We start from the raw sequence: 922,746 nt of genomic DNA, 5'->3' as shown, positions 1-922,746 counted from the left end.
TGATCTTGCAACGCCTGCTTTGACTCGCTTCACGTTGCTGTCCGATGGTTTGCAGGCGCACAAATTGATCTGGACCTACCATCACATCCTTCTGGACGGCTGGTGTGTGGCCAAGGTCATCAAAGAGCTGTTTGCCATCTACGACCAGATGATCCGCGGTGTGCAGCCCGAGGCGGTCTTCGGTCCCGTCTATCGTGACTACATCGAGTGGCTGGCCAGTCAGCAGGCGCGGGAAAATCGTCCGTTCTGGCGACATTATCTGGCGGACGCAAAGCCCAGTCTGTTTACCAGTCCGGTTGCCTATCAGCCGTCCTCGCGTGCAGATCACAACGTCTACCGGTTTACCCTCGGACGTGACCTTTCGGGTTGCATCGAGCGATTCTGCGCCGGGCTGGGTGTGACCGTTGCGGTTCTCTTCCAGCGTATCTGGGCACAGATCCTGGCCGATAACACCCAGAGCTTCACACCCATCTTCGGCTGGGCTATTTCGGGACGGCCTGTCGACCTTGAGGGCTCCCAAGACATCATCGGGCTGATGACTTCCATCGTCCCGTGCAAGGTCGATGCACAGGCGCCGTTCGCCGCCGAGGCCCTTCGGCAGTTGCAGCGCAGCAGTGCAGCCCTGCAGGACGAAGGGCATGTCTCGATGAGTCATTTCCGGAGTGCTACCGGACTTGGTCTGGAGGCGTTGTTCAATACCGTTCTCGTGGTCGAAAACTTCGAGCTTCAGGACAACTTGCCGGTCGGTGATCGCTACCGCCTCAGTAATCTGCAGTGGATCGAGAAGTCGGAGTTTCCTTTGGTTCTCGGTCTGGTTCCGGCAGATGATTTTCTGATCGAACTCAATTTCAACCCCGAAAAGTTCTGCGTTGCGCAAATGGTCGATCTTCAACAAAGGATTGTTTTCCATTCGCGTCAAATATCTTCTCTTGGAAATGGATACCTTGAGCATGATGCAAATTTACAGTGCGAATCAGTATCACAAGCTGGCTAACTTCATTGGCGACGTGCCGGTCTACCTGAAGATAGAAGGGTTGAATCCGGCCGGGTCGATAAAACTCAAGACTGCAATATCGCTGATCGAAGAAAGTGAGCGTCTGGGCCTACTTTCGCCCGGACGAAAAGTAATCGAGTCCAGCTCGGGAAACCTCGGTGTTGCGTTATCGATGATTTGTGCGCAGCGCGGTTATCCGTTTACCTGCATAACCGATACCAACGTCAATCAGGTCAGTGTCAACCTGATGAAGGCTTACGGCGCCGAAGTCATTGTCTGTGACACCCGCGACCGAAATGGCGGTTTTCTCGGGGCGCGCATTGCGCTGATTCAGGAAATGATCCGTCAGGATCCGAGGTATTTCTGGACCAACCAGTACGCCAACCCGGCCAACCCACTGGCGCACTACAACCGGACTGCGCCGGAAATCCTGCAGCAGCACCCCAACTGCAAATGGTTGTTTGTCGGTGCCGGTACCACCGGGACGCTTATCGGCTGCGCGCGATATCTGCGTGAAAAAGCGCCAGAGGTAAAACTGATTGCCGTCGATACCGTGGGTTCGATCAACTTTCAGGAGGTGCCCAAGAAGAGGCTCATTCCCGGTTTGGGGACGAGTCGGCGCCCGGAAATTCTCGAGCGGGATCTAGTCGAGCATATCGAGTTCGTTGATGAGGTCGAGACGATCCGCATGTGTCGCAGTGTTGCGCTGGACTACGGACTGCTACTCGGGGGGTCCACGGGGACCGTACTGGTTGCGGTCAAGCGCCTGAGGAAACAGATTCCGGCGGGCGACGAAGTTGTCGTGATCAGCCCCGATATGGGTGAGCGGTATCTCGAAACGATCTACTCGGATAAGTGGTGTGACGCCAACTTTGGTAGCCAGATGTATCAACACGCGATGGTGGGTTGAGTCTCGGCGGTGCGTTGGTTGATGTTTTCTCAGAGCAGAAGGAACCTAGCTTGTCACAACTTCAATTCCCCCCGAGCGGCGCTGCGCAAACACAGATATTTCTCGATCAGTGGGCCCGCGTTAGTCACGATTTCAAAGGAGAACCCGCCATAGATGATGGCGGTGTTCTGTATACCTATGGCGAAGTGGACACCGACAGTCAGCGAATCGCGGCCTACCTGGCACACAACGCGATTGGTGCAGGCGCGGTAGTGGTCATCGGTTGTCCGCGCGGCAAGGATCTATTGGTGGCCTTGCTAGGTGTCATGAAGAGTGGCGCAGCGTTCATCCTCATGGACCTGGACGCCGCCCCAGCCCGCTTGTCCGTACAGCTGGACGCTGCCAATGCGAAGCTGGTTCTGGTCCCTGATGGGTACATCGTTGACAACAATCCTGCCCTGGTCGCTGAAAAGGTCGTGACCCTCGGCCAGGCTCGGGATACGGCGCAGTCCCTGCACTTCGAACAACCGCGGATAGCACCACAAGACCTGGCGTACATCATTTTCACTTCGGGCTCTACTGGGCAACCGAAAGGGGTGATGGTTTCGCACCGGGGCATCCCTAACCTTGCCCATCATGCGCTGACATATGGCATTACGCAGGGCAGTCGGGTGCTGATGTTTTCCCCGGTCTGTTTCGACGCGATCATTGCCGAAATCACCATGACCCTGTTTGCAGGTGGCTGTCTGGTTGCCGTGGCTGACCACGAGCTGCGAGATTTCGACAATCTGCAAAACCTGCTGTGCAATCGTCGCATCGATGTCGCCACGTTGCCTCCGTCACTGGTGTCGTTGCTGCCGTCCGAGTTACCGATCAGCCTGAGTACATTGATCGTGGCCGGCGAGAGGTGCAACAAGGAAGTCATTGTCAACTGGGCGAGCAAGATCCGTTTGATCAATGCCTATGGGCCTTCTGAGGCGACGGTCGCTACAACGGTGAAGTTGTGCTCTCTCGACACCTCTCCGGCGGATATTGGCCAAGCGATCTCCAACGTCACGGTACGCCTCCTTGACGAAGCGCTGGAGGACGTTCCGGATGGCGAACTCGGCGAGATCTACATCAGCGGAGTGAGTGTTGCCTTGGGCTATCTGGGCAATCCGGACCTGAGCGATGCGCGGTTTATCCGTGGCTTGGCCGGCGACGACAGCTTGAGCTTTCGAACCGGGGATTTCGCCAGGCGCGATGTGAACGCAGGCATCCTGTTCGAGGGACGCAAGGACGATCTGGTTAAGATCAACGGAAACCGTGTCGAGCTGGCCGAGATCGAGGCCTGTGCCATGGCTTCGCGGCTGATTAGAAGCTGCCACGCTTGTTGCGTCGATGCCGGCACTTCGGGCGTGAGGATCTCGCTTTTTGTGACGCCGTCTGACAAGGCTGACGATGGGCGGCTGGAGCCTGAGCTGAGGGCCCGGATCAGCGCCGAGTTGCCCGCTTACTTCATGCCTGCGCGGATCGTCGTTCTGAATGAACTGCCGCGCAATCCGGCGGGTAAAGTCGATCGGGCAGCGTTGATCGCGCAGTTGGGCGACTTGGTGGAGGAGGGCGGGGCCCCGGAGGCAATGACCCCTCAGGAAGAAACCCTGGCGCTGATCTGGGCACAGATTCTAGGGCGTCCGATTGAAAACCGTGAGGCGAATTTCTTTGCGTTGGGTGGTAACTCCCTCTTGGCGATGCGTCTCGTCGCGCTGATGAAACGCAGTGGTATTCAAATCAATCTCAAGCGCGTGTTTGGCGCTCCGACACTGGCAAAAATGGCCTGTCTGATGGAGGGGTAGGTAATGGCGGGCAAAGGACTGAACCCATACCAACGCTATTATTGGAGCGCGTCCAGCGCCTACGACCTCGCGGAAACGGCCTGCGTGAGCATTGGGTTTGTACTGGACGGGCCATTGAACATCGCGCAGTTCAGCCGAGCAGTGGACGCGGTGGTCAATCGTCACGAACAACTGCGGTCCCACTTCTACGAAACGGAAGAAGGCCCTCGACGGTTTCCCGCAACCGAGGTAACTGACGTACTGAGCGTCGATGGTGAACCGTTCGAGTTGTCCAGACTGGAAGACTGTATCGAGAACTTGTGCCGACGGCCGCTCGATCTGAAGGTGGATATACCGTTCAGGGCCTATCTGAAAAAGCTCGGGCAGGATCGTTGCCTGTTTGCACTGATCATTCACCACATCGTTGTCGACTCATGGTCGCTGGAGGTCATCCTCGACGATCTGGCGACCGCCTACAACGGTTTGATATCCGCCGCGCCGGAACCGTTGCTGGAGCCGCTCACTTTCGATCATGAAACGCTGGCAACGCCGTTGGAGCAGGATGAGCATCAGCGTCAGGCGCTGTTCTGGCGACACTATCTCAAGGACGCGAAGATCCCGCTGATTCCGGGTTTGCTCATCGGCGAGAGCGCGCAAGCCAAGTCGATCTTCGATGTAATGACCCCCGGTGTGGAGATTCATGGGGCCATCAACCGACTTTGTAATACGTTGGATGTAACGCCTTTTGTGGTTTACACCGCGGCGGCGTCTATCGCTCTCGCACATTTTTGCGCGACGGACGATTTCTTGATCCAGACCAATGTGACGCCGCGTTGGATGGAAGGCACGCAGACTGTCGTCGCCTACTTGTCAGCGCGCATTCCATTGCGAATACGCGTTGACTCGAAATTGTCGTTGCAGGCTCACATCCTTAATGTCGCCGACTCACTCTACGAAACCTTCGACAGTGTCGGTCTTTCTATCGGTGAAATCATGGCCGAATCCGAAATCAGACAAAGCCTGCCTGTTCATATCGGTGCCGAAAGCCCGTTTGAAAGTTGGGATCTTGAAGGTGTCGCTGTCTCCCAGGTCCAGCTACCCGACTATCAGCCGTGGCCGCTATTTTTGTGGGTACCTGTCACGACTGATCATTGCTTTATCAAGCTGCAGTACCAGGCCGACAGAATCTCGCCTGAAAACATGCTGAAACTAAAACATCTGCTGAACGAAACGTTAGATCAATTCAGTCTCCTGGAGGCCGAAGGAAGCGCTCGCGACACAGAGGTTTTACAACACGATGCCATTCAATGAGACCTTCCATGAAAGACTCCCTACACCTGTCGTCCCATGCATTGACCGTCGTTTCCGGCGCGCAGATCGCCAATCTGATGCCTTCGTTGCGCGAGGACATTCTGCGTCTGGTCGAAGAAACCTACTTGCAGCACGATGCCGGCCTGACCAACAACCCCGACAGTTATTTCCTGAGATTTGAAGAACGCCAATCGGATCGGATCATCGCTTTGCCGGCTGCCATTGCCAACGACACGCCCATTTCTGGCATCAAGTGGATTGCCAGTTATCCGAAGAACATTGAGCAAAATCTACAGCGTGCCTCGGCCGTCCTGTTGCTCAACGATTACGAAACGGGTTACCCGGTGGCATGCCTTGAAGCCTCGCAAATCAGTGCGGCCAGAACCGCGGCGTCTGCAGTGCTCGCTGCAAGGGCGCTGGTGGCGGATCCGAAGAAGGCGGTAAAAATTACATTCGTCGGCGCCGGGGTGATTTCCCGCGCAATCTTTGATTTTTTCATGGCCGATGGCTGGAGGTTCGGTCAGGTAAATGTCTGTGATCTGGACGCGGGGGCGGCCGCTGAGCTTCGTCATCACATAGAGGCCGGGACAGGCCAGGAAGCGCGTTTTGTCGAGAACTGGAAGTCTGCTATCAATGCTGCCGATATCGTTGTTTTCGCCACCAACGCAGGCACGCCTTATGTATCGGGAGACGATGTCTTTGCGCCGGGACAGATCATTCTGAATGTCTCGCTACGCGATATCAGCCCGGACATCATCTGGCATGCGTTCAACCTATTCGATGATGTGGAACATTGTATGAAAGCCAATACTTCCCCCCATCTGGCGGAACAGAAGTACGGCGATCGCTCATTTGTGCACGGCACGCTCGCGCAAGTCCTGAAGAACCCGCGCTTGATCAACCGTTCGCGTCCGCTGATTTTCTCGCCATTTGGGTTGGGTGTCCTGGATCTTGTGGTGGGCCAACTATTCGTCGACAAATGTATGGAGGCTGGGGCCTATACCAACATCGCGGACTTCATTCCGGACACGCGACGTTGGGCCACGTCCCACGGCTGAAGCCATCAAGCAGTAGAAACGCGAGTATTTGCTCGTTCCATTCCAGGGAGGAATGACCCGATGCCCATTAAAAAAAGCATGATCATCGGCTTCAATGATTTCTCGTTTGACGACTACTGTCAGATGCTCGATCAACTTGCACCTGAAGCGGCAGCGAAACGGGATCTGCGCTTGGCGTTTGTCAATTATGAGGGTTCGCGGTTTCATGCATTGGGCGTGCTGAACAAGACGCGTGAATTGCAGGGGCTAGCTGACCTGGACCTGAACAATGCCGACTTTCTATGGCCGGTTGTGATGGTGTTGGGGACCTATCTAGACAAGCACGGTATTGCCTTTGACTACGTCAACCTTTTTCAGAAAGAGAAGGACGTTCTGGCGCAAAAACTGACATCCGGGACGATCAACGCGGTGGTCATCACCACGACCCTCTATGTCATGCCCCATCCGGTGCAGGAGATTGTGGACTTTGTGCGCTCCTTTGCCCCTGAGGTGCAGATCATCATCGGCGGGCCCTATATCAGCGGTCTGTTCAAGGCCCATGATCGCGAGCTGCTCGGTGACTACTTGAGTGTTCTTGGTTGTGATATCTATATCAACAGCAATGAAGGGGAGGACACACTTCGCCAGGTACTGGAGGCACTCAACCAGAACCGTTCAGTCATCGGCTTGAGCCGCACGGCGGTATGGGACGGTGATACGTGGGTGTTCGGTGCGGATGAGCCGGAATACAACGAGCTGAAGGAAAACTTCGTCAATTACAAGTTGTTCGAACCGCGCGGCATCGGACGTTTTTTGTCCACGCGTACAGCTAAGTCGTGCCCATACTCCTGTGCATTCTGCGGTTTTCCCCAGCGGGCCGGTAAGTACCGCTACTTGTCCACCCGCGATGTAGAACGCGAACTGGACGCGGTGAAGGCGATCGGCACCGTGGATACGCTGACGTTCCTGGATGACACATTCAATGTGCCCAAGCAGCGCTTCCGAGAAATCATGCAGATGATGATCGACAACCAGTACAACTTTAAGTGGAACTCCTTCTATCGCTCTGATCAGGGCGACCCGGAAACCATCGAACTGATGGCGCGCGCAGGGTGCGAAGGCGTTTTTCTGGGGATCGAGTCTGCCTCCGATAAGATGCTTGCATTGATGCGCAAGACGTCACGTCGCAAGAACTATGAACAGGCCATTAGTGCATTCCGCTCGGTGGGCATTGCGACGCACGCCTCGTTCATCATTGGCTTTCCAGGGGAAACCATCGACACGGTGCAAGAGAGCCTGGACTTCATCGAAACCTTTCGGCCGGACACCTTCCGAGCGCAGGTGTGGTATTGCGACCCGCTGACACCCATCTGGAATGATCGGGAGAAGTATGGCATCACCGGGTCGGGCTTCGACTGGGCGCACGATACGATGGACAGCGAACTGGCTGCATCCATTACCGAGCGGTTTTTTCTTACCGCACAAAACTCCACGTGGTTGCCACAGTTCGGCTTTGAGCAATGGAGTCTGTTTTATTTGCATCGCCAGGGAATGGAGCAGAGTAATATCCTCGGGTATCTGGACGGCTTCAATGCGGCAGTCAAGCATCAGCTGTTGCATGGCGATGAGGTTGAGTTGCCTGCCTCAATCGTCGACCGCTTCAGGTTCAGTGCCCATTTGCCGGCGCAAAGTCCTGCCGTGCCGCAGTCCAGGTTATCAATGGAATCGGCGACGCACTTCAAGGCTGCTGAAGCACGCTTGCGGGCCGTGGCCGCGTGGCTGGATCCGCAGAATATCGGGGCAATGCTGGTGCACACGGGGGAGCAGACGCAAACAGCGCTGAGCTGGCCCGAGGGTATCGTCAATGGCAGCGATCCGGACGTCGGCTGGATCGTGGCCTTTTTGAAGCACGCTTCGAGCATTCTTCAGGGCAGTCGATTTGTTTGGCAACACGTCGTCAAGGAAGGCTCCCGACTGATTGCGATCGATGATGTCGACCGTTGCAGCGAGACTGCGCTGTATGACCGCGTCGCGACATTACTTGCCCAGACCCCACTACTCGACAGTCACGACAACTATCTGCTGTCGCGCAATTCACGGTTGGGGGCTTGCGGCATCGTTTTATGTCAGCCGGTCCTTCGCGTGTTCGCCGATAATGTTGTCGCCCCTTCGTCTGATAGCGGGCTTTACATGCACCTGCTGCTGCCCGGTAACGGGCAGGGACGGGTGCTGAGCAATTTTGTCCGATGGGCTCCCGAGCTTCACACTGCGGATGCGCAGAGTTCGCTTGCCGAGCAGGCCGTGTTTGTCAGAGTGCAATAGGTGCGATCCGGGGAGGAGAACGCCAGCTCCCCTCCCTGATCCTTTGTCACACGCTTAGCGGGGGGAACCTTGCAACGCCGCTCTCTTGCGTTCTTCGCGGGCGCGGGCAGCCGCTAACAGTTGTTCGGCTATGCGCCTTTCCAGACGCTCCTCACCGAGCCGGATGAACAACGGATGGCCGACAATGGTCGCGTCGAGTTCATAACCGCGTCCTTCGGGTTCTCGCATCCAATAGTTGCCATCAATCAGCGTACGCCGCAGCTCCACCACATCGCTTCGCAGCATGGGGGCGTATTGGGTTTCCCATTGATCCAGCCGCGCGGTGGCTTCACGTTCGCTATAGCGTTCGCCGGGCTTGAGCGCGCAGCTGATGTACAAAAGTATTACCGCCAGTTCCTGGCGATTTAGCCGGCCCAGGGTCAAGCCGTTCTTGTTGCTCAAGCGCGTCAGTATCTCGACGAAGTGCTCAAAGTCTGTTGGAAGTTCCTTGTTCAATGTCTTGCTCCTTTGGATATTCATGGTTCTCGCAGTTTAGTGGTGAAGCACGGCACGAGTGAGCCGGTATGGCGGTTGTCATGCAACGTTGTATGGGCGTTCCCGAAAAAAGAAAACCCCGCCAGCCCAAACTGAGACTCAGTCGGGGCTGGAGGGTTTTTTCATGCAAGGTGCACTACTCAAGGCGAAGATTTACTTCTGTGGCGAGGGAGCTTGCTCCCGCTGGACCGGCCCGGCGCTTTGGGCGCAGAAGGCCCAAGAGAGGGTCCGCTTCGCGGCCCAGCGGGAGCAAGCTCCCTCGCCACAAGTGTTTTTCTGCCTTAAGTGCTTTGCAGCCTTTCAGCCTTACGCCGCACCTTCGAGGAACTGCTCGGCGTAGTGACACGCCACCAGCCGGTTATCGAGCGGACGCAGGGCCGGTTCTTCGGTCTTGCAGCGCTCGGTGGCATACGGGCAGCGCTTGTGGAAGGCGCAGCCGGGCGGTGGGTTGAGCGGGTTGGGCAGTTCGCCGACGATCTTGATCTTGGGCTTGTTCGGGTCCGGGTGGATGGTCGGGGTGGCCGACAGCAGCGCCTGGGTGTACGGGTGCAGCGGGCGGCTGTAGATGTTTTCGTTGGGCCCCATTTCCACCGGACGACCGAGGTACATCACCATCACGTCATCGGCCACGTGCTGGACCACTGCCAGGTTGTGGGAGATGAACACGTAGGCGGTGTTGAACTCCTGCTGCAGGTCCATGAACAGGTTCAGCACCTGGGCCTGGATCGAGACGTCCAGCGCCGAGGTCGGTTCGTCCGCCACCAGCACCTTGGGTTGCAGCATCATGGCGCGGGCCAGGGCGATGCGCTGGCGCTGGCCGCCGGAGAACATGTGCGGGTAGCGCTGGTAGTGCTCGGGGCGCAGACCCACCTGCTTCATCATGGCCTGGACTTTTTCCCGACGCTCGGTGGCCGACAAGCTGGTGTTGATGAGCAGCGGCTCGGCCAGTTGGTCGCCGACTTTCTGCCGAGGGTTGAGCGACGCGTACGGGCTCTGGAACACCATCTGCACGTCTTTGCGCAACTGCTTGCGCTCGGCCTTGTTGGCGCCGGCCACTTCCTGGCCAGCGATCTTCAGGGAGCCAGAGGACGGCTCTTCGATCAACGTCAGGGCCCGGGCGAGGGTGGATTTGCCGCAACCGGATTCGCCCACCACGGCCAGGGTCTTGCCGGCCTCGAGTTCGAACGACACACCGTTGAGGGCGCGCACGGTCGCATGGCCCTTGAACATGCCACGGGACACTTCGTAATGACGGGTCAGGTCACGGGCGGTAAGTACGACGGCCATCACGCCACCTCCTGGTTCAACGGGTAGAAGCAGCGGGCGAGGCTGGCGGTTTTCGGGTCAAGGGCCGGGCGTTGTTGGCGGCAGTTTTCCTGCACGTAGGGGCAGCGCGGCGACAGCAGGCAGCCTTGCGGGCGGTCGTAGCGGCCGGGAACGATGCCTGGCAATGTCGCCAGCCGCTCGGCGCCCATGCTGTGCTCGGGAATCGCCGCCAGCAATGCTTCGCTGTAGGGGTGTGCCGGGATGTCGAACAGCTCCGGCACCTTGCCCACTTCCACGGCCTGGCCGGCGTACATCACGCACACGCGCTGGGCGGTCTCGGCCACCACGGCGAGGTCGTGGGTGATCAGCACCAGGCCCATGTCCTGCTCTTTTTGCAGGGCCAGCAGCAGGTCCATGATCTGCGCCTGGATGGTCACGTCCAGGGCGGTGGTCGGTTCGTCGGCGATCAGCAGCTTTGGCTCGCCGGCAATGGCCATGGCGATTGCCACGCGTTGGCTCATGCCACCGGACAACTGATGAGGGTAGGCGTCCATGCGGCTGGCGGCGCCGGGGATCTCGACTTTTTCCAGCAACTCGATGGCACGCTTGCGGGCAGCCTTGCCGGACATTTTCAGGTGCAGGCGCAGCACTTCTTCGATCTGGAAGCCCACGGTGTAGCTGGGGTTGAGCGCGGTCATCGGGTCCTGGAAGACCATTGCCAGGTCCTTGCCGACGATCTGCCGACGCTGGCGAGCGCTCAGCTTGAGCATGTTCTTGCCGTCGAAGTTCAGCGCGTCGGCGGTGACGATGCCGGGGTGCTCGATCAGGCCCATCAGCGCCATCATGGTCACGGATTTACCCGAGCCCGACTCGCCGACGATCGCCAGCACTTCGCCTTTTTCCACGCTCAGGTCCAGGCCGTCGACCACCGGCACGGCCGTGGCGTCGCCGAAGCGGACGTTGAGATTCTTGATTTCTAACAGTGACATGGGAATCTCCTCAGGCGGCATTCTTGAGTTTCGGGTCCAGCGCATCGCGCAGCCCGTCGCCCATCAGGTTGATTGCCAGCACGCTGAGCAAAATGGTCAGGCCAGGCAGGCTCACCACCCACCAGGCGCGTTCGATGTAGTCGCGGGCCGAGGCCAGCATGGTGCCCCACTCCGGAGTCGGCGGCTGGACGCCGAGACCGAGGAAGCCCAGGGCGGCGGCGTCGAGGATCGCCGAGGAAAAGCTCAAGGTCGCCTGCACGATCAGCGGCGCCATGCAGTTGGGCAGCACGGTGATGAACATCAGGCGCGGCAGGCCGGCACCGGCCAGGCGGGCAGCGGTCACGTAGTCGCGGTTCAGTTCACCCATCACCGCTGCGCGGGTCAGGCGCACATAGGACGGCAGCGACACGATGGCGATAGCGATCACGGTGTTGATCAGGCCTGGGCCGAGGATGGCGACGATCGCCACGGCCAGCAGCAGCGAAGGCAGGGCCAGCATGATGTCCATCAGGCGCATGATGGTCGGGCCGAGGATGCGCGGGAAGAACCCGGCGAACAGGCCCAGCAGGATGCCCGGGATCAGCGACATCACCACCGACGACAAGCCGATCAGCAGCGACAGGCGCGAGCCCTGGATCAGGCGCGAGAGCAGGTCGCGGCCCAGTTCGTCGGTGCCGAGCAGGAACTGCATCTGGCCGCCTTCGAGCCAGGCCGGCGGCGTCAGCAGGAAGTCGCGGTACTGCTCGCTCGGGTCATGGGGTGCGACCCAGGGCGCGAAGATCGCACAGAACACGATCAGGATCATGAACAGCAGCCCGGCCACGGCGCCCTTGTTACGGGAAAACGCCTGCCAGAATTCTTTGTACGGGGACGGGTACAGCAGGCTTTGATCGACTGCTACCGAAGGAGTTGGAGTACTCATGGATTTGATCTCAGCGCTGGTGACGGATGCGTGGGTTGGCAAAGCCGTAGAGGATGTCCACGACGAAGTTGACCAGAATCACCAGGCAGGCGATTAACAGGATGCCGTTCTGCACCACGGGATAGTCCCGGGCGCCGATGGCTTCGATCAGCCACTTGCCGATACCCGGCCAGGAGAAGATCGTTTCGGTCAGCACCGCACCGGCCAGCAGGGTGCCGACTTGCAGGCCGACCACGGTCAGCACCGGGATCAGTGCGTTGCGCAGGCCATGCACGAACACCACCCGCGACGGCGACAGGCCTTTGGCCTTGGCGGTGCGGATGTAGTCCTCGCGCAGCACTTCGAGCATCGAGGAGCGGGTCATGCGGGCGATCACCGCCAGCGGGATGGTGCCCAGCACGATGGCCGGCAGGATCAGGTGGTGCAGGGCATCGAGGAAGGCGCCCGGCTCATCGGCGAGCAGGGTGTCGATCAGCATGAAGCCGGTTTTGGGCTCGATGTCGTAGAGCAAGTCGATCCGGCCCGACACCGGGGTCCAGCCCAGGCTCACCGAGAAGAACATGATCAGGATCAGGCCCCACCAGAAGATCGGCATCGAATAACCCGCCAGGGAGATGCCCATCACCCCGTGGTCGAACAGGGACCCTCGCTTGAGTGCCGCGATCACCCCGGCCAGCAGGCCCAGGATACCGGCGAACAACAGGGCGGCCATGGACAGTTCCAGGGTCGCGGGAAACAGGGAGCTGAACTCGGTCCATACGCTTTCACGGGTGCGCAGCGATTCGCCGAGGTCGCCGTGGGCCAATTTGCCGATGTAGTCCAGGTACTGGGCATACAGCGGCTTGTTGAGGCCAAGGCGTTCCATTGCCTGAGCATGCATTTCGGGATCGACCCGACGTTCGCCCATCATCACTTCCACGGGGTCGCCGGGGATCATGCGAATCAACGCGAAGGTCAGCAGGGTGATGCCGAAGAACGTGGGGATCAGTAATCCCAGTCGGCGGGCAATAAAACTAAACATCTTAAGGTGTACCTCATCAGCCGGTTAGGCGTGCCCGGCGCCGCTTGGTAAGCGATGCCGGGCGTTTTCTTATCTACTTCACCTGGGTAGTGGCGAAGTTGTTGGTGGTGAGCGGGCTAATCACATAGCCCTCTACGTTGTTGCGCATTGCCGTGAACATCCGGGTGTGGGCCATGCTGATCCATGGCTGGTCCTGGTTGAAAATCACCTGGGCCTGTTCATAGAGCTTGATGCGCTCCTCAGGGTTCACCGAGGCGCGGGCCTGATCGATCAGTGCCTGGAATTTCTCGTTGCACCAGCGTGCATAGTTTTCGCCGTTCTTGGCCGCCTCGCAACTGAGCATAGGCGTCAGGAAGTTATCCGGGTCGCCGTTGTCGCCCGCCCATCCGGCGGAAACCATGTCGTGCTCGCCGTTTTTCGCGCGCTTGAGCATTTCGCCCCATTCCATCACGCGAATGTCGACCTTGATCCCGACCTTCGCCAGGTCCGCCTGCATCATCTGCGCACCGAGCATCGGGTTGGGGTTGGTCGGGCCGCCGCCGTTGCGGGTAAACAGAGTGAACACGGTGCCTTCCGGCACGCCGGCTTCCTTGAGCAACTGGCGGGCCTTGTCCAGGTCACGAGGCGGGTTCTTCAACTCATGGTTGAAGCCTAGCAGGGTCGGTGGGTACGGGTTGACCGCCACGGTGGCGTTGCCCTTGCCGAACAGCGCATTGACGTAGGCTTCCTTGTCGAAGGCCAGGTCGATGGCCTGGCGCACCCGCACGTCGCTCATGTACTTGTGGCTGGTGTTCATGGCCACGTAGGACACGGTCATCGCGTCCAGCTCGGTGACCTTCAGGTTCGGGTCTTTCTTGATGTTCGGGATGTCATCGGGCTTGGGGTACAGCGCGACCTGGCACTCGTTGGTCTTGAGCTTCTGCATGCGCACGTTATTGTCGGTGGCGATGGCCAATACCAGCGCGTCCGCCGGCGGCTTGCCGAGGAAGTAGTCCGGGTTGGCCTTGAAGCGAACCTGAGCGTCCTTGTTGTAGCGCTGGAAGACGAACGGGCCGGTGCCGATTGGCTTGCTGTTGAGGTCGCCGGTCTTGCCGGCCTTGAGCAATTGGTCGGCGTATTCGGCCGGGTAGATCGAAGAGAAGGCCATGGCGATGTCGGCCAGGAACGGTGCTTCGCGGCGGGTCAGGGTGAACTTGACCGTGTGCTCGTCGACCTTCTCGACATTCTTCAGCAGTTCCCTGAAGCCCATGCTTTCAAAGTAGGGGAAGCCCACGCTCGACAGTTTGTGCCACGGGTGATTGGGGTCCAGTTGGCGCTGGAAGCTCCAGACCACGTCGTCGGCGTTCATGTCGCGGGTCGGCTTGAAGTAGTCCGTGGTGTGGAACTTGACGCCTTTGCGCAGGTGGAAGGTGTACGTCAGGCCGTCGTCACTGATTTCCCAGGTATCTGCCAGCGAGGGAATCACTTCGGTAGTGCCGGGCTTGAAGCCCACCAGACGATTGAAGATGGTTTCGGACACCGCGTCGCCTGTGACTGCAGTCGTGTACTGGACCATGTCGAAGCCTTCCGGGCTGGCTTCTGTGCAAACCACCAGGGGCTTGGCCGTGGCGCCGACGGCGACGCTCAGCAGCGCGGCGGCGATGGCTGCACGTAGGGGAATCATGTTCATCGTCAATCCTCTGCAATCGGTTAATGGCAAAAGCCGGACGGCCGACCTCGTGAGTCGACCGTCCGGTGGAGCGTTAGAGAATGTTGAACGGGATGGTGGTCACCAGGCGGAACTCGTTGAGGCTGCCGTCGGCCTGGTTTTCGCTGGCCCGGTGTGCAGTGTAGGTCGCCCGGATCGCGGTGGCCTTGAGCGGGCCACTCTGTACGGCGTAGGAAGCACCGACGCCGTATTCGTAGTGGTGCTCGCCGTCCATCGCTTTCACATCGCTGTAGCCGGTGCTGTTGTAGTGGGTGCCGTCGATGCCCCAGCCGCGGGCCTGGTAGATGTTGAACTTCAGGCCTGGCACGCCGTATTCAGCCATGTTCAGGCCATAGGCGATCTGGAAGGACTTCTCGTTCGGGCCGTTGAAGTCCGACAGCAGGGAGTTGGCCAGGTAGATGCCGTTGGTTTCATGCAGGTAGTCGAAGTACTCGTTGCCGTTCACTTCCTGGTACGAGAACGTCAGGCTGTGGGCCTGGTGGGTCAGGCCGAACGACAGGGAGTAGGTGTCGTTGTCGATATCGCCCAGTTTGCTTTTGCCCGAGTCCACGGTCTTGTAGTAGTTCAGGCCGGTGGTCAGGCTCAGCACCGAGCTGTCGCCCAGTTCATGGGTGGCGCCGAAGTAGTACTGGTTCCACATGTCTTCGGCCTGGGTCGCCCAGAGGCTGGTCTTCAGGCTGGCCAGAGGCTGGTAGGTGATACCGGCGGTGTTGACGTGATCGGTTTCAACGCTGCTGTCGCCGTATTCGGAGCGGAACTTGCGCAGGCTCTCTTCGGTACGTGGCGAGTTGCGGTCGAAGGTGGCGATGTCGAAGCCGAGGTTCTCGAACTCCTCGCTGTGCAGGCTCACGCCCTGGAAGCTGGAGGGCAGGGCACGGTTGCCGATCACGTCGACCATCGGGCTGCTGAAGTTCTGGCGGCCGGCGGTCAGGGTGGTGTTCGACACGCGGGCCTTGACGTTGGCCAGGCCCAGTTTGCTCCACTGGCCGACGGCGTCGCCGCCTTCGCGGGTCAGGGTACGGTTGTTGCCGGCGCCCGGACGGGTGGTCGGTGCGCCGCCATTGTTGGAGGCCAGGTCCTTGCGATCCTGGTCCAGGGCGATGGCGTTGTAGGCGGCCAGTTCGGTGCTGAAGCCGACGGTGCCTTCGGTGAAGCCCGAGTTGTACTTGATGATGGTGCCTTGCAACCAGTTGATACGGCGGTCGGTTTCACGGGCTTCGCCGTTCTTGCGATAGGTGAGTTTCGCCCCCCGCTTGAATTGCTCGTTGGCGTACCAGTTACGGGTCGACCCGGTCACTGATTGCCCATCGATGAACCCCTTGGCTTCGCTTTGTTCACTGCTGGTCTTGAGGGTCACCGGGGTGACCGCCTGGCTTTGCGACTCGGCATACGCCGTCGCGGTCACGCTGCTGATGGCCAGGGCCAGTAACGCGGTGCTGCTCAATTTCATGGGTGAAGCTCCTTTTTTCTTTCTTTATTTATGCCGGTCTTTTTGGGTGATACGGCTTGGGTTTACAGCTCATTCATGCCTGGCAAACGTTTGCATGACGCCAAATCGACGAATTCAGGCAAGACGCCTGCGCAAGAGCCCCCGTGGGGGCCCTCGTGGCATGGCTAATCGGTTATGGGTTCAGGCTGACGCCCGAGAACACGTTGCGACCGAAGGGGCTGACCTTGAACCCTTCGACTTTGGCACTCAGCGGCTGGTTGACCGTCGAGTGGGCAACAGGGGTGATCGGCACTTGCTGCTTGAGCAACTGCTGGGCCTGTTTGTAGAGCACGGTGCGCTGCTCACGGTCGGTGACGACCTTGGCCTGCTTGATCAGTTTGTCGTAATCCTGGTCACACCACATGGAGTAGTTGTTGCCGCCAATGGCGTCGCAGCTGTACAGCGTGCCCAGCCAGTTGTCGGGGTCACCGTTGTCGCCGGTCCAGCCGATCAGGCTGACGTCGTGCTCGCCGTTCTTGGTGCGCTTGATGTACTCGCCCCATTCGTAGCTGACGATCTTCACCTTCAGGCCGATCTTCGCCCAGTCGGCCTGGAGCATCTCGGCCATCAGTTTGGCGTTGGGGTTGTAGGGGCGTTGCACGGGCATGGCCCAGAGGGTGATCTCGGTGCCTTCCTTGACCCCGGCGGCCTTGAGCAACTCCTTGGCTTTTTCCGGGTCGTAGGCGGCGTCCTTGATGGTGTCGTCGTAGGACCACTGGGTCGGCGGCATGGCGTTGACCGCCAGTTGCCCCGCACCCTGGTACACGGCATTGAGGATGCCTTGCTTGTTCACCGCCATGTCCAGCGCACGCCGCACCTCGACCTGGTCGAACGGTTTGTGGCGGGTGTTGTAGGCGATGTAGCCGAGGTTGAAGCCGGGCTTCTCGATCAGTTGCAGCTTGGGGTCGTTCTTCAGCGCCGGTACATCGGCCGGGCGTGGATGCAGGGTGACCTGGCACTCGTTGGCCTTGAGCTTCTGCACCCGCACCGAAGGGTCGGTGTTGATGGAGAAGATCAGGTTCTTCAACTTGACCCGCTCCGGCGCCCAGTATTGTGTGTTGGCGACGTAGCGGATGTTGGAATCTTTCTGGTAACTCTTGAACTCGAACGGCCCGGTGCCGATCGGCTTCTGGTTGATGTCGCTCGGCTTGCCGCTCTTGAGCAACTGGTCGGCGTACTCGGCCGACAGGATTGCGGCAAAACTCATGGCGATGTTCTGGATGAACGCGGCGTCGACGCTGTTGAGCGTCATGACCACGGTCAACGGCCCGGTTTTCTCGACCTTGGCGATGTTCTTGTTCAGGCTCATCCCGTTGAAGTACGGGAACTCGGTGGGGTAGGCCTTGCGGAACGGGTGCTGGGGGTCGAGCATGCGGTTGAAGGTGAACAACACGTCGTCGGCGTTGAAGTCCCGGGTCGGGGTGAAGTAGTCGGTGGTATGGAACTTCACGCCTTCGCGCAGGTGGAAGGTGTACGTCAGGCCGTCTTCGGAAATATCCCATCGGGTCGCAAGGCCAGGTACGACGTTGGTCGCGCCTTTTTCAAACTCGGCCAGGCGGTTGTACAACGGTTCGGCGGCATCGTTATCGGTGGCGGTGGTGTACTGCGCGGTGTCGAAACCGGCAGGGCTGCCTTCGGAACAGAACACCAGGCTGCCTTCGGCGGCCTGCGCCGCGGATGTCGCGGCCAGCAATGCGGATAAAACCAAGGTATGGCGCATGACGCTCCCTCTCTCGTTCGGGGTGTTTATCAGTGGACCGGTGTCCTTCCAGGGACGTAGCCGGAGCACTGAGCTCATTCCATTGCGATGCAATGCCGCAGGATCCGCAAGCCGACCAGCCCCGACGGTAGGAGTCGTGGACGTGCTGGTAAATGCGTAATGCCTGAAAGACTTGTGGGAAAAGGCGACACGTCCTAAACCATCTGCTGTGGTACGCAGTGCTTTTGGATGTAGGCGATTTCCCGGGTCTCGGCATAAAGCGGTGTGGCGTGGGCGCTGGCTCCGCTCGCAATGACGTCGCGGGTGCACCGCCATTGCGCTTTTAAAAAGGGGCCGTTACGCCCGAAGCGTCGGGCCGGCCCAGCGGGAGCAAGCTCCCTCGCCACAGATCGCTTTATTTGCTGACGCTGACGCCGTAGAAGGAATTCAAGCCAAAGGGGCTGATCTTGAAGTCCTGCACGTTGGCGCGCATGGGTTGATACACCGTCGAGTGGGCGATAGGTGTCATCGGCACGGCATCCTTGAGGACGTGTTGTGCCTGTTTGTACAGTTCGGTGCGCTTGGCCTGGTCGGTGGTGCGCTTGGCTTCCTTGACCAGACCGTCGAATTTCTTGTCGCACCATTTGGAGAAGTTGTTGCCGGCCAGCGAGTCGCAGCCGAACAGCACGTTGAGCCAGTTGTCCGGGTCACCGTTGTCACCGCTCCAGCCGATGATCATCGCCTGGTTCTCGCCGCCCTTGGAACGCTTGATGTACTCGCCCCATTCGTAGCTGACGATGTTGACGTTCAGGCCGATCTTCTTCCAGTCGGACTGCAGCATCTCGGCCATCAGCTTGGCGTTCGGGTTGTACGGACGCTGGACCGGCATCGCCCACAGGGTGATGTTGGTGCCTTCCTTGACGCCGGCTTCCTTGAGCAGCGCCTTGGCTTTCTCAGGGTCGTACTTGGCGTCCTTGATGGTGGTGTCGTAGGACCACTGGGTCGGTGGCATGGCGTTGACCGCCAGCTGGCCGGCGCCCTGGTAGACCGAGTCGATGATCTGTGGCTTGTTGACCGCCATGTCCAGTGCCTGGCGGACCTTCAGGTCAGCGAGCACGTTCGGCTCGTTGCTGCCCTTGATCTTGTCCATCACGTTGTAGGCGATGTAGCCGAGGTTGAAGCCGGCCTGGTCGGGCATCTTCAGGGCCTTGTCGTCTTTCAGGGCCTTGAGGTCGGCTGGGCGTGGGAAGAGGGTGACCTGGCACTCGTTCTTCTTCAGCTTCTGGATACGCACCGATGGGTCGGTGGTGATGGCGAAGATCAGGTTGTCGATCTTCACATCTTCAGGCTTCCAGTAGTCCTTGTTGCCGGTGTAGCGGATGTTGGAGTCTTTCTGGTAGCTCTTGAACACGAACGGACCAGTGCCGACAGGCTTCTGGTTGATGTCGCTGGCCTTGCCTTCCTTGAGCAGCTGCGCGGCGTACTCGGCGGACTGGATCGAGGCGAAGCTCATGGCCATGTTCTGGATGAACGCGGCGTCCACATCCTTGAGGGTGAACTTGACGGTGTGGTCGTCGACTTTATCGATCTGGGTGATGTTGGTGTCCATCCCCATGTCGGTGAAGTACGGGAATTCGGTCGGGTACGCCTTACGGAACGGGTCGTCCTTGTTGATCATCCGGTTGAAGGTGAACAACACGTCGTCGGCGTTGAATTCGCGGGTCGGCTTGAAGTACGGGGTGGTATGGAACTTGACGCCTTCACGCAGGTGGAAGGTGTAGGTCAGGCCGTCTTCGGAAATATCCCACTTGGTCGCCAGGCCAGGAATCACGGCGGTGCCGCCGCGCTCGAACTGGGTCAGGCGGTTGAACATGGTTTCAGCAGAGGCGTCGAAGTCGGTTCCGGTGGTGTACTGACCAGGGTCAAAACCGGCTGGGCTCCCTTCGGAGCAGAACACCAGGTTAGTCGCGGCTTGGGCGAAGGGTGCGCTGGCTAATAGGCTTGCGCCGACTAAAAACGGAATGACCGCGTGTTTAAGCATGTTGGCCTCATGATTTGTTGTCATTTTTGGATTAGAGGGCGACCTCGTGAGTCGTCCTGCGGATACTTATGCAGGCCCCATACCCAATGCAAGATCCAGAGCGGTCGCAAGTCTGAAACAGTGGCACGAACGTACCTTAATGTCGCATTCGTGTAACTTCTGACGCAGTTGACCGTTTGCGGGCGTTTTTTTGGCGTCAAACGCGCCCCTCGCCGGTGCGTCGCGACGCCGTTTCGCACCGGTTTGGGGCGGGTATCACTTCGTCAAACCCACGCCGTAGAAGGGTGTAAGCCCAAATGGACTGAGTTTGAAATCCACCACTTTCCTGTTTATTGGCTGGAAGACCGTGGAGTTGGCGATGGGTGTGATCGGCACCTGTTGCTTGAGGATCTTCTGCGCCTGGCGGTACAGGTCGATGCGTTGCTGGCGGTCGGTGGAGACCTTGGCCTGCTGGATCAACCGGTCATAAGCGGGGTCGCACCACTTGGCGTAGTTGCTGCCCTTGACCGCCGCGCAGCTGTAGAGCACGCCCAGCCAGTTGTCCGGGTCGCCGTTGTCGCCGGTCCAGCCGTAGATCATTGCGTCATGTTCGCCATTTTTTGCACGCTTGATGTACTCGCCCCATTCGTAGCTGACGATGTTCGCCTTGATCCCGATCTTGGCCCAATCCTGCTGGATCATCTGTGCCGACATCCGTGCATTGGGGTTGGACGCGCGCTGCACCGTCATCGCCCACAAATTGATGGTAGTACCCGGCGCAACCCCGGCTTCCTTAAGGAGCGCCCGGGCTTTAGTCACGTCGTGGGGCGCATCCTGGATGCTCGGGTCGAACGACCATTGCGCCGGCGGCAGGGCGTTCTGCGCCAGTTGGCCGGCGCTCTGGTACACGGCCTTGATGATCGCCGGCTTGTCGATGGCCATGTCCAGGGCCTGGCGAACCTTGAGCTGGTCCAGGGGCGGGTGGGTCACGTTGTAGGCCAGGAAACCGAGGTTGAAACCCGGTTGCTTGAGCACCTGCAGGTTCGGGTCCTGCTCCATCACCTCGATGTCGGCCGGGCGTGGATAGCCGCTGACCTGGCACTCGTTCTTCTTGAGCTTCTGCAGGCGCACGGCGGCGTCGGGGGTGATCGAGAAGATCAGGTTGTCGAGCTTCACGTCCTCGGGCTTCCAGTACGCTGTATTGGCGGCGTAGCGGATCTGCGAATCCTTCTGGTAGCGCTTGAACACGAACGGGCCGGTGCCGACGGGCTTCTGGTTGAGGTCGCCGGCCTTGCCTTCCTTGAGCAACTGCGCGGCGTATTCGGCGGACTGCACGGAGGCGAAGCTCATCGCCAGGTTCTGTACGAAGGCGGCATCGACGTTGTTCAGGTTGAAGCGCACGGTGTGTTCGTCGACTTTCTCGACGCTTTTGATCGTGGTGTTCAGGCCCATGTCGGTGAAGTACGGCGACTCGGTGGGGTAGGCCTGGCGGAACGGGTGCTGGGGGTCGAGCAGGCGTTGGAAGGTGAACAGCACGTCGTCGGCGTTGAAGTCGCGGGTGGGGGTGAAATAGTCGGTGGTGTGGAATTTCACGCCGTTACGCAGGTGAAAGGTGTAGGCCAGGCCGTCGGTGGAGACGTCCCAGCTTGTCGCCAGCCCTGGCTCGACTTCGGTGCCGCCGCGCTTGAATTGGGTGAGGCGGTTGAAGACGGTTTCGGCCGAGGCATCGAAGTCGGTGCCGCTGGTGTATTGGCTGGGATCGAACCCGGCGGGACTGGCTTCGGAGCAGTAGACCAGGGTGGTGGCGGCCTGGGCCATGGGCGCGCCGCTGATCAGGGCGAGGGTGAGTAGAAGTGGTTTGAAGGTAGTCCGGTCCATGAAATCCCTTGGCGGTGATGACGATTTTCCGAAGGGTAGCGGTTGGGGCGGGGTGGGGGAAATAGCCAAAAGTGTGGGGGACTGGTGGGTTTGGGTATAGGCCCGGGATTTGGGCGGTGCTCCGCTTCTATTGTGGGAGCGAGCTTGCTCGCGATGGCGGCCTGGCAGTCGGCCGGGATTTTTGTGTACATATCCATTGCTGTGGTAACGGCGGCTTAGGGTTCCGCCCTGACGGCGGCTTACTTTTGATAGAGCGCAAAAGTAAGCAAAACGCTCTTGCCCCACCACTGGGCACCTCGCTTACGCTCGGTGTTCCCTCACTCCGGCATTGCTCCGTGGGCCCGCCGCGAAGGGTCATCCATGACCCAGCGCGGCTAACCCGGCATCCATGCCGGGTTGCCCACTACGCAATGCCTGCGTTCGGCCCTTGTGGTTAATGGGGCGTCCAGATCAAAAGCCAAAGCAAAAGCGAGGCGGCCTGACTTTTCCGGTTGTACCTGAATCCTGTGGGAGCGGGCTTGCTCGCGAAGACGGCCTGACAGCCGACCAATCCTCTGCGGTTGTAACCCGATCCATTGTGGGTGCGCCTGCTCGCGATGGCGGTCTGAGTTTAAAAGGGGGCTCGACGATTGAGTGCATGGGGATTTCTTTAGCGGGTCGGATCCTCAAGGACTTCTCTGCGAAGTGTCCGGTTCGGGGCTGCTTCGCAGCCCAGCGGGAGCAAGCTCCCTCGCCACGTGTGGATGAGTAGAGATCACTCTGTAATGTCGGACGGATCGCCTGCCCCGAAACGAAACGTCTCACGAGTTTTTCAGGTTGTCCGTCGGAAGTGGGGTCTCTAGTCTTTTCTATGCCGCTGGGAAACAGCGGCCGGGCGTGAGAAACCCGACTAATAGGCATACAGCGTTCAGACCTGCATATAATTGCCGCCAGCTTATCCGCTGCCGGTAGATGCGTTATGGCGGCTGTGTGCGGGCAGACCTCGGTCTGGCCGAGTACCTATTCTCGGATTTCTCACCCTGCACATAGCTGCCACCACTTTGCCGAGTGAGAAACGGCGAGTGATGGCCCTCATCACTAAATAGGTACGAGCACATGGATAAGTCAGTTCCCGACCCACCCCTCAATAAAACCACACCCCTTTGCGGCTTCGACGCCCTCGAAGACCTCCTCAAAGACCGCGCCGCCGCCGAGCGTGCACTGAACCATTACCTCAATCCAGAACCCTCAGGGGACGCCCCCTCCGACTCGCGCATCGACAGCCTGTTCTCGGTCACCGCCAAGGCCGACACCGATACGCTGCTGGCCAGCACCAGCGAAACGTTGGCCTCGGTCAAGGCCATGGCCGAGGACCTGGCCTTCGAAGTGGACGGCACGCGGCGCAGTGTGGCGTTGGGGATTCAGCAGTTGGTGGAGTTGTGCCAGTTGCTGGTGGACAAGGCGCTGGACCAGCTTGAGGCGCCGGCCCGGCCGGTCGAGGCGTAGCAAGGAAGTGTCACCTGATAAAGTGCGGGCACTATCCTGTGGCGAGGGGATTTATCCCCGCTGGGCTGCGCAGCAGCCCCCAACCTGATACCTCGGTGTGTCAGATTAATTGAGGTCGCTGCCTTTGGGTCTGCTACACAGCCCAGCGGGGATAAATCCCCTCGCCACAAAGTGTGTCACTGGGCTGGATATCTCTGTCAGTCCTGCATCACTGCATCAAAACCTCAATCGCCCCATCCGCCGTCATGCTCACCTGGCTGGTGCCCGCTTCCACCTCAGGCGTCACGGATTCCGCGTCCATGGAGGCGCCTTTCATCATCATCGGCGCGCGCAGGTAGGGTTGTGGATAACCGTTGCTGTTGAGGTTCAGGCTGACGATTTTGTAGCCCTTGCCGCCCAGGGCCTCGGTGGCCAGTTGGGCGCGGGCCTTGAAGGCGTTGACGGCGTCCTTGAGCAGGGCGTCTTCGCTGCTTTGGCGGGTGGCGGTGGAGATGGCGAAGTCCATGCCGCCCATCTTCATGTCGGTGAGCAACTCGCCGGTGAGTTTGGACAGGGCGGCGAAGTCGGCGCTTTCCAGGCGCAGTTCGGCGCGCTCACGCCAGCCGGTGATCTTCCCGCCCTTGTTGTCGTAGATCGGGTAGCTGTTGCGGCTGCCCTGGCGCAGGGTGATGTCCTTGACCTGCTTGGCCTGGCCGATGGCTTTGTTCAGCGTGGTGCTGACGGCGGCGGCGAGCTTGGCCGGGTCGGTGTTCTGTTCCTCGGTGTAGAGGGTGACGATCATCAGGTCGCGGGCCACTTCCTGGCTGGCTTCGGCGCGCAGCGAGATCTGGTTGTAGTGCAGCTCATCGGCGGCCAGGGCCGGCAGGCTGGCGACCGTGCCGAGGCTGAGGGCGAGCAGGGCGACGTGGCGACTGAACGTGTGCATGAAAGCTCCTTGGGATGATGCGCAGGGATGAGGTCCGGGCCTGCGTGAACGATAAGACTCTAGCTGCTGCGATCCGGTTCGCACAGTTACAACTTCTATACAGATGCATGAGGCCAATGAAGCACTCTTGTGGCGAGGGGATTTATCCCCGTTGGGTTGCGCAGCAACCCCAAGACCAGCAACTCGGTCCATCTGACATAGCGCAGGGGCCTGTTTTAGGTCTGCTTCGCAGCCCAGCGGGGATGCGTCGCACTCAGAGGCTGTGGCGCTTTGCCGCACACTTGTCTGCGCAACCCGTGCGTTGGTTATACTCCGTGCGATTCGCCTGGAGCACTCATCAGGAGAGCTCATGCTCGCCCCTTTGCAACTGACTTCTGCCTCTCGCCAGAATCTCTGGCGCCTGACGTTCATCCGCATTCTGGTCCTGGCTGCCCAGGCTGGTTCGGTGGGGCTCGCCTACTGGTTCGACCTGCTGCCGTTGCCCTGGCTGCAACTGGCGATCACGCTGGTCTGCTCCTCGGTGCTGTGTGCGCTGACGGCGGTTCGCTTGCGTGCCTCGTGGCCGGTGACCGAGCTGGAATACGCCGTGCAACTGGCCGGCGACCTGTTCATCCACAGCGCGCTGTTGTACTTCTCCGGCGGCTCCACCAACCCTTTCGTGTCTTATTACCTGGTGCCGTTGACCATCGCCGCCGTGACGCTGCCATGGCGATTTTCGCTGATTCTTTCCGGCATCGCCCTGGCGTTGTACACCTTGCTGCTGGTGCGCTTCTATCCCCTGGAAACCTTCCCCATCGCCCGGGAAAACCTGCAGATCTATGGCATGTGGCTGAGCTTTGCCCTGGCCGCGGCGGTCATCACGTTTTTTGCCGCGCGCATGGCCGAGGAGTTGCGGCGCCAGGAAGAGCTGCGGGCCATTCGTCGTGAAGAGGGCCTGCGGGACGAGCAGTTGCTGGCCGTGGCGACCCAGGCCGCCGGTGCCGCCCACGAGTTGGGCACGCCGTTGGCGACCATGAGCGTGCTGCTCAAGGAAATGCAGCAGGATCACCCTGATCCCGCATTGCAGGACGACCTCAGCGTCCTGCAGGACCAGGTCAAGCTCTGCAAGGAAACCCTGCAATACCTGGTGCGGGCCGCCGAGGCCAATCGTCGGTTGGCCATCGACATGCAGGATGTCACCGATTGGCTCGACGAAGCCTTGAACCGCTGGCACCTGATGCGCCCCGAAGCCAGTTATCGCTTCCAACGTCTGGGCCAGGGGCCAGTGCCGCGCATGGCGCCACCGCCGGACCTGACCCAGGCACTGCTGAACCTGTTGAACAACGCCGCCGATGCCTGCCCCGAAGGCATGGAAGTGACGCTGGACTGGAATGCCTTCGATTTGACCATCAGCATTCGAGACCACGGCGCGGGCGTGCCGCTGGCCATCGCCGAGCAGATCGGCAAACCGTTCTACACCACCAAGGGCAAAGGCCTGGGCCTGGGCCTGTTTTTGAGCAAAGCCAGCGTGACACGCGCCGGCGGCTCGGTGAAACTCTACCCCCATGAGAGCGGCGGCACGCTCACCGAGCTGCGCCTGCCCCATGCCGACCGAGGAGACGAAACATGAGTGACGAGATCCAAGTCGACGGCGAAGAGCTGCCGCACCTGTTGCTGGTCGATGACGACGCCACCTTCACCCGCGTCATGGCACGGGCCATGTCCCGCCGCGGCTTTCGCGTGAGCACGGCCGGTTCCGCCGAAGAAGGCCTGGCCCTCGCCCAGGCCGACTTGCCGGACTACGCCGCCCTCGACCTGAAGATGGACGGCGATTCGGGCCTGGTGCTGCTACCCAAGTTGCTGGAGCTGGACCCGGAGATGCGCGTGGTGATCCTCACCGGCTATTCGAGCATCGCCACCGCGGTCGAGGCCATCAAGCGCGGCGCCTGCAATTACCTGTGCAAGCCGGCGGACGCTGACGATGTGTTGGCGGCGCTGCTGTCCGAACATGCCGACCTCGACACCCTGGTACCGGAAAACCCCATGTCGGTCGATCGCCTGCAATGGGAGCACATCCAGCGGGTGCTGACCGAGCACGAAGGCAATATTTCCGCCACCGCCCGCGCCCTGGGCATGCACCGGCGGACCTTGCAGCGCAAATTGCAGAAGCGCCCCGTGCGTCGCTGAACCTGCGCTGAACAGATGGTGTCCACACCCTCGCGGTCAATCGGGCCGTTGCACTATGATCGGCCCGAGTCTGTTCTTTTTTCTATCGAGCCTTAACCATGAATCAGAACGCTGAATATTCCGCGGTCAATGACGCGGTGCGCGGGCAGTTTTTCCGCCGTGTCTGGCAAATGACCACGCCGTACTGGCGCAGTGAGGAGAAGGGCAAGGCCTGGACGTTATTGATTGCCGTCATCGCGCTGTCGCTGTTCAGCGTGGCGATTTCGGTGTGGATCAACAGTTGGTACAAGGATTTCTACAACGCCCTGCAAGAGAAGAACAGTGCGGCGTTCTGGCAATTGATCCTGTACTTCTGCGGCATCGCGGCGGTGGCGATCCTCGGGGCGGTGTACCGCTTGTACCTCACGCAGATGCTCACCATCCGCTGGCGGGCCTGGCTCACCGAGCAGCATTTCGCCCGCTGGCTCAGCCACAAGAATTACTACCGCCTGGAGCAGGGCGGCTATACCGACAACCCCGACCAGCGGATTTCCGAAGACCTCAACAGCTTCACCACCAATACCCTGGGCCTGGGGTTGGGGCTGCTGCGTACCGTGGTCAGCCTGGTGTCGTTCTCGATCATCCTGTGGGGCGTGTCGGGCAGCATCGAAGTGTTCGGCTACACCATCCCCGGCTATATGTTCTGGGCCGCGCTGATCTATGCCGCGGTGGGCAGTTGGCTGACGCACCTGATCGGTCGCCGGCTGATCGGCCTGAACAACAACCAGCAACGCTTCGAAGCCGACCTGCGTTTTTCCATGGTGCGGGTGCGCGAGAACGCCGAGAGCATTGCGTTGTACAACGGCGAGCCGAATGAGAATCGTCGTTTGAGCGGACGTTTCGGGCTGGTCTGGCACAACTTCTGGGACATCATGCGGGTGTCCAAGCGCTTGACCTTCTTCACCTCCGGCTACGGCCAGATCGCGATCATCTTCCCGTTCATCGTCGCGGCACCGCGTTATTTCGCCGGCAAGATCCAGCTGGGCGAGCTCATGCAGATCAACTCGGCCTTCGGCAGCGTGCAGGAGAATTTCAGCTGGTTCATCAGTGCCTACGCCGACCTCGCCGCGTGGCGCGCCACCTGCGATCGTCTGCTGAGTTTCCGCCAGGCCATGAGCGACAACGAGGAACGCGTACCGGCTATCGATGTGCAGAGCCAGGGCAACGTGCTGAAAGTGCACAACCTGGGACTGGACCTGGCTGACGGTCGGCATCTGCTCAGCAACGCCGACATGACGGTGGCGCCGGGTGAGCGGGTGATGCTCAGCGGTCGTTCAGGCAGTGGCAAATCCACCTTGTTCCGCGCGATGGGCCATCTGTGGCCGGCCGGGCATGGCAACATTCTGCTGCCTTCGGCGCGCTACCTGTTCCTGCCGCAAAAGCCTTACCTGCCCATTGGCAGCCTGCGTGAGGTCTTGAGTTATCCACAGGCCGGCGACGTCTACCCCGACGAACGTTATGCACAGGTGCTGGAAACCTGCCGTTTGCCGCACCTGATCGCGCGCCTGGACGAAAGCGATCACTGGCAACGCATGCTGTCCCCGGGCGAGCAGCAACGCCTGGCCTTCGCCCGTGCATTGCTGTACGCACCGCAATGGCTGTACATGGACGAAGCGACGTCGGCGATGGATGAAGAGGACGAGGCAACGCTGTACCAGGCGTTGATCGACCAGTTACCAGGGCTGAGCATCGTCAGCGTCGGGCATCGAAGCAGTTTGAAACGTTTCCATCCGCGACATGTGCGTATTGAAAATGGCCAACTGATGGAGCATGTCGTGACAGCATAAACACTCAAAATCTGTGGGAGCGAGCTTGCTCGCGATAGCGATGGATCAGTTGATATTGATGTGGCTGACCCACCGCCATCGCGAGCAAGCTCGCTCCCACAGGGGTTTTGTGGTGAGCCGGATGCTAATGTACGCAACTGCTCCAATGTGGGAGCGAGCCTGCTCGCAATGGATGGCAACTCGGTTTGCCAGACTGTTCAATAGATTGGCCTCGTCGCACCAAAAGTGATCGTACAACCACGTTGCGCTATCATGATGCGCATTCAGCCGCTTGCCGAGACATGAGCCCCATGGAAAACCCGATCGACATACCCCGCCTTCCCCGCAAGCGCCGCAGCCTGGCGCAGGAGCTGGTGACGGTGCTGACCGAGCAGATTCGCGACGGTCTGCTCAAGCGTGGCGATAAATTGCCCACCGAGTCGGCGATCATGGAAGCCCATGGTGTCAGCCGCACCGTGGTGCGCGAGGCGATTTCCCGGTTGCAGGCCGCCGGCCAGGTGGAAACCCGCCATGGCATCGGCACCTTCGTGCTGGACACGCCGAGCCCGAGCGGCTTTCGTATCGACCCGGCCACGGTGGTCACTTTGCGTGACGTGCTGGCGGTCCTGGAATTGCGCATCAGCCTGGAGGTGGAATCCGCCGGCCTGGCCGCGCAACGCCGCAGCGCCGAGCAACTGGCGACCATGCGCGCCGCCCTCGACGCGTTGAAGGAAAGCGCGGCCCATGCCAGCGACGCGGTGGCCTCGGACTTCGCCTTCCACCTGGAAATCGCCCTGTCCACCGGCAACCGCTACTTCACCGACATCATGACCCACCTGGGCACCAGCATCATCCCGCGCACCCGGCTGAACTCGGCGCGCCTGGCCCACGACGACCAGCAGCACTACATGGACCGCCTGAGCCGCGAGCACGAGGAAATCTATGAAGCCATCGCCCGCCAGGACTCCGACGCCGCCCGCGCCGCCATGCGCCTGCACCTGACCAACAGCCGTGAGCGCCTGCGCCAAGCCCATGAAGAGGCGCAAGCCCAGGGCTAGAAGGGCAGGGCTCCCCCCGGGGCCGAAAGTATCCCCAGACAACCCAAATTCCCGTGGCGAGGGAGCTTGCTCCCGCTTGGGGGCGCAGCACCCACCGAGCGGGTCTGCTGCGCAGCCCAGCGGGAGCAAGCTCCCTCGCCACAAGGGGCGGTGGTGAATTTGGATGTTGGTTTTATGCCTTGAGCTGCACATTCAGTGACGTGAACGTCTGACGGCATCCCCATCCCCCAGACAACCCAAATACCCGTGGCGAGGGAGCTTGCTCCCGCTTGGGGGCGCAGCACTCACCGAGAGGGTCTGCTGCGCAGCCCAGCGGGAGCGAGCTCCCTCTCCACAGGGGGCGGTGGTGATTTGGATGTTGGTTTTATGCCTTGAATCGCACGTTCAGTGACGTGAACGTCTGACGGCATCCCATCCCCAGACAACCCAAATTCCCGTGGCGAGGGAGCTTGCTCCCGCTTGGGGGCGCAGCACCCACCGAGCGGGTCTGTTGCGCAGCCCAGCGGGAGCGAGCTCCCTCGCCACAGGGGGCGGTGGTGATTTGGATGTTGGTTTTATGCCTTGAATCGCACGTTCAGTGGCTTGGACGTATCGGCCCCGCCACTCTCGTAGGTAAACGTGTAGCGCAGTTCAACCAATCGGCCGCTGAATGCCTTCAGTGTGTCGCCGGGCACTGTCAGGGTTACGCCCTTGCGCAGTTCCGCCACCTCGAAGTCATCCGGGTGCGTCTCGGGTGTCTTGTTGACCATCATGGGTTCGAGATTGCCCGTCCATTCCGGCGGCTTGGAGGCCGCACCCAGGGTCAGGTGTACGGACGAGTAGGGTGAGATATCCGAGTCCGGGATCTGCACGGTCAGTGCCTTGCCCGCCTTCGACAGGCTCACCGTCGCCTCCCCGCTGGCCGAGGCGGCTGGAAAATCCTTGAGCGTGGGTTTCTCGAATGTCGTCGTCATGGTGTCGCTCCCGGTGAGGTCGGCCGTGACCATCGCGCACGGGCGGCTCACGGCAATAAGGCCATGTGAAACCTACAGGAAGGAGCCAGGACTGCGGGTTGCGAATGGCCGTTCGGCAGGGTCCTTCGAGATGTCAGGGCGTTCGTGGGTATGGCACGGCCACCTGCCGGTTATGCCTGCTTCCCAAAAGGCCGCCTACTGGCAGAGTCGACAGTGCTGACGAACGGTCCATCAGGCTTTTTTACCCTTCGATGACGAAATGCAGTTGACGCAGGTTATTTAAGTTGTACGATGACCTACAACTTCTGGCCGAAGCTTAACTCTCTCATACATACATTGCGTCCCAGGGTGTTCGAATAATGAATCCACAAGAACTGAAGTCCATCCTCTCGTCTGGCCTGCTGTCTTTCCCGGTCACCGATTTCACTGCCCAAGGCGATTTCAATCGCGACAGCTACATCAAGCGCCTCGAGTGGCTGGCCCCGTACGGCGCCTCTGCCTTGTTCGCAGCCGGTGGCACCGGTGAATTCTTCTCCCTGGCCGCCAGCGAGTATTCGCAAGTCATCAAGACCGCCGTCGATACCTGCGCGACCAGCGTGCCAATCCTGGCCGGTGTCGGCGGTGCCACCCGCCAGGCCATCGAATACGCTCAAGAAGCCGAGCGTCTGGGCGCCAAGGGCCTGTTGCTGCTGCCGCACTACCTGACCGAAGCCAGCCAGGACGGCGTTGCCGCCCACGTTGAAGCCGTGTGCAAATCGGTGAAGATCGGCGTGGTGGTCTACAACCGCAACGTCTGCCGCTTGAACGCCAACCAGCTGGAACAACTGGCCGAGCGTTGCCCGAACCTGATCGGCTACAAGGACGGCCTGGGCGACATCGAACTGATGGTGTCGATCCGTCGTCGCCTCGGCGATCGCTTCAGCTACCTGGGCGGCCTGCCGACCGCAGAAGTCTACGCCGCGGCCTACAAGGCCCTGGGCGTGCCGGTCTACTCCTCGGCGGTGTTCAACTTCATCCCGAAAACCGCGATGGACTTCTACCACGCCATTGCCCGCGACGATCACGACACCGTTGGCAAGATCATCGATGACTTCTTCCTGCCATACCTGGACATCCGCAACCGCAAGGCCGGTTATGCCGTGAGCATCGTCAAGGCCGGCGCGAAGATCGTTGGCTATGACGCCGGTCCTGTGCGCACGCCGCTGACCGACCTGCTGCCGGAAGAATACGAAGCCCTGGCCGCGCTGATCGACAAGCAAGGCAAGCAGTAACAGACCCGACAAAGCCGCTGAGCAATCAGCGGCTTTTTGCGTAAGGCTTTTTGTGAGGAGAGCATCCGTGACTGATGCAAAGCGTTTCGATAACTACATCAACGGTCAGTGGGTAGCCGGTGCCGACTATTGCACCAACATCAACCCGTCCGATTTGTCCGATGTCATCGGTGAATACGCCAAGGCTGACGCAGCGCAAGTCAACGCCGCCATCGAAGCGGCCCGCGCCGCCTTTCCGACCTGGTCGACCTCGGGCATTCAGGCGCGTCACGATGCGCTGGACAAAGTCGGCAGCGAGATCCTCGCCCGCCGCGAAGAGCTCGGCCAACTGCTGGCTCGCGAAGAGGGCAAGACCCTGCCCGAAGCCATCGGCGAAGTGACCCGCGCCGGCAACATTTTCAAATTCTTCGCCGGTGAATGCCTGCGCCTGTCCGGCGACTACGTGCCGTCGGTGCGCCCGGGCGTCAACGTCGAAGTGACCCGCGAAGCCCTGGGTGTGGTCGGCCTGATCACCCCGTGGAACTTCCCGATCGCCATCCCGGCTTGGAAAATCGCCCCGGCCCTGGCCTACGGCAACTGCGTGGTGATCAAGCCCGCCGAACTGGTACCGGGTTGCGCCTGGGCTCTGGCGGAAATCATTTCCCGCGCCGGTTTCCCGGCCGGCGTGTTCAACCTGGTGATGGGCAGCGGCCGCGTCGTCGGTGAAGTGCTGGTCAACAGCCCTAAAGTCGACGGCATCAGCTTCACCGGCTCCGTGGGCGTGGGGCGGCAGATCGCCGTCAACTGCGTGTCGCGCCAGGCCAAGGTGCAGTTGGAAATGGGCGGCAAGAACCCGCAGATCATCCTCGACGACGCCGACCTCAAGCAGGCCGTCGAGCTGGCGGTGCAGAGCGCGTTCTACTCCACCGGCCAGCGTTGCACGGCTTCCAGCCGCCTGATCGTCACCGCCGGTATCCACGACAAGTTCGTCGCGGCGATGGCCGAGCGCATGCAGTCGATCAAGGTCGGCCATGCGTTGAAGGCCGGCACCGACATCGGCCCGGTGGTTTCCCAAGCTCAACTCGACCAGGACTTGAAGTACATCGACATCGGCCAGAGCGAAGGTGCGCGGCTGGTCAGCGGTGGCGGCCTGGTGACGTGCGACACCGAAGGCTACTTCCTGGCGCCGACCTTGTTCAGCGACAGCGAAGCGTCGATGCGCATCAGCCGCGAAGAGATCTTCGGCCCGGTGGCCAACGTCGTGCGCGTGGCGGACTACGAGGCGGCGCTGGCGATGGCCAACGACACCGAGTTCGGCCTGTCGGCCGGTATCGCCACCACATCGCTGAAGTATGCCAACCACTTCAAGCGCCATTCCCAGGCGGGCATGGTGATGGTCAACCTGCCGACCGCCGGCGTGGATTATCACGTGCCGTTCGGCGGGCGTAAGGGTTCGTCCTATGGTTCGCGTGAGCAAGGTCGCTACGCGCAAGAGTTCTACACAGTGGTGAAGACCTCTTACATCGGATCGTAACTGCAACACCGGCCGGGCTGGTGATCCAGCCTGGCCGTACAATCTGCTGACCCGCATAAAAATAAATAGTGGGAGTACTTTTACATGCAAGCGACCAAGCCGACACACGTCCGCTATTTGATCCTGCTCATGCTGTTTGTGGTGACAACGATCAACTACGCCGACCGTGCCACCATCGCCATCGCAGGCTCCAGCCTGCAAAAAGACCTCGGCATCGATGCCGTCACCCTCGGTTACATCTTCTCCGCTTTCGGCTGGGCCTACGTGGCCGGGCAGATTCCTGGCGGCTGGCTGCTCGACCGGTTCGGGTCGAAAAAAATCTACGCCCTGAGTATTTTCACCTGGTCGTTGTTCACCGTGCTGCAAGGCTATGTGGGTGAATTCGGCATGTCCACGGCCGTGGTTGCCCTGTTCATGCTGCGCTTTCTGGTGGGTCTGGCCGAAGCGCCGTCCTTCCCGGGCAACGCCCGTATCGTCGCCGCGTGGTTCCCCACCGCAGAACGCGGCACCGCCTCGGCGATCTTCAACTCGGCGCAGTACTTCGCCACCGTGTTGTTCGCTCCGCTGATGGGTTGGATCGTCTACCGCTTCGGCTGGCAGCACGTGTTCATCGTGATGGGCATCATCGGCATCGTGTTCTCGCTGATCTGGCTGAAGGTGATCTACAGCCCGCGCCAGCACCCGATGATCAACGAAGCCGAGTTCAATCACATCGCCGCCAACGGCGCGATGGTCGACATGGACCAGGACAAGGGCAAGAAAGCCAAGGGTGACGGTCCGAAGTGGGACTACATCCGCCAACTGCTCACCAACCGCATGATGCTCGGCGTGTACCTGGGCCAATACTGCATCAACGGCATCACCTACTTCTTCCTGACCTGGTTCCCGGTGTACCTGGTGCAGGAACGTGGCATGACCATCCTCAAGGCCGGTTTCATCGCGTCCTTGCCGGCAATCTGTGGTTTCATCGGCGGCGTGCTGGGCGGGGTGATCTCCGACTACCTGCTGCGCAAGGGCCACTCGCTGACCTTCGCCCGCAAGGCGCCGATCATCGCCGGCCTGCTGGTGTCCAGCAGCATCGTGGCCTGCAACTACGTCGAGATCGAATGGATGGTGGTGGGCTTCATGGCCCTGGCATTCTTCGGTAAAGGCGTGGGCGCACTGGGCTGGGCCGTGGTGTCCGACACCTCGCCGAAACAGATCGCCGGCCTCAGTGGTGGCTTGTTCAACACCTTCGGCAACCTGGCTTCGATCACCACGCCAATCGTCATCGGCTACATCATCAGTGCCACCGGTTCGTTCAAGTGGGCGCTGGTATTCGTCGGTTGCAATGCCCTGGTGGCGGTGTTCAGCTACCTGGTCATCGTCGGGCCGATCAAGCGCGTCGTACTCAAGGAACCTACGGCCAAGGATGCCGACGTCTCCAGTCTGTCCGAAGCTAAATCCTGAAGGAGCGGCGTCAATGCAATTGATTGAACATGCCGATTCGCCACGTTACATCCGCCTGCATGAGCGGGACAACGTCGTGATCGTCGTCAATGACCAGGGCGTACCGGCCGGGACCGAATTCCCGGACGGCCTGGTCACCGTGGACTTCGTGCCGCAGAGCCACAAGGTCACCCTGCAGGACATCCCTGAGGGTGGCGAGGTGATTCGCTACGGCCAGGTCATCGGCTACGCGCTGCAACCGATCCCCCGTGGCAGCTGGGTCAAGGAAGACCAGCTGCGCATGCCCACCGCGCCGCCGCTGGACAGCCTGCCGCTGTCCACCGACGTGCCGGCGGCCGATGCACCGCTCGAGGGCTATACCTTCGAAGGCTATCGCAACGCCGACGGTACCGTGGGCACGCGCAACATCCTGGGCATCACCACCACGGTGCAGTGCGTGACCGGGGTGCTGGACCACGCGGTCAAGCGCATCAAGGACGAGTTGCTGCCCAAGTACCCGAACGTCGACGACGTGGTGGCGCTGACCCACAGCTACGGCTGCGGCGTGGCAATCACCGCCACCGACGCGTACATCCCGATCCGCACCGTGCGTAACCTGGCGCGCAACCCGAACCTGGGGGGCGAGGCGTTGGTCATCAGCCTGGGCTGCGAGAAATTGCAGGCCGGGCAGGTGATGCACGACAACGACAGCTCGGTGGACCTCAGCGAGCCGTGGTTGTATCGCTTGCAGGACTCCAGCCACGGCTTCACGGAAATGATCGAGCAGATCATGGACCTGGCCGAAACCCGCCTGAAGAAGCTCGACCAGCGCCGTCGCGAAACCGTGCCGGCGTCGGAGTTGATCTTGGGCATGCAGTGCGGTGGCAGCGATGCGTTTTCCGGCATCACCGCCAACCCGGCCCTGGGCTATGCCTCGGATCTGTTGCTGCGCGCCGGGGCGACGGTGATGTTTTCCGAAGTCACCGAAGTGCGCGATGCGATCTACCTGCTGACCTCTCGGGCGCAAACCCGGGAAGTCGCCCAGGAACTGGTGCGGGAAATGGACTGGTACGACCGTTACCTGGCCAAGGGCGAGGCGGACCGCAGCGCCAACACCACGCCGGGCAACAAGAAGGGCGGGTTGTCGAACATTGTCGAAAAATCCCTGGGCTCGATCGTCAAGTCCGGCAGCAGCGCGATCAACGGCGTGCTCGGCCCGGGCGAGCGGTTCAAGCAAAAAGGCCTGATCTTCTGCGCCACACCGGCCAGTGACTTTGTCTGCGGCACGCTGCAACTGGCGGCGGGGATGAACCTGCACGTGTTCACCACCGGCCGTGGCACCCCGTACGGCCTGGCCATGGCGCCGGTGGTGAAGGTCTCGACCCGCACCGAGCTGGCCCAGCGCTGGCCGGACCTGATCGACATCGACGCCGGGCGCATCGCCACCGGTCGTGCCTCGATCGAGGAGCTGGGTTGGGAGCTGTTCCACTACTACCTGGACGTGGCCAGCGGCAAGAAAAAGACCTGGGCAGAACAGCACAAACTGTTCAACGACATCACCCTGTTCAACCCTGCGCCGATTACCTGAGCCGGCGTTCATCATGTAGGGGCGGGATTGCCCGCGAAGACGGCAGTACATGCGACATGGGTGTCGACTGAACTAACGCTTTCGCGAGCAAGCTCGCTCCCACAGGGTTTTGGTGGCGGACACAAACGCTGTGACCATCCACGATCAAGTGTGGGAGCGAGCTTGCTCGCGAAGGCGGTGGTTAAGCTTGCATCGATGTTGGATGTGCCGGCGTCTTCGCGAGCAAGCCCGCTCCCACAGGAATCTCCAGACGCCGGTGCCGCGAGTGGCTTATCATTAGCCACCTAACGACACCCCCCTCGAAAGGTCCCCGGCATGCTGGCAATTTTCCTCGAAACCCTGAACATCACCGCGCCGGTGTTTGCCATGCTGTTTCTGGGGGTGGTGCTCAAGCGCATCGACTGGATCAACGACAACTTCATCCACATCGCCTCGTCCCTGGTGTTCAACGTCACCATGCCGGCGCTGTTGTTCCTTGGCATCCTCCATGCCGACCTGCACGCCGCGTTGCAACCTGATCTGCTGATCTACTTTTCCGTCGCCACCCTGGTGAGTTTCGCCATGGCCTGGGGTTGGGCGATCTGGCGGTGCCCGCGGGAAGACCGCGGCATCTACACCCAGGGCGCGTTTCGCGGCAACAACGGGGTGATCGGCCTGGCGCTGGCGGCGAGCATGTATGGCGACTACGGGATTTCCCTGGGGGCGATTCTCGCGGCGCTGGTGATCCTGTTCTACAACACCCTGTCGACCATCGTGCTGGCGGTCTACAGCCCGGTGATCAAGTCGGACCCGTGGAGCATCTGCAAAAGCGTGTTCAGCAACCCGCTGATCATCAGCGTGATCGTCGCCGCGCCGTTCGCCTATTGGCAGATCGGTCTGCCGAACTGGCTCGAGACATCAGGCAAATACCTGGCGCAGATGACCTTGCCCCTGGCGCTGATCTGCATCGGTGGCACGCTGTCGCTGGCAGCACTGCGCAAGAGCGGCAAGATGGCCATGAGTTCGAGCCTGGTGAAGATGGTCGGCCTGCCGCTGCTGACCACCCTGGGCGCCTGGGTCTGGGGCTTTCGCGGCGCGGAGCTGGGGATCCTGTTTCTGTACTTCGGCAGCCCCACTGCCGCCGCGAGCTTCGTCATGGCCCGTGCGGCCGATGGCAACCATGAACTGGCGGCGGCGATCATCGTCATCACCACCTTGATGGCGGCGATCACCACCAACATCGGGATTTTTGTGTTGCAGTGGGGTGGGTGGATCTAGGCTTGGGCTTCTGGTGTTCTCTGGAGCCTCTTCGCGGGCAAGCCCGCTCCCACAGTGATCGGGCTTCTTCAGAAGGAATGCGGTCGAATGTGGGAGCGGGCTTGCCCGCGAAGAGGCCGGTCCATTCACGGAAAATCCCGCGCTTTACTCCGGCTTCTGATACGCCTCGATCACTTCCTGCGCCGCCCGAAACGCATCGATCGCCGCCGGCACGCCGGCGTACACCGCGCAATGCAGCAGTGCCTCGCGGATCTCTTCCACCGTGCAGCCATTGTTCAGCGCGCCGCGCACGTGGCCTTTCAATTCCTGTGGGCACTTGAGGGCGGTGAGGGCGGCGAGGGTGATCAGGCTGCGGGTTTTCAGCGGCAGGCCTTCGCGACGCCAGACGCTGCCCCAGGCGTGTTCGTTGACGAAGTCCTGCAACGGCTGGGTGAAGTCGGTGGCGTTGCCCAGGGCGCGGTCGACGAACGCGTCGCCCATGACCTGGCGACGCATGTCGAGGCCGGTCTTCGGAATGTCGGTCATGGCAAATCCCTCTTGTGGTGTTGGCGGCGCCAGGCGCGCACGAAAGTGAACAGCAAGAACGCGAGCAAGGTGGGCAGCACATAGAACAGCATCAGCCGTTCCAGTCGGCCGGCCAGGGGCATGCCGGTGGTGAATGACACCACGTGCAGCCCATAGACCAGGTACAGGCCCAGCAGCAGCAGGCCTTCGGCGCGGGTGACCCGGTACCCGGAATAGAACACCGGCAGGCACAGCACCGCCACACCGAGCATCACCGGCAGGTCGAAGTCCAGGGCGTTCGGCGAAACCGAAAGCGGCGTGGGCGCGACGAGGGCGGTCACCCCCAGCACCCCCAGCAGGTTGAACAGGTTGCTGCCGATCACGTTGCCCACCGCAATGTCGCGCTGGCCGCGCAGGGCCGCGATCAGCGAGGTGGCGAGTTCCGGCAGCGAGGTGCCGACGGCGACGATGGTCAGGCCGATGATGCGTTCAGACAAGCCCAGGTCCGTCGCCACCGTCACTGCCGCGCCCAGCAGCAGGTGCCCGGCGTAGATCAGCATCGCCAAGCCGAGCACGATCATCGTCAGGCTCCTGGGCCAGGACACCTGCGCCGCGTCGACGCTCGCCGCGTGGGGGCGCATGGAGTGCCGTGACTGGCGCAGCAGTAGGCCGAGGTACACCGCCAGGGCCGCCAGCAACAATGTCCCGTCCAGGCGGGTCAGTTCTTCGTTCAAGGCCAGCACGAACACCAGCAGGCTGGCGCCGATCATCAACGGGATGTCCAGGCGCACCAGTTGGCGCGAGACGCGCAACGGCATGATCAGCGCCGACAGCCCCAGGGTGACGAGGATGTTGAAGATGCTGCTGCCGATCACGCTGCCCACGGCGATGTCGGCGTTTTGCGCCAAGGTCGCTTGCAGGCTCACGGCCATCTGTGGCGCGCTGCTGCCCAGGGCAACAACGGTCAGGCCGATGATCAGCGGGCGCACCTGCAAGCGTGCCGCCACGCCGACGGCGGCGCGCACCAGCAACTCGGCGCCGACAATCAGCAACAGCAGGCCGCCGAACAGTTCGATCAGGCTGAGCAGCGATAAAGCGGCGAGTAGGGAAATGGCCGGGCTCCGTCTATCAGTCGTCGAGGGCTTGCACGCGTACCCGCGCGGTGCCGGTGCGTAACATGCCCAGTTGCTCGGCTGCTTCGCGAGACACGTCGATCAAGCGTCCCCGAGTATACGGGCCACGGTCGTTGATGCGGACCACGACGCTGTCATTGTTGCCCAGGTTGGTGATTTTCACCCGTGTGCCGAATGGCAACTGGCGATGGGCGGCGGTCAGGCCGTGCTGGTCGAAACGCTCGCCGCTGGCGGTGCGTTTGCCGTGGTGCCTGGCACCGTAATAAGAAGCGACGCCAGTCTGGTCGTAGCCGTGTGGATCAACTGTCCCGCTCTGGCTGGCGCAACCGGCCAGCAGGGACAGCAGGGCGCAGGCGCCGAGGAGACGCTTCATCGAAAGGTTTTCCACATCAGTGTGGTTGTAAATTTATTGTGGCGAGGGAGCTTGCTCCCGCTGGGCTGCGCAGCAGCCCCCCGACTCTGGCAACAGAAAGCCGGGGGGCGCTGCGCGCCCCAGCGGGAGCAAGCTCCCTCGCCACAGGGGAATGAGCCAGACTTGCGGACTGGCTCCATGGCGGTCAACCCTCGAGCTTGCTTTTGAGCAATTCGTTGACCTGTTGCGGGTTGGCCTTGCCCTTGGAGGCTTTCATGGCCTGGCCGACGAAGAAGCCGAACATCTTGCCGCGCTTGGCTTCGTCTGCCGCGCGGTACTGTTCGACCTGCTCGGCATTGGCCGCGAGCATTTCATCGAGCACGGCGCTGATCGCCCCGGTGTCGGTGACCTGCTTCAAGCCGCGCTTGTCGATGATCTCGTCGGCGCTGCCCTCACCATTGGCCATGGCCTCGAACACCATCTTGGCGATCTTGCCGGAAATGGTGTTGTCCTTGATCCGCAACAGCATGCCGCCCAGTTGCTCGGCCGACACCGGCGACTCGTCGATCTCCAGGCCCTGCTTGTTCAGCAGGCTGCCCAGCTCGACCATCACCCAGTTGGCCGCCAGTTTGGCGTCGCCGCCGATACTCACGACTTTCTCGAAGTAGTCGGCCTGTTCGCGGCTGGTGGCCAGGACGTTGGCGTCGTAGCTCGACAGCCCGAACTGCGCCTGGAAACGCTCGCGTTTTTGCGGTGGCAGTTCCGGCAGGGTGGCGCGCACGTCATTGAGGAAGGTGTCCTCGATGACCACCGGCAGCAGGTCCGGGTCGGGGAAGTAACGGTAGTCGTTGGCTTCTTCCTTGCTGCGCATCGGACGGGTTTCGTCCTTGTTCGGGTCGTACAGGCGGGTCTGCTGGATGACCTTGCCGCCGTCCTCGATCAGTTCGATCTGGCGCTGGATCTCGCTGTTGATCGCCTTCTCGATGAAGCGGAACGAGTTGACGTTCTTGATCTCGCAGCGGGTGCCGAACTCGGCCTGGCCCTTGGGACGGATCGACACGTTGCAGTCGCAGCGCAGCGAACCTTCGGCCATGTTGCCGTCGCAGATGCCCAGGTAACGTACCAGCGCGTGGATCGCCTTGACGTAGGCCACGGCTTCCTTGGCGCTGCGCATGTCCGGTTCGGAGACGATTTCCAGAAGCGGCGTGCCGGCGCGGTTCAGGTCGATGCCGGTGGCGCCGTTGAATTCTTCGTGCAGGCTCTTGCCGGCGTCTTCTTCCAGGTGCGCCCGGGTGATGCCGACGCGCTTGACCGTGCCGTCTTCCAGGGCGATGTCCAGGTGGCCCTTGCCCACGATCGGCAGTTCCATCTGGCTGATCTGGTAGCCCTTGGGCAGGTCCGGATAGAAGTAGTTCTTGCGGGCGAACACGTTGTGCTGGCCGATCTCGGCGTCAATCGCCAGGCCGAACATTACCGCCATGCGCACCGCTTCGGCGTTGAGCACCGGCAGCACGCCGGGCATGCCCAGGTCCACCAGGCTGGCCTGGGTGTTGGGCTCGGAACCGAAAGTGGTAGCGCTGCCGGAAAAGATTTTCGACCGGGTGGTGAGCTGGGTATGAATCTCCAGCCCGATCACGACTTCCCATTGCATGTGTTTCTCCTCAGAAGTCTTATCAGGGGATTTTGAAACGTCGCGAGCGAAGGTAAGGCAAGGCGAAAACTGGTGAGAAAGCGGAGTTGACAGTAGTCAATGAGCATTTCGAACCAGTTTTCAACGCAGCATTACCGAGCGCAGCAGTTTCAAAACCCCTGAGGGGTGCGGGTGTGCCAGTCAGTGTGTAACTGATACTGGTGGGCAACGTTCAACAGGCGGCCTTCCTGGAAATACGGCGCGAGCAACTGCACGCCCACCGGCAGGCCATCGACGAAGCCGGCCGGCATGGACAGGCCCGGCAAACCGGCGAGGTTGGCGGTGATGGTGTAGACGTCTTCCAGATAGGCGGCCACCGGGTCGCTGTCTTTGGCGCCGAGTTTCCAGGCCGGGTTCGGCGTGGTTGGGCCGAGGATGACGTCGACCTCGTTGAAGGCGGCCATGAAGTCGTTCTTCACCAGCCGACGGATCTTCTGCGCCTTGAGGTAGTAGGCATCGTAGTAGCCGGCAGACAGGGCGTAGGCCCCGACCATGATCCGGCGCTGCACCTCGACACCGAAGCCTTCGCCACGGGAGCGCTTGTACAGGTCCATCAGGTTTTCCGGGTTCTCGCAGCGATGGCCGAAGCGTACGCCGTCGAAACGCGACAGGTTCGACGAGGCTTCCGCTGGCGCGATCACGTAGTAGGCGGGAATCGCATGCTGCATGTTCGGCAGGCTGATCTGCTTGACGACCGCGCCGAGTTTTTCCAGCGTCTTGACGCTGTCGTGTATCAGCTCGGCAATGCGTGGGTCGAGGCCGGCGCTGAAGTACTCCTTCGGCACGCCGATGCGCAGGCCTTGCAGGGAGCCGTTGAGGTTGGCGCTGTAGTCCGGCACCGGTTCATCGATGCTGGTGGAGTCGTTCGGGTCGAAGCCGGCCATGCCTTGCAGCAGGATCGCGCAGTCTTCGGCGGTGCGGGCCAGCGGGCCGCCCTGGTCGAGGCTCGACGCGTAGGCAATCATGCCCCAGCGCGACACCCGGCCATAGGTCGGCTTCAGGCCGGTGAGGTTGGTGAAGGCCGCGGGCTGGCGAATCGAACCACCGGTGTCGGTGGCCGTGGCGGCCGGCAGCAGGCGCGCGGCCACGGCGGCAGCGGAGCCGCCGGACGAACCGCCCGGCACGTGTGCCAGGTTCCACGGGTTTTTCACCGCGCCGTAGTAGCTCGACTCGTTGGCCGAGCCCATGGCGAACTCGTCCATGTTGGTCTTGCCCAGAGTCACGGCGCCGGCGGCGGCCAGCTTGGCGACCACGGTGGCATCGTACGGGGCCTTGAAGTTGTCGAGCATCTTCGAGCCGCAACTGGTGCGGATGCCTTGGGTGCAGAACAGGTCCTTGTGGGCGATCGGTGCGCCCAGCAGCGCGCCGCTCTCGCCTTTGGCGCGCCGGGCGTCGGCGGCGGCGGCCTGGTTCAGGGCCAGTTCTTCGGTGAGGCTGATGAAACTGTTGAGCTGCGGGTCGAGTTGGGCGATGCGCGCCAGCAGGACTTTGGTCAGCTCTTCGGAGGAAAACTGCTTGTCGGCGAGTCCGCGGGCGATCTCGGCCAGGGTCATGTGATGCATGAGAGGCTCTTTCCCTTTAGTCGATGACTTTCGGAACCAGGTACAGGCCGTTTTCGACCGCTGGTGCGATGGACTGGTAGGCCTCGCGATGATCGGATTCGGTCACGACGTCGGCGCGCAGGCGCTGGCTGGCTTCCAGTGGGTGGGCCAGCGGCTCGATACCGTCGGTATTGACCGCCTGCATCTCGTCGACCAACCCCAGAATGCTGTTCAGGGCAGAAGTGATGTGTGGAAGATCGGCTTCATTGAGGCCCAGGCAGGCCAGATGAGCGATTTTTTCCACGTCGGAGCGTTCAAGCGCCATGGGATTCTCCAGTGGAAAACAGAACGGACGCAGTCGGTCCGTGTGTTAGATTGTCGGAACACTACCGCATTTCTACGGTCCAGTGCCCTGTATCACAACAGGGCATTGGCCGCGATTGTAGGGTTTGGTGCACAGAAAAGCGGCCAATTTAACATATTGGCGCCTTGCCCAAAATCCCTGTCGTTGTTAGAGTTTGCCGCACTTTTTTACCCACGCGTTGCCTAGGGTCCCTTTCCCATGTTCAAGAAACTGCGTGGCATGTTTTCCAGCGATCTTTCCATTGACCTGGGCACTGCCAACACCCTTATTTACGTGCGCGAGCGCGGTATCGTCCTGAATGAACCCTCGGTCGTGGCCATCCGTACCCACGGCAACCAGAAAAGTGTCGTGGCTGTCGGTACGGAAGCCAAGCGCATGCTGGGCCGTACACCGGGCAACATCGCTGCCATTCGCCCGATGAAGGACGGCGTGATCGCCGACTTCAGCGTCTGCGAAAAGATGCTGCAGTATTTCATCAACAAAGTTCACGAAAACAGTTTCCTGCAGCCCAGCCCTCGCGTGCTGATCTGCGTGCCGTGCAAGTCCACCCAGGTGGAGCGTCGGGCCATCCGTGAATCGGCCCTGGGTGCCGGTGCCCGCGAAGTGTTCCTGATCGAAGAGCCAATGGCCGCTGCCATCGGTGCCGGCCTGCCGGTGGAAGAAGCCCGTGGTTCGATGGTCGTCGACATCGGTGGCGGTACCACCGAGATCGCGCTGATCTCCCTCAATGGCGTGGTCTACGCCGAGTCCGTGCGTGTGGGCGGCGACCGTTTCGACGAAGCGATCATCACCTACGTACGTCGCAACTACGGCAGCCTGATCGGCGAATCCACCGCTGAGCGCATCAAGCAGGAAATCGGTACGGCCTACCCGGGCGGCGAAGTGCGTGAAGTCGACGTTCGCGGCCGTAACCTGGCCGAAGGCGTGCCACGTGCCTTCACCTTGAATTCCAACGAAGTCCTGGAAGCGCTGCAAGAGTCCCTGGCGACGATCGTCCAAGCGGTGAAAAGCGCCCTGGAGCAGTCGCCGCCGGAGTTGGCATCGGACATCGCCGAGCGCGGCCTGGTGCTGACCGGTGGTGGCGCGCTGTTGCGTGACCTCGACAAACTGCTGGCCCAGGAAACCGGCTTGCCGGTAATCGTTGCCGAAGACCCGCTGACCTGCGTGGCTCGCGGCGGTGGCCGTGCTTTGGAAATGATGGACAAGCACACCATGGACCTACTCTCCAGCGAATAAGCCTGGCGGTGGTGCATGTTGTTCGCGCCCGGGCAGCACTTTGCAGTGCTGCCCGTTGGCGTTTATCTTCTGCCATTCGTATCCAGGCCGGTCTGATGCCGTATGAATAAAGAAAACATTTGCCTGGGAGGAGCGGCCTATTAAACCGCTTTTCGCCAAAGGCCCCTCATTGGGCGTACGCCTGCTGGTGCTGGCCGTGCTGTCGGTCGCGCTGATGGTGGTCGATGCCCGCTTCACGCTGCTCAAGCCTGTGCGCAGCCAGATGTCGCTGGTGTTGATGGAGTCCTACTGGATCACCGACCTGCCACAGCGCTTGTGGCAGGGTGTGGCCAGCCAGTTTGGCAGCCGCACCGAACTGGTCGCCGAAAACGAAAAACTCAAGACCGAGAACCTGCTGTTGCAGGGGCGCATGCAGAAGCTTGCGGCCCTCACCGAGCAGAACGTGCGGCTGCGCGAGTTGCTCAACTCCTCTGCGCTGGTGAACGAGAAGGTCGAAGTGGCCGAGCTGATCGGCATGGACCCCAACCCCTTTACCCACCGTATCCTCATCAACAAGGGCGAACGCGACGGTGTGTTCCTCGGCCAGCCGGTGCTCGACGCCCGCGGCCTGATGGGCCAGGTGGTGGAACTGATGCCTTATACGGCCCGGGTGCTGTTGCTCACTGACACCACCCACAGCATTCCGGTGCAGGTCAATCGCAACGGTCTGCGCGCGATTGCCAGCGGCACCGGCAACCCGGAACGCCTGGAACTGCGGCACGTGGCCGATACCGCCGACATCAAGGAAGGCGACCTGCTGGTCAGCTCCGGTCTCGGCCAGCGTTTCCCCGCCGGTTATCCGGTGGCGACCGTCAAGGAAGTCATCCACGATTCCGGCCAGCCGTTCGCCATCGTCCGCGCGGTGCCGACTGCCGCGCTGAACCGCAGCCGCTACCTGCTGCTGGTGTTCAGCGACAATCGCACCCCGGAAGAGCGCGCCAACGATGCCGCGGTGGCCCAGGAAGCCCAGGACCGGCAGGGCGGGGACTCGGCCACGCCAGGCACCCAGGCGCCGGCGGCTGTCCCGGCCACCGTGCCCAAGCCAGCGACCGCCCCGACCACCCCGGCGGCCCCTGCGGCGGCCACGACGCCGGCGACCCCAGCGGCCCCGGCCACGGCGCCTGCCGCTAACGGCAGCCGTTCGACCAGCCATGCGCCTGCGACGCAGCACGCCCGGCCCGCGCCCAAGCCTGCCACCTCCACGCCGGCCACTGCGCCCGCCACCAGGGGAGCACGAGAAGAATGAGCAGTAAATCCGGTAACGGCTGGATGGTCTGGCTGACCTTTGCCATCGGCCTGTTGCTCAGCGTTTCGCCACTGCCGCAGTTCATGGAAATCCTGCGACCGCTGTGGCTGGCCCTGCTACTGGCCTTCTGGGCGCTGGCCTTGCCGCACAAGGTCGGCATGGTCACTGCTTGGTGCCTGGGCCTGGCCGAAGATGTGCTTTACGGCACCCTGCTGGGGCAGAACGCGTTGATCCTGACCTTGATCACCTTTCTGGTCCTGTCCCTGCAACAGCGCCTGCGGATGTTTCCCATGTGGCAGCAGTGCCTGGTGATCCTGGTGATCTTCGGCCTGGCGCAGTTGGTCCAGCTATGGCTCAGCGCCTTGACCGGCAATCGTCAGCCGACCCTGGCGCTGGTGTTGCCAGCCCTGGTCAGCGCGCTGCTCTGGCCGTGGGTCAGCTTCGGTTTGCGTGGCCTGCGCCTGCGTTTCAAGATCAACTGATTCGGTCAGATATCTACACTTTTTCTGATGAGTTACATCCCTGTCGCGAGGGAGCAAGCGCCCTCGCCACAAAAAGCTGTTTGTGTTCGGATGGCCGTGCTTTGAGAGGGAGATGTCTTGATGAAACCGCTTTACCTCGCCTCAGGCTCGCCACGTCGGCGTGAATTGCTCACACAGATCGGCGTGCCCTTTACCGCCATCAGCGCGGACATCGATGAAACGCCCCTGGATCACGAAACCCCGGCCGCCTATGTCGAGCGCCTGGCGCGCGGCAAGGCCGAAGCCGGACGGCGCAGCGGCGCGGACGGCTGCGTGTTGGGCGCCGACACGGCGGTGGTGCTGGACGGACAGATTCTCGGCAAGCCGCGGGATCAAGCCGATGCCCAGGCGATGCTCATGAGCCTGTCCGGACGCGATCATGAAGTGCTGACCGCCATTGCCGTGCTCGACGACCAGCGATGCGAGTCCCGGGTGGTCCGCAGTCGGGTGCGGTTTCGTCCCATCACAGAACCGGAAGCGGCGGCCTACTGGGCCAGCGGTGAGCCCCGGGACAAGGCCGGCGGCTACGGCATCCAGGGCTTGGGGGCGGTGTTCGTCGCCGGGCTGGAGGGCAGCTATTCTGCGGTGGTTGGCTTGCCGCTGTGCGAAACCGCGCAACTGCTGGGTGATTTCGGCATACCCTGTTGGCAAACCCTGGAGCGCCCCTTGGGCGTCGTCTGACTTGATGCGGCCATAATCGTGAACATGCCTGAACGAGACCCTGCCATGAGTGAAGAGATCCTGATCAACATCACGCCGATGGAATCGCGCGTGGCGGTGGTTGAAAACGGTGTGTTGCAAGAGGTTCACGTCGAACGCACGCAAAAGCGTGGCATTGTCGGCAATATCTACAAAGGCAAGGTAGTGCGGGTGTTGCCGGGCATGCAGGCGGCATTCGTCGACATCGGCCTGGACCGCGCGGCGTTCATCCACGCATCGGAAATCTCCATGCGCGAGGGGCCGGCCGTGGAGACCATCAGCGCACTGGTCCACGAAGGCCAGAGCCTGGTGGTGCAGGTCACCAAGGACCCCATCGGTTCCAAGGGCGCACGCCTGACCACGCAGTTGTCGATTCCGTCGCGCTACCTGGTGTACATGCCACGCACGGCCCACGTCGGCATTTCCCTGAAGATCGAAGACGAAGCCGAGCGCGAACGTCTCAAGCAGGTGGTCAGCGACTGCGTGGAAAAGGAAGGCATCAAGGAGGCCGGTGGCTTCATCCTGCGCACCGCCGCCGAGGGGGCCGGTGCCGATGAGATCCTCATGGACATCCGCTACCTGCGCAGGCTCTGGGACCAGATCGCCGCGCAGATCAAGACCATCGCCACCCCCAGCGTGATCTACGAGGATTTGGGCCTGGCGCTGCGTACCCTGCGCGACCTGGTCAGCCCGAAGATCGAGAAAATCCGCATCGACTCCCGGGAAACCTTCCAGAAAACCACGCAGTTCGTCGCCGAGCTGATGCCGGAAATTGCCGACCGCCTCGAACATTACCCCGGCGAGCGGCCAATCTTCGACCTGTACGGCGTCGAGGATGAAATCCAGAAGGCCCTGGAGCGCAAGGTCCCGCTCAAGTCCGGCGGTTACCTGGTGGTGGACCCGGCCGAGGCCATGAGCACCATCGACGTCAACACTGGGGCGTTCGTCGGCCATCGCAATCTCGAAGAGACCATCTTCAAGACCAACCTGGAGGCCGCCACCGCCATCGCCCGACAACTGCGCCTGCGCAACCTGGGCGGGATCATCATCATCGACTTCATCGACATGGAAGATGAAGAGCATCAGCGCCAGGTGCTGCGGACCCTGGAAAAACAGCTTGAGCGCGATCACGCCAAGACCAACATCATCGGCATCACCGAGTTGGGCCTGGTGCAGATGACTCGCAAGCGCACCCGTGAAAGCCTTGAGCAGGTGCTGTGCGAGCCGTGCAGCAGTTGCCAGGGCCGGGGCAAGCTGAAGACCCCGGAAACCGTGTGTTACGAAATCTTCCGGGAAATCCTCCGGGAGGCGCGCGCCTACCAGGCCACCGGCTATAGAGTGTTGGCGAACCAGAAAGTGGTGGACCGCCTGCTCGATGAAGAATCGGGCAATGTCGCCGAGTTGGAGGCTTTTATCGGACGCACGATACGTTTTCAGGTCGAAACCATGTATTCCCAGGAACAATACGACGTGGTGCTGCTCTGAAGGGCTCGGGAAGCGGAGAGTCCGCCGTTTTGATCATTTTTTGCCGGGGAGGCCACTGACATGGAGCGTCTGATACGCTTTTTGGCTGCGCTGACCCGCTGGGGGCTGGGCCTGTGTGCATTGCTGCTGGTGCTGGTGGCGTTGTACGTCAGCCTGGGGCGCGAGCTGGTGCCGCTGGTGGCCGAGTACCGTGCCGAGGTCGAGGACCGGGCCGGCCAGGCCCTGGGCCTGCCCGTGCACATCGGCAGCCTCGACGGTAGCTGGAGCGCACTGGCGCCGATCCTGGCCGCGCGCGATGTGGTGGTCGGCGAGGGGCCCAATGCCCTGCACCTGGATCAAGTGCGTGCGGTGCCAGACCTGTGGGCGAGCCTGATGGCGCGCCAGGTGCGTCTTGCTCACCTGGAGCTCAGCGGCCTGAAGATCAGCCTCAAGGAAGGCGCCGACGGCAAGTGGGCCCTGGAAGGCCTGCCGGTGCAGGACGACCAGCCTCTCGACCCGCAGCAATTGCTGGAGCGCATGCAGGTGGTGGCCAAGCTGTCGCTGCTCGACAGCCAGGTCACCCTGCAACCCCTCGAACAATCCCCCCTGACCTTGACCTACGTCGGCCTGAGCCTGCGCACGGGCGCGACGCGCCAGCGGCTCGACGCACGCCTGACCCTGCCCGACGGCCAACCCGTGGCAATCAACCTGCGCACCCGGATCCGCGCCAGCGATTGGAAGAATGGCGCGGCCGACGCCTACCTGAGCCTGCCGCAGAGTGACTGGTCCAAGTGGTTGCCCAAGCGCCTGACCGGGCAATGGAATGTCGCCCGGCTCCAGGCCGGCGGCGAATTCTGGCTCAGTTGGGGCGCCGGCACCGTGCAGAGCGCGGCCATGCGCCTGAACGCGCCGCAACTGCAGGGCGGCTATGCCGAGCGCAAGCCGGTGCAGATCCACAACCTGGCCCTCAACGGGTATTTCCAGCGCGGCGACCAAGGATTCACCGCGACGTTCGATTCCCTGGCGATGAACCTGGGCGAGACCCGTTGGGAGTCGCGCCTGCAATTGCAGCAGAGCAACGCCACCGGACAGGCTGAAGAGCGCTGGCATGTGCAGGCCGATCGCCTCGACCTGACCCCGCTGACCCCGTTGCTCAATGCCCTGGCGCCATTGCCCGAAGGCGTCGCCACGGTCATCGACCGGCTCAAGGTGACCGGCAGCCTGCGTAACGTGCTGCTGGACTACCGGCCGCAGAACACCGGCGACCAGAAGATCAGCTTTGCCACCAACCTCGACACCGTCGGCTTTGATGCCTACCACGGTGCTCCGGCCGCGCGAAACGTCTCGGGCAGCCTCAGCGGCGACCTGGGCGGCGGCGAGCTGCGCATGGACAGCAAGGATTTTTCCCTGCACCTGGACCCGATCTTCGCCAAGCCCTGGCAATACCTGCAAGCCAATGCCCGGTTGACCTGGAAGCTGGACAAGCAAGGCTTCACCCTGATCGCGCCGTACCTGAAGGTACTGGGCGAGGAGGGCCGGATTGCCGGCGATTTCCTGATCCGCCTGCACTTCGACCACAGCCAGGAAGACTACATGGACCTGCGGGTCGGCCTGGTGGACGGTGACGGCCGCTACACCGGCAAGTACTTGCCTGCCGTCCTCAGCCCGGCACTGGATGAATGGCTGCGTACCGCCATCGTCAAGGGCGCGGTGGACCAGGGGTTCTTCCAGTACCAAGGCTCGCTGAACCACGGTGCCGAGGACGCGGCGCGCAGCATCAGCCTGTTCTTCAAGGTGCATGATGCCGAGCTGGCATTCCAGCCGGGCTGGCCGTCGGTCAGCAAGGTCAGCGGTGATGTCTTCGTCGAGGACAGCGGCGTACGCGTCTATGCCAGCCAGGGGCAATTGCTCGACACCCAGGTCAAGGATGTCTCGGTGAACATTCCCCACGTTCCCAGTGGGCAGAGCTCCCACCTGTTGCTGGACGGCGGGTTCACTGGCGGGTTGGGGGACGGACTGAAGATTCTCCAGACGGCGCCAATCGGCACGGCCGAGACGTTCGCCGGGTGGGAAGGCGAGGGCGATCTGCAAGGCAGCGTGAAACTCGACATCCCGCTGGTCAAGGGCGAACAGCCGAAGATCCTGGTGGACTTCGCCACCGACAAGGCCCGGCTCAAGCTCAGCGAGCCGGCGCTGGAGCTGACCCAGCTCAAGGGTGATTTCCGCTTCGACAGCAACAAGGGCCTGAGTGGCAAGGGCATCAGTGCCCGGGCGTTCGACCGGCCCGTGACGGCACAGATCTTTGCCGAGGGCCGTGCCGGCGAACTCAATACCCGGGTCACGGCGTCTGGCCAGGTGGAGGTCAAGAAGCTTGCCAGTTGGCTGGATGTCACCCAACCGTTGCCGGTATCCGGCGTGGTGCCTTACCAGTTGCAGGTGGTCCTCGACGGCGCCGACAGCCAGTTGTCGGTCAATTCCAACCTCAAGGGCGTGGCGGTGGACCTGCCGGCACCTTTCGGCATGGCGGCCGATGTCGGGCGCGATACGTCGTTTCGCATGACCCTGCAAGGGCCGGAGCGGCGTTATTGGGCAACCTATGGCGACCTGGCCCGTTTCGCTTACGCCGCGCCAAGCGGGAAACTGGCCGACGGTCGCGGTGAATTGCTGCTGGGCACGGGCGACGCGGTGTTGCCGGGCGCCAAGGGCCTGCGCCTGCGCGGGACGCTGTCGGAGCTGGATGTCAGTCCCTGGCAGGAGCTGGTGACCCGATACGCTGGACAAGACCCGGGCGGCAGCGCCAAGCAACTGCTCAACAGCGTCGACCTGAACGTCGGCAAGCTGACGGCGATGGGCACCACCCTGGACCAGGCCTCGGTGCAACTCGACCGCAAGCCGGACGCCTGGGGCTTGCGCCTCGCCAGCCAACAGGCCAAGGGCAATGTCACGCTCCCGGATGCCAAGGGGGCGCCGATTGGCATCGCGATGGATTATGTTCGCTTGCCGCCGGTGGACCCGACGGTCCAGGCGGATGAGAACGCCCCGGATCCGCTGGCCTCGGTCGATCCGACCAAGGTCCCGGCCATGGATATCGCCATCGACCAGCTGTTCCAGGGCCCTGACCTCATCGGCGCCTGGTCGCTGAAAGTGCGCCCGACCGCCAAGGGCATTTCCCTGAACAACCTGGACATGGGCCTGCGGGGCATGGTCTTGAATGGCAGCGGCGGCTGGGAAGGCGTGCCCGGTGCCACCAACAGTTGGTACAAGGGGCGCATCAGCGGCAAGAACCTGGCCGACGTGCTCAAGGGTTGGGGCTTTGCGCCGAGCGTGACCAGTCAGGAGTTCCACCTGGATGTGGATGGCCGCTGGCCCGGTTCGCCGGCGTGGGTCGCCACCAAGCGCTTTTCCGGTAGCCTCGATGCGTCACTGAGCAAAGGGCAGTTCGTCGAAGTCGAAGGCAGTGCCCAGGCGTTGCGGGTTTTTGGCCTGTTGAACTTCAACTCCATCGGTCGACGCCTGCGCCTGGACTTCTCCGACCTGTTCGGCAAGGGCCTGAGCTACGATCGGGTCAAGGGCCTGCTGGTGGCGAGCGACGGCGTCTACGTGACCCGCGAGCCGATTACCCTGACAGGACCGTCAAGCAACCTGGAGCTCAACGGCACGTTGGACATGGTGGCTGACCGGGTCGATGCCAAGCTGCTGGTGACCCTGCCGGTGACCAACAACCTGCCGATCGCCGCGCTGATCGTGGGCGCACCGGCGGTGGGTGGGGCGCTGTTCCTGATCGACAAGTTGATCGGTGACCGCGTGGCCCGTTTCGCCAGCGTAAGATACGACGTCAAGGGGCCGTGGAAAGAGCCGAAGATCACGTTCGACAAGCCGTTCTGACAGACGATGCGATAACCCCTGTGGGAGCGGGCTCGCTCGCGAAAGCGCCGGCACAATCAACATTGATGTGACAGGCACACCGCTTTCGCGAGCAAGCCCGCTCCCACAGGGGGAAGGATGCAGACAATGAGGAAAGCACCATGCCAATCGCCGTGATTCAAATGGTCAGCCAGAGCGACGTGCTCGCCAATCTGGCGCGGGCCCATGTGCTGTTGGAGCAGGCAGCTGCCAGTGGCGCAAGGCTGGCGGTGCTGCCCGAGAATTTCGCGGCCATGGGGCGGCGGGACGTGGCCGACATCGGCCGTGCCGAGGCCATTGGTCAGGGGCCGATCCTGCCCTGGTTGAAACAGGTCGCCCGCGACCTCAGGTTATGGATTGTCGCAGGCACGTTGCCGTTGCCGCCGGCGGGCCGGCCCGAGGCCAAGGCCCACGCCTGTTCGTTGCTGGTCGACGATCAGGGTGAGATCGTGGCGCGCTATGACAAGCTGCACCTGTTCGATGTGGACGTGGCGGACAATCGCGGTCGCTACCGTGAGTCTGACGACTATGCTTATGGCGGCCAGGTGGTGGTCGCCGATACCCCGGTGGGCCGGGTGGGATTGACGGTCTGCTACGACTTGCGCTTCCCGGAGCTTTACAGCGAGCTGCGGGCGGCCGGGGCCGAGCTGATCACGGCGCCCTCGGCGTTTACCGCGGTGACGGGCGAGGCCCATTGGGAGGTGCTGATTCGCGCCCGGGCCATCGAGACCCAGTGCTATGTGCTGGCGGCCGCCCAGGGCGGTGTGCACCCGGGGCCTCGGGAAACCTTTGGCCATGCCGCGATTGTCGACCCGTGGGGGCGTGTGCTGGCGCAACAGGATCAAGGCGAGGCCGTGCTGGTGGCCGAGCGCGACAGCAGCGAACAGGCGTCCATCCGGGCGCGCATGCCGGTGGCCAGCCATCGGCGCTTTTTCTCGCAGGGCGCTCGACAGCGGCCTGTCCAAGACGACGAATTCAAGGCGTAGAACATATGAGCGGGTTGTTGTCCTCAGTCAGTGAACACCTTCTAGCCCCCGGTGGCGTGACCCTCGAAAGCCTGCAAGGCGTGCTGGGCGATCTGGCCGGCCCGGGCATCGATGCGGCCGACCTGTATTTCCAGGGCCAGATTTCCGAGTCCTGGTCGCTGGAAGACGGCATCGTCAAGGAAGGCAGCTTCAACCTTGACCAGGGCGTGGGCGTGCGTGCCCAGTCCGGGGAAAAGACCGGTTTTGCCTACAGCAATGCCATCACCCTCGAGGCCTTGGGCGCCGCGGCCCGTGCCGCCCGCTCGATTTCCCGGGCCGGACAGAACGGCACGGTCCAGGCCTTCAGCAGCCAGGACGTGGCGCAGCTGTACGCACCGGACAACCCGCTGGAAGTCATGACGCGCGCCGAAAAGGTCGAGTTGCTCAAGCGCATCGACGTTGCCACCCGCGCCCTCGATCCACGCATCCAACAGGTGTCGGTGAGCATGGCCGGGGTTTGGGAGCGGATCCTGGTGGCCTCCACCGACGGCGGCCTGGCGGCGGACGTGCGGCCGCTGGTGCGTTTCAACGTCAGCGTGATCGTCGAGCAAAACGGCCGCCGCGAGCGGGGCGGCCATGGCGGTGGCGGGCGCACCGACTATCGTTACTTCCTCAACGAGGACCGCGCCATGGGCTATGCCCGCGAGGCGCTGCGCCAGGCACTGGTCAACCTGGAGGCCATTGCGGCCCCGGCGGGAACCCTGCCGGTGGTGCTGGGCTCCGGTTGGTCCGGCGTGCTGCTGCACGAAGCGGTGGGCCACGGCCTGGAAGGCGACTTCAACCGCAAAGGCAGTTCGGCCTACAGCGGTCGCATGGGCGAAAAGGTCGCCTCGACACTCTGCACCATTGTCGATGACGGCACCCTTGCCGGACGTCGCGGGTCCCTGAGCGTCGACGACGAAGGCACCCCGACCGAGTGCACCACGCTGATCGAAAACGGCGTGCTCAAGGGGTACATGCAAGACAAGCTCAATGCCCGCCTGATGGGCGTCGCCCGTACCGGCAACGGTCGCCGCGAGTCCTACGCGCACCTGCCGATGCCGCGCATGACCAACACCTACATGCTGGGCGGCCAGAGCGATCCGGCGGAAATCATCGCTTCGGTGAAAAAAGGCATCTACTGCGCCAACCTCGGCGGCGGCCAGGTGGACATCACCAGCGGCAAGTTCGTGTTCTCCACCAGCGAGGCGTACCTGATCGAAGACGGCAAGATCACCGCGCCGGTCAAGGGCGCGACCCTGATCGGCAACGGGCCGGAGGCGATGAGCAAGGTGTCGATGGTCGGTAACGACCTGTCGCTGGACAGCGGCGTGGGGACGTGCGGCAAGGATGGGCAATCGGTGCCGGTGGGCGTTGGCCAGCCGACCCTGAAGATCGATGCGATCACCGTGGGTGGCACCGGTGCGTGAAATGCGCCAAGGCTCGTGTAACTCATTGTGGCGAGGGAGCTTGTTCCCGTTGGGCTACGCAGTAGCCCCAATGCGGTCGCTACGCCCGAGGCGTCGTACCGACCGAGCGGGAGCAAGCTCCCTCGCCACAACAAAGGCAACTCCCAAAGGGGAGTGGGCGTGAGCGATCAGCGCAAACCGCGTTGGGTCTCGTCCAGCTCACGGATGTACTTGAAGATTTTACGGCTCGAGGCCGGCGGCTTGTTCTGCGCCACCTCGTGCTGGGCCTGACGGATCAGGGAGCGCAATTGCTGGCGATCGGCCTCCGGGTAGTCGATGACGAATTTTTCCAGGGTGCCGTCGTCGCCTGCGATCAAGCGATCGCGCCAGCGCTCCAGGTTGTGGAAACGTTCGTTGTATTGCCGGGTGGAAGCATCGAGTTGATCGAGCAGCACCAGGATGGCGTCAGTGTCCTGGTCGCGCATCAGTTTGCCGATGAATTGCAGGTGCCGTTTACGCGCGATGTTCGCGGTGTGCTTGGGCGCATCGGCCAGGGCCCGGCGCAAGGCGTCGGTCAGGGGCAGTTTGGCCAGCAAGTCAGGCTTGAGTGTTGTCAGGCGCTCGCCGAGGTCAACCAGAGCATGCAGCTCGCGTTTGACCTGGGATTTGCTTTTTTCGCCCCCGTAGAGGGCATCGTCGTAAGAATCAACCATGGTGGCAGTCCGCAAAGAAACGCCGCCATGATAACCAGTCGGGGGCCGCTTGTCCGGCCCGGTCGCTCGAAGGCCTAACCGAAAGCCGAATTTGATGGAGAAAACCAATGAGTGCAGTTCAGAGCGTCGGCCCGCAAGCATTGCCGGCACTGCAGGAGCAGGTCGAGCAGATCCTCGCCGAGGCCAAGCGCCAGGGTGCCAGCGCGTGTGAAGTGGCGGTGTCGCTGGAGCAGGGCTTGTCGACGTCGGTACGCCAGCGCGAGGTAGAAACCGTCGAGTTCAATCGCGACCAGGGTTTTGGCATCACGTTGTACGTCGGCCAGCGCAAGGGTTCGGCCAGCACCTCGGCCAGCGGCCCGGACGCCATTCGCGAAACCGTCGCCGCTGCACTGGCGATTGCCAAGCACACGTCCGAAGATGAAGCCTCGGGGCTGGCCGACGCCGCGCTGATGTGCAAGGAGGCGCGCGACTTCGACCTGTTCCACGCCTGGGACATCACGCCCGAACAAGCCATCGAGCAGGCGCTGCGCTGCGAAGCGGCGGCGTTCGATGCCGACGCGCGAATCAAGAACGCCGACGGCACGACGCTCAATACCCACCAGGGGTGCCGGGTCTATGGCAACAGCCACGGCTTCATCGGCGGCTATGCCTCGACGCGTCACAGCCTCAGTTGCGTCATGATCGCCGAGGCGAACGGCCAGATGCAGCGCGATTACTGGTACGACGTGAACCGCCAAGGCACATTGCTGGCGGACCCGCTGAGCATCGGCCAGAAAGCCGCGCAGCGGGCGGCCAGCCGTCTCGGCGCACGGCCGGTCCCCACCTGCGAAGTGCCGGTGCTGTTTTCCGCCGAGCTGGCCGGTGGGCTGTTCGGCAGCTTCCTGTCGGCGGTGTCCGGCGGCAACCTGTACCGCAAGTCGTCGTTCCTCGAGGGCGCCCTGGGCCAGAAACTGTTCCCGGAATGGATGACCATCGATGAACGCCCACACCTGATGCAGGCCATGGGCAGTTCCGCGTTCGACGGCGATGGCCTGGCGACCTATGCCAAGCCGTTCGTGGAGAACGGTGAACTGGTGTCCTACATCCTCGGCACCTATTCGGGCCGCAAGCTCGGCATGCCGAGCACCGCCAACGCGGGTGGCGTGCATAACCTGTTCGTGACCCACGGCGAGGAAGACCAGGCGGCGTTGCTGCGGCGGATGGGCCGCGGCTTGCTGGTGACCGAACTGATGGGCCATGGCCTGAACATGGTGACCGGTGATTACTCGCGCGGCGCGGCGGGTTTCTGGGTCGAGAACGGCGAGATCCAGTTCCCGGTCCAGGAGGTGACCATTGCCGGCAACCTGCGTGACATGTTCAAGCAGATTGTCGCCGTGGGTAATGATTTGGAGCTGCGCAGTAATATCCGCACCGGTTCGGTGCTGATCGAACGAATGATGGTGGCGGGCAGCTGATCGCCAACGCAATGAAAAAGGCGCGTTCTCCCTGACGGGGGGGACGCGCTTTTTTTATGTCCGTGAACTTCTCTTGTGTTGAGTTTGATTATCATTTAATAATTAATCTCATTTTCCGAATGAGCCCGGTCATGAGTTCTGCACTGCACGAGCCACCCTACCTCGAAAGCTGGCGCTGGATGAGTCGCCAGATCCGTTGCGCAATGGACCCGGACGAGCCGCGGCTCATCGAGCACTACCTGGCCGAAGGTCGTTACCTGGCCTGCTGCACCGTCACTTCGCCATGGATGATTGGCGAAACCGCATTCCGCCTGCTGCTCGACACCGCTTCGGATGTCGCGTTGCCCTGGCACTGGCGAACCCTCTGCCTCGACCAGGCGTGGCGCCCCCTGCGTGACCTCGAACGACAATCCCTGTGCGGCTGCCGCCTGAAGCGTTGGCAGGCGCATGCCTGGGCGCTGGCGACCTGCGCCCTGGAGCCGTCGATCCCTCTTATTGAACTGGTGCAAGGATCTTCCGATGAGTAATACCCGTATCGAACGCGACAGCATGGGCGAGCTTCAGGTCCCGGAGGCGGCCCTCTACGGTGCGCAGACCCAGCGTGCGGTGGATAACTTCCCCATCAGCGGCCAGCGCATGCCCGCGCAATTCATTCGCGCGCTGATCCTGGCCAAGGCCGCCGCCGCCCGGGCCAATGTCGAGCTGGGGCAGATCAGCGCGGCCCAGGGCAAGGCGATCGTGGAGGCCACCCAGGGTTTGCTCGAAGACGACTTCATGGCGCATTTCCCGGTGGACATCTTCCAGACCGGCTCCGGCACCAGCTCCAACATGAACGCCAACGAAGTGCTCGCCACCCTCGCCAGCCGGTTGCTGGGCGAGCCGATCAACCCCAACGACCACGTCAATTGCGGCCAGAGCAGCAACGACATCATTCCAACCAGCATTCATGTCAGCGCCGCGCTGGCCCTGCATGAACAATTGCTGCCGGCGTTGCTGCACCTGGTGCAGGTGATCGAGCACAAGGCCGTGCAGGTCCACCCGTTCATCAAGACCGGCCGTACCCACCTGATGGATGCCGTGCCGGTGCGCTTGAGCCAGGTGCTCGAGGGTTGGGCGCAGCAACTCAAGGCCAACATCGGTCACCTGCAGGACTTGCTGCCGAGCCTGCAAGCGCTGGCCCAGGGCGGTACGGCGGTGGGTACCGGGGTCAATGCCCATCCGCGTTTCGCCGAGCTGTTCAGCCAGCAACTGACGCAATTGACCGGGGTGCAATTCACTCCAGGCAAGCACCTGTTCGCGCTGATCGGTTCCCAGGACACTGCCGTGGCGGTGTCCGGCCAACTCAAGACCACCGCGGTGTCGCTGATGAAAATCGCCAACGACCTGCGCTGGATGAATTCCGGGCCGTTGGCTGGCCTGGGCGAGATCGAGCTCGAAGGCCTGCAGCCGGGCTCGTCGATCATGCCCGGCAAGGTCAACCCGGTGATCCCCGAAGCCACGGCGATGGTGGCAGCCCAGGTCATCGGCAACGACACGGTGATCACCGTCGCCGGTCAGTCCGGTAATTTCGAACTGAACGTGATGTTGCCGATCATCGCCCAGAACCTGTTGAGCAGCATCGCCCTGATGTCCACTGCCAGCCGTTTGCTGGCGGACAAGGCCATCGCCACGTTCAAGGTCAACGAAGCCCGGCTCAAGGATGCGTTGTCGCGCAATCCGATCCTGGTTACCGCCTTGAACCCGATCATCGGTTACCAGAAGGCCGCTGAAATCGCCAAGATGGCCTACCGGCAAGGCCGCCCGGTCATCGATGTCGCCCTGGAATACACCCATCTGAGCCGTAGCGAACTCGAGGTTCTGCTGGACCCCGAGAAGCTCACCGCTGGCGGCGTTTAACCCGACACACCTGTGGAGGATTGATCATGGAACACTGGAAACGAACGATCGAACGCGCCAATCGCTGGTTCAGGCTGGGCGAGTGGGTGGATGCCCGGGAAGCCTATCTGCAGGCACTGGCCTTGGCCCAGGTGTTGTTCGAGCGCTGGCCGGACGCCGATGAAGCCGTGGCTGCCTCTGTCGTTTCCCATCACAACCTGGCGGACCTGCACTTGTGCCTGAACCAGCCGGAGGAGAGTGTCGAGTACCTGTGCGCCATTCACCAACGCCTGCTGCAAACCATGCAGGACGAACGCCTGGCACCGGCCCTGCGTGCAGCGGCGCTGCGCCAGAGCCACAAGACCTACGTCGAACTGCTGAATTTCATCAGCGAGCACGGCGAATACCCTCGCACCCAACGCCTGCTGCACTGCGATGCCGCCTCATCGCGGCCGCGCAATGCCCCGGTTCATTACGGAGTTCATTGAAAATGGCTTTTACCTTGCCTGCATTGCCCTACGCCTACGACGCCCTGGAACCGCACATCGATGCGCAGACCATGGAAATCCACTACACCAAGCATCACCAGACCTACATCAACAACCTCAACGCTGCGGTTGAGGGCACCGAATACGCCAACTGGCCCGTCGAGAAGCTGGTCTCCAGCGTGGCGCAATTGCCCCAGGACCTGAAAGCCGCCGTGATCAACCAGGGCGGTGGCCATGCCAACCATTCGTTGTTCTGGGAGGTGATGAGTCCCCAGGGGGGAGGGCGGCCGGAAGGCGCCTTGGCCGAAGCGATCGAAACGCAACTGGGTGGCCTGGAGCGTTTCAAGGAAGCCTTCACCAAGGCCGCGCTCACCCGCTTCGGCAGTGGCTGGGCCTGGCTGAGCGTGACAGCGCAAAATACCCTGGTGGTGGAAAGCAGCGGTAACCAGGACAGCCCGCTGATGAATGGCAATACGCCGATCCTGGGGCTGGACGTGTGGGAGCACGCCTACTACCTGCGCTACCAGAACCGTCGGCCCGAATACATCAGCGCGTTCTACAACGTGATCAACTGGCCAGAAGTGGCGCGGCGCTACGAGGCTGCGCTAGGCGCTTATTCGCCTTCGTCGAAATAGTTGTTGATCAAGGCCACCAGGGCATCCATCGCTTCCTGCGCCTCTTCGCCTTCGGTGGCCAGGTGGATCTTGGTGCCCTTGCCGGCAGCGAGCATCATCATGGCCATGATGCTCTTGCCGTCGATCATGGTTTCAGGCGTCCGACCGACGCGGATAGTCGTGTCCTTGAACCGGCCTGCCACGCCAACGAATTTGGCTGAAGCCCGGGCGTGCAGCCCCAGCTTGTTGATGATTTCTATTTCCTGAGCAGGCATCGCGATGTGAATCCTTTAACTGAGGTCGCGGTGGCGAACCTGGACATTCTTCAGGGATTGTTGCAGGAGCTGACCCAGGCGTTCGGTCAGGTAGACGGAGCGGTGATGGCCGCCCGTGCAGCCAATGGCAATCGTGACGTAGGCACGGTTGCTGGCGGCAAAGCGGGGCAGCCACTTGAGCAGGTAGCTGGAAATATCCTGGTACATCTCTTCGACATCCGGCTGTGCGGCCAGGTAGTCGATTACCGGTTGGTCGAGCCCGGACTGCTCGCGCAACTCCGGTTTCCAATAAGGGTTGGGCAGGCAGCGCACGTCGAACACCAGGTCGGCGTCCACGGGCATGCCACGTTTGAACCCGAACGACTCCACCAGGAACGCCGTACCTGGCTCCGGCTGGTTCAGCAGGCGCAACTTGATGGTGTCGCGCAGCTGATACAGGTTCAGGTTCGTGGTATTGACCTTCAGGTCCGCCAGGTCGGCAATCGGCCCCAGCAGTTGGCTCTCATCCTCGATGGCTTCAGCCAGGGAGCGATTGGCGTTGCTCAGCGGGTGGCGCCGGCGGGTTTCGGAAAACCGCTTGAGCAGTGTTTCTTCATCGGCATCCAGGTACAAGACATCGCACTGGATGTGCCGGCTGCGCACTTCCTCGAGCAGGGCCGGGAAACGCGACAGATGGCTGGGCAGGTTGCGCGCGTCGATGGACACCGCCACCAAAGGCTGCGCCAGCTCGGTATGGATCATCGCGCGCTCGGCCAGCTCCGGCAGCAAGCCGGCGGGCAGGTTGTCTATGCAGTAGTAGCCGCTGTCCTCAAGCACATTGAGGGCCGTGCTTTTACCGGAGCCGGAGCGACCACTGACGATGATCATGCGCATGTTTAATGACCGTTCTGCTCGTCCAGGACAACCTGATACAAGGCTTGGTTAGTCGGTGCGCTGCGCAATTTTTCGCGCACTTCCTTGCGGTCCAGCATGCTGGCGATCTGGCGCAGCAGCTCAAGATGCGCATCGGTCGCCGCTTCCGGGACCAGCAGTACGAACAGCAGGTCGACCGGTGCGCCGTCAATGGCGTCGAAATCGATGGCGGCTTCAAGGTGCAGCAACGCGCTGATGGGCGAGGTGCATCCCTTGAGGCGGCAGTGAGGAATGGCGATGCCGTTGCCAAAACCGGTGGAACCGAGTTTTTCACGGGCAACGAGGGCCTCGAAGACGTCCTGCATTTCCAGATCCGGCACTTCGCGGTGGATCAGGTTGGCGATTTGTTCGAGGGCTTTCTTTTTACTGCCGCCCGGCGCGTTCACCAGGGAACGGCCGGGGGTCAGGATGGTTTCTAGTCGGATCATGGATTGGGGGGGTTAACGACCGGTAGCGCCCTGGAGGAGGCTCTGGGTCTTTTCCTTATGCTTTTTGAGTTGGCGATCCAGCTTGTCGGTCAGCAGGTCAATCGCGGCATACATGTCTGTGTGCTCCGCATTGGCAACCACCTCTCCGCCGGGAATATGCAACGTGGCTTCGATTTTCTGCAGCAGCTTCTCGACGTTCATGGTGACTTGCACATTGGTGATCTTGTCGAAATGCCTTTCCAATCGGTCGAGTTTTTCGCCGATATAGGTGCGCAGGGGTTCGGTCACTTCCAGTTGGTGTCCACTGATGTTGACTTGCATACAGCTTCTCCTTCGTTGCCAGTGCATAAAGCGGCAGGCAGAAATGCCTGCCACTGGAACGCTGTGGCGTGGCCTGTTACATCAACCGCTTGCGTTCGCTCGAAGGTGCTATCCCGAGGGATTCGCGGTACTTGGCGACGGTACGGCGGGCCACCTGAATGCCTTGTGCCTCCAGTAAACCAGCGATCTTGCTGTCACTCAACGGCTTTTTCTGATTTTCCGCAGCCACCAGTTTCTTGATGATTGCGCGGATGGCCGTGGACGAGCATTCGCCGCCTTCGGAGGTGCTGACATGGCTGGAGAAAAAGTATTTCAATTCATAGATGCCCCGTGGGGTATGCATGAATTTCTGGGTGGTTACCCGGGAAATCGTCGACTCGTGCATGCCCACTGCCTCGGCAATGTCATGCAGGACCAACGGTTTCATCGCTTCGTCGCCGTACTCCAGGAAGCCGCGCTGATGCTCGACGATCTGGGTGGCCACTTTCATCAGGGTTTCGTTGCGACTCTGCAGGCTCTTGATGAACCAGCGCGCTTCCTGCAACTGGTTGCGCATGAAAGTGTTGTCGGCGCTGGTGTCGGCGCGCCTGACGAAGCCGGCGTACTGGGCGTTGACCCGCAGCTTGGGCACCGACTCCTGGTTCAGCTCGACCAGCCAGCGATCGTTGTGCTTGCGCACGATGACGTCGGGCACCACGTATTCGGGTTCGGTGGATTCGATCTGCGAGCCGGGGCGCGGGTTGAGGCTCTGCACCAGTTCGATGACCTGGCGCAGTTCGTCTTCCTTGAGCTTCATGCGGCGCATCAACTGGCTGTAGTCGCGGCCGCCCAGCAGGTCGATGTAGTCGGTGACCAGTCGCTTGGCTTCGGTCAGCCAGGGTGTCTTGGCCGGCAACTGGCGCAGTTGCAGCAGCAGGCATTCGCCCAGGTTGCGGGCGCCGATGCCGGCCGGCTCGAACTGTTGGATCCGGTGGAGAACGGCCTCGATCTCGTCCAGCTCGATGTCGAGCTCGGGGTCGAAGGCTTCCAGGATTTCTTCCAGGGTCTCGTCCAGGTAGCCCTGGTTGTTGATGCAGTCGATCAGGGTGACGGCGATCAGGCGATCGGTGTCGGACATCGGCGCCAGGTTCAACTGCCACAGCAAGTGGCTTTGCAGGCTTTCGCCGGCGGAGGTGCGGGTGGTGAAGTCCCACTCGTCGTCATCGCTGCTCGGCAGGCTGCTGGCGCTGGTCTGGTAGACGTCTTCCCAGGCCGTGTCCACGGGCAGGTCGTTGGGAATGCGTTCGTTCCATTCGCCGTCCTCGAGGTTGTCCACCGTCGGGGCGGCTTCCTGGTAGGACGGTTCGGGGATCTCGGTGTTGGTCTTCTGCTCGACGTTGTCGGCCAGCGGGTCGGTGTTGTCGAAGTCGTCGCCTTCTTCCTGGCGTTCGAGCATCGGATTGGACTCCAGGGCCTCCTGGATTTCCTGTTGCAGGTCCAGGGTCGACAATTGGAGCAGGCGGATGGCCTGTTGCAGCTGCGGCGTCATCGTCAGCTGCTGGCCCATTCTCAAGACTAGCGATGGTTTCATGGCAGGGGCTTAACACCTTATTCGCCGGCGCACATGCGCCATCCACTACAGGGCGCCGGAGCGCCAAACTTAAGCAAATTATATGCCTGAAACTGAAGTGTTTGCCTAGGGCATCACCATAATAAAATCAGCAATGCCCGCGGCGATTCGCCAGACACTCGTGCTTACAGGCGGAACTCATGGCCCAGGTACACTTCCTTGACCAGGTCGTTGGCCAGGATGGCGGCGGAGTCGCCTTCGGCGATCAGCTGGCCGTCATTGACGATATAGGCGGTCTCGCAGATATCCAGGGTCTCGCGCACGTTGTGGTCGGTGATGAGCACGCCGATGCCCTTGGCCTTGAGGTGGTGGATGATCTGCTTGATGTCGCCCACCGAGATCGGGTCCACGCCGGCGAAGGGTTCGTCGAGCAGGATGAACTTCGGTGCGGTGGCCAGGGCCCGGGCGATTTCCACCCGGCGCCGTTCACCACCGGACAGGCTCATGCCCAGGTTGTCGCGAATGTGGCTGATATGGAATTCCTGCAGCAGGCTTTCCAGTTCCTGGCGACGACCGGCCTTGTCGAGTTCCTTGCGGGTCTCGAGGATCGCCATGATGTTGTCGGCGACCGACAGCTTGCGGAAGATCGACGCTTCTTGCGGCAAGTAGCCGATACCGGCCTTGGCCCGGCCGTGCATCGGCTGGTGGCTGACATCCAGGTCGTCGATCAGTACGCGACCCTGGTCGGCCTGGACCAGGCCGACGATCATGTAGAAGCAGGTGGTCTTGCCCGCGCCGTTGGGGCCGAGCAGGCCGACGATCTGGCCGCTGTCGATGGACAGGCTGACATCACGCACGACTTGACGGCTCTTGTAGCTCTTGGCCAAGTGCTGAGCTTTCAGAGTTGCCATTACTGGGCCTTCTGGTCGGTTTTCTTTTTAGGCTGGATCACCATGTCGATCCGTGGGCGCTGCTCGGTCACCTTGCTGCCGGTGGCGCGACCGGCGCTGGCCAGTTTCTTGTTGGTGTCGTAGACGATCTTCTCACCCTGGGTGACGTTGTTGTCCTTGTCGACGACCTTGGCGCGGTCGATCAGAACGACGCGGTCCTGGGAGGCGTGGTACTGGATGGTCACGCCATAGCCCTGCACAGGCTTGGTGTCGCCGGCGGTCTGCAACTGCTCGAAGTAGGCCAGGTTGCCGACCGAGGTCACCACGTCGATGTCGCCGGACTGGGTGCGCGTGATGGTCACGGTGTTGCCGGTCACTTTCATCGAGCCCTGGGTGATGATCACATCGCCCTTGTAGGTGGCTACGCCGTTCTTGTCGTCCAATTGGGCGTCGTCGGCCTGGATGCGGATAGGCTGGTCGCGGTCGTTGGGAAGAGCCCAGGCGCTCGCGCTTCCCAGTGCTGCGCCCAGACTGAGCAAAATAGGGAGGGTTTTAGCGAGCTTCATACTGTCCTCTTACGTTCGATAGCAGGTGTATCCTGCTTTCCTTCAAATACGCCTTCATTCCCGTGCCGGTCGATACACCCCCGGCGCCGTCGATTCTAACGGGTTGCTCGGTCTGCGCATATTGTTGCTGCGGGAACACCGTCATGCGTGTGCTGGTGATGATGGTCGTGCGGTTCTTCTCGTCGGTCCGGGCCACGCGCACCGAGTCGATCAACTCCACTTCGGTGCCGCCGGAATTGACTTCGGCGCGCTTGCTCTGCACGTGCCACGGAAACTCGGTGCCGCGAAACATGTTCAGGTCCGGCGTGGTGACCAGCGTAATGTCGGTTGCCTTGACGTGGTCGACCTTGTCGGCTGTCATTTCGTACTGCACTTTTCCGTCGGGCAGGTATTGCAGGGTGTGGGTGTTGGTCGCATACCAGTCGATCTTTTCCTCGACCACCGGCGCGGGCTGGTCGAGAAACCGTTCCGGGCTGATGTTCCAGTAGCCCACCGCCGCGAAAATCGCCGCGATACAGGCAAACACCACGATGGTGCGAATCTTCTTGCTCAGCATAATTGGCTCACAGGTACGCGGCGTTGGCCGCTTCGAGGCGGCCCTGGGCGCGCAGGATCAGTTCACAGAATTCGCGGGCCGCGCCTTCGCCGCCGCGCGCCGTGGTCACACCGTGGGCGTGCTCGCGTACGAAGCCGGCCGCATTGGCCACGGCCATGCCAAGGCCGACGCGGCGGATCACCGGCAGGTCCGGCAGGTCGTCACCGAGGTAGGCCACCTGTTCATAGCTTAGGTTGAGTTGGCCCAGAAGTTCGTCGAGGACGACGAGTTTGTCCTCGCGCCCCTGGTAAAGGTGCGGGATGCCGAGGTTCTTGGCGCGCCGTTCGACCACCGGGGTCTTGCGGCCGCTGATGATCGCGGTCTGCACGCCGGCGGCCATCAGCATCTTGATGCCCTGGCCGTCGAGGGTGTTGAAGGTCTTGAATTCGCTGCCGTCCTCGAGGAAATACAGGCGACCGTCGGTCAGTACGCCGTCCACATCGAATACCGCCAGCTTGATGGCCTTGCCGCGTTGCAACAGGTCTGTGCTCATTTACATGACTCCCGCACGCAGCAGATCGTGCATGTTCAGGGCGCCCACCGGACGGTCTTCGTCGTCGACGACCACCAGGGCGTTGATCTTGTGGTCTTCCATGATCTTCAGGGCCTCGGCGGCGAGCATCTCGGCGCGGGCGGTCTTGCCGTGGGGCGTCATCACCTGGTCGATGGTGGCGCTGTGGATGTCGATGGTGCGGTCCAGGGTGCGGCGCAGGTCGCCGTCGGTGAAGATCCCGGCCAGCTTGCCGTCGGCTTCCAGGACCACCGTCATGCCCAGGCCCTTGCGGGTCATCTCCATCAGGGCATCCTTGAGCAAGGTGCCGCGCTGCACCTGCGGCAACTCCTGGCCGGCATGCATCACGTCGTCGACCTTCAGCAGCAGGCGCCGGCCGAGGGCGCCGCCGGGGTGGGAGAAGGCGAAGTCTTCGGCGGTGAAACCCCGGGCTTCCAGCAGGGCCACGGCCAGGGCATCGCCCATGACCAGCGCGGCGGTGGTGGATGAGGTCGGTGCCAGGTTCAGCGGGCAGGCTTCGTGCTCGACATGCACGTTAAGGTTCACGTCGGCGGCCTTGGCCAGGGGCGAGTCGGGGTTGCCGGTGAGGCTGATCAACTGGATGCCCAGGCGCTTGATCAACGGCAGCAGCGTGACGATTTCATTGGTGGAGCCGGAGTTGGACAGGGCGAGGATGACGTCATCCCGGGTGATCATGCCCATGTCGCCGTGGCTGGCTTCGGCCGGGTGAACGAAAAATGCCGTGGTGCCGGTGCTGGCCAGCGTGGCGGCAATCTTGTTGCCGATGTGCCCGGACTTGCCCATGCCGACCACGACCACGCGGCCCTTGCTGGCCAGAATCATCTCGCAGGCGCGTACGAAATCAGCGTCGATATGGGGCAGCAAGCCTTGTACGGCTTCGAGCTCGAGGCGGATGGTACGTTGTGCCGATTGAATCAGGTCGCTGGATTGGCTCATGTCAGAAATCGTATAGCCCGATGAAAAGGCGGCGATTATAGCGGCAATGAACAATTCCCTCACGTAAGTTCGTCATGCTTTGTGTGAATGGGTCGCCCGGCCTGACACAAAGTGTGGTCTTTATCCGTGGATCCAGGCCGACTGGCCCCAGGCTTGGGCCTTGGGCGCAAGGGTGTTGCAGTGATATAGTTCGCCGCCGGTTCGGGTGCCCGGCGGTACCGGCGTTTGTCGGCAGGCCGGGGCATTCGAATGTGAGGCTGCATCGCAAGGAGTTTAGATGAGTGCCGACAACGCTTACGCGGTCGAGCTGAAGGGGCTGTCCTTCAAGCGAGGGACGCGCAGCATTTTCAATGACATCGATATTCGCATTCCACGCGGCAAGGTGACCGGCATCATGGGGCCTTCCGGGTGCGGCAAGACCACGTTGCTGCGGCTGATGGGCGCGCAGTTGCGTCCCAGTGCCGGCGAAGTCTGGGTCAATGGCCAGAATCTTCCCCAGTTGTCGCGCAGCGACCTGTTCGATGCGCGCAAGCACATGGGCGTGCTGTTCCAGAGTGGTGCATTGTTTACCGACCTGGACGTTTTCGAGAACGTGGCCTTTCCCCTGCGGGTCCATACCGACCTGCCGGAAGAGATGATCCGCGACATCGTGCTGCTCAAGTTGCAGGCCGTCGGGCTGCGTGGCGCCCTCGACCTGATGCCGGACGAGCTGTCCGGCGGCATGAAGCGCCGGGTCGCCCTGGCGCGGGCGATTGCCCTCGATCCGAAGATCCTCATGTACGACGAACCCTTCGTCGGGCAGGACCCGATCGCCATGGGCGTGCTCGTGCGCCTGATCCGCCTGCTCAACGACGCGCTGGGCATCACCAGTATCGTGGTGTCCCACGACCTGGCCGAAACCGCCAGCATCGCGGACTACATCTACGTGGTCGGCGATGGCCAGGTACTGGGGCAGGGCACGCCCCAAGAGCTCAAGGACTCGGACAACCCGCGCATTCGCCAATTCATGAAGGGTGATCCGGACGGCCCGGTGGCGTTCCATTTTCCGGCCACGGATTACCGTACCGATCTGCTGGGGAAGCGCTGATGCGCAAGAAATCATTACTGGAAAGAATCCGCCTGTTTGGCCGATCGGGTATCGACGTGGTGGCCGTGCTGGGCCGTTCCTCGTTGTTCCTGATGCACGCCTTGCTGGGCCGCAACTCCACCGGCGGCGGTTTTGGTCTGCTGGTCAAGCAATTGCATGCCGTGGGCGTGATGTCCCTGGTGATCATCGTGGTCTCCGGGATCTTCATCGGCATGGTGCTGGCCCTGCAAGGTTTCAGCATCCTGTCCAGCTACGGCTCGGAGCAGGCCGTCGGGCAGATGGTCGCGCTGACCCTGCTGCGCGAACTCGGCCCGGTGGTGACCGCGCTGCTGTTCGCCGGGCGTGCCGGTTCGGCGTTGACGGCTGAAATCGGTAACATGAAGTCCACCGAGCAATTGTCCAGCCTGGAAATGATCGGCGTGGACCCGCTCAAGTACATCATTGCCCCGCGCCTGTGGGCCGGCTTCATTTCCCTGCCGGTGCTGGCGATGATCTTCAGCGTCGTCGGGATCTGGGGCGGTTCCTGGGTCGCGGTCGACTGGCTGGGGGTCTATGAAGGTTCCTACTGGTCCAACATGCAGAACAGCGTCGACTTCCTCGGCGATGTGCTCAACGGCGTGATCAAAAGTGCCGTATTCGCTTTCGTGGTGACCTGGATCGCCGTGTTTCAAGGCTATGACTGTGAGCCCACGTCAGAGGGGATCAGCCGTGCCACAACCAAGACCGTGGTGTACGCCTCGCTGGCGGTCCTGGGCCTTGACTTTATTCTGACCGCCTTGATGTTTGGAGATTTCTGATGCAAAACCGCACCCTGGAAATCGGTGTCGGCCTTTTCTTGCTGGCTGGCATCCTGGCTTTGCTGCTGCTGGCCCTGCGAGTCAGTGGGCTGGCGCCGACGGCAAGCACCGACACTTATAAACTTTATGCTTATTTCGACAATATCGCCGGTTTGACTGTCAGAGCCAAGGTGACCATGGCCGGTGTGACCATCGGCAAGGTCACGGCAATCGATCTGAACCGAGAGGATTTCACCGGTCGGGTGACGCTGCAGCTGGAAAAGCGCGTGGACAACCTGCCGACTGACACCACGGCATCTATCCTCACGGCTGGGCTGCTGGGCGAGAAGTACATTGGCCTCAGCGTAGGCGGGGAAGAAACCGTGCTCAAGGACGGCGGAACCATCCACGATACGCAGTCGTCCCTGGTGCTCGAAGACCTGATCGGTAAATTCCTGCTCAATACCGTTAGCAAAGACGCCAAATGAGGAGCTTTTGAATGATCTCTATCTTGCGACGTGGCCTGTTGGTGTTGCTCGCGGCGCTGCCGCTGATGGGCAACGCCGTGGCCGCGCCTTCGGCTCACGACATCATCCAGGACACCACCACCCGGTTGCTGGCAGACCTTGCCGCCAACAAAGAGAAATACAAGCAAGACCCGAGCGCGTTCTATGACGCGCTCAACGGTATCGTCGGCCCGGTCGTGGACGCCGACGGCATTTCCAAGAGCATCATGACCGTCAAGTACTCGCGCAAGGCTTCCCCTGCGCAGATGGCCCGCTTCCAGGAAAACTTCAAGCGCAGCCTGATGCAGTTCTACGGCAACGCGTTGCTCGAGTACAACAACCAGGGCATCACCGTCTCGCCGGCGAAGGATGAGAGCGGCACCCGCACCAGCGTCGACATGCAGGTCAAGGGCAACAACGGCGCGGTCTACCCGGTTTCCTACACGCTCGAGAAGATCAACGACGAGTGGAAAGTGCGCAACGTGATCATCAACGGCATCAACATTGGCAAACTGTTCCGTGACCAGTTCGCCGACGCGATGCAGCGCAATGGCAACAACCTGGACAAGACCATCGACGGTTGGGCTGGCGAAGTCGCCAAGGCCAAGGAAGTGACCGAAGAAGCCAAAGAGAAGCAGGAACAATGATCGAGCCGGTGAGTGAGTCGGCCGTTCGTCCGGGCCAGGCCGGCGAGCTGATGCTCAGTGGTGTGCTGGACTATCGCACCGGCCCGGCCTTGCGCAAGCAGGGCCAGGCGCTGATTAAGTCCTCCGGTGCCGCCGAAGTGGTCATTGACTGCTCGGCGGTGCAGAAGTCCAGCAGTGTCGGCTTGTCGCTGCTGCTGTGCTTCATCCGGGACGCCAAGGCGGCCGGCAAGACGTGGAGCATCCGCGCGATGCCCGAAGACATGCGCGAAATAGCCCAGGTCAGCGAATTGACCGAGCTGTTGGCGCACCCCTGACCCACATCTGCGAGAAGCCCCCTGTCAGAGTCCTGCTACGCGGGGTTCGCAGGCGCGGGGCTTTTTTGTATGATGTGCGACCCGCGCGCACTGGGCGCCGATTGAGGTTGAGCATGCAGGCTGTAGAAGTTAAGAGCTTCCTTGAAGCAAAACTGCCAGGTACGCAGGTGGAAGTTGAAGGCGAAGGCTGCAACTTTCAGTTGAACGTGATCAGCGATGAACTGGCGGCATTGAGCCCGGTGAAGCGTCAGCAGCAGGTCTATGCCCATTTGAACCCATGGATCACCGATGGCAGCATCCACGCGGTCACTATGAAATTTTTCAGCAGCGCGGCCTGGGCCGAGCGCACCTGAGCCCAAGGGCGTCGAGATTCTTATGGATAAACTGATTATTACCGGCGGCGTTCGTCTTGATGGCGAAATCCGTATTTCCGGGGCAAAGAACTCCGCTCTGCCGATTCTGGCCGCGACCCTGCTGTGCGATGGCCCGGTGACCGTGGCCAACCTGCCGCACCTGCACGACATCACCACGATGATCGAGCTGTTCGGCCGCATGGGCATCGAGCCGGTGATCGACGAGAAACTCGCCGTCGAGATCGACCCGCGCACCATCAAGACCCTGGTCGCACCGTATGAACTGGTCAAGACCATGCGTGCGTCGATCCTGGTCCTGGGCCCGATGGTCGCCCGCTTCGGCGAAGCCGAAGTCGCCTTGCCTGGCGGTTGCGCCATCGGTTCGCGTCCGGTGGACCTGCACATCCGCGGCCTGGAAGCCATGGGCGCGGTGATCGACGTTGAAGGCGGCTACATCAAGGCCAAGGCACCTGAAGGCGGCCTGCGTGGCGCGCATTTCTTCTTCGATACCGTCAGCGTGACCGGGACCGAGAACATCATGATGGCCGCGGCGTTGGCCAAGGGCCGCAGCGTGTTGCAGAACGCCGCGCGCGAGCCTGAAGTGGTGGACCTGGCGAACTTCCTGATCGCCATGGGTGCCAAGATCAGCGGTGCCGGCACCGACACCATCACCATCGACGGCGTCGAGCGCTTGCATTCGGCCACCTACAAGGTGATGCCGGACCGGATCGAAACCGGCACCTACCTGGTGGCTGCTGCCGTCACCGGTGGCCGCGTCAAGGTCAAGGACACCGATCCGACCATCCTCGAAGCGGTTTTGGAAAAACTCAAGGAAGCCGGCGCCGAAGTCACCTGTGGCGAAGACTGGATCGAAGTGAACATGCACGGCAAGCGGCCAAAGGCTGTTAACGTGCGGACCGCTCCGTACCCCGCGTTCCCGACCGACATGCAAGCCCAGTTCATCTCCCTCAACGCGATTGCCGAAGGCACCGGCGCGGTGATCGAGACGATCTTCGAAAACCGTTTCATGCACGTGTACGAGCTGCATCGCATGGGCGCCAAGATCCAGGTCGAAGGCAACACCGCCATCGTCACCGGCAACGAGAAGCTCAAGGGCGCGCCAGTGATGGCCACCGACCTGCGGGCCTCGGCCAGCCTGGTGATCTCGGCCCTGATTGCCGAAGGCGACACCCTGATCGACCGCATCTACCACATAGACCGTGGCTACGAGTGCATCGAAGAGAAACTGCAGATGCTCGGCGCCAAGATCCGCCGCGTACCGGGCTAGTTGGAAAGGCGCTGCTCAGGCACTTTCCGTGGGCGCAAGGACGCGTCCTTTGATTCGTTTCAAATCGAGGGTGTTTGCACCCTCGATGTGTGTCCGGCGCCGTTTGCGTCCGGGCACGAGTACCTTGATAAGGACTGACGCTTTCCATGTTGACCATCGCACTGTCCAAGGGCCGTATCCTTGACGACACCCTGCCGCTTCTGGCTGAAGCGGGCATCGTGCCGACCGAGAATCCGGACAAGAGCCGCAAGCTGATCATCCCCACGACCCAGGCCGACGTGCGCTTGCTGATCGTGCGTGCCACTGATGTGCCAACCTACGTTGAACATGGCGCGGCCGACCTGGGCGTTGCCGGCAAGGACGTGCTGATGGAATACGGCGGCCAGGGCCTGTACGAGCCCCTGGACCTGCAAATCGCCCGTTGCAAGCTGATGACCGCCGGTAAAGTCGGCGCGCCGCAGCCCAAGGGGCGCCTGCGGGTGGCGACCAAATTCGTCAACATTGCCAAGCGCTACTACGCCGAGCAAGGGCGCCAGGTCGATATCATCAAGCTGTACGGTTCGATGGAACTGGCGCCGCTGATCGGCCTTGCGGACAAGATCATCGACGTGGTCGACACCGGTAATACCCTGCGGGCCAACGGCCTGGAGCCCCAGGATTTCATCGCGGACATCAGCTCCCGGCTGATCGTCAACAAGGCTTCGATGAAAATGCAGCACGCCCGTATCCAGGCTTTGATCGATACCCTGCGCAAGGCAGTGGAATCGCGACACCGCGGCTGATACACCTGCGCGACTTCGGTCGCGCCCGTCTATCCGTGTCATAGCCAATTTTCTCAGGTGCCCACGCGAATGGACTGGTAGCTTAGGGCGCCTGAGCATTTGCCATTAATGAGGCCCTCGCTATGACCGCTCCCACTTCGATTCGCCGACTCAACGCTGCCGATCCGGATTTCGCACATCATCTGGATCATCTGCTGAGCTGGGAAAGTGTGTCAGACGACTCGGTCAACCAGCGGGTGCTGGACATCATCAAGGCGGTGCGCGAGCGTGGCGATGCCGCGTTGGTGGAGTTCACCCAGAAGTTCGACGGCCTGCAAGCGGCGTCCATGGCTGACCTGATCCTGCCGCGCGAGCGCCTGGAGCTGGCCCTGACCCGGATCACCGTGGCCCAGCGCGAAGCCCTGGAAAAAGCCGCCTCCCGGGTACGCGACTATCACGAACGGCAAAAGCAGGACTCCTGGACCTACACCGAGGCCGATGGCACGGTGCTGGGCCAGAAGGTCACGCCGCTGGACCGTGCCGGCCTGTACGTACCGGGTGGCAAGGCGTCCTATCCATCGTCGGTGCTGATGAACGCCATCCCGGCCAAGGTCGCGGGCGTGGCCGAAGTGGTGATGGTGGTGCCGACCCCGCGCGGTGAAATCAACGAGCTGGTGTTGGCGGCTGCTTGCATCGCCGGGGTGGACCGGGTGTTCACCATCGGCGGCGCCCAGGCCGTGGCTGCGTTGGCCTATGGCACCGAAAGCGTGCCGCGGGTCGACAAGGTGGTCGGGCCGGGCAACATCTATGTCGCCACTGCCAAGCGTCACGTGTTCGGCCAGGTGGGCATCGACATGATCGCCGGTCCTTCGGAGATCCTCGTGGTGTGCGACGGCCAGACCGACCCGGACTGGATCGCCATGGACCTGTTCTCCCAGGCCGAGCACGACGAAGACGCCCAGGCGATCCTGGTCAGCCCCGACGCCGAGTTCCTCGACAAGGTCGCCGCCAGCATCGACAAGCTGCTGCCGACCATGGACCGCGCCGAGATCATCAACACCTCGATCAACGGCCGTGGCGCGCTGATCAAGGTCGATGACATGGAGCAGGCCATCGAGGTCGCCAACCGCATCGCTCCGGAACACCTGGAGTTGTCGGTCGCCGATCCGCAGGCCTGGTTGCCGAAGATCCGTCACGCCGGCGCGATCTTCATGGGCCGCCACACCAGCGAAGCCTTGGGCGACTACTGCGCAGGGCCCAACCACGTACTGCCGACGTCCGGTACCGCACGCTTCTCGTCGCCGCTGGGGGTGTATGACTTCCAGAAGCGTTCGTCGATCATTTTCTGCTCCGAGCAGGGTGCGTCCGAGCTGGGCAAGACGGCTTCCGTGCTGGCCCGTGGCGAATCGCTGAGCGCCCACGCCCGCAGCGCCGAGTACCGCATTGTCGATGAGCTTTCCAGTGAAGGGCAGGGGAAACTGAAATGAGTAAATTCTGGAGCCCGTTCGTCAAGGACCTGGTGCCCTACGTGCCGGGCGAGCAACCGAAGCTGACCCGACTGGTCAAGCTCAACACCAACGAGAACCCGTACGGGCCGTCGCCCAAGGCGCTCGCGGCGATGCAGGCCGAGTTGAACGACAACCTGCGCTTGTACCCCGACCCCAACAGTGACCAGTTGAAGAGTGCCGTGGCCCGCTACTACGGGGTACAGGGGAACCAGGTGTTCCTCGGCAACGGTTCGGACGAAGTGTTGGCGCACATCTTTCACGGCCTGCTGCAACACGACCAGCCGATCCTGTTCCCGGACATCAGCTACAGCTTCTATCCGGTGTACTGCGGGCTATACGGCATCTCGTTCGATGCGGTGCCGCTGGACGCGCAGTTCCGGATCGATCCGGCGGACTATGCCAAGCCGAACGGCGGGATCATCTTCCCTAATCCGAACGCCCCGACTGGTTGCCTGCTGGCACTGGACGCGGTGGAGCAGATCCTCAAGGCCAACCCGGCATCGGTGGTGGTGGTCGATGAAGCCTACATCGACTTCGGTGGCGAAACGGCCATCGGCCTGGTGGACCGCTACCCGAACCTGCTGGTCACCCAGACGCTGTCCAAATCCCGTTCCTTGGCGGGGTTGCGGGTGGGCCTGGCGGTGGGGCATCCGGACCTGATCGAAGCGCTGGAGCGGATCAAGAACAGCTTCAACTCCTACCCGCTGGATCGCCTGGCGAATGTCGGCGGCGCAGCGGCGTTCGACGACCGCGAGTATTTCGAGCAGACCTGCCGCCTGGTCATCGAGCACCGCGAATGGGTGGTGGCGCAGCTGCAGGCCAAGGGTTTTGAAGTGCTGCCGTCGGCGGCCAACTTCATCTTCGCTCGCCACCCTCGGCATGATGCGGCGGGTCTGGCGGCCAAACTGCGGGAGCAGGGCGTCATCGTGCGGCACTTCAAGCAGGAGCGGATCGCCCAGTTCCTGCGGATCAGCATCGGTACCCCGGAGCAGAACCAGGCGCTGATCGACGGCTTGGGCGAACTCTAAAGCCTTAGGTCGGCCCTGTGGGAGCAGGCTTGCTCCCACAGGTTGTACATCAAGGCCTCATTCGTGATGGGGCTCGCCGAGAAAGGTCAGTGAGGTGAAAACACCACGGGTGGCAGCGTCCTGGTCGTCCGTGAGCGGGACCTCCATCTGGGCGGCGATGACATTCAACCCTTCGTTACGCACCAGTACCGTAGCCCGGCCGTCGGCGTCTGTTTCGGTGGATACAGTGTTCGGCGCGCTGCGGTAGTCGCCCACCAGCTTCACCCCGGCCGCCGGTTTTCCATCCAGCCACACCTGCACCGGTAGCGACTGGCCGGGGCCGACCGTCAGCGGATCGACTTGGGGCCGGATCAGGAACTTGATCGACTCCAGCTTCGGCAGCTTTGCCCCCGGTTGGTAGATGGCCAGGCTGTACTTGAAGGTGTGGGTCGACGCGATTGCCCCCGGTACTTTGCTGCGTCCTTCATTGACCCAGCGCTGGTCGGCCGTCTGCGACCACGGGCCGTTGTCCAGTGCCACCGCCAACACCGCCGGCGGCTTGAGCGGTTGCAGGCGGGCGTGGTCGGGCAGGCGTTGCACCGTGACGGGGATCATTTTGCCGGCGAGGTCATAAGCCCAGGCACCGCTGATTTTCTGGGCCTTGAACGCGTTGTCCTCGGCGCCATGGCCGTAGACCACTTCGATGTTGCCACGCCGTTGTTCGGTCCACAAACCATGGGCCGAAGCCTGTGTTGCCAGGAGCAGGCCGAGCAGGGCGATTGTCTTGGGGTGTTTCATGCGGGGGTTCCTTTACAGATCGAGGGTGAGGCTGACGGTGAAGTTGCGCGGCTCGCCGGGGTTGACCCAATAGTTGCTGTAGGCGCGTTCGTAGTATTTTTCGTCGAAGACGTTGTTCAGGTTCAGACCCACGGTGACGGTCTCGCTGGCCTTGTAATGCGCCAGCAGGTCCACGGTGTGGTAGGCCGGCAATTGGAAGTCGCCGCCGGCTTCGCCTGAGCGATCGCCGACGTAGGTGAACGCCGCACCGACGTCCGAGCCCCGCAGTCGCCCATCCTGGAACTCATACACCCCCAGCAGGCTGCCGCTGCGCTTGGCAACGCCGAGGATCCGGCTGCCGGTGGGAATGGCTTCGTCACCTCGGGTCACTTCGGCATCGATGTAGGCGAAGGCGCCGATCACCCGGATGGCGTCGGTCAACTGCCCGGTAACTTGCAGATCGATGCCCTGACTGCGGGCCTTGCCCATGGCACGGCTGGTGTCGGTGCCCGGGTCGAGGGCCAGGACGTTTTCCTTTTCGATATGGAACGCCGCCAGGGTGGTGCTCAGGCGACCTTCGAACAACTCGCTCTTGAGCCCGACTTCATAGCCGGTGCCTTCCTCGGGGTTGAAAGATTTTCCCTGGGCATCCAGGCCGTTGTTGGGCTTGAACGAAGTGGATGCATTGGCGAACAACCCGACTTCAGGTGTCAGTTGGTACAACAGGCCGGCCCGTTGCGTCAGGGCGTCGTGGCGTTGGCGCCGGGTGACGCGCGTGGTGTGATCGTCGATGTGCTGTTCGAAGTGCTCGTAGCGCATGCCGATCATGCCCCGCAACCGGTCGGTGAAGACGATCTGGTCCTGGAGGCTCAGCGCGCGGCTTTGCACGCGTTCGAAGAAGTCCGTGCCGGTGCGCAGCCCGTTGGGTTTTGGCTGACCGTAGACGGGGTGGTAGAGGTCGATGGGGTAAGCGCCCCCGTTGACGGTGGTGACGCGTTCGTTCTTGCGATAATCCTCGTACTCGCCGCCGATCAGCAGTTCATGCTGCCAGGGCCCGAGGTCGAACAGGCCGCGCAGTTCCAACTGGGTGATGCTGTCATGCCAGTCGTTGTCCCGCTCGCGGTAGCGGCGATTGACGGTGTGGCCGTCGGCATTCAGCGGGCGTGCTTCGGAGGCAAAGCCCCAGAGTTCGCCTTGCTTGTAATGACTGGCCAGGCGCACTTGCCACGCGTCGTTGAGCTGATGTTCGAGGGCGGCCTGGAGCATGTTGTTGTGGTTGTCGATGTCACCGTCGTTGGGTTCGCCCAGGAAAGTCGAGCGCGAAACGCCACTCCAGCGATTGTCCGGGGCGACGATGCCGCGGTCGAAGGTCGAACGGTGGCGCACGATTTCACTTTCCAGCAGCAAGCGGGTGTCGGGGTTCAGTTGCCAACTGAGCGTGGGGGCGACGAACACCCGCTGGCCGTCGACGTGGTCGCGAAAGCTGTGGTTGTCCTCGATCGCCAGATTGACCCGCGACAACAGGTTGCCCTCGGCATCCAGCGGTTTGTTGACGTCCAGCGCGGTGCGGTAGCGATCCCAACTGCCGGCGCTGGCTTGCAGGGTGGTGAAGGCGTCTGGCTGGGGCTTTTTGGTGACGATGTTCACCGTGCCGCCGGGATCGCCGCGTCCATACAGGCTCGCCGCCGGGCCTTTGAGCACTTCGATGCGTTCGATGTTGGCCGTGTCTGGTGTGCTTGGGTAACCCCGGTTGGCGCTGAAGCCGTCCTTGTAGAACTCCGAGGTGGTGAAGCCGCGCACGCTGTATTCGTAGAGCGTCAGGCCACCGAAGTTGTTCTGTTTCGACACGCCCCCCGCATATTCCAACGCCCGCTCCACCTGGGTGCTGCCCAGGTCCTTGAGCACGCTGGCGGGAATCACACTGATCGATTGGGGGATGTCGCGCAGGGCCGTGTCGGTTTTGGTGGCGCTGGCCGAGCGAGTGGCACGATAGCCCTTGACGGGGCCGGAGGGCGATTCGTAATCGGACGTGACGCTGATGGCGTCCAGTTCCAGGGGCTGGGGTTCTTCAGCGAGGGCTGGATCGCCCAACAGGCCGAAGGCCAGGCTGACGAAAGAAATCCGTTTTAAAGATGACATGTTATGTTGTTCCAATTTCCTTAATTGAAACAATATAACACTACTAATGAGAATTTATGCTATCCATGATTTAACACGAAATCGCAAGCTGCCAGGTTCTTCGTGGCGAGGGAGCTTGCTCCCGTTGGGCTACGAAGCAGCCCGGGAGGCCATACGATCAGTCTGAGGGTTCAAGGGGGCTGCTGCGCAGCCCAACGGGGATGAATCCCCTCGCCACAGATAACTCCCCTCGCCACAAAGGGGATTTGAGCGGGCTACTGCTCTTCTTTGACGGCCACTGGCGCGGGCGGTGGGCGCAGGCCGATTTCGGCGGTGAGCTTGAGCTCCTTGCCGTTGCGCATCACCTGGATGGTGACTTTGTCGGTGGGCTTGATCCGCGCCACCTGGTTCATCGAGCGGCGGCCGTCGCCGGCCGGTTCGCCGTCGATGCTCAGGATCACGTCACCCAGTTGCAAGCCGGCCTTCTGCGCCGGGCCGTCGCGGAAAATCCCCGCGACCACGATGCCTGGCCGTCCCGACAAGCCGAAGGACTCCGCCAATTCCTGGGTCAGTGGCTGGACTTCGATGCCCAGCCAGCCGCGAATCACCTGGCCGTGTTCGATGATGGACTTCATCACTTCCATCGCCAGTTTCACCGGGATCGCGAAGCCAATGCCCTGGCTGCCGCCGGACTTGGAGAAGATCGCCGTGTTGATCCCCGTGAGGTTGCCGTTGGCGTCCACCAGCGCGCCGCCGGAGTTGCCGGGGTTGATGGCGGCATCGGTCTGGATGAAGTCTTCGTAGTTGTTCAGGCCCAGCTGGTTGCGGCCGGTGGCGCTGATGATGCCCATGGTCACGGTCTGGCCGACCCCGAACGGGTTGCCGATGGCCAGGGCGACGTCGCCGATGCGGATGCTGTCGGAACGGCCGATGGTGATGGCCGGCAGGTTCTTCAGGTCGATCTTCAGCACCGCGAGATCGGTTTCCGGGTCGCTGCCGATCACGCGGGCCAGGGTTTCGCGGCCATCCTTGAGGGCGACCACGATCTGGTCGGCGCCGCTGGTCACGTGGTTGTTGGTCAGCAGGTAGCCTTCGGGACTCATGATCACGCCCGAGCCCAGGCTCGACTCCATGCGCTTCTGCTTGGGCGAGTTATCACCGAAGAAGCGCCGGAACTGCGGGTCCTCGAACAGCGGGTGGCTGGGCTTGTTGATGACCTTGGTGGTGTACAGGTTGACCACCGCCGGCGCCGCGGTGGTGACGGCGTCTGCATAGGACACCGGGCCCTGCAACAGGGTCTTGGGTTGCGGCGCCTGCTGCAGGTTGACATCGAGGCTCGGCAGGCCGACCCATTCCGGGTAGCGCTGGATAATCAATAGAGCGACAAGCACGCCGGCCAACAGCGGCCAGCCGGAAAAACGCAGCGCCTTGAGCATTAAGCATGTCCTACAAAGGTTGCAGGCGGTATGGGACCGCCCATAATGTCGCGCATTATACGAGGCCGCGCGCGCCTCTGAACGGGATATTTAGGAGTCTTTTCATGGCCGTCGCCCTGAGCACCCTGGTCGAAGAAGCGGACCGCTACCTGGCAAGCAACAGGATTGCCGATTATTGCCCCAACGGCCTGCAGGTTGAAGGCGCGCCCCAGGTGATGCGCATTGTCAGCGGTGTCACGGCCAGCCAGGCGTTGCTCGAGGCGGCCGTGGAAGCCAGCGCCGACCTGGTGCTGGTGCACCACGGTTACTTCTGGAAGGGCGAGAACCCCTGCGTCACGGGCATGAAGCAGCGTCGCTTGAAAACCCTGCTCAAGCACGACATCAGCCTGCTGGCCTATCACTTGCCCCTGGACCTGCACCCGGAGGTCGGCAACAACGTGCAACTGGCTCGCCAACTGGATATCACGGTCGAGGGGCCGCTGGACCCGGACAACCCCAAGGTCGTCGGCCTGGTGGGCTCCCTGGCCGAGCCCATGACCGCCCGGGATTTCGCCCGCAAGGTCCAGGAGGCCATGGGCCGCGAACCCCTGCTGATCGAAGGTGAGTCGATGATCCGGCGAGTCGGCTGGTGCACCGGTGGTGGCCAGGGCTATATCGATCAGGCGGTGCTGGCCGGGGTTGACCTGTACCTCAGCGGCGAAGCCTCGGAGCAGACCTTCCACAGCGCCCGGGAAAACGGCATCAGCTTCATCGCCGCCGGCCATCATGCGACCGAGCGCTACGGCGTCCAGGCCTTGGGCGACTACCTGGCGCGCCGGTTTGCCCTGGAGCACATCTTCGTAGATTGCCCGAATCCGATCTGACAGTTTGTAACCCCTGTTGAAGCGCGCTTGTGTGGGAGCGGGCTTGCTCGCGAAGTCGCTATACCAGTCAACACTTCAGGCAACTGATCCACCGCCTTCGCGAGCAAGCCCGCTCCCACAAAGGTTCATGCAACACCCGAACAGCCAGGCATATCCATATGCTGTTTCGATCTAGTTGGCGCCCTGATTAGAAGAGGTCGCTGTGCTAGGATTCCCCGCTCGAACACGGCCCGCTGGCCGTTCATAAGATAGTTTTCGTGAGTAGCCATGGTCGACAAACTGACGCACCTGAAACAGCTGGAGGCGGAAAGCATCCACATCATCCGCGAGGTGGCCGCCGAGTTCGATAACCCGGTGATGCTGTACTCCATCGGCAAAGACTCCGCCGTAATGCTGCACCTGGCACGCAAGGCGTTTTTCCCTGGCAAGCTGCCGTTTCCGGTGATGCACGTCGATACCCGCTGGAAATTCCAGGAGATGTACAAGTTCCGCGATCGCATGGTCGAGGAAATGGGCCTGGACCTGATCACCCATGTGAACCCCGAGGGTGTGGCACAGGGCATCAACCCATTTACCCACGGCAGCGCCAAGCACACCGACATCATGAAGACCCAGGGCCTCAAGCAGGCGCTGGACAAGCATGGTTTCGACGCCGCGTTCGGCGGTGCCCGTCGCGACGAAGAGAAGTCCCGCGCCAAGGAGCGCGTCTACTCGTTCCGTGACAGCAAGCACCGCTGGGACCCGAAAAACCAGCGTCCGGAGCTGTGGAACGTCTACAACGGCAAGGTCAACAAAGGCGAGTCGATCCGCGTGTTCCCGCTGTCGAACTGGACCGAACTGGACATCTGGCAGTACATCTACCTCGAAGGCATCCCGATCGTGCCGCTGTACTTCGCCGCCGAGCGTGAAGTGATCGAGAAGAACGGCACCCTGATCATGATCGACGACGAGCGCATCCTCGAGCACCTTTCCGACGAGGACAAAGCCCGTATCGTCAAGAAGAAAGTGCGTTTCCGTACCCTTGGCTGCTACCCGTTGACGGGCGCGGTGGAGTCCGAGGCCGAAAGCCTGACGGACATCATTCAGGAAATGCTCCTGACGCGAACTTCCGAGCGCCAGGGCCGGGTCATCGACCACGATGGCGCAGGCTCGATGGAAGATAAGAAACGTCAGGGGTACTTTTAAGCTTCGAGTTACAAGCGGCAAGCTGCAAGTTAGAGGCGGTATGCGTAACTTCGCAGCTTGGTGCTTGCAGCCGGTTGTTGCGAGCCGCGATTGGGTGACTCGTAATGGATTTCGAGAAGTTGATTGTCTGGCAGCGAAGCAAATGTTTGGCGGTGGGGATTTATCGAGAGTTTGCGCGATGCGGGGATTTTGGATTCAAGGACCAAATCACCCGTTCTGCACTTTCAGTGCCTTCCAATGTTGCTGAAGGCATGGAGCGTCGGAGTTCCAAGGAAAAGATCCACTTTCTCTGGATGGCGAAGGCTTCTTGTGGAGAGTTGCGCACCCAGATCCTGATAGCCCGAGATATTGCTTACATTGCAGAACCACTGGCTGAAAATTGGATTAAAGAAACCCAAGAGCTCTCTAGGATGCTAGGCGGGTTGATCAATAAAATTTCTGACTAGCTGTACGCCGACAAGCTTGCCGCTTGAAGCTTACAGCTCGGAGCTTGAATGCAATGAGCCATCAATCTGATTTGATCAGCGAGGACATCCTCGCCTACCTGGGCCAGCACGAGCGCAAGGAACTGCTGCGCTTTCTGACCTGCGGCAACGTCGACGACGGCAAGAGCACCCTGATCGGGCGTCTGCTGCACGACTCCAAGATGATCTACGAAGATCACCTGGAAGCCATTACCCGCGATTCGAAGAAAGTCGGCACCACCGGCGACGACATCGACCTGGCGTTGCTGGTCGACGGCTTGCAGGCCGAGCGTGAGCAAGGCATCACCATCGACGTCGCGTACCGTTATTTCTCCACCGCCAAGCGCAAGTTCATCATCGCCGACACCCCCGGCCATGAGCAGTACACCCGCAACATGGCCACCGGTGCGTCCACCTGTGACCTGGCGATCATCCTGGTGGACGCGCGCTACGGCGTGCAGACCCAGACCCGTCGCCACAGCTTCATCGCCTCGTTGCTGGGCATCAAGCATATCGTCGTGGCCATCAACAAGATGGACCTCAAGGACTTCGACCAGGGCGTGTTCGAGTCGATCAAGGCCGACTACCTGCAGTTCGCCGAAGGCTTGAAGATGAAGCCCACGAGCATGCATTTCGTACCGATGTCGGCCCTCAAGGGCGACAACGTGGTGAACAAGTCCGAGCGCTCGCCGTGGTACACCGGCCAGTCGCTGATGGAAATCCTCGAGACCGTGGAAGTGGCGGGCGACCGTAACTTCACCGACCTGCGCTTCCCGGTGCAATACGTCAACCGTCCGAACCTGAACTTCCGCGGTTTCGCCGGCACCCTGGCCAGCGGCATCGTGCACAAGGGCGACGAAGTGGTGGTGTTGCCTTCGGGCAAGAGCAGCCGGGTCAAGTCCATCGTCACCTTCGAAGGTGAGCTGGAGCAGGCCGGTCCTGGCCAGGCGGTGACGCTGACCATGGAAGACGAGATCGACATCTCCCGCGGCGACCTGCTGGTGCATGCCGACAATGTGCCGCCAGTCACCGACAGCTTCGAAGCGATGCTGGTGTGGATGGCTGAAGAACCGATGCTGCCGGGCAAGAAATACGACATCAAGCGGGCCACCAGCTACGTGCCGGGCTCGATTGCCAGCATCGTCAACAAGGTGGACGTGAACACCCTGGAAGAGGGGCCGGCCAGCGCGTTGCAGCTCAACGAAATCGGCAAGGTGAAGATCGCCCTGGATGCACCGATCGCTCTGGACGGCTACGAAAGTAACCGCACCACCGGCGCGTTCATCGTCATCGATCGCCTGACCAACGGCACCGTCGGCGCCGGCATGATCGTGGCCCAGCCATTGGCCCACGGCAGCAGCACCCATCACGGCAAGCTGGCCCACGTGTCGGTGGAAGAGCGCGCCCAGCGTTTCGGCCAGAAGCCGGCCACCGTCCTGTTCAGTGGCCTGTCGGGCGCTGGCAAGAGCACGCTGGCCTATGCCGTGGAGCGCAAGCTGTTCGACTCGGGACGTGCGGTGTTCGTGCTCGACGGCCAGAACCTGCGTCACGACCTGAACAAGGGCCTGCCGCAAGACCGCGCCGGACGCACCGAGAATTGGCGTCGTGCGGCCCACGTCGCCCGTCAGTTCAACGAAGCCGGCCTGTTGACCCTGGCGGCGTTCGTGGCGCCGAGTGCCGAAGGGCGTGAGCAGGCCAAGGACCTGATCGGCAAGGAGCGTCTGCTGACGGTCTACGTCCAGGCCTCGCCGAGCGTGTGTGCCCAGCGTGACCCGCAAGGGCTGTATGCCGCCGCCGGCGACAACATCCCGGGCGAGTCCTTCCCGTATGACGTGCCGCTGGATGCCGACCTGGTGATCGACACCCAGGCACTGACCCTGGAAGAAAGCGTCAAGCAAGTGCTGGACCTGCTGCGCAGTCGCGGCGCGATCTGACACCGCGCTGGCCAACAAAAAGCCCGCCGATGAGCGATCATCGGCGGGCTTTTTTTGTTGTCTGGAGGGGTGCTATCGCGAGCAAGCTCGCTCCCACAGGGGATTGTCAGTGAATATAGAGTCGGCGTTCACACCGATCCCTGTGGGAGCGAGCTTGCTCGCGATGAGGCCAGTGCAGCCACCTCAAGACTTGGCGGAATGTTCCCGATGCATCTGTTCCAGCAACGCGTCCTTATCCTGCCACAGCTGGTTGATCCAGCCCTGGAACTCCAGGCGATACGCGCCGTCCAGGTCGTAGCTCTTGCCGATGAACTGGGGTGGGATCTTCAGTTCCTGGAAGTGCACGACCACCTCGGCAACGTTGCCGCACAGCAGGTCCCAATACCCCGGGCGACCGCCGGGGTAGTGGATGGTCACGTTGATGATCGACTCCAGTTGCTCACCCATGGCATCCAGCACGAACGCGATGCCGCCGGCCTTGGGCTTGAGCAGGTAGCGGAACGGTGACTGCTGCTGGGCATGCTTGCCTTCGGTGAAACGCGTGCCTTCGACAAAATTGAAAATACCCACCGGATTGTCGCGAAACTTCGCGCAGGTCTTGCGGGTGGTTTCCAGGTCCTTGCCTTTCTTTTCCGGGTACTTCTCCAAATAAGCCTTGGAGTAGCGCTTCATGAACGGAAACCCCAGCGCCCACCAGGCCAGACCGATCACTGGCACCCAGATCAGCTCCTGCTTGAGGAAGAACTTCAACGGACGCACACGACGGTTCAGCACGTACTGCAAGACCATGATGTCGACCCAGCTCTGGTGGTTGCTGGTGATCAGGTACGAGTGCTGGTAGTCCAGGCCCTCCAGGCCACTGAGGTGCCAGCGGGTGCGGCGCAGCAGGTTCATCCAGGCCTTGTTGTTGCTGATCCAGGCTTCATGGATATGGCTCATCAACCAGTCGGTGAAGCGCTGGGCGGCGGGGAAGGGCAGCAGCAACTTGAAGATCGCCACGATGAACAGCGGTGTGCAGCAGACAATGGTATTGAGGGCCAGCAGCAGCGAGGCGATGACGCCGCGTACCGGGGCAGGCAGGAAATCCAGCATTTAAATGTCCATGGGTCGGTTGGCGGCTTGGATCGCGGTCAGGGCGATGGTGTACACGATGTCGTCGACCTGGGCGCCGCGCGGCAAGTCGTTCACCGGCTTGCGCAGGCCTTGCAGCATCGGCCCGAGGCTGACGCAGTCGGCGCTGCGTTGTACGGCCTTGTGGGTGGTGTTGCCGGTGTTCAGGTCCGGGAAGATGAACACCGTCGCCCGGCCGGCCACCTGGCTATTGGGCGCCAGTTGCCGCGCCACGGTTTCGTTGGCGGCGGCGTCGTACTGCAGCGGGCCGTCGATCAGCAGGCCATGTTGCGCCTCGTGTGCCAACAGCGTGGCTTCGCGGACTTTCTCGACTTCCTCGCCACTGGCCGATTCGCCGCTGGAGTAACTGAGCATCGCCACCCGTGGCGTGATGCCGAACGCGGCGGCCGAGTCGGCGCTCTGCAGGGCGATCTCCGCCAGTTCCGCGGCACTGGGGTGCGGGTTCATCACGCAGTCGCCATAGACCAGCACTTCCTCGGGAAACAGCATGAAGAACACCGAGGACACCAGGGAGCAACCCGGCGCGGTCTTGATCAATTGCAGCGCCGGGCGGATGGTGTTGGCGGTGGAGTGGATGACGCCGGACACCAGCCCGTCCACTTCATCGAGCGCCAGCATCATGGTGCCGATCACCACGGTGTCTTCCAGTTGCTGCTCGGCCATTGGCGCGTTCAGGCTCTTGCTCTTGCGCAGTCGCACCATGGGCTCGACATAGCGCTCGCGGATCGAGTCCGGGTCGAGAATCTCCAGCCCCGGCGGCAGTTCGATGCCTTGGGCACGGGCCACGGCCTCGACGTCGGCCGGCTTGGCCAGCAGCACGCAGCGGGCGATGCCCCGGGCCTGGCAAATGGCGGCGGCCTGGACGGTCAGCGGCTCGCTGCCTTCGGGCAGGACGATGCGCTTGTTGGCGGCCTGGGCGCGCTGGATCAATTGGTAGCGGAACACGGCAGGCGACAGGCGCATCTCCCGTGGCGTGCCGCAGCGCTGGTGCAGCCAGTTGGCGTCCAGGTGGCTGGCGACGAAGTCGGTGATGATCTCGGCGCGCTCGCGGTCGTCGATCGGGATTTCCTTGTTCAGGCCGTTGAGCAGGTTGGCGGTGTCGTAGGAGCCGGTGCTCACCGACAGCACCGGCAGGCCGGCCTGCAAGGCGCCGCGACACAAGTCCATGATGCGTGGGTCGGGCAGGGTGTCGCTGGTCAGCAACAGGCCGGCCAGCGGCACGCCGTTGATGGCGGCCAGGCTCACCGCCAGGATGATGTCGTCGCGATCGCCGGGGGTGACCACCAGCACGCCGGGCTTGAGCAGTTCCACGGTGTTGCGCATGGTCCGGGCGCAAATGATGATGTTGCTCATGCGCCGGCTTTCGTAGTCGCCGGCATTGAGCACCTGCGCGCCCATCAGGTCGGCCACGTCGCGGGTACGCGGCGCATTGAGTTCCGGACGAAACGGGATGCAGCCCAGCAGGCGGAAATCGCCGCTGCGCAGCAGGGGAGAGTGTTCCTTGAGGCGGGCGGAGAAGGCGTCCATGCTTTCCTCGGTGCGGACCTTGTTCAGGATCACGCCGAGCACTTTCGGGTCTTTCGGCCCGCCGAACAGTTGCGCCTGCAACTCAACCCGGCCGGACAGCTCGGTCAGCACTTCGTTTTCCGGCGCCGAAACCAGGATGACTTCGGCGTCCAGGCTCTTGGCCAGGTGCAGGTTGACCCGGGCGGCGTAGCTGGCGTTGCGGGTCGGGACCATGCCTTCGACCACCAGCACGTCCTTGCCGATGGCGGCCTGCTGGTACAGGGTGATGATTTCTTCCAGCAGCTCATCGAGCTGGCCGTCGCCAAGCATGCGTTCGACGTGGGCCAGGCCCAGGGGTTGTGGCGGTTTCAGACCATGGGTGCGCGCCACCAGTTCGGTCGAGCGCTCCGGCCCGGTGTCGCCGGGGTGCGGCTGGGCAATGGGTTTGAAAAAGCCGACTTTCAACCCGGCCCGTTCGAGGGTACGCACCAGCCCGAGGCTGATGGAGGTCAGACCCACGCCAAAATCGGTGGGCGCGATAAAAAAAGTTTGCATGCGGGTTCTCTAAGGGTGCATGGCAAGGGCGAGGCCTATGTCTGGCCGTCTGCCGTGAAATTCAGTCGCCAAGGTTATCGCTAACGGGGGCCTGCGCGCACCAGCCGCAATCAAAGGGCTGGCCTATTTTTTCAATACGTTGCGCCGGGTCCAGGACCCAGGCCCGGGATTGCCAGGGCGGCTGGTGGCGCAGATGCTGGGTATGCCCGCAGGACAGCTCGGCCACCCAGTGCCCGTCCTCGTCCTGGTGGAAACCGCTGACCGTCGGTCTGGCCGCGCAGGTCCGTTTGTCCGGGTTCCGTTCGCTTTCGGGCAAATCCTTGTTTAGACTTGTCCGTTCTTCATTCTTATGCAAAAGGTCTCGCCCCATGCTGATCGCCGCCAATAAGGCTGTCTCCATCGACTATACCCTGACCAACGACGCTGGTGAGGTCATCGACAGCTCTGCCGGCGGCGCACCGCTGGTCTACCTGCACGGTGCAGGCAACATCATCCAGGGCCTGGAAAAAGCCCTGGAAGGTAAAACCACCGGTGACGAGCTGAACGTGACCGTCGAGCCGGAAGATGCCTATGGCGAGTACTCCGCCGAACTGGTCAGCACCCTGAGCCGCAGCATGTTCGAAGGCGTCGACGAGCTGGAAGTGGGCATGCAGTTCCACGCATCGGCCCCCGATGGCCAGATGCAGATCGTCACCATTCGCGATCTGGAAGGCGACGACGTGACTGTCGACGGCAACCACCCGCTGGCCGGCCAGCGCCTGAACTTCAAGGTCAAGGTCGTCGACATCCGTGACGCCAGCCAGGAAGAAGTGGCCCATGGTCACGTCCATGGCGAAGGTGGTCATCACCACTGATTTTCTGCGCTACGCTCAGAGAACTGAAAAGGCGCCGTGAGGCGCCTTTTTTGGTCGGTTGCTGTTAGCATCGACCGTGGCTGTTTCGAAAAGACCTGCAAACCTGGAGTTCGTCATGAGTGCTTTCCACGACCTTAAACTGAAAGCTCTGGATGGTCAGGAGCTTCCTCTGGCGCCGTTCAAGGGGCAAGTCGTGCTGGTGGTCAACGTCGCCTCCAAATGTGGCCTGACGCCTCAGTACGCCGCGTTGGAAAACCTCCACCAGCAATTCAAGGACCGGGGCTTCAGCGTACTGGGGCTGCCCTGCAACCAGTTCGCCGGGCAAGAACCCGGGACCGAGCAGGAGATCCAGGACTTCTGCAGCCTTAACTATGGCGTCACATTCCCGTTGTCCAGCAAGCTGGAAGTGAACGGTCATGACCGCCATCAGTTGTATCGCCTGCTGGCGGGCGAGGGTGCCGAGTTTCCCGGCGACATCACCTGGAACTTCGAGAAATTCCTGCTGGGTAAGGACGGCCGCGTGCTGGCCCGCTTCTCGCCGCGCACGGCGCCGGATGACCCCGCGGTGATCCAGGCCATCGAAAAAGCATTGGGTTGAAGCCCGGCCCCTGTGGCGAGGGAGCTTGCTCCCGCTCGGTTGCGCGGCAACCGCCAAAAAACGGGCGGCTACGCAGCCCAGCGGGAGCAAGCTCCCTCACCACGGGGTTCATGATTGAGTAAACCTCAGTGCTCCCTTCTGATCCTTAATCACTCCAATCAATAGTGCTACCCAGCCAGCGCCACGCTGCATATTATCCCCGTCATATTGACCTGCGACCTTGTCCCCGTGGAGTGCCCCCATGCCTGTAAAAGCCCTGTTCAAACCTTTCCACCTCGGCGCATTGGAGCTGCCGACCCGGGTCGTGATGGCGCCGATGACCCGTTCCTTCTCGCCGGGCGGGGTGCCGAATGCCAAGGTGGTCGAGTACTACCGCCGCCGCGCAGCCGCCGGCGTCGGCCTGATCATCACCGAGGGCACCACGGTCGGGCACAAGGCTTCCAACGGTTATCCCCACGTGCCGCATTTCTACGGTGACGCCGCGCTGGCCGGTTGGAAGCAGGTGGTCGACGCGGTACATGCCGAAGGTGGCAAGATCGTTCCGCAACTGTGGCATGTGGGCAGTGTGCGCCGCATCGGGACCGAGCCGGATGCCAGCGTGCCGGGCTACGGGCCGACCGAAAAACTCAAGGACGGCCAGGTGGTGGTCCATGGCATGACCCAGGCGGACATCGACGAGGTCGTTGCCGCATTCGCTCAGGCCGCGAAGGATGCCCAGGCCATCGGCATGGACGGTGTGGAGATCCACGGAGCCCATGGCTACCTGGTGGACCAGTTCTTCTGGGAGGGCAGCAACCAGCGTACCGACGGTTACGGTGGCAGCCTGGCCAACCGTTCGCGCTTCGCGATCGAGCTGATCCGTGCCGTGCGCGCGGCGGTGGGCGAGGGCTTCCCGATCATCTTCCGTTTTTCCCAATGGAAACAGCAGGACTACACCGCCCGCCTGGTGCAGACGCCGCAGGCGTTGGGCGAATTCCTCAAGCCGTTGTCCGACGCCGGCGTGGACATTTTCCACTGCTCGACGCGGCGTTTCTGGGAACCGGAATTCGAAGGCTCCGAGCTGAACCTGGCCGGCTGGACCCGCAAGCTCACCGGCAAGCCGACCATTACCGTGGGCAGCGTCGGCCTGGATGGCGAGTTCCTGCAGTTCATGGTCAACACCGACAAGGTCGCCCAGCCCGCCAGCCTGGAGAAGTTGCTGGAGCGCCTGAACAACGATGAGTTCGACCTGGTGGCGGTGGGGCGTGCGCTGCTGGTGGATCCGGACTGGGCGCAAAAAGTTCGCGACGGCCGCGAGCAGGAGATCCTGCCGTTCAGCCGCGAGGCGTTGATGACCTTGGTTTAAGGACTGACTGAACTGACGCTATCGCGAGCAAGCTCGCTCCCACACTGATCTCTGGCGGACACCTACCTTGTCCGCGACCAGGATCCCTTGTGGGAGCGAGCTCGCTCGCGATGGCGATCTGCACGGCACCTGGGACTAACGCATTGTCGAGGCGGCAGGTATCGCCTGCTCAGTCATGCAAGCCCCGCGCAACTGCGCCTCGAACTGCTCGATCACGGCCGTCCAACCCTGGCGGCTGGCATGCTGGCGGGCATTGAGCCTCACACAGCGCAAGTTCTCGCGACCCTCCAGCAGCCAACAGGCGGCCTCGCAGAACGCCTCTTCATCCCCTGGCATCGCCAGCACGCCGTTATAGCCGTGACGAATGTGCTGGGCCGCCGCGGCCTGGTCATAGGCCACCACGCCCAACCCGGACGCCAGCGCTTCGAGCACCACGTTGCCGAAGGTTTCGGTCAGGCTCGGGAAGACAAACAGGTCTCCCGAGGCATAGTGGCTGGCCAGCGTTTCGCCACGTTGCGAACCGCAGAAAATCGCCTCGGGCAGTGCCTGTTCCAGTTCGGCGCGTTGCGGGCCATCGCCGATCACCACCAGCTTCATCCGCCGCTCCGGGAATGTACTGCGCAGCCTGTCGAAACTGCGCTTGAGCAAGCCGAGGTTCTTCTCCGGCGCCAGGCGTCCGACATGAATCACTGCCATGTCGTCATCGCCCAGGCCCCAGGCCTCGCGCAGGCTGGCCGAGCGCTTTATCGGGTGAAACAGCTGGCTGTCCACACCCCGCGACAACAATGCCACGCGTTCGAAGTGCCGCCGTTCCAGCTCCAGGCGCTGGCTGAGGCTGGGGACGAGGGTCAGGTGGGAGCGGTTATGAAACCAGCGCAGGTAATGCGTGAGTACGCGGCTCAACAGCCCGAGCCCGTATTGCTGGGTGTACTGCTGGAAATTGGTGTGGAAACCACTGACCACCGCGATCCCCAAGCGCCGTGCCGCCCGCAACGCGGCTAGCCCAAGCGGGCCTTCGGTGGCGATGTACAGCACGTCGGGACGGTGACGTTTCCAGCGCCGCAGCAGCTTGTGCATCGACGCCTGGCCCCACTGCAGGCCCGGATAACCCGGCAACGGCCAGCCCCGGCACAACAGCAATTGCTCGTCACTGGCCTGGCGCTGGTCGTCGCCCTGGCGGGGACGGATCAGCTCGACCCGGTGCCCTCGGGCGCACAAACCGTCGTACAGACGGCCCAGGGTATTGGCCACACCATTGATTTCCGGCGGGAAGGTTTCAGTGATGAGGGTGATGTGCAGGTGTATGGTCATGACCCCAGTGTCGACCGGGGCCATGTCGTCATTGTGACGTCAGGATGATGGATTTGTGACCTTAAGGGACCTGCCGCGCCAACGCGGTTTCGGCCCCTTGCTCGCGCACCCAGAACAAGGTCGCCCCGGCCACGGCCGCCGGCATCATCAGGATGTTGACCACGGGGATCAGCAGCGCCAGGTACACGCTGCCGCCAAAGCCGAGGCTCTGCCAGCGCTTCTGCCGCAGCCAGGCGAGCATTTCGTTCCAGCCCAGCTTGTGGTTGTCCGCCGGGTAGTCGATGTACTGGATCGCCATCATCCACACCCCGAACAGCAGCCACAGCGGGGCGGCTACCAGGTTGACCACCGGAATGAACGACAGCACGAACAGCCCCAGGGCGCGGGGCAGGAAATAGCCGAGCTTGCGCGCCTCCCGGGCGAAGGTGCGAGGAACCATTGCGATCAGCTCACCCCAGCTTAATGCCGGGAAGTCATCGGTGCCACGGATGACCACCTCGACCTTTTCCGCGAGAAAACCGTTGAACGGCGCGGCGATGATGTTGGCGAGCAGGGTGAAGGTGAAGAACACCATCAGCACCACCAGTACCACGAACAACGGCCAGAGAATGTAGCTGAGGAAGCCCAGCCACTCCGGCAGCGAGGGCATCAGGGTGTCGACCCACAGGCTGAACTGGTGGCCGGCCAGGTAGATCAGCCCGACGAACAGCACCAGGTTGATGGCCAACGGCAACAGGACGAACAGGCGCAGGCCCGGGCTCAAGACCAGCTTGAGGCCTTCTTGCAGGTATTGCGGGCCGGACAGGACAGGGGCGGGCATGAGGAGCTCCGAACGAAGTTGATCGCGCCGACCTTACCGACTTTGTCTGGCGCGCGAAAGCGGCGACATGGCGTGTAACAACGTTTCAGGCCACAACCGCTGCTATTGGAGCGACCATTGCGAATAGAGCTCACCTATGAGCTGGATTGTTAAACCGTATTTCCTTAATCTTCGCTCCCTCGATACGCTGCACCCATTCTTTTTCAGGACCGTCGAACCCAGCCTTCCCCAAGTGCGTCAACGGTCTTTTTTATTCACGCCGCTCACCCGGCGTTCCGGGCCGCAGGGTCCGGTCAACAGGAGCAGGTCATGTCTGAAGTCCGTCATTCGCGAGTGATTATTCTCGGTTCCGGCCCTGCCGGTTACAGCGCTGCTGTCTATGCCGCCCGTGCCAACCTCAAGCCGCTGCTGATCACCGGCATGCAGGCCGGCGGTCAATTGACCACCACCACCGAAGTCGACAACTGGCCGGGCGATGTCCACGGCCTGACCGGCCCGGCCCTGATGGAGCGCATGAAAGAACACGCCGAGCGCTTCGAAACCGAGATCGTTTTCGATCACATCAACGCCGTGGACTTTGCCGCCAAGCCCTACACCCTGACCGGTGACAGCGCGACCTACACGTGCGATGCCCTGATCATCGCCACCGGTGCCAGCGCTCGCTACCTGGGCCTGCCGTCGGAAGAAGCCTTCATGGGCAAGGGTGTTTCCGCCTGCGCCACCTGCGACGGTTTCTTCTATCGCAACAAACCCGTGGCAGTGGTCGGCGGCGGCAACACCGCTGTCGAGGAAGCCTTGTACCTGGCCAACATCGCCAGCACGGTCACCCTGATCCACCGTCGTGAAACCTTCCGCGCCGAGAAGATCCTGATCGACAAGCTCAACGCCCGCGTTGCCGAAGGCAAGATCATCCTCAAGCTCAACGCGACCCTGGACGAAGTGCTGGGCGACAACATGGGCGTGACCGGCGCGCGCCTGAAGAACAACGATGGCAGTTTCGACGAGATCAAGGTCGACGGCGTGTTCATCGCCATCGGCCACACGCCGAACACTTCGCTGTTCGAAGGCCAGCTGGAGCTCAAGGACGGCTACCTGGTCGTCAAGGGCGGCCGTGACGGCAATGCCACCGCCACCAGCGTCGAAGGCATCTTCGCGGCCGGCGACGTGGCCGACCACGTCTACCGCCAGGCCATCACCTCGGCCGGTGCCGGCTGCATGGCGGCCCTGGACACCGAGCGTTACCTGGACGGCCTGCAGAACGCTTCGTTCTGATTCATCGGGCACAAAAAAACCGGCTTCGGCCGGTTTTTTCATGTGAGTGACATTCCTCAACCCCTGTGGGAGCGGGCTTGCTCGCGAATGCGGTATGTCAGTCAAACCTATGCTGGCTGACCCACCGCATTCGCGAGCAAGCCCGCTCCCACAAGTTATCCATGGCTTGTAGATCGTATCAGGACAACTTCGCCAGGCACGCTTCGAGAATATCCAGGCCTTCCTCCAACACTGCCGGCTCGGTCGTCAACGGTGCCAACAGGCGGATGATGTGTCGCGACTTGCCACTGGGCATCAACAGCAGGCCCGCTTCCCGTGCCAGGGCCAGCAACTGGGTCAGTTGTGTCGGTGCCGGCGTGCCGTCGGCGTGGGCCAGTTCGAGGCCGCGCATCGCGCCGACGCCGGTCAGGCGGCCCAGGTACGGCGCCAGTTTACGATGACGCCAGGCTTCGTAGCGGCTGACAATCGCAGCTTCCTGTCGCGTGCCCCAGGTGTGCAGGTGGGTGTCGGTCATCTCGTCCAGGGTTGCCAATGCGGCGGCGCAGGCGATGGGGTTGCCTGAATAGGTTCCGCCCAGCCCACCCTTGGGCAGGTTGTCGAGCAACGCCTTGCGTCCCACCACCGCGCCCAGTGGCACGCCGCCGGCGATGCTCTTGCCCAGCAGGATCAGGTCCGGCTCGATGCCCAGGCGCGAAAATGCGAAGCGCTGGCCGGTGCGACCGAAGCCGGACTGGATCTCATCGACGATCAGCACGATTCCCTGCTTATCGCAGAACTGCCGCAGGGCCTGGGCAAAGGGCACATCCAAGGCCAGGAAACCGGCTTCGCCCTGCACCGGTTCGATGATGAAACAGGCCACGTCGTTCACGTCGATCTCGACGCTGAACAGCCGCTCCATGGCCTTGAGCGCCTCGGCGCACGTGATGCCGTTGTCCTGGCTCGGATACGGCAGGTGATAGACCGGCCCGGGCAGCACGCCGACCTTCTGTTTGTACGGCGCGACCTTGCCGTTGAGGTTGAGCGTGGCCAGGGTGCGGCCATGGAACGCGCCGTCAAACGCCACGACAGCGGTGCGGCCGGTGGCGCCGCGCACGATCTTCAAGGCGTTCTCCGCCGCTTCGGCACCGCTGTTGGTGAGCATGCCACTGATCGGGTAGTCCACCGGTATGAACGCGCTCAGGCGTTCCATCAGTTCAATGTAGGGCACATGCGGTGCAGCGTTGAATGCGTAGTGGGTCAGCCGGGTCGCCTGTGTGCGAATCGCCTCGACGATGCGTGGATGGCAATGGCCGAGGTTCAACACGCCGATGCCGCCGACGAAATCGATGTAGCGCTTGCCATCGGTGTCCCAGACCTCGGCGTTCCTGCCGTGGCTGAGGCTGATGGGGTGCACGATGGAAATCGATTGGCTGATGGTTTCGCTGCTCATGAATGACCGCTCGCAAGGGAAGATGGCGTGCGCTATTCAAGCGGTGAGCGAAGGGCGTGGGCAAACGAAATAAAGTTGCCGGGTCAATCTTAAAAGTCGGGATGTGGAACAGGCGCACTGTGTGCGTGACGACGAACCTTTCGTGGCGAGGGAGCAAACTTCCTCGCCACGAAAGCGGATTTCGACATGGCGGCGGTTTTTGGATCAGCGACGCTGCAGCGGCTGCGCCTCGAACTTCACGCCGGCCAACCCATGCGCCATCAGCGCACGGATATTGCCGTGATCGCTGCCTTCGGGCGTGGCCAGCACCGAACGGTAATGCTCGCCAAATGCCAGCAGCGCTTCTTCGTCGCTCAAGCCTTCGAGCAAGGCCAGGCCCAGGGTCTTGCAGGAACCTTCGTTCTGCCCCGCGGCGTTGGTCACGCCACCATTGGTGAAAGCCTGGGGTTGGTAGTCATAGCCGGCGGCGATGAAGGCCAGGGTGTCGGCGAACAGGTGTTCACCGCTTTTGAGACGGGTGCGCAGGGTGTCGAGATCAGGCATCGGGTTTTCCTTTGGCGAACGCCGCTTGCTGTTCGGCGCTGGCTTCTTTCTGGTATTGGGCTTTCCACTCGGCGTACGGCATGCCGTAGACCACTTCGCGGGCTTCGTCGAGGCTGACCTCGATCTGGCGTTCATCGGCGGCGGCCTTGTACCACTTGGACAGGCAGTTGCGGCAGAAGCCGGACAGGTTCATCAGGTCGATGTTCTGCACATCCTTGCGGCTGTCCAGGTGGGCAACCAGCCGGCGGAAAGCGGCGGCTTCGAGTTCGAGGCGTTGTTGCTCGTTCATGGTGGTCTCTGCAAGACAGCTTCAAGGGCTAGCTTCAAGCTGCACGTTGGGGATCAGGCCTGAAGCTTACAGCTTGAAGCCGGCAGCGGCTATTGGGTCGCCCGGCTGGCCGCCAGGGTGATCGACACCGACTCGGCAAAGCGCAAGGCATGGGGCTTGTCGACCTCGACTTCGGCGTACAGCACCGACTCGTTGGCCATGATCAGGTCCAAAAGCTCCTGGGTCAGGCGTTCGAGCAGGGCGAAGCGATTGCCCTCCACGTGGGCGATCACCGCCTTGGTGATGGTGCGGTAGTTCAAGGCGTGGTCGATGTCATTGTCGCGCACCGCCTCCTGGGCGGCGTAGAGGATGGTCAGGTTGATCAACACATCCTGTTTGTTGAGGATCTCGTCCTCGTTGATGCCGATGAAGGTGCGCAGGCGCAGGTCCTTGACCTTGATGCGTGCCATGGCGGGCTGAAGTTGTGACATTTACGGGCTCCGTCGAATCAATTGCAGAAACTCATGAAGGCAACGCCGGGCTACTTGACGTGCCGCCCGCCGTTGACGGACAGCGTCGTGCCGGTGACATAAGGGTTGTCCAGCAGGTAGCGCAGGCTCTGGTAGATCACCTCGCTGCCGGGCTCGATACCCAGTGCGGACTTGGCCAGGGCCTTGGCCCGGTAGGCCGCGTCGTCTTCGGGATTGAACATTAGCAGGGCCGGGGCGATGCCGTTGACCTTGATGGCCGGTGCGTATTTTGCCGCGAATGACAAGGTCAGGCTTTCGAGGCCGGCCTTGGTGGCGCAGTAGGCGATGTGTCGGGTGCTGCCCTTGCGCGTCACGTCATCGCTGATGTGCACGATGTCGGCCGGGTTCGAACGCTGCAGCAAGCCGGCGCAGTGCAGGTTGATCAGGTACGGCGCCAGCATGTGCACGCCGAACATGGCGCCGAATGCCTGCGCTTCGTTGCCGGGGTCTTCGGCCAGCCAGGCCGACGCGTTGTGCACGATGGCCCGCAGGCGATCAGTGTGCTGCTGAAGCCGCTCGATAAAGGCCAGGATCCCGGCTTCGCTGGAGAAATCAGCAAACAGCACAGTGGCTCCAAGGTCCCGCAGTACCTGTACGCCCGGGCGTTCGGTGCGATAGGTCGCGATCACCGGCTGGCCGTCTTCCAGGCAGCGGCGGGCACAATGCAGGCCGACGCGTTGGGCGGCGCCGGTGATCAGGATCGGAGCGGGGGCGCTGGGCATAAGGGGCTCGGTTCGCGACTGGAGTAAAAACTATAACAGCGACAGGGGGCGTCTCCTACGTGGGCCGGTGATATTCCAGATCGCGCACAAAACAACAAAACCGCGCAGCGGCGACGTTTTGTTCTTGTCATGACATCTGCCGGAAGGAGTAGACTGGGATCCAATTCGCCAGCCGGATGGGTCTGCCAACATGAGCGTAATCACTGAGGACAATTTCATCTTCAAGGCGCCAGGGGCCTGGGCGCGCGAAGACTTGTTCCCCATCCGTGAAGTCGCGCGCCTGACCGGTGTGAACCCTGTGACGCTGCGCGCCTGGGAGCGTCGCTACGGCCTGATCCAGCCCACTCGCACCGACAGCGGACACCGCCTGTATTCGTTGGGCGACATTGAAAAGGTACGCAGCATCCTGGCCTGGATCGAGCGTGGCGTGGCGGTCAGCAAGGTGGGCAAGATCCTGGCGAAGACCGAGTCGGTGCAGTCGGTCTGCGCGTTGATTCCCTCGGACCTGGTCAGGGCCGACTACGCCCAATGGCAGCAGCAGGTGGCGGATGCGGTGGGTCAGTTCGACGACGTGGAACTGGACCGCATCTATGGCCAGATCTTTTCCACCTACGCGGTGCCCGTCGTCTTCCAGGACATCCTGATGCCGCTCTGGCGGCAGTTGCTGCAACGCCAGCAAGTGTTCGGGCAAACCAGCGAATGGGTGTTCTTCGACGGTTTCCTGCGTTCACGCATCATCCAGCGGTTGCTGCTCAAGCGCGAAGGCGTGTCGCGACGGGTGCTGGTCTGCGCCATCGCCGGCCAGTGTCGCGAGCTGGAGCTGCTGGTCACGGCGCTGTTCCTGTCCAAGGCGGATGTGGGGGTCAGGGTGCTGGCGACCGGTTTGCCTTTCGATGAGCTGACCCTGGTGTGCCAGAAGATCCAGCCGCTCGCGCTGGTGGTGGTGTCCCATCATGCGCCGGCCCCCGAATTGCCCAAGCGCCTGGGCAAGTTGGCCATGAGCCTGGATTGCCCGTTGTTGCTGGCCGGCGATGCGTCTGACCTGGCGCAGGACGCCCTGGCCGGTTCGTCGATCGGCTGCCTGGGTAACGAAGGGACCGTGATGCGCCAGCGCCTGCGTCAATTTCTGGCAGGCAACCTGGACACCTGATCAGAGATGCATCGTCGGATGGGTCAGGCGATGTTGCTGCAGGATGTACTGGCGCAGGCGTTCGGTCTCGTCCTGGTCATCCTGGCTCAGATGGTAGGCGTACAAGCCCTGGGCGGTTTCCCGTTCGAAGGTGCCGCGCAATGAAATCCGTTCATAGCCCGAGGGGCTGAACCACAAGGCGAATTGCTTGAGTGGCTTGGTACGACTGCGGCTTTCCACCAGGACGCCCTTGCACGAGACCTCGTGCACCCAGAGCGAGCCCGGCTGGCCCTTGATGTTTTCCAGTGCCACGGGCTCTTCGAGGGTCAGGCGCCAGGGACGTACCTTCGGGCCGTCTTCGTAGATGCTCGGCACGCCCAGGCGCAGGTGCATGGCATGGAATTCGTCTTCCACCAGGTGCAAGGGGAACGTCATCTGCTGGTTTTCGAAGTTGGCTTGTAGCGTCACCTGCTCGTTCGCCGCCAGGCGCGTCAGCAGGTCACGGATCTGCGAGCCACCGTTTACCAGCAAGCTCGACGTGACATCCCGCTCATTGAGTTGCGGGTTGTGCTGCATGGTCCGGATGAAATCCAGTTCATCCTGCGTCAGGAGGGCATCGCGCGGCATGATGGGCTCGAAGAGGTGATGTGCATTTTCACTGGTGATTGTAGTGACTGACCGTTAATTCGCTATTTTGTTTGCGCCGTTCGTCGCTTCGAGCCGGGCAATCGTTTCCCGCGCTTCGGCCAGTTCCTTTTCCAACTGGGCCGTGCGCTGTTGAGCCTTGACCTGGGCCGTGACGTCCTTTTGCACGCCGACGAAGTACGTACGCCCATCGGCTTCGTTTCTGACCGTGGAGAGCGACAACTCATTCCAGAACGGCGTGCCGTCCTTGCGGTAGTTACGCAGCACCTCACGGCAGGCACCGCCTTGTTCCAAGGTCTGGCGAATGTGCTTCAGGGCGGGCTGGTCGCGATCACCCGACTGGAGGAAACGACAATCCTGATAGAGGATTTCCTCGCGGCTGTAGCCGGTCAGGCGTTCGAAGGCCGGGTTCACATAGATCAGGATATTGTCCTCGTCACCTTCTTTTTCGGCGATGACAATCCCGTCGTTGGTCGCGTTGATGACCAGTTGCATCAAATGAGCGTTGATCATGGCGCAGCTCCCGTTGAAACGTCCTTGTTTAGAGCCAGCATTCTAGAAGAATTCAACAGGCTGTCTACTGGCCATCAGCTCCCATTGAGAGCCATTCGCAGCTTGGCGGGTGCAGCTGTTACTATCCCCGGCTCTTTTATTCAGGTTCAGGATCAGATTGATGAAAGTCGCCATCCTTTCCGGCTCGGTCTATGGCACCGCCGAAGAAGTCGCCCGGCACGCCGCCAAACTGCTCGAAGCGGCGGGTTTCGAGGCGTGGCACAACCCGCGCGCCACCCTGGCGGATATCCAGGCGTTCGCTCCGCAGGCGATGCTAGCGGTGACCTCGACGACGGGCATGGGGGAGTTGCCGGACAACCTGATGCCGTTGTATTCGACCCTGCGCGACCAGTTGCCGGCATTCCTTCGTGGGTTGCCTGGGGGTGTGATCGGCTTGGGCGATGCCAGCTACGGGGACACCTTCTGCGCTGGTGGTGAGCAGATGAGCGAGTTGTTCGCCGAACTGGGCGTGCGAGAGGTGCTGCCCATGCTGCGCCTGGACGCCAGCGAGAGCGTCACGCCTGAAAGCGACGCCGAGCCGTGGCTACAGGCCTTGATCGAAGCCTTGCGTACTTGATGCACTCGCGATGACTCGCTCGGCCAGTAAGCTGGCTGCCAATGCAACTAGCGGCCCGGGGAGAGCTGGCTAGACTCATTTTTCTTGCGTATGAAGTTTGAAAAACGCGATTCATATAATAAGAAAACAAAGGGGTCAGAGCCGTGAGCGTAGCGCCCATCCAAACGACACTCGGTATCAAGGAACAGGTCAGTGCGGCTGAATGGCAAACCCGGGTGGACCTGGCCGCCTGTTACCGCCTGGTTGCGATGCATGGCTGGGATGACCTGATCTTCACCCACATTTCCGCGAAGGTCCCCGGCACCGAGGATTTCCTGATCAACCCGTACGGGCTGATGTTCCACGAGATCACCGCCTCCAGCCTGGTCAAGGTCGACCAGGCCGGCAACAAGCTGATGGACAGCCCCTACGACATCAACCCGGCCGGCTATACCATCCACAGCGCCGTGCATGAGGTGCGCCACGACGTGACGTGCGTGCTGCACACCCACACCGCCGCCGGCGTGGCGGTGTCGGCGCAGAAGCAAGGGGTGCTGCCGATCAGCCAGCAGTCGTTGTTCGTGCTGTCGAGCCTGGCTTATCACGCCTACGAAGGCGTGGCCTTGAACCACGAAGAGAAGGCGCGCCTGCAGGCGGACCTGGGTGACAGCAACTTCCTGATGCTGCACAACCATGGCTTGCTGACCTGTGGCTCCAGCATCGCCGATACGTTCTTGATGATGTTCATTTTCCAGCGCGCCTGTGACATTCAGGTCCTGGCGCAGAACGGTGGCGCCGAGCTGATCGGCATCGAACCGCAGATCCTGGCCGGCGCCCGGGCGATGATCGCCGGGGTGACCAGAAGTGCCCAAGGCATGGGCGGCGCGCTGGCCTGGCCGGCGTTGTTGCGCAAGCTCGACCAACAGGACAGCGGGTATAAAAGCTGATGCCCCTGGCCCAGATTCCCTTGCGTATCTGGCGCCAGCGCAGCCAGATCTTCCTGTTCCGCGGCCATGCCATCCGTTACTGGGTGGCGGGGCAGGGCGAGCCGCTGCTGCTGATCCACGGCTTTCCTACTGCCAGTTGGGACTGGCATTACCTGTGGCAGCCGTTGGCGCAGCGCTACCGGGTGATCACCTGTGACATGCTCGGTTTCGGCGACTCCGCCAAGCCGGCGGACCACACCTACAGCCTGCTGGAACAGGCCGATCTGCAACAGGCCTTGCTGGCGCACCTGAACGTGCGGCAAGGGGTGCATGTGCTGGCCCACGACTACGGTGACAGTGTGGCCCAGGAACTCATCGCCCGGCACTACGAAGCGCGCCTCAACGTTGCCAGTTGCGTCTTTCTCAATGGCGGCCTGTTCCCCGAAACCCACCGGCCGGTGCTGGCCCAGAAACTGTTGCTCAGCCCGCTGGGCTGGCTGCTGGGGCGGGCGTTTTCGCGGCAAAGCCTGGTCAAGAGCTTCCGGCAGATCTTCGGCCCCCGCACCGGCCCCACCGAAAGCGTGCTGGATGATTTCTGGAGCCTGATAGAAGCGCATCACGGGCCGCGGATCATGCACAAGCTCATCGCCTACATTCCCGAGCGGCGAGTACAGCGTGATCGCTGGGTGCAGGCGATGCAGCGTGACGACGTGCCCTTGCGGGTGATCGACGGGGCGCTCGATCCGATTTCCGGCGAGCACATGGTGGCGCGCTACGAATCGCTGATCCCCAATCCGGATACGGTGCTGCTGTCCGAGATCGGCCACTACCCCCACACCGAGGCCCCGGTGCAGGTGCTCAAGCATTACCTGGCGTTTCGCGAAAACATCGCGCCACGGTGCAGAAAGGTGGCCTACTCCTGACACAACCCTGTGTGGGCCGGCCGGATGTGCTGCCCGACTCAATCCCTTGTGGGAGCGGGCTTGCCCGCGAAAGCGGCGTGTCAGGCAGCGCATTTCTGACTGAAGGACCGCCTTCGCGAGCAAGCCCGCTCCCACAATGTTTCTGGGTGTTCCCGGATGTGATGCCCGGCTCGATTTCCTGTGAGAGCGGGCTTGCCCGCGAAAGCGGCACCGCGGTCTCACTTCTGGATGAACAGAGTGGTCTCACCTCTGGCATCGCATCATCCCCCCACCTTATCGCCCACTATTCACTCCCAGCCCATTTCATTGTGACCGGCCGACGAGTGCCGGACACTCGGCCTCAATGTCCTATTGGCCTGCTGGAGTTCTGCCATGAATGAGTCTGTGCGCTTCGAAGATAAAGTCGTGATCGTCACCGGGGCCGGCGGTGGCCTGGGGCGGGCCCATGCCCTGCTGTTCGCCAGGCACGGCGCGAAGGTACTGGTCAACGACTTGGGCGGTTCGGCCCAGGGGGAAGGGGCCAATGCCTCGGCGGCAGACCGGGTGGTGGCTGAAATCCGCGCGGCGGGCGGCATTGCCGAGGCCAACCACGATTCGGTCATCGATGGCGACAAGCTCGTGCAGAACGCCCTCGACGCGTTCGGCCGGGTCGACGTGGTGGTCAACAACGCCGGGATCCTGCGGGACAAGACTTTCCACAAGATGGACGACGCCGACTGGGACCTGGTCTACCGCGTCCACGTCGAAGGGGCCTACAAGGTGACCCGCGCCGCCTGGCCGCACCTGCGTGAGCAGAATTATGGACGGGTGATTTTCACCGCCTCGACCTCGGGTATCTACGGCAACTTCGGCCAATCCAACTACGGCATGGCCAAGCTCGGGTTGTATGGGCTGACGCGTACCCTGGCCATCGAGGGGCGCAAGAACAACATCCTGGTCAATGCCATTGCCCCCACCGGCGGCACCCGCATGACCGAGGGCCTGATTCCGCCGCAGGTGTTCGAGCAACTCAAGCCCGAACTCGTTAGCCCGCTGGTGGTGTACCTGGCCAGTGAAGCCTGCCAGGAAACCAGCGGCCTGTTCGAAGTGGGCGGCGGCTGGATGGGCAAGGTGCGTTGGGAACGCAGCCTGGGTGCAGGCTTCAACCCGCGCACAGGTTTTTCACCCGAAGACGTCGCTGCCCATTGGCAGCAGATCTGCGACTTCGAGGATGCGGTGCACCCCAATGACAACCTGGAAGCCTTGAAGGAGATGATGGCGAACCTGCAACGCTACGCCGTTTAACCCCGCGTCCTCGACCCGTGGCAACCCGTCTCGGGTAATCCGTGGCGAGCCTCTCGCCATCCTCTGTGCGCTTCCCATAAAAAAGGCCGCTGCAAAAAGCAGCGGCCTAAGCGTGACGTTGCAAAGGAGCTACAAATCAACGTCGGTACACACGGGACGATGGATCGAATGCGCCAATCCATCCGAATGACGGTGCGCCAGGCATGAGGGATGCCATGGCGGCTTGCGCTTGCAGGCCCGTTGCGCTGCAAGCCCGGCCAGCATAGGGATCCAGGGTGCCTGGAAACAGCCCGGATCCGGACATGCACTGTTGCAGGGCGCGCAACAGTGAGGCCGACCGCTGGAACATGCGCCTGGCTGATAACCCATCATCCAGTGCGTCGATGCCCTGCGCGAAGGCCCGCCTGGTATGGGGGGTAATCCTTTCGGGGTACAGCGCGAATACCTCCTTGGTGCGCTTATCGCCCCTGGCGTGCGGCAGTAGGGTGAAGCCTCTGTCACTCACCGGGGAAGACGCATGACAACAATAACAATGCGCGCCATCTTCAAGCCGCAGGCACTCGCCGCCGCGGTGGCCTTGGGTTGCTGTGCCCAGGCGCAGGCCGTTTCATTCAACATTGGTGAAATCGAAGGTCAGTTCGACTCTTCGTTGTCCGTGGGCGCGAGCTGGGGCATGCGCGATGCGGACAAGGATTTCGTCGGCACCGTCAACGGCGGTCGGGGGCAATCGTCCACCGGGGATGACGGGCGGCTGAACTTCAAGAAAGGCGAGACGTTTTCCAAGATCTTCAAGGGCTTGCACGACCTCGAACTCAAGTACGGCGACACCGGTGTGTTCGTGCGCGGCAAGTACTGGTACGACTTCGAACTCAAGGACGAAAACCGTGAGTTCAAGGACATCAGCGACAGCAACCGCAAGGAAGGCGCGAAGTCGTCGGGGGCTGAGATCCTCGACGCGTTCGTCTACCACAACTATTCCATCGCCGATTTGCCGGGCACGGTGCGTGCCGGCAAGCAGGTGGTCAGCTGGGGTGAAAGTACCTTCATCGGCAACTCCATCAACAGCATCAACCCGATCGACGTGTCGGCGTTCCGTCGCCCGGGTGCGGAGATCAAGGAAGGCCTGATCCCGGTGAACATGCTGTTCGCCTCCCAGGGCCTGACCGACAAGCTCACCCTCGAAGGTTTCTATCAGTTGGAATGGGACCAGACAGTCGTCGATAACTGCGGCACCTTCTTCGGCAACGACGTGGTGGCCGACGGCTGCACCACCGGCTACACCGTGGGCAGCCCGGCCATTGCGCCGTTCCAGCCGTTGACCGCGCTGTTCGGCCAGGGCATCCAGGTGTCGCGCGAAGGGGTGATCATCCCCCGTGGTGGCGACCGCGATGCCCGTGACTCCGGCCAGTGGGGCACGGCGTTGCGCTGGCTCGGCGATGACACCGAGTACGGCCTGTACTTCATGAACTACCACAGCCGCACACCCACCGTCGGCACCACCACGGCGGGTGCGTCCACCCTCGCGGCCCTGCCGGGAATGGTCGCGATCGCCAATGGCCTGGCCCCCGGCAGTGGTTCGGGCCTGGCCCAGAGCGTGATGCTGGGACGCGGGCAGTACTACCTCGAATACCCTGAAGACATCCGCCTGTATGGCGCCAGCTTCTCCACCACGCTGCCCACCGGCACCGCGTGGACCGGTGAAATCAGCTACCGGCCCAATGCGCCGGTGCAACTGAGCACCAACGACCTGACCCTGGCCCTGGTCAATCCGATTGCCGGCGGTGCGGCGTCGCCCATCGCCACCAGGCCGGGGGCGGACAACACCGGTTACCGGCGCAAGGAAATCACCCAGGTCCAGAGCACCCTGACGCACTTCGTCGATCAGGTGTGGGGGGCCGATCGCCTGACCCTGGTGGGTGAGGCCGCGGTGGTGCATGTCGGCGGGCTGGAATCCAGGGACAAGTTGCGCTACGGCCGCGACTCGGTCTTCGGCCAGTACGGCTTCAATGGCGACACCGACGGTTTCGTCACGTCCACGTCCTGGGGCTACCGCGCCCGGGCGATTCTCGACTACTCCAACGTCATCGGCGGGGTGAACTTCAAGCCCAACGTGTCCTGGTCCCACGACGTGGCCGGCTACGGTCCCAACGGCCTGTTCAACGAAGGCGCCAAGGCCGTCAGCCTGGGTGTCGATGCCGACTACCGCAACACCTACACCGCCAGCCTGAGCTACACCGACTTTTTTGGCGGCGACTACAACGTTCTCAAAGACCGCGACTTCCTCGCGTTGAGCTTCGGCGTGAACTTCTGATCTGGCTGACAAGGAAAACCCAATGCGCAAGATGATCCTGCAATGCGGTGCCCTGGCCTTGAGCCTGCTGGCCGCGAACGTGATGGCGGCGGTTTCGCCGGAGGAAGCCAACAAGCTGGGCACCACCCTGACGCCGCTGGGCGCGGAAAAGGCCGGCAACGCCGATGGTTCGATCCCGGCCTGGACCGGTGGTATCCCGAAAAATGCCGGTGCCGTGGACAGCAAGGGCTTTCTGGCCGACCCGTTCGCCAATGAAAAGCCGCTGTTCACCATCACCGCCGCGACCGTGGACAAGTACAAGGACAAGCTGTCCGAAGGCCAGGTCGCGATGTTCAAGCGCTACCCCGAGACCTACAAGATCCCGGTCTACCCGACCCATCGCAGCGTTGCGCTGCCGCCGGAAATCTACGAGTCGGCCAAGCGCAGTGCGCTGAACGTAACGTCCATCAACGACGGTAACGGCCTGGCCAACTTCACCGGTAACCGTTACTACGCGTTCCCGATCCCCAAGAACGGCGTGGAGGTGCTGTGGAACCACATCACCCGCTATCACGGCGGCAACCTGCGCCGCATCATCACCCAGGCGACGCCGCAGACCAACGGCAGCTTCACGCCGATCCGCTTCGAAGAAGAAGTGGCCGTGCCGTTCCTGATCAAGGACGCCGACCCGGAAAAGGCCAGCAACGTGCTGACCTATTTCAAGCAGGAGGTCACCGCCCCGGCGCGCCTGGCCGGCAACGTACTGCTGGTGCATGAAACCCTCGACCAGGTGAAGGAGCCGCGCCTGGCGTGGATCTACAACGCCGGTCAACGCCGCGTGCGCCGCGCCCCGCAAGTGGCCTACGACGGTCCGGGCACCGCGGCCGATGGCCTGCGCACCTCCGACAACTTCGACCTGTTTTCCGGCGCCCCGGATCGCTACGACTGGAAGCTGGTCGGCAAGAAGGAAATGTACATCCCGTACAACAGCTACAAGCTCGATTCGCCGACCCTCAAGTACGACGATGTGATCAAGGCCGGCCACATCAACCAGGACCTGACCCGCTATGAGCTGCACCGGGTCTGGGAAGTGGTGGGCACGGTCAAGCCCAGCGAGCGCCACATCTACGCCAAGCGCCACATGTACATCGACGAGGACAGCTGGCAAGCCGCGGTGGTGGATCACTACGACGGTCGCGGCCAACTGTGGCGCGTGGCCGAAGGTCATGCCCAGTTCTACTACGACCACCAGAACCCGGGCTACACCCTCGAAGCGCTCTACGACATCATCGCCGGCCGCTACATCGCCCTGGGGATGAAGAACGAGGAGAAGCACAGCTACGAGTACGGCTTCGAAGCGCGGGCGGCGGACTACACGCCGGCGGCGCTGCGGTCCTCGGGCGTGCGTTAAAGGTGTGGCGAGGGAGCGAGCTCCCTCGGCACAGAGTGGTGTCTGCGCAAGGGCATCGTGAACGACCGGCAGTTGCCTCTGCCGGTCGTTTTTTTATGGGCGCCAATCAGCGCGCTGAATACTTCTCCAAAGGTCAGCGACACAGGACTAGGGTGATGAAACAACAATAAACAGGACCTTCGTACATGACTGCCATGACCCCGTGTCCGGACCGTCCAGGATTGCTGCCCCGCCTGTCCTCGACGCATGTACCGCGGCGGTCCTTGAGCGAGCCGTTGCTGACTTCCGAGGCACGGGTAAAACTGCTGTGCGCGCCCGCGGGGAGTGGCAAGAGTGCGCTGTTCGCCGAGTGTTTTCTCAAGGCCCCCGCCGACTGCCGACTGCATTGGTTGCCGCTGGGTGGCGTTGCGTTGACCCCCGCGCAGATGGGCGAGCGACTGGCGCAGACCCTGGGCCTGCCAGTGATGGACGAAGCGGGGCTGCTGGCCCACCTGGCGCGCCTGCAAACACCCACCTGGCTGTTCCTGGATGATTACTGCCGGGTGCCGAATCCCGAGCTGGACCAATGGCTCGACCGCCTGTTGAACACCAGCAGCCCGGCCTTGCACCTGTGGCTGAACGGCCGTCGCCGGCCGCACTGCAATTGGCCGCGGCTGTTGCTCGACGATGAGCTGCACGAATTCGACACGCAGGCGCTGGTGTTCAGCCCTGGCGATGTCCAGCAACTGCTGCGTCATTTGCCTGGCCCCCAGGCGGCCCGCACCGCCCGCGAGGTGATACAGCGCAGCGGCGGCTGGTGCGCCGGGGTGCGCATCAGCTTGCTCGAACGTTGCGAATGGGCGCGCAGCCACGCCACGCCGGGGCGGCCCGGAACCCTGGCGGACTACCTGGAGTACGAGCTGTTCAGCGCCCTGAGCCCGGACCTGGCGCAAGCCTGGCGCGTGCTCGCCCACTTGCCACGTTTCAATGCCCGGCTTTGCGAGCATCTGTTCGGCGACACGGTGGGCGTTGAATGCCTCCCGCTGTTGAAGGACCTGGGCTGTTTCATCGAGCCGTGGGAACACTCCTCGGACTGGTTGCAGATCTTCCCGGCCCTGGCCCGACTGGTTCGCGAGGAACCCTGGCCCCAGGGCCGTTCCTGGCATCGCCGGGCCTGCCAGTGGTTTGCCGCCGAACAGGATTGGCCCATGGCATTCGAGCAGGCGATGTTGGCCCACGAGTTCGAGACGGCCGTGAGTGTCTTGCAGCATCTGAGCTTCGAGCACCTCTTGCAGGGCCGCAACGTCGTGTTGCTGCTGAACTTGCATGACCAGCAGGGCGAGGCGCTGTCCCTTGGCACGCCGCAATCGGTAGGGTTGGTCACCGCAGCGCTGTTGTTTGCCGGTCGCTTCGACCAGGCCGCAGTGTGCATCGAGCAACTCACGCGGTTCGCACCCCAGCCGCGGGCCTGCCAGCAGCGCCAGTTGATCGCACGCTGGCAGGTCCTGCGGGGCTGGCTGCTGCACTTGTCGGGCGACGGAGATCCGGCCCGCGAACATTTCCTCCAGGCCCAGGCTCATCTGGATCCGCAGGCCTGGGCCTCGCGCTTGTTGTGTCAGTCGGGATTGACCCAGCAGGCGTTGCTCAAGGGCGACCTGGCCTCGGCGCAATGGATCAACCGCCAGGCGCTGTGCCTGGCCCGTGCCGAAGGCTCGCTGGTGTTCGAAGGGCTGCTGGAACTGGATCACGCACAAGTGCTGGAGCAACGCGGTGCGCCGCATCGGGCCGACGAATTGCTGGGCGATGTCCAGGCGCGGCTCGACAAGCCCGGCCAGGATTTTTCCCCGCTGCTGGGCCGTATCGCCTTGCGGCGTGGACGCCTGGCGCTGCGCATGGGTTTTGAAGAGCGCGCCGCCGAGCAGTTCCAGGCCGGGTTGGAAACCGGCCTGCGCAGCCAGGATAAACAGGTACTTTACGGCTTTCTCGGCAAGGCCAGCCTGGCGGCCAACCAGGGCGACTATGGCGAGGCCTTCATGCAACTGCGCGACGCCGAGCGGATCATGCAGCAGCGGCACATTCCCGACACCGTTTACCGCGGTGTATTGCTGCAGATCAGTTGTCAGTTCTGGTTGCAGCAGGGGCGCGCCGAACTGGCCCACGAAGCCTTGACCCGCGTGCTGCGGCATTTCCGCGGGCCCCAGGCCAAGCACGCACCGCCCGCGACCCTGGAGTTGATTCCTCGGCTTGAATACCTGTTGCTGTTGACCGAGGTGCACCTGCACCGCGCGCAAGACCCGATGGCACGCCTGGAGGCCATGATCGCCCAGGCCCGTTACGCGGAAATGCACGGCCTGGAAACCGAGCTGCACCTGGCGCTGGCGGAGGTGGCCTGGTTGACCGCCGACCGCTCGCAGGCCCGCGTGCTTGTCCAGGAAGGCCTGGAGCGCGTGGCCTGTTGGCGCGCCCAGCAAGCCTTGTGCGAACTGCGCCTGCGCCAGCCCGAACTGTTGCACTGGGCGCAATCGTCAGGCCCGATCGAACCGCCGGCGGCCCCCGAGGACGCCTTGCTCAGTCATCGCGAACTGGAAGTGCTGGAACTGATCGCCCAAGGTTATTCCAACCAACAGATTGCCGAACGGCTGTTCATCTCGTTGCACACGGTAAAAACCCATTCACGGCGTATACACAGCAAGTTGGGCGTCCAGCGGCGTACCCAGGCAGTGGCGAAGGCCAAGGTCATGGGGATGATGGGATAGTGCGCACTGCAAGCCTTACGCGTGCTTACAGTTGCGCTTTTACCCCCGGAGGGGGAGTTGGGTTATAACGGCGATGCCGGTTCGAACAGGACGTTCGGGCCATGAAATGACAAGGATGTTCATGAACACTCAAACGTTTTCTACGTATTCCGAAAGACTGCTTGCCCTCAAGCTCACTCGCGTCGATTTTGCCGTGCAAGTGCTGTTGGGCGATCACCTGGAGGCACTGGGCCTCAACCCGCATAACCTGTATCTGAATACCGTGGCCGGGTTTCCCGAGCCCCAGGTTGAAACGTCCAGGACATTGTTCGATGAAACACTGGCCTGCGTTCAGAAACAGACCTTGGCGCATTACACCCAAGGCATCACCAATATCTTCAGCAAGCGGTATTCCTTTGCCGTCGAAGATCGGGTCAAGGCGCTGGACTTGATCACCTTCGAGAAAATCGTGGCGGACATCGTGACGGGCCTGGCTGAAAAGCCCGGGATGGATTTGTCCGAGCGGCCCATCCTGCCGTTGAGCGCCGAAGCGCTTCATGGCGCGTTGAAAGTCCATCTGCCCGGCGTCGATCTGGAGAAAGTCTTCATCACCAGCTTCGTCAACCATGACGTTGCAAACCCGGTGGTGTTTTCTTCCGAACCCCTGGTTGAGTACTTGCTGGCGCACCTACGCAACAACGATATTCCTTACCATGCCAAGGGCGATCCCCAGGCCATCTACCTGGTCCCCTTCAGCGGCGAAGAGCGTCACCTGCATCCGCGCCTGACGCCTGCCCACCTCAATGACCTACTGATCAGGATCGTCCCCGACTTCCTGGGCTGATCTTCCATCGGTTTCATACCCCATCCGCCAACTCACGGCCCGGGTCGCGGCGAGCAATCGTTGCGCCGCCGGGCCGTTTTCGTCGGCGTGGAACAGCGAGGTCGGGCCGACGATGGTCATCACCGCCGTCACCTGGCCGACCGCATTGAACACCGGGGCGGACAAGGCATCCACGCCGGGCATCAGCAGGCCATGTACATGGTGCAGGCCACGGTTGCGGATCTGTTCGCACAAGGTGGCATAGGCCTGGTCGTCGGCCAGGGCATGCCGTTCGGATCCTTGCACCTCCTGTTCGCGCAAGCCGATCGTCTCGCGCTCGGGCAGGTAGGCGCTGAACACCAGCCCGGTGGACGAACTGAGCAGGGGCAGCACCGAGCCCAGTTGCGTCACGACCGTCACGGCGCGCACGGCAGGTTCGATGCGCACCACGGTGGCGCCGTGGTTGCCCCACACCGCCAGGAAGCAGGTTTCGTTCAGGTCATCGCGCAACTCGGCCAGCGGCATGGCGGCCACTTGCAGCACGTCCATGCCGTTCAATGCCGCCAGCCCGACGCGCAGCGCTTCGCGGCCCAGGCCGTAGTGGTTGGTGGCGGTGTTCTGCTCGGCGAATCCGCTGGCAATCAACGCCTGCAAGTAGCGATGCACCTTGCTTGCCGGCATTTGCACGTGCTCGGCCAGGCGCGACAGCGACGTGGACGGCGACAGCTCGGCCAAGGCCTTGAGAATGTCAGTGCCGACTTCGGCCGAGCGGACTTTCTGTTTACCGTTATTGAGCGGGGTTTGCATGGCGGCGCGGGGTCCAGAGGCGAATGGGCGTCTTTATAGCTTGACGGTCGTTGTCGAGCAAATTACGTTATGCGTAATTGAATTACGATAAAAATAACCCGGTGCGCCTGACACTCACCCCATGAGTCACGGGCCGCATCCTTGGAGGCTCCATGAACCTCGATTCCCCAGCGTCGGACCTGGCTTATCAATCAGGCTTCGGCAATGAGTTCGCCAGCGAAGCCCTGCCCGGCGCTTTGCCCGTCGGCCAGAACTCTCCGCAAAAAGCCCCTTACGGCCTGTACGCCGAATTGTTCTCCGGCACCGCGTTCACCATGGCCCGCAGCGAGGCTCGGCGGACCTGGATGTACCGCATCCGGCCGTCGGCCAACCACCCGGCCTTCACCCCATTGGAGCGGCAACTGGTCGGCGGCCCGCTGGGCGAGGTCACGCCCAATCGGTTGCGCTGGAACCCGCTGGAGAATCCCGCGCAGCCCACCGATTTCCTCGATGGCCTGGTGCGCATGGCCGCCAATGCCGGCATGGACAAGCCGGCTGGCATCAGCATTTTTCACTATTGCGCCAACCGCTCCATGGAGCGGGTGTTCTTCAATGCCGACGGTGAATGGCTGATCGTGCCGCAGTTGGGCCGGTTGCGGATCATCACCGAACTGGGCGTGCTGGAACTGGCGCCGCTGGAAATCGCCGTGCTGCCCCGGGGCTTGAAGTTTCGCGTCGAACTGCTGGATGCGCAGGCCCGCGGTTACCTCGCCGAAAACCATGGCGCGCCGCTGCGTCTGCCGGACCTCGGGCCCATCGGCAGCAATGGCCTGGCCAACCCGCGGGACTTCCTGACACCGGTCGCCCATTACGAGAACCTCGCCCAGCCCACCACCCTGGTGCAGAAGTTCCTCGGCCAGTTGTGGGCTTGCGAGCTGGGGCACTCGCCCTTCGACGTGGTCGCCTGGCACGGCAACAACGTGCCGTACAAATATGATCTGCGGCGGTTCAACACCATCGGCACCGTCAGCTTCGACCACCCGGACCCGTCGATTTTCACCGTGTTGACCTCGCCCACCAGCGTCCACGGCCTGGCCAACCTGGATTTCGTCATTTTCCCACCCCGCTGGATGGTGGCCGAGAAGACCTTCCGTCCACCCTGGTTCCATCGCAACCTGATGAACGAATTCATGGGCCTGATCCAGGGCGCCTACGATGCCAAGGCCGAGGGCTTCGTGCCCGGCGGGGCGTCGTTGCACAGCTGCATGAGCGCCCATGGCCCGGACGGCGAAACCTGCACCAAGGCGATCAACGCCGAACTTCAGCCGGCGAAAATCGACCACACCATGGCCTTCATGTTCGAGACCAGCCAAGTGCTGCGTCCGAGCCGTTTCGCCATGGACTGCCCGCAACTGCAAACCGACTACGATGGGTGCTGGGCTTCGCTGCCTGTCACCTTCGACCCGACCCGGAGATAACCCATGACTCAACTTTCCCCCGTCCGTAGCTGGGTGGCCTCTGCCAACGGTCATGCCGATTTCCCGCTGCAGAACCTGCCACTGGGCATCTTCAGCCACCAGGGCGGCACCCGACGCGGCGGCGTGGCCATCGGCGAGCAGATTCTCGATTTGTCGGCCGCGTTGCAGGCCGGCCTGTTCGACGGCGCGGCGCGAGCAGCGGTCGAAGCCATGGCGGGCGGTGATCTCAATGGGTTTTTCGAGCTGGGCCGTGGCGCCCGTGTCGCCTTGCGTGAGCGGCTGCTGGAGCTGCTGCGCGAGGACAGCCCTCAGCGTGCCCAGCTCGAAGCCCAGCAGTCTCAATGGCTGTTCCCCGCGGCCGATTGCCAGTTGCACCTGCCGGCCAGGATCAATGACTACACCGATTTCTACGTAGGGATCGAGCACGCACAGAATGTCGGCAAGCTGTTCCGCCCCGACAACCCGCTGTTGCCCAACTACAAGTACGTGCCCATCGGTTATCACGGCCGCGCCTCGACCATCCGTCCCTCCGGCACCGACGTGCGCCGTCCCAAGGGGCAGACGCTGCCGGCCGGTCAGGCCGAACCCACCTTCGGTCCGTGCGCACGGCTGGACTATGAATTGGAGCTGGGGATCTGGATCGGCCAGGGCAATGCATTGGGCGAACCCATCGCCATTGGTGACGCCGCCGAGCACATTGGCGGTTTCTGCCTGCTCAACGACTGGTCGGCCCGGGATATCCAGGCGTGGGAATACCAGCCGCTGGGGCCTTTCCTGTCGAAGAGCTTCCTCACCAGCATTTCGCCGTGGGTCGTGACGGCCGAGGCGCTCGAACCGTTTCGTCGTGCACAACCCGCGCGTCCGCAGGGCGATCCGCAACCGCTGCCGTATCTGCTGGACGCGCGCGACCAGGCCGGTGGTGCCTTCGACATCGAACTGGAAGTGCTGCTGCTGACCGACGCCATGCGCGAGCAGAACCTGCCGGCGCATCGCCTGACCTTGAGCAACACCCAGTACATGTACTGGACCGTGGCGCAGATGGTGGCGCACCACAGCGTCAATGGTTGCCAGTTGCAGGCCGGTGACCTGTTTGGTTCGGGCACCTTGTCGGGCCCGCAGAATGGTCAGTTTGGCAGCCTGCTGGAAATCACCGAGGGTGGTAAGAAGCCGATCGAGCTGGCGTCTGGCGAAGTGCGCAGGTTCCTCGAGGACGGTGACGAAATCATCCTGCGGGCCCGTTGCCGCCGCGAGGGCTTTGCCTCCATCGGGTTTGGCGAGTGCCGTGGCAAGATCCTGCCGGCGCGTTGAGGGGCGAGCATGGAACTCTATACCTACTACCGCTCCACTTCGTCGTACCGGGTGCGCATCGCCCTGGCGCTCAAGGGCCTGGACTATCAGGCCCTGCCCATCAACCTGATCGCCCCGCCGGGAGGCGAGCATCGCCAGCCGGCCTACCTGGCGATCAATCCCCAGGGGCGAGTGCCCGCGTTGAGGACCGATGAGGGGGATGTGCTGGTGCAATCTCCCGCGATCATCGAGTACCTGGAAGAACGGTATCCGCAGGTGCCGTTGCTCAACGCGGACTTGGCCATTCGAGCCCACGAGCGGGGCGTCGCGGCCTTGATCGGTTGTGATATTCACCCGCTGCACAACGTCAGCGTGCTCAACAAACTGCGCCAATGGGGGCATGACGAGGGGCAGGTGACGGAGTGGATCGGGCACTGGATCAGCCAGGGCTTGGCGGCGGTGGAGCGGTTGATCGGCGATGAGGGTTTTTGCTTCGGCGCGACGCCGGGACTGGCGGATGTCTACTTGATTCCGCAGTTGTACGCGGCTGAGCGGTTCAATGTCTCGTTGCAGGCGTACCCGCGGATCTGTCGAGTGGCGGGGCTGGCGGCCGGGCATGCGGCGTTCCAGCGGGCGCATCCTGCGAATCAGCCCGATACGCCTGCCGGATAGGGCCGTGACCGACCTGACGCCTTCGCGGGCAAGCCCGCTCCCACAGGGAATAGGTAGCGGCCCCACTGTGGGAGCGAGCTTGCTCGCGAAGGCGGCCCGACAGCCGCCCTCTCTCTGCCGGCAGCACACAGCGCCTTGTGGGAGCGAGCTTGCTCGCGAAGGCGTCAGGTCGGTCAACAGGGGCCCGCTTCATCCTGTCTCAATGCACAATCGAGTTCGGTGGCAGGTGCCCCAGCCGCTCCGTCAGCCGGAGCCGCTGGATCGGGTCTTCGCTGAGCATCAGCGCATGCTCCAGGTCGAATCGCTCGGCGTTGGGGCAATCGAGTCGCTGGTACAGGCTGGCGCGGGCTAGGTAGTCGGCGGCGCTGGCGTTACCCAGTTCCAGCACCCGTTCGGCGTCGATCAGCGCGGCAATGTAGTCGTCGTTCGCCAGGTGCAACTGGCGCAGGTTGCGTGACAGTCGCTGGAGCATCTGCAGCGGCTCGGCGTTGACCAGGTGTTCAGCCTTGAGCGGCATGTTCGCGCCATATTGACGGTGCAGCAGGTCCCGGCAGTCATGGGGGTACAACCGGCGTCCGCCGCACGGATCGAGCAAATGGTCGGCCCCAGGCACCTTCAACAGGAAGTGGCCAGGGAAATTGACGCCGACCATCGGGATCTCCAGGCCGCGCGCCAGTTCCAGGGCAATCAGGCCGAGGGCCAGCGGCTGCCCGCGCTTGCCCACCAGGACCTTGTCGAGCAACGCCGCCCGCGGGCGCAGCGGTGTGGCGTCGTCCTGGGCGAACCCCAGGTCGTTGAGCTGACGTAACAAGGGTTGGGCCAACTCGCTCACCGGCAGCATCGGCAGGTCATGGCTGACCCGTTGTTGCAGATCCCTGAAGTCGCGCAGCAGGGCCGGTACGTCGACGTCGCGATCATGTTCGGCGGCGATCCACAGCGCAGCTTCGAACAGCGCCGGGGGCGAGCGGTGCAGGCAGGCAAAAAAGGCTTGGCGCGGTTTCATCACACTCTCCGGGCTATGTCCCCGTTGTAGCTCTGCCATGGATTTTCGTCCAGTCCCGGGCCGGCGCAGTCGGCGGTTATACCGAAAAGGCTGGCGGCCCACCGGCCTTATGCCGGTGTGTTTCAGCAAATTTCGAGCGCGCGCCTATACTGGCGAAACGAACAAAGTGATTCGGGAGCCTGTCGATGTTCGCTCTCATGCAAAGCTCCCGCCTTGAATCGCTGCACTTAAGCGTAGACCCGATGACCGGGTTGAAGGCGGTGATTGCCATTCATTGCAGCCGTCCCGGGCCCGCCCTGGGTGGCTGTCGTTATCTTGCCTACCCCGACGACGAAAGTGCCGTGGCGGACGCCGTGCGCCTGGCCCAGGGCATGAGCTACAAGGCTGCCCTGGCCGGCTTGCCAGTGGGAGGCGGGGTGGCGGTGATCATGCGACCGGCCCATGTCGAAAGCCGGGCCGCGTTGTTCGAAGCCTTTGGTCGTTGCATCGAACAGTTGGACGGGCGCTACATCACCGCCATCGACAGCGGAACGTCGGTGGCCGACATGGATTGCATCGCCCAGCAGACCCGCCACGTCACCAGCACCACGGCCTCGGGAGATCCCGCGCCCCATGCGGCGATGGGCGTGTTCGCCGGCATCCGGGCCACCGCCATGGCTCGCCTGGGCAGCGATAACCTGGAAAGCCTGCGCGTGGCGATCCAGGGCCTGGGCAATGTCGGTTATGCCCTGGCCGAACAGCTGCACGCCGCTGGCGCCGAACTGCTGGTCAGCGACATCGACCCCGGCAAGGTACAGCTGGCGATGGAGCAACTGGGCGCGCACCCCATCGCCAATGACGCACTGCTCAGCACCCCTTGCGACATCCTCGCCCCCTGTGGCCTGGGCGGCGTGCTCAACAGCCACAGCGTGGCGCAACTGCGTTGCTCGGCCGTGGCCGGTTCGGCCCATAACCAATTGAGCAACCTGCAAGTGGCCGATCAACTGGAGCGGCGCGGGATCCTCTACGCGCCCGACTACGTGATCAACTCCGGCGGCCTGATCTACGTCGCCCTCAAGCACCGCGGCGAAGAACTGCCGAGCATCACCGCACATCTGTCGAAGATCGGCGCGCGCCTGACCGAAATCTTCGCCCACGCCCAGGCGGAGAAACGCTCACCGGCCCGGGTGGCCGATGAACTGGCAGAGCGCTTGTTGTATCGCTAGGGCCAGCACTTGTATGTTGAATGCAGATGGGGTGGATTGTTCAGGTTTTGAGGGCTGGGTGATTCGCACTGACGCATTTAATCAAAACATTGAGGAGGCACTTTGAATTAAGTAGTGCAGGGTGAAAATGAGCGGTTATTGCGGGTGGTTAGTTGCAATCTTTTGAATATTGACCCTTTGGACAGTCGGCGTTCTTTTGTGGGGAGTGTGGGTGCTGAAAACGGCTCCGGGTAGCCAGATTTGGCGGTGACGTTATAGACTGGCACTTGCCTGTCGGTATTTTTTTGATCAATTGATCAGAAAACCTCTCAGGGTGAAAGATTTGAAAGTTTGATCATCAGGGTGTGAGGTAGGTTTGCAGAGTGTTTCTCTAGCGTTCGCCAGAGCGCTCATCAACTCGATATCAAACTTCGACAAAAGAATTTTACTCAGGCTTGAAAACTACGTCTTGTCTCATGGGGTTGAACAACTTCCCATGAGTGAGTTGTCTCAGTTATTCGAACTCGCCATACGCCACAGTGGCAATGAGGATTTAGGCCTGCTGGCTTATAAAAGTGCCCACCCTGGTCACTTGGGTGTTTTAGGGTATGCGGTGATGTCTAGCTCGACCCTCGGCGAAGCGATGGCTCGAATGGTTGATCATCACTCCATCATCGGCACGGGTTTTTGTATGTTTTTTGAGGGTGATGAAACCACGGTCAGGATTGCGGGCTTGTCGGGTAATGCACAAGGTGAAGTGCTGCCCAGGGCGTTTATCGATGCCGTGGCGGCTATTACCCTGGGCCTCTTGCGCTGGCTTGTACCGACTGTTTGTATTACTCCTGTAAGGGCAGAGTTTGCCTATGAAAGACCGCGAGACATTCGCCAGTTGGAGCAGATCTTTGGTCATGATCTGAGATTTTCCTGTGCCGCCAATGCCATGGTGTTTCAAAAGTCGGACATGGATATCGCTATCGCAACGTCCGACGCATCGCTGCAACAAATTCATGATCAATACCTTAAACGCCGCCTGGATGAGATGCGCTCGGAAAACATTGCAGCAGCGACGAAGAAAGTGATCCTGCAGCACCTGGTTCAAGCCAGATCCCTGGCCATGGGCGATATTGTGCTCACCTTGGGCATGTCGACCCATCAGTTGATCAGAGCCTTGGAAAAAGAGAATAAAAGCTTTCAGTTACTGGTTGATCAGGTTAAGAAGCAGCATTGCTATCACTTGCTGGTTAACACAAGGCTCACGCTCAAGCAGGTGTCTTACAGTTTGGGGTTCAGGCATTCCAGCGCTTTGAATAAGGCTTGCGAAAGATGGTTTGGTATGGCGCCAGGCGCTTGTCGTTCCCGCGAGAAGATGTAGGCGTTTGCGAGTAGGTGTCTCGGCACGGTTCGAAGTGATCTGTTTTTAACGCTTATCCTCAGGCGGGTTTCAGTTACCCCGAGCGCGCAACGCTATCTTAATTTTCCGGGATTAAGGAGAGAATTCGAAGTCGATATTTCTTCGATAGGACGAGTAAGTCAATGCAGCTAAGACGCCTGAAGTTTGCGGCACGGATCCGATTTTGTTTCGTTTTGGTGATTGCCGCTTTAATAGGCGTAAGCGCCTTCGCTACGTATAAGGCTAGGGAAATAAGGCAGGCGAGCCTGGTGGTTGAGCAGGACGCTCTCCCAGGGATTGCCTTGGGAGACGATATAATCTTGGCCTTTAGCAAGACTCGATTCAGTGTATTTCGTCTGCTGGTGTCCACCGATGATTTGAAACTTGCCAATAACTACAATTTGCTTGTTGCTGATATCCGCGAATTTGAAGTGGCTCAGGCGGCTTATCTTCCCATCATCAGTACGGATCAGGAGCGAGGCCTGTTCACCACAATAGGCAAGCTCTTCGAGAGTTATCGTACTTCGGCGCTCCATGTCCACGATCTCATCAAGCGTGGCTCGACGGGCGAAGCCACTGCCTTGGTCGAAGGGGAGATGTCCAGCATCGCTCAAAACATGGTCAAGGTGCTAGGTGAGCTGGAGAAGCTTAATGATCAAGCACAACAATCGGCTAGCGCAGCCGGACAAAACGCCTATGAGACGTCAATACGAGTGACACTGACCGCGATTATGTTGGTGGCGCTAGGTGCAATATTTCTTGCGCATAGGCTGACCGTTAGCATTTCCAGGCCTATTGCACAGGCGTTGGAATGTGCCAACGCCATTGCCCGAGGCGATCTGCGTGAACCCGCGCAGGACGCCAGTGGGAACGACGAAGCGGCGCTGTTGCTGCGGGCCGTTATGATCATGCGGAAAAACTTGAGCGATACCTTGATCGACGTTTATCAAGCGGCAGGCCAGCTTTCCAACGCGGCAGAAGAGTTAAGCGTCTTGGTCGGTAGCAGCAACAACGACCTCCAGGCGCAAAACAGCGAGCTGGAACAAGCCGCCACTGCAATTACTGAAATGAGTCAGGCCGTTGATGAAGTCGCGCACAATGCCATTAGTACTTCCGATGAGTCGCGCGCTTCCTTGCACTTGGCTCGCGATGGTCAACGGGAGCTTGATTCGACGCTCAACGCGATCGCGCGCTTGGACGGCAGCGTTAACGATGCCTCACAGCGTGCAGATATTTTGGCGTCCAATACCGTAGAGATCAGCAAGGTACTTGAAGTGATCCGATCGGTTGCCGAACAGACTAATTTGCTGGCGCTCAATGCGGCGATCGAGGCAGCGCGGGCGGGCGAGGCCGGTCGGGGATTTGCCGTGGTTGCCGATGAGGTTCGTTCCCTGGCGCACCGTACGAGCACTTCAACCATGGATATTGAACGTATGATCAGTCATATCCAAAACGGCACTCAGGAAACGGTAAGCGCCCTGAATGACAGCGCTGTACAGGCCGCACAGACTCGCGAACAAGCGGCTTCAGCGAACAAGGCGCTGCAAGGCATTACCACCACCGTCAGCAGCATCGATGAGCGTAATACCATGATCGCAACCGCTTGTGAGGAGCAGGCGCTGGTGGCCAAGGACGTGGACCGCAGCATCATTCGTATTCGTGATCTTTCAAATCTGTCGGCAGTGCGTTCCGATCAGACGATGGCCGCGAGTGAAGAGCTCGCGCACATTGCGACGAAGCTCAAGGAGCGGCTTGATGGCTTTAATTTTGGATAAGCACGTGAAAATGGACGTGAAGTCACTTGTTAAGAGTGTGCCTGGAGGCAGAGATGGATCCAGTCAATGAACTGTGCAACGACCTTATGGATCTGCTCGAAGAAATTGCCAGCAGTAGAAACAAGCTGGATGTCCAGGGACAAAAAATTTTGCTCGACGCCTTGAGAAGCCTTCTTCTCTCTACGGAACGTCTCAGTGAGCAAATGCGAACCTTGGTGAGTTTACAGGTTCGCTCAGGGCATCAGCGACCCAGGCTATACATTGTGGAGTAGCTGCGCGAGAGTCGCATCGCGCTCCTGCTCGCTTTTCGAGCAGGAGCACACAGGATGATCTGCCCTAGGCTGGCGGAACCTAGTCTTCAGAACCTGCTGGGGCAGAGAGTTCAGTCAGCGCCGTTGCATTATTTTTGAAGGCCGCTGCAAAGATAGCGCGATTTTTCGCCATGTAGATGCTTGCATCTTCGGCGTGCTTCTCTGAGAGACCGGGAACGTTCTTCATCAGCACGTCCGTGAGGAGCTCTGCCAGCTCAAGCATCTGGTCGTGTGCATCGGCGAGTTTTCGGTCCACGAAGGTAGTCTCCAAATCGCGCGTACTGCGGTAAAGGGTTTCAACAGCCATTTTTTGGCCTCGTCATAGTGTGCGGTGCGAATTGAGTGAACATGCGCTCAGCGCTGCATGCGGGTCAGTCAGTGATACAAAATTCATTCCCTGATCGTTCCTCAGGGCCAGCTGGGCGATGCTGGAGAAGAAGCCCAGGCACAGCCTTGCGAAAGTGTTGGCCAACCCGAGCCGCTTCTTCGGCCCATCTAGACGAATTGAAAAGTGCGACTACTGTATTTATGTACAGGTCGAAGGATAAGCGAATCCCTTCACTTTGGGTAGTGGCTTTTTAATGTAGACCGATTTCGGCGTTTGTCGTCCAAGGCCATGAAGCTGATTTGCGCGTCAGACGTGTCGGATGCCAGCTTATCGCCATCTCATCCCCAGCCGCTGGCCTTCTTTCTGCATGCAGAAACCGTCACGTCCAACCCGCATCATCCGGTCGAGTCGACCTAAGGAAACTACATCGTGAAAATCAACTGGGCCGAGAACCTGCGCCAGAACGTGCACCAACTGGCCGAATCGTTGGGAAACCTGTTCGTCGAGACCTTCCACTACCTGGCGTTATTCGCCATCGGTGCGGTGACTGCGTGGGCGGCGGTGATGGAGTTCCTGCAGATGATCGAGGCGGGGCACATCAAGATCGATGACATCCTGCTGTTGTTCATCTACCTGGAGTTGGGGGCGATGGTCGGGATTTATTTCAAGACCAACCACATGCCGGTGCGCTTCCTGATCTACGTGGCCATCACAGCGCTGACGCGTCTGTTGATCTCCAACGTGTCCCACCACAGCCCGCCGGACCTGGGCATCATCTACCTGTGCGGCGGCATCCTGCTGCTGGCGTTCGCGATCCTGGTGGTGCGCTACGCCTCGTCGCAGTTTCCTTCGGTGAAGATCGAAAACCCGCACCGCAAGGTGGGTGCGGGTTCCAGTGAGCATGCCGAGGTGGAAAAAGGCGAGATCTAGAGACCGGCCGCAGAAGATGTCGCGCCTTGCGCGTGCGGTGGGGGCAGCTTGATGTTGTCCCCGCCGGTCATGGCTTCGAGGATGGCCACGGCGCTGTGGCCCTGTTCGATGGCAATGCCGAACTGAATGCTCTGCACCAGGCGCCGCAGGCGTTCCGGGTCGTTGCGCTGCTGGGCGCTGATCATGCGCTTGGCGACGATCCGCCCGCTTTTGGACAGGGTCAGCATGATGCTGCCGTCCAGGCCCTGGATGCTCAGGTTGATTTGATAGTGCGGCGCAAAAGCGTCGGTAATGATCTGAAAAGGGTTGTCCATGATGCGTCACCGCCTGATTGAACGTGCAGTTGTTGACCGGCCTTGATCGGGATTAGTTCGCAACACCGGACCATCGGCCATTCCATGATCGTGTTCATCGGGTGTTTCCAGGGGCCGCACGGCTGACAACCCGAAAAGGGTCTCGACCGGTGGCGGCTCTCTCATGGGTTAGCAAGGGGCATGCCGGAAAAATCGTCGGACAATGTTCGCGGGGCATCGGGCTGCAATGGACGGAAATGAGGCGACAACGCTTGCCCGTTTCAGGGCGCCATGTGCGTCGACGGTGCAGCGAGGATGGTTTTCTGAAGGATGGCGTAGCGAGGAAACTCCCGACATTAACAGCGCTTTCGCCCGTTGTCCGGCTTTATTTGCAAATGGATATTTTTCTTTTTTCAGGGGTTGAATTGTTCCTCCGCCAGCCCGACTCTGTACTCAAGGGGCCGTTGCACCCACGTCGATGGCCCCCGGCGAGCTAGCTGAAATAAGGGATGAACTATGCAAATCCAAGTCAACAGCGATAACCATATTCAAAGCAGCATCCGACTGGAGGAGTGGGTACGTACTACCATCGAAAGCACGCTCGAACGTTATGAAGAAGATCTGACACGGGTTGAAGTTCATTTGCGGGACGAGAACGGCGACAAGCCGGGTCCCCATGACCTGCGTTGCCAGCTTGAGGCACGGCCAAAAGGCCATCAGCCGGTTTCCGTGACGCACAAGGCCGATTCGCTGGAGCTGGCGATCGAAGGCGCGGCGGCCAAGCTTGAGCATGCCCTGGAGCACCTGTTCGGCAAATTGCGCGGCAAGCGCGCAGCCGGTGCGGCGCCGACCGAATCGGTCGCATTGGCCGATGCGCTGCTGGAAGAAGAATTCCTGGAGAACGAACGGGCTGCGCTTCACGGCTGATACCCGGTTCAATTCAAACCCATCGGAAACGGAAAAAAGGGCCTGCATTGCAGGCCCTTTTCATTTCAGTGTCACTATTACCTGGCCAGGAACGCCTGCCGATACTCTCCCGGCGTTGCGCCCAGCGCCTGGCGGAAACGGTTGGTGAAGTGGCTGGCGCTGGCAAATCCACAGGCCAATGCCACGTCGCCCAGCGGTTGCGAGGTACTGCGCAACAGCTGCCGTGCCCGTGCCAGGCGCCTTGCCAGCAGGTATTGGTGAGGGGGGAGCTCGAAGCTTTCGCGAAACATCCGCGCGAAGTGGTAGTGCGACAGTGCACACAGCGCCGCCAACTGACCGAGGCTAATGGCGTCGGCCAGGTGGCTGTCGATGTACTCCACCAGCAAGCGCCGCTGGTGCGCGGCCAGGCCACCCTTGAGGCGCAGCCCCTGGCGCTGGCCGACCTGGCTGAGCAGCAGGTGGTCGAGCAGGTCGTGGGCCAGGCTAGACGTCAGCAGCCGTTCGCCGGGCTCGTCCCAGTTCAAGGCGATCAACTGGCGAAAACGCCTGGCCTGCTGCGGGTCGTCGAGAAATGTCGCCTCGTGCAGTTGCACCTGGCGGGGCTCGCGGTCCAGCAGCGTGACGCACCCGAGGGCGAATTGTTCCGGGCTGAAGTACAAGTGGGCAAGGCGAATATCGCCGTTGATGACCCAGGCTGACTCATGCCCGGCCGGCAGGATGCAGAGTTTGCCGGGGCCGCCGGTGGTGGCAGGCCGCTCGCGGCGAAACGTGCCGGTGCCACCCGCGATGTAGCACGACAGCGTGTGGTGGGTCGGAGCCTCATAGTCCCGGGCGTCATGATGATTGCTCCACAGGGCGGCTGCCATGCCGTCGCCAAGCTCGGCACTGTGCTCCAGGCGAGCATTGGGCGAACTGGCGAGGGCTTGGAAAACTTGCAGGGTTTGCAGTGTGGGCATGATCGGTTCTCTCCAACGCCTTGCATCCTACTCTGTCGGCTGGCGCCTGCCAGCCTGGTCGCCGACAAAACCGCAAGTTTATGCAAGTGCCGGTTGGATGGCGTCGTGATACTGGAGGTCATTGCCAGGAGTTGTCGCCATGAACCTCTCGTTGTACCTGCTCACCGTGCTCATCTGGGGCACGACCTGGATCGCGCTGAAACTGCAACTGGGCGTCGTTGCCATCCCGGTGTCGATTGTCTACCGCTTCGGTCTCGCCGCGTTGATCCTGTTCGCGCTGCTGCTGCTCAGCCGGCGGCTGCAAGTGATGAACCGGCGCGGTCACCTGATTTGCGTGGCCCAGGGCCTGTGCCTGTTTTGCATCAACTTCATGTGCTTTCTCACCGCCAGCCAGTGGATCCCCAGTGGCTTGGTCGCCGTGGTGTTTTCCACCGCCACGCTCTGGAACGCCCTCAATGCCCGGGTGTTCTTCGGTCAGCGGATTGCCCGAAACGTGCTGTTGGGGGGCGCGCTGGGGTTGTCGGGGTTGGCGTTGCTGTTCTGGCCGGAGTTGGCCGGCCACCACGCCAGCCCGCAAACGCTGCTCGGGTTGGCATTGGCGCTGCTGGGCACCTTGTGTTTCTCGGCGGGCAACATGCTCTCGAGCCTGCAACAGAAGGCCGGTCTCAAGCCCTTGACCACCAACGCCTGGGGCATGGCCTATGGCGCGATGATGCTGGCGGCCTGGTGTGCCTTCAAGGGCATTGCCTTCGACATGGAGTGGAACTCGCGCTACATCGGTTCGCTGTTGTATCTGGTGATTCCGGGCTCGGTGATCGGCTTTACTGCCTACCTGACTTTGGTCGGACGCATGGGGCCGGAGCGGGCGGCGTATTGCACGGTGCTGTTCCCGGTGGTGGCGTTGAATGTCTCGGCAGTTGCCGAAGGCTACCAGTGGACGGCGCCGGCATTGGTTGGGCTGGTATTGGTGATGCTGGGGAACGTGCTGGTGTTTCGCAAGCCTCGGCCAGTGGCGCCGAATGTCGCCTTGGGCGCACGCTGACCTATAACGTCCAGAGATAAACCTGTGGCGAGGGAGCAAGCTCCCTCGCCACGGTTTGCGTCCCTTGGCAGCCGATCTGCCGGGTGGCTTATTTCCAGACTTGTGGGTTGACCAGGTTCTGCGGTCGCTCGCCCATCAAGGCACTGCGCAAGTTATCCACAGCCAGGTCGGCCATGGCGGCACGGGTCTCGAAGGTGGCCGAGCCGATGTGGGGCAGGGTGACGGCATTCTTCAACTGGAACAACGGCGATTCAGCCAGCGGTTCTTTTTCGTACACGTCCAGGCCGGCGCCGCGGATGCGGTTGCTCTGCAAGGCCTCGATCAGCGCCGGCTCATCCACCACCGGGCCGCGGGAAATGTTGACCAGGATGGCACTGGACTTCATCAGGCCCAGCTCGCGCTGCCCGATCAGGTGGCGGGTCTTCTCGCTCAATGGCACGACCAGGCACACGAAGTCCGCTTCGGCCAACAACTGATCCAGCTCGCGAAATTGTGCGCCCAACTGGCTTTCCAGCTCGGGCTTGCGGCTGTTGCCACTGTAGAGAATCGGCATGTTGAACCCGAACCGGCCACGGCGGGCGATGGCGGCGCCGATGTTGCCCATGCCGACGATGCCCAGGGTCTTGCCGTGCACGTCGGTGCCAAACAATTGTGGCCCCACCGTGGCTTGCCACTGCCCGGCCTTGGTCCAGGCATCCAGCTCCGCCACGCGACGGGCGCTGCTCATCAGCAAGGCGAAGGCCAGGTCGGCGGTGCTTTCGGTGAGCACGTCGGGGGTGTTGGTCAGCAGGATCCCGCGCTCATTGAAGTAGGCCAGGTCGTAGTTGTCGAAGCCGACCGAGATGCTGGACACCACTTGCAGGTTCGCAGCGTTTTGCAGTTGCTCGCGTCCCAACTTGCGCCCGACCCCGATCAGGCCGTGGGCGTGGGGCAGGGCTTCGTTGAACTGGGCATTGATGTCGCCGTTCGACGGGTTGGGCACGATCACGTCGAAGTCCTGTTGCAGGCGCTCGACCACTTGGGGCGTGATACGGCTGAAGGCAAGTACGGTTTTTTTCATCGTGCGAGGCTCGTCTTGGAGGCAATACCAAGCACGCTAACATTCTCGGCGAGGGTTAGGCGAGAGGGGGCTTGATGGAGCGCCCATAAATTTCCCTTGTGGAAGCGGGCTTGCTCGCGAAGACGTCGGGTCAGCTTGCATCAATGCTCAATGCAAGCCCGCTCCCACAGGGGATGACGTTGCCGTCCCGCAGGTCTAGGCGGCCCGCAGCGAAATAAACGCATAATCCGAGGCCGCCTCGGTGACGACCCGCGCCCCACAGGCCATGACATCGCGGGCTACGTCATCCCCGGACAGATGGAACAGCCATTCACCGGTTGCCTGCTCCGTTGGCTGCAATTGCACCTGGTCGAGCACGCTGGCGAATGCGGCCATGTCTGGCAGGTACGCGGTGAAGCCGTCGCCTTTCAGCGCGGTGGTGCGAATACCCAGGGCGGCGCAGATGCGGTCCTTGGTCGTGATGTCTTCGCGATCGGCCTGGCGCGAGCGTTCGATCAGCGTGGCCAGTTCCTCATCGACCAACGTGCCGCCGACGATCAGTTGCGGACCGGTTTCCCAGGATTGTGGCGGGCAGTCCTTGGCCGCTGGATTGAGAGGGATGTGCGGGTTGATTTCCATCGGATAGATGCGGCACACCAAGGGGCGGCGTTCGTAAATGCCGCACCGATTGTCTGCGTCAAGATTGCGGCAGGGGCCGGCGTTGTAGGCGGCGAACGTGATCGCCACGCGGGCCTCGGCAGTGCCGCTGCGGACCACCGCCGAGCGCCGCTCGGCATGCTCGCGTTGCGTCGTTGGCAGGCCGAGCCCGTTGGACAGGAAGGCTTCCACCAGGACAATGACCTGGCCGCCGTCCTCGGCCCACATCCGAGCCTCCGAAAGGGTCAGGGGGACGTGGTGGTCGGAGCAGCATTTGCCGCACCCTACGCAGGAAAACCTTGTGCTCATTGAACGCCCGTTCGCAAATGGCTGGAAAGCGGCGACAGAAAAACGCCGTGATGCGCCGGGCGAAGCAAGTTATGCGCCACTCACCGATCGGCGGAGGCGGGGCGGATCGAGTCCCACTCGGTCACATGGGCGGTCTTGGTCTTCTTGCGGTAGAGGCACAACTCGGTACCGGTCGCCCCTTTCATGTGTTTCTGTGGGTACTGGCCTTGCAGCAACAGTGCGGTGTAGCCGACCCGATCGTCGAATTGCGCGGCGCTGCCCACCGGTTCGACGTTCTTCAGGCCACTGGCCTTGACGCAGCTGGCCAGCACGGCTTTATCGTAGGCAGCCCAGGCGTCCGGGCTGGAGGCATGGGCCTGGGCGGCCAGGGCGGTGAAACCAAGGAAAATCAATGTGCGGGTTTTCATCGAAGGGCCTCGTTCCGGGATGGCAGGGCACGAGTATGCCTGAGGTTGCCGGACGGCGATGGCCCCCGCGTTGGAACGCAGGCGCCACAGCCGGGCCGATAGGTTTCAGTGACCTTGTTCGGCCACGGCCTTGGCGGCGGTGATCAGGCACTTGGTCAGTTCCGGCGAGGAGAACTTGGTCAGCACGCCATTGGCGCCGGCCAGGCGGGCCTTTTCGGCGTTCATGGCGCTGTCCAGGGAGGTGTGCAGCAACACGTAGAGGTGGGCGAAGTCCGGTGTTTCGCGCAGGGTCCGGGTGAGGGCGTAGCCGTCCATCTCGGACATCTCGATGTCAGAGACGATCAGGTTGATCTGCCCTGCGGTGCCTTGCAGGTCCAACAGGCATTCGATGGCTTCCTTGGCGCTGCGGGCGGTGTGGCATTGCAGGCCCAGGTTGCGCAACGTGTGCACCGATTGTTGCAGCGCGACCTGGCTGTCATCGACCACCAGGATCCGGGCGTTGCCCAGCACCTCGGCGTCTTCCATGCTCAGCTCGGTGGGCGCGGTTTCGATTTGTGCCGGCGCGATGCCGTGGATGACCTTCTCGATATCCAGCACTTGCACCAGGGTGCCATCCACCGAGGTCACGCCGGTGATGAACGCCCGCACGCCGCCAGAACCGTAGGGCGGCGGTTTGATGTCAGTGGTCAGGCAGTGGACGATCTTGCTCACGGCCTGCACATGCAGGCCCTGCTTGGAACGGCTGACATCGGTGACGATCAGGCAGCCGCCGTCCGGATCTTCCAAGGGGCGCTCGCCGATGGCGCGGCTCAGGTCAATCACCGACAGCGAGGTCCCGCGCAGGGTGGCGATGCCTTTGACGTGCGGGTGCGACTCCGGCAGCTTGGTCAGCGGCGGGCAGGGAATGATTTCGCTGACCTTGAGCAGGTTGATCGCCATCAGCTTGCCGCTGCGCAAGGTAAACAGCAGAAGCGAAAGTGAATCTGCGCGGGCTTTGTTGGAAGACATAAAAACCTTCTGTGGAAAAAGGTGGGGCGAGCGTGAAGAACGCCAAAACAGCTTGTGATAACGGGTTATCGACCCGTTGGGGGCAGGCTTTAGGGGGAAACCTGTCGACAGCGGGATCGTCTTGAGCAGACGCCCTCGTCACAAAAACTATTTAAGCCCTAACCGCCGCGCCATCCGCCCCAGGTTCGCCCGGTCCAGGCCCAGCTCACGGGCGGCGCTGGCCCAATTGTGCTGGTGGCGTTCCAGGGCCGTGCCGATGAGGCTGCGTTGGAACTGATCGACGGCTTCGCGCAGATCCCCGGTGAACCCGGTCATGTTGGGCTGCGGATTGACGGCCGAGGGCGCGGCGTTATCCACAGCGACTTGCGGCAGGTCCAGGTCCTGGGCGCCGAGGCTGAGGATTTTCGGTCGCACCGGGCAACGGCCCAGGGCCTTCAGGGCGCTGCGGCCGATCAGGTGCTCCAGCTCGCGCACATTGCCCGGCCAGTCGTAGGCCAACAGAGCCGCCTGGGCATCGCTGCTCAGGCGCAAGCTGCCCAGGCCCATGCGCGAACGGTTCTGCTCCAGGAAGAAGCCGCTGAGCAACAGCACGTCCCGGCCGCGATCGCGAAGCGCCGGAACCTGCAGCGGATACACACTCAAGCGATGATAGAAGTCGGCCCGGTAACGGCCGTTGCGCACTTCTTCGGCGAGGTCGCGATTGGTGGCCGCGATCAGCCGTACATCGACCCGGTGCTCCTTGTCCGAGCCCAGCCGTTGCAACTGGCCGCTTTGCAGCACGCGCAACAGCTTGGCCTGGACGGTCAGCGACAGCTCGCCCACTTCGTCGAGGAACAACGTCCCGCCGTCGGCCAGTTCGAATTTGCCGCGCCGGTCACTGGTGGCGCCGGTGAAGGCCCCTCGTACATGGCCGAAGAGCTCGCTTTCCACCAGCGTGTCCGGCAGCGCGGCGCAGTTGAGGCTGATCAGCGGCTGTTCGGCGCGTTTCGAGGCGCCATGGATGGCCTGGGCCACCAGTTCCTTGCCGACCCCGGTTTCGCCTGTGATCAGCACGGTCAGGTCGCTGCCGCCCACCAGGTTGATTTCTTCCACCAGGCGCTTGTGGGCCTTGCTCTGGCCGACCATGTCGCGGTGCTGTTGGCCGCTGGCCTGGCGATAGACCTCGGCGCGACGGTGTTCGTCTTCGGCCTTCAAGGCCAGGCGCTCAATGCGTTCGGCAGCGCTGACCGTTGCGGCGGCGAGGCTGGCGAAGGCTTGCAGGGCACCGAGATCGATCAGTTCGAAGCGCCCCGGGTCCAGCGCGTCGAGGGTCAACAGGCCCCAGGGGCGCTCATCGACGAACAGCGGGCAGCCCATGCAGTCATGGACTTCAAGGTGTTCGTCCAGGCCTTCGACCAAGCCGTCGTAGGGGTCGGGCAGGGCGCTGTCGGCGGCGAAGCGGGTAGGCTCCGGGTTGGCCAGCAGGGCCTCGAAGCGCGGGTGTTCGCTCACCCGGAAGCGCCGACCCAGTGTGTCGGCGCTCAACCCATCCACCGCCAGGGGCACCAGGCAGTCTCCGTCAAGGCGCAACAAGGCGGCCGCATCGCAGGGCAACAACGCGCGCAAGGCGCCGAGCAGGCGGCGATAGCGTTCGCCTTCAGGCAATTCGCGAGACAGGTCGGCCACCAGCGGCAGCAGGGAGGTGAGTAGGGAGGTTGCGGTCATAATGACTCCATGTAGTCACAAGGACTATAAAGCGGTCTGTGTCTTTATGACTACTTTATTTATAACTAATTGATAAATAAGGATAAAAATATTGGCATGGAAACTGATAAGAGAGGGTATTCGTACACATCAGGAGTCACCTTAATGCTCAGTCAAGAACAACGCGCCATTATTCGTGCCACCGTTCCATTGCTGGAAAGCGGCGGCGAGGCACTGATCACCCATTTCTACCGCATGATGCTGTCCGAATACCCTCAGGTACGCCCGCTGTTCAACCAGGCGCACCAGGCCAGTGGCGATCAGCCCCGGGCATTGGCCAATGGCGTGTTGATGTATGCCCGCCACATCGACCAGCTCGACCAGTTGGGAGACCTGGTGGCGAAGATCGTCAACAAGCACGTCGCCTTGCAGATCCTGCCGGAGCATTATCCGATTGTCGGTTCCTGCCTGCTGCGGGCGATTGCCGAGGTGCTGGGCGAAGAGATCGCTACCCCCGAAGTGATTTCCGCATGGGCGGCGGCCTACAACCAATTGGCCGATATCCTGATCGGTGCCGAGTCTGGCCTGTATGAGCAGAAAGCCGCGGCGCCGGGTGGCTGGCGTGGCGAGCGGACGTTCGTGCTGACGGCCAAGGTGCAGGAGAGCTCGGAGATCACGTCGTTCTACTTCGAGCCAGCGGACAAGGGGCCGGTCCTGCTCGCCGAGCCCGGCCAGTACATCGGTATGAAGCTGATCCTGGACGGCGAGGAAGTGCGTCGCAACTATTCGCTGTCGGCCCTGGCGGACAACGGCCAATACCGGATCAGCGTCAAGCGCGAGCCAGGCGGGCGGGTGTCCAACCACCTGCATCATCATGTCCAGATCGGCGACAGCATCCAGCTGTTCCCGCCGTCCGGGGATTTCTACCTGACGGCCAGCGACAAGCCGCTGGTGCTGATCAGTGGCGGCGTTGGCATCACCCCGACCCTGGCGATGTTGCAAGCGGCCTTGCAAACCGAGCGCCCGGTGCATTTCATCCACTGCGCCCGCAACGGCCGGGCCCATGCGTTCCGTGACTGGATCGACGACCTGGCCAAACGGCACCCGCAACTCAAGCGTTTCTACTGCTACGACGAAGACGACGGCGTGAGCCCGCCGGCCGACAAGGTCGGGTTGTTGAGCGAGGCGCAACTGGCGCACTGGCTGCCGGAACAGCGTGACCTGGACGCTTACTTCCTCGGGCCGAAGGGCTTCATGGGCGCCGTCAAGCGCCACCTCAAGGCCCTGGGCGTGCCGGATGGGCAGAGCCGCTACGAATTCTTCGGGCCGGCGGCGGCGCTGGAGTAAACAGCCTGGCAGGCCCGCTCCCACAACGTTTTGGCGTGAACACAGCCCGTGAACACCCCGAAAAAACCAGTGGGAGCGAGCTTGCTCGCGAAGGGGCCAGCATGCCCAACCCCATTCCCAAAGCCTTTGCACCCACGCAAATTAATCCGCCCTTAACGCTTTTCCTGTCTATTGCCTGCAAAGTTGCCGGCGGCCGCTCGTTCACTGTCATGGTCAGCGTGTAGACTTCGGCCATCCGATGGCGCGCCGAGTGTTGCAAGGCCGCGCGTTGATCCATGTAGACAAAGGGAAACGCAATGAATGAGGAAATGACGCGGTTAGGTCGTGAGCGGCGCTATCTGGTGTTGCTGGGGCTGATCTGCCTGGCGTTGATCGGCGGCGCGCTGTACATGCAGGTGGCCCTCGGCGAGGCGCCGTGCCCGCTGTGCATCCTGCAGCGCTATGCGCTATTGCTGATCGCAATCTTCGCCTTTATTGGTGCGGCCATGCGCACCCGTCGCAGCGTGACGATTTTCGAGGGGCTGGTGGTGCTCAGTGCCCTGGCCGGCGCAGGGGTGGCGGGGCATCACGTGTACACCCAGTTCTTCCCGGCCGTCAGCTGCGGCGTTGATGTGTTGCAGCCGATTGTCGACGGCCTGCCACTGGCGAAGATCTTCCCGCTGGGGTTCCAGGTCGATGGCTTCTGCTCCACCCCCTACCCGCCGATCCTCGGCCTGTCCCTGGCGCAATGGGCCCTGGTGGCCTTCGTCCTGACGGTGGTGCTGGTGCCCTTGCTGGTGTCGCGCAACCGCAAGCAATTGCGCTGAATCCCCCTTGCTGAACGCCCCGGTTTCTCTCCAGCAGAGCCGGGGCGTTTTTCGTTTCAGCCTTGTGGCGGGTCGTCCTTGATCCGAGGCAAGAATGGCCTGCGACAATGTGCGACATGTTGTCACATATTTGGAGTCCTACCGCCTTTGCGGGGGTGAATAAACACCCACTCCTGTAACAAAAGTTCGGCGGATTTCGTAAAACCCTCTTCCCGGCCAGCAGGCATTTTTAACAGCGAAGCGACGGGCGGCCCAACCCCCGTAAAACAGGCGCTTTGCGCGAAAAAATCTTCACCGTGAATACGCCAGGCTGTCTAAATCGGGCGTAGTAGCCTTACCTTTTTTGGGGTTCTTGTTGAGAATCAATTTCGATAACATGCTGGCCTGTTGCAATTTCGGTGAAGGATTATTGCCGGATCGGAGAAAAATTATTTCGGGATGAAACATGGTCTACAGCGCCTCAGCTCACTACAATCGCCCGCACCGATTTTCCGACCCGGCTCAGGCTTTGAGCACGAGGGTGGTCGAAGGGCGCCAGCGCCCCATGCGACCCCAGGTGTCGGAGCCTCCAATACCCGCACCAAATGGAATTGGGCTTGAACTAGGCCTTTTGACCAACGAATAAGAACTCACTGCTGGCCCAGGATGTGTCGAACAGCGTCTGACGTTCGACGGGCAGCCCTTATTCAATCCAAGAAAAATGCCAACCCTTGGCAGGGTGAAGTGTTGGCGATCAAAACCCAACTGCATTGCGCAAGCTGCTTTAGAGGTCGTGAGATGAGTAAAAACAGGTACCCCCGATTACTAGGCTTGTTGCCGTTGCTCGGCACGTTGCTGCTGGGAGGCTGCAACATGACCTTGCTCGATCCCAAGGGCCAGGTCGGCCTGGATGAGCGCAACCTGATCATCACCGCCACGCTGCTGATGCTGCTGGTGGTCGTGCCGGTTATCGTCATGACCTTCCTGTTCGCCTGGAAATACCGCGCGTCCAACACCAAGGCCGTGTACACGCCGAAGTGGTCGCACTCGACCAAGATCGAAGTCGCGGTGTGGACGATTCCAGTCCTGATCATCATTGCCCTGGGTTATGTCACCTACAAGTCGACCCACGCCCTGGACCCTTACCGTCCGCTGGATTCGGACGTCAAGCCGGTCACCATCGAAGTCGTCTCGATGGACTGGAAGTGGCTGTTCATCTACCCGGAACAAGGCATCGCCACCGTCAACAAGATCGTGTTCCCGGCCCACACGCCGATCAACTTCAAGGTCACCTCCGACACCGTGATGAACTCGTTCTTCATCCCGGGCCTGGGCGGCCAGATCTACGCGATGGCGGGCATGCAGACCAAGCTGCACCTGATTGCCAACCAGAACGCTGAACTCGACGGTATCTCCGCCAACTACAGCGGTGCAGGTTTCACCGGCATGAAGTTCAAGGCAATCGCCACGACCCAGGAAGATTTCGACGCCTGGGTCAACGAAGTGAAAAAGGCACCTAAACAGCTTGAAAAAGCTGAATACGAAGCCCTTTCCAAGCCGAGCCAGAACAACCCAGTCGAACTCTACTCCTCGGTCACGCCGAACCTGTTCCAGACCATCATCGACAAGTATGAAGGGATGAACCCGGGCAAGCCGATGCACCACGAGAAGAAAGAGAAGGAAGTGGCTCACAACATGGAAGGGATGGACATGAGTTCGCATTCAGCTGCCGGGGCAGAGGAGTAAACGATGTTTGGTAAATTAAGTTGGGAAGCGATCCCGTTCCACGAGCCGATTGTCATGGTGACCCTCGCCATCATCGCGCTCGGTGGCCTGGCGCTGTTTGCGGGTATCACTTACTTCAAGAAGTGGACCTACCTGTGGACCGAGTGGCTGACCTCGGTCGACCACAAGAAAATCGGCGTGATGTACATCATCGTCGCCATGGTCATGCTGCTGCGTGGTTTTGCCGACGCCATCATGATGCGTACCCAGTTGGCCATGGCCACCGAGGGTTCGCCTGGCTACCTGCCGCCTGAACACTATGACCAGATCTTCACCGCCCACGGTGTGATCATGATCATCTTCATGGCGATGCCTTTCTTCACCGGCCTGATGAACCTTGCAGTGCCGCTGCAGATCGGCGCGCGTGACGTTGCCTTCCCGTTCCTGAACTCCCTGAGCTTCTGGCTGCTGGTTTCCGGCGTGGTGCTGATCAACCTGTCCCTGGGCGTTGGCGAATTCGCCAAGACCGGTTGGGTGGCCTATCCGCCGCTGTCGGGCTTGCAATACAGTCCGGGCGTGGGGATGGATTACTACATCTGGGCGCTACAGCTATCCGGGTTGGGTACGACGCTGACGGGGGTCAACTTCCTCGCCACCGTGCTGAAAATGCGTACCCCTGGCATGAAGTTGATGGACATGCCGATCTTCACCTGGACCTGCACCTGGGCCAACGTGCTGATCGTCGCTTCGTTCCCGATCCTGACCGCTACCCTGGCTCTGCTGACGCTTGACCGCTACATGGATTTCCACATTTTCACCAATGAACTGGGTGGGAATCCGATGATGTACGTGAACCTGTTCTGGGCCTGGGGTCACCCCGAGGTGTACATCCTGATCCTGCCGGCCTTCGGGATTTTCTCCGAAGTCATCTCGACGTTCTCCGGCAAGAAACTGTTCGGCCACCACTCGATGATCTACGCCAGCGGCGCGATCTCGGTGCTGGGCTTCATGGTCTGGCTGCACCACTTCTTCACCATGGGTTCGGGTGCGAGCGTCAACGCCTTCTTCGGCCTGGCGACGATGCTGATTTCGATCCCGACCGGGGTGAAGCTGTTCAACTGGCTGTTCACGATCTATCAGGGCCGTCTGCGCTTCACCAGCCACGTGATGTGGACCCTGGGCTTCATGGTGACCTTCGCCATTGGCGGCATGACCGGTGTATTGCTGGCCATCCCGGGTGCTGACTTCGTGCTGCACAACAGCTTGTTCGTGATCGCGCACTTCCACAACGTGATCATCGGCGGTGCGGTGTTCGGCTATATCGCCGGCTTCGCCTTCTACTTCCCGAAAGCGTTCGGCTTCAAGCTGCACGAAGGCTGGGGCAAGGCAGCGTTCTGGTTCTGGATCACCGGCTTCTTCGTCGCGTTCATGCCGCTCTATGTACTGGGCTTCATGGGCATGACCCGTCGCCTGAACACCACCACCAACCCTGAGTGGGTGCCGTACCTGTACGTCGCCATGTTCGGTGCGGTGATGATCGCTGTGGGTATCGCCTGCCAGCTGATCCAGCTGTATGTCAGCGTGCGCGACCGCAACAAGCCAGAGAACATGTGCGAACACGGCGACCCGTGGAATGCCCATACCCTGGAATGGTCGACCTCGTCGCCACCGCCGTTCTACAACTTCGCCGTGCTGCCAAAGGCAGACGTCATCGACCCGTTCACCGAAGCCAAGGAAAACGGTACCGCGTACCAGGTTCCGGCCAAGTACGAGCCGATCCACATGCCAAACAACACCGCCACCGGTGTGGTCATGGGCGGCCTGTTGACGGTGTTCGGTTTCGCGATGATCTGGCACATCTGGTGGCTGGCCATCGCAAGCCTGGTCGGCACCGTGGCGTATTTCGTGATTCATGCTGCCCGTGACGATCAGGGCTACATGGTGCCGGTGGATGTCATCGAGCGCACCGAAGCCGAGCAGCACAAACGTCTGGTCGCGGCCGGGAAGATCCCAGCCTCCGCCACCCGTGTTGAAACCTCGTTGGAACAGGCTTAAACCATGTCGAACTTAGTGACCAATGTTGGACACGCCCATGGTCATGACCATGGGCACGATGACCATCACCACGACTCGGGCGAGATGACCGTATTCGGTTTCTGGCTCTACCTGATGACCGACTGCATTCTGTTTGCGTCGATCTTCGCGGCGTACGCGGTGCTGGTAAACAACGTCGCCGGTGGCCCGTCGGGCCACGACATCTTCGAGCTGCCGTACGTACTGGGCGAAACCGCCTTGCTGCTGTTCAGCTCGATCACCTACGGCTTCGCCATGCTGGCGTTGTTCAAGGGCAAGAAGAACCAGGTCCTGGGCTGGCTGGCCATGACCTTCCTGTTCGGTGCCGGCTTCATCGGCATGGAGATCAACGAGTTCCACATGCTGATCTCCGAAGGCTACGGTCCGAACCGCAGCGGCTTCCTGTCGGGCTTCTTCACCCTGGTCGGCACCCACGGCCTGCACGTGACCAGCGGCCTGATCTGGATGGCGATCATGATGTACCAGGTCCAGAAAAACGGCCTGACCGCTACCAACAAGACGCGCCTGAGCTGCCTGAGCCTGTTCTGGCACTTCCTGGACGTGGTGTGGATCTGCGTATTCACCGTTGTTTATCTGATGGGGACCCTGTAAATGGCTAACGCACATTCCCACGATGGCCACGACGCCGGCCACGGCAGCGTCAAGTCCTACGCCATCGGTTTCATCCTGTCGGTGATCCTGACCGTCATTCCATTCGGCCTGGTGATGTACCCGACGCTGCCCAAGAGCCTGACCCTGTGGATCATCCTGATCTTCGCCGTGGTCCAGGTACTGGTGCACCTGGTGTACTTCCTGCACCTGGACCGCTCCGCCGCCCAACGCAACAACGTGGTCGCGTTTGTCTTTGCCGCGATCGTGATTGTCCTGCTGGTCGGCCTGTCGTTGTGGATCATGTTCAGCATCCACACCAACATGATGGCGCACTGAGGAAAGTCCGGATGTCCTTAAAGCACTTTATCCAAATCACCAAGCCGGGGATCATTTTCGGTAACGTGCTTTCTGTGGCAGGCGGGTTTTTCCTGGCCTCGAAAGGGCATGTCGATCTGGCCATCTTCCTGGCGGCGATGATCGGCACGTCCTTGGTGGTCGCGTCGGGTTGCGTGTTCAACAACTGCATTGACCGCGACATCGACATCAAGATGGAGCGCACCAAGAACCGAGCCCTGGTCCAGGGCCTGATCCCGGTGCAACTGGCCCTGGCGTTCGCCACGGTGCTGGGCGTGGCCGGGGTGGCGCTGCTGTATCGGGTGGCCAACCCGTTGGCGGCGTTGTTCGCGGTGATCGGCTTTGTGATCTACGTCGGCCTCTATAGCCTGTACCTCAAGCGCAAGTCGGTCCACGGCACGCTGGTGGGCAGCCTGTCGGGGGCGATGCCGCCGGTGATCGGCTACGTCGCGGTGAGCAACAGCTTCGACATGGCCGCGCTGACGCTGCTGGTGATGTTCAGCCTGTGGCAGATGCCGCATTCCTATGCCATCGCGATCTTCCGCTTCAACGACTACCTGGCGGCTTCGATTCCGGTGTTGCCGGTCAAGCGCGGTATCCGGGTGGCCAAGAAGCACATCCTGCTCTATATCCTGGCCTTCCTCGTGGCGACCTTGATGCTGACATTCAGCGGCTACGCCGGCATGAGCTACCTCGCCGTCGCCGCCGCCATGGGCATGTACTGGCTGTACATGGCCTGGACCGGCTACAAGGCCGTGGATGACACGGTCTGGGCACGCAAGCTGTTCGTGTTCTCGATCTTCACCATCACCGCCCTGAGCGTCATGATGTCCCTGGACTTCAAGGTGCCCAGTGAGCTGCTGCTGACGTACGCACCCTAAGCTTCAGACGCTGTACAAAAAGCCCCGCCTTCGAGAGAAGCGCGGGGTTTTTTGTGTAGACAGGCCTGGATTGACTGTCATTCGTCGCAATAGATTATGGCGTGTTGAACTGTGGGCAATTTGCTTATAGTTTCTGCCATGCATACCTTATTTTTTGAAACGACTGCGTTCACCGCCACGGTGGGACATTACCTGACTGACGATGAATATCGTTTGCTCCAGTCCTATCTGCTGCAGCACCCAACGGCCGGTGACGTCATGCCACGTACCGGCGGCTTTCGTAAGCTGCGCTGGTTCGATGAGCGTCGTGGCAAGGGGAAGCGAGGTGGTTTGCGAGTCATTTACTATTGGCTCATGAATGATCTTCAGTTCTGGATGTTCGCGATTTATGACAAGGACGAGTTGGAAAACCTGACCCGCGAGCAAGAGAAGTCGCTCAAGCGCGCCATTGAGGCTGAGTTGAAAGTGCGAGGTACCTTATGAAAAAACGTGATCTGTTTGCCGAGATGATGCAGGGCATCGAGGAAATGGCCGCTCACCGGGAGGGCAAGCTGACCCTTCGCCAGGTATCGATCGAAGATAAACCAGCGCCCGAGGTATCGGCCCAGGAAATTGTGGCGTTGCGTGACAAGCTCCACATGTCCCAAGCCGTTTTCGCCAAGAGCATCAGGACCAGTCCTGGCACGCTCAGGAACTGGGAGCAGGAAAAGTCCAGGCCCAATGCCCAGGCGGCTCTGTTGATCAGGTTGGTCGAGAAGTTTCCAGACATGGTCGAGCGGCTCGCAGCTGTTTGAGGAACGCCTGCATCGCTGCCATGAAAAAGCCCCGCCTTCGAGAGAAGCGCGGGGCTTTTTTGCGACGGTGTCTGGGGCAGTGAACGCCGTTGAACCCTTGTGGGAGCGGGCTTGCTCGCGAATGCGGTGGCGCAGTTGACGGTGATGTTGGCTGACACGACGTCTTCGCGAGCAAGCCCGCTCCCACAAAAAATGGCTTCGGGTGACAGGTTATTGCTGGGCGATGCTGTAGCCGTCGAATGCCTTTTGCTGTTGCAGGGCGGTGACGATGCTTTTGCGGGTGACCGGTTGTTCGGTGCCGTCATTGTCCAGGAAGGTTTCGCTTTCCAACTCGGCGTCATCGCCTTCGCCGACAAAGTTGAAGCCCAGGAACTCGAAGGCTTCGCGGTCGACGTTCGGCTTGGAGCGCGGGGTGCGCAAGGGCAGGGTGACGCTGATGCCGTCCTTGCTGATGACAAAGACTTCGGCGTCCTTCTTGGCACGCGAGGCCTTGCCTTTGCCGCCGCTCGGGTTGCTGATGGCCTGGTGGGTCTGGTTCAGGACCTTCAAGGCCAGGCCATAGACCAGTTCCTGAAATGCCGGGTCATCCTTGTAGCTGGAAAGTATGCGGCTGATGGGGAAGCGGCTGCTCAAGTCTTCCAGTGCCGCGAAGTCGGCGGCTTCGGCGTCCTTGAGTTGCTTGAGCTGGCCCATCAGTTCGTAGGCCTTGTCATCGTCGAACGCATCGTGGGCCTGGCGGATGGCGGTGCGCAGTTCGCGGATCTGATCGCTTTCGCGGTTCGACTGGAAGGCATCCAGGACCATCTCGCTGATGCTCTTGGCCTGGGGCAGATGCTGTGAAAGATTGATGGAGTTTTCGTATTCCGCTTTGGACGAGAGGGTGACTACGGATTCAGCGGTGTTGGAATCGGACATTGAAATTTCACTACTTCTGTTAGCGGGATGAGGCGAGAAAGGCGTTGAGCTTTTTCCGGCCGACTAATCTATTGGACGCGGGCAACGTTGTCACGGTCGGACCGTTGGCCGGTGCGCATTTGTTGGCGGGCTCGGTGTTCAGTCGCGCAACAGCTTCATCAGCCGCAAGGCGTCGGCTGTCGCGGCGCCGCTGGCGGTGTTGTCGAAGATGCACCAGGTCGGCGTGTGCGGATCGGCCTTCAATTGTTCGGCCAGGTGCGCCAGCCAGGCGTCTTCGTAGGGCGAGTAGTAGATCCGTGGCGAACCGTGCAGGCGGTAGTAACGAATGCCCGGCCAGCCGGCGGGCTGGTCGCCGTCGGGCAAGGGCGATGGGTCGGCTGCGACACGGCCGATGCGCTCGGCCTGCAACAGCGCCATGGCCTGCGGCGCAAGCCAGCTCGGGTGTCGCGGCTCCAGCACGGTCGGGCCTTGGTATCGGTCACGCAGGGCCGTGAAGAACGCCCGGGCGACGGCGTCATCGAAAGCCAGCGAGGGCGGCAATTGAACCAACAGGCACCCGAGTTTTTCGCCCAACTGCGAACACTGCCCCAGGAACTCGTCCACCCATCCTTCGCAATCGATCAGGCGCCGTTCATGGGTGATCTGCCTGGGTACCTTGACCGAGAACCGGAAACCGGGGGCAACGCTGTCAGCCCACTTGGCGTAGGTGGCGGGGCGATGCGCACGGTAGAACGAGCTGTTGATCTCGACGGCGCTGAATCGAGCACTGTAGCGCTGCAGATGAGTCCCTTCGACGGGAAACGCAGGCCACTGCTCCCGGGGCAGCGACCAGCCGGCGCAGCCCAGGTAAACGCGAGACGGTGAAGTGGATTGAGTCGGCAAGGTCGAAAACCGGGTGACAGGGGATTCCCTTGTGACCGTTTCACGAGCCTCGAAGCTGCATTCTTTTTACTCGCAGATCACGTTCTTGCCCGCCATCTTGGAGCGATACAGCGCCTGGTCCGCCCGGTCCAGCAGCGCCGCCTGCTGTTCATCGTCGAGGCGCTGCACCACGCCGAAGCTCATGGTGATCTGGAAGTCGCCCACCGGCAGCAGGTCGGACAGGCCACGGCGAATGGTTTCGGCCACCAGCCGGGCGTCAGCCAGGGTGGTGTTGGGCAAGATCAGAATGAATTCATCGCCGCCCCAGCGCGCCAGCAAGTCGCCGTCACGCTCGCTGCGCTGGACACTCTGCACCACTTGCACCAGGGCCGCGTCGCCGAACGCGTGGCCGTAGCGATCGTTGATGTCCTTGAAGTCATCGACATCCATGGCGATCAGGCACAACGGCTCGCGAAAGCGCTGGGCGCGCTCGCACGCCAGCGGCAGGGCCTGCTCCAGGCGATAGCGATTGGCAACCCGCGTCAGCGCGTCGGTTTCGGCCAGCCTGCGGTTTTCATCGAGCTGGACCTGCAACTGCTGGTTGACCCGGGACAGCTCGCGGGTGCGTTCTTCGATGGCCGCTTCCAATGACGAATTGCGCCGCTCCAGTTGTTCGAACAGGCGCTTCTTGTCGTCGATGCTGCGGTGGGCGCCGAGCATGCGCGCCACCGTGCCGTCGGCGTTGCGGGCGATGATGTAGCCGCGATCTTCGATCCAGAGCCAGCCGCCATCGCGCATGCGGCAGCGGTACTCGGCCTGGTAGCCGGGGGAGCGCTGCTCCAGGTAATCGTCGAACAACGCCATCACCCGCGGGTAGTCCTCGGGATGGATCACGTTTTCCCAGGTCAGCACGGTGTTGTTGAGGGAATGCGGCGGGTAACCCAGCATCGTGTACCAGCCGGGGTTGCGGTAGACGAAACCGGTATTGGCGTTCCAGTCCCAGATGCCGTCGCTGACCAGCTCCAGGATGGTGTGCAGCACGCCTTCGTCCAGGTCCGACAAGTCGAACCGCAACGCATCCATGTTCGAGGCATTTCCCATCATGCGTCCCTCAATCAACCTTGATATCAAAATGCTCGTTCGCGGTTGCAGAGTAGCCGATGGGGCGGTGCGCCACTAGCGCCGCACGGCGTCCGGGCGAGCCTCGTCATGCGCTCATTCGGCCGCTGTTCGAGGTTTACCCCAACGCTGCAGGGCGAACTCGACAAAACTGCGTAGCTTCGGCAAACGGTAGCGATCCTGCGCGTACATCAGGCTCATGGGCCGGTGGGGCAATTGGTAATCCTGCAGCAGCGCCACCAGATGTCCGTCCTTCAGGTCCTGGGCCACCAACGCGTCGGGCAGCATCACCACGCCCATGCCGGCCAGCGCGGCACGGTGCAGGCCGGAAGAGCTGTTGATCAGCATGGGGCCGTTCACCGGCACCTTGATTGCGCCCTCTGGCCCGTTGATCGGCCAGTGGTCCTGGGCGAAGCGCCACTCGTCTCCCGCCGAGTAGGCGAACGACAGGCAGTCATGCTGTTGCAGGTCGGCGGGTTGCCTTGGTGTGCCTCGTCGAGCCAGGTAAGCCTTGGATGCACAGACGGTGAGGGTGTAGTCCATCAACGGCCGGGCGATCATCTTCGGATCGGGATGACCCAGGCGGATGGCGACATCGAACCCGTGGTCGAGCAGGTCCAGGCGCTGGTTGGTCAGCACCACGTCGAGCTTGACCTGGGGAAAGCGCTGGTTGAAATCCGCCAGTGCCGGGGCCAGGCGTTCGGTGCCGAAGGTCAGCGGTGCGGTGATGCGCAGGGTGCCGGTGGGTTCGCCTTGCGTCTGTTCGGCCAGGCGTTCGGAGTCGGCCACCAGCCCCAGCACTTCCAGGCAGCGCTGATAGTAGGTCGAGCCGAATTCGGTCAGGCGCTGGCGTCGGGTCGTCCGGTTGATCAGGCGCACACCCAGGCGCTGTTCCAGCGCGCGAAGATGATTGCCCACCATGGTGGTGGACATTTCGCACGCCTGGGCCGCAGCGGTCAGGCTGCCGGTTTCCACCACTTTCACGTAGACGGTCATTGCCTGGAACAGGTCCATTATCAAGCTCGGCTTTTAAATGATTGAAGTAAAGCGGCGTTTATCCAGCAAGGGTGGCTAACCATACTGGAAAAAACCACCCGATGGAGCTTGATGTCATGACCGCAGCCTGCCTGATGTCCACTTACCAACCCCTGGCGCTGAGCTTCACTCGCGGCTTGGGCACGCGCCTGTGGGACCAGGACGGTCGCGAATACCTTGATGCGGTGGCGGGCGTGGCGGTGACCAACGTTGGTCATTCCCACCCCAGGTTGGTGGCGGCGATCAGTGAACAGGCCGGCCTGTTGCTGCACACGTCCAACCTGTACAGCATCGACTGGCAGCAACGCCTGGCGCACAAGCTCACCGAACTGTCCGGGCTTACGCGGGTGTTCTTCAACAATTCGGGGGCCGAGGCCAACGAGACCGCGCTGAAACTGGCGCGGCTCTATGGTTGGCACAGGGGCGTGGAGCAGCCGCTGGTGGTGGTCATGGACAACGCGTTCCACGGTCGTACCCTGGGCACGATGTCTGCCAGCGATGGCCCGTCGGTGCGCCTGGGTTTCAACCGCCTGCCGGGGGATTTCATCAAGGTGCCGTTTGGCGACCTCGCCGCGCTGGAGGACGTCCAGCGGGCTCATGCCGATCGCATCGTCGCGGTACTGGTCGAGCCGATCCAGGGCGAAAGCGGAGTGCAACTCGCGCCGCCCGGTTACCTCAAGGCCTTGCGTCAACTGTGCAGCCGCCGGGCCTGGCTGCTGATGCTCGACGAGATCCAGACGGGCATCGGTCGCACGGGCCAGTGGTTCGCGTTCCAGCACGAGGGCATCGTGCCGGACGTCATGACCCTCGCCAAGGGTCTGGGCAACGGTGTGCCCATCGGCGCATGCCTGGCCCGGGGCAAGGCCGCCGAGCTGTTCACGCCCGGCAGCCACGGCAGCACCTTTGGCGGTAACCCCTTGGCTTGTCGGGCCGGTTGCACGGTACTGGCGATTATCGAGGAGCAAGGGCTGGTGGATAACGCCCGGCGTCAGGGTGAGCAATTGCTCAGCCGGCTGCGGGCCGAGTTGGCGGACAACCCGAATGTGCTGGCGATCCGTGGCCAGGGCCTGATGATCGGCATCGAACTCAAGCAACCGGTGCGCGACCTGGCCCTGCGCGCGGCCCGGGATCACGGTCTGCTGATCAACGTCACCCGCGGCAAGATCATCCGCGTGCTGCCGCCACTGACCCTGGACGGGCGGGAAGTGGAGATGATCGTCAGGGGCGTGGCCCGCAGCCTCCTCGAGGGCTGAGCTCGCCAATAGACCAGGGGGGGGGGCGCTGATCAGGGCCCCCACCCATCGGCTTTGCACATCGGGCCGCACGACGGCCATCGGCACCGGGTGACCAAGCCCTGAGCCGCGGCCCTTGCACAAGGCAGCGCAGCCAGGCGAAACGCAGCGGGACGGAATTTTTGCCGATTGGCGCGTTCAAACGCCAGCCAGAGTCGGTTGCCTACGCCCTGGCACTCCAGACTCAAACCAGGAGCATTCCATGTTCACCTCGCGTCGCTTGATCGTCGTCGCAACCGCTGTGGCCTTGTTGTCCGGTTGCGCATCGCCTAACCCTTATGACAACCAGGGCCAGGCCTCCACGGAATCTTCCGGCATGAGCAAGACCGCCAAGTACGGCGGCCTCGGCGCCCTGGCCGGGGCATTGGCCGGCGCGGCCATCGGCCACGATAACCGTGGCAAAGGCGCGTTGATCGGTGCTGCGGTGGTCGGGGCATCCGCGGCCGGCTACGGCTACTACGCCGACCAGCAGGAAAAGAAACTGCGCGCGAGCATGGCCAATACCGGCGTTGAAGTGCAGCGCCAGGGTGACCAGATCAAGTTGATCATGCCAGGCAACATCACCTTCGCCACCGACTCGGCGAACATCGCGTCCAGCTTCTACCAGCCGCTGAACAACCTGGCGAATTCCCTCAAGGAGTTCAACCAGAACCAGATCGAGATCGTCGGTTACACCGACAGCACCGGCAGTCGCCAGCACAACATGGACCTGTCCCAGCGTCGTGCACAAAGCGTGGCGACCTACCTGACGTCCCAGGGCGTGAGCGGCGCCAACCTGAGCGCCCGTGGCGCCGGCCCGGACAACCCCGTGGCCAGCAACGCCGACGTCAATGGTCGCGCCCAGAACCGCCGCGTCGAAGTCAACCTCAAGGCCATCCCCGGCCAGCAGTACCAGGCGCCACAGCAGCAGGGGCAGACTTACCAGCAGTACCCATAACGGCTGTGCGGTAAATGAAACGGGGGCCATGCAGACATGGCCCCCGTTTTTTGTGGCTGGCGCCACCCCCTGTGGGAGCGAGCTTGCTCGCGATAGCGGTCTGCCTGAACCGGTGATGTGGGATGTGCCGCCGTCATCGCGAGCAAGCTCGCTCCCACAGGAATTTTCTTGGGCTAAAAAAGCCCGCCCGATCAAGTGATCGGGCGGGCTTTTTATTGGCGGCAGGCGTTACTTCTTCAAGCCGTAATGCTCATCGAGCATGCCCGGCGAATTGGGGGCTTTGGGCGCGTAGTCCCGGGGCGGTTCCTGGACCTCTCTTGGCGGGGTCAGGCGTTCCCGTGGCGCCTGGCCTGCGTCGGCGTGCAGGGCCGCGAGCAAGCGTTGGCGAGTCTGTTCGTCCAGGGCCAGGCGGTTGGCGCCTTCGGACAGATGATCCTGTACGTCCTGGTAGCTCTGGGTGAGTTTTTTCACCAGCGAAGCGGTGCTGTTGAAGTGGGTGACCACTTCATTCTGATAACTGTCGAAACGTTCCTGAATGTCGTCCAGCTGACGTTGGGTGCTGTTGGGCACCGCGTTGGGCAGCAGTCGGGCAAGCAGGAATCCAATGGCGACACCCGCGACCAGGGCAAGAGTCGGCAACAACCAAACTAAGAGCGAGTGTTCCACGAGTCCTTCCTCTATAAACGGCTTTGCTTTACGTTAACGGCTCGGACCTGCGCTGTATACCGCGACGAACATCGCAATCATGCCAGGCACAGACTTTTAGCTAGACGAGTTGACCCTATTCGAGGTCACGGAGTTCTTTCCTTGCTTATGCGCGAAACCCCTGTATTCATCGACGGCCCGGTGGGCCAACTGGAAGCCCTGTACCTGGACAGCGAGACCCCGCGTGGCCTGGCGCTGATCTGTCACCCGAACCCGGTGCAGGGCGGGACCATGCTCAACAAAGTGGTTTCGACCCTGCAGCGCACTGCCCGGGATGCCGGCCTGGTGACTTTGCGTTTCAATTATCGTGGCGTCGGTGCCAGCGCTGGCAGCCATGACATGGGCACCGGTGAGGTGGACGACGCCCAGGCCGCGGCGGCGTGGCTGCGGGAAAAATACCCGCAACTGCCACTGACGCTCTTCGGTTTCTCGTTCGGCGGATTCGTGGCGGCCAGCCTTGGCGGGCGCCTGGAAGCCCTCGGGCAACCGCTCAAGCACTTGTTCATGGTGGCCCCGGCGGTGATGCGTTTGGACGCGCAATCGCCCTTGCCTGTGGGCGGCGAACTGACCGTGATCCAGCCGGAAACCGACGAAGTCGTCGACCCCCAACTCGTCTACGAATGGTCCGACGCGCTCCAACGCCCCCATGAGCTGCTGAAAGTGGCAGAATGCGGACACTTTTTTCATGGCAAGCTGACCGATCTCAAGGATCTGATCCTGCCGCGCCTCTCGAATTGACAGCAGTCTGACAAGCGATAACCCATGACGACTCGTACCCGTATCCTGACCGGCATCACCACCACCGGCACCCCGCACCTGGGCAACTACGCCGGCGCCATCCGTCCGGCGATCGTCGCCAGCCGCGACAGCAATGCCGACTCGTTCTACTTCCTGGCCGACTACCACGCCCTGATCAAGTGCGATGACCCGCTGCGCATCCAGCGCTCGCGCCTGGAAATCGCCGCGACCTGGCTGGCCGGTGGCCTGGATGTGGACCGCGTGACGTTCTATCGCCAGTCCGACATTCCCGAGATCCCCGAGCTGACCTGGCTGTTGACCTGCGTCGCCGCCAAGGGCCTGCTCAACCGTGCGCACGCCTACAAGGCCTCGGTGGACAAGAACGTCGAGACCGGCGAAGACCCGGATGCCGGCATCACCATGGGCCTTTACAGCTACCCGGTGTTGATGGCCGCCGACATCCTGATGTTCAACGCCCACAAGGTGCCGGTCGGTCGCGACCAGATCCAGCACGTGGAAATGGCCCGCGACATCGGCCAGCGCTTCAATCACCTGTTCGGCCAGGGCAAGGAGTTCTTCACCATGCCCGAGGCGCTGATCGAAGAAAGCGTCGCCACGCTGCCGGGGCTCGACGGGCGCAAGATGTCCAAGAGCTATGACAACACCATTCCGTTGTTCAGCAGCGCCAAGGACATGAAGGATGCGATCTCGCGGATCGTCACCGACTCCCGCGCACCGGGCGAAGCCAAGGACCCGGACAACGCGCACCTGTTCACCCTGTTCCAGGCCTTCGCCACGCCCGACCAGGCGGCTGGGTTCCGCAGTGAACTGCTGCAGGGCCTGGGTTGGGGCGAGGCGAAGAATCGCCTGTTCCAGTTGCTCGACAGCGAGCTGGGCGAGGCCCGCGAGCGTTATCACCAACTCATCGAGCGTCCGTCGGACCTCGAGGACATCCTGCAACTGGGCGCGAAGAAAGCCCGCGCCGTGGCGACGCCGTTCCTCAATGAGCTGCGTGAGGCCGTTGGCCTGCGTTCGTTCGTCAGCCAGGTCCAGGTGGCAGCCGGCACGAAGAAAAAGGCTGCCAAGGCGGCACGCTTCGTCAGTTTCCGCGAAGACGACGGCAGCTTCCGTTTCCGCCTGCTGGCGGCCGACGGTGAACAACTGTTGCTGTCCCGTCATTTTGCCGATGGCAAGGCGGCCGGCCAGGTCACCAAGCAGTTGCAGGCCGGCCAGCCGCTGGAGGTGCGCAACACCGAGCTGGGCTTCAGTGTGTGGCTGGACGACGACTGTGTGGCGCACAGCCCGGAGTTTTCCGACAGCACCGCCCGGGATGCCGCCATCGATGCATTGCGCGTCGCCCTGACGCCTGCTCAAGACTGATCCAGCGGACCACCCGACCATCGGCCCGAATAAGGGCCGATTGCCATTCCCTTGGGCCATCGCTACAGTGACGGCCCGTTTTTGTTGCCTTGCTAACGAATATGACGCCCCTAGAACGATACCAAGCTGATCTGAAACGCCCGGAGTTCTTCCACGACGCAGCCCAGGAAACGGCGGTGCGCCATTTGCAGCGCCTGTACGATGACCTGATCGCCGCGTCGAACAACAAGCCAGGCTTGTTGGGCAAACTGTTCGGCAAAAAAGACCAGGCACCGGTCAAGGGCCTGTATTTCTGGGGCGGCGTGGGCCGTGGCAAGACCTATCTGGTGGACACCTTCTTCGAAGCGCTGCCCTTCAAGGAAAAGACTCGCACGCACTTTCACCGTTTCATGAAGCGCGTGCACGAGGAAATGAAGACCCTGGGTGGCGAGAAGAACCCGCTGACCATCATCGCCAAGCGCTTTGCCCAGGAAACCCGGGTGATCTGCTTCGATGAGTTCTTCGTGTCCGACATCACCGACGCGATGATCCTCGGCACCCTGATGGAAGAGCTGTTCAAGAACGGCGTGACCCTGGTCGCCACCTCGAACATCGTCCCGGACGGCCTGTACAAGGACGGCCTGCAACGCGCACGCTTCCTGCCGGCCATTGCGCTGATCAAGGAACACACCGAGATCGTCAACGTCGACAGCGGCGTCGACTACCGCCTGCGTCACCTTGAGCAAGCCGAGCTGTTCCACTTCCCGCTGGATGCCGCCGCCGAAGAAAGCCTGCGCAAGAGCTTCCGCGCCCTGACGCCGGAATGCACCCAGGCCATCGAAAATGACGTGCTGATCATCGAGAACCGTGAGATTCGCGCCATCCGCACCTGCGACGACGTCGCCTGGTTCGACTTCCGCGAACTGTGCGACGGCCCGCGCAGCCAGAACGACTACATCGAACTGGGCAAGATCTTCCACGCCGTGCTGCTCAGTGGTGTTGAACAGATGAGCGTCACCACCGACGACATCGCCCGTCGCTTCATCAACATGGTCGACGAGTTCTACGACCGTAACGTGAAGCTGATCATCTCGGCGGAAGTCGAACTCAAGGACCTCTACACCGGCGGTCGCCTGACCTTCGAATTCCAGCGCACCCTCAGTCGCCTGCTGGAAATGCAATCCCACGAATTCCTGTCGCGGGCGCACAAGCCGTAGGGCGTTCGCATAAAAAAGGGCCTGCGATTGCAGGCCTTTTTTGTGCGCGGGAGATTTAGCCGTTCACTGCATAACCCTGTGGGAGCGAGCTTGCTCGCGATGGCGTCGTGTCAGTCAGTATCAATGCTGCTGAACCGCCGCCTTCGCGAGCAAGCCCGCTCCCACAGTGGATCGTTGCCAAGCCTCCGGGCTACGCCGCCTGCTGGAACTGCTGCCGATACTGGTTCGGTGACAGGTCGGTGTGTTGACGGAACAGGCGGGCGAAAAAGCTCGCGTCGTCGTAGCCCACTTCGTAGCTGATGGTCTTGATGCTCTTGCGGCTGCCGGAGAGCAGGCCCTTGGCCGTTTCGATGCGCAGCCGTTGCAGGTAATGCAGTGGCTTGTCTCCGGTGGCGGTCTGGAAGCGGCGCATGAAGTTGCGGATGCTCATACCATGCTCGCGGGCAACGTCTTCGAAGCGGAACTTGTCGGCGAAGTGTTCTTCGAGCCAGTGCTGGATCTGCAGGATGATCACGTCCTGGTGCAGCTTCTGCCCGCCGAAGCCGATCCGCCCGGGTGAGTAGCTGCGCTGCACTTCATACAGAATATCCCGCGCCACCGCCTGGGCCACGTTGGCGCCGCAGAAGCGTTCGATGAGATAGATGTACAGGTCGCACGCCGATGTCGTGCCGCCGGCGCAGAACAGGTTGTCGGCGTCGGTCAGGTGCTTGTCCTGGTTGAGGTGGACCTGGGGAAAGCGCTCCTTGAACGCGTTGAAGAAGCGCCAGTAGGTGGTCGCCTCCTTGCCATCGAGCAGCCCGGCTTCGGCCAGCCAGAACACCCCGGTGGCTTCGCCGCAGAGTACCGCGCCGCGAGCGTGCTGCTCGCGCAGCCAGGGCAGGATCTGCGGATAGCGCTGGCACAGCGCCTGGAAGTCATCCCAGAACGCCGGGAGAATAATGACGTCAGTGTCTTCCAGGCCGCCGTCCACCGGCATGATCACGTCGCTGAAACTGTTGACCGGTTTGCCGTCCGGGCTGACCAGGCGGATTTCGAACGCCGGTGTCAGGCCCAGGCCCAGCTGTTTGCCGTAGCGCAGGCTGGCCAGGTAGAAGAAGTCCTTGGCTTGCATGAGGGTGAAGGCGAAGACCCGGTCGATAGCCAGGATACTGACGCGCCGCAAGGGCGTGGAGACGTGCATGGACATAATTCATCTTTATTTTTATAGGGGAAAGTGGTCACCAAACGGCTGGATCGTCTTATTTTTTGTCGGATGTGTCCAGTGTCCTGTCATTCTTCGCCGGCTTAGGCTCTGTTGGATAACCACGTCGAACAATAACGAAAAGGTGCCCCATGATCCCGAGAACCCTGTTCAGCCCCGAGCACGAATTGTTTCGTGACAGCGTACGAACCTTCCTTGAAAAAGAAGCCGTGCCGTACCACAGCCAGTGGGAAAAGCAGGGGCATGTGGACCGCCAGCTCTGGAACAAGGCAGGGGAGGCGGGCATGCTGTGCTCCCACCTGCCCGAGGCATACGGCGGGCTTGAGGCCGATTTTCTCTACAGCACGGTGGTGATCGAGGAAATCGGCCGCCTGGGCCTGACCGGGATCGGCTTCTCATTGCACTCCGACATCGTCGCGCCCTACATCCTGCATTACGGCAGCGAAGCGCTGAAGCACAAGTACCTGCCGAAGCTGGTGTCTGGCGAGATGGTCACGGCCATTGCCATGACCGAGCCTGGCGCCGGCTCCGACCTGCAGGGCGTGAAGACCACCGCGGTGCTGGAGGGCGACGAATACGTCATCAACGGTTCCAAGACCTTCATCACCAATGGCTTCCTGGCGGACCTGGTGATTGTCGTCGCCAAGACCGATCCGAAGGCCGGTGCGAAGGGCACCAGCCTGTTCCTGGTGGAGGCGGGGACGCCGGGCTTCGAGAAGGGCAAGCGCCTGGAAAAAGTCGGCATGAAGGCCCAGGACACGTCGGAACTGTTCTTCCAGGATGTCCGCATCCCAAAGGAAAACCTGCTCGGGCAAGCCGGGATGGGTTTTGCCTACTTGATGCAGGAACTGCCCCAGGAGCGCCTGACCGTCGCCATCGGCGGCCTGGCCTCGGCCGAAGCGGCCCTGCAATGGACCCTTGACTACACCCGTGACCGCAAGGCGTTTGGCAAATCCATCGCGGACTTCCAGAACACCCGCTTCAAGTTGGCGGAAATGGCCACCGAGATTCAGATTGGCCGGGTCTTCGTCGATCGCTGCCTGGAGTTGCACCTGCAGGGCAAGCTCGATGTGCCGACGGCGGCGATGGCCAAGTACTGGGGCACTGACCTGCAATGCAAGGTGCTCGACGAATGCGTGCAGTTGCACGGCGGTTACGGCTTCATGTGGGAGTACCCGATTGCCCGGGCGTGGGCCGATGCGCGGGTGCAGCGGATCTATGCCGGGACGAACGAGATCATGAAGGAGATCATTGCGCGGTCGCTTTGATTTTCGGTGAGTTCGGGATCGCTTTCGCGAGCAAGCCCGCTCCCACAGGAGTCCTGCGTCGATCACGAAAGAGTGTTCAGACACAAAACCCTGTGGGAGCGGGCTTGCTCGCGAAGGCTTTTACCGGGTGATCAAGGCGCCGGGTTCGGATGATCCTTGTGGATCGCCTCGATCCCTGCCAGGACTTCCTTCGAGAGCTTCAGGTCGGCGCTGGCGATGTTGCTGTCCAGTTGTTCCAGCGTGGTGGCGCCAATGATGTTGCTGGTTACGAACGGCTGCTGGGTGACGAACGCCAGCGCCATCTGCGCCGGGTCCAGGCCGTGCTCCCGGGCCAGCGCCACATAACGGCTGCACGCCGCTTCCGATTGCGGGTTGAAGTAGCGCGTGAAGCGGCTGTACAAGCTCAGGCGGCCCTTGGCGGGTCGTGCGCCTCCTTCGTACTTGCCCGACAGGAAGCCGAACGCCAAGGGCGAGTAGGCCAGCAGCCCGCACTGTTCGCGGATGGCGATTTCCGCCAGGCCGACCTCGAAGCTGCGGTTGAGCAGGTTGTAGGGGTTCTGGATCGACACGGCGCGCGGCCAGCCCCGGGCTTCGGCCAGGGCGAGGAACTTCATCGTGCCCCAGGGCGTTTCGTTGGACAGGCCGATGTGGCGGATCTTGCCCGCGCGCACCTGTTCGTCCAGGGCTTCGAGGGTTTCCTCCAGCGGGGTGAAGTCCTCGTCGGCCTTGTGCTGGTAGCCCAGTTGGCCGAAGAAATTGGTGCTGCGTTCCGGCCAGTGCAGTTGGTAGAGGTCGATCCAGTCGGTTTGCAGGCGCTTGAGGCTGGCGTCCACGGCCTCGACGATGTGCCGGCGGTTATGCTTGAGCTGCTTGTCGCGGATGTAGTCGATGGTGTTGCCCGGGCCGGCGATCTTGCTCGCCAGGATCCAGTCGGCGCGGTCGCCGCGGCTCTTGAAATAATTGCCGATGTAGCGCTCGGTGGTGGCATAGGTCTCGGCCTTCGGCGGGACCGGGTACATCTCGGCGGTGTCCATGAAATTGATGCCGGCGCCCTTGGCGCGCTCGATCTGGGCGAAGGCCTCGGCCTCGCTGTTCTGCTCACCCCAGGTCATGGTGCCGAGGCACAGGGCGCTCACGTTCAGATCGGTACGGCCTAGCTGGCGATAGTCCATCGGGACCTCCTTGGGCAAAACAATCATAAAAGCAGGTTGAAAAAGTTTTCGCAATCTGCATAATTGCGCACCTCTTTCTGCAGTGGAAGTGATGCCCCGCCGCCGAAGAATCTTGCCGTTGAACGGACGCGCCGACCCGAGCCCCCGAAAGCGTCTGTATCCGGCTGCCTTTGACTTGTCAAAGTACGCACTATTCAGTAAGATCCGCCGTCTAATTTACAGGGCGGCCCCTGAGGCTATAAAGAATGAAAACTTTTACTGCTAAACCGGAAACAGTAAAGCGCGACTGGTTCGTCGTCGACGCTGCTGGTCAGACCCTGGGTCGTCTGGCCACCGAAATCGCGAGCCGTCTGCGTGGCAAGCACAAGCCTGAGTACACCCCTCACGTTGACACCGGCGACTACATCGTCGTGATCAACGCTGAGCAAGTACGTGTTACTGGCGCTAAAACCACTGACAAAATGTACTACTCCCACTCCGGTTTTCCTGGCGGCATCAAGTCGATCAACTTTGAAAAGCTGATCGCCAAGGCCCCTGAGCGCGTGATCGAGACCGCGGTTAAAGGCATGCTGCCTAAGAACCCGCTGGGTCGCGACATGTATCGTAAGCTGAAGGTTTATGCGGGCGCTGCTCACCCTCATACTGCTCAGCAGCCCCAAGAACTGAAGTTTTAACGGAATAGTTCATTATGTCGGCGACTCAAAATTACGGCACTGGCCGTCGCAAGACTGCAACCGCACGCGTTTTCCTGCGTCCGGGCACTGGTAATATCTCCATCAACAACCGCTCCCTGGATAATTTCTTCGGCCGCGAAACTGCCCGCATGGTAGTTCGTCAGCCGCTGGAACTGACCGAGACCGTCGAAAAATTCGACATCTACGTCACCGTTATCGGTGGTGGTGTAAGTGGCCAGGCTGGCGCAATCCGCCACGGCATCACTCGCGCCCTGATGGACTACGACGAAACCCTGCGTAGCGCCCTGCGCAAAGCCGGCTTCGTGACTCGCGATGCTCGTGAAGTTGAACGTAAGAAAGTCGGTCTGCGTAAAGCGCGTAAGCGTCCGCAGTACTCGAAGCGTTAATTTCGCTTCCGCTTTCAAAAGGCGCCCAGTTCCTCACGGAGCTGGGCGTTTTTTTATGCGTGAAAGAATTGCTCTGTGACAACTTGCCACATTCGTAGAACCCCTATACTACAAGGCTTAGCGGTTTGGCCGCTTGGTAATTACCTTGTCAGAATTGGGGCTTTTCATTACCATTCGGCAAAATTTTTATAAGTTCAGATTTTTACTTAGTAGACGCCTGATCTAACAGGCCACAAAGCTGATGGGAGAGGACTGAATGAGCAATGACGGCGTGAATGCAGGCCGGCGTCGCTTCCTGGTAGCAGCCACATCCGTGGTGGGTGCTGCAGGAGCGGTGGGGGCTGCGGTCCCGTTCGTGGGGTCATGGTTTCCCAGTGCCAAGGCGAAAGCTGCAGGTGCACCGGTGAAAGTGAATGTCAGCAAGATCGAGCCAGGCCAGCAGATGATTGCTGAGTGGCGCGGCCAGCCGGTGTTCATCGTCCGCCGTACAGAGGAAATCCTGGGGAATCTGAAAAAGATCGAGGGTCAGCTGTCCGACCCATCCTCCAAGAACTCGGTCCAACCGGAATACGTCAATCCTGAAACGCGTTCGATCAAGCCGGAAGTCCTGCTACTGATCGGGATCTGCACGCACCTGGGTTGCTCGCCAACGTTCCGTCCCGAAGTGGCCCCGGCCGACCTGGGCAAGGATTGGGTCGGTGGCTATTTCTGCCCTTGCCACGGCTCCCACTATGACCTGGCCGGTCGCGTCTACAAGTCGCAGCCTGCACCGTTGAACCTGCCAGTTCCCCCGCATTCCTATGAGACCGACGACATCATTGTCATCGGCGTCGATACGGAGAAAGCGTGATGAGCAAGCTAATGGATTGGGTTGATGCGCGCTTTCCCGCGACCAAGATGTGGGAAGACCATCTCAGCAAGTACTACGCTCCAAAAAACTTCAACTTCTTCTACTTCTTTGGCTCCCTGGCGCTGCTCGTTCTGGTCAACCAGATCGTCACCGGTGTCTGGCTGACCATGAGCTACACCCCGTCGGCGGAAGAAGCATTCGCTTCTGTCGAATACATCATGCGCGACGTCGAGTACGGTTCGATCCTGCGTCTGCTGCACTCCACCGGCGCCTCGGCGTTCTTCATCGTGGTCTATCTGCACATGTTCCGTGGCCTGCTCTACGGTTCGTACCAGAAACCGCGTGAGCTGGTGTGGGTCTTCGGCATGCTGATCTACCTGGCGCTGATGGCCGAGGCCTTCATGGGCTACCTGCTACCGTGGGGCCAGATGTCCTACTGGGGCGCCCAGGTGATCATCTCGCTGTTCGGTGCGATCCCGGTCATCGGCAACGACCTGACCCAGTGGATTCGTGGTGACTACCTGATCTCCGGCATCACCCTGAACCGCTTCTTCGCCCTGCACGTGGTCGCCCTGCCGATCGTGATCCTTGGCCTGGTGGTGCTGCACATCCTGGCGCTGCACGAAGTCGGCTCGAACAACCCGGACGGCGTGGACATCAAGAAACACAAGGACGAAAACGGCGTACCGCTGGACGGCATCGCCTTCCACCCGTACTACACCGTGAAGGACATCGTTGGTGTGGTGGTCTTCCTGTTCATCTTCTGCTCCATCGTGTTCTTCTTCCCGGAGATGGGTGGGTATTTCCTCGAGAAGCCGAACTTCGAACAGGCGAACGCCTTCAAGACCCCTGAGCACATTGCCCCGGTCTGGTACTTCACGCCGTTCTACGCGATCTTGCGGGCGATTCCGGACAAGCTGCTGGGTGTTATCGCCATGGGCGCGGCCATCGCCGTGCTGTTCGTCCTGCCGTGGCTGGACCGCAGTCCGGTCAAGTCGATGCGCTACAAAGGCTGGCTGAGCAAAATCTGGCTGGTGGTGTTCTGCATCTCGTTCGTGATCCTGGGTGTGCTGGGCGTACTGGCACCGACACCGGAACGTACGCTGCTTTCGCAGGTGTGCACCTTCCTGTACTTCGCCTACTTCATTCTGATGCCGTTCTATACCAGGCTCGAGAAGACCAAACCGGTTCCGGAAAGGGTGACTGGCTGATGAAAAAGCTATTTGCTGTACTGATTCTTGCTGCCATGCCTGTACTGTCCTTCGCGGCTGAACACGGTGGTCCTGAGCTGGAAAAAGTCGACATCGACGTTTCCGACAAAGCCGCCATGCAGGACGGCGCGCGTACGTTCGCCAACTACTGCATGGGCTGCCACAGCGCCAAGTTCCAACGTTACGAGCGTGTGGCCGATGACTTGGGCATTCCCCACGAAGTGATGCTGGAGAAGCTGGTGTTCACCGGTGCCAAGCTGGGCGATCACATGACCGTCGGCATGCAGCCTTCGGATGCCAAGACCTGGTTCGGCGCGGCGCCGCCCGACCTGACCCTGGTGGCGCGAGTGCGTGGCACCGACTGGCTCTACGGCTACCTGCGGTCGTTCTACGAAGATCCTGCGCGTCCATGGGGCGTGAACAACAAGGTCTTCCCGAACGTCGGCATGCCTAACGTCCTGGTCGGCCTGCAGGGTCGCCAAGTGGTAGGCTGCAAACAGGTGCAGATCGTCGAGAACGGCAAGAAGCAATTCGACCCGTTGACCGGCACCGCCTTGACTCACGAAGCCTGCGATCAGTTGACCATCGTGCCGAACAGCGGCACCTTGACCCCTGAGCAGTTCGACGAGAAGGTCAAGAACCTGGTGACCTTCCTGGCCTACTCGGCCAACCCGGTGAAGCTGGAGCATCAGCGCATCGGTACGTATGTATTGCTGTACCTGGCGTTCTTCTTCGTATTCGCTTACCTGCTCAAGCGTGAATACTGGAAAGACGTGCATTGATAAAGCTGTAAGCTGTAAGCCGTTGCTGTTAATCGTGCGCGCCCAAGGGCGTCTCTGAAAGTGTAACGAGCCTGGTCGGCCAGGCGTTACGGGAGGCGCCCTCTGGGCGCGCTCGTTTTTCCGTTTTTCGAAAATTTCTACAAGCGAGGAGGATCGCCATGGGCGTGACCAATCGGTTGGCCTGCTACTCCGACCCCGCCGACCACTATTCCCACCGGGTACGCATCGTACTGGCCGAGAAGGGTGTCAGCGCCGAGATCATCTACGTCGAAGCGGGCCGTCAGCCGCCAAAACTGATCGAGGTGAACCCTTACGGCAGCCTGCCTACGCTGGTCGATCGCGACCTGGCGTTGTGGGAGTCGACCGTGGTGATGGAATACCTGGATGAGCGTTATCCGCATCCGCCTTTGCTGCCGGTGTACCCTGTCGCGCGTGCCAACAGTCGTTTGCTGATGCATCGCATCCAGCGAGACTGGTGCGGGTTGGTGGACCAGATCCTGGACCCACGGACCAAGGAGCCTGCGCGGGTCGTGGCTCGTAAAGAGTTGCGTGAAAGCCTGACGGGCGTATCGCCGCTGTTCATCGACAAGCCGTTCTTTCTCAGTGAGGAACAAAGTCTGGTGGATTGCTGCCTATTACCCATACTCTGGCGATTGCCTGTCCTGGGTATCGAACTGCCGCGGCCTGCCAAGCCGCTGCTTGATTATATGGAGCGCCAATTCGCGCGTGAGGCTTTCCAGGCGAGTCTGTCTGGCGTCGAACGCGACATGCGCTAAGGCTTAAGGAGCCGCTATGAACTCCAGTCGACCTTATCTGGTCCGCGCGCTCTACGAGTGGATTGTGGACAATGACTGTACCCCGCACATGCTGGTCAACGCCGAGTATCCATCGGTGCAGGTGCCACAGGGGTTTGCCAATGACGGGCAGATTGTCCTGAACGTTTCGCCGGCTGCCGTGCGCCATCTGCACATGGACAACGACGCCGTGAGTTTCGAAGGGCGCTTTGGGGGCGTGCCGCACACGCTGTTCGTGCCTATCGCCGCGATCCTGGGGATTTATGCTCGGGAGAACGGCCAGGGCATGGTGTTCGAGCTCGAAACGCCGCTGGACGGCGAGGAGGCCTTCGAGGCCGACGAGGACTTGCCGCCGGATGATGAGCCGCCACGGCCTAGTGGGCGGCCTAGTCTTAAGGTGGTGAAGTAGCGGGGCGCCGGTTTTTGATTGGTTGGTGTGTAGATCCGTTTCTGCGGTAACGGCTGCTTAGGGTTCCGCCCTTACGGCGGGTCACTTTCGAAAAGCGCGAAAGTAACCAAAGCGCTCTTGCCCCACCACTGGGCACCTCGCCAAGGCTCGGTGTTCCCTCACTCCGGCATTGCTCCGTGGGCCCGCCGCGAAGGGTCATCCATGACCCAGCGCGGCTATCCCGGCATCCATGCCGGGATGCCCATTACGCAATGCCTGCGTTCGGCCCTTGTGGTTAATGGGGCGTCTAAGATCAAAAGCCAGAGCCAGAGCCAGAGCCAGAGCCAAAGCCAAAGCCAAAGCCAAAGCCAAAGCCAAAGCCAAAGCCAAAGCCAAAGCCAAAGCCAAAGCCAAAGCCAAAGCCAAAGCCAAAGCCAAAGCCAAAGCCAAAGCCAAAGCCAAGCCAAAGCCAAGCCAAAGCGAGGCGGCCTAACGGTCGGTCTGACTTTTCCGGCCGTAGCTGAATCCTGTGGGAGCGAGCTTGCTCGCGAAGACGGTCTGACAGCCACCAATCTCTCAGGGTGTATTTCCAGTAAATCGAATGCCGTGGTCGAACGCAGCCTAGGATTGCGACACCCACCCCCTGTGGCGAGGGAGCTTGCTCCCGCTGGGCGGCAAAGCCGTCCCAAAACCAAGGACGCCTTCTTTCAGGAAAACCACCTGAACCCGCCCCACGACGGCTACGCCGCCGAGCGGGAGCAAGCTCCCTCGCCACAGGGGAGGGCTGTGCCTTCCTCGCCGTCCGCAAAATCCAAAGCCAAGCAGCAAGACGAAACCACCCAACGCGTGCTTGATCACTACTTGCTGCCGAAGTTGGATAAGTCCCAAGACGAACCAAAACCGGGCCAGGTATTCACCGTCGTGAAAGGCCTCGATAACGAATGCTTGCTCGCCAATCTGAGCGAAACCCTGTCCTCGGCGGACGCCATGGCCAACGAACTCGCATTCGACCTGGAAGGCTCGCGGCATCATTTGGCGCTTGGTATTCAGCCTAGCCCTCTGTGGGAGCGAGCTTGCTCGCGATAGCGTCAGGTCAGCAGTATTGATGTTGGCTGACACACTGCAATCGCGAGCAAGCTCGCTCCCACAGTTGGATTGAGGTGCAGCCGGAAAGTCAGGTCAGCCATTAGGCCGCCTCGCTCCTGCTCTGGCTTTTGCTTTTGCTTTTGATCTTAGGCGCCCCATAAACACAAGGGCCGAACGCAGGCATTGCGCAGTGGGCATCCCGGCATGGATGCCGGGATAGCCGCGCTGGGTCATGGATGGCCCTTCGCGGCGGGCCCACGGAGCAATGCCGGAGTGAGGGAACACCGAGCCTAGGCGAGGTGCCCAGTGGTGGGGCAAAGCGCTTTTGGTTACTTTTGGCTGGCCGGCACTCCGGGCTCTTCCAAAAGTGACCCGCCGTAAGGGCGGAACCCCAAGCAGCCGTTACCGAAGAAACGGATATTCACACAAACCACTCCCTCAAAAAAACGGCGCCCCCCTTATAAAGAAGCACCGTTTTTCCAGTCAAACCAAGCGCAGCATCAAGAACCGCCACTCCCCTCAGTCAATATACTCAAACAACTTCACAATCTTCTGCACCCCAGACACCCCTTGCACCAGATTGGTCGCCTGGGCGGCTTCCTGCTTGGTCAGCAAGCCCAGCAGATAAACGATGCCATTCTCAGTCACAACCTTGATCCGCGAGCCAGGAATGCTGGCGTCGGTGAGCATCTGGGTCTTGATCTTGGTGGTCAGCCAGGCATCGTTCTGGCGGGCCAGCAGCGAAGACGGTTGCAGGACCTGCAGTTCGTTGTGAACGGTCTTGACCCGCTGCACCGAGCTGGCGGCCTGTTCGGCCTTGGCCTTGAGGTCGGCGCGCGGGGTCTGGCCGGCCAGCAGCACAACGCCGTTGAAGCTGGTCACGACGATGTGCGAGTTGTTGTCCAGGTCCGGGTCGGCCTTGGCGATGTTCACGCCGGCCTTGGTTTCGATCAGCGAGTCGTCGATCTTGCTGCCGAAGGTACGGGTACCACGGTCGTCCTCGATCGGCTTCTCCCGGCTGGCATTAACCACCGAGGTGCAGCCGCTGATGCCGAGGCACAGGGTCAGGGCCAGAAGGCCCAGGCGATTAGGGGTCATTCTTCACTCCCGAATATTTGGCTGTCGATCAGGTCGCAGAGACAGTGGATCGCCAGCAGATGGACTTCCTGGATACGTGCGGTGACTTTGGCCGGTACGCGGATCTCGACATCCTCAGGCAGCAGCAGTGAAGCCATGCCGCCGCCGTCGCGACCGGTCAATGCTACGACAATCATTTCGCGATCATGTGCGGCCTGGATCGCTTGAATAATGTTGGCGGAGTTGCCGCTGGTGGAAATCGCCAGCAGCACATCGCCAGGTTGGCCCAAGGCGCGGATCTGTTTGGAGAAGACTTCGTTGTAGCTGTAGTCGTTGGCGATCGAGGTGATCGTCGAGCTGTCGGTCGTCAGCGCGATGGCTGGCAGGCTCGGGCGCTCGCGCTCGAAGCGGTTGAGCAGTTCGGACGAGAAGTGCTGGGCGTCGCCGGCCGAGCCGCCGTTGCCGCACGACAGCATCTTGCCCTCGTTGAGCAGGGCGTTGACCATCACCTGGCTGGCTTGCTCGATGTGTGGTGCAAGTACGTCCATCGCCTGTTGCTTGGTGTCGATACTGGCCTGAAAAAGCTGGCGAATTCGCGATTGCATGTCCATCTGTGTGACCTTAAGTAGCGCGGCTTATCGGCACAAACATGTGCGGCCCGCAAAGCAAAGAGCAATAAGTTGAGTGAAGGTTTCCGGCTCGGCTGGCCATGGGCGTCGACCGTTCAACTGTCGAAAGCGTTCTGCAGCCAGTTCAGCTGATCGGCGTCGCTGTCGATGGCAACCACGTCGAAGCGGCAGGGGTGATCGGCCCAGCGAGATTCGCGTTGCAGGAAATACTGTGCAGCGAAGACCAGCTTCTGGCGCTTGCGCGCGTCGATGCTGTCGAGCGCACCACCCCATTGGGTATTTTTTCTGTAGCGAACTTCAACGAATACTACTGTATCGCCGTCAAGCATGACCAGATCAAGCTCGCCGCGTTTGCACAACCAGTTCTGCGCGACCAGCCGCAGGCCCTGTTGCTGGAGATGCGCGAGGGCCTGGCCCTCGGCATCCCGTCCGCTTTGCTGGCGTGATCGGTCGGGCATCAGCGCTGGGTGTCCGGCAAGCGCTGTACCTGGCCGTTGACGAACTGGGCCCACGGCAACTGGCGTTGAATGCGTTGGGACGGGGACACGGCCAGGCTGCCCGACAGGCCTTCGATGCGGCTGTCCGGCAGTGCCTTGAGCTGGCCCAGGCGAGGTGCCAGGCGGTAGGCGTCCACACCCATCGCGTACAGGCGGCCCAGGCTGCCACCGGCCTGCGGCCACTGGGCGGTGACCTGCTTGCGCAGCGGATCGTTGGCGTCGAGCAACCATGGCGTCTCGCAGAAGCGAATGCCGTTCATGTCGTTGTACTGGTTCTGGTCGCCGCTGGCGCTGAACACCTGGGACGTCGCGTAGACCGGCACGTCACCGGCGTATTGGAAGTTCAGGGTCGGCTTGATCTGCTGGGCCTGCTGCGGCGTCGACGCCAGGAAGATGAACTCGATGTCCTGGCGGCGGGACGGCTGGGCGGCAACGTTGGTGCCCACGGTGTTCTGCAGGCTCTTGGCGCGACCTTCGCTCTGGCGCAGTTGGAACATGTCGGCGATCTGCTGGGCCAGTTGCACCGGTTGGTCAACGCGCTCAGTGGCGATGATGGTGCCGCCGTTGCCCTGCCAGTCCTGGCTGAAGGCTTTCAGGACGCGGTCGCCCCATTCACCCTTCGGCACCATGACGGCGGCGCGGTGCAGACCGTCGGCGCGAGCGCGACGGGCCACTTCGCGGGCTTCATCCTCAGGCGCCAGGCCGAACTGGAACAGTTGGGCGGGACCTTGCTCGCCTTCGCTGTAGTTCAGCGCCAGGGTAGTGATCGGCAATTGCGCGCGGGCGCTGATCTGCTTGACCAGGGGTTTCTCCAGCGGGCCGACCACCAATTGCACGCCGTCGGCCTGGGCCTTGCGGTAGAACTCGTCCATGGAGGTCAGGCTGGAGCTGTCATACAGCTGGATGGCCGGCGGGTTCTGCCCGGCTTGTTGGGCCTGATAATGGGCGGCCAGGAAACCCTCGCGCAGCGCCTTGGCGACCGAGGCCAGCGGGCCGTTCTGCGGCAGCAGCAGGGCGATCTTGCTCAGCGGCTGGCTCGCCAGCGCCTTGAGCTTGACCAGTGGCGTCGGCAGCTGAAGGGCGGCGGGGTGCTTTGGATTCTGTTCGCGCCAGTGATCGATGGCCGCCTGCTGCTGTTCCAGGGTGCCGGCAGTCTTCACCGCCTGGGCCAGGCTCAGCCAGCCACCCAGGTCATCGTTGGAGGTCGGTTGCAGTTGGTCGGTGGGCAGCGAGGCGATCAGCGACCAGATGGCTTCGTGGTTCTTTGCCGCCGCGTCGTTCTCCAGCAGGGGCGCGATGAAGATGCGTTCCTTGGCGGCGGCCAGAGTCTGGCCATCGGCCTCCAGGGCGCGGGCACGTACGGTGCCGGTGCGGACCTGTTGCTCCACCGGCATTTCGCTCAGGTGTTGCAGGCTAGGATGGCTCAGTGCCGTCAGGGCGGCCTTGGGCTGGTTGCGGGTCATCGCCAGTTCGGCCGACAGCGTGCTGGCGAAAATCTGCTGGCCGGGCTTGAGTTGTTCCATCGGTACTTGTTGCAGGATCTGCGCGGACTGGCCGGCATTGCCCTGGCGGTAGGCCAGGTCGGCGGCGCTCAGGCGCAGCAGCGCGGCTTTTTCCGGCGTTTTGCTTTGGGCGGCCTGTTCGAGCAACTGCTCGATACTGGCATCCGGGGTCCGTGGAAGTTCGCCAAGGCTGGAGGAGGGCGAGCTGGCGCAGGCCGCCAGGAGGGCAGCGAGGCAGAGGGCGGAGAACAGCCGCAGGCAAGCGATCATGTAAGTGTTCCTGATACGAGATCAAATTAGCGTCGAATTGTACCCAAGCACTGGCCGGGGCGCGATGTTAGTGGCGTGAATCGGTCAATTTAGGTATTTCAAAGAGTGCGGTGCAGCACAAAAGACAGGTATTGCCCTGTGGTGCGGGAACAAGCTCCCTCGCCACAACGGCTTACGTGAACAGCCGAGACGTCCTGCACACGCTACAATGGCGGCTTTTACCGATCATGAGGTGTGCGTTTTGACTGCTCCAGGTGCTTTGAATTCCGCTGCCGGCTCGCTTTATGTGGTGGCGACGCCCATCGGCAACCTGGACGATATCAGCGCCCGGGCGCTGAAAATCCTGCAGGACGTGGCCCTCATCGCCGCCGAAGACACGCGCCATTCCCTGCGCCTGCTGCAGCATTTCGGCATCTCCACGCCATTGGCGGCCTGCCATGAGCACAACGAGCGAGACGAAGGCAGCCGTTTCATTACCCGGCTGTTGGCCGGTGACAACGTCGCGCTGATCTCCGACGCGGGCACGCCGCTGATTTCCGACCCAGGCTATCACCTGGTACGCCAGGCCCGCGCCGCCGGCATCAACGTGGTGCCGGTGCCGGGGGCGTGCGCCTTGATCGCGGCATTGTCGGCGGCGGGCCTGCCGTCGGATCGTTTCATCTTCGAAGGCTTTCTGCCGGCCAAGGCGGTGGGGCGTCGGGCGCGCCTGGAGGCTATAAAGGAAGAGCCGCGCACGCTGATCTTCTATGAAGCGCCGCACCGCATCCTCGAATGCCTGCAGGACATGGAGCTGGTATTCGGTGCCGAGCGGCCGGCGTTGCTGGCCCGCGAATTGACCAAGACCTTCGAGACACTCAAAGGCTTACCCCTGGCGCAGTTGCGCGCCTTCGTCGAAAGCGACAGCAACCAGCAGCGCGGCGAGTGCGTCGTGCTGGTGGCGGGCTGGACGCCGCCGGACAGTGAAGATGCGGTCAGCAGCGAAGCGATGCGCATCCTCGACCTGCTGCTGGAGGAAATGCCGCTCAAGCGCGCCGCTGCCCTCGCGGCGCAGATTACCGGCGAGCGCAAGAACGTGTTGTACCAGGTCGCGCTGGATAAACAGAAGGGGCAATGAAACCGGGGCGCCGGGCTGGCCAAAGGCTTTTAGCGCTTGTTCTTCGGGCGCTCTACCGTTAACCTTCGCGGCGGAGAGTCGATCGGACAGTCGCTGCCCTCTATGAGAATTAGAGGGGGGAGGAAAGTCCGGGCTCCATAGGGCGAAGTGCCAGGTAATGCCTGGGAGGCGTGAGCCTACGGAAAGTGCCACAGAAAATAACCGCCTAAGCGTTTCGGCGCCGGTAAGGGTGAAAAGGTGCGGTAAGAGCGCACCGCACGGCTGGCAACAGTTCGTGGCTAGGTAAACCCCACTTGGAGCAAGACCAAATAGGGTCCCAAGGCGTGGCCCGCGCTGGGACCGGGTAGGTTGCTAAAGATGTCCAGTGATGGCCATCGTAGACGAATGACTGTTCAAGACAGAACCCGGCTTACAGATCGACTCTCCACCTTTTCCCTTCCTGCCTGAATCACTGGCAGACGCAATTCCTAAGACCAAAAAAATCTTACTCTTAATAAATCACTTTAACTTGTGCGCGCAGCTTCCTGTGCCTGCTCGGGTTGGGGTGAAAATTCCTACGTCAGATTCCCGTTAACCCTTCTGAAACGCTCCTAAATCTCCGATCTATAAGGCTTTTCCTGCAATCCGTGCCTTGACGGTGCGGTGGGCGCATTCCTATAGTGTGCGCAAGTGGCGGAAAGTGGCATGAAGTGGGTTTTTTTGAAGGTAAAACGCCAAAAAGTGGAGAAACGCTGACGTGTTTCGCGGAGCCAACGCTATCAGTCTCGATGCAAAAGGCCGTCTCGCCATGCCGAGCCGGTATCGTGACGAGCTCGTTTCGCGAAGTTCGGGACAATTAATCGTCACGATCGACGCCGTTGACCCATGTCTGTGCGTTTACCCTCTGGATGAGTGGGAAATCATCGAAACCAAACTGCGCGCACTGCCTTCGCTGCGTGAAGAAAACCGCCGGCTGCAGCGTTTGCTGATCGGTAATGCCGTCGATCTCGAGCTCGACGGCAGCGGTCGTTTCCTGGTTCCACCGCGTCTGCGCGAATACGCCAAGTTGGACAAGCGCGCGATGCTGGTCGGCCAGCTGAACAAGTTCCAGCTATGGGACGAAGATGCCTGGAATGCGGTTTCTGCCGCTGACCTTGCTGCTATTCAACAACCGGGCGCCATGCCTGACGAACTGCGTGATTTGATCCTGTGACTACTGATAGCGGCTTTAACCACATCACCGTACTGCTTGACGAGGCCGTCGAGGCGCTCGCGGTACGTCCTGATGGCTGCTATCTGGACGGCACGTTCGGTCGCGGCGGGCACAGCCGGTTGATCCTCAGCCAGCTGGGGCCGGGTGGTCGCCTGCTGGGATTCGACAAAGATCCTCAAGCGATTGCCACCGGGCAAGCGCTGGCGGCCGAAGACGGCCGCTTTGTCGTTGTGCAGCGCAGCTTTGCCGAGCTGGGCGCGGAGGTCGCTGGGCGCGGCCTGGCCGGCAAGGTCAGTGGCGTGTTGCTCGACCTGGGCGTGTCTTCGCCGCAGTTGGACGACCCGGAGCGCGGTTTCAGTTTCCTCAACGACGGCCCGCTGGACATGCGCATGGACCCGTCCCGGGGCATCAGCGCCGCCGAATTCGTCAACACCGCCTCGGTAGAAGAAATCGCCCGCGTCTTCAAGGAATACGGTGAAGAGCGTTTCTCCGGGCGCATGGCTCGTGCCGTGGTCGAGCGCCGCGACATCAAGCCTTTCGAACGCACTGGCGATCTGGCCGAGGTGCTCAAGGTTGCCAACCCAGCCTGGGAGAAGGGCAAGAACCCGGCGACCCGGGCTTTCCAGGGTTTGCGCATTCACGTCAATAATGAACTGGGCGACCTCGAGGCCGGCCTCGAAGCGGCGCTCGACGCCCTGGAAGTCGGCGGCCGGCTGGTGGTGATCAGCTTCCACTCCCTGGAAGATCGCATCGTCAAGCTGTTCATGCGCAAGCTCACCAAGGGCGAGGCCGATAATCTGCCACGCAACCTGCCGGTGCGTTTCGAAGCCTTTGTGCCGAAAATCAAGATCCACGGCAAGGCGCAGTTCGCCTCCGAAGCCGAACTCAAGGCCAACCCGCGTGCCCGCAGTGCGGTCATGCGTGTCGCGGAGAAGTTGCGGTGAGCAAGCTCTTCGCCAAGCCCCTGCCAGGCGGCAGCTTTTTCATGCTGCTGCTGTTCATCGGCGTGCTCGTGTCGGCCATCGGCGTGTCCTATAGCGCGCACTGGAACCGGCAGTTGCTCAATACCCTCTACAACGAACTCAGCGTGCGCGACAAGGCGCAGGCCGAGTGGGGGCGATTGATCCTGGAGCAGAGCACCTGGACCGCCCATAGCCGCATCGAAGTACTGGCCACCGAACAACTGAAAATGCGCATTCCCGGCGCTGCCGAAGTGCAGATGGTGGCGCCATGATGAAGCTCGAAGGGGCATTGTTCCCGTGGCGGTTCCGCCTGGTCCTGGGGTTGCTCGGGATCATGGTGGCGGCGATTTCCTGGCGCATCATCGACCTGCAGGTCGTCGACCGTGACTTCCTCAAGGGGCAAGGCGACGCGCGCAGCGTGCGGCACATTCCGATCCCGGCCCACCGTGGCCTGATCACCGACCGCAATGGCGAGCCGTTGGCGGTGAGTACCCCTGTGACCACATTGTGGGCCAACGCCAAGGAAATGCAGTTGGCCAAGGAGAAGTGGCCAGCGCTGGCAGCCGCCCTCGGGCAGGACCCCAAGGCCCTGGCCGAACGTCTTGAAGCCCAGGCCAACAAAGAATTCATCTACCTGGTGCGCGGGCTGACGCCTGAGCAAGGCCAGAGCGTGCTCGACCTGAAAGTGCCGGGCGTCTATGGCATTGAAGAGTTCCGGCGGTTCTACCCGGCCGGTGAAGTCACGGCCCATATGGTCGGCTTTACCGACATCGATGACCGCGGCCGCGAAGGGGTCGAGCTGGCCTACGATGAATGGCTCGCTGGCGTCGCCGGCAAGCGCCAGGTCATCAAGGATCGGCGCGGCAGGCTGATCAAGGATGTCCAGGTCACCAAAAACGCCAAGGCCGGCAAGCCCTTGGCGTTGTCCATTGACCTGCGCCTGCAATACCTGGCCAACCGCGAACTGCGCAATGCCATCGTCGAGAACGGTGCCAAGGCCGGCAGCCTGGTGATCATGGACGTGAAGACCGGCGAGATCCTGGCCATGGTCAACCAGCCGACCTACAACCCGAACAACCGTCGCAACCTGCAGCCGGCGATGATGCGCAACCGCGCGATGATCGACGTATTCGAGCCGGGTTCGACCATGAAGGCCGTGTCGATGGCCGCCGCCCTGGAAACCGGTCGCTGGAAGCCGAGCGATACCGTCGAGGTGTACCCAGGCACTTTGCAGATCGGCAAATACACCATTCGTGACGTGTCCAAGACCGAAGGCCCGGTGCTCGACCTGACCGGCATCCTGATCAACTCCAGTAACGTGGGCATGAGCAAGATCGCCTTCGACATTGGCGGCGAGACCATCTACCGCCTGGCGCAGAAGATCGGCCTCGGCCAGGACACCGGCCTGGGCTTCCCGGGCGAACGGGTCGGCAACCTGCCCAACTACCGCGACTGGCGCAAGGCCGAGACGGCCACGCTGTCCTACGGCTACGGCGTTTCGGTGACAGCGATCCAGTTGGTCCACGCGTTTTCCGCGCTGGCGAACAACGGGCGCATCGCGCCGCTGACCCTGATCAAGACCGACAAGGCCCCGCAGACCACCCAGGTGATCCCGGAGAACGTCGCGAAGACCATGCAGGGCATGCTGCAACAGGTGATCGAGGCGCCCCGGGGCGTCTTCCGTGCCCAGGTGCCGGCGTACCATGTCGCCGGTAAATCCGGTACGGCCCGCAAGACTTCCGTGGGCACCAAGGGCTATGCCGAGAACTCCTACCGTTCGTTGTTTGCCGGCTTCGGTCCGATGAGCGATCCGCGCTACGCCATCGTCGTGGTCATCGACGAACCGAGCAAGGCTGGTTACTTCGGTGGCCTGGTTTCGGCGCCGGTGTTCAGCAAAGTGATGTCCGGCACCCTGCGCCTGATGAACATCACCCCGGATAACCTGCCGCCGACGCAGCAAGCCAGTACCGCACCGGTCGTTCCCTTGAAAGCCGAAGGAGGGCGCGGCTGATGTCCCTGAGCCTGAACAAGATTTTTGCCCATGCCGGGCACGACCTGCTGATTCGCGAGCTGGCCCTGGACAGTCGTAATGTGCGTGCCGGCGATCTGTTCCTGGCGGTGCCGGGCGCCCGTTTCGATGGCCGTGCCCATATCGCCGACGCCCTCCAGCGTGGCGCGGCGGCCGTGGCCTATGAAGTGCAGGGCGCGACGGTGTTGCCGATCACCGACGTCCCGCTGATTCCGGTCAAGGGCCTGGCGGCCCAACTGTCGGACATCGCCGGGCGCTTCTATGGCGACCCGAGCCGCCACCTGAACCTGATTGGCGTGACCGGCACCAACGGCAAGACCAGCGTGACCCAACTGGTGGCCCAGGCCCTGGACCTGCTCGGCCAGCACTGCGGCATTGTCGGAACCCTGGGCAGCGGGTTCCATGGCGCCTTGGCCAGCGGCCTGCACACCACGCCGAACCCGATCGCCGTGCAAGCGACCCTGGCCGACCTGAAGAAGGCCGGTGCCAAGGCCGTCGCGATGGAAGTGTCCTCCCATGGCCTGGATCAGGGACGCGTGACCGCGCTGGCGTTCGATGTCGCCGTGCTGACCAACCTGTCCCGCGATCACCTGGACTACCACGGCACCATGCAGGCCTACGGCGAAGCCAAGGCCAAGCTCTTCGCCTGGAATGACCTGAAATGCCGGGTCATCAACATCGACGACGCGTTCGGCCGGCAACTGGCCGCCGACTCGCACGAGTCCCGGCTGATCACCTACAGCCTGGAAGACGCGGGTGCCTACCTCTATGTACGCCAGGCCCAGTTCGATGACGAGGGCGTGCGCGCCACGTTGGTCACGCCCCAGGGCGAACACCATTTGCGCAGCACCTTGCTCGGTCGCTTCAACCTGAGCAACGTACTGGCCGCCATCGGCGCCTTGCTGGGCCTGGACTACGCGCTGGACGAAATCCTCAAGGTCCTGCCCAAGCTCGAAGGCCCGGCCGGGCGCATGCAGCGCCTGGGTGGCGGCACGCAACCGCTGGTGGTGGTCGACTACGCCCATACGCCCGATGCGCTGGAAAAAGTTTTGATGGCCCTGCGGCCCCATGCCAAGGGCAAGTTGCTGTGCCTGTTCGGCTGCGGCGGCGATCGCGATCGCGGCAAGCGCCCGCTGATGGCCGAAGTGGTCGAGCGGCTGGCCGACGGCGTGCTGGTCACCGATGACAACCCACGGACCGAAAACCCGTTGCAGATTTTCGACGACATCCGTGCCGGATTCTCGGTGGCGGATAACGTCACCTTCGTGGCCGGTCGCGGCCAGGCCATCGCCCAGTTGATCGCCGGCGCTTCGGCGGACGACGTGATCGTGCTGGCCGGCAAGGGCCACGAGGACTACCAGGAAATCAACGGCGTGCGCCATGCCTTCTCCGACCTGGTGGAAGCGGATCACGCCCTGACCGCGTGGGAGGTGGCCCATGCTTAAGGCCCTGACGCTCAGCGAATTGACCAGCGCCCTGAATGCGCGCCTCATCGCCGCGGACGCCACCTTCAACGGCGTCAGCATCGACAGCCGGGCCATTGTGCCGGGCCAGTTGTTCGTCGCCCTGACCGGCCCGCGCTTCGACGGCCACGATTACCTGAACGACGTAGCGACCAAAGGTGCAGTCGCGGCGCTGGTCGAGCGCGAAGTGACCAACAGCGCGCTGCCACAGTTGCTGGTCGACGACACGCGCCAGGCCCTGGGCCAACTCGGTGCGCTGAATCGCGCGGCGTATGGCAACCCGGTCGCGGCCATCACCGGCTCCAGCGGCAAGACCACGGTCAAGGAAATGCTGGCCAGCATCCTGCGCACCCGTGGGCCGGTGCTGGCGACCCGGGGCAACCTGAACAACGACCTCGGCGTGCCACTGACCCTGCTGGAGCTGGCACCGGAGCACACGGCCGCGGTCATCGAGCTGGGCGCTTCGCGGCTCGGCGAAATCGCCTACACAGTGGGCCTGACCCAGCCGCACGTGGCGGTGCTGAACAATGCCGGGACCGCCCACGTCGGCGAGTTCGGCGGGCCGGACAAGATCGTCGAGGCCAAGGGTGAGATCATCGAAGGGCTGCAAGCCGATGGCATCGCCGTGCTGAACCTGGACGACAAGGCCTTCGAAATCTGGAAGACCCGGGCGGGCGAACGCAAGGTGCTGACCTTTGCCTTGAGCAACCTCGCCGCCAATTTCTACGCCAGCGACCTGGACCGTGACGCACGCGGCTGCCCGGCGTTCAACCTGCACAGCCCCGACGGGGCCGAGCGGGTGCAGTTGAACCTGCTCGGCACCCATAACATTGCCAACGCCCTGGCCGCAGCGGCGGCGGCCCATGCCCTGGGCGTGTCTCTGCCAGGCATCGTCGCCGGGCTGAACGCGGTGCAACCGGTCAAGGGCCGTTGCGTCGCGCAGTTGGCCAGCAACGGCATGCGGGTCATCGACGACACCTACAACGCCAACCCGACGTCCATGTGCGCGGCGGTGGATATCCTCGCCGGTTTTACCGGTCGCACCGTGCTGGTACTGGGAGATATCGGCGAGTTGGGCGATTGGGCCCAGCAGGGCCACCACGATGTGGGGGCCTATGCCCGCGGCAAGGTCGACGCGTTGTACGCCGTCGGCCCGATGATGGCCCACGCGGTCGCCGCCTTTGGCGAGAACGCCCGGCACTTCACCACCCAGGCCGAGCTGATCCAGGCGCTGGGCGCGGAGCAGGATCCGAACACCACCTTATTGATCAAGGGCTCGCGTAGCGCTGCGATGGAAAACATCGTCGCGGCGCTGTGCGGCACCCGTATGGAGAAACATTAATGCTGCTGCTGCTAGCGGAGTACCTGCAACAGTTCTACAAAGGCTTCGCGGTCTTCCAGTACCTGACCCTGCGCGGGATCCTGGGTGTGCTGACCGCGCTGTCGTTGTCGCTGTTCCTGGGCCCGTGGATGATCCGCACCTTGCAGAACCTGCAGATCGGCCAGTCGGTGCGTAACGACGGCCCGCAATCGCACCTGTCCAAATCCGGCACCCCAACCATGGGCGGCGCGCTGATCCTGTCGTCCATTGGCATCAGTACCCTGCTCTGGGCCGACCTGGCGAACCGCTATGTCTGGGTCGTGCTGCTGGTGACCCTGTTTTTCGGTGCCATCGGCTGGGTCGATGACTACCGCAAGGTCATCGAGAAGAACTCCCGTGGGCTGCCCAGTCGCTGGAAGTATTTCTGGCAATCGGTGTTTGGCCTCGGCGCGGCGATCTTCCTTTATATGACCGCTGCTTCGCCGGTGGAAACCACCCTGATCCTGCCGATGCTCAAGGACTACAGCATTCCACTGGGCGCCGGCTTCATCGTGCTGACCTACCTGGTCATCGTCGGTTCGAGCAACGCGGTCAACCTCACCGATGGCCTCGACGGCCTGGCGATCATGCCGACGGTGATGGTCGGCGGCGCGTTGGGGATCTTCTGCTACCTGTCGGGTAACGTGAAATTCGCCGAATACCTGCTGATCCCTTATGTACCGGGGGCGGGCGAGCTGATCGTGTTCTGCGGCGCGCTGATCGGTGCCGGCCTGGGCTTCCTGTGGTTCAACACCTACCCGGCACAAGTCTTCATGGGTGACGTCGGCGCGCTGGCGCTGGGCGCGGCCCTGGGCACCATCGCCGTCATCGTCCGCCAGGAAATCGTCCTGTTCATCATGGGCGGCGTGTTCGTGATGGAAACCCTGTCAGTCGTCATTCAGGTTGCGTCGTTTAAATTGACCGGCCGCCGCGTATTCCGCATGGCGCCGATTCACCACCACTTTGAACTCAAGGGCTGGCCCGAGCCGCGCGTGATCGTCCGTTTCTGGATCATCACCGTGATTCTGGTGCTGATCGGCCTTGCCACCCTGAAACTGAGGTAGAACGCGTGTCCCTGATCGCTTCCGACCATTTCCGCATCGTTGTCGGCCTCGGCAAGAGCGGCATGTCCCTGGTTCGCTTCCTGGCGAACCGGGGCGTGTCGTTTGCCGTCGCCGACACGCGGGAAAATCCGCCTGAGCTGGCCACGCTGCGGCGTGACTATCCGCAGGTGGACGTGCGTTGTGGCGACCTGGACGTCGAGTTTCTGTGCCGCGCCGACGAGCTCTACGTGAGCCCCGGCCTGGCCCTGGCGACCCCGGCCCTGCAAGCGGCTGCGGCCCGTGGGGTGAAGCTGTCCGGCGACATCGAACTATTCGCGCGCAACGCCAAGGCGCCCATCATCGCCATCAGCGGTTCCAATGCGAAAAGCACCGTCACCACCCTGGTGGGCGAGATGGCGGCCGCGGCCGGCAAGCGGGTCGCCGTGGGCGGCAACCTCGGTACACCGGCGCTGGATCTGCTCAGTGACGACGTCGAGCTGTACGTGATGGAGCTGTCCAGCTTCCAGCTCGAAACCACCGACCACCTGGGCGCTGAAGTGGCCACCGTGCTGAACATCAGCGAAGACCACATGGACCGCTACAGCGGCCTGCCGGCTTACCACCTGGCCAAGCACCGGATCTTCCGCGGCGCCCGGCAGGTGGTGTTCAACCGCCAGGATGCCCTGACCCGTCCGCTGCTGGGCGAGGGCTTGCCGTGCTGGTCGTTCGGCCTGGGCGTGCCGGATTTCAAGGGGTTCGGGTTGCGGGAAGAGAACGGCGAGAAATACCTGGCCTTCGAATTCCAGAACCTGATGCCGGTGCGCGAACTGAAGATCCGTGGCGCCCACAACCAGGCCAACGCATTGGCCGCCCTGGCCCTCGGGCACGCCGTCGGCCTGCCGTTCGACGCCATGCTCTCGGCGCTGCGCACTTTCGCCGGCCTCGAGCACCGCTGCCAGTGGGTGCGCGACCTCGATGGCGTGGCCTGGTACAACGACTCCAAGGCCACCAACGTCGGCGCCGCCCTGGCGGCGATCGAAGGGCTGGGTGCGGACATCGAAGGCAAGCTCGTGCTGATCGCCGGTGGCGACGGCAAGGGTGCCGACTTCAAGGACCTGCGTGACCCGGTGGCGGCCAACTGCCGCGCCGTGGTGCTGATGGGCCGTGACCGCGAATTGATCGCCCAGGCGCTCGGCGACGCCGTGCCGCTGGTTCGCGTCGCCTCCCTCGACGAAGCGGTGCAGCAATGCCGCGCCCTGGCTCAACCCGGCGATGCCGTCCTGTTGTCGCCGGCCTGCGCCAGTTTCGACATGTTCAAGAATTACGAAGAACGCGGACAGCTGTTCGCCCGGGCCGCGGAGGACTTGGCATGAGCCTGATGAATGTCATCAAGCCATACCCGTCGCCGCTGATCACCGGGCGTGGCATCGACCTGGATTTCCCGATGCTCGCCGGTTGCCTGGCCCTGCTGGGCCTGGGCCTGGTGATGATCACCTCGGCGTCCTCGGAAGTGGCCGCGGTGCAATCGGGCAACACGCTCTATCACATGATCCGCCACCTGATTTACCTGGTGATCGGCCTCGGTGCCTGCGTGGTCACCATGATGGTGCCGATCGCCACGTGGCAGCGCCTGGGCTGGATGATGCTGCTCGGCGCCTTCGGCCTGTTGGTGATGGTGCTGGTGCCGGGCATCGGCCGCGAGGTCAACGGTTCGATGCGCTGGATCGGCTTCAGCTTCTTCAACGTACAGCCCTCGGAAATCGCCAAGGTCTTCGTGGTGATCTTCCTGGCCGGTTACCTGGTGCGGCGCCAGAAAGAAGTGCGCGAAAGCTGGATGGGTTTCTTCAAGCCGTTCATCGTGTTGTTGCCGATGGCTGGCCTGCTGCTGATGGAGCCGGACTTCGGCGCCACGGTGGTGATGATGGGCGCGGCCGCGGCGATGCTGTTCCTCGGTGGCGTCGGGCTGTTCCGCTTCATCCTGATGGTGGCGCTGGCGGTGGCGGCCGTGACCGTGCTGGTGCAGGCGCAGCCCTATCGGATGGCGCGACTGATTACCTTCACCGATCCGTGGGCCGACCAGTTCGGGTCCGGCTACCAGTTGACCCAGGCACTGATTGCCTTCGGGCGTGGCGAATGGCTGGGCGTGGGCCTGGGCAACAGCGTGCAGAAGCAGTTCTACCTGCCGGAAGCCCACACCGACTTCGTGTTCTCGGTGCTGGCCGAAGAGCTGGGTGTGGTGGGTTCGCTGTGCACCGTGGCGCTGTTCGTGTTCGTTTGCGTGCGCGGCATGTACATCGGCTTGTGGGCCGAGAAAGCCAAGCAGTTTTTTGCCGCCTACGTGGCGTATGGGCTGTCTTTCCTGTGGATCGGCCAGTTCCTGATCAACATCGGCGTGAACGTCGGCCTGCTGCCGACCAAGGGTCTGACGCTGCCGTTCCTCAGTTATGGCGGCAGCTCCCTGGTGATCTGCTGTGCCTGCCTCGGCTTGTTGCTGCGCATCGAATGGGAAAGTCGAACCCACCTGGGCAGCGAAGAGATGGAATTCCACGAGAGCGACTTCGCCGAGGAGCCGACTCATGGGCGCTAACGTGCTGATCATGGCCGGCGGAACCGGCGGGCATGTCTTCCCGGCGCTGGCCTGTGCCCGGGAGTTCCAAGCGCGCGGCTACACCGTGCACTGGCTGGGTACGCCGCGGGGTATCGAAAACGAGCTGGTGCCTGGCGCCGGCCTGGAGCTGCACCGGATCAACGCCAGCGGTCTGCGGGGCAAGGGCAAGCTGTCGCTGCTCAAGGCACCGCTGATGCTGCTCAAGTCGGTCTGGCAGGCGCGGGCGATCATCCGTCGGTTGCGGCCGGTCTGCGTGGTCGGGTTTGGCGGTTATGTGACCGGCCCGGGTGGCCTCGCGGCCAAACTGGCCGGCGTGCCGGTGATCGTTCACGAGCAGAACGCCGTGGCCGGTACCGCCAATCGGTTACTGGTGCCGTTGGCCGCCCGGGTCTGTGAAGCGTTTCCCGACACCTTTACCCTGTCGGGCAGCCGCCGCACCACCGGTAATCCGGTGCGTACCGAGCTGTTTCTCGATACACCGCGCCCAGCCCTGGCTGGACGCAAGGCGCGCTTGCTGGTCCTGGGCGGAAGCCTGGGGGCAGAGCCGTTGAACAAACTGCTGCCCGAAGCCCTCTCGCAGGTCGCCCCCGACCTGCGCCCGGAAGTGTTTCACCAGGCCGGCAAAAACCACGATGAAGTGACTGCCGAGCGCTATCGCGCCGCTGGCGTCGAGGCGCAGGTGCAGCCGTTCATCAAAGACATGGCCCAAGCCTATGGCTGGGCCGACCTGGTGATCTGCCGCGCAGGCGCGTTGACCATCAGCGAACTGGCTGCCGCCGGTCTGCCCTCGATGCTGGTGCCTTTGCCTCACGCCATCGACGACCACCAGACCCGCAATGCCGATTATTTGGCCCGTGAAGGCGCAGCCTTCCTGATGCCGCAAAGAACGACTGGCGCCGCGGATCTTGCCGCCCGCCTGACAGAGGTTTTGATGCAGCCGCAACGACTTGAAGACATGGCCCGCGCCGCGCGCCGCCTGGCCAAACCCGATGCTACGGCCCAAGTGGTCGACACCTGCCTGGAGGTGGCCCATGGTTGAGAATCGCAAAGCCATGCCGCAGCCGGAAATGCGCCGCATCCGCCGTATCCACTTCGTCGGTATCGGCGGCGTGGGCATGTGCGGGATTGCCGAGGTGTTGCTGAACCTGGGCTACCAGGTCTCGGGTTCCGACCTGAAGGCGTCCCCGGTCACCGAGCGCCTGGAAACCTTCGGCGCCCAGATTTTCATCGGCCACCGCGCCGAGAACGCCGCCAATGCCGACGTGCTGGTGGTGTCCAGCGCCGTGAACACGTCCAACCCGGAGGTCGCCACCGCCCTGGAACGGCGTATTCCCGTGGTGCCGCGTGCCGAAATGCTGGCCGAGCTGATGCGCTACCGCCACGGCATCGCCGTCGCCGGGACCCACGGCAAGACCACCACCACCAGCCTGATCGCCTCGGTGTTCGCCGCCGGTGGCCTGGACCCGACCTTCGTGATCGGTGGTCGCCTCAATGCCGCGGGCACCAATGCCCAGCTGGGCACCAGCCGCTACCTGATCGCCGAAGCCGACGAAAGCGATGCCAGCTTCCTGCATCTGCAACCGCTGGTGGCCGTGGTCACCAACATCGACGCCGACCACATGGCGACCTACGACGGCGACTTCAACAAGTTGAAGAAAACCTTCGTCGAATTCCTGCACAACCTGCCGTTCTATGGGTTGGCGGTGGTGTGCCTGGACGATCCGGTGGTGCGCGAGATCCTGCCGTTGATCAAGCGTCCGACCGTCACCTACGGGTTCAGCGAAGAAGCCGACGTACGTGCCATCAACGTGCGCCAACAAGGCATGCAGACCTTCTTCACCGTGCTGCGCCCCGACCGTGAGCCGTTGGACGTGTCGGTGAACATGCCGGGCAACCACAACGTGCTCAACTCGCTGGCCACCATTTGCATCGCCACCGATGAAGGCGTCAGCGATGAAGCCATCGTCCAGGGCCTGTCCGGGTTCCAGGGCGTGGGCCGGCGCTTCCAGGTCTACGGCGAGCTGCCGGTGGACGGCGGCAACGTGATGCTGGTGGACGACTACGGCCATCACCCAACCGAAGTCGCGGCGGTGATCAAGGCCGTGCGCGGTGGTTGGCCGGAGCGGCGCCTGGTGATGGTCTATCAGCCGCACCGCTACAGCCGTACACGGGACCTGTACGACGATTTCGTCCAGGTGCTGACCGACGCCAACGTGCTGCTGTTGATGGAAGTCTATCCGGCCGGCGAAGAGCCGATCCCCGGTGCCGACAGCCGCCAGCTGTGCCACAGCATCCGCCAGCGCGGCCAGCTGGACCCGATCTACATCGAGCGTGGCGTAGACCTCGCGCCGCTGGTCAAGCCGCTGCTGCGTGCCGGCGACATCCTGCTGTGCCAGGGCGCCGGTGACATCGGCGGGCTGGCCCCGAAACTGTTGAAAAGTCCGTTATTCGCCGGTGCCATCGTGGCCTCCAGCGAGGGGAAACTGAAATGACTGCTGCCTACGCCAACCTGGTCTCGACCCTCGACCCGAAAGCCTTCGGCCGCGTTGCCGTGCTGTTCGGTGGCAAGAGCGCCGAGCGCGAGGTGTCCCTCAAATCTGGCAACGCCGTGCTGCAAGCCCTGCAAAGCGGCGGTGTCGACGCGTTCGGCATCGACGTGGGCGATGACTTTCTGCAACGCCTGCTGAGCGAAAAGATCGACCGCGCGTTCATCATTCTCCACGGTCGCGGCGGTGAAGACGGCAGCATGCAAGGCCTGCTCGAGTGCCTGGGCATCCCCTACACCGGCAGCGGCATCCTGGCTTCGGCCCTGGCGATGGACAAACTGCGCACCAAGCAGGTCTGGCACAGCCTCGGCATTCCGACGCCACGTCACGCGGTGCTGGCGAGCGAGGCCGATTGTATTTCTGCGGCCACGGAACTGGGCTTCCCGCTGATCGTCAAACCGGCTCATGAAGGTTCAAGTATCGGCATGGCGAAAGTGAATTCGCTGCCTGAGTTGACCACGGCATGGAAAGACGCCAGCGCCTACGATTCGCAAGTGTTGGTCGAGCAGTGGATCGCCGGTCCCGAGTTCACCATCGCCACCCTGCGTGACCAGGTGTTGCCGCCAATTGCGCTGGGCACGCCGCACACGTTCTACGACTACGACGCCAAGTACGTCGCCAACGATACCCAGTACCGCATTCCCTGCGGACTGGACAGCGCCAAGGAAAAAGAACTGATGGACCTCACGGCCAAGGCCTGTGAGGCGCTGGGTATCGCCGGTTGGGGCCGTGCGGACGTGATGCAGGACGCCAATGGGCAATTCTGGTTCCTGGAAGTCAACACCGCCCCCGGCATGACCGATCACAGCCTGGTGCCGATGGCGGCGCGTGCCGCCGGCCTGGACTTCCAGCAACTGGTGCTGTCGATCCTGGCGGCCAGTGTCGGCCCGCAAGAGCCAAGAGGTTAAGCCATGCAAGGCGCATCGCTTCGTCATCAGCCATCCGCACCCGGTCGCAAGCCGGTGCCGCGGGGTGCCAGCCGAATGGTGGCCAAGGAGCCGATGTCGGCGCGCTTGCCGAAAGCCAACTTTGGTTTTCTCAAGAGCCTGTTCTGGCCGGTACTGCTGGTGGCGTTGGGGTTCGGTACGTACGAAGGGGCCCAGCGGCTGCTGCCTTATGCCGACCGGCCGATCGCCCGGATCAACGTGCAGGGCGACCTGAGTTACATCAGCCAGCAGGCGGTGCAGCAGCGGATCGCGCCATTCGTGGCGTCGAGCTTCTTCACCATCGACCTGGCGGGCATGCGCACGGAACTGGAGCAGATGCCCTGGATCGCCCATGCCGAGGTCCGGCGCGTGTGGCCCGACCAGGTGTCGATCCGCCTGGAAGAGCAGCTTCCGGTGGCCCGTTGGGGCGACGAGTCGCTGTTGAACAACCAGGGCCAGGCGTTCACGCCTCGGGAACTGGCCAATTATGAACATTTGCCACAACTGTTCGGTCCACAGCGGGCCCAACAGCAAGTGATGCAGCAGTACCAGGTGTTGAGCCAGATGTTGCGGCCCTTGGGCTTCTCCATCGCGCGCCTGGAGTTGCGTGAGCGCGGCAGTTGGTTCCTGACCACTGGCGCGGGCAGCTCGGGGCCGGGCATCGAGCTGCTGCTCGGTCGCGGCAACCTGGTGGAAAAGATGCGCCGCTTCATTGCCATCTATGACAAGACGCTCAAAGAACAGATTACGAACATTGCGCGCATCGATCTGCGCTACGCCAACGGCCTGGCTGTTGGCTGGCGGGAACCTGTAGCGCCGACGACGGCCGAACCCGCCGTCGCGAAGAATTAAGAAGAGGCAGGACCCATGGCAAACGTGCAAAGCGGAAAAATGATCGTCGGTCTGGATATCGGCACTTCCAAGGTGGTAGCGCTGGTAGGCGAGGTCGCGGACGACGGCACGCTGGTCATCGTCGGGATCGGTACCCATCCGTCCCGTGGTTTGAAGAAAGGCGTGGTGGTGAACATCGAGTCCACCGTGCAATCGATCCAGCGCGCCATCGAAGAAGCGCAGCTGATGGCCGGTTGCCGGATCCACTCGGCGTTCGTCGGCGTGGCGGGCAATCACATCCGCAGCCTGAACTCCCACGGCATCGTCGCGATTCGTGATCGCGAAGTCAGCTCCGCGGACCTTGAGCGCGTGCTCGATGCGGCCCAGGCCGTGGCGATCCCGGCCGACCAGCGGGTGCTGCACACCCTGCCGCAGGACTACGTGATCGACAACCAGGAAGGCGTCCGCGAGCCCCTGGGCATGTCCGGCGTGCGCCTGGAAGCCAAGGTCCACGTGGTCACCTGCGCCGTGAACGCCGCGCAGAACATCGAGAAGTGCGTGCGCCGCTGCGGCCTGGAAATCGACGACATCATCCTCGAGCAACTGGCCTCGGCCTACTCGGTGCTGACCGACGACGAGAAAGAGCTGGGCGTGTGCCTGGTGGACATCGGCGGCGGCACTACCGACATCGCGATCTTCACCGAAGGCGCCATCCGCCACACCGCCGTGATCCCGATTGCCGGCGACCAGGTGACCAACGACATCGCCATGGCGTTGCGCACTCCGACCCAGTACGCCGAGGAAATCAAGATTCGCTACGCCTGTGCCCTGGCGAAACTGGCCGGCGCCGGTGAAACCATCAAGGTGCCAAGCGTCGGCGACCGTCCGCCGCGCGAGCTGTCCCGCCAGGCCCTGGCCGAAGTGGTCGAGCCGCGTTACGACGAACTGTTCACCCTGATCCAGGCCGAACTGCGTCGCAGCGGCTACGAGGACCTGATCCCGGCCGGCATCGTGCTGACCGGCGGCACCTCGAAGATGGAAGGCGCGGTCGAGCTGGCCGAGGAAATTTTCCACATGCCGGTGCGCCTGGGCGTGCCCCATGGCGTCAAGGGCCTGGATGACGTGGTGCGCAACCCGATCTATTCCACCGGCGTGGGTCTGTTGATGTACGGCCTGCAGAAGCAGTCCGACGGCATCTCGTTCTCAGGCATCGGCAGCCGCGACAGCTACAACAGCGAAGAGGCCAAGGCGCCGCTGCTGGAGCGGTTGCAGGCTTGGGTCAAAGGCAATTTCTGATACAGGTTTCAAGCTTCAGGCGACGAGTTTCAGGCTTGGCGCCGGAAGACGGCAGCAAACGCAGTAGGCGAAAAAACTAGAGAATGAAAGGAGAGGGAAAATGTTCGAACTCGTAGACAACATCCCCGCTAGCCCGGTTATCAAGGTAATCGGTGTCGGCGGTGGCGGCGGCAACGCTGTCAACCACATGGTCAAGAGCAACATCGAGGGCGTCGAGTTCATCTGCGCCAACACCGATGCTCAAGCGCTGAAAAACATCGGCGCGCGGACCATCCTGCAACTGGGTACCGGCGTGACCAAGGGCCTGGGTGCTGGCGCGAATCCCGAGGTTGGCCGTCAGGCTGCCCTGGAAGACCGCGAACGCATCGCTGAAGTCCTGGCTGGCACCAACATGGTGTTCATCACCACGGGCATGGGCGGCGGTACCGGTACCGGTGCAGCGCCGATCATTGCCGAAGTGGCCAAGGAGATGGGTATCCTCACCGTTGCCGTGGTGACCCGTCCGTTCCCGTTCGAAGGCCGCAAGCGCATGCAGATCGCCGATGAAGGCATCCGCGCGCTGAGCGAAAGCGTCGACTCGTTGATCACCATCCCCAACGAGAAGCTGCTGACCATCCTGGGTAAGGACGCCAGCCTGCTGTCGGCTTTCGCCAAGGCCGATGACGTACTGGCCGGTGCCGTTCGCGGTATCTCCGACATCATCAAGCGTCCGGGCATGATCAACGTCGACTTCGCCGACGTGCGCACCGTGATGTCCGAAATGGGCATGGCGATGATGGGCACTGGCTGCGCCAGCGGTCCGAACCGTGCGCGCGAAGCGACCGAAGCGGCCATCCGCAACCCGTTGCTCGAAGACGTCAACCTGCAGGGCGCTCGCGGCATCCTGGTGAACATCACTGCAGGTCCCGACCTGTCCCTGGGCGAGTACTCCGACGTGGGTAGCATCATCGAAGCCTTCGCCTCCGACCACGCCATGGTCAAGGTCGGCACCGTGATCGACCCCGACATGCGCGACGAGCTGCACGTGACCGTGGTTGCCACCGGCCTAGGCGCGAAAATCGAGAAGCCGATGAAGGTGATCGACAACACCGTACAGACCGCCATGGCCTCCCAGCCACAGCAACAGGCCCCCGTTCGTCAGGAACAGCCTGCGGTGAACTACCGTGACCTGGACCGTCCGACCGTCATGCGCAACCAGGCCCAGGCCGGTGCTGCGACTGCCGCGAAGATGAATCCGCAAGACGATCTGGATTACCTGGACATCCCGGCATTCCTGCGTCGTCAGGCCGATTGATGAAATGTATCAGGGGGATACGGGTGATTGGTGTTCAGCAAAGGTCTGGTCTGCTATCATCGCCAGCCTTTGTTGATACCAGTTCGCAATTTGCGCTGAAGCGGCCCATGCCATGATTAAACAACGCACCCTGAAGAATATTATCCGTGCCACAGGTGTCGGTCTGCACTCGGGCGAGAAGGTCTACCTGACCCTCAAGCCCGCGCCTGTCGATACCGGCATCGTGTTTTGTCGTGCCGACCTCGACCCTGTGGTGCAGATTCCTGCTCGCGCGGAAAACGTTGGTGAAACCACCATGTCGACCACCTTGGTCAACGGTGACACCAAAGTGGATACGGTGGAGCATTTGCTCTCGGCCATGGCTGGCCTGGGCATCGATAACGCCTACGTCGAGCTCTCCGCGTCCGAAGTCCCGATCATGGATGGCAGTGCCGGACCCTTCGTATTCCTGATTCAATCGGCTGGCCTGGAAGAACAGGACGCGGCCAAGAAGTTCATCCGCATCCTGCGGGAAGTGACCGTGGAAGATGGCGACAAGCGCGCCACTTTCGTTCCTTTCGAAGGTTTCAAGGTGAGCTTCGAGATCGATTTCGATCACCCGGTTTTCCGGGACCGCACCCAGAGTGCAAGCGTGGACTTTTCCAGCACTTCGTTCGTAAAAGAAGTCAGCCGCGCCCGTACCTTTGGCTTCATGAGTGACATCGAGTACCTGCGCAAGCACAACCTCGCACTCGGCGGCAGCGTGGAAAACGCGATCGTGGTCGATTCCGATGGCGTGTTGAACGAAGACGGCCTTCGTTATGAAGACGAGTTCGTCAAACACAAGATCCTCGATGCAATCGGCGACCTCTACCTGCTGGGCAATAGCCTGATTGGTGAGTTCAAGGGCTTCAAGTCCGGCCACGCACTGAACAACCAGCTGCTGCGCAAGTTGATTGAGCAGAAAGATGCTTGGGAAGTCGTGACGTTCGAAGACGCCAGCACCGCACCAATCTCTTACATGCGCCCTGTCGCGGCCGTGTAAGCAAAAAACCTCTCTAGTTTTTAAAGGCTGCCTTAGGGTGGCCTTTTTTTAGGTTCATCACGGATTGCCGGGAAAGACGCTCTTGATCTTCATGAAAAAGAATTCGCTATCCCGGTAACCGTACGCCATCCGCTTGATGACCTTTATTCGATTGTTTATTCCTTCCAACTGACCGGTGTGCATCGGCCAGCGAACCCGGCTCACGATGCCCCGCCAGTAACCCTTTAGCCGTTTGGCGAACTGGATCAGAGCCGGTATTTCGCTTTCATGCGCATGACGCAGCCATTGCTTCCAGGCCGCTCGCCAACCCCAGGCAGTACTCGGCGTCCAGAGTGTTTTGAGTTCAGCCTTCATCAAATAGACCGTCATCAACGCTTGGTTGGCCGCCAGCAGATCCTCCAGGCGGACCTGTTGCTCCGGTGTTTTCAAGTTCTGCGGATTGCGCAGCAACAGCCATCGCGCCTGCTTGATGACCTTGCGGGCAGGCTTGTCGTGACGCAACCGGTTAGCCTCGTCGACGCGGACCCGATCAATCACCTCTCGGCCATATTTGGCCACCACATGGAAAAGGTCGTAGACCACTCGCGCGTTGGGACAGTGCTGGCGAACCTCCAGGTCAAAAGCGGTGTTCATGTCCATCGCCACCGCTTCGATGCGAGCACAACCCTCGGGTCCCAGTTCTTCGAAGAAAGGCCTGACCGCCGCTCGGCTGCGGCCTTCACCGATCCACAGCACGCGTCGTGTGTCCGCATCCAGGACCACGCTGGCGTAACGATGACCTTTGAACAGGGCGAACTCGTCCATCACCAGGCGTCGCGGTTGCGCCTTTGGCAAAACGCTCAACGCCGCTTGCAAGGCTCGACGCTCCAGCAACCGAACGGTGTCCCAATGCAGCCCGAACAGTTGAGCCACGTGCAGTGTGGGGAGGCGTTCGCAGGCCTGAATGACCGCCTCGGCCAAACGGCGCGTCATGCGGGCATAGCGGTCCAGCCAACTGACGGCCTCCATGCGTTTACCGCAGTCACGACAGCCCACCCGCCTGAGCAACACGCTCAGGCGTACCGCACGACCGAGAATCGGCAGGTCACGAACGGTACGCTCGCAATACTCATGAGTGGTTGAACAGGGTTTCTGGCACCCGCCGCAGGATGGGAATCGGGTGGGATGGGGAATCAGATCGATTTGTAGATCGTCGCCATCAGGCTTGATCGTGACGACAGAAAAGCCCTCCCAAAAAGGAAGGAAAGTATTAATATCGCGCATAAGAACGCCGGTTTGTTAGATGTGTTTGCTCGCACGAACATCATCAATCAAATCGGCGTTCTTGTTTCTGTGTTTCCCGGGATTCCGTGAAGAACCTTTTTTTTGTGCCGACTCCGAGAGGGTTTGACGACTGGCGCTGTAACCGGCATATTTTTGCTCGTTTGTGATTATTGTTGCTCGTTTATGCAGGTTTATTGCCATGACATCCACCCACGAAGCGTTTCCCGGTGAGCGCCAGCAACTGATCAGTGAACGCCTGGCCCGGTATGGCCGGGTGATCGCGGCTGACCTGGCCAGTGAATTCAATGTTTCCGAACACTCCATACGCCGCGACCTTGGCGCATTGGCAGCGGCGGGGGTGTGCAAGCGTGTCTACGGTGGCGCCATATTGCTGCCCGCCGCCGAACGACCGATGGACGTGCGCGTGCGGCAGGACCCGGCGCGCAAGGGCAGTCTCGGCCAGGCCGCGGCGTCGTTACTGCGCGCGGGCCAGCATGTGTTCATCGACGCCGGCTCGACCAACCTGGCCATTGCCTGCGCCATCGATCCAGGGTTGCGGTTGACCGTCGCCACCAATTCGCCGCTGATTGCGGTGCAGTTGATGAAGCTGCCCTGTGCCGAGGTGATTCTGTTGGGCGGACGGGTGAACCCGGTGGCCGGTGGCGTGATCGGGGTGACGGCGGTGCAGCAGTTGCGCCAGTTCAGTTTCGACCTGTGCTTTCTCGGTGCCTGCGCCATTGACCCGGACAACGGGGTCACGGCGTTCGGCCTGGACGACGCTGAGTTCAAGCGCGCGGTGGCGGCGGCCAGCGGCCAGTTGGTGACCGCCGTCACCAATGAAAAACTCTCCAGTGTCGCCCATTACCAGGTGGCTTCGTGCGAAGAGGTGACCGCCCTGGTGGTGGAGCATGATGCTCCGCGCGAGCGACTGGAACCGTTCTTTGGCAGGGTCTCCAATGTGGTGACGGCGACGGGTGCCCAGCGCTGAATGATTTGTCAAAGCGCTGGCGGCCCCATTGTCCAGCGCGGCAATTAGGGCTAGTTTGCTGCCCCTGGCACAAGTACAAAAAAATCAGGAGTCATTGATGCAACCGATTCGTCTCGCTCTGGTGGGCTACGGCAAGATTGCCCAGGATCAACATGTTCCAGCCATCCTCGCCAATCCCGCTTTCCAGCTGGTGTCCGTCGCCACGCAGGGGCAGCCTTGCGCCGGGGTCGAGAATTTCCGCTCCCTGGGTGACTTGCTCGCGAAGGGCCCGCAGGTCGATGCGATTGCCTTCTGCACGCCGCCCCAGGGGCGCTTCGCCCTGGTGCAAGAGGCCCTGGCGGCCGGCAAACATGTCCTGGTGGAAAAGCCACCTTGCGCCACGCTGGGCGAAGCCATGGCGCTGGTGGATCAAGCCCGCGAGCAAGGCGTCAGCGGCCTGTTCGCCTGGCACTCGCGTTACGCCCCCGGTATCGAGGTCGCCCGTGAATGGCTGGCCACCCGCACCCTGCAAAGCGTGCAGATCGACTGGAAGGAAGACGTGCGCAAATGGCACCCCGGCCAGGCCTGGATCTGGCAACCCGGTGGCTTGGGGGTCTTCGATCCGGGTATCAATGCCTTGTCCATTGCGACTCATCTGCTGGCGCTGCCGTTGTTCGTCGAATCTGCCGAGTTGCGCGTCCCGGACAACTGCCAGTCGCCCATCGCCGCCAGCCTCAGGATGTCCGATGCGCGGCGCCTGGATATCCGCGCGGAGTTCGACTTCGACCATGGCCATGATGAACTCTGGAGCATCGAGATTCGCTGCACCGAAGGCACTTTGCGCCTGGATAACGGGGGGGCTGTGCTGAGTCTCGACGGCGTGCGCCAGGCGGTGGCCGATGAAGGGGAATATGCGGCGGTGTACCGGCATTTCCAGCAACTGATCGCGGACAAGGCCAGCGACATGGACCTGCAACCGCTGCGGTTGGTGGCAGACAGTTTCTTTGTCGGCAGCCGGACGCTGGTGGCGCCGTTCTACGATTGACAATGGCGCGTGGCGAGCGCGCTGCGTGGCCGCTCCCTTTTTTGAGTGCTGCGCACTCCAACGGGAGCCAGCGCCCTCGCCACAGATTCAGTGACGTTTCGTCAATGGCCTGCCAGCGGATAATGCTTGATACGGCACGGATGCTGGTTGCCATCGCCTTTGCAGATGCCATCGAGGTAGCGGTAGTCGACCCGCATCGACTGGCCCTTGGCAGGCCACTGGCGGCGGGGCAGTGTGCTCTGGTAGTCGGGGGTTTCAGGGATGAACCTGATCGTCGACCCTTGCGGCGGGCATTCCACCGTGGCTGACGCCGGGCTGGCTTTGGCGACCCTTGCTTCCAGTTGCGGATACGGCTTTTTCACCACCTCGACGATGCGCAGTTCCAGGCGGCAGATCTGCCACGTGCCGGCGTGTGCCGGTGCGCACAGGGTCGAGAGCGCGGTCAGTGCCAGGGCACAGGCGGCTGTTTGTCTGCTCATGCTTGCCTTGCCTTCGATGTGAGGTCCAGGTCGTTCATGATCCTGGAGTGGGCGGCAAGGGTTCGATCAAAATCACCAATACCGGGAAACGCGTGGGATATCATGGCGGCTACCACTGTGGCTGTAGGGAAGGAAAATGACACTCAGGGTGATGGTAATCGGTGGTTATGGAAACTTCGGCAGTATCGTTTGCCGGCATCTGATCGTGACGCCGGGCATCGAGGTGATGATCTCCGGGCGTGACCCGGACAAGTTACTGCGTAAGGCCGATGAGTTGAAAGCACAATCGGGCAACGTCTGTGAGCGTTGGTGTGGCGACGCCATGGGAGAAGGGTTCAGCACGGTCCTGGGAGAAATGAACATTGACCTGGTCATCCACACCGGCGGCCCCTTCCAAGGCCAATCCTATCGGATTGCCCAGAGTTGTATCGAGGCCGGCGTCCACTACTGCGACCTCTCGGACTGCCGCACCTTCGTCAACGGCATTGGCGTGCTCGACGCACAGGCCCGGCAAGCCGGCGTCGCGATCCTCAGTGGTTGCAGTTCGGTGCCGTCGCTGTCGGCTGCGTTGATCGATGAGCATCGGCATCGTTTCCAACGTATCGACTCGATCGAGCATGGCATTTCCTCGTCGGCCAAGATGCCGGGGCTGTCGACCATCGAGGGCGTCCTGGCCTACGCAGGCAAACCCATCAAGCAACTCAGGGATGGCCAGGTCCATGAGGTGTTGGGCTGGCAAGACCTGACGCTGCGCAGGATGCAGTCACTGGGCACACGGCTGCTGTCGAACGTCGACGTGCCGGACATGGACATTTTCGCCCATCGCTATGGCGCCCGGACCCTGAGTTTCCAGGCCGGTGCCGGGCTGAAGCTGGGCGGTGTCGCCAACGGCCTGCTGGCCCAGGCGATGAAAATGGGCTGGGTTCGCGACCATCGCCCCTGGGCCGCCCGGCTGCATCGTTGGGGCACCTGGTTCGAACGCTTCGGCGACGGCAAGAGTGCCATGTACCTGGATGTCCGGGGTGTGGGTGTCGATGGGCGACCGTTGTCCCTGACCGTGCAACTGACGGCCTTGAACGACAAGGGGCCGGAGATCCCGAGTTGTGCCGCCGTGGCCCTGGCGACCAAGATCGCCCAGGGCTACAGGCCCGAACCCGGCGCCCGGGCGTGTGTCGGCGAGATCACGGTGGACGAGTACATGGCCGCCATCAACGACCCGGTCAACTTGTCGATCTCGGTGCACGTCGCCGATGGGCAGCGCTGAGCCATGCTCTATTTGGGCCTGAAGTACCTCCATGTCATCGCTGCCATTTTTCTGTTCGGGTTCGGCATGGGTTCCTACCTGTACCTGATTGCCGCCAGCCGCACGGCCAATCCGCAGGTCATCGCCCACGTGGCCCGGACGGTGGTGCGGTACGACGCCTGGATCACCACGCCGGCTGGCTTCATCCAGATTGCCACGGGGTATTGGCTGGTGAGCCTGGCCGGGCTTTCCCTGACCACGGGCTGGGTGCTGACCTCGCTGATCATCTTCCTTTGCGTGGGGATGCTCTGGCTGCCGGTATTGGTGCTGCAGAAGCGCCTGCAACACATGGCGTCGAGCGCAGCGGACCGTGGGGAAGGGCTGGCGCAGGCCTACCGCCGGGTGTACCGGCAGTGGTTCTGGATGGGGGTTGCCGGGTTTTCCGGGATGTTCGTGATCGTGTCGATGATGGTGACCAAGATGACGCCGGGCGAGTGGGTCGGATTGTTTCTGAGCTAGCGCAAATGCCTGAATAGGCCGACGGACTTGTGGCAGGTGTGCTGAAGGGTCACCGCTGAACCTGTGGGAGCGGGCTTGCCCGCGAAGGCGGCGGTCCATTCGACATCTGTGTGGCAGATGCACCGTTTTCGCGAGCAAGCCCGCTCCCACAGAAGGCCTTGTGGTGTGTCCAAAATAGAAAGGGTCACCGCTGAACCTGTGGGAGCGGGCTTGCCCGCGAAGGCGGCGGTCCATTCGATACCTGTGTGGCAGATGCACCGTTTTCGCGAGCAAGCTCGCTCCCACAGAAGGCCTTGTGGTGTGTCCAAAATAGAAAGGGTCACCGCTGAACCTGTGGGAGCGGGCTTGCCCGCGAAGGCGGCGGTCCATTCGATACCTGTGTGGCAGATGCACCGTTTTCGCGAGCAAGCTCGCTCCCACAGAATGTGTTGTGGTGTCTCCACAATAGAAGGGACACCGCTGGACTTGTGGGAGCAACTGTCTTACCTCTACCACCCGTCACCGCCATTCAGTGCCGTCTCGAAGCATGGCATTCAGTCTGATTAGCAATATTCGCATGCAGGCGATGAGCGCGACTTTCGCGCTCTTGCCTCGCCCTCGAAGTGCTTCGTACCGGGCCTTGAAGTCGGCGTGATAGCGGATGACAACCCAGCACGACATATAAAGCGCACGTCTGACCCGCGCTCTTCCTCCGTAAATCTGACGTTTGCCGCTGTGATTGCCACTGTCGTCGTTGTAGGGGGCGATTCCCGCCAGGGACGCGATCTCTCTGCGATCAAGCTCACCGAGCTCAGGCAGGTAAACCAACAAACTAGCAGTCGCCACAGTGCCGATCCCTTTAACTGATGTGAGTCGGTCGGCTTTCTCCGCATCCAGCTTACGCATGCTTTGATTAATGGCTTTGCCAAACTGCTTGATTTGGATTTGCAGGTAGCGAATATGATCTTTGATCACCTCGATAACCGCCGGAAGCTGAGCCTGCTGTAGCCGGCGCTTGTTGTCATCTCGTTGCTGGACGAAGTGTTCGCGCAGCTGAATCAGCTCCCGCAGTGCTTCACGCTCAGGTGAAATGGGCTTTTCGTGAGACGCATGCAGAGCTTCGGCAAAATCGGCAAGAACAGCCGCATCGATGGGGTCGGTCTTGGCATTCTTGCCCATTGCTACGGCGAAGGCTCTAGCCCGACGAGGGTTGATCCTGAGCACATTGAAACCTGCCTCCTGCAGTGCTGCCATAACCTTTCGTTCATAGCCGCCCGTGGCTTCCAGTAACACCCGGCCAATCGTGTACGGGCTTAGCTGTTCGACCAGTTGTGCAAAACCCTCAGGCGTATTGGGGACCTCGTAGCCTTGGTTCTGTGGTCGAACCCAAACGACGAGATTTGATTTGGATATATCGATACCGACCCAGGAAATCATGGCAAAACCCTCTTACACTCAGAAATGAGAGTGCTCTGGCTTTGCCCACGCTTGTGATTCGAGTGCCGCTCGTCCAACTGTTCGGGCTTATGGGCCAGAGTAGAAAGGTAGATGGCAGCTTTGCTCCCACTCGTGCTTCAAGCACCGCGGACTCACAGCTTGCCATCTACCCCTCTCACCCCAGAGTTTATTCCCTTACTCAGACACAAGCGGGCTCGCCCGCGAAGACGGCTGTACATTCGACACTTCCGTTGACTGACACACCGCTTTCGCGGGCAAGCCCGCTCCCACAGGTTCTTCGGCCTACCCGGATGGCATGTCCGACGCCCATTCATTGTGAAAGCGGGCTTGCCCGCGAAGGCGGCTGTACATCCGACACCTTCGTTGACTGACACACCGCTTTCGCGGGCAAGCCCGCTCCCACAGGTTCTTCGGCCTACCCGGATGGCGTGTCCGACGCCCATTCATTGTGGGAGCGGGCTTGCCCGCGAAGGCGGCTGCACATTCGACACCTTCGTTGACTGACACACCGCTTTCGCGGGCAAGCCCGCTCCCACAGTGTTATTGGGTGGATTCTAGATGTGTGTCCGCCACAGATCCTCTTGTGGGCTTGCCCGCGAAGCCTCTGGGCCTCATCAAGCGGCCTGTCAGTGAATTGCAACATCCCCGACTTAATCTGGATCGAGCGCACGGCGGCGACCCGCTGGATGTGCCTGTCTGCCCGCTCGCAATGGTCCAGGGAGTCCGCCATGAAAATCAGTGTATTGGGAAGTGGTTACGTAGGCTTGGTGCAAGCCGCCGTGTTGGCCGAGGTCGGCCATGACGTGGTGTGCATGGACGTTGACGAGCAGAAGGTCGAGCAACTGCGCCAGGGCCAGGTGAGCATCTTCGAGCCAGGGTTGGCGGCGCTGGTGCGGGAGGGGCTGGAGGCCGGGCGCTTGCATTTCACCAGTGATGAGTCACTGGCCGTGCAGCACGGCCAGGTGCTGTTCATCGCCGTGGGCACGCCTTCGCGAGACGATGGCTCGGCCGACCTGAGCCAGGTCATGGCCGTCGGTGAGGCGGTCGCCCGCTACCGGGAGTTGCCGCTCATCGTGGTGGAAAAGTCCACCGTGCCAGTGGGCACCGGTGATCTCCTGCGGGCTCACATCGACAAATGCCTGCTCAAGACCGGACGCTTGTTGCAGTTCGATATCGTGTCCAACCCGGAATTCCTCAAGGAAGGCTCGGCAGTCGCCGATTGCCGCCGCCCGGATCGCATCGTGATCGGCTGCGAACGCGATGAAGTGCGCGCAACCATGCGCGACTTGTACGCTCCGTTCAATCGCAACCACGACCGGGTACTGTTCATGGACGTGCGCAGCGCCGAGCTGACCAAATACGCCGCCAACGGCATGCTGGCGACCAAGATCAGCTTCATCAACCAGATCGCGGAACTGGCCGAGCACCTGGGGGCCGACATCGAATCGGTGCGCCTGGGCATCGGGGCCGACTCGCGCATCGGCTATCACTTCATCTACCCAGGCTGCGGCTATGGCGGCTCGTGCTTCCCCAAGGACATGCGCGCGCTGATCCACAGCGCTGAGCAGGCCCATTGTTCCAGCGACCTGCTGCAAGCGGTGGAATCGATCAACCGCCGGCAGAAACACAAACTGTTCGACCGCATCCATGCTTTCTACAAGGGCGACCTGCGCGGCAAGACCTTTGCGCTGTGGGGCCTGGCCTTCAAGCCCAACACCGACGACATGCGCGACGCGCCGAGCCGTACCCTGCTCGAATCCCTCTGGGCGGCGGGTGCCAGTGTCCGTGCGTTCGACCCCGAGGCCATGCAGCAAACCCAACTGCTCTACCCCAACGAAACGAAGCTCATGTTGATGGGCACGCCGGAGTCGGTGCTGCCGGGGGCCGATGCACTGGTCATTTGCACGGAGTGGCAGGCCTTCAAGGCGCCGGACTTCAACCTGATCCAGCAGCGGCTCAAGGCCCCGGTGATTTTCGACGGGCGCAACCTCTACGACCCGGAGCGCATGCAAGACAAAGGCTTCACCTACTTCCCCATGGGCCGCGGGCAATCGCGCGACCTGCCCATCGCCGAGCAATCCTGGTTTCAAGCGTCCAAGCGTGCTTGAAGCCCTTAACCTCAAAATTAATGAACTCAACCAGCATTAATATGAATTTGTAAGCGCGAGTGACGAACGGCACACTGAACGCCGTTCCTCCCCCAACTGTTGGAACACTTAAAGGGCTTTCAGGGATTCCCCCGTAAGCCCCTTTTTTTTGCTCGTTTTTTGGATCGGTGCTTAATGCTCTCTCGCTGGTTCCCCGCTGCTATCAATACCCGTCCCACCGAATGGAGCCGCGCCGCCTTGGGCATGGCCTTGGGAACGATGTTCAGTATCTGGCTCTGTGGCCAGGTGTACGGCTTGGAGGTGGCACAGCACATCATCGGCCCGCTGGGGGCTTCGGCGGTGCTGCTGTTTGCCGTGTCGTCCGGTGCCCTGGCCCAGCCGTGGTCGATCGTGGGCGGCTACCTGTGCGCCTCGGTGGTGGCGGTGCTGGTGGCCCACGTGCTGGGCCGCACCCTGGGCAGCGCCTGCCTGGCGGCCGGCATGGCGCTGGTGCTGATGTGCTGGTTGCGCTGCCTGCACCCACCGGCGGGCGCCGTGGCGGCGACGCTGGTGTTGGCGGACCCGTCCATCGCGGCCCTGGGCTGGCAGGCCGTCGGCGTGACGATGATGGCCGGCAGTGGTCTGCTGGCGTTTGCGCTGGCCTACAACAACCTGACCCGCGTGCGCTACCCCAAGCGCGCCAGCGAGCCGGTGGCGGTCATTCCGGCCGACCACCCGCCCGTCGACCGCCAGGCCATCACCGCCCAGGACCTGAAATTGGCGCTGGCGGAAATGGAAGCCTTCTTCGACGTCACCCCCGAAGATCTTGAGCAATTGGTCCATGCCAGCGAGCGTCATGCCAAGCGTCGCAGCATCACGGAGGTGCTGTCGGGTCGCGGATGATCCTGTGGCTGCTATAAATATGCAGACAGGACCTGCACGTATGCCGGTTGTGCTGTGCAAATTTGCACTGTTACGATCCCGTTCGCATACGCGCCTAAAAAATTGTAAAAGACAATAAAAGCAGGGAGTTAGCGATGACAGCTCAGGTTTCATCACAGGCCAGCGGAACGGTCGCCGCCCAGGTTTACGACGTGCTGGTGGAGGTCCGTAACCACATTGGCCACTTGACCCTGAACCGCCCTGCCGGCCTCAATGCGCTCACCCTGGGCATGGTGCGCAGCTTGCAGCAACAGCTCGATCGCTGGGCCCTCGACCCGCAGATTCACGCGGTGGTCCTGCGCGGTGCCGGCGACAAGGCGTTTTGTGCCGGCGGCGATATCCGTTCGCTGTACGACAGCCACAAGCAGGGCGACACCCTGCATGAAGACTTCTTCGTCGAGGAATACGCCCTCGACCTGACGATCCACCATTACCGCAAGCCGGTCCTCGCCCTCATGGACGGTTTCGTCCTGGGCGGCGGCATGGGCCTGGTGCAAGGCGCTGACCTGCGGGTAGTGACCGAGCGCAGCCGCCTGGGCATGCCAGAGGTCGGCATCGGTTACTTCCCAGACGTAGGCGGCAGTTATTTCCTGCCGCGCATTCCGGGTGAGCTGGGCATCTACCTGGGGGTCAGTGGCACCCAGATCCGCGCCGCCGACGCCTTGTATTGCGGGTTGGCCGACTGGTACCTGGACAGCCGGAAACTCGCCCAGCTCGACGAGCGCCTCGATCGACTGGAGTGGCATGACACGCCGCTCAAAGACCTGCAAAGCCTGCTGGCCAAGCTGGGTGTGCAGCAGCTCCCGGCGCCCCCCTTGGCTGACTTGCGTGCGGTCATCGATCATTTCTTCGGCCTGCCCGATGTGCCGAGCATGGTCGAGCAATTGCGTCAGGTCACGGTCGCCAACAGCCACGAATGGGCGCTCAAGACCGCCGAACTGCTGGAAACCCGTTCCCCCCTGGCCATGGCCGTGACCCTGGAAATGCTCCGGCGCGGGCGGCACCTGAGCCTGGAAAACTGTTTTGCCCTGGAGCTGCACCTGGACCGTCAATGGTTCGAACGCGGCGACCTGATTGAAGGCGTGCGCGCCTTGCTGATCGACAAAGACAAGAACCCGCGCTGGAACCCACCCACGTTGCAAGCGCTGGACGCCGGGCACGTGGCCAGTTTCTTCGACGGCTTCGACGACCACGGGAACTGAACATGCACGACCTCGAACTGACCGAAGAACAAGTGATGATCCGCGACATGGCCCGGGACTTCGCCCGTGGCGAAATCGCCCCCCATGCCCAGGCCTGGGAAAAGGCCGGATGGATCGACGACGCCCTGGTGGCGAAGATGGGCGAACTGGGCCTGCTTGGCATGGTGGTGCCGGAAGAATGGGGCGGCACTTATGTCGACTACGTGGCCTATGCTCTGGCGGTGGAAGAGATCTCCGCCGGCGATGGCGCCACCGGCGCACTGATGAGCATCCATAACTCGGTGGGCTGCGGCCCGGTCCTGAACTTCGGCACCGAGGCCCAGAAACAGACGTGGCTGGCCGACCTTGCCAGCGGCCAGGCCATTGGCTGCTTCTGCCTGACCGAACCCCAGGCCGGCTCCGAAGCCCACAACCTGCGCACCCGCGCCGAACTGCGCGACGGCCAGTGGATCATCAACGGCGCCAAGCAATTCGTCAGCAATGGCAAGCGGGCAAAACTGGCGATCGTCTTCGCCGTGACCGACCCGGACCTGGGCAAGAAAGGCATCTCGGCGTTCCTGGTGCCCACCGATACCCCGGGGTTCATCGTCGACCGCACCGAGCACAAGATGGGCATCCGTGCCTCGGACACCTGCGCGGTGACCTTGAGCAACTGCGCGATCCCTGAGGCGAACCTGTTGGGCGCACGTGGCAAAGGCCTGGCCATCGCCCTCTCCAACCTCGAAGGCGGCCGCATCGGCATTGCCGCGCAGGCCCTGGGCATCGCCCGCGCCGCATTCGAAGCGGCGCTGGCCTACTCGCGTGACCGGGTGCAATTCGACAAGCCGATCGGTGAACACCAAAGCGTCGCCAACCTGCTGGCCGACATGCACACCCGCCTGAACGCCGCCCGCCTGCTCATCCTCCATGCCGCCCGCCTGCGCAGCGCTGGCAAACCCTGCCTGTCGGAAGCCTCTCAGGCCAAGCTGTTCGCTTCCGAAATCGCCGAGAAAGTCTGCTCCTCGGCCATCCAGATCCATGGCGGGTACGGTTATCTGGAGGACTACCCGGTGGAACGCTACTACCGCGATGCGCGGATTACCCAGATCTATGAAGGGTCGAGCGAGATACAGCGGATGGTGATTGCCCGGGAATTGAAACACTACCTGGTGTGATGGCTTAAAAAGCATCGCGAGCAAGCTCGCTCCCACAGAGTCCGAGGGCGTACACAAAGGCTGCGTACACCTGAGATCCAGTGTGGGAGCGGGCTTGCTCGCGAAAGCGTTAGGTCAGTCACTTCTATGCTGGGTGTACCGGTGTCTTCGCGGGCAAGCCCGCTCCCACAGGGTCCAGTGGCGTACACAAAGGCTGCGTACACCTGAGATCCAGTGTGGGAGCGGGCTTGCTCGCGAAAGCGTTAGGTCAGTCACTTCTATGCTGGGTGTGCCGGCGTCTTCGCGGGCAAGCCCGCTCCCACAGGGTCCGGTGGCGTACACAAAGGTTGCATACACCCCAAATCCCCTGTGGGAGCGAGCTTGCTCGCGATGGCGCCAGTGACGGCGTCAGGTTACTTGTTCTGGAACTCCGCCGCCCGTTTCGCCACGAATGCCGCCATGCCTTCCTTCTGATCCTGCGTCGCGAATGCGGCGTGGAACACCCGGCGCTCGAAGCGCACACCCTCGGACAGACTGACTTCGAAGGCGCGGTTGACGCTTTCCTTGACCATCATGCTGATCGGCACCGACTTGGACGCAATCAACGCCGCCGTCTTCAGCGCATCATCCAGCAGCTCATCGGCCGGTACGATCCGCGCCACGATGCCGCAACGCTCGGCTTCCACCGCGTCGATAAAGCGCCCGGTCAGGCACATTTCCATGGCCTTGGCCTTGCCCACCGCACGGGTCAGGCGCTGGGTGCCGCCCATGCCCGGGAGCACGCCGAGGTTGATTTCCGGCTGGCCGAACTTGGCGTTGTCACCGGCCAGGATGAAGTCGCACATCAACGCCAGTTCGCAACCACCGCCCAAGGCAAAGCCGTTCACCGCCGCAATGATCGGCTTGCGCCGGTTGGCCACCCGATCGCTGTCGCTGAACAAATCATCCAGGTAGATCTGCGGATAGGTCAGCTCAGCCATTTCCTTGATGTCAGCACCGGCGGCAAAGGCCTTCTTCGAGCCGGTCAGCACGATGCAACCAATCTTCAGATCGGCCTCCAGGCTGTCCAGTGCCTGGTTCAATTCGCTGACGATCTGGGCGTTCAGGGCGTTCAATGCCTGGGGACGGTTGAGGGTGATCAGGCCGACGCGGTCCTTGATCTCCAATAGAATCGTTTCGTAGCTCATGCAGCACTCCTGTTCAAAGATTGCGCGAAATGACCATGCGCTGGATGTCGCTGGTGCCTTCGTAGATCTGGCAGACGCGCACGTCGCGGTAGATGCGCTCCAGCGGGAAGTCGTTGAGGTAACCGTAACCGCCCAGGGTTTGCAATGCCATCGAGCAGACTTTTTCGGCCATTTCCGAGGCGAAGAGCTTCGCCATGGAGGCCTCCACCAGCGCCGGCTGGCCGTTGTCCCGCAGCGCGGCGGCGTAGTGCACCATCTGCCGGGCCACGGCGATCTGGGTCGCCATGTCGGCCAGGCGGAACGCCACGGCCTGATGCTCGATGAGGGCCTTGCCGAAGCTTTCCCGCTCCCGGGCATAGTCCCGGGCCGCCTCGAACGCGGCGCGGGCCATGCCCACCGACTGCGCGGCAATGCCGACCCGGCCACCTTCCAGGTTCGCCAAGGCGATCCTGTAGCCTTCGCCCTCCTCACCCAGCCGATTGGCCACCGGCACCTTCACGTCCTCGAAGAGGATCTGGCAGGTGTCCGAGGCGTGCTGGCCGAGCTTGTCCTCGACCCGCGCCACGGTGTAGCCCGGCGAATCGGTGGGCACGATGAACGCACTGATGCCGCGTTTGCCAGCCGCCGGATCCGTCACCGCAAACACGATCACCACCCCGGCGTTCTGCCCGGAAGTGATGAACTGCTTGCAGCCATTGAGTACGTAATGATCCCCGTCCAGCCGCGCCCGGGTCTTCAGGCTGCTGGCGTCCGAACCGGCCTGGGGTTCGGTCAGGGCGAACGCGCCCAGCATCGCCCCGCTGGCCAGCGGCGTGAGGAACCGGGCCTTCTGCTCGTCGTTGCCGAAGGTCAGGATCGGCACGCAGCCCACCGAGTTGTGCACGCTCATGATCGTCGAGCACGCCCCGTCACCGGCAGCGATTTCTTCCAAGGCCATGGCGTAGGCCAGGTAGCCGGTGTCGCAACCGCCCCACTGCTCCGGCACGAGCATGCCGAAGAAGCCCAGCTCGGCCATTTCACCGATGGCTTCCTTGGGAAAGCGGTGCTCGCGGTCCCACTCGGCCGCGAACGGTTTCAAACGCTCCTGGGCAAATTGCCGGGCGGCGTTGCTGATGTGTGTCTGTTCTTCAGTCGGGAGCATGGTGGTTCCTCAATACAGGCATTCGACAGCCATGGCCGTGGCTTCGCCGCCGCCGATGCAAATTGCCGCGACGCCGCGCTTGAGGCCCTTGTGGCGCAAGGCCGACAGCAGAGTAACCAGGATTCGCGCCCCGGACGCACCAATGGGATGACCCAACGCGCAGGCACCGCCATGGACGTTGACCTTGTCATGGGGGATTTCCAGCTTGCCCATGGTCACCAGGCCCACCACGGCGAAGGCTTCGTTGACCTCGAACAGGTCGATGTCAGCCACGGACCAGCCGGTCTTCTTCAGCAGTTTCTTCACCGCGCCAACGGGAGCGGTCGGGAACAGACTCGGGGTGTCGGCGAACGCCGCATGGCCGTGAATCACCGCCAGGGGCTTCAAGCCACGCTGGGTCGCCTGGCTCTGGCGCATCAGCACCAGGGCGGCGGCCCCGTCGGAAATCGAACTGGCATTGGCCGCCGTCACCGTACCGCCGTCACGGAACGCCGGCTTGAGCGAGGCGATCTTGTCGATTCGCGCCTTGGGTGGTTGCTCGTCGTGGCGCACCGTCACCTGCTCCTTGCCGACCATGACCTGCAGCGGCACGATCTCGGCATCGAAGCGGCCGTCCTTGATCGCCTGCTGGGCCCGGGTAGTGGAGGCAATGGCGAAGGCGTCCTGGGCTTCGCGGCTGAAACCGTTGGCTTCGGCGCAATCCTCGGCGAAGGTGCCCATCAGGCGGTCCTTGTCGTAGGCGTCTTCCAGGCCGTCGAGGAACATGTGGTCGAGCACCTTGCCGTGGCCCATCCGATACCCGCTGCGGGCACGGTCGAGCAGGTAAGGCGCGTTGGACATGCTTTCCATGCCGCCGGCCACGACCACGTCGGCGCTGCCGGCAACGAGCATGTCGTGGGCCAGGATCGTCGCCTCCATGCCCGAGCCGCACATCTTGTTCAGGGTGGTGCAACGGGTCGACTTGTCGAGCCCGGCACCCAGCGCGGCCTGGCGCGCCGGGGCCTGGCCGAGGCCGGCCGCCAGCACGCAGCCGAACAGCACTTCTTCCACGCTGTCGGCCGCAATACCGGCGCGCTCCACCGCGGCCTTGATGGCCGCCGCGCCCAATTGCGGGGCGCTGAGGCTCTTGAGTTCGCCCTGGAAACCGCCCATGGGGGTGCGGACGGCGCTGACGATGACAATCGGATCGTTGGACATGACAAGTGCTCCTTATTTGGCGGCCATGCGCAAGGCACCGTCGAGACGGATCACCTCGCCGTTGAGCATGCTGTTTTCAATGATATGCCGCACCAGCGCCGCGTACTCGTCCGGTTTGCCCAGGCGTGCCGGGAATGGCACGCCGGCGGCCAGCGAGTCGCGCACCTCAGGGGTCATGCCGGCCATCATCGGGGTTTCGAAAATGCCCGGGGCGATGGTCATCACCCGGATGCCGAAGCGCGCCAGCTCCCGGGCGGCCGGCAGGGTCAGGCTGGCGATGGCGCCCTTGGACGCCGCATAGGCCGCCTGGCCGATCTGGCCGTCGAACGCCGCCACTGACGCCGTGTTGATGATCACCCCGCGTTCACCGTCGGCGTTTGCCTCGGTTTCGGCGATGGCCGCGGCCGCCAGTCGCAACAGGTTGAAGCTGCCGATCAGGTTGACGTTGATCACCTGGCTGAAGCTGGCCAACCCGTGGGGGCCGTGTTTGCCCAGGATCTTCTCGCCTCGCACGATGCCCGCGCAATTCACCAGGCCATTGAGGCCACCAAAGGCATCGACCGTGGCCTTGACCGCGGCTTGCGCCGCCGCTTCGTCGCTGATGTCCGCCACCACGCTGTGGCAACCCAGTTTCTGCGCCTGGGCCGCCACGGCGTCGGCGTTGAGGTCCACCAGCATCACCTGGGCGCCGGCCTTGACCAGCATCTCGCCAGTGGCCGCACCGAGGCCGGACGCACCGCCGCTGACGAGGAAAATCTTGCTGTCGATCTGCATCATGGTTTCCTTGGGTTCAAGCTGAAACGTTCTGCGCCGCGGCTTCTTGGGCCTTGGCGATTTCCTGGTTGCGCAAGATAAAGCGCTGCAACTTGCCGCTTGGGGTTTTCGGCAAGTCACTGACAAATTCGATTTCACGGGGATACGCATGGGCAGCCAGGCGCTTGCGCACGTGTTGGCGCAGTTCCTCGGCCAACGCCGGGGCGGCGCGGTATTGGGCATTGAGCACGACGAACGCCTTCACCAACTCGGTACGCTCCAGGTCAGGCTTGCCGACCACTGCGGCCTCGACCACCGCCGGGTGTTCGATCAGGGCGCTTTCCACATCGAACGGGCCGACGCGGTAGCCAGAGGTGGTGATCACGTCATCGCTGCGCCCGACGAAACTGATGCTGCCGTCCGGGTTCAGCTCGACGGTATCGCCGCTCAGGTAATAATCACCCACGAACGCCTTGGTCGGCCCGCCCTGGTAACCGGCAAACCAGCACATGGGCGACTGGCTGCGATCCACGGCGAGGATCCCCGGCTGGCCGACGCCCAGCTCCTGATGCTGGTCATCCAGCACCACGATCCGGTGGCCCGGCGAGGCGAAGCCCGCGGCCCCCAGGTGCACCGGATGTTCGAGCCCGTGGTGGTTGCACAGCACCATGCCCAGTTCGGTCTGCCCGTAATGGTCGTGGATGACCACGCCCAGGTGATCGGCGAACCAGCGGATCACTTCCGGGTTCAACGGCTCGCCGGCGCTACTGACAATGCGCAGCTTGCCCTTGATCGACCGGGCGAACTGCTCACCCCCGGCGATCAGCATGCGATAGGCCGTGGGTGACCCCGTGAGGTTGGTGATGCCGTACTTGTTGATCACCCGGCAGGTGCTTTCCAGGGTGAACGGGCCATCGTAGAAGGTGATCGGGTGCCCCATCGCCAGGGGACCGGTCACGCCAAAGTAGATGCCGTAGGCCCAGCCCGGGTCGGCTAGGTTCCAGAAGGCGTCTTCGGGGCGCAGGTCCACCGCGTCACGGGTGTAGCTCTGGAACGCCACGATGGCCTTGAGCGGCACCGACAGCGCCTTCGCAGGCCCGGTGGTGCCGGAGGTGAACATCAGCAGGAACGGATCTTCGCCGGTGAGCATCACCGGTTCGCACTGGTTGGAATGGTTCGTCACTTCGGCCCAGAAACTGTAGTCGCCGCGCACGATGCCTCGGCCCTGTTCACCGCCGACCGTGACCACGGTGGGGCAACCGGCGACTTCGGCGAGTTTCGGTCGGTTGACCGCGTCGGTGACCACCAGGCGCGCACCGGAACTGCCGAGGCGATGCTCGATGGCCTTGGGCCCGAACGCGGTGAACAGCGGCTGGTACACCGCCCCGATGCGCCAGGTGGCGAGCACCACGATCAGCAACTCGGCGGTGCGCGGCAACAGGCCGGCCACTTTGTCGCCCTTGCCTACCCCTTGGGCCAGCAGGAAATTGGCGAAGCGTGCGGCCTGGTCCTGCAAGTCGCGGAACGTCCAGGTCGCCTCGCGGCCATCACGCCCCTCCCAGAACAATGCGATGTGCCCCGGCAACGCATGCCGGTCGCAACATTCGACACAGGCGTTGAGTGCCTCGAGCGAGCCATGCAGGGCGGCGTTGACGGTGCCTGGGTAGTCGAATTGGGAAATGGCCGACGAGTAATCGCGCATGAGCAGAATCCCTCTGTACTTTTTATTGGTTGGGGAGCCGTAGACAGCAGGGAAATACTCGCGCCGATGGGCGGAGGCGGCAATGGTCAAAGCCATCAAGTTGCTTGACTGCTTTGGCCATGGTTCAGGGTGGGGACAGAGGCCGCTCCCACACAAAGGCATACACCTTGTCCAATTCGGCCACCTGGCAGTGGTGGTTGTCGGCCTCGGCCCCCACCAGGAACCATTCGGCCCTGGAGGTACCGCCCACGCGACGGGCTTTCTGCGGGTCGTAGCAGCGGGCCATTTCCTTGCCAGGCACCAGGACGAAAGCCTGCGGGTGGCTGCGCAGCCACTGGGCGGAATGTTCCAGCGAATGACGGTTGTAGAAACCGAAATGCACCACCGGCTGCCGGGCGAACAACCAATGCCCCTCGCGCCAACCGACCAGGGCCAGCTCGGCGCCGCCGGTCAGTTGCGCCACATCGCGCATGAGGGTTTCGTGAGGGTTGAGGCCTTCTTTGTGGGGCTCGATGAAACCACGGGCAAACCAGGCGCACAGCCAGAACACCGTCAATGCCGTGAAGACCCACCGGCCCTTGGGGCGCTGGCGGAACCAACGGCGCAGCATCCACGGGACCAACGGCGCGGCGATCAACACCAGGGCCGGCAACGCCGGGAAGATGTACAGCTTGCGCTTGCCGCTGCTCAGGCTGAAAAACAGCAACACCAGCAGCACCCAGCCCAGCAGCACCAACACCCGCCCATCGTGCTTGCGCAACTGTTTGCGCCAGGCCGGCACCAGCCAGGGCAGCATGAAGACCAGCGGCAGCCAGTACTTCGGAATCACGTGGACGAAGAAATACCAGAAGGGTTCGCGATGCTCCCAGGCGTTGGCGTAACGGCCGGCCGTCTGCTTGAACAGGATTTCCTGAATGTACGCCAGGCTGTCGGCGCCGCCCTGCCCCACGATCAGCAGCAACGGCCCCAGCCACAGCGCAATGGCGGCCAGCGCCACCAGCAAGCCCAACCACCATGCCCCGGCCTTGCCGGGCATCGGCACCACGCCTTTCCAACCTTTACGCACCGCATAAGCATAGGGAAGCAGCATCAACGCCGGCAGAAAGCCCACACCCTTGCTGATGATGCCCAGCCCCATCGCCGCGCAGGCCACGTAATACCAGCGCCAGGCGGGCCCCAGCAATAGGTGCCGGCACAGGCCATAGATCCCGAGGATGGTCCAGAGCGCGAGGAAGCCGTCGATTTGCCCGGTGCGCAAAATGCTGTAGGTCTGGTAGGTCGCCAGGAACAACAGTGCGGCGATCACCCCGATACGCCGCCCCCACAGCCGGCGCCCCAGGTCATACAGGCACGCCGTGGTCACGGCGCTCGCCATCAGCGCCGGCAGGTACAGCGCGACTTTCGGCAGATGGGTGAGCTGCACGAAGAGCGCCACCGTCCACATGAACAGCGGCGGTTTGTCTGCGTAGATCTCACCGGCGCGGTGGGGAATGAACCACGATCCGTTCTGCAGCATTTCCAGGGCCACGCCGAGGAAACGCTCCTCGTCGACGTTCATCGGTTGGCGCCAACCGAGACCGGCGCCCACCATCACCAGTGCCAGCAACACCAGGGCCAGCAGCTCCCACCGCGAAGAAGCCAAGCGTATCCGCACCGGTCAGCCCTTTTGATCCAATTCATGGTTGGCCTGCCCGGCCTGCTTGGCGATCAACTGCAAGTTGCGCAGGTACACCACGAAGCCAAACGACTGGCCGACGATGAAGACCGGATCCTGACGGTAGATGGCATAGGCCAGCAACAGTGCACTGCCGACGATGCTCAAGTACCAGAACCCTACGGGGATCAGGCTGCGCTTTTTGTACTCGCTGTAGAGCCACTGCAGGGCGAAACGCCCGGTGAAGGCCAACTGGCCGCCGAAGCCAACCGCCAGCCATATCGATTCTCTGCCCATTTCAGACCTCGGTTTCGTGTGCGTTGACGTCCAGCCGCGTGCGCTTTATCAGCCACCACACCCCAAACAGATCGAGGATGCCCACCAGGGCGCGGTCGAGGTTGCCGTAGTTGGAAACCCCGGCCCCGCGCTCACGGTGGTTGACCGGCTGCACCAGCATTCGGCCGTTGTGGCGGCGGATCAGCGCAGGAATGAAACGGTGCATGTGGTCGAAGTACGGCAGGCGCAGAAACGCCTGGCGCTCCATCAACTTGATGCCGCAACCGGTGTCGGGCGTCTGGTCTTTCAGCAGGCCGGCGCGCAACTTGTTGGCAAATCGCGACGCCCAGCGCTTGCTCGCCGTGTCGCGGCGGTTGACCCGGTGCCCGGCCACCAGCTTGACGCCGCCTGGCTGGCCTTCGGAGCCGCGCACCAGCTCAATCATCCCGGGCAGGTCCGCCGGATCGTTCTGGCCATCACCGTCGAGGGTAGCCAACCAATGCCCACGCGCCACCTCAGCAGCGTGATGGATCGACGTGCTTTGCCCCAGGGAACGGGCATGGGTGAGCACGCGCAATTGCGGGTAGTCGCCGCTGTTGTGCAGCGTGCGCAATTGCGCGGCGGTGGCGTCGGTGCTGCCGTCGTCCACCACGATGACCTCGAAGGCTTCATCGGCTAATGCGGCACGCACCTCTTCGAGCAACGGAATGAGGTTGCCTGCTTCGTTCTTCGCCGGAATCAGGACCGACACATAGGGATCTTGCTGCATGACGCTCCCGCTAGAGGATGGAAAAGGAAGGGGTTAGACGCCGTAATAGCCGCGGTACCAGTCAACGAACGCCTGCACGCCCACAGGCACCGCAACCTGCGGCCGGAAGCCCACGCGCGCTTCCAGCTCGCGGGTGTCCGCCCAGGTGTTGACCACGTCGCCTGCCTGCAACGGCATGCCATGCTTGATCGCACGAATGCCCAGGGACTCTTCCAGGCATTCGATGAACTGCAGCAACTGGACCGGCGCGCCAAACCCGATGTTGTAGACCTTGTTGCGCACCGTGCCCGCCTCGGCCGGTGGCAACGGCAACAGCCGCACAAGGGCCTCCACGATGTCGTCAATGTAGGTGAAATCCCGCGACATGGCGCCGTCGTTGTAGACCTCCAGAGGCCGGCCACCCAGGATCGCCTCGGTGAATTTGAACGGCGCCATGTCGGGGCGTCCCCATGGCCCGTACACGGTAAAGAAGCGCAGGCCGGTGGTGGGAATGCCGTACAGGTGCGAGTACGCGTGGGCCATCAGTTCGTTGGCGCGCTTGGTGGCCGCGTAAAAGGACACCGGCTGGTCGACGGGGTCATCCGTGCTGTAAGGCAGGCGATCATTCAAGCCATAGACCGAGCTGCTCGAAGCGAACACCAGGTGCGCCGGCCTATGGGCCCGACAGGCTTCCAACACATTGAGGAAACCCACCAGGTTGCTTTGCGCGTAGACGTCGGGATGGTCGATGGAATAGCGCACCCCCGCCTGGGCGGCCAGGTGGACGACATGGTCGAACGCATGCCGGGCGAACAGATCTAGCAACGCCGGCTTGTCCGCCACGTCCATCCGCTGGAACTGGAATTGACTGCACGTGGCCAACTGCGCGAGCCGGGCGTGTTTCAGCTCGACGCTGTAGTAGCTGTTGAGGTTGTCGATGCCAATGACTTGATGGCCATCGCGGCATAGCCGCCTGGCGGTATGGAACCCGATGAAACCGGCGACACCGGTGACCAGGATTTTCATCGGGCGCGCCTTAACGCGATCCCGGCCAATGCATGTTCCCGCAAACCGACACAATCGTTACCCACAACGGTCATTTCCATTCACTACTCTGCTCGATGGCCTGTTTTTTCTATACCGAGGCTTATAGCAAGCAGACGTGACAGATTTATGAGCGCCGACCCGGTCGGGTCAGTGGGCATCGTTGAGAATCAGGCTCCGGTAATGCCCAGGGTTGGACCCGGACCACTTGCGAAACGCCTTGTAGAAGGAACTGGCGTCGGCAAAGCCCAGGCGCGTGGCGATCTCGACGAAGCTGATGGCGGGCTCGGCCAGCCAGGCGATTGCCAACTCTCGACGCACGCTGTCCTTGAGGCCTTGATACGTCTGGCCCTCCTCTGCCAGGCGGCGACGCAGGGTGGACGCCGAGACGCACAACTGCTGGGCCAGGGTTTCGGTTTCCGGCCACTGTTCGGCGGGCAGTTGCCGCAGGTCGTGGCGGATGCGGCTGGCCAGGCTCTGCGGGTCGCGGTACTTGACCAGGATATTGGCCGGGGCGTGGGCCAGGAACCGCTTGAGTTCCTCGGGGCTGCGTCGGATGGGCAAGTCCAGGCACTCGGCGGCGAAGATCATTCGCGTGCGCGGCCGGTCGAAGCGCAGGTTCTGGGAAAACATCACCCGGTAGTCGTCGCAGAAGTCCGGCGCCGGGCAGCGCAGTTCGACGGAAAGAATCGGAATGCGGCGCCCCGCCAACCAGCAGGCCACGCCATGGACGATCATCCAATAGGTGAAATAGGTAAAGGCCCGCTGCGGCGCCTGGTCGTCTTCGCAAAGGACGATTTCCGCCAGGCTTTGCTGGCGCACCCACTGCGCCGGCAGGTGTTCGAGCATCAGCGAAAGAAAGCCCAGCCCGGCCGTCAACCCCGCCGCCAGCGTCGGCTGGGCCATGGCGCACTGGCAGAGAAACGCCAGACTGCCGGACCTGAGCTTGCGCGGGTCCATGCCGAAAAATTCGTCATCCAGGCGCCGCGCCAGCAAGCGCCAGAGCCGCGCATAAGCATGGGCCGGCACTCGCGCCTGAGGATCGTCCAGCAGCGCCGGGTCGATGCCGACTTTGCTCAGCACCTCGGCGCTGGCCGCACCGGGGGCGCAGCTTTGCAGCAGCGCCTCGCGGACCAATTGAATGGAGATGGTGTCTTTTTCAGACACGGCGCGGCTGTTCACAGGATCCGGTAAAGCAGCCGTTCTATCCGCACCCGGCTGACCCGCTTCAGGAACTTGGCAACGGCGGCCGGGTAATCCGGCAGGCTTTCAAGGTCCAGGAAGCGCTCGATCCGACGCGTGTGGCGATAGATCTGCTCAAGCTCGGTCCGACGAGGTTCCAGCAGCTCGCCCTTGGGATCGTCCAACAACAGGGCGTTTTCCAGGTCCAGGCGAAAGGCGCGCGGGTTGAGGTTGTTGCCGGTCAACAAGGTGTAGCGCTCGTCGACCCACATGCCCTTGAGGTGATAGGTGTTGTCGCCATCGCGCCACAGGTGCAGGTTCAACTGGCCGCTGTCGATGTAGCGCTGATGGCGCTTGGCGAAGCGCCGCAAGCTGATTTCATACAGGTAGGGCAACGCCGCGATGATCTTGAACGGTTCGCTGGGCGGGATATAGAAATCGTTGGCGGTCTTGTCGCCGACGATGATATCGATCTTGACCCCGCGGGCCAGGGCGCGATTGAGCTCGCGGGTCACGGCCAGCGGCAGGTTGAAGTATGGCGTGCAGATGGTCAGTTGCTGGCGGCTGCTGGCGATCAACTCGCCGATGACCCGGCTCAGCGGGTTGTTCTTGCCCACGCCCAGCAACGGACTGACCGACAGGCCACTCTTGTCGAGGCTGCCGGCGGTGGTGTCATAGGCCGCGTATTTCAACCGGCTGCGCAAATCGCCGATGTCCTTGCGCAGGCTGCGGGTGCTGGGCAGGTTAGGCAAGTCCAGGCGATGCACCGCCCTGGAGGTGACCAGGCCATGTTGCACCAGGTGATGCATGGAATCGGCCAGCGCGGTGTTGTGCAGCAGGTGGTAGCGGTCGTAACGATACTTGTCGAACTTGTGCAAGTAGACGTTGTTCAGGCTGGCCCCGCTGTAGAGCACGCAGTCGTCGATCACGAAGCCCTTCAAGTGCAGCACGCCGAACAGCTCGCGGGTCTGCACCGGTACGCCGTAGATCGGCACTTCGCTGTCGTGCAGGCGGGTTTGTTCCTGGTACCACGCCGAGTTGCCCGGCTGCTTCTTCGCGCCGATCAGGCCCCTCTGGGCCCGCAGCCAGTCCACCACCACGACCACGTCCAGTTCCGGACGGGCCGCCTTGGCGGCATGCAGGGCATCGAGGATTTCCTGGCCGGCTTCGTCCTGTTGCAGGTACAGGGCGACGATATAAATGCGCTGGGTAGCCTGGGCGATTTTCTCCAGCAGGCAACGGCGGAACTGGGCAGCGCCATCGAGGATGGTCACCGCCTCGGCGGTCAGTGCAAAGCTGCGCAGCTTGGGCAGCAGGGAGCGTTTGAAAAGCGACGGCATAGGGCTCGCAAAAGGTCGATTCCGAAGAACGGATGAGCTTACACCATGGATCGGCTCGGGTCTTCCCGTCGTCATGAAAAAAACATTTGACCAAGGAGAACGATCGTTCTACTGTCTATTACATGAATGAAATTACTAGCAGTGAAACACGAGACATCATTCTCGATGTCGCCGAAAAGTTGATCTATAAAAGTGGCATCGCGGCCACCGGCATGGACCTTCTGGTGAAAACCGCCGGCGTCTCGAGAAAAAGTATCTACCGTTACTTCGCCAATAAGGACGACCTGATCGTGGCCGCCCTCAAGCGCCGCGATGAACGCTGGATGCACTGGTTCAGCAGCGAGGTCGACAAGGCTCCGACCCCCGCCGCGCGCTTGCTCAACCTGTTCACCGTTCTCAAGGGCTGGTTCGACAGCGAGGGCTTTCGCGGTTGCGCGTTCATCAACACCAGCGGTGAGACCGGCGATCCCGAGGATCCGGTCCGCCAGTTAGCGAAGTTGCACAAACAGAAGTTGCTCGACTACGTCACCCGGCTGTGTGTCGACCAAGGTGTCGAAAACCCCGATGCGCTGGCTCGCCAACTGCTGATCCTGATCGACGGCGCCATCACCGTGGCGCTGGTGATGGGCGATCACGGCGCGGCCGACCAGGCCCGGGACATGCTGGGCAGCTTGCTGAAGCTGGACGAATCAAACGCATGACCCGTTGAACCGCTGTGCCCTTCATTTATCCATTGGAGATCTACCATGTCTGCCTCTTCCGACGTTCGCCCGCCTTTGCCGCCCTTCACCCGTGAATCGGCCATCGAGAAAGTCCGCCTGGCCGAAGACGGCTGGAATTCCCGCGATCCGCAGCGGGTGTCCCTGGCCTATACGCTGGACACCCAATGGCGCAACCGCGCCGAGTTCGCCCATAACCGCGAGGAAGCCAAGGCCTTCCTGACCCGCAAGTGGGCCAAGGAACTGGACTACCGACTGATCAAGGAACTCTGGGCGTTCACCGACAACCGCATCGCCGTGCGCTACGCCTACGAATGGCACGACGACTCGGGCAACTGGTTCCGCTCCTACGGCAATGAGAACTGGGAATTCGACGAGCACGGGTTGATGGCCAACCGCTTTGCCTGCATCAACGACATGCCGATCAAGGAAAGCGAGCGCAAATTCCACTGGCCCCTGGGCCGCCGCCCGGACGATCACCCGGGGTTGTCCGACTTGGGGTTGTAAGGGCTGGATCGACGGCAGCCGCCACGAACAGGTTGGCTGCCAGGCCGTTTTCGCGGGCAAGCCCGCTCCCACAGGGGATGGTTGAACATCAAGCATCCGTGTGGGAGCGGGCTTGCCCGCGAAGGGGCCATCCCCCACACGCCCCACTCCCCGCCAGCCAGACAGCCGGACGCTCGCCGGGGTTGACCATCGTGGCGCCAGCCATCACATTGCCCCTCGGAGAGCGTTTCGCTGTGTTGCCGACTGTGTGGAGCCCATGACCGCGTCGATCCCGATCCGTCCCACCTGCCCGCCTGGCGTCTGTGATTGCCAACGCGATGAGTTGCTGCAAACGCCCGGCAGTGACTTGCGCATCCTTTGCCTGAACCGCCAGGAAGAAAAGCGCTTGCTCGAACGCCTGGAGAACATCCAGAGCCTTGACGAACTCCAGCACTTGCAACAGCGCTTGTACGAGAACCTCGGCATCCGCCTGAGCATCGAGCCCGGCTACAACGAAGTGCGGACCATGCGCGGTATCGCCATCGAGTTCCAGGCGCAAGCTGGACTGTGTCGCAAAATTCGCCAGTCGATCCCCAGCGCCATCCGCCGCGGGCTGGAAAAGCGCCCGGAAATCGCCTGGCGCCTGCTCGATGCCCACGACCTGTTTCGCGACGCCTAGGCTCCGTCTGAAAAGCCTTGATACTCGTTCATGCTGCGTTGAAAACCGGCTCGTGCGCGAGTCCGATCGGAATGCTCATTTACTCCAGTAAAGTCGAGCGCGACCCCGGCCGTTCCTCGCCGGTTTTCGCCTTGCCTGACCTTCGTCTCAAGACTTTTCAAACAGAGCCTAGAAGTCGACCGTCGCCGACAGCAGGTAGGTGCGCGGCGTCGACAGCGTCAAGCCCGGCTCGCTGTCATCCGAGGCCCCGGCCGAACTCCAATAGCGCTTGTCGGCCACGTTCTCGACGTTGGCCCGCAGGGTCACACGCTTGTCGTCGACCTTGAAGCCATAGCGTGCACCGACATCGAAACGAACCCAGGAATCGATTTCCTTGTCGTTGGACGGGTCCAGGTACTGCGAGCTGGAGTAGATGCCGCGACTGGTCAAGGTCAGGCCCTGCACCGTCGGCACATCCCATTCGGCGCCCAGGTTGACGTTGTACTTGGGCGTCGCCGGCGCGCGGTTGCCGTCGAAGGTCCCGCCCGTGGTATTGGTCAATTCGCTGTCGATGAACATCACCCCGCCGAGCAAGCGGGTGCCTTTGAGCGGCTCGCCGAACACGCTCAGTTCCACTCCGGTGTTCTCGCGCTTGCCGTTCGGGCCGAAGACCCGTGTCGTCGCGTCGGTGGCATAAGCCGGCTGCTTGATGCGGAACACGGCGGCGGTCATGGCGAACGGGCCGGTATCGTACTTGGCGCCGACTTCCACCTGACGGCTGATGAACGGCGGGAAAATCTCATCCTCGTTCACCGAGGTCGAGGGCGCAATCTTGCCCTGGCTGAGGCCTTCCATGTAGTTGGCATACAGCGACAGCTTGTCGGTCGCCTTGAACAGAATACCGCCGGACGGCGAGACCTTCTCTTCATCGTAGGCGGTCACGCCCTTGACGTCGTTCGACCAGTCATCGACCTTGACCCGCTGCCAGCGCGCACCGAGGGTCAACAGCAGCCGGTCATCGAAGAAGCCCAGGGTGTCGGACAACGCCACGCCGCTGAAGCGGTTCTCGGTGTAGACCTTGTCGTCCTGGCGCGTCGGCGTGCCTGGCGTTGGCGTGTCCACCGGGTCGTACAGGTTGCTGCGACCGTTGGCATAGCGGGCGCCGCCGTTGGTGAAGTCCATGTAGAAGTAGCTGGCCGCGAGGTTGACCTCATGGCTCACAGGGCCGGTGTGGAACCAGTTGCGCACGCCGGCGGTGGCTGTCCGGACGTTTTCGTCACGGGTAAAGTCGCGGGGCGAAACGGTGAAGTCACCGGCGTCGTTGGTGACTGAAACAGCGTGGCGGAGAAAGTCGTGGTTGCTTTTGCGTGCGCCCACACCGCCATACAGCATGACGGCATCGTTGACGTCGAATTCGGCGTTCACCGCGCCGAACGTGTCGGTGGTGCGCGCCTTGCTCCAGGCCTGGGCATAGTTGCTGCGCACATCGCTGGCGTGTGGCACCTGAGCGTTGGCGCCGACCTGCACACGCTCCTGGGGGGCGTCGGTGTCGCGCTCGGTGTGGCCGATGTCCGTCGAGAGCCGCAGGCGTTCACCGCGAAAATCCAGGCCCAGCACCGCCATCTCACGGTCGACGCTCTGGTGGTCCCATTCGGTGTCGCCGGACTGCTTCACGCCATTGAAACGCAGGCCGAACTGGTTCTCCTCACCGAAACGCCGGCCAACATCCACCGCGCCGCCCAGTTGATTGTTGGAGGCATAGCTGCCGGTGAACGAGTTGATGGGGGTGTCGGTGGCCCGCTTGGGCACCACGTTGATCCCGCCACCGACGCTTCCCCTCGGCGAGATACCGTTGATGAGCTGGGTCGGCCCCTTGAGGATATCGACGCGATCGGCCATCTCCATGTCGATGGTGTAGGTCGGCAGGACTCCGTACAGGCCGTTGTAGGCGACATCGCTGTTGAACAGGCTGAGCCCGCGAATGGTGAACTGTTCGTAGCGTCCGCCCGCCGGGTTGGTGGCGCGCACCGATGGGTCGCTGGCGATCAAGTCACCGAGGGTACGGGCCTGCTGGTTCTTGACCGCTTCGCTGGTGTAGGTGGTCATGCTGAACGGCGTTTCCATGAAGTCCCGCGACCCCAGCAGGCCTTGGGAACCGCGCCGTGCGACCTGGCCGCCGGCGTACACGGGGGCGTCCGTCGCACCGTTGGCCCCAAGGATCGAGGTCGGCGCCAGTTGCAGGCTGCCGCCTTGAGGCGCGGGCATCAGGATGTAGGCCTGCTCACCCACCGGTTGCAATTGCAGGCCGGACCCTTGCAGCAGCCGGGCGAAGCCTTCTTCGACCCCGTACTCGCCCGAGAGCCCGGCGCTGTTGCGCCCACTCACCAACGCCGGGTCCACCGACAGGTTGACGCCCGCCAGCCCGGCAAACCGGGTCAGCGCCGTGCCCAGGCTGCCGGCAGGCACCTGGTAGCTGCGCCGAGCGGCCTCCTCGGCCTGGCTTGAAGCGATGAAGAAAGGGCTGGCGCTCAGACTCAGCAGGAGGCTGAGGTTCAACAGCGGGCGCCAGCCGGCGAAGGCCGGGCGCAAACGCAACGGTACAACTGCGGACATGGGGAGGCGCTCTCATTTTGTTCGATTGCCTTGAATGACAAGCGAGACAAAAAAACGGGACAGGCTTCAGGCACTATTTTTTCGAAGCGTCAGGGTCACCCAGTAACGGGTGCGCAGGTGCACGTCCATCGGCAGGCTGGCCGAGAGCAGCGCCAGGATCCGATCGGTGTTCTCCAGGCGGAAACTGCCGGTGACGCGAAGCGACTCCAAGGCTTCGTCCCAGCGCAATACACCCGGGCGATAGCGGGCCAGGTCCCGCAGGAAATCGCCCAGTGGCTGGTCCTGCGCCGTCAGCACGCCGTCGCGCCAACCCAACTGCAACATATCAAAGCGGCGCACCGAACCTGCGCCCGTGGCCTGGAAGTCGACCTGCTGGCCCGGCTCCAGCCCCAACAGCGGCCCGCGCAGCGGTTGCACCTGCGCCGCACCGCTGAGCACCGACACCCGGCATTCGTGCTCGCTCAAGCGCAGGCACGCTTCCCCCCGACTGACGCTGATCAACCCATAGGGCGACTGGATCGACAGCGGCGCGTCCCCCACCACCTTGAGGGCCATTTCGCCGCGCAGCAGTATCAGGCGTCGCGTGGCGAGGTCCAGGTTCACGGCGCTGTCGGTGTTCAGTTGCAAGGCGCTGCCATCGGCCAGCGACCAGCGTCGCTGCTCACCGGTGGCGGTGTGCAGGTCGGCACGCCAGACATCCAGTGGCAGCTCTCGCCCCAGCAACCAGGCAGTGGGCACCAGGGCCGCGACGCCCAGTGCCCGCTTGAGCACCGCACGGCGGGCCATGGCCGGGCGATCGAGGGTGGCCATGCCCACGGAAGCCGGAACCGCGGCGAAGCGCTGGCGCAAGCGCAGGGCCTTTTGCCAGGCCGCCTCGTGATGAAGACTGCTGTCGCGCCAGCGTTGCAACGCGGCGGTGTCGAATGCCGCGTCGGCCGACTCCAGCAGTGTCAGCCAATGGGCCGCCGCCCGGGCGGCATCGCGGGCTTCAGGTGTTGGGCCTGGGCGGTTCAAAAGTCCACCAGCAGGCAGTGTTCGTAGGCCTGGGCCATGTAGCGCTTGACCGTCCGCTCGGACACCTGCAAACGCTCGGCAATCTCCCGGTAGCCCAGGCCTTCGAGCTGGCTCCAGAGAAAGGCCCGCCGCACCACGGGCGGCAGGCCGTCGAGCAGTTCGTCCAGGGCGTGAAGGGTTTCCAATAGCAACCAACGCTGTTCGGGGGACGGTACGCAGGCTTCGGGCAGGCTCGCCAACGCGTCGAGATACGCCTGCTCCAGGTTGCGCCGGGTGTAGAAGTTGCTCAACAGTCGCTTGCCGACCGTCAGCAGGTAGGCCCGAGGCTCCTGCAGCTCGGCCAAAGCCTGGGAGCTGGCGAGCACGCGCAGGAAGGTATCCTGGCGCAGGTCCGCCGCATCCCAGGCATTGCCCAGGCGCCGTCGCAACCAGTTTTCCAGCCAGCTGCCGTGGTCACGGTACAACGCGTGGAGGGAGTGTTCCGTCGGCGAAGCTGTATCACCCATGTCAAGAAGCCTGTGCAAGGTCTTAAATGAGACTGATTCTAATTAATGTTCATGAACGAATCCAGGCTCTTTGGCTGATGCCCTGCACGCCAGCGAAAAAACGGCGGGAGCCGAGGCCCCCGCCGTTGCGCAGTGCTTGAAGGTGGGCTGCCCCAGGGATCAGTGACTGGCGTGCAGCGCCTTGGGCACTTCCGGCATGGCCGAAGAGTGATGGTTGATGATCTTCCACTGCCCGTCGAGGCGCTCGTAAAGGAAGGTGTAGCGAGCCTGAACGTCGCGCTTGGAGCCGTCGGCATTGGTCAGGGTGAAGGTGTAGACCCCACTGTCCATGGCCGCATCGGGGCCCATGTGGCGAATTTCCCGGTAGTTGATTTGCCCCACCGGCTTGCCGACCAGGAAATGGTCGAAGTAATCCTGGATCTGCGCCGGCGTGGTGCGCACCTTGTTGGACAGGGTCGGTTGCAGGACCGCATCCGGCGCGTAGAGGCCGGTCATCGCGCTGGCGCTGCCAGACTTCAGCGTGGTGTTCCAGCGGTCGAACAGCGCGGCAATTTCCTGGTCATTCACGTTCTTGGGCTGTTCGGCCACGGTGCGGTACACGTAGGGCGTGGCATCCACGGCGTGGACAAATGGCGTGGTCAGCAGGAAAAAAGCGGCCAGGGTGAAGGTTTTCATTTTCATCGCAGGGTTCCTTTGGGTTTCAATGGCCCCACTTTGCCGGCCCGCGCTGGCGCCGCCATCGGCCAACCGGTGCCGCTCGCCTATGCCATTCGGCAGATAGGCCCGGTGCCGTCGACACGTTTTAATGACGTCACCGCGAACCCTTGCAGTCCCTTTCACGCTGGAGCCCCCCATGCAAAGCCCGCCCCATGACCCCGGCAGCGCCCTGGCCATCCGTAGCCAGTACCGGCAATCCCAGAGCCGCGCGGCGCGCCTGGGCCTGTTGCTGGGCACCGGGCATGAACTGACCCAGGTGCCCCTGGCACAGATGCGCCAGCGGGCGGTGCAGCGGGCCTGCGCGTTCATGGCCATGGACCACGGCCTGCTGCTGGAATGGACACCGGAGGCGCCGGTGCGCGCCATTGCCAGCCACGGCAGCGGCGAGCGCCTGGAACTGCTGGCCAGCTTCGCCCAGCCGCCATCGCCCGGCCCGCAATGGCAGGAGCACCCTGGCAGCGCCCTGCCCCAGGTCTTGCGGGTGCCGTTGCGCGCCTCCGACGGCGCGGTGTTCGGCGCGTTGATGCTGGGCAACAGCGTGGCCCTCGGGGCGCCGGACAACGAGGACATCGAGTCGCTGCAACTGCTGGCGACCCTGCTGGCGGCGCACCTGGAAAACAGCCGGCTGCTCGAAGCGCTCCAGGCCCGCGAGCGCACCATGTCGGAGCTGGTCCATCGCCTGTTCAGCGCCCAGGAGGCCGAGCGCAAGCGCGTCGCCTACGACCTGCATGACGGCCTGGCGCAGAACCTGGCCGGGTTGCATCAGCGCCTGCAAGGGTTCGCCGGTCGCTGCCCGACCCTGCCACCCGCGCTGGCCAGCGAGTTGCGCACGATTCTCGACCTGGCCCAGGGCTGCGTCGGCGAAGGTCGGCAACTGATCGGCGGCCTGCGTCCCCACGTGCTCGATGACTTCGGCCTGTACAAGGCCGTCGACAAGGAAGCCGATCGCCTGCGAGAAGCCGGCCTGGCGGTGACCTGGGCCGAACACAGCACCGCTCGCCTGCCCGGCCACGCCGAGATCGCCCTGTTCCGTATCGCCCAGGAAGGCATCAATAACATCCTCAAGCATGCCCAGGCCCGGCACGTGAGCCTGGCGCTGGCAGTGGGCGATGATTACGCGACGCTACGGGTGGAAGATGACGGTCGCGGCTTTGCCCTGGAACAACCCATCGAGGCCTGTCACCTGGGGCTGGCGGCCATGCAGGAACGGGCCAGCCTGCTGGGTGGCCAGCTGTCGTGCATCAGCCAGCCCGACGCAGGCACCCGGCTGTTGGCCCGCGTGCCACTGCCGGCCCAGGGAGTACAGCCATGAACCGCCCCCTGCGCCTGTTGCTGGCCGACGATCACGAAGTCACTCGCACCGGGTTTATCAGCATGTTGGCCGGCAGCCCGGGGTTCGAGGTCGTCGGCCAGGCCCGCGATGGCCAGGAAGCCCTCGACCTGTGCGAACGGCTGCAACCGGACATCGCGATCCTCGACATCCGCATGCCGGTCCTCAACGGCCTGGGGGCGGCGCGCATCCTGGAGCAGCGCCAGCCGGGCATCAAGGTGGTGATCTTCACCATGGACGACAGCCCCGATCACCTGGAAGCTGCAATCGGCGCTGGCGCGGTCGGTTACCTGCTCAAGGACGCCAGCCGCGAGGAAGTCCTTCACGCACTCACGCGGGTCGCCGCGGGCGAAGAAGCCCTGAACAGCTCAGTCAGTGCCCGCCTGCTGCGACGCATGGCCGAGCGCGGCGCCACGGGCGCGGCGCCTGTCCAGGCCCTGACCGCCCGGGAACGCCAGGTGCTGGGCCTGGTGGCAGCCGGTTTCAGCAATCGGGAGATCGGCGAAAAACTCGGCATCGCCTCCGGCACCGCCAAGGCCCACGTGGAGCGTGTCATCGGCAAGCTCGGCGCCGCCGACCGGACCCAGGCCGCCGTGCGCGGCGTGGCGCTGGGGCTGGTGGCGCAGCCTTCGGGGCAGTGGCCATGAGGTTCCTCGCCGCCCGCCGTTGGGCCGACCTGCCATTGCGCGGCAAGGCCCTGGTGGTGATCTCGCTGCCGCTGGTGGTCCTGTTGCTGTCGCTGGTGCTGATCTACATCACCGAACGCCAGACCGCGCGCGCCGAGGAGGACGTGCGCCGGGTGTTGCTCGTGCAGGGCGATATCCAGACCGTGCACACCCTGCTGGCCGAAGCGGCGGCCAGCGTGCGCGGCTACCTGCTGACCCGCCGCGAGGACTTCCTGCCCAGCTACGAGCAGGCCACGCCGCTGATCCAGGCGGCGTTGCAGCGCCTGGACCACAACATCCGCGATGCCCGGATGCGCGAGCACCTGCAGACCATCACCCCGCTGATCGCCGACAAACTCGCCGGACTGGTTGCGTTGCGCGCCAACCACGGCGACGACCCCGAGGCCATCACCGCCATCCTGATCGAGAACAAGCAGGTGCTGGACGTCTTGCGCGAGCAGATCAGCGCCATGCGCATACGCGAAGACGCCCTGCTCGCCGACCGCAGCGCCGCCGCCTCGGCCACGCGCATGCGCCTGTTGTTCGCCACCTTGCTGGCCGCTGTGTGCGGCCTGCTGGGGGCGATTGTCGCGGTGCTGTTCCTGTCCAAGGGCATTGTCGCCCGGGTGCAGCAAGTGCAAGGCAACGCCCAACGCCTGGCGCTGGGCCAACCCTTGTTGCCACAGCCGCCGGAGCAGGATGAGATCGGCCAGCTCGGCACGCGCCTGATCGAGGCCGGGCAGTTGCTGGCCGAACGCGAACGGGCGCTGCGCGACAACGAGGAACGCCTACGCCTGATCATCGATGGCGTGAAGGACTACGGGATCTTCGCCCTCGATGCCCAAGGCCACGTCACCACCTGGAACGTCGGGGCCGAGCGGATCAAGGGCTACACCGAACAGGAGATCCTCGGCCGGCACTTTTCCCTGTTCTACCTGGCCGAGGAGTGCCCGGAGCACCCGGACATGGCCTTGCGCGAGGCCACCCGCGACGGGCACTACATGGAGGAAGGCTGGCGCTGTCGCAAGGACGGCAGCCGTTTCTGGGCCAGCGTGGTCATCACCGCCCAATACGACAGCACCGGCGCGCTGCGCGGTTTTTCCAAGATCACCCGCGACATCACCGACCGTCGCGCCGCCGAGATCGCGCTGCGCACGGCGCGCGAAGAAGCGGAAAGCGCCAGCCGGGCCAAGAGCGAGTTTCTTTCGCGCATGAGCCACGAACTGCGCACGCCGCTGAACGCGATCCTCGGTTTCGCCCAGTTGCTGGACATGGACTCCAGCGCCGGCCAGCGGCCCCAGGTCAGCCACATCCTGCGTGCCGGCCAGCATCTGTTGGCGTTGATCAATGAAGTGCTGGACATCGCTCGGATCGAAGCCGGACGCCTGCCATTGAACATCGAGCCGATCGCCCTGGCGACGGTGTTGCATGAAGCCCTGACGCTGGTCTCTCCCATGGCGGCCGATGCCGGCATTCGCCTGGTCGAGTTGCCGCCCCTGGCTGACGACAGCGGCGTGCTCGCCGACCGCCAGCGCCTGGTGCAGGTGCTGCTCAACCTGCTGTCCAACGCCATCAAGTACAACCGCCCCGGCGGTGAGGTGCGCATTGAAGTGAGCGTGCGGCAGCGACAGGTGAGCATCGCCGTCATCGACACCGGCCAGGGCATCGACCCGGCCCTGATGGACCAGTTGTTCAAGCCTTTCGAGCGCCTGGGGGCCGATCCCAAGGTCGAAGGCACCGGCCTGGGATTGTCCTTGAGCAAAAGCCTGCTGGAAATGATGCAGGGCCAGCTCCAGGTCCACAGCGAGCCGGGCCACGGTTGCTGCTTCACCCTGCAATTGCCCGCCACCCAGGTGGCCGGCGCCCGCCTGCCGCCCATCGCCACCCTGGCAGTGCCCCACGCGCCGGTCGAATACCAGGGCAAGGTGCTGTGTATCGAGGACAACCTGTCGAGCCTGGCACTGATCGAGACCCTGATGCAGCGTCGCCCCGGCATCCAGCTGTTGTCGAGCATGCAGGGCCAGCTGGGTCTGGACCTGGCTCGCCAGCACGCCCCGCAACTGATCCTGCTGGACGTCACCCTGCCGGACCTGGAAGGCCTGGAAGTCTTGCGTCGGCTGCGCCAGTCAGCGGCCACCGCGTCCACGCCGGTGCTGATGATCACCGCCGACGCCAGCGACCTGACCCGGCGCGCCCTGCACGAGGCCGGCGCCACGGCGATCCTGACCAAACCTATTCATATCCAGGCCTTTCTGGGCCACCTCGCACAGTATTTACCGGAGCCCGCATGAATCGCGACTTGCGCATCCTGATCGTCGACGATCAACGCCCAACCTGGACTTGATGGAACAACTGCTGGCCCGCGAAGGCTTGCACAACGTGCTCAGCAGCACCGAGCCGTTGCGCACCCTCGACCTGTTCAACAGCTTTGAGCCGGACCTGGTCATCCTTGACCTGCACATGCCGGCGTTCGATGGCTTTGCCGTGCTAGAACAGCTCAACCGGCGCATTCCGGCCAACGACTACCTGCCGATCCTGGTACTGACCGCCGACGCCACCCGCGACACCCGCCTGCGCGCCCTCGCCCTCGGCGCCCGAGACTTCATCAGCAAGCCCCTGGACGCGTTGGAAACCATGCTGCGCATCTGGAACCTGCTGGAAACCCGGGCGCTCTACAAGGCCTTGCGCGAATTGATACCGTCCCAGCAGATCGAGCTGCTGCGCCAGCACCGGCCCACTGCCGAGTCTCGCTAGCGCGAAGGCCGTTCATGAAGAGTCCGGTCCTGTGGCGAGGGAGCTTGCTCCCGCTCGGTTGCGCAGCGACCGTCAGGCGATGCAACCACTGCACCGCCTGGCGCTAGCAAACGCCCTCGCCAGCAAAGCGGCAGACCAGGAAAAGACCGCGCGCTCAATGCCCGCGAATGTAATGCTCCAACTGCCGAATCAGGTCTGCCTGTTCAACAATGGCTTGCTTGACCAGGTCACCAATCGACAACAAACCGATCAACTGGCCGTTATCCAGCACCGGCAGGTGCCGCAGGTGGCTGTCGGTCATGACTTCCATGCAGCGCTCGATGCTCTGCTGGCTGTCGGCGGTGATCACCGGCGTGCTCATGATGGTGCGCACCGGGGTGCCCACGGACGAACGCCCGTGCAGGACCATCTTGCGTGCGTAGTCACGCTCGCTGAACACCCCCACCACCTGCCCGTCTTCGATCACCGGCAAGGCCCCGACATTCTTCTCGGCCATGATCTGCAACGCTTCGAGCACGGTTTGTTCCGGCGCGATGCTGTGGACCTGCTGGTGCAACACACTTTTGAGTTTCACCAGTTGAGCGGCGGTTTTCATGGCAAATCCCCGGTTTGAAATAATGGCGTGCTTGTAAACCCTTGGGTGGCAAGGGCACTTGCGCCCTCGCCACCCCGTGTTCGCAGGTCAGCTTTCACCAATCTCCACCACGTCACCGTTCAAGCGCACCGGCCATACCCGCAGGCGCTGCTCCGGGTATTCCAGGCAATGGCCGTCTTCCAGGCGAAAATGTTGCTTGTACATCGGCGAGGCAATCACCAACTCGCCCTTGATGCTGCCCAACAAGCCACGGCCGATGACGTTCGCCCCGGACTTGGGGTCGCGATTGTCGAGGGCGTACAGCGGCTTGTCCTGCTGCTCGGGCAGGTACAGCAACGCCACCTGGCTGCCCTCGTGCCAGGCGACCACGCCGGAGTTGGCCACCAGATCCTCGCGGCTGCACAGGGCACGCCATTGCACAGGGGCTTGGGCGACTTCGCGAGTGGAAAGACGAACGACGTTTGACTGGCTCATCAGAGCACCTCCTCGGTGACGGGAATCAGGTGAAGTTCGCCGGCGTGAACCGGCCGGCGCTGGCCGCGTTCCCTGACGAAATGAACGTCCGGATCGCCGCGGCCATCGTTGACGAAGGTCCGGAAACGCTTGAGTTTGTCCGGATCCTTGAGGGCGTTTGCCCATTCGCATTCGTAGCGGTCGACCACCAACTGCATCTGGGCTTCGAGCTCGGCGCCCAGGCCCAGGCTGTCGTCGATGATCACGTCCTTGAGGTAGTCCAGGCCGCCTTCCAGGCTTTCGCGCCAGACCGAGGTCCGTTGCAGTTTGTCGGCGGTGCGGATGTAGAACATCAGGAAGCGGTCGATGTAGCGGATCAGCGTGGCGTCATCCAGGTCGGTGGCGAACAGTTCGGCGTGGCGCGGACGCATGCCGCCATTGCCCGCCACGTAGAGGTTCCAGCCCTTCTCCGTGGCGATCACGCCAACGTCCTTGCTCTGTGCTTCGGCGCATTCGCGGGTGCACCCGGAAACGGCGAACTTGAGCTTGTGCGGCGAACGCAGGCCTTTGTAGCGGTCCTCCAGGGTCAGGGCCATCTGCACGCTGTCCTGCACGCCGTAGCGGCACCAGGTGCTGCCCACGCAGGACTTCACCGTACGAGTGGATTTGCCGTAGGCATGACCGGTCTCGAAGCCGGCTTCGATCAACTCGGCCCAGATGTCCGGCAACTGGTGCAACTGGGCGCCGAACAGGTCGATGCGTTGGCCGCCGGTGATCTTGGTGTAGAGGTCGTATTTCTTCGCCACCACGCCGATGGCGATCAGTTTGTCGGCCGTGATCTCGCCGCCGGCAATGCGCGGCACCACCGAATAGGTGCCGTTCTTCTGCATGTTCGCCATGAACGTGTCATTGGTGTCCTGCAATGGCACCAGGGACGGGTCCATGATCGGCTGGTTCCAGCACGACGCCAGGATCGAACCCACCGCCGGTTTGCACAGGTCGCAACCGGTGTGGCCGCGACCGTGCTTGGCCAACAGTTCATCGAAACTGATGATGCCTTCCACCCGCACCAGGGCGTACAGCTCCTGGCGGGTGTAGGCGAAGTGTTCGCACAGGCTCTTGTCGACGCTGACGCCACGGGCGACCAGCTCGTGCTCGAACACCTGCTTGACCAGCGCAGCGCAGCCCCCGCAACCGGTGCCGGCCTTGGTGTCGCACTTGAGTTGGCCAAGGTCTGTACAGCCACTGTCAATGGCCGAGCAGATCGAACCCTTGGTGACGTTGTGGCACGAACAAATGGTTGCCGCGGCGGGCAATGCGGCTGGGCCCAGGGTCGGCGCGCCTTCGGAGGACGGCAGGATCAGGCTGGCCGCGTCCTTGGGCAACGCGATGCCGTTCTGCATGTATTGCAGCAAGGTGTCGTAGTAACTGTTGTCACCCACCAGCACCGCGCCGATCACGCGCTTGCCGTCGGCGTCCACCACCAGGCGCCGGTAGCTGGCGCTGGTTTCGTCGATGAACTGGTAGCTGCGCGAACCCGGCGTATTGCCTTGGGCGTCGCCAATGGAGCCAACGTCGACCCCAAGCAACTTGAGCTTGGTGGACATATCGGCGCCGGTGAAGGCTTCGCCGTGCTCACCGCACAGTTGCGCGGCGACGCTGCGGGCCATCTGGTAACCCGGAGCGACCAGGCCGAAAATGCTGCCGTTCCAGGCCGCGCATTCGCCGATGGCGTAGATGTTCGGGTCGCTGCTCAGGCATTGATCGTCGATCACCACGCCGCCGCGCGGACCGATGTGCAGGTCGCTTTGGCGCGCCAGGGCGTCCTGGGCGCGAATCCCGGCGGAAAATACGATGAGGTCGGTTTCCAGGAAGTCGTCGCTGCCGAAATTCATCCGATAGCGGTACTGTTCGCCGGCGCTGATGGACTGGGTGCCCTTGGACAGGTGCACGCCGACGCCCAGGGACTCGATGCGGGCCTTGAGGGCCAGGCCACCTTGCGGGTCCAACTGCACCGGCATCAGGCGCGGGGCGAATTCCACCACATGGGCTTCGAGGCCGAGACTCTTGAGGGCATTGGCCGCTTCCAGCCCCAACAGCCCGCCACCGACCACCACGCCACGCCGGGCATTGTTGGCGGCGGCCCGGATGGCATCCAGGTCTTCCAGGGTGCGGTAGACCAGACAGGCATCCCCTTCGGCGCCGTCGATCGGCGGCACGAACGGGTAGGAACCGGTGGCAAGCACCAGTTTGTCGTAGCTGATGCGCTCGCCGGCGATGACGACCTGACGGGCCTGGCGGTCGATCTCCAACACCGGCACGCCCAAGTGCAGCGTGACGCCAGGCGTCTTGTACAGCGCGGCTTCCCCCAGGGCCAGGGATTCGGCGTCGCGACCGGCGAAATACTCGGACAGGTGCACGCGGTCATAGGCGCGCATCGGCTCTTCGCTGAACACATGCAGGCGGTAATGATTGAGGGCACCGCGTTCCACCAGTTGCTCGACGCAATGATGGCCGACCATGCCATTGCCGATCACGATCAGCGTTTGCAGCTTGTTCAGAGACGCAACGTTGGAATTCATAAAAGCACCCGACAAAAGCCCATCACGATTTTGAAAGCAAAAAAAAGACGCCTGAAACCTTGCGGTTCCAGGCGTCTTTGCCTGTTCTGTGCGGTATCGACCCGGCGACTGCGCCCCGATCTACCGATATCCCCCGGCCTGCTGGCGCTCGATCTTCGTTGACCGACGGGGCTGCCCACTCGAGTGTGTTCGCGGTGGGCCTGGACAGGCTCTTGCAGCGAGCGTGCCAACCCACGCATCGCAACGCTGCACGCCGTTGCAGCCCTTGCGGGCATGGGTTTACGGGCACCGGCGCCGGGGCTGCAAGCATTCAGGCCTCAGGCCAACGATTGCATTCCCATGGTGCGAGCCGGTGCAGTTGGCTTCATAAAAGTGCAGCCTGCCGGTGCACGGCAGACCTCATCCTTTGAAGAGGCAGCCGCTATTCGCGGGCAAGCCCGCTCCCACAAGGGATTTGGGATATACGCAGCCTTTGCATACCGCCCAATCCTGTGGGAGCGGGCTTGCCCGCGAAGACGGCGGCACATTCAGCCTCTTCATGACAGACACACCGCATTCGCGGGCAAGCCCGCTCCCACAGGGGCTGGCGCTGTTTGGGTTCTTTCACAAACAGCGGCTATACGGCCCGAGACGACCTCAGAGTGCCCGCCCCCGGGCCGCCGACAGCGGAGCATCGCGCCCATAGACATCGGGGATGTACACCGCCTGGCCTTGGTTGTCTGCCTGCACCGTCCAGTAACCCAGCAGGATCGGCATCGGCTTGGCCAACCTGAACTCGTGGGTCAGTTCGGTGGCCAGCAGGGTGTCGGTGCGGGCGCGCTCGGCCGGGGTCACCAGCAGATCCCGCAAGTGCAGCACTTGCTCGATGCGCACACAGCCCGAACTGAACGCCCGTGGCCCTTTGCTGAACAAGGCCTGGCTGGGGGTGTCATGCAAGTACACCGAGAACGGATTGGGAAAGCGAACCGCCATTTTTCCCAGTGGGTTCTTCGGGCCAGGATCCTGACGCAGCATGAGGTTGCCCGGATGCTCCCAGTCGATCTGCTCGGCGGTCAACGGCAGGCCATCACGGTCGAGGATCTTCAGGTTGTGCCGGTTGAGGAACTCCGGGTCGCGACGAATCTCGGGCAGCTTGTCCTCGCGCATGATGGTCGGCGGGATGGTCCAGGTCGGGTTGAGCGTCAGGCGGGTGACCCGGGACTTGAGCAGCGGGGTCTGCCGTTGGGCGCGCCCCACCTGGGTACGCGTCTGCCAGACCGGCGCGCCGCCCTGGTAGACCGTCAACTGGGCGGCCGCGACGTTGACCAGGACGCTGTCGGGTTCAAGGTCCTGGGCCAGCCAGCGCATGCGTTCGAGGTTGATGCGCAGCTGCTCGCGGCGCATCGCCGGGCTGATGTTCAACTCGGTGACCGTCCACGGCCCTACCACCCCATCGGCTTGCAGCGAATGCTGGAGCTGGAAGCGCTTCATCGCGTCCACCAACGTGGGGCTGTAGTGCTCGTCATCCACGGTCGGCGGCGCGCTCAGGTAGCCTTCGTTGTACAACCGTTGGGCCAGGGCCGGGATGCGGGCATCCTGCTTGTCCGGTTGCAGCAACGGCCCCCCGGGCACCGGTTGCCAGTCGGACAACGGCTGTTGGCGCAATCGTGCATAGAGGCTGCGCAGGTTGCGATACAGCTCCAGGTTCGGCCGCGCCTGCTCGAACGCCTTGGGCAGGTCCTGCACACCGGACACGGCAATGGCCAGCACCAGGGCCGGACGGTCGACGGCCTGCGGGTCGGCTTTCCACACCGGCTCCAGCCGGTCCTGGGGCAAATAGCCGAAGCGCAGCTCGTACAAGGCTTGCAGGTAGCGCTGAGTGATGGCGATGTCGACGCAATGGGCGCCCTGCAGCGAGCCGGCGGCGGGCAAGCCGTAGCGCGCCGGATCCAGCCCGTCATCGGCCAGTTGCTGCAACTGCTGGTGCAACGCCTCCAGTCGCTCGTCGGTCGACCAGACCTCCTGGCCTGCGTTTTGCTGATAGAACGCCTGCAAGTTGATCATCGTCGAAAAGTCGACGCTGGCCGCGACTTCCGGGCATGTGACCGACAGTTGCGCCAGTGTGGTCTGCACCAGCGCCGGGTCGCCGTCCTCGGCTGTTGCGACCAATGGCGCGGTGAGCAACAAAAGGCTCAGGTAACATGCGGATTTTTTGAACAACTGCTTTACTCCACTCCATGGCCGTCTCGTTGACGGTCAAACATTGCGACAGGTACGACCCGCCATTATGCAAACGAACAAGACCGGACGGGATGCCGCACACACACACCGCCGTGGGAATTTTTCAATCGTGTCGGGCCTGGTGCGCCGACTCGGCCTGGTCATGACCGCATTGGGCATCACGTGCAGCCCGGCGCTGGCTGGCCAGCCGAATTCCCAACTCCTTTACAACAGCCTCGCCCACGCGGCGCCGGAACTCAATCCCCAGGCGTTGAAAAGTGCCTTGAGTGCCATGCAATGCGCCGTCGCCAACGGTGCCACCCAGGCCCGCCACCTGGCGGTGATCGACTATTCGCAACCGTCCACGGCGCGCCGCCTGTGGATCTTCGACCTGCGCCAGAAAAAACTGGTGCTGCGCGACCTGGTGGCCCACGGACAGAAATCCGGGGAAAATTTCGCCACGCAATTCTCCAATCAACTGGGCAGCTACCAGTCCAGCCTGGGCCTGTTTCGTACCCAGGAAAGCTACCAGGGCACCCACGGCTACTCGCTGCGCATGGACGGCCTGGAACCGGGCTTCAACGACCAGGCCCGCGACCGGGCGATCGTGATCCACGCCGCCGACTACGTGAACCCGCTGTGGAGCGTGCGCCAGGGCCGTATCGGCCGCAGTCAGGGCTGCCCCGCCGTGCGTCCCAAAGTGGCACGCCAGGTCATCGACAAGCTCAAGGACGGGCAATTCATGTTTTCCTGGTACCCGGACCCAAGCTGGCTCAAGCGTTCCGCCTACCTGAACTGCCGACCACAACAGGTGGCGAGCATCCTGGCGACCCGTGGCGGTTGAACCCCGCGGGTAAATCCCCTCGCCACAAGGATTGCACCTGACCGGGCTATCGCTAAAATGCCGGCCTTTCGACTCGCCGGCGTTGCCTGATGAACCCTGAAGCCCTTCACACCCTGCAGACCCATTTGCTGACCGCCCTGGCCTGCGTGCCGGAAGAAACCCGCCGCCTGTTCCATGGCCGCGGACGCTGCTGGCCAGGGCTGGAACAGCTCACCGTCGATTGGCTCCAGGGCGTGGTGTTGGTCTCGGTGTTCAAGGAGCCGGAACCGGCGCAGTTGCAGGACCTGTTGTCGACCCTGCTCGCCCTCACGACTACGCCGGCCTGGCAACAGAGCCAGGCCCATACCCTGGCCGTGCAACACCGTTACCTGCCGCAGAGCCTCACCCAGTGGCTGGTGGGCGAGCCCATCGACGAGTGGACCCTGACCGAAGGTGGCCTGCGTTACCGGATCGACCTGGGCAAGAAGCAGAACAACGGCCTGTTCCTCGACATGCGCTACGGCCGCGACTGGGTGCGGGCCCACGCCGCGGGCAAACGCGTGCTGAACCTGTTCGCCTACACCTGTGGTTTTTCGGTGGCGGCCATCGCCGGCGGCGCACAGCACGTGGTCAACCTGGACATGTCCCGCGCGGCCTTGAGCCGGGGCCGCGACAACCATCGCCTGAACGGCCATGACCTGAGCCAGGTGAGTTTCCTCGGCCACGACCTGTTCAAGTCCTGGGGCAAGGTGATCAACAGCGGCCCCTACGACTTGGTGATCATCGACCCGCCGACCTTCCAGAAAGGCAGTTTCCTGCTGACCAAGGATTACCAACGGGTGCTGCGCCGGCTGCCGGAACTGTTGACTGCCGACGGCACCGTCCTGGCGTGCAGCAATGACCCGGCCACCGGCACAGAGTTTCTGATCGACGGCGTCACCCGCGAAGCCCCCGGGCTGGCCTTCAGCGAACGCCTGGCCAACCCGCCGGAGTTTCCCGACATCGACCCTCAGTGCGGCCTGAAGGCGCTGGTCTTCAAAGCGGCAGCACCGGCCACCAGGCATTGACCAGGCCCATGGTGACCCGGCGCACCAACGCCTCGACCTCGCGACTCTTGACCGAACGGTAGATGGCCATGGTGCGACGCAGCTGGTCCTCGGTGAGGGTCACTGGTCGGCCGGCGGCCCAGTCCACATCTGCGACCGCTTCCAGCCCCGTGCGGCGCCAGACGGTTCGCTCGCCCTCCGTGACCGGTTCCAGGGGGCTGGGCAGCTCCGGGTCCGGGTGCACCAGGTTGTCCAGCATCGCCTGGGGCCATCGCGCTGGGTTCACCGGCCCGCTGAAGGCATTCACCAGGTCGTCATCGAGGGTTTCCCAGATCGCCAGCCCTTCCGCCCATTGGGGCGACATCAAGCCCAGGTAGGGCCGCCACAGCATCTCGCCCACGCTCGGGGCTTGATCGTTACTATTGAAGGTGTCCTGCGCGCCGCTGAGCCAGTCGATGAACGCGTCCCGGGTCATCTGCGCCTCCAGTTGCGCGGCATCGGGGAAGCGCGACATCAGCGCGTATTCCCAATTGGCGTGGTGCTCGGCCAGGAAGCTGGCGAACGGCGCGCCGTGGCGGGACAGGCGCGCACGCATGACCGACTGGAACATCCGAAAGTGCAGCTCCAGCTCGGGAAGGTCCGGTTGCTCCCGGTCCAGGGTACGGGCCTGCAAGCGCGAACGCAGTTGCCGCAATTGCTGGTCGAAGTCGCCGATCAACGTCGGGAGGCGGTCGTAGGCGCCTGGATAGCCCATGAAATGCTGCAAGACCGCGGCAGCCCGCTGGCGGACGCTGAAGGCCAGTCCGGCCATCGTGCCGTTATCGGCGTCGCGCACGAGCGTCGAGAACCAGTCGATGAAGCTGCGCATTCCCGGATCGTCACGGGCGTCCTCCAGCGCCCTCTGGAGCGAGGGCGAAATGTACAGCCAATCATCGACGGTATAGCGGAAAGACTCAGGGAAAATCCTTCGCAGGGCATTGACCTGGGCGCTGGGCAGCGGGTTGTCATCGAGCCACACCCCTAGCGAATCATTATCGGCCAAGGGCGCAAGCGACGGCAGCAGGTCAGCGTCGATGCGGGTGATGCGATTGCCACTCAGGTCGACGACGAACGTGTCGAAGATGGACACCTCGGTGTGCCTGGACAGCACGGTCAAGGCCAGTTGGGGCACTCGTTCGAGCCCACTGCGGCCCAGCTCCAGCGTCATCAGGTTGACCAGTTCCGGCAGCTCGGGCAGGTCGCGACAGTTGTTTTCGTTCAGGCGCAGTTCCCGCAGTGCTGTGGCGGCGCGCAGGAAGGCGCTGCCCTCCTCATCCAGGCGCAGGCCACAGCGCCCCAGGTTCAGCGAGAGCAGGTCCGGCAACGAAGTGGTCAAGGTCTGCAACTGTTCAGGCGTGAACCCCAGGTTGTCGGTCCAGATGATCTCGCGCAGGGACCGCTGTGCGGCCAAGCTACTGATGGCGGCGATCACCTCGGCATCGGTCCCGGCCTGGGCGCTGCCGATGCCGGAAAGGTCCAGGCTCCAGAGAGGGATATAGGGGTCGCTGCCCAGCAACGGCGTGAACACATTCGCGTCCAGGTGCAGCGGGTTGCGGCTCATCGACAGTTCCACCAATGCCGGCAACTGCGCCACGGCGGCGGGGACGCGGGTGAGATGATTGTCCCGCAGGTCCAGTGAGTCGAGGCCAGGGAACATCCGCAGGAAATCCGAAGGGTCTTCTACCAGCCCCAGGTTGGCCAGGATCATCGTTTCGATGTGCTCCAAACGAACGGCGACCGGAGGCAGCCGGCCAATAGGAATGTTTTCGATCCGCACGACCAACTCACTGCCCTCGCTGCCCGGATCGGGGGCTCGCTGCCAGGCACGACGAATGACCCGGGCGACGCCGCGGCGTTGCGCCAGCAGCGCTTCACGGTCCAGCGCCTGCTCGACGGGATGATGAAAGCCCTCGTGCTCCTCCCACTGGCGCAACCCTTGGTCCAAGGCCGTCCATTCGTTTTCCAGGCGGCTGACCAGATCGTTGAAACGAATGCCATCGCGTTGTGCCTCACCTGTCAGGCCCGATCGCAGGCGTGCAAGGGCGTCCCCCGCGTGGGCGGGAAACAGCTGTTCAAGCCGCCGGTTCAAGCTGGCGTTCCACTCCGACAGCGGCAGCCGGCCACGGCCGCTGAGTGGATAGGCCAGGTGTCCATTCAACCACTGCGGCGTCGAGCCGAGGCTGTCCAGGCTGCGCATCGCCAGGTAGGGACGCAAGGCTGGGCGGTCGTCCAGGGCTTGGGCCAATAGCTGGCTGCGAAGCTTGTCCGCCTCCCAGATGTTCACCCCCAGCGCCTGACGGGCATCGTCCGGCATGGCCCTGAGCAGCGCATCTTCGAGTCCCATGGCGCTCGCCAGCTCCTCGCCGGTTTCGTCGAAGGGCCGATACCGGTCGCCTTCCTGACGGATGACTTTGAACGCGTCACCCTGCCCCACTTCGATCGGGTCCGGCAGCTCGCGCAACCACAGGCGCAGGTGCAGGCGGCCGCGCAGTGACGGGGTATCGGCCAGCAGATGGATGACGATGCGATCTCGATCGACCGTACTCTCGCCCCGCGCCAAGGCACGCACGGCCCGGCTCAGGCGCAGTTCACGCAGGGCCTCGGCACCTTGTCTGCCAAGGTCTGCGCTCACCCGACCTTCAAGCAGGCGCTGTCGATCGTGACCTGATACACCGCGAACCAGCTCGTTGGCGAGGGTGTCAGGCAGGCCCGGGAAGGCCCGGCTCAAGGGCACGGCCAGTGGGTCGAGCCCGGTGGCGCGGGCCATGGCCCGGGTCAGCCGCAGGGCGTCGCGCTCCAACCGCTCGGCCCAACGCCCGGCCAACAGGCGACTGCGCTCCAGCGGGCGCAAACCGAGGCTGTTCTGCCCCAGCAGCGCGCTCTGTTCGTCTACCCGCAGTCCGTCCAGAACCCGCGCCGCCCAGGCGTCGTCGGCAAGGTCGGCCCGAGTCAACAAGGTAAACCGCGTATCGGCCAGGTCGCCCACGGGGTACAACCTTACGCCATCGTAATAGCGCAACGTCATGCCCTCGGGCCAACCCGGCAACTCCGCCAGGGTCTGGACGATACGAAAATGCATGCCCTGGGGCGCTTCGCCACGGCGCAGGCGCTCGACTGTGTGTCTTACCCATTGCCAGTTGCGCGCTTCATCCAGGGCATCGGCCAGGATGGCCGGCATCGGCTGCGCCTCGACTTGCAGGTAGCGCAAATGCGCTTCGCTGACCCCAACCTGGCGCTGCACCGCGAGGATCGTGGGGGTGTCGAGTTCAGCCGGCGTCTGGGCAAACATGCGCAACAGGTGCGGATTGCTGCGCTGCAACGGGTTGCGATGCGCCCATTGCCAGCCGCGGGCGCGGCTCCATTCCAACGGCGGATTGACGCCCCGGTGCCCGGAGGGCAGACGCAGGCTCAATTCGCCCTGCATGCCCTGCACTTCAAAGTAACGGCCCTCGATCTGTACCCAGGCATCGTCGGGCGTGCGCCAGACACCCCAGGCGTCCTGCTCGGCCTCCAGCGGCGGCAGGCGGCGCGCCTCGAACGCTCGGACGTCACCGTTCCACAGCCGGACACTGCCATCGGCCACGGGCATCGGCTCGATGGCTGCGCCCACAAAACCCAGATAGGCACCTTGGGCAACCCCGAACAGAACGTTGAAGAGATGATCGATCCCTTCTTGCGCGTGGCCTTCGTTGAACGCCTGGATACCTTCAAAGATTTCGTACACCAGGCGCACCCCGCCGACCACCGCCGCCGCCATGCCAATGGGCGCGCAAAACGGGAAAAAGGTCGCGGCGAGCATCAATGAGCGCTCCACCAGGCTTTCCCAATACGCGAACTTCGCCAGCCACGCCCTCCAATCCTGATCTCGGGTCGGCACCATCAGCGCCGCGGCGTTACCCAGCGCATGGCCACGCCATTCATGGTAGGCGGCGTGCCAATGATCCTCGCGCATCTCATTCAGGCTCCAGGCCACCTTGGGCACGGGAATGCGGATGCGTCGGGGGTTGTTGTCCTCGCCCCGTTCCCCCTCGCGCCAACCGGTGATGCGCGCGTGGATTTCCTGGAAGAGATTGGGGTTGTCCGTGATCGTCCATTCCACTTGGTCATGCAGGGCCGGGCCCAGGCTGGCTTGCAGGCGCTGAGGGAAATACTTCACCAGACCCTCGCGATAACGGCGCTTGCGCACCCGTTCGGTCAGTTCTGCCGACAGCGCCTGCAAACTGGCGAACTGCTTGAGCGGTGCCACGGCATCGTGGGGGATATGCAGGACGATCGGCCGAACCCCGTTCGCATCGCCCGCCAGCCCCCAATACACTCGGGCACCGAACAGCGGCGCAGACAGCAATGCCAGTGCTTTGACCTCGCAGGCCAAGGGCGCCACCGGTTGAGCCTCCAACTGGACGCCAGCGTGGGCCAGCAACCGCTCGCCGATGTCGTCCAGGCGCCCCGCCAGCTTCGCCTCGTAGGCGTCATGCACCAACAGGCTGTGGGCGTAGGCGATGTAGGTGGCCGCCACCAAGGGAACCTCGTCGACGATACGAGGCAGGCGCTGTTCGAGCTTGTGCCGGTAGGCCCCGCCGACGTCCATCTGCCGGCAAAGGTTGGCGAAGCTGGCTGGGCTCATGCCCAGGGGCGCGCTGTCCGATGGGGCATCGCCGTGGCCGAACTCCCCTCGCCGGCCCTGGATGAACAGCTCGCCTTTCTGGTCGAAATCCCCGCCGACAATCGCGTCGTCGGGCGAATAGTTGGCCATGGCCGCCTCGATTACCGACATCGACGGATCGGTCACGGATGGCCCCCGTCGCACCCGTGCCCGGCGCAACGCGTCGGTGACGCTGCCGCCGCCATTGACCAGGTGCCAGCCTTGCACCTGCGGCTGCACCTTGAGCCGGTCGAGGGTGAAGACGTAAGGCGAAGGCAGGTCGCCCAGCAACGCGTTCAAGGCGTCGCTGTCGCGCTGCAACTGCCGGGTAAGCGCCTTGAAACGTTCCTGCCGGGGCCGTGTGGCCTGCTTCAGCCAAACGGGCAGCCTGGCTTCGATGAACTCGACATGGGTATCGAGGGTAGACATGGTGGACCTCCATCCTTGGGGGCAATGCGTCGTTCGACGGGTAGCGCCGGCCAAGCCGGCGCGAACGCGATGCTCCAAGAAAAGGCCGCTGTTTAAAACTCTCCAACCGTTGCAAGGGGTTGCCGGCGCCGAGCGTCTAAACCAACAGCGTCAGCCACGCCGACAGCAACAGCAGCACCGCCATGGCCCGATTGAATCGCCCCATCGCCACGGCGGACCGGCAGAACTTCGCGGCGCCAAGGCCCAGGCAGGCCCAGACGGTCAAACACGGAATGGAAATCGCGAAAAATGCCAGGGACAGCCAGAGCACCCGTACCGTGCGGTCGGCGTCGGTGCCGGCAAACACGCTGACCACCGCCAGCGCCATCATCCAGGTCTTGGGGTTCACCAGTTGCAACGCGGCCGCGCCCGCCAGGCCCAGGCGCGGGCCTTCCACTGGCTTGGCCGGGTCGATGGCCTCGGCCGGGGTACGGAAAATCTGCCAGGCCATCCAGCTCAACCAGGCGATGCCGGCCCAGGACAGCAGCGTTTGCAGGGTCGCATGGCGCGCCAGCACATCCCCCAACCCGGTCCCCACCAACAGCACCAGCAACGCCGCCGCGGCGCAGGCTCCCAGAATGATTGGCAAGGTGGTCGCCAGGCCGAAGCGGGTACTGTGGCTCAGTACCAGGATGTTGGTGGGGCCGGGGGTGATGGAGGCGACAAAGGCGAACAAGGCAAACGGCAGTAACTGGTCCATGGAGCAACCTCTCGGTGGGTGATCGTGTGTCGATCATCCCGATCCGCAAGTGCTCAGTCTGGAACAATTGAGCAGCGTTTGCGGTAGTCCGCCGGGCTCAGCCGATAGGCACGCTGGAACCAGCGCCCCAGGTGACTCTGGTCGGCGAACCCGAGCAATGCCGCCACCGCCACGGCGCTTTCGCCACGGGCCAGCAAGCGCCGGGCGCGAGCCAGGCGCAGCTGGATCAGGTAAGCGTGGGGCGCCAGGCCGAACGCGGCCTTGAACGCACGGGTCAGGCGAAAACGATCGACGCCTGTGACCTGTGCCAGGTCGTCCAGGCCGATGTCTTCGTGCAGGTGACTGTGCAGGTAGTCGCGGGCCTGCTGCGCCACCAGCGGCAAGCGGGGATCGGGATTGATCCGCGCCCGCCAGTGCAAATGCTGGGTCAGGTTGGCCAGCAAGGTGTCGAGCGCCGTTTGCCGGACGATGCGGATTTCCTGGTCATGCAGGCTCTGGAACGCCATCGCCGTTGCGCTGGCCAAGCGCGCATCGTCGGCCAGGGTGGCGGCGAATCCCAGTTGCCCATGGTCCGGTGCGACGTCGAACAACGAGCGCAATTCGCGCTCCAGCCAGTGAGGATCGAGGTACAAGGTGCGGTAGGTAAAGCCTCCGGCCTGGGGTGCATTGCCGTCGTGGAGCTCGCCGGGCTCCAGCAGAAAGACCTTGCCGGGCGTGCTGTTGTGTTGCTGGCGGCGGCAATGAAACTGCTGCAGGCCCTGCTCGGTCACGCCCACCAGATAGGCGTCGTGCCAATGGGGGTCGTAGGCATGCCCTTCAAAATGCGCGCGCACGGTCTCGATACCGGACGTGGCGTCCTGCTTGAGATCGATCCAATTGTGCGCCGTCATGCCTCGCCCTGCTCGTTGTAGGTGCCCTGGCAGATTAACCGCTCAGGCCGATGGCTGTCTGGAAGATTTGTGCAATCGGGTGCTCCCACCAGGATGACTCCAAGGAGTTCAGGCATCCGGCGTGATCACCGGCAGCACCGTCTCCAGCGCCAACCGGGCCAGTTCGGCGTCCTGCTCGGACTTGACCCCGGACACGCCGATGGCACCGATGCACAGACCGTCGTGGCGGATGGGCACGCCCCCTTCGAGCATGCCTTGCAGCTGCGGTGCGCTGAGAAAGGCGTAGCGGCCGCCATTGATCATGTCCTCGAAAAACTTGCTGTCTCGCCGGCCCATGGCGGCGGTACGGGCTTTTTCAGTGGCGATGTAGGCCGACAGCGGCGAGGCATCGTCCAGGCGCAACAGGCCCAGGGGATGGCCGCCGTCGTCCACCACGCAGACCGACACGGCCCATTGCCGTTGATGAGCCAGTTCCTTGGCCGCGACCAGCAATTGTGCAACGTCTTGTTCGGTGAGTACGGCTTTGGTTTTCATCAATCACTCCATGCCATGCAGGAAAGGCGTGCCGAGTATTGTGCTTCGATCCGCGGTGAGCCGGCAAAATTCAAACAGGTTAAGGTACTCAACCATCAATGGATCCATTGAAGGCTGCATATCGTCGATAAAACCCTGAAAATCGTTGACAAGAAAATTAGTTAAGAGTGTTAATGGATCCACAGACAAGAACAACATCCGCCTGGAGATCCGTCATGTACCCCAAGAATGCCTGGTACGTTGCCTGCACCCCCGATGAAATCGCCGACAAGCCCCTGGGGCGCCAGATCTGCGGCGAGAAGATCGTTTTCTACCGCGGCCACGAGGGCAAGGTTGCCGCCGTGGAAGATTTCTGCCCCCATCGCGGCGCCCCGCTCTCCCTGGGCTACGTCGAGAACGGCAACCTGGTGTGCGGCTACCACGGCCTGGTCATGGGCTGCGATGGCAAAACCGTCGAGATGCCCGGGCAACGGGTCCGCGGCTTTCCTTGCAACAAGACGTTCGCGGTGCAGGAGCGCCATGGGTTCATCTGGGTCTGGCCGGGTGACCAGGCGCAGGCCGATCCGGCGTTGATCCATCACCTGGAATGGGCGCAAAGCGATGAGTGGGCCTACGGCGGCGGGCTGTTCCATATCCATTGCGACTACCGCCTGATGATCGACAACCTGATGGACCTGACCCACGAAACCTATGTGCACGCCTCCAGCATCGGCCAGAAGGAAATCGACGAGGCTCCGCCGCAGACCACCGTCGAAGGCGACGAAGTGATCACCGCGCGGCACATGGAGAACATCATGGCCCCGCCTTTCTGGCGCATGGCCCTGCGCGGCAACAACCTGGCCGACGACGTGCCGGTGGACCGCTGGCAGATTTGCCGCTTCACCCCGCCCAGCCACGTCATGATCGAGGTCGGCGTAGCCCATGCCGGCAAGGGCGGCTATCACGCCGCGCCGCAGTTCAAGGCGTCGAGCATCGTGGTGGATTTCATCACCCCGGAAACCGAAACCTCCATCTGGTATTTCTGGGGCATGGCCCGGCACTTCCAGCCGCAGGACGAGGCCCTGACCGCAAGCATCCGCGAAGGCCAGGGCAAGATCTTCAGTGAAGACCTGGAAATGCTCGAACGCCAGCAGCGCAACCTGCTGGACCATCCGCAACGCAACCTGCTCAAGCTCAACATCGATGCCGGTGGCGTACAGTCGCGCCGCGTGCTGGAACGCTGGATTGCCCGGGAACAAGAGGCGCAGGCGGCGCTGATCGCCAGTACCCAGCCGCCCCACCACGCGGAGCAGCGGCCATGATCGAAGTCCAGGTCACGGCGCGGCACAGCGAAGCGCCGGACATCTGCAGCTATGAACTGACCCGGGTCGATGGACAGCCGTTGCCCGCCTTCACCGCCGGCGCCCACATCGATGTGCACCTGCCCGGCGGCTTGATCCGCCAATACTCCTTGTGCAATCACCCCGAGGAGCGCCATCGCTACGTTATCGGCGTGCTTCATGACCCGGCGTCGCGCGGCGGCTCGCGCAGCCTGCATGAACAGATCCAGACCGGCGCGCGGTTGCTCATCAGTGAGCCGCGCAATCTGTTTCCCCTCGCCACGCAGGCTCGGCGCAGCCTGTTGTTTGCCGGTGGCATCGGCATCACTCCGATCCTGTGCATGGCCGAGCACCTGGCCCAGGCCGGTGCGACGTTCGAACTGCATTACTGTGCCCGCTCACGGGAACGTGCCGCCTTTATCGAGCGCCTGCGCCTGGCGCCCTACGCCGACCGGGTGTTCCTGCATTTCGACGAAGAACCCGAGACGCGGCTGGACACCGCCCGACTGCTGGCCGCGCCCGCTGACGACGTGCACCTGTATGTGTGCGGCCCTGGCGGATTCATGCAGCACGTGCTCGACACCGCCAAGGCCCAGGGCTGGCAGGACACCCAACTGCACCGCGAATACTTCGCCGCCGCGCCCGTCGACACCGGCGCCGATGGCGCTTTCTCGGTGAAGCTCGCCAGCAGCGGCGAGGTGTTCGAGATACCGGCGGACCGCAGCGTGGTGCAAGTGCTGGAGAGCCATGGCATCGAGATCCCGATCTCTTGCGAGCAAGGCGTCTGTGGCACCTGCCTGACCCGCGTCCTGGAAGGGGTGCCGGAGCATCGGGACCTGTTCCTGACCGAGGCCGAACAAGCCGGCAACGACCAGTTCACCCCCTGCTGCTCTAGATCCAGGACACCGTTGCTGGTGCTGGACCTCTGAGCAAAGATCCCCTTCGCCAGCCCGCTGGCGAAGGCGGTCTTCCAGCCCGGTAACAAACAACCGCCCCACCGCATTGAGCAACAGGCCAGGCCGCTCCCCGAAATCATCACTCGGAACGAAGAATCACCGTCATCCGCTCATCCGCCAGGGTCGAGCCGAACACTTCGGCGTAGCGCAAGGTGGCATTGGCGTGCTCGCGCATGATTGCCTCGGCGCGGCTGCCCTGGCGGTTGATCAGGGCGTCGAACACCGAGTGGTGCTGCATGTGGGCGTAGTTGAAGCGGCGAAACTCGCCGGCCATGTTCTGGCGATCCACCGCCAGGGCCGTGACGGAGGCGAAGGGCAGGTGGTCGTTGCGGGCCAGGGCCACGGCAATCGCCGGGTTGTGGCTGCCTTCGACGATTACCTGGTGAAAACGCATGTTGAGGTCGTGGTAGACCTCCAGGTCATCCTCGGTCACGAAGCCTTTGGCGAACAGCGCATCGCCCTGCACCAGGCACCGTTCGAGGATCGCCCGGGCCTCGTTGGACAAGCCGCGCTCGGCCGCCTGCCGGGCGGCCAGGCCTTCCAGCACACCTCGCACCTCCACGGCCCCGGCAATCTCCTCGGGACTGACCGAACGCACCTGGAAGCCTCGCCCGCCAAAGCGCACCAGCAGGCCTTCCTGCTCCAGCGTGCGAAAAGCCATGCGCACCGGCATGCGTGACACGCCGAACAATTCGGCCGTGGGAATTTCCATCAGGCGCTCACCGGCGGCCAACTCCCCCGAGGCGATCATTTTACGCAGCGCAACCAGCACCGTTTGACCGGGCTTACTCATCCAGGCGATTTCCCCAAGAAACAGCCGCCATAGTAGAAGGCTGGCGGTGACGTGTCACGGTGGCCACCGCGAGCCGACCTAGGCCAGCGCCTGCAATTGCGCCAACGTCTGCTCATCCAGCGTGATGCCCTGCTCGGCGGATTTGGCCCGTTCGCGATGCCGGCGATCCCCCGGAAGCCGTCGCAGGCCGACACCGTGCATCTGCCTGACCAGTTCCTGGCTGCGCTCGGCAAAGTCCTGGCCGGCGGCCTTGCTCGGGTCGATGACGATCAGCAACTGGCCGGTCCACGGTGTCTTGGCACCCGGGTGGTTGCTCCAGTCGAACTCAAACGAAAAGTGCCCGCCAGTCAGGGCCGCGGCCAGCAACTCGACCATCATCGACAACGCCGAGCCCTTGTGCCCGCCAAACGGCAGCAGTGCGCCGCCCTCCAGGATGGCCTTGGGGTCACGCGTCGGCTGGCCGAGGCTGTCCACCCCCATGCCGGGCGGCAGCAACTCGCCCTTGCGCGCGGCGATCTGCACATCACCGTGGGCGATTGCGCTGGTGGCCAGGTCGAAGACGATCGGCTCGCCAGCGGCCCGTGGCGCGGCGAAGGCGATCGGGTTGGTGCCGAACAGCGGGCGATCCGCGCCATGGGGCACGACGCAGGTCATGCTGTTGACCACGCTCAGCGCCACCAGCCCTTCGTAGGCAAACGGCTCGACATCCGGCCACAGCGCGGCGAAGTGATGGGAGTTACGGATCGCCAGCACCGCAATGCCGGCGCTGCGGGCCTTTTCCACCAGCAACGGGCGCGCTGCGGCCAGGGCTGGCTGGGCAAAACCGTTGGCGGCGTCGACCCGCACGAAGCCTGACGCCACGTCCTCGACCACCGGCACTGCCCGCCCGTTCACCCAGCCGCTCTTGAGTGTCGAGACATAACCGGGGATGCGAAACACCCCATGGCTATGGGCGCCGTCGCGCTCGGCGCCAGCGCAGTTTTCGGCCAGGACCCGGGCGACCTCGGCAGAAGTGCCGTGCCGCAGGAAGATTTTCTCCAGCAAACTCACCAGGGCATCGAGGGACAGGGGGCGAGAACCAGCGTGTTCGGATTGCGCAGACATCTGAAGCTCCAGAGTGATTGTTGGAGGTAGCAACAGCGTAAGTCGGACCAGCCCATGATTAAACACCGCTTCGCGCGCGCACTGTCAACTGTTCACGCGATAACTATGTACCGCCTCACGGTCGTCGTTCTTGCCCACGCTGGCCGCTTCCCATGGACGCGCCGCCCCACGGCGCCAAGATCGAGAAGCAACGATGACGACTGCCCCCACGCCCCTGCTGTTTCCCCACGTGTTGGACGCCAATCGCCTGGACCAACTGGACGACAGCCACGGCTTGACTCAGGCCGATCTGGAATGGCTGCACCACGCCGCGCTCCCCAGCCACACCCTGCGCCACGCGCAGACTCCACCGATGGAGGCGCAGACCATCCACCTGCAGGCCGAGGACAAGCCCTCGGTGCCCCTGGCCGGCTGCCTCACCCTCAAGGCCTTGACCGATAAAAGCCCAGCGGCCGTCAAACCGGCCTTTCTTTACACGCCCTACGGCGGGATCCAGAAATTCGACAGCCCCGAAGCGTTGGATAGCCACCTCGAAAACCTGCTCAAGGACAAGGCCCAACGTGACGAACTATTTAGGTTGCTCTCGATTCCCCAGCGCAGCGAACTCAACGGTGCATCCGTCATCACCTCGTCCAGGCAAACCATCCGCGGTGACGTTTTCGCCACCTTGATCGAGTCCGTCGAACAGGCCCAGGGCCTCAACGCCCAGGCGATGGTGAGCGAGTTGGTCAAGCTGCCGTCGCTGGCCGTCATGCTCGACCAGGTCTTGAACGAGGTGCTGTCGAATTTCGATCACAAACAGGCCCGCGTCGCGCTCAGCGCAGACGCCGGTCCGGGCACGATGGGCGCGGGCCGGGTCGCCCGCAACCTGTCACTGGCCGAGGCCGTCCTGGTGTACTTCCACCATCAGGGTCGGCCCGCCGGGCATGACGTCGACTTTATCCATCCAGGCATCACCACGACGTCGTCCAACCGCCAGCAGTGGCAAGCCATCCTGCGGGATACGGCCCGGAACCTGCTCCCCAAGCTGGCCGCGCGCCTCGACACCTATTGGGACGCCATCGCGCCGTTCCATGCCCCGCGCCGGGACTTTCTCGCGCAGGTCATCAGCGACGGCTTTCGCGCCGCCGTGTTCATCCAACGAGAGAAGCGGCAACTGACCGAAGCGCAGAGCCAGGAACTGCTGCGTCTGTACCGCTCCTCCGGCCCGCAGGAACCGCTGTTGTTCGTGGAGTCGGTTCGCCTCTGGGAGTACGCGCCGCTTTACGTGGAATTGGCGGGCTCATTGATGATCAGCGGCAAAGAGCATTACCTGTATACCCCTCACCACGGCCTGTCGAGCGTCGACGGCCACCTGGGGTTCAAGGCCGCGCTGCTCGGTGCGCCCACCTCGGTTGCCCGCAAGGACGCGCTCTACAGCCTGCTGAGCCTGCAAGAGCGCAACCGTTTCCTGCGTCTCGACGAGCCGCACGTGTCAGGCAAGACCCTCTCATATCCGGTGTTCGAGTCCCTGGCCGAGGCCATCATCGACAAGCAGATGAACAACCTGCACTACGCGCTGGAAATGTCGCGCCAGGGCGACATGGACGTCCACGCACTGGTCGACAAGGCACTGGACATCCGCAGCCTGATCAATGGCAAGTTGCTGGAACAGCAGGCCCACGGGCACTGGAACACCCAGCCGTCGTTCTATGGCGAACTGCGCCTGTCCAACTTCATGGCCGACCGACTGGAACGCCAGGGCAACAGCTATCAATCGGTCGAGCAGGCCTTCAACGGCCTGTTCAGCCAGTTGCCGCAATCCACCGATGTGGCACTGGACGACGAACTTCGGGCGCTGTTGCCCGAACTGACCCATGTGTTCTCCCAAGGCGTGCGCGCAGAGGCCGAACTGCGGGAGCTCAACGGCACCCTACCGCCCGCCGCGCACGATCTCATCCGCACCGTCTTCGCCTTCGACGCCGAAAACCCGGACCGCACCCAGCGCCTGGGAGTCAAGGGTTTCCGGCCTGACGTCTATTCGTTGCGACTGAGCTGCACCCTGGACGGCTCGACTGTCTACCTGCCCCTGCCCAACTGTTTTCTGTTGACCGAACGTGGCGGGCTGGACACGCCCTACTCCGGCCTGGGGATTTTCTGGTCACCCGCCGATGGCTTTCGGGCCTTTTCCTCCGTTGAATTGGCCACGCAGCAACTGAACCGATACCTGCTGGACTCGCAAAGGCGCTTCGGCCTGCTCGCCAACCTGCCGCCGGCGCAACGCAAGCCTCACGGCCTCTATCGCCTGGCGTCGTTCGAGCTGATCGAGGACAACGTGCTGGTGAACCGGATGAATTCGTTCATCGGTTATTTCGAGGCCGAGCATGGTTACCTGAGGCAATTGAAGGCCGGTGACTGGCGTCTGGCCGGCCCCGCGCTGGTAGACAGTCTGCGCGCCCTGGTCAGGAAAGGCGCGCCCACCAACCTGATGCGCGCAGCGCAAATCGCCGAGGCCGACCGCTGGCAACAGACGCTACCCGCCTGGCTCGGCACCGCCGCCCTCGAAGACCAACGCCTGCACATCGATCTGCTGGAGCAATACAAGGGCAGCGTCAGCGACGGCAAGGATTACCTCGACGGCGTCGAGCCACTGGCCGTCTATGTGAACGCGCGGCTCAAGACCCTGCTGACCGCACGCTTCGCCGATAACAAACTGGACCCCGCCACGTTGCTGGTCACACCAAAGCTGGCACTGGCTGGGCCTGCCAGGTCGCTGACCGAGTTTGCCCTGAGCCACCTCAACATCACTGCCCTGCCCGGATTCAAGGTGTCGTCCAGCACCGGACAAAAGCTGCCGGACAACTTGAACGAAACCGCGATCCGGCAAATCCTGTTGTCGCTGGACATCTCTGGCACTTACAAAAACCAGGTGCTGGAATACTTGTCGGACACCGGCGCGGGTGTCGAAGACCGCAAGCGCAGGTTCCGTCAGCAGGTCCCTTGGCAACTTCTGCAACACGCGCATGCGCGCCACCTGCAACAGCACCTCTCGCCCACCGCCTTCGACCTGATCCGCCAGGTGCTGGACATCCCCGACGGCCTGGCGCGCCAGGCCGTGGAAGGCGCCGATGCCGTGATTCGGCCGTTGGAGCTGATCAAGACCGCGGGCGCCACGGCGGTCAAGGCGTTGGGCCTGTACCTGATCGGCCGAGGCGCCAACGGCACCGGACCGCAGATTCTGTATGCCCCCTATCACACGGGCCACTGCTTTACCGAATTCAAGGACGAAGCCAGCGTCGTCAGCACTTTCAACACCCCAGGGGCACTCCAGGACCTACTGCTTCGCCGCCTGCCGGAGCACCAGCAAGCCACGTTCAAAAACCTGTTCGCCAGCACGGTCGGGCACCTGTCGGAAATCACCCTGGCCGCCAACCCGATCCAGACCAACCTGCTCGACACCCTATTCAATGACAACCGGCAACTGTTGTCTCAGATGCTCGACACGCAAACCGACCGGCACCGTCAGTTCGATTGGGAGACGGTCCTGCATCTGTTCAGCGCCAGGGTCAAGTTCATCGGTCGGCAATTGCAGGGCAAACTGGCCTTCATCGAGACGCTCTGGGAAAGCTACCAGGACTTCAAGGCCTCGGCCGAAGCGTTACAGCAACACGATTGGAAAGCCGGGCTGCACAATTTTATCGCCGGCGCCGCCGAGATGGTGTCATTGGGATGGATGAACCGCGACGACACCTTCGGCCTGCTCGCTCCCGTAGAACCCGTGGCGCAGGATATCCGAGTGCTGACACCGCCGCGCTGGCAGGACATCGCCTCCACGGCTCCAACCCGCACTAACCTGCGGGTCTTCCAGGCCTTGGGTGTGAGCCTCGCCGATCTCCAGCAGAGCGCCACCGATGGCATTTACCGAGCCCAGGCGTCCGGCCGGTTCTACACCAGCGTGGCCGGCCAGGTGTTCGAAGTGGCCAAGGCCAACCGCACCTGGCGGGTGGTCCATGAAAATGGCGAAGGCCCGTTGCTCACGCTTTCCCACGACCGCAGAAAGTGGCTGATCGACCCACAACGGCAAACCATCCGCTACGGCAAGGTGATGTCCACCCTGGCCAACGCCTACAGCGACCATAAGGCAGGCGAAACCCTGAACATCGAAGCCCGGGGCATGGACAAGATCCGACGCAAGTATCCGCGCCAGGCCACCGTCATCGTGCAGGCCCTGGAAACGGCGCGGTACTACTGCGCCAACGCCCTCGACAATCTTGATCGCATCGAGCAAGGGGTGTCTGCGGGCTCTCGGCTGGACACGTTCTTCAAGGCCTTCTTTGGCGTCTACACCGTCGATGTCGCGCTGATCAAGAAGGTCCACGCCGCGATCTCTCCGCTGTGCCAGGCGCTGGCGAACCCGGCCTGGGAATGGCAGAACGGCCAGCGCATCGTCATCGGCAGCCTCAAGGACCCTGCCGACGGCGCCACGGCGTTCGTGCTCGAACCTGAGGAGAAAGGTCGGATCTACCTCACCCAGTTGTTCTTCGACCCGGGGCTCGATGGCTACAAAGCACTCGTCCCGCAGACGTTCAATGTCGACGCCCATGCCCAGGCGGCCACACTCATCCACGAAATTTCCCATCAACTGTACGACACGCTCGACATCATCTACCTGGACGCGCCACTGCCCTTCCTCGACCTGATATCCAGGAGCACGCACCTGGGGCGGGTGGCCTATAACCAGCAGGAAGAACTGCAGCACCACGGATTTTCGCTGAGCACGCCACGCAGCAAGCTGTTCCGGGAATGGGACAGCGCCGCCAAGGAACTCAGGAGCCTGGAGTTCTTTCCTCGCCACCAGGATACGGTCAAGGCCATCCTGGAAATGACCGGGGCAGCGAGCCTGGATCAAGCCCGTGATGCCTTCCTGGACCCGCATCTGCCGAAAAAACGCATCGACGTCATCCTGCGCAACGCCGACTCCATGACGTTGCTGGTCTGCGAGCTGGGCAGGCAGCTCGATGCGGCATGATTGACAAAGGCGTTGGCGAGCGGCGTTGATCTTTTTTTCACGACGCGTGTGCGAAGGTAGGCCTTTGTTCGCGTCTTTGGGTAAAAACCGGCTCATTTGATGTTCAAACGCCATGACGGCAGTTCTCGGCAGCGCCTGCCGAAGGTTAGAATGCGGCAAACCAGGAAGAGTCAATGACCGAACCTACACTCTCGGAAGCCGAATACGACGCCATCACCGATGCAGCCGCCCATTGGTGCATGCGCTTGCATGCCAGCGACTGCACCGATGCCGAGCGACGGGCCTTCAAGCAATGGCACGATGCCGATCCCCTGCATGCGTTCGAATATGAAGCCATGCTGGAGATCTGGGCGACGGCCGATCACCTGCCCCGCGTCGAGCCGCCCGCCACCCTCGCATCCCCGGCGCCCCGGCCTCGGTCCCGCTGGAGCCGGCTGGCCGTTGCGGCGGCAGTGCTGGCCGTCGGCTTGCCCCTGGCGGCGTTCACGGGTTGGCACCTCGGCTGGGTCGCCAATTCCTATGAACACTTCGAGGCCGGCGCAAATGTGCGCCATATCACCTTGAGCGACGGCAGCCAGGTGGAGCTCAACCTGGGCAGCGAGCTGGTATTTGCCAATTACAAGCATGAGCGTCGGGTGACGCTGGAAAAGGGCGAGGCATTTTTCGATGTCAGCCATGACAAGCAGCACCCCTTTGTCGTCCGCGCAGGCCAGGGCCAGGTGCGCGTGACAGGCACTCGCTTCAATGTCTGGATGTACCAGGATCAGGTGCGGGTCACGCTGGTGGAAGGTTCCGTGTGGGTGACCAGCAACCAGGCGCTCGCCAGCACCGGTTCGCAGCTGACCCCAGGCATGCAGGCCAGCTACAAGGCCGGCGACTACCAGCCGCAGGTGCGTGACATTGGCGCCGATGACAGCTCACTGGCGTGGCGCAACGGCAAGCTGGTGCTGGACAACCTCGCCCTCAGCGAGGCACTGCCGCTGATCAATCGCTATCTCGCCCGCCCGGTCATGCTGGCCGACAACAGCACCGGCTCCCTGCGTATCGGCGGGATCTACAGCCTCAATGAAGTGCAGAACCTGGTGCCTTCCTTGCCCAAGGTCCTGCCGGTCTACCTGACCCAGAACAAGGATGGCAACCCGGTCCTCAACGCCATAGGGCAACGGCCAGCTCCACACTGAATGATTCCCCGGCGGGAGTGAGCCTGCTCGCGAAGACTTGAGCCCAGCCAACATCAATGTCGCCTGGACTGCCGCTTTCGCGAGCAAGCTCGCTCCCACAGGGGGGGGGCCGGCCGGCCCCATCTCTCCTGTGGGAATGAGGCCTAGTGCCTTGCCACCCGGCCTATTTCATCGCGCTCACGAATGATCACGGCCTGGTAATCCGGGTCGGCCTTGATTTGCTCTTCGGTGAACGGCAACACACTCCATTGCTTCTGCGAAAACGCCCGGGTCTGGTCGGTTGAGTAAGGCGACGCCGGGTCGCTGGACAACGAGAACGCCAACAACCCCTGGGCCTGTGGCCCCTTGTCGTCGAAGGTCACCACTTGCAGGTAGCTGGTGCCGCCGACCACTTCGCGCTTGCCGTTCGCCGCCGGTACGCTCTGGATGGCGTTGTAGATCCCCAGTTCCCCTGGCCCGCCGTGGATCGGTGTCTGCCGGTCACCGCTGCTGGCGACTTGAATGTCTTGCCATTGACGGTCCTTAGACCATTGCGCAGCCTCCACTGCCGCCACCGAGGCCAGCATGGCCTCGCGCACGGCCTTGAGCACCGCCGGTCGCTCGATCGCCAGGCCGCGCGGGGTGTGTTGCGGGTCTTTTGGATCGAACGCGACCCGCCACGATTCAGGCAGCGCCTGCACGCGTTCCATGATGTGCTGGAAGTGCACGAAACCCAGCCCACTGTGCAAGCCCGCAGTGCGATCCCAGGTCTTGAGGCTGGCACAGGCCTCGGCGATTGCCGCGGCGTCTTTGCCGGCCTGGGCGGCGCATGCGCCAAGCAAGTCAGGCACGACCTGGTCAGCCAGGTAGACCCGATCGTCCATGACCATGCGTTGCAGATCTTCCACCTTCACCGCTCCGTCCTTGGCGAGCGAGCCCAGCCGATCCAGGGCAAACCGTGAACGCAAGCCCAGCGGCTGGCCGTGCTGGCTGATCAGCGGCGAATAGCCAGTCAGTGGCTGCGCCGGATTGACCATCCAGGCCGAATCGTTGGAGTTCTGCACGTAGTCGCGTCGCAGCAACTGCGGCAACTGGTCGGCGGCATATATGCCCTGTTGCGCGGCGTTGGGATCCACATCCCAGGCACATTCACTGCGCGAACCGTCCAGCACGATCAGTTGCAGCCCGGCCCGGGGGTCGCTGCAGCGTGCCAGCTTGGCAGCGTTGACGTTCGGCACCACCGACAGGTTCATGTAGAGGCTCTGCCCCTGGTCGTCCACCGCCAGGGTGTTGACCCAAGGGATACCCTGGATGCGATGCACGGAGCCCTGCAAGTCCTTGAGCGAGACCGCCTGGTTCATGGCGTGCCACTGCTCCAGCACTCGGTCGTTGTCCAGGTTCGCGTCCCGCAGGCTGAAAGCGAAGCGGTTATCCCAGTCGAGCTTGCCTGGCCACTGGACGATTGGCCCGAACTGCGAGCCGTAGACTACGCGGGACACCGCTTTGACCTGCCCGTCAGGTTGCTTGACGTCCACCGTGACCGCTTGTTGGCTCATTGGCACCGACTGGCCGTCGATCAGGTAGCGGGTCGGGTCCTTCGGGTCGAGTTGCAGGCGGTACAGAGTGAAATGCTTGGAGGTGTCGACAGTGTGGGTCCAGGCCAGGTGCTGGCTGAACCCGATGTTGATCACTGGCAGACCCGGCAGGGCCGCGCCCATGACATCCAGCTTGCCGGGAATGGTCAGGTGCATCTGGTAGAAGCGCATGCCGCCCACCCAGGGAAAGTGCGGGTTGGCCAGCAACATCCCGCGACCGTTGAACGAACGCTCGCTGCCGATGGCCAGCGCATTGCTGCCGCGCTCCAGGGCGAACCGTTGCTGCCGGGTCGCGGCGTCTGCAAAATCGTTGGCGACAGCGCCATTGAGTGCGCTCGCCTGGGGTGGCTGCGCTCCGGCCAGGGCTTCGGCGAACTGGCCAACGCCGCCTTCCACCAACAGGCGCCGGGTCAGCTTGACCAGGTCCAGCGCCGTGATCGGCCGAACCCATTCGCTGGCGCACTCCACGGGCAGGCCTTTGGCCTTGCGCTCGGCCAGCGCCCGGTTGTAACCCGCCACGTAGCCTTCGATCCGTTGCTGGACCGGTGGCGTCTGGGCCTGCCAGAAGCCGGACACCGCCTGCGGCGTGTTGAGCCAGTTGAAAAACACATCGCTGACACGGTTTTCCCGCTGCTCCACCGTCAGTTGCTCGGGCCCGAAGTAGCGCGAGCGCTGGCCATTGACCGTGACGATCTCGTTCGCCAACAGGCAGAGATTGTCCTGGGCGTACGCATAGCCGATGCCGTAACCCAGGCCGCGCTCATCCTGGGCACGAATATGCGGCACGCCAAAACGGGTGCGGCGGATCTCGGCGCTGGCCTGCGCCAGGTCGTCATGCGCCACGACCACGGGGCTGAGCCCCAGGGCTACGCCCATAAAAGCGCCCGCGAGGGCCATCCTCGATAACTGCCCGGACATTCTCACGTTCACTCCAGATGAAGACTTCAGAAAACCAGGACGGCCACCGACGCTCGTGACAACCGGCTGCGGTTCGCCCTGGAACATCCACACGCCGCCCGTTCGAACGGAATGTGCCTCCCCTGGAAACGAACCGGATGAAAAAAAATTAATCGCCTGAAGGGCGTTCTATCACGGGGTTTGACGAAGCAAGGGCAAATTTTTCACATCCCGCCCTTCATGATTGCCCGCCCTCGTTCGTCCTATTACAGGAGAGTATCCGTGACCTTTTCTGAACAGGCTGGTAAGGAGTTTCTGCATGCGTAACGCGCAACTGCCCATGGAGGGCAAGCCACGACCGACCGGCGTTTCGCTGGCCGTCCCCCACACCGTCTTCGCCAGGCCCGCCGAGCGCGGCGGCAATGAACACATCCGGCGCCTGCTCAAGAGCTTCGGGCTGAGGACCAGCCTGATTCGCCTCAAGGTCATCGACGCGCTGCTCAAGGCGGCCGAGGACAATCACGGCCTGGGCGTGCGGGGTGTACACAGCCAGTTGCTGGGGCTGGACATTCCGTTGTCCTTTCTCAGTGTTCGCGAGGTGTTGAAGCGCCTGTGCAGCGAGGGGGTCATCGTCCTCAACCCCGACAAGAGCTACTGCCTGCACCCCAAGGCCATGGCCGTGATCGAGGCCGGTGAGTGACGCCTGGGGTCAGGGCTTGACCTTGCGCCGCATCACACCGTTGATCACCACCACGATGACCGCCACGGCAATGGCGATGTATTGAAACAGCTGCTCGCTGATCATGCCTTTGCCCTGCATCCAGGACAGGCCCAGCATGATCGCCAGGACCACGAGGACGATCAGAATCGAGTACTTCAAGCGTTGTGAATGAGTCATTGCCAATTTCCTGAATGTTGCCGTTCTGTAGCCCGGGGCCTGCCGGGGTGACACCGGATCGAGCGATGACGGGCAGCGCACGGGCGGCCCATGGTACAGGCCAACCTGCCTGTTCGCCTACGGGCGATCACTTGCTGCCAGGGCCCACGACACCGCCGATGCACGGCATTCAAGCTTGGGCGAGGCGCGCCGATACAAGTTGGTACGTTCATCCCAACTGTTCTTGAAAGACGCCTCCGTGCAAGGAACCACCCCCATGCCCGCATTCCGAACGATTCAGGCTCGCTACACGCTGTTCCTGGTTCTATTCATCCTGGTGCTGTCGATCCTGACGGTCGTGGGCATCAGTTACCTGGTCGCGCCCAAGCTGCGCCATACCGAAGAACAGGTGGTCCTCAACCGCATTGGCGAAGTCGCCCAGCAGATCCAGGGCGAATTGAACAAGGTGCAGGCCCAGCAGCGCAGCATCACCCAGACCATTCCACTGCTCGACAGCGACGCCATCGACAAAGTGCTGCCAGGGCTGGTGGACCAGTACGGCGAGCTGAAAGTGTTTGGCGGCGGGATCTGGCCGCTGCCGAACCAGCGCGCCGAGGGGCGCAGCAAGTTCAGTACGTTCTGGCACCGCGATGCCTCCGGCAAGCTAGTGGTCAATACCTTCTGGAACAGTGACGCCGCGCCGAACTACTACGAGCAACCCTGGCACAAGGGCGGTATGGCCACCCCGGCGGGCAAGTGCGCCTGGGCCGCGGCCTACAAGGACGACGCCAGCGCCGAGCCACGCACCAACTGCGCCATGGCCATCCAGAAAAACGGCGTGCCCTATGGCGTGTCGACCATCGACGTGACCCTGGGCTTCTTCAACGAGCTGGTGGCGCGCAAGGAAGCCGACCTGAGCGCCGAGATGCTGATCGTCGAAGGCGACGGCAAAATCATCAGCAACAGTTCGCGCATCAACGGGCCGATCGTCCTGAAGAACATCAGCGAACTGGCCGCCAGCTCGCCCTTCGCCGCCCAGGTCCAGGCCGGCCTGGCCCACCGTGACCAGCCGCTGCAACGGATCGAGTTCGACAACAACGGCGTGGCCAGCACCTTTTTCATGCGCCCCATCGAAGGCTCGCCGTGGTTCCTGGCGACCGCATTGCCGACCCGCCTGATCACCGCCCAGCGCGACGATGTGTTGAACACGCTGAGCCTGCTGCAAATCCCGATGGTGATCCTGCTGGTGCTGATGCAGTTGTACGCGATCCGTCAACTGACCAACCGCATGAAGATCCTCAAGGGCAACATCGACGCCTTGTCCACGGGCGATGCCGACCTGACCCGACGCATCACCATTCGCGCCGAAGATGAACTGGGCGCTATCGGGCATTCGGTCAACGGCTTCATCGCCTACCTGCAGAACATGATTGGCGAAGTCACCCAGGCCACCGGCGCCATGGCCTCCAGCCTTGAGAACCTGCAACGGACCTCGGCCCACACCAGCGAGATCCTGATGCGCCACGCCTCGGAAACCGACCAGACCGTGACCGCCATTACCGAGATGAGCTCCACGGCCGAAAGCGTGGCGCAGAACGCCGCCGAGACCGCCGCGTTCACCCAGCGCGCCAACGAGCACGCCGATCGCTCTCGCGTGGTCGTCGGCGAGGCGTCCAACAGCGTCGTGGCGCTGATCGACGAAGTGTCCAGCGCGACCCGCAAGGTCGAAAGCATGCAGCAGGATGCCCAGCGCATCACCGAGATCCTCGGCGTGATCGGCGCCATTGCCGGGCAGACCAACCTGCTGGCCCTCAACGCCGCCATCGAGGCCGCACGGGCCGGCGAGCAGGGTCGCGGCTTTGCCGTGGTGGCCGACGAGGTCCGCGCCCTCGCCGCCCGTACCCAGGCCAGCACCTCGGAGATCAACGAAATGCTGACCCGGCTGACCCAGGGCGTAAGCTCTTCGGTGCAGGCGATGGAAAACACCCAGGCCAGTTGTCAGTCGGCCGCCGATGCGACTTCCCGAGTCAACTCGGGCCTGGACGAAATGGCCGGTTCCGTCAGCCAGATCAACAGCCTGAGCACCCAGATCGCCACCGCCGCCGAACAGCAAAGCGCGGTGACCGAGGAGATCAACCGCAGCATGGTGCAGATCCGCCACATGGTGGAGGAACTGGTGGAAAGCGGCCTGGCCAGTGAAAACAACACCCGACAACTGCTGGACGCCAACAGCCGGGTGAATGCGATCATGGGTCGATTCAAGGTGCGCTAACGGCTACGGCCATAACCTCCGTGGAAGCCGAGCTTTCGCGATAGCGGTATGTCAGTCGACAATCATGTTGGCTGGCCTGCCGTTATCGCGAGCAAGCTCGGCTCCCACAGGGTATGGCTGACGCCCCCATCCTCAGTCCCGCCTGACAATTCTGTCATCTGCGCTTCAGCCCCCTGTCAGCTCTGCCTCGCTACTCTGCTATCCTGCCGCCCAATCGTTCGACATGAGAGCCCCTCCATGGCCAAGCCCCTGCACCTGCTCGCCCTGAGCGCCTTGTTCCTGACCACCCTGGCCCAGGCCGCCGAACCGGTCACCATCGACGTGCACCGCGATGCCAACTGCGGCTGCTGCAAAAAGTGGATTTCGCACCTGCAAGACAACGGTTTCAAGGTCAATGACCATGTCGAAGCCGACATGGCTTCGGTCAAGCAACGCCTGGGCGTGGCGCCCAACCTGCGCTCGTGCCACACCGCCGAGATCAACGGCAAATTCGTCGAGGGTCATGTCCCGGCCGAGCAGGTACTGGCGTTGAGCAAGCGCGATGACTTGCTCGGTGTCGCCGCGCCCGGCATGCCCATGGGTTCGCCCGGCATGGAAATGGACGGCATGAGCGATGCCTACCAAGTGATCGGCCTGAAGAAGGACGGCACGCAAACCGTGGTGGCGGATTACCCGGCCCATTGACGGCGCGCGGTGGAACGTTCGAGCGGTTTGGTTGCCTGTGGTTAATGTCGCCATAATCGGACCGCCCCAGGATCGGCGGCGGTCCCCAAGGAGATTGACCATGTCGCGTTCTACCGCTCGCTGGCTGCCGAGCCTGTTCCTGACTGCCTCGCTGCCCTGGTTCGCCCAGGCCGCCAACCTGTCGCAAGGCCCGGCCTACGGCGCGCAACTGGAAGGCTTCGACTACCCCTACACGCTCAAGCACTTCGCCTTCCAGTCCCAGGGCAAGGCCTTGCAGATGGGCTACATGGACGTACCGGCCCAGGGCAAGGTCAATGGCCACACGGTGGTGCTGATGCATGGCAAGAACTTCTGCGCCGCCACGTGGGGCGACTCGATCAAGACCCTCAGCGAGCAAGGCTACCGGGTGATCGCGCCGGACCAGATCGGTTTCTGCACCTCGAGCAAACCCGACCATTACCAGTACAGTTTCCAACAGTTGGCGAGCAATACCCAGGCCCTGCTCAAGACCCTCGGCGTGCAGAAAGCCACGGTGCTGGGCCACTCCACCGGTGGCATGCTCGCCACCCGCTATGCCTTGCAGTTTCCCGATCAGGTCGAGCGCCTGGCGCTGGTCAACCCCATTGGCCTGGAGGACTGGAAAGCCCTCGGCGTGCCCTACCGTAGCGTCGACCAGTGGTACCAGCGCGAGCTCAAGCTCAGTGCCGACGGCATCCGCGATTACGAACGCAAGACCTATTACGCAGGGCGCTGGAAGCCTGAGTTCGATCGCTGGGTGGACATGCTCGCCGGCTTGAACAAAGGGCCGGGGCATACGCAAGTGGCGTGGAACTCGGCGCTGATCTACGACATGATCTTCACCCAGCCGGTCTACTACGAGTTCAAGGACCTGCGCGTCCCCACCCTGCTGCTGATCGGCACCGCCGACACCACGGCCATCGGCAGCGACATCGCGCCACCCGCCGTGAAGGCCAGGTTGGGCCGCTATGAGGTATTGGGCAAACAGGTTGCACAGTTGATCCCCCAGTCGACCCTGGTGGAGTTCCCCAACCTGGGGCACGCGCCGCAAATGGAAGAGCCGGAGCGCTTCCACAAGGCCTTGCTCGGCTGGCTGGACAAACCCATTCCCTGACGAGGTGTTCCATGGCGGTGCAAATAGCAGTCATCGACGATTGGCAAGACGTGGCGCGGGACGTGGTCGACTGGTCGCCGTTGGACGCCGTGGGCCACGTGACCTTTGTCCATGACTACCCCGCTGACCGCGACACCCTTGTCGAGCGTTTGCAGTGCTTCGAAGTGATCTGCGTGATGCGCGAGCGCACCACCTTCGATGAAGACCTGTTGCAGCGCCTGCCCCGTCTCAAGCTGTTGCTCACCGGCGGCATGCGCAACGCCGCCCTCGACCTTGAAGCCGCTGCCAGGCTGGGCATCCAGGTGTGTGGCACGCAAAGCTACAAGCATGCGGCACCCGAACTGACCTGGACGTTGATCATGGCCCTGACCCGAAACCTGGTGCAGGAAGCCAATGCCCTGCGCGCCGGTTTGTGGCAGCAAGGCCTCGGTGGCGACCTGCACGGCAAGACCTTGGGGATCCTCGGCCTGGGCAGCATCGGCACGCGGGTGGCGCAGTTCGGCCAGGTGTTCGGCATGCGGGTGATCGCCTGGAGCCAGAATCTCACGGCCGAACGCGCCGCCGAAGCAGGCGTGACCTATGTGAGTAAGCAGGCGCTGTTCGAGCAGGCCGACATCCTGTCGGTCCACCTGGTGCTCGGCGAACGCAGTCGCGGCCTGGTGGATGCCCAGGCCTTGGGCTGGATGAAACCCTCTGCCTTGCTGGTCAACACCGCCCGCGGGCCGATCGTCGATGAAGCCGCGTTGATCGATGCCCTCCGGCACAAACGCCTGGCCGGCGCCGCCCTCGACGTCTTCGCCCAGGAACCCCTGCCCGCCGACCACCCGTTCCGAACCCTGGACAACGTACTGGCCACCCCGCATGTGGGCTACGTCACGCAACAGAACTACCAGCTCTTCTATTCCCTGATGATCGAAGACCTCCTGGCCTGGGCCGCCGGCCAACCCATCCGCCTACTGACCGCCACCCCCTGACCACACCCGCTCCCACAATTCAATGGCGCATGTCCACAAAACCGGCGCCTGGCCAAGGACCCCTGTGGGAGCGGGCTTGCCCGCGAAGACGCCATCCCAGTCAACATCACCGCCCCAGACAGACCGCTTTCGCGGGCAAGCCCGCTCCCACAATTGAATGGGGCATGTCCACAACCCCCCCACCTGGCAACGATCCTTGTGGGAGCGGGCTTGCCCGCGAAGACGCCATCCCAGCCAACATCACCGCCCCAGACAGACCGCTTTCGCGGGCAAGCCCGCTCCCACAAGTGGCCCGGGTCGGGCACGGCCAATCCTGTTCCCACATTCCATCCCAGCCTGTCATTCACCTGTAGTTTTTCAATAGCACACAGGCCATCAAAAAGCCTCTATCGCTCACGCCCCTTAATGGTGCGCGACGCCATCCCATCGCGCGCCGCTATAAAACACGGCATGCCCTGTACACGGTTTTGATTTCAGAAACATGCACTTCGTCGGCGCGTCTTTCGCGCTGTCGTGTAAGACATTGCCGACAAAAAACGTGATTGTCGGACAATTCGACGAAGCGCACCGCAGCGCTCTAGCTTCTGACCTAGACTCGCGAACCGGGGGTAATACCGACCGATCATCCAGACGAAAAAAAGTCGAAACTTTTCGCAACGGCGACAGGTCAGGGTAATGGAAGGGTAACAGCGGCTGGTGCAGTCCTTGCAACGGCCCTCCCACCTGATTCGCTTCGCCGCATTGGGCAGCGCTTTGCTTACCTTGCGTAGCGCTTGTGCGCCTGGCCGCAGGATTCGGCCAATGTAACAACAGCTCTGGCGCATGCCGGAAACAGATCGAGAAAACAGGAGAGATTTATGATCAGTGCTGCCTTGGAACCACAACAGGTCCGTTCTCAATTACCGCCGGCGGCCGATTCGCCGACGGCTCCGGTGCTCGCCACCGGCGGCAAGGCACTGCTCCCCGTCGTTCGCCACAACCCCAATCGCAAGAAGGTCTTGTTCGTCACGTCGGAAATCGCCGACCTGGTGAAAACCGGCGGGTTGGGCGACGTGTCTTCGGCGCTGCCCCGGGCCATGGCTGGCCTGCATGATGTGCGGGTACTGATTCCCGGCTATCCGCAGGTGATGAACAGCGGCAATCCGATCCACATCATCGGCGAACTGGGCGGCCACGCCGCGCTGCCGCCGTGCAAGATCGGCCGCATGGACATGGCCGACGGCTTGGTGATCTACGTCCTGATTTGCCCCGAGCTGTATGCCCGCGAAGGCTCGCCCTATGGCGCCAACAACGGTCGCGACTGGCCGGACAACCACATTCGCTTCGCCCGCCTGGGCCTGGCGGCCGCCGACATCGCCGCCAACCTCGCCCAGATCCACTGGTGCCCCGACCTGGTCCATGCCCACGATTGGCCGGCTGGACTGGCGCCGGCCTACATGCACTGGCGCGGCCAACGGACCCCCACCCTGTTCACCATTCACAACCTGGCCTACCAGGGCGTGGTGAGCCTGGCGTGCTGCCCGGAGCTGGGCATTCCCGAACACGCCTTGCAACAGGAAGGCATGGAGTTCTACGGCAAGCTGTCGTTCCTCAAGGCGGGCATGGCCTACTCCAGCCACATCACCACCGTCAGCGCCACCTATGCCCAGGAAATCACCACCCCCACCTTCGGTTGCGGGCTCGATGGCTTCCTGGCGGCCAAGACCCAGCAGGGCCTGCTCAGCGGCATCCCCAACGGCATTGACGAAAGCTGGGACGCGGCGACCGACTCGCACCTGTTCCGCCAGTTCGCCATCGGCGACTGGGAAGGCAAGGCCGTCAACGCCGCCCATGTACGCGAGCTGTTCGGCCTGGACGATTGCACCGGGCCGCTGTTCGCCGTGGTCTCGCGCCTGGTGTACCAGAAAGGCCTGGACCTGACCGAGGCGGTCGCCGAGTTTATCGTCGAGTCGGGCGGCCAGATCGCGATCATCGGCCGTGGCGAGCCGGAGGAAGAACAAGCCATGCGCGAACTGGCGCTGCGTTTCCCCGGCCGGATCGGCGTGCGCATCGGCTTCAACGAAACCGATGCGCGGCGGATGTTCGCCGGCAGCGACTTTTTGCTGATGCCGTCGCGCTACGAGCCTTGCGGCCTGAGCCAGATGTACGCGCAGCGCTTCGGCTCGCTGCCGGTGGCACGCAACACCGGCGGGCTGGCGGACACCATCGAGGACGGCGTCACCGGTTTCCTGTTCGACGAGTCCACCGTCGACAGCTACAAGGAGGCCCTGAGCCGGGCCTTCAAGGTCTTCGAATTCCCTGATCTGCTCAATGCCATGCGTTGCCGGGCCATGTCGGCACCTTTCAACTGGAGCAAGGCGGTGGAGCCCTACGCCGAACTCTACGAACAGCTGGTGGCTAAATCACTGGGTAAATCGGCCAGACAATGAGGTAACGATGTCGTCAAGGACGCCTGATACATGGACCCACGGCGCGGTGATGCTCGATAACGAGCACACCCGCTTCGCCCTCTGGGCACCGGATGCTTTTTTTGTCAGTGTCGAATTCGACTCTGGAGATTCAATCCCCCTGCTGCCCCAGGCCGACGGCTGGTTCATGATCCAGACCCGTTGCCCCGCCGGCACCCGCTACCGCTTCAACATCGACGGCGAGCTGGAGGTGCCGGACCCGGCCTCCCGCGCCCAGGCCGGCGATATCGACCGCCACAGCGTGGTGGTCGACCCCCATGCCTACCAATGGCGCCACACCCACTGGTCCGGCCGGCCCTGGTACGACGCCGTCATCTACGAACTGCACGTTGGCGCCCTCGGTGGTTTCGAGGGGGTCGAGCAGCACCTGGCGCGCCTGGCCGGGCTCGGGGTCACCGCCATCGAACTGATGCCGCTGGCGCAGTTTCCCGGCGACCGCAACTGGGGCTACGACGGCGTCCTGCCCTACGCGCCACAAGCCTCCTACGGCACGCCGGAGCAGCTCAAGCACCTGATCGACAGCGCCCATGGCCACGGTCTGGCGGTGATTCTCGACGTGGTCTACAACCACTTCGGTCCCGACGGCAATTACCTGCACCGCTATGCCAAGGGGTTCTTTCGCGAAGACAAACACACGCCTTGGGGCGCGGCGATCGATTTTCGCCGCCGCGAAGTCCGGGACTTCTTCATCGACAACGCGCTCATGTGGTTGCTGGAATACCGTTTTGACGGCCTGCGCCTCGACGCCGTGCACGCCATCGAAGACCCGGATTTTCTCCAGGAGCTCGCGGCGCGGGTGCGCGAACAAGTGGACCCGACCCGGCACGTCTGGCTGACCGTGGAAAACGAGCACAACCAGGCCAGCCTGCTGGAGCAAGGCTACGATGCCCAGTGGAACGACGACGGCCACAATGCCTTGCACGTGTTACTGACCGGCGAGACCGACGCCTATTACGCCGACTACGCCGAGCAGCCCACCGAACAATTGGCACGCTGCCTGAGCCAGGGTTTCGTCTTCCAGGGCCACATCAACCGCCACGGTGAGCCACGAGGCGAACCCAGCGGGCACCTGCCGCCCAGCGCGTTCGTGCTGTTCCTGCAGAACCACGACCAGATCGGCAACCGCGCCCTCGGTGAGCGCCTGCATCAACTGGCCCCGCCCCAGGCCTTGCAAGCTGCGACGGTCCTGTTGCTGCTCTCGCCGATGATTCCGCTGCTGTTCATGGGCGATGAAGTGATTGCACCACAGCCCTTCCTGTTCTTCACCAGTCATCACGGCGAACTGGCGCAATTGGTGCGTGAAGGCCGACGCAATGAGTTCAAGGCCTTCAGCGCCTTCGCCGACCCGCAACAGCGCGAGCGGATTCCCGATCCCAACGCGGCCACCACCTTCGAAGCCTCGCGCCCGAACCTGGAGGCCCATGAACCGGAACAACTGGCCCGCGAGACGCTGTATCGCAGCCTGCTGAAGATCCGGCGCGAAGAAATCGTCCCACGCCTGCCCGGCGCCCACGCGCTGGAAACGGACGTGCTCGGCCCGGGCGCCGTCAGTGCCCGCTGGCAGTTGGGCGACGGCAGTGTGCTGCGCATCGACCTCAACCTCAGCGCCGAGCCGGTGGCGCATACCGCCGCCGAGGACCCACGCATTCTTTTCGAACATCCGCCCCACGCCATGGGTCTGTTGCAACAGGGCCACCTTGCGCCCTGCAGCGCGCTGGTCAGCCTGACACAGGCGGCCCCGTTGCCCACCATCACTGGAGAGCGCCCATGAGCGATGCGCAACTGGAAATCCTCGCTGGCCGGGCGGGCCTCGCGGTGGATTGGATCGATGCCAACGGCCGGGCCCAGAAAGTCTCGCCCGCCGTCTTGCGCTCGGTCCTGACGGGCCTCGGCCACCCCGCCGGCAGTGCCCAGGAAATCGACGCCAGCCTGCTGCAATTGCAGCAGGAACAACAGAACCATCAATTGCCACCGCTGCTCACGGCCGATGTCGGGGTCAGTGTCGACTTGAGTCGTTACTTCGAGGCCGGCACCCCCTGCGAGATCCGCCAGGAGGATGGCGCCACGCTGAACCTCAAGCTCGACGCCGACGCCAGGCTGCCGGGCATGCTGCCGGTGGGGTACCAGCACGTCAGCATCGACGGGCAGCACTTCACCCTGGCGGTCGCGCCGGCGCGCTGCTACAGCGTCGCCGATGCGGTAAACGATCCAACGCCACGGACCTGGGGCCTGAGTGCCCAACTGTATGCGCTACGGCGCCCCGGTGACGGCGGTTTCGGTGACACCCAGGCCCTGGAAGACCTGGCACGGGTGGCCGGCGAGCGCGGTGCCGAGGCCATCGCCATCAGTCCGATGCACGCGATGTTCAGCAGCGACACGGGTCGCTACAGCCCTTATTCGCCGTCCAGCCGGTTGTTTCTCAACAGTTTGTACGCGGCGCCAGGCACCATCCTGGGCGAGCGCGCCCTGCGCACCGCCATCGATGCAACGGGCCTTGCCAACCAACTGCAAAAGCTGGAAGACCAACCCCTGGTCGACTGGCCGGTGGCGGCCGAGGCCAAGCAGAAGGTCCTGCGGGCGCTGTACGACGGTTTCAGCCAGGGCGAACACCCCTTGCACGAAGACTTCAGCAGTTTCCGCCACGCCAGCGGCGAGGCCCTGGAAAACCACTGTCGCTTCGAAGCCTTGCAGGCCGAACGCGCCGCCCGCGGCGAAAGCCTCGACTGGCGGCAGTGGCCGGAGGAATGGCGCAACCCGCGCAGCGCCGTGCTGGCGCATTTCGCCGAAGAAAACGCCGATGAAATCGGTTTCTATGCCTTTTGCCAATGGCTGATCGCCCGCTGCCTGGAGCGCGCCCAGAGCGCCGCCAAATCCAGTGGCATGGGCATTGGCCTGATCGCCGACCTCGCGGTGGGGGCCGACGGAGCCGGCAGCCAGGCCTGGAGCCGTCAGGATGAATTGCTCGCCTCGCTGACCGTGGGCGCACCGCCCGACATTCTCAACCGCTCCGGCCAGGGCTGGGGAATCTCGGCGTTCTCCCCCGAAGGGCTGGTGCGCAACGGTTTTCGCGCATTCATCGAGATGCTGCGGGCCAACTTCGCCCACGCCGGTGGCTTGCGCATCGACCACGTCATGGGCCTGCAACGCCTGTGGGTGATCCCCAATGACGCCCCGCCTTCGGACGGCGCCTATCTGTATTACCCGGTGGACGACCTGCTGCGCCTGCTGGCACTCGAATCCCACCGTCACCAGGCCATCGTGCTCGGCGAAGACCTCGGCACCGTGCCGGACGGCCTGCGGGAAAAACTCAGCGCCCGGTCGATCCTGGGCATGCGCGTGCTGTTGTTCGAACAGGACAACACCCACTTCAAGCCGATCCTCGACTGGCCGGACAACGCGCTGGCGACCACCAGCACCCATGACCTGCCGACCCTCAATGGTTGGTGGCACGGGCACGACATCGATTGGAATGCGCGGCTGGACCTGATCGACTCCCACACGGAAATAGACTGGCGCAAGCACCGTGAACGTGAACGCGAAGGCCTGCGCAGCGTGCTGAACCAGGACCCACAGAACTTTCGCGAAGAACACCGCGAGACCGACCAGGTGCTGGACGCCAGCGTGCGCTTTCTCGGCCACACCCGTGCGCCGCTGGTGCTGTTGCCACTCGAAGATGCCCTGGGTATCGAAGAGCAGGCCAACCTACCCGGCACCATCGATACCCATCCCAATTGGCGCCGCCGCCTGGCCCACGACAGCCAGGCGTTGCTGGATCACCCGGACGCCGCCCGGCGCCTGGAAATACTTGCCTGTGCGCGACTCCAGGCGAACGAGCGTGACCGATGAATCTGCCTACGATCCAACCACTGCGGGCGACCATTCGCCTGCAATTTCATAAAGGCTTCACCCTGGACGATGCCGTCGCACAGGTACCGTACTTCGCCGCGCTGGGCATCAGCCATATCTATGCCTCCCCGCTACTCAAGGCCCGTGCCGGCTCCATGCACGGCTACGACGTGGTCGACCCGACCCTGGTCAACCCGGAACTGGGCGGCGAGGACGCCTTGCGACGCCTGGTGGCGACCCTTCGCGAGCACCGGATGGGGCTGATCCTCGACATCGTCTCCAACCACATGGCGGTCGGTGGCAACGACAACCCCTGGTGGCTGGACCTGCTGGAATGGGGGCGCCTGAGCCCGTATGGCGAATTCTTCGACATCCAGTGGCACTCTCCCGACCCATTGCTGGAAGGCCAGTTGCTGCTGCCATTCCTGGGCAGCGACTATGGCGTTGCCTTGCAGGAAGGCACCCTGCAACTGCGCTTCAATGCCGCGCAAGGCAGCTTCTATGTCGAACACTACGAGCACCATTTCCCCATCTGCCCGATGCACTATGGCGAGTTGCTCAAGCCCACCGACGACCTGCCTGGCGAACGGGCCGAAGCCCTCAAGGCGCTGGCCGAACGCTTCACCACGCTGAACTACCAGACCGACGCCCACACCCTCGCCCGCCCGCTACAGGTGCAATTGCGCGAACTGGCGACAGCTCCGGATATCCTCGCCGCCATCGAGGACAACCTGCGCAACTACGATTGCACCCAACCGGAAGGCTTCGAGCGCCTGCACCAACTGCTGGAACGCCAGAGCTACCGGCTCGCCAGCTGGCGCACGGCCGCGGATGACATCAACTGGCGACGGTTTTTCGATGTCAACGAACTGGGTGGGTTGCGGGTCGAGCGCCCGGCCGTGTTCGAAGCGACCCATGCGAAGATCTTCCAGCTGATTGGCGAAGGCCTGGTGGATGGCCTGCGCATCGATCACATCGATGGGCTGGCCGATCCACGAGGCTACAGCCGCAAGCTGCGCCGGCGACTCGATGCCCTGTCCCCGTCGCGGCACCTGCCGATCTTCATCGAGAAGATCCTTGGCGACGGCGAGACCTTGCGTCGGGACTGGAACGTCGACGGCAGCACCGGCTACGAGTTCATGAACCAGATCTCGCTGCTGCAACACGACCCGGCCGGTGCTGAACCGCTTGCCGAGTTCTGGAGCCGCCAGAGCGAGCGACCGGCGCACTTCATCGAGGAAGCCCGGCTGGCCCGCCAGCAGATCCTCAACGGCTCCCTCGCCGGGGACTTCGAAAGCGTCGCCCAGGCCCTGCTGCAAGTGGCGCGGGACGACGTGATGACCCGCGACCTGACCCTGGGCGCGATTCGCCGGGCGTTGCAGGAACTGATCGTGCATTTCCCGGTGTACCGCACCTACATCAGCCCTTTGGGACGCTCGACCGAAGACGAGGCGTTTTTCAACCAGGCCCTGGAAGGCGCCCGGCAAACCCTCAGCGAAGCCGATTGGCCAGTGCTCGATTGCCTGGCCGGCTGGCTCGGTGGCATGCCCTGGCGCCAACGCCCCCGCGGCCCCCAGCGCAAGCGCCTGCGCCATGCCTGTGTGCGCTTCCAGCAACTGACCTCGCCGGCCGCCGCCAAAGCCGTGGAAGACACCGCGCTGTACCGCTCGGCCGTGCTGTTGTCGCGTAACGATGTGGGCTACAACACCGAACTGTTCAGCGCCCCGCCCCAGGCATTCCACAACGCTTGCCTTGAGCGGCTCGAGCATTTCCCCGACAACCTGATGACCACCGCGACCCACGACCACAAGCGTGGCGAAGACACCCGCGCCAGGCTGGCCGTGCTCAGTGAACGCGCCGACTGGTACACCGCCAGCGTGGAGCAATGGCGCATCCTCGCGCCCTCGCTGCACAGCGATCCGGCGTCGCCTTCGGCTGGCGATGAACTGATCCTGTACCAGGCGCTGTTGGGGAGCTGGCCGCTGGACCTGGACATCCAGGACCACAAGGCCTTGGCCGAGTACAACGAACGCCTCTGGCAGTGGCAGCGCAAGGCCCTGCGCGAAGCCAAGCTGCAAAGCAGTTGGGCGGCGGTCAACGACGCCTATGAGCAAGCGACCCAGTTGTTTCTCGAACGCCTGTTGCTGGGCGATGAAGGGCTGCCGCTGCGCAGTGCCATCGCCGAGGCAGTCCAGGCCATCGCGCCAGCGGGGGCGCTCAACAGCCTGGCGCAAACCTTGCTGCGCATGACCGTGCCCGGCGTGCCGGACTTGTACCAAGGCAACGAGTTCTGGGATTTCAGCCTGGTGGACCCGGACAACCGGCGCCCGGTGGATTTCCAGGCGCGTCGCGAAGGACTACAGGCCGACAGCACGCCGGCGAGGTTGCTGCGCGACTGGCGCAATGGCCGGGTCAAACAGGCGCTCATCGCCAGGACGCTGGCCCTGCGCGCCCAATGCCCGCAGTTGTTCCAGCAAGGCCGCTACCAACCGCTGGAAGTGGTTGGCGAGCAAGCCCGCCGGGTGCTGGCGTTCATGCGCGAGCACGGGCAGCAACGGGCGGTCGTCGTGGTGCCGATCCATGCTGCCCGCTTGCTGGAAAACAGTGCGCAGCCGCAGGTGGCCGCCTCGGACTGGGGCGATACCCGCGTGTCATTACCGTTCGCCACCCAGGAGGGAAAACTGAAGGGACTTTTTTCAAGCACAGCAGTCACACCCCAAGGGGAGCTGATGGTCAGCGCCGCGCTGGGGGATTTCCCGGTCAATGTCTTTATCCAATCTTGAGTTGTCAGGAGCACTGCGATGAGTACCGACGATAAACGTATTCGCGAATTCGCCTACCAGATCTGGGAGTCCGAAGGTAAGCCTACCGGGCACGAAAAACGCCACTGGGAGATGGCGCGCAAACTGGCGGAAGCCGAAGCCCTGGCCCCGAGCAAACCGCCCAAGGCCGCAGGCAAGGCTCCTGCTGCCAAGGCCGACGGCGCCAAGCTTGCCGCCAAACCCGCGGCCAAGCCGGCACCGAAGGCCGCTGCCCCCAAGGCCAAGCCCGCCGCCAAACCTGCGGCAGCCAACTCGGCGATTGAAAAACCGGCCGAGAAAAAACCACGGGCGGCCCGCAAGCCTCCGGCGGTGTAATCACAACGCTCACGCAGTGCGCCTGTTGATGTACCACTGTGGCGAGGGAGCCTGCTCTCGCTGGGCTGCTCAGCAGCCCAGGCCCGGGCCGCGTTGCGCCTCGGTGGGGATGAATCTTCCTCGCCCCAGGGGTCGTGCGCCCGGGACGACCCTTGAATCAACGGACCTTGAACCGATCGCTTTGCCGTAACTGTCTGTCTTTTGCAGGAGCAACTATGACCCGTCCAAAAAAAACCACGCCGCCGCCTGTTATCGAGGCTTCGCGGATTCGTGAAGGGCTGCCTTTTCCGCTTGGTGCGACCTGGGATGGCCTCGGGGTCAATTTCGCGCTGTTTTCGGCCAACGCCACCAAAGTCGAGCTGTGCATTTTCGACGATGCCGGAGAAGTCGAACTCGAACGCATCGAGCTGCCGGAGTACACCGACGAGATTTACCACGGCTATCTGCCCGACGCCCACCCCGGCCTGATCTACGGCTATCGGGTCTATGGCCCGTACGACCCGGAGAACGGCCATCGTTTCAACCCCAACAAGCTGCTGATCGACCCGTACGCCAAGCAATTGGTGGGTGAGCTGAAGTGGTCCGAGGCACTGTTCGGCTACACCATCGGCCACCCTGACGGCGACCTCAGCTTCGATGAGCGCGACAGCGCGCCCTTCGTGCCCAAGTGCAAGGTCATCGACCCGGCGCACACCTGGGGCCACGACCACCGCGTCAGCGTGCCATGGGACAAGACCATCCTGTACGAGACCCACGTGCGCGGCATCAGCATGCGCCATCCCTCGGTGCCGGAGAACCTGCGCGGCACCTTCGCCGGGTTGATGGTCGACGACGTGCTCGAACACATCCGCAAGCTCGGCGTGTCGTCGGTCGAACTGTTGCCGATCCACGGTTTCGTCAACGACCAGCACCTGCTGCACAAGGGCATGACCAACTACTGGGGCTATAACAGCATCGCCTTCTTCGCCCCGGACCCGCGCTACCTGGCCAGCGGCAAGATCGCCGAGTTCAAGGAGATGGTCGCGCACCTGCATGAAGCCAACCTCGAAGTCATCCTCGACGTGGTCTACAACCACACTGCCGAAGGCAACGAACAAGGCCCGACCCTGTCCATGCGCGGCATCGACAACGCTTCGTACTACCGGCTGATGCCTGACGACAAGCGCTACTACATCAACGACTCCGGCACCGGCAACACCCTGGACCTGAGCCATCCGTGCGTCTTGCAGATGGTCACCGACTCCCTGCGCTACTGGGCCACGGAAATGCACGTCGACGGCTTCCGCTTCGACCTGGCCACCATTCTCGGCCGCTACCACGATGGCTTCGATGAGCGCCACAGCTTCCTCGTCGCCTGCCGACAGGACCCGGTGCTGCGCCAGGTGAAGATGATCGCCGAGCCCTGGGACTGCGGCCCCGGTGGCTATCAGGTCGGGGGGTTCCCGCCCGGTTGGATGGAATGGAACGACAAGTTCCGCGACACCGTGCGCGCCTTCTGGAAAGGCGACGACGGCCAACTGGCCGACTTTGCCAGCCGCATGACCGCGTCCGGCGAGATGTTCAACCAGCGGGGCCGACGCCCTTACGCCTCGGTGAACTTCGTCACTGCCCACGACGGTTTTACCCTCAATGACCTGGTGTCGTACAACGACAAGCACAACGAGGCCAACGACGAGAATAACCAGGACGGCAGCAACAACAACCTGTCCTGGAACCATGGCGTCGAAGGGCCGACGGACGATCCGCAGATCAACGCGCTGCGCCATCGGCAGATGCGCAACTTCTTCGCCACGCTGCTGTTTGCCCAGGGCACGCCGATGATCGTCGCCGGGGACGAGTTCGCCCGCACCCAGCACGGCAATAACAATGCTTACTGCCAGGACAGCGAGATCGGTTGGGTCAACTGGGATCTGAGCGAGGACGGCGCGGCGCTGCTCAAGTTCGTCAAGCGCTTGATCAAGTTGCGTCTGGCCTACCCGATCCTGCGGCGCGGACGGTTCCTGGTGGGCAATTACAACGAGGACATCGGCGTCAAGGACGTGACCTGGCTGGCACCCGATGGCAACGAAATGACCGTCGAGCAATGGCAGGACAGCCACGGTCGGTGCCTGGGCATGTTGATGGACGGTCGCGCCCAGGAAACCGGGATCCGGCGCAAAGGCGGCGATGCGACGTTGCTGTTGGTGGTCAATGCGCACCACGACATCGTCAACTTCCGCCTGCCTGAAGTGCCTGAAGGCAGTTTCTGGACGTGCCTGGTCGACACCAACCAGCCCACCGTGCGTGGCCAGGAACGGTTCGAGTTCGAGTCCGAATACTCGGTGACTGGGCGCTCGCTGCTGTTGTTCGAGCTGCAACGTGAGGAAGAAGATTAACTATTGGAGTTAAGCCATTGAAAAACGAGGGCCACACAGATGTGGCCTTCTTTTTTATAGGCCCAGTTGAAAGAAAAAAGTACGGTTCAGACACCGATGCCACGCGACGAATCGACCGGCATGGTCAATACTTCGCTTGCGGTAGACTCCAGGATCAGGAGCGCCGCCAATGGCAATCGTGACTTGATGCGCCACATCGGGCGGTATGCTCGGTGCAAGGCCGCAGGATTGAATACCACAAGGACGTCTTCCCCATGAAACCCGCCTCTCGCCTTAACAGTCGGCAGCACCCGCAAATATGGAACAGTGCGCCGCAACTGGCCGACATTCCCATTATCAGTACCCAGACCCTGGTGCCTGCCGGCGCCCGCGCCGTGATCCTCGCCCCGCATCCGGGCGATGAGGTCGGAGCCTGTGGCGGCTTGCTCCAGTTGCTGAGCAACCTGGCCCATCCCATGTTGTTGATCTCGGTTTCCGATGGCGACATCGGCCATCCGGGCTCACCGTTGTGGAACGATGAACGCTTGCGCATGCACCGCCCCCATCCCCAGGAAAGCGTCGACGCCTTGCATCGCCTGGGCATTCCCGCCCATGGCCTGCAATGGGTGCGCGGCGGTTTTCCGGAAAAGGCCCTCGCCGAACACGAAGCCGAGCTGACGGCGTTCATAAGCCAACATCTGCGACCCGGCGACGTGGTCTTCAGCACCTGGCGCCTGGACGGTGACAGCGACCATGACACGGTGGGCCGAGCCGGTGCCCAGGCCGCCGAGGCCGTCGGCGCGCTGTTCAACGAACTGCCCGTGTGGGCCTGGCACTGGCCGGTGCGCGAGCAAAAGAAAATCCCCTGGCATCGGGCCCGCAAACTGCGCCTGGACGTCTGGACCACCGCCCGCAAGCGTCACGCCATGTACGCCTACACCAGCCAACTCAACGGCGAACCGGCCAGCGGCATCGCACCCTTGGTACCACGGGTGATCCTCGATCGCATGGGCATGCCGTACGAGATTGTCTTCATCTGAAATCTCAGTTCCTGTGGGCGAGCTTGCTCGCGAAAGCGGTGGGCCCGCCGGTTTCTCTGTTGGATGCAAGTCCGCCTTCGCGGGCAAGCCCGCTCCCACACGGGGCTTCACATGGCCTGAGACGCGGATACAACGCAAATCAGGTGTGGGAGCGGGCTTGCTCGCGAAGGCGGTGGATCCGCCGGCTTCTCTGTTGGATGCGAGGCCGCCTTCGCGGGCAAGCCCGCTCCCACATAGGGCTTTGCATGGCCTGAGGCTCGGGTACAAAGCAAATCAGGTGTGGGAGCGGGCTTGCTCGCGAAGGCGGCGGCCCTGGCAACAACAATGCCCCAGGAAAAATCCGGAACTGCCAAAGCCTCCCATCAGTCGCATGAACAGGTACGTCTGATTCAGGAGTGAACGTGACTCGAGATCCCGATTGGCGAGCCGTCGAAACCATGCCATTGGACACGCCTGCGGAGGTTCATCGGCTACGAGTCCTGACGGTCAATACGCACAAGGGTTTCACCGCCCTCAACCGCCGTTTCATCCTGCCCGAGTTGCGCGAAGCGGTGCGCAGCACGGGCGCCGACCTGGTGTTCCTGCAGGAAGTGCTGGGCGAACATGACCGTCATGCGTCGCGCTACGACAACTGGCCGCAGACCTCCCAATACGAATTTCTCGCCGACAGCATGTGGAATGACTTCGCCTACGGCCGCAACGCCGTGTACCCCGATGGTCATCACGGCAACGCCCTGCTGTCCAAATACCCTATCCGCCAGTTCCGCAACCTCGACGTGTCCATCACCGGCCCGGAACGCCGCGGCTTGCTGCACTGCGTGCTGGAGGTCCCGGGCCACGCCGAAGTCCACGGGATTTGCGTACACCTGAGCCTGTTGGAAAGCCATCGCCAACTGCAACTCAAGCTGCTCTGCCAACTGCTCGATTCGTTGCCCGAAGACGCCCCGGTGATCATTGCCGGCGACTTCAACGACTGGCAGTTGCACGGCAACACCACCCTCGCCCGCCGTGGCTACCTGCACGAGGCCTTCGAGCACCATCACGGCCGCCCCGCCCGGACGTATCCGGCGCGTTTCCCGCTGCTGCGCCTGGACCGCGTCTACCTGCGCAATGCCAGCAGCCACGCGCCACAGATACTCGGCACCAAGCCGTGGACCCATCTGAGCGACCACCTGCCGTTATCGGTGGAAGTGCATTTGTAGCCCCGATTTTGCGCCGCGCGCAGCGCAAGCACCTGTAAGTTCTGACAGTAGCGACGCTCGCTATTCGTTGTTAGGGTCCCATCCCATACAGCGAGCGTTGCCAGGTCCTGTGTGCCAGTAGTCGTGCAACCGATGCTGAAACCGGCATTCCAGGATGCTGCTGCAGAGGGAAAGCACATGTGCTCGCGCGATCGTGGATTCAATCGGCTGTTCAACGCCTTATCGGTTTCAAGCCTGTTCCTGCTCAACACCCCGCCGGCCCTGGCGGCTTGCACCTTGACGCCGACCGCAGGCGACGATGCCTACGTCTGCGACAGTGGCAGCACCCCGGGGTTGACTGACCTGGCCGGCAACAACCGCCTGACGATGCCGGCCAATGGCAGCGGCGCCATCACCGGCGACGTCACTTTCGGCGCCGGCACCGACTACATCGAGATCAATGCCAACGGCACCATCGGCGGCGATGTTCAGCAGGGCTCGGGCATCGATGACTTCGTCATGCACGGTGGCAGTATCCAGTCCCTGGCCCAGGGCGATGGCCTCGACGCCTTCCTGATGACCGGTGGCACCATCGTCGAGGCCTTCGAGGATGGCGACATCGCCCGCATGACCGGCGGCACCATCGGCCGAGTCGACATGAAGCTTGATGACAACCTGTTCGACATGTCGGGTGGGCAGATCCTCGGCAACCTGGTGACCGGCTTTGGCCAGGACACCATCATCCTCTCCGCAGGACGCATCGGTGGCAACGTGAGTGTCAGCGGCGGTGACGACAGCGTCACCGTCAGCGGCGGGGAAATCGATGGCGAGGTGCGCACCAGCTTCGGCAACGACCGGTTCCAGTGGAGCGGCGGCGTCATTCGTTCAGCCATCCTGATGGGCGACGGCACCGACACGGCGCTGCTGCAAACCCTGGATGAAACCCGGCTCGCCAGCACCCCCAGCCTGGACGGCGGGTTGGGCCAGGACAGCCTGACGTTCGAGGCCACGACCTCCAGCACCGGTGCCCGCTATGTCAATTGGGAGACCGTCAATCTGGCCCAGGGCTCACGCCTGGACCTCAACGACACGCTGGTGCTGGGCGACTCCGCCACGGCCACCGGAGTGCTGAACATCGACAGCAGCAGCGTATTGACGTCAACCCAAGGCAGCGTGAATCCGTTTACCGCTGGCCAATCGGTCACCCTCAACAACAGCGGGACGATTGACCTTACGCGAAACAACACGCGCACCAACGACAGCCTCACCGTGCAGGGCAACTATGTCGGCAACAACGGCCAACTGCGCCTGCAAACGGTGCTCGGCGCCGACGGTTCCCCCAGCGACAAGCTGGTGGTCAACGGCGGCACGCTCACCGGCAACACCGCCATTGCCGTCACGAATGTCGGGGGTGCGGGCGGCTTGACGACCCAGGACGGGATCGAACTGGTCCAGGCCCAGGGTGGCGCGGTCAGCGACAGCGGCGCCTTCTCCCTGGCGCAATCGGTCTCGGCCGGTGCGTTCGACTATCGCCTGTTCAAGGGAGGCGTAACGGGCAACGCAAACAACTGGTACCTGCGCTCGACCGTGGTCGCTGGACCGGTGGCCGCGCCTCCCCCGCCGCCACAGCCAAACGCACCTACCCCGCCACCCTTGCCGCCGTTGCCGGTGGCCGTGCCGGGCGCCGCGCCGATCCCGTTGTATCGTCCGGAAGTGCCCACCTGGTCGGTGTTGCCGCCCGCCGCGGCGCAACTGACGCTGATGGCCCTGGGCACCTTCCACGACCGCCAGGGCGACCAGCGCCTGCTGACGGAGAACGGGGCCTTCGGTGCGGGTTGGGGCCGGGTCTATGGCAAGGACCTGGACCAGACGTGGGCCGGCACCGTGACACCACGCCTCGATGGGTCCATCAAGGGGTTCCAGGTCGGAAATGACCTGTACAGCGCGCCAATGTCCGGCGGCCAGACCCAGCGAATCGGCTTCTTCGTCGGCCATACCGAATTGAACGGCCACGTCGATGGCTTCAACCTGGGCTTCCAAGGTCGTCGCGCTGGCAAGATCGAGCTCGACGGCGACAGTTACGGGTTGTACTGGACGCTGACCGATTCCTCCGGCGGCTACGTCGACGCCGTCGTGATGGGCACGCGCCTGGACGGCGACAACCGCTCCGAACGCGGCGTGAAGATCGATAACCGCGGCCATGCGCTGACACTCTCGGCCGAGGCCGGCTACCCGTTCGCGGTGAGCGCCGACTGGGTTCTCGAACCCCAGGTCCAGGTGATTCACCAGAAGGTGTCGCTGGACACCCAGAACGATGGGATTTCCAAGGTCAAATTCGATTCCGAAGGGGCCTGGACCGGCCGGGTCGGGGCCCGGCTCAAGGGCCGCTACCAGATCAGTGGCATGCCCGTGGAACCCTACCTGCGCGCCAACCTCTGGCACACGTTCTCCGGCACCGACGCCGTGACCTTCGATGACAGCGACCGGGTCGAGACCCAGCAGCGGGCCTCCACCGGCGACCTGGGCGTGGGCGTCATCGTCACCTTGGCGCCTGCGGTCAGCGTGTACGCCGCTGCCGACTACAGCAACAACCTCGACAGCAACCCGCAACGCAGCGTGGCAGGTAATCTTGGCGTGAGGATCAGTTGGTAGACCCGCCACCTGCCCCCGAAAGCCTGCCGCCACAGCCCGCCCCTGGGTGGCGAGGGATCATTCCCCCGCCACCGTTTCATCCTTCACTTAAAAAACACCTCCATTAAAGGGTATAACCCTAAAAGCGATTGACGCCTGCAAGCCCCCGGCTCATTTCATTGATGGAGTAACGACATGACCACCGCCCCCCTGCTCGCCAACCTGTTCCCCAGCGCCGACCGGATTCCGGAGGCCTACCGCCTCGAAGGCCAGATCGAACAACGCGAATACCTGGTCGAGGGGGTCTTGAAGACCTGGCAAGGCCCCCTCGCCGTCGTTCGTAGCCCGGTGTACCTGGCCGGAGCCCAAGGCGATGAGCAAGTGATCCTGGGCAGCACGCCGCTGCTGGATGCCGAGACCGCCCTCACCGCCCTGGACGCCGCCGTCCGCGCTTATGACCGCGGCCAGGGCCAATGGCCGACGATGCGCGTGGCCGAGCGCATCCGCCATGTGGAAACCTTTCTGGCGCGCATGCGCGAGCAGCGCGAAGCGGTGGTCAAGCTGCTGATGTGGGAAATCGGCAAGAACCTGAAGGACTCCCAGAAAGAATTCGACCGCACCTGCGATTACATCGTCGACACCATCAATGCCCTCAAGGAACTGGACCGCCGCTCCAGCCGCTTCGAACTGGAACAGGACACCCTCGGGCAGATCCGCCGCGTGCCCCTGGGCGTCGCCTTGTGCATGGGCCCCTACAACTATCCGCTGAATGAGACCTTCACCACGCTGATTCCGGCGCTGATCATGGGCAACACCGTCGTGTTCAAGCCGGCCAAGCTCGGCGTGCTGCTGATACGACCGCTGCTCGAAGCGTTCCGCGACAGCTTCCCGGCAGGCGTGATCAACGTGATCTACGGCAGTGGGCGCGAAACCGTCAGCGCACTGATGGCCAGCGGCAAGGTCGACATCTTCGCCTTCATCGGCACCAACAAGGCCGCCAGCGACCTGAAGAAACTTCACCCGCGCCCCCATCGTCTGCGCGCGGCCCTGGGCCTGGATGCGAAAAACCCCGGACTGGTGCTGCCCGAGGTCGACCTGGACAACGCCGTCAGCGAGGCCCTGACCGGTTCGCTGTCGTTCAACGGCCAGCGCTGCACGGCGTTGAAGATCCTCTTCGTCCATGAGGATGTGGCGCCGGCGTTCATCGAAAAATTCAACGCCCGCCTGGCGGCCCTGAAACCCGGCATGCCGTGGGAGGACGGCGTAGCGCTGACGCCGCTGCCCGAATCGGGCAAGGTCGACTACTTGCACTCGTTGGTCGCCGATGCGCTCGCCAAGGGCGCGCAGGTGACCAATGCCCACGGCGGCGAGGCCCGCAGCTCATTCTTCTACCCGGCGGTGCTCTACCCGGTGAACACAGCGATGCGGGTCTACCACGAAGAACAGTTCGGCCCGGTCGTGCCCATCGTGCCGTACCGCGACCTCAATACCGTCATCGACTACGTCCTGGAATCCGACTTCGGCCAGCAACTGAGCATTTTCGGCACCAACCCGGCGGAAGTCGGCAAGCTGGTGGACACCTTCGCCAACCAGGTCGGGCGCATCAACATCAATGCCCAGTGCCAACGCGGACCGGACACCTTTCCGTTCAACGGCCGGAAAAACTCCGCCGAAGGCACGCTGTCGGTGCACGATGCGCTGCGAACCTTTTCCATACGGACCCTGGTGGCGACCAAGTTCCAGGAGAGCAACAAGGCACTGATCAGCGACATCATCCGAGCGCGCGATTCGAACTTCCTGACCACCGACTACATCTTCTAGCCCGACAGCGGCGCATCACGACAGGGCCGGACGGCGCAGCCTGCTGCCCCAGCCCTGTTGCATGCCGGCCGCCGCCAGCAGGATTGCCGCCACACCCAGCCATTGCAAAGGCTCCAGACGGTGACCGAAGGCGAACCAGTCGACGAAGATCGCCGCGATCGGGTAAATGAACGACAGCGCCCCGGTCACCGCGGTGGGCAGGCGCTGGATGGCGCTGTACAGCAACACGTACATCACGCCGGTGTGCACCATGCCCAGGGTCACCAGGCTGGCCCAGGCTTCGCCCTGTTGAGGCAAGGCCGCGAAGTTGGCCCAGGGCGCCAGCAGCAACACGCCGGTGCTGACCTGGATCAGCGCGATCAGGTGCGGTGGGGTACCAGTCAGGCGCTTGATGATCAACGCCGCGATGGCGTACAGCAGTGCCGCCCCCAACGCCAGCGCAATGCCCAGCAAGTATTCATCGCCCCCTTGTTCCTGAGTGCCGTGGGCACTGACGATCGCCAGCATGCCGAGGAACGACAAGGCCAGCCAGGCCAGTTTCTGCACGGTGATCTTCTCCCCGAGAAACAGCGCCGCCAACCCCACCAGCATGAACGGCTGAATGTTGTACACCGCCGTGCCGATAGCAATCGACGCCCGAGAGTAAGAAGCGAACAACAGCACCCAGTTGCCGACGATCGCCACCCCACTGATCACCGCCAGCCCAAAAGTGGCGCGGCTGAGGATGCCGCGACGCAGGAAGCCGAAGCCGGCGCAGATCAGCAGCAAGGTGACGGCACCAAACACGCAGCGCCAGAACACCACATCCAGCACCGGCAAGCCGGAAACCAGCACGAACCATCCGATGGTCCCGGAAATCAGCATGGCGGCGGTCATTTCCAGCGAACCGCGACGTAAGGTCTTGTCCATCTTCAGGCTCCTTCAGCAAGTGAGCACAGTATGCCGAGGCCACTGACCGCTTCTCCATGGCATGAAAAAGGCTAAACTGCCTTTCGACCTTTTTTATCAAGGCAACCTGGCGTATTTGCCTAACGGAGCTGAAATGACTGACGACATCGACCAGATCCTCATCGGCGCCCTGATGGAAGACTCACGGCGCTCCCTCAAGGCCCTGGCGAACCTGAGCGGGCTGTCCTCCCCCAGCGTCGCCGAGCGGCTTCGGCGCCTGGAGGAACGCGGCGTGCTCAGGGGCTACACCGTCGAGGTGGACCCAAAGAGCTTTGGCTATCAGCTACAGGCCATCGTGCGTATTCGCCCGCTGCCGGGGCAGTTGCAGGAGGTGGAGCGTCAGATCCAGGCCATCGCCGAGTTCACCGAATGCGACAAGGTGACCGGCGACGACTGCTTCATCGCCCGCCTGCATGTGCGCTCGATGGAACAGCTCGACACCTTGCTGGACAAGCTCAATGTTCACGCCGAGACCAATACGGCCATCGTCAAGAAGACGCCGGTCAAGCGGCGGTTGCCGCCGATGGCGTGAACGAAAAAAGCCGGCCTCGGGTGGTCCGAGGCCGGTAAGGGGCGTTACTCGAGCTCTTCCAGTTCGGGACTGCGTTGCACTTTGTGCACTTCGTCCTCAGGCGCATTGCTCGCCTTGATCAGCTTGAGCGTCTGGAGCTTGGTGCAGGCATTGACGCCATCGGCATAGACGCCGCTGTGGTTGCACTTCCAGTCATAGAAGTTGGCCAGGGCTCCGGACAGTTGCAGGCTGTAGTCGGTGCTTTGCGTGCCTGGACTGAACGGCTGGCCGGCCGGGATGTTCTGGAACCATTTCATCCACTCGTCACCTCCCACCGGGGGCGGGTTGGCCTGGAACGTAGGGTTCATGAGCGCCAGTTGCTGGTACTCGGCCGTCATGTGGCAACTCAGGCAAGACGCCTGCGGATTGTCCACCGGCCCGTTGAGCCGTCCGTTCCAACCCAGGTGGGTCGGTGGCAGTTCCTGGGTGTTGGCATTGATCGCAGTCTGCTTCAAGGCCGGGTTGATCTTGGTCTCCACCGGTTTGGGATTGGTGAAGTCGTTGCCGGTCTCCTTGGGATCATTGCCCCACATGATCCCCACCGGCACCAGGTTGTTCCAGTTCGCCTTGCCGGTCACGGCGCCGTTGTATTGGAAGGTGCCGAACAGCCAGCCGGTGTCGCTGACGCGGGTATCGCGCACGGCGATGTCCATCTGGATCAGCGCGACCTGGGTGACGGACCGGTCGGTCGAGGTGAAGGTTTCAGTGGTGTAGGCTTTCCACAGCAGTGGGTTCGCCAGGAACGGCACCGTCTTGACGTCTATGTCAGCGAACAGCGCCTTGCACACCACCGTGCCGTTGGGGAAGCTCTTGGGTTTGGAGGTGTAGCTCGGATCCGGGTTGTCGGGGTCTTTCCAGACCTGGCCGATGGTGTAGGCGCCTATGTCGTTATAGATCCCCACCGCGTAGGTTTGCCCGCTGTCGGTCTGGGTACTTGCCAACTGCCCGGGCTGGATCGGTGCCTCCTTGGTCAGCCCGCTGATGCCTTCACGACCATTGGGGCCGTAATGCTGCCAAGGCATGTGATACCAGCGACGAATCTTGTTTTTTTGCACCTTCCAGCCGATTTCGGTATTGCCTTCCAGGCAGTACTTTTTCACCTCCTCCATGTAGGGACGCCAGGTTTCGAAGTCATTGGAGAATGTCTTGGGCAAATGCTGGAAGAATGCCGGCATCGAGGAAGCACCCGGCGGCGCCTTCGGGTAATCCTGACTGAGCTGGAACGGCGGTCCGGAATATTCGCTCTTGGGCGGGGCGTAGCCGAAATCGGGGAAGACTCCGGCGTGGACGCTGGCGGTGAACAGCGCACCCGTCAGGGCCAGCAACGCAACGATCTTTCCTTGAGGCTGGTTCATCAATATCTCCTTATAGGGAAACGCCTGCTGCCGCATCGGATTCCTGGCCGATGTGCAGGGCTTCCTTCTGTTATCAGGCTGCAGCACGATGCCCAAAGCCTGTTCACGGTCCTACGGAGTCGACGTGATAAGCCTCCCTGCCCCAACAGACAGCCACGAGCAGACCGCGCTCGATGGCCAGATACGTGATGGGGAAAATGTCAGGCAGGTCACTCGGCGATCCACTTCTTGCCTCCCATGGCACTACGCTTCCATGTCCATAGGTGTAGATCATTTATCCAAAGTCGCCATCATGGTGGCGCTTTTTTACGGCAATTGGCCATGATGGGACGCATCGTAGGCGAGAAAACCACCGAGGCGTTTTTTGGAAGGGTACTCACGTGCCTGGTGCGGCCTCGTCAACGGCACAGCTGCCGCAGGGATAAACCATCGCTCGCGCGCCCTCACCCGTCGCCAGCCATCGCTCACTGACACTCAACAAGCGCGCCAAATGGGGGAGCCTCGCCTGAGGTACACCCCGGGCGCACCAGTTCGCCAGGCATTGGGGGCTGACCTCAAGCACCTCGGCGAAACCCGCGCTGGAGATGGCGTAGTCTTCGAGCGTAGCTCTCAAGCGTTGTCCGCCCGCACGCCGGGTTGAGGGTGACTGTCTGCACGACTTCGCACGCCGAGCGCTGGTCATTTGTCAGGCTCGCCTCCTTGCCATTCGATGAGCGCGGCAGAATCAGGTATTGGGGGTGGGCTGGGTAGGCATGGAAACGTGTCTTTCAGCGCAAAAGGAACTGGCCTACCGGTAGAAGGTAAAACTCCTACAGACATGGCACAAATATCGGGACTACTGGGAGCGCTGCACCGCTCTCACGAGTTACCTCCACAAGAAGCCGGGGCTGGAGCCAGGACAGGCATGTCAATCCGTGGGCAAGAAAAAGCCCGCCGAAGCGGGCTCTTTCTCACTCATCGAGCGGCATTGGATCAGTCGTCGCGACCCATCAGGCCGAACAGCTGGAGCAGGCTGACGAACAGGTTGTAGATCGATACATACAGGCTAATGGTCGCCATGATGTAGTTACGCTCGCCGCCGTGGATGATCGCGCTGGTCTGATACAGGATGCAGACCGACGAGAACAGTACGAAGCCGGCGCTGATCGCCAGTTGCAGGCCGCTGATCTGGAAGAAGAAGCTGGCAACGACCGCACCCAGCAAGACGAAGAAACCGGCGGTGATGAAACCGCTCAGGAAGCTCATGTCCTTGCGGGAGATCAGCACGTAGGCCGACAGGCCGCCGAACACCAGCGCGGTCATTGCGAAGGCCGAGCTGACCACCTCGGCGCCGCCCTGCATCTGCAGGTAGCGGTTGAGGATCGGGCCGAGCAGGAAGCCCATGAAGCCGGTCAGGGCAAACGCCGACACCAGGCCCCAGGCCGAATCACGGAGCTTGTTGGTGAGGAAGAAAAGGCCGTAGAAACCGATCAGCACCACGAAGATGTTCGGGTAACCCACCCGCATCTGCTGGGCGACGTAGGCCATCACACCGCTGAAGGCGAGTGTGAGTGCCAGCAGGCCATATGTGTTGCGCAGGACGCGGCTAACTTCTAGCTGCTCAGCCTGCACGCTGTTGTTCACTGCGTAATCCTGTTCGCGCATGGCGACACTCCTCCGGTTCTGAAACATTCAGTGGCAAGGATAATAACAGACGCTCTGTAACAAGCTACGTAGAGAGTTTGACAGTGTGTTTCATTCGGGTATTATGGCGCCCGCAACGCAGTACGGAGGTGTGGCCGAGTGGTTTAAGGCAACGGTCTTGAAAACCGTCGACTGTAACAGGTCCATGAGTTCGAATCCCATCGCCTCCGCCATTTTCATGTACGAAAGAGCCCTGATCATTCAGGGCTTTTTTGTGCCTGGCGTTCTGGGTAAACCGCCGACAAACAGGACGCCGGCCCCCACTTATGCGCTATCGCCCACCCACGTGATCAAGGAAAGAAAAGTGACCAGCAAAACCATCGGTTCTCTTGTTGCCGCCCTCATCGGCGTCGTCCTGTTATGCGTCTTCTTTGGCAGTTGGTACACGGTCGACGAAACCGAACGCGGCGTGCTGCTGCGCAACGGTGCGCTGGTCGGCGTGGTAGAACCGGGGCTGTCGTTCAAGACCCCCTTCATCGAATCGGTGCGCCTGATCAGCGTACAGAGCCAGGTCACCGCTTATGAAGACCTCCAGGCCTACAGCAAGGACCAGCAGTCCGCGCAATTGAAGGTATCGGTCTCCTGGCACATCGCGCCCTCCGATGTGGCCAAGGTCTACACCCAGTTCAAGGACCTCGAAGGCATCCGCGACCGCATGATCAGTCGCCAGGTGCCGACCCAGGTAGAAAACGTGTTCGGCAAGTTCAACGCCGTGGCCGCCGTGCAGAACCGTGTCCAGTTGGTCAACGATATTTCCACGGCGATCAAGTCGACCATCACCGGACCGGTGATCATCGACAGCGTCCAAGTTGAGAACATCGACTTCAGCGATGCCTACGAAAAGGCCATCGAAGCGCGCATGGCGGCGGAAGTCCAGGTCAAGACCCGCGAACAGCAACTCGCCACCGAACAGGTCCAGGCGCAGATTCGCGTGACCCAGGCCCAGGCAGAAGCCGATTCGCAAGTCGCCCAGGCCAAGGCGGATGCACTTGCCACCGAACTGCGCGGTAAGGCCGAAGCCGAGGCCATCAAGGCTCGGGCGCAAGCGCTTGCCAGCAACCAGAACCTGGTGGAGCTGACCAAGGCCGAACGCTGGAATGGCGTCCTGCCAACCACCGTGGTGCCCAACGGCGCCCTGCCCTTCATCGACATCAAGTAACGCCTGCGGCGCGGTCTGTCCTGGCCGCGCCTGCTCCCTCCCGCTGCGTACCCGTCGCCCACAACACCCCCCTGGTTAACGCTACACTCACCCACACTGTTCACCGTTAGCAGGGAGCTCAACGTGTATCCAGGCAAACACAGCTTATCCCTCCAGCCGTCCTCCCGCCCCACTGCCCACCGCGCCGACTGGCCTCGCGAACCCTCTTCACGCCTCGGCCACTCACCGACGCCTTCGACAAGCGCCCTGAACAGGAGAGCAGCGTGACCACCTTTATCGCGAAATATAAATGGCCGGCGTTGCTGGCCCTGGCGCTGTTTGTTTTTTCTGCCCTGATATTCTTTCTGATCAAGTCCTACACCTACGACTCATCGACCTACTTCGAGTCCCGTGACTTCATTCGCCAGCTCAAACAGGCCGATGCCAACTGGAACAGCAAAATCCTGAGAAAGAAAATCGGCGTCAACAACAACCTGTCGCTGACTCCACCGCCTGAAGCGAACAGCCGCTGGGAGCAGTTGGAGCGCCTCAACAGCACCGGCCCGCTGGCGAATCTCTGGGCATCCAGACGCCAGGGCTACGTGGATGCCGTCAGGAACAAGACCCTGCTGGTGGAGCAATTCCAGCAACACAACGCCCAACTGCGCAACGCCCTCGATGCATTGCCGACAGCCGAGGACGATATCCAGGCCCTGCTCAAGGATATGGACATCGAGAGCCCGACGGAACGCCTGACCGCCGCGTCCAACATCCTGGAGCTGACCCTGACGACCTTGGAGTACGCGCTTTACGTCACCGCGGACAAAGCCAACGAGCTGCAGAGCCAACTCACAGCACTGGACACCTACATCGACCGACTGCCTTTGCAACATCGATCGGCCTTCATCACGTTGACAGGGCACGCCAATGCCATCGTCCAGGAACAACCGATCGTCAATGACCTGCTCGACCGCATCAGTGTCATCCCGGTAGCGCAGGAGCTGGACAACATCAATGAGCTGCTCAACGAGACACAACGCCGGACAGCCGCGACGGACCGCCAATACCATATCTACCTCGCCATGTGCGCCAGCCTGATGGCGATCCTGATGATCTACCTGGCCGTGCGCCTGGTACGCAGCGCCGCCGTGATCAACCAGATAAACCAGGCCCTGCAAACGTCCAACGAACGCCTGGAAGAACGGGTGCAGGAACGCACTCGCGAGCTGAAAGAAGCCGAGCGCGAATTGATGGACGCCGCGCGGATGGCGGGTATGGCCGAGATCGCGACGAACGTCTTGCACAATGTCGGGAACGTGCTCAATAGCGTGAATATTTCGGCGGAACTGGTGACCCGCAAGTTGAAGAACAGCAAGACATTGGGGTTGGGCAAGGCGGTCAAGATGATGAATGATCACGCCGACGACCTTGGCCGCTTCATCACCGAAGATGAAAAGGGCAAATTGCTGCCGCGTTACTTCAATGAGCTGGTCGAGTCCATCGGGAACGAGCAGGCGTTGCTGGTCGACGAGCTGGCGCAGTTGACCAAGAGCATCGATCACATCAAGGAAATCGTCACCACTCAACAAACCTACGCCGGAGCAGCCAGGCTGGTCGAACCCCTCCACGTCACCGACTTGTTCGAGGACGCCTTGCGCATGAACTCGGGCGCCCTGAGCCGGCACCACGTCACGGTGATCAAGGACTACCAGGACACGCCCACGATCCTGGGGGACAAGCACCGGCTGTTGCTGATCCTGATCAACCTCATCAGCAACGCCAAGTTCGCCATGTCGCACATTTCCGAGCCACGAGAAATGACCCTGGGCATCCGCATCCTGGCCCCCGGCACCCTGAGCTTCAGTGTCAAGGATTGCGGCGAGGGCATTGCCCCCGAGAACCTGTCGCGCATCTTCAACCACGGGTTCACTACCCGCAAGGATGGCCACGGGTTCGGCTTGCACAGTTGCGCACTGGCGGCGGTGGAAATGAATGGGCGCCTGCATGTCCACAGTGACGGGCCAGGCCAGGGCGCCCTGTTCACCCTGGAGATTCCCCTGGAACTGCCGCCGCACTGATCTGTATCGAGCAAGCTTGCTCCCGCCGGGCTGCGCAGCAGCCCTATGCCCCATCAATGGGCATCCGAATCCCACAGCCAGTCCCACAAACCGGGCAGGTGCACCGGCTGGCCGCTGTTTCGCACCGTACGCGCCAACGCTGCTCGCTCCAGCGCCTGGTGGTCATCATAGAAAGGCTTGGCGTCGGTCCTCACACCGGTTTCCCTGGCACTGTCGAGCAGGATTTGCAGGTACTCGCGGGCATGGCGGGCGGTATAGCGGTTGATGTCGTGAAACGTCACCACCACCGGAATCACCCCATCCACCGCCGGCAACTGCCCGGCGGCGATGCGCTCGCGCACTTCGGAGAGCTGGCGGACCAGGTTTATACGCCGTCGCGGGCTGGCCGTGATGCCCCAGACCTTGCCATCGTTGGCGCTCAGGTCGGTCAACAGCACGTGCATGCCATGGCGCTGGTAGGCGGCAAAGGTTCGCCGGTCGTAGCTCCAGAACGGTGGCCTCACCAGGCGCGGTGTCGCACCGCTGATGCCGGCAATATCGTTGCCGCCGTCGACGAGCGACTGCTCCAACTCATCAGGGCTCAGGAAGCGGTGATTGGTGTGCCAGTGCGTCGCCGTGTGGAAGGCCAACACGTGGCCTTCGCGCTGTTCACGGTGCATCACCGAGCGCCCGATATGACTGTTGCCCGCCCGTGCCGCCCGGGTCTGCAGGAAAAACACCGCCTTGATCCCGGGTTGCACGGGGTTCTGGGCCAGGGCGTCGAGCACCTCCTGGCTGGGGTTCCAGAACGACGAAGCACTGGGGCCATCATCAAAGGTCAGGAGGAAGCGGATCGGTGGCTGTTCACGCAAGCGTTGCTCGGTTTGCGGGGTCAGTTCGATGGGCGGACCGATGCATCCCGACACACCGACGGCGAGGCCTGCAATGACCAGCGCCCTGGCGATGATGTTCATGTTTTGCCTTAAAGAGTAATACCGCACTGCCCTGCCTTGAATCCCTGGCCCACGGTGACGAAGCTCACCTTGGAGAAGGTTAACCGGGTTTGGTTCCAGGCCGCGAGTACTGTGCGCTTGTCCCTGGTTGCTTGGGTGGCATGCGCGGCTGGCCGGTCCCAATTTGACCGTCTGGAAATCCGATGGAATTTTCCGCGCGACGCCGTATCCATCCGTATAGGACTAATTAGGGAGGATTTATGGGCGGGCCATCGCTTTACATCATCGACTACATGCTCCATGGCGAGCCTAAGTCATTCATCATCCGCGCCGAGGTGATGAATAACTCCGAAGCTTGGCATTGGGCCAGTTGCGATGCGGGTGTCGGGCGTATACCCAAGTTTGGACGGGAAAAGGTCAAGCGGGTGTCAAAACCCATGGCGGAAAAGTACGGCATCACTGACGTACACTGGCGCGCAAGCGTCGCGCCCACTTGGGTCAAGGAGTCCGGCTGATTCACTGAACCTGTAGACCGGCGCACCGACTGTCCAGCCGGGCGCCGGATTTCGACAGATCCGCAATAACTCGACTACGCTCAATGAACGGTACGACCCGCCTCCCTGGCGGGTTTGCTGCTGCCCATCCACTTTGTATGGAGGTGTGACATGTCGGAAAAAGAGTCCATCACCACCCTGCTCACCCTGCTCGAATCTCGCCAGGCACGCCTGACGGCGGCCTGCAAGGAAATCGCCGACTGGGTCGACCACCAGGGCGGGCATCCCGCCGCCGTGCGGATCCGCGACCGGCTCAACGAGATCGACAAGGACGCCCCGTCGATCCAGAGCGCGCTGACGTCCCTCAAGCCCGTCGAACGGCCATTGCCGAAATTTCGCTGAGAGGCTTTTCTTGCAACGCGCCATGGGACGGTGACCCACCCGAGGCCGCCGACATTGCCGTGACTGGGCGTGCCGTACGCTACCCTTTGCTGTGCTCCGGCGACGACGGGCCTTCCTTGATCCCCCGTGGCCCGGCCACACCCCAAATAACCAGGCCCAGCACCGGCAGGATGATCAGCAGCAGCGCCCAGCCGGCCTTGGTGCCCGCCGACTTGTCGCTGCGAAACACGCTGACGATGGCCCACAGGTCCACGAGCAGCAACAGCACCGCGACGGCAATCCAGAAATAACTGGCTAATTCAGACATGGCCCAATCCTCGTGATGTCCGTGTAAGGGATTAGGCACAACGGCACAGGGTCCGTTCAAACAATCTGCCGGGCCATTCCTACAGACGCTCGTTCAGATAGGCCACCCAGCGCTCATAGGCTTCATGCTGGCGCTGGACCGCTGCGTCCCAGGCCGATCCAGCCATCTGATGGGCACCAATGAGCGACATCATTTCAGATGTGGCCGTGTCGAGTTCTACCAGCAGTTCTTGGGACCTGACTTTAAAGTCTTCGACAGTGGTCATCTCTTCTCTCTCCCCTGTGCGTGGGGTCGGTATCCACAACATGGATGCCTTTTTTTCAATCTGATTCTTTTAGGCGATGACCGGTCGATAGGCAGATAAGGGCCTCGGCGGAGAAATTGAAGTTAAACGTTTCCCGCCTGGCCGCGGTCAACTGAACAGACCCCAAAAGGCCACTACGCGATGCCAGATTCAAATATTTCAGTTATATTTCATTTTAATGACAGTCACTGATTGAGCAGGCCATGAAGATACGAGCGACCGTCATCTGTGAGGAAGACCGCCACGTTTTGTTGGTGCGTAAACCCAACAGTCGATGGGCCCTGCCGGGCGGCACGGTCGAGCGCGGTGAAACCCACGCCAGCGCCGCCATCCGGGAGCTTGCCGAAGAAACCGGGCTGGACGCCGAGAACCTGCTCTACCTGATGCGCCTCAGCGATGGCGACACCGTACACCACGTGTTTGAAGCCTCGGTGGCCGACCTGCGCGCCGCCCGGCCACAGAATGAAATCAGCGACTGCCTCTGGCAGCCTTTGGACGCGGTGGCTCACTTGCAGATGAAAAAGGGCACCCGGGAGATCCTCGAGGCGTTTCGGCGGCGGTTGTAGCGAGCGGTTGCACGCATGCCTCAGATCAGACCCGCGATCCGTGGGATTACGCGCCGTTATTCAGCGCCCTTTGGCGCGTAGCTTGGACAGAGGTGCTTCATTGCTAACGGGTCTCCTGCTGCGTGTATTTGCATCGCCATTATTTCACCCTGAAGGGACGGGTCGGCATCGACTTGGGCGATTTCGCTCTTTAGCTCTGGAGTAACCCCTCGATCTGGCACGTTAAGCAAGTTCTGAAGCGAATAGTTCATCTCGGGCTTCTGCTCCGCACACATCCGACCGATCGCAACGGCAGTGATAGCCATAAGACGATCGTCATTGGTAGGAAAAGAAGTTTGTCCGACGCTAGTGAGCGCAGTGAACATCAGCAGAAAACCGCTTTTTGAAATCAAACGCATATCCGAAACATCCTAGAAAGATGACCGCGTTATAGCAGCAGAAGCACGAAGGTCAACCACTCCTACCTACCGACACCACTCACATTCATTTACCTCCGCGCCCAACGGCAATCCGCGGAGCGGATGAGTGCAGCCGAATTTTGTTGGATCAACACTCCGCCCGTCTGGAGGAGACCATGAACGCAGCTTTGAAACTCAGCCAGGAGCGTTTCGACGCTCAGTTGCCTCCGCCGGTGAGCGAGAGCCCTCGGGAAGAAGCCCGGGCGGAATGGATCTTCAGCGCAGTCGAGCAGTTGGTCCGGTTCGGCAGCGACGTTTCGTTCCAGCGCCGGATGCGCAAGCCGCAGGGCGTGACCGTGGCTCAGTTGGCCCTGGCCGTGGATGAGCACGTTAACGGCCGTCTGGCGGGCTGCGAGGTCCATTCCCCTGCTCTGGGTAATCTGCTTTGTCCTTAGGCAGTCGGCCCGATCAGAACGCGGTGGCCGACCTGCTAGGGCCTAGCGACCACCCACTCGGCACGCTCGGAGAAATCGCCCAGGCCCTTATTGAGCCCTTGGCCGATGACGCCCTGGTCGCCCAGGCAGAGGAAAATGAGCTGTGAGCGCTCACATCGACATCGACCATGCCCTGGAAACCCTTGACCACACAAGTGCCAAGGACTTGGACGACTCGCTGGCTGAAGGGCAGATCATCCGCCACTTCACCGCCGGCAGCATCACCCCTGAAGAGTTCAAACACTACAGCGCCCGCCTGCTGAAGATCAGTCGGCAGCGCAAGGAGTTGTCATGACCACGCCAATCCATAAATCGCTGATCGACGAGCAGATCGAAGAGCTGCCCGCTGACCGAATGATCCTGGCCTTCACCCATGAAAAGTGGTTGGGTGCCCTGTCGCTAGCACATGACGCCGGCATTCCCAACGTCCATGCCTGGAGTGGCCGGGCATGCCTTTGCGGTGAGTGGACTGTCGCTTATGGGGTGAAGGCGTGAGCTTCGAAGACAGCGTGGTCGAGGGTAGCCACTGCATGAGCTGCTGCCACCCCATCGGCGAGGACATCGGATATCCGCGCTGCTGCTGGAACTGCGGCGGCGAAAGTAGTGAACAGAATCCGCCAGGCCACAAAAAACGGGCAAAAGCCGAAGCCATGCAGCGCTTCGATGGCTGGCTGATGCGCACAGGACTTGCCTACAAGAAGCACAAAAACGGCTTCCACGTCGTGTTAACGCTCCCTGATGGACGGATGATCGATTGCTGGCCCAGCACGAAAAAGTGGCAGCTCCGTGGCCAGCCAATCAGCCGAAACGGAAAAGCCTTGCATAAATTGGTACTTCAACAACTGAGGCCATGGACATGAAAGCCCTCACTTGGATCCTCACCGCCGGCCTCCTCATGACCATGCTGGCCTACACTGTGGTAAGGAGCGCTCCACTGTCTGCCATGTGCCTCAGCTCTCCCAGGTGCTGCGATGACTAGTCGCCAAGCCGCGGCGAAGAGGAAGAGCCGCGGCGAAGTAGAGGTACGGTTTCACAGCCTGCCCGCTACGCGCCAGGCCTTAGCTGAGTTGACGGCCTGGTCCGGCATTGAAGAACAGGGCGAGGCCATCACGTTGATGATTCACCACCTACATGGCCTCGGCCCAGATGGCGCCCTGCCTTTGCTCACCCCGCCGCGACACGAATACGCGATACCCGAAAACGTGTCGCGGAAATTGAAGCTGGCCTACGACCGAGAAGTTTTGCGCCTTGGCCAGAACGCAACTCCTTGATTATCGAATGCTGATGTCGATTTCCTGCATCAGTTGTCCGTCTTCTAAAGGCTCGGCTTTGATAAAAACAGCCTGGACGTGTGAGTTCTTCTTCTTAAATTTTTCGTCGAGGAAAGCCTGCGCCTCACAAAACTCAAGCACCTGCAGATCATCGCCGCGCCTTTTGATTCTGTTGAAAGTCAGGCCTCCTTGAAACTCGAGGAGCTCTTCGGGATCGAGCCCTTCGAGCTGACGTTTAAGATCTCCAACAGTGAACGGGAAGTTACTCATCTTCTCTCCTTGAGCCGGCTCCTTGCCGGTCAACCGTAATACCCCACCCTCAACCAGACAGGTACGAAAGTGGGGTCTGATTAAGCAATTAATAGCCGCGGCCCGCTCATTGGAACAGGACGCTATGACTGCTAAGCAGGAGAGATATCCATAGTCGCTAGATACCACTTCCCTTGACGAATAGTATCGTGCGCCTCTGCAAGCGAAACGTTATTGAGAAGTCTTTCTTTGATATCGCTCAGAATCGCATCATCTACCTCGTCTAGAACGATGTGAACGGTCGTTTCATCAAGACGGGAAGGCTTAACCGACGAAGGACGTTCGGCCACAATCAACTTGTAAAACTCGGTACGGCCTGGATCATTAATCTCGCCCTTTTGGACGAACACATCAAAAATCCAAGCCAGGTTAGCGTTTTCAATCTGGTTCACTGTGAGTTTCATGTCGCTCCTTGATCCGGCTCCATGCCGGTCACCCGTAATACCCCAACCCAAACCAAATTGCCACCACCGGTCACGGAGGGGAAAGGCGCATCGTTGCTTTAAGGGTTGGCTGGCCTGTCTACACGTTGACCTGTTTCCAAATCCTCAAGCTTAAAGTCCCACCAGTCTTCACTTGGCACAGACTTGAGGCCGTACTCCCGACCAGCGATCAGGTTAACGTCTCGAAAAATCGGTCGTGTCGCCCGGGTCCCTGTCCACTTTTTTATTTCTAAGCGGTGGCGCCCCGCTGTCAATCGATATTCCGTCCGCTGCGTATACAGCGCATAGAGAGTATCTGCCCCATCCACGCTGGCGATCGTGAGCGTTTTTTCAATCGCCCGAATGCCAGCGGTTTGAGAGTTTGGCAGCCCTTCTGCCGCCTTTTCTGTGTACGACTTGCACCCAGCTGCCACCAACAACGTCGCGACACCGAGAATCCGTAGTCCTCGAGCAAACTGCATAACCTGCCTCGTCGATTCGCAAAATTGCTCTATTCAATCCCATCAACTATCAAATTGCCATCCTGGCTCACGGAGAGCGACGCCTGCACTGGAGAAAACCATGTCCCTGCTGCACCAGATACTGGTCGGCGACTGCATCGACATGATGCGAACGCTGCCGGACCAGTCGGTAAACACCTGCGTGACGTCGCCGCCCTACTTCGGGTTGCGGGATTACGGCATGGCTGACCAGATCGGCCTGGAACAGACACCCGCTGAATTCATTGCACGCCTGGTGCTGGTGTTCCGGGAGGTTCGCCGGGTGCTGCGCGATGATGGAACGATCTGGGTAAACATGGGCGACACATACGCTTCAATCGCCGGCGGTTACGTACCAGGTGGATCGACGGGAAAGCACGATATTGTCTCGCTCGCCACCCGCGGCGCGGTGTTGCGCGGCAAGCGACGGTCCCCGCCCAACGCTCTCAAGCAGAAAGATTTGATGGGTATCCCTTGGCGGCTCGCCTTCGCTCTTCAGGACGACGGCTGGTATCTACGCCAGGACATTATCTGGCACAAGCCGAACCCGATGCCCGAATCAACCAGAGACCGCTGCACCAAGGCTCACGAATATTTGTTTCTGCTGAGCAAGTCGCCTCGTTACTACTACGACCAGTCCGCGATCCAGGAGCCCGCCTTCGGGGGGCCAAACCGAAACAGCGATGCAGTTTGGGAGAAACGGGCCGAGCGCCGAGCACGTCATTCCAGGGCAACGGTTCGCCCAGCACGGCCAGGGCGATCCGCGCCAACGCCAGTCGCCGACACCAGGAACAAGCGGAGCGTGTGGACGGTGGCCACCGCTGGTTATTAGGGCGCACACTTGGCCACCTTTCCCCCCGAACTGATCCGGCCCTGCATCCTGGCCGGTGCGCCACGAGGTGGGGTTGTGCTGAACCCTTTCGGAGGCGCGGGCACCACGGCAGTGGTTGCGATGCACGAAGGACGGAGGTCCATCCTATGCGAGCTGAATCCGGAATACGCCGCGATGGCTGAGCGCCGTATTGCTGCGGCGTGGCTCGACGGCGCGGCGCAGATGGATGTGTTTCACGACTCTGTACCTGCGGCCTAAATGTTCACAAGTTAGGAAACTTAGGTTTCCAAAACTTGGTTTGCAACGCCGTGTTGCAATTGTCCCAGTACGCGATAATTGCATCTCGGGCGCCCTTGACAGTTTCGAACGTCCCGGTAGGCTCGGGGATCCCGTTGATTCCGTCATCTACCTGACAACTCAAAATTCCTCCAGGATATGAACGAACGACTCTGGCACGGGTAGCTCGCCCGATGTTGTTGAAGCCAGCCCCCTCAAGTTCAAGCACAACCTCAACCACCTTAACCATCCTACACTCCCTTCCCGGCGCCGTGCCGATCACCCGTAATACTCCATATCAACTCAGGCCGCCGCATTTTTACTGTCAGCTGGAGCGGAATATGAAAACCGCTGCGATCGCAATCACACAGACAACTCCAAACACCATCCTTGCGACCCAAGGAGCTGTCAACCAGAGGCCGGTGGCCCCAGCAATCTGTCCAATGTTTTTCTCGCTGAAATAGCGGCCAGAAGGCGGCTCGCGAAAAGGATTGCCGCAATGGGGGCAGGAGTAGGCTTTATCGGAGATCTTTGCATTGCATTCAGGGCAGTCAATTAGGCTCATTATTTTTTGTCCGTTTTCATTGATGGCTGCAAATCGATATGAAGACTTCATTTTCTGATTTTGGTTCTGGGGCAACCCCTATGACCAACGAATTACGTCAGCTAGCGAGGCCGGCGGCACGCTGACGCTGCGCGGACCTCTTACTCAGCTCACCGAGCAGCTCAAGCGCGCTTCCGCGTGATCACTCCCGGGACGGAATGATTAGTTTTTTGATACGGGCAATAGTTTCAGGATCGTCCGGCTCGTCAACGACAATCAACAAATGGCTTGTATCAGTGAGCTGGGCTGTGGTCGAGGGATGCACCAGTTGCGCCAGCCTCGGCCAAGTGAACACTTCAACGCCGGACTGATCTTGCGGACTGCCCACTAACATCACCGCGCTGTAGCTTTTCAGATCGACCTGATCGATCTCTGCCTCGGTAATCACTCGATCAACCATTTTGCTCTCCCGTGCCCGGCCCCATGCCGGGCCATCAACCAATAGCCCACAAACCCACTTCACGCCACCCTGGCGAGGCGAACTAGCCACTATTTTGCTATTGCACTAACTCGCCAGGCAGGTGAGCATCATCGTCTGATAAACGCCTGAGCCCGCAAGGATGTCCCTTTGAAACTGCCGATAGTCAAGAAAGAAAAGCTCCAACAAGCGCTAAAGCGTTTCGACGAGAAATTCCGAAACAAACCTGAGTGGAAAGACTGGACAAACAATCAGGCGCATCGCTACGCGGTTAGTGCAAACGATCGACTCTACCCAGCAAAAAAGATTGTGTCCCTGGCTACCGGAACGCCAGTGGGGCTTTTTTCGGGTGGACAGCCCACAAACGGATATCTGAAGCGCCACGGCTTCACAATTGTTAACTTGCCGCGGTCTACCGATCCAGAGCTGCGCTTTGTGAAGGGCCAGGTCTATGATCGGCAGACGGAGATTCATGACCTCTTCGGTGGAAGTAGACAGAGTGGAATCTCACCATCTGCTCAATCGCCTGCGGTATTCATCTTCACGGGTGATTCAGGCGCGCAATACGGATATGCCGACGAATACGATGACAATGGTGTATTTGCCTACACCGGCGAAGGCCAGTCCAGCGACATGACGCTTACCAAGGGAAATCTGGCCATTATTCAGCATGCTAATAAAGGAAAAGCACTTCATCTGTTTGAAGCGCTCGGAAAGAGCCTGGGCCAGCGTTACATTGGCGAGTTTTCTTACGCAAATCATGAGTGGTGCACCGGGAAGGATAAGCACGGAAACGAGCGGCAACTCGTCGTGTTTAATCTCGTACCTGTAGGGCTTGAGCTCTCTCTGGAAGACTTCGATTACGAGGAGGACGAAGTTGTTAGCGACGTCAGCTCGCTCGAAGAAGCAAGAGAGCTAGCACTTCTAGCGGCCGAGGCAGGTTCAGTTGGGGAGAAAGGATTCGCGTTAAGGACGGTATATTACCGGAGCAAGCGGATCGCTAACTATGTATTGAAAAGGGCTGGAGGGATCTGTGAGAGCTGCGGAAAACCAGCGCCGTTCATGAAGAAAAATGGATCGCCCTATCTGGAGCCACATCACGTTAATCGAGTATCTGATGGTGGTCTTGATCATCCCCGATTTATTGGCGCTATCTGTCCTGACTGTCACCGTGAAATTCATCACGGTCTTAACGGCGAAGCGAAGAACGATACACTCAAAAACTATGTAGCCAACATCGAGCGTTGATGTAACTGATTCAAGGGCGAGTCTAACTCGCCCTTACCTATTGCGCTGAACGCTTACTCATTCAACGGCACAAGTTTGAACTGTGCACCTGGTAGCGCGCGCGATGATACGCCCCACCTAAGTTCCTATCGAGCGCCGCATTTTGGGCATGATACTTCCGTCACGTCCTTCGTGTCATTGGATCCACCACGATCTCCTCACCGCACTTGCAAGTAGCCATGTGATGCCTCCTCTAGGGATTCCATGAGCGTAGACCAAACCAAACTTCAACCAATCACGCCACCCTGGCGAGGATCCCCTATGCCTATTCACAACATCGTCAGCATGAGCGGCGGTAAGGACAGCACAGCTACGTTGCTGGTTGCCCGCGAGCTGGAGGTGCCGAACCTCAGCGCAGTAGTGGCAGCGCAGTAGTGGCCGATATCGGGCATGAGCATCCAGAGACTTATGACTACATCCACTACCTGGCCGAAGCCACAGGCGTTCCCATCCGCTGGGTGAAGGCGGACTTCTCCAGGCAGATCGCTGGGAAGCGGAAATTCATCGAGACCAAGTGGCGCGAGAAAGGCGTGGCGGAATCTGTGGTGTTGGGAGCTCTGGAGATTCTGCACCCCACCGGCAACCCGTTCCTGGACCTGTGCCCGTGGAAAGGCCGATTCCCCAGTACCAAGGCGCGCTTCTGCACCGACGAACTCAAGCGCAATCCGATCATCGAGCATGCATATTTGCCGCTCATGGACAGCGAAAACATGCTGCTGTCCTGGCAAGGTGTTCGGGCTGATGAGTCGCCGGCCCGCAAGTACCTACCAGAGTGCGACGAGGTCGGGGGCGGACTATTCAATTACCGGCCCATTTTGAAGTGGACGATTGATTCGGTATTCGAGGCCCACCGGGCAGCTGGAATCAAGCCGAACCCGCTGTACTTGCAAGGCTGCAATCGCGTTGGCTGTATGCTCTGCATAATGTGCGTGAAAGACGAGCTCCGACAGATCGCCGCCCGGTGGCTAGGGGAAGTTGACCGGTTGCGCGAGTGGGAGCGACTGGTGAGCATCGCCAGCAAGCGCGGCGCGGCTACGTTCTTCGCTACCGTGACCGATCCTACTGTCAAAGTCAGATGACAAGGTCAGCGCTGTCACGCACGGCATTGACCGGATAGTCAACTGGAGCAACACGGCGCGGCGCGGGCGTCAGTCCGATATGGTCGACCTCATCGCCCGCTCTGATAGCCAAAACAGTTGCTCTTCAGCCTATGGTCTTTGTGAATGATTAAATTTATTCGCAGGACTGGTTTTCAGTTTCCCCTTCGCCTCAATTTCTGATTGAACTCTACCTGCCAGCTTCTGAAATGCGGCCGATTTTCTATGATCTGAAGCAACAAACATAATTTGCGCGCTATGAAACTCAAAGGGTTTTCGAGTGACAGCGCTTATTGACCGACCGACATACATGGAGAATTTCAAACCAAGTAGGCTGAATGTGTGGAGTCGATCTGCACCAATCCTTCCAGAAGTAGGAAACGTCATGACCGCCGAAGTATCTGCATCCGAATTGACATCGACGAGCAATAACACGTTATCCAGTGTTCCTTCGCCTAACAAAAACCTTCTAAATTCCAATTCGTAGTGGGGGCCGAGTGCGCGCTTGTAAGCATCACACTCATACCCCCAATCCCAAACCTGCGCCCTCCAAAAAATGCTAACCGCAAAGTAGAAGATCGAACTTACAACGGCCGCATCAAGCAAGCGCCCGTCGTACATATCGAATCTCTCACCTTTAGAGATAGATGCCTCAGAATTCAACAGGTCGAGCAGCGGGAACCCGGATGCAGTGGCCCAAAGCCGCCCCATTATCCTCTCGCCACTTTTGGAGAAAAGGTCTTCACACGACGTGCAAAGTAATGGGCGCTTAACTTGTCTATCCGTTTGGATCGCGCTTTTTCTACGAAGATTGATCAAAACAGGTGGACCGTTACCTGTCTCTCCCGTTCCTCGAACATGGGGGTAGGCAGCCGCAGGCATAAAATGGCTGTCGATAAGTTTGCCTTTTTCCTTCTTGCAAAGTCCGCAAATCATAATGTCCCTTCCCCAGAATCCATTCGTCCAATATACCGACGAGGTATGCCCATGCCCACAGAAAACAAAACGGCCGAGCCGCTGCCGACATTGGCGACCGGCGCCGCGCTTGATGCATCGACGTGGACCGACTCCGTCGAACGCCTCCGTTATCACTGCAGCGGCGCCGGCGTTAAATGGCACCACACAGCAGCCACCATTTTCACGGTGCAGACCAAGCGAATCGATTACGGCTACGAGATCGATTACGCCGAAGGCCGCGTTGTGTGCCTGGAGGATCGGTTGTGGTTCAGCCCGAAAGAGTACTGGGACGACCTCGATGGACGAGGACGACCAGCGGAACTATCTCACGGAGCTCGATGACCACACTGTCACTGGCTGGAACAAGCGCTGGGAGATCGTAAACAGCCACTTCACCCGGGAGGCCGCCCAAGCAGCGCGACTATGGCGAAATGCGCGTTTATGTCGAATCGCAGTACTACGCCTGGGAATTCGAAGCCATCAAGGAAGCGATCCTCGACGGCACGCTGACATTCATGCCAAAGCCGGTTGTGAATGCCCATGATCTGGTATCGATGGAGATTGCAGGATGAGCGAAGTTAAGCACTATTTCTGGGTTCAGAAGGCATGTCAGAGGGCGGAAAATCTCCGGACACTTATGTGAGAAGCACATTATGCGACGGGGTCACCGCCGAGAACCAGGCCCTACAACAGCGCCTGACCACGGCAGACAAGCGCATCGACGAGCTGGAGGGAAATTGGCCACCTTGGCGGCGGAGGCTGATGAAGAGGCTTATCCACTCTGCGACTACTGCGCCAAGCCTCTGGACTATGAGCCCTGGCACGGCAGCGAGGGTGAGAACCGGCACATTCGATGACCGTGAGCATGCTGCGCAAGCGCTTCGACGACGCGCGGGAAGCTGCCGGCATACCAAAAGCTGCGTTTCAGATGCGGGATCTGCGCGCAAAGGCCGCCACCGACAAAGAAGAGTCGACAGGCAGCATACGAGAGACCAGGGACCAGCTTGGACACACAACCGTAAGTATGACGGAGCAGTACATTCGCCGGCGCCGCGGTGCCAAAGTTACGCCGACGAAATAAGCGAATTGCGGAAAAGATTTTCAGATTGCGGAAAACACAAAGGGCCTACCCGGCAGAAAAAACCGTGCAAGCCCTTGTTTTATATGGTGCCCGAAGCCGGAATCGAACCGGCACGCCCTTACGAGCGGGGGATTTTAAGTCCCATGCGTCTACCAGTTTCGCCATTCGGGCGGTAGCGCGGTGTAGCCTTGAAAGGCTGGCAAGATGGGGATCTGCCAGGATCGAGGCGGGTGCAACAAGAAGGGGAATATATACATCCCTCCCCGGCGAAGCAAGGTTGCTCATGTCCTTTTCAAGACAAAACCTTTCCCTGCTCCGTAAACAAAAAAGCTCTGTAGATCATGGATCTACAGAGCTTTTTAAAAGTGGAGGCCGAAGTCGGAATCGAACCGGCGTAGGTGGATTTGCAATCCACTGCATAACCATTTTGCTATTCGGCCTCAAAACGTTCGATGCAATACAGCCACATCAACCGCGTACAAACCTGATCAGGAAAACAGGCTTTTTAAAAGCGCTATCTCCTTGAAAACATTGAGATTTTTTACGTCCCAGTGCGTTCGATGGGCGCAATTATGTACTCATTTCCCAAAGCTGACAACCCCTTGATTTCAAAAAAAAATTGGCGTCGAGCTGATTTCCGTGCCTGATGATTCACTCGGCGGTTGATGTCCGTGGCGAGGGAGCTTGCTCCCGCTGGGCTGCGCAGCAGACCTGTTTATGAGCGTTGCGCACTCAAGCGGGAGCAAGCTCCCACGCCACCGATCCCTCACTGACAGTCGCGGCCCAGGGTCATTGCCGGTAACATACCGGCCTCCCCCGCAACCCTTCGGCCACTCGCCGAATAAGCCGATTCCATGCCTTTTGAACTCAGCGTTGACCTCACTACCCTCGCTATCCTGATTCTTGTCGCGTTCCTTGCCGGTTTCATCGATGCCATTGCCGGCGGTGGCGGCCTGTTGACCACCCCGGCGCTGTTGACGGCGGGCCTACCACCGCACCTGGTCCTGGGCACCAACAAACTGAGCTCGACCTTTGGCTCGGCTACGGCCAGTTTCACCTTCTACCGGCGCAAGCTGTTTCATCCCCGGCAATGGACCCACGCCCTGGTCGGCACGCTGATCGGGGCCTTGGTTGGGGCGGTCGTCGCCCATTACCTGCCCGCCGAATGGCTGAACAAGATGCTGCCGGTGATCGTCTTCGCCTGTGGCCTGTACCTGTTGTTTGGCGGCACGCCCAAGGCCCCCCTGGACAGCGACGCCCCGATCAAGAAGACCTGGCAAGCACCCCAAGGCTTCAGCCTGGGTTTCTACGACGGTGTCGCCGGTCCCGGTACGGGCGCGTTCTGGACGGTCAGCAGCCTGCTGCTCTACCCCATCGACCTGGTCAAGGCCAGCGGCGTGGCGCGTAGCATGAACTTCGTCAGCAACATTGCCGCACTGTCGGTGTTCATCTTTTCCGGGCAAGTGGACTGGGTCATCGGCCTGAGCATGGGTCTGTCGGTGATGACCGGGGCGTTCTTCGGGGCTCGCACCGCCATCAGCGGCGGCGCGAAGTTCATCCGGCCGGTGTTCATCACCGTGGTGTTGGGCCTGACGGTGCGTCTAGCCTGGCAGCACTGGTTCAGCATGGCCTAGACGACGAGCCACGTAGAGGTCGATCAGGTAGCGCGCGATGGAGCGCGAGGCCGGCAGCGGTGGCAGGTTGTGCACGTTGAACCACTGGGCGTCCTCGATTTCGTCCTCCTGGGGCACGATGTCGCCACTGGCGTACTCGGCGTGGAAACCCAGCATCATCGAATGGGGGAACGGCCAGCACTGGCTGCCCACGTACTGGATGTTCTTCACCTCGACGCTGACTTCTTCGCGCACTTCCCGCACCAGGCAGTCCTCGGCGGACTCACCAGGCTCGGCGAACCCCGCCAGGGTGCTGTAGACACCGCTGACGAAACGCGGCGAACGCGCGAGCAGGACCTCATCGCCGCGAGTGATCAACACGATCATGCTCGGCGAAATCCGCGGGTAGTGGCGCAAGTCGCAGGCATCACAGTACATGGCGCGTTCCCGTGGGACCTGGCTCATGCGCTTGCCGCAACTGCCACAGAATCGATGCTCGCGGGCCCAGGTGCCGATCTGCGCCGCATAGCCCAACACCTTGTAGAGCGTGTGGTCATCCTCGAGCATGAACGCCCGCAGGCCCTTCCAGTTGCACCCTGCTATCTCCTGCGTGCCCTGCAACTCCAGCAGGTACACCGGCTCGCCATCCAGGTGACCGATACCGTGTTCGGCAAGGATCGACAGGTCCTGGCGCTTGAGCCATTCGCGGGGAAACAGTGCGCCGTTGTCATCGAACAGAAAGCCTTCCGGGCTTCGGGCCACAGCCCAGCCGCCAGGAAGTTCGGTGTCGATTACTGCGGTGGTCCAGCGTGAAATCATGGTCAGTCAATCCAGAAATTCGGGTTTCTGTTTGCTCATATGGGCGGCCATGGCCACGCGCAGGTCGGTCGATTGCAACATGGCGGCGTTCCACGTGGCGACGTACTCCAGCCCGTCGTCGATGCGGTGGTCGCGCATGTAGCTGATCATTTCCTTGGTGCCGGTCACGGCGATCGGCGACTTGGCGGCGATCTCCCGGGCAATGCCCATCACGCCGTCGAGCAAGCCGGCCGCGTCGCTGTAGACACGGTTGACCAGGCCAATGCTGCGCGCTTCGTCGGCCCCGAAGGTACGCCCCGTATAAGCGAGTTCACGCAGCATGCCGTCCCCGATGATCCGGGGCAAGCGTTGCAACGTGCCAACATCGGCGGCCATGCCGATATCGATTTCCTTGATCGAGAACTGGGCGTCCTCGGCGGCGTAGCGCATGTCGCAGGCCGCGATCAGGTCGATGGCACCGCCCAGGCAATAGCCCTGGATCGCCGCCAGCACGGGTTTGCGGCAGTTGTCGACGGCGTTGAACGAGGCTTGCAGTTGCAGGATCTTGCGTCGCAACAGGCGCGCATTGCGGCCCACGTCCTTGCCCATTTCGTTGGCCACGCCGGCCAGCATCATCAGGTCTATCCCCGATGAAAAATGTTTGCCGGCCCCGCTCAGCACCACCACCCGTGCCTCGTCGGTGTCATCGATCCATTGGAAGATCTCGATGATCTCGCTCCAGAACGCGGCGTTCATCGAATTGATCTTTTCCGGCCGGTTGATCTGCACGTGGGCGATGTTGTCTGCAAGTTCGACGCTGAACGCTTGGTATTGCGACATGGCAGTGATCCTTTACCGGCTGAAAAGAGGCCTGAACTATAACAAGCCAACGCGACGGGACGTAGGCAGTGCATCGGCCAAAAGCGGGACTCGATGGCAGCGATAAAGATGATCCGTGGCGAGGGAGCTTGCTCCCGCTGGGCTGCGCAGCGGCCCCATTTTTTGAGTGCTTCGCACTCAGGCATGAGCAAGCTCCCTCGCCACAGGCTAATTAATCAACCTTGTCAGTCGCCTCCAGCCGCCCGTCCCACCCTCCCCCCAGCGCGGCAATCAACTGCACGCTGGCGATCAGGCGGCTCTGCTGCAGGCTCAGCACGCTACGCTCATTGCTCAAGGCGGTGGCCTGGACAGTCACCACATCCAGGTACGCGATCAACCCGGCCTTATACTGGTTCTGGGTCAGGCGCAAGGACTCGCGAGCGGCATCGAGGGCCTCCTGGCGCACACGCGCCTCATCTTCCAGCACCTTGAGCTGGATCATGTAGTTCTCCACCTCACGAAAGCCGTCGAGCACGGTCTGGCGATAAGTGGCGACGGTCTGGTCGTAGGCGGCGACGCTGCGGTCGACTTCCGCCGAGCGCTGGCCGCCGTCGAACAGGGTCATGGCCAGCTGCGGCCCAACCGACCAGAAACGGTTCGGCACGCTCACCCAGTTGTCATAGGTACTGCTGCTGTAGCCACCGCTGAGGCTCAAGGTCAGGTCCGGGTAATAAGCCGCCTTGGCCACGCCGATGTTGGCGTTGGCGGCCATCACCGAGCGCTCGGCCGAGGCGATGTCCGGCCGGCGCTCGAGCAGTTGCGAGGGCAGCGCCACCGGGATTTGCGGCAGCGCCGGGACCTCCTGGGTCTCGGCCAGCTTGAACTCGGCCGGCGGCAGGCCCATCAACACGGCGATGGCGTTTTCAAACTGGGCCCGCTGCCAGATCAGGTCGATCAGGTCGCCCTGGGTGGTCTTGAGCTGGTTCTGGGCCTGGGCTACCGCGTCCCTGCCGGAAACGCCGGCGCGGTATTGGTTCTCGGTCATTTTCAGCGAGCGCTGATAGTTGTCGACGGTGCTTTGCAGCAAACGCTTCTGTTGATCGAGAACCCGCAGTTGCAGGTAGTTCTGCACCAGCTCCGACTGCTGGCTCAGGCGCATGGCGGCGAGGTCGGCAAAGCTGGCCTGGGCGCTCGCCTCGTCGGCTTCGAGGGTACGCCGCAGCTTGCCCCAGATGTCGGCCTCCCAACTGACGCCCGCCTGGGCGTTGTAGGTGTCGCGGATGCCACTGGAGGAACTGCTCAGGCTCGAACTGCTGCTGCCGGTGCCCTGGCTGGAGCGGGTCTTGCCCACGGTCAGGTCCACGCTCGGAAAAAACGCGCCTCGCGCACTGCGCACCAGCGCCCGGGCCTGGCGGTATTGCGCCTCGGCCTGGGCCACGGTCTGGTTGGAGGTATTGAGCGTTTCCACCAGGCCGTTGAGCTGCGTATCGCCGTACAACTCCCACCAGGCGCCTCGGGCCAAGGCGTCGCTGGGATTGGCCTGGCGCCAGCCCTGGGCCTGTTTGTACTGCGCTGGCGCGGCGGCCGACGGGCGCTGGTAATCCGGGCCGATGGCGCAAGCACTGAGCATCGCCACGCACAGCGCCAGGCTCAGTCCCCGTGACCCACGGGCGGTCGCCAACACGGTGGCAAGATGGAAAGGCGAACGATCGGTCATAGCGGAGTTTCCAGGGCAGCATCAGTGCGCACGCCGCGCCAGCGGTTGAAGCGATGGCGCAACTTATCAAGATAGAGGTACACCACCGGCGTGGTGTAGAGGGTCAGGACCTGGCTGAACACCAGCCCGCCAATGATGGTCAGGCCCAGCGGCTGGCGCATTTCCGCGCCTTCGGCATTGCCGAGCAGCAGCGGCAAGGCCCCCAGGATCGCCGCCAGGGTGGTCATCAGAATCGGCCGCAAGCGCAGCAGGCAGGCACTGCGGATCGATTCGAGCGGCGATTGGCCGCCTCGCTCCAGTTGCAGCGCCAGGTCGATCATCAGGATCGCGTTTTTCTTCACCACACCGATCAGCAGGAACAGCCCCAGCAGTGAAATCAGGCTGAACTCGCTGCCCAGCGCATAGATCGACAGCAACGCGCCGACCCCGGCCGATGGCAGCGTCGAGAGGATGGTCAGCGGGTGGATGTAGCTCTCGTACAGCACGCCCAACACCAGGTAGACCGCCAACAATGCCCCGAGAATCATGAACGGCTGGCTCTTCTGGGTCGCCGCGAATGCGTCGGCGGTGCCGGCCATCTTCACGATGACGTCTTCGGGCATGCCGAGCCTGGCAATGGCGCGCTCGATGGCAGCGCTGCCCTGCTCCACCGTCACGCCCTCGGCCATGTCGAACGAAATGCTCTCGGAGGCGAACTGGCCTTCATGGCTGACCCGGTCGTCTTCCAGGCTGTTCTCGTAATGGGCAATGGTCGACAGTGGCACGCGCGCGCCGTCGGCGGTGATCACCTGGACTTGCTCCAGGGTGCTCGGGTCCTGGGCGTACTTGGGATTGACCTCCATCACCACCTGGTATTGGTTGAGGCTGTCGTAGATGGTGGAGATCTGCCGTTGGCTGTAGGCGTTGTTGAGCACCGCCGTGACCATGTTCATGTCGATGCCCAGGCGCTTGGCCTGGTCGCGGTCCACCACCAGTGTCACTTGCTGCGCCCCGCCACCGTCGCGCGCGTCGATGGCGGTCAGCTCCGGCAAGGCACGGAACGCCGCCGTGACCTTGGGGTACCACTCGCGCAGGGACGCCAGGTCGGCACTTTGCAGGATGTAGGAATACTGCGAGGTGGTCTGCTCGCGCCCGCCACCGAACTGCAGGTCCTGGTCGGCCATCAACATCAGCTGGGCACCAGGAACCTTGGGCATTTCCTTGCGCAAGCGCTCGATGACTTTCTGCGCGGAAATCTCCCGGTCCTTGATCGGCTTGAGGCGCACCAGCATGAAGGCATTGTTGGTGCCGTTGTTGCCGCCAATGAAGCCGGCGACGCTCTGCACCGCATCATCCTTGAGCACAGCACGCCGGAAGATTTCCATCTTCGGTTGCATCACGTTGAACGACAGCCCGTCATCGCCGCGCACGAAACCGATCAACTGGCCGGTGTCCTGCTGCGGCATGAAGGTCTTCGGCACCACCACGTACAACGCCACGTTCACCCCGATGGTCACCAACAGGCTGAGCAAGGTCAGGCGGCGATGGCGCAGGACCCAGTCCAGGCTGGTGGCGTAGCCACGCACCATGCGCTCGTTGAGGCGGTGGCTCCAGCGCTGCAAGCGGTTCTCCTGACCCGGCACGTGCGGCTTGAGCCAGCGGGCGCAGAGCATTGGCGTGAGCGTCAGCGAAACCACCAGCGAGACCACAATGGACGCGGCCAGGGTGATGGAGAACTCGCGGAACAAGCTCTCGATGATCCCGCCCATGAATAGGATCGACAGGAACACCGCCACCAGGGAGACATTCATCGACAGCAGGGTAAACCCGACTTCACTCGCCCCCAGGTAGGCCGCCTTCATCGGCGCCACGCCCTCGTCGATGTGCCGGGAAATGTTCTCCAGCACCACGATGGCATCGTCCACCACCAGCCCGGTGGCAAGGATCAGCGCCATCAGCGACAAGTTGTTCAACGAAAAGCCGTACAGGTACATCACCGCGAACGTGCCCACCAGCGACACCGGCACCGCCAGGGTCGGGATCAGCGAAGCACGGAAGTTGCCGAGGAACAGGAACACCACCAGCACCACCAGGGCCACGGCGATCAGCAGGGTCATTTCCGCTTCATGCAAGGTCGCCTTGATCACCGGCGAGCGGTCCATCGCCAAGTTCAGCTTGACGCTGGCCGGCAGCACCGCCTGCAAAGCCGGCAACTGGGCCTTGATCTCGTTGACGGTCTCGATGATGTTGGCCCCGGCCTGCCGGTTGATCACCAGCAACACCGCGGCATCGTCATTGAAGAAACCGCTGTTGTAGCGGTCCTCGACGCTGTCGGTGACTTTCGCCACGTCCTTGAGCCGCAACACCGAGCCATCCTGGTAACGGATGATCAGCGTTTCGTAGTCCTTGGCCTTTTCCAACTGGTCGTTGGCCTGGACCTGCCACATGCGCCGGTCGTCCTCCACCGACCCTTTGGGCCGGCGCACGTTGCTGTTGGCAATCGCGGTGCGCACGTCGTCCAAGGCCACGCCGTACTGGTCCAGCGACTTGGGCTCCAGTTCGATGCGCACCGCCGGCAGGGAGCTGCCGCCGATCTGCACTTCACCGACGCCCGAGACCTGGGACAGGCTCTGGGACAGGATGGTCGAGGCCAGGTCGTAGAGCTGGCCTTTCTCCAGCACGTCCGAGGTCAGCGACAGCACCATGATCGGTGCCTGGGACGGGTTGACCTTCTTGTAGGTGGGCATGCTGCGCATGCCACTGGGCAACAGGTTGCGCGAAGCATTGATCGCCGCCTGCACCTCCCGCGCCGCGCCGTTGATGTCGCGGTCCAGGTCGAATTGCAAAATGACGCGGGTGGAGCCCTGGCTGGAGCGGCTGCTCATGGTGTTGACCCCGGCGATGGCGCCGAAGGAGCGTTCCAGGGGCGTTGCCACCGTCGACGCCATCACTTCCGGGCTGGCGCCCGGCAGGCTGGCCTGGACGACAATCACCGGGAAATCCATCTGCGGCAGCGGCGACACCGGCAACAGGCCGAAGCACACCCCGCCGAGCAGCGTGATGGCGAAACTCAGGAGCATGGTTGCCACGGGACGGCGGATGAAGGGGCCGGAGAGGTTCATCAGCAACCGCTCCGGGCTTCAATGCGCAAGTTGTCGTGGCGAGGGAGCTTGCTCCCGCTTGAGTGCGCAGCGCTCACACGAGGGGCCGCTGCGCAGCCCAGCGGGAGCAAGCTCCCTCGCCACGGAGCGTTCGCCCGCCCCAGGTTTTCGGGCGTCGCCGTCATGCCTGCACCTCTTTCCCATCCGGCTTGGCGAAGCGGCGGCCCAGGCGGTCGAAATACAGGTAGATCACCGGCGTGGTGAACAGCGTCAGCACCTGGCTCACCAGCAGCCCACCCACCATCACCAACCCCAGGGGTTGGCGCAGTTCGGCGCCGGAGCCGGTGGCCAGCATCAGCGGCACCGCCCCGAACAAGGCGGCCAGGGTGGTCATCAGGATCGGCCGAAAGCGCAGCAGCGCGGCCTGGTAGATCGCCGTCTGCGGGTCCACGCCCTGGTTACGTTCGGCGTCGAGGGCGAAGTCGATCATCATGATCGCGTTCTTCTTGACGATGCCGATCAGCAGGATGATGCCGATGATCGCGATCATCCCCAGGTCGTTGCCGGTGAGGATCAGGGCCAGCAAGGCGCCGATGGCCGCCGATGGCAGCGTGGACAGGATCGTGATCGGGTGGATGTAGCTTTCGTACAGCACACCGAGGACGATGTACATGGTCACCACGGCCGCCAGGATCAGTAGCAAGGTACTCGACAGCGAGGCCTGGAACGCCTGGGCCGCACCCTGGAACTCGGTCTGTACCCCCAGCGGCATGCCGATGTCGTGCTGGACCTTTTCGATCACCTCCACCGCGTGCCCGAGGGCCACGCCGGGGGCGAGGTTGAACGACATCATCACCGCCGGGAACTGGCCGATGTGGGCAATCGCCAATTGCGCCTGGCGTTCCTCGACCCGGGCCAGGCTCGACAGCCGCACTTGCCCGCCGTCGGTGGTCTTGACGTGAATCTGGTCCAGCGCCTGGGGCCCGATGCGCTCCCCGGCCTGGGCCTGCAGCACCACGCGGTACTGGCTGGCCTGGGTGTAGATGGTGGAAATCTGCCGCTGGCCGAAGGCGTCATACAAGGCATCGGTGATGTTCGACACCGACACGCCCAGGCGTGACGCGGCATCGCGGTCGATCACCAGATAGACCTGGAGGCCCTTGTCCTGCAAGTCGCTGGCGACGTCGGTCAGTTCCGGCTGGCTGGCCAGGGCTTCGACCAGCCGACCGCTCCAGAGGCTGAGCAACTCGGCGTCCGGCGACGACAGGCTGAACTGGTACTGGGTGCGGCTGACCCGGTCCTCGATGGTCAGGTCCTGCACCGGCTGCATGAACAGGCGGATGCCCACCAGTCGATCCAATTGCGGCTGCAACCGGGCAATGATCTCGGTGGCGCTGTCATCCCGTTCGCCGTGGGGCTTGAGGTTGATCAACAGGCGGCCGCTGTTGAGCGTGGCGTTGTCGCCGTCCACGCCGATGTAGGACGACAGGCTGTCCACCGCTGGATCGGCGAGGATCACCTTGGCCAGTTGCTGCTGGCGTTCACTCATGGCGGCAAACGAAATCGATTGCGGCGCTTCGGAAATGCCTTGGATTACGCCGGTGTCCTGCACCGGAAAAAATCCCTTGGGCACGGCCAGGTACAGCACCACCGTCAGCACCAGGCTACCCACCGCCACCAGCAGGGTCAGCGGCTGGTGCTTGAGTACCCACTGCAACCGGCGTCCGTAGCCGGCGATCAACCAATCGATCCAGGCCCCGCTGGCGCGGTAGAAACGGCCTTGTTCGTGTGCCTTGGGTTCACGCTTGAGCAGGCGCGCGCACATCATCGGCGTCAGCGTCAGGGACACCACCAGGGAAATCAGGATCGCCACCGCCAGGGTGATGGCGAACTCACGGAACAGCCGCCCTACCACGTCCGCCATGAACAGCAGCGGGATCAGCACGGCGATCAGCGACAGCGTCAGGGATACCAGGGTGAAGCCGATCTGCTTGGCCCCCTTGAGCGCGGCCTGCAACGGACTGTCGCCTTCTTCGATATAGCGGGCGATGTTTTCCAGCATGACGATGGCGTCGTCCACCACGAACCCGGTGGCGATGGTCAGGGCCATCAGCGTCAGGTTGTTGATGGAGAAGCCCGCCAGGTACATCACGCCGAATGTCCCGATCAACGACAGCGGCACCGCCACGGACGGGATGATGGTGGCGCTGACACGGCGCAGGAACAGGAACGTCACCATGACCACCAGGGCAATGGCGATCAGCAGTTCGTGTTGCACATCGGTGACCGAGGCGCGGATGGTCTGGGTACGGTCGGTGAGCACGGTGACGTCGAGGCCGGCTGGCAGGTTGTCAGTGATGCTGGGCAGCAGGGCCTTGATCCGATCCACCACCTCGATGACGTTGGCCCCCGGCTGGCGCTGGATGTTCAGCAGCACGGCCTGGTTTTCGTTGGCCCAGGCGGCAAGGCGCTCATTCTCGGCACCATCGACGATCTGCGCCACATCCTTGAGCCGCAACGGCGCGCCGTTGGCATAGGCCAGGATCAGCTCGGCGTAATCCTTGGGCGAGGTCAACTGGTCGTTGGCGTCGAGCATCGAGACCCGGGTCGGGCCGTCGAAGTTGCCCTTGGGCTGGTTGACGTTGGACGCACCGATCAGCGTGCGTACATCCGCCAGGTTCAGGCCGTTGGCCGCCAGCGCCTCGGGGTTGACCTTGATCCGCACCGCCTGGCGCTGGCCACCGGCAATGGTCACCATGCCGACCCCGCTGATCTGCGCGATCTTCTGCGCCATGCGGGTGTCCACCAGGTCATTGAGCTTGGGCAGCAGCATGGTCTTGGAAGTAATCGCCAGGGTCAGCACCGGGGTGTCCGCCGGGTTGACCTTGTTGTACACCGGCGGCGCCGGCAGGTCGTTGGGCAGCAGGTTGGTGGCGGCGTTGATCGCCGCCTGCACCTGTTGCTCGGCGACGTCCATGTTGATTTCGAGATTGAAGCGCAGGGTGATCACCGACGCGCCACCGGAACTGGTGGAGGCCATCTGCGTCAGGCCCGGCATCTGCCCGAACTGGCGCTCCAGGGGCGCGGTCACCGCACTGGTCATCACATCGGGGCTGGCGCCGGGGTACAGGGTCATCACGCGGATGGTCGGGTAATCGACCTGGGGCAACGCCGACACCGGCAACAGCCGATAGGCGATCAGGCCGGCCAGGACGATGGCCAGCATGCTCAGGGTCGTGGCGACCGGACGCAGGATGAACAGCCGCGAGAGATTCATGCGCCGCCCTTTTTCGCCTTGTCGGCCGCTGCCGATTCAGCCGGCGCCGCCGCGGTCTTGCCCTGCAAGTGTTCGGTGGGTGAAGTGGGCACGTCCTGGCTGTCGTTGACCACTTCCACTTCGCTGCCTTCCTTCAGGCGGTCGGTGCCTTCCAGCACCACCCGATCGCCGGCGGCCAGGCCTTCGGTGACCACGGTGTTCTCGCCGTCGCTGGCGCCGATCTTGAGTTTCTTGAGGGTGACTTTCTTGTCGCCCTCCAGGGCATAGACAAAGGTGCCATTGGTGCCGAACTGGATGGCGGCCGTCGGTGCCAGGATCACGCCCTTGAGGGTGTCGGCCAGCAGGCGCACGTTGACGAACTGGTTAGGAAACAGCGACTGGTCGCGGTTATCGTAGCGAGCCTTGAACTTCAGGGTGCCGGTGGTCACGTCGATCTGGTTGTCCAGGCTCTGCAGGACACCCTTGGCCTGGAGTTTTTCGTCACCCCGGTCCCAGGCTTCGACCGGCAGCTTCGCGCCACTGTGGTAACGGGCCAGCACGGTTTCGAGGCTGTTTTCCGGAAGGGTGAACACGACGCTGATTGGTTGGGTCTGGGTGATGACCGCCAGGGCCGTGGTGTCGTTCGCCGCCACCAGGTTGCCGACATCCAATTGGCGCAAGCCGACGCGCCCGGAGATCGGCGCACGGATCTTGGTGAATTCAAGGTTGAGCCTGGCGTCGTTGACCGCCGCCTGGTTGGTCTTCACCGTGCCCTGGTACTGGCCTACCAGCGCGGCGGCCGTATCGAGAGTCTGCTTGGCGATGCTGTCTTCGGCATACAGCCCGCGATAACGCTCCAGATCCACTTGGGCATTCTTTAATTGCGCCTGGTTCTGCAACAGCGTGCCTTCGGCCTGGAGCAACGCGTTCTGGTATGGACGCGGGTCGATCTCGGCCAGCAGGTCGCCGGCCTTGACCATCTGCCCTTCTTCAAAGGCAATCTTGACCAGTTCCCCGCCCACCCGGCTGCGCACATTGATGGTGTTGAGCGCCGTGACCGTGCCCAGCGCCTTGTAGTACAGCGGGAAATCACCGGTGACCGCCGGCGCCACGCGGACCGGGATCGGCCCCGAGGCGCCGCCGAATCCAGGCCGCATGCCGCCCGAGCGTCCCATGTGCCCGGCTGCGGCCTTCTGCCCTGCCCCAGGCTTCTGGGTCGTGCTGGAGGGCCAGAACTTCCAGGCCAGCAGCGCGACGACCAGGAGGATAAGCAAGCCGAATAGCCAGCGGCGGGGATGACGGGAAACAGAGGATTGCATGGAGTGATCAACCATTGGGCGCGTGGGCTTCTTCTACGGGAGGCTGAACGATAAGCACTGGGCGGTATTTAGCAAAGCGGCTTTACCGGCAATTTACCTTGGGCTTACCTTTCGTCAAATCGGCTAAAGCCTTGAAGTACAAATAAAAACGGCCTGGGTTGGACCCTGGCCGTCGAAATTGTAATAAATGATCTGTTTCAGAACACTTATTTCAGGATGCCTGGTTTCACGGCATCACTTCAGCGCGCTGAGCGCCGCGTCGTAGTTAGGCTCTTCGGCGATTTCCTTGACCAGCTCGCTGTGCAGCACGGTGTCGTTCTCGTCCAGCACGACGACGGCACGGGCGGTCAGGCCCTTGAGCGGACCATCGGCAATGGCCACGCCATAGTTCTGGATGAACTCGGCACCGCGCAGGGTCGACAGGCTCTGGACGTTGTCCAGGCCTTCGGCGCCGCAGAAACGTGCCTGGGCGAACGGCAGGTCGGCGGAGATGCACAGCACCACGGTGTTATCCAGCTCGTTGGCCTGGGCATTGAACTTGCGCACAGAGGTGGCGCAGGTCGGCGTGTCGACGCTTGGGAAAATATTCAGCACCTTGCGCTTGCCGGCGAAGCTCGCCAGGGTAACGTCGGACAGATTGCCGGCCACCAGGGAAAAGGCTGGCGCCTTGGAGCCGGCTTGGGGCAATTGGCCGTTGACTTGAACCGGGTTGCCTTTGAGCGTGACTTGAGCCATGAACGGATTCCTTCTGACAGGTTTGAAAGGTCGAGGCCGGAGTTAACCATGAAATGCCGCCATGACCTATGCCCGGACAGAAAAAGTCATGCTTCGGGCGCCGCTACTTGGCCTTGAGTTTCAGGAATGACTGGTGCATGTCATTCGCCCAGCCATCGATGACCGGTTTGACATCATCGACTTTCATCACCTGGGCGTCGTTGGCCAACGGCTTGCCCGTGCCTTTGCGCACCACCTGGGCGATCACGGCATTGCTGCCGCCGTCGAGAAACACCGCTTCGGTGCCCAGAGTGGTTTCCTGGTCACGAATACCACTGGCCGTGCTGACCGCCGCCGCCACCAGGGCAATCGGCACCACTTCATAAGGCTTCAGGCCTTGGGTCTTGCTGCCCACGGCAGTAATGGCCGCGCGCATCACCAACACCCCAGGGCCCGGGCTCTTGGCCAACGGCAGGGATCTTCCCGCTTCACGCATGAGCGCCTGGTCGTAGTAAGCCGTGATGCCGGACAAGGTGGCCTGAGGAATCCTGACGGTCGGCTGGGGCTTGGGATAAAGCTGCGTCGGCTCGATATAGATGCTGGTGTATTTGCTCGGGTCGATCGTGGGATCAATCCAGCGCATCACCTCGGCGCCCGACGGCGACTTGTCCTGCTTGAGCCGGCTGTAATCGCCCAGGAAACCGGAGTACTCGTCCGGCTGGGTGACTTGAGTGGAGCAACCCAACAAGGCGAGCGAGGCGATGCAGACGCTGCCAATCATTGACGCGAGTTTCATGCGGCCACTCCTGTCATCCACCCGGGACCGGGTTTGAGTTAAAGGTATAGACAATGCCTGGGGTTTTGCCTGTTTTATCGAAGGCGCCCGACGATGGGAGCAAACCTGCCCGCGACGCGCTCGGTCAGCCGGCATACCCGTGGACCGTGCCGACGCCTTCGCGGGCAAGCTCACTCCTACAGGCATTTGAGGTAGATGCCGATGGGGCCAGGGCTTATGTCTGAAACCAGTCCCGACGCTCATCCAGGGTATGGCGGATCAGCTCGACGAGCATTTGTATCTCTGCCGAGGCTTGGGCGTCGGCGTTGATGGCCATCCATACTTCGCGCTGCATCGGCGAGCCGAAGATGCCCGGCAAGGCCACCAGGCCGCGGTCGAAGCGGCTCATGTACTGCGGCACCAGGCCAATGCAGGCGCTGCATCGGATCATCTCCAGCATCAATTCATAGGATTGCACCTGCACCACGCCGGCCCGGCGCTGCTCCATCAGGCTGTTCCAGGGCGTGAAGCTGTCCACCTGCCGGTCCGCCAGCCATTGCACCAGCATGTAGTCGTTCAGATCCTCCAGGCGCTGCGGACGCGTCGCCGGCCGCGAATAGCGCTTGGCCATGTGTGGCACATAGTCCAGCCGCGCCAGGCGCTGCGCCGGCAACGTAGCGAAGCTGGGCCCCGGCATCGTCGCCTGGGTATCACTGAGCCACAGCACCAGGTCGGCACTGACGGCTTGCAGCGCCAGGTCGCTGTCCAGGGTGATGATCTGCAAGCGGACGCTGGCATTGCGTCGCAACAGCGAGATCAGGTCGCGCCCGAGGATGTCGTGCAGGATCGGTTCGGCCACCGCCAGGCGAATCAGCGGCTGGTCGTTCAGCGGCGGCGTCCCTTCCTGAGCCAGGGCAATCAAGCGTGCCTGCAATTGCCGGCCTTCGCGGCTGAGGGTCAGGGTGCTGCCCTGGTAACTGAACAGCGAGCGTTGCAGGCGCCCTTCCAGGTGCGCCAGTTGCTTGCGCAACCAAGTGGCCTTGACGTTGAGGCTGCGCGCCGCTTGCATGAAGCAGCCACATCGCGCACTGACCAAAAAACATTGCACCACCTGGGGCTCGATGTTCCCGGCCAAGGCAAGCCAGGGGTCAGGGGCACGCAACGGGGTGCGATAAGGGTGGATGACAGCCTGGCGTCCTGCTGGCTCGGTGAAGGTCATGGGTGACTCCCTGTCGGTTGTACGGATAAGCAGGTGCTACACAATCATTCATTTCTGGTTGAACGCGCCTCTGGCAAGAGGTAACACCCTTCGAGTCCAAGGCTAGCGGACCTCCTCCAGGACCTTGCTCAACTGCGCCCCGTCAATGCTCAAGGTCGCGGTGTCGAGCATGCCCTCCAGGTAGGCCTTGGCGATCTGTTCCTGGCGCTGGGCGCGCAGGGCCTGGGTCAACCGTTCGCGGACTTCCTCCAGGGTCGCGTCCCGGGCCGGCTGCTGCTCGGTGAGCTTGATCACATGGAACCCCGCCGCACTCTGCACCGGGTCGGAAACGGCGCCGACCTTCATCCGCGCCACCGTCTCGCGAACCGGTGGCACGAATTGCTGCAACGGCTGGTAGCCACTGTCGCCACCGCGCTCGGCACTGCCGCGCTCCTGGGAATAGCGGCTGGCCAGGGCGGCAAACTCGGCCGGCGACGCCTGGGCCTTCTTGCTCAACTCCAGCGCTTGTCGGCGCACCGCCTCCACCGTTTGCGGCTCGGTGGCGGCGAGGAATATCTGACTGACGCGGTACAGCGCCGGCGCGGTCCAGTTGGCTTTGCCGGCATTGTAGGCCTGCTTCAGCTCGTCTTCGCTGGGGTACCCGGCGGGCACCTGGCTGACCGATTGCAAGTAGTCGCGAAACACGATCTGCTCGGTCGCCGCCCGGGTCTGGCGCTCCACGTCCGGACGCTGTCGCCAGCCTTGCGCGTCGGCCTGCTCCAGCACGGCTTTTTCTGCCAGGCGCGCGCGGATCCAGCCTTCGAGCGCGGTGCGATTGCCGCGCATCTGCTGACGCACCTCGGGGGTCAGCGCTGCCAGCAGCGACTTGAGTTCGTCCGGGCTGACCTGCTGGTTGCCCAGCCGGGCCAGGCTCGGCGATTCGGACGAAACCACGCTGACGGCCTGCACCGCGGCCACCGGATCGCTGCCCGGCCGCATGCCCAGGACTACCGCCACGGCGACCAGGCCCAGGGTTGCGGCGCTGACGACAAAGGTCGGCTTGTTCACGATGCGACAGCCTCTTGCAGCGCAGCCTCGGCCGGCGACGCCGGGTCTTGCAGCCGCTCGGCGTTCTGGTTGTATTCGCGCAGGTAGACAATGAACTCCTGTAGCAGGCGGTCCCACAGTTCAAGCTGGCTGCGCAGGTGATCGACGCTCACGCCGGCCGCCACCACCACGTCCATTTCCATCACCAGGAACTCGCCCTGCACCGACAACCGGGCAAAGCGGCGCGAGGCGTTCCACAACTCCGCCAGCCCGGCCGGCAACTCACCCTGCACACGCAAGGCACAACTGAAGGTGAAATCCAGGTACTCGCCAGCGCTCGGTGTAGGGTTACCAAAACGCACGGCGTAACCGATGCCCTGGCTGGCGCTGAGCAGTTGCACGATGCCGTTCTGCTCGGTTTCGTTGACCCGGTAACCTGCCGCTTGCAACAGCTCGGTCAGGGATTGGACAGAAACCTGTTCAATCATTGCGCTCATGGTCGGTTCTTCCTTGTTCTGTGTCAGTGGGTGATCGAGGCCTGAGGCGCATCGAAACGGTTCTTGTAGAGATCATCGCCAAAGCCCTGGGCCAGTTCCTCGAAACGCACCCGGGTCTTGGCGGCGAATGGCTGGCGGATCTTCATCACGTCGGCCACGTCGATGGTTTCGTAGGCGTGGAGCAGCGTCTTGGCCACGTCGTACATCTGTTTATTCTTGACCGAACATTGCTGCACTTGTGTGTCACGTTCGGTCAATTGCGCCTCCAGGCGCGCGCGCTCGGCTTCCTTGCCACGGGCCAGGGTCAACAGCTCGTCGTAGGCTTTCTTGAACTTGCCGATCTGCTCGTTGCTGGCCGCGACCTGGGCCTGCGCCTGGCTTTGCAGGCTCTGCTGGTGCCCGGCCAGTTGCTCGTTCAGGGCCTGGGCCTTGCTCAGTTGCGCGGTCAGTTGCTTGATTTGCGCCTGCGCGTCCCGGGCTTGGGTCTCGGCGGCCTGGCGCGCGGCGCTGGCCTGGGCCTGTTCGCTTTGCAGGGCCTGCAATTGCGCCGTGGTGCTGCGCAGTTGCGCGCGCAAGCGTTCCTCCAGGCCTTCGCCGTGGGCACTGCCGTTGAGCAGCAGGCCCGCCAGCAGCAACGTCACCGGCACATGGTTCATGGCTCGCCTTTTCATGAGGCCTCCCTGCGCTTAGAAGCGCGTGTTGATTTCAAGCTGCAAGACATCGATGTCGTACGGCGCGCCGTACACCGCTTCGGAACTCAACCAGCGGCCGGTGGCGAAGACGTTGCTCGCCAGGCCGTAGTTGCCGCCCAGGAAATAACCCTTGGCGTTGGTGCCGCCCAAGTGGAACGACGAATCGTTGAAGCCGTCCGGCAAGGCATCCGGCTGGATGTACTTGTAGCCGGCGAACAGGTTCCAATCGCCCTGGCGCTTGAGCTCCAGCGAATTGCCCAGGGTGAACTGCAGCATCCAGGCGTTGGCGCCGCTCTGCACTTCGCCGTCGCTGTCCAGGTTGTTGGCGAACTGCCCTGCCGAGCGTTTGCGCATCTCGCCTTCGTCGTAGCCCAGGTTGTGGACGTAGTGGGCCTGGCTGCGCAGCTTCAGGTCGGCGGGCAGGTCGGCGTCCCAGGCGAAATTCAGGTCCAGCAGGTTGAATTCCGAGGCCAGGCCGACGAACTGCGGTTGTGGCGTGGTGGCCGGGTTGAGGGGGTTGGGCGTGATGTCCCGCAGCAGGAACACGGTGTTGCCCTTCTGCATGAACGCCACGCGCGAGCCGTCGCTGTCGCAGCCAGGGTCGCCGGCCCACGGCTGGCAAGGCGAGGAGCGCTGGCCTTCGATGTCGTCGAAGCGGTAGTAGGCCATGGCGGCCTTGATCCGGTTGCTGTCGTTGATGGCCCAGTTGGCCCCCAGTTGCGCACCGTACAGCCACTTGTTGTCGCTCTCCTCCTTGTCCGAACCGTTGCTGGTACTGGTGTCGTTGGTGTACTCCACCGGGAACGCGCCGACGGTGCCGAACAGCCCCCAATCCTGGTTGAGCTTGCGATTGAAAATCGCCGCCACGCCATCGAAGTTCAGGTCGCCGGAGTACAGCAGGTCGGTGGAGAAAAACGGGTTGGCGAAACGCCCGCCGGTCACGGTCAGCTCATCCGAGGGCTTCCAGGTCAGGTAGCCCTGGTCGAGCCAGATGTCTTTCTTGCCGAAACCACCGCCCAGGGTCTGGGTGGTGGACACCGGGTTGTTGTCCGAACCGGTGCCGATGCGGATGCCAGCGGTCCACTCCGGGGCGATCACCGCCTTCATGCCCAGGCGCGCCCGCAGGCGGAACAGGTTTTCCCGGTCTTCGCGGGTGTTGAGCAGCGGCGGCAGACCCGTGCTGCTGTTGGGGTTGACGTCGTACGGCCCCCTGTCGTTGAGCCGGGCGAAGTCGACGATCTGGTTGCTGTTGGTGCCTGAGTAGTAGCGCGACTCATCCCGCAGGCGAATGTCGCCATCGAAACTGATCCGCGAAACCCAGTCCGGAAAGGTGTTGGGCTGGGCCCAGTTTTCCTGTTTGGCGGTGGCCATGACTTCAGCCTTGACCTGGTCGCGGATCTGATCACGCACGATGTTCGGCACGTACTGCACCCGTACGTCCCCCGGCGCACCGGCCGGCGCCGCAGCCACCGCCGTGGCGGCCTGGCGCGCCTGCACCGCTTCGCGCTCGGCCTGGGCGATCAGGCCGTCGGCCTGGTCCTGCTTGAGCACGCCCTGCTGCACCAGCAGGCGGATCAGATTGATCGTGGCGTTCTCCGAGGGCGCCGGGGCGCAGACCCCGTGCCCGGCCAGGCTCAAGACCACCAGCCCAACCGCCCACGACAATCGATTCACATTGGAAATCATCTGCACACAACTCCTGTTGGCGAACTTTGAAATAGTCGATTAACCCGGACGCCGTCCCTGCAGGGACAGGCGTACCGGCAACGTCAGGGAAGCCGGCGGCCGCTCACTCAAATGCGGGGCGGCCCGCAGCGCAGAGATCACCTGGTTGTCCACTTGCGCATTGCCGCTGGACTTGACCAGTTCGACCCGGGTGATCTCGCCCACGGCGCTGAGCCAGACGTCGGCCTGCAGCGAGAACGCCAGGCTGCGCAGCTCGGGGTTCTCCCGCAGCAAGCGCTGGAAGGTGAAGGCCAGGAACTGGCTGTAGGTGCCATTGCCCAGCCGGCCACCGCCCGCGCCTGCCATGCCGCCCCCCTTGCCCGCGCCGATGTTGAAGGCGTCGTTGCCGGACTGGGCGTCGCCGTCCATCTGCATCGGGTTCGTCAGGTCATCCACTGGCGAGGGCGGCGCTTCTTCCTCGGGCTTGACCTCTTCGGGTTCCGGGGTCGGTTCGGGCTCGACCACCTTTTCCTCGACCTTGGGCTCCGGTTCCTTGGGTTTTTCCGGAGGGGGTGGCGGCGGTGGTGGCAGCGGGATGATGGTCGGCACCTTTGGTGCTTCACGGCGCACACCGCTCATGTCGTTGGCCCACTGCCACAGCAGCCAGGCGGCCACGCCAGCCAGCAGCAGGCCCGCGGCCCACTTGAGCAGGCGCAGCGGCGAGCGCTTCACCGGGGGCGGGTTGATGGGAAGTTTCGCGGTCATGGTCAGCCCTGGTTCGGTTTGCCGGTCACGAGGCCGACCTGGGACAGTTCCAGCCGCCGCAACAGGTCGAGCACTTCGATGACTTTCTGGTACTGCACCGTGGCGTCACCGCGCACGATGATCGGAAAGTCCGGGTTCTGGGCCTTCTCGATGCGTAAGCGCTCTTCCAGCTCGGCCAGCGTCACCGGGTAGGCGTCGAGGAACACCTGGCCGCCGTCATTCACCGAAATCGCCTTGGTCTTGGCCTCGGACAACGACACCGAGGCGCTGGCCTTCGGCAGGTTGATCTGGATGCCCGACACCTGCGCCGTGGCGGTCAGGATGAACATCACCAGCACCACCATGAGCACGTCCACCAGCGGCGTGATGTTGATGCTGTCCACTGCCGCGTCATCGTCGTCATCGTGTGAAGCATTTACGCTAGCCATCTCGATCCCCTCAGGCCGGTACGAACGATTGGGCGTGATGGTCGCGGCGATGGGCCGACTCACCGGCCTGGCCTTCACCATGCATTTCCGCCAGGCGGGTGATGAACTCGTCGACGAACACCCGCATGTCGGCGCTGACTTCCTTGTTGCGGGTGATCAGGCGGTTGTAGCCAAACAGCGCGGGGATCGCGACGAACAGGCCCATGGCGGTGGCGAGCAACGCGGCGGCCATGCCCGGGGCGATGGCGTTGATGTTCACGTCACCGGCCATCGCCGTGCCGAGGAACACCACCATGATCCCCAGCACGGTGCCGAGCAGGCCGATGTAGGGGCCGCCGGCGATGGCGTTGGACAGGGTCGAGAGCTTCGAACTCAGCAGTTGGTTTTCCCGGGTCCGCACGCCGTCCATGGAGCAACGGATCGCCTCGATGGTGGCGGCCGACACCGACGAGGTATCGGCGCCCTGCTCGCGCCGGGTGCGGATCTCCTTGACGGCCACCAGGTACAGGCGCCACAGCGAGGAATGCTGCAGGCGCTGGGCGAGGTCCTGGTCGTCGGCGAACATTTCCAGGCGCGTGCCGATCCTGGCGAACTGCTCGCGAAAGGCCTGGTTGGCCGCGCTGAGACGGCTGACCATGCGGTTTTTGCGGATCATGATGATCCACGACTGGAACATCATCAGCACCAGCACCGCGATGATCACCCAGGCGTCCAGCGGCACGGCGTTCAACAGGAACCCCAGGCTGCCGAAACCGAAACCGGACTGCTCTTCATCGACGCCGTAGGCCACCAGTTTCGATTCGGCGCCCTGGGCGTTCGCATCGGCCAGCAGCAGCGGTGCCGGACGAGCGACCTTGGAAAGGCGTGCTTCGTCCATGGCGCCGCTGAACGGTGCGAACGCACCGGCCGTGACGTCGGCGCCCAGCGCAATCGGCGAATTGAATGCCGGCATCGCCACGGCGAGGCTCGCGCTCTCGCGGCCGTTGACGTACAGCACCACCCGGTCACCCGAGGCAGTCAAGGCCAGGTGTTGCCATTGGCCGGGGTTCAGCGGCTGGGTCGAGACCGCCCGCTGGCCATCGATCGCCACGAACGGCACGCCCTGGTTCACCCCCACCAGCAGGCTGGCGGCGCCTTCATGGCGGGCCAGGACGATCTGCTCGCCGCCGGCCTGGTCCTGGCGCAGCCAGGTGCTGAACGTGAATGCCGCGCCGGCATTGTGTTGCAGCGAGGGGCTGGCGGGCAGCAGCAGCGGCTGGCCGCTGAACTGCAAGGCACGACCGATCACGCCATCGATGCTGGTGCCCGTTGCGCCCTGGGCATTGTTGCCGTAGGCGGTGGTGTCACGGGGCGGCACGCCGGTGGCGCCGTCGAAGTGGTACAGCGCGGTGTAGTCCGGGTCGAACGTCAACTGGCCGCTGCCGGTGGCCGGCGCTTTCTGGTTGCCGTAGTACATCCACAGGTCCTGGCGTTGACCGCCCTCCACGCTCGGCACATCGACCCAGATCAGCGCCATGCCCATCAACGGGTCGAAGCTTTCGATCTGGTGGTTGAGCACGGTCTTGTCGTCGGCACTGACGAAACGCAGGTCCGAGCCATCGTCCTTGACGCCGTCGAAGGTGAAGTTGCCGGTGTGCAGGCGCACCAGCAGCGCCGTGCGACCCAGGGCCTGGGCGATGGCGGCGCCCTGGGGCGTGGTGTCCACGGAAATCTGTTTGCGGTAGTGCCAATCGTCCTGCCACCAGGCATTGGCGGTCGCCGGAAGCACCAGCCCCAGGCAGATAAACACGGATAACAATAAGCGTTGCATGGACATGACTCCTGGGTTCAAAACGTCGCTTGCAGGTTGAAATGCAGGCGCGATTCCTGTTTCGAGGTGTTCGGCCCGTCGAGCAGCGGAAAGCCCCAATCGAGGCTGCCGGACAGCCATTTGCTCAGGCTCGCCCGAGTGCCGAGGCCAACGCTGGCAAGGGCGTAGTCGGCGTCCTGGTCGGGCAGCTCGTCACGCAGGTACAACTGCGCGCCCTCGGCGAAGGCGTAGAAGCGCCACTCCTGGACATAGCTGCCGAGGAACTTGGCCAGGGACGGTGTGCGCAGCTCCTGGGACAACAGGTAGCCATCGTCGCCGGTGCGTTCGGCCGCCAGGTAACCGCGTATGGATGTGGCGCCGCCGGCAGAGAATTGCTCGTTCGAGACCAGCGGCCCGGAAGCCAATTGGAATGCCGCTTTGGATGCGCTCTGCCAGTCGTTGCCGAAGGTGAAGGTGTAGTTGCCGTCGCCCTTGAGCACGGCAAAGCTGGGGCTGGCGCGGTAGCGCTTGTAGTCGAAGTCTTCGTCGGAACTGCCGTAGCCCAGCAAGCTGCGCGTACCCGCCACCAGGCTCAGGCCCAGGCCCAACTGGCTGCTTTCGGTGTAGCGCAGGCCGTTATAGGCGAAGGTAAAAGGCGCGTACTTGAGCGGTGCCTTGTCGCTGGAGCCACCCAGGCTCAGCTCTTCATCGAAGTCCTTGAAATCCACGCCAACGGAGAACGTGTTGGCCCAGGTTGGACTCGACGGGAGGCTGTAGATCGCCGAAACGCCATAGGAGTGGCCCTTGCCCAGCACGTTGCTGCCGCCGACGGTCGCCACGTTGCTGTCGGACTGGTAGCCAGAGAACTGCACGCTCCAGCGATCGTCCAACGGCGCCGTGTAGGAGCCCGACCAGACCTTGGCGTTTGCGGTGTCCTGAGGGGCGGTGAAGAAGGTCAGCGAAACGCTGTGGCCCAGTTGCCAGAGGTTGTTGTAGCCGAGGCTGGCGACGGTGCGCAGTTTTTCCGTGTCGGCGCTGTAATCGTTGTTCAGCCCGAGGCTGGCTTGCCAAGGGTTCTGGTCTTCGACCTGCAAGTCCACGTCCATGGTGCCGGGCCGCTGGCCTTCGCGCACCAGCGGCATCACCTGACGCCCCGGGGTCTTGTTCAAGCGCGCCAGTTCTGCCTGGACCTGGGCGAAATCGGGCACCTCGCCCTCCTTCAGGGCCGGCACGTCGTCACGGATTTCCACCGGCGAATAATGCTTGGCCCCCACCACTCGCACGCGACCGACCTTGGTTTCGCTGACTTGCAGATAGACGATGCCGTCTTCGACCTTCTGCTCGGGCAGTTCGACGAACACCGATTGATAGCCGCGCGCCTGATAGACCTTTTGCAAGGCGTCGCGAGCCCCTTCGATGTCGCTCAAGGCCTTTTGCGGGCCGAGGAAAGGGTATACCGCTTCCTCGATAGCCCGGGCATCGAGCACGGTGTTGCCACGCACGAAGTATTCGTTCACGTCCACCCGCCGCGCAGCAGCCGCCTCGGCCTCCTGCCCGCCTTCGGCCGCGAATGCCGACGGCCCGCCGACCGCCAGTAGCAACCAGCCCCACACCGCCGGCCGCGCTTTGAAAAAATGCTCCACACCACCCCCTGAATTCAAGATACGGCTCAATTGCTGGCAGTCGATGTCGTGGCGTGCCGGGCCAGCCAGGTGTGCAGCAGCGCAAAGTTCAAGGAGAACTCGGGCATTTGCAGCAAGGCGCCACAGAACACTTCACCGATGATTTTCTCGATGAGCCTCACCGCCCGCGCATCGCCCAGCAGCGTGGCGAGGTCTTTGCTCAAGACGTTGAAACTCCAGACCTTCTGGTTCAGGTCGAGGCCGACGAACCAGCGGAACAGCAGGTTGTAATTGAGTTGTTCGTAGAGTTGCTGCTCGCTGGGCACCGAATAGAGCAGTTGCAGCAAGAGGATGTGCATGGCGGTCTGCGGCGCGATGAGCATCTCGGCATCGGCGTTGAGGCCCTGCAACACGTCGCGATGGTCGTCGAGCAGGTCGTCGATCTGCGGACGCAGCAGGACCAGCGAATGACCCTGCGGAATGTAGCTGGACACTTCCTTGAGCGCGCCCTGCCAGTCATCCTGGGAAACGATCCAGACCCACGGCGCGCCGTAGCGGTACACCGAAACCGGCTGCTTGCGCGCCGCCTCGACGATTTTCGACAGCCGCTGGTCAAGCTCCTGCATGCCCACTTTCGAATAACGTTCCATAGTCCCCATCGCCCTCACTCCCGGCTTCGCGCCCCGGCTCCAAACGACCCCAAAGGGGCCCCTCGAACACGTCACACAGGCATGACGGGAATGGCGATGTGCTACCGAACTTTTGTCATGAAAGCTTCATTCTTTGGCAAATGGAGGGGGTGTGGTGGGTGACTGAGCAGGTGCTTGAAAGCGGTTCTCGGGTGCTCACACCTAAGCAACGCCAGGCGCAGGTTTTGTGAGCATCCCCTACTTATTTGTGGGAGCGGGCTTGCCCGCGAAAGCGGTCTGTCTGGGCCGGTGATGCTGGCTGGGCTGGCCCCTTCGCGGGCAAGCCCGCTCCCACAGGGGGCTTTGGCTGGCGCAGGTTTTGTGGAGATCCTGCTCGCGATTCAGTGGATCCCTCGTCTATTGATGTTGGACTTGCACCATCGAGTTCACCTGCACTCGGGCCTGCATGTGTTCCGCCCCGCCACCGCGACGCATGCCGCGTACAGGGCAGGCGTCGAGGTAGTCCAGGCCGACGGCCAGTTTCAGGTGACGGTCGGGGCGGGTCAGGCGGTTGGTGATGTCGAAGCTGTACCAGCCATCGTCCAGCCAGGCCTCGGCCCAGGCATGGCTGGCCAGGTGATGTTCATCGTCGGTGCACAGGTAGCCCGAGACATAGCGCGCCGGAATTCCCAGGCTGCGGGCGCAGGCCAGGAATGCATGGGTATGGTCCTGGCACACCCCCGCGCCACCGGCGAAGGCTTCCGCCGCCGTACTGTTCACCGCCGTGGTGCCGAGGCTGTAGGGCATTCGCGTGACCAGCCCGTCCATCAAGTCGGCCAGCGCCGCACGGTCGCGGCGCCCGGCACATTGCTCAAGGGCGAACGCACTGAGGGCCTCGTCGGCGAGCGTCAGCCGGCTGGTACGCAGGTACGGCAGCGGTGACTGGTCATCGGGTTCCTTTTCCACCGACTGATCGATTTCCACCTCGCCATAAGCGCTCAGCACCAGCGCGCCGTGGGGTTCGTCCATGGTCATCACGTGCAGGATGTTGCCGTACGGGTCGAGCTGGCTGCGCACCAGGCGCGGCAGTTCCAGGTGCCACTCCAGGATGCGCTGGCGCGGGGTGTCCCGGGGCGTCAGGCGCAGGAACTGGATGCTGGTGCAGACTTCATCGGCATAACGGTAAGTGGTGTCGTGGCGTATGGACAGTTTCATACGACCTCCAGGTAAGACTCATGAACGGTCTGGCCCAGGTGGCGCACCTGGCCAATAAGGTCGGTCAGCCATTGATGCAGGCCCGATGCGAGGATCTCGTCGATTCCCGAATAGCGCAGGCGCGCATGCAACTCCGCCGCCAGACGCTGGGCTGGCCGGCCGTTGTGGCCCGGCAGGCTGGCGAGGATCTGGTCCAGTTCCTCGATGCAGGCCAGCAACGAACGCGGGACATCGGCACGCAGCAGCAACATCTCCGATACCTGCTCGGCATTGGGCGCATTACGGTAGATCTCGTTGAACGCCTCGAACGACGACAACGCCCGCAGCAAGGCGCTCCACTGGTAGTAACCACGGGCCGAATTGTCGCTGACCTCCTCCGACTCCTCGCCGAACATTTCGTAGCGTGCATCCAGCAGGCGCAAGGTGTTGTCCGCCCGCTCGATAAAGGTGCCGAGACGAATGAAGCTGTAGGCGTCGTTGCGCATGATGGTGCCCGACGTCGCGCCGCGGAACAGGTGCGAGCGCTCCTTGACCCACTCGCAGAAATGGCTGATGCCGTAGCGGCCCAGGCCGTTGCTGGCGATGTTGCGCATTTCCAGCCAGGTGGCGTTGATGTTCTCCCACATGTCGGCGGTGATTCGTCCGCGCACCGCGTGGGCATTGGTCCGTGCGGCCCGCAGGCAACTGTAGATGCTGCCGGGATTGGTTTCGTCCAGGGCGAAGAAATGCAGCATGTGCTCGCTGTTGAGGGCGTCATAGCGCGCGTTGTAATCGTCCAGGGTGCCGGCGGCCAACAACGACATGGCCAGCTCGGCGTGCCCGTCGCCGCGCCCGGCCTGAGGCATCAGCGACAGCGAATAACTGACTTCGAGCATGCGCGCCAGGTTCTCGGCGCGCTCCAGGTAACGGGACATCCAGTAGAGGTCCGAAGCGGTTCTTGAAAGCATGTCTTAGTCCTCCACGACCCAGGTGTCTTTGGTGCCGCCGCCCTGGGACGAATTCACCACCAGCGAGCCTTCGCGCAGTGCCACGCGGGTCAGGCCGCCGGGCACCAGGCGGGTTTCCTTGCCCGACAGCACGAACGGACGCAAGTCGATGTGCCGGGGCGCGATCCCGCTCTCGACAAAGGTCGGGCACGTGGACAGGCTCAGGGTCGGTTGGGCGATGTAGGCTTCGGGTCGAGCCTTGAGGCGAGCACGGAAGTCCTCGATCTCCGCTGCCGTGGCGGCCGGCCCCACCAACATGCCGTAGCCGCCGGAACCCTGGGTTTCCTTGACCACCAGGTCCGGCAGGTTGGCCAGTACATGGGACAGGTCCTGGGGCTTGCGGCATTGCCAGGTCGGCACGTTCTTCAGGATCGGCTCTTCGGTGAGGTAGAAGCGGATCATCTCGTCGACATAGGGGTAGATCGACTTGTCGTCGGCGACGCCGGTGCCGACCGCATTCGCCAACACCACATTGCCGGCACGGTAGACGGCGATCAGCCCTGGCACCCCCAGCATCGAGTCGGGGTTGAACGACAGCGGGTCGAGGAAGGCATCGTCGAGACGGCGATAGATCACATCCACCTGCTGCGGGCCTGCCGTGGTGCGCATGTACACGTGGTCGTCGCGCACGAACAGGTCGGCGCCCTCCACCAGTTCCACGCCCATTTCCCGGGCCAGGAACGCGTGTTCGAAATAGGCGCTGTTGAAGCGGCCCGGGGTTAGCACCACGGCAGTGGGGTTGTCCAGGGGGCTGGAGCGCTTGAGGGTATCGAGCAACAGGTTCGGGTAATGATCGATGGGGGCCACGCGCTGGGCGGCGAACAGCTCGGGGAACAGGCGCATCATCATTTTGCGGTCTTCGAGCATGTAGCTCACGCCGCTGGGCGTGCGCAGGTTGTCTTCCAGCACGTAGTAACTGCCGTCACCGTCGCGCACCAGGTCGACCCCAGCGATGTGGGCGTAGATGCCCCGGTGCAGGTTCAGGCCCTGCATCGCGATCTGGTAACCCTCGTTGGCGAGCACCTGCTCGGGCGGGATGATGCCTTCCTTGAGGATGCGTTGGCCGTGATAGATGTCGGCCAGGAACATGTTCAGGGCCTGGACCCGCTGAATGCAGCCGCGTTCGACGGTCCGCCATTCGCTGGCCTTGATGCTGCGGGGGATGATGTCGAAGGGGATCAGCCGTTCGGTGCCCTGCTCATCGCCGTAGAGGGTGAAGGTGATACCGGCGCGGTGAAACAACAGGTCGGCTTCGCGCCGGCGTTGTTCGAGCAATTCGTGGGGCGTGTCCGCCAGCCAGCGTGAGAAGGCCTGGTAATGCGGGCGGCAGTCACCCTTGGCGTCATACATTTCATCAAAAAAAGCGTGGGGCATAGCCAACTCCCAGCCGCGTTCTACACGGCATTTTTTATCACTGCGTCATTCCAATGGTTCGGCCTTGCCTGGTTTTAATCAGCCCCTGTTTCTGCGAGCCCCTCTAATTGCAGCGGTCTCTGAACTGGCCTTTGCGTCTGGATGACGAGCGCCCCCTGGTTGAATCTGCGCGGTAATGGGCTCCTTGGGGTTTAGTCCTCTTGCGGTGGTTGCTGGATGAACCTTAGCAATCGCTGTGCCTAACCGGTTTTGGCGGGGAAAACCTGGGCGAATGTTCGCTAATGCGAAGGTGATTTGCGTGGTGCGGGTCGAAATCCGGCCTGCGGGGATGAAACGTTCAGCTCCTGCCGTCGGTGTGTCGCCTGGAACGGGTCGAATAGGTGCAATACGACGGGTAACCAGCGCTCGTTGCACCGAAAGAGGGACATTATTTCCAGAGGATAGTCGGCCTTTGGCCTTTTTGTGGCCGCGAAGCCTGTTGTTACAGATTGCCCCTCCCCGATCCCTCCTTTTGTCGCCCCTTGGAAACATTCTGAAAGCCACCTCTTGCGCTTACAGTATTATGGTATACCATCATACGCACAGACTTCCTTCACCCTCCTATGGAGCAGCTCATGAGTTTCGAAATTCGCAAGATCGTCAGCTATGTCGAAGAAACCTTCATCGAAGGCGGCAAGGCCACGGATAAGCCGGTGACCATGGTCGGGTTGGCGGTGGTCATGAAGAACCCGTGGCTGGGCCGTGGTTTTGTCGAGGACCTGAAGCCGGAGATCCGTGCCAATTGCTCCGACCTCGGCGCGCTGATGGTCGAGCGTCTGGTGGGCATCATCGGTGGTGCGCAAAAGATCGAAGCCTACGGCAAGGCCGCCGTGGTCGGTGCCGACGGTGAAATCGAACACGCGTCCGCCGTCATCCACACCCTGCGCTTCGGCAATCACTACCGTGAAGCGGTCAAGGCCAAGAGCTACCTGAGCTTCACCAACAAGCGCGGCGGCCCGGGCACTTCGATCCAGATTCCGATGATGCACAAGGACGACGAAGGCCTGCGCTCGCACTACATCACCCTGGAGATGCAGATCGAAGACGCCCCGCGCGCCGACGAAATCGTCGTGGTCCTGGGCTGCGCCGATGGCGGTCGCCTGCATCCGCGTATCGGTAACCGCTACATCGACCTGGAAGAACTGGCCGCCGAGAATGCGCAGTAATCCAGCCTGGGCAACCACAATAAAAAAGGCATGCAGGAGCGCTCCATGATTCGGCTCACCGCTGAACTCACCCCGGCCGGCACCAGTTACCTGGCGACCGGCCAAGGCCAGCCCGTGGTACTGATCCACGGCGTGGGCCTGAACAAAGAAATGTGGGGCGGCCAAGTCGTCGGCCTGGCCACGAAGTACCGTGTCATCGCCTACGACATGCTCGGCCATGGCGCCAGCCCGCGCCCGCAGAACGGCACGTCGTTGCTGGGCTACGCCGATCAGTTGCTGGAGCTGCTCGATCACCTGCAACTGCCCCAGGCCACGGTCATCGGCTTTTCCATGGGTGGCCTGGTGGCCCGTGCGTTTGCCTTGCATTACCCGCAACGCCTGCAAGGCCTGGTGGTGCTCAACAGCGTGTTCAACCGCAGTGCCGAGCAGCGCGCCGGAGTCATCGCCCGCACCGCCCAGGCCGCGGAGCACGGCCCGGACGCCAACGCCGAGGCCGCCTTGTCGCGCTGGTTCAGTCGCGAATACCAGGCAGCCAACCCGGCGCAGATCGCCGCGCTGCGCCAGACCCTGGCGCAGAACGACCCGCAAGGCTACCTGACCACCTACGAATTGTTCGCCACCCAGGACATGTACCGCGCCGACGACCTGGGCAGCATCCAGGTGCCGACGTTGATTGCCACTGGCGAACTGGACCCGGGCTCGACCCCGGAAATGGCCGAGCAACTGGCCGCGCGCATTCCCGGTGCCGACGTTGCCGTGCTCCCCGAGCAACGGCATATGATGCCGGTAGAATCGCCGCGCCTGGTCAATCAGTTGCTGCTGCAATTTCTCGACAAGGCGTACGCCCGACCCAATCCAATCAAGGGGATCGTTGCATGACTCTCGCACGCTTTTCGATGTGCATCGGCGGTGAATGGGTCGATGCCTTGTCCGGCAAGACTTTCGAAAGCCTGAACCCGGCGCTCGCGCAAGCCTGGGCCGAACTGCCCGACGCTGGCGAAGCCGATGTCGAGCGTGCCGTGCAGGCGGCGCAGACCGCCTTCGACAGCCCGGCATGGCGCGGCCTGACCGCCACCGCTCGCGGCAAGTTGCTGCGGCGCCTGGGCGACCTGATAGCCGAGAACAAAGAACAACTGGCCCAGCTGGAAAGCCGCGACAACGGTAAGTTGATCCGCGAAACCCGTGGCCAGGTCGGTTACCTGCCGGAGTTCTTCCACTACACCGCGGGCCTGGCCGACAAGCTCGAAGGCGGCACCCTGCCCCTCGACAAACCGGACCTGTTTGCCTACACCGTGCACGAAGCCATGGGCGTGGTCGCAGCGATCATCCCCTGGAACAGCCCGCTGTACCTGACCGCGATCAAGCTGGCCCCGGCGCTGGCCGCCGGCAACACCATCGTGATCAAGCCTTCCGAACACGCCTCGGCGACGATCCTGGAACTGGCCCGCCTGGCCCTGGAAGCCGGGATCCCGCCTGGCGTGGTCAACGTCGTGACCGGCTACGGCCCGAGCACCGGCGCGGCACTGACCCGTCACCCGCTGGTGCGCAAGATCGCCTTCACCGGTGGCGCGGCCACGGCCCGTCACGTGGTGCGCAGCAGCGCCGAGAACTTCGCCAAGCTGTCCCTGGAACTGGGGGGCAAGTCGCCGAATATCATCTTCGCCGACGCCGACCTCGACAGCGCTATCAACGGGGCAATCGCGGGTATCTACGCGGCCTCGGGGCAAAGCTGCGTGTCCGGCTCGCGGCTGCTGGTGCAGGACGAGATCTACGACGAGTTCGTCTCGCGGCTGGAGGAACGCGCCAAGCGCATCCGCCTCGGCAATCCGCAGGACGACGACAGTGAAATGGGCCCGATGGCCACCGCGCAGCAACTGGCCGTGGTCGAAGGCCTGGTGGCCGATGCCATCGCCGAAGGCGCGCGCCTGCGCTTCGGTGGCAAGCGTGCGCAGCAGCTGGGTGACGGCTGGTTCTATGAGCCAACCCTGTTCGAATGCGACCGCAATTCCATGAAGATCATGCAGGAAGAAGTCTTCGGCCCGGTGGCCTCGGTCATCCGGTTCAAGGACGAAGCCGAGGCCCTGGCGATTGCCAACGACTCGCAGTTCGGCCTCGCCGCCGGCATCTGGACCCGCGACCTGGGCCGTGCCCATCGCCTGGCCCGTGACGTGCGCTCCGGGATCATCTGGGTCAACACCTACCGCGCGGTCTCGGCCATGGCGCCGATCGGCGGCTTCAAGAACAGCGGCTATGGACGCGAAAGCGGCATCGATTCGGTGCTGGCCTACACCGAGCTGAAAACGGTGTGGATCAACCTTTCCCAGGCTCCCATGCCTGACCCGTTCGTGATGCGCTAGGAGTCCTGAGAAATGATCGAACCCGGCATTTACAAAGAAGTCATGGGCTCCTTCCCATCCGGCGTCACCGTGGTCACGACCCTGGACCCGGACGGGAACATCGTCGGCATCACCGCCAGTGCGTTCAGCGCCCTGTCGATCGATCCGGCGCTGGTGCTGTTCTGCCCCAACTATGCCTCCGACACCTACCCGATCCTGCGCGACAGCAAGCAGTTCGCCATCCACCTGCTGTCCGCCGACCAGACCGCCGAAGCCTACGCGTTCGCCGGCAAGGGCAAGGACAAGGCCAACGGCATCGATTGGCACCTGAGCGACCTCGGGAACCCGATCCTGGCCAAGGCCACGGCGATCATCGAATGCGAGCTGTGGCGCGAATACGATGGCGGCGACCACGCCATCATCGTTGGCGCCGTGAAGCACCTGATCCTGCCCGAGCAGGCGGTCACGCCTATGATTTACCACAAGGGCAAGCTCGGCGCCCTGCCCGCGCTGGGTTGAACAGGCCAAGAGGGTCCTGAGCCGAACCTTGTTGTGGCGAGGGGATTTATCCCCGCTGGGGCGCGAAGCGGCCCTGAAGCTGCTGCCCCGGTGCGTCAGGTCAACTGAGCAGGCAGGTTTTGGGGCTGCTACGCAGCCCAACGGGGATAAATCCCCTCGCCACAGGGAGCCAGAAGTGACTTTTCTATCTTTATTTCAGGAGCCGGCATGAGCCCAGCAGCCTTGCAACTGTTCCGCCAGCAGGCCTATATCGACGGCCAATGGCTCGAGGCGCCCGATGGCGCTTGCCAGGACATTTTCAACCCGGCCAATGGCGAGTTGATCGGCCGGGTGCCGAACCTGGGCGCCGCCCATGCTCGCCAGGCCATCGCCGCGGCCAACAAGGCCTGGCCAGCCTGGCGCGGGCTGACCGCCAAGGCCCGCAGCCAGGCCCTCAAGCGCTGGCACGGGCTGATGCTTGTACACGCCGACGCGCTGGCAGAAATCCTCACCCTCGAACAAGGCAAGCCGTTGGCCGAAGCCAAGGGCGAGATTCTCTACGCCGCCAGCTTCATCGAATGGTTTGCCGAAGAAGCCAAGCGCATCTACGGCGACACCATCCCCAGCCACAAGGACGATGCGCGCATTGTGGTGAGCAAGGAGCCCATCGGCGTGGTGGCCGCCATCACGCCCTGGAACTTCCCTGCCGCGATGATCACCCGCAAGGCCGGCCCGGCCCTTGCCGCGGGCTGCCCGTGCATCGTCAAGCCCGCGCCGGAGACGCCGTTCTCGGCCCTGGCGATGGCGGTCCTGGCGGAACAGGCCGGGATCCCGGCCGGTATTTTCAACGTGATCACCGGCGACGCCGTGGCCATCGGCGGCGAGCTGACCAGCAGCCCGCAGGTGCGCAAGCTCTCGTTCACCGGCTCCACGGCCATCGGCAAGTTGCTCATGGCCCAGTGTGCACCGACCCTGAAAAAGGTCTCGCTGGAGTTGGGCGGTAACGCCCCCTTCATCGTGTTTGACGACGCCGACCTGGAACGGGCCGTGGACGGTGCATTGGTCGCCAAGTTCCGCAATGCCGGGCAGACCTGCGTTTGTGTCAATCGCTTCCTGGTCCAGGACGGCATCCACGATGCCTTCGTCGCACGCTTGTCCGAGCGGGTGGCCCAACTGACCGTCGGCAGCGGCTTCGAGGCAGGCGTGACCCAGGGCCCGTTGATCAATGAACGGGCCGTCGCCAAGGTCGAGGAGCACGTGCAGGACGCCCTCGCCCACGGCGCCCGGCTGCTTTGCGGTGGCGAACGGCATGCCCTGGGCCATGGGTTCTTCCAGCCGACGGTTCTGGCCGGCGTGACCCCGCAAATGAAAGTCGCCCGGGACGAAACCTTCGGGCCCCTGGCGGCGGTTTTTCGTTTCGCCACCGAAGCGCAAGCCGTGCAGATGGCCAACGACACCGACTCCGGCCTCGCCGCCTATTGCTACACCCGCGACCTGGGCCGCGCCTGGCGCATGAGCGAGGCGCTGGAGTACGGCATGGTGGGCATCAATGAGGGCCTGATCTCCACCGAGGTCGCCCCGTTCGGCGGGATCAAGACCTCGGGCCTGGGCCGCGAAGGCTCCCGATATGGCATCGACGATTACCTGGAACTCAAATACACCCTCATGGGTGGACTCCAAGACAGTGGGAGCATGGCGCGATGAGCAACGACAAGTACGAACAGGGCCTCAGGATCCGCACCCAGGTGCTCGGCGAGGCCTACGTCAAGCGCTCCATCGAGAACGCCGACGACTTCACCCGACCGTTGCAGGAAATGGTCACCGAATACTGCTGGGGCCATGTATGGGGGCGCGAGGGCTTGTCCCTCAAGGAACGCAGCATGATCAACCTGGCGATGATCTCGGCGCTCAATCGCCCGCACGAACTCAAGCTGCATGTGCGTGGCGCCTTGCGTAACGGCCTGAGTCGTGAGCAAATACGCGAAATTTTGCTTCAGGTCGGTATCTATTGCGGCGTTCCCGCAGCGGTAGACAGTTTCCGACTTGCCCGTGAAGCCTTTGCCGAAGCCGACGCCGAGGCCTCCAGTCAACCTTCGGCTGTTTGACCTGACCGTGCAGATGTTGCCCGTTGGGCATGGACAGCCTTACTACAGAGCGGACCCCATGAAACGCCTGCCACTCGACGACAGCTTCAAGGTCAATCGCAACCCCGTTACCCTGCGCGAAATCGTGCTGGATAAATTGCGAAGCGCCATCATGAACTTCCAGCTTTTGCCGGGAGATCGCCTGGTCGAGCGTGACCTGTGCGATCGCCTGGGCGTGAGCCGCACGTCGGTGCGCGAAGCCCTGCGCCATCTCGAATCCGAAGGCCTGGTGGAATTCGCCGACGCCAAGGGGCCGCGGGTCGCGATCATCACCCTGGCCGACGCCGTCGACATCTATGAGCTGCGCTGCGTGCTGGAAGGCCTGATCGTCCAGTTGTTCACCCTGCGGGCCAAGGCCAAGGACATCAAGGCCCTCGAGCGCGCCCTCGAGGAAAACCGCCAGGCCCTCAAGGAGGGCGAGCTGCAACAGGTGATCGATTCGGTGCAGGGCTTCTACGACGTGCTGCTCGAAGGCTCCGGCAACCATGTGGCGGCCACCCAGCTACGGCAGTTGCAGGCACGCATCAGCTACCTGCGGGCGACGTCCGTGTCCCAGCAAAACCGCCGCGGCGCGAGCAACCAGGAAATGGAACGCATGGTCGAGGCGATCAAGAGCGGCGATCCGCTGGCCGCCCACCAGGCCTCGGTGGACCACGTGCGCGCGGCAGCCAAGGTGGCGCTGGAGTACCTCAAGCGCAAGCAGGAAGAAACCGGCGACATCCCCGAGATCACCGCGCCCATCGCCCTGAAAGAACCTCGCATAGGCCACTGACATGTTCAGCCCGAGCTTTTGTCCAAAGTGTGGCGGCAGTGACCTGAATCACCGCCTGCCAGCGGGCGATACCCATGAACGGCTGATGTGCGACGGCTGTGGCTACATCCACTACGTCAATCCGAAGATCATCGCCGGCTGCATCATCGAGCAGGACGGCAAGTACCTGTTGTGCCAGCGCGCCATTCCACCACGTCCCGGCACCTGGACCCTGCCGGCCGGGTTCATGGAAGGCAACGAGACCACCGAGCAGGCGGCGCTGCGCGAAGTCTGGGAAGAAACCGGCGTGCGCGCCGACATCGTCTCGCCCTACTCGATCTTCAGCGTGCCGAAGATCAGTGAGGTCTACATCATCTTCCGCGCCGTCGCGTTGGAGATCACCGGCCAGTTCGGCCCCGAAACCCTCGCCTGCCAATTCTTCGCCCCGCAGGACATCCCTTGGGACAGCATCTATTACCCGGCCATCCGGCAGATCCTCGAACGCTACATCGAGGAACGCCAGGCCGGCGTCTATGGCATCTACATCGGCAACGACGACAGCGGCAAGATCCACTTCATTCGTTGATCACCCTTGTGGAGCCCAGCCTGTGAAATCCTCTGTGGGAGCGAGCTTGCTCGCGATGGCGGTGAGTCAGTAGATGATTTTTTTCTGACCCACCGCCATCGCGAGCAAGCTCGCTCCCACAGTGAATGATCTGGCATCCACGTCTACACAGGCGCCACGCCCTCGACAATGATCACTTCGGCCTGCGCCACGTCCTTGCGGTGGCGCTTGGCCTCCTGATACTGCGGCGAGTGATAGCACGCCACCGCCTGTTCGTACGAGTCGAACTCGATCACCACGCTGCGCTGCGGCGTCGCCCTGCCTTCCATTGCCTCGCTGCGCCCGCCCCGGGCCAGCATGCGCGCGCCGTACAGCGCGAACGCCGCGGGCGCCCGCTGGGTGTATTGGCTGTATTGATCGGGGTCGGTGACATCCACATGAGCAATCCAGTACGCCTTCATAGTGACCTCTCGGTTTATTTTGTATTATGGTATACCACAAGTTGTTTTCATCAAGCACTCCATAAAGCACAAGAGAGCCCGACATGGCCTTTAACAGCATTCAGGAAATCATCGAAGACTACCGCCTGGGCAAGATGGTGTTGCTGGTGGATGACGAAGACCGCGAAAACGAAGGCGACCTGCTGCTCGCCGCCGACTGCTGCAACGCCCAGGCCATCAGCTTCATGGCCCGGGAAGCCCGTGGGCTGATCTGCCTGACCCTGACCGACGAGCATTGCCAGCGCCTGGGCCTCGAACAGATGGTGCCGAGCAACGGCAGTGTGTTCAGCACCGCGTTCACGGTGTCCATCGAAGCCGCCACGGGCGTGACCACCGGTATTTCCGCCGCTGACCGGGCTCGCACCGTCGCGGCCGCCGTGGCGGCTGATGCCGGCCCTGCCGATATCGTGCAACCGGGGCATATCTTTCCGCTGCGCGCCAAGGAAGGTGGCGTGCTGACCCGCGCCGGGCACACCGAAGCCGGTTGCGACCTGGCGCGCCTGGCGGGTTTCACGCCCGCTTCGGTGATCGTCGAAGTGATGAACGATGACGGCACCATGGCCCGCCGTCCGGACCTGGAAATCTTCGCCCGCAAACACGGCATCAAGATCGGCACCATCGCCGACCTGATCCACTACCGCCTGAGCACCGAGCACACCGTGGTGCGCATCGGTGAGCGTGAGTTGCCGACAGTGCATGGCACCTTCCGCCTGTTCACCTTTGAGGATCGCATCGAGGGTGGCGTGCACATGGCGATGGTCATGGGCGACATTCGTCGAGACGAACCGACCCTGGTGCGGGTGCACGTGATCGACCCGCTGCGGGACCTGGTGGGCGCCGAATACAACGGCCCGTCCAACTGGACGCTGTGGGCCGCCCTGCAACGGGTCGCCGAGGAAGGTAGTGGCGTGGTGGTCGTGCTGGCCAACCACGAATCGTCCCAGGCGCTGCTCGAACGCGTTCCACAGCTCACCCAGCCTCCCAGGCAGTTCAGCCGATCCCAATCGCGCATCTATTCTGAAGTAGGCACCGGCGCGCAGATTCTCCAGGACCTGGGCGTCGGCAAGTTGCGACACCTGGGACCACCGCTCAAGTATGCGGGGTTGACGGGGTATGACCTGGAGGTGGTGGAGAGCATTCCGTTTACCGGATGAGCCGAAGCTAACGCGGATCACTGTGGGAGCGGGCTTGCTCGCGAAGGCGGCCTTCGAGGGACAGCCATTTGCAGGTCTACCGCCTTCGCGAGCAAGCCCGCTCCCACACGGGGATCACCGCCGGGGCTGAGTATTCATTCACAGGAAGATAGAAAAAATCTGTCCTCAGGCAGATAACCGGTAAGGCAAAGTGCTTGCAGAAAGTTTGGAATACCATAATATGATATTCCATAGACCGAACGCTCCAGCCAAGCGCACCCGGCAGGGAACGCGCATTCAACCCGCCCTTGGCACGGTCAGCCGCAAAACCCGATGGACCTAAGCTCCCGATAAGCGGGCACACACAAGCCCGCTCAATAAACACAACAATGAGGGCGTGAAAATGGTGTTGAAGAAAAGTGCAGTCGCCGTTCTTTTTGCGAGCCTGCTGAGCGTCGCCAGCCAGGCGTCGATGGCCGCTGAAAGCGTCAACTTCGTCAGTTGGGGCGGCAGTACCCAGGACGCGCAGAAGCAGGCCTGGGCCGACCCGTTCAGCAAGGCCAGCGGCATCACCGTGGTCCAGGACGGCCCCACCGACTACGGCAAGCTCAAAGCCATGGTCGAAAGCGGCAACGTGCAATGGGACGTGGTCGATGTGGAAGCGGACTTCGCCTTGCGTGCAGCGTCTGAAGGCTTGCTCGAACCCCTGGACTTCTCGGTCATCCAACGGGACAAGATCGACCCGCGCTTCGTTTCCGATCACGGTGTCGGTTCGTTCTACTTCTCTTTCGTCCTCGGCTACAACGAAGGCAAGCTCGGTTCCGGCAAGCCGCAGGACTGGTCCGCACTGTTCGACACCAAGACCTACCCCGGCAAGCGCGCCCTGTACAAATGGCCGAGCCCTGGCGTGCTGGAGCTGGCCCTGCTGGCCGACGGCGTACCGCAAGACAAGCTCTACCCTCTGGACCTGGATCGCGCCTTCAAGAAACTCGACACCATCAAGAAAGACATCGTCTGGTGGGGCGGCGGCGCGCAGTCCCAGCAACTGCTCGCGTCCGGCGAAGCCAGCCTGGGCCAGTTCTGGAATGGCCGCGTCTATGCCCTGCAGCAGGACGGCGCTCCCGTTGGCGTGAGCTGGAAGCAGAACCTGGTCATGGCCGACATCCTGGTGATTCCGAAGGGGTCGAAAAACAAGGCCGCCGCCATGAAGTTTTTGGCCAACGCCAGCAGCGCCAAAGGTCAGGCCGATTTCTCCAACCTGACCGCCTACGCGCCGGTCAACGTCGACAGCGTCGCACGCCTGGACTCGGTGCTCGCTCCCAACCTGCCGACCGCCTACGCCAAGGATCAGATCACGCTTGATTTCGCGTACTGGGCCAAGAACGGTCAGGACATCGCGACACGGTGGAACGAATGGCTGGTCAAATAAAAATGTCGGCAACGGCAACCCAACACTCCGGGGGCGCTGCGGGCGCCGCCGGCGTGCCAATCACCCGGGCCGCCGCTGCACAGGCCCCGTCGCTGGCCCAGCGCTGGCGCGGGGTCGGCAACCTCGCCCCGGCCCTGCTGTTTCTTGGTCTGTTCTTCCTGGCGCCGCTGATCGGCCTGCTGCTGCGCGGCGTGCTGGAGCCGGTGCCCGGGCTCGGCAACTATGAACAACTGTTCGCCAACTCGGCCTATGCCCGGGTGTTGTTCAACACCTTTTCGGTGGCCGGGCTGGTGACGCTGTTCAGCCTGCTGCTGGGGTTCCCCCTGGCCTGGGCCATCACCCTGGTGCCCCGTGGCTGGGGCCGCTGGATGCTCAACATCGTGCTGTTGTCGATGTGGACCAGCCTGCTGGCCCGCACCTACTCCTGGCTGGTGCTGTTGCAGGCCTCCGGGGTGATCAACAAGGCGTTGATGGCGCTGGGCATCATCGATCAGCCGCTGGAGATGGTGCATAACCTCACCGGCGTGGTGATCGGCATGAGCTACATCATGATTCCGTTCATCGTCCTGCCCTTGCAAGCGACCATGCAGGCCATCGACCCGATGATCCTGCAGGCGGGCTCCATCTGCGGCGCCAGCCCGTGGACCAACTTCTTCCGGGTGTTCCTGCCGCTGTGCCGGCCGGGGCTGTTCTCCGGTGGGTTGATGGTGTTCGTGATGTCCCTGGGGTACTACGTGACGCCGGCCCTGCTGGGCGGCGCGCAGAACATGATGCTGCCCGAGTTCATCATTCAGCAGGTGCAATCGTTCCTCAACTGGGGCCTGGCGAGCGCCGGTGCCGCGTTGCTGATCGTCATCACCCTGGTGCTGTTCTACTTCTACCTGAAGCTCCAGCCGGAATCCCCGGTCGGCGCCAGTCACGCGAGGTAAACCGTCATGCTCCTGACTCCCAATGCCATGAGCCGGCGCATGCGCTTCGGTCTGTACGCCACCACCGGCCTGATCGGACTGTTCCTGCTGTTGCCGATCGTGTTCATCGTGTTGCTGTCGTTCGGCTCCTCCCAGTGGCTGGTGTTCCCGCCACCGGGCTGGACATTCAAATGGTACGGCCAGTTCTTCTCCAACCCGGACTGGATGAACGCCGCGCTGACCAGCCTCAAGGTCGCCCTGCTGACCACGGTCTGCGCGGTGGCGCTGGGCTTGCCGACGGCTTTTGCCCTGGTGCGCGGACGATTCCCCGGACGGGAAATGCTCTATGGCCTGTTCACCCTGCCGATGATCGTGCCGCTGGTGATCATCGCCGTGGCGGTGTATGCGCTGTTTCTCAAGCTCGGCTACACCGGGACGATGTTCGCGTTCGTGGTCAGCCACGTCATCGTCGCGCTGCCGTTCACCATCATTTCGATCATCAACTCGCTCAAGCTGTTCGACCAGTCCATCGAGGACGCGGCGGTGATCTGCGGTGCCTCGCGCCTGCAAGCGGTGTTCAAGGTGACATTTCCGGCGATTCGCCCGGGCATGGTCGCCGGTGCGCTGTTCGCGTTCCTGGTGTCGTGGGACGAAGTGGTGCTGAGCGTGATGATGGCCAGCCCCACCCTGCAAACCTTGCCCGTCAAGATGTGGACCACCCTGCGCCAGGACCTGACGCCTGTGATCGCCGTCGCTTCGACGCTGCTGATCGGCCTCTCGGTATTGGTGATGGTGATCGCCGCCGCCCTGCGCCGGCGCAATGAAATCAGCGCCTGAGCGCCTAGGAGAACACGATGAGTGCTGTCAAAGACCCTGCACAACAGAACAACAAGACCCTGGTCAGTCTGCGCAACCTGAACAAACACTACGGCGACTTCGCCGCCGTGGACGATATCTCACTGGAGATCCAGGACGGTGAGTTCCTGACCTTCCTCGGCTCCAGCGGCTCGGGCAAGAGCACCACGCTGTCGATGCTGGCCGGGTTTGAAACCCCCAGCAGCGGCGAGATCCTGGTGGACGGCAAATCCCTGGTCAACGTGCCGCCGCACAAGCGCGACATCGGCATGGTGTTCCAACGTTACTCGCTGTTCCCGCACCTGTCGGTACGGGACAACATCGCGTTCCCGCTGGCGATCCGCAAACTCGCCCCGGCCGAACGCGACCGCCGGGTCGACGCGATGCTCAAGCTGGTGCAATTGGAACAATTTGCTCATCGCCGCCCTTCGCAACTCTCCGGCGGCCAGCAACAGCGCGTGGCGATTGCCCGGGCGCTGGTCTACGAGCCTCGCATCCTGTTGATGGACGAACCCCTCGGCGCCCTGGACAAAAAACTGCGCGAAGACCTGCAGGATGAACTGCGTCAGTTGCACCGCCGCCTGGGCATCACCATCGTCTACGTGACGCACGACCAGGAAGAAGCCATGCGCCTGTCCCAACGCATCGCCATTTTCAGCCACGGCAAGATCGTCGGCCTGGGCAGCGGCTACGACCTCTACCAGAATCCGCCGAATGCTTTCGTCGCGTCGTTCCTCGGCAACTCGAACTTCCTCAAGCTCAAGGCCCAGGGCAACGCCGTGGCGAGCTTCGAAGGCCAGTCGCTGTCGATTCGCCTGACTGCCGGCCTGCAAACCGAGCAGGATGTGCTGCTGATGGTCCGCCCGGAAAAAGCCCTGGCGCTGAGCACCGAGCAGGCCGCGCAACAACCGCTTGCGGCAGGCTGGAATGAGGTGTCGGCCAAGGTCGTGGAAGTGCTGTTTCTCGGCGAAAGCCAGACCTGCAGCGTGGTGACGTCCGGCGGCACCGCCATGACCGTCAAGGCGCTGTCCGCCGCGGGCATGCCGCTCAAGGCCGGCGACCCGGTGCGCGTGCGCTGGGCCACCGCCGACGCCTGCGTCTACACCCAATGGGCCGAAAGTGACCTGAACAAGGCCGCCGGGGCGCACTGATCCCCTACTGGCCCACTTCGGTGGGCCGTCTCAAAGATGTCACCCTCAAGGTCGCCGCAACGTCGGGTTGCGGCGGCCTTTTTTGTTTGGTGAGGGGGCAAGAGCTGAGGTTGCTCGCGAAAGCGGTGGGCCCATTTGCATTGATACTGAATGTGCCGACGCCTTCGCGGGCAAGCCCGCTCCCACAGGTTCTAGGGTGTATCTGAGACTTGTGGACACCCACCCGCTCCTACCGTTTTGCAGCCACCCAAACAAGAATGCCCGGCAAAAAGCCGGGCATTCGATCAAACAGTGCTTGAATCAGTCGGTGTAACCCAGTCGCGCCGCCGCACGCCGCTGGGCCTGGCCGCGGGTCGCCAGGCAGTAATACAGCGGGCAGGTCACCAGCAGGCCCACCAGCCACGACAGGTCGGCACCGTCCACCAGGTTGGCGTAGGGCCCGACATACAGCGACGTGTTGGCAAACGGCAACTGCACGATGATCCCGATGAAGTAAGCCACGATCGCATGCAGGTTGAAGCGCCCGTAAATCCCGCCGTCGGCCCGGAAGATCGAGGCGATGTCGTAGTGGCCGCGCTTGATCACATAGAAGTCGATCAGGTTGATCGACGCCCATGGCACCAGCACCAGCAGCAAGGCCAGGATCAAGCCGATGAACTGCGAAATGAAGTCCGCCGAAGCCCCCAGCGCCACCACGCAGCAGCCTGCCAGCACGACGCCGGACAACACCACTCGCACTTTGACGCTCGGCGTCCACTGGCTGGCGAAGGTCTGGATCGAGGTGATGATCGACAATACCGCGCCATACAGATTCAAGGCGTTGTGACTGATGATGTTGAGCAGAAACAGCACCATCAGAATCGGCCCCAGCCAACCGGTGGACTGTTTGACCGCCGCCATCGCTTCAGTGCCCTCGGGGGTTGCCAGTACGGCCACCGCGCCGAAGGCAAACGACAGGATGGTGCCCAGCGTCGCCCCCAGGTAGGTGGCCAGGAACGGCCGGGCGATGCCGATATCCGCCGGCAGGTAGCGTGAGTAGTCCGAGACATAGGGCGAGAAGCTGATCTGCCAGATGATCCCCAGCGACACCGTGGCCAGCCAGCCGGACAGGTTGAAGCCGCCGCGGCTGAAAAAGTCCGCTGGCAGGTCGTGGACGAAGATGTAGAAGAAACCGGCGAACAACGCACCGCCCATCACCCAGGTACCGATGCGGTTCAGGGTATGGATGAAGCGATAGCCGATCACACCGATGGCCGTGGCACCGAGGGCACCCATCAGGATGCTGGCCGGGACCGGCACCGACGGCACGATGCCAACGATGGATTTGCCCGCCAGGACGATGTTGGAAATGAAGAACCCGACGTAGATCAGCGCCGCGAAGAACACAATCAACAGCGCGCCATAGCGACCGAACTGGCCGCGACTCTGGACCATCTGTGGGATCCCCATGCGCGGTCCCTGGGCTGACGCGAGGGCAATCACCGAGCCGCCGAGCAGGTGTCCCAGCGCAATCGCCAGCAACCCCCAGAACAGATCGAGATGGAACACCTGGACCACCATGGCGCCGGTGACGATGGGCAGCGGCGCAATGTTGGTGCTGAACCACAGGGTGAACAAGTCGCGGGCCTTTCCGTGGCGCTCTGCGAGAGGAACGTAGTCGACCGTATGGTTCTCGATCAACGGGTCTTGCCGGGACATCTGGGACATAGGCATGAACTCGAGTTTGTCTGTTCTTATCGTTGTATGAAGCCAAACCGGAGGCACTCTGGGCGCCTCTCAGATGAACACCATATTATGGTATTCCAACACTTTCACAAGACTGATCCGCTCTTTCGGCGCCCAACTGATCCGCTATCCCGCCTGGCCGCCCTAAGTGAAACCCCCGTAATCATTGACTCAAAACGCTACGAATAACGTTCATCGATTCACCGAAAAAGACCTTGCAATGAATGTATTACGGTATACCATCAGACCTACAAACCTATAAAAACCGCTTCACACGAGGACCGCGCAATGATCGACGCCGCCATCTATAAACAAGTCCTGGGTTCGTTTCCCTCCGGTGTGACGGTGATCACCACGCTGGACGAGGATGGCCAGGTCGTCGGCCTGACCGCCAGTGCCTTCAGCTCACTGTCCATGGACCCGGCCCTGGTGCTGTTCTGCCCGAACTACAGCTCCGACTCCTACCCGGTCCTGATCAAGAACAAACGCTTCGCCATCCATGTATTGTCGGGCGGTCAACAAAGCGAGGCCTATGCTTTTGCCCGCAAGGGCAAGGACAAGGCCCAAGGTATCGAGTGGACATTGAGCGCCCTGGGCAACCCAATCCTGGCGAACGCCACGGCGGTGATCGAGTGCGAACTGTGGCGCGAATACGAAGGGGGTGACCACGCGATCATGGTGGGTGCCGTGAAAAACCTGATCGTGCCTGAGCAGCGCACCAGCCCCCTGGTTTACTGCAACGGCAAGATGGGTGCCCTGCCCGTTCCGGCTTGACGGGCTGGTAGAAATATTTTGTAGATATTCCGTATTATGGTATACCAATAATCAATCAGCCAGGCCGCCGTCGACCCCTACCCCGCGCGGCCTTGCGAGAACACCCGGGAGCCCCGCGCTCGTCCCAGGCAACAGGCCCGCAAACGACAGGCCGCCAACAAAAAGATCCGAGGTAAGCGTCATGAAATTCTCGCTGTTCATACACATGGAACGTTGGGACGAAAGCGTCAGCCACCGCCAGTTGTTCGAAGACCTGACCGAACTGACCCTGCTGGCCGAAGCCGGCGGCTTCAGTACCGTGTGGATCGGCGAACACCACGCCATGGAATACACCATCTCGCCCAGCCCGATGCCGCTGCTGGCTTACCTCGCCGGCAAGACCACCACCATTCACCTGGGCGCCGGCACCATCATCGCACCGTTCTGGCACCCATTGCGGGTAGCCGGTGAATGCGCATTGCTGGACGTGATCAGCAATGGCCGGATGGAAGTCGGCCTGGCGCGGGGCGCCTACCAGGTCGAGTTCGACCGCATGGCCGGCGGCATGCCGGCTTCGTCCGGTGGCCAGGCCCTGCGGGAAATGGTTCCGGTGGTCCGCGCCCTGTGGCAAGGCGACTATGCCCATGACGGCGAGATCTGGAAATTCCCGACCTCCACCAGCGTGCCCAAGCCGATCCGCAAGCCGCACCCACCGATGTGGATCGCCGCCCGCGACCCGGACTCTCACAACTTCGCGGTCGCCAATGGCTGCAACGTCATGGTCACGCCGCTGATGAAGGGCGACGAAGAAGTCCTGGACCTGAAGAACAAGTTCCAGGCGGCCCTGGACAACAACCCCGACGTTCCGCGCCCGCAACTGATGGTGCTGCGTCACACCCACGTGCACGCGGCGGACAACCCCGAGGGCTGGAAAGTCGGCGCCCAGGCGATCGCCAAGTTCTACCGCACCTTCGACGCCTGGTTCGGCAACAAGCAAACCCCGGTCAACGGCTTCCTGGCGCCCAGCCCCGAGGAAAAGTTCGCCGGTCGCCCGGAGTTCGAACTGGAGAGCCTGCACAAGACCGCCATGATCGGCACACCGGAAGAAATCATTCCGCGCATCAAGTACTACCAGGAACTGGGGGTCGATGAGTTCAGCTTCTGGTGCGACAACAGCTTGCCTCACGCCGAGAAGAAAAAATCCCTGGAGCTGTTCATCAAGCACGTAGTGCCAGCGTTTCGCTGAGTCCCAATGAGCCGCCAGCGTTGGCGAGCAAGCTCCCACACGGGATTTGGGTGTACGCAGCCTTTGCATGCACCACCTGACCCTGTGGGAGCGGGCTTGCCCGCGAAGACGGCGGCACATCCAACATCTGCATAACAGACACACCGCATTCGCGAGCAAGCCCGCTCCCACACGAGGTTTGGCGTATACGCAGCCATTGCATACACCACCTAATCCTGTGGGAGCGGGCTTGCCCGCGAAGACGGCGGCACATCCAACATCTGCATGACAGACACTCCGCTTTCGCGGGCAAACCCACTCCCACACGTGTCCCCGTTGGGCACGTGGGAGCAAGCCCGCTGGCGAAGCGCGCGCCGCGGCGAACAGATGATGCCAAATGTGACAATCTTCCCCACTCCACTGCCGTCGCCGGTCGCGCCGCTGTTCAGCGCCGGAAAACCCCAATAACGTCTGCCACAACGGATCAACTCTGATTAAGGATGATGCGCGTGGGGGTTTATCGTCTGCTGCTGGCCTTGCTCGTGGCCATTTCGCACATGGGCGTGACGTTCATGGGGTTCAACCCTGGCGTCGTTGCCGTCGTGTCTTTCCTGATCATCAGCGGCTTCGTGATGACTTCGCTGATCGAGCGCAATTACGGCACAGCCAGGCACGTCGGCCTGTTCTACCTGGATCGACTGCTGAGGTTGTACCCGCAGTTCCTGCTGTACTTCGTCCTGTCCTGCCTGGTGATCCAGTTCCTTTTGCCCGGAACGCCCCAGGCAGAGGCCCTGACCCTGGAAAACATCGCCACCAGCCTGCCGATCCTGCCGCTGGGTTTCTACATGTTCGGCATCACCGTGCCCGAGATCCTGCCGCCAGCCTGGTCCCTCGGGCTGGAAATGTGCTTCTACCTGCTGATCCCCTTCCTGATCCTCTACAAGAGCCGGGGGATTGCCTTCGCGGTATCGGTCACGGTCTTCCTGGTAGCGGCGCTGGGCTACATCAACACCGACCTCTATGGCTATCGCTTGCTGCCTGGAGTGCTGTTCATTTTCCTGTGCGGCAGCTATTTGTACCGCGCTCGGGCAAAGGGGCTGTGGATCGCGGCCATCACCACGATCATCGCCACCTTGCTGTTCGCGGCCATTGTCCTGGGCGTCATTGCCCGGCGCCCGTTCAACGCCGAAGTCACCCTCGGCATTGCCGTGGGCCTGCCCGCCGTGTTCCTGCTGAGCCGCTTGAGGTACCACCGGTTGGATGAACTGTTGGGAAACATCAGCTATGGGGTGTTTCTCAATCACTTTGTGGTGATGTATGTACTGCGCGCGTTCTGGCCGGTGGCGTACAGCGAGCTGATTGTCACGACGGTGCTGGTGCTGTCGTTCGCCTTGAGCGGCGTGTCGTATTACTGGGTCGAGCGGCCGGCACTGAGGCTGCGCCATGCCTTGCGGACCGGCGTGCGGCGTGAAACCGTGCCAGCGCCGACTGGCAGCTCGGTGACGTAGCCACTACAACGGTTATCACCGCGGCGAGGGAGCCGGCGCCCTGGCCACGGAGGGGGCTTTAACCGAAGATCAGAACGTCACGCTGGCGCTCAAGCGTGCGGTGCGCGGCTCACCGACATTCACTTGCAACTGGCTGCCCGTGGAAGACGGGTAGTACTGCTTGTCGAACAGGTTGTCGACGTTCAGTTGCAGCGAGGTTTTGTAACCCAGCACCGGCGCCTCCCAACGCACGAAGGCATCGGCCACGGTGTAGCTGCTCAGCCAGAAGTCGTTGGCATTGTTGGCCGCACGCTCACCCACGTAGCGAGCACCGCCACCGGCGTGCCAGGCACCGAACTCGGCGGGAACGTTCAGGTGATGGGTCAGGTAGAGGCTGGCGGTGTGTTTCGGTGCATCGGCCAGGCGATGGCCTTCGTCGTCCGGGTCATCGAGGATTTCCGTGTGGGTATAGGCGTAGGTGCCGATCAGGTCCCAGCGCTCGGACAGGCGTCCGGTGATGTCCAGCTCCAGGCCTTGGGAACCGACTTTACCGGCGGCTTCCGCCAGGGTCACCCCATTGACCGTGGAAGACGTCACGACGTTCTTCTTGACGATGTCGAACAGCGCCAGGTTGATGTTCAAGCCGGGCAACGGATCGTACTTGGCCCCCACTTCGTAGCTGCGGCCCTCCTCCGGATCGAAGGTGTTGCCGGCGTCGTCCACGGTGTCATTCGGCTTGAACGAGCGGCTGTAGTTACCGTACAGCGACAACGCGTCGGTGGCTTTGTAGACCAGGCCCAGGAACGGTACGAAGGCATCGCCGTTGTCGTCGCGGTTCACTTTGTAGGTACTGCCGCGCCCTTGGTCACCGTACTGGTCGTAGTGCTGGTAGCGTCCCCCCAGGACCAGAATCCAACGGTCATCGAGGTGCCAGTTGTCCTTCAAGTACACGGAACTGGAGGTCAGCTCGTTGCTCAGATCGCTCTGGGCGGCGCTGACCAGGCTAGGCTCCGGCAAGTTGCCATAGACCGGAGCGGTGATGTCAAAACCGGCGCGGACCGCATTGCGATAGGTCTTGCCGCGAAACTGGTTGGAGACCTGGTTATCAACACCGACCAGCAAGTCATGCGCCTGACCGAACAGTTCCTGATTGCCGATGAAATCCCAGCTCGCGTAACGGGTTTCATCGTCGTAGTGGGCACCGTTTGCTGCCCGGCGCAACGTATTGCCCGTCAGTGAGTTGGGCTGCGCAATCGAAAGACTGTATCGATCATTGTTCCAACCGTAGGTCACGCGAGTCTTCCACGCCTCGCTCAGCTCATACTCGAAACGGGCCGTCGCCGTCTCGCGAATCCCCACGCTCTTGGCCCAGCGCTCGTCGAGGCGCTTGTCGTAGTCGATGTCGACCGGGTGCCCGTTGCGAAACATCGTCCCACGGTCAAACGGATTGGAATATTCGTTGTACTCATAGCTCAGGTTCAACGAAGCCCGCTCACCGGTCCAGGCCAGGGACGGCGCGACCAGCGTGCTTTCATTCACACCGTAGTTGCGCCAGTAATCTTCATGACCACGCTCGGCAATCAGCCGATACGCCAACCCGGTATCGCCCACGGGCCCGGTGGTGTCCAGGCCCATGGTGCCGCCGCCTTCGCTGTAGGCAGAGCCGCTCAGGGTGGTGCTCTGGGTGTACTCTGGCTGCTTGCTGATGACATTGATCAGCCCACCGGGCTCCAACGCACCGTACAGCATCGAGGCCGGGCCCTTGAGCACTTCGACCCGTTCGGTGGTGGCGCTGAAGTTGTGCCCCAGGTTCGAACGCACACCGTCGCGCAGGATCGAGCCGTCGTCGTTGGTGCCGAAACCGCGCTTGACCAGCGAGTCCCGCGAGCCGCCCAGGGTATTGCCCTGGCTGACGCCGCTGACGAACTTCATCGCATCGCCCAGCGAACGCACCTGGTAATCGTCCAGCGTCTGCTGGGTCACCACGTTGATCGACTGCGCTTCTTCCTTGATCGGTACGTCGCTCTTGCTGGCCGTGCTGGCTTGCGACGCCGTGTAGCCTTCGTCCTGGAGGATACGACTGCCCTGGATGGCCGTGGCCGGCAGTTCGAGCGCGTCCTGCGCCCACAGTGGGGTGGCGATGAAGCAGCAGGATACAGCGGGTAGTACACAATGGATGAAGACGTTGCGTTTCGCGGAAGGGGTGGAACGATTCAAAGCGCTGCACTCACGGGAGGGATGTTAATGAGAGCGACTATACTTTGAGAACCATTCCCAGTAAATACAAATAGGAGTCAGTTTGCGGGCGGAAATCCAGGCTTGAGCCCTGGAACACAGGTGAGTGACGTCTTCGCGAGCAGGCTCGTTCCCACAGTGGTTTGGCGGACGGGCTTGCCGTGATATCAAAACGCCCTAATCCGCTAAAGCTTTGGCCCTTGCGGTCGAATGTATTCCATTGAGAGATTTTTTTGCCCAGGAGCAGCGGCATGCAGACGTTAAAGGCCTTGTACGAGTCTATCGAGATGCAGTTTTTCGATACGCTCACGAAAAAATTGTCGAGCCTTTTCCTGCTGGTGATGGTCAGTGCGCTGCTGTACTGGGTGGCCTTGAGCGCCCGTGCCGACATCCTGCTGCAATTGCGCAATGCTCAACTGGACCCGGCGTTGCTGGGGCAGATCGAAGGCCGGCTCGACAGCCTCAGCCATGCCCTGCTCTTCGGCGCCGTCCTGACCCTGGGCATGATCAGTTTCATGGTCTGGTACTTTCGCCACCTGATCGTGCGCCCCGTCACCGCCATGACCAAGGCCCTGGAGGAAATCGCCAACGGTGAAGGCGACCTCTCCAAGGACCTGCCCCTGGTGACCCACGACGAGATCCGCGTGCTGGCCGGCACCTGCAACCGTTTCCTGGCCAAGCAGCGGGAGATCATCAGCAACGTCCAGGCGCTGACCGTGCACATTGCCGTGGAATCGGCGCGCTCGTTGAAGAACATCAGCGACTCCAGCGACAGCGCCACTCACCAGGCCCGGTTCGCCAAGGAAGTGATGGACCAGAGCAACACCGCCGTGGGCCGCATCGAAGAGGTGTCGCGCCAGACCCAGGGCATTTCCAGCACCACCGCCCAGAACCTGAGCATGGCCCGTGACTCCTACGCCGAGCTGCTGGAAGTGACCGGCAACATCAGTGAGATCTCGGCCAGCCTCGGCGAGTTCGCCACGTTGGTGAGCGCGTTGAACCAACGCTCTTCGAGCATCAAGTCCATCGTCGGGTTGATCCAGCAGATCTCGGCCCAGACCAACCTGCTGGCCCTCAACGCCGCCATCGAAGCCGCCCGGGCCGGCGAAAGTGGTCGGGGCTTTGCGGTGGTGGCCGATGAAGTGCGCACCTTGGCACAGAATGTCAGCCGGGCCACCGACGACATCTCGCGCAACATCGACGCGATGCTGGAGGAAGTCAGCTCCACCCACGAACAGACCACCCAGATCAGCCACAGCGCCCGGGAAACCCAGAAGGTGGTGGAACGTGCCTCCGGCCACTTCGAAAGCATGATCGGCGACTTCGAATCCACCAATGGCAAGCTGGCTGACATTGCCGAGCATATCCAGCAGTTCGCCGACAGCAACACCGGCATCAACGACCGGGTGACCCAGATCCATGCCGACAGCCAGTCGATCGACCAGCGCATGCAGCAGTCGGCGACGGCCACCCGCGACCTGTCCGGCGTTGCCGAAAAGGTCCAGGCGCTGCTGGGCCGGTTCGTGCTGGGCCACGGCAAGCTGGACGCCGCCATCACCCGCGCCAGCGAATGCCGCGATACGCTCCAGGTACGCCTGGAGGCGCTGCATCGCGAGGGCCTGAACCTGTTCGACCAGAGTTACCAATTGGTCCCCGGCACCGATCCCAAGCAATACATGACCTGCTACACCGAGCGCTTCGCCCAGGTCTGCCAGGAGGAATGCGACAAGCTCACCCGTAGCACGCCGGGGGGCAAGGTGTCCTTCATCGTCGACACCAAGGGGTATTGCCCGGTGAACAACAGCTGGGTCTCCAAGCCCCCCACCGGTGACCGTGCCGTGGACCTGCCGGTGTGCCGCAACAAGCGCATCTTCAACGACCCGATCGGCCTGCGCGCGGCGGGCAACGTCCAGCGTTTCCTGCTCCAGACCTACCTGCGCGATACCGGTGAAATCATGACCGAGATCGACGTCCCCTTCTTCTTCGGCGGCCGCCATTGGGGCAACCTGCGGGTAGGGTTCGATGCAGCGGTGTTGTTGGCGGAGTGAGAGTGATCGCCCTGGGACAGGAGTAAGGCCGCAGCCACTTCATCGCTGAGCGGCCGTCTTCGCGGGCAAGCCCGCTCCCACACAAGGATCTGTGGCGCACCCACCTCTTGAGCCCACCAAAAAACACTGTGGGAGCGGGCTTGCCCGCGAAAGCGGTGGGTCAGCCGACCTCTTCATCGACTGACCCACTGCATTCGCGAGCAAGCCCGCTCCCACAGGGGGTACCTCAGGGCTGCCGGGTCAGCAGCACTTGGGCCCGGCCTTGCCGCCGTAACGGGCTTCCTGGCGTTCGCGGAAGAACGTCTCGTAGTCCATCAGCGGCTTGTCCGGATGCTGGGTCTGCATGTGCTCGACGTAGTTGTCGTAGTCGGGCATGCCGACCATCAGGCGGGCGGCCTGACCGAGGTATTTACCCAGGCGACTCAAGTCATTGAACATCGTTGCAATCCTCGTTTCAGGCGTCCGGCAGCGCTTGGAAAGGCGCTTCCTTGTCCGTGCGTTCCTTCGTGCCCCAGGCGGCGATGCCGACCTTGAGCGCGTAGAACAGGATGCTGAAGACCACGAACAGGAACAGTGCCGTCAACGTCGCGTTGGTGTAGGCATTGAACACCACGTGCTGCATCTGCTCGATGCTCTTGGCCGGGGCCAGGACTTGCCCGGCTGCCAGCGCCTCGTTGTATTTGCGCGCCAGGGCCAGGAAGCCGATCGCCGGGTTGGCGTCGAACAGCTTGATCAGGCCCGCGGTGGTGGTGCAGATCAGCAGCCAGGTCGCCGGCAGCAGCGTGACCCAGACGTAGCGCTGGCGCTTCATCTTGATCAGCACCACGGTGGCGAGCATCAGCGCGATACCGGCCAGCATCTGGTTGGAGATGCCGAACAGCGGCCACAAGGTGTTGATGCCGCCCAGCGGATCGATCACGCCCTGGTACAGCAGGTAACCCCACAGCGCCACGCAACCGGCGGTGGCGATCAGGTTGGCGGTCCAGGATTCGGTGCGCTTGAGGGCCGGCACGAACGAGCCCAGCAGGTCCTGCAGCATGAAGCGCCCGGCACGAGTGCCGGCGTCCACCGCGGTGAGGATGAACAGCGCTTCGAACAGGATCGCGAAGTGGTACCAGAACGCCATGGTGTTCTCACCCGGCAGCACCGAGTGCAGGATCTGCGCGATGCCCACCGCCAGGGTCGGCGCGCCGCCGGCACGGGCCAGGATGGTGGTCTCGCCGATGTCCTTGGCCACGGCCTGCAGGGCGTCCGGCGTGATGGCGAAGCCCCAACTGCTGACGGTCTGCGCCACGGCCACCACGTCGCCGCCGACGATGGCCGCCGGGCTGTTCATGGCGAAGTACACGCCCGGTTCGATCACCGACGCGGCGACCATCGCCATGATCGCCACGAAGGACTCCATGAGCATGCCGCCGTAGCCGATGTAGCGGGCGTTGGTTTCGTTATCCAGCAGCTTGGGCGTGGTGCCCGAGGAAATCAGCGCGTGGAAACCCGAGACCGCGCCACAGGCGATGGTGATGAACAGGAACGGGAACAGGCCGCCCTTCCACACCGGGCCCAGGCCATTGGTGAACTGGGTCAGCGCCGGCATTTTCAGCTCGGGCATGGTGACCAGGATGCCGATCGCCAGGGCGACGATGGTGCCGATCTTGAGGAAGGTCGACAGGTAGTCCCGCGGTGCCAGGATCAGCCACACCGGCAGCACGGCGGCGACAAAGCCGTAGCCGATCAGCATCCAGGTGATCTGGATCCCGGTGAAGGTGAAGGCCTTGGCCCAGACCGGGTCGGCGGCGATCTGCCCACCCAGCCAGATCGACCCCAGCAGCAACAGCACGCCGATCAGCGAGATTTCGCCGATGCGGCCCGGGCGAATGTAGCGCATGTACAGGCCCATGAACATCGCGATCGGGATGGTCGCCATCACCGTGAAGATCCCCCACGGGCTCTCGGCCAGGGCCTTGACCACGATCAGCGCCAGCACCGCGAGGATGATGATCATGATCAGGAAGCAGCCGAACAGCGCGATGGTGCCGGGAATGCGGCCCATTTCCTCGCGGACCATGTCCCCCAGGGAACGACCGTTGCGGCGGGTGGACAGGAACAGGACCATGAAGTCCTGCACGGCCCCGGCCAGCACCACGCCGGCGATCAGCCAGAGCGTGCCGGGCAGGTAGCCCATCTGCGCGGCCAGCACCGGCCCGACCAGCGGTCCCGCGCCGGCAATGGCGGCGAAGTGGTGACCGAAGAGGATGTGCTTGTTGGTCGGGACGAAGTCCAGGCCATCGTTGTTGAGCACGGCAGGCGTGGCCCGGCGCGCATCGAGTTGCATCACGTTGTTGGCGATGAAGAGGCTGTAGTAGCGGTAGGCGACCAGGTAGATGGCCACGGCTGCGACGACGATCCAGAGGGCGTTGATGGCTTCGCCGCGGCGCAAGGCCACGACACTCAACGCACAGGCTCCCAGAACAGCCACGGCAAACCAGGCGAGGTGTTTAACCAGACGGGTTGTCATTGCGTGTCTCCTGCCGAGGTCCAGTGGACTGCGGCGATTGTTTTTATAATGTGCCCCGCTATTCGGAGCCGGCCCAATATCCCCGTAGGCCGTCAATAAATAAATCCGTAGTACTACGTAGACCGCTCCTGTGGGAGCGAGCTTGCTCGCGAAGGCGGTGTGTCAGTTAAAGCAGATGCCACTGATCCACCGCCTTCGCGAGCAAGCCCGCTCCCACAATGTCGCTGAGTGCCTACGGATTCGATGTCCAGCGCAGGTTACCTCTCCTATTCGGGGGAAGGTTTGGCATATGATGCCGAGCATCCACCTCCCCTCGTCAGGCCCTGACAGGAGTCCAGATGCTGCTCAAACACAAAATCGTCGCCCTCGGAATCTTGCCGCTGGTCCTGGCGATCGCTGTTATCTGCGCCCTGGTGATCTCGCTCAACCGCCAGTTGGGCGACCAACAAGCACAGCTCATCGAAGACAGCATCCTGGCCAGCAAGCGCGCCGAGCTGAAAAACTACGTGGAAATGGCGCAAAGCCTGATCGCCCCGTTGTACAACGACGGCCAGGGCGACGAACGTGCACGGCAGCAAGTGCTGGAAGAACTGCGCAAGCTGAGCTTCGGCATCAACGGTTATTTCTTCGTGTACGACCGCCAGGGCCGCAGCCTCATGCACGCGCGCCAGTCGGAGTTGGTGGGGCGAGACCTGTGGGACATGAAGGACCCTCATGGCCTGCCGGTGATCCAGGCGCTGCTCAAGAGCGCCCAGTCCGGCGAGGGCTTCCAGCGTTATGCCTGGAACAAGCCTTCCTCCGGCCAGGTCACTGAAAAACTGGCCTACGTGGTCATGCTGGACCGCTGGGGATGGATGCTCGGCACCGGGATCTACCTCGAAGACGTCGAGCGCGCCACCCAGCAGGCACGCGCCGAAGTCGCCCAAGGCATCCACACCACCATGCAGGCCATCGCCGCCATCGCCCTGGTGGCCGTGCTGCTGGTGTTCGCCGGTGGCATGACCCTCAACGTCAGCGAGCACCGCCTGGCCGACAAGAAACTGCAGCGCCTGAACCAGCGCATCGTCAGCCTGCAGGAAGAGGAACGCTCGCGAGTGTCCCGTGAGTTGCACGACGGCATCAGCCAACTGCTGGTGTCGATCAAGTTCCAGTTCGAACTGGCCAGCCATGTGCTGGAAAACGGCCAGGAAAACGGCCTGGGCATTCTCAAGAATGCGACAGACCGCTTGGGCGAAGCCATCGGCGAGATCCGCAGCATCTCCCATGACCTGCGCTCTTCCCTGCTCGATACCCTGGGCCTGCCCGCCGCCATCGGCCAACTCGCCTCCGAGTTCCAGCAGCGCAGCGGGCTGGAGGTGTCCTACCGCACCAATGAGTTCGATTGCCGGCTGGAAAACGGCGCACCGGTCTCGCTGTTCCGCATTGCCCAGGAAGCGCTCACCAACATCGAGCGTCACGCCGGGGCGAAAAGCGTCGGCATCAGCCTGTTCGGCTCCGCCGAGTCCTTGCGCCTGACGGTGGTGGATGATGGCATGGGCTTCAACGTGCCACAGGTCGAGCGGGGGCACGCCGGCATCGGCCTGCGCAATATCCGCGAACGGGTCGAACACTTCGGTGGACGCCTGGAAGTCACCTCAGAACCGGGGCGCAGCGAGCTGGACATCCTTTTGCCCATGAACATGGCGGCCACGTAAAGCTGATGACCCCTGATCCCAAGCCCCCCTTGTCGATGAACCTGCCGCCTGCGATCCGCGTCGCGCTGGTCGATGATCACTCACTGGTGCGCGATGGCATCCGGGCGCTGCTGTCCGTCATGCCACGACTGAACGTGGTCGGCGAAGCCGAGAACGGCGCACAGGCGATCGAAATGGTCGGCCGTTGCACACCGGACCTGCTGCTGATGGACATCAGCCTCAAGGACATGAACGGCCTTGAGCTGACCCGGCTGCTGGGCAAGCAATACCCGAGCCTGAAGATCCTCATCCTCAGCATGTACGACAATCATGAATACGTGAGCGAGTCAGTGCGCTGCGGTGCCAGCGGCTACGTGCTCAAGAACGCGCCCTCGCGGGAGATCGTCGCGGCGATCGAGGCGATCATCGGCGGCGGCACCTTCTACAGCGCCGAAATCGCCCAACGCCTGGCCACCGACCCGAACACTGATAACGAACTGACCCCACGGGAAAGCCAGGTGCTGCGCAAGATGGTCGAGGGGTTGAACAACAAGGAAATGGCCCGCGAGCTGGACATCAGCGTGCGTACCGTCGAGACCCATCGCCTGAGCATCCGCCGCAAGCTCAACATCGATAAACCCGCGGCATTGGTGAAATACGCGATCGACCACGGGATCGTTTCACGCTGACAAAGGCCGCCACACAGAGACAACCCACAGACACTTTTACTACACTGGCCCGTCTTGTCCCCTTCCCTTGCGAGACGTCCCATCCCCATGAAAACCATAACAAGCACGATGACGTTCTGCGGCCTGCTGGCCTTGTGTGGCAATGCCCTGGCCGAGCCTGGCGCCTCTCACCTGGACGAGGTCCTGCAACGCGGCGAACTCAAGGTGTGCACCACCGGCGACTACAAGCCCTACACCTACAAGGCTGAAAGCGGCGACTACGAAGGGATCGACATCGACATGGCGCGTTCGCTGGCCGCGAGCCTGGGCGTCAAGGTGCAATGGGTCCAGACCACCTGGAAAACCCTGATGCCGGACATGCTGGCGGGCAAGTGCGACATCGGCATGGGCGGGATCTCGGTGACCCTGGAGCGCCAGAAGAAAGCCTACTTCAGTAACACCCTGGACGTGGATGGCAAGATCCCGCTGGTGCGCTGCGAAGACCAGTCGCGCTACCAGACTCTCGAACAGATCAACCAACCTTCGGTACGCCTGGTGGAGCCGGCCGGTGGCACCAACGAAGCCTTCGTCCGCGCCTTCGTACCCAAGGGCCAGCTCGCCTTCCACGACAACGTGACCATCTTCCAGGAACTGCTGGACAAGCGCGCCGACGTGATGATCACCGATGCCTCGGAAGCGCTCTACCAGCAGAAACTCAAGCCTGGCCTGTGTGCCGTCAACCCGACCCACTACCTGCAATATGGCGAGAAGGCCTACCTGCTGCCGCGTGACGACAGCACCTGGAAGATGTACGTCGACCAGTGGCTGCACCTGAGCAAGGCGAACGGCAGCTATCAAAAAGTGATCGGCCAGTGGCTGGCGGTTCCCGCCGCTCAGTGACGGCGACGCCGCATTGAAACCCTGTGGGAGCGAGCTCGCGAAGACGCCAGCCAGCCCGGCAAAGTTGCAGACGGGTCCACCGCCTTCGCGAGCAAGCTCGCTCCCACAGGGTTTGACCCCCTTTGCCATGGAGGGTTGTGGGGCGGCCTACGGCTTGATGTTCTTCAATTCATTGAGCAGCCCCAGCAGTTGCTGCATCTTTTGCTCGCCGAACTGCGCTTCGATCCGGCGGTAGTTGCCTTCCATGCCTTCGCTCATCGACTCGAAGCACTGCTCGCCGCGTTCGGTGAGGGCCACGAACACCCGACGCTGATCCTGGCTGGATTTCTGCCGGCGCACCAGGCCATCGCGCTCCAGGCGGCTGAGCACACCGGTCATGCTCGGCTTGAGGATGCAGGCCTGCTGGGCAAGCTGGTGGCTTTCCAGTTCGCCTTGCTGGTGCAGGATGCGGATCACCCGCCATTGCTGCTCGGTGAGGTCATGCTGGTTCAACGCGGGACGGAAAAAAGCCATGGCGGCTTCACGGGCTTGCAACAGGGTCAGCGTCAGGGAGGGTCTGGGGTTGGCCATGTTCGAACTGCTTGGGTGGGCGAACGGGCAGCTTAGTGGCGCAGGCAAGGCGCTGCAAGAGACCTGTGGCGAGGGAGCTTGCTCCCGCTCGATTGCGCAGCAATCGTCAAAAGCCTCGGGCTGCTGCTCACCCCAGCGCAAGCAAGCTCCCTCGCCACATAAGCACGTGTTCAATCGCAGGGAAGTTCAGCGCAACCCCGACTGTCGTTGGCGATACTCGCCCGGCGTGAGCTGGGCATAACGCTGGAAAAACCGGCTGAAATAGGCCGGATCCTTGAAGCCAAGCTGGTAGCAGATTTCATTGGCCGAACTGCCGGTAAACAGCAGCAGACGCTTGGCCTCCTGCATCAAGCGCTCCATGATCAACCGCTTGGAAGGCAGGTCGGCGATGCGCCGGCACACGTCGTTGAGGCGCGCCTCGGTCACCCCGATGCCCTCGGCATAGCGCGACAGCGGCCAATGCTGCAGGTAGTGGGCTTCGATCAGCTCGTTGAAGCGGTGGAAGATCTTCAGGTCTTCATGCCGCGCCGGCCGGGCTTCCAGGGAGTTGGTACACAAGCGCAGCAGGCTGATCATGATCAGCCGTGTCAATCCGTCCAGGGCCACGTTGCGCCCTGGCCGCGCGGCCGCCACCTCCTCGCTCAGTTGCTCGAACAGGTACTCCAGCCGTCCCACCTCCCCCGCCAACTCCGGCCCCAGTTGCGCCAGCGCCACGCAGGCCGCCGGCAGTTGCACACCGGCCGGCGCCAGGCTCGGATCGGCGTCGATCAACTGCCACACCAACTGCTGGCGCACCGTCAGCACATGCCCGTCACTGTCGGCCTCGGTCACGAAGGCATGCGCGATGGTGGGCGGCGTGAGAAAGAACATCGGGCCCGATTCGACGTATTGCTGGTCGTCGAGATACACCCGCACGGTGCCGCTCTTGACGTAGTGCACCTGGAAGAAGCGGTCGTGGCGGTGCACCGGCATGTTGCGACCGAAAAAATCCGCGAGGTTGGCGAGCCGGTCGTAATGCACCTCGGCATCGCTGTAGCGCTGGTCGTACACCTGGCCGATGTTGATGTTGGGGATCGGTTGACGATCGGTCATCACGCAGTACTCGTTTTTATTCTGATTCAAGCGTCGCCGAGCCCCATCCTGCAACGAATCCGGAAGGTCATCCAGCGCCCGGTCATTCTGCCACGCTTGACGATAGTTAACATCTTAATTATAACTGTTAACACATTAACAATAACGCAGAGCCCTCATCCCTCTGCACCGCCAGGAGACAAGCATGAGCCGTGCCCTGCATGACGTCGCTAACGGCACCCTGTTCGGGGTCGCGCTGAACTACCAGGGGCTGCTGAAACAGCACCTCGCCGAGTTCGAGCAGCCGCCCTACCAGAAACCGCCGGTCAAGCCGGTGCTGTTCATCAAGACGCCCAACACCCGTAATCGACACGACGCCGACGTGGTCCATCCCGGCCACGGCGAGCGGCTGCAACCAGGGCCGGCCCTGGGCGTGGTGATGGGCAAGTCGGCCAGCCGCGTCAGCGCCGCCGAGGCGCTGGGCTACGTGGCCGGCTACACCGTCGTCAACGAATTCAGCCTGCCGGAAGACAGCTACTACCGCCCCGCCGTCAAGGCCAAGTGCCGGGATGGCTCATGCGCCATCGGGCCGGAACTGGTGCCGACCGCCAACCTCGCCGATCCCCACAGCCTGGCGATCACGCTGTACGTCAACGGCGAGGCACGCCAGCAAAACAGCACGGCCAACTTCGTTCGCAACATCCCCCAACTGATTGCCGAGATCAGCGAGTTCATGACCCTGCACGCCGGCGACGTGTTGATCACCGGCACGCCCGAGGGCCGGGTCGACGTGGTGCCTGGCGACCGCGTCGAAGTGCACATCAACGGCGTGGGCCGTCTCGTCAATACCGTCGTGGCCGAGCAGCCAGGAGCCGTTTCATGAAACACGCGCGCATTCGTTTTGAAGGCCAGGTCCACGCCGTCACCGTTGAAGCCGGCAATGCCGTGCGCTTGCTCGACGGTCGCCTGCTGGGCGAAGACCAGGTCGAGTGGCTGCCGCCGGCCACCGGCAACATGTTCGCCCTGGGCCTGAACTACGCCGACCACGCCGCCGAACTGGCCTTCAAGCCGCCGACCGAGCCCCTGGCGTTCATCAAGTCGCCGGGCACCTACACCGGCCACAACCAAAAGACCTGGCGCCCGGACAACGTCGCCTACATGCATTACGAGTGCGAACTCGTGGCGGTCATCGGCAAAACAGCCCGTAACGTCAAGCGCGAAAATGCGCTGGACTACCTGGCCGGCTACACCGTGTGCAACGACTACGCGATCCGCGACTACCTGGAAAACTACTACCGCCCCAACCTGCGGGTGAAGAACCGCGACGCCACCACTCCTGTCGGGCCATGGATCGTCGACGTCGCCGACGTGCCGGACCCGAGCGACCTGAAACTGCGCACCTGGATCAACGGTGAGCTGCGCCAGGAAGGCAGCACCAAGGACATGATCTTCGACATCCCGTACCTGATCGAATACCTGTCCAGCTTCATGACCCTGCAACCCGGCGACATGATCGCCACCGGCACGCCCGAAGGCCTGGCCGACGTGGTGCCCGGTGATGAAGTGGTGGTGGAAGTGGAAGGCGTCGGCCGCCTGGTCAACAACATTGTCAGCGAAGCCGCGTTCTTCGCATCCCGTAGAGAGGCTTGAGCACAATGATCAAACACTGGATCAACGGCCGTGAGGTCGAAAGCAAAGACGTCTTCGTCAACTACAACCCGGCCACCGGCGAAGCCATTGGCGAAGTCGCCAGCGGCGGCGCCGAGGAAGTCGCCCAGGCCGTAGCCGCCGCCAAGGATGCCTTCCCGAAGTGGGCCAACACGCCCGCCAAGGAACGCGCCCGGTTGATGCGCAAGCTCGGAGAGCTGATCGAGCAGAACGTGCCGAAACTGGCCGAACTGGAAACCCTCGACACGGGCTTGCCGATCCACCAGACCCGCAACGTGCTGATCCCGCGGGCGTCCCACAACTTCGATTTTTTCGCCGAAGTGTGCACCCGGATGGACGGCCACACCTACCCGGTCGACGACCAGATGCTCAACTACACCCTGTACCAGCCGGTGGGGGTCTGCGGCCTGGTGTCGCCGTGGAACGTGCCGTTCATGACCGCGACCTGGAAGACCGCGCCGTGCCTGGCCTTGGGCAACACCGCTGTGCTGAAGATGTCCGAGCTGTCGCCGTTGACCGCCAATGAACTGGGGCGACTGGCCGTCGAGGCAGGGATCCCCAACGGTGTGCTCAACGTGATCCAGGGCTACGGCGTCACGGCGGGCGATGCATTGGTGCGTCACCCGGATGTGCGGGCAATCTCCTTCACCGGCGGCACCGCCACCGGCAAGAAAATCATGCAGACCGCCGGGCTGAAGAAGTACTCCATGGAGCTGGGCGGCAAGTCGCCGGTGCTGATTTTCGAAGACGCGGACCTGGAGCGGGCCCTTGATGCGGCGCTGTTCACGATTTTCTCGCTCAACGGCGAACGTTGCACCGCTGGCAGTCGAATCTTCATCCAGGAAAGCGTCTACCCGCAGTTCGTCGCCGAATTCGCCGCCCGTGCCAAACGCTTGATCGTGGGCGACCCCCAAGACCCCAAGACCCAGGTCGGCTCGATGATCACCCAGGCCCACTACGACAAGGTCACCGGTTACATCAGGATCGGCCTCGAAGAAGGCGCCACCCTGCTGGCCGGTGGCCTGGAACGCCCGGCCAACCTGCCTGCACACTTGAGTCGCGGCCAGTTCATCCAGCCGACGGTGTTCGCCGACGTGAACAACAAAATGCGTATCGCCCAGGAAGAGATCTTCGGCCCGGTGGTCTGCCTGATCCCGTTCAAGGACGAAGCCCAGGCGTTGCAACTGGCCAACGACACCGAGTACGGCCTGGCGTCGTACATCTGGACCCAGGACATCGGCAAGGCCCATCGCCTGGCCCATGGCATCGAGGCCGGCATGGTGTTCATCAACAGCCAGAACGTGCGCGACCTGCGCCAGCCTTTCGGCGGCGTGAAGGGTTCCGGAACCGGGCGCGAAGGTGGACAGTACAGCTTTGAAGTGTTTGCCGAGATCAAGAACGTTTGCATTTCCATGGGCGGTCATCACATTCCACGGTGGGGCGTGTAATCCATGGCTGGGGGCTAACTCTGTGGCGAGGGGATTTATCCCCGCTGGGGCGCGAAGCGGCCCTGAATCAGTCAACCTCGATCAACCTGACACACCGAGGTGTTTGATTTGAGGTCTGCTGTGCAGCCCAGCGGGGATAAATCCCCTCGCCACAAGAGCTGCGGTCCAGTTGAACAAGCTGTGATTCACCGATTACCCAAGACTCAACAAGAACAACTTTTTCAGGAGAATCATCATGGGCGAAGTCGTCCTGGCTGCGAAGATCTGCCACGTTCCCTCGATGTACCTGTCGGAGCTGCCCGGTAAACACCACGGTTGCCGCGAGGCCGCGATCGCCGGCCACAAGGAAATCGGCCGTCGCGCCCGCGAGCTGGGCGCCGACACGGCCGTGGTGTTCGACGTGCACTGGCTGGTCAACAGCGCCTACCACGTCAACAGCGGCGAGCATTTCAAGGGCATCTACACCAGTAACGAGCTGCCGCATTTCATCAAGAACATGGAGTACGAATACGCGGGCGCCCCGGAACTGGGCGAGTTGATCGCCGCCGAAGCCAACGCCGCCGACGTTCGCACCCTGGCCCACAACATCCCCAGCCTGGAGCTGGAGTACGGCACGCTGGTGCCCATGCGCTACATGCACATGGACGTCCCGCCGGCGCAGAAACTCAACGTGGTGTCGATTGCCGCCTGGTGCGCCTGGCATCGCCTGCAAGACAGCTTCACCTTCGGCGCCGCCGTGCGCCGGGCCATCGAGAAGAGCGATCGCAAAGTCCTGGTGCTCGCCTCCGGTTCGCTGTCCCACCGGTTTTCCGATGATCGCAACGCCGAAGCCAACATCCACAACTGGACCCGTGAGTTCGACAAGCAGGTGGACCTGCACGTGGTGCAGATGTGGCGCGAAGGCCGCTGGAAGGAGTTCTGCGCCATGCTCCCGGACTACGCCGAACACTGCTTCGGCGAAGGCAAGATGCATGACACCGCCATGCTCCTGGGGTTGCTCGGCGGAGCGGACTACGACAAGCCGGCCGAAATCATCACCGAACCGTTCGGCAGCTCGGGCACCGGCCAGATCAACGCCATTTTCCCGGTTTGAAACGCCTGCGCAGGAGCACCGACCATGCCGCACTTCATCGCTGAATACACCGACAACATCGAACACCAGGCCGATTTGCCCGGCCTGTTTGAAAAGGTCCACGCCCTGCTCGGCGACAGCGGCGTGTTCCCCCTCGGCGGCATCCGCAGCCGGGGGGTGCGCCTGGACACCTGGCGCATGGCCGACGCCAAGCACGACTACGCCTTCGTGCACATGACGTTGAAAGTCGGCCATGGCCGCGACCTCGCCACCCGCGAGAAGGTCGCGCAGAAACTCTTCGAGGTGATCACTGCGCACTTCGCCGACTTGCAGGCCCAGCGTCTGCTGGCCCTGTCGTTCGAGATGATCGAGTTGCACGAGCACCTCAACTTCAAGGCCAACAACGTCCATGCCTTCCTCAAGGCCCAGGCGGGATAGCCACGCCCGATCGCTTGCCCCCATCGGCCTCTCGGACAAAAAGTACAAGATCATGAGCACAGCCAATCCCGCTGGCACTGCCGGCTCCGTCGTGCACGACCGCACCCATGCCACGATCACCTGGCGGCTGATGCCGTTGTTGCTGGTCTGCTACCTGTTCGCCCATCTGGACCGGATCAACATCGGCTTTGCCAAGATGCAGATGAGCGCCGACCTGCAGTTCAGCGACACGGTCTACGGCTTCGGCGCCGGCCTGTTCTTCATCGCCTATGCGCTGTTCGGCGTGCCGAGCAACATGGCCCTGGACCGGGTCGGCCCGCGCCGCTGGATCGCCACGCTGATGGTGGTCTGGGGGGCCTTGTCCACCGGCATGTTCCTGATTGAAAGCGCCGCCGGTTTCTACCTGCTGCGGTTTCTGCTGGGGGTGGCCGAAGCCGGGTTCTTCCCGGGGATCCTGGTGTTCCTCAACCGCTGGTACCCGGCACGCCGGCGCGCCCAGGTGACCGCGCTGTTCGCCATCGCCGTGCCGATGGCGGGCGTGATCGGCGGGCCGCTGTCGGGGGCGATCCTCGAACATTTCCACGATGTCGGCGGCCTGCGTGGCTGGCAATGGATGTTCGTCATCGAGGGGCTGCCGGTGATCCTCCTGGGCCTGGTCGTACTCAAGTGCCTGCCCGACAGTTACCAAAGCGTCAGCTGGCTCTCACCCCACGCCAAGCAGCACCTGCGCGAACAACTGAGCGTGGAGGAACAGCGAAAATCCATCACCTCGTTTTCGGCGATCCTCGCTAACCCCCAGGTCTGGTTGCTGGTGGCGGTGTACTTCGCCGTGATGCTGGCGGTGAACACCCTGGCTTTCTGGATGCCCACTCTGATCCACGGCGCCGGCATCGGCAGCGAAGGCCAGGTCGGCCTGCTCAGCGCGGTGCCTTACCTGGCCGGTTGCTTCTTCATGATCGGTTGTGGCCGCTCCTCCGACCGCCACCGCGAACGTCGCTGGCACCTCTGCGTACCGTTGTTGATGGCGGCAGCCGGTATCGCTATCGCCGGGCTCTCTCCCGGCAATCCGACCCTGGTGCTCGGCGGCCTGATTGTCGCCGGCATGGGCGCCAGCGCGGCGTTGCCGATGTTCTGGCAACTGCCGCCGGCGTTTCTCTCCAACAACACCCAGGCCGCCGGAATCGCCCTGATCAGTTCCTTTGGCAGCATCGCCTCATTCTTCGCGCCGTACCTCATCGGCTGGATGCGGGACACCACGCAGAGCGCCAGCCTGGCCCTGTATGTCCTGGCGCTGTTCATCACCCTGGGTGGCCTGCTGGTGCTGCGCACCCGGGCCGCCGTCGTCAATCCTCAATAGAGACCTCGTCATGCTCGATCAAAGCCTCATCCAGCAAGCCGCTGCCCGCCTCGACCACGCCGAGCGTTCCCGGGAGCAGGTGCGCCAGTTTTCCCTCGATCACCCGGCCATCACCCTCGATGACGCCTACGCCATCCAGCGCGCCTGGGTGGCGCAGAAAATCAACGACGGGCGCAAGCTGGTCGGCCACAAGATCGGCCTGACCTCCCGGGCCATGCAAGTGTCCTCGAACATCACCGAGCCGGACTACGGCGCGCTGCTGGATGACATGTTCTTCGACGAAGGCACCGACATTCCCTTCTCGCGCTTCATCGTGCCGCGAGTGGAAGTCGAACTGGCGTTCATCCTCGGCAAACCGTTGAAAGGCCCGAACGTCACGGTGTTCGACGTACTGGATGCCACTGAATGGGTGATCCCGGCACTGGAAATCATCGACGCACGCATCCAGCAGATCGACCCGCAGACCCAGGCCACCCGCAAAGTCTTCGACACCATTTCCGACAACGCGGCCAACGCTGGCGTGGTCATGGGCGGACGTGCGGTGCGCCCCACCGAGATCGACCTGCGCAAGGTGCCGGCGGTGCTCTACCGCAACGGCGTGATCGAAGAGTCCGGCGTCTCGGCGGCGGTGCTCAATCACCCGGCCAAGGGCGTGGCCTGGCTGGCGAACAAGCTGGCGGCCTATGACGTCACCCTGCAACCGGGGCAGATCATCCTCGGTGGCTCCTTCACCCGCCCGGTGGCGGCCAACCCGGGCGATACCTTCCATGTCGACTACGACATGCTTGGCTCCATCGCTTGCCGTTTCGTCTGACTGCTCGAGGACTGCTTCATGGACATGCCGATCAACACGTTCAAACAACGGCTGAAAAGCGGCGAGGCGCAGATTGGCCTCTGGCTCGGACTGGCCGACGCCTACTGCGCCGAGCTGGCTGCCAATGCCGGTTTCGACTGGCTGCTGATCGACGGTGAACACGCGCCCAACGACGTGCGCACCCTGCTCGGCCAGCTCCAGGCCGTGGCGCCCTACGCCAGCCAACCGGTGATTCGCCCGGTGGTGGGTGACACGGCGCTGATCAAACAAGTGCTCGACCTCGGCGTACAGACCCTGCTGGTGCCGATGGTGGAAAGCGCCGCGCAGGCCCGCGAGCTGGTGCGCGCCATCCATTACCCGCCCAGCGGGGTGCGTGGTGTCGGCAGCGCGCTGGCTCGCGCGTCGCGCTGGAACAGCATCCCCGGTTACCTGGACAAGGCCGATGAACAGATGTGCCTGCTGGTGCAGATCGAAAGCCGCGAGGGTCTGGCCAATCTCGACGCCATTGCCTCGGTGGACGGCGTGGACGGGGTGTTCATCGGCCCGGCGGACCTGAGTGCGTCCATGGGGTTTCGCGGCAATCCGGGGCATCCGGACGTGCAAGCAGCCATCGAAGACGCCATCGCCCGCATTCGCAAGGCCGGCAAGGCCGCCGGAATCCTCAGTGCCGACGAAAAACTGGCCCGGCGCTACATCGAGCTGGGGGCAGCGTTCGTAGCCGTCGGAGTGGACACGACCGTGCTGATGCGCGGCCTTCAAAGCCTGGCGTCGGCGTTCAAGGGTGTGCCAAAGCCTGCGGCGGGTGGGGTGTACTGACCTAAGTCGAGCCTGCCTGTGGCGAGGGGATTTATCCCCTCGCCACAAAGGCTTCAGCACTTCGCTCAGCTATCAGCTATCAGCGCCTGACCGCCTTCAACTCATTCAGCAACACCAATAACGTCTGCAACTTCTCCTCCCCCAGTTTCTCCTGCAAGCGCTGGTAGTTGGCCTCCATGCTGTGGCTCATCGAGTCGAAGCACGCCTGCCCTTGTGGTGCCAGGCGCACCAGTACGCGCCGCTGATCCTGCTCGGCCTTGCGCCGAACAACCATGCCCGCAGCCTCCATGCGCACCAGCACGCCGGTCATGCTGGGCTTGAGGATGCAGGCCAGTTCGGCCAGGCGATTGATCTCCAGCTCCGCGTGCTGGCTGAGGATGCGGATGACCCGCCATTGCTGTTCGGTCAGGCCGTGTTGATTGAGGGAAGGACGGAAAAACCCCATGGCCGCTTCACGGGCCTGTAGCAGGGTCAGGGTCAAGGATTGGCGCAGCTTGGGCATGGAGAGTGTTCGCCAGGGTATTAGTTAATGAGTTAACTAAATCTTAGCATCACCACTGTCCCGCTGTCCGTGCCAAGGGCAATTGAACACCCAAGTACCTTGTGGGAGCGGGCTTGCCCGCGAAGGCGACGGCACAGCCAGCATCATCGCAAGCTGAATGACCACCATCGCAGGCAAGCCCGCTCCCACAGGGGCGTAGCTATTTTCTGTGCTCTGGCATCAAGCGCCCTTGATCACCCCTTTGAGCACCGCCTTGAAATGCTCCACCTGGGCCTCGCCGAACTGGCCGAACACCTTGTCCTGCTGTTCCCTGGCAATGGCCCAGAGCCCTTCGGTCTCATCGATGCCCTTGACGGTCAGGCGGACCCGGTCGCCATCATCGCTCACCAGGCCCTTGCGCTTGAGGTTGGCCACGGCTTCTTCGATCTCGCGCACCGGCATCGCCACTTCTCGCTGCAGGTCGACCAGGTTCAGCCCGGCGTCATTTTCCAGCACCATCAGCATTCGCGCTTCGCTGGTGCGCAGCCCCGTGGACAATTGGCGGGGCTGGTAACTGGCCTGGTAGGCCCGCAGTGCCTGGGTCATCAGGTAGTAGAGGTTGTGACTCAAACGGCCCTGGAAGTGGCTGCTGGGCGCCTGCCCCTCTTCGCGCCGCGTCATGCGCGTGTGGGGCAGGACCATCGAGTAGGCGCCCTGGTGATAAAGCAACGGCGAACGGCCGAAATCGTCGAAGGCCACGACCTTGCCCAGCATGATCCAGTGATCGCCACCGTCCACCTGCTGGAATTTTTCACAGTGAAACCGCGCGGCGCAATCGGCAAACACCGGCGCCCCGCCCTCGCCGTTGTCGAATTCGATCTCGGCGAAGCGATCCTCCCTGGGCCGGGCGAAGTTGTTCGACAGGTCGATCTGGTCGGCGGCCAATACGTTTACCGCAAAGTGGCTGGCGGCTTCGAACACGCCGTGGCTGCTGGAGCGCTTGTCGATACTCCAGAGAATCAACGGCGGATCCAGGGACACCGAATTGAAGCTGTTGGCCGTCACGCCGACCTTGCGGCCATCTTCCGTCGCGGCGGTGACCACGGTCACACCGGTGGCAAAATTGCCCAGGGCGCGGCGGAATGCGCGGGTATCGAACGCGGTATCGCAATCATTGGACATGCAAGACTCCCGGCCGCCTCATGCGACGGCCTCGATTTGTTGTTATGGGGCGGTGCTGGGGCAGGTACTCAGACCATGCTGGGATCGGGTTCCAGGCCCATCAGCTCACGCCCGAGGATCTGCGCGCAGACGTCGTAGTCGGTGTAGGCATGCGCACCGGTGAGGTGCGCATCGCGAAACAGCCGTTGCAGCTCGTTGGACTCGAACCAGGCGCCGCCGCCGGCCGCTTCCATCAGCCGGTCCACTGCCTGGATGCACATCTTGGTGGCATAGCCCTGGTTGGTCCGCCAGAACGCCAGGGTTTCCCGGCTCGGGTACTCGTGGCGTTCTCCGTGCTCGGCGTGGTCCTGCCAGGTTTTTTCGAGAAAAGCCCGCGCCGCCGCCACCTGGTGTGTGGACTCGGCCAGGCGCATCAGCGCCGGGGTGGCAGCGCCCACGGCCGCACCGGTGTAGGCCCGCACACGGTTGCGGGTTTTCTCGCGAAACACTTCGAGCATGCGCTCGGCCACGCCCAGGCTGACCGTGGAGAAACCGCTGGCAAAATAGGGCCGGTACGGCGAGTAGAAAATCTTGCTGTCGGGGTACAGGCCGAAGCCGCCGGACTTGCCTTCCATCATGTCCTTGGCCTTCTGGATCCGATGCTCCGGCACGAACACGTTGGTGATGATCAGGGTCTTGCTGCCACTGCCGCGCATGCCCACGGCGAACCAGTCGTCACGAATCTCATAGTCGCGGCGAGGCAACACGGCGAAGCAATAGTCCTGGGTGCCTTCGGCGTTCTTGCGGCGAAATCCGACAATGGCCCACTCGGCATGGTCACAGCCGCTGCTCCAGCCCATTTCGCCGCTGAACATCACGCCGCCCTCGACTTCCTCGGTGCGGCCAAACGGCGCGATGCTGCTGCTGGCGGTGGCATCGGGATCGGCACCCCAGATTTCTTCCTGGGTCTTGGCCGGGAACATCGCCAACTGATGGCTGTGGGTGCACAACAGGCTCATGGCCCAGGCCGTGCTGGCACAGGCGCCGGCCAGCAGCGCGATGCAATCGGCAAACTGCGGCAGGGAAATCTCCAGGCCGCCATACGCCCTAGGCTGGAAAGCCCGATGCAGGCCGATGCCCTTGAGCAAGGCGATGTTCTCGGCAGGAACGCTACGGTCCTGCTCCGCCTGGAAGGCATTGGCGGCAATGATCGGCAGGAGGGGCTTGAGGTCTTCGAGCAACGGGTTTGGCTTTTTCATGGACGGACTCTTTTATTATTGGCGTCTGCCGATCCCGCCTGGCCTTGCACCTCACGGCAGGCTCGTGGTGCAGAAAACAGCGGGATCAAATGATTGAGGCCGGTCCAGTATGGGCATTGGCAAGACGTCGAAAAATGCACCTTCCAGATCCAAGATTGTACTTTTCATGGTGCCGATCCAAGCCGATGGCGCGCTCGGTCAAGTGCCCCGGCACGGATGATCAAGACAAACACCCTCGCCTGGGCCCTTAATAGGGGCATCGCGTGCAGCGCTTTGCACGGAGTCTCCTTTCACTTTGTCAGGTTGCGTCATGATCAATATCGAAACGCCCACCTATTACACAGCCACCAAGAAGTACAACCTCAGTTTCCCGACCCTGGAACAGGACGTGGAAGCCGATGTCGTGGTGATTGGCGGCGGCTTCTCCGGCATCAATACCGCGCTGGAGCTTGCTGAAAAAGGCATCACCAACATCGTGGTGCTCGAGGCGCGCTACCTGGGTTTCGGCGGCACCGGGCGCAACGGCGGGCAGATCATGGCCGGCATCGGTCATGACCTGGAAAAGATCAAGAAGGACGTCGGCGAAGACGGTCTGCGCCAGGTCTTCGAGATCAGCGACCTGGGGGCGGACATCATCAAGGACCGCATCGCCAAGTACGCCATCGATGCCGACTTCTGCCATGGCTACGGCTACATGGGTTTCAACGCCCGCCAGGAAAAAACCCTGCGGGCCTGGGAAAAAGACTTCAAGTCGATCAACAGCAAGCACGAGATCCGCTTTCTCGGCGGCTCCGACGTCCAGCAGATCATCGGCTCCAAAGCCTACGGCAGCGCATTGCTGCACATGGGCGGTGGGCATGTGCATTCGTTGAACCTGCTGCTGGGCGAAGCCAAGGCACTGGCCGGCCACGGCGTGCAGATCTACGAGAACAGCCCCGCCCTGGAAGTCCGTTATGGCGAGCGCATCACCGTGCGCACCGGGCGCGGCTCGGTCAAGGCCAGCAAGCTGTTGTGGGCCTGCGACAGTTTCCTCAACAAACTGGAGCCGGAACTGCATCGCTCGACGATCAACACCTACGCCTTCCAGATGATGACCGAGCCACTGTCGGACGAGCTGATCCAACGCATCAGCCCGATTCGCGGTGCCTACAGCGATATCCGCCCGGTCATCGACTATTACCGCGTTACTAACGAAAATCGCCTGCTGTTCGGTGCCGCGACGCCGCTGGTGGAGCACATTCCCCAGGACCTCAAGGCCTGGAACCGGAATCTGATGCTGAAGATTTTCCCGTACCTCAAGGACGTGAAGATCGACCTCGCCTGGGGCGGTCCGATGGCGTGCAGCCCGAATCTGTTCCCCCAGATCGGTACCCTGCCCGGCCGCCGCAATGCGTTCTTCGTCCAGGGCTACTCCGGGTTTGGCGTCACGCCGAGCCACATCATCTGCAAGGTCCTGGCCGAAGGCATGAGCGAAGGTTCGGCGCGTTATGACCTGGTCAGTTCCGTCAGGCGCCCGACCATCATCGGCAAGGACGCCATCCGTCCGCTGTTGCTGACTGCCGGCAAGTCCTGGCACCAGCTGTCGGGCTACTGGAACGGCCGTCGCTGACAACCACACCGCTTTCTATTTCAATCATCAGGAGTCACCGCCATGCCCCTTATCACCCTCAAGAAAGACATCCAGCTGTCCGAACTGGACGCCTGGGGTACCGTCGCCGACCTGGGTTCGCAAATCCTCGAAGGCGAAGTCAAGGCCTTCGGCAAGATGACCTTCGGCGCCCCGACCGATCCCGTCAGCAGCGCCTACTTCGGCACCACACAGGGCAAGTTCCGGATGGTGTATCCGTTTGCCGAGCAAGCCACCGTGGTCACCGGCGAAGTGGTGCTCACCGACGAAGCCACCGGCCAGAGCACCCGCTACAAGGCTGGCGACAGCTGGTTCGTGACCAAGGGCACGCCGGTACTGTGGGAAGTGGTCAGCGAGAGTTTCGTCAAGCACTACTTCGCGGTAGTCTGAGCACCGTGACCGTGGCGAGGGAGCTTGCTCCCGCTGGGCTGCGAAGCAGCCCCGCTTTTATGCGATTCGGGAGCAAACTCCCTCGCCACAAAAACGCCCTGGCCGTAGGGGTTCACGTTCTTCCCTCAACCGCAATGTGCTTGCGAAGGTTGCGCCCATGAACCTCATTCCCACCCAGGACATCGCCGGCCACTGCCTGCACGCGTTCACCCAGTTGATTCCCGCCAGCCGGGCGGCCTTCTACTGTGTCGACCGCCACTTGCAAGCCCATGACTTCAGCCTGCACGGCATGAGTGGCGAGATGCACCGCGACTACCTGGACAACTACCGCCAGTTCGATCCGCTGCAACCGCGCAACTGTGTCTGCGATGAACAGGCCGTGGTGCCGCTGGGCCTGGCGATGACCCGCCAGCCGGTGCGCGACAGCCAGCGCTACCGCAGCTTCCTGCAACGCTACGGCGTAGTGGATGTGGTGGAAGTCTTCGCCCGTCGGGACGGCCAGCCGCAAGCCGCCATTTCGTTATTGCGCACCGCCGAACAAGGCGCCTTCACGCCTCAGCAGTTGTCCCAGCTCGGCGCGTTGCAAACCCTGTTGCAACTGGCGGTGGCGCACCTGCCTGCCCAGGCGGATGCCCTGGACGGCTTGACGCCCAAGGAGCGCCAGATCGCCCTGCTGCTGCGCGAGGGCGTCAGCAACAAGCACCTGGCCCGGGAGTTGAACGTCGGCTTGCCGACCATCAAGACTCACCTGATCAACCTGTTCCGCAAGGTCGGCGTCAGCAGTCGCACCGAGTTGGTCAGCGCGCTGTTTCTCTGAACGGTTCAACCATCCGGTTGATAGTGCACAGATGCCCCAGAGCCCATGATCCGGCGGGTGACTACACCCAACCGGAGCCTTGCAATGAGTACATCTACAGACTGGATCACCGTCGGCGCCCTGGCCGATGGCTTTGCCCCCGACGCCTTCATCCTGCCGAACCTGGCAGACCTGAGCGGCAAGACCTTTACCCTGAACTTCGCCAATGGCTGGCAGATCGAGCATCGGTTCGAGCAGGACACGTTGTCCTGGCACGCCGCCGACGGGCACTCCAGCGGCACCGCGCCCTACCGCGCCACATCGGTTCGCCCGGGCCTGTACCTGGTGGACTTTCTCAAAGGCGAAGGCCGCCAGACCCTGTCGGTCAGCCTGGTGCTCGACACCGCCAACGCTGCGTTCACCGCCGTGATCGGGCGCATGCCCGAGCCAGAGCAAACCCGTGAAGGGCTCTACGGCCGCGCCCTGGCGGGCAAGCCCCTGACGAGCGTCGGCGTCGACTTCCTCCACGGCAGCCTCGACCGGCCCTGGCAAGACGGCCTCTGCCCGCACGCACCGAGCAACGAGCTGGTGGGGCTGCGCAACCTGTATCGCTACAGCCCAAGCGAAGTCTACGAACACATCTACCTCAATGACCGGTTCTACGCCTGGCAGTGCCTCAAGGGCGTGGAACAAGGCCTGTGCGACACCGACCGGTGCGACACCTACAAGGTCGCCGACCAGCTGTATCTGTTCGTCTGGCGGGAAAAAATCATCCCGACCCTCGGCCTGGTGCTGATCGACCTGCAACAACACCGCAGCGACGGCAAGATTTTCGGCTACGCCGGTGCGTCCTTCGATGAATACTCCAATTTCCCGGTCAGTTCCTACTGCCAGGTCCTCAACCAGACGGAGTATCCCGATGCCTGAATCACGCACCGTGGTGATTACCGGCGCGGGCACCGGCATCGGTGCCGCCTGCGCCCGGTTGTATGCCGCCGAAGGCGCCAACCTGGTCTTGATCGGCCGACGCCGCGAGCCCCTGGAAGACCTTGCCAGGGAAGTCGGCGGCCTGGTGTTGGTGGGCGACGCCGCGTGCCCGACGACCTGGGACGGTTTCATCGCGCAGATCCGCCAGCGTTTCGCTCGACTCGATGTGCTGTTGGCCTGTGCCGGCGGCATGGGCCAGGGCAGCGCCACCCAAACCAGCCCGCAAGCCTGGGACGCGGCCATGCGCAGCAACCTCGACAGCGCGTTCTACAGCGCGCGGGCCTGCCTGCCCTTGCTGCAGGAAAGCGCCGGCAACGTGGTATTGATCGGGTCCATCGCGTCGTTGGCGGCCGGGCCGCAAGTGTGCGGCTACACCACCGCCAAACACGCACTGCTGGGCCTGAACCGCTCCCTGGCGCGGGACTACGGCCCCCAAGGCGTGCGGGTCAACGCGGTCTGTCCGGGCTGGGTCCGCACGCCGATGGCCGATGAGGAAATGCAGGTGCTGATGCAGTTCCACGGTGAAACGCTGCAACAGGCCTACGACCGAGTCTGCGCCGACGTGCCGTTGCGCCGCCCCGCCAGCGCCGAGGAGATCGCCCTCGCCTGTCGTTTCCTGGCGTCCCGGGACGCCTCGATCATCACCGGCGTGGCGCTGGTGGCCGACGGTGGTTCGAGCATCGTCGACGTACCGACCCTGGCGTTCAGCCACATGGAGGTGACCCATGGCCAATGACCTGGATTTCAGCGGCAAGACGGTGTTGGTGACTGGCGGTGCCCAAGGCATTGGTCGGGCCATTGTCGAAGCCTTCGCCTGGCGTGGGGCTCAGGTGGTGATCGCCGACCTCGGCCTGGCGCGGGCCGAGGCCCTCGCCAGCGAGCTGACGGCCGGCGGCTACCAGGCGCAAGCGGTGGGCGTGGACCTCGCGGACGCCACGGCGATATCGGCCATGATGGGCGGGCTGCAAGAGCGCCTGGGGCGCCTGGACGTGCTGGTGCACAACGCCGGCTACTTCCCGTTGACGCCTTTTGCGCAGATCACCCCGGCGGTGCTGGAACGCACCCTGGCGGTGAACCTGTCGGCGCTGTTCTGGCTGACCCAGGCGGCGCTGCCGATGTTCCGCCGCCAGGGCCAGGGCTGTGTGCTGGTGACGTCCTCGGTCACCGGCCCGCGCGTGGCGTACCCGGGGCTTAGCCATTACGCCGCGTCCAAGGCCGGGGTCAATGGTTTCATACGCAACGCGGCACTGGAGCTGGCGCCCGAGCAGGTGCGGGTCAACGGTGTCGAACCGGGCATGATCGCGACCCCGGCCATGGCCAACCTCGGTGACGATGACCTCAACCAGGACATCGCTCGGCGCGTGCCACTGGGGCGATTGGGTCGTCCCGGGGACATTGCCGGCGCCATGCTATACCTGGCCTCTGACCTGGCCGCCTATGTGACGGGCCAGACCCTGGTGGTCGACGGCGGTTCGACATTGCCGGAAGTCTGAGGCGATCCAGCGGGCGGTGGTGAGGACAGCACCACCGCCTTCGCGGGCAAGCCCGCTCCCACAGGTTCAGCAGTGTTCCCTTCTATTTCGGATCCACCACAACGCCGCCTGTGGGAGCGGGCTTGCTCGCGATGGCGGCGGTTCGGCGGGCACCGTTCCTGCGTCTCAGGCCACTCCCTGCGCCTGTTGCAGATGGCTTGCGCGAAAGTCCTTGGGCGAGAGTTCGAACTGCTTCTTGAACGAGCGGCTGAAGTGGGCCGAGTCGGTGAAGCCCCATTTGTAGGCAATCGAGGTAATGGACTCGTCCCGCAGGAACGGGTTGGTCAGGTCATCGGCGCTGCGCTTGAGCCGGGCTCGCTGGATGTAACGGCAGACGCTGTCGTCCTGTTCTTCGAACAACCGGTACAGATGGCGCACCGAGATGTTCAGGCGGTTGGCCAGGCCCACCGGGCTGAGGCCGGGCTGGTTGAGGGATTCGTCGATGACCTTCTGCACGTAGCTGCGCAGATGGCTGCCCTGCAGCGCGGCGCCATCGTCACGGGCATCGCTCGTGTGCTCCAGCGCCGAGCCCAGCAAGGACACGAACGCACTCTGCAGGGCCTCGCCCTCGCCCGCCGCGCCTTCGCCGTCCGGCGTGTCCTTGCACAACTGGTCCATCAGCACGTGCAACATCCGCCCGCAGGCCTTGCTCGACGAGATCTTGCCGAAGGTCCTGGTGTCCCCGCCCAACTGCCTCGACACCTGCTGCCGAGACAAGGACAGCACGGCATGCTCGATCAGGCCGAACGGGCTGATCTCCAGTGCGCCCGCCGAATCCATCAGTAACAACTCGCCGGGGGCCAGTTGGATGCTCAGGCCGTTCTGGGTGATGCGGCAATAGCCACTGCGCTGGCTGACCAGCAGGCAATCCTGATCGTCGTCGTGGTCGGGATTGGGCGAGTGGCGCTTGATGGAACCGGCGTTGGTGCGCAGGTTCGACAGGGAAAGACCGCCGCGGCAGAAGTTCGAGACCTGGCCGATAAACAAGGCACGATTGAAAGCCAGCTCCGTCTCGAAATACCCACACGTGGCGCGCAGGTCCCGGTTCCAGGTCTCCAGCCCGTCTTGCCCAACCTGTTGCATGCTCATGGCGTTCTCCGCAGTGGCTTATTGTTTTTGTGCGGCAATAGTTAACATGTTATCTATATGCACGCAACAAATACCTGATCGCCAGAGCAGAAGCAGGATTGATGCCAGGGCGGCACTACAGGGTCAGAGGCTTGCCAATACCCGTTGCAGGCCGCTCAGGGATGCCAGCAAGGCTGCGCGTTGTTCGCCTCCGAGCGCGATGTAGCGCCGAAAGGCCGGCATGCGGTTGACCACCTCGCTGCCGCCCATGTGTTCCAGGCGCACGCACCACTGGCGCTCGTGCAGGTCGATGCGCAGGCGCTTGAAATCCAGCGGCATGAGCGCCTGGTACAACCCCTGATCGTGCGTTACCGCCGCCTGCAACCGGGCCGCCAGCGCCTGGTCGGCACCCCGCTGGCGACAGCGCAGACCCTTGCGGCGAATAGCCCCGCCGTGGTGCAGCTCCAGGCGCGCCGTGCCCTCCATCGACGCAGGCACGCGCAACACGAATTCGGTCATCACCAGGTGCATCAGCCACTGTGATTCGGTGCGCTCGACAATCTCCAGTTGCAGCCGGCCGTCGTCGCTGGCCACAGTAGCCGTCGTCGGCCCTGACCACACGAAGTGCGCCAGCCCGAGGTTGCGCCGCACGTGTTCCAGGGTCACCCCAGGCCGATAGCCGGCCGGGTGGCGATGGGCGCGCAAGCGCTCAGACAGTCTTTGCAGCACGGTCGATAAACTCGCCGGCAGGTTGCCCTGGCTCATGGGAAAACTCCTTGGCCAGCACGTCTTCCACCGACGCTGGCATGAATGGATTGACCTTCTGCACCACCAGGGTCCAGAACAAGGCGTAGGCCGCGGTGCCACCGAGCATCACCGCGAACGGGATGTAGATGTCGGCTGGGTTCATGCCGGGCGGCGTGATGAACCACATGCCCAGGAGGATGCCGACACTGGACAGGATCTGTGGCAGCGGAAAGAACGGCGAGCGATAGGCCCGCGGCAGGTCTGGCCGACGAATGCGCAGGCTCACCACCGACACCGTCACCAGCAGGTAGGCAAAGCTCCAGGCACACACCGCCGCTAGTACCAGGTGCATGATGTTGTCGGTGTTGCCACCGAGCCACAGCGCATGCAGGCAAGGAATCAACGCCGCCACCAGGATGCACAGCAAGGGTGTCTTGAAACGCGGGTGCAGGTAAGTGAAGACCTTGGGCAATGCGCCGTCCACCGCCATCCCGTAGAGAATCCGCGGCACGCCGGCCATCAGGGTGTTGATGGTCGCCGCGCCGGCAAACAGGAAGCCGATCCCCAGCCACAGCGGGCCGATATCCCCCATGACCTGCTCGGCGAAGCGCGGAATCGCCATGGGCGTGTCCAGCAGGTGCACGCCGCTGGCGGCATCGAGCAGCACGTTCTCCACCTGGCGTTTCATCGCCGCGCCGTAGATGAACATGCACGAGGCGACGCTCAGCAAGCCGAGGATCATCGCCCTGGGCATGACCTTGGCCGAGTGGCGCAGGTCCGGCGCCAGAGGCGTGACGAACTCGCAGCCCACGAACATGAACATGGCCATGCCCACCAGCGAGAGGATGGTGATCAGGTCGGTGCCCACCAGCGAAACCCCGAACCAGCCTTCCAGTTGCACCGCTGGCGCCGCGATCAAGCCGAGCACGCCAAATACCATCAACGTGGTCCACATGCCGAAGGTCAGGATGATCTCGGCTCGGCCGAACGCACTGACGCCGAACGCGTTGAGCACCCCGAACACAATGACGAACCCGACCCCGAGCAACCAGGAACCGCCGGCAGACTCGGCCAGGGTGTTCAGGTGCTCGAAGTTCACCAGCGCCATGACCCCGGACAGGATGGTCTCGGCGGTGCCGGCGAACACGTGCACGATCAGGTAGGCCGACAGCGTGCCGGTGATCGCGAAGAAACGCCCCATGCCACAGTTGATGTAGTCATAGACCGAGCCGGTGGTGGGCAGGATCGACGCGGCCTCGGCGAACGTGGTCGCCTGGGCCAGCATCATCACCACGGCAATCAGCATCGCCACGGCGAAGGCGCTGCCACCGATACCGAAGCCCATGGTTGCGGTGAGAATCACCGGGCTGGCCATGATCAGGCCGATGGTGCTGGCCAGGGCGGTGGGAAATCCCACCGTGCCCCGGTTCAAGTGCGCGGTGAGTCGGTCATTGATCGACATGGTGCAGATCCTCGAGAAGCGGATTTTTTAGTAGAGGTGCCACAGCCGTCCAGGAGCCGGCATTCAAGCCCCCCAGCCAGTCCCTGATCGAAACGGCGTTGCGTGCAGCTTCACTTTGCGCCGCCGCGCCACAGGCGTCTTGCCCATGTCTGCCGCCACTCTTGTTGCTGCCTGCCAGCCCCCGCGGCCTGGCGGGCTGGATCAATTCCCTGGCAGCCAGGTGAAAGACTTCCCCCCGCGCAGCTCCCCTTAATGCGCGCTCTGCCGTCCTATTACACTGGGGAAAAACACCATGGAGCACACACGCCACACACCGCTACTGCGCAACGCCATCGGCCTGGGCATCGCCCTGCTGGTTGCCGACTCATCGGCCCAGGCCCTTGAGCTCTACGCCGACCAGGACACCACCATCACCGGGAACGTCCTCGCGGTCTACGGAATGTTCAACAGCCGCAAGAACTACGACGGCACCGGTGGCGGCTCCAGCTGGCGCGAAGGCTTCATCAAGTATGGCCTGAGTATCGACCAGGCATTGGCCGGCATGGGCAGTGTCTACGGCACCGCTAACCTGGTCAGCTCCGGCACCTGGGGCGACGGTGACCCGGCCGGCCTGAGCGACGGCTCGGAGCGCACCACGAAATTCGATGAGGCCTTCGCCGGCTGGCGCTCAGGGGACCTGTTCCCGGTATTGGGCAAGGACGGCGTCGACCTCTCCTACGGTCGCCAGGTGATCACCCTCGGTGACGGTTTCATCATCAACGACGACGGCTTGAACCTGGGCAAGGGCCCGGCGGACGGCGACCTCAATCGCGGCGGCGCCTATTACCTGGCCGCCCGCCACGCCTTCGACAAGACCGCCGTGCTGCGCCTGGGAGCGAAGGACGGCGTGCATGGCAGCCTGATGTGGATCAAGTCCGACAACCGCGCCCAGGCCAACACCGAAATGGCCGCCGGCACCCTGGAATACACCACCGCGCCCGGCACCCTGGGCCTGACCTACATCCATGGCATCGACGTCGATGACCACTACGCCAGCGACTTCCAGAAACAGCGCGAAGGCATGAACATCTACAGCCTGCGGGGCAGCGGCAACGCCGGCATCGAAAACGCCCACTTCGCTTTCGAATACGCCTGGCAGGACAAGGACGCCGGCCCGGAAAAAGCCTGGTATACCGAGGCCGGCTACACCTTCGCCGACCTGCCCTGGACACCGGACCTGACCTATCGCTACAGCCGCTACTCACAGAACTGGGACTCGATGTTCAACGGCCTGAGCCGAGGCTACGGCACCTGGTTCCAGGGCGAGGTGGCCGGCAACTATTCCGGGCCGTTCAACAGCAACACGGCCATCCAGCACGTCGGCCTCAAGCTCAAGCCGACGGACACCGTGACCGTCGGCGCGCTGTTCTTCGACTACCAGACCCTGCACGACCGCCAGGCGTTGAACCTCGATGGGCGCGAGCTGGACCTGTATGTCGAATGGGCCGTGAGCGAACACCTGATCGTCACGCCGCTGCTGGGGCTGTACAAGCCGGAGAAGGATGACAACAGCGGCGGCAACCAGGTCGGCGGCAACGGCACCAACGTCTACAGCCAGTTGGTGGTGGCGGTGCCGTTCTGAAGGCGTGGGGGCTGCCGGCGGCGGCAGCTCCCCGTGCGTCTATTGCTTGTGCTGGTGCAACATCGTCTGGATCTGATGCGTGGCCTGGCGCGTGCTTTCGGCCAGTTTGCGCACCTCGTCGGCGACCACCGAGAACCCCCGCCCGACCTCACCGGCCCTGGCGGCTTCGATCGCGGCATTCAAGGCCAGCAGGTTGGTCTGGTCGGCAATGCCCTTGATCACCCCGACCACCGTGGCGATCTGGGCGTAGGTCACCTGGTTCTGCTCCAGCATGCGGTGGTGGGTGGATTGGGCCGAGCGCTCGTCGCTGATGTCGCGCACCGCACCGATCACCCGGACCAGCCGTCCCTGGGCATCGCGCACCGCCCGTCCGCGTTCGCGGCACCAGATGTAGTCGCGGCTCTTGTGGCGCATGCGGTACTCGAAGACGTATTCGCCACTGCCCTGGGTGCCGAGAATCTCGCGGTCGAAAATCGCCATGATCTTCGGCAGGTCATCCGGGTGCGTGATGCCGACCTGGGCATCCCAGCCATCGGGCAGTTCGTCCACCCCATAGCCCAGCAACGCGCGAAACTGGCTGGAAAAACGCATGCTGCTGGCCGGGTGCTGCAGGTCGCCGTTGACCACCGTGATGTCCCAGCAGCCCTCGGTCAGCGTCGATTGCAACAACGCCCAGATCTGCGCTTCCTGGTGATGTTGCTGCACTTGCTGACGGTATTCGTCCCGTTGGCGCTCCAACAACTGTTCGCGGCCTTGGGCCTGTTCCAGTTGTTGGCGCAACATCTCCCGTTCGCGCTCGCCCTGCTGCCACCGCGCGGCCTGCTCGGCCAGTTGGGCCTCGACCTGAAGGCAACGCTCGGCGCTGCTCGCCATTTGCCGGGCGTGTTGGGCCAGGCATGCCCGCAACGGCGGGTACGCGTCGAGCATCGGCGTGTCCTCGGTGTCGCCGGCCAGCGCTCGCTGCACCTGGGCGCTCAACGCCAGTTTGTGTCGGTTGGTCTGGAGAAACATCGCCCGCTCCTTTGCCATCGAGTCGAAACACTGATCTGACCGCAAACACGCGCCGCTGGCTTGTACCTGGCTGCTGAAGGCCTTGCTCCTGGCTGCCAGGGCCACGTCCTGGCAGGCACGCACATGCCGCGCGGCAGGCACAGTCAAGCCGGGCCGCCGCGCAGCGATTAACCTCGGGGCTTTCCCTTCGCGATAGGAAACACCCATGAGCGATATTGCCCTACTGCCTCAGGTCGAAGCCTTTCTCGGCCGGCGTCACGCACTGTTCATCGATGGTCGCTACGTCGAAAGCCAAGGCAGCCAGACGCTGGACGTCATCAACCCGGCCACCGGCCACGTCATCGCCCAGGTCAGCGACGCCAGTACGGCCGATATCGATCACGCGGTGGAATCGTCTCGACGCGGCTTCAGGCAGTGGTCCCAGGCCGCACCGGCGGTTCGTGGCCAGGTGCTGCTCAAGCTCGCGGACCTGCTGGAGCAGCACCGCGAAGAGTTGGCCCAGATCGAAACCTGCCAGTCGGGAAAAATCATCCACATTTCCCGCGCTTTCGAGGTCGACCAGGCGGCGCACTTCCTGCGTTACTACGCCGGCTGGGCCACCAAGATCGGCGGCGAGACGATCACCCCGTCACTGCCCTCCTTCGCCGGAGAACGCTACACCGCGTTCACCCTGCGCGAACCGGTCGGGGTGGTGGTGGGCATCGTGCCGTGGAACTTCTCCACCATGATCGCCATCTGGAAACTGGCGTCAGCCTTGGTGACCGGCTGCAGCATCATCATCAAGCCCAGCGAGTTCACGCCGCTGACCATCCTGCGCATTGCCGAACTAGCCATCGAAGCCGGCCTGCCGGCGGGCGCCCTGAACGTGGTCACCGGTGGCGGCCAGGTGGGCAAAGGGTTGATCGAGCACCCAGGCACCAACAAAGTTTCGTTCACCGGTTCGGTACCCACCGGCCTCGCCGTGGGCCAGGCAGCCATGGGCGCCGGACTGACCCGGTCGACCCTGGAACTGGGTGGGAAAAATGCCGCGGGCTTTCTGCGCGATGTCGATCAAGAGGTGGCGGTCAACGGCATCATCGAAGCCGGCTTCCTGCACTCGGGGCAAATCTGCGCGGCGGCGGAACGGTTCTTTGTCCATCGTTCACAGATCGAGCCGATCATGGAAAAACTCGCCCAGCGCCTGGCCCGACTCACCATCGGTTCGCCCCTGGACGAACGCACCGAGTTCGGCCCGGTCACCAACCACTCGCATCAGCGCAAGCTCGGCGAGTTCTTCGCCAAGGCCCGGGCGCAGAACAACACCATCGTCCATGGCGGCAAGCTGATCGAAGGACCGGGCTGCTACGTCGAGCCAACGATCATCCTCGCCAACCGCCGCGACGACGCCCTGCTCAACGAAGAAACCTTCGGCCCGATCGCGACGTTCTTCCCCTACGACACGGAAGAAGAACTGCTGGAACTGATGAACGACACGCCCTACGGCCTCAGCGCCAGCCTCTGGACCCAAGACCTGAGCAAAGCCCTGCGCATGGTCCCGGCCATCGAAGCCGGCACCGTGTGGGTCAACATGCACACCCTGCTCGACCCGGCCGTACCTTTTGGCGGCAGCAAGTCTTCAGGGATCGGCCGGGAATTCGGCAGCGCATTCATCGATGACTACACCGAGTTGAAATCGGTAATGATCCGCTACTGACCCTTGCTCCGGTGGGCGGACTCAACGCCCACCGGCTCTAGAGAACACAGCCCCCCACCGCCTGTGGGAGCGAGCTTGCTCGCGAAAGCGGTGAATCAGCTGGAAATAATCCAAAGCAGAAATCGCCTTCGCGAGCAGGCTCACTCCCACCTTCCGTGGGAGCGAGCGGCTCGCGAAAGCGGCCCTCTTGCAACAACCTGGATAGGCGGTGTCTCCACCGCCCATGCTCAACGCTGGCAGGCATTGACCGGCGGCACGCGACCGCGCCAGGGTTGGGCGCGTTCCAGTTGCGCGGCCAAAGCCAGCAAGGTGCTTTCCTCGCCAAAGCGACCGGCAAAGTGCGCGCCTATCGGCAAGCCGTTGGCACTCCAGGACAACGGCACCGACATGGCCGGCTGGCCGCTGGCATTGAACAGCGCGGTAAACGGCGAGTAACTGTGATAGCGCTCGATCAGTTGCTCAAGGCTCATGCACACGTCCTGGAGGTCAAGCTCACCAATGGGCGCCGGCTCACGGGTCAGCACCGGGGTCAGGATCACATCGTAATCCTGCATGAACGTCGCCAACTGCCGCCCCAACGCATGAATCCATTCCACCGCCCCGGCGTACTGGGCACCGGTGACATGCCCCTTGTCCCGCAGGATGATCCGGGTGCGCACCTCCAACTCCTCCGCCTGCACCTGCGCGCCCCGCATCTCGCCCAGCAAGTCGACATAGTGCCGGGTACTGGCGCCAATGATGGTGAACACCTGGTTGAGAAACTCCGGCAACACCACCGGCAGGCTGACCGGCTCGACACGGTGCCCCAGGGATTCGCACAACCGCGCGGCCTCGTTCAAGGCCTGGAGGCTCTGGGACGATGTCGGCCAGGGCGCGAGTTGTTCGACCAGGGCAATGCGCAACGGTCTTGGGTCACATTGCACCGCCGTCACATACGGCAGCGCCTGGACCGGCGCGGCATAGGGCGCGCCCAGGTCGATGCCGGCAGTGGCGTCCAACAGCGCGGCACTGTCACGTACCGACAAAGTGATCGCATGGGCGGTGCCCATCCCGGCCCAGCCCTCGCCGACCATCGGCCCCGACGGCAACAAGCCACGACTGGGTTTGAAACCGAACACGCCACAGCAGGACGCCGGCACGCGCAATGAGCCACCGCCGTCGTTGCCATGGGCGAAGGGCACCACGCGGGCCGCCACCAGTGCCGCCGCGCCGCCGCTGGAACCGCCCGCGCTGTGCCCGGTGCTCCACGGGTTGCGCGTAGCGCCGAAGCGCGTGGATTCAGTGGAGTAGGACGTGCCGAACTCCGGCGACGTGCTGGTGCCCATCACCTGGCAACCCGCGCGCCGTAGACGCGTCACCACTTCCGATTCGAAGTCCGCCCGAAAATCCCCCAGGGAGCGAGAACCGTTGGTCATCGCCGCACCGGCGACCGGGGAAAACAAGTCCTTGATCAAGGTCGGCACGCCGGCAAGCAGGCCCTGGCCAACCGCGGCCGTGCGGGCGACCTCCCGCGCCGACTCGTACAACCGCTCGGCCACGGCGTTGATGTGCGGCTCGACTTGCTCCAGGCGCTCGATGGCGGTTTCCAGCAACTCGCCAGGGCCAACCTCACCGCGCCTGACCCACTCGGCCAGCGCCGTGCCGTCTTCGCGGTCCATCAAATGGTGAATGTCTTGCATACCCATGTTCAGATTCCTTGTTTCATGACGATTGACGTGTACCGATGGAAGTCGACTGGCCCTGGCCGCGTGTGCGCAGGCCCACGACCACCCAGAGCAGTGCGGCGATGCATCCGGCGAAGGCCAGCCATTGGATGGACTGGCGCAGGTCCCCGGCGAAGCTGCCCACGAAGGCCACCACCAGCGGGCTGACGAACTGGCCGATGTACAGGCAGGACGTGAAACCGCCCAAGCCTCGACCGCGGGTGGTGGCGGTCAATGCGTTCATCACCGGCGCCATCACGTTGGGCACCAACAGCCCCGAACCCAGGCCCTGGATGACCACCGCCACCAGCACGGCGTCGTAGCTTTGGGCACGCATCAGCAGCCACAGCCCCAGTCCGATCAGGCCCAGCAACAGCGCGTTGCAACCGGCAACCCCGAAGCGCCGGCGCAACAGCGGCCACATCAACGAGCCGCCCAGGGTCGCCAACAGGCTCAGCCCGGCGGCCATCCCGATCATCGTGCTAGAGGTGATGCCGAGGCTGACCAGCAGCATCGGTGCCTGGATCGGTACGACGAAGGTCAGGACCATGCCGCCCATGACCATCAGGTAGCCGACCACCAGTTGCAGCACCGCCACCTTGCTCGGGCCCGAATCGGCGAGCGGTTGCTCGACGCTGTGGCGCCGGGTCACCGGCGGCTCCCACAACACCTTCATCATCGCCGGCACCAGCAGCAGCGGCAGCAGGTACAACAGGAACGGCGAACGCCACGAGTGCTCGCCGAGCGCGCCCCCCACCACGAAAAACAGCGCCCCCACCAAGCCGATGGTCACCACCTGGCGATTGACGTAGCGCAGCCGCTCTTCGCCCTGCCAGTAGTCGGCGATCAGTGTGGCGCAGCACGTCATCACCGCCGCTTCGGTGCAGCCAAACAACAGCCTCGCGCCGACGATCGACGGCAGGCTGTCGAGCAGCGCCGGCAGTGCGCCAAGCACGGCGTAGAGCAAGGTGGCAATCACCAGCAAGGCCTTGCGCCCGACCCGGTCGGCCAGCCATCCGGCCAGAGGCGCGAACAAGGCAATCGCCAGGGCCGGACCGGTGACCGCCAACGGCACCAGCAGATCGGCACGGGGCTCCACGGGGCCGAACTCGGCGCCCAGCCGGGGCAGGATCGGCGCGACCATCACCGAGCCCATGATGGTCAGGCTGCTGCCGAGCATCAGCACCAGCCCTTCACGCCCACCGGCCTGACGCACCGGGGCCGTTGATACGGAATTTGATTGGTTCATGACGAGCCCCTTCAGAAACTCTGGGAAATACGCAACGCCGCGGTGTAGCCCTCGGCGCGGTTGCGCGCGTCAAGCTCCTTGTAGACGTGCAGCCACACCGGCGGCATGCCGGGCTTGAAGTAGCTGACCGCCGGCCCGACGGCCATGACCCGGGCACGGTTGCCAGACTCCAGCCCTGGCGCATCGTCGTCGGTGAACTGGCGGTAGTAATACCCGCCCACGCCCACGGTCCAGGGCCCGACGTGCTGGCCCACGGCGAATTCATGCCGGTACTCGACGCCGTTCTTGTAGTCGGTGTCTTCGTTGCGGGTGTTGATGTCGGCTTCAAAACTGGAGGACACCTCGAAGCCGCTGTCGGAAATGTAAGTGGCGTTGAGGATCGGGGAGAATGTCCAGTGATTGAGCCCAGGGGAAATCAGGCGATCCTTGTCGTAGTCGCCCGTGGGTGCCTGGACCTGGAACTGGGCATTGACGAACAGGTTCGGCGACAGCGTCCATTGCAGGATCACCGGCAACACCTGGATGTCGGCGAGACGAAACGGATCGGCTTCCAGGTCCAGCGGACCGACCGGTGTCTGCACCCGCACCGAGGCGTCCATCTTGAAGAACGGCACCACGGTGCCGAAGCCGTACTTGGCCCCCAGCACGGTGTAATCGGTCATGCGCATGTAGGCCAGGCCGATGGAGAGCACGTCCAGGGAGAAATTGTTGTCCAGTGCCTTGCCGTGGCGGTCCTTCTGCACGTTGGCCGAATAGAACGCCGTACGCAGGCCGACCGTCCCGTAGGGCGTGGCCGGGGGCATCATGCCCGCGCCAAAATCGTAGACCCCGACTGCCGTGGTCGGTGCACCGTTTTCCGTCGCCTGGACAGCGGCACACAGACCCAACATTCCCAAGGTGAAGCACATGCAACGCAAGCGGTTGGTTTTCTTATTCTGACTCATTGAATGCCCCTTCCGACCAAGTGGTGGTGGGGTCATCCTAGGCAGCCGGCGCGCGGGCGGTTATCCGTTTTCAGCACAGATGCGTGCGACGCAGGGTTTGCGAGGGCGTTTCGCCGAAAAGGACCCGGTAGTCGCTGGAAAACCGGCTCAAATGCCAGAATCCCCAGCGCGCAGCCACTTCCTGGACACCATGGGCCTGCTCGCCATTGCGCAACTCGCGACGCACGGCATTGAGGCGCAATGCCCGCAAATAGGCCACCGGGTTGATGCCCAGGGTTTCCTGGAAGCAGTACTGCAACTTGCGCCGGCTGGCGCCGATGTGGTTGCACAGGTCCAGGATCGACAACGGCTCGTCGACATGGGTCATGGCGTACTCCCTGGCACGGTCGACCATGCGCTTGCGCGCGGTGGGACTGAGAGGAGGCGCCGCCTGGTCCGGCGCCACCAGCTCCAGCACCTGCAACATCACGGTGTCGCGCAGGCCCCGGCGAATCGACTCGTACCCCAGCAGCGACTCGCGGCCCTGCTCGCCCCCTTCCAGCTCATCGAACAGCGCGGCGAGTTCGGCCGGCAACGTTGAGTCACCGAGGCGGTAACACTTGGGAAGATCGGTAATTCGAAAACGGCTGCCCTGGCGCTCCAGCACATGTTCGAGCGCCCGCTCGTCAACGGCGACACCGAGCAGGTCGAGGTGCTGAGGCGTGCGCAATTCCGGCAGATTGTGACCCCGGGCGACCAGCAGGCTGGGCTCAAGGATCGGGTGTCCGGAGCAAAAGACCGGGCCGTCCGCGCTCAACGGCACGCTGAAGGTAATGGCGCCGTCCCAGGCCATCCCGTGCTTGGTCATGGCCTGATTAGAGCGGTCGCGCACCAATTGCATCCAGTCCGAGCGGAACTCGATCAGCTCGCCTTCGAAGCGTCCGGGCGTCAACTGGTTGTAGCTGACCTGCCAGCCGCCCATGTTGCGGGCATGCTCGTCGATGTCTGCCGTGCGAAACCGATTGATCGGTGGCAACGGCACCGGCTGCGGTCGGTGCGCCATAGTGGGATTGCTCATTGACCTGACCCTTGGTGATTGCAGGACTTACCAGCCGAAGGCCACGCAAATTCTGTTCCGTCCAGGCAAACGATTGTGCAATTGTGCTGAAAACGGATAATCGACCAGGTCCGCATACCCGGCGCCGGGCGGTCACTTGGATCCTCCCGCCATCGACGATCACCCACCGCGAAAACCACCATGAACGAAATGATCCAGGACGTAGGCGTTGCTACCGAATCGATGTCCCGCCCGCGCACGCTGGTCTTCCTGGCCTACCCGCAGATGGGCCTGCTGGACCTGACCGGCGCCCAGACCGTGTTCTGGGCCGCCACCAAGGCCATGGCCGAGCGCGGATTGCCCGGCTATGCAATGCACACCGCAAGCCTGGCGGGCGGGCTGATGCGCACCGCCGAAGGGCTGGTCGTGGACACCTGTGCCCTGGACCGACTGGACGGCGCCGGCATCGACACGCTGATCGTGCCCGGCGCGCCGGACATACGCCAGGCGATGATCGACTGCGTCGACCTGGTGGCGTGGCTGCGGGCTGCCTCGCTCAAGGCCCGGCGCACCGCCTCGGTGTGCAGCGGGACGTTCCTCATGGCCCAGGCCGGTCTGCTGGATGGACGCCGGGCCGCCACCCACTGGGCCATGTGCGACCTGCTCAGGAGCCGATTTCCGTTGGTCGAGGTGGACCTGGATGCGATCTTCGTCCAACAGGACGCCGTGTGGACCTCGGCGGGTGTCAGTGCCGGGATCGACATGGCCCTGGCGCTGGTCGAGGCCGATTGCGGTCGCGACGTGGCCCTTCAGGTGGCCCGGGAACTGGTGGTCTTTCTCAAGCGCCCCGGCGGCCAGGCACAGTTCAGCCAGATGTTGCAATTGCAGATGCAGGACAGCGCCGGATTCGATGAACTGCACGTCTGGATCGCCGAACATCTGGACGACACCCACCTGACCATCGACCGACTGGCCCAACAGGCCGGCATGAGCCCACGCAATTTCGCCCGGGTCTACAAGCGCCAGACCGGCCGCACCCCGGCCAAAGCCGTCGAACTGTTCCGCCTCGAAGCCGCCCGACGGCAACTGGAAGACTCCCCACGCAACATCGACCAGATCGCCCGCTCATGCGGTTTCGGCGACGAGGACCGCATGCGCAACACTTTCCAGCGCCATCTCGCGATTTCCCCACGGGACTATCGCAACCGCTTTTCCCGCTGATCCGCCAGAGCTGGGACGGCCTCAAGCAGGCCGGGTGGGCAGGCTTGGCCGGATTTCAGGGTTTTATGTCCTACCGGATGGAAATGCCGCGCTTCTAAGATACCCAGGCAATGCCCTGGGCTGAGCGGTCGGGCGAGTGGTGGCGTGCAGAATCGTCATCCTCGATTCCGAAACCCATTCCGACCGGATCCCCGCATTGCTGTACATCACCTTGCTGTTGATGCCAGCCAAGCTGTTTTCAATCACGCCTGGTCATCACTGTCACGCTGAAAACCTAAATAACTCGACGTATCGATCCAGTCTTCGGGAGCAACTCATGAAACAGCATATTCTGATTGTCGGCGCAGGCTTCGGCGGGGTCTGGAGCGCCTTGAGCGCGGCACGCCTGCTGGACCTGCACGATCGCAACGACGTGCAGATCACGGTCCTGGCGCCCCAGGCGGAACTGCGCATCCGCCCGCGGTTCTATGAGCCGGACGTGCACACCATGCTGGCCCCGCTGGGTGGCCTGTTCGACGCGGTGGGCGTGCACTTCGTACAAGGGTTTGCCGACAGTGTCGATGACACGCTCAAGCAGGTGAGCTACCACGATGCGTCCGGCGCCCAGGGCACGCTGGCCTATGATCGCCTGGTGCTTGCGGCCGGCAGTCAGCTGATTCGCCCTGACCTGGCCGGGGTGGTCGAGCACGCCTTCGACGTCGACCAGATCGAACAGGCCACTCAACTGGAAGACCACATCAAGGCCCTCGCCAACCTGCCGGACAGCCCTGCCCGCAACACCGTCGTGGTCGCCGGCGGCGGGTTCACCGGGATCGAAACGGCCACCGAACTGCCCGCGCGCCTACGCGCCGTGCTCGGCGAGGACGCGCCCATCCGGGTCATCGTGGTGGACCGCGGCCCGCAGATTGCGGCCTCGATGGGCGACGGTATCCGTCCATCCATCATCGAAGCCTCGGCGCACTTGGGCATCGAGTGGATCCTCAACGCTTCGGTGGAGTCGGTGGACGCCGCCGGCGTGACCCTGTCGAACGGCCAGCGCATCGAATCGCGCACCGTGATCTGGACCGTGGGCTTTCGCGCCAGCCCACTGACCCAGCATATCGCTGGCACCCGGGATCCCCAGGGCCGCCTGCACGTCGACAGCCAGCTGAAAGTACTGGGGCAGGCCCATGTTTTCGCCGCCGGTGACGTGGCCTACGCCGCCACCGACACGCTGGGCAACCACGCGGTGATGTCCTGCCAGCACGCCATCGCCCTGGGCCGTTACGCCGGCCACAACGTCGCGGCCGACCTGCTCGGCGTCGCGCCGATGCCCTACAGCCAGCCCAAGTACGTGACCTGCCTGGACCTCGGCGCCTGGGGCGCGGTGTACACCGAAGGCTGGGATCGCCAGCTCAAGTTGGTCGGTCAGGAAGCCAAGGACCTCAAGACCCAGATCAACAGCGTCTGGATCTACCCGCCGGCCGCTGATCGCGCCGCCGCCCTGGCCGCGGCAGACCCGTCGATTCCAGTGGCGTAATCCGCCCTGCCAACACCGGCCAGCGCTCCTTTGTGCGCTGGCTAGCGGTCCCGGTGCAGGGTCGCTCGTTCGATCAGCGCGTCTACGCCGGCCATCAGGAAACCGCTGGCGGCTTCGTCCTCCAGCCGGCCGTGCTCTATCTTGGTGGCGACGTTGCCAATGACGATCTGCGGGTAGCTCACCATTGCCGCCTGGATGGCCCAGAGGGTTTCGTTGAGTTGCTGATGCGCCCGCACACCCCCGGTAAACGCCGGGGACGCCGTGAAGGTCAGCACCGGGCGCCCGCTCAGCACCGACCGGCCATGGGGACGAGACAACCAGTCCAGGGCATTTTTCAGCACCCCGGACATGCCATGGTTGTATTCCGGCGAGCCGATCAGCACCCCGTCGGCCTGCGCTACGGCAGTGCGCAAGGCGACCACGGACGGTGGCGCATCGGCACCCTCCAGGTCTTCGTTGTAGGGCGGGATGTTCCCCAGCCCGTGAAGCGTCAGCCGGACCGGTCCCGCCAACCGTTCGGCCACCGTGCGCAGGATCGCGGTATGGCTTGAATGCTTGCGCAGGCTGCCGGACAGGCCCAGGAGATTGATCGTCGAGTTCATTCAGAGGCTCGCTGTCTGCGGTGTCGGTTTGAGGAGGAAGTGCGCGAGCGCAGGCACCAGCACCAGGGCGCCGACCATGTTCCACACGAACATGAAACCGAGCAGGATGCCCATGTCGGCCTGGAACTTGATGGGCGACAACACCCAGGTGGTCACGGCGACGCCCAGGGTGATCCCGGTCAACACCACCACTTTGCCGGTGGACAGCAAGGCCAGGTAGTAAGCGTTCGACAGGCTAGCGCCATTGCGCAGATGACCCAGGGTCACGCTGAGGATGTACAACGCGTAGTCCACGCCGATCCCCACCCCCAGGGCAATCACCGGAAGGGTCGCCACCTTGACCCCGATGTTCAGCCCGACCATCAGCGCCTCGCACAACACCGAGGTCAGCATCAGCGGCAGCACCGTACAGACCACCGCTCGCCACGACCTGAAGGTCATGAAGCACAGGGCGATGACCGCTGCGTACACCATGAACAGCATCTGCACGTTCGAACGTTTCACCACGATGTTGGTGGCCGCCTCGATACCAGCATTGCCCGCTGCGTTGAGGAACTGGATCTGATCGGTGTCGTGGGCCGCCGCAAACTGCTCGACGGTCTGCGCCACGCGGGTCAGGGTATCGGCCTTGTGATCGGTGAGGTAGACGTACACGGTCAACAGGTCGCAGTTCTGGTTGAACAGCTCTCGTGGTGCTCGGGTGATGATGGCGTTCAACAGCCCCTGGTTACGGGGAATCTCATACCAGGTCATGCTGCCTTCGTTCATGCCGGCCGCGGCCTGCTTGCTGAGGGCGGCCAGCGATGTGGTGGAGACGACGCCGGGCACCTGCTGCAGTTGCGCTTCCAGGGCATCGACCGCGACCAGCGTCTGGTAATTGGCACAGTAGTATTGCGGCGTCTTGACCATCACCACGTATTTGTCGCTGCTGGCGGAGAAGTTACTGACCATGAAGCGGTTGTCGGTGTTGTAGCGCGACTCTGGACGCAACTCCGGGGCACCGGGGTTCAGGTCGCCGATCTTGACGTGAAGGCTGATGGCGAACCCTACGGCCCCCAGGAGCAGCGCGACGATGATCGCGCCACTGGCCCATCTGCGCTCGGTGAACCGGTCCAGGAACGCCCAGAATGGATGCCGCGCTTGCCCGGCATCGAGCCTGGAAAAGCGCTCGTTGACCGCTTCGCGCTGCGCGGCGACCTTGCTCACGCCGGTGTAGGAAAGCAGGATCGGCAACAGGATCAGGTTGGTGACAATCAGCGCGAGCACGCCCAGGGTCGCGGTGACGGCCAGGTCCTGGATCACCGGTATCTTGATGATCATCAACACCGCGAACCCTACGGCGTCCGCCACCAGCGCCATCAGCCCGGTCAGGAACAGGCGGCGAAAGGTGAAACGTGCCGCCACCCGCTTGTCGGCGCCACGGCCGATGTCCTGCATGATGCCATTCATTTTCTGCGCGCCATGGCTCAAGCCGATGGCAAACACCAGAAATGGCACCAGGATCGAGTACGGGTCCAGGTCGAACCCCAGGGTGGGCAGCAATCCGAGCAGCCAGACCACGGCAATGATCGAACACAGCAACACCAGCACCGTACTGCGGGCACAGCGGGTGTACCAGAACAGCACCAGGGCGCAGATCACCAGGGTGGCCGCGAAGAACACCTGCATCTGCCGCATGCCCTCGATCAGGTCGCCGACGACCTTGGCGAAACCGGTGATATGGATCTGGATGTCCGGGCTCTCATACCGCGCGCGGATCTGTTCCAGCTGGCTGGACAAAGCGTTGTAGTCCAGCGGTTTGCCATCCTCCGGGGCCCTTTCCTGAAGGGGTAGCAGCACGATACTGGACTTGAAGTTGGAGGCCACCAATCGCCCGACTTCGCCCGATCTGTCGACGTTCTGCCGAACCTTTTCCAGGCTGGCGACCGAGCCATCGTAGTCATCCGGGATCACCGGTCCGCCGTCGAAACCCTCTTCGGTCACGCCGATCCAGCGCGTCGCCGGGGTCCACAGGGACTTCATGTAGGAGCGGTCGACGCCTGGCAACAGGAACACTTCGTCATTGATCTTCTTGACCGTTTCCAGGTACGCGGCATCAAAAATGCTGCCCTGCCGGGTCTCGATCGCAATCCGCAAGGTGTTACCACCCTCCCCCAACTGGCCGCGGTTCTTCAGGTAGTTCTGCACGTAGGGGTGATCGGTGGGGATCATTTTCTCGAAGGCGGCGTTGAGTTTCAGGCTCAGCGCCTGGTAACCCAGCACCAGGCTGAGCAGCACGCAGAGCCCCAGGACAATGCCGCGATGGTTGAACAAAAGCCGTTCGACCAGGGTGCCCGAGGCAGGGTCGAAGGGTTGCGCCGTAGCAGCACAGTGGCGTCCGGCAGAGTGGGTGAAGCTGTTCATTGTGGCTGCTCCGGCGATTGCGCGGCGATGGCAGACGCCAGCACGCCACGCGAACTGCTGATGATCAGCTCGCCGTTCGCCGCCTGCGTCATGCCCGTGAAGTAACGAGGTTGCGCGATCGTCAGGACGGTTGCTTGCGTCGCCCCCTCGGCAAAGCGCAGCACACGGCCCGATTCATCCGCCAGCAGCACCGAGCCGTCGTCGAGTCGCAGGCCGCTGGTCAGCGTCACCGGTTCCAGCGTGTCGAGGCGTTGCCAGGTGTCACCGCGATCGCGGGATTCGAACGCCTTGCCACGCAAGCCGAACATCAGCAGCGAGCGCCCCGCTCCAGCCTGGAGACCGAAAATGGTGCCCTCGTAGGGCGACACCAGCGGTTCGAAGCTACGGCCGTCATCGCTCGAACGCAGCAGGATCCCTTGTTCGCCAGCGATGAATACATCGCCCCTGACCCGCTCGATGCTGTAGAGGTGTAACCCCGAGGGGTTGTCGAGGCTGGAGCGGATCGATTGCCAGCTCTGCCCGCCATCATGGGTCACGAATGCCAGGCCATAGGCACCCACCACCCAACCGTTGCGCGCATCGAGAAACAGCAGGTCGAGTAACGGTTTGTCGGGCCCCTCGTCCAGCAGTTGCCGGGCCTGCTCCAGATGCTCGCGGGCCTGTTCGCCGGTTTCACGCCGGGCCTGTTCCACCTCGATGCCCGCCGCCTGGAGGCCATCGAGCTGCTTCTCCCAGGTGAGTCCGCCATCGCGGCTGTGCAGGACCACGCCGGCATGCCCGACTGCCCAGCCGAGGTTGGCGTCGATGAAACGCACCTTGACCAAGGTCATGCTGACCGGCGAGCTGACTTGCTTCCAACTGGCGCCGTTATCCTGCGAGACGATGATGAAGCCTCTCTCGCCAACGGCGACCAGGCGCTGCCCGGCACGGGCCACGCTGAGCATGACCGATTGCGTCGCCATCGTGCTGCTGATGGCCGGTTGCTCCGGTATTTCGGTTGTCTGCGCCGCGGCGGCGTTGCCGCCCAGGGTTGTAGCCATCCACGCACTGGCAATCAATGCCGTCAAGGGACGTGTAGAGAAAATACGCATTCTGGACCTCGTCAAAGCGATTCGTGGCAGCGGCGGCAAGCACCGCTCCCACAGAAACAAAACCCAATCAGAGGCTCAGCGAACCGACCCTGACGCCACCGAGGTGCCGGTGAAAAAGTTCTCGGGCTTGCGCGCAATGACGCTGTAGGTTTCGCCGTTGAGGCCCTGCACGACGCTGTAGGTCTTGGCTTGCAGGTTGTAGATCACCACCGGCTTGACCACCACCGCCGGAATCGCCGGTACTACGAACGGCATGACCTGGGAGACGCGCCACAACTTGCCCTCGGCGTCATAGCCATCGACCAGGGAGACCGTCCAGCTGTCTTCGTCGATGAAGAACCGCCGCTTGGGCACTGCATGGCGCTTGCCCGGGGCGACCGTGGCTTCCAGCTCCCAGACGCGGTGCAATTCCCAACGCAGCTTGTCCGGATTGAGGTGGTTGGCAACGAACACGTCGTCGCGTTTCTCGGCATGGAAGCGGTTGTCGTTGTAGGGGATGTACAGCTCTTTCTTGCCCACCAGCTTCCAGTCGTAGCGATCGGGATGCCCGATGAAGCCGTGCACCTCATCAAAATAGTTGGCGCCCGATGCCACGAAGTCCGGGGTGTCGTAGCCCACGGTGGGCGCACGGCGCACGCGACGTTGCCCCACCAGGTACTGCCAGGCCTGCCGGGGTTCCTCGGCGTTGATGCTGTCATGTGTCACCAGCGATTCGCCGGCCTTGAATGGCGGCTCGCTGGTCAGGAAACGCAACAGCGCATACTGACCCGACCACTTATCCGCGGCGCCGTCCTTGTAGTAGTACGGATACTGCCAGTTCTCCACGCCCCGGCTGGCCAGCGTACGGGTGCCGTCGGCGTTGCCGATGATGTTGGCGTAGCCCATCTGGATGGATTCGGCTTCGACGCGCAAGAGGAAATTCCAGATCACCTCGTTGCCGGTCTTGGGGATCGGAAACGGGATACCGCCATAGCAGCCCTCGACGGACAAGCCATTTTGGGTGGTCTTGCAGCGCGTGGCGTTGGCAAACGTGTTCTGGTAGACGCTGTCCGGTGCCGCCGCGCTGCGGTGGGTCGGGTAGACATCGAGGCGAAAGGTGTCCGGGTACTTGGCCAGAAGTGCCTGGGTGCCCTCGCTCAGCTTGTCGGCGTATTGGCTGGCGTTTTTCGCGGTGATCTGCAACACCGGCTTCTCGCCGGGAAACGGGTCGACGGGAACATCGCCGAACTTGGCCCCGCCGACGTCCTGGGTCAAGCCGCCGGTCCAGGCCGGGATCGTGCCGGCGGCATTGCCGGCTTTTTCCGCGCCCATGGGCGTCAGCGTGGTCTTGAGCTTGGCCGCTTCATCGGCACTGACCGCCGCCGATGCGGTGCCGATGGACAGCGAGAGCGACAGTGTGGACAGCAACAGCCATTTTATTTTTGTCATGTTCAGGGCCCGCCTGTTTGCTTAGAAGGTTCGCTGGATCGAGAACGCCACGAAGTCCCGATCCTTCATGTTTTGCTGGTAGGTGAATGAGTTGGAGGCATTGATCACCGGGCCGGCCTCACCGAAGAAGTTGGTGTAGCTGAGCGAGGCGTACCATTGCTTCTTGTAATCGGCCTTGAGGCCCAGGGTCAGGTCGCCGCCGTGTTCCGGGCCGAACGCCTGGGGGGTCACGGAAGAGCGTCCGGAGGGGTTGTAGCCGACGGTGATCGGCATCTGCACATCAATGCCTGGGAAGACCTGGAAGTACTGCGGCTCAAAGGTGAAACGCAGGGCGAATGCATCGCGGGTGGTGTTGGGGTCCAGTTGATCGGCGTTCTTGGTCACGCTCAGGCGCCGGTTGAAGGCCAACTCGCCGACCAGCGAGGCGCCGTCCCACAGGGCCGAGCCACCATAGACGTTGATCATCGACACCTGGGCATGCCACGAGCGGCCAATGGGATAGGCAGCGTGCGCGTCGTTGTCCGCGTCCATCCCGGTGATGATCGTCCCGCCGACCCCGGCCAACGGCGTATCGAGCCGGATCGAGGTTTCGCCAGCGATATTGCTCTCGCCCACCTGGGTGCTGAAACTGGCGCCGAAGACCTTGATGTCCTCGGGGTAGACGTTGATGAACGAATCATCCGCGCCAGGCACCAACGCCGCCGGGCGGAAGTAGAACACCGGGGTTTTTTCGTGGTACTTCGCGGCGTAGAGGCCGAACTCCCAGTCGTCGAGGGCGAACTTCAGCTGGGCACCGAACTGCCCGGAATCCCTCGCCTCCTTGTCCTTGCCGTGACGCAGTACACCGGTGGGAAAGAACACTTGCTCCCCGCCTTCCCCGACAAAGTCTGCACCGCTGAAGTAACTGCCTGCCGCGGGCAGGCGGGTCTTGTTCCATTCGAACTGGTAATAGGCGCCCACGCTCACCGTGTCATTGAGCTGCCAGTTGCCCGCCACCTGCTTGGTGGGCATGAGGATTTCCTTGAATTGCGAGCCCGGCACCGATTGCAGCTTGACCAGGTCGACGGTGGATTGGGCATTGGCGATGCCGTTGGCGCCGAAGAACAGGCTCTCACCGTAGATCTGCGTGAACTGCCCGAGCCGACCGGACAGCGTGGTCGTGCCGACGTCGCGGGAGCCGTAGACGAAGGCGTCGAGGATTTCGGTGCGCTGGCCGTGAATCCGCCGGGTGTCGCTGGTGAATTCATCGTGGTCGACACTCACGGAGTTGGCGGTGCCCGGTGAATCGTTGTCGTTGTGCTGGCTGTAGACGCTGTCGTACCACGACGCCGCGCTGACCCGGGCACCCACGTCTTTGTACTTGATGTCGAACTCGGACAGGATGTCCAGCCGATTGGAGATGAGCCCACGGTCGAAATTGCGGTCGCCGTCATCCAGGTTGGGGTTGCTGTTGGACGTGCCAGGACCTGCGGCCACCTTGTGATCGAGTTTGTTCACGCGCCAAGCATTGCTGTACTTGATGGTGTTGTCCCAGGTTGCCGAAAGATCCGGGTTGCCGGTGTCGATCTGGAACGCTTGCACCTGCGTTGACAGGCTCAGCATCAGCGTCGCGCCGACGGCGCAGGCAAGATCGGAGACCGGCAACGGGCAGAGCCGCTGGTTGGCTGTTTTCATGAGATGTTCCTGTTTTTTTGTTTTTGTAAAAGGTCATCCACTCACGGCATTGGCCGCGAACACGCGAGCGCCGTACCGCTTGCATCAATATGCGTAAAGCATATTTTTCTACACTTAAAATCACTTTGTGCACAAAAACTAATCCTGCCAAAATCCAAAGTCAAGCGGATTCGGCGCAGGTGTTTGCACATCCGAGGAAGACCGGGAAGGAAAGCCGCCTGCGCAGTCCATAGCGTTGGCTGACTTGAGAGAGGGGGCATTCAGTAACAGGCGGCGCACACGCGCCCTTTGCACTAAACCAGTTTTTGCGCATAAAATCCGTTTGGTGCAAAATTTCAGGATGACTCGACCATGATCCCCTCCCCTGGCACGCCGCTGATTGATGTCGCGTTGACCAAAATGAAGAAAGCGATCGTTTGCTGTGAGCTGGCTCCCGGCGAAAAGCTCAAGGTTGCGGAGCTTTCCAAGACCTATGGGTTGAGCAGTTCGCCGATTCGCGAAGCGCTCAATCGACTGACCCAGGACGGCGTGGTCGAAGCCAGCGATAACAAAGGCTTCAGGGTCGCGCCGATTTCAGCCAACGACTTTCGCGACATCACCCGCATGCGCTGCCTGCTGGAGTGCGAGGCACTGGGCGACGCCATCCAGTACGGTGACGACGCATGGGAAGCCGATGTACTGGGGGCTTTCCACCGCCTGAACCTGATCGAGAAAAAACTCGGCAGCGGTGTGCTGGTGCTCGATGACGAATGGTCGGCCCGGCACAAGGCCTTTCACTTCGCGCTGTTCGCGGCCTGCCCATCCCCCCTGCTGCTGAAGATGATCGACTCGTTGTTTGATCGCGCCGAGCGTTACCGGCGTTTTTCCGCCCAGCAGCGCACCACCCAGCGGCACAAGGGCAACGAACACCAGACGTTGATGGAAGCCGCCCTGGGCCGCGACCGCGAGAAAGCGCTGACGCTGCTGCGCAACCATATCGAGGAAACCCTGGGGCGCATCATCGAGGCGATCGAGCGCCGGCAAGCCACGCTGCAATAACCCCCCGGCGCCACAGGAAAAGGCCCTTCGCCGCGCACTGCTTTCGTGGACAGTGTGCAACGAAGGGCCTTTTGTCTTACTGGCTCAGGGCCTGGGCGAACCGGCTCGTCTCATCGCTGCCGTTGTGCTTGGAGGGCTGCTCCGGCTGTCGCCCCCAAAGCGCCAGTTCCATTCCCTCTAGCAGTTCCATCGCCCACGCCACAGTCACCGCGCCGCCATACACGTAGTGATCCGGGCGCACGATCACCACGTTGCAACCGCGCCGCTCCAGCCATTGGGCCAACAGCCCATCGACTTCCTCGTAGTCATCGGGCGTCCGCGTCCCGGCTTGTCCAGGATCGACCAGACGCACCACCTGCATTGGCAAGCCCTTGAGCGCCTGGCTGCTGCGCAGGCAACGAAGCAAGGCACTGGCGTCGAACCCCGGAGCAATCACCACGCGAAACGACTGGCCGGTAAACTCATCGAGCAAGGCGCGCTTGCCCGCGTGGTTGATAACCATCGGCTGCGGAAACAGCTCGCCGGCCGGCGCGACATGAGCGATGAAGCCTGCGGTCAAACCCGGGATCAGCGACTGGCGGATGATGCCGCCGGGGTTGTCCTGCATCTGCTGGATCAACCGCGCATCGCGGATCGCCGCCCGCTCCTTGTCTCGCTCGCATATCACCCCGCCAAATTCCTTGGCTGCCAGGGTGGTCTGGCGGACATGAGGGATGCGTTCGACCTGGTAAGTGTCGAGAAACGCCGGGGCCGCCTGCCCGCGCTTGACCAGTGCCAGTTTCCAGACCAGGTTCAACGCATCGCGAATCCCCTGGCACATGCCTTGTGCCAGGAATGGCGGGGTCATGTGTGCCGCATCGCCGAGGAAGAACACTCGATCGGCTCGCCATTGTTCCAGGATCAAGGCATGGAAGCGGTACGCCGAGGCGCGCCAGAGCTGGTAGTCCTCCTCGGGCAGCCAACGCGCGATCAGTTTCCTGATCGTGTCCGGCTGGGAGATTTCCGACGGTTGTTCGTCCGGATTGATCATGAATTCCCAGCGACGATGACGCCCGGGGCCAACGACGAAGGTGCACGGGCGGGCCAGTTCACAGAACTGCACATTGGTCTGGGGCAGGTGTTCGCCCGCCCCTTCATTAAGGATGACGTCGACCACCAGCCATGGCTCGTCGAAGGCCAGGTCCTCCATTTTCAGACCCAGGCGGCTACGGATCGGGCTGGTGCCGCCGTCACACGCCAGCACATGGGCCGCCGTCACCGTTCGCTCGACGCCCTCCTGGTTGCGGATACGCACCTGAGCCTGCGACGGCGTCGAGTCCGCCGACAGCACTTCGGAGCCGAGCTCGACGGTGACCGATTCGAAACAGGCGATCCTGGACCGAAGCGCACGCTCCACCGGCGGCTGCGAGAACACATAGTTGGGGGCCCAACCCAGCGGGAACGGCGGCTGGGCGGCGTCGATGCGCTTGATCAGCTGTGAACCGGTGGTGCGGTATTCCGAGGGACGATAAGGCATGACGTGCTCGGTAATGGCATCCGCCAGGCCGATGTTGCCCAGGACCCGCATCACCTCCTGGTCGAACCCCATGGCCCGCGGATTGGCGTACACCGTCTCGGACTTGTCCACCACCAGGGCGTCGAGCCCCCACATGCCGGCCAGGTTTGCGCACAACGCGCCCACCGGCCCCATCCCAACAATGATGACATCGTAGTCCATCGTCTACTCCGCTTCTTATTCTTGTCGATTGCTGGTCGATCAACGCAGGCGCCCATCGACCAGCCTACATCCCTACATACGAAACAGGCGCCGGGCCTGCCCGCGCAACGATCAGGCGATACGAACCCGCTGCTCGTCGATCCTGGCCCGCATCGACTCCATCCATTGCCCACGGGTCTGGAAACCCGGGCGGCGACGACACATGGCCTCGGTCTGGGCCAGGATCACCTCGGTGGGCAGCTCCAGGTCGAGCGGTTCCTTGCAGGGTTGCGCGGTATAGAAAGGCGTGTCCACGTACATCTCGATCGGGTTGCCTTCCGGGTCCTTGAAGTAGATGGACCAGGCGTTGCCGTGATCGACCTGGGCAATCCCTTCGATGCCACTCTTGCGGGCAAATCGGTAATAGGTTTGCAGGTCTTGCAGCGAGTTGAGCAGGAACGACAATTGATTGATCGGGTTGAACGGCAGATCCACCGGTTTGCCGTCGAACAGGACGACCTGGTGGTGCAATTCCGGGTTCTGGGTCATGAAGAACAGGCGGTGCCCGGTAGACGCCACGCCTCTGTCGCTGACGATGAACCCGAGGATGCGGCAGTAGAAATCGACCATGCGATCGAGGTCTTCGCAGAACACGCCGGAGTGGGTGAAGTTGATAGTGGGCAATGCGGACATCGGGAACCTCCAATTTTTATGATTGTGCAGAGGGCAACGCTCAGGCTTCGTCGATGACGCCGTTCGACAACGTCCCGATCTCGCTGATGACAACTTCAAACACATCGCCGGGCTTGAGGAAGATCGGTGGTTTTCGCTTGAAACCGATCCCGCTCGGCGTACCGGTTGCCAGAATGTCCCCCGGGTTCCACGGCAGCGCTTTCGATACATAGGCAATCAGGTGCGGAATGTCGAAGGCCAGCTCCGAGAGGCTGCCTTCCTGCAACTGCTCACCGTTGAGAACACCGCGCACCACCAGCTTACGGTAATCGCTAATGTCCGCCGCTGGAATGAGCCACGGGCCCAGTGCACCGGTTTTTCGAAAGGTCTTGCCCATGCCGTACTGGTGCGTGTGGAACTGCCAGTCGCGGACACTGGCATCGTTGAAGCAGGTGTAGCCCGCCACATGATCCATCGCATCGGCCGGGTCGATATGCGCACCGCCCTTGCCGATGACCACGGCCAATTCGGCCTCGAAGTCGAATTGCTCGGACACCTTGGGCCGCACCAGGGCTTCTCCGTGGGGAAGCAGCGTCTCGGCGAAGCGCTGGAAGATCACCGGGAATTCACCCACCTTGCGCCCGGCTTCTTCAGCGTGGGCGACATAGTTGATGCCCACGCAAATGACCTTGCCGGGGTTGGGGATCACCGCGTCCAGTTGCACGCTGGCAAACGGGTAATCGGTCGGCTCGGTCGCCACCACGTGGCGGGCCTGCGGCAGGAGGGACGGCTCGGCCAGGAAAGCCGCGAGATCCGGCACCTGCTCGAAGCGGCGGTTCAACTCCACTACACCCTCGCCGACGACAGCGCCGAATCGGGCCTCTCCTTCTTTGCGGTACGAAATAAGCTTCATGTTGCTTTTCCTATTTTTGTGCACAAAAACAATGTTCTTGCACCATACATCATTAAATGCATAATGCGAAAGGCCGGTTCAAAAAAATAACGAGCCATTGAGGCTCTCGGTTTCTGGAGGTCAGGCATGTCGCTGGTGATGGTTCGCAAGGTCAAGCTGGACATGGAAGAAGTCTTCCACGAGGGTGGCCCCCGTTCGTCGCAACCACTGAGGATCGCCGTGGCGACCGCGGTGGTCGCCAACCCGTACGCCGGTCGGTATGTAGAGGACCTGCTGCCGTTCATGCAGGCATTGAGAGGCCTGGGAGCCGAATTGTCCGAGCGGTTGATCCAGGCCCTGGGCGGTGCCGGCAACGTCCAGGCGTACGGCAAGGGGGCGATCGTCGGCGAAGACGGGGAGCTGGAGCACGGTGCCGTCTGGCATGAAGCCGGTGGCTGGGCGATGCGCGAAGCACTGGGCAACCCCAAGGCCATCGTGCCGGCGGGCAAGACCATCGGTGGCCCGGGCTGCCGGGTGATGATCCCGTTGGGACATACCCAGGCGGCCTATGTACGCAGTCACTTCGGCGTGGCCGAGATGACGGTGTGGGACGGCCCCCGGCGCGGGGAAATCGCCTTCGGCCTGGCCATGGCCAGCGGCGGTCGTATCCATGCCCGCCTGGGTGGCCTGGCGGCGGCGGACGTAAAGGGCGAGGACGGTTTGCGTTAGCGACCCGGTTTCAAGTCGGTTTCAAGGTCGCGTTCCACGACAAAAACAACAAGTGCTGGAGAACATCATGACGACACAAACTATGCGCGCCGCACGCCTGTATGAAGGCGGTAAACCCATGGTCATCGAGCACCTGCCGGTACCGCAGATCCGTCCGACCGAGGTGTTGGTCAAGGTCAAGGCCTGCGGGATCGTGCCGAACCTGCATAACATCCTGACCAACTGGGTCAAATGGTTCCCCCAGAACCCATTGCCGAAACTGCCGGCCACGTTTGGCCTCGATCCGGCCGGCGTCATCGAGGCCGTCGGTCCCCAGGTCTATGACTTCAAGGTCGGCGACCGGGTCTACGTCAATCCGGGTCGCCACTGCGGCTCCTGCCGTGCCTGCCGCGCCGGCAATACCATCGCCTGTACCGCCTACACCTTCAACGGTTACTTCGGTTTCACCCCGAAAAGCCCGCGCATGTTCGAAGACTACCCTTACGGCGGCCTGTGCGAGTACCTCCCGGCCCCGCAATACAGCTTGGTCAAGCTGCCTGCCAACCTGAGCTTCGAGACCGCCGCGCGGCTGGGGTACCTGGGCACCGCCTACAAAGCCATGCTCAAGGCCAATGTCGGTCCTGGTACAACCCTGTTGATCAACGGCATCAGCGGCACACTGGGGCTGGGCGCCGTCGCCCTGGCCCTGGCCATGGGCGTTCGCAAGATCCTCGGCACCGCCCGCAACCAGGAGCTCTTCCAGCGCGTGAAGGATCTGGCGGCGCCGGGCCGGATCGAAATCCATACCCTGGGAACCCAGCCGATCCAGGAATGGGTCCGGCAAATCACCCAGGGCGAAGGCGTCGACGTGGTCATCGATGCCCTGGGCCCCGGCGCCCCCCATGAAACCCTGACCCAAGCCCTCAAATCCATCCATCGCGGCGGGCATCTGGTTAACATCGGGGCGATTGCCGGTGATGTCCCCATCGATCTCCACTGGATCATGGACAACGATATCCAGATCAGCGGCTCGGCCTGGTTCACCACCGGGCAAGGGCAAGCCATGGCCGACATGGTGGAGTCCGGTGTGCTGGACCTCTCGTTCTTCGAGAACACCGCGTTCAGCCTGGAGGACGTCAACGGCGCGATCAGCGGCATCGAGAACCGCCACGGCGGCTTCAGCAACTACGTCATCTGCCCCTGAGGCCAACGGTCTGCACCCGACCACGGCGGGCACGCGGGTGCCCGCCCACCTTGTTCAGGAAGTGCCATGAAGATCCGAAGAGTTGTCACGGGCCTGGATGCTGCGGGCCAATCGGTGTTTATCAGTGATGCCCCGGTGCCGCGTGCGTGTTCGTTTCAGTCCGTACCTGGCCATGCCATGGCCCATGTGTGGTCCACCGGCACCACGCCCACCGCATCGGACGCCCACCGGGACCCCACGGCGGCCCATCCATCCCTGGTGCCTGGGCCTGGCGAAACCAGCCTGGCCATCTATGACTTTCCCCCGGATTCGGTGATGCACAATCCCACCGACGTCGGGCTGATGGTCGCAGAACTGGGCGGTGCACTGCCCGGCCTGTTCGAACGCTTCGAGCCTGAACAGCCGGGCATGCACACGACGCCCACCATCGACTACGGCATCCTGCTGGAGGGTGAACTCTGGCTGGAACTGGACAATGGCGAACAGAAGCGCATCCAGCCCGGCGATGTGGTTATCCAGCACGGCAACCGGCATGCCTGGCGCAACAAAAGCGACCGCATCGCACGGGCGCTGTTCGTCATGATCGGCGCACATCACCGCTAGCCGGTGCACGTCACCTCTCAGGTATTGACTATGACCATGCATTACATTGCGGTGATCGGCGCCGGGACGATGGGCAGCGGCATCGCCCAGGTCTGCGCGAGCGCCGAGCACCTGCTGCTGCTCATCGACATCAACCAACAGGCGCTCGACAAAGGGCTTGGAACCATACGCCGACACCTGGACCGGCAAGTGGCCAAAGGTGTCCTGAGCCAGGACCAGGCCAGCGTGACCTTGCAACGCATCCGCACCTCGACCCGTTATGCCGACCTCGATGCCGTCGACCTGGTGATCGAGGCGGCCACGGAGAACCTGGCACTCAAGCGAAGCATCCTGCAGCAGATCGACGCTCATGTCCGTCCCGACTGCCTGATCGCCAGCAACACCTCTTCACTGTCGATCACCGAACTGGCCGCCGGCATCAGCCACCCGGAGCGCTTCATGGGCATTCATTTCTTCAACCCGGTCCCGGTGATGGGCCTGGTGGAGTTGATCCCTGGTTTGTTGACCAGCGAAGCAACCGCCGCCTCGGCCAGGGCACTGGTCGAACGCTTGGGCAAGACGGCCATCTTCACCGGTAACCGCCCCGGGTTCATGGTCAACCGGATTCTCATGCCGATGATCAACGAAGCCATTTTCGTGCTTCAGGAAAACGGCGATGCCCAGGCCATCGATACCAGCATGCGCCTGGGCTGCAACCAGCCTATCGGGCCTTTGGCACTGGCCGACCTGATTGGGCTGGACACGGTGCTGGCGATCCTCGACACCTTGCAGAGTGGTTTTGGCGACCCGAAATACCGCGCCGCGCCGCTGCTGCGGGAGCTGGTCGCCGCGGGGCTGCTGGGCAAGAAGACCGGCCGGGGCTTCCATGCCTATCGCTGAAGCCCGCGGTGGCTACGCGACCATCCGTGAACAGGCGGTGGCGTTATTCGTCAACAAAGGGTTCGGCCAGGTCGGCATGCGCGAACTGGCGCGTCACGTGGGCGTCGCGCCGGGCTCGCTGTATCACTATTTTCCAAGCAAACAACACTTGTTGTTCGACCTGATCGACGAACTCTACGAGGAACTGCACTGGCTGGTACGCAGCCTGGCGCCGAAAGTCGCAACCGGTAAACGCACGGTGCCGGACGTTATTCGGGCGCACTTGCAACTGCATCGGGAACGACCGTTGCAGTTCCAGTTGGCCTCGCACGGCTTCATCTACCTTGATGCCGCCCAGCAACAACTGATCAGCCACCAATACGCGCGATACGAGGACGCCTTCCTGCGCTTGATCTTCAGCGACGCCCTCCTCGCCCACCCGTCCTGCGCCGCGGCAGGACGTGCGATCACCCGGTTTCTCAACGGGCTGGCGGGCGTCCCTGGCGAGCAACCGCTCACCGATGACGCCTGGGTCAACCTGGTGGAGCGGATGATCGAGTGCTTCGAATCACGCTGCGCCCCGGCCGACGCAGCGTCGCGCCAGTAGCTGACCGCCCCTCTGATACAGCGTTACTCCAGCAGCGGAACAATCCGCGGCTCGATCCCGCTGGCGCAGACCTCCAGCAACGCCAATGTCACCGGCAGCTTGAAACGCCGTCGGCCGGCACTGCCGGGGTTCAGATACAGCCGTTCGCCGTGCCAGTCGATGCCCGGCTGGTGGGAGTGGCCGGTGATCACCAGCTTCACGCTCGGGTCGAGGGGCGTCGGCACATCGGCAATATCGTGAACCAACAGCCCCGCCCAACCCTCCAGGTCCAATTGCAGGCAATCAGCCAGATGAGCGGCCCAATCGGCCGCCAGGTCGTTATTCCCCCGCACCACCTGCAACGGCGCAATGGCCGCCAGTTGGTCCAGAATGTGCGGGCTGCCGATGTCGCCGGCGTGGATGATCCGTTCGCAGCCCTGCAACGCGGCTATCGCCTCGGGGCGGAGCAGCCCATGGGTATCGGAGATGACGCCAACTTTCATCCTGGCTCCCTTACAACGATTATTGTTCCGAATTCGAATAAGATAGGCTTCCAATAATAAATGCGCAGCCCGTCGTAAAAAGGAAAATGTTGATGCTCGGACGCAAACGGCCAGAGCCAGAGGTAGACAACTCTGACGAAGCCTTCTCGCCCCAGGCTGCACGGGCTGGAGCCGCGCTGCGGCTCACCGTGAGTTTCATGCTGGTGGTGGTCGTGGCGTTCCTGGCCGTTGAAGGCTGGCGGACGTGGCGTGATTATCGCGCCGCCTTTGCCGCCGCCCACGACTCGGTGACGAACCTGGCACGGGCTACGGCGCAGCATGCCGAAGACACCATCCGACAAGTGGATGTGGTGACCGCCGCGCTGAGTGAGCGGGTCGAAGGTGACGGGCTGCAGAACATCGACATCCCGCGCATCCACAAGCTGCTGGTCCAGCAATCCGCCATCATGCCGCAGTTGCACGGGCTGTTCATCTACGGCCCCGATGGCCAATGGCTGGTGACGGACAAGGAAGTGATCCCGGAAATGCCGAACAACGCCGACCGGGACTACTTCCAGTACCACCGCACCCACGAAGACCGCAACGTGAGAATCGGCGAGGTGATCAGGAGCCGCTCCACCAACGACCTGATCATCCCCATCTCCCGACGCCTGAACAACCCCGACGGCTCCTTCGCCGGCGTGCTGCTGGGCACCGTCAAGGTCAGCTACTTCGTCGACTACTACGGCGATTTCAAGATCGACGACAAGGGCGCGCTCGTCCTGGCCACACGCAGCGGGACCATCCTGGTACGCCGGCCCTTCTTCGCCTCGGTGGTCGGCAAGAGCCTGGTCAACAGTGTGATCTTCAAGAACTTCCTGCCCACCTCGAACCAGGGCGTGGCCGAGGCCAGGGCCGTGATCGATGACACCGAGCGGCTATACGGCTACCGGGCCCTGACCACCTATCCGCTGGTGGTGGAGGCCGGCCTGTCCCGGGAGTCGATCATCGCGCCGTGGCGTCGCGACCTGTTCAAGACCGGCCTCGTGCTGATTTTCCTGATCGCGATACTCGTCGGCTTCGGGCTCATCGTGCTGAGCCAGTTGCGCTATCGGATGAGCATGGAGAAGCAGATCCGCAGCGCTCACCAGACCATGCGCGACATGGCGCTGACCGACAGCCTGACCGGCCTGGGCAACCGCCGGCGCCTGGACAGTGCCCTGGCCGAGGCGCTTCGCCTGGCCAAGCGCCAGGGCTCGTCGTTGGCGATGATCATGCTCGATGTCGACTACTTCAAGCGTTTCAACGACAAGTACGGCCACGCCGCCGGGGACGATTGCCTGCGGGCGATTGCCGTGGCGGTCCAGAAAACCATCAAGCGCCCGGGGGATCTGGCCGTGCGGTACGGTGGCGAAGAACTGACCGTCCTGCTGCCCAACACCGACAACGCCGGGGCGGCCCAGGTCGCCCAGGCCATCCTGGAGGGCATCCGGGCGCTGGGCATCGAACACGGCGACCATCCACTGGGGCTGGTCACCGCCAGCGCGGGTGTGGCCACCTGCCAGCCAGCCATCGAGGACGTCACGCCGGCGATGCTGATCAAGGCCGCCGACGCCTTCCTGTACCTGGCCAAGAACACCGGCCGCAACCGCTGGTGCAGTGCGGCCACGGTACCCGCCTGATCGCCCGCGCCGCGCCGTGCATCGGTCCGCGCGCGGCAATCCGAAGTCCGCAGGTGCCGGCAAGGCGCCTGGCGGCTACAATGCTCGCTTCGACCGTGACCAGCCTGACTATAAAACCCATGTCCTTGCCCAAACATCATCTGGAATTGCTCAGCCCCGCCCGCGACGTGACCATCGCCCGCGAGGCCATCCTGCATGGCGCCGACGCCGTGTACATCGGTGGCCCGAGCTTCGGCGCCCGACACAACGCCTGCAACGAAGTGAGCGATATCGCCCGGCTGGTGGAGTTCGCCCATCGCTACCACGCCCGGGTGTTCACCACGATCAACACCATCTTGCACGACAACGAACTGGAGCCGGCCCGCCAGTTGATCCACCAACTGTACGACGCCGGTGTCGATGCGCTGATCGTCCAGGACTTGGGGGTGATGGAACTGGACATCCCGCCGATCGAGCTGCACGCCAGCACCCAGACCGACATTCGTACCCTGGCGCGGGCGAAGTTCCTCGACCAGGCCGGTTTCTCGCAGCTGGTGTTGGCCCGTGAGCTGAACCTGCAGGAAATCCGCGCCATCGCCGACGAGACCGACGCGGCCATCGAATTTTTCATCCACGGCGCCCTGTGCGTGGCCTTTTCCGGCCAGTGCAACATTTCTCACGCCCAGAACGGTCGCAGCGCCAACCGCGGCGACTGCTCCCAGGCCTGCCGCCTGCCCTACACCCTCAAGGATGACCAGGGCCGGGTGGTCGCCTACGAAAAACACCTGCTGTCGATGAAGGACAACAACCAGAGCGCCAACATTCGCGCCCTGGTGGAAGCCGGCGTGCGCTCGTTCAAGATCGAAGGGCGCTACAAGGATGCCGGCTATGTGAAAAACATCACCGCCTACTATCGCCAGCGCCTGGACGACGTCCTCGAAGACCGTCCGGACCTGGCCCGCGCCTCCAGCGGCCGCACCGCGCACTTCTTCGTGCCCGACCCGGAAAAGACCTTCCACCGGGGCAGCACCGACTATTTCGTCAGCGAGCGCAAGATCGACATCGGCGCCTTCGACTCGCCGACCTTCACCGGCGTGCCGGTGGGCGTGGTGGAAAAAGTCGGCAAGCGCGACATGCAGGTCGTGACCTTCGACCCACTGTCCAACGGCGATGGTCTCAACGTGCTGGTCAAGCGTGAAGTCGTGGGCTTTCGGGCCAACATCGCCGAGCCCAAGGGTGAGTTCGAAGAGGACGGCCAGAAGCGCTACCGCTACCGTGTCGAGCCCAACGAAATGCCAGCGGGCCTGTATCAACTGCGCCCCAACCATCCGTTGAGCCGTAACCTGGACCACAACTGGCAGCAAGCGCTGCTCAAGACCTCCTCCGAGCGCCGGATCGGCCTGGCCTGGGTCGCCCGCCTGCGCGAAGAGGGCCTAGAGCTGACCGCCACCAGCGAGGAAGGCATCAGCACCCAGGTGGCCCTGGACGGACCGTTCGGCGTGGCCAACAAGCCGGAGCAGGCCCTGGAGCAGCTGCACGACCTGCTCGGCCAGTTGGGAACCACCGACTACCACGCCACGTCGATCAAGCTGGACGCGCCCCAAGCGTTCTTCATTCCCAACTCGCAGCTCAAGGCATTGCGCCGTGAAGCCATCGAGGCGTTGACCACGGCCCGCGTCGCGGCTCACCCCCGTGGCGGCCGCAAGGCCGAGACCAACCCGCCGCCGGTGTACCCGGAATCGCATCTGTCGTTCCTGGCCAACGTCTATAACCAGAAGGCCCGCGACTTCTATCACCGCCACGGCGTCAAACTGATCGACGCGGCCTTCGAGGCTCACGAAGAAATCGGTGAAGTGCCGGTGATGATCACCAAGCACTGCCTGCGCTTCTCGTTCAACCTGTGCCCCAAGCAAGCCAAGGGCGTCACCGGCGTGCGCACCAAGGTGGCTCCGATGCAACTGATCCACGGGGATGAAGTGCTGACCTTGAAGTTCGACTGCAAGCCCTGCGAAATGCACGTGGTGGGCAAGATCAAGGGCCACATCCTTGACCTGCCATTGCCAGGCAGCACCGCAGAGCCAGTGGTCGGCTACATCAGCCCTGAAGACCTGCTCAAGACGATTCCTCGCGCCCCGCATTAAGTAATGCCGCAATGGCCTGTGGGAGCGGGCTTGCTCGCGAAAGCGGTGTCTCTGTCACACAGATGTCGGATGTGCCGCCGCCTTCGCGGGCAAGCCCGCTCCCACATGGGCTGCCTACCCTTGTTTTTCATTTCTGCGCCGTTTTTGCCTGAGTGTGCGACAAATCCCACCTCATAGACTCCCCGCCCGCTGACCTGCAGTGTTACGTTGCGTAGTTGTTTCGCCAATGAAACATCTTCCTTCAACTCCCTGCAAAGGAATGCCCCCAGCAATGGACTTTTCGTTCAAGCACCTGGCCGTGACCACCCTGATGCTGTCCAGCCTCGCCGCGATCACCACCCCTGCCTTCGCCAATATCACTGCGCAACAGAGCGCTGCCATCGTCAAGACCTTCTCCGACAGCTCGGTCACCGACTTCCGTCAATTCCTGGCAACCGTCGGCAAGAGCGACGCGGCAAAAACCGCCGGCCTCGCCCCGGCCATCGACGGCTTCCTCGGCAACAAAACCCTGACAGCCGAACAACAGAACGAAATCCATCGCCTGCTGGGTATCTACGCGCGGGTGAAATATGGCGCCGCGGCCACCGAAACCCTGAAAGAGCTGGTGGCGATCCCGACCTACCGCAAGGAAGGCGTGGCCCAGCACGAGAACCCCGAGTTTCTCAAGATCGCCGAGAAGATCAAAAGCCTTGCCCAGTCCTTCAACCTGAACTTTCGCAACGTCGACAATCGCGTCTACGAGATTTCCCTCGAAGGCAGCGGCGACGAGGTCGTGGGCATCCACGCCCATGCTGACGTCGTGCCGGTGACGCCGGAAAACTGGGTGTTGAAAGATGGGACCCGGCTCGATCCGTTCAAGGTGACCCTGGTGGGCGACCGCATGTACGGCCGCGGCACCGAAGACGACAAGAACGGCATCGTGGTGGCGCTGTATGCGATGAAAGTCATCAAGGAAGAAAACCTGCCGCTGGCGCGCCATTTCAAGCTGCTGGTGGACACCACCGAGGAAACCACCGGCGACGCGATTCCTTATTACTTCGAGCACAACCCGACGCCCAACTACAACCTGGCGCTGGATGGCGGCTACCCCGTGGTGATTGCCGAGAAAGGCTACGGCACCGTCATGGCAAACTTCGCCCGACGCGAGGCTCAGGGCAAGGGCGCGCAGATCACCGCATTGACCGGCGGCCTGGCGACCAACCAGATCCCGTCGACGTCGGTGGCCACCTTCGTCACCGACCAACCCGCCGAATTGGCAGCCAGCCTGCTCAAGGCCGGCACCGAGTACGCCAAGGGCAATGGTGGCAACTTCGAGGTGACCAGCCAGGTCGTCGGCAAGGATGTCCAGTTGACCTTCACCGGCGTTTCCGCGCATTCCTCCGAGCCCGAATCAGGCGTCAACCCGGTCGCGCGGATGCTGGGCTTCATCAACAGCCTCGACGGCAAGGTCGCGCTCAAGCACAACCACATCACCGATGCGGCCCGCTACGCCGCCGACAACTGGGGCCTGGACTACCTGGGCAAGCAACTGGGCATCGGTTTCTCCGACGCGTTCATGGGCCCGCTGACGGCGTCGCTGACCTATGTCGGGATGGACGACAAGACCTTCAAGCTGGCGGTCAACCTGCGGGTGCCGGTGGGTAAATCCACCGAGGCGCTCAAGAGCGAGATCGCCGGCAAGCTGGCCGACTGGAGCAAGCGGACCCATGTCGCGGTGGCCTTCGACTATTCCATCGACGAGCCGATGTACCGCAACCCTGAAGGCGAATGGGTCAAGGCGTTGCTGGCGGTGGCCAGTGAAAACCTTGGCATGGAACACAAGTACGGCACGTCCGCCGGCGCCACCTCGGTCCATGATCTGCCCAACGGCGTGCAATTCGGGCTGGCGATGCCGGACGTCAAGTACACCGGTCACAACGACAACGAGTTCAAGACGGTCGAGCAATTCCTGCTGGATTTGCAGATCGTGACCGAGATGATGGGCCGGGTTGGCCAGCTGCCGAAGCTGTAACCGGAAGTCAGGCCTGCGGGCCTTGTGGCGAGGGAATTTATCCTCTAGCCACAAGGCTCCAGTTTACTTCTCCGGGTGCTTTGCAAACTCATCCACGGTTTTGTCGGTGATGTCAGTGAGTTCCAACCCCCAATCCCCATGCAGGTACCAGTCCTCGCCGATCATCTCGGCCGGGTGCATGGTGCGGTCGGCGCCGTTGCCACAGGCCAGGGCCGTTGCCGCGCAGTAACGGTCGCAGCCCCAACAGATGCGCTCCGGGTGCTTGGGACTGAGGGGAAAGGGCTTGGCCATGGGGACCCCGCGGACAGATGGGTGTACCTGCACCCTAGCGCCTCGGGCCCGGACCGACCTTGATTTCGATCAATAAGCGCCCGGGCATCCGCTTCGCACAATCACGCTGAAAATTGACAATAATCATTATTATTCGCAGCAAAGCTTCCTAGACTCGCTCATCTCTTACGCCGTCCAGGAAGTCACCATGCGTACCCTCGCCCCGCTGTCCCTCGCCTTGCTGTTTCTCGCACCGTTGGCCCAGGCCAAGGAATACCCCATCGGCGAACCGCAACTGTGCCCGGGGCTGGAAGTCGGTGCGGTCTACCTGCAACCGATTGAAATGGCCCCCGCCGGGATGATGCGCGCGACCGCCGATTCCGACGTCCACCTGGAGGCCGACATCCGCGCCACGGCGGACAATCACCAAGGCTTCCAGGAAGGCAGTTTCGTGCCCTACCTCAACGTATCGTTCCAGTTGAAGAAACAAGGCAACGACACCGAACTCAAGGGTGATTTCCATGCCATGGTCGCCAATGACGGGCCGCACTATGGCGACAACGTCAAGCTGTTCGGCCCCGGCAAGTACCAACTGACTTTCACCATCCTGCCGCCGGGCGGCCATGGGTCCCTCGGCCGCCACACCGACAAGGAAACCGGTGTCGCCCCGTGGTTCGAGCGCTGTGAATTGCACTACGAATTCGTCTACGCCGGGATCGGTAAAAAAGGCGGGTACTGAAGATGGATCGTCCATGCCGCGGACGGCTACTCACCCGCCGTCGACATTTGGCCGGGTGGCTGCTGGCGGGCCTGATGCTGCCGTCGATCGCCCATGCCGAGTTACCCACCTACGAGCTGAGCATGCGTGACGGCCATTTCACCCCGCCAGTGCTGCAAGTGCCGGCCGGGCAGCGCTTCAAGATCGTGTTGAAGAACGTGGGCCAGGGCCCGGCGGAATTCGAGAGCACGCCGCTGCGGGTGGAAAAAGTGCTGTCGCCGGGCGTCACCACCTTCGTGGTGATCCATCCCCTGCGGCCGGGGCACTATCCGTTTTTCGACGAGTTCAATCCGCAACTGCCCGAGGGCGGGATTCTCGCCCAGTAGTCGCCCGCAGGAGACACGTGCATGACTCAATCGATGTTTATTGTCTGGCGCGAAAGCGTCGAGGCGTTGCTGGTGATCGGCATTCTCCAGGCCTGGGTCAGCCAGCAACGCCAGGCCAGGTCGTTACTGCGCTACGTGTGGGGCGGCGCCGGGCTGGGCCTGCTGCTGTCCGGTGTGCTGGCCGGGCTGATCATGCTGGCGGGCGAAGCCATGAGCGGCGCGGCCAACGAATGGTTCCAGGCGGCCCTGGCGTTGCTCGCCAGCGGGCTGATCGTGCAGATGGTCGGTTGGATGCATCGCCATGGGCCGATGCTCAAGCGTGACCTCACGCGCCACGCCGACCAACGCCTGGGGCGCCAGGGTGGGCTGGGGTTGCTGATGCTGGCGTTGCTGGCGGTCAGCCGCGAGGGCAGCGAAACGGTGGTGTTCCTGTATGGCGCCGGCGCCCGCCTGCAAGGGCCGTCGCTGGGCCTGTTCGCCGTTGGCGCAGTGGCGGGCCTGGCGCTGGCGCTGCTGACCGTCTCGTTGTTGCACGGCAGCCGCCGGTTCATTTCATGGCCGCGGTTCTTTGCCATCAGCGAAGCGATTCTGTTGCTGCTGGGCGCAGCGCTGCTGGTCAGCGGCATCGAGCGCGTGGGCGGGCAATTGCTCGCGATGGACTGGCCCGAGGCGGTGTATCGCGGCATTGGCGACGCGCTCTGGGACAGCAGTGCGCTGCTGGACGACGGGCACGGTCTGGGTGGCTTCCTCGCTGATTTTACCGGCTACCGGGCCAGCCCCAGCGCGCTGACCTTGTTGGCGTGGCTGGGTTACTGGGGCCTCGTCGCCGGTTGGTTGCGGCCACGCAAAGCGGACGGCCTTCCATGCCCGACGTAAACCCCTGGCTCCAGCGCCTCGGCGACGGCATGCGGCGCCATGGGGCAACGATTCGCGCAGTGCAATGGGCAGTGGTGCTGTTCTACGCGGTGTTGCTGGTGGTGCCCGCCTTCTCGCCCTTGCCCGGCAGCCAGGCGCGCCTGTTCGATAACCTCACGCTGGTGGCGCAGTTCCTGTTCTGGGGGCTGTGGTGGCCGTTTGTGTTGTTGTCGATCGTGCTGTTCGGCCGGCTCTGGTGCGGCGTGCTGTGCCCCGAGGGAGCCTTGAGCGAATGGGCCAGTCAGTACGGCAAGGGCCTGGGCACGCCACGGGCGTTGCGCTGGGCCGGCTGGCCGACCCTGGCGTTCTGCCTGACCACGGTCTACGGGCAACTGATCAGCGTCTATGACTACGCCCAGGCGGCGCTGTTGATTCTCGGCGGCTCGACCGTCGCGGCGGTGATCGTCGGGCTGCTGTTTGCCCGAGGCAAGCGCGTGTGGTGCCGCTATCTGTGCCCGGTCAGTGGCGTCTTCGCCCTGCTCGCGCGCCTGGCACCGCTGCATTTCCAGGTGAACGAGCAACGCTGGCTGGAGAACCCCGCGCCACGTCGTCCGCCGCCCAATTGCGCACCACTGCTGGACATCCGCCGCCTACGCGGCGCCGCCGATTGCCATGCCTGTGGGCGTTGCAGCGGCCAACGCGACGCGGTGCGCCTGATTGCCCGCTCCAGCAACGAGGAAATCCTCCACTCAACGGCCGACACGCTCTCGCCATGGGAACCACGCCTGTTGTTGTTCGGCGTCATCGGCCTGGCGATGGGCGCCTTCCAGTGGACCGTCAGTCCCTGGTTCATAGCCCTCAAGCAACACCTGGCCGAATGGCTGGTCAGCCACGATCTGACCTGGCCACTGCGGGACAACGCGCCCTGGTGGCTGCTAACCCACTACCCTCAACTCAACGACAGCTTCAGTTGGCTCGACGGCTTCTGCATCGTCGCGTACCTGGGCATGAGTGCGCTGGTGATCGGCACGTCGCTGACGCTGCTGATGCGCCTGGCCGCGTGGTTCTCGGGGGATTCCGCACAATATTGGCCCCTGGCCATCACCCTGACGCCTCTCGGTGGTGCAGGCCTGTTCCTCGGTCTGTCGGCCACCACGGTGAAGCTGCTGCGCTATGAAGGGCTGTTGCTCGAATGGGTGCAGCCAGCGCGCGCCGCGCTTTTACTGGCGGCGATCGCCTGGAGCCTGTGGCTGGGTTGCAAACGCCTGGAATCGACGCCCTCACCTCGACGATGGCCCGCCATGACCTGCCTGGCATTGGCCAGCGGGTGGGTGGGCTATGGCTGGTGGTTGCAGTTTTGGGGGTGGTGATACAAACCCTGTGGGAGCGGGCTTGCTCGCGAATGCAGTGTATCAGTGATGCATCGGCAACTGAGAGACCGCTTTCGCGGGCAAGCCCGCTCCCACAGGGTGTCCGCAGTGTGTCGGTGATGCATAGGTCACTGAAAGCATGCTCCCACCGAGGGGCCGTGATGCCCCACCCCGCTATACCTTGAAGCGCGCCACCGTCTGGTGCAGCGAGCCGGCCATCTGGGCCAGGTCCTGGCCTGCGCTGTCGGTGTGCCGGGCGCCGAGCAGCACCTGCTCGGACAGATTGCGGATGCCCACCAGGTTGCGGTCCACCTCGCGGGCCACCAGGGCCTGCTGTTCCGTGGCGCTGGCGATCATCAGGTTGCGCTCGTTGATCTGCGAGATCGAGCGAGCGATTTCATCCAGGGCCTCGCCGGAACGTTGGGCCACTTGCAGCGTGGTCTGCACCAGCTCGCTGTTGTGTTGCATGGCCGTCACCGCGTGCCCGCTGTCCTCGCGGATATTGCCGATCATGTCCTCGATTTCCCGGGTTGAATCCTGGGTACGATGGGCCAGCGCCCGGACCTCGTCGGCCACCACGGCAAAGCCGCGGCCGGCATCCCCGGCCCGAGCAGCTTCAATGGCGGCGTTCAGTGCCAGCAGGTTGGTCTGCTCGGCCACGTTGCGGATCACGTCCAGCACCGAACTGATGTCCTGGACCCGCCCGGCCAGTTGCTGGATCCGCCCGGAGGTGTCCGTCACGCCGTCCGCCAGCGCAGTGATGGAGGCGACCGTTTCCTGGACTTGCTCACGGCCGCGCTGGGCGGTGCGCTCCGACACCCGCGAAGCTTCGCTGGTGCTCACCGCGTTGCGCGCCACCTCGTCCACGGCGGCGGTCATCTGGTTCACCGCCGCCGCGGCCTGTTCGATTTCCTGGCCCTGCAACTGCAAGGTGCTGTTGGTCTGGCTGCTCACGGCACTCAACTCTTCCGAGGAACTGGCCACCCGATCCACCGACGCCGCGATGTGCCGGACCATGCTGTTGAGGCTCTGCTGCATGTCGTGCATGTGGTTCATCACGCTGTCGTTGGCGCCGACGCCCACCGGCACCCGGATCGTCAGGTCGCCCTGGGCGATGTGGCTCAGCACCCGCGCCGCATCGTCGGGCTCCCCGCCCAAGGGCCGCGTCACGCTGCGGGTCACCAGGATCGCGACACTGGCGACCACCGCCAAACAGGCCAGAACCAACGCCAGCATGTTGCGCCGCGCGTCGCTGTAGCGCGCCTGGGCCTGGCGTTCGCGCTCGACAAAGACCTTGCCCTGCATCGCCATGATCCCTTCGAGGCTCTTGTACACCTCCTGCTCCGCCGGGATCACGCCTTGCTTGAGTTGCTTCATCGCCTCATCCGTCGCGCCCTGGCGGATCAACGCCTGCACCTGGACGAACGCGGCGACGTAGGCCTCGCGGCGCTTCTTCAACTGCGCGTATGCCGCCTGGCCTTCGGGCTGGTCGAACAACGGTTCGAGGGTGGCAAAGGCCTGGGTGATGCGTTGCCGGGTGGCGTCGATGGACTGCTGGACTTGCCCATTGTCCTTGTCGATCAACAAGTCACGGGTGTTCCTGGCGTTATCGCGCACACCGGTGGCGATGACCATGATCGGGTCGATCTTCGGCCAATCCTGTCGCACGATCTGCTCGGACTGGTCGCGCAGCATCGCCAGGTCGTTCAAGGCGTACAGCGCCAGGGCGATCAAGGCCAATGGCGCGATGGCAAAGCCGATCACGATGCGTTGGGCGGTGGTGAGTCTGGTCATGTCAAATGCTCCCTGTTCAACTACCTGCCGGCTGGCAGCGCATTTGAAAACCAAAAAAAGGAATGGCCCGGTGGTTCCGGGCCGCGGTGAATCGTGCCCTGCAGCGGTCGGTCAACTGCGCAACACGAACGCGGGGAACAATTCGCGCATGGCGGCCCACAGCTCGGGTTGCAAGCCTTGTGCCGAGACGCTGGAAAGATGAGGGTCGAGCATCCGCGCAGTGCGTACCAGCTGCACGGCAAAGCGCCTGACGCCACGTTCGCTCAGGCGCCGGGCCAGGGTCAGCAGCCGCTCGGGATCGAACAGGTGCCAATGCACCGTGGTGCGACATTCGTAATCCACGCCGCTTTCGAGCAAGTGGTCAAGGCTACGCCAGTTGGCGCTGCCGCTGCCTTCGACGCGGGTCACGTCCAGGGCATCCTCGGGCAGGGCCTTGATGTCGAACCCCACCCAGTCGGCTTGCCCGACCACCTTGGCAAAGGCCGCCGGCTTGATGCCGGCACTGTGCAAGCCGATGCGAAACCCCATCTGCCGAACTTCGTCCATGGCCGAGGCGAGGCCGTCCTGCAAGGTCGGTTCGCCGCCGCTGAACACCACGGCGTCGAGCAGGTCCTGGCGGCGTTGCAGGAACGCCAGCACGCGGCACCAATCCACTTCCTCGCTGCCACGAGGCGGGATCAGTTGCGGGTTATGGCAATAACGACAACGCCAGGCGCAGCCCTGGCAGAACAGCACGCACGCCAGTTGGCCCGGGTAATCGAGGGTGGTCAGGGGCACCATGCCCCCGACCCGCAGCACTCGACTCATGGACGCCCGGCCGCGCGTTCGGTGAAGTGCACCCGCTCGCGATGCTCGGACTGCTTGCCGGGGTTGAACGCCGCCACCGGACGGTGATAGCCCATCACTCGGGTCCAGACTTCACAACGTTGACGTTGCGCTTGCGCGACAGGGGTCTGTGGGGCCGTGCTCGATGCATTCATGGTAAAGCTCCTTGCGGTCGATGGATCGGATCAGTGGACGCTGCCGGCCTGTTGCTGTTGCAGCAGCAAGGCCTCGTCGCATTTGGGACAGAACTCGTGTTCGCCGGCCAGGTAACCGTGGACCGGGCAGATGGAAAAGGTCGGCGTGATGGTCAGGTACGGCAGGCGGAAGCGCCCGAGCGCCTTGCGCACCAGTTGCTTGCAGGCCTGCGTGGAGGAAATCTGCTCGGCCATGTACAGGTGCAACACGGTGCCGCCGGTGTATTTGCACTGCAGTTCGTCTTGCAGTTCGAGGGCCTCGAACGGGTCGTCGGTGAACCCCACCGGCAGTTGCGAAGAGTTGGTGTAGTACGGCGCCACCGGGCTGCCGGCCTGCAGGATGTCGGGGTAGCGCTTGAGGTCTTCCTTGGCGAAACGGTACGTGGTGCCTTCGGCAGGCGTGGCCTCCAGGTTGTAGAGGTGGCCGGTTTCCTCCTGGAAGCGCAGCAGCGTCGCACGCACGTGGTCCAGCAGCCTCAGGGCGAAGGCCCGGCCCTGTTCGGTGTGCAGGCCCTGCTGGTCATCAGTGAAGTTGCGCAGCATTTCGTGCAGGCCGTTCACGCCGATGGTGGAGAAGTGGTTGCGCAAGGTGCCCAGGTAACGCTTGGTGTAGGGGTACAGGCCGGCGTCCATGTGGTGCTGGATGACCTTGCGCTTGACCTCCAGGCTTTCCTTCGCCAGCTCCATCAGGGCATCGAGGCGTTGCAGCAAGGCACTGGTGTCGCCCTTGTACAGGTAGCCCAGGCGAGCGCAGTTGATCGTCACCACCCCAAGCGAGCCGGTCTGCTCCGCCGAACCGAACAGGCCGCCACCGCGCTTGAGCAGCTCGCGCACGTCCAGTTGCAAGCGGCAGCACATCGACCGCACCTGGTTGGGTTGCATGTCCGAGTTGAGGAAGTTCTGGAAGTACGGCAAGCCGTAGCGTGCGGTCATCTCGAACAGGCGGTCGGCGTTTTCGCTGTCCCACGGGAAGTCATGGGTGATGTTGTAGGTCGGGATCGGGAACGTGAACACCCGCCCTTTCGCGTCGCCGGCCTGCATCACTTCGATGTAGGCGCGGTTGAGCAACTCCATCTCCGCTTGCAGGTCGCCATAGGCGAACGGCATCTCTTCACCGCCGATGATCGGGATCTGCTCGCGCAGATCTTGTGGGCAGACCCAGTCGAAGGTCAGGTTGGTGAACGGCGTCTGCGTGCCCCAGCGCGACGGCACGTTAAGGTTGTAGATGAATTCCTGCAACGACTGGCGGACCTCATCGTAGCTGAGGTTGTCCTTGCGCACGTAGGGTGCCAGGTAGGTGTCGAACGAGCTGAACGCCTGGGCGCCGGCCCATTCGTTCTGCAAGGTGCCGAGGAAATTCACCATCTGCCCCAGGGCGCTGCTCAGGTGCTTGGGCGGCCCGGCCTCGACCCGCCCCGGCACGCCGTTGAGGCCATCGTGCAGCAGCGTGCGCAAGGACCAGCCGGCACAGTAGCCGGCGAGCATGTCCAGGTCGTGGATGTGCAGGTCGGCCTCGCGGTGCGCCTGGCCGATGGCCTGGCTGTAGACCTCGTCGAGCCAGTAGTTGGCGGTGACCTTGCCCGACACGTTGAGGATCAGCCCGCCGAGGGAATAGCCCTGGTTGGCGTTGGCCTGCACGCGCCAGTCTTCGCGGTCGAGGTATTCGTTCATCGACGTGGCGACTTCCACCAGCGTGCGGCGATCCCGGCGCAGGCGACCATGCTGCTCGCGATAGACGATGTAGGCGCGCATGGAGAGGAAGAACCCGGCGTCCATGAGCACCCGCTCGACCCGGTCCTGGATCTGCTCGACACTCAGTCGCGTTTGCCCTTCCAGACGCGCCAGCACCGCCTCCAGCAACCCTTCGGCTTGCGCCTCGGCGTACTCGCCGGTGGCCTTGCCGGCGGCGATCAAGGCCTGGCGGATCTTGTCCGCGTCAAAGGCCACCACGCTGCCGTCGCGCTTGTGCAGGCGGTTGCACCCTACTGAGATCAATGTGCTTTGCATTTGGGCTCCAGACACTACATATAGGCTTTTTTAATTCATAAAACACAATATGCAGTGAAGGGTACGGGTGAAAGGTGGGTTTGCAATTGATTGATGTCAAGAATCGGGAGAAGGCCTGAAGAACAATTTTCGGGGCCTTGCGATGAGGGTGAATCAGTGTGCGAGGCAGTGGATGTACCGGCCCCTTCGCGGGCAAGCCCGCTCCCACACGGGATCTTCAGTGAAGTTCCTGTGGGAGCGGGCTCGCCCGCGAAGGCGATGGCATAAGCGACGAGTATCCTCACCCCCCACTCATGTTCATGAACCGCACGACCTGCACCTCGCCACCGGGGTTGAAGTCGTGGCGCTGGGGTTTGCCGCGCAAGGCCTGTTGCACCGCCTGGATCAATGGCAGGTCTTGCAGCGGATAGCGTCGTAGCAGGCCGCGCAGGTCAAGGGAGTCCTCCTGCCCCAGGCACAGCAGCAAGCGCCCTTCGACCGTCAGGCGCACGCGGTTGCAACTGGCGCAGAAGTTATGGGTGTTTGGCGAGATGAAGCCGATCCGGGTGTCCGGATGCCGCTCCAGGCGCACATAACGCGCCGGCCCGCCGCTGCTTTCGGCGCTGTCGAGCAAGCGATGCCGGCTGGCGATCGCGGCCCGCACCTCGTCGCTGGAACAGAACGACTCGCCCCGGGAACGCCCCACCTCCCCCAACGGCATTTCCTCGATGAAGCTGATGTCGATGCGTTGGTCGATGGCGTAGTGCACCAACGCAGGCACCTCGTCGAAATTGCGCCCCTTCATCACCACGCAGTTGAGCTTGACCCGCTCGAAACCCGCCGATTTCGCCGCTTCAATCCCGGCCAGCACCTGGTCGAGGTTGCCGTTGCGGGTGATCGCCCGAAACCGCTCCCCGTCCAGGCTGTCGAGGCTGATATTCATGCGCTTGACGCCAGCATCGACCAACGGCCGGGCCAGTCGCCCCAGCTGCGAGCCGTTGCTGGTCATCACCAGCTCACGCAGGCCGGGCAAGGCCGCGATATCGCGGCACAGCCCGACGATGCCCGGACGGATCAGCGGCTCGCCACCAGTCAGGCGAATCTTCTTCACCCCCAGCCCCACGAACAGCCGCGCCAAGCGCTGCAACTCCTCCAGGGTCAACACCTGCTGACGGGGCAGGAACGTCATGTTTTTCGCCATGCAATACACACAGCGAAAATCACAACGATCGGTCACCGACATCCGCAGATAATCGATCTGGCGTCCAAACCCGTCCTGCAACACGGCGTTCATGGTTATCCCCTGGTTGACCCGGTGCTACTGCACCAGCGGCGAATCGGCACCCTGCAGACGAATACCGCGGATGTCCGCCGCACCGATCAGGGTCTGCAGGTATTGCACCAGCGCTTTTTGCCAGACGCCTTGCTGCAACTGGGTACGGATCGCCGTCGCCACCGCCTCGTAGGGCAGCGGCTGGCCGTCGATGCGTTGGTCGACACTGATCACGTGCCAGCCATAGCGACTTTCCAGCGGCTTGCTACACAGCCCCGCCGGCAAGGCAAACAGCTGGCGCTCCAGCTCAGGCACCGTCTGGCCCTTGCTGATCTGCCCCAGCGACCCGCCCTGCTCCTTGGACGGACAGGCCGAGTACTTCTGGGCCAGCTCGGCAAAGCTGCCTGGGAACTGATCCAAGCGTTCCAGCAGCAGCTCGGCCTGGACGTGGGCGAGGCTGCGAGCCTCGGCATCGTCCGGCGCGCATTCGAGCAGGATGTGCCGCACCGCCAGCAACGGGGCGCTGTGAAAGCGCGCCCGATTGCTGTCGTAATAGCGCAGGCAGGTGGCCTCGTCACAATGCGGCACCTGCACCTCCTGTTCGAGCAACAGCCGCGTCGCCGCTTCCTCTTCGTTTTCACCGGCACCAACCTGCAGGGACAGGCCCAGCTCGGCGATGCGCTGCTGCAGCAACTCGCGGATCACCAAGGCCCGCGCCGCCTGGTAGAGCGCCTCTTCGCGGCTTCCCGCCGGGTGATACTGCAGCTCCTGGGCCATCGTCTGCGGGGTGATCGAAACCCCGTTGACGCTGATGATCGGCCATTCCTGTTCACTGCTGGCGATCAACTCGGCCGGGGCCTCGTCCACCGCCACCGGCGCCGCCTGGGCCGGTGCGTACTGCACCGGTTCGACCTCGGCCACCGAGGCCGTCATCGGCGCGGCCTTTGCCGAAGAGCCGCAGCCGCCGCTGCCGCCGTTACCGCCACCACATCCGCATCCACTGGCCATGATCGCCTCCTCAGAACTTCTGCCGAACGATTTGATAACGACGTCCCAGGTACCAGACCGGCGCACTGATGATGTGCACCAGACGGGTGAACGGGAACAGCACGAACAGGGTCAGGCCCAGCACCACATGGAGCTTGTAGACCAGGCTCACCGGCGCGATGGAGGTCGCGGCTTCCACCGGACGCAACAGCACGGTGTTCTGTGCCCAGTCCGCCAGCATCACCATTACCGAACCGTCCATGTGGCCGGTGGAAGCGACGATGGTCAACAGGCCCAGCACCAGTTGCACCAGCAGTACCACCAACACCAGGATGTCCGAGGTGTTGGACGTGGCACGCACCCGTGGATCGGTCAGGCGGCGGTTGAGCAGCATCAGCAAGCCGATCAGGCCCAGCACGCCGAAGAAGCCACCGGAAACCATCGCCAGCAACTGCTTGTGCTCGGTGCTCAGCACATGGTGGTAGATCGCCGCCGGCGTCAGCAGGCCGACGAAATGCCCGGCCAGCACGAACAGCACGCCGACGTGGAACAGGTTGCTGGCCACGCGCATGCCGCTCTTGTTCAGCATCTGGCTGGAACCGGCCTTCCAGGTGTACTGGGACAGGTCGAACCGTGCCCAGCTACCGATCAGGCAGATCGCCAAGGCGACATACGGATAGACCCCGAACAACAACAGATCCCATTTAGACATTGCCCACCTCCCCGGCCGGCGCAACGGCCTGCCCTTCATGCTGAAAATCCACCCAGTGCAACGGCACCGCACTTTCTTCCCTGGCCTTGCCCGGCGCGCTGGGCAGCGAACCGCAACGGTCCTGCTGCTCGGCCTTCAGGAAGTCCACCGCCTCTTCCTCCCAGATCCGGTCCAGGGCTTCGAGGGAGTCATCCCTCGGCTCGGCCTTGACCTGCTCACGCAGTTCGGCCACCGCGCCCTGGGGCTCGGCCCCGGCGATTTGCAACAAGGCCCGGAAGCAACTGGCATAGGCGCTTTCACGCTCCTCCAGGCGCGCCGCGAGCAAGGCCAGCAAGTGCGCGACATCGGCCAGCCCCTCGCGGGCCTCGAGGTCCTCGCGGGTGGAGAGGTATTCCAGGTACAGCGGGATGTAATCCGGCAGCTCCTTGACGCCGATGGCGAAACCGGCCTCTTCGTACTGGGCCATCATGTCCACCATGGCCTGGCCCCGGTCACGGGACTCGCCATGGACATGCTCGAACAGCAGCAACGACAGCGACCGACCGCGGCCGAACAGCGCGCCGTAGTGCTCCTGGCCGTCCATCAGGTCCTTGGCGCAGATCACTTCCAGCAGCTCGAACAGACCGGCGCGCTGGTTGGGACTGATTTCCCGCGCCTGGAGGATCGCCTCCTCCAGCTCGTCGCGACCGGCCACCAGGGTCTCGGTCGGGTAGTCGAGCAACAACGAAATCACCTTGAGAATGCGCATGGTCAGTCCTCCCACAACTGCACGGTCTTGATCACGTCGCGACGGTTGGCCTTCTTGCCGCCGAACATGTTGGTGTCGGAACTGCCGCTGCAACCGCTGCCGAAACTGAAACCGCAACCGGAGCGTTCGGCGAACGCGTCGCTCATCGCGTCTTCACGGTGGGCACTTGGCACGACGAAACGGTCCTCGTAGTTGGCAATCGCCAGGTAGCGGTACATCTCTTCCACCTGGTTCACGCTCAAATCGACATCGGCCAGCACTTTCAGGTCTTTCACGCCGTCCACCTGCTCGGAACGCTTGTAGGCACGCATCGCCAACAGACGCTTGAGGGCCAGCTTGACCGGCTTCTCATCGCCAGCGGTCAGCAGGTTGGCCAGGTAACGCAGCGGGATGCGCAGGCTGTCGACGTCCGGGATCACCCCGTTCATGCCGACGGTACCCGCCGCGGCGGCGTTCTGGATCGGCGACAGCGGCGGCACGTACCAGACCATTGGCAGGGTGCGGTATTCAGGGTGCAACGGCAGCGCGAGTTTCCAGTCCACGGCCATCTTGTACACCGGCGAACGTTGCGCCGAGTCGATCACCGACTGTGGCACGCCATCGGCCAGGGCCTGGCGGATCACCGCCGGGTCGTTCGGGTCGAGGAAAATTTCCAGCTGTTTCTCGTACAGGTCCTGCTCGTTGGCGGTGCTGGCCACTTCGCTGATGCGGTCGGCGTCATACAGCAGCACGCCCAGGTAGCGGATCCGACCCACGCAGGTTTCAGCGCAGACAGTCGGCATGCCGGCTTCGATACGCGGGTAGCAGAAAATGCATTTTTCCGACTTACCGCTCTTCCAGTTGAAGTAAATCTTCTTGTACGGGCAGCCGCTGATGCACATGCGCCAGCCGCGGCATTTCTCCTGGTCGATCAGGACGATGCCGTCCTCCTCGCGCTTGTAGATCGCCCCGCTCGGGCAGGACGCCGCGCACGCCGGGTTCAGGCAGTGCTCGCACAGGCGCGGCAGGTACATCATGAAGGTGTTTTCGTACTCGCCGTAGATGTCCGCCTGGATCTTGTCGAAGTTCTTGTCCTTGCGCCGCTTGGCGAATTCGGTACCGAGGATTTCCTCCCAGTTCGGGCCCCACTCGATCTTCTCCATGCGTTTGCCGGACACCACCGAACGCGGCCGCGCAACAGGCTGGTGCTCGCCCAGCGGAGCGGTGTGCAGGTGCTGGTAGTCGAAGTCGAACGGTTCGTAGTAGTCGTCCAGGCTCGGCAGGTCCGGGTTGGCGAAGATGTTCGCCAACACGCGGAACTTGCCGCCGATGCGTGGGTTGATCGAGCCGTCGGCGTTACGGATCCAGCCGCCCTTCCACTTGTCCTGGTTTTCCCATTCCTTGGGGTAGCCGATCCCGGGTTTGGTCTCGACGTTGTTGAACCAGGCGTATTCCATGCCTTCGCGGCTGGTCCAGACGTTCTTGCAGGTGATCGAACAGGTGTGGCAACCGATGCACTTGTCCAGGTTCAGGACCATGCCGATCTGTGAACGAATTTTCATCTCAATCTCCTCAATCCAGCTCAGTCGGCAGGGGACGCGGCAGGTCATCGCCGCTGGAACCGTCGAGCCAGTCGACCTTGGCCATCTTGCGCACCACGACGAATTCATCGCGGTTGCAACCGACCGTGCCGTAATAGTTGAAGCCGTAGGCCTGCTGGGCGTAGCCACCGATCATGTGGGTGGGCTTGAGCACCACGCGGGTCACCGAGTTGTGGTGGCCGCCGCGGGTCTTGGTGGTTTCCGAGCCGGGCACGTTCACGATCCGTTCCTGGGCGTGGTACATCATCACCATGCCCTCCTTGACCCGCTGGCTGACCACCGCGCGGGCGGTCAGCGCGCCGTTGGCGTTGAAGCACTCGACCCAGTCGTTGTCCTCGATGCCGGCGCGCCGGGCGTCGATCTCGGAGAGCCAGATGATCGGGCCGCCACGGCTCAAGGTGAGCATCAGCAGGTTGTCGGTGTAGGTGCTGTGGATGCCCCATTTCTGGTGCGGGGTGATCCAGTTCAGGACGATCTCGGTCTCGCCGTTGCTGCGCTTGCCCTTGACCACGTCGATGGTGCGGGTGTTGACCGGTGGCCGGTAGCTCATCAGTTGCTCGCCGAACGCCTGCATCCAAGGGTGATCCTGGTAGAACTGCTGGCGGCCGGTGATGGTGCGCCATGGGATCGACTCATGGACGTTGGTGTAGCCGGCGTTGTAGCTGACGTGATCGTCTTCCAGGCCGGACCAGGTCGGGCTTGAAATGATCTTGCGCGGCTGGGCCTGGATGTCACGGAAGCGAATGGCCTCGTGTTCCTTGGGCACGGCCAGGTGGCTGTGGTCGATGCCGGTGAACTCCGACAAGGCCGCCCAGGCCTTGACCGCCACGTGGCCGTTGGTTTCCGGGGCCAGGGACAGGATCACTTCGGCGGCGTCAATCGCGCTGTCGATTTTTGGCCGGCCCTGGCTGATGCCAGCTTCGACCTCGTGGTGGTTCAGTTCGCCAAGGAATTTCACCTCGGCCTCGGTGTTCCAGTTGATGCCCTTGCCGCCGTTGCCGAGCTTCTCGAGCATCGGGCCCAGGGAAGTGAACTGCTTGTAGATGTTGGGGTAGTCGCGCTCCACCACTTGCAGGTTCGGTGCGTTCTTGCCCGGTTGTGGCGCCTCGCCGGCGGTTTTCCAGTCGGTGCCGCCAAACGGCTGGGCCAGTTCGCCGACGCTGTCGTGCATCAGCGGTACGGTGACCAGGTCTTTTTCCACGCCCAGGTGGCCGACCGCCATGGCCGAGAACGCCTTGGCGATGCCCTTGTAGATCTCCCAGTCCGAACGCGATTCCCACGCAGGATCGATGGCCGCCGACAGTGGGTGGATGAACGGGTGCATGTCGGAGGTGTTCATGTCGTCTTTTTCGTACCAGGTGGCGGTCGGCAAGACGATGTCCGAATACACGCAGGTCGAGGACATGCGGAAGTCCAGGGTGGTCACCAGGTCGAGCTTGCCGATGGCGCCTTCGTCGACCCATTCGGCCTCGGTCGGCTTGCAGTCACCGACTTGGCCGATGTCTTCGTTCATCACGCCGTTCTTGGTACCCAGCAGGTACTTGAGCATGTACTCATGGCCCTTGCCCGAGGAGCCCAGCAGGTTGGAGCGCCAGATGAACATGTTGCGCGGGAAGTTCACCGGGTTGTCGGGTTGCTCGCAGGCAAAGCGCAGCGAACCGTCCTGCCAGGACTTGACCACGTAGTCCTTGGGTTCCAGGCCCGCGGCCGCGGCATCGCGGCAGATGTGCAGCGGGTTGGTGTTGAGTTGTGGCGCGCTGGGCAGCCACCCGGCCCGTTCGGCGCGGATGTTGTAGTCCAGGGCGTGTTCGGGGAACTGCGACTTGTCGGCCAATGGCGAGAGCACATCGTGCATGCTCATTTTCTCGTGGCGCCATTGGGAGCTGTGGCCGTAGAAGAAGCTGGTGCCGTTCATCTGCCGCGAAGGACGGTTCCAGTCCAGGCCGAAGGCCAGGGGCAGCCAGCCGCACTGCGGACGGAGTTTTTCCTGGCCAACGTAGTGGGCCCAGCCACCGCCGGTCTGGCCGATGCAACCGCAGAGCATGAGCATGTTGATCAGCCCGCGGTAGTTCATGTCCATGTGGTACCAGTGGTTCATCGCCGCCCCGACGATGATCATCGAGCGTCCACGGGTCTTGTCGGCGTTGTCGGCGAACTCGCGGGCGATCTGGATCGCCTTCTCGCGGCTCACGCCAGTAATCTGCTCCTGCCAGGCCGGGGTGCCGGGCACCGAGGCGTCGTCGTAGTCCTTGGCAACGTTGGCGCCGCCCAGGCCACGGTCGATGGCCAGGTTGGCCGCCGACAGGTCGAACACGGTGGCCACTTTCGCCACACTGCCGTCGGCCAGCACCACGCTGTGCACCGGCACCCGGCGGAACTGCACCGCGTCACCGGCCACGTGCTGGAAGTGCTCCTGGGTTTCACCGGCAAAGTACGGGAACGCCACTTCGGCGACGTCGCCGCCGATCAGGCTCAACTTGAGGTCGATCTCACGCCCTTGGCCGCCTTCGCGCGGCAGGATGTTCCACTTGCCCTTCTCGCCCCAGCGATAGCCGATGGCGCCTTGGGGCGACACCAGCTCGCCGGCCGCATCCAGGGCGATGGTTTTCCACTCGGGGTTGTTGTCCTGGCCGAGGTTGTCGGTCAGGTCGCTGGCGCGCAGGAAGCGATCGGGCTGGTAACCCGATCCCGGAGCGGCGCCGAGCATCGGCTTGAGCATCACCAGCACCGGCAAGTCGGTGTAGCGCTTGGCGTAGTCGGTGAAATAGGCGCTCGGCTTGTCCAGGTGAAACTCTTTGAAGATCACATGGTTAAAGGCTTGGGCCAGCGCGGCGTCGGTGCCCTGCTTGGGGTTGAGCCACAGGTCGGTGAGCTTGGCGACTTCCGAATAGTCCGGGGTGATCGCCACGGTCTTGGTGCCCTTGTAGCGCACCTCGGTAAAGAAGTGTGCGTCGGGGGTGCGGGTCTGCGGGACGTTGGAGCCCCAGGCAATGATGTAGTTGGAGTTGTACCAGTCGGCCGATTCCGGCACGTCGGTCTGCTCGCCCCAGACCATCGGCGAGGCAGGCGGCAAGTCGCAGTACCAGTCATAGAAGCTCAGGCACACGCCACCGATCAGCGACAGGTAACGCGAGCCGGCGGCGTAGCTGACCATCGACATCGCCGGGATCGGCGAGAAGCCCACGACCCGGTCCGGGCCATGTTGCTTGATGGTGTAGACGTTAGCGGCGGCGATGATCTCGTTGACTTCCTCCCAGTTGGAACGGATGAAGCCCCCCATGCCGCGCTTGCTCTTGTAGGAGTCGGCCTTGGCCTTGTTCTCGACGATGCTGGCCCAGGCTTCCACCGGCGGCAGGGTCTGCCGGGCCTGGCGCCACAGCTTGAGCAACGGCTTGCGGATCTTCGGGTACTTGAGGCGGTTGGCGCTGTAGATATACCAGCTGTAGCTCGCCCCACGCGGGCAGCCGCGCGGCTCATGGTTGGGCAGGTCGTTGCGGGTGCGCGGGTAGTCGGTCTGCTGGGTTTCCCAGGTAATCAGGCCGTTCTTGACGTAGATTTTCCACGAGCACGAGCCGGTGCAGTTCACCCCGTGGGTAGAACGCACGATCTTGTCGTACTGCCAGCGGGAACGGTAGACGTTCTCCCAGTCCCGAGACTCCTTGCGGGTCTCGCCGTGCCCCTCGGAAAACTCGCCTTGCTTGCGGTTGAAGAACCGCAGTTGATCCAGTAAATGACTCACAGTGTCTTTCCTCTCAGGCTTGCTCCGCGGGGTCTGCGCCCCGCCCACGCAACAGTTGAATTCGTCTTAGCAGGGGGTCGCGGCACCCTTGCGCGCGTACCACCACCAGGTCACCACGATGCAGCTCAGGTAGAAGCCGACGAACATGTAGAAGGCCATCTCCGGGCCGCCGGTCAGGGCCATCGAAGTGCCGAAGGACTTGGGAATGAAGAACGCACCGAAGGCGCCCATGGCCGAGCTGAAACCGAGCACCGCTGCCGACTCCTTGCCAGCGTCCTTGAGCGCCTGCTCACGCAGCTCGGGCTTTTTGCCCAGGGCGGCCTTTTCGTGCAGGGTGCGGAAGATCACCGGGATCATGCGGAAGGTGGAGCCGTTGCCCACGCCGGTGGTGATGAACAGCAGCATGAACATCCCCAGGAAGCCGTAGAAGCTGCCGCCCTGGCCGCCTTGTGGCAGGAAGTGCATGACGCCGAACACCATCACGATCATCAGCACGAAGTTCCACAGGGTCACCTTCGCGCCCCCGAGTTTGTCGGCCAGCCAGCCACCCAGCGGCCGCACCAGCGCGCCCACCAGTGGGCCCAGGAAAGCGAACTTCAGGGCGATGACGTCCGGGAACGAGGTTTTGATCAGCAGTGGGAACGCGGCGGAGAAACCGATGAACGAACCGAAGGTGGCCAGGTACAGCCAGCACATCAGCCAGTTGTGCTTGCGCTTGAAGATCACCGCCTGCTCGCTGAACGAGGCACGGGCGCTGGACAGGTCGTTCATGCCGAACCAGGCGATCACGGTCACGGCGAGGATGAACGGCACCCAGATGAAACCGGCGTTCTGCAACCACAGCGAGCTGCCATCGGCCAGCACCTGCGGCTGGCCGCCGAGGAAGCCGAACACGCCGAAGGAAATCACCAGCGGCACGCTGAACTGCATCACCGACACACCCAGGTTGCCCAGCCCGGCGTTCAGGCCCAGGGCAGTGCCCTGCTGGGACTTGGGGTAGAAGAAGCTGATATTGGACATGCTCGAGGCGAAGTTGCCGCCGCCGAAACCGCAGAGCAAGGCGATCAGCACAAACACGTTGTAGGGTGTGCTCGGATCCTGCACGGCGAAGCCCATCCACAGCGCGGGCACCAGCAGCGAGGCCGTGCTCAGCGCGGTCCAGCGGCGACCGCCGAAGATCGGCACCATGAACGAGTAGAACACCCGCAAGGTTGCCCCCGACAGCCCTGGCAAGGCGGCCAGCCAGAACAGCTGGTCGGTGCTGAAGCTGAAGCCGATGGCGTTCAGGCGCACGATCACCGTGCTCCAGACCATCCACACCGCGAAGGCGAGCAACAGCGCCGGGATCGAGATCCACAGGTTGCGCCGAGCGGTCTGTTTGCCGCTGCGCCCCCAGAATGCAGGGTCTTCCGGGCGCCAGTCATGAATGACCGGGCCTTTGTCAGGCGTTTGCAGAACGGACATGTTCTTCTCCTTGGGCAATGCTGGAAAACGGGGGTTGGCTGGCGGCGGGCGACTTGCCCAGCAGCGGGCGCTTGCGGATTTCGCAGACGTACATCCAGATCAGCGAGACCCAGACCACGCCGTACAGCAACATGAAGCAGGACGAGCGCACGCCGGTGAGGTCCACCAGGGCACCAAACAGGATCGGCAGCACGAACCCGCCCAGGCCGCCGGCCAGGCCGACGATGCCGGACACCGCGCCCATGTTGGTCGGGTAGTCGTTGGCGATGTACTTGAAGACCGAGGCCTTGCCGAACGCGAAGGCGATGCCCATCACGAACAGCAGCACGGTGAACAGCGTGGCGTTGAGGCCGATGTGGAAATCGACGATGCCGTTGACGGTCTGTACTTGCAGTTGTGTCTGCGGGTACGACAGCAGGAACAGGCAGATCCAGCTGACCCACAGCACCCACCAGGTCACGCTCTGGGCGCCCCAGCGGTCCGACATCCAGCCGCCGACGGCCCGCAGCACGCCGCCGGGCAGGGAGAAGCAGGCCGCCAGCAGTGCCGCGCTTTGCAGGCTGAAGCCGTACTCCTGCACGTAGTACTTGGTCATCCACAGGGCCAGGGCCACGTAGCCGCCGAACACGATCGAGTAGTACTGGCAGTAGCGCCACACGGCGGGCTCTTTCAATGCCTTGAGTTGCTCGCGCAGGCTTGTGCTACTGACGCTGCGGTGCTCCTTTTTCTCGGCGGTGAGGAACCAGAACAGCAGCGCGGTGATGAACAGGATGGCGCTGAACACCTTGGGCACCAGGTGCCAGGTGCCCAGGGCGATCAGCGCCGGGGCCAGGAACTTGGTGAGCGCGGACCCGGCGTTGCCGGCACCGAACACGCCCATGGCGAAACCTTGGTTCTGTTTGTCGAACCATTTGGCGACGTAGGCGATGCCGACCGAAAACGAACCGCCGGCCAGGCCGACGAACAGGCCCAGTACCAGGAATTGCCAGAACTGGGTCGCCAGGGTGATCAGGTACAGCGGCAGCACGCAGGACAGCATCAACAAGAAGAACACGATGCGTCCGCCGAAACGGTCGGTCAGCAGCCCCAAGGGCAACCGCACCAGGGAACCGGTCAGCACCGGCGTGGCGGCCAGCAGGCCGAATTGGGTCTCGTTGAGGGTGAGCATTTCCTTGATCGGAACGCCCAGCACGGCAAACATCATCCAGACCATGAAGCACACGGTGAAGGCCAAGGTACTCATCCCTAGTACCAGCCCTTGTTGCACTTGCGCTCGCATCGCGATGCACTCCCGTCATTTCGTTGAGCGCAGCCTAGTGATGCGAACCCGGTAAAAACTTGACGTGGATCAAAGAGCTTCCTGGGGGTACTGGCCTATCCTTGGCCGGTCTACCTCCAAGGAGGTAGACCTGGATATTGCTGGAACCCTTTGTTTATCAATATCTTGAACAGATTGGCCGGGATTTTTATGGAAGCGCAGCGGCCGACAACTCTTTAGAGGTAGTGCACCCAGGATCGGCTGCCATACCCCAAGGTCCAGGCGCCTTCCCATGTCCGGGTTTCAGTTTTTCCTGCAAGGCCAGCGGTCATGATGCGCTGGCTGCGCAGTTCCCTGCCCGCTCGCGCCGGGCTCGCCGTGATCCTGATCGCTGTCCTCGCCCTGGCCAGTTCCCTGAGCGCCGGGTTGATCGCCTGGTTCAGCCAGGGCGATGCTGCCGCCATCAACACCGCCGGCTCCGTGCGCATGGAGACCTACCACCTGAGCTGGAAGCTGGCGGCCGGTGCCAGCGAGGACATTCCGGCCATCGTCGACAGCCTGCAACAGCGCCTGGACAGCCCTGCCCTGCGCGTCGTGCTGGAAGACGGACCAGCCACGTCCCTGCATCGCAGTTATCGCGACCTGCAACAACGCTGGAACCAGACCCTGCGCCCCGCCATCGAGCGCGGCGACGCGGCATTCTTCCAGGCCAGCGCCAGCTCCTTCGTCGAACAACTGGACCAGTTCGTCACGCTGCTGCAACGCCAGAGCGAACACAAGCAGGGTTGGCAGCAGACGATCCAGGGCGTGGCGCTGTTCAGCACCATGATCATCCTGTTGATCGGCCTGTATGAGTTGCAGTACGGCGTGGTCACGCCGTTGCAGGAACTGGTGGACGCCACCCAGCGGTTTCGCCGGGGCGAGTTCCAGGTGCGGGTCAACCATCAGTCCGAGGATGAGCTGGGCCAGTTGGCGACCAGTTTCAACACCATGGCCGAGACCATCGAGCAATCGCACCGCACCCTGGAAAACCAGGTCCAACAGAAGACCCTCAACCTGCAACAGGCCAACGCCGCCCTGGAGCTGCTGTACCAGAGCAGCCGCAGCCTCGCCACGCGGCAGGCCAACGCCGAAGGGCTCGATGAGTTGATCCGGCGCTTCCAGCAACGGCTGCCGGGGCTGCGTCTGTCGCTGTGCCTGCAAGGGCAATTGCAGGCACCGGCCCGCCAGTTGCTGGCCCTGCACGGCGCCAACGGTCGCCAGGTCTGTGCCAGCAGTGACTGCGCCACGTGCGAACAACACCAGAGCGGGCGGCCGCTGACCTTCAGCATCAGCAACCAGGGCAACGACCTGGGCGAACTCAAGGCCCATTTCGTCGACGGCCACGCGGCGCAACCCTGGGAGAGTGCCCTGATCCAGGCCCTGGCGAACCTGATCGGCACCACCCTGTCGCTCAAGCGCCAGCGCGAACAGGACCATCGCCTGCTGCTGCTGGACGAGCGCACCATCATCGCTCGCGAACTGCACGACTCCCTCGCCCAGGCCCTCTCGTACATGAAGCTGCAAGTCAGCCGCATGCAGACCCTGTTGCGTCGGGGCGAACCGGTGCAGACCCTGGAAACCGTCACCGCCGAGCTGCGCGAGGGCCTCAACAACGCCTATCGCCAATTGCGCGAGTTGCTGACCACCTTCCGCCTGCAGATTCACGACGACGGCCTGGTGGAAGAGCTCAAGGACACCGCCGAGGAGTTCTCCCACCGCGGGGACTTCCAGGTGCACCTGCGCATCGACCCCCTGGCCTTCGAGCTGTCGGCCAGCGAGCAGATCCACATCCTGCAGATCACCCGCGAAGCCTTGTCGAACTGCCTGCGCCACGCCCACGCCGAGAACGCCTGGCTCGAACTGCGCCAGGAAGGCGAGACCGTCCGGTTGTCCATCGAAGACGATGGCCGGGGGTTCAGTGGCGAGGTGGATCAGCGCGAGCACCATGGCCTGAACATCATGAACGAACGCGCCCGCAGCCTGCGTGGCCAACTCCGGATTTTCTCCCGTACACCCCAGGGCACCTGCATCCAGGTGCATTTCCAGCCGGAATTCCTGGGTCAACCCACCGAAGGCATCGCCACATGAACGCCCCTCTGCGCCATACCCTCCTTTTGGTCGACGATCATCCGATGATGCGTCGCGGGATCCGCCAGATGCTCGAGCTCGAAGACGATCTACAGATCGTCGGCGAAGCCAGCCACGGCGAGGAAGCGCTGACACTGATCGACCCCCTCAAGCCCGACCTGGTGCTGCTGGACAACAACATGCCGCAGATGAACGGCATCGAGACCCTGCGGCGGCTGCGGGCCATGCACTACAGCGGCAAGGTGCTGCTGTTCACCGTCTCCGACGCCGAGGACGACATCCGCGACGCCCTGCGCCTGGACGCCAACGGCTACCTGCTCAAGGACATGGAGCCCGAGCTGCTGATCCAGTACATCCGCGATGCCCTCGCCGGCGCACTGGTCATCAGCCCCGGCCTGACCCGGGTCATGGCCCAGGCCCTGCGTTCCCCACCGCGCCAGGCCGAGGTGGAACTGACCGACCGCGAACGCCAGGTCCTCAAGACCATCGCGGCCGGCTACAGCAACAAGGTGATCGGCCACAAGCTGGGCATCACCGAGGGCACGGTCAAGGTCCACGTGAAGAACCTGCTGCACAAGCTCGGCCTGCGCTCGCGGGTCGAAGCCGCGGTGTGGGCGATGGAGCATCTGCGCGGGGCCGGTTAGATGGCCAACACATTCCTCCTGTGGGAGCGGGCTTGCCCGCGAAGACGGCGGCACATTCAGCACAGATGCAAGCTGACCCACCGTCAGCGGGAGCAAGCTCCCTCGCCACAAGGTGTTGTGCAGAACTGACCTGACGGTCTCCATCCCTCTTCCGAGGTAGGCCTGCCGAGGCATAGGCCGGCGGTGCCTGGCGCCCTACCATGTTCGTACCCGGAGGTATGCCATGCTGACTCACCCTTCCATCGTTCTACTGTTGCGCCGTCATCACCTGTTCAGCCAATTGCCGGAGCGGGTCTTCGAAGACGTCTGCAACCTCGCTGTCCTCAAGCGCCTGGAATGCAACGGCACGCTCATGCACCAGGGCGACCCGGCCAAGCGGTTTTTCCTGTTGGTCAGCGGCCAGGTCAAGCTGTTTCGGGTCACGGGTGAAGGCCAGGAAAACCTGGTGGAAATCATCCAGCCAGGGCAGACCTTCGCCGAAGCCCTGTTGTTCAGCCAGGCCCGCTGCTACCCGGTGAGCGCGTCGGCGATCAAGGACAGCGTGCTGGTGAGCATCGAAGGCACTCATTACCGCAAGGCCCTGGAAGACCAGCCCAAGGTCTGCCTGGCGATCCTGGCGAGCATGAGCATCCACCTGCACCAGCGCCTCAAGGACATCGACAACCTGACCCTGGCCAGCGCCAGCCGGCGGGTCATCAACTTTCTGTTGCAGGAACGCGACCCACGGGACGGCCAGGTGGTGCTCCAGGTGTCCAAGCGCCTGGTGGCGTCCAAGCTGGGGATCCAGCCGGAAACGTTCTCACGCATTCTTCATCGATTGGTGGACGGCGGCCTGATCGCCATGGAGCGGCGCAACATCCGCATCCTGGCTGAGGAAGCGCTGGAGGCTTACCAGCAATAGCCCAGGCAAGTGCACCGTGGCGAGGGAGCTTGCTCCCGCTGGGCTGCGCAGCAGCCCCAAGAAGGCCGGACGCAATCAATCTGACGCACCGCTGTGGCAAACCTGGGGGGTGCTTCGCCCCCCCAGCGGGAGCAAGCTCCCTCGCCACGGGATTGAGGTTTAGCTCAGGGACTTCGATCAACCCCCATCAACGCTATCAACCGCTCGAACAACGCCTCCCCCTCCTCTTGCGTGCAATCGACCCCGAAGCGCTTGCGCCAGCCCAACTGACTCAAAATCACATGCACATCCGCTCGCAGGTCATGCTGCTGTAAACACGCCTGGACGCATTGCAAAGGACACCCATCCAGCGCAATGATCCGCCGCCCCGAGCGGGCCTTGTTGACCAGCGGCGCCACATGCCCGCCGACCCCGACGATGCAGGACATCTCGGCCAGGCCGGCACGGTCCAGGCGCAAGGCGACGTTGTTGGCCAATTGCGCGACGTTGGAGCAACCGGAGCAGGAATACACCAGGGGCAATGCGTTCGGCGTCTTCATCACACGGTCGCCAGCCCCTTGCCCGCCCGTTCCAGGTTGCGCCACAACCACGGCGGCAAGACCTCGGGGTCAAGGCTGTCGATCAGGTTCTTCAGGGCCAACCCCAGTTCCGTGTCCCCCTCGATCACCAGTCGCCGCCGGAAGAACAAGGTGTCCGGGTCTTCCTGGCGGCTGGCCAACAGCAGGAACTCGCGCCAGTTGCCACGAATGGTGACCTGGGCTTCAGCCCGCTCGGCAATGCGCAAGCCGTCCCGCGCCAGGGTCAGGTACCAGCACAACTTCAGGTCCGGCACCCGCAGGCACAACCAGCGACCGCGCAACAGGTCGAAGCCGCCATCGCGCAGCGGTTCGGCCAGGCAGCGGTTCAGTGCCTGCTGCAAGGCCAGGCGCTGGACCACGAACGGCACCTTGCCCACCAGGGGCAGCACCCGGTCGGCGCCCTTGAGCAACCATCGCTTTGGACTCAGCACAGGCCCGCCTCCTCTACTTTCAACATGCCGGCATGGCCGTGCCAATAGCCGTTGCAGCCTTCCACGAACACCGGTGGCGCCTCGCCGCGGCGAACCCGATCGAACGCATTGACCACCTCGTCCATGCCCTGGGCCCGCGGGCTCAAGCGCAGTACCTGGGCCCCGCAGGCCACCAGGGCGTTGTAGTCGGCCAGCAGATTGCTGACCTCGCCCGACATCGTCTGGATGCCGTTGAGGGTGAACAACGGCTGGCCCTCCTGGCTGCTCAACGCCAGGCCGTCGGGGTAGTTGATACAACAGAACTGACAGTCGTCCTTGGGCCGGTTTTCGGCCCGCGCGGTGAAGCAGCGCGCCGAATACGCCAGCGGTAGATGACCGTAGGCGAAGATCTCCACTTCGGGCACTGCGCGATCCATTTCCCGCACTTGCTCCAGCACGTCGCTGATCAGCGCCGCCGAACACTCCACCGGCGGCACCCAGCGGACCATACCGCTGTCGAGCAGTTGGGCCAGAGAATGGCCGTTGTACAGGTTCAGTGCCGGCCCGCCCACGAAGGGCAGTTTGCGCTCGGCCAGGAACTGCACCGCGCCCATGTCGTTGGCTTCCACCAGCAATTGGCCGTTGTCGCACAGCCGCCGCAACGAGGACAGTTCCGAGGCGGCCTCGATCAGCGTCAGGCTCGACAACACGATCTGCGCCTGGCTGCACGCTTGCAGCTCGCGGCCCAGGCCGAGCCATTGATCCAGGGAGAATGCCCGGCGCTTCGAGCACACGGTTTCCCCCAGGTAGATCACGTCCAGCGGCAATGCCGACATTTGGGCATAGAAATTTCCCAGTTGGGTTTTGTCCCAGTAAAACAGGACCGGTCCGAGGCTGAGTTTCATGGGTTCCTTCCTCATTGCCATGATCGATGGTAGGCGCCCAGGGTGGTCTGGCTGCCTTCGGACAGCCCGGCCAGGACCTGGCGCCATTCTTCTTGGACCCGGAACCGTTGCGGCGCGGCGCGGTGGGCATCCAGCGCGGCGCGCCAGACCCGGGTCACCTGCTCGACGTAGGCCGGGCTGCGCTGGCGCCCTTCGATTTTCACCGCCTCGACGCCGATGGCGGTGAGTTCCGGCAGCAGGTCCAGGGTGTCGAGGCTGGTGGGTTCCTCCAGCGCATGGAAACGCTTGCCGCCCACCAGGAAACGGCCCTTGCACAGGGTCGGGTAGCCGGCCGGCTCCTCGGGGGTGTAGCGGTCGATCAGCACCTCGCTCAGGCGTGCGCTGAGGCCTTGGGCGTCTTCGCTCCAACGCACCGCCTTGGCGGGCGAGCAGACGCCACACAGGTTCGGCGACTCGCCGGTGATGTAGGAAGACAGGTGGCAGCGACCTTCGGCCATGATGCACAAGCTGCCGAAACCGAAGACTTCGATTGGCACCGGGCTGGCAGCCGCCACCTGGCGCACCTGGGCCAGGGAGAGCACCCGAGGCAGCACGGCGCGGCGGATGTCATAGCGCTCGGCGTAGAACGCCAACGCCGCGGCATGGGTGGCCGAACCCTGCACGGACAGGTGCAGCGCCAGGTGTGGATGACGCTGGCGCGCGTAGCCGAGCACACCCGGATCGGCGGCGATCAGCGCGTCCACGCCGAAGTCGGCGGCGCGATCCACGGCGCGCTGCCAACGTTCCCAACCCTTGGGTTGCGGGTAGGTGTTGACCGCCACATAGAGCTTGCGCTGATGCTGGCGGATGTGGGCGACAGCGGCGTCGAACTGCTTGTCGTCCATGTTCAGCCCGGCGAAATGCCGGGCGTTGGTGTCATCGCGAAAACCGACATAGACGGCATCGGCGCCTTGGCGCACCGCCGCTTTGAGCGCAGGCAGATTCCCTGCCGGGCAAACCAGTTGCATGGGGCATCCTCGTGAGCGAACCAAGATGGCCGCCAGTCTAGCCAGCCCGCGGCCGGCCACCTTGACGGCAATCAATTGCCGTCAATGCATCAATCCGGCGAACGGCAGGTACATCACCGGTTCATGTTTGTGGACCTGGGCTTCGCACTCCACCACTGCCAGGCCGTCGGCCCAGCAGGCGGCCGTCAGCATCGCCGAGCTTTGTTGGGGGTGCAGTTCCACGCACAGGTGGCCTGTGACATCCGTCATCAAGCGGGCACGCAGGTATTGCCGGCGCCGATTGCGCTTGAGCCAGTCAAACCCCGCCGGCACCCGCAACGGCACCGGCTGCACATCGCCGACGCCCTGAGCGCGGAACAGGAACGGGCGCACGACAATCAACGCGGTGATCAACGCCGCCGACGGATTGCCCGGCAGGCCGATCCAGGGTTTGCCCTCCACATCGCCGAAGGCCAGCGGCTTGCCCGGCTGGATTGCCAGGCGCCAGAGGTCGATATTGCCCAGGGCCGCGATGGCCTGTTTGAGGTGGTCTTCCTCGCCCACCGACACACCGCCGGAGGTCAGCAACACGTCGCACTCGGCGGCGGCCAGGCGCAACGCCTGCCGGCTGGCCTGGAGTTGATCGGGCATGACACCGAAGTCATGCACCTCGAACCCCCAGCCGCGCAACAACGCGGCCAGCGTGTGCCTATTGCTGTTGTAGATCTGCCCCGGCGCCAGCGTCTCGCCCGGCTCGCGCAGCTCATCGCCGCTGCTGAGCAAACCCACCTGCAGCGGACGAAACACCTCGACCTTGGCGACCCCGGCACCGGCCAGCAGGCCCAACTCCTGGGCCCGCAGGCGCATACCGGCCTTGAGCAGGCAGTCCCCCTGCCGACGTTCCTCGCCTTCCTTGCGTACGTGATCACCGCGATTGACCGCCGGCAGCCAGACCCGCCCGCCTTCGACCCGACAGCTTTCCTGCGGCACCACCGTGTCGGCGCCGGGTGGCAGCGGCGCCCCGGTGAAGATCCGCACGGCCTGACCCGTTTGCAGCGGCTCGCCCGGCCCATCACCGGCGGCAATGCGCCCGCTCAACGCCAGGGCGCCGCCAGCGGCCGGCACATCGGCGGCGCGCACGGCATAACCGTCCATGGCGCTGTTGTCCCAGGCCGGCAGGTTCATCGGGCAAAGCACGTCGCTGGCCAGCACGCGGGCCAGGGCCAGGTCCAGGGCGATCCGCTGCACGGGCGGGGGCGGCGGCGCCTGGTCGAGCAGGTGCCGAATGGCCTCGTCTACCGGCACCAGCGCTCCGCTGTCACACACCGAGCCGCAGAGGGGCGCGTGCATCAGGGCGCTCACGAGCGCGTCTCGCACGCCACCGGAGCGACGCCGTCCTGCGGCTTGAGGTGCACAGTGAAATTGCACGGCCCGGTGCGGCTGTCCAGTTGCCCGGCCAGGATCTGCTCCCAACCGGTACGGCAGGCGCCTGGCGAACCCGGCAGGCAGCACACCAGCACGCCGTTGCTCATGCCCGCCAGCGCGCGCGATTGCAGGCTAGACATGCCGATCTCCGCCAGCGAGACCTGGCGGAACAACTCACCGAAGCCGTCGACGTGCTTGTCCAGCAATGGCGCGACGGCTTGAGGCGTGTTGTCGCGCGCGGTGAAGCCGGTGCCGCCGGTCATCAGCACCACTTGCACGCTGGGGTCGGCGATCCACTGCGAGACCTTGGCGCGGATCTGGTAGATATCATCCTTCACCAACCCGCGGTCGATGAGCACATGCCCGGCGGTTTGCAGCAGATCAGCCAGGGTCTGGCCAGAGGTGTCGGTCTCGAAACTGCGGGTATCGCTGATGGTGAGTACCGCGATGTTCAACGGTTGAAATTGGCGTTGAGTCAGATGGGCCATGGCGAGCCGTCCTGTCAGAAAAAGATGGCCCAGCCTGAACCGCAATCGTGACCGGGCCTATTCCTCCTTGGAGGTACCTCCCTCGGCGGTCAAGGGGCCAGGCGGCTGCGCTGCCACCCGTCCTCTTGGCAGCGGTAGTCGAGGCGATCATGCAGGCGATCGGCGCGCCCCTGCCAGAACTCCAGCCGCTCGGGGCGCAAGCAGTAGCCGCCCCACTGTTCGGGGCGCGGCACCGGTTGTTCGGCGAAACGCCGTTGGGTGTCCGCCAGCCGGGCGTCGAGGTCGGCGCGATTGGCCAGCGCCCGGCTCTGCGGCGACGCCCACGCGCCGAGCCGGCTGGCCAACGGCCGAGACTGGAAATAGGCATCCGACACCGCCGGATCGAGCCGCTGGACCGGCCCTTCGATACGCACCTGGCGCTCCAGGCCCGGCCAGAAGAACGTCATGGCGGCCCAGGGATTGAGCGCCAGATCGCGACCCTTGGCGCTGTCGTAGTGGCCGAAGAAGGTGAAGCCCGTTTCGTCGAAGCCCTTGAGCAACAGCACCCGGCAATGGGGCCGACCCTGTGCGTCCACGGTCGCCAGGACCATGCTGTTGGCCTCCACCGGCGCACGTTCAGTGTCGCGGGCCTGTTGCATCCACAGGCCGAACAGCACCAGCGGATCGTCCGGGGCCCGGGCCTCGTCGAGGCCATCGCGGGTGTACTGGCGGCGCATGTTTGCCAGGGAAAGGGGCATGGGGGATCTCCACTGTGGTTTGGGCCAGTGTGGAGTCCCCTGCATGGGCGGGCCTTGATTATTGTCAATGCCGGTTCTCGTGCTGCTCAGGATGGCCACTTCGCGAGCAAGCTCGCTCCCACATTGGACCGGCGCTCACAAAACCCTGCTCGCCAAGCCCTACTTGAGCCCCAGCCGCCGCGCCAGCTTATGCAGGTTGCTCGGGTCGACCTCCAGCAGCCGCGCTGCGCCGGCCCAGTTCTGGCCGCAACGGTCCAGGGCCTTGAGAATCGCCTGGCGCTGGCAGGCATCGACGGCCTCGCCCAACGGTGGAAGCGGCGTATCGGCGGATTCATGGGGCTGTTCGAGCAAGGCCTGCGCACCGCCGGCACTGGCGTTGACGTCAAGGTCGAGCACTTGGGGCTCCAGGGTCATGATCAGGCTTCGACTGGCGCCATGGCTCAGTTGCTTCAACGCGGCGCGGCTGATCACGTGCTCCAGTTCCCGCACGTTGCCCGGCCAGCTGTAGGCCAGCAAGGCCTGCTCGGCGGCCGGTGACAAGCGCAACCCGCGCAAGCCCAGGCGGGTGCGGTTCAGTTCGAGGAAATGCCCGGCCAGCATCAACACGTCATGCCCACGCTCGCGCAGGGGTGGGATCGGCACCGGATAGACCGAGAGCCGGTGATACAGGTCGGCACGAAACAGCCCGTCGCGAATGCTGTCGGGCAGGTGCCGGTTGGTGGCGGCGATGATTCGCACATCGACGTGCAGCGGCTTGTCCGCGCCCAGTCGCTGGATCTCGCCGTTCTGCAAGGTGCGCAGCAGCTTGGCCTGCACGCTCAACGGCAATTCGCCCACTTCATCGAGAAACAGCGTGCCGCCATTGGCCGCATCGAAACGCCCGGCCCGGTCGGTCGTCGCCCCGGAAAACGCGCCTTTGACGTGCCCGAACAACTCGCTTTCGGCCAGGGACTCCGGCAGCGCCGCGCAGTTGACCTGGACCAGCGGCTTATGGCCGCGCCGGGACAGGCGATGCAGGCGCCGGGCGAACAACTCCTTGCCCACGCCGGTTTCCCCCAGCAACAGCACCGGCAGTTCCGAGTCGGCCAGGACATCCAGCTCGTTGAGCAATTGCTGCAAGCCTTCGCTGCGTCCGAGGATCTCGCCCTCTTCCGCCGGCAGCCGCAGGTCCGCCGGGTCACTGCGCGATGCCCGCAGGCTGCGATTCTCCTGCTCCAGGCGGGTGACCCGCACCGCCGCCTCGATCTGCAACGTGCAGCGTTTGAGCTCTTCATGGGCGCGGCTGTCGAAGGTCCCGGCGTGCAGTGCATCGAGGGTGATCGCGCCCCACAGCCGGCCTTCCACGTAAAGACTCACGCCCATGCAGTCATGCACCGGCAGCGGTTCACCGACGTGGGGGTCGAGCAGGCCGTCATAGGGGTCCGGCAGGCGGCTGTCCGGCTCGAACCAGGTCGGTTCGCGCGAGGCCATGATCGCCGCCAGGCGTGGGTGCTGGGCAATGACGAAGCGCCGGCCCAGCGCTTCATGGACCAGGCCCACGGTCGCCACGGGCCGCAGGCTGTCATCGTCCAGGCGCAGCAGGCCCACGGCACCGCAATTGAAGTATTCGCGCAGGGTCTGCACCAGACGCTGCAACCGCACGGCATTGGGCAGCTCGACGATCAGGTCGGCGGCCAGGCTTTCACGCAGCATGGTAGTGATTACCCTCCAGGGTCCGATTGACCCCGTACCGCCAGGGTCAGATTGACCCTGGCCAAAAAATTATGGTTGATTTTCAATGCATTGCACTTGGCATGCGGCCTGCTAAGTCTGCTCATCTGTCCCGCTCCGGGATTCAACCCAAGGAAACATGATGAGCCTCGACCTGCTGGAACAAAGCCTGGGCCAACTGGCCTGCGACATTCCCGGTGCCACGCGTACCTTTCATCACTACAACCTCGACTTCTGTTGCGGCGGGCAAAAATCCTTGCGCGAGGCGGCGCTGGGCAAGGGCCTGAACCCGCTGCTGATCGCCGACGCCCTCAAGACGCTGCAAGCTGCCGGCGAACTGGGCCACGACTGGCGCGACGAACCCCAGGCGCTGCTGATCACCCATATCCTGGAACGCTACCACGCTCGCCATCGCGAACAACTGCCGGAACTGATCCGCCTGGCCCGTCGCGTGGAACTGGTGCACGGCAACCGCGCCAGTTGCCCCAATGGCCTGGCCGACCACCTGGAGGACATGTACCAGGAACTCGAAGGCCACATGCTCAAGGAAGAACAGGTGCTGTTCCCGATGCTGCAACACGGCCTGGGCGAACGCGCCTCGGCACCGATCCAGGTACTGCGCTACGAACACGACCAGCACGGTGAAGCCCTGGAAACCATGCTCACCCTGACCGACCAGATCACCCCGCCCTCCGACGCCTGCAACACCTGGCGCGCCCTGTACCGCGGGCTGGTGGAGTTTCGCGACGACCTGATGCAACACATCCACCTGGAGAACAACGTGCTGTTCGTCAACGCGATGAAGCCTGCTCACTAACCTCAAACAACACATACCCCTTGTGGGAGCGAGCTTGCTCGCGATGGCGTCGGGTCAGTTAATGCTGATCTCGACTGACACACCGCTATCGCGAGCAAGCTCGCTCCCACAAAGACCATTGGTGCGCTCCTATCCTGCAATCACTCCCAAGGCTGGGGGCTCAAAACTGCCAATAGAACATCCCCTTTGCCAACAGCACGATCAGTAGCATGTGCCCCAGGATGCTGCGCCGCAGCCAGCAGGCACGGGCCGGGCTCAATCGGCCCCGCGTAAGCCAGAACGCCAGCAACAGGTAATGCCCGATGATGCTCGTTGCCAGCAGGATCTTCAGGCTCAGCAGCAAGCCGAAGCTGCTGTCCAGCGGATGGCTCAACGCCCCGCGATGCTGCCAGGCCAGACCAATGCCGGCGCCGTAGAGCAGCAGCACCACACCGTGCAGCACGTGCCGTGAACGCTGGGCTATCGCCTGGTCGGCGGCGGCCCTGGCCGTCTCGGCCAACGGCCGGCGCGCGGCGTGCCAGATGCAGACTTCGAAAAACACAGTGCCTATGAACGCGATGGCCGCCAACAGGTGCGTGACCAGCAAGACCCCATACATCATCGATTCACTCCGCCCAAGGGACTCATCCCGGGTGTCCATCCACCCGGGCCTGCAACAACATCGGACCGTAGCGCCAAGCGTAGAGCCCGAACGCCAGGGCCCAGCACAACCCGGCCACCCACAGCGCGGCGAAGGGCAAGACCAGCACCAGCAACACGCGACTCAGGCACGCCAGGTTCAGCAGCACGAACGCCAGCGTCATCCCTTTGGGCGGTTCAAGGGCACGCCCGGTGTGGCCCAGGCTGACCCGGGCAATCATCGCCAGGATCAACCCGGCCATGGCACCGATGGTCAGGCTGTGCACGGCCAGGCTCGGCGTCACCGGCGCGCCGAAGTGCCACAGCGCCATGCCCAGGCAGGCCAGCGCCAACCAGGCGTAGGCCAGGTGCAACGACCACAGCAACGGCACACGCCACAGATCACGATCATGCCAGCGCACCAGCCGGATCCCATGGCCCAGCGCTAACGCACCGAATAACAGGCCGACCGCGCCGTTGGCCGACAACGCCGGTCCGAAGGCGTACAGCAACGCCACCAGGGCCGATCCGCCCAGCAACAGGCGATCGAGCCACGGCCAGGGGGCGACGCCTTCGACCCGGCCGAGGCCACGTTGGGTGAAAAATGGAATCACCCGCCCGCCGATCAGGCCCATCATGGCCGCCACCAGCCACAGGCCGGTGAGCACGCTTTGGCGTTGCAACCCCTCGTCGTGCCGGGCCAGGCCGTACACGGACAGCCCATCGGCAGCGGCCAACAGCAGCAACACCAGAACGATCGGGTAGTTACGCTTTTGGCGCACGCGCCACAAGGTGACGCCCATCCAGGCCGCCACGGCCAGGGCGAAACCCAGTTCCAGCAGCGCCAGCACCGGCCAGGGGGCATCGGCCAGCCAGGCCAGTCGCGCCCCCAGCCAGACCAGCGCCAGCGCCGCCAAGCGCTTGCCACTGAGCCCCGGGGTGCCCGTCCAGGTCTGGACCGCCGTCAGCAGGAAGCCGGCAATGATCGCCAGGCCGAAACCGAACAGCAGCTCATGACGGTGCCAGGCCAACCAGCCGCCAGCCGGCTGCCAGCCCGCCAGGCGCCCACTGAAGGCGGCCAGCCACAAGGGCACCGCCAGCAGCGCCAGCACACACCCGGCCAGGAAAAACGGCCGGAACGCCAGGCGCCATACCGGCAGGATGGCCATGGCCTTGCGACGGTCGAGCACTTGCATACCTCACTCCTTACCTCACCCACGGACTGCCCGCTGGCAAGGGTCGACAAACAGGGTTCGAATGATCGGTGATCGCCGCTGACGGGACTTGTCTCAGATCAAGCCCGCTCACTGGCGATCGCCGGTCTCGCAACGGCACTTGCAAGGGCCTTGCCGGAAGCGGCCGTTCACCTTGAGAAAACCCCGCCCACCGCTGTGGGAGCGAGCCTGCTCGCGAAGGCGGTCCTGCGAGTGCATCGGCTTACCTGGCACACCGCCTTCGCGAGCAAGCGCGCTCTCATAGGAGATTAGGGTGATTTTTACCTGATGACGGTGATTTTTACCCTTTTGTGAGAGGGTCATTTTTACCCTGCTCGCCGTCAACCGCCCACGGACAAGGCCTGCAAGCATGGCCCGGCTCTTGCTCAGGGACGGCATAGACCTCTTGCCGGAAACCGCCCATGAAACCTGTCGCCCTCTCGCTCACCTGGTTCGTCCTGCTTTCCTGCGTCCTGGCGCTTGCCAGTGGCCTGTCCCTGAGCCTGGTCTGAAACCCAAGCATTTCTTTCTCATTACAAGGATCCACGCCATGGTGCTCCACCGTGTCCATCACCAGATTCTGCGCAGCCACCACCTGTTCGAGCCTCTGAACGAAGAGCAGCTCGACGAACTGATGAGCTCCAGCCAACTGCTGAACATCGACAAGGGCGACCCGCTGTTCCGCCAGGGCGAACCGGCCCAGGCGTTCTATTTCGTGATTTCCGGGGCGGTGAAAATCTATCGGCTGACCCCGGACGGCCAGGAAAAGGTCTTCGAGGTGATCGGTGAGCGCCAGACCTTCGCCGAAGCCATGATGCTGATGGACACTCCCAACTACGTCGCATCGGCCGAGGCTGTCGGGCCGACCCAGCTGTATCGCCTGTCCAACGCCACTTACATGCGGCTGTTGCAGAGCAATGGCCGATTAACGTTCGCCCTGCTGGCCAAGCTCTGCGTACGCCTGCACCAGCGGGTCAACGAGATTGAAACGCTGTCGCTGAAAAACGCCACCCACCGCGTGGTGCGCTACCTGCTGACGCAACTGGTGCGCCTGCAAACCGTCGACAGCCAGTTCGAACTGCCGATGGCCAAGCAATTGATTGCCGGGCACCTGTCGATCCAGCCGGAAACCTTCTCGCGGATCATCCGGCGCCTGATCGATGAAAAGATCATTACCCAGGACGGTCGCCAGATCGCCATTCTTGATCGCCTGCGCCTGGAGCAGTTCGAATGAGCCCGCATATCACCTGCCTGTATTGCCAGCAGGCCAACCCCGCGCCAGAAACCGAATGTCGCCAGTGCGGCATGCCCCTGCCGGCCGAGGCTGCGTTGGCCGGCGAACGCCGGCTGCGGCGCTTCACCTGGTTTTGCGTCGGCTTGACGGTGTTTTGCACCGTCATGTTTTTCTGGCTGCCCCGCGACATCGTCTGACCCTCAATCCTGCGTCAATTGCCGGTACAACTGCGGCAGGCGCAGGGGCAACTGCTCGGGCTGGCGAATCAGGGTGTAGCCGTTGGCGCCGAACATGTACGGCAGGTAATCCCCCGCTTCACGATCGATGGTGATGCAGAACGGCGTCAGCCCCTGGCGCCGTGCCTCCAGCACGGCCTGGCGGGTATCTTCCACACCGTAGCGTCCCTCGTAGAGGTCCAGGTCATTAGGCTTGCCATCGCTGAGCAGCAACAACAATCTGCGTCGCCGCTTGCAGCCCGCCAGCCGCTGGGTGGCCTGGCGGATCGCCGCGCCCATGCGCGTGTAGTAACCGGGCTTGAGCCCCAGGATCCGGCCTCGGGTCTGGTCGTCGTAGCGCTGGCCGAACGCCTTGAGCTCATGCAGGCGCACTTGCTGGCGGCGCAGCGAGGAAAACCCGTACAAGGCAAAGTCGTCCCCCAGCACCGCAAGGGTTTCACCGAACAGCAACAGGCTGTCGCGAATCACCTCGATCACCCGGTGCTCGTCGTTGAGGTGAGCGTCGGTGGACATCGACAGGTCGGCCAGCAGCAGGCAGGCCAGGTCGCGGCGGGTCTGGCGCTGTTCCAGGAACAGGCCGCGCTCGCTGCACTGGCCATGCTGGCGCTCGACATGAAAATCCAGCCAGGCCTGCAGGTCCAGCTCCGAACCCTGGGTCTGCTGGCGCAGCCATTGCCGGTCGTTGCGCAGGTGTTCGAACTGGCGCCGCAGTCGCTGGGCTGAAGGCCGCAAGCGTGCCGGCAACGGCTGGGCGTTGCAGTCGCGGGGCACAAAGGTCTGCACGCTGACGAAATCGGCTTGCAGGTGCTGTTTGCGGTAATCCCACTCCGGCAACAGGATGCCTTCACCGAGGGGAAGGTCATCCACATCGGCGGGCGGCAGGTCCAGGTGCAGTTTCAGGCCACCGCCCTTGCGCACCCGGGTGCGCGACAAGGTCAGGTGATCCAGGTCTTCGGCCACGCGGGCAGCGTCCGGGTCTTCGCGGTCATCCGCCCAGCGATCCAGGTCCACGTGTTCGGTCCAGCTGAACAGGTTTTCCAGGCGAACGATCAACAGCCCGCCGTCGCGGCTGCTGTCGTCGATTCGTTCGGCACGCTTGCGACCGCCCTGCTGCTCCCCGGGTGGCGTCGCCAGGTACTGTTCGGACTCTTCGAGATTGGCCGCCTGGGGATCGGCCAGCGACTGGGGTGGGTACAGCCACAGCGGCAACGGCCAGACCGCCCGTTCACTGCGCGGAAAATGCTCGACACTGCCGGGGTCGCGCAACGCCTGGCAGACCGCGCGCTCCAGGGCGGCCTCGGCGCTGTTGAGCGTGGCAGGGTCAGGCCGCAGGGACAGGTGCGCGTCCACCAGCCGCCGGTACCGCACGGCCATGGCCGGGTAGCGCCGCAGCACGGCCTGGGTCCAGCGCTGATTGTCTCGCCCCCAATGCCGCATCTCTCCCGCCTGGGCCGCCAGCAGCGCAAGCCAGCGGTACAGTTCTTCATTCAGTGCGGCGTCGGGAAAGGTCGCCAGGCTGGCCGGCAACCGTAGATTGTCGCCATCGCACCAGGCCAAAGGCACCTGCTTGCAGGTACCGGCAATCTGTTGCAGCAGGCTGCGCCGCAGCAGCAGGTCACGCTCGCTGACGGCTTGCACACCGAGGTGGCGAGCCCCGCCTGTGGCGCGAAGCAACACATGTAGCGCGCGTTGCCGAGGCATCAACGCCACCTGTGCCTCGGGAAAATCGACACTGGCGCGGCGGGTGATGAACCGGTGCCAGACACTGCCGACCCATTCTTCCAGCTCAAGGGTAAAGGCCATGGTTGTCCTCCTTTCAAGCCGAATCCATTGTGGCGAGGGGGGTTATTCCCTCACCACACATGCGTTCGGCTTAGTCGTTGTGGCGACTCATGACGGCACCACGGCGGCCGGTGCACGCAGGGCGGCACGACCACGCTGACGGAAGCTGAGCAGGTAGCACAGCAGCCCCAGCAGGAAACCGACGCCACTGATCAGACGCGCCCAGAACAACGGCCGCAGGTGATCCATCGTCGCCATGAAGGGCAAGGCACTGCCGTCCACCGCCCAGCGTTGCAACCACACTTGCACGACACCTGCGGCGGTGAGGAACAAGGTGATCATCACCATCGACAGGGTCATCAGCCAGAAGCCCCAGATTTCCAGTTTCTGCGAACGCTCGTCGGCCGCTTCCCCCAACCCGCGCAAGCGTGGCATGGCGTAGCTGATCAAGGTCATCACGATCATCGCGTAGGCCCCGTAGAAAGCCAGGTGGCCGTGTGCCGCGGTCAGTTGCGAACCGTGGGTGTAGAAGTTCACGGGCGCCAGGGTGTGCAGGAAGCCCCAGACGCCGGCACCGAAGAACGCGGTGACCGTGGTGCCCTTGGCCCACAGCGTGGCGGCACGATTGGGGTGATGACGACGACGGTTGCGCACCATGCTGAAGGCGAAGATAACCATGGCCAGGAACGGCAGCGGTTCCATCGCCGAGAAGATCGAACCGACCCACAACCAGACCTGCGGCGCGCCGATCCAGAAGAAATGGTGGCCGGTGCCGATGATGCCGGTGATCAACGCCATGGCGATGATCACGTAGAGCCATTTCTCCACCACTTCGCGGTCCACGCCGGTGATCTTGATCAACACGAAGGCGAGCATCGACCCCATGATCAGTTCCCAGACGCCTTCGACCCAGAGATGCACCACCCACCACCAGTAGTATTTGTCGCGGGCGAGGTTTTCCGGGTTGTAGAAGGAGAACAGGAAGAACACCGCAAGGCCGATCAAGCCCGTCATCATGACCATGCTGACGGTGGTCTTGCGGCCCTTGAGCAGGGTCATGCCGATGTTGTAGAGGAACCCCAGGCAAACCACCACGATGCCCATCTTGGTGATGGTGGGTTGTTCGAGGAACTCACGGCCCATGGTCGGCAACAGGTCATTGCCAGTGATCTTCGCCAGGGTCGCATACGGCACCGACAGGTAGCCCAGGATCGTCATCACCCCGGCGGCGGCAAACACCCAGAACAGCACCAGCGCCAGTTTCGGGCTGTGCAGTTCGCGGTCGGCCTCCTCCGGTATCAGGTAGTACGCCGCGCCCATGAAGCCGAACAGCAGCCAGACGATCAGCAGGTTGGTGTGGACCATGCGGGCCACGTTGAAGGGGATCAGCGGGAACAGGAAGTCGCCGACCACGTATTGCAAGCCCATGATCAAACCAAACAGGACCTGCCCCAGGAACAGCATCAGGGCAAACACGAAATAGGGTTTGGCAACGGCCTGCGAGGCGAATTTCAGATGCGGATTAGCCATGCTCATCTCTCAGCCCTCCTTGTTTGGCGGCCAGCCATTGGTGTTGATTTTCGAACTCCACTTGAGGAACTCGGCGATGTCGTCGACCTCCTGTTCGCTCAAGTTGAATTGCGGCATGGCCCGGCGACCGGGCACGCCCAGCGGCTGCATTTTCATCCACGCGTGCAGGAACGGCTTGAACGCCTCATCGCCGCCGCGGCGGTTGACCACATTGCCCAGCTCCGGCGCGAAGTACGCGCCCTCGCCCAGCAGCGTATGGCAGCCGATGCAGTTGTTGCGCTCCCAGACGCCCTTGCCGCGAATCACCGATTCGGTCAACTGCGCCTGGTTGCTGCGTTCTGGAAAGGTCTGTTCCGTGTGGTAGGTCAGGGCCAGGAATATCAGGAAAAAGAACACGCTTCCCCCGAAGTAAATATTCCTGGCCATGCCTTTGGTGAAGGTATCTGACATGGTCACTTCCTCATTGCTTGGCGTGTTCATTCTAGGAAGCGAGCCCCTCGAAACCGCTTGATGGCGATCAAGAATCTCCGATGGTTTTGGTGGGTTGTTCCAATACAGTCCGAAAGACAGGCAGGCTTTTGTGGCGAGGGGATTTATCCCCGCTGGGCTGTGAAGCAGCCCTAAAACCAGACAACTCGGTGTATCAGAAAAATTTGAGTCGAATGCTTTGGGGTTGCTTCGCAACCCAACGGGGATAAATCCCCTCGCCACAGGGTATTTTGTGCAAGTTCAGATCGTGAACGAGATGACCATCCCGATCACAACCGCCAGCAGCGCAGCCCAGCTCAACACCAGCCGCCGCCACAATCGCGGCGCGTGGCGCAGCTCCATGAAGCCGTCGGCGATCAGCCAGGCCTTGGTCACCGCGACCACCAGGATGGCGATGGACACCAGCCCGGTAGCCGCGATCTGGCCCAGGGCTACGGTGCCGGCGCTCAACACAGCCAGCGTCAGCCAGCAGGCGATCAGGACACGGGAAGCCGACATGCGCACCTCCGCTCAATCAAGGATGTAGACAACCGGGAACAGCAGCACCCAGACCAGATCGACCATGTGCCAATACAGCACGCCGGATTCCAGCCCACTGTTGCGCTGCGCCCGATAGCGACGTCGCCGGCACCCCACGGCCAGCCAGGCGAGGATCACCATGCCCAACAACACATGGAGAAAATGAAACGCGGTGAGGATCCAGTACAACGTGAAGAATGTGTTGTGCTCCATCCCCAGGCCGTTCGCCAACAGGTGGGCGTACTCCGTGAGTTTGATCCCCACATAGCCGCAGGCGAGCAGCAACGCCACACACAGCAACCGTGCGGCGTGACGCGGCCGGTCGCGCCTGACCTGCTCCTGGGCCAGCGCGGCGAACAGCCCGGCGGTGAGCAGGCTGAGGGTCATCGCCAGGCCCGTGGAGCGATCCAGCAGATGACGGCCTTCGCTGAACGTCTGTGGGGCCAGCGCCTGGGCGACGGTGAACGCCAGGATCAGCAGCGCGAACACCGACAGTTCGGCAAGGATGAAAAACCACATCGCCAGGTCCCCCGGCAAACGCCGGGGCGTGGCCGGGGTTTCAGCCGAAGTGGACATCGACCACTTCCATCAGCGCGGTAACCGTCTGCGGGTCGTCGCTCAAGGGCTCGGCCAGGCAAGCCAGGCAGGCCTGGCGCGGGTCCATCCCGGCACCGATCATGCGCGCGGCAAAAATCAGCAGGCGCGTGGAAGCCACCTCCTCCAGGTCGTGCTGGTCGAGTCGGCGCAGCGCCTGCCCCAAGCGCACCACCTGGGCCGCCAGCGGCAACGGCACGCCGGCCTCGCGAGCGACGATGCGTTCTTCATCGGCGACCGCCGGATAGCCAAAGCGCATCGCCACGAAACGCTGGCGGGTGCTGGGCTTCATGCCTTTGAGCAGGTTCTGGTAACCGGGGTTGTACGACACCACCAGCATGAACGCTGGCGGCGCCTGGAGCACTTCCCCGGTGCGCTCCAGGTACAACTGCCGACGATCATCGGCCAGCGGGTGCAGCACCACCGCCGTGTCCTGCCGCGCTTCGACCACCTCGTCGAGGTAGCAGATGCCGCCTTCGCGCACGGCGCGGGTCAGGGGGCCGTCCTGCCACCACGTGCCCTGGGCGCCGATCAGGTGACGGCCCACCAGGTCGGCGGCGCTCAGGTCGTCGTGGCAGGCCACGGTGTACAGCGGCAGTTTCAAGCGATGAGCCATGTGCTGGACGAAGCGGGTCTTGCCACAACCGGTGGGCCCTTTGATTAACACCGGCATACGGTGCTGCCAGGCCTGCTCGAACAGCGCCTGCTCGTTGTCCTGGGGTTGGTAGAAAGGTTCGTCCGGCTGTTGCAAAGAGTGGATGGCGTTCATGACTGGACCTGATCAGGCAACTCGATTACCGCCCACGCTACGGGGCCCTGCGACAACCTGGCAAGGGCTGCGGCGGGCAAACTTGATCGCCGTCAAGCGATCAACCACCGGCCTGGGCATAGCCTTGCAGGGCACCCAGAACCTGCGCGCCGAACGCCTGTTACGGCACACCATGCAGGTCATGCCTGAGGAGAAATGGAATGCTGATCAGCCACAAAAAATCGTGGGTCTTGAGGGTCGGGGCGTTATGTACGGCCCTGGTCGCCGCCCACGCCTTTGCCAACGACCCCGCGCCGGACCAGCCGCGCCTGGTCAAGACCGAAGGGGCGCCGGACATGAGCCAGGCCGACTTCGACGCGGCCAAGGAAATCTACTTCCAGCGCTGCGCCGGCTGCCACGGCGTGCTGCGCAAAGGCGCCACCGGCAAGCCCCTGACACCGGACATCACCCAGGCCCGTGGCCAGGCCTACCTGGAGGCGCTGATCACCTACGGCTCGGCCGCCGGCATGCCGAACTGGGGCACCTCCAATGCGCTGACCAAAGAACAGATCACGACGATGGCCAAGTTCGTCCAGCACACCCCGCCGACACCACCGGAATGGGGCATGGCCGAGACCCTCAAGACCTGGAAAGTGCTGGTCAAGCCTGAAGACCGCCCGACCCGGCAACTCAATACCCTCAACCTGCAGAACCTGTTCTCGGTGACCCTGCGTGACGATGGCAAGATCGCCCTGGTGGACGGCGACAGCAAGAAGATCGTCAAGCTGATCGACACCGGTTATGCGGTGCACATCTCGCGTATCTCGGCGTCCGGGCGTTACCTGCTGGTGATCGGCCGGGACGCCAAGATCGACATGATCGACCTGTGGCCGAAAGAGCCGACCAAGGTCGCGGAAATCAAAGTGGGCATCGAAGCCCGTTCGGTGGAAACCTCCAAGTTCAAGGGCTACGAAGACAAGTACACCATCGCCGGTTCCTACTGGCCGCCGCAGTTCACCATCATGGACGGCGAGACCCTGGAGCCGAAGCAGATCGTCTCGACCCGCGGCATGACCGTCGACACCCAGCAGTACCACCCCGAACCACGCGTGGCGGCCATCATCGCCTCTCACGAATGGCCGGAGTTCATCGTCAACGTCAAGGAAACCGGCAAGGTGATGCTGGTCAATTACCAGGACATCAAGAACCTCACCATCACCAGCATCGACGCTGCGCCGTTCCTTCATGACGGCGGTTGGGACAGCAGCCATCGCTACTTCATGACGGCCGCCAACAACTCCAACAAGGTCGCGGTGATCGACTCCAAGGAACGCAAGCTCACCGCCCTGGTGGACGTCGGCAAGACCCCGCACCCGGGACGCGGCGCCAACTTCAACCACCCACTCTATGGGCCGGTGTGGGCCACCAGTCACCTGGGCGATGCCGGCGTCTCGCTGATCGGCACCGACCCGGTCAATCACCCGCAATACGCCTGGAAACAGGTCGGTTCGCTGCAAGGCCAGGGCGGCGGTTCGCTGTTCATCAAGACCCACCCCGAGTCCCGGCACCTGTACGTCGACACCACCTTGAGCCCGGACGCCAAGCTCAGCCAGTCGGTGGCCGTGTTCAACATCGACAAGCTCGATGCCGGCTACACCGTGCTGCCGATTGCCGAATACGCCGGCATCAAGAAAGGCGCCCTGCGCGTGGTGCAACCGGAATACAACAAGGCCGGCGATGAGGTCTGGTTCTCGGTCTGGAGCGGCCAGGACGACGAGTCGGCCCTGGTGGTGATCGACGACAAGACCCTCAAGGTCAAGAACGTGATCAAGGACAAGCGCCTGATCACGCCCACCGGCAAATTCAACGTCTACAACACCCAACACGACATCTATTGAGCTCCATCAATAAGAGGAAAAACCATGAAGCCTATTCTGATCGCACTGGCCCTGACAGCGGCCGCCAGCCTGCAACCGGCCCTGGCCGAAGACGGTCCGACGCTGTTCAAGAGCAAGCCCTGCGCGGCCTGTCACTCCATCGACACCAAGGTAGTGGGCCCGGCCCTCAAGGACGTCGCGGCGAAGAACGCCAACGTGCCCGGGGCCCAGGACGTGCTTGCCAAGCACATCAAGGAAGGTACGCAAGGCAACTGGGGACCCATGCCGATGCCGGCCAACCCGGTGACTGAAGAAGAAGCCAAGACCCTGGCTGCGTGGGTCTTGACCCTCAAATAACCCTCAGTGAGAGAAACCTCTGTGGCGAGGGGATTTATCCCCGCTGGGCTGCGAAGCAGCCCCCCAGAAAGCAACCCCGTCAGCCTGACACACCGCGGTATCAGGTCTTGGGGCTGCTGTGCAGCCCAGCGGGGATAAATCCCCTCGCCACAGGGATCACTTAGCATTTGACCAGGAGGCGTCATGGAACGACACAGCTCAACAACCCTGATGACCGCCCTGTTCCTCAGTTTTTCGGCCGGCGCGCTGGCCACTCCCGACCCGCAGCGCCAAGCCCAACTGCAACACCTGCTGGACCAGGACTGTGGCGCCTGCCACGGCCTGTACCTGACCGGCGGCCTCGGTCCACCGCTGACCCACGCCGCGCTGGCCGGAAAGTCCCGCGACAGCCTCATTGCCACCGTCACCCTGGGTCGCCCCGGCAGCGCCATGCCTGGCTGGGCACCCCTGCTCGGCCCCGACGACATCCGCTGGCTGGTGGACCGGCTTCTTCAAGGAAAACCTGCCTCATGATCCGTTCATTGCTGACTTCATCGGCCCTCGCCCTGCTGCTCTGTGCCTGCACCCAGGCACCGCTTCGCGCCACCGGCGACCTGGGCGTGGTGGTCGAACGCGCCACGGGCAGCCTGCAAATCATCGAAAGCGATACCCGCACCGCCCTCGCCCGCGTCGAAGGCCTGGGCGACCTGTCCCACGCCTCGGTGGTGTTCTCCCGCGACCAACGCTATGCCTACGTGTTCGGGCGGGACGGCGGCTTGAGCAAGGTCGACCTGCTGACCGCGCGCATCGAGCGACGCATCGTCCAGGGCGGCAACAGCATCGGCGGCGCGATCAGCCAGGACGGCAAGCTGATCGCCGTCTCCAACTACGAGCCTGGCGGTGTCAAGGTGTTCGATGCCGCCACCCTGGACCAGGTCGCCGACATTCCTGCCACACCATTGCCTGGCGGGGACAAGCGCTCGCGCGTGGTCGGCTTGGTGGATGCGCCGGGGCAGCGCTTCGTGTTCAGCCTGTTCGACACCGGCGAAATCTGGACGGCCGACTTCAGCCAGGGCCTCAACCCGCGCACCGAGCGTTTCACCGGCATCGGCCAGCAACCCTACGACGCACTGATCTCCCCGGACGGGCGCTACTACATGGCCGGGTTGTTCGGCGAAGACGGCATGGCCCAACTCGACCTGTGGCATCCGGAGCGCGGCGTAAAACGCGTACTGGGGCACTACGGACGCGGCCAGGCCCGGCTGCCGGTGTACAAGATGCCTCACCTGGAAGGCTGGGCCATCGCCGACCAGCAAGCCTTCGTGCCCGCCGTCGGCCATCACCAGGTGCTGGTGATGGATGCCCGCGACTGGCGACAGACCGACGCCATCGCGGTGGGCGGACAACCGGTGTTCGTCACTGCGCGTCCGGACGGCCGGCAGCTGTGGGTCAACTTCGCCTACCCGGACAACGACCGCGTCCAGGTCATCGACACCCAGACCCACGCCATTGTCGCGGACCTGCGACCAGGCCCTGCGGTGCTGCACATGGAGTTCACCGCCCGGGGTGACCAACTGTGGCTGTCGGCCCGGGACGGTGGCGACGTGCAGGTCTGGGACCCCTATCGGCTTGAACGCCTGGGCCGCCTGCCCGCCCTGAGCCCCAGCGGCATTTTCTTCAGCAGCCGCGCGCACAAACCGGGGTATTGAGCATGACTGCGAACCCCTTGGCCCGGCGCCTGATCGATCGCTTCCAGCATGGCCTGCCGTTGTGCGCCGAACCTTACCGGGCCATGGCCGAGGTCTTGGGCTGCACCCAGGCCCAAGTGCTCGATTGCTTGCAGTCACTGCACCAGGCCGGCGCGTTGTCGCGGATCGGCCCGGTGTTCGAACACACCCGCGCCGGAGCCAGCACCCTCGCCGCCCTGGCGGTGCCCGAAGACCGCCTGCACCAGGTCGCATCGCGTATCAGCCAGTACCCGGAAGTCAATCACAACTACGCACGCGAACACCGCTACAACCTGTGGTTCGTGCTGACCGGTCCGAACCGCGCCCACCTGGACACCATTCTCCAGGAGCTGGAGCACGACACCGGCCTGACGCCCCTGGACCTGCCCATGCTGACCGCCTACCGCATCGACCTGGGCTTTGCCCTGGAGACCTCCCATGCAAAACCCCTTGAGTGAGCAACAGTCGCTGGCGCTGCGCCGGGCGCTGGAAACCGGACTGCCGCTGACACCGCGTCCGTTCCAGGCCCTGGCCGAACAGATCGAGGCCAGCGAGCAGCAGGTGCTCGACCAGGTGCAGCATTGGCACGAACAGGGGCTGTTCCGGCGCGTCGGGCTGGTGGTCAATCACCGCGCCCTGGGGTTCACCGCCAATGCCATGCTGGTGCTGGACGTGCCGGACGCCCTGGTCGACGAGGTCGGTCGGCGCCTGGGCCAGGCCGCAGGCATCAGCCTGTGCTACCAACGCCCGCGGCGCCTGCCCCAATGGCAGTACAACCTGTTCTGCATGATCCACGGGCGCCAGCGTGACCGTGTCGAGGCCCAGGTCCAGGCGCTGCTGGCCGAACATCTGCTGGACGACCTGCCTCATCAACTGCTGTTCAGCACGCACCTGTTCAAACAATGCGGTGGGCGCTTCGCTCCACCCGTGGGAGCCCGGATCGATGGATGACCTGGATCGACGCCTGATCAACCGCCTGCAACTGGGCCTGCCGCTGGTGCGCCATCCCTGGCAGGTACTGGCCTGCGAACTGGGCAGCAGCGCAACCGAACTGCTCGACCGCTTGCACGAACTGCTCAACGACGGCGTTCTCACGCGCTTCGGCCCGATGTTCGACATCGATCGCCTGGGCGGCGCCTTCACCCTGGCAGCGCTGGCGGTGCCCGAAGCCCGCTTCGACGCCATCGCCGAGCTGCTCGCGGACATGCCCGAGGTGGCCCACAACTACCGGCGCGAACACAGCTGGAACATGTGGTTCGTGCTGGCCTGCCCCAGTGAACAGGCGATCCACGACAGCCTGCTGCGGATCGAGCGCCTGACCGGCCTGGTGCCGCTGAACCTGCCCAAAGAGGAGACCTACCATGTCGGCCTGTATTTCCCCCTCTGAGTCGCACCTGGACGCACCACCTGACCAGGCTGAAACCTCCCTGGCGCTGCGCCTGGTGGAGCTGACCCAGGAAGGCCTGCCATTGCTCGAAGACCCGTGGAGCTGGCTGGCCGAGCAGCTGGGCCTGAGCGTGGAGTCGACCCTCGACCTGCTAAAGCGCTTGCAGGCCGAAGGCGCGATCCGGCGTATTGCCGCCGTGCCCAATCACTACCGCCTGGGCTACCGCCACAACGGCATGACGGTCTGGGACGTGGCCGACGCCGACATGCCGCGCCTCGGTGCGCTGCTGGGCGCCCAGCCCTTCGTCAGCCACTGCTATCGGCGCCCGCGCCGGCCTGGCTGGCGCTACAACCTGTTCGCCATGGTCCACGGCCGCAGCCGCGAGGAAATCGACAGCTACCGCGATCACCTGCGCTACCTGCTGGGGGACGCCTGCCGCGCCGATGACATGCTGGTGAGCAGCCGGATCCTGAAAAAAACCGGCCTGCGCCTGTCGCCCGGCACACGCTGAGCCCGCGTCGACTCAAGGAGCGCTTTATGTTGAGGATCAGCCACTACCTGCGCGCCCTGGCCGGCCATTGCCCGGCCCCGCGCACCGCGCCACCGGGCAGCCTGAGGCCGCCCGTGGTGATCTGGAACCTGCTCAGGCGCTGCAACCTGACCTGCAAGCACTGCTACGCCACGTCCGCCGACAGTGTGTTTCGCGATGAGCTGGACACCCCGGCGGCGCTTCAGGTCATCGACGACCTGCATGACGCCGGCGTGCGTGTGCTGATCCTTTCGGGCGGCGAACCGTTGCTGCGCGATGATCTGTTCCAGCTCTGCGCCTACGCCAGCGCCAAGGGTTTCTTTCTCGCCCTGTCCAGCAACGGCACGCTGATCGACGCCGACAACATCCAGCAGATCGGCGCGGCGCAGTTCGACTACGTCGGCATCAGCATCGATGGCCTGGAGGCCACCCACGATGCCTTCCGCCAGCTCAAGGGCAGTTTCGCCCGTTCCATGGCGGCCATCCGGCTGTGCCGCGAGCAAGGGATCCGGGTCGGCCTGCGCACCACCCTCACCCAGCAGAACCACGCCCAGTTGCCCCGGTTGCTGGACCTGATGAACGAATACGACGTGCAGAAATTCTACCTGTCGCACCTCAACTACAGCGGCCGGGGCAAGCGCAGCCGCAAACTCGACGCCCACCAACAGATGAGCCGCGAGGCCATGACCCTGATCTTCGAGCGAGCCTGGCGCGACATCGAGCAGGGGCGCGACAGCGACTTCGTCAGCGGCAACAACGACGCCGATGCCATCCTGCTGCTGCAATGGGTCGGCCGCCGGTTGCCCCAGCACTACGCCGCGCTGGAGCAGATGCTGCGGGCCTGGGGCGGCAACGCGTCGGGCAGCGGCATTGCCAATATCGACAACACTGGCGAGGTCCACCCCGACACCTACTGGTGGCAGCACTCGGTGGGCAATGTCCGCCAGACCCCGTTCAAGACGCTCTGGCTCGACCGCCCCGACGCATTGCTGCACAAGCTGCGTGAACATCCTCGGGCCGTAGGCGGCCGCTGTGGGCAATGCCGCTGGCTGGCCATCTGCAACGGCAATACCCGCACCCGCGCCTGGGCCGACGGCGACCTGTGGGGCCAGGACCCCGGTTGCCACCTCAGTGACGACGAAATCGGCCTGCACGCCATTCCCAGCGTTGCCCTGCCTGTCGCTCGCTGAGCCAACGGCGAACATGCTACCGAACCAAGGAAGTCCCATGCCTGCCCCCATCGTTCTACCCGTTGTCCTGCAATCGCCATTCAGACCGGGGGAAGTCGCCCTGGTCGGTGCCGGCCCCGGTGACCCGGGCCTGCTCACGTTGCGTGCCTGGAGCCTGTTGATGCAGGCCGATGCCGTGGTCTATGACCGGCTGATCAGCCCGCAACTGCTGGGCCTGATTCCCCTGACCTGCGCCCGGCACTACGTGGGCAAGGCCGCCGGCTGCCACAGCCTGCCCCAGGCGCAGATCAACGAACTGCTGGCCGACCTGGCCGATCAGGGCCAACGCGTGGTCCGGCTCAAGGGCGGCGACCCGTTCATCTTCGGCCGTGGCGCCGAAGAACTGGAATACCTGCTGGCCCGTGGCATCGATTGCCAGGTGGTGCCCGGCATCACCGCCGCGGCCGGTTGCACGGCCTACGCCGGCATCCCCCTGACCCACCGGGATTTCGTCAATTCCTGCCGGTTCATCACCGGCCACCTGCAACGCGAAGGCGACCTGGACCTGCCCTGGCAAAGCCTGGCGGATGACAGCCAGACCCTGGTGTTCTACATGGGCCTGTCGAACCTGGGCACCATCGCCACGCGGTTGATCGAGGCCGGCCTGGCCGGCCGGACCCCAGCGGCATTGATCTGCAATGGCACGCGTCCCGACCAGCAAGTGCTGCGCGGCACCGTCGAGCAACTGCCGAGCATGGCCCAGGCCTGCGCCGAAGGCCTGCCGACCCTCACCGTGATCGGCAAGGTGGTCGACTTGTTCGCCCATCAGCCGCTGCACCATCCGGCACACCTTCACCCCGTGGCACAGGCCCGGACCGCCGCCGCGAAGGTGGCGCTGTGAAGCGCTGGTGGTGGTTGCCCTGGCTGTGGATCGGCGCGGCCCAGGGCGCCGTCGCCACGGCACCCGACCTGGAACAGGCCGAACGTAACTACCAACAGCACTGCCAGCAGTGCCACGGTGTAAACCGCATCGGTGGCGCCGGGCCGGCGCTGTTGCCCCAGAGCCTGAGCCGGATCAAGCCTGACGAAATCCGCGAGGTCATCACACAGGGGCGTCCGGCCAGCCAGATGGCGGCGTTCGGCGGCGTGCTCGACGCCGCGCAGATCGAGGGCCTGGTGCAGTACCTCCAGCGTCCCCCCGCGGTCGAGCCGCGCTGGGACGAGGATGACATTCGCCGCAGCCATCGGGTGCTCGAAGACCTCGCCAGCCTGCCGACCACCCCCCAGCACAAGGCCGACCCGCTGAACCTGTTCGTGGTGGTGGAAGCGGGTGACCATCACGTCGATGTCGTCGACGGTGACCGTTTCGAGGTGCTGGCCCGCTTCGCTTCGCACTTCGCGGTACACGGTGGGCCGAAATTTTCTCCCGACGGACGCTTCGTCTACCTCGCCTCCCGGGACGGCTGGATCAGCCTGTACGACCTGCACAACCTCAAGTTGATCGCCGAAGTGCGGGCCGGCCTCAATACCCGCAACCTGGCGGTGAGCAAGGACGGGCGTTGGGTGCTGGTGGGCAACTACCTGCCCGGCAGCCTGGCGGTGCTGGACGCCCGGGACCTGTCGCTGGTCAAGACCATCGCCACCGTGGGCCGCGACGGACAGGCGTCACGGGTGAGCGCGGTGTACACCGCCCCGCCCCGCAACAGCTTCATCGTCGCCTTGAAGGATGTGAAGGAGGTCTGGGAACTGCCCACCGGTCCGAACCCGGATTTCGTGCCGAGGCGCATCGACGCCGAGGATTATCTGGATGACTTTTCCTTCTCGCCGGATTACCGGCAGTTGCTCGCCACCTCGCGCAAGGCCCAGGGCGGCCAGGTGATCGACCTCGACAATGGCCGGGTGGTCACCGACATTGCCCTGCCGGGCATGCCGCACCTGGGCTCGGGCACCTATTGGCGGCGTGACGGCCACTGGGTACTCGCAACGCCGAACATCAGCAAAGGGCTGATTTCGGTGATCGACCTCGACACCTGGAAAGTCATCAAGCAGATCCCGACCCTGGGGCCGGGCTTCTTCCTGCGCAGCCACGCCAATTCGCGCTACGCCTGGACCGATGTGTTCTTCGGCCCCGACAACGATGCCATCCACCTGATCGACAAACAGACCCTGGAAATCGCCCACACCCTGCGCCCCGTGCCCGGCAAGACCGCCGCCCACGTCGAATTCACCCGCGACGGACGCTACTTGCTGCTGAGCATCTGGGCCACCGATGGGGCGCTGATCGTCTACGACAGCAACACCCTCCAGGAGATCAAGCGCCTGCCCATGAACAAGCCTTCAGGCAAGTACAACGTGGGGAACAAGATCGAGTTTGCCGAGGGGACGTCTCACTGAAAAAAGGGGGCTGATGCGCAGCCCCCAATATCAATCAGCCTCAGGGCCGCTTCGCGCCCCGGCGGGAGCAAGCTCCCTCGCCACAGGATTGCATCCGTATTCAAAAATGCAGTCGAACGCTGCTTTTGTGGCGAGGGAGCTTGCTCCCGCTGGACTGCGCAGCAGTCCCAAAAGCGACCTCACACACCTCATCTGAAGAGGATCACCCTTACCAGGTGAGCACCGCACCCACCGCAAACGTATCGGTGTCTTCATTCTGGGCACTGGTGTCGTGGCCGTTGATTTCGAACTGGTTGTACTCGGCCACGAGCTTGAGGTTGTCGTTGACGTCATGGAACAGCGCAATGCCACGGGTTTCATAATCGGCGCCGCTGCCCACCACCCCGTTGCCGTCGTCATCGGTCTTGCCGTAGGACAACGCCAGGCGGTTCTTGCCCAGCTTGTACGAGCCCTGCAACAGGTAGCCCTTGCTGTCGACATTGCGCAACGTGGCTTCGCCGGCATTGTTGGTGAAGAACGGGTTGATGCCCTTGGCCTGGAACCCCGAGCCGGTCAGCGACAAGCCCCCCATCTTGGCCTGCACGCCGTAGCCCAGGCCCTTGGAGGTCACTGACTCGACGTTGGAATCGGTATTGTCCGACGTCTGGTAGCTGCCGTTGAGCCAGCTGTAGATCTTCGCCCCGCCCAGGTCGAACTGGTAGGTGATCTCGCTCTCGGTGCGCGGGTTTTCCTGGTAGGCCTTGCCGGTGGCGCTGTTGTCGTTGGTGTCTACCGGGTCCATGATCCCCACCGCCACCCGCAGCCCCTCCATCACCGGCGTGCGGTAGGTGATCTGCGAGGTCGGGAACGGATACGGGTAACCGCTGCCGATGTTGCCGAACGAGACCCCGCCGCCGTCCACCAGCCCCAGCGTATCGCTGACCTGGCCATAACCGGCCAGCAGTTCGTCCAGCAGGATGTTGGAGCGGGCAAACAGGCCGAAGTCCTTGCCGATCAGCACTTCGCCCCACTCCGGGTTGGCGACGGTGCCGTAGAACTGCCGCACGTCGATGGCGGTATCGGTGCCGTTGGTCTCGCTGTCGTTGATGGTCACCCAGAACGACGCGCGAGCGCCCAGTTTGAGGTCATCGACCTGCTTGCCCATGTTGAAGCCCAGGTAGTTGGGCAAGAAGCCCATCTTCACCCGCGCCTGGCGCCGGTCATACTGCTCCCCTGCCCGGTCCACGTCGCTGTTGACGTAGAAGGCGTTGATGTAGCCGTCAGTGGAAAAGGTGGTCTGGTCTTTGTCGTACAGCATGATTTCGGCTTGGGCCCAGGGCGCCAGGCCGAATGTCGAAAGACTGGCGATGACCGCAGGCAAAAAACGGTGGCGGGTATTTTTATTGTTGTGCATGGCGCGCTCCGCGACGTGGGACGGGATGTCGGAGGCGATTATCGAAAGGCTGTGGGCGGCGCCATACGCTGCCTTGGAGGCAATTGACGAGTGCTTTGGTGGCGCGGGTTTGAAGCGGCAGTTTGGGTGTAAGACTGCGATGCCCGCAGGTGCAATACTTCAGGCCCAACCCTGACCACCTGTGGGAGCGGGCTTGCTCGCGAATGCGGTGTGCCAGTCAATAGCGATATTGGATGTAACGGCCCCTTCGCGAGCAAGCCCGCTCCCACAGGTGGGTGTGACATGGCTGTTGTGGTGAGCAGGCTTGCTCCCGTTGGCCTGCGCAGCAGGCCGCCTTCTTGGACTCAGAACCTCGGCTTGACGGTCTTCCAGTCCGGCCGGTAGCGCTGCATCTGCCGCACGTCATCACGCTGGCGGATGCCGCAACTGAGGAACTGATCATGCAGCTTGCCCAGTTGATCGCGGTCCAGCTCCAGCCCGAGGCCCGGAGCCCGGGTGATCTTCACGCAACCGTCGACGATCGGCAGCTTGCCGCCCTTGATCACTTCTTCATCCGGTTCCTGCCAGGGGTAATGCGTGTCGCAGGCGTAGTCCAGGTTCGGCACCGCTGCCGCGACGTGGGCCATGGCCATGAGGCTGATGCCCAGGTGCGAATTGGAATGCATCGACACACCCAGGCCGAAGGTGCTGCACATTTTCGCCAGTGCCTGGGTGTCCCGCAGGCCACCCCAGTAATGGTGATCCGCGAGCACAATCTGCACGCTGTCCAGCGCCACGCTGCGTCGGAACTCGTCGAAATCGGTGACCACCATGTTGGTCGCCAACGGCAGGCCGGTGCGTTTGTGCAGTTCGGACATGCCCTCCAGCCCCGGCGTCGGGTCTTCGTAATACTGCAGGTCATCGCCGAGCAACTCGGCCATGCGAATGGAGGTCTCCAGCGACCAGTTGGCGTTCGGGTCGATGCGCAGCGGGTAGCCGGGAAACGCCTGCTTCAGCGCCTTGATGCAGGCGACTTCGTGCTCAGGCTCCAGGGCGCCGGCCTTGAGCTTGATGCTCTTGAAACCATACGCCTGGATCATGCGCCGGGCCTGGGCGACGATCTGCTGCTCATTCAAGGCCTCGCCCCAGCTGTCTGGCGGGTATGGCGAATCGATGTGCTCGGCGTACTTGAAAAACAGGTACGCGCTGAACGGGACTTCATCACGGATCGCACCGCCGAGAAGATCCACCAGCGGCACGTTCAGGTAATGGGCCTGGAGGTCCAGGCAGGCCACTTCAAAGGCCGAGTAAGCATTGCTGACCGCTTTGCTCGCATGGGAGCCCGGCGCCAGTTCGGCACCGGCGACACTGGCCGGCCGTTGCGCGGCGACGGTCGCCTCGACAATGGCCCGCAAGCGGTTGAGGTTGAACGGGTCGAGGCCGATCAACAGGTCCTGGAGTTGCATCTGGATCGCCAGGGCGGGCGCATCGCCGTAGCTCTCGCCCAGGCCGATGTAACCGTTGTCGCTTTCAATCTCGATGATCGAGCGCAGCGCGAACGGCTCATGGATGCCGCTGGCGTTGAGCAACGGTGGATCGCGAAAAGCAATGGGTGTGACCGTGACGCGTTTGATCTTCATACAGCGGCTCCCGATGGGCCTGGGTTCAAGGCTTGACGTTTTTCCGGCTGATCGGCGTCGGCGATGGGTTCGGGCCGACCGGACAATGAGTTGGGTGTGTCGCGCCCCGGTGAAGTGCGGGCGAAAAAGATCACCACGGCGGCGATCAGCGAAGTGATCGCCAGGCCATACAGGCCGCCTTCGATGGAACCAGTGGTCTGTTCCAGGAAACCGAAGGCCGTGGGCGCGACGAAGCCGCCCAGGTTGCCGATGGAGTTGATCAGCGCGATCACCGCGGCCGCGATGCGAGCGTCCAGGTAGCCCTGGGGAATCGGCCAGAACAGCGCCGAGGCGGCCTTGAAACCGATCGCGGCAAAACAGATCGCGACGAAGGCGAAGACCGGCCCGCCCGTGGTGGACATGAACATGCCGAACGCGGCAATCACCAGCGTGACCGCGACCCAGGCCTGCTGGAACTTCCAGCGCCCGGCCAGGGCGGCGAAGCCGTACATCGCGACGATGGAGATGATCCACGGGATGGAATTGAGCAAGCCGACCTGGAAGTCCCCCAGGCTGCCCATCTTCTTGATCATGCTCGGCAACCAGAACGTGGCGCCGTAGATGGTCAGGGCAATGGAGAAGTAGATGAAGCAGAACAGCAGGATCTGCCGGTCGGCCAACAGTTTGAACACCGACGGTTTGATCACCTGGCTCGCTTCCCGGGCCCGTTGTTCCTCGGCAATGGCGGCGGTCAGTACGGCTTTCTCTTCAGCGGTCAGCCATTTGGCCTGGCTTGGGTGCGATTGCAGCCAGAACCAGACGAACCCGCACAACACAATGGAGGCGAAACCTTCGATCAGGAACATCCACTGCCAGCCGTGCAGGCCCAGCCCGCTGACGTGCAGCAGCGCACCCGACACCGGCCCGGAAATCACCGAGGCGATGGCCGAGCCACTGAGGAAGATCGCCATCGCTTTGCCGCGCTCGTTGGCCGGCAACCATTGGGTGAAGTAATAGATGATGCCGGGGAAGAACCCCGCCTCCGCCGCGCCGAGGATAAAGCGCAACACGTAAAAGCTGGTCTCGCCGCGCACGAAGGCCATCGCCATCGCCGCCGCGCCCCAGGTGAACATGATGCGGGTCAGCCAGGCCCGCGCGCCGTAGCGCTGCAGCAGCATGTTGGACGGGACTTCGAACAGCGCGTAGCCGACGAAGAACAGCCCGGCGCCCAGGCCATAGGCCGCTGCGCCGATGCCCAGGTCGGTTTCCAGGTGGCTGCGCACGAAGCCGATGTTGACCCGGTCGATGTAGTTGACGATGAACATCACCACCACCAGCGGCAGTACGTGACGTTTGACCTTGGCCGCCGCGAGCGCCAGGGTGCTCGCCGACGTGGAGTCCGGTACGTTGTTCAAGGGTGCCTCCCGATCATTGTTTTTGTGGGGAACGGGACGATGATGGACGCCGGGGATTGTTCCCGTCTAATCTAACTTGGCACTTGATTGATACCTGGATTGAATCAATGTTTGAACTGGCCCAACTGCGCTGCTTTACCACCGTGGCGACCGAACTCAACTTCCGTCGAGCCGCCGAACGCCTGAACATGACCCAGCCACCGTTGAGCCGGCAGATCCAGTTGCTGGAACATCACCTGGGAGTCGAACTGTTCACCCGCAGCACCCGCAGCGTGGCGCTCACCGCCGCCGGCCGGGCGTTTTTCCTTGAAGCCCAGAACCTGCTGGAACAAGCCCAACAAGCGGCCGTGGCGGCCCGGCGCTTCGCCCAGGGTGACATCGGCTCGGTCACCATCAGCTTCGTCGGCAGCGCGGTGTATGAATTTTTGCCCAAGGTGATCGCCGAAGCGCGGCTGAAACAGCCCCAGGTCAAAATCGTCCTGTCGGAGATGAACACCTACCAGCAGCATGAGGCCCTGCGCGCCCGGCGCATCGACCTGGGCATCGTCCGCTCGCCGCTACTGGAAACCGGCTACGCCACCGAATGCCTGGTGCGCGAACCCTTCGTGCTGGCGGTCCCGGCCGGGCACCCGCTGGCCCAGGCCGAAACCGTGAGTGTGCAGGACCTCGACGCGCAACCGTTCCTGATGTACTCCCATTCCGCCTATCCGCCGTTCAACGAATTGCTCACCGGCACGCTCCGCTCGGCCCGGGTGGCGCCGCAATACGTGCAATGGCTCGGCTCCTCGCTGACCATCCTGGCGCTGGTCAACGCCGGCATGGGCCTGGCCCTGGTGCCCCGGTGCGCCACCAGCGTGGTGTTCAAGCAGGTGGTGTTCCGCGAGATCGACCTGGGCGAAGGGGTGCAAAGCGAACTGCATCTGATTTGGCGGGAAGACAACGACAACCCGGCGTTTGCCATGTTGCTGGAAGGGATTCGGGGGGCGGTTCGCGAGGGGTTGTAAGCTCACTGCCAGGCAGCGACCCGTGGCGAGGGAGCTTGCTCCCGCTGGCCGCGTAGCGGCCCCTGAAGCGCACGCCAGAATGACCCGTGCGTCGGTGTCGCTTTTGGGGCTGCTTCGCAGCCCAGCGGGAGCAAGCTCCCTCGCCACGTTGGGGTCGTGAATCATTCGTTCATTTTTCCATTGCCGGTCTCTTGGCTATCCTGACACCGAAAGTAGTTGTACGATGACCGACGAGCGTAGTCAAAAACGCTCGTGACGTTCCTCATACCTACAAAAACAAGGAAACATCCATGAAGAAAGCGACATTGGTCATCAGCTTCCTGTGCCTGTTCAGCGGTTATGCGGCCACTGCTGCGGCGTCGGCCGAGCAGGATGTGGCCCAGGCCGTCGACCACCTGACCCAGGCCATGCTGCACAAAGACATCCCCCAGCTCCAGGCATTGGCCGCCGAGAACCTCACCTACGGGCATTCCAGCGGGAACATCCAGGACAAGAAAGCCTTCATCGCCGACATCGAGACCGGCAAGAGCGCGTTCAAGACCCTGGAGATGAAAAACCAGAAGATCACCCTCTCAGGCGACACCGCCCTGGTGCGTAATCATTTCTCGGCCCAGGCGATCAAGGGCAGCGACATCGTGCCGACCGAAATCGAGAACTTCCAGATCTGGCAGAAACAGAAGGACGGTAAGTGGCTGCTGATCGGTCGGCAGGCGTTCAAGTTCTGATGATTGGCCAGGTGCATGCATGAAGTGGGAGCGAGCCTGCTCGCTCCCACAGCGCCTCAGGTTTTGGCCCACTGCTCGCGGTACTGCAACAGGAAGTCGATGAACGCGCGCACGCGCTGTGGCATGTGTCGGCCGTGGGGATAGAGCAATGTGAAGGGCCGTGAGCGGCCACCCAATGGCTGCAGCACTTCCACCAGGCGCCCGTCCACCAGTTCCTGTTCGACGATGAAGCGGTAGGTCTGGAACAGGCCCGCACCGTGCTTGGCCAGCGTCACACCGCCCAGTACATCGTCCGAACAACCGTAGTGGCCTTGGGCAAAGACCTCCCGGTCCTTGCCATCGACCTTGAACAGCCAGGAAATCCGTCGACCGCTGCTGGGCAATTCGAACTGGATGCACTCGTGCTCATTCAGGTCTTCGAGGGTCTGTGGGGTGCCGGCCCTGCGCAGGTAATCCGGCGCCGCGACCACCACCAGCCTCGCGTCTTCCAACTGCCGGGCGATCATCGAGGAGTCCGGCTGGGCCCGCACGCGGATCGCCAGGTCATACCCTTCGGCAACGAAATCGATGTTGCGATTGCTCAGGTGCACGTCCACGCTGACTTGCGGGTACAGCGCCCGGAACGCCGGCAGCAACGGCAGGATCCGGTGGTGACCGTAGGTGGTGGGCAGGCTGATGCGCAATGGCCCGGCGGGCACCGCTTGCGCCCCCATCATTGCCTGTTGCGCCTCGATCAGTTGCGTCAGCGCCTGCCGGCATTGTTCGAAATAGGTCTTGCCGGCCTCCGTCAGGCGGATGCTACGAGTGGTACGCACGAAAAGGCGCGAGCCCAGGCGTTCTTCCAGGCGAAAGATCGAACGGCTCACCGCCGCCGGAGTGACGCCCGCCACCTGCGCCGCCGCCGTGAAACTGCCCGCCTCGGCCGCCAGGCAAAACAGTTCTATGCTGCCCAGTTGCAGGTCTTCGAAATGCCGCTTCATGATTCGTTACACCGCGTATCAACTGAAGATTCCAGAGGCCTGTTTATCAGGCTGGCGCGTATAAATACAGTGGCCCCGGTGGCGCGGGAATGGTCCTGCGCCCGTGTTCATCAGCAGGAGTGCAACATGCCCTTTGTCAATGTACGAATTACCCGTGATGGCGTGACACGTGAGCAGAAGGCCCAGGTGATCGCTGAAATCACCGAGACCCTTCAACGTGTGTTGGGCAAGGACCCGCACTTGACCCATATCGTGATCGAGGAGGTGGATACGGATAACTGGGGATACGCGGGTATGACGACGACGCAGTTTCGAAGTCTTCCAAAGGAGTGAGTCTGCTCGTGATGGCGGTCTAATTGAGTACCTACCCATTGCTGCGATAACGGTCGCTTTTTTTGAGACACCGGGAGCCAGATTAGCCAAAAGAAACCAAGAGCGTTTGCCCAACCCCCTGGTGCCTCGCCCAGACTCGGCGTGCCCGAGGCGGCCTTAAAGCCGACCTGGCTCGTTCGTGCCTGCGCGGGGCCCCTGTGGGAGCGGGCTTGCCCGCGAAGGCGACCTGACAGCCAGCCCATACTTCCAACTGCCCCGCAAGTCCCATTGCGAGAGCGAGCTCGCTCGCGAAGACAGTGGCACACCCAGCACTGATTCAACCGCTCCAACCTTCGCCACAGTTCGGTTGTGTGGATGTTTGGGATTGATTACATGAGGTATCAACTCAAGTACCAGAACCCTGATTTATCAAACCTGAGCGCATCAATACCCTGAGCACAACCCGCGCCGCTCCCGGCGCAGCGGTTCAATCAATGTGATCAGGAGTCGATTTCATGAGTATCAACAAAACCGTCATCATCACCGGCGCTTCCAGCGGTATCGGCTTGGACTTGGTCAAGGCATTCCTGGATCGGGGCTATAACGTGGTGGGCAATGCCCGTTCTCAATCCGGGCTGGACGCCGCTGCGGCCCAGTTCAACCATGCCGACCGGTTCATTGGCGTGGCCGGTGATATTGCCGACCCGGCCACCTCTACCCGTGTCGTTGCCAAAGCCGTCGAGGCCTTCGGCGGTGTGGACGGGTTGGTGAACAATGCGGGTTTCTTTCTACCCAAGCCATTCATCGAGTACAGCCCCCAGGACCTGGAAGCGCTGCTGGACACCAACCTCAAGGGCCTCGTGTATGCCAGCCAGGCAGCGGCCGCGCACATGATCGGCCGTCGCCAGGGCTTTATCGTCAACATCTCCGCCTCGGTGGCGCTGCAACCCAATATCCAGGTGCCGGCCGCGCTGCCGGTGTTGATCAAGGGCGGGGTCAACCAGATGACCCGCGCCCTGGCCCTGGAGTTGTCGCCCCATCACATCAAGGTCAACGCCGTCGCGCCCGGGATCATCGACACGCCGATGCATGACCCGGCGCACCGTGCGTTTCTCGATAACCTGGCGCCGGCGGGTCGTGTGGGGACGGTCGAGGAAATTGCCGAGGCCGTGCTTTATCTGGCAGGGGCCGATTTCACCACCGGCGTGGTATTGCCGGTGGATGGCGGGATGAGCACGGGCAAGTGGTGAGCGTCAACTGCCCCGCTGTGTGGGAGCGAGCCTGCTCGCTCCCACAGGGATCAGAGGGTGTAGGAGATGCCAGCCTGCACAGTGCGCGGTGCGCCTGGATAGGCGTAGACGTTACCGAACGCACCCTCTTCATAATCGGCGTCGAAGAGGTTCTTCACGTCCAGGTTCAGGCGGATCCGCTCGTTGACCTTGTAGTAGCCCAGCAGGTCCACCACCGTGTAGCTGTCCATCGAGAAGGCATTCGCCGCCGTCTGGCCGGCGCGTTCGTCAACGTACCGGGCACCGGCGCCCAGCCCCAGGCCCTTGAGGCCGCCGTCCTGGAATTCGTAGACGTTCAACAGGCTGAAGGTGTTCTTGGGCACGTTGAGCAGGCGGGTCCCGCTTGGGATGCTGGTGTCCTTGGTCACCTCGGCATCGACGTAGGCATAGCCACCGATCACCCGCCACGCCGGTGTCAGGTTACCGGCCACGTTCAGGTCGAAGCCACGGCTGCGCACTTCGCCGGCGGCCACGCTGAAGGTGGAGTCCAGCGGGTCAGTGGTGAGCACGTTACGCTTCTCGATCTGATAGACCGCCGCGTCGACGCTCAACTGGCGATCCAGCGCTTCCCATTTCACACCCATCTCGTAGGACTTGCCCTCTTCCGGCTTGAAGCCGCCACCCTGGCGGCTGGCACCGGTGTTGGGCTTGAACGAGCGGGCCGTGTTGGCGTAGACCGCCACGGTGTCGGTCAGGTCGTAGATCACGCCCAGCCGCGGGGTGACCGCGCTGTCGTCTTTGCTCCAGCTCCTGCCATTGGGCACAAACGTCTCGTACTCATGCTCGAAGCGCTCGAATCGCGCCCCCGCCAGCACTTTCAAGCGCTCGGTCAGCGCCACCTGGTCCTGGACGAACAGGCCAAGGGTCTTGAGGTTTTCCTGGTCGTCGGTGGGGGTGCGGGTCAGCGCCGGGCGGGGCTGGCCGTACACCGGATCGAAGATATCAATGGGATAGGCCCCGGTCCCGGCCGCGGAGCGCTGAATGATGGACTGGTAGTCGTAGTCTTCGTACTCGATCCCGGTCAACAGCGTGTGCTCCAAGCCGCCCGTGGCGAAATGCCCGGTGAGGTTCAGTTGCGTGTCGCGGTCTGTCCATTCCAGCTTGCGGTAGTTGAAATTGCGCCCCAGGGTACGGCCGTCGGCGGCGATGCCGTTGCCTTCGATGGCATTGCCCTGCAACGTGCCGTCCAGCCATTGGGTGCCACCGGCCAGGGTCCAGTCGTCGTTGAGCATGTGCTCGAAACGCACTTGCAGCATGTTGTTGTCGTTGTGCAGTTTGCCGGCGTCCTTTTCGCCGAAGAAGGTCTCGCGCGATGCCGTGCCACGCTGGCCAGGATAGTGCGTCACACCCCGGTCCAGCGGATGGTTGTTGCGCATGAAGTCGCCTTCGAACGTCAGGCGCGTGGTGTCGTTGAGTTGCCAGGTCACCACCGGGGCGACGCCGTAGCGCTCGGTCTCGACGTGGTCGCGGAAGGTATCGCCACCCTCGCCGATCACGTTCAAGCGATAGGCCAGCGTGCCCGCTTCGTCCAACGGGCCGGACGCGTCCAGCGTGCCGCGACGCATGCCTTGGTCATTGAGTTGGCTGCCGAGGGTCACCGTGCGCTCGGCCAACGGCTGCTTGGACACCACGTTGAAGGTACCGCCGGGGTCGCCACGCCCGTACAGCATGGTCGCCGGGCCGCGCAGCACTTCCAGGCGCTCGATGGTGTTGGCGTCGGGCATGTTCGGGTAACCCCGGTTGATCGGGAAGCCGTTGCGGTAGAACTCCCCCGTGGTGAAGCCGCGCACGGTGAAGGTGGTCAGGCCCTGGCCGCCGAAATTGTTGGCCCGGCCCACGCCGCCGGCGTAGTCGAGGGCATCTTGCAGGCGTGTGGCGCCGAGGTCTTCGACGGCGTCGCGCGACACCACGGAGATCGATTGCGGGGTTTCATGGATCGCGGTGTCGGTGCGGGTGGCGCTGGCCGAACGGGTGGCGTGATAGCCCTTGACCGGTCCCTGGGGGTTTTCATAGTCGCCAGCGCCGACGATGTCGGTGGCTTGCAGCTCCATGGACGCCGGGGCGACGAGGGGCTCTTCTGCCCAGGTGGATACGGAATAAGCCTGCAGCACACACAGTGAAACGAGAATCCGACGCATCGATGCACAATCCTAAGGGAAAAACGCCAACCCGCTGGGGCCGGCAAGAATGTGTCGCGAAAGATACAGCAACTCATTCCTGTTTGATATGTATTCCCATTAACACCTTGCATTTCCATGCGCATATTCAGTTATCGCGGTGGCTGAGGGACTCTTGCTCGATTCGCTGGAAAAACCGTTGCGCGCGAACGTCCGGGACAAAGGCCACGTTCAGCCGCAGCCAGTCACACGCCTCACCCGCCGGCATGAAACTGGAACCCTGGGAGAGTTGCACCTGCGTTTCCTGGGCAATCTGCTGCACCCGGTCGGCAGCCAGGTGTCGCGGCCGGGCCCACACGAACAGGCCGCCGGTGGGTTCGGCAAAAACCTCCCAATGCGCCTGGTCGAGTTGGCGAAGGGCGCTTGCCATCTGCTTGTTCAGCCGTTGGCGCAGGCGCTGGATCAACTTGCGATACGCGCCGTTGGCGAGCAACGCCGCCACGACGTTCTCCGCCAGCAGCGAGCAGCCGATGCCGGTCACCATCTTGACCTCGGCCAGCCGGTTGATGATGTCGGGCTGGGCAACCACGTAACCGACACGCAAGGAGCTGGACAAGGTCTTGGAAAAACTCGCGAGGTAGATCACCCGATCCAGCCCGTCCAGGGTCGCCAGCCGGGACGTCACGCCGTTCTGGAAGTCGGCGTAGATGTCGTCCTCGATCAGCTTGAAGTCATGCTGGTTGGCCAGTTGCAGCAAGCGGTACGCCACGCTCGGTGCCAGGCTGGTGCCGGTGGGGTTCTGGTACATGCTGTTGAGGAAAAAATAGGCGGGTTTGTGCTGCTCCAGCAAGCGCTCCAGGTCCTCGATAGCCGGGCCCTGGGTGCCTCGCGCCACCGCCAGGGTCCTGACCCCGTGCAGCCTCAGCAGGTTGAACAGGTTGTAGTAGCCGGGGCTCTCCACCAGCACCAGGTCACCGGGTTTGAGCAGCGTGCGCACCAGCAGGTCAAGGCCCTGGCTGGCCCCCTGGGTCGTGAGAATCTGCGGCAGGTCGACGTGGATGTCGATCAAGTCCAGGCGTTTCTGAATGTGCTGGCGCAGCTCGACCGACCCCAGCGGCGTGCTGTAGTTGAACAGGGCGTGGTTGTCGCTGCGCACCACCTGGCGGATGGCCTGGCCCAGGTCGGTGTCGTCCCGCCAGGCGTCGGGCAGCCAGCCGCAGCCGAGCTTGAGCCGCGAAGACTGCGGCTCGAACAAGGCCCATGCGCCCTCCTCTTCGCCCGCCGCCGGTTCCTTCGGGCGCGACACCTGGGGCGCGACGAAAAAACCCGACCCATGCCGGGACTCCAACACCCCACTGGCAACCAGTTGGTCGTAGGCCTTGATCACACACGCCAGGCTCACGCCGTTTTCCTGGGCCAGTTGCCGGATCGAGGGCATCCGGGCACCGGGGCGGATGCGCTGGCGCTTTATCCAGCCCAGCAACTGCGCCACCAGTTGCCGGACCATCGGCTCGGTGGCGTTGCGATCGATGTTCAGGTCCATGGCACGCCTTCTAAGTGTTCGCTGTTTTTTGGCGAACAGTTAAACACAAAACGCTCCGGGCTGTTTCTTGTTCCTGGGGGAGTCGGCGGTGATAGTCCTCGGGACTTACGATTTCCTGAGGAACGCGCTTGAACGCACAGTATCGACACTCATGGGGGCTGGCTTTCGGCCTGTGCCTGATCACCCTGGCCGTGAACCTGCAGGCACCGTTGTACACCGCCTATGCGCAGGCTTCCGGTCATGGGGCCGGCGCCACGGCGGTGGCCTTTTCCTGTTATGTGCTGGGGGTGCTGCCGGTGTTGTTGGCCTTCGGCGGGATCGCCGACCGAGTGGGCCGCCGGCCCTTGATCCTGTTGGCGCTGGGCCTGTCGATGCTGGCGACGGTGGTCACCTCGATCTGGCCGAACCTGATCGCGCTGGGCCTGGCGCGGCTGATGATGGGTGTGGGCACGGGGCTCGCTTCGGCGACCGCGACGGCTTACATGACCGAACTGATGACCGGCGGCGACACCCGCGCGGCTGCCAACCGGGTCACCGCCAGTACCTCGCTGGGCTTCGGCCTCGGCGCGGCATTGACCAGCCTGTTCCTGATCGTTCAGCACAGCGTCGTGCCCGGCAGTTTTTGGCTGCAACTGACCCTGGCGGCCCTGGCGATGGGCGTGGTCGTCCGGTTGCCGGACCCTGCCACGCGCAACAGCCATGCACCGCTGCTGCGCCTGCCGCTGTTTCCCGCTGGCAGCCTGCCCTACAGCTTTTCGATGCTGCTGGCCTGGGCCACCTCGGGGCTGGTCATCGCGATATTGCCATCGGTGCTGGCCGCCCACGCCTTGCAGCAGTGGTCGGGCCTGTCGACCTTTACCGTGATCAGTTGCGGGCTGCTCTTCCAGCCCTGGGCCCGCCGCCTGCCCCCGGCCCGTGCCACCGGCATCGGCTTGCTGGTGCTGCCCGTAAGCTATGCGCTACTGGCGTGGGGCGCCAGCAACGGTTCGCTGCTCGCGGTGCTGTTGGGCGCCCTGGGGGCCAGCAGCGCGTGCTACGGTTTTCTGTACCTGGGTGGGTTATCGGCGATCACGGCCATGGCCGGCCTGGAAAAGGCCCGGGTCAGCGCCGGTTTTTTCCTGTTCGCGTATATCGGTTTCAGTCTTCCGGTGGTGGTCACCGGCGTGGTGGCCGACGCGTTCGGCGCCGATATGGCGTTGATCCTGTTCGGGGTGGCGTTGATGGTCGGATCGTTGGTCACCGGGTGGGTGGTTGTTCGCAAGGTGGAACCTGTGGCGAGGGCGCTTGCTCCCGCTCAATTGAGTGACAATCACTGAAATGGGGCTGCTGCGCAGCCCAGCGGGAGCAAGCTCCCTCGCCACGGGATAAAGCTCGCAGCAAGGCTCGACACTGGCTTCGGCAAAGTCGTATACCATATCCCCAACTCCACCAGCCGACCTGCCGCCGTGACCTTATCCAAGTTCAACCTGCCTGATCTGGGCAACACCCCCACCACTTCGGAAATCATCACCCGTCACCTGCGCGATGCCATCGTGGCCGGGCATTTTGCCGAAGACGAGCCGATTCGCCAGGACGACATCGCCCGGCAGTTCAACGTCAGCAAGATCCCCGTACGCGAAGCCCTCAAGCGCCTGGAGGCCGAGGGCCTGGTGATGTTCCAGCGCAATCGCGGGGCGATGGTCACGCGCATCTCCGAGGCGGAACTGGCGCAGATGTTCGAGGTACGCATGTTACTGGAGGACAAGGTGCTGCGCCTGGCGATCCCGAACATGACCGAAGACACTTTCGCCCGCGCGGACAGTATTTGCCGGGAGTTCATCGGCGAGGACGATGTGGGCCGCTGGGCCGAGCTGAACTGGCAATTGCATGCCTGTCTCTACGAACCGGCACAACGGCCGTTCCTGGTGGGGCTGATCCGTTCGGTCCACGACAAACTGGAGCGCTACCTGCGCATGCAGATGAGCCTGTCGGCCGGCAAGGACCGCGCCGACCACGAGCATCGGGAAATCCTCGACGCCTGCCGCGCCGGCGATGTCGAACGGGCGGTGAAACTCCTGGACGAACACATCGCCGGCGTCTGCAAGACCTTGTTCGAATTCCTGCCCTCCAGCCATTGACGACCGGGGGCATCCCCGGCGCTTTTGTGGGAGCGGGCTTGCTCGCGAAGACGGCGGCACATCCAATCTCACCGTCACAGACCCACCGCTTTCGCGAGCAAGCCCGCTCCCACAGGGGATAGTGGATTTCACGCACATACCGGGCATCCCCCCGGCGCTTTTGTGGGAGCGGGCTTGCTCGCGAAGACGGCGGCACATCCAATCTCACCGTCACAGACCCACCGCTTTCGCGAGCAAGCTCGCTCCCACAGGGATAGTGGATTTCACGCACATACCGAGCATCCTCCCGGCGCTTTTGTGGGAGCGAGCTTGCTCGCGAAGACGGCGGCACATCCAATCTCATCGTCACTGACCCACCGCTTTCGCGAGCAAGCTCGCTCCCACAGGGATAGTGGATTTCACGCACATACCGGGCATCCTCCCGGCGCTTTTGTGGGAGCGAGCTTGCTCGCGAAGACGGCGGCACATCCAAATTCACCATCATTGACCCACCGCTTTCGCGAGCAAGCTCGCTCCCACAGGGATAGTGGATTTCACGCACATACCGGGCATCCCCCCGGCGCTTTTGTGGGAGCGGGCTTGCTCGCGAAGACGGCGGCACATCCAAGTTCACCATCATTGACCCACCGCTTTCGCGAGCAAGCCCGCTCCCACACAGAGCTGGGGTTCCCGCGATGTTTAGAACAGGTTCTGCACCTGTTCCAGCACGGCGCGGTTCATCTGGCCGGTGTGGGTGTGCAGGCTGACGTAGCTTTGCAGCATGTCGAGCTTGGTATTGAGCAGGTCTCGACGGGCCTGGAACACCCGTTGCTGGGCGTCGAGGATGTCCACGGTGGAACGCACGCCGCCCTGGAAGCCTTTTTCCGTCGAGGTCAGCGCACGCTGATTGGACTCCACCGCCCGCTGTATCGCCTTGCTCTTGGCAAACCCCGCCACGACGCCCAGGTAGTCGGTCTCGATGTCCTCGGCCAGTTGCTGGCGTTGCACGTCGTAGTCGGACTGGGCCCCGGCCAGTTGCGCCTCGGCCTTGGCCACCGACGCACGCACCGCGCCGCCACGGTACAACGGGATGTCCAGTTGCACGCCGACGTAATAAGTGTCCTGGCGCGGGTCGAGTTCCTGGTATTGGCGGGTTTCCCGGCGGGTCAGTTGAGTGGTCAGGGACAAGGTCGGGTAGTGCCCGGCGCGCTGGCTGTCGGCCTGGGCCTCGGCGACCTTGACCGCCGCCAGCCGCGCGGCCAACTCGGGGCTGGCGTCGCGGGCGATCGCCGTCCAGTAAGACAAGTCCTGCTCTGGTGGAATCGGGTTGGCGGTGGCCAGTTCCTCGCGCATGGGCTGGATGTCCTCGATCGGTACACTGGCGCGCCCGGACAATGCCCGCAGCGCCGCCACCCGGCGCGCCTGGGCTTCGGCCTCCTGGGCATCGACCAGGTCGAGCCGCGCCTGGGCCTCATCGATATCGGTGATCGCGCCCTGGCCGCCCTGATAGAGTTTCTTGCTCTGAATGACCAGGCCGTTGATCGCCGCCTTCTGCTGGGCGATCAACTTGATTTCGTTTTCGGCCCGAGCCACGTCGAAGTAGCCCTTGGCGACCCGGTCATACAAAGTCTGGCCGGCAACGTCGAACACCTGTACGCCCAGTTGCCCCCGTGCCTTACCCTCCTGGTACGCCGCCCAGCGCCCCTTGTCATAGAGCGGCTGCTGCGCCGCCAGGGTGACACTGTTCGCCTGGTAGTCGTTACTGTTGACATAGCTGCGGTCATCGCCGCCATCGGTGCGGCCGCCGTAGCCATAACGTGAACTCAACGACACCTGCGGATAGAGCCCGCCCCGGCCGATCGCCTCTTCGTTCCGGGAAGCATCGAAGGCATGGGCGGCCGATTGCACGGTCGGGTCGTTGAGCCGCGAGGCGTCGTACGCAGCGGTCAGGCTCAGGCCCCCTTCGGCCGCCCAGGCAGGGCCGATCACCGCCCAACTGGTGCACAGGCCCAGCAACATCCGGGCGCGGTAACGGTGACGGTCGGTCATGCTCATTCCTCCTTGAAGGCCGCCAGCAAGCGTTCGCGCAAAGGCTTCATCAGGTAGTTCATCAAGGTGCGCTCCCCCGTCACCACCGTCACGTCGGCGAGCATGCCTGGGCGGACCAACAGCCCGGCACCCTGCAACGCTGCGACGGTCTCGGCGGGGATCTCGACCTTGGCGGAAAAATACGGCTGGTGGGTCTGTTCGTTGATCAACTGATCCGCCGAAACCGTCGTCACCGTGCCGGTGACCGTCGGCGTGTCGACCCGTTGCAGCGCGGTGAAGTGCACATGCACCGGCAGCCCGGGCCGCAGCTTGTTGGCCATCAACGGTTCGAAACGCGCAGTGATCGCCATGGGGGCGTCCAGTGGAACCACCTGCATCAAGGTCTGCCCCGCTTGCGCCACGCCGCCGACGGTATGAATGTTCACGTCCATGACTTGCCCGGACACCGGCGCGCGGATCGCCCCGTTGTCGACTTCGAACTGCAAGGCGCGAATCTGATCGGCATAGCCTGCGGCTTCGGCCGAGACTTCGCTGAGCTGGGTTTCGGCGTCCCGACGAAACTCCTGCTGCGCCTGCAAGGCCTTGAGCCGGCTTTCGTTGATGGCCTGGCGCGTCCTGCCGACGTCGCCGACGCCCGAGGCGATCTGCCCGGCCAGTTGCGCCGCGTTGCGTTCGGCCTCGAAGAGTTTGTTGCGCGGCACGTAGCCCTCCCGCGCCAGGTCACGCAGCCCTTCGAGCTCCTGCTGCTGGAAACGCATCTGCGCGTCGTAGTTGCGCTTCACGCCTTCGTAGCCCAGCAACTGCTGCTGCAACGCCGCGGCCTCGTGCTCGATGATCTGCAAGCGGCTGCCCAGCTCGGCGCGCCGGGTCAGGAACAGTTGGCTCTGCAACGCCATGGACGCCTTGACCCGCGGCTCGTCGGCACGCGCCAGCAGCTCCGGCGGCCATTGGATCTCGGCATTGCCCAGGCGCTCGGCAATCAGCCGTGCCTCGATGCTGCGGTCGTTGAGCAACTTGCCCAGGGTTACGTCCAGTTGCGACTGTGCCTGCACGGTGTTGAGCTGCACCAGCAACTGCCCTTGGGTGACGCGATCGCCGTCGCTGACCAACAGTTTTTCCACCACCCCGCCGACCAGCGACTGCACCGCCTTGCGCTCGCCCGCCACCACCACGGTGCCGCTGCCCACCACACCCTGATCGAGCGGCGCCAGGCAGGCCCAGAGCAGGAAGCCGCCCAGGGCGAGCACCAGGAAACCGACACCATAGCGCGCCGCGCCACGGGCATCGGTGCTGGCGGTGGGCAGGGTCGAGCTGCTGCGAACACTCACCCCGTGCTCGCTGTAGGTGTGCGCTCCCGGCGTCAGATCACGCATCTTTGCCTGCCTCCCTCACCGCAGCCGGCCTCGGCCCCGGCATCAACGCCTTGAGAACCCGGTCCCGGGGGCCGAACGCCTGTTGCGTGCCGTCCTTGAGCACCAGGATGTGATCAACCACCGCCAGCACGTTCGGCCGGTGGGTGATCAGCACCACCGTGCTGCCCGCTGCCTTGAGCGCGTTGATGGCCTGCACCAGCGCCAGTTCGCCGGCTTCATCGAGGTTGGAATTGGGTTCATCGAGCACGATCAGCGCCGGCCGCCCGTAGAGCGCGCGAGCCAGCCCGAGGCGCTGTTTCTGCCCGCCGGACAAGCCCAGCCCACCAGGGCCCAGCGGCGTGTCGTAGCCCTTGGGAAAACGCAGGATCATCTCGTGGATCCCGGCCAGGCGTCCGGCGGCGATGATCTTGTCCGCGTCCTGTTCGCCGAAGCGAGCGATGTTGTCGGCCACGCTGCCGTCGAACAGTTCGATGTCCTGGGGCAGGTAGCCCAGATGCGGGCCCAGGGCGTCGTGGGTCCACTGGCTGATCTCGGCGTCGTCCAGGCGCACCGAGCCGCCCATGGCCGGCCAGACGCCAACCAGTGCCCTGGCGAGGGTCGATTTACCGCTGGCGCTGGGTCCGACAACGGCCAGCACGTCCCCTTTGGCCAGGCTGAACTGGATGCCCCGCAGAATCGGCTGCGTGGCACCCGGCGTACCGACGTACAGTTGCTCAAGGCGCACCGCGCCGCTGGGGGGCGGCAACGGCATGCGCAGGCGTTCGCGCGGATGCTGGGCCAGCAACTGGCTCAAGCGCTGGTAGCTCTGGCGCCCGGCGTTGAATTGCTTCCACGAACCGATGGCGATTTCCACCGGCGCCAGGGCCCGTCCCAGCAACAGCGACATCGCGATCATCATGCCTGCCGACAACTGCCCTTCCAGCACCAGCAGCGCGCCCAGCCCCAATGACAACGACTGGCCCGAGATGCGCACGAAACGCGTCGCCGAGGTGATGCGCGCACCGCGATCGCTGGCGTGGGCCTGGGCCGCAATGATGCGCTGCTGCAACAGGCTCCAGCGTTGGCGCAACGGCCCGAGCATGCCCAGGGCCTGGATCACTTCGGCGTTGTGCAAGGTGCTGTTGACGTAAACCGCCGACTGCACGCCCAACCGATTGGCTTCCCCCAGGCGCGTGCGCGTCGCCAGTTCCCCCCACAGCGCCAGGCCGACCAGCACCAGGGCGAGGATCAACGTCAACACGCCGAACCAGGGATGAAAGATGAACGCCACCAACAGGAAGATCGGCAGCCATGGCGCATCGAGCAACGCGATCAGGCCCTGGCCGGTGATCAGTTGCCGCAGCGTGGCCAGGTCGGTGAGCACCTGGGCCGGGTTGGCGTTGTGCTCGCGCAGGCTGCGGGCGAAGGCCGCGTCGAAGATCCGCTCGCCGAGGGCGTCGTCGAGCCCGGCGCTCATGCGGATCATCACCTCCCCGCGCACCCACTCGATCAACGCACTGAACAGGAACAGACCCAGGGCGATCAAGGTGAGCATGAACAGCGTGGTTTCGTTGCGACTGGTGAGCACCCGGTCGTACACCTGCATCATGTACAGGGACGGCACCAGCACCAGCAGGTTGATCACCCCGCTGAACAGCGCAAGCGACCAGAACACCCGGCGATAGCTCAGTAAAGCGGCATCAATGTCATGACGCGGATCGAGAAGCAAACCCATAGAATGTCGCCCGCAAAAGAAAGAGTCGGTCCAAGACGCAATCCATCGCGCGCTTTCTGCCCGAAGGCATTGGAGAAAACACTCACGTCGCTTTCAGTGACGATCCTCGTCGCTACAGGCGCCAGTAACTGACAACGCCGCTACCGGTTAGTGCCGGTTCGACAGGCTGGGTTTTTACAGTGGGTGACCAGCGGGAGGGTTGTGCTGCAAGCCAGGGTTTTCGGGGCCTCGAACGGGCCCCGGGTGTGGATTTCTTGGCGCCAGCAACGTGGCGCCAAGCGGGCGAAAAACGCCGCCGGACTATCCGAGGGAAGCGGCCCGTTCGGGCTGCGCATGCTGCCGGGAAGTCACCAGCCCGATGAACGAAATCACCAGCGCCAGCCCCAGGGTGGTGCTCACTTCACTGCGGTGTTCGGGCGTCACCATCATCACCGCCAGCGCCGCCGAGATGAACACGATCACCAGCCAGGTCAGCCACGGGAACAGCCACATGTGAAAAGCCAGCTCGACGTTCTGCCGATGCAGCATCCTGCGCATGCGCAGCTGGGAAATGGCAATTACCAGGTACACCAGCAATGCGATGGCGCCGGAGCTGGCGAGCAGGAACTGGAACAGCCCCGCCGGCATGAAGTAGCTGAACAAGGTGACCCCTGCCCCCAGCACGGTGCTGGCGATCACCGCCGAGCGCGGGACACCGGCCGCGGACGTCACTTTCAGCGCCTTCGGCGCATCACCGCGGCGCCCCAGGGAATACAGCATGCGTGAGGCGATGTAGATCGAGGAGTTCATGCAACTGGCCACGGCAATCAGCACCACCGCATCAACCATGAGCTTGGCGTGGGGAATGTTCATCAGTTCCAGCGCACGCTGGTAGGAGCCCACGGACGCCAGCAGCGGATCGTTCCAAGGCACCACGGAAATGACCACGAAGATCGACAGCAGGTAGAACACCCCGATTCGCCAGATCACCGACCGGGTCGCCTTGGCGATGTTCTGGGCCGGATCGTTGGACTCGGCCGCCGCGATGGTCACCGCCTCGGTGCCGATGAAGCTGAACATGATGGTGATGAAAGCACCGACCACCGCCGACAGGCCGTTGGGCGCGAACCCGCCGTGTTCTTCCATCAAGCGGCTCAGGCCGCTGGCTTCCCGCTCGGGGATCCAGCCCATCAACACGGCACCTCCCAGGGAAATGAAACCGATGATCGCCACCACCTTGGCCATCGCGAACCAGAACTCGAACTCCCCGTACTTGGCCACGCTGAACAGGTTGGTCACGGCCAACAGGACAATGGACGCCGAGGCAAACACCCAGGCGTCCACGGCCGGAAACCACTGGTTCAGGACATGCCCGGCGGCCAGCGCCTCGATCGGTATCACCAACACCCAGAACCACCAGTAGAGCCAGCCGATGGTGAAGCCCGCCCAACGGCCGATGGCCTGGTCGGCGTAGGTGGAAAAGGATCCGGTGTCCGGGTTGGCCACCGCCATTTCACCCAGCATGCGCATGACAAGGACCACCAACAGCCCGGAAAACAGGTAAGCCAGCAAGACGGCCGGGCCGGCGGCGGCGATAGCGTGTCCGGAGCCGACGAACAGGCCCGCGCCGATGATCCCGGCGATGGACAGCATGGTGACGTGACGAGGCTTGAAGCCCTGCGCCAGATGGCCGTTCGAATCCTTGAAGCTGGGGCTGGTCATTTTCTTATTCTCTTTTGATCGGCATTGAGGCGTAGACAGGGATCAGTGGGTGACTGCCCCTCTTGAAGCGCTGACTTCCGGTTTTTCCTGGTCCCCCCTTTACGTATCTGTGTAACCGGATGGAATGACGCGTCACGTTACCTGCCTTGCCGACGGGGCAAATTACCTGAGCGCGCCGCCTCAGTGCCTGATCTCGCCACTGCCGGCCCCCCTCCAGAGCCGAGCCAAAAGGCCAGTATTTGAAATGAGTGCTTCAAATATTTTATCCAGTTAAGTATTTTGCACAGGTATGCGGAAGCCCGCTCGCCCCCACCTTTGCGGCAGAGGGACGGTGGTGTGCGGCGGCCGCCTCTTCTCTCCCAGACAAGGACCTCCCGTGAGCGGACTGCGTGAACGCCAGAAAGCCGAACGACGGCAAGCCATCAGCAAAGCGGCCATCGAACTGTTCGAGCGCCAGGGCTACCAGGACACCACCATCGAACAGATCGCCAGCCAGGCCGGCGTCTCGGCACCCACCGTGTTCAAGTACTTCGGCAACAAGCAGGAAATCATCCTGGAAATCCTCCACGAGGCCGACCAGCGCGCGCTCAAGGACACCCGCAGCCAGATCCCCGGGATTGAAGACCCGGTCGAGGCGATGTGTTACCTGGAGCGATTACTGACCGGGTACGCCCTGGAAGTCATGCACCCGAGCCTGTGGCGCGAACTGCTGCCGCTGATCCTGTTCGGGGGCGACAACGATTTGCCCGAAGGCTATCGCGCCATGAACGATGCGCTGCGAGCTGAAATCAGCGGCCTGCTCAGGGAGTTGCAAGCGGCCGGCAAGCTGCGCGCCGACCTCGACGTGGAACTGGCCGCCTTCCTGCTCAATGACTATTCACACCTACAACTGTATCGGCTGGTCAACCAGCAGCAGCCGGATGTCGAGGCTCACTCCAGCCAGGTCCGGCGGATCACCGAGCTGCTGTTCCATGGCATGCGGGCCTGATTAAGCCATGGAAAAGGCCCGGCGCCACGACGCCGGGCCAGCCTGCTCAGCGATTGCTCTTGATGGTGGTCCAGGTGCGCGTGCGGATCCGCTCGACGGCGGCCGGCACCGGCTCCAGGGCAAACAGCGTCTTGCGGGCTTCGTCCGGCACGTACATGGCGGGGTTGTTGCGGATCTCGGCATTCACCAGCGCGGTGGCATCCTTGTTGGGGTTGGGGTAGCCGATCTTGTTGCTGACCCGGGCAATCACGTCCGGGCGCAGGATGTAGTTGATGAAGGCGTAGGCCTCTTGGGTGTGAGGGGCATTGGTCGGCACCATCATCACGTCCGACCACACCGGCGCGCCCTCCTTCGGCAAGGCCATCTCGACCTTGACGCCCTTGCCCGCGGCATCGGCCAGTTGCTTGGCCAGGGCCACGCCGCCGGACCAGCCCACGGCGACGCACACATCACCGTTGGCCAGGTCCATGCCGTAGCGCGATGAGCTGAAATAGTTGATGTAGGGGCGAATCTTCAGCATCGCGGCCTGGGCCTTCGGGTAGTCCTCGCGCTTCAGGCTATTGGGATCGAGGCCTTCGTAGTGCAAGGCGATCGGGATGATTTCGTTGGCGGCATCGAGAAAGCCCACGCCACAGCTGGCCAGCCGGGATAGATTCTGTTCCTTGAAGATGATGTCCCAGCTGTTCATCTGCACATCGGCGCCCAGCGCCTTGCGCACCTTGTCGACGTTGTAGCCGATCAACGTGGTGCCCCAGAGGTACGGCACGGCGTAGCGGTTACCGGTGTCGCCCACCGCTTCGAGGGACTTCATGAACTCCGGGTCCAGGTGCTGCCAGTTGGGCAATTGGCTGCGGTCCAGTGGCTGGACGGCACCGGCGGCGATCAGGTGGCTGACGTTGGAGCTGCTCGGGTAGACCACGTCATACCCGGAGTTGCCGGTCAACAGCTTGGACTCCAGGGTCTCGACACTGTCGAATACGTCGTAGATCGGGCGAATACCGGTTTCTTCCTGGAAGCTCTTGAGGATTTCCGGCGGCAGGTACTCGATCCAGTTGTAGATCCGCACCGTGCGTTCGTCGGCCATCCCCGCGCCGCTGACCAACAATGAAATCAAACCGCCCAGCAAGGTGTTACGCAACGACTTGTACATGGGAAAAACTCCAGCGCGGCTGCGAAGGCTCGCGACACTTAATAGCGGTAGGTAAAGGACATTTCCAGTGCGCTGAATGTCTGGTCATCGCCAAACACCTGCTTGGCCGCGGCCATGGGCTTGACCCAGTTATAGGACAGCGACGTCACCAGCGCCCTGGACGGCGCCCAATCAAGGAAGACGACGCTCTCGTCGGCAAAACGCCGGTCATTGACGGCGGCCCCCATGTAGTTTTTTTCGTCCAGCCAGAACTGGTAGTGGATCGTTCCCAAGGTCAGCGTTTCGTTGAGGTGCGTCTTGAGGGAGAACTGCTGGACATTTTCATTGCTGTTGAACAGCAGGTAGTTGCCGACCACATCGCCCACCAGCCAGGTGCCCCAGTCGACATAACCCTTGCTGAGCGGGTCCCAGGACGCCTGACGGTTGTCGGCGAGGTTGTCGTCCCCCGAAAAGTGGGTGTAGCGATAGCCGATGATCGGCGTCAGCGGCACGTTTTCGAAGGCATAATCTGCCTGGGCGTACCAGGCCTCGGCGTCATAGTCGACGCCTTCGCCGTGCCCGCGCTCTACGGCATATTCAGCGTTGAGCGTCAGCGCCGGCACGCCCGGCACCTTGGCGTTGAGCGCCCGGACGTTGTACACCTGCATGCCGTCGCGGCGCAGCGGCGTCGCACCCTTGGGGCCCAGGGCATTGACCTTCATGGCCATGGCCCCGAGCGTCACCTGGTCGGCGAGGTTGTAGTCGAGGTTGGCGCCGGTCATGCGGAAGTCGCCCAGGTCGCCGTCAGTGCGCAAGGAGAAAGCTTGGGTCTTCAATGCGCCATGGTCCCAGGCCAACAGCGCCGATTCCTTGAAGGCGGTTCTTGGCGCGAGCCAATAGGCGCCGTCCTTGAACTGGTCGAGGTCGCCGTCCATGACAATGAAACCGGTGCCGATCATGTAGTTTTGGCGCCCGGCCGTGAAGGTCCACTCCCCGGCGCGAAAACCGCCATAGAACTCTTCAGTGGAGACCTCGCCGTCGGAACGCCGTGTGAAGCCACCGGCGTCGCCGTCGCCCAGGGTCGTCGCCGCCACCAGCGAGCCCCCGGCCAACAGGCTGAAGTCGGGCTGCAAGGCATATTCGAGCTTGACGCCGGGCTTGAGGTAGAACTCTTGCCAATCGATTTTCGTGCCGTCGTTGCGGCGGCTGCGCAGATCGATCCGGCCCGCGCCGAAATTGACCTGGCGGGTCGAGAGGATGGCGCCGCCCGCCGTCAGGTTGGCCTCACCCTTGAGGTTGCCGTCCTCGAACGTGTAGCCCGCCAGGACCGCTTGGGTGGTCAGGGGTAACCCGAACGCCAGCAACGTTCGGGACAAACGCATCATGGAAACCATTTGGAGCTCCTGTGTGATTATTGTTGTTACAGGGCAGTGAATGGCGGCGCAAAGCGTCGCCCAACACCTGGCCAGGCCAGGTGAATGGAACGCAGGTTTCTTATCGTCGGGCGCGGGTCAATCGCGCAGTTGCGCGGCGATGGCTCGCAGCATGCGTACGCTGTCGGTGTCGAACGGGCCGATGGCGTCATCCAGCGAAGACTGCTTGACGATCACCACGCCGGAAGGTTTGTCGACAAACAGGTATTGGCCATGAATGCCACCGGCCATGATCGCCTGGCTGTGGTCGTTGAAGACGTACCACTGGCTGCGGTAGGACGCGCCGGGGGTCCAGGCGTGGAAGTCGGCTGACGTGGCATAGACCGCCGGGTCGGCACCGGCGGCGATGCGGGCCACCGTCTCGGCCGAGAGCAGTTGTCGTTCGCCCTGGCGGCCGTCGTTGGCCAGCAGGCGTCCGAAACGCGCCATGTCCCGCAACGTCGCGCTGAAACCGGCGCCGGCCACGCTGCGGCCCCACGGATCGGCCATGAAGTAGCCGTCGCGCTCGCAGCCCAACTGGCGCCATACGGTTTGCAGCAACTGGTGACAGGCCTTGCCACTGGCCCGCTCCATGACCCAGGCCAAGGCTTCGGTGGTCGCCGTCACGTAGCTGAAGAAGCCGCCGTGCTGGCCGCGCTTTTTCAGGGACGGCAGGAACTGATACAGCGACTCGAACTGCGCGTATTGCGCCGGCGCCGGCTGGAACCCGCAGGCATAGCCGTACTGGGAGCTCTCGGAATCCGGGTCTTCGTAGACTTCGCTGTAGTCGATACCCACCGCCATGTCGAACAACTGGCGCACGGTGGCATCGCCGAACGCGCTGCCCGCCAGCTCCGGCACGTAGAAGGCAGCGGGTAATGTCGGGTCCAGCACACCGTCGCACACCAGTTGCTCGCCCAAGGTGCCGACCAGCGACTTGGTCACCGAAAACATGACGTGCCGGTCCTCGGGACGCTGCCCGTTGAAGTAGCGCTCATATAGCACCGTGTCGCCCTGCAGCACCAGGAAGGCGTCGGTCTGGCTGGCGACCAGGTGGTCGATCACGCTGATGCTCAAGCCGCATTCGCTGTCGAAGTGCAGCTTGTCCAAGGGCTGTGGCGCCTGCTTGAACTCACTGACCGGCCCGCAGCCCGCCTGCACGTCGATGGTGGGACGCAGGCGTGCCAGGTTGCGAAACCCCCATTGGTTGAACGGGGGCCGCATCCAGTTGTTCCAGGTGACGCGGTGGTGGGGTTCGGCGGGAAAGCCCTGCATGAGCAATGGCCCGTGGCGGGCGGCGTGCAAGGAAGATTCGTTGGCCTCGACGTAAAGGCTTGCCAAGGTTGGCAGGGTGTTCTGACTCATCGGGGTTGCCCCTGAACAGTGACTCTGCGTGAAAGCAGATGCAGGGAAATAATTATCCGATAATTTCTTTTAGTCAATAAATGTTTTTACAGACAGTCTCCTTTGCAACGATCTGACCGACACCGCGTCGCCGCGTGGCGATGGCTTTAAGCAAATAACTAAAGGTTATTTATTAACAATTTCTTAGATCATTTAGATTAAATCTTAAGCCGAATGGCTCGCGGGGTGCTGCCATCAAGGAGTGTTGGTCCTCACCCGACCTCAATCTCATCAACGGGTGCCATCGTCATGCAACTCCTCACGCTCCCCCCCTCCCCCAGCCTGGCCACGTCGATCCGCGCAACGGCCCAGGTCTTCGAGGACCCCAGCTCTCGTGCCTTGCTGGCTCATTTGCAACAAGTCGCACCCAGTGACGCCAGCGTGCTGATCATCGGCCAGACCGGCACCGGCAAGGAATTGGTGGCCCGCCACGTGCACAACCTCAGCGCCCGCCGCGACAAGCCGTTCATTGCGGTCAACTGCGGGGCCTTTTCCGAAACGCTGGTCGAAGCCGAACTGTTCGGGCACGAGAAAGGTGCCTTCACCGGCGCGCTGACCGCCAAGGCCGGCTGGTTCGAGGAAGCCGATGGCGGCACGCTGTTCCTCGATGAAATCGGTGACCTGCCGCTGCCCATCCAGGTCAAGTTGCTCCGCGTGCTGCAAGAGCGCGAGGTGGTACGCCTGGGTTCGCGCAAGAGCATCAGGATCAACGTGCGGGTCCTCGCGGCCACCAACGTACAGCTGGAAAAAGCCATCAACGCCGGGCATTTTCGCGAAGACCTCTACTACCGCCTCAACGTGGTCACCCTGGTGCTCAAGCCGCTACGCGAACGGCCCGGCGACATCCTGCCGCTGATCCGCCATTTCATCGCCGAGTACAGCCGCAAGCTCGGCCTCGGCGACGTGACCCTGGACGCCCAGGCTCAGCGCAAACTGCTCGACTATTCCTGGCCAGGCAACATCCGTGAGCTGGAAAATGTCATCCATCACACCTTGCTGATCTGCCGTCACCGGGTGATCGGCGTGCAGGACCTGCATTTGTCGAACCTGCGCATCGAACGCCAGGACACCACCCAGGCGTGCCTGCCGCAAGACCCCGAGGCGCTGTTGCAAAGAGCCCTGGAAAAACTGCTCGAACAGGAACAGGGCGACTTGCATGAAAAGGTCGAAGCCGAGCTGTTGCGCGCCGCCTACCGCTACGCCAACTGCAACCAGGTCCATACCGCGCAACTGTTGGGGCTCAGCCGCAATGTCACCCGCAGCCTGCTGATCAAGATCGGCGAACTGGTGGTCAACCGACGTCGCTCCCCACTCGACACCCGGGACGGCCAGGTGATCAACCTGTCAACCTGAAACCGCACCGGCACTCACAGCCTGGCGCCCCGCGCCACCGGTCCGCGCGCCCAGGTAGAAATCCTGGAGATCGCTGCGGGCCGCCAGTTGCCCGGCGCTGCCTTCGCTCATCACGCGACCGCTTTCCAACACATAGCCGTAGTGCGCGTGACGCAGGGCAACGTTGATGTTCTGCTCGGCGACCAGGAAGCTGACGCCGTCATGCCGGTTGAGCTGGTGAATGATGGCGAAGATCTCCTCGACGACCCGCGGGGCCAGCCCCATCGACGGCTCGTCCAGCAAGACCAATCGCGGCTTGGCCATCAACGCGCGGCCGATGGCGATCATCTGTTGCTCGCCGCCGGAGGTGTAGCCGGCCAGGCTGTTGCGCCGCAGCTTCAGGCGCGGGAAATGACCATAGACCCACTCCAGGTCGGCCAGCAACTGGCGCCGCGGAGCCTGGCGCGCCAGGGCACCGGCCAAAAGGTTTTCCTCCACGGTCAGTTGGGCAAAGCAATGCCGGCCCTCCAGCACCTGCACCAGGCCGTTCGCCGCCAGGGTGTGAGGGGCACTGTGGGTCACCTCCGCGCCCTGATAAACGATCCGTCCGCGCACCACTTCGCCCTTTTCGGCGCGTACCAGGTTGGACGCTGCCTTCAACGTGGTGCTCTTGCCCGCGCCATTGGCCCCCAACAGCACCACCACCTGCCCGGTCGGCACCGTCAGCGAGACGTTGCGCACCGCCAGGATGGTCTGTTCGTAGAGCACTTCAATGTCATCGATCTGCAGGATCGGCGTGTTGATCGTCATGGGGTTTCACCTCGTCCAGGGGCGACCGGACGCACATGCGCCGATCGCCTTGATGCCTCAGGATTCCTTGCTGCAATCACGCGGGGTCAGGCCCTTTTCCCGGGCGTACTGATGGGACGACGCTTCGATGATCGGCCGCAGCAAGGCACGGTCGGCCTGCACCCAGTCACTGATCAGCTTCCATTGGCTGCCGTCCCATTGCTGGAAGCGCACCGCGCCACCGCCTTCATGGTCCGAGCACGACAATTGCAACGGTTGCACCAGCCCTAGCGCTCCCAATTCCTTGAGCCGGGCGTCGTCGAGCTTGAGGTGCTCGAAGCCCCAGCGCACTTGCTCACCGGTCAACGGCTGCTTGCCGAACTTCTCCTGGGCGATGCGCACGGCTTCGACGTTGAGGATGCCGTTGACCACGCCCAGGTTGTAATACACGGTGCCGAACCGCTTGGGGTCGGCCAGGTCGCCGTGACCTGCGTCGACCACTTGTTGCTTGATGCCCTGCAGGACCGGGAAGTCAGTGCCCGAAGGGTGCGTGGTGATGGCGATGAAGCCCTTGGCGGCGGCACCGGCTGGCGCGGCGTCATCCTCGGAGTTGCTCCAGATATTGCCGATGATGTGATCGGCCGGGAAACCGACTTTCTGCGCGGTCTTCAACGCCACCGGGTTCATCACGCCCCAGCCGCGCAGGATCACCCAATCGGGTTTTTCCCGGCGGATGTTCAACCATTGCGATTGCTGTTCGTTGCCCGGGTGCGGCACTTCCAGCAGGGTCAACGCAAAGCCGTACTTGTCGGCCAGGGTCTGCAAGACCTCGTTGGTTTCCTTGCCGTAGGGCGAGCCGTGGTACAGGGTGACGATCTTCAAACCCTTGAGCTTATCCAGCCCACCGGCCCGCTGACCGATGTAGTTGATGATCGCCGACACCTCGGAATACGGGTTCAACTGCAACGGGAAAACGTACGGGAACACGCTGCCGTCGGTGGAATCCGTGCGCCCGTGGTTGATGGTGATCAGCGGCAGTTTGTCGGCTGTCGAACGTTCCAGCGTGGCGTAGGCGATGCCCACCGATAACGGGTTGGTCGCCGCTGCCGGCGCGCCGTTCAAGCCTTTCTTCAGGCGCTCGTAGCATTCGACGCCTTTTTCCACCACGTACTCGGTTTCGCATTCGCTCCAGGTCAGCTTGACGCCGTTCACGCCGCCGTTGGCATTGACGTACTTGAGGTAGTCGATAAAGCCGCCGAAAAACCCGCTCCCACCGGCCGCGTAAGGGCCGACGCGATAGCTTTGCAGCGGGAAGTACTGCTCGTTGTCCGCCTGGACAGTGAAGGCCGCGACGGTGAGGCTGAGCGCCAATGCCAGTTGGCTGGCGAGTGATCGTTTGAACATCGGGTTTTCCTTGTAGGTATCAGTCACTGCGAAAATGGGTAGGTGCACGTCCTTCAGTAGCGCAGCGGCCATCGCCGCGCGCGTTCGCGCAAGCGCCGCCAGAGGCGCGCCAGGCCTTCTGGTTCCTTGATCAGGAACAGGATGATCAGGGCACCGAAGATCATCTTCTGCAGGTTCTCCACCTGGCCGGCGTCGATCAGCCCGCCGGGCAGCAGCGCCGCCAGGTTCGAGAGCAGGATGGGAAACAGGACGATGAACGCGGCGCCGAGGAAGTTGCCCAGCAAGCTGCCGAGGCCGCCGATAATGATGATGAACAGGATCTGGAACGAACGATTGAGATCGAACCCATGGGGCTCCACCGTGCCCAGGTACGCGAAGGCCCAGAGCGCACCGGCCACCCCGAGGAAAAATCCGCTGATGGCGAAGGCCAGCAATTTGGTCTTCGCCAATGGAATCCCGATGATCGCAGCAGCGGCGTCCATGTCGCGCACCGCCATCCAACTGCGCCCCAGTTCGCTGCGCACCAGGTTCTTGCCCAGCCAGAACAACGCCACCACCACACTCAGGGTGAGCAGGTAGCGCCCGGCCGGGGCGTCCAGGTTCCAGCCGAACACGCTCAGCGGCGGCGCGCTGATGACGCCCGAGGCGCTATTGTTGGAAAACCAGCTATAGCGGGTCAGCGCCCAGGTCACGAAAAACTGCGCCGCCAGGGTCGAGACCAGCAGATAGAAGCCCTTGATGCGCAGACTGGGCAAGCCGAACACCAGCGCCACCAGTGCCGCCGTCAAGCCACCCAGCGCGATACTGACCAGCAATGGCAAGGCGCTGACGCGTATTTCCAGGTTGTAGGTGGCAAAGGCCCCCACCGCCATGAACGCCGCGGAACCGAGCGACAACTGCCCGGCGTAACCGGTCAGCAGGTTCAGCCCCAGGCCGGCCAGGGACAGCACCAGGAACGGAATCAGGATCGCGCTGAGCCAATAGTCGTTGCCGAGCCAGGGCACGCCGATGAAAGCCACCAGCAGCAAGGCGACGAGCCCGTGGCGATCCTGGCGCAGGGCGAAGACACGGCGGCCTTCGGCATAGCGCGTCGTGAACTGGCCGGCTTCTCGATAGAACATGGTGCTCCCCCTTCTAGACTCGCTCGATGGCACGTTCGCCAAACAACCCCGCCGGACGCACCAACAGGAACAGCAGCGCCAGCACGTAGGGGAACCAGTTCTCGATACCGCTGCCGATCACCGGTCCGAGGTACACCTCCGCCAGTTTTTCCGAGGCACCGATGATCAGCCCGCCGACAATCGCGCCGCTAATGGACGTGAAGCCGCCGATGATCAGCACCGGCAACGCCTTGAGCACCACCAGCGACAGCGAAAACTGCACCCCCAGGCGAGCGCCCCAGAGCAGGCCGGCGACCAGCCCGACAAACCCCGCCACCGACCACACCACCACCCACACGCGCTGCAAGCGGATCCCCACGGCCAGCGCCGCCAGCGGATCATCGGCCACCGCTCGCAGCGCCAGGCCCAGCCGGGTGCGGTTGAACAGCCACGACAGCACCAGCACCAGCGACGCCGCCGTCAGTGCGGCGAACAGGTCGAACTGCGACAGCAACAGCCCGCCCAGTTCCAGCGGCTCGTCGCTGATGCCCAGTTCCAGGCCATGCACCTGCGCGCCCCACAGCGCCTGGGCGAAGCCTTCGATGACGTAGGACAGCCCGAGGGTGGCCATGAACAGCGTGATGGGCGAACGGTTGACCAGTGGGCGCAGCACCACGCGCTCCACCGCCACGGCGATGAGCACCATCGCCGCCAGGCTGATGAGGAACGCCAGCCAGAAAGGCACGCCGCGCTCCAGGAGGCTGACGAAGGTCAGCGCGGAAAACAGCACCATGGCGCCCTGGGCAAAATTGAACACCCCGGAGGCCTTGTAGATCAGCACGAAGCCGATGGCGACCAGGGCGTACATCACCCCTGCCAGCAACCCGCCAATCAATACTTCAAAGAAAAATTCCATGCCTGTTCCTGTTCTGCGGGCACAACTTGCCTGCCTTCCCGGTCGGGAAAGCCTCCAATAGTGAATGTCAGTGGCGAGTGCCCAGGTAGGCCGAAATGACCTCGGGGTTCTGCCGTACCGCGTCGGGCGTGCCGTCACCGACCTTGCGACCGTAGTCCAGCACCACCACGTGGTGGCTGATGTCCATGACGACGCCGATGTCGTGCTCGATCAACACCACGGTGGTGCCCAGCTCACGGTTGATGTCGACAATGAACCGGCTCATCTGCTGCTTCTCGTCGGCATTCATCCCGGCCATGGGTTCATCCAGCAGCAACAGCCGAGGCTCCGCCGCCAGGGCGCGAGCCAGTTCCACCCGCTTCTGCAAGCCGTAGGACAAGGTGCCGACCAGCACGTCGCGCCACGGCTGCAAGTGAAGGAACTCGATCACCCGCTCTGCCGCTTCGCGCTGCCGATCGTCCTCGTCCCGCGCCCGGCCGATGCGCAGGGCTTGTTCGATCCAGCTGCTGCGACGCTTGAGGTGACGCCCGGTGAGCACGTTGTCGAGCACGCTCATGCCCTTGAACAGCGCAATGTTCTGGAACGTCCGGGCAATGCCGCGTACCGCCACGTCGCGAGCGCGCATGCTGCGCCGCTCCTGGTGGTCGAAGCGGATGCACCCGGCCTGGGCCTGGTAGACGCCACTGATGACGTTCAACAACGAACTCTTGCCGGCCCCGTTGGGCCCGATCAGGGCGCAGATTTCACCCGTGGCTACTCGGAAACTGATGTCGGTGACGGCTTTGACGCCCTTGAATGACAACGAAATATGTTCCAGTTCCAGCACATGCGTGGCGACAGTGTTTGTCATCGGCGCGGCCCCTCAAGCCAGTTGCGACTGGCGCTCGCGCCAATCATCGGGAGTCAGTTCCACAGGGGTTGGCGGTGCTTGCCAATGAGGGACATCACCCCAGTGGCGAACCTGGATCCCCAAGCGCTGGAAAAACGCCTGGGTCTCGGGCCGCAAGGCTTCCCCCACGACCAACGGAATGCGGGTACGGGTAAACCCGAGCACGTCGCGCAATGGCCGGCGGACCAACCAGCCTCCCAACTGCCGTTGCAACACGCCTGGCGCTGGCGCCAACGCCCAATCCACCAGCCTGCGCGCCCAGCCACCAGGCTTGGGCAAGCGCTCCAGCACGTACCCGTGCAAGCGCTCGTAGGTGTCCCGCGTCCCGGCCACCAGCGTCGGGCCCAGCTCGCGCCGGTCACGATCACGGGTGGCCAGGCTCTCAGGAAAATTCAGGCAAAAACCCGCCACCAGCCATGGCGCCAACAAGTAGCGGGCTTGTCCGCCCGAGGCAAACGCACGGGCAGCCAGCGCTTCGTCCTGCCGCCCGAGGGCTTCACGCGTCACCAGGCGTTCGCCGTCCTGCAACAGTTCGGCGTGGCTGAGACATTGCTGCTCAGGGCCCTGCGCACCTTGGCGAAAGAACACGAAGGCCGTTGGCTGAGCGTACGTGGGCGGCGCCTGACTGGCAGTCGACTGGTGGGCCACCAGCGTCGCGTAATCCAACGCCTGCACCGCTGGCAGGGCCTGGGGCAGCCCGCGCGGATCGAGGTACACCAATACCTGCGCCGTTACCGATGCCGCTTGCAGGCGCAGGATTTCCTCGGCGCCCTCCACCAGGACGAAATCCGGTTGCAGGGCGCCGAGTAACTGCGTCTGCTCAGGCGCCGGTTCCAGTGGATCGAACAGGCTCGCCACGCCACCCAGCCATTGCGCAGCCAAGGCCGCGAGCAGCGCTTGCGGACGGGGCCGGCTGATGATCGTCAGCGTCGCGCCCACCGAGAACCCCCGAGCCTGCAAGGCAGCGGCCAGGCGCTGCACCTCGTCGCCCAATTGGCCCCAGGTCCGCACCTGCCAGATGCCCAGGTGCTTGTGGCGCAGGGCGACGTCGGCACCATGCCGCCGCGCCTGGCGCTGCAACCACTGGTGCAAACTGGACGGCGAGTCGTCGTGTGTATCGGTGAGCGTCCCCATGTTCGCCTCCGCGCCTACGCCACCGCCGCCGTTCGGGTGGCGGCCTTGCGTTGTTCCAGTTCACGCACCAGCGGCAAGACCTTGCGCCCGAAATATTCGACCTCTTCCTGGAAGTGCAGGAAGCCGGCGAGCACCAGGTCGACCCCCACGGCCTTGAGCGCGACGATGCGTTCGGCGATCTGCTGTGGCGTGCCGATCAGGTTGGTCTTGAAGCCATCGTTGTACTGCACCAGGTCCTCGAAACTGGACTTGGCCCAGTTGCCCTCGCCTTCCGGGCTCGACTTGCCGGCCTGCTTGGCCGCGTCGCCAAAGGCGTTCACTGCCTCCGGGTCAGCCTGCTCGATGATCTGCGCGAGTACCGCACGGGCTTCCTCCTCGGTGTCGCGGGCGATGACGAATGCGTTCACCCCGACCTTGACCGTGTGCTGGTTGGCGGCGGCTTTGGCCCGCAGGTCATCGATCTGGGCCTTGACGCCTTCCACGGTATTGCCATTGGTGAAGTACCAGTCGGACACGCGCGCGGCCATGTCCCGCGCGGCGCGAGAGCTGCCGCCCTGGAAGATTTCCGGGTGCTGTTGCAACGGTTTCGGCTTGAGGGTGTAGTCGTGGAAGCGGTAGAAGTCACCGCGAAAGGTGAAGTTGTCGGTGGTCCAGATGCCCTTGAGGGAGGTGATGAATTCTTCGGAACGCCGGTAGCGCTCGTCATGCTCCAGCCACGGCTCACCGATGGCGGTGAACTCCCCCTTGAACCAGCCGGACACCACGTTGATCGCCACGCGGCCGCCGGTCAGGTGGTCGATGGTCGCAATCTGCTTGGCCAGCACCGACGGCGTCCATGGCCCCGGTAGCACCGCGGCGATGACTTTCAGGCGTGTGGTGGCGGCCAGCAGGGCGTGACTGAACGCCACGGACTCATGCTGGTATTCGGCCCCGTAGCCGGCGGTGAAACGGACCTGGGACAACGCGTAGTCGAACCCCGCCGCTTCGGCGATCTGCGCCAGCTTGCGGTTGTAGTCGATGCCCCAATCGGTGCGTTGTTCGATCTTGCTGACCACCAGCCCACCGCTGACGTTGGGCACCCAGTAGGCGAACTTGATTGTGTCCTGGCTCATTGCATGTACTCCACGGCTCATAGAAAGAAAGCGGTTGTCAGGCGGCGCTGGCGTTGCGCCGCACATCCACGGCAAGGCTGAGGGACGCGGCCTCGGCCGCGCGCTCGATACGTTCCAGCAATTGCGCGTTGGCGATTCGGTAATGGCTGAAATCCGTTTCAGAGGCATAGACCCCCACCGGTAAGGTCAGGGCCTGGAAGAACCCAAACAATGGCCGCAACTGGTGATCGATGACCAAGGCATGGCGCTCGGAGCCTCCCGTGGCGGCCACCAGCACCGGCACGTTCTTCAAGGCTTCGTGATGCACGAAGTCGAACAGGTGCTTGAACAGCCCGGTGTAGGAAGCCCGGTAGACAGGGCTCGCGGCGATCAGCAGATCGGCGCTTTCAATGGCTTGCAGGTCCGCCTGCACGGCAGCGGGCAAGGCCTCGCGCCGCAACACCCCGGCGAACTGCGGACCGACCTTCGCCAACTCGATCAGGCGTACCTCGATCGGCCGTTGCCGACCCAGGCTTTCCACCAGTGCCTTGACCAGTGCCAGGGTGCGCGAGGGTTGCTGCACACTGCCGGACACCGCCACCACGTTAAATTGCTTGCTCATCCGTTATCCCTTGCCGGTAGACGCCCCTTCAGCGTCTGCACAAGGTGTAGAGCAGCAACCGTGCCAGTTGAATATTTTCTTTATATTCAGCCAGTTAACACATCCAGACGAATCACTTCGCTGTCGCTCGACAGACAAGCTGTTGATCCACTGTTGCCCCACGAACACCCGGCGCTCGACAGGCCTGGGCGATGGCTGTTGCCCGGCGCACAGTGGCGCAACAGATTGTTCGCGGGAGGACAGTCGCGTTGCCCTCGACCGCGAATGGGGCCCGCATTTATGGGGGGTTGGTCGACGGGCATGGACTGTGCAATGGCCACTGACAAGCACGGCCCGTCAGTGAGCGACCTCCTCGCTCACCCCGTTAGCCGGCACTCGCCTACTCGCCATCGAAGGAACACCACCATGACTGCACAGCAACAACACCTGCCCCCGACCCTTTCCAGCGGTACCGACTATGAAGCCCTGGCCGAGCGATTCCGGCCGATCTTCGTGCGCATCCAGGCCGGCGCGCTGGAGCGTGAGCAAACCCGCAGCCTGCCCTTTGAGCAGGTGCAATGGCTGAAGGAGGCCGGTTTTGGCGCCGTGCGCGTGCCGGTCGAATATGGCGGTGCCGGGGCCTCGTTGCCGCAGCTGTTGCAGTTGCTGATCGAACTGGCCGAAGCCGATTCCAACCTGCCACAGGCCTTGCGCGGACATTTCGCCTTTGTCGAGGATCGCCTCAATGCCCATGCGGCGGAGCCACAAGACACCTGGTTCAAGCGCTTCGTCGAGGGTGACCTGGTGGGCAACGCCTGGACTGAAATCGGCGCGGTGAAGATCGGCGACGTCATCACCCGGGTGTCTCGTCATGGCGATCGATGGCAGGTCAACGGCACCAAGTACTACAGCACCGGCAGCATCTTTGCCGACTGGATCGACGTGTACGCCCAGCGCGATGACGACGGCACCGACGTGATCGCCGCCGTCCACGTGCACCAACCGGGCGTCAAGCTGAGCGACGACTGGGACGGCTTCGGCCAACGCACCACCGGCAGCGGCACCACGGTCTTCGAGCAGGCCTGGGTCGAGGCTGAACACATCATCGACTTCTCCACCCGCTTCAAGTACCAGACCGCGTTCTACCAGTTGGTCCTGCTGGCGGTGCAGGCCGGTGCCGGCCGTGCCGCGGTCCATGACTTCACCGAAAACGTACGCGCACGCACGCGAATTTTCAGTACCGGCAACGCCAGCACAGTGAGCCAGGACGTCCAGGTGCAACAAGTGATCGGCAAGGCCTCGGCCCAGGTCTATGCCGCCGAAGCCACCGCGCTGCGAGCGGCGAGCGCCGCTCAGCGGGCCTACGAGAGCCGGTTCAGCCAGGACGCCAAGGCTGAACACACCGCCAACATCGCCGCCGAACTGGAGTCGGCCCAGGCCCAGGTGGTCATCGCCGACCTGATCCTGCGCGCCACCAGCGACCTGTTCAACGCCCTTGGCGCCTCCGCCACCAGCACCACCAAGGCCCTCGACCGCCATTGGCGCAACGCACGCACCGCCGCCTCGCACAACCCGCTGATCTACAAGGAACGCATCCTCGGCGACTGGGAAATCAACGGCACCGAGCCGCCGTATGTCTGGCAGATTGGCGCAGGCTCCAAGCAAAGCTGAAGCCCCAGAAATCCCCCTGTTGGAGCTTGCTCGCGAAGCGGTGTATCTGACACAGGGATGTCGAATGGACCGCCGCCTTCGCGGGCAAGCCCGCTTGTGTCTGAGTAAGGGAATAAACTCTGGGGTGAGAGGGGTAGATGGCAAGCTGTGAGTCCGCGGTGCTTGAAGCACGAGTGGGAGCAAAGCTGCCATCTACCTTTCTACTCTGGCCCATAAGCCCGAACAGTTGGACGAGCGGCACTCGAATCACAAGCGTGGGCAAAGCCAGAGCACTCTCATTTCTGAGTGTAAGAGGGTTTTGCCATGATTTCCTGGGTCGGTATCGATATATCCAAATCAAATCTCGTCGTTTGGGTTCGACCACAGAACCAAGGCTACGAGGTCCCCAATACGCCTGAGGGTTTTGCACAACTGGTCGAACAGCTAAGCCCGTACACGATTGGCCGGGTGTTACTGGAAGCCACGGGCGGCTATGAACGAAAGGTTATGGCAGCACTGCAGGAGGCAGGTTTCAATGTGCTCAGGATCAACCCTCGTCGGGCTAGAGCCTTCGCCGTAGCAATGGGCAAGAATGCCAAGACCGACCCCATCGATGCGGCTGTTCTTGCCGATTTTGCCGAAGCTCTGCATGCGTCTCACGAAAAGCCCATTTCACCTGAGCGTGAAGCACTGCGGGAGCTGATTCAGCTGCGCGAACACTTCGTCCAGCAACGAGATGACAACAAGCGCCGGCTACAGCAGGCTCAGCTTCCGGCGGTTATCGAGGTGATCAAAGATCATATTCGCTACCTGCAAATCCAAATCAAGCAGTTTGGCAAAGCCATTAATCAAAGCATGCGTAAGCTGGATGCGGAGAAAGCCGACCGACTCACATCAGTTAAAGGGATCGGCACTGTGGCGACTGCTAGTTTGTTGGTTTACCTGCCTGAGCTCGGTGAGCTTGATCGCAGAGAGATCGCGTCCCTGGCGGGAATCGCCCCCTACAACGACGACAGTGGCAATCACAGCGGCAAACGTCAGATTTACGGAGGAAGAGCGCGGGTCAGACGTGCGCTTTATATGTCGTGCTGGGTTGTCATCCGCTATCACGCCGACTTCAAGGCCCGGTACGAAGCACTTCGAGGGCGAGGCAAGAGCGCGAAAGTCGCGCTCATCGCCTGCATGCGAATATTGCTAATCAGACTGAATGCCATGCTTCGAGACGGCACTGAATGGCGGTGACGGGTGGTAGAGGTAAGACAGTTGCTCCCACAGGTTCTTCGGCCGACCCGGATGGCGTGTCCGACGCCTATTCATTGTGGGAGCGGGCTTGCCCGCGAAGATGGCTGCACATCCGACATCTCGTTGACTGACCCTCCGCTTTCGCGAGCAAGCTCGCGCCTACAGGGATCCGTCGCAGGGGATGAGTACACCGCGCTAGCCGAGCAACTGGCTCAACACCGCCCGTAACTTGCCCGGCTTGACCGGTTTGTTGAGCAACGGCGCTTCCAGTTTGCGCAGGGCGCGGCGGCATTGGTCGCTGCGGTCGGCGGTGATGATCACGGCCGGGATCGCCCGGCTGAAGTGCTCGCGCAAGCGCCTGACCACTTCACAGCCCACCACCCCATGATCGAGGTGAAAATCCGCCAGGATCAGCTCCGGCGCACGCCCTTGCAACACGTCGATGGCGCCCGCTTCGTCGGTGGCGGTCAACACTTCGCACCCCCACTGCCCCAGCAACGCGGCCATGCTCTGCAGGATGCTCAGTTCGTTGTCGATCACCAGCAGCCGACGGCCCGGTAGCGGATTGCCGGTCACCACCTGGACGGGCATCTGCGACACAGGCAACGGTTTCTCAGTGGAGAGCGGCACCTCGATGCTGAACACCGAACCCCGTCCCGGACGCGAGCGAACCTGGACCCGGTAGCCAAGGATGTGGGCGATGCGCTCGACAATCGCCAGCCCCAGGCCTACCCCCTTGCGATCGGCCGCTCGGCCGACATCCAATTGGTTGAATTCGAGAAAGATCGATTCCAGGCAATCGGCGGCGATGCCGCGCCCGGTGTCCCACACCTCCAGGCTCAAGCGCCCTGCCCGGCGCCGCGCCGCCAGGAGAATGCCGCCCTGGTCGGTGTAGCGGCAGGCGTTGCTGAGCAGGTTACGCAGGATCCGGGTCAGCAGCCGCAGGTCGGTCATGACCGCCTCGTCGGCGAATCGCACCCGCAGCTCCAGCCCCGCCGCCCCGGCCACCGATTGAAACTCCGAGGCCAGGGGCGCCAGCAGCTCGTCCAGCCGATACGGCGCCAGGTCGGGCCGGACGGCGGCCTGGTCCAGGCGGGAAATGTCCAGCAGGTCGGTGAGCAGGTCTTCTGCACCTTCCAGGGCCTGGTGAGTGCGCTCTACCAGCACCCGCTCGGTGGCGGGCAGTTGCCGCTCGCGCAGCGTGGCGATCAACAGGCGCGCGGCGTTGAGCGGTTGCAGCAGGTCATGGCTGGCGGCGGCCAGGTATTTGTCCTTGCTGCGGTTGGCGGCCTGGGCCGCGTCCCGGGCGTCGCGCAATTGCCGCTCGACCCGCTCGCGCTGGGCGATCTGCTGTTGCAGGTTGTGGTTGGCTTCCAACAGCGCATCGGTGCGTTCAGCCACCCGTTGCTCCAGTTGGTCATTGAGTTGCTGCAAGCGCTGGCGGGCCAACTCCAGCTCATCGAGACGCGCCGCCAGCTCGGGGTAATGGCTCTTGCGCGTGGAGTGATTGCCCAGCCCGAGCAAACCGGCCAGGGCCTTTTGCTGCTCGTCAGAGGGCTTCGCCATAGACGACCTCGACATCCCGTTGGCTCGACTCCCGAGGGTTGGTGAGGATGCAGGGATCGTGCATCGCATGCTGCGACAGGAACGGGATGTCCGAGGTGCTCACGCCGTGCAGGCCCAGGGTTTCGTGAAAACCGATGGTGCGCTTGAGCGCGATCAGGTGTTCCACCAGCCGGCTGCGGATCTGCCGGTGATTGAGCCCACGGCAATCGATGCCCAGCGTCTCGGCGATCACCTTGAAGCGCTCCGGCGCCGAGTTGTAGTTGAACGCCACGACGTGTTCCACCAGCACTGCGTTGCACAACCCGTGGGGCAAGTCGAGGAAGCCGCCCAGGCTGTGGGACATCGCGTGCACCGCGCCCAGGATCGCATTGGAGAACGCCAGCCCGGCCTGCATGCTGCCGAGCATGATCTTTTCCCGCAGCGCGACGTCCGCCGGGTTGGCGATCATCTGCACCAGGTTGCTGTTGATCAGGCGCATCGCCTCCAGCGCATGGGGGTCGGTCAATGGCCCGTGGCCGGTGGACACGAACGCCTCGATGGCATGCACCAGCGCGTCGATGCCGGTACAGGCCGACAGGAACGGGTCCATGCTCAGGGTGGTTTCCGGGTCGATCAGCGACACATCCGGCACCGCCGCCTTACTGACGATGGAAAACTTCATGCGTTCCTGCTGGTTGGAGATGATCACGAACTGCGACACGTCGGCCGAAGTGCCGGCGGTGGTGGGAATCAGGATCAACGGCGGGCTGGGCACATGCAGGGTGTCGACGCCTTCGAATTCGAGAATGCTGCGGCCATGGGCAACGACGATGCCGATGGCCTTGCCGCAATCCATCGGGCTGCCGCCGCCGACCGCGACGATGACGTCGCAGTGGTTCTCCCGGTACAGCTCGGCACCGAGCATCACTTCCTCGACCCGGGGGTTGGGCGAGACCGCACTGTAGAGGGCATAGTCGATGGACTGGGCCTGGAGGCTGGCCTCGACATCGGCCACCCAGCCGGCGGCGATCACGCCGGGATCGGTCACGATCAGGACCTTGCGCGCACCAAAGGTCTTGGCGTAGTTGCCAACATTGTGTCGGCATCCGGCGCCGAACATGATTTCAGGAGAAACGAACTTGCGCAGCGGGCTGAGACTCATCTTTGCAGGGGCGTGGCTCATTGGTAAGCCTGTTGTTATTGTCCGGGGATACTCTGAGCCTAAAGCATCCCGCCGTGAATGCAATCAGACCAATGGGTAGCCCGGCCTGGACGCGCCAGACCGGGCCGGCACTCATCGGTTGGCGAAGTACATCGTCACTTCAAAGCCAATACGCAGGTCGGTGTACGCGGGTTTAGTCCACATGGGTCTTTCCTCTTCTTGTACCGGACGATTCCGGTGACTCATTAATGCACGGTGCGCCCTGGGTTCGAATGCTACTTTCGCAGCGGTGGGCGGGGTGCGTTGGTAGCGATTTCAGGCATCACACAACACTCAATTGTAGGAGCGGGCTTGCTCGCGAAGGCGGTGGTTCAGCTTGCAGAAGTGCTGAATCTACTGACGCCTTCGCGGGCAAGCCCGCTCCCACAGGGTTTACTAGAAAAACCCCAGCGGATTGACGTCGTAGCTCACCAGCAGGTTCTTGGTCTGCTGGTAGTGATCGAGCATCATCTTGTGGGTTTCACGCCCTACGCCCGACTTCTTGTAGCCACCGAACGCGGCATGTGCCGGGTACAGGTGGTAGCAGTTGGTCCAGACGCGGCCGGCCTTGATCGCCCGGCCCATGCGGTAGGCGCGGTTGATGTCGCGGGTCCACAGGCCGGCGCCGAGGCCGAACTCGGTGTCGTTGGCGATCGCCAGGGCTTCGGCTTCGTCCTTGAAGGTGGTCACGCCCACCACCGGGCCGAAGATTTCTTCCTGGAACACGCGCATCTTGTTGTGGCCCTTGAGCAGGGTCGGCTGGATGTAATAGCCGCTCGACAAGTCACCTTCCAGGCGCTCGGCCGCGCCACCGGTGAGCAGTTCGGCGCCCTCTTCCCGGGCAATGTCCAGATACGACAGGATCTTGTCGTATTGCTGCTGCGAGGCCTGGGCGCCGACCATCGTTTCGGTGTCCAGGGGATTGCCACGCTTGATCTTGGCGATCTTCTTCATCACCTCGGCCATGAACGGCGCGTAGATCGATTCCTGCACCAGGGCGCGAGACGGGCAGGTGCAGACCTCGCCCTGGTTGAAGAACGCCAGCACCAGGCCTTCGGCGGCCTTTTCGATGAAGGTCGGCTCGGCCTGCATGATGTCCTCGAAGAAGATGTTCGGCGACTTGCCGCCCAGCTCCACGGTGGACGGGATGATGTTCTCGGCGGCGCATTTCATGATGTGCGAGCCGACCGGGGTGGAACCGGTGAAGGCGATCTTGGCGATGCGCTTGCTGGTGGCCAGGGCTTCACCGGCTTCGCGGCCGAAACCATGGACAATGTTCAGCACGCCGGGCGGCAACAGGTCGGCGATCAGCTCGACGAACACCGTGATCGACAGCGGCGTCTGTTCCGCCGGCTTGAGCACGATGCAGTTGCCGGCCGCCAGGGCCGGGGCGAGTTTCCAGGCGGCCATCAGCAGTGGGAAGTTCCACGGGATGATCTGCCCGACCACGCCCAGCGGTTCGTGGAAATGGTAGGCGGTGGTCAGCTCGTTGATCTCGGCGGCGCCGCCCTCCTGGGCCCGGATGCAGCCGGCGAAATAACGGAAATGGTCGGCTGAAAGCGGCACGTCGGCGTTGAGGGTTTCGCGCACGGCCTTGCCGTTGTCCCAGGTCTCGCTGACCGCCAGCAGTTCCAGGTGTTGTTCGATACGGTCAGCGATTTTCAACAGCACCCGCGAGCGGTCCTGGACCGAGGTCTTGCCCCAGGCGTCGGCGGCGGCATGGGCGGCGTCCAGGGCCTTGTCGATGTCGGCGGCGCTGGAGCGAGGAAATTCGGCGATGACTTCGCCATTGACCGGCGAGGTGTTGGTGAAATATTCGCCGTGGACGGGCGCGACGAACTCGCCGCCGATGAAGTTGCCGTAGCGCGGCTTGAAGGAAACGACGGCGCCTGGGGTTCCGGGTTGTGCGTAGATCATGATGGGCCTCTGCCTGGTCGATGCCTGTCACGGGACAGGCGATAGGCCGATGGTAGAGAGCCCCGTGCGGCGGACGAATGCGTCGTTGGCAGGGAAGCTCTCGTTATTTGGTCGTAGGTTTTGCCGCGATCTGAGGATGAGCCGGGCTTTTTTGTGGGAGCGAGCTTGCTCGCGATGGCGGCGGATCAGTCAACATCAATGCAGGATGTTCTGGCCCCATCGCGAGCAAGCTCGCTCCCACAGGTTCTGCACTTGCCAGAGTTGGCTCAGTGCTTGGCCACCAAGTCCTTCGGCAACTTGAAGGTCCAAAGCATGCCGCCCTGGTTGAAGTCCTTCACCCGCTTGGCGACTTCGCCCCCCCACAGCGGCACCGCGCCGCCCCAGCCCGAGACCACGGAGACGTACTGCTCGCCGTCCATTTCCCAGGTGATCGGTGAGCCCAGCACGCCGGAACCGGTCTGGAATTCCCAGACCTTCTCGCCGGTCTTGGCATTGAAGGCCTGGAGGAAGCCTTCAGGCGTGCCGGTGAACACCAGGTTGCCCTTGGTGGTGAGCACCCCGCCCCACAGTGGCGCGAAGTTCTTGTGGCGCCAGACTTCCTTGCCGGTCTTGGGGTCAATGGCCCGCAGCACGCCGATGTAGTCTTCGTTCAGCGGCTTGATGGTGAACCCGGCCCCGAGGAACGCCGCGCCCTTCTTGTAGGCGATGCCTTCGTTCCAGATGTCCATGCCCCACTCGTTGGAAGGCACATAGAACAAGCCGGTGTCCTGGTTGTACGCCATCGGCATCCAGTTCTTCGCCCCCAGGAACGCCGGTGCGACGAACACCGAGCTGCCCTTGGCCTCGCTGCCCGGCGCGCCCGGACGGCTGGCTTCGTTGTAGATCGGCCGTCCGTCCTTATCCAGGCCCGTGGCCCAGGTGATCTTGTCGACGAACGGGAAGCCACGGATGAACTTGCCGTTGGTGCGATCGAGCACATAGAAAAAGCCGTTGCGGTCGGCCGTGGCTGCCGCCTTGATGTCCTTGCCGCCTTCCTTGTAGTTGAACGAGATCAGCTCGTTGACGCCGTCGTAGTCCCAGCCATCGTGCGGCGTGCTCTGGAAGTGCCACTTGATGCTGCCATCGTCCGGGTTCAGGGCCAGGCGCGACGAGGAATAGAGGTTATCGCCAGGGCGCAGGTGGGAGTTCCACGGCGCCGGGTTGCCGGTGCCGAACAGCAGCAGGTTGGTTTCCGGGTCGTAGTAGCCGCCCAGCCACGGCGCGGCGCCGCCCGTTTTCCAGAGATCGCCGGGCCAGGTCTTGCCGGCCTCACCGCCGGAGATCCCGTTCTCGATGGCCTTGCCGTCCTTGTAGACATAGCCCATGTGCCCTTCCACAGTCGGACGGGTCCACAGCAGCTCGCCGTTCTTCGGGTCGAAGGCGCTGATCTGGCCCACCACGCCAAACTCGCCACCGGCCACGCCGGTGATCAGCTTGCCGTTGATCACCAGCGGCGCGGCACTGATGGAATAACCTTCCTTGTGGTCGGCGACCTTCTTGCTCCACACCACTTTGCCGGTGTCCTTGTTCAAAGCCACCAGCTTGGCGTCGAGGGTGCCGAAGAACACCAGGTCGCCATACAGCGCCACGCCACGGTTGATCACGTCGCAGCAAGGGCGGATGTCATCGGGCAGGCGCGCGTCGTATTGCCAGAGTTTCTTGCCGGTGCGCGCATCCACGGCAAACACCCGCGAATAGGAACCGGTGAGGTACATCACCCCATCCTTGATCATGGGCTGAGCCTGCTGGCCGCGCTGCTTCTCACCACCGAAGGAGAAGGCCCAGACCGGGCGCAAATCCTTGACGTTGTCGGTGTTGAGGGTTGCGAGCGGGCTGTAGCGCTGGCCCTGGACGCCCAGGCCGTTGGTCACGACCTGCTGCGGGTTTTTCGGGTCCTGGAGAATTTCCTGATCGGTCACGGCGGCCAAGGCCGAACCGGACAGCAGCATGGCACTGAGCAGCAAGCTCACGGCGAAGGGTTGGCGACGTGCGGGATGAGTCATGACGGCTACCTCTGCGATTATTGTTATACCCGGGAAATTTTCCCGGTCTGGCGCAGATTCTTGGGCCCGCAGCCCCTGCCAACAATTGCCCGCTGTGTTGAGTTTTCTAGTTCCTTGGTACATGTGATGCGCAGGCCGGAGCAAGCATATCCCCGTGGCGAGGGAGCTTGCTCCCGCTGGGCTGCGCTGCAGCCCCCATTTTTGGCCCACCTTGGGCTATCAGGTTTGGCTGGATATTTTCAGGGCCGCTGCGCGCCCCAGCGGGAGCAAGCTCCCTCGCCACGGGATTATCGAGGCTTGCTGTCCACCCGCTTCATCCCCGCCCGCTCATACCGCGGATACAGGTGGCTGACACTGCGGATCAACTCATACCGGCTCAGGCTGATTGCGGCGAAGCGCTCGGGGATGGGGCTGCGGATCATCTCGGCCATGTCGTCGCCCCGTGCGGCGCCTTCGCGCATCAGTTGATCAAGCCAACCGAGGTAATCGCGCATCTGCACAAAGGGGTCGCTGTCGCTTGCCACCGGGCCGTGGCCGGGCACGATCAGTTTCCAGGGCAAGGCCTGCAAGGTGTCCAGGTCGTGGAGCCAGACATCGAGTCCGGGGCTGTTGGGAGTGGTCAGGGCGCGCTCGTAGAACACCAGGTCACCGGCGAACAATACGCCCGTGGTTTCATCGAGGATCGCCAGGTCCGCGCCGGTGTGCCCGGCCATCTGCAACAGCCGCAACGAATGATTGCCCACCTGCAGCGGGCCAGGCTCCAGCACCTGGGTCGGTAGCAGGACTTCGGTGCCGCGCATCCAGTCGCCCACCAACCGGTACATGTTCTCCGCCAGCGCATCGCCCTGCTCGCGCAACAGTTGCGTGGTGCCCGCCAGCGCGCCGATGGGCACGTCGCCGAAGGCCTGGTTGCCGAGCACATGATCGGGGTGATGATGGGTCAGCAGCACCTGGATGACCGGTTTGTCGGTCGTTGCCGAGATGGCCTGGCGCAGGGCCTCGCCGTAGCGCTTGGACGGCCCTGTGTCGATCACCACCACACCGGCGTCGGTGACGATGAAACCGGTATTGACGATGTTGCCGCCGTTGGCCTTGGCAAAGTTCTCGGTGCTGCCTTCCAGCAGCCAGGTATCCGCAGCGATCTGCCGGGGCTTGAGCCCATAGTCCGAGCCGGCCCAGGCCGGCCAGCACAGGCCTATGAAGATCAGCAACAACCAGCGCATGGCGCACTCCTTGTGGTCAGGGGATCGCCGCTTCGAAAGCATTGCCGCTGTTGTCACGCAGCAATAACCGGGTGCGGCCCGGGCCTTGGATATCGAAACCCAGGTTGGGGTTTTCGCTGACGGCTGGGAACAGCTCCAAGCGCGCCAACGCCTCGCCGTCGGCGCCCAGCAGTTGGGCCTGGTTGAGGTAGAACTCGGGGATACCGCTCACCAGGCCGTTGTCCATCGGGTGGGCAACCTGCACACGCAAGCGACTGCTGTCGCCCCGGGGATAGCGGGCCCCGAGCACTTCGCCCAGGTGTTCTTCCCAACCGGGCTGGGTACGCACCACGCTGGGCGCGGTGCAACCGCCACCGGCCGCGTCGATCAAGGTCGAGCCGACGTGCCACAGGCCATCGCGGGTTTGCACGGCGGCACGCAACGGCGTGGCCTGCTCGATGCGAATGCGGATCGACAGCCAGGGCTGCACCCGCGCCACCGGCTGGAAATCGACGATTTTCGGCAACGGGTTCAGTTCAGCCCAGGCCAACACCCGCACCACGTCCGCGCCGAGGGCCCGGGCATCGATTTCCAGCGGCACCTGGCGCGCATCTTCGGCAAAGGGCGGGGCCACCAATCGGACGCGATCGTCGAACACGAACGGCGCATCGCCCAGCAGTTGCTTGTGATAGAACGCCCACATCACCGACGGCACCGGATCCTTTCCCGGCTCGACGGCCGCCAGCCCCATCATCGGCAGGCCAAGCCCCAACAGCCCACACACGAGCCATTTCATCCCTTGCGCTCCTACTGATACATCTGCGGCACGTCATACCGCAGGCCGTAATGGGCATAGATGGCCTTGAGGCTGCCGTCGCGGATCAGACCCTCCAGGGCCTCTTCCACCGCATAGGCCAACTGGCGGTTGCTTTCATGCACCGCCATGCCGATTTCCCAACGCTGCTTGCCCATGTTCGGGTAGGCGTTTTCCGCCAGCGCCAGTTGCGGGTCGGCGGCCTGGTGCACCTGCCAGTCAACCTCCCCGCGCATGGCCATGACCGCATCGACCTCCCCGGCCTGCATGGCCTTGAAGGCCTGGTTCACGCCGGGGTAATGATGGGTTTTGGCGCTGAGCATGCCGTTGAACACCGACGTCAGGTAGAACGACGGCACGCTGTCCACTTCCACGCCAATGGGGTGCTGCTGGAACACCGCGACACTCGCCACCGAGTCCAGGCGCCGACGGTCAAACGCCACCTGCCAGCACTCCTGCTGATAGGGACCGAACATCACCACCTGGGCATTCTCCAGCTCACCGACATCGTTGCGCTTTTGCACGTAGTCGTGATCGTAGGGCACCCGCATCATCAAGTCGGCAAGCTGGCGGTCGTGCAGCGGGCTGGCGCGCCAGATGTAGTCGCGCAGGTCGTCATCGAGCTTCTCGCCCGGCGGCGCCCAGATCAATTGCAGGCGCACGCCCAGGGCCTTGGCCAGGGCCTGCGCCAACTCGACGTCGACGCCCCTGGGTTGGCCCTGGTCTTCGAAGCTGTAGGGGGCGAAGTCCTTGTAGACCGCCACCTTCAACTCGCCGGCAGCGATCATCTGGTCGTAGCTGCGCACCTGCGCCTGCACCGCCTGGCCCCACAGCAGCAGGCTGCATATCACCCACGCGAACAGGCGCATGACGGTCACTCCTCGACGTGCACGCTGTCCAGGTAAGAGCGCACCGCCCACAAGGCCTCCTGGCTCAGGTAGTCGGCCATTTTCGGCATGTAGACCCGACCGTCGCGCACGGCACCGTGGCGCACGCGCTCGACGAACCATTCGTCTCCGGCCTCGGCGGCATCGAGCAGGCGCAGGTCCGGGGCGATGCCACCAGACTTGGCCTCCAGGCCATGGCAGGCCGCACAGTTCTGGTTGTACGCCGAAGCACCGATTTCCACCGCTTTGTCGCGCTCGGGGGAATTGCGATAAGGGTTCTGGGAAGCCCAGCCGTCGGCGTCGAGCGGCAGGTTGCTGTCCTTGACCGGGGTCAGCCCTTTGGTTTCCACTGCCTGGGGCACTACGTTGCCGTGGGCCCACACCGGGCCTGCGCCGATCAGCCCCATCAGTAAGGCGCTAGCGATGATGGCGTTGCGTTTTGTTGTCATTGTTATGCCCTCTCAGATTGCACGCAAACCTCTCTGCAGAGGCCGTGCCGTCATCTTAGAAAGCGCCCGTTCCCCGCCGAATGCTGCTTTGGTGGCCGGGGTCTAGTTCCTTGGTAGCAAGCCCTCCGACGCAAGTCGCAAAGACACCCGGATCGGGAAGTCTTCCCGGCAAGGGCGGGACTTTTTCCGTATCGGCCAGGCATCGCCACGACCGACCCTAGTCAGGCCAAAACCTCACTGGGAATCGCTACCATGACAATAAGAACACTGCCCCCCTTCTCCCCCCTGGCCGTTGCCGTGCAGGCCCTGATGCTGGCCGGCAGCCTGACGCTGGGCACGCTGGCCCACGCCGCCGCGACCGCCCCGGGCGTGACCTGGGAAGACATCGCCAACGATCACCTGACCACCCGGGATGTCCTGCAGTACGGCATGGGCACCAACGCCCAGCGCTGGAGCCCGCTGGCCCAGGTCAACGACAAGAACGTGTTCAAGCTGACCCCCGCCTGGTCCTACTCCTTCGGCGACGAAAAGCAGCGCGGCCAGGAGTCCCAGGCCATCGTCAGCGACGGCGTGGTCTACGTCACCGGCTCGTATTCGCGGGTCTTTGCCCTCGATGCCAAGACGGGCAAGCGCCTGTGGACCTACAACCACCGGCTGCCGGACAACATCCGTCCGTGCTGCGACGTGGTCAACCGTGGCGCGGCGATCTATGGCGACAAGATCTACTTCGGCACGCTGGACGCCCGGGTGGTCGCCCTGGACAAAAACACCGGCAAGGTGGTCTGGAACAAGAAGTTCGGCGACCACGCCGGCGGCTACACCATGACCGGCGCGCCGGTGCTGATCAAAGACAAGACCAGCGGCAAGGTGCTGTTGATCCACGGCAGTTCCGGCGACGAGTTCGGCGTGGTCGGCCAGTTGTTCGCCCGCGACCCGGAGACCGGCGAAGAGGTCTGGATGCGCCCCTTCGTCGAAGGCCACATGGGCCGCCTCAACGGCAAGGACAGCACGCCCACCGGTGACGTCAAGGCACCGTCCTGGCCCGATGACAAGACCACCGAGACCGGCAAGGTCGAAGCCTGGAGCCATGGCGGCGGCGCACCCTGGCAGAGTGCGAGCTTCGACCCCGAGACCAACACCATCATCGTCGGCGCGGGCAACCCCGGCCCCTGGAACACCTGGGCGCGCACGGCCAAGGACGGCAACCCCCACGATTACGACAGCCTCTACACCTCAGGCCAGGTGGGCGTCGACCCGAGCACCGGCGAAGTGAAGTGGTTCTACCAGCACACGCCCAACGATGCCTGGGATTTTTCCGGCAACAATGAGCTGGTGCTGTTCGACTACAAGGACAAGGACGGCAAGGTGGTCAAGGCCACCGCCCACGCCGACCGCAACGGTTTTTTCTATGTGGTCGACCGCCACAACGGCAAGCTGCAGAACGCCTTTCCCTTCGTCGACAACATCACCTGGGCCAGCCACATCGACCTGAAGACCGGCCGCCCGGTGGAAAACCCCGGCCAGCGTCCGGCCAAGCCCCTGCCCGGCGAAACCAAGGGCAAGCCGGTGGAAGTCTCGCCGCCGTTCCTCGGTGGCAAGAACTGGAACCCCATGGCCTACAGCCAAGACACCGGGCTGTTCTACGTGCCCGGCAATCAGTGGAAGGAGGAGTACTGGACCGAAGAAGTGAACTACAAGAAAGGCTCGGCCTACCTGGGCATGGGGTTTCGCATCAAACGCATGTACGACGATCACGTCGGCACCCTGCGGGCGATGAACCCCACCACCGGCAAGGTCGTCTGGGAACACAAGGAGCCCTTGCCGCTCTGGGCCGGCGTGCTGGCCACCAAGGGCAACCTGGTGTTCACCGGCACCGGCGACGGGTTCTTCAAGGCCTTCGATGCCAAGACCGGCCAGGAGCTGTGGAAATTCCAGACCGGCAGCGGGATCGTCTCCCCGCCCATCACCTGGGAGCAGGATGGCGAGCAGTACATCGGCGTCACCGTCGGCTATGGCGGCGCGGTGCCGTTGTGGGGCGGCGACATGGCCGAACTGACCAAGCCGGTGGCCCAGGGCGGGTCGTTCTGGGTGTTCAAGATCCCGAGTTGGGACAAGGCAACTGCGCAGAAATAACTCCTGACCTGTACGCCATCCCTGTGGGAGCGGGCTTGCTCGCGAAAGCGGTGGTTCGGTTGATATGGATTTTGACTGTGCCGACGTCTTCGTCGGATCGCCGCCCGGAGCAAGCCCGCTCCCACACTTACCTGAGTTGATGCCATGAAACTCTTACCGTTGCTGCTTCTGCTCGTCGGCGCCTTTGCCCAGGCTGACGACTCTGACACCGTTCTGACGATCAACGGTTGCGTCATCGCCGAATCCAGCCAATGCCCCGGCGCCCATCTGCGGGGCGCCAAGCTGGCGAACCAGGACTTGCGCAAAATGAACCTCAGTGGCGCCGATCTGCGCGATGCCGACCTGCGGCACGCACGCCTGGACCTGGCCAACCTGGAGAAAGCCCAGTTACAAGGCGCCAACCTGACCCGCGCCAGTCTGCAACAAAGCAACCTGCGCCTGGCCGACTTCAGCGGCGCCACGCTCAAGGCCATCCAGGGTTGGGGGCTGTTTGCCCAGGGCGCGCAGTTCCAGCGGGCCGACCTGAGCGCCGCCTACCTGCAATTCGCCCGCCTGTCCGGCGCCAGGCTGCAAGGCGCCAACCTGCAGGCCGCCGACCTGGAAATGGCCTGGCTGAGCAAGGCCGACCTCACGGCCGCCGACTTGCGCGACGCCAACCTGCAAGAAGCCAAGCTGGGGGAAAGCAACCTGGCGCAAGCCAACCTGAGCGGCTCACGCCAGCACTACGGCAATTTCCAGGATGCGAATATGGAGGGCTGCGAGGGGTGTCCAACCTCCTGGGATAAATGAAATATTGCAAACACTGCATTCACTGTGGCGAGGGGATTTATCCCCGCTGGGGTGCGCAGCAGCCCTAAAATCTGACACTCGGTGTATCAGGAACATTCGAGTGATTGTTTTATCGGGGCTGCTTCGCAGCCCAACGGGGATAAATCCCCTCGCCACAATGATTGATTCCAGGGAGGTCGGCTGTCACCCCGCCACCCGCACCACCCCCAGGTCGATCCCCAGGTGCACCAACTCGGCGTGAGAGCTGACCTGCAGCTTGCTCTTGAGCAGCGTCAGGTGGTTGGAGACGGTCTTGGCGCTGATGCACAACTGCTCGGCAATCGTGCGCGCCGGGGTGCCCTTGGCGAGCATGACGAAGATTTCCAACTCGCGCTGGGTCATGCATTGCAGGCGCGGGTCGACGGCGTGCCGGGAGCTGGCGCAGGCCAGCTGCGTCGCCAGGGACTGTTCGATGTAGGCATGCCCGGCCAGCACCCGGCGCACCGCTTCCACCAGCACCTGGGGCGCCGAATTCTTGGTCAGGTAGCCCGCCGCGCCGGCGTCCAGGGCCTGGCGCACCAACGGCAGTTCGTCGTGCATGCTGAAAAACAACACCCGCAGTTGCGGCAGGCGCTGGCGCAGGCGCCGGGTGGTTTCCAGCCCGCTGATGCCCGGCAGGCCAAAGTCCATGATCACCAGGTGAGGCAGTTGTTCCTGGACCAGGTTCAGCGCCTCCTCCCCGGTGGCCGCCTCCCGCACCTGCAAGTCCGGCATCAGTGCCCGCAACAGGCTGGCATAGCCCTGCCGAACCACCGCATGATCATCCACCAGCAAAATGTTCATCAGCCCTCCAGAGGCATGTTCAAGGCCAGCGCCCAACCGTCGCCGGGCTGGCTGATAATGCGCAACTCACCGCCGAGGCTGCGGGCCCGCTCCATCATCGAATGCAGGCCCACGCCAGCGCGCGGCGGCTGCTTCGCACCGCGGCCGTTGTCACGCACCAGCAGGCGCAGGCGCCCGGCCCGGTGTTGCAGGCGGATCCGCACCCGCGTGGCGCCTGCGTGCCGGGCCACGTTGGTCAACGCTTCCTGCAACAAGCGATACAGATGAGTCTTGTCCGCCCCCGGCAACGCCGGCAGCGCTTGATCGATGTGCACCTGGCAAGCGATGCCCTGGTTCTTCTGCCATTGCCCGGCGAGCAAGCCGACGGCTTCGTGCAACGACAAGTGCTGCAAGACCACCGGGTACAGGTCATGCACCAGCGCGCGGAACCCCTGCTGCAAATGCTCGCAGTGTTCCTCCAACTGACCGACCGTCTGCTCCAGCACTGGTGGCTGGTCCAGCACCAGGCGCAGCAGGCAGGCCCGAGCGCGAATGCCCGCCACATACTGGCCCAGGTCATCGTGCAGGGTCTGGGCCAGCTGGGTGCGCTCCTGCTCCTGCACGGCCAACAGGGCCTGGGTAAGCCGGGCATTGTCGGCCTGGGCCTGGGCCAGCGCGGCGGTCATCCGATTGAAATGCCCGGCCAGTTGCTGGGCTTCAGGCACGCCTTCGGCCGGCAGGCGCACGTGCAGGTTCCCGGCGGACACCTGACGCAGCGCATCGAGCAACTCATCCAGCAGGCGCATGCCCTGGCGCACCGCCCAGCGAATCACCAACAGGCTGACCAACAGAGCCAGGGCGCAGACGCCCAGCAGTTGCACCAGCGAGTCGAGGATCTCATCGATTTCGTCCCGAGGATCGACCGCAATCCAGGCCCGTCGACCGTCCCGCAGGTCCACCACTTGAGGGGCGGGCCCATCCTCCAGCAATCGCTGGCCGAGCCAGTCCTTGAGCCCGGCGTCGGGGTCGGCCGGAAACTGTTCCCCCGGCGCCAACCAACGGACGCGGACGTGGCGCAGGCTACCGGTGAGTCGCGGTTGCAGGCTGGCCGGGTCGCGTTCGGCGGTTTCGCGCAGGTAATGCACCACCGACCCGGCCGATTGCAGTTCGCGCTGCACATCGGCGACGGCCTGGTGCAACAGCAGCGTGGCGCAGGCCAGGGTCACCAGGGCGAAGAACACCGTGACCCAGAGATTGATTCGCCAGAGGGCTGACATGGTTAGCGGCCTGTTGTCGGAACTGACGCACAACCTTCATGCACGCCACAGTTCCTTTGTGGGAGCGGGCTTGCTCGCGAAAGCGATGGGTCTGCTTGCATCGGCATCGACAGGACTGCCGCCTTCGCGAGCAAGCCCGCTCCCACAGGGGATTGCGGGTGTTTGAATGTTTTGTGCCTGGCAGAAAACCGATCCACTCCAACCAGGCTCAGGATCAGCAACAGCGGCAAGAGCAGCGCTTTGAACATTCGCACAATCTGTGCGCTCCCTGATGAATGCCCCATGCCTGCATCCTAAAACCCCCTGCTCGGCGTTGGTTTACTACCTTGGTACTGGCCCGGCGGTACTTTCTGCATATTTCCCCAGGCCCAACGGCTTCCTATGCTGGCGCTACCTGCAATGGAGGTGGTATGCGCCGGCTCGTCAGTTACGCCTTGATTCCCTTGCTGGCAACGGCCAGTGGCTGGCTGCCGGGCGTCGTCCAGGCTGCTGAGAACACGCCCTTGCAAGTACGCATCGGTTACCTGGGCTATCGCCCCGACCCAGGGCCATTGCTGTCCAACGTGATCGCCGAACCCACCGACGCGGGGCTGCGCGGCGCCGAACTGGCGGTGATCGACAGCAACAGCACCGGGCGTTTCCTGAAGCAGGACTACCGCCTGGAAAGCGCCCAGGTCGACACCCCCGAAGCCCTGCTGCAGGCGGCCCGCGCCCAGCATGAACAGGGCTTGCGGCTGTTCGTGGTGAATGCCCCGGCGGCAAGCCTGCGCCAGCTCAGCGCCGCCCTGCCCGACAGCCTGATCTTCAACGCCGGCAGCCCCGACGACAGCCTGCGCACCACCGACTGCCTGGGCAACGTGCTGCATAGCCTGCCCGACCGGGCCATGCTCGCCGATGCGCTGGTGCAGTTCAGCGTGGTGCGCAAATGGCAGCGGGCGCTGTTGATCGTCGGCCAGACCGCCGACGACCAGGCCTACGCCGCGGCCCTGCGCCGGGCGATGAAGCGCTTCGGAATGAAAATCGTCGCCGAAAAGGCCTGGCAGTTCGACAACGACCAACGCCGCAGCGCCCAGGCCGACATGCCGCTGTTTACCCAGGCCGCCGAGTACGACGTGGTGCTGGTAGCCGATGAGCGCGGCGATTTTGGCGAATACCTGCCCTACCAGACCTGGTACCCGCGCCCGGTCGCCGGCACGCAGGGGTTGACCCCCACCGGCTGGCACAAGACCGTGGAAACCTACGGCGCCGCCCAGTTGCAAAAACGCTTCGAGAACCTGGCCGGCCGCTGGATGAACGACCGCGACTTCGCGGCCTGGATCGCCGTGCGCAGCATCGCCAGCGCCGTGAGCAAACTGCGCCAGGACGACCCCTTCGCCATCCGCCAACTGGCCCTGGGCGACCAATTGCCCCTGGACGGTTTCAAGGGCCGCAAACTCAGCTACCGCCCCTGGAACGGCCAACTGCGCCAACCGATTCCCCTGGTCCAGCCGCGAGCGCTGGTCAGCACTTCGCCCCAAGAGGGCTTCCTGCACCCCACCAATGAAATGGACAGCCTGGGCTACGACCAGCCCGAAGTGAGCTGTCGCTACCCCTGATCGCACACAACAATAAGGAAAACCGCCATGCGCCGCCCGCTGTTCCAACCGACCCTGCTCTGCCAGGTTCTCGCCCTCGGCGCTGTGTTGCTCGCCGCCGGCCCGGCCGCAGCCAGCATCGCCTGGGTCTCCAACGAAAAAGACAACAGCCTGAGCCTGATCGACATGCAGAGCCTGGAGGTCATCGAGACCCTGCCGGTGGGCCAGCGCCCCCGCGGCCTGCTGCTGTCCCACGACAATCGGCTGCTGTACATCTGCGCCAGCGATTCGGACCGGGTCCAGGTGATGGACGTGGCCACCCGCAAGATCATCAAGGAACTGCCCTCCGGCAAGGACCCCGAGCAATTCGCCCTGCACCCCAACGACCGCTGGCTCTACGTCTCCAACGAGGACGACGCGCTGGTGACGGTGATCGACACCCAGACCTCCCAAGTGCTGGGCCAGGTTGGCGTCGGGGTCGAGCCCGAAGGCATGGCCGTCAGCCCCGACGGCAAGTGGGCGGTCAACACCAGTGAAACCACCAACATGCTGCATTGGATCGACACCAGCACCCAGACCCTGGCCGACAGCACCCTGGTGGACCAGCGGCCGCGCTTCGTCGAATTCAGTCGCGACGGCACCCAGCTGTGGGCCTCGGCGGAAATCGGCGGCACCCTGACGATACTCGACGTTGCCACACGTCAGGTGCTCAAGACCCTGACGTTCCAGATCAAGGGCGTGCACCCGGACAAGGTCCAGCCGGTGGGCATCAAGCTCAGCGCCGACGGCAAGTACGCGTTCGTCGCCCTCGGCCCGGCCAATCATGTGGCGGTAATCGACGCGAAGACCTTCGAAGTGCTCGATTACCTGCTGGTGGGCCGGCGGGTCTGGCAACTGGCGTTCACCCCGGACCAACGCCAATTGCTGGCAACCAATGGCGTGAGCGGCGATGTCTCGGTGATCGACGTCGAGAGCCGCAAGGTGCTCAAGTCGGTGAAAGTCGGGCGCTACCCCTGGGGCGTGGTGGTGACGCCATGAACGCGTTGGAGGTCAGCGACCTGAGCTTCGCCTACGGTGCGCGCGAGGCCCTCCGGCAGGTGAATTTCAGCCTGCCGGCCGGGCATTTCGCGGCATTGCTGGGGCCCAACGGCGCCGGCAAGTCGACGCTGATTGCCTTGCTCACGCGCCTGTACGATGTGCAGCGCGGAGACATCCGCGTCGGCGGTCATTCGTTGCAGGCCTCGCCCCGTCCGGCGTTGCGGCAACTGGGCGTGGTGTTCCAGCAAAGCACGCTCGACCTGGACCTCAGCGTCGAACAGAACCTTCGTTATCACATCGCCCTGCACGGCTGGTCGCGACGCCAGGGCGCCACCCGGATCGACGCCGAACTGGCGCGCCAGCACCTGACCGAGCGGCGCCACGAACGGGTGCGCGACCTCAATGGCGGTCATCGGCGCCGCGTGGAAATCGCCCGAGCGCTGCTGCACGAGCCGCGCCTGCTGTTGCTCGACGAACCGAGTGTCGGCCTCGACCCGGCCAGTCGCCTGGCCCTGGGCGAACACATCCGGCAGTTGTGCCGGGTACAGGGTATCAGCGTGCTGTGGACCACCCACTTGCTGGACGAAGTGCAACCCAGCGATGACCTGTTGATCCTGCACCAGGGCCGCCTGGTCGCCCGCGGCCGCGCCGACAGCGTCAGCCAGGCCCATGGCGGCACCCTGGGCTCGGCCTTCAGCCGATTGACCGCTGCGGGAGCTGCGTCATGAACGCCTATTGGCAATGTTTCAGCGGCATCGTCATGCGCGAATGGTTGCGCTTCGTGCTGCAACGCACCCGCCTGCTCAGTGCCCTGGTGCGCCCGTTGCTGTGGCTGCTGGTGTTCGCCGCCGGCTTTCGCGCGGCCCTGGGCATCGCGATCATCGCCCCCTACGACACCTACATCCCCTACGAGGTGTACATCGTGCCCGGGCTGGCCTGCATGATCCTGTTGTTCAATGGCATGCAAGGTTCCTTGTCGATGGTCTACGACCGGGAAATGGGCAGCATGCGCGTGCTGCTGACCAGCCCCCTGCCCCGGGCTTTCCTGCTGGCGAGCAAGCTTGTGGCGACGTCGCTGATCTCGCTGCTGCAGGTCTATGCCTTTCTCGCCATTGCCTGGTTGTACGGCATCCAGCCGCCGGTCATGGGCCTGCTGCTGGCATTGCCGGCGCTGTTGCTGGTGGCGCTGATGCTCAGTGCCCTGGGCCTGCTGCTGTCCAATGCGATCCGGCAACTGGAGAACTTTGCCGGGGTGATGAATTTCGTGATCTTCCCGATGTTCTTCCTGTCCTCGGCGTTGTACCCACTGTGGAAAATGCTCGAGGCCAGCCCCTGGTTGTACTGGCTTTGTGCGCTGAACCCGTTCACCCATGGGGTGGAGCTGGTGCGCTTCGCGTTGTACGAGCAATTCAATCCGCTGGCGCTGGGGGTGTGCGCCGGCCTGACGCTGGTGTTCGCCCTGCTGGCGGTGTGGACGTTCAACCCCCAGCATGCGGCGCTGCGCAAGGTGGGTTGATCGGCTCACGCCAATCCCTTGTGGGTGGACTCCTGTGGGAGCGAGCTTGCTCGCGATAGCGGTAGTTCAGTCAACATTAGAGATGACTGACAAACCGCCATCGCGAGCAAGCTCGCTCCCACAGGGTTAAATGGAAAGTTACAAATCCCGAATTACGACTTTAGTACTGGTTTTCCTGTCTATGGTCGCATTCACAAGACCTCGACCCTGGCATGTAATGGGCGCATAACAAAAAGGATAAATCCTATGCCCCGTTTGCTGGCCATGGTCTTGCTGGGCCTGGCGCTGAATGCCGCGCAGGCCGACACGCTGCTGTTTTCCCCGCAGGGCTACCGCATTGCCCAGTACCGCAGCCCGACGCCGAGCACCGTCGACGGCGCCCAAACCCTCGACACCCCCGCCCTGCAGCACCTGCTCGAACAGGATCCGCCGCCGGTGCTGGTGGACGTCTACCGGCGGCCCTGGCTCCAGGGACGCTTCATCGACAATGAACCTCACGCCAACCTGCCCGGCAGCCTGTGGCTGGCCAATACTGGCGACGGTGAACTGGAGCCGGCCTGGCAGGACTACTTCAGCCGCCACCTGCGCGACGCCACCGCCGGACGCCTGGAGCAACCACTGGTCTTTTATTGCCGCTCCGATTGCTGGTTGAGCTGGAACGCGGTAAAACGCGCCGCCGCCATGGGCTATAAGCATCTGTACTGGTATCGCGATGGCCTCGATGCCTGGGAGGCAGCCAACCTGCCCCTGCAAGCGGCCCGCCCCCAACCTTTTCCCTGATCCTGAATGCGTGCACCTGCTCCAGCCACAACACAATAACGAGGTGAATGGCCATGTATAAAATTCTGATAGCCGACGATCACCCACTGTTTCGCGAAGCCATCCACAACGTCATCAGCGACGGTTTTCCCGGCAGCGAGGTCATGGAAACCGCCGACCTGGACAGTGCCCTGGCATTGACCATCGAACACGACGACCTGGACCTGATCCTGCTGGACCTGAACATGCCCGGCATGCACGGGCTCAATGGCCTGATCAACCTGCGCAACGAGGCCCCCACCATTCCCGTGGTGATCGTCTCGGCCGAACAGGACAAGCAGGTGGTGCTGCAAGCCATCACTTATGGCGCGGTGGGGTTCATCACCAAATCCTCGCCGCGCTCGCAAATGACCGACGCCATCGAGCAGATCCTCAACGGCAACGTCTACCTGCCGCCAGACATCATCCGCACGCAGAAAAGCCCGACGGGCCGCCGCCTGAACGAAACCCCGGCCTTCCCCGCCGAACTGCTCCAGGCCCTGACCCGCAAGCAGCTGCTGGTGCTCGAACGCATGACCAAGGGCGAGTCGAACAAACAGATCGCCTACACCCTGGACATCGCCGAAACCACGGTCAAGGCCCACGTCTCGGCGATCCTGCGCAAACTCAACGTGCACAACCGAGTGCAGGCGATCCTCAGCGCGGGGGATATTGATTTTGGGGCTTATCTGCGGCGTTGATGCTGTTCGAACCCTAAACATGCCGGTTGTGGCGAGGGGATTTATCCCCGCTGGGGCGCGAAGCGGCCCTAAAAACGGCAACTCGGTACACAAGATGGAACCAGGGGCTGCTTCGCAGCCCAACGGGGATAAATCCCCTCGCCACAATGAGGTTCTACCTAGTGGCTCTGGCCCCCACCTAACAGGTGGCTCATCGCAATCTTCAGCTTCATCGGGCGCACCGGCTTATGCATCAGGGTGTGGCCGCGCTCGCGGATCTGCTGCTTGAGTTCGTTGCTGTAATTGGCGGTAATCATCATGGCCGGGATCGGCGCCGTGCGCCGGGCGTTGATCCGGGCCACCGCGTCGACGCCGTTCTGGTCGTGGTCCAGGTGATAGTCGGCGATCAGCAGATCGGCGCCGGCGGGGTCGTCGTCCATCTGGCGCGCCAGGTCCTGCTCCGACAACGCCGTCGTCACCTGGCAGCCCCAGCCTTCCAGCAAGGTGCGCATGCCGGCACAGATCGCCGCATCGTTGTCCAGCACCCAGACCCGGGCACCGCGCAGGCGCCCCAGCATCGGCTCGCTCATGTCCGGGCACGGCAACGGCTTGGGCGCCGTGGCGCTCAGGGGCACGTCGATGGCGAACATCGAGCCCTTGCCCGGCCACGAGCGCACCTGAATCCGATGCCCGAGGATCCCGGCAATTTTCTCGACGATCGCCAGTCCCAGGCCCAACCCTCGGTCCTGGTTGGGCCGCTGCACATCGCCGCGCTTGAACTCCTGGAAAATTTCCTCGAGCCGGTCTTCGGCGATGCCGATGCCGCTGTCCCAGACCTGGATCGACACCTGCCCACGATGCCGTCGGCAGCCCAGCACGATGCGCCCGCTGGGGGTGTAGCGAATGGCGTTGCTCAACAGGTTGCGCAGGATCCGCGCCAGCAACTGCATGTCACTGCGCACCAACACCGAACAGCCGACAAAGTGCAGCGCCAGCCCCTCGCTGCGGGCCACCTGGGCATACTCGGCCGCCAGGTTGTCGAGCAGTTCGCTCAGGCCGAACGGCGCGACATCGGCCTTGATCACGCCGGCGTCCAGCTTGGAGATGTCCACCAGGGTGCCGAGCAAGTTCTCGACGTCTTCCAGTGAATTGCTCACATTGCGCACCAAGTGCGCGTTGGCGACCGGCTCGCGGCGCTCCAGCAACGCGCTGGTGAACAGCCGCGCGGCGTTGAGCGGTTGCAACAGGTCATGGCTGACCGCAGCGAGGAACTTGGTTTTCGACAAGTTGGCCTGCTCGGCCTCTCGCTTGGCCTCGCGCAGGCGCACTTCCACCCGGCTGCGCTCATCGATTTCACGCAGCAACTGGTCGTTGAGGCACGTCAGTTCGGCGGTGCGTTCCTGGACCCGCTGTTCCAGGTTCTGATAAGCCTGGTGCAGTGCCTCGGCCGTGCGGCGGCGTTCGGTGATGTCGCGGATGAGCACGAAGATCCCCACCACTTCACCGTTGGCCAGGCGGTTGGGCACGTAGGAGCGCAGCATGTAGCGCTCCTGGTTGTTGATGTTGGTTTCGGCGAACTCGAACGTCACGCTTTCGCCCGCCAGCGCGCGGGCCACGTAGGCTTCAAGGCGCTGGTAATGCTGCTCGCTGTGGGCCTCGCGCAGGCTCTGGCCGAGCATCACGCCACGGGGCCAGCAGTACCACTGCTCGTAGACTTTGTTGGTGAATTCATAGACCAGGTCAGCGTTGAGGTAGGCGATCAGCGCGGGCACGTGGTCGGTGATCAAGCGGATCCAGCGCTCGCTTTCGCTCAGTGCCTCGGCATGCTGGTAGCGCTCGGTGATGTCGGTGAACGTATTGACGTAGCCACCAGTGGGCAGCGGATGGGTGCGGATCTCCAGGACCCGGCCGTCCGACAGGCGCTGTTCGCATTCGTGGACCGAGCGGCCATTGCTGTCGCGGCTGGCCGGGGTCAGCAATTGCAGCTCGGAGTCGCCAATCACTTCGCTGAACGAACGATGGGCCGCCACGGGAGCCAGGCCGCTGAGTTCGAGGAAGCGCCGGTTCCACAGCTCCAGCACACCCTGGGCATTGACCATCGCCACGCCCTGGGACAGGTTGTCCACGGCCCGTTGCAGCAGGTGGGACTTCTGTGCGATGGCTTGCTCGCGACGCACGGTTTCACTGAGCTTGACGTCGGTGATGTCGGTGAACAGCATCACCCGCCCACCTTCCTGGGTCGGCCGCTCGCTGACCTGCAGCCAGCGACCGTTCTGCATGCGGTACAGCACGTGCTCGTCGGCCTGCCCCCGCGGCTCCTCGCTGAACAGGCCGTTGGCGGTCATCAGGCGCTTGACCTCGCACAGGCGCATCCCGGCGATGATGCGCACCCGGCTGTGGGCCCAGAAAGCCTTGAAGCGGCTGTTGAACAGGACGATGCGCTGCTGCGCGTCGAACAGCACGAACGCATCGGAGATGCTCTCGATGGCGTCGATCAGGTGCCGATGGGCGGTTTCCGCCCGCAACCGCGCCTCGCCCAGCAGGTGATTGCCGGCCTTGAGCTCGGCCATGGCCTGGTTCAGCGCATCGGTGCGTTCGCGCACTTGTTCGGCCAGCACCACCGAATGCTGGAACGCCGCGTACGGGTCGTTGCCACGGGTCACCCCGGACTCCACGCGTTCGATCAGCGCCGCGTTGATCCGCCGCAGCTTGCGGTTCTCGTGTTCGAGGTTGGCCAGTTGGGCCTGCAGCTCAGCGATGGCCGGGGGCGCGATGACGGGCAATGGCAACTCCGGTGAACGTCTGGTTGATGTGCATGCCATTGAACTGTTCTCCATAGGTGTTGAACCCCAGCACCCGCTGCTCGCGCAGGAATTGGCCGATCTGCTCCAGGCCGCCGCGGTCTTCGAGCTCCAGGCGCCTCAGGAAACAATCGCAGCCGATGGTCAGCAGCACGTCGCCAAGCCGCGCCTGCAAGCCGTCGAACAGGGCCTGCAGGTTGTCCAGCAACGGCCCTGGCGTCATCGCCGTGAGGACGATGCCGTTCTCCACCGCGCAATAGAAACTCAGGCTAAGGTCCGGGTGCACCTGCTGGATCGCCCGCACGTAGTACTGGTCGTTGATGCGCACCGCCAACGGATGTGCCGCGAACACCCGGTAGTCGAGGGCACTCACCGGCACGCCGATATGCCGGGCGTACTCCTCGGCGGCGGGTTCGGCGTTGAGTTCGTAGACCCGTCGCGAGGCGCTGTCGGCGCCGGTCACCACCAGTTTTTCTTCCCGGGGCAGGATGTGGTGGGTGGTGAAGACCTCGAATTCCAGCCAGGTATTGATCAGCACCACCACCGCCGCGCCGCTGTGGAACTGGCCTTCGAAATACACATGGGTGTGGGTCAGGTGATTGTCGTCGCCGGCCGAACCGCCGAAATGCGGGATGTCGCCCAGCGCTGCGCTCAAGGCCGCCAGGACCATTTCTTCGCGACTGGACAGGCCGTCGAGCAGGGTCAGCGCAAAACTGTGGCCCTTGATCGGCGCCAGGGCGTTGCTGCGACACCCGCCGGCCAGACGCTCGACCATCTGCTGAGCGTCGATCAGACTAAAGTGCTCCATTTCACCGATCAGCTCGGCGGCGATGGAAAAATGCCGGTGGTCGAACCCCACCGCCGTCACACAATTGCGCCCGTAGCCCTGGGGGGTGATTTCACCGGCGCTGGTGCAACCCACCAGGCGAATCCCGCCAAAGCTCTGGGACAGTGCCTGGCCGAGGGCCGGCAGATCGTAGGCAGCGGAACAGAAAAACAGCACGAAACCCAGGTGCGGGTGCAACAACTGCCGCGCCAGCGCCTGGGCCACTTCCTGGACATCCGTCGCCGCGGACATGGCGCTGACCACGCCTTCTGCCTGCTGCATTTACGCCTCCGGCGGGTGCGTGATAGGGACCTTGAGTGTACGAAGATAGGCCGGGGCGACGAATGCTACTTGGGTAGTGGGTGGACGCTTCGATGGGATGAGAAGACGGCGGCAAGCCCTTCGAGAGCGTGGCGAGAGCGCTTGCTCACTCGCCACGACTGCCGTGCAACTCATTGTCGTGCCGCACGATTCACGTGCTACCGCAACTTCAGTGACTCATCGACGACATGCCTCCCGCCTGCCCCAGCACCTTCTGGTCGATGTCCTCCAGGCGCAGGACCTGGCCGCCGGTCTCGGTTGCCAGCTTCTGCGCGGCCTGGGCTTCGGCGAACGAGGCCAGGACGACGCCCATGGCGCCCTTGAGCCCGGAGCCGACCACGAAATAGGCGCTGCGGGCGTCGATCAGGTGCGCGTCATCCGGGCTGTCCCAGTGGCTGCGGCCCATGTCATGGACGAACAACTTGACGTCGGCCCGATGGTTTTCCGGTTGCAGCCACCAGCCGAGCATTTCCGCCGGGGAGCAGAACTTTTTCACCCCATCGGCCGCGACCGCCGCGCCCTTGGGCCCGGGAAAATCGGTGATGACCATGCCGCATACATGGCACTCGTCACTGCGATGGAACGCCAGCGGCGCCTCGCCGGCCGCTGGCGGCACGGCCTGGTCACACGCCACCAGTGCCAGGCACACCAGCATCCCGGCCAGCAGGCGGCTCCCCTTGGAATACACCCTGTTCATCGTTACAGACTCCTTATCAAGATCAGTCATTCACGGGCACCGGCGCTGGAACAGCCGATAGGCCAGCCACAACGGCACGACCATCCACACCACCAGGCACATCCACAGCCCGGGCGCCGATACCGGCAGATCGCTGCCCAGGGTCAGCACGGCGGCGCCGTGGGTGGCCGAATCGAATCCGGACAGGTTGATCAGCCGATAGACATCGGTGGGGTTGAACAGCAGCAGCCATGGCAACAGTTGCGGGTTGAAGCGCCCTTCGCTCAGCACCAGCAGCGCCAGCAACGCCAGGTCGAACACCAGCACGAAGAAGAACCACACCCCCAGGGCCAACCCGGCGGCGGTGGATTTCTCCGCCGACAGGCAGCTCAGTACATAGGCCAGGCCGAGGAACACCCACCCCAGCAGCGTGCTGGACACCATGAAGCGCCCAAAAGCCCAGAGCAGCAGGCTCAGTTCGACGTCATCCACCAACAGAGCAATGGCAAGCATCGCGCAGCCGAAACCGATGAACGTCGCCAGGGCCAGAATCAGGCCGTGTCCGACGAACTTGCCCAGCAGCAACTGACCGCGCCCCAACGGGTAGGTCAGCAACAGCAGCAAGGTGCCGCTTTCGTCCTCGCCGACGATGGCGTCATAGGCCAGCAGCAAGGCGATCAGGGGCATCAGGAAGGTCGCCAGGCTCGACAGGCTCGCCACCGTCGCCGGCACCGAGGTGAAGCCCAACTGCCCCGACGCCGCGGCGCCCAGCCAGGCGATACCAATGGCCAGCACGGCGAACAGCAGACTGATCGCCAACAACCAGCGATTGCGCAGGCCGTCGCAGAACTCCTTGCGGGCCATGGTCTGGATCGGGTTCATTGATGGGCCTCCTCGCTGGCTGCACGGACCATGTAATGGCGGTACAAGTCCTCCAGGGACGGCGGCTTGATCTCGACGTCGGTCGGGTTGTGCTGCGCCAGCAGCTGGCGCAACAGTGCGAGCTTGCTGCCGTCCGGCGCCGACACTTGCAAGCCTTCGGCGCCCCAGCCCTGGGTGACATGCCCTTCGCTGCGCCAGTGCTGCTGCAACTGCTCGGCGCGGGCCAGGCCCGAGGCCCGGATCAGGGTCGGCAGACCGGCGTCCTTGCGCAGCCGGGCCAGGCTGCCCAGGGCCAGCAGGCGCCCGCGGGTGAGGATCGCGGCGCGGTTGATGTGGGCTTCGACGCCCGGCAGGACATGGGAGCAGAGAATGATGCTGGTGCCCTGCCAACGCAGGCGATCGAGCAGTTGATAGAGGTCTTGGGTGGCGATGGGGTCCAGGCCCACGGTGGGCTCGTCCAGCAGCAACAACCGCGGCTGGCCGAGTAATGCCTGGGCCAGCCCGAGGCGCTGGCGCATGCCCTTGGAATAGGTCCGCACCCGGCGCCGGGCCGCGTCCGCCAGGCCCACCTCCTCCAGCAACCGTTCGACCTGCTCCGGCGCCGCGCCCTTGAGCCGGGCAAAATGACGCAACGTCTCCAACCCGCTCAACTGCGGATAGAACATGACGTTCTCCGGCAGGTAGCCGAGCAGGCGTCGCACACTCGGGTCGCAGGGCTCGCGCCCGAAGACCCGCACCTGGCCCTCGCTGGCCCGCAGCAAGCCGAGGATCAACTTCATGGTGGTGGTCTTGCCCGCACCGTTGTGCCCGAACAGGCCGAGCACTTCGCCCTGGGCCAGGTTCAGGTTCAGCCCGTGCAGCACGGCAACGTCGCCATACTGCTGGCTGACGCCTTCGATCTCGACGACGTTCAAGACGCGTCCTCCTGAGCCCTGTTGCGTGGTGGGGGTTGGACCGGCGCCGCCATCAGCGGATGGCTGTCCAGCACCCCGGGGGATTTCATCACCGGGAAGGCTCGCTGTACCCAGCGCAGCAATTCGATGCCCGGACTGTTCATCAACAGCCGCACCTGCGGGTACAGCCACAGCAGGCGGTCGACGTTGTCGTTGGGCTCGTAGACCACATCTCCCAGGCCGTCGCCATTGCGATCCCACCCCAGGTAGTCACTCCAGTAGTTGCCGCGCCCGTCTGCCGACCACTCCTGCAGGCGGGTGGCGACGTACTTGACCTGGCGCTGGTTATGGACGAAGGCATTGCCGGCGATGCGGTTGTCCTCCGAGCCGGCGGTCAAGTGGATGCCCACCGCACTGCGCTCGAAATGATTGCCTTCGATGCGATTGAACAATGAGTTGTAGATGAACAGGGCCTTGCCCTCGGCACCGACGATCATGGTGTCGCCGGTGGACCCGTCGCGCACGTCGGTGACGACGTTGTCGCGCAGGGTTGAATAGGTGATGTAGTTCATCAGGATCCCGTAGTTCTGGTCCTGTTCGGAGCGATTGCCGATGACCGTCAACTGGCGGCTCTGCATCAGCGCATAACCGGTGCGGGTCCGCCGGGTGACGTTGTCCAGCAGGCGGTTATCGTTGGCGAACATGTAATGCACGCCGTAGCGCAGGTCCTCCAGGACATTGCCCTGGAGCAGGTTGCCGTTGGAGGTGTCGATGTAGATGCCGTCGCGGGTGTCGCGCACCTGGTTGCCGATGACCTGGGCCCCGTGGACCGCATACAGGTGGATGCCGTTGCCCCGGTCCTGGGAACGCAGGCTGGCGTCGCCCTGGATGCGATTGTCGATCAGGCTGACGTCCCGTGTGCCATCGACCCAGATACCGAAGCCCTGGCCCTGCATCCGGTTGCCACGTACCACCGCTCCCTGGGCGACAGGCTTGATGAACACCGCGGCGTTCATCGCCGTCAGGTCATGGCCCCAGTCCAGGAATGTACAACCTTGGATGCGCACGTTCGGCGCCTGGATGATCACGCCGTTGCCCTCGCCCTGCCCCAGGAATACCGCATCCGGCGCACAGGTGAGGGTCATCGGCTGATCGACGCTGAACGAGCCCCGGTACTGCCCCGCCGGCAGGCGCCATTGCTGGTCGCCCTCGGCCTGCAAGGGCAGGTCGGTGATCGGCTGCGGCGCGCCGAACGCGCCGCCCGATAACAGGCCCAGCATCAGCGCAATGACCGGTTGGCACGCGCGGCCCGTGGGTTGCTGCGGTTTCCCGGCCATTGGGCCTGTCTCCTCGTTCGGCCGACTCAGGCTTTTTCAACCAGCATGCGACCGACCATCTCCATGTGCAGGGCGTGACAGAACCAGCTGCAGTAGTACCAGTGCAGGCCGGCCTTGTCGGCGGTGAAGGTGATGGAGGACGTCTGCTGCGGGCTGATTTCCATGCTCACGCCGTGGTTGGTCATGACAAAGCCGTGGGACACGTCCTCGATCTGGTCGATGTTGGTGATGGTGACCGTCACTTCGTTGCCCTGCTTGACGGTGAATTCGGTCAAGCCGTAGGCCGGCGCCATCGACGTCATGTACACCCGCACCTGGTTGCCATCGCGGATGACCTTGTTGTCGGTCTCCAGGTTGATACCGTCCTTTTTCGCCAGTGCCACCGTCTCGGCGAAGAACGGGTCGTTGCGGTTCCAGATTTTCTGGGTCTTGATCTGGTCGCGCCGGGCGAGGATGCAATCGTGGGGTTCGGCGAAGGCCGGGCCGTCGTGCACCAGCTTCATTTCTTCGCCGGAGATGTCGATCAACTGGTCGTTCTCCGGGTGCAGCGGCCCGGTAGGCAGGAAGCGGTCCTTGGAGAACTTGCACAGCACCACCAGCCACTTGCCGTCCGCCTCGCTGGTCTCGGTCAGGGACGCATGGTTGTGCCCGGGTTGGTACTGTACGTCGAGTTTCTGCTTGATGTAGTTGACCTTCTCGCCCTTGTAAGCGCGGATGGCTTCGTCCATGTTCCACTTCACCACCTGGCTGTCGATGAACAAGGTGGTGTAGGCGTTGCCACGCCCGTCGAAGGTGGTGTGCAGCGGCCCCAGGCCCAGTTCCGGCTCGGCGACGATCACTTCCCGAGGGTCTTTGTAGCGGCCTTCGAACAGGTCATCCAGGCGGTCGATGGCAATCATCGAGACAGTCGGCGACAGCTTGCCGTTGGCGATGAAGTACTTGCCATCGGACGAGGTGTTGCAGCCGTGGGGGTTCTTCGGCACCGGGATGTAGCGAGTGAATTCAGAGTCCTTGCCGTCGGTCTTGCGACCATCGACCACCGGCACCTTGGAGCCATCCAGGGTGATGAACTTGCCGGCCTTGATCGCCGCTTCGATCCGCGGGATGTTGAACACCACCACCCAGTCGCGCTCGTTGCGCATCATGCCGCCCAGGTCATAGGCCTTCTCGGAGTTGTAGCAGGTGCTGGCGGCGTATTTGCCGGTGTAGTCGGCATCGGAGTTATCCAGGTTGCCGTCGACGATCACCTGGAACGCCATTTCCATTTTCTCGGCATCGATGGCGTTGAACATCGTGAAGCTGTTCTTGTCCTGCAGGTCGAAGGTATGGCCATCGTTGGGATGCGGGATCACGAACTCGGCGTTGGCGAACACGTACTTGGTGTAGGGCACCTTTTGCAGGCGCAGGCCGTGGATCGCCTGCACGTTGGGCACGGTGAGGATCTTGTCGCACTTCATGATGTCCAGGCGAATGCGCGCGATCCGGGAGTTGGCCTTGTCGTTGATGAACAGGTACTTGCCGTCGTACTTGCCGTCGGTCATGGAGATGTGCGGGTGGTGGCAGTCACCGTTCTTGTACTTGGCGCTCTCCCCCAGGATGCGCTTGCTTTCGTTGGTCAGGCCCCAACCGGTGGCCGAGTCGACGTTGAACACCGGGATGCGCATCAGCTCGCGCATCGACGGCACGCCCAGCACCCGCACTTCGCCTTGGTGACCGCCGCTCCAGAAGCCATAGTATTCGTCCAGTTCGCCGGGGCCGACATGGACCTTGGACTTGGCCTCCTTGGCTTCCTTGGCGGCCGCCGCCCATGACTCCCGGGTGAAGGTGCCGGCGCCCAGCGCCGTGGCACCGGCCAGCACGGCGCCGGTGACCGCACCGGTGCCGAGAAAACTGCGCCGGCTCACGCCCCGCGGTTCTTCCACCACGTCCGGCGTGGCGTTTTTCTTGTCGCTCATGCTGTGTGCTCCATCAAGAATGAAAGGGTCAGGGGGCGGGTTTTTCCAGGTGCCTCAAGGCGCCGGGGTCACCTGCACCACGGGAATCAATTGGGGGTCGGCCACCGCGGCCTTGCCGCGTTTCTTGCGCTTGTTGATCAACGGCGGGCATTTGTTTTCGTTGTGCCAGGTCATCTGGCAATCGAGGCAGTAGTGGCACTCGTTGGCGTTGATGCGACCGTCGGGATGAATCGCCTGGATCTCGCATTCCTTGGCGCACAACTGGCAGGGGTTGCCGCACTCCTTGCGGCGCTTGAGCCAGTCGAACAGGCGCAGGCGTGTCGGCATCGCCAGGGCCGCGCCCAGCGGGCAGACATAACGGCAATAGACTTTGCGCGTGAACAGGTTGACCACCAGCAGGCCCAGGGCATACGCCACGAACCACCACTGGCGGTCGAACCGCAGGGTGACGGCGGTCTTGAACGGCTCGACTTCGGCCAGGCGTTCAGCGGTGGCCATCGACTCCAGCGAAACGCCGAACAGCACCAGCAAAATGATGTACTTGAGCGCCCACAACCGTTCGTGGACCGCGAATGGCAGTTCGTACTGGGGCACCTTGAATTTGCGCGCCAGCTCGTTGATCAACTCCTGCAACGCACCGAACGGGCACAGCCAGCCGCAGAACACCCCACGCCCCCAGAGCAGGATGCTGGCGGCGGTGAACACCCAGAGGATGAAGATCAGCGGGTCGGTGAGGAACAGCTCCCAGCGGAAGCCTTCGAACAGGGCATGGACGAAGGTCAGCACGTTGACCACCGACAATTGGGCCAGGGCGAAGCCGCCGAGAAACACCACGGTGAACACCAGGTAGCCGCGGCGCACCCAATGCAGCAGGGTCGGCCGCCGGGCCAGGGCGTCCTGGAAGAACAGGATGACGGTCAGCACCAGCAACGCCGCCCCCAGCAGGCTGATCTCCAGACTTTTCTGGTACCACAGCGTCAGCCACATCGGCCGGCTGGCCTCCTGCGCCGCAGCCAGTTGTTCGGCGCTGGGCAACGGCCGTTCCAGGTAGGCTTCGGGCAGTTGATAGGCCAGCTCGAAGCTGCTGAACGTACCGCTGACCGGCCCGGTCTGGCGGCGCACCAGCAACTCCAGGCTCCAGGGCGCGCCGGGGTCGAAGCGATGGGTGGCGCGGATGATGAAAATCGCCATTTCATCGAAGGCCGGCATGTCGTCGGCGGCGACATCGTCCAGGCGCTGGAAGTCCAGGTCGCGGAAGCTGATGGTATCGCCGAACTGGCGCAGCACCACCCGATCGAAAATCCCGCCGCGCACATAACCCGACCCTTTGAACGAGTAGCGCCCGCTGCCCATGACCGCGATGGCCTGCTCGCCCGGCTTGAGTTCGCTCATCAGCGTGCGGTATGGGCCCTCGCCCAAGAGGTTGCGGCCGATGGTGGGCGGGTTGAGGTGGGTCACGTACAAGTCGATGAAGGTGTCGTCGGCCTGCTCGGCGCTGGCGACTTCCACCTGCTCGGCCTCGGTGCCCTTGAACGAGGCGTCGACCTGGCCCCGCGTCAGGTGCAGGCGACGCACCGCGCCGCTGCCGGTCAGCGTCGCCCAGTCGGCGGGTTCGAAGTTGTCCTCACGCACGCGGGCCGGTGCCACCGTCAACCCGGCGTTGCCCTTGACCAACCCCAGGGCAACCGCGACATCGTGGGCGGCGCGCATGATCACCTCGTTGACCACCATCGCCGTCACGGTGGCGCCGGCAATGGCATCCACCGTCACCGCATTCGGGTCACTGGAGTGCCCCACCACCACTCGCTGGCTGACCTTGACGCCGCTGTAACGCGCGCTGAAGGCGTGGAGTTTTTCTTCGGCGATGCCGATCAACAGGATCGGCTCATGGTGTTCGAGCACGTAAGCGTCGAGGATCACACCGGCCGGGTCGAGGATGACCTGCACGTTGATTGGCTTGCCCGAATAGGCCGGGATGTCCACCACGTCGAGGCTTTGGAACACGTAGCCCACGACCTTGCCCGCCGCCGACAGCGTGCGCACCTTGTAGGGGCCTTCAGGCTCGGAGATCGCGTCGCTCTGGCCCAGCACATGGTGGATGCGCTGCTGCTGGATGTCCCCGTAGTCCTTGGCCTGGGCGAGGCCCGCGAACAACAGCAGGAAAACCAACAGGCCACCCAGCCAGTGGCGGAACAGGTGCAGCATCGCAAAGGAAGGGGTCATGGACGCCAGGGCTTAAGACAGGATCTTGGCGAACATCCTAGGGGCCAACCTTTTTTTGGCCCTTGATTGAAATCAACTTGCTACAAAAGCGCTGTCGGAAGCCTGCGTGCGAAGCCCCCCAGTGCACCAGGCCCATCCCCTACAGCGAGCAAGCCCCCTCAATGCAACCCATAGGCATAAATCCCCAGGTCATTGTTGTCGTACCAATTGCCCTTGGCCCAGAACACTCGATCCTGGCCCGGCTGGAAACCCAGCACCCCCAGGTAGCCGTCCACATTCAGCTTGTGCCAGGAACCGCCCCAGTCCGTGGAGTAAAACACCCCGTCCGCGGAAATGCTGGCGTCCGACCACCAGTAGAGCCAACGCGGTGGGTGATGCTCGCTGCTGGTGTTGATCAGCAAGGTGTTTTGCCCGACCCAAAAGCCATCGCCGCGCAAGCGGCTGTCCGAGGCCAGGGGCGCAAACACGCTGGGCAACTCGCCCGTGGGGCGCCAGTTCAGTGTGCCGGTGTCCAACTCGGCTAGGACGTCCTGGCCCTGATGCCCCTGGTCGATCAGGCCAAACACCCGCCCGGCCTCGTTCTGCGCCAGTGCATCGATAAACAGGTTGTCGTCACGCTGCCTGGCCACCATCTGCCACTTCCCGGCCTGGCGTTGCAACTCGGCCCGCGTCGTGACATTGACCGCGACGTTGTCGCTTTTGCCATCCGGATGACTGCCCCAAAAACGTTGGGACAACCAGATGAACGCGCGCTGCCCATCGACCTGAATGACGTGACCACGGATTTCGCCCCGATCCTCCGAGTCGGTGTGCCACTGCACGATGTCAGGTCGCTGGTCATGGGCGTACTGGGCGGTCACCAGCAGCGATTCGGCGGTGACGATCGGGGTGCTGGTTGCGCCGCGATCGGCCGAATAGAACACGCCGGTAGCGATGCCACCGGGCACCTCTGCGTCCATCGCGCTCAACGAGCCCCAGGCCCACACTTCATCCGATCCGTGAAAATAAGGATCGAGGCTCCAGGCCACCTGATCGGCCTCGGCGAAGAAGCCTTGCTTCAACCCTGTCCACTGCTTGCCCTGGTCATCGCTGCGCAGGACAACCGTCTGCCGCGGACCGTCAGTGGTCCACGCGTCGGGTCGGTCCAGGCCGGTGAGCAGGAACAGGCTGGCGCCATCGGGACTGGCGACCAGGCACGCGGCGCCGCTGACATGGGCTACCAGTTGGAACTGCCCCTGGGCGTCGAGCCGTGAGATGAATGAGATTTCTGTCTCCCGCGCCAAGAAAACGCTGAAGGCGCTAGCGTCCTGCGCGGCCTCGGTCTCCTTCGGTTTGCCGTAGACCACGGTGTCCAGGTTCACGACCTCGGCCGCAGGCTCCAACATTTGCGCATCGCCTTCCAGGCGCCCGACCAGCCAGGTGCCTTTCGGGGTCGCGACCACGCCCGTGCAATACTGGCTCATCGCCCGCTGGCGGGTGTCTTTCACGGCGCCCACGTCTTGCCGGCCTGGGCTGTCGCCGCCCCAATCCAGCTTGGCGCTGGTGATCGTCCACATGTACCACAGCGCCGCGGCGGCCAGCAGGGCAACAAACAGTTGAGTCAGAAGCTTCGATCGAGGCATGGGAGGTCCGTATCCTGGGAAAACTGAAAATGCTTTTCTCATCTCCCGGGGCCCGAGTAAATTTTTATCGCACGAGAACGGTTGAACCCGGTCGCATTATTGTCAGGGCTGTGACTCAGGTTGCATTCTTCAGCCGATCCATCACGCCACGTCACAAAAGCCCCGAAAGCCACGACGCCTCAAGCAGACGCACACAAGGAAATTCCATGCCCTCCCGCTCCGGCCCCGCCTCCCCCTCGTCCTTGCCCGAAAGCGCCGGTTGTGTCCGGGTGCGCGGCGCCCGCGAACACAACCTCAAGAACGTCGACGTCGACATTCCACGCGATGCCCTGGTGGTGTTCACCGGTGTGTCGGGCTCCGGTAAATCGTCGCTGGCCTTCTCCACGCTCTACGCCGAGGCCCAGCGCCGCTACTTCGAATCCGTCGCGCCGTATGCGCGGCGCCTGATCGACCAGGTGGGCGTGCCGGACGTGGACAGCATCGAAGGCCTGCCACCGGCCGTGGCCCTGCAACAACAGCGCGGCACGCCCAGCGCCCGTTCTTCGGTAGGCAGCGTCACCACCCTGTCGAGCCTGATCCGCATGCTCTATTCCCGTGCCGGCAGCTACCCGGCCGATCAACCGATGCTCTATGCCGAGGACTTCTCCCCCAACACGCCCCAGGGTGCCTGCCCGGAGTGCCATGGCCTGGGCCGGGTCTATGAGGTGACGGAAGCGTCCATGGTGCCGGACCCTTCGCTGACCATCCGCGAGCGGGCCGTGGCCGCCTGGCCCATGGCCTGGCAGGGGCAGAACCTGCGCGACATCCTCGTCACGCTGGGCTATGACGTCGATGTGCCCTGGCGGGACCTGCCGAAAAAGCAACGCGACTGGATTCTCTTCACCGAAGAAACCCCCACGGTCCCGGTGTACGCCGGGCTCACCCCGGCCCAGACCCGCGCCGCCCTCAAACGCAAGCTCGAACCCAGCTACCAGGGCACCTTCAGCGGCGCCCGGCGCTACCTGCTGCACACCTTCATGCATTCGCAAAGCGCGCAGATGCGCAAACGCGTGGCCCAATACATGCGCGCCAGCCCCTGCCCCATGTGCGAAGGCAAGCGCCTCAAGCGCCAGGCGCTGACGGTGTCCTTTGCCGGCCGAGACATCGCCGAACTGTCGCACCTGCCATTGCTGGAACTGGCCGAGGTGCTCAAGGGCGTCCTGGCCCCCGACTACCTCGAACAAGCCGAAGAACCGGGCGCGGTGCTCACCCATCAGCAGACCCGGGCCGCCCGCGAGCAACGCGCCGCCCGGGGCGATAACCCGCACGCCGGAGGACCGGACGCACGACACACCCACAACCTGTCCCTGGAAAAACGCCTGGCGGCCCAGCGCATCGCCGCCGAGTTGCTGGAGCGGATCGTCACGCTCATCGACCTGGGCCTCGGCTACCTGGCCCTGGAACGCAGCACGCCGACGCTGTCCTCCGGCGAGCTGCAACGCCTGCGCCTGGCAACCCAGCTCAATTCCCAGCTGTTCGGGGTGATCTACGTGCTCGACGAGCCTTCCGCGGGCTTGCACCCGGCCGACAGCGAGGCGCTGTTCGATGCCCTGCAACGGCTCAAGGCCGCCGGCAACTCGGTGTTTGTGGTCGAGCACGACCTGGACACCATGCGCCGCGCCGACTGGCTCATCGACGTCGGCCCCGACGCCGGCGAACAAGGCGGCAACATCCTCTACAGCGGCCCGCCCCAGGGGCTTGGGCAGGTGCAGGCCTCGCGGACCCGCGCCTACCTCTTTGCCGAAGACACCGCGAGCCCCCGTGCCCCTCGGCCACCCAAGGACTGGCTGCGCCTGGAGGGCATCACCCGCAATAATCTCGACAACCTGAGCGCCGCCTTTCCCTTGGGCTGCTTCACGGCGGTGACCGGCATCTCCGGCTCCGGCAAATCCAGCCTGGTGAGCCAGGCCCTGCTGGACCTGGTGGGCGCCCACCTGGGCCAGGCCAGCGCCAACGCCGAACCCGAGGAACAGAGCCTGGAGGACGAACCCGTGCAAACCAGCGGCGGGCATGTGACCGCCGGGCTCGAAGGGATCAAGCGGCTGGTTCAGGTAGACCAGAAACCCATCGGCCGTACGCCGCGCTCCAACCTCGCCACCTACACCGGGCTGTTCGATCACGTGCGCAAACTGTTCGCGGCCACGCAACAGGCCCAGGCGCTGGGGTTCGATGCCGGGCGGTTTTCCTTCAACGTCGCCAAGGGCCGCTGCGAGACCTGCGAGGGCGAAGGTTTCGTCAGCGTCGAATTGCTGTTCATGCCCAGCGTGTACGCCCCCTGCCCCACTTGCCACGGGGCGCGCTACAACCCGCAGACCCTGGAAGTCAGCTGGCAAGGCCTGGACATTTCCCAGGTGCTGCAACTGACCGTGAACCAGGCCCTCGACGTGTTCGCCGAACAAGCAGCGGCGCGGCGCACCTTGCAAGTGTTGCAGGACATCGGCCTGGGCTACTTGCGCCTGGGCCAGCCGGCCACGGAACTGTCCGGCGGCGAGGCGCAGCGCATCAAACTGGCGACGGAACTGCAACGCAAGGCCCGGGGCGCCACCTTGTACGTGCTGGACGAACCCACCAACGGCTTGCACCCCCAGGACGTGGACCGCTTGCTGGTGCAACTCAATCGTCTGGTGGATGAGGGCCACACGGTGGTCGTGGTGGAACACGACATGCGCGTCGTGGCGCAAAGCGACTGGGTCATCGATATCGGCCCCGGCGCCGGGACCCAGGGCGGGAACGTCGTGGTGTGCGGCACACCGGCCAAAGTCGCCCAATGCCAGGAAAGCCGCACCGCCCCATTCCTGGGCCGAGCCTTGCAACCCGGCACATCAACCCGGTGACCAGTTCCTCGCCACAGAAAGCTGGGCGTCACCCGTGGCGAGGGAGCTTGCTCCCGCTGGGCTGCGCAGCAGACCCAGAAGTGCTCGCCCCGCGCGCTATCTGATTGACTGCATCAAAACCCAAGGGGGCCGCTTCGCGACCCAGCGGGAGCAAGCTCCCTCGCCACGGAAAAGCGGGGGGCGGCAGGCTTTGAGGGGCGGACCGGGTTGGTCTGCTCCGCAAAATCCCCTAGCCACAGGTCCGTACCCTGCGTCACCCGTGGCGAGGGAGCTTGCTCCCGCTGGGCTGCGCAGCAGACCCAAAAGTGCTGGCCCCGCGCGCTATCTGAATGACTGCATCAAAATCCAAGGGGGCCGCTTCGCGGCCCAGCGGGAGCAAGCTCCCTCGCCACAGAAAAGCGGGGGTGGACCGGGTTGGTCTGCTCCGCACATGCTTGACCACAGGTCTGTGCCGCGCGATTACACCGTGCGCGAGTACTGGACCGTTCGATCCGCGCCCAGGTAGGCATCGAACGCCATGGCCACGTTGCGCATCATCAATTGCCCCTGGGGCAGCAGTATCAGGGCGTCGTGGTGGATTTCCAGCAAGCCGTCGCCGACCAGTTCCTGGAGCGCGGCCAGGGCCTCGGCGAAGTAGGTGTTGAAACAAATGCCGTGTGCCGCCTCGATCCGGGCGAAGGCGATGCGTCCGTGGCACATCAGTTCACTGATGATCTCGCGCCGCAGAAGGTCGTCAGCGCTCAGTCGGTAGCCCCTCTGCACCGCCAGCATGCCCTGGTCCAGGCGCGCGTAATACTGGGAGAGTTCCTTGACGTTCTGGTTGTAGCTATCCCCCACCTTGCCGATCGACGACACCCCCAGACCAATCAAGTCGCAATCGGCATGGGTGGAGTAACCCTGGAAGTTGCGCTGCAGCGAACCCCGGGCGCGGGCGAGTACCAGTTCGTCGTCCGGCAGGGCGAAATGGTCCATGCCGATGTAGACATACCCGGCCTCGGTCAAGCGGTTGATGGTCAACTCCAGCAATTGCAGCTTGCGCTCGGGCGGGGGCATGTCTTCAGGACGGATCATCCGCTGGGCACGCACCCGGCTGGGCAGATGAGCGTAGCTGTAGGCGGCGATACGGTCGGGGCGCAGGGCGATGATCTTGCTCAAGGTCACGTCGAAACTGGCGATGGTCTGCAACGGCAGGCCGTAGATCAGGTCGACGCTGACCGACTTGAAGCGTGCGGCTCGCGCCGCCTCTACCAGCTCGGCCACTTGTGCCTCGCTTTGCACCCGGTTGACCGCGACCTGCACCTGGGCGTCGAAGTCCTGCACGCCAAAGCTCAGCCGATTGAAGCCCAACTGCCGCAGGCCCAGGACCTGCCCGGCATCGATCGTACGGGGGTCGACTTCGATGGAGAACTCATGGGCATCGCTGTCGTCCATGTCGAACGATTGGTGCAGGCAGTCCATCAGGTCCGCCAGTTGCTCGTGGGTCAGGTACGTCGGCGTGCCCCCGCCCAGATGCAATTGGGTCAGCTTGCGCGAGCGATCGAACAGCGCGGCCTGGAGGGCAATTTCGCGCTTGAGGTAGGTCAGGTACTCGGCCGCGCGAGGGGTCTTGCGGGTGATGATCTTGTGGCAGGCGCAGTAATAGCAAAGGCTCTGGCAGAACGGGATATGGATATACACCGACAACGCCTTGGGCTGCGGCGCCTGGTTGCTGCGCTGGGCGGCCTGGCGGTATTCGTCCATGGCAAACGCCTGGTGAAACTGCGGGGCGGTTGGATAGGAGGTGTAGCGCGGCCCCGGGCGGTCGTATTTTTCCACCAGGGCACGATTGAAACCGGATACGGCGTTCATGAAGGATTCAACTTTTCCAGGGCGTGTAGGCCCGCGTCATTCGGATCCGGGTCGAACAGATTGCAGATCGCGTCCACATTCAGGCGCCCGGCAGGCAGGATGCCGATAAAACGGCTGGTCAGTTCGATCAATCCCTTGTCGTGCAACGCCTCCAGCAACGGCCAGATGGACGCGAAGTACTCGCGAAACACCAGGCCAAAACGTGTTTCGATGGCCGGGATATCCAGCTCCAGGTCGCAGGCCAGTTGCTCGGTCACGGTCGCCTTGACCTGATCCTGCGCCTCACAGCGCCAGCCGCGATACACCGGCAGTTGCCCGGCGTCCAACTGCTGGCAGTAATGCAACAGGTTGTCGGTGTTCTGCACGTACAGATGCTCGATCTGCGTGACCGCCGACAACCCGAACCCCACGTGATCGCAACAGCCATGGCGGGTGAACCCCAGGCAATTGCGATGCAGGCGTCCATGCTCCTGGGCCACCGCCAGGTCATCGTCGGCCCGCACGAACTGACCCAGGCCGATGTAGTGATAACCGGCGCCGATCAGTTGCTCGCAACAGATGCGGCGCATGGCGTCCTTATCGGCCGGGCTGCAATAGGCGCCGGCCACGCCGGTGCTTTTCGAGCGATAACGATACGGCGCGCGGCCATAGTCAAAGACGTGCAGCCGGTCCGGCTCCAGCTCGATCAGCGTCGCCAGCTTCAACGCAAAGCTTTGCGGCGTTTGCCAGGCATGGCCGTAACCGAGGTCAATGTTGATGGACCGAAAACCGAAGGTGCGCGCCGCATCGATCAGCGAATGGATCGGTGCCGGGTTCTGGTAGCAGTCGACGGACAGCTCGCTGTCGACGCCAATGTCGGGCACACCGATGCTGACATGGGTGAAACCCTGGTCACGGATCAGGCCCATGGTCGACCAGTCCGTGTGGTGCAAGTCCACCTCGATACTGTGGTCGCCGCTGTCGTACTCGCAAAAGTCAAAGCGCTTGCGCAGGTCGCCCATCAGCCGTTGCAGATGGGCGATGACCGGAGTACCGCCGGTCAGGCAGAACGCCTCGACCCGTCGTCCTGCGCCCAGATGGCAACCCACCAGCCCCATCTCGTACGTCAGGCGTTGCAGGTAGCCGTCGATTTCGCCGCAGCGACAGTCGTGGGCCAGGGGTGAACACGAGGCCAGGCGCAAGCGCGACGGCAGGTGCACGGCCAGAGACAGCGGCCGACGTTTCTGGCGGCTGTTGCGCAGCCCCCTGAGCAGGTCGAGCGAACCGATGCCGGCGTGGAATTTTCGTGTAGCGACCGGACAGTCGAAATCTGCCACCACTGGGGCACGTCCCGAGGGTCGCTCACCGAGGGTATTGAACAAATCGAACATGGCAATCTCCGAATGGCGGCGCGAGCACAGTGTCCGCTGTAACCCGGCCGGCCACCTTGACTTGTATCAAGCGCCTGGAAACCAAGGCGCCGCGCCTACCAGCCGATGTAGAACATGCCCTTGGCCAGCAGCACGATCGTCACCATGTGCAGGAACACGCTGGTGTGGATGATGTGCACGTAGCGGGCATTCATCCGCCCGCGCCGGAACAGCCACATCGCCCAGAGAAAATGCCCCAGCACGCTGCCGGCCAGCAGGATCTTCAAACCCAGCAGCAAGCCGAAGGACGACTGCAAGGGCGACATCAGCGCCGGCCAGTAGCGCAACCAGACCATCGCGGCCCCCGCGCCGAACAGCACCAGCAACACCCAGGGCATCAACTGCCGCGCGCGCCGGCTGATGCCCTGCTCCAGCAGAACCATGACCTTGACGGGCAGTTGCTTGCGAATGCTTTCGAGAAACAGCACTTCGAAAAACACCGTGCCGATGAACACCAGCGCGGCGAACAGGTGCAAGGTCAGAAACAGCGGATAACTCATGCGGCCCCTCGGATGCGCTCGATGGTTTATTGCAGGCTACCGCGTGGGACGTGGGGGGTGGTTGATGCCAATCAAGTAAACCGCAATCGCTGCGGTGCGCTTTGGGAGTGAGCAGGCTCGCTTAAATGCATTGGGACCGAACACTCAATCTGTGCTCACAACCGATCACCCTGTGGGAGCGGGCTTGCCCGCGAATGGGCCAGCAGCCACACCCCAAAATCACGCCCAAGCGTCAACAAAACGTTACACGTCGTTTTTCGAGTTCCGACCGTTGATCAGTTAGTCCAGGTTTTTGACACTTGCCCGATGCGCGGTCACAACTTTCGCGCTCCGTTGGGTCTTAACTCGGTGGTCGCCGATGGAATATTGGCTCCTAACGAGGTTTTTAGCCTGATACGGAGATAAGCTCATGATTTTCAACGTACAAAATTTTGGCGCCAAAGGAGATGGCATCACTGACGACACGGCGGCGATACAAAGTGCGATTGATGCGGCGGCCGCCGCCGGGGGTGGGCAGGTGTACATGCCCACCGGCACCTACATTGTCTCCGGCGGCGAGGAACCTTCCGACGGCTGCGTGATGCTCAAGAGCAATGTCTACCTGTACGGCGACGGCATGGGCGAGACCACCGTCAAGGTGGCCGACGGCTCCGACACCAAGATCACCGGGGTCATCCGCTCCGCCTATGGCGAGGAAACCCACGACTTCGGCGTCAGCAACCTCACCATCGACGGTAACCGCGACCACACCACCGGCAAGATCGACGGCTGGTTCAACGGCTACATTCCAGGCCAGGAAGGCTACGACTCCAACGTCACCCTCGACAGCGTCGAGATCAAGGATTGCTCCGGGTACGGTTTCGACCCCCACGAGCAGACCGTCAACATGGTCATCAAGAACAGCGTGTCCCACGGCAACGGCCTGGACGGCTTCGTTGCGGACTTCCTCAGCGACAGCACCTTCGAGAACAACGTCGCCTACGACAACGACCGCCACGGCTTCAACGTCGTCACCAGCACCCATGACTTCACCCTGACCAACAACGTCGCCTACAACAACGGCGGCAACGGCATCGTGGTGCAGCGCGGCAGCGAGAACATCCCCTCCCCGAGCAACATCACCATCACCGGGGGCGAGGTCTACGGCAATGGCGCCGAAGGCGTGCTGGTCAAACTGTCGAGCGATGTCAGCGTCAGCGGCGTCGACATCCACGACAATGCCAGCGCCGGGGTGCGCATCTACGGCAGCAACCACGTCGAGATCACCGACAACACGCTCAACAACAACTCCCTGGGCAGCCCGGTACCGGAAATCATCATCCAGTCCTACGACGACACCCAGGGTGTGTCCGGCAAATATTTCAACGGCAGCGACAACACCATCCAGGGCAACCTCATCAGCGGTAGCAATCAGTCGACCTACGGCGTTGCCGAGCGCAACGAAGACGGCACCGATCGCAACGCCATCATCGCCAACACCATCAGCCACACCAGCAAGGGGGCCACGCTGGTCTATGGCGATGGCAGCTACGTCAGCGCCACGGTTCCGATGACCACCGTACAAGGCACGGCGGGCAACGACACCTTGCAGGGCACCTCCGCCAGCGAGATTTTCTACGGCGGCGCGGGCAATGACATCATCAACGGCGCGGCCGGCAGCGACATCCTGGTGGGCGGTGCCGGCGTCGACAAGCTCACCGGCGGCACCGGCGCCGACACCTTCCGCTTCGTCGCCCAATCCGACAGCTACCGCAACGCGACCACCAGTTTCGACGACACCATCACCGACTTCGACGTCACCCAGGACAAGATCGACCTCGCCGGCCTTGGTTTCACCGGACTGGGCAACGGCCGTGGCGGCACCCTGCAGATCAGCTACAGCGCCAGTAACGACCGCACCTACATCAAGGACTTCGACGCCGACGCCAGTGGCAACCGCTTCGAGCTGATCCTGTCGGGCAACCTTGCCAGCACCCTGACCGCCAGCAATTTCATCTTCAACCGAGTCGTCACCGGCACCAGCGGCAGCGACTCGTTGTTGGGCAGCGAGTCAGCCGACACGCTGCTCGGCCTGGCCGGCAACGACAGCCTCAGCGGCGGCGCGGGTGACGACAAGCTCGACGGCGGCGCCGGCATGGACACCCTCACCGGCGGGGCCGGGGCCGACACCTTCGTGTTCTCCAATCGCCTGGACAGCTACCGCAACTACAACACCGGCGGGGCCAACCTGGGCGACCTGATCACCGACTTCAACGTGGCGGCCGACAAGATCGACCTGTCCGCCCTGGGGTTCACCGGCCTGGGCGATGGCAAGAACAACACCGTGTACCTGGTGCTCAACAGTGCCGGCACCAAGACCTACATCAAGTCTTTGACGGCCGATGCCGACGGCAACCGCTTCGAAGTGGCGCTGGACGGCAATTACCTCAACACGCTGACCAGCGCCAACTTCGTCTTTGCCAACGCGTCGCCGACCAACCAGGCTCCAGTGCTGGCCACGCCGCTGCTGGATCAGAGCGCCACCGAAAACACCGCGTTCAGCTACGTGGTGCCGGCCACCAGCTTCACCGACCCGGACAACGACAGCCTGAGCTACACCGCCAAGCTGGCCGATGGCAGCGCCCTGCCCAATTGGCTGACCTTCGACGCCGTCACCCGGACATTCAGCGGCACCCCCAGCGACACGGCGTCCGGTACCTACGCCATCCAGGTCACCGCGACCGATGGCAGCAACGCGGCGATCAGCGACACGTTCACCCTCGCCGTACAGGACGTGCCCGCCGCCCCGACGGTGATCAACGGCACACCGAACAACGACACCCTGACGGGCACCGCGGCCAACGAGCAACTGTTCGGCGGTGCGGGTAACGACACCCTCAACGGTGGCGCCGGCAACGACATCCTGGTGGGCGGCACCGGCGTCGACAAACTCACCGGCGGCGCCGGCGCCGATGTGTTCCGCTACACCTCCAAGCTCGACAGCTACCGCACCGGCTCTACCAGCGCCAGCGACCAGATCCTCGACTTCGATGTGGCGGCCGACAAGATCGACGTCTCGGCGCTTGGCTACACCGGCTTGGGCAACGGTCTGAACGGCACGCTGCAAGTGACCTACAGCGCCTCGACCAACCGCACCTACCTCAAGGACCTCACCGTCGACGCCAACGGCAACCGCTTCGAGGTGTCGTTGGCGGGCAACCTGGTGAGCAGCCTGACGGCCAGTCACTTTGTCTTCGCCGACCAGAACACGCCCAGCAACGTGGCGCCGGTGGTCACCATCGCGCTGCTCGACCAGAACGCCACGGAGAACTCGCCGTTCAGCTACACCGTGGCCCACGACAGCTTCACCGACGCCAACCAGGACCTGCTGACCTACACCGCGACCCTGGCCGACGGCAGCGCCCTGCCCACCTGGCTGCATTTCAATGCCAGCAGCCTGAGCTTCACCGGCACGCCGACCAACACCGCGTCCGGCACCTACAACGTCCTGGTCAAGGCCACCGATCCGTCCGGGGCTTCGGTCAGCGACAGCTTTGCCCTCGCCGTGGCCGACGCACCGGCCAGCACCATCACCGGCACCAACAACGCCGAAACCCTCAACGGCACGGCGGCCGCCGACCTGATCCTCGGCCTGGGCGGCAACGACACGATCAAGGCCGGCACCGGCGCCGACATCGTCGATGGTGGTGCCGGACGCGACTCGCTGTACGGTGGCGACGGGGCCGATACGTTCCGCTACACCAATGTGCTCGACAGCTACCGCGACTACGACACCGGCGGCGTCACGGCCACCGACACGATCTATGATTTCACCGTCGGGGTCGACAAGATCGACGTGTCGAGCCTGGGTTTCCTCGGCCTGGGCGATGGCAGCAACAGCACGCTGTACATGACCCTGAACGAGGCCGGCGACAAGACCTACGTCAAGTCCGCCGAGGCCGACGCCGATGGCAATCGCTTCGAAATCGCCCTCAACGGCAACTACCTCAACACCCTGACCGCCAGTGATTTCGTCTTCGGCGAACGCGCCCAGCAAGACATCCTGTACCTGCCGACTCTCGGCCAGTCCAACGCGCGGCTGCTGCGCATGACCGAGGACGACGACCAGTCCGGCACTTCGATGCTGGTCAAGGACCTGGACCGCTACACCTCCTACGACGTGCGCAGCCAGTTCACCGATGCCGATGGCAACGGGATCGACATTGCCGTCGGCGGCAGCACGGTCAACGGCCTCTCGACCCTCGGCGCCGAGGAACTGAAGCTGTGCTGGTGGCTGACCGACACCAACCAGCCCGGTCCTGCGCTGTTGCGTGCGGTCACCTTGCTACGCGACCAGCTCAGCGAACTGCAATCGATCGACAACGTCACCATGGGCATTATCTGGGGCCAAGGCGAGGAAGCCGCCCAGGAAATCGCCCGTGCCACGGACAAGACAGCGGCGGCAGCAGCGTACAAGGCCGCAACCTTGAAGGTGTTCGACTACCTGCACGCGCAATTGGGCAACTTCAACGTGTACCTGATGGAGACCGGTCACTACGAGCAGGACGCGGCCCGGGCCCGTGGCTATTCGGAAGACAAGATCGCGTCCATCGTCGACGGGGTCGGCTACGTGCGCGCCGTCCAGGAAGCCATCGCCACCGAACGCGCCGACGTCAAGCTGGCGGTGGACTACACCGACCTGCCCTTGCGTTATGAAGTCGATCCGCTGGTGTACCCCGATGACGTCTGGCACTTGCACGAGGAGTCGGCGGAAATCGTCGGCCAGCGCCTGGCCGACTACATCGCCGATGACCTGGGTTTCCACGGCAACCCCAACGACAACAACAGCGTGCAGGCCATCTTCGACGGCGCGCAGAACGAAGGCGGGATGATCTCCGGGACCGACCAGGCCGATACCCTGGTGGGCAGCTCGGGCAACGACACCCTGGACGGAGACCTGGGCGCCGACACCCTCACCGGCGGGGATGGCAACGACATCTACGTGGTCGACAACGCGTTCGACAGCGTGATCGAAACCAACACCTCGGCCTCGCAGATCGACACGGTGAAGGCCTCGGTCAGTTGGACCCTGGGCGCCAACCTCGAAAACCTGGTGCTCACCGGCGTCTCGGACATCGACGGCACCGGCAACGAGCGGCGCAACTTCATCACCGGCAACGCCGCCCATAACGTGCTCGACGGCGCGACCGGGGCCGACAGCATGAGCGGTGGCGATGGCAACGACACCTACTACGTCGACAACGCCAGCGACACCGTGATCGAAACCAACAGTGCCGCGTCCGGCGGGATCGACAGCGTGCACAGCAGCCTGGCGAGCTACACCCTGGGCAACAACGTCGAGAACCTCTACATCGACAGCGCGGCAGCCGCCAACGCTACCGGCAACGCTTTGGACAACACGCTGTTCGCCGGCGCCGGCAACAACGTGCTGGACGGGCGCGACGGCAATGACACGGTGTCGTACGAGCGCGCCCAGGCCGGCGTGACAGTCAACCTCTCGACCTCCGCGCAACAGGACACGCAGGGCTCCGGGCTCGACACCCTGAAGTTCATCGAGAACCTGACGGGCAGTGCCTACGCCGATACGCTGTCGGGCAACAGCGCCGGGAACATCCTCAACGGCGGTGCCGGCAACGACACCCTGGTGGGCGGTTCGGGCGACGATCGGCTGATCGGCGGCGCCGGCACCGACAACCTCACCGGCGGCACCGGCGCAGACACGTACGTCTTCGCCGCGCTGTCGGACATGGGCGTCGGGGCACTGCGCGATGTGATCAACGGCTTCAAGACGGCCGAGGGCGATCACCTGGACCTCACCGGCCTGGACGCCAACCCGCTGACGGCGACGATCGACGCCTTCACCTTCATCGGCAGCAACGCCTTCGACCCCACCAACGCCACCGGCCAACTGCGCTTTGCCGACGGCATCCTCTCCGGCAGCACCAACGCCGACGCCACTCCCGAGTTCGAGTTCGAACTTGTCGGCGTCAAGGAACTGCACGCCAGCGACTTCACCGCCTGAGTGAACCCAACCCTGTGGGAGCCCAGCTCCCACAGCGGCCCAGGCAATGCCCCCTGACAACCCACCACCCTCTTGCGAGAGCGAACTTGCTCGCGAAGACACCAGCCCATCCAAACTCCCCATCACCGACACCCCGCTTTCGCGGGCAAGCCCGCTCCCACCGTCCAAGTAGGTGCTGTGCCGATTTCGTCATCACTCATGAATAAATCCATCAAGCCGGAACCCACCCCCGCAGGCGACGCTTGTGTTCAATCCATTGAACGGACGCGGCCCTCATGAAACGCATCACCGTGATCGACTCCCACACCGGCGGCGAGCCAACGCGCCTGGTCACCGGCGGTTTTCCCGACCTGGGCCGGGGCAGCATGGCCGAGCGCCGGCAGCGCCTGGCCGAGCAGCACGATGCCTGGCGCAGCGCCTGTGTGCTGGAGCCGCGCGGCAGCGATGTGCTGGTGGGGGCGTTGTTGTGTGAACCGGTGGACCCGAACGCCTGTGCCGGGGTGATCTTCTTCAACAACAGCGGCTACCTGGGCATGTGCGGCCACGGCACCATCGGCCTGGTGGCGTCGCTGGCGCACCTGGGCAGGATCGGCCCCGGCGTGCACAGCATCGAGACCCCGGTGGGCACCGTCCAGGCCACGTTGCATGAAGATCGCTCGGTCAGCGTGCGCAACGTACCGGCCTACCGCTACCGCAAAGCGCTGCGCCTGGAAGTGCCCGGCATCGGCCCGGTGGTGGGTGACGTGGCCTGGGGCGGCAACTGGTTCTTCCTGATGGCCGACCACGGCCAGCGGGTGGCCAGCGACAACCTCGACGGGTTGACCGCCTACACCTATGCCGTCCAGCAGGCCCTGGACCAGCAAGGTTTCCGGGGCGAAGACGGCGGCCTGATCAATCACATCGAACTGTTCGCCGACGACCCTCGCGCCGACAGCCGCAACTTCGTGCTCTGCCCCGGCAAGGCCTATGACCGCTCCCCGTGCGGCACCGGTACCAGCGCCAAGCTGGCGTGCCTGGCGGCGGATGGAAAACTGCAACCGGGCCAGCTCTGGCGCCAGGCCAGCGTGATCGGCAGCGAGTTCGAAGGGTCTTATGAGCCCGCCGGCGAGCGCATCGTGCCGACCATTCGCGGCCGGGCGCACATCAGCGCCGAAAGCACGCTGATCATCGAGCCGGACGACCCGTTCGCCTGGGGCATCCGTTCGTGAGCGAACACCCGGTCGCCGACGTGATCGTCATCGGCGCCGGCATCATCGGCGCCGCCTGCGCGCGCTCATTGGCCCAGCGTGGCTTGCAGGTGCTGGTGCTGGACGCCGGCTGGCATGGCGCCACGGCGGCGGGCATGGGCCACCTGCTGGTGCTCGATGACAACCCAGCGGAACTGGCCCTCAGCCAATACTCCCTGCAACGTTGGCGCGAACTGGCCCCCGCCCTGCCCGCTGCCTGCGCCTGGCGCAACAACGGTACCCTGTGGCTAGCGGCCAATGCCGAGGAAATGGCGGTGGCCGACGGCAAGTACCTCAACCTGCTGGCCCACGGCGAGGCGTGCGAATTGATCGGCCGCACTGCACTGCGCCAGCGCGAGCCTGAATTGCGCGAAGGCTTGGAAGGCGGGTTGCTGATCAAAGGTGACGGGATCCTGTATGCGCCGGCCGCCGCGCGCTGGATGCTCGAAACCGCCAACATTCGCCAACAGCGCGCCCAGGTCAGCGAAGTCGATGGCCACCGCGTGCGCCTCGCCGACGGACGCTGGTTGAGCGCCGAAGCGGTGGTCCTCGCCAATGGCATCCAGGCCACGCAACTGTGCCCGGAACTGCCCATCGAGCCGAAGAAAGGCCACCTGCTGATCACCGATCGCTGCCCCAACCGCGTGTCCCACACGCTGGTGGAACTGGGCTACGTCACCAGCGCCCACACGGCCAGCGGCCCTTCGGTGGCGTGCAACATCCAGCCCCGGCCGACCGGCCAACTGTTCATCGGCGCCTCCCGGCAGTTCGGCACCGTCGACCCACAGGTCGAAGGCTGGATGCTGGCGAAGATGCTCAAGCGCGCCATCGACTATCTACCGGGGCTGGCCCAGCTCAACGGCATCCGCGCCTGGACCGGCTTTCGCGCCGCCAGCCCCGATGGCCTGCCACTGGTGGGCCAGCATCCGCAACGCAAGGGCCTGTGGCTGGCGGTCGGGCACGAAGGGTTGGGCGTAACGACCGCGCCCGCCACCGCCGACCTGTTGGTGGCACAGCTGTTCAACGAAACCTCGCCCCTGGCCCCGCAGGCCTACTTGCCGCAGCGATTCCTCGGCGAGCCTACCCATGTCTGAAGCACACGGGTACCTCAGAATCCATTCAACTGAAGGTCTCAGCCCCATGCCTGAACTCCTCCTCGACGGCCACCCACTCTCGGTCGCCAGCGGCACCAGCGTCGCGGCGGCGCTGGCGTTGGGCTCCGACGGTTGCAGTCGCACCTCGGTCAGTGGCCAGCGACGCGCGCCGTTGTGCGGCATGGGCATCTGCCAGGAATGCCGGGTGATGATCGACGGCCGGCAGCGCCTGGCGTGCCAGACCGTGTGCCGCGATGGCATGCACGTGCGGACCCGCCCATGAACGAGCTCACCGACCTGCTGATCATCGGGGCCGGCCCCGCCGGCATGGGCGCGGCGCTGGCGGCGGCCAGCAGCGGCATGCGCATCGTGGTACTGGACGACAACCCGCTGCCCGGCGGGCAGATCTGGCGCGACGGCCCCCAGGCCAACCTGCCCACCGAGGCGCGGCGCCTGCGCGAGCAACTGCAAGCCTGTGACAACGTGCAGTGCTACCCCGGCACTCGGGTGATCGCCTGCGCCGCCGACAAGACCCTGCTGGTGGAAGATACCGAGCGCGGCTGGTCCATCAGCTATGACCGCCTGATCCTCTGCACCGGCGCTCGTGAACTGCTGCTGCCCTTCCCCGGCTGGACACTCCCCGGCGTGACGGGCGCCGGAGGCTTGCAGGCATTGATCAAGGGCGGCTTGCCGGTGCGTGGCGAACGCCTGGTGATCGCCGGCAGCGGTCCGTTGTTGCTGGCCAGTGCCGCCACGGCGAAACATCAGGGCGCGCAGGTGCTGCGCATTGCCGAACAGGCCAACCGCGCCCGCGTGCTGGGTTTCGCCGCGCAATTGCCGCGTTGGCCAAACAAGTGGTTGCAGTCGTTCAGCCTGCTCGATGCCCACTACCGCACCGACAGTCATGTGCTGCAAGCCCTGGGTCGGGACCGCCTCGAAGGCGTGCGCCTGTTCCAGCAGGGCAAGACCGTGGAACTGGCCTGCGATCGGTTGGCCTGTGGCTTCGGCCTTGTTCCCAATGTCCAGCTCGGCCAGGCCTTGGGCTGCGGTGTGCAAGACCAGGCCCTGGCGGTCGACGCCTGGCAAGCCACCACCCGGCCCGGGTATTACGCCGCCGGTGAATGCACCGGGTTCGGCGGCAGCGAACTGGCGCAGGTGGAAGGCGCCATCGCCGGTTTTGCGGCGGTTGGCAACAGCGCCGCGGCCCAGCGACTCTGGCCGCGCCGGGCACGCTGGCAGGCGTTCGCCCGGGCATTGAACCGCGCTTTCGCCCTCGATGCCCGACTCAAGACCCTGGCTCGCCCCGACACCCTGGTCTGTCGCTGCGAAGACGTCCCCTACGCTGACCTGCTCGGCCACGAAAACTGGCGCGAAGCGAAACTGGCCAGCCGCTGCGGCATGGGCGCCTGCCAAGGCCGGGTGTGCGGCGCCGCGCTGGAGCATCTGTTTGGCTGGACACCGCCCACGCCTCGCCCACCGTTCAGCCCGGCGCGGATCGAAACGCTGCTGGCGCTGGGAGAAAACGCCCCCACCTGACACCAGACGGCGTGTCGGGCGAGCTTGATCGCCAATGGGGTGGGTCAGCGCGTCCAGGGAGGCAGGAGTAGCGTCTTCGCGAGCAAGCTCGCTCCCACAGGGCTTGGAGTGCAGCCGGACCAGCCTGCTCGCGAAGGCTACGTGACAAGCACCCCATTTCCATCCGACACTCCCGACACACACAAGCCCGCTCTGAAAAAGGCGTCGCTGAACCATGTACCCCTCGCTCAACAGCTTCACCCCCTGCGAGCTGGAAACCCTGCTGGGTAGCCTGCACCCCATCGCGCCGCTGCTGGACACCCTCGCCGACGTGGTGTTCTTCATCAAGGACCGCGAGGCCCGCTACGCCTTCGTCAACCAGACACTGGCCCGGCGCTGCGGCTTCAAACGCAGCGCCGACCTGCTCGGGCTCACCGCCGAACAGGTGTTCCCCGAGCGTTTCGGCCCGCTGTACACCGAGCAGGACCGCAAGGTCCTGGCCAGCGGGCGCGAACTGGCCGACCAACTGGAATTGCACCTGTACTACGGCAACCAGCCGGTGTGGTGCCTGACCCACAAACTGGCCTTGCGTGACCCGAACGGCAGGATCGTCGGCCTCGCCGGCATTTCCCGCGACCTGCAACTGCCGCAATCCAGCCATCCGGCCTTTCAGAAACTGGTGGCGGTGGATGCCCACATCAAGCGTCATTTCGCCCACCCCATCAGCCTGGCCGAACTGACGGCCATCGCCGGGTTGTCGGTGGCCCAGCTGGAGCGTCACTGCAAGCGCATCTTCCAACTCACGCCCCGGCAGATGATCCACAAGGCGCGCCTGGAAGAAGCGTCGCGGCTGTTACGTGAGCAGGACGTGCCGATCACTGAGATCGCCCTGCGTTGCGGTTACACCGATCACAGCGCCTTCAGCCGTCAGTTTCGCGCCCTGACCAGCCTGTCGCCGAGTCAGTTCCGGGAAAACCATCGCTGACCCCTGTTCCTTTACGGGGCACTGCGCGGCGCGTTTGCTCCCATCTGTAACACCATCGGGCCTCCGCTGATCGCCTCCTTGTCAGCCACCTTTCCAGGCTAACGCCTCTAGACCGCTCCTCTTAACGCGTGCCCGCCTCCTGCCGGGAAATGGGCACGCCGCTTGCTTATTTAATATCGTATACGAAATCCTCAATACGATATTTCACCGCACTTATTCGACAGCGAGGCATATATGAAGAACCCTGCACTGGCCGTAGCCCTCAGCGTTGTCCTCACTCCCCTGTTCATCGCCCCGGCCCAGGCCGACAAACTCGACGACATCATCGGTTCCGGCAAACTGCGTTGCGCAGTGACCCTGGACTTCCCACCCATGGGTTTTCGCGACGAGAGCAACAAACCGGCAGGCTTCGACGTGGACTATTGCCAAGATTTGGCGAAAGTCCTGGGGGTAGACGCCGAAGTGGTGGAGACGCCGTTCCCGGACCGGATCCCGGCGCTCATTTCCGGGCGCGCCGACGTCATCGTCGCGTCCACCTCCGACACCCTGGAGCGGGCCAAGACCGTCGGCCTGACGGTGCCCTACTTCGCCTTCCAGATGGTGGTGCTGACCCGCGACAACACCGGCATCAACACCTTCGCCGACCTCAAGGGCAAGGCCGTCGGCAACACCAGCGGCACCTACGAAGCCATCGCCCTGGAAAAAGACCAGAAGAACTGGGGCAGCGGCAGCTTCCGCGCCTACCAGTCGCAGAACGACACGTTGCTGGCCGTCGCCCAAGGCCACATCGATGCAACGGTCGTGACCAACACCGTGGCGGCCGCGACCCTCAAGTCGGGTAAATACAAGAACCTGAAGATCGCCGGCGACGCGCCCTATGTCATCGACTACGTGTCCCTCGGCGCCAAGCGCAGCGAGTACGGCCTGCTCAACTACCTCAACCTGTTCGTCAACCAGCAGGTACGCACCGGTCGCTACAAGGAACTGTTCGTCAAATGGGTCGGCACCGATATCCCGCCGGCCAACCTGACCGTTCCCCAGGTCTACTACTGAGGATCGGGGCATGCCAAGCACGCCTGTGCGTGTCAAAGTCCGCAGCCTGGTGGAGGGTGCCGCCCAGGGCGCCCTGCTGTTCGCCGACGTCGGCCTGAGTTTCTGGGGGGGAGTGGACCCGGCCAGCGGCGAGGTCATCGACCGCCACCATCCGTTGAGCGGCGAGCGCCTGGCCGGGCGCGTGCTGGCGATTCCCAGCGGGCGCGGCTCCTGCACCGGCAGCAGCGTGCTGATGGAGTTGATCAGCAACGACCACGCCCCCGCCGCCCTGGTGCTGGCCGAAGCGGATGAGATCCTGACCCTCGGTGTGCTGGTGGCGCAGGTGATTTTCCAGCGTTCTCTGCCAGTGGTATGCGTGGGCCATGAGGCATTCAATCGCCTTCGCGGCCAGGGTTTCGTGCGCGTTGAAGGTAACCGCCTGACCTTGTCCGGCCGACGCCCTCAGGATCATTGGCGTGCGATGGACGTGCCGTGGCAGTCACCCGCGCCAGTGTCCCTGGACCTCACCGAACAGGACCGGGCGCTGCTCGACGGCGCCCACGGCAAGGCCGCCCAGGTGGCGATGCAGATTGTCCTGCGCATGGCCGAGATCCAGGGCGCGACGCGCTTGCTGGACGTGACCCAGGCCCACATCGACGGCTGTATCTACACCGGCCCGGCCAGCCTGCGCTTTGCCGAACAACTGGTGCAATGGGGCGCCCGGGTACGCGTGCCCACCACCCTCAATTCGATTTCCGTGGACCAGCGCCGCTGGCGGGAACTGGGCGTCGACCCAGCGCTCGGCGAGCCCGCCAGCGCCTTGGGCGATGCCTACATGGCGATGGGCGCGCAGTTGAGCTTTACCTGCGCGCCCTACCTGCTGGACACGGCCCCCAAGGCTGGCGAGCAGATCGTCTGGGCCGAGTCCAACGCGGTGGTCTACGCCAACAGTGTGCTGGGCGCGCGAACCCAGAAATACCCGGATTTTCTCGACATCTGCATCGCCCTGTGTGGACGCGCTCCGTCGAGCGGTTGCCATCTCGACGACCAGCGCCTGGCCGGGCTGCTTGTCGACGTGCCGCAGCCGGCGCACATGGATGACAGTTTCTACCCGCTGCTGGGCTACCACATTGGTGCCCTGGCGGGCCGGCGCATTCCGTTGATCCGCGGCTTGGAACATGCCATGCCCAACCTGGACGACCTGAAAGCCTTCGGCGCGGCATTCGCCACCACCAGCGCCGCACCGTTGTTCCACATCGCCGGGGTCACACCCGAAGCCCTCGACCCGAACGATGTGCTGGCGCCGGGTGCCCCGTTGCCGCTGGAAACAGTCGATACGGCTGGCCTGCTGGCCAGTTGGCGCGAGCTCAATAGCGCCCGAGACACGCGGGTGGACGTGGTGTCCCTGGGCAATCCGCACTTCTCCCTCAGCGAGTTCGCGGCGCTGGCGAGCCTCTGCGCCGGCCGGATCAAGCACCCGGATGTGGTCCTGGCCATCACCTGTGGCCGGGCGGTACTGGAGCAGGCCCGCGACGCCGGGCACCTGGCCGTCATCGAGGCGTTCGGCGCGGTGCTGGTGACCGACACCTGCTGGTGCATGGTCGGCGAACCGCTGATCCCCGCCCACGCCACCACCCTGATGACCAACTCCGGCAAGTACGCCCATTACGCCCCCGGCCTGGTCGGACGCGGGGTGCACTTCGCCGGCCTGGCGCAGTGCGTCGAGGCGGCGTGCGCCGCCAGCGCCCCTGGCCAGCCGCCAGCCTGGCTGCACCCCATCGTCCGCACGGAGAGCCCCACCGATGTTTGACTACAGCTTCCAGTGGCGCCCGGCCTTGCGGGCCCTGCCCGACATGCTCGCCGGGGCCTGGGTGACGTTCGAGACCGCGGCGTTGTCGATGATCTTCGGGGTGTTGATCGCCCTGGTCCTGACCGTGATGCGCCAGGCACGTCATCCGCTGCTGCGGGGCGTGGGCAACGGTTGGGTGTCCATCGCCCGCAACACGCCCTCGCTGTTCCAGATCTACATTCTGTACTTCGGCCTCGGCTCCCTCGGGCTGCACGTCAGTTCGTGGCTGGCCTTGCTGGCCGGGATCACCTTCAACAATGCCGGCTACCTGGCGGAAAACTTCCGCGGTGGCCTCAAGGCCGTACCCGGCACGCAGATGCGCGCGGCTCGTTCCCTGGGGATGAGCGCCTTCCAGGCCTACCGGATGATCATCGTTCCGCAATTGCTGCGCATCGTGTTCTACCCGCTGACCAACCAGATGGTCTGGGCAGTGCTGATGACCTCCCTTGGCGTGGTGGTCGGGCTGAACAACGACCTGACCGGCGTCACCCAGGAATACAACGTCAAGACGTTCCGCACCTTCGAATACTTCGCCCTCGCGGCCGTGCTGTATTACCTGATCGCCAAGCTGATCGTCGGCCTCGCAAGGCTGCTGTCCTGGCGCCTGTTCCGTTATTGAGGGCTCGTCATGTTTGCCACCAGCCTCACCGTCAACGACCTGCTGTTCCTGCTCGACGGCGCCTGGGTCACGCTGCAGTTGACCGCGTGGTCGATCCTGCTGGGCACCTTCGCCGGTTTGCTGTTCGGCTTGCTGCGAGCGCTGCTGCCCCGTGCCAGCCTACCGCTGGCCTGGGTGCTGGACGTGTTTCGCAGTGTGCCGTTGCTGATCCAGTTCGTGCTGTTCAACTCGCTCAAGAGCATCGTCGGCCTGGACCTCAGCGCCTTTGCGGTCGGCTGCATGGTGCTGGGGGTCTACGCCGCGGCCTATTTCACCGAGATCGTGCGCGGCGGCGTGCTGGCGGTGCCCCTGAGCACGCGGCGGGCCAGCCGTTCTCTTGGCCTGAGCTACCTGCAGGACCTGCGCTTCATCGTCCTGCCGATTGCCACGCGCGTGGCGTTTCCCGGCTGGCTGAACCTGGTGCTGGGGGTGATGAAAGACACCGCCCTGGTGATGTGGATCGGCATCGTCGAACTGCTGCGCGCCTCGCAAACCATCGTCACACGCATTCAAGAACCCCTGTTGGTGCTGTGCATCGCGGGCCTCATTTACTACGTCATGAGCCTGGTGGTCGCCCGCCTCGGCGCACGCCTGGAAAGAAGGTGGCAGGAAAATGATTGAGATTGAAAACGTGCACAAATCCTTTGGCGACCTGGAAGTGGTCAAGGGCGTGAGCCTCACCGTGGACAAGGGTGAAGTGGTGTCGATCATCGGCGGCTCGGGTTCCGGCAAGTCGACGCTGCTGATGTGCATCAACGGCCTGGAGCCGATCCAGAAGGGCAGCATCCGCGTGGACGGGGTGGAGGTCCATGACCGCGCCACCGACCTCAATCACTTGCGACAGAAGATCGGCATCGTCTTCCAGCAATGGAACGCCTTCCCCCACCTGACCGTGTTGGAGAACGTGATGCTGGCCCCGCGCAAGGTCCTGGGCAAGAGCAGGCAGGACGCCGAAGCCCTGGCGGTGAAACAGCTGGAGCACGTGGGCCTGGGGGACAAGCTCAAGGCGTTCCCGAGCAAACTGTCCGGCGGTCAGCAACAGCGCATGGCCATCGCCCGGGCCCTGGCAATGTCACCGCACTACATGCTCTTCGACGAAGCCACCTCGGCTCTCGACCCGCAACTGGTGGGCGAAGTGCTGGACACCATGCGCCTGCTCGCCGAGGACGGCATGACCATGGTGCTGGTGACCCACGAGATCCGCTTCGCCCGGGACGTGTCCGACCGCGTGGCGTTCTTCTGCAACGGCCGGGTCCACGAGATCGGGCCGCCGGACCAGGTGATCGGCAACCCAATGCAGCCGGAGACGGCGGCGTTTCTCCGGTCGGTGAAGTAGCCGGTGACGCCTTCGCGGGCGAGCCCGCTCCCACAGGGGATTTGTGTTCAACCCCGAACCCTGTGGGAGCGAGCTTGCCCGCGAAGAGCCCGCGATGAACAACACAAGGAGTAGCCAATGCGCTCATCCAGGATCCTTCACATCGTCAGTTGCCACGCCGAAGGCGAAGTCGGCGACGTGATCGTCGGCGGCGTCGCGCCACCGCCCGGTGCGACGGTGTGGGAGCAATCGCGCTGGATCGCCCAGGACGAGGTCCTGCGCAACTTCGTGCTCAACGAACCCCGGGGCGGCGTGTTCCGGCACGTCAACCTGTTGGTGCCGGCCAAGCACCCGAAGGCACACATGGCCTGGATCATCATGGAGCCGGCCGACACCCCGCCGATGTCCGGTTCCAACTCGCTGTGCGTGGCCACCGTGCTGCTGGACAGCGGCATCCTGCCGATGACCGAGCCCCAGACCCACTTGGTGCTGGAGGCCCCCGGCGGGCTGATCGAAGCCGTGGCCGATTGCCGCGACGGCAAGGTGCAACGGGTGGAAATCAAGAACGTGCCCTCCTTCGCCGACCGCCTCGACGCCTGGATCGAGGTCGAAGGCCTGGGCTCGCTGCAGGTGGACACGGCCTATGGCGGTGACAGTTTCGTCATCGTCGACGCCCAGCGCCTGGGTTTCGCCATCCAGCCCTGTGAAGCCGCCGAGCTGGTGGCCATGGGCCTGAAGATCACCCGCGCCGCCAATGAGCAGTTGGGCTTCGTCCATCCGCTGAACCCCGACTGGTCGCACATTTCGTTCTGCCAGATCGCCGCGCCGCTGGTCATGGAGAACGGCATCGCCACCGGCGCCAACGCCGTGGTGATCCAGCCCGGCAAGATCGACCGTTCGCCCACCGGCACCGGCTGCTCGGCGCGCATGGCCGTCCTGCAGGCCAAAGGGTTGATGCAAGTGGGCGACCGATTCATCGGACGCTCGATCATCGGCTCCGAATTCCACTGCCGCATCGACTCGCAAACCGACGTGGCCGGACGCCCGGCGATCTATCCGTGCATCGCCGGGCGGGCGTGGATCACCGGCACTCATCAACTGCTGCTGGATCCGGCTGACCCATGGCCGCAGGGCTATCGGCTTTCAGATACCTGGCCCGGCGCATGATGACACCCCACCGTGGCGAGGGAGCTTGCTCCCGCTGGGGCGCGAAGCGGCCCCGCAATCTGGCTGATACCCCGAGTCGTCAGTTTTCAGGACTGCTCCGCAGTCCAGCGGGAGCAAGCTCCCTCGCCACATAAAACATTCGCTTCATTCATATTCGCCTACGTATACGAAATACCAAAACGGAGACAACCATGAGCAAACGCATCAACTGGAGCGGCGTATTTCCCGCCGTCACCACCCAATTCAACGATGACTTTTCCATCAACCTGGAAAAAACCCACCAGGTGATTTCCAACGTTATCCGTGACGGCGTCTCGGGCCTGGTGGTCTGTGGTTCGGTGGGGGAAAACACCTCGTTGAGCGCCGAGGAAAAGATCGCCGTGACCGAAGTCGCGGTGGACGCCTCCCGTGGCCGGGTCCCGGTGATCTGCGGGGTGGCCGAGTTCACCAGCGTGCAGGCGGCCAAGGTCGCCAACGCGGTGCGCAAGGTCGGTGTCGATGGCGTGATGCTGATGCCGGCGCTGGTCTACGGCTCCAAGCCGTTCGAGACCGCCGAGCATTTTCGCTACGTGGCGCGCCAGGCCGACGTGCCGCTGATGGTCTACAACAACCCGCCGATCTACAAGAACGACGTGACCCCGGACATCCTGATTTCCCTGGCCGACTGCGACAACGTGGTGTGTTTCAAGGATTCGTCCGGCGACACCCGGCGCTTCATCGACGTGCGCAATGAAGTGGGCGACCGCTTCGTGCTGTTCGCCGGGCTGGACGACGTCGTGCTGGAAAGCCTCGCGGTGGGCGCCGAAGGCTGGGTCTCGGGGATGTCCAACGTGTTCCCGAAGGAAGGCGAAACCATTTTCCGCCTGGCCCGCGCCGGGCGTTTCGCCGAGGCGATGCCGATCTACGAATGGCTGATGCCGATCCTGCACCTGGACGCCCGCGCCGACCTGGTGCAATGCATCAAGCTCTGCGAAGCCATCGCCGGCCGCGGCAGCGCCCTCACCCGCCCTCCCCGCCTGGCCTTGCCTGAGGAAGACCGGGTGTATGTGGAGCAGATCATGGCCAAGGCCCTGGCCAACCGGCCGGTGCTGCCGGATGTCGGCCTCTGAAGCCCCCATAGATCACCGCCTGTGAGAGATCACGGCCTGTGGGAGCGGGCTTGCTCGCGAAAGCGGTCTGTCTGACAAAACCATGCTGGATAGACCGCCGTCTTCGCGAGCAAGCCCGCTCCCACAGGATTCCGGGCGGTTCAGTCGGGTAAAAAAAGGGCGATGACCGTCGCCGGCCATCGCCAAAAATCGCCTACCTCAGGCGCTCTCAGATCCGTGCGGGCGACACGATGATTTTGACGTTGTGTTCCTTGTTGTTGACCAATTCCTCGAACCCTTGCCCGACAATCTGCTCCAGTTGAATGCGCCCGGTCACCAACGGCGAAATGTCCAGGCGGCCATCGGCGATGAAGGCGATCACGTCGGCGAATTCGCCGTTGTAGGCCAGCGCGCCCAGCACCTGCTTCTCGGTGGCAACCAATTCGAAGAAGTTGAACTGGCTCGGCTCTTCGAAAATCCCCACCAGCACGCATTTGCCGGCCTTGCGGATCAGGTCGATAGCCAGTTTGGCGGTGTGTTTGTTGCCGATGCACTCAAAGCTCACATCCGCGCCCAGGCCACCCGTCAGACGACGCACTTCGGCCAGGGCATCGCAGTCGTTCGGGTCGATCACATGGCTGGCGCCGACTTCCAGGGCCTTGGCCTTGCGCGCGCCGGACATTTCCAGGGCGATCACCTGGGCCGCGCCGGCCGCCTTGGCGCACATGATGGTGCACAGGCCGATGGTGCCGGCGCCGACCACCACCACGTTCTGGCCCAACAGACTGCCGGCCTTCTTGACCGCGTGCATGCCCACCGCCAACGGCTCGATCAAGGCACCGGCCTCGGCCGGAAAGTGGGCGGGCAATTTGTACAAGAGGTTGGCCGGCACGTTGACCAGTTCCGCAAAGGCGCCGTTGTTCATCAAGCCGGTGAAGGCCAGGTTCTCGCAGATGTTGTAGAGCCCGTGGGTACAGTAGTAGCAAGTGCCGCAATGCTGGCAGGCATCCGCCGCCACCGGCTCGCCGACGCTGAAACCTTCCACCCCGGCGCCCAGCTCGACGATCTCACCGCAGAACTCATGGCCGAGGATGCACTGCCCTTTGATCCCGGTCAGCGGGTGCGGCGCGTCCACCGGAATGAACACCGGCCCGGCCACGTATTCATGCAAGTCGGAACCACAGATGCCGCACCAGTGCACGCGGATCTGTACCCAACCGGCAGGCGGCGCCACCGGCAGTGGCACGTCTTCGACGCGAATATCGTTGCGGCCATGCCAGACGGCGGCGCGCATGCTGCGGGTAGGCGTGATTGAAACGTTCATCGTGTTGCCTCCAGAAATTGAGGGGGCCGCGATTCGCTCGCCGCCCGGATGAGTCAGTGCTGCTGGATGAACTCGAGGATCAGCCGATTGACCTGCTCGGCCGCCTCCATCTGGACCATATGGCCCTGGCCGGACAGCACCTCGACCCGTGCCGCCAGCCCCTCGCTATGGGCCGCCGGGATGATCGCGTCGTCGCTGCCCCAGATCACCAGCGTCGGTACGTGGCCGGCCTGCACCACCTCCCGCAGGTCGGTCTGTTGCCGGCCGTCGGTGAACAGCGTCGCCGCCAGTTGCTTGAGGGCTGCGTCCACCCCCTCCAGGCGCTTGTACTTGAGCATGTCGTCGAGCATCTGCCGGTTGACCAGCTCGGCATTGGAAAACAACTGCACCAGTTGCGGCTTGAGGGCGTTGCGGTTGGCGGCTTCGACGAAGCCTTGCAAGTAACCGCCGTTGATCTGCGTGCCCAGGCCGGCGCTGCCGATCAAGGTCAGGGAGCGCACTCGCAGGGGTGACAGGCGCGCGGCGTTCAGCGACACCGCTCCACCCATGGAATGCCCCACCAGGTGCGCGACGCTGATGTCCAGATGATCGAGCAAGGCCAGCACCACGCCGCTCAGTTCATCCAGGTCGCCACGTTGCAGGGCCTTGGCGGATTCGCCATGGCCCGGCAGGTCCAGGGCAATCACCCGACGGCCCGCCGCCAAGGCTTCATGGTTGAACAGCCAGTTGTTCAGGTCGCCGCCAAAGCCGTGCACCAGCACCAACGGCGTGCCCCCTTCACCACGTTCGAAGTAGCGGATCACCTGGCCGTCCAGCTCGACTTTCTGCGGTTTCGGCCCGGTGTCCTCAGCGGCGGCATCGCCCGGCACGAAACTGGACTGGAACTGCTCGATGACGGCGTCGATCTCGGCCTCGCTGGCTTCGCCCTCCACCACGATGCCGAGCAAGGCGCCGACCGCCAGGGTCTCGTCCTGGCGCGCGACCTGCCGACGCAAGATGCCGGAAAACGGCGCCTCGACGCTGCTGGAGATCTTGTCAGTCTCCACGTCCAGCACCTCATCGCCCTTAGTGATGGCCTGGCCCTCCTCCTTGAGCCAGGCATCGACCCGGCCTTCGGTCATCGACAGGCCCCACTTGGGCATGGTCAGGGTATGAATCTGGCTCATCAGCGCTTGCTCCACTCGATCACGTTGAGCACGGCTTGCTCGATCTTCGCCGCGTCAGGGATGTACAGGTCTTCCAGGGCATCGGAGAACGGCACCGGCGTGTGGGGCGCGGTGACCATTTCGATCGGAGCCTTGAGGGCACCGAAGGCTTTCTGGGCCACCAGCGCCGAGATGTCCGTGGCCATGGAACAGCGCGGGTTGGCCTCGTCGATGACCACCAGGCGGCCGGTCTTCTCGACGCTCTCCAGGATGCTGTCCTCGTCCATCGGGCTGGTGGTGCGCAGGTCGATGACTTCGCAGTCGATACCGCGCCCGGCCAGGCTGCGCGCCGCGTCCATGGCGGTATTGACCATGCGTCCGTAGGACACCAGGGTCACGTCCTTGCCGTCGCGCAGGAAATTCGCCTCGCCAAACGGGATGGTGTAGAGCTCTTCGGGGACTTCGCCCTGCAGGCTGTAGAGCAATTTGTGCTCGCAGAAGATCACCGGGTCGTTGTCGCGGATCGCCTGGATCAGCAGGCCCTTGGCGTCATAGGGCGAGGACGGGCACACCACCTTGAGCCCTGGGATGTGGGTCCACAGGGAAGTGAGCATCTGCGAATGCTGGGCGGCGGCGCGCAGGCCGGCGCCGACCATGGTGCGGATCACCAACGGCGTGGCGGCCTTGCCGCCGAACATGTAGCGAAACTTCGCCGCCTGGTTGAGGATCTGGTCCAGGCAGCAGCCGGCAAAGTCGACGAACATCAGTTCGCACACCGGACGCACGCCGCAGGTGGCCGCGCCGACCGCCGCGCCGACGTAACCGATTTCCGACAGTGGGGTGTCGAGCACACGCCCGGGAAACTGGTCGTAGAGGCCCTTGGTGACGCCGAGCACACCGCCCCAGGCGTCGTTTTCACCGGGCGCACCGGCACCGCCGGCGACGTCTTCGCCCATGATGAAGACGCTGGCGTCGCGGCGCATTTCCTGGGCCAGGGCTTCGTTGATTGCCTGCTGATAACTGATTTTTCTCGCCATGATGGAATTCTCTGTTCTTGTTTTATAGGGGCGTTCAGGGGTAGGAGACGTAGACGTCGGTCAGCAGGTCCGCCGCGGTGGGCTTGGGATCGGACTTGGCCTTGTACACCGCGTTCTCGATCAACAGGTCCACCTCCTTGTCGATCAGGTCCAGTTGCTCGACCGTCAGCAACCCGGCCCGGGTCGTGCGTTCACGGAACTGCATCAGGCAGTCCTGGTGCTCGCGGAAATGCTTGACCTCATCAGGCGCCCGGTAAGTCTGGGCGTCGCCCTCGAAGTGGCCGTAGTAGCGCGTCAGCTTGACCTCGATCAGCGAGGGCCCCTCGCCCGCCCGGGCACGCTCGACCGCGGCGCCGGCGGCTTCATGGACGGCGAAGAAATCAAAACCGTCCACCGTGACCCCGGGCATGCCGAAGCCGGCGGCGCGGTCGGCGATGTGATCGCAGGCCACCGACCAATTGGAGGCGGTCGCTTCGGCGTAGCCATTGTTCTCGGCGATGAACAGGCACGGCAGGTTCCACACCGACGCCATGTTCATGGCTTCGAACACCGCGCCTTCGTTGGAGCCGCCATCGCCAAAGAACACCACGGCGACACTGTCGGTGCCCTTGAGCCGAGCCGCCAGCGCGGCGCCGACCACCAGCGGCGCGCCCGCCCCGACGATGCCGTTGGCGCCGAGCATGCCCTTCTCGATATCGGCAATGTGCATCGAGCCGCCCTTGCCCTGGCAGACCCCGGTTTTCTTGCCGTAGATCTCGGCCATCATCCCGTAGACGTCCACGCCCTTGGCAATGCAATGGCCGTGGCCGCGGTGGTTGGAGGCGATGCAGTCGTCATCGCCCAGATGCGCCATGACCCCGGCGGCCGACGCCTCTTCGCCGGCATAGAGGTGGACGAAGCCGGGGATCTCGCCGGTGGCGAATTCCACGTGCAGGCGCTCTTCGAACGCACGGATGGTGCGCATCACCTGGTAGGCATGCAGCAGTTGATCGTGGGTGAGCGGTGTCGACATTTTTATTCTCCTGGGGTGTCTTCTTGAAGATTCAGAGGGTGTTGCGGGTGTTCGCGGCCGATTGCCAGCAAACGGTGTTGCGCGGCGTAGGCCAGCACCGCATTGACGTCGATGCTCAGCGGGCCGCCGGCATCGAGGGTGACCGTGGGCCGGTCCTGCGCGTTGAATTCGATTTCCCGCTCACCGTCCAGGGCCAGGGTGCCGCTGGAAAGCGACAGGCCGTGGGCGATGCCAGGTTCCAGGGGCCCGGCAGCGAGCACGCCACAGCCTTGCAGCAGCCCTGGCGCGAGCGGCACCAGCAACGCTTCGGGGGATTGCGGGTCCAGGCGCATCCAGGCGCCCCCCGGTGCCTGGCGTGAAACCGGAAACCACAAGCCGCACAGCGCCGACAGGCCAATGGATTGCGGTTCGGCGAAGGTCACGAAGACTTCGGCCAGGTCCTGTGCGCGACTGATGGCACGGGCGCCGACGAAGCGCAGCGGCGACACGGCGACGTCCACCAGGGCGACTTCGCGCAAGCCACGTCCGGCATCACAGACCAACAAGCGCTTGTTGCGGCGCAAGCCGATCGAGTCCGGAATCCGGCCACTGGCGTACAACCCGCCGGCCAAGCCAGCACTGGTGGCCTCGCGCAGTTCGGGAAAAGCATTGTTGGTGCCGGTGGACAGGGTCAGCAGCGGGATGTCGCCGACCTCGGCAGCCACGGCCTTGTGGGTGCCGTCGCCGCCCAGCACAGCGATCAGCGCGACCTCGCGTTCGGCCATCAACCGCGCCGCCCGTCGGGTGTCCTCGACGGTCTGGCGCAGGGTCAGGTCAAGGAACTCCAGGGCCGGCCAGTGACTGCTGCGCGCCTGGCGGCTGTGGCTGTTCTTCAGCACGGCGGCGGCCATGCCAATCATGTCGGTGGGCATCAACACCTGTTCGACACCCGTGGCCCCGAACGCGGCCAGCAAGCGCTGGATCACCGACACCTTGTCGGTGCTGGAAAACAGCCCGGCGTTGGCGGTCAGGCGCCGAACGTCACGGCCCGATGCCGGGTTGGCGATGATGCCCACCGTCAAGGGCCGGCGACTCATGACGTCACCGTCAGCGTGAAGGGAAAACGACCTGGGCAGAAAGACATGGGCGCACCTCGTTTTTATTATTCGAAGACCCGTCGAGCGGGCCCTAGGCACAGAGCAAGGCCGGTGCCAGTTCTTGAGAAAACCCGCTGAAAGCCCGGTCCAGAGGCCTCCAGACGAAATGAGCGGGTGCCAGAGGCCAGGCCCCGTGAGACGCCGCATGTCAGCCTGCACGGGTGCTTGCCGAGACCGTGAGACGTGGCGTCTCACCCTGGTCCAGAGGCCGGCCAGGCTTGTCTGCGTCCGGCGAACGGCGCTTAATGGGCGCACAACGATAAGAAGCTGAATCGGAGGCCCCATGCTTTCCGCTCACTCCCGGGCGCATGTCGATTGCGTCAGCCGCGTGGTGAAGAACGCCGACCGGTTGCCCCAGTTGCCCGTGCCGGACCTGATCCTCGACTCCTGGCGTCGCTCCATGGAGCAACACCACCTGGACCCGGGCTCCTTGCAGGGCCCGCGCATCCTCTCCGAGGACGTGCTCAAGCAGTGTCGCGAGCGCTCAGAACTGTTCCTCAACATCGCCAGCGAAGAAGTCGCCCGCCTCCATGGTCGGGTGCGCGACGCCGATTACTGCGTGTTGCTGACCGACGCCCAGGGCCAAACCATCGACTACCGCGTGGAAACCACCCTGCGCAACGACTGCCGCAAGGCCGGGCTTTACCTGGGCACCTGTTGGTCGGAGGGTGAAGAAGGCACCTGCGGGGTGGCGGCCGTGCTCACGGCCAAGGCACCGGTGACGGTGCACAAGCGCGATCATTTCCGCGCCGCGTTCATCGGCCTGACCTGCTCGGCGGCCCCGGTCTTCGACCCTCAGGGGGAACTGCTCGGCGTGTTGGACGTGTCGGCGGTGCGCTCACCGGATGATCGGCGCTCGCAGCACCTGATCCGGCAAATGGTGGTGCAGAGCGCCCGGGAGATCGAACAAGCGTTTTTCCTCAGCAGCGCCCAGGGCTACTGGGTGCTGCGCGGTCACCGCAACGCCGGCTATGTCGACAGCCAACCGGACTTCCTCTTCGCCTGGGACGACGACGGTTGCCTGCAAGCGCTGAACCCGGCTGCCCGCCAATACCTGCTGGAACGCTACGGCCAGTTGCCGAGCCATATCAGCCAGGTGTTCGATCAACAGTGGCTGCACCGTGCCCGGGATGAACACCTCTACCCCCTGCTGGGCCACGGCAACGGCCCAGCCCTGCACGGCCGCCTCAGCGCGCCACGCCAGCGGGCCACCAGTCGGCCCCGGGTCGCGCTGGCACCGACCGAGCTCGATCCACGCCTGGCCGACAGCCTGCGCCTGGCGGTACGGGTCAAGGACCGCAACCTGCCGGTGCTGGTCCAGGGCGAAACCGGGTCCGGCAAGGAAGTGTTCGCCCGTCAACTACACCAGGCCAGCGAACGTCGTGATCGCCCGTTCGTGGCGCTCAATTGCGCGGCGATTCCCGAAAGCCTGATCGAGAGCGAGTTGTTCGGCTATGTCGCCGGGGCCTTCACCGGCGCGTCAGCCAAAGGCATGCAAGGCCTGCTGCAACAAGCCGATGGCGGGACGTTGTTCCTGGATGAAATCGGTGACATGCCGCTGGCGCTGCAAACCCGCCTGCTGCGGGTGTTGGCCGAAGGCGAAGTGGCGCCGCTGGGTGCTTCACGGCGCAAGGCCGTCGACATCCAGGTGATCTGCGCCACGCACCGCGACCTGGAGACGCTGGTGGCCAGCGGCGAATTTCGCGAAGACTTGTACTTCCGCCTCGGCGGCGCCCGCTTCCAACTGCCACCGCTGCGCGAGCGCACGGATCGACTGGCCCTGATCAATCGTATTCTCGCCGAGGAGGCGGCGCTGTGCGGCACGCCTGTGCAATGCAGCGACGCGGCCCTGGAATGCCTGCTCGGCTATCACTGGCCGGGCAATATCCGCCAGTTGCGCCATGTGCTGCGCTACGCCTGCGCGGTGTCCGACGCCGACGTGATCCAACTCCGCCACCTGCCCGAGTCACTGCACGGCAGTGACGTTGCCTTGGAGGCGTCGGAACCAAGCGCCAGCCCGGAACGCCAGGCGCTGCTCGATGCCCTGGTGCGCCATCGCTGGAAGCCCACCGCCGCGGCCCGCGCCCTGGGCATTTCCCGGGCGACCCTGTATCGACGGGTCCACCAGCATGGCATCGAAATGCCGGGGCGCAGGCCGGCTTAGCGCGGTTGGTGCTCGATCATTTCTGCGCCAGTTCGTGGCGCACGCACTGCTCGTAGTAGGTCTGCTTGACTGCGGCGGGCTTGAGGCGCGAGGCACTGTTGTAGGTCTGCTCGGTGATGCCCAGGGCGGTCATGCGCATCCAGGGCCGGGGAAACTTGCGCACCTGCAGTTTCTTGCGTGCGCCGTACAGGGTGATCCCGGACAGTTTCGAGGCCTGTGCCCCTGCCGCGATGTCCGATCCCCAGCGACACACCGATTGCTGGTTTTGCGTCAGCGCCCTGGCCTGGACCTCAAGCGAGACGGCCGCCAGGAGAACCGTCACCGCGCCCCATCGCGCCAGGCTCGACATAGAAATTTGCATAGGTTTGTCGCTCAACATTCTGAAATAAAAGAAGTTTGACGACGTTTTCGCAAGCAAGGGGCCAGCACTGACGTGCGCCCCCCGTGGCGAGGGTATTTATCCCCGTTGGGCTGCAAAGCAGCCCCGTAGATCTATCTGACGCATCGAGTCGTCAGGTTTTGGGGCCGCTTCGCGACCCAGCGGGGATAAATCCCCTCGCCACAGGGTTTGTGCACTATTGACCTTTGGTGTGATGAATTGCGGCTGCGTCCGCCTTGGCCTCTTGCAGCAACTGCTGGATCACCTGTTCCTGCTCGGCATAGCGCCCTTCGCCGAAGTGGCTGTAGCGCACCTGCCCCTTGGCGTCGATGAAGTAATGCGCCGGCCAGTACTGGTTGTCGAAGGCACGCCAGATCGCATATTGATTGTCGATGGCCACCGGGTAGTGGATGCCCAGCTTGCGCACCTGCTCACGCACGTTGTCGATGATCTTCTCGTAGCCGTATTCCGGGGTATGGACGCCGATGACCACCAGCCCATCCTTCTCGTATTGCTTCGCCCAGCCGTTCACGTAGGGCAGCGTGTGCTGGCAGTTGATGCAGTCGTAGGTCCAGAAGTCCACCAGCACCACCTTGCCGCGCAGCGATTCGGCGCTCAGCGGCGGCGAGTTCAACCATTGCACCGCGCCGTCCAGCGAAGGCATGTCTCCCTTGGCCTCAAGGGTCGGCATGGGGCTGGCGCTGGCCTTGCTGACCACGTAGTCGATCGCCTTGGGCACCTTGTCCAGCAGGCTCTGCTCCAGGCTCGCGCCCCCTTGTGAAGAGGTGTTGGCCAATAACCGATCATCGGCACCGGTGCCAATCGCCACCGCAGCCAACAGCACAACCACTCCGCTGCCCCGGCGCAGCCAGGCCGTCACCGGCAAGGACAGCTTCAGCCGGGAGACCACGCCGCGTCCGGCGAAGATCAAGGTGCCCAGGGACAAGGCGCTGCCCAGGCCATAGGCGAGCAGCAACAGGCTGGTTCCGGCGTTGGCGCCCTGCAGCATGGCACCGGTCAGGATCACGCCGAGTATCGGCCCGGCGCAAGGCGCCCAGAGCAGCCCGGTGGCGACGCCGATCAGCACCGATGCCAGCGGCCCACCCAGGCGCCCGGCGCCGGCGTCCACCCGGTTGCCCAGGTGCACCAGCGGCCGTGCCAGCCAGGTGCCGACCCGGCTGAAGATCAGCGACAAGGCAAACAGCACCATCACCGCCAGGGCGACTTGCCGGCCGACGTTGCTGGCGCGCAGCACACAGTCGCTGCTGACCACCGCCAGGCTCGACACCAGGGCGAACGTCAGCACCATGCCGCCAAGGGTCAACAACATGGAACCCGGCGCACGATTGGCCCGAGCGAACAGGAACGGCACCACGGGCAGAATACAAGGGCTGAGGATCGTCAGGATCCCGCCGAGGAAAGCGATCAGAAGCATGGCATCACCTCAATAAACAAGCGTGACCGTGGCGAGGGAGCTTGCTCCCGCTGGGTCGCGCAGCGGCCCCAATCCAGGCGCCTCGGTGTCAAATCGTCGGGGGCTGCTGCGCAGCCCAGCGGGAGCAAGCTCCCTCGCCACGAGGTTGAGGGACTCAGTTCCCGTCACTGCAATGATCGGAAAACTTGCTGTAGTCCAGCGCCTGCTGGTGACCTGCCGAATCCAGGTAGGTCATGTGGGCGTTGACCACGCCGCAGTCCGGGCCGGCATCTTCGGTCATCGAGAGCACTTTCTGGATGTCCAGGTGGGTGCCGTAGGTGTAGGTTTGCGCCTGGACGTTGCCTTCGGCCCGGGCGGACAGCGTGCAGATGTTCAGGGCGGCGAAGAGGCAGGCGGCGTAGATGGCTTTGGTGTTCATGGCGGTGTCCTCGGTGCAGTCAATGAGTTTTCTGTCGAGGCCGGTTGCGTTGCCCCGTTGGACGCCATTGAATGCTGCCCAGGTATCGCGCCTGTATCGGGCCGGGGGGCTTTTTGCATTCCTGTGTATCCGTCGCGCGCCAGATACACTGCAATACAAACCGCCGCGGGCCGCGCCGGCTGGCGCCTGTAGACTGACCACACCGAAACGCCAAGGGGACTGGGCACCATGGATCATGTCGATCACGTATTGATTGTGGATGACGATCGCGAGATCAGAGAGCTGGTGGGCAACTACCTGAAGAAGAACGGCCTGCGCACCACCGTCGTCGCCGATGGCCGGCAGATGCGGGCGTTCCTGGAGACCACCCCGGTGGACCTGATCGTGCTCGACATCATGATGCCCGGCGATGACGGCCTGGTGTTGTGCCGCGAATTGCGCGCCGGCAAGCACAAGGCTACGCCGGTGCTGATGCTCACCGCCCGCAATGACGAAACCGACCGCATCATCGGCCTGGAAATGGGCGCCGACGATTACCTGGTCAAGCCCTTCGCCGCCCGGGAACTGCTGGCCCGCATCAACGCCGTGCTACGCCGCACCCGCATGCTGCCGCCCAACCTGGTGGTCACCGAAAGCGGTCGCCTGCTGGGGTTCGGTCGCTGGCGCCTGGACACCACCGCCCGCCACCTGCTGGACACCGACGGCACCCTGGTGGCCCTGAGCGGCGCCGAGTACCGTTTGTTGCGGGTGTTCCTGGACCATCCGCAGCGGGTGCTCAACCGTGACCAGTTGCTCAACCTGACCCAGGGCCGGGACGCCGACCTGTTCGACCGTTCCATCGACTTGCTGGTCAGCCGCCTGCGCCAGCGCCTGCTGGACGATGCCCGGGAACCGGCCTACATCAAGACCGTGCGCAGCGAAGGTTATGTGTTCTCGCTGCCGGTGGAAATCCTCGAGGCGTCGGTATGAACCTGCCGCTGCGCTGGCCACGCACCCTCGCGTCGAGGCTGTCGCTGATTTTCCTGGTCGGCCTGATCCTGGCCCAGGGCCTGTCCTTCGGCGCCCAGTACTACGAGCGCTACCAGAGCGCTAAGTCGACCATGCTCGGCAACCTGGAAACCGACGTTGCCACCTCCGTCGCCATCCTCGACCGCCTGCCCGCCGCCGAGCGTCCGGCCTGGCTGCCGAAACTCGCCCGGCGCAACTACGGCTACCTGCTGGAAGAAGGCCAGGCCGGCCAGCCGATGCAGACCGACGATGCGCCGATCTCGATGAGTTCGATCCAGGACGCCATCGGCCAGGCCTACGCCCTGACCTTCACCGACCTGCCCGGGCCGCAGAAGCACTACCAGGCTCACCTTCGCTTGAGCGACGGCAGCCCGTTGACCATCGACGTGCGCCCGGCAATGGTGCCGCTGTCGCCGTGGTTGCCGATGGTCTTGCTGGGGCAACTGGCGCTGTTGATCGGTTGCACCTGGCTGGCCGTGCGCATTGCCGTCGGCCCGCTTACCCGGCTGGCCCAGGCGGTGGAAACCCTCGACCCGAATGCCCACAGCGTGCGCCTGGACGAAAAAGGCCCCACCGAGGTGCTGCACGCCGCCAAGGCGTTCAATGCCATGCAGGACCGCATCGCCGCCTACCTCAAGGAGCGCATGCAGTTGCTGGCGGCGATCTCCCATGACTTGCAGACGCCCATCACGCGCATGAAGCTGCGCGCCGAGTTCATGGACGATGGCCTGGAAAAGGACAAGCTCTGGAGCGACCTGAGCGAGATGGAGCACCTCGTGCGCGAAGGCGTGGCCTATGCCCGCAGCATCCATGGCGCCACCGAGGCCAGCTGCCGAATCAACCTCGACGCGTTTCTCGACAGCCTGGTGTTCGACTACCAGGACACCGGCAAGGACGTGCACCTGTCCGGAAAAAACGCCGCGGTCATCGACACCCGCCCCCATGCCTTGCGGCGCGTGCTGGTCAACCTGGTGGACAACGCACTGAAATTCGGCGGCGCGGCCCAGCTCCATGTGCAGCCCACCGACAACGGGCAACTGTCGATCCAGGTCCTGGACCGTGGCCCCGGTATCGACGAACAGGAACTGGCCGAAGTACTCAAGCCGTTCTACCGGGTCGAAAGCTCGCGCAACCGGGAAACCGGCGGCACCGGGCTGGGGCTGGCCATCGCCCAGCAACTGGCAATCGCCATGGGCGGCTCGCTGACCCTGAGCAACCGCGACGGCGGCGGCCTGTGCGCCGAGTTGCGCCTGGGTCGCGACACCTCGATGAATTAACCGCGATCCAATGTGGCGAGGGGATTTATCCCCGCTGGGCTGCGCAGCAGCCCCAACGCAGCTGACTCAATCCTCTTGACACACCGAGGCGACAGGTTCCAGGGCCGCTTCGCCGCCCAGCGGGGATAAATTCCCTCGCCACATTGACTAATCCAGTGATCTTTTTCGTTACCCCTGCCGCCGGAAAAAATCGAAACCTTGAACCGCTTGCATCGGTCCAGTCCTGTATGACCGTCAACGCCGCGCGCCTGCGCGGCCTACCTACGAGGGACAGACATGAGCATGACCGTCGGTGATTTTCTGGTGGAACGCCTTTATGAATGGGGGGTTCGTCGTATCTATGGTTATCCGGGCGATGGCATCAACGGGGTCTTCGGCGCCCTGAACCGGGCGAACGGGAAAATCCGCTTCATCCAGGCCCGCCACGAGGAAATGGCCGCGTTCATGGCCTGTGCCCACGCCAAGTTCACCGGTGAACTGGGGGTGTGCATCGCCACCTCCGGGCCGGGCGCCTCGCACCTGATCACCGGCCTCTACGACGCCCGCATGGACCACATGCCGGTGCTGGCCATCTGCGGCCAACAGGCTCGCGCAGCCCTGGGCGGGCACTACCAGCAGGAACTGGACCTGGTCAGCCTGTTCAAGGACGTCGCCGGAGCGTTCGTGCAGCAGGCTAGCGCACCGTCCCAGGTCCGCCACCTGCTCGATCGCGCCGTGCGCACGGCCGTGGGCGAGCGCCGGGTCACGGCGTTGATCCTGCCGAACGACCTCCAGGACCTGGAATACACCGCCCCGCCCCACAAGCACGGCACGGTGCATTCCGGCGTCGGCTACCGCAAGCCCAGGGTCGTGCCGTACGAAGACGATCTGCGCAAGGCCGCCGAGGTCCTCAATGCCGGCAAGAAAGTCGCCATCCTGGTAGGCGCCGGTGCACTAGGGGCCACCGACGAAGTAATCGCCGTCGCCGAGAAACTCGGGGCCGGCGTGGCCAAGGCGTTGCTCGGCAAGGCCGCCGTACCGGACGACCTGCCCTGGGTGACCGGCTCCATCGGCCTGCTCGGCACTGAACCCAGCGACGACATGATGGCCGGCTGCGATACGCTGCTGATGATCGGCTCCGGCTTCCCCTACGCCGAATTCCTGCCTCCTGAAGGCCAGGCCCGCGGCGTGCAGATCGACATTCAACCGGACATGCTCAGCCTGCGCTACCCCATGGAGGTCAGCTTGCACGGCGACAGCGCCGACACTCTGCGGGCCCTACTGCCACTGCTCGAAACAAAGACCGATCGCACCTGGCGCAAGAAGATCGAGCACTGGCGCGAACGCTGGGACAAGACCCTGGAAAAGCGTGCCCTGGTCTCGGCCAAGCCGATCAATCCGCAGCGCGTGACGTTCGAGCTGTCGCCGAGGCTGCCGGACCGCGCCATCATCACTTGCGATTCCGGCTCCTGCGCCAACTGGTTCGCCCGGGATATCCAGATCCGGCGCGGCATGATGTGCTCGCTGTCCGGCGGCCTGGCGTCCATGGGTGCCGCCGTGCCCTATGCCATTGCGGCGAAGTTCTGCCACCCGGATCGGCCAGTGGTCGCCCTGGTGGGCGATGGCGCCATGCAGATGAACAACATGGCTGAGCTGATCACCGTTGCCAAGTACTGGCGCACCTGGGCCAACGGCACCTGGATCTGCGCGGTGTTCAACAACCGCGACCTGAACCAGGTGACCTGGGAGCAACGGGTGATGGAGGGCGATCCGAAGTTCGAGGCCTCCCAGGACATCCCCGACGTGCCCTACCACCTGTTCGCCGAATCCATCGGCCTGAAGGGCATTCTGGTGCTGCACGAGGACGATGTGGCGGCGGCCTGGGAGCAAGCGCTGGCGGCGCAACGGCCGGTGCTGATCGAATTCCGCACCGACCCTGACGTGCCGCCGCTGCCGCCGCACATCAAGCTGGAACAGGCGAAGAAGTTCGCCTCCACGCTCCTGCAGGGTGACCCGAACGAACGTGGCATCGTGGTCGAGACCGCCAAACAGGTGCTGAGCGCCCTGCTGCCGGGCACCAAAAAAGACTGAACCACAACACCAGCCTGGTTTCAGGCAACGCCAACGGCCGCCCCGCACGGGCCGTGTCGACTGTCAGGTCAATTAAGTTAATCGATCAGACAGCCGATACAGGGACGTGCGGGATATTTCGCGTTTAGCTGATGGCTTGTTTATGACTGAAGATGCTGGCAACGACTCAACTGTCCTCTCGGGCTCGCCAAGCCGAAACTTCACTCGCCGCACCTTCCCGGCCATCATGCTGGTGCTGTTTTTCATGTCGGCCCTGGCGATTGCCGTGTTGCTCAACATCACGGCCGCCCAGGACCAACGCGCCCGTGAACAGAGCCTGTTCTTCGCCCAACGGGCCATCGAGGGCATCCGCACCGGCATCGCACGGGACTTGAACGACTACTCCAAGTGGAGCGACGCCTACCGCCACCTGCATGTCGAAGTGGACAAGGCCTGGGCCTTCGACCAGGAAAACGTCGGCAGCAGCGTCTTTTCGCTCTACGGCTACCAGGCCGTGTTCGTTATTTCCCCGACCGGCAAGACCGTCTATTCGGTGATCGACGGGCAGCTGAGCGACGTCACCGCCGATGCCTGGCTGACCGGCAACCTGCGGGCCCTGGAGAAAAAAGCCAGCGCCGAGAACAATCGCGACGAAGTCATCGTCGAGATGTTGCACCACGACGGCGCCCCAGCGTTCGTCGCCACGTCCGCCATCACCACCGGCACGGATAACAGCGTGCCACACATTCCCGGCCCGCCCAGCCTGATGTTGTTCGTCAAGGTCCTCGATGGCGCGTCGTTGCAGAACCTGGCGCGGGACTTCGTCCTGCCCGATGCCCACGTCGCCCGCTCGCCCGGACCACCCGACACCGCCCAGTTTCTACTGAACGACCTGACCCAGGAGGCACTGGCCTGGCGCCCGCTGACGCCGGGCAGTGACCTGCGCAAGGCCTTGCTGCCGGTGCTGGCCGTGGCGCTGCTGGTGCTGGCGATCCTGGCGCTGGCGGTGTTGCGCCATGCCCTGGTCATGCTCCGCGCCCAGGAGCGCCAGTACGCCAGCCTGCTGGCCCATCGCAAGGCGCTGGAGCGCAGTGAAGAGCGTTTCCGCGACATTGCCGAGGTATCGTCCGACTGGCTGTGGGAAGTCAACTCGGCCGGAACCCTCACCTACCTGTCGGAACGCTTTGAACAAGTGACCGGCTTCAGTCCGGCGGAATGGCTGGGAAAGCCGCTGCACCGGTTGCTTCATCCCCATGACGGATCGATTTCCATCGCCCATTGGCTGCTGGGCGGCGCCAACAGTGCCGAGCCGACCGCACTGCTGTGCGAATACACCGCGCGCAACCTGCGCACACGCACCTGCAAGATCGCCGTGCGGGCCATCGAGGCCGGCACCCTGGGCTTTCGCGACACCGCCACCGACATCACCGAGGAGTTGCGGGCGCTGGCGCAGATCAAGCACCTGTCGCTCCACGACCCGTTGACCGGGCTGGCCAACCGCAATCGCTTGTTCGACTGCCTCAGCGAACACCTCGGCCGCACCGACGGCGCACCGCTGGCCGTGCTGAACCTGGACATGGACCGCTTCAAGCCGGTCAACGATTCCCTGGGCCACGCCGTGGGCGATAAGGTTTTGAAGGAAGTGGCCCATATCCTCCAGCAGAACGTACGCAGCACCGACCTGGTGGCGCGCCTGGGCGGCGATGAGTTTGTCATCGTCATGCCTGAACCGGGCGAGGCCAGTGACCTCGACCAGCTCTGCCAGCGCCTGATCGATTGCATGCAGCGGCCGATGCACCTGGACGGCAACACCTTGTACCTGGGCGTGAGCATCGGCGTTGCCTGGGCGCAACCGGGCGACGAGCGCGCCCACGAGTTGCTGCGCCAAGCCGACATCGCCCTGTACGCCGCCAAGGCCGCGGGCCGCAACACCTGGCGCGTGTACGTGGAAGCCATGGGCAATGTCGCCCGCGACCGGCGCCGCTACGAACAGCAACTGCGCGACGCGATGCAGCAGGGCCAATTGGAACTGCGCTACCTGCCTCGCTTCGACATGAACGCCGAGCAATTGCATGGGTTCGAGGCGCAGGCCTTCTGGCACCACCCCGAGAAAGGTGAACTGGGGGGCGCCGATTTCATTCCCATTGCCGAGACTTCCGGCCAGTTGGAAGAACTGGGCACCTGGATGCTGATCAACGTCTGCGAAGAAGCGGTGAGCTGGCCGAGCGCGGTCAGCGTGTCCATCGCGGTTTCCCCCAGGTGGTTCAGCAGCAGCTTCCTGCTCAAGCAGGTGCAAGCGGCCCTCGATGCCAGCGGCCTGGCGTCGCATCGGCTGACCCTGGAGGTGGCTGAAGGGGTTCTGCTGGCCGATCACAAGGCGGTCGCCGCGACCCTCCATGCCCTGAAAAACCTGGGCGTACGGATCAATATCGACAAGTTCGGCACCAACATCGCGTCCTTGCGCGAAGTGCTGAACCAGCCATTCGATGGTATTCGCTTCGATCGCAACATCCTCTCGCAACTGGGCCTGGAGCAGGATGAGGAAGGCGTACTCGCCATGATCCGCCTGAGTCGCAGCGTGGGGTTGAGGGTGACCGCCGAAGGCATCGAGAACGCCCGGCAGTTTCGCCAGTTGCGCAGCGTGGCCTGCGACCATGTCCAAGGCCCCTACTTCGGCTCGCCCCTGGCCCGCTCGGAAATGGCCTCGTTCTTTACCACCCCGCGGTGGCTGTGAGCCCTGGCGGGCACTGACCGACCGCCTTCGCGGGCAGTTGGATTGGGGCCCACCGCAAGAGCCAGGCCGGCTGTCAGACCGCCTTCGCGGGCAAGCCCGCTCCCACAGGGATCTGTGGCGGGCACACACCTCAAGCCCACCACACAACACTGTGGGAGCGGGCTTGCCCGCGATAGCGCCAGGTCAGTCGACACCTTCATCCACTGACCCGCCCTCGTCGCGAGCAAACCCGCCCCCACACAGGGGAGCTGTGGCGGACACGCACCTCAAGCCCACCACACAACGCTGTGGGAGCGGGCTTGCCCGCGAAGGGGCAGGCCCGGTCTGCCCCGGTCACAGACTCAATCGCCCCCGCTCCTCTTCCGTCAAGCGCTGCCGGGTCTGTTCGTCCAGTGGCCCGGCGCCGAGCACTTGCACCGGGCTGGCCGGGTCGTAGGCGCGAGGGGCCTCGCGGCTGGCGCCGTCGCGGGACGGAGCCAACTGCTCGGAGCCGAAACTCACCACCTGCACGGTGAACACCGACGCCTGGTTCTGCCGCGCCGCGTTCTGCTGCTGGCGGGTCACGTCCTCGGCCGCCTGGGTGGCCGAGGTCGCCGCCGCGCTGGCGGAGGTGATGGCCCCGGTGTTCACCGAAGCCGCCAACGGCACGCCGGAGGCCTTGCCCTGGGTCTGGATGTTGGCCGCGTTCACCACGGTCAATGCCGCGATGTTGACGTTGCCCGACACCCGGATCCCCGCCTCGCCGGCATCGATGGTGCCCAACGGCGCGATCAGGTCGATATCCCCCGGCGCCACTTCGGCAATGGGGTTGAGGGTGGCGATACCGGCCCCGGTGCTCGGTACCGAAGGCGACAGCGTCACGTTGCCCCAGGTGTCGTACAAGCGCTTGGGCGGCGTGTACACCACGGTGGTCTTCGAACCCCGACCGGCGTTGATGTCGCCCTGGGCCGACCAGCCAAGGATCGAACCGCCAAAGGTGGTCATGATCCGGCTCTGCCCAAGCAGGATGCTGTTCTGCGCATACAACTGGATATCGCCCTCACCCTGGGTGATGACCCCGGCGGTGGACGGCGGCGCGTTGCCCTCGATACCGAAAGTCTGGCCGCCGCCCGGGGTCAGCATCTGGATACTGCCGCCGAAATCGGTGTGCACCCCCGCCCCGCCGAACATCGTGATGTCGCCCTTGTAGGTGATCGGATTGCCCGCCACGTCCTTGGTCGGGAACAACAAGTCGATAGCCTCGCGGCCCCGCAGGTAACTGCCCTGGCGCACGCCGCCCACTTCGTTGTACTCGCGGCCGCCGGCCTTGAGCTCGGCAAAGTACACGTCACGGGCAAACACCCGCTGTTGCTCGGCCGGCAGTGCCGCGAAGTAGCTGCGGGCCTGCTCGGTATCGCCGCTGAAACCGAAGCGCCTCTCCAGCCAATCCACCAATTCGGTTTCATAGGTCTTGGCGACCTTGCCGTCCTGGCTCGCCAGCGGCACACCGGCCAGGGCCTGGTTCGCCGGATCCAGGTAGGCCTTGACGAAGCGCTCGTAGTCCGGCCCGTCGAGGCCCGCGCCGGCCTGCAACACCAGGCTCGCGCCAGGGCGCGAATCCCCCGGTACCACGGCGCCGAGGCTGGTGATGCTGACCTTGTCGTCCATCAGGATATTGCGCCCGGCGGTGATCTCCAGCAGGCCGGGACCGGCGACGTTGAAGGTGCTGTAGAGGATGTCGCGCCCGGCTGACACGATGGAAATGTCGGTGGGGTTGTTGTGGATGAAGAGGTTGCCGGAGACGGTGTAGTTCCCCGCTTCAGCGTTATCACTGCGCGATCCGGCCAGCGGAACCCCGCTGCTGACGATGTCTCGCCCAGCCATCATCCGGACAGCTCCAGCGCCTTCATATGCAATTCGCCCCGGCCATCTGGCCGTGGAAACCGACGTCATCGACCGCCCGGTGGTGACTGCCAGCAAATCGCCTTCGAGTGCATAGAAGCGAGCAGGATCGGCATTGAGAGCCCATTCGCTGGAAGCGCTGCTGGTGTCGAAGGCAAACAGCGGCAGCATGTTCGAACTAAGGCGCACGGGATTACCGTCGGCCGAAAGATTGCTGACTTTGATACTGATGCCGTTATCGACAGAAGCGACATAGGCTGGCCGGAATGGCGTAGCCAAAGCGGCCGATGCGGCACCGGAACGACTGACCGACATGTCGCCGCCGTAGATGGAATCGCCGGCTAGGAATTGCAATTCACTGTTAGGGCCAGGTGCGAGCAACAGCGCTGGAAGATTGTTAGCGTCGTAGACTGCGCTGGTACCTATCGCCTTAGCCCTGCCGTAATACAGGCTACCACTGGCCGCCACAGCCCGCAGGATTGAGGGGTAGACCATTGCAAGGTCCGTATCCAGCCCCAACGTCAGAGGCGTCAGGTTACCTCCCGACGTCCATAGATCAATCGCCGTGTTGGCAGTCCATAGCGTAAACCAGCTCACACCCGATCCGTTAATCGCGTCACTTTTGAATGGAGATACGCTCATCATCAATGCCCGACCTGGGTCTGCAACGTCCTGAACGACGAGATCGCCCAGGGTAGATAGATTGAAAGTGGCGTCGCCCGGCATCAGAGTCAGCCCACCGGTGGCGTCGCCACGTGTGGATTTGAAGGAATCGTATGCCCGAGTCTCTCGAGGGGACTGCACAGTGGCGGCGTTGCCATAGCGAAGATCGATTCGGCCAATGGCACCGCTATCGATCTGCGCGTGCCCCCGCAGGTTGATGACCGCACCGTTGAGATGCCCGCTCGTGAACAAGCTCCCGGGATTCAAGGCACCGCCCACCCGCAGATTGAGATCGCCGCCGCCGGTCAATTGCAGAATGCCATCGGCGCCCACACGCCCGGTACTGCCTACGGCAAGCACCAATCCTTGACTGCGGCTGTTGCTGCGGGACTCAAGAAGGCTACCCGCCATTTGATCGATCACCCCGGCATCGCCCGCGACCTGAACATTCAGGTTACCGCCGCCCAAGGTACCAAACCCGGTAAATCCAACCATCAAATCAGCCTTGCCATTCTGTGCTGCGGTATAGCTCCCGAAATTGATCCACCAGGCAGCGGGTTGTGCCTGGGTATCGGTAGAAACCGAGCCGTTGCCTTGGCGCCACAGCCAGTTCCCGACATTCGCAGTGTCATAACCCAAATCGCCGGGATTGGGTCGCGCATTACCGCTGCTAGTCACCGCGTCCATTGTATTGCCGGTCAGACTCCCGCCAACGTTCAGAGTCAGGTTGCCGCCAAAATCCGGGTACCAAGCGCGGTAAAGACTAGTAGTACCGCCATTCACAAACTGCTCGTTGTCACCGAATGCATCGTTAAGCACCTTTCCTTCCGCACCCAGCGCCTTAGGTTGGTTGTAAGGATCGTTGGCATGAGTCGCGCTCGCCGAGCTGCCTGCGGTATAGACGCCGTACAGCGAATCCATTTTCACATCACCTGCCGAGAACAGCTCAAGGTCAGCCGCGCCGGTACGAACCACGCTCCACCGTTGGCTGCCAGCTTTGTAATCGGCTTGTCCGACTGCTTGGCAATAAGAGGGATTTTCGGTACACAATTCCGGGTACCCGATGGCACCAAAATCAATCGGTTGACCGGCGAGACTCGGATCCCCCCATTCGATAGCCCCTACTTCAGTCCATATATATCCACTGCTGGCCTTACAAAAATCCGGTAAATCAGTACATAGCCCTGGGTAACCAATCGCCTCGAAGTCAATCGGTTGGCCTGCCATGCTGGTGTCGCCAAAAAAATCCAATGACCCTGCTTCGGTCCACAACATCTCGCCAGCCTTAGGCACACCAAACATACCGTAATGACTATCCGCCAAACGAAGATCCCCGCCAGCCGTCACAGGCTTCACGACCCGACTGTCCGCCGCCTGCGTATCGGCGCCGGCCACCAGCCGTAGGGACCAGGACTGCGACCCCTCGGCCAACATTGGCGCAATGGCCCAATTGCTGCCCGCCACTTCCGGACGCAACTGCACCGACTCGACACCCGCCGGCAGCTTGATGTCGGTACCTGAAGGAATTTTCGAACCCACATTCAATGCCAGGGGACCGCTGAGACGCACGACGTTGGTCAAGCCATGGGGCGCGTCCGCAATGCCTGGCAGTGCAACGCCTTTAGGCCAGATCAGGCTGCCAATGGTTGCGCTGCTGCCCAGCAGGCTCCCAGCCCCCAGCACTGTGCCCGCATCAAGGGTCTGAGTCGAAGCCAACAAAGTGCCGGCGGCGAACAACAGATTACCCAAGGCGTCATGCACCGCCGCGGCAAGCACCGTGCCCGCCGGCAGTACCAAAGGTTGATCAAGCGTCGCGGCTACTGGCAGGCGCGTTCCCGCCGCCAATGTGGCGCCCTTGAGCGGCACGTCGAAGTTGAGCACCGAGCCGGCCGGAAACGCCGTGTCCTCCGCCAGGATCACGCCGGTACCGGGCACGACGATATCGCCTGCCGCAAAATCAATACCCGGCAATAGCACCCAGCCCTTGTCATCGTTGCTGGCCGGCGGCTGGGCGAAACCGTCGGTGATGCTGCCATAGATATTCAGATCGCCCCCGGCGCGCAACGTCAGGCTGGCGGATTCGCCGGAGCCATAGACATTGTCCAGTTGGTTATGCCGATTGAGGCTCTCATAGCGATAGCGCGACAGGTCCAGGTCGCCTTGGACCACCAGGTCGCCATCGGCCGTCGCGCTCACCACCTCCACACCAGGGCGCAGATGGAATACATCGCGATAGCGGCTGTTTTTCAGTCCGGCGAGTTTGCGCTGCAACAGATCGTCGTTGTCGTGGGCCTGAGTGATGAACGCGGTGTTGTCGTCATGCACATCGTCCAACCACGCTTGATTGATGACCTGATAAGGCTTGCCGCTGGCTGCCGGTACGTTGACCAACGGTGCATCGTCGTATTGCCACATGGCCACCAGCGCGATCGAACGGGCGCCTTGGACATCCACGGCGCCGCTGGCATCGATTGCCACGTCGCCGCCTGAAACACCGCCCAGTCGTGGTGCGTTGAGTTGCAATGTTCCGCGGGCGCGACCGTCATGCATGCCCGGCTTACTGCCCAGCGCCACCTCGGTGCCATGGCGCAGGTCGATACGGGCACCATTGCCCAGGGTCAGCAGCCCTTGGCGTGCGGTCAGGTCCACGATGGCGCGGTTCGGTGAGTCGATGATCTTGCCGTAGCTGTCCACCCGCAGGCGTCGGCCATGGGCATCGAGCACCGCTGCGCTGCCCAGGGTCAGGGCATTGCCGGCGGCCAGATAAATACTGCCAACGCGCTCACCGCTGGCGTCGACCTTGCCGTTGACCAGCAAGCTGCCGTTGTCCACCGACACATTGATCGACGAGGCCTTAAGCCCGTCGCCGATCACCAGGTCGCCCTGTTTGAGCTGGAAGCCACGGGATCCGTAGACCTGCCCATCGTTCAAGCGCTGATTCAACGCCGCGAACTGCTCACTGAGACTGCCGCTGCCGCCCAGACGCTGCGCCTGGATTTCCACGCTGCCGGCCAGGTGCGGCATGGCGGTGCCACCGGCGTCGTATTCGCCCGTGCTGCTGCCGAGAATCCGCCCTTGCAGGTCCACCACGCCCGCCGCCCCGTCCACAGCCACGGCGCTGAGCCGGCCGGCCTGGTTGTTGCGGGCCGAGAAGTCGATGGTCGAGCCATCGGCCTGGCGGATGTCGCCGTTCTGGCTTTGCAGAATCACCTCGCCACCGGCGCTGTAGCGCGTCACATCGTTGAAAGTCACCGTGCGACCCGCCACATCGATCAACGCCGCATCGGCCAGGGTCAGGTCGCGGGTCGCGCTCAAGGTCAGCTTGCCACTGGGCAGCACCACCGCACTGGCCAGGTTGAGGCTGGCACTCTTGAGGGACAACTCGCCACCGAGCCCGGAAACGGTGCCCGGCTTAGCGCTCGCGCCCGCCACGTTGATCGCCCCACCCGCGCTGATGCGGTTGATCGAACCGGCTTCACCGGTCAACAACGGAGTAAGAATATTCAGATTGCCGCCGCTGTAGGCAAAGCCCGTTTTCGGGTCGTATGCACCCTGGGTCTGATAGACCGCCAGGCTGCCTTTGTGATTGGCGGTCAGACGCTCGCTGGCGTTGAGGTTGACGTTGGCAAAGCCCAGGGCCAGACGGTCCAGGGTAGTGACCGAGCTGGGCTGGGCGAATTCACCGTAACCAAACTCGATGCGCTGGGCCTGGATGTCCAGGCGACCGGCGCCGGTGCCGGCCCCGTCGGCGATGACCGAACCCGGCGCGCCGACGGCACCGTTCCAGATCAGGTTGGCGGTGCGGATGGTCGCTGCATCGCCGGCGCCGCCCGCGCCATAAATTGCCGGGGTGCTGAGCATCAGGTTGTTCAGGCGCGACTTACCGGTGGTCGAATCATAGGTGTCGAGGCTGACGGTGCCATAGAAATTCAGCGCCTGACTGGCCGACAGTTCGAGGGTTTCCAGGGCCGGAGCACCATATTGGGTGTCCCCGCGCAACAGGCGATCCAGAACGGTCTGGCTCAGGGTCAGACCGGCAGGCAATACATTGCGCCCCGACGCATCGCTCAATGCCTGGGCGGTGCCGACGTTGATGTTGCTCAGGGCCAGGGTCAGGTGACGGGTGCCGTAACGCACCTGGTCGTCCAGTTCCAGGCTGCCAGCGGTGCCTGCAACGATACTGCCTTCGGAGTGAATGCGTGTGACGCCACTGCAAGGCGTCAGGCGGCAGCCACCGATATTGATGGAGCCTGCGCCGCCCGATGGAGGGGCCAGTACGCTGAGCAAACCATTGGAGGCGGCCAGCATATTGGCGTCGTTATTGAGACTGTAAACAAAGCCAGCTCGGGCGTCGTAAGCAGCCGCGCCACGACCGATGGTGTTGATGACAGCGCCCTGTTCCATCGATAACTCGCCGCCATTGGCCAACAGGAAAACCTCAGGTGCTGCTAAAGCCGCACCTTCACGCAATGTCACGCTACGCGACATCTCAGACACCGGAGTCACGTAATTTCCGCTTTGACCGTAACTAACCGAAAACAGGCCGCCTATGACCTGACGCGAAGCGTTCAATGCATTCAGGCTTTCGGCAGTGAGGGTCACGCCCTCGAAACCAGCCGTGGCCCCACGCCCATCCGCAACCACCTCCAGCGCGCTCCGGGCGTAACCAACCACTGAGACGGAACCGCCGAAGCCTCCCGCCTGAGGCGCGAACTTGCCGACACCCTTGAAGGAGAATGCTTGATCCCCTGCTCCAGGGGCCAGGTTCAGTTTCAAGGTCTTGGCGTCTACCGGCAACATTGCCCGGGGTACGCCCAGGCGAGCGGCATCGGCCACGGCGAACTGCGCGTAGCTCGTTTCGTTGTATTGCGAGTAGCGGCGCAGCACATCCCCCGACGTCAGAATGACCTGACTGGACAAACTGTTACGCTGACCTGTATTGGCCACCGACAACACCCCGGCGGTGGTCCAGGAACCGTTGCGCATCTGTTGCGCGCCCGTTGTGATGCCTTGCCCCGCCAAGCCATTGACCTCGACCCGGAACGCGCCCGGCAGCAACGCATAAGTGGACGGCATCAGGGTGTAAGTACCGGCAGCCAGCCCGGGCACACCGGCACCGATGGTGGTCTGCTGGCCGACCCTCGGATCCACCGCGCCACCTTCGGCAGCGACCGGCGCATACTGACTCTGGTTGCCCGGCACAATGGCGTAGACCGGGTTGCTGGAAAGACCAGGCAAGGTGAAACCGCCATTGGCACCCATTTGTACCAGCGGATTGAAACGGGCGTCAGTAGAACCACCACGGCCTGAGATAAAGCCAGCGCCGAGCAAATCACCGCCACCAGACAGGTCAAGCACCGAACCCTCCTGTGCCGTGACCGATCGCCCGCCCAGAATAACGCCGATGTTAATGTCAGCGTTTAGACTGGGTACTGCACCCTGTCCTAGCAACACCACCTTCTTGCCAGCGTACTCATAACTTTGACCGTCGACCGTGCCGCCATAGGGCAATCTCAGGCCCAAGCCGCTGACCGACGTCAGGCTGCCCGGCAACAGACTTACCCGATCGCTGATGGCATACCCCCCTACACCGCCGTTGGTGCCGACCTCAATCAATCCCAACGGCGCCCGAACCACGCCACCCTGTTCGATGTTCGCGCTACCCAGTTGCAAGCGCCCGAATACCGAATAGGGTACCTGGGGCGTCGTCTGGGTTGTGCGCCCGATTACCAGGCTGCGTGCCGGGTCGTAGAGAGGGGTACCATTATCCGATGTGCCCCAACCAGACCCCGCCAACACCCGAGCCCCGACTCCGGTTGCCGGATACAGCTGGGCCGCTTGCAACAGCATGTCCGAAGGGGTCAGCAATTGCGTGGTAAACCCCGTAGGCATATCGGCGCTCGAGAACCCGGCCAGGAATCGCAGATCACCCCGGCTGCTCAGCTGGACCTGATCGAAACCTGCGCGCTCAAGTCCCACAGTGCTGTCATCGGCCTGCCTCACTGTGCCTTTGCTGCTGAACATCACATTGCCTTGCACATCCAGCAGATCAGCATTGACGGAAAACAGCGCCTTGTTCGCCAATAGAGACACCCCGCCACCCTCGACCACTGGCCGGGTGTAAGGATCAAAACTCGGTCGAGTGGTCGCCAGCCCTGTCGCAGTAGACAGCAACACATGGGGTGCATTGAACTCGACCCGAGTATTGGCTGGCGCGGTTGCACTCAATCCAAAGCTGCGGGCGTACAGGCTCAGGCTTTGTCCGAGGGACATCGACAGGTTGCCATCGACGCTCATCAGTCCGTTGCTCAACAAGGACAAATTGTCGAAACCACCGGCCAGGACCTGATCGATACCTAGCTGGCCGTGACCATAAACCAACGAGTCCGCCGAGGTTTCAGCTGTATCGCCCAGCGGGCTTGCCTGCGCGACTTGCTTCAGAACCAGTTCACGAACACTCAACACTCGGGCATTGACCGCGCTTTTCAGGTAATAGGGGGTTTCCAGCGCCACCGACAGACTGCCACCTGCCGCCCCGCCGCCCCCCGAGCGGGCGCTGAACGCGCCGTCCAGGTACAGGCCATTGGCCGACGCCAGGGAAATACTGCCGCCATTGCTCGCTACCAACGTACGGCCCTGACCCGGAACATCCAGCACGGCCTGGCTGCCATCCGCTTGCAGACGGGCACCGTCGCGCACCACCACAAACAGCTCGGAGGCAGACGTCGATCCTTTCGCGGCATCGATCTGGCCGCCAATGACAATCTGCCCGCCGTCGCGCACCAGGCCATAGGTCTGGCCGCGCATATCCTGAGCTGTCATCGCCCGGCTCGATACATCGATCAGCGCCTGCTCGCCCAGCCAGATGGAACGACCGTGGCCCTGGGCATTGACCTGATCGCGAACCGCATCATCGACGCTCAACTCGGTAAGGCTGACCCGCCCGCCCCAGGCGTTAAGCGTGCCGTTGGCGGTCAATTGCCCGCTGCTCCGGACATCGATGCCCTGGCCTGGATCAACGGTAATCACACTGCCCTTGCCCAAGCTCAATACCGTACTGGCCATGTCGGCCGCGCCGGAGTTTGGCGTGCCTGCGGTGAGACTCAGGCTCGCGCCGCGACGCTGGGTCAGGACACCTTTGACCGCGTCTTCCTGATACAGCTCCGGCGTCCAGCGCTGCAAGGCAGCGGCCGGCTCCGCGTCGCTGCCGGTGACCAACGCCTGTTCACCAATACGGTACACCGGCATCGTCACATCGACCCGAGTCCCGTCGGCCACAGTCAGGCCTTCGTTGCCGGTGATGTCATAGGCCGAGAAACCCTTGTCGAAGAAATCGCCGTCCAGTTGCAGAGTGCCAGCTTCGAGGGGGGTGCCGCTGTTGCCGATCAGCACTTTGCTGGCCGCCAGCTTCAAGGTCCCGCCACCACTCACGCCAGTACCGCGCAGTTCACCTTCGAGGTTCAAGTCGCCGTTACCGGACGATGCACCGGTACTCGCGGTCAAGGTCAAGTCTCCACCCTTGCCGCCGCGAGTCTTGCCATCGGCCATCACGGCAGCGCCGGAGCTGACGTCGATCAGGCTGCCCTGCCGCACATCAATATCGCCACTGCTACGCACGGACACGCTGCCGCCGTTAATGAACGGCAGGCCTTGGCGGTCGTTGCCGTCGAGCAGCAGATTGCTCCAGCGTCCGGCGGTGTTCAGCTTGACGCCTTCGCCCAATGTGACCGTCGCCCGCTGTCCCGTAACGGGTGAAAGCGTGACGTCTCCCATCTGGAAATTGTCGGTCCTGACCTGCTTGAGGATGTTACCCAATACAATGCGACCACTGCGGGCCGTCAGGTCGGCGTTCACTTCCACCTGCGGCGCATAAAGCGTGATATCCCCGCCGTCGGCTACCTTGAGTGCGCCGTCAACCTTGATGCCTTCAGCCCCCGCTACCTTGACTGCGCCGAGCTGGAAGCCATTGAGCAGCGCGTTATCCAGCACCAACTTGCCTTGCCGGTCGCTGCCGACCGCCGAGGTCAGGTCCAAGCCTGCGGCAATCTTGTCGGTCACTTTGCCGACGGTGACCTGATCGAAGGTGGGGTTCAAGCCACTGTTGATCACGCCACTGGTCTTGTCATAGATCGGCGTGTAGCTGCCCACCCACAACTCGGCCCGACGGGCCACGGCGTTTTGCGATTGCTGGTAGCCGTCGAGGTTGAAGTTCGGCGCCTGGGTCTGGCGTTCGCCCTGGTACACCTCGCCGACGATATGGCCTTCCAGCACGGCGTTGCGGGTCGACACCACCAGCTTGCCGGCATCGCGACTGACGGTGTAGCCGGCTTCAAAACGTTCGCGCGGGGCAATGAGCGGGTTGTAGTAGTAATCAGTCTGGCCCCAGCGCTGGCTGTGGTCTTCGTAACCCTTGTAGATGCCGGTGTAAAGGATGTCACCCGGGGCCTTGGACAGCTCATACAGACGACCATTGGCACCCTTGAGCCAGGATTGGCGCAGGTACCCGCTCTGCACATCCAGGGTGCCACCGGACAGGTTCAGTTGCGCCGCCTGCTGGGTCACCACGTCGTTGCCGGTAAACGTCAGGGTACCGCCCTGGGCCGCCCATTCGCCGACACTGTGGCCCCGGGTGCCCAGGTAGCCGCCGACTTCCAACAGACCACCGGCTGTGTACCAGCGGTCGGTGGCGTAACCGTTGGTGCCTGCAGGGACGTAGACCAGGTCACGCACGTCCACCCACACATCGCTGTTGGTCAGCTTGCCGCCTTCGCGGTTGATCGGCGCATCCCGTTGTTCGTTGCCTTGGACGTTGACCTTGATGGAATTGGACTCCATCGCCACCTTGACGCCGATGGCGCCGGACACGTCGATCATCGCGCCATCGCGCACCAGGCTGCGCCCCGCGGCGCTGACCGCAACCTGCCCGCCGGTGGCCAGGGTGATGGAGCCGTTCTGGAAGTCGACGCTACCACCGCTGACGATCTCGACCCGCGACTGGTCGCTACGGTCGACCACGCTGCTGAGGTTGTTGAACTGACCGGTGATCAGGTTGTTCGGCGTGCCATCCAGGCCCGCGGGCCCGGCATTGCGTTGGCTATCCAGTGCACTGCCGCCCGCGGCGTCGAGCAGCACGGCGGTGGCACTGCCCTGCCCCAGGGTCACGCTGCCGGTGCTGTCGCTGAAAGCGTTGAGCAAATGCACGGTGCCGCGGGTGTCCACTGAACTGCTGGCCACCACCACGCCGTTCTGCTGCACATTGTGCCCGGTGAGGGTGATGTCGCCGGTGCTGGCCTGGATCAGACCGCTGTTGATCACCGTGCCGGCGCTGCTGCCCGGTTTGAGCGACGTCGCCACCTCATTACCACGAGTGGTGGAGCGCGAGTTGCCGCTGGTGCCCTGGCCGCGACGGATATAAAAACTGTCGCCAGCCGCGAGGGTGGTCTGGCCCTTGGCGGTGATGATGGAGCCGGCGTTCTCCACCTCGCTACCCAGCAGCAAGGCATAGCCACCGCCTGCGGTGGAAGTGGCGGCGCGGTGGGTTTCAATTTGCGCACCGCGTTGCACTTCGACCTTGCCGGCTGCATCGGTGAAGGTTGGCTGGGTGCCGGTGGCATCGACGTACAAGCCGCGCTGGCTGAACTGCTCGTCAGTGATGTTAGCCGCGACCGCCGCCAGGTTTCGCACGTTGACCTGGCTGCTGCCGCTGAAAATGATGCCGTTGCGGTTGACTAGCATCACCGTGCCGTTGCCCTTGATCTGGCCCTGGATCTGGCTCGGCCGGGCTTGAGGATCGTTGACCCGGTTGAGCACTGCCCAGTCCGCTTGCTGCTGGAAATCCACCGTGGTGTTACGCCCGACGTTGAAGGTTTCCCAGTTGAGAATCGCCTTGTCGGCGGTCTGCTCGATCTTCACCGTGGTCTTGCCGCCGGCCTGGGTCTGCTGCGGCCCCTTGGCGTTGAGCCAGCCCTGGGTCAGGCTGTTGTCGACCTTGAGGCCGCCCTCGCCCAGCCCGTCGGGCACGACCTGCACCTGCCCGAACGCCGCTTGCCGCCCGGCCGCCTGCGCCGCCTGCTGGGCCGCGATCGCGGCCACGGTGTTGTTGAGGTTGGTCAACGAGCGCTGCAACTGGGCATTGGCCCGCTGCTGCTGGGCCAGGGGCGGCGGCATCCCAGGCACCGCAGTGGTCGGCCGTGCCGCACCACCGGCGGGGGCCGCACCCTTCGCCGCAAACCAGGCCGAACTGAACGCCGTGGCCGCCTGGGCATTGCCGGCCACCATCAACAGCGCGATGGCCTGGGCCAGCGGCTTGAGCCGCCCCATCGACAGCTCGCCATCGCGACGTGGAACGTTCGGTTTCATCGGTTTGCAGCGCAGCATCCTACTCATCCTTCGGTTTGCTCTCAGGGGTCGCAACGCAGTGCCATCAAGCGGCCAGCGTCGCTTATAGGGGATAGGCGGTTACAGCCGCTCGGGACCGAACGGATGTCATGAAAATTTCATGTGGCTGTGTTGGTTCGGGCCTTACGCAAAAAATCAGCAACGACTTGCGCCGTTGCTGATCGGTGTTGCGTGGAACTGGAGCGAGTGCTTACAGCGGACGACCAATGCCGTTGCAAACGTTGGTGTTACCAATGCTGAGAGCGTTGGTGCTGGTGAGGAAGCTGCTACGAACGGCTTGCTTCCAGGCCGCTGGCAGCGGCACGAAGCGGTTTGCAGTGATGGCGGCGTCGTTGCTGCTGGCCGCAGTAGCATTGTAGTGACGGGTGAAGAAGTCACGAACCTGCGTGGTTTGTGCAGCGTCGGCATAGCACTGGCTGAAGATCAAGTTGGTGAAGCCCAGGATCGGATAACCGGTGGTTGGGTAAGCCACGACGCTTGGATCGTTAGGGTTAGTGGTTGCGGCGAACACCGGTACCCAGGCGTTCGGGTTGGCACGATTAGCAGTGGCCGGCACGGGTACCGCAGCGATGGCGGTCGAAACGTTGGCTGGGGCTGGAGACACACCGGCAACCCGCGCTACTTTGGTGGCGTCATCCAGACCAGCCAGAGTCGTCGCAGCGTAATCCGGGCTCATGTAGGTGATGCGGCCTTGGGCAGCGTTCAGCGCAGTCATCACAGCCTGGCTGCCGGTGGCGGCTACAGCGCCAGTCGGCAGGCCACCGCTGTAGCTGGAAGCGAAGGTGGTGGTGATAGCAAAAGTGCCGGTTTCAGCGCACTTGGCGTTCAGGAAGCGGGTGAACAGCTCGGTGGTGCCGCTGCTTTCAGCGCGATAGACCACGGTGATCGCGCCAGTGCGGCCGGAACCGGTGATCTGGCTCCAGTCGGTCAGGCGGCCGGAGAACACGCCGCACAGTTGGTTGACGCTCAGGTCGACGTTGGCGGTGCCGGTCTTGTTGAACGGAATAGCGACCGAGGTGGCTACCGAAGGCACCTGGATTAATGGACCCCAGGCAGCGCCGTGGGCAGTGACGTAGTTGCTCAGCTCAGTGGCGCTGAGTTTCGAATCGCTGCCCGCCCAGTGCACGTTCTTGCTGGTGTTGCCGGCCACGAACTTGGTGTAGTCGTTGTTCAGGAAAGCCAGTTTGCCGTTGCCGCTGCCCACGCCGATGTAGGGGGCAAAACCGGCGGTCAGTACGCCGGAAGTCTGGTACAGCGGCTGAGGCAAGGTAGCACCACCGCCATTGACATCGGCCATGGCAGCCTGGGCGGCGCAGAGGCCGGCGAGGGTCAGGGATACCGCGAGAACGTTGCGCTTAAACATGAAGAATCTCCTTTCATCGTGTTCGTACGTAGGTTGGGTGACGCAGGCTTGCCGTCATGGCGCTCGGTCCGGTGCCGCAGGCGTTGGGGTGAGGCCATGGCGTAGAAATTCGCAGGTTCCGGTGACAGATAGAGGAAAAAACCTCGGGAGCTGGAGGCCGATTTCCGGGTTTTTTCCTCGGGTGTTCGAGGGCTCTGGACCGGCATTTTCAGCCGGTTCAACGGCGGCGTTTGGCAGGGCTGCGGTGCAGCGTGCGGCGGGTGGTCAGGACCAGGGGAAAATGACAGAACGAGGAACCCGAGTTTGATGGGGGGCGGGCTCGGGAGTTGGCAATGGGCACCGAAATTTTTTCGATTTTTTGTGGCGAGGGAGCTTGCTCCCGTCGGGTTGCGAAGCGACCCCATGGCCCCATCACTGCGGAGAATCAGGCTGACCTGATCTCGCTTTCAGGGTTGCTTCGCAACCCAGCGGGAGCAAGCTCCCTCGCCACAGGGTGAGCCTTCCTCCCCGCCGCTTCGGCTCATTGCACCAACTGATTGATCTCGATGATCGGCAGCAGCACCGCCATGACGATCACCAGCACCACGCCGCCCATGATCACGATCATCAGCGGTTCCAACAGTGCGGTCATGCCCATGGCCCGGCGTTCGATGTCGCGGGACAGGGTTTGCGCGGCGCGTTCGAGCATCGGTGGCAGGCAGCCGGTTTTCTCGCCGCTGGCGATCAGGTGGATCAGGATCGGCGGGAAGACTTTTTCCACCCGCAGGGCGGCCGCCAGGTTGACCCCTTCGCGGACCTTGGCGGTGGCGTCACTGACACTCAGGCTCAGGCGTTCGTTGGAGAGTGTCTGGCGTGCCGCCTCCAGCGCCCGCAACAACGGCACCCCGGCACCGCCAAGGATCGCCAGGGTGGAGGCGAAACGCGCGGTATTGAGCCCCAGCACGAACCGCCCGATCAGGGGCAGGCGCAGCACCCGCGCATGCCAGCCGAGCCGCGCCGCCGGGTTGCGCAAGTACAGCCGCCAGCTCCAGAAACCGCCGGCCAGCAGGCAAAAACACAACCATCCCCAGGCGCGGATGAAGTCACTGGCGGTGAGCATGGCCAGGGTCAGCCCCGGCAGATCCTGACGGGCCTGGGAGAAGGCGCTGACCACCTGGGGCACGACGTAGCTGAGCAGGAAAATCACAATGGCGATCGACACCAGCCCCACCACACCCGGGTAGATGAATGCCGTGAGGATCTTGCCCCGCAGGTTGTTACGCTCTTCGATGTAGTCGGCCAGGCGCTCCATGACCTGGGCCAGGTCGCCGGACTCCTCCCCCGCCGCGATGAGCGCCCGATAGATCTCCGGGAAGTCCCGAGGCCGTGCCGCCAGGGCTTCGGCCAGGCGCATGCCGCTGCGTACATCGGCGCGTACCGCGCTCAGGGTCTGGGCGATGTGCTTGCGCTCGGCCTGCTCCACCGTGGCGCTCAATGCCGCCTCCAGGGGCAGGCTCGCGCCGAGCAGGCTCGCCAGTTGCCGGGTGGCCCAGGCCAGGTCGTTGTCCGAGAGCCGGGCACTGAACAGCCCGCCCCCGCTGGCCTGGGCCGTGCTGCGTTCGGCTTCGACCTGCAAAGCCGTCAGCCCGCGGCTGCGCAACAGGCTGAACGCGGCGCTCTGGCTGTCGGCCTCCAGATGCCCTGATTCGATCTTGCCCTGGGCGTCGGCCGCCTCGAAACGGTAGCGATTCATCAGGCGTCCCGTGTCACGCGCAGGATTTCTTCTGGCGCCGTGGCGCCGCTGCGAACCCAACGCTCACCGTCCTCGCGCATGCTGAACATGCCGGCCTCGCGGGCGGCGGCGCGCAAGGCCTGCTCGCCCGCGCCCTGGTGGATGAGCGTGCGGATGTCGTCGTCAATGCAGAACAGCTCATGGATGCCGGTACGGCCGCTGTAGCCGGTCTGGTTGCAACTCGGGCAGCCCACCGGGCGCCAGGTGCCCGGCGTGGCCGGATCAGGTTGCTTGCAGTGCGGGCAGAGTCGGCGCACCAGGCGCTGGGCCAGCACGCCGAGCATCGACGAGGCCAGCAGGAACGGCTCCACGCCCATGTCGATCAGGCGGTTGACGGCCGACACCGCGTCGTTGGTGTGCAGCGTCGCCAGCACCAGGTGCCCGGTGAGGGAGGCCTGCACGGCAATCTGCGCGGTCTCCAGGTCACGGATCTCGCCGATCATGATGATGTCCGGGTCCTGGCGCAGGATCGCCCGCAACGCCAGGGCGAAGGTCATGTCGATCTTGGCATTGACCTGGATCTGGCTGATGCCCGGCAGGTCGTACTCCACCGGGTCCTCGACGGTGAGGATGTTGTGGACGCTGGCATCCAGCCGCGCCAGCGCCGCGTAGAGGCTGGTGGTCTTGCCGCTGCCGGTAGGGCCGGTGACCAGCACGATGCCGTGGGGCTGGCGGATCAAGTGGTCGAGCTTGCCCAGCACGGCAGCGTCCATGCCCAGCGTCTCCAGCTGCAGGCGCCCGGCCTGTTTGTCCAGCAGCCGCATCACCACCCGCTCGCCGTGCCCGGTGGGGACGGTGGAAACCCGGATGTCGATGGGGCGCCCGGCCACGCGCAAGGCAATGCGACCGTCCTGGGGCAGGCGTTTTTCAGCGATGTCGAGTTGGGCCATGATCTTGATCCGCGACACCAGCGCCCCATGCAGCGCCTTGCGCGGCGAGACCACGTCGCGCAGGGTGCCGTCGACCCGATAGCGCACCACCGAATGGCTCTCGAAGGGCTCGATGTGGATGTCGCTGGCCTCGTCCCGGGCCGCCTGGGTCAGCAAGGCGTTGATCATGCGGATCACCGGCGCGCCGTCCTGGGTGTCCAGCAGGTCGGTGATCTCGGGGATGTCCTGCATCAGCCGGTCGAGGTCCACCTCGTTCTCCGCCGCGCCCACCACGGCGGCGGCGCTGCCGGTGTCGGCGTAGGCCGTGTTGAGCAAGCCATCGAGCTCTTCGTCGCGCACCCGCTCCAGGGGCACCTCGCCGAATTGCCGGCGCACTTCGCTGATGGACCAGCCCGGCGTCGACGGACACACCACCAACACCGCGCCCGCCTCTCCCTGGCGCAACACCAGGCGCTGGGCCTTGGCCCAGGCGTATGGGAGGGTGGTCATGAGCGCACCCGCGCCATGGCCTGCATGCCTACCGTGGCGAGGGAGCTTGCTCCCGCTGGGCTGCGCAGCAGACCCGATGCCTGGCGCCTAGGTGTGTCCGGTCGCTCGGGTTCGACCTGATTGGGGTCGCTTCGCAACCCAGCGGGAGCAAGCTCCCTCGCCACCGTCGTCATTGTTTGATCGGCTCCGTTACAGGCACCGCCTTGATCGCCGCCCTGGGCGTTTGCAGCGCGGCGGGAGCGCTGCCGGGGATCGCCCGGGACGCCGCCGGCAGTTGCGGGGCCTGGATGTCGGGCATGGCCCAACTGCGTTCCGGTTGCAACAGGCCCTGGGCGCGGCGCATGAAGTCGTAGCGGTTGAGGGTGATGCTGCGCCCCGCCGCCGTGTCGCGGATGATGTAGGGCCGCAGGAACACCATCAGGTTGGTCTTGGTGGTCTGCCGGCTTTCGTTGCGAAACAGCGCGCCGATGCCGGGCAAGGTCGAGAGCCACGGCACCGCGTCGTTGCTCTGGCTGTAGCCATCCTGCAGCAACCCGCCCAGGACCATGATCTGGCCGTCGTCCAGCAGGATGCTGGTGTCGATGGCGCGCTTGTTGGTGACAATCCCCGTGGTGCTCGAAGCGCGGTTGTCGACGCTGCTGACCTCCTGGTAGATATCCAGCTTGACCGTACCGCCCTCGGAAATCTGCGGCCGGACGTTGAGTTTCAGGCCCACCTCTTCGCGGGTCACGGTCTGGAACGGGTTGTTGCTGGTGCCGCCGCCCCCGGTGACGTAGCTGCCGCTGACGAAAGGAATGGTCTGGCCGACGAAGATGCTCGCGGCTTCGTTGTCCAGGGTCAGCAGGTTCGGCGTCGACAGCACGTTGGTGCCGCCCTTGCTCTTCAGGGCCCGGGCCAGGACCTTGAGGTCGAGGATCTTGCCGATGCCGGGGATGTCCACGGTACCGTTGACCAACCCGAGGTTCAGCCCCCGGGGCAGCACATCAATGCTGGTCTTGCCGTTGAGGTTGAGCCCGCTGCCGCCCAGGTTGACCCCGCCGATCACCCCGCTGCCGCCGAGGTTGCCGGTCTGCCATTGCACGCCGAACTCACTGGCGTCGTCTTCGCCCACTTCCACAATCAGGCTCTCGATCACCACCTGGGCACGTCGCTGGTCGAGCAGGTCGATGACTTCCCGCAGGTTGCGGTACAACGGGTCGGGCGCGGAGATCAGCAAGGTGTTGGTGGTGGCATCCGCCTGGATGGTCACGCCGCCCGCGCTGAAGGCGGTGTTCTGCTCGTTCTTCGTCGAGCTCGCGCCCTGCCCGCTGCTGCCCTGGCCGTAGCCATTAACGTTGCTATTACTTGAAGAGCCGCTACCGGTCGCGGTGCTGGTGCCATCGGTACTGCTCTGTGCGCTTTGGCCATTGGTGCTGGCGCCCATGCCGCTGAGCACCGACCGGGAATTGTCGTTGCCCTCGCCTTCGCTTTCGCCGGTGAGCAGACCACGCAGGGCCTGGGCCAGCTTGCCGGCCTGGGCGTTGCGCAGGTACACCACGTGCAGGTTGCTCGGGTTGTTCTGGGCGTTGTCGAGTTTGTAGATCAGGTTGCGCGCCAGCTCGGTGCGCTCGGGGCTGCCGGCCCGGATGATGATGGAATTGGAGCGCGGGTCGCCGATCACGTTGATTTTCTGGGTCTGGTCGCCACCCTGGGTTTCCAGCAGGTCGGAGACCATCTGCGCGATGTCCACGGCGATACCGTTCTGCACCGGCACCACATCGGTGTCGATGGCGCTGGGGGTGTCGATGCCTTCGATGAGTTGCGCCACCCGCGACAGGTTCTCGGCGTAGTCGGTGACGACAATGGTGTTGTTGCCGGGGTAGGCATTGATCGGATTGTTCGGTGAGACGATCGGGCGCAACACCGGGATCAGGTTGACCGCGTTCTCGTATTGCAGCCGGAAGGTGCGGGTCAGCATGCCATTGCCGGCCGGTTTATCGGCGCTGTAGATCGGCCCGCCCAGCAGCTTGGCGTCGGCCTCGGGCACCACCTGGGCCACGCCGCCGACGTCCACCACGCTGAAGCCCTGCATGCGCAACGCCGCCAGCAGCATGGCGTAGGCCTGGCTTGCCGGCACCTGCCCTTCGGACACCAGCGTCAGGTTGCCCTTGACCCGAGGGTCCACCAGGAACTGCTGGCCGGTGGAACGGGACAAGGCCCGCACCACGGCCTGGATATCCGCCTCGACGAAATTCAACGTCACCGGCTGATCCCCCAGCGGGTTGCGCGCCGGCGGCGGGTTGCGCGATTCACGGGCACGGGACGTCAGGTCGACCTGGTGGCGCGCCGCCGGTTTCTGCTCACGTGCCGCCTGGGCTCGCTGACGGTCGAGCAACGCGTCGCCGCTGCGCTGCGTGCTGCCCAACGGAACACCCAGTTCGCTGTCCACCAGCAACGGTGGCTGCGAGGCCGGCGGCGTGCTGTTGCACGCGCTCAATGCCAGCAACAACAGCGGCGCGGCCTTGCGCCAATGACGTGGGTAACGGGCCCCCTTCATGAAGCTTCCTTAGCGCCTTGCGCCTGATGCATGCGAACGGTTCCGGACAGAGTGCCGGCGGTATTTTCAAGACCAGTGGAAGCGGCCGTGGCCGTGCGTTGCAGGCGCGCCTCGGACACTTCCAGGGACAATGGCCCGGGGTTGCTCAGCAGCCAGCCGATCACGCCGTCGGCCGGCGCGTCGGTGAAGGTCAGTTGCCAGGCGTTGGCCGTATCGGCGCCGGGCGCCTGCAATTGGTAGTGATCGCCCAGCCCGCTGGCGTCCAGGGTCTGGCGCAGGGCTGCTTCCAACGGCTGGCCTGGCGCCGGCCCGGCGACGTCCCGCAGCAGCACTTCGAGGGCTTCGGTCTGTGAGCGCAGCTTCGGCGTTTCGGCCTGCCAGTAGGCGATGGTCTTCAACGGCGGCTCGATCAACCCCAGCCAGACCAGGCTACCGCCGAGCACCAGCGCACTCAGGGCCACGGCCCGTCGTTCGCGCACGGCCAAGCCTTGCCAGAACGTCCGGCAGCGGCTGCGCAGGGTTTGCCAGCGGGCGCTCAGCCCGGCCAGGGACGGCTTATTCATCATCGTCTTCCGCGGTGTCTTCGGGGGTGGCCTGGCCGGCCTGGGCCATGCGCAAGGTCCAACCCTGATCGACGGCGACGACATCGATGCCGGCCTGGACCAGGGGCCCTTTCCAATCGTCTTCGGCGGCGGCCTTCGGCGCGTCGGGCACGAGCTCCAGGCGCAACTCGCCGTTCTCGAACACCAGGGCCTGAGCGTTGCCGCTCATGAACGGCATGGCACTGCCGGCCTGCTGCATCAGGCTGACGAAGCGTTGGCTGGGGTCCGTCGCCGTACCGTCCTGGCGCGCGGCAATCTGTTGCCGGGCCTGTTGCAGCGGATTGAGCACCACCGGCAAGTCCGGGAACGCCTGCTTCACCCGTTGGCTCATTTGCGCCTTGAGCCGTTGCCCCTGGGCCGCCTCACGGGCGGCGTAAAGGTTCAGGCCCACCACCCACACCGCCACGGCCATGGCACACAGGGCCGCCGCCCGGCCCCAACCGCCGCGTCCGGCCGTGTTGCGCGACAGACCGGCATGCAAACCCCAGCCCGGCGCGCTGCCGGTCCAGCGGTGGATGTCGGCCAGGGGCGTGATCGACGCCTGGGGCGGCGCTGCGCCGATCCAATGCAAGCCGGGCCCCATGGTCATCAACCACTCTTCCAGCGCCTGTTCTTGCAACGGCTGCACCTCGGCCTGCTGCGGACCATGGCGCAGCAACAGGTGACCGTCTTCGATGCAAGCCACCGGGCCGGCCAACACGGGCAAGGCATAGGCCGCCGGATACAGGCCGCGCAACTTGAGCCCGGCCTGGTGCAACAACTGGCCCAGCCGGGCGAGCGACTGCCGGTCCAGCCAGGCGATCTGGACCTGCCCGTCGGCACCCCGCGGGCTGTGAGCCACCTGCATGTGTTCGCTGGCGCCGAGCATCAGGGCCTGGGCCGCGCACGTCACCGCGGCGGTGATCTTCGCCGCCGGCAACAGCGGCAGCTCCAGGCGAGTCAGCAGGCTGTCGCGGGGATGAAGAAAGCACTCCACCGAGAGATTCCGGGCGCCCTGCCCCAACGCCCTGAGGCTGCTGCGCCCGTGCTCGCGCACCTGGCCCTGGCGGTCCAGCGCCGCGAACGCCACCGGGCTGTCGAGGTCCAGTTCGGCCAACGGCGCCAACGCCACGCGCAACCGTGTCATACGCCCACCCTCGACCAGATCACCCGGGGCAACCGGTCCTGGCTGCGTTGCAGCAACGCATCGACTTCAACCCGCCGTTGACCGCTGCGGGCCTGGCCGCGCAGGCGGAACCAGTCGCTGGTGATGCCCACCTTGACCGTGGCCGTTTCCAGCTCCGGCATGCGCAGGCGGTTGACGAAATCCCCGCGATTGACGAACCAATGGCCACCCTCCCGCTCCCGCACCAGCGCCTCGGCCCGCTGCAGCGACAACCCCGGCACAGCGGCGGCCAGTACCGGGGCACTGGCGGTGTTGCCGTTGACCCAGGTATTGGCCGGCAGGATCGTCACGTAGGGCGCCAGCGCTGCCAGCACGGCAGGCGTGACGCCCTTGACGTCGCCCAGGTCGCGCACGGTGCGCAGCATCGGTCGGGTCGGTTTGAGTAATGCGGCATCCGCGTCAGGCGAGGTGTCCCGGCCACTGTCGAAGGTACGCCCCATGGGCGCTGTGTCCGCCCGTTCCGGGTTCAGCGTGCGCGGGTACGCTTCAATGACGCGCTCGATGATGCGGTCGCGCACGCTGGCGGCGATCCCCAACTGCCCGCAGAGCCGTTCGAAGGCATTCAATTGTTCCTCGTCGACACGTTCATTGGCGACAAGGTTGCGCAGGTTGAACTTGCCCTGCTCATCTTCGAGCTGCCCTTCGAACGGCGTATCGACCTGGTTCGAACCGGGCAGGACAATGGGTTTTGCCCAAGGCTGGCCGAAGCGCGTCAACGGGTCACGCTGGCGGGCCTCCCACAGCAACTGGCGACTCAGCGCCAGGCCGCCTTGCATCCGCGCACTGCCCTGGATGCGCAACTGCTCGGCTTCCAGGCTGCGGGTGAACAGGGCCTGGCGAGTGAGCATGCCACCGGCGATCACCGCGACCACGGCAGCGATCAGCAAGGCGCTGATGACCGCCATGCCGCGCTGCTTCGCCGCGACGGGCGAATTCGTTCCCATCACGGTCCTTAGAGCTGCCAGGAGCCAATGTCGGCATTCACGCCGTCGCCGTCGGGCTGGCCGTCGGCGCCCAGGGAGAACACGTCGACTTCGCCATTGGCGCCGGGGTTGAGGTAGTTGTAGGGACGGCCCCAGGGGTCGTTCGGCAGGCGTTCCAGGTACGAGCGCCAAGTGCCGTTCTTGGCGTCGGCGGGTTTCTCCACCAGCACCTTGAGGCCCTGGTTCATGCTCGGATAGCTGCCGTGGTCCAGGCGATAAAGCTTCAAGGCTTGCATCAGCCCGCCAATGTCCTGTTTCGCCGCCGTCGCCCGGGCCTGGTCGGGACGGTCGAGCACCTTGGGCACCACCATGGCCGCCAGGATGCCAAGGATGACCACCACGACCATGATTTCGATCAGGGTGAAACCCCGCTGCCCGCGTGGGCCTTGGGGACGGGCGTTGTAACGGGCGATCTGCATCTCGACGGTCCTTCGCTGGATTCGATACGAGGCGCAGTGTTGCAAGAAAATATGTCAGTGATATTGAAATTGCTCAGGAGCTTGCGTCGTCAATCGGTCACGAACGCGGGCTAACCTCAAGGGCTGCATTTGCCTTGAGCCCACCCCATGCCCCGCCCCGCCTCGCACGCCGGCTTCACCCTGATCGAAGTGCTGGTGGCCCTGGCGATCATCGCCGTGGCCATGTCGGCCGCGGTGCGTGTGGCGGCGGTGATGACCCAGGGCAATGGCTTGCTGCGCGACAAATCCATCGCCCTGCTGGCCGCCCGCAGCCAACTGGCGCAATTGCAATTGGAAGGCCGGCTGGCACCCGGCCTGAAGGTGTTCGACTGCGATCAGGGGCGCCTGTTACTGCGCTGCGAACAGACCTTGCGCACGGCGCAGGACGGTCGGTTGTTGCGGGTGGAACTGAGCGTGTCGGACCGCAGCCGCGAGGCCCCGCCGCTGGCGCGGCTGGAGACGTTGGTTGTTCGGGAAAACTGAACCACGGATGTCGTGGCGAGGGAGCTTGCTCCCGCTCGGTTGCGCAGCAACCGCAAAACGTTGGGGCCGCTGCGCAGCCCAGCGGGAGCAAGCTCCCTCGCCACAGTGTTCAGCGTGGCCGGGTCAGGACCGGCAAACTCACCGAATCCGGCAACTGCGCCAACGCCAGCCGAGTCTGCTCGCTGCCACGCTCGATCACCACCGCTTGCGCCTCGATCGCCACCAGCCGCACGCCTTGGGCCACCCGCTCGCCCACCAGGAAGCTGCGCGGCGGGCCCTCGTTGAGGCTCAGGATCGCCACAGCGCCATGGGCACCGGCCATCACCCCGCTGACCTTGATCTGCACCGGCGCCGGCTGGTTGGAAAACCATTGCAGCGCCGGGCTATCCGAACGCTCGGCCATGCGTTGCGGGGCGACATCCGGCGTGCGCGACTCGGCAGAGGTCAGCAACAGCGAAGACCAGGTCGCCACCCCAGCCAACGCCGCCAACAACGCCAGCGCCTGGACGAGATGCGCCGGGGATACCCGTTCGATGAACGCCATGGCCTGAATCTCCTTTTTAATTCCGACCCCCAGCGTACCCCGCAAATCTCTCCGTTTTATTTCACACCCTTATCATCTTGCCCGTGCAGGATGGTCCCGACGCAAAGGAGCGCGAGATGGCCCGGGACACGCAACGCGGTTTCACCCTGATCGAATTGATGGTGGTGCTGGTGATCATCGGCATCGCCAGCGCGGCCGTGAGCCTGAGCATCAAGCCGGACCCGCTGAAGGTGCTGCGCCAGGACGCCGAGCGGCTGGTGCAGTTGCTGCAACTGGCCCAGACCGAAGCGCGCACGGATGGGCGGCCGATCACCTGGCGCTGGGACGCCAAGGGTTTCAGCTTCAGTCGCCGCGGCGACCAGGACACCGCGCTGGATCGCTTCAAGGACGATCCCCAGTTGCATCCGCGTCGCTGGCAGAGCCCGTCGATGGACGTTCGCGTGGAGCCTCGGCAGCGGGTGGTGCTGAGTGCCGAGTGGCTCGGCGAGCCGCTGCAGATCCGCCTGTCGGACGGCCAGAACAGCCTGAGCGTGCAACGCAATGCCGCCGGGCGGGTGCAGATCCAATGAACGCTCGGCAAACAGGTTTCACCCTGCTGGAAGTCATGGTGGCGATTCTGCTGATGGCGGTGGTCAGCCTGATCGCCTGGCGCGGGCTGGACAGCGTGACCCGGGCCGACAGCCATTTGCAGGCCAGTACCGAGCAGACCGAGGCCTTGCTGCGGGCGTTGAATCAGTTGGAGCGCGACGTGGCCCTGCGCGCCAGCATCGAGTTGAGCGAGCCGCTCAAGCCCGGCATCGACGACGAACCCTCGACCGCTCCACCCGCCCTCACCGTGCGCAGCACCGACGGCCAGGGCTTTCGCCTGGATGTGATCCGCGTGGCCGCCGCCCGGGACGGCGCGCTGCAACGGGTGCGCTGGTGGCTAAAGGGCAACACGCTCTACCGCGCCCAAGGCCCGGCACGCGACCGCTATCCGCTGCCCGCGCCGGGTGACGGAGTCGCCGTGCTCAATGAAGTCAGTTCGGCCGGACTGCGCTACTGGGACAAGGACAAAGGCTGGCGCAAGCTCAGCGGTAACCGCCAGGAGAACCCATTCGGCATCGAAATCAGCCTGACCCGCGAGACGCCCCAAGGCACTGAACGGTATCGGCAGGTGCTGGGGCCGTTGGAGTAAGGCGAAGTCATTCAATGGCAGCAGGATCAATGCCCCACAGCTGCATCCAGTGCAACCGCAGACGTTAGGTCGGCTGTCAGGCCGCCTTCGCGGGCAAGCCCGCTCCCACAGGGGATTGAGGTTTGGCCGCGAGAGTCATGCCGTCTTCGCGAGCAGGCTCCCACAGTCAATGCTCCACGGCGAACGCTGTGGGAGCGGGCTTGCCCGCGAAGAGGCCCGTCCAGACGCCGCCAGGCTCAACTCAGGACCACCACCCCGCCCGGCAGCTCAGTGCATTTCGCCCCGTAGGCATCGCGGATCAGCAGCGCCACGCCCGCCAGTTGGTCGAGGCGGAACCGCGCCTGGACCTTGCGCAAGCCCAGTTCGCGATTGAGCAGCAGCAACATGCCAGGGCGGTAGCGGTTGATTTCATCGATGACGCTGGCCAGGGTCGCGTCGTTGAACACCAGCACCTGGTCGCGCCAGGCAATGGCCGCCGAAACGTCGGCCTGCTGGGGCGTACCGACCCGGGCGGTGTCGTAGGTCAACTGCATGCCCGGTTCCAGGCGAAAACGCTGGCCCCGCACCTCGACCTGGACGATGCCTTCCAGGCAGGTCGCACAGACCCGCTGATCGGTGTAGCGAACGTTGAAGCGCGCCTTGGCGGCGCTGATCCAGCCGGCGCCGGCCTGGACGCTGACGGCCTGGGTGCTGCGCCCCAGCACTTCAATCTCGCCGCCGAGCAACTCCAGGCCGGCCCCGCCGTCGTTCAGGGCACGGCGGCTGAGGCGCGTCTGGGTGTTCAGTTCAAGGCTGACGCCATCGGCCAGTTCCACCCGGCGCTGCTCACCGACATCGGTCACATAGTCGGCGCCCAGGCCGGACACGCCACCCGGCACCGTCGCCCGGATCAACAGGAAACCGGCCGATGCCGCAATCGCCCCCCCGAGCAAGGCCCGTCGGCCGAAATGCCGCGGCGCCTGCAACGCCGCGACCGCCGGTTGTAAACCGTGCCACAGCGCCTTGGCCTCCTCGAACGCTTGCGCGTGTTCGGGGCTCTGCCCGCACCATTGGCGCAGGGCCCGGGCATCGGCCACGGTGGCGCGCCCCGAGGTGAGCAGGATCAACCAGTCTCGGGCCTCGCCGGCCAACCGGGCCCGGGGCGTGGCGTCAGGGGAAGTGATGCTGAAGATATTCAAGCGCAAACACACTCGCGAATGGGTCGGGTCTCTACTCTCAAGACGGTTTTCCCGCGCCGGGACCGAACCGCTGAATGACTTTTCTTTCCAGACGCAGGGCGCAATGCCCCAGCGCAGCCTTGACTTCCTTTTCCACCATGCGCGTGGAAATGCCGAAACGCTGGGAGATTTCCAGGTGCGGTGCTTCTTCCAGGCGCGCGGCAATGAAGATCCTGCGCCGCCGCGCCGGCAGCTCGTACAAGGCCTTGAGCAGGATCTGCAACTCCTTCTGCCCGCCCACCACCCGGGCCGGGTCCTGCGCTTCATCCGAGACCTGCAGCAACTCCTCGACCTCATCGCCGGTGAGCAGCCGGGCATCGGCCTGGCGGCGGTCGGCCGCGATGTTCAGGGCCATGCGGTACAAATAGGCGTTGGGCTGGGCGATCTCCTGGGTGTCGACCATGCGATCGACCCGCAGGTAGGTTTCATGCAGCACATCATTGGCCAGTTCCTCGGAGCCCAGGCGCCGACGCAGGCGTACCTTGAAATCCTCATACGAGGTGAGGAACAGCTTCACCAATGGGCTGCGGCCGATCTCTTTCATCGCCCGGACACCCCTTCCCCTGCTGTGCATTCCATGCTTCTTCCTGATGAGTCGGGTAACAAGAGCAGGGTCACCGGCTGGCGCAGCGAACTGGGCGCCGGGCGGTCGATCCTGAGGTTTTGCAAGCTGTTGACCAACGCCTTGTCCCGCAGCAGATCACCCGTGGAACTGACCAGGCGACTGTGCTGGACCACCCCGTCACGGCCGATCCAGATCTGCAACACCGCTCGAAAGCTGCCCGGTTGGGTCAACGGCGAGCGACACAGGTTGCGTTGGATCACCGTCTGGATCGCGGCGGCGTAGTTGCTGTCGCTCAGGCCCGGCGTGACACCGGCAGGCAGCGCCACGTCGCGGACCTGCACCGGCTGCAACGTGAACGCGTCCGCCCGGGCGTAATGCGCCGCCAGCCCGGTCCCGCTGAGCAGCACTCTCAACCCGTCGGCGGGTGTGAACCGCCCCTGGACGCCCAGCGTCTGGCGTTGGCTCGACAGCTGATGGTCCACCAGCACCGCCATGCCCGTCGCGCGGCTGAATTGCTCCAGCGCCGTGGTCAGCGCCTGGGGCGCGATGTCCAGGTCCACCAGGCTCGCCGCCTGGACAGGCCCGGTCAACAGGCACCACGACACCACCAGCCAGCCCAAGGGCGCCCAGGTCAAACCACGTCTGCCCCCGCCCCCGGCTTTGCCCTGCTGCACGACTGACGTATCCGTTGAAAACCGTCATCCTGAGGGGTGTTTATGAATGTCGTATGACATCTGATACAAATCCCCCGCAGCGCACTAGACTGATGCCCTGACAACGCACCGTCCCCCTGGGACGGGCCAGGAGGTCGGTGATGAAACAGTGGATGCGCATGACAGCGGGCCTCGGTCTGCTGCTGGCCCTGCCCTGGGCCCAGGCGGAAGAGGCGCCGGCGTGTATCGAGGTGACGGTCGGCGGCTACAAGACCCCGGACTACAACTGCCTGAGCCGGCAGATGGGCAATGACCCGCAAGCGGCGGCTACCGCGCAACGGGCCCGGGAAGCGCTGGACGTACCCGTCAACGAACGCGCGCCGAACAGCCTCGGCCTGGTCACCCCGGCAGCCACCGGGGTGCGTATGGGCAATGCGTTTGGCAACTCGGTGAAACCGCAGCGCCCCCCTGCTGCGCCGAACAACTCACCGTTGCCCAAGTGACGATGCTGCCCTCGCCACTGGATGGCATCCAGACATGAGTTGGCAGGTCATCAACCGCCCGGACGCTGGCGAAAACTCACCGCCAGGCGGTTCCAGCTGCTGATGGTGCTGATCGCCAGGGTCAGGTCTACCAACTCTTCCTCGCTGAAGCAGCCGCGGGCCAGGGCGTAGACGTCGTCCGGCACCTGGCTTCGGACCAGCCGCGTGACCGCTTCGGTCCAGGCCAGGGCGGCGTGTTCGCGGGGAGTGAAGAAACCGCTGTCACGCCATACCGCTACGGCATACAGACGCCGCTCGGTTTCGCCCAGGCGGCGCGCCTCCACCGAATGCATGTCGGTGCAGAAGGCGCAGCCGTTGATTTGCGAGGCGCGGATCTTGACCAGGTGCAGCAGCGCCGGCTCGATACTCAGGCGACTGGTCATGGCTTCCAGGCCGATCATGGCTTTCATTGCCCCCGGGGAGGCACTGTAGTAATCCAGACGCGGGCTCATGGCGGGCTCCGTGGCGATTGAAGCTTTCACGGTAGGCCCTGGGGGCGTTCGGCGACAGGTCCAATTCGTCGAAAAATCCGGGACCAGCACGCAGCAGGCCAATCGGCGGGATTTTCTCCACGCAACTTCAAAGCCGCGGCACAATGCGGGTAATCTTGCGCCTTTGACGCTGGCCGCCAGCAATCGCCCAGGAGCCTGCGGGTATGGAACTTCATGTTGTCATCAACGGCCGCAAGGACCTGGCGGGCCAGCTGTATCAACAACTGCGCAGCGCCATCGAAGGCGGTCGTCTGGCCGCCGGCACGCAGTTGCCGCCCAGCCGCCTGCTGGCCGAGCAACTGGGCATTTCCCGCAAGACCGTTTCCGACACCTACGCGCAGCTGACCTACGAAAACTTCCTCACCGGCATCATCGGCAAGGGCACCTACGTCAATGCGCGACCGGCCCGGATCGTGCGCAAGCAAAGCCACCGCGAGCTGGCCGGCGCCGAGGTGGTCGAGACCTGGCGCACCATGCCGGACCTGATGCGCCATCCGACCCTGGAAGGCGCCCTGCGCTACGACTTCATCGGCGGCGCCACCGGCAAGGGCCAGTTCCCCCTGGACGACTGGCGCCGCTGCACCGCCCATGCACTGCGCCAGATCGCCAGCGCCAAGGGTTTCTATAGCCAGCCCGAAGGCCTGCCGGCGCTGCGCAACGCCATTGCCCGGCACATCGCGTTTTCTCGCGGGGTCAATTGCCAGGACGATGACGTGGTGGTGTGCAACGGCGCGCAGCAGGCCCTGGACCTGATCTCGCGAGTGTTGACCCGCCCCGGCAGCCTGGTGGCCATGGAAGATCCGGGCTATCCGCCGGCACGCTTGCTGTTCGGTTCCCAGGGCGCGACGGTGACCGGGGTGCCGGTCGACGAGCAAGGCATGCGCGTGGACCTGATTCCTGACGGCACACGGCTGATCTATGTCACGCCGTCCCATCAGTTTCCCCTGGGGATGCCCATGAGCCAGGCCCGCCGCGAAGCCTTGCTGGCCCGGGCCTACGAACTGGGGGCAATCATCATCGAAGACGATTACGACAGCGAGTTCCGCTACGAAGGCCGGCCCGCCGATTCGCTGCAGAGCATGGACGAGCGCGGGATCGTGGCGTATGTCGGCACGTTCTCCAAGACGTTGCTGCCCGAACTTCGCCTTGGCTACGCCATCCTGCCGCCGGCGATCCTCGAAGCGGTGATCCTGGCCAAGCGCCTCACCGACCAGCACACCTCCACCCTGCCGCAATGGGCACTGGCCAAGTTCATCGCCGAGGGTTGCTTGCTCAAGCACATCCGCCGCTGCCACACGCTGTACGCCGGTCGACGCGAGCGCCTGCTGGCGCGCATGGCCGGGGATCTGTCGCCGTGGTTCGACGCCGTGCCCACCACGGCCGGCTTCCACATGGCGGTGTTGTGCAAGGTGCCGATCGACCTGGCGCTGGTGATCGAACTGGCGAAAAAAGCCGAGATCGGGCTGTACAGCCTCGAAGGCTTCTTCAATGAAACGCCGGTACGACCGGGCCTGTTCTTTGGCTTTGGCGCCATCGAGACCCTGGACATCGACATCGCCCTGGACCGTCTGCGCGACATCTTGCAGCAAGTCGCCTGAGCCATTGGACTGGGGATTTATCGGCCCATTGGCTGTTTGAGCATGGACCCGACGGGCTTATCCTGCACGGGTGTCATCAAGGGTTGAGTAACATCCGTCCGACTTGATTCAGGAGCCCGAACAATGTCTCGCCACGTGATCAATACCGTAGAAGTGCAGGCCGCCGCCGGGCGTTCGGAGGAACTGGGCCGGCAGTTGCAGCAGATCGTCGAAACCCTGCGGGCTCTGCCGGGCTGCGATGCCTACCTGGTCGACCGTTGCCCGGAAGACGGCGACCGTTGGAGCGTCAGCGGCCGCTGGCAGTCGGAAGCGGCCATGCAGGCCCACTTCAACTGTCCCGAGGTACAGGGCTTCATCAGCCTGATCGACAACCGCCTGGCGCGCAGCGTGGACTTCAACAGCTTTCCGATCGTCTGATGCCGCGTCGTGCACACAAACCCGTGGCGAGGGAGCTTGCTCCCGCTGGGTTGCGCAGCAGCCCCTTTTATGAGCGCTTCGCACTCAAGCGGGAGCAAGCTCCCTCGCCACAGGTTCGGGGCTCGCCAATTGCGTATGGGTAGATCTCGATTGGTCTACCCACCTTCCGAAAGATTGGACGTTTGTTTGCCAGGACATGGGGCTTAGGGTGGGTTCATCGAGAACCACTCAACCAAAAGGTCCTACCGCCATGAAAGCCCTCTACCTGATCGCCGCCCTCAGCTTGCTGCCCGTTACCCCAGTGCTCGCCCACGACGCGGCCCCTTCGGAAAAGGTCAATGTGTTGCAGGAAAAAGCGCTGAAAAACCTGCCCGGCAAAAAAGCCATGATGCTGACCGTGGACTACGCCCCGGGCCAATCCTCCATCGCCCATAAACATGAGGGCACGGCGATGGCCTATGTACTCGAAGGCGCCATCACCTCCCAGGTCAAAGGTGAGCCGGCGATCACTTACAAGGCAGGCGAATTCTGGTATGAAGCCGCAGGCTCCGAGCACCTGGTGTCGAAGAATGCCAGCACCACCGAACCGGCGAAGCTGCTGGTGTTCATGGTGTTGGGCGAGAAAGAAGCAGTGTTGATTCCCCTGAAGAACTGACACGGGCTTGCTCGCAAGTGCAGTGGATCAGCTGATGAAGAGGTTGACTGGCCCACCGCCTTCGCGGGCAAGCCCGCTCCCACAGTGTTATTGGGTGGGCTCAAGATGTGTGCCCGCCCCAGATTCTCTTGTGGGAGCGAGCTTGCTCGCGAATGCAGTGGGTCAGCTGATGAAGAAGTTGACTGACCCACCGCCTTCGCGGGCAAGCCCGCTTGTGTCTGAGTAAGGGAATAAACTCTGGGGTGAGAGGGGTAGATGGCAAGCTGTGAGTCCGCGGTGCTTGAAGCACGAGTGGGAGCAAAGCTGCCATCTACCTTTCTACTCTGGCCCATAAGCCCGAACAGTTGGACGAGCGGCACTCGAATCACAAGCGTGGGCAAAGCCAGAGCACTCTCATTTCTGAGTGTAAGAGGGTTTTGCCATGATTTCCTGGGTCGGTATCGATATATCCAAATCAAATCTCGTCGTTTGGGTTCGACCACAGAACCAAGGCTACGAGGTCCCCAATACGCCTGAGGGTTTTGCACAGCTGGTCGAACAGCTAAGCCCGTACACGATTGGCCGGGTGTTACTGGAAGCCACGGGCGGCTATGAACGAAAGGTTATGGCAGCACTGCAGGAGGCAGGTTTCAATGTGCTCAGGATCAACCCTCGCCGGGCTAGAGCCTTCGCCGTAGCAATGGGCAAGAATGCCAAGACCGACCCCATCGATGCGGCTGTTCTTGCCGATTTTGCCGAAGCTCTGCATGCGTCTCGTAGAGAATACCAAGGCGCTTGAGAGAACTCGGGTGAAGGAACTAGGCAAAATGGCACCGTAACTTCGGGAGAAGGTGCGCCGGTGAGGGTGAAGCACTTGCTGCGTAAGCCCACGCCGGTCGAAGATACCAGGCCGCTGCGACTGTTTATTAAAAACACAGCACTCTGCAAACACGAAAGTGGACGTATAGGGTGTGACGCCTGCCCGGTGCCGGAAGGTTAATTGATGGGGTTAGCTAACGCGAAGCTCTTGATCGAAGCCCCGGTAAACGGCGGCCGTAACTATAACGGTCCTAAGGTAGCGAAATTCCTTGTCGGGTAAGTTCCGACCTGCACGAATGGCGTAACGATGGCGGCGCTGTCTCCACCCGAGACTCAGTGAAATTGAAATCGCTGTGAAGATGCAGTGTATCCGCGGCTAGACGGAAAGACCCCGTGAACCTTTACTATAGCTTTGCACTGGACTTTGAATTTGCTTGTGTAGGATAGGTGGGAGGCTTTGAAGCGTGGACGCCAGTCTGCGTGGAGCCATCCTTGAAATACCACCCTGGCAACTTTGAGGTTCTAACTCAGGTCCGTTATCCGGATCGAGGACAGTGTATGGTGGGTAGTTTGACTGGGGCGGTCTCCTCCTAAAGAGTAACGGAGGAGTACGAAGGTGCGCTCAGACCGGTCGGAAATCGGTCGTAGAGTATAAAGGCAAAAGCGCGCTTGACTGCGAGACAGACACGTCGAGCAGGTACGAAAGTAGGTCTTAGTGATCCGGTGGTTCTGTATGGAAGGGCCATCGCTCAACGGATAAAAGGTACTCCGGGGATAACAGGCTGATACCGCCCAAGAGTTCATATCGACGGCGGTGTTTGGCACCTCGATGTCGGCTCATCACATCCTGGGGCTGAAGCCGGTCCCAAGGGTATGGCTGTTCGCCATTTAAAGTGGTACGCGAGCTGGGTTTAGAACGTCGTGAGACAGTTCGGTCCCTATCTGCCGTGGACGTTTGAGATTTGAGAGGGGCTGCTCCTAGTACGAGAGGACCGGAGTGGACGAACCTCTGGTGTTCCGGTTGTCACGCCAGTGGCATTGCCGGGTAGCTATGTTCGGAAAAGATAACCGCTGAAAGCATCTAAGCGGGAAACTTGCCTCAAGATGAGATCTCACTGGAGCCTTGAGCTCCCTGAAGGGCCGTCGAAGACTACGACGTTGATAGGCAGGGTGTGTAAGCGCTGTGAGGCGTTGAGCTAACCTGTACTAATTGCCCGTGAGGCTTGACCATATAACACCCAAGCAATTTGCGCTTAGAAAGCCAGATTGCGGTGTGGTGAAGACGAAACGAACCGAAAGTTTGCGGCTCACACCTGATCACATACCCGATTTGCTGGAACGCTGAAAAGCGCGCTGGCTCAAGAATTTCTTGACGACCATAGAGCATTGGAACCACCTGATCCCATCCCGAACTCAGCAGTGAAACGATGCATCGCCGATGGTAGTGTGGGGTTTCCCCATGTGAGAGTAGGTCATCGTCAAGATTAAATTCCGAAACCCCAATTGCGAAAGCAGTTGGGGTTTTGTTTTTGCGCTGAAAAAAGTCAGCCCCAAAAAAGGATGACCTAGAAGAGGCCATCCTTTTTGTTGGCAGGGCGCTTAAGCCTCGGGCACTGGACAGCTCAAGTCGCCTTCCTTGCAGTTGAGGTAGGCCTTGAATGCTTCAACCCGTGTCTTGGTCTGCGTGGTCATGCAGGTACTGTAGATCAGTGGATAAACGCTGCCGCCTTCGACCCCGGAGGTGGAGAAGTCGCATTCGGCGTCACGGAAAGCGATCCAGGCGCGCTGTGCCTTGACCAGCATCTGCTTGGCCTCGGGATTGTCCTTCAGGCGTCCCGTGATCTGCTTGTAAAGGTCATTCAGCTCTTTGTCGGCCGCCTTGTACTCTTGGGCCGAGCATTGGTTCATATCGCCTTGAGTCATGGCATTGGCGCAGTCGTCGGCTTGGGCAGGGCTGATGAATAGCAGAGGTGTCAGGGCCAGAAGCAGGCGTGGGGACATACCGGGTCTCTCCTTGAGGGATGAAAAATGGCTGGGGGAGTTTACATCGGTCAGGGGCACCGGGCTGGAAACAACGACCTGATACAACTTTCCGGTTGGCCTTGTGGTCTTACAAGCCTACTGTTGAACACAGGAGGTGACCCATGCATTCATCCGATCGCATTGAAAGAAAGATCCTGCTCAAGGTCCCGCGGGCTCAAGTCTGGCGAGCCTTGGCCAATGCCGAAGCTTTTGGGCAGTGGTTCGGTGTCGCGCTTGAGGGGAAGCGGTTCGTGGCGGGTGAGCGTACCCAGGGGCAAATCACTTATCCAGGTTACCAACACCTCATCTGGGACGTGGCGGTGGAGCGGGTGGAGCCCGAGCGGGTGTTCTCGTTTCGTTGGCATCCCTACGCCATCGAGCCCGACGTGGATTACTCCCAGGAGCCCGAGACACGGGTGCAATTCGAACTCGAAGACATGAACGGCGGCACCTTGCTGAAGGTGGTGGAGTCCGGCTTCAACGCCATTCCCGAGGCGCGTCGGCTCAAGGCTTTTCGTATGGACAGCCGTGGCTGGGACGAGCAAATGGCCAATATCGAGGCGTTCCTGAGCAAGTCCTGAGCTGGCTTGGCTGTCATACCTGAGCATATGCAAGGTTTTGGAGGATACCGGTATAGCGAATGTCTTACACGTAATAGTAGCTATGTCGTCTATTGCACTTTGGATCCGAAGCGTAATCTGGCCCCATCCACTGATGCACAGGATGTGCTCAGGATCAGGGACGATCGACCTTGCAAGGATAGCTATCGACAGGGAGTCGTAATGGTCTTGGAAAAACCCGCTTCGGCGGGTTTTTTTTTCGTCCATCAAAAAGTCAGAAAGAGCGGTATAGCGAATTGCTTACACGCCGCTGCTGCTTTCTCGTCTTTTTTCGAATCACCGGTGGGCCTAATCTGTGTCCATCCACTGAGTACAGGGAGTGCTTGGGGTCATGGATGATGGGACCAGGCAAGGAATGCCAGACAGGAAGTCAAATTGGTCCTCAAAAAACCCGCTTCGGCGGGTTTTTTTTCGCCTGTGGAAAAATGCCGATCCGTCGGCCTGGCTTCAAGCGCTGTCGACCTGCAACGCCTGGGCCCGCAGCCGGGCAATGTCCTTGCTCGGAGAAGCACCGAACAGGCGGCTGTACTCCCGGCTGAACTGCGACGGGCTCTCATACCCCATCTTGTAGCCAATTGACGAGACGTCGCTGTTATCTGCCAGCAGCAATCGCCGGGCCTCCTGCAAGCGCAGCTGCTTCTGGTATTGCAGCGGGCTCATGGCTGTTACGGCTTTGAAGCGGTGATGCAATGCCGAAGGGCTGAGGTTGATCATTTGCGCGAGGCTGTCGATGCTCAACGGTTCGGCGTAATGGGTGTTGAGCCATTCGATGGCGCGGCTGATGCGGTGGGTCTGGGTATCGGGGATGGCAATTTCTTGTAGGCGCTGGCCTTGGGTGCCACGCAGCAGCCGGTAGAAAATCTCCTGCTGGGCCAGGGGCGCCAGAGTGGCGATATCGTCCGGGCTGTCCAGCAGCCGCAACAGACGCAATACGGCGTCGAGCAAGGGTGAGTCGATGCGGTCCAGGAACAGGCCGCGGCCGGTTTTCGGAGGCGGTACGCCGATAGCACTGGCGTCGGCGATCAGGCGACAGATCTGCGCCGGATCGATGTCGAGGCGAACGCACAAGTAAGGGCGCTCAGGAGAGGCTTCGACCACTTGGCCGGCCAGTGGTAGGGTGACGGAGACCACCAGGTAATTGAGCGGGTCATACACGTAGCGTTCGTCCGCCAGGCGCACCTCCTTGCGGCCCTCGACGATCACGCACAAGCCCGGCTTGTGCACCACGTGCAAGGCATCGGTGGGTTGGTCACAGCGAACAATGTTCAAGGTGTCGATGGCGGTGGAGTAGACACCGTCTTGCGGAGCGAAGCGCTTCATCAACTCCGCCAATTCAGCGCGGCGTTGGTTGACGCCGTCGTCTGGCGCACTGTGCATGGGCGATACCGACATGCTGATCAATCTCCCTGACCCGATGAGTGAACTGCGCTAGTAAAACCGATTGCGCGGCGGGCGGCCAGGGGTGGTGTGATCGCTACAGGATCGTGCAAGTGCACAGGAGGATTCGGCTAACCCCAACCCTTGTCGGTTCCCTAATCTGGATTTGTCAGAGCGCTCCTACCGGGAGCCAACACACCCAGACGAGGAAACCATCATGTCCGATATTCAAAACAAAGTAGTGGTGATCACCGGTGCCAGCAGCGGGATTGGTGAAGCCGCCGCACGACTGTTGGCCGCCCGTGGCGCCCGTGTGGTGCTTGGCGCCCGGCGTATCGACCGCTTGCAGGCGTTGGTGCAGGAACTCGAAGCCGCCGACCAGCAAGCCGCTTGCAAGACCGTGGACGTGACCCGCCGTGAAGAGGTCCAGGACCTGATCGATTTCGCCGTCGAACGTTTCGGCACGGTTGACGTGATCATCAACAACGCTGGCGTCATGCCGCTCTCCAAGCTCGAAGCACTGAAAGTCGAGGAGTGGGATCGCATGATCGACGTCAACATTCGCGGCGTACTCCACGGCATCGCTGCCGGCTTGCCGCTGATGCAGCGTCAGCGCAGTGGCCAGTTCATCAACATCGCTTCGATTGGTGCCTACGCGGTCAGCCCGACCGCCGCTGTTTACTGCGCCACCAAGTACGCGGTGCGGGCGATTTCCGAAGGCTTGCGCCAGGAAGTGGGCGGCGATGTGCGGGTGACGGTGATTTCTCCCGGCGTAACGGAGTCGGAACTGGCCGAGAGCATTTCCGATGAAGGGGGACGCGCCGAAATGCGCGAATTCCGGCGGATTGCCATCCCCGCCGAAGCCATCGCGCGGGCAATTGCCTATGCTATCGAGCAACCGGCGGATGTGGACGTCAGCGAGTTGATCGTGCGGCCTACCGCCAGCCCTTACTGAGCGTGGCCTTCGGTGGCGAGCGGACTGCTCCGCTCGCCACGGGTCACTAGGCGGTGATGGACAATCGTGCGGCGGCGCGTTGGGTAATCTGCGAGCGTACCCGGAACGATTCCGCCGTACGCCGGTGCGCTTCCTCCAGGATTGACACCGGTGCGGTCTCGGGGCTGCCGGCATCGAACGGCGGCGCCGGAGCGTATTCCAATTGCAACTGGACCAACTCGGCCGTGGGCTGGTCGAACAGCTCGGCTGCCAGGGTCAACGCGAAGTCGATGCCCGCCGTGATGCCACCGCCGGTGATCAGGTTGCCGTCACGCACCACGCGCTCCTTGACCGGGGTCGCACCCAGGGTTTGCAGCAAGCTGTGATAGGCCCAGTGGGTGGTGGCTCGTTTCCCTTGCAGCAAGCCAGCGGCACCGAGCACCAGCGAACCGGTGCACACCGAGGTGATGTACCGCGCATGGCTAGCCTGTTGCCTGATGAAGTCCAGGACCTGCTCATCCTCCATTAATGCCCCGACACCGGTGCCACCCGGGACGCAGATCGCGTCGAGCCTCGGGCAGTCTTGGAATGTGGTCGTTGGCAGCAGCACCAGGCCGGTGCTGGAGGTGACTGGCGCCAAGTCTTTCCAGATCAGGTGCACTTTCACGTCCGGCAGCGAGGCCAGCACGTCATACGGTCCGGTCAGGTCCAACTGCTGGACTTGGGGAAACAGCAGTAAACCGATGTGCAGCGTCATGATGCTTTTCTCCTTGAGTAATGCCCGGGGGCTGGACGATTTCACTTTAGGCCCTTAGGCTCTGGCGAGTACGCCAATAACCCCACGAATCACGCCAATATGCCCAACACCCCTAAATCCGTTCATGTCCTGGCCTTCGCCAACGTGCAAGTGCTCGATGTCACCGGGCCGTTGCAGGTGTTCGCATCGGCCAATGACCTGGCTCGCCAGCAAGGCCTGCCGTTGCCTTATGCGCCGACGGTGGTCGCCGTAGGCGGCGGAGCGGTGATGTCTTCTGCCGGGTTGGCGCTGATGGCCGAACCGCTGCCGACCGAGCGCAGCGACACGCTGCTGATTGCCGGCGGCTGGGGCGTGTACGAGGCGGCGAAGGATCCGGCGCTGGTGGCTTGGGTCAAGGATCACGGCACGCGTTCGCGGCGGGTGGCGTCCGTGTGCACAGGCGCGTTCCTGCTGGCCGCCAGCGGATGGCTGGACGGGCGGCGCGTGGTCACCCACTGGACCCGCTGCGAACAGTTGGCCGAACAGCACCCGCAACTCAAAGTCGAACCCAACCCGATCTTCATCAACGATGGCCCGGTCTGGACCTCGGCGGGTGTCACGGCCGGTATCGACCTGGCCCTGGCCCTGGTTGAGGATGACCTGGGGCGCGCCGTGGCCCTGGAGGTCGCCCGGCACCTGGTGGTGTTCCTCAAGCGGCCGGGCGGGCAGTCGCAGTTCAGCGTGACGCTGTCACTGCAGAAAAACGGCGGCCGGTTTGATGAACTGCATGCCTGGATCGCCGAGCATCTGACCTGTGACCTGGGCTTGCCGAGCCTGGCCGCCGAGGTGGGCATGAGCGAGCGCAGTTTCGTGCGTCACTACCGCGCCGACACCGGCCAGACTCCGGCGCGGGCCGTCGAATTGATTCGTGTGGAAACCGCGCGCCGCCTGCTCGCCGATACTGTGGTGCCGATCAAGCGGGTGGCGATGCAGTGCGGCTTTGGCAGCGAAGAAACCCTGCGCCGCAGCTTCCTGCGGGCCATGGGGGTGACGCCCCAGGCGTATCGCGAGCGGTTTTCGGTCAGCCTTCAAGCAGATCCAGCAATGCCTTGAGCGTGGCTTCGGGTGCTTCCTGGGGGATGTTGTGGCCCACGCCGGCCAGCACCCGCCGTTCATAAGCACCGCTGAAATGTGCCGCGTCCTCATCTTGTTCAGGGGCGGGGCCCACGCCGTCGTCGGCGCCGCAGAGGGAAATGCTCGGCACGCTGATTAACGGTTGTGCCGCGAGCCGTTCCTCCATCCATTCCAGGGTCGGGTCCCCCGGCGCATACATGAAGCGATGGCGGTAGGAATGAATCACCACCTCGACGAAGTCCGGGTTGTCGAACGACGGGGCGCTGAGGGGATAGCATTGCGCGCCCCGGGCCCAGGTGGGTGACCACAGGCGCCAGAGCAATTCGCACAACTCACGGCGATTTTTCGTCAGCCCTTCGACGCCCCGTGCGGTGTGGAAATAATACTGGTACCACAGGCGATATTCGGTTTCCGGGGCCAGCGGTTGCGTCGAGTGGGGGATGTCCTGCAGGTTGTAGCCATCGCCGGTCACTAGGCCGCGCACGCGCTCCGGCCACAACGCGGCGACGATGCACGCCGCCCGGCCGCCCCAGTCATAACCGCACAACGTCGCCTGGCCGATGCCCAGCACGTCCATCAGGTCCAGCAGGTCCTGGGCCAGCGCCGCCTGTTGGCCGGAACGCATGATCGCCGGGTTGTTGAACCGGGTCGGGCCATAGCCGCGCAGGTAGGGCACGAGGACTCGATAGCCGCGCTGGGCCAACGCCGGGGCGACGTCATCGAAGGCCCTGGGGTCGTAGGGGAAGCCGTGCAGCAGGATCACTGGCTCGCCGCTGGCCGGCCCGTGTTCCTCGTAGGCGATGCGCAGCAGCGGTGTCACCGCGTAGCTGACGGTTGGCGCTAGGTTCATATCGGTCTCCGGCAGCGCCTGGCGGTGCTCAGGCGGGTTCCTGGTTCACGTATTTGGTCCGATCCGGCGTGAATGTCACGATCATGTTCGTGCTGGAGCACGTCAGCGTACGCTCCTGGGACAAGTCGATGTCCAGGTCTTCGCCCCGCAGGCCTTGCCATTGGGCGAGGTACTTGAGGCAGCCGAATTTTTCGTTCTTCTTCAGGCTGCGGCTCACGCCGCCTTTCCAACCCAGCACCGGCAACTCGCCGGCCAGGCAGCGTTGGGCCAGCTCGGGAAACCGCGTCGCGCGCTCGCGACCGATTTCCCAGCATTTGATCAGCCCCCGGTCCTGGCCTTCCCAGAGGTCTTCGCGAGTCAGGCCTGTTCGGGGCGCAGTGGTGATGGGGCGTTGTATACGGGACATGTCGGATCCTTGAGTCGGGTTGTCGGGCAGCTCCGCTGCACCCATGGGTGCATCGATCTTAGGAGGGGTTTGGGGGGCTCGCAACCTAGTCGCGGATAAAGGGACCCGCATAACCGAGGTACTGCACCTGTGGCGAGGGCGCTTGTTCCCGCTCAGGTTGCGCAGCGCCCCCAGGCATCTTGCGCCTGCTGCGCAGTCGAGCGGGAGCAAGCTCCCTCGCCACGGGTGGGTGTCCTACAAAAAATTGGGTGGAAAGGAATTTTCTGACGAGTCGTGGCGGTTGTCGGTTAGGAAACACCGGGGATAGGCTTTGATGGTCGCTGCAAAATCAGCGACCGGGTTTGGTCGCCCGGGTTTAGAATGGCGCACGATGCCGCGTGAGCGGTTGTCTGCTTTATGGCTGACTGTGCGTGGGAGGGCTTTGGGCCCTGCCGGGTTTCCATTCCCTGGTCGACCAACCTGCGTACAGTTCGCCACCCTCTGCTTGGTCGCGGAATGGCGAACTCCACCGTTGAATGGAGATTCATGTCATGGTCAAGATCACCCCCAACCCTCCAAAAGCCGAAAACCTTTCCGCCTACACCACCTTCAATACCCAAAAACTCCGCGAAGCCGCCGACCGGGCGTTGGACGCGCATTTGTCTGCCGCGACCCCGGCCAAGCCCGACACCCAGGATGGGCAGGTATTTTCAGTGGTCCCGGGCCTCAATACCGAATCGGTGCTGACCAGCCTCAGCGAAACCTTGGCCTCGGCCAACGCCATGGTCAGTGACCTGGCATTCGAACTGGAGGGCTCGCGACGGCATGTGGCACTGGGGATTTTGCAGTTGATCGAGTTGGGTGCGTTGCTGGCTGACCGGGCGCTGGATGATGTGGAGCTGCCCCGTTAACTGACCCGCCGTCCCGTGGCGAGGGAGCTTGCTCCCGTTGGGCTGCGCAGCGGCCCCAGGCATCTTGCGCCTGCTGCGCAGTCGAGCGGGAGCAAGCTCCCTCGCCACAAGGTATCTATTTGGGCGCGTGGTTATGCAGCTCACGGCTGCCAATGATTTTTCTCCCCACTCAACTTGCGATCCAGGAAACTTGCCGCGCTGATCAGTGCCAGGTTAGTCAGGGCCTGGGGGGTGTTGCCCAGGTGATAGCCGTGGCTGTCGAATTCTTCGGCGTACAGCCCCAGGGGGTTGGCGTAGCGCAGCAGTTGTTCGAACTCCAACTGGGCTTTTTCCACGCGGCCGGCGCGGGCGAGGCATTCGACGTACCAGAACGAGCAGGCGGCGAAGGAGCCTTCGGTGCCGCTGAGGCCGTCGATGGGGCTGTCGTCGTTGCGGTAGCGGTACACCATGCCGTCGCGCACCAGGCTCTTTTCAATGGCGTCCAGGGTGGAGAGCCAGCGCGGGTCGCGGGCGCTGACGAAACGGACCAAAGGCATCAGCAACATCGAGCCGTCGAGGGCGGTGCTGCCCAGGCGCTGGACGAAATGCTGGTGTTCGTCGTTCCAGAAGTTTGTCCAGATGTCTTCGTAGATCGCCTGGCGGGTCTCATCCCAGCGGGCGAACGGGGCGGGCAGGGAGCGTTTTTCGGCGAGGCGGATGGCGCGGTCGACGGCGACCCAGCACATCAGTCGCGAATGCAGGAAATGCTGTTTCTCGCCGCGCATTTCCCAGATGCCGACGTCGGCGTCCTGCCAGACCTCGCACACCTGGTCGATCACCTCGACCGTGTGTTTCCAGCCTTGGTGCGAAATGGCCTCGCCGTACTTGTTGACCAGGTACACCGCGTCCATCAGTTCGCCGAAGATATCCAACTGGATCTGCTGGTAGGCCAGGTTGCCGATGCGCACCGGCTGCGCATTGCCGAAGCCGCTCAGGTGCGGCAATTCGCTCTCGGGCAGCTCCAGCCGGCCGTCCAGGCCATACAGGATGTTGAGTTTGGTCGGCTGTTCGCAACAGTCGCTGACCCGGCCCCGTAACCAGCGCATGTAGGCGTTGGCTTCTTCGACGAAGCCCAGGCGCATGAACGCATAGACGGTAAAGGACGCGTCGCGGATCCAGGTGTAGCGGTAATCCCAGTTGCGTTCGCCGCCGCGGGTTTCCGGCAGGCCGAAGGTGGCGGCGGCGAGGATGGCGCCGTGTTTGCGCGAGGTCAGCAGCTTCAAGGCCAGGGCGGAGCGGTTGACCATTTCCCGCCAGCGCCCGCGATAGTTGGACTGGCCGATCCAGCCACGCCAGAACGCCAGGGTCCGTTCCAGGCAGATGCCGCTGACGTCGTCCTGAAGCCGCGGGTCGTCGATGCCGCCCAAGAGGAACTCGGCGCTCTGGCCTTGTTCGAGGGTAAATTCGGCCACTGCCGCATCGCCGTCCAGGGTCATGGCCTGATCGGAACACAAGCGCAGGCTCGGTTGCCCCGGCGCCTCGAAGCAGACATGGGCCTGGTCTTGGCGCGCTTGGGTGGCGGCGCGGGCATAGTCGTGGCGCACCGCGCAGCGCATGCGAAACGTCGCGCTGCCCACGGTCATGTGCACCTTGCGCATCAGTACGGGCAGGTCATCCTCGGTGTCGCCGATGGGCAACAGGTCGGTGATTTCCACCACGGCGCCGTCACTCAGCCAACGGGTTTGCAGAACATTGGTATCGGGCAGGTAGATTTGCTGGCGACGCGCGTCCGGCAGGTCTGGCGCGAGTTGGAAAATACCCGCCGCCGGAGTGTCCAGCAGCGAACAGAAGATCGACGGACTGTCGAATTCCGGCCAGCAGAAAAAATCGACACTGCCGCGGTCGTTGACCAAAGCGGCGGTGCGCATGTCGCCGATGATGCCGTGGTTCTCGATGGGGCTTTGCGGTTCGTCATGATCAGCCATTGCCGCGAAACCCCGGATAAAGGCTCATCCCGCCGTCGATGAACAAGGTGGTGCCCACCACATAGTCGGACAGATCCGACGCCAGCCACACCACTGCGTTGGCAACGTCCTCCACATCCCCGACGCGGCCGTAGGGGATCAGGTCCAACAGCTTCTGCCGCTGTTCACCTTCGACGACGTCGCGGTTGATGGCCGTGCTGATGGCGCCGGGGGCGATGCTGTTGATGCGGATGCGCTGGTGGCTGGTTTCCTGGGCCAGGCTCTGCATCAGCAGGTCGACACCGCCCTTGGAGGCCGCGTAGTTGACGTGGCCGGCCCAGGGAATGCGCTGGTGCACCGAGCTCATGTGGATAATTTTGCCCGCTGCCCGGGACACGCCCTGGCGAATGCCCTGGCGAGTGAAGATGCGCAGGGCGGCGCGGGCGCAGAGGAACTGGCCGGTGAGGTTGGTGCCGATCACGGTGTTCCAGTCTTGCAGGCTCATGTCGACGGCGGCCGCATCTTTTTGCAGGCCGGAGTTGGCCACCAGGATATCCAGCGTGCCAAAGGCCTCCAGGGTCTTGGCGAACAGCCGTTCGACGTCCTCTTCCCGGGAGACATCGGCCCCCACGGCCAGGGCGCGCCCGCCGTTGTCATTGATCTCGCGAGCCAGGTCTTCGGCCGGGCCGGCGCTGGAATGGTAGTTGAGCACCACGGCGGCACCGGCTTCCGCCAACGCCCTGGCGGCACCGGCGCCAATGCCGGAACTGGCGCCGGTGACGAGGGCGACTTGTTGGGCGAGGGAAATCTGCATGAATGGGCACCTTCACTGGACGGCTTTATAGGCTGACTGGCGTGAGGCCTGGAGAGTTCACTCGTGCCAGACAGTCTTCACATTCTCACCACATTTGGGCGCTTCCCCCGTGGTCGTCCTTTGTGGCAAGTTGCAGGCCCCCTGTTAAGGCCCGTAGCCCATGGCAAACCCCTATCGCGAACTGTTCAACGCCCCCGGCAGCCTGGGGTTCGTGCTGGCCGGCATGGTGGCGCGCATGCCGATTTCCATGACGGGCATCGGCCTGATCACCATGCTCTCGCAATTGCAGGGCGGCTATGGCCTGGCCGGTGCAGTGGCGGCGACGTTTGCCTTGGCGACCGCGTTCTGTGCACCGCAGGTGTCGCGCCTGGTCGACCGTTTCGGCCAAGGACGTGTCTTGCCGATCGCCGCGCTACTCGGTGGCGGGGCGCTGGCGCTGCTGTTGCTGTGCACGCACTTGCAGGCGCCTCAATGGACGCTGTTCGTGTTCGCCGCCCTGGCCGGTTGCATGCCGAGCATGTCGGCCATGGTGCGGGCGCGCTGGACCGAGTTGTACCGTGGCCAGCCGCAACTGCGCACCGCCTATGCGCTGGAGTCGGTGCTCGATGAAGTGTGTTTCATCGTCGGGCCGCCGCTGTCGGTGGGTCTGTGCGTGGTGGCGTTTCCGGAGGCGGGGCCGCTGGCGTCGGTGCTGGCGCTGGCGCTTGGGGTGACGGCGTTTGTCTTGCAGCGCGGCACCGAGCCACCGGTGCACCCGCATCAGGCCCAGCACCAAGGTTCGATCATCGCTTCGGGTGACGTGCTGTTGTTGCTGCTGTTGATGATAGCCATGGGCATCATCGTCGGCGTGGTGGATGTGGTCAGCGTGGCGTTCGCCCAGCAACAGGGGCAACCGGCGGCGGCGAGTATCGTACTGTCGGTGTATGCCTTCGGTTCGTGCCTGGCGGGATTGGCCTTCGGTGCGCTTCGTTCAAAGCTGCCCTTGCCGCTGCTGTTTTTGTACGGTGGGGCAGGTACGGGGTTGACGACGCTGCCGTTGTTGCTGGCGTCCAATATCACCGGGTTGTCGGCGGCGATGTTCGTCGCTGGGCTGTCCTTTGCGCCGACGCTGATCGTCGCCATGGCCCTGGTGGAGCGCCTCGTGCCGCCGGCCAGGCTGACCGAAGGCCTGACCTGGCTGGTGACCGGCCTGAGCATCGGCGTGGCAATCGGTGCGGCCGGCTCCGGCTGGCTGGTGGACACCTTTGGCGCGCGCAGTGGGTTCTGGCTGGCGATAGTGGCCGGCGCGGTGGTGTTGGGCGCGGCGGTGCAGAGTTATCGGCGGTTGAAAGAGTGATCAGCCACAAGAGCATTGTGCCAAGGTATCTGCCGCTACCAACCCCGCCCCGAATTCACCCAGAAATTCACCGACAACGAAGTCGACACCGACGCTACCTGGTGGAACCAGCCTTCAGGCAGGAACAGCAAGTCCCCGGCCTCCAGTGTCACCCGCATGAATGTGACGTCCCGGGCGTGGGGGAAGCGCTGGTAGTCCGGCGCGTCGGGGTTGAAGTCGCAACCGTCGAGCCCGCCCTGGGGCGCGGTGGACCAGGTGCCGAGGGCTTCGCGGTGATGGGGCGCGGCGAGGGTGAAGGTTTTCTGGCCCCAGACCTGGGCGAACAGGTTGTCGGTGTCGTCGCGGTGCAGCGGTGTCAGCGTGCCCTTGGGGCCGATCCAGATGCGCGGCGGGATGAACAGCGCCGGGTCGAAGTAGGGCGGGTACTTGATCTGCTCCAGCAATTGCGCGGGCAGGATGTTGTTGCCCATGTACGCCGGTGGCTCACCGTTGGCGCTCTTGGCCGCGGGGCTGTCGAGGGAGGCGATGAAGTCGGCCATGGAGGTGGAGCGGAAATCCCGTTCGGTGGAGAAGGTTTTCTTCACGTAGTCGCCATGGCGGGTGATGCCCTGCAGTTGCGCAAAGTGCACCAGGGACTCCTCGCGGCTGAGCTTGAACAACGGCCAGTCCTGCAGCGCATCGCTGATGACCACCGGGATGCCGTGGGGCAGATAGCGAGCGCGAAACTCCTGCACTGACAAACCGCTGCGCGGTCGACGCTCCACGCTGCGCTGGACCGGCAGGCTGGCGGTGAGTTTTTCGCTGAAGCGCGACGGGGTCGGGTAGCGCTTGTTCATGTCGACTTTTTCTACCACGCCACCCCCATGCCGGGCATGGTCGATGATCTGCGGCAGCAACGTCGCCAGGCCCATGTTGCCGCCGATCTTCAGGCGCCCGCTGGCGAACAATTCTTCGACGTTGGCCATGCCGCCCATGATTGCGAGAAAGTCCTTCTCTGCCACGTCGATGGTCACGTCGGGGCTGGTGTGCCGACCGGCCTGGGTGCGGCTGCCGGTCTTGACCTCGGACCAGTACGCCTGGTGCGGGCCGAACACGAATTGGAAGACGCCCTCGATACCGACGGCGCCGGCATTGGCGAACAGTTTGCCCAGGATGGTTTGCAGGTCCACGGCGCTCACTCTTGTGGGTTTGGGTCCTAGCAGAGGACGAGCGCCTGGTTCAGGAATTTAGTCCCTCGCCGGCCTTTGCTTCAACGCGTCGCCACCATGAACACGCGGGGGAACGGCAGCAGCACCGAGCCATCGTCCAGGGTCGGGTAAGCCTGTTCGACGGCTTTGAGGTACTGGGCCAGGTACTGCTCGCGCTGCGGCTCATCCAGAGGGGCGAGAAACGGCCGCAGGCCACTGCCCTTGAACCACTCCACCACGCCCGCCGCGCCGTCGGCCAGCGGGTGATGGTAGACCGTGCGCCAGACGTCGACGCGGGCGCAGTGGGGCTTGAGGATCGAATAATAGGTGCTGGGGTCTTCGACCTCGGTGCGGCTCTGCGCGGCCTGCGCCAGTTGGCTGGCCCAGGGACCGTTCGCCGCGATATCGCGCATCAGGCGATGGGAGGGCTGGTGCAGGGTGTCGGGCATCTGGATCGCCAGGCTGCCGCCGGGGGCGAGTTTGTTCACCAGGGCGGGCAGCAGCGTGGCATGGTCGGGCAGCCATTGCAGCGCGGCGTTGGCGAAGATCACGTCGAACGGTCCGGGCTCATGCCATTGGCCGATGTCGGCGATATCAAAGGTTACGGCGGGCAAGCGGCGGCGAGCGGCCTCGATCATGTCGCCGGAGCTGTCCAGGCCGCGCACCGTTGCGCCGGGGAAGTGTTCCACCAGCAGTTCGGTGGAGTTGCCGGGGCCGCAGCCCAGGTCGATCACCGAGCGTGCCTCGCGGGTCGCAATGGCGGCCAGCAGGTCCCGGGCGGGGCGGGTGCGTTCCTGTTCAAACGTGACGTACTGTCTGGCGGACCAGCTCATGGCGTTCTCCTTCAAGGTCGGCGTGAGTCCAGGGTCGTCAGTATAAGGGGGTGCGAAGGCGATAGCGCGAGCGCTTGGCGGGTGACTAATTTTTTGTCATGTTGCTTCGTTATCTTCTACACACGACCGATCGGAGAAAACCGCAGTGACTCAACTGACCCTGCTGTGCCTGCCTTATTCCGGCGCCAGCGCGATGGTTTACAGCCGCTGGCGGCGCAAGTTGCCGCAATGGCTGGGCGTGCAGCCGGTGGAGTTGCCGGGGCGCGGGGCGCGTTTCGGTGAGCCGCTGCACACCGAGATGGGGCCGTTGGCGATGCAGCTGGCGCGGGAGCTGCGCCCGACCCTCCAGGCGCCTTATGCCTTGTTCGGCCACAGCCTGGGGGCGCTGCTGGCCTGTGAGATGGCCCATGCCTTGCGCGAACTCGGTTGCCCGGAGCCGGTGGCCTTGTTTGCCTCGGGCACCGCGGCGCCAACGATGCGAGCCGACTACGACCGGGGGTTCGCCGAGCCGAAAACCGACGCCGAACTGATCGACCAGTTGCGCACCCTCAACGGCACCAGCGAGGAGGTGCTGGCCAACGAAGAGTTGATGGCCCTGACCCTGCCGGTGCTGCGCGCAGACTTCCTGCTGTGCGGGCGTTTCCAGCCGCGGGTGCGCCCACCGCTCACTTGCCCGGTGCACGTGCTCGGCGGCACCACCGACCGGGCCAGCACCGAACAACTGATCGGCTGGAGCCGCGAGACGTCCGGCAGTTTCTCGGTGGACATGCTGGCCGGCGGGCACTTCTTTATCCATGAGCACGAGGCCAGGGTGCTGCGGCTGATCAAGGATCAACTGAGCGTGCATCATCGCCGACACGGGCTGGCAATCAGCGCCTGATCATTATTCCCTGCACCCTCTCCTGTGGGCGCGAGCTTGCTCGCGAAAGCATCAATGAGTCACCGCCTCCCTGGCTGACCCAGCGCTTTTGCGAGCACGCTCGCTTCCACCTACCCATCAATCCGTGCCCCTCGTTTTAAGCCCTTCCTGATACCTATTCTCAAACGCTAATTTTTCCGGTCTGCATTCGTTTTATAGGGACGACTTGCCTCTGTGCCTTGTGCCCACTGATTCCGGATACCCCTCAAATGAATGCTGAAGACGCCTTGAAACTTGCTCGCCGGTTTATCGGGTTGCCCTTGGAAAAGCGCCGTACGTTCCTGGCGGCGCTGGACAAGGAGGGCGTGGCGTTCAGCGGCTTTCCCATCCCTCGGGGCGTCGAGGCCGAAGACCGCCAGGCCTTGTCCTATGCCCAGCAGCGCATGTGGTTTCTCTGGCAACTGGAGCCGGCGAGTGGCGCCTATAACCTGCCTGGCGCGGTGCGCCTCAAGGGCGCGTTGAGCCTGTCGGCGCTGGAGCAGGCGTTCGCCAGCCTGGTGGCGCGCCATGAAACCCTGCGCACGGTGTTCCAGCGCCAGGCCGACGACAGCCTGGTGCAAGTGCCCGCCAGCGCTGCCCTGGAGATCGAGCGGCAGGACCTGCGAGCCTTGCCAGCCGCCGAGCGCGAGCACGCGGTGCGCCGTGCGGCCGAGGCGCAATCGATGCGTCCCTTCGACTTGTCCACAGGGCCTTTGCTACGCGTCGAACTGCTCGCGCTCCAAGACCAGGAGCACGTGCTGCTGCTGACCTTGCATCACATCGTCTCCGATGGCTGGTCGATGAACGTGCTGATCGACGAATTCATCCGCTGCTACGACGCCTTCGAGGCAGGCACCACGCCGCAACTGGCCGAGTTGCCGATCCAGTACAGCGACTACGCCCTCTGGCAGCGGCGCTGGCTGGAGGCGGGCGAGCAGGCGCGACAACTGGCGTATTGGCAGGCCCAGTTGGGCGACGAGCAGCCCGTGCTGGCGTTGCCCCTCGATCATCCGCGCCCGGCGATGCCCAGCTACCGTGGCACCCGTTACACGTTCGACGTGGAACCGGCCCTGGCCGAGCAATTGCGCGCCACCGCCCAGCAGCACAACATCACGTTGTTCATGCTCCTGCTCGGCGCATTCAACGTGCTGTTGCATCGGTACACCGGCCACACCGACATCCGCGTCGGCGTGCCCATCGCCAACCGTAACCGGGCCGAGACCGAAGGGCTGATCGGCTTCTTCGTCAACACCCAGGTGTTGCGCACCGAGCTGGGCGGCCAGACCCGTGTCGATGAGCTGCTGCGCGCGGTCAAGGACACGGCGCTGGGCGCCCAGGCCCATCAGGACCTGCCCTTCGAGCGGCTGGTGGAAGCGCTCAACGTGGAGCGCAGCCTCAGCCATACGCCGCTGTTCCAGGTGATGTACAACCACCAGCCGCAAGTGGCCGACATCGCCAGCCTGCACACCGCGTCGGGCCTGGAGCTGTCGATGCTGGCGTGGCAGAGCCGCACCACCCAGTTCGACTTGACCCTCGACACCTGGGAAAAGGCCGGCAAGCTGCACGCGGCGCTGACCTACGCCGATGACCTGTTCGACGCCGCCACCATCGCCCGCATGGCACGCCACTGGACGCGCTTGCTGCAAGGCATGGTGGCCGACAGCCGTGCGCTCATCGGTGAACTGCCGCTGCTCGAAGCCGACGAGTACCAACGCCTGATCCACGACTGGAACCCGGTCGATGGGTCGTTCGAGCACAGCCTGTGCATTCACCAGGTGATCGCCCGCCAGGCGGCAGCCACGCCGGATGCCTTGGCCGTGACCTTCGCCCACACGTCACTGAGCTACAGCGAGCTGGATGGCCGTGCCAATCGCCTGGCCCACAAGCTCATCGAATTGGGCGTTGGCCCGGAAGTCCGCGTCGGCGTGGCGATGCCGCGCTCCGAGCAGTTGCTGATCGCCTTGCTGGCGGTGCTCAAGGCCGGCGGTGCTTATGTGCCTCTCGATCCGGATTATCCGGCCGAGCGGGTGGCCTACATGCTCGACGACAGTCGTGCGCGGGTGCTGCTGACCGAACAGGCAGTGGCGGCGACTTTGTCGGTGCCTGAGGCCACGGCGGTGCTGATGCTCGATCGTCTCGACCTGGACGGTTATTCCCTCGCTGCCCCCCGCACCGGCGTGACCCCGGACAACCTGGCCTACGTGATCTACACCAGCGGTTCCACCGGCCTGCCCAAAGGCGTGGCGATTGCCCATCGCAACGTGCTGGCGCTGATCGATTGGTCGCGCGCGGTGTACCGTCGCGAAGATATCCAGGGCGTGCTGGCGTCCACCTCGGTGTGCTTCGACTTGTCGGTGTGGGAGCTGTTCGTGACCCTGGCCAACGGTGGCTCGCTGATCATCGCCCGCAATGCGCTGGAGCTGCCGCAACTGCCGGCCCGGGATCAGGTGCGCCTGATCAACACGGTGCCGTCGGCCATCGCCGCGTTGCAGCGCAGCGGCGGGATTCCGGCCAGTGTGCGGATCATCAACCTGGCGGGAGAGCCGCTGAAGCAAAGCCTGGTGGAGGCGCTGTATGAGTCGCCGACCCTTGAGCATGTCTACGACCTCTACGGCCCCTCTGAGGACACCACCTATTCCACCTGGACCCGGCGCACCGTCGGTGGCACGGCGAACATCGGCCGCCCGCTCAAGCACACCGCCAGTTACCTGCTGGATGCCGACCTGCAAGCGGTGCCCCAAGGTGTTTCGGCGGAACTGTACCTCAGCGGCGCAGGCATCACCCGGGGTTACCTGGGTCGGGCTGCGCTGACCGCCGAGAAGTACGTGCCCCATCCGTTTTCCACTGCGGGCGAGCGGTTGTATCGCACCGGCGACCTGTGCCGTTATCGCGTCGATGGCGTGCTCGAATATCTGGGCCGTATCGACCATCAGGTGAAGATCCGCGGGTTCCGCATCGAGCTGGGGGAAATCGAAGCGCGGCTGCAGCAGCAACCCCAGGTGCGCGAAGTGGCGGTGTTGGCCCAGGACGCTCCGGGCGGCCCGCAACTGGTGGCCTACGTGGTCGTCCCGGCACTCGACCGGGACGCCAGCGAGCAGGCGCGCAGCTTGCGCGATCAACTCAAGGCCGGCCTCAAGGCCCATTTGCCCGACTACATGATCCCGGCCCACCTGCTGTTCCTCGACCAACTGCCCCTGACCCCCAACGGCAAGCTCGACCGCAAGGCGTTGCCGGCGGTGGACGCTGGCCTGTCCCAGGCCGGTTATGTCGCGCCGGCCAGCGCACTCGAACAGCAGGTGGCCGCGATTTGGGCCCAGGTGCTCACGGTGGAGCGTGTTGGCCGCGACGATCACTTCTTCGAGTTGGGCGGCCATTCGCTGCTGGCGGTCAATGCCGTCTCGCGCATGGCCCTCGAACTGGGGCTGAGCCTGACCCCGCAACTGATTTTCCAGCACCCCGTCCTCAAGGCGTTTGTCGCGCAACTGGACACCGCGGACGGGCCCATCAATGAACAGAAACTGAACAAGCTGGAAGCCCTGCTTGATGAAATGGAGGAAGTCTGATGGACAAGAGTGTTGCTTTGAGGATTGCCAAGCGCTTTATCACTCTGCCGCTGGACAAACGCAGGCTGTACCTGGAGAAGATGCTCGAAGAGGGCGTCTCGCCGGCCAACCTGCCGATTCCCGAGGTGCGTTCCGGGTTCGAGCACATCGCGCTGTCCTACGCCCAGGAGCGCCAGTGGTTCCTGTGGCAGATGGACCCCCACAGCCCGGCGTATCACATCCCCACGGCCTTGCGCCTCAAGGGCCGCCTCGACGTGCCGGCCCTGGAGCGCAGTTTCAACGCCGTGGTCGAGCGCCACGAGAGCCTGCGCACCACCTTCATCGAACACGGCGAGCAGACCGTGCAGGTGATCCACCCGCATCTGTCGCTGCGCATTGCGATCGAGTCATTGGCGGGTGGTGCGCCGGCCAGCGAGGACGAGCGCATCAAGGCTTTCGTCGAAGATGAAACCGCGCGCCCCTTCGATCTGCGCCAGGGGCCGTTGCTGCGGGTGTCGCTGTTGGAAATCGGCGAGGACGACCATGTGCTGGTGTTGATCCAGCATCACATCATCTCCGATGGCTGGTCGATGCAGGTGCTGGTGGATGAACTGGTGCGCCACTATGCGTTCCTCACGGCTGCCGACGGTGCCGATGCGGCCCTGGCGTTGCCGGAACTGCCGGTGCAATACGCCGACTACGCGATCTGGCAGCGGCACTGGCTCGAGGCCGGTGAACGTGAGCGGCAGTTGGCCTACTGGGTCGAGACCCTGGGTGGTGAACAACCTGTACTGGAGCTGCCCCTCGATCGGCCGCGCCCGCCCGTGCAAAGCTTTCGCGGCGCCCGCCTGGACCTGAACCTGCCACCCGCGCTGGGCGCGGCCCTCAAGCAGTTGGCCCAGCGCGAAGGGGTCAGCCTGTTCATGGTGCTGCTGGCCTCGTTCCAGGCACTGCTGCACCGCTACAGCGGCCAGTCGCAGATTCGCGTCGGCGTGCCGGTGGCCAACCGCAACCGGGTCGAGACCGAAGGCCTGATCGGTTTCTTCGTCAACACCCAGGTGCTCAGTGCCGAGGTCGACGGGCAGTTGCCGTTCGACCGGCTGCTCGACCAGGTCAAGCAATCGGCCCTGGCTGCCCAGGCGCACCAGGACCTGCCGTTCGAGCAATTGATCGAAGCCCTGCAACCGGAGCGCAGCCTCAGCCACAGCCCGATCTTCCAGGTCATGTTCAACCACCAGAGCGCCAGCGCAGAACAGGCCCGGCAACGGCAACTGCCGCAACTGAGCATCGAGGATCTGGTGTGGGAAGGGCGCACCGCTCAGTTCGACCTGACCCTGGGCGCCTATGAAACCGAGCAAGGCGTTGCCGCTGAACTGACCTATGCCACCGACCTGTTCGACGCCCGGACCATCGAGCGTCTGGCCGGGCACTGGCTGAACCTGTTGCGCGGCATCGTCGAGACGCCGCAGCAACGCATCGGCGAACTGCCGCTGCTCGATGCGGCCCAGCAGCAAGTGGCCCGGCAGGATTGGTTGCGCACGGTCGAGCATGGCGACGCGGCCTGCGTGCACCAGCGCATCGCCGAACAGGCACGCCGCACGCCGGAGGCGGTCGCCTTGATCGTCGAAGAGCAGGTCCTGACCTACGGCCAACTGGAGGCGCGCGCCAACCAGCTCGCCCATCGGCTGATTGCGCTGGGCGTGACGCCCGACCAGCCGGTGGGCATCGCGGTGGAGCGCAGCGCCGAGATGATTGTCGGCCTGCTGGCGATCCTCAAGGCCGGGGGCGCCTACGTGCCCCTGGACCCGGCGTACCCCGAGGATCGTCTGGCCTACATGATCGAGGACAGTGGCTTGCGGTTGCTGTTGACCCAGGCCCGCCTGCAAGGCGTGCTGCCGATTCCGGCCGGCTTGCCGACGCTGTTGCTCGACCAGCCCGACGCGGCGTTGCAGCAGGCTCCGCACACCTGTCCGGTAGTGTCGCTGAATGCCGAACACCTGGCCTACGTGATCTACACCTCCGGTTCCACCGGCAAGCCCAAGGGCGTGATGGTGCGCCATGGCGCGCTGGGCAATTTCATCAGCAGCATGATCGCCCGGCCGGGCCTGGACGCCAGCGACCGCATGCTGTCGCTGACGACGTTTTCGTTCGATATCTTTGGACTGGAAATCTACGGGCCGTTGTCCGCCGGGGCCTGCGTCGTGTTGACCGGGCAGCATGTTCACCAGGACCCGCAAGCGGTACTGGCGCTGGTGGAGCGTCACGCTGTGACGGTGCTGCAAGCCACGCCATCGAGCTGGCGCATGTTGCTGGACCATGAACACGCGGCACGACTGGCCGGACGCACCTTGCTGTGCGGCGGCGAAGCCTTGCCGCTGGCGTTGGCGCAACGACTGCTGGCCCTGTCGCCGAAGGTCTGGAACCTCTACGGCCCGACCGAGACCACGATCTGGTCGGCCGTGCACCCGCTGAGCCTGGACAACAGCCGGCCGTTCCTCGGCACCCCGCTGGACAATACCGCGCTGTACGTCGTCGGCAGCGACCTGGCGCTCAACCCGCCCGGCGCTCCCGGTGAGTTGCTGATCGGCGGCGACGGCCTGGCCCGCGGCTATTTCCAGCGCCCGGCCCTGACGGCGGAGCGCTTCGTGCCGGACCCATTCTCCCGCACCGGCGCGCGCCTGTACCGCACCGGTGACCTGACCCGGTATCGGGCCGAAGGCGTGGTCGAGTACATCGGCCGCATCGACCATCAGGTGAAGATCCGTGGCCTGCGCATCGAACTGGGCGAAATCGAGGCGGCGCTGCTGGCCCTCGCCCAGGTGCGTGAAAGCGTGGTGGTGGCCCACGAAGGGGCGACCGGTGCGCAACTGGTGGGCTATGTGGTGCCCCGTGACCAGGCCATGCCGGATGCGCAAAACCAACAGGCGCTGCGCAACGACATCAAGGCCGCGTTGAAGGCGCAGTTGCCGGAATACATGGTTCCGGCGCACCTGGTGTTCCTCGCGAACCTGCCGCTGACCCCCAACGGCAAGGTCGATCGCAAGGCGCTGCCGGCCCCGCAAGCCAGCCCGTCGCAAGGCACCTACGCGGCCCCCCGCAGCGCCACCCAGCACATCGTGGCCGGCATCTGGCAAGACGTGCTCAAGCTTGAGCGGGTGGGCTTGGACGACCACTTCTTCGAACTCGGTGGCCACTCGTTGCTGGTCACCCAGGTGATGACCCGGGTGCGCCAGGCGTTGAAGGTCCAGGTGCCGCTGCGCACCTTGTTCGAACACAGCGTGCTCAGGGATTTCGTCGCGGCCCTGGGCGTGGAGCAAGCGCATCGGGAGCCGCCGCTGGTGGCGTTGCCGCGACAGTCGTTGATGCCGTTGTCGTATGCCCAGGAGCGCCAGTGGTTTCTCTGGCAACTGGAGCCCACCAGCACCGCCTATCACATCCCGGCGGCGTTGCGCCTGCGCGGGGCGCTGGACCTGCCGGCGTTGCAGCGCAGTTTCGATGCGCTGCTGGCCCGTCACGAATCCTTGCGCACGCGCTTCGTCGAGCACGATGGGCAGGCGTGGCAGACCATCGACCCGGTTGCCTCGCTGGACATCGCTGTGCAGGCGTTGCCCGCCGACCTCGACGACGCGGCGCTCTTGAGGCGGGTGGCGGAAGAAACCCGCGGCCTGTTTGATCTGCACCAGGGCCCGCTGATGCGGGTCACGCTGATGCGTCTGGCGGCTGAGGACCACGTGCTGGTGCTGACCCAGCACCACATCGTCTCCGATGGCTGGTCGATGCAGGTCATGGTCGATGAGCTGATGGACACCTACGCTGCCTTCAGCACCGGCCAGGCACCGGCTTCGGCAGCGCTGGCGGTGCAGTACGCCGACTATGCCGCGTGGCAGCGACATTGGATGGACGCCGGTGAGCGCGAGCGTCAGTTGAGCTACTGGACCCAACGCCTGGGTGATAACCCACCGTTGCTGGAATTGCCCACCGACCGGCCGCGACCGGCCGAACAAAGCCATCGCGGCGCACGCCTGCAAGTGCCCTTGAGTGCCTCCCTGGCCGCCGACCTCACGCAACTGGCCCAGCGGGAAAACGTCACCTTGTTCGTGGTGTTGCTGGCGGCGTTCCAGACCCTGTTGCATCGCTACAGCGGCCAGGCCGACATTCGCGTTGGCGTGCCCGTGGCCAACCGTAACCGGGTCGAAACCGAAGGGCTGATCGGCTTCTTCGTCAACACCCAGGTGCTCAAGGCTGAGATCGACAGCCAGCAAAGCCTGCGTAGCTTGTTGCAGCAGGTGCGCGACAACGTGCTCGGGGCCCAGGCCCACCAGGACTTGCCGTTCGAGCAACTGGTGGACGCGCTGCAACCGGAACGCAGCCTCAGCCACAGCCCGTTGTTCCAGGTGCTGCACAACCACCAGGCGCGCCAGCCCCGCGGCTCGGTAGCGCAGTTGACGCACGTCGATGTCCAGGCCCTGACCTGGGACAGCGACACCGCCAAGTTCGACCTGACCCTGGACACCTACGAATCGGCGGACCAGCTCTGGGCCGAACTGACCTACGCCACCGACCTGTTCGAGGCCGCGACCATCGAACGCATGGGCCGGCACTGGACGAACCTGCTCCAGGCGCTGGTCGCCGACTGTGGACAACGCATCAGCCAGGTGCCGCTGCTCGATGCCGCCGAACAGCAGGCCATGTTGGGCCTGTGGAACCCGCAACGGGCGGATTTCCCGAGCCATGAATGCCTGCACCAGCGGATCGAGGCCCAGGCCCTGCGAGCCCCCGACGCCATTGCGTTGAGTCATCTGGACCAGCACCTGAGCTATCACCAGCTCAATGCCCGGGCCAATCGCCTGGCCCATCGGCTGATCGAGGCCGGTGTCGGGCCGGACGTGCGCGTCGGGCTGGGCATGGCGCGCGGCCTGGAGCTGGTGGTGGGGCTGCTGGCCATCCTCAAGGCCGGCGGCGCCTATGTGCCGCTGGACCCCAGCTACCCCGAGGAACGCCTGGCCTACATGATCGCCGACAGCGGGATCGGGCTGCTGGTGACCCAGGCCCAGGTGCTCGACCGTTTGCCGGTGCCCGACAGCGTGCGCTGCCTGCGGGTGGATGAGGATCCGCTTGGCTACAGCGATGCCAACCCGGGCGTGGCCATGTCTGCGGACAACCTGGCCTACGTGATCTACACCTCCGGTTCCACCGGGCAGCCGAAGGGCACGTTGCTGGCCCATCACAATGTGCTGCGGCTGTTCGAGGCCACCGCGCAGTGGTTCGAGTTTGGCGCACACGACGTCTGGACCCTGTTCCATTCCTTTGCGTTCGACTTCTCGGTCTGGGAAATCTTCGGTGCGTTGCTGTACGGCGGCCGGTTGGTGGTGGTGCCGTACGACACCAGCCGTTCGCCGGAAGAGTTTCATGCCTTGCTCTGCCGCGAAGGCGTCACCGTGCTGAACCAGACCCCGTCGGCGTTCAAGCCGCTGATGCAGGTGGCTTGCGCCTCAGCCACGGATGCGCAAGCCCTGGCGCTGCGTTATGTGGTGTTCGGCGGCGAGGCGCTGGACGTCAAGCACCTGCGGCCATGGTTCGAGCGCTTCGGCGACCGCGCGCCGCGATTGATCAACATGTACGGCATCACCGAGACCACGGTCCACGTGACCTATCGTCCGCTGGGCGAAGCCGATTTGCAGCGCGACGTCAGCAGCCCGATCGGCGAGCCGATTGGCGACCTGTCGTGGTACTTGCTCGACGGCGACCTGAACCCGGTGGCCGCCGGGTGCATTGGCGAGTTGTACATCGGCCGCGCGGGCCTGGCGCGGGGCTACCTGAACCGTGCCGACCTGACCTGCCTGCGCTTTGTCCCCGACCCGTTCGGCGGCGAGGGCGGCCGGCTGTATCGCACCGGCGACCTGGCGCGCTGCCGCGCCGATGGCGTGATCGAATACGTCGGGCGCATCGACCATCAGGTGAAGATCCGCGGCTTCCGCATCGAACTGGGGGAAATCGAAGCCCGGCTCCTGGCATTGGCGTCGATCCGTGCCGCGGCCGTGCTGGCGGTACCCGGCCTTAGCGGGCCGCAGTTGGTGGCCTACCTGGTGCCGACCGACGCCACCTTGGCGGGCGACCCGTCGCGCCAAGGCCAGTGGCGCGATGCAGTGCGCGCCGAACTCCGGGCGACCTTGCCCGAGCACATGCTGCCGGCGCACCTGGTGCTGCTGGAGCAACTGCCGCTGACCGCCAACGGCAAGCTCAACCGCAATGCATTGCCGTCGCCGGGCACCGACACCGTGACGCAGGCTTACCAGGCCCCGCAAAGCGAGCTGGAGCAGCGTCTGGCAAGCCTCTGGCAAGAGGTGTTGAAACGGCCGCAAGTGGGCCTGGACGACAACTTCTTCGAGTTGGGCGGCGACTCGATCATCTCGATCCAAGTGGTCAGCCGTGCCCGCCAGGCCGGTATTCGCCTCAGCCCCAAAGACCTGTTCCAGCACCAGAGCGTGCGGCGCCTGGCCCTGGTGGCGACGCTGGAGGACGATCAGGCCGGGATTGACCAGCAACCGGTCGAGGGGCCGGCGTTGCTGCTGCCGATCCAGCAGCAGTTCTTCGACGAGGCGATCCCCACGCGCCACCACTGGAACCAGTCGGTGCTGCTCAAGCCTCGCATCGCCCTGGAGGCGGACAAGCTCGAACAGGTGCTGCGTGCCCTGGTCAATCACCATGACGCGCTGCGCCTGGGCTTTACCCAGCAGCCATCCGGCTGGGTGGCGGCGTATCGACCCCTTGAGCGGCCATCCGACGATTGGCTGTGGCAGGCCGACGTGGCCGACAGCGCGGAACTGGAAACGTTGGGCAACCGGGCCCAGCGCAGCCTTGACCTGCAAGACGGCCCGCTGCTGCGGGCGGTGCTGGCCAACCTTGCCGACGGCAGCCAGCGTCTGTTGCTGGTGATTCATCACCTGGTGGTGGACGGCGTGTCCTGGCGCATTCTGCTGGAAGACCTGCAAAACGCTTATCAACAGGTGCACCAGGGCCAAGCCTTGAAACTGCCGGTCAAGACCCATGCCTTCAAGGACTGGAGCGAACGGTTGCAGCGCTACGCCGCCAGCCCGGCGTTGCAGCAGGAGCGGGCGTACTGGCTGGACGGCCTGGGTGCCTGTGGCAACGACCTGCCGTGCGAGCGTCTCGACGCCGGCCAGCAGAACCGGCTGCAAGCCACGGTCATGACTCGCCTCGATGCGAACCTGACCCGCCAACTGCTGCAAGAGGCGCCGAGCGCCTACCGCACCCAGGTCAACGACCTGCTGTTGACCGCGCTGGCGCGGGTGATCGGGCGCTGGACCGAGCAACCTTCGGTGCTGATCCAACTGGAGGGCCACGGCCGCGAAGCGCTGTTCGACGACATCGACCTGACGCGCACGGTGGGCTGGTTCACCAGCCTGTTCCCGGTGTGCCTGACCCCGCTGGACGGGCCGGGCGAATCGGTCAAGCAGATCAAGGAACAGTTGCGCTCGATCCCGAACAAGGGCATCGGCTTTGGCGTGCTGCGCCACTTCGGCGATGCGTCCACCCGGCAAGCTTTTGCCAACCTGCCCACGCCGCGCATCACCTTCAACTACCTCGGCCAGTTCGACGGCAGTTTCGCCGGCGATGACGACGCGTTGTTCACCCCGGCCCAGGAAAACGCCGGCCTCGACCAGAGCGCCGATGCGCCGATGGGCAACTGGCTGACCCTCAACGGCCAAGTCTATGGCGGTGAACTGAGCATTGCCTGGAACTTCAGTCGCGAGCGCTTCCACCCTGCGACCCTCGAACGCCTGGCGGACGAGTACGCCCAGGAGCTGGCACTGTTGATCGGTCATTGCGTGGAGCCTGGCAGCGTCGGCCTGACGCCGTCGGACTTCCCCCTGGCCGGCCTGACCCAGGCGCAGCTCGACGGGTTGCCGATGCCGGCGCGGCAGGTGGTCGATGTCTACCCGCTGTCGGCGATGCAGCAGGGCATGCTGTTCCACAGCCTCTATGAACACGCCGCCGGCGACTACATCAACCAGGTGCGCCTCGACGTCGAAGGCCTGGACCCGCAACGCTTCCAGCAGGCCTGGCAGGCCGCCGTGGAGGGCCACGACATCCTGCGCACCAGCTTCGTCTGGCAAGGGCTGGAGCGGGCCGTGCAAGTGGTGCACAAGCAACTGGCGATGCCGTTCACCGTGCTCGACTGGCGTGAGCGCAGCGACACCCACGCCGGCCTCGACGCACTGGCCGAGGCCGAACAGGCCCGGGGCTTCGACCTGACCCAGGGACCGCTGCTGCGCATGACGGTGGTGCAACTGGATGAGCGGCGTTGCCACCTGATCTACACCAACCACCACATCCTGATGGACGGTTGGAGCAACTCCCAACTGCTGGGCGAAGTGTTGCAGCGCTACGCCGGCCAGCCGGTGCCAGCCACGGCGGGGCGCTATCGCGACTACATCGACTGGTTGCAGCGCCAGGATCCGCAGCTCAGCCAGGCCTGGTGGGCCAGCCAACTGGCCGATCTGCAAGAGCCGACACGCCTGGCCCACGCGATCCAGCGGCCCGCCGACGATCAGCCGCGTGAGGGCCATGGCGAGCGTCATCAACTGATCGATGCGCTGCAGACGCGCCTGTTGAGTGAGTTCGCCCGCCAGCAGAAGGTCACCCTCAACACCTTGGTCCAGGCCGCGTGGCTGTTGTTGCTGCAACGCCTGACCGGGCAGCAGACCGTGGCGTTCGGTGCCACCGTGGCCGGCCGTCCGACCGAACTGGCCGGGGTCGAGCAGCAGATTGGCCTGTTCATCAACACCTTGCCGGTGATCGCCAGCCCGCTGCCGGCGCAGACCGTGGGCCAGTGGTTGCAGAGTGTCCAGGCGCAGAACCTGGCGCTGCGTGAACATGAGCACACGCCGTTGTTCGACATCCAGCGCTGGGCCGGCCAGAACGGTGAGGCGTTGTTCGACAACATCCTGGTGTTCGAGAACTACCCGGTGTCCCAGGCGCTGGAGCAGGGCGCCCCCGGGCAACTGCGCTTTAGCCACATCCAGAATCACGAACAGACCAACTACCCGCTGACCGTGGTGGTCAACGCCGGTGAGACCCTGGCGTTGCAGTACAGCTATCGACGCGAAGCGTTCGCCGAGGGCGTGGTCGAGCAGTTGAGCAGCCTGTTGGGCAACCTGCTGCGGCAAATGACCCAGTCGGCCGAGACGACCCTGGGCGAACTGGCGTTGCTGGACAGTGCGCAGGTGCAAGTGATCGAACAGTGGAACGCCACTGCCCAGCCGTTCGCCCTGGACCAGGCCGTGCACCGTCTGATCGAGGCCCAGGCCCTGCGCACGCCCGACGCCATTGCCCTGGTGTTCGGCGACCAGGCACTGGACTACCGCCAGCTCAACGAACGGGCCAACCAACTGGCCCACGCGCTGATCGAGCGTCAGGTCGGGCCGGACACGCTGGTCGGCATCGCGATGGAGCGCAGCCTGGAAATGGTGGTCGGCCTGCTGGGGATCCTCAAGGCCGGCGGCGCCTATGTGCCGCTGGACCCGGAGTACCCGCGTGAGCGGCTCGGCTACATGATCCAGGACAGCGGCATCGGCCTGCTGCTGACCCAGCCGCAGGTGCTCGGCGCCTTGCCGCTGCCCCAGGGCTTGCCAAGCCTGTGCCTGACACCCGCGGGCGAGGCCTTCGACGCCTACCCGAGGGCGAACCCCGAGGTGGCGGTGCAGCCGGAGAACCTGGCCTACGTGATCTACACCTCCGGTTCCACCGGCCAGCCCAAGGGCGCCGGCAATGCCCACCGGGCGCTGGTCAATCGGTTGGTGTGGATGCAACAGGCCTACGGGCTGACGCCGGCGGACACGGTCTTGCAGAAGACCCCGTTCAGTTTCGACGTCTCGGTGTGGGAGTTCTTCTGGCCGCTGATGGTCGGTGCGCGGCTGGTGGTCGCGGCGCCCGGCGCTCATCGGGATCCGGCGCGGCTGATTGAGTTGATCGAGCGCGAGCAGGTCAGCACGCTGCACTTCGTGCCGTCGATGCTCCAGGCGTTCTTGCAGGCTGCCGACGTCCAGCGTTGCACCAGCCTGACCCGCATCGTTTGCAGCGGTGAGGCACTGCCGGTGCAGGTGCAGGTGCAGGTGTTCGCCAAGCTGCCGGGGGCCGGGTTGTACAACCTGTACGGCCCGACCGAGGCGGCCATCGACGCCACCCATTGGACCTGCCGCGAAGAAGGCCGCGACAGCGTGCCCATCGGCCAGCCGATTGCCAACCTGTCGACCCATATCCTCGACAGCGGCCTGAACCCGTTGCCGGTCGGCGTGGCCGGCGAGTTGTACCTGGGCGGCGTGGGCCTGGCCAGGGGTTACCACCGTCGCCCGGGCCTGAGCGCCGAGCGTTTTGTCGCCAGCCCGTTGGGCGGCGGCCAGCGTCTGTACCGCACCGGTGACCTGGCGCGGTATCGCGCCGACGGGGTGATAGAGTACGTCGGTCGCATCGACCATCAGGTCAAGTTGCGCGGCCTGCGCATTGAGCTGGGGGAAATCGAGGCGCGGCTGATGGCCCATGCGGCAGTGCGTGAAGCGGTCGTCGTGGCGTGTGACGTAGCGGGCAGCCAGCAACTGGTGGCCTACCTGGTGGCCGTCGATCCGGCCGAGCCGGCACGCCATCCCCCACTCAATGGGCAACTCGACGCCTGGCTGGGGGAAAGCCTGCCGGACTACATGGTCCCGGCACACCGCGTATGGCTGGCGCAGATGCCGCTGAGCCCCAACGGCAAGCTCGACCGCAAGCGCCTGCCGGCCCTGGAGCTGGCCGCCGCAGAGCACGTGGCGCCGGCCAATGCCACCGAGCGCACGCTGGTGCAGATCTGGCAGGGCGTGTTGGGCGTCGAATCCGTTGGCGTCACGGATAATTTCTTCAATCTGGGCGCCGACTCGATCATCTCGATCCAGGTGGTCAGCCGCGCCCGTGAACAGGGCATCGACCTGAGTCCGAAAGACATCTTCCAGCACCCCACCGTCCGCCAACTGGCCGAGCGGGTCATGTCGGCGGAACCTGTCACTTCGGCGGCCAGCGCCCTGGTGGACATGCCGCTGCACGGCCTGACCGAGCAGCAGGTGCGCCAGTTGCCGCTGCCGCAAGGGCAGTTGGGCGGGTTGTACCGTCTGTCCCCGATGCAACAGGGCATGTTGTTCCTCGGCTTGAATTCGCCGGAAGCCGACCTGTACATCAACCAGTTGAGCATCCCGGTCCAGGGCCTGGAGCCGGCGCGTTTCCAGGCTGCCTGGGAGGCGGTGAGCCGGCGCCATGACATCCTGCGCAGCGGTTTCCTCTGGCAGGACATGGCCGAGCCGTTGCAGTTCGTCCTCGCCGATGCGCCGTTGCCCATCAGCCTGCTGGACTGGCGCGAGCAGGACGTTTCGGCCCAAGCCCTGCAACACCTGGCCGACCGTGAGCGGGCCCGGGGCTTCGACCTGGATCGCCCACCGTTGCAGCGCCTGCTGCTGGTGCGGATCGGCGCGGACAGCTATCAACTGATCTGGACCTACCACCACATCCTGATCGACGGCTGGAGCAGTTCGCAGTTGATCGGTGAGGTGCTCAGCCTCTACTCGGGGCGCGATCTGCCCGAGGCGGTGCCGTACCGTCACTACATCAACTGGCTCGCCCAGCAGGATGCCAGCGGCGGGGAACGTTTCTGGCGCCGGCACCTGGCCGACCTCGACGAACCGACCTACCTGGCCGACGCCGTGCCGCGCAAAGAAGAAGGGCAGGGCAGGGGGCATGAGGCGCTCTACAGCCGCCTGGGCGAAGCCCGGACCGAACAGTTCAAAGCGTTTGCCAGGGACCAGCAAGTCACCCTCAATACCTTGGTGCAAGGCGCCTGGCTGGTGCTGCTCAGTCGCTACAGCGGCCAGCGTTGCGTGGCGTTCGGTGCCACGGTGGCCGGCCGTCCCGCCAGCCTGCCCGCGTCGGAATCGATCCTGGGGTTGTTCATCAACACCCTGCCGGTGATCAAGCAGGTGTGCGCCGAGCAACCGGTGGGGCCGTGGTTGCGTGACCTGCAGGACTACAACCTGGACATGCGCGAGCGCGAATACACGCCGCTGACCGACGTCCAGCGCTGGGCCGGGCGCGCCGGGCAATCGCTGTTCGACAGCATCATCGTGTTCGAGAACCACCCCATCGACCAGGCGCTGCGCGAGTGGCGCGATGACTCGTTGAAGTTTGGCGAGAGCAGCGCTGCCGGCCTGACCAACTTCCCGATGGACCTGATGGTCACCCTCGAAGACGGGCTGGTGATCGAATACATGTTCCTGCGCGAGCATTTCGACCGGGCCACGGTGGAAGGCATCCGCGCCAACATGGAAGGGCTGTTGGCGGCGCTGTGCGAGGACGCCGCACGGCCCCTGGGCCGTCTCGGCCTGGTCACCGGGCAGGCACTGGCGGCCCAGGCGGCCGAGCCATCGCTGGTGCCAGTGCCAGTGCCGGTGCACGTGCGCATCGGCCAATGGGCTGCCCGCGACAGTGAGCAGACGGCGGTCATCTTCGACGGCCAGCGGTTCAGCTACGGCCAGATCGAGGCCCGGGCCAATCGCCTGGCCCACGCCCTGATAGCCGAAGGGGTCGGGCCGGACGTGCGGGTCGGCGTGGCCTTACCCCGCAGCGAGCAGATGATTGTCGCCTTGCTGGCGGTGCTCAAGGCGGGCGGTGCCTACGTGCCGCTGGACGCCACTTATCCACGGGAGCGCCTGAGTTACCTGATGGACGATTCGGGCATTGCCCTGTTGCTCAGCGACTCGCGCCTGGACGCCGTATTGCCGACCCGGGCCAATCTTCATGTGCTGGCGCTGGACCGTCTGAACCTCGACGACCTGCCGGGCACGGCGCCCCAGGTGACGGTGCAGCCGGAAAACCTTGCCTACGTGATCTACACCTCCGGCTCCACCGGTTTGCCCAAGGGCGTGGGCGTGGGCCATGGTGCCTTGGCGATGCACTGCCAGGCCATCGGCCAGCGTTATGAAATGAGCACGGCCGATTGCGAGTTGCACTTCATGTCGTTCGCCTTCGACGGTGCCCATGAGCGTTGGCTGACCCCGTTGACCCATGGTGCGCGGTTGCTGATCCGCGACGACAGCCTCTGGACTGCCGAGCAGACCTTCAACGCCTTGCATGAGCATGGCGTGACGGTGGCGGCGTTCCCGCCGGTGTATTTGCAGCAACTGGCCGAGCACGCCGAGCAACAGGGCAACCCACCGCCGGTGCGGGTCTACTGCTTCGGTGGCGATGCGGTGCCGCAAGCGAGTTTCGAGCTGGCCAGGCGGGCCCTCAAGCCGCGCTACATCATCAACGGCTACGGTCCGACCGAAACCGTGGTCACGCCGCTGATCTGGAAGGCGGGCGCCGAGCAGACGTGCGGCGCGGCGTATGCTCCCATCGGCACGCTCGTCGGCCAGCGTTGTGGCTACGTGCTGGACCACGACCTCAATCGCCTGCCGGTCGGCGTGGCGGGCGAGCTGTACCTGGGCGGGGCGTTGGCCCGAGGTTACCTGGGGCGCGCCGGCGGCACGGCCGAACGTTTTGTCGCCGATCCATTCGGCGGCGCCGGTGCCCGCCTGTATCGCACCGGCGACCTGGTGCGACAACGCGAGGATGGCACCCTTGACTACCTGGGCCGCATCGACCAGCAAGTGAAGATCCGGGGCTTCCGTATCGAACCGGGGGAAATCGAGGCCCGTCTCAAGCAACTGCCGGGGGTGCGTGACGCGGCGGTGGTGGCGCGTGACGGCGCCAGCGGCAAGCAATTGGTCGGCTACGTGCTGCCCGTCGATTCGACATCGGCCGGGGAGTGGTGCGAGGGCCTGCGCGAACAGCTCAAGGCGAGCCTGCCGGACTACATGGTGCCGGCCCACCTGATGCTGCTCGAACGCCTGCCGCTGACACCCAACGGCAAGCTCGACCGCAAGGCACTGCCGGCGCCGGGCGCCGATCCGGCGCGCCAGGGCTACGTGGCACCGGACAGCGCGCTTGAAAAAGCCCTGGTGGAGATCTGGCAGGACGTGCTGAAAGTCGAGCGGGTCGGGGTGACCGATCACTTCTTCGAACTGGGCGGTGACTCGATCCTCAGCCTGCAAGTGGTGGCCCGCAGTCGGGGGCTCAAGGCCCAGGGCTTGAACCTTAAGCTGCGCGACCTGATGCAGAAACCGACCATTGCCCAGTTGGTGGCGGGTTTGCAGGGCCAAGCCTCGACGCCTTCCACTGTGTTGGCGATGAACGCCGAGGTGCGTGGCACGGCACCGCTGTTCTGCATCCATGCCGGGTTTGGCACGGTGTTCGACTATGAACCGCTGGCGCGGCGCTTGAGCGGTGTGCGCCAGGTGCTGGCAGTGCAGTCGGCGATGCTGCTGGATCCGGCGTGGCGCGACGCATCGCTGCCGGCGATGGCCAGCGCCTACGTGGCCCAGATCCGCGCACGGCAACCGCAAGGGCCTTATTCGCTGCTGGGGTGGTCCCTGGGCGGCACCCTGGCCTTGTTGATGGCCGCGCAACTGGAGCGCGAAGGGCAGCAGGTCGAGTTCGTCGGCCTGGTCGACAGCTTCGTGCCTTCGGCCGCGGTGGATCGCCACGCAGTGGATGACTGGCGCGCCGACCTGCGGGATTTCGTGCGGGTGACGTTGCCCGACGCCAGGTTGCCGCAGTTGATCGAGGGCGAGGAAACGGTGACGAATCTGCGCGCGTTGCTGGCGACGGCGATGGCCGGCGAGGGCGTTGCCTCCACCTACCTGGCCTTGGGTGCCGATGAGCTGGCCCATGTCTTTTGCGTCGCCCGCCACCTCAAGCACCTGTCGCTGCAACTGGACCGGTGCCCGACGGTGGCGGTGGAACCGACGTGCTGGTGGACGCCGGGGCGCGAAGCCGAAGGGCTGGAACTGGCTGCGCAGGTGGGGCAGTCGGTGCAAGGCGAGTGGATCGACTGCGGTCACTTCCAGATTCCCCGGGATGAACGGTTCCTGGCCAGGGCTGAAGAAATCCTTGCCGAGATCGTTGAATCAGAAGTCTTGTCCTGAACCTGTAGCCGGCCGGGCGTTGTGCCCGGTCGGCGTGGAGAGTGTGCTCAATGTCGTTGAACCCTGATATCGCTGCATTCCTGGAACTGGTGGGCAATGGCCGCGCCAGTGGCAAACGCGTGCCCATGCACCAGATGAGCCCTGACCAGGCCCGTGAACAATTCGATCAGTCGTCGCAGTTGATGGATGCCGGCGGCGAGGCACTGGAGGTGGTCGAGCCCCTGCACATTGCAACCCGCGACGGTGCCCGGCTGGCAGCCCGGCTGTACAGCCGGCGCCCGCTGGAGCAAGGGCTGGTCCGACCGGCGCTGCTGTATTTCCATGGGGGCGGCTATGTGGTCGGCAGCCTCGATTCCCATGATTCACTGTGCCGCAACCTGGCGGCGATGGTCGACTGCGTGGTGGTGTCGGTGGCTTATCGACGGGCGCCGGAGTTTCGTTTTCCCACCGCCGTCGAGGATGCCCTGGACGCCTGGACGTGGCTGGTGGCCGAATCTGACAGGCTCGGCATCGATACCCGGCGCCTGGCCGTGGGCGGCGACAGCGTCGGCGGCAGCCTGGCCACGGTGCTGGCGACGCAGCCGCTGGACACCGCGCCGCTGTTGCAGGTGCTGATCTATCCGGTGACGGATGCCAGCCGCAGCAGGCCGTCCATCGAGCGTTACGGTGAAGGTCATTTGCTGGAAAAGGCATCATTGGAATGGTTCTACAACCATTACCAACGCGACACCACCGACCGCCACGACCCGCGCTTCTCACCGCTGCTGGGCGAGATCCCGCCGAACCTGCCGCCGGTGCTGCTGATCCTCGCCGAATGCGACCCTCTGCATGACGAAGGCGTGGCGTATGCGCAGCACCTGCAACAGGCCGGGGTGGCAGTTGAGCTCAAGGTGTATGCCGGCATGACCCATGACTTCATCCGCATGGGCGCCATCGTCGACGACGCCGAAGAGGCTCAGCAACACATCGCCCAACGACTGAGGGCAGTGTTTGCTCACTGATAAACATCACCTGAACAGACAGACCGTTTTCGCGAGCAAGCCCGCTCCCACCATTAAATGGGGGATGTCCATAAAACCTGCGCCTGGCAAAGGTCCCTGTGGGAGCGGGCTTGCCCGCGAAGGCGCCCGCCCAGCCACCATCACCGGCACAGGCAGACCGCTTTCGCGAGCAAGCTCGCTCCCACCATTAAATGGGGGATGTCCATAAAACCTGCGCCTGGCAAAGATCCCTGTGGGAGCGGGCTTGCCCGCGAAGGCGCCGGCCCAGCCAACATCACCGGTTCAGACAGACCGCTTTCGCGAGCAAGCCCGCTCCCACCATTAAATGGGGGATGTCCATAAAATCTGCGCCTGGCAAAGGTCCCTGTGGGAGCGGGCTTGCCCGCGAAGGCGCCCGCCCAGCCAACATCATCGGTCCAGACAGGCCGCTTTCGCGAGCAAGCCCGCTCCCACCATTAAATGGGGGATGTCCATAAAACCTGCGCCTGGCAAAGGTCCCTGTGGGAGCGGGCTTGCCCGCGAAGGCGCCGGCCCAGCCAACATCATCGGTGCAGGCAGACCGGTTTCGCGGGCAAGCTCGGTCCCACCATTGGATTGGGGGGAGTTCCGGGTTTTGCTTGCCCCCGGCGACCCATTGGCAGCCGGGGGCGGTCCCCGGTCAGAGTACCGAGGCGGTCTGTGGCAGTTTCGGTTGGCGGTACAGGTCCAGCAGGACCTGGTCCAGTACGGACGAAGCGCCCCAGGGTTTGGGGTCGTTGAGGATGGCAACCACGGCCCAGGTGTTGCCGTTGATGTCACGGCTGAAGCCGGCAATGGCGCGGACGGTGTTCAGGGTGCCGGTCTTGACGTGGGCTTCGCCGGCCATGGCGGTGGTCTTGAGGCGCTTGCGCATGGTGCCGTCGGTGCCGGCGATCGGCATCGAGCTGATGTATTCGGCGGCATAAGGGCTGCGCCAGGCGGCTTGCAGCATCGCCGCCATTTCCCGGGCGCTGACACGTTCGGCGCGGGACAGGCCGGAGCCGTTCTCCATCACCAGGTGTGGCGCGGTGATGCCTTTCTTGGCCAGCCACTGGCGCACGACCCGCTGCGCGGCCTTGGCGTCGTCACCGTCGGCTTCGTTGCGAAACTGCGCGCCGAGGCTCAGGAACAACTGCTGGGCCATGGTGTTGTTACTGTATTTGTTGATGTCGCGGATGATTTCCGCGAGGTCCGGCGAGAAGGCCCGGGCCAGCAGTTTTGCACCGCTCGGAGTCGCGGCGAGGCGATCCTTGCCCTGGATGCTGCCGCCCAGTTCCTTCCAGATGGCTCGCACGGCGCCAGCGGTGTAGGTGGCGTGGTCCAGCAGCGACAGGTAGGTCTGGGAGCTGCACCCCTCGCCGAGTTGGCCGCCGACGGTCACGGTCACGCTGCCGTCTGCCTGGGGCACCGGGTTATAGCGCACGCCGCCGGTGCATTGCTTGCCGTTGACGGCCTTGACCTGGTTGTCGATGCGAATGCTGGCGATCGGCGGTTCCACCGACACCAGCACCCGGCCGGCGTCATTGCGAGCGACGAAGCGCAGGGCCTTGAGGTTGACCAGCAGGGCGTCGGGCTTGACCAGGAACGGTTTGTTCTCGTCGTTGCCGTCGTCGTTGAACTCCGGCAGTTGCGGCTGGATGAAGAAACCGCGGTCCAGCACTAGGTCGCCGGTGACCTGCTGCACGCCATTGGCCCGCAGGTCGCGCATCAGCAGCCAGAGTTTTTCCATGTTCAGCTTGGGGTCGCCGCCGCCCTTGAGGTACAGGTTGCCGTTGAGGATCCCGCTGTTGAGGGTGCCGTCGGTGTAGAACTCGGTTTTCCACTGATGATTGGGGCCGAGCATCTCCAGGGCCGCGTAGGTGGTCACCAGTTTCATGGTGGACGCTGGGTTGACCGAGACGTCGGCGTTATAGACGGTCGGGGTGCCGGGGCCGTTGAGCGGCACCATCACCAGGGACAAGGCGTTGTCTTGCAGTTTGCTGGTCTTGAGGGCCTTTTGCACGTTGGGTGACAAGGCGGTGTTGATCGTGGCGGCGCTGGTGGAAACAGGGAGGGCCAAGGGAAGAAGAAGGCTGGCCAGAAGCAGTGGACGCAAAGATTTGATCATTTGAAATAAAACCCTACAGGCGAGGGGGAAAAGACGAGGACATGAAAATGAACGCCCTCAACGGTCATGAAAGTGTCGGCATTATGCCCCAAGCTGCAACGGCTTGGCCCGTACCCTGGCCCTTCGCGACGCTATTTTTTACCGACGGTAGGTCGATCCCCCCGAACAGTCGGGCAATTGATGCACCAAACTGGTAAAGTGCCGGCCGTTATTACTTAAGAGGATTGTTCCAATGGCGACTAACCGTTCCCAGCGTCTGCGCAAAAAACTGTGCGTGGATGAATTTCAAGAGCTGGGTTTCGAATTGAACCTGGATTTCAAAGAAGATCTGGCCGACGAGGCTATTGACGCTTTCCTCGACGCTTTCTTGAAACAAGCCATGGAAGCCAATGGCCTGGGCTACGTGGGCGGCGACGACTACGGTCTGGTTTGCCTGCAGAAGCGTGGCTCGGTTTCCGAAGAGCAGCGTGCGGCCGTCGAGGCCTGGCTCAAGGCGCGTCCTGAGCTGACCAGCGTTGAAGTCAGCCCGCTGATGGACGTGTGGTACCCGGAAAAGCCGATCAACGCCAAGGCGTGATGATCTGAGCCGGCAACCCTTCGGGGTGCCGGCTTTTTTGTGCCTGCTTATCGGGTGATTGCCAGGCCGCCTTCGCGAGCAAACCCGCGCCCACAGGGTCATGCGAACGACATAAATCCAATGTGGGAGCGAGCTTGCTCGCGAAGCTTTCAGAGGCGATCAGGCCTTGCGCCAATTGAGGATCAGCAAGGTCAACACCCCCGCCACGATCCCCCAGAACGCCGACCCGATGGAAAATAGCGTCAACCCCGACGCGGTGACCATGAACGTCACCAGCGCCGCTTCCCGTTCCCGGGCTTCGCTCATGGCGATGGTCAAGCCATTGATGATCGAGCCGAACAATGCCAAGGCCGCGATGGACAGCACCAGTTCCTTGGGCAACGCCGCGAACAACGCCGCCAGCGTGGCGCCGAACACCCCGGCAATGCCGTAGAAAATCCCGCACCAGAGCGCCGCCGTGTAGCGCTTGTCGCGATCCTCGTGGGCGTGCGGGCCGGTGCAGATGGCGGCGCTGATGGCCGCCAGGTTGATGCCGTGGGAGCCGAACGGTGCCAACAGCAGCGAGGCAATGCCGGTGCTGGTGATCAGCGGCGAGGCTGGAACGTTGTAGCCGTCGGCCCGCAGCACGGCGATGCCGGGCATGTTCTGCGAGGTCATCGCCACGACGAACAGTGGGATGCCGATGCTGATGGTGGCGGCCAGGGAGAAGTGCGGCGTGGTCCAGACCGGTGTCGCGACTTCCAGGGCAAACCCGCTGAAATCCAGCAGCCCGAGCAGGCCGGACAACGCCGTGCCCACCAGCAGCGCGGCCAGCACCGCGTAGCGCGGCGACAGGCGCTTGACGATCAGGTAAGTGAAGAACATCCCCAGGACCAGGCCGGTGCGATGCTGGGTGGCGACGAAGATCTCGCTGCCGATCTTGAACAGGATGCCCGCCAGCAAGGCCGCCGCCAGGGACGCCGGGATGCGCTTGACCAGGCGCTCGAAACTGCCGGTCAGGCCGCAGATCGTCACCAGCACCGCGCAGGTGATGTAGGCACCGATGGCCTCGCCGTAGCTCACGCCGCCCAGGCTTGTGATCAACAGCGCCGCGCCGGGTGTCGACCAGGCAATGGTGATCGGCGTGCGATAGCGCAGCGAAAGGCCGATGGTGCACACGGCCATGCCGATGGAAATCGCCCAGATCCACGATGAAATCTGCCCGCTGGTCAACCCTGCTGCCTGCCCAGCCTGGAACATCAGCACCAGGGAGCTGGTGTAGCCGGTCATCATGGCAATGAACCCGGCGACGACGGCCGATGGCGATGTGTCGGCGAGCGGACGAAGTGGCGTAGTCGTGACTTCGGTCATGGCGGGCGATGATCCTTGTTATAAATTTGGCAAAGCCAGGAACAACCCTGTGGCGAGGGAGCAAGCGCCCTCGCCACAGGGTTGCGGTTTAAGCCTAAACTCAACCCCGTGAGCGATTGCAATACAGCCAGGCCCGCAAACAGCCGTACAGTCGTGTTGCCATCAGAGGTTGTGTACAATCGAGGTGTTTTTTACGCGATACTTGCCAGCGACCGGCTGTGCCGTATTACAGTCACGGTCAATTCGCCGCAGTTCTCCCGACTCGAGTGCCCATGAACGAACAGTTGCAGCCCCTCAAGAAACAACCGCGAGCCGGTAAGGCCGGTCGCAGCGGTACCCAGGACGATATCGTCTACGCGCATATCTTCGAGGCCATCCTCGAACAACGCTTGGCGCCCGGTACAAAGCTGAGCGAAGAGGCACTGGGGGAGATTTTCGGGGTCAGCCGCACGATCATTCGTCGGGCGTTGTCGCGCCTGGCCCATGAAGGGGTGGTGCTGCTGCGGCCCAACCGCGGCGCCGTGGTCGCCAGCCCGAGTGTCGAGGAGGCGCGCCAGGTGTTCATGGCCCGGCGCCTGGTGGAGCGGGCTATCACCGAACTGGCGGTGCAGCATGCCACCGCCGAGCAGCTTGCCGAGCTGCGGCAGATGGTCAACGACGAGCGCGACAGTTTTTCCCGAGGCGACCGTGGCGCCGGCATCCGCCTGTCGGGCGAATTCCACCTCAAGCTGGCCGAAGCGGCAAAGAATGCGCCGTTGATCAGCTTCCAGCGCAGCCTGGTGTCCCAGACCTCGCTGATCATTGCCCAGTACGAAAGCGGCAACCGTTCCCACTGCTCCTATGACGAGCACACCCAGTTGATCGACGCCATCGAGGCGCGCGACGCGACGCTGGCGGTGGACCTGATGATGCACCACATGGACCACATCGACAGCAAGCTCAACCTCGACGAAGAAAGCGCCTCGGACGACCTGCACGCGGTGTTCTCGCACCTGTTGCAGAGCAAGAAGCCAGGACGGTCGACGGCCAAGCTCTGATTGAGTTGAGTCAGCGGCACCGAGTTCCCCCCTTCGCGAGCAAGCCCGCTCCCACATTCGACCGTGTTGTCATGACATACGCGGATCAAATGTGAGAGCGGGCTTGCTCGCGAAAGCGGTGTAACAGGCGAAGGAAATCTACCGCTGATGCACCAATTTACCGGCCGCGTAAGTCTCCATCACCGTCCGGTCATCCCCCAGGGTCATCAGCACGAACAACCGCTCGGCAATGTCGTTGGCCTGTTTCAGGCGATAGCCCAGCAGTGGCGTCGCGTTGTAGTCCAGTACCAGGAAATCCGCATCGGTGCCCGGCTGCAAGGTCCCGATCCGCTCTTCCAGGCGCAGTGCCCTGGCGCCGCCGAGTGTCGCCAGGTACAGCGACTTGAACGGGCTCAACCGCGCACCCTGCAACTGCATCACCTTGTAAGCTTCGTTCAGCGTGTGCAGCAGTGAAAAACTGGTGCCACCCCCCACGTCGGTGCCCAGGCCGACGTTCACCTTGTGCTTCTCGGCCATGGGCAGGTTGAACAGGCCGCTGCCCAGGAAGAAGTTCGACGTCGGGCAGAAGGCGATGGCCGAACCGGTTTCGGCCAGGCGTGCGCATTCGTCGTCGCACAGATGCACGCCGTGGGCGAACACCGAGCGCTCGCCCAGCAGTTGGTAGTGGTCGTAGACGTCCAGGTAACCCTTGCGCTCGGGAAACAGCGCCTTGACCCATTGCACTTCCTGCAGGTTTTCACTGATGTGGGTCTGCATGTACAGGTCGGGGTACTCGCTCAGCAACTGGCCGGCCAGCGTCAATTGTTCCGGGGTGCTGGTGGGGGCGAAGCGGGGCGTCACGGCGTAGTGCAGGCGGCCCTTGCCGTGCCAGCGCTCGATCAACGCCTTGCTCTCGGTGTAGCTGGATTCGGCGGTGTCGGTCAGGTAGTCCGGGGCGTTGCGGTCCATCATCACTTTGCCGGCGATCATCCGCAGGTCCAGCTTCTGGGCCACTTCGAAGAAGGCGTTCACCGACTGCGGGTGCACGCTGCCGAACACCAGGGCCGTAGTGGTGCCATTGCGCAACAGTTCCTTGACGAAAAGATCGGCCACGGCCGCTGCATGGGCCGGGTCGGCGAACTGGCTTTCGCAGGGGAAGGTGTAGGTGTTGAGCCAGTCCAGCAATTGCTCGCCATAGGCGCCCACCATGCCGGTTTGCGGCAGGTGGATGTGGGTGTCGATGAAGCCTGGGGTGATCAGCGCGTCGGGGTAATGGTTGACCTCGATGTCCGCGGCCAGGGTCGGCAACAGGTCATGGGCGTGGCCGATGGCGCTGATCTGGCCGTTTTCCACCACCAGCAGGCCGTCTTCGAAATACTCATAGGAGGCTTCGATCCCTACTTCGGCCGGGTCGGCGAGGCTGTGGAGCAGGGTGGCGCGGTAGGCTTTGCGTGTCAGGGGCATGAAAGGTTTCTCAATGAAGAATCAACGGTTGGCCTGGCTGCGGCGCGAGGCCGGCAGCAGCTTGGCGATCGGTTCGGCGCGCGCGGTGTGCTGGCCGAAGTCGGCGTTATAGGTGGCGATGATTTCGCCGGCGATGGAGATGGCGATTTCCACAGGCAGCTTGCCTTTGACTTCGCCGATGCCCATCGGGCAACGCAGGCGTTGCAAGGTGCCGCTGTCGAAGCCGCGATCGCGCAGGCGATGTTCGAACTTGACCCGCTTGGTCTTCGAACCGATCAGGCCGAAGTAGGCGAAGTCGTTGCGCTTGAGGATCGCGGCGCTCAGTTCCAGGTCGAGCGCGTGGTTGTGGGTCATGACGATGCAGTAGCTGCCGGCGGGCAGTTCGTCGACTTCATCCAGTGGCTCTTCGGTGACGATCTTGCGTACGCCGTGGGGCAAGTGTTCGGGGAATTCCGCCTCCCGCGAATCGATCCAGCGCACCTTGCAGGGCAGGCTCGCCAGCAACGGCACCAGGGCGCGGCCGACATGGCCGGCACCGAACACGGCAATCTGCGCCTGCACCTGGCCCATGGGTTCGAACAGCAGCACCGTTACGCCACCGCAGCACTGGCCGAGGCTGGCGCCGAGGCTGAAGCGTTCCAGGTGGGTAGCCTGCTGGCCGCTGGCAAGCATCTGCCGGGCGATTTCCATGGCCTTGTATTCCAGGTGCCCGCCGCCAATGGTGTCGAACGTCTGGCTGGCGCTGATGACCATCTTCGAACCGGCGTTGCGCGGCGTGGAGCCGAGCTCTTCGATGATGGTCACCAGCACGCAGGGTTCGCCGCGGGTTTGCAGGTCGGCGAGGGCGCTGATCCAGTTGTACATGTTCACCTCGACATCTCTTTTGTCTGTTCCGGCCTCATCGCGAGCAAGCTCGCTCCCACAGGGTATTTGTGAACACCGACCCAATGTGGGAGCGAGCTTGCTCGCGATCGGCCGCGCCGCGGTCTAGAGCGAAGCCACTTCGACTTCAGCTTCCTCAGCCTTGACCGCCTTCAACCCACGCATCTGCTCGCAACCCCACAACACCCGTTCCGGTGTCGCCGGCGCGTCGATCTTCGGCTGGTGCCGGTAATCCCCCAGGCTCGCCACGGCGTCCTTGATGGCGCACCAGGCGGCGATGCCGAGCATGAACGGCGGCTCGCCCACGGCCTTGGAGTGGAACACGGTGTCTTCGGGGTTCTTGCGGTTTTCCACCAGCTTGACCCGCAAATCGAGCGGCATGTCGGCCACGGCGGGGATCTTGTAGCTGGCCGGACCGTTGGTCATCAGCTTGCCCTTGTCGTTCCACACCAGCTCTTCCATGGTCAGCCAACCCATGCCCTGGATGAAGCCGCCTTCGACCTGGCCAATGTCGATGGCCGGGTTCAGCGAGGCACCGACGTCGTGGAGGATGTCGGTGCGCAGCATCTTGTATTCGCCGGTGAGGGTGTCGACGATCACCTCGGCGCACGCCGCGCCATAGGCGTAGTAGTAGAACGGCCGGCCACGGGCCTGGCTGCGGTCGTAGTAGATTTTCGGGGTCTTATAGAAGCCGGTGCTCGACAGCGAGACCTGGGCGAAATAGGCCTGTTGGACCAACGCCTCGAAGGTCAGGATGTGATCGCGCACCCGCACATGGCCGTTGTGGAAGACCACGTCTTCCTCGCTGACCTTGTACTGCCGCGCGGCGAACTCCACCAGGCGCCGCTTGATGATCTCGGCGGCATTCTGCGCCGCCTTGCCGTTGAGGTCGGCACCACTGGAGGCGGCGGTGGGCGAGGTGTTGGGGACCTTGTCGGTGTTGGTCGCGGTGATCTGTACCCGGTCCATTTCCACCTGGAACACTTCGGCCACCACTTGCGCGACCTTGGTGTTCAGGCCCTGGCCCATTTCGGTGCCGCCGTGGTTCAGGTGGATGCTGCCGTCGGTGTAGACGTGGATCAGGGCACCGGCCTGGTTGAGGAAGCTGGCGGTGAACGAAATACCGAACTTCACCGGTGTCAACGCCAGGCCCTTTTTCAGGATCGGGCTGTTGGCGTTGTAGCGCCGCACCGCTTCGCGGCGTTCGGCGTACTGGCTGCTTTCTTCCAGTTCGCGGGTCATTTCCTCGAGCATGTTGTGCTCGACGGTCTGGTAGTAGTGGGTGACGTTGCGCTCGGTCTTGCCGTAGTAGTTGGCCTTGCGCACGGCCAGTGGGTCGAGCGCCAGGTGCCGGGCGATGGCGTCCATGACTTCTTCGATGGCCACCATGCCTTGGGGACCGCCGAAGCCGCGGTAGGCGGTGTTCGACGCGGTGTTGGTCTTGCAGCGATGGCCGTTGATGGTCGCGTCGCCCAGGTAATAGGCGTTGTCGGCATGGAACATCGCCCGGTCGACAATCGAGGCCGACAGGTCCGGCGAGCAGCCGCAGTTGCCGGCCAGTTCCAGGGCGATGCCGTGCAGGCGCCCGGTACTGTCGAAGCCCACGTCGTATTCGATGTAGAACGGGTGGCGCTTGCCGGTCATCAGCATGTCTTCGACCCGCGGCAGGCGCATCTTGGTCGGCTGCCCGGTGAGGTGAGCGATCACCGCGCACAGGCAGGCCGGGCTGGCGGCCTGGGTTTCCTTGCCGCCGAAGCCGCCGCCCATGCGGCGCATGTCCACCACCAACTTGTTCATCGACACGCCCAGCACTTCGGCCACCAGCTTCTGCACTTCGGTGGGGTTCTGGGTGGAGCAGTAGACGATCATGCCGCCGTCTTCGGTGGGCATCACCGAGGAGATCTGGGTTTCCAGGTAGAAGTGTTCTTGCCCGCCGATGTGCAACGAGCCCTGGATGCGATGTTCGGCGCTCGCCAGTGCGCCGGCCGAGTCACCGCGCTGATGGGTGTGGCTGTCGAGCACGAAGTGGCGCTTGCGCAATGCTTGGACCACGTCCAGCACCGGTTCCAGGTCTTCATATTCGACGATGGCCGCCATGGCTGCCTTGCGTGCGGTTTCCAGGTCCCGGGCAGCGACGGCCAGCACCGGCTGGCCGACGAATTGCACATCGTCGATCGCCAGCAGCGGGTCGCCGGGCAGCAACGGGCCGATGTCCTTGAGGCCCGGGATGTCTTCGTGGGTGATGGCGATGCGCACGCCTTCGAAGGCATAGCAAGGCGTGGTGTCGATGCGCAGGATCCGTGCATGGGCACGGTCCGAGAGGCGCGCGTAGACGTGCAACTGGTTGGGGAATTCGAGGCGGTCGTCGATGTACTGCGCCTCGCCGGACACATGCTTGGCGGCGCTGTCGTGCTTGACGCTGCGGCCTACACCGGTGCTCAGGTCGCGGGCGAACAGCTCGGCCAGCTCGGCTTGGGTCTTCTCTACGGCGTGGTGGTTAGACATAAGCGGTCACCCGAGTCTCGATGTGCGGCGTTTGCAGTTCGATGAAGTACTTGCGCAGCAGGTTGCGGGCGCTGAGCAGGCGGTATTCCTTGCTGGCGCGAAAGTCCGACAAGGGCGTGAAGTCCTCAGCCAGGGCCGCGCAGGCGCGTTCGACGGTGCTGTCGTTCCAAGGCGCACCAATCAGCACGGCTTCGCAATGGGTGGCGCGCTTGGGGGTCGCGGCCATGCCGCCGAAGGCCACGCGGGCATCGCGGACCACGCCGTTGTCGATGCGCAGGTTGAACGCCGCGCAAACGGCGGAAATATCGTCGTCCAGGCGCTTGGACACCTTGTAGGCGCGGAACGCCTGCTCGGCGCTGGCCCGGGGCACGATGATCTTCTCGATGAACTCGCTTTCCTGGCGGGCGGTCACCCGGTAGTCGATGAAGTAGTCTTCCAGCGCCAGGGTGCGGCGGGTCTGGCCCTTGCACAGGACGATCTGCGCGCCGAGGGCGATCAGCAGGGGCGGCGAGTCGCCGATCGGCGAAGCGTTGCCAATATTGCCGCCCAAGGTGCCCTGGTTGCGGATCTGCAAGGAGGCGAAGCGTTGCAGCAGGTCGCCAAAGTCCGGGTATTCGGCCTTCAGGGCTTCGTAGCAGTCGGACAGCGCGGTGGCGGCGCCGATCTCCAGGCGATCGTCGAAACGTTCAACGCGCTTGAGTTCGGCGACGTTGCCGACGTAGATCATCACCGGCAGGGTGCGGTGGAACTGGGTGACTTCCAACGCCAGGTCCGTGCCGCCCGCCAGCAGGCGCGCCTGGGGGTAGGCGTCATAGAGGTCGGCCAGGTCGGCCACGGTCAGGGGCACCAGGCAGCGCTTGTCGCCGCTGTTGAGCTCGCCGGTTTCGGTGGGGGCGATGGCTTTGAGGCGGGCGATGGTCTGGTCCTGGCGAGCGTCGAACTGATCCGGCTGGCTGGCGCAGCAGGCCTGTTCGGCGGCGGCCAGAATCGGCCGGTAGCCGGTGCAGCGACACAGGTTGCCGGCGAGGGCTTCATGGGCCTTGTGGGCGTCGGGTTGGGCGCTGTTCTTCTGCAGGGCGAACAGCGACATGACAAAGCCCGGCGTGCAGAAGCCGCATTGCGAGCCATGGCAATCGACCATCGCTTGCTGGACGCTGTGCAACTGGCCCTGGTGCTTGAGGTCTTCGACGCTGATCAGCTGTTTGCCATGCAGGGACGAGACGAACGTCAGGCATGAGTTGAGACTGCGATAGCGCAGGCCTTCGCGGCCGTTGTCGTCGGTGTGCAGTTCGCCCACCACCACGGTGCACGCGCCACAGTCGCCGCTGGCGCAGCCTTCCTTGGTACCGGATTTGCCGAGGTGCTCGCGCAGGTAATTGAGCACGGTCAGGTTCGGGTCCAGGGCATGCTCGCTACGGAGCTCCTGGTTGAGTAAAAACTGGATCACGGAAGGCCTCGCAGACTCATTATTGTTGTATCGACGTGGGCCGAATTTAGCAGGTCTGACTTTTCGGTCAATGATTTTCTGACTTAAAGGTCAGGAAAATTCGGTTTGTCGATTTACAACGGGTGAATTGAGTATTGACCCTCGGGCCATACCCTGCTTTTTTGCTTATATCGTGCCAAAACCCGGTACAGGCCCTGCGCCATGACGTAGTGAGTGCGCTACACTGCGCCGCTTGTGCAAATCGAAGAGTTTGAAGGAAAACCATGACGTTCAAGGCCCCGGACAGCCTCGCCGAGCAAATCGCCCATCATCTCGCCGAGCGCATCATTCGCGGTGAAATGAAGCCGGGAGAGCGCATCCAGGAGCAGAAGGTCACCCTGGCGCTCAATGTCAGCCGTGGGTCGGTCCGCGAGGCCTTGTTGATCCTGGAGCGGCGCCACCTGGTGGCGATCCTGCCGCGCCGTGGCGCCCACGTCACCGAACTCACTGAACACAAGGTGCGCAGCCTGTGCACGCTGATGAGCGAGCTGTACATCCTGCTGGGCAATGCCGTGGCCCATGGCTGGCAGCAACCGGCCGACATGGCGCCGTTCGTGGCGATCCAGCAGCGCCTGACGGACGCCTTCCAGCGCCAGGACATCCGCACCTTCGTCGATGAAAGCTTCAGCGTGATGCGCGCGGCGTACCCCTTTGCCAACAACCCGTACCTACAGGAAACCGTCGAGAACCTGCAACCGGCCATGAGCCGTGCCTATTTCCTGGCGCTGGACCAGCGCAAGGCCGAAATGAGCGAGTTCCTCGATTTGTTCCAGCGCCTGCTCGTCGCCGTGCTGGCCCGTGATTTGCCGCAGATCCGCATCGTGCTGACGGCCTACGCCCAGCGCAGTTGCGACCTGGTGGTTTCTGCCCTGACGGCGGCCTGACGTGCGACTCAAGTGCATCAAGCTGGCGGGGTTCAAGTCCTTCGTCGACCCGACGACGGTGAACTTCCCCAGTAACATGGCGGCGGTGGTCGGCCCCAATGGCTGCGGCAAATCGAACATCATCGACGCCGTGCGCTGGGTGATGGGCGAGAGCTCGGCCAAGAACCTGCGCGGCGAGTCGATGACCGACGTCATCTTCAACGGCTCCACCAGCCGCAAGCCGGTCAGCCAGGCCAGCATCGAACTGGTGTTCGATAACTCCGACAGCACCCTGGTGGGCGAGTATGCGGCCTACGCGGAGATTTCCATTCGCCGCAAGGTCACGCGCGACAGCCAGAACAGTTACTTCCTGAACGGTGCCAAGTGTCGGCGCCGGGACATCACTGACATTTTCCTGGGGACCGGCTTGGGCCCGCGCAGCTACTCGATCATCGAGCAGGGCATGATCTCCAAGCTGATCGAGGCCAAGCCTGAAGACCTGCGCAACTTCATCGAAGAAGCCGCCGGTATTTCCAAATACAAGGAACGACGCCGGGAAACGGAAAACCGTATCCGCCGCACCCATGAAAACCTCGCCCGCCTGACCGACCTGCGCGAAGAGCTCGAACGGCAGCTCGAACGCTTGCACCGTCAGGCCGAGGCGGCCAAGAAATACCAGGAATACAAGGGCGAGGAGCGTCAGCTCAAGGCCCAGCTCTCGGCCCTGCGCTGGCAGGCGTTGAACGAACAGGTCGGCCAGCGTGAGGCGGTCATCGGCAACCAGGAGGTCAGCTTCGAAGCGCTGGTGGCCGAGCAGCGCAACGCCGACGCGGCCATCGAACGGCTGCGGGACGGGCACCATGACCTGTCCGAGCGCTTCAATCTGGTGCAAGGACGCTTCTATTCCGTGGGCGGCGACATCGCCCGGGTCGAACAGAGTATCCAGCATGGCCAGCAGCGGCTGCGCCAGTTGCAGGATGACTTGAAGGAGGCCGAACGCGCGCGCCTGGAAACCGAATCCCACCTGGGCCATGACCGTACGCTGCTGCTGACCCTTGGCGAAGAGCTGGAACGGCTCACGCCGGAGCAGGAAATCACCAGTGCCGCCGCCGAAGAAGCCGCCGCGGCCCTGGAAGAAGCCGAAGTGACCATGCATGGCTGGCAGGAACAATGGGACAGCTTCAACCTGACTTCGGCCGAGCCACGCCGCCAGGCCGAGGTCCAGCAGTCACGCATCCAACAGTTGGAAACCAGCATGGAGCGCCTGGCCGAGCGCCAGCGCCGTTTGGCCGAAGAGCGCGCGTTGCTGGCGGCGGACCCGGAAGACGCGGCGATCCTGGACCTGAGCGAGCAACTGGCGACCAGCGAAGCCACCCTCGAAGACTTGCAGGCCAGCGAGGACGCCCAGGTCGAGCGCCTGGAGCAGTTGCGCCAGGCCTTGCAGGCGGCTTTGCACAACCAGCAGCAGGCCCAGGGCGAATTGCAGCGGCTCAATGGCCGTCTTGCCTCGCTGGAAGCCTTGCAGCAGGCCGCGCTGGACCCGGGCACGGGCACCGCCGAATGGCTGCGCGACCAGCACCTGGCCGAGCGGCCGCGCCTGGCCGAGGGCCTGAAGGTCGATGCCGGTTGGGAACTGGCGGTGGAGACCGTGCTGGGTGCCGATCTGCAAGCGGTGTTGGTGGACGATTTCGGCGGCTTAGACCTGTCAGGCTTCAGCCAGGGCGATTTGCGCCTGCTCAGCCCGGCGGGCGACGGGGTGCGGGTGCCCGGCAGCTTGCTGGACAAAGTCGAGGCCCTGGTCGACCTGTCGCCCTGGCTGGGCCAGGTCAAGCCGGTGGAGAGCCTCGAACAGGCGTTGGCGCTGCGAGGGCAACTGGCGCCGGGCGAGAGCCTGATCAGCCGCGACGGGTACTGGGTTGGCCGGCATTTCCTGCGGGTGCGCCGGGCCAGCGAAGCCGAGAGCGGGATGCTCGCCCGTGGTCAGGAAATCCAGCGCCTGGGTGCCGAGCGCGAAGAGCGCGAGGCCAGCGTCGAAGCCCTGGAAAGCGAATTGCAGAACCTGCGGGCGCAACAGCGTCAGCAGGAGAACGGCCGCGAACACCTGCGACGGCTGTTGCAGGACGAAGCTCGCCAGCAGGGCGAACTGAAGGCTCAGTTGTCAGCGGGCAAGGCCAAGGTCGAACAACTGGCGCTGCGCCGCACGCGGCTTGAGGAAGAGATCGCCGAGCTGGGTGAGCAGCGGGCGCTGGAGCATGAACAGATCGGCGAGGCGCGCCTGCAATTGCAGGAAGCCCTCGACGCCATGGCCCAGGACACCGAGCAGCGCGAGTTGCTGCTGGCCCAGCGCGACAGCCTGCGCGAGCGCCTGGACCGGGTGCGCCAAGAGGCGCGGCAGCATAAGGATCACGCCCATCAACTGGCCGTGCGCCTGGGCTCGCTCAAGGCGCAATACGATTCCACGCGCCAGGCGCTGGAACGCCTGGAAATGCAGTCCGAGCGCCTGACCGAAAAACGCGAGCAGTTGAGTCTCAACCTGGAGGAGGGCGAGGCGCCGCTGGAAGAGTTGCGCCTCAAGCTCGAAGAGTTGCTCGACAAGCGCATGACCGTCGACGAAGAACTCAAGACGGCGCAGATCGCCCTGGAAGACGCCGACCGCGAGCTGCGTGACGCCGAGAAGCGCCGTAGCCAGGCCGAGCAGCAATCCCAGTTGATCCGCACCCAGATGGAACAGCAACGCCTGGAATGGCAAGCCCTGACCGTGCGCCGCAAGGCCTTGCAGGACCAGTTGCTGGAGGATGGCTACGACCTCGACGGCGTGCTCGCCACCCTGGTGGCCGGCGCGAACGAGAAGGACGCCGAGGAAGAGCTCGAACGCATCGCCCAGCGCATCCAGCGCCTGGGTGCCATCAACCTGGCGGCCATCGACGAATACCAGCAGCAGTCCGAACGCAAACGCTACCTCGACGCGCAGAACGATGACCTGGTGGAAGCGCTGGAGACCCTGGAAAACGTCATCCGCAAGATCGACAAGGAAACCCGCAACCGCTTCAAGGATACCTTTGATCAGATCAACGGCGGTTTGCAGGCCCTTTTCCCAAAAGTTTTCGGTGGCGGCAGCGCGTACTTGGAACTGACGGGTGAAGATTTACTCGATACAGGGGTGACAATCATGGCGCGTCCTCCTGGCAAGAAGAACAGCACCATCCATTTGCTCTCCGGTGGCGAGAAGGCGTTGACCGCCCTGGCCCTGGTTTTTGCCATTTTCAAACTGAATCCGGCGCCGTTCTGCATGCTCGACGAAGTCGATGCACCCCTGGATGACGCTAACGTGGGCCGTTACGCACGACTGGTGAAGGAAATGTCCGAAACGGTGCAGTTCATCTACATCACCCACAACAAGATCGCCATGGAAATGGCCGACCAGTTGATGGGCGTGACCATGCACGAGCCGGGTTGCTCGCGGCTGGTGGCAGTGGATGTGGAGGAGGCCATGGCAATGGTGGATGCGTGAAGGGTGGGCCTGTAGGGCATCTACTTGGAGCGCTGTAGGTATTTTTTACCCTGACGCCTTCACAGATTGGCACAAGGCCATGCGACAGACGGTGTAAAGTTATCTTTGGTCGTGCTAGTTTAATGTCAATTTTTCGTATGCGTGGGCAAAAGGCCATTCAGAACATAGAGTTGGCGCCACGTTTTAAAGCGGTTTGCAATTAGCTAAGCCCCTTATTTTTCAGCATTTTTATAGAGGCACGGGATTACATGGAAATCGGTCTGCGCGAGTGGCTGATCGTCATCGGCATCATTGTCATTGCCGGTATTCTTTTCGACGGCTGGCGCCGCATGCGCGGTGGCAAGGGGAAACTGAAGTTTCGCCTGGACCGCAGCCTGTCGAACCTGCCGGATGACGATGGCAACGCCGAACTGCTGGGCCCGCCCCGAGTGCTCGACACGCATAAAGAGCCACAGCTCGATGAGCACGACCTGCCGTCGATGAGCGCCCCGGTGCGCGAGCCCCGGGAGTCTGGCTCCAAGCGCGGCAAGCGCAACAGCGAGCCATCCCAGGGCGACCTGAACCTCAACCTGGACCTGGACGGCGGCCCGAGCCTGAACAGCCGTGACGACGACTTCCCGGACGAGAACAGGACATCGAACGCCGACAAGGATCAGGCCCAGGCCGAGGAAGTGCTGGTGATCAGCGTGATCTGCCGCGACCCGGCCGGCTTCAAGGGCCCGGCGCTGTTGCAGAACATCCTGGAAAGCGGCCTGCGTTTTGGCGAGATGGACATTTTCCATCGGCACGAGAGCATGGCCGGCAACGGCGAGGTGCTGTTCTCCATGGCCAACGCCGTCAAGCCGGGTGTATTCGACCTGGACGACATCGACCATTTCAGCACGCCGGCGGTGAGTTTCTTCCTCGGCCTGCCGGGCCCGCGTCATCCCAAGCAGGCCTTCGATGTGATGGTGGCCGCAGCCCGCAAGCTGTCCCAGGAGCTCAATGGCGAACTGAAGGATGACCAGCGCAGCGTGCTGACCGCCCAGACCATCGAGCACTACCGCCAGCGCATCGTCGAGTTCGAGCGTCGGGCGTTGACCCAGAAGCGCTGAAGTCATCAGAGACGTGTAGCTGAGGGACTTTTGTGGCGAGGGGATAGATCCCCTCGCCACAGGTTCTGTATGGGTAGGTTCGGGTGCGAACTGCCGACGATTTTAAAAGATTGAGCAGCCTAGGCTGCTCTTTTGCTTTATGAGAGAACACTATGAAAGCCGCTGAAACCCGCATCCTAGAGCTGCGCACCGAACTGGATCAGCACAATTACCGCTACCACGTCCTCGATGAGCCGAGTATTCCGGACGCCGAGTACGACCGCCTGTTCCACGAGCTCAAGGCCCTGGAAGAGCAACACCCGGAGCTGGTGACCAGCGACTCCCCGACCCAGCGGGTGGGCAGCGTGGCGCTGTCGGCGTTCAGCCAGGTGCGGCACGAGATCCCGATGCTCAGCCTGGGCAACGCCTTCGACGAAACCACGATGCGCGAATTCGACCGCCGGGTGACCGAAGGCCTCGATTTGCCGATGGGCGATCTGCTGGGTAGCGGGGCGGCGGTGGAGTACAGCTGCGAACCCAAGCTCGATGGTCTGGCGGTCAGTCTGTTGTACCAGGATGGCGTGCTGGTGCGCGGTGCCACGCGCGGTGATGGCACCACCGGCGAAGACATCAGCGTCAATGTGCGCACCGTGCGCAACATCCCGCTCAAGTTGCAGGGCAGCGGCTGGCCGCCGGTGCTGGAGGTGCGTGGCGAGGTGTACATGTCCAAGGCCGGCTTCGAGCGCCTCAATGCCTCGCAGCTGGAGGTGGGTGGCAAGACCTTCGCCAACCCGCGCAACGCGGCGGCGGGCAGCTTGCGACAACTGGACTCGAAGATCACTGCCAACCGTCCCCTGGAATTCTGCTGCTACGGCATTGGCCAGGTCAGTCGCGACATCGCCGACACGCACATCGGCAATCTCAAGCAGCTCAAGGTCTGGGGCATGCCCATCAGCCGCGAGCTGAAGCTGGCCCATGGCATCGATGAATGCCTGGATTACTACCGCGACATCGGCGAGCGGCGCAACGCACTGCCCTACGAGATCGACGGCGTGGTGTTCAAGGTCAACAGCATTGCCTCCCAGCGCGAACTCGGTTTTCGCGCCCGTGAGCCACGTTGGGCGATCGCCCATAAATTCCCGGCCAGTGAAGAGCTCACCGAACTGCTGGACGTCGAGTTCCAGGTCGGTCGCACCGGCGCGGTCACGCCCGTGGCCCGGCTCAAGCCGGTGAAAGTAGCTGGCGTGACCGTGGCCAACGCCACGCTGCACAACATGGACGAAGTGGCGCGGCTGGGCCTGATGATCGGCGACACGGTGATCATCCGTCGCGCCGGTGACGTGATCCCGCAGGTGGTGCAAGTCGTCACCGAGCGGCGTCCGGAACATGCCCGCCCGGTGGAAATCCCCCAGCAGTGTCCGGTGTGCGGGTCCCATGTGGAGCGCACGCAACTGATCAAGCGCAGCAAAGGCCGTGAGACCATCAGCGAAGGCGCGGTGTACCGCTGCGTGGGTCGCCTGGCGTGCGGGGCGCAGCTCAAGCAGGCGATCATCCATTTCGTCTCGCGCCGGGCCATGGACATCGAAGGCCTGGGCGAGAAGAGCGTCGAGCAGTTGGTGGATGAAGGCCTGGTGGGGTCGCCGGCGGATTTGTATGCGCTGACGTTCGAGCAGGTGGTCGATCTGGAAGGCTTCGCCGAGCTGTCGAGCAAGAACCTGCTGGCGGCGATTGCCGACAGCAAGAAACCGAGCCTGGCGCGTTTCGTCTACGCGCTGGGCATCCCGGACGTGGGCGAGGAAACCGCCAAGGTCCTGGCGCGCTCCCTCGGCTCCCTGGAGCGCGTCCAGGCGGCCCTGCCGCAAGTGCTCACCTACCTGCCGGATATCGGCCTGGAAGTGGCCCACGAGATCCACAGCTTCTTCGAAGACCCGCATAACCGCCAGGTGATCAAGGACCTGCTGCGCCATGGCCTGGACATTCAGGATCAGGGCGAGCTGGGCGCCGAGTTCTCTGCCAGTACCACCCTCGGTGGCTTCCTCGACAAGTTGCACGTGCCGTCGGTCGGGCCGGGCGGGGCGCAGAAACTGGCGGATAAGTTCGGTTCGCTCGAAGCAGTCATGGACGCCGACTGGCTGGACATGCGCCAGGCGTTGCCGGAAAAACAGGCCAACGCCGTGCGCGAGTTTTTCGCCATCGCCGAGAATCGCCAGCAAGCGCAGGCCGCCGAGCAGCAGTTGCGCGATTTCGGCATGCATTGGCAGAGCGAGAAGAAAGTCGTCGAAGGGTTGCCCGAGGCGGGTCACACCTGGGTGTTGACCGGTTCGTTGGAGCTGATGAGTCGCGACGTCGCCAAGGAGAAGCTGGAGGGGCTGGGGGCCAAGGTCGCCGGTTCCGTGTCGGCGAAGACCCATTGTGTCGTGGCCGGGCCGGGCGCGGGTTCGAAGTTGACCAAGGCCAATGAGCTGGGGCTCAAGGTGCTGGATGAAGAAGCGTTTGTCGCGTTTCTTGGCCAGCATGGCATCACGGTCTAGCTGGCAGCGACCGGGGTGGCTGTGCCGCCCAGCGGGAGCGAGCTCCCTCGCCACGGGAACGATCGGGGGATGTGGATGATCTAGTCTTGCAGACTCCCGGGAGAGATCGCCATGTACCGCTTCTTCGAACAACTGAGCTCACGCATCGCCGCGCCTTTCCTGGGGGACCGTTCGCGTAACAGCAAGGTCTGGCCGTGTCGGTGCGGGCAGTCATTGTTTTTTCGCAACAGCCAATGCCTGGCGTGCCTGGCGGTGCTGGGGTATCAACCGGAGCAGAGTCGTCTTTCGTCATTGCAACCAGGCGAACAACCCGACACCTGGACCCTGGATGCCGACCCGCAAGCCGGGTTGTTCCGTCGTTGCGCCAATCTGGACACCCCGGCCGGGTGCAATTGGTTGCTGCCAGCCAACGACCACGACACCTTGTGTATCGCCTGCCGCCTGAACCGCACCATTCCCGACCTGTCGATCCCGGAGAACCCCGAGCGCTGGCGCAAGGTCGAGATCGCCAAGCGTCGCCTGGTAGCGCAGTTGATCACCCTCGGCTTGCCGGTCGTCGCGAAAACCGTCGACGAAAAGGCCGGCCTGGCTTTCGATTTCATCGGTGTCGACCCGGACGGCAAACCGCCGATGACCGGCCACGCCAGTGGGCTGATCACCCTCGACATCAAAGAGGCGGACGACGCCCATCGCGAATACGTGCGCCAGCAGATGCGCGAACCCTATCGCACCTTGCTCGGGCATTTCCGTCACGAGGTGGGTCACTATTACTGGGATCGGTTGATCGCCAACAGCCATTGGCTCGAAGCGTTCCGTGCGCTGTTCGGCGACGAGCGCGCCAGCTATGCCGAAGCCCTGGATCGCCACTACCAGCAGGGCGCGCCGCTGGACTGGCAAACGCACTACGTCAGCGCCTACGCCACTATGCACCCCTGGGAAGACTGGGCCGAGACCTGGGCGCACTACCTGCACATGATGGACGCCGTGGACACCGCGCTAGGCTTCGGCATGAGCGCCCGGGAAATGGATTTCGACTACCAACCGTTCCCGCCCGAGACCTTGTACGACCCGGGGCATGCCGGGGGCGCGGCCTTTCTCTCGTTCGTCAACGCCTGGATCGAACTGGCCGGCATGCTCAACGAACTTTCCCGCAGCATGGGCCAGCCGGACTTCTACCCCTTCGTCGTGCCGGCTGCGGTCATCACCAAGTTGCATTTCATTCATCTGGTGATTCAGGAGGAGGGTGGTCGGGCGGATGAGGTGTTGTTGTAGCCTGCGAACTTTTTGGGTGTAACAAACTTTGTAATAAAGACGCAGAATATAACCTGTCGGTGTTGCGACTGCTGGCAATTGTTACTATCTGTTCTGATAGTATCTCGCTCACAAAATTTCCCTTACTCTGAGACGAGTCGTGAATGGCGGTTTTAGATATTTGGGAGAGTGTTATGAAAGATAAGGCAACAGATAAGCCCGCTACACCCGGTAAACGTGCAACCATCCCCAACGCACCTCGCAACCTTGCTCAAGCCGGAGCAGGTCGATACACCATCATGTTGAGCTGGCTGATTTCGGACAACGTCAGGCCCGATGAAATTGCCAGTCACACGTTTAAAGTGACCAAGACAGAAAATGGCCAGGAACAATTCGTACCTGCCGCCAGAATACAACCGGACAGTAATGGCCAGTATGCGCATACGATCGAAGTCAGTGGAGGTGCGCAACCTGTTAAGTTCAATGTTCAAGTCAGGGCTCAGGCGCTTAATGCGGAGTATGGTCCTTACTGTCCGGTATTAATCTGTTCCACTGCAGTTTAGGGTGTGTGCGAAATAGCTTAGAACGCCAACCTAAGCGTGCGTATTGAATAGCTGATGGATTCTTCAGGTGTTTGTCCCATTGCCTTGGGGGAGCAAAGCTTGCTCGCGACAGCGAGGGGCCTTTTTCCTTCAAGGTCGAATATGCCTGAGCCATCGTGAGCAGGCTCGCTCCCGTTCCGGGCTTGTAGGCCCCGAGCCCCATGAGAGCGAGCCCCCGCTTGCGAAAGCCCCTATCAGGCGACCCCGATGCCGAACCCGCCTCCACCCTCCCAAGCGCCAACCGCTCCCCCAGCAAGTGCTTGAGCCCCTTCGATTTTTAATCCATGGCGAACGGTTGTAACTTCTCGCCAGATAGGTACAATGGCGCGGCTCGCCGTCAGGCAGCGTCGTTATGGTGACCCCATCGGTCCCCCCGCAACGATTACCCGTGAACCTGGTCAGATCCGGAAGGAAGCAGCCACAGCGGGAACATTGTGTGCCGGGGTGTGGCTGGTGGGGTTGCCTCCATAACGCTCTCAAGCCTTCGTTCGCAAGGTTCGTAAAATTCCCTTTTTTAGTTGCCCGATCGACAGGTCGCTGCTTTCTGCTGCCCGGACATCGGCTGGCAGGGCAACCGATTGCCCACGCAAAAGCCTGGCTGCCGTCTCGCCGGCAAACCAGGCTTTTTTGTGTTTCATAACTGCATCAAGGCTTGGACATGGCCTGGTCAACCGCTGCGATCAGCTTTCCCAGATCCTTCGGGGTGGCTTTGTGTATGACACCGAACAGATACGCTCGCTGTTCTTCTTCATCGGCCATGTCGCTAAAAAAGGCCTTCAACTGCACATCCAGTACGTCGGCAAGCATGAACAAGGCTTCGACGCTGGGGGTGTAGGTGCCGGTTTCGAAACGGCTGATGGTTTTGGGGTCAAAACCGGTTTTTTCGCCAAGTTCAGCCTGAGTTAGCCCCGCTACTTTGCGATAGCGTCTGATGGCTGGACCCAAACTTGAAATTTGCATCGCTTAATTCCCATTTAGAATCAAGAACTTAACGATAGATTTTTGCATTAGGCAACCGCATGATTCATCACCTTGCTTTGCAAAATGTGATGTGTTTCGTAGAATCGGCCTTTGGTATGGGCATTTGGTGACCTGCTGCAGAGGTCGGCATGCGCGAAAAGAATGCGCCATGCACGTCAGCTCGTGACCAACGGCATGGGGGTTGGTCCCCCGGATCGTGCTGCCAGGGCCCGGATCCAGCTTACCTCAAGGTCTTTGAGCCTAGTTGATTTTCGCCTCTGCGAGGGCGGCAACCGCGCGCGCCAAATGAGCCTGACTCATGGATGACTGCTTCGATGGATAAGAAGTACCGCAGAGCCGTTGACGCTGCCGCGATTTTCTCCGAAACCGATTTGAGCGGGCGCATTACCTACGTCAACGAGCCGTTCTGCCAACTGTTCGGCTATTCGCGTGACGAGCTGCTGGGGGCGAACCATCGCCTGCTCAATTCCGGCCAGCACCCTGACGAGTTCTTCAGTGCCATGTGGCGCACCATTACCTTGGGGCAGGTCTGGAAAGGCGAGATCTGCAACCGGGCCAAGGACGGTACGTTGCATTGGGTCGATACCACCCTGGTGCCGGTGATCGACGACGATACGGGGCAAATCGAGCGCTACCTGGCGATTCGCTTTGACGTCAGCGAAAAGCGCCGGCTGCTGCACTCGTTGCAATGGCGAGTCGGCCATGACGTGCTGACAGGCTTGCCCAATCGCACTTACCTTTCCGAATTGCTGGACCAGGCCCTGGCGTTTTCCCGGGCGGAAAACCTGCCCCTGGCGGTCTGCATGCTCGATCTCGATGGATTCAAGGCCGTCAACGACGGGCATGGCCATGCCAGTGGCGATCAACTGTTGGTGGAGGTCGCCCGGCGCCTGCGTAGCATTGTGCGTGGCGAGGACGTGGTCGCGCGGCTGGCTGGGGATGAATTTGTGCTGGTGTTGCGCCATGTGCGCGGCATCGATGAACTGAACGCGGCGTTGAACCGGGTGTTGATCGCCGTTTCCATGCCGTATGCCATTGATGGCAAGAGCGTCAAGGTCTTCGCCAGCATCGGCGTCACGCTGTTCCCGTGGGATGACGAAGACGCCGAGACCTTGTTGCGCCACGCCGACCAGGCGATGTACGTGGCCAAGCAAAGCGGCCGCAACCGTTTCCACCTGTTCGATGTATCCCGCGACAAGGAAGTGCGCGCCACCTATCAAACGGTCGAGCGGGTACGGCAGGCACTGGTGAACGATGAGTTGCGCCTGCATTTCCAGCCCAAGGTCAACATGCGCAGTGGCACCGTGGTCGGCCTGGAGGCGTTGCTGCGCTGGAAGCATCCGCAACGGGGCCTGGTGCCGCCTGGGGAGTTCCTGCCGCTGGTGGAGGAAACCGACCTGATCGTCGAGATCGGCGAGTGGGTCATGGGGCAGGTCCTGACCCAACTGCAACAGTGGCAGCAAGCGGGGCAGGGGTGGCCGGTGAGCATCAATATCTCGGCCCGGCATTTCCAGCGGGCGGACTTCGTCGAGCGGCTGCGGCAGGTGCTGGAGCGGCATCCGGCGGTATCGCCGCGCTTGCTGGACCTGCAGATCGTCGAGTCCGTCGCCGTGGAAAACCTCGTCAATGTCAGCGCCTGCCTCCAGGCCTGCCAGGCGCTGGGTGTAAGGTTTTCACTGGGCGGCTTCGGCACCGGTTTTTGTTCGCTCAATGACCTCAAGCACTTGCGCACGCAAACCATCAAGATCGACAAGGCGTTCGTCCGTGACATCCTGCATGATCAGGATGATCTGGCGCTGACCGAAGCGGTAATTGGCCTGGCCCGGGCGTTTGGCCGCGAGGTCGTGGCCGAGGGGCTGGACAGCCTCGAACATGGGCAACTGCTGTTGCGCCTGGGCTGCGAGGTCGCCCAGGGGTACTTCATTGCCCGGCCCATGCCGGCCGAACGGGTGCCGGGCTGGGTGTCGGGCTTCAGTCCACCGACGCAATGGCGGCAGCGACCGGACGGTCAAGGCGATCGGGTGTCGCTCGCCGACTCCACGTCGCGACCGGTGTAGAGCTGGATGATCGCGTCGATTTCCCCTGACAGTTTCATTTTCAACAGGGTACGCAGGATGCGTTGGGCGGGGATTGTCGGATCGTTGCGCACATAACAGCTCAGTTCCCGCTCCTGGAGCACCGCTACCTCCTGTAATTGCCGTTCTGCGGCGTGCCGTTGATTGAACCAGTCCAGCGCCCATTGGTTGCTCACCGCATAGCGATACCGCCCGGCCAGCAGTTTCGCCAGCACCTGGTCCTGGCTACGGGCGTCGTCCCGCCGTAGCTGGCCGCTGTCGAACAGCGGTTGCAAGGTTGGGTAGGAATAACTGAGCACGGTGCCGATGGGTTGCGGTTCCAGTCGCGCCGGTACCACGCGCTCGGGGCCGCCAGGGGGGCCGACGAGCAGGTCGCGCTGGAAGAACAACGGGATGCTCCAGAGGTAATTGCGACTGTCGTCATGCACCCATTCCGGGGTGACATAACAGCGCAAGTCGGTTTCACCGTTTTTCATGGCGCCGTCAAGGCGGGCGCGGGACAGCACGTGGAATTCGGCCGGCATGCCGACCTGGGTGGCCAGGCTGATCATGATGTCGGGCAATATGCCCTGGGTCGGACGGCCGCGTTCGATCTGCACCATGGGCATGGCCCAGCCGTCGGTGATGGCGATACGCAAGGGTACTTCTTCTGCCAGACAACTGGTCCCCAGCAACAGCAAAGCCCCCATGGCTGTGCGCATAAACTCTCCTGACCAAGCCAAACCGTGTCGACAACCGAGCCCCAGACCCAAGCTTAGACATATTAGACGAGCGCACCGGATGCAATTTCGCCCCTGCTCCGCTAGCATTAGCCGCTTATGTTCCTTCGTTGCGACGGTTTTCGATGAGTTATCAGGTTCTTGCACGTAAATGGCGTCCGCGCTCGTTCCGCGAAATGGTCGGCCAGACCCATGTGCTCAAGGCTCTGATCAATGCCTTGGACAGCCAGCGGCTGCACCACGCCTACCTGTTTACCGGAACCCGTGGCGTGGGCAAGACCACGATCGCGCGGATCATCGCCAAATGCCTGAACTGTGAAGCCGGTATCACTTCGACCCCGTGTGGCGAGTGTTCGGTCTGCCGGGAAATCGACGAAGGCCGTTTCGTCGACCTGATCGAGATCGACGCCGCCAGTCGCACCAAGGTCGAGGACACCCGCGAGCTGCTCGATAACGTGCAGTACGCCCCGAGCCGTGGGCGCTTCAAGGTCTACCTGATCGACGAAGTGCACATGCTCTCCAGTCATTCCTTCAACGCGTTGCTCAAGACCCTCGAAGAGCCGCCGCCCTACGTCAAGTTCATCCTGGCGACCACCGACCCGCAGAAACTTCCTGCGACGATCCTGTCCCGTTGCCTGCAGTTCTCCTTGAAGAACATGACCCCGGAGCGGGTGGTCGAGCACCTGACCCACGTCCTGGGCGTGGAGAACGTGCCTTTCGAAGACGATGCATTGTGGCTGCTCGGTCGCGCCGCCGATGGCTCGATGCGCGATGCCATGAGCCTGACCGACCAGGCCATTGCGTTCGGCGAAGGCAAGGTCATGGCGGCCGATGTGCGGGCCATGCTCGGCACCCTCGATCATGGCCAGGTCTATGACGTGTTGCAGGCGCTGATCGAAGGCGATGCCAAGGCTCTGCTCGAAGCCGTGCGTCACTTGGCCGAGCAAGGCCCGGACTGGAGTGGCGTGCTTTCGGAAATCCTCAACGTGCTGCACCGGGTCGCCATCGCCCAGGCCTTGCCAGAAGGCGTCGACAACGGCCACGGCGACCGTGACCGGGTGCTGGCCCTGGCCCAGGCACTGCCGGCCGAAGACGTGCAGTTCTACTACCAGATGGGCCTGATCGGCCGACGCGACCTGCCCCTGGCGCCGGACCCGCGCGGTGGCTTCGAAATGGTCCTGCTGCGGATGCTCGCGTTCCGCCCGGCCGACACGGCGGACGCCCCGAGGCAACCGCTAAAGCCAGTGGGGATCAGCCAGGCCACAGCTGATTCCGCCAAGCCAGTGGCTGCCGCGCCCGTCGTTGCGCCGGCAGTGGCTTCTGCTCCGCCAGCGCCGGCCCCGGTCCCGACGCCGGTCGTCGCACCTGCCGCGCCCGAGCCTGAGACAGTGCTCGAGGCCGAACCTGAGCCTGAACCCGAGCCAGTCGCCGAAGCGGTGATCGATTTGCCCTGGAACGACCCGGTCGAGCCGCCCATCGTCCAGCAGCCAGCGGTGGAGCCCGTACTGGAAACCGTCGCCGAGCAGCCCGAGTTGCCGCCGATGCCCTTGCCGACACCCGACAGCGTGGTGCCCGAGGCGCCCGAGTGGGTCGCCGCCCCGGTGCCGGAGCCGACAGTGGCCGACGTCGCGATCGCCACGCCGGGCATGGACCTGGATGACGAACCGCCGCTGGACGAAGACTACATCGAGCCGGACCTGGACTCGGCCTACAGCTACCTGGACGAGCTGGCCAGCGAGCATGCCGCCGAGCCGGCTCCCGAGCCTGAACCGGAACCGGCGGCAATGCCGGCCACCGGGCTGGCCTTGCAATGGCTGGAGCTGTTCCCGAAACTGCCGATCACCGGCATGACCGGTAGCATCGCCGCCAACTGCACATTGATTTCCGTGGAAGGGGACCACTGGTTGCTGCACCTGGACCCGGCCCACAGCGCATTGTTCAACGCCACCCAACAGCGTCGCCTGAACGAGGCGTTGAACCAGTACCACCAGCGCACCCTGACGCTGAGCATCGAGCTGATCAAACCTGAGCAGGAAACCCCGGCCCAGGCCGCGTCCCGTCGCCGTGCCGACCGTCAGCGCGAGGCCGAGGAGTCGATCCACGGTGATCCGTTCATCCAGCAGATGATGCAACAGTTCGGCGCGGTGGTGCGTCACGATACTATCGAACCTGTCGAGGCCCCGGTCACCCAGGGCTCATAACTGAGGGCGCCGGCCGAACGGGCCGGCGCTTTGTTTACCCAAGTACTTTCGAGGTGATTCCCATGATGAAAGGTGGCATGGCCGGCCTGATGAAGCAGGCGCAGCAGATGCAGGAAAAAATGGCCAAGATGCAGGAAGAGCTGGCCAACGCCGAAGTCACCGGCAAGTCCGGCGGCGACATGGTGACCGTGGTCATGACCGGCCGCCATGACATCAAGCGCGTCAGCATCGACCCGAGCGTGGTCGAAGGCCTGAGCGAAGATGACAAGGAAATGCTCGAAGCGCTGTTCGCCGCTGCCGTGAACGACGCGGTGCGCAAGATCGAAGCCAACAGCCAGGACAAGATGTCCGGCATGACCGCTGGCATGCAACTGCCACCGGGCATGAAACTGCCGTTCTGATTCGCCATCCCGTTCGGGATGGGCTACACACAATGCCAGGCATCGCGCCTGGCATTTTTGTTTCTGCTGCGCAGCGGGCATCGTTGTGGGAGCGTGCCTGCTCGCGAAGGGGGCCCTGCGAACAAACATCGAACGCCAAACCCCCGGCAATGGTCTGCTCCCTATAGCTGTTCACTCAACGATCAAGGAGACGCTTCCATGTCACAAGCATCGACCTCCAACCAGCGCATCGTCCTCGCGTCCCGTCCCAAGGGGGCTCCCACCGCGGAGAACTTTCGCATCGAGCAAGTGACGTTGCCTGACCTGGCGGACGGACAAATCTTGCTCAAGACCCTATTCCTGTCCCTGGACCCCTACATGCGTGGGCGAATGAGCGATGCGCCTTCCTACGCGGCGCCGGTGCAAATCGACGAGGTGATGACGGGTGGGGCGGTCAGTCGCGTGGAGCGTTCGCGGCATCCGAAATTCCAGGAGGGCGACCTGGTGGTCGGGGCCACGGGCTGGCAGAGCCACAGCATCAGCGACGGACGCAACGTGATCCCTGTCCCGTCCGGGCTGCCCAGTCCGTCGATGGCCCTGGGCGTGTTGGGCATGCCAGGCATGACCGCCTACATGGGACTGATGGACATCGGCCAACCCAAGGCCGGGGAAACCCTGGTGGTGGCGGCAGCCTCGGGTGCCGTTGGTTCGGTGGTCGGCCAGGTGGCGAAGATCAAGGGCCTGCGTGTGGTCGGCGTGGCCGGCGGCGATGAGAAATGCAAGTACGTGGTCGACGAGCTCGGGTTCGACGCCTGTATCGATCACCTCAGCGAACATTTTGCCGAAGAGCTGGCCCAGGCCTGTGACAAGGGCATCGACATTTATTACGAAAACGTCGGCGGCAAGGTCTTCGATGCCGTGGTGCCATTGCTCAACGCCAAGGCACGGATTCCACTCTGTGGCCTGATCGCCTCCTACAACGAACATCAGCCCCCCAGTGGCCCGGATCGCTTGCCGCAATTGCAGCGGACGTTGCTGACCAAGCGCGTGCGGATACAGGGCTTCATCGTGTTCGACGACTACGGTGACCGGCAGCCGGAGTTCATCAGCGCCATGGCGCCCTGGGTCCGGGACGGCAAGGTCAAGTTCCGCGAAGACGTGGTCGATGGCCTGGAAAATGCGCCGCAAGCCTTCATCGGCCTGCTGGAAGGACGCAACTTCGGCAAGTTGGTGGTACGGGTCGCTCAGGATTGAGTATTTGACGCTAATCGGAGGCGCGGGTATAAACCGCGTCTCGTTGTCATGTCGGACATTTCCTCGATGAGCTTCAGCCCTTTGATTCGCCAACTGATCGATGCCCTGCGAACCTTGCCGGGTGTAGGTCAGAAAACTGCCCAGCGCATGGCGTTGCAATTGCTCGAGCGTGATCGCAGTGGCGGTTTGCGTTTGGCCCAGGCCCTGAGCCAGGCCATGGAGGGGGTCGGGCATTGCCGTTTGTGCCGCACCCTCACCGAAGATGACCTGTGCCCTCAATGCGCCGATTCGCGCCGGGACGACAGCCTGTTATGCGTCGTGGAAGGGCCGATGGATGTGTACGCGGTGGAGCAGACCGGGTTCCGCGGGCGCTATTTCGTGCTCAAGGGGCATTTGTCGCCCCTCGATGGCCTGGGACCGGAAGCCATCGGCATCCCTCAATTGATTGCGCGCATCGACGAGGCGGGCACGTTCACCGAAGTCATCCTCGCCACCAACCCCACGGTCGAAGGTGAGGCCACCGCCCATTACATCGCCCAACTGCTGAACAACAAGGGCCTCATCGCCTCTCGCATCGCCCATGGCGTGCCGCTGGGCGGGGAGCTTGAGTTGGTGGACGGCGGGACGCTGGCGCACTCGTTTGCCGGGCGCAAGCCGATTACCCTCTGACAAACACCCGAAAACTCCTGTGGGAGCGGGCTTGCCCGCGAAAGCGGTGGATCAGCCACATTTATCTGGCAGACACACCACTTTCGCGAGCAAGCCCGCTCCCACAGTCGATTAGCGTTCGCTCAGGGAAAACTGCGTCAGGCAATACGTAGGGATGCCCATGTCTTCCAGGCGCTGGGAGCCCAGCAGTTCCGGCAGGTCAATGATCGCTGCCGCCTCGTGGATCTTGGCGCCCATGCGGCGGATCAGGTTGGCGGCGGCGATCAGCGTGCCGCCGGTGGCGATCAGGTCATCGAACATCACCACCGAGTCCCCTTCGCACAGGCTGTCGGCGTGCACTTCCAGGAAGGCTTCGCCGTATTCGGTCTGGTAACCCTCGGCCAGCACGTCCGCTGGCAGCTTGCCTTGCTTGCGAAACAGCACCAGCGGTTTGTTCAGTTGATAGGCCAGGATCGAGCCGATCAGGAAGCCGCGCGCGTCCATCGCACCGATGTGGGTGAACTCGGCCTCGACATAGCGGTGGGCGAAGCTGTCCATCACCAGGCGCAGGGCGGTCGGGGACTGGAACAGCGGGGTAATGTCGCGAAAGATCACGCCCGGCTTGGGGAAGTCGATCACGGGGCGGATCAGGGATTTGATGTCGAAGGAATCGAAGACCATCGTCGAAGTGTCCTGGCAGGGCTGCAAACGCGGCAGTATAGCGCGGCTGGGGCAATCCCTCAGCCGCGCTCGTCCATCAACCGTCGATCGAGCCGCCGGCCAGGGCGCAGAGCTGGATTGGGTCGAGGATGTGAATTTCCTTGCCTTCGGCGGCAATCAATTCGTTCTGCTGGAAGCGGGTGAAGACCCGGGACACGGTTTCCACCGCCAGGCCCAGGTAGTTGCCGATTTCGTTGCGCGACATGCTCAGGCGGAACTGGTTGGCCGAAAAGCCCCGGGCGCGAAACCGTGCGGAGAGGTTCACCAGGAACGTGGCGATGCGCTCGTCGGCGGTTTTTTTCGAGAGCAGCAGCATCATCTGCTGGTCGTCGCGGATTTCCCGGCTCATCACCCGCATCAACTGGCGACGCAACTGCGGCAATTGCAGCGCCAGTTCGTCGAGGCGTTCGAATGGGATTTCGCACACCGAAGTGGTTTCCAGCGCCTGGGCCGAAACCGGGTGGCTCTCGGTGTCCATGCCTGACAGGCCGACCAGCTCGCTGGGCAGGTGGAAACCGGTGAGCTGTTCTTCGCCGCCATCGCTCAGGTTGAAGGTTTTCAAAGCGCCCGAGCGCACGGCGTAGACGGAATCGAAGGTGTCGCCCTGGCGGAACAGGAATTCTCCTTTTTTCAACGGGCGTCCCCGTTTAACGATCTCGTCCAGCGCGTCCATGTCCTCCAGGTTCAACGAAAGTGGCAGGCAGAGGGGGGCCAGGCTGCAATCCTTGCAATGAGCCTGGTTGTGGGCGCGCAGTTTGACTGGCTCGGACATTTCTTAAATCCTTGTGGGAAAACACACATAGGCCGTAAGGGTACCCCAGCACAGGGGGTTGGGCCAGTGTGGTTTTACCGTCAAATTGTCGCGCTTAGATGACGCGGGAGAATCTTTGTCGGGTGTGCTGCTCCAGATAGGCGTCAAAAACCATGCACACGGCGCGCACCAGCAGGCGTCCGGCGGGCAGCACGGCGATGTGGTGGTCGTCGAGTTCGATCAGGCCGTCCTGCGCCATGCTGAGCAATTGCGGCCACAGCGGTGCGAAGTAGGCGCGAAAATCGATGCCGAAGGCGTGCTCGATGTCGGCGAAGGTCAGGTCGAAATGGCAGATCAACTGCTGGATCACCGCGCGCCGCAGGCGGTCGTCGGCGTTGCAGATCAACCCGCGGCTGGTCGCCAGTTGGCCGTCGGCGAGGGTGTTCTGGTAATGGGCCAGGTCGCTGCTGTTCTGGCAATACACGTCGCCGATCTGGCTGATGGCCGATACGCCGAGGCCGATCAGGTCGCAATGGCCGTGGGTGGTGTAGCCCTGGAAGTTGCGTTGCAGGGTGGCTTCTTCCTGGGCGATCGCCAGGTCGTCGTCGGGCAGGGCGAAGTGGTCCATGCCGATGTAGCGGTAGCCGGCGGCGGTGAGTTGTTCGATGGTGCCTTGCAGCATCGCCAGTTTCTGCTCCGGGTTGGGCAGGTCCTGGCCGTTGATGCGCCGTTGGGGCATGAAGCGTTCCGGCAGGTGGGCGTAGTTGAACACCGACAGACGGTCCGGTTGCAGGTGGATGACTTCTTCGACGGTGCGGGCGAAGTTTTCCGGGGTCTGCTTGGGCAGGCCGTAGATCAGGTCGATGTTGATCGAACGGAACTGCAAGGTGCGCGCGGCTTCGATCACGGCGCGGGTTTCGTCCAGGCTTTGCAGGCGGTTGACCGCGCGTTGCACGGCGGGGTCGAGGTCTTGCAGGCCGACGCTGACCCGGTTGAAACCCAGCTCCCGCAACAGCCCCATGGTCGACCAGTCGGCTTCCCGGGGATCGATTTCGATGCCGTAGTCGCCCGAATCGTCGTCCAGCAGGTTCAGGTGCTTGCGCAGCTTGCCCATCAGTTGGCGCAGTTCGTCGTGACTGAGGAAGGTCGGGGTGCCACCGCCCAAGTGCAACTGCTCCACCCGCTGGGCCGGGTCCAGGTGACAGCCGATCAGTTGGATTTCCTGCTCCAGGCGTTGCAGGTAGGCGTGGGCACGGCCCCGGTCCTTGGTGATGACTTTGTTGCAGGCGCAGTAGTAGCAAATGTTCGCGCAGAACGGCACGTGCACATACAGCGACAGTGGTCGCAGGGCCTTGCGGCTGTCACGCAGGGCGTGGAGCAGGTCGAAGGTGCCCACCTGGCTGCCGAACTGCGCCGCAGTCGGGTACGAGGTGTAGCGCGGTCCCGCCAGGTCGTAGCGGCGGATCAGGTCTGAGTCCCAACGAATGGCGTCGAGCATGCGGGCGTTCCCCGGATAGGCTGGCATGGGCGGAGTCTAGGGGGGCGGACGGCGGGGCGTGTTGATTTGCATCAACGGGGGCGACCGGCAAGGACCGCTGCACGTCCTCTGTGGGAGCGGGCTTGCTCGCGAAGGCTGCGGTACATCCAACATTACCGAAACAGCTAGACCGCTTTCGCGAGCAAGCCCGCTCCCACAGGGGGGGCGGAGAATCCTGTCAGTGCCCCATGAGCCAATGCTGGTGCGGCCCTGGCAGTGTCCAGAGGCCGAAAAGTATCACCAGCACGCCGCCGGCCAGGCGCACGCTGCGTTTGCGCAGCAGGGCAGTGATGCGTTCGGCGGCCAGGCCGGTGGCGAGCAGCACCGGCCAGGTCCCGAGACCGAAAGCCAGCATCAGCAGGGCGCTGTCCAGCGCATTGCCCTGGCTGGCGGACCACAGCAGGGTGCTGTAGACCAGTCCGCAAGGCAGCCAGCCCCACAGCGCGCCGAGCAACAAGGCCCGGGGCAGGCTCGACACCGGCAGCAGGCGGTTGGCCACGGGTTGGATGTACCGCCATAAGCCGCGGCCCAGGCCTTCGATGCGGGTCAGGCCGCTCCACCAGCCCGCCAGGTACAGGCCCATGGCGATCAACAGCAGGCCGGCCAGTATCCGCATGAACATCGCCGCCGGGCTGTTGGCCACGGCCCAGCCGGCCAGCCCGATCAACAGGCCGGCGCAGGCATAGCTCAGGATCCGTCCCAGGTTGTAGGCCAGCAGCAGCCGCAAGCGCCGGCTGCGCTGTTCCTTGGGGATCGCCAGGGTCAGGGCGCCCATCAGGCCGCCGCACATGCCCAGGCAATGGCCGCCACCCAGCAGGCCGAGGATCACCGCCGAAACCAGCAAGGGTGCCAGGTCAAGCATGAGGCGGGGCCTTGTCGTCCGGCCCGCGGGCCTGGCCGTCGGCTTCGTCCACCGCGGCCTGGTGATTAGGGTCCTGGTCGTCGAACAGGATGCTGTGGGCCGGACCGTCGAGGTCGTCGTACTGCCCGCTGTCCACGGCCCAGAAGAAAATGTACACGGCGATGGCCACGATCAGCAGCGCGGCCGGGATCATCACGTAGAGAGCTGGCATCTGGGAACTCCATGCCCGCGCGGCTCAGGCCGGCAGCGGGCGGGTATCGGGCGTGGTGTCGAACACTGGCGTGCGGGGCTGACGGGTCAGCCTGAGCGCGTTCAACACCACGGTCAACGAACTGATGGACATGCCGACCGCCGCCCACACCGGCGTAATCCAGCCGAGGGCGGCGAACGGCAACATGAGGCCATTGTACAGGCCTGCCCACACCAGGTTCTCGATGATTACCCGGCGGGTGCGTCGGGCCAGGTTGAAGGCGTGGACCAGGGCGTCGAGGCGGTTGGACAGCAGCACGGCGTCGGCGCTCGTCTTGGCCAGGTCGGTGGCCGAACCCATGGCGACGCTGATGTCCGCCGCCGCCAGTACCGGCACGTCGTTGACGCCGTCGCCGAGCATCAGCACCTTGCGGCCCTGTTGGTGCAACTGCTGCAACACCGCCAGCTTGTCGTCCGGACGCAGGCCGCCCCGCGCCTCGTCGATGCCCAGGTCGGCGGCGACACTGGCCACCATCGGCGAACTGTCGCCCGACAACAGCAGTGTCCGCCAACCCCTGGCCTGGCAGGCGGCCAGCAGGGCCGGGGCATCGGCGCGCAGGCGGTCGTCCAGGACGAACCAGGCCAGCGGCCCGCCGGCATCGCCCAGCAACAGCCATTGTCCGGGTTCGTCCGGCATCGTCGGTACGGTTGCGCCGCTCAATTGGCAGACGAAACCGGGTTGGCCGATGCGCAGGCGTTGCTCTTCCACCAGGCCTTCCAGGCCCAGCCCGGGGGTGCTTTGTACGTGCTCGGCGGCCACGGGGGCGCGGCCGAAGGCGCGGGCGATGGGGTGCTCGGAGCGATTTTCCAGGGCAGCGGCCAGGGCAAGGCATTGGTCGCTGTCGAGGGCGGCCAGCGGTCGGATGGCACGCAACGCCAGGCGACCTTCGGTGAGCGTGCCGGTCTTGTCGAAAATCACCGTGTCGATCTGGTTCAGGCCCTCCAGCACATGGCCGCGGGTCAACAGCAAGCCGAGCTTGTGCAGGGTGCCGGTGGCGGCGGTGAGCGCCGTCGGCGTGGCAAGGGACAGCGCGCAAGGGCAGGTGGCGACCAGCATCGCCAGCACGATCCAGAAGGCCCGGGACGCGTCCAGTTGCCACCACAGCAAGCCGATGGCCGCTGCGGCGACCAGGGAGAACAGCAAGAACCACTGGGCGGCGTGGTCGGCGATCTCCGCCAGTCGCGGTTTCTCGGCCTGGGCTCGCTCCAGCAAGCGCACGATGGCCGACAGGCGAGTGTCCTGGCCGAGCGCGAGCACCTCCACCGTCAGGGCGCCTTCGACGTTGAGCGTGCCTGCCGTGACCGCATCGCCCGCCTGGCGTGGCTGGGGCAGGTATTCGCCGGTCAGCAGTGACTCATCGATGCTGGATTGGCCCTCCAGGATCCTGCCGTCGGCCGGCAGCACCGACCCTGGATGCACCAGCACCCGGTCGCCGTTGCGCAGTTCACTGAGCAGGATCCGCTCGCTCTGGCCGTCATCCGCCAGACGCAGGCATGAGGCCGGCAACAGGTTGACCAGTTGCGCGGTGGCCGCGGCCGTGCGCTCACGGGCCCGGCGCTCCAGGTAACGGCCGGCCAGCAGGAACAGGGCGAACATGCCCACGGCATCGAAATACAGCTCGCCGGCGCCGGTGATCGATGTCCAGATCCCGGCGATGTAGGCACTGCCGATGGCCAGGGACACCGAAACGTCCATGGTCAGGTGCCGGGTCCGCAGGTCGCGCATCGCGCCCTTGAAAAAGGGCGCACAGCTATAGAAGACGATGGGCGTGGTGAGGAACAGGGCCACCCAGCGCAGGATGGTGTGCATCTCCGGGCTCAGGTCGATGTTGAATTCCGGCCAGGTGGCCATGGTCGCCATCATCGCCTGGAACCACAGCAGGCCGGCCACGCCCAACTGGCGCAGGGCCAGGCGATTCTGGGCCGCCAGTTGCTCGCTGGCCTGGTCGGCCTGGTACGGATGAGCGACGTAGCCGATCTGGCGCAACTGGGCCAGCAGCGTGCTCAGCGGCAATTGAACGTCGGCCCAGCGCACATGCAGGCGATGATTGGACAGGTTCAGCCGCGCCTCGGCCACCGCCGGCAAGCTGCGCAGTTGCTTTTCGATCAACCAGCCGCAGGCGGCGCAACTGATGCCTTCCATCAACAGGGTGGTTTCGGCCAGCTCGCCTTCATGGTGCACGAACGACTGCTGCACGTCCGGGCGATCGTACAGCGCCAGCTCATCGGTCAACTGTACCGGCAGGGTTTCGGGGTTGGCCGACGCTTCGCTACGGTGCTGGTAATAGCTCTCCAGGCCGCCTGCGACAATCGCCTCGGCCACCGCCTGGCAACCCGGGCAGCACATCTCGCGGGTTTCACCCAGGACAACGGCGGTGAAGCGGCTGCCGGGAGGGACGGGCAGGGCGCAGTGGTAGCAGGGCTGGGGAGTGGTCATGGTTGTCGCATGAAGGCCTTTATGGCTGGGGCGTTTGCGGGTTTATGGGCGCTGTTGTGGCGAGGGTCTTGTTCCCGCTCGGCTGCGCAGCAGTCGTAGTCGGATGAGCCGGTCAGACGAAGAACGGGGCCGCTTCGCGACCCCGCCACCCAGAAGCGATTTACTTCTTCAGGTCTTCGGCGCCTTGCAGCGGTTCATCGCCCAGCAGGATGTCCTGGCCATGGTTGACCTGTTCTTCTTCGAACAACCGCCAGGTCTTGTCGTTCTCCACCCCCAGCAATTCGACAAAGCGTCGGCCCTCGATCTTGTCCGCCAGTTGGCCGACGTAGCGACCGGGTTCGCTGTCATTGCGGGTCAGGACGATCTTGCGGTCTTTCTCCGGTTGGGTCGGGGAGATCAGGCTCAATGCCAGCGTCTGCGGGCGGCTGTTGCCGTTCAGGTGCAGGTTCACTTCGCCGGTGACGTCGTCCAGTTGCACGTTGGCATGCAGTTGCAGGGTCTGGGCCAGCAATTCGCGCTCCAGCGAACGGTTGATACCCTTGCCAGCCTCGTAATAGTTGTCGTTGACCAGGTTGTCCGGGTTTTTCACCGCAATGGTCACCATCGTCAGGCTCAGTGTCACCGAACAGGTCAGGATCCCGATAATGATCCACGGCCAGAGGTGCTTGTACCAAGGGCTGGTGGCGGTTGCTGCAGGCATGTTCAGTTCTCTCAACGAGTTTGTGGGCCGATGAATCGGCTCTTGGCTTCAACGTGAACGCTTTCGTCATCGGCATCCTTGAGGATGAAGGTCACCTCGTTGGTGCTCGATGGCAATTGCTCCGGTGCGCTGGACAATTCGACCGGCTGGCTGAAGATCTCGCCGGCCGCGACCTTGATTTCCCTCCGGCCTTGCAGCTTCAGGTCGGGCAGGCCGGCAGCTTCCAGGACGTAGGTGTGGTCGCGCTGGTCCTTGTTCATGATCTTCAGGCTGTAGACGTTCTCGATCCGCCCCTCGGCGTTTTCGCGGTACAGCACGCGGTCCTTGCTGACGTCGAACCCCACCAGCGAGCGCATGAAGAACGCCGCCACCAGCAAGCTGATCATGGCCAGCAGCACCAGGGCGTAGCCGATCAGGCGCGGACGCAGTTTATGGGTTTTTTGCCCGGACAGGTTGTGTTCGGTGGTGTAGCTGATCAGGCCGCGGGGGTAATCCATCTTGTCCATGATGTTGTCGCAGGCGTCGATGCAGGCCGCGCAGCCGATGCACTCGATCTGCAGGCCGTCGCGGATGTCGATCCCGGTCGGGCAGACCTGGACGCACATGGTGCAGTCGATGCAATCGCCCAGGCCCAGGGCCTTGTAGTCGACGCCTTTCTTGCGCGGGCCACGGCTTTCGCCGCGACGCGGGTCGTAGGAAACGATCAGGGTGTCCTTGTCGAACATCACGCTCTGGAAACGAGCGTAAGGACACATGTAGATACACACTTGTTCGCGCAGCCAGCCGGCGTTGCCGTAGGTGGCGAGGGTGAAGAAACCGACCCAGAAGTACGACCAGCCGTCGGCCTGGCCGGTGAAAAACTCGAACACCAGCTCGCGGATCGGTGTGAAGTAACCGACGAAGGTCATGCCGGTGACGAAGCCGATCAGCAGCCAGAGGCTGTGCTTGGCGAACTTGCGCAGGAACTTGTTGGCCCCCATGGGCGCCTTATCGAGCTTGATACGTTGGTTGCGGTCACCCTCGGTGACCTTCTCGCACCACATGAAGATCCAGGTCCACACGCTTTGCGGACAGGTATAGCCGCACCAGACTCGTCCGGCATAGACGGTGATGAAAAACAGCCCGAAGGCGGCAATGATCAGCAGCCCGGACAGCAGGATGAAGTCCTGGGGCCAGAAGGTCGCGCCAAAAATAAAGAATTTGCGTTCAGGCAAGTTCCACCAGACGGCCTGGTGGCCGCCCCAGTTCAACCAGACCGTACCGAAGTACAGCAGGAACAGGACCGCTCCACCCACCATCCGCAGGTTGCGGAACAGGCCGGTGAAGGCACGGGTGTAAATTTTTTCCCGAGAGGCGTACAGGTCGACGCTTTTGTTCGCGTCCTTGGCAGGCGGGGTGACGTCATGTACCGGAATCTGATTACTCATCAAAATGCATCCCACGGCAGTGGAAAAGTGCCAAGGCCAGTACGTGCCGACCACGGTCACAAAGGGGTGTTGCAGTGGCGCAATGATACGCCTGTCGCTCTAGCTCAAGGGTGCGACCTTTGGTCGCGTTGGGCGCAAGGGTCGAATGGTGTAGCGGATGTAACAAGTCATGATCCAGATCAATTGACTTGTCGAGTATAGCCGTCCAGCCGCGGCGGACGGCGCCAATGGGAACCCCCTTTGACGCCGCTTGAAAGGCTACCGGACCTCAACGGTGTGACTGGCGACAGGATTGCGCCAGTCGTTGTCGGCAATGATGTGCACGGTCAGGTGTTTCCTGTCGTCGGAGAGCTTGGCATGCAGCCAGGTTTTCCGGACAGCCGAGCCGCTGGTGAACAAAGGCACGTCGCCGTAGGTGTAGTTGGGCGGATGCGCCCCGGGCTTGTTGTTCCCATCGACGGAAAATACAGCGGTCACGCCATGATCCTCGATCAATTGCTTGAAACGGGTGATCTCAGCCACCGGGACTGGCCAGCGGAACGGCTGGTTCAGGCTCAACAGAATGATTTTTCCCTGAGAGCGCGCCTGTTGCAGGTCGCGCTCCAGCCAATCGAGGGACGCGGTAATTTCGTAGGCGGTGGTATTGAACACGGCGTGGGTGGAAAAATTCACCGAATACGTGGGTTGGTTATGCAATTGAACCAGGTGCACATCGCCAAAATCCCTGGCATAGGCCAGGCTTCCATACCAGGTTTTCGTCAGGCCTGAAGCCCTGGCCGACAAGTCCATGTTCCGGGTTTTTCCCCAGTAGCGTTCTTTGAAGTCGTCGACACTTCCGGCCGCACAACTGGCGCAACTTTCGACATTGAAGTCGTAGTCATGATTGCCCAGGCCGTAGTCGTAGCTATTGTTCAGTTTGTTCTGCAAAACCGTCTTGATATAAGAACGCTCGCTGGCCTGACCTGACCGGGTCAAGTTGCCGTTGATCATGACAGGCACCGCGGCGGGTCCTCCTGATTGCGCACGGAACTCGGCGATGCTGGTGTACTGCGCGTCGATCAGCCAGCGGGAGCGGGACGCCGTATCGCTGGCCGATTCGGCCTCACCGTTTTCGGATTTTTCGCTGGAGGGGTACTTCGGGCTGGCGGCAAATACGATAGCACTGGGTGCTACATCCGCCGCCAATGAATGAGCGGCCGGCACGCCGTAGAGCACTAACAAAGCGGATAGAAGTTTCAAGTCAGTCAGTTTTTTCATGGAAATCCTTTTCTATGAATAATGGATATTTGTTCCAGGGGCGACTTTAGCGAGATGAACTTACGCGTGCCAGAGTGGAGGGCGGTGGCATTGATAGTGTTTGTGTCAGTGAGATAACAGGACAATTTCGGTGGCGTACATCCGGAAGATCTTCGCTGAGCCACGAAGATGCTTCGCTTGGGGAAGTACAGCCTGCCCTGGCTAAAATCGCCGCAATTTTACTGCCTGTACAGGATGTTGTAGAACGAAGCGGGGTCGTCATTTAGCAAAGACAGGTCATGACCCGTGGGGATTTTTTCGAACAGCGCTTTGGTGACGCTCATGCGACGTAGGATGATGGCCTCCAGCAGCTTACCAAACAGCACCTCATCATTGACGTATTTCTTCAGTTTCAGGAGTTCACGGGGTCGGTTTTTCAGGATGTGAAAGGAGTAGTTCATCAGAATCATGTTCGAGACGAACAGGTTTTCCGTTGATTGGAGCGGGTTGATTGTATCAATCAACGCGTTGAGTACCCGCTGCCTGTCCTGAGCATAAGTGTTCAGGAAAAGGTCGGGATACATGAGCTCGCTGTGACGGTCATTGAGCTTGAAGCGATAAGTGTCTGCGTCAGGTTCGGTCAGTAACCGGATAACGGCTGTCTGATAGTTTTTCAAATGGCTCAACAGCTCATGCTCTTTCCTGGCATCCGCCTTGATCGTTCTGTAGACCAGGTCGATGATCTTCAGAAAAGGCACAGGCCCCAAGGCATCGGTCGTCATCATCAATTGATGACCCTCGATGCTGAACCGACGATACACCTCGTCGTCGATGCTCAACTCGAAGAGCAGGAACCTGAACATGTGGTTTCTGAGTTGCGCATTGGAATCGATCGTGCTGTTCTTCAAGCTGATCAACTGGATCAAGTAGAAGAAAATAAAATAGTCCTTGTTGGTTCGTTGGCGGTTGTCGATCTCAAGTAGGTAACCAAGGCGTGAGAGAACCAGAAGCAGGGCATAGCAATCCAATTCCGTGAAACCGATTTTCGCCATGGATTTTTCGAAAGCGCTTACTGAAAACAAATCGTGCCAACGGCTCACGCTGAAGGCTGAGCCGTTGCGTTTCCTGGCCACGACTCGGAGTAATGAGGGCTCGTCTTCTTCATAGAAAATGGCGCCCAGCGCCTTAGGGTAGGGGCGGGCGTTCAGGAAATTTTCAAGCTTATAGGAGAGGAGGTTGAATATGTCCATTTAGCCTTACCCACATGTCTTCCACTTTCCATTCGGGCCTTTTTTCTCGACACGAAATGACGTGATGGTTTTATTGAATTTATCCAACAACCGGAAACCGATTCCTCTGGCCTTGGGTTCATTCGTTTTGGAAAGCACGCCATCTTTCAACCCGGTCTCCTTATAGTCAACAGTAGAGATATCTTTGTGGTTATTGAGCATGCTGACCCCTTCATTGTTGACGGTAGCGACGACTCGATATTTTTCATTGCCTGGGTTGAATCCTGGGTTGCTGTCTTGATTGACCCAAACCGCCTTCTCTCCTCGGATATTCGGTACCAAGCCCCCTTTACCGCCATTGGCGGCCTTTGAGGAAACCGTTTCGCTTTCGCCCATGTAGCGGATAATCTCGTTTTCTTTCAACCCCAATGGGTCGATCCAGGTAAACGGATTCGGTGAGTAGCGATAGAGATTAAGGCTACCGGTCAGGCCCAGAGGGTCGGGCGTAGTAAAGCGTCCGATGTCGGGGTCGTAAAAGCGAAAGGTGTTGTAGTGCAGGCCAGTTTCCCGATCCAGATATTGCCCTTGGAATCGAAGGTTCTGTTCTTCGACGTAATACGGTTCACGCACCTCCTCAAAAGTGTTGCCCCATACTTGATAGCGGGCATGCCACAGCGGATGCCCGTCATTTTCCGTCAAGGCGTATGGCTGGCCATTGGGATCGTTGTGGTAATGGCGAATGCGTTGATTCTCTTCGATGCCATCGACCCTTGCCAAGGGCTCGTGACCGTTATCAGCGTAGAGGTACAGGCTGGTCAGGCCACTTTTTTGCTCTTTTAGTAATTGCAGACCATCCCAGTCGAAGCGCGTGGAAGCGATGAGTTGACCTTTGCTGTCATGTTCAGTTTTCCCAATCCTTCGGCCCAAGGGGTCATAGCGCATCCTGACGACGCTTTCTCCCTCCACTTTCTGCGTTCGAACCTCAATCAGACGATGATCCGAGTCATATCTGAATCGTTGCAACCCGTGCCGTTGGCTGCGTTTTTCTATTATTCGTCCGAAGCCGTCGTATCGATAACGCTTATCCTGATAAGTCAGCAATTGGTTGTGCATAACCCGTCCGGCTGCGCCCCGGGAGCCGTCGAGGAGATTGGCAGCCGCATCGAAGGAGAACGTTTCATTCTGTCCTTGGCGGCTTCCCTGGCTCGCCATGATTCGTCCCGTCGCGTCGTAGTGCAGCAGTTGACGTTGCTGACCTTGTGGCAGTCGTTCGAGGCGTCCTACAAGATGATCGCTGGGGTCGAATTCAAAATGGATCTGTTCGGCATTGGCCATCGGCGAAGAAGGGCTTGCGAGGCGGCGTTGGCGACTGCGTAGGCGTCCGCTACGGTCGTAGTCGCTACGCGTGTGGATTTGGCCTTGCGTGCGCATCACCTCACGATGCAGCCGGTCACGTTCGAAATCGCTGATGACTTGACCGTCAAGATTGATCTGATGCAGGTGGCCACTGCCGTAGTAGAGGCGGTTAATCCAGCGACCGTCAGGGAGTCGGGTTCGGATGAGATTGCCGAGTTCGTCGTAATGGTGCTGCAAAAGCCCTGTCGAACTCTGTTCTTCAATCAAATATCCCAACGCGTCATAAGCGAAGCCCAATCGCTGTTCATCGCCATCTTTATTGGCAGTGACGGCTTCGATCAATTGGTTCAGCGGGCTATAGCTGTACCGAGACTGTCCGTCAGGCGTGAGTCGAGTGATTAGTCGGCCTACCGCATCGCGTTCCAAATGCTGGACGATGGGTTCTTCGAGGGGTTGATGATCATTTCGCAGCGCTGCGACGGTCTCGACTCTTGTTACGTGGTCAAGAGCGTCGTAGGTGTAACGTTTGACGCTGCCATCGAGATTGCGCTGTTCAGCCAGCCGATCCCCGGCATCCCAGGCAAACCGATAGCTTTCCCCATTCTCATTGACCAGGGCCTGCAGTCGTCCGTAGCTGTCGTACGCAAACTGCACCTGCCGGCCCTGGGCATCGGTGCGCTGGCGCACTTGGCCGCGGCGGTTGTGTTGGTAGAGCGTGGTGTGTCCGGCCGGGTCGGTGTAGCCGGTGAGCTGGCCGGCGGCGTCGCGCTGGTAATGCTCGGTGCGCCCGTCCGGCAACTGGCTGCTGAGCAGGCGGCCCTGAGCGTCATAGCTGAACTGGGTGCGTTCGCCGAGGGCATCGGTGATGGTTTGCAGATAGCCGCGCGAGTCGTAGCTGAAGCGCGTCGGGTAGCCTGAGCAATCGATGTGCTCGACGAGTTGCCCGAACGGGTTCCAACGCAGCTTCTTACGCTTGCCGGTGGCGTCGATGATCTCGATGACCTGGCCGTGGGCGTCGTAGCGGTAGCGGGTGACGTGGCCCAACGGGTCGGTCTCGGCGATGCAGTTGCCCCGCGAGTCGTAACGATACTGCCAGCCGTTGCCGGCGGCGTCGGTGTCCACCAGCGGCAAGGCCCAGTGTTCGAGCCACAGAGTGGAATCGCTGCGGCCCAAGGGGTCGGTTTCGCTGACCAGGTTGCCGGCTTCGTCGTAGCTGAAGGCATAGCCGCCGCCCTGCGGGTCGGTGGCGCTGAGTAACTGGCGTTCGTCGTTCCACTCGAACAGCCAGGTCTGGCCGAGGTTGTCGGTTGAACGGATGATCTGGTGCTGGTTGTTCCAGTGGCGGGTGCTGGTGCGTTGCAAGCTGTCGGTGATGCACGTGGTACCGGCCGCCAGGTCATAGTCGAACTGATAGGTGTCACCTTCGTCGGTCCAATGCCGGATTACGCGCCATTCCTGGTTCTCGATCAGCGCCCATTCGTAGAAGCAGCGCAGGCCGGTGGGCAGTTGGTGCTCCACCATGCGCCGCTCGGCGTCGTAGCGGAAGCGCCGTTGCACCTGGCCGGTGGCGTCGCGTACTTCGGCGAGGTTGTTCGCCGCGTCGTAGGCGTAGCTGACCAGCATGTCCCGCGACTGGTCGGGGTAGAGGCGCTCGATGCGCGTGACACGCTCGCCTTCGCGGATCAGTTCGACCTGCACCAGGTCGAAGGTGTCGCGCAGGCGCACCAGGCGTCCGGCGTCGTCATAGTCGAGGTGGATGCGGTTGTCGTTGCGGTCGCCCAGTTGGCTCAGGCGCAGAAGCGCGGCCCGGCCCGGGGTCGGCTCGAACAGGCGGTACAGGCCGTCGTCGCTTTCGATCAACAACTGGCCGTTGACGTGCCGGCGCACGGCGAGGCCTTCGCCGGCGCTGAACACCGCGCCGCCCGAGGGGATCGCGCCCATGTCGATAGGGCGGGCCTGTTCGTCGGTGTAGATCAGGGTTTCGCCGCCGTCAGGGTGGGGGAGGATCTCCACGCAGACTTCATAGGCCACACTCCAACCGGCGCCGAACAACGTATCACGGCGCTCGTCGCGGCTGTTGTAGAAACGTTGCCAGTCGATCGCCAGGATGCCGGGCAATACGAAGTCCAGCTCTTCATCGCGCCCCAGTACCTTGGCCCCGGTGGCGGCGTGCACCGGATTCGACGAACCCATGGCCGCGTTGGCTGCCGCGCCCATTGCGCTGCTAACCGCCATCGACGCCGCTGCACCGGCCAGCATGCACGGCAGCTTGCTGAAAAACTTGCCCTTGCCGCCCTTGAGCATCAGCAGCGCCGTGACCGCCAGCCCCACGCCCGGGGTCTTGCCGCTGCGGATCTCGCGCACCACCACGGTACCGCCGCCGATGGTCACGTCAGGGGAAATCAGCCCCGATGACACAACCTTGGCGTCGCAAGTGCTGCGGTCACCGCTGCGCACGGCGGGCTGGCCGTTGATGGTGACCTTGTCCGAGCCTTCGGCCAAAAACTGCGGCGGCATCGGCGGGTGCTTCAGGCAGGTGATCATGTCCAGCGGTTTGGGTACGGCGCCGGGCGCGGGCGTGGCGACGGTGGGGCGCCACATCTGCGAGAAGAAGCTCTCGGCCATGTCCAGGTAGCTGGGCTCGGGCTGCGGCTCCTCGAGTTCGGTGCCGGCGGGTGCGACATGGGACTCGATGGCGCCGGCGGCGCGGGCGGCGGGGATGTTGTTGGTCAGGGTGTTGGTGGCGCCAGTGAGGATGTTGGCCTGCACCGTGGGCGGAAAGAGCGCGTTGCCAACGCCCTCGCATAAATTGCTCAAGCCTTTGTCGGCTCCGGTCTTGCTCATCGCGATGCCGACCACTGCACCGACCACCGCGCCAAGCAGGAAGCAACCGAGCCCACCGGTGGCCACGGTGATGCCCGTGGCGGCCACCACGGCGGCGGTGGCCAGGGCCGTGATGGCGATGTTCGCGGCTACTTCGAGCACACCACCGAGGATGTCGGCCATCATCGAGGTGTGTTCCAGCGCATCGCCCAGGCGGGCAGCCCAAAGTGCGTCAGACATGCCGGAGCCCCGGATGTTTGACGGCCATTTGCTTGAAGGGGTCTATACCTATCACTACGCCTGTCTCCTTGGCGATGAGTTGAGGATCCGTTGTAACGTTATTTCAGCTTGACCACGGATTGAGCAACGCCACGCCGCTGCCCTGGAAATCGTTCACGTTGCGGGTGACCACGGTCAGCCCGTGGACCAGCGCGGTTGCGGCGATCAGCGCGTCGCATTCATTGCAGCGGTCCGGTACATGCAGCCGGGCGCAGCGCAGCGCGACGGCGCGATCGATCGTCAGGATTCTACCTGCAAACGCAGGCATCACATGGTTATCCAGCCATTCACGCAAGCGGCTGCCTTGAGCGGGGTCTTTGCGTTCGAAGCGCGATACGCCGGTTTCCAGTTCCAGTACGGTAATCGCCGAGACGTACAGGCTGGGGGCAGGAACGCTGCGCGCCCAGGCTTGGACGTTTCTATTTGCTTGAGGTTTGCGCAGTTCCGAAATGACGTGGGTATCGAGTAAGAACATTCAGGACAGGTCTACCGAGCGGGGAGTGATGACGGCACGCTCGGTCTCGAAATCGATATCCGGCGCATCGGGCATGACCAGCAACTCGACAATGCTGGCGTTGACGCCGGTCAGTTTCTGGTACTCCTCAATGCTTAGCAGCACGTGGGCCGGCTTGCCACGGTCGGTGATGATAACCGGCCCGTCGCGGGTGGCTTTTTTGGCACCACTTGTGTCGTGGTTGAATTCACGGCTGGAGAGTGTGGTGATGGACATGGCGGTGCCCCTCATTGAGCTTGAATGTAGGCACGTTACTACTTGCGCCGATGGCCGACAAGCGCAGCAGGACAGGTTTCGCGACACCGAGAACGAAAAGGCCCCGTCAATGTGCATTGACGGGGCCTTTTGGTGTTTCAGGCGAAAGCCTTACTGGGCGTCAGCGGCTGGAGCCTTTTCGCCGTGGGACAGGCTGTAGACATAGGCGGCCAGCAAGTGGACCTTGTCGTTGCCTTGCAGGTCGGCCTGGGCAGGCATCTGGCCCTGGCGACCGTAGCGGATGGTCTGTTGCAGTTGCGCGAAGCTCGAACCGTAGATGAACGCGCCAGGGTGGGTCAGGTCAGGGGCGCCCATGGCCGGCGTGCCTTTGCCGGCCGGACCGTGGCACGCCACGCAGTTGGCCGCGAACAGCTTCTGGCCGTTGGCCGGGTCGGCCTTGGCGCCTTCCGGCAGTTTGCGACCGTGCAGGCTGGTGACCAGGTAGGCGGCCACGTCGGCAACCCCTTGTTCACCGACCACGGCAGCCCAGCCCGGCATGACGGCGTGACGACCGCCCATGATGGTGGTCTTGATGGTTTCCGGCTCACCGCCCCAGCGCCAGTCAGCGTCGGTCAGGTTGGGGAAGCCGTAGGCACCCTTGGCGTCGGAACCGTGGCAGACCGAGCAGTTGGAGGCGAACAGGCGGCCACCCATCTTCAAGGCTTGCGGGTCCTTGGCGACTTCTTCGATCGGCATGGACGCGAACTTGGCGAAGATCGGACCGAACTTGGCATCCGAACGAGCCATTTCCTTTTCCCACTCGTGAACGCCCGTCCAGCCGGTCTGGCCGTTGGCGAAAGCGGTCTGTTTCTCGGTGTCCAGGTAGTTATAGCCTGGCAGCAGGCCTTTCCAGTTGCCCAGGCCCGGGTAGAGCACCAGGTAGCCGAGGGCGAACACGATGGTGCCCACGAACAGCATGAACCACCATTTGGGCAGTGGGTTGTCGTACTCCTCGATCCCGTCGAAGGAGTGGCCGACCGTCTCTTCGGTGGCTTCGCTGCGCTGGCCCTTGCGGGTCGACAGCAGCAGCCAGGTCAGGGAGAAGATCGTTCCCAGGCTGAGGACTGTGACGTACAGACTCCAGAACGTAGTCATTCTTTGTTACTCCTAGAAGCTTGCTCGACGTGCTTGATGGCTTCGGGATCATCCGCGAACGGCAGCAAGGTCGCGTCGTCAAACTCCGACTTGCGCTTGGGGCTGAACACCCACAGGGCCAGGCCGATAAAAGCCACCATCACGACGACGGTGCCCAGGCCGCGAATCATCCCGATATCCATTAAGAATCACCGTTTGCTTTTGATGATGGTGCCCAGGCCTTGCAGATAGGCCACCAGCGCGTCCATTTCAGTCTTGCCCTTGACGGCATCCTTGGCACCGGCGATGTCTTCGTCGGTGTAAGGCACGCCCAGGGTGCGCAGGACTTCCATTTTTTTCGCGGTGTCTTTGCCGTCGAGCTTGTTTTCTACGAGGAACGGGTAGGCCGGCATCTTCGATTCCGGCACGACGTTGCGCGGGTTGTACAAGTGCGCACGGTGCCAGTCGTCGGAGTAGCGGCCGCCAACGCGGGCCAGATCCGGACCGGTACGCTTGGAACCCCACAGGAACGGGTGATCCCAGACGCTTTCGCCGGCGACCGAGTAGTGGCCGTAGCGTTCGGTTTCGGCGCGGAACGGACGGATCATCTGCGAGTGGCAGCCGACACAGCCGTTGGCGATGTAGATGTCGCGGCCTTCCAGTTCAAGGGCGGTGCGCGGCTTCATGCCTTCGACCGGCTTGTTGGTGACGTCCTGGAAGAACAGCGGAACGATCTGGGTCAGGCCGCCGATGCTCACGGCGATGACCATGAAGAAGGCCAGCAGGCCGATATTCTTCTCTACTGCTTCGTGCTTCATCAGTGAGCTCCAACTACGGCGATCTTGGCGGCGGCTTCAGCTTCAGCCGGGTCAGAGGCACGAACGGTGCGGTACACGTTGTAGGCCATCAACAGCATGCCGCTGGCGAAGAACGCGCCGCCCAGGGCACGCACGATGTAGCCAGGATGGCTGGCCTGCAGCGCTTCGACGAACGAGTAGGTCAGAGTGCCGTCGTCGTTGATCGCACGCCACATCAGGCCCTGGGTGATGCCGTTGACCCACATCGAGGCGATGTAGAGCACGGTACCGATGGTGGCGAGCCAGAAGTGCGCGTTGATCAGGCCGGTGCTGTGCATCTGCGCGCGACCGAACAGTTTCGGGATCATGTGGTAGATGGCGCCAATGGAAATCATCGCCACCCAGCCGAGCGCACCGGCGTGTACGTGGCCGATGGTCCAGTCGGTGTAGTGGGACAGGGAGTTGACGGTCTTGATGGCCATCATCGGGCCTTCGAAGGTCGACATGCCGTAGAACGCCAGGGACACCACCAGGAACCGCAGGATCGGGTCGGTGCGCAATTTATGCCAGGCGCCCGACAGGGTCATCATGCCGTTGATCATGCCGCCCCAGCTGGGTGCCAGCAGGATGATCGACATCGCCATGCCCAGGGACTGCGCCCAGTCCGGCAGCGCGGTGTAGTGCAGGTGGTGCGGACCGGCCCAGATGTACAGGGTGATCAGCGCCCAGAAGTGGACGATGGACAGGCGATAGGAATAGATCGGACGCTCGGCCTGTTTCGGCACGAAGTAGTACATCATCCCCAAAAAGCCGGTGGTCAGGAAGAAGCCCACGGCGTTGTGGCCGTACCACCACTGGATCATCGCGTCGGTCGCGCCCGAGTAGGCCGAGTACGACTTGAACAGGCTGACCGGCAACGACATGTGGTTGACGATGTGCAGCATGGCCGTCACGACGATGAAGGCACCGTAGAACCAGTTACCGACATAGATGTGCTTGGTCTTGCGCTTGACGATGGTGCCGAAGAACACCAGACCGTAGGTCACCCAGACAATGGCCAGCAGAATAGCCAGGGGCCATTCCAGTTCCGCGTATTCCTTGGTGGTGGTGAAACCCATTGGCAAGGTCACGATCGCGCCGACGATGACCGCTTGCCAACCCCAGAAGGTGAAGGCGGCGAGGCTGTCGGAGATCAGTCGCGTTTGGCAGGTTCGCTGCACGACGTAGTAAGAAGTGGCAAACAACGCACATCCACCGAAGGCGAAGATCACCAGGTTGGTGTGCAGCGGGCGCAGGCGTCCAAATGTCGTCCATGGCAGATCGAAGTTCAACTCCGGCCAGACCAGTTGCGAGGCGATGAAGACACCGAGCCCCATGCCAAGGATCCCCCAGACCACCGTCATGATGGCGAACTGGCGGACTACCTTATAGTTATAAGCAGTCGGACTGATTGCTGTGCTCATTCTAAGGTTCCACGGTTTGGGTGTTTTATTAGGATAAAAATCGGTCGCAAGTATGGAGAAAGCGGGGGGTCATTGCAACGCGCCATGACCTGGGTCAATGCTTTCCGACGCTGATTCTGCGGCCTTTCCATGTTCCGTGTAGGGACAAAATCGGCCCACGGAAAAATGTCGCGACAAAGGAAAGCGGCGAGGGGTTCAGGTCGGTTGTAACGGGGTGTGTTCAAACGCTGCGTTCGAGGGATGCCGGGCAATTGTCGCAACAGCCGGTATTCCCTGCCTTTGCGGCTTTTCTTGTCGAACGATTGTCGGACACATCGGGTCGGGTCGACCTGAAACAGGCAGTCGCCAATGCACGCAGAGGCAAGCTTAGACCCGATTCGCAGGAACCGAAAGAAAGACCTTGGGAGGGTGCGACAAATAGAAGCAGCTACGCGTTTCGAGCTGCAAGCTGCAAGCGAGCACGCGTCGCTTGCAGCTTTTGCTTTTGCTGTTACTTGAGGCTTGCAGCCTGCGGCTTGCCGCTCAACTGCGTATCACTTTTGGAAAGGCTGTAAACGTAAGCGGCAAGCAGTTGCACCTTGTCATTGCCGAGCATTTCATTCTGCGCCGGCATATGGCCCTGGCGACCATGGCGAATGGTCTGTTGCAACTGGGCCAGGCTGGTGCCGTAGATGAAACCGGCCGGTTGCGTCAGGTTAGGCGCGCCCATGGCTTCGGTGCCCTGGCCGTTGGCGCCGTGGCAGGCGACGCAGGTGGTGTTGAAGGCCTGCTGGCCGGCTTGCAGGTCGGCGCCGCTGTCCGCTGGCAACGGCAGGCCGGCCAGGTCATGGCGCACGTACGCCGCGACGTTCTTGACCCCGGCGTCCCCAAGCACCTCGCCCCAGGCCGGCATCGCCGCCATGCGGCCACCCATGATGGTGGTCTTGATGGTGTCGGCCGCGCCGCCCCAGCGCCAGTTGTTGTCGGCCAGGTTCGGGAAGCCGAAGGCGCCCTTGGCGTCCGAGCCGTGGCAGACCGAGCAGTTGGAGGCGAACAGGCGGGCGCCCATTTTCAGGGCTTGTGGGTCCTTGGCGACTTCTTCCACGGGCATCGCGGCGAACTTGGCGAAGATCGGCCCGAACTTGGCGTCGGCCTTGGCCATTTCCTTTTCCCATTCGTGGGCACCGGTCCAGCCATTCTCGTAGCCGGGCAGGATGCCTTTCCAGTTGCCCAGGCCCGGATACAGGACCAGGTAGCCGACGGAAAACACCAGGGTGCCGGCGAACAACAGGAACCACCATTGCGGCAGCGGGTTGTCGTACTCCTCGATGCCGTCGAAGCTGTGGCCCATGGTCTGGTCGACGCTGCCCTTGGTCTCGCCCTTGCGGGTACCGATCAGCAGCCAGGTCAGGCCGATCAGGCTGCCGAGGGTCAGTACGCAGATCCACGTACTCCAGAAGGTGGTCATGGCCGGGTACTCCTTGTTGCAGGGTCTTGGGGATTGGCGGTATCGGCGGGTGGCTCGTCGGCGAACGGCAGCAGGCGCGCCTGGGCGAATTCCGGGCCGCGCTTGCTGCTGAACGCCCACAGGAGCAGGCCGATGAAGGCGACGAAGACCACGATCGTGCCCAGGCCGCGGATCATTCCAGTGCTCATTTCAAGAAACATGGGGCTCACCTCTTGCTCTTGATGGCAGTGCCGAGCACTTGCAGGTAGGCCACCAGGGCGTCCATTTCGGTCTTGCCCTTGAGCGAGGCCACGGCGCCTGTGATGTCATCGTCGGTGTACGGCACACCCAGGGTGCGCATGGCCCGCAGCTTGGTCTCGGTGTGGCTGCTGTCCACGGCCTGGGTCACCAGCCATGGGTAGGCCGGCATCTTCGACTCGGGCACCACGTTGCGCGGGTTGTACAGGTGCGCACGGTGCCAGTCGTCGGAGTAGCGTGCGCCGACGCGGGCCAGGTCCGGGCCGGTACGCTTGGAACCCCACAGGAACGGGTGGTCCCAGACGCTTTCACCGGCGACCGAGTAGTGGCCGTAGCGCTCGGTTTCGGCGCGGAACGGACGGATCATCTGCGAATGGCAGCCGACGCAGCCTTCGCGGATGTAGATGTCACGGCCTTCCAGTTGCAGGGCGGTGTAGGGCTTCATGCCATCCACCGGCTTGTTGGTCACGTCCTGGAAGAACAGCGGCACGATCTGGGTCAGGCCGCCGATGCTCACGGCCAGCACCATCAGCAGCATCAGCAGGCCGACGTTTTTTTCGATTGTTTCGTGTTTCATGGCGGACTCCTCAGGCCATCTGCGCGGCAGCGGCGGCTTCGGCAGGCTGGTAAGCCCGCACGGTGCGCCAGGTGTTGTAGGCCATCAGCAGCATGCCGGTGAGGAAGACTGCCCCGCCCACCAGCCGTACGATGAAGCCCGGGTGGCTGGCCACCAGCGTCTCGACGAAGGAGTAGGTGAGCGTGCCGTCCTCGTTCACCGCGCGCCACATCAGGCCCTGGGCGATGCCGTTGACCCACATCGAGGCGATGTAGAGCACGGTGCCGATGGTCGCGAGCCAGAAGTGCGCGTTGATCAGGCCGATGCTGTGCATCTGTGGCCGGCCGAAGACTTTCGGGATCATGTGATACAGCGCGCCGATGGAAATCATCGCCACCCAGCCGAGTGCGCCGGCGTGTACGTGGCCGATGGTCCAGTCGGTGTAGTGGGAGAGGGCGTTGACGGTCTTGATGGCCATCATCGGGCCCTCGAAGGTCGACATGCCGTAGAACGCCAGGGACACCACCAGGAACCGCAGGATCGGGTCGCTGCGCAACTTATGCCAGGCGCCCGAGAGGGTCATCATGCCGTTGATCATGCCACCCCAGCTCGGTGCCAGCAGGATCAGCGACATCACCATGCCCAGCGACTGCGCCCAGTCCGGCAGCGCGGTGTAGTGCAGGTGGTGAGGACCCGCCCAGATGTACAGGGTGATCAGCGCCCAGAAGTGAACGATGGACAGGCGATAGGAATACACCGGACGTTCGGCCTGTTTCGGCACGAAGTAGTACATCATCCCCAGGAACCCGGCCGTGAGGAAGAAGCCTACGGCGTTGTGCCCGTACCACCATTGCACCATCGCGTCCGTGGCCCCGGCGTACACCGAGTAGGACTTGGTGAAGCTCACCGGCAGTTCCAGGTTGTTGACGATGTGCAGGATCGCCACGGTCAGGATGAACCCGCCGAAGAACCAGTTGCCGACGTAGATGTGCTTGGTGTTGCGCTTGGCCACGGTGCCGAAGAAGACGATGGCGTAGGCGACCCAGACAATGGTGATCAGGATGTCGATCGGCCATTCCAGCTCGGCGTATTCCTTGGAACTGGTGTAGCCCAGCGGCAGGCTGATGGCCGCCAGCAGAATCACCAGTTGCCAGCCCCAGAAGCAGAAAGCGGCGATTTTCGGCGCAAACAGCTGGGTCTGGCAGGTGCGCTGCACCGAATAGAACGAACTGGCGAACAGCGCGCAGCCACCGAAGGCGAAGATCACCGCGTTGGTGTGCAGCGGACGCAGGCGACCGAAGCTGGTCCAGGGCAAATCGAAGTTGAGCTGTGGCCAGACCAATTGGGCGGCGAGAAAAACCCCGAGCCCCATGCCGACGATGCCCCACACCACCGTCATAATGGCGAATTGGCGGACCACCTTGTAGTTGTAGGCGGTACTGATAGAAGTGTTCATGGTTCCCCATCCACGGTTCAGCCGAAGTGAGCGCCTGCGCAAGGCAGGGCGGCGTGCTTCGCCTGGAGTTATAGGCAGACTAAAAGCGAGGCAAGCATGGACAAACAGCACAAGGCCAGTATTGACGGGGATCAATGGGCGCGGTGCGTGGCCCAACACGGTTGGCTGTGGACGCCGGCACAACCGGTGGACGACGGCGATCCGCCGACCCTGATCCTGGCCCATGGTGCGGGTGCGCCGATGGACAGCGGTTTCATGGACGACATGGCCGCACGTCTTGCTGCGCAGGGCGTCAACGTGTTGCGCTTCGAGTTTCCCTACATGGCCCAACGACGCCTGGACGGCGGCAAGCGCCCCCCCAACCCGGCACCGAAATTGTTGGAATGCTGGCGCGAGGTGTACGCCACCGTGCGGCCTTATGTCGCGGGTCGACTGGCGATTGGCGGCAAATCCATGGGCGGGCGGATGGCGAGCCTGTTGGCTGACGAACTGGGGTGCGACGCGCTGGTGTGCCTCGGGTATCCGTTCTATGCGCCGGGCAAACCGGAGAAGCCGCGGGTCGAGCATCTGGCCGAATTGAAGGCCCCAACGCTGATCATCCAGGGCGAGCGCGACGCATTGGGCAATCGCGAGGCGGTGGCGGGGTATGCGTTGTCAGCCAGTATCGAGGTGGTGTGGCTGGAGGCGGGGGATCATGACCTCAAGCCGTTGAAGGCTTCGGGGTTCAGTCATGGGCAGCATTTGGAGACGGCGGCGCAGGCGGTGGCTGGGTTTCTTCTTCGCCGTTGAGCGTGTCTGGCGGGGCCTCTTCGCGGGCAAGCCCGCTCCCACAGAGGAAGGCAGTTTTCACGCGAAGGTTTGTAACGCTGCAACTCTTTTAAATGGGCAAAAAAAACCGGGAAGCACTGTCTTCCCGGTTTTTTATCCCGCTAAGCCCTGTCAGCGGTTGAACCGTTCCACCAGCGAGTACTGGGTATTGGCCGTGCGGGTCAGTTCTTCGCTCAGCAGCGCCGAGCTGTGAGCCTGCCCCGAAGTCTGGTCGGCCAGTTCCGAGATGTTGCTGATGTTGCGGCTGATCTCCTCGGCCACCGAGCTTTGCTCCTCGGTCGCTGCGGCGATCTGGGTGGTCATGTCGGTGATGTTGGCCACCGCTTCGCTGATGCCCACCAATGCCTGGTCCGCTTCCATGACCCGCGCCACACCCTCTTCGGCCTGGCGATGGCCGGCGTCCATGGTTTGCACGGCGTTGGTGGCGGTCTGCTGGAGCTTGGCGATCAGGGCGTGGATCTGCCCGGTGGATTCGCTGGTGCGCTGCGCCAGTTGCCGCACTTCGTCGGCCACCACGGCAAAACCGCGGCCCATCTCACCGGCACGGGCCGCTTCGATGGCGGCGTTCAGGGCCAGCAGGTTGGTCTGGTCGGCGATGCCTTTGATCACGTCTACCACGCCGCCGATCTCGTCGCTGTCCTTGGCCAGTTGGGTCACGGTCTGGCCCGTTTCACCCACGACAACCGACAGTCGCTCGATGGCCTCGCGGGTTTCCCCGGCAATGTCGCGGCCGCGACCGGTCAGGCGATTGGCCTCCTGGGTCGCATCGGCGGTGCGCTGTACATGGCTGGCGACTTCCTGAGTGGTCGCCGCCATCTGGTTCACCGCCGTGGCCACCTGCTCGGTTTCCACTCGCTGGCGCTCCAGGCCACTGGAGCTGTCGTGGGCCAGGGAGTTGGACTGGCGAGCCTGATCGTTGAGGTGCTCGGCGGTGTCCTGCAGCCGGGTCAGGCAGGTTTTCAGGCGCGCTTCCTGGCTGAGGATCGACATCTCCAGGCGTGCCTGGGCGCCCCGGCTGTCGGTGTACATCTGGGCGATCAGCGGGTCGGAAGTGGTCTGTTCGGCCAGGCGCAGCAGGCGTTTGATCCCGCGTTGCTGCCATTGCAGCCCCATCAGGCCCAACGGCACCGACAGCACCGCCGCGAGGGCGAAGCCCCAGTGGGAGTTGAGGAACGCGCCGACGACGAAGCTCAACTGGCTGACCAGGATGAACGGCAGCCAGTCCTGCAGCATGGGCAGCCACTTGTCGCTGCGTGGAACCGCGGGCTTGCCCTGGTTGATGCGGCGATACAGCGCCTCGGCCCGGGTGATCTGCTCGGCGGTCGGCTTGACCCGTACCGACTCGTAGCCGATCACCTGGTTGCCTTCGAATATAGGCGTGACGTAGGCGTTGACCCAGTAATGGTCGCCGCTTTTGCAGCGATTCTTGACGATGCCCATCCATGGCAAGCCTTGTTTCAGCGTGCCCCACATATGGGCGAACACGGCGGAAGGAACGTCGGGATGGCGTACCAGGTTGTGCGGTGAACGAATCAGTTCCTCCTTGGAAAACCCGCTGATTTCGACGAATGCGTCGTTGCAGTAGGTGATCACACCTTTGGCGTCGGTGGTGGAAATCAATCGTTGCTGGGCCGGGAAGGTCCTTTCGCGTTGTGTAATGGGTTGGTTATTACGCATGGTGTGTAGATCCGCAAGGCTTTGAAAGGTTGTCGGCGTCGTCAGGTTTAAGTTGAAGTTATTTTTGCCTGTCGCTATCACGCCAGCATCGGGTAGGTAAATAGGGCGAAATGAAGCAGGTTGAGGGCAAAATGCGTGGCGATTGCCGCGCCCAGGCCACCGAAACGGTACGCCAGGCCATAACCGATCCCCGCCAGGCCCGACAGCAACACCCATTGCCAGCCAGCGCCGGCATGCACCAGGCCGAATACCAGCGAGGCCAGGAGCAAGGCCAGGCTGTCGCCATAGGCCAGATGTTTGAAACGCCGGCTCAGGCCTCCCTGAATGTAGCCACGAAACAGCGCTTCCTCCACCAATGTCACCAGTAAAAGATTATTGGCCAGCCAGATCCACGCCTGGTCCGGCCATTTCGGCGCCCAGTGGATCATGCCCAGCAGCAGTGCCCCGCCCAACGCAAGGACCGCGCTCAGACCCAGGCCCAGGGCCGTGGCGAAGACCGACAGGCGCAGCGAGCGCCGGCCGACGACCCACGGGCAGGCCAGTAGCAGCCAAAAGCCGATCAGGGGTTTGTCCTGGTTCAAGTACAGCGCGAATCGCGCGGCGTCGTCAGTCAGGCGCTGTGGAGGGATCACCCGGCCATTGAAAAAACCAGGCATCCAATGCATCGCCAACGCGAGGGCCATCACCAGGAACAGGACGTGCCCGAGAAACCGGCCGACCGGCATCGCTTGCTGGCGAACGGCATAACCGGCGAACAGTAGCAATACCAGCGTAATGGCGGCCGTCCACGCCAAATGCCCGTAGACCAGGGCCAAGGCATAGCCAAGAGAGAGAAGGGCCAGGTAGGGCCAGGGAAGAGCAGGCATATAACATCCTTTTAGGCGGTGGCGCTTTGGGCGAACGTGGTCGCCGCGTCTACGACGCTGCCATGTCACGCAAAGAGCACAAAGGGTGTCCACGCCGACTCATGGACGCGCGCGGGCACCTCGCGGCTGACACCGTTCCGTGAGCGTCAGTGGGGAGGGGATTATAAGCAGGTCGATACAAAAACGGCGATTGAACCGTTCATTCGGGGGGAAAGCCTTGTGGGAGCGAGCTTGCTCGCTCCCACAAGAGATTGCGTTCAACTGGCGATCAACTGCCGCAGCACGTAGTGCAGGATCCCGCCGGCCTTGAAGTACTCCACTTCATTGAGTGTATCGATCCGGCACAACACCTCGATCCGCTCCTGGCGACCGTCCTCGCGGGTGATCACCAGGGGCAGGTTCATCCGCGGGGTCAGCTCGACGCCATCCAGGCCAAGGATGTCCAGGGTTTCCTTGCCCGTGAGGTTCAGGCGCTTGCGGTTCTGGTCGAGCTTGAACTGCAACGGCAGCACGCCCATGCCCACCAGATTGGAGCGGTGGATGCGCTCGAAGCTTTCGGCGATCACCGCCTTGACCCCCAGCAGGTTGGTGCCCTTGGCCGCCCAGTCCCGGCTCGAACCGGTGCCGTACTCCTGGCCGGCGATCACCACCAGTGGCGTGCCCGTGGCCTGGTACAGCATGGCGGCGTCGTAGATCGGCATTTTTTCGCCGCTGGGTATATAGATCGTGTTGCCGCCTTCTTCGCCGTCGAGCATTTCATTGCGTATGCGGATATTGGCGAAGGTGCCGCGCATCATCACCTGGTGGTTGCCGCGCCTTGAGCCGTAGGAGTTGAAGTCCCGCGGTTCCACGCCCTGTTCGCGCAGGTAGCGACCGGCGGGGCTGTCGGTCTTGATGTTGCCGGCCGGGGAGATGTGGTCGGTGGTGACCGAGTCCCCGAGCAGCGCCAGGACCCGGGCGCCTTCGACGTTCCTGATGGCCGGTGGTGGCCCGCCAATACCGTCGAAGAACGGTGGGTGCTGGATGTAGGTCGAGTCGTCCTGCCAGACGTAGGTTGCCGCCTGTGGCACCTCGATGGCCTGCCACTGCTCGTCACCGGCAAACACGGCGGCGTATTCCTTGTGGAACATGCTGGTGTTGACCTTGGCCACGGCCTCGGCCACTTCCTGGCTGCTGGGCCAGATGTCCCGCAGGTACACCGGCTTGCCGTGCTGGTCGTTCCCCAGCGGCTCGCTGCTGATGTCGATGCGCACGGTGCCCGCCAGGGCGTAGGCGACCACCAGGGGCGGCGAGGCCAGCCAGTTGGTCTTCACCAGTGGATGCACCCGGCCTTCGAAGTTGCGGTTGCCCGACAAGACCGACGCCACGGTCAGGTCGGCTTTTTGGATGGCTTTCTCGATCGGGTCCGGCAGCGGCCCGGAGTTGCCGATGCAGGTGGTGCAACCGTAGCCCACCAGGGCAAAGCCGAGCTGGTCCAGGTACTCGGTCAGGCCGGCGGCCTTGTAGTAGTCGGTGACGACCTTGGAGCCGGGCGCCAGGGAGCTCTTGACCCAGGGCTTGCGCGTCAGGCCTTTTTCAACGGCTTTCTTGGCCAGCAGCCCGGCGGCCATCATCACGCTGGGGTTGGACGTATTGGTGCAGGACGTGATGGCGGCGATCACCACCGCGCCGTTTTTCAGCCGATGGGTATGGCCTTCGAACTCATACTCGGCTTCGCCGACCTGATCGGCGTTGCCCACCGCGACACCGCCACCGCCCTCACTTTCCAGGCGACCTTCTTCCTTGCTGGTGGGTTTGACCTGCAGGCCCAGGAAGTCGCTGAAGGCCTGGCCGACGTTAGGCAGCGAGACCCGGTCCTGGGGGCGTTTCGGCCCGGCGAGGCTGGCCTCGACGCTGCCCATGTCCAGGGCCAGGGTGTCGGTGAATACCGGCTCCAGGCCGGGCAGGCGCCACAGGCCCTGGGCCTTGCAGTAGGCTTCCACCAGTTTCACGGTTTCCGTCGGCCGGCCGGACAGGCGCAAATAATCCAGGGTGACGTCGTCCACCGGGAAGAAACCGCACGTGGCACCGTATTCCGGGGCCATGTTGGCGATGGTGGCGCGGTCGGCCAGGGGCAGGTCGGCGAGGCCGTCGCCATAGAATTCGACGAACTTGCCCACCACCCCTTTCTTGCGCAGCATCTGCGTGACCGTCAGCACCAGGTCGGTGGCGGTGATGCCTTCGCGCAGCTTGCCGGTGAGCTTGAAGCCGATCACTTCGGGGATCAGCATCGACACCGGTTGGCCCAGCATCGCCGCCTCGGCCTCGATTCCGCCGACGCCCCAGCCCAGTACACCGAGGCCATTGATCATGGTGGTGTGGGAGTCGGTGCCCACCAGGGTGTCTGGAAAGGCATAGGTGCGGCCGTCTTCTTCGCGGGTCCACACGGTGCGGCCCAGGTACTCGAGGTTGACCTGGTGGCAAATGCCGGTGCCCGGCGGCACCACGCTGAAATTATCGAAGGCGCTCTGGCCCCAACGCAGGAAGGCGTAGCGTTCGCCGTTGCGCTGCATCTCGATGTCGACGTTCTGTTCGAATGCGTCGCGGCTGGCGAAGCGATCGACCATCACCGAGTGGTCGATCACCAGGTCCACCGGTGACAGCGGGTTGATCCGCTGCGGGTCGCCGCCGGCCTGTTCGACGGCGGCGCGCATGGCCGCCAGGTCAACCACCGCCGGGACGCCGGTGAAGTCTTGCATCAACACCCGTGCGGGGCGGTACTGGATCTCGCGGTCGGAACGACGGTCCTTGAGCCACCCGGCCAGGGCCTTGAGGTCGGCGCCGGTGACAGTTTTTTCATCTTCCCAGCGCAACAGGTTTTCCAGCAGCACCTTCAGGGACATGGGCAGCTTGTCCAGGTCGCCGAGGCTGCGGGCAGCGTCCGGGAGACTGAAATAGTGGTAAGTCCTGGCGTCGACTTGCAATGTTTTAAGGGTTTTCAGGCTATCGAGGGACGGCATTGAAATCACTCCTTTGAGTCCGCACGGCTACGGACTGACGGGGACGGACAGAGCCTTTAACCTAGCCCTGTTTCGAGCGTATGACTAATCACTGGACTCTATGGACAGGTTCGGGGTTCCGAAGTCCGCTATCATGCGGCGGTTTTCGTGACAGGCTTTGCTACGGAGTTTCAATGAACACGCTTTTCATGCACTGCCGGCCCGGCTTCGAGGGCGAGGTCTGCTCCGAGATCGCCGAACACGCGGCCCGGCTCAACGTGGCCGGCTACGCCAAGGCCAAGCCGGCCAGTGCCTGTGCCGAATTTGTCTGCACCGAGGAGGACGGCGCCGAGCGCCTGATGCGCGGCCTGCGTTTCGCCGAGCTGATTTTTCCGCGTCAGTGGGCCCGCGGCACCTTTATCGAGCTGCCGGAAACCGATCGCATCAGCGTGATCCTGGCGCACATGGCGCAGTTCCCCGTCTGTGGCAGCTTGTGGCTGGAGGTGGTCGACACCAACGATGGTAAGGAACTGTCGAACTTCTGCAAGAAATTCGAAGGCCCGCTGCGCAAGGCGCTGACCGCCGCCGGCAGGCTGGTGGACGACCCGCACAAGCCTCGCCTGTTGCTGACCTTCAAGAGTGGCCGCGAAGTGTTCCTGGGGCAGGCGCCGGCCGATAATTCGGCGATGTGGCCGATGGGCATCCCGCGCCTGAAGTTTCCCCGAGAGGCGCCGAGTCGTTCCACCCTCAAGCTCGAAGAGGCCTGGCACCATTTCATTCCTCGCCAGGAGTGGGACGAGCGCCTGCACAGCGACATGACCGGGGTGGACCTGGGCGCGGCGCCGGGCGGTTGGACCTGGCAGTTGGTCAACCGCGGCATGCTGGTCACGGCCATCGACAATGGTCCGATGGCCGAGAGCCTGATGGAGACTGGCCTGGTGCAGCACCTGATGGCGGATGGCTTCACCTTCAAGCCCAAGCAGCCGGTGGACTGGATGGTCTGCGACATCGTCGAGAAACCGGCGCGCAACGCGGCGATGCTGGAAGAGTGGATTGGCGACGGGCACTGTCGCGAGGCGGTGGTCAACCTCAAGTTGCCGATGAAACAGCGCTATGCCGAAGTCAAGCGCCTGCTCGAACGCATCGCCGAGGGCTTCAAGGCCCGCGGCATCAAGGTCGAGATCGGCTGCAAGCAGCTGTACCACGACCGCGAGGAAGTGACCTGTCATTTGCGGCGGTTGGACACCGGCAAGCCCAAGTCCCGCTAGGACGGGTCTGTGGCTAGGCGCATTTGTTAAGAGCCCCGGCATTGCGCGACAATGCCGGTCAGTATCTGGAGTAGAACATGAGTGAAATGAACGACACACCGGTCGACGGCACGCTGGATGCCACCGGCCTCAATTGCCCCGAGCCGGTGATGATGCTGCACCAACACATCCGCGACCTGGTGCCTGGCGGGCTGCTGAAAGTGATCGCCACCGATCCCTCGACGCGCCGCGACATCCCCAAGTTCTGTGTGTTTCTCGACCACGAACTGGTGGGCCAGGACGAAGTGGATGGCACCTACCGCTACTGGATCCGCAAGAAACTCGCCTAGCCTCGCGTACGGCTGATGCGAATCTGCTGGCGTGCGCTGCGTGCCAGGCGGATCGACAGCATCAGCGCCGCGCAGCTCAAGCCTACGATCAAACCCTGCCACAACCCGCTCGGGCCGCTGGCCGCGCCGAGCCAGTCGGTGAGGCCGAGGGCATAGCCCACCGGCAGGCCGATGCCCCAATAGGCAAACAACGTCAGGATCATCGTCACCCGCGTGTCCTGATAGCCACGCAGCGCGCCCGCCGCCGTCACCTGGATCGCGTCGGAAAACTGGAACAGGGCCGCGTAGACGATCAGCATCGACGCGACCTCGATCACCACCGGGTCGGCGGTATAGATCGCGGCGATGGGGCCGCGCAGGGCGAACATCAGGCTCGCCGACAGGCATGCATACGCCAGCGCGGTGCCCATGCCCACGCCCGCGGCGAAGCGCGCTTCACGGGGCTGGGCGCGTCCCAGTGCCTGACCGACCCGAACCGTCACGGCCATGCCCAAGGAGTAGGGGATCATGAACACCAGGGAGCTGAAGTTCAGGGCAATCTGGTGCCCGGCGACCACGGTGGCGCCAAGGCTGCCGATCAACAATGCAATCACCGCGAAAATACTCGACTCGGCGAATACTGCGATACCAATCGGCAGGCCGATGCCGAGCAGGCGCTGGATGACGGCCCACTGCGGCCAGTCGAAACGGCTGAACAGATGGCTCGATTGATAGGCCGGCGCCCACCGGGCCCAACCGGCCATGCCCAGGGCCATGACCCACATCACGATGGCCGTGGCCCAGCCGCAACCGACGCCGCCCATGGCCGGCACGCCCAGGTGCCCATAAATGAAGATGTAGTTGAGCGGAATGTTCAGTGCCAGCCCGCACAACCCCAGCACCATCGCTGGCCGGGTGCGTCCCAGGCCATCGCTGAAGCAGCGCAGTACGTGATACAGCGCCACCGCCGGAAGGCCGGTACCGATGCCGCGCAGGTACTCCATGCACGGGCCGATCAGTTCGGGGTCGACCTTCATGATGTGCAGGATCGGCTCGGCGCTGAACAGCGCCAGCGTGGCGATCAGCCCCACCACCAGCGCCAGCCACAGTGCCTGGCGCACCAGCGGGCCGATGTCGCCAAACGCGCCGGCGCCAAAGCGCTGGGCGACTTTCGGGGTGGTGGCCAGCAACGTACCGGTCATCAACAGGAACACCGGCACCCAGATCGAATTGCCCAGCGCCACCGCCGCCAGGTCCCGCGGGCCGACACGGCCGGCCATCACCGCATCGACGAAGCCCATGGCGGTGGTCGCCAGTTGCGCCACCATGATCGGCAATGCCAGGGCCAGCAGTGTCTTGAACTCCAGGCGGACCCGGGCCGGGCGGGAGAGGAGGGCGGGTGTGTCGATCACAGGTTTCACAGGCGAAGCGTCCGAAAGAATAAGCGCAAGGCGGCGAATTCTACGCGTTGACGCAGTGGTCAGGAAAAAACCTGTGTTAGGGATTTGTAATCATGCACTCGGCGCGTGAGTTTTTGTGGCGAGGGGATTTATCCCCGTTGGGTGCGTAGCACCCCTTGCTATCATTGCGACTGCTTTGCAGTCGAGCGGGGATAAATCCCCTCGCCACAACATCATTCGCTCTTGGTAATGCGCAGACCTACCGGAGCGCCTACACTGCCCACCCCGCCACAGGAGCTTCGCCATGCTGATCGTCGCCGACGAAAACATCCCCCTGCTCGATGCATTTTTTCAAGGTTTCGGTGAAATCCGCCGAGTGGCCGGGCGGGGGATCGATCGGGCGATGGTCGAGCAGGCCGATGTGCTGCTGGTGCGATCGGTCAGCCAGGTCAATCGGGCGCTGCTGGAGGGCAGCCAGGTGCGCTTCGTGGGCACGTGCACCATCGGCACCGATCACCTGGACCTGGAGTATTTCGCCGAAGCCGGGATCCGCTGGGCCAGTGCCCCGGGCTGCAATGCCCGGGGCGTGGTGGACTACGTGCTGGGCAGCCTCATGGCCCTGGCTGAAATCGAGGGCGCGAACCTTGAGCAACGGACTTTCGGCGTGGTCGGCGCGGGCCAGGTGGGTGGGCGCTTGATCAAAGTGCTCCAGGGGCTGGGCTGGACCGTGAAGGTCTGCGATCCACCGCGCCAGGTCGCCGAGGGCGGTGACTATGTCAGCCTGGAGCAGATCATCGAGCAGTGCGATGTCATCAGCCTGCACACGCCGCTGACCCGTGACGGCGAGCAACCGACCTGGCACCTGTTCGACGAAGCGCGTTTGAACCGGCTCAAGCCCGGGACCTGGCTCATCAATGCCGCCCGTGGCCCGGTGATCGACAATGCGGCGTTGCGCGAGGTGCTGCTGGAGCGCGAAGACCTGCAAGCGGTGCTGGACGTCTGGGAGCAGGAGCCGACCGTGGACGTGGACCTGGCCGACCTGTGCGTCATCGCCACCCCGCACATTGCCGGCTACAGTCTCGATGGCCGCCAGCGCGGCACGGCGCAGATCTACCAGGCCTTGTGCGATTTCCTGCAACAACCGGTGGCCGTCAGCCTGAGCGACCTGCTGCCCCGGCCCTGGCTGGGCGGTGTCACCCTGGATGCCGACACCGACCCCGCCTGGGCCCTCGCCGCGCTGTGCCGCGGTGTGTACGACCCGCGCCGCGACGATGCGGATTTTCGCCGCAGCCTGGTGGGCACGGTCAGTGAGCAGCGCAGCGCCTTCGATGCGTTGCGCAAGCACTATCCGCCGCGCCGGGAGATCGACAGCTTGAACGTGGCTATCGAAGGACAGTCGCCGGCCTTGCAACAGATCGTGACCGCGCTGGGTGCCACCCTGTTGTAATCAGGCACAAAAAACCCGACACCAAGGTCGGGTTCAGGCGAAGACGGGCTGTATCACTTTTGTTCGGCAGGTTTGACCAGTCGTTTTTCCAGTTCGCTGCAAGCCTTCTGGATCATGTCCTCGGTGATCGGTACTTCGCGCCCTTGGGCATCGATGAACGAACAGCCCAGGGACTGGTCCGGTTGCGTGCGGATTACTTGGATCTTGTCGTCGCTGCTGTGTTGCAAGGACATGGCCTGTCTCCTCATCAGGTTGTGTGCCTACTGTAATGTCGCCAGGTGACCGAGCCATGACACTCCTTGTGGGTTCATGGCGACACCTGTACTCAACCAGAAACACAGTCGCGTTTCCAGCCAGACTTTAGACCGATAACATCTAGCCGCTAGTCGTTGCGGTCATATTCAACCGGACTCATTCTGATTCAACTTGGTTCCCTTGTTTTTCGATGCCGTTGGCGGCCTTTTTCCCTTTATCGGACGTTTCTGATGCTTTCTTCCCAACATCGCCGTGCCATACGCCTGGCCAGCGGCTTCATCGCGCCTTATCGCAAGCAAGTGGCTGGCGCATTGTTGGCACTCGTTGTCACTGCCGGCATCACCCTGTCCATGGGGCAAGGCATCCGATTGCTGGTGGACCAGGGCTTCATGACCCGATCACCGCACCTGCTCAATCAGTCCATCGCCCTGTTCATGGTGTTGGTGATCGCGCTGGCGATGGGCACCTTTGCCCGTTTCTATCTGGTGTCGTGGATCGGCGAGCGGGTGGTGGCCGACATCCGCCGGCAGGTCTTCAACCATTTGGTATACCTGCACCCGGGCTTCTACGAAAACAACCGCAGTTCGGAAATCCAGTCGCGCCTGACCGCCGACACCACGTTGCTGCAGTCGGTGATCGGCTCGTCGCTGTCCTTGTTCCTGCGCAACGCCTTGATGGTGGTGGGTGGCATCGTGCTGCTGTTCGTCACCAACCCCAAGCTGACCAGCATCGTGGTGATCGCGCTGCCGTTGGTGCTGGCACCGATCCTGCTGTTCGGTCGCCGGGTGCGCAGCCTCTCGCGCCAGAGCCAGGACCGCATCGCCGACGTTGGCAGCTATGTTTCCGAAACCCTTGGCCAGATCAAGACCGTGCAGGCCTACAACCACCAGGTCCAGGATGAGCAACGTTTTTCCGTCACAGTGGAGCAGGCTTTCGATACCGCACGCAAACGTATCGTCCAGCGGTCCTGGCTGATCACCCTGGTGATCGTACTGGTCCTGGGGGCAGTGGGTGTGATGTTGTGGGTGGGCGGCATGGACGTGATCGCCGGGCGTATCTCTGGTGGCGAACTGGCGGCCTTCGTGTTCTACAGCCTGATCGTCGGCAGTGCCTTCGGAACCCTGAGCGAGGTGATCGGCGAGTTGCAACGGGCGGCTGGCGCGGCGGAGCGTATCGCCGAGTTGCTGCGTTCGGAGAACATCATCCAGCCGCCGAGCACCGGTCTGGTGACGCTGCCGGAACGGGTCCGAGGCGATCTGCGCCTTGAGGGCGTGCGTTTTTCCTACCCGTCCCGGCCGGACAGCTATGCGGTCGATGGCCTTGACCTGACCGTCCAGGCTGGCGAGACACTGGCCCTGGTCGGGCCTTCCGGGGCGGGCAAGTCGACGGTGTATGACCTGTTGCTGCGCTTCTACGACCCGGCGCAGGGGCAGATTCTCATCGACAATGTGCCGCTGACCCGACTCGACCCCCTGGACCTGCGCCGCCATTTCGCCCTGGTTTCGCAAAACCCGGCGCTGTTTTTTGGCACGGTTGAAGAAAATATACGTTACGGCAATCCACAGGCGACGTCCGAGCAGGTGCGCGAAGCCGCGCAGATCGCCCACGCCCACGATTTTATCGAGAAAATGCCCGACGGCTATCAAACTCACTTGGGCGACGGTGGCCTGGGGTTATCCGGCGGTCAGCGCCAGCGCCTGGCCATCGCCCGGGCGCTGCTGGTGGATGCGCCGATCCTGCTGCTGGACGAAGCCACCAGCGCCCTCGATGCGCAAAGTGAACACCTGATCCAGCAAGCCCTGCCGAGCCTGATGAAAAACCGCACCACCCTGGTCATCGCCCACCGCCTGGCCACGGTCAAGAACGCCGACCGGATCGCAGTGATGGATCAGGGCAAGGTCGTTGCCGTGGGAACCCACCAGGAACTGGTCGCCAGCAACGCGCTGTATGCGCGGTTGGCGGCGTTGCAGTTCAATGTGGGGGTAGAAGCGGCGACCGACTAAGCACAGCAGGCTCCTGAGTGTTCGCGGATTCAGGTTCACCAAAGGTCTCCTGTGGGAGCGAGCTTGCTCGCGAAAGCGGTGTGTCAGTCGATGGAGATGTTGGACAGGCCGGGCCTCTTCGCGGGCAAGCCCGCTCCCACAGGTTGATCGTTGGTGGGCACAGGATGTGTGTTCACCGTAGATCCCTTGTGGGAGCGAGCTTGCTCGCGAAGGCGGTGGGTCAGTCGATGGAGATGTTGGACAGGCCGGGCCTCTTCGCGGGCAAGCCCGCTCCCACAGGTTGATCGTGGGTGGGCACAGGATGTGTGTTCACCGTAGATCCCTTGTGGGAGCGAGCTTGCTCGCGAAAGCGGTGTGTTAGTCGATGGAGATGTTGGACAGGTCGGGCCTCTTCGCGGGCAAGCCCGCTCCCACAGGGTCCAGCAAGCGAGCAAAAAGAAATGCCCGCATCTTTCGATGCGGGCATTTTTTCTTCTCAGCAACAGCTTCCGCTAATAATCACTGATCATCAAAATACCGCTCATGCCAGTCCACCAACGGCTGCGGTGAGTTGAGTTTCTGGCCGTAGATCACCGAGTACGACAAGACGTTCTGCACGTATTGGCGTGTTTCGTCGAAGGGGATGCTTTCGACCCAGACGTCGAAGCTCAGGTGGTCGGCGCCGCGCAGCCACTGGCGCACGCGGCCTGGGCCGGCGTTGTAGGCCGCCGATGCCAGGACGCGGTTGCCGTTGAACTGGCTGTGGACCTGGCTCAGGTAAGCCGCGCCAAGCTGGATGTTCTTGTCCGGATTCAGCACTTGCTGCGGCGAGGCCAGCGGAATGCTGAACTTGCGTGCGGTTTCCTTGGCCGTGCCGGGCATCAGTTGCATCAGGCCGGCAGCACCGACGCCGGAGCGGGCGTCGTCCATGAAGGCACTTTCCTGGCGGGTGATCGCGAACACCCAGCTTGAATGCAGGCCGCGGACCTTGGCTTCGCGCACCAGCGTGTCGCGGTGGGCCATCGGGAAGCGGATGTCCAGGTCGTCCCAGTACTTGGCCTGGCTGATGGTACGGATGGCCGGGAAATACCACTTCAGGTCGTAGGCCAGTTTGGCCTGGGCGACCATTTCGTCCCGATTGAAATGCCGGCTGACGTGGTACCACTCGCGGCGTCCATCGACGATGTCGCCGCGGGCGTGGAATTCCAGTGCACGGCGCACGCCAGGGGTGTTGCGTACTTTGTTGATCAGCGCCTGGCTCATCACCAGTGGCTTGTTGACGAGCGAGTAGGGCGACTGGGAGCGGTCAGCGGCCAGGAAACCGTAGAAATCGCGCTCGCGGGCCAGGTGCTTGTAGAGCGTCAGTGCCTCGGGGTTCTGGGGTTGGGCCAGTTCGAGGGTGCGGGCCTGCCAGTAGCGCCAGCGGTTGGTGCTGGCCAGCGACTCGGGCAGGCGGCGGGTCAATTGGTAGGCGTCGTCCCAGCGAGCCAGGCGCAACAGCAGGCGCAGGCGCCATTCGGAAACGGTGTCGTCCCGTAGCTCCGGGTCGTACTGGGTCATCACGGCCAGGGCGCGACTGTCGAAACGCTTGGCCAGGGTCAGGCCGATTTCCCGGGCGATCGCGACTTTCTCATCCCGGGAAAAACGCATGGTGCTGGCATAGCCGTCCAGCAGGGCCATGGCTTTGTCAGGGTCCTGGCGTGCCAGGCGACGCAGGCCCAGGCTGACGATATCGGACATCGGTTCGTCGGCCGGCAGGAAGCGCGACGGCTGGTTGAGCAATTCGGGTTTCTGCGCCACATCCACCAGCAGCTTGCCACGGGGGGCGAGGGTGGTCATGGCATTGACCAGGCTGTTGGCCAATGGGTAATTACGCGCCTGGGCGGCGAGTTTGGCGCGCTCCCAGCGCTTCTGTTCGGTCAACTGGCCCTGGGCTGCCCACATGCCGAACAGGGTGTCGCAGGCGTCGGGCTGGGATTTGCCGGTGAGCCAGAGTTTTTCGGTATTGGCGTAGCCTTCGGCCTTCAAGCCATGGCTGAGCTGGTACTGCGCGTTGAGGCAGTCCAGTTCGGTGAAGTTGAGCTTGGGGTCGTAGTATTTGACGAACGTGTCCCAGTCGCCGCGATCAGCCAGCCAGCGCAACCAGCGCAATTTCATCCAGTTGGCCTGGGGCAGGTCGCCGTGTTCGGCGAGGAATTTCTCGATCTCGGCGTTGCTGGCGCTCTTGAGGCGAGCGGTCAGTTCGTCGTAGGCCAGGTACGGTTCCAGCGGATAGTCACGCAGGGCCTGGCTGTAGCGCAAGTAGGGGCCCGAATCGCCCTTGGCCAAGGCCCGCTTGGCCTCATCGTAATACTGGCGCTGGGTAGAAATATCCACGGCCTGGGCGGATTGAACGGCAGTGGCACAGACAAATAGACACGATAGAACACTGAAAAGGCGACTGCGCATGAGACATCCGGGCAGAAAAAACATGACAAGCCCAGGGGGAACCTGGGGTAACTGTCTGTAGCTTAGCCTTTTGCCAGCAACCGGCGAAAGCTTTGCGGGGCCGTTGGTATCAGTTCGCAACATTTGTGCGGCATAACCGCTAAAGGGCGCATTGGCGACGAAATTGGCGGCCCTGGCCGGGCGCTTCTCAGGTAGAATGCGCGCCCGGTTTTTGGAGAAGCTCATGACCCTGCTCAAATTCAGCGATGTGTCCCTTGCTTTCGGCGCGATGCCGTTGTTGGACAAGGTGTCCTGGCAGATCGCCCGTGGTGAGCGGGTGTGCATCATCGGCCGCAATGGCACTGGCAAGTCCAGCATGATGAAGCTGGTCAAGGGCGATCAGAAGCCCGATGACGGCTCGGTCTGGCGTGCGCCAGGCCTGAAAATCGGCGAACTGCCTCAGGAACTGCCGGTAGCCGACGAGCGGACCGTGTTCGACGTGGTTGCCGAGGGCCTCGACGGTGTCGGCGCGCTGCTGGCCGAATATCACCACCTGAGCCAGAACATCGTCACCGACGCGGACCTGGACAAGCTGATGCACGTCCAGCAGGACCTCGAAGCCCGTGATGGCTGGCGTCTGCAGCAACTGGTCGACAGCACCCTGAGCCGCCTGCAACTGCCGGCCGACAAGACCCTCGCCGAATTGTCCGGCGGCTGGCGTCGTCGCGTTTTGCTGGCCCAGGCCCTGGTGTCCGAGCCGGACCTGCTGCTGCTCGACGAACCGACCAACCACCTGGACATCGGTGCGATTGCCTGGCTTGAAGAAGCCTTGAAGGACTTCCAGGGTGCGGTGCTGTTCATCACCCACGACCGTTCCTTTCTGCAAAACCTGGCCACCCGCATCCTTGAGCTGGACCGTGGCGGCCTGATCGACTGGAACGGCGACTACGCCAGCTTCCTGGTGCACAAGGAAGCCGTGCTGGCGGCGGAAGAGACCGCCAACGCCCTGTTCGACAAGCGCCTGGCCCAGGAAGAAGTCTGGATCCGCCAGGGTATCAAGGCTCGTCGTACCCGTAACGAAGGCCGGGTACGTGCCCTCAAGGCGCTGCGCGTCGAGCGCAGCGAACGCCGTGAGCGCACCGGCAAGGCCAATATCCAACTGGAAACGGCCGAAAAATCCGGCAAACAGGTCATGGTGCTGGAGAACGTCAGCTTCGCCCATCCCGGCGGGCCATTCCTGGTCAAGGATTTTTCCATGGTCCTGCAGCGTGGCGACCGCATCGGCCTGCTGGGTGCCAACGGCACCGGCAAGACCACTCTGCTCAAGCTGATGCTCGGTGGCCTGGTCCCGAGCAGTGGCAAGGTGGAAGAGGGCACGAAGATCGACGTGGCCTACTTCGACCAGTTGCGCCATCAGTTGGATCTGGAAAAAACCGTGATCGACAACGTGGCCGAAGGCCGCGATTTCATCGAGATCGATGGCCAGAGCCGCCATGTATTGAGCTATCTGGGCGATTTCCTGTTCAGCCCGCAGCGGGCCCGCACGCCAGTCAAGGCGCTGTCGGGTGGCGAGCGCGCGCGCTTGCTGCTGGCCAAGCTGTTCAGCAAGCCGGCGAACCTGCTGGTGCTCGACGAGCCGACCAACGACCTGGACGTGGAAACCCTGGAACTGCTGGAAGAAGTGCTGCTGACCTTCAATGGCACGGTGCTGATGGTCAGTCACGACCGGGCATTCCTCGACAACGTGGTCACCAGCACCCTGGTGTTCGAAGGCGAAGGCCGGGTTCGCGAATACGTTGGCGGTTACCAGGACTGGCTGCGCCAGGGCGGTTCGCCGCGTCTTCTGGGCGTGACCGAGAGCAAGTCCGGCAAGGCCGACCTGAACTCGGCCGTGGTCAAGGCCGAGCCGGCCCCGGTGCCCGCTGCCGCCGCTCCGGCCCCGGTGAAGAAGAAACTCAGCTACAAGCTGCAGCGTGAGCTGGAAGCCTTGCCCGGTGATATCGATGCGAAGGAGCAGCAGATCGCAGCGGTGGAAGCCGAGATGGCCGACACCGGGTTCTACCAGCGACCTGCTGCTGAAACCGCCAAAGTGATTGCGCACCTGGAGCAACTGCAGGCCGAGCTGGATGCATTGGTCGAGCGTTGGGCCGAGCTGGACGCTTGAGCCCGCACGCTCAATGACCGTGGCGAGGGGATTTGCTGCCGCCTGAGGGCGAGGCACTCACCGCCAGGGGGCTGCTACGCAGCCCAGCGGGAGCAAGCTCCCTCGCCACGGTCATTGAGCTGAGTTCCTTGGTGAATCAGCTGCGCTTGATCAGGTGCACCGCCAGCACATCGCACGGTGCGCCATGCAGCACGTCGTTGGCGGTGGAGCCCAGCAGAAGTGCCAGGCCGTGGCGGCCATGGCTGCCGACGACGATCAGGTCGCAACCCTGTTCCTTGGCCAGGTGATGGATTTCCTGGCGCGGTTGGCCGTAGGTCAAGTGACTGAATTCCTTTTTCAGCGCCGGGTACTTCACGATCAGCCGGTCAAGGCGCTCCTTGGCCTGGTCGAATTGCTGTTGCTGCAATTGGGACAGGTCCATGGGAACGTCGCCGCCAAAGGCCATGGCCATCGGCTCGACGATGTGCACCAGCGACAGCTTGGTCTCCCGGCCTTCGCAAAGGGCGAGGGCGCGCTTGACGACGGGATCGCATTCTTCAGTGAGGTCGACGGCGACCAGAACGTGTTCGTAGTACATGGAAGGCACTCCAGAGAATTGCGATACGGTAAGTATGGCTGGTTTCAAGCGCATTGACGGCGACGCAGTCAATGGCTCCTCAAAATTCGGGAGTACGAATATGACGGTCTGGATAGTGGTGTCAATCCTGTTGGTGGTGTTAAGTCCTCTGGCATGGTTGCGGCCCTCCCGTGTTCAGAGTGGTCGGATGGCCCTGCGCATGGAGGCACGGCGCCTTGGCCTGGCCATGCAACTGGCGCCGCAGGAATGGCCTCACTGGCTCGGCCAGCAGCCGCCAAACCCTTGTGCCCAGTACCATCGGCCGCGGCGCGGCAAGCAGCCGGACAGCTGGAGTTACTGGCAGTCCGCGCCCGGCGTGTGGGTCAACCAGTGGCGAGAGGTTTGCCAGGATGAGGCGTTGCTTGTGCATTTCGAAAAGTTGCCGGCCAACGTCTACAAGGTCGAGGCTGATCGGCAAATGATCGCCTTGTATTGGGGCGAAAAGGGCGAAACCAGTGTTTTGCAGCATATTGCCGAGGTGCTCAAGGCCCTGGCCTGAGTCGTAAAAAAGCCCGACAGACTCATCGGGCGGGTTGGCCAGGCAGGCCGGTAATCAAATGTCATTTCCGGGCGTTCGTTCGTAACGCCCTTGCTCGAACAATTGCAACGTGTTTGCGACAGCGTAGTCGGTTGTGCCGGCTTTGCCCGGGATTAGGGCGACTTTTCTAATAATTGATCTTATGAATGGCTGCTCATGCGGCCGGGTGTTGCGGATCCGTACGGTACGAAAATGACCGTAAAGTCGTGTTCGCGCCCTCTGTTTAGGGCGATTGACAATTGTCGGAAATTCCGTGAAGGTGACGTACCCAAATCAAACGGGCGTATGAATTGAGCGTTTGTATTTTCAGAACGTTCCTACAGAACCCGACTATCGCGTTGACGGGTGTGCCTGGCGGATTGGCGTAGCATCGACGGTAACGTCAATGCCCAACCAGCGGTCAGCGTTCAACGTGTACTGTTCAGCTTCCATATCGTGGAGATCAGTTGATGATTTACGAAGGTAAAGCCATCACGGTTAAGGCTCTTGAAAGTGGCATCGTCGAACTGAAGTTCGATCTCAAGGGTGAGTCCGTCAACAAGTTCAACCGTCTTACCCTGAATGAACTGCGTCAGGCCGTGGACACTATCAAGGCAGATGCTTCGATCAAGGGTGTGATCGTCAGCAGCGGCAAGGACGTGTTCATCGTCGGCGCCGACATCACCGAATTCGTCGACAACTTCAAGCTGCCCGATGCCGAGCTGATCGCTGGCAACCTCGAAGCCAACCGCATTTTCAGCGATTTCGAAGACCTCAACGTACCGACCGTCGTGGCCATCAACGGCATCGCCCTGGGTGGCGGCCTCGAAATGTGCCTGGCGGCGGACTACCGCGTCATGTCCACCACCGCCAAGATCGGCCTGCCGGAAGTCAAGCTGGGCATCTACCCAGGCTTCGGCGGGACCGTGCGCCTGCCGCGCCTGATCGGTGCCGACAACGCCATCGAGTGGATTGCCGCCGGCAAGGAAAACCGTGCCGAAGACGCGCTGAAAGTCGGCGCCGTGGACGCCGTGGTTGAACCTGGCAAGCTCCAGGCTGCGGCCCTTGAGACGATCAAGCGCTCCATCAGCGGCGAGTTCGACTACAAGGCCAAGCGCCAGCCGAAGCTGGAAAAACTCAAGCTCAACGCCATCGAGCAGATGATGGCCTTCGAAACCGCCAAGGGCTTCGTTGCCGGCCAGGCTGGCCCGAACTACCCAGCCCCGGTCGAAGCGATCAAGACCATCCAGAAAGCCGCGAACTTCGGTCGCGACAAGGCCCTGGAAGTCGAAGCCGCCGGCTTCGTCAAACTGGCCAAGACCTCGGCTGCACAGAGCCTGATCGGCCTGTTCCTCAATGATCAGGAACTGAAGAAAAAGGCCAAGGCCTACGACGAGATCGCCCGTGACGTGAAGCAGGCAGCCGTACTCGGTGCCGGCATCATGGGTGGTGGTATCGCCTACCAGTCGGCGTCCAAGGGCACGCCGATCCTGATGAAGGACATCAACGAGCACGGGATCGAGCAGGGCCTGGCCGAAGCCGCCAAGCTGCTGGTGGGTCGCGTCGATAAAGGTCGCATGACCGCTGCGAAGATGGCCGAAGTGCTCAACGGCATTCGTCCGACCCTGTCCTACGGCGATTTCGGCCATGTCGACCTGGTGGTCGAGGCGGTCGTGGAAAACCCGAAGGTCAAGCAGGCGGTACTGGCTGAAGTCGAAGACAAGGTCAAAGAGGACACCATCCTCGCGTCGAACACCTCGACCATCTCCATTTCGCTGCTGGCCAAGGCCCTCAAGCGCCCGGAAAACTTCGTCGGCATGCACTTCTTCAACCCGGTGCACATGATGCCGCTGGTGGAAGTGATCCGTGGCGAGAAGTCCAGCGAGCAGGCGATTGCCACCACCGTGGCCTACGCCAAGAAAATGGGCAAGAACCCGATCGTCGTCAACGATTGCCCGGGCTTCCTGGTCAACCGCGTGCTGTTCCCGTACTTTGGCGGTTTCGCCAAGCTGGTCAGCGCGGGCGTGGACTTCGTGCGCATCGACAAGATCATGGAAAAATTCGGCTGGCCGATGGGCCCGGCGTACCTGATGGATGTGGTCGGCATCGACACTGGCCACCACGGTCGCGACGTCATGGCCGAAGGCTTCCCGGACCGCATGAAAGACGACCGTCGTTCGGCTGTCGACGTGCTTTATGAAGCCAAGCGCCTGGGCCAGAAGAACGGCAAGGGCTTCTATGCCTACGAGACCGACAAGCGCGGCAAGCAGAAGAAAGTCGCCGATCCGTCGGTGCTGGAAGTGCTCAAGCCGATCGTCTACGAGCAGCGCGAGGTCACTGACGAGGACATCATCAACTGGATGATGATCCCGCTGTGCCTGGAAACCGTGCGTTGCCTGGAAGACGGCATCGTCGAAACGGCTGCCGAAGCCGACATGGGCCTGGTCTACGGTATCGGCTTCCCTCCATTCCGTGGCGGTGCGCTGCGCTACATCGATTCGATCGGTGTGGCCGAGTTCGTTGCCCTGGCTGACCAGTACGCTGATCTGGGCGCGCTGTACCACCCGACCGCGAAGCTGCGTGAAATGGCCAAGAACGGCCAGAGCTTCTTCGGTTAAGCGCCCAACGACTAGAGCGAGAGAACATTTATGAGCTTGAATCCTAGAGACGTCGTGATTGTCGACTTCGGTCGTACGCCGATGGGCCGCTCCAAGGGCGGCATGCACCGCAACACCCGCGCCGAAGACATGTCGGCGCACCTGATCAGCAAACTGCTGGAACGCAACGTCAAGGTCGACCCCAATGAAGTCGAGGACGTGATCTGGGGCTGCGTGAACCAGACCCTGGAGCAGGGCTGGAACATCGCCCGCATGGCGTCGCTGATGACCCAGATTCCTCACACGGCAGCCGGCCAGACGGTCAGCCGCCTGTGCGGTTCGTCCATGAGCGCGCTGCACACCGCCGCCCAGGCGATCATGACCGGCAACGGCGACGTGTTCGTCGTCGGCGGTGTCGAGCACATGGGCCACGTGAGCATGATGCACGGCGTCGATCCGAACCCGCACATGTCGCTGTACGCGGCGAAAGCCTCGGGCATGATGGGCCTGACCGCGGAAATGCTCGGCAAGATGCACGGCATTACCCGTGAGCAGCAGGACGCCTTCGGCGTGCGCTCCCACCAGCTCGCCCACAAGGCGACCGTGGAAGGCAAGTTCAAGGACGAAATCATCCCGATGCAGGGCTATGACGAGAACGGCTTCCTGAAGCTGTTCGACTACGACGAAACCATTCGTCCGGAAACCACCCTGGAAAGCCTGGCGACCCTCAAGCCGGCGTTCAACCCGAAGGGTGGCACCGTGACTGCCGGTACGTCGTCGCAGATCACCGACGGTGCCTCGTGCATGATCGTGATGTCGGCCCAGCGTGCCCAAGACCTGGGCATCCAGCCGATGGCGGTAATTCGCTCCATGGCCGTGGCGGGTGTGGATCCGGCGATCATGGGTTATGGTCCGGTACCGGCCACGCAGAAAGCCTTGAAGCGTGCCGGCCTGAGCATCTCCGATATCGACTTCTTCGAGCTCAACGAAGCGTTCGCCGCACAGGCCCTGCCGGTGCTGAAAGATCTGAAAGTGCTCGACAAGATGAACGAGAAGGTTAACCTGCACGGCGGCGCGATCGCCCTGGGCCACCCATTCGGTTGCTCCGGTGCGCGTATCTCCGGCACGTTGCTCAACGTGATGAAACAGAACGGCGGCACGTTTGGCGTGTCCACCATGTGCATTGGTCTCGGCCAGGGCATCGCCACTGTCTTCGAACGCGTCTAAGCGTTGCGTCGATGGAAGCCGGGGCCAAGTGCCCCGGTTTTTGTTTTTCCGGGTTTAGTAGAAAGAAATTTTGTTTTTATTTTGAAAAGAATTCAGTGAGGGCCAAAGCATGCCGATACAACCTGGGCTCTACCAACATTACAAGGGTCCGCAGTACCGCGTATTCAGTATTGCGCGGCATTCCGAGACCGAGGAAGAAGTGGTCTTCTATCAAGCCCTGTATGGCGATTACGGCTTCTGGGTGCGTCCCTTGAGCATGTTCCAGGAGTCCGTCGAGGTTGACGGCGAACAGGTGCCACGCTTTGCTTTGGTGCAGGCCGAGGAAAGCATTTTTCCCAAGCGTTGAGGCCAACCTGCGGGCAACCCTGCGCTTGACCTCACCTTGCAGCCACTATATATAGCGGTGCCGCGTCAGGCGCCAACCGCCTTTCACTTTTTAGCATTCAGGAATTTTCTGATCCATGGGCAAATCGCTGGTCATTGTGGAATCCCCGGCTAAGGCCAAGACCATCAACAAGTATCTGGGCAACCAATACGTGGTGAAGTCGAGTATCGGCCATATCCGAGACCTGCCCACCAGCGGTTCGGCTAGCGCCAGCAAGGAGCCAGCCGCCAAGCGCGGCAAGGCGGCTGCCGGTGAAGCGCCGGCGCTGTCGCCGAAAGACAAGGCGCGCAAGCAGCTGGTCTCGCGCATGGGGGTTGATCCGGAACACGGCTGGAAAGCCAAGTACGAGATCCTCCCAGGCAAGGAAAAGGTCATCGAAGAACTGCGTCGGCTCGCCAAAGACGCCGACACCATCTATCTCGCGACGGACTTGGACCGCGAAGGGGAAGCCATTGCCTGGCACCTGCGCGAAGCCATCGGTGGGGATGACAGCCGCTACAAGCGCGTGGTGTTCAACGAAATCACCAAGAAGGCGATCCAGGAAGCCTTCTCCCAGCCGGGCGAGCTGGATATCCACCGGGTCAACGCCCAGCAGGCACGGCGCTTTCTCGATCGTGTAGTGGGCTACATGGTCTCGCCGCTGCTGTGGGCCAAGATCGCCCGCGGCCTGTCGGCCGGACGCGTACAGTCCGTGGCGGTCAAGCTGGTGGTGGAGCGCGAGCGGGAAATCCGTGCGTTCATCCCCGAGGAATACTGGGAAGTCCACGCCGACCTCGGCACCGCCAAGGGCGCTACCGTGCGCTTCGAAGTGGCCCGCGAGAAGGGCGAGGCCTTCAAGCCGCTCAATGAAGCCCAGGCCATGGCCGCGCTGGAGAAGCTCAAGGCATCCAGCTACAGCATCGTCAAGCGCGAGGACAAGCCGACCAGCAGCAAGCCGTCGGCGCCGTTCATTACCTCCACGCTGCAACAGGCCGCGAGCAACCGCCTGGGCTTTGGCGTGAAGAAAACCATGATGATGGCCCAGCGTCTGTACGAAGCCGGCTACATCACCTATATGCGTACCGACTCGACCAACCTCTCGGCCGATGCCGTGGCGATGGCGCGCACTTATATAGAAAGCGAGTTCGGCAAGAAATACCTGCCGGACACGCCCAACGTCTACAGCAGCAAGGAAGGCGCACAAGAGGCTCACGAAGCGATTCGTCCGTCCGACGCCAATACCGAGCCAAGCAAGCTGTCTGGCATGGAGCGCGATGCCGAGCGTCTCTACGAGCTGATCTGGCGCCAGTTCCTGGCCTGCCAGATGCTGCCGGCGCAATACCTGTCGACGACGGTCAGCGTGGGTGCTGGCGATTTCGAGCTGCGCGCCAAGGGCCGCATCCTCAAGTTCGACGGCTACACCCGCGTCATGCCGCAAATCACCAAGCCTGGGGATGACGACGTCCTGCCGGACATGGCCCAGGGCGACGTGATGAAGCTGATCAAGCTTGATCCGACCCAGCATTTCACCAAGCCGCCGGCTCGCTATTCGGAAGCCAGCCTGGTCAAGGAAATGGAAAAACGTGGTATCGGTCGTCCTTCGACCTATGCGGCGATCATTTCCACCATCCAGGATCGTGGCTATGTGGCGCTGCACAACCGTCGGTTCTATTCGGAAAAGATGGGTGACATTGTTACCGAGCGCCTGTCCGAGAGCTTCTCGAACCTGATGGACTACGGCTTCACCGCTGGCATGGAAGAGAACCTCGACGACGTGGCCCAGGGCGAGCGCGACTGGAAGAACGTGCTCGACGAGTTCTACGGCGACTTCAAGAAAAAACTCGAAGTGGCCGAAAGCCCGGAAAGTGGCATGCGGGCGAACCAGCCGGTCATGACCGACATTCCATGCCTGACCTGCGGTCGTCCGATGCAGATCCGCACAGCGTCCACCGGCGTGTTCCTCGGTTGCTCGGGCTACAGCCTGCCACCCAAGGAGCGCTGCAAGGCGACCGTCAACCTGGTGCCTGGCGATGAAATCGCTGCGGACGACGAGGGTGAGTCCGAATCCCTGGTGTTGCGTGGCAAGCATCGCTGCCCGATCTGCAGCACGGCGATGGACGCCTACCTGCTGGATGAAAAGCGCAAGTTGCACATCTGCGGCAACAACCCGGACTGTGCCGGCTACGAGATCGAAGAGGGCTCCTATCGCATCAAGGGCTACGAAGGCCCTAGCTTGGAATGCGACAAGTGCGGCAGCGAGATGCAGCTCAAGACCGGTCGTTTCGGCAAGTTCTTCGGTTGCACCAACCCAACCTGCAAGAACACCCGCAAACTGCTCAAGAGCGGCGATGCGGCGCCACCGAAGATGGACCCGGTGAAGATGCCCGAACTCCAGTGCGAGAAGGTCAACGACACCTACATCCTGCGTGATGGTGCTTCCGGTCTGTTCCTGGCGGCCAGCCAGTTCCCGAAAAACCGCGAGACCCGTGCGCCACTGGTGATGGAGATCGTGCCGCACAAGGACGAGATCGATCCGAAGTACCATTTCCTCTGCGAAGCCCCGCAGAAGGACCCGGAGGGTCGTCCGGCGGTCATCCGCTACAGCCGCAAGACCAAGGAGCAGTACGTGCAGACCGAGGTCGATGGCAAGCCAACCGGCTGGAAGGCGTTCTACGACGGTGGCAAGTGGACCGTTGAAGACAAGCGCTGACCGATAGGGCGGCTGCTTGTCGGGTGAGAACCCCCTCGTAAGCCCCAGTGAACAGGAAGGCCGCATGACAACCCCGGGGTTTTCATGCGGCCTTCCTGTTTTTGGCTTGCGGGCCTTCGGTCGATCCACGACACTGTCGCCCTTGCGTGACGCTTTTATTTTGTTGGAGAGGTGCCGCCATGGCCCACGAACTCTATACCCGCACCAATCAAAAGATTTATTTCGCCGGCCTGTCGCTCGAAGCGCTCGCCAGGGCCGAGGATGGGCGTGCGATGAATTCCCCGGCGCTGCTGCAGGCGGGGCGTGAGTCCGTGCTGTTCCACCTTTACGGTGCTCTATTGGGGTTGTGCCATGAAATTGCGGGGTTCTATCGCCTGCCGCAAGCGAATGCGTCCCGGGCCGAACAACTGCTGACCCGCGAAGTGCTGGAAACCCTCGCCATCCCGGAATTGGCCGAAATGGTCGAGCTGGCCCACAACCCGGAAACCTGGCTGGCTAAACTGTTGGCTGCCCATGCGGCGCTCTTCCAGCCGCCACGGGCCCCTCGCAAGCCCAAGGGGGACGTGACCCAGCCGTTGATCGTGGCGGTCAACCTGGACGAAGAAGAGCCTGAGCAGGTGTTGAGCCGGGAGGAGCTGGAAAGCTGGCGGCAGAACCTCAAGAGCCTGGCACTACGCTTTCGCGAAGGGCTGAATGAGTGCTGAGTTACGGCTCGGCCCAAGACATTCGCTGACAACGCTTGGTCAAGATCCCGAGCGAAGCGGTTCCGATGACTATATAATCCTCGCCTTTCGTGGAGAACAGACTTTTATGCCTACGTCCTTTCTAGAAATTGTCGAACTTCCTGATGGCCGCATCGAGCTGCGCAGGGCCGAGGATGAGGGTTCCCTGGTGACGCTGAACTTCTCCGAAGACGCCAAGGCATTCCTTCAGGGCCAGCACGTCGAGGTCGCCAAGGCGATGCTGAGCGTGGGTGTCCAGATGGCGGGGCGCCTGGTTGAAGGCGACCTCAACAAGGAAGAGGGCCCTCGGGTTCTTCATTGATCCCGTCCGTCGGCTTTTTAGAAGCACTGTACTGACCGGCTTCTCTGTTCTGGAGAAGCCCTGCGCTTGCCTTAGCCCAATCGAATATTCAAGCTTTGTGCGTCCCCGGTGCGAGCGGCGCTGATCAATTGTTGCCGCGCGGTCGCGGTCAACGGATTGATCCAGCTGACGACGGTATGGCTACGGCCCAGGCGCAACGCTTCGCAGGTCAATTGTTGCGCGCTTTGGGTCCCGCGTGGTTGAAGCAGCAGGATCCGTTCGCGATTCAGGCCGGCATCGCGCAACCAGGCTTGGGTGACGCTGGCCGGTGGGGCGATCAGCGTCAACCAGCGAGCATCCTGGTCCTGGCTCAACTCTCGCAGGATCGGCGCGAGCAGGTTCAGGCAATTCCCGGCTGCACCCCGTAACGACAGTTCGCTGAAAGCCTCGGGTTCGACGCCCCAGGGCGATTCGATGACCTCTTTCAGGACTGGAACCAGCGGTTGGGCCATGAATGCCTCGAACAGCGGCAGTTGTGTGTGTTGTGGGGTGTGAGGGAATTGCATAAAGCCTCCTTTAGCGGCGGATCACGCCGACGCTCAAGCCTTCGATGACCAGGTCCTGATCTTTCAGGTTTACTTCGATAGGCGCGAACTCGGGGTTCTCGGCAATCAACCAGACCTTGCTGCCGTCGCGCTTGAAGCGCTTGACGGTCACCTCGTCGCCGATGCGCGCCACCACGATCTGGCCATTACGGGCTTCGCGAGTGGTATGAACGGCCAGCAGGTCGCCGTCGAAGATGCCGATGTCCTTCATGCTCATGCCGTGTACCCGAAGCAGGTAATCAGCTCGCGGGTGGAAGAACGAAGGATTGATGTTGCAGGATTCCTCGACGTGTTGCTCGGCGAGGATGGGAGCACCGGCGGCCACGCGACCAATGATCGGCAGGGTAGTGTCGTCGGCCTTGGCTTCGAAGCCCGGGATACGAATGCCGCGGGAGGCCCCCGGGGTCATTTCGATTGCACCCTTGCGGGCCAGCGCCTTGAGGTGTTCTTCAGCCGCATTGGGCGACTTGAACCCCAGTTCCTGGGCGATTTCCGCACGGGTCGGCGGGTAGCCGTTGTCTTCGAGGCAACGTTTGATGAAGGCCAGAATCTCTGCTTGGCGTGGCGTCAGCTTTAGCATATTGATCGCTCTGTCTTTTTATACAGTGGCTGGGATTATATACAGTGGGCGACGCTTGGCAATCCTCCTTTTTTCACCAGGCGCTGGACGGTCGCCCGCGCCATGGCTACAGCCCGTTCAAAGGTGTGGTTAAATAGCTGACCGGGCGTTCGCAAAACGCCCCGGCAGACTTGACAACCCACAGGCTGAAACGTATGTTTCAAACAAGTGTTTGTCAGGCGGAGTAGTCATGGCCCAGTCGGAAACCGTTGAACGCATCCTCGATGCTGCCGAGCAGTTGTTCGCGGAAAAAGGTTTCGCCGAAACCTCGTTGCGCCTGATCACCAGCAAGGCCGGGGTCAACCTGGCGGCGGTGAACTATCACTTCGGTTCGAAAAAGGCCTTGATCCAGGCCGTGTTCTCGCGCTTCCTCGGGCCGTTCTGCCTGAGCCTCGACCGCGAGCTGGAGCGTCGCCAGGCCAAGCCCGAGGTCAAGCCGACCCTGGAAGAGCTGTTGGAAATCCTGGTCGAGCAAGCCCTTGTCGTGCAACCTCGCAGCGGCAACGACCTGTCCATCTTCATGCGCCTGTTGGGCCTGGCGTTCAGCCAGAGCCAGGGGCACTTGCGGCGTTACCTGGAAGACATGTACGGCAAGGTGTTCCGCCGTTACATGTTGCTGGTCAATGAGGCGGCGCCGCGTATCCCGCCGATCGAGTTGTTCTGGCGCGTGCACTTCATGCTCGGCGCCGCCGCGTTCAGCATGTCCGGTATCAAGGCGCTGCGAGCCATCGCGGAAACCGATTTCGGCGTGAACACCTCGATTGAGCAGGTGATGCGGCTGATGGTGCCGTTTTTGGCTGCCGGCATGCGCGCCGAAACCGGCGTGACCGATGAAGCCATGGCGGCCGCGCAATTGCGCCCGCGCAGCAAATCCGCCCCGGCGCTCGCCAAGGCGTAAGGGCATGGGTGGGCGCAGCGGCCTACATCCGCTAAGCTAGCCGCCCATGCCGACTCTCGTTTCGAATCCGTCCTATCTTCCATTGCGTCACCGCGACCTGCCGGGCCTGGCTCCTGGCAGTGTTGTTGCGTGTGTGTTGCCGCGCGGGTTCATCTTTATCAAGGAAATCCTATGACTGCTGGCCTGCAAGGCTCGTTGATGGTGGACGTCGCCGGTACCTGGCTGACGGCCGAAGATCGCCACTTGTTGCGTCAGCCCGAAGTGGGTGGCCTGATCATTTTTGCCCGCAACATCGAGCACCCGCGTCAGGTGCGGGAGTTGAGCGCGTCGATCCGTGCCATCCGGCCCGACCTCCTGCTGGCGGTGGATCAGGAAGGCGGCCGCGTCCAGCGCCTGCGCCAGGGCTTCGTACGCTTGCCGGCGATGCGGGCCATCGCCGATAACCCGAATGCCGAATACCTGGCCGAGCAGTGCGGCTGGATCATGGCGACCGAGGTGCTGGCGGTTGGCCTGGACCTGAGCTTCGCGCCGGTGCTGGACCTCGATTACCAGCGCAGCGCGGTCGTCGGCAGTCGCGCCTTCGAAGGTGATCCCGAGCGCGCAGCCCTATTGGCCGGGGCCTTCATCCGTGGCATGAGCGCCGCCGGAATGGCCGCCACCGGCAAGCATTTCCCCGGGCACGGTTGGGCCGAGGCGGATTCCCATGTGGCGATCCCCAACGACGAACGTAGCCTGGAACAGATCCGCGCCAACGATCTGGTACCCTTTGCCAGGCTCAGCCAGCAACTGGCGGCGGTCATGCCGGCCCATGTGATCTATCCTCAGGTCGATCCCAACCCGGCCGGATTTTCCCGGCGCTGGCTGCAGGATATCCTACGCGGCGAGCTGGGTTTTGACGGGGTGATTTTCAGCGATGACCTGTCGATGGCCGGCGCCCATGTGGTGGGCGATGCCGCCAGTCGTATCGAAGCCGCCTTGACGGCCGGTTGCGACATGGGCCTGGTGTGCAACGATCGCGCGGCCGCCGAGCTGGCCTTGAGTGCCGCCCAGCGCTTGAAGGTCACGCCCTCGGCGCGGATCGCCCGGATGCGCGGCCGCGCCTTTGCCTCCACCGAGTACCGCCAGGACCCTCGCTGGCTGACCGCGGTCGGGGCGTTGAAAGCGGCGCAATTGATCGATTGAGGGGCGCTGGGCTGGGGCAGGTTGCCCGCAAGGATTGAGGTCAGTCAGTACCGTGGCGACTGACCTCCCGTATTCGCGAGCAGGCGCCATCAAGGTCAACGCAACACTGCGCCGCCTCAGCGCTTTTCCAGCTTGTCCGGCAACGGCGCAAACAACGCTTCGATATCGTCGCTCTGCAACTTCCAGTCGCCGGCCACGCGTCCATCCAGGACGCCGGCGGCGAGGTCGGATTTTTCCTTTTGCAGCAGTTGAATCTTTTCTTCTACCGTGCCCCGGGCAATCAATTTGTAGACGAACACCGGTTTTTCCTGGCCGATACGGTAAGCGCGGTCGGTCGCCTGGTTTTCGGTGGCCGGGTTCCACCATGGGTCGTAGTGAATCACCGTGTCGGCTTCGGTCAGGTTCAGGCCTACGCCGCCGGCCTTCAGGCTGATCAGGAAAATCTGACGCTTGCCGCTCTGGAATTCCTTGACGGGGGTGCGTCGGTCGCGGGTCTGGCCGGTCAGGATGGCGTAGTCGACGCCGCGTTTCTTCAGCTCATCTTCGATCAGCGCCAGCATCGAGGTGAACTGGGAAAACAGCAGCACCCGCCGGCCTTCTTCGAACAGTTCCTCCAGCATGCCCATCAGGCTGTCGAGCTTGCCCGAAGTGCTGCCTCGGGTGGGGAGGGCGGCATCGTTGATCAGGCGCAGATCGCAGCACACCTGGCGGAGCTTGAGCAACGCTTCGAGGATGATGATCTGACTGCGGGCGACGCCTTTGCGGGTGATTTCGTCGCGCACTTTCTTGTCCATGGCCAGGCGCATGGTTTCGTAGACGTCCCGCTGGGCGTCGCTGAGTTCCACCCAATGGATGATCTCGGTCTTGGGTGGCAACTCGGTCGCCACTTGCTCCTTGGTCCGGCGCAGCAGGAAAGGTTTTATCCGACCGTTGAGGTGCTGCAATCTGACGTCGCTGCCGCGCTTTTCAATGGGGGTACGGTAATCGCGGTTGAAGCTCTTGACGTCCCCGAGCCAGCCCGGCAACAGGAAGTGGAACAGCGACCAGAGTTCACCCAGGTGGTTTTCCAGCGGTGTGCCGGACAGGCACAGCCGTTGCCGCGCATTGAGCTCACGGGCGGCCTGGGCGGCCTTGCTGGTGGGATTCTTGATGTATTGGGCCTCATCGAGGATCAGCACATGCAGCGGCTGTGCAGCCAGGCGCTCGACGTCCTTGGGCAGCAGCGCATAGGTGGTGAGGACCAGGTCGTAGTCGGCCAGTCGCTCGAAGTGTTTCTTGCGCCCGGCGCCATACAGGGCCAGCACCTTGAGCTGCGGCGTGAAATGGGCCGCTTCGTCGAGCCAGTTGGGAATCAGGCTGGTGGGCATCACCACCATGCACGGCCGGTCTAGGCGCCCGGCATTTTTTTCGCTGAGAATGTGCGCCAGGGTCTGTAGGGTTTTGCCCAGGCCCATGTCATCCGCCAGGATGCCGCCGACCTCCAGCTGGCGCAGCGACTGCATCCAGCTCAGGCCTTCGAGCTGGTAGGGCCGCAGCGTCGCGTTCAGGCCTTCGGGCGCGGCGGCGGTGTAGTCCTTGATGTCGCGCAGGCGTTGGGCGAGGCCACGAATGTATTCGCCGCCTTCCCAACTCAGCGGCATGTCTTGCAGCGGGTTCAGGCGCAAGGCGTCCGCGCTGTTCAAGCGCAGCTTGGTGGTGCCGGGCTCTTGCAGGTAGAACTCGCCCAGGGTCGCCAGTACCGGTTTCAGCCGACCGTAGGGCAGGGCCACTTGTTGCGGGCCGAACTCGGCGTTCGGGCGAGAGGGCAGGTTGACCAGGATAAGCTCGTCGTCGCGGCGCCTGGCCAGGCGTTCCGGGTTGAACAGCTCGATGTGCGAGCGCATCAGGTTCAACAGGATTGGCAGCAGGCTCAGGCGTTCGCCGTTGACGATGATCCCCAGCTCGAGGTCGAACCAGTCCCGCTCCGGCGTTTCCTCCACCGTGGCATACCAGTCATCCACGGCGGTCAGGTCGAAGCCGAATTCCTCGTCGATCTGCAACTCCCAGCCTTGCTCACGAAGCTTGGGCAGGTCATTGAGGGTGAAGGTCAACCAGGCGCTGTCGTTGACCATCTCATACAGCTCGCCGGCGCTTTCCGGCAACGCCTTGCTCTGTCGGGTCGCGACCTTGAATCCGAGGATTCGCAGTTGTTCGCGGTAGGACTGTTCCACATCGGTATGGCGCTTTATCCGCAGCGTCTGGGTTTCCTGGCGCAGCAGCACGTCGCTGTTGCGTTGGCCGCTGACATACTCGCCCAAGTAGCTGAAGGACAGCGCCGCACGGTGCTGGATGTAGCGTTGCATCTTACCGTTGCGCGGCTCGAAGGCGCTGAATTCGATGCTTGCCAGCCACAGGCGTGGCAGTGGTTGCACGTTGTCCACCAGCACCTGGGGCGGTGCCTTGGGGCTGCGGTTGTCCAGCACCGACTGGAGTTTTTCCAGCAACTGCGCGTCTTTTTCGGCAGCCGGGTAGGCCAGGGTTTCCTGCACTTGCAGAAGAACCGCCGCGCAATGCTTGCAGTTGATGCGCACCGGGCAGGAGCACGCGGCGTCAAGCAGGATCAGCGTGCCTTTGGCCGACTCCTTGAGGCGAATGGTCTGACGGTAGACGCTACTGCCAGAGCCTTCGCAACTGGCGGTGATGGTGCTGTCGCCGGCCTCGACGATCCTGACCCGGTTTTCCAGCGCATAGCGGCGCCCACGCTCCAGGCTCTGTTCCTTGAATCGATTGACCCAGGAAGGGGCCAGGGGTTTGCTCAGGGGCGAGGGCATAGGTGCGCCACTCAGTCCGGAATGACGTCAGGGGACTGGCGGGGTGCAGGCGCGGTCAGCGAGGTGAGCTTGATCAGCAGGCCAAGGTGGCCATTGTCGAGGAAGTTCAGCTGGCCATTCTTGGTGTGACTCTGCTGTTTCAGGCGTTCGCTGGCGGTGACCAGCCCATTGGCGTCGATCTGGTTGATCCAGAAGTCGGCGTCGACGTCGGTGAAGCGGCCCAGTTTCAGTTCCAGGGTGCCCTCGATGGGGAATTGCCCGAACTGTTCGGTCCCCTCGCTGATGGCAATCTTGCTGCCCTGTTCGCCGACGTTCTGCTGCCAGGCCTTGTGCATCAATACTGTGTATTGGCCGCTGGCGTTGAGTTTTTCCACGATGGCGCCCAGTGCCGGTGTGCGTTGGGCATCGGCGTCCAGGCGTCGCGCGCCGGCGTCCCAGTCTTCCGGCGCGGCGCGGCTGATGATTGCCGGCTCCGCGTTCTGCCGCACCAGGATCATTTCAACCTGATACAGGTCGTCGGCAAACGCCAGGGGAGCGACCAGGGTCATCAACAAGGTCAGTGAGCGAAACAGGCGCATGTGGCGTCCTTCAAGCAGTGGTCGGGGTTAGGCGCTCGAACAGCGCTTCTACGGTATTGAAACGCTCTTCCGGGCGTTCCATGGGCACCATGAACTTGAACATCGTGGCGCCTTCGAACTTGTAGCGCTTGGGCTGGCCCTGGATCAGCTTGATCAGCACCAGTGGGTCGACCGGTGTCTGGGCCTCGAACTCAATGCGCCCGCCATTGGGGCCTCCATCGACTTTCTTGATCCCCAGTTGCTCGGCCTTGAGCTTGAGCAGCGTGGTGCGGACCAGGTGCTTGGTCGGTTCCGGCAGCAGGCCGAAGCGGTCGATCATCTCCACTTGCAAGTCTTTGAGGCCTTCCTCGTCGCTGGCCGAGGCGATGCGTTTGTAGAGGATCAGCCGCGCGTGGACGTCCGGCAGGTAGTCTTCGGGGATCAGCGCCGGCACCCGCAGGTTGATTTCCGGCCCGCCGCCCAGCGGTTGGTCGAGGTTCGGCTGTTCGCCCTTGCGGATCGACTTGACCGCCCGTTCGAGCATTTCCATGTACAGGGTGAAGCCGACGGCCTGGATCTGGCCGCTCTGGCCGTCGCCCAGCAATTCGCCGGCGCCACGGATTTCCAGGTCGTTGGTGGCCAGCACGAACCCGGCCCCAAGGTCCTGGGTGTTGGCGATGGCCTCCAGGCGCTTTTCCGCGTCCGGAGTGATCTGCTGGCGCGGCGGTGTCAACAGGTAGGCGTAGGCCTGGTGGTGGCTACGCCCGACCCGGCCGCGCAGTTGGTGCAGTTGGGCCAGGCCGAACTTGTCGGCCCGCTCGATGATGATGGTGTTGGCGCTCGGCACGTCGATGCCGGTCTCGATGATGGTCGAGGCGATCAGCACGTTGAAGCGCTTGTGGTAGAAGTCGCTCATCACCTGTTCGAGTTCGCGTTCGCGCATCTGCCCGTGGCCGATGCCGATGCGGGCTTCCGGCACCAGTTCGGCCAGGTCGGCGGCGCATTTCTCGATGGTCTTCACGTCGTTGTGCAGGTAATAGACCTGGCCGCCACGCAGCAACTCGCGCAGCAGGGCTTCCTTGACCGTGCTCTTGTTCTGCTCCATGACGAACGTACGCACCGACAGGCGCCGGGCCGGTGGCGTGGCGATGATCGACAGGTCGCGCATGCCCGACACCGCCATATTGAGCGTGCGTGGGATCGGCGTGGCGGTCAGGGTGAGGATGTCGACTTCGCTGCGCAAAGCCTTGAGCTGTTCTTTCTGGCGCACGCCGAAGCGGTGTTCTTCGTCGATGATCACCAGCCCGAGGTTCTTGATCTTCACATCGTCCTGCAGCAGCTTGTGCGTGCCGATGACGATGTCGATCTTGCCTTCGGCCAGGTCCGCGACGGCGGCGTTCACTTCCTTGGCGGACTTGAAGCGGCTCATCACTTCCACGGTCACCGGCCAGTCGGCGAAACGGTCGCGGAAACTGTTGTAATGCTGTTGGGCGAGCAGGGTGGTGGGCACCAGGATCGCTACCTGCTTGCCGGCGTGCACAGCGATGAACGCGGCGCGCATGGCCACTTCGGTCTTGCCGAAGCCCACGTCGCCACACACCAGGCGGTCCATCGGCTTGGGTGCGAGCATGTCGGCGCGCACGGCTTCGATGGTGGTCTGCTGGTCGACGGTTTCCTCGAACGGGAAGCCGGCGCTGAAGGTTTCGTAGTCGGCCTTCGGGTCGGCGAATGCATACCCTTCGCGGGCGGCGCGGCGGGCGTAGATGTCGAGCAATTCGGCGGCCACGTCGCGCACCTGTTCGGCGGCTTTGCGCTTGGCTTTCTGCCAGGTTTCCGAGCCCAGGCGATGCAGGGGGGCGAGGGCATCGTCGCTGCCGGTGTAGCGCGCGATCAGGTGCAGGTTCGCCACGGGAACGTAGAGCTTGGCGCCTTCGGCGTATTCGAGGGTCAGAAATTCGGCGGCCTGGCCGTCGATTTCCAGCGTCGCCAGGCCCAGGTAGCGGCCCACGCCGTGGTCGATGTGCACCACCGGGGCGCCTTCGCGCAACTCGGTGAGGTTCTTGATGACGGCGTCGTTGGCGGCGTCGGCGCGTTTCTCGCGGCGCCGACGCTGCATGACACGTTGGCCGAACAGTGGGCTCTCGGCCACCAGGGCCAACGCCGGGTCGTCGAGTACCAGGCCTTCATCCAGCGGCGCGATGGTGATCGCCAGGCGATCCTTGCTGGTGATGAAGTCCGGCCAGCTTTCGACCGTCCTGGGCCGCAGCTTCAGGCGTTCGAGCAGATCCAGCAGCACTTCGCGGCGCCCCGCGGTTTCGGCGGTGAACAGCACGCGGCCAGGAAAACCGTCGAGAAAACCCGCCAGCGCCGCCAGCGGTTGCGAGGCCTTGGCTTCGATCGCCAGGTCGGGCAACGGCCTGGCCGGAAAGCGCTCACGACCAACGCCGGTTTCCACGTCCTGCTGGCTCGCCACCACGCGTGGCCAGTGTTTGAGGCGGGCGAAACAGTCTTCGACCGGCAGGAACAGTTCGGCCGGCGGCAATAGAGGCCGGGAAGGGTCGACGCGGCGCTCTTCGTAGCGGTTGCGCACGTCGTTCCAGAAGTTCTCCGCCGCCTGTTCGATACCGGGCAAGGAGAACACCTGGGTGTCCTGGGGCAGGTAGTCGAACAGGGTCGAGGTTTCTTCGAAGAACAGCGGCAGGTAGTACTCGATGCCGGCGGGAGTGATCCCACTGCTCAGGTCCTGGAAGATCGGGCAACGCCGGAAGTCCACGTCGAAGCGTTCGCGAAAGCGCGCCTTGAAGCGCGTCACGGCCTCTTTCTGCAGCGGGAACTCTTTGGCCGGCAACAGGCGGATCGACTGGACCTTGTCGATGGAACGCTGGTTTTCCGGGTCGAAGGTGCGCAGGGTCTCGATTTCGTCATCGAACAGGTCGATGCGATACGGCAGCTTGCTGCCCATCGGGAACAGGTCGATCAGCGCGCCGCGTACCGCGAACTCGCCGTGCTCGTACACCGTGTCGACGCAGCGATAGCCGCTGGCCTCCAGGCGGGTGCGCATCTGCTCGACGTCGAGCTTCTGGCCGATGTCCAGCACCAGGCTGCTGCCGAGCAGAAATTGGGTCGGTGCCAGGCGATGTAGGGCCGTGGTGATTGGCACTACCAAAACGCCATGACTGAGCTCCGGCAGCCGATAGAGGCTGGCGATTCGCTGGGAAATGATGTCCTGGTGGGGCGAAAAAAGATCGTAGGGCAGGGTTTCCCAGTCCGGGAAATGCAGCACGGGCAAGTCCGGCGCGAAGAACCCCAGCGCCTGCTCCAGCCGTTCGGCACTTTGGCTGTCGGCGGTCAGCAGCAGGGTAAAGCGCTTGGCAGCGCTGGCAGCCTCGGCGATGGCCAGGCTCAGGGCGGCACCGGGCAGGTTGCCCCAGTGCTGTTTACCTGCCGCGGCAGGGAGATGCGGAAGACGCAGAACGGGCACGGAAGATTGAGCTCCAGCGTTGCGACAAAGTCGACAAGTGTAGCGGGGGAAGGGGGCTGCTGTCAGTCGCAGACTGGCCTGGCAGGCAGGAAAACCATGGTGCGACAGGCGCGCATTGCTCCGCCGTGGACTCGGCGGCATAATGTAGCCCCTTTTTTCAGCCCCTACATGTGGAAGGTTCCCGTGACTCAGAAGCCCGACCAGTGTCTTGGTGAATGGATTGATCGTGAAGCGCTCGCCGAAGCGATGATCCCTCTCATCGGTCAGCTCTACCGCAATAACAACGTGGTGAGCTCGATCTATGGCCGCAGCCTGATCAACCAGTCTGTCATCGCGATTCTCAAAGCCCACCGCTTTGCTCGCCACCGTCAGTCCGACGACAGCGAATTGTCCGTCCACGAAACTTTCCCCCTGCTCAAGGCGATGAGCGAGCTCAAGCTCGGCGCCGCCTCGGTGGACCTGGGCAAGCTGGCCGTCAAGTTCAAGACCCAGGCCAACGGCCGTACTGCCGAGCAGTTCGTGCGCGAGGAAATGGCCGACGTGGTTGGCCAGCAGAACGCTTCGGCGCGTAAAGGCACCGACGTGGTCCTGTACGGCTTCGGTCGCATCGGCCGCCTGCTGGCGCGCATCCTGATCGAGAAGACCGGTGGCGGCGACGGCCTGCGCCTGCGGGCCATCGTGGTGCGCAAGGGCGCCGAGAATGACCTGACCAAACGTGCCAGCCTGCTGCGCCGTGATTCGGTCCATGGTTCGTTCAATGGCACCATTACCATCGACGAAGAAAACAACACCATCTGCGCCAACGGCAACCTGATCCAGGTGATCTACGCGAAGAACCCGACCGAGGTGGACTACACCCAGTACGGCATCAAGGACGCACTGCTGGTGGACAACACTGGCGTATGGCGTGACGCCGACGGCTTGGGCCAGCACCTGGCCTGCCCGGGTATCGACCGCGTGGTCCTGACCGCGCCTGGCAAAGGCAAGCTGAAGAACATCGTCCACGGTATCAACCATGGCGATATCACCGCTGACGACAAGATCGTTTCCGCCGCTTCCTGCACCACCAACGCCATCGTGCCGGTGCTCAAGGCCGTGAACGACAAGTTCGGCATCGTCAACGGTCACGTTGAGACGGTTCACTCGTACACCAACGACCAGAACCTGATCGACAACTTCCACAAGGGCGATCGCCGTGGCCGCAGCGCCGCGCTGAACATGGTCATCACCGAGACCGGTGCGGCCACCGCCGCTGCCAAGGCCCTGCCTGAGCTGGCCGGCAAGCTGACCGGCAACGCGATCCGCGTTCCGACGCCAAACGTGTCGATGGCCATTCTCAACCTGAACCTTGAGAAAGCCACCAGCCGCGAAGAGATGAACGAGTACCTGCGCTACATGGCGCTGCACTCCGACCTGCACAAGCAGATCGACTTCGTCAATTCGCAGGAAGTGGTGTCCACCGACTTCGTGGGCTCGCGCCACGCCGGTGTGGTCGATGCTGAAGCCACCATCTGCAACGACAACCGCGTTGTGCTGTACGTCTGGTACGACAACGAGTTCGGTTACAGCTGCCAAGTGGTTCGCGTGATGGAAGACATGGCCGGTGTGAACCCGCCAGCGTTCCCGCGCTAAGCTCTCGCCGCACATGAAAACGCCCCGACTTGTCGGGGCGTTTTTTTTGTCTGGTTTTTTGCCGTGACGGGTAGTTCGTCTTCGCGGGCAAGCCCGCTTCCACAGAATAAGCGGACAAATTGTGGGAGCGGGCTTGCCCGCGAAGGCGATCGATCAGGCGCCTCCGACTACCGAAGCCTGCGCAGTGCGCAACGCATGACGATTGCCCTTGAACAGCACCAGGGTTGCAATCAGCCCCAGCACCGCCGCACCACTGAGCCATATCCCCGGCGCCGCCTTGTTGTCGAGCACATGGATCAGATAAGTACAGGCCGCCGGCGTAAACCCGCCGAACGTTGCGGTCGCCAGGCTGTAGGCCAGGGAAAAACCGGTGGTGCGCACTTCCACCGGCATGATTTCCGTCAAGGCCACCACCATGGCGCCGTTGTACGATCCGTACAGGAACGACAGCCACAATTCGACGATCAGCAAATGGCTGAAACTGGGGTTCGCCACCAGCCAGGACAGCGCCGGGTAGGCGGTCAGGATGGCCAGGATCGTCGCGGCGAGCAGCAAGGTCTTGCGTCCGATCTTGTCCGAAAGTGCCCCCATCACCGGCAGCCAGAAGAAGTTCGACAGGCCGATGCACACGGTGACCAGCAATGCATCCAGGTCCGACAGGTTCAACTCGGCCTTGCCGAAGGTCGGCGTGTAGGCGGTGATCAGGTAGAACGACACCGTGGTCATCACCACCAGCGCCATGCCGGCCAGGACGATACCGAAGTTCTGACCGATGGAGCGGATGATCTCCGACAGGGTAGGGCGATGTTTTCTCGCCTGGAACTCAGGTGTTTCTTCCAGGGAGCGACGGATCACGAAAATCGCCGGGACGATCATGCAACCCACCAGGAACGGCACGCGCCAACCCCATTCACCCATCTCCTGTGGGCTGAGCCAGTGATTGAGGCCCACCCCCAGCAGGCCGGCGAAGACCACGGCCGCTTGTTGGCTGGCCGATTGCCAACTGACGAAGAAGCCCTTGCGCCCCGGCGTGGAGATTTCCGCCAGGTACACCGATACGCCACCCAGTTCGACCCCGGCGGAGAAGCCTTGCAGCAGGCGGCCCAGCAGCACCAGCAAGGGAGCCGCCACGCCCAGGGTGGCGTAGCCGGGCACGCAGGCGATCAGTATCGTGCCGGCGGCCATCATTGCCAGGGTAATGATCAGGCCTTTGCGCCGGCCGTGGCGGTCAATGTACGCACCGAGGAAAATCGCCCCCAGGGGGCGCATCAGGAACCCGGCACCGAACGTGGCCAGGGACAGCATCAGCGAGGCGAACGCGCTGTCGGTCGGGAAGAACGTCTTGGCGATGGCCGTGGCGTAGAAGCCATAGACCATGAAGTCGAACATTTCCAGGAAGTTGCCGCTGACAACGCGGAAAATCGCCTTGCCGTTGCTTGTATTGGAAGACATGAAGGGGTACTCACTCTGGCAAATCTTGTAGGGGGGCGTATCTCTCTGTGGGAGCGGGCTTGCTCGCGAAGAGGGCGGCACATCAAGAGAGATGCCGCCCGCGCAATCGCGTTCGCGCGCAAGTCCGCTGCCACAGGTTTTGCGTCTGGACTGACTGGCGCTCAAGCCCATAATGGCGGGCGTGGTTTTGAGGGGAGATGAAGATTTGTTAACTGGACGCTGGCGCAAGCTTGTGTTTTTCGTGGGCATCGTGTCCGGCTGTGGCAACGGCGACACCCTGGAGCGTTTCGACGGTCCGACCATGGGCAGTCGCTATTCCATTCAATACGTCAGCCATCGGGCCACACCTCGTCCGAACGCGGTGCAAGCCGAGGTGGAAAGTATCCTCGCCGATGTGGATCGGCAGTTTTCGACCTACCGCAGCGACTCGGACATCGAGCGCTTCAACGCGCTGCCGGCCGACAGTTGCCAGGTGATGCCGGCAGCGGTGCTGGAGTTGGTGCGGGTGGGCGAGCAGTTGTCCGTCCAGAGCGACGGCGCCTTTGACTTGACGGTGGAACCGTTGCTGAACCTGTGGGGGTTCGGCCCGCAGTCCCGGGGCGAGCAAGTGCCCAGCGCCGAGGCCTTGGCCCAGGCCCGCCAGCGCGTCGGTCATGGTCATTTGCGCATCGAGGGCGACCGGTTGTGCAAGGACGCCGCGGTGGAAGTCGACTTCAACAGTATCGCCGCCGGCTACGCGGTCGACCGGATCGCTGCCCGGCTCCAGGCCCTGGGCATCGACAGTTACCTGGCCGAAGCCACTGGCGAACTCAAGGCGGTTGGACGCAAGCCCGATGGCTCGCCCTGGCGCGTCGCCCTGGAAGAGCCCCGGGATGACCGGCAGGTGGCTGAACGCGTTATCGACGTCGATGGCTACGGGGTTTCAACATCTGGCGATTACCGCCGATATTTCGAACAGGACGGCGCGCGCTATTCCCACACCTTCGATGCACACACCGGTGCACCGGTCCTGCACAACCTGGCGTCGGTCACAGTGATTCATCCTTCGGCGCTGATGGCCGATGGACTGTCGACGCTGTTGCTGATCCTCGGGCCTGAACGGGGGTGGGACTATGCCGAGAAACACGGCATCGGGGTATTTTTCGTGATGCGCGATGGCAATCGTTTTGTCACCCGTACTAACGATGCGTTTGAACGGATCAGTGGCGCTAAAAACCAACGTTGACAGTCTTCAGGATGCACGGCGACCTGTGGCGAGGGAGCTTGCTCCCGCTGGGCTGCGCAGCAGGCCTTTTTTGTGAGCGCTTCGCACTCAAGCGGGAGCAAGCTCCCTCGCCACATAAAGTGAAGTGCGCTTTGAAAGAACATGAATGACAGCCTGTTGAAAGCCCAGGTGTGGCGAAATAGCGCAGGCAAAACTAGCCTCTGACGCGACCAAGGGGTAATGTGCGCGGCGTTGACGCTTCTATAGACTGTGGCCGGGCTCGTGAACCGGCCTGAAAATTGTTCCTTCATGCCGCGACCCGGCATGATTTAGCCGCAGGTACCATACCGGGTGCCGCGGCCTGTTCTGAGGAGTACGCATGGCTGTCTACAACTACGACGTGGTGGTACTGGGTTCCGGCCCGGCGGGGGAAGGCGCGGCAATGAACGCCGCCAAGGCAGGGCGCAAGGTGGCGATGGTCGACAGCCGTCGGCAGGTCGGCGGCAACTGCACCCACTTGGGCACCATCCCGTCCAAGGCCTTGCGTCACTCGGTCCGGCAGATCATGCAGTTCAACACCAACCCGATGTTCCGGGCCATCGGTGAGCCGCGCTGGTTCTCCTTCCCGGACGTGCTCAAGAGCGCCGAGAAGGTCATCTCCAAGCAAGTGGCCTCGCGTACCGGCTACTACGCCCGTAACCGGGTCGACGTGTTCTTCGGCACCGGCAGCTTCGCCGACGAGCAGACGGTGGAAGTGGTCTGCGGCAATGGCGTGGTCGAAAAACTAGTGGCCAAGCACATCATCATCGCCACCGGTTCGCGCCCGTACCGTCCGGCCGACATCGATTTCAACCACGCGCGTATCTACGACAGCGATACCATCCTGAGCCTGGGCCATACCCCGCGTAAGCTGATCGTCTACGGCGCCGGCGTGATCGGTTGCGAATATGCCTCGATCTTCAGCGGCCTGGGGGTGCTGGTGGAACTGGTGGACAACCGCGGCCAGTTGCTGAGCTTCCTGGACTCGGAAATCTCCCAGGCCCTGAGCTATCACTTCAGCAACAACAACATCACGGTGCGTCATAACGAAGACTACGATCGCGTCGAAGGTGTCGACAATGGCGTGATCCTGCACCTCAAATCCGGCAAGAAGATCAAGGCCGACGCCTTGCTCTGGTGCAACGGGCGTACCGGCAACACCGACACCCTGGGCCTGGAAAATATCGGCGTGAAGGTCAACAGCCGCGGCCAGATCGAAGTCGACGAAAACTACCGCACCTGTGTGCCGAACATCTACGGCGCCGGTGACGTGATCGGCTGGCCAAGCCTGGCCAGTGCCGCCCACGACCAGGGTCGCTCGGCCGCCGGCAGCATCGTCGACAACGGCAGCTGGCGCTTCGTCAACGACGTGCCGACCGGCATCTACACCATTCCGGAAATCAGCTCGATCGGCAAGAACGAGCAGGAACTGACCCAGGCCAAGGTGCCGTATGAAGTGGGCAAGGCCTTCTTCAAGAGCATGGCGCGGGCGCAGATCGCCGGCGAGCCGCAAGGCATGCTCAAGATCCTGTTCCATCGCGAGACCCTGGAAGTGCTCGGCGTGCACTGCTTCGGCTACCAGGCCTCCGAGATCGTGCACATCGGCCAGGCGATCATGAACCAGCCGGGCGAGTTGAACACGCTCAAGTACTTCGTTAACACCACCTTCAACTACCCGACCATGGCCGAAGCCTATCGGGTAGCGGCTTACGACGGGCTCAACCGGCTTTTTTGAGCGGCTCCGGCCGGTGGCCTGAGCCGGCCGGGGAGACCGATTTCAGCCATTCCCGAGCGTGGCGGTGGCCAAACCGGGAAAGTCTGTAATCAGGCTGTCAGCGCCAAAGTCGGCGAGCCTGCGCATCAGCGCGGGCTCGTTGACGGTCCACACCGACACATGCAAACCCTGGCGCTGGGCCTTGATCAGGCGCTCGGGGGTGCACAAGGTCCAGTTCAACGCCAGAATCTCGCAGCCATAGCCCTGGGCAACCTTCAGCGGGTCGAGCCAGGCGTATTCGGCCACCAGGCCGCGGGAAATGTCCGGGGTCAGCTCCAGGGCCGCCTTGAGCACCTCCCGGGAACTGGAGGTGATGGTGACCTTGTCCAGCAGGCCGAAGCGCTGGGCCATTTCGCGGATGCCCAGCACCGTGGCCGCCGCCCGGGTGCGCGAGGCGCTCTTGACCTCCAGTTGCCAGTGCTCGAAATCACATTGCTCGAACAGCTCTTCCAGGCGTGGGATCGGGCATGGCTTGATCCAGCCCGGGCCACCCTTGCGCGCATCGTAGGTCACCAGCTCGGCAGCGGAATGCTCCACCACCTTGCCCCGACGATCCGTGGTGCGCTTGAGGGTCGGGTCGTGGATCACCATCAACTCGCCGTCCATGGATAAATGCAGGTCCAGTTCGCAACGGCGCACGCCGTGCTTGAGGCATTCCTGAAAACCGGTCAGGGTGTTTTCCGGTGCTTCGCCCTTGGCGCCGCGGTGGCCATAGATGAGGGTCACGGTTCTTCCTTATTGATACCTGATTCGTTCAGTTCCCGCGCCAGGCGCCGCTCTTGCGCCTGTTTCTGCAGGATGTAGCGGGCCAGTAACTGGCGCTGGGCGTCGGTCGGGCGTTCAAATTCGGTGCCGACGTCATAGCCATCGCCCTTGGGATCGCAATGGGTCACCCGAGCGCGCAGCAACAGGCCCAGGGCCTGGGGCATCAGCACCAGCTTGATCGACAGGTGGGCGCCGACGGCGACGGGCGTGGGGTATTGGAAATCGATGCCGCCTTCGGAAATGATCACCGGCTGCGGTTCGCCGATCTCGCCGAGCACGGTCAGGGCCACGACCTGGCTGAGCAGGTCGATGCGGCGGTTCATGGCCTTGAGGTACGCCGCGATGCTGCGTTCGCGCTCGCTGATCTGGCGCAGCAGATGCTGGGACTCGAATTCGCTCAGGTGCAGTTCGCTGAGCAAGTTGAACAATGGAGACGCATCCTGCAACACTTCCTGGCCGGCAGCTTCAGGAATGGACAGGGGCCGAATTTCCAGTGCGATCATGTCCTCGATACGGTAGTATTCGCGGCGATCTTCTTCATCTAATGTCGACATGGCGAACCCATGGTAGCGGCGGTGGTCTGAGTGTAAAGCTGGTTTGTGACCCCCGCCACAAGGACGTTCCTTTTCCCTCCGAACAAGCCCCGACATGTTCAGACCTCTCTTCGTATTTATCGGCACGCGTTATACCCGTGCAAAGCGTCGCAACCATTTCGTATCGTTCATTTCCCTGACCTCCATCATCGGCCTGGCCCTTGGCGTGGTCGTGATGATCGTCGTGTTGTCGGTGATGAACGGCTTCGATCATGAAATGCGCACCCGTGTGCTGGGCATGGTCCCGCACGCGACCCTCGAATCCGGCGAGGCCATCAGCGACTGGCCGAGCCTGGCCGCCAAGGTCAAGCAGAACCCGCAGGTGCTGGCCGTTGCGCCGTTCACCCAGATGCAGGGGTTGCTGACCAACAACGGCAAGGTCTCCAAAGTGCTGCTCAACGGTATCGACCCCGGGCTGGAGCGACAGGTGTCGATCATCGACAACTTCATGAAGCAGGGCAAACTCGATGACCTGGCGCCCGGCAGCTTCGGCATCGTCATCGGCGACAAGGCCGCGGCCAAGCTCGGCGTCGCCATCGGCGACAAGCTGACGTTCGTCGCACCGGAAGTCACCGTGACGCCGGGGGGCATGTTCCCGCGCATGAAACGCTTTACCGTGGTCGGCATCTTCCACGTCGGCGCCGGCGAGCTGGACGGTTACCTGGGCGTGACCAACCTCCAGGACCTGGCGCGCCTGCATCGCTGGAAACCGGACCATGTCCAGGGCCTGCGGTTGAAGTTCGACGATCTGTTCCAGGCGCCGCGTGCCGCCTGGAACATCGCCCAGCAGCTCGGCGAAGACCGCTACTACGCCCGTGACTGGACTCGCACCCACGGCAACCTGTACCAGGCGATCCGCATGGAAAAAGCCATGATCGGCCTGCTGTTGCTGCTGATCGTCGCCGTGGCGGCGTTCAACATCATTTCCACGCTGGTGATGGTGGTCAACGACAAGAAGGGCGACATCGCCATCCTGCGGACCCTCGGCGCGACGCCGGGGCAGATCATGCGGATCTTCATGGTCCAGGGTACGGTCATCGGCGTGATCGGCACGGTCGTCGGCGCCCTGGTCGGCATGTTCGCCGCACTGAACGTCAGCGCCGCGATCGCTGCCCTCGAAGGCCTGATCGGGCACAAGTTTCTCAACGCCGACGTGTACTTCATCGACTACCTGCCGTCGCAGTTGCAAGCCGATGACGTGTTGATGGTCTGCGGCGCCGCGTTGGTCCTGAGTTTCCTCGCCACCCTGTATCCAGCCTGGCGTGCCGCACGCACCCAGCCGGCGGAGGCGTTACGTTATGAGTGAGTCGGACATGAGTGAAAAAGCGATCTTGAGTTGCCGCAACCTGGGCAAATCCTACGAGGAAGGCCCGGAGTCGGTGGTGGTGTTGTCGGGCCTGCAACTGGAGTTGCACCCTGGCGAGCGCGTGGCGATCGTCGGCACCTCCGGGTCTGGCAAAAGTACCTTGCTCAATCTGTTGGGCGGTCTCGATACGCCGACCTCCGGCAGCGTCTGGCTGGCGGGCGAAGAGCTTTCGGCGCTGAACGAGAAGGCCCGTGGCCTGCTGCGTAACCGCGCCCTGGGTTTCGTCTACCAATTCCACCATTTGCTGCCTGAATTCACCGCCCTGGAAAACGTCTGCATGCCGCTGCTGATTGGCCGCACCGCGATTCCTGAAGCCCGCCAACGGGCCACGGCATTGCTGGAGCGGGTAGGGCTGGGGCATCGCCTGGAGCACAAACCCGCCGAACTGTCCGGTGGCGAGCGCCAGCGCGTGGCGATTGCCCGGGCCCTGGTCAACAAGCCTGGGCTGGTGATGCTCGACGAGCCGACCGGCAACCTCGACTCCCACACCGCCCAAGGCATCCAGGACCTGATGCTGGAGCTGAGCACCTCGATGCGCACTGCGTTTCTGGTGGTGACCCACGACATGAACCTGGCCCGGCAGATGGACCGCGTCCTGCACTTGCAGGAAGGCTGCCTGACGCCCATCTGACCGACCGCAACCCGGCACGCGATGCACGTGCCGGGTCATTTATTTTCATACGGTGCCCCGCGAATGTTCAGACCGTTATCGATCTTTATCGGCACGCGCTATACCCGCGCCAAGCGCCGCAATCGCTTTGTCTCGTTCATCTCCATGACCTCGATGATCGGCCTCGCCCTGGGTGTGCTGGCGATGATCGTGGTGCTGTCGGTGATGAACGGCTTCCAGCGCGAAATGAGTTCGCGCATCCTCGGCATGGTGCCCCACGCCACTATCGTCGGCGTCAATCCGATCGACGACTGGCAACCGGTCGCCGCGGCCGCGCTGAAGAATCCCGAAGTGACCGCCGCCGTGCCGTTCACTGAGCTGGAGGGCATGTTGAGCTACAAGGGTTCGATGCAGCCGATCCAGATCAGCGGTGTCGACCCGGCCCAGGAAGGCAAGGTGTCCATCGTTGCCCAGCATATCGTCCAAGGCCGCCTCGACGCCTTGAAACCGGGCGAGTTTGGCGTGGTGATCGGTGAAATCACCGCCCGGCGTTTTCGCCTGAACGTCGGCGACAAGCTGACCCTGATCGTGCCGGAAGTCAGCACCGCGCCCGGTGGCATCACCCCACGCATGCAGCGCTTGAACGTGGTTGGCGTGTTCAAGGTGGGCGCCGAGCTGGACGGTTCCATGGCCCTGATCCACCTGGCCGACGCCGCGCAGATGCAGCATTGGCAGCCGAACCAGGTGCAGAGCGTGCGCCTGGCGGTGAAGGATCTGTACGCGGCACCGAAGGTTTCCGGTGACATCGCCGCGGGCCTGGGTTCCGGCTACAAGGCCGACGACTGGACCCATACCCAGGGCAGCCTGTTCAGTGCCATGAAAATGGAAAAGACCATGATTGGCCTGCTGTTGTTGATGATTGTCGCGGTGGCGGCATTCAACATCATCGCCACCCTGATCATGGTGGTGAACGACAAGGGCGCGGACATCGCGATCCTGCGTACCATCGGCGCCACGCCACGACAGATCATGGCGATCTTCATGGTCCAGGGCACGGTGATCGGCATCGTCGGTACGCTGATTGGCGGCGTGCTGGGGGTGATCGCGGCGCTGAATGTCAGTGCGCTGGTGGGTTGGCTGGAGCGGGTCAGCGGCCAGCACATCTTCAGTTCCGATGTGTACTTCGTCAGCAACCTGCCGTCGGAGCTTCAACGCGGCGACGTGGTGTTGATCTGCTCGGCCGGGTTCATCCTGAGTTTCCTCGCCACCGTCTACCCGGCCTGGCGCGCGGCGAAGATCGAGCCGGCGCAGGCGTTGCGGTATTCGTAAGGCCGGCGCAGCCCCCTGTGGCGAGGGAGCTTGCTCCCGCTGGGCTGCGTAGCGGCCCCAAAGATGGCGAGCGCTGCGCACTGGAGCGCCAGCCCGGTCAAGCGGGAGCAAGCTCCCTCGCCACAGAAGGGGATGTGTCAGGCTTGATGGAGCTTTGGCAACTCAATCAGAAAGCAGGTCCAGCCATCGGCTGATTCACAGCGGATCTCTCCGCCATGGGCGCGGATGATCGAGCGGGTGATGGCCAGGCCCAGGCCGGCGTGTTCGCTGCGGCTTTCCTGGCGGGCCGGGTCGGCGCGGTAGAAACGGTCGAACAGGCGTGGCAGACGATCTGCCGGGATTTCCTCGCCGCTGTTCTCCACGCTGACGCGGACTCTTTGGACCTCATCGACAATGCGCACCCGCACGTCGCCCCCTTCGGGGGTGAAGCGCAGCGCATTGTCCAGCAGGTTGGAAAGGGCCCGGCGCAACATGTTGCGGTCGCCGTCGAGGCCGCCATCGCCCTCGCGACTCAAGCGCACGTTGGCGTCCTCGGCCAGGGGCGCGAAGAATTCCAGCAACACGTCCACTTCCTCGGCCAACGCCAGCGGCTCGCGATTCGGCGCCAGCAGGCCATGGTCGGCCTTGGCCAGGTACAACATGTCGTTGACCAGTTGCGCCATCCACTGCAGTTCTTCGAGGTTGCTGTGCAATGCCTCGCGGTAATCCTCCAGAGAACGCTCGCGGGTGAGGGTGACCTGGGTATGGGTCAGCAGGTTCGACAGCGGGGTGCGTAGTTCATGGGCAATGTCGGCGGAGAACGCCGAGAGCCGTTGGAAGGCGTCATCCAGGCGTCCGAGCATGGCGTTGATGCTGTGGGCCAGTTCCGCCAGCTCGGCGGGCATTTGCGCTTCGGGTAGACGGGCGTTGAGGGAGTGGGCCGAAACGCCGCCGGTGATCACCCCCATGCGCCGCAAGGGTCGCAGGGCGCGCCGGGCGGTCCAGGCGCCGAGCAGGGCGGTGGCCAGGGCCGAGAGGCCGACCGTCAGCCAGATCAGCCGTTGCATGCGCTGGAGAAAATGCTGGTGGTGGGTGATGTCCAGCAGCAGGGTCAGTTGCGGCGAGTGTGCGCGCTCGGGGTACAGCGGCGCGTTCAGCACGCGGTAGTCACTGTCGGCTTCGCTGACGGTCGACAGGCCGGGACGCTCCGGCAGCCGGGCCGGAATCCGGATCGAACTGTCGTACCAGCGCACACCGTCGCTGCCCTTGATGCGCAGGGCCAGGTCGGCCTGGCGGCTCAGTTCATCTTCCAGGCGGCGTTGGGCCTGCTCGGCGTCGAGGTCTTGCAACGCGTGGCGCAGGCCGATCAGCTTGCCCTCCAGCAGTTGCTGGTCGAGTTCGATGAAGTGCGCTTCGCTGGCCCGGCTGAACAGCACCCCGGCCAACAGCGACACCACGGCGGTACAGGCGGCGAACAGCAAGGCCAGGCGACTGCTCAGCGACCATGGCCCCCTCACAGGCCACGCTCTTCAAGCACATAGCCCATGCCGCGCACGGTGTGGATGAGTTTGCTGGGGAATTCGTCGTCGATCTTGAGGCGCAGGCGCCGGATCGCCACTTCGATGACGTTGGTGTCGCTGTCGAAATTCATGTCCCAGACCTGCGAAGCGATCAGCGACTTGGGCAGCACTTCGCCCTGGCGGCGCAGGAGCATTTCCAGCAAGGCGAATTCCTTGGCGGTGAGATCGATGCGTCGGCCGGCGCGCTCGACGCGGCGGCGGATCAGGTCCAGGCGCAGGTCCGCCAGTTGCAGGCTGGTTTCCTGGGGTGTCGAGCCGCCACGACGCAACAGGCTGCGGACCCGCGCCAGCAACTCGGAAAAGGCAAAAGGCTTGACCAGGTAATCATCGGCGCCCAGTTCCAGGCCGTGCACCCGGTCTTGTATGGCGTCCCGGGCCGTGAGGAACAGCACCGGCGTGTCCAGGCCGGCCCCGCGGACGGCTTGCAGAATCTGCCAGCCATCGCGGCCGGGCAGCATCACGTCGAGGATCAACACGGCGTATTCGCCACTCAGGGCCAACTGCTGGCCGGTGATGCCGCCGGCCGCCAGGTCGGCGTTGAAGCCGGCTTCGCTCAGGCCCTGGCGCAGGTATTGGCCGGTTTTCGTTTGGTCTTCGACGATCAGCAGTTTCATGGGCAGCTCAAGACAGGTTGGGACGGGGGCGTTATACCGTGGCAGGCGGGGCGGTGGCGCAACCTGACAAAGTTGTAATCATGCCGTCAGCCGGCTGGCAGGCGCGGCGAGCTAGAGTTTCCCACAAGCTGAATCCGAATGGAGTTTGAAACATGTTGAGGGGAAGTCGCCTGGCCCTGGCCGCCTGCACGCTGATGTTCGGTGTACCGTCATGGGCGTCGCCTGGGCATCTTGATTTTGGCCAGCCTGCGCCGGCGGCCACGGTCGGACGCAGTATCGAAGTGGTGATGGGGGACATGTCGTTCGACCCCGGCGCGCTCCAGATCAAAGCCGGTGAAACCGTGCGGTTCGTGCTCATCAATAAAGGTCGGTTGCTGCACGAGTTCAACCTCGGCGATGCCGCCATGCACGCCGAACACCAGCAGGAAATGCTCAAGATGCAACAGAGCGGCCAGTTGACGCCGACCGCCATGACGCACGGGATGGCCCATGGCGACATGGGCCAAGGCTCGCCCGGCATGCGTCACGATGACCCGAACAGCGTGTTGGTGGAGCCGGGCAAGTCCGCCGAGCTGACCTGGACGTTCAACAAGGCCACGCGCCTTGAATTTGCCTGCAACATCCCCGGGCATTACCAGGCCGGAATGAAGGGAGACCTGACAGTCAGTCAGTAAGCACTCAAAGGCTGCGGCAAAGGCTGATAGAATCGGCTGATTCTTCAGTCAGGTTTCCGTCATGCATCCCGCAGCCGAACACTCGCCGCTGGGCAAGTCCAGTGAATACATCGCCACTTACACGCCGTCATTGCTGTTCCCGATCCCGCGCACCGCGAAATGGGCGGAACTGGGCCTGACGGCCGAGACCCTTCCCTACAAGGGCGTGGATTTCTGGAACTGTTTCGAGCTGTCATGGCTGTTGCCGTCCGGCAAGCCGGTGGTGGCTATCGGGGAATTCGCGATCCCGGCGGACTCACCGAATATCATCGAGTCCAAATCCTTCAAGCTGTACCTCAATTCCTTGAACCAGACGCCGTTCGACACCACTCAGAGTCTGGAGGCAACACTGCGCCAGGACCTCTCGGCCGCCGCTGGCAAGCCGGTGGGCGTGCGGATTCGCAGTCTCAAGGACGTGGAGGACGAAGGCGTCGTCGCGTTGCCGGGGGTGTGCATCGATGACCTGGACATCCGTGTCGATTCGTACGAACACCCACGCCCGGAACTGCTGCGGTGCGATGAATCGCGCATCATCGAGGAAAGCCTGCACAGCCACCTGCTCAAGTCCAACTGCCCGGTCACCAGCCAGCCGGACTGGGGCAGCGTGGCGGTGGAGTATCGTGGCGCGGCACTGGATCATGCGAGCCTGCTGGCCTACCTCGTCAGCTTCCGCCAGCATTCGGATTTCCACGAGCAATGCGTGGAGCGGATCTTCCTTGACCTGCAGCGACTGCTCAAGCCGCAGAAGTTGACGGTGTACGCGCGGTATGTGCGCCGTGGCGGCCTGGACATCAACCCGTATCGCAGCACTGAAGCGGTGCAACTGCCCAACCAGCGCCTGGTTCGCCAATAACCCACGGTAATAGCGAATCCTCCCACGGCGAATGGCATTTCAGGTGGCAGGAAATAGAAAAGCCCCGCCATGGCGCGTAATACCGTTCACTTAAGCACGTTACCGCCGTGGCGAGGGAGCTTGCTCCCGCTGGGCTGCGTAGCGGCCCCAAAAGCGTGGGACCGCTGCGCGCTCCAGCGGGAGCAAGCTCCCTCGCCACGATCAGTGATAAATCTCAAGTGAACAGCGTTACGCCATGGCGCGGGGCTTTTTTGTCCGAGAGGTTCAGATCCCGATGTTGCCCAGGGTCTGCACAATGTTGCGCAATGTCCCGGCAATGGTCGGGTGTTCCAGTTCGAAGCGTTCCACGGCAAGGTTCACGCCGTCGACCAGGTTGCTGTCCTGAAGCTGATTTTCCAGTTGGATCTCAGCCTCGATCTGAGCCATCAGTTGATGCAGACTCTCGCGCTCTGGCTCGGACAGTGGCGGGTTCTGGTCCAATTGCTCGCGCAGGGTATCGAGTTGAGCTTGCAGTTCGCGGCGGGCAGGCATTGGCGTACTCCCTTTATTGATAGGCACAGCCATGGACCGCGACGGTGCGTCAAAAGTCCGTGGCCTGCCTTAAGAGTAATCCACCCTCACGCACCCTGCATGATCCCGGTCATGGCTTCTCGCCTTTGAGCTGGCGCAGGCTGATGTCGGCCAGACAGGTGTCGAGCTCGCCCAGGTGATCGATCACCGAATGCACGCCCAGGCTGAACAATTGCACGGTGGCCCTGGCGCGCCTGGACTCGCGTTCCTGCTGCCCCAGCGCCTGCCACTCGCCCGGTGCCAGGCCACACAGCGAGCCACAGGACGCCAGGCCGATGGTCCACAGTCCGGCGTTGAGCCCCGATTGCAGCAACCCCGGTTCGCCACTGACCAGTACGCAACCGTCCAATTGCTGGACGTTCAGCGCCATGAGTGCCTGCCAGCAGGCGTGCGGGGCGGGCCAAGGATTATTTGTTGCAGGAAGTTGCGGGGGTTTGACCCAAGTCGGCAGGGCCGCCGCCAGGCCATGGCTGGTGGCCGGCGGCAAGTCGTCGAGCCAGGCGCAGGGAATACCCAGTTGCTGCAAGTGATGCAGGCTTTCCAGCGCCCCCGGCGTCGGTTGCGCGTGCTCGGTCGGCTTGGCGCCCGGCTGACGAACCCTGGCGCCGAAGTCCACCAGGCAACCACTCAGGCCGAACAGGACCGCAGTCAGGCCGGGAACAGGGAAGGGCAGGGCTTCGGCGCGAGGCATGGGAACGTCCTTGAAATAACCTGCAGCCTAACGGGCCTCAATGACAGTCCGGTGACAGAGTTGTGAAGGTGCTCGGCAGCAGAAACGTCCTACAGCCGCCTTCTCTTTTCCATGCTGCCTATCCTCGCTTTCCGTCTTATACTAGCGACCTTACCGCCTGGGCTCGGCGCCCTTGCCTGAATAAACCGAGGAGTTTTCCCCTATGCGCTGGAGCCATCGTCTAGCTCAGCTGAGTCTGTCCGCCAGCGTCCTGCTGGTTCCGTTTGCAGCCCAGGCCGCCACGGAAGAAGATCCTTGGGAAAGCATCAACCGTCCGATCTTTACCTTCAACGACACCCTCGACACCTATGCGCTCAAGCCGCTGGCCCAGGGGTATCAGTACGTGACGCCGCAGTTCCTGGAAGACGGCATCCACAACATGTTCCGCAACATCGGGGACGTGGGCAACCTGGCCAACAACGTGCTGCAGGCCAAACCGGTCGCTGCCGGGGTCGACACCGCTCGGTTGATCTTCAACACCACCTTCGGCCTGCTGGGCTTCTTCGACGTGGGCACCCAGATGGGCCTGCAACGCAGCGACGAGGATTTCGGCCAGACCCTGGGCTATTGGGGCGTGAGCAGCGGTCCTTATGTGGTGCTTCCACTCTTGGGGCCAAGCACCCTGCGTGATGCGCCGGCCAAGTATGTCGACAGCTACGCCGCGCCTTATCGCTATATCGACAATGTCTCGGTGCGTAACTCGATCTTCGGCCTGAACATCGTCGACACGCGCGCCAGCCTGCTGTCGGCCGAGAAGCTGGTGAGCGGCGACAAATACGTCTTCATTCGCAACGCCTATCTGCAAAACCGCGAATTCAAGGTCAAGGACGGCCAGGTCGAAGACGATTTTTGATATCGGCTCCCGACTGAGCGAAAGGCGGCCCTGGCATGAATGCCCAGGGGCCGCCTTTTGTGTTTTTGTGGTGCGTTCAAGGGGAGTGATCCTTCCATTGGGTTACGCTTCGCTCGGTTCTTATAACTCTCTGTACTTTGACAAATAAAGACGGCAAGCGGCGATCCGCCTGAGCTTGAAACGCCCCGCGGATGGGAGTACCGTCTGCGCCTTAGAAGGGCACCTCTGATGAATCCGCGTGCAGGGCAGCTACCTGAAACCGGTACGACAGAGAGGCTAGAAAGCGAATCCAGTAGTGCGTGCAAAGGCCTGACGGTCCAGCCCGCTACGCCAACCTAATTCTGGCGCCGTTTGCCCACATGCCAAAAACCAGTGCCACGCTGCTGATAATCGATGATGACGAAGTGGTGCGAGCGAGCCTCGCGGCCTACTTGGAAGACAGTGGTTTCAGCGTCCTGCAGGCCAGCAATGGCCAACAGGGTCTTCAGGTATTCGAGCAAGACAAGCCCGACCTGGTCATCTGCGACCTGCGCATGCCGCAGATGGGCGGACTCGAACTCATTCGCCAGGTCAGCGGGATCTCCTCGCAGACCCCGGTGATCGTGGTTTCGGGCGCGGGCGTGATGAACGACGCGGTCGAGGCATTGCGCCTGGGCGCGGCCGACTACCTGATCAAGCCCCTTGAAGACCTTGCGGTGCTCGAGCACTCCGTGCGCCGGGCCCTGGACCGTTCTCGCCTGCTGGTGGAGAACCAGCGCTACCGCGAGAAGCTGGAGACCGCCAACCGCGAGCTGGAAGCCAGCCTGAACCTGCTGCAGGAAGACCAGAACGCCGGCCGCCAGGTGCAGATGAACATGCTGCCGGTCAGCCCCTGGACCGTCGATGGCTTCCGGTTTGCCCACCAGATCATCCCGTCGTTGTACCTGTCGGGGGATTTCGTCGACTATTTCCGAGTCGATGAGCGACGCGTGGCATTCTACCTGGCGGACGTTTCCGGCCACGGCGCGTCGTCGGCGTTCGTCACGGTGCTGCTGAAGTTCATGACCACGCGCTTGCTGTTCGAGTCCAAGCGCAATGGCACGTTGCCGGAGTTCAAGCCTTCTGAGGTCCTTGGGCATATCAACCGAGGCCTGATCAGTTGTAAGCTGGGCAAACACGTCACAATGGTCGGTGGAGTCATCGACGAGGAGACTGGTTTGTTGACCTATAGCATCGGCGGTCACCTGCCGTTGCCTGTGTTGTATACGCCAGACAGTGTTCGTTACCTGGAAGGGCGTGGCTTGCCGGTGGGCCTGTTCAACGAGGCCACCTACGAAGACCACGTACTGGAACTGCCGCCGACGTTCAGCCTGACGCTGATGTCTGATGGCATTTTGGATCTTTTGACAGAGCCTACACTCAAAGAGAAAGAAGCGGCCTTGCCTGAGCGGGTGAGTGCAGCGGGCGGCAGCCTGGAAGGCTTGCGCCAAGTGTTTGGATTAGCCACGCTCGGGGAGATGCCGGATGATATCGCCCTGTTAGTGTTGAGCAGGAACCTTTGATGAGTACCGGTAGAATCCAGTTCGCCGAGCAGGACGGCACCTTTGTCCTGAAGTTTGTCGGTGAAGTGCGCCTGACCCTGTGTTCGGCGCTGGATGCGACTATTGAGCGGATCTTCACGGCGCTGAACTTCAGCGCCATCGTGATTGACCTGACCGAAACCCGCAGCATCGACAGCACCACCCTGGGCCTGCTGGCCAAGCTGTCGATCCTGTCGCGGCAGAAGGTCGGCCTGTTGCCAACGGTCGTCACCACCCATAACGACATCACCCGCCTCCTGCAATCGATGGGCTTCGACCAGGTCTTCAACATCGTTGGCGATCCCGTGCCGTGCCCGGAATGTCTGGACGACCTGCCTGACCAGGATCAGTCCGAGGAAGAAGTGCGAATCAAGGTGCTCGAAGCCCACAAGATCCTGATGGGCCTGAACGATTCCAATCGTGAAGCTTTCCATGACCTGGTGAACGCCTTGGAGCGCCCAGGCGGCTAAAGCCCCTCGACCCTGTGGGAGCGGGCTTGCTCGCGAAGAGGGGATAACAGGCGACATCAATGCTGGAGTGCTGGTCTCTTCGCGAGTAAACCCGCTTCCACAAACGCAAAAGGGGCGAACCTATCAAGGTTCGCCCCTTTTTCTTGCTAGTGCCTCACCTCAAAGCTTGGCTTGCAGCAGCGCTTCCAGTTTTTCCTGGTCCCGCGCAAACTGACGAATACCTTCGGCCAGTTTCTCGGTCGCCATGGCGTCCTCGTTGGACAACCAGCGGAATTGCGCTTCATTGAGGTTCAGGCGTGCTTCCCCAGCCTGCCCTGGCGCCAGCTTGCGTTCCAGCTTGCCTTCGTCGGCGGCCAGTTTCTCCAGCAGTTCCGGGCTGACGGTCAAGCGGTCGCAACCGGCCAGTTGTTCGATCTGGTTGAGGTTACGGAAGCTGGCACCCATGACCACGGTCTTGTAGTCATTGGCCTTGTAGTAGTTGTAGATGCGCGTCACCGACTGAACGCCTGGATCATCGGCGCCGGTGTAGTCGTTGCCATTGGCTTTCTTGTACCAGTCGTAGATACGGCCTACGAACGGCGAGATCAGGAAGACCCCGGCGTCGGCGCAAGCGGCGGCCTGGGCGAAGGAGAACAGCAAGGTCAGGTTGCACTGGATGCCTTCTCGCTCCAACTGCTCGGCGGCACGAATGCCTTCCCAGGTGGATGCGATCTTGATCAGCACGCGATCACGGCCAATGCCGGCCTTTTCATACAGGTCGATCAGGCGATGTGCACGCTTGAGCATGGCGTCGGTGTCGAACGAAAGACGTGCGTCCACTTCGGTGGAAATGCGCCCCGGAATCACCTTCAGGATTTCCCCGCCCACTGCCACGCCAAAACGGTCGCTGGCCAGGCCGACATCGCCCTTGCAGTCTGCCACGCAGGCATTGAGCAGCTCGGCATAGCCGCTCATGGCCGAGGCCTTGAGCAGCAGGGAAGGGTTGGTGGTGGCGTCCACGGGTTTGATGCGGGCGATGGCTTCGAAGTCGCCGGTATCGGCGACGACGGTGGTGAATTGCTTGAGTTGTTCCAGCTTGGAAGTCATGAGTGTGCTCTGTCCTATGGGTCTGTTGACATTACCCGAGGGCCGGCAGCCACTCAAGGGCGTGTAGAGGTATCGAAAGGCCCCAGCGGCAACAACCTGAAAACGGCTGTTTGAAAGGCCGGGGCGGTATCGGTAGATACGATGCCAAAAGCGGACGCAGGTTCAAAGCAAGTGACGGTTAGCGTCCTTCCAGCAACTGCCCGGCCTGGTCCAGCAGGGCCAACGGATTCTGGGTCTTGTGGATGTCCACCGACAACAACTGCCGAAACCGCCGCGCCCCCGGAAAGCCGGTACCCAGCCCGAGCACATGGCGAGTGATGTGGTGCATCGCGCCACCGGCGGCCAGGTGACTGGCGATATAAGGTCGCAGCTGCGCCAACGCCTCGGCCCGGCTGATGACCGGCGCGGTGCTGCCGAACAACTGTTGGTCCACCTCGGCCAGCAGGTACGGGTTGTGATACGCCTCGCGGCCCAGCATCACCCCGTCGAAGGTCTGCAGGTGCTCATGGCAGGCCGCCAGTGTCTTGATCCCGCCGTTGAGCACGATTTCCAGCTCTGGAAAATCCGCCTTCAACCGCGCCACCACGTCATAACGCAGTGGCGGGATATCGCGATTCTCCTTCGGCGACAGGCCTTCCAGGATGGCGATCCGCGCGTGCACGGTAAAACTGGTACAGCCAGCGTCACGCACAGTCCCCACGAACTCGCACAACTGCTCGTAACTGTCACGCCCGTTGATCCCGATCCGATGCTTGACCGTCACCGGAATCGACACCGCATCACGCATGGCCTTCACACAATCGGCCACCAACCCCGGATGCCCCATCAGGCACGCGCCGATCATATTGTTCTGCACCCGGTCGCTGGGGCAGCCGACGTTGAGATTGACCTCGTCATAACCGTGCTCCTGGGCCATGCGCGAACAAGCGGCTAGATCGGCCGGAACACTGCCACCCAACTGCAACGCCAGGGGATGTTCGGCTTCGTGATGCCGCAGGAAACGCTCATGGTCCCCGTTGAGCAAGGCACCGGTGGTGACCATCTCGGTGTAAAGCAGGGCGTGCTTGGACAGGATGCGCAGGAAGTAGCGGCAGTGGGGGTCGGTCCAATCCATCATGGGTGCAACACTGAAGCGCCGAGACAAGGATTGCTGAGGTGCTGGGTATAAAGGCATCGGGGAATCTGGATGGTAAGGCGAGGGGGCGCAGTTTATCAGGAAAGGGGTCGGTGAGGTTTGGATAGGAGGCGAGTATCCGGGGCTTCGCTTGTTGGCGATCTTTTTCTGTGATCCGTGTAGGTACGAGGTCGAGACTAAATAAATCTGTCCCCTTTTTTGCTCCGATCAGCTAGTGTACCCGCCGACCCAGACTGGGGAATGCGCCGAGAAATGATGAGTCGAAGCTATACAACGAAGTTAGATCAGCTATGGAAAATTTTTTGTCGTTAAACGATGCAGTGATGCTGTACATATGAAGTTCTAGTAGTTGTCGGCAAGGATTTCTGTAGGGTATTGAGCGAAATCAGGAGGCATAAATAATTCGCCGCTTCGTGCATTATCGAGCCAGTGAAATGCGTGAGCGATATCGTGCTTGGCAATGATCTGCTCGGCTGTGATGCGGTGACCTAGGGCGTAGAGCGACTGCATAAGGTGATGAAGAAAATTGGTTTTGTCAAAAACATGCATGAACTGCTCTCGGATTGACTGCTGACCGTGGTCGATCTCGCCGCGTATCTCCTGCAGATAACCTGCATACAACGACTCATAGTATTCAGTGAACGCGTAATCGTAGGCGAAGTAAAATAATGCATGAAGACCTGCATTAACTTCAGGGGTGACGAGGTGTTGTAATTTGCTCCACGCGGAATCTCTTTGGATAAGCACCTCTCTAATCAGCTCGGCATAGGTGATTGTTGACTCCGGCTCGCTGTCTGAGTTCTTAATATCTTCATTGAATTCTACCCAAATGTCACAGATATCGATGAGAAGGGGAATGTCGATTCCTGCGAGCGGCTTATAAAGGCCAATGAGTGGGGCGAGCGTGTAGTGGTCTTGGATTAGATTCAATATCTTTGAGAGTGCGTTGCTGGAGAGATTATATCTTGCTCTGATCGAATTTTTTGTGATGGCGAAATTTTCATTGTTCCAAGTGCTTCTATTGGGAAGCTCCTTTGCTAGAAAAAATATCTGGTTTCGGTGCAGTGCGGATGGCTTGCTTTGATTATATTCGTGTTCAAGCCATTCATAGATTTTCAATAATTCGTCAAGGTTTTTTTCCAAATCACTAAATTTCTCGTTGAGTACTACGAAGTTAATTAGGGCGACTTCTGATAGATGTTTTGTCGATTGAGTGCTAAATGGGTATCTGAATGTTTGCCCTGATGGGTCGACTTCTGCTATGTCGAGTATCGTGGGTTCTAACAGGTTGTTTGTTTTTTGAAATCGGCTGTCCAGATTCTCGGATTCGGTCTTGAAAAAAGTCCAAATTTTATTGATGTCATGGGATCCCATAAAATCAAAATTGATAACTCTTTGCTTGAGCGCTGCTAGAGTTTGTAGAGCTGATATAGCACCCTTTAGGCGCAATTCGACAGAGTGTCGCATATTGAAGCATATCGGATAGACAAAGATGTCTGTTGTTAAGTGAGTTGAGTGGTCCTCCAGGACCGCATTAATAAGAATATTTGCAGCCTTAGAAAATCCTTTAGAGTACTCAACGTATCCTGGATCGCCGTTCTCACCGACACAAGCGTTAGCCCAGCTTGGATGAGCACGTCTAAAAGTAGCATTTCCTTGCCTCATGTAGGGCTCCTTAAATAATCGGTATTGTATTTTCTTTACATGGGTGTGCTGGCAGGGTGATTTATTATCTTAAATTAATACCTTCTAAGTGTTGAATTATTGCCTCGTAAGTGTTATTTGCTTTGGATTGAGGCGTTGGTTCTCTACTGAAAAAGTCGATAGATACTTTGTCGAGATTAAACGAGGATGTAAAAATGCAGCGCCTATCTTTAGGGTTCTCGACAATAGCAGAATGATCGGCGTCAATTATTTTTCTATTGATTCTTTGGCAGAATCTGCCCATTTCTATATCGCCCTCGGAGTGGTCGCACTTTTGGAATGGCAAACCACAAATTGAGCAATCGCCAATTGATTCGATAATTCCGGGGCTAGTAAAGATCATGTCAGGTCTGAATAAACCATGTGAGAATAAATCAAGTCTTTTCTTGATGATAAAAATGGCGTGATTTTCAGCTATCTCTTGTTTGTTGTGTGTGCAGGCGTTAACGGTTAGCTTTTGTGCCACCCTGGTTGCGATGTCGATATATTCTATAGCGTCAATTAAACTACACCAAGAATCCAGGTTTTGCTCATCTTTGTGAAGCTTAATCATTAGGAATGCAGAGTGGACCGAGGAAAATATGCATTGCATTAAAAAGAAAACGTTGGCTTCAGTCTCTTCTTCTCTTTGAATTGCTTGGTATTTGTAGTTTCGATGAATTTCAATTAGCGGGGATAGCTCGTGTAGTCTGTCTTTAATGATTTTTTTTGATGTGGTTGCGTAGAGGTCAAGTAATTGCTTTTTTAAAGTTTTTGAAAAGGCTTCATCTATTTCGTCGAAGCCTAATTTAGTTGCTTCGACTTCACTTATTTTTCTTTCCATGTCTTCTCCAGCGTTTTTAGAAGAGCGGGGAAGTGTGTTGGGTCGCCTTCAAATTGAACGTCAGTAGTTTGGCTGTTATCATCTTTATGTAGTCTTATTTGTACCCGGAGGTTAGGTGTTGGATCGGAAGGATATAGATTTTTTAAATGGCTCGTGAGCGCTTCTAATAGTAACTTGAAAATGTCTGGATTGGAGGTGTAAACGGAATGAAAAATCATCAGCGATGGTCCAAACCAATCATTCGATCTCTGTTCATATAAAGACTCTGGCTCATCTATGTAATCAGAGGTTATGCCGCTGCGCTGTAGGTGTTTTAATAGAGACGGCGCAGAAGAATGATAGATAGTTAAATCTTTTTGTAGATGTGCAACAGGCAGCACCACAACGTCGGACGTAAGCCGGCTTGGGTCATAGTGTGCTGATACTAATGTGGTAGTGATTCCCATAACCTAAAACTCCATGAAGGACCGCACAGTATCCTGCCTCTGTCATGGCAGGTGATGGTAGATTGCCTTCATGGAAGCAAAAAAGGAAGGGGAGGAAAGAATGCGATTGGAGGCCGCCGCGCTCAAGCGCTGAAAAATCAAATGGAGCAAACCGCTTTACGAGCGACCCTATGCTAACCTCGGTAGCTGGAGCTTATCGACCCGTTGCTCAGGTCGAATATAAAGGACATTCCGGCCCCGTGGAGTACTGACTCAGATGCAACAGGTACTTAAATCCGTGGAGGTTGTTACCCTTCCATAAAGGTCGGCTTCTTGTCGTCAAGCGGATGTTCTCGACCGACTGCTTTCGCTCCGTTGCTGCTGGTCACAACGGTCAGAATTCGATTCTGACTCGAGTAGAACTGGAATATCCGAACCGCTAGCATTTTCGGATACTAACCAGAAAAAAAATCGTTCGTAGACTGCCGTAGTGTTTGTCGTATCAATCAATTAATTTAATCGATAGGAATCCCAATGCCCCTGGTAAATGACATGCAACGGCTAGTCGAAAGGACGATCGATCACCTCGGAGGTCTGGAGAGATTTCACAAGGTTATCAATACAGAGCTCACGGATATGACCCGCCGCTGGGAGCTGGATGTCACTAACATCGGTCGGATCCTGCGGTCGCACTTGTACGTTGAGTACTACCTAACCGAGCACATCGCAAAAGCCAATCCTCGCCTCGGTGACCTCTCACAGGCTAGGCTAACTTTCGCGCAGAAGCTGTCGCTGCTGGATACAAGCCATGATCGCCTCAGGGGCCTGGTCTCTGGACTTCGGCAGATCAATGCAGTTCGGAACCGACTGGCGCACAGGCTGGAAGCGATGCTGACTGCCGAGGACGTGCAAATATTCCTGACCCACCCGTTGTTCAGTGCTATGCGAATTGAAGGTGCAAAGCCATCCACTCCGAGCGTAGAGCCGATTGATGTTCTAGAGAAATTCGCCCAATTTGCTGCACACCTCTTAGCGAACGAATTTAGCGAATTCGCGATGGCGGTGGGCAAAGCCGTAGATGAAGATATAGCCCAACGAAACTCATAACCCATCCCTATAGAGCGTGGCCTTTGGCGAGCCTCCTATGTCTCCGGCCAGATTGCCTAGGTGAAATTAGAGCTGCGATTGCTAAATAATTGCTACAGAAAGGGGGGGTAGCGCACCTAAGCAAGCAGAGCGGCGTGGGCGGCGGTTAATCGGTCCAATCCATCATAGGCGCCACGCTGAAGCGCCGAGACAAGGATTGCTGAGGTGCTGGGTATAAAGGCATCGGGGATCTGGGTGGGACGGCGGAGGGGTGAAGTTTATCAGGAATGGGGGTGGGTGGGGTTTGAATAGGAGGCTAGTGTCCGGGACTCCGCTTATGGGTGATCCGTGTAGGTACGAGGTCGAGGCTAAATAAATCTGTCCCTGAGGGATCCCCGAATTTTCTTACACAAAATCAAGAAGTTGGAATATTGAAGAGACCTGCATGAATCGGCAGCTTGTGTTGCACCACACAAAACAAGATCCCGACCCATGCAGGCCATCCGATTCTTACACAGCGCGCTCGCCCAAGCACTTCCCGATGTTCATTCTCATCGTCTGAAAACGTTGATGTGTTGTGTCAGCGCTTTACTCCGAGGACGTCGGCTCACTCTGACGGGGCTTGGTCGATTCTTGCCGAGCAAAGCCTATCCCAAACACACCATCAAGCGAGTGGATCGGTTGCTGGGTAATCGGCATCTGCAAACCGAGCGCCCGTTGTTCTACTGGGTCATGCTGAGAGCATTGCTGAGCTCGCTGAAACATCCGTTGATCCTGGTTGACTGGTCACCTATTGATGCGGCTGGAGAGTTCTTTTTGTTGCGCGCTGCCATCCCTTTGGCAGGACGTTCGTTCCCGATCTACGAGAGTGTTCACGAACGCGAGGGTTGTCCGAAATATCAAAAACGACTGCTACAAACGCTGGCCGAAATACTCCCCAAAGACTGCGTTCCGATCCTTGTGGCTGATGCAGGTTTTCGCCGGCCATGGATCAAAGCCGTCGAAGCGCAAGGCTGGTATTACGTGGGACGTGTGCGTAATCGGGATCTCTACCGAAACGACGCAGACACTTGGGTACCCGTTAAAAGCCTCTACGCTCTGGCATCGTCCTCACCGAAGTCACTGGGACGGATCGAGATGACCCAGAGCGCTCCGCACATCATTCATCTGTATTGCGTTAGGCATTCGGCAAAGGGTCGCAAACACCAGCGTGTCACCGGCTCAATTGCCAAAAACAAACTCAGTAGGCAATCGGCCAATCGTGAACGAGAGCCCTGGTTGTTGGCCAGCAACCTGCCGGAAGATCAATGGAACCCATCGAAAATCGTGGCCATTTACAAACAGCGCATGCAGATAGAAGAAGGCTTCAGGGATGTAAAAAGTGAGTATTTTGGCGTAGGCATCACTCGCCATCGGAGTCGCTGTCCACGCCGAATCGAAGTGCTTTTGCTGATCTCGGCTCTGGCTAATTACATCATTTGTTTAACGGGATTGCAGGCCCGTCAGGCGGGTCATGAGCGCCGATTTCAAAGCAACAGCCTTAAACGCCGACGTGTGCTATCGCTGTGGCGGCTGGGCTTGGAATACTGGCGCAGCGGACGCGGCTCAAATTCTCGAAGCACCTTGGAGAGGCTTGAGCACGCGCTGCGCGCAGAGGTACATCAAGAGGCGCAGGCACTGGAGTAGATTTGTGGGGATCCCTCAGAATCTGTCCCTTTTTTGATTGAGGTCCAGCGATGACAATCACTATGTTCATGGAAATTGAGGCGGGTGCCACGCTGGAAGTTATTCGGCATGTTGTGCAGAACATTGCCAATACTGTAACAGTGGAGAAAAACTCGTTAGAAGGCCATTTTTCTGATTCGAACTGCTTCTTTTATTTTGAATTGGTCGAACCGCCCAGTGTTGTGTCAGCTGAGGGGTGGGTCGTGGATTGGCTTGTTGGTGTCATGGGGGCATTTCATTGCCCCCTGCATAAACTGGAGCAGAGTTGGCGCGAGATCAGGCATGTGATGGAGGAATTATCGTTAAAGTCCTCGGTGCGCTTCGTTCTTTCCTTTCAGTACGATAGCGTCTATGCGTTCAATGAAGGGGAGGGTGTGGTGTATAAAAAAAGTATGGTTGTTTGATGGGTGTGGCTTCAAGTGTGTTTGAGGTTGGATCAGGTGAAGGTAGTAGCATTGCGCAGCCTTGAAGCACTTCTCACAGTTGGAAGTACAAGCTGATCCCGATCAACCCCACGTTCACGCCCTAGAAAGGTAAGGTTTACTTGGCGGAGTTTCAGTTTGTAGGTCAGGGCTGTGAACTGCATGTCTATGACACCACGCAGCCTCAGCAGCGCATTCCTGTTGCGAGTGCACCTAGCCTCTGATTCAGTTTACAAATGCGAAATGGGCGACCAACAGGTCGCCCATTTTCATTATTCCGCCGCCTGCGCTCGCAACCGTCTTCCAATTACATCCATTACGTCGCACCCATCGCGCAACGATACTGTCAGCAGTTTGCAGAAGTCGGAAAGCACGATGGTGTCGGAGCTGATATCCGAACGAAACGCGATGTTCTCCAACACCTGAGTCACGGTCCGAATACGGTAGTCGGCGGTTTCGAAAAGGACGTCGAGTGGAGCTTCGGTGTCGATGAGCAGGGTGGCGGGGACGCAGTCGATGCCGGTGATGGGCATGTATCGATTCATTTTGAAGATCTCTGTTTGATTGGCTGAAAGCCATCACTCAGTCGTCGCCAAACAATTGGGTGGTGGCTGTGCGCAGGTTGGCGAACCGGTTACAGAGAAAACCGGTAGATCCGAAGATCTCCCGCGCACAGCCGCCGTGGAATATAGCGGCTTTGCGGGTGCGTCGGTACCTGCAATGAGCTGGTAGCTTTCGCATTCTCTGTAGTCGGGTCGCCAAACCCGAATCGCCTTTTGGGGCGACGGGGGACTATAGGCCGACCCATTCCCGAGCCACAAGACGCCACTTTCCGAGCTTTGTGTAGGACCTTTGGCCGTGCATCAGTCGGCTTTTGGGGCTGCCGCGGGTCAGGCACCGCAGGCGCCTGCTACGCAATCGAGCGGGAGCAAGCTCCCTCGCCACGGAGCGATGCTCGGCCTAAGGATTGGTTTTTAGCCGTATGAGCAGCCATGTGGCTTGGCGTCTTCATACTTCATCACGGGAGCGGAGCAAGTCCCCGTTTCCTTCACTACGACCTGCTGTAATTCTGTCCGTCTGTTTCGCAGGAGGTTTCCACGTCTGTGCGGGTTCTTTCTTACTTTTTTACGGGATGCGTCTGATTTAAGAGGAACGGTTTCGGCAGTAGTCTTCGGTGAAGAGGCGCCATGCGTCGAACCATTGGCTTGATCAAATCGATGATTGGCATGGTCGTGTACATCGAGCTGCGGGGCGATGTGATCTGCATCATCTCCTTCCGAAAAGCCATAAGCAGGAGGCCATACGGTATGGCGAAAACATCGAAAACTGACTGGGAGCGCCTGGCCAAGTTGAATGACCCGAACATCGATACCAGCGATATTCCTGAGCTGGGTGAGGATTTCTTCCGCCACGCGGAGCTGCGTGTTCCAACAAAACAAGCGGTGACCATTCGCCTCGACTCCGATGTGCTGGAGTGGTTCAAGGGGCAGGGCGCTGGTTACCAGACGCGCATCAATCAACTTCTGCGTCAGTACATGCAAGCGCAGCAAAAACACCGGCAATAAAGGATCCAGCAATGAAACGGGCGAATCAGGTCGTCCGTTTTCATTATTGTTCTTCCTGCGGCCGCAATCGTTTCCAATCACATTCAAGTGGTGGTGTTGATTCAGGCATCGCGGGCGCCTGCTACGCAGTCGAGCGGGAGCGAGCTCCCTCGCCACAGGGATCGCGCTCGACTTGTGCGGGTTGGCGCATCAGTCGTGGCAGCAGCTGTGTGGCTTGGCCTCGTCGTACTTATCGTGATGCCGTACCCAGTCCATGATTTCGTCCTCATTACGACCCTTCGGCGTGAGGTCAAGGTAGTGGTAGGTCCCGACCAGCATGTCCAAACCTCGGGCATAGGTGGAGTAGGTGTGAAAGATCTCGCCGGCTTGGTTGCGATAGAAGACGCTCAGGCCAGGGAGTTCGCCTTCGGCGGTGTCGGTTTTTTCGTAGTTGTAGGTGGCCGTTCCGGCAGCAGTGTCTTCGGCTTTGAAGCTGACGCCGAAGTCGTCGTTGAAGTCGCAACCGTTTGAGGAGACCCAGTCGAAGGCCCAGCCCATGCGGCGCTTGAACGGCTGGAATTCGGCAAAGGATGCGCGGGAGACGGCGACCACCGCCACGTCGTGATGGGCGAGGTGTTGGTTGGCGCCGTCGATGTGGTCGGACAGGAAGGAGCAGCCGTGGCAACCTTCTTTCCAGCCGGGGCCGAACATGAAGTGGTAGACGACCAGTTGGCTACGGCCGTCGAACAGGTCGGCCAGGCTGAGTTCGCCGTGGGGGCTCTGGAAGCGATAGGGTTTGTCGATCTTGACCCAGGGCAGGGCGCGGCGTTCGGCGCTGAGTCTGTCCCGTTCGCGGGTGAAGGCTTTTTCGTGGGCCAGGTGTTCGCGGCGCGCAGCGAGCCATTCTTCCCGCGAGACGACTGGATGATTCTCGACGTTCATGATGATTTCTCCTGTAGGCAGGGTCGTTCAGCAGGTGCTTGTGTCAGTGGTCGTTTGGCTGTGTGTGAATTCGACAGACCGTTGGTCGGCAGATGAAATGGCCCGTCGGGAAGCCCGGCTGAACGGCGGCGCAGCGTCTCGGTCACACCCTTAGTGTCTTGTATTTGCGAAACAGGACGCTGGGAAGGCATCTCACTCTTTGGAGGATGGACCAGGATGACGACTTATAACTGGGACTTGATCGAACGGCTGCTGCACGAAGTGCAAAACGGCGCCGGCCACAGCTTTACCCCTCGGCCTTATGCGGAGCAGCACGCGGCGGCCAAGGCGGCGCAGGGCGAGGAGATCGAGAATCTCGATCATCTGAAAGCGGTTGCCGGGGAGTATGAAAAGCTGCTGCTGGAGCGTGGCTTCATTGAACCTCGGCCGGAGGAAGAAGGCGGTAATGGCGAAAACTTCGTGCTCACGCCCCGCGGTTCGCGCTTGCTGAGCCTGATCGACAGCAGCATTCCGGGCAATGATCACCCACGCCAGGTGCTGGATGAGCAGGACGATGCGCTGGATGAGTTCACGTTCGATGACTTGGCTTCGAAGGCGCAGATTGCCTGATGGGTGTGCGCCTTGTTTGTGGGAGCGGACTTGCCCGCGAATGCGCCGTGTCAGCCAACATGATCGTTAGCTGGTAGATCGCATTCGCGGGCAAGCCCGTTTCCCACATTGGATTTTTTGTGGTTTCAAGAGCGTGCCGATTTCAGGCATTTCAAGTCGCTGAAGTCCTTCTTTACCCCGTCGATTTTCTTCAGCAAACGCTCGCGCTGGGGCGGGGTGCTTTCGGCCAGCAGGTCGATCAGCAGGCTGCGGGCCTGGGCTTCGGTCTTGCTGAAGGCTTCGCGATAGGCCGGTGTCCAGAGGCTTTCGCGGTTGACCAGCAGTTGCTCGATGCGCTGCGGGAAATCGGGGCTGTGGCGTTGGGCCACGGCTTGGCTGAACTGGTTCTGCCAGTGGGCGCGGTTGGCGATCCATTGTTGGTTCTGGTCGCCGAGGGCAGTGGACCATGCCATCACACGTTGACGCTGAGCCTCGTTGATTGGGCCGAGCCAGTCGTTCAGGCGTTTCTCCATGCGTTTGCTGCGCGCCTGGATTTGCTCCTGCAATGACGGCTTGAGGTATTCCTCCTGGCGCTTGCGCTGGTCCTTGACGAAGGCGGCGTCCATGTCCGCCACTTGTTCGTCGCTAAGCCCCTGGAGCAACTGGATGGCCGACGGGGTGATTTCCCGGGCGGTTTCGGCGATGGCGGCCTTGGCTTCCTGAGTGCGCTGTTGCAGGGCGGTATCGGTCACCTGGTTGGTTTGCACCATGGTCTTGAGGCGGTCCAGCCAGTCGAGGTAGCCCGGTAGCTGCGTGGTGCAGTGCCAGCTCAGGTGTTGCTTGAGGCGTTCGTTGAACCAGTCTTTTTGCTCGCCGTTGATTTCCAGGTAGTCATTGAGGGTCCACGGGATGATCAGGTCGAGGTTGCGGTAGGCCAGGCCTACCCGGCTGCAGGCGGTGAGCGTCAATAGCACGGCGATGAACAGGGCGGTGCGTGTTAACCAGCGCGACATGAGCGAGTCCTTGCGAGGGCGTAGGTGCTTTGTTGGAGCATTGCAGACGCGCGGCAGTTCAGCCGATTAAAAGCGTAACGCCTAGGCTGTGTACGAAATAGTTTGAAACGCAGGTTAGGCAAGGCAAAAACCGGCTTGGAACGACCGGGGTCGCGCTCGACTTGACTGGTTGTCAATGAGCATTCCGAGCCGGTTTTTAACGCCGCATAACCAAGTTTCAAGCTATTTCGTACATAGCCTAGTAAAAAGGGTGGGCCATCTTGAGGGTCAGCAGGCTGTCGCACTGGCTGTTGTGCCCGGAATAGGCCGAGCAGCTGCTGCCGCTGAGGCTCGAGTCGCTGTAGATCAGGTCCAGGTCGAGCCCTTTCCAGGGGCGGGAAATTTTCAGCGACCAGTCACTGAAACTGCTGACATAACCGTTGTCCACCGACACGGGCGTGTTGAGCTGGTGGGTGGTGTACTTGGCGCTGATGCCGATGCCGAAGGGCACGTTGCCGCCAAGGTCGGCAAACAGCGTGCTGTTCAGCTTATCCGGATCGTTGCTCAAGGCGGCACCGAAGCGGCTGCCGAGTACGGTCAGGCCGCCGAAGAATCCCTGGCTGTCGAGGGTATCGGCGGTGGGATAGCTGTAATGGATCAGGCCGACTTCATAGCCCAGTGTCTGGTCGAAGGGGTGTTTAAAGCCCATGTAGGAATCGACTTCAAGGTCCGACGTCAGACCGGCGCTCGGGGACCATTGGCCGGCGTACCAGCCGCTGTCGTGGCTCAGGTCCAGGCCGCCATGGAACGAGCCGGTGCTCGATTGGGTCACCAGGCCCTGGGCCATGCTGCGGGTCGGCGTGGTGCCAAGCTTGAGGTCGAAGTCGCCAAGCTCGCGCTGGAAGACCTGCCCATAGGCCAGGGAACATGTCATCAGGCTGGTCGTCAGCACAGCAACAGGAAAGCGCATGCTTCACTCCGGAATTAGCGAGGAGCAGGAACGGAAACTAAGCTGAAACGCTTGAGCTAGAGAGGTGCAAGGATACCGGCGAATACTCGGCAGCGATGGCCGTTCGTCGATTCGTGGGAAATGCAGGAGGCAGGGAAGGGATTTTCCAGTCCAAGCGCTTCGAAGCTCAAAGCGCTTTGGGACAAGGTGAGGCGCAGGTTACTTCTTGCCCAGGCTGATCTGCTTGGACGGGCCGAACGTCTGGCCGCTGACACCTTTGGCAATTTGCTGGATCTCGCCGCCGGACTTGAGGAACGCCGCGATCTGGTCGTTGATCGACTCGCTGGTTTCAACGGCTGGAGCTGGCTTTGCTTTGCTGTTGGATGCTTTTACGCGCATGACGGCCATTAACCTATAGATCATTAATTGGGCCAGGTATCGTACAGGAAATACTTGACAATAGCTTGGGAAATATCCCCCGCGAGGCGTACTGCCCAAGTGCAAATGGCACCCGGATAATCCAGCCATTGTTGCCCTAACCCTCTGTTTTAAATAACAACGGTGCGGAAAATATAACGCCGCGGGCTGGCGTTCGGCTCCGTCACTGGTCTGACGAATGGCCACTGTTCGAGCGAAAAGCCAGGAAAATCAACGGTTGCGCGGGCCTTCCCGGCAAAGCGCGTGACGGCCACGAACCGCGTCGCAAAACCGGGTAGAATGCCGCCCACGCAATGAGGGTATTGGAAATGGCTTTAATCGGGCGCTACAACAGTCTGCAAGTGGTTAAACACACTAACTTCGGTTTATATCTGGACGGCGGGCCGGACGGCGAAATTCTGCTGCCCAACCGTTATATCCCCAAGGATATTCCCAGCGAAGATGAAGACTGGCTCAATGTTTTTATTTATTTGGACAGCGACGACAAACTGATCGCGACCACGGAAAAGCCCAAAGTCCAGGTCGGTGAGTTCGCCAGCCTGAAAGTGGTTGAAGTCAACAGCATTGGCGTGTTCCTCGACTGGGGCCTGCCCAAGGACTTGCTGCTGCCGTACTCCGAGGAAAAGCGCCAGTTGAGCGCTGGCGATTACTGCGTGGTGCACGTCTACCTGGACAAGCACACCCGCCGCATTACCGCCACCGCTCGCCTGGACCGTTACCTGGACAAGACACCGGCCAACTACACGCCGGGCCAGGAAGTGGATTTGCTGGTGGCCGAGGCCACCGACATGGGGTTCAAGGCGATCATCAACAACAAGCACTGGGGCTTGATCCACAAGAACGAAATCTTCAAGTTCATGCGTGCCGGCAAGCAGGAAAAAGGCTTCATCAAGGAAGTCCGTCCGGACGGCAAGATCAGCTTGAGCCTGCAGCCGGTGGGCCAGGAAGCCGCCACCAGCCTGAACGCCAAGATCCTCGCCAAGTTGCGCGAGAACAACGGCACCCTGGCGGTCAGCGACAAGAGCGATCCGGCGCTGATCAGCAGCCTGTTTGGCGTGAGCAAGGGCAACTTCAAGAAAGCCATTGGCGCGCTGTACAAGAATGGGCAGATTGTCATTCATGCTGATCGCATTGAATTGAGCTGAGCACCCATCACGCTTGCGGCCCTGTGGCACAAAGCATGTGCCTCTGGGCAGCAATCCGTATCTCCGGTGGCGAGGGAGCTTGCTCCCGCTGGGTCGCGAAGCGGCCCCTCGACCATGCCCCTCGGTGTGTCAGTTTTGATTGAGCACACGTGTTTTAGGCCTGCTTCGCAGCCCCGCGGGAGCAAGCTCCCTCACCACGAGATCTTCGCTGTATACAAAAAACTGCACCTTTAGCATGCACTCACGCCCTGTTCGTGGGCGTAGGCACCTGTCTGCGCGGTTGGATTCTTCGCTGTACACCGCGTTTTGTCGCACATCCACTTCCTGTGGCACGCATTCTGCGTAGCGTTTCGTATACAAACCATGCCGGCTCCCGTGCGCAGTATGGTGAGCAGGTTGATGCGGGGGCACGGCGGTACTCAAAAGGAGCCCCGCAATGTCCAAGCAATTGCCCAACGGCTACAGCCCCCGCCTCTACAACGAGGACCTGGGCCCGCTGCCGCAGAAATGGAATTGGTACAACATCTTCGCGTTCTGGATGAGCGATGTGCACAGCGTGGGCGGTTATGTCTTTGCCGCCAGCCTGTTCGCGTTGGGCCTGGCCAGTTGGCAGGTGTTGATTGCCTTGCTGGGCGGGATTTGCATCGTGCAGTTGATCGCCAACCTGGTCGCCAGGCCGAGCCAGCAGGCGGCGGTGCCGTACCCGGTGATCTGTCGGCTGGCGTTCGGGGTCTTCGGGGCGAACATTCCGGCGGTCATCCGCGGTTTGATTGCCGTGGCCTGGTATGGCATCCAGACCTACCTGGCTTCCAGCGCGTTGATCATCGTGGTGCTGCGGTTCTTTCCTTCGATGCAGGCCTACGCCGAGCCGCAGTTTGCCGGCCTGTCCTACCTGGGCTGGTTCGGCTTCCTCGGCCTTTGGTGCGTCCAGGCGTTGGTGTTCTGGACCGGGATGGACTCGATCCGCCGGTTCATCGACTGGGCCGGGCCAGTGGTCTATGCGGTGATGTTCCTGTTGGCCGGCTGGATCGTGTGGAAGGCCGGTTGGAGCAACATCAGCTTCACGCTGGCGGAAAAGTCCTTGTCGGGCTGGCAGGCGGTCGGCCAGGTGATCGTGGCGACGGCGCTGGTGGTGTCGTACTTTTCCGGTCCGACCCTCAATTTTGGCGATTTCAGCCGTTATTGCCGGAGCATGTCTGACGTGCGCCGAGGCAATTTCTGGGGGCTGCCGGTGAATTTCCTGGCGTTCTCCCTGGTCACGGTAGTGATTGTTTCCGGGACCCTGCCCGTGTTCGGCGAAATGCTCCACGACCCGATCGCCACCGTGGCGCGCATCGACAACGATGTGGCTGTGCTGCTGGGGGCCTTTGCCTTCGTCACCGCGACCATCGGCATCAACATCGTCGCCAACTTCGTGTCTCCCGCGTTTGACTTCGCCAACGTCGCGCCGAGCAAGATCAGTTGGCGCGCCGGCGGCATGATTGCCGCCGTGGCCTCGATTTTCATCACGCCGTGGAACCTGTTCAACAACCCGGAGGTGATCCATTACACCCTGGACGTGCTGGCGGCGTTCATTGGCCCGTTGTTCGGGATCCTGCTGGCGGACTACTACCTGATCAAGAAACAGCACATCGATGTGGATGCGCTGTTCAATGACGGGCCAAGCGGGCGTTATTACTACAGCGGCGGCATTAACTGGACGGCGGTCAAGGCCATGATCGCGGCGACGCTAGTGGGGGTGGCGATTACCTTTACGCCGGTGCTGCAACCGATGGCCAACTTTGCCTGGTTCACCGGTTGCCTGCTTGGGGGCGCGCTGTACTTCGCCCTGGCGCGGCGCGAGTCGATCTTGCAGCGCGGTCCCTCGCTCAACCCGGCCGGCCAGGCCTGATCAACGCAGGATGGTGCGAGGGCAGGGGCTCGCCGCAGCCTGGCTGGCGGGCCGCAGCAACAGCCCGCCGGCCAGCACCAGGCCGCTGCCGGCGATGATCAGTGCCGGTTGCAACCCACCGCTGAAATGGCTGCTCAGTGCCGCGAGCAGTGGGCCGCTGAGCTGGCCCACGGCAAAGCAGGCGGTCAGCAACCCGGCGTTGCGCTGGGTGGCGTGGGGAGCCAGTTCCCGCGAGCGCAGCATCACCAGTTGCATACAGGCCAGGAACGGCGCGCCGCAGAGTAGGACCCCCAGTGCCAGCCCCAAGCCGCTGCCCAGCAGGCAGGCGAACACCCCGGCGGCCTGCAGCCAGAGCGTGCCGATCAACCAGCGACCGGTGGTGTTCGGGTCCGGGCGACGCCGGCTGACCAGCAGCACGCCCAGCGCGGCGGCCAGGCCAAAGCTGGGCCAGAACAGGTCAGCCTGCCATTGCCCGTGGAATTGGGCCGAGGCCATTTGCGACAGAAACGTGGCCGGGATGATGTAGCCCACGCCGTAGAGGGCGTACACCACACCAAGGCGGGCAATGCCACGGCTGGGTGAATGGCGGGGCGGCGCTGCGACGGCGGCGGTTGCGGCGGGCTGCGGCAGGATCGGCAGGATTCCGAGCAGCATCGCCAACGCCACGCCGGCGTAGACCAGCCACAGGGTGGCGGAGGCCTGGCCCAGCAGGTTCGAGCCCAGGGCGAGCAAGCCGGTCAGCGCAATCCCCAGGCCTGGGCCGGCAAACACCAGGGCACCGAGGCGAGGGCGTCCGGCCGCCGCGGCCAAGGGCTGGCTCAAGGCCGTGATCATCACCAGCACCCAGGCACTCGCCACGCCCGTGCCGAAACGCAGCGCCAGGTGCGGCCAGAAGCCCCAGGCCCAGAACGATGCCAGGGTCAGCAGCACGCACAGCCACAGGCCGCCGAGCAACCGGCGCCTCACCTGTTCCGCACGACGGGCGAACATCGCATCCAGCGCGCCGAGGAAGTAACCCAGGTAGTTGGCGGCGGCAATCAGACCGGCGGCGGTCAAGTCGACCTGGCCCTCGCCGATGAGATGAGGTAACTGGGGCGTCAGGGCAAAGCGACCAATGCCCATGGCCATCATCAAGGCGATGAAGCTGCCGAGCAGGCGAGTGAGAGGTGACATGTCGTTCTCCAGCGTCGAGGCGAATGACTGTCAGGCTAGAACCGATTGACTTTCATTAAAAATGAATAATAGTGAGTAACTTGTTCTTTTTTGGAGAATGTCGTGGAGTTCAGCCAATTGCGGATTTTCCAGGCCGTGGCCGAGGAAGGATCCATCACCCGGGCGGCCGAACGCTTGCACCGGGTGCCGTCGAACCTCTCGACCCGGCTCAAGCAGCTGGAAGAACAGCTGGGGGTGGATCTTTTCTTGCGCGAGCGTCAGCGCTTGCAGTTGTCACCGGCGGGAAAAGTCCTGCTGGACTATGCGAGCAAGCTTTTTGCCCTGCACGACGAAGCCCACGCGGCGGTGCAGGGTGGGCAACCGGCCGGGGATTTTGTGTTGGGCACGATGTACAGCACCGCGGCGATTCACTTGCCGGACCTTCTGGCCGCTTATCACCGTACTTACCCGGCGGTGAACCTGCAGGTGCAGTCCGGGCCCAGCGGCGAACTGCTCGAAGGCTTGCTCACCGGGCGCCTTGATGCCGCGCTGGTGGATGGCCCGCTGGAGCTGGCGGGGCTGGACGGCGTGCCGCTGTGCGACGAGCGGCTGGTGGTGATCACCGAAGCCGATCACCCGCCGGTGCGCAGTGCGCTGGATGTCCAGGGGCGCTCGGTGTTCACGTTTCGCCGGGGCTGTTCGTACCGCATGCGCCTGGAAGCCTGGTTTGCCCATGACCACGCGACCATGGGCCGGGCGATGGAGATCGAGTCTTACCAGGGGATGCTGGCGTGTGTGATCGCTGGCTCCGGGGTGGCGTTGTTGTCCGAGTCGATGCTGGCCAGCATGCCGGGCCGCGAGCGGGTGACGGTGCACCCCTTGGCCGAGCCGTTTGCCAGCGCCACGACCTGGCTGATGTGGCGTAAGGGCATGGTGGGCGCCAACCTGAATGCCTGGATTGAATTGCAACAACAGGCCTGGCCGCGCGTGCCTGCGGTGACGGCTCGATCGGCTTGAACTCCGGGCGTGGGATTTGGATCAATTCAGTAACAGATCATTGCAAACTGAGACGAGCATTGCGTAACACATCGGACTATTATCAGAGCGAAGGGGCCATAGCATTCTGCCGCTCGTATTACCCTGAGGGGGCACCACGATGAAAGAGAAAATCCAGAACTGGCTTCACGACCTGGGTGTTGCGCTTGGCTTGATCGAACCGCCGATGCAGCCGGTCCCGATCCGTACCGATGACGAGCAACGCCGCCGCCAGCCGCGCCGCCGCTGATTAGCTGTCAGGTCGGTTTTTGTGGGAGCGAGCCTGCTCGCGAATGCGTTGTATCAGCGTAAGTGGTGGCTGATACGTCGCCATCGCGAGCAGGCTCGCTCCCACAGTCGTTTACCGATTATCAGACCATCTTCGCCACCGCATTCGCTCGTGGCGACAACAGGCTTACCACCACAAAACTCACCAGCGCCACGCTCAGGCTGTAGTAGATCGGCGTGTTGGCGTCCAGGCCGTCCTTGACCATGAAGAACAACGCCGTCAGGAAGCCCAGCGACATGCTGCTGATCGCGCCGGCGGTGGTGGCGCGTTTCCAGTAGATGGCGCCAATCAACGGGATCAGCATGCCGCCCACCAACAGGTTATAGGCCAGGGTCAGGGCGCTGATGACGTCACTGACCACCAGGGCGATAACCAACACCAATGCCCCCATCAGCAGGGTGGCGATGCGGTTCTCGTGGACATCGCCGCTGCCGCCTTCACGGCCTTGGCGCAAACGTGGCAACAGGTCCTGCACCACCGTGGTGGACGCCGCGAGCAGGCCAGCTGCGGCGGTGGACATCAAGGCCGCCAGGGCAGCGGCGACCACCAGCCCGCGAATCCCGTTGGGCAGGCTGGTCTGGACCACGCTGGCAAAGGCGTTGTTGACGTTGGCAAGGTCCGGCAGCAACACCTTGGCGGCCATGCCGATCAATGCCCCGGCCAGGCCATAGAGCACGCAATACAGACCGGCGGCGGTGCCGGCCACTTTCGCCACGCCTTCGCTGCGAGCGGTGAACACCCGCTGCCAGATGTCCTGGCCGATGAAAATCCCGAAGAAGTAGATCAGGAAGTAGGTAAGGATGGTGTCCCAGCCAATGGCGGTGAAATCGAAGTAACTGGCCGGCAGTTTCGCCACCATCGCATCCCAACCGCCGGCGTCGACGATGGACATCGGCATCAGCAGGAACACCAGGCCGATGGTCATGATCAGAAACTGCACGATGTCGGTGAGGGTCAGCGACCACATGCCGCCGATGGTGGAGTACAGCACCACCACGCCACCGCCCACCAGGATCGAGACCCAGAAGGGCAGGCCGAACAGCACTTGCATCACCGTGCCGATGGCGATGGTCGAGGTGGCGCCGATCATCAACGCATACACCAGCATGATCAGCGCACTGGCGTGACGCGCGGCCGGGTTGTAGCGGCGCTCCAGCACCTGGGTCACGGTGTAGATCTTGAGTTTGAGCAGCGGCTTGGCCAGAAACAGGCTCAGGCCGACGATGCCCAGGCCGATGGCGCCGCACAGCCAGAAGCCGGAAATCCCATGGACATAGCCCAGGCGCACGATGCCGATGGTGGACGCGCCGCCCAGGACCGTCGCGGCCATGGTGCCCAGGTAGAAGCCCGGGCCGAGGTTGCGTCCGGCGACCAGGTAGTCGTCGCGGGTCTTGGCGCGACGCATGCCATACCAGCCCAGGGCGATCATGCCCGTGGCGTAGAGAAGAACGACGATTAAGTCCAAAGCCATGGTGGCGAGTCTCCGATTGTCTTTTTTGTGTGAGGCGAGGCGAGGCTGCTATCCATGACATCCCAGCCTCTATGCGAACGCGCTTTTGTGGCGAGGGAGCTTGCTCCCGCTCGACTGCGCAGCAGTCGTCATCAAGGGGCCGCTGCGCGACCCTGCGGGAGCAAGCTCCCTCGCCACAGGGATTTCGTTGTCTCGGATCAGGCGGTTTGCCTGAGGGCTGATGGATCGATGGGCACCGAAGCGTCTTTGCTACGCGGATCCTGCGGCCCATACACCGCCGCCGGCTCGGCGAACAGCCCAAGCAACACCAGGTACACCACCGACGCCAGGCCCAGGGTCACCGGCAGGCTGATGTCGATGCCACCGGCCAGTTCACCCAACGGGCCGACGAACTGCCCCGGCAGGTTGACGAAGCACAGCCCGACCAGTGCGCTGGGGATCCACGCTCCCAGGCCGCGCCAGTTCCAGCCATGGTTGAACCAGTAGCGTCCGCCGGTTTCGCCTCGGGTGAACACTTGCAGGTCGTCCGGGCAGTAGAAACCGCGTCGCACCAGCAGGCCGATGATCATGATCACCATCCACGGGGTGGTGCAGGTGATGATCAGCACGGCGAAGGTCGACACGCTCTGCACCAGGTTCGCGGCGAAGCGCCCGATGAAGATGAAGGCAATCGACAGCAGGCCGATCAGCAACGTCGCCTTGACCCGCGACAACAGCCGTGGGAACACGCTGGACATGTCCAGCCCGGTGCCATACAGCGACGTGGTGCCGGTGGACATGCCGCCAATCACCGCGATCAGGCACACTGGCAGGAAGAACCAGCTCGGCGACACCGCCAGCAGCCCGCCCACGTAGTTGTTCGCCGCGATGTAGTCCGGGGCCTTGATCGCCACGATGGTGGCGGTGGCGAGGCCGAACAGGAACGGGATCAGGGTGGCCAGTTGTGCGGCGATCACCGCCAGCATGATGCGCCGCTTGGAGGTGTGGCGCGGGATGTAGCGCGACCAGTCACCGAGGAACGCGCCGAAGGAAATCGGGTTGCTCATGGCCACCAGCGCCGCGCCGATGAACGCCGCCCAGAAGCCCGGTTGACCAAACCCGACGGTGCCGGCGAACTGGCTGTCGAAGCTCGGCGCGAACGCCACGATGCCCAGCAGGAACAGCAAGCTGGCGGCCCACACGGCCACACGGTTGACCCACAGCATGAAGCGAAAGCCGTAGATGCACACCGTCAACACCAGCAGGGCGAACAGGCCGTAGGCCAGGCCCAGGCTCAGGTCGGTTTCCGGGACGCCGACCAGCCGCTTGGCGCCGCCGATCAACGCATCTCCGGAGCTCCACACCGACAACGAGAAGAACGCGATGGCGGTCAGCAGCGACAGGAACGAACCGACGATCCGACCATGCACACCGAAGTGCGCACCGGAGGACACCGCGTTGTTGGTGCCGTTGAGCGGGCCGAACAGGCCCATGGGGGCGAGGATGATCGAACCCACCAACACCCCCAGGACGATCGCCCAGGCCCCGGCCTGGAACGACAGGCCGAACAGCACCGGGAAACTGCCCAGCACGGCGGTGGCGAAGGTGTTGGCGCCGCCGAAGATCAGGCGAAACAGATCGCCCGGGCCGGCGGTGCGTTCGTGGTCCGGGATCTGTTCGACCCCGTTGGTTTCGATTTGCGTAAGGCTGTTTTCATTATTGTTATGCATGATCTGCTCCGATCATCGAGGCGCGTTCATCGAAGGTGGACGTCGCCTGTTTGGCTAAGGGGGTGGCAGCCCTTCCGGCATGGCGGACAAATGTTCATGGCAGGCCAGCCAAAGGCCCTGTTGTTCTTGTGTGCGTCCTTCCTGCTTGCGGAACAGGATGGTTTCGCGCTCCTGGCTAAAGTGTCGCTCCCCTTGCAAGCGCAGCTCGGTGGCCACGTCATGGATGAAAACCGCCACGTCACCTTGCAGGCTGACGAAGGCGTTGCTCGAGGTGCACGCCAGCACCTCGAAGCCATCCTCGGACCGCCAGCGATCCCACAACGCCTGGTAGGCATCGCGTGACAGCAACGGCTGTTCGAGGGTGTGGAACACGAAACTCGCATCGGCGGTGAACGCGCCGAAGTAAGCCTCGCGGTCGTTGCTGGCGAAGGCCGCCACCAGTTCGGCGGCGGCCAGCAGGACTTGCTCGCGTTCGTTCATGGCGCGCCCCTCAGCGATGAGCCACGCCAGGCAGTACGCAGAGCATCTCGTACAGCAGGTTGGCGCCCAGCAGCGAGGTATTGCCGGTGGTGTCGTACGGCGGCGAGACTTCTACCAGATCGCAACCGACCAGGTCGAGGCCCTGGCAGCCGCGCACGATTTCGATCGCCTGGATGGTGGTCAGACCGCCGATTTCCGGGGTGCCGGTGCCTGGGGCCCAGGCCGGGTCGATGCCGTCGATGTCAAAGCTCAGGTACACCGGGCCGCCCCCGACCTTCTCCCGGACTTCAGCCATCAGCGGCGCCAGGGAATGGTGCCAGCACTCTTCGGCCTGGACCACGCGAAAGCCCTGGCGGCGGCTCCAGTTGAAGTCATCGGCGGTATAGCCCTGGGCGCGCAGGCCGATCTGCACCACGCGATCGCAATCGAGCAGGCCCTCTTCCACGGCCCGGCGGAACGTGGTGCCGTGGGCGATCTTCTCGCCGAACATGTGGTCGTTCACGTCGGCGTGGGCGTCGATGTGCACCAGGCCGACCTTTCCGTGTTTCTTGTGGATGGCCCGCAGGATCGGCAGCGTGATGGTGTGGTCGCCGCCCAGGGTCAGGGGGATGACGTCGTGTTCGAGGATGGTGTGGTACGACTCTTCGATGATCCGTACCGCGTCCAGCAGGTTGAAGGTGTTGATTGCCACGTCGCCGATGTCGGCGACCGACAGCGAGTCGAAGGGCGCAGCGCCGGTGGCCATGTTGTAGGGGCGGATCATCACCGATTCGGCGCGGATCTCGCGGGGCCCGAAACGGGTGCCGGCGCGCAGGGAGGTGCCGATGTCCAGCGGCACGCCGACGAAGGCAGCGTCCAGGCCGGCGGCGGTGGGCACGTGGGGAAGGCGCATCATGGTGGCGATGCCGCCGAAGCGCGGCATTTCGTTGCCGCCCAGTGGCTGGTGAAGAATCTTGTCCACGGGTAGGGCCTCATCGTTGTTTTATTTATCAGGGGCCGATTCTGCGAAAAGCCGTGGCGCTGAAAAATCGCTGGGGGCAAATACTTAGTTCAGATTTTTCTAAACTAATGTGGGGTAGGGCGATAGACTCCGCGTCAGCACGGTCCCCCTGTTTGGATGGGTGTGGTTCTGTGGCGAGGGGATTTATCCCCGCTGGGGCGCGAAGCGGCCCTAAAACCTGAAAGCTCGGTGTGTCAGGAAAATGGTATTGGGGCTGCTTCGCAGCCCAGCGGGGATAAATCCCCTCGCCACACAGTCTTGCAGTGATACGCCGGTACGGAGAAACCCAATGGCCAACGCTCTACCCGACCTGAAACTGCTGCGTATTTTCGTCAGCGTGGTCCGGCACCAGGGGTTTGCCAACGCCCAGCACGAACTCAACCTTTCGACATCGGCCATCAGCACTTACATGAGCCAGCTCGAATCGGCCCTGGGCCTGGTGCTGTGTCATCGCGGGCGGGGTGGGTTCAGCCTGACCAGCAAGGGCGAATTGTTCCACCAGGAAACCCTGCGCCTGCTGGGTGAGCTCGAAGGGTTCGAACAGTATGCGGCGGCCCTCAAGGGGGAGCTGCGCGGCACGCTGAACCTGGGCGTGATCGACTCCACCGTCAGCGACAAGGCCTTGCCATTCGCCGAGGCCATCGGTGCCTACAGCCAGGAGCATCCGGCGGTGCACCTGCACCTGTCCGTCCTGAGCCCTTATGAACTGCAGCTCGGTGTGCAGGACAACCGCCTGGACCTGGCCATCGGCGCGTTTTCCACGCGCATGAGCGGGCTGGTCTACATGCCGCTGTACCGCGAGCAGCATTGGTTGTATTGCAGCAATCGCCACCCGTTGTTCCACGAGCGGCGCATCCCCGAACCAGTCATTACCCAGCAGCGTATGGTCGGACGCGGGTATTGGAGCCAGGCCGAACTGGCCCGCCATGGTTTCAAGCACAGCGCGGCGACGGTGGAGAGCATGGAGGCGCAGTTGATCCTGGTGTTGTCCGGTGCCTATGTCGGTTACTTGCCCGAGCATTACGCCCAGGCCTGGGTCGACAAGGGCGATTTGCGGGTGCTGCTGCCGGCCACCTTTGGCTACCAGGCGCCGTTTTCGATGATCGTGCGCCGTGGCCGCAGCCGCGAACCTTTGATCCAGACCTTCCGCGACCTGCTCAAGGCGCAGCTCAACCAGGCCTGAGGTGCCGCCATGTCCCGAATCCATTGCCCGCGTTGCCACCGGCCACAAAGCCATTGCCTGTGCCCGCTGATTCCCAGCCTCGACAGCCGTACCCGGGTGTTGCTGCTGCAGCATCCCAGCGAAGTCAATCACGCCTTGAACACCGCCCGGCTGGCGGCCCTGGGGTTGAACAATGCCGAGCTGATCGTGGGCGAAGTGTTCGAAGACTTGCCGCAATTGCTCCACCGGCCGGGGTATCAGGCACGCCTGCTGTTTCCCGGCGAGGTCGCGCAACCGTTGCAGGCTTATGCAGCGTCCGACGATCCACTGCTGTTGGTGGTGCCGGACGGTACCTGGCGCAAGGCGCGCAAGTTGCTGCACCTCAATCCATTGCTGGCGGCACTGCCGAGGGTGACGCTGGCTGACGGCGGGGTGTCCCGCTATCGCTTGCGCAAGGCACCGGGGCCAGGGGCGCTGTCGACGGTGGAGGCGATTGTCCAGGCATTGCAGGTACTGGAGGCACCGACGAGTTTCGAGCCGTTGCTGAAGCCGTTCGAGGCGTTGATCGAAGGGCAGATTGCGGCGATGGGGGAGCAGACGTTTCGGCGCAACCATGCTGAAAAATAGTGCGTGTTCCTGCCGCCCCCTTCGCGGGCAAGCCCGCTCCCACAGAGGCTCTGAGGCGCATCATCCATCCAATGTGGGAGCGGGCTTGCCCGCGAAGGGGCCCGAATGGCCACAGATAGTCCCAGCCAGAGACTACCGCTCGCGCATCGCCTCGGTCCGCGCCTTCAGCACCGGTTTGAGCAAGTAGTCCAGCACGCTTTTCTCTCCGGTGATGATGTCCACGGTCGCCACCATCCCCGGGATGATCAGCAGCGGCTTCACGTCGCCCCCCAAGTGGTTTTTGTCGGTGCGGACCTGGATCAGGTAGAAGCTGTTGCCCTTGTCGTCGGTGATGGTGTCGGCGCCGATCAGTTCGAGGCGGGCGCTCAGTCCGCCGTAGATGGTGTAGTCGTAGGCGCTGAACTTGACCATGGCTTTCTGGCCCGGATGCAGGAATGCCACGTCCTGCGGACGGACCTTGGCTTCGATCAGCAGGTTGTCTTCCAAGGGCACGATTTCCACCATGTCGCTGCCCGGCTGCACCACGCCGCCGATGGTGTTGACCTTCAATTGCTTGATCACCCCGTGCACCGGCGAGACCACGGTGGTGCGGGACACGCGGTCGTCGATGGCGATGCTCGAGGCGGTGATTTTCGACAGCTCGGTGCGTTTTTCGTTGAGGTCCTTGGCCGCGTCTGAGCGGAAGGTCTGTTCCGATTCGTCGATCTTGCTCTTGATCTCATTGATCGCCGATTCGGCCCGGGGAATGGCCAGGGTGGTGGCGTTGAGCGAGCCGCGGATTTCCACCGCGTTGCGTTTGAGCCGCAGGATCTCCACCGGCGACACGGCCCCGGTCTTCACCAAGGGCGCGGACATGTTCATTTCTTCTTGCAGCAAGGCCAGGGCAGAGCTGAACTGGCTTTGCTTGGAGCGAAACTCCGCCAGTTCCTGGGTCTTCTGCCGCAGTTGTTCGGTCAGGGTCCGTTTTTCGCTGGCCAGGCGCCGTTGCCGTTGTTCGTACAGCGCGCGTTCGTCCTCGGCCACTTGCGGGGCCTTGCTGGCCACCTCGGCCGACAGCGTGAAGGGGCGCCCCTCGGCCTCGGCCGAGAGCCGTTCGACCTGGGCGGTCAAGGCGTAGCGGTCGGCTTCGCTTTCGCCCTTGTTCGACAGGAACCGCGTGTCATCCAGGCGCAACAGGGTGTCACCCTTGTTCACCATCTGGCCTTCGCGCACGAAAATCTCGGTGACGATGCCGCCTTCCAGGTTCTGGATCACCTGCACTTTGCTCGACGGAATCGCCTTGCCTTCGCCGGTGGTGACTTCCTGCAAGACCGCCAGCTTCGCCCAGACCAACCCGGTGATGATCAGCCCGGCGGCCAGCCACACGGTGACCCGCGATCGCCGAGGCGAATCCTGCAACGCCGCGCTGGCGGTTTCCGCCATGAACTCGCTTTCGGCGCTTTTGTTGAAACTGCCGAAGTAGCTTCGGGCAGTTGGATCGGGTGTTTGGGCAGACATGGGGATACCCGTTGGTTAAGTGAAATAAAGCCAAGTGACGCTTTTGTGGCGAGGGAGCTTGCTCCCGCTGGGCTGCGAAGTGGCCCCAAAAAATCAACTCGATCTGCCTGACGTTCCGCGGTGTCAGGGTCCGGGGCCGCTACGCAGCCCAGCGGGAGCAAGCTCCCTCGCCACGGCATCGACTAGACGGCGCCAGACCCCACCCGCCCCTTGCGCAGCGCATCGATCACCGCGTCCTTCGGCCCGTCCGCCACGATCCGGCCGTTGTCCAGCACCACCAGGCGGTCCACCAGGCTCAGCATCGAGGTGCGGTGGGTAACCAGCAGCACGGTCTTGCCCTGCACACGGGTATGAAGTTTTTGCCGCAAGAGGTCCTCGCTGCTGTTGTCCATGGCACTGGTGGGTTCGTCCAGCAGCAGGATCGGCGGGTCGAGCAGCAGGGCCCGGGCCATCAGCACGGCCTGGCGTTGTCCACCGGAGAGCAGTTGGCCACGCTCACCCACCGGGCGGTCGAAGCCTTGGGGATGCTGGCGGGCCAGTTCGGTGACGCCGGTCAGTTCCGCCACTTCCAGCATGCGCGCGTCGCTGACGTAGCGGGCGCCCAGAGTGAGGTTGTCGCGCAGGCTGCCGGCCAGCAACGGCAAGTCGTGGGCCACGTAGCCGACCTGTTGGCGCAGGTCGGCGACGTCCAGCTGCCGCAGGTCCAGGCCGTCGAGCAGCAGTTGGCCTTCCTGCGGCGCATAGAAACCCATCACCAGGCGCGCCAGGGTGCTTTTGCCCGAGCCGCTGCGCCCGATGATCCCGACCCGTTCGCCGGGCTTGAGGCTGAAGCTGATGTCGGCCAAGGCCGGGGTGCTCTGGCCGTTGTAATGGAACGTCACGCCGCTGATGTCCAGCGCACCCTGCAATTGGGTGCGCTCCAGCGGCCGCTGCCTGGCATCGCGCTCCTGGGGCAGGGCCATCAGGGCATCGGTGCTGCGCATGGTGAGCTGGGCTTGCTGGTAGCGGGTGATCAGCCCGGCGATCTGGCCCAGGGGTGCCAGCACCCGGCTGCCGAGCATGTAGGTGGCCACCAGTGCGCCGACGCTGAGGTTGCCGGCGATGATGCTGTAGACCCCGGCCACGATGGTCGCCATGCCGGCCAGTTGTTGCAGGAACAGCGTACCGTTGGTCGCCAGCGCCGAGAGGTTGCGCGCGTGGCTGTCCAGGCGGGTGAGGGCGCCGTGGGTGCTTTCCCATTGATGCTGGCGCTCGCTTTCGGCGCTGCAGGCCTTGAGGGTTTCCAGGCCGCCGAGGGTTTCGATCAGCAAGGCCTGGCGTTGGGCGCCCAGGGCCAGGCTTTTTTGCACGGTGTCGCGCAGGCGCACCTGGATGATCATGGCGAAAACAATGGTGATCGGGAACGCGATGACCGGAATCACCACCAGCCAGCCGCCCAGCAAGCCGATCACCACCAGCATCAGCACGGCGAAGGGCAGGTCGATGAGGCTGGTGAGGGTCACGGCGGTGAGAAATTCGCGCAGGCCCTGGAAGTCATGGATGCTCTGGGCGAACCCGCCGATGGTCACCGGCTTGGCTTTCATGGCCATGCCGGTGATGCGTTCGAACAGGGTCGCGGAGAGGATCACGTCGGTTTTCTTGCCGGCGGTGTCCAACAGATGAGCGCGCACCACCCGCAGCACCAGCTCGAACCCGGTGCCGATCAACAATCCCACGGCCAGCACCCACAAAGTCGAAGTGGCCTGGTTGGGCACCACGCGGTCGTAGGTCTGCATGACGAACAGCGGCACCATCAACCCCAGCAGGTTGATCAGCAAGCTCGCCAGGATCGCGTCGCTGTACAGCCAGCGCGACAGTTTCAAGGTGTCGCGAAACCACGCTTCGACCCGCGGCACCAAGGGGGCGCGCAAGTCTTCGAGTTCATGCCGTGGCCGGGCGAACAAGGCCTGGCCACTGTAGTCGAGGGCCAGTTCCTCGCGGCTGACCCATTGTTCGCCGCCGTCGGCTTCGCTGGGCAGGATCAATGCCCGGCCGTCCTCGCCCCAACGCCGCAGTACCGCACAGCGCCCTCCCGCCAGGATCAGCATCACCGGCAGGTTGAGCGGCGAGATGTCGGCCAGCTCGCGGCGCAGCACCCTGGCCTGCAAGCTGGCCCGGGCTGCTGCGCGGGGCAGCAGCTCCAGGCCCAGGCGTTGGTGCGCCATAGGAAGCCCGGCGCTGAGGCTGGCGCGACTGGCGGTCGCGCCATGGAGTTTGCAGAGGATCAACAGGCCGTCCAGCAAGGGATCATCAAAGTTCAGGCGCGGGTCGGCGCCGGGGGTTGCGGGTTCCATGCTGGTCATGTCGGTCGCTCCCAGGCGCTACTTGAGTTCTGGCAACCGCGCTTCGTTCTTGACCTCGGTCTGCGCAATCGCGTCGGCCGGCAGCACCACCCGCTGTTTGTTCAGCAGCAGGCCCATGTTCGCCAGCACCCGGTACATCGAGTATTCCTCGGTGTAGCGCACTTCGGTGTAGCGCCGGTTGGCGTTGTACAGCTCGTTTTCGCTGTCGAGCAGGTCCAGCAGGGTGCGCTGGCCGAGGCCGAACTGGTCCTGGTAGGCCGCGCGCACACGGGTGGTGGTCTCGGCGTATTCGCGGGCGGTAGGGGTCTGCTTACGGGCGTTGGTCATGGCGTTCCAGGCCAGGCGCGTGTCTTCGTTGAGCTGGCGCAGGGCGTTGTTGCGGATGTCCATGGCCTGGTTGATCTGATGGGCGTTGGACGCGAGCCGGGCCTTGTCGCTGCCGCCGCGAAACAGGTTGTAGTTCATCACCACGCCCACGCGCCAGTTGTTGTCGTGGCCTTCCTCGCCGCCGAGGTTGTTGTTGGCGCCCACCGCGGCTTCGGCATCGAAGCGTGGATAGAACGGCGACTTCGCCACCTCGTACTGGCTTTCCGCAGACTGGATGTCGGCCTGGGCCGATTTCAGGTACGGGTTGTTGTCGATCATGCTCTGCTGGGCCTGGCGCAGGTCGGCGGGCATTTCACCCTTGGTCGAGGGCGGGGTTTCCAGTTCATCGGGCATGCGTCCGACCACGCTGTAGAAGTTCGCCTCGGCATCGGCCAGGTCCACTTCGGCGGTGTCGAAGTTGTTTTCCGCCAGGGCGCGACGGGCCCGGGACTGGTCGGCGTCGGCGGTGCTGCCCACCCCGCGTTCGGTGCGCAGGCCGATCTGGTCGTTGACCCGCAAGTGCGCTTGCAGGTTGTTCTTGGCCAGGGTTACCAGTTCGCGACGCTTGAGCACTTCCAGGTAGACCTCGATGGTGCGCAGGGCCAGGTCCTGGGCGGTGCCCTGGGCGTAATAGGCGCGGGAGTTGACCACGCCCTTGGTGCGTTCCACTTCATTGGCGACGTTGAACCCGTCGAAGATCATCTGCCGCAGGCGCAGCTCCGATTGGGTGTAGTTCAGGATATTGGTGTGGTGGTTGCCCAATGCCCGGGTGTTGGTGTTGTCGCTGTAGCCACGGCCGTAGCCGGCGTTCAAATCCACCGACGGGTAGAAGCCCCCCTTGGCGACCTTGACGTCTTCATTGGCCGACAGACGGCTGTCCACCCGCTGTGCCAGTTCCGGGTGGGTCGCGATGGTGCTCTGGATCGCTTCGGTCAATGACATGGCCTGCGCCTGAGAAGAGCAGGCCATGGCCAGCAAAACCGCGCTGCAGAGGGGGGTTAGAACGCGCATGGGGTGCATCTCCTGAGGTCTGTAAGTGCTTCGTTGTCGCCAGAAAATTGACGTATTTAAGATCAAAACCGTTTCAACCTTGTAACAACACAGCTAAGAACATCCTGCGAGAAACCTAAGAAGAATTTCTCATAAGGCTTATTTCGAAAAAAACTTATGTGCTCTTCGAAAACCAGCACATTGTTCAAAGCGCAAGCCTTTGAATCTGCGGGTTATGACGGCTTTTAGGCGTCAATAAAAGTTTCAGGCGATTTTCTAGACGACGTGAAGAAGTGTCGAAAGTGGGGACGGCGGGGCGAAATTAAGCGACGGTTTTTTGTCATTCTGTCGGAAAGCCAGCACCTTTCGACCCTGTAAAAGCTGGCAGATTTTCCAGCTTTTCGATCGCCATCCCGAGGACGGATTCTTCACCCAGACACGTGCCGATTGCAGTCGGCAACGGAGGACAGCACATGGCAGCGCTCATCGGTACCGTCAGCAAAGTGGTAGGGCAGGTTTTCGCAGAAGCGGCCGGAGGGCTGCGGCGGCCCTTGGTGGAAGGCGATCGGCTCTATGCCGGCGAACACCTGGTCACCGGTGCCGAGGGCGCAGTGGCGGTGCACCTGCAGAACGGCCAGGAACTGACCCTGGGCCGCGAGAGCAACCTGACCCTGACGGCGCAATTGCTCGCGCACCAGGCGCAGGCGCCGCATGTGGATACGCCGGAAGCGACGGCCCCCAGCGACGCGCAACTGACCGATGTGCAAAAACTGCAACAAGCCATCGCGGCCGGCGCCGACCCGACCCAGACGGGCGAAGCCACGGCAGCAGGCCCTGGGGCGGGCAACGCCGCGGGCGGCCTGGGTGGCGGCCACAGCTATGTGCTGCTGGAAGAGGTGGGCGGGCAGGTTGATCCGCAGATCGGCTTCCCCACCGCCGGTTTCAACGGGATTCCCGAGTTTCCGCAATTGCGCCTGGCCGCTGAGCCAGACAATAACGGCAACGACGCCGGCGTGCCGCCGGTGACGCCTCCCGACAACCCGGTGACCCTCGACGGGGTCGATGTGCAAGGCGGTGAACTGACCACCAACGAAGCCAACCTGGCCGATGGCACCGCCAGCAATCCGGGGGCGCTGGTGCAGAGCGGCACCTTCACGGTGTCCGCCCCCGACGGGCTGAGCAGCTTGAGCATCGGTGGCATCAGCGTGATGACCGGTGGCGTGCCTGTGGGCTTTCCCCAGGCCATCACCTCGACGTTGGGCAATACGCTGACCATCACGGGCTATGACCCGGCCACCGGAGTGGTCAGCTACACCTACACCCTCACGGGCAATGAAACTCACCCGACCGGCGGTGGTGCCAACAGCATTACCGAACAGTTCCCGGTGGTGGCGGTCGACACCGACGGCGACACCGCCACCGGCACCCTCGACGTGAACATCACCGACGACGTGCCGCAGGCGATCGACGACAACAACGCCAATAGCGCCTCCGAAACCCTGGTCACGCTCACTGGCAACGTGCTGCCCAACGACCTCCAGGGCGCCGACCGCATTCCCACCGGCCCCGACAGCGGCCCGATCGTGGGTGGGACGTTCACCGGCACCTACGGCACCCTGGTGCTCAACCCCAACGGCACGTACACCTACACCCTCAACACCAGCGACCCGCAATTTGTCGCGCTGCATGGGGGAGGCAGCGGTACCGAAACGTTCACCTACACCCTAACCGATGCCGACGGCGACACCAGCACCGCCAACCTGGTGCTGCAAGTCCACAACAATGACGACCCGGTGATCATCACCGGCCTCGACACCGATGGCGGCGAGCTGACGGTGCAGGAGAAAAACCTCAGCGACGGCAGCAGCCCGGATGCTTCGGCGCTGACCCAGAACGGCACCTTCACCGTCACCGCGCTGGATGGCGTGCAAACCCTGAGCGTCGGCGGTATCAACGTGGTGAGCGGTGGCGTGGCCGCTGGTTTCCCTCAGTCAATCACCACGGCGTTGGGCAACACCCTGACCATCACGGGCTTCAACGCCACCACGGGGGTGGTGAGCTACAGCTACACGTTGCTCGACAATGAAGCTCATCCAAACGCCAACGGTGCCAACAGCCTGAGCGAGCAGTTCGCGGTTGTGGTCACTGACGATAACGGCACCACCGCCAACGGCAACCTGGACGTGAACATCGTCGACGACGTGCCCAAGGCCGTGGACGACAGCAACGCCGCCACCGCGTCGGAAACCCACCTGACCTTGACCGGCAGCGTGCTGACCAATGACACCCAAGGTGCGGACCAGGTCGCGTCCGGCCCGGTTACGCCTGGTACGTTCACCGGGACTTACGGCACCCTGGTGCTCAACGCCGACGGTTCCTACACCTACACGCTCAATACGACGGATGCAGACTTCAAAGGCCTGCACGGTGGTGGCAATGGCAGCGAGACCTTCACCTACACCCTGACCGATGCCGACGGCGACACCAGCACCGCGAACCTGGTGCTGCAAGTCCACAACAATGACGACCCGGTGATCATCACCGGCCTCGACACCGATGGCGGCGAGCTGACGGTGCAGGAGAAAAACCTCAGCGACGGCAGCAACCCCGATGCTTCGGCGCTGACCCAGAGCGGCACCTTTACCGTCACCGCACTGGATGGTGTGCAGACCTTGAGCGTCGGCGGTATCAACGTGGTGAGCGGTGGCGTGGCGGCCGGTTTCCCTCAGTCGATCACCACCGCGCTGGGCAACACCCTGACCATCACGGGTTTCAACGCCGCTACGGGTGTGGTGAGTTACAGCTACACGCTGCTGGATAACGAAGCTCATCCCAACGGCAACGGTGCCAACGGCCTGAGCGAACAGTTTTCGGTCGTGGTCACTGACGACAACGGCACCACCGCCAACGGCAACCTGGACGTGAACATCGTCGACGACGTGCCCAAGGCCGTGGACGACAGCAACGCCGCCACCGCGTCGGAAACCCACCTGACCTTGACCGGCAGCGTGCTGACCAATGACACCCAAGGTGCGGACCAGGTCGCGTCCGGCCCCGTGACGCCCGGTACGTTCACCGGGACTTACGGCACCCTGGTGCTCAACGCCGACGGTTCCTACACCTACACGCTCAACACCGCGGATGGAGACTTCAAAGGCCTGCACGGCGGTGGCAATGGCAGTGAGACCTTCACCTACACCCTGACCGATGCCGACGGCGACACCAGCACCGCGAACCTGGTGCTGCAAGTCCACAACAATGACGACCCGGTGATCATCACCGGCCTCGACACCGATGGCGGCGAGCTGACGGTGCAGGAGAAAAACCTCAGCGACGGCAGCAGCCCCGATGCCCCGGCACTGACCCAGAACGGCACCTTCACCGTCACCGCGCTGGATGGTGTGCAGACCTTGAGCGTCGGCGGTATCAACGTGGTGACCGGTGGCGTGGCGGCCGGTTTCCCTCAGTCGATCACCACCGCGCTGGGCAACACCCTGACCATCACGGGTTTCAACGCCGCTACGGGTGTGGTGAGTTACAGCTACACGCTGCTGGATAACGAAGCTCATCCCAACGGCAACGGTGCCAACGGCCTGAGCGAACAGTTTTCGGTCGTGGTCACTGACGACAACGGCACCACCGCCAACGGCAACCTGGACGTGAACATCGTCGACGACGTGCCCAAGGCCGTGGACGACAGCAACGCCGCCACCGCGTCGGAAACCCACCTGACCTTGACCGGCAGCGTGCTGACCAATGACACCCAAGGTGCGGACCAGGTCGCGTCCGGCCCCGTGACGCCCGGTACGTTCACCGGGACTTACGGCACCCTGGTGCTCAACGCCGACGGTTCCTACACCTACACGCTCAACACCGCGGATGGAGACTTCAAAGGCCTGCACGGCGGTGGCAATGGCAGTGAGACCTTCACCTACACCCTGACCGATGCCGACGGCGACACCAGCACCGCGAACCTGGTGCTGCAAGTCCACAACAATGACGACCCGGTGATCATCACCGGCCTCGACACCGATGGCGGCGAGCTGACGGTGCAGGAGAAAAACCTCAGCGACGGCAGCAGCCCCGATGCCCCGGCACTGACCCAGAACGGCACCTTCACCGTCACCGCGCTGGATGGTGTGCAGACCTTGAGCGTCGGCGGTATCAACGTGGTGACCGGTGGCGTGGCGGCCGGTTTCCCTCAGTCGATCACCACCGCTTCCGATCTTAATCACCACGGCGTTGGGCAACACCCTGACCATCACGGGCTTCAACGCCACCACGGGGGTGGTGAGCTACAGCTACACGTTGCTCGACAATGAAGCTCATCCAAACGCCAACGGTGCCAACAGCCTGAGCGAGCAGTTCGCGGTTGTGGTCACTGACGATAACGGCACCACCGCCAACGGCAACCTGGACGTGAACATCGTCGACGACGTGCCCAAGGCCGTGGACGACAGCAACGCCGCCACCGCGTCGGAAACCCACCTGACCTTGACCGGCAGCGTGCTGACCAATGACACCCAAGGTGCGGACCAGGTCGCGTCCGGCCCGGTTACGCCTGGTACGTTCACCGGGACTTACGGCACCCTGGTGCTCAACGCCGACGGTTCCTACACCTACACGCTCAATACGACGGATGCAGACTTCAAAGGCCTGCACGGTGGTGGCAATGGCAGCGAGACCTTCACCTACACCCTGACCGATGCCGACGGCGACACCAGCACCGCGAACCTGGTGCTGCAAGTCCACAACAATGACGACCCGGTGATCATCACCGGCCTCGACACCGATGGCGGCGAGCTGACGGTGCAGGAGAAAAACCTCAGCGACGGCAGCAACCCCGATGCTTCGGCGCTGACCCAGAGCGGCACCTTTACCGTCACCGCACTGGATGGTGTGCAGACCTTGAGCGTCGGCGGTATCAACGTGGTGAGCGGTGGCGTGGCGGCCGGTTTCCCTCAGTCGATCACCACCGCGCTGGGCAACACCCTGACCATCACGGGTTTCAACGCCGCTACGGGTGTGGTGAGTTACAGCTACACGCTGCTGGATAACGAAGCTCATCCCAACGGCAACGGTGCCAACGGCCTGAGCGAACAGTTTTCGGTCGTGGTCACTGACGACAACGGCACCACCGCCAACGGCAACCTGGACGTGAACATCGTCGATGACGTGCCCAAGGCCGTGGACGACAGCAACGCCGCCACCGCGTCGGAAACCCACCTGACCCTGACCGGCAGCGTGCTGACCAATGACACCCAAGGTGCGGACCAGGTCGCGTCCGGCCCTGTCACGCCTGGGACGTTCACCGGGACTTACGGCACCCTGGTGCTCAACGCCGACGGTTCCTACACCTATACGCTCAATACGACGGATGCAGACTTCAAAGGCCTGCACGGCGGGGGCAATGGCAGCGAGACCTTCACCTACACCCTGACCGATGCCGACGGCGACACCAGCACCGCCAACCTGGTGCTGCAAGTCCACAACAATGACGACCCGGTGATCATCACCGGCCTCGACACCGATGGCGGCGAGCTGACGGTGCAGGAGAAAAACCTCAGTGACGGCAGCAACCCCGATGCCCCGGCGCTGACCCAGAGCGGCACCTTTACCGTCACCGCACTGGATGGCGTGCAAACCTTGAGCGTCGGCGGTATCAACGTGGTGAGCGGTGGCGTGGCCGCTGGTTTCCCTCAGTCGATCACCACCGCGTTGGGCAACACCCTGACCATCACGGGCTTCAACGCCACCACGGGGGTAGTGAGCTATAGCTACACGCTGCTGGATAACGAAGCCCATCCAAACGCCAACGGTGCCAACAGCCTGAGCGAGCAGTTCGCGGTCGTGGTCACCGATGACAACGGCACCACCGCCAACGGCAACCTGGACGTGAATATCGTCGACGACTTACCAACCGCTCACGCCGACTCGGCCTCGGTGGTGGAGGGCGGGACGGTGAGCGGCAACGTACTGGACAACGACGTGGGCGGTGCCGACGGGCCGGCTGCCAGTGGCGCAGTGATCGGCGTACGGGCTGGCAACGACACTTCGTCCCCGGTGATCGGCGGCCTCAACACCCAGATCAACGGCACCTACGGCTACCTGACCCTGGACGCCAACGGCAACGCCGTCTACCACAGCAACCCCAATAGTGTCGGCGCACCGGGCGCCACCGACGTGTTCACCTACACTGTGCGCGACGCCGATGGCGACCAGAGCACCACGACCATCACCATCGACGTGCACAACAGCTGCCTCGTCGCCACGTCGGACCAGGACATCACCGTCTACGAAAAAGCCCTGGACCTGACCCAGGACGGCCAGGACCTGGCCCCCGGCACCGTCACTGGCAGCAACCCGAATTCCACCGGCGAAACAGCCAGCGGCAGCCTGGTCGGTTCGGTGTCCGGTGCCGTGGGTGCCGTGACGTTCGCCTTGGTGGGTAATGCCACCGGAGCCTACGGTCAGTTGTTGCTTCACGCCGACGGGACCTACACCTACACCCTGACCGCGCCGACCACGACCACGCCTCATGCCAATGACGGCCCGAACGTCTTGAGCGAAAGCTTCACCTACCAGGCCACGGACTCCCTGGGCAATACCGTCACCAGCACCATCGTGATCAACATTGTCGACGATGTGCCCAACGCCCATGCCGACTTCGCTTCGGTGGTGGAGGGCGGCACGGTCAACGGCAATGTGCTGGGCAACGACGTGCTCGGCGCCGACGGCGGTGAAGTCATCGGCATCCGGGCCGGCAACGACACCTCGTCCCCGGTGATCGGTGGCCTCAATACCCAGATCAACGGCACCTACGGCTACCTGACCCTGGACGCCAACGGCAACGCCGTCTACCACAGCAACCCCAATAGCGTCGGCGCACCGGGCGCCACCGACGTGTTCACCTACACCGTGCGCGATGCCGATGGCGACCAGAGCACCACGACCATCACCATCGACGTGCACAACAGCTGCCTCGTCGCCACGTCGGACCAGGACATCACCGTCTACGAAAAAGCCCTGGACCTGAACCAGGACGGCCAGGACCTGGCCCCCGGCACCGTCACTGGCAGTAACCCGAATTCCACCGGCGAAACAGCCAGCGGCAGCCTGGTCGGTTCGGTGTCCGGTGCCACGGGCGCGGTGACCTTCACGCTGGTGGGCAACGCCACGGGGGCGTATGGGCAATTGCTGCTCCATCCGGACGGCTCGTACACCTACACCCTGACTTCGCCCGCCACGACCACGCCCCACGCCAATGACGGCCCGAACGTGTTGAACGAAAGCTTCACGTACAAGGCCACCGATGCCCTGGGCAACAGCGTCAACGGCAGCCTGGTGGTGAGCATCGTCGACGATGTGCCCAAGGCAGTCGCGTCCGAGCGATCGGTCACGGCGGTGGAGATCGATTCGAACCTGCTGATCGTGCTCGATGTGTCTGGCAGCATGAAAGACGATTCCGGCGTGCCGGGGCTTTCGCGCATGGATCTGGCCAAGCAGGCGATCAGCGCCTTGCTCGACAAATACGACGACATGGGCGACGTCAAAGTCCAGCTTGTGACCTTCAGCGGCAGTGCCACCGACCAGAGTAGCGTGTGGGTGGACGTGGCAACGGCCAAGACGCTGATCGCCGCGTTGAACGCGCACGGTGACACCAATTACGATGCGGCCGTGGCGATGGCCAAGACGGCGTTCGCAACCCCCGGACAACTGACCGGCGCACAGAACATTGGCTATTTCTTCTCCGATGGCAAGCCGACCCTGGGCGAAATCGGCTCGGCGGACGAGGTCGCGTGGAAAGCCTTTCTCGATGCCAACAACATCAAGAATTACGCCGTCGGCCTGGGCAGCGGCGCCAGAAACGTCAACCTCGACCCGCTGGCCTATGATGGCAGCACCCACACCGACACCAACGCGGTGGTGGTCACTGACTTGAACCAGCTCAATTCGGTGCTTTCCGGCACGGTGCAGGGCGTGCCGGTGACCGGTAGCCTGTTCGGCGAGGGCGGCTCGTTCGGCGCCGACGGCGGGTTTATCAAGAGCCTGGTGGTGGACGGCACGACCTACAGCTACAACCCGGACGCCAACGGTGGCCAAGGTGCGCTGACCGCCAGCGGCGGGGCCAACCACGGCTCCTTCAATACCGTGACCAACACCCTCAGCATTGCCACCGCCCATAGCGGCATGCTCGTGGTGAATCTCGATACCGGTGCGTTCAGCTATGCCTCCCAGACCACCACCAGCACCGTGATCACCGAGAACATCGGCTATACCCTCAGCGATAACGACGGTGACCTGGCCAGCTCCAACCTGGTCATCAAGGTCCAACCCAACAGCCCACCGGTGGCGGTCGATGACAACATCATCACCAACGTGCTCTCGGGCAACATCGTGATTCCGGGCGAACTGCTGCTGGGCAACGACGGCGATGCCAATGGCGATCCGCTGAGCGCTTCGCCCACCAGCTTTAACACCGGCTGGGTGGCCCGTGGCGCGGACTTTACCGGCAGCACCGGCACGGCGAGCTTCACCGGCAACAATGTGCAGTCGATCAACCTCAGCCGCAGCACGTTCGTCGCCAATGCCGCGACCATGACTGCCGTGCTGGTGGTCAGCGGCGCATTGGGGGCGGTGTCCAACAACAACGCCAATGATGAAGACCGGCTCAACATCAGCCTCAAGCAAGGTGAAACCCTTACCCTGGATCACAACCTGGCGGCCGGCCACGTCAGCCTGGAATACGCCCTCAACGGCGGGCCATTCATCGCCATTGCCGATGGCGGCTCGTTCACGGCCGCCGCCGATGGCAATTACCAGATCCACGTGACCAACATTGCCAACCCCGGCAACGGCAACGTCAATGCGGCGGAAAACTACCAACTGACCCTGACCGTCAACTACGCCGGCGCCCACGACATCACACCGGATTACCACGGCACCTACACCGCCAGTGACAACCATGGCGGCAGCGACGGTGCGGCGGTGAGCATCAGCTACCAGGCCGGGCACACCCTGACGGGCACCAGCGGTGATGACGTGCTGGTGGCCGGCGATGGCGACAACGTCCTCAACGCCGGCGACGGCAACGACATCCTCAGCGCGGGCTCGGGCAACAACGCCCTGCACGGTGGGGCGGGCAATGACTTGCTTTACAGCGGCGCGGGCAACGACCTGCTCGACGGCGGCACGGGCAACGACACTGCCAGCTACGCGCACGCCACGGCCGCGGTGACGGTGAACCTGGGCCTGTTGGGCGCGCAAAACACCCTCGGTGCAGGCACCGATACCTTGAACGGCATCGAAAACCTCGTCGGCTCGAACTTCAACGACACCCTCACCGGTGACGCCGGCAACAACCGCATCGATGGCGGGTTGAGCAATGACGTACTCAATGGCGGGGGGGGCGACGACCTGCTGATCGGCGGCCTGGGCAACAACACCCTGACCGGTGGCAGCGGCGCCGACACCTTCCAGTGGCGGGCGGGCAACAGCGGCCACGACGTGATCACCGACTTCACCCCCGGCGTCGACAAACTCGACCTGTCGCAACTGTTGCAGGGCGAAAACGGCAGTGCGGCGTCCCTGGACGATTACCTGCACTTCACCGTCAGCGGCAGCGGTGCGTCGGTCACCACCAGCATCGACGTCAGCGCACTGGCCGGCGCCACGCCGAGCCAGACCATCGACCTGGCGGGCGTCAACCTCGCCAGCCACTACGGTGTCACGCCGGGGGCAGGTGGGATGATCGCCGGAGGCGCGGACACGGCGACGATCATCAACGGGATGCTGAACGACCATTCCTTGAAGGTGGACACGGTGTGATTTGAGCGGTACCGCGGCGTCTGGTCTGGGGCGGTTTCGTCCCTTGCCGGTCCAGTCCCTCAGTGGCTGATCGTTCCCATGCGGTACGTGGGAACGATCAGCCTCGTGCTTTTATATCGTGCCGACAATGATGATGAACGTCGCCGTCTTGCCGTTGGAGGTCGCGGTGACCGTCACGAAACCGTATTGGTCGCCGGCGATCAGCTTCGGCGACACGGCGTCACCCTGGCTGTTGGTCGTCGCGGTCGGTGTCTGGTCGTCCCCGACGAAGCGGGTTCCGGTTTCCCTGTCGTCGATGATCGTGTAGGTGACCCAGGCGCCCTCTACCGGATTGCGGTCCTGATTCAAGGTGCGCGCCGTGAGGGGCAGGGGGAACTCAGTCCCTTCGGGCGCGATCTGGCCTTGCCCCGTGACCACGGACAGATGCTCCACGTTCTTCGTCGGGTCGCCCTCCTGCGACACCACTCGCAAGTGGAACGTGGCTGTCCGGCCGCTGGACAGGGCGGTGACCTGCAACGTCCCCGTCCTGGCGTCGGTCACCAGCGCTGGCGACGTCGCATCACCCTCGGCGTTCGTCTGCACGATCGGTGTCTGGTCAGCCCCTTCGAACCGGGTCCCGGTTCCGCCATCATCCGTGACTGCAAAGGTGACCTGTGCGCCCTCGATCGCTGCGTCCAAGGGGTCTCTTGCCCGTGCGGTCAATGGCTCCGCAAACCGGCTGTCTGTGGGGGCGGCCTGGAGATTCCCCGCCTGCGTTCGTAGCGACTGAACCTCGCCCGGCCCACGGGACATCACGGTCAGGGCGAGGTGGCTTGCGCCGCGGATCTGCCCGGTATCGGACAACAGCCGTACCCGGCCATCGGTGATCCGGCCCTCGGGGGCGCTGTTATCCACACGCAGCATCGCCGTTTGTGCCGTGGCCCAGTTGGCTGCGCCTTGCAGGGTGCATGACGCGGCTTTACCGTCCTCGGCGATCCATTGGGTGGCGCCGCTCTGGCAGGACAGGTCAGTGATCGCGGTATGGGTGGGGGCGTGGTAATACAACTGCTCGCCGGGTTTGCCTGCCACCGGGGATTCTCCGTCCACCTGGGTCACGCGTACCGCAATCGGCACGCCAGCCGCTCCCGGCTTGGCCACTGGCACGCTCGGCTGTTCCACCGGGACACTGCCCTCGGGCAACCGCTCATTGAAATATCCCGCGACTCCGGGCCAGATGCTGCTGATCTGCGTGCCAGCGTTGTACCCCGAACTGAAACCATAGTTCAGGGCAACCACCGCATTGGTTCGCGCATCGATCACTGGCGATCCGGAGGACCCTGAGTCGGTGTCGCAGTTGTATTTTGCGAAATCCGTCCGTCCGTTGTTACGCACTTCGGTCACCCAGCAAGGGTGCCCGTCGTCGTGAAAGCGCGAAATTCGTTTCGGCCCCGCCAAGGGGTGCCCTGCAATGTAGACCGGGTCGCCAACCTCCGAGATGCGGGTATCCAGGCCCAGGTAGCCGAAGGCGTCCAATACGCCGCTGTCGACCGCCGCCTGATTCAGGGCCAGCAGCGCAAAATCACCCGAGCCATCGGATGCAACGATTCGCTCGACCGGCACCCGGACAGCAGGCCGCACAGCCTCCGAGTCGCAGCTCGTTTCCTCGTAATCGAACTCCACCACCATCCGCGTTATGTCCGGGTTCTCACCGATGACATGCAGGTTGGTGAACACGAGGTTCCCAGGCCCTACCCGCCATGCAGTGCCATAGCTGCGCCCGGTATAAATCCTGCCGACCGCCCGTGAGCGCTGGTACTTTGCCGGGTCCGACGCCTGTACGCATCGGGCCTTTTCGAGCTGGCTCTCGCCGATGATCTGGCCAGGAGTGATCGGGGTGGCAGGCGCAGGCTGCACGGCAGCGACCGCCAACCCGGCGGCCAGTACCAGCCCGGCAAAGGCCAGCGGCGCCAGCTTGTTTTTCAATGGGGTCGGCATGGCGGATGCTCCGGTCGCGAAAGGACGATGGAGCGATTAATGAGGTGGATTCGGTTCGCTGGCTACTGTCGGATCTGACAGGTTGCGCGAGTGGCTGACGGATGGTCGGGGCTTACGGTTTGCGCAGGGTCTTCTGCTTGAGGATGTAGACCGTCACCAGCACCGCGCTGGTGAGCATGAAACCGCGGGCCCAGGGCAGGGGGACCAGGTAGCAGGAAAAGAGGATGCTCGCCCACATCAGGCCGATGGCGTAGACCTTGCCCTTGAGCGGGATGCCATTGCCGCTGAGGTAGTCACGGATCCACGGGCCGAGGCGGGGATGTTCTACCAGCCATTGGTAGAAGCGCGGCGAGCTGCGCGCGAAGCAGGCTGCGGCCAGGAGCAGGAAAGGAGTCGTGGGGAGGACGGGAACGAAGATACCGATGACCCCCAGCACCACGCTCAACCAGCCGATGGCCAGCAGAGCGTAACGCAGGATCAGCGGGCGATTGCCGATGGGCGCGGACACCCAGGCACTCAGTGGTGACGAGGCTTGAGGATCGCCGGTTTCTCATCCGGTGCGTTGCACAGCAGGTACAGGGCGGTGAGCGCCTCCGGGATCTGCACGATCATGTCGTCCATCAGGTTGGCGTCGGCAGCGATGTCGGAAAACTCCGGCTGCTCGTCGAACAGCCCGGAACCGACCATGATCGGCAGCAGCATCTCGCTGACTTCCTCTTCGGCGGTTTCGAACCAGGCGGCTTCGCGCAGGAACACGCCTTCCATGAAGCCGATGCACCAGCCACGCAGTTCCGAATCGTCCGGGTCATCGCCCAGGTCCAGTTCACAGGGCAGCTCGAATTCCTCGTCGGAAGCCAGCTGACGGGCGATGTGGGCCTTGAGGCCAACCAGCGTGGCTTCGATTTCGGCACGTTGGGCTTCGTCGCTGTAATGCGGCTCTTCGGCGAACAGGGCATCGATCCATTCGCGATCCGGCACCGGTTCGGAGCAGATCGACAGGGCGGTCAGATAGCCATGAGCGGCCACGTAATCCAGCGCCTCTTCGTGCAGCTCATCGGCGTCGAGGAAGACTTGCAGGCGGGTCAGTTGCTCAGCGAAGGACATTACGGGCTACCTTGGGGAATAAACAATGCGGGAATTCTAGGCCTTCTTGCGCCCACAGGCCAGCCGCGTGGCGTATTTGCCTTGTCGGTGAGGGCTGAACTGCGCGCATGCCCTGGCACATATAGCCCGTGGCGAGGGAGCTTGCTCCCGCTGGGGCGCGCAGCGGCCCTGTTTTTTGGGGCGGCTTCGCCACCCAGCGGGAGCAAGCTCCCTCGCCACGGGCTATATGTGCCTCGTCCAGCACTCGCTTCAACCACCTCTTGTCAGCAGCGCCCTTTGCACCGAAGGCCTCGGGTATACTGCCGCGTTTTGTGATGCCCTGCGGCGTCCCGCCGGTTCGAAACGCACACTTACGATTTGCCCAGGCAGCGTGGGTGATTCTGAACCAGCCTTGCAGGGATGTTTCGGTGATTTTTGGAGTTCCTATGCTCGAACAGGCTCAACGCGTCCTCAAGGACATCTTCGGCTACGACAGTTTCCGTGGCCGCCAGGGTGCCATCATTGAGCGCGTGGCCAGCGGTGGCGATGCCCTGGTGCTCATGCCCACCGGCGGCGGCAAGTCCTTGTGCTTCCAGGTGCCGGCGCTGCTGCGCAACGGCCTGGCCGTGGTGGTGTCGCCGCTGATCGCCTTGATGGATGACCAGGTCGCGACCCTCGAGGAACTGGGCGTGGCCGCCGCGTCGCTGAACTCCACCCTGAGCGCCGAGCAGCAGCGGGACCTGGCGGCGCGGATCAAGCGCGGCGAAGTGAAGATGTTGTACCTGGCGCCGGAGCGCCTGGTGCAGCCGCGCATGCTGGCGTTCCTGCAGAGCCTGGAAATCGCCCTGTTCGCCATCGACGAAGCCCACTGCGTGTCGCAGTGGGGCCACGATTTTCGTCGTGAATACCTGCAACTGGGGCAACTGGCGGAACTCTTCCCCGACGTCCCACGTATCGCCCTGACGGCCACCGCCGACAAGCGTACCCGCGAAGAGATCGTCGAGCGCCTGCACCTGCAGAACGCCGAGCGATTCCTCTCCAGTTTCGACCGTCCCAATATTTTCTACCGTATCGTGCCCAAGGAGCAGCCGCGCAAGCAGTTGCTGGCGTTCCTCGCCGAGCGGCGCAGCGACGCCGGCATCGTCTACTGCCTGTCGCGCAAGAAGGTCGATGAAGTGTCGGCGTTCCTGTGCGAGCAGGGGTTTCCGGCGTTGCCCTACCATGCCGGCCTGCCCAACGACCTGCGGGCCTATCACCAGAAGCGCTTTCTCAACGAAGAAGGCCTGATCATGGTGGCCACCGTGGCGTTCGGCATGGGCATCGACAAGCCGAACGTGCGCTTCGTCGCGCACCTGGACCTGCCCAAATCCCTCGAGGCGTATTACCAGGAAACCGGACGTGCAGGCCGCGACGGCCTGCCGGCCGATGCCTGGATGGCCTACGGCCTGCAAGACGTGGTGATGCTCAAGCAGATGCTGCAGAACTCCGAAGGCGACGAGCGGCACAAGCGCCTGGAGCAGCACAAGCTCGACGCGATGCTCTCGCTCTGCGAGGAAACCCGTTGCCGGCGCCAGACCCTGCTGGCCTATTTCGACGAAGACATGCCCCAGCCGTGCGGACACTGCGACAACTGTGTCGACGGCGTGCAGACCTGGGATGCCACCGAGCCGGCCCGCCAGGCGTTGTCGGCCATTTTTCGCACCGGTCAGCGTTATGGCGTGGGGCACCTGGTGGATGTGCTGCTGGGCAAGGACAACGAGAAGATCCGCAGCTTCGGTCACCAGCACCTGTCGGTCTACGGCGTGGGCAAGGCCCGCAGTGAAAGTGAATGGCGATCGTTGTTCCGTCAGCTCGTGGCCCGCGGCCTGGCCGACATCGACCTGGAAGGCTACGGCGGCCTGCGCCTGACCGAGCGCTGCCGCCCCTTGCTCAAGGGCGAGGTCACGCTGGAGTTGCGCCGCGACCTCAAGCCAGCCACCGCGGTCAAGAGCAGCAAGAGCCAGGCCAGCCAACTGGTGCGCGGCGAAGAGCGCGACCAGTGGGAAGCCTTGCGCGCCTTGCGCCGCAAACTGGCCGAGGAACATGGCGTGCCGCCGTACGTCATCTTCCCCGATTCGACACTCTTGGAAATGCTCCGCAGCCAACCCGCGACCCTGGCCGACATGGCTCGGGTCAGCGGCGTGGGGGCGCGCAAGCTGGAACGTTATGGCGAGGCCTTCCTCCAGGTGCTGGGCGGCGAGGCCGAGGCGCCGGCGGCGGTGCTCGACGTCCGCCACGAACTGATCACCCTGGCACGGGCCGGCATGACGCCGCTGCAGATCGCCGGGCAGTTGCAGTGCTCGGAAAAGAACGTCTACACGATGCTGGCCGAGGCCATCGGCCAGCAGCAGTTGTCCCTGGAGCAGGCGCTGGACCTGCCCGAGGACTTGATGGGCGAGGTGCAGGACGCGTTTCTGGATGGCGAGGGCGAGTTGCCATCGGTGTCGGAAGTTGCCGCACTGTTTGTAGGGCGAGTGCCAGAAGGTGTGCTGTATTGCGTCAGAGCCGCCTTGCAGTCGGAATTTGAAGTCTGATCAGTGTGTTAAGCGCCTTTAACGATTCACTACAGGGCAACCCTTGCTTGAATCCGAAGCTCATGCTTAGCTGACTAATAATTAGCATTTCCCTATTTCAGATCTGATGAGTTTTTTATGCCGTTAACCGATCAACACCGATTTGGCATGCAACTGGCGCAGATGTCCCGGGGCTGGCGCGCCGAGCTGGATCGTCGCCTGGCGGGGCTGGGCTTGTCCCAGGCACGCTGGCTGGTGCTGTTGCACCTGGCGCGTTTCGAACAGGCGCCGACCCAGCGTGAGTTGGCCCAGAGCGTTGCCGTCGAAGGCCCGACCCTGGCCCGCTTGCTCGACAGCTTGGAAACCCAAGGGCTGGTGCAGCGCCAGACCGTGGCCGAAGATCGGCGTGCGAAGAAGATCGTGCTGTGCCCGCCGGCCCGACCGCTGATCGAACAGATCGAAACCATTGCCACGCAGTTGCGCCGGGAGTTGTTCGAAGGCATCGACGAAGCGGACATGCGTGTGTGCATGCGGGTCCACGGCAGGATCCTGGCCAACCTGGAAAAATCCTGAGGCATATCGGCGGTATCCCGACTTTTGAGATTCGGCCGTTAGCGAACTATAACCAGTACTGAGCAATCGTATTGGATGCGTTCGAATCGAAAGGGATACCCATGCTTGAAAGTCTGCAGTCCACGTTGCGCAGTGGAGTCAACGTGTTGGTCGTCGTGGGGGCATTGGGGTATTCGGCCCTGGCGTCTGCGCTGGGGCTGGGGGAGATCACGCTTCATTCTGCCTTGAACCAGCCGTTGCGCGCCGATATTGCCCTGGTCGATGTCGCCGGGCTCGCCGAGGGCGACCTGTCGGCCAGCCTGGCAAGCCCGGACGATTTCAATCGCGCGGGCGTGGAGCGGGTGTTTTTCCTCAACAACCTGCGCTTTACGCCGGTATTGCGAGGTGAGCGCAGTTACATCCGGGTGACCTCCAGCAAACCGGTGGAAGAACCGTTCCTCAACTTCCTGGTACAAGTCAGCCAACCCAATGGGCGCCTGTTGCGCGAGTTCACCGTGCTGATGGACCCGCCCGGCACACCGGGGATCGTGCCGGCCAATGACGAACCCGGTGCAGCCGCGCAGTCGTCGACACCGAGCCAAGCCGCGCCGGCCACCAAGCCGCCCCCTGCGACACAAGGCAAGCGCTACACCGTCGTGCCGGGGGACAACCCTTGGATCATCGCCAAGCGCTTGCATGATGCCGGCAGCAACGGCTCGGTCAACGAGCTGATGGAAGGCATCCAGGCGCTGAACCCCGGCAGCGACCGGCTCTCCATCGGTCAACGCTTGTTGCTGCCTGATTCGGCCGTGTTGCCGACCTCCGTGGGGCCTGCCGCTGGCGCTGCCACTGTAACGGCCGCCTCCGATGAACAGTTGGCCGCCAGCGTGCTGCAAAACCAACAGCAACAGAAAACCATCGAGGCGTTGCAGGCCCGGCTCCAGGCGCAGGACGAAGAAATCAACGGCCAGCGCAAGCAGATCAGCGAATTGCAGGCGCGTTTGGCCGAGTCCGCCCCCGCGCCTGCCGTGGCCGCCCAGGCGTCGTCGCCACCTTCGGCAGCGGCCCCGGTGGCGGACGTCCAGTCGACAGCGCCAGCGGCCACCGAGCCGGAGCCGGACGGCATCGACTGGCTGTGGGTGGGCGGGCTGGTCGGCTTGCTGGGCTTGCTCGGATTGCTGTTGTTCATTCGTCGTCGCCAGCAGGAACAGGTCGATTCGACGCCGATCCCCGAGCGCCCTGCGCCGATATTGGAAGACGCGGCCGAACCCTATGCCGTGCCCCTCGACAAGGCGCAACCCGAGGTCGCCAGCACCTTCAATCACGGCGATACGCCCTTGGGGGATGTGCTGGAAGGTGTCGGGATCTACCTGACCTACGGTCGCTTCACCGAGGCGGCGGGGTTGTTGCGTGCGGCCTTGCTGGCGGAGCCGGAGCGCACCGACCTGGGCCTCAAGTTGCTTGAGGTGCTGGGCAGGCAGGGCGATGTCATCGGTTTCCAGGCCCAGGAACAACATTTGCTGGCCCAGGGCGTCGACGCCGACGTGCTGGAGGGTATTCGCGGGCGCTACCCCAAGGTGGCGACCCTCGCCACAGCGGCTGCGGTTCCCGCCGTGTTTCAGGCATCGGCCGCCGAGCTCGCGCCGCAACCGCCTGCTGCTGCGCCGGCCCCGCCACCCACCCACGTGCCGGGCGACGAATTCGAACTGGACCTCGACGCGCTGTCCCTGGAAACCAGTTGGGACTTGGCCGATGTTCCGTCGCCTGCCGTAGAAAAGCCGGCATCGGCGGCCTCTGACGAGTTGTCGCTCTCGGGATTCGGCGAACCGGAACTGCAATGGGAGGCCCCCCTGGAAACCGAGTCGCTGGACGATGATTTCCTCGACAGCTTTGCCGATGAAGAGCAGGCGCTGGAGCTGGAAGCATTGCCCTTCGAACCGGGCACTGTTGAAGCCGATTCCCTTGAGTCCTTTACCCTGGAGCCCGAGGTGCCGGAAACCTCGGAGAAGTTGGAGCAGGCGCAGAACTGCATCGATGATGGCGACCTCAAGACCGCCATCTCACTGCTGGAAGAACTGCTCGAAGAGGGGGACGAGCCCCTCAAGCAGACCGCCCGGGTGTTGTTGGCCGGGATTCGCTAGGCATTGACGGGGTATCGGCTTGCCGGGCTCTTCGCGAGCAGGCGCCAATGCCCCAGGTCCCTCAGAACGTCTGGCCCAGGTTCAGGTACACCGCTTGCTCGTCATCGTCATTGAAGCCATAGCTGAAATTCAGTGGCCCCAGCGGTGTGTCGAAGCCCAGGAAAAGGCTGGCGGCATTGATGTAGCCGCTGTCGAACGCATTGTCGTTGTTCCAGGCCCGGCCGCGCTCCAGCGAGCCGCCGATGTACAGCGGGAAGTCCAGCGGCAGGTACGCCCGCGGCGTGAGGCGGCGATAATATACGGCGCGCATCAGGCTCATGTTCTGCCCCGAGATACTGTCTTCGCGAAAGCCCGACAGTTGCCGTGCTCCCCCCAGGACGAAGCTTGAAGTCACGATTTCGGCGGTGTCGAGTGTCCGCCCGTAGCGCCCGCCCAGGATGAAAGTGTTCGGGCCGCTGCTCAGGGCCTTGTCCAGCTTGAACTCCCACTGGCGGTAGCGCTGGTCGGACCCCAATCCTGGTTCGTACTGGCGCCAGGCCAGGCCAATGTCCTCGCCTTCATGGGGGAAATACACATTGTCGAAGGAATCGAACGAGTATTTCAGTTCGTAGAAGCCCTCATTGAAATTTTCGCTGGGCTGGTCGTGGTCGCCGATGCGCACGTCCGCCTTGCCCCAGGCCTGGCCGACACCGAGGCGGACCTCGCCGCTGTTGCCGATCTGTCGGCCCAGGTTCAGGCCGAAGCCGTAGCGCTCGACGCGATACTGGGCGATCGGATCGTTGTCCAGGATAGCCTCGACGTTGCGCGACTCGAATTGCCCATAGGGTGCGATGAAATAGCGCGAGCCGACGTCCAGCGGTTGGTAGAACTCGCTGTACAGCTCCTGCCTGTCGCCGATCTGCGCCCGCGTCAGCCATTCGGCGCCCAGGCGATTGATCCCGTTGACCCGGTAGCTGGCGCCGAGGTTGAACGCGCTGTCGCCGCGCATGTCGTCCGACAGGCTTAGCCCCAGCCGCAGGTAATCGGTGCCGGTTCGTTTGCCCCGGGCGCTGATCACCAGCGTATGGTCCTGGCCCTTGCGCACCACGCGGTATTGCACCTGCTCGAAGTAATCCAGGCCATACAGCGTGCCCATGTCGGTCTGCAAGCGCCCCAGGTCCAGCGGCTCGCCGATCTGTTGGCGGACGTAGTAGCGAATCACGTCGTCGCCGACTTTCGAATCGTTTTCCACCCGGATCGCGGTGATGACCGGCGTGCGTTCACTTGGCGTGCGCGCCGCCATGAGCTGCGGGTCGGGCGGTTCGGCGGGGCGCAGGTGTGCCAGGCGGGCCTGGAGGATTTGCGTGGCGCGGTAGCCGGCATCGATCATTTCCCGGGCGCGTCCGAAATCGGTGGAGCCGAAGCTCGCCAGGGCCGGCTGGATCAACACGTCGTCCTGTTTCAGCGTGGCCAGTTGCTCTTCGGAGTTGCGCCGGGTCATCAGGGTGGTCGACTGGTTCAGCACGTCGACCACCGTGACTAACTGCTTGCGGTTGCGCAAAGGCGTGCCGATGTCGACCACGATGGCCACGTCCACGCCCATTTCCCGGGCCACGTCCAATGGAATGTTGTCGGCCATGCCGCCGTCCACCAGCAACCGGCCGTCCAGTTCTACCGGGGCGAACACCGCCGGGATCGACATGCTGGCGCGAATGACCTTGGGCAAGTGGCCTTTGCTGAACACCACCTTTTCGCCGCTGGCGATGTCGGTCGCCACTGCGCGGAACGGGATCGGCAGCTTGTTGAAGTCGCGGGTGTCGCTGGCGTGGGCCAGCAGGCTTTCCAGCAGCAGGTCCAGGTTCTGCCCCTGGATCACGCCCAACGGCAGGCCGAGGCTGCCATCGTCGCGAAAGCTCAGCTTCTGTTTCACCAGGAAGTCCCGGTCATCCTGCTTGCGCCTGAAGGGCACATCCTTGCGGGGCGGGGCATCGGACAGCGCCTGTTGCCAGTCGATGCCCAGGGCCAGCTTCTCCAGTTCGTCGATCTTGTAGCCCGAGGCGTACAGCCCGCCGATCACCGCGCCCATGCTGGTGCCGGCAATGGCGTCGATCTTGATGCCTTGTTCTTCCAGGGCCTTGAGCACGCCGATATGGGCCAGCCCCCGGGCCGCGCCGCCGGACAGCACCAGGCCGATTTTCGGTCGCGCGGTTTGTGCGGCGGGTGCGTCGGCATGGCCGAACAGGGGCAGCAACAACAGGAGCAGGCAGGGCAGCAAACGGCGCATCGTCAATCTCGGGCGAACGGTAAAGGCGGGTATTATAACGACGCCCTCGACCCCAGGAGTTCACTCGCAATGACCGCGCACAAACCGGAAATCGTCATCACCTATTGCACCCAGTGCCAATGGCTGCTGCGCGCCGCCTGGCTGGCCCAGGAGTTGCTCAGCACCTTCGCCGACGACCTGGGCAAGGTGTCGCTGGTGCCGGGCACCGGTGGGGTCTTCCACATCAGTTGCGACGGCACCTCGATCTGGGAACGCAAGGCCGACGGCGGGTTTCCCGAGGCCAAGGTGCTCAAGCAACGGGTTCGCGACCAGATCGATCCGGCGCGCGACCTGGGCCATAACGACCGGGTTCAGTGAGACGCGGCCTCGGTGCCGACACTCGGTTTCTTCGAACCGGCCACCTGGCTCGACACGACGATTGCAACGATGATCACCGCGCCGCCGATCAACATGCGCAGCGTCGGGTTTTCATCGAACAGTAACCAGGCGATGGTGATGCCGTAGACCGGCTCCATGGCAAAGACCACGGCCGCCGTGCGGGCCTTGATCACCGCCAGGCTGGCGACGAACAGGCTGTGGGCCAGGCCGGTGCAGAACACGCCGAGCAGCGCGATCCACAGCCAGTCGAGAGGGCGTACATCGGCCAGTTGTGGCGCGGCCATGGGCAGCAGGCACAGGCCGACCACCACGTTCTGGCACAGCGCCGCCTGCACCGGCGGCACATGCGCCGAGCCGGCGCGGTTGGTCAACGACAACAGCGAGAACAGCAGCCCCGAGGCCACGGCCCACAGCAGGCCGGTAGTGGCGCCGCTGGCCAGGTCGAAGTCTGGCGTGACCAGCACCAGGCCGATGCTCACCAGCACCACCAGCAGGATTTCATTGGCGCGAATCCGCTCGCGGAAGATCAGCCCTTCGAGCAGCACCGTAAAGGCCGGGAAACTGGCGAACCCCAACGTCGCAATCGCCACGCCGGCGACTTTGACCGCGATGAAGAAGCTCACCCAATGCCCGGTCAACAGCAACCCGCCCAACAACAGTCGACGGCCATCGGTTGCCCGCAGTTTTTGCCAACGGGTAGGACTGGCGAACCGGGCAAACACCGCCAGGGCCAATACGGCGAAGACGGCGCGACCGAACACGATGACCGCCGGCGAAGCGGCGGCGAGCTTGCCGAACACGCCGGTCAGGCCAAACATGAGGGCGCCGATGTGCAGGGCGCCGAGGGCGGTACGGGGAGTCATTGCGGTCCTTGGGCTGGTGGATTGGAACGGGTGGATAAGGGCATGGGCTCACTGATCGCTATCAGCCAACACAATTCCCTGTGGGAGCTTGCTCAATCAATGCAACGTTGACTGGCAGGCCGCCATCGCGAGCAAGCTCGCTCCCACAAGGGTATTTAAGCGTCAAGCACGCCTCGGTGTCTGTCGCGATCCTGGCGATTTTTAGCGCCAGGCTAGCGTTGGCGTCGCAACTGGCCCGGTGAGGCGCCGAATTCGCGCAGGATGGCGGCGGCGAAGGCGCTCTGGGAGCTGTAGCCGACGCGATGGGCGATCTCGCCGATGGGCAGGTCGCTGTCGCGCAGCAACGCCACGGCCTTGTGCAAGCGGCGGCTGCGGATGTAGTCCATCGGGGTCTGGCCGCACTCGGCGATGAAGCGGGCGTGCAAGCGCGCGCTGGAGAGTCCGGCGACCTTGGCCAGATCGGCCACTTGCAGCGCATAGGCGGCGTACTGGTCGATGTGGGCGTCGAGGGCGGCAAAGGGCAGGCGCCGGCCACCGGACGGCTGCGGGCCAATGCCATTGAGGCTGGCCAGGAGCAGCACCGCACCTTGCTGGGCGATCACCGGGTCGTCCACCGGGCTGCCCGCCAGCCAACTGACCAACTGGTTTTGCCCCGCATCCAGCGGCAGGCGCGCGCAGCGGTCCAGCAACCGCCGGCTGGCGTCGGCATGGTCGCCCAGGGATTGCCCGACCCACTCATCGCTCGGCACATCCAGCACCAGGCAGCGGCTGCCGCGGGGGCTGTCACAGGCATGGTGGGCACCGGCCGGCACCACCACGAAACTTTGCTGCACCACCTGGCTGCCGCAGCCCTCGACCTCGAAATCCAGCGCGCCCGACAAGCCGAACACCAACTGGGCGTGGTCATGGCTGTGGACGATCAGGTCCTGGCTGTAGTGGCGTAGCGTGAGGATCGGTCTCATCGCGGTCTCCCGGGGGCAGGCCGCCAGTCTACACCCGGCGCGCCGCGCCTCGCGTTGTCATGTAACCGACTTGTGCCTGTCATGGGCCATTAACCGCCTGGGTGCACAGTGGCACAAACGATCAGAGGGTTGCCCATGACCAGCGCCGAGCTCGCCAGACCCAGCCGCAAACAACGTGTTCGCACCCTGTGGATCTCCGATGTGCACCTGGGCACCCGGGATTGCCAGGCCGAGCACCTGTCGCATTTTCTCAAGGGCTATCACGCCGACAGGATCTATCTGGTCGGCGACATCATCGATGGCTGGAAGCTGCGCGGCGGCATGTACTGGCCCCAGGCCCACACCAACGTCATTCGCCGCCTGCTGACCATGAGCAAGCGCGGCACCGAAGTGATCTACGTCACCGGTAACCATGATGAGTTCCTGCGCCGCTATTCGAAACTGATCCTGGGCAATATCCAACTGGTGGACGAAGCCGTGCACGTCACCGCCGACGGTCGGCACCTGCTGGTGATCCATGGCGACCAGTTCGACGTCATCACCCGTTACCACCGTTGGTTGGCGTTCCTCGGCGACTCGGCCTACGAATTTACCCTTACGCTCAACCGCTGGCTGAACCACTGGCGGGCCCGTTATGGCTATGGGTACTGGTCGCTGTCGGCCTACCTCAAGCACAAGGTCAAGACCGCCGTGAGTTTTATCAGCGACTTCGAAGAGGCCATCGCCCACGAATGCGTCAAGCGCGAGCTGCATGGCGTGGTGTGCGGGCACATCCACCATGCCGAGATTCGCCAGGTGGGTGGCGTGGAGTACCTCAATTGCGGCGACTGGGTCGAGTCATGCACGGCGCTGATCGAGCATTGGGACGGCTCGATCGAGCTGTATCGGCTGGCGGATGCCCAGGCGCGGGAGGCGCAGTTGAAGGCCCTCAAAGTGGCTGAGCCTGCCTGAGTCGTCTGCTGTTGTGTCAGGCGGGTGCGTCAGCCATCGCCGCCTTGTAGATCGACTGCTTCGGCGCGGCGAATACCCTTTCCAGCAGGGGTTCGAAGAAGCTCAACGGCAGCGTGTCGTAGTCGGCGTCGAACGCCGCCGCGTCGCAGCGGGCGCAGAATTCGAGGGTGGCCTGGTACTGCGGGTGTTCGCGAAACTGCTCGCGCAGGTGCCGGTCCATGCCCAGGTGATGGAAGAAGTAGTAGCCCTGGAAGAGCCCGTGCTTCTCCACCATCCACAGGTTTTCGGCGCTGACGAAGGGCTTGAGGATCGCCGCGGCGATGTCCGGGTGGTTGTACGAGCCCAGCGTGTCGCCGATGTCGTGGAGCAGGGCGCAGACCACGTATTCCTCGTCTCGCCCGTCGCGGTAAGCGCGGGTGGCGGTCTGCAAGGAGTGGGTCAGGCGATCCACCGGGAAGCCACCGAAATCACCATCCAGCAGTTTCAAGTGGGCCAGGATCCTTCCCGGCAACTGCCGCGCGTAGGCGCTGAAGTCGGCCGCGATGATCGCCCAGTCTTCCCGGGTGCCGTCCTGCATGTGGGTAAAGCGTGCGTGGGTGCTCATCGACAATCCCCTGGTACCTGGTTAAAACGCCACCTTGCCCAGCATCATGTCCCGGTACATGACGAAGTCACCGAGCAGGCTGTAGAGCGGGTGTTGAAAGGTGGCCGGACGGTTTTTTTCGAAGAAGAAGTGCCCGACCCAGGCAAAGCCGTAGCCGGCGACAGGCAGGGCGAGCAGCCACCAGGCGCTGCCGACGACCCATGCCACGGCAACCAGCAGGATGACCAGGGAGGTGCCGATGAAGTGCAGTCGTCGGCAGGTGCTGTTGCTGTGCTCGCCGAGGTAGTAGGGGTAGAACTCGGCGAAGCTGTTGAATGATCTGACCTTTCCCAAGACGGCAGGCTCTTTGAGGGTTTATTGTCCTTTCAAGTCTAGAGCGCTCACCTGCATCGGCCAGTGACAATGAGGGCCAGTCTAGTATCCTTCGCAAATCCGGCCGCAGCACGCGGCTCCTCGTGCAAGTGATCCGTCATGAGCGAACGAACGACTTCTTCAAGCTGGGCGATGGGGATTGTCAAGGCGCTGGAAATGGACGGCCTCGATTGTCGGGCGCTGTTCAAGCAACTGGGGTTGGATTTCGAGGCCCTGGACGATCCGGACGCGCGCTTTCCCCAGGACTCGATGACGCGGCTCTGGCAGCAGGCCGTGCAACTCTCGGGCAACCCGGCCATTGGCCTGAACATGGGCAAGGTAGTGCGCCCGGCTTCCTTCCACGTGGCGGGCTACGCCCTGATGTCCAGCCGCACGCTGGTGGAAGGTTTCCAGCGGCTGGTGCGTTACCAGCGGATCATCGCCGAAAGCGCCGAGTTGAGTTTTCGTCAGTTCGAAGAGGGCTACGGGCTGATCCTGACGGTGCACGGCGATCATCTGCCCCCCACCCGCCAGAGCGCCGAAGCATCCCTGGCCTGCGCGCTGGCCCTGTGCAACTGGTTGACCGGGCGCACCCTGCGTCCGGTGAAGGTGCTGTTCCAGGGAGAGGAACCGGCGGACCTGGCGCCTTATCGCCAGGCGTTTCCCGCGCCGCTGGTGTTCGGTGCGCCTTACGACGCGCTGATCCTGGAGCGCAGCGACCTGGAAGCGCCGCTGCCCACGGCCAACGAGGCCATGGCGAGGCTGCACGACCGGTTTGCCGGCGAGTACCTGGCGCGGTTTTCGGAAAGCCGTGTGACCCACAAGGCGCGGCAGGTGCTGTGCCGACTGCTGCCCCAGGGCGAGCCCAAGCGCGACGTGGTGGCGCAGACGCTGCACCTGTCCCAGCGCACCTTGCAACGCCGCCTGCAGGAGGAGGGCACCAGTTTCCAGAGCCTGCTCGACGACACCCGCCGCGAGCTGGCCGAACAGTACCTGGCGCAACCGGCCATGACCTTGCTGGAAATCGCCTACTTGCTGGGCTTTGCCGACCCGAGCAATTTTTTCCGGGCCTTTCGCCGTTGGTTCGACACCACGCCCGGCGAGTACCGGGCACGGCTGGCGAGTGCGACGAAACCGGTCAGTGACGCCAGAACGCCGGGATACACAGCACGAACACCGTGATGATCTCCAGTCGTCCCAGCAGCATGCCGCCGGACAGGATCCACTTGGCGGCATCGGGCAGCGGTGCGAAGTTGCCGGCCGGGCCGATGGTTTCCCCCAGCCCCGGGCCGACGCCGGACACGGTGCTGGCCGCGCCGGTCAGGGCAGTCATCCATTCCACCCCCAGCAGCGACAGCAGCAGGGCGATCACGCAGATGGTGATGGCGAAGAAGAACGAGAAGGTCAGGATCGAACGGACGATTTCCTCGTCGAGGCGGTGGCCGTTGTACTTCTGCTTGATCACTGCCCGAGGGTGAATCAGCTGATTGAGGTTGGCCCGCAGCAGGATGTAGGCGACTTGGAAGCGGAAGATCTTGATCCCGCCGGCCGTCGAGCCCGAGCAGCCGCCGACGAAGCCCAGGTAGAAGAACAGCATCAGTGAGAAGTTGCCCCACAGGCTGTAGTCCCCCAGGGCGAAGCCGGTGGTGGTGACGATCGACGTCACGTTCAGTGCCACGTGCCGCAGGGCGTCCAGCCAATGCAGGTCGGTGGTGGCCCAGTACCAGGTGCCGAGCACCAGCCAGGTGACCAGCAGCACCCCGATCAAGCCCTGGACCTGCTGGTCCTTGATCAACGCCCGGCGATTACCGCGCAGGGTCGAGACGTACAGGGCGAACGGCAGGCTGCCGAGGATCATGATGACGATGGCCACCCAGTGCACGGCCGGCTGCGTCCATTTGGCCAGGGACAGGTCCGAGGTGGAGAAACCGCCGGTGGAAATCGCCGACATCGAATGGTTGATCGCGTCGAACAGGCTCATCCCGGCCCACCACAGGGCCAGTGTGCCGAGAATGGTGATGCCCACGTAGGACGCCACGATCAGCCGCGCCACCATGTGTGAGCGAGGCATGACCTTTTCCGAGCGGTCCGACGACTCGGTCTGGAACAGCCGCATGCCACCGATGCGCAGCAACGGCAGGATCGCCACCGCCATGCCGATGAAGCCGATCCCGCCGAGCCAGTGCAGCAGCGAGCGCCACATCAGGATGCCCGGGGACATGGTGTCCAGGCCGCTCAGGACCGTGGCGCCGGTGGCGGTGATCCCCGACATGCTCTCGAAGAATGAATCGGTGTAGCTGATGTGCTGAGTCAGCAGGAACGGCAGCGCGGCGAAGATGCACACCACCAGCCAACTGCTGACGGTCAGCAGGTACATGTCGCGCGGGCGCAGGTGAATGTGTTCCGGACGCCCGGGAAGGACCAGGGCCAGGCCGGCGACGAAAGTGATCATGCTCGACCAGAGGAACGACGGCAGGTCACCGGTGCGGTCGAACACCAGCAACGTTGCCATGGGCACGACCATGAAGATCGCCAGGGTGATCAGGAAGATGCCGATGATGAAACCTATGATCCGCAGGGTCGGCAACGCCATGAAGTCCGCTCGGGCTGAAAGGGGAAGGGCGCCATTCTACCGACGGCAAGCGGCATGTAAACCGCACCCGGCGCGACGGGCGTGTGCATCGGCGTTCTAATTTGCGCTAACGAACTCGCCGTACAGCCACTAGAATAGCCGGACATTTTTCAGGGAGGTGGCCGATGCAGGCTCTCGACGCTTTGCTCAACCGTGTTTCCGTCCCGCGCCTGGTGGACCCGGCCCCTACGCCGGAACAGCGCGAGGTCATGTTCGCCGCTGCGATGCGGGCGCCGGATCACGGCCAGTTGCGGCCTTGGCGTTTTCTGACGGTGGAGGGGGCGGCGCGCCAGCGCATGGGCGAACTGCTGGCCGAAGCGGCGCGCTTCAACGACCCGCTGGTGGCCGAAGCCGTTGTGGAAAAAGCCCTCAACGGCCCGTTGCGTGCGCCGTTGGTCGTGGTGGTGATCGCCCGCCTGCAGGATCATTTCAAGGTCCCGAAGGCCGAGCAGATGCTGGCGGCCGGCTGCGCGGCCCATGCCATCCTGCTGGCGGCTTATGCCCAGGGCGTCGGTGGCGTCTGGCGTACGGGCGAGCTGGCGTATTCCCCGCACGTGGCCAAGGGGCTTGGCTTGGAGGACGGCGAAGAGGTGATCGGTTTCCTTTACCTGGGCACCCCGCAGAAAGAGGCACGCGTTGCCCCGAAGGAAGACACCGCCGAATTTGTTCGTGAGTGGACAGGGCTGTAGCTACAACTGGCGGGCTCTTGTGGCGAGGGGATTTATCCCCGCTGGGCTGCGCAGCAGCCCCCCAAACTGTTTTTGCAGGTCCATCTGACACAGCCGAGGCGTCAGCTTTCAGGGCTGCTGCGCAGCCCAACGGGGATAAATCCCCTCGCCACAAAGGGGTATGTGTCAGATAGGGATGACAGTTATTTACAAACGTCAGCAATCGCCTCGGCGAATTGGTCCAGGCGTGTCGCGTCGATGCCCGCCACGTTGGCCCGGCCCGTGCCGACCATGTACACGCTGTGCCGCTCGCGCAGATGCCGGACCTGCTCCGGCGTCAGGCCGGTGTAGGAAAACATTCCGCGTTGCACGCCGATATGGGCGAAGCGCTCCCGCAGGCCGTGGGGCTCGAGGGCGTCCAGCAGGCCGCTGCGTAGCTGGGCGATGCGCAGGCGCATGGCCTGGACTTCGTCGGCCCACAGGCTTTTGAGTTGTGCGTCGCCAAGGATGGTCGCGACCACGGCGGCGCCGTGATCCGGCGGCGTCGACCACAGGTTGCGGGCGATGTTGGCCAGTTGGCTGCGGATATCCAGCAACTTCCCGCTTTCCCCGGCGCAGACGATCAGCGCCCCGGTGCGATCGCAGTACAGGCCAAAGTTCTTCGAGCAGGAACTGGTGATCAGCACTTCCGGCAGCGCCTGGGCAAACAGCCGCACCGCCCACGCATCCTGTTCCAGCCCGTCGCCAAAGCCCTGGTAGGCGAAGTCGATCAACGGCAACAGTTCACGCTGGCGCACCACGTCCAGTACCTGGCGCCATTGATCATGGGTCAGGTCGAAACCGGTGGGGTTGTGGCAGCACGCGTGCAGCAGCACCACATCGCCTTTGGGCGCCTGGTTCAAGGTCGCCAGCATGGCCTCGATATCCAGGCGATTGTCGGCGCCCACGTAGGGGTAGTGACTGGCCTTGACGCCAGCGGCGGCGAAGATGGTCTCGTGGATCGGCCAGGTCGGGTTGCTCAGCCAGACGCCCCGCCCGGGCAGGCACTGGGCGATGAAGTCGGCACTCAGGCGCAGGGCCCCGGTGCCCCCTGGGGTCTGGGTGGCGCCGGCGCGTTTTTCGGCGATGTGTGCCGAGTCCGCGCCCAGCACCAGTTCACTGATCAACTGGCCGAACGCCGCGTCGCCGTGACCGCCAATGTAGGTCTTGGTGGTCTGGCGATCCACCAGGCGCTGTTCGGCCTGCTTTACCGATTCCAGGATCGGCGTCAGGCCCTGGGCATCCTTGTAGACCCCCACGCCCAGGTCGAACTTGCTCGGGTTGGTGTCCGCGCCGTAGGCCTCCATCAGGCCGAGGATCGGATCGCCGGGCACCCGGCCGATGGCGTCGAAATGCATTACTTGCGACCCTCGGCGGTCTTGGCCACTTCATCGGTGCGCGCGGCCATGATGAAGTCATTGCGGTGCAGGCCCTTGATGGAGTGGCTCCACCAGGTCACGGTGACTTTGCCCCATTCGGTCAGCAAGCCCGGGTGATGGCCCTCGGCTTCGGAGATCTCGCCGACGGCGTTGGTGAAGGCCAGGGCGTGCTTGAAATTCTTGAACAGGAAGACCTTTTCCAGCTGCATCACGCTGTCGCGCACTTCGATGTTCCAGTCCGGGATCTGCTTGATCAGTACCGGCAGTTCTTCGTCGCTGACTTGCGGGGCATCGGCGCGGCAGGCTTCGCAATGGGCTTGGTTCAGAGTGTTCATGGTGTGTTCCTGGATCGAAAGAGTAGAACGTCGATGCGCCCACGCTAAAGCAAAGCCGTGCGGCGCAACAGACTCAATTGGGCTCAAAAAAAGCCATTCAGGCCGCTTTTGGCGGAAATTTCGGCGTGTGCAGGCCCAGTTCCCGGCCGCGCTTGACCAGGCTCATGATGTCTTCATGGGCCAGGTCGAACAGGCGCTTGAGTTCGGGAAGGACGAAGTACACCGGTTGCAGGATGTCGATGCGATACGGCGTGCGCATGGCTTCCAGCGGATCGAACGCCTGGTGCTCGGGCTCGTCGGACAGGCAGTACACCGTCTCCTTGGGGGACGACAGGATGCCACCGCCGTAGATGCGTCGGCCCTGAGGCGTGTCCACCAGGCCGAACTCGATGGTCATCCAGTACAGGCGCGCCAGGTAGACGCGTTCTTCCTTGGAGGCCTGCAGACCGAGCTTGCCGTAGGTGTGGGTGAATTCGGCGAACCAGGGGTTGGTCAGCAGGGGACAGTGGCCGAAGATCTCGTGGAAAATGTCCGGCTCTTGCAGGTAGTCCAGTTCTTCACGGGTACGAATAAAGGTCGCCACCGGAAACTGCTTGCTGGCCAGCAATTCAAAAAAGGTCTGGAAGGGGATCAGCGCCGGCACCCGGGCGACTTGCCAGCCTGTGGTTTCGCCCAGCACTTTATTGATTTCACCCAGTTGCGGGATGCGATCGTGGGGCAGGCCGAGCTTTTCGATGCCGTCGAGGTATTCCTGGCACGCGCGGCCCTCGATGACTTTCAACTGGCGGGTGATCAGCGTGTTCCACACCGCATGTTCTTCGGCGGGGTAGTCGATAAAACCTTGCGCATCGGGCTCGCGGGCCACGTACTGCGTCTGCTTCATGCTGTTCTCCTGCTGATTCCCCTCAGGGGGAAAGGCGTGTTTTGTTGTTATGTCCAGCGATGCAGTAGAGATAACGCGAAGCAGACGAATGTGCAGCAGGGCCATGGCGACGTGGGTGGATGGAATGGCGCTGTTTCGTAAATTTTTCGTTACAGATGGGCCGGTGCGTCCATGCCGATTGGATTTTCAGCTGGGAAATGCCCTGCAGCTGTCACATAATCTTGACGGTTATTTGCACTCAGTCTCAGAAAAATCCTACCCACAACGAGCTCCCGGGCCTCCTTATGCGCATCAAAGTCCATTGCCAGAACCGCATCGGCATCCTGCGGGACATCCTCAACCTGTTGGTGGAGTACGGCATCAACGTCGCCCGCGGGGAGGTTGGTGGCGAACATGGCAATGCGATCTACCTGCACTGTCCCAACCTGATCAACATTCAATTCCAGGCGTTGCGTCCGAAGTTCGAGGGCATCGCCGGGGTGTTTGGCGTCAAGCGTGTAGGGCTGATGCCCAGCGAGCGTCGGCACATGGAGCTCAACGCCTTGCTGGGCGCCCTGGAGTTTCCGGTGCTGTCCATCGACATGGGCGGCTCCATCGTCGCCGCGAACCGGGCGGCGGCGCAGTTGCTCGGGGTGCGGGTGGATGAGGTGCCGGGGATTCCGCTGTCGCGTTATGCCGAGGATTTCGACCTGCCGGAGCTGGTGCGCGCCAACCAGTCGCGCATCAACGGCTTGCGGGTCAAGGTCAAGGGCGATGTGTTCCTGGCCGATATCGCGCCTTTGCAATCGGAGCACGACGACAGCGAGGCCATGGCCGGCGCGGTCCTGACGTTGCACCGCGCCGATCGGGTCGGCGAGCGTATCTACAACGTGCGCAAGCAGGAGTTACGCGGCTTCGACAGCATCTTCCAGAGCTCCAAGGTGATGGCGGCGGTGGTCCGTGAAGCCCGGCGCATGGCGCCGCTGGATGCGCCGCTGTTGATCGAGGGCGAGACCGGCACCGGCAAGGAATTGCTGGCGCGGGCCTGCCACCTGGCGAGCCCGCGCGGGCAATCGCCGCTGATGGCGCTCAACTGTGCCGGCCTGCCGGAGTCCATGGCCGAGACCGAACTGTTCGGCTACGGCCCTGGCGCCTTCGAAGGTGCCCGGGCCGAAGGCAAGCTCGGCCTGCTGGAACTGACGGCGGGGGGCACGCTGTTTCTCGACGGGGTCGGGGAGATGAGCCCGCGCCTGCAAGTGAAGCTGCTGCGCTTTTTGCAGGATGGTTGCTTTCGTCGGGTCGGCAGCGATGAGGAGGTGTACCTGGATGTGCGCGTGATCTGCGCCACCCAGGTGGACCTCTCCGAACTCTGCGCCCGCGGCGAATTCCGCCAGGACCTGTACCACCGCTTGAACGTTCTGTCGCTGCACATTCCGCCACTGCGCGAATGCCTGGATGGGCTGACGCCGTTGGTGGAGCACTTTCTCGACCAGGCCAGCCGCCAGATCGGCTGCCCGTTGCCAAAGCTGGCCCCGGCGGCGATGGAGCGCCTGAGCCACTACCATTGGCCGGGCAATGTCCGGCAACTGGAAAACGTGTTGTTCCAGGCGGTGTCCCTGTGCGATGGCGGGAAAGTGCGGGCCGAGCACATTCGCCTGCCGGACTACGGCGTGCGCCAGCCCCTTGGCGATTTCTCCCTTGAGGGCGGGCTCGACGAGATCGTCGGGCGCTTCGAGAAGGCGGTGCTGGAGCGCCTCTACTCCGAGCACCCCAGCAGCCGGCAATTGGGCAAGCGGTTGGGGGTGTCCCATACCACCATTGCCAACAAGTTGCGGGCGTACGAGGTGGGCAAGGCTGAGTCCTGACCGTAGCGGCGGCTGAAATAGTTGGTATGGGATTTGCTCGACCGAGGTCGGTGCGCCGCTTATTCACATTCTGTGGCGACTTTTTGACAGGGCTCAGCCCCGGTTCCCGCTGCGTACGTGAGATTCAGAATGCATAAGAAAATTGCAGTGGTGCAGTCGAACTACATTCCCTGGAAGGGCTACTTCGATCTGATCCGCAGCGTCGATGCGTTCATCCTGTACGACGACGTCCAGTACACCCGCAGTGACTGGCGCAACCGTAACAAGATCAAGACCGCCCAGGGCGAGTATTGGCTGAGTATCCCGGTCAAGAAAAAGGGCCGCCTCGGCCAGTTGATCAATGAAGTCGAGATCAGCACTCCGGGCTGGGCCGCCGCGCACTGGAAAACCATCGAGCAGAGCTACCGACGCGCGCCGTATTTTGCGCAGATGCAAGCGCCGATTCGGGCGCTCTACGAGCAGGCGGCCGACCTGACCCACCTGACCCGGATCAACCACCTGTTCATCGCCGGCCTGTGCCCCCTGTTGGGCATCCACACACCGCTTTACCGTTCTGAGGACCTGGGTGGGGTCGAGGGCAAGAACGAGCGTCTGATCCACCTGTGCCAGGCCCTCGGTGCCGAGCATTACCTTTCCGGACCGGCAGCCAGCCATTACCTCGACGAAGCCGCGTTCGCCGCCCAAGGCATCACAGTGTCGTACATGAGCTACGCCGGCTACCCCGAATACCCGCAGGTGTACGGCGACTTCCAGCACGCGGTCAGTGTCATCGACCTGTTGTTCAATACCGGCGCGGATGCATCGGCTTTCATGACGCGAGGGGCTGCCTGAGCGGGCCTTGCAGTCACACCCTGTTTGATTTGATTGTGGAGATGCACCCGATGTCGAACCCCGCGCAGTTGGACGCTCATTCGCTTGAACAGGCGTTGGCGCGTTTGCGGCTGATGTATGCCAAACCCGAGCATCCCTACTATTTCGCCGCGCCTGCCTACCGTGAATCGTCGTCGGGCGTGGTCTCGCTGCATTACCTTTGCCACATGCTCAATCTCAGTGGCCGTGAGGCTTACATCTGCGGCAGCGACGTGGTCAATCCAGACCTCAAGACCCCGGTGATCACCTCCGCGATCAAACAGCGCCACAAGGCCGCCGGCAAAGTGCCGATCGCGGTGTACCCCGAGGTGTTCCCCGGCAATCCGCTGAACTGTTCGGTCGTGGCGCGTTTTCTGCTGAATTTCGAGGGCTTCCTGACCGGAAACAGCATGGACGCGGCGCCCACCGACTTGTTTTTCTATTACGCAGCCCGGCTCGCCGAGCACCGGGGCGACCCTGACGGCGACCTGCTGTGCCTGCCGACCATCGACATCGAAATGTTCTCCAGCGTGGGCACCGATGCTGTGCGCGAGGGTAGCTATCTCTATCAGAACCGCCACCCGCTGGAAAAGATCGACTACGCGCAACTACCCGCCGACATTCGTCTGCTGAGCATGGCCAATCCGCTGACCCTGCCTGAGTTGGCCAAGGTATTGCGCAAGGCCGAGGTGATGTATTCCTACGAGTGGTCGATGACCTGCGTGATGGCGGTGCTGTGCGGCTGCCCGGTGATCTTCATTCCGGGGCATGGCGTCGACCAGCCGCTGCTCGACACCAGTTTCTTCGGCAGTGTGGGCTTTGCCATGCTCGACCAGCCGGACCCGTTGGCGCATGCCCGGGCCAGCCTCGGCGACGCTTTGCCGCGTTACGTTGAGCGCACCGCGTCTTTCTGGCAGCAACTGGATGTGTTCATTGCCCGGACCCAGGCGACCGCCGCCCGGGAAGCCGTCGGCAACCGCCTGGGGGCGCTCGACTGGTTGCGCCAGCGCTACCCGACGGCCCAGCAGTTGCGCCTGGTCAACGAGCGCTTGGCGATCCCAACGGCCCCCAGCTTCACGGTCCTGGTCCGCGATGACGGCAACCCGCTTGCATTGGCGCACACCCTCGACAGCCTGGATCGACAGTTGTACCAGCGCATCCATGTGTGCGTGATGGGCAGCGTCGATCCGGCGCGCGCCAACGTCCAGTGGTTGGACTGTGATCCGAGGCAGCCGGTGACTGCGATCAATGGCTTGCTCGCTGGCATCCAGAGCGACTGGGTGATGATGGTCGAGGCGGGGGAGGAGTTCGTAGCCGCAGGCTTGCAGGTGACGGCGCTCAACCTGCTCGACGCCCCCGACAATTGCCTGGCGGTGTACGCCGACGAGGCGCTGCGCATGGCTGGCGTGGTCAATGTCGCGCTGCGCCCCGATCTGAACCTGGACTTGCTGTTGGCCAACCCGGCCAGTTTTTCCCGTCACTGGATGTACCGTCGCGAAGCGCTGGTGCAGCTGTGCGGTTTTGACGAGACCTGCGGCGGAGCCTTTGAGCTGGCCTATCAGTTGCGCCTGATCAGCGAGCAAGGTGGGCAGAGCGTGGGGCATGTCAGCGAGCCCCTGCTGATCGCCAACGAGCCGAGGCCGTCGGACTGCGCCGATGAGCGTGCGGTCATCGACGCGCATCTGCAGGCGCGTGGCTACGTTCAAGGGCAGGCGATCGCCCTGGACATGCAGCCCGGCGGCTACCGCATCGACTACGGCCATGAGCGCCAGGCCTCGGTCAGCATTGTGATCTACCTCGAAGGGCAACTGGTCAATTTCCAGCGTTGCCTGGAAAGCCTGCTGATCCAGACCAGCGCCGTGGACTTCGAAGTCTTACTGGTCGAGCCGGGCGGCGACGACCCTGCCTTGCTGGAGTGGCTGGCGCTAGTCGAGGAGATGGGCGAAGGCCGTTTCCAGGTGTTGCGTTTCATGCCGGGACAATCCCGTGCAGCCATGTGCAATGCGGCGGCGCAGGAAGCGCGTGGCGAGTACCTGCTGTGGCTCGATGCCCATGCCGCCGTGCTGGAACCCGGCTGGTTGCACGCGTTGCTCAACCAGGCCCAGCGCCCGGAAGTCGGCGCCGTGGGCGGCAAGTCCCAGGACAACCAGGGGCGCATTCGTCAGGCGGGCCTGGTGCTGGGGTTGGGAGGAACGGTCGGTCGGGCTTTCGAGGGCGTGTCATCCCAGGTGGCGGGCTACATGGGGCGGCTGGGGCTTGAGCAGAGCTGCTGCGCGGTGGACGGTGAGTGCCTGATGCTGCGTCGAGCGTTGTTCCTCGAGGCGGGCGGCTTCGACACCGATCCGTTGTTGGCGCCCTGGGCTCCTATCGATCTGTGCCTGAAGTTGTACCAGGCGGGGTACCTGAACGTCTGGACGCCTTTCGCACGCCTGTTGGTCGACCCGCTGCCGGCCCCCCGTGCGAGCCGCGAGCAGGAGGACGCGTTGTTCGCCCGCTGGATGCCGCAGTTGGCCCGCGACCCTGGCTACAACGCCAATTTCTCGCTGCGTGCCGGTGAGGGCTTTACCCTGGAAAACAACGACCTGAGCTGGTATCCGCTGCAAGGCAGCGTGCCGAGGCTGCTGGTTTGCATCACTGACCCGCAGGCGACGGGGCACTCGCGGCTGATCCAGCCGTTGCGGGCCATGCTGGAAGCCGGGGAGGTCGAGGGTACGGCGGTTTCAACGGTGTTGTCGGCGGTGGAGATCGAGCGCCTGGCGCCGGCCACCGTAGTGTTGCAGCGGCCTCTGGATGACGCGGGGCTGTTGGCCCTGAGCCGTCTGAGGGCGTTTTCCAAAGCGTTCACGGTCTACGACCTGGACGGTTACTTGCCGCAGATGGAATTGAAAGGCGATTACTCTGCCGATGAGCTGTTGGAGCGCCTGCGGTTCGGGCTGCTACAGGCGGATCGGGTATTGGTCTCTTCGCCGGCGCTGGCCGAACTGTTGCAGGGCCAGCACGATGATATTCGCGTGGTGGAAACCCTGCTGCCGGCCGCCTGGGGGCGCCTGCAGAGCAAGCGTGCCGTAGGCGTCAGGCCGCGCCTGGGCTGGCTGGGTGGCAAGGACGCCGAGCTGTTGGCCGATGTGCTGCCAGCGTTGGCCGGTGAAGTGGACTGGGTGGTGCTGGGCGACTGTCCGGCGGCCATGCGGCCTTTCGTGGCAGAACTGCACCCGGGTGTCGGGCAGCAGCAGTTGGCGGGCGCCCTGGCCGCATTGAACCTTGATCTTGCCTTGGTACCGATGGCCGAAACCCTGGGCAACGCCTGCTCGGCCGACCTGCGCGTCCTGCAGCATGCCGCTTGCGGGCATCCGGTCATTTGCAGCCGGGTGCCGGGGTTTGTCGGTGGCGAGGTATTGCCGCTGTCGCGCGTGAGCAACGAGGCGCAAGACTGGATCCGCACGATTCGCCTGCACCTGGAGGATCGTGAGGCCTCGGCGACCCTGGGAGACGCCTTGCAGTCGGCCGTGCGTGCCCAGTGGCTGCTCGAAGGTGAGCGCCTGGACGCCTGGCGACAGGCCTGGCTGGCTGATTGAACCGTACCGATGACTATTTGGCCGCCCAGCGGAGTGCAGTGACATGAGCAACGATCTTGATACCTTCATCGCCGCCTACAGCGACAGCTTTGGCTATGCGTATGACAACAACATCATTCTCAATTGGTATCCCCAACGCATCATGGCGCTGTGCACCCAGGCGCAAAGCCTGCTGGAGCTCGGCGTGGGCCATGGTTTCAGTACCCATCGCTTCTCGAAGTTCTTCAGCAAACACACGGTCATCGACGGCTCCGCCTCGGTGATCGCCCAGTTCAAGGCCCAGTACCCGGACAGCCCGGCCGAGATTGTCGAAAGTTATTTCGAGACCTTCGACACCGACCAGCGTTTCGATCTCATCGTGATGGGCTTCGTGCTTGAGCACGTCGATGATCCGCAGGTCGTGCTGCAACGGTTCAAGCGTTTCCTGGCGCCGGGGGGGCGTTGCTTCGTGCTGGTGCCCAATGGCGAGTCCCTGCATCGGCGCTTCGGCCATGCTGCCGGGTTGCTTGACGACATGATGGCGCTGGGCAGCGGCGATCTGGAACTGGGTCATGTGCGCAGCTATTCGCTACAGTCCCTGACGGCCGAGCTGCAAGCCGCAGGGCTTGAGGTGGTGCGCAAGGAAGGCGTGTTCCTCAAGCCTTTCACCACCGGTCAACTGAAGGAATTGAACCTGGGGGCGGACATCGTCCAGGCCATGTGCACCGTGGGGATCGATTACCCGGAGCTCAGTTGCGCGCTCATGCTCGAAGCGACAGTCGCTGCGTCATGAGAAGCCTGGTCATCGGAAGTACCTCGGTCATCGGCCAGGCGGTTGCCCGCGGCTTGTCGCGCCATGGCCAGGTCAGGTTGGCGGGGCGCCGGGATGCCGACATCGCCTTCGACTTGAGTGCCCAGGCACCCGTCGCCTGCGATGAGCGCTTCGACGTTGTCGTGTTGGCCGCTGCCGATTTCGGCGGGCGCCAGCCGGATGAGCTGGTTCGCGCCGAGCTGGTCAACAGCGTGGGTACGCTGGCGGCCTGTCGCCTGGCGGAACAATGCGGGGCCCGCCATTTCATCTTGCTGTCGTCGCGTTCGGCCTGCGACCAGGTGACGGATCCCTACTTTGGCATCTACTCGCTGTCCAAGCGCCATGCCGAGGAAGTGGCGAGCCTGTACTGCCAGGAGCGCGGCATGGCGTTGAGCATCCTGCGCATCAGCCAGGTCTACGGCAGTGACGAGCAGTGCCGCTCCCATCAACCGCTGTTGTATGCCATGGCCGACAAGGCGCAGGCGGGGCAGGCCGTCGAGCTGTATGGCCGCAACGACGCCAAGCGCAACTACTTGCACCTGAACGACCTTGCCGAGCTCTGCGCACGGGTAGCGACCCAGGGCGTTACAGGGCTGTTCAACTGCGGCCATCCGCAATCCCCGCGTCTTTCCGAGATCGCCCAGGCCGCGTTCGAAGCATTTGGCAAGCCGCTGGACGTCCGCTTCCTGGCGGAAAAAAACGACATCCCCGACCTGCCGCCCTTCGACGATTTGCAGGCGCTCCACGAGCAAACGGGTTTCACCCCGCGAATCGACATTCGCCAGGGATTCGAGTTGATGCGAGCGCACCGGGAGACCCTGGCATGAAGACCGTCATGGTGACTGGCGTAGGGGCCATCATGGGCTATGGCCTGCTCAAGTCCTTGCGTGCGGCGGATGCCTCTGTCCGGCTGATCGGCACCGATATCTACGACGACGCTGTCGGGCGCGCCTGGAGCGATGCATTCGAGCAAGCCCCGCTGACCGCTGACCCGGGATATGGCCAATGGCTGGGCGACACCCTGGCCCGGCACAAGGTTGACCTGCTGATTCCGGGGATCGAACAGGACCTCCATTGGCTGTCGGACAACCGCGCGTTGTTGGCCACGCTTGACTGCCGGGTGGTGCTCAACAATTCGCACCTGATCGACCTTTCCCGGGATAAATGGGCCATGGACCAGGCGCTGGTGGCGCTGGGGGATGCCTGCCGTATTCCCAGCCTGCTGTCCGGGGACTTTCATTCGCTCACGGCCGCGCTGGGCCTGCCGTTCCTGCTCAAGCCACGCAGGAGCTACGCTTCCAAGGGGCTGGTCTGGGTTCGCGAGGAGCGCGACTTCACGCCTCACGCGCCGTTGCTGGGTGAGTACCTCATGGCCCAACCGATCATTGGCAGCGCGGCCGACGAGTTCACCGTGGCGGCGTTTGGCGACGGTCGCGGCGACCCCGGGCCGATCATTGCCTTCCAGCGCCGCCTGGCCTCGGATGGCTCCACCGCCAAGGCTTGGGTGTATCAGGACGATTCGCTGGAACAGGTGGTGGTCAGGTTATGCCGTGCCTTCAAGCCTGAGGGGCCGACCAACTTGCAGTTCCGGCGTGGCGGCGACGGTTCCTGGCGCCTGCTGGAGATCAATCCGCGGATCTCCTCGACCAGTTCGATACGCCGCGCATTCGGCTACAACGAGGCGGCCATGTGCCTGGACTATTACCTGCACGGCAAGACGCTGGCCCGGCCTACGCTGCGCAGTGGTTTCGCTGTTCGTTATATAGAGGACTTCATTGTCTATGATCGGGATCATTTCTGACGTACATGGCAATTACAGCGCCCTTCGGACAGTGCTGGCCAAGCTCGACGAACTGGGTGTTACACAGATCATCTGCTTGGGCGACACCGCCGGTTACTACAGCCAGGTCAACGAATGCTGCGACGCCCTGCGCGAGCGGGACGTCTTCTCGGTGATGGGCAACCACGACTGGTACCTGGCCAAGCATGAGCGATGCCCTCGTTCCAACAGCGCCAATGCCTGCCTGGACTACCAGCAAGGCGTCGTCACGGCGCAGAACCTGGCCTGGCTGGGCTCGCTTGCGCAGCGCTCGAACCAACAGGGGGTGAGCATCGTCCACGGTGGCTGGAACGATCCGCTGGATGAGTACGTGCGACCTTCGCAGGCGTATTTTTCGCCCTTGCCTGGCCGCTACTTCGCCTCGGGCCATACTCATGTCCAGTACCTGTGGAGCGGCGAAGGCAAGGTCTACTGCAACCCTGGTTCAGTCGGCCAGCCCCGTGATGGTGATGCTCGGGCCGGTTTCGCGACCTGGGACGGTGAGGCGTTCGAGCTGCACCGGGTTGAATACGACATCGTTGAAACCCAGCAGGCGATGAAGCGAGCCGGATTCACTCCGTACTTCTATGAAAATCTTGATACAGGCAGCCAGATAGGTGGGCGGATCAGTGCGGTTTGAGGTTTTGTCCTGCGCGCCACCCATGACCATGCCCATCCAGGGAAGTTTGCAATGAGCAAAGAAACGATCTTCTTCAACCGCCCTTACATGACCGGCAAGGAACTGGATTACATCGCCCAGGCCAAGTTCGGCAACATGCTCGCCGGCGATGGCCCCTTCACCAAGCGGTGTCATCGCTGGCTGGAGGCGCAAACGGGCAGCAACAAGGCCCTGCTGACCCATTCATGCACCGCGGCCCTGGAAATGACGGCGTTGCTGCTGGATATCCAGCCTGGCGACGAAGTCATCCTGCCGTCGTATACGTTCGTCTCCACCGCCAATGCCTTCGTGTTGCGCGGCGCGGTGCCGGTCTTCGTCGATGTGCGGCCCGACACCCTGAACCTGGACGAGCGCCTGATCGAGGCGGCGATCACGCCACGGACCAAGGCCATCGTACCGGTGCACTACGCAGGCGTGGCCTGCGAGATGGACGAGATCCTGGCCATTGCCCGCAAGCATGGGCTGGCCGTGGTGGAAGACGCCGCGCAAGGTGTGATGTCGACCTACAAGGGGCGGGCGCTGGGCAGTATCGGTGACCTGGGGGCCTTCAGCTTTCACGAAACCAAGAACGTGATTTCGGGGGAGGGCGGGGCCTTGCTGGTCAATGATCCCGCGTTGGCGTTGCGGGCCGAGATCATCCGGGAAAAAGGCACCGATCGCAGCCGGTTCTTCCGGGGTGAAGTAGACAAGTACACGTGGCAGGAGGTGGGTTCCTCGTTCCTGCCGGGGGAAATGACGGCCGCGTTCCTCTGGGCCCAGTTGGAAGAGGCGCAAGCCATCACCAACCGCCGCCTGGCCCTCTGGGACAATTACCATGCGGCGCTGGCGACGCTTGAGCGGCAAGGGGCGCTGCGGCGTCCGATAGTGCCTGAAAACTGCCAGCACAACGCGCACATGTACTACGTGATCCTCGCCCCGGGCGTCGAGCGCCAGGCCGTCCTCGAAGAGCTCAAGCGACATGCCATCTACGCGGTGTTCCATTACGTGCCGCTGCATTCATCGCCCGGTGGCCTGCGTTATGGACGCGTGCAGGGTTCGATGGAGGTGACTGACGGCTATTCCGAGCGCCTGTTGCGTTTGCCCATGTGGCTCGGCTTGACCCATGAGCACCAGGAGCAGGTGGTGGGTGTGTTGGGCGATGCCTTGGCAAAGGCCTGACCTCCGCCAGCCGATGAGGCGCCTGGCATCAGGCCAGGTGCCAGGCCTTGCCACCTAGCGGCATAACACCGCCGGTTTTTCGACTTCGACACCCTCAACCTACCCTCTGTAAATCCCCCAGGCCCTTTGTTTACCGGGCCTTGGCCCGCCAGAAAAAAGTTGGTCTGCAAATTGCTTAAGGCTGTGCAACACAGCAGTGGACGGCAAACGTCCGGCATGCAGAGGAACGACAGTGGACAAGTACCTTTATGTGGCAATGACCGGCGCCAGCCAGAACGCACTGGCGCAACGGGCCCATGCCAACAACCTGGCGAACATTTCCACCAATGGTTTTCAGAAAGACCTGGAGCAGGCGCGCTCGATGCCGGTGTTCGGCGACAGCTTTCCGGCGCGGGCGTTTGCCATGTCCGAGCGACCTGCCACGGACTTCACACCGGGCGCGTTGGTGGAAACCGGTCGCGACCTCGACGTGGCGGTCAGCGGTCCGGGCTGGATGGCGGTACAGAATCCCGACGGCGGTGAAAGCTACGTGCGCACCGGCAGCCTCAATGTTGACGCCCTGGGCGTGCTGCGGGCCGGCAACGGCATGCCGGTGATGGGCAACGGCGGTCCCATCGCCGTGCCGCCGGAGCAGAAGATCGAAATCGGCCAGGACGGCACCATCAGCATCCGCGCCATGGGCGAAGGCCCGCGGGTAATGGCCGAGGTGGACCGCATCAAGCTGGTCAATCCGGACCTCAAGAACATGACCAAGGGCCTGGACGGTTCGATCCGGACCAAGGACGGCCAGCCGGCGCCCATCGATGCCAACGTGCAGTTGGTCTCGGGGTTCCAGGAAGCGAGCAACGTCAATGCCGTGGACGAGATGACCTCGGTCCTGGCCCTGGCCAAGCAGTTCGAGCTTCACGTGAAGATGATGAACACCGCCAAAGAAGGCGATGAGGCTATGGCTCGGGTCTTGCAGATCTAACTATTAATGACAGCGTCGCGCCGATAATCAGGCGTACGAGGAGAATCGAATGCTTCCGGCTTTGTGGGTTGCCAAAACAGGTTTGTCCGCCCAGGACACCAACCTGACCACCATTTCCAACAACCTGGCGAACGTCTCGACCACGGGTTTCAAGCGTGATCGTGCCGAGTTCCAGGACCTGCTGTACCAGGTCAAGCGTCAGCCAGGTGCCCAGTCGACCCAGGACAGCGAGCTGCCGTCGGGCCTGCAAGTGGGTACCGGTGTGCGCATCGTCGGCACCCAGAAGAACTTCAACGCCGGTAGCCTGCAAACCACCGAGCAGCCGCTGGACATGGCCATCGACGGTCGCGGTTTCTTCCAGATCCTGCAGCCGGACGGCACCACGTCCTACACCCGTGACGGTACCTTCCACCTCGACTCCAATGGCCAGATCGTCAATGCCAGCGGTTTCGCCCTGGAACCGGCCATCATCATCCCGAACGATGCCCAGACCTTCACCGTGGGCCGCGACGGTACCGTGTCCATCACCGTGGCAGGCAACCCGGCCGCCCAGGTGATCGGCAACCTGCAGACCGCCGACTTCATCAATCCGGCCGGCTTGCAGGCCGTGGGCAACAACCTGTTCCTGGAGACCGCCGCCAGTGGCGCGCCGCAAATCGGCACCCCGGGCCTGAACGGTTTCGGCACCACGCTGCAGAACACCCTGGAAACCTCCAACGTGAGCACGGTCGAGGAGATGGTCAACATGATCACCACCCAGCGCGCCTACGAAATGAACTCCAAGGTGATCTCCACCGCCGACCAGATGCTCTCGTTCGTCACGCAGAATCTGTAATCGTCCCAACATCTGTACTTACGTAGACAGGGCGGCCCGTAGGTCGCCTGCAACACCGAGAGGTAGGGTCATGAAACGCTTTGTATCTGTACTGGCATTGAGTGGGATCACCGCGCTTGCGGGTTGTGTCGCGCCAACGCCCAGGCCCAATGACCCGTACTACGCGCCGGTGTTGCCGCGTACACCGTTGCCGGCTGCGGCCAACAATGGCTCGATCTACCAGGCCGGCTTCGAGCAGAACCTGTACAGCGACCGCAAGGCATTCCGGGTCGGTGACATCATCACCATCACCCTGAACGAGCGGACCCAGGCCAGCAAGAACGCCAACTCGCAGATGGACAAGACCAGCGCCACCAGCGTCGGCCTGACCTCGCTGTTCGGTTCCAGCCTGACCACCAACAACCCGATCGGCAGCAACGACCTGAGCCTCAATGCCGGCTACAACGCCGACCGGGCGACCAAGGGCGACAGCAAGTCCGGCCAGAGCAACAGCCTGACCGGTTCGATCACCGTGACCGTCGCCGACGTGCTGCCCAACGGCATCATCGTCGTGCGGGGCGAGAAGTGGCTGACCCTCAACACCGGTGACGAACTGGTGCGCATCGCCGGCATGGTTCGTGCCGACGACATCGCCACCGACAACACCGTTTCGTCCACCCGCGTGGCTGATGCGCGCATTACCTATTCGGGCACCGGTGCCTTCGCCGATGCCAGTCAGCCCGGTTGGTTCGATCGTTTCTTCCTCAGCCCGAAGTTCCCTTTCTAGGTGGCCCCGTTGAATCTTAAACAGCTGTTGCTCGGTGCGCTGATGATGTCGGCAGCCTTCGCCGCTCAAGCCGAGCGCCTGAAGGACATCGCCAGCATTTCCGGCGTGCGCTCCAACCAGTTGATCGGCTACGGCCTGGTCGTGGGCCTCAATGGCACCGGTGACCAGACCACCCAGACCCCGTTCACGCTGCAGACCTTCAACAACATGTTGTCGCAGTTCGGCATCAAGGTGCCGGCCGGTTCCGGCAACGTGCAGTTGAAGAACGTCGCGGCGGTGTCGGTCAGTGCCGACCTGCCGGCTTTCGCCAAGCCCGGCCAGCAGGTGGATATCACCGTTTCGTCCATCGGTAACTCCAAGAGCCTGCGCGGCGGTACCTTGCTGCTGACGCCGCTCAAGGGTATCGACGGCAACGTCTACGCCATCGCCCAGGGCAACCTGGTGGTGGGCGGCTTCGACGCCGAGGGGCGCGACGGTTCGAAGATCACTGTCAATGTTCCGTCGGCCGGTCGCATCCCTGGCGGTGCGTCGGTGGAACGTGCGGTGCCGAGTGGTTTCAACCAGGGCAACAGCCTGACGCTGAACCTCAACCGTTCCGACTTCACCACCGCCAAGCGCATCGTCGACAAGATCAACGACATGCTCGGCCCAGGCGTGGCCCAGGCCATCGACGGCGGCTCGATCCGGGTCACCGCGCCGCTGGATCCGAGCCAGCGGGTCGACTACCTGTCGATCCTGGAAAACCTCGAAGTCGATCCGGGCCAGGCCGTGGCGAAAGTCATCATCAATTCGCGCACCGGTACCATCGTGATCGGCCAGAACGTCAAGGTTTCACCGGCCGCCGTGACCCACGGCAGCCTGACCGTGACCATCACCGAAGACCCGATCGTCAGCCAGCCGGGTCCGTTGTCCAACGGCCAGACCGCCGTCGTGCCGCGGTCGCGGGTCAATGCCGAGCAGGAAGCCAAGCCGATGTTCAAGTTCGGCCCGGGCACCACCCTGGATGAAATCGTCCGGGCGGTGAACCAGGTCGGCGCGGCACCGGGCGACTTGATGGCGATCCTCGAAGCCTTGAAGCAGGCCGGCGCGTTGCAAGCCGACCTGATCGTGATCTGAGGGTCGAGCCATGGATATGCGCAAGGGCGCTTTGACCAGCGGCGACTCGGCGTCCTACTCGGACCTGAACCGCTTGAACCAACTCAAGGTTGGCGACAAGAACAGCGATGGCAACCTGCGCAAGGTGGCGCAGGAATTCGAGTCGCTGTTCCTCGGCGAAATGCTCAAGTCCATGCGTTCGGCCACCGAGGCCCTGGGCAAGGACAATCCGATGAATACGCCTGAAGCCAAGCAGTACCAGGAAATGTACGACCAGCAGTTGGCCGTTTCCATGTCCCGCGAAGGCGGCGGTATCGGCCTGGCCGACGTGCTGTTGCGCCAGATGTCCAAGAACAAGCCGCTGGCCCCGGGCGAAGCGGCCACGCTGTCGGCGGCCAAGCAGCAAGAGGCGCTGGACAAGGCGACCAAGGCAGCCGTGCCGACCCCGGTTGCCGCCGGCACCCTGCCCACGGACGGCCCGTTGTCGCGCACCAGCGGCCAGCGTCCACTGTGGGCCTCGCGGGCCGTCAGTGCGCCGCAGGGCGCCGAGGGTGGTCATCGCAACGACATGGAACTGCTCAACCAGCGTCGCCTGGCCCTGCCGCCGAAGCTGGCCGACCGCCTGCTCGCGGGCCTGGTGCCTTCGGCCTCGGTCAATGCCGAGGCCCCGGCGCAGAACCTGCTGCCCGATCGTGCTGTCGCCGCCGTCAAGCCGGCGACCGGCGAGCTGGGCAACGGCGACTGGCTGGCCGCGCTCAAGGCGGCCGACGCGAAACCGGACATGCAGGTCTACGGCCGTGCCGTCGCGCAGCCGCCATTGGCACCGGCGCGCAAGGCTTTCCGCGATGCCGACGAATTCGTCAACGCCATGTTGCCGATGGCCAAGGAAGCTGCGGACCGCATCGGTGTCGACCCACGCTACCTGGTGGCCCAGGCGGCCCTGGAAACCGGTTGGGGCAAATCCGTCATGCGCCAGCCCGATGGCAGCAGCAGCCACAACCTCTTCGGCATCAAGGCGAGCCAGAACTGGAAAGGCGATTCGGCGCGGGCGATCACCAGCGAGTTTCGCAATGGCGAGATGGTCAAGGAGACGGCCGAGTTCCGTTCCTACGCGTCCTATCGCGACAGCTTCCACGACCTGGTCAATCTGTTGCAGAGCAACAGCCGCTATCAAGATGTGCTGAAGTCGGCCGATAACCCCGAACAGTTTGTACGCGAGTTGCAGAAGGCCGGTTACGCCACCGACCCGAACTACGCCCGCAAGATTTCGCATATAGCCCGGCAGATGACGAGTTACCAGAACTACGCATCGGCAGGCGCCACCACGACGTTATAAGGTCTGAACCATGAGTTTGCTCAATATAGGGATGTCAGGTCTGTCCACAAGCCAGACCGCGTTGGTGACCACGGGTAACAACATTGCCAACGTCGATACCGCCGGGTATTCGCGTCAGCAGACCGTGCAGACGACCAAGGCGTCGAACCAGTACGGCAACGTGTTCATCGGCTCTGGCACCACCCTGGCCGACGTGCGTCGGGTGTATAACTCCTACCTCGAAGCACAGCTCAAGACCACCACCTCGCTCAACAGCGATGCGGCGGCCTATCAGGGGCAGATCACGCCGCTCGATTCCCTGTTGTCCGACAGCGGCACCGGCCTGAACGGCGCACTGACCAAGTTTTTCGCCTCGGTGCAGAACGTCAATGCCAAGCCGGGCGACGACGCTTCCCGCCAGTTGCTGCTCAGCGATGCCCAGGCCCTGAGCAACCGCTTCAACTCGGTGGCCAGCCAGTTGACCGCGCAGAACGACAACATCAACGGCAACCTGTCGAACATGGTCGACCAGATCAATAGCCTGGCCACCACCATTTCCCAGTTGAACAAGAAGATCTCCGAAGTCTCCAACTCGGGCGGTGCGCCCAATGACCTGCTGGACTCGCGCGGCGAAGCCATTCGCCAGCTGTCGACCTTCACCGGCACCCAGGTCGTGGAGAACGGCAACAGCCTGGATATCTACCTCGGTTCCGGCCAGCCGCTGGTGATGGGCAACATCACCAACACCCTGCAAGCGGTGCCGGACAAGAACGATCCGGGGCGCATCGGCATCCAGCTCAACAGTGGCTCCAGTTCCATGGACCTGACCCAGGTGCTGACCGGCGGTGAGATCGGTGGCCTGATGCGCTACCGCAGCACCGTGCTCGACCCGGCCATGAACGAGCTGGGCCGTGTGGCGCTGGTCGTCGCCGACCAGATGAACAGCATCCAGGCCTCGGGTATCGACAAGAACGGTGCCTTCGGTTCCAACCTGTTCAGCAGCATCAACAGTGCCGCGCAGATGAGCCAGCGCAGCGTCGCCGCCCTGAACAACAGCGCCGGCGCCGGCAACTTCAACGTGTCCATCGAGGACACCGGCAAGCTGACCACCAACGACTACAAGATCACCTTTACCAGCGGCAGCGACTACACCGTCCAGCGCCTGCCCGATGGCACCTCGATGGGCGCGTTCAACACCGCGACCACGCCGCCACCGGTGGTCGATGGCTTCTCGCTGACCTTCGCCAACGGCACCGCGGCCGCCGGCGACTCGTTCAAGATCACCCCGACCCGCAATGCGGCGGGCAGCATCAAGACCGAGATGACCGATTCCAAGCGGCTGGCGATTGCCGCGCCGTTGGGCGCCGCCATCGCAGCGGGCGGCAGTGGCACGCTGACCATTCCGGCCAGTGGCCAGCCGGCGATGACCACCAAACTGGACATCTACGACGAAGCCACCACCAGCATCATCCAGAACGGCATCCAGAACTCGATGCCGGTCAAGGTGGTGTTCGGCGCGACCTCCGCTGACGGCACGAGCCAGGGTTACCAGTTGCTCGATGCCAAGGGCGGCACGATCAGCAGCGGCACGATCAAGCCTGGCCAGAGCAACACCCTGAGCCTGAGCGTTCCACTCAAGGACGCCAGCGGCAACCCGATCATGGACTCGTCCGTCCCGCCGGTGCAGCGTACCGTCTCGTTCGACATGTCCATCGCCGGCGCGCCTTCCCAGGGGGCGGGCATCAACATCAGCCTCAGCCAGGCCGGCAGCCTGGACAACCGTAACGGCACCGTCCTGGCCGGTTTGCAGACCGCCAAGACCGTGGACACCAATTCCGGCAGCAAGGGCATTTCCCTGAACGATGCCTACGGCAAGCTGGTGGAAGGTGTCGGTGCCAAGGCCGCCCAGGGCAAGCTGGACAGCGCCGCCACCGGCGCCATCCTGAACAACGCCAAGAGCGCCCGCGACTCGCTGTCGGGCGTGGACCTGGACGAAGAAACCGGCAACCTGGTCAAGTTCCAGCAGTACTACACCGCGTCTTCGCAGATCATCAAGGCTGCGCAACAAATCTTCAGCACATTGATCAACAGTCTTTAAGGACCCGTAGCCCATGCGCATTTCTACCTCTCAGTTTTACGAAAGCACGGCTGCGAACTACCAGAAGAACTTCGCCAATGTGGTCAAGACCAGCGAAGAGGCCAGCAGCCTGGTACGGGTGAACACGGCCGCCGATGATCCGGTGGGCGCTTCGCGTCTGCTGCAACTGGGCAACCAGGCGTCGATGCTTTCGCAATACGAAGCGAACGTCACCACGATCAAGGCGACCCTGGGCACCACCGAAGCGGTCATGACCAGCATCGGCAACGTGCTGCAACGCGCCAAGGAATTGGCCGTCAGCGCCGGCAACGCCGCCTACACCGACTCCGACCGCAAGGCGGTGGCCTCGGAATTGGGGTCGATCGAAGAGCAACTGCTGAGCCTGATGAACACCAAGGACGAGAACGGCAAGTACATCTTTGCCGGCTCCAAGGGCGATGTCGTGCCGTTCACCCGCAACGACGACGGCACCTACAGCTACAACGGCGACCAGGTCACCTTGGACCTGCCGATCGGCGACACCATGTCCATGGCCACCAACAGCACCGGCTGGGAAGCATTCCAGCAAGCCGTCAACACCAGCCGTAGCCAGGTCACCATGACTGCGCCAGCGGTGGATGATGGTCGCGTGGTGTTGACCAACGGCCAGGTCTCGTCCGCAGTGACTTACAACAGCCAGTTCCGCAGCGGTGAACCGTACACCGTGGAGTTCGCCAGCGGCACTCAGTTGAAAATCACCGATTCGAGCGGCAACGACGTGACGGCCGAAGCCAGCAAGGGCGGCGTCATCAACCCCAACACCCAGGCCGGGCAGACCGTGAGCTTTCGCGGTGTCGACCTGACCTTGAACGTCAACCTTCATACGGGCGACGCGGCCGGCACGGTGCTGCCTGGTCATACCTTCACCCTGGCGGCCAAGCCCGACAGCTTCACGCCGGCCCGCAGCCCGGGCAACACCACGACGACCCAGATCACCGGCAGCACCATCACCGACCCGGTGGCCTACCACGCCAGTTTCCCGTCGGGGTCGGCCGTGATGAAATTCACCAGTGCCACGGATTTCGACCTGTACGCCGCGCCACTGACCGCCGACAGCAAGCCGGTATCCAGCGGCACCCTGGCAGGCAACGTCGCGACCGCCTCCGGCGTGAGCTTCACGCTCAACGGTGCCCCGGCCGCCGACGATCAGTTCAGCATCGCGGTCAACACCCACGAGACCCAGAACATCCTGGACACCGTGAACCAGTTGCGCTCGGCATTGGAAACGCCCGTCGATGGCAACAACATCGCCGGCCAGAAACTGAACGCGGCGCTGGCTTCGGCCATGGGTAACCTGGCCAGCGGCACTGACCAGCTGACCAGCGCGTTGAGTTCGGTCGGTGGTCGTGGCCAGTCCCTCGACACCCAGAGCGACACCAACCAGAGTTTTGTGTTGGCCAACTCCCAGACCCAGTCGGCGATTCGTGATTCCGACCCGGCCGAAGTGATGACGCGCCTGACCTTGCAGCAGACTATGCTGCAGGCATCGCAGTTGGCGTTCAGCAAGATCGCTCAATTGGGTCTGTTCAACAAAATCTGATCCGGGGCAGGGACCGTGACGCCAGCGCGGTCCCTGACTCGCTCCTTATACGATTCAGGACGTCCTGCTCTCGCCTGAGTTGACGCCCGCCGGTTGAGAGCCATGCGTGTGAAATCAGCTCCTCTTGTCAGTATTGCCATCCCCGCGTTCAACCCACGCTTTTTCACTCTCGCTTTGCAAAGTGCGCTCGACCAGACCTACGAGAACCTGGAGATTGTCATCTGCGACGACTGTCGCACCGATGAAGTCGAGCAGATTGTCCAGACCCTGGGCGCGGGTTCCAACGTCCCCGTGCGCTACCTGCGTAACCCGCAGCGGCTGGGATTCCAGCAGAACCTGTTGCGCTGCCTTGAAGAGTCCCGGGGCGAATTCATCAAGTTCCTGTGCGATGACGACCAGTTGTTGCCGCTCTGCGTCAGCCAGCAGGCGGCGATGCTGCAGGAGCATGCGCAAGTGTCGTTGGTGGTCAGCAAGCATCACCTGATCGATGCCGACAATTACGCCTTGCCGATCCGCTTGGAAAACACCGGCATCACCCAGTTCGATGCGCTGTTCAACGGCACTGACATGCTGGCGTATTTTGAAAAAACCACCCGCAATATTCTCGGCGGCTTCAGTGGTGCGTTAATGCGCCGCACCGATGCCGAGGCCTTGCTGCCCGCGTTGGCGCGGGCCGGTGAAGGTTTCGAGGCTGTCCTCGATTTCGCCCTGTTCATCTGCCTGTTGCGCCGCGGCAACCTGGTCCAGCTTTATGCCGAGGGCAGCGGCCAGCGGTTGCATCCGGATCGCCTGGGGCGTCAGCCCAAGATGCTCGATGCGGCCACGGTGGAACTGACATGGCTCAAGGAAATGCTCGCCCAGCGCAGTGGCGAGCCGGCGCCCGCCAGTGGCTGGGTGCGTTACCAGACGCTGGGGCAGCCCAAGGAGCCGGGGGCACCGGAGTGGGAGGAGGTCAACGTCTACTCGATCATTGCGACCCGGCAGGGCGTTATCGGTTCGCAAGTCGGTACGGACATCGAAAGCTACGCAGACCTCTACGTGCAGTGGCTGGAGTGCCGGCGTTTCAGCCCATTGCGCAAGCAAGTCCTGTCTCGACAGATCGCCCGCTGGGCCTATCGTCCGAGGATAGTCCCCGTCATCATCGACGCGCAGGACGATGCCTATGCGCTGGGGATTACCCTGCAGAGTATTGCTGCCCAGGCCTATGCCTGCGAATCGGTGCTGGTGTTGTCCAATGGTCGCCAGTCACTGGACAACCATGTCCTGCGCCTTGGGCTGCAAGCAGATTGGGCGCAGCAGCTCAATGGCTTGCTGCCCCAGCTGGACGGTGCCGACTGGTTCTACCTGCTGCAGGCCGGCGATCGCCTGACCGAATCGGCGCTGTTGATAATGGCCGACCGGATTGTCGGTTCGCCGGGTGCGGTCTGTCTCTACAGCGATGAAGGCGCGCTGGTGGATGAAAAATCGGCCGAGCCGATCTTCAAGCCCGACTTCAACGTCGACCTCATGCGCGGCTATCCCTATGTCGGTCGGACACTGGCGTTCGAGCGCGAGCGATTCCTGGCCTCGGGTGGGTTCGATCCGAGCCTGGGCGAGTTGGCCCCCCATGACCTGGTCTGGCGACTGGTGGAAACGGACGGGCCGCAAGTCATTGGGCATATTCCCGAGGTCCAGGTCGAGTCGATGTTCTCGTTCGCCCAATGGCTCTCGCTGCCCGAGGTCATCGAGCAGAACGCCCGGCTGGTCGGCGCTCACCTGCAGCGCATCGGCGTACCGCACCGGCTGCATCCGGGGCCGCTCCTGGCGTTGATCCCGCGCATCGAATATCTGTTCGACGAGCGGCCGCTGGTGTCGATCGTCATCAGCGTCAAGGATGACCTGGGCGCGCTGGAACGCTGCGTCAACAGCCTGATCAGCACGACCACGTATCCGCACTACGAAATCATCATCGTCGATAACGCCAGCGAGAACGCCGAGCTGCAACATTGGTTGCGGGCAATGGCCGAATTGGGCAGCGACACCCTGCGAATATTCACCCACCCGGGAAGCGACAACGAAGCCGTGATCCGCAACTTCGCCGTGCAGCAGGCCCGCGGTGAATACCTGTTGTTGCTCAACCCCAATTGCATCGTGCTGGAAGCCGCCTGGCTGGACGAGCTGCTCAATCATGGGCAGCGTCCCGAGGTTGGCATCGTCGGGCCCCGCACACTCAACCAGCAAGGGCGGGTCATCGATTCCGGCATGATCATGGGGCTCGGTGGCCTGGCGGGCAGGGCCTTTGTCAACGAGTCGGTCACGTCAGGCGGCTATATGCAACGCTTGCAGACCGTGCAGAACTGGAGCGCTGTCGGCGATCACTGCCTGTTGGTGCGCAAGCAGGTGCTGGAGGAGACCGGTGGGTTCGATGAGTCGATCACGACGCAGCGCATCAATGCCCTGGAACTGTGCCAGCAGGTCGGGAAAAACGGTTACCTGATCGTTACCACCCCTTACAGTGACGTGGTGCTGGCGTCTGGCGTGGAAGCCAGTCGCGATGCCTCCTGGAAGCAGCGGTTGGAGCTCGAACAGGAGGCGTTCTATCAGCGCTGGTTGCCCAGGATCGCCAATGATCCTGCCTACAACCGTAACCTGACCCTGACCGGGAAAAGCTTCAGCCTCGAACCCGGACCCCGCACCGGCTGGAATCCCTTGATTACCCGCAACGTGCCTTCGATCCTGGGGATGGCGGTCAATACCTCGGCGGTGGGGCACTACCGTGTCAGCCAGCCGTTGTTCGAACTGGAAGCGGCAGGGCGGATCGTGGGACGTGTTGCCTACGATACGCCTTCGATCATCGATATCGAGCGTCAGTCACCCGATGTGATCGTGCTTCAAGGTCGCTATAACGTGGGCAAGTTCAAGGACATCGCCCAGGTCAAGAATTACTCCAAGGCCATGCGCATCTACGAATTGGATGACTACATCGCCAACGTCCCGGAAAAAAACGAACACCGTCGCAATATGCCGGACAACCTCGAAGACTTGCTACGCCGGGGGATCGCCCAGTGTGATCGGGTGGTGGTTTCCACCCATCCGCTGGCGGACGTCTTGTCCAGCATGCACCACGATATCCGCGTGGTGCCGAACATGTTGGCGGCCGGCCTGTGGCACCAGCTCAGAAGCCTGCGTGCCACCTCCAGCAAGCCGCGTATCGGTTGGGGCGGCGGCACCAGCCACCGTGGCGACCTGGAGCTCATTGCAGATGTCGTGCGTGAACTGGCTGACGAAGTCGAATGGGTTTTCTTCGGCATGTGCCCGGATCTGCTCAAGCCCTATATCCATGAGTTCCATCCTGGCGTGAGCCTGGCGGCGTATCCGGCAAAGCTTGCCAGCCTGAACCTTGACCTGGCCCTGGCGCCGCTTGAGTTTCATGTTTTCAATGACTGCAAGAGCAACCTTCGCCTGCTGGAGTACGGTGCGTGTGGCTATCCGGTCATTTGCTCGGATACCGAAGCTTACCGGGGGCATTTGCCTTGTACGCGGATTCTCACCAACAGCAGCGAAGAATGGCTGGAGGCGATCCGCATGCACCTGGCAGACCCGATTGCCAGTTACCGGATGGGCGACGAATTACGTGAAGTGGTGCTGCGCGACTTTATCTTGCGCGGCGATAACCTGCAGTACTGGGCCAACGGCTGGCTGCCGGATTGATGGGTTTCAACCTTGAAACTCCCGGTGTCGCTGATGCGGTCACCCACTCGTTAAGGAATGAATATGCAAAGCAATGTCCCAACAGGATCGTCTGCGCCGTTGAATGAACGGTTGACCCTGGTGCTGCTCGCTCACGACCAGTCGACTGCCCTGCGGCGGGCGTTGCACCACTACCGCGACGGTTCATTCGCCGTGCTGGTCATCGACTCGTCCAGCCAACCCGGCGGCGACATCACGGCAGCGTTCCCAGGCGTGCAATACCTGCATGCACCCACGGCCACGGGTTTCGGCGACAAGGTTCGCCAGGCTGTAGAGCGCGTCGCCACGCCTTACCTGGCAGTGGCCGATGCCGAGGATTTCCTGCTGCCCCAAGCGCTCGAGCAGGCGTTGCAGTTCCTTGAGGCACACCCCGACTACAGTGCCTGCCAAGGCTACAGCCTGGCGTTCGAGGCCCACGCCGATCGTGTCGACTACTACTTGCTCGACCGCAAGGGCTGTGATGACTACCGCGGAGCATCGGCCGAAGCGCGACTGGCCGCGTTTGCCGATGATTGCCCGTCGCTGGCCAATGCCCTCGTGCGCACTGAAACCCTGCGGCGCAGCTACGCGTCGTTGCCCACCGGTTTTGAGTCACGATTGCAGGAAGCCGGCCATACCTATGGTGTGGTGAGCGAAGCCTCGGTGCGCCTGCTGGACATTCCGTACGGTGTGCATGAACGCGGTCGCGTGGCGCCGCCGCGAAGCCCGTCCGCAGTGCCGGGTTCCCAGGACCTGCGCGCGGCCGCCGAACAGGAACGCCTGGCCACGACGTTGGCTAGCGCATTGGGTGCGGGAGCCTCGACGCGCGAGCACGCCAAAACCATCGTGAAGAAACTGGCCGAGCGCTCGGTGCCGCAGTCTGGCAAGCTGTTGGAGTCTGCTTGGGATTCGCGGCGTGGCGAATCGGTTCGCCGGTTCGAACCGACGCAATACGTCGAGATGCCTTTCTATAACCGGGCGTTCTTTGACGAACTCACCGACCTGGAATTCCTGCTTCATGCGGCGCCAAGCGGGCAGGTGCAGTTGAGGGAGCTGGAAGCGGTCATGCTCAAGCAGAAGGAGCTGTCTCGCCCCCAACGCAATGCCAGCGCCGAGCCGCTTGATGAACAACTGGCGAGGGCTTTCCTCAGCTATGCGTTCAACCAGGACCTGATCAAGCAACTGCTCGAACTCATGCAGGCCAAGGGTGACAAGCGCTACGTGCAAATGCTCCAGGCCTGGGACCAACGGCTCAAGGCGGCGGCGTTTGAAAATACTGCGAGGTTGTTCGACACCACGCGCTCCGGCCAATTGCTGGCCTGGCTCGAAGCGCGTGAGCCGAGCGCCAGTGACGCCCGGAAAGTCTCCAAATACCTGGCCGCCCGCAACGGTGGCCCGACGTTCGGCATTTTGATCCTGGACCTGGACGCCGACATCTTCAAAATGCAGGCGACGTTCGACAGCGTCATCAATGGCTATTGCCGGGCGTTCAAGATTGTTGTGTTTACCACCGGCGATCTGCCGGCCGAGACCACGTCAAAGAATGTCCTGCATTTCGTCAAGGTCAACGAAAGCAACTACGTCGACAAGATCAACCAGGTGGTCAGCCAAAGCGATTGCGATTGGATGGTCATGGCCGAGGCCGGTGATGAGCTGACGCCGGGCGGCCTGTTCCGCGCGGGTGTGGAATTGCTGGGCGCTCCACAGTGCCAGGCTGTGGCAATGGATGAGTTCCAACGTCAGCCCGACGGGACGCTGGCCGATGTGTTCCGGCCAGGGTTCAACCTCGACTTGCTGCTGAACGCCCCGGCCTTGATGGCCCGTCATTGGCTGGTACGCCGCGAGACGTTGGTCAGGCTCGGCGGCTATTCCCGCGAGTTCAAGCAAGCGATGGAGTTCGACCTGCTGTTGCGTTTGATCGAGCAGGACGGCCTGGAAGGGCTTGCCCACCTGGATGAGCCTTTGCTGACCTGTCAGGCGCCGGCGGTGGAAGACAACGCCGATGAACGCAAGACGTTGCTGCGTCACCTGGCGGTGCGTGGTTATCAAGCCGATGTGAGCGCGTCGGTGCCGGGGACACACAAGATCGACTACCGCTTTGCCGAGCGTCCGATGGTGTCGATCATCGTCCATGGCATCACCGACCTGACGCCGCTGCAGCGCTGCTTGCTCAGCGTGCTGCAACGCACCCGGTATCAGCGCTACGAGGTGTTGGTTCCGCTCGTGGCGGCCGAGCACGCGACGCTGCGCACCTGGCTCGGTGGCCAGGGGCATCAGGCCAGTCGGGTGCGGTTACTGGAGATCGAACCCGGCGTCGCAACGGGGTCGTTGATCAACGCCGTCAGCCAGGAGGCCAAGGGTGACTATCTGGTGACCCTGGCGGCCGACAGCGAGGTGCTCAACGTCAACTGGATCGAGTCGTTGCTCAACCAGGCCTTGCGTCCGGAAGTCGGTGTGGTCGGCGCCAGGCTGATCGAGCGCGATGGGCGTATCAGCCAGGCTGGCTTGATCCTGGGCTTGAATGACGAGGTGGGCTCGCCTTTCATCGGCGAATCGAAAACCGCCAAGGGCTACATGAACAGGCTGGTGGTCGAGCAGAACTGTTCGGCGGTGTCGTTCGCCTGCCTGATGATTTCCCGGCAGTTGTTCAACGCGGCCGACGGCATCGACAGCGGACTGTTCGACGAGGCCCTGGGGGATGTCGACCTGTGCCTCAGGGTGGGCCAGGCGGGTTACCTGACGGTCTGGACGCCCCATGTGCAGGTCATCCAGTCCGGCGTGCTGGCCAGTACGCCCGAGGCGCTTGCGGCGCTGCGTGGCAAGTGGTCCGGGGCGTTCGCTCAGGACCGTTTCTACAACGCCAACCTGTCGCTGCAAGGTGCGGGTTTCGCCCTGGGACCGGTGCGCAACGTACCGTGGACCGAACTGCTCGACGAACCTGCCGCCTGACCTCGCTGCTCAGCGTCGGCAGGGTGAACCTGCCGGCGCACTTGCCGAAGTACCCCACTCATCACCCGATGCCTGCCCGCAGTCTCTGACGGACGCGGGCAATGACACGGCTTCGTTTGTCATGAAAAAATGCCTCTGCGGGACAAAACGGCGTGACGCATAGGTCATAAAGTGCATCTTCACTGTATTGTATTCCGCGGAGTGGAGGCCCGTTCGTTTGCCTGGCAATGGCCTGCGCCCTTGGAAATCAACCATTTTGAAGCGCCCCTGAGCTTTTGGGGGTGGAACCTAGTCGCAGTTTATGATCGGGAAGCCATGATGATTGGCATAAAAAGCATAGCGAGTTACGTGCCGACCGCTGGCGTGGATAACTACGCTCAGGGTGCCAAATTCGAGAAGGATGAGGAGTTCATCCTTGGCAAGATCGGTTCGGCGTTCCTGCCGCGCAAAGACGCCGACCAGGAAACCTCGGACCTGTGTGTCGAAGCCGTGAACGCCTTGTTCGCCAACAACCCGCAGCTGTCGCGCGAGTCCATCGACGCGCTGATCGTGGTCACCCAGAACGGTGACGAAGAAGGGCTGCCCCATACCGCGGCCATCGTGCAGGACAAGCTGGGGCTGCCGACTCACGTGGCGGCATTCGATATCTCGCTGGGCTGCTCGGGCTACGTCTACGGTATCTACGCTCTCAAAGGCTTCATGGAGGCCGCTGGGCTGAAGAACGGCCTGTTGGTGACGGCTGACCCTTATTCGAAGATCGTCGACCCTGAAGACCGCAACACCACCATGCTGTTCGGCGATGCCGCCACGGCCACCTGGATGGCCGAAGGGGCCAACTGGCAGTTGGGCAAGTCCAAGTTCGGCACCGACGGCTCCGGCGCGCCGCACTTGAAGGTCAGCGACGGCGTGTTTTTCATGAACGGCCGCCAGGTGTTCAATTTTGCCTTGTTGAAAGTGCCGGCCCATTTGCACGAGCTGCTCGATGAATCCTCGCTGCAAGCCAGCGACATCGATGCCTTCTGCATCCACCAGGGCAGCGCGGCGATCGTCGATGCCGTGGCGCGCCGTTTCGAGGGTGAGCCCGAGAAATTCATCAAGGACATGGTCGAGACCGGCAACACCGTATCGTCGAGCATTCCGCTGCTGCTGGAGAAGCACGTGCTGGATGCCGACTGGAAGCGCGTGGCGATCAGCGGTTTCGGCGTGGGCCTGTCGTGGGGATCGGCGATTCTCTATCGCGACTGATTCACACCGGAACATAAATGTGGGGGCGGGCTTGCCCGCGAAGGCGTCGGTACTTCAGCACAGATACAAGCTGATCCACCGCCTTCGCGAGCAAGCCCGCTCCCACTTTTTTTGCCTGCGATTTCATGGATCAGGTTTTTGACGCCATTTTTCAGCGCTTCGCTCCACGCTAAGCCCTTGTTTATCAAGGGGTGGCAGTCTGCTAGCAAATTTTTTGAAAAAAGCCCTCAAGCAAGTTCCCAACCCGACGATAACTATTACGAAGGTTCTCTAGGCCACACCCCGGCGGTTGCCAAAGGGCCGGAAGCCGCAGTACCCAACCAACGAGGAATTCGTCATGGCTTTAACAGTAAACACCAACACTACTTCGCTGAACGTTCAGAAGAACTTGAACCGTGCTTCCGACGCTCTCTCCACTTCGATGACTCGTCTGTCTTCCGGCCTGAAAATCAACAGCGCCAAAGACGACGCCGCCGGCCTGCAGATCGCTACCCGTATGACCTCGCAAATCCGCGGTCAGACCATGGCAATCAAAAACGCCAACGACGGTATCTCCATGGCGCAGACCGCTGAAGGCGCGATGCAAGAGCAAACCAACATTCTGCAGCGTATGCGTGAACTGGCCATCCAGTCCCGTAACGATAGCAACAGCGCAGATGACCGTATCGCTCTGAACAAAGAGTTCTCGCAGATGAGCGACGAACTGACCCGTATCGCCAACAGCACCAACCTGAACGGCAAGAACCTGCTCGACGGTACTGCTAGCACCATGACCTTCCAGGTTGGTTCGAACACCGGTTCCGACAACCAGATCTCCCTGACCCTGAGCGCCAGCTTCGACGCCGCGGCCCTGGGTGTTGACTCGGCAATCACCATCGTTGGTTCCGACAGCGCTACTGCTGAAACCAACTTCTCGGCCGCAATGGACGCAATCACCAGCGCGATCGACACCATCAACAGTGCTCGTGCCGACCTCGGTGCTGCTCAGAACCGTTTCGCCAGCACCATCTCCAACCTGCAGAACATCAACGAAAACGCCAGTGCTGCACTGGGTCGCGTACAAGATACCGACTTCGCTGCTGAAACTGCACAACTGACCAAGCAGCAGACTCTGCAGCAAGCGTCGACTTCGGTTCTGGCCCAGGCCAACCAACTGCCATCCGCTGTACTGAAGCTGCTTCAGTAATAGCTGGATGAGTTTTAGCGGGGGAGTGCGCATGCGTGCTCTCTCGCTTTTTCCGTTCAAGAGGTGATGGACATGGATATGAGCGTGAAGCTGAACTTGTCTTATCCAGCGGCGAAGCCGACGCCTACAGTGGCCGACAAGCCAGTGGAGAAGCCTCAAGCCGATGTTGTTTCCGTGGCACCGGTCAAGGAAACTCCCAAGGACGCTGCTGCCGAGCAAGACAAACTCAAGAAGGCCGTTCAGGAAATCGAGAAGTTCGTCCAGTCGGTCAAGCGTAATCTGGAGTTCTCTATTGATGAGCCTTCAGGCAAAGTAGTGGTCAAAGTCATCGCCAGCGGTTCCGGTGAAGTGATTCGCCAGATCCCGAACGAAGAAGTTCTGAAACTGGCGAACAGTTTGAATGATGCAAACAGCTTGTTGTTCAGCGCTGAAGCCTGACAATCGGCACGAATTTCGTTGCTATGTACTTTTGGGCGTTGTAGGGGTCAAAAGGCCGGCGACACACTGAAGGGAGTTCCTCATGGCAAGTCCAATTCTACCTGGCCTGGGGCTGGGTTCTGGCCTTAATACGACTGAGATCGTCAAGGCGCTGGTCGATTCCGACAAGGCTGCCAAGCAAGGTCAGATCACCCGAGCCACCACCACGACTAGCAACAGTATCTCGGGGGTCGGAACCCTGAAGTCGTTGCTGGCAGCCTTCAACACCGCCATGAAGGACTTGGGCAACACCAGAACCCCGCAATTCGCGGGTTTTGCCGCAACCTCTTCCGTCCCCGGTGTCCTCACGGCTACCGCCAGCAACACGGCGGTGAACGGCACTTACGCCATCAAGGTCACCAACCTCGCCACGGCGTCCAAGGTCACCTCGGCGGCTTTCGCCGGCGGTACGACCAGTGCGATCCCTTCCGGCACGCTGACCATCGCGCAGAAGGGGGTCAACTACAACCTCACTGTGCCGGATGGTTCGACCCTGCAATCGGTGCGTGACGCGATCAACGCCGACTCGTCCATGAAGGCCGCCGGTTTGAGCGCCAACATCGTGACCGACTCCTTTGGTTCGCGGCTGGTGCTGGGTTCCACCACCACCGGCGCAGGTTCCGACATCTCGGTCAGCGGCATCGCCGGGCTGGAGATCGATGGGACGAACGTCGTGGGTGCCAACGGTGCTGCGCTGACGGCCACCTCGGCGGGCGCTATCGGTGCCCTGGCCCAGGACGCCGTGTTTTCCGTCGACGGCATGAAGCTGACCAGCGCAAGCAATACGGTGAGCACGGCGATTTCCGGACTGACCCTGAACCTGGTCGGAGTGCCAGGGGACGGAACGTCAACCGTTACCGTCGCGCCGAACAATGATGGCCTGAAAGCCTCGATCCAGAAATTCGTCGACGCCTACAACGCGGTCGCCAACAGTGTCACTGCGCTGACCAAGCCGTCCCTGGACGATGATGGCAACCCGACGATACCGGCCAAGCTGACCGGTGACTCTTTGCCTCGCTCGCTCCTGGCGACGATCCGCGAACCGTTGTCCCAGACGGGCGCCGGCGACAAGCTGACGGTGCTGGCCCAGCTGGGTATTACCACCGACCAGAAGACGGGCGCGTTGAACTTCGATACCGCCAAGTTCAACACGGCCATGAACGACAAGAAGCTGAGCGGTGAAGTCCAGACGATGTTCACCGGTACCAACGGCTTGCTGGAGCGCATGGGCAAGGCGATCGAACCCTTCACCCAGACCGGCGGCATTCTCGACCAGCGGACCTCTGCGCTGACCAAGACCCAGACCCGCCTCAAGAGCGATCAGGCGGCCCTGGATCGCCGGGTCGAGACCTTGACGGCCTCGTTGACCAAGAAGTACAACGACATGGACACCCTGGTCGGCAAGCTGAAGGCCACGGCCAGTAACATCACTTCGATGTTCGAGGCTCTGACGGCGCAACAGCGAAACAGCTGATTTCGACCGATGCAAAAAAGCCCGGCAACGTTTTGACAACGTTCCGGGCTTTCGGCTTTTCGGTCTAAAGTTTTTTGACGCAGCGTCGATACGCTGTTTATACGAACCGAAGATTTTTGATGAGGTAGAACATGAATCCGATGTTGGCCCTTCGCCAATACCAGAAGATTGGCGCCCAGGCGCAAACCTCCGAGGCAAGTCCCCATCGTCTGGTGCAGATGCTCATGGAAGGTGGGCTGGACCGTATTGCCCAGGCCAAGGGCGCGATGGAGCGCAAGGACATCGCCAGCAAAGGCATCCTGATCAGCAAGGCCATCGGCATCATCGGCGGCCTGCGTGAAGGGCTGGACCTGGAGAACCAGGCCGAGTCGGTGACGGAGCTGGACAACCTGTATGCCTACATGATCAAGCGTCTGACCGACGCCAACATCCAGACCGATCCGAAGATCCTCGACGAAGTCGCCGATCTGCTGCGCACGGTCAAAGAAGGCTGGGATGGCATCGCCGCGCCTGGTCCGCAATTCTAAGGAGCACTCTCATGAGTCTTGTCTTGCAGCGAATAGAACAAACCCGTGATGCGTTGGTCGATGCCCTGGCCCAGCGCAACTGGGAGGCAATCGGTCAGTTGGACTTGACGTGCCGTTCGTGCATGGAAGACGTCCTGAGTGAATCCGGGGTGGACGAGGCGACGTTGCGTAACAATCTTGAGGAATTGCTGGGGGTCTACAAGCAGTTGCTCGAGGCGGCGACAGGGGAGCGCCAGGCAATCGTCGACGAGATGTCGCAAGTCCATCAAGCACAGAACGCTGCAAAGGTTTACCATCTGTTCGGTTAATGCTCAGTTAATCCAACGCCGCTGCGCCATAAATTTGACTGTGCACGGTTTTTTGACTTAACTAGTATCTGTTTACAGATTTGAGGCGTCTACAGGCATGACAAGTCTGCAAGCGTCTAGCTTGCCCCCTAATTTCGGGCATTGGGTTGACTAGGGAAGTTGCTATTGCATGTGGCGTGAAACCAAAATTCTCCTGATCGATGACGATAGCGTTCGCCGCCGTGACCTGGCGGTGATCCTGAATTTTCTTGGCGAAGAAAATCTGCCCTGCGGCAGCCATGATTGGCAGCAGGCCGTCGGCTCCTTGTCGTCCAGCCGTGAAGTCATTTGTGTCCTTATCGGGACCGTAAATGCTCCCGCTACGCTATTGGGCTTGCTAAAGACACTCTCAACCTGGGATGAGTTCCTTCCGGTTTTGTTGATGGGCGAAAATTCTTCCCTTGACTTGCCAGAAGACCAGCGTCGCCGTGTGCTTTCCACGCTCGAAATGCCGCCCAGCTACAGCAAGTTGCTGGATTCGCTGCACCGTGCGCAGGTCTATCGCGAGATGTACGACCAGGCCCGCGAGCGCGGCCGGCACCGCGAACCCAATCTTTTCCGCAGCCTCGTCGGCACCAGCCGGGCCATCCAGCACGTTCGCCAGATGATGCAGCAGGTCGCCGATACCGATGCCAGCGTGCTGATCCTGGGCGAGTCGGGTACCGGCAAGGAAGTGGTCGCGCGCAACCTGCATTACCATTCCAAGCGCCGCGAAGCGCCGTTCGTGCCGGTCAATTGCGGAGCGATTCCGGCCGAATTGCTGGAAAGCGAACTGTTCGGCCATGAGAAGGGCGCCTTCACCGGTGCCATCACCAGTCGCGCCGGGCGTTTCGAGCTGGCCAATGGTGGCACGCTGTTTCTCGATGAAATCGGCGACATGCCCCTGCCGATGCAGGTCAAGCTGCTGCGGGTCTTGCAGGAGCGTACATTCGAGCGCGTGGGCAGTAACAAGACCCAAAGCGTCGATGTACGGATCATTGCCGCGACCCACAAGAATCTCGAGAGCATGATCGAGATCGGCAGTTTCCGCGAAGACCTCTATTACCGCCTCAACGTATTCCCGATCGAAATGGCGCCGCTGCGTGAGCGGGTCGAAGACATTCCGCTGCTGATGAATGAATTGATTTCGCGCATGGAGCACGAGAAGCGCGGTTCGATCCGCTTCAACTCGGCAGCGATCATGTCCTTGTGCCGGCATGGCTGGCCGGGCAACGTCCGCGAGCTGGCCAACCTGGTGGAGCGCATGGCGATCATGCACCCGTACGGGGTGATCGGTGTGAACGAACTGCCGAAGAAATTCCGCTATGTCGACGATGAAGACGAGCAGATGGTCGACAGCCTGCGCAGTGATCTGGAAGAGCGGGTGGCGATCAACGGCCACACACCGGACTTCACCGCCAATGCCCTGCTGCCACCCGAAGGCCTGGACCTCAAGGACTACCTTGGCGGCCTGGAGCAAGGGCTGATCCAGCAGGCCCTGGACGACGCCAACGGAATTGTCGCCCGTGCTGCGGAACGCCTGCGCATTCGCCGGACCACCCTGGTGGAAAAAATGCGCAAGTACGGCATGAGCCGACGCGAAGGTGATGAACAGGCGGATGATTGACGCCTGTTTTCCACGCGCCTGACTGTTGAAGGTGGGGGCGTTTGTCCCTGCTGGTTCGCCTGACAGGCTCTAAACAGTGCCGCTGCACGTCCTGGCGGGAGCAAGCGCCCTCGCTACACATGCACTTTTTCTTTGCTCTTTGTCTCGGCACGGGTATTGCTACACCCCTCGCAACGTTCCGTTTAACTGACGGTCAGCCAAGCGAGAGAGCCCGATGAGCCAAGCCGCCCAAGCCCAGATGTCTCCTGTCCCTGATCCGGGACACCTGCCGAGCGCCGAACAGGCGAGCCGGCTTGGACTCGAGCAGGCCTTTTCGCTGTTCAATCAGATGTCCAGCCAACTGACGGACTCCTACAGCCTGCTGGAAGCCCGGGTGACCGAGCTCAAGGGGGAGCTGGCCGTGGTCAGTGCCCAGCGCATGCAGGAGTTGGCGGAAAAAGAGCGTCTGGCGAATCGCTTGCAGAATCTTCTCGACTTGCTACCGGGGGGCGTCATCGTCATCGATGCCCATGGTCGCGTGCGCGAAGCCAACCCGGCCGCCTGCGAGTTGCTCGGCCTGCCGTTGGAAGGTGAGCTGTGGCGCCACGTCATCGCCCGCTGCTTCGCGCCCCGCGAGGATGACGGCCACGAAGTGTCCCTCAAGGACGGCCGACGGTTGTCCATCTCGACCCGTTCGCTGGACGCCGAGCCTGGCCAACTGGTGTTGCTTAACGACTTGACCGAAACCCGTCACCTGCAAGATCAGCTGGCCCGCCATGAGCGCCTGTCTTCCTTGGGGCGGATGGTGGCGTCGTTGGCGCACCAGATTCGCACGCCGCTGTCGGCCGCGCTGCTCTACGCCAGTCATCTGACAGAACAGCCCCTGCCGATGGAAACCCAGCAACGGTTCGCCGGGCGCTTGAAGGAACGCCTGCATGAGCTGGAGCACCAGGTGCGTGACATGCTGGTGTTCGCCCGCGGCGAGCTGCCGCTGACCGACCGCGTGACTCCCAAGGCGCTGCTTCAATCATTGCAGGCTGCCGCGTTGACCCATGTGCAGGGCCTGTCGATCCGCTGGCAGTGCGACAGCCATGCCGGGGACATATTGTGCAACCGCGACACGCTGGTGGGCGCGGTATTGAACCTCATTGAAAATGCGATCCAGGCCAGTGGCAGCGATGTCCGGCTGAAAGTGCACCTCTATACCCGCGACAACACCTTGCGCCTGTGCGTCAGTGACAGCGGCAGTGGCATCGAGCCGGCCGTGCTAGCGCGGTTGGGTGAACCATTCTTCACCACCAAGACCACCGGGACAGGCCTTGGCCTGACCGTGGTCAAGGCTGTGGCCCGTGCTCACCAGGGAGAATTGCAGTTGCGCTCGCGGTTGGGGCGCGGCACTTGTGCGACGGTGCTCCTGCCGCTGTTTTCCAGCGCGCCAGGAATGGAGTGAGAGCCATGGCGACCAAAGTACTGCTGGTTGAAGACGATCGAGCCCTGCGCGAAGCGCTGGCCGATACGCTGATGCTGGCCGGGCATGATCATGTTTCCGTCGGGTCGGCGGAAGAGGCGTTGCTGGCCGTGGGGCGGGAGGCGTTCAGCCTGGTGGTCAGCGACGTCAATATGCCGGGCATGGACGGCCATCAGTTGTTGGGCCTGTTACGTGTCCGCCAGCCGCAACTGCCGGTGCTGCTGATGACGGCCCACGGTGCTGTCGAGCGCGCGGTGGATGCCATGCGCCAGGGGGCCGCCGATTATCTGGTCAAGCCATTCGAGCCCAAGGCGCTGCTGGACCTGGTGGCTCGCCATGCGCTGGGCAGTCTCGGGCCCGAACGCGAAGGGCCGGTGGCCATCGAGCCGGCCAGTGCCCAGTTGCTGGAGCTGGCCGCGCGGGTGGCGCGCAGTGATTCGACCGTGTTGATTTCCGGGGAGTCCGGTACCGGCAAGGAGGTGCTGGCGCGCTATATCCACCAGCAATCGCACCGCGCCAACGAGCCGTTCATCGCCATCAACTGCGCGGCGATTCCCGACAACATGCTCGAAGCTACGCTGTTCGGTCATGAAAAGGGTTCGTTCACCGGCGCCATCGCTGCCCAGGCGGGCAAGTTCGAGCAGGCCGACGGCGGCACGATCCTGCTCGATGAAATTTCCGAGATGCCCATGGGGCTGCAAGCCAAGTTATTGCGGGTGTTGCAGGAGCGGGAAGTGGAGCGGGTGGGGGCACGCAAGCCCATCAGCCTGGATATCCGCGTGGTGGCGACCACCAACCGCGACCTGGCCGGCGAAGTGGCGGCGGGGCGTTTTCGTGAGGACCTGTATTACCGCCTGTCGGTCTTTCCGCTGGCCTGGCGACCACTGCGCGAGCGCACCGCCGATATCCTGCCGCTGGCCGAGCGGCTGTTGGCCAGGCACGTCAATAAAATGAAGCACGCGGCCGCCAGGTTTTCTCCGCAGGCCCAGGCTTGCCTGATCGCTTATCCATGGCCGGGCAATGTCCGCGAATTGGATAACGCCATTCAGCGGGCGTTGATCCTGCAGCAGGGTGGTGTGATCCAGCCGGAAGATTTCTGCCTGGCCGGCCCGGTGGCCTGCGCGCCATTGCCGGCCTTGTCAGTGGTTTCAACCGTGGCTGCGGCGCCTGCGGTCGAAGTGGAAGGCGAGTCGGCCGGCGCCCTGGGAGATGACCTGCGCCGGCGTGAATTCCAGATGATCATCGACACCCTTCGGGCCGAGCGCGGCCGCCGCAAGGAAGCCGCCGAGCGCCTGGGTATCAGCCCTCGCACGCTGCGCTACAAGCTGGCGCAAATGCGCGATGCCGGCATGGACGTAGAGGCCTACCTGTTCGCCAGTTGAGGCGTGTAAACCAGTCATTCACTTGTGGGAGCGAGCCTGCTCGCGAAAGCGCTAGGTCAAACAATACAGGTGTTGTCTGGCCCACCCCTTCCGCGAGCAGGCTCGCTCCCACTCATTTGTTTATTGCGGTCATCGAGCTGGCACCCTTGTTGCTACTACCTGGGTACCCGCTGAGTAAGTGTCAAAAAAATGCGGGCCGCCAAAGAGAGTAGACCATGAGCCAAGGTATTGAATTTAATCGATTGATGTTGGACATGCGGGCCATGCAAATGGACGCCATGGCCCAGCCCAAGTCGGTCGCGGTCCCCCAGGTGGGTGGCAGCAGCTTTTCCGACATGCTCGGTCAGGCCGTCAATAAAGTGAACGATACCCAGCAGGCGTCGAACCAATTAGCCAGTGCTTTTGAAATGGGCAAAAGTGGTGTCGACCTCACAGACGTGATGATCTCTTCGCAGAAAGCCAGTGTCTCGTTCCAGGCGTTGACCCAGGTTCGCAACAAACTGGTTCAAGCCTATCAAGACATCATGCAGATGCCGGTTTAAGGAAACTATTGAGTCATGGCAGAAGCAGCCGTAGATAACGTTCCAGCCAAGGCCACCGCACCAGACGGCAAACCGCCGCTGTTCGGCTTGTCCTTCCTGGAAAATCTCTCCGAGATGACCATGTTGCGTCAGGTTGGCCTGTTGGTCGGCCTGGCTGCCAGCGTGGCGATTGGTTTTGCCGTGGTGTTGTGGTCCCAGCAGCCGGACTACCGTCCCCTCTATGGCAGTCTGGAGGGCATGGATGCCAAGCAAGTCATGGAGACGCTGTCTTCCGCCGACATTCCTTATACCGTCGAACCCAATTCCGGTGCCTTGCTGGTCAAGGCCGACGATGTCGCCCGTGCGCGCCTCAAGCTTGCCGCGGCGGGCGTGACGCCAAAAGACGGTAACATCGGTTTCGAGATCCTCGACAAGGACCAGGGCCTGGGCACCAGCCAGTTCATGGAAGCGACCCGTTATCGTCGCGGCCTGGAAGGTGAGCTGGCACGGACCATTTCCAGTCTGAACAACGTCAAGGCCGCCCGTGTGCACTTGGCGATCCCGAAAAGCTCGGTGTTCGTGCGCGATGAGCGCAAGCCGAGTGCGTCGGTATTGGTTGAGCTGTACGCCGGCCGCTCCCTCGAGCCTGGCCAGGTCCTGGCCATCGTCAACCTGGTGTCCACCAGCGTCCCTGAACTGAGCAAATCGCAGATCACCGTGGTCGACCAGAAAGGCAATCTGCTGTCCGACCAGGCGGAGAACTCCGAGCTCACCATGGCCGGCAAGCAATTCGACTACAGCCGCCGCATGGAAGGCATGTTGACCCAGCGGGTGCACAACATCCTGCAACCGATCCTGGGTAACGACCGCTACAAGGCCGAAGTGTCCGCCGACGTGGACTTCAGTGCAGTCGAGTCGACTTCCGAGCAGTTCAACCCGGACCAGCCGGCGTTGCGCAGCGAGCAGTCGGTGAATGAACAACGTACCGCCAGCAATGGCCCGCAAGGCGTGCCGGGTGCCCTGAGCAACCAGCCGCCATCGCCGGCCAGCGCGCCGCAAACCACGGGAGGCGCCGCAGGTGCCGCCGGCATGGTGCAGCCAGGCCAGCCACTGGTGGACGCCAACGGCCAGCAGATCATGGACCCGGCCACTGGCCAGCCGATGCTGGCGCCGTACCCGGCCGACAAGCGTCAGCAGTCGACCAAGAACTTCGAGCTTGACCGTTCCATCAGTCACACCAAGCAACAGCAGGGCCGGTTGAACCGCCTGTCGGTTGCCGTGGTGGTGGACGACCAGGTCAAGGTCAATCCGGCCAACGGCGAAACCAGCCGTGCCCCTTGGAGCGCCGACGAATTGGCGCGTTTCACCCGCTTGGTGCAGGACGCCGTCGGCTTCGACGCCAGCCGCGGCGACAGCGTCAGCGTGATCAACGTGCCGTTCTCTTCGGAGCGCGGGGAAGTGATCGCCGATATTCCGTTTTATTCGCAACCCTGGTTCTGGGATGTGGTCAAGCAGATATTGGGCGTGCTGTTCATCCTGATCCTGGTGTTCGGCGTGCTGCGTCCGGTGCTCAACAACATTACCGGCGGCGGCAAGAGCAAGCAGTTGGCAGGCCTGGGTGACGTAGAACTGGGCGGCATGGGCGGTCTGGATGGCGAATTGGCTAACGATCGCGTCAGCCTTGGCGGGCCGCAGAGCATTCTGCTGCCAAGCCCGAGCGAAGGCTATGACGCACAGTTGAACGCCATCAAGAGTCTGGTGGCAGAAGATCCGGGTCGTGTGGCCCAGGTCGTGAAAGAGTGGATTAACGCAGATGAGTGATAATCGAGCCGCTGTTGCCAAATTGTCCCGGGTCGACAAAGCCGCGATCCTGCTGCTGTCCCTGGGTTCGACCGACGCTGCCCAGGTGCTGCGCCACATGGGGCCCAAGGAGGTCCAGCGCGTGGGCGTGGCCATGGCGCAGATGGGCAATGTGCATCGCGAGCAGGTTGAACAGGTGATGAGCGAGTTCGTCGACATCGTCGGCGACCAGACCAGCTTGGGCGTCGGCTCCGACGACTACGTGCGCAAGATGCTGACCCAGGCTCTCGGCGAGGACAAGGCCAACGGCCTGATCGACCGTATCCTGCTGGGTGGCAACACCAGTGGCCTGGACAGCCTCAAGTGGATGGAACCGCGCGCCGTTGCCGACGTGATCCGCTACGAGCACCCGCAGATCCAGGCCATCGTGGTGGCTTACCTCGACCCGGACCAGGCCGGTGAAGTACTGGGCAACTTCGACCACAAGGTGCGCCTGGACATCATCCTGCGGGTGTCCTCGCTCAACACCGTGCAGCCGGCGGCCCTGAAGGAATTGAACCAGATTCTGGAGAAGCAGTTCTCGGGCAACTCCAATGCCTCGCGCACCACCCTGGGTGGTATCAAGCGTGCGGCGGACATCATGAACTTCCTCGACAGCTCGATCGAAGGCCAGCTGATGGACTCGATCCGCGAGTTCGACGAAGACCTGTCCGGCCAGATCGAAGACCTCATGTTCGTGTTCAACAACCTGGCGGACGTCGACGATCGGGGCATCCAGGCGCTGTTGCGCGAAGTGTCTTCCGATGTGCTGGTCCTGGCCCTCAAGGGGTCGGACGAAGGCGTCAAGGAAAAGATTTTCAAGAACATGTCCAAACGGGCGGCGGAACTGTTGCGCGACGACCTCGAGGCCAAGGGCCCGGTGCGCGTCAGCGACGTGGAAACTGCGCAGAAGGAAATCCTTACCATCGCCCGCCGCATGGCCGAAGCCGGAGAGATCGTGCTCGGTGGCAAGGGCGGCGAAGAGATGATCTAAGGTCGTTATGTCTGCCAAGAGCGATGAGTCACCCAGCGACCTGATCCGCGCCCGGGACGTCGGTGGTTTCGACGTCTGGTCGCTGCCCAGCTTCGATCCCCATGTGCCCGAGCCTGAACCGGAGCCGGTGGAAGAACTGCCGGAAATCGAGGAAGTACCGCTGGAGGAAGTCCAGCCGCTGACCCTTGAGGAAGTCGAGAGCATTCGTCAGGAAGCCTATAACGAAGGCTTTGCCGTCGGCGAGAAGGAAGGCTTCCACAGCACCACCCTCAAGGTTCGCCAGGAAGCCGATGTGGCGCTGACGGCCAAGCTCCGGGCGCTGGAATCGCTGATGGTCAACCTGTTCGAGCCGATCGCCGAACAGGACACCCAGATCGAGAAGTCCCTGGTGGACCTGGTGCAGCATATTTCCCGGCAGGTGATTCAGCGCGAACTGGCCATCGATTCGAGCCAGATCGAGCATGTCATGCGTGAAGCCCTCAAGCTGTTGCCGTTGGGCGTGGGCAATGTGCGGCTGTACATCAATCCCCAGGATTTCGAACTGGTCAAAGCCCTGCGCGAGCGCCACGAAGAAACCTGGCGCATCGTCGAGGATGCGTCGTTGCTGCCGGGCGGTTGCCGGGTGGAAACCGAGCACAGCCGCATCGATGCGACCGTCGAGACGCGCATCAACCAAGTCATGGCCAAGTTGCTCGACCAATTGCACGAGCAAGCCTTGCACCCGGCCCCCGGCGATTTGAGCCTGGAGTTGCCGGACGAACTCAAGGGCGCCGCCGGTATCGACCTCGAAGGCGTCGAACCGGTTGCAACGACAGCGGACGACCGCGATGCGCCTTGAGCGAACCAGCTTCGGCAAGCGCCTGGGCAGTTACGCCGAGGCGACCGAACTGGCCGGCCAACCGATCCTCGAAGGGCGCCTGTTGCGCATGGTCGGCCTGACCCTCGAAGCCGAAGGCCTGCGCGCGGCCATGGGCAGTCGCTGCATGGTGATCAACGACGACAGTTATCACCCGGTGCAGGTTGAAGCCGAAGTCATGGGCTTTGCCGGCAGCAAGGTTTTCCTGATGCCGGTGGGCAGCGTGGCCGGGATCGCTCCGGGCGCACGTGTCGTGCCGTTGGCCGATACCGGTCGCCTGCCCATGGGCATGAGCATGCTCGGGCGCGTGCTGGACGGTGCCGGGCGGGCTCTTGACGGCAAGGGCGGCATGAAGGCTGAAGACTGGGTGCCGATGGACGGCCCGACGATCAACCCGCTCAAGCGCGACCCCATCAGCGTTCCACTGGACGTGGGCATCCGCTGCATCAACGGTTTATTGACGGTAGGACGCGGGCAGCGCCTGGGTCTGTTCGCCGGTACCGGCGTGGGCAAGAGTGTGCTGCTAGGCATGATGACCCGTTTCACCGAAGCCGACATCATCGTGGTCGGGCTGATCGGCGAACGGGGCCGCGAGGTGAAGGAGTTCATCGAGCACATCCTCGGCGAGGAAGGCCTCAAGCGTTCGGTGGTCGTGGCATCGCCCGCGGACGATGCGCCGTTGATGCGCCTGCGGGCGGCCATGTATTGCACGCGTATCGCCGAGTATTTTCGCGATAAGGGCAAGAACGTCCTGTTGCTGATGGATTCGCTGACCCGTTTCGCCCAGGCCCAGCGGGAAATTGCCCTGGCCATCGGCGAGCCGCCGGCCACCAAGGGGTATCCACCGTCGGTGTTCGCCAAGCTGCCGAAACTGGTGGAGCGCGCCGGTAACGCGGAGAAGGGCGGTGGTTCGATCACCGCCTTCTACACCGTGTTGTCCGAAGGCGACGACCAGCAGGACCCTATCGCCGACTCGGCGCGGGGTGTGCTCGACGGTCACATCGTGCTGTCCCGGCGCCTGGCCGAGGAAGGGCATTACCCGGCCATCGACATCGAGGCGTCCATCAGCCGGGTCATGCCGTCGGTCATCAGCACCGAACACCTCAAGCGCGCCCAGCAGTTCAAGCAGTACTGGTCGCGCTACCAGCAGAGCCGGGACCTGATCAGCGTGGGCGCCTACGTGCCCGGCGGTGATCGCGAGACCGACATCGCCATCAATCTTTACCCGGCAATGTCCGTCTACCTGCGCCAGAGCCTGAACGACAACATTGGCCTGGGCGCCAGCGAAGCGCACCTGGAAAGTATCTTCACGCCGATCGCCGGCGGGTAACCGATCATGGCCACGAGTCGTGCGGCGCGTCTGGCGCCAGTGGTCGAGATGGCGGAGAAGGCCGAGAAAACCGCCGTCCAGCGATTGGCCTATTTCCAGGGCCAGGTGGCGGTTGCCGAAAGTAAGCTGGCCGACCTGGAAAACTTTCGCCTCGAATACCAGGAACAGTGGATCACCCGTGGCAGCCACGGTGTCTCCGGGCAATGGCTGCTGGGTTACCAAGGGTTTCTTGCACAATTGGGCACCGCGATCGACCAGCAACGACAAAGCCTGGTCTGGCACCAGAACAATCTGGAAAAGGCCCGCCAGAGTTGGCAAGAGGCGTTTGCCCGGGTCGAAGGCCTGCGCAAGCTGGTGCAACGCTATATCGATGAAGCACGGCAGTTGGAAGACAAGCGCGAGCAAAAGCTGCTGGATGAATTGTCCCAGCGCCTGCCGCGACAGAATCCATACTGATCATGGAGTTTTTTAGAGTGAATGCTGTGAAACCTTGCTCAGGCTTCGACCAAGTGCTAAACCTTGTACACGTATGTCCATGACAGGGAAGCCAGCTATGCAAGCTCAAGCGATACAAGTCTTTACCGAATTATCGAGCAATGGAAAAAAGCTGACGATTTCGGTCAAGGGGCGGTTCGATTTCAAGCTCCATCAAGAGTTTCGGCAGTCTTACGAGAAGTACGAAACACTCAATGCACAGCTTGATAGCTATGTCGTGGACTTGAAAGACACCACTTACCTCGACAGCTCCGCGCTGGGCATGCTGCTGTTGCTGCGCGACTACGCGGGCGGCGAGGACGCCGACGTGAGTGTCATCAATTGCGGCGCGGATGTGCGCAAGATCCTCGCAATCTCCAATTTCGAGAAGCTGTTCGATATCAACAGCCCGAAAGAAGACAAGTCGGCGGAGGGACGGCAGCAGGCAGGGCAATCCTCGGGCAAAGCCTGATACAGCCATGTTGTCCGCCGCCGAATCACTGACAGTCCTGATTGCCGAGGACAGTGCCGCTGACCGCCTGCTGTTGTCGACCATCGTCCGCCGCCAAGGGCATCAGGTGCTCACTGCCGCCGATGGCGCCGAAGCGGTCGAGGTCTATCTGGAGCAGCGCCCGCACCTGGTGCTGATGGATGCGATGATGCCCGTCATGGATGGTTTCGAGGCCGCGCAGAAAATCAAGCAGTTGGCCGGGGATCAGTTGGTCCCGATCATTTTTCTCACCTCGTTGACCGAAAGCGAAGGCCTGGCGCGTTGCCTGGAGGCCGGTGGCGACGACTTTCTTGCCAAACCCTACAACCAGGTGATCCTGGCCGCCAAGATCAAGGCCATGGACCGTCTGCGGCGGTTGCAGGCCACAGTGGTAGAGCAGCGCGACCAGATTGCCCGACACCATGACTACCTGCTCAACGAGCAGCGCGTCGCCAAGGCGGTGTTCGACAAGATCGCCCACTCCGGCTGCCTGAGCGCGCCGAACATCCGTTACCTGCAATCGCCCTATGCCCTGTTCAACGGCGACCTGTTGCTGGCTGCGTTCAACCCCGCCGGCGACATGCATATCCTGCTCGGGGACTTCACCGGGCATGGGTTGCCGGCGGCGGTCGGTGCGATGCCGCTGGCCGAAGTGTTCTATGGGATGACCGCCAAGGGCTACGGCCTGGCGCAGATCCTGCGGGAGATGAATGCCAAGCTCAAACGCATCCTTCCGGTGGACATGTTCTGTTGCGCGACCCTGCTGTGCCTGAGCTTCCAACGGCGCACGGTGGAGGTCTGGAACGGCGGCATGCCTGATGGCTACCTGCATGACAGCCTGAGCGGGGCGCGCACGCCGCTGCCGGCGCGGCACCTGCCGTTGGGTGTGCTCTCGCCGCAACTGTTCGACGACCGCACCGAAGTGCACCCCATGTCCCTGGGGGACCGGGTGTTCCTGCTGTCCGACGGGGTGATCGACACCGCTAACGATGACGAGCAATTGTTCGGCGTGGAGCGTCTGCAGCAGGTGTTCGCGGCCAACCGCGAGCCAGACCTGCTGTTCGAGGACATCCAGCAGGCCCTGCGGGACTTTCGCGGTGAGGCCCGGGACGATTTCAGCATGGTCGAGGTCAGCCTGGTCGCCGCGACGCAACTCAACCCGCCGCCACCGGTCTATTCCGATAGCGGTCAATCGAGCCCGCTGGACTGGTCGGTGAGCTTCGAGTTCCGGGCGCAGACGCTCAAGCGCTTCAACCCGATGCCGTATCTGCTGCAGTTACTGCTTGAGGTCCATGGGCTTCGGGCGCAGAGTGGCGCCCTCTACAGTGTTCTGTCGGAGCTCTACTCCAACGCTCTGGATCACGGGGTGCTGGGGCTCGACTCGGACCTCAAGCGCGACGCGTCAGGATTTGCACGTTATTACAACGATCGCAATACGCGTCTGGATGAGTTGAGCGCCGGTTACGTGCGGGTGCATCTGCACGTCACGCCAAACGGCGACGGTGGCCGTCTGGTTATCGAGGTCGAGGACAGCGGCGAAGGTTTCGATGTTGCCCGGGTGTTGGCACGGCCCGTGGACTGTGATCGGTTGTCCGGGCGCGGCGTAAGCCTGGTGCGTCAGCTGAGCCATCAGGCCCGTTGGTCAGACGATGGTCGTAGTGTACGCGTGGAGTTTTTCTGGGAGGCTCTGGCATAATCGGGTCATTCTTGATCAGGGAGCGAACAAGTGAGTGAGATTCATCTGGATCGCGACGTGCTCAGCACGTTGAAGGAAGTCATGGAAGAGGGCTATCTGGAACTGCTGGATACCTTCCTCAACGACTCCGAGGCGCGTTTGCGCGTGCTGCATGAAGCCCGGGACGCTGAAAAACTGAGCGCCACCGCCCACAGCTTCAAAGGCAGCAGCAGTAACATGGGAGCCATTCGCCTCGCCGAGTTGTGTGGTGAGCTGGAACAGCGTGCCAAACAGCCTTCGCTGGGGGGTATCGAAAAACTGGTCAGCGAAATCGACAGCGAATTTGCCCATGTCCGCAATCTTTGCCGGGAAGAGCGCGAAGGCTTCCACTGCTGAGATCTACCGGCCACTCAAGCGTTGGCCCGCCCCTTGCATTGTCTTGTCCGACTGTACCTATGAATCCAGTGCAGCGGAGAAAATGTTCATGCCTGTCACCCCTAATACGCTGCTCCAGGCCACTGCCCAGGCCAAGCCCCAGGCAGCCGTCAATTCACCGGCGGCGGCCCCGGACAATGGGGATAGAGCCTCCAGCTTCGCTCAGGTCTTCGCCCGTCAGGCGCCCGCCAAGTCATCGGCTGCCCCTGAACCGTCGGTAAAACCGATGCGCGACAAGTCTTCCGATAACACCGTCAAAAAGGACGCCGGCAACGAAACCGCTGCCGCCCCCGAGCGGACGGTTGCCGATAGCGGCAAACCCTTGCCCGCGGACAAACCCGCCGATGCCGACGACCAGGTCGCGAGCGATGACGCCGCAGATTCGACCGACGCGCCAGTGGCTGACGCTGCGCCGGTTGATCCGACATTGCTGCCGGAGGTCACCACGCCCGTGGTGACGACTGCGCCGGAGCCCGCGCCAGTAGTGGTGGCGGCGGATCCCCAGGTGGCCGCTGCGGTAGTGGCTCCAGTCGTCTCGCAGGCACTGACCACGCCGCCTGCGGACCCGGCGACGGACCCTGCGTTCGATCCCCAAGCCGACCCGCTCGACGCGATGCCTGCCTTGCGGCTGGCCATGGAGCAGGGTGGTCATGTTTCCGCCGCCAGCCAGGCCCAGCCCAAGGCTGCCGCCCCGGCGGCGCTTGATGCCGAGCCGACGTCGGCGCAAACCTTCGCCGCCGGCATGGCGAGCATGCTCACCGTGCAGGCTGACCAGGACAGCACCAGCCCTGGCAGCCAGGGCGGTGAAAAGGCTTTTGGCGGCTTGATCAGCGAGGGCCTCAAGGACCTGACCAGCGCGGCCAGCGACACCCGGGTCGACGACTTCGCCAATCGCCTGGCGGCCCTGACCCAGGCGGCGACGCCGAAGACAGCCAACGCGGTGCCGGTCAACCAGCCCATTGCCATGAACCAGAATGGCTGGACCGAAGAGGTGGTCAACCGGGTGATGTACCTGTCGAGCGCCAATCTCAAGGCGGCCGACATCCAGCTGCAACCCGCCGAACTCGGGCGACTGGACATCCGCGTGAACATGGTGCCGGACCAGCAGACCCAGGTCACGTTCATGAGTGCTCACCCGGGCGTTCGCGAAGCCCTCGAAGGCCAATTGCACCGCTTGCGGGACAGCTTCACCCAGCAGGGCATGGGGCAGGTCGACGTCAACGTGTCCGATCAGTCCCGAGGATCGCCCAACCAGGACCAGCCGGCCCAGCAGCAGGCCCAGGCCGGACGTACCACCTCATCGGGCGGTCGAGCGGATGCGTCGGTGGATGAGCACCTGCCGGCTGGCGTGGCCGAAGTTGCAGCCAGTACGACCAGTGTGATCGGCAGCAGCGCGGTCGATTACTACGCCTGACCTGGTGAGGTAACCTTTTGTGGGAGCGGGCTTGCTCGCGAAGGCGGTGTGCCAGTTGATAATCATGTCATCTGACGCACAGCCTTCGCGAGCAAGCCCGCTCCCACAGTTGTTTTCGGGTGGCGTAAATTGCTTCTGGCATAACACTTGCTCCTGCCTTGCCAGGCAACCGTGAACCCCCCGATTAGTGACGGATTATTGGCATGGCGAAGAGTGAAGCAGCAGCTGTAAAAGACCCGGCAACCAAGGGCAAGCTCAAGATGATCATCATGATCGTGGTGGGCCTGCTGTTGGCGATCGGGGTGTCCGTGGGGGCTACCTGGTATTTCATGCATGGGGCCCAGAGCAAGCCGGCTCCCGTGGCCGAAGCCGCCCCCGTCGGTAAGCAACCGGCCATTTTCGAATCCATGGCGCCTGCGTTCGTCGCCAACTACACCCAGAATGGCCGCCAGCGCTACATGCAGGTCAGCATCACCCTGATGGGGCGCAACCAGGCCGACCTGGAGGCCCTGCGGGTGCACATGCCGCTGATCCGCAACAACCTGGTGATGCTGTTCTCCGGACAGAATTTCGACACCCTGGCCACCCCTGTCGGCCAGGAAATGTTGCGCCAGAAAGCCACGGCCAGCGTCCAGGAAGTGGCTCAGAAAGAGCTGGGCAAAGTGGTGATCGAACAATTGCTCTTCACTAACTTCGTATTGCAGTAGGAACACGACATGGCCGTGCAGGACCTGTTGTCCCAGGACGAAATCGATGCGCTGTTGCATGGTGTCGACGATGGCCTGGTGCAGACCGAAAATGCTGCTGAACCGGGCAGCGTCAAAAGCTATGACCTGACCAGCCAGGATCGCATCGTTCGTGGACGCATGCCGACCCTGGAAATGATCAACGAGCGTTTCGCCCGCTACACCCGCATCAGCATGTTCAACATGCTGCGCCGCTCGGCCGATGTGGCCGTCGGTGGCGTACAGGTGATGAAGTTCGGTGAATACGTACACTCGCTGTACGTACCCACCAGCCTCAACCTGGTGAAGATCAAGCCGTTGCGTGGCACCGCCTTGTTCATCCTCGATGCCAAGCTGGTGTTCAAGCTGGTGGACAACTTCTTCGGTGGCGACGGCCGTCACGCCAAGATCGAGGGCCGTGAATTCACCCCGACCGAGCTGCGGGTCGTGCGCATGGTGCTGGAACAGGCCTTCGTCGACTTGAAGGAGGCCTGGCAGGCGATCATGGAAGTGAACTTCGAGTACATCAACTCCGAAGTGAACCCGGCCATGGCCAACATCGTCGGCCCGAGCGAAGCCATCGTGGTCTCGACTTTCCACATCGAACTCGATGGCGGTGGCGGCGACCTGCACGTGACCATGCCGTACTCGATGATCGAGCCGGTGCGAGAAATGCTCGATGCCGGTTTCCAATCGGACCTCGACGACCAGGACGAACGCTGGATCAACGCGTTGCGCCAGGACGTGCTGGATGTCGACGTGCCGATCGGTGCGACGGTCGCCCGGCGCCAGTTGCGTCTGCGGGACATCCTGCATATGCAGCCGGGGGACATCATTCCCGTCGAAATGCCGGAAGACATGATCATGCGCGCCAACGGCGTACCGGCCTTCAAGGTCAAGATGGGTTCCCACAAGGGCAATCTGGCGTTGCAGGTGATCGAGCCGATCGAACGCCGCTGACCGGTGTCGAAGTGGCTGAGCCTTTTTTACTGACTTTTACGTTTTGAACCGATTTTTGCCCGCCGAGGACACATGATGGCTGACGATATGAATACCCAGGATGACCAGGCGCTGGCCGACGAATGGGCTGCGGCCCTGGAAGAAACCGGCAACGCCGGGCAGGCCGATATCGATGCGCTGCTGGCGGCCGATACGGGGGCCCACGCTTCCAACCGTCTGCCGATGGAAGAGTTCGGCAGCATGCCCAAGAGCAATGAGCAGGTTACCCTGGACGGTCCGAACCTGGACGTGATCCTCGACATCCCGGTGTCGATCTCCATGGAAGTGGGCAGCACCGACATCAACATTCGCAACCTGCTGCAACTGAACCAGGGTTCGGTGATCGAGCTGGACCGTCTGGCGGGCGAGCCGCTGGATGTCCTGGTCAACGGCACGCTGATCGCCCATGGCGAAGTGGTGGTGGTCAACGAGAAGTTCGGCATTCGCCTGACGGACGTGATCAGTCCGAGCGAACGCATCAAGAAGCTGCGCTGAGTGAAAGGTTTCCTTGGCGCTGCATTGATGCTGCCGTTCAGCGTGCTGGCGGCCGAGCCGGTGGCCACGGCGGCCGCTACGTCGGCCAGTGGCAGCGGCGTGGCCGGGCAATTGGCGCAATTGGTGATCGGCCTGTTGCTGGTGCTGGGCCTGATCTTCTTCCTCGCCTGGTTGCTGCGCCGCGTGCAGCAGGCCGGGCCGGCGGGCAAGGGGCAGGTCATCGACATCGTCAGCACGCGCGCGCTCGGCCCACGGGACCGGCTGGTGCTGGTGCAGGTCGGCAACGAGCAGATCCTGCTCGGCCTGAGTCCAGGCAGCATCACCGCCTTGCACGTCCTCAAGGAGCCGGTGCAGGTGCCCTCCACCGAGCAGGCTACCCCCGAATTTGCCCAGCGCCTCATGGAACTGCTGGGCAAAGACCAGAAGGATAAGAAGTAATGCCGTTGCGCATTCTGTTGGCGCTGGCCTTGATGCTGGCCGCGCCGTCGGTCTTTGCCGCCGATCCGCTGTCAATCCCGGCGATTACCCTGGGCACCAACGCCGACGGGGCCCAGGAATATTCGGTCAGCTTGCAGATCCTGCTGATCATGACCGCGCTGAGCTTCATTCCGGCGTTCGTCATGTTGATGACCAGCTTTACCCGGATCATCATTGTCTTCTCGATCCTGCGCCAGGCCCTGGGTCTGCAACAGACACCGTCGAACCAGATCCTCACCGGCATGGCGCTGTTCCTGACGATGTTCATCATGGCCCCGGTGTTCGACCGGGTGAACCAGGATGCGCTGCAACCCTACCTGGCGGAAAAACTCAGCGCCCAGGACGCGGTTGCCAAGGCCCAGGTGCCGATCAAGGACTTCATGCTTGCCCAGACTCGCAGCAGCGACCTGGAGCTGTTCATGCGCCTGTCCAAGCGCACCGACATCGCCAGTCCGGACCAGGCGCCGCTGACCATCCTGGTGCCGGCGTTCGTCACTTCCGAGCTGAAGACCGCGTTCCAGATCGGCTTCATGATCTTCATCCCGTTCCTGATCATCGACCTGGTGGTCGCCAGCGTGCTGATGGCCATGGGTATGATGATGCTGTCGCCGCTGATCATTTCCTTGCCGTTCAAGATCATGCTGTTCGTGCTGGTGGATGGCTGGGCGTTGATCATTGGCACCCTGGCGGGCAGTTTCGGCGGTGTTTAGACCTTCCCTGCGGATAGCAAGATATGACGCCTGAAGTTGCGGTAGACCTGTTTCGCGAAGCGCTCTGGCTGACCACCATGATGGTCGCCATCCTGGTGATCCCCAGCCTGCTGGTGGGCTTGCTGGTGGCGATGTTCCAGGCCGCGACCCAGATCAACGAACAGACCCTGAGCTTCCTGCCGCGTCTGCTGGTGATGCTGGTCACGCTGATCGTGGGCGGCCCCTGGATCGTGCAAACCTTTATGGAATACATCCTGCGTTTGTACGGCAGTATTCCGCAGTTGATCGGCTGACCTGATGTCGATGCTTGCGCTGACCGACACCCAGATCAGTTCCTGGGTGGCGGCGTTCGTCCTGCCGCTGTTTCGCGTCACCGCCGTGCTGATGAGCATGCCGGTCTTCGGCACGACCCTGTTGCCGCGACGCGTGCGCTTGTATTTCGCCCTGGCGATCACGGTGGTCATCGCCCCCGGCCTGCCGCCGATGCCGCCGGTCCATGCATTGGACCTCAGTGCGTTGATGCTGGTGGCCGAGCAGATCCTCATCGGTGCCCTGATGGGGTTCTCGTTGCAGCTGTTTTTCCAGGCATTCGTCGTGGCCGGGCAAATCATTTCGATCCAGATGGGCATGGCCTTCGCCTCCATGGTCGACCCCACCAACGGGGTCAACAGTGCGGTGATCGGGCAGTTCCTGACCATGCTGGTGACCTTGCTGTTCCTCGCCATGAACGGGCACCTGGTGGTGTTCGAGGTACTGACCGAAAGTTTCACCACGATGCCTGTGGGCAGCGCGCTGCTGGTCAATCATTTCTGGGAGATTGCCGGCAAGCTCGGTTGGGTCCTGGGTGCGGCGATGGTGCTGGTATTGCCGGCGATCACCGCACTGCTGGTAGTGAACATCGCTTTCGGCGTCATGACCCGGGCGGCGCCGCAACTGAACATCTTCTCGATCGGTTTCCCGCTGACCCTGGTGCTGGGCATGGTGATCTTCTGGATCAGCCTGGGGGATATTCTCAACCAGTATCAGCCGCTGGCGACCCAGGCCCTGCAGCTGCTACGTGACATGGCACAGGCGCGCTGACCATGGCTGAAAGCGAGAGTGGCCAGGACAAGACAGAAGACCCCACGGAGAAGCGCAAGCGCGAATCCCGGGAAAAGGGCGAGATTGCCCGCTCCAAGGAGCTCAACACCCTGGCGATCATGCTGGCCGGGGCGGGTGGCCTGTTGATCTACGGGGGTGGGTTGGCCCTGGACCTGCTGGAAATCATGCGCCTTAACTTTTCCCTGCCTCGCGAAATACTGCTCACGCCCGGCGCAATGACGCAGTACCTGTTGCACTCGGGCAAGATCGCGATCCTGGCGGTGCAGCCGATTCTGATTTTCCTGCTGCTGGCGGCCTTTATCGGGCCGATTTCCCTGGGCGGCTGGCTGTTCGCCGCCGGCAGCCTGGCGCCCAAGTTCAGCCGAATGAACCCGCTGTCGGGCCTCAAGCGGATGTTTTCCACTTCGGCGCTGATGGAACTGCTGAAGGCCTTCGGCAAGTTCCTGTTGGTCCTGTCCGTGGCGTTGACGGTGTTGCAGGGCGACATCGACGACCTTCTGAGCATTGCCCACGAGCCGTTGGAGCAGGCCATCATCCACAGTGTGCAACTGGTGGGGTGGAGCACGTTGTGGATGGCTTGCGGGCTGATCCTGATCGCCGCCATCGACGTACCGATCCAGCTTTATCAGAGCAAGCAGAAGCTGATGATGACCAAGCAGGAGGTGCGCGACGAGTACAAGGAGCAGGAGGGCAAGCCGGAGGTCAAGCAAAAGATCCGTCAGCTGCAGCGCGAAGTCTCCCAGCGCCGGATGATGGCGGCCATTCCGGAGGCCGATGTGGTCATCACCAACCCGACCCACTACGCCGTGGCGCTCAAGTACGACCCCGAAAAAGGCAATGCGCCGGTGTTGCTGGCCAAGGGCAGCGACTTCCTGGCCTTGAAGATCCGCGAGATCGCCGTCGCCAACCAGGTGATGCTGCTCGAATCCCCGGCCCTGGCACGGTCGATCTACTACTCCACCGAACTCGAAGAAGAAATCCCCGGCGGCTTGTACCTGGCCGTGGCCCAGGTGTTGGCCTACGTCTACCAGATCCGCCAGCACCGCGTCGGCAAGGGCAAGCGTCCCGAGCCGCTGAAAGACCTGCCGATTCCGCCGGATTTGCGGCGTGATTCCTGAGTCGGGCCAAGGCTGATGTGGGCGCGCGCTGCGCCTCTATTGCTACCCCTGACAAAAGTTGGAAGGCTTCTTGCAATGCCCCGTTTGCGCTCGTTCCGGGCGTCAAAAGTTTGCTTCACAGAAACGGGGAATATCGGTGAATCGCTCTCAGCTACTCAGCACCGCGCGCAGCAACGCTGTGACTCTCAGCCAAGGCAACCTCGGGGTGCCGCTGCTGCTGATGGTCATGCTTGCCATGATGATGCTGCCCGTGCCGCCGTTCCTGCTGGACGTGTTCTTCACATTCAACATCGCCCTGTCGATCGTGGTGTTGCTGGTCTGCGTCTACGCCCTGCGCCCCCTGGATTTCGCGGTGTTCCCCACCATCCTGCTGGTGGCGACGTTGCTGCGCCTGGCGCTGAACGTGGCGTCCACCCGGGTGGTCATGCTCCACGGCCAGGACGGTCATGCCGCCGCCGGTAAGGTGATCCAGGCCTTCGGCGAGGTGGTGATTGGCGGTAACTACGTGGTGGGTATCGTGGTTTTCGCCATCTTGATGATCATCAACTTCGTCGTGGTGACCAAGGGTGCCGGGCGGATTTCCGAGGTGAGCGCGCGTTTTACCCTCGATGCGATGCCTGGCAAGCAAATGGCGATCGACGCCGACCTCAACGCCGGCCTGATCGATCAGAACCAGGCCAAGACGCGGCGCCTGGAAGTGGCCCAGGAAGCCGAGTTCTACGGTTCCATGGACGGCGCCAGCAAGTTCGTGCGCGGTGACGCCATTGCCGGCCTGCTGATCCTGTTCATCAACCTGATCGGCGGCATGGCGGTCGGTATCTTCCAGCACGGCATGAGCTTTGGCGATGCGGGCCGGGTCTACGCCTTGCTGACCATCGGTGACGGTTTGGTGGCGCAATTGCCATCACTGTTGTTATCCACAGCGGCCGCGATCATGGTGACCCGTGCATCGGGTTCCGAGGACATGGGCAAGCAGATCGGTCGGCAGATGTTCGCCTCGCCCAAGGCCCTGGCCGTGGCCGCTGGCCTGATGGCGGTGATGGGCCTGGTGCCGGGCATGCCCCATGTCTCCTTCCTGAGCATGGCCGCATTGGCGGCGGGTGGTGCCTACCTGTTCTGGAAAAAACAGAACGCCCAGAAAATCCAGGCCCTGCAAGAGGTCAAGCGCCAGCAGGAACTGCTGCCGTCGCCGGCTCGCGCACTGGAGACCAAGGAACTGGGCTGGGACGACGTGACCCCCATCGACATGATCGGCCTGGAAGTCGGCTACCGCCTGATTCCATTGGTCGATCGCAACCAGGGCGGCCAGTTGCTGGCGCGGATCAAGGGCGTGCGCAAGAAGCTGTCCCAGGATTTGGGCTTCCTGATGCCGACCGTGCATATCCGCGACAACCTCGACCTGGCGCCGAGTGCCTATCGCCTGACACTGATGGGGGTGATCCTGGCCGAAGCCGAGATCTACCCGGATCGCGAGCTGGCGATCAATCCGGGACAGGTCTACGGTTCGCTCAACGGCATCACCGCCAAAGATCCGGCTTTCGGCCTGGAAGCGGTGTGGATCGAAATCAGCCAGCGGGCGCAAGCGCAGTCCCTCGGCTATACCGTGGTGGACGCCAGCACCGTGGTTGCCACCCACTTGAACCAGATTCTGTACAAGCACTCCAGCGAGCTGATCGGTCACGAAGAAGTCCAGCAATTGCTGCAAGTGCTGGCCAAGGGCTCGCCGAAGCTGGCCGAAGAGTTGGTGCCGGGGGTGGTTTCGCTGTCGCAACTGCTCAAGATCCTGCAGGCGCTCCTGGCCGAGCAAGTGCCAGTGCGCGACATTCGCAGCATCGCCGAAGCCATCGCCAACAACGCTTCCAAGAGTCAAGATACCGCCGCGATGGTGGCGGCGGTGCGGGTCGGTGTATCCCGCGCAATCGTCCAAAGCATTGTAGGTACTGAGTCCGAGCTGCCTGTGATCACCTTGGAGCCAAGGTTGGAACAGATATTGCTCAATAGTTTGCAGAAGGCAGGACAAGGTTCGGAAGAGGGTGTTCTGCTGGAGCCAAGCATGGCCGAGAAGCTGCAGCGTTCGTTGATCGAAGCAGCCCAGCGGCAAGAGATGCAAGGGCAACCGGTGATCCTGCTGGTGGCCGGTCCGATTCGCGCGATGCTCTCGCGGTTCGGGCGCCTCGCGGTCCCGGGGCTGCATGTGCTGGCTTACCAGGAAATACCGGACAACAAGCAAGTGACCATCGTTGCGACAGTAGGGCCCAACGGCTGAGGTAGTGGTTTATGCAAGTGAAGCGTTTTTTCGCCGCCGATATGCGTCAGGCCATGAAGCTGGTTCGTGACGAGCTGGGCGCCGAAGCAGCCATCATCGGTAATCGCCGGATCGCCGGCGGTGTCGAGCTGACAGCGGCTCTGGACTACAAATTGTCGGCGCTGGCCCCGCGTGTTCCGAACATGGAACTCGAGGACGAGCTGCGCAAGACCCAATCGCGCATCGCCAGTGCCCAGGCCGAACTGAGCCTGCGCAGCAGCGAAGGCGAGGCCGCGCCAGGCACCAATCGTCAATTGTTCGCCGGTCAGCCACTGACCGCCGGCCTGCCGCTGACTGCCGCTGAACCGCTGATCGAGCCTACCCAGGCCGAGCCGCGTCGGCCGGCGCCAGCGCCCGCCGCGCCAGCCCGTGGGGTCGACCCGCGTGCCCTGGACTCGATGCGCTTTGAACTCAACAGCCTGCGCGAACTGATGGAAGTCCAGCTCGGCTCCCTAGCCTGGAACCAGTTGCAAGGCAGCCGTCCGGCCCAGGCCAACCTGTGGCGTCGCCTGCAACGCATCGGTCTGTCCGGTCCGTTGTCCCGCGACTTGCTGGCACTGATCAATGGGATCGAAGAGCCTCGCCAGGCCTGGCGCATGCTGTTGGCGCACCTGGCGCGTATGATCGCCACGCCGGACGTCGAGCCACTGGAAGAGGGCGGGGTGATTGCCATGGTCGGTCCTGCCGGCATGGGCAAGACCACCACCCTGGCCAAGCTCGCCGCCCGTTATGTACTCAAGTACGGTGCCCAGAGCATTGCGCTGGTGAGCATGGACAGCTTCCGCATCGGAGCCCAGGAGCAACTCAAGACCCTGGGCCGCATCCTCAATGTGTCGGTAACCCACGTGGACCCGGGCCAGTCCCTGGCCCAGGCGCTGGAGCCTTTGCTGCGCAAGCGCGTCGTGCTGATCGATACCGCCGGCCTGCAAGCCAGCGATCCGGCCCTGCGCCTGCAGCTCGAAAGCCTGGCCGGGCGCGGTATCAAGTCAAAAAATTATCTCGTGTTGGCAACCACCAGCCAGAAACAGGTTCTAACCGCCGCATACCACAGCTACAAGCGCTGCGGGCTGGCCGGCTGCATCCTGACTAAGCTGGACGAAACGGCAAGCCTGGGCGAGGTGTTGAGCCTGGCGATCGGTCATGAACTGCCGGTGGCCTACCTGACCGACGGGCCGCGGATCCCGGATGATCTGCATCTGCCGCGCCGTCATCAACTGGTCAGTCGTGCCGTGAGTGTGCAAATGCAGGAAGAACCCAGCGAAGAAGCCATGGCTGACATGTTCGCTGATATCTACCACAGCCCATCCAAACAGGTCGGCTGAGGTTATCATGAGTATTTTTTGTACCTACATCGATGGTCTGCCATGCATTGTTCCGTGTGAACGCGCAGCCAGTAATGTGGCCTCCGTCTAAGTAAGACAAGGTAAAGAACGAACATGGGCAGCATGCATCCCGTACAGGTGATCGCGGTGACCGGCGGCAAAGGTGGCGTCGGGAAGACTAACGTGTCAGTGAACTTGTCCCTGGCTCTGGCAGAGCTTGGCCGACGGGTCATGCTGCTGGACGCCGACCTGGGCCTGGCGAACGTCGATGTGTTGCTGGGGCTTACCCCAAAGCGCACGCTGGCGGACGTGATCGAAGGCCGCTGCGAACTGCGCGACGTACTGTTGCAAGGGCCTGGCGGGATTCGCATCGTGCCGGCCGCCTCCGGCACCCAGAGCATGGTTCACCTGACCCCGGCCCAGCACGCGGGCCTGATCCAGGCGTTCAGCGACATCGGCGACAACCTCGATGTGCTGGTAATCGACACCGCGGCCGGCATCGGTGACTCGGTCGTCAGTTTCGTGCGGGCCGCCCAGGAAGTGCTGCTGGTGGTCTGCGATGAACCGACTTCCATCACCGACGCCTATGCCCTGATCAAGCTGCTGAACCGCGACTACGGCATGAACCGCTTCCGCGTCCTGGCCAACATGGCGCAGAGCCCGCAGGAGGGACGCAATCTGTTCGCCAAGCTGACCAAGGTCACGGATCGCTTCCTGGATGTCGCCCTACAATACGTCGGCGCCGTGCCCTACGACGAAAGTGTCCGCAAGGCCGTCCAGAAGCAACGTGCCGTCTATGAAGCTTTTCCACGTTCCAAATGTGCGCTGGCGTTCAAGGCAATCGCCCAGAAGGTCGATAGCTGGCCGCTGCCGGCCAACCCGCGCGGGCATCTGGAATTTTTCGTCGAGCGTCTCGTGCAACAAACAGCAGGGCCCGTGCTATGACAGCCAGCAGTTACAACCACCTCTACAAAAAATCGGCACGGGACGCCCAGTACGAGTTGATCGAGCGTTACGCGCCCCTGGTCAAGCGTATCGCCTATCACTTGCTGGCGCGGCTGCCGGCCAGTGTCCAGGTCGAGGACCTGATCCAGGCCGGCATGATCGGCCTGCTCGAAGTGTCGAACAAATACGACGCGAGCAAGGGCGCCAGTTTCGAGACCTACGCCGGTATCCGTATCCGCGGCGCGATGCTCGACGAGGTCCGCAAGGGCGATTGGGCACCGCGTTCGGTGCACCGCAACACCCGCATGGTGAGCGATGCGATCCGTGCGATTGAAGCTAAAACCGGGCGTGACGCTAAAGATCACGAGGTTGCGGCCGAACTCCAGTTGAGTCTCGATGATTATTACGGGATTTTGAACGATACCTTGGGCAGCCGCCTGTTCAGTTTCGACGACCTGTTGCAGGACGGCGAGCATGAAGGGCTGCACGAGGATGGCGCGAGTGCTCACATGGAGCCATCGCGTGACCTGGAAGATGAACGCTTCCAGAGCGCGCTGGCCGAAGCGATTGCCAATTTGCCGGAGCGTGAGCGACTGGTCTTGGCGCTGTACTACGACGAAGAGCTGAACCTCAAGGAAATCGGTGAGGTCCTGGGGGTCAGCGAATCGCGGGTCAGCCAGTTACACAGCCAGTGCGCAGCCCGTTTGCGGGGGCGTTTGGGGGAATGGCGAGCGCGCTGATACGCAGTGCGGGGGCGCTGCGAACGAGGCCGGCAGGTACTGCACGGTCTCACCCGTTGTGCTGCGCGCTGTTGTCGAGCGTTGTGCCGGATTGATTGAAATGGCGCGTTCAGGTGCTGGACGCGTTTAAGACTGCTTGGAGGTCGAATTGGACAAGAACATGAAAATCCTCATCGTTGATGACTTCTCAACGATGCGGCGGATCATTAAAAACCTGTTGCGTGACCTTGGGTTCACCAACACGGCCGAAGCAGATGACGGGACCACTGCGCTCCCGATGTTGCACAGTGGCAACTTCGATTTTCTGGTCACCGACTGGAACATGCCCGGCATGACCGGCATCGACCTGCTGCGCCAGGTGCGCGCTGATGAAAAACTCAAGCACCTTCCCGTGCTGATGGTCACCGCCGAAGCCAAGCGCGAGCAGATCATCGAAGCGGCCCAGGCCGGTGTGAACGGCTACGTGGTCAAACCCTTCACGGCCCAGGCGTTGAAAGAGAAGATCGAAAAAATCTTCGAACGCATCGGCTAACGGCGCCCCGGGGGGAGCTATGGATAACGAATCTTCAATGGGCGATTTCGAATCGACCCTGAAAAAACATGCCCGTGAACTGGTCGAAAGCCTCGAAAAAGGCCGTTTTGGCGATGCGGTTCAAATGATCCATGAGCTCAACCAGACCCGTGACCGTGGTCTGTATCTGGAAGTGGGCAAGCTCACGCGTGAATTGCACAGCGCGATTGTCAATTTCCAGATCGACCCGCGCATGCCGCAGGCCGAGGAAGTCTCGCAGATCACCGACGCCACCGAGCGCCTGGGGTATGTGGTCAAGCTGACCGAAGCGGCGGCCAACCGCACCATGGATTTGGTGGAGAGCGCCACGCCGCTGGTCAATGGCCTGAGCGAGGAAGCCCAGGCCTTGAGCACCGACTGGGGTCGGTTCATGCGTCGCGAGGTGGGGGCCGAGGAGTTTCGCGAGTTGGCCCGCCGGGTCGACGGTTTCCTGACGCGCAGCAGCAGCGAAAACCGCGCCGTCGCCAGCAACCTCAACGACATCTTGTTGGCCCAGGACTATCAGGACCTGACCGGCCAGGTGATCAAGCGCGTGACCCAACTGGTTACCGAAGTGGAAAGCAATTTGCTCAAGCTGGTGTTGATGGCCAGCCAAGTCGACCGCTTTGCGGGCATCGAACACGACCGTGAAGCGATGCTTGCTGAAAAAGATCCACAAAAACATCTCTCTCAGGGTGAAGGTCCGCAAATTCATGCCGATAAAAGAGAAGACGTTGTGTCCGGTCAGGACGATGTGGACGATTTGCTGTCCAGCCTTGGATTTTAGCCTGTTTTAGGAGCACCCCATTAATGAGCTTCGGCGCCGATGAAGAGATCCTTCAGGATTTCCTGGTTGAGGCTGGCGAGATTCTTGAGCAACTGTCCGAGCAATTGGTCGAGCTGGAAAGCCGGCCGGATGATGCGGATCTGCTCAACGCAATTTTTCGCGGTTTCCACACTGTAAAAGGAGGCGCCGGCTTCCTCCAGCTCAACGAGCTGGTGGAGTGCTGTCACATTGCCGAAAACGTGTTCGACATCCTGCGCAAGGGTGAGCGTCGCGTTGATTCGGAGCTGATGGACGTGGTGCTTGAAGCGCTGGATGCGGTCAACAGCATGTTCAGCGAAGTGCGCGAGCGCTCGCCGATTACCCCTGCCACGCCTGAGCTGCTCGCTGCGCTGTCGCGCCTGGCCGAGCCTCAGTCGGCGGATGAAACCGCTGCCGTGGCCGAGCCGGTCATTGAAGAACCGGCCGTCGAGGAACCCGTCGCCGAGGAATCGGGCGACATCACCGATAACGAATTCGAACAACTGCTGGACTCCCTGAGCGCCGCCAAGGCCCAGGCCCAGGCCGAGGCGCCGGCGGCTCCGGCTGCCGCACCGGCGGGCGATGCCGCTGCCAGCGATGAAATCACCGACGCCGAGTTCGAGTCGTTGCTCGACCAGTTGCATGGCAAGGGCCAGTTCGCCGTCGATGCCGTCGCGCCTGCGGCGGCCCCGGCCGCCCCGAAAGCGGCGGGCGACAACTCGGACATCACCGACGACGAATTCGAAGCCTTGCTCGATCAGTTGCATGGCAAGGGTACCTTTGCCGTCGACGCCCTGGATTCGGCCATCGCTTCGGCGCCAAGCCCGGCGCAACCTGCCGCCGCTGCGGCCGGCAGCGACCTGATCAGCGACCACGAATTCGAGTCGCTGCTGGACGAGTTGCACGGCAAAGGCAAATTCACCGAAGTCGGCACGGCTTCCGCTACGGGGGCTGGCGCTGCGACGGCTGCACCGGTGGCCAAGGCCGCGCCGAAACCGGCTGCCAAGGCGCCGGAGCCAAAGGCCGAGACACCTGCGCCCGCGGCCAAGCCAGCCGCTGCGGCCGCGCCAGCACCGGCTCGTGCCGCGTCGGCGCCGCCAGCGGAAAAACCAGCGAGCGAAGCCGAGACCACCGTTCGGGTCGACACCGCACGCCTGGACGAGATCATGAACATGGTCGGCGAACTGGTCCTGGTGCGTAACCGCCTGGTGCGCCTGGGCCTCAACAGCCAGGACGAAGCCATGTCCAAGGCCGTGTCGAACCTCGACGTGGTCACGGCCGACCTGCAGACCGCGGTCATGAAGACCCGGATGCAGCCGATCAAGAAAGTCTTCGGGCGCTTCCCGCGCCTGGTTCGCGACCTGGCGCGACAGCTCAAGAAAGAAATCAACCTGGAACTGGTGGGTGAAGAAACCGACCTCGACAAGAACCTTGTCGAGGCCCTGGCCGACCCGCTGGTCCACTTGGTGCGCAACGCGGTCGACCACGGTATCGAGTCGCCGCAGGAGCGAGAAGAAGCGGGCAAGGTCCGCAGTGGCAGGGTGATCCTGGCCGCCGAGCAGGAGGGCGACCACATCCTGTTGTCGATCTCCGACGACGGCAAGGGCATGGACCCGAACGTGTTGCGCTCCATCGCGGTGAAACGCGGCGTGATGGACAAGGATGCCGCCGACCGCCTCAGCGACACCGAGTGCTACAACCTGATCTTTGCCCCGGGCTTCTCCACCAAGACCGAGATCTCCGACGTGTCGGGCCGTGGCGTGGGCATGGACGTGGTGAAAACCAAGATTTCCCAGCTCAACGGTTCGATCAATATCTACTCGACCAAGGGCCAGGGCTCGAAGATCGTCATCAAGGTCCCGTTGACCCTGGCGATCATGCCGACCCTGATGGTGATGCTGGGCAACCAGGCGTTCGCCTTCCCGCTGGTGAACGTCAACGAAATCTTCCACCTCGACCTGTCGCGCACCAACGTGGTGGACGGCCAGGAAGTGGTGATCGTACGGGACAAGGCATTGCCGCTGTTCTACCTCAAGCGCTGGCTGGTCAGTTCGGCGGCGCACGAGGAGCAGGGCGAAGGCCACGTGGTGATCCTTTCGGTGGGCACCCAGCGGATCGGCTTCGTCGTCGATCAGTTGGTGGGCCAGGAAGAAGTGGTCATCAAGCCGTTGGGCAAGATGCTCCAGGGCACCCCGGGCATGTCCGGCGCCACCATCACCGGCGACGGCCGTATCGCACTGATTCTCGATGTGCCCAGCATGCTCAAGCGCTACGCCGCCCGGCGTATTTGATTCTGGAGGAGGGCGGTCCATGGCCGCGCCTCGTCTAACGGAGTGTTTATGGTAGTTAAAGTCCTGGTGGTGGACGATTCGGGTTTTTTTCGCCGCCGCGTCTCGGAAATTCTTTCGGCTGATACGAGTATCCAGGTTGTCGGTACGGCAACCAACGGCAAAGAGGCGATCGATCAGGCCCTGGCACTCAAGCCGGATGTGATCACCATGGACTACGAGATGCCGATGATGGATGGCATCACGGCCGTGCGCCACATCATGCAGCGCTGCCCGACTCCGGTATTGATGTTCTCGTCCCTGACCCACGAAGGCGCCCGGGTGACCCTCGATGCGCTGGACGCCGGGGCCGTGGATTTCCTGCCGAAAAACTTCGAAGACATCTCGCGCAACCCTGACAAGGTCCGGCAGTTGCTGTGCGAGAAGGTCCACAGCATTTCGCGCAGCAACCGCCGCGTCGGTGGCTACAGCGCCCCGGCACCGGCCCCTGTCGCCGCGCCAAGCCCTGCGCCGACGCCAAGCGCTTCGAGCAGCTTCAACCCGCCACCGGTGCGCAGTGCACCGGCACCGGCCCCCACTCGTTCGGCCCCGGCCAGCGCCTCTTCGGCGGCGCCCAAGCGCAAAGCCTACAAGCTGGTCGCGATCGGTACGTCCACGGGCGGCCCGGTGGCGCTGCAACGGGTCCTGACCCAATTGCCGGCCAATTTCCCGGCCCCCATCGTGCTGATCCAGCACATGCCCGCGGCGTTCACCAAGGCCTTCGCGGAGCGCCTGGACAAGCTGTGCAACATCAGCGTCAAGGAAGCCGAGGATGGTGACATCCTGCGTCCAGGCCTGGCGTTGCTGGCGCCGGGTGGCAAACAGATGATGGTCGACGGGCGTGGCGCGGTGAAAATCCTGCCGGGCGACGAGCGCCTGAACTACAAGCCGTGCGTGGACATTACCTTCGGTTCGGCGGCCAAGTCCTACGGTGACAAAGTTCTGGCGGTGGTGCTCACCGGCATGGGCGCCGACGGGCGCGAGGGCGCACGCCTGCTCAAACAGGGCGGCAGTGCGATCTGGGCCCAGGACGAAGCCAGTTGCGTGATCTACGGCATGCCGATGGCCATCGTGAAGGCCGATCTCGCCGACGCGGTGTACAGCCTGGATGACATAGGTCGACACCTGGTCGAGGCATGCCTGTAATGGATGTGCTCAGCCTGATCGGCATCATCATGGCGTTCGTCGCCATCATCGGTGGCAACTACCTGGAAGGCGGGCATCTCGGTGCCCTGGCCAATGGCCCGGCTGCGTTGATCGTGCTCGGTGGCACCATTGGCGCGGCGCTGCTGCAATCGCCCATGAGTGCATTCAAACGGGCGATCCAGGTGCTGGTCTGGATCCTGTTTCCGCCGCGTGTCGACCTGGCCGGCGGCATCGACCGGGTGGTGAACTGGAGCCTGACCGCGCGCAAGGAAGGCTTGCTGGGCCTGGAAGGGGTGGCCGACGCCGAACCCGACAGCTACTCGCGCAAAGGCCTGCAATTGCTGGTGGACGGTGCCGAGCCGGAAGCCATCCGCAGCATCCTGGAGGTGGATTTCTACACCCAGGAAGCCCGCGACATCGAAGCGGCCAAGGTGTTCGAAAGCATGGGCGGCTACGCGCCGACCATCGGCATCATCGGTGCGGTGATGGGCTTGATCCACGTGATGGGCAATCTGGCCGACCCATCGCAACTGGGCAGCGGCATCGCCGTGGCCTTCGTTGCCACGATCTACGGCGTGGCGAGCGCCAACCTGGTGTTGCTGCCGATTGCCGCCAAGCTCAAGTCCATCGCATTGCGCCAGTCGCGCTACCGCGAAATGCTGCTGGAAGGGATCCTGTCGATCGCCGAGGGTGAAAACCCACGCTCCATTGAGTTGAAGCTCCAGGGCTTCATGGATTAATGGGGGTAATGGACCATGGCCCGTCGCAGGCACACTGAAGAACACGTCAACCATGAACGCTGGCTGGTTTCCTACGCTGACTTCATCACGCTGCTGTTCGCCTTTTTCGTGGTCATGTATTCGATCTCGTCGGTCAACGAAGGCAAGTACAAGGTCATTTCCGAGGCCCTGATCGGCGTCTTCACCGACTCTGATCGCGCCCTCAAGCCCATCCCCATTGGCGAAGAGCGGCCCAAGACCACGACCCCGGCCCAGCCGCTGGTCAAGGATTCCGAGCAGGTCGATGCCGGCATCGCCGGTGGCAGCGATCCATTGAAAAGCATTGCCGACGACATCAGCGCGGCATTCGGTGACCTGATCAATTCCAATCAGATGACCGTGCGCGGCAACGAGTTGTGGGTCGAGATCGAACTCAATTCCAGCCTGTTGTTCGGCAGCGGCGACGCAATGCCCAGCGACATGGCCTTCAACATCATCGACAAGGTGGCGGCGATCCTGAAGCCGTTCGACAACCCGGTCCATGTCGAAGGCTTTACGGACGACCAGCCGATCCGGACCGCGCAGTACCCGACCAACTGGGAGCTGTCATCGGCCCGTTCGGCCAGCATTGTCCGCATGCTGGCGATGCAGGGCGTGAACCCCGGTCGCCTGGCGTCGGTGGGCTATGGCGAGTTCCAGCCGGTGGCCAACAACGCCACCGCCGAAGGCCGTGCGCGCAACCGTCGCGTGGTGCTGGTGGTGTCGCGCAACCTTGATGTGCGCCGTAGCCTGACCGGTACAGGGACGGCCAACGCAACACCGGATGCGGCGTTGAAGCGTGCTGGCACACAAACTGCACCGGCTGCGGTCAAGTCGCCGGGACAGCGGAGCGCCGTCAATTCTCCGTCACCCGCTTTATAACCGAGCTATTTCTCGGTCGAGCCTGTTTCGGCCGGGAGGAACGATCCGAATGAGAGTCTGGGCAGTCGCCAATCAAAAAGGTGGTGTGGGTAAAACCACATCTTCCATCGCTCTAGCTGGCTTGCTGGCCGAGGCGGGCAAGCGCGTGGTCATCGTCGACCTGGACCCCCATGGCTCGATGACCAGCTATTTCGGCTACGATCCCGATAGCCTGGAGCACAGCAACTTCGACCTGTTCCTGCACAAGGGCACCGTGCCCGAGGGCTTGCCGGGGCAGTTGCTGTTGTCCACCAGCCACGAAAGCATCTCGCTGTTGCCATCGAGCACCGCCCTGGCCACGCTGGAGCGCCAGTCGCCGGGCCAGAGTGGCCTGGGCCTGGTGATCGCCAAGAGTCTGGCGCAGCTGTGGCAGGATTTCGATTACGCCATCATCGACAGCCCGCCGTTGCTGGGCCTGTTGATGGTCAACGCCTTGGCCGCGAGCCAGCAATTGGTGATCCCGGTGCAAACCGAGCACCTGGCGGTCAAGGGCCTGGAGCGCATGGTCAATACGTTGGCGATGGTCAACCGCTCACGCAAGCAATCGCTGGCGTTCAACATCGTGCCGACCCTGTTCGACCGCCGTACCCAGGCGTCCCTGGGGACGCTGCGCGTTCTGCGGGACAAGTACCCGGATGACATCTGGCAAGGCTACATCCCCGTCGATACGCGCTTGCGGGACGCCAGCCGCGTCGGCGTGACCCCGTCGCAGTTCGATGGCAAGAGCCGCGGTGTGCTGGCTTACCGGGCGCTGCTCAAGCACTTGTTGGCCCAGCAACTCGTTTCGCAGCAGGTGGCTTAACGTGACGAGGTTTCCTACAGGCATTGCGCCGACTCGTGAGCGCTCAAGTCCTACAGCATTCATGCCGATAACCTTTTCAAGTGGCGGACTTTTCCAATGAACCGCCCGATAAAGACGACCTCGCGTCCCCAACTGGCCCTGCAGTCCTACCTGGACGGGCTGTTGCAGGAAGCGACCGAAGAATTACCACCGTCGCCGAGTGTGATCGAGGCGTTGCCCGAGCCCGAGCCTGTCGAAGCCGAAGGTGTGCTGGATGAGTTTCAAGCGGCCGTGCTCGAAGAGCAGGCTCGTGACGCCCGTACGTCGGTGGTTGCCGCAGCGGTCGAGGCACCGTTCGTCAAGCCGTCGCTGAAGGTCATGGACGCACCCGCGCCGATCCTTGCGCCGGTGTCGACGGTTGCACCGCTGTTGCAGGGGCTGGTGACGCCGGTGGTGGAAGTCCACCTGCCACCGAGCAGCCCGCCACCGCCGGAGCCGACCGATGACCGCCCGAGCTGGGCCGCCGAGCCGTTCGAGTGCCTGTTGTTCGATGTGGCCGGGTTGACCCTGGCGGTGCCGCTGGTGTGCCTGGGGTCGATCTACTCCCTGGCCGGGCAGGAATTGACGCCGTTGTTTGGCCAGCCGCAATGGTTCCTTGGGATCCTGCCGAGCCAGGCCGGTAACCTGAAGGTGCTCGATACCGCGCGCTGGGTGATGCCGGACCGTTATCGCGACGATTTTCGCCAGGGCCTGCAATACGTGATTTCGGTGCAGGGGTACGAGTGGGGGTTGGCGGTGCACCAGGTCAGCCGTTCGCTGCGCCTGGATCCGAACGAGATCAAGTGGCGCAGCCATCGAGGGCAACGGCCATGGCTGGCCGGTACGGTGATCGAGCACATGTGCGCCTTGCTGGACGTTTCCGAGCTGGCAGAGCTGATCGCCAGCGGCGGGGCAAAACACCTGGATGGCAGCCTGCCGGTCCAGAAACCGAAATAACACAACCGGTGGCGCACAGCGTCGCTGGACAGAATACACGCCGCCACAAGGCGGTTTTTCGAGGGGTCAGGGTATGAATGATAAGGCGTCGTCTCTCAAGGGTTCCGAAGATCCGATTTTGCAATGGGTGACCTTCAAGCTCGATAACGAAACCTATGGCATCAACGTGATGCGGGTCCAGGAAGTGCTGCGCTATACCGAGATCGCTCCGGTTCCGGGTGCGCCAAGCTACGTGCTGGGGATCATCAACCTGCGCGGCAACGTGGTCACGGTGATCGACACCCGCCAGCGTTTCGGCCTGAATTCCACCGAGGTCAACGACAACACCCGTATCGTGATCATCGAGGCTGACAAGCAAGTGGTCGGTATCCTGGTCGACAGCGTGGCCGAAGTGGTTTACTTGCGTCAGTCGGAAATCGAAACCGCGCCTAACGTCGGTAACGAAGAATCGGCCAAGTTCATCCAGGGCGTCTGCAACAAGAACAATGAGTTGCTGATCCTGGTCGAACTGGAAAAAATGATGAGCGAAGAAGAGTGGTCGGAACTGGAGAGTATCTGATTTGATTCTTGAGGTAGCAGTCATTGTCCTGTTCCTGTTTTGGGCAGGCACGCTGGCAATGTTCGTGGCGTACATACGCGACCAGCGACAAGTTGCTGCTCAGCAGGCCCAAGGCGATGCGCTGCGTGACCAGCGCATCAAGGAGCTGGCCAAGCGCGTCGACGACTATCAGAACGGCACCGTGCGCATGGGCGAAGCGCTCCATGAGCTGCGGGCCGTGGTCGCGCCGTTGCCGGACAAACTCGCCCAGCTGGAGCAGCGTGACCCTTCCACCCTCTCGTTCGCCCAAGCCGCCCGCCTGGTAGGCATGGGTGCCAGCATCGACGAACTGACCCAAGCCTGCGGCCTGACCCAGGCCGAAGCGGAGTTGATGAGCAAGTTGCACAAGGGCGGCTGAGCCGTTCGGCGCCCAGCACCATCACCATGGCGAGGCGCTCGTTGCCGCAGGGCAGCGCAGCGGCCCTCGCTTTTTGCGGCTGCTGCGCACTGGAGCGCCAGCCCGGCCGAGCGGGAGCAAGCGCCCTCGCCACGGTCGATCCGTACACGGTCGATCAGTAGTCGTCCCCGCGCTCCGTCACATCTTTCTCGAGGCTCGGTGCATTCGGGTCGTAGCCCTTGGGGAACTTGCCTTTCAGGTTCCAGGCGAACGCGATGATCTCGGCGATTGTGCGGTACAGCTCCTCCGGGATGCTGTCGCCCAGTTCCAGCCTGGCCAGCAGTTTCACCAATTCGGCATTTTCATAGATCGGTACTTCGCTGTCCCGGGCGATCCGCAGGATTTCCTCGGCCAGGGCTTCGTCGCCCTTGGCGGTGAGGGTCGGGGCGTGGTGGCCGTCGTACTTGAGGGCGATGGCCTGGCGCGGTTCGGTGTGGGTTGTCATGCGGTTTCATCCACCCAGCGTTGTTCGAGTCGGGTCTTGGGCCCTTGGGGCGGGATGCCGAGGTGGCAGTCCAGGTCGCTGACGTTCAAGCCGCAGTCCAGCAGGCGTTCACGCAAGGTTGCCAGGTTGCTCTCGATCAGGCTCGCGGTGTACGGCCGCTGCGCCCACAACTGGCTCGACAGGCTACCGCTGAGCAGTTGGGCCTGGACCTGCAAGGGGCCCAGCGGCTCCATGTCGAACGCCAGTTCGACCCGCCAGAGTTGCTGCTTCGGTTCACGTTCTTCCCGGCGCTCGTCAGGTTGTTCCCGAGGCGGGGTTTCCTCGCGCTGAAACTTGACCTGCAAGGGCACGATGTCCTGCAGGTTGCGCATGGGGATCTCCAGTTGCCAGGTGCTCATCAGCCTGCCGTCGGGGGTCAGCCCCGTTTGTTCCAGGCTCGACAACTGATGGCTTTGCAGGCGCGACACGGCAGCGGCGGCCAGGCGCAGCAGGTGCTCGAGGTCGCCTTCGTCATCCTGCTCCTTCAGCAGCCGCGAGGGTAGGGGGAAATTGGTCGGTTGCGGCTTGGCGCTGACCTGGCCGAGCATTCCCAGGGCGCTGCGCACAAAGGTGGGCAAGGCCTGGGCCAAGGTGTTGGCGGCGATGATGGCGCCCAGGTTGGTGGAGGCGGGCAGCGACGGGGTCAGTTGGGCGATCAGCTTCAACAGGTCGCCTTTCATGTCCGCCGCCGGACCCAGCGGCGGCCCGGCAAGCAGTTTGCTTTCCAGGAACACCCCACTGGCCACCATGGCCTGGGCCAGGCCTTTGGGCGTGCTCAATTGCTGGACATCCGGCAGGCCGGCCAACAGCCGCGTCACGGCTGCGCGCAGCTCGGCACCGGTGTCGTCAGTGGTCGGGAGGTTCTGCAAGGCGCTGATCAGGCTGTCCAGCGAGCCTTGGCGGCTCACTTGGGTGGCCAGTTGCTGGCTTACCGCCAGTTGCTCCTGGTGGTTGCTCAATGGCACGAACTTCAGGGTCTGGGCGTCTTGCACCTGGGCACTCAACAGTGTGCCGATGCGCAGCGGCTGCGGGCTGTCGATGTCGAGGGTGGCCCCTGCCTGAGCGGTGTTGAGCAGGCTCACCAACGACCGGTACACCACCGGCTGCCCCGGCAGTTGCGGCAGGGCCTGGCTGGTCAGCACCTTGCCTTGCAGCAGGGTCCCGACCGGCATTTGCGCGGTGTCGATGCGGGTCAGGGTGGCGACGCTGGAGGCGATGGCCTGTTGCACCGTCACGGCCAGGTTGGTGGCCGAGGGCTGGGTCACGGCCAGGCTGGTGCCCTGGGGCAGCGGCTGCATGCTGGTGGCCTGGACCGTGGTCTGGCGGCCGCTTTCCAGGGTGACCTTGAGCAATAGCTGGAATGTCTGGTCGGCCTGCTTGAGCGAAAGGACTTCGGCACTCGCCGTCTGGCCGGCACCGATCAGTCCCTCGACCGGCGTCAGCAGTTTGAGCAGCTCGCCACTGACCACGGGCGTACGCGTCGTCGCCGTGGGCTGAGGCAGCGGCTGAATGTTCATGTCACCTGTCATCAGCAGTCTTACCTTGGGAAAAAGCCCTCTTTCGCGCAGGGCACGACATGTATAATGCCGCCCGTCTTACAGGGAGTGGCGAAAACCTTGCAATTGTTTGACGCAGCTCTGTGGAACAGGCCGTCAATGCATCTATGCTGCATCTCTTTAACGGCCGCTGCACCGCCGACTTGAACCGTATAAGGCCCGCGATCCCTTGACCAGTCCTCTTTTGCAAACCGTCGGCCTCGCTTGTGAGCGAGACTTGCGGCTGCTGTTCGAACATCTCGAATTGAGACTCTCGCCCGGCGATATGGTGCAGGTCAGTGGCCCCAACGGCAGCGGCAAGACCAGCTTGCTGCGGCTGCTGGCCGGGTTGATGCAGCCCACCGCCGGCCAGGTGCTGCTCAATGGCCAGCCGTTGCAGAGCCAGCGCAGCGAACTGGCGCGCAACCTGCTCTGGATCGGCCATGCCGCCGGGATCAAGGATCTGCTCACCCCGGAAGAAAACCTCAGTTGGCTCTGCGCCTTGCATCGCCCGGCCGGACGCGAGGCGATCTGGCAGGCGTTGGCCACGGTGGGCTTGCGCGGTTTTGAAGACGTACCGTGTCACACCCTGTCCGCAGGCCAGCAGCGTCGCGTGGCCCTGGCCCGGCTGTATCTGGACAGCCCGCCGCTGTGGATCCTCGACGAACCCTTCACCGCCCTGGACAAGCAGGGCGTGGCGCAGCTCGAGGAACACCTGGCCGGACACTGCGAGCGCGGTGGCACGGTGCTGTTGACCACTCACCACACGCTGGCGCGGATGCCATCCGGTTATCGCAGCATTGACCTGGGGACCTGGGCGGTATGAGCGTGTTCGGTTTGTTGTTGGCCCGTGAGGCGCGGCTGTTGTTTCGTCGTCCGGCCGAATTGGCCAATCCGCTGGTGTTCTTCGCGATCGTGATTGCATTGTTCCCGTTGGCCGTCGGCCCGGAGACTCAATTGTTGCAAACCTTGTCGCCAGGACTGGTCTGGGTGGCCGCGCTTTTATCGGTCCTGCTCTCGCTGGACGGGCTTTTCCGCAGTGATTTCGAGGACGGTTCCCTCGAACAGTGGGTCCTTTCGTCGCACCCCCTGGCCCTTCTGGTTTTGGCCAAGGTACTGGCACACTGGGTTTTTTCCGGGTTGGCGCTGGTGCTGCTCTCGCCGCTGCTGGCCATGATGCTTGGCTTGCCCAGTGCATGCATGCCGGTGCTGCTGGTGTCGCTGTTGCTGGGTACGCCAGTGCTGAGCTTGCTCGGTGCGGTGGGCGCGGCGTTGACGGTGGGTTTGAAGCGCGGCGGCCTGCTGCTGGCATTGTTGATCCTGCCGCTGTATATCCCGGTGTTGATCCTCGGCAGTGGCGCCTTGCAGGCGGCCTTGCAGGGCATGCCGACGACGGGTTATCTGCTGTGGCTTGGAAGCCTGACCGCCCTGGCGATAACCCTGACACCCTTTGCAATAGCCGCTGGCCTGAAGATCAGCGTCGGCGAATAATAATGAGGCCTGGTCAAAAACTGACCACTTCCCTGGAAGTCAAGGCCGCCCCGGCGGTTCGTGATGGCGAGCCGCAACCGTGATGGAAACAGCAATGAACTGGACCTGGTTTCACAAGCTCGGCTCACCCAAGTGGTTCTATGGCATCAGCGGCAGGCTGCTGCCCTGGCTGAGCATCGCCGCTCTGCTGCTGATCGGTTCCGGCATCGTCTGGGGCCTGGCCTTCGCCCCGCCGGATTACCAGCAGGGCAACAGCTTCCGCATCATCTACATTCATGTGCCCACGGCGATGCTGGCCCAGTCCGTCTACGTGATGCTGGCGGTGTGCGGGGTGGTCGGGCTGGTGTGGAAGATGAAACTGGCCGACGTGGCCCTGCAATGCGCGGCGCCCATCGGCGCCTGGATGACCGCCGTTGCGCTGGTCACCGGTGCCATCTGGGGCAAGCCGACCTGGGGTTCATGGTGGGTCTGGGATGCCCGACTGACGTCGATGCTGATCCTGCTGTTCCTGTACTTCGGTCTTATTGCGCTGGGCAACGCCATCAGCAATCGTGACAGCGCCGCCAAGGCGTGCGCGGTGCTGGCGATCGTCGGCGTGATCAACATCCCGATCATCAAGTACTCGGTGGAGTGGTGGAACACCCTGCACCAGGGCGCGACGTTCACCCTCACCGAAAAGCCGGCGATGCCGGTGGAAATGTGGCTGCCGCTGCTGCTGACGGTGCTGGGGTTCTATTGTTTCTTCGGCGCGGTGCTGCTGCTGCGCATGCGCCTCGAAGTGCTCAAGCGCGAAGCCCGCGCCAGTTGGGTGAAGGCCGAAGTACAGAACAGCCTGGAGGCCGCTCGATGAGTTTCGCTTCATTCGGCGATTTCCTCGCCATGGGCCATCATGGCCTGTATGTCTGGTCAGCCTATGGCATTTGCCTGGCGGTACTGGCCCTCAACGTGGCGGTGCCGATCCTGGCCCGCAAGCGGTATCTGCAACAGGAGGCGCGTCGTCTGCGCCGGGAGAACGGTCAGTGAATCCGCTGCGCAAAAAACGTCTTGTCATCATTCTGGCGATCCTGGTGGGTGTCGGTGCCGCGGTCGGCCTGGCGCTCAGTGCCTTGCAGCAGAACATCAACCTGTTCTACACCCCGACCCAGATTGCCAACGGCGAAGCGCCCCATGACACACGCATCCGCGCCGGTGGCATGGTGGAAAAGGGGTCGCTGGTGCGTTCCGGGGATTCGCTGGACGTGACCTTCAACGTCACTGATTTCAACAAGACCGTCACCATCACCTATCGCGGCATCCTCCCGGATCTGTTCCGCGAGGGGCAGGGCATCGTCGCCCTGGGCAAGCTCAACGCCAGTGGCGTGGTGGTGGCCGATGAAGTGCTGGCCAAGCACGATGAAAAATACATGCCGCCGGAAGTGACCAAGGCCCTGAAAGACAGCGGTCAGTCGGCGCCTGCTCCCGTGAAGGAGGGCTGATCGATGAGCACCGGTATCTTTATTCCCGAGTTGGGCCACCTGGCGATGATCCTGGCCCTCTGCTTTGCCCTGATGCAGGCCGTGGTGCCGTTGCTCGGTGCCTGGCGCGGCGACCGCCTGTGGATGAGCCTGGCCCAGCCGGCGGCGTGGGGCCAGTTCGCCTTCATGGTGTTCGCCTTCGGTTGCCTGACCTACGCCTTCATGACCGACGATTTTTCCGTGGCCTACGTCGCCAGCAACTCCAACAGCGCGTTGCCCTGGTATTACAAGTTCAGTGCGGTGTGGGGTGCCCATGAAGGTTCGCTGCTGCTCTGGGCATTGATCCTGGCCGGCTGGACCTTCGCCGTCTCGGTGTTCTCCCGGCAGTTGCCCCAGGTGATGCTGGCCCGGGTACTGGCGGTGATGGGCCTGATCAGTACCGGCTTCCTGCTGTTCCTGATCGTCACCTCCAACCCGTTCGAGCGCATCCTGCCGCAGATGCCCAGCGATGGCCGCGACCTCAATCCGCTGTTGCAAGACATCGGCCTGATCGTGCACCCACCCATGCTGTACATGGGGTACGTCGGCTTCTCCGTGGCCTTCGCCTTCGCCATCGCGGCCTTGCTCGGCGGACGCCTGGATGCCGCCTGGGCTCGCTGGTCGCGGCCCTGGACCATTGTCGCGTGGGCCTTCCTCGGCATCGGCATCACCCTTGGTTCGTGGTGGGCCTACTACGAACTCGGCTGGGGCGGCTGGTGGTTCTGGGACCCGGTGGAAAACGCCTCGTTCATGCCCTGGCTGGTGGGCACGGCACTGATCCATTCCCTGGCCGTCACGGAAAAACGCGGCGTGTTCAAGAGCTGGACCGTGCTGCTGGCCATCGCGGCGTTTTCCTTGAGCCTGCTCGGGACGTTCCTGGTACGTTCCGGCGTCCTGACTTCGGTGCATGCCTTCGCTTCGGACCCTGAGCGCGGTGTGTTCATCCTGATGTTCCTGTTGTGCGTGGTCGGCGGTTCGCTGACGTTGTTCGCCCTGCGCGCGCCGGTGGTGAAAAGCCAGGTGGGCTTCAACCTCTGGTCGCGGGAAACCCTGTTGCTGGGCAACAACCTGGTGCTGGTGGTGGCCGCGTCGATGATCCTGCTGGGGACGCTGTACCCGCTGGTGCTCGATGCGTTGTCCGGGGCCAAGCTGTCGGTCGGGCCGCCGTACTTCAACGCCTTGTTCATCCCGTTGATGGCGATCCTGATGGTGGTGATGGCCATCGGCGTACTGGTGCGCTGGAAAGACACGCCGGTCAAGTGGCTGCTGGGCATGCTGACGCCGGTGCTGCTGGGCACGGCGGCCCTGGCCGTGGTGGCCGGGGTGGCCTATGGCGACTTCAACTGGGCGGTGCTGGCCACTTTCGTGCTGGCGGCCTGGGTGCTGCTGGCCGGTGTCCGAGACATTCTCGACAAGACCCGCCACAAAGGCCTGGTCAAGGGCCTGCCAACCCTGACCCGCAGCTACTGGGGCATGCAGATCGCCCACCTGGGCATCGCCGTCTGCGCCCTGGGCGTGGTGCTGTCCAGCCAGAACAGCGCCGAGCGCGACCTGCGCCTGGCCCCGGGAGAGTCCATGGAGCTGGCCGGGTATCAGTTCGTGTTCGAGGGCGCCAAGCATTTCGAAGGCCCGAACTTCACCTCCGACAAAGGCACCGTGCGGGTCATTCGCGACGGCCGGGAAGTGACGATCCTGCACCCTGAAAAACGCCTGTACACCGTGCAGAACTCGGTGATGACCGAAGCCGGCATCGATGCCGGTTTCACCCGCGACCTGTATGTGGCACTGGGTGAATCCCTGGGCGATGGCGCCTGGGCCGTGCGGGTGCACGTCAAGCCGTTCGTGCGCTGGATCTGGTTCGGTGGCCTGCTCACCGGTCTTGGCGGGGTCCTGGCGGCGCTGGATCGGCGTTATCGGGTCAAGGTGAAAACCCGGGTGCGCGAAGCCCTGGGCGTGACGGGAGCCACTGCATGAGACGTTGGTTGATGGTGTTGCCGCTGGCGCTGTTCCTGGTGGTGGCGGTGTTTCTGTACCGGGGGCTCTACCTGAACCCGGCCGAGCTGCCCTCGGCGATGATCGGCAAGCCGTTCCCGGAGTTTTCCCTGCCGTCGGTGCAGGGTGACAAGACCCTGACCCGCGCCGACCTACTGGGCAAGCCGGCGCTGGTCAATGTGTGGGGCACCTGGTGCATCTCTTGCCGGGTCGAGCACCCGGTGCTGAACAAACTGGCGCAGAACGGCGTGGTGATCTACGGCGTCAATTACAAGGACGTCAACGCCGACGCGCTGAAATGGCTCGCCGAGTTCCATAACCCTTACCAGTTGGATATTCGCGACGAGGAGGGCTCCCTGGGCCTGAACCTGGGGGTCTATGGGGCGCCGGAAACCTTCTTCATCGATGCCAAGGGCATCATCCGCGACAAGTTTGTCGGGGTGATCGACGAACAGGTCTGGCGCGAGAAGCTGGCCGCCAAATACCAAGCACTGGTTGACGAGGCCAAGCCATGAGGCGCTGGCTGGCAGCCGCCATGCTCGGGTTGAGCCTGGTGGGGGTGGCCCACGCCGCCATCGACACCTACGAATTCGCCAACGACGGCGAGCGCGAGCGGTTTCGCGAGCTGACCAAGGAACTGCGCTGCCCCAAGTGCCAGAACCAGGACATCGCCGACTCCAACGCACCGATTGCCGCTGACCTGCGCAAGGAAATCTTCCGCATGCTCGGCGAGGGCAAGGACAACCAGCAGATCATCGACTTCATGGTGGACCGCTACGGTGAGTTCGTGCGCTACAACCCCGCCTTGTCCTCCAAGACCGCGCTGCTCTGGTTCGGCCCCGCCGGGCTGTTGCTCGGTGGCTTCGTGGTCATCGCCGTGATCGTGCGTCGCCGTCGGGTGCAACGTACGGCTGCTCCGGACACGCTTTCCGTCGAAGAGCGCCAGCGCCTCGACCAACTGTTGGATACAACCAAGCATGATTGATTTCTGGCTCGCCGCAGGTCTGCTGCTCCTGATTGCCCTGAGTTTTCTGTTGATTCCTGTGTTGCGTGGTCGCCGTGCCCAGCGCGAAGAGGACCGTACCGCGCTCAACGTGGCGCTGTACCAGGAGCGCGTCGCTCAACTGCAGGCCGAGCGGGAGGAGGGCGTGCTCAACGCCGCGCAGTTGGACACCGGCCGCGCCGAAGCCGCCCGTGAGCTGCTGGCCGACACCGAGGGCGCCGATGCGCCGCGCGAGTCGCGCCTGGGCAAGCCCTTGCCGTTGCTCGCCGCCGTGCTGGTGCCGTTGCTGGGCTTGGGGCTGTACCTGCATTTCGGTGCCAGCGACAAGGTCGAACTGACCCGTGAGTTCGCCCAGGCGCCGCAGTCGATGGAAGAAATGACCCAACGCCTGGAGCGGGCGGTGGCGGCGCAACCGGACAACGCCGAGGGCCTGTATTTCCTTGGCCGTACGTACATGGCCCAGGATCGGCCCGCGGATGCAGCGAAGATCTTCCAGCGCACCGTGGCGGTGGCCGGCCGCCAACCCGAACTGCTGGGCCAGTGGGCCCAGGCGCAGTACTTCGCCGACGGCAAGAAATGGTCGGACCAGGTCCAGGCCCTGACCGACGAAGCGCTGAAGCTCGATCCCAAGGAGGTCACCAGCCTCGGCCTGCTGGGCATCGCCGCGTTCGAGGGCGAACGTTACCAGGACGCGATCGATTACTGGAGCCGCCTGTTGGTGGAGCTACCGGAGGGTGACAAGTCCCGCGAGGCGTTGCAGGGCGGTATCGCCCGCGCCACCGAGAAGCTCCAGGCCGCTGGCGGCCAGGTTGCGCCGGCCCAGGCTCAGACCCGGGCACCTGCCGCCAAGGCGGCCGCCGTGCTCAAGGTGCGTGTCGAGCTGGCGCCGGCGCTCAAGGCCAAGGTGCAGCCAGGCGACAGCGTGTTCATCTTCGCCCGCGCCGCGTCCGGCCCGCCGGCCCCGCTGGCGGCCAAGCGCCTGACCGTCGCTGACCTGCCGGTGACTGTAGAGCTGGGGGATGCGGACGCGATGATGCCGCAGCTGAAACTGTCGAACTTCCCTGAAGTCCAACTGGTGGCGCGGATTTCCCGTGCCGGTCAACCCACCGCCGGTGAATGGATCGGCCGCAGCCAACCCCTGGCGAGCAGCACCACCGCGCCGCAGCACCTGACCATCGACAGCCCGGACCAATAACAGGAATTCGCACCATGACCGCCATCGCTCGTATCACTTTGCTCACGCTCGTCCTGGGCCTGAGCGCTTGTGCGGTCCAGCGTCCGCCGGAGCCTTCGACGCCACTGCCGCCGATTCCGCCGTCGACCCCGACCACCAAGCCTGGCCCGTCCACGCCGCCGGGCAAACCGGCCACCCCGAGCAAACCGGCCAAGCCAGTGCCACGCACTTCCGCCAGCTTCGCCCCGCCGCCGGGCGGCAACAGCCATTGGGATGCCAAGCTGGGGGTGTATGTGCTGGATAACCAGACCAACACCTTCTATCGCCAACGCACCTACTACCGTTGGAACAACGGCTGGAGCCGCTCCGTCAGCCCGAACGGCCCGTGGGAAGACACCACCATCGAGGGCGTGCCGGCGGGGTTGGGGCGGCAGTTTCACTAATCGCTAAGAATCTCTCTGGGGAGAGCTTTCTGAGGCAAAGGTGCATTCTGTGGCGAGGGAGCTTGCTCCCGCTGGGCGGCGAAGCAGCCCAATCCAGTCACCGCGCTTGATCAGGCATGTCTCATTTGGTCGGTTTTGCGACTGCTGCGCAGCTTCGCGCGAGCAAGTTCCTTCGCCACAATGAGTCCGTCTCGCCTATGCGTAGCACCGGGGATTTTGTGTTTCTGAATATTCATTGAACAAAATTTTCACAAAACCTTGCGGACAATCCCCCGCGCTTTTATCGCGGCCGGTTATTTAATGGCAATGCCATGGCCGTTCGTGCAAACATTTGCGCACTCGCGCAAGCCCCGGGGCCAGGCATTGGCCAACAGAGGGCGCGCCGTTGTTCCTTTTTGTCACTCAAACTCCAATAGGTCCTAAAACGACATGGCAATCCCGGACGCCCTGAGTCAGCAGCGCACTACGCATCGCCTGCTGCAACCGACCGTCAAATCGCACCTGGCCTACACCCTGCTTTGCGCCCTGGTGATGATGGTCATGTTCAGCCTGCTGCGCGTTGCGCTGCTGGTCTACAACCGCGAGATGATCCTCGACACCCCGGCCTCTACCTTTGTCGAAGCGTTCGTCAACGGCTTGCGATTCGACCTGCGCCTGGTGGTCTACCTCTGCATTCCATTGCTGCTGGCGTTGTTCAGCGCCAGGGCCATGGCGGCACGTGGGTTCTTTCGTTTCTGGCTGACGGTCACCTCCAGCATCGCCTTGTTCCTGGGCCTGATGGAGATGGACTTCTACCGTGAATTCCACCAGCGCCTCAACGGCCTGGTCTTCCAGTATGTAAAGGAAGACCCGAAGACCGTGATGAGCATGCTCTGGTACGGCTTCCCGGTGGTGCGCTACCTGCTGGCCTGGGTCGGCGGCACGATCATCCTGAGCCTGGCGTTCAAGGGCGCGGACCGGGCGACCCGTCCGCGCGGCCCGTTCAGCGGTGGCAGCATCGGCACGCGCCAGATCGCCCCGTGGTACGGACGTGTAGCGGTGTTCATGGTCTGCCTGCTGGTGGCCGTGGTCGCCGCCCGTGGCACTCTGCGCCAGGGCCCGCCGCTGCGTTGGGGCGACGTGTACACCACCGACTCGAACTTCGCCAACCAGCTGGGCCTCAACGGCACGCTGTCGCTGGTGGCGGCGGCCAAGAGCCGGATGTCCGAAGACCGTGACAACATCTGGAAAGCCACCCTCGAACAACCGCTGGCCCAGCAGACCGTGCGCGACATGCTGGTCATGCCCGACGACAAGCTGGTGGACACCGAGACCGCCGCCGTGCGCCGCGACTACACGCCGCCGGCCGACAAGACGCTGCCCATCAAGAATGTGGTGGTGATCCTCATGGAAAGCATGGCCGGTCACTCGGTGGGCGCCCTGGGCGCATCGGGCAACATCACGCCTTACCTGGACAAGCTGTCCAAGGAAGGCCTGCTGTTCGATCGCTTCTTCTCCAACGGCACCCACACCCACCAGGGCATGTTCGCCACCATGGCGTGCTTCCCGAACCTGCCCGGTTTCGAATACCTGATGCAGACGCCGGAAGGCAGCCACAAGCTGTCGGGCCTGCCGCAATTGCTCAGTGCCCGTGACTACGACGACGTGTACGTCTACAACGGCGACTTTGCCTGGGACAACCAGTCGGGGTTCTTCAGCAGCCAGGGCATGACCAACTTCATCGGGCGTAACGACTTCGTCAACCCGGTGTTCTCCGATCCGACCTGGGGCGTGTCCGACCAGGACATGTTCGACCGTGGCCTGATCGAGCTCAAGGCGCGGGAAAACGGCAAGCCGTTCTACGCCTTGCTGCAGACCCTGTCGAACCACACGCCGTATGCGCTGCCGACACCGTTGCCAGTGGAGCGGGTGACCGACCGTGGCAGCCTGAACGAACACCTGACCGCCATGCGCTACGCCGACTGGGCCCTGGGCCAGTTCTTCGAGAAGGCCCGCAAGGAACCGTACTTCAAGGAAACCCTGTTTGTGGTGGTGGGCGACCATGGCTTCGGCAACGAACGCCAGATCACCGAAATGGACCTGGGCCGCTTCAACGTGCCGTTGCTGCTGATCGGCCCGGGCGTCCAGGAGAAGTTCGGCCAGCGCAGCCACACCGTGGGTACCCAGGTCGATATCGTGCCGACCATCATGGGCCGGATCGGCGGTCAGGTGCGCAACCAGTGCTGGGGACGTGACCTTTTGAACCTGCCGCAGGGCGATACCGGTTTTGGCGTGATCAAGCCATCGGGCAGCGAACAGACCACGGCGATCATCAAGGACGACCAGATCCTGGTGCTGCCGAAGGAAAAGGAAATGCCGCCAAAGATGTATCGCTATGAACTGGGTGCCAACCCCCGTGCGGAGATCGTCCCGGATGCACCGGACACCGCAGCGATGAAACTCAAGCTCGAGTCGTTCCTGCAGACGGCCACCAAGAGCTTGTTGGATAACACCGCCGGTGTTATCGACGGCAAGCCGGACTGATTATCGGCGAGCATAAAAAAGAGGCCCGTGAGGGCCTCTTTTTTTTGTTCTTAGTGGTTCATATCTTGCCCAGTAGTAGCAGGACCAACAGCACCACCAACACCACACCGATAATACCGGACGGGCCGTAACCCCAGCTTCTGGAGTGCGGGAAGACCGGCAGACCACCGATCAGCAGGAGGATCAGGATAATGATAAGAATTGTGCCCATTGTAGATTTCCTTATTGGTCAGTTCTGGGTTGATGCAACTTTTGACTGCCAGCGCGCATGCATTAAATCCGGGCGGCTTAATAGGTCCGACCGTAACGTCCTGTAAAAAATTCAATGTTTTTTAGTACCCGCTACACAGTGTGCAAGCCGCCACGGGTCCCTTCACATCCCGCCATGGTTTGCCCTCGCCATTCAGCAATCTGATGGAGCGTGGGGACGGCCGGGTCCTTCGCTACACTCGGCCTATCTCTCCCGGAACAACAAGGCTGTCTGCTATGCAAAATCGCATGATGATCACTGGGGCCGGCTCCGGCCTGGGCCGCGAAATCGCGTTGCGCTGGGCCCGCGAAGGCTGGCGCCTGGCCTTGTCGGATGTCAGTGAGCCCGGCCTGGTGGAAACCCTGAGGTTGGTGCGCGAGGCAGGCGGCGACGGTTTCATCCAACGTTGCGATGTGCGCGACTACAGCCAATTGACGGCCTTCGCCCAGGCCTGCGAAGAGAAGTTCGGCGGCATCGACATCATCGTCAATAACGCGGGCGTGGCCTCGGGCGGGTTCTTCAGCGAACTGTCCCTGGAAGACTGGGACTGGCAGATCGCAATCAATCTGATGGGCGTGGTCAAGGGGTGCAAGGCGTTCTTGCCGTTGCTGGAGCAGAGCCGCGGCAAAATCATCAACATCGCCTCCATGGCCGCGCTGATGCAAGGGCCGGCCATGAGCAACTACAACGTGGCCAAGGCCGGCGTGGTGGCCTTGTCGGAAAGCCTGCTGGTTGAACTGGCCCAGCAGGAAATCGGCGTGCACGTGGTGTGCCCGTCGTTCTTCCAGACCAACCTGCTCGACTCCTTCCGTGGGCCGACACCGGCCATGAAGGCCCAGGTTGGCAAACTGCTGGAAAGCTCGCCCATCAGCGCCGCCGACATCGCCGATTACATCTACCAGCACGTCGCCCAGGGCCAGTTCATGATCCTGCCCCACGAGCAGGGGCGGGCGGCGTGGGCGCTCAAGCAGCAGGCCCCGCAGAAGCTCTACGACGAAATGACCGTCATGGCCGACAAGATGCGCGCCAAGGCTCGACAGAACCCGAGTTGACCTGGCGGCCCGGTGTCCTCAGGATGGCGCGATTCGGCCTTCCTGATGGACATTTGCATGCTCAATTACCTGTGGTTCTTTCTTGCCGCGCTGTTTGAAATCGCCGGTTGCTACGCGTTCTGGATGTGGCTGCGCCAAGGCAAGAGCGCCTGGTGGATCGCCCCGGCGCTGATCAGCCTGACCCTCTTTGCCCTGTTGCTGACCCGCATCGAAGCCACTTATGCCGGTCGCGCCTACGCCGCCTACGGCGGTATCTACATCATCGCCTCGATTGGCTGGCTGGCCGTGGTGGAGCGGGTGCGGCCGCTGGGTTCGGACTGGATCGGCGTGGCGCTGTGCGTGCTGGGGGCGAGCGTGATCCTGTTCGGGCCACGCTTCTCGGCGACCTGAAATAAACGCCGCTATACAGGTTTTGCAGGACGTTTCCGTCAGCCTGAAGTGCTTTGCTTGTAGGGCCTTACTGATTTGTCGTGGGAGCCTTGAGAAGCTGAATCAGGCCGGGCATGGTCGAGGTCCAGACATTCTTAAGGACAAGAACCATGCTCGTACTAAGCCGCGCTGTGGGCGAACTGATTTCCATCGGTGACGACATTTCCGTTCGCGTGCTGTCGGTCACCGGCGGCACCGTGCGTTTTGGCGTCGAAGCGCCCCGACACATCGATGTCCATCGCTCCGAAATCTACGAAAAGATCCAGAAGAAAAAAGCCCACGCCCAGCGCAAGGCCTGTTCAGTCGAATAGGTGCTTGGGCACGTCGTGCTTAAGCATCAGTTGGCACTGTTCGCTCTCGGGATCGAACACGATCATCGCCTGGCCCTTGGTCAGCGCTTGCCGAACGCGCAGTACGCGAGTTTCGAGGGGCGTGTCGTCGCCATTGTCGGTGCCGTCGCGGGTCACGAAATCCTCGATCAGGCGGGTGAGTGTGTCGACTTCGAGTTGGTCGTGGGGAATCAGCATGGGGTACCTCGGCTAGACAATGAGGCGATGCTACGGCCAACGGGCGTTTGCGGCTAGCCTGGGGGGCTGCCGGGGTGCGTTGTCGGCTTCGCGAGCAAGCTCGCTCTCACATTGGCATGCAACCTTTGTGGGAGCGAGCTTGCTCGCGAAATCGGTTTTGCTGACGCCGCCCTTCAAGGCGGGCGCCTCAGCTGTCCGACCGTTGCCCCAGCAGGCTATCCACCGAAGGCACCCGGGTATCGCTTTCCATCTGCGCATCGTGTTCGATCTGGTGACTGAAGCGGTCCAGCGAGCCTTGGGCCGGCTGCGCGTCGCTGGCAAACACGGGTGGGCTGAGGATGTAGGCGCCGAGCAGGCGGCTGAGGGCGACCAGGCTGTCGATGTGGGTGCGTTCGTAGCCATGGGTGGCGTCGCAGCCGAAGGCCAGCAGGGCGGTGCGAATGTCGTGGCCGGCGGTGATGGCCGAGTGGGCGTCGCTGAAATAATAGCGGAACAGGTCCCGGCGGGCCGGCAGCTCGTTCTCCTTGGCCAGTTTCAGCAGGTGCCGCGACAGGTGGTAATCGTAGGGGCCACCGGAGTCCTGCATGGCCACGCTCACCGCATGTTCGCTCGACTGCTGGCCGGGCGCGACCGGCGCGATATCGATGCCGACGAATTCGCTGACGTCCCAGGGCAGCGCGGCGGCTGCACCGCTGCCGGTTTCCTCGGTGATGGTGAACAGCGGGTGGCAGTCGATCAGCAGTTCCTCACCGCTGTCGACAATGGCCTTGAGTGCCGCCAGCAGCGCGGCGACGCCGGCCTTGTCATCCAGGTGGCGGGCGCTGATGTGACCGCTTTCGGTGAACTCCGGCAACGGGTCGAAGGCCACGTAGTCGCCAACGCTCACGCCCAGGGTTTCGCAATCGGCGCGGGTGGTGCAGTAGGCGTCCAGGCGCAGTTCGATGTGGTCCCAGCTGATGGGCATTTCATCCACGGCGGTGTTGAACGCATGCCCGGATGCCATCAAGGGCAGCACGCTGCCGCGAATCACGCCGGTGTCGGTAAACAGGCTGACCCGGCTGCCCTCGGCAAACCGGCTCGACCAGCAGCCCACCGGGGCCAAGGTCAGGCGTCCATTGTCCTTGATGGCCCGTACCGAGGCGCCGATGGTGTCCAGGTGCGCGGACACCGCGCGGTCGGGGCTGTTCTTGCGGCCCTTGAGGGTGGCGCGGATGGTGCCGCGACGGGTCATTTCAAAGGGGATACCCAACTCTTCGAGCCGTTCGGCGACGTAGCGCACGATGGTGTCGGTGAAGCCGGTCGGGCTGGGAATGGCGAGCATTTCCAGCAAGACTTTTTGCAGGTATTCGAGATTCGGTTCGGGAATTTTGCTGATCATGGAAACTCCTCTCGGACGATAAGGTTAGGCAGAAGAGCCTTGTGGCGAGGGAGCTTGCTCCCGTTCGAACGCAAAGCGGTCGCAGCTCCAGCCCTGAATAATCCGGACATTCGCATCGAAGGGGGGCGCTCCGCGACCCAGCGGGAGCAAGCCCCCTCGCCACTGTGAACGGTGCTCAGGCCACCGCCTGGCTATGGGGAAACAGCAGGTCCACAAAGCGTTCGGCAGTGGGTTGCGGTTCGTGGTTGGCCAGGCCGGCGCGTTCGTTGGCTTCGATGAACACATAGTCGGGCTGGTCGGCCGCCGGCACCAGCAGGTCAAGGCCGACCATGGGAATGTCCAACGCTCGGGCGGCGCGTACCGCCGCATCGGCCAGGGTCGGATGGAGGATGCCGGTGACGTCTTCCAGTACCCCGCCGGTATGAAGGTTGGCCGTGCGCCGCACGAACAGGTGCTCTCCGGCCGGCAGGACGCTGTCGTAGTCGAACCCCGCCGCCTTGAGCGTGCGCTCGGTCTCGGCATCCATCGGGATCTTGCTTTCGCCACCCGTGGCGGCCTGGCGTCGGCGACTCTGGGCTTCGATCAGGGCGCCGATGGTGTGACGGCCGTCGCCGATCACTTCCGCCGGCCTCCGGATGGCGGCCGCCACCACTTCGAAACCGATCACCAGGATCCGCAGGTCCAACCCCTCGTGGAAGCTTTCCAGCAGCACCCGGCTGTCGAATTGCCGGGCCGTTTCGATGGCGGCTTGTACTTCTTCAATGGTGCGCAGGTCCACTGCCACGCCCTGGCCTTGTTCACCGTCCAGCGGCTTGACCACGACCCGTTCGTGCTCGTCGAGAAACGCCAGGTTGTCGTCGGCATTGCCCGCCAGTTGTTGCGCCGGCAGGTTCAGGCCGGCGTTCTTCAGCACCTTGTGGGTCAGGCTCTTGTCCTGGCACAGGGTCATGCTGATGGCGCTGGTCAGGTCACTCAGGGATTCGCGGCAACGCACCCGGCGGCTGCCGTGGACCAGGGTGAACAACCCTGCCTCGGCGTCGTCCACCTGGACCTCGATGCCGCGACGGTGGGCTTCCTCGACAATGATCCGCGCATAAGGGTTGAACTGAGCCTCGGGACCCGGGCCAAGGAACAGTGGCAGGTTGATGCCGTTCTTGCGTTTGATGGCAAAGGTCGAGAGGTTGCGGAAACCGAGCTTGGCGTAGAGGTTTTTCGCCAGGCGATTGTCGTGCAGCACCGACAGGTCGAGGTAGCTCAGGCCCCGGCTCATGAAATGCTCGATGAGATGGCGCACCAGCACTTCACCAACCCCTGGCCGTGAGCATTGCGGGTCCACGGCAAGGCACCAGAGGCTGCTGCCGTTTTCCGGGTCGTTGAAGGCTTTCTGGTGATTCAGGCCCATGACGCTGCCGATCACCGCGCCGGTATCGTCGTCTTCGGCCAGCCAGTAGACCGGGCCGCCTTCGTGACGCGGGGTCAAGCGTTGCGGGTCGATGGGCAACATGCCGCGGGCCTGGTAAAGCTGGTTGATGGCTTGCCAGTCGGCGTCCCCTTGGGCCCGGCGGATGCGAAACCCACGGAACACCCGCGTGGCCTGGCGATAATCGCTGAACCACAGGCGCAAGGTGTCGGACGGGTCGAGGAACAGATGCGCCGGTTCCAGCCCCAGGACTTGCTGGGGCGCGGCGACGTACAGGGCAATGTCGCGTTCGCCCGGTTGCTCATTGAGCAGTTCCTGGGCCAGGCAAGCCGGGTCGGGGAACGTGTGGCCGATCAACAGCCGACCCCAGCCGCAGTGGACGGCGATCGGGTCGGCGCCCATTGCGCTGCCATCTTCGGCCAGGCGCGCCTGCAGACGTTCGTACGAAGGCGCCTGGCCCCGCAAGAGGCGTTGGTTGTGAACGGTAGGGTGGGGTTTCATCAATCAGATTCCTTGCTCGCTGAGCCACAGGTTCAGCGCCGCCAGTTGCCACAGGCGCGAACCGCGCAGCGGGGTCAATTGGCCATTGGGGTCGGTGAGCAGGCGGTCGAGCATGGCCGGGTTGAATAGGCCGCGATCCTGGCTCGGATCCAGCAGCAGTTCGCGCACCCAGGCCAGCGTGTCGCCTTCCAGGTGCTTGAGCCCAGGCACGGGGAAATAGCCCTTCTTGCGGTCGATTACCTCGCTGGGGATCACGCGCCGGGCGGCTTCCTTGAGCACCTGCTTGCCGCCGTCGGGCAGCTTGAACTTCGCCGGCACCCGGGCCGAAAGCTCCACCAACCGGTAGTCGAGGAACGGCGTGCGCGCTTCCAGGCCCCAGGCCATGGTCATGTTGTCGACGCGCTTGACCGGGTCGTCCACCAGCATCACCGTGCTGTCCAGGCGCAGCGCCTTGTCGACCGCGGCGTCGGCGCCGGGTTGGGCGAAATGTTCCTTGACGAAGTCACCGGCGGCGTCATTGGCCGTCAGCCACTTGGGCTGCACGGTGTCGGCGTATTCCTCGTAGCTACGGTCGAAGAATGCGGCACGGTAGGCCGCGTAAGGGTCGCTGGCGCCGTCCACTTGCGGGTACCAGTGATAACCGGCGAACAGCTCATCGGCACCCTGGCCGCTTTGCACCACCTTGCAATGCTTGGCCACTTCTCGCGACAGCAGGTAAAAGGCGATGCAGTCGTGGCTGACCATCGGTTCGCTCATGGCGCGGAAGGCCGCCGGCAGTTGTTCGATGATCTCTTTTTCGTCGATGCGCAGTTGATGGTGGCGGGTGCCATAGTGCTTGGCGATCAGGTCCGAATACTGGAATTCGTCGCCGCGCTCGCCGCCGGCATCCTGGAAACCGATGGAAAAGGTGGACAAGTCTTCCACGCCGACTTCGCGCAGTAACCCCACCAACAGGCTCGAGTCGACGCCGCCGGACAACAGCACGCCCACATCGACGGCCGCGCGTTGGCGAATGGCGACGGCTTCGCGGGTGCTGTCGAGCACGCGGTCGATCCAGTCTTCCAGATTCAGGTTCTGTTCATCGGCGCGGGGGCCGTAGGGCAGGGTCCACCAGGTTTTCTGCTCGGTGGTGCCGTCGGCTTCGACCCGCATCCAGGTGGCTGGCGGTAGTTTTTCGACGCCGGCCAACAGGGTGCGAGGCGCCGGGACCACCGCATGGAAATTCAGGTAGTGGTTCAGGGCCACCGGGTCGAGCATCGGGCTGATGTCACCGCCCTTGAGCAGGGCCGGCAGGGCCGAGGCAAAGCGCAAGCGCTGGCCAGTGCGCGACAGGTACAGCGGCTTGACGCCGAGGCGGTCGCGGGCGATGAACAGCCGCTTGGCGTCCCGTTCCCAGATGGCGAAGGCAAACATGCCGTTGAGCTTGGGCAGCAGGGCCTCGCCCCAGGCGTGATAGCCCTTGAGCAGCACTTCGGTGTCGCCGCCGGAATGGAAGGCGTAGCCCAGTGCTTCAAGCTCGGCGCGCAGTTCCGGGAAGTTGTAGATCGCGCCGTTGAAGGCCAGGGACAGACCCAACTGATTGTCGATCATCGGCTGCGCCGAGCCGTCCGACAGGTCCATGATCTTCAGGCGACGGTGGCCTAGGGCAATCGGCCCCTGGCTATGGAAACCCCATGCGTCAGGGCCACGCGGGGCCAGGTGATGGGTGATTCGCTCTACGGCCGCAAGGTCCGCAGGTTGTTGATCGAAACGTAACTCTCCAGCTAATCCGCACATAAGTCCTTACCGGTTTTTCCGTTGGGGAGGGGTCAAGCAACGTCCGCCGAAAGGGCGGGTACTCTGAAACTGACCGGTGGGATTGCTGTGAGTTTTAGATCGATGCGTTATAAGCCGACGGACGGGACGGCTCCGACGGGCTCTCGCATGACGCCGATGCAGAAGCTGGCGGGGCTAATGGTACTGCCCCTGCACTGATGGTCGCCGACGCAGGTGCGACCGGCAGTGCAGGAATGGCGGATGGGCCTGCTATGGGGTAACCGCCAACGACAGGACCATCACTTCGACCATTCATTGAAGAGCTTCTGATACCGAACAGCGATGGGGCATATTTCGTCGCGGAGTTTGCAGGAAGCAACAGCGAAGTTTACTGCACGCTGCTGACCATAATCCTTCATGTGTTTGAAACCATCAGCGTATGAGAAGTATCCGTCCTGAATGAACTTTGGCAACTCGTCGCGCATGGTATCCAATCCTTGGGATATTGGCCTGTCGTACCGATTTGTTTTACTCATGCTCTTCCATTCATACATGGCGGCTACCACGAAGAAGTGACCGTTGATCACGCTCACATGGCCATCAGGGAGGTCATCAGAGATGTATTCAGCAAACCATATGTTTCCTTCAGGGGTCTTGTATGAATACTTCTTGACGATGGTGTCCAGGTATTCATTAATCAACCCATCGTTCGATGTGTCCCCTGTCGAGTTCCTGATGTGCATCAGGCCTACAGCGATAGCCGCGTTCCCGAAAGCCGAGTACCAAGGCGCCGACATCGGGTACTTGTCGAAGACGTATGGGAACCGGTAGATGACTCGGTAGTTACCATCGCTATCAACAATCGAGTTTGCCTTCATCTCATCCATCAGAGCCCTGACCGTCGCCTCAAGGCGAGGCTTGTCATTGGCGATGCTCTGAAGTGCCGCTGCATTCGATGCCCAGAAATAAGGCGACCATTTGGCAGGGTTCTGCGATTTCTCGTACTGGGAGTCAGAACTTGCCCACGTAGGGTTGTTGTGAGCTTGCAAGGAAATGGGCTTGAGCATCTCGCCTGGCGACAAAGTGTTGAAGTTATCCTGCTTGCTGCATGCAGCGCTTGTGATAATCGCAGCCAGTGCGATAAGCCTTATTATTTTATTCATGCCCATGCCCTAACTCCATTCAGTGGCGCGAACTCTACTGTTCGTGCAGGATTTTACACAATGCGTCATGGCCAGCTACGGGGCTGGCGGCTGTCCAAATGCGAGGTTCGGCCCTGAACCATGGCAGGCTTTAGATGAGGTTAGAGATGCATATTGGATAGCTCCGACTGAATCTGCATCGACGGCAGAATAGGGCTTATTCTGGGGTGCTTATCACGGCCAGTGCAGTTTTCACGAATTCATCGTTCCGTTCGAGAGTCGCCAACGGCTTCCATAGGGATTCTTATGTGGTTCAGGCCTTGCCTCGAATCAACGCTCGCAACGCGAACCGGTTCGGGTGGCAGGCTTCGGCCACGCTTCGGGGCAGCGGCAGGGGTTCGTCGTCGAGCCAGGCGGCGATCAGTTCGCCCGACAGGGGCGCGGTGATCAGGCCGCGCGAGCCGTGGCCGCTGTTGACGTAGAGGCCGTCGAGCCAGGGGCAGGGGATGTCCGGCACTTGCCGGGCGTCTTTGCTCAAGGCGTGGTAAGCCTCGTGGAAGGCCTGGCTGTCAGCTAGGGGCCCTACGATCGGCAGGTAGTCCGGGCTGGTGCAGCGGAACGCCGCGCGGCCTTCGAGCCGTTGCGGGTCCAGGGTGGCGGCGCCGAGGCGTTCGAGCAGGTCCTCGGAAATTTCTTCGAGCATCTGCAGGTTGCCGGCGTGTTCGGCAGCGGTGGGGGTCAGGTCGTCGCTGTTGAAGTCGAAGCTGGCGCCCAGGGTGTGCTCGCCCAGACGTGGCGGCGCCACGTAGCCTTCGGCGCAGACTACGGTTGCCAGGTCCTGGCTGCGCGCGGTTTGCGGCAGCCGGGTGATTTGCCCGCGAATGCGCTTGAGGGGCAATCCGGCGGCTGGTTCGAAACGCTTGATTTCGGCGGCACTGGCGAGGATCACCACCGGCGCGCTGGCCAGGCAGCGTTGACTGTCCCACGCTTGCCACTGGCCATCGACGCGACGCAATTGCAGCACGTCATGGTGCGCTTGCACCTCGATCGCGGTGCCCGAGGCCTGCCAGCGGCACAGCGCCGGCGGATGCACCCAGCCGCCTTCGGGATAGAACAGACCACCGCAGGCCAGGCCGATACCTGACAGCCTTTGTGCCTCGGGCTGCGCCAGGGGGTGCAGCAAGTCAGCGGGGAACGCCTCGGCCAGTTGCGCCTGGCGCTCGGCTTCCTTGTGATTGAAGGCCAGTTGCAGGACGCCGCAGCCGTCCCAGTCGACGCCCCGTTGCAGGTGCTCCAACAGACGGCGGGTGTAGCCGAAGCCGCTGAGGATCATCTGCGACAGCGCGGTGCCGTGGGCCGACAGCTTGAGGTACAGCACGCCCTGCGGATTGCCCGACGCCTCTTCGGCCAACCCGGCGTGTCGTTCCAGCAGCGTCACCTGCCAGCCCCGCGCGGCGAGGCTGGCGGCGCTGGCGCAACCGGCCAGGCCGCCACCGATCACCACTGCCCGACGCTCGTTGCCGAGGGCCGCGGGGCGGGCGTACCAGGGTTTTGCCGCGGACGGCGCCGGTGTCTGTTCCGGCCAGCCCAGGAACACGCCGCGCAGGATCTCCCATTTATGGCCGATGCCGGGCGTGCGTTTCATCTTGAAACCTGCCGCGTTCAGCAACCGCCGAACCCAACCGGTGCTGGTGAAGGTGCTGAGGGTCGATCCCGGGGCCGCCAGCCGCGCCAGTTCGGCGAACAGCTCGGCCGTCCACATCTCGGGGTTCCTGGCGGGTGCAAACCCGTCGAGGAACCACGCGTCGATGCGGGCATCCAGTTGCGGAAGTTGTTCCAACGCATCGCCGATCAACAAGGTCAGCGTCACGCGACCATTCGCCAGCACCAGGCGTTGGAACCCCTGGTGGATGGCCACGTATTGGTCCAGTAACTGCTGCGCCTGGGCTTGAAGCTGCGGCCAGAGGGCCAGGGCGCGACGCAGGTCCTCGGGGCTCAAGGGGTACTTCTCGACGCTGACGAAATGCAGCCGCGCCCCGGCCGGTGCGCACTGCTCGAACAGTTGCCAGGCGCAGAGGAAGTTCAGGCCGGTGCCGAACCCGGTTTCGCCGATCACCAGGCGCCCGTCCTCGGGCAGCGCGGCGAAGCGCTCGGCCAGCTGGTTCTGTTCAAGGAACACGTAGCGGGTTTCATCCAGCCCCGACTGATCGGAAAAATACACGTCGTCGAACACCCGCGAACGCGGGCGACCCTGTTCATCCCAGTCGAGTTGGGCGTGTTGCTGGATGGGCGTCATGGCAGGCTCGGTGAAAACGGGGAGGCCATTCTAGCTGATCCACAAAGCCGAACGCGCAGCGTGCGCACAGGCATTGTCATGCCAGGCGTAGGGAATGATCCTTCCTGGTGCTACACCGCAGGGCATCCAATCCGCTAGTCTTGGCTGATCCTTGGAAGGAGTTGCCCATGTTTGAATCCGCTGAAATCGGTCACGTCATCGACAAAGACACCTTCGAGGCCGAGGTGCCGGCCCTGCGTGAAGCGCTGCTCGAAGCGCAATTCGAGTTGCAGCAGCAGGGCCGTTTTCCGGTCATCGTGCTGATCAACGGCATCGAAGGCGCGGGCAAGGGTGAGACGGTGAAATTGCTCAATGAGTGGATGGACCCGCGGCTGATCGAAGTGCGCACCTTCGACCAGCAGACCGACGAGGAACTGGCGCATCCTCCGGCCTGGCGCTACTGGCGGATGCTGCCGGCCAAGGGGCGCATGGGGATCTTCTTTGGCAACTGGTATAGCCAGATGTTGCAGGGGCGGGTCCATGGCGAGTTCAAGGATCCGCGGCTCGACCAGGCGATCAACGCCGCCGAGCGCCTGGAAAAAATGCTTTGCGACGAAGGCGCGTTGATCTTCAAATTCTGGTTTCACCTGTCCAAGAAACAGATGAAAGCCCGGCTCAAGGGGCTTAAGGATGACCCGCTGCACAGTTGGCGCATCAGCCCGCTGGACTGGCAGCAATCGCAGACCTACGACAAGTTCGTCAAATACGGCGAGCGAGTCTTGCGTCGTACCAGTCGCGACTACGCGCCTTGGCACGTGATCGAGGGCGTGGACAGCTGTTATCGCAGCCTGACGGTGGGGCGGATTCTGCTCGAAGGCTTGCGCCAGGCGTTGGACCGGCCGAAGGTCAAGCCGGAAAAAGTCGCCGTGGCGCCGCTGCCGGCACTGGACGACCAGGTCACGCTGATCGACAGCCTGGACATGACCCTGCGCCTGGAAAAGGACGACTACGAAGAACAGCTGATTACCGAGCAGGCGCGTTTCGCCGGCCTGCTGCGGGACAAACGCATGCGCCGGCATGCGCTGGTGGCGGTGTTCGAAGGCAACGATGCGGCGGGCAAGGGCGGCGCGATCCGTCGGGTCGCGGCGGCCCTCGATCCGCGCCAATACAGCATCGTGCCGATCGCCGCGCCCACCGAGGAGGAGCGCGCCCATCCCTATATGTGGCGGTTCTGGCGGCATCTGCCGGCACGGGGCAAGTTCACCGTGTTCGACCGTTCCTGGTATGGCCGGGTGCTGGTGGAACGGGTCGAGGGCTTTTGCAGCCGGGCCGATTGGTTGAGGGCCTACGGCGAGATCAACGATTTCGAGGAACAGATCGCCGACGCCGGCGTGGTGGTGGTCAAGTTCTGGCTGGCCATCGACAAGGAAACCCAGCTTGAACGCTTCCAGGCGCGTGAGGAGATCCCGTTCAAGCGCTTCAAGATCACCGAGGACGATTGGCGCAACCGCGACAAGTGGGACGCCTACCGGTCCGCGGTGTGTGACATGGTGGACCGCACCAGCACCGAGATTTCCCCCTGGACACTGGTGGAGGCCAACGACAAGCGTTGGGCCCGGGTCAAGGTGTTACGCACTCTGAACCAGGCGCTGGAGGACGCATTCGAGCGCGCCGACAAGCAGGCGCGCAAACGCAAATCCAGGAAATAGGCCGATGGCGGCGCATACGCGAGGTGAATGATTGTCGCGATCGGTTATGCAGTGGATCTATGCTCGATCCACTCTCAACCGACTACAACAATGGAGTACCGCCATGCGTGAAGTGGTGATCGTCGATAGCGTACGAACCGGCCTGGCCAAGTCTTTTCGCGGCAAGTTCAACATGACCCGCCCGGACGACATGGCGGCGCATTGCGTCAACGCGTTGTTGGCGCGCAATGACCTCGACCCGGCCAGCGTCGAGGACTGCATCGTCGGTGCCGGCTCCAATGAAGGCGCCCAGGGCTACAACATCGGCCGCAACGTCGCGGTGCTCTCGCAACTGGGCACCGGCACCGCCGGCATGACCCTCAACCGCTTCTGCTCCTCCGGCCTGCAAGCCATCGCCATCGCTGCCAACCAGATCGCGTCCGGTTGCAGCGACATCATCGTGGCCGGCGGCGTGGAGTCCATCAGCCTGACGATGAAGAGCGTCAACACCGATAACCTGATCAACCCGCTCCTCAAGGAGCAGGTGCCGGGGATTTATTTCCCCATGGGCCAGACGGCCGAAGTCGTCGCGCGCCGTTACCAGGTCAGCCGCGAGGCGCAGGACCGCTACGCCTTGCAGAGCCAGCAACGCACCGCCAAGGCCCAGGCCGCCGGGCTGTTCGCCGACGAAATCATTGCGATGTCGGTCAAGTACCGGGTCGAAGACAAGCACACCGGCGCGGTGCAGATCCTCGACGGCGTGGTCGACCATGACGACTGCAACCGCCCCGACACCACCTACGAAAGCCTGGCCGGGCTGAAACCGGTGTTTGCCGAGGACGGTTCGGTCACGGCGGGCAACTCGTCGCAACTGTCCGACGGCGCCTCGATGACCCTGGTGATGAGCCTGGAGAAAGCCCTGGCGCTGGGGCTCAAGCCCAAGGCGTTTTTCCGTGGCTTTACCGTGGCCGGTTGCGAGCCCGACGAAATGGGCATCGGTCCGGTGTTCTCGGTGCCCAAGCTGCTCAAGGCCAAGGGCTTGCAGGTGGCCGATATCGACCTGTGGGAACTCAACGAAGCCTTCGCCTCCCAGTGCCTGTACAGCCGCGACCGGTTGGAGATCGACAACGAGAAGTACAACGTCAACGGCGGCTCGATTTCCATCGGCCACCCGTTCGGCATGACCGGCTCGCGGCAGGTGGGGCATCTGGTGCGCGAACTGCAGCGGCGCAATCTGCGCTACGGCGTCGTGACCATGTGCGTGGGCGGCGGGATGGGGGCGACGGGGTTGTTCGAGGCGGTTGGATAACCCCTGCTAACAGAGGTTTTGTGGCGAGGGAGCTTGCTCCCGCTCGGCTGCGTAGCGGTCGTCAATCCTTCGCTACGGTATGTGGGTCAAGGGGGGGGCCGCTTCGCGGCCCAGCGGGAGCAAGCTCCCTCGCCACGGCAAGCTCCCTCTCTACAGCAGGCCCCTCGCCACAGCACGTTCTCTCGTCTCAACAAGCTGCCTGTCACAGGTGGGTGGAGCTTTTCAGGCAGTGCTCAGCCCACGACTTGCGGCAGTTGCAGCATGCGCTCGATGTACGCCGCCACCTCGCGTTCCGCTGTTTCACGATCGGGGAATGGCCCCTCATGCGTACCTTCCCGGGTGTTGAAATAAAATTGGCCGTTCACCCGGCAAATTCGGTCACTGGGAAAGACCATCGCGGGGACGACGTCTTCGGCACGTTTGCCAAGCATGAGCGGCTCCAAAGGAAGGCGAAAGCTGATGGAGTGAAGTTTATGTGTTGTGGCTGGCGGGCGCTTGGGCAGCCGATAGGCGGCAATGTGCCATCCCTTATCATGAACTGTTAGTGACCAACTGTCCCTGTGTTGCCCCGTGATCCATGCCTAGAATAGACGCTCTTTTGTCCTGGGCTTCGAGGATTGCATGCATATTTCATCCGGTCGCTGGGTCTACGGCCTGTTTCTCGCCCTGCTGACCGCCCTGTTATGGGGAATCCTGCCGATCAAGCTCAAGCAAGTGCTGCACGTGATGGACCCGGTCACCGTGACCTGGTTTCGCCTGTTGGTGTCCGGCGGCCTGCTGTTCATCTACCTGGCGGCTACCCGTCGTTTGCCCAGTCGCCGGGTGCTCGGCCCCAGGGGCGGCTGGCTGGTGGCGATGGCGGTGCTGGGGCTGGTGGGCAACTACGTGTTGTACCTGATGGGCCTGAACCGTCTGAGCCCCGGCACGGCGCAACTGGTGGTGCAGATGGGCCCGATCATGCTGCTGGTCGCCAGCCTGTTCGTGTTCAAGGAGCGCTTCAGCATCGGCCAGGGCATCGGCCTGGCGGTGCTGTTGATCGGTTTCGCGCTGTTCTTCAACCAGCGCCTCGTTGAGTTGCTCACATCGCTGAGTGAGTACACCGCCGGGGTGCTGCTGGTGTTGCTGGCGTCCACGGTCTGGACCTTCTATGCCTTGGGGCAGAAGCAATTGCTGACGGTGTGGAATTCACTGCAGGTGATGATGGTGATCTACCTCTTCTGCGCGTTGCTGCTCACGCCCTGGGTGCATCCCTTGGAGGCGTTGCAATTGAGCCCGGTACAAGGTTGGCTGCTGTTGGCCTGCTGCCTCAATACCCTGATCGCCTATGGCGCATTCGCCGAAGCCCTGGCGCACTGGGAGGCGTCACGGGTCAGTGCGACGCTGGCGATTACGCCGTTGGTGACCTTCGCCGCCGTGGCGTTGGCGGCCTGGTGGTGGCCCGACTACGTGCATGCCGAGCAGATCAACCTGCTGGGGTATGGCGGGGCGGTGCTGGTGGTATTGGGCTCGGCGCTGGTCGCGCTGGGGCCTTCGCTGATCGCCGGGCTCAGGGCGCGGCGTCAGCGGTTGGCGGTGGGGCGCTAGGGCAGGGCTTTTCGCGAGCAGGCTCACGAAGGCCTGCTCGCGGTCCATCCAGGCTCAGCCCTGGCTGCCGGCTTCCAACATGTTTTCCGGCCTCACCCAGGCGTCGAACTGTTCATCGGTCAGGTACCCCAGTTGCAACGCCGCCTCACGCAAGGTCAGCCCTTCGCTGTAGGCTTTCTTGGCGATTTCGGCAGACTTGTCGTAGCCGATGTGCGGGTTCAGCGCGGTCACCAGCATCAGCCCACGTTCCAGGTGCGCGGCCATCTGCTCGGCATCCGGTTCGAGGCCGGCGATGCAGTGCTGCTGGAAGTTGCTGCAGCCATCGGCCAGCAACTGGATCGATTGCAGCAGGTTGTGGATGATCACCGGCTTGAACACGTTCAACTGCAAGTGACCCTGGCTGGCGGCGAAGCCGATGGTGACGTCGTTGCCCATCACCTGGCAGGCGAGCATCGACAGGGCTTCGCATTGGGTCGGGTTGACCTTGCCAGGCATGATCGAGCTGCCCGGTTCGTTGGCCGGCAATTTCACCTCGGCGAACCCGGCCCGTGGCCCGGAGCCCAGCAGGCGTAGGTCGTTGGCGATTTTCATCAGGGTCACCGCCAGGGTTTTCAGCGCGCCGGACAACGCGGTGAGCGGTTCATGACCCGCCAGCGCGGCAAACTTGTTCGGCGCGGTGACGAACGGCAGGCCGGAAAGTGCCGCGAGTTCGGCCGCGATCGCTTCGCCAAAGCCATGGGGCGAATTGAGCCCGGTGCCCACCGCCGTGCCGCCCTGGGCCAGTTCACACACCGCTGGCAATGCGGCACGGATCGCCCGTTCGGCATAATCGAGCTGGGCAATGAACGCCGACAGTTCCTGGCCGAAGGTAATGGGCGTGGCGTCCATCATGTGGGTGCGACCGGTCTTGACCAGCTTCAGGTGGCGCGCCGCCAGTTCCGCCAGCCCGCCGGACAATTCGCTGATGGCCGGCAACAGTTGCTTGTGGACGGCCTGCACCGCGGCGATGTGCATGGCGGTGGGGAAGCAGTCGTTGGAGCTCTGGGAGCGGTTGACGTGATCGTTCGGGTGCACCGGGGTCTTGCCGCCGCGGGGGTTGCCCGCCAGCTCGTTGGCGCGCCCGGCGATCACTTCGTTGACGTTCATGTTGCTCTGGGTGCCGCTGCCGGTCTGCCAGACCACCAGTGGGAACTGGTTGTCATGCTGGCCGTCGAGCACTTCGTCGGCGGCCTGTTCGATCAGCCGGGCGATGTCGGCGGGCAGGTCGCCGTTGCGGTCATTGACCCGCGCGGCGGCTTTCTTGATCAGCGCCAGGGCATGCAGCACCGACAGCGGCATGCGTTCATTGCCGATGGCGAAGTTGATCATGGACCGCTGTGTCTGGGCGCCCCAGTAGGCGTCGTCAGGGACTTCAACCTGGCCCAGGCTGTCGGTTTCGGTACGGCTCATCGGGTCAAACTCCTTTAAGGCTGAATGCGCAGTTTAGGCCCGATTGGGCGGCGCCGGTTCCGTCAATCTAGGGGCGGTGAGTCCGGCCCGTCAATCGGACCCAACAAGCGTCGGGGTTGAGGCCCGGCGTTTATTAGGCGCAGAATGGTCGCCCTTGGGGTTTTACCTCGCCTGTAATGAAAGGAAACTCGATGACCCGTCTTCGTGCCATCTGTACCGCAGTTGCTCTGGTATGTGCCAGCGGCCCTGTTTTCGCCGATACCGCCAGCCATAACGCCAGCGCCGAAGCGTTCCTGACCCTGGCGCACGCTGACAAACTGGGCACCCCGGTGTACATGCAAGTGCAGCAGATGTTTGCCCAGCGCTTTGAACAGACCAAGGCCCCCGAGTCGAAGAAAGCCACCCTGGAAACCTACCAGGCCAAGGCCAACGCCGCGCTGGACCAGGCCATCGGCTGGAACAAGCTCAAGCCGGACATGGTCAAGCTCTACACCAGCAACTTCAGCGAGTCGGAGCTCAAGGACCTGGTGGCGTTCTACCAGTCGCCGCTGGGCAAGAAAGTCCTGGAAAAAATGCCGCAGCTGACCCAGCAATCGGCCCAGTTGACCCAGGCCAAGCTTGAAAGCGCGGTGCCGGTGGTCAACAAGCTGCTGGCGGACATGACCGCCGAGCTTGAGCCAAAAGCCGCTGCGCCGGCCAAGAAAAAGCCGTAAGCGGAGCCCGGTATGAGCATGCAGCAACGCATCGAATCGACCCTCGGGCTGTTGCAGCCCGAGCACCTGCAAGTGCTGGATGAAAGCCACATGCACAGCCGTGGGCTACAGACCCACTTCAAGGCCGTGGTGGTCAGCCGGCAGTTCGAGGGGCTCAATCGCGTCAAGCGCCACCAGAAGGTCTACGGCACGCTGGGCGAGCTGATGGGTGAGTTTCACGCGTTGGCGCTGCACACCTACACCCCCGAGGAGTGGGCGCAGATCGACGCCGCCCCGGCTTCGCCGACCTGCGCAGGTGGCAGCAAGCACTGATTCAGGCACTGTGGCGGGGAGCTTGCCGTAGTGAAGGCGCTTTCCGTGGCGAGGGGGCTTGCTCCCGTTGGACCGCGAAGCGGTCCCCCCTGAATAACGCAGGCGACGGCTTCGCCGCCGAGCGGAAGCAAGCTCCCTCGCCACCGGTGTGCTCCTAAAGCCACCGTGTATTTGCTAGAATCCGCAACGCGCCTGCAAGGGCGCGTTTTTTTTCGCATCCGGTTCACCCTTTGCGAGGGTAGCCACCTGGAGAAACACCCATGACACAACCCATTGTCGTGGCGGCACTGTATAAGTTCGTCACCCTTGAAGACTACGTCGAACTGCGCGAGCCCCTGCTCAAGGCCATGCTCGATAACGGCATCAAAGGCACCCTGCTGATCGCCGAGGAAGGCATCAACGGCACGGTCTCCGGCACCCGCGAGGGCATCGACGGGTTGCTGGCCTGGCTCAAGAACGATCCACGCATGATCGACATCGACCATAAAGAGTCGTACTGCGACGAGCAGCCGTTCTATCGCACCAAGGTCAAGCTGAAGAAAGAAATCGTCACCCTCGGCGTCGAAGGCGTGGACCCGAACAAACAGGTCGGCACCTACGTCGAGCCGCAGGATTGGAATGCGCTGATCAGCGATCCGCAGGTGCTGCTGATCGACACCCGTAACGACTACGAAGTGTCCATCGGCACCTTCGAAGGGGCCATCGACCCCAAGACCACCAGCTTTCGCGAGTTCCCCGAGTACATCAAGGCCCATTTCGATCCGGCCCGCCACAAGAAAGTCGCCATGTTCTGCACCGGCGGCATCCGCTGCGAGAAAGCCTCCAGTTACATGCTCGGCGAGGGTTTCGAGGAGGTCTACCACCTCAAGGGCGGCATCCTCAAGTACCTTGAGGAAGTGCCCCAGGAACAATCCAAGTGGCGTGGCGACTGTTTCGTGTTCGATAACCGCGTCACCGTTCGCCACGACCTCAGCGAAGGCGACTACGATCAATGTCATGCCTGTCGTACGCCGGTCAGCGTCGAAGACCGTGCTTCGGAGCACTATGTGCCGGGTATCAGCTGCCCGCATTGCTGGGACACGCTGAGCGAGAAAACCCGCCGCAGCGCCATCGACCGGCAAAAGCAGATCGAACTGGCCAAGGCTCGCAACCTGCCGCACCCGATCGGCTACAACTACAAGCAGTCATCTTCCGAGGCTTGAACCATGGCGCCACGCCTGCTCTATGTAATGGACCCGATGTGTTCCTGGTGCTGGGGTTTTGCACCGGTGGCCGAGGCGCTGGTGGAGCAGGCGCAGGCGGCGGGGGTGGAGTTGCACCTGGTGGTGGGCGGCTTGCGCACCGGCAGCGGGTCGGCGCTGGAGCCGACGACCCGACGCTACATTCTCGAACACTGGCAGGCGGTCACCCAGGCCACCGGCCAGCCGTTCACGCTTGAAGGCGCGCTGCCGGACGGGTTTGTCTACGACACCGAGCCGGCCTGCCGCGCCGTGGTCACCGCCCGCACCCTGGCGCCGGACCTGGCCTTCAAGCTGCTGAAGCTGATCCAGCAGGCGTTTTACGTGCAGGGGCGCGACGTCACCCACGCCAGCGTCCTGGTGGAATTGGCCGAACAGGCCGGGCTGCCGCGCATCGAGTTCGCCGCCGCCTTCGATCGCGCCGACCAGCACGCGGCCACCGCCGCCGATTTCACCTGGGTGCAGGACCTGGGGATTGCCGGGTTTCCCACGCTGCTGGCCGAGCGTGACGGTCAGTTGGCGTTGTTGACCAACGGCTACCAGCCCCTGGAATCCTTGTCGCCCTTGCTGGGCCGTTGGCTGGAGCGCGCCGCCTGTGCCTGACCGGCCGGAGCACTCGCCAACCCCGCAACGCATCGATCGGTTGAGCTGGGCCGAAATCCGTCGCCTGGCCCTCAAGCACAAGAAAGCCCTGTGGATCGCCAACGGCGTGGCCGTGCTGGCGACGCTGTGCAGCGTGCCGATTCCATTGCTCCTGCCGCTGTTGGTGGACGAAGTGTTGTTGGGGCGCGGCGATGCGGCCTTGAACGTGATGAACCAGGTGTTGCCCGCGGGGTGGCAGCAGGCGGCCGGCTATATCGGGCTGATGCTGCTGGCGACCCTGGTGCTGCGTTGCGGTGCATTGCTCTTCAACGTGTTGCAGGCGCGGCTGTTCGCCCGGTTGGCCAAGGACATCGTCTACCGCATTCGCATCCGCCTGATCGAACGGCTCAAGCGCATTTCCCTCGGCGAGTACGAAAGCCTGGGCAGCGGCACCGTGGCGGCGCACCTGGTCACCGACCTGGACACCGTCGACAAGTTCGTCGGTGAAACCCTCAGCCGTTTCCTGGTGGCGATGCTGACCCTGGTGGGCACCGCCGGGATCCTGGTGTGGATGCACTGGAAACTGGCGCTGCTGATCCTGTTGTTCAACCCATTGGTGATCTACGCCACGGTGCAATTGGGGAAAAGGGTCAAGCACCTCAAGAAGCTGGAAAACGACAGCACCTCGCGCTTCACCCAGGCCCTGACGGAAACCCTGGACGCCATCCAGGAAGTGCGCGCCGGCAATCGCCAGGGCTTTTTCCTCGGGCGCCTGGGCATGCGGGCAAGGGAAGTTCGCGATTACGCCGTGAGTTCGCAGTGGAAAACCGACGCGTCCAGCCGCGCCACCGGCCTGCTGTTCCAGTTCGGCATCGATATCTTTCGCGCCGCGGCCATGCTCACCGTGCTGTTTTCGGACTTGTCGATCGGGCAGATGCTGGCGGTGTTCAGCTACCTGTGGTTCATGATCGGCCCGGTGGAGCAGTTGCTCAATCTGCAGTACGCCTTTTATGCGGCGGGCGGTGCGCTGTCGCGGATCAATGAGCTGTTGGCCCGTGCCGACGAGCCGCAGTACCCCGGCGGCAGCGACCCGTTCAAGGGCCGTGACACGGTGGGCATCGACATTCAGGGGCTGGATTTCGGCTATGGCGAGGAACTGGTGCTCAACCAGTTGAGCCTGTCCATCCTGCCCGGGGAGAAAGTCGCCATCGTCGGTGCCAGTGGCGGCGGCAAGAGCACCCTGGTGCAACTGCTGCTGGGCTTGTACACGCCGCAGGCGGGCAGCATCCGTTTCGGCGGGGCGACGCAACACGAGATTGGCCTGGAGACCATCCGGGAGAATGTCGCGGTGGTGTTGCAGCATCCGGCGCTGTTCAACGACACGGTGCGCGCCAACCTCACCATGGGCCGCGAGTGCACCGACGAGGCCTGTTGGCGAGCCCTGGAGATCGCCCAGCTCGATGCCACCGTGCGCGCGCTGCCCCAGGGGTTGGACAGTATCGTCGGGCGTTCCGGGGTTCGGCTGTCCGGTGGTCAGCGGCAACGGCTGGCGATCGCCCGCATGGTATTGGCGGATCCGCGGGTGGTGATCCTCGATGAAGCCACGTCCGCGCTGGACGCTGCCACCGAGTACAACCTCCACCAGGCCCTGGCGCGTTTCCTGCGCGGGCGCACCACGCTGATCATCGCCCATCGGCTCTCCGCGGTGAAACAGGCCGACCGCGTGCTGGTGTTCGATGGTGGGCAGATCGCCGAGGACGGCGACCATTTGCAGCTGATTGCCGAAGGTGGCTTGTACGCTCGACTCTACGGTCACTTGCAACAGATACAGCAGCCTTGAGTTTCCGGCACTTTTCTGTGCTTAGTATCGAAAAAAAATCAGCCAAACACCCCCGACTTCACTGAATTTCCAGCTAAAGCCCCTCGATTCTTCCTACCGGCGTTCCAAGGATCGAAAACTAGCCTAGGCTCTGGAATTAGCAGCGGATTTCTCGCGGGTGCTTATCGGCAACGCCTGTGCAAGGGACCTCATGAAGCAAAAACGGACTCTCGGAACGCCTCGATTGTTGGGCATCGTCTGGCCCTTTATTGCCGTTGTGCTATTTCAGGCATTGCTCGGTGGCGTGAGTCTCTACGTATTGTCGGCGGTTCGCGGTTACGTGGCGGGGGAGAGCCTCTGGTCCAAGGGGCAGAAAGACGCCATCTATTACCTCAACCTCTATGCCGACAGCCGCGACGAAGCCATTTTCCTCAAGTACCAGCAAGCCATCGCCGTTCCCGAGGGCGGGCATGAGCTGCGGGTGGCGCTGGACCGCCAGCCGCCGGACCTGGAAGCGGCCAGGACCGCCATCCTCAAGGGCGGCAATCACCCGGACGACGTGGCGAGCCTGATCTGGCTGTATCTGAATTTTCGTCACTTCAGCTACCTGGAAGAGGCCATCGACCTGTGGACGGTGGGGGACGGCTACCTGATCGAGCTGGATAACGTCGCCCAGCAGATGCACGCCAGCATCAGCGCGGGCCAGGCGACGGAGGTCGATGTCCGCGGCTGGAAGGCGCGGATCTTTGCCATCAACGATTCCGTCACCCCGGCGGCCAAGGCATTCAGCGATGCGCTGGGCGAGGGCTCGCGCTTCATCCTGCGGCTGTTGCTGGTGACCAACTTCGCCACGGCGCTGGGGTTGATCGTCCTGGCATTGCTGCGTACCCACAAATTGCTGGCCCAGCGGCAGGTCTTTGCCAATGCGTTGCAACTGGAGAAGGAACGCGCCCAGATCACCTTGCAATCGATCGGCGACGGCGTGATCACCACCGACGTCGAGGGAGCCATTGCCTACATGAACCCCGCCGCCGAGGCGATGACCCACTGGAAAGCCGAACATGCCATGGGTCTGCCCCTGGCGGCGCTGTTCAATTTGCTCGATGACAACGCCCAGGCGGAAGGGCTGACCCTGATCGAGCACATCCTCAGCGGCCGGCTCAGCGGTGCCAGCGAACACTCCAAGCTGATCCAGCGCCTGGACGGCAGCACCGTGTCGGTCACGCTGGTGGGCGCGCCGATCCGCCATGCGGGCAACGTCAGCGGCGCCGTGCTGGTGCTGCACGACATGACCCAGGAGCGCCAGTACATCGCCAACCTGTCCTGGCAAGCCACCCATGATGCATTGACCGGGCTGGCCAACCGCCGGGAGTTTGAATACCGGCTCGAACAGGCCCTGCACAACCTCACGCGCCAGGTCGGTCGCCATGCCTTGATGTTCCTCGACCTGGACCAGTTCAAGCTGGTCAACGACACCTGCGGCCACGCCGCGGGCGACGAGTTGTTGCGCCATATCTGCGCCTTGCTGCAATCGGGGCTGCGGGAAAATGACACCCTGGCCCGGTTGGGCGGGGACGAGTTCGGCATCCTGCTGGAAAACTGTTCGCCGGAGGCCGCGGAAAAGATCGCCGAGGGGCTGCGCCAGACCGTGCAGAACCTGCATTTCGTCTGGAAGGGCCGGCCGTTCGTGACCACGGTGAGCATCGGCCTGGTGCACATCGCCCAGACCCCGACGACCCTGGAGGCCTCCTTGCGGGCCGCCGACATGGCCTGCTACATGGCCAAGGAGAAGGGCCGCAACCGGGTCCAGGTCTACCATGCCGACGACTCGGAGCTGTCCCTGCGCTTTGGCGAGATGGCCTGGGTCCAGCGCCTGCACATGGCCCTGGAGGAAAACCGCTTCTGCCTCTACGCCCAGGAAATCGCCGCGTTGGGGCCTGGCGACCATGGCGGCGGGCACATCGAAATCCTGTTGCGGCTGCACGACGAGGCCGGGCGGATGATCCTGCCCGACAGCTTCATTCCCGCGGCGGAGCGCTATGGCCTGATGACCTCCCTGGACCGCTGGGTGGTGGAGAACGTGTTCAAGGTCATTCGCCAGTGCCTGAATGAATCACGGCAGGCACCGATGGCCATGTGTGCGATTAATCTGTCAGGTACGACTATCGGAGATCAGGCGTTCCTCGACTTCTTGCGTAAACAATTCGCGGCCTACTCGATCCCCCCGGAAATGATTTGTTTTGAAATTACCGAGACCAGCGCTATTTCGAATTTGGGCAGTGCGATCCGCTTTATCAATGAACTCAAGAGCTTGGGTTGTTACTTCTCGCTGGATGACTTTTGCGCCGGAATGTCTTCATTCGCTTACCTGAAACATTTACCTGTAGACTTCCTGAAGATCGACGGGAGTTTCGTAAAGGATATGCTGGACGACCCGATTAACCGTGCAATGGTCGAAGTGATCAATCATATCGGCCACGTCATGGGTAAGCGCACGATTGCCGAGTTTGTTGAAACCACCCAGATCGAGCAGGCATTGCTGGAAATCGGGGTGGATTACGCTCAAGGGTATGTGATTGAACGCCCGCAATTGTTTACCTGTGACACGTTGCAATGTAGGCCGGCCCGGCCCCAGCCGTTGTTATTCAAGGCCCCCGGCACGTTCCGCTGAACCTCTTGTTGATCCGGAAAATCACAATCAAAAGGAGCCAGACAGTGATCGACACATTCAACCGAACAGGCCCGCTCATGGAGGCCCAAAGCTATCCGAAATGGGCACAACAGCTCATTATCGATTGCAGCGAGAGCAAGCGCCGGGTTGTCGAACACGAGCTGTATCAACGCATGCGCGACAACAAGCTCAGCGCCAAGACCATGCGCCACTACCTCATTGGTGGTTGGCCGGTCGTTGAACAGTTCGCCTTATACATGGCACAGAACCTCACCAAGACCCGCTTTGCCCGCCATCCCGGCGAGGACATGGCGCGTCGTTGGCTGATGCGTAATATCCGTGTCGAACTCAACCATGCCGACTACTGGGTCAACTGGAGTGCCGCCCATGGCGTCACCCTGGAAGACTTGCAAGCCCAGCAAGTGCCTCCGGAGCTCCATGCGCTGAGTCACTGGTGCTGGCACACCAGTTCGTCGGACTCGCTGATCGTGGCCATCGCCGCGACCAACTATGCCATCGAGGGCGCCACTGGGGAGTGGTCGGCCTTGGTGTGCTCCACCGGCGTCTACGCGGCGGCGTTCGCCGAAGAGGAACGCAAGCGGGCGATGAAGTGGCTGAAGATGCACGCCCAGTACGACGATGCCCATCCTTGGGAAGCCCTGGAGATCATCGTTACGCTGGCGGGCATGAACCCGAGCAAGGCCCTGCAAACGGAGCTGCGCCAGGCGGTGTGCAAGAGCTATGACTACATGTACCTGTTCCTGGAGCGTTGCATGCAACTGGAACACTCGGAGTCCGTGGGCAAGTCGCCAGTCAACCGTGAGCGCCTCGCGCTGGCCGGCAGCTGAGCCGTTTCCCGGACATAGCTGAACCCCTCGGGGAGTGAGTCAGCTCGCGATAGAGCCTGCAGAGTCGACGGGGAGGTCGACTGTCAGGCCCTCATCGCGAGCAGGCTCGCTCCCTCAGGTGATGATGTTATTCACTTGGTTGGCTTCAACCCGCCATCGCCAACCGATTGCGCCCCTCGCGCTTGGCCACATACAGCGCGCTGTCGGCTCGCCGCAACAGGCTTTCGGCTGATTCGCCGGGCAGCAGGGTGGCGCAGCCCAGGCTGACGGTGAGTTCGATCCGGGTGCCCCCGGCGAAGTAATCCTGGACCTGGGCGGCATGACGCAGGCGTTCACCCACCATGGCCGCGGCGTCCCGGCTGGTGTTGGCCAGCAGGATCAGAAACTCCTCGCCTCCGAACCTAAACACCATGTCCACATTGCGCAGTTGATTCTTGATCGACTCGGCCACGGCCTTGAGCACGTCATCGCCGACGCTGTGACCGTGGTTGTCGTTGATATGTTTGAAGTGGTCGATGTCCAGCATCAGCAACGACAGGGGCTGCGAATGACGCTTGGCCATGTCGATTTCCCGGGTCAGCGTCTGGTCCATCGCGATGCGGTTGCCGGTGCCGGTCAGGGGGTCGCGCAGGGCGCTCTGGGTCGCCGCGCGGTAGAGCAAGGCATTGCGCAGTGGATACAAGAGCGTGGAGAGCATCGCTTCCAGGTCGGCCTGTTCGGCGTCGGTGAAGCGTTGGTTGCGGCGAAACACCAGTTCGCCCAAGTGTTCGCCTTCGTGGCTGAGGTTATAGCTGACGGTGTGGTGCCCACGCTGGCCGAACTCCAGGCGCAGATCGCTCGGCTTGTGTTGATACGCCAATGCATCCAGAGGCACGAGCCGCTGAACCTCGCGGAAGAACAAACCCAGGATGCGTTGCGGCTCCAGGCTGGTCTGCAATTGCTGGCCCAGTTGCTGGCGCAATTGCGACAGGCTGACAGAGCGCGCCGCGAGCGGCGACGGCTGGCCGAGGCCCAGGCGCTGCAACTTGGCACTGTCAAAATCAATCGCGTTCATCTGCATGGGCGTTTTCATATGGCGTTAGCCCCTAAGCTAAATCTGTCCCGGCAGGCTGGGTGTGGCGGCTTTGGGCTGCGCGTCGTACTGGTCCATCAGTCCCGTAGGACTCTGATAGGAGTCTAGTCGGCTTTCCCTGGCTGGCTAAGTCTCGTCTCAACGTCCGTTACCCGCCGAACATGGCGTGTTTTGAGGATATTTAGAGCGAAAGTCGTGCCATTCGGTTCATTTCAATAAAAACCGATGGGAAATCAAGGTCTTGTGTGTGCGTTTCAAGTTGCCGGGGGCACTGAGGTGACGAGGGTTTGGCGTTTCGCCTGGCTGCGTGCCGTGCAAAGGCGCGTCGCGACGGGAAGTCGTCGCGACGCGAGCCCGGTGTTACTGGGCGTTGAAGGCCTGGCCGTTCACACCTGTGCTGTCCGGCCCCATCAGGTAGAGGTAGACCGGCATGATTGCCTCGGGCGTCGGGTTGTCGAGCGGGTTTTCCCCAGGGTAGGCCTGGGCGCGCATGCTGGTGCGGGTCGCACCCGGGTTGATGCTGTTGGCGCGCACGGCGGCAACGCTGTCGACTTCGTCGGCCAGGGTCTGCATCAGTCCCTCGGTGGCGAACTTGGACACGCCATAGGCGCCCCAGTACGCCCGGCCCTTGCGGCCAACGCTGCTGGAGGTGAACACCACGGACGCATCCTTGGACAGCTTGAGCAGCGGCAGCAAGGTGCTGGTGAGCATGAACATGGCGTTGACGTTGATGTGCATCACCCGCATGAAGTTCTCCCCGGACAACTGCTCCAGCGGCGTGCGCGGGCCGATGATCGAGGCATTGTGCAGCAGGCCGTCCAGGTGACCGAACTCGGTCTCGATCATGGCCGCCAGTTCATCGTATTGATGGGGCAGGGCGGTCTCGAGGTTGAACGGGATCACCGCCGGCTGCGGATGGCCGGCTGCCTCGATTTCGTCATAGACCTGGGTCAGGTTGGCTTCGGTCTTGCCCAGCAGCAGCACGGTGGCGCCATGGGCCGCGTAGGCCTTGGCAGCGGCAGCCCCGATACCGCGACCGGCGCCGGTCACCAGGATGACCCGGCCCTGGAGCAGGTCGGGGCGGGCGGAATAATCAAACATAAAAAAACCTCACGAAACATAACGATGCGTAGTGACGAGCTGTTGTGGCGAGGGGATTTATCCCCGCTGGGTCGCGAAGCGACCCCCTTCGTTTTTGATTCATCGCGGTGACAGACAGTTTGTGGAGGCGCTTCGCGCCTCAGCGGGGATAAATCCCCTCGCCACAGGAGCGATACTCGATTTGCCTCAGCAACTGCACAACGCGTTATCCAGCACCTCGCGCAGTGCCAGCGGGTGATCGATCACCACGTCAGCGCCCCAGTGCTTGGGGTTGTCGTCCGGGTGGATGTAGCCGTAGGTCACGGCGCAGGTTCGAGTGCCGGCGCTGCGACCGGACTCGATGTCCCGCAGGTCGTCGCCTACGAACAACACGCTGGCCGGGTCCAGGTCGAGCATCTTGCAGGCCAGGGTCAGCGGTTCCGGGTCGGGCTTGCTGTTCGTCACATGGTCGGGGCAGATCAGCACTTTCGAGCGCTGCGCCAGGCCCAGTTGCTGCATGATCGGTTCAGCGAAGCGCACCGGCTTGTTGGTGACCACGCCCCAGATCAGGTTGGCCGCCTCGATGTCGGCCAGCACCTGGGCCATGCCGTCGAAGAGATGGCTGTGCACGGCGCAACCCTTGAGGTAGCGGTCGAGGAATTCCTGGCGAAGGTCCTCGAACCCGGGCGATTCCGGGTCCATGGAGAAGGTCACCGCGACCATTGCCCGGGCGCCGCCGGAAATCTCGTCGCGGATGTGCTGCGGGTTCATCGGTGGCAGGCCGCGATCAGCGCGCATGGCCTGGCAGATGGCGATGAAGTCCGGCGCGGTATCGAGCAACGTGCCGTCCATGTCGAAAAGAACCGCTTTGAGACGCATCGCCTTACTCCTCGCGCAGGGTCTGGATCATGTAGTTGACATCAACGTCGGCGGCCAGCTTGTAGTGCTTGGTCAGCGGGTTGTAGGTCAGGCCGATGATGTCCTTGACGGTCAGGCCGGCCATGCGGCTCCAGGCGCCGAGCTCGGACGGGCGGATGAATTTCTTGAAGTCGTGGGTGCCACGCGGCAACAGCTTCATGATGTATTCGGCGCCGACGATGGCGAACAGGTAGGCCTTCGGGTTGCGGTTGATGGTGGAGAAGAACACCTGGCCGCCCGGCTTGACCATGCGGAAGCAGGCGCGGATGACCGAGGACGGATCCGGTACGTGCTCGAGCATTTCCAGGCACGTCACCACGTCGAACTGGCCGGGCATTTCCTCGGCCAGGGCTTCGGCGGTGATCTGCCGATATTCCACGTTGACGCCGGATTCCAACTGGTGCAACTGGGCCACCGCCAGCGGCGCCTCCCCCATGTCGATGCCCATCACCGTCGCCCCACGCTGGGCCATGGCCTCGCTGAGGATGCCGCCGCCGCAGCCGACGTCGAGCACCTTCTTGCCAGCCAGGTTGACCCGTTCATCGATCCAGTTGACCCGCAGTGGGTTGATGTCGTGCAGCGGCTTGAACTCGCTTTCACGGTCCCACCAGCGATGGGCCAGGGCTTCGAACTTGGCGATTTCGGCGTGGTCGACGTTGCTCATGTGCAGATCCTCGAAAAGCTGGGAAAGTCAGGTGCCCCGAGCCTGGTGGCTCAAGGGGCGTGGTTATTCGTCGTGTCCGCTGATGCGGCGCCCCCAGGCCTGGGCCGTGGCGGTCAATTGCGATTCGTCGAGGCGCGTCAGCCGGCCGTCTTCCAATAACGGCTTGCCGGCCACCCAGAGGTGTTTCACACAGTTGCGCCCCGTGGCGTAGATCAACTGCGACACTGGATCGTAGATCGGCTGCTGCGCCAGGCCCGACAGGTCGAAGGCCACCAGGTCGGCGGCCTTGCCGACTTCCAGCGAGCCCACGGTGGACTCGATGCCCAGCGCCCGCGCGCCATTGAGCGTGGCCATGCGCAGCGCTCGGTGGGCGTCCAGGGCCGTGGCGGAACCGGCGACAGCCTTGGCCAGCAGGGCAGCGGTGCGGGTTTCCCCCAGCAGGTCCAGGTCGTTGTTGCTGGCCGCGCCGTCGGTGCCAATGGCGACATTGACCCCCGCCTGCCATAAACGCTCCACCGGGCAGAAGCCGCTGGCCAGTTTCAGGTTCGATTCCGGGCAGTGGATCACGCTGCAATTGCTTTCTACCAGCAAAGCCTGGTCTTCATCGCTGATCTGAGTCATGTGCACGGCCTGGAAGCGCGGTCCCAGCAGGCCAAGCCGGCCCAGGCGCGCCAGCGGTCGCTCGGCGGTGTTATCCACAGCCTGCTGCACTTCGAAGGCGGTTTCGTGGACATGCATGTGGATGGGCGCGTCCAACTCCTCGGCGATCACGCGGATTTTCTCCAGGTTCTCGTCGCCCACGGTATAGGGCGCATGGGGGCCAAATGCGATTTTGATCCGAGGATGGTGCTTGAGGTCGCCAAACAGCTCGATGCCCTGACGAATGGCGTCATCGGCGCTGGCCGCACCGGGGATCGGGAAGTCGAGGATCGGAATGGCCAGTTGCGCGCGCATGCCGCTGTTGTGCACGCGCTCGCTGGCCACCTTGGGGTAGAAGTACATGTCGCTGAAGCAAGTGATGCCGCCCTTGATCTGCTCGGCGATCGCCAGGTCGGTGCCATCGCGGACGAAATCCTCGTCGACCCACTTGGCCTCGGCCGGCCAGATGTGCTGCTCGAGCCAGGTCATCAAGGGCAGGTCGTCGGCCAGGCCACGGAACAGCGTCATGGCCGCGTGCCCGTGGGCATTGACCAGACCGGGGGCCAGGAGCATGCCGGGCAGTTCGCGAACCTCTGCGGCGTCACACTTGAGGGCTTCTGTCCGCGGGCCGATAAATACGATGCAACCGTCGCGAATGCCCAGGCCATGGTTCTGGAGCACTACGCCGGCGGGTTCGACAGGCACTAACCAGCTCGGCAGCAATAATAAGTCGAGCGCAACGGCAGGCTTGGGCATCGTGGAGCGGTTCCATGGGGTATAAAGGATGGCGAAGTATACCCGAGCGTCTTCGCAGAGGGATCGCTATAATCGGCGGCTTTTGTTCATGAGTGCGGGGTGAGGGATGCGCGATCGACTGTTGGCTGCGGAGAAGGTGAAGGCCATCGATTGGCGCGATGGCGTCCTGTACTTGCAAGATCTGCGGGCATTGCCATTCGAGCAGAACTGGATCGCCTGCACCAGCGCCGCCGAAGTGGCCGACGCCATTGGTGCGCGAGTGGTGCGCGGCGCCCCCGTCATTGGCATTTGTGCAGCGTACGGCGTCGTGCTCGCCGCCCGTGCCCGGATGACGCAGGGCGGTGACTGGCAGGCCGCGTTGGAAGCCGACTTTGCCGTGCTGGCTGCCGCCCGGCCGACGGCGGCGAATTTGTTCTGGGCGCTGGATCGGATGCGTGATCGGTTGGGCCGCCTGAAGGAGCACGCCGAACCGCTGGCGGTGCTGGAGGCCGAAGCCATCGCGATCCATGTGAGCGATCGCGAGGCCAACCTGACCATGGCCCAGCTCGGCGTCGACCTGATCCGCAAGCACCAGGGCAACGCCCAGGCCATCCTCACCCACTGTAACGCCGGGGCCCTGGCCACCGGCGGCTTCGGTACCGCCCTGGGGGTGATTCGTGGCGCGTTCATCGAAGGCATGGTCGAGCGTGTCTATGTCAATGAAACCCGGCCTTGCCTGCCAGGCTCGCGCCTGAGCGCCTGGGAGCTGGCCGAGGAGGGCCTGCCGGTGACCATTAACGTCGATTCCGCCGCCGCCCATATCATGAAGACCAAGGGCGTGACCTGGCTGATCGTGGGGGCTGACTGCATTGCCGCCAATGGTGACGTGGCGAACCGGATCGGTACGTATCAACTGGCCGTCTGCGCGATGCATCACGGTGTGCGCTTCATGGTGGTGGCGCCGAGCTCGGCCATCGACATGAGCCTGGCCTGCGGCGAGGACATTGTGCTCGAGGACGGCGATGGGCGCGCATTGCTGGAGATGGAGGGCCAGCGCATCGGCGCCGACGTCGAGGCCTTCGACCCGCGGTTCGATGTCACCCCGGCGGACCTGATCGACGTCATCGTCACGGAAAAGGGCATCGTCGAGCGTCCCGATACGGCGAAACTGGCGCAGTTGATGTGCCGCAAGCGGCTGCATTGAGACGGTTGTTGTCAGTAATGTCGCCATCGCGAGCAAGCTCGCTCCCACACTGGAATGTGTTATGGCTGACATCCCTGGCATACACAAATCCCCTGTGGGAGCGGGCTTGCTCGCGAAGAGGCCTCTACAGGCAACAAATTCCTTGCATTTGTGCTCTTGTTCTCCATCCATAGCGCCTCTAAGCCCCTCTGATCCCATATCAGCCTGTCACCGGTCAACTAACTACGCACCATGCGCATCTGGGGGATAGGTGCGTGGCGGCTCTTGTGATAACATCCGGCGGTTTCCAAGGCTGCCTCGCGAGGCGGCCTTCACTGCGCAGATCCATGGCATAACTCGTTGATTTGTCGTAAGTCGTTGCACGGCATTTGTTCGGCAGCGGCGAGCTTCGTTCGTCCCATCTGGATGTGACGAGGTTTCACCAGAAAAAGGAATCAGGCTTCTCATGGGCGAACTGGCCAAAGAAATCCTACCGGTCAATATCGAAGACGAGCTGAAACAGTCCTACCTCGACTACGCAATGAGCGTAATCGTCGGGCGGGCGCTGCCGGATGCGCGCGATGGCTTGAAGCCCGTGCACCGGCGCGTGCTGTACGCGATGAGCGAGCTGGGCAACGACTTCAACAAGCCGTACAAGAAATCCGCCCGTGTCGTCGGTGACGTGATCGGTAAGTATCACCCTCACGGTGACACCGCCGTGTACGACACCATCGTTCGGATGGCCCAGCCATTTTCCCTGCGCTACCTGCTGGTAGACGGCCAGGGCAACTTCGGTTCGGTGGACGGCGACAACGCCGCGGCCATGCGATACACCGAAGTGCGCATGACCAAGCTGGCCCACGAGTTGCTGGCCGACCTGCACAAGGAAACCGTGGACTGGGTGCCGAACTACGACGGCACCGAGATGATCCCGGCGGTCATGCCGACCCGTGTCCCCAACCTGCTGGTCAACGGCTCCAGCGGTATCGCCGTGGGCATGGCGACCAACATCCCGCCGCACAACCTCGGTGAAGTCATCGACGGTTGCCTGGCTCTCATCGACAATCCCGAGCTGAGTGTCGATGAACTGATGCAGTACATCCCCGGCCCCGACTTCCCGACCGCCGCGATCATCAACGGTCGTGCCGGCATCATCGAAGCCTACCGCACCGGTCGTGGGCGCATTTACATGCGTGCCCGCTCGACCGTCGAGGACATCGACAAGGTCGGCGGCCGCCAGCAGATCGTCATCACCGAGCTGCCGTACCAACTGAACAAGGCCCGCCTGATCGAGAAGATCGCCGAGCTGGTCAAGGAAAAGAAACTCGAAGGCATCACCGAGCTGCGTGACGAGTCCGACAAGGACGGCATGCGCGTCGTGATCGAGTTGCGTCGCGGCGAAGTGCCCGAGGTGATCCTCAACAACCTCTACGCCCAGACCCAGCTGCAAAGCGTGTTCGGCATCAACATCGTTGCGCTGATCGACGGTCGTCCGCGGATCCTGAACCTCAAGGACCTGCTGGAAGCCTTCGTGCGTCACCGCCGCGAAGTGGTCACCCGCCGTACCGTGTTCGAACTGCGCAAGGCCCGTGAGCGTGGTCACATCCTCGAAGGCCAGGCCGTCGCCCTGTCGAACATCGACCCGGTGATCGCCCTGATCAAGGCTTCGCCAACCCCGTCGGAAGCCAAGGAAGCGCTGATCAGCACCCCTTGGGAGTCCAGCGCGGTGATGACCATGGTCGAGCGCGCCGGCGCCGATTCCTGCCGCCCGGAAAACCTCGATCCGCAATATGGTCTGCGTGACGGCAAGTACTTCCTGTCCCCGGAGCAGGCCCAGGCCATTCTGGAACTGCGCCTGCACCGCCTGACCGGCCTGGAGCACGAGAAGCTGCTGGCCGAGTACCAGGAGATCCTCAACCAGATCGGCGAGCTGATCCGCATCCTCAACAGCGCCACGCGCCTGATGGAAGTGATCCGCGAAGAGCTGGAAGTGATCCGCGCCGAATACGGCGACGTGCGTCGCACCGAGATCCTCGATGCGCGCCTGGACTTGACCCTGGGTGACATGATCCCGGAAGAAGACCGCGTGGTGACCATTTCCCACGGCGGCTACGCCAAGACCCAGCCATTGGCTGCCTACCAGGCCCAGCGCCGGGGTGGCAAGGGCAAGTCGGCGACAGGCGTCAAGGACGAGGACTACATCGCCCACCTGCTGGTCGCCAACAGCCATACCACGCTGCTGCTGTTCTCCAGCAAGGGCAAGGTGTACTGGCTCAAGACCTACGAAATCCCCGAGGCCTCCCGTGCCGCCCGTGGCCGTCCGCTGGTCAACTTGTTGCCGCTGGACGACGGTGAGTACATCACCACCATGTTGCCGGTCGAGGAGTACACCGAAGGCCACTACATCTTCATGGCGACCGCCAACGGCACCGTCAAGAAGACCCCGCTGGAATCCTTCAGTCGCCAGCGCAGCGTCGGCTTGATCGCCCTGGAACTGGACGAGGGCGACGTGCTGATTTCCGCTGCCATTACCGACGGCGAGCGCGAGGTCATGCTGTTCTCCGACGGTGGCAAGGTGACGCGCTTCAAGGAGTCCGATGTCCGCGCCATGGGCCGTACCGCCCGCGGTGTGCGCGGCATGCGCCTGCCAGAAGGGCAGAAGCTGATTTCCATGCTGATCCCGGAAGAAGGCAGCCAGATCCTCACGGCTTCCGAACGTGGTTATGGCAAGCGCACCGCCATCGGCGAATTCCCCGAGTACAAACGTGGCGGCCAGGGCGTCATCGCCATGGTCAGCAACGAGCGTAACGGTCGTCTGGTCGGCGCGGTCCAGGTGCTCGATGGCGAGGAGATCATGCTGATCTCCGACCAGGGCACCCTGGTGCGTACGCGGGTCGACGAGGTGTCGAGCCTGGGTCGTAACACCCAGGGCGTGACGCTGATCAAGCTGGCCAGCGATGAAACGCTAGTAGGGCTGGAGCGGGTCCAGGAGCCGTCGGAAGTCGAAGGCGAGGAGCTGGAAAGCGAGGATGACGTGGCGTTCGACGGCACGCTCGGTGCCGATGTCGACGATACGGTTGGCGATCAGTCGCTGGATGCCGCCGCAGACGAAGAAGAACCGCAGGACTAAGCGGACACGCAGGGGGCGGATGAAGATTCGCCCCCTTGTTGTTTGTCCCTTTTGAAAATTTGCGACACTGCGCATTCTCCTTGTGGGAGCGGGCTTGCTCGCGAATGCGGTGTGTCAGTCGACATTTAAATGGCTGACATACCGCATTCGCGAGCAAGCCCGCTCCCACAGGGGGGGGGCAGAACACAAGATTTATGTGACCACCAGATCAGAGCGAGATTGGATGTGAGCAAGAGAGCCTATAACTTCTGTGCCGGCCCGGCGGCGCTTCCTGAAGCGGTCCTGAAGCGCGCCCAGGGTGAACTTCTCGACTGGCATGGCAAGGGCCTGTCCGTCATGGAAATGAGCCATCGCAGCGATGAGTTCGTGTCCATTGCCACCAAGGCCGAGCAGGACCTGCGTGATCTGCTGAACATCCCGTCCAACTATAAAGTGTTGTTCCTGCAAGGCGGCGCCAGCCAGCAGTTCGCCCAGATTCCGCTGAACCTGCTGCCGGAAAACGGCAAGGCCGACTACATCGACACCGGTATCTGGTCGCAAAAGGCCATCGAAGAAGCTTCGCGCTACGGCCACGTCAATGTTGCAGCTACCGCCAAGCCCTATGATTATTTCGCCATTCCCGGCCAGAACGAATGGAACCTGTCCAAGGACGCGGCCTACGTGCATTACGCGCCGAACGAAACCATCGGCGGCCTGGAATTCAACTGGATCCCGGAAACCGGCGACGTGCCGCTGGTCGCCGACATGTCCTCGGACATCCTCTCGCGCCCGGTGGACGTGTCCCGTTTCGGCATGATCTACGCCGGTGCCCAGAAGAACATCGGCCCGAGCGGCATCCTGGTCAGCATCATTCGCGAAGACCTGCTGGGCCGTGCCCGTTCCCTGTGCCCGACCATGCTCAACTACAAGGTCGCGGCGGACAACGGCTCGATGTACAACACGCCGCCGACCCTGGCCTGGTACCTGTCCGGCCTGGTGTTCGAATGGCTCAAGGAGCAGGGCGGTGTCGAAGCGATCGGCAAGCTCAACGAGGTGAAGCAGCGCACGCTGTATGAGTTCATCGATGCCAGCGGCCTGTACAGCAACCCGATCAACAAGACCGATCGTTCCTGGATGAACGTGCCGTTCCGCCTGGCCGACGACCGTCTCGACAAGCCGTTCCTGGCGGGTGCCGACGAGCGTGGCCTGTTGAACCTCAAGGGCCATCGCTCGGTGGGTGGCATGCGCGCGTCCATCTACAACGCCGTGGACATCAACGCCGTCAATGCGTTGGTGGCCTACATGGCAGAGTTCGAGAAGGAACATGGCTGATGTCTGAACAGGAACTCAAGGCGCTGCGCCTGCGCATCGACGCCCTGGACGAAAAGGTCCTGGAGCTGATCAGCGAGCGCGCGCGCTGCGCCCAGGAAGTCGCCCGGGTGAAAATGGCGTCGTTGGCGGAAGGCGAAGTGCCGGTGTTTTATCGTCCTGAGCGTGAAGCGCAGGTGCTCAAGCGGGTCATGGAACGCAACAAGGGCCCGTTGAGCAATGAAGAGATGGCGCGGCTGTTCCGCGAGGTGATGTCTTCGTGCCTGGCGCTTGAGCAGCCGCTGAAAGTCGCCTACCTGGGCCCCGAAGGCACCTTCACCCAGGCCGCGGCCCTGAAACACTTCGGCCACGCGGTGATCAGCAAGCCCATGGCGGCCATTGACGAAGTCTTCCGCGAAGTGGCGGCCGGCGCGGTGAATTTTGGCGTGGTGCCGGTGGAAAACTCCACCGAAGGCGCGGTCAATCACACGCTGGACAGCTTCCTCGAGCACGACATGGTGATCTGCGGCGAAGTCGAGCTGCGCATCCACCATCACCTGCTGGTCGGTGAAAACACCAAGACCGACAGTATCAGCCGGATCTATTCCCACGCCCAGTCGCTGGCCCAGTGCCGCAAATGGCTGGATGCTCATTACCCGAACGTCGAGCGCGTGGCGGTCTCCAGCAACGCCGAGGCGGCCAAGCGGGTCAAGGGCGAATGGAACTCGGCGGCGATTGCCGGCGATATGGCGGCCGGCCTCTACGGGTTGACTCGCCTGGCCGAGAAAATCGAGGATCGCCCGGATAACTCCACGCGGTTCCTGATGATCGGCAGCCAGGAAGTGCCGCCGACCGGCGACGACAAGACATCGATCATCGTTTCCATGAGCAACAAGCCCGGTGCGCTCCATGAGCTGTTGGTGCCGTTCCATGACAATGGCATCGACCTGACCCGTATCGAGACGCGTCCGTCGCGCAGCGGTAAATGGACCTACGTGTTCTTCATCGATTTTGTCGGCCACCACCGCGATCCTCTGGTCAAAGGTGTGCTTGAGAAAATCAGTCAGGAAGCAGTGGCACTCAAGGTGCTGGGTTCCTACCCCAAGGCAGTTCTTTAAGGGCGGATAGCAAATGAGTGGCAACTTCCTCGCACTGGCGCAGCCAGGCGTGCAACAACTTTCGCCTTATGTTCCGGGCAAGCCTGTGGATGAGTTGGCCCGCGAGCTGGACCTGGACCCGGCCAGCATCGTCAAGCTGGCGAGCAACGAAAACCCGCTGGGCGCAAGTCCCAAGGCGCTGGCGGCGATCCGTGACGAGCTGGCCGAGCTGACCCGTTACCCCGATGGCAACGGCTTTGCCTTGAAAAGCCTGCTGGCCGAGCGCTGTGGCGTAGAGCTGAACCAGGTGACCCTGGGCAACGGCTCCAACGACATCCTCGAGCTGGTGGCCCGCGCCTACCTGGCGCCGGGCCTCAATGCGGTGTTCAGCGAACACGCGTTCGCGGTTTACCCGATCGCGACGCAAGCTGTCGGCGCCGACGCCCATGTGGTGGCGGCCAAGGCGTGGGGGCACGATCTGCCGGCGATGCTGGCGGCCATCGACGCCAACACCCGGGTGGTCTTCATCGCCAACCCGAACAACCCGACCGGCACCTGGTTCGATGCCCAGGCCCTGGATGACTTCCTGCAGGACGTGCCGGAGCATGTGCTGGTGGTGCTGGACGAGGCCTACATCGAGTACGCCGAAGGCAGCGACCTGCCTGATGGCCTGGATTTCCTAGCGGCCTACCCGAACCTGCTGGTTTCGCGCACGTTCTCCAAGGCCTATGGCCTGGCGTCGCTGCGGGTTGGCTACGGCTTGTCCACGGCCGTGGTGGCCGATGTGCTGAACCGCGTGCGCCAGCCGTTCAACGTCAACAGCTTCGCACTGGCCGCGGCCTGTGCCGCGTTGCAGGACGAGGAATACCTGGCGCAGAGCCGTCGTCTCAATGAGGCCGGCATGCAGCAGCTCGAAGCCGGTTTCCGCGAGTTGGGCCTGGACTGGATCCCCTCGAAAGGCAATTTCATCTGCGTCGACCTCGGGCGTGTCGCCGCCCCGGTGTTCCAGGGGTTGTTGCGTGAGGGCGTGATCGTGCGTCCGGTGGCCAACTACGGCATGCCGAACCACCTGCGCATCACTATTGGGCTGCCGGCGGAGAACAGCCGTTTCCTGGAGGCGTTGAGCAAGGTCCTGGCTCGTGGTTGATGTCACTTCATTGCAACCTGCTGTTCCTATGATCGGGCGCCTGGTGGTGGTCGGCCTGGGGCTGATCGGTGGTTCGTTTGCCAAGGGATTGCGCGAAAGTGGGCTGTGCCGGGAGGTGGTCGGCGTCGACCTGGACCCGCAGTCACGCAAGCTGGCGGTCGAGTTGGGTGTGGTGGATCGCTGTGAAGACGACCTGACGGTCGCCTGCCAGGGCGCGGACGTGATTCAGTTGGCGGTGCCGATCCTGGCCATGGAAAAACTGCTGGCGCGCCTGGCGACCATGGACCTGGGGCGCGCCATCCTCACGGATGTCGGCAGTGCCAAGGGCAATGTCGTGCGGGCGGCCACCCTGGCGTTCGGCGGGATGCCGGGACGCTTTGTGCCGGGGCATCCGATTGCCGGTTCCGAGCAGAGCGGGGTGGAAGCCTCCAACGCCGAGCTGTTTCGCCGGCACAAGGTGATCCTGACGCCGCTGGAGCAGACCGATCCGGCTGCATTGGCGGTGGTGGACCGCCTCTGGCGCGAGCTGGGCGCCGACGTCGAGCATATGCAGGTCGAGCGCCACGATGAAGTCTTGGCCGCCACCAGCCATTTGCCGCATCTGTTGGCGTTCGGGTTGGTGGATTCATTGGCCAAACGCAATGAAAATCTTGAGATCTTCCGTTACGCTGCCGGCGGTTTCCGCGATTTCACGAGAATCGCCGGTAGCGACCCGGTCATGTGGCACGACATCTTCCTCGCCAACCGCGAAGCTGTCCTGCGCACACTCGATACATTTCGCAGCGATCTCGACGCCTTGCGCGACGCGGTCGATGCAGGGGACGGGCACCAATTGCTGGGCGTTTTCACACGCGCCAGGGTGGCCCGCGAGCATTTCAGTAAAATCCTGGCCCGTCGGGCCTATGTGGACGCTATGAACTCCAACGATCTGATTTTCCTGGCACAACCTGGTGGCTCCCTGAGTGGGCGTATTCGTGTACCGGGCGATAAATCGATTTCCCACCGCTCGATCATGCTCGGCTCCCTGGCCGAAGGCGTGACCGAGGTGGAAGGCTTCCTCGAAGGCGAAGACGCCCTGGCGACGCTGCAGGCGTTTCGCGACATGGGCGTGGTCATCGAAGGTCCGCACCACGGTCGCGTGACCATCCACGGTGTCGGGCTGCATGGCTTGAAGCCAGCGCCTGGGCCGATCTACCTGGGGAACTCCGGGACGTCGATGCGCCTGCTGTCCGGCCTGCTGGCCGCGCAGGATTTCGACAGCACGCTGACCGGCGACGCCTCGCTGTCCAAGCGGCCGATGAACCGTGTCGCCAACCCGTTGCGGGAAATGGGTGCGGTCATCGAGACGGCTGCCGAAGGTCGTCCACCGATGACCATCCGTGGCGGCAACAAGCTCAAGGGGCTGACCTACACCATGCCGATGGCCAGTGCGCAGGTGAAATCCTGTCTGCTGCTGGCTGGTCTCTACGCCGAAGGCAAGACCACCGTGACCGAGCCTGCGCCCACTCGTGATCACACCGAGCGCATGCTGCGTGGCTTCGGCTACCCGGTCACCGTCAACGGCGCAACTGCGTCGGTCGAGTCCGGCAGCAAGCTGACCGCGACTCACATCGAAGTCCCTGGCGATATCTCGTCGTCGGCATTCTTCCTGGTGGCCGCGTCCATCGCCGAGGGCTCCGAACTGGTGCTCGAACATGTGGGTATCAACCCGACCCGCACCGGCGTGATCGACATCCTGCGCCTGATGGGCGCCGACATCACCCTGGAGAACCAGCGTGAAGTGGGCGGTGAACCGGTGGCGGACCTTCGCGTAAGAGCGGCTAAACTCAAGGGTATCGAGATTCCGGAGGCTTTGGTTCCGCTGGCCATCGACGAGTTCCCGGTGCTGTTCGTGGCCGCTGCCTGTGCCGAAGGCCGCACAGTGCTGACCGGTGCTGAAGAGCTGCGGGTCAAGGAGTCGGATCGTATCCAGGTAATGGCCGACGGCCTGCTGGCCCTGGGCGTGAAGTGCCAACCGACACCGGACGGCATCATCATCGACGGCGGCCAGATCGGCGGCGGCGAAGTCCATGGTCACGGCGATCACCGCATTGCCATGGCCTTCAGCGTTGCATCGTTGCGCGCCAGCGCGCCGATTCGCATCCATGACTGCGCCAACGTCGCCACGTCGTTCCCGAATTTCCTGGCGCTGTGCGCACAGGTCGGCATTCGAGTAGCACAAGAGGCGCAGTCGTGATCATCAAGGCACCGGTCATCACCATCGATGGCCCGAGCGGTTCGGGCAAGGGCACCGTGGCCGGGATCCTGGCCAGGCAACTGGGCTGGAACCTGCTGGATTCGGGTGCCTTGTATCGCCTGCTGGCATTCGCCGCGGCGAACCATGGTGTCGACCTGACCAACGAGGAGTTGCTCAAGGCGTTGGCTGCGCACCTGGATGTCCAGTTCATCGCAGCCACCGATGGCCAGTTGCAGCGCATCATCCTGGAAGGCGATGAAGTCAGCGATGTCATTCGCACCGAAAGCGTGGGGGCCGGGGCTTCCCAGGTGGCTGCGCTGCCGGCGGTGCGCGAAGCGTTGCTGCAACGCCAGCGTGCTTTCCAGGAACTGCCAGGGTTGGTGGCCGACGGTCGTGACATGGGCACGGTGGTATTCCCTGAAGCGCCCTTGAAGATTTTCCTCACCGCCAGCGCGGAGGAGCGGGCTCGTCGTCGATATTTGCAGTTGAAGGGCAAAGGCGAGGATGTTAGTCTGTCGAGTCTGCTAGATGAGATCCGTGCACGCGACGAGCGTGAC

At 62.9% G+C, this 922,746-nt stretch carries 766 protein-coding genes, 3 tRNA genes, 1 rRNA gene, 1 other RNA gene, 13 pseudogenes and 1 other annotated feature (2 of these 785 running past the window's edge); of the genes and pseudogenes, 428 read left to right on the top strand and 356 right to left on the bottom strand.

The features are described from left to right. The 6 genes in view from VM99_20195 to VM99_20170 are tightly spaced (at most 60 nt apart) and all read left to right on the top strand, a layout consistent with a single transcriptional unit that may run on beyond the window. On the top strand, positions 1-994 hold the 3' end of the coding sequence (locus VM99_20195) for a hypothetical protein (protein ID AKK00285.1). Its footprint begins 5,117 nt before the window's first position; only the last 994 of its 6,111 coding nucleotides appear in the window; the start codon falls outside the window, past its left edge; it ends in the stop codon at positions 992-994. After that, positions 954-1,904: a cysteine synthase gene (locus tag VM99_20190; protein ID AKK01806.1), complete on the top strand. Its 951-nt coding sequence runs from the start codon at positions 954-956 to the stop codon at positions 1,902-1,904. The genes VM99_20195 and VM99_20190 overlap by 41 nt, the downstream gene beginning before the upstream one ends. A 50-nt stretch (positions 1,905-1,954) precedes the next feature. Beyond that, positions 1,955-3,718: a hypothetical protein gene (locus tag VM99_20185; protein ID AKK00284.1), complete on the top strand. Its 1,764-nt coding sequence runs from the start codon at positions 1,955-1,957 to the stop codon at positions 3,716-3,718. A gap of 3 nt (positions 3,719-3,721) precedes the next feature. After that, positions 3,722-5,008 carry a hypothetical protein gene (locus tag VM99_20180; GenBank protein ID AKK00283.1) on the top strand — a complete coding sequence of 429 codons (1,287 nt, stop codon included), beginning with the start codon at positions 3,722-3,724 and terminating at the stop codon, positions 5,006-5,008. Then, entirely contained in the window at positions 5,005-6,066 is a 1,062-nt protein-coding gene (locus tag VM99_20175; protein ID AKK00282.1) for an ornithine cyclodeaminase, read from the top strand. Before VM99_20180 ends, VM99_20175 begins: the two co-directional genes overlap by 4 nt. A 60-nt stretch (positions 6,067-6,126) precedes the next feature. Next, entirely contained in the window at positions 6,127-8,367 is a 2,241-nt protein-coding gene (locus tag VM99_20170) for a hypothetical protein (protein AKK00281.1), read from the top strand. Positions 8,368-8,421: 54 nt separating this feature from the next. Here the strand turns inward: VM99_20170 and VM99_20165 are convergent, their stop codons facing one another. The 10 genes from VM99_20165 to VM99_20120 form a co-directional block, all read right to left on the bottom strand. Continuing rightward, a complete protein-coding gene (locus tag VM99_20165) occupies positions 8,422-8,862 on the bottom strand; it encodes a hypothetical protein (protein AKK00280.1) in 441 nt (146 codons plus the stop codon). 345 nt (positions 8,863-9,207) lie between these two features. After that, positions 9,208-10,188, bottom strand: coding sequence for a peptide ABC transporter ATP-binding protein (locus VM99_20160; protein AKK00279.1), 981 nt, complete (start codon positions 10,186-10,188; stop codon positions 9,208-9,210). Further along, a complete protein-coding gene (gene dppD, locus VM99_20155) occupies positions 10,188-11,156 on the bottom strand; it encodes a peptide ABC transporter ATP-binding protein (protein AKK00278.1) in 969 nt (322 codons plus the stop codon). The genes VM99_20160 and dppD overlap by 1 nt, the downstream gene beginning before the upstream one ends. A gap of 10 nt (positions 11,157-11,166) precedes the next feature. After that, positions 11,167-12,078: a peptide transporter gene (locus tag VM99_20150; GenBank protein ID AKK00277.1), complete on the bottom strand. Its 912-nt coding sequence runs from the start codon at positions 12,076-12,078 to the stop codon at positions 11,167-11,169. 10 nt (positions 12,079-12,088) lie between these two features. Further along, on the bottom strand, positions 12,089-13,099 hold the full coding sequence (locus tag VM99_20145) for a peptide ABC transporter permease (GenBank protein ID AKK00276.1): 1,011 nt from the start codon (positions 13,097-13,099) through the stop codon (positions 12,089-12,091). A gap of 73 nt (positions 13,100-13,172) precedes the next feature. After that, positions 13,173-14,768, bottom strand: coding sequence for a peptide ABC transporter substrate-binding protein (locus VM99_20140; protein ID AKK00275.1), 1,596 nt, complete (start codon positions 14,766-14,768; stop codon positions 13,173-13,175). Between the two features lie 73 nt (positions 14,769-14,841). Beyond that, positions 14,842-16,257: a porin gene (locus VM99_20135; protein ID AKK00274.1), complete on the bottom strand. Its 1,416-nt coding sequence runs from the start codon at positions 16,255-16,257 to the stop codon at positions 14,842-14,844. A gap of 172 nt (positions 16,258-16,429) precedes the next feature. Beyond that, a complete protein-coding gene (locus VM99_20130) occupies positions 16,430-18,016 on the bottom strand; it encodes a peptide ABC transporter substrate-binding protein (GenBank protein AKK00273.1) in 1,587 nt (528 codons plus the stop codon). A gap of 394 nt (positions 18,017-18,410) precedes the next feature. Beyond that, positions 18,411-20,036 (bottom strand): peptide ABC transporter substrate-binding protein, encoded by a 1,626-nt coding sequence (locus VM99_20125; protein ID AKK00272.1) that lies wholly within the window; start codon positions 20,034-20,036, stop codon positions 18,411-18,413. Positions 20,037-20,291: 255 nt separating this feature from the next. Then, the gene (locus VM99_20120; GenBank protein ID AKK00271.1) at positions 20,292-21,893 is read right to left on the bottom strand and encodes a peptide ABC transporter substrate-binding protein; all 1,602 of its coding nucleotides are present in this window, start codon (positions 21,891-21,893) and stop codon (positions 20,292-20,294) included. Between the two features lie 1,095 nt (positions 21,894-22,988). Here VM99_20120 and VM99_20115 point away from each other — a divergent pair. After that, the gene (locus VM99_20115; GenBank protein AKK00270.1) at positions 22,989-23,378 is read left to right on the top strand and encodes a hypothetical protein; all 390 of its coding nucleotides are present in this window, start codon (positions 22,989-22,991) and stop codon (positions 23,376-23,378) included. Positions 23,379-23,586: 208 nt separating this feature from the next. Here VM99_20115 and VM99_20110 read toward each other — a convergent pair whose 3' ends face one another. After that, the gene (locus tag VM99_20110) at positions 23,587-24,303 is read right to left on the bottom strand and encodes a periplasmic/secreted protein (GenBank protein ID AKK00269.1); all 717 of its coding nucleotides are present in this window, start codon (positions 24,301-24,303) and stop codon (positions 23,587-23,589) included. A 349-nt stretch (positions 24,304-24,652) separates the two neighbouring features. On the opposite strand from VM99_20110, the gene VM99_20105 reads away from it, so the two are divergent. The 4 genes from VM99_20105 (at position 24,653) to VM99_20090 (ending at position 29,332) form a co-directional block, all read left to right on the top strand. Beyond that, positions 24,653-25,912 (top strand): histidine kinase, encoded by a 1,260-nt coding sequence (locus tag VM99_20105; protein AKK00268.1) that lies wholly within the window; start codon positions 24,653-24,655, stop codon positions 25,910-25,912. Further along, positions 25,909-26,469 (top strand): chemotaxis protein CheY, encoded by a 561-nt coding sequence (locus VM99_20100; protein ID AKK00267.1) that lies wholly within the window; start codon positions 25,909-25,911, stop codon positions 26,467-26,469. Before VM99_20105 ends, VM99_20100 begins: the two co-directional genes overlap by 4 nt. A 98-nt stretch (positions 26,470-26,567) precedes the next feature. Further along, entirely contained in the window at positions 26,568-28,295 is a 1,728-nt protein-coding gene (locus VM99_20095) for an ABC transporter ATP-binding protein (GenBank protein ID AKK00266.1), read from the top strand. 281 nt (positions 28,296-28,576) lie between these two features. Continuing rightward, the gene (locus VM99_20090; protein ID AKK00265.1) at positions 28,577-29,332 is read left to right on the top strand and encodes a GntR family transcriptional regulator; all 756 of its coding nucleotides are present in this window, start codon (positions 28,577-28,579) and stop codon (positions 29,330-29,332) included. A 554-nt stretch (positions 29,333-29,886) separates the two neighbouring features. On the opposite strand, the gene VM99_20085 is transcribed toward VM99_20090, so the two are convergent. Next, on the bottom strand, positions 29,887-30,318 hold the full coding sequence (locus VM99_20085; GenBank protein ID AKK00264.1) for a hypothetical protein: 432 nt from the start codon (positions 30,316-30,318) through the stop codon (positions 29,887-29,889). Positions 30,319-30,644: 326 nt separating this feature from the next. Here VM99_20085 and VM99_20080 point away from each other — a divergent pair, with 326 nt between their 5' ends. From VM99_20080 to VM99_20060, 5 genes are all read left to right on the top strand, one after another. Further along, positions 30,645-31,556, top strand: a complete 912-nt coding sequence (locus VM99_20080; GenBank protein ID AKK00263.1) for a 5-dehydro-4-deoxyglucarate dehydratase — start codon at positions 30,645-30,647, stop codon at positions 31,554-31,556. Positions 31,557-31,623: 67 nt separating this feature from the next. Beyond that, positions 31,624-33,069, top strand: coding sequence for an aldehyde dehydrogenase (locus VM99_20075; GenBank protein ID AKK00262.1), 1,446 nt, complete (start codon positions 31,624-31,626; stop codon positions 33,067-33,069). An 84-nt stretch (positions 33,070-33,153) separates the two neighbouring features. Further along, positions 33,154-34,518, top strand: coding sequence for a glucarate transporter (locus VM99_20070; protein ID AKK00261.1), 1,365 nt, complete (start codon positions 33,154-33,156; stop codon positions 34,516-34,518). Positions 34,519-34,531: 13 nt separating this feature from the next. Next, positions 34,532-36,085 carry a galactarate dehydrogenase gene (gene garD, locus VM99_20065; GenBank protein ID AKK00260.1) on the top strand — a complete coding sequence of 518 codons (1,554 nt, stop codon included), beginning with the start codon at positions 34,532-34,534 and terminating at the stop codon, positions 36,083-36,085. A 315-nt stretch (positions 36,086-36,400) separates the two neighbouring features. Further along, the gene (locus VM99_20060) at positions 36,401-37,342 is read left to right on the top strand and encodes a malate transporter (GenBank protein AKK00259.1); all 942 of its coding nucleotides are present in this window, start codon (positions 36,401-36,403) and stop codon (positions 37,340-37,342) included. A gap of 144 nt (positions 37,343-37,486) precedes the next feature. Here the strand turns inward: VM99_20060 and VM99_20055 are convergent, their stop codons facing one another. The 6 genes from VM99_20055 to VM99_20030 form a co-directional block, all read right to left on the bottom strand. Then, positions 37,487-37,867, bottom strand: coding sequence for a 4-carboxymuconolactone decarboxylase (locus tag VM99_20055; GenBank protein ID AKK00258.1), 381 nt, complete (start codon positions 37,865-37,867; stop codon positions 37,487-37,489). Next, positions 37,864-38,925, bottom strand: coding sequence for a conjugal transfer protein TraR (locus tag VM99_20050; protein AKK00257.1), 1,062 nt, complete (start codon positions 38,923-38,925; stop codon positions 37,864-37,866). Before VM99_20050 ends, VM99_20055 begins: the two co-directional genes overlap by 4 nt. 49 nt (positions 38,926-38,974) lie before the next feature. Beyond that, positions 38,975-39,352, bottom strand: coding sequence for a lipoprotein (locus tag VM99_20045; GenBank protein ID AKK00256.1), 378 nt, complete (start codon positions 39,350-39,352; stop codon positions 38,975-38,977). A 184-nt stretch (positions 39,353-39,536) separates the two neighbouring features. Further along, a complete protein-coding gene (gene gatB / locus VM99_20040; protein AKK00255.1) occupies positions 39,537-40,982 on the bottom strand; it encodes a glutamyl-tRNA amidotransferase in 1,446 nt (481 codons plus the stop codon). Positions 40,983-41,131: 149 nt separating this feature from the next. Next, positions 41,132-42,583: a glutamyl-tRNA amidotransferase gene (locus VM99_20035; protein ID AKK00254.1), complete on the bottom strand. Its 1,452-nt coding sequence runs from the start codon at positions 42,581-42,583 to the stop codon at positions 41,132-41,134. Between the two features lie 16 nt (positions 42,584-42,599). Then, positions 42,600-42,887 carry a glutamyl-tRNA amidotransferase gene (locus VM99_20030; GenBank protein ID AKK00253.1) on the bottom strand — a complete coding sequence of 96 codons (288 nt, stop codon included), beginning with the start codon at positions 42,885-42,887 and terminating at the stop codon, positions 42,600-42,602. 237 nt (positions 42,888-43,124) lie between these two features. Here VM99_20030 and VM99_20025 point away from each other — a divergent pair, with 237 nt between their 5' ends. From VM99_20025 to tldD, 8 genes are all read left to right on the top strand, one after another. After that, positions 43,125-44,162 carry a rod shape-determining protein MreB gene (locus tag VM99_20025; protein AKK00252.1) on the top strand — a complete coding sequence of 346 codons (1,038 nt, stop codon included), beginning with the start codon at positions 43,125-43,127 and terminating at the stop codon, positions 44,160-44,162. Positions 44,163-44,376: 214 nt separating this feature from the next. Beyond that, positions 44,377-45,447, top strand: a complete 1,071-nt coding sequence (locus VM99_20020; GenBank protein AKK01805.1) for a rod shape-determining protein MreC — start codon at positions 44,377-44,379, stop codon at positions 45,445-45,447. Beyond that, on the top strand, positions 45,444-45,929 hold the full coding sequence (locus VM99_20015; protein ID AKK00251.1) for a rod shape-determining protein MreD: 486 nt from the start codon (positions 45,444-45,446) through the stop codon (positions 45,927-45,929). The genes VM99_20020 and VM99_20015 overlap by 4 nt, the downstream gene beginning before the upstream one ends. A gap of 120 nt (positions 45,930-46,049) precedes the next feature. Then, a complete protein-coding gene (locus tag VM99_20010) occupies positions 46,050-46,649 on the top strand; it encodes a septum formation protein Maf (protein AKK00250.1) in 600 nt (199 codons plus the stop codon). 45 nt (positions 46,650-46,694) lie between these two features. Next, positions 46,695-48,152, top strand: coding sequence for a ribonuclease G (locus VM99_20005; GenBank protein ID AKK00249.1), 1,458 nt, complete (start codon positions 46,695-46,697; stop codon positions 48,150-48,152). A 60-nt stretch (positions 48,153-48,212) separates the two neighbouring features. Then, positions 48,213-52,016, top strand: a complete 3,804-nt coding sequence (locus tag VM99_20000) for a hypothetical protein (protein ID AKK00248.1) — start codon at positions 48,213-48,215, stop codon at positions 52,014-52,016. A gap of 140 nt (positions 52,017-52,156) precedes the next feature. Beyond that, positions 52,157-53,020 carry a carbon-nitrogen hydrolase gene (locus VM99_19995; protein ID AKK00247.1) on the top strand — a complete coding sequence of 288 codons (864 nt, stop codon included), beginning with the start codon at positions 52,157-52,159 and terminating at the stop codon, positions 53,018-53,020. A gap of 5 nt (positions 53,021-53,025) precedes the next feature. Next, a complete protein-coding gene (gene tldD / locus VM99_19990; GenBank protein AKK00246.1) occupies positions 53,026-54,468 on the top strand; it encodes a protease TldD in 1,443 nt (480 codons plus the stop codon). 167 nt (positions 54,469-54,635) lie between these two features. On the opposite strand, the gene VM99_19985 is transcribed toward tldD, so the two are convergent. Next, entirely contained in the window at positions 54,636-55,160 is a 525-nt protein-coding gene (locus VM99_19985) for a hypothetical protein (GenBank protein AKK00245.1), read from the bottom strand. A 107-nt stretch (positions 55,161-55,267) separates the two neighbouring features. Here VM99_19985 and pmbA point away from each other — a divergent pair, with 107 nt between their 5' ends. The 5 genes from pmbA to VM99_19960 all read left to right on the top strand — a co-directional run bounded on the left by pmbA (position 55,268) and on the right by VM99_19960 (position 59,612). Continuing rightward, positions 55,268-56,614 (top strand): peptidase PmbA, encoded by a 1,347-nt coding sequence (pmbA, locus tag VM99_19980; GenBank protein AKK00244.1) that lies wholly within the window; start codon positions 55,268-55,270, stop codon positions 56,612-56,614. A gap of 131 nt (positions 56,615-56,745) precedes the next feature. Then, positions 56,746-57,141 (top strand): FagA protein, encoded by a 396-nt coding sequence (locus tag VM99_19975; protein ID AKK00243.1) that lies wholly within the window; start codon positions 56,746-56,748, stop codon positions 57,139-57,141. Continuing rightward, the gene (gene aspA / locus VM99_19970; GenBank protein ID AKK00242.1) at positions 57,134-58,510 is read left to right on the top strand and encodes an aspartate ammonia-lyase; all 1,377 of its coding nucleotides are present in this window, start codon (positions 57,134-57,136) and stop codon (positions 58,508-58,510) included. Before VM99_19975 ends, aspA begins: the two co-directional genes overlap by 8 nt. 26 nt (positions 58,511-58,536) lie before the next feature. Then, entirely contained in the window at positions 58,537-58,977 is a 441-nt protein-coding gene (locus VM99_19965; protein AKK00241.1) for a hypothetical protein, read from the top strand. Between the two features lie 2 nt (positions 58,978-58,979). After that, on the top strand, positions 58,980-59,612 hold the full coding sequence (locus VM99_19960; protein AKK00240.1) for a superoxide dismutase: 633 nt from the start codon (positions 58,980-58,982) through the stop codon (positions 59,610-59,612). Here VM99_19960 and VM99_19955 read toward each other — a convergent pair. From VM99_19955 to VM99_19910, 10 genes are all read right to left on the bottom strand, one after another. Beyond that, positions 59,591-59,866, bottom strand: a complete 276-nt coding sequence (locus VM99_19955; protein AKK00239.1) for a phosphocarrier protein HPr — start codon at positions 59,864-59,866, stop codon at positions 59,591-59,593. The genes VM99_19960 and VM99_19955 overlap by 22 nt on opposite strands. A 15-nt stretch (positions 59,867-59,881) precedes the next feature. Further along, positions 59,882-60,739 (bottom strand): glmZ(sRNA)-inactivating NTPase, encoded by an 858-nt coding sequence (locus VM99_19950; protein ID AKK00238.1) that lies wholly within the window; start codon positions 60,737-60,739, stop codon positions 59,882-59,884. Between the two features lie 2 nt (positions 60,740-60,741). Then, on the bottom strand, positions 60,742-61,206 hold the full coding sequence (locus VM99_19945) for a PTS fructose transporter subunit IIA (GenBank protein AKK00237.1): 465 nt from the start codon (positions 61,204-61,206) through the stop codon (positions 60,742-60,744). 12 nt (positions 61,207-61,218) lie between these two features. Beyond that, a complete protein-coding gene (locus tag VM99_19940; GenBank protein ID AKK00236.1) occupies positions 61,219-61,527 on the bottom strand; it encodes a ribosome hibernation promoting factor HPF in 309 nt (102 codons plus the stop codon). Positions 61,528-61,603: 76 nt separating this feature from the next. Continuing rightward, positions 61,604-63,097, bottom strand: a complete 1,494-nt coding sequence (locus tag VM99_19935) for an RNA polymerase factor sigma-54 (GenBank protein AKK00235.1) — start codon at positions 63,095-63,097, stop codon at positions 61,604-61,606. Between the two features lie 164 nt (positions 63,098-63,261). Further along, the gene (locus tag VM99_19930) at positions 63,262-63,987 is read right to left on the bottom strand and encodes a sugar ABC transporter ATP-binding protein (protein ID AKK00234.1); all 726 of its coding nucleotides are present in this window, start codon (positions 63,985-63,987) and stop codon (positions 63,262-63,264) included. After that, positions 63,987-64,532, bottom strand: a complete 546-nt coding sequence (locus VM99_19925) for an organic solvent tolerance protein OstA (GenBank protein AKK00233.1) — start codon at positions 64,530-64,532, stop codon at positions 63,987-63,989. Before VM99_19925 ends, VM99_19930 begins: the two co-directional genes overlap by 1 nt. Continuing rightward, complete coding sequence (locus tag VM99_19920) at positions 64,519-65,088, bottom strand: lipopolysaccharide ABC transporter permease (protein AKK00232.1); 570 nt, start codon at positions 65,086-65,088, stop codon at positions 64,519-64,521. The genes VM99_19925 and VM99_19920 overlap by 14 nt, the downstream gene beginning before the upstream one ends. A gap of 7 nt (positions 65,089-65,095) precedes the next feature. After that, positions 65,096-65,620: a 3-deoxy-D-manno-octulosonate 8-phosphate phosphatase gene (locus tag VM99_19915; protein AKK00231.1), complete on the bottom strand. Its 525-nt coding sequence runs from the start codon at positions 65,618-65,620 to the stop codon at positions 65,096-65,098. After that, complete coding sequence (locus VM99_19910; protein ID AKK00230.1) at positions 65,621-66,595, bottom strand: D-arabinose 5-phosphate isomerase; 975 nt, start codon at positions 66,593-66,595, stop codon at positions 65,621-65,623. 277 nt (positions 66,596-66,872) lie between these two features. On the opposite strand from VM99_19910, the gene VM99_19905 reads away from it, so the two are divergent. From VM99_19905 to VM99_19860, 10 genes are all read left to right on the top strand, one after another. Continuing rightward, positions 66,873-67,682: an ABC transporter ATP-binding protein gene (locus VM99_19905; GenBank protein ID AKK00229.1), complete on the top strand. Its 810-nt coding sequence runs from the start codon at positions 66,873-66,875 to the stop codon at positions 67,680-67,682. After that, the gene (locus VM99_19900) at positions 67,682-68,479 is read left to right on the top strand and encodes an ABC transporter permease (protein ID AKK00228.1); all 798 of its coding nucleotides are present in this window, start codon (positions 67,682-67,684) and stop codon (positions 68,477-68,479) included. The genes VM99_19905 and VM99_19900 overlap by 1 nt, the downstream gene beginning before the upstream one ends. Continuing rightward, on the top strand, positions 68,479-68,946 hold the full coding sequence (locus tag VM99_19895; protein AKK00227.1) for an organic solvent ABC transporter substrate-binding protein: 468 nt from the start codon (positions 68,479-68,481) through the stop codon (positions 68,944-68,946). Before VM99_19900 ends, VM99_19895 begins: the two co-directional genes overlap by 1 nt. Positions 68,947-68,957: 11 nt before the next feature. Further along, a complete protein-coding gene (locus VM99_19890) occupies positions 68,958-69,611 on the top strand; it encodes a toluene tolerance protein (protein AKK00226.1) in 654 nt (217 codons plus the stop codon). Between the two features lie 8 nt (positions 69,612-69,619). Then, positions 69,620-69,925 carry an anti-sigma factor antagonist gene (locus tag VM99_19885; GenBank protein ID AKK01804.1) on the top strand — a complete coding sequence of 102 codons (306 nt, stop codon included), beginning with the start codon at positions 69,620-69,622 and terminating at the stop codon, positions 69,923-69,925. Positions 69,926-70,038: 113 nt separating this feature from the next. Then, positions 70,039-70,278, top strand: a complete 240-nt coding sequence (locus tag VM99_19880) for a BolA family transcriptional regulator (GenBank protein ID AKK00225.1) — start codon at positions 70,039-70,041, stop codon at positions 70,276-70,278. A gap of 22 nt (positions 70,279-70,300) precedes the next feature. Next, a complete protein-coding gene (locus tag VM99_19875; GenBank protein ID AKK00224.1) occupies positions 70,301-71,566 on the top strand; it encodes a UDP-N-acetylglucosamine 1-carboxyvinyltransferase in 1,266 nt (421 codons plus the stop codon). 146 nt (positions 71,567-71,712) lie between these two features. Next, entirely contained in the window at positions 71,713-72,348 is a 636-nt protein-coding gene (hisG, locus tag VM99_19870) for an ATP phosphoribosyltransferase catalytic subunit (GenBank protein ID AKK00223.1), read from the top strand. A gap of 122 nt (positions 72,349-72,470) precedes the next feature. Next, positions 72,471-73,814, top strand: coding sequence for a histidinol dehydrogenase (locus VM99_19865; protein ID AKK00222.1), 1,344 nt, complete (start codon positions 72,471-72,473; stop codon positions 73,812-73,814). Then, positions 73,811-74,863, top strand: coding sequence for a histidinol-phosphate aminotransferase (locus VM99_19860; GenBank protein ID AKK00221.1), 1,053 nt, complete (start codon positions 73,811-73,813; stop codon positions 74,861-74,863). Before VM99_19865 ends, VM99_19860 begins: the two co-directional genes overlap by 4 nt. Before the next feature lie 57 nt (positions 74,864-74,920). Here the strand turns inward: VM99_19860 and VM99_19855 are convergent, their stop codons facing one another. From VM99_19855 to VM99_19845, 3 genes are all read right to left on the bottom strand, one after another. Continuing rightward, positions 74,921-75,640, bottom strand: a complete 720-nt coding sequence (locus VM99_19855; protein AKK00220.1) for a nickel ABC transporter substrate-binding protein — start codon at positions 75,638-75,640, stop codon at positions 74,921-74,923. A 12-nt stretch (positions 75,641-75,652) separates the two neighbouring features. Continuing rightward, positions 75,653-77,758, bottom strand: a complete 2,106-nt coding sequence (locus VM99_19850; GenBank protein ID AKK00219.1) for a TonB-dependent receptor — start codon at positions 77,756-77,758, stop codon at positions 75,653-75,655. A gap of 254 nt (positions 77,759-78,012) precedes the next feature. Continuing rightward, the gene (locus VM99_19845; GenBank protein AKK00218.1) at positions 78,013-79,173 is read right to left on the bottom strand and encodes a 2-alkenal reductase; all 1,161 of its coding nucleotides are present in this window, start codon (positions 79,171-79,173) and stop codon (positions 78,013-78,015) included. Positions 79,174-79,277: 104 nt separating this feature from the next. On the opposite strand from VM99_19845, the gene VM99_19840 reads away from it, so the two are divergent. The 4 genes from VM99_19840 to VM99_19825 all read left to right on the top strand — a co-directional run bounded on the left by VM99_19840 (position 79,278) and on the right by VM99_19825 (position 83,619). After that, entirely contained in the window at positions 79,278-80,036 is a 759-nt protein-coding gene (locus VM99_19840; GenBank protein AKK00217.1) for a metal-binding protein, read from the top strand. 267 nt (positions 80,037-80,303) lie between these two features. Next, positions 80,304-81,221: a sulfate adenylyltransferase subunit 2 gene (locus VM99_19835; GenBank protein AKK00216.1), complete on the top strand. Its 918-nt coding sequence runs from the start codon at positions 80,304-80,306 to the stop codon at positions 81,219-81,221. Between the two features lie 104 nt (positions 81,222-81,325). Further along, positions 81,326-81,667 carry a S23 ribosomal protein gene (locus VM99_19830; protein AKK00215.1) on the top strand — a complete coding sequence of 114 codons (342 nt, stop codon included), beginning with the start codon at positions 81,326-81,328 and terminating at the stop codon, positions 81,665-81,667. A gap of 53 nt (positions 81,668-81,720) precedes the next feature. After that, the gene (locus VM99_19825) at positions 81,721-83,619 is read left to right on the top strand and encodes an adenylylsulfate kinase (GenBank protein AKK00214.1); all 1,899 of its coding nucleotides are present in this window, start codon (positions 81,721-81,723) and stop codon (positions 83,617-83,619) included. 183 nt (positions 83,620-83,802) lie between these two features. Here VM99_19825 and VM99_19820 read toward each other — a convergent pair whose 3' ends face one another. The 3 genes from VM99_19820 to VM99_19810 form a co-directional block, all read right to left on the bottom strand. After that, complete coding sequence (locus tag VM99_19820; GenBank protein AKK00213.1) at positions 83,803-84,711, bottom strand: acyltransferase; 909 nt, start codon at positions 84,709-84,711, stop codon at positions 83,803-83,805. Then, complete coding sequence (locus VM99_19815) at positions 84,712-86,811, bottom strand: phosphate acetyltransferase (GenBank protein AKK00212.1); 2,100 nt, start codon at positions 86,809-86,811, stop codon at positions 84,712-84,714. Between the two features lie 61 nt (positions 86,812-86,872). Continuing rightward, positions 86,873-87,181, bottom strand: coding sequence for a pressure-regulated protein (locus VM99_19810; GenBank protein ID AKK00211.1), 309 nt, complete (start codon positions 87,179-87,181; stop codon positions 86,873-86,875). Here VM99_19810 and VM99_19805 point away from each other — a divergent pair. The 3 genes from VM99_19805 (at position 87,180) to VM99_19795 (ending at position 89,608) form a co-directional block, all read left to right on the top strand. Further along, on the top strand, positions 87,180-87,665 hold the full coding sequence (locus tag VM99_19805) for a peptidylprolyl isomerase (protein ID AKK00210.1): 486 nt from the start codon (positions 87,180-87,182) through the stop codon (positions 87,663-87,665). The two genes, VM99_19810 and VM99_19805, sit on opposite strands and share 2 nt — an antisense overlap. Before the next feature lie 115 nt (positions 87,666-87,780). Then, entirely contained in the window at positions 87,781-88,263 is a 483-nt protein-coding gene (locus tag VM99_19800) for a glutathione peroxidase (GenBank protein ID AKK00209.1), read from the top strand. Positions 88,264-88,504: 241 nt separating this feature from the next. Next, positions 88,505-89,608 (top strand): 1,2-oxophytodienoate reductase, encoded by a 1,104-nt coding sequence (locus VM99_19795; protein ID AKK00208.1) that lies wholly within the window; start codon positions 88,505-88,507, stop codon positions 89,606-89,608. Positions 89,609-89,743: 135 nt separating this feature from the next. Here the strand turns inward: VM99_19795 and VM99_19790 are convergent, their stop codons facing one another. Together VM99_19790 and VM99_19785 are read right to left on the bottom strand one after the other, a co-directional pair. After that, positions 89,744-90,943 carry a glycoside hydrolase gene (locus tag VM99_19790; protein ID AKK00207.1) on the bottom strand — a complete coding sequence of 400 codons (1,200 nt, stop codon included), beginning with the start codon at positions 90,941-90,943 and terminating at the stop codon, positions 89,744-89,746. A 37-nt stretch (positions 90,944-90,980) separates the two neighbouring features. Beyond that, positions 90,981-91,739, bottom strand: coding sequence for a cysteine biosynthesis protein CysZ (locus VM99_19785; protein AKK00206.1), 759 nt, complete (start codon positions 91,737-91,739; stop codon positions 90,981-90,983). Positions 91,740-92,048: 309 nt separating this feature from the next. On the opposite strand from VM99_19785, the gene VM99_19780 reads away from it, so the two are divergent. Next, a complete protein-coding gene (locus VM99_19780; protein ID AKK00205.1) occupies positions 92,049-93,011 on the top strand; it encodes a thioredoxin reductase in 963 nt (320 codons plus the stop codon). Between the two features lie 178 nt (positions 93,012-93,189). Here VM99_19780 and VM99_19775 read toward each other — a convergent pair whose 3' ends face one another. The 5 genes from VM99_19775 to VM99_19755 all read right to left on the bottom strand — a co-directional run bounded on the left by VM99_19775 (position 93,190) and on the right by VM99_19755 (position 96,503). After that, positions 93,190-94,440 carry a 4-aminobutyrate aminotransferase gene (locus tag VM99_19775; protein ID AKK00204.1) on the bottom strand — a complete coding sequence of 417 codons (1,251 nt, stop codon included), beginning with the start codon at positions 94,438-94,440 and terminating at the stop codon, positions 93,190-93,192. 204 nt (positions 94,441-94,644) lie between these two features. Further along, positions 94,645-94,983 (bottom strand): HopJ type III effector protein, encoded by a 339-nt coding sequence (locus tag VM99_19770; protein ID AKK00203.1) that lies wholly within the window; start codon positions 94,981-94,983, stop codon positions 94,645-94,647. Continuing rightward, a complete protein-coding gene (locus VM99_19765) occupies positions 94,976-95,272 on the bottom strand; it encodes a cell division protein DedD (protein AKK00202.1) in 297 nt (98 codons plus the stop codon). Before VM99_19765 ends, VM99_19770 begins: the two co-directional genes overlap by 8 nt. A gap of 89 nt (positions 95,273-95,361) precedes the next feature. Continuing rightward, entirely contained in the window at positions 95,362-95,742 is a 381-nt protein-coding gene (gene folX / locus VM99_19760; GenBank protein ID AKK00201.1) for a D-erythro-7,8-dihydroneopterin triphosphate epimerase, read from the bottom strand. Between the two features lie 50 nt (positions 95,743-95,792). Next, complete coding sequence (locus VM99_19755; GenBank protein ID AKK00200.1) at positions 95,793-96,503, bottom strand: dihydrofolate reductase; 711 nt, start codon at positions 96,501-96,503, stop codon at positions 95,793-95,795. Positions 96,504-96,693: 190 nt separating this feature from the next. Here VM99_19755 and VM99_19750 point away from each other — a divergent pair, with 190 nt between their 5' ends. After that, positions 96,694-97,653, top strand: a complete 960-nt coding sequence (locus VM99_19750; protein AKK00199.1) for a MerR family transcriptional regulator — start codon at positions 96,694-96,696, stop codon at positions 97,651-97,653. On the opposite strand, the gene VM99_19745 is transcribed toward VM99_19750, so the two are convergent. Together VM99_19745 and VM99_19740 are read right to left on the bottom strand one after the other, a co-directional pair. After that, on the bottom strand, positions 97,654-98,259 hold the full coding sequence (locus VM99_19745) for a hypothetical protein (protein AKK00198.1): 606 nt from the start codon (positions 98,257-98,259) through the stop codon (positions 97,654-97,656). A gap of 54 nt (positions 98,260-98,313) precedes the next feature. Next, the gene (locus VM99_19740) at positions 98,314-98,790 is read right to left on the bottom strand and encodes a histidine kinase (GenBank protein AKK00197.1); all 477 of its coding nucleotides are present in this window, start codon (positions 98,788-98,790) and stop codon (positions 98,314-98,316) included. Positions 98,791-98,950: 160 nt separating this feature from the next. Between VM99_19740 and VM99_19735 the strand changes: the two genes are divergently transcribed. From VM99_19735 to VM99_19720, 4 genes are all read left to right on the top strand, one after another. Then, a complete protein-coding gene (locus tag VM99_19735; protein ID AKK00196.1) occupies positions 98,951-99,406 on the top strand; it encodes a flavodoxin in 456 nt (151 codons plus the stop codon). A gap of 143 nt (positions 99,407-99,549) precedes the next feature. Continuing rightward, complete coding sequence (locus VM99_19730) at positions 99,550-100,332, top strand: aldolase (protein AKK00195.1); 783 nt, start codon at positions 99,550-99,552, stop codon at positions 100,330-100,332. Then, entirely contained in the window at positions 100,332-101,234 is a 903-nt protein-coding gene (locus VM99_19725; protein AKK00194.1) for an alpha/beta hydrolase, read from the top strand. Before VM99_19730 ends, VM99_19725 begins: the two co-directional genes overlap by 1 nt. 372 nt (positions 101,235-101,606) lie before the next feature. Continuing rightward, positions 101,607-102,518: a serine/threonine protein kinase gene (locus VM99_19720; protein ID AKK00193.1), complete on the top strand. Its 912-nt coding sequence runs from the start codon at positions 101,607-101,609 to the stop codon at positions 102,516-102,518. A gap of 136 nt (positions 102,519-102,654) precedes the next feature. On the opposite strand, the gene VM99_19715 is transcribed toward VM99_19720, so the two are convergent. Then, positions 102,655-103,023: a hypothetical protein gene (locus VM99_19715; GenBank protein ID AKK00192.1), complete on the bottom strand. Its 369-nt coding sequence runs from the start codon at positions 103,021-103,023 to the stop codon at positions 102,655-102,657. A gap of 12 nt (positions 103,024-103,035) precedes the next feature. Here VM99_19715 and VM99_19710 point away from each other — a divergent pair, with 12 nt between their 5' ends. The 4 genes from VM99_19710 to VM99_19695 all read left to right on the top strand — a co-directional run bounded on the left by VM99_19710 (position 103,036) and on the right by VM99_19695 (position 109,777). Continuing rightward, positions 103,036-104,829, top strand: a complete 1,794-nt coding sequence (locus VM99_19710; protein AKK00191.1) for a type V secretory pathway, adhesin AidA — start codon at positions 103,036-103,038, stop codon at positions 104,827-104,829. Between the two features lie 22 nt (positions 104,830-104,851). Next, positions 104,852-106,219 carry a hypothetical protein gene (locus VM99_19705; protein ID AKK00190.1) on the top strand — a complete coding sequence of 456 codons (1,368 nt, stop codon included), beginning with the start codon at positions 104,852-104,854 and terminating at the stop codon, positions 106,217-106,219. Between the two features lie 185 nt (positions 106,220-106,404). Next, positions 106,405-108,954: a LuxR family transcriptional regulator gene (locus VM99_19700; GenBank protein AKK00189.1), complete on the top strand. Its 2,550-nt coding sequence runs from the start codon at positions 106,405-106,407 to the stop codon at positions 108,952-108,954. A gap of 121 nt (positions 108,955-109,075) precedes the next feature. Beyond that, a complete protein-coding gene (locus tag VM99_19695; GenBank protein AKK01803.1) occupies positions 109,076-109,777 on the top strand; it encodes a hypothetical protein in 702 nt (233 codons plus the stop codon). On the opposite strand, the gene VM99_19690 is transcribed toward VM99_19695, so the two are convergent. Then, on the bottom strand, positions 109,742-110,563 hold the full coding sequence (locus VM99_19690; GenBank protein ID AKK00188.1) for an IclR family transcriptional regulator: 822 nt from the start codon (positions 110,561-110,563) through the stop codon (positions 109,742-109,744). The genes VM99_19695 and VM99_19690 overlap by 36 nt on opposite strands. Before the next feature lie 152 nt (positions 110,564-110,715). On the opposite strand from VM99_19690, the gene VM99_19685 reads away from it, so the two are divergent. The 3 genes from VM99_19685 to VM99_19675 are packed head-to-tail and all read left to right on the top strand — an operon-like array spanning position 110,716 to position 113,979. After that, a complete protein-coding gene (locus VM99_19685) occupies positions 110,716-112,020 on the top strand; it encodes a homogentisate 1,2-dioxygenase (protein AKK00187.1) in 1,305 nt (434 codons plus the stop codon). Between the two features lie 3 nt (positions 112,021-112,023). Further along, positions 112,024-113,328 carry a fumarylacetoacetase gene (locus VM99_19680; GenBank protein ID AKK00186.1) on the top strand — a complete coding sequence of 435 codons (1,305 nt, stop codon included), beginning with the start codon at positions 112,024-112,026 and terminating at the stop codon, positions 113,326-113,328. A gap of 9 nt (positions 113,329-113,337) precedes the next feature. After that, complete coding sequence (locus VM99_19675) at positions 113,338-113,979, top strand: maleylacetoacetate isomerase (protein ID AKK00185.1); 642 nt, start codon at positions 113,338-113,340, stop codon at positions 113,977-113,979. A gap of 199 nt (positions 113,980-114,178) precedes the next feature. On the opposite strand, the gene VM99_19670 is transcribed toward VM99_19675, so the two are convergent. Continuing rightward, positions 114,179-114,982: a hypothetical protein gene (locus VM99_19670; protein ID AKK00184.1), complete on the bottom strand. Its 804-nt coding sequence runs from the start codon at positions 114,980-114,982 to the stop codon at positions 114,179-114,181. A gap of 185 nt (positions 114,983-115,167) precedes the next feature. Between VM99_19670 and VM99_19665 the strand changes: the two genes are divergently transcribed. The 4 genes from VM99_19665 to VM99_19650 all read left to right on the top strand — a co-directional run bounded on the left by VM99_19665 (position 115,168) and on the right by VM99_19650 (position 119,603). Further along, positions 115,168-116,187, top strand: coding sequence for an amino acid dehydrogenase (locus tag VM99_19665; GenBank protein ID AKK00183.1), 1,020 nt, complete (start codon positions 115,168-115,170; stop codon positions 116,185-116,187). A gap of 475 nt (positions 116,188-116,662) precedes the next feature. After that, on the top strand, positions 116,663-117,538 hold the full coding sequence (locus VM99_19660) for a hypothetical protein (GenBank protein ID AKK00182.1): 876 nt from the start codon (positions 116,663-116,665) through the stop codon (positions 117,536-117,538). 161 nt (positions 117,539-117,699) lie between these two features. Further along, positions 117,700-119,331: a hypothetical protein gene (locus VM99_19655; protein AKK00181.1), complete on the top strand. Its 1,632-nt coding sequence runs from the start codon at positions 117,700-117,702 to the stop codon at positions 119,329-119,331. A gap of 53 nt (positions 119,332-119,384) precedes the next feature. Next, entirely contained in the window at positions 119,385-119,603 is a 219-nt protein-coding gene (locus tag VM99_19650) for a hypothetical protein (protein ID AKK00180.1), read from the top strand. A gap of 79 nt (positions 119,604-119,682) precedes the next feature. Here VM99_19650 and VM99_19645 read toward each other — a convergent pair whose 3' ends face one another. Continuing rightward, positions 119,683-119,949: a hypothetical protein gene (locus tag VM99_19645; GenBank protein AKK00179.1), complete on the bottom strand. Its 267-nt coding sequence runs from the start codon at positions 119,947-119,949 to the stop codon at positions 119,683-119,685. Positions 119,950-120,399: 450 nt separating this feature from the next. Here VM99_19645 and VM99_19640 point away from each other — a divergent pair, with 450 nt between their 5' ends. After that, positions 120,400-120,900, top strand: a complete 501-nt coding sequence (locus VM99_19640) for a PsiE family protein (GenBank protein ID AKK00178.1) — start codon at positions 120,400-120,402, stop codon at positions 120,898-120,900. On the opposite strand, the gene VM99_19635 is transcribed toward VM99_19640, so the two are convergent. Beyond that, complete coding sequence (locus tag VM99_19635) at positions 120,897-121,214, bottom strand: hypothetical protein (GenBank protein ID AKK00177.1); 318 nt, start codon at positions 121,212-121,214, stop codon at positions 120,897-120,899. The genes VM99_19640 and VM99_19635 overlap by 4 nt on opposite strands. 495 nt (positions 121,215-121,709) lie before the next feature. Here VM99_19635 and VM99_19630 point away from each other — a divergent pair, with 495 nt between their 5' ends. Then, on the top strand, positions 121,710-122,120 hold the full coding sequence (locus VM99_19630) for a ribosomal subunit interface protein (GenBank protein ID AKK00176.1): 411 nt from the start codon (positions 121,710-121,712) through the stop codon (positions 122,118-122,120). Positions 122,121-122,197: 77 nt separating this feature from the next. On the opposite strand, the gene VM99_19625 is transcribed toward VM99_19630, so the two are convergent. Then, the gene (locus tag VM99_19625) at positions 122,198-123,076 is read right to left on the bottom strand and encodes an AraC family transcriptional regulator (protein AKK00175.1); all 879 of its coding nucleotides are present in this window, start codon (positions 123,074-123,076) and stop codon (positions 122,198-122,200) included. A gap of 139 nt (positions 123,077-123,215) precedes the next feature. Between VM99_19625 and VM99_19620 the strand changes: the two genes are divergently transcribed. Next, a complete protein-coding gene (locus VM99_19620) occupies positions 123,216-124,118 on the top strand; it encodes a membrane protein (protein AKK00174.1) in 903 nt (300 codons plus the stop codon). Positions 124,119-124,206: 88 nt separating this feature from the next. On the opposite strand, the gene VM99_19615 is transcribed toward VM99_19620, so the two are convergent. The 5 genes from VM99_19615 to VM99_19595 form a co-directional block, all read right to left on the bottom strand. Continuing rightward, the gene (locus VM99_19615; protein AKK00173.1) at positions 124,207-125,178 is read right to left on the bottom strand and encodes a bifunctional glyoxylate/hydroxypyruvate reductase B; all 972 of its coding nucleotides are present in this window, start codon (positions 125,176-125,178) and stop codon (positions 124,207-124,209) included. Between the two features lie 195 nt (positions 125,179-125,373). Continuing rightward, positions 125,374-126,123 (bottom strand): Fe-S oxidoreductase, encoded by a 750-nt coding sequence (locus tag VM99_19610; protein ID AKK00172.1) that lies wholly within the window; start codon positions 126,121-126,123, stop codon positions 125,374-125,376. A gap of 80 nt (positions 126,124-126,203) precedes the next feature. Then, positions 126,204-126,530 carry a membrane protein gene (locus VM99_19605; protein AKK00171.1) on the bottom strand — a complete coding sequence of 109 codons (327 nt, stop codon included), beginning with the start codon at positions 126,528-126,530 and terminating at the stop codon, positions 126,204-126,206. A 105-nt stretch (positions 126,531-126,635) separates the two neighbouring features. Continuing rightward, entirely contained in the window at positions 126,636-127,538 is a 903-nt protein-coding gene (locus tag VM99_19600) for a chemotaxis protein CheW (protein AKK00170.1), read from the bottom strand. A gap of 147 nt (positions 127,539-127,685) precedes the next feature. Next, positions 127,686-129,242: a transcriptional regulator gene (locus tag VM99_19595; GenBank protein ID AKK00169.1), complete on the bottom strand. Its 1,557-nt coding sequence runs from the start codon at positions 129,240-129,242 to the stop codon at positions 127,686-127,688. A gap of 144 nt (positions 129,243-129,386) precedes the next feature. Here VM99_19595 and VM99_19590 point away from each other — a divergent pair, with 144 nt between their 5' ends. From VM99_19590 to VM99_19550, 9 genes are all read left to right on the top strand, one after another. Beyond that, positions 129,387-130,568 carry a dihydropteridine reductase gene (locus VM99_19590; protein ID AKK00168.1) on the top strand — a complete coding sequence of 394 codons (1,182 nt, stop codon included), beginning with the start codon at positions 129,387-129,389 and terminating at the stop codon, positions 130,566-130,568. A 296-nt stretch (positions 130,569-130,864) separates the two neighbouring features. Next, positions 130,865-131,374, top strand: a complete 510-nt coding sequence (locus VM99_19585) for a disulfide bond formation protein B (protein AKK00167.1) — start codon at positions 130,865-130,867, stop codon at positions 131,372-131,374. A gap of 777 nt (positions 131,375-132,151) precedes the next feature. Beyond that, positions 132,152-133,099, top strand: a complete 948-nt coding sequence (locus VM99_19580) for a ubiquinol oxidase subunit II (GenBank protein AKK00166.1) — start codon at positions 132,152-132,154, stop codon at positions 133,097-133,099. A 3-nt stretch (positions 133,100-133,102) separates the two neighbouring features. Then, positions 133,103-135,133 carry a cytochrome o ubiquinol oxidase subunit I gene (locus tag VM99_19575; GenBank protein AKK00165.1) on the top strand — a complete coding sequence of 677 codons (2,031 nt, stop codon included), beginning with the start codon at positions 133,103-133,105 and terminating at the stop codon, positions 135,131-135,133. Between the two features lie 3 nt (positions 135,134-135,136). Further along, positions 135,137-135,763: a cytochrome o ubiquinol oxidase subunit III gene (locus VM99_19570; GenBank protein ID AKK00164.1), complete on the top strand. Its 627-nt coding sequence runs from the start codon at positions 135,137-135,139 to the stop codon at positions 135,761-135,763. After that, positions 135,764-136,099, top strand: a complete 336-nt coding sequence (locus tag VM99_19565) for a cytochrome C oxidase (GenBank protein ID AKK00163.1) — start codon at positions 135,764-135,766, stop codon at positions 136,097-136,099. A gap of 11 nt (positions 136,100-136,110) precedes the next feature. Beyond that, positions 136,111-136,998 carry a protoheme IX farnesyltransferase gene (locus VM99_19560; protein ID AKK00162.1) on the top strand — a complete coding sequence of 296 codons (888 nt, stop codon included), beginning with the start codon at positions 136,111-136,113 and terminating at the stop codon, positions 136,996-136,998. Positions 136,999-137,136: 138 nt separating this feature from the next. Beyond that, the gene (locus VM99_19555; protein ID AKK00161.1) at positions 137,137-137,481 is read left to right on the top strand and encodes a toxin; all 345 of its coding nucleotides are present in this window, start codon (positions 137,137-137,139) and stop codon (positions 137,479-137,481) included. Continuing rightward, positions 137,478-137,792 carry an XRE family transcriptional regulator gene (locus VM99_19550; GenBank protein AKK00160.1) on the top strand — a complete coding sequence of 105 codons (315 nt, stop codon included), beginning with the start codon at positions 137,478-137,480 and terminating at the stop codon, positions 137,790-137,792. Before VM99_19555 ends, VM99_19550 begins: the two co-directional genes overlap by 4 nt. A gap of 210 nt (positions 137,793-138,002) precedes the next feature. On the opposite strand, the gene VM99_19545 is transcribed toward VM99_19550, so the two are convergent. The 4 genes from VM99_19545 to VM99_19530 form a co-directional block, all read right to left on the bottom strand. Next, a complete protein-coding gene (locus VM99_19545) occupies positions 138,003-138,707 on the bottom strand; it encodes a hypothetical protein (GenBank protein AKK00159.1) in 705 nt (234 codons plus the stop codon). A 138-nt stretch (positions 138,708-138,845) separates the two neighbouring features. Further along, positions 138,846-139,589 (bottom strand): hypothetical protein, encoded by a 744-nt coding sequence (locus VM99_19540; GenBank protein AKK00158.1) that lies wholly within the window; start codon positions 139,587-139,589, stop codon positions 138,846-138,848. 66 nt (positions 139,590-139,655) lie between these two features. Then, the gene (locus tag VM99_19535; GenBank protein ID AKK01802.1) at positions 139,656-140,669 is read right to left on the bottom strand and encodes a diguanylate cyclase; all 1,014 of its coding nucleotides are present in this window, start codon (positions 140,667-140,669) and stop codon (positions 139,656-139,658) included. A 114-nt stretch (positions 140,670-140,783) separates the two neighbouring features. After that, positions 140,784-141,701, bottom strand: a complete 918-nt coding sequence (locus VM99_19530; protein AKK00157.1) for a LysR family transcriptional regulator — start codon at positions 141,699-141,701, stop codon at positions 140,784-140,786. Between the two features lie 98 nt (positions 141,702-141,799). On the opposite strand from VM99_19530, the gene VM99_19525 reads away from it, so the two are divergent. Together VM99_19525 and VM99_19520 are read left to right on the top strand one after the other, a co-directional pair. Then, positions 141,800-142,975, top strand: coding sequence for an acetylornithine aminotransferase (locus VM99_19525; GenBank protein AKK00156.1), 1,176 nt, complete (start codon positions 141,800-141,802; stop codon positions 142,973-142,975). 241 nt (positions 142,976-143,216) lie between these two features. Continuing rightward, positions 143,217-143,951, top strand: a complete 735-nt coding sequence (locus VM99_19520; GenBank protein AKK00155.1) for a cell envelope biogenesis protein OmpA — start codon at positions 143,217-143,219, stop codon at positions 143,949-143,951. A 228-nt stretch (positions 143,952-144,179) separates the two neighbouring features. On the opposite strand, the gene VM99_19515 is transcribed toward VM99_19520, so the two are convergent. Further along, complete coding sequence (locus VM99_19515) at positions 144,180-144,617, bottom strand: cytochrome D ubiquinol oxidase subunit III (GenBank protein ID AKK00154.1); 438 nt, start codon at positions 144,615-144,617, stop codon at positions 144,180-144,182. Between the two features lie 147 nt (positions 144,618-144,764). On the opposite strand from VM99_19515, the gene VM99_19510 reads away from it, so the two are divergent. The 3 genes from VM99_19510 to VM99_19500 all read left to right on the top strand — a co-directional run bounded on the left by VM99_19510 (position 144,765) and on the right by VM99_19500 (position 147,970). Next, on the top strand, positions 144,765-145,394 hold the full coding sequence (locus VM99_19510; GenBank protein ID AKK00153.1) for an alpha/beta hydrolase: 630 nt from the start codon (positions 144,765-144,767) through the stop codon (positions 145,392-145,394). Between the two features lie 24 nt (positions 145,395-145,418). Then, positions 145,419-146,774, top strand: coding sequence for a tryptophan--tRNA ligase (locus VM99_19505; protein AKK00152.1), 1,356 nt, complete (start codon positions 145,419-145,421; stop codon positions 146,772-146,774). A gap of 101 nt (positions 146,775-146,875) precedes the next feature. After that, positions 146,876-147,970 (top strand): ATPase, encoded by a 1,095-nt coding sequence (locus VM99_19500; protein AKK00151.1) that lies wholly within the window; start codon positions 146,876-146,878, stop codon positions 147,968-147,970. Positions 147,971-148,160: 190 nt separating this feature from the next. Here VM99_19500 and VM99_19495 read toward each other — a convergent pair whose 3' ends face one another. Then, positions 148,161-149,156 carry an AraC family transcriptional regulator gene (locus tag VM99_19495; protein ID AKK00150.1) on the bottom strand — a complete coding sequence of 332 codons (996 nt, stop codon included), beginning with the start codon at positions 149,154-149,156 and terminating at the stop codon, positions 148,161-148,163. Positions 149,157-149,302: 146 nt separating this feature from the next. Between VM99_19495 and VM99_19490 the strand changes: the two genes are divergently transcribed. Further along, positions 149,303-150,439 carry an acyl-CoA dehydrogenase gene (locus tag VM99_19490; GenBank protein ID AKK00149.1) on the top strand — a complete coding sequence of 379 codons (1,137 nt, stop codon included), beginning with the start codon at positions 149,303-149,305 and terminating at the stop codon, positions 150,437-150,439. Positions 150,440-150,570: 131 nt separating this feature from the next. On the opposite strand, the gene VM99_19485 is transcribed toward VM99_19490, so the two are convergent. After that, the gene (locus tag VM99_19485; GenBank protein AKK00148.1) at positions 150,571-151,611 is read right to left on the bottom strand and encodes an aldo/keto reductase; all 1,041 of its coding nucleotides are present in this window, start codon (positions 151,609-151,611) and stop codon (positions 150,571-150,573) included. Between the two features lie 245 nt (positions 151,612-151,856). Between VM99_19485 and VM99_19480 the strand changes: the two genes are divergently transcribed. From VM99_19480 to VM99_19450, 7 genes are all read left to right on the top strand, one after another. After that, positions 151,857-152,285, top strand: coding sequence for a 50S ribosomal protein L13 (locus tag VM99_19480; protein ID AKK00147.1), 429 nt, complete (start codon positions 151,857-151,859; stop codon positions 152,283-152,285). Between the two features lie 14 nt (positions 152,286-152,299). Further along, positions 152,300-152,692 (top strand): 30S ribosomal protein S9, encoded by a 393-nt coding sequence (locus tag VM99_19475; GenBank protein AKK00146.1) that lies wholly within the window; start codon positions 152,300-152,302, stop codon positions 152,690-152,692. A gap of 256 nt (positions 152,693-152,948) precedes the next feature. Further along, a complete protein-coding gene (locus tag VM99_19470) occupies positions 152,949-153,542 on the top strand; it encodes a ubiquinol-cytochrome C reductase (protein ID AKK00145.1) in 594 nt (197 codons plus the stop codon). Continuing rightward, a complete protein-coding gene (locus tag VM99_19465; GenBank protein AKK00144.1) occupies positions 153,542-154,753 on the top strand; it encodes a cytochrome B in 1,212 nt (403 codons plus the stop codon). The genes VM99_19470 and VM99_19465 overlap by 1 nt, the downstream gene beginning before the upstream one ends. Further along, positions 154,753-155,535 carry a cytochrome C gene (locus VM99_19460; protein AKK00143.1) on the top strand — a complete coding sequence of 261 codons (783 nt, stop codon included), beginning with the start codon at positions 154,753-154,755 and terminating at the stop codon, positions 155,533-155,535. Before VM99_19465 ends, VM99_19460 begins: the two co-directional genes overlap by 1 nt. A 158-nt stretch (positions 155,536-155,693) precedes the next feature. Continuing rightward, complete coding sequence (locus VM99_19455; GenBank protein AKK00142.1) at positions 155,694-156,311, top strand: stringent starvation protein A; 618 nt, start codon at positions 155,694-155,696, stop codon at positions 156,309-156,311. A 16-nt stretch (positions 156,312-156,327) separates the two neighbouring features. Beyond that, positions 156,328-156,738: a peptidase gene (locus VM99_19450; protein ID AKK00141.1), complete on the top strand. Its 411-nt coding sequence runs from the start codon at positions 156,328-156,330 to the stop codon at positions 156,736-156,738. Positions 156,739-157,338: 600 nt separating this feature from the next. On the opposite strand, the gene VM99_19445 is transcribed toward VM99_19450, so the two are convergent. The 3 genes from VM99_19445 to VM99_19435 all read right to left on the bottom strand — a co-directional run bounded on the left by VM99_19445 (position 157,339) and on the right by VM99_19435 (position 159,491). Further along, a complete protein-coding gene (locus tag VM99_19445; protein ID AKK00140.1) occupies positions 157,339-157,749 on the bottom strand; it encodes a hypothetical protein in 411 nt (136 codons plus the stop codon). A gap of 573 nt (positions 157,750-158,322) precedes the next feature. Beyond that, positions 158,323-158,901, bottom strand: a complete 579-nt coding sequence (locus tag VM99_19440) for a phospholipid-binding protein (protein ID AKK00139.1) — start codon at positions 158,899-158,901, stop codon at positions 158,323-158,325. Next, positions 158,898-159,491, bottom strand: a complete 594-nt coding sequence (locus tag VM99_19435; protein AKK00138.1) for a DnaA initiator-associating protein DiaA — start codon at positions 159,489-159,491, stop codon at positions 158,898-158,900. Before VM99_19435 ends, VM99_19440 begins: the two co-directional genes overlap by 4 nt. Positions 159,492-159,589: 98 nt before the next feature. Between VM99_19435 and VM99_19430 the strand changes: the two genes are divergently transcribed. After that, positions 159,590-159,955 carry a hypothetical protein gene (locus VM99_19430; GenBank protein ID AKK00137.1) on the top strand — a complete coding sequence of 122 codons (366 nt, stop codon included), beginning with the start codon at positions 159,590-159,592 and terminating at the stop codon, positions 159,953-159,955. Positions 159,956-159,966: 11 nt separating this feature from the next. Here VM99_19430 and VM99_19425 read toward each other — a convergent pair whose 3' ends face one another. Beyond that, positions 159,967-161,778, bottom strand: a complete 1,812-nt coding sequence (locus VM99_19425) for a lipoprotein (protein AKK00136.1) — start codon at positions 161,776-161,778, stop codon at positions 159,967-159,969. Positions 161,779-161,986: 208 nt separating this feature from the next. Between VM99_19425 and VM99_19420 the strand changes: the two genes are divergently transcribed. The 18 genes from VM99_19420 to VM99_19340 all read left to right on the top strand — a co-directional run bounded on the left by VM99_19420 (position 161,987) and on the right by VM99_19340 (position 181,466). Further along, positions 161,987-162,892 (top strand): methyltransferase, encoded by a 906-nt coding sequence (locus tag VM99_19420; GenBank protein ID AKK00135.1) that lies wholly within the window; start codon positions 161,987-161,989, stop codon positions 162,890-162,892. A 74-nt stretch (positions 162,893-162,966) separates the two neighbouring features. Beyond that, positions 162,967-163,320: bacterial RNase P (locus VM99_27780), an RNA gene on the top strand. 308 nt (positions 163,321-163,628) lie between these two features. After that, positions 163,629-164,084, top strand: coding sequence for a cell division protein MraZ (locus VM99_19415; GenBank protein AKK00134.1), 456 nt, complete (start codon positions 163,629-163,631; stop codon positions 164,082-164,084). Continuing rightward, a complete protein-coding gene (locus VM99_19410; GenBank protein ID AKK00133.1) occupies positions 164,081-165,028 on the top strand; it encodes a 16S rRNA methyltransferase in 948 nt (315 codons plus the stop codon). Before VM99_19415 ends, VM99_19410 begins: the two co-directional genes overlap by 4 nt. Then, positions 165,025-165,318 carry a cell division protein FtsL gene (locus VM99_19405; GenBank protein AKK00132.1) on the top strand — a complete coding sequence of 98 codons (294 nt, stop codon included), beginning with the start codon at positions 165,025-165,027 and terminating at the stop codon, positions 165,316-165,318. The genes VM99_19410 and VM99_19405 overlap by 4 nt, the downstream gene beginning before the upstream one ends. Continuing rightward, the gene (locus tag VM99_19400; protein ID AKK00131.1) at positions 165,315-167,057 is read left to right on the top strand and encodes a cell division protein; all 1,743 of its coding nucleotides are present in this window, start codon (positions 165,315-165,317) and stop codon (positions 167,055-167,057) included. Before VM99_19405 ends, VM99_19400 begins: the two co-directional genes overlap by 4 nt. Beyond that, the gene (locus VM99_19395; GenBank protein ID AKK00130.1) at positions 167,057-168,520 is read left to right on the top strand and encodes a UDP-N-acetylmuramoylalanyl-D-glutamate--2,6-diaminopimelate ligase; all 1,464 of its coding nucleotides are present in this window, start codon (positions 167,057-167,059) and stop codon (positions 168,518-168,520) included. Before VM99_19400 ends, VM99_19395 begins: the two co-directional genes overlap by 1 nt. Continuing rightward, on the top strand, positions 168,513-169,880 hold the full coding sequence (locus VM99_19390) for a UDP-N-acetylmuramoyl-tripeptide--D-alanyl-D-alanine ligase (GenBank protein AKK00129.1): 1,368 nt from the start codon (positions 168,513-168,515) through the stop codon (positions 169,878-169,880). Before VM99_19395 ends, VM99_19390 begins: the two co-directional genes overlap by 8 nt. Beyond that, positions 169,880-170,962 (top strand): phospho-N-acetylmuramoyl-pentapeptide-transferase, encoded by a 1,083-nt coding sequence (locus VM99_19385; protein ID AKK00128.1) that lies wholly within the window; start codon positions 169,880-169,882, stop codon positions 170,960-170,962. The genes VM99_19390 and VM99_19385 overlap by 1 nt, the downstream gene beginning before the upstream one ends. Positions 170,963-170,967: 5 nt before the next feature. Beyond that, positions 170,968-172,314 (top strand): UDP-N-acetylmuramoyl-L-alanyl-D-glutamate synthetase, encoded by a 1,347-nt coding sequence (gene murD, locus VM99_19380; GenBank protein AKK00127.1) that lies wholly within the window; start codon positions 170,968-170,970, stop codon positions 172,312-172,314. Then, positions 172,311-173,528 (top strand): cell division protein FtsW, encoded by a 1,218-nt coding sequence (locus tag VM99_19375; protein ID AKK00126.1) that lies wholly within the window; start codon positions 172,311-172,313, stop codon positions 173,526-173,528. The genes murD and VM99_19375 overlap by 4 nt, the downstream gene beginning before the upstream one ends. Further along, on the top strand, positions 173,518-174,588 hold the full coding sequence (murG, locus tag VM99_19370; GenBank protein AKK00125.1) for a UDP-diphospho-muramoylpentapeptide beta-N- acetylglucosaminyltransferase: 1,071 nt from the start codon (positions 173,518-173,520) through the stop codon (positions 174,586-174,588). Before VM99_19375 ends, murG begins: the two co-directional genes overlap by 11 nt. Then, entirely contained in the window at positions 174,581-176,041 is a 1,461-nt protein-coding gene (gene murC, locus VM99_19365; protein AKK00124.1) for a UDP-N-acetylmuramate--alanine ligase, read from the top strand. The genes murG and murC overlap by 8 nt, the downstream gene beginning before the upstream one ends. Beyond that, positions 176,038-177,003, top strand: a complete 966-nt coding sequence (locus VM99_19360; GenBank protein AKK00123.1) for a D-alanine--D-alanine ligase — start codon at positions 176,038-176,040, stop codon at positions 177,001-177,003. The genes murC and VM99_19360 overlap by 4 nt, the downstream gene beginning before the upstream one ends. A gap of 3 nt (positions 177,004-177,006) precedes the next feature. After that, positions 177,007-177,873 (top strand): cell division protein FtsQ, encoded by an 867-nt coding sequence (locus VM99_19355; GenBank protein AKK00122.1) that lies wholly within the window; start codon positions 177,007-177,009, stop codon positions 177,871-177,873. Positions 177,874-177,888: 15 nt separating this feature from the next. Continuing rightward, positions 177,889-179,148: a cell division protein FtsA gene (locus tag VM99_19350; protein AKK00121.1), complete on the top strand. Its 1,260-nt coding sequence runs from the start codon at positions 177,889-177,891 to the stop codon at positions 179,146-179,148. Positions 179,149-179,248: 100 nt separating this feature from the next. Beyond that, positions 179,249-180,442, top strand: coding sequence for a cell division protein FtsZ (locus VM99_19345; GenBank protein ID AKK00120.1), 1,194 nt, complete (start codon positions 179,249-179,251; stop codon positions 180,440-180,442). A 112-nt stretch (positions 180,443-180,554) separates the two neighbouring features. Then, positions 180,555-181,466 carry a UDP-3-O-(3-hydroxymyristoyl) glucosamine N-acyltransferase gene (locus tag VM99_19340; GenBank protein ID AKK00119.1) on the top strand — a complete coding sequence of 304 codons (912 nt, stop codon included), beginning with the start codon at positions 180,555-180,557 and terminating at the stop codon, positions 181,464-181,466. Between the two features lie 57 nt (positions 181,467-181,523). Here VM99_19340 and VM99_19335 read toward each other — a convergent pair whose 3' ends face one another. After that, positions 181,524-182,729 carry a transposase gene (locus VM99_19335; GenBank protein ID AKK00118.1) on the bottom strand — a complete coding sequence of 402 codons (1,206 nt, stop codon included), beginning with the start codon at positions 182,727-182,729 and terminating at the stop codon, positions 181,524-181,526. 199 nt (positions 182,730-182,928) lie between these two features. Between VM99_19335 and VM99_19330 the strand changes: the two genes are divergently transcribed. Together VM99_19330 and VM99_19325 are read left to right on the top strand one after the other, a co-directional pair. Beyond that, a complete protein-coding gene (locus tag VM99_19330; GenBank protein ID AKK00117.1) occupies positions 182,929-183,717 on the top strand; it encodes a decarboxylase in 789 nt (262 codons plus the stop codon). Between the two features lie 97 nt (positions 183,718-183,814). Continuing rightward, positions 183,815-184,741: a galactose 1-dehydrogenase gene (locus VM99_19325; GenBank protein ID AKK00116.1), complete on the top strand. Its 927-nt coding sequence runs from the start codon at positions 183,815-183,817 to the stop codon at positions 184,739-184,741. Between the two features lie 101 nt (positions 184,742-184,842). On the opposite strand, the gene VM99_19320 is transcribed toward VM99_19325, so the two are convergent. Further along, positions 184,843-185,220 carry a hypothetical protein gene (locus VM99_19320; GenBank protein AKK00115.1) on the bottom strand — a complete coding sequence of 126 codons (378 nt, stop codon included), beginning with the start codon at positions 185,218-185,220 and terminating at the stop codon, positions 184,843-184,845. Positions 185,221-185,356: 136 nt separating this feature from the next. Between VM99_19320 and VM99_19315 the strand changes: the two genes are divergently transcribed. Together VM99_19315 and VM99_19310 are read left to right on the top strand one after the other, a co-directional pair. Then, positions 185,357-186,484, top strand: a complete 1,128-nt coding sequence (locus tag VM99_19315) for a saccharopine dehydrogenase (GenBank protein AKK00114.1) — start codon at positions 185,357-185,359, stop codon at positions 186,482-186,484. 3 nt (positions 186,485-186,487) lie between these two features. Beyond that, complete coding sequence (locus tag VM99_19310) at positions 186,488-186,982, top strand: membrane protein (GenBank protein AKK00113.1); 495 nt, start codon at positions 186,488-186,490, stop codon at positions 186,980-186,982. Between the two features lie 498 nt (positions 186,983-187,480). Here the strand turns inward: VM99_19310 and VM99_19305 are convergent, their stop codons facing one another. Continuing rightward, positions 187,481-188,398 carry a transposase gene (locus VM99_19305; GenBank protein AKK00112.1) on the bottom strand — a complete coding sequence of 306 codons (918 nt, stop codon included), beginning with the start codon at positions 188,396-188,398 and terminating at the stop codon, positions 187,481-187,483. Positions 188,399-189,147: 749 nt separating this feature from the next. Between VM99_19305 and VM99_19300 the strand changes: the two genes are divergently transcribed. From VM99_19300 to VM99_19285, 4 genes are all read left to right on the top strand, one after another. Continuing rightward, positions 189,148-190,527 (top strand): UDP-glucose 6-dehydrogenase, encoded by a 1,380-nt coding sequence (locus VM99_19300; protein ID AKK00111.1) that lies wholly within the window; start codon positions 189,148-189,150, stop codon positions 190,525-190,527. Between the two features lie 174 nt (positions 190,528-190,701). Then, complete coding sequence (locus VM99_19295) at positions 190,702-191,409, top strand: CBS domain protein (protein AKK00110.1); 708 nt, start codon at positions 190,702-190,704, stop codon at positions 191,407-191,409. Positions 191,410-191,543: 134 nt separating this feature from the next. Next, positions 191,544-192,650 carry a crotonase gene (locus tag VM99_19290; protein ID AKK00109.1) on the top strand — a complete coding sequence of 369 codons (1,107 nt, stop codon included), beginning with the start codon at positions 191,544-191,546 and terminating at the stop codon, positions 192,648-192,650. Positions 192,651-192,652: 2 nt separating this feature from the next. Next, entirely contained in the window at positions 192,653-193,804 is a 1,152-nt protein-coding gene (locus VM99_19285) for an acyl-CoA dehydrogenase (GenBank protein ID AKK00108.1), read from the top strand. A gap of 392 nt (positions 193,805-194,196) precedes the next feature. On the opposite strand, the gene VM99_19280 is transcribed toward VM99_19285, so the two are convergent. From VM99_19280 to pssA, 11 genes are all read right to left on the bottom strand, one after another. Then, positions 194,197-194,970 (bottom strand): enoyl-CoA hydratase, encoded by a 774-nt coding sequence (locus VM99_19280; protein ID AKK00107.1) that lies wholly within the window; start codon positions 194,968-194,970, stop codon positions 194,197-194,199. Positions 194,971-194,983: 13 nt separating this feature from the next. Beyond that, a complete protein-coding gene (locus VM99_19275) occupies positions 194,984-196,111 on the bottom strand; it encodes an acyl-CoA dehydrogenase (GenBank protein ID AKK00106.1) in 1,128 nt (375 codons plus the stop codon). 9 nt (positions 196,112-196,120) lie between these two features. Continuing rightward, positions 196,121-197,308 carry an acetyl-CoA acetyltransferase gene (locus tag VM99_19270; GenBank protein ID AKK00105.1) on the bottom strand — a complete coding sequence of 396 codons (1,188 nt, stop codon included), beginning with the start codon at positions 197,306-197,308 and terminating at the stop codon, positions 196,121-196,123. A 12-nt stretch (positions 197,309-197,320) separates the two neighbouring features. Continuing rightward, positions 197,321-198,082, bottom strand: a complete 762-nt coding sequence (locus tag VM99_19265; GenBank protein ID AKK00104.1) for a 3-hydroxy-2-methylbutyryl-CoA dehydrogenase — start codon at positions 198,080-198,082, stop codon at positions 197,321-197,323. A 16-nt stretch (positions 198,083-198,098) separates the two neighbouring features. Continuing rightward, positions 198,099-199,763: an AMP-binding protein gene (locus VM99_19260; GenBank protein AKK00103.1), complete on the bottom strand. Its 1,665-nt coding sequence runs from the start codon at positions 199,761-199,763 to the stop codon at positions 198,099-198,101. Positions 199,764-199,887: 124 nt separating this feature from the next. Continuing rightward, the gene (locus tag VM99_19255) at positions 199,888-201,354 is read right to left on the bottom strand and encodes a dolichyl-phosphate-mannose-protein mannosyltransferase (GenBank protein AKK01801.1); all 1,467 of its coding nucleotides are present in this window, start codon (positions 201,352-201,354) and stop codon (positions 199,888-199,890) included. A gap of 66 nt (positions 201,355-201,420) precedes the next feature. After that, positions 201,421-201,714 (bottom strand): Lipid A biosynthesis, N-terminal, encoded by a 294-nt coding sequence (locus VM99_19250; GenBank protein ID AKK00102.1) that lies wholly within the window; start codon positions 201,712-201,714, stop codon positions 201,421-201,423. Between the two features lies 1 nt (position 201,715). Further along, positions 201,716-202,462 carry a dolichol-phosphate mannosyltransferase gene (locus tag VM99_19245; GenBank protein ID AKK00101.1) on the bottom strand — a complete coding sequence of 249 codons (747 nt, stop codon included), beginning with the start codon at positions 202,460-202,462 and terminating at the stop codon, positions 201,716-201,718. Between the two features lie 33 nt (positions 202,463-202,495). Further along, the gene (locus VM99_19240) at positions 202,496-203,467 is read right to left on the bottom strand and encodes a protein CapI (GenBank protein ID AKK00100.1); all 972 of its coding nucleotides are present in this window, start codon (positions 203,465-203,467) and stop codon (positions 202,496-202,498) included. Positions 203,468-203,635: 168 nt separating this feature from the next. Continuing rightward, positions 203,636-204,652 carry an AraC family transcriptional regulator gene (locus VM99_19235; GenBank protein AKK01800.1) on the bottom strand — a complete coding sequence of 339 codons (1,017 nt, stop codon included), beginning with the start codon at positions 204,650-204,652 and terminating at the stop codon, positions 203,636-203,638. Positions 204,653-204,663: 11 nt separating this feature from the next. Beyond that, positions 204,664-206,007 carry a phosphatidylserine synthase gene (gene pssA / locus VM99_19230; GenBank protein AKK00099.1) on the bottom strand — a complete coding sequence of 448 codons (1,344 nt, stop codon included), beginning with the start codon at positions 206,005-206,007 and terminating at the stop codon, positions 204,664-204,666. 122 nt (positions 206,008-206,129) lie between these two features. Here pssA and VM99_19225 point away from each other — a divergent pair, with 122 nt between their 5' ends. From VM99_19225 to VM99_19215, 3 genes are all read left to right on the top strand, one after another. Further along, the gene (locus VM99_19225; GenBank protein AKK00098.1) at positions 206,130-206,708 is read left to right on the top strand and encodes a TetR family transcriptional regulator; all 579 of its coding nucleotides are present in this window, start codon (positions 206,130-206,132) and stop codon (positions 206,706-206,708) included. A 45-nt stretch (positions 206,709-206,753) separates the two neighbouring features. Beyond that, positions 206,754-207,233, top strand: coding sequence for a 50S ribosomal protein L21 (locus VM99_19220; GenBank protein AKK00097.1), 480 nt, complete (start codon positions 206,754-206,756; stop codon positions 207,231-207,233). 256 nt (positions 207,234-207,489) lie between these two features. Continuing rightward, a complete protein-coding gene (locus VM99_19215; GenBank protein ID AKK00096.1) occupies positions 207,490-207,891 on the top strand; it encodes a ribosomal protein S3AE in 402 nt (133 codons plus the stop codon). A gap of 168 nt (positions 207,892-208,059) precedes the next feature. Here the strand turns inward: VM99_19215 and VM99_19210 are convergent, their stop codons facing one another. The 4 genes from VM99_19210 to VM99_19195 form a co-directional block, all read right to left on the bottom strand. Next, entirely contained in the window at positions 208,060-210,483 is a 2,424-nt protein-coding gene (locus VM99_19210; GenBank protein AKK00095.1) for a TonB-dependent receptor, read from the bottom strand. A gap of 66 nt (positions 210,484-210,549) precedes the next feature. Beyond that, a complete protein-coding gene (locus tag VM99_19205; protein ID AKK00094.1) occupies positions 210,550-211,497 on the bottom strand; it encodes a sugar ABC transporter substrate-binding protein in 948 nt (315 codons plus the stop codon). After that, complete coding sequence (locus VM99_19200; protein AKK00093.1) at positions 211,494-212,003, bottom strand: RNA polymerase sigma factor; 510 nt, start codon at positions 212,001-212,003, stop codon at positions 211,494-211,496. The genes VM99_19205 and VM99_19200 overlap by 4 nt, the downstream gene beginning before the upstream one ends. 159 nt (positions 212,004-212,162) lie before the next feature. Then, positions 212,163-212,684, bottom strand: coding sequence for a cag pathogenicity island protein Cag5 (locus VM99_19195; GenBank protein ID AKK00092.1), 522 nt, complete (start codon positions 212,682-212,684; stop codon positions 212,163-212,165). 172 nt (positions 212,685-212,856) lie between these two features. Here VM99_19195 and VM99_19190 point away from each other — a divergent pair, with 172 nt between their 5' ends. From VM99_19190 to VM99_19175, 4 genes and pseudogenes are all read left to right on the top strand, one after another. Next, positions 212,857-214,032 carry a histidine kinase gene (locus VM99_19190; protein ID AKK00091.1) on the top strand — a complete coding sequence of 392 codons (1,176 nt, stop codon included), beginning with the start codon at positions 212,857-212,859 and terminating at the stop codon, positions 214,030-214,032. Further along, complete coding sequence (locus VM99_19185) at positions 214,029-214,697, top strand: LuxR family transcriptional regulator (GenBank protein ID AKK00090.1); 669 nt, start codon at positions 214,029-214,031, stop codon at positions 214,695-214,697. Before VM99_19190 ends, VM99_19185 begins: the two co-directional genes overlap by 4 nt. Next, complete coding sequence (locus tag VM99_19180) at positions 214,694-217,006, top strand: histidine kinase (protein ID AKK00089.1); 2,313 nt, start codon at positions 214,694-214,696, stop codon at positions 217,004-217,006. The genes VM99_19185 and VM99_19180 overlap by 4 nt, the downstream gene beginning before the upstream one ends. Further along, positions 217,003-217,469: pseudogene (locus VM99_19175) on the top strand (chemotaxis protein CheY). The gene VM99_19180 and the pseudogene VM99_19175 overlap by 4 nt, the downstream one beginning before the upstream one ends. Positions 217,470-217,623: 154 nt before the next feature. Here VM99_19175 and VM99_19170 read toward each other — a convergent pair. The 4 genes from VM99_19170 to VM99_19155 all read right to left on the bottom strand — a co-directional run bounded on the left by VM99_19170 (position 217,624) and on the right by VM99_19155 (position 223,298). Next, on the bottom strand, positions 217,624-218,064 hold the full coding sequence (locus tag VM99_19170; GenBank protein AKK00088.1) for a histidine kinase: 441 nt from the start codon (positions 218,062-218,064) through the stop codon (positions 217,624-217,626). Between the two features lie 87 nt (positions 218,065-218,151). After that, positions 218,152-218,538, bottom strand: a complete 387-nt coding sequence (locus tag VM99_19165) for a nitrite reductase (protein ID AKK00087.1) — start codon at positions 218,536-218,538, stop codon at positions 218,152-218,154. Further along, on the bottom strand, positions 218,538-221,099 hold the full coding sequence (locus VM99_19160) for a nitrite reductase (protein AKK00086.1): 2,562 nt from the start codon (positions 221,097-221,099) through the stop codon (positions 218,538-218,540). The genes VM99_19165 and VM99_19160 overlap by 1 nt, the downstream gene beginning before the upstream one ends. 636 nt (positions 221,100-221,735) lie before the next feature. Continuing rightward, positions 221,736-223,298 (bottom strand): peptidoglycan-binding protein, encoded by a 1,563-nt coding sequence (locus tag VM99_19155; protein AKK00085.1) that lies wholly within the window; start codon positions 223,296-223,298, stop codon positions 221,736-221,738. A 163-nt stretch (positions 223,299-223,461) separates the two neighbouring features. Here VM99_19155 and VM99_19150 point away from each other — a divergent pair, with 163 nt between their 5' ends. Continuing rightward, the gene (locus VM99_19150) at positions 223,462-224,142 is read left to right on the top strand and encodes a hypothetical protein (protein ID AKK01799.1); all 681 of its coding nucleotides are present in this window, start codon (positions 223,462-223,464) and stop codon (positions 224,140-224,142) included. A gap of 89 nt (positions 224,143-224,231) precedes the next feature. After that, positions 224,232-225,188 carry a methyltransferase gene (locus tag VM99_19145; protein AKK00084.1) on the top strand — a complete coding sequence of 319 codons (957 nt, stop codon included), beginning with the start codon at positions 224,232-224,234 and terminating at the stop codon, positions 225,186-225,188. Here the strand turns inward: VM99_19145 and VM99_19140 are convergent. The 5 genes from VM99_19140 to VM99_19120 form a co-directional block, all read right to left on the bottom strand. After that, positions 225,157-230,277 carry a leucine rich repeat domain protein gene (locus tag VM99_19140; protein ID AKK00083.1) on the bottom strand — a complete coding sequence of 1,707 codons (5,121 nt, stop codon included), beginning with the start codon at positions 230,275-230,277 and terminating at the stop codon, positions 225,157-225,159. The two genes, VM99_19145 and VM99_19140, sit on opposite strands and share 32 nt — an antisense overlap. Before the next feature lie 136 nt (positions 230,278-230,413). Further along, positions 230,414-231,016, bottom strand: a complete 603-nt coding sequence (locus tag VM99_19135; GenBank protein AKK00082.1) for a lysine transporter LysE — start codon at positions 231,014-231,016, stop codon at positions 230,414-230,416. A 53-nt stretch (positions 231,017-231,069) separates the two neighbouring features. Beyond that, positions 231,070-231,906, bottom strand: a complete 837-nt coding sequence (locus tag VM99_19130; GenBank protein ID AKK00081.1) for an AraC family transcriptional regulator — start codon at positions 231,904-231,906, stop codon at positions 231,070-231,072. Positions 231,907-232,014: 108 nt separating this feature from the next. Then, on the bottom strand, positions 232,015-232,440 hold the full coding sequence (locus VM99_19125; GenBank protein ID AKK00080.1) for a hypothetical protein: 426 nt from the start codon (positions 232,438-232,440) through the stop codon (positions 232,015-232,017). A gap of 3 nt (positions 232,441-232,443) precedes the next feature. Beyond that, a complete protein-coding gene (locus VM99_19120; protein ID AKK00079.1) occupies positions 232,444-232,638 on the bottom strand; it encodes a hypothetical protein in 195 nt (64 codons plus the stop codon). 17 nt (positions 232,639-232,655) lie between these two features. On the opposite strand from VM99_19120, the gene VM99_19115 reads away from it, so the two are divergent. Together VM99_19115 and VM99_19110 are read left to right on the top strand one after the other, a co-directional pair. After that, positions 232,656-233,741 (top strand): Rieske (2Fe-2S) protein, encoded by a 1,086-nt coding sequence (locus VM99_19115; GenBank protein ID AKK00078.1) that lies wholly within the window; start codon positions 232,656-232,658, stop codon positions 233,739-233,741. Beyond that, entirely contained in the window at positions 233,738-234,688 is a 951-nt protein-coding gene (locus tag VM99_19110; protein ID AKK00077.1) for a Vanillate O-demethylase oxidoreductase, read from the top strand. Before VM99_19115 ends, VM99_19110 begins: the two co-directional genes overlap by 4 nt. A gap of 106 nt (positions 234,689-234,794) precedes the next feature. Here VM99_19110 and VM99_19105 read toward each other — a convergent pair whose 3' ends face one another. Together VM99_19105 and VM99_19100 are read right to left on the bottom strand one after the other, a co-directional pair. Further along, the gene (locus VM99_19105; protein ID AKK00076.1) at positions 234,795-235,508 is read right to left on the bottom strand and encodes a GntR family transcriptional regulator; all 714 of its coding nucleotides are present in this window, start codon (positions 235,506-235,508) and stop codon (positions 234,795-234,797) included. Positions 235,509-235,586: 78 nt separating this feature from the next. After that, positions 235,587-236,612, bottom strand: coding sequence for a lactate dehydrogenase (locus VM99_19100; GenBank protein ID AKK00075.1), 1,026 nt, complete (start codon positions 236,610-236,612; stop codon positions 235,587-235,589). Positions 236,613-236,805: 193 nt separating this feature from the next. Here VM99_19100 and VM99_19095 point away from each other — a divergent pair, with 193 nt between their 5' ends. Together VM99_19095 and VM99_19090 are read left to right on the top strand one after the other, a co-directional pair. Next, complete coding sequence (locus tag VM99_19095; protein ID AKK00074.1) at positions 236,806-241,620, top strand: hypothetical protein; 4,815 nt, start codon at positions 236,806-236,808, stop codon at positions 241,618-241,620. 173 nt (positions 241,621-241,793) lie between these two features. Continuing rightward, entirely contained in the window at positions 241,794-242,801 is a 1,008-nt protein-coding gene (locus VM99_19090) for a peptide ABC transporter substrate-binding protein (protein AKK00073.1), read from the top strand. A gap of 143 nt (positions 242,802-242,944) precedes the next feature. On the opposite strand, the gene VM99_19085 is transcribed toward VM99_19090, so the two are convergent. Then, the gene (locus VM99_19085) at positions 242,945-245,293 is read right to left on the bottom strand and encodes an acyl-homoserine lactone acylase subunit beta (GenBank protein AKK00072.1); all 2,349 of its coding nucleotides are present in this window, start codon (positions 245,291-245,293) and stop codon (positions 242,945-242,947) included. Between the two features lie 298 nt (positions 245,294-245,591). Between VM99_19085 and VM99_19080 the strand changes: the two genes are divergently transcribed. Then, positions 245,592-245,972, top strand: a complete 381-nt coding sequence (locus VM99_19080; protein ID AKK00071.1) for a fe2+ zn2+ uptake regulation protein — start codon at positions 245,592-245,594, stop codon at positions 245,970-245,972. A 9-nt stretch (positions 245,973-245,981) separates the two neighbouring features. Here VM99_19080 and VM99_19075 read toward each other — a convergent pair whose 3' ends face one another. Then, positions 245,982-246,170 carry a hypothetical protein gene (locus VM99_19075; protein ID AKK00070.1) on the bottom strand — a complete coding sequence of 63 codons (189 nt, stop codon included), beginning with the start codon at positions 246,168-246,170 and terminating at the stop codon, positions 245,982-245,984. Between the two features lie 256 nt (positions 246,171-246,426). Here VM99_19075 and VM99_19070 point away from each other — a divergent pair, with 256 nt between their 5' ends. The 14 genes from VM99_19070 to VM99_19005 all read left to right on the top strand — a co-directional run bounded on the left by VM99_19070 (position 246,427) and on the right by VM99_19005 (position 269,689). Further along, positions 246,427-248,421: a chemotaxis protein gene (locus tag VM99_19070; protein AKK00069.1), complete on the top strand. Its 1,995-nt coding sequence runs from the start codon at positions 246,427-246,429 to the stop codon at positions 248,419-248,421. Positions 248,422-248,658: 237 nt separating this feature from the next. Further along, positions 248,659-249,105, top strand: coding sequence for a metal-binding protein (locus VM99_19065; GenBank protein ID AKK00068.1), 447 nt, complete (start codon positions 248,659-248,661; stop codon positions 249,103-249,105). 100 nt (positions 249,106-249,205) lie between these two features. After that, the gene (locus VM99_19060) at positions 249,206-250,237 is read left to right on the top strand and encodes an alpha/beta hydrolase (GenBank protein ID AKK00067.1); all 1,032 of its coding nucleotides are present in this window, start codon (positions 249,206-249,208) and stop codon (positions 250,235-250,237) included. Between the two features lie 11 nt (positions 250,238-250,248). Then, positions 250,249-251,211 (top strand): 2-hydroxyacid dehydrogenase, encoded by a 963-nt coding sequence (locus VM99_19055; protein ID AKK00066.1) that lies wholly within the window; start codon positions 250,249-250,251, stop codon positions 251,209-251,211. 857 nt (positions 251,212-252,068) lie between these two features. Then, a complete protein-coding gene (locus tag VM99_19050; GenBank protein ID AKK00065.1) occupies positions 252,069-253,640 on the top strand; it encodes a glycogen synthase in 1,572 nt (523 codons plus the stop codon). A 7-nt stretch (positions 253,641-253,647) separates the two neighbouring features. Continuing rightward, positions 253,648-255,450, top strand: a complete 1,803-nt coding sequence (locus tag VM99_19045; GenBank protein AKK00064.1) for a malto-oligosyltrehalose trehalohydrolase — start codon at positions 253,648-253,650, stop codon at positions 255,448-255,450. Continuing rightward, positions 255,447-257,525, top strand: a complete 2,079-nt coding sequence (locus VM99_19040; GenBank protein ID AKK00063.1) for a 4-alpha-glucanotransferase — start codon at positions 255,447-255,449, stop codon at positions 257,523-257,525. Before VM99_19045 ends, VM99_19040 begins: the two co-directional genes overlap by 4 nt. After that, positions 257,522-260,308 carry a maltooligosyl trehalose synthase gene (locus VM99_19035; GenBank protein AKK00062.1) on the top strand — a complete coding sequence of 929 codons (2,787 nt, stop codon included), beginning with the start codon at positions 257,522-257,524 and terminating at the stop codon, positions 260,306-260,308. The genes VM99_19040 and VM99_19035 overlap by 4 nt, the downstream gene beginning before the upstream one ends. An 18-nt stretch (positions 260,309-260,326) precedes the next feature. Next, positions 260,327-260,662, top strand: a complete 336-nt coding sequence (locus VM99_19030) for a hypothetical protein (protein AKK00061.1) — start codon at positions 260,327-260,329, stop codon at positions 260,660-260,662. 215 nt (positions 260,663-260,877) lie between these two features. Next, on the top strand, positions 260,878-263,037 hold the full coding sequence (locus VM99_19025; protein AKK00060.1) for a glycogen debranching protein: 2,160 nt from the start codon (positions 260,878-260,880) through the stop codon (positions 263,035-263,037). Positions 263,038-263,291: 254 nt separating this feature from the next. Next, positions 263,292-264,056: an acetylglucosaminylphosphatidylinositol deacetylase gene (locus tag VM99_19020; GenBank protein ID AKK00059.1), complete on the top strand. Its 765-nt coding sequence runs from the start codon at positions 263,292-263,294 to the stop codon at positions 264,054-264,056. A gap of 401 nt (positions 264,057-264,457) precedes the next feature. Continuing rightward, entirely contained in the window at positions 264,458-265,258 is an 801-nt protein-coding gene (locus VM99_19015; protein AKK00058.1) for a hypothetical protein, read from the top strand. A 177-nt stretch (positions 265,259-265,435) separates the two neighbouring features. Then, positions 265,436-267,889, top strand: coding sequence for an autotransporter (locus tag VM99_19010; protein ID AKK00057.1), 2,454 nt, complete (start codon positions 265,436-265,438; stop codon positions 267,887-267,889). Positions 267,890-268,063: 174 nt separating this feature from the next. Beyond that, positions 268,064-269,689, top strand: coding sequence for an aldehyde dehydrogenase (locus tag VM99_19005; GenBank protein AKK00056.1), 1,626 nt, complete (start codon positions 268,064-268,066; stop codon positions 269,687-269,689). Between the two features lie 15 nt (positions 269,690-269,704). On the opposite strand, the gene VM99_19000 is transcribed toward VM99_19005, so the two are convergent. After that, complete coding sequence (locus VM99_19000; GenBank protein AKK00055.1) at positions 269,705-270,598, bottom strand: multidrug DMT transporter permease; 894 nt, start codon at positions 270,596-270,598, stop codon at positions 269,705-269,707. Positions 270,599-270,731: 133 nt separating this feature from the next. On the opposite strand from VM99_19000, the gene VM99_18995 reads away from it, so the two are divergent. Next, on the top strand, positions 270,732-271,169 hold the full coding sequence (locus VM99_18995) for an AsnC family transcriptional regulator (protein AKK00054.1): 438 nt from the start codon (positions 270,732-270,734) through the stop codon (positions 271,167-271,169). A gap of 44 nt (positions 271,170-271,213) precedes the next feature. On the opposite strand, the gene VM99_18990 is transcribed toward VM99_18995, so the two are convergent. Together VM99_18990 and VM99_18985 are read right to left on the bottom strand one after the other, a co-directional pair. Then, positions 271,214-272,563, bottom strand: coding sequence for a hypothetical protein (locus VM99_18990; protein AKK00053.1), 1,350 nt, complete (start codon positions 272,561-272,563; stop codon positions 271,214-271,216). Between the two features lie 972 nt (positions 272,564-273,535). Continuing rightward, the gene (locus VM99_18985; protein ID AKK00052.1) at positions 273,536-274,207 is read right to left on the bottom strand and encodes a membrane protein; all 672 of its coding nucleotides are present in this window, start codon (positions 274,205-274,207) and stop codon (positions 273,536-273,538) included. A gap of 124 nt (positions 274,208-274,331) precedes the next feature. On the opposite strand from VM99_18985, the gene VM99_18980 reads away from it, so the two are divergent. The 3 genes from VM99_18980 (at position 274,332) to VM99_18970 (ending at position 277,462) form a co-directional block, all read left to right on the top strand. Further along, a tRNA-Ser gene (locus VM99_18980) sits at positions 274,332-274,419 on the top strand. Between the two features lie 131 nt (positions 274,420-274,550). Beyond that, complete coding sequence (locus VM99_18975; GenBank protein ID AKK00051.1) at positions 274,551-275,405, top strand: Band 7 protein; 855 nt, start codon at positions 274,551-274,553, stop codon at positions 275,403-275,405. A gap of 263 nt (positions 275,406-275,668) precedes the next feature. Further along, a complete protein-coding gene (locus tag VM99_18970; GenBank protein AKK00050.1) occupies positions 275,669-277,462 on the top strand; it encodes a histidine kinase in 1,794 nt (597 codons plus the stop codon). A 53-nt stretch (positions 277,463-277,515) separates the two neighbouring features. On the opposite strand, the gene VM99_18965 is transcribed toward VM99_18970, so the two are convergent. After that, positions 277,516-278,415 (bottom strand): polysaccharide deacetylase, encoded by a 900-nt coding sequence (locus VM99_18965; protein AKK00049.1) that lies wholly within the window; start codon positions 278,413-278,415, stop codon positions 277,516-277,518. A 239-nt stretch (positions 278,416-278,654) separates the two neighbouring features. Between VM99_18965 and VM99_18960 the strand changes: the two genes are divergently transcribed. Further along, positions 278,655-278,909: a hypothetical protein gene (locus VM99_18960; protein ID AKK00048.1), complete on the top strand. Its 255-nt coding sequence runs from the start codon at positions 278,655-278,657 to the stop codon at positions 278,907-278,909. Between the two features lie 150 nt (positions 278,910-279,059). Further along, entirely contained in the window at positions 279,060-279,290 is a 231-nt protein-coding gene (locus VM99_18955) for a hypothetical protein (GenBank protein AKK00047.1), read from the top strand. 79 nt (positions 279,291-279,369) lie between these two features. Here the strand turns inward: VM99_18955 and VM99_18950 are convergent, their stop codons facing one another. Both VM99_18950 and VM99_18945 read right to left on the bottom strand, forming a co-directional pair. After that, positions 279,370-279,597 carry a hypothetical protein gene (locus VM99_18950; GenBank protein AKK00046.1) on the bottom strand — a complete coding sequence of 76 codons (228 nt, stop codon included), beginning with the start codon at positions 279,595-279,597 and terminating at the stop codon, positions 279,370-279,372. Positions 279,598-279,676: 79 nt separating this feature from the next. Next, the gene (locus VM99_18945; GenBank protein AKK01798.1) at positions 279,677-279,862 is read right to left on the bottom strand and encodes a hypothetical protein; all 186 of its coding nucleotides are present in this window, start codon (positions 279,860-279,862) and stop codon (positions 279,677-279,679) included. A 242-nt stretch (positions 279,863-280,104) separates the two neighbouring features. On the opposite strand from VM99_18945, the gene VM99_18940 reads away from it, so the two are divergent. Further along, positions 280,105-280,467, top strand: a complete 363-nt coding sequence (locus VM99_18940; protein AKK00045.1) for an NUDIX hydrolase — start codon at positions 280,105-280,107, stop codon at positions 280,465-280,467. A gap of 56 nt (positions 280,468-280,523) precedes the next feature. Here the strand turns inward: VM99_18940 and VM99_18935 are convergent, their stop codons facing one another. Beyond that, on the bottom strand, positions 280,524-280,865 hold the full coding sequence (locus VM99_18935; GenBank protein AKK00044.1) for a hypothetical protein: 342 nt from the start codon (positions 280,863-280,865) through the stop codon (positions 280,524-280,526). A 176-nt stretch (positions 280,866-281,041) separates the two neighbouring features. Here VM99_18935 and VM99_18930 point away from each other — a divergent pair. The 4 genes and pseudogenes from VM99_18930 to VM99_18915 all read left to right on the top strand — a co-directional run bounded on the left by VM99_18930 (position 281,042) and on the right by VM99_18915 (position 282,630). Next, positions 281,042-281,466, top strand: a pseudogene (locus VM99_18930) (hypothetical protein). Continuing rightward, positions 281,463-281,654, top strand: coding sequence for a hypothetical protein (locus VM99_18925; GenBank protein AKK00043.1), 192 nt, complete (start codon positions 281,463-281,465; stop codon positions 281,652-281,654). Before VM99_18930 ends, VM99_18925 begins: the two are co-directional and overlap by 4 nt. Further along, complete coding sequence (locus VM99_18920) at positions 281,651-281,854, top strand: hypothetical protein (protein AKK00042.1); 204 nt, start codon at positions 281,651-281,653, stop codon at positions 281,852-281,854. The genes VM99_18925 and VM99_18920 overlap by 4 nt, the downstream gene beginning before the upstream one ends. Positions 281,855-282,330: 476 nt before the next feature. After that, the gene (locus VM99_18915; GenBank protein ID AKK00041.1) at positions 282,331-282,630 is read left to right on the top strand and encodes a hypothetical protein; all 300 of its coding nucleotides are present in this window, start codon (positions 282,331-282,333) and stop codon (positions 282,628-282,630) included. Here the strand turns inward: VM99_18915 and VM99_18910 are convergent, their stop codons facing one another. The 3 genes from VM99_18910 to VM99_18900 all read right to left on the bottom strand — a co-directional run bounded on the left by VM99_18910 (position 282,631) and on the right by VM99_18900 (position 283,843). After that, positions 282,631-282,900, bottom strand: a complete 270-nt coding sequence (locus VM99_18910) for a hypothetical protein (GenBank protein AKK00040.1) — start codon at positions 282,898-282,900, stop codon at positions 282,631-282,633. 131 nt (positions 282,901-283,031) lie between these two features. Beyond that, the gene (locus tag VM99_18905; GenBank protein ID AKK00039.1) at positions 283,032-283,343 is read right to left on the bottom strand and encodes a hypothetical protein; all 312 of its coding nucleotides are present in this window, start codon (positions 283,341-283,343) and stop codon (positions 283,032-283,034) included. Positions 283,344-283,441: 98 nt separating this feature from the next. After that, positions 283,442-283,843 carry a hypothetical protein gene (locus VM99_18900; GenBank protein AKK00038.1) on the bottom strand — a complete coding sequence of 134 codons (402 nt, stop codon included), beginning with the start codon at positions 283,841-283,843 and terminating at the stop codon, positions 283,442-283,444. Between the two features lie 100 nt (positions 283,844-283,943). Here VM99_18900 and VM99_18895 point away from each other — a divergent pair. Further along, a pseudogene (locus VM99_18895) lies at positions 283,944-284,951 on the top strand (hypothetical protein). Between the two features lie 4 nt (positions 284,952-284,955). Here VM99_18895 and VM99_18890 read toward each other — a convergent pair. Both VM99_18890 and VM99_18885 read right to left on the bottom strand, forming a co-directional pair. Next, positions 284,956-285,252, bottom strand: a complete 297-nt coding sequence (locus VM99_18890; protein AKK00037.1) for a hypothetical protein — start codon at positions 285,250-285,252, stop codon at positions 284,956-284,958. Positions 285,253-285,715: 463 nt separating this feature from the next. Further along, complete coding sequence (locus tag VM99_18885) at positions 285,716-285,973, bottom strand: hypothetical protein (GenBank protein ID AKK00036.1); 258 nt, start codon at positions 285,971-285,973, stop codon at positions 285,716-285,718. 168 nt (positions 285,974-286,141) lie between these two features. Here VM99_18885 and VM99_18880 point away from each other — a divergent pair, with 168 nt between their 5' ends. The 4 genes and pseudogenes from VM99_18880 to VM99_18865 all read left to right on the top strand — a co-directional run bounded on the left by VM99_18880 (position 286,142) and on the right by VM99_18865 (position 290,413). Further along, positions 286,142-287,239, top strand: a complete 1,098-nt coding sequence (locus VM99_18880; GenBank protein ID AKK00035.1) for an HNH endonuclease — start codon at positions 286,142-286,144, stop codon at positions 287,237-287,239. A 300-nt stretch (positions 287,240-287,539) separates the two neighbouring features. Continuing rightward, positions 287,540-288,505 (top strand): annotated as a pseudogene (locus VM99_18875) (phosphoadenosine phosphosulfate reductase family protein). Between the two features lie 857 nt (positions 288,506-289,362). Continuing rightward, positions 289,363-289,904 (top strand): annotated as a pseudogene (locus VM99_18870) (hypothetical protein). A 296-nt stretch (positions 289,905-290,200) separates the two neighbouring features. Then, a pseudogene (locus VM99_18865) lies at positions 290,201-290,413 on the top strand (integrase). Positions 290,414-290,497: 84 nt separating this feature from the next. Here VM99_18865 and VM99_18860 read toward each other — a convergent pair. Together VM99_18860 and VM99_18855 are read right to left on the bottom strand one after the other, a co-directional pair. Beyond that, positions 290,498-290,584 (bottom strand) — tRNA-Leu (locus VM99_18860). Positions 290,585-290,779: 195 nt separating this feature from the next. Next, a tRNA-Cys gene (locus tag VM99_18855) sits at positions 290,780-290,853 on the bottom strand. Positions 290,854-291,267: 414 nt separating this feature from the next. On the opposite strand from VM99_18855, the gene VM99_18850 reads away from it, so the two are divergent. After that, positions 291,268-292,047: a membrane protein gene (locus VM99_18850; GenBank protein ID AKK00034.1), complete on the top strand. Its 780-nt coding sequence runs from the start codon at positions 291,268-291,270 to the stop codon at positions 292,045-292,047. Here the strand turns inward: VM99_18850 and VM99_18845 are convergent. The 21 genes from VM99_18845 to VM99_18745 form a co-directional block, all read right to left on the bottom strand. Further along, positions 292,015-292,845 (bottom strand): NADH pyrophosphatase, encoded by an 831-nt coding sequence (locus VM99_18845; GenBank protein ID AKK00033.1) that lies wholly within the window; start codon positions 292,843-292,845, stop codon positions 292,015-292,017. The two genes, VM99_18850 and VM99_18845, sit on opposite strands and share 33 nt — an antisense overlap. 6 nt (positions 292,846-292,851) lie before the next feature. Then, positions 292,852-293,664: an enoyl-CoA hydratase gene (locus tag VM99_18840; protein ID AKK00032.1), complete on the bottom strand. Its 813-nt coding sequence runs from the start codon at positions 293,662-293,664 to the stop codon at positions 292,852-292,854. Between the two features lie 211 nt (positions 293,665-293,875). Further along, positions 293,876-295,360 carry an RND transporter gene (locus VM99_18835; GenBank protein ID AKK00031.1) on the bottom strand — a complete coding sequence of 495 codons (1,485 nt, stop codon included), beginning with the start codon at positions 295,358-295,360 and terminating at the stop codon, positions 293,876-293,878. After that, positions 295,357-298,461: an acriflavine resistance protein B gene (locus tag VM99_18830; GenBank protein AKK00030.1), complete on the bottom strand. Its 3,105-nt coding sequence runs from the start codon at positions 298,459-298,461 to the stop codon at positions 295,357-295,359. The genes VM99_18835 and VM99_18830 overlap by 4 nt, the downstream gene beginning before the upstream one ends. 160 nt (positions 298,462-298,621) lie before the next feature. Next, positions 298,622-301,717 carry a multidrug transporter gene (locus tag VM99_18825; protein ID AKK00029.1) on the bottom strand — a complete coding sequence of 1,032 codons (3,096 nt, stop codon included), beginning with the start codon at positions 301,715-301,717 and terminating at the stop codon, positions 298,622-298,624. Next, on the bottom strand, positions 301,714-303,030 hold the full coding sequence (locus VM99_18820) for a secretion protein HlyD (protein AKK00028.1): 1,317 nt from the start codon (positions 303,028-303,030) through the stop codon (positions 301,714-301,716). Before VM99_18820 ends, VM99_18825 begins: the two co-directional genes overlap by 4 nt. A 219-nt stretch (positions 303,031-303,249) precedes the next feature. Beyond that, positions 303,250-303,750, bottom strand: coding sequence for a peroxidase (gene tpx / locus VM99_18815; GenBank protein ID AKK00027.1), 501 nt, complete (start codon positions 303,748-303,750; stop codon positions 303,250-303,252). A 103-nt stretch (positions 303,751-303,853) separates the two neighbouring features. After that, positions 303,854-304,525 carry a lipoprotein gene (locus VM99_18810; protein ID AKK00026.1) on the bottom strand — a complete coding sequence of 224 codons (672 nt, stop codon included), beginning with the start codon at positions 304,523-304,525 and terminating at the stop codon, positions 303,854-303,856. A gap of 214 nt (positions 304,526-304,739) precedes the next feature. Beyond that, positions 304,740-305,723, bottom strand: a complete 984-nt coding sequence (locus VM99_18805; protein ID AKK00025.1) for a LysR family transcriptional regulator — start codon at positions 305,721-305,723, stop codon at positions 304,740-304,742. 102 nt (positions 305,724-305,825) lie between these two features. Then, entirely contained in the window at positions 305,826-306,770 is a 945-nt protein-coding gene (locus VM99_18800; GenBank protein AKK00024.1) for a peptidylprolyl isomerase, read from the bottom strand. Further along, positions 306,767-307,246 carry a hypothetical protein gene (locus VM99_18795; protein ID AKK00023.1) on the bottom strand — a complete coding sequence of 160 codons (480 nt, stop codon included), beginning with the start codon at positions 307,244-307,246 and terminating at the stop codon, positions 306,767-306,769. The genes VM99_18800 and VM99_18795 overlap by 4 nt, the downstream gene beginning before the upstream one ends. A 23-nt stretch (positions 307,247-307,269) precedes the next feature. After that, the gene (locus VM99_18790) at positions 307,270-307,917 is read right to left on the bottom strand and encodes a DNA repair protein (GenBank protein ID AKK00022.1); all 648 of its coding nucleotides are present in this window, start codon (positions 307,915-307,917) and stop codon (positions 307,270-307,272) included. Positions 307,918-307,932: 15 nt separating this feature from the next. After that, positions 307,933-309,624, bottom strand: coding sequence for a membrane protein (locus VM99_18785; GenBank protein ID AKK00021.1), 1,692 nt, complete (start codon positions 309,622-309,624; stop codon positions 307,933-307,935). 39 nt (positions 309,625-309,663) lie between these two features. Continuing rightward, positions 309,664-310,368: an energy transducer TonB gene (locus VM99_18780; GenBank protein ID AKK00020.1), complete on the bottom strand. Its 705-nt coding sequence runs from the start codon at positions 310,366-310,368 to the stop codon at positions 309,664-309,666. 2 nt (positions 310,369-310,370) lie between these two features. After that, entirely contained in the window at positions 310,371-310,796 is a 426-nt protein-coding gene (locus VM99_18775) for a biopolymer transporter ExbD (protein AKK00019.1), read from the bottom strand. 10 nt (positions 310,797-310,806) lie between these two features. Beyond that, positions 310,807-312,606 carry a biopolymer transporter ExbB gene (locus VM99_18770; GenBank protein AKK00018.1) on the bottom strand — a complete coding sequence of 600 codons (1,800 nt, stop codon included), beginning with the start codon at positions 312,604-312,606 and terminating at the stop codon, positions 310,807-310,809. Positions 312,607-312,623: 17 nt separating this feature from the next. Continuing rightward, entirely contained in the window at positions 312,624-314,228 is a 1,605-nt protein-coding gene (locus tag VM99_18765) for a membrane protein (protein AKK00017.1), read from the bottom strand. Between the two features lie 26 nt (positions 314,229-314,254). Continuing rightward, positions 314,255-314,857 carry a prevent-host-death protein gene (locus VM99_18760; protein ID AKK00016.1) on the bottom strand — a complete coding sequence of 201 codons (603 nt, stop codon included), beginning with the start codon at positions 314,855-314,857 and terminating at the stop codon, positions 314,255-314,257. Positions 314,858-315,253: 396 nt separating this feature from the next. Next, entirely contained in the window at positions 315,254-316,051 is a 798-nt protein-coding gene (locus VM99_18755; GenBank protein AKK00015.1) for a transglutaminase, read from the bottom strand. After that, on the bottom strand, positions 316,048-316,998 hold the full coding sequence (locus VM99_18750) for a hypothetical protein (protein AKK00014.1): 951 nt from the start codon (positions 316,996-316,998) through the stop codon (positions 316,048-316,050). The genes VM99_18755 and VM99_18750 overlap by 4 nt, the downstream gene beginning before the upstream one ends. Positions 316,999-317,001: 3 nt before the next feature. Then, positions 317,002-318,411 carry a hypothetical protein gene (locus VM99_18745; GenBank protein AKK00013.1) on the bottom strand — a complete coding sequence of 470 codons (1,410 nt, stop codon included), beginning with the start codon at positions 318,409-318,411 and terminating at the stop codon, positions 317,002-317,004. 614 nt (positions 318,412-319,025) lie between these two features. Here VM99_18745 and VM99_18740 point away from each other — a divergent pair. From VM99_18740 to VM99_18705, 8 genes are all read left to right on the top strand, one after another. Further along, a complete protein-coding gene (locus tag VM99_18740) occupies positions 319,026-319,616 on the top strand; it encodes a peptide synthetase (GenBank protein ID AKK00012.1) in 591 nt (196 codons plus the stop codon). A gap of 45 nt (positions 319,617-319,661) precedes the next feature. Further along, a complete protein-coding gene (locus VM99_18735; GenBank protein ID AKK00011.1) occupies positions 319,662-320,495 on the top strand; it encodes a 3-oxoadipate enol-lactonase in 834 nt (277 codons plus the stop codon). Then, entirely contained in the window at positions 320,492-321,973 is a 1,482-nt protein-coding gene (locus VM99_18730; GenBank protein AKK00010.1) for a carnitine dehydratase, read from the top strand. Before VM99_18735 ends, VM99_18730 begins: the two co-directional genes overlap by 4 nt. Positions 321,974-321,985: 12 nt before the next feature. After that, complete coding sequence (locus tag VM99_18725; protein ID AKK00009.1) at positions 321,986-322,471, top strand: flavin reductase; 486 nt, start codon at positions 321,986-321,988, stop codon at positions 322,469-322,471. 207 nt (positions 322,472-322,678) lie between these two features. Continuing rightward, positions 322,679-324,154, top strand: coding sequence for a succinate-semialdehyde dehydrogenase (gabD, locus tag VM99_18720; protein AKK00008.1), 1,476 nt, complete (start codon positions 322,679-322,681; stop codon positions 324,152-324,154). Next, complete coding sequence (locus tag VM99_18715; GenBank protein AKK00007.1) at positions 324,151-324,555, top strand: 4-carboxymuconolactone decarboxylase; 405 nt, start codon at positions 324,151-324,153, stop codon at positions 324,553-324,555. The genes gabD and VM99_18715 overlap by 4 nt, the downstream gene beginning before the upstream one ends. A 58-nt stretch (positions 324,556-324,613) precedes the next feature. Beyond that, positions 324,614-325,366, top strand: a complete 753-nt coding sequence (locus VM99_18710; GenBank protein AKK00006.1) for a GntR family transcriptional regulator — start codon at positions 324,614-324,616, stop codon at positions 325,364-325,366. A gap of 1 nt (position 325,367) precedes the next feature. Further along, a complete protein-coding gene (locus VM99_18705; GenBank protein ID AKK00005.1) occupies positions 325,368-325,931 on the top strand; it encodes an NUDIX hydrolase in 564 nt (187 codons plus the stop codon). Between the two features lie 143 nt (positions 325,932-326,074). Here the strand turns inward: VM99_18705 and VM99_18700 are convergent, their stop codons facing one another. Continuing rightward, positions 326,075-326,371: a hypothetical protein gene (locus tag VM99_18700; protein AKK00004.1), complete on the bottom strand. Its 297-nt coding sequence runs from the start codon at positions 326,369-326,371 to the stop codon at positions 326,075-326,077. 83 nt (positions 326,372-326,454) lie between these two features. Here VM99_18700 and VM99_18695 point away from each other — a divergent pair, with 83 nt between their 5' ends. The 5 genes from VM99_18695 to VM99_18675 all read left to right on the top strand — a co-directional run bounded on the left by VM99_18695 (position 326,455) and on the right by VM99_18675 (position 331,886). Beyond that, complete coding sequence (locus VM99_18695; GenBank protein AKK00003.1) at positions 326,455-327,564, top strand: 3,4-dihydroxy-2-butanone 4-phosphate synthase; 1,110 nt, start codon at positions 326,455-326,457, stop codon at positions 327,562-327,564. Positions 327,565-327,946: 382 nt separating this feature from the next. After that, the gene (locus tag VM99_18690; GenBank protein ID AKK00002.1) at positions 327,947-328,972 is read left to right on the top strand and encodes an ABC transporter substrate-binding protein; all 1,026 of its coding nucleotides are present in this window, start codon (positions 327,947-327,949) and stop codon (positions 328,970-328,972) included. Further along, positions 328,969-329,901, top strand: a complete 933-nt coding sequence (locus VM99_18685) for an ABC transporter permease (protein ID AKK01797.1) — start codon at positions 328,969-328,971, stop codon at positions 329,899-329,901. The genes VM99_18690 and VM99_18685 overlap by 4 nt, the downstream gene beginning before the upstream one ends. A 6-nt stretch (positions 329,902-329,907) precedes the next feature. After that, positions 329,908-330,717, top strand: a complete 810-nt coding sequence (locus VM99_18680; GenBank protein AKK00001.1) for a polyamine ABC transporter permease — start codon at positions 329,908-329,910, stop codon at positions 330,715-330,717. 17 nt (positions 330,718-330,734) lie between these two features. Further along, positions 330,735-331,886, top strand: a complete 1,152-nt coding sequence (locus VM99_18675; protein ID AKJ99999.1) for a branched-chain amino acid ABC transporter substrate-binding protein — start codon at positions 330,735-330,737, stop codon at positions 331,884-331,886. Positions 331,887-332,186: 300 nt separating this feature from the next. Here the strand turns inward: VM99_18675 and VM99_18670 are convergent, their stop codons facing one another. After that, complete coding sequence (locus VM99_18670) at positions 332,187-333,593, bottom strand: allantoin permease (GenBank protein AKJ99998.1); 1,407 nt, start codon at positions 333,591-333,593, stop codon at positions 332,187-332,189. 306 nt (positions 333,594-333,899) lie between these two features. Here VM99_18670 and VM99_18665 point away from each other — a divergent pair, with 306 nt between their 5' ends. From VM99_18665 to VM99_18655, 3 genes are all read left to right on the top strand, one after another. After that, the gene (locus VM99_18665) at positions 333,900-334,385 is read left to right on the top strand and encodes a flavin reductase (protein AKJ99997.1); all 486 of its coding nucleotides are present in this window, start codon (positions 333,900-333,902) and stop codon (positions 334,383-334,385) included. Between the two features lie 181 nt (positions 334,386-334,566). Next, complete coding sequence (locus VM99_18660) at positions 334,567-335,610, top strand: monooxygenase (protein AKJ99996.1); 1,044 nt, start codon at positions 334,567-334,569, stop codon at positions 335,608-335,610. Positions 335,611-336,098: 488 nt separating this feature from the next. Then, a complete protein-coding gene (locus VM99_18655; protein AKK01796.1) occupies positions 336,099-337,097 on the top strand; it encodes a membrane protein in 999 nt (332 codons plus the stop codon). Between the two features lie 69 nt (positions 337,098-337,166). Here VM99_18655 and VM99_18650 read toward each other — a convergent pair whose 3' ends face one another. Next, positions 337,167-339,293: a ligand-gated channel gene (locus VM99_18650; GenBank protein ID AKJ99995.1), complete on the bottom strand. Its 2,127-nt coding sequence runs from the start codon at positions 339,291-339,293 to the stop codon at positions 337,167-337,169. Between the two features lie 269 nt (positions 339,294-339,562). Here VM99_18650 and VM99_18645 point away from each other — a divergent pair, with 269 nt between their 5' ends. Next, positions 339,563-341,359, top strand: a complete 1,797-nt coding sequence (locus tag VM99_18645) for a chemotaxis protein (protein ID AKJ99994.1) — start codon at positions 339,563-339,565, stop codon at positions 341,357-341,359. Between the two features lie 240 nt (positions 341,360-341,599). On the opposite strand, the gene VM99_18640 is transcribed toward VM99_18645, so the two are convergent. Together VM99_18640 and VM99_18635 are read right to left on the bottom strand one after the other, a co-directional pair. After that, the gene (locus tag VM99_18640) at positions 341,600-341,797 is read right to left on the bottom strand and encodes a hypothetical protein (protein AKJ99993.1); all 198 of its coding nucleotides are present in this window, start codon (positions 341,795-341,797) and stop codon (positions 341,600-341,602) included. Between the two features lie 16 nt (positions 341,798-341,813). Next, positions 341,814-343,874 (bottom strand): carbon starvation protein A, encoded by a 2,061-nt coding sequence (locus tag VM99_18635; GenBank protein ID AKJ99992.1) that lies wholly within the window; start codon positions 343,872-343,874, stop codon positions 341,814-341,816. A gap of 338 nt (positions 343,875-344,212) precedes the next feature. Here VM99_18635 and VM99_18630 point away from each other — a divergent pair, with 338 nt between their 5' ends. From VM99_18630 to VM99_18620, 3 genes are all read left to right on the top strand, one after another. Next, complete coding sequence (locus VM99_18630) at positions 344,213-345,568, top strand: histidine kinase (GenBank protein ID AKJ99991.1); 1,356 nt, start codon at positions 344,213-344,215, stop codon at positions 345,566-345,568. 35 nt (positions 345,569-345,603) lie between these two features. Then, the gene (locus VM99_18625) at positions 345,604-346,236 is read left to right on the top strand and encodes a regulator (protein AKK01795.1); all 633 of its coding nucleotides are present in this window, start codon (positions 345,604-345,606) and stop codon (positions 346,234-346,236) included. An 87-nt stretch (positions 346,237-346,323) separates the two neighbouring features. After that, positions 346,324-347,115, top strand: coding sequence for an ArtI protein (locus tag VM99_18620; GenBank protein ID AKJ99990.1), 792 nt, complete (start codon positions 346,324-346,326; stop codon positions 347,113-347,115). Positions 347,116-347,262: 147 nt separating this feature from the next. Here the strand turns inward: VM99_18620 and VM99_18615 are convergent, their stop codons facing one another. Both VM99_18615 and VM99_18610 read right to left on the bottom strand, forming a co-directional pair. Continuing rightward, positions 347,263-347,685 (bottom strand): homoprotocatechuate degradative operon repressor, encoded by a 423-nt coding sequence (locus VM99_18615; protein AKJ99989.1) that lies wholly within the window; start codon positions 347,683-347,685, stop codon positions 347,263-347,265. Between the two features lie 186 nt (positions 347,686-347,871). Then, a complete protein-coding gene (locus VM99_18610; protein AKJ99988.1) occupies positions 347,872-348,777 on the bottom strand; it encodes an AraC family transcriptional regulator in 906 nt (301 codons plus the stop codon). Between the two features lie 184 nt (positions 348,778-348,961). Between VM99_18610 and VM99_18605 the strand changes: the two genes are divergently transcribed. The 8 genes from VM99_18605 to VM99_18570 all read left to right on the top strand — a co-directional run bounded on the left by VM99_18605 (position 348,962) and on the right by VM99_18570 (position 356,369). Beyond that, complete coding sequence (locus tag VM99_18605; protein ID AKJ99987.1) at positions 348,962-349,639, top strand: 4-hydroxyphenylacetate isomerase; 678 nt, start codon at positions 348,962-348,964, stop codon at positions 349,637-349,639. Then, positions 349,636-350,406 carry a 2-hydroxyhepta-2,4-diene-1,7-dioate isomerase gene (locus tag VM99_18600; GenBank protein ID AKJ99986.1) on the top strand — a complete coding sequence of 257 codons (771 nt, stop codon included), beginning with the start codon at positions 349,636-349,638 and terminating at the stop codon, positions 350,404-350,406. The genes VM99_18605 and VM99_18600 overlap by 4 nt, the downstream gene beginning before the upstream one ends. Before the next feature lie 5 nt (positions 350,407-350,411). After that, complete coding sequence (locus VM99_18595; protein AKJ99985.1) at positions 350,412-351,872, top strand: betaine-aldehyde dehydrogenase; 1,461 nt, start codon at positions 350,412-350,414, stop codon at positions 351,870-351,872. A gap of 235 nt (positions 351,873-352,107) precedes the next feature. Continuing rightward, the gene (locus VM99_18590; protein ID AKJ99984.1) at positions 352,108-352,965 is read left to right on the top strand and encodes a 3,4-dihydroxyphenylacetate 2,3-dioxygenase; all 858 of its coding nucleotides are present in this window, start codon (positions 352,108-352,110) and stop codon (positions 352,963-352,965) included. A 24-nt stretch (positions 352,966-352,989) separates the two neighbouring features. After that, positions 352,990-353,382 carry a 5-carboxymethyl-2-hydroxymuconate isomerase gene (locus tag VM99_18585; protein AKJ99983.1) on the top strand — a complete coding sequence of 131 codons (393 nt, stop codon included), beginning with the start codon at positions 352,990-352,992 and terminating at the stop codon, positions 353,380-353,382. Positions 353,383-353,434: 52 nt separating this feature from the next. Then, positions 353,435-354,739 (top strand): major facilitator transporter, encoded by a 1,305-nt coding sequence (locus tag VM99_18580; protein AKJ99982.1) that lies wholly within the window; start codon positions 353,435-353,437, stop codon positions 354,737-354,739. Between the two features lie 10 nt (positions 354,740-354,749). Next, positions 354,750-355,553, top strand: coding sequence for a 2-oxo-hepta-3-ene-1,7-dioate hydratase (locus tag VM99_18575; GenBank protein ID AKJ99981.1), 804 nt, complete (start codon positions 354,750-354,752; stop codon positions 355,551-355,553). Between the two features lie 18 nt (positions 355,554-355,571). Then, the gene (locus VM99_18570; GenBank protein AKJ99980.1) at positions 355,572-356,369 is read left to right on the top strand and encodes a 2-keto-3-deoxy-L-rhamnonate aldolase; all 798 of its coding nucleotides are present in this window, start codon (positions 355,572-355,574) and stop codon (positions 356,367-356,369) included. Positions 356,370-356,448: 79 nt separating this feature from the next. On the opposite strand, the gene VM99_18565 is transcribed toward VM99_18570, so the two are convergent. The 3 genes from VM99_18565 to VM99_18555 all read right to left on the bottom strand — a co-directional run bounded on the left by VM99_18565 (position 356,449) and on the right by VM99_18555 (position 359,270). After that, on the bottom strand, positions 356,449-356,871 hold the full coding sequence (locus VM99_18565; GenBank protein AKJ99979.1) for a homoprotocatechuate degradative operon repressor: 423 nt from the start codon (positions 356,869-356,871) through the stop codon (positions 356,449-356,451). A 219-nt stretch (positions 356,872-357,090) separates the two neighbouring features. Further along, positions 357,091-358,032 carry a flavin oxidoreductase gene (locus VM99_18560; protein AKJ99978.1) on the bottom strand — a complete coding sequence of 314 codons (942 nt, stop codon included), beginning with the start codon at positions 358,030-358,032 and terminating at the stop codon, positions 357,091-357,093. 68 nt (positions 358,033-358,100) lie between these two features. Further along, entirely contained in the window at positions 358,101-359,270 is a 1,170-nt protein-coding gene (locus tag VM99_18555; GenBank protein AKJ99977.1) for an acyl-CoA dehydrogenase, read from the bottom strand. Positions 359,271-359,580: 310 nt separating this feature from the next. Between VM99_18555 and VM99_18550 the strand changes: the two genes are divergently transcribed. The 6 genes from VM99_18550 to VM99_18525 all read left to right on the top strand — a co-directional run bounded on the left by VM99_18550 (position 359,581) and on the right by VM99_18525 (position 364,563). Next, the gene (locus tag VM99_18550) at positions 359,581-360,879 is read left to right on the top strand and encodes an FAD-dependent oxidoreductase (protein ID AKJ99976.1); all 1,299 of its coding nucleotides are present in this window, start codon (positions 359,581-359,583) and stop codon (positions 360,877-360,879) included. Positions 360,880-360,921: 42 nt separating this feature from the next. Then, entirely contained in the window at positions 360,922-361,287 is a 366-nt protein-coding gene (locus tag VM99_18545) for a hypothetical protein (protein ID AKJ99975.1), read from the top strand. A gap of 157 nt (positions 361,288-361,444) precedes the next feature. Continuing rightward, positions 361,445-362,104 (top strand): LuxR family transcriptional regulator, encoded by a 660-nt coding sequence (locus tag VM99_18540; protein AKJ99974.1) that lies wholly within the window; start codon positions 361,445-361,447, stop codon positions 362,102-362,104. Positions 362,105-362,188: 84 nt separating this feature from the next. Next, entirely contained in the window at positions 362,189-363,010 is an 822-nt protein-coding gene (locus tag VM99_18535; GenBank protein ID AKJ99973.1) for a moaF, read from the top strand. Further along, a complete protein-coding gene (locus VM99_18530; protein AKJ99972.1) occupies positions 363,003-363,806 on the top strand; it encodes a 3-oxoacyl-ACP reductase in 804 nt (267 codons plus the stop codon). Before VM99_18535 ends, VM99_18530 begins: the two co-directional genes overlap by 8 nt. Continuing rightward, entirely contained in the window at positions 363,796-364,563 is a 768-nt protein-coding gene (locus VM99_18525; GenBank protein ID AKJ99971.1) for a 3-ketoacyl-ACP reductase, read from the top strand. Before VM99_18530 ends, VM99_18525 begins: the two co-directional genes overlap by 11 nt. Before the next feature lie 165 nt (positions 364,564-364,728). On the opposite strand, the gene VM99_18520 is transcribed toward VM99_18525, so the two are convergent. The 3 genes from VM99_18520 to VM99_18510 form a co-directional block, all read right to left on the bottom strand. Continuing rightward, positions 364,729-365,691, bottom strand: coding sequence for a transcriptional regulator (locus VM99_18520; GenBank protein AKJ99970.1), 963 nt, complete (start codon positions 365,689-365,691; stop codon positions 364,729-364,731). Positions 365,692-365,814: 123 nt separating this feature from the next. Then, positions 365,815-366,399, bottom strand: a complete 585-nt coding sequence (locus VM99_18515) for a hypothetical protein (protein ID AKK01794.1) — start codon at positions 366,397-366,399, stop codon at positions 365,815-365,817. After that, on the bottom strand, positions 366,380-367,879 hold the full coding sequence (locus tag VM99_18510) for an APC family amino acid permease (GenBank protein ID AKJ99969.1): 1,500 nt from the start codon (positions 367,877-367,879) through the stop codon (positions 366,380-366,382). Before VM99_18510 ends, VM99_18515 begins: the two co-directional genes overlap by 20 nt. Before the next feature lie 292 nt (positions 367,880-368,171). On the opposite strand from VM99_18510, the gene VM99_18505 reads away from it, so the two are divergent. Further along, complete coding sequence (locus VM99_18505) at positions 368,172-369,500, top strand: hypothetical protein (GenBank protein AKJ99968.1); 1,329 nt, start codon at positions 368,172-368,174, stop codon at positions 369,498-369,500. 39 nt (positions 369,501-369,539) lie between these two features. Here VM99_18505 and VM99_18500 read toward each other — a convergent pair whose 3' ends face one another. Beyond that, a complete protein-coding gene (locus tag VM99_18500; GenBank protein ID AKJ99967.1) occupies positions 369,540-370,511 on the bottom strand; it encodes a histidine kinase in 972 nt (323 codons plus the stop codon). Positions 370,512-370,716: 205 nt separating this feature from the next. Between VM99_18500 and VM99_18495 the strand changes: the two genes are divergently transcribed. Then, positions 370,717-372,204, top strand: coding sequence for an aldehyde dehydrogenase (locus VM99_18495; GenBank protein AKJ99966.1), 1,488 nt, complete (start codon positions 370,717-370,719; stop codon positions 372,202-372,204). Positions 372,205-372,431: 227 nt separating this feature from the next. On the opposite strand, the gene VM99_18490 is transcribed toward VM99_18495, so the two are convergent. The 4 genes from VM99_18490 to VM99_18475 all read right to left on the bottom strand — a co-directional run bounded on the left by VM99_18490 (position 372,432) and on the right by VM99_18475 (position 377,157). Next, positions 372,432-373,883: an amidase gene (locus tag VM99_18490; protein ID AKK01793.1), complete on the bottom strand. Its 1,452-nt coding sequence runs from the start codon at positions 373,881-373,883 to the stop codon at positions 372,432-372,434. Between the two features lie 22 nt (positions 373,884-373,905). Continuing rightward, positions 373,906-375,156, bottom strand: coding sequence for an MFS transporter (locus VM99_18485; protein AKJ99965.1), 1,251 nt, complete (start codon positions 375,154-375,156; stop codon positions 373,906-373,908). Between the two features lie 11 nt (positions 375,157-375,167). Next, on the bottom strand, positions 375,168-376,100 hold the full coding sequence (locus VM99_18480) for a signal peptide protein (protein AKJ99964.1): 933 nt from the start codon (positions 376,098-376,100) through the stop codon (positions 375,168-375,170). A gap of 70 nt (positions 376,101-376,170) precedes the next feature. Further along, positions 376,171-377,157, bottom strand: coding sequence for an AraC family transcriptional regulator (locus VM99_18475; protein ID AKJ99963.1), 987 nt, complete (start codon positions 377,155-377,157; stop codon positions 376,171-376,173). A gap of 180 nt (positions 377,158-377,337) precedes the next feature. Here VM99_18475 and VM99_18470 point away from each other — a divergent pair, with 180 nt between their 5' ends. Both VM99_18470 and VM99_18465 read left to right on the top strand, forming a co-directional pair. Then, positions 377,338-378,357, top strand: a complete 1,020-nt coding sequence (locus VM99_18470) for a transcriptional regulator (GenBank protein AKJ99962.1) — start codon at positions 377,338-377,340, stop codon at positions 378,355-378,357. 316 nt (positions 378,358-378,673) lie between these two features. Continuing rightward, positions 378,674-379,876, top strand: a complete 1,203-nt coding sequence (locus VM99_18465) for a pyridine nucleotide-disulfide oxidoreductase (GenBank protein ID AKJ99961.1) — start codon at positions 378,674-378,676, stop codon at positions 379,874-379,876. Positions 379,877-379,917: 41 nt separating this feature from the next. Here the strand turns inward: VM99_18465 and VM99_18460 are convergent, their stop codons facing one another. From VM99_18460 to VM99_18440, 5 genes are all read right to left on the bottom strand, one after another. Beyond that, positions 379,918-380,478, bottom strand: a complete 561-nt coding sequence (locus VM99_18460; GenBank protein AKJ99960.1) for an NADPH:quinone oxidoreductase — start codon at positions 380,476-380,478, stop codon at positions 379,918-379,920. Beyond that, positions 380,479-382,881 (bottom strand): RND transporter, encoded by a 2,403-nt coding sequence (locus VM99_18455; GenBank protein ID AKJ99959.1) that lies wholly within the window; start codon positions 382,879-382,881, stop codon positions 380,479-380,481. It abuts the gene before it with no gap. Next, positions 382,878-383,972, bottom strand: coding sequence for a glycosyl hydrolase (locus VM99_18450; GenBank protein AKJ99958.1), 1,095 nt, complete (start codon positions 383,970-383,972; stop codon positions 382,878-382,880). The genes VM99_18455 and VM99_18450 overlap by 4 nt, the downstream gene beginning before the upstream one ends. 75 nt (positions 383,973-384,047) lie before the next feature. Beyond that, entirely contained in the window at positions 384,048-385,400 is a 1,353-nt protein-coding gene (locus tag VM99_18445; protein ID AKJ99957.1) for a hypothetical protein, read from the bottom strand. A 21-nt stretch (positions 385,401-385,421) separates the two neighbouring features. Continuing rightward, the gene (locus VM99_18440) at positions 385,422-387,074 is read right to left on the bottom strand and encodes a hypothetical protein (protein ID AKJ99956.1); all 1,653 of its coding nucleotides are present in this window, start codon (positions 387,072-387,074) and stop codon (positions 385,422-385,424) included. A gap of 351 nt (positions 387,075-387,425) precedes the next feature. On the opposite strand from VM99_18440, the gene VM99_18435 reads away from it, so the two are divergent. Continuing rightward, complete coding sequence (locus VM99_18435) at positions 387,426-388,112, top strand: GntR family transcriptional regulator (protein ID AKJ99955.1); 687 nt, start codon at positions 387,426-387,428, stop codon at positions 388,110-388,112. A gap of 76 nt (positions 388,113-388,188) precedes the next feature. Here VM99_18435 and VM99_18430 read toward each other — a convergent pair whose 3' ends face one another. From VM99_18430 to VM99_18420, 3 genes are all read right to left on the bottom strand, one after another. Beyond that, entirely contained in the window at positions 388,189-389,829 is a 1,641-nt protein-coding gene (locus VM99_18430; GenBank protein AKJ99954.1) for a 2-polyprenyl-6-methoxyphenol hydroxylase, read from the bottom strand. Positions 389,830-389,940: 111 nt separating this feature from the next. Further along, positions 389,941-390,501: a ring-cleavage extradiol dioxygenase gene (locus tag VM99_18425; protein AKJ99953.1), complete on the bottom strand. Its 561-nt coding sequence runs from the start codon at positions 390,499-390,501 to the stop codon at positions 389,941-389,943. Positions 390,502-390,541: 40 nt separating this feature from the next. Next, positions 390,542-391,393, bottom strand: a complete 852-nt coding sequence (locus VM99_18420) for a 5-oxopent-3-ene-1,2,5-tricarboxylate decarboxylase (protein ID AKJ99952.1) — start codon at positions 391,391-391,393, stop codon at positions 390,542-390,544. Between the two features lie 126 nt (positions 391,394-391,519). Between VM99_18420 and VM99_18415 the strand changes: the two genes are divergently transcribed. From VM99_18415 to VM99_18395, 5 genes are all read left to right on the top strand, one after another. After that, complete coding sequence (locus VM99_18415) at positions 391,520-392,101, top strand: hypothetical protein (GenBank protein AKJ99951.1); 582 nt, start codon at positions 391,520-391,522, stop codon at positions 392,099-392,101. Positions 392,102-392,168: 67 nt separating this feature from the next. Continuing rightward, positions 392,169-393,284, top strand: coding sequence for an alcohol dehydrogenase (locus tag VM99_18410; GenBank protein AKJ99950.1), 1,116 nt, complete (start codon positions 392,169-392,171; stop codon positions 393,282-393,284). A 66-nt stretch (positions 393,285-393,350) separates the two neighbouring features. Continuing rightward, positions 393,351-393,887: a cupin gene (locus VM99_18405; GenBank protein AKJ99949.1), complete on the top strand. Its 537-nt coding sequence runs from the start codon at positions 393,351-393,353 to the stop codon at positions 393,885-393,887. 30 nt (positions 393,888-393,917) lie between these two features. Continuing rightward, positions 393,918-394,766 (top strand): 3-hydroxybutyryl-CoA dehydrogenase, encoded by an 849-nt coding sequence (locus tag VM99_18400; protein AKJ99948.1) that lies wholly within the window; start codon positions 393,918-393,920, stop codon positions 394,764-394,766. Next, a complete protein-coding gene (locus VM99_18395) occupies positions 394,753-395,352 on the top strand; it encodes a hypothetical protein (protein ID AKJ99947.1) in 600 nt (199 codons plus the stop codon). Before VM99_18400 ends, VM99_18395 begins: the two co-directional genes overlap by 14 nt. Positions 395,353-395,375: 23 nt before the next feature. Here the strand turns inward: VM99_18395 and VM99_18390 are convergent, their stop codons facing one another. Next, a complete protein-coding gene (locus VM99_18390) occupies positions 395,376-395,834 on the bottom strand; it encodes a metallophosphoesterase (protein ID AKJ99946.1) in 459 nt (152 codons plus the stop codon). 92 nt (positions 395,835-395,926) lie between these two features. On the opposite strand from VM99_18390, the gene VM99_18385 reads away from it, so the two are divergent. The 3 genes from VM99_18385 (at position 395,927) to VM99_18375 (ending at position 401,626) form a co-directional block, all read left to right on the top strand. Further along, on the top strand, positions 395,927-397,495 hold the full coding sequence (locus tag VM99_18385) for a diguanylate cyclase (GenBank protein AKJ99945.1): 1,569 nt from the start codon (positions 395,927-395,929) through the stop codon (positions 397,493-397,495). Between the two features lie 119 nt (positions 397,496-397,614). Beyond that, positions 397,615-399,615 carry a protease gene (locus tag VM99_18380; GenBank protein AKK01792.1) on the top strand — a complete coding sequence of 667 codons (2,001 nt, stop codon included), beginning with the start codon at positions 397,615-397,617 and terminating at the stop codon, positions 399,613-399,615. A 271-nt stretch (positions 399,616-399,886) separates the two neighbouring features. Further along, on the top strand, positions 399,887-401,626 hold the full coding sequence (locus VM99_18375) for a dipeptidase (GenBank protein ID AKJ99944.1): 1,740 nt from the start codon (positions 399,887-399,889) through the stop codon (positions 401,624-401,626). A 63-nt stretch (positions 401,627-401,689) separates the two neighbouring features. Here VM99_18375 and VM99_18370 read toward each other — a convergent pair whose 3' ends face one another. Further along, positions 401,690-401,917: a hypothetical protein gene (locus VM99_18370; GenBank protein ID AKJ99943.1), complete on the bottom strand. Its 228-nt coding sequence runs from the start codon at positions 401,915-401,917 to the stop codon at positions 401,690-401,692. A 187-nt stretch (positions 401,918-402,104) separates the two neighbouring features. On the opposite strand from VM99_18370, the gene VM99_18365 reads away from it, so the two are divergent. The 4 genes from VM99_18365 to VM99_18350 are packed head-to-tail and all read left to right on the top strand — an operon-like array spanning position 402,105 to position 405,225. Further along, positions 402,105-402,635: a membrane protein gene (locus VM99_18365; protein ID AKJ99942.1), complete on the top strand. Its 531-nt coding sequence runs from the start codon at positions 402,105-402,107 to the stop codon at positions 402,633-402,635. A gap of 2 nt (positions 402,636-402,637) precedes the next feature. Then, the gene (locus VM99_18360; GenBank protein ID AKJ99941.1) at positions 402,638-403,000 is read left to right on the top strand and encodes an iron transporter; all 363 of its coding nucleotides are present in this window, start codon (positions 402,638-402,640) and stop codon (positions 402,998-403,000) included. Positions 403,001-403,021: 21 nt separating this feature from the next. Further along, the gene (locus VM99_18355; GenBank protein AKJ99940.1) at positions 403,022-403,876 is read left to right on the top strand and encodes an FTR1 family iron permease; all 855 of its coding nucleotides are present in this window, start codon (positions 403,022-403,024) and stop codon (positions 403,874-403,876) included. Further along, on the top strand, positions 403,864-405,225 hold the full coding sequence (locus VM99_18350; GenBank protein AKJ99939.1) for a membrane protein: 1,362 nt from the start codon (positions 403,864-403,866) through the stop codon (positions 405,223-405,225). Before VM99_18355 ends, VM99_18350 begins: the two co-directional genes overlap by 13 nt. A 174-nt stretch (positions 405,226-405,399) precedes the next feature. Here VM99_18350 and VM99_18345 read toward each other — a convergent pair whose 3' ends face one another. From VM99_18345 to VM99_18290, 12 genes are all read right to left on the bottom strand, one after another. Continuing rightward, positions 405,400-407,019: a chemotaxis protein gene (locus tag VM99_18345; protein ID AKJ99938.1), complete on the bottom strand. Its 1,620-nt coding sequence runs from the start codon at positions 407,017-407,019 to the stop codon at positions 405,400-405,402. Positions 407,020-407,130: 111 nt separating this feature from the next. After that, a complete protein-coding gene (locus VM99_18340) occupies positions 407,131-407,826 on the bottom strand; it encodes a radical SAM protein (protein AKJ99937.1) in 696 nt (231 codons plus the stop codon). Then, entirely contained in the window at positions 407,823-407,999 is a 177-nt protein-coding gene (locus VM99_18335; protein AKJ99936.1) for an oxidoreductase, read from the bottom strand. Before VM99_18335 ends, VM99_18340 begins: the two co-directional genes overlap by 4 nt. Positions 408,000-408,029: 30 nt before the next feature. Then, entirely contained in the window at positions 408,030-410,045 is a 2,016-nt protein-coding gene (locus tag VM99_18330; GenBank protein ID AKJ99935.1) for a ribonucleoside-triphosphate reductase, read from the bottom strand. 280 nt (positions 410,046-410,325) lie between these two features. After that, on the bottom strand, positions 410,326-411,318 hold the full coding sequence (locus tag VM99_18325; protein ID AKJ99934.1) for a molybdenum cofactor biosynthesis protein A: 993 nt from the start codon (positions 411,316-411,318) through the stop codon (positions 410,326-410,328). Positions 411,319-411,342: 24 nt separating this feature from the next. Next, positions 411,343-412,305 (bottom strand): peptidylprolyl isomerase, encoded by a 963-nt coding sequence (locus tag VM99_18320; GenBank protein ID AKJ99933.1) that lies wholly within the window; start codon positions 412,303-412,305, stop codon positions 411,343-411,345. 10 nt (positions 412,306-412,315) lie between these two features. After that, positions 412,316-412,996: a nitrate reductase gene (locus tag VM99_18315; protein ID AKJ99932.1), complete on the bottom strand. Its 681-nt coding sequence runs from the start codon at positions 412,994-412,996 to the stop codon at positions 412,316-412,318. Further along, positions 412,989-413,744 (bottom strand): nitrate reductase, encoded by a 756-nt coding sequence (locus VM99_18310; GenBank protein AKJ99931.1) that lies wholly within the window; start codon positions 413,742-413,744, stop codon positions 412,989-412,991. Before VM99_18310 ends, VM99_18315 begins: the two co-directional genes overlap by 8 nt. A 2-nt stretch (positions 413,745-413,746) precedes the next feature. Next, positions 413,747-415,285, bottom strand: a complete 1,539-nt coding sequence (gene narH, locus VM99_18305) for a nitrate reductase (GenBank protein ID AKJ99930.1) — start codon at positions 415,283-415,285, stop codon at positions 413,747-413,749. A gap of 10 nt (positions 415,286-415,295) precedes the next feature. Beyond that, positions 415,296-419,063 carry a nitrate reductase gene (narZ, locus tag VM99_18300; protein AKJ99929.1) on the bottom strand — a complete coding sequence of 1,256 codons (3,768 nt, stop codon included), beginning with the start codon at positions 419,061-419,063 and terminating at the stop codon, positions 415,296-415,298. 66 nt (positions 419,064-419,129) lie between these two features. Next, positions 419,130-420,527, bottom strand: a complete 1,398-nt coding sequence (locus VM99_18295) for a nitrate/nitrite transporter NarK (protein AKJ99928.1) — start codon at positions 420,525-420,527, stop codon at positions 419,130-419,132. Further along, on the bottom strand, positions 420,505-421,806 hold the full coding sequence (locus VM99_18290; protein AKJ99927.1) for a major facilitator transporter: 1,302 nt from the start codon (positions 421,804-421,806) through the stop codon (positions 420,505-420,507). The genes VM99_18295 and VM99_18290 overlap by 23 nt, the downstream gene beginning before the upstream one ends. Before the next feature lie 309 nt (positions 421,807-422,115). Between VM99_18290 and VM99_18285 the strand changes: the two genes are divergently transcribed. From VM99_18285 to VM99_18275, 3 genes are all read left to right on the top strand, one after another. Continuing rightward, positions 422,116-423,915, top strand: a complete 1,800-nt coding sequence (locus VM99_18285) for a histidine kinase (GenBank protein ID AKJ99926.1) — start codon at positions 422,116-422,118, stop codon at positions 423,913-423,915. After that, complete coding sequence (locus tag VM99_18280) at positions 423,912-424,559, top strand: hypothetical protein (protein ID AKJ99925.1); 648 nt, start codon at positions 423,912-423,914, stop codon at positions 424,557-424,559. The genes VM99_18285 and VM99_18280 overlap by 4 nt, the downstream gene beginning before the upstream one ends. Before the next feature lie 223 nt (positions 424,560-424,782). Continuing rightward, a complete protein-coding gene (locus VM99_18275; GenBank protein AKJ99924.1) occupies positions 424,783-425,460 on the top strand; it encodes a DnrE protein in 678 nt (225 codons plus the stop codon). A 164-nt stretch (positions 425,461-425,624) separates the two neighbouring features. On the opposite strand, the gene VM99_18270 is transcribed toward VM99_18275, so the two are convergent. From VM99_18270 to VM99_18235, 8 genes are all read right to left on the bottom strand, one after another. Then, positions 425,625-425,999, bottom strand: a complete 375-nt coding sequence (locus VM99_18270) for a zinc-binding protein (protein AKJ99923.1) — start codon at positions 425,997-425,999, stop codon at positions 425,625-425,627. Next, positions 425,999-426,469, bottom strand: coding sequence for a lipid carrier protein (locus VM99_18265; GenBank protein AKJ99922.1), 471 nt, complete (start codon positions 426,467-426,469; stop codon positions 425,999-426,001). The genes VM99_18270 and VM99_18265 overlap by 1 nt, the downstream gene beginning before the upstream one ends. Continuing rightward, positions 426,463-427,353, bottom strand: a complete 891-nt coding sequence (locus VM99_18260) for a protease (GenBank protein ID AKJ99921.1) — start codon at positions 427,351-427,353, stop codon at positions 426,463-426,465. The genes VM99_18265 and VM99_18260 overlap by 7 nt, the downstream gene beginning before the upstream one ends. Positions 427,354-427,364: 11 nt before the next feature. Further along, the gene (locus VM99_18255; protein ID AKJ99920.1) at positions 427,365-428,360 is read right to left on the bottom strand and encodes a protease; all 996 of its coding nucleotides are present in this window, start codon (positions 428,358-428,360) and stop codon (positions 427,365-427,367) included. An 81-nt stretch (positions 428,361-428,441) separates the two neighbouring features. Beyond that, on the bottom strand, positions 428,442-429,689 hold the full coding sequence (locus tag VM99_18250) for a molybdenum cofactor biosynthesis protein MoaA (protein ID AKK01791.1): 1,248 nt from the start codon (positions 429,687-429,689) through the stop codon (positions 428,442-428,444). 8 nt (positions 429,690-429,697) lie between these two features. Continuing rightward, positions 429,698-430,252: a molybdopterin biosynthesis protein B gene (locus VM99_18245; GenBank protein AKJ99919.1), complete on the bottom strand. Its 555-nt coding sequence runs from the start codon at positions 430,250-430,252 to the stop codon at positions 429,698-429,700. Between the two features lie 89 nt (positions 430,253-430,341). After that, positions 430,342-430,989 carry a pyridoxine 5'-phosphate oxidase gene (locus VM99_18240; protein ID AKJ99918.1) on the bottom strand — a complete coding sequence of 216 codons (648 nt, stop codon included), beginning with the start codon at positions 430,987-430,989 and terminating at the stop codon, positions 430,342-430,344. A gap of 159 nt (positions 430,990-431,148) precedes the next feature. Continuing rightward, positions 431,149-432,681: a transcriptional regulator gene (locus VM99_18235; protein ID AKJ99917.1), complete on the bottom strand. Its 1,533-nt coding sequence runs from the start codon at positions 432,679-432,681 to the stop codon at positions 431,149-431,151. A 160-nt stretch (positions 432,682-432,841) separates the two neighbouring features. On the opposite strand from VM99_18235, the gene VM99_18230 reads away from it, so the two are divergent. Further along, a complete protein-coding gene (locus VM99_18230; protein ID AKJ99916.1) occupies positions 432,842-433,516 on the top strand; it encodes a regulator of cell morphogenesis and NO signaling in 675 nt (224 codons plus the stop codon). A gap of 160 nt (positions 433,517-433,676) precedes the next feature. Here the strand turns inward: VM99_18230 and VM99_18225 are convergent, their stop codons facing one another. From VM99_18225 to VM99_18215, 3 genes are all read right to left on the bottom strand, one after another. Beyond that, on the bottom strand, positions 433,677-434,117 hold the full coding sequence (locus VM99_18225; protein AKJ99915.1) for a membrane protein: 441 nt from the start codon (positions 434,115-434,117) through the stop codon (positions 433,677-433,679). A 22-nt stretch (positions 434,118-434,139) separates the two neighbouring features. After that, positions 434,140-435,330, bottom strand: a complete 1,191-nt coding sequence (locus VM99_18220) for a short-chain dehydrogenase (protein ID AKJ99914.1) — start codon at positions 435,328-435,330, stop codon at positions 434,140-434,142. A gap of 319 nt (positions 435,331-435,649) precedes the next feature. Continuing rightward, positions 435,650-435,871: a hypothetical protein gene (locus VM99_18215; protein AKJ99913.1), complete on the bottom strand. Its 222-nt coding sequence runs from the start codon at positions 435,869-435,871 to the stop codon at positions 435,650-435,652. A 27-nt stretch (positions 435,872-435,898) separates the two neighbouring features. On the opposite strand from VM99_18215, the gene VM99_18210 reads away from it, so the two are divergent. Together VM99_18210 and VM99_18205 are read left to right on the top strand one after the other, a co-directional pair. Then, on the top strand, positions 435,899-436,582 hold the full coding sequence (locus tag VM99_18210) for a transcription factor (GenBank protein AKJ99912.1): 684 nt from the start codon (positions 435,899-435,901) through the stop codon (positions 436,580-436,582). Continuing rightward, positions 436,579-436,779, top strand: coding sequence for a protein DnrP (locus tag VM99_18205; GenBank protein AKJ99911.1), 201 nt, complete (start codon positions 436,579-436,581; stop codon positions 436,777-436,779). The genes VM99_18210 and VM99_18205 overlap by 4 nt, the downstream gene beginning before the upstream one ends. 3 nt (positions 436,780-436,782) lie before the next feature. Here the strand turns inward: VM99_18205 and VM99_18200 are convergent, their stop codons facing one another. The 6 genes from VM99_18200 to VM99_18175 form a co-directional block, all read right to left on the bottom strand. Further along, positions 436,783-438,621: a norD gene (locus tag VM99_18200; protein AKJ99910.1), complete on the bottom strand. Its 1,839-nt coding sequence runs from the start codon at positions 438,619-438,621 to the stop codon at positions 436,783-436,785. Positions 438,622-438,708: 87 nt separating this feature from the next. Then, positions 438,709-440,136 (bottom strand): nitric oxide reductase, encoded by a 1,428-nt coding sequence (locus VM99_18195; GenBank protein AKJ99909.1) that lies wholly within the window; start codon positions 440,134-440,136, stop codon positions 438,709-438,711. A gap of 3 nt (positions 440,137-440,139) precedes the next feature. Continuing rightward, the gene (locus VM99_18190; protein ID AKJ99908.1) at positions 440,140-440,580 is read right to left on the bottom strand and encodes a cytochrome C; all 441 of its coding nucleotides are present in this window, start codon (positions 440,578-440,580) and stop codon (positions 440,140-440,142) included. 279 nt (positions 440,581-440,859) lie between these two features. Beyond that, positions 440,860-441,117 carry a membrane protein gene (locus VM99_18185; protein ID AKJ99907.1) on the bottom strand — a complete coding sequence of 86 codons (258 nt, stop codon included), beginning with the start codon at positions 441,115-441,117 and terminating at the stop codon, positions 440,860-440,862. A 12-nt stretch (positions 441,118-441,129) separates the two neighbouring features. Further along, positions 441,130-441,714: a cytochrome C oxidase gene (locus VM99_18180; protein AKJ99906.1), complete on the bottom strand. Its 585-nt coding sequence runs from the start codon at positions 441,712-441,714 to the stop codon at positions 441,130-441,132. After that, positions 441,698-442,501 (bottom strand): ATPase AAA, encoded by an 804-nt coding sequence (locus tag VM99_18175; GenBank protein AKJ99905.1) that lies wholly within the window; start codon positions 442,499-442,501, stop codon positions 441,698-441,700. Before VM99_18175 ends, VM99_18180 begins: the two co-directional genes overlap by 17 nt. A gap of 200 nt (positions 442,502-442,701) precedes the next feature. On the opposite strand from VM99_18175, the gene VM99_18170 reads away from it, so the two are divergent. The 11 genes from VM99_18170 (at position 442,702) to VM99_18120 (ending at position 451,899) form a co-directional block, all read left to right on the top strand. Beyond that, complete coding sequence (locus tag VM99_18170) at positions 442,702-444,378, top strand: nitrite reductase (protein ID AKJ99904.1); 1,677 nt, start codon at positions 442,702-442,704, stop codon at positions 444,376-444,378. A 24-nt stretch (positions 444,379-444,402) separates the two neighbouring features. After that, positions 444,403-444,714: a cytochrome C biogenesis protein CcsA gene (locus tag VM99_18165; GenBank protein ID AKJ99903.1), complete on the top strand. Its 312-nt coding sequence runs from the start codon at positions 444,403-444,405 to the stop codon at positions 444,712-444,714. 183 nt (positions 444,715-444,897) lie between these two features. Beyond that, entirely contained in the window at positions 444,898-445,227 is a 330-nt protein-coding gene (locus VM99_18160) for a cytochrome C biogenesis protein DsbD (protein AKJ99902.1), read from the top strand. Then, positions 445,224-446,402: a protein nirF gene (locus VM99_18155; protein AKJ99901.1), complete on the top strand. Its 1,179-nt coding sequence runs from the start codon at positions 445,224-445,226 to the stop codon at positions 446,400-446,402. The genes VM99_18160 and VM99_18155 overlap by 4 nt, the downstream gene beginning before the upstream one ends. Before the next feature lie 2 nt (positions 446,403-446,404). Next, complete coding sequence (locus VM99_18150) at positions 446,405-446,878, top strand: AsnC family transcriptional regulator (GenBank protein AKJ99900.1); 474 nt, start codon at positions 446,405-446,407, stop codon at positions 446,876-446,878. Further along, positions 446,859-447,371, top strand: coding sequence for a protein nirL (locus VM99_18145; protein AKJ99899.1), 513 nt, complete (start codon positions 446,859-446,861; stop codon positions 447,369-447,371). Before VM99_18150 ends, VM99_18145 begins: the two co-directional genes overlap by 20 nt. Beyond that, the gene (locus VM99_18140; GenBank protein ID AKJ99898.1) at positions 447,364-447,807 is read left to right on the top strand and encodes a protein nirG; all 444 of its coding nucleotides are present in this window, start codon (positions 447,364-447,366) and stop codon (positions 447,805-447,807) included. Before VM99_18145 ends, VM99_18140 begins: the two co-directional genes overlap by 8 nt. Further along, the gene (locus VM99_18135) at positions 447,782-448,318 is read left to right on the top strand and encodes a nitrite reductase (GenBank protein ID AKJ99897.1); all 537 of its coding nucleotides are present in this window, start codon (positions 447,782-447,784) and stop codon (positions 448,316-448,318) included. The genes VM99_18140 and VM99_18135 overlap by 26 nt, the downstream gene beginning before the upstream one ends. 26 nt (positions 448,319-448,344) lie before the next feature. After that, positions 448,345-449,526 (top strand): radical SAM protein, encoded by a 1,182-nt coding sequence (locus VM99_18130; GenBank protein AKJ99896.1) that lies wholly within the window; start codon positions 448,345-448,347, stop codon positions 449,524-449,526. 37 nt (positions 449,527-449,563) lie between these two features. Continuing rightward, positions 449,564-450,406 (top strand): uroporphyrin-III methyltransferase, encoded by an 843-nt coding sequence (locus VM99_18125; protein AKJ99895.1) that lies wholly within the window; start codon positions 449,564-449,566, stop codon positions 450,404-450,406. Next, the gene (locus VM99_18120) at positions 450,403-451,899 is read left to right on the top strand and encodes a cytochrome Cbb3 (GenBank protein ID AKJ99894.1); all 1,497 of its coding nucleotides are present in this window, start codon (positions 450,403-450,405) and stop codon (positions 451,897-451,899) included. Before VM99_18125 ends, VM99_18120 begins: the two co-directional genes overlap by 4 nt. A 208-nt stretch (positions 451,900-452,107) precedes the next feature. On the opposite strand, the gene VM99_18115 is transcribed toward VM99_18120, so the two are convergent. The 3 genes from VM99_18115 to VM99_18105 form a co-directional block, all read right to left on the bottom strand. Next, positions 452,108-453,292 (bottom strand): membrane protein, encoded by a 1,185-nt coding sequence (locus tag VM99_18115; protein AKJ99893.1) that lies wholly within the window; start codon positions 453,290-453,292, stop codon positions 452,108-452,110. Between the two features lie 344 nt (positions 453,293-453,636). Then, positions 453,637-454,911, bottom strand: coding sequence for a glucarate dehydratase (locus VM99_18110; GenBank protein ID AKJ99892.1), 1,275 nt, complete (start codon positions 454,909-454,911; stop codon positions 453,637-453,639). Then, positions 454,908-456,305 carry an MFS transporter gene (locus VM99_18105; protein ID AKJ99891.1) on the bottom strand — a complete coding sequence of 466 codons (1,398 nt, stop codon included), beginning with the start codon at positions 456,303-456,305 and terminating at the stop codon, positions 454,908-454,910. The genes VM99_18110 and VM99_18105 overlap by 4 nt, the downstream gene beginning before the upstream one ends. A gap of 107 nt (positions 456,306-456,412) precedes the next feature. Between VM99_18105 and VM99_18100 the strand changes: the two genes are divergently transcribed. Then, complete coding sequence (locus VM99_18100; protein ID AKJ99890.1) at positions 456,413-457,309, top strand: LysR family transcriptional regulator; 897 nt, start codon at positions 456,413-456,415, stop codon at positions 457,307-457,309. Positions 457,310-457,599: 290 nt separating this feature from the next. Then, positions 457,600-458,034, top strand: a complete 435-nt coding sequence (locus VM99_18095) for a hypothetical protein (GenBank protein AKJ99889.1) — start codon at positions 457,600-457,602, stop codon at positions 458,032-458,034. Between the two features lie 56 nt (positions 458,035-458,090). On the opposite strand, the gene VM99_18090 is transcribed toward VM99_18095, so the two are convergent. Beyond that, positions 458,091-459,014 (bottom strand): LysR family transcriptional regulator, encoded by a 924-nt coding sequence (locus VM99_18090; GenBank protein ID AKJ99888.1) that lies wholly within the window; start codon positions 459,012-459,014, stop codon positions 458,091-458,093. 126 nt (positions 459,015-459,140) lie between these two features. On the opposite strand from VM99_18090, the gene VM99_18085 reads away from it, so the two are divergent. Beyond that, on the top strand, positions 459,141-459,347 hold the full coding sequence (locus VM99_18085; protein AKJ99887.1) for a 4-oxalocrotonate tautomerase: 207 nt from the start codon (positions 459,141-459,143) through the stop codon (positions 459,345-459,347). A 494-nt stretch (positions 459,348-459,841) separates the two neighbouring features. Then, complete coding sequence (locus VM99_18080; GenBank protein AKJ99886.1) at positions 459,842-460,576, top strand: 3-oxoacyl-ACP reductase; 735 nt, start codon at positions 459,842-459,844, stop codon at positions 460,574-460,576. 50 nt (positions 460,577-460,626) lie between these two features. On the opposite strand, the gene VM99_18075 is transcribed toward VM99_18080, so the two are convergent. Beyond that, positions 460,627-462,753: a TonB-dependent receptor gene (locus tag VM99_18075; GenBank protein ID AKJ99885.1), complete on the bottom strand. Its 2,127-nt coding sequence runs from the start codon at positions 462,751-462,753 to the stop codon at positions 460,627-460,629. Between the two features lie 127 nt (positions 462,754-462,880). Next, positions 462,881-464,275, bottom strand: coding sequence for a GntR family transcriptional regulator (locus tag VM99_18070; GenBank protein AKJ99884.1), 1,395 nt, complete (start codon positions 464,273-464,275; stop codon positions 462,881-462,883). Positions 464,276-464,403: 128 nt separating this feature from the next. Here VM99_18070 and VM99_18065 point away from each other — a divergent pair, with 128 nt between their 5' ends. Both VM99_18065 and VM99_18060 read left to right on the top strand, forming a co-directional pair. Next, the gene (locus tag VM99_18065) at positions 464,404-465,591 is read left to right on the top strand and encodes an MFS transporter (GenBank protein ID AKJ99883.1); all 1,188 of its coding nucleotides are present in this window, start codon (positions 464,404-464,406) and stop codon (positions 465,589-465,591) included. A 129-nt stretch (positions 465,592-465,720) separates the two neighbouring features. Further along, positions 465,721-466,392 carry a GntR family transcriptional regulator gene (locus VM99_18060; GenBank protein ID AKJ99882.1) on the top strand — a complete coding sequence of 224 codons (672 nt, stop codon included), beginning with the start codon at positions 465,721-465,723 and terminating at the stop codon, positions 466,390-466,392. A 678-nt stretch (positions 466,393-467,070) separates the two neighbouring features. On the opposite strand, the gene VM99_18055 is transcribed toward VM99_18060, so the two are convergent. From VM99_18055 to VM99_18040, 4 genes are all read right to left on the bottom strand, one after another. After that, a complete protein-coding gene (locus VM99_18055) occupies positions 467,071-468,420 on the bottom strand; it encodes an ABC transporter (protein ID AKJ99881.1) in 1,350 nt (449 codons plus the stop codon). Between the two features lie 2 nt (positions 468,421-468,422). Continuing rightward, the gene (locus VM99_18050; protein AKJ99880.1) at positions 468,423-469,793 is read right to left on the bottom strand and encodes a secretion protein HlyD; all 1,371 of its coding nucleotides are present in this window, start codon (positions 469,791-469,793) and stop codon (positions 468,423-468,425) included. Next, entirely contained in the window at positions 469,786-471,507 is a 1,722-nt protein-coding gene (locus tag VM99_18045; GenBank protein AKJ99879.1) for a peptidase, read from the bottom strand. Before VM99_18045 ends, VM99_18050 begins: the two co-directional genes overlap by 8 nt. Positions 471,508-471,807: 300 nt before the next feature. Further along, positions 471,808-473,208, bottom strand: coding sequence for a GABA permease (locus VM99_18040; protein ID AKJ99878.1), 1,401 nt, complete (start codon positions 473,206-473,208; stop codon positions 471,808-471,810). 376 nt (positions 473,209-473,584) lie between these two features. On the opposite strand from VM99_18040, the gene VM99_18035 reads away from it, so the two are divergent. Then, entirely contained in the window at positions 473,585-474,196 is a 612-nt protein-coding gene (locus tag VM99_18035) for a TetR family transcriptional regulator (protein ID AKJ99877.1), read from the top strand. A gap of 46 nt (positions 474,197-474,242) precedes the next feature. Here the strand turns inward: VM99_18035 and VM99_18030 are convergent, their stop codons facing one another. The 3 genes from VM99_18030 to VM99_18020 all read right to left on the bottom strand — a co-directional run bounded on the left by VM99_18030 (position 474,243) and on the right by VM99_18020 (position 478,102). Beyond that, the gene (locus VM99_18030; GenBank protein AKJ99876.1) at positions 474,243-475,346 is read right to left on the bottom strand and encodes a spermidine/putrescine ABC transporter substrate-binding protein; all 1,104 of its coding nucleotides are present in this window, start codon (positions 475,344-475,346) and stop codon (positions 474,243-474,245) included. Positions 475,347-475,384: 38 nt separating this feature from the next. Continuing rightward, positions 475,385-476,719 carry a hypothetical protein gene (locus VM99_18025; protein ID AKJ99875.1) on the bottom strand — a complete coding sequence of 445 codons (1,335 nt, stop codon included), beginning with the start codon at positions 476,717-476,719 and terminating at the stop codon, positions 475,385-475,387. A 117-nt stretch (positions 476,720-476,836) separates the two neighbouring features. Next, the gene (locus VM99_18020) at positions 476,837-478,102 is read right to left on the bottom strand and encodes a hydrolase (GenBank protein ID AKJ99874.1); all 1,266 of its coding nucleotides are present in this window, start codon (positions 478,100-478,102) and stop codon (positions 476,837-476,839) included. A gap of 288 nt (positions 478,103-478,390) precedes the next feature. On the opposite strand from VM99_18020, the gene VM99_18015 reads away from it, so the two are divergent. After that, positions 478,391-479,494, top strand: a complete 1,104-nt coding sequence (locus VM99_18015; GenBank protein ID AKJ99873.1) for a Fis family transcriptional regulator — start codon at positions 478,391-478,393, stop codon at positions 479,492-479,494. On the opposite strand, the gene VM99_18010 is transcribed toward VM99_18015, so the two are convergent. From VM99_18010 to VM99_17975, 8 genes are all read right to left on the bottom strand, one after another. Beyond that, positions 479,486-480,283, bottom strand: a complete 798-nt coding sequence (locus tag VM99_18010; GenBank protein AKJ99872.1) for a branched-chain amino acid ABC transporter ATP-binding protein — start codon at positions 480,281-480,283, stop codon at positions 479,486-479,488. The two genes, VM99_18015 and VM99_18010, sit on opposite strands and share 9 nt — an antisense overlap. A 57-nt stretch (positions 480,284-480,340) precedes the next feature. Continuing rightward, complete coding sequence (locus VM99_18005) at positions 480,341-481,666, bottom strand: ABC transporter permease (GenBank protein AKJ99871.1); 1,326 nt, start codon at positions 481,664-481,666, stop codon at positions 480,341-480,343. 53 nt (positions 481,667-481,719) lie between these two features. Beyond that, positions 481,720-482,787, bottom strand: a complete 1,068-nt coding sequence (locus tag VM99_18000) for an ABC transporter permease (GenBank protein ID AKJ99870.1) — start codon at positions 482,785-482,787, stop codon at positions 481,720-481,722. Between the two features lie 13 nt (positions 482,788-482,800). Beyond that, positions 482,801-483,682 (bottom strand): ABC transporter permease, encoded by an 882-nt coding sequence (locus tag VM99_17995; GenBank protein ID AKJ99869.1) that lies wholly within the window; start codon positions 483,680-483,682, stop codon positions 482,801-482,803. 67 nt (positions 483,683-483,749) lie between these two features. Then, on the bottom strand, positions 483,750-484,532 hold the full coding sequence (locus VM99_17990) for an ABC transporter (GenBank protein ID AKJ99868.1): 783 nt from the start codon (positions 484,530-484,532) through the stop codon (positions 483,750-483,752). 12 nt (positions 484,533-484,544) lie between these two features. Further along, positions 484,545-485,705, bottom strand: a complete 1,161-nt coding sequence (locus VM99_17985) for a long-chain fatty acid--CoA ligase (protein ID AKJ99867.1) — start codon at positions 485,703-485,705, stop codon at positions 484,545-484,547. 14 nt (positions 485,706-485,719) lie between these two features. Further along, entirely contained in the window at positions 485,720-486,817 is a 1,098-nt protein-coding gene (locus tag VM99_17980) for an alkanesulfonate monooxygenase (protein ID AKJ99866.1), read from the bottom strand. A 37-nt stretch (positions 486,818-486,854) separates the two neighbouring features. Beyond that, positions 486,855-487,418 carry an NADH-dependent FMN reductase gene (locus VM99_17975; GenBank protein AKJ99865.1) on the bottom strand — a complete coding sequence of 188 codons (564 nt, stop codon included), beginning with the start codon at positions 487,416-487,418 and terminating at the stop codon, positions 486,855-486,857. Positions 487,419-487,823: 405 nt separating this feature from the next. Here VM99_17975 and VM99_17970 point away from each other — a divergent pair, with 405 nt between their 5' ends. Together VM99_17970 and VM99_17965 are read left to right on the top strand one after the other, a co-directional pair. After that, the gene (locus VM99_17970) at positions 487,824-489,068 is read left to right on the top strand and encodes a monooxygenase (protein AKJ99864.1); all 1,245 of its coding nucleotides are present in this window, start codon (positions 487,824-487,826) and stop codon (positions 489,066-489,068) included. A 303-nt stretch (positions 489,069-489,371) separates the two neighbouring features. Then, positions 489,372-490,289 carry a transposase gene (locus VM99_17965; protein AKJ99863.1) on the top strand — a complete coding sequence of 306 codons (918 nt, stop codon included), beginning with the start codon at positions 489,372-489,374 and terminating at the stop codon, positions 490,287-490,289. 195 nt (positions 490,290-490,484) lie between these two features. On the opposite strand, the gene VM99_17960 is transcribed toward VM99_17965, so the two are convergent. From VM99_17960 to VM99_17925, 8 genes are all read right to left on the bottom strand, one after another. Next, the gene (locus VM99_17960) at positions 490,485-491,855 is read right to left on the bottom strand and encodes a histidine kinase (GenBank protein AKJ99862.1); all 1,371 of its coding nucleotides are present in this window, start codon (positions 491,853-491,855) and stop codon (positions 490,485-490,487) included. Further along, on the bottom strand, positions 491,839-493,017 hold the full coding sequence (locus VM99_17955; protein AKJ99861.1) for an alcohol dehydrogenase: 1,179 nt from the start codon (positions 493,015-493,017) through the stop codon (positions 491,839-491,841). Before VM99_17955 ends, VM99_17960 begins: the two co-directional genes overlap by 17 nt. A 414-nt stretch (positions 493,018-493,431) precedes the next feature. Beyond that, positions 493,432-494,952 carry an aldehyde dehydrogenase gene (locus VM99_17950; GenBank protein AKJ99860.1) on the bottom strand — a complete coding sequence of 507 codons (1,521 nt, stop codon included), beginning with the start codon at positions 494,950-494,952 and terminating at the stop codon, positions 493,432-493,434. 266 nt (positions 494,953-495,218) lie between these two features. Beyond that, positions 495,219-496,994, bottom strand: a complete 1,776-nt coding sequence (locus tag VM99_17945) for a dehydrogenase (protein ID AKJ99859.1) — start codon at positions 496,992-496,994, stop codon at positions 495,219-495,221. A 287-nt stretch (positions 496,995-497,281) separates the two neighbouring features. Next, positions 497,282-498,217, bottom strand: coding sequence for a beta-lactamase (locus VM99_17940; protein AKJ99858.1), 936 nt, complete (start codon positions 498,215-498,217; stop codon positions 497,282-497,284). Positions 498,218-498,233: 16 nt separating this feature from the next. Next, positions 498,234-498,992, bottom strand: a complete 759-nt coding sequence (locus VM99_17935) for a sulfur oxidation protein SoxZ (GenBank protein ID AKJ99857.1) — start codon at positions 498,990-498,992, stop codon at positions 498,234-498,236. An 11-nt stretch (positions 498,993-499,003) separates the two neighbouring features. After that, entirely contained in the window at positions 499,004-499,879 is an 876-nt protein-coding gene (locus VM99_17930; protein ID AKJ99856.1) for an amino acid ABC transporter substrate-binding protein, read from the bottom strand. 5 nt (positions 499,880-499,884) lie between these two features. Further along, on the bottom strand, positions 499,885-500,346 hold the full coding sequence (locus tag VM99_17925) for a cytochrome C (protein ID AKJ99855.1): 462 nt from the start codon (positions 500,344-500,346) through the stop codon (positions 499,885-499,887). A 252-nt stretch (positions 500,347-500,598) separates the two neighbouring features. Between VM99_17925 and VM99_17920 the strand changes: the two genes are divergently transcribed. Together VM99_17920 and VM99_17915 are read left to right on the top strand one after the other, a co-directional pair. Then, positions 500,599-502,479 carry a quinonprotein alcohol dehydrogenase gene (locus tag VM99_17920; GenBank protein AKJ99854.1) on the top strand — a complete coding sequence of 627 codons (1,881 nt, stop codon included), beginning with the start codon at positions 500,599-500,601 and terminating at the stop codon, positions 502,477-502,479. Between the two features lie 144 nt (positions 502,480-502,623). Further along, a complete protein-coding gene (locus VM99_17915; protein AKJ99853.1) occupies positions 502,624-503,268 on the top strand; it encodes a pentapeptide repeat-containing protein in 645 nt (214 codons plus the stop codon). Between the two features lie 183 nt (positions 503,269-503,451). On the opposite strand, the gene VM99_17910 is transcribed toward VM99_17915, so the two are convergent. Together VM99_17910 and VM99_17905 are read right to left on the bottom strand one after the other, a co-directional pair. Then, positions 503,452-504,090 (bottom strand): LuxR family transcriptional regulator, encoded by a 639-nt coding sequence (locus VM99_17910; GenBank protein ID AKJ99852.1) that lies wholly within the window; start codon positions 504,088-504,090, stop codon positions 503,452-503,454. Then, positions 504,090-505,346: a histidine kinase gene (locus VM99_17905; protein ID AKJ99851.1), complete on the bottom strand. Its 1,257-nt coding sequence runs from the start codon at positions 505,344-505,346 to the stop codon at positions 504,090-504,092. The genes VM99_17910 and VM99_17905 overlap by 1 nt, the downstream gene beginning before the upstream one ends. A 410-nt stretch (positions 505,347-505,756) precedes the next feature. On the opposite strand from VM99_17905, the gene VM99_17900 reads away from it, so the two are divergent. The 6 genes from VM99_17900 to VM99_17875 all read left to right on the top strand — a co-directional run bounded on the left by VM99_17900 (position 505,757) and on the right by VM99_17875 (position 510,973). Beyond that, a complete protein-coding gene (locus VM99_17900) occupies positions 505,757-506,941 on the top strand; it encodes a branched-chain amino acid ABC transporter substrate-binding protein (protein AKJ99850.1) in 1,185 nt (394 codons plus the stop codon). Between the two features lie 27 nt (positions 506,942-506,968). Further along, a complete protein-coding gene (locus VM99_17895; GenBank protein ID AKJ99849.1) occupies positions 506,969-507,958 on the top strand; it encodes a membrane protein in 990 nt (329 codons plus the stop codon). Beyond that, positions 507,955-508,686, top strand: coding sequence for an ABC transporter ATP-binding protein (locus VM99_17890; protein AKJ99848.1), 732 nt, complete (start codon positions 507,955-507,957; stop codon positions 508,684-508,686). The genes VM99_17895 and VM99_17890 overlap by 4 nt, the downstream gene beginning before the upstream one ends. After that, positions 508,683-509,474, top strand: a complete 792-nt coding sequence (locus tag VM99_17885) for a multidrug ABC transporter permease (protein ID AKJ99847.1) — start codon at positions 508,683-508,685, stop codon at positions 509,472-509,474. Before VM99_17890 ends, VM99_17885 begins: the two co-directional genes overlap by 4 nt. A gap of 246 nt (positions 509,475-509,720) precedes the next feature. Beyond that, the gene (locus VM99_17880; GenBank protein AKJ99846.1) at positions 509,721-510,254 is read left to right on the top strand and encodes a sulfurtransferase; all 534 of its coding nucleotides are present in this window, start codon (positions 509,721-509,723) and stop codon (positions 510,252-510,254) included. 53 nt (positions 510,255-510,307) lie between these two features. Beyond that, on the top strand, positions 510,308-510,973 hold the full coding sequence (locus VM99_17875) for a LuxR family transcriptional regulator (protein AKK01790.1): 666 nt from the start codon (positions 510,308-510,310) through the stop codon (positions 510,971-510,973). Positions 510,974-511,131: 158 nt separating this feature from the next. On the opposite strand, the gene VM99_17870 is transcribed toward VM99_17875, so the two are convergent. From VM99_17870 to VM99_17830, 9 genes are all read right to left on the bottom strand, one after another. Further along, entirely contained in the window at positions 511,132-513,735 is a 2,604-nt protein-coding gene (locus VM99_17870) for an ATPase (protein ID AKJ99845.1), read from the bottom strand. Beyond that, positions 513,704-514,861 carry a GfdT protein gene (locus VM99_17865; GenBank protein AKJ99844.1) on the bottom strand — a complete coding sequence of 386 codons (1,158 nt, stop codon included), beginning with the start codon at positions 514,859-514,861 and terminating at the stop codon, positions 513,704-513,706. The genes VM99_17870 and VM99_17865 overlap by 32 nt, the downstream gene beginning before the upstream one ends. Positions 514,862-515,069: 208 nt before the next feature. Next, positions 515,070-515,597: a NosL protein gene (locus VM99_17860; GenBank protein AKJ99843.1), complete on the bottom strand. Its 528-nt coding sequence runs from the start codon at positions 515,595-515,597 to the stop codon at positions 515,070-515,072. A gap of 30 nt (positions 515,598-515,627) precedes the next feature. Continuing rightward, on the bottom strand, positions 515,628-516,458 hold the full coding sequence (locus VM99_17855; GenBank protein ID AKJ99842.1) for a membrane protein: 831 nt from the start codon (positions 516,456-516,458) through the stop codon (positions 515,628-515,630). After that, positions 516,455-517,372 carry a copper ABC transporter ATP-binding protein gene (locus tag VM99_17850; GenBank protein AKJ99841.1) on the bottom strand — a complete coding sequence of 306 codons (918 nt, stop codon included), beginning with the start codon at positions 517,370-517,372 and terminating at the stop codon, positions 516,455-516,457. Before VM99_17850 ends, VM99_17855 begins: the two co-directional genes overlap by 4 nt. Next, entirely contained in the window at positions 517,369-518,688 is a 1,320-nt protein-coding gene (locus tag VM99_17845; GenBank protein AKJ99840.1) for a copper-binding protein, read from the bottom strand. The genes VM99_17850 and VM99_17845 overlap by 4 nt, the downstream gene beginning before the upstream one ends. A 26-nt stretch (positions 518,689-518,714) precedes the next feature. Beyond that, positions 518,715-520,643, bottom strand: a complete 1,929-nt coding sequence (locus tag VM99_17840; GenBank protein AKJ99839.1) for a nitrous-oxide reductase — start codon at positions 520,641-520,643, stop codon at positions 518,715-518,717. Between the two features lie 54 nt (positions 520,644-520,697). After that, a complete protein-coding gene (locus VM99_17835; protein AKK01789.1) occupies positions 520,698-522,848 on the bottom strand; it encodes a ferredoxin in 2,151 nt (716 codons plus the stop codon). A gap of 176 nt (positions 522,849-523,024) precedes the next feature. Further along, on the bottom strand, positions 523,025-524,488 hold the full coding sequence (locus VM99_17830) for a hypothetical protein (GenBank protein AKJ99838.1): 1,464 nt from the start codon (positions 524,486-524,488) through the stop codon (positions 523,025-523,027). A gap of 206 nt (positions 524,489-524,694) precedes the next feature. Here VM99_17830 and VM99_17825 point away from each other — a divergent pair, with 206 nt between their 5' ends. Next, on the top strand, positions 524,695-527,361 hold the full coding sequence (locus tag VM99_17825; protein ID AKJ99837.1) for an excinuclease ABC subunit A: 2,667 nt from the start codon (positions 524,695-524,697) through the stop codon (positions 527,359-527,361). A gap of 459 nt (positions 527,362-527,820) precedes the next feature. Here VM99_17825 and VM99_17820 read toward each other — a convergent pair whose 3' ends face one another. The 3 genes from VM99_17820 to VM99_17810 form a co-directional block, all read right to left on the bottom strand. Further along, a complete protein-coding gene (locus VM99_17820; GenBank protein AKJ99836.1) occupies positions 527,821-529,209 on the bottom strand; it encodes a coproporphyrinogen III oxidase in 1,389 nt (462 codons plus the stop codon). Continuing rightward, positions 529,206-530,579: a coproporphyrinogen III oxidase gene (locus VM99_17815; protein ID AKJ99835.1), complete on the bottom strand. Its 1,374-nt coding sequence runs from the start codon at positions 530,577-530,579 to the stop codon at positions 529,206-529,208. The genes VM99_17820 and VM99_17815 overlap by 4 nt, the downstream gene beginning before the upstream one ends. Positions 530,580-530,674: 95 nt before the next feature. Next, the gene (locus VM99_17810; GenBank protein AKJ99834.1) at positions 530,675-531,118 is read right to left on the bottom strand and encodes a membrane protein; all 444 of its coding nucleotides are present in this window, start codon (positions 531,116-531,118) and stop codon (positions 530,675-530,677) included. A 409-nt stretch (positions 531,119-531,527) separates the two neighbouring features. On the opposite strand from VM99_17810, the gene VM99_17805 reads away from it, so the two are divergent. The 13 genes from VM99_17805 (at position 531,528) to VM99_17745 (ending at position 549,090) form a co-directional block, all read left to right on the top strand. Continuing rightward, positions 531,528-537,140 carry a mannuronan epimerase gene (locus tag VM99_17805; protein ID AKJ99833.1) on the top strand — a complete coding sequence of 1,871 codons (5,613 nt, stop codon included), beginning with the start codon at positions 531,528-531,530 and terminating at the stop codon, positions 537,138-537,140. A gap of 275 nt (positions 537,141-537,415) precedes the next feature. Next, positions 537,416-538,348, top strand: a complete 933-nt coding sequence (locus VM99_17800; protein ID AKJ99832.1) for a hydroxyproline-2-epimerase — start codon at positions 537,416-537,418, stop codon at positions 538,346-538,348. Continuing rightward, complete coding sequence (locus tag VM99_17795; protein AKJ99831.1) at positions 538,345-539,460, top strand: D-amino acid oxidase; 1,116 nt, start codon at positions 538,345-538,347, stop codon at positions 539,458-539,460. The genes VM99_17800 and VM99_17795 overlap by 4 nt, the downstream gene beginning before the upstream one ends. A 46-nt stretch (positions 539,461-539,506) precedes the next feature. Beyond that, positions 539,507-539,743, top strand: a complete 237-nt coding sequence (locus VM99_17790; GenBank protein ID AKJ99830.1) for a (2Fe-2S)-binding protein — start codon at positions 539,507-539,509, stop codon at positions 539,741-539,743. Continuing rightward, positions 539,740-540,996: a pyridine nucleotide-disulfide oxidoreductase gene (locus tag VM99_17785; protein ID AKJ99829.1), complete on the top strand. Its 1,257-nt coding sequence runs from the start codon at positions 539,740-539,742 to the stop codon at positions 540,994-540,996. Before VM99_17790 ends, VM99_17785 begins: the two co-directional genes overlap by 4 nt. Positions 540,997-541,210: 214 nt before the next feature. After that, positions 541,211-541,960: an AraC family transcriptional regulator gene (locus tag VM99_17780; GenBank protein ID AKJ99828.1), complete on the top strand. Its 750-nt coding sequence runs from the start codon at positions 541,211-541,213 to the stop codon at positions 541,958-541,960. A gap of 234 nt (positions 541,961-542,194) precedes the next feature. After that, on the top strand, positions 542,195-543,013 hold the full coding sequence (locus VM99_17775; protein AKJ99827.1) for an amino acid ABC transporter substrate-binding protein: 819 nt from the start codon (positions 542,195-542,197) through the stop codon (positions 543,011-543,013). Between the two features lie 10 nt (positions 543,014-543,023). After that, positions 543,024-544,802 carry a hypothetical protein gene (locus VM99_17770; GenBank protein AKJ99826.1) on the top strand — a complete coding sequence of 593 codons (1,779 nt, stop codon included), beginning with the start codon at positions 543,024-543,026 and terminating at the stop codon, positions 544,800-544,802. Next, complete coding sequence (locus VM99_17765; GenBank protein AKJ99825.1) at positions 544,795-545,460, top strand: ABC transporter permease; 666 nt, start codon at positions 544,795-544,797, stop codon at positions 545,458-545,460. The genes VM99_17770 and VM99_17765 overlap by 8 nt, the downstream gene beginning before the upstream one ends. 9 nt (positions 545,461-545,469) lie before the next feature. Next, the gene (locus VM99_17760; protein ID AKJ99824.1) at positions 545,470-546,120 is read left to right on the top strand and encodes an amino acid ABC transporter; all 651 of its coding nucleotides are present in this window, start codon (positions 545,470-545,472) and stop codon (positions 546,118-546,120) included. Next, positions 546,113-546,835, top strand: coding sequence for a glutamine ABC transporter ATP-binding protein (gene glnQ / locus VM99_17755; GenBank protein AKJ99823.1), 723 nt, complete (start codon positions 546,113-546,115; stop codon positions 546,833-546,835). Before VM99_17760 ends, glnQ begins: the two co-directional genes overlap by 8 nt. A 117-nt stretch (positions 546,836-546,952) precedes the next feature. Further along, on the top strand, positions 546,953-547,981 hold the full coding sequence (locus VM99_17750) for a hypothetical protein (protein AKJ99822.1): 1,029 nt from the start codon (positions 546,953-546,955) through the stop codon (positions 547,979-547,981). Between the two features lie 191 nt (positions 547,982-548,172). After that, a complete protein-coding gene (locus tag VM99_17745; protein ID AKJ99821.1) occupies positions 548,173-549,090 on the top strand; it encodes a dihydrodipicolinate synthase in 918 nt (305 codons plus the stop codon). Between the two features lie 208 nt (positions 549,091-549,298). Here VM99_17745 and VM99_17740 read toward each other — a convergent pair whose 3' ends face one another. From VM99_17740 to VM99_17720, 5 genes are read right to left on the bottom strand one after another with little or no spacing between them, the layout of a single operon-like run. Continuing rightward, positions 549,299-550,393 carry a butanediol dehydrogenase gene (locus VM99_17740; protein ID AKJ99820.1) on the bottom strand — a complete coding sequence of 365 codons (1,095 nt, stop codon included), beginning with the start codon at positions 550,391-550,393 and terminating at the stop codon, positions 549,299-549,301. Positions 550,394-550,446: 53 nt separating this feature from the next. Then, positions 550,447-551,559 (bottom strand): acetoin dehydrogenase, encoded by a 1,113-nt coding sequence (locus tag VM99_17735; GenBank protein AKJ99819.1) that lies wholly within the window; start codon positions 551,557-551,559, stop codon positions 550,447-550,449. Next, entirely contained in the window at positions 551,559-552,575 is a 1,017-nt protein-coding gene (locus tag VM99_17730; protein ID AKJ99818.1) for a pyruvate dehydrogenase, read from the bottom strand. The genes VM99_17735 and VM99_17730 overlap by 1 nt, the downstream gene beginning before the upstream one ends. Positions 552,576-552,609: 34 nt before the next feature. Next, positions 552,610-553,587 carry an ABC transporter substrate-binding protein gene (locus VM99_17725; protein ID AKJ99817.1) on the bottom strand — a complete coding sequence of 326 codons (978 nt, stop codon included), beginning with the start codon at positions 553,585-553,587 and terminating at the stop codon, positions 552,610-552,612. Positions 553,588-553,589: 2 nt separating this feature from the next. Beyond that, entirely contained in the window at positions 553,590-554,663 is a 1,074-nt protein-coding gene (locus tag VM99_17720; GenBank protein ID AKJ99816.1) for an ATP-NAD kinase, read from the bottom strand. A 343-nt stretch (positions 554,664-555,006) separates the two neighbouring features. Here VM99_17720 and VM99_17715 point away from each other — a divergent pair, with 343 nt between their 5' ends. Continuing rightward, positions 555,007-556,887: a Fis family transcriptional regulator gene (locus tag VM99_17715; GenBank protein ID AKJ99815.1), complete on the top strand. Its 1,881-nt coding sequence runs from the start codon at positions 555,007-555,009 to the stop codon at positions 556,885-556,887. 16 nt (positions 556,888-556,903) lie between these two features. On the opposite strand, the gene VM99_17710 is transcribed toward VM99_17715, so the two are convergent. The 3 genes from VM99_17710 to VM99_17700 form a co-directional block, all read right to left on the bottom strand. Continuing rightward, a complete protein-coding gene (locus VM99_17710; GenBank protein AKJ99814.1) occupies positions 556,904-557,248 on the bottom strand; it encodes a Valyl-tRNA synthetase in 345 nt (114 codons plus the stop codon). Between the two features lie 214 nt (positions 557,249-557,462). After that, on the bottom strand, positions 557,463-558,701 hold the full coding sequence (locus VM99_17705; protein ID AKJ99813.1) for a cytochrome C biogenesis protein: 1,239 nt from the start codon (positions 558,699-558,701) through the stop codon (positions 557,463-557,465). A 154-nt stretch (positions 558,702-558,855) separates the two neighbouring features. Then, the gene (locus VM99_17700; GenBank protein AKJ99812.1) at positions 558,856-559,119 is read right to left on the bottom strand and encodes a hypothetical protein; all 264 of its coding nucleotides are present in this window, start codon (positions 559,117-559,119) and stop codon (positions 558,856-558,858) included. Between the two features lie 228 nt (positions 559,120-559,347). On the opposite strand from VM99_17700, the gene VM99_17695 reads away from it, so the two are divergent. The 4 genes from VM99_17695 (at position 559,348) to VM99_17680 (ending at position 566,187) form a co-directional block, all read left to right on the top strand. Continuing rightward, on the top strand, positions 559,348-560,088 hold the full coding sequence (locus VM99_17695) for a chemotaxis protein CheY (protein AKJ99811.1): 741 nt from the start codon (positions 559,348-559,350) through the stop codon (positions 560,086-560,088). Further along, on the top strand, positions 560,085-561,404 hold the full coding sequence (locus VM99_17690; GenBank protein ID AKJ99810.1) for an ATPase: 1,320 nt from the start codon (positions 560,085-560,087) through the stop codon (positions 561,402-561,404). The genes VM99_17695 and VM99_17690 overlap by 4 nt, the downstream gene beginning before the upstream one ends. Positions 561,405-561,680: 276 nt before the next feature. Next, positions 561,681-563,474 (top strand): thiamine pyrophosphate-binding protein, encoded by a 1,794-nt coding sequence (locus VM99_17685; GenBank protein ID AKJ99809.1) that lies wholly within the window; start codon positions 561,681-561,683, stop codon positions 563,472-563,474. A gap of 142 nt (positions 563,475-563,616) precedes the next feature. Beyond that, a complete protein-coding gene (locus VM99_17680; protein AKJ99808.1) occupies positions 563,617-566,187 on the top strand; it encodes a diguanylate cyclase in 2,571 nt (856 codons plus the stop codon). Positions 566,188-566,520: 333 nt separating this feature from the next. Here the strand turns inward: VM99_17680 and VM99_17675 are convergent, their stop codons facing one another. The 9 genes from VM99_17675 to VM99_17635 form a co-directional block, all read right to left on the bottom strand. Beyond that, positions 566,521-579,108 carry a hemagglutinin gene (locus tag VM99_17675; GenBank protein AKJ99807.1) on the bottom strand — a complete coding sequence of 4,196 codons (12,588 nt, stop codon included), beginning with the start codon at positions 579,106-579,108 and terminating at the stop codon, positions 566,521-566,523. A 211-nt stretch (positions 579,109-579,319) separates the two neighbouring features. Further along, entirely contained in the window at positions 579,320-580,492 is a 1,173-nt protein-coding gene (locus VM99_17670; GenBank protein ID AKJ99806.1) for an alkaline phosphatase, read from the bottom strand. Between the two features lie 520 nt (positions 580,493-581,012). Beyond that, the gene (locus tag VM99_17665) at positions 581,013-582,224 is read right to left on the bottom strand and encodes a general secretion pathway protein GspF (GenBank protein AKJ99805.1); all 1,212 of its coding nucleotides are present in this window, start codon (positions 582,222-582,224) and stop codon (positions 581,013-581,015) included. Continuing rightward, positions 582,224-583,642, bottom strand: a complete 1,419-nt coding sequence (locus tag VM99_17660) for a general secretion pathway protein GspE (protein ID AKJ99804.1) — start codon at positions 583,640-583,642, stop codon at positions 582,224-582,226. Before VM99_17660 ends, VM99_17665 begins: the two co-directional genes overlap by 1 nt. A gap of 169 nt (positions 583,643-583,811) precedes the next feature. Further along, positions 583,812-586,178, bottom strand: a complete 2,367-nt coding sequence (locus VM99_17655) for a general secretion pathway protein GspD (GenBank protein ID AKJ99803.1) — start codon at positions 586,176-586,178, stop codon at positions 583,812-583,814. Continuing rightward, positions 586,175-586,741, bottom strand: coding sequence for a general secretion pathway protein GspM (locus tag VM99_17650; protein AKJ99802.1), 567 nt, complete (start codon positions 586,739-586,741; stop codon positions 586,175-586,177). The genes VM99_17655 and VM99_17650 overlap by 4 nt, the downstream gene beginning before the upstream one ends. Then, on the bottom strand, positions 586,734-587,906 hold the full coding sequence (locus tag VM99_17645) for a general secretion pathway protein GspL (GenBank protein ID AKJ99801.1): 1,173 nt from the start codon (positions 587,904-587,906) through the stop codon (positions 586,734-586,736). The genes VM99_17650 and VM99_17645 overlap by 8 nt, the downstream gene beginning before the upstream one ends. After that, positions 587,903-588,889, bottom strand: a complete 987-nt coding sequence (locus VM99_17640) for an HxcX atypical pseudopilin (protein ID AKJ99800.1) — start codon at positions 588,887-588,889, stop codon at positions 587,903-587,905. The genes VM99_17645 and VM99_17640 overlap by 4 nt, the downstream gene beginning before the upstream one ends. 8 nt (positions 588,890-588,897) lie before the next feature. Continuing rightward, positions 588,898-589,347, bottom strand: coding sequence for a general secretion pathway protein GspG (locus tag VM99_17635; GenBank protein ID AKJ99799.1), 450 nt, complete (start codon positions 589,345-589,347; stop codon positions 588,898-588,900). Positions 589,348-589,494: 147 nt separating this feature from the next. On the opposite strand from VM99_17635, the gene VM99_17630 reads away from it, so the two are divergent. Beyond that, complete coding sequence (locus tag VM99_17630; GenBank protein ID AKJ99798.1) at positions 589,495-589,869, top strand: general secretion pathway protein GspI; 375 nt, start codon at positions 589,495-589,497, stop codon at positions 589,867-589,869. Between the two features lie 109 nt (positions 589,870-589,978). Here the strand turns inward: VM99_17630 and VM99_17625 are convergent, their stop codons facing one another. Further along, entirely contained in the window at positions 589,979-590,413 is a 435-nt protein-coding gene (locus VM99_17625) for a general secretion pathway protein GspC (protein AKJ99797.1), read from the bottom strand. A 116-nt stretch (positions 590,414-590,529) separates the two neighbouring features. On the opposite strand from VM99_17625, the gene VM99_17620 reads away from it, so the two are divergent. Beyond that, positions 590,530-590,982 (top strand): general secretion pathway protein GspH, encoded by a 453-nt coding sequence (locus VM99_17620; GenBank protein AKJ99796.1) that lies wholly within the window; start codon positions 590,530-590,532, stop codon positions 590,980-590,982. Beyond that, on the top strand, positions 590,979-591,590 hold the full coding sequence (locus tag VM99_17615) for a general secretion pathway protein GspJ (GenBank protein AKJ99795.1): 612 nt from the start codon (positions 590,979-590,981) through the stop codon (positions 591,588-591,590). The genes VM99_17620 and VM99_17615 overlap by 4 nt, the downstream gene beginning before the upstream one ends. Before the next feature lie 236 nt (positions 591,591-591,826). On the opposite strand, the gene VM99_17610 is transcribed toward VM99_17615, so the two are convergent. The 3 genes from VM99_17610 to VM99_17600 are packed head-to-tail and all read right to left on the bottom strand — an operon-like array spanning position 591,827 to position 593,980. Then, complete coding sequence (locus VM99_17610; protein ID AKK01788.1) at positions 591,827-592,768, bottom strand: iron dicitrate transport regulator FecR; 942 nt, start codon at positions 592,766-592,768, stop codon at positions 591,827-591,829. Between the two features lie 37 nt (positions 592,769-592,805). Next, positions 592,806-593,351 (bottom strand): RNA polymerase subunit sigma-24, encoded by a 546-nt coding sequence (locus VM99_17605; GenBank protein ID AKJ99794.1) that lies wholly within the window; start codon positions 593,349-593,351, stop codon positions 592,806-592,808. Continuing rightward, positions 593,348-593,980 carry a VreA gene (locus VM99_17600; GenBank protein AKK01787.1) on the bottom strand — a complete coding sequence of 211 codons (633 nt, stop codon included), beginning with the start codon at positions 593,978-593,980 and terminating at the stop codon, positions 593,348-593,350. The genes VM99_17605 and VM99_17600 overlap by 4 nt, the downstream gene beginning before the upstream one ends. Before the next feature lie 206 nt (positions 593,981-594,186). Between VM99_17600 and VM99_17595 the strand changes: the two genes are divergently transcribed. Next, positions 594,187-594,528: a hypothetical protein gene (locus VM99_17595; GenBank protein AKJ99793.1), complete on the top strand. Its 342-nt coding sequence runs from the start codon at positions 594,187-594,189 to the stop codon at positions 594,526-594,528. Between the two features lie 50 nt (positions 594,529-594,578). On the opposite strand, the gene VM99_17590 is transcribed toward VM99_17595, so the two are convergent. Continuing rightward, the gene (locus tag VM99_17590) at positions 594,579-595,019 is read right to left on the bottom strand and encodes an alkylhydroperoxidase (GenBank protein ID AKJ99792.1); all 441 of its coding nucleotides are present in this window, start codon (positions 595,017-595,019) and stop codon (positions 594,579-594,581) included. A gap of 203 nt (positions 595,020-595,222) precedes the next feature. On the opposite strand from VM99_17590, the gene VM99_17585 reads away from it, so the two are divergent. From VM99_17585 to VM99_17565, 5 genes and pseudogenes are all read left to right on the top strand, one after another. After that, a complete protein-coding gene (locus VM99_17585) occupies positions 595,223-596,656 on the top strand; it encodes a DNA-binding protein (GenBank protein ID AKJ99791.1) in 1,434 nt (477 codons plus the stop codon). A 123-nt stretch (positions 596,657-596,779) separates the two neighbouring features. After that, a complete protein-coding gene (locus VM99_17580; protein ID AKJ99790.1) occupies positions 596,780-597,073 on the top strand; it encodes an antibiotic biosynthesis monooxygenase in 294 nt (97 codons plus the stop codon). Positions 597,074-597,323: 250 nt separating this feature from the next. Next, positions 597,324-597,728 (top strand): cupin, encoded by a 405-nt coding sequence (locus VM99_17575; GenBank protein ID AKJ99789.1) that lies wholly within the window; start codon positions 597,324-597,326, stop codon positions 597,726-597,728. 421 nt (positions 597,729-598,149) lie between these two features. Further along, positions 598,150-598,479, top strand: a pseudogene (locus VM99_17570) (transposase). Between the two features lies 1 nt (position 598,480). After that, positions 598,481-599,774: a sequence feature (possible 23S ribosomal RNA but 16S or 23S rRNA prediction is too short), on the top strand. Between the two features lie 120 nt (positions 599,775-599,894). Beyond that, a 5S ribosomal RNA gene (locus tag VM99_17565) occupies positions 599,895-600,010 on the top strand. Between the two features lie 115 nt (positions 600,011-600,125). On the opposite strand, the gene VM99_17560 is transcribed toward VM99_17565, so the two are convergent. Continuing rightward, positions 600,126-600,527, bottom strand: a complete 402-nt coding sequence (locus VM99_17560; protein ID AKJ99788.1) for an urease-associated protein — start codon at positions 600,525-600,527, stop codon at positions 600,126-600,128. Between the two features lie 143 nt (positions 600,528-600,670). Between VM99_17560 and VM99_17555 the strand changes: the two genes are divergently transcribed. Continuing rightward, positions 600,671-601,129 (top strand): vanillate O-demethylase oxidoreductase VanB, encoded by a 459-nt coding sequence (locus VM99_17555; GenBank protein ID AKJ99787.1) that lies wholly within the window; start codon positions 600,671-600,673, stop codon positions 601,127-601,129. A 486-nt stretch (positions 601,130-601,615) separates the two neighbouring features. On the opposite strand, the gene VM99_17550 is transcribed toward VM99_17555, so the two are convergent. Further along, a complete protein-coding gene (locus tag VM99_17550; GenBank protein ID AKJ99786.1) occupies positions 601,616-602,560 on the bottom strand; it encodes an AraC family transcriptional regulator in 945 nt (314 codons plus the stop codon). 202 nt (positions 602,561-602,762) lie between these two features. Here VM99_17550 and VM99_17545 point away from each other — a divergent pair, with 202 nt between their 5' ends. After that, positions 602,763-603,500 (top strand): oxidoreductase, encoded by a 738-nt coding sequence (locus VM99_17545; GenBank protein AKJ99785.1) that lies wholly within the window; start codon positions 602,763-602,765, stop codon positions 603,498-603,500. A gap of 46 nt (positions 603,501-603,546) precedes the next feature. Here the strand turns inward: VM99_17545 and VM99_17540 are convergent, their stop codons facing one another. After that, on the bottom strand, positions 603,547-604,236 hold the full coding sequence (locus VM99_17540) for a dimethylglycine dehydrogenase (protein AKJ99784.1): 690 nt from the start codon (positions 604,234-604,236) through the stop codon (positions 603,547-603,549). 99 nt (positions 604,237-604,335) lie between these two features. On the opposite strand from VM99_17540, the gene VM99_17535 reads away from it, so the two are divergent. After that, positions 604,336-605,328 (top strand): AraC family transcriptional regulator, encoded by a 993-nt coding sequence (locus VM99_17535; GenBank protein ID AKJ99783.1) that lies wholly within the window; start codon positions 604,336-604,338, stop codon positions 605,326-605,328. Here VM99_17535 and VM99_17530 read toward each other — a convergent pair. Together VM99_17530 and VM99_17525 are read right to left on the bottom strand one after the other, a co-directional pair. Further along, on the bottom strand, positions 605,297-606,199 hold the full coding sequence (locus VM99_17530; protein AKJ99782.1) for an alpha/beta hydrolase: 903 nt from the start codon (positions 606,197-606,199) through the stop codon (positions 605,297-605,299). The two genes, VM99_17535 and VM99_17530, sit on opposite strands and share 32 nt — an antisense overlap. 28 nt (positions 606,200-606,227) lie before the next feature. After that, positions 606,228-606,605, bottom strand: a complete 378-nt coding sequence (locus VM99_17525; protein AKJ99781.1) for a hypothetical protein — start codon at positions 606,603-606,605, stop codon at positions 606,228-606,230. A gap of 530 nt (positions 606,606-607,135) precedes the next feature. Between VM99_17525 and VM99_17520 the strand changes: the two genes are divergently transcribed. Beyond that, positions 607,136-607,495, top strand: a complete 360-nt coding sequence (locus tag VM99_17520) for a hypothetical protein (protein AKJ99780.1) — start codon at positions 607,136-607,138, stop codon at positions 607,493-607,495. Between the two features lie 140 nt (positions 607,496-607,635). Here the strand turns inward: VM99_17520 and VM99_17515 are convergent, their stop codons facing one another. Together VM99_17515 and VM99_17510 are read right to left on the bottom strand one after the other, a co-directional pair. Continuing rightward, entirely contained in the window at positions 607,636-609,459 is a 1,824-nt protein-coding gene (locus VM99_17515) for a glucoamylase (GenBank protein ID AKJ99779.1), read from the bottom strand. Beyond that, positions 609,452-610,252, bottom strand: coding sequence for a sugar dehydrogenase (locus VM99_17510; GenBank protein AKJ99778.1), 801 nt, complete (start codon positions 610,250-610,252; stop codon positions 609,452-609,454). The genes VM99_17515 and VM99_17510 overlap by 8 nt, the downstream gene beginning before the upstream one ends. A gap of 160 nt (positions 610,253-610,412) precedes the next feature. Between VM99_17510 and VM99_17505 the strand changes: the two genes are divergently transcribed. Beyond that, complete coding sequence (locus VM99_17505; protein ID AKJ99777.1) at positions 610,413-611,588, top strand: MFS transporter; 1,176 nt, start codon at positions 610,413-610,415, stop codon at positions 611,586-611,588. A gap of 35 nt (positions 611,589-611,623) precedes the next feature. Here VM99_17505 and VM99_17500 read toward each other — a convergent pair whose 3' ends face one another. Both VM99_17500 and VM99_17495 read right to left on the bottom strand, forming a co-directional pair. Beyond that, positions 611,624-612,757, bottom strand: a complete 1,134-nt coding sequence (locus VM99_17500; protein AKJ99776.1) for a cupin — start codon at positions 612,755-612,757, stop codon at positions 611,624-611,626. Positions 612,758-612,837: 80 nt separating this feature from the next. Next, on the bottom strand, positions 612,838-613,608 hold the full coding sequence (locus VM99_17495) for a trans-aconitate methyltransferase (protein AKJ99775.1): 771 nt from the start codon (positions 613,606-613,608) through the stop codon (positions 612,838-612,840). A gap of 145 nt (positions 613,609-613,753) precedes the next feature. Here VM99_17495 and VM99_17490 point away from each other — a divergent pair, with 145 nt between their 5' ends. The 4 genes and pseudogenes from VM99_17490 to VM99_17475 all read left to right on the top strand — a co-directional run bounded on the left by VM99_17490 (position 613,754) and on the right by VM99_17475 (position 634,114). Beyond that, positions 613,754-614,488, top strand: a complete 735-nt coding sequence (locus tag VM99_17490; GenBank protein ID AKJ99774.1) for a thioesterase — start codon at positions 613,754-613,756, stop codon at positions 614,486-614,488. 248 nt (positions 614,489-614,736) lie between these two features. Next, positions 614,737-617,991, top strand: a pseudogene (locus VM99_17485) (hypothetical protein). 77 nt (positions 617,992-618,068) lie between these two features. Next, a pseudogene (locus VM99_17480) lies at positions 618,069-633,041 on the top strand (peptide synthase). A gap of 122 nt (positions 633,042-633,163) precedes the next feature. After that, positions 633,164-634,114 carry a lipase gene (locus VM99_17475; GenBank protein ID AKJ99773.1) on the top strand — a complete coding sequence of 317 codons (951 nt, stop codon included), beginning with the start codon at positions 633,164-633,166 and terminating at the stop codon, positions 634,112-634,114. A 658-nt stretch (positions 634,115-634,772) separates the two neighbouring features. Here the strand turns inward: VM99_17475 and VM99_17470 are convergent. After that, entirely contained in the window at positions 634,773-636,239 is a 1,467-nt protein-coding gene (locus VM99_17470) for a D-alanyl-D-alanine carboxypeptidase (protein ID AKJ99772.1), read from the bottom strand. A 232-nt stretch (positions 636,240-636,471) separates the two neighbouring features. Between VM99_17470 and VM99_17465 the strand changes: the two genes are divergently transcribed. Beyond that, positions 636,472-636,816, top strand: coding sequence for a hypothetical protein (locus tag VM99_17465; protein ID AKJ99771.1), 345 nt, complete (start codon positions 636,472-636,474; stop codon positions 636,814-636,816). A 159-nt stretch (positions 636,817-636,975) separates the two neighbouring features. Here the strand turns inward: VM99_17465 and VM99_17460 are convergent, their stop codons facing one another. After that, positions 636,976-638,166 (bottom strand): membrane protein, encoded by a 1,191-nt coding sequence (locus VM99_17460; protein ID AKJ99770.1) that lies wholly within the window; start codon positions 638,164-638,166, stop codon positions 636,976-636,978. Positions 638,167-638,438: 272 nt separating this feature from the next. On the opposite strand from VM99_17460, the gene VM99_17455 reads away from it, so the two are divergent. Continuing rightward, complete coding sequence (locus VM99_17455) at positions 638,439-639,203, top strand: GntR family transcriptional regulator (GenBank protein AKJ99769.1); 765 nt, start codon at positions 638,439-638,441, stop codon at positions 639,201-639,203. A 138-nt stretch (positions 639,204-639,341) separates the two neighbouring features. On the opposite strand, the gene VM99_17450 is transcribed toward VM99_17455, so the two are convergent. The 4 genes from VM99_17450 to VM99_17435 form a co-directional block, all read right to left on the bottom strand. Beyond that, on the bottom strand, positions 639,342-640,646 hold the full coding sequence (locus VM99_17450; protein AKJ99768.1) for a guanine deaminase: 1,305 nt from the start codon (positions 640,644-640,646) through the stop codon (positions 639,342-639,344). A gap of 21 nt (positions 640,647-640,667) precedes the next feature. Next, positions 640,668-641,510, bottom strand: a complete 843-nt coding sequence (locus VM99_17445) for a molybdenum cofactor sulfurylase (protein ID AKK01786.1) — start codon at positions 641,508-641,510, stop codon at positions 640,668-640,670. 123 nt (positions 641,511-641,633) lie between these two features. Continuing rightward, positions 641,634-644,033, bottom strand: coding sequence for a xanthine dehydrogenase (locus VM99_17440; GenBank protein ID AKJ99767.1), 2,400 nt, complete (start codon positions 644,031-644,033; stop codon positions 641,634-641,636). Beyond that, positions 644,026-645,480, bottom strand: coding sequence for an FAD-binding molybdopterin dehydrogenase (locus tag VM99_17435; protein AKJ99766.1), 1,455 nt, complete (start codon positions 645,478-645,480; stop codon positions 644,026-644,028). The genes VM99_17440 and VM99_17435 overlap by 8 nt, the downstream gene beginning before the upstream one ends. Positions 645,481-645,743: 263 nt before the next feature. Here VM99_17435 and VM99_17430 point away from each other — a divergent pair, with 263 nt between their 5' ends. The 5 genes from VM99_17430 (at position 645,744) to VM99_17410 (ending at position 654,769) form a co-directional block, all read left to right on the top strand. Continuing rightward, the gene (locus VM99_17430) at positions 645,744-646,403 is read left to right on the top strand and encodes a GntR family transcriptional regulator (GenBank protein ID AKJ99765.1); all 660 of its coding nucleotides are present in this window, start codon (positions 645,744-645,746) and stop codon (positions 646,401-646,403) included. A 1-nt stretch (position 646,404) separates the two neighbouring features. Then, on the top strand, positions 646,405-649,893 hold the full coding sequence (locus VM99_17425) for a chromosome segregation protein SMC (protein ID AKJ99764.1): 3,489 nt from the start codon (positions 646,405-646,407) through the stop codon (positions 649,891-649,893). Between the two features lie 248 nt (positions 649,894-650,141). After that, positions 650,142-650,987, top strand: coding sequence for a cell division protein ZipA (gene zipA / locus VM99_17420; GenBank protein ID AKJ99763.1), 846 nt, complete (start codon positions 650,142-650,144; stop codon positions 650,985-650,987). A 152-nt stretch (positions 650,988-651,139) separates the two neighbouring features. After that, positions 651,140-653,497, top strand: coding sequence for an NAD-dependent DNA ligase LigA (locus VM99_17415; GenBank protein AKJ99762.1), 2,358 nt, complete (start codon positions 651,140-651,142; stop codon positions 653,495-653,497). A 111-nt stretch (positions 653,498-653,608) separates the two neighbouring features. Beyond that, complete coding sequence (locus VM99_17410; GenBank protein AKJ99761.1) at positions 653,609-654,769, top strand: DNA polymerase III subunit gamma/tau; 1,161 nt, start codon at positions 653,609-653,611, stop codon at positions 654,767-654,769. A gap of 1,226 nt (positions 654,770-655,995) precedes the next feature. Here the strand turns inward: VM99_17410 and VM99_17405 are convergent. Then, complete coding sequence (locus VM99_17405; protein AKJ99760.1) at positions 655,996-656,310, bottom strand: Cro/Cl family transcriptional regulator; 315 nt, start codon at positions 656,308-656,310, stop codon at positions 655,996-655,998. Between the two features lie 335 nt (positions 656,311-656,645). Here VM99_17405 and VM99_17400 point away from each other — a divergent pair, with 335 nt between their 5' ends. Next, entirely contained in the window at positions 656,646-658,388 is a 1,743-nt protein-coding gene (locus VM99_17400) for a diguanylate cyclase (protein AKJ99759.1), read from the top strand. Here the strand turns inward: VM99_17400 and VM99_17395 are convergent. Beyond that, positions 658,340-659,107 carry an amino acid ABC transporter substrate-binding protein gene (locus VM99_17395; GenBank protein AKJ99758.1) on the bottom strand — a complete coding sequence of 256 codons (768 nt, stop codon included), beginning with the start codon at positions 659,105-659,107 and terminating at the stop codon, positions 658,340-658,342. The two genes, VM99_17400 and VM99_17395, sit on opposite strands and share 49 nt — an antisense overlap. 143 nt (positions 659,108-659,250) lie before the next feature. On the opposite strand from VM99_17395, the gene VM99_17390 reads away from it, so the two are divergent. From VM99_17390 to recR, 4 genes are all read left to right on the top strand, one after another. Beyond that, positions 659,251-661,326 carry a DNA polymerase III subunit gamma/tau gene (locus VM99_17390; protein AKJ99757.1) on the top strand — a complete coding sequence of 692 codons (2,076 nt, stop codon included), beginning with the start codon at positions 659,251-659,253 and terminating at the stop codon, positions 661,324-661,326. Positions 661,327-661,388: 62 nt separating this feature from the next. Then, the gene (locus VM99_17385; protein ID AKJ99756.1) at positions 661,389-661,727 is read left to right on the top strand and encodes a nucleoid-associated protein; all 339 of its coding nucleotides are present in this window, start codon (positions 661,389-661,391) and stop codon (positions 661,725-661,727) included. Positions 661,728-661,925: 198 nt separating this feature from the next. After that, the gene (locus VM99_17380; GenBank protein ID AKJ99755.1) at positions 661,926-662,960 is read left to right on the top strand and encodes a 2-alkenal reductase; all 1,035 of its coding nucleotides are present in this window, start codon (positions 661,926-661,928) and stop codon (positions 662,958-662,960) included. A 66-nt stretch (positions 662,961-663,026) separates the two neighbouring features. Continuing rightward, the gene (gene recR / locus VM99_17375) at positions 663,027-663,629 is read left to right on the top strand and encodes a recombination protein RecR (GenBank protein AKK01785.1); all 603 of its coding nucleotides are present in this window, start codon (positions 663,027-663,029) and stop codon (positions 663,627-663,629) included. A gap of 111 nt (positions 663,630-663,740) precedes the next feature. On the opposite strand, the gene VM99_17370 is transcribed toward recR, so the two are convergent. The 21 genes and pseudogenes from VM99_17370 to VM99_17270 all read right to left on the bottom strand — a co-directional run bounded on the left by VM99_17370 (position 663,741) and on the right by VM99_17270 (position 687,013). After that, the gene (locus tag VM99_17370) at positions 663,741-664,289 is read right to left on the bottom strand and encodes an adenine phosphoribosyltransferase (GenBank protein AKJ99754.1); all 549 of its coding nucleotides are present in this window, start codon (positions 664,287-664,289) and stop codon (positions 663,741-663,743) included. Positions 664,290-664,365: 76 nt separating this feature from the next. Continuing rightward, a complete protein-coding gene (locus tag VM99_17365; protein ID AKJ99753.1) occupies positions 664,366-665,100 on the bottom strand; it encodes a transcriptional regulator in 735 nt (244 codons plus the stop codon). Positions 665,101-665,194: 94 nt separating this feature from the next. Further along, on the bottom strand, positions 665,195-666,577 hold the full coding sequence (locus tag VM99_17360; GenBank protein AKJ99752.1) for a coproporphyrinogen III oxidase: 1,383 nt from the start codon (positions 666,575-666,577) through the stop codon (positions 665,195-665,197). A 217-nt stretch (positions 666,578-666,794) separates the two neighbouring features. Continuing rightward, a complete protein-coding gene (locus VM99_17355; GenBank protein ID AKJ99751.1) occupies positions 666,795-667,478 on the bottom strand; it encodes a cytochrome biogenesis protein in 684 nt (227 codons plus the stop codon). After that, entirely contained in the window at positions 667,471-667,689 is a 219-nt protein-coding gene (locus VM99_17350; protein AKJ99750.1) for a cytochrome oxidase maturation protein Cbb3, read from the bottom strand. The genes VM99_17355 and VM99_17350 overlap by 8 nt, the downstream gene beginning before the upstream one ends. A 24-nt stretch (positions 667,690-667,713) precedes the next feature. Then, positions 667,714-670,164, bottom strand: a complete 2,451-nt coding sequence (locus VM99_17345; protein AKJ99749.1) for a carbonate dehydratase — start codon at positions 670,162-670,164, stop codon at positions 667,714-667,716. A 160-nt stretch (positions 670,165-670,324) separates the two neighbouring features. Continuing rightward, the gene (locus VM99_17340) at positions 670,325-670,864 is read right to left on the bottom strand and encodes a membrane protein (GenBank protein AKJ99748.1); all 540 of its coding nucleotides are present in this window, start codon (positions 670,862-670,864) and stop codon (positions 670,325-670,327) included. A gap of 11 nt (positions 670,865-670,875) precedes the next feature. Then, entirely contained in the window at positions 670,876-672,291 is a 1,416-nt protein-coding gene (locus VM99_17335; GenBank protein AKJ99747.1) for a (Fe-S)-binding protein, read from the bottom strand. Positions 672,292-672,549: 258 nt separating this feature from the next. Beyond that, positions 672,550-673,548, bottom strand: a complete 999-nt coding sequence (locus VM99_17330) for a phosphoesterase (protein AKJ99746.1) — start codon at positions 673,546-673,548, stop codon at positions 672,550-672,552. Between the two features lie 218 nt (positions 673,549-673,766). Further along, a complete protein-coding gene (locus VM99_17325; GenBank protein AKJ99745.1) occupies positions 673,767-674,777 on the bottom strand; it encodes a hypothetical protein in 1,011 nt (336 codons plus the stop codon). A gap of 396 nt (positions 674,778-675,173) precedes the next feature. Continuing rightward, positions 675,174-679,175: pseudogene (locus VM99_17320) on the bottom strand (type IV secretion protein Rhs). Between the two features lie 103 nt (positions 679,176-679,278). Further along, positions 679,279-679,689, bottom strand: a complete 411-nt coding sequence (locus VM99_17315) for a twitching motility protein PilT (protein AKJ99744.1) — start codon at positions 679,687-679,689, stop codon at positions 679,279-679,281. Next, positions 679,690-679,944: a prevent-host-death protein gene (locus VM99_17310; GenBank protein ID AKJ99743.1), complete on the bottom strand. Its 255-nt coding sequence runs from the start codon at positions 679,942-679,944 to the stop codon at positions 679,690-679,692. 150 nt (positions 679,945-680,094) lie between these two features. Further along, positions 680,095-681,078 carry a cytochrome Cbb3 gene (locus VM99_17305; protein AKJ99742.1) on the bottom strand — a complete coding sequence of 328 codons (984 nt, stop codon included), beginning with the start codon at positions 681,076-681,078 and terminating at the stop codon, positions 680,095-680,097. After that, entirely contained in the window at positions 681,075-681,260 is a 186-nt protein-coding gene (locus VM99_17300) for a cytochrome oxidase (protein ID AKJ99741.1), read from the bottom strand. Before VM99_17300 ends, VM99_17305 begins: the two co-directional genes overlap by 4 nt. Positions 681,261-681,266: 6 nt before the next feature. Beyond that, positions 681,267-681,875 carry a cbb3-type cytochrome c oxidase subunit II gene (locus VM99_17295; protein AKJ99740.1) on the bottom strand — a complete coding sequence of 203 codons (609 nt, stop codon included), beginning with the start codon at positions 681,873-681,875 and terminating at the stop codon, positions 681,267-681,269. Further along, the gene (locus tag VM99_17290; protein ID AKJ99739.1) at positions 681,875-683,317 is read right to left on the bottom strand and encodes a cbb3-type cytochrome c oxidase subunit I; all 1,443 of its coding nucleotides are present in this window, start codon (positions 683,315-683,317) and stop codon (positions 681,875-681,877) included. Before VM99_17290 ends, VM99_17295 begins: the two co-directional genes overlap by 1 nt. Positions 683,318-683,807: 490 nt before the next feature. Further along, positions 683,808-684,764, bottom strand: a complete 957-nt coding sequence (locus tag VM99_17285) for a cytochrome Cbb3 (GenBank protein ID AKJ99738.1) — start codon at positions 684,762-684,764, stop codon at positions 683,808-683,810. Then, a complete protein-coding gene (locus VM99_17280) occupies positions 684,761-684,964 on the bottom strand; it encodes a cytochrome C oxidase (protein AKJ99737.1) in 204 nt (67 codons plus the stop codon). Before VM99_17280 ends, VM99_17285 begins: the two co-directional genes overlap by 4 nt. A gap of 5 nt (positions 684,965-684,969) precedes the next feature. After that, positions 684,970-685,578 (bottom strand): cbb3-type cytochrome c oxidase subunit II, encoded by a 609-nt coding sequence (locus VM99_17275; protein AKJ99736.1) that lies wholly within the window; start codon positions 685,576-685,578, stop codon positions 684,970-684,972. Between the two features lie 10 nt (positions 685,579-685,588). Then, a complete protein-coding gene (locus VM99_17270; protein AKJ99735.1) occupies positions 685,589-687,013 on the bottom strand; it encodes a cbb3-type cytochrome c oxidase subunit I in 1,425 nt (474 codons plus the stop codon). 96 nt (positions 687,014-687,109) lie between these two features. On the opposite strand from VM99_17270, the gene VM99_17265 reads away from it, so the two are divergent. Continuing rightward, positions 687,110-687,802: an alpha/beta hydrolase gene (locus tag VM99_17265; protein AKJ99734.1), complete on the top strand. Its 693-nt coding sequence runs from the start codon at positions 687,110-687,112 to the stop codon at positions 687,800-687,802. Positions 687,803-687,952: 150 nt separating this feature from the next. Here the strand turns inward: VM99_17265 and VM99_17260 are convergent, their stop codons facing one another. The 3 genes from VM99_17260 to VM99_17250 form a co-directional block, all read right to left on the bottom strand. Continuing rightward, positions 687,953-689,518 (bottom strand): chemotaxis protein, encoded by a 1,566-nt coding sequence (locus tag VM99_17260; protein AKJ99733.1) that lies wholly within the window; start codon positions 689,516-689,518, stop codon positions 687,953-687,955. A 77-nt stretch (positions 689,519-689,595) separates the two neighbouring features. Further along, on the bottom strand, positions 689,596-690,384 hold the full coding sequence (locus VM99_17255; protein AKJ99732.1) for a CAAX protease: 789 nt from the start codon (positions 690,382-690,384) through the stop codon (positions 689,596-689,598). A 257-nt stretch (positions 690,385-690,641) separates the two neighbouring features. Next, positions 690,642-693,383 carry an aconitate hydratase gene (locus tag VM99_17250; GenBank protein ID AKJ99731.1) on the bottom strand — a complete coding sequence of 914 codons (2,742 nt, stop codon included), beginning with the start codon at positions 693,381-693,383 and terminating at the stop codon, positions 690,642-690,644. Between the two features lie 173 nt (positions 693,384-693,556). On the opposite strand from VM99_17250, the gene VM99_17245 reads away from it, so the two are divergent. Then, the gene (locus tag VM99_17245) at positions 693,557-694,630 is read left to right on the top strand and encodes a 23S rRNA methyltransferase (GenBank protein AKJ99730.1); all 1,074 of its coding nucleotides are present in this window, start codon (positions 693,557-693,559) and stop codon (positions 694,628-694,630) included. A gap of 77 nt (positions 694,631-694,707) precedes the next feature. After that, entirely contained in the window at positions 694,708-694,959 is a 252-nt protein-coding gene (locus VM99_17240) for a sulfurtransferase (GenBank protein ID AKJ99729.1), read from the top strand. On the opposite strand, the gene VM99_17235 is transcribed toward VM99_17240, so the two are convergent. After that, positions 694,956-696,359 (bottom strand): multidrug transporter, encoded by a 1,404-nt coding sequence (locus VM99_17235; GenBank protein ID AKJ99728.1) that lies wholly within the window; start codon positions 696,357-696,359, stop codon positions 694,956-694,958. The genes VM99_17240 and VM99_17235 overlap by 4 nt on opposite strands. A gap of 283 nt (positions 696,360-696,642) precedes the next feature. On the opposite strand from VM99_17235, the gene VM99_17230 reads away from it, so the two are divergent. Continuing rightward, positions 696,643-697,785, top strand: a complete 1,143-nt coding sequence (locus VM99_17230; protein AKJ99727.1) for an erythronate-4-phosphate dehydrogenase — start codon at positions 696,643-696,645, stop codon at positions 697,783-697,785. Between the two features lie 53 nt (positions 697,786-697,838). Here the strand turns inward: VM99_17230 and VM99_17225 are convergent, their stop codons facing one another. Then, positions 697,839-698,018 carry a multifunctional fatty acid oxidation complex subunit alpha gene (locus tag VM99_17225; protein AKJ99726.1) on the bottom strand — a complete coding sequence of 60 codons (180 nt, stop codon included), beginning with the start codon at positions 698,016-698,018 and terminating at the stop codon, positions 697,839-697,841. 252 nt (positions 698,019-698,270) lie between these two features. On the opposite strand from VM99_17225, the gene VM99_17220 reads away from it, so the two are divergent. Further along, positions 698,271-700,043 carry an ABC transporter ATP-binding protein gene (locus tag VM99_17220; protein ID AKJ99725.1) on the top strand — a complete coding sequence of 591 codons (1,773 nt, stop codon included), beginning with the start codon at positions 698,271-698,273 and terminating at the stop codon, positions 700,041-700,043. A 498-nt stretch (positions 700,044-700,541) separates the two neighbouring features. On the opposite strand, the gene VM99_17215 is transcribed toward VM99_17220, so the two are convergent. Then, entirely contained in the window at positions 700,542-702,470 is a 1,929-nt protein-coding gene (locus tag VM99_17215; protein AKJ99724.1) for a lytic transglycosylase, read from the bottom strand. A 223-nt stretch (positions 702,471-702,693) separates the two neighbouring features. Here VM99_17215 and VM99_17210 point away from each other — a divergent pair, with 223 nt between their 5' ends. After that, on the top strand, positions 702,694-704,613 hold the full coding sequence (locus tag VM99_17210) for an ABC transporter ATPase (protein ID AKJ99723.1): 1,920 nt from the start codon (positions 702,694-702,696) through the stop codon (positions 704,611-704,613). A gap of 136 nt (positions 704,614-704,749) precedes the next feature. On the opposite strand, the gene VM99_17205 is transcribed toward VM99_17210, so the two are convergent. Next, entirely contained in the window at positions 704,750-705,190 is a 441-nt protein-coding gene (locus tag VM99_17205; GenBank protein ID AKJ99722.1) for a universal stress protein UspA, read from the bottom strand. Positions 705,191-705,290: 100 nt separating this feature from the next. Here VM99_17205 and VM99_17200 point away from each other — a divergent pair, with 100 nt between their 5' ends. The 7 genes from VM99_17200 to VM99_17170 all read left to right on the top strand — a co-directional run bounded on the left by VM99_17200 (position 705,291) and on the right by VM99_17170 (position 713,688). Further along, positions 705,291-705,728, top strand: a complete 438-nt coding sequence (locus tag VM99_17200) for a hypothetical protein (protein AKJ99721.1) — start codon at positions 705,291-705,293, stop codon at positions 705,726-705,728. 488 nt (positions 705,729-706,216) lie between these two features. Next, positions 706,217-708,364: a multifunctional fatty acid oxidation complex subunit alpha gene (fadB, locus tag VM99_17195; GenBank protein AKJ99720.1), complete on the top strand. Its 2,148-nt coding sequence runs from the start codon at positions 706,217-706,219 to the stop codon at positions 708,362-708,364. A 30-nt stretch (positions 708,365-708,394) separates the two neighbouring features. Continuing rightward, positions 708,395-709,570 (top strand): 3-ketoacyl-CoA thiolase, encoded by a 1,176-nt coding sequence (gene fadA / locus VM99_17190; GenBank protein ID AKJ99719.1) that lies wholly within the window; start codon positions 708,395-708,397, stop codon positions 709,568-709,570. Positions 709,571-709,679: 109 nt separating this feature from the next. Continuing rightward, positions 709,680-709,916, top strand: a complete 237-nt coding sequence (locus VM99_17185; GenBank protein AKJ99718.1) for a TonB box-like protein — start codon at positions 709,680-709,682, stop codon at positions 709,914-709,916. A 115-nt stretch (positions 709,917-710,031) separates the two neighbouring features. Continuing rightward, on the top strand, positions 710,032-712,644 hold the full coding sequence (locus VM99_17180) for a DNA topoisomerase I (protein ID AKJ99717.1): 2,613 nt from the start codon (positions 710,032-710,034) through the stop codon (positions 712,642-712,644). A gap of 179 nt (positions 712,645-712,823) precedes the next feature. Continuing rightward, positions 712,824-713,348 (top strand): PasA protein, encoded by a 525-nt coding sequence (locus VM99_17175; protein ID AKJ99716.1) that lies wholly within the window; start codon positions 712,824-712,826, stop codon positions 713,346-713,348. Positions 713,349-713,454: 106 nt separating this feature from the next. Then, positions 713,455-713,688 (top strand): hypothetical protein, encoded by a 234-nt coding sequence (locus tag VM99_17170; GenBank protein AKK01784.1) that lies wholly within the window; start codon positions 713,455-713,457, stop codon positions 713,686-713,688. A 71-nt stretch (positions 713,689-713,759) separates the two neighbouring features. Here VM99_17170 and VM99_17165 read toward each other — a convergent pair whose 3' ends face one another. Beyond that, on the bottom strand, positions 713,760-714,233 hold the full coding sequence (locus tag VM99_17165; GenBank protein ID AKJ99715.1) for a CDP-glycerol--UDP-pyrophosphoryl-N-acetylglucosaminyl-N-acetylmannosamine glycerophosphotransferase: 474 nt from the start codon (positions 714,231-714,233) through the stop codon (positions 713,760-713,762). A 10-nt stretch (positions 714,234-714,243) separates the two neighbouring features. Then, a complete protein-coding gene (locus VM99_17160; GenBank protein AKJ99714.1) occupies positions 714,244-714,852 on the bottom strand; it encodes a LexA family transcriptional regulator in 609 nt (202 codons plus the stop codon). A 229-nt stretch (positions 714,853-715,081) separates the two neighbouring features. On the opposite strand from VM99_17160, the gene VM99_17155 reads away from it, so the two are divergent. Then, positions 715,082-715,789, top strand: a complete 708-nt coding sequence (locus VM99_17155; protein ID AKJ99713.1) for a TetR family transcriptional regulator — start codon at positions 715,082-715,084, stop codon at positions 715,787-715,789. A 171-nt stretch (positions 715,790-715,960) separates the two neighbouring features. Next, on the top strand, positions 715,961-716,971 hold the full coding sequence (locus VM99_17150; GenBank protein AKJ99712.1) for a beta-hexosaminidase: 1,011 nt from the start codon (positions 715,961-715,963) through the stop codon (positions 716,969-716,971). A gap of 116 nt (positions 716,972-717,087) precedes the next feature. Here the strand turns inward: VM99_17150 and VM99_17145 are convergent, their stop codons facing one another. From VM99_17145 to VM99_17135, 3 genes are read right to left on the bottom strand one after another with little or no spacing between them, the layout of a single operon-like run. Next, entirely contained in the window at positions 717,088-719,781 is a 2,694-nt protein-coding gene (locus VM99_17145; GenBank protein AKJ99711.1) for a helicase, read from the bottom strand. A gap of 11 nt (positions 719,782-719,792) precedes the next feature. Continuing rightward, positions 719,793-720,359, bottom strand: a complete 567-nt coding sequence (locus VM99_17140; protein ID AKJ99710.1) for a hypothetical protein — start codon at positions 720,357-720,359, stop codon at positions 719,793-719,795. Positions 720,360-720,369: 10 nt separating this feature from the next. Further along, positions 720,370-723,819 (bottom strand): transcription-repair coupling factor, encoded by a 3,450-nt coding sequence (locus tag VM99_17135; protein ID AKJ99709.1) that lies wholly within the window; start codon positions 723,817-723,819, stop codon positions 720,370-720,372. A 168-nt stretch (positions 723,820-723,987) separates the two neighbouring features. Between VM99_17135 and VM99_17130 the strand changes: the two genes are divergently transcribed. Beyond that, a complete protein-coding gene (locus tag VM99_17130; protein ID AKJ99708.1) occupies positions 723,988-725,451 on the top strand; it encodes a glyceraldehyde-3-phosphate dehydrogenase in 1,464 nt (487 codons plus the stop codon). Positions 725,452-725,604: 153 nt separating this feature from the next. On the opposite strand, the gene VM99_17125 is transcribed toward VM99_17130, so the two are convergent. Next, complete coding sequence (locus VM99_17125) at positions 725,605-726,903, bottom strand: citrate-proton symporter (GenBank protein ID AKJ99707.1); 1,299 nt, start codon at positions 726,901-726,903, stop codon at positions 725,605-725,607. Positions 726,904-727,150: 247 nt separating this feature from the next. Here VM99_17125 and VM99_17120 point away from each other — a divergent pair, with 247 nt between their 5' ends. After that, on the top strand, positions 727,151-728,128 hold the full coding sequence (locus VM99_17120) for a thiamine biosynthesis protein ApbE (protein AKK01783.1): 978 nt from the start codon (positions 727,151-727,153) through the stop codon (positions 728,126-728,128). 358 nt (positions 728,129-728,486) lie between these two features. Further along, positions 728,487-729,881, top strand: a complete 1,395-nt coding sequence (locus tag VM99_17115; protein AKJ99706.1) for a pyridine nucleotide-disulfide oxidoreductase — start codon at positions 728,487-728,489, stop codon at positions 729,879-729,881. A 42-nt stretch (positions 729,882-729,923) separates the two neighbouring features. Here VM99_17115 and VM99_17110 read toward each other — a convergent pair whose 3' ends face one another. Together VM99_17110 and VM99_17105 are read right to left on the bottom strand one after the other, a co-directional pair. Next, positions 729,924-730,646, bottom strand: coding sequence for a glycerophosphodiester phosphodiesterase (locus VM99_17110; GenBank protein ID AKJ99705.1), 723 nt, complete (start codon positions 730,644-730,646; stop codon positions 729,924-729,926). Beyond that, positions 730,643-731,239 carry a pilus assembly protein PilZ gene (locus tag VM99_17105; protein ID AKJ99704.1) on the bottom strand — a complete coding sequence of 199 codons (597 nt, stop codon included), beginning with the start codon at positions 731,237-731,239 and terminating at the stop codon, positions 730,643-730,645. Before VM99_17105 ends, VM99_17110 begins: the two co-directional genes overlap by 4 nt. A gap of 94 nt (positions 731,240-731,333) precedes the next feature. On the opposite strand from VM99_17105, the gene VM99_17100 reads away from it, so the two are divergent. The 3 genes from VM99_17100 (at position 731,334) to VM99_17090 (ending at position 734,583) form a co-directional block, all read left to right on the top strand. After that, positions 731,334-732,584 carry a cell division protein FtsX gene (locus VM99_17100; GenBank protein ID AKJ99703.1) on the top strand — a complete coding sequence of 417 codons (1,251 nt, stop codon included), beginning with the start codon at positions 731,334-731,336 and terminating at the stop codon, positions 732,582-732,584. Beyond that, positions 732,577-733,275 carry an ABC transporter gene (locus VM99_17095; GenBank protein AKJ99702.1) on the top strand — a complete coding sequence of 233 codons (699 nt, stop codon included), beginning with the start codon at positions 732,577-732,579 and terminating at the stop codon, positions 733,273-733,275. The genes VM99_17100 and VM99_17095 overlap by 8 nt, the downstream gene beginning before the upstream one ends. Before the next feature lie 63 nt (positions 733,276-733,338). Further along, a complete protein-coding gene (locus VM99_17090; GenBank protein AKJ99701.1) occupies positions 733,339-734,583 on the top strand; it encodes a multidrug ABC transporter substrate-binding protein in 1,245 nt (414 codons plus the stop codon). A gap of 137 nt (positions 734,584-734,720) precedes the next feature. Here the strand turns inward: VM99_17090 and VM99_17085 are convergent, their stop codons facing one another. Continuing rightward, complete coding sequence (locus VM99_17085; GenBank protein AKJ99700.1) at positions 734,721-736,079, bottom strand: ATPase; 1,359 nt, start codon at positions 736,077-736,079, stop codon at positions 734,721-734,723. Continuing rightward, positions 736,076-736,756 carry a transcriptional regulator gene (locus tag VM99_17080; protein ID AKJ99699.1) on the bottom strand — a complete coding sequence of 227 codons (681 nt, stop codon included), beginning with the start codon at positions 736,754-736,756 and terminating at the stop codon, positions 736,076-736,078. Before VM99_17080 ends, VM99_17085 begins: the two co-directional genes overlap by 4 nt. A 152-nt stretch (positions 736,757-736,908) precedes the next feature. Between VM99_17080 and VM99_17075 the strand changes: the two genes are divergently transcribed. Together VM99_17075 and VM99_17070 are read left to right on the top strand one after the other, a co-directional pair. Further along, the gene (locus tag VM99_17075) at positions 736,909-737,430 is read left to right on the top strand and encodes a copper-binding protein (GenBank protein ID AKJ99698.1); all 522 of its coding nucleotides are present in this window, start codon (positions 736,909-736,911) and stop codon (positions 737,428-737,430) included. Positions 737,431-737,491: 61 nt separating this feature from the next. Continuing rightward, entirely contained in the window at positions 737,492-738,322 is an 831-nt protein-coding gene (locus VM99_17070) for an NADPH-dependent 7-cyano-7-deazaguanine reductase (protein AKJ99697.1), read from the top strand. Positions 738,323-738,586: 264 nt separating this feature from the next. Here VM99_17070 and VM99_17065 read toward each other — a convergent pair whose 3' ends face one another. Together VM99_17065 and VM99_17060 are read right to left on the bottom strand one after the other, a co-directional pair. Then, positions 738,587-738,853, bottom strand: a complete 267-nt coding sequence (locus VM99_17065; protein ID AKJ99696.1) for a chromosome partitioning protein ParA — start codon at positions 738,851-738,853, stop codon at positions 738,587-738,589. A 109-nt stretch (positions 738,854-738,962) separates the two neighbouring features. Continuing rightward, complete coding sequence (locus VM99_17060; protein AKJ99695.1) at positions 738,963-739,583, bottom strand: phosphatase; 621 nt, start codon at positions 739,581-739,583, stop codon at positions 738,963-738,965. A 202-nt stretch (positions 739,584-739,785) separates the two neighbouring features. Between VM99_17060 and VM99_17055 the strand changes: the two genes are divergently transcribed. The 3 genes from VM99_17055 to VM99_17045 all read left to right on the top strand — a co-directional run bounded on the left by VM99_17055 (position 739,786) and on the right by VM99_17045 (position 742,504). Then, positions 739,786-740,475 (top strand): membrane protein, encoded by a 690-nt coding sequence (locus tag VM99_17055; GenBank protein AKJ99694.1) that lies wholly within the window; start codon positions 739,786-739,788, stop codon positions 740,473-740,475. 359 nt (positions 740,476-740,834) lie between these two features. After that, the gene (locus tag VM99_17050) at positions 740,835-742,016 is read left to right on the top strand and encodes a chemotaxis protein CheY (GenBank protein ID AKJ99693.1); all 1,182 of its coding nucleotides are present in this window, start codon (positions 740,835-740,837) and stop codon (positions 742,014-742,016) included. After that, positions 742,016-742,504, top strand: a complete 489-nt coding sequence (locus VM99_17045; GenBank protein AKJ99692.1) for an anti-anti-sigma factor — start codon at positions 742,016-742,018, stop codon at positions 742,502-742,504. The genes VM99_17050 and VM99_17045 overlap by 1 nt, the downstream gene beginning before the upstream one ends. A 159-nt stretch (positions 742,505-742,663) precedes the next feature. Here VM99_17045 and VM99_17040 read toward each other — a convergent pair whose 3' ends face one another. From VM99_17040 to VM99_17025, 4 genes are all read right to left on the bottom strand, one after another. Beyond that, positions 742,664-743,590 (bottom strand): transaldolase, encoded by a 927-nt coding sequence (locus tag VM99_17040; protein ID AKJ99691.1) that lies wholly within the window; start codon positions 743,588-743,590, stop codon positions 742,664-742,666. 178 nt (positions 743,591-743,768) lie between these two features. Further along, complete coding sequence (locus VM99_17035) at positions 743,769-744,704, bottom strand: tRNA-dihydrouridine synthase A (protein ID AKJ99690.1); 936 nt, start codon at positions 744,702-744,704, stop codon at positions 743,769-743,771. A gap of 363 nt (positions 744,705-745,067) precedes the next feature. After that, the gene (locus VM99_17030) at positions 745,068-746,390 is read right to left on the bottom strand and encodes a hypothetical protein (GenBank protein ID AKJ99689.1); all 1,323 of its coding nucleotides are present in this window, start codon (positions 746,388-746,390) and stop codon (positions 745,068-745,070) included. A gap of 64 nt (positions 746,391-746,454) precedes the next feature. Continuing rightward, complete coding sequence (locus VM99_17025; GenBank protein AKJ99688.1) at positions 746,455-747,252, bottom strand: hypothetical protein; 798 nt, start codon at positions 747,250-747,252, stop codon at positions 746,455-746,457. 959 nt (positions 747,253-748,211) lie between these two features. On the opposite strand from VM99_17025, the gene VM99_17020 reads away from it, so the two are divergent. The 3 genes from VM99_17020 (at position 748,212) to VM99_17010 (ending at position 750,892) form a co-directional block, all read left to right on the top strand. Beyond that, on the top strand, positions 748,212-748,784 hold the full coding sequence (locus VM99_17020; protein ID AKJ99687.1) for a hypothetical protein: 573 nt from the start codon (positions 748,212-748,214) through the stop codon (positions 748,782-748,784). A 471-nt stretch (positions 748,785-749,255) separates the two neighbouring features. After that, positions 749,256-750,449 (top strand): transposase, encoded by a 1,194-nt coding sequence (locus VM99_17015; protein AKJ99686.1) that lies wholly within the window; start codon positions 749,256-749,258, stop codon positions 750,447-750,449. Positions 750,450-750,499: 50 nt separating this feature from the next. After that, positions 750,500-750,892, top strand: a complete 393-nt coding sequence (locus VM99_17010) for a hypothetical protein (GenBank protein AKJ99685.1) — start codon at positions 750,500-750,502, stop codon at positions 750,890-750,892. A 290-nt stretch (positions 750,893-751,182) separates the two neighbouring features. On the opposite strand, the gene VM99_17005 is transcribed toward VM99_17010, so the two are convergent. Next, complete coding sequence (locus tag VM99_17005) at positions 751,183-751,455, bottom strand: hypothetical protein (protein AKJ99684.1); 273 nt, start codon at positions 751,453-751,455, stop codon at positions 751,183-751,185. A 762-nt stretch (positions 751,456-752,217) separates the two neighbouring features. Between VM99_17005 and VM99_17000 the strand changes: the two genes are divergently transcribed. After that, positions 752,218-752,475 carry a 3-oxoacyl-ACP synthase gene (locus VM99_17000; GenBank protein AKK01782.1) on the top strand — a complete coding sequence of 86 codons (258 nt, stop codon included), beginning with the start codon at positions 752,218-752,220 and terminating at the stop codon, positions 752,473-752,475. A 189-nt stretch (positions 752,476-752,664) separates the two neighbouring features. On the opposite strand, the gene VM99_16995 is transcribed toward VM99_17000, so the two are convergent. Further along, positions 752,665-753,396, bottom strand: a complete 732-nt coding sequence (locus VM99_16995; GenBank protein AKJ99683.1) for a thioredoxin — start codon at positions 753,394-753,396, stop codon at positions 752,665-752,667. 216 nt (positions 753,397-753,612) lie between these two features. Here VM99_16995 and VM99_16990 point away from each other — a divergent pair, with 216 nt between their 5' ends. Further along, positions 753,613-754,005 carry a transcriptional regulator gene (locus VM99_16990; GenBank protein AKJ99682.1) on the top strand — a complete coding sequence of 131 codons (393 nt, stop codon included), beginning with the start codon at positions 753,613-753,615 and terminating at the stop codon, positions 754,003-754,005. Between the two features lie 125 nt (positions 754,006-754,130). On the opposite strand, the gene VM99_16985 is transcribed toward VM99_16990, so the two are convergent. From VM99_16985 to VM99_16975, 3 genes are all read right to left on the bottom strand, one after another. Then, positions 754,131-754,997: a lipoprotein gene (locus tag VM99_16985; protein AKJ99681.1), complete on the bottom strand. Its 867-nt coding sequence runs from the start codon at positions 754,995-754,997 to the stop codon at positions 754,131-754,133. 238 nt (positions 754,998-755,235) lie between these two features. Further along, a complete protein-coding gene (locus VM99_16980; protein AKJ99680.1) occupies positions 755,236-755,946 on the bottom strand; it encodes a lipoprotein in 711 nt (236 codons plus the stop codon). 198 nt (positions 755,947-756,144) lie between these two features. Next, on the bottom strand, positions 756,145-756,324 hold the full coding sequence (locus tag VM99_16975; protein ID AKK01781.1) for a hypothetical protein: 180 nt from the start codon (positions 756,322-756,324) through the stop codon (positions 756,145-756,147). Between the two features lie 347 nt (positions 756,325-756,671). Here VM99_16975 and VM99_16970 point away from each other — a divergent pair, with 347 nt between their 5' ends. Both VM99_16970 and VM99_16965 read left to right on the top strand, forming a co-directional pair. Beyond that, the gene (locus VM99_16970) at positions 756,672-757,508 is read left to right on the top strand and encodes a GntR family transcriptional regulator (protein ID AKJ99679.1); all 837 of its coding nucleotides are present in this window, start codon (positions 756,672-756,674) and stop codon (positions 757,506-757,508) included. 436 nt (positions 757,509-757,944) lie between these two features. Continuing rightward, on the top strand, positions 757,945-759,399 hold the full coding sequence (locus tag VM99_16965) for a nitrate reductase (protein AKJ99678.1): 1,455 nt from the start codon (positions 757,945-757,947) through the stop codon (positions 759,397-759,399). On the opposite strand, the gene VM99_16960 is transcribed toward VM99_16965, so the two are convergent. Further along, positions 759,400-760,572, bottom strand: a complete 1,173-nt coding sequence (locus tag VM99_16960; GenBank protein AKJ99677.1) for a membrane protein — start codon at positions 760,570-760,572, stop codon at positions 759,400-759,402. A 102-nt stretch (positions 760,573-760,674) separates the two neighbouring features. Here VM99_16960 and VM99_16955 point away from each other — a divergent pair, with 102 nt between their 5' ends. Next, the gene (locus tag VM99_16955; protein ID AKJ99676.1) at positions 760,675-761,568 is read left to right on the top strand and encodes a LysR family transcriptional regulator; all 894 of its coding nucleotides are present in this window, start codon (positions 760,675-760,677) and stop codon (positions 761,566-761,568) included. A gap of 389 nt (positions 761,569-761,957) precedes the next feature. Here the strand turns inward: VM99_16955 and VM99_16950 are convergent, their stop codons facing one another. From VM99_16950 to VM99_16935, 4 genes are all read right to left on the bottom strand, one after another. Further along, positions 761,958-763,346 carry a sodium:solute symporter gene (locus VM99_16950; GenBank protein AKJ99675.1) on the bottom strand — a complete coding sequence of 463 codons (1,389 nt, stop codon included), beginning with the start codon at positions 763,344-763,346 and terminating at the stop codon, positions 761,958-761,960. Between the two features lie 197 nt (positions 763,347-763,543). Beyond that, positions 763,544-765,055, bottom strand: a complete 1,512-nt coding sequence (locus tag VM99_16945; protein AKJ99674.1) for a nitrate reductase — start codon at positions 765,053-765,055, stop codon at positions 763,544-763,546. Positions 765,056-765,109: 54 nt separating this feature from the next. Next, positions 765,110-765,535 carry a ketosteroid isomerase gene (locus VM99_16940; protein AKJ99673.1) on the bottom strand — a complete coding sequence of 142 codons (426 nt, stop codon included), beginning with the start codon at positions 765,533-765,535 and terminating at the stop codon, positions 765,110-765,112. A 10-nt stretch (positions 765,536-765,545) separates the two neighbouring features. After that, complete coding sequence (locus tag VM99_16935) at positions 765,546-766,496, bottom strand: agmatinase (protein AKJ99672.1); 951 nt, start codon at positions 766,494-766,496, stop codon at positions 765,546-765,548. 328 nt (positions 766,497-766,824) lie between these two features. Here VM99_16935 and VM99_16930 point away from each other — a divergent pair, with 328 nt between their 5' ends. Further along, positions 766,825-767,718: a LysR family transcriptional regulator gene (locus VM99_16930; GenBank protein AKJ99671.1), complete on the top strand. Its 894-nt coding sequence runs from the start codon at positions 766,825-766,827 to the stop codon at positions 767,716-767,718. 9 nt (positions 767,719-767,727) lie between these two features. Continuing rightward, the gene (locus VM99_16925) at positions 767,728-768,324 is read left to right on the top strand and encodes a DTW domain-containing protein (protein AKJ99670.1); all 597 of its coding nucleotides are present in this window, start codon (positions 767,728-767,730) and stop codon (positions 768,322-768,324) included. 132 nt (positions 768,325-768,456) lie between these two features. Here the strand turns inward: VM99_16925 and VM99_16920 are convergent, their stop codons facing one another. From VM99_16920 to VM99_16910, 3 genes are all read right to left on the bottom strand, one after another. Further along, entirely contained in the window at positions 768,457-769,821 is a 1,365-nt protein-coding gene (locus tag VM99_16920) for a hemolysin secretion protein D (protein ID AKJ99669.1), read from the bottom strand. Positions 769,822-770,003: 182 nt separating this feature from the next. Next, positions 770,004-772,163: an ABC transporter gene (locus VM99_16915; protein AKJ99668.1), complete on the bottom strand. Its 2,160-nt coding sequence runs from the start codon at positions 772,161-772,163 to the stop codon at positions 770,004-770,006. An 18-nt stretch (positions 772,164-772,181) separates the two neighbouring features. Further along, a complete protein-coding gene (locus tag VM99_16910) occupies positions 772,182-773,540 on the bottom strand; it encodes a channel protein TolC (GenBank protein ID AKJ99667.1) in 1,359 nt (452 codons plus the stop codon). A 452-nt stretch (positions 773,541-773,992) separates the two neighbouring features. On the opposite strand from VM99_16910, the pseudogene VM99_16905 reads away from it, so the two are divergent. After that, positions 773,993-783,347, top strand: a pseudogene (locus VM99_16905) (type I secretion target). Between the two features lie 1,131 nt (positions 783,348-784,478). Here VM99_16905 and VM99_16900 read toward each other — a convergent pair. From VM99_16900 to VM99_16890, 3 genes and pseudogenes are all read right to left on the bottom strand, one after another. Further along, positions 784,479-785,171 (bottom strand): annotated as a pseudogene (locus tag VM99_16900) (hypothetical protein). A 262-nt stretch (positions 785,172-785,433) separates the two neighbouring features. After that, positions 785,434-785,829, bottom strand: a complete 396-nt coding sequence (locus tag VM99_16895; protein AKJ99666.1) for a membrane protein — start codon at positions 785,827-785,829, stop codon at positions 785,434-785,436. Positions 785,830-785,837: 8 nt separating this feature from the next. Then, a complete protein-coding gene (locus tag VM99_16890; GenBank protein ID AKJ99665.1) occupies positions 785,838-786,425 on the bottom strand; it encodes a hypothetical protein in 588 nt (195 codons plus the stop codon). Positions 786,426-786,850: 425 nt separating this feature from the next. Between VM99_16890 and VM99_16885 the strand changes: the two genes are divergently transcribed. The 3 genes from VM99_16885 to VM99_16875 all read left to right on the top strand — a co-directional run bounded on the left by VM99_16885 (position 786,851) and on the right by VM99_16875 (position 791,649). After that, entirely contained in the window at positions 786,851-788,977 is a 2,127-nt protein-coding gene (locus tag VM99_16885; GenBank protein ID AKJ99664.1) for an ATP-dependent DNA helicase RecQ, read from the top strand. A 117-nt stretch (positions 788,978-789,094) separates the two neighbouring features. Then, positions 789,095-789,529: a MarR family transcriptional regulator gene (locus VM99_16880; GenBank protein ID AKJ99663.1), complete on the top strand. Its 435-nt coding sequence runs from the start codon at positions 789,095-789,097 to the stop codon at positions 789,527-789,529. 101 nt (positions 789,530-789,630) lie between these two features. Further along, positions 789,631-791,649, top strand: coding sequence for a peptidoglycan-binding protein LysM (locus tag VM99_16875; GenBank protein AKJ99662.1), 2,019 nt, complete (start codon positions 789,631-789,633; stop codon positions 791,647-791,649). A gap of 61 nt (positions 791,650-791,710) precedes the next feature. Here the strand turns inward: VM99_16875 and VM99_16870 are convergent, their stop codons facing one another. After that, positions 791,711-793,912: a membrane protein gene (locus VM99_16870; GenBank protein AKJ99661.1), complete on the bottom strand. Its 2,202-nt coding sequence runs from the start codon at positions 793,910-793,912 to the stop codon at positions 791,711-791,713. A gap of 69 nt (positions 793,913-793,981) precedes the next feature. Here VM99_16870 and VM99_16865 point away from each other — a divergent pair, with 69 nt between their 5' ends. After that, positions 793,982-794,269 carry a selenoprotein gene (locus VM99_16865; protein ID AKJ99660.1) on the top strand — a complete coding sequence of 96 codons (288 nt, stop codon included), beginning with the start codon at positions 793,982-793,984 and terminating at the stop codon, positions 794,267-794,269. Here VM99_16865 and VM99_16860 read toward each other — a convergent pair. Continuing rightward, the gene (locus VM99_16860; protein ID AKJ99659.1) at positions 794,263-795,153 is read right to left on the bottom strand and encodes a membrane protein; all 891 of its coding nucleotides are present in this window, start codon (positions 795,151-795,153) and stop codon (positions 794,263-794,265) included. The two genes, VM99_16865 and VM99_16860, sit on opposite strands and share 7 nt — an antisense overlap. A 212-nt stretch (positions 795,154-795,365) precedes the next feature. Continuing rightward, positions 795,366-796,115, bottom strand: a complete 750-nt coding sequence (locus tag VM99_16855) for an AraC family transcriptional regulator (GenBank protein AKJ99658.1) — start codon at positions 796,113-796,115, stop codon at positions 795,366-795,368. Positions 796,116-796,250: 135 nt separating this feature from the next. Between VM99_16855 and VM99_16850 the strand changes: the two genes are divergently transcribed. After that, on the top strand, positions 796,251-797,066 hold the full coding sequence (locus tag VM99_16850) for a serine/threonine protein phosphatase (protein AKJ99657.1): 816 nt from the start codon (positions 796,251-796,253) through the stop codon (positions 797,064-797,066). Positions 797,067-797,082: 16 nt separating this feature from the next. On the opposite strand, the gene VM99_16845 is transcribed toward VM99_16850, so the two are convergent. Together VM99_16845 and VM99_16840 are read right to left on the bottom strand one after the other, a co-directional pair. Then, positions 797,083-797,670, bottom strand: coding sequence for a phosphohydrolase (locus tag VM99_16845; protein ID AKJ99656.1), 588 nt, complete (start codon positions 797,668-797,670; stop codon positions 797,083-797,085). 21 nt (positions 797,671-797,691) lie between these two features. After that, a complete protein-coding gene (locus tag VM99_16840) occupies positions 797,692-798,003 on the bottom strand; it encodes a membrane protein (protein AKJ99655.1) in 312 nt (103 codons plus the stop codon). Positions 798,004-798,174: 171 nt separating this feature from the next. Here VM99_16840 and VM99_16835 point away from each other — a divergent pair, with 171 nt between their 5' ends. Further along, entirely contained in the window at positions 798,175-799,203 is a 1,029-nt protein-coding gene (locus VM99_16835) for an AraC family transcriptional regulator (protein ID AKJ99654.1), read from the top strand. On the opposite strand, the gene VM99_16830 is transcribed toward VM99_16835, so the two are convergent. Next, the gene (locus VM99_16830) at positions 799,160-800,614 is read right to left on the bottom strand and encodes a potassium transporter TrkH (GenBank protein AKJ99653.1); all 1,455 of its coding nucleotides are present in this window, start codon (positions 800,612-800,614) and stop codon (positions 799,160-799,162) included. The genes VM99_16835 and VM99_16830 overlap by 44 nt on opposite strands. 164 nt (positions 800,615-800,778) lie before the next feature. Between VM99_16830 and VM99_16825 the strand changes: the two genes are divergently transcribed. After that, positions 800,779-801,342: a nitroreductase gene (locus VM99_16825; GenBank protein AKJ99652.1), complete on the top strand. Its 564-nt coding sequence runs from the start codon at positions 800,779-800,781 to the stop codon at positions 801,340-801,342. 182 nt (positions 801,343-801,524) lie between these two features. Here the strand turns inward: VM99_16825 and VM99_16820 are convergent, their stop codons facing one another. The 3 genes from VM99_16820 to phhA all read right to left on the bottom strand — a co-directional run bounded on the left by VM99_16820 (position 801,525) and on the right by phhA (position 803,957). Further along, positions 801,525-802,718, bottom strand: coding sequence for an aromatic amino acid aminotransferase (locus VM99_16820; GenBank protein AKJ99651.1), 1,194 nt, complete (start codon positions 802,716-802,718; stop codon positions 801,525-801,527). After that, positions 802,718-803,074: a pterin-4-alpha-carbinolamine dehydratase gene (gene phhB, locus VM99_16815; protein ID AKJ99650.1), complete on the bottom strand. Its 357-nt coding sequence runs from the start codon at positions 803,072-803,074 to the stop codon at positions 802,718-802,720. The genes VM99_16820 and phhB overlap by 1 nt, the downstream gene beginning before the upstream one ends. 97 nt (positions 803,075-803,171) lie before the next feature. Continuing rightward, positions 803,172-803,957, bottom strand: a complete 786-nt coding sequence (gene phhA / locus VM99_16810) for a phenylalanine 4-monooxygenase (GenBank protein ID AKJ99649.1) — start codon at positions 803,955-803,957, stop codon at positions 803,172-803,174. 284 nt (positions 803,958-804,241) lie between these two features. Here phhA and VM99_16805 point away from each other — a divergent pair, with 284 nt between their 5' ends. The 58 genes and pseudogenes from VM99_16805 (at position 804,242) to VM99_16520 (ending at position 869,882) form a co-directional block, all read left to right on the top strand. Then, positions 804,242-805,801 (top strand): ATPase AAA, encoded by a 1,560-nt coding sequence (locus VM99_16805; GenBank protein ID AKJ99648.1) that lies wholly within the window; start codon positions 804,242-804,244, stop codon positions 805,799-805,801. Between the two features lie 129 nt (positions 805,802-805,930). Continuing rightward, the gene (locus VM99_16800) at positions 805,931-806,632 is read left to right on the top strand and encodes a hypothetical protein (GenBank protein ID AKJ99647.1); all 702 of its coding nucleotides are present in this window, start codon (positions 805,931-805,933) and stop codon (positions 806,630-806,632) included. Between the two features lie 50 nt (positions 806,633-806,682). Beyond that, the gene (locus VM99_16795; protein AKJ99646.1) at positions 806,683-810,225 is read left to right on the top strand and encodes a glycosyltransferase; all 3,543 of its coding nucleotides are present in this window, start codon (positions 806,683-806,685) and stop codon (positions 810,223-810,225) included. A 43-nt stretch (positions 810,226-810,268) separates the two neighbouring features. Further along, positions 810,269-810,997 carry an SAM-dependent methyltransferase gene (locus VM99_16790; protein ID AKJ99645.1) on the top strand — a complete coding sequence of 243 codons (729 nt, stop codon included), beginning with the start codon at positions 810,269-810,271 and terminating at the stop codon, positions 810,995-810,997. Beyond that, entirely contained in the window at positions 810,994-811,842 is an 849-nt protein-coding gene (locus VM99_16785) for a hypothetical protein (GenBank protein ID AKJ99644.1), read from the top strand. The genes VM99_16790 and VM99_16785 overlap by 4 nt, the downstream gene beginning before the upstream one ends. Beyond that, the gene (locus VM99_16780; GenBank protein AKJ99643.1) at positions 811,839-812,816 is read left to right on the top strand and encodes a carbamoyl-phosphate synthase subunit L; all 978 of its coding nucleotides are present in this window, start codon (positions 811,839-811,841) and stop codon (positions 812,814-812,816) included. The genes VM99_16785 and VM99_16780 overlap by 4 nt, the downstream gene beginning before the upstream one ends. After that, positions 812,797-813,474, top strand: coding sequence for a phosphatase (locus VM99_16775; protein AKJ99642.1), 678 nt, complete (start codon positions 812,797-812,799; stop codon positions 813,472-813,474). The genes VM99_16780 and VM99_16775 overlap by 20 nt, the downstream gene beginning before the upstream one ends. 51 nt (positions 813,475-813,525) lie before the next feature. Beyond that, entirely contained in the window at positions 813,526-814,671 is a 1,146-nt protein-coding gene (locus tag VM99_16770) for a TDP-4-oxo-6-deoxy-D-glucose aminotransferase (protein AKJ99641.1), read from the top strand. A gap of 232 nt (positions 814,672-814,903) precedes the next feature. Continuing rightward, complete coding sequence (gene flgF / locus VM99_16765) at positions 814,904-815,641, top strand: flagellar basal body rod protein FlgF (GenBank protein AKJ99640.1); 738 nt, start codon at positions 814,904-814,906, stop codon at positions 815,639-815,641. Positions 815,642-815,690: 49 nt separating this feature from the next. Further along, positions 815,691-816,476, top strand: coding sequence for a flagellar basal body rod protein FlgG (gene flgG, locus VM99_16760; GenBank protein ID AKJ99639.1), 786 nt, complete (start codon positions 815,691-815,693; stop codon positions 816,474-816,476). Between the two features lie 70 nt (positions 816,477-816,546). Next, positions 816,547-817,242, top strand: a complete 696-nt coding sequence (flgH, locus tag VM99_16755) for a flagellar basal body L-ring protein (protein ID AKJ99638.1) — start codon at positions 816,547-816,549, stop codon at positions 817,240-817,242. 9 nt (positions 817,243-817,251) lie between these two features. Continuing rightward, complete coding sequence (locus VM99_16750; GenBank protein AKK01780.1) at positions 817,252-818,358, top strand: flagellar P-ring protein FlgI; 1,107 nt, start codon at positions 817,252-817,254, stop codon at positions 818,356-818,358. Positions 818,359-818,368: 10 nt separating this feature from the next. Further along, positions 818,369-819,673, top strand: a complete 1,305-nt coding sequence (locus VM99_16745; GenBank protein ID AKJ99637.1) for a flagellar rod assembly protein FlgJ — start codon at positions 818,369-818,371, stop codon at positions 819,671-819,673. Between the two features lie 10 nt (positions 819,674-819,683). Beyond that, positions 819,684-821,750 carry a flagellar hook protein FlgK gene (gene flgK / locus VM99_16740; GenBank protein AKJ99636.1) on the top strand — a complete coding sequence of 689 codons (2,067 nt, stop codon included), beginning with the start codon at positions 819,684-819,686 and terminating at the stop codon, positions 821,748-821,750. Between the two features lie 13 nt (positions 821,751-821,763). After that, the gene (flgL, locus tag VM99_16735; GenBank protein ID AKJ99635.1) at positions 821,764-823,329 is read left to right on the top strand and encodes a flagellar hook protein FlgL; all 1,566 of its coding nucleotides are present in this window, start codon (positions 821,764-821,766) and stop codon (positions 823,327-823,329) included. Between the two features lie 108 nt (positions 823,330-823,437). Continuing rightward, entirely contained in the window at positions 823,438-827,019 is a 3,582-nt protein-coding gene (locus tag VM99_16730; protein AKK01779.1) for a glycosyl transferase family 2, read from the top strand. 63 nt (positions 827,020-827,082) lie between these two features. Continuing rightward, positions 827,083-829,986: a glycosyl transferase family 2 gene (locus VM99_16725; protein ID AKJ99634.1), complete on the top strand. Its 2,904-nt coding sequence runs from the start codon at positions 827,083-827,085 to the stop codon at positions 829,984-829,986. A gap of 318 nt (positions 829,987-830,304) precedes the next feature. Further along, positions 830,305-831,231, top strand: a complete 927-nt coding sequence (locus VM99_16720; protein AKK01778.1) for a beta-ketoacyl-ACP synthase — start codon at positions 830,305-830,307, stop codon at positions 831,229-831,231. Between the two features lie 337 nt (positions 831,232-831,568). Continuing rightward, positions 831,569-832,417, top strand: a complete 849-nt coding sequence (locus tag VM99_16715) for a flagellin (protein AKJ99633.1) — start codon at positions 831,569-831,571, stop codon at positions 832,415-832,417. 72 nt (positions 832,418-832,489) lie between these two features. Further along, on the top strand, positions 832,490-832,855 hold the full coding sequence (locus VM99_16710; GenBank protein AKJ99632.1) for a flagellar protein FlaG: 366 nt from the start codon (positions 832,490-832,492) through the stop codon (positions 832,853-832,855). An 82-nt stretch (positions 832,856-832,937) separates the two neighbouring features. Beyond that, complete coding sequence (locus VM99_16705) at positions 832,938-834,368, top strand: flagellar hook protein FliD (protein AKJ99631.1); 1,431 nt, start codon at positions 832,938-832,940, stop codon at positions 834,366-834,368. Between the two features lie 131 nt (positions 834,369-834,499). After that, complete coding sequence (locus tag VM99_16700) at positions 834,500-834,895, top strand: flagellar biosynthesis protein FliS (GenBank protein ID AKJ99630.1); 396 nt, start codon at positions 834,500-834,502, stop codon at positions 834,893-834,895. 11 nt (positions 834,896-834,906) lie between these two features. Continuing rightward, entirely contained in the window at positions 834,907-835,203 is a 297-nt protein-coding gene (locus VM99_16695; GenBank protein ID AKJ99629.1) for a flagellar assembly protein FliT, read from the top strand. Positions 835,204-835,372: 169 nt separating this feature from the next. Then, positions 835,373-836,848 carry an ATPase AAA gene (locus VM99_16690; GenBank protein AKJ99628.1) on the top strand — a complete coding sequence of 492 codons (1,476 nt, stop codon included), beginning with the start codon at positions 835,373-835,375 and terminating at the stop codon, positions 836,846-836,848. 214 nt (positions 836,849-837,062) lie between these two features. Next, entirely contained in the window at positions 837,063-838,277 is a 1,215-nt protein-coding gene (locus VM99_16685; GenBank protein AKJ99627.1) for a histidine kinase, read from the top strand. A gap of 5 nt (positions 838,278-838,282) precedes the next feature. Next, the gene (locus tag VM99_16680) at positions 838,283-839,677 is read left to right on the top strand and encodes a Fis family transcriptional regulator (GenBank protein AKJ99626.1); all 1,395 of its coding nucleotides are present in this window, start codon (positions 838,283-838,285) and stop codon (positions 839,675-839,677) included. A gap of 215 nt (positions 839,678-839,892) precedes the next feature. After that, positions 839,893-840,219, top strand: a complete 327-nt coding sequence (locus VM99_16675) for a flagellar hook-basal body protein FliE (protein AKJ99625.1) — start codon at positions 839,893-839,895, stop codon at positions 840,217-840,219. Positions 840,220-840,234: 15 nt separating this feature from the next. Continuing rightward, positions 840,235-842,019: a flagellar M-ring protein FliF gene (locus VM99_16670; protein ID AKJ99624.1), complete on the top strand. Its 1,785-nt coding sequence runs from the start codon at positions 840,235-840,237 to the stop codon at positions 842,017-842,019. Then, entirely contained in the window at positions 842,012-843,031 is a 1,020-nt protein-coding gene (locus VM99_16665; protein AKJ99623.1) for a flagellar motor switch protein FliG, read from the top strand. The genes VM99_16670 and VM99_16665 overlap by 8 nt, the downstream gene beginning before the upstream one ends. A 7-nt stretch (positions 843,032-843,038) precedes the next feature. Further along, positions 843,039-843,869, top strand: coding sequence for a flagellar assembly protein FliH (locus tag VM99_16660; GenBank protein AKJ99622.1), 831 nt, complete (start codon positions 843,039-843,041; stop codon positions 843,867-843,869). Then, positions 843,859-845,217 (top strand): ATP synthase, encoded by a 1,359-nt coding sequence (gene fliI / locus VM99_16655; protein ID AKJ99621.1) that lies wholly within the window; start codon positions 843,859-843,861, stop codon positions 845,215-845,217. Before VM99_16660 ends, fliI begins: the two co-directional genes overlap by 11 nt. 6 nt (positions 845,218-845,223) lie before the next feature. Next, positions 845,224-845,673: a flagellar biogenesis protein gene (locus VM99_16650; GenBank protein AKJ99620.1), complete on the top strand. Its 450-nt coding sequence runs from the start codon at positions 845,224-845,226 to the stop codon at positions 845,671-845,673. A 112-nt stretch (positions 845,674-845,785) separates the two neighbouring features. Further along, positions 845,786-846,097 (top strand): annotated as a pseudogene (locus VM99_16645) (hypothetical protein). A 73-nt stretch (positions 846,098-846,170) separates the two neighbouring features. Continuing rightward, positions 846,171-847,877 (top strand): chemotaxis protein CheY, encoded by a 1,707-nt coding sequence (locus VM99_16640; protein ID AKJ99619.1) that lies wholly within the window; start codon positions 846,171-846,173, stop codon positions 847,875-847,877. 30 nt (positions 847,878-847,907) lie between these two features. Beyond that, complete coding sequence (locus tag VM99_16635) at positions 847,908-848,252, top strand: histidine kinase (protein AKJ99618.1); 345 nt, start codon at positions 847,908-847,910, stop codon at positions 848,250-848,252. An 88-nt stretch (positions 848,253-848,340) separates the two neighbouring features. Continuing rightward, entirely contained in the window at positions 848,341-849,705 is a 1,365-nt protein-coding gene (locus tag VM99_16630; protein ID AKK01777.1) for a flagellar hook-length control protein, read from the top strand. A gap of 203 nt (positions 849,706-849,908) precedes the next feature. Next, positions 849,909-850,412 carry a flagellar basal body protein FliL gene (locus VM99_16625; GenBank protein ID AKJ99617.1) on the top strand — a complete coding sequence of 168 codons (504 nt, stop codon included), beginning with the start codon at positions 849,909-849,911 and terminating at the stop codon, positions 850,410-850,412. A gap of 9 nt (positions 850,413-850,421) precedes the next feature. Then, the gene (locus VM99_16620) at positions 850,422-851,390 is read left to right on the top strand and encodes a flagellar motor switch protein FliM (GenBank protein AKJ99616.1); all 969 of its coding nucleotides are present in this window, start codon (positions 850,422-850,424) and stop codon (positions 851,388-851,390) included. Positions 851,391-851,465: 75 nt separating this feature from the next. Beyond that, on the top strand, positions 851,466-851,924 hold the full coding sequence (fliN, locus tag VM99_16615; protein AKJ99615.1) for a flagellar motor switch protein: 459 nt from the start codon (positions 851,466-851,468) through the stop codon (positions 851,922-851,924). Then, positions 851,925-852,362 (top strand): flagellar assembly protein FliO, encoded by a 438-nt coding sequence (locus VM99_16610; protein AKJ99614.1) that lies wholly within the window; start codon positions 851,925-851,927, stop codon positions 852,360-852,362. Continuing rightward, positions 852,362-853,111, top strand: coding sequence for a flagellar biosynthesis protein flip (locus VM99_16605; protein ID AKJ99613.1), 750 nt, complete (start codon positions 852,362-852,364; stop codon positions 853,109-853,111). The genes VM99_16610 and VM99_16605 overlap by 1 nt, the downstream gene beginning before the upstream one ends. A 23-nt stretch (positions 853,112-853,134) precedes the next feature. Next, positions 853,135-853,404 carry a flagellar biosynthesis protein FliQ gene (locus VM99_16600; protein AKJ99612.1) on the top strand — a complete coding sequence of 90 codons (270 nt, stop codon included), beginning with the start codon at positions 853,135-853,137 and terminating at the stop codon, positions 853,402-853,404. Between the two features lie 4 nt (positions 853,405-853,408). Beyond that, positions 853,409-854,191 carry a flagellar biosynthesis protein FliR gene (locus VM99_16595; protein ID AKJ99611.1) on the top strand — a complete coding sequence of 261 codons (783 nt, stop codon included), beginning with the start codon at positions 853,409-853,411 and terminating at the stop codon, positions 854,189-854,191. Between the two features lie 2 nt (positions 854,192-854,193). Then, positions 854,194-855,330, top strand: coding sequence for a flagellar biosynthesis protein FlhB (locus tag VM99_16590; GenBank protein AKJ99610.1), 1,137 nt, complete (start codon positions 854,194-854,196; stop codon positions 855,328-855,330). Positions 855,331-855,466: 136 nt separating this feature from the next. Continuing rightward, positions 855,467-857,596 (top strand): flagellar biosynthesis protein FlhA, encoded by a 2,130-nt coding sequence (locus VM99_16585; protein AKJ99609.1) that lies wholly within the window; start codon positions 855,467-855,469, stop codon positions 857,594-857,596. An 11-nt stretch (positions 857,597-857,607) separates the two neighbouring features. Continuing rightward, the gene (gene flhF, locus VM99_16580; protein ID AKJ99608.1) at positions 857,608-858,957 is read left to right on the top strand and encodes a flagellar biosynthesis regulator FlhF; all 1,350 of its coding nucleotides are present in this window, start codon (positions 857,608-857,610) and stop codon (positions 858,955-858,957) included. A gap of 114 nt (positions 858,958-859,071) precedes the next feature. After that, positions 859,072-859,902, top strand: coding sequence for a cobyrinic acid a,c-diamide synthase (locus tag VM99_16575; GenBank protein ID AKJ99607.1), 831 nt, complete (start codon positions 859,072-859,074; stop codon positions 859,900-859,902). Further along, positions 859,899-860,642 carry a flagellar biosynthesis sigma factor gene (gene fliA, locus VM99_16570; protein ID AKJ99606.1) on the top strand — a complete coding sequence of 248 codons (744 nt, stop codon included), beginning with the start codon at positions 859,899-859,901 and terminating at the stop codon, positions 860,640-860,642. Before VM99_16575 ends, fliA begins: the two co-directional genes overlap by 4 nt. Before the next feature lie 160 nt (positions 860,643-860,802). Further along, positions 860,803-861,174 carry a histidine kinase gene (locus VM99_16565; protein AKK01776.1) on the top strand — a complete coding sequence of 124 codons (372 nt, stop codon included), beginning with the start codon at positions 860,803-860,805 and terminating at the stop codon, positions 861,172-861,174. A gap of 19 nt (positions 861,175-861,193) precedes the next feature. Continuing rightward, on the top strand, positions 861,194-861,979 hold the full coding sequence (locus VM99_16560; GenBank protein ID AKJ99605.1) for a protein phosphatase: 786 nt from the start codon (positions 861,194-861,196) through the stop codon (positions 861,977-861,979). 23 nt (positions 861,980-862,002) lie between these two features. Beyond that, entirely contained in the window at positions 862,003-864,288 is a 2,286-nt protein-coding gene (locus VM99_16555) for a chemotaxis protein CheA (protein AKJ99604.1), read from the top strand. A gap of 48 nt (positions 864,289-864,336) precedes the next feature. Further along, positions 864,337-865,470: a chemotaxis protein CheY gene (locus VM99_16550; GenBank protein ID AKJ99603.1), complete on the top strand. Its 1,134-nt coding sequence runs from the start codon at positions 864,337-864,339 to the stop codon at positions 865,468-865,470. Beyond that, entirely contained in the window at positions 865,470-866,210 is a 741-nt protein-coding gene (gene motC / locus VM99_16545) for a flagellar motor protein (GenBank protein ID AKJ99602.1), read from the top strand. Before VM99_16550 ends, motC begins: the two co-directional genes overlap by 1 nt. Before the next feature lie 15 nt (positions 866,211-866,225). Next, a complete protein-coding gene (locus VM99_16540) occupies positions 866,226-867,110 on the top strand; it encodes a flagellar motor protein MotD (GenBank protein ID AKJ99601.1) in 885 nt (294 codons plus the stop codon). A 49-nt stretch (positions 867,111-867,159) separates the two neighbouring features. Continuing rightward, entirely contained in the window at positions 867,160-867,951 is a 792-nt protein-coding gene (locus VM99_16535) for a cobalamin biosynthesis protein CobQ (GenBank protein AKJ99600.1), read from the top strand. 96 nt (positions 867,952-868,047) lie between these two features. Beyond that, the gene (locus tag VM99_16530) at positions 868,048-868,926 is read left to right on the top strand and encodes a chemotaxis protein CheW (protein AKJ99599.1); all 879 of its coding nucleotides are present in this window, start codon (positions 868,048-868,050) and stop codon (positions 868,924-868,926) included. 73 nt (positions 868,927-868,999) lie between these two features. Beyond that, the gene (locus VM99_16525) at positions 869,000-869,485 is read left to right on the top strand and encodes a chemotaxis protein CheW (GenBank protein AKJ99598.1); all 486 of its coding nucleotides are present in this window, start codon (positions 869,000-869,002) and stop codon (positions 869,483-869,485) included. Between the two features lies 1 nt (position 869,486). Then, positions 869,487-869,882: a chemotaxis protein gene (locus tag VM99_16520; GenBank protein AKJ99597.1), complete on the top strand. Its 396-nt coding sequence runs from the start codon at positions 869,487-869,489 to the stop codon at positions 869,880-869,882. A gap of 154 nt (positions 869,883-870,036) precedes the next feature. On the opposite strand, the gene VM99_16515 is transcribed toward VM99_16520, so the two are convergent. Both VM99_16515 and VM99_16510 read right to left on the bottom strand, forming a co-directional pair. Further along, entirely contained in the window at positions 870,037-870,366 is a 330-nt protein-coding gene (locus VM99_16515; GenBank protein AKJ99596.1) for a flagellar biosynthesis protein FlhB, read from the bottom strand. Further along, the gene (locus tag VM99_16510) at positions 870,363-871,934 is read right to left on the bottom strand and encodes a flagellar hook-length control protein FliK (protein ID AKJ99595.1); all 1,572 of its coding nucleotides are present in this window, start codon (positions 871,932-871,934) and stop codon (positions 870,363-870,365) included. The genes VM99_16515 and VM99_16510 overlap by 4 nt, the downstream gene beginning before the upstream one ends. 196 nt (positions 871,935-872,130) lie before the next feature. On the opposite strand from VM99_16510, the gene VM99_16505 reads away from it, so the two are divergent. The 11 genes from VM99_16505 (at position 872,131) to VM99_16455 (ending at position 882,059) form a co-directional block, all read left to right on the top strand. Further along, positions 872,131-872,766: a cytochrome C biogenesis protein CcmA gene (locus VM99_16505; GenBank protein ID AKJ99594.1), complete on the top strand. Its 636-nt coding sequence runs from the start codon at positions 872,131-872,133 to the stop codon at positions 872,764-872,766. Next, the gene (locus tag VM99_16500) at positions 872,763-873,431 is read left to right on the top strand and encodes a heme transporter (GenBank protein AKJ99593.1); all 669 of its coding nucleotides are present in this window, start codon (positions 872,763-872,765) and stop codon (positions 873,429-873,431) included. The genes VM99_16505 and VM99_16500 overlap by 4 nt, the downstream gene beginning before the upstream one ends. 94 nt (positions 873,432-873,525) lie before the next feature. Continuing rightward, positions 873,526-874,281: a heme ABC transporter permease gene (locus tag VM99_16495; GenBank protein ID AKJ99592.1), complete on the top strand. Its 756-nt coding sequence runs from the start codon at positions 873,526-873,528 to the stop codon at positions 874,279-874,281. Next, positions 874,278-874,454, top strand: a complete 177-nt coding sequence (locus VM99_16490) for a hemagglutination activity protein (protein ID AKJ99591.1) — start codon at positions 874,278-874,280, stop codon at positions 874,452-874,454. The genes VM99_16495 and VM99_16490 overlap by 4 nt, the downstream gene beginning before the upstream one ends. Then, complete coding sequence (locus VM99_16485; protein ID AKJ99590.1) at positions 874,451-874,906, top strand: cytochrome C biogenesis protein CcmE; 456 nt, start codon at positions 874,451-874,453, stop codon at positions 874,904-874,906. Before VM99_16490 ends, VM99_16485 begins: the two co-directional genes overlap by 4 nt. A gap of 3 nt (positions 874,907-874,909) precedes the next feature. Next, complete coding sequence (locus VM99_16480; protein ID AKJ99589.1) at positions 874,910-876,898, top strand: cytochrome C biogenesis protein CcmF; 1,989 nt, start codon at positions 874,910-874,912, stop codon at positions 876,896-876,898. After that, positions 876,895-877,431 carry a thiol:disulfide interchange protein gene (locus VM99_16475; GenBank protein AKJ99588.1) on the top strand — a complete coding sequence of 179 codons (537 nt, stop codon included), beginning with the start codon at positions 876,895-876,897 and terminating at the stop codon, positions 877,429-877,431. Before VM99_16480 ends, VM99_16475 begins: the two co-directional genes overlap by 4 nt. Next, complete coding sequence (locus tag VM99_16470; protein ID AKJ99587.1) at positions 877,428-877,901, top strand: cytochrome C; 474 nt, start codon at positions 877,428-877,430, stop codon at positions 877,899-877,901. The genes VM99_16475 and VM99_16470 overlap by 4 nt, the downstream gene beginning before the upstream one ends. Continuing rightward, entirely contained in the window at positions 877,894-879,114 is a 1,221-nt protein-coding gene (locus tag VM99_16465) for a cytochrome C (protein AKJ99586.1), read from the top strand. The genes VM99_16470 and VM99_16465 overlap by 8 nt, the downstream gene beginning before the upstream one ends. A 14-nt stretch (positions 879,115-879,128) precedes the next feature. Continuing rightward, a complete protein-coding gene (locus VM99_16460) occupies positions 879,129-879,536 on the top strand; it encodes a lipoprotein (protein ID AKJ99585.1) in 408 nt (135 codons plus the stop codon). A gap of 429 nt (positions 879,537-879,965) precedes the next feature. After that, positions 879,966-882,059 carry a membrane protein gene (locus VM99_16455; protein ID AKJ99584.1) on the top strand — a complete coding sequence of 698 codons (2,094 nt, stop codon included), beginning with the start codon at positions 879,966-879,968 and terminating at the stop codon, positions 882,057-882,059. Positions 882,060-882,117: 58 nt separating this feature from the next. On the opposite strand, the gene VM99_16450 is transcribed toward VM99_16455, so the two are convergent. After that, positions 882,118-882,270, bottom strand: a complete 153-nt coding sequence (locus tag VM99_16450) for a membrane protein (GenBank protein AKJ99583.1) — start codon at positions 882,268-882,270, stop codon at positions 882,118-882,120. Between the two features lie 275 nt (positions 882,271-882,545). Here VM99_16450 and VM99_16445 point away from each other — a divergent pair, with 275 nt between their 5' ends. The 3 genes from VM99_16445 to VM99_16435 all read left to right on the top strand — a co-directional run bounded on the left by VM99_16445 (position 882,546) and on the right by VM99_16435 (position 884,101). Continuing rightward, a complete protein-coding gene (locus tag VM99_16445; protein ID AKJ99582.1) occupies positions 882,546-883,361 on the top strand; it encodes a short-chain dehydrogenase in 816 nt (271 codons plus the stop codon). A gap of 57 nt (positions 883,362-883,418) precedes the next feature. Continuing rightward, positions 883,419-883,751, top strand: a complete 333-nt coding sequence (locus VM99_16440) for a membrane protein (protein AKK01775.1) — start codon at positions 883,419-883,421, stop codon at positions 883,749-883,751. A 149-nt stretch (positions 883,752-883,900) separates the two neighbouring features. Then, positions 883,901-884,101 carry a carbon storage regulator gene (locus VM99_16435; protein ID AKJ99581.1) on the top strand — a complete coding sequence of 67 codons (201 nt, stop codon included), beginning with the start codon at positions 883,901-883,903 and terminating at the stop codon, positions 884,099-884,101. On the opposite strand, the gene VM99_16430 is transcribed toward VM99_16435, so the two are convergent. The 6 genes from VM99_16430 to VM99_16405 form a co-directional block, all read right to left on the bottom strand. Next, positions 884,090-884,317 (bottom strand): hypothetical protein, encoded by a 228-nt coding sequence (locus VM99_16430; GenBank protein ID AKJ99580.1) that lies wholly within the window; start codon positions 884,315-884,317, stop codon positions 884,090-884,092. The genes VM99_16435 and VM99_16430 overlap by 12 nt on opposite strands. A gap of 187 nt (positions 884,318-884,504) precedes the next feature. Next, positions 884,505-885,695, bottom strand: a complete 1,191-nt coding sequence (locus VM99_16425) for a peptidase M42 (GenBank protein AKJ99579.1) — start codon at positions 885,693-885,695, stop codon at positions 884,505-884,507. Between the two features lie 175 nt (positions 885,696-885,870). Beyond that, positions 885,871-887,616: a GNAT family acetyltransferase gene (locus VM99_16420; protein AKJ99578.1), complete on the bottom strand. Its 1,746-nt coding sequence runs from the start codon at positions 887,614-887,616 to the stop codon at positions 885,871-885,873. A gap of 3 nt (positions 887,617-887,619) precedes the next feature. Then, on the bottom strand, positions 887,620-889,392 hold the full coding sequence (locus tag VM99_16415) for an asparagine synthase (protein ID AKJ99577.1): 1,773 nt from the start codon (positions 889,390-889,392) through the stop codon (positions 887,620-887,622). Between the two features lie 278 nt (positions 889,393-889,670). Next, the gene (locus tag VM99_16410) at positions 889,671-890,540 is read right to left on the bottom strand and encodes a hypothetical protein (protein AKJ99576.1); all 870 of its coding nucleotides are present in this window, start codon (positions 890,538-890,540) and stop codon (positions 889,671-889,673) included. Positions 890,541-890,826: 286 nt separating this feature from the next. Next, complete coding sequence (locus VM99_16405; protein ID AKJ99575.1) at positions 890,827-892,809, bottom strand: FAD-dependent cmnm(5)s(2)U34 oxidoreductase; 1,983 nt, start codon at positions 892,807-892,809, stop codon at positions 890,827-890,829. A gap of 167 nt (positions 892,810-892,976) precedes the next feature. Between VM99_16405 and VM99_16400 the strand changes: the two genes are divergently transcribed. Beyond that, positions 892,977-894,497, top strand: a complete 1,521-nt coding sequence (locus VM99_16400) for a polyphosphate kinase (protein AKJ99574.1) — start codon at positions 892,977-892,979, stop codon at positions 894,495-894,497. Between the two features lie 103 nt (positions 894,498-894,600). Then, positions 894,601-895,785, top strand: coding sequence for an acetyl-CoA acetyltransferase (locus tag VM99_16395; protein AKJ99573.1), 1,185 nt, complete (start codon positions 894,601-894,603; stop codon positions 895,783-895,785). A 233-nt stretch (positions 895,786-896,018) separates the two neighbouring features. Here the strand turns inward: VM99_16395 and VM99_16390 are convergent, their stop codons facing one another. Continuing rightward, a complete protein-coding gene (locus VM99_16390) occupies positions 896,019-896,216 on the bottom strand; it encodes a thiolase (protein ID AKJ99572.1) in 198 nt (65 codons plus the stop codon). Positions 896,217-896,406: 190 nt separating this feature from the next. Here VM99_16390 and VM99_16385 point away from each other — a divergent pair, with 190 nt between their 5' ends. After that, positions 896,407-897,369, top strand: coding sequence for a membrane protein (locus tag VM99_16385; GenBank protein ID AKJ99571.1), 963 nt, complete (start codon positions 896,407-896,409; stop codon positions 897,367-897,369). A 54-nt stretch (positions 897,370-897,423) separates the two neighbouring features. On the opposite strand, the gene VM99_16380 is transcribed toward VM99_16385, so the two are convergent. Next, positions 897,424-898,818, bottom strand: coding sequence for a fumarate hydratase (locus tag VM99_16380; GenBank protein ID AKJ99570.1), 1,395 nt, complete (start codon positions 898,816-898,818; stop codon positions 897,424-897,426). Positions 898,819-899,009: 191 nt separating this feature from the next. On the opposite strand from VM99_16380, the gene VM99_16375 reads away from it, so the two are divergent. The 7 genes from VM99_16375 (at position 899,010) to VM99_16345 (ending at position 907,001) form a co-directional block, all read left to right on the top strand. Further along, a complete protein-coding gene (locus VM99_16375; protein ID AKJ99569.1) occupies positions 899,010-899,531 on the top strand; it encodes a hypothetical protein in 522 nt (173 codons plus the stop codon). A 12-nt stretch (positions 899,532-899,543) separates the two neighbouring features. Further along, positions 899,544-899,843, top strand: a complete 300-nt coding sequence (locus tag VM99_16370; GenBank protein ID AKJ99568.1) for a BolA family transcriptional regulator — start codon at positions 899,544-899,546, stop codon at positions 899,841-899,843. 260 nt (positions 899,844-900,103) lie between these two features. After that, entirely contained in the window at positions 900,104-901,045 is a 942-nt protein-coding gene (locus VM99_16365) for a hypothetical protein (GenBank protein ID AKJ99567.1), read from the top strand. Positions 901,046-901,048: 3 nt separating this feature from the next. Then, positions 901,049-901,684, top strand: coding sequence for a DSBA oxidoreductase (locus tag VM99_16360; GenBank protein ID AKJ99566.1), 636 nt, complete (start codon positions 901,049-901,051; stop codon positions 901,682-901,684). Continuing rightward, positions 901,677-903,503 (top strand): ABC transporter ATP-binding protein, encoded by a 1,827-nt coding sequence (locus VM99_16355; GenBank protein AKJ99565.1) that lies wholly within the window; start codon positions 901,677-901,679, stop codon positions 903,501-903,503. The genes VM99_16360 and VM99_16355 overlap by 8 nt, the downstream gene beginning before the upstream one ends. A gap of 190 nt (positions 903,504-903,693) precedes the next feature. Further along, positions 903,694-906,153: a membrane protein gene (locus VM99_16350; protein AKJ99564.1), complete on the top strand. Its 2,460-nt coding sequence runs from the start codon at positions 903,694-903,696 to the stop codon at positions 906,151-906,153. A 44-nt stretch (positions 906,154-906,197) separates the two neighbouring features. Then, positions 906,198-907,001, top strand: a complete 804-nt coding sequence (locus tag VM99_16345) for a TenA family transcriptional regulator (protein ID AKJ99563.1) — start codon at positions 906,198-906,200, stop codon at positions 906,999-907,001. Between the two features lie 145 nt (positions 907,002-907,146). On the opposite strand, the gene VM99_16340 is transcribed toward VM99_16345, so the two are convergent. From VM99_16340 to VM99_16320, 5 genes are all read right to left on the bottom strand, one after another. Continuing rightward, positions 907,147-908,073, bottom strand: a complete 927-nt coding sequence (locus tag VM99_16340; GenBank protein AKJ99562.1) for a DeoR faimly transcriptional regulator — start codon at positions 908,071-908,073, stop codon at positions 907,147-907,149. Between the two features lie 360 nt (positions 908,074-908,433). Next, on the bottom strand, positions 908,434-909,174 hold the full coding sequence (locus VM99_16335; protein ID AKJ99561.1) for a 3-oxoacyl-ACP reductase: 741 nt from the start codon (positions 909,172-909,174) through the stop codon (positions 908,434-908,436). A 186-nt stretch (positions 909,175-909,360) separates the two neighbouring features. Next, the gene (locus VM99_16330; GenBank protein AKJ99560.1) at positions 909,361-910,032 is read right to left on the bottom strand and encodes a phosphoglycolate phosphatase; all 672 of its coding nucleotides are present in this window, start codon (positions 910,030-910,032) and stop codon (positions 909,361-909,363) included. Between the two features lie 4 nt (positions 910,033-910,036). After that, positions 910,037-910,735 (bottom strand): 3-demethylubiquinone-9 3-methyltransferase, encoded by a 699-nt coding sequence (locus tag VM99_16325; protein AKJ99559.1) that lies wholly within the window; start codon positions 910,733-910,735, stop codon positions 910,037-910,039. A gap of 63 nt (positions 910,736-910,798) precedes the next feature. After that, entirely contained in the window at positions 910,799-912,130 is a 1,332-nt protein-coding gene (locus VM99_16320) for an N-ethylammeline chlorohydrolase (GenBank protein AKJ99558.1), read from the bottom strand. Positions 912,131-912,236: 106 nt separating this feature from the next. Between VM99_16320 and VM99_16315 the strand changes: the two genes are divergently transcribed. The 7 genes from VM99_16315 to VM99_16285 all read left to right on the top strand — a co-directional run. Then, entirely contained in the window at positions 912,237-913,313 is a 1,077-nt protein-coding gene (locus tag VM99_16315; GenBank protein AKJ99557.1) for a methylthioribose-1-phosphate isomerase, read from the top strand. A gap of 445 nt (positions 913,314-913,758) precedes the next feature. Then, the gene (locus tag VM99_16310; protein ID AKJ99556.1) at positions 913,759-916,422 is read left to right on the top strand and encodes a DNA gyrase subunit A; all 2,664 of its coding nucleotides are present in this window, start codon (positions 913,759-913,761) and stop codon (positions 916,420-916,422) included. A 225-nt stretch (positions 916,423-916,647) separates the two neighbouring features. After that, positions 916,648-917,733 (top strand): MFS transporter, encoded by a 1,086-nt coding sequence (locus VM99_16305; protein AKK01774.1) that lies wholly within the window; start codon positions 916,648-916,650, stop codon positions 917,731-917,733. After that, a complete protein-coding gene (locus VM99_16300; GenBank protein ID AKJ99555.1) occupies positions 917,733-918,827 on the top strand; it encodes a prephenate dehydratase in 1,095 nt (364 codons plus the stop codon). Before VM99_16305 ends, VM99_16300 begins: the two co-directional genes overlap by 1 nt. 13 nt (positions 918,828-918,840) lie before the next feature. Continuing rightward, positions 918,841-919,953, top strand: a complete 1,113-nt coding sequence (locus VM99_16295) for an aspartate aminotransferase (GenBank protein AKJ99554.1) — start codon at positions 918,841-918,843, stop codon at positions 919,951-919,953. 28 nt (positions 919,954-919,981) lie between these two features. Continuing rightward, positions 919,982-922,189, top strand: a complete 2,208-nt coding sequence (locus VM99_16290; protein AKJ99553.1) for a 3-phosphoshikimate 1-carboxyvinyltransferase — start codon at positions 919,982-919,984, stop codon at positions 922,187-922,189. Beyond that, a protein-coding gene (locus VM99_16285) for a cytidylate kinase (GenBank protein AKJ99552.1) crosses the window boundary here: on the top strand, positions 922,186-922,746 show its 5' portion. 129 nt of this gene lie beyond the right edge of the window; 561 of the gene's 690 nt are visible here — the first part of the coding sequence; its start codon is at positions 922,186-922,188; its stop codon lies beyond the right edge, outside the window. The genes VM99_16290 and VM99_16285 overlap by 4 nt, the downstream gene beginning before the upstream one ends.

This window comes from Pseudomonas chlororaphis (assembly GCA_001023535.1).
In the GTDB taxonomy this organism is placed as follows: Bacteria; Pseudomonadota; Gammaproteobacteria; order Pseudomonadales; family Pseudomonadaceae; genus Aquipseudomonas; species Aquipseudomonas chlororaphis_E.
The sequence above is the reverse complement of the archived record's forward strand: the minus strand, read 5'-3'. Positions and strand labels throughout refer to the sequence as shown.

What these genes read in the sequence shown, in the direction of transcription:
- VM99_20190 (AKK01806.1), top strand. Translation starts at nt 954, where the DNA reads ATGCAAATTTACAGTGCGAATCAGTATCACAAGCTGGCTAACTTCATT.
- VM99_20180 (AKK00283.1), top strand. Translation starts at nt 3,722, where the DNA reads ATGGCGGGCAAAGGACTGAACCCATACCAACGCTATTATTGGAGCGCG.
- VM99_20175 (AKK00282.1), top strand. Translation starts at nt 5,005, where the DNA reads ATGAGACCTTCCATGAAAGACTCCCTACACCTGTCGTCCCATGCATTG.
- VM99_20170 (AKK00281.1), top strand. Translation starts at nt 6,127, where the DNA reads ATGCCCATTAAAAAAAGCATGATCATCGGCTTCAATGATTTCTCGTTT.
- VM99_20160 (AKK00279.1), bottom strand. Translation starts at nt 10,188, where the DNA reads ATGGCCGTCGTACTTACCGCCCGTGACCTGACCCGTCATTACGAAGTG.
- dppD (AKK00278.1), bottom strand. Translation starts at nt 11,156, where the DNA reads ATGTCACTGTTAGAAATCAAGAATCTCAACGTCCGCTTCGGCGACGCC.
- VM99_20150 (AKK00277.1), bottom strand. Translation starts at nt 12,078, where the DNA reads ATGAGTACTCCAACTCCTTCGGTAGCAGTCGATCAAAGCCTGCTGTAC.
- VM99_20145 (AKK00276.1), bottom strand. Translation starts at nt 13,099, where the DNA reads ATGTTTAGTTTTATTGCCCGCCGACTGGGATTACTGATCCCCACGTTC.
- VM99_20140 (AKK00275.1), bottom strand. Translation starts at nt 14,768, where the DNA reads ATGAACATGATTCCCCTACGTGCAGCCATCGCCGCCGCGCTGCTGAGC.
- VM99_20135 (AKK00274.1), bottom strand. Translation starts at nt 16,257, where the DNA reads ATGAAATTGAGCAGCACCGCGTTACTGGCCCTGGCCATCAGCAGCGTG.
- VM99_20130 (AKK00273.1), bottom strand. Translation starts at nt 18,016, where the DNA reads ATGCGCCATACCTTGGTTTTATCCGCATTGCTGGCCGCGACATCCGCG.
- VM99_20125 (AKK00272.1), bottom strand. Translation starts at nt 20,036, where the DNA reads ATGCTTAAACACGCGGTCATTCCGTTTTTAGTCGGCGCAAGCCTATTA.
- VM99_20120 (AKK00271.1), bottom strand. Translation starts at nt 21,893, where the DNA reads ATGGACCGGACTACCTTCAAACCACTTCTACTCACCCTCGCCCTGATC.
- VM99_20115 (AKK00270.1), top strand. Translation starts at nt 22,989, where the DNA reads ATGGATAAGTCAGTTCCCGACCCACCCCTCAATAAAACCACACCCCTT.
- VM99_20110 (AKK00269.1), bottom strand. Translation starts at nt 24,303, where the DNA reads ATGCACACGTTCAGTCGCCACGTCGCCCTGCTCGCCCTCAGCCTCGGC.
- VM99_20105 (AKK00268.1), top strand. Translation starts at nt 24,653, where the DNA reads ATGCTCGCCCCTTTGCAACTGACTTCTGCCTCTCGCCAGAATCTCTGG.
- VM99_20100 (AKK00267.1), top strand. Translation starts at nt 25,909, where the DNA reads ATGAGTGACGAGATCCAAGTCGACGGCGAAGAGCTGCCGCACCTGTTG.
- VM99_20095 (AKK00266.1), top strand. Translation starts at nt 26,568, where the DNA reads ATGAATCAGAACGCTGAATATTCCGCGGTCAATGACGCGGTGCGCGGG.
- VM99_20090 (AKK00265.1), top strand. Translation starts at nt 28,577, where the DNA reads ATGAGCCCCATGGAAAACCCGATCGACATACCCCGCCTTCCCCGCAAG.
- VM99_20085 (AKK00264.1), bottom strand. Translation starts at nt 30,318, where the DNA reads ATGGTCACGGCCGACCTCACCGGGAGCGACACCATGACGACGACATTC.
- VM99_20080 (AKK00263.1), top strand. Translation starts at nt 30,645, where the DNA reads ATGAATCCACAAGAACTGAAGTCCATCCTCTCGTCTGGCCTGCTGTCT.
- VM99_20070 (AKK00261.1), top strand. Translation starts at nt 33,154, where the DNA reads ATGCAAGCGACCAAGCCGACACACGTCCGCTATTTGATCCTGCTCATG.
- garD (AKK00260.1), top strand. Translation starts at nt 34,532, where the DNA reads ATGCAATTGATTGAACATGCCGATTCGCCACGTTACATCCGCCTGCAT.
- VM99_20060 (AKK00259.1), top strand. Translation starts at nt 36,401, where the DNA reads ATGCTGGCAATTTTCCTCGAAACCCTGAACATCACCGCGCCGGTGTTT.
- VM99_20055 (AKK00258.1), bottom strand. Translation starts at nt 37,867, where the DNA reads ATGACCGACATTCCGAAGACCGGCCTCGACATGCGTCGCCAGGTCATG.
- VM99_20045 (AKK00256.1), bottom strand. Translation starts at nt 39,352, where the DNA reads ATGAAGCGTCTCCTCGGCGCCTGCGCCCTGCTGTCCCTGCTGGCCGGT.
- gatB (AKK00255.1), bottom strand. Translation starts at nt 40,982, where the DNA reads ATGCAATGGGAAGTCGTGATCGGGCTGGAGATTCATACCCAGCTCACC.
- VM99_20035 (AKK00254.1), bottom strand. Translation starts at nt 42,583, where the DNA reads ATGCATCACATGACCCTGGCCGAGATCGCCCGCGGACTCGCCGACAAG.
- VM99_20030 (AKK00253.1), bottom strand. Translation starts at nt 42,887, where the DNA reads ATGGCGCTTGAACGCTCCGACGTGGAAAAAATCGCTCATCTGGCCTGC.
- VM99_20025 (AKK00252.1), top strand. Translation starts at nt 43,125, where the DNA reads ATGTTCAAGAAACTGCGTGGCATGTTTTCCAGCGATCTTTCCATTGAC.
- VM99_20020 (AKK01805.1), top strand. Translation starts at nt 44,377, where the DNA reads ATGGTGGTCGATGCCCGCTTCACGCTGCTCAAGCCTGTGCGCAGCCAG.
- VM99_20015 (AKK00251.1), top strand. Translation starts at nt 45,444, where the DNA reads ATGAGCAGTAAATCCGGTAACGGCTGGATGGTCTGGCTGACCTTTGCC.
- VM99_20010 (AKK00250.1), top strand. Translation starts at nt 46,050, where the DNA reads ATGAAACCGCTTTACCTCGCCTCAGGCTCGCCACGTCGGCGTGAATTG.
- VM99_20005 (AKK00249.1), top strand. Translation starts at nt 46,695, where the DNA reads ATGAGTGAAGAGATCCTGATCAACATCACGCCGATGGAATCGCGCGTG.
- VM99_20000 (AKK00248.1), top strand. Translation starts at nt 48,213, where the DNA reads ATGGAGCGTCTGATACGCTTTTTGGCTGCGCTGACCCGCTGGGGGCTG.
- VM99_19995 (AKK00247.1), top strand. Translation starts at nt 52,157, where the DNA reads ATGCCAATCGCCGTGATTCAAATGGTCAGCCAGAGCGACGTGCTCGCC.
- tldD (AKK00246.1), top strand. Translation starts at nt 53,026, where the DNA reads ATGAGCGGGTTGTTGTCCTCAGTCAGTGAACACCTTCTAGCCCCCGGT.
- VM99_19985 (AKK00245.1), bottom strand. Translation starts at nt 55,160, where the DNA reads ATGGTTGATTCTTACGACGATGCCCTCTACGGGGGCGAAAAAAGCAAA.
- pmbA (AKK00244.1), top strand. Translation starts at nt 55,268, where the DNA reads ATGAGTGCAGTTCAGAGCGTCGGCCCGCAAGCATTGCCGGCACTGCAG.
- VM99_19975 (AKK00243.1), top strand. Translation starts at nt 56,746, where the DNA reads ATGAGTTCTGCACTGCACGAGCCACCCTACCTCGAAAGCTGGCGCTGG.
- aspA (AKK00242.1), top strand. Translation starts at nt 57,134, where the DNA reads ATGAGTAATACCCGTATCGAACGCGACAGCATGGGCGAGCTTCAGGTC.
- VM99_19965 (AKK00241.1), top strand. Translation starts at nt 58,537, where the DNA reads ATGGAACACTGGAAACGAACGATCGAACGCGCCAATCGCTGGTTCAGG.
- VM99_19960 (AKK00240.1), top strand. Translation starts at nt 58,980, where the DNA reads ATGGCTTTTACCTTGCCTGCATTGCCCTACGCCTACGACGCCCTGGAA.
- VM99_19955 (AKK00239.1), bottom strand. Translation starts at nt 59,866, where the DNA reads ATGCCTGCTCAGGAAATAGAAATCATCAACAAGCTGGGGCTGCACGCC.
- VM99_19950 (AKK00238.1), bottom strand. Translation starts at nt 60,739, where the DNA reads ATGCGCATGATCATCGTCAGTGGTCGCTCCGGCTCCGGTAAAAGCACG.
- VM99_19945 (AKK00237.1), bottom strand. Translation starts at nt 61,206, where the DNA reads ATGATCCGACTAGAAACCATCCTGACCCCCGGCCGTTCCCTGGTGAAC.
- VM99_19940 (AKK00236.1), bottom strand. Translation starts at nt 61,527, where the DNA reads ATGCAAGTCAACATCAGTGGACACCAACTGGAAGTGACCGAACCCCTG.
- VM99_19935 (AKK00235.1), bottom strand. Translation starts at nt 63,097, where the DNA reads ATGAAACCATCGCTAGTCTTGAGAATGGGCCAGCAGCTGACGATGACG.
- VM99_19930 (AKK00234.1), bottom strand. Translation starts at nt 63,987, where the DNA reads ATGGCAACTCTGAAAGCTCAGCACTTGGCCAAGAGCTACAAGAGCCGT.
- VM99_19925 (AKK00233.1), bottom strand. Translation starts at nt 64,532, where the DNA reads ATGAAGCTCGCTAAAACCCTCCCTATTTTGCTCAGTCTGGGCGCAGCA.
- VM99_19920 (AKK00232.1), bottom strand. Translation starts at nt 65,088, where the DNA reads ATGCTGAGCAAGAAGATTCGCACCATCGTGGTGTTTGCCTGTATCGCG.
- VM99_19915 (AKK00231.1), bottom strand. Translation starts at nt 65,620, where the DNA reads ATGAGCACAGACCTGTTGCAACGCGGCAAGGCCATCAAGCTGGCGGTA.
- VM99_19910 (AKK00230.1), bottom strand. Translation starts at nt 66,595, where the DNA reads ATGAGCCAATCCAGCGACCTGATTCAATCGGCACAACGTACCATCCGC.
- VM99_19905 (AKK00229.1), top strand. Translation starts at nt 66,873, where the DNA reads ATGAGTGCCGACAACGCTTACGCGGTCGAGCTGAAGGGGCTGTCCTTC.
- VM99_19900 (AKK00228.1), top strand. Translation starts at nt 67,682, where the DNA reads ATGCGCAAGAAATCATTACTGGAAAGAATCCGCCTGTTTGGCCGATCG.
- VM99_19895 (AKK00227.1), top strand. Translation starts at nt 68,479, where the DNA reads ATGCAAAACCGCACCCTGGAAATCGGTGTCGGCCTTTTCTTGCTGGCT.
- VM99_19890 (AKK00226.1), top strand. Translation starts at nt 68,958, where the DNA reads ATGATCTCTATCTTGCGACGTGGCCTGTTGGTGTTGCTCGCGGCGCTG.
- VM99_19880 (AKK00225.1), top strand. Translation starts at nt 70,039, where the DNA reads ATGCAGGCTGTAGAAGTTAAGAGCTTCCTTGAAGCAAAACTGCCAGGT.
- VM99_19875 (AKK00224.1), top strand. Translation starts at nt 70,301, where the DNA reads ATGGATAAACTGATTATTACCGGCGGCGTTCGTCTTGATGGCGAAATC.
- hisG (AKK00223.1), top strand. Translation starts at nt 71,713, where the DNA reads ATGTTGACCATCGCACTGTCCAAGGGCCGTATCCTTGACGACACCCTG.
- VM99_19865 (AKK00222.1), top strand. Translation starts at nt 72,471, where the DNA reads ATGACCGCTCCCACTTCGATTCGCCGACTCAACGCTGCCGATCCGGAT.
- VM99_19860 (AKK00221.1), top strand. Translation starts at nt 73,811, where the DNA reads ATGAGTAAATTCTGGAGCCCGTTCGTCAAGGACCTGGTGCCCTACGTG.
- VM99_19855 (AKK00220.1), bottom strand. Translation starts at nt 75,640, where the DNA reads ATGAAACACCCCAAGACAATCGCCCTGCTCGGCCTGCTCCTGGCAACA.
- VM99_19850 (AKK00219.1), bottom strand. Translation starts at nt 77,758, where the DNA reads ATGTCATCTTTAAAACGGATTTCTTTCGTCAGCCTGGCCTTCGGCCTG.
- VM99_19845 (AKK00218.1), bottom strand. Translation starts at nt 79,173, where the DNA reads ATGCTCAAGGCGCTGCGTTTTTCCGGCTGGCCGCTGTTGGCCGGCGTG.
- VM99_19840 (AKK00217.1), top strand. Translation starts at nt 79,278, where the DNA reads ATGGCCGTCGCCCTGAGCACCCTGGTCGAAGAAGCGGACCGCTACCTG.
- VM99_19835 (AKK00216.1), top strand. Translation starts at nt 80,304, where the DNA reads ATGGTCGACAAACTGACGCACCTGAAACAGCTGGAGGCGGAAAGCATC.
- VM99_19830 (AKK00215.1), top strand. Translation starts at nt 81,326, where the DNA reads ATGGATTTCGAGAAGTTGATTGTCTGGCAGCGAAGCAAATGTTTGGCG.
- VM99_19825 (AKK00214.1), top strand. Translation starts at nt 81,721, where the DNA reads ATGAGCCATCAATCTGATTTGATCAGCGAGGACATCCTCGCCTACCTG.
- VM99_19820 (AKK00213.1), bottom strand. Translation starts at nt 84,711, where the DNA reads ATGCTGGATTTCCTGCCTGCCCCGGTACGCGGCGTCATCGCCTCGCTG.
- VM99_19815 (AKK00212.1), bottom strand. Translation starts at nt 86,811, where the DNA reads ATGCAAACTTTTTTTATCGCGCCCACCGATTTTGGCGTGGGTCTGACC.
- VM99_19805 (AKK00210.1), top strand. Translation starts at nt 87,180, where the DNA reads ATGCTGATCGCCGCCAATAAGGCTGTCTCCATCGACTATACCCTGACC.
- VM99_19810 (AKK00211.1), bottom strand. Translation starts at nt 87,181, where the DNA reads ATGGGGCGAGACCTTTTGCATAAGAATGAAGAACGGACAAGTCTAAAC.
- VM99_19800 (AKK00209.1), top strand. Translation starts at nt 87,781, where the DNA reads ATGAGTGCTTTCCACGACCTTAAACTGAAAGCTCTGGATGGTCAGGAG.
- VM99_19795 (AKK00208.1), top strand. Translation starts at nt 88,505, where the DNA reads ATGCCTGTAAAAGCCCTGTTCAAACCTTTCCACCTCGGCGCATTGGAG.
- VM99_19790 (AKK00207.1), bottom strand. Translation starts at nt 90,943, where the DNA reads ATGGCCCCGGTCGACACTGGGGTCATGACCATACACCTGCACATCACC.
- VM99_19785 (AKK00206.1), bottom strand. Translation starts at nt 91,739, where the DNA reads ATGCCCGCCCCTGTCCTGTCCGGCCCGCAATACCTGCAAGAAGGCCTC.
- VM99_19780 (AKK00205.1), top strand. Translation starts at nt 92,049, where the DNA reads ATGTCTGAAGTCCGTCATTCGCGAGTGATTATTCTCGGTTCCGGCCCT.
- VM99_19775 (AKK00204.1), bottom strand. Translation starts at nt 94,440, where the DNA reads ATGAGCAGCGAAACCATCAGCCAATCGATTTCCATCGTGCACCCCATC.
- VM99_19770 (AKK00203.1), bottom strand. Translation starts at nt 94,983, where the DNA reads ATGCCTGATCTCGACACCCTGCGCACCCGTCTCAAAAGCGGTGAACAC.
- VM99_19765 (AKK00202.1), bottom strand. Translation starts at nt 95,272, where the DNA reads ATGAACGAGCAACAACGCCTCGAACTCGAAGCCGCCGCTTTCCGCCGG.
- folX (AKK00201.1), bottom strand. Translation starts at nt 95,742, where the DNA reads ATGTCACAACTTCAGCCCGCCATGGCACGCATCAAGGTCAAGGACCTG.
- VM99_19755 (AKK00200.1), bottom strand. Translation starts at nt 96,503, where the DNA reads ATGCCCAGCGCCCCCGCTCCGATCCTGATCACCGGCGCCGCCCAACGC.
- VM99_19750 (AKK00199.1), top strand. Translation starts at nt 96,694, where the DNA reads ATGAGCGTAATCACTGAGGACAATTTCATCTTCAAGGCGCCAGGGGCC.
- VM99_19745 (AKK00198.1), bottom strand. Translation starts at nt 98,259, where the DNA reads ATGCCGCGCGATGCCCTCCTGACGCAGGATGAACTGGATTTCATCCGG.
- VM99_19740 (AKK00197.1), bottom strand. Translation starts at nt 98,790, where the DNA reads ATGATCAACGCTCATTTGATGCAACTGGTCATCAACGCGACCAACGAC.
- VM99_19735 (AKK00196.1), top strand. Translation starts at nt 98,951, where the DNA reads ATGAAAGTCGCCATCCTTTCCGGCTCGGTCTATGGCACCGCCGAAGAA.
- VM99_19725 (AKK00194.1), top strand. Translation starts at nt 100,332, where the DNA reads ATGCCCCTGGCCCAGATTCCCTTGCGTATCTGGCGCCAGCGCAGCCAG.
- VM99_19720 (AKK00193.1), top strand. Translation starts at nt 101,607, where the DNA reads ATGAATGAGTCTGTGCGCTTCGAAGATAAAGTCGTGATCGTCACCGGG.
- VM99_19710 (AKK00191.1), top strand. Translation starts at nt 103,036, where the DNA reads ATGACAACAATAACAATGCGCGCCATCTTCAAGCCGCAGGCACTCGCC.
- VM99_19705 (AKK00190.1), top strand. Translation starts at nt 104,852, where the DNA reads ATGCGCAAGATGATCCTGCAATGCGGTGCCCTGGCCTTGAGCCTGCTG.
- VM99_19700 (AKK00189.1), top strand. Translation starts at nt 106,405, where the DNA reads ATGACTGCCATGACCCCGTGTCCGGACCGTCCAGGATTGCTGCCCCGC.
- VM99_19695 (AKK01803.1), top strand. Translation starts at nt 109,076, where the DNA reads ATGAACACTCAAACGTTTTCTACGTATTCCGAAAGACTGCTTGCCCTC.
- VM99_19690 (AKK00188.1), bottom strand. Translation starts at nt 110,563, where the DNA reads ATGCAAACCCCGCTCAATAACGGTAAACAGAAAGTCCGCTCGGCCGAA.
- VM99_19685 (AKK00187.1), top strand. Translation starts at nt 110,716, where the DNA reads ATGAACCTCGATTCCCCAGCGTCGGACCTGGCTTATCAATCAGGCTTC.
- VM99_19680 (AKK00186.1), top strand. Translation starts at nt 112,024, where the DNA reads ATGACTCAACTTTCCCCCGTCCGTAGCTGGGTGGCCTCTGCCAACGGT.
- VM99_19675 (AKK00185.1), top strand. Translation starts at nt 113,338, where the DNA reads ATGGAACTCTATACCTACTACCGCTCCACTTCGTCGTACCGGGTGCGC.
- VM99_19670 (AKK00184.1), bottom strand. Translation starts at nt 114,982, where the DNA reads ATGAAACCGCGCCAAGCCTTTTTTGCCTGCCTGCACCGCTCGCCCCCG.
- VM99_19665 (AKK00183.1), top strand. Translation starts at nt 115,168, where the DNA reads ATGTTCGCTCTCATGCAAAGCTCCCGCCTTGAATCGCTGCACTTAAGC.
- VM99_19660 (AKK00182.1), top strand. Translation starts at nt 116,663, where the DNA reads ATGAGTGAGTTGTCTCAGTTATTCGAACTCGCCATACGCCACAGTGGC.
- VM99_19655 (AKK00181.1), top strand. Translation starts at nt 117,700, where the DNA reads ATGCAGCTAAGACGCCTGAAGTTTGCGGCACGGATCCGATTTTGTTTC.
- VM99_19650 (AKK00180.1), top strand. Translation starts at nt 119,385, where the DNA reads ATGGATCCAGTCAATGAACTGTGCAACGACCTTATGGATCTGCTCGAA.
- VM99_19645 (AKK00179.1), bottom strand. Translation starts at nt 119,949, where the DNA reads ATGGCTGTTGAAACCCTTTACCGCAGTACGCGCGATTTGGAGACTACC.
- VM99_19635 (AKK00177.1), bottom strand. Translation starts at nt 121,214, where the DNA reads ATGGACAACCCTTTTCAGATCATTACCGACGCTTTTGCGCCGCACTAT.
- VM99_19630 (AKK00176.1), top strand. Translation starts at nt 121,710, where the DNA reads ATGCAAATCCAAGTCAACAGCGATAACCATATTCAAAGCAGCATCCGA.
- VM99_19625 (AKK00175.1), bottom strand. Translation starts at nt 123,076, where the DNA reads ATGCCCACACTGCAAACCCTGCAAGTTTTCCAAGCCCTCGCCAGTTCG.
- VM99_19620 (AKK00174.1), top strand. Translation starts at nt 123,216, where the DNA reads ATGAACCTCTCGTTGTACCTGCTCACCGTGCTCATCTGGGGCACGACC.
- VM99_19615 (AKK00173.1), bottom strand. Translation starts at nt 125,178, where the DNA reads ATGAAAAAAACCGTACTTGCCTTCAGCCGTATCACGCCCCAAGTGGTC.
- VM99_19610 (AKK00172.1), bottom strand. Translation starts at nt 126,123, where the DNA reads ATGAGCACAAGGTTTTCCTGCGTAGGGTGCGGCAAATGCTGCTCCGAC.
- VM99_19605 (AKK00171.1), bottom strand. Translation starts at nt 126,530, where the DNA reads ATGAAAACCCGCACATTGATTTTCCTTGGTTTCACCGCCCTGGCCGCC.
- VM99_19600 (AKK00170.1), bottom strand. Translation starts at nt 127,538, where the DNA reads ATGTCTTCCAACAAAGCCCGCGCAGATTCACTTTCGCTTCTGCTGTTT.
- VM99_19595 (AKK00169.1), bottom strand. Translation starts at nt 129,242, where the DNA reads ATGACCGCAACCTCCCTACTCACCTCCCTGCTGCCGCTGGTGGCCGAC.
- VM99_19590 (AKK00168.1), top strand. Translation starts at nt 129,387, where the DNA reads ATGCTCAGTCAAGAACAACGCGCCATTATTCGTGCCACCGTTCCATTG.
- VM99_19585 (AKK00167.1), top strand. Translation starts at nt 130,865, where the DNA reads ATGAATGAGGAAATGACGCGGTTAGGTCGTGAGCGGCGCTATCTGGTG.
- VM99_19580 (AKK00166.1), top strand. Translation starts at nt 132,152, where the DNA reads ATGAGTAAAAACAGGTACCCCCGATTACTAGGCTTGTTGCCGTTGCTC.
- VM99_19575 (AKK00165.1), top strand. Translation starts at nt 133,103, where the DNA reads ATGTTTGGTAAATTAAGTTGGGAAGCGATCCCGTTCCACGAGCCGATT.
- VM99_19570 (AKK00164.1), top strand. Translation starts at nt 135,137, where the DNA reads ATGTCGAACTTAGTGACCAATGTTGGACACGCCCATGGTCATGACCAT.
- VM99_19565 (AKK00163.1), top strand. Translation starts at nt 135,764, where the DNA reads ATGGCTAACGCACATTCCCACGATGGCCACGACGCCGGCCACGGCAGC.
- VM99_19560 (AKK00162.1), top strand. Translation starts at nt 136,111, where the DNA reads ATGTCCTTAAAGCACTTTATCCAAATCACCAAGCCGGGGATCATTTTC.
- VM99_19555 (AKK00161.1), top strand. Translation starts at nt 137,137, where the DNA reads ATGCATACCTTATTTTTTGAAACGACTGCGTTCACCGCCACGGTGGGA.
- VM99_19550 (AKK00160.1), top strand. Translation starts at nt 137,478, where the DNA reads ATGAAAAAACGTGATCTGTTTGCCGAGATGATGCAGGGCATCGAGGAA.
- VM99_19545 (AKK00159.1), bottom strand. Translation starts at nt 138,707, where the DNA reads ATGTCCGATTCCAACACCGCTGAATCCGTAGTCACCCTCTCGTCCAAA.
- VM99_19535 (AKK01802.1), bottom strand. Translation starts at nt 140,669, where the DNA reads ATGGGAAATGCCTCGAACATGGATGCGTTGCGGTTCGACTTGTCGGAC.
- VM99_19530 (AKK00157.1), bottom strand. Translation starts at nt 141,701, where the DNA reads ATGGACCTGTTCCAGGCAATGACCGTCTACGTGAAAGTGGTGGAAACC.
- VM99_19525 (AKK00156.1), top strand. Translation starts at nt 141,800, where the DNA reads ATGACCGCAGCCTGCCTGATGTCCACTTACCAACCCCTGGCGCTGAGC.
- VM99_19520 (AKK00155.1), top strand. Translation starts at nt 143,217, where the DNA reads ATGTTCACCTCGCGTCGCTTGATCGTCGTCGCAACCGCTGTGGCCTTG.
- VM99_19510 (AKK00153.1), top strand. Translation starts at nt 144,765, where the DNA reads ATGCGCGAAACCCCTGTATTCATCGACGGCCCGGTGGGCCAACTGGAA.
- VM99_19505 (AKK00152.1), top strand. Translation starts at nt 145,419, where the DNA reads ATGACGACTCGTACCCGTATCCTGACCGGCATCACCACCACCGGCACC.
- VM99_19500 (AKK00151.1), top strand. Translation starts at nt 146,876, where the DNA reads ATGACGCCCCTAGAACGATACCAAGCTGATCTGAAACGCCCGGAGTTC.
- VM99_19495 (AKK00150.1), bottom strand. Translation starts at nt 149,156, where the DNA reads ATGTCCATGCACGTCTCCACGCCCTTGCGGCGCGTCAGTATCCTGGCT.
- VM99_19490 (AKK00149.1), top strand. Translation starts at nt 149,303, where the DNA reads ATGATCCCGAGAACCCTGTTCAGCCCCGAGCACGAATTGTTTCGTGAC.
- VM99_19485 (AKK00148.1), bottom strand. Translation starts at nt 151,611, where the DNA reads ATGGACTATCGCCAGCTAGGCCGTACCGATCTGAACGTGAGCGCCCTG.
- VM99_19480 (AKK00147.1), top strand. Translation starts at nt 151,857, where the DNA reads ATGAAAACTTTTACTGCTAAACCGGAAACAGTAAAGCGCGACTGGTTC.
- VM99_19475 (AKK00146.1), top strand. Translation starts at nt 152,300, where the DNA reads ATGTCGGCGACTCAAAATTACGGCACTGGCCGTCGCAAGACTGCAACC.
- VM99_19470 (AKK00145.1), top strand. Translation starts at nt 152,949, where the DNA reads ATGAGCAATGACGGCGTGAATGCAGGCCGGCGTCGCTTCCTGGTAGCA.
- VM99_19465 (AKK00144.1), top strand. Translation starts at nt 153,542, where the DNA reads ATGAGCAAGCTAATGGATTGGGTTGATGCGCGCTTTCCCGCGACCAAG.
- VM99_19460 (AKK00143.1), top strand. Translation starts at nt 154,753, where the DNA reads ATGAAAAAGCTATTTGCTGTACTGATTCTTGCTGCCATGCCTGTACTG.
- VM99_19455 (AKK00142.1), top strand. Translation starts at nt 155,694, where the DNA reads ATGGGCGTGACCAATCGGTTGGCCTGCTACTCCGACCCCGCCGACCAC.
- VM99_19450 (AKK00141.1), top strand. Translation starts at nt 156,328, where the DNA reads ATGAACTCCAGTCGACCTTATCTGGTCCGCGCGCTCTACGAGTGGATT.
- VM99_19445 (AKK00140.1), bottom strand. Translation starts at nt 157,749, where the DNA reads ATGATGCCGCGAGCCTTCCAGGTCGAATGCGAGTTCGTTGGCCATGGC.
- VM99_19440 (AKK00139.1), bottom strand. Translation starts at nt 158,901, where the DNA reads ATGACCCCTAATCGCCTGGGCCTTCTGGCCCTGACCCTGTGCCTCGGC.
- VM99_19435 (AKK00138.1), bottom strand. Translation starts at nt 159,491, where the DNA reads ATGGACATGCAATCGCGAATTCGCCAGCTTTTTCAGGCCAGTATCGAC.
- VM99_19430 (AKK00137.1), top strand. Translation starts at nt 159,590, where the DNA reads ATGGGCGTCGACCGTTCAACTGTCGAAAGCGTTCTGCAGCCAGTTCAG.
- VM99_19425 (AKK00136.1), bottom strand. Translation starts at nt 161,778, where the DNA reads ATGATCGCTTGCCTGCGGCTGTTCTCCGCCCTCTGCCTCGCTGCCCTC.
- VM99_19420 (AKK00135.1), top strand. Translation starts at nt 161,987, where the DNA reads ATGGCGGCTTTTACCGATCATGAGGTGTGCGTTTTGACTGCTCCAGGT.
- VM99_19400 (AKK00131.1), top strand. Translation starts at nt 165,315, where the DNA reads ATGATGAAGCTCGAAGGGGCATTGTTCCCGTGGCGGTTCCGCCTGGTC.
- VM99_19395 (AKK00130.1), top strand. Translation starts at nt 167,057, where the DNA reads ATGTCCCTGAGCCTGAACAAGATTTTTGCCCATGCCGGGCACGACCTG.
- VM99_19390 (AKK00129.1), top strand. Translation starts at nt 168,513, where the DNA reads ATGCTTAAGGCCCTGACGCTCAGCGAATTGACCAGCGCCCTGAATGCG.
- VM99_19385 (AKK00128.1), top strand. Translation starts at nt 169,880, where the DNA reads ATGCTGCTGCTGCTAGCGGAGTACCTGCAACAGTTCTACAAAGGCTTC.
- VM99_19375 (AKK00126.1), top strand. Translation starts at nt 172,311, where the DNA reads ATGAGCCTGATGAATGTCATCAAGCCATACCCGTCGCCGCTGATCACC.
- murG (AKK00125.1), top strand. Translation starts at nt 173,518, where the DNA reads ATGGGCGCTAACGTGCTGATCATGGCCGGCGGAACCGGCGGGCATGTC.
- murC (AKK00124.1), top strand. Translation starts at nt 174,581, where the DNA reads ATGGTTGAGAATCGCAAAGCCATGCCGCAGCCGGAAATGCGCCGCATC.
- VM99_19360 (AKK00123.1), top strand. Translation starts at nt 176,038, where the DNA reads ATGACTGCTGCCTACGCCAACCTGGTCTCGACCCTCGACCCGAAAGCC.
- VM99_19355 (AKK00122.1), top strand. Translation starts at nt 177,007, where the DNA reads ATGCAAGGCGCATCGCTTCGTCATCAGCCATCCGCACCCGGTCGCAAG.
- VM99_19350 (AKK00121.1), top strand. Translation starts at nt 177,889, where the DNA reads ATGGCAAACGTGCAAAGCGGAAAAATGATCGTCGGTCTGGATATCGGC.
- VM99_19345 (AKK00120.1), top strand. Translation starts at nt 179,249, where the DNA reads ATGTTCGAACTCGTAGACAACATCCCCGCTAGCCCGGTTATCAAGGTA.
- VM99_19340 (AKK00119.1), top strand. Translation starts at nt 180,555, where the DNA reads ATGATTAAACAACGCACCCTGAAGAATATTATCCGTGCCACAGGTGTC.
- VM99_19335 (AKK00118.1), bottom strand. Translation starts at nt 182,729, where the DNA reads ATGCGCGATATTAATACTTTCCTTCCTTTTTGGGAGGGCTTTTCTGTC.
- VM99_19330 (AKK00117.1), top strand. Translation starts at nt 182,929, where the DNA reads ATGACATCCACCCACGAAGCGTTTCCCGGTGAGCGCCAGCAACTGATC.
- VM99_19325 (AKK00116.1), top strand. Translation starts at nt 183,815, where the DNA reads ATGCAACCGATTCGTCTCGCTCTGGTGGGCTACGGCAAGATTGCCCAG.
- VM99_19320 (AKK00115.1), bottom strand. Translation starts at nt 185,220, where the DNA reads ATGAGCAGACAAACAGCCGCCTGTGCCCTGGCACTGACCGCGCTCTCG.
- VM99_19315 (AKK00114.1), top strand. Translation starts at nt 185,357, where the DNA reads ATGACACTCAGGGTGATGGTAATCGGTGGTTATGGAAACTTCGGCAGT.
- VM99_19310 (AKK00113.1), top strand. Translation starts at nt 186,488, where the DNA reads ATGCTCTATTTGGGCCTGAAGTACCTCCATGTCATCGCTGCCATTTTT.
- VM99_19305 (AKK00112.1), bottom strand. Translation starts at nt 188,398, where the DNA reads ATGATTTCCTGGGTCGGTATCGATATATCCAAATCAAATCTCGTCGTT.
- VM99_19300 (AKK00111.1), top strand. Translation starts at nt 189,148, where the DNA reads ATGAAAATCAGTGTATTGGGAAGTGGTTACGTAGGCTTGGTGCAAGCC.
- VM99_19295 (AKK00110.1), top strand. Translation starts at nt 190,702, where the DNA reads ATGCTCTCTCGCTGGTTCCCCGCTGCTATCAATACCCGTCCCACCGAA.
- VM99_19290 (AKK00109.1), top strand. Translation starts at nt 191,544, where the DNA reads ATGACAGCTCAGGTTTCATCACAGGCCAGCGGAACGGTCGCCGCCCAG.
- VM99_19285 (AKK00108.1), top strand. Translation starts at nt 192,653, where the DNA reads ATGCACGACCTCGAACTGACCGAAGAACAAGTGATGATCCGCGACATG.
- VM99_19280 (AKK00107.1), bottom strand. Translation starts at nt 194,970, where the DNA reads ATGAGCTACGAAACGATTCTATTGGAGATCAAGGACCGCGTCGGCCTG.
- VM99_19275 (AKK00106.1), bottom strand. Translation starts at nt 196,111, where the DNA reads ATGCTCCCGACTGAAGAACAGACACACATCAGCAACGCCGCCCGGCAA.
- VM99_19270 (AKK00105.1), bottom strand. Translation starts at nt 197,308, where the DNA reads ATGTCCAACGATCCGATTGTCATCGTCAGCGCCGTCCGCACCCCCATG.
- VM99_19265 (AKK00104.1), bottom strand. Translation starts at nt 198,082, where the DNA reads ATGCAGATCGACAGCAAGATTTTCCTCGTCAGCGGCGGTGCGTCCGGC.
- VM99_19260 (AKK00103.1), bottom strand. Translation starts at nt 199,763, where the DNA reads ATGCGCGATTACTCGTCGGCCATTTCCCAATTCGACTACCCAGGCACC.
- VM99_19255 (AKK01801.1), bottom strand. Translation starts at nt 201,354, where the DNA reads ATGGTGGGCGCCGGTCTCGGTTGGCGCCAACCGATGAACGTCGACGAG.
- VM99_19250 (AKK00102.1), bottom strand. Translation starts at nt 201,714, where the DNA reads ATGGGCAGAGAATCGATATGGCTGGCGGTTGGCTTCGGCGGCCAGTTG.
- VM99_19245 (AKK00101.1), bottom strand. Translation starts at nt 202,462, where the DNA reads ATGCAGCAAGATCCCTATGTGTCGGTCCTGATTCCGGCGAAGAACGAA.
- VM99_19240 (AKK00100.1), bottom strand. Translation starts at nt 203,467, where the DNA reads ATGAAAATCCTGGTCACCGGTGTCGCCGGTTTCATCGGGTTCCATACC.
- pssA (AKK00099.1), bottom strand. Translation starts at nt 206,007, where the DNA reads ATGCCGTCGCTTTTCAAACGCTCCCTGCTGCCCAAGCTGCGCAGCTTT.
- VM99_19225 (AKK00098.1), top strand. Translation starts at nt 206,130, where the DNA reads ATGAATGAAATTACTAGCAGTGAAACACGAGACATCATTCTCGATGTC.
- VM99_19220 (AKK00097.1), top strand. Translation starts at nt 206,754, where the DNA reads ATGTCTGCCTCTTCCGACGTTCGCCCGCCTTTGCCGCCCTTCACCCGT.
- VM99_19215 (AKK00096.1), top strand. Translation starts at nt 207,490, where the DNA reads ATGACCGCGTCGATCCCGATCCGTCCCACCTGCCCGCCTGGCGTCTGT.
- VM99_19210 (AKK00095.1), bottom strand. Translation starts at nt 210,483, where the DNA reads ATGTCCGCAGTTGTACCGTTGCGTTTGCGCCCGGCCTTCGCCGGCTGG.
- VM99_19200 (AKK00093.1), bottom strand. Translation starts at nt 212,003, where the DNA reads ATGGGTGATACAGCTTCGCCGACGGAACACTCCCTCCACGCGTTGTAC.
- VM99_19195 (AKK00092.1), bottom strand. Translation starts at nt 212,684, where the DNA reads ATGAAAATGAAAACCTTCACCCTGGCCGCTTTTTTCCTGCTGACCACG.
- VM99_19190 (AKK00091.1), top strand. Translation starts at nt 212,857, where the DNA reads ATGCAAAGCCCGCCCCATGACCCCGGCAGCGCCCTGGCCATCCGTAGC.
- VM99_19185 (AKK00090.1), top strand. Translation starts at nt 214,029, where the DNA reads ATGAACCGCCCCCTGCGCCTGTTGCTGGCCGACGATCACGAAGTCACT.
- VM99_19180 (AKK00089.1), top strand. Translation starts at nt 214,694, where the DNA reads ATGAGGTTCCTCGCCGCCCGCCGTTGGGCCGACCTGCCATTGCGCGGC.
- VM99_19170 (AKK00088.1), bottom strand. Translation starts at nt 218,064, where the DNA reads ATGAAAACCGCCGCTCAACTGGTGAAACTCAAAAGTGTGTTGCACCAG.
- VM99_19165 (AKK00087.1), bottom strand. Translation starts at nt 218,538, where the DNA reads ATGAGCCAGTCAAACGTCGTTCGTCTTTCCACTCGCGAAGTCGCCCAA.
- VM99_19160 (AKK00086.1), bottom strand. Translation starts at nt 221,099, where the DNA reads ATGAATTCCAACGTTGCGTCTCTGAACAAGCTGCAAACGCTGATCGTG.
- VM99_19150 (AKK01799.1), top strand. Translation starts at nt 223,462, where the DNA reads ATGACCGCATTGGGCATCACGTGCAGCCCGGCGCTGGCTGGCCAGCCG.
- VM99_19145 (AKK00084.1), top strand. Translation starts at nt 224,232, where the DNA reads ATGAACCCTGAAGCCCTTCACACCCTGCAGACCCATTTGCTGACCGCC.
- VM99_19140 (AKK00083.1), bottom strand. Translation starts at nt 230,277, where the DNA reads ATGTCTACCCTCGATACCCATGTCGAGTTCATCGAAGCCAGGCTGCCC.
- VM99_19135 (AKK00082.1), bottom strand. Translation starts at nt 231,016, where the DNA reads ATGGACCAGTTACTGCCGTTTGCCTTGTTCGCCTTTGTCGCCTCCATC.
- VM99_19130 (AKK00081.1), bottom strand. Translation starts at nt 231,906, where the DNA reads ATGACGGCGCACAATTGGATCGATCTCAAGCAGGACGCCACGTCCGGT.
- VM99_19125 (AKK00080.1), bottom strand. Translation starts at nt 232,440, where the DNA reads ATGAAAACCAAAGCCGTACTCACCGAACAAGACGTTGCACAATTGCTG.
- VM99_19120 (AKK00079.1), bottom strand. Translation starts at nt 232,638, where the DNA reads ATGTTGTTCTTGTCTGTGGATCCATTAACACTCTTAACTAATTTTCTT.
- VM99_19115 (AKK00078.1), top strand. Translation starts at nt 232,656, where the DNA reads ATGTACCCCAAGAATGCCTGGTACGTTGCCTGCACCCCCGATGAAATC.
- VM99_19110 (AKK00077.1), top strand. Translation starts at nt 233,738, where the DNA reads ATGATCGAAGTCCAGGTCACGGCGCGGCACAGCGAAGCGCCGGACATC.
- VM99_19105 (AKK00076.1), bottom strand. Translation starts at nt 235,508, where the DNA reads ATGAGTAAGCCCGGTCAAACGGTGCTGGTTGCGCTGCGTAAAATGATC.
- VM99_19100 (AKK00075.1), bottom strand. Translation starts at nt 236,612, where the DNA reads ATGTCTGCGCAATCCGAACACGCTGGTTCTCGCCCCCTGTCCCTCGAT.
- VM99_19095 (AKK00074.1), top strand. Translation starts at nt 236,806, where the DNA reads ATGACGACTGCCCCCACGCCCCTGCTGTTTCCCCACGTGTTGGACGCC.
- VM99_19090 (AKK00073.1), top strand. Translation starts at nt 241,794, where the DNA reads ATGACCGAACCTACACTCTCGGAAGCCGAATACGACGCCATCACCGAT.
- VM99_19085 (AKK00072.1), bottom strand. Translation starts at nt 245,293, where the DNA reads ATGTCCGGGCAGTTATCGAGGATGGCCCTCGCGGGCGCTTTTATGGGC.
- VM99_19080 (AKK00071.1), top strand. Translation starts at nt 245,592, where the DNA reads ATGCGTAACGCGCAACTGCCCATGGAGGGCAAGCCACGACCGACCGGC.
- VM99_19075 (AKK00070.1), bottom strand. Translation starts at nt 246,170, where the DNA reads ATGACTCATTCACAACGCTTGAAGTACTCGATTCTGATCGTCCTCGTG.
- VM99_19070 (AKK00069.1), top strand. Translation starts at nt 246,427, where the DNA reads ATGCCCGCATTCCGAACGATTCAGGCTCGCTACACGCTGTTCCTGGTT.
- VM99_19065 (AKK00068.1), top strand. Translation starts at nt 248,659, where the DNA reads ATGGCCAAGCCCCTGCACCTGCTCGCCCTGAGCGCCTTGTTCCTGACC.
- VM99_19060 (AKK00067.1), top strand. Translation starts at nt 249,206, where the DNA reads ATGTCGCGTTCTACCGCTCGCTGGCTGCCGAGCCTGTTCCTGACTGCC.
- VM99_19055 (AKK00066.1), top strand. Translation starts at nt 250,249, where the DNA reads ATGGCGGTGCAAATAGCAGTCATCGACGATTGGCAAGACGTGGCGCGG.
- VM99_19050 (AKK00065.1), top strand. Translation starts at nt 252,069, where the DNA reads ATGATCAGTGCTGCCTTGGAACCACAACAGGTCCGTTCTCAATTACCG.
- VM99_19045 (AKK00064.1), top strand. Translation starts at nt 253,648, where the DNA reads ATGTCGTCAAGGACGCCTGATACATGGACCCACGGCGCGGTGATGCTC.
- VM99_19040 (AKK00063.1), top strand. Translation starts at nt 255,447, where the DNA reads ATGAGCGATGCGCAACTGGAAATCCTCGCTGGCCGGGCGGGCCTCGCG.
- VM99_19035 (AKK00062.1), top strand. Translation starts at nt 257,522, where the DNA reads ATGAATCTGCCTACGATCCAACCACTGCGGGCGACCATTCGCCTGCAA.
- VM99_19030 (AKK00061.1), top strand. Translation starts at nt 260,327, where the DNA reads ATGAGTACCGACGATAAACGTATTCGCGAATTCGCCTACCAGATCTGG.
- VM99_19025 (AKK00060.1), top strand. Translation starts at nt 260,878, where the DNA reads ATGACCCGTCCAAAAAAAACCACGCCGCCGCCTGTTATCGAGGCTTCG.
- VM99_19020 (AKK00059.1), top strand. Translation starts at nt 263,292, where the DNA reads ATGAAACCCGCCTCTCGCCTTAACAGTCGGCAGCACCCGCAAATATGG.
- VM99_19010 (AKK00057.1), top strand. Translation starts at nt 265,436, where the DNA reads ATGTGCTCGCGCGATCGTGGATTCAATCGGCTGTTCAACGCCTTATCG.
- VM99_19005 (AKK00056.1), top strand. Translation starts at nt 268,064, where the DNA reads ATGACCACCGCCCCCCTGCTCGCCAACCTGTTCCCCAGCGCCGACCGG.
- VM99_19000 (AKK00055.1), bottom strand. Translation starts at nt 270,598, where the DNA reads ATGGACAAGACCTTACGTCGCGGTTCGCTGGAAATGACCGCCGCCATG.
- VM99_18995 (AKK00054.1), top strand. Translation starts at nt 270,732, where the DNA reads ATGACTGACGACATCGACCAGATCCTCATCGGCGCCCTGATGGAAGAC.
- VM99_18990 (AKK00053.1), bottom strand. Translation starts at nt 272,563, where the DNA reads ATGAACCAGCCTCAAGGAAAGATCGTTGCGTTGCTGGCCCTGACGGGT.
- VM99_18985 (AKK00052.1), bottom strand. Translation starts at nt 274,207, where the DNA reads ATGCGCGAACAGGATTACGCAGTGAACAACAGCGTGCAGGCTGAGCAG.
- VM99_18965 (AKK00049.1), bottom strand. Translation starts at nt 278,415, where the DNA reads ATGAACATCATCGCCAGGGCGCTGGTCATTGCAGGCCTCGCCGTCGGT.
- VM99_18960 (AKK00048.1), top strand. Translation starts at nt 278,655, where the DNA reads ATGGGCGGGCCATCGCTTTACATCATCGACTACATGCTCCATGGCGAG.
- VM99_18955 (AKK00047.1), top strand. Translation starts at nt 279,060, where the DNA reads ATGTCGGAAAAAGAGTCCATCACCACCCTGCTCACCCTGCTCGAATCT.
- VM99_18950 (AKK00046.1), bottom strand. Translation starts at nt 279,597, where the DNA reads ATGTCTGAATTAGCCAGTTATTTCTGGATTGCCGTCGCGGTGCTGTTG.
- VM99_18945 (AKK01798.1), bottom strand. Translation starts at nt 279,862, where the DNA reads ATGACCACTGTCGAAGACTTTAAAGTCAGGTCCCAAGAACTGCTGGTA.
- VM99_18940 (AKK00045.1), top strand. Translation starts at nt 280,105, where the DNA reads ATGAAGATACGAGCGACCGTCATCTGTGAGGAAGACCGCCACGTTTTG.
- VM99_18935 (AKK00044.1), bottom strand. Translation starts at nt 280,865, where the DNA reads ATGCGTTTGATTTCAAAAAGCGGTTTTCTGCTGATGTTCACTGCGCTC.
- VM99_18920 (AKK00042.1), top strand. Translation starts at nt 281,651, where the DNA reads ATGACCACGCCAATCCATAAATCGCTGATCGACGAGCAGATCGAAGAG.
- VM99_18915 (AKK00041.1), top strand. Translation starts at nt 282,331, where the DNA reads ATGACTAGTCGCCAAGCCGCGGCGAAGAGGAAGAGCCGCGGCGAAGTA.
- VM99_18910 (AKK00040.1), bottom strand. Translation starts at nt 282,900, where the DNA reads ATGAGTAACTTCCCGTTCACTGTTGGAGATCTTAAACGTCAGCTCGAA.
- VM99_18905 (AKK00039.1), bottom strand. Translation starts at nt 283,343, where the DNA reads ATGAAACTCACAGTGAACCAGATTGAAAACGCTAACCTGGCTTGGATT.
- VM99_18900 (AKK00038.1), bottom strand. Translation starts at nt 283,843, where the DNA reads ATGCAGTTTGCTCGAGGACTACGGATTCTCGGTGTCGCGACGTTGTTG.
- VM99_18885 (AKK00036.1), bottom strand. Translation starts at nt 285,973, where the DNA reads ATGGTTGATCGAGTGATTACCGAGGCAGAGATCGATCAGGTCGATCTG.
- VM99_18850 (AKK00034.1), top strand. Translation starts at nt 291,268, where the DNA reads ATGCCTTTTGAACTCAGCGTTGACCTCACTACCCTCGCTATCCTGATT.
- VM99_18845 (AKK00033.1), bottom strand. Translation starts at nt 292,845, where the DNA reads ATGATTTCACGCTGGACCACCGCAGTAATCGACACCGAACTTCCTGGC.
- VM99_18840 (AKK00032.1), bottom strand. Translation starts at nt 293,664, where the DNA reads ATGTCGCAATACCAAGCGTTCAGCGTCGAACTTGCAGACAACATCGCC.
- VM99_18835 (AKK00031.1), bottom strand. Translation starts at nt 295,360, where the DNA reads ATGACCGATCGTTCGCCTTTCCATCTTGCCACCGTGTTGGCGACCGCC.
- VM99_18830 (AKK00030.1), bottom strand. Translation starts at nt 298,461, where the DNA reads ATGAACCTCTCCGGCCCCTTCATCCGCCGTCCCGTGGCAACCATGCTC.
- VM99_18825 (AKK00029.1), bottom strand. Translation starts at nt 301,717, where the DNA reads ATGAATCTCTCGCGGCTGTTCATCCTGCGTCCGGTCGCCACGACCCTG.
- VM99_18820 (AKK00028.1), bottom strand. Translation starts at nt 303,030, where the DNA reads ATGGTTGATCACTCCATGCAATCCTCTGTTTCCCGTCATCCCCGCCGC.
- tpx (AKK00027.1), bottom strand. Translation starts at nt 303,750, where the DNA reads ATGGCTCAAGTCACGCTCAAAGGCAACCCGGTTCAAGTCAACGGCCAA.
- VM99_18810 (AKK00026.1), bottom strand. Translation starts at nt 304,525, where the DNA reads ATGAAACTCGCGTCAATGATTGGCAGCGTCTGCATCGCCTCGCTCGCC.
- VM99_18805 (AKK00025.1), bottom strand. Translation starts at nt 305,723, where the DNA reads ATGACCTTCACCGAGCCAGCAGGACGCCAGGCTGTCATCCACCCTTAT.
- VM99_18795 (AKK00023.1), bottom strand. Translation starts at nt 307,246, where the DNA reads ATGAGCGCAATGATTGAACAGGTTTCTGTCCAATCCCTGACCGAGCTG.
- VM99_18790 (AKK00022.1), bottom strand. Translation starts at nt 307,917, where the DNA reads ATGAAAAGGCGAGCCATGAACCATGTGCCGGTGACGTTGCTGCTGGCG.
- VM99_18785 (AKK00021.1), bottom strand. Translation starts at nt 309,624, where the DNA reads ATGATTTCCAATGTGAATCGATTGTCGTGGGCGGTTGGGCTGGTGGTC.
- VM99_18780 (AKK00020.1), bottom strand. Translation starts at nt 310,368, where the DNA reads ATGACCGCGAAACTTCCCATCAACCCGCCCCCGGTGAAGCGCTCGCCG.
- VM99_18775 (AKK00019.1), bottom strand. Translation starts at nt 310,796, where the DNA reads ATGGCTAGCGTAAATGCTTCACACGATGACGACGATGACGCGGCAGTG.
- VM99_18770 (AKK00018.1), bottom strand. Translation starts at nt 312,606, where the DNA reads ATGCAACGCTTATTGTTATCCGTGTTTATCTGCCTGGGGCTGGTGCTT.
- VM99_18760 (AKK00016.1), bottom strand. Translation starts at nt 314,857, where the DNA reads ATGGAACGTTATTCGAAAGTGGGCATGCAGGAGCTTGACCAGCGGCTG.
- VM99_18755 (AKK00015.1), bottom strand. Translation starts at nt 316,051, where the DNA reads ATGAAACTGTCCATACGCCACGACACCACTTACCGTTATGCCGATGAA.
- VM99_18750 (AKK00014.1), bottom strand. Translation starts at nt 316,998, where the DNA reads ATGCTTTCAAGAACCGCTTCGGACCTCTACTGGATGTCCCGTTACCTG.
- VM99_18745 (AKK00013.1), bottom strand. Translation starts at nt 318,411, where the DNA reads ATGCCCCACGCTTTTTTTGATGAAATGTATGACGCCAAGGGTGACTGC.
- VM99_18740 (AKK00012.1), top strand. Translation starts at nt 319,026, where the DNA reads ATGAGTTTCGAAATTCGCAAGATCGTCAGCTATGTCGAAGAAACCTTC.
- VM99_18735 (AKK00011.1), top strand. Translation starts at nt 319,662, where the DNA reads ATGATTCGGCTCACCGCTGAACTCACCCCGGCCGGCACCAGTTACCTG.
- VM99_18730 (AKK00010.1), top strand. Translation starts at nt 320,492, where the DNA reads ATGACTCTCGCACGCTTTTCGATGTGCATCGGCGGTGAATGGGTCGAT.
- VM99_18725 (AKK00009.1), top strand. Translation starts at nt 321,986, where the DNA reads ATGATCGAACCCGGCATTTACAAAGAAGTCATGGGCTCCTTCCCATCC.
- gabD (AKK00008.1), top strand. Translation starts at nt 322,679, where the DNA reads ATGAGCCCAGCAGCCTTGCAACTGTTCCGCCAGCAGGCCTATATCGAC.
- VM99_18715 (AKK00007.1), top strand. Translation starts at nt 324,151, where the DNA reads ATGAGCAACGACAAGTACGAACAGGGCCTCAGGATCCGCACCCAGGTG.
- VM99_18710 (AKK00006.1), top strand. Translation starts at nt 324,614, where the DNA reads ATGAAACGCCTGCCACTCGACGACAGCTTCAAGGTCAATCGCAACCCC.
- VM99_18705 (AKK00005.1), top strand. Translation starts at nt 325,368, where the DNA reads ATGTTCAGCCCGAGCTTTTGTCCAAAGTGTGGCGGCAGTGACCTGAAT.
- VM99_18700 (AKK00004.1), bottom strand. Translation starts at nt 326,371, where the DNA reads ATGAAGGCGTACTGGATTGCTCATGTGGATGTCACCGACCCCGATCAA.
- VM99_18695 (AKK00003.1), top strand. Translation starts at nt 326,455, where the DNA reads ATGGCCTTTAACAGCATTCAGGAAATCATCGAAGACTACCGCCTGGGC.
- VM99_18690 (AKK00002.1), top strand. Translation starts at nt 327,947, where the DNA reads ATGGTGTTGAAGAAAAGTGCAGTCGCCGTTCTTTTTGCGAGCCTGCTG.
- VM99_18680 (AKK00001.1), top strand. Translation starts at nt 329,908, where the DNA reads ATGCTCCTGACTCCCAATGCCATGAGCCGGCGCATGCGCTTCGGTCTG.
- VM99_18675 (AKJ99999.1), top strand. Translation starts at nt 330,735, where the DNA reads ATGAGTGCTGTCAAAGACCCTGCACAACAGAACAACAAGACCCTGGTC.
- VM99_18670 (AKJ99998.1), bottom strand. Translation starts at nt 333,593, where the DNA reads ATGTCCCAGATGTCCCGGCAAGACCCGTTGATCGAGAACCATACGGTC.
- VM99_18665 (AKJ99997.1), top strand. Translation starts at nt 333,900, where the DNA reads ATGATCGACGCCGCCATCTATAAACAAGTCCTGGGTTCGTTTCCCTCC.
- VM99_18660 (AKJ99996.1), top strand. Translation starts at nt 334,567, where the DNA reads ATGAAATTCTCGCTGTTCATACACATGGAACGTTGGGACGAAAGCGTC.
- VM99_18645 (AKJ99994.1), top strand. Translation starts at nt 339,563, where the DNA reads ATGCAGACGTTAAAGGCCTTGTACGAGTCTATCGAGATGCAGTTTTTC.
- VM99_18640 (AKJ99993.1), bottom strand. Translation starts at nt 341,797, where the DNA reads ATGTTCAATGACTTGAGTCGCCTGGGTAAATACCTCGGTCAGGCCGCC.
- VM99_18635 (AKJ99992.1), bottom strand. Translation starts at nt 343,874, where the DNA reads ATGACAACCCGTCTGGTTAAACACCTCGCCTGGTTTGCCGTGGCTGTT.
- VM99_18630 (AKJ99991.1), top strand. Translation starts at nt 344,213, where the DNA reads ATGCTGCTCAAACACAAAATCGTCGCCCTCGGAATCTTGCCGCTGGTC.
- VM99_18625 (AKK01795.1), top strand. Translation starts at nt 345,604, where the DNA reads ATGAACCTGCCGCCTGCGATCCGCGTCGCGCTGGTCGATGATCACTCA.
- VM99_18620 (AKJ99990.1), top strand. Translation starts at nt 346,324, where the DNA reads ATGAAAACCATAACAAGCACGATGACGTTCTGCGGCCTGCTGGCCTTG.
- VM99_18615 (AKJ99989.1), bottom strand. Translation starts at nt 347,685, where the DNA reads ATGGCCAACCCCAGACCCTCCCTGACGCTGACCCTGTTGCAAGCCCGT.
- VM99_18610 (AKJ99988.1), bottom strand. Translation starts at nt 348,777, where the DNA reads ATGACCGATCGTCAACCGATCCCCAACATCAACATCGGCCAGGTGTAC.
- VM99_18605 (AKJ99987.1), top strand. Translation starts at nt 348,962, where the DNA reads ATGAGCCGTGCCCTGCATGACGTCGCTAACGGCACCCTGTTCGGGGTC.
- VM99_18600 (AKJ99986.1), top strand. Translation starts at nt 349,636, where the DNA reads ATGAAACACGCGCGCATTCGTTTTGAAGGCCAGGTCCACGCCGTCACC.
- VM99_18595 (AKJ99985.1), top strand. Translation starts at nt 350,412, where the DNA reads ATGATCAAACACTGGATCAACGGCCGTGAGGTCGAAAGCAAAGACGTC.
- VM99_18590 (AKJ99984.1), top strand. Translation starts at nt 352,108, where the DNA reads ATGGGCGAAGTCGTCCTGGCTGCGAAGATCTGCCACGTTCCCTCGATG.
- VM99_18585 (AKJ99983.1), top strand. Translation starts at nt 352,990, where the DNA reads ATGCCGCACTTCATCGCTGAATACACCGACAACATCGAACACCAGGCC.
- VM99_18580 (AKJ99982.1), top strand. Translation starts at nt 353,435, where the DNA reads ATGAGCACAGCCAATCCCGCTGGCACTGCCGGCTCCGTCGTGCACGAC.
- VM99_18575 (AKJ99981.1), top strand. Translation starts at nt 354,750, where the DNA reads ATGCTCGATCAAAGCCTCATCCAGCAAGCCGCTGCCCGCCTCGACCAC.
- VM99_18570 (AKJ99980.1), top strand. Translation starts at nt 355,572, where the DNA reads ATGGACATGCCGATCAACACGTTCAAACAACGGCTGAAAAGCGGCGAG.
- VM99_18565 (AKJ99979.1), bottom strand. Translation starts at nt 356,871, where the DNA reads ATGCCCAAGCTGCGCCAATCCTTGACCCTGACCCTGCTACAGGCCCGT.
- VM99_18560 (AKJ99978.1), bottom strand. Translation starts at nt 358,032, where the DNA reads ATGTCCAATGATTGCGATACCGCGTTCGATACCCGCGCATTCCGCCGC.
- VM99_18555 (AKJ99977.1), bottom strand. Translation starts at nt 359,270, where the DNA reads ATGAAAAAGCCAAACCCGTTGCTCGAAGACCTCAAGCCCCTCCTGCCG.
- VM99_18550 (AKJ99976.1), top strand. Translation starts at nt 359,581, where the DNA reads ATGATCAATATCGAAACGCCCACCTATTACACAGCCACCAAGAAGTAC.
- VM99_18545 (AKJ99975.1), top strand. Translation starts at nt 360,922, where the DNA reads ATGCCCCTTATCACCCTCAAGAAAGACATCCAGCTGTCCGAACTGGAC.
- VM99_18540 (AKJ99974.1), top strand. Translation starts at nt 361,445, where the DNA reads ATGAACCTCATTCCCACCCAGGACATCGCCGGCCACTGCCTGCACGCG.
- VM99_18535 (AKJ99973.1), top strand. Translation starts at nt 362,189, where the DNA reads ATGAGTACATCTACAGACTGGATCACCGTCGGCGCCCTGGCCGATGGC.
- VM99_18530 (AKJ99972.1), top strand. Translation starts at nt 363,003, where the DNA reads ATGCCTGAATCACGCACCGTGGTGATTACCGGCGCGGGCACCGGCATC.
- VM99_18525 (AKJ99971.1), top strand. Translation starts at nt 363,796, where the DNA reads ATGGCCAATGACCTGGATTTCAGCGGCAAGACGGTGTTGGTGACTGGC.
- VM99_18520 (AKJ99970.1), bottom strand. Translation starts at nt 365,691, where the DNA reads ATGAGCATGCAACAGGTTGGGCAAGACGGGCTGGAGACCTGGAACCGG.
- VM99_18510 (AKJ99969.1), bottom strand. Translation starts at nt 367,879, where the DNA reads ATGTCGATCAATGACCGACTCACCGCGCACTTGAACCGGGGCACGGTG.
- VM99_18505 (AKJ99968.1), top strand. Translation starts at nt 368,172, where the DNA reads ATGGAGCACACACGCCACACACCGCTACTGCGCAACGCCATCGGCCTG.
- VM99_18500 (AKJ99967.1), bottom strand. Translation starts at nt 370,511, where the DNA reads ATGTTTCTCCAGACCAACCGACACAAACTGGCGTTGAGCGCCCAGGTG.
- VM99_18495 (AKJ99966.1), top strand. Translation starts at nt 370,717, where the DNA reads ATGAGCGATATTGCCCTACTGCCTCAGGTCGAAGCCTTTCTCGGCCGG.
- VM99_18490 (AKK01793.1), bottom strand. Translation starts at nt 373,883, where the DNA reads ATGCAAGACATTCACCATTTGATGGACCGCGAAGACGGCACGGCGCTG.
- VM99_18485 (AKJ99965.1), bottom strand. Translation starts at nt 375,156, where the DNA reads ATGAACCAATCAAATTCCGTATCAACGGCCCCGGTGCGTCAGGCCGGT.
- VM99_18480 (AKJ99964.1), bottom strand. Translation starts at nt 376,100, where the DNA reads ATGAGTCAGAATAAGAAAACCAACCGCTTGCGTTGCATGTGCTTCACC.
- VM99_18475 (AKJ99963.1), bottom strand. Translation starts at nt 377,157, where the DNA reads ATGAGCAATCCCACTATGGCGCACCGACCGCAGCCGGTGCCGTTGCCA.
- VM99_18470 (AKJ99962.1), top strand. Translation starts at nt 377,338, where the DNA reads ATGAACGAAATGATCCAGGACGTAGGCGTTGCTACCGAATCGATGTCC.
- VM99_18465 (AKJ99961.1), top strand. Translation starts at nt 378,674, where the DNA reads ATGAAACAGCATATTCTGATTGTCGGCGCAGGCTTCGGCGGGGTCTGG.
- VM99_18460 (AKJ99960.1), bottom strand. Translation starts at nt 380,478, where the DNA reads ATGAACTCGACGATCAATCTCCTGGGCCTGTCCGGCAGCCTGCGCAAG.
- VM99_18455 (AKJ99959.1), bottom strand. Translation starts at nt 382,881, where the DNA reads ATGAACAGCTTCACCCACTCTGCCGGACGCCACTGTGCTGCTACGGCG.
- VM99_18450 (AKJ99958.1), bottom strand. Translation starts at nt 383,972, where the DNA reads ATGCGTATTTTCTCTACACGTCCCTTGACGGCATTGATTGCCAGTGCG.
- VM99_18445 (AKJ99957.1), bottom strand. Translation starts at nt 385,400, where the DNA reads ATGACAAAAATAAAATGGCTGTTGCTGTCCACACTGTCGCTCTCGCTG.
- VM99_18440 (AKJ99956.1), bottom strand. Translation starts at nt 387,074, where the DNA reads ATGAAAACAGCCAACCAGCGGCTCTGCCCGTTGCCGGTCTCCGATCTT.
- VM99_18435 (AKJ99955.1), top strand. Translation starts at nt 387,426, where the DNA reads ATGATCCCCTCCCCTGGCACGCCGCTGATTGATGTCGCGTTGACCAAA.
- VM99_18430 (AKJ99954.1), bottom strand. Translation starts at nt 389,829, where the DNA reads ATGGACTACGATGTCATCATTGTTGGGATGGGGCCGGTGGGCGCGTTG.
- VM99_18425 (AKJ99953.1), bottom strand. Translation starts at nt 390,501, where the DNA reads ATGTCCGCATTGCCCACTATCAACTTCACCCACTCCGGCGTGTTCTGC.
- VM99_18420 (AKJ99952.1), bottom strand. Translation starts at nt 391,393, where the DNA reads ATGAAGCTTATTTCGTACCGCAAAGAAGGAGAGGCCCGATTCGGCGCT.
- VM99_18415 (AKJ99951.1), top strand. Translation starts at nt 391,520, where the DNA reads ATGTCGCTGGTGATGGTTCGCAAGGTCAAGCTGGACATGGAAGAAGTC.
- VM99_18410 (AKJ99950.1), top strand. Translation starts at nt 392,169, where the DNA reads ATGACGACACAAACTATGCGCGCCGCACGCCTGTATGAAGGCGGTAAA.
- VM99_18405 (AKJ99949.1), top strand. Translation starts at nt 393,351, where the DNA reads ATGAAGATCCGAAGAGTTGTCACGGGCCTGGATGCTGCGGGCCAATCG.
- VM99_18400 (AKJ99948.1), top strand. Translation starts at nt 393,918, where the DNA reads ATGACCATGCATTACATTGCGGTGATCGGCGCCGGGACGATGGGCAGC.
- VM99_18395 (AKJ99947.1), top strand. Translation starts at nt 394,753, where the DNA reads ATGCCTATCGCTGAAGCCCGCGGTGGCTACGCGACCATCCGTGAACAG.
- VM99_18390 (AKJ99946.1), bottom strand. Translation starts at nt 395,834, where the DNA reads ATGAAAGTTGGCGTCATCTCCGATACCCATGGGCTGCTCCGCCCCGAG.
- VM99_18385 (AKJ99945.1), top strand. Translation starts at nt 395,927, where the DNA reads ATGCTCGGACGCAAACGGCCAGAGCCAGAGGTAGACAACTCTGACGAA.
- VM99_18380 (AKK01792.1), top strand. Translation starts at nt 397,615, where the DNA reads ATGTCCTTGCCCAAACATCATCTGGAATTGCTCAGCCCCGCCCGCGAC.
- VM99_18375 (AKJ99944.1), top strand. Translation starts at nt 399,887, where the DNA reads ATGGACTTTTCGTTCAAGCACCTGGCCGTGACCACCCTGATGCTGTCC.
- VM99_18370 (AKJ99943.1), bottom strand. Translation starts at nt 401,917, where the DNA reads ATGGCCAAGCCCTTTCCCCTCAGTCCCAAGCACCCGGAGCGCATCTGT.
- VM99_18365 (AKJ99942.1), top strand. Translation starts at nt 402,105, where the DNA reads ATGCGTACCCTCGCCCCGCTGTCCCTCGCCTTGCTGTTTCTCGCACCG.
- VM99_18360 (AKJ99941.1), top strand. Translation starts at nt 402,638, where the DNA reads ATGGATCGTCCATGCCGCGGACGGCTACTCACCCGCCGTCGACATTTG.
- VM99_18355 (AKJ99940.1), top strand. Translation starts at nt 403,022, where the DNA reads ATGACTCAATCGATGTTTATTGTCTGGCGCGAAAGCGTCGAGGCGTTG.
- VM99_18350 (AKJ99939.1), top strand. Translation starts at nt 403,864, where the DNA reads ATGCCCGACGTAAACCCCTGGCTCCAGCGCCTCGGCGACGGCATGCGG.
- VM99_18345 (AKJ99938.1), bottom strand. Translation starts at nt 407,019, where the DNA reads ATGACCAGACTCACCACCGCCCAACGCATCGTGATCGGCTTTGCCATC.
- VM99_18340 (AKJ99937.1), bottom strand. Translation starts at nt 407,826, where the DNA reads ATGAGTCGAGTGCTGCGGGTCGGGGGCATGGTGCCCCTGACCACCCTC.
- VM99_18335 (AKJ99936.1), bottom strand. Translation starts at nt 407,999, where the DNA reads ATGAATGCATCGAGCACGGCCCCACAGACCCCTGTCGCGCAAGCGCAA.
- VM99_18330 (AKJ99935.1), bottom strand. Translation starts at nt 410,045, where the DNA reads ATGCAAAGCACATTGATCTCAGTAGGGTGCAACCGCCTGCACAAGCGC.
- VM99_18325 (AKJ99934.1), bottom strand. Translation starts at nt 411,318, where the DNA reads ATGAACGCCGTGTTGCAGGACGGGTTTGGACGCCAGATCGATTATCTG.
- VM99_18320 (AKJ99933.1), bottom strand. Translation starts at nt 412,305, where the DNA reads ATGGCCAGTGGATGCGGATGTGGTGGCGGTAACGGCGGCAGCGGCGGC.
- VM99_18315 (AKJ99932.1), bottom strand. Translation starts at nt 412,996, where the DNA reads ATGTCTAAATGGGATCTGTTGTTGTTCGGGGTCTATCCGTATGTCGCC.
- VM99_18310 (AKJ99931.1), bottom strand. Translation starts at nt 413,744, where the DNA reads ATGCGCATTCTCAAGGTGATTTCGTTGTTGCTCGACTACCCGACCGAG.
- narH (AKJ99930.1), bottom strand. Translation starts at nt 415,285, where the DNA reads ATGAAAATTCGTTCACAGATCGGCATGGTCCTGAACCTGGACAAGTGC.
- VM99_18295 (AKJ99928.1), bottom strand. Translation starts at nt 420,527, where the DNA reads ATGTCCGTTCTGCAAACGCCTGACAAAGGCCCGGTCATTCATGACTGG.
- VM99_18290 (AKJ99927.1), bottom strand. Translation starts at nt 421,806, where the DNA reads ATGCGAGCGCAAGTGCAACAAGGGCTGGTACTAGGGATGAGTACCTTG.
- VM99_18285 (AKJ99926.1), top strand. Translation starts at nt 422,116, where the DNA reads ATGATGCGCTGGCTGCGCAGTTCCCTGCCCGCTCGCGCCGGGCTCGCC.
- VM99_18280 (AKJ99925.1), top strand. Translation starts at nt 423,912, where the DNA reads ATGAACGCCCCTCTGCGCCATACCCTCCTTTTGGTCGACGATCATCCG.
- VM99_18275 (AKJ99924.1), top strand. Translation starts at nt 424,783, where the DNA reads ATGCTGACTCACCCTTCCATCGTTCTACTGTTGCGCCGTCATCACCTG.
- VM99_18270 (AKJ99923.1), bottom strand. Translation starts at nt 425,999, where the DNA reads ATGAAGACGCCGAACGCATTGCCCCTGGTGTATTCCTGCTCCGGTTGC.
- VM99_18260 (AKJ99921.1), bottom strand. Translation starts at nt 427,353, where the DNA reads ATGAAACTCAGCCTCGGACCGGTCCTGTTTTACTGGGACAAAACCCAA.
- VM99_18255 (AKJ99920.1), bottom strand. Translation starts at nt 428,360, where the DNA reads ATGCAACTGGTTTGCCCGGCAGGGAATCTGCCTGCGCTCAAAGCGGCG.
- VM99_18250 (AKK01791.1), bottom strand. Translation starts at nt 429,689, where the DNA reads ATGCACGCGCCCCTCTGCGGCTCGGTGTGTGACAGCGGAGCGCTGGTG.
- VM99_18245 (AKJ99919.1), bottom strand. Translation starts at nt 430,252, where the DNA reads ATGGCCCATCTGACTCAACGCCAATTTCAACCGTTGAACATCGCGGTA.
- VM99_18240 (AKJ99918.1), bottom strand. Translation starts at nt 430,989, where the DNA reads ATGCCCCTTTCCCTGGCAAACATGCGCCGCCAGTACACCCGCGATGGC.
- VM99_18235 (AKJ99917.1), bottom strand. Translation starts at nt 432,681, where the DNA reads ATGCTGCGTGAAAGCCTGGCCGCCGACCTGATCGTCGAGCTGCCCAAT.
- VM99_18230 (AKJ99916.1), top strand. Translation starts at nt 432,842, where the DNA reads ATGAGCCTCGACCTGCTGGAACAAAGCCTGGGCCAACTGGCCTGCGAC.
- VM99_18225 (AKJ99915.1), bottom strand. Translation starts at nt 434,117, where the DNA reads ATGATGTATGGGGTCTTGCTGGTCACGCACCTGTTGGCGGCCATCGCG.
- VM99_18220 (AKJ99914.1), bottom strand. Translation starts at nt 435,330, where the DNA reads ATGCAAGTGCTCGACCGTCGCAAGGCCATGGCCATCCTGCCGGTATGG.
- VM99_18215 (AKJ99913.1), bottom strand. Translation starts at nt 435,871, where the DNA reads ATGCTTGGGTTTCAGACCAGGCTCAGGGACAGGCCACTGGCAAGCGCC.
- VM99_18210 (AKJ99912.1), top strand. Translation starts at nt 435,899, where the DNA reads ATGGTGCTCCACCGTGTCCATCACCAGATTCTGCGCAGCCACCACCTG.
- VM99_18205 (AKJ99911.1), top strand. Translation starts at nt 436,579, where the DNA reads ATGAGCCCGCATATCACCTGCCTGTATTGCCAGCAGGCCAACCCCGCG.
- VM99_18200 (AKJ99910.1), bottom strand. Translation starts at nt 438,621, where the DNA reads ATGGCCTTTACCCTTGAGCTGGAAGAATGGGTCGGCAGTGTCTGGCAC.
- VM99_18195 (AKJ99909.1), bottom strand. Translation starts at nt 440,136, where the DNA reads ATGAGCATGGCTAATCCGCATCTGAAATTCGCCTCGCAGGCCGTTGCC.
- VM99_18190 (AKJ99908.1), bottom strand. Translation starts at nt 440,580, where the DNA reads ATGTCAGATACCTTCACCAAAGGCATGGCCAGGAATATTTACTTCGGG.
- VM99_18185 (AKJ99907.1), bottom strand. Translation starts at nt 441,117, where the DNA reads ATGTCGGCTTCCCGTGTCCTGATCGCCTGCTGGCTGACGCTGGCTGTG.
- VM99_18180 (AKJ99906.1), bottom strand. Translation starts at nt 441,714, where the DNA reads ATGTCCACTTCGGCTGAAACCCCGGCCACGCCCCGGCGTTTGCCGGGG.
- VM99_18175 (AKJ99905.1), bottom strand. Translation starts at nt 442,501, where the DNA reads ATGAACGCCATCCACTCTTTGCAACAGCCGGACGAACCTTTCTACCAA.
- VM99_18170 (AKJ99904.1), top strand. Translation starts at nt 442,702, where the DNA reads ATGCTGATCAGCCACAAAAAATCGTGGGTCTTGAGGGTCGGGGCGTTA.
- VM99_18165 (AKJ99903.1), top strand. Translation starts at nt 444,403, where the DNA reads ATGAAGCCTATTCTGATCGCACTGGCCCTGACAGCGGCCGCCAGCCTG.
- VM99_18160 (AKJ99902.1), top strand. Translation starts at nt 444,898, where the DNA reads ATGGAACGACACAGCTCAACAACCCTGATGACCGCCCTGTTCCTCAGT.
- VM99_18155 (AKJ99901.1), top strand. Translation starts at nt 445,224, where the DNA reads ATGATCCGTTCATTGCTGACTTCATCGGCCCTCGCCCTGCTGCTCTGT.
- VM99_18150 (AKJ99900.1), top strand. Translation starts at nt 446,405, where the DNA reads ATGACTGCGAACCCCTTGGCCCGGCGCCTGATCGATCGCTTCCAGCAT.
- VM99_18145 (AKJ99899.1), top strand. Translation starts at nt 446,859, where the DNA reads ATGCAAAACCCCTTGAGTGAGCAACAGTCGCTGGCGCTGCGCCGGGCG.
- VM99_18140 (AKJ99898.1), top strand. Translation starts at nt 447,364, where the DNA reads ATGGATGACCTGGATCGACGCCTGATCAACCGCCTGCAACTGGGCCTG.
- VM99_18135 (AKJ99897.1), top strand. Translation starts at nt 447,782, where the DNA reads ATGTCGGCCTGTATTTCCCCCTCTGAGTCGCACCTGGACGCACCACCT.
- VM99_18130 (AKJ99896.1), top strand. Translation starts at nt 448,345, where the DNA reads ATGTTGAGGATCAGCCACTACCTGCGCGCCCTGGCCGGCCATTGCCCG.
- VM99_18125 (AKJ99895.1), top strand. Translation starts at nt 449,564, where the DNA reads ATGCCTGCCCCCATCGTTCTACCCGTTGTCCTGCAATCGCCATTCAGA.
- VM99_18115 (AKJ99893.1), bottom strand. Translation starts at nt 453,292, where the DNA reads ATGCACAACAATAAAAATACCCGCCACCGTTTTTTGCCTGCGGTCATC.
- VM99_18110 (AKJ99892.1), bottom strand. Translation starts at nt 454,911, where the DNA reads ATGAAGATCAAACGCGTCACGGTCACACCCATTGCTTTTCGCGATCCA.
- VM99_18100 (AKJ99890.1), top strand. Translation starts at nt 456,413, where the DNA reads ATGTTTGAACTGGCCCAACTGCGCTGCTTTACCACCGTGGCGACCGAA.
- VM99_18095 (AKJ99889.1), top strand. Translation starts at nt 457,600, where the DNA reads ATGAAGAAAGCGACATTGGTCATCAGCTTCCTGTGCCTGTTCAGCGGT.
- VM99_18090 (AKJ99888.1), bottom strand. Translation starts at nt 459,014, where the DNA reads ATGAAGCGGCATTTCGAAGACCTGCAACTGGGCAGCATAGAACTGTTT.
- VM99_18085 (AKJ99887.1), top strand. Translation starts at nt 459,141, where the DNA reads ATGCCCTTTGTCAATGTACGAATTACCCGTGATGGCGTGACACGTGAG.
- VM99_18080 (AKJ99886.1), top strand. Translation starts at nt 459,842, where the DNA reads ATGAGTATCAACAAAACCGTCATCATCACCGGCGCTTCCAGCGGTATC.
- VM99_18075 (AKJ99885.1), bottom strand. Translation starts at nt 462,753, where the DNA reads ATGCGTCGGATTCTCGTTTCACTGTGTGTGCTGCAGGCTTATTCCGTA.
- VM99_18070 (AKJ99884.1), bottom strand. Translation starts at nt 464,275, where the DNA reads ATGGACCTGAACATCGATCGCAACGCCACCGAGCCGATGGTCCGGCAA.
- VM99_18055 (AKJ99881.1), bottom strand. Translation starts at nt 468,420, where the DNA reads ATGACCGACCGTCACCGTTACCGCGCCCGGATGTTGCTGGGCCTGTGC.
- VM99_18050 (AKJ99880.1), bottom strand. Translation starts at nt 469,793, where the DNA reads ATGCGTGATCTGACGCCGGGAGCGCACACCTACAGCGAGCACGGGGTG.
- VM99_18045 (AKJ99879.1), bottom strand. Translation starts at nt 471,507, where the DNA reads ATGGGTTTGCTTCTCGATCCGCGTCATGACATTGATGCCGCTTTACTG.
- VM99_18040 (AKJ99878.1), bottom strand. Translation starts at nt 473,208, where the DNA reads ATGACCAGCCCCAGCTTCAAGGATTCGAACGGCCATCTGGCGCAGGGC.
- VM99_18030 (AKJ99876.1), bottom strand. Translation starts at nt 475,346, where the DNA reads ATGTACAAGTCGTTGCGTAACACCTTGCTGGGCGGTTTGATTTCATTG.
- VM99_18025 (AKJ99875.1), bottom strand. Translation starts at nt 476,719, where the DNA reads ATGGTTTCCATGATGCGTTTGTCCCGAACGTTGCTGGCGTTCGGGTTA.
- VM99_18020 (AKJ99874.1), bottom strand. Translation starts at nt 478,102, where the DNA reads ATGAGTCAGAACACCCTGCCAACCTTGGCAAGCCTTTACGTCGAGGCC.
- VM99_18015 (AKJ99873.1), top strand. Translation starts at nt 478,391, where the DNA reads ATGCAACTCCTCACGCTCCCCCCCTCCCCCAGCCTGGCCACGTCGATC.
- VM99_18010 (AKJ99872.1), bottom strand. Translation starts at nt 480,283, where the DNA reads ATGACGATCAACACGCCGATCCTGCAGATCGATGACATTGAAGTGCTC.
- VM99_18005 (AKJ99871.1), bottom strand. Translation starts at nt 481,666, where the DNA reads ATGTTCAAACGATCACTCGCCAGCCAACTGGCATTGGCGCTCAGCCTC.
- VM99_18000 (AKJ99870.1), bottom strand. Translation starts at nt 482,787, where the DNA reads ATGTTCTATCGAGAAGCCGGCCAGTTCACGACGCGCTATGCCGAAGGC.
- VM99_17995 (AKJ99869.1), bottom strand. Translation starts at nt 483,682, where the DNA reads ATGGAATTTTTCTTTGAAGTATTGATTGGCGGGTTGCTGGCAGGGGTG.
- VM99_17990 (AKJ99868.1), bottom strand. Translation starts at nt 484,532, where the DNA reads ATGACAAACACTGTCGCCACGCATGTGCTGGAACTGGAACATATTTCG.
- VM99_17985 (AKJ99867.1), bottom strand. Translation starts at nt 485,705, where the DNA reads ATGGGGACGCTCACCGATACACACGACGACTCGCCGTCCAGTTTGCAC.
- VM99_17980 (AKJ99866.1), bottom strand. Translation starts at nt 486,817, where the DNA reads ATGAGCCAGGACACAATCAAGTTCGCCTACTGGGTGCCCAACGTCAGC.
- VM99_17975 (AKJ99865.1), bottom strand. Translation starts at nt 487,418, where the DNA reads ATGAGCAAGCAATTTAACGTGGTGGCGGTGTCCGGCAGTGTGCAGCAA.
- VM99_17970 (AKJ99864.1), top strand. Translation starts at nt 487,824, where the DNA reads ATGACTGCACAGCAACAACACCTGCCCCCGACCCTTTCCAGCGGTACC.
- VM99_17965 (AKJ99863.1), top strand. Translation starts at nt 489,372, where the DNA reads ATGATTTCCTGGGTCGGTATCGATATATCCAAATCAAATCTCGTCGTT.
- VM99_17960 (AKJ99862.1), bottom strand. Translation starts at nt 491,855, where the DNA reads ATGGCGAAGCCCTCTGACGAGCAGCAAAAGGCCCTGGCCGGTTTGCTC.
- VM99_17955 (AKJ99861.1), bottom strand. Translation starts at nt 493,017, where the DNA reads ATGAGCCACGCCCCTGCAAAGATGAGTCTCAGCCCGCTGCGCAAGTTC.
- VM99_17950 (AKJ99860.1), bottom strand. Translation starts at nt 494,952, where the DNA reads ATGATCTACGCACAACCCGGAACCCCAGGCGCCGTCGTTTCCTTCAAG.
- VM99_17945 (AKJ99859.1), bottom strand. Translation starts at nt 496,994, where the DNA reads ATGACTCATCCCGCACGTCGCCAACCCTTCGCCGTGAGCTTGCTGCTC.
- VM99_17940 (AKJ99858.1), bottom strand. Translation starts at nt 498,217, where the DNA reads ATGCGCTGGTTGTTGCTGATCTTCATAGGCCTGTGCTGGCCGGCCTGG.
- VM99_17935 (AKJ99857.1), bottom strand. Translation starts at nt 498,992, where the DNA reads ATGAAATGGCTCGTGTGTGGGCTGTTGGGGCTTGGCCTGCCGATGATG.
- VM99_17930 (AKJ99856.1), bottom strand. Translation starts at nt 499,879, where the DNA reads ATGCGCCTGTTCGCGTGGGTGATATGCAGCCTGCTGCTGTGGGGCCAG.
- VM99_17925 (AKJ99855.1), bottom strand. Translation starts at nt 500,346, where the DNA reads ATGACAACAAAACGCAACGCCATCATCGCTAGCGCCTTACTGATGGGG.
- VM99_17920 (AKJ99854.1), top strand. Translation starts at nt 500,599, where the DNA reads ATGACAATAAGAACACTGCCCCCCTTCTCCCCCCTGGCCGTTGCCGTG.
- VM99_17915 (AKJ99853.1), top strand. Translation starts at nt 502,624, where the DNA reads ATGAAACTCTTACCGTTGCTGCTTCTGCTCGTCGGCGCCTTTGCCCAG.
- VM99_17910 (AKJ99852.1), bottom strand. Translation starts at nt 504,090, where the DNA reads ATGAACATTTTGCTGGTGGATGATCATGCGGTGGTTCGGCAGGGCTAT.
- VM99_17905 (AKJ99851.1), bottom strand. Translation starts at nt 505,346, where the DNA reads ATGTCAGCCCTCTGGCGAATCAATCTCTGGGTCACGGTGTTCTTCGCC.
- VM99_17900 (AKJ99850.1), top strand. Translation starts at nt 505,757, where the DNA reads ATGCGCCGGCTCGTCAGTTACGCCTTGATTCCCTTGCTGGCAACGGCC.
- VM99_17895 (AKJ99849.1), top strand. Translation starts at nt 506,969, where the DNA reads ATGCGCCGCCCGCTGTTCCAACCGACCCTGCTCTGCCAGGTTCTCGCC.
- VM99_17890 (AKJ99848.1), top strand. Translation starts at nt 507,955, where the DNA reads ATGAACGCGTTGGAGGTCAGCGACCTGAGCTTCGCCTACGGTGCGCGC.
- VM99_17885 (AKJ99847.1), top strand. Translation starts at nt 508,683, where the DNA reads ATGAACGCCTATTGGCAATGTTTCAGCGGCATCGTCATGCGCGAATGG.
- VM99_17880 (AKJ99846.1), top strand. Translation starts at nt 509,721, where the DNA reads ATGCCCCGTTTGCTGGCCATGGTCTTGCTGGGCCTGGCGCTGAATGCC.
- VM99_17875 (AKK01790.1), top strand. Translation starts at nt 510,308, where the DNA reads ATGTATAAAATTCTGATAGCCGACGATCACCCACTGTTTCGCGAAGCC.
- VM99_17865 (AKJ99844.1), bottom strand. Translation starts at nt 514,861, where the DNA reads ATGCAGCAGGCAGAAGGCGTGGTCAGCGCCATGTCCGCGGCGACGGAT.
- VM99_17860 (AKJ99843.1), bottom strand. Translation starts at nt 515,597, where the DNA reads ATGAACAGGGTGTATTCCAAGGGGAGCCGCCTGCTGGCCGGGATGCTG.
- VM99_17855 (AKJ99842.1), bottom strand. Translation starts at nt 516,458, where the DNA reads ATGAACCCGATCCAGACCATGGCCCGCAAGGAGTTCTGCGACGGCCTG.
- VM99_17845 (AKJ99840.1), bottom strand. Translation starts at nt 518,688, where the DNA reads ATGGCCGGGAAACCGCAGCAACCCACGGGCCGCGCGTGCCAACCGGTC.
- VM99_17840 (AKJ99839.1), bottom strand. Translation starts at nt 520,643, where the DNA reads ATGAGCGACAAGAAAAACGCCACGCCGGACGTGGTGGAAGAACCGCGG.
- VM99_17835 (AKK01789.1), bottom strand. Translation starts at nt 522,848, where the DNA reads ATGCTGCACCTGTTCCGCCACTGGCTGGGTGGCCTGTTGGTTTTCCTG.
- VM99_17830 (AKJ99838.1), bottom strand. Translation starts at nt 524,488, where the DNA reads ATGCCTCGATCGAAGCTTCTGACTCAACTGTTTGTTGCCCTGCTGGCC.
- VM99_17825 (AKJ99837.1), top strand. Translation starts at nt 524,695, where the DNA reads ATGCCCTCCCGCTCCGGCCCCGCCTCCCCCTCGTCCTTGCCCGAAAGC.
- VM99_17820 (AKJ99836.1), bottom strand. Translation starts at nt 529,209, where the DNA reads ATGAACGCCGTATCCGGTTTCAATCGTGCCCTGGTGGAAAAATACGAC.
- VM99_17815 (AKJ99835.1), bottom strand. Translation starts at nt 530,579, where the DNA reads ATGTTCGATTTGTTCAATACCCTCGGTGAGCGACCCTCGGGACGTGCC.
- VM99_17810 (AKJ99834.1), bottom strand. Translation starts at nt 531,118, where the DNA reads ATGAGTTATCCGCTGTTTCTGACCTTGCACCTGTTCGCCGCGCTGGTG.
- VM99_17805 (AKJ99833.1), top strand. Translation starts at nt 531,528, where the DNA reads ATGATTTTCAACGTACAAAATTTTGGCGCCAAAGGAGATGGCATCACT.
- VM99_17800 (AKJ99832.1), top strand. Translation starts at nt 537,416, where the DNA reads ATGAAACGCATCACCGTGATCGACTCCCACACCGGCGGCGAGCCAACG.
- VM99_17790 (AKJ99830.1), top strand. Translation starts at nt 539,507, where the DNA reads ATGCCTGAACTCCTCCTCGACGGCCACCCACTCTCGGTCGCCAGCGGC.
- VM99_17785 (AKJ99829.1), top strand. Translation starts at nt 539,740, where the DNA reads ATGAACGAGCTCACCGACCTGCTGATCATCGGGGCCGGCCCCGCCGGC.
- VM99_17780 (AKJ99828.1), top strand. Translation starts at nt 541,211, where the DNA reads ATGTACCCCTCGCTCAACAGCTTCACCCCCTGCGAGCTGGAAACCCTG.
- VM99_17775 (AKJ99827.1), top strand. Translation starts at nt 542,195, where the DNA reads ATGAAGAACCCTGCACTGGCCGTAGCCCTCAGCGTTGTCCTCACTCCC.
- VM99_17770 (AKJ99826.1), top strand. Translation starts at nt 543,024, where the DNA reads ATGCCAAGCACGCCTGTGCGTGTCAAAGTCCGCAGCCTGGTGGAGGGT.
- VM99_17765 (AKJ99825.1), top strand. Translation starts at nt 544,795, where the DNA reads ATGTTTGACTACAGCTTCCAGTGGCGCCCGGCCTTGCGGGCCCTGCCC.
- VM99_17760 (AKJ99824.1), top strand. Translation starts at nt 545,470, where the DNA reads ATGTTTGCCACCAGCCTCACCGTCAACGACCTGCTGTTCCTGCTCGAC.
- glnQ (AKJ99823.1), top strand. Translation starts at nt 546,113, where the DNA reads ATGATTGAGATTGAAAACGTGCACAAATCCTTTGGCGACCTGGAAGTG.
- VM99_17750 (AKJ99822.1), top strand. Translation starts at nt 546,953, where the DNA reads ATGCGCTCATCCAGGATCCTTCACATCGTCAGTTGCCACGCCGAAGGC.
- VM99_17745 (AKJ99821.1), top strand. Translation starts at nt 548,173, where the DNA reads ATGAGCAAACGCATCAACTGGAGCGGCGTATTTCCCGCCGTCACCACC.
- VM99_17740 (AKJ99820.1), bottom strand. Translation starts at nt 550,393, where the DNA reads ATGAACGTTTCAATCACGCCTACCCGCAGCATGCGCGCCGCCGTCTGG.
- VM99_17735 (AKJ99819.1), bottom strand. Translation starts at nt 551,559, where the DNA reads ATGAGCCAGATTCATACCCTGACCATGCCCAAGTGGGGCCTGTCGATG.
- VM99_17730 (AKJ99818.1), bottom strand. Translation starts at nt 552,575, where the DNA reads ATGGCGAGAAAAATCAGTTATCAGCAGGCAATCAACGAAGCCCTGGCC.
- VM99_17725 (AKJ99817.1), bottom strand. Translation starts at nt 553,587, where the DNA reads ATGTCGACACCGCTCACCCACGATCAACTGCTGCATGCCTACCAGGTG.
- VM99_17720 (AKJ99816.1), bottom strand. Translation starts at nt 554,663, where the DNA reads ATGAGTCGCCGGCCCTTGACGGTGGGCATCATCGCCAACCCGGCATCG.
- VM99_17715 (AKJ99815.1), top strand. Translation starts at nt 555,007, where the DNA reads ATGCTTTCCGCTCACTCCCGGGCGCATGTCGATTGCGTCAGCCGCGTG.
- VM99_17710 (AKJ99814.1), bottom strand. Translation starts at nt 557,248, where the DNA reads ATGCAAATTTCTATGTCGAGCCTGGCGCGATGGGGCGCGGTGACGGTT.
- VM99_17705 (AKJ99813.1), bottom strand. Translation starts at nt 558,701, where the DNA reads ATGCTTCTGATCGCTTTCCTCGGCGGGATCCTGACGATCCTCAGCCCT.
- VM99_17700 (AKJ99812.1), bottom strand. Translation starts at nt 559,119, where the DNA reads ATGAACACCAAAGCCATCTACGCCGCCTGCCTCTTCGCCGCCCTGAAC.
- VM99_17695 (AKJ99811.1), top strand. Translation starts at nt 559,348, where the DNA reads ATGGATCATGTCGATCACGTATTGATTGTGGATGACGATCGCGAGATC.
- VM99_17690 (AKJ99810.1), top strand. Translation starts at nt 560,085, where the DNA reads ATGAACCTGCCGCTGCGCTGGCCACGCACCCTCGCGTCGAGGCTGTCG.
- VM99_17685 (AKJ99809.1), top strand. Translation starts at nt 561,681, where the DNA reads ATGAGCATGACCGTCGGTGATTTTCTGGTGGAACGCCTTTATGAATGG.
- VM99_17680 (AKJ99808.1), top strand. Translation starts at nt 563,617, where the DNA reads ATGACTGAAGATGCTGGCAACGACTCAACTGTCCTCTCGGGCTCGCCA.
- VM99_17675 (AKJ99807.1), bottom strand. Translation starts at nt 579,108, where the DNA reads ATGCTGCGCTGCAAACCGATGAAACCGAACGTTCCACGTCGCGATGGC.
- VM99_17670 (AKJ99806.1), bottom strand. Translation starts at nt 580,492, where the DNA reads ATGTTTAAGCGCAACGTTCTCGCGGTATCCCTGACCCTCGCCGGCCTC.
- VM99_17665 (AKJ99805.1), bottom strand. Translation starts at nt 582,224, where the DNA reads ATGAATCGCTACCGTTTCGAGGCGGCCGACGCCCAGGGCAAGATCGAA.
- VM99_17660 (AKJ99804.1), bottom strand. Translation starts at nt 583,642, where the DNA reads ATGACCACCCTCCCATACGCCTGGGCCAAGGCCCAGCGCCTGGTGTTG.
- VM99_17655 (AKJ99803.1), bottom strand. Translation starts at nt 586,178, where the DNA reads ATGAAGGGGGCCCGTTACCCACGTCATTGGCGCAAGGCCGCGCCGCTG.
- VM99_17650 (AKJ99802.1), bottom strand. Translation starts at nt 586,741, where the DNA reads ATGAATAAGCCGTCCCTGGCCGGGCTGAGCGCCCGCTGGCAAACCCTG.
- VM99_17645 (AKJ99801.1), bottom strand. Translation starts at nt 587,906, where the DNA reads ATGACACGGTTGCGCGTGGCGTTGGCGCCGTTGGCCGAACTGGACCTC.
- VM99_17640 (AKJ99800.1), bottom strand. Translation starts at nt 588,889, where the DNA reads ATGGGAACGAATTCGCCCGTCGCGGCGAAGCAGCGCGGCATGGCGGTC.
- VM99_17635 (AKJ99799.1), bottom strand. Translation starts at nt 589,347, where the DNA reads ATGCAGATCGCCCGTTACAACGCCCGTCCCCAAGGCCCACGCGGGCAG.
- VM99_17630 (AKJ99798.1), top strand. Translation starts at nt 589,495, where the DNA reads ATGCCCCGCCCCGCCTCGCACGCCGGCTTCACCCTGATCGAAGTGCTG.
- VM99_17625 (AKJ99797.1), bottom strand. Translation starts at nt 590,413, where the DNA reads ATGGCGTTCATCGAACGGGTATCCCCGGCGCATCTCGTCCAGGCGCTG.
- VM99_17620 (AKJ99796.1), top strand. Translation starts at nt 590,530, where the DNA reads ATGGCCCGGGACACGCAACGCGGTTTCACCCTGATCGAATTGATGGTG.
- VM99_17615 (AKJ99795.1), top strand. Translation starts at nt 590,979, where the DNA reads ATGAACGCTCGGCAAACAGGTTTCACCCTGCTGGAAGTCATGGTGGCG.
- VM99_17605 (AKJ99794.1), bottom strand. Translation starts at nt 593,351, where the DNA reads ATGAAAGAGATCGGCCGCAGCCCATTGGTGAAGCTGTTCCTCACCTCG.
- VM99_17595 (AKJ99793.1), top strand. Translation starts at nt 594,187, where the DNA reads ATGAAACAGTGGATGCGCATGACAGCGGGCCTCGGTCTGCTGCTGGCC.
- VM99_17590 (AKJ99792.1), bottom strand. Translation starts at nt 595,019, where the DNA reads ATGAGCCCGCGTCTGGATTACTACAGTGCCTCCCCGGGGGCAATGAAA.
- VM99_17585 (AKJ99791.1), top strand. Translation starts at nt 595,223, where the DNA reads ATGGAACTTCATGTTGTCATCAACGGCCGCAAGGACCTGGCGGGCCAG.
- VM99_17580 (AKJ99790.1), top strand. Translation starts at nt 596,780, where the DNA reads ATGTCTCGCCACGTGATCAATACCGTAGAAGTGCAGGCCGCCGCCGGG.
- VM99_17575 (AKJ99789.1), top strand. Translation starts at nt 597,324, where the DNA reads ATGAAAGCCCTCTACCTGATCGCCGCCCTCAGCTTGCTGCCCGTTACC.
- VM99_17560 (AKJ99788.1), bottom strand. Translation starts at nt 600,527, where the DNA reads ATGTCCCCACGCCTGCTTCTGGCCCTGACACCTCTGCTATTCATCAGC.
- VM99_17555 (AKJ99787.1), top strand. Translation starts at nt 600,671, where the DNA reads ATGCATTCATCCGATCGCATTGAAAGAAAGATCCTGCTCAAGGTCCCG.
- VM99_17550 (AKJ99786.1), bottom strand. Translation starts at nt 602,560, where the DNA reads ATGTCGGTATCGCCCATGCACAGTGCGCCAGACGACGGCGTCAACCAA.
- VM99_17545 (AKJ99785.1), top strand. Translation starts at nt 602,763, where the DNA reads ATGTCCGATATTCAAAACAAAGTAGTGGTGATCACCGGTGCCAGCAGC.
- VM99_17540 (AKJ99784.1), bottom strand. Translation starts at nt 604,236, where the DNA reads ATGACGCTGCACATCGGTTTACTGCTGTTTCCCCAAGTCCAGCAGTTG.
- VM99_17535 (AKJ99783.1), top strand. Translation starts at nt 604,336, where the DNA reads ATGCCCAACACCCCTAAATCCGTTCATGTCCTGGCCTTCGCCAACGTG.
- VM99_17530 (AKJ99782.1), bottom strand. Translation starts at nt 606,199, where the DNA reads ATGAACCTAGCGCCAACCGTCAGCTACGCGGTGACACCGCTGCTGCGC.
- VM99_17525 (AKJ99781.1), bottom strand. Translation starts at nt 606,605, where the DNA reads ATGTCCCGTATACAACGCCCCATCACCACTGCGCCCCGAACAGGCCTG.
- VM99_17520 (AKJ99780.1), top strand. Translation starts at nt 607,136, where the DNA reads ATGGTCAAGATCACCCCCAACCCTCCAAAAGCCGAAAACCTTTCCGCC.
- VM99_17515 (AKJ99779.1), bottom strand. Translation starts at nt 609,459, where the DNA reads ATGGCTGATCATGACGAACCGCAAAGCCCCATCGAGAACCACGGCATC.
- VM99_17510 (AKJ99778.1), bottom strand. Translation starts at nt 610,252, where the DNA reads ATGCAGATTTCCCTCGCCCAACAAGTCGCCCTCGTCACCGGCGCCAGT.
- VM99_17505 (AKJ99777.1), top strand. Translation starts at nt 610,413, where the DNA reads ATGGCAAACCCCTATCGCGAACTGTTCAACGCCCCCGGCAGCCTGGGG.
- VM99_17495 (AKJ99775.1), bottom strand. Translation starts at nt 613,608, where the DNA reads ATGAGCTGGTCCGCCAGACAGTACGTCACGTTTGAACAGGAACGCACC.
- VM99_17475 (AKJ99773.1), top strand. Translation starts at nt 633,164, where the DNA reads ATGTCGTTGAACCCTGATATCGCTGCATTCCTGGAACTGGTGGGCAAT.
- VM99_17470 (AKJ99772.1), bottom strand. Translation starts at nt 636,239, where the DNA reads ATGATCAAATCTTTGCGTCCACTGCTTCTGGCCAGCCTTCTTCTTCCC.
- VM99_17465 (AKJ99771.1), top strand. Translation starts at nt 636,472, where the DNA reads ATGGCGACTAACCGTTCCCAGCGTCTGCGCAAAAAACTGTGCGTGGAT.
- VM99_17460 (AKJ99770.1), bottom strand. Translation starts at nt 638,166, where the DNA reads ATGACCGAAGTCACGACTACGCCACTTCGTCCGCTCGCCGACACATCG.
- VM99_17455 (AKJ99769.1), top strand. Translation starts at nt 638,439, where the DNA reads ATGAACGAACAGTTGCAGCCCCTCAAGAAACAACCGCGAGCCGGTAAG.
- VM99_17450 (AKJ99768.1), bottom strand. Translation starts at nt 640,646, where the DNA reads ATGCCCCTGACACGCAAAGCCTACCGCGCCACCCTGCTCCACAGCCTC.
- VM99_17445 (AKK01786.1), bottom strand. Translation starts at nt 641,510, where the DNA reads ATGTACAACTGGATCAGCGCCCTCGCCGACCTGCAAACCCGCGGCGAA.
- VM99_17440 (AKJ99767.1), bottom strand. Translation starts at nt 644,033, where the DNA reads ATGTCTAACCACCACGCCGTAGAGAAGACCCAAGCCGAGCTGGCCGAG.
- VM99_17430 (AKJ99765.1), top strand. Translation starts at nt 645,744, where the DNA reads ATGACGTTCAAGGCCCCGGACAGCCTCGCCGAGCAAATCGCCCATCAT.
- zipA (AKJ99763.1), top strand. Translation starts at nt 650,142, where the DNA reads ATGGAAATCGGTCTGCGCGAGTGGCTGATCGTCATCGGCATCATTGTC.
- VM99_17415 (AKJ99762.1), top strand. Translation starts at nt 651,140, where the DNA reads ATGAAAGCCGCTGAAACCCGCATCCTAGAGCTGCGCACCGAACTGGAT.
- VM99_17410 (AKJ99761.1), top strand. Translation starts at nt 653,609, where the DNA reads ATGTACCGCTTCTTCGAACAACTGAGCTCACGCATCGCCGCGCCTTTC.
- VM99_17405 (AKJ99760.1), bottom strand. Translation starts at nt 656,310, where the DNA reads ATGCAAATTTCAAGTTTGGGTCCAGCCATCAGACGCTATCGCAAAGTA.
- VM99_17400 (AKJ99759.1), top strand. Translation starts at nt 656,646, where the DNA reads ATGGATAAGAAGTACCGCAGAGCCGTTGACGCTGCCGCGATTTTCTCC.
- VM99_17395 (AKJ99758.1), bottom strand. Translation starts at nt 659,107, where the DNA reads ATGCGCACAGCCATGGGGGCTTTGCTGTTGCTGGGGACCAGTTGTCTG.
- VM99_17390 (AKJ99757.1), top strand. Translation starts at nt 659,251, where the DNA reads ATGAGTTATCAGGTTCTTGCACGTAAATGGCGTCCGCGCTCGTTCCGC.
- VM99_17385 (AKJ99756.1), top strand. Translation starts at nt 661,389, where the DNA reads ATGATGAAAGGTGGCATGGCCGGCCTGATGAAGCAGGCGCAGCAGATG.
- VM99_17380 (AKJ99755.1), top strand. Translation starts at nt 661,926, where the DNA reads ATGTCACAAGCATCGACCTCCAACCAGCGCATCGTCCTCGCGTCCCGT.
- recR (AKK01785.1), top strand. Translation starts at nt 663,027, where the DNA reads ATGAGCTTCAGCCCTTTGATTCGCCAACTGATCGATGCCCTGCGAACC.
- VM99_17370 (AKJ99754.1), bottom strand. Translation starts at nt 664,289, where the DNA reads ATGGTCTTCGATTCCTTCGACATCAAATCCCTGATCCGCCCCGTGATC.
- VM99_17365 (AKJ99753.1), bottom strand. Translation starts at nt 665,100, where the DNA reads ATGTCCGAGCCAGTCAAACTGCGCGCCCACAACCAGGCTCATTGCAAG.
- VM99_17360 (AKJ99752.1), bottom strand. Translation starts at nt 666,577, where the DNA reads ATGCTCGACGCCATTCGTTGGGACTCAGACCTGATCCGCCGCTACGAC.
- VM99_17355 (AKJ99751.1), bottom strand. Translation starts at nt 667,478, where the DNA reads ATGCTTGACCTGGCACCCTTGCTGGTTTCGGCGGTGATCCTCGGCCTG.
- VM99_17350 (AKJ99750.1), bottom strand. Translation starts at nt 667,689, where the DNA reads ATGCCAGCTCTCTACGTGATGATCCCGGCCGCGCTGCTGATCGTGGCC.
- VM99_17345 (AKJ99749.1), bottom strand. Translation starts at nt 670,164, where the DNA reads ATGACCACTCCCCAGCCCTGCTACCACTGCGCCCTGCCCGTCCCTCCC.
- VM99_17340 (AKJ99748.1), bottom strand. Translation starts at nt 670,864, where the DNA reads ATGCCTGCAGCAACCGCCACCAGCCCTTGGTACAAGCACCTCTGGCCG.
- VM99_17335 (AKJ99747.1), bottom strand. Translation starts at nt 672,291, where the DNA reads ATGAGTAATCAGATTCCGGTACATGACGTCACCCCGCCTGCCAAGGAC.
- VM99_17330 (AKJ99746.1), bottom strand. Translation starts at nt 673,548, where the DNA reads ATGAAAAAACTGACTGACTTGAAACTTCTATCCGCTTTGTTAGTGCTC.
- VM99_17325 (AKJ99745.1), bottom strand. Translation starts at nt 674,777, where the DNA reads ATGGACATATTCAACCTCCTCTCCTATAAGCTTGAAAATTTCCTGAAC.
- VM99_17315 (AKJ99744.1), bottom strand. Translation starts at nt 679,689, where the DNA reads ATGTTCTTACTCGATACCCACGTCATTTCGGAACTGCGCAAACCTCAA.
- VM99_17310 (AKJ99743.1), bottom strand. Translation starts at nt 679,944, where the DNA reads ATGTCCATCACCACACTCTCCAGCCGTGAATTCAACCACGACACAAGT.
- VM99_17305 (AKJ99742.1), bottom strand. Translation starts at nt 681,078, where the DNA reads ATGACTACGTTCTGGAGTCTGTACGTCACAGTCCTCAGCCTGGGAACG.
- VM99_17300 (AKJ99741.1), bottom strand. Translation starts at nt 681,260, where the DNA reads ATGGATATCGGGATGATTCGCGGCCTGGGCACCGTCGTCGTGATGGTG.
- VM99_17295 (AKJ99740.1), bottom strand. Translation starts at nt 681,875, where the DNA reads ATGAAGCACGAAGCAGTAGAGAAGAATATCGGCCTGCTGGCCTTCTTC.
- VM99_17290 (AKJ99739.1), bottom strand. Translation starts at nt 683,317, where the DNA reads ATGAGCACAGCAATCAGTCCGACTGCTTATAACTATAAGGTAGTCCGC.
- VM99_17285 (AKJ99738.1), bottom strand. Translation starts at nt 684,764, where the DNA reads ATGACCACCTTCTGGAGTACGTGGATCTGCGTACTGACCCTCGGCAGC.
- VM99_17280 (AKJ99737.1), bottom strand. Translation starts at nt 684,964, where the DNA reads ATGTTTCTTGAAATGAGCACTGGAATGATCCGCGGCCTGGGCACGATC.
- VM99_17275 (AKJ99736.1), bottom strand. Translation starts at nt 685,578, where the DNA reads ATGAAACACGAAACAATCGAAAAAAACGTCGGCCTGCTGATGCTGCTG.
- VM99_17270 (AKJ99735.1), bottom strand. Translation starts at nt 687,013, where the DNA reads ATGAACACTTCTATCAGTACCGCCTACAACTACAAGGTGGTCCGCCAA.
- VM99_17265 (AKJ99734.1), top strand. Translation starts at nt 687,110, where the DNA reads ATGGACAAACAGCACAAGGCCAGTATTGACGGGGATCAATGGGCGCGG.
- VM99_17260 (AKJ99733.1), bottom strand. Translation starts at nt 689,518, where the DNA reads ATGCGTAATAACCAACCCATTACACAACGCGAAAGGACCTTCCCGGCC.
- VM99_17255 (AKJ99732.1), bottom strand. Translation starts at nt 690,384, where the DNA reads ATGCCTGCTCTTCCCTGGCCCTACCTGGCCCTTCTCTCTCTTGGCTAT.
- VM99_17250 (AKJ99731.1), bottom strand. Translation starts at nt 693,383, where the DNA reads ATGCCGTCCCTCGATAGCCTGAAAACCCTTAAAACATTGCAAGTCGAC.
- VM99_17245 (AKJ99730.1), top strand. Translation starts at nt 693,557, where the DNA reads ATGAACACGCTTTTCATGCACTGCCGGCCCGGCTTCGAGGGCGAGGTC.
- VM99_17240 (AKJ99729.1), top strand. Translation starts at nt 694,708, where the DNA reads ATGAGTGAAATGAACGACACACCGGTCGACGGCACGCTGGATGCCACC.
- VM99_17230 (AKJ99727.1), top strand. Translation starts at nt 696,643, where the DNA reads ATGCTGATCGTCGCCGACGAAAACATCCCCCTGCTCGATGCATTTTTT.
- VM99_17225 (AKJ99726.1), bottom strand. Translation starts at nt 698,018, where the DNA reads ATGTCCTTGCAACACAGCAGCGACGACAAGATCCAAGTAATCCGCACG.
- VM99_17220 (AKJ99725.1), top strand. Translation starts at nt 698,271, where the DNA reads ATGCTTTCTTCCCAACATCGCCGTGCCATACGCCTGGCCAGCGGCTTC.
- VM99_17215 (AKJ99724.1), bottom strand. Translation starts at nt 702,470, where the DNA reads ATGCGCAGTCGCCTTTTCAGTGTTCTATCGTGTCTATTTGTCTGTGCC.
- VM99_17210 (AKJ99723.1), top strand. Translation starts at nt 702,694, where the DNA reads ATGACCCTGCTCAAATTCAGCGATGTGTCCCTTGCTTTCGGCGCGATG.
- VM99_17205 (AKJ99722.1), bottom strand. Translation starts at nt 705,190, where the DNA reads ATGTACTACGAACACGTTCTGGTCGCCGTCGACCTCACTGAAGAATGC.
- VM99_17200 (AKJ99721.1), top strand. Translation starts at nt 705,291, where the DNA reads ATGACGGTCTGGATAGTGGTGTCAATCCTGTTGGTGGTGTTAAGTCCT.
- fadB (AKJ99720.1), top strand. Translation starts at nt 706,217, where the DNA reads ATGATTTACGAAGGTAAAGCCATCACGGTTAAGGCTCTTGAAAGTGGC.
- fadA (AKJ99719.1), top strand. Translation starts at nt 708,395, where the DNA reads ATGAGCTTGAATCCTAGAGACGTCGTGATTGTCGACTTCGGTCGTACG.
- VM99_17185 (AKJ99718.1), top strand. Translation starts at nt 709,680, where the DNA reads ATGCCGATACAACCTGGGCTCTACCAACATTACAAGGGTCCGCAGTAC.
- VM99_17180 (AKJ99717.1), top strand. Translation starts at nt 710,032, where the DNA reads ATGGGCAAATCGCTGGTCATTGTGGAATCCCCGGCTAAGGCCAAGACC.
- VM99_17175 (AKJ99716.1), top strand. Translation starts at nt 712,824, where the DNA reads ATGGCCCACGAACTCTATACCCGCACCAATCAAAAGATTTATTTCGCC.
- VM99_17170 (AKK01784.1), top strand. Translation starts at nt 713,455, where the DNA reads ATGCCTACGTCCTTTCTAGAAATTGTCGAACTTCCTGATGGCCGCATC.
- VM99_17165 (AKJ99715.1), bottom strand. Translation starts at nt 714,233, where the DNA reads ATGCAATTCCCTCACACCCCACAACACACACAACTGCCGCTGTTCGAG.
- VM99_17160 (AKJ99714.1), bottom strand. Translation starts at nt 714,852, where the DNA reads ATGCTAAAGCTGACGCCACGCCAAGCAGAGATTCTGGCCTTCATCAAA.
- VM99_17155 (AKJ99713.1), top strand. Translation starts at nt 715,082, where the DNA reads ATGGCCCAGTCGGAAACCGTTGAACGCATCCTCGATGCTGCCGAGCAG.
- VM99_17150 (AKJ99712.1), top strand. Translation starts at nt 715,961, where the DNA reads ATGACTGCTGGCCTGCAAGGCTCGTTGATGGTGGACGTCGCCGGTACC.
- VM99_17145 (AKJ99711.1), bottom strand. Translation starts at nt 719,781, where the DNA reads ATGCCCTCGCCCCTGAGCAAACCCCTGGCCCCTTCCTGGGTCAATCGA.
- VM99_17140 (AKJ99710.1), bottom strand. Translation starts at nt 720,359, where the DNA reads ATGCGCCTGTTTCGCTCACTGACCTTGTTGATGACCCTGGTCGCTCCC.
- VM99_17130 (AKJ99708.1), top strand. Translation starts at nt 723,988, where the DNA reads ATGTGGAAGGTTCCCGTGACTCAGAAGCCCGACCAGTGTCTTGGTGAA.
- VM99_17125 (AKJ99707.1), bottom strand. Translation starts at nt 726,903, where the DNA reads ATGTCTTCCAATACAAGCAACGGCAAGGCGATTTTCCGCGTTGTCAGC.
- VM99_17115 (AKJ99706.1), top strand. Translation starts at nt 728,487, where the DNA reads ATGGCTGTCTACAACTACGACGTGGTGGTACTGGGTTCCGGCCCGGCG.
- VM99_17105 (AKJ99704.1), bottom strand. Translation starts at nt 731,239, where the DNA reads ATGTCGACATTAGATGAAGAAGATCGCCGCGAATACTACCGTATCGAG.
- VM99_17100 (AKJ99703.1), top strand. Translation starts at nt 731,334, where the DNA reads ATGTTCAGACCTCTCTTCGTATTTATCGGCACGCGTTATACCCGTGCA.
- VM99_17095 (AKJ99702.1), top strand. Translation starts at nt 732,577, where the DNA reads ATGAGTGAGTCGGACATGAGTGAAAAAGCGATCTTGAGTTGCCGCAAC.
- VM99_17090 (AKJ99701.1), top strand. Translation starts at nt 733,339, where the DNA reads ATGTTCAGACCGTTATCGATCTTTATCGGCACGCGCTATACCCGCGCC.
- VM99_17080 (AKJ99699.1), bottom strand. Translation starts at nt 736,756, where the DNA reads ATGAAACTGCTGATCGTCGAAGACCAAACGAAAACCGGCCAATACCTG.
- VM99_17075 (AKJ99698.1), top strand. Translation starts at nt 736,909, where the DNA reads ATGTTGAGGGGAAGTCGCCTGGCCCTGGCCGCCTGCACGCTGATGTTC.
- VM99_17070 (AKJ99697.1), top strand. Translation starts at nt 737,492, where the DNA reads ATGCATCCCGCAGCCGAACACTCGCCGCTGGGCAAGTCCAGTGAATAC.
- VM99_17065 (AKJ99696.1), bottom strand. Translation starts at nt 738,853, where the DNA reads ATGCCTGCCCGCCGCGAACTGCAAGCTCAACTCGATACCCTGCGCGAG.
- VM99_17060 (AKJ99695.1), bottom strand. Translation starts at nt 739,583, where the DNA reads ATGCCTCGCGCCGAAGCCCTGCCCTTCCCTGTTCCCGGCCTGACTGCG.
- VM99_17055 (AKJ99694.1), top strand. Translation starts at nt 739,786, where the DNA reads ATGCGCTGGAGCCATCGTCTAGCTCAGCTGAGTCTGTCCGCCAGCGTC.
- VM99_17050 (AKJ99693.1), top strand. Translation starts at nt 740,835, where the DNA reads ATGCCAAAAACCAGTGCCACGCTGCTGATAATCGATGATGACGAAGTG.
- VM99_17045 (AKJ99692.1), top strand. Translation starts at nt 742,016, where the DNA reads ATGAGTACCGGTAGAATCCAGTTCGCCGAGCAGGACGGCACCTTTGTC.
- VM99_17040 (AKJ99691.1), bottom strand. Translation starts at nt 743,590, where the DNA reads ATGACTTCCAAGCTGGAACAACTCAAGCAATTCACCACCGTCGTCGCC.
- VM99_17035 (AKJ99690.1), bottom strand. Translation starts at nt 744,704, where the DNA reads ATGGATTGGACCGACCCCCACTGCCGCTACTTCCTGCGCATCCTGTCC.
- VM99_17030 (AKJ99689.1), bottom strand. Translation starts at nt 746,390, where the DNA reads ATGAGGCAAGGAAATGCTACTTTTAGACGTGCTCATCCAAGCTGGGCT.
- VM99_17025 (AKJ99688.1), bottom strand. Translation starts at nt 747,252, where the DNA reads ATGGAAAGAAAAATAAGTGAAGTCGAAGCAACTAAATTAGGCTTCGAC.
- VM99_17020 (AKJ99687.1), top strand. Translation starts at nt 748,212, where the DNA reads ATGCCCCTGGTAAATGACATGCAACGGCTAGTCGAAAGGACGATCGAT.
- VM99_17015 (AKJ99686.1), top strand. Translation starts at nt 749,256, where the DNA reads ATGCAGGCCATCCGATTCTTACACAGCGCGCTCGCCCAAGCACTTCCC.
- VM99_17010 (AKJ99685.1), top strand. Translation starts at nt 750,500, where the DNA reads ATGACAATCACTATGTTCATGGAAATTGAGGCGGGTGCCACGCTGGAA.
- VM99_17005 (AKJ99684.1), bottom strand. Translation starts at nt 751,455, where the DNA reads ATGAATCGATACATGCCCATCACCGGCATCGACTGCGTCCCCGCCACC.
- VM99_17000 (AKK01782.1), top strand. Translation starts at nt 752,218, where the DNA reads ATGGCGAAAACATCGAAAACTGACTGGGAGCGCCTGGCCAAGTTGAAT.
- VM99_16995 (AKJ99683.1), bottom strand. Translation starts at nt 753,396, where the DNA reads ATGAACGTCGAGAATCATCCAGTCGTCTCGCGGGAAGAATGGCTCGCT.
- VM99_16990 (AKJ99682.1), top strand. Translation starts at nt 753,613, where the DNA reads ATGACGACTTATAACTGGGACTTGATCGAACGGCTGCTGCACGAAGTG.
- VM99_16985 (AKJ99681.1), bottom strand. Translation starts at nt 754,997, where the DNA reads ATGTCGCGCTGGTTAACACGCACCGCCCTGTTCATCGCCGTGCTATTG.
- VM99_16980 (AKJ99680.1), bottom strand. Translation starts at nt 755,946, where the DNA reads ATGCGCTTTCCTGTTGCTGTGCTGACGACCAGCCTGATGACATGTTCC.
- VM99_16975 (AKK01781.1), bottom strand. Translation starts at nt 756,324, where the DNA reads ATGCGCGTAAAAGCATCCAACAGCAAAGCAAAGCCAGCTCCAGCCGTT.
- VM99_16970 (AKJ99679.1), top strand. Translation starts at nt 756,672, where the DNA reads ATGGCTTTAATCGGGCGCTACAACAGTCTGCAAGTGGTTAAACACACT.
- VM99_16965 (AKJ99678.1), top strand. Translation starts at nt 757,945, where the DNA reads ATGTCCAAGCAATTGCCCAACGGCTACAGCCCCCGCCTCTACAACGAG.
- VM99_16960 (AKJ99677.1), bottom strand. Translation starts at nt 760,572, where the DNA reads ATGTCACCTCTCACTCGCCTGCTCGGCAGCTTCATCGCCTTGATGATG.
- VM99_16950 (AKJ99675.1), bottom strand. Translation starts at nt 763,346, where the DNA reads ATGGCTTTGGACTTAATCGTCGTTCTTCTCTACGCCACGGGCATGATC.
- VM99_16945 (AKJ99674.1), bottom strand. Translation starts at nt 765,055, where the DNA reads ATGCATAACAATAATGAAAACAGCCTTACGCAAATCGAAACCAACGGG.
- VM99_16940 (AKJ99673.1), bottom strand. Translation starts at nt 765,535, where the DNA reads ATGAACGAACGCGAGCAAGTCCTGCTGGCCGCCGCCGAACTGGTGGCG.
- VM99_16930 (AKJ99671.1), top strand. Translation starts at nt 766,825, where the DNA reads ATGGCCAACGCTCTACCCGACCTGAAACTGCTGCGTATTTTCGTCAGC.
- VM99_16925 (AKJ99670.1), top strand. Translation starts at nt 767,728, where the DNA reads ATGTCCCGAATCCATTGCCCGCGTTGCCACCGGCCACAAAGCCATTGC.
- VM99_16920 (AKJ99669.1), bottom strand. Translation starts at nt 769,821, where the DNA reads ATGTCTGCCCAAACACCCGATCCAACTGCCCGAAGCTACTTCGGCAGT.
- VM99_16915 (AKJ99668.1), bottom strand. Translation starts at nt 772,163, where the DNA reads ATGACCAGCATGGAACCCGCAACCCCCGGCGCCGACCCGCGCCTGAAC.
- VM99_16910 (AKJ99667.1), bottom strand. Translation starts at nt 773,540, where the DNA reads ATGCGCGTTCTAACCCCCCTCTGCAGCGCGGTTTTGCTGGCCATGGCC.
- VM99_16890 (AKJ99665.1), bottom strand. Translation starts at nt 786,425, where the DNA reads ATGTCCTTCGCTGAGCAACTGACCCGCCTGCAAGTCTTCCTCGACGCC.
- VM99_16885 (AKJ99664.1), top strand. Translation starts at nt 786,851, where the DNA reads ATGCTCGAACAGGCTCAACGCGTCCTCAAGGACATCTTCGGCTACGAC.
- VM99_16880 (AKJ99663.1), top strand. Translation starts at nt 789,095, where the DNA reads ATGCCGTTAACCGATCAACACCGATTTGGCATGCAACTGGCGCAGATG.
- VM99_16875 (AKJ99662.1), top strand. Translation starts at nt 789,631, where the DNA reads ATGCTTGAAAGTCTGCAGTCCACGTTGCGCAGTGGAGTCAACGTGTTG.
- VM99_16870 (AKJ99661.1), bottom strand. Translation starts at nt 793,912, where the DNA reads ATGCGCCGTTTGCTGCCCTGCCTGCTCCTGTTGTTGCTGCCCCTGTTC.
- VM99_16865 (AKJ99660.1), top strand. Translation starts at nt 793,982, where the DNA reads ATGACCGCGCACAAACCGGAAATCGTCATCACCTATTGCACCCAGTGC.
- VM99_16860 (AKJ99659.1), bottom strand. Translation starts at nt 795,153, where the DNA reads ATGACTCCCCGTACCGCCCTCGGCGCCCTGCACATCGGCGCCCTCATG.
- VM99_16855 (AKJ99658.1), bottom strand. Translation starts at nt 796,115, where the DNA reads ATGAGACCGATCCTCACGCTACGCCACTACAGCCAGGACCTGATCGTC.
- VM99_16850 (AKJ99657.1), top strand. Translation starts at nt 796,251, where the DNA reads ATGACCAGCGCCGAGCTCGCCAGACCCAGCCGCAAACAACGTGTTCGC.
- VM99_16845 (AKJ99656.1), bottom strand. Translation starts at nt 797,670, where the DNA reads ATGAGCACCCACGCACGCTTTACCCACATGCAGGACGGCACCCGGGAA.
- VM99_16835 (AKJ99654.1), top strand. Translation starts at nt 798,175, where the DNA reads ATGGGGATTGTCAAGGCGCTGGAAATGGACGGCCTCGATTGTCGGGCG.
- VM99_16830 (AKJ99653.1), bottom strand. Translation starts at nt 800,614, where the DNA reads ATGGCGTTGCCGACCCTGCGGATCATAGGTTTCATCATCGGCATCTTC.
- VM99_16825 (AKJ99652.1), top strand. Translation starts at nt 800,779, where the DNA reads ATGCAGGCTCTCGACGCTTTGCTCAACCGTGTTTCCGTCCCGCGCCTG.
- VM99_16820 (AKJ99651.1), bottom strand. Translation starts at nt 802,718, where the DNA reads ATGCATTTCGACGCCATCGGCCGGGTGCCCGGCGATCCGATCCTCGGC.
- phhB (AKJ99650.1), bottom strand. Translation starts at nt 803,074, where the DNA reads ATGAACACTCTGAACCAAGCCCATTGCGAAGCCTGCCGCGCCGATGCC.
- phhA (AKJ99649.1), bottom strand. Translation starts at nt 803,957, where the DNA reads ATGAAGCAGACGCAGTACGTGGCCCGCGAGCCCGATGCGCAAGGTTTT.
- VM99_16805 (AKJ99648.1), top strand. Translation starts at nt 804,242, where the DNA reads ATGCGCATCAAAGTCCATTGCCAGAACCGCATCGGCATCCTGCGGGAC.
- VM99_16800 (AKJ99647.1), top strand. Translation starts at nt 805,931, where the DNA reads ATGCATAAGAAAATTGCAGTGGTGCAGTCGAACTACATTCCCTGGAAG.
- VM99_16795 (AKJ99646.1), top strand. Translation starts at nt 806,683, where the DNA reads ATGTCGAACCCCGCGCAGTTGGACGCTCATTCGCTTGAACAGGCGTTG.
- VM99_16790 (AKJ99645.1), top strand. Translation starts at nt 810,269, where the DNA reads ATGAGCAACGATCTTGATACCTTCATCGCCGCCTACAGCGACAGCTTT.
- VM99_16785 (AKJ99644.1), top strand. Translation starts at nt 810,994, where the DNA reads ATGAGAAGCCTGGTCATCGGAAGTACCTCGGTCATCGGCCAGGCGGTT.
- VM99_16780 (AKJ99643.1), top strand. Translation starts at nt 811,839, where the DNA reads ATGAAGACCGTCATGGTGACTGGCGTAGGGGCCATCATGGGCTATGGC.
- VM99_16775 (AKJ99642.1), top strand. Translation starts at nt 812,797, where the DNA reads ATGATCGGGATCATTTCTGACGTACATGGCAATTACAGCGCCCTTCGG.
- VM99_16770 (AKJ99641.1), top strand. Translation starts at nt 813,526, where the DNA reads ATGAGCAAAGAAACGATCTTCTTCAACCGCCCTTACATGACCGGCAAG.
- flgG (AKJ99639.1), top strand. Translation starts at nt 815,691, where the DNA reads ATGCTTCCGGCTTTGTGGGTTGCCAAAACAGGTTTGTCCGCCCAGGAC.
- flgH (AKJ99638.1), top strand. Translation starts at nt 816,547, where the DNA reads ATGAAACGCTTTGTATCTGTACTGGCATTGAGTGGGATCACCGCGCTT.
- VM99_16745 (AKJ99637.1), top strand. Translation starts at nt 818,369, where the DNA reads ATGGATATGCGCAAGGGCGCTTTGACCAGCGGCGACTCGGCGTCCTAC.
- flgK (AKJ99636.1), top strand. Translation starts at nt 819,684, where the DNA reads ATGAGTTTGCTCAATATAGGGATGTCAGGTCTGTCCACAAGCCAGACC.
- flgL (AKJ99635.1), top strand. Translation starts at nt 821,764, where the DNA reads ATGCGCATTTCTACCTCTCAGTTTTACGAAAGCACGGCTGCGAACTAC.
- VM99_16725 (AKJ99634.1), top strand. Translation starts at nt 827,083, where the DNA reads ATGCAAAGCAATGTCCCAACAGGATCGTCTGCGCCGTTGAATGAACGG.
- VM99_16720 (AKK01778.1), top strand. Translation starts at nt 830,305, where the DNA reads ATGATTGGCATAAAAAGCATAGCGAGTTACGTGCCGACCGCTGGCGTG.
- VM99_16715 (AKJ99633.1), top strand. Translation starts at nt 831,569, where the DNA reads ATGGCTTTAACAGTAAACACCAACACTACTTCGCTGAACGTTCAGAAG.
- VM99_16710 (AKJ99632.1), top strand. Translation starts at nt 832,490, where the DNA reads ATGGATATGAGCGTGAAGCTGAACTTGTCTTATCCAGCGGCGAAGCCG.
- VM99_16705 (AKJ99631.1), top strand. Translation starts at nt 832,938, where the DNA reads ATGGCAAGTCCAATTCTACCTGGCCTGGGGCTGGGTTCTGGCCTTAAT.
- VM99_16700 (AKJ99630.1), top strand. Translation starts at nt 834,500, where the DNA reads ATGAATCCGATGTTGGCCCTTCGCCAATACCAGAAGATTGGCGCCCAG.
- VM99_16695 (AKJ99629.1), top strand. Translation starts at nt 834,907, where the DNA reads ATGAGTCTTGTCTTGCAGCGAATAGAACAAACCCGTGATGCGTTGGTC.
- VM99_16690 (AKJ99628.1), top strand. Translation starts at nt 835,373, where the DNA reads ATGTGGCGTGAAACCAAAATTCTCCTGATCGATGACGATAGCGTTCGC.
- VM99_16685 (AKJ99627.1), top strand. Translation starts at nt 837,063, where the DNA reads ATGAGCCAAGCCGCCCAAGCCCAGATGTCTCCTGTCCCTGATCCGGGA.
- VM99_16680 (AKJ99626.1), top strand. Translation starts at nt 838,283, where the DNA reads ATGGCGACCAAAGTACTGCTGGTTGAAGACGATCGAGCCCTGCGCGAA.
- VM99_16675 (AKJ99625.1), top strand. Translation starts at nt 839,893, where the DNA reads ATGAGCCAAGGTATTGAATTTAATCGATTGATGTTGGACATGCGGGCC.
- VM99_16670 (AKJ99624.1), top strand. Translation starts at nt 840,235, where the DNA reads ATGGCAGAAGCAGCCGTAGATAACGTTCCAGCCAAGGCCACCGCACCA.
- VM99_16665 (AKJ99623.1), top strand. Translation starts at nt 842,012, where the DNA reads ATGAGTGATAATCGAGCCGCTGTTGCCAAATTGTCCCGGGTCGACAAA.
- VM99_16660 (AKJ99622.1), top strand. Translation starts at nt 843,039, where the DNA reads ATGTCTGCCAAGAGCGATGAGTCACCCAGCGACCTGATCCGCGCCCGG.
- fliI (AKJ99621.1), top strand. Translation starts at nt 843,859, where the DNA reads ATGCGCCTTGAGCGAACCAGCTTCGGCAAGCGCCTGGGCAGTTACGCC.
- VM99_16650 (AKJ99620.1), top strand. Translation starts at nt 845,224, where the DNA reads ATGGCCACGAGTCGTGCGGCGCGTCTGGCGCCAGTGGTCGAGATGGCG.
- VM99_16640 (AKJ99619.1), top strand. Translation starts at nt 846,171, where the DNA reads ATGTTGTCCGCCGCCGAATCACTGACAGTCCTGATTGCCGAGGACAGT.
- VM99_16630 (AKK01777.1), top strand. Translation starts at nt 848,341, where the DNA reads ATGCCTGTCACCCCTAATACGCTGCTCCAGGCCACTGCCCAGGCCAAG.
- VM99_16625 (AKJ99617.1), top strand. Translation starts at nt 849,909, where the DNA reads ATGGCGAAGAGTGAAGCAGCAGCTGTAAAAGACCCGGCAACCAAGGGC.
- VM99_16620 (AKJ99616.1), top strand. Translation starts at nt 850,422, where the DNA reads ATGGCCGTGCAGGACCTGTTGTCCCAGGACGAAATCGATGCGCTGTTG.
- fliN (AKJ99615.1), top strand. Translation starts at nt 851,466, where the DNA reads ATGGCTGACGATATGAATACCCAGGATGACCAGGCGCTGGCCGACGAA.
- VM99_16605 (AKJ99613.1), top strand. Translation starts at nt 852,362, where the DNA reads ATGCCGTTGCGCATTCTGTTGGCGCTGGCCTTGATGCTGGCCGCGCCG.
- VM99_16600 (AKJ99612.1), top strand. Translation starts at nt 853,135, where the DNA reads ATGACGCCTGAAGTTGCGGTAGACCTGTTTCGCGAAGCGCTCTGGCTG.
- VM99_16595 (AKJ99611.1), top strand. Translation starts at nt 853,409, where the DNA reads ATGTCGATGCTTGCGCTGACCGACACCCAGATCAGTTCCTGGGTGGCG.
- VM99_16590 (AKJ99610.1), top strand. Translation starts at nt 854,194, where the DNA reads ATGGCTGAAAGCGAGAGTGGCCAGGACAAGACAGAAGACCCCACGGAG.
- flhF (AKJ99608.1), top strand. Translation starts at nt 857,608, where the DNA reads ATGCAAGTGAAGCGTTTTTTCGCCGCCGATATGCGTCAGGCCATGAAG.
- VM99_16575 (AKJ99607.1), top strand. Translation starts at nt 859,072, where the DNA reads ATGGGCAGCATGCATCCCGTACAGGTGATCGCGGTGACCGGCGGCAAA.
- fliA (AKJ99606.1), top strand. Translation starts at nt 859,899, where the DNA reads ATGACAGCCAGCAGTTACAACCACCTCTACAAAAAATCGGCACGGGAC.
- VM99_16565 (AKK01776.1), top strand. Translation starts at nt 860,803, where the DNA reads ATGAAAATCCTCATCGTTGATGACTTCTCAACGATGCGGCGGATCATT.
- VM99_16560 (AKJ99605.1), top strand. Translation starts at nt 861,194, where the DNA reads ATGGATAACGAATCTTCAATGGGCGATTTCGAATCGACCCTGAAAAAA.
- VM99_16555 (AKJ99604.1), top strand. Translation starts at nt 862,003, where the DNA reads ATGAGCTTCGGCGCCGATGAAGAGATCCTTCAGGATTTCCTGGTTGAG.
- VM99_16550 (AKJ99603.1), top strand. Translation starts at nt 864,337, where the DNA reads ATGGTAGTTAAAGTCCTGGTGGTGGACGATTCGGGTTTTTTTCGCCGC.
- motC (AKJ99602.1), top strand. Translation starts at nt 865,470, where the DNA reads ATGGATGTGCTCAGCCTGATCGGCATCATCATGGCGTTCGTCGCCATC.
- VM99_16540 (AKJ99601.1), top strand. Translation starts at nt 866,226, where the DNA reads ATGGCCCGTCGCAGGCACACTGAAGAACACGTCAACCATGAACGCTGG.
- VM99_16535 (AKJ99600.1), top strand. Translation starts at nt 867,160, where the DNA reads ATGAGAGTCTGGGCAGTCGCCAATCAAAAAGGTGGTGTGGGTAAAACC.
- VM99_16530 (AKJ99599.1), top strand. Translation starts at nt 868,048, where the DNA reads ATGAACCGCCCGATAAAGACGACCTCGCGTCCCCAACTGGCCCTGCAG.
- VM99_16525 (AKJ99598.1), top strand. Translation starts at nt 869,000, where the DNA reads ATGAATGATAAGGCGTCGTCTCTCAAGGGTTCCGAAGATCCGATTTTG.
- VM99_16515 (AKJ99596.1), bottom strand. Translation starts at nt 870,366, where the DNA reads ATGACAACCCACACCGAACCGCGCCAGGCCATCGCCCTCAAGTACGAC.
- VM99_16510 (AKJ99595.1), bottom strand. Translation starts at nt 871,934, where the DNA reads ATGACAGGTGACATGAACATTCAGCCGCTGCCTCAGCCCACGGCGACG.
- VM99_16500 (AKJ99593.1), top strand. Translation starts at nt 872,763, where the DNA reads ATGAGCGTGTTCGGTTTGTTGTTGGCCCGTGAGGCGCGGCTGTTGTTT.
- VM99_16495 (AKJ99592.1), top strand. Translation starts at nt 873,526, where the DNA reads ATGAACTGGACCTGGTTTCACAAGCTCGGCTCACCCAAGTGGTTCTAT.
- VM99_16490 (AKJ99591.1), top strand. Translation starts at nt 874,278, where the DNA reads ATGAGTTTCGCTTCATTCGGCGATTTCCTCGCCATGGGCCATCATGGC.
- VM99_16480 (AKJ99589.1), top strand. Translation starts at nt 874,910, where the DNA reads ATGAGCACCGGTATCTTTATTCCCGAGTTGGGCCACCTGGCGATGATC.
- VM99_16475 (AKJ99588.1), top strand. Translation starts at nt 876,895, where the DNA reads ATGAGACGTTGGTTGATGGTGTTGCCGCTGGCGCTGTTCCTGGTGGTG.
- VM99_16470 (AKJ99587.1), top strand. Translation starts at nt 877,428, where the DNA reads ATGAGGCGCTGGCTGGCAGCCGCCATGCTCGGGTTGAGCCTGGTGGGG.
- VM99_16465 (AKJ99586.1), top strand. Translation starts at nt 877,894, where the DNA reads ATGATTGATTTCTGGCTCGCCGCAGGTCTGCTGCTCCTGATTGCCCTG.
- VM99_16460 (AKJ99585.1), top strand. Translation starts at nt 879,129, where the DNA reads ATGACCGCCATCGCTCGTATCACTTTGCTCACGCTCGTCCTGGGCCTG.
- VM99_16455 (AKJ99584.1), top strand. Translation starts at nt 879,966, where the DNA reads ATGGCAATCCCGGACGCCCTGAGTCAGCAGCGCACTACGCATCGCCTG.
- VM99_16450 (AKJ99583.1), bottom strand. Translation starts at nt 882,270, where the DNA reads ATGGGCACAATTCTTATCATTATCCTGATCCTCCTGCTGATCGGTGGT.
- VM99_16445 (AKJ99582.1), top strand. Translation starts at nt 882,546, where the DNA reads ATGCAAAATCGCATGATGATCACTGGGGCCGGCTCCGGCCTGGGCCGC.
- VM99_16440 (AKK01775.1), top strand. Translation starts at nt 883,419, where the DNA reads ATGCTCAATTACCTGTGGTTCTTTCTTGCCGCGCTGTTTGAAATCGCC.
- VM99_16435 (AKJ99581.1), top strand. Translation starts at nt 883,901, where the DNA reads ATGCTCGTACTAAGCCGCGCTGTGGGCGAACTGATTTCCATCGGTGAC.
- VM99_16430 (AKJ99580.1), bottom strand. Translation starts at nt 884,317, where the DNA reads ATGCTGATTCCCCACGACCAACTCGAAGTCGACACACTCACCCGCCTG.
- VM99_16425 (AKJ99579.1), bottom strand. Translation starts at nt 885,695, where the DNA reads ATGATCAGCAAAATTCCCGAACCGAATCTCGAATACCTGCAAAAAGTC.
- VM99_16420 (AKJ99578.1), bottom strand. Translation starts at nt 887,616, where the DNA reads ATGAAACCCCACCCTACCGTTCACAACCAACGCCTCTTGCGGGGCCAG.
- VM99_16415 (AKJ99577.1), bottom strand. Translation starts at nt 889,392, where the DNA reads ATGTGCGGATTAGCTGGAGAGTTACGTTTCGATCAACAACCTGCGGAC.
- VM99_16410 (AKJ99576.1), bottom strand. Translation starts at nt 890,540, where the DNA reads ATGGGCATGAATAAAATAATAAGGCTTATCGCACTGGCTGCGATTATC.
- VM99_16405 (AKJ99575.1), bottom strand. Translation starts at nt 892,809, where the DNA reads ATGACGCCCATCCAGCAACACGCCCAACTCGACTGGGATGAACAGGGT.
- VM99_16400 (AKJ99574.1), top strand. Translation starts at nt 892,977, where the DNA reads ATGTTTGAATCCGCTGAAATCGGTCACGTCATCGACAAAGACACCTTC.
- VM99_16395 (AKJ99573.1), top strand. Translation starts at nt 894,601, where the DNA reads ATGCGTGAAGTGGTGATCGTCGATAGCGTACGAACCGGCCTGGCCAAG.
- VM99_16390 (AKJ99572.1), bottom strand. Translation starts at nt 896,216, where the DNA reads ATGCTTGGCAAACGTGCCGAAGACGTCGTCCCCGCGATGGTCTTTCCC.
- VM99_16385 (AKJ99571.1), top strand. Translation starts at nt 896,407, where the DNA reads ATGCATATTTCATCCGGTCGCTGGGTCTACGGCCTGTTTCTCGCCCTG.
- VM99_16380 (AKJ99570.1), bottom strand. Translation starts at nt 898,818, where the DNA reads ATGAGCCGTACCGAAACCGACAGCCTGGGCCAGGTTGAAGTCCCTGAC.
- VM99_16375 (AKJ99569.1), top strand. Translation starts at nt 899,010, where the DNA reads ATGACCCGTCTTCGTGCCATCTGTACCGCAGTTGCTCTGGTATGTGCC.
- VM99_16370 (AKJ99568.1), top strand. Translation starts at nt 899,544, where the DNA reads ATGAGCATGCAGCAACGCATCGAATCGACCCTCGGGCTGTTGCAGCCC.
- VM99_16365 (AKJ99567.1), top strand. Translation starts at nt 900,104, where the DNA reads ATGACACAACCCATTGTCGTGGCGGCACTGTATAAGTTCGTCACCCTT.
- VM99_16360 (AKJ99566.1), top strand. Translation starts at nt 901,049, where the DNA reads ATGGCGCCACGCCTGCTCTATGTAATGGACCCGATGTGTTCCTGGTGC.
- VM99_16350 (AKJ99564.1), top strand. Translation starts at nt 903,694, where the DNA reads ATGAAGCAAAAACGGACTCTCGGAACGCCTCGATTGTTGGGCATCGTC.
- VM99_16340 (AKJ99562.1), bottom strand. Translation starts at nt 908,073, where the DNA reads ATGAAAACGCCCATGCAGATGAACGCGATTGATTTTGACAGTGCCAAG.
- VM99_16335 (AKJ99561.1), bottom strand. Translation starts at nt 909,174, where the DNA reads ATGTTTGATTATTCCGCCCGCCCCGACCTGCTCCAGGGCCGGGTCATC.
- VM99_16330 (AKJ99560.1), bottom strand. Translation starts at nt 910,032, where the DNA reads ATGCGTCTCAAAGCGGTTCTTTTCGACATGGACGGCACGTTGCTCGAT.
- VM99_16325 (AKJ99559.1), bottom strand. Translation starts at nt 910,735, where the DNA reads ATGAGCAACGTCGACCACGCCGAAATCGCCAAGTTCGAAGCCCTGGCC.
- VM99_16320 (AKJ99558.1), bottom strand. Translation starts at nt 912,130, where the DNA reads ATGCCCAAGCCTGCCGTTGCGCTCGACTTATTATTGCTGCCGAGCTGG.
- VM99_16315 (AKJ99557.1), top strand. Translation starts at nt 912,237, where the DNA reads ATGCGCGATCGACTGTTGGCTGCGGAGAAGGTGAAGGCCATCGATTGG.
- VM99_16310 (AKJ99556.1), top strand. Translation starts at nt 913,759, where the DNA reads ATGGGCGAACTGGCCAAAGAAATCCTACCGGTCAATATCGAAGACGAG.
- VM99_16300 (AKJ99555.1), top strand. Translation starts at nt 917,733, where the DNA reads ATGTCTGAACAGGAACTCAAGGCGCTGCGCCTGCGCATCGACGCCCTG.
- VM99_16295 (AKJ99554.1), top strand. Translation starts at nt 918,841, where the DNA reads ATGAGTGGCAACTTCCTCGCACTGGCGCAGCCAGGCGTGCAACAACTT.
- VM99_16290 (AKJ99553.1), top strand. Translation starts at nt 919,982, where the DNA reads ATGATCGGGCGCCTGGTGGTGGTCGGCCTGGGGCTGATCGGTGGTTCG.